Raw genomic sequence first — 922746 nt, 5'->3', positions numbered from 1 at the left:
TGATTACCCAGAGCCCCGCCCCATGCCTTTGCTCGAAACACCCTTCGCCCGACTCGACCTGATCCGCCAGCCCGAACAGCAGAACGAACCGCTGCAAGCGTTTGATGCCGCCGACGAATACCTGCTCAATCATCTGGCCGAACAGCAACCGACCGCGAACACCCGAGTGCTGGTGCTCAATGACAGCTTCGGCGCATTGGCCGCCAGCCTGGCAGGCAAGGTTCAGGTGAGCACCAGCGGCGATTCGTTCCTGGCCTTCCAGGGGCTGGAAAAGAATCTGATCCGCAACGGCGAGGCATTTGATGCCGTGCCGAGTGTGCCTGCCAGCGAAGCAGTCACCGGCCCGTTTGACCGGGTACTGATCCGGGTACCAAAAACCCTGGCTCTGCTGGAGGAGCAATTGATCCGCCTGCAAAACCAGCTGGCACCCGGTGCCCAAGTGATTGCCGGCGCCATGATCAAGCATCTGCCACGGGCCGCCGGGGATTTGCTTGAACGCTACATCGGTCCGGTGCAAGCATCATTGGCGGTGAAAAAGGCTCGACTGTTGATCGCCACGGCTGAAGCCAAAGCTCCCGCGACGTCCCCCTACCCCACCCGCTATCGACTCGACACGCCGCCCATCGAACTGCTCAACCACGCCAACGTGTTTTGCCGGGAAGGCCTGGACATCGGCACGCGGGCGTTTCTGCCGCACTTGCCGACGAATCTCGGCGCGGCGCGGGTCGCCGACCTCGGTTGCGGTAACGGCGTGCTGGCCATCGCCAGTGCCCTGCATAATCCCGAGGCGCACTACACGCTGGTGGACGAGTCCTTTATGGCCGTGCAATCGGCCGCCGAAAACTGGCGTGCAGCGCTGGGTGATCGGGACGTGATTGTGCGTGCCGGTGACGGTTTGGCCGGGCAAGAACCACAATCATTGGACGTGGTGCTGTGCAACCCGCCGTTTCATCAGCAGCAAGTGGTGGGTGACTTTCTGGCCTGGCGGATGTTCCAGCAAGCCCGGGAAGCGCTGGTGGTGGGCGGCGCGCTGTATATCGTCGGCAATCGTCATCTGGGTTACCACAGCAAGCTGGCGCGGTTGTTCCGCGGTGTTGAACAAGTGGCGGCCACACCGAAGTTCGTGATCCTTAAAGCCCGAAAATAATTGCAGGCAAAAAAAACCCTCCAGCGCAGGAGGGTTGTAAATCCGTGCCGCAAGGCATCGGGATGGGATCAGTTGCGAAGCATCAGTGCGTCGACAGGCCTGCTGCATTCATGAACATGCGCATCAGGCTCGCGACGATGAACAGCGCCACCACGCTGCCGGTCCAGATCATTGCCAACCAGCCGAGTCGCTGCCAGAGCGGTTTTTTCTCTGCTGCTTCGATTTCCTGCAAAGTGTGTTTGGTGGTCATTGCTTTCTACCCTCTCGTTAAGATTGATGGCGTCTGTGCTGACGCCATCGCGAGCAAGCTCGGCTCCTACAGGTTCGCTGTAATGGCGGCTAGTGGTAGCCATCATCATGAGTGACCTTGCCGCGGAACACGTAGTAGCTCCAGAAGGTGTAACCCAGGATAAACGGGATGATGAACAGCGTTCCCACCAGCATGAAACCCTGACTCTGCGGCGGTGCGGCGGCGTCCCAGATCGAGATCGACGGCGGCACGATGTTCGGCCACAGGCTGATGCCCAGCCCGCTGTAGCCGAGGAAGATCAGCACCAGCGTCAGCAGGAATGGCGTGTAATGAGCATTGCGGGCCACGGCGCGGATCAGACCGTACATGGTCACCAGCACCAGAATGGGCACCGGCAGGAACCAGAACAGATTCGGCAACGTGAACCAGCGAGCGGCGATTTCAGTATGAGCCAGCGGTGTCCAGATGCTGACGATGCCGATCACTGCCAGCACCACGAAGGCCAGAGGCCGCGCCAGGTCATGCATCTGTTCCTGCAACTTGCCCTCGGTTTTCATGATCAGCCAGGTGCAACCGAGCAGCGCATAAGCCACGACCAGTGCGACGCCGCAGAACATCGTGAATGGCGTCAACCAGTCCAGTGAACCCCCGGCGAACTGACGGTTGACCACCGGCAATCCATCAATGAACGCCCCCAGGGCCACGCCCTGGAAGAACGTCGCGGCGATCGAACCACCGATGAACGCTTTATCCCAGAGGTGGCGCTTGTCGTCCTTGGCCTTGAAGCGGAACTCGAACGCCACGCCGCGGAAGATCAGCCCGATCAGCATGAAAATCAGCGGCAGGTACAGCGCCGAGAGCACCACTGAATACGCCAGCGGAAAGGCGCCGAATAACGCCGCGCCACCCAGAACCAGCCAGGTTTCATTGCCGTCCCAGACCGGTGCGACGGTGTTCATCATCACGTCACGGTCGGTCTTGCCCGGGATGAACGGAAAGAGAATCCCGATCCCCAGGTCGAAACCGTCCATGACCACGTACATCATGATGCCGAAGATGATGATCACGGCCCAGATCAGCGGAAGATCAATACCCATGACTCAAATCTCCTTTTGCAGGCTGGGGCCGTGGTCGGCGTCGGCGGAATCGTCGGCTGCGGACAGCGGACGGGCCGGCGTGCGTTTCTTGCCTGGACCGCCTTCGGGCGTTTCCGCGCCTTCGTCGATCTTCGGCCCTTTGCGCACCAGACGCATCATGTAGCCCAGGCCGGCCCCGAACAGCGCGAAATAAACCACGACGAACAGAATCAGCGTGATGCTCATCTGCATGAAGCTGTGATTGGACGACGCGTCTGCCGTGCGCATCAAACCGTAGACCACCCACGGTTGGCGGCCGATTTCAGTGGTAAACCAGCCGGCGAGGATCGCGATCAGGCCGGATGGCCCCATCCACAACGCCAGGTAAAGGAACGGTCGCGAGGTATACAACTTGTCGCGTTTACGTAGCCAGAGGCTCCACAAACCGGTGAAGATCATCAGGAAACCCAGGCCGACCATGATCCGGAACGACCAGAACACGATGGTCGAGTTCGGCCGGTCTTCTGGCGGGAACTCCTTGAGCGCCGGCACCTGTTTGTCCAGCGAGTGCGTGAGGATCAGGCTGCCCAGGTACGGAATTTCGACGGCGAATTTGGTTCTCTCTTCTTTCATGTCCGGCCAGCCGAAGAGGATCAGCGGCGTCGGTTCATCGCCGTGGTTTTCCCAGTGACCTTCGATCGCCGCGATTTTCGCCGGTTGGTGCTTCAACGTGTTGAGGCCGTGGAAGTCACCGATGACCGCTTGAATCGGCGCCACGATCAGGGCCATCCACATGGCCATCGAGAGCATGGTGCGGATCGCCGGGTTGTCCTTGCCGCGCAGTAAATGCCAGGCTGCCGAGGAACCGACAAAGAACGCCGTCGCCACGAATGCGGCCGTCGCCATGTGCATCAGGCGGTACGGGAACGACGGGTTGAAAATCACTGCCAGCCAGTCGGTTGGAATGACCTGGCCGTTAACGATTTCGAAACCCTGCGGGGTTTGCATCCAGCTGTTCGAGGCGAGAATCCAGAAGGTCGAGATCAGCGTGCCGATGGCGACCATGACCGTGGCGAAAAAATGCAGGTTGCGCCCGACCTTGTTCCAGCCGAACAGCATGACCCCAAGGAACCCGGCTTCAAGGAAGAAGGCGGTCAGTACTTCGTAGGTCAGCAACGGCCCGGTCACGGAACCGGCGAAGTCCGAGAATCGGCTCCAGTTGGTGCCGAACTGATAGGCCATGACCAGCCCGGAGACCACGCCCATGCCGAAGTTGACGGCAAAGATCTTCGACCAGAAGTGGTACAGGTCGCGGTAGGTATCGTTATGGGTTTTCAGCCACAGGCCTTCGAGTACCGCCAGGTAACTCGCCAGACCGATGGTGATGGCCGGGAACAGGATGTGGAACGAGATGGTGAACGCGAACTGAATTCGGGCGAGATCAAGCGCCTCCAAACCGAACATAAGTCTTCCTCTGTCAGGTAAAACCGGCTGAAGGCTTGCGGCCTGCACCCACTGCCCCCACGGATATGGAGTGTGGCGAATTTGCATTCGTTCTTTTTTTACAAACATCACACGTAGGGAATCTGGCCCGTCTGGCCGCCGGATCAATTCCAGAAAGGTTTTGATCTGGATCAAGCATGGCTGAAAGAGTAGTCCGGTTTTTGGCGATGGACGGTGTGGTCTTTTGCCGCGTGACAGGTTGCCTCATGGCTTTGGTCATGAACTGTAACAATCCAATGTGGCGAGGGAGCTTGCTCCCGCTCGGCTGCGCAGCAGTCGTAAAAGCGGCTTATGTGTTGTGACTGTCAAATTGAGGTAGCGGACGTTAGGGCCGCTCCGCAGCCCAGCGGGAGCAAGCTCCCTCGCCACAATGGCTCTGTGTGTTGCCTAGATCGGTGTCTAGCTAACTGAATTTCCCGTCTCCGCAACTTCTGGTTACAGGTTGGTGATAATCTCGGGCCTCCCCTCGCTCAAGATCTGCCTCAGATGCCCAGCCAAGAGCCGTTGCTGTTACGTCATCATCGCCCGTTCATTGCGTTCTGGCTGGCTCGGGTGTTTACCGCCAGCGGCTTTCAGATGCTCACCGTCGCCATCGGCTGGAACCTGTATCAGTTGACCGGCAATGTGCTGGATCTGGGGCTGGTCGGTCTGGTGGAATTTGCCCCGCGGGTGCTGTTCATGTTGCACACCGGGCATGTCGCCGACCGCTATGACCGCCGCAAAGTCGCGGCCATCTGTCAGTCACTGCAAGCCTTGATTGCGCTGACGTTGGCGATTGGCGGCGCCACCGGTCACGTCACCCGGGAAATGATCTTCATCCTCGCGTTTCTGCTCGGCGCCGCTCGCTCCTTCGAGATGCCGACCACCCAGGCGCTGCTGCCGAGCATCGTTCCCCCTGCGCTGTTCCCCCGCGCCGTCGCCGCTGCACAGTCGGCGCAACAATCGGCCACCATCGTCGCCCCGGCCCTCGGTGGCTTGCTGTATGCCTTCGGCAGCGTCTGGGTCTACGGGCCGACCGTGATCCTTTATGTGATCGCCTGCCTGTTGATGCTCAACCTGCCCGCCCGGCAAATGCCGCTGAACAAAGGCAAGGCGACCCTGGATTCGCTGTTGGCAGGTATCCGTTTCATTCGCAGCCGTCCGGACATTCTCGGGGCCATTTCCCTCGACCTGTTTGCCGTGCTGTTGGGTGGCGCGACGGCGCTGCTGCCGGTGTTCGCCAAGGACATTCTGCTGACCGGGCCGTGGGGGCTGGGCCTGCTGCGTTCTGCTCCGGCAGTCGGTGCGTTGCTGATGTCGCTCTGGCTGGCGCGTTTCTCGGTGGATCGCAAGGTCGGTCGGGTGATGTTTACCGCTGTCGGCGTGTTCGGCGTCGCGACCATCGCGTTTGGTCTTTCGACCTCGTTCTGGTTCTCACTGGCCGTGCTGGTGGTGTTGGGCGCGGCCGACATGATCAGCATGGTGATCCGCGCGTCCTTCGTGCAACTGGAAACACCAGATGAAATGCGCGGCCGGGTCAGCGCCGTGAACGGCCTGTTCATCGGCGCTTCGAACCAGCTGGGCGAGTTCGAATCCGGCCTCACCGCCCATTGGTTTGGTACGGTGCCGGCAGTGGTCATGGGCGGCATCGGAACGCTGGTGGTGACGGGGGTGTGGGCCAAGCTATTCCCGACTTTGGCCAACCGTGATCGCATGCATGTGCCGGCGGAAGAAGTGAAGGTTTGAAGCAGGGGTAGAGCACAAATTTGCCGACCGGGTGCGATACATAAATAGTGCATTGAGTGTAATGTAACGCCTTACACTCGACCCATGATCAAATCCTTTCAGCACAAAGGCCTTCGCGGCTTCTATGAAACAGGTTCGACGCGTGGAATCCGGGCGGACCATGCAAAACGTCTGTCGCGAATGTTGCAATTCATGGACCGCGCAGCGGTACCTGGCGACCTCGACCTGCCGGGATGGCGGTTGCACCCGCTCAAGGGTGAATTGACCGAATACTGGTCATTGAGCGTTTCTGGAAACTGGCGGGTTATTTTTCGTTTTACAGGTTCGGATATCGAACTGGTCGACTATCTGGACTACCACTGACAGGAGGCAGGACATGCCCTTGCACAACCCGCCACACCCTGGCGAAACACTATTACTGGATGTATTGCCCGAGCTGGGCATCAGCGTGACGGAACTGGCCCGGCACTTGGGATTCGCGCGCCCGCATCTTTCGCGGGTGCTGCATGGCCACGCGCCGATCAGTCCGGACCTGGCGGTTCGTCTGGAGCGGGCCGGGATTGGTAAGGCGCGGATGTGGCTAGGGGTTCAGACCGACTACGATCTCTGGCAAGCAGAGCGCCGGGAGCAACCGGTCATCAAACCGCTTGCTGTTCACGCCTGACACCTTCTAAACCACCAACTCCCTCGCCACCGTCGCCCGCATGGCCTTGCCGCAGAGTTGTTCCACCAGTGTCAGGGCAAACTCCAGTGCGCCTCCTGAACCTTGAGCAGTAACGCAGTTACCGTCGACCACCACCGGTTGATCGACGAAGTTGCAACCCAAAAGCTGATGACTGGCCGAAGGCAGGCAGGTCATCCGCCGCTGACGCAGGACACCAAAGGCTTGCAGTGCCAGGGCCGGGGCTTCGGCGATGCCGGCGAACAAACGACCTGCCGCCGCCTGATCCTTGATCAATTGCTGCAAGGGTTGATGGGCCGCCAGATGCTGCGCACCGACTGCGCCGCCGGGCAGTGCGATCAAATCAAACGGCTGGGCCAGCAGATCCACCAGCATCGCATCGGCCGTCACTCGGGTGCCGCGAGCACAGGTGAGCATGCGCCGCCCCTCGATGCTGGCCACCACCACTTCAACCTTGGCGCGGCGCAGCACGTCGATCAGCGTCACTGTTTGCAGGTCATCGATGCCCTCGGCGAGGGTAATCAGAGCTCTAAAGGTCATGGGCGCAGTCCGCAGGATGATCTTTAAAGCGTAGTCAGCTTTCCTGCCCCTTGTTCGAGCCGGCCGTTACTTGATGTAAAGCTGCGTCGACATCGTGTTGCCCGGCGCGTTGATGGACGTGTTGCTGAAGGTGAATGTGCCTTCCTGCTTGCCGGCCAGATCGAAGACATACAGATAGCCGACTGTTTTTCTGCCGACGGTGCACTCGGTCAGGTTGCCATTATCGAACGCACAGACCGGGGTCCGGGTGCCGTTCACCTCAAAACCGTCCAGCCCGACATGTGCCGCGCGGCCGTAGCCGACTTCCAGCACGTAGATCTTTATGTTCGGCCCGCTGTGATCGCAGCGTGTTTTTTCCTGCCCCTCGCCAATGTCTTCAAAACCACAGGCTAGCGACTCGACCTTGAGCACCTTGACCTGGCTCAACGGCGCCGCCGAAGCAGCCGAGGCGGTTTGCGCCCCCAGCGACAAGGCAAACAATGTTCCGAATACGGTAAGCAGACGCTTTTTCATGCAATCCCCATGTCCCCCAAAACCAGCGCGCAGTATGGCGCACTTGGCTTTAACGCAAAACATCGACGACGATCGCACCCATAAGCAGCCACAAGCCCACGCTGCTGGTATGATGCGCGGCTTTTTCCGACCCACAGAAAATTACCAGGCGCCTGCAGTGGCCTGTGCTTTGCTGTTGAGGTCGATACATTCACGGCGCCGGGCGCGCCACGGGGAGCAGACATGCTGGAAAGGCTGTTTCAACTGAAGGCACACAACACCAACGTACGCACCGAGATTCTGGCGGGCGTCACGACCTTTTTGGCCATGGCCTACATTCTGTTCGTCAACCCGAGCATCCTCGGCGAGACCGGCATGGACAAGGGCGCGGTGTTCGTCGCCACATGCCTGGCAGCCGCCATCGGCTCCACGACTATGGGCCTGATCGCCAACTATCCGATCGCCCTCGCGCCGGGCATGGGCCTGAACGCGTTCTTCACCTACACCGTTGTCCTGCACATGGGCCACACCTGGCAAGTGGCGCTGGGGGCGGTGTTCATCTCGGCGGTGCTGTTCTTCCTGCTGTCGATCTTCCGCATTCGGGAATGGATCATCAACAGCATCCCGCTGCCGCTGCGTTCGGCGATTGCCGCCGGTATCGGCCTGTTCCTGGCGCTGATTGCCCTGCACAACGCCGGCATCGTGGTCAGCAATCCGGCGACCATGGTCGGCCTCGGTGACCTGAAACAACCGGCGCCGATCCTCGCCACCCTTGGTTTTGTCCTGATCGTCGCCCTCGAAGCCCTCGCCGTGCGCGGTGCCGTGCTGATCGGCATTCTGGCGGTGACCATTGTTTCGATCTTGATGGGCTTCACCCCGTTCGGCGGCGTGACGTCGATGCCGCCATCGCTGGCGCCAACCTTCCTGCAACTGGACATCAAGGGTGCGCTGGACATCGGTCTGGTCAGCGTGATCTTCGCCTTCCTGTTCGTCGACCTGTTCGATAACTCCGGCACCCTGATTGGCGTCGCCAAGCGCGCCGGCCTGATGGGCAAAGACGGCCACATGCCGAAAATGGGCCGCGCCCTGATCGCGGACAGTACCGCGGCGATGGCCGGTTCGTTGCTGGGTACGTCGACGACCACCAGCTACATCGAATCCGCAGCCGGCGTGAGTGCCGGTGGCCGCACCGGCCTGACGGCCATTGTGGTGGCGATCCTGTTCCTGTTGGCGCTGTTCTTCTCGCCACTGGCCGCCAGCGTTCCGGCGTTCGCCACGGCACCTGCACTGCTGTTCGTCGCGGTACTGATGACTTCCGGCCTGGCCGAAATAGACTGGGACGACATCACCGTTGCCGCACCGGTCGTGATCACTGCGCTGGCCATGCCGTTCACTTACTCCATCGCCAACGGCATCGCCTTCGGTTTCATTTCCTGGACCGCGATCAAGTTGCTGTCCGGTCGCGGCCGTGAGCTGAACTCGGCGCTGGTGATTCTGTCGATTCTGTTCGTGATCAAGTTGGGTTGGTTCAACGCATGACTTTTGACTCCCAGGCCTACACCGTTCAGCTCGAAGAAAAGGTCGCGCGCCTGCGCGACCTGCTGGCCCCGTTCGATGCACCTGAACCGGCCGTATTCGATTCGCCGCTGAAGAACTTCCGCCTGCGTGCCGAATTCCGCCTATGGCGCGAAGCCGGCGAGCGTCACTATGCGATGTTTTCCCAGGAAGACAAACGCACGCCGATCCTGATCGAAGCGTTTCCGATTGCCAGCCTGCGCATCAATGAGTTGATGCCACAGCTGAAAGCAGCGTGGCAAGCGAGTGCGGCCTTGAGCCACAAGCTGTTTCAGGTGGAGTTCCTGACCACCCTGGCCGGCGACGCGATGATTACCCTGTGCTATCACCGCCCGCTGGATGAACACTGGCACGCGGCGGCGGCGAAACTGGCGGCAGACCTGAACGTCAGCGTGATCGGCCGCTCGAAAGGCAAACGCGAAGTGATCGGCCATGATTACGTGGTCGAAAAACTGGAAGTCGGCGGCCGCACCTTCAGCTACCGCCAGCCGGAGGGCGCGTTCACCCAACCCAATGGCACCGTAAACCAGAAGATGCTCAACTGGGCTTACGACGCCCTCGGCGATCGCCCGGACGATCTGCTGGAATTGTATTGCGGCAACGGCAACTTCACGCTGCCGCTCGCGACCCGCGTGAGCAAAGTGTTGGCCACCGAAATCAGCAAGACCTCGGTCAATGCGGCACTGAGCAACCTCAGCGAAAACGCGGTGGATAACGTCACACTGGTGCGCCTGTCCGCCGAAGAGCTGACCGAAGCCCTGAACGAAGTGCGCCCTTTCCGTCGTCTGCACGGCATCGACCTCAAGAGCTACGAGTTCGGTAGCGTCTTCGTCGACCCGCCTCGCGCCGGCATGGACCCGGACACCTGCGAGCTGACCCGGCGCTTCGACAACATCCTGTACATTTCCTGCAACCCGGAAACCCTGGCGGCCAACATCGCCCAACTGAACGACACGCACCGCATTACCCAATGCGCAATGTTCGACCAGTTCCCGTGGACCCATCACATGGAATCCGGGGTGTTGTTGACTCGGCGTTGATCGCAGCCGCCTGATACAAATCAGCCGTCAGTACGACGGCTTTTTTGTGCGCGCTCAAACGGTGACATCCGGCTTGCGCGGGCGCCCACCCTTGCGACCATTGGCCCGCGCCGCCTCGGCCTTGGCAGCGCTGCTTTGGCGACCATTGCGCGAGGCGATGACCGAGGCGGCCATGTCCATCAGCGGCTTGCTCGCGGAAATCATTCCGGCGATGGACACATGCAAATCCTTGCCCTCATGGCAGAGGGCGGTCCCGGAAAAGCCGACTTTCAGGTCGGCGAAATCCTCGACGTCGAAATCATCGAATTCCGGATAGTGCTGCACGGGCAGCAGCACGCCACTGCCATCAATGAAACTGACTGCCAGACACGGTTCCATAAAGGACACAGCCGTCACGTGCAAACCACCTTTGTGGCGCACTTGCCCACGCCGGATGGCTACATCCAGCGCGGCTTCGGTCACAGGCCGATCCGCCAGTGTTTTCGCCTCTATCGATTTCATAATTTGATCTCCACGCCCTCCGAAACGCCAAACAGCGCCAGCAAGGTCTTGTTCGTCTCGGGCTCATAGCAAGCCGAATAAATCATGTTGGTCGCACTGGCAATCCTTTTCACCACTGCGACTTCGCTGGTCCGCCAGTCCCATATCTGATGATCGAGGCAGACCGTGTGCAGCTTTTCCCACCAGATCTTACGGGCGCGACGTAAATGAGCAGGCTGTCTGAGTGCGTGACGCAATCCTTCCAGCACCGCAGCAGGTGGCCGGTTTGAATGAGGAACCACGTCCCACAACTCGACGCCGTTGTGCCAAAAGCAGAACTTGAAGCGTGCGCTCCAGGCTCCGGCGTCCACATGCGCGTGCGGTGGGCAGTGTTCATCGCGCAGCATGATCACCATTGAAAGCCCTTTGTAGCTGAACAATTTCATGCTAACCCATCAGTTAGGTTAATGAGCCCAATGACTCGTCATTCCTTGGAAAATCCGATAACCGGTGCTGACGTGCATTCAGACACCCGAACTTGAGGCTAGCGGCCGAAGTCGTCCCGGGCGCGGCAATCAGGGACAAAAATGGTAAGCAATCCTTTCGGCAATTTGATAAACACTGCGTCAGGCCCTTCATTTGATCCCCGGTGTAATCAATCATGCAGCGAACATTCGACGATCTTCAGCTCGGCAGCATCGAGCTGTTTTGCCTCGCCGCCGAAGCAGGCAGTTTTACCGCCGCCGCGCTGGTGGCCGGGGTAACGCCCGCAGCGGTGAGCCGTTCGGTGTCGCGCATGGAGGAACGCCTGGGCGTGCGGTTGTTCGCGCGCACCACTCGCAGCGTCAAACTGACCGATAGCGGGCGCCGGTATTACGAAGAATGTCGTCAGGCGCTGGCGCAGTTGGTCGAGGCCCAACGCGAAGTGATGGGCCAACAGCAAGATCCTTCCGGCACCTTGCGCATCAGTATTCCCACGACGTACGCCCATCACCGGATCCTGCCGTTGCTACCGGCGTTTCGGGAAAGATTTCCACAGGTGAAAGTCGAGTCGCACATCAGCAATCGCAACATCGATTTCGTCGGCGAAGGCTATGACATGACCATTCGCGTGCGGGCGATTCCGGATTCCGGACTGATTGCCCGACAGCTTGAGGACGCGGAACTGGTGATGATCGCCAGTCCCGATTACCTCAAGCGGGCGGGCACGCCGCAAACCCTAGACGACCTCAAGCAGCACGAGTGCATCCAGTACGAACTACCCAGCAGCGGTCGGCGGATTGCCTGGTTGTTCAACGACCATGGCGAGCAACGCGAGATTCTGGCCGAAGGCAATTTCAGTTGTTCCGATGATGTTCTGGGTGGTGTGACGCTGGCCAGGCACGGGGCGGGGCTGTTCCAGACCTATCGGTTCATTGTCGAAAACGAACTGGCCAATGGCTCGCTGGTGGAAATTCTCAAACCTTATGGCGGACGCTCGCGGCCGTTTACCCTGCTCTATCCGCAAAGTCGACATGTGCCACTTCGGTTACGGGCGTTTATCGATTTTCTGGTTGAGCATTTGCCACGCTAAAAGATCGCAGCCTTCGGCAGCGCCTACATTTGGAATGCGTTTTCCTGTAGGAGCTGCCGAAGGCTGCGATCTTTGCAATTGTCCGATCACCGCACACAAAACTCCGACTCGGCGCCACATTAATTGACCAAATTAACCATCTAGTACAATTTATCTCCACAGGCTGAGCCCCTAGCCCATGCCAAAAATAATAAGTGGAGAGACCCCGATGCCCCCTATCGTTCTGGTGCTCAACGGCCCGAACCTGAATCTGCTTGGCACCCGTGAACCGGCGACTTACGGCCACGAAACCCTGGCAGACATTTCAGCGTTGTGCGGACGTGCCGCCGAAGAGTTCGGCCTAGCGGTGGAATTTCGCCAGACCAACCATGAAGGCGAATTGCTCGACTGGATTCACGCCGCCCGCGGCCGTTGCGCAGGGATCGTCATCAACCCGGCCGCCTGGACCCACACCTCGGTCGCCATTCGTGATGCCCTGGTCGCCAGCGAATTGCCGGTGATCGAAGTCCACCTGTCCAACGTCCATGCTCGCGAGCCCTTCCGCCACCACTCCTTTGTTTCAGCCATTGCCACCGCAGTAATGGCCGGCTTCGGCAGCCACGGCTATCGTCTGGCACTGGAGCATTTCAGCCTGCGCTTGAAGGAGTGAACGCCGTGACTCAGAACAACACTGTACTGGCCGGGCTGATCGGTGCCGGCATTCAGGCTTCCCGCACGCCCGCGCTGCACGAGCATGAAGGCGATGCCCAGGGTTTGCGTTACCTCTATCGCCTGATCGACCTCGACCAGTTGAAACTCGACAGCAGCGCCCTGCCCGACCTGTTGATGGCGGCCGAACAGATGAATTTCACCGGGCTGAACATCACCTTTCCGTGCAAGCAGGCGATCATCCCGTTGCTCGACGAATTATCGCCGGAAGCCCGCGGCATCGGTGCGGTGAATACGGTGGTGCTGAAGGACGGCAAACGCATTGGCCACAACACCGATTGCCTGGGCTTTGCCGAAGGTTTTCGACGTGGCTTGCAGGGCGTTGCCGTTGAGCGTGTCGTACAAATGGGCGCCGGGGGTGCCGGTGCGGCGGTGGCCCACGCGCTGTTGAGCGAAGGCGTACGACTGCTGAGTATTTTCGATGTGGACAACAGTCGCGCTCAGTCGCTGGCGAACAACCTGAATCAGCATTTTGGTGCTGGCCGCGCGGTGGCGGGTCATGATCTGCCGAGCACGCTGGCTCAGGCCGACGGACTGGTCAACACCACGCCCATGGGCATGAAAAAACTGCCCGGCATGCCGGTGCCGGTGGAGTTGCTTCGGCCACAGTTGTGGGTGGCGGAGATCGTTTACTTTCCGCTGGAAACCGAGCTGCTGCGTAACGCCCGCGCCTTGGGGTGCCGGACGCTGGATGGCGGCAACATGGCGGTGTTTCAGGCAGTGAAGGCGTTTGAATTGTTCAGCGGCGTGGTGCCGGATGCGCAGCGGATGCTGGCGCATTTTCAGAGCATGAATGGCTGAGATCCTAAGTTGAACCTGTTCTGTGGCGAGCGAGCTTGCTCGCGCTGGGCTGCGTAGCGGCCCCAAAATACTGGAGACAAACAGCTATTTTGTGAGCGCTACGCACTCAAGCGGGAGCAAGCTCCCTCGCCACAAGGTTACGCTTGCAAATACCGCAAAACCGACTCGCAGATCATCTCCCGATGACGCTGCTTGATGCTTTCGTCCGGCAAGTCGATCTGAAAAATCTCACCGAAGGTGTGGCGGTTCGAGACGCGATAAAAGCAGAACGAACTGATCAGCAGATGCACATCCAGCGGCTCAAGCCCCGACCGAAACACACCTTCTTCAGCCCCGCGACGCAAAATCACACCCAGTGAATCAAGAATGGTGTTGTTCATCGCCTTGATCGCATCGGAGCGCTTCACGTATTCGGCGTTGTGAATGTTCTCGATGCTGACGATGCGCACGAAATCGACATTGCGATCATGGTGATCGAAGGTGAATTCCACCAGCCGCCGAATCGCTTCCACCGGCGCCAACTCGGCCAGGTGCAGGCGGTTTTCGGTGCTGCGAATATCGCCGTAGAGTTTCTCCAGCACCTCGATGTAGAGCTGCTCCTTACTGCCGAAGTAGTAATAGATCATGCGTTTGGAGGTGTGAATGCGCTCGGCGATCGCATCGACGCGAGCACCGGAAAGGCCCTGCTGGACGAACTCGACAATGGCTTCTTGAAGAATGTTCTCGCGGGTTTTTTCCGGGTTGTTCTTGCGACTCTTGCGAGGCTCGGCCATGGGTTCGTCGGGCGCTACGGAGAGTTCTGAAGTTATTGTCATTGCGGGCTCACGGCCGTCACTGCACAGGCTGGCGATTATGAGCCGCGCCGCACAGTGAAGGAAGCCGCGCGGCAGCGGTTTAACCTCGCGCTTACCAAATTCCTACAACTTGGCCTGACGAATGGCACCGCTGCGGGATTTGGCCATGGCCGCCAGTCGCACCGCCACGTTGGCCGCGCCGTAACCGGCGTAGCCATTCTTGCGCTGGATGATTTCAAAGAAAAACCGCCCTTCGAACGGCTCGGTGTAAACGTGGAACAGTTCGCCACCCTGGGCATCACGGTCATAGAGCACGTTGTAATAGGCGAGTTCACTGAGGAATTCATCATCGAAATCGAACCGCGCGGCGAGGTCATCGTAATAGTTGAGCGGGATATCCAGCAGCGGAACGCCCGCCTCCTTGGCGCGGCTGACTTCGGCAAAGATATCGTCGCAATCAAACGCAATGTGATGCACGCCAGAGCCGCGATAACTCGACAGTGCGTGTGAGATCGCAGTGTTGCGGTTCTCGGAAATGTTCAGCGGCAAGCGGATAGAACTGTCGCGACTGCGCAACGCCCGGCTCTTCACCAGACCGTAGGGGTCCGGCAGAACCACTTCGTCGTCGGCTTCGAAATCCAGCAGGCTCTTGTAGAACAGCACCCAGCTGTCGAGGCTGTCGGCCGGTAACGCAATGGCCATGTGGTCGATGCGTTTGAAGCCACCGCTGGCCACGGCGGCCGGTTGCAGATTGAAGTCGGTGCCATAGACGTCGGCGTCCTGATCCACCAGATAAATCAGGCTGCCATCCGGCGCACGTACCGCCGCCAACTCCAGTTCATTGGGGCCGACCAGTCCACGATACGGCTGACCTTTGTAAGCCACAGCCCGGGCCAGCGCGCTGGTGCTGTCCTTGACCCGCACAGCAGTGGCGCACAGCGACGGGCCATGAGCTTCGAAAAAGCTGTGGGCAAACGAGTAGGGCTCGGAATTGAGGATCAAGTTGATATCGCCCTGACGCATCAGGCTCACGCTTTTGGAGCGATGCTGCCCGGCCTTGACGAAGCCCAGTCGCTCCAGCCAATGAGAAAGCTTGGCGCCGAGGCTTTCATCCACGGCGAATTCAAGAAACTCGATGCCGTTGTATTCGCTGGCCTTGGGTGTCTCGAACAAAATGTCGGCGCAAGCCGTAAGTTGGGTTTCCTGCGCCAGCCGTTGGCGGGTTTTCTCTTCCAGGTACAGCAACGAACGCAAGCCGTCGGCGGCGTTGGCCCGCGGCGGCGCGGCGCGGAAACCATCGTTGAAAATTTCCAGCGACAACGGCCCGGTGTAGCCACTCTTGATGATCGGCGCGAGGAACCCCGGCAAATCGAATTCGCCCTGGCCCGGAAAGCAGCGGAAATGCCGGCTCCACTCCAGCACATCCATGGCCAGGATCGGTGCGTCGGCCATTTGCACGAAGAAGATTTTGTCGCCGGGAATGTCGGCGATGGCACTCGGATCGCCCTTGAGCGACAGCGTGTGAAAACTGTCCAGCAACACGCCCAGACTCGGATGGTCAGCCTGGCGAACGATGTTCCACACCTGTTGCCAAGTGTTCACATGCCGGCCCCAGGCCAAGGCTTCGTAACCGATTCGCAGGCCCCGCGCACCGGCGTGTTCGGCCAGCAGGCGCAAATCGTCGACGAGGATTTGTTCATCACCGATGGCGTCGGCCGAGGCGTTGCTGCAGACCAGTACCAGGTCGGTGCCCAGTTCCTGCATCAGGTCGAATTTGCGCTCGGCGCGTTCCAGGTTGCGTGGCAGGCGGTCGCGGCGGCAGCCTTCGAAATCCCGGAACGGCTGAAACAGCGTGATGGCGATCCCGAGATCGGCGCACATCTGCCTGATTTCCCGTGGGCTACCGTCGTAATAGAGAAGGTCATTTTCGAAAATCTCCACGCCGTCGAAACCGGCGGCGGCAATGGCTTCGAGTTTTTCCGGCAGGGTACCGCTCAAGGACACGGTGGCAATGGAACGCTGCATATTTCGACTCCCGGTGGTGGAGACAATCTTATTGGAGGCACTGCACGCTGCCACTCTTGGGTAGGAGCTGCCGAAGGCTGCGATCGTTTGATCTTGATCTTCAGCGACATCACTGACGCCAAGATCAAAAGATCGCAGCCTTCGGCAGCTCCTACAGGGGCTACGTTTATCGTGGATCAAATTATTGGCTGTAGGATCCGGCACAGCAATTCAAAGTGTACTATCCGGTTAGTTTTGCGTGCGATTATCGAACACAATGGCCCTTGGCGAATTGACGATTTTTCGTCCACTGCGCAACATCAACCTCACATTGGTTTCGGTCATCAATCACCGGCACCAGTTACCAAAGACCCAGAACACCACATAAAAATAATCGGTGGCCTACATGACTCCTTCCCAAAGCTCTCCCGTGGAGCGTTCCTCCATGACTCCTGCCGTCGGCGGTATCGGCGATAAAATTCGCGGCGCCATGGCCGTCGGCAAAACCCGTTGGGGCATGCTGGCGCTGGTGTTTTTCGCCACCACCCTGAACTACATCGACCGCGCCGCACTGGGCGTGATGCAGCCCATTCTCGCCAAGGAAATGAGCTGGACGGCGATGGATTACGCCAACATCAACTTCTGGTTCCAGGTGGGTTACGCCATCGGTTTCGTGCTGCAAGGCCGGTTGATCGACCGGGTCGGCGTGAAGCGTGTGTTCTTCTGCGCCGTACTGCTCTGGAGCCTCGCGACCGGCGCCCATGGCCTGGCCACCTCGGCGGTGGGCTTCATGGTTTGCCGCTTTATCCTCGGGCTGACCGAAGCCGCCAACTACCCGGCCTGCGTGAAAACCACGCGATTGTGGTTCCCGGCCGGCGAGCGCGCCGTGGCCACCGGCATCTTCAACGCCGGCACCAACGTCGGAGCGATGTTCACGCCGATGCTGCTGCCGCTAATCCTGCACGCGTGGGGCTGGCAGGCCGCGTTCCTGTGCATGGCATCACTGGGCGGCATCTGGTTGCTGTTCTGGGGTTTGAAGTATTTCAACCCGGAAGAACATCCGAGCGTCAAACAATCGGAACTGGACTACATCCAGAAGGAAGTCGAACCGGAACAGGCCCGCGTACCGTTCTCCCGAATCCTGCGCATGCGCGGCACCTGGGCCTTCGCCCTCGCCTACTCGATCACCGCGCCGGTGTTCTGGTTCTACCTGTACTGGCTGCCACCGTTCCTCAATCAGCAATACAACCTGGGGATCAACGTGACCCAGATGGGTATTCCGCTGATCATCATCTACCTCACGGCCGACTTCGGCAGCGTCGGCGGCGGCATCCTCTCTTCGTTCCTGATCGGCCGCGGGGTCAACCCGATCAAGGCGCGACTGATGTCCATGTTCCTGTTCGCCTGCTGCATCATCGGCGTGATCATGGCGGCCGGCTCGAGCAATCTGTGGGTCGCAGTGTTCGCCATCTCCCTGGCCATCGGCGCTCACCAGGCCTGGACCGCGAACATCTGGAGCCTGGTGATGGACTACACGCCTAAACACATGATGAGTACGGTGTTCGGTTTCGGCGGCATGTGCGCTGCCATCGGCGGGATGTTTATGACCCAGTTGGTCGGCCACATTCTGACCATCACCAACAACAACTACACCGTGCTGTTCACCATGATTCCGGCGATGTACTTCATCGCGCTGACCTGGATGTACTTCATGGCGCCGCGCAAAATTCCGACCGTTACCGCTTAAAGGTCCAACGCAATCCCCACTGTGGGAGCGGGCTTGCTCGCGAAGGCGATGTATCAGTCAACATCAATGTTGAATGACAGTCCGCCTTCGCGAGCAAGCCCGCTCCCACAGTTGTTTCAGCGTTTTTACCGACGGCTTTGCTGCCACGCCGCTGCCAACCCACTGCAGCAAATCACCGCGATCCCCACAATCGTCGTCAGCGTCGGCGTGTGAGAAAACAGCAACCAACCCAGCAAACCGGCAAAGACAATCTGGCAATAGCCAAACGGCGCCAGCAACGCAGGGGCGGCGTGACGGAACGCTTGGGTCAGAAACAGGTGCGCCGTCATCCCACACGCGCCCAGCGCCACCATCATCAATCCATGCCCGACACTCGGCACTTGCCAGAAGAACGGCACCAATGCGCTCATCACCAGGGTGTTGCACAGGCCGGCAAAGAAGTTGCTGGTGGTCGGGCTGTCGATCTCACTGAGCTTGCGGGTGAGCAATTGATAGAAGCAGAAAAACAGCGCCGAGCAGAGCGGCAACAACACCGCAGGCGTGAACAGATCGCCGCCGGGGTGGACGATGATCAACACGCCGATAAATCCGCAAATCACCGCGATCCATTGGCCACGGGTGACGCGCTCACGCAGCAGCGGCACCGACAGTGCAGTCACCAGAACCGGTGCAAGAAAGTTGACCGCCGTGGCTTCGGCCAGCGGGATGTACTGTAAACCCGTGGTGAAAAACAGACTGGTGCCCAGCAGGCACAACGCCCTCAGTAACTGCAGCAACGGCCGTTTGGTGCGTAGGACACGCAGCCCGGACTGCGGCAGAAAAATCCCGGCCATCAACAGGGTGTGAACCACATAGCGAGCCCAGACCACCATGACGATCGGGTAGAACCCCGAGAGGTATTTCGACAAGGCATCGTGGCTTGAGAAGAGGAAGGTTGCGACGACGATCAGCAAAATCCCTTTGAAGGGTTGGTTTACGCCGGAGAGCGGGGTGCTGACGGTCATTGGGTTTCCCTTTGTGCCTCGCGAATTCGACTAATTTAGAACCCGGTTCCAGATTCTCATACACCCAAACCATAAATGTGGGCGAACAGCGCACACAATTTGTGGTCGCGACGCCTCACCGCAAAGGTCGTTAATTAAAGAACTCAGACGCCAGGCTAGCGGCAGACAACTCCTCGGTAAATTGCAGCAACAGCGGAGCCAACTCATGAAGTCGCGCCCCGGGCATCCGCGCGCTTGGACCGGCAATGCTCAGTACGCCAACCACTCGCCCATCGGTGGGGTGCCGTACCACTGCCGCAATCGCTGAAGTGCCCACCGCCGAACTTTCCTCGACCCAGGCGTAACCTTGCTCCCGCGCCAGCCGCAGCCGTTCCAGTAATTCAATGTTGGATCGCGGTGCGTTCGGTCCCAAATCTTTCGGCCGGTCGCCACCCTGGCGCTCCACCAGCGACAAGGCTTCGGCGTCGCTCATGCACGCCAGCCACGCATGGCCCGAAGCCGTATAAAACAGCGGTGCGTCGCGGCCCATGTCCGGGTCGTAACGCAACCCCGAGCGGGCGCCCTGGGATTTGGCGATCCAGATCTGCCGCTCACCTTCGATGACTCCAAGACGCACCAGTTCCCCGGTTTCCCGGGCCAGACGATCCAGCACTGGCTGAACGATATCGGCGCCGCTACCCGCCAGGTAGCGAAAACCCATCGCCACCAGTTTGGTTGACAAGTGATACCGCTGGTTCTCCGGATTCTGCCGCACATAACCCAGCCGAATCAGCTCCGCGAGCAAACGGTGGGTTGCGCTTTTAGGGATGTCCAGTTGCTCCGCGAGCATCTGCATTGGCAAACCGCGAGGATCACGGGTGAGGCTTTCGAGCACATTGAAGACACGTTCGATCTGACTGCCGGCCATGGGAGGTTCCGAATTCGATTTGCCCTGATTCTAGAAGACGAACCGAGTAATGCGAAATCTGGAACCCGAGGCTCGAGAGACGCAGACATTCGACTGTTTGATAAAAACCCGTCTCCTGAGGGAATTCGATGGGTTATCCATGTTCCTACAGCCTGCAAGGCTACCGGCCAGCGAGCGAAAAAGCCGGACGACCGGACTGGCGCCGCTCCCACTCACCAGCAACACTCATCCCCACGGACAATCAGAGGATTCCCACATGCTATGGAAAAAAGGCCGACGCAGCGACAACGTGGTCGATGCCCGTGGCGATGATGTCGGCGGTGGGGGCGGCGGGATGCGCTTCGGTGGCGGCAAGGGCCTGAGCCTGACCGCCATCATTCTGATTGTCGGGATCGGCTGGATCACCGGACAAGACCCGTTGCAGATCCTCGGCCAACTGACCGGGCAAATGAGCGAGCAATCCGCACCGGCACCCACGCAAACCCGCAAGGCTCCGCCGGCCAATGATGAAGGGGCGGAATTCGTACGCTCGATCCTCGGTGACACCGAAGACACCTGGGGCCAGATATTTCAGCAGGCCGGTCGGCAGTACAAGGACCCGACCCTGGTGCTGTTCAGCAACCGGGTGAACTCGGCGTGCGGTTTGGCGACTTCGGCGACCGGTCCGTTCTATTGCCCGGCGGACCAGAAGGTCTACCTGGACATGGCTTTTTTCCAGGAGATGTCGCAACGCTTTTCCGCCGCGGGTGACTTCGCTCAGGCCTACGTGATCGCTCACGAAGTCGGACACCACGTTCAGACGTTGCTCGGTGTCTCGGCGAAAATTCAGACCGCCCGCCAGCAAGGCCGGCAAATGGAAGGCGACGGTGGTTTGCTGGTGCGCCAGGAACTGCAAGCGGATTGCCTGGCCGGTGTCTGGGCCAACAACGCGCAGCAGCGCCTGAACTGGCTGGAACCGGGCGACATCGAAGAAGCCTTGAATGCCGCCAACGCCATCGGCGACGACCGCTTGCAGCAACAAGGTCAGGGACGTGTTGTCCCGGACTCGTTTACCCATGGCACGTCAGCGCAAAGGGTGCGCTGGTTCAAAACCGGATTTTCGCAGGGCCAGGTGGGCCAGTGCGATACCTTTGCGGCGAAAACCCTATAAATGAATATGTGGCTGTTGGTTCTGTTATTCACCTGTGCAAGTACCCAGGCTGCCGAGCATGGGGTCAAGGAGATCAGCTCCGGACGGCTGTTGTTGAAAGAAGGTGAGATGGCGGTGGGCCTCAGCCCGGCGCCAGCGAAAATCGAACGCGTGCTGATCATCATCCATGGACGGTTGCGCAATGCTGAAACTTACCGCCAGAGCGCCGAGCGTGCGTCGGAGCAGGCCGGGCAAAGCGCGAACACGCTGGTGATTGCTCCGCAATTTCTCAATGAAACCGACGTGGCACTCCATCCAGTGGCCGACACCGTGTTGCGCTGGCAGGGCAATGACTGGATGGCCGGCGGTTTATCCACCGCTCCGTTTGCTTTGAGTTCCTACGCGGCACTCGACCAGATCATCGCCCGGCTCGGCGATCGCCGACAGTTTCCGGATGTGAAGGACGTTGTCATCGCGGGACACTCTGGCGGTGCTCAGGTGGTTCAGCGTTATGCGCTGTTGAGTCACGATCAACCAGAACTCAAGGCCACCGGCGTGCACGTGCGTTATGTCATCGCCAACCCGTCTTCTTATGCGTACTTCGATGAGCGGCGGCCGGTGGCTTTCAGTCACGCCGGTTGCCCGGATTTCAATCGCTGGAAGTACGGTCTGACAGATTTGCCTGCTTATGCCGAAGGACAAACGCCCGCGCAGCTAGAGGAAAACTACGTTCAGCGTGACGTCGTTTATCTGCTGGGGCAACAGGACATCGACCCTAATCATCCGGCGCTGGATAAAGGTTGTGAGGCGAAAGCCCAGGGGGCTTATCGATTGATTCGCGGGCGTAATTATTTTGATTTTTTAAAGCGCAGCCACCCGAAAGGGTTGAATCAGCAACTGATCGAAGTGCCCGGGGTCGGGCATAACGGGGATGGGATGTTTACGTCGCCGGAGGGGCAAAAAGCGTTGTTTCAGTAAAAACAAAAAGATCGCAGCCTTCGGCAGCTCCTACAGTGGAATCGAGTACACCTGTAGGAGCTGCCGAAGGCTGCGATCTTTTGATTGTAAAATTCAAGCTAAAAGCATTTCCCGTAGCACCACACAATCCGCCGCATGCCAATCAGTCAGCTCAGGCCACGGGTTATCCGGCAGATTCACCAACACCGTCCGCGCCCCCGCTGCCCGCCCGCAATCCAGATCAAACCGGTAATCACCGACCATCACCATCTCGCTCGCCGGCACCTTCCAGGCCTCGGCCAGTTTCAACAAACCACCGGGGTGCGGCTTGGGCGGCGCTTCATCACGCCCCAACACATCCTCCACCGCGAAGCAGTCCGCCAGGCCGATCGCCTCAAGCGTCACATGCGCCAACTCCCGAGCGTTGCGCGTCAGAATGCCCAGCCTATAACCACGCCCCGCCAACTCACGCACCAGCTCCACCGCGCCCGGCGCCGGTTTCGAACCCAGCGCCAGATCCCGTTCATGCTCCAGCAGCCACGCGTGTTTGGCCGCGGCTTCATCGGCCGGCAACGCTGCGAGGTGGGTCAGAATGTCGTCTTCGGCCGGGATCGCCAATGCCACGCGAATCGCCACGAAATCATGCACGGCCACCGTCAGGGTGCCATCCATATCGAACACCCAGTTCCGCACCTCGGCCAGGCTCATGCCCAATCCTTGCGATGACGGATCAGCCCTTCCTGAGTAACCGACGCCACTAGTTGCCCCGCACGATTGAACACGCTGCCACGACTGAACCCACGGGAATTGCCGGCCCACGGGCTGTCCATCGCGTACAACAACCAGTCATCGGCGCGCAGGTCCGCGTGGAACCACAGCGCGTGATCGAGGCTGGCGACCTGCATGTCTTTCTGCCAGACCGATTTGCCGTGAGGCTGCATCGACGTGGTCAGCAGACCGAAATCCGAGGCGTAGGCCAGCAGGTACTTATGCAGCGCCGGGGAATCAGCCAGGGCGCCGTCGGCGCGAAACCAGACATACTTGATCGGATCGGATGGCTGCGGGTTGTAAGGATCTTTCTCGGTAACCGGTCGGAATTCGATCGGTTTCGGGCACAGCAGTTTTTCACGCATGTGCTCGGGAATCAGGTGGGCGCGCTGTTGAGTGAGTTCCAGTTCCGAGGGCAGGTTTTCCGGTCCGACCACGGTCGGCATCTCAGCCTGATGCTCGAAGCCTTTTTCGTCGTACTGGAACGACGCGCTGCAGGTGAAGATCGGGTTGCCCTTCTGGATCGCCGTCACGCGACGCGTGCTGAAACTGCCGCCGTCGCGCACCCGATCAACCTGATACACCACGGGCAACGCGGAATCACCCGGACGCAGGAAATATCCGTGCATCGAATGCACATGCCGCGTTTCTTCGACCGTCTGACTGGCTGCCGACAGCGACTGACCGATCACCTGACCGCCGAACAGCTGGCGAAAACCGAGGTCCTGACTGCGGCCACGGAACAGGTTTTCTTCGATCGGTTCCAGGGTCAGCAAATCGACCAGATCATCCAACACTTGGCTCATTCAGACTCTCCTCACACTATGCAATGACGCGCAGTCTTGGCTGCGGCGGTCGATTCAGGTTCTGGCCGGGGCCATCATTGGCGCCATTGTAAACGTCCGGGCCGTCTTATCCATGCAAGGTTTGCAGCCATTGTTCACGGGTGATGCGGTACAACACATGGTGACGCAGGGGATGATCGGCCGCGAGCTTCGGGTGCTCGAAATCATCGTCTGAATCATGGTGCATGCCGATCGCCTGCATGACTTTCTGCGAAGGCATGTTGGTTTCAGTGGTGAAGGACACGACCTCTTTCAGCGCCAGCCGGTCAAACCCGCAGCGTAGAGCGGTCCATGCCGCTTCACTGGCATAGCCCAAGCCCCAATGCTCACGGGCCAGACGCCAACCGATCTCGGTGGCTGGTGTAAACGGCGCGTCGAAACCGACCACACCCAACCCGGTAAAACCGATGAAGGCGCCGGTGTCCTTGCGCTCCAGCGCCCACAGGCCGAAGCCATGCTCGGCAAAATGCCCGCGAAAACGCCCGATCAGCGAAGCACTGTCCAGCCGACTCAGGGGCGCCGGAAAGTAGCGCATCACTTGCGGATCGGCGCACATCGCCGCAAACGCCGGCAAATCCTCATCGCGCCACTGTCGCAACAGCAGTCGCGCGCTCTCGAGTTCCAGTATCGGCTCCATCGTGCCCCTCCGTTTCCATGCCGTGAGTCTACATCGCTGGTAGGATCGTTCACTCATTCCTACACGCCGTACTTTATAAAAGCCCGTCATGCCACTGCCGCTGATCTACCACGAAGACTACAGCCCCGAGTTCCCGGCGGATCACCGCTTCCCGATGGACAAGTTTCGCCTGCTGCGCGATCACCTGGTGGACAGCGGGCTGACCCGGGACGCCGACCTACTGCGCCCGGAACTCTGCCCACCGGAGATTCTCGCCCTCGCGCATGACGCTGCTTATATCGAACGCTACATGAGTGGCGAGTTGTCCCGCGAAGACCAGCGGCGCCTCGGCCTGCCGTGGAGCGAAGCGCTAGCCCGGCGCACGGTGCGCGCGGTCGGCGGTTCCCTGCTGGCGGCGGAACAAGCGCTGGAACACGGCTTGGCCTGTCACCTGGCTGGCGGCACGCACCATGCGCATTACGACTACCCGGCGGGGTTCTGCATCTTCAATGACCTGGCGGTGATCAGCCATTACCTGCTGGAAAGCGGTCGTGTGAATCGGGTGCTGATCTTCGATTGCGACGTGCATCAGGGCGACGGGACTGCACGGATTTTGCACAACACACCGGAAGCGGTGACCGTTTCCCTGCACTGCGAGAAGAACTTTCCTGCACGCAAGGCCGAAAGTGACTGGGACATCCCGCTGCCCAAAGGCATGGGCGATGCCGATTACCTGAAGGTGGTGGACGACGCGCTGAATTATTTGCTGCCGCTCTATCAACCGGATCTGGTGCTGTATGACGCCGGGGTCGATGTGCATAAGGATGACGCACTCGGTTATCTGAAGCTGACAGACGAAGGCGTGGCCGCTCGCGATGAAAGCGTGATGCGCCATTGTCTGGGGCGGGATATTCCGGTGGTCGGGGTGATTGGCGGCGGCTATAGCAAGGACCGTAAGGCGCTGGCGCGACGTCATGGAATCCTCCATCACAGCGCGCAGCGGGTGTGGACGTCATCAGGTTGTCATTGAGGCGTGAGTCTTTACCCACAATGTCTGTGGAACTGCCTGTGGATAACCTGAGTGAAAGGGCCTGCAGGCCATGTTGTGCATAGCCTGCGAAGGGGTGGTTGTTTTTTGATCAGCTTTCCATAACACCACTACCCCCTGTGGGAGCGGGCTTGCTCGCGAAGGCGATTTAACATTCAACATAGATGTCGACTGGCCCACCGCTTTCGCGAGCAAGTCCGCTCCCACATTGACCTAGGCTGGTAGAATGCCCGGCCTATTCCGCCAAACCGCAGCGCATTCCATGACCCAATCTTCCGCCGCCCTCCCCCCTCACGTCGCCATCATCGGTGGCGGCCCCGCCGGCCTGATGGCCGCCGAAGTGTTGAGCCAGGCCGGAATCAAAGTCGATCTGTACGACGGCATGCCTTCAGTGGGGCGAAAATTCCTGCTGGCCGGGGTCGGTGGCATGAACATCACCCATTCCGAAGCCTACCCGGCATTTCTTTCACGCTACGCCGAGCGCGCTCCGCAGATTGCGCCGCTGCTGCGCTCATTTGGCGCTGATGCGCTGTGCCGATGGATTCACGACATGGGCATCGAAACCTTTGTCGGCAGCTCCGGCCGTGTGTTTCCGACCGACATGAAAGCCGCGCCCCTGTTGCGTGCCTGGCTCAAGCGCTTGCGAGATGCCGGCGTGGTTATCCACACCCGCCACCGTTGGCTCGGCTGGAATGCCGATGGCAGTCTGAAAGTATCGAGCCCCGACGGTGAAAAAAACCTCACGCCCGACGCAACCCTGCTGGCCCTCGGCGGCGGCAGTTGGTCGCGCCTCGGCTCGGACGGCGCGTGGATGTTGCCACTGGAGCAGCGCGGCGTAGGACTGGCGCCGCTGCAGCCGAGTAATTGCGGCTTCGAGGTGCAGGCCTGGAGCGAATTGATGGTCAGCAAATTCGCTGGCGCGCCGCTGAAAAACATCGCCATCGGGCTCAACGACGATGTCCCGCGCCTCGGCGAATGTGTGATTACCGCCACCGGGATTGAAGGCAGTTTGATCTACGCCCTGTCAGCGCCAATCCGCGAAGCAATCAATCAACACCACTCGGCGACGATTCATCTGGACCTCTTGCCCGGCAAGCCTGTGGATAAAGTTCAGGCTGCACTGAGCAAACCGCGCGGCTCACGTTCCATGTCCAAACATCTGCACAGCCAGCTCGGGATTGATGGCGTAAAAGCTGCGCTGCTGCGTGAACTGACTGCGGCTGAATGCTTCGCCGATCCGGCATTACTGGCCAAAGCGATCAAGGCGTTGCCACTGACGCTGGTGAAAACCCGCCCACTGGATGAAGCCATCAGCAGCGCCGGTGGCGTGATGTTCGAGTCGATGGACGAGCGTTTGATGCTCAAGCAATTGCCTGGCGTGTTTTGCGCGGGGGAAATGCTGGATTGGGAAGCGCCGACGGGTGGCTATTTGCTGACGGCGTGTTTCGCCAGTGGGCGAGCAGCGGGGTTGGGGATGGTGGAGTGGTTGAAGCGCAAGGGCTGAAGACCGAGGCGCGCCCTTCGCGAGCAAGCCCGCTCCCACAGGTGACCGAGTTCTTCCAGAGATAATGCGGTCAATGTGGGAGCGGGCTTGCCCGCGAAGGCGGCCTAACAGCCGCCGCAGTAAATCAAGGCTTACGCTTACGCGGCCCAGTATTGAACACCGGTACCTTGCGCACAGGCTTGATCGAAGGCTCAGGCGCCGAAGCATCCCCGCTCTCAACCCATTTACCCAAATTGCGTTTACCGCCACTGGACGTCTTCGGCTTCTTCGGTTTTTTCGGCTTCTTCACCACCTGACCGCTGGCATCGGTATCCGGCACGCGGTGCTCAGGTTCAAAATCATGTTCCATCTGCCGAGGCAATGTCTGACGCGTCAACGTCTCAATGGCCGACAGCAAATTCACTTCATCGGCGCACACCAGCGAAATAGCCTGCCCGGTGGCACCCGCACGGCCAGTACGACCGATCCGGTGGATGTAGTCCTCCGCCACGATCGGCAGGTCGAAATTGACCACCAACGGCAAATCTTCGATATCCAGACCACGGGCCGCGACGTCGGTAGCGACCAGAATCTGCACTTCGCTGGCCTTGAATCGGTCCAGCGCGCGCTGACGGGTCGCTTGAGGTTTGTCGCCATGGATGCCGTCGGCGTTGATGCCCAGCCCCTGGAGTTTCTCCACCAACGCGTCCACACCATTGCGGGTCTTGGCGAACACCAGCACCTGCTTCCACTTGCCCTTGCGCAGCAGATGGATGAACAGCTCCGGCTTGCGCTTCTTGTCCACCGTCACCACCCACTGTTTAACAGTGTTGGCTGCTACGTTGCGCGGGCTGACTTCGATGCTCAGCGGATCATTGAGCATTTGACCGGCCAGCAGGCGAATCGCATCGGAGAAGGTCGCGGAGAACAGCAGTGTCTGACGTTTCTTCGGCAGCACCCGGTAAATGTTCCCCAGCTCCTCGGAAAAGCCCAGGTCGAGCATGCGATCGGCTTCGTCCAGCACCAGGGTTTGCAGCTGGTTGAACTTCAGCGCGTTCTGGCGGAACAGGTCGAGCAAGCGGCCCGGCGTCGCCACCAGCAGATCGACGCCTTTGCGCAGCTTCATCATTTGCGGGTTGATGCTGACACCGCCGTACACCGCATAAGTGCTCAACGGCAGGTTCTCGGCGTACTGACGCACGGCTTCGTGAACCTGTTCGGCCAGTTCGCGGGTCGGCACCAGGATCAGCGCGCGCACCGAGTTGGCGGTGACTTTCGGCCCTTCCATGGCCAGCAATTGCAGCAACGGCAGCGCGAAACCGGCGGTCTTGCCGGTGCCGGTCTGCGCGGCGGCCATCAGGTCACGACCGGCCAGCACCGCAGGAATGGCTTGCGCCTGAACCGGCGTCGGGGTCTGGTAGCCGAGCGTCTCGAGAGAGCGCAGCAAGGGTTCGATCAGGCCAAGGGTGGCGAAAGTCATGGGATTACCGTAGGAAAATTCAGCGCGGGTGTGCAATGGCGCGCAGTTTACCCTAATTCACGCTCGATTCTGTCTGCACCACGGCAGCCGGTCGTTGCGGCGCCCGGCGCCACTGCGGCAAACCGATCAGCACCACCGCGCTGATGATGACAAGCATGGCCAACGCTTCTTCGATACCGATGGTTTCGCCGACGAACACGATCCCCAACAACACCGCCACCGCCGGGTTGACGTAGGCATAACTGGTGGCCGCCGCGGGACGCACGTTTTTCAACAGGTACATATAGGCGTTGAAGGCGATGATCGAACCGAAGAAGGTCAGATAGGCCAGCGCCGCCCACCCTTCAATCGGCGGCATGGCTTCCAGATGCTCACCGCTCAAGGCACTGCCGATCAGCAGCGCCACACCGCCGACCAGCATTTCCACGGCACTGGCCATCGCGCCCTGGGGCAGCGGCAAATGTTTGCTCCACACCGAACCGAACGCCCAGGTCGCTGCCGCAAAGATCAGCAACATCGCACCCAGCGGGCTCGATTGCAGGTTGGAACCGAGGTTGAGCATTGCGATGCCGATCAGCCCGAGCACAATCCCGGCCCATTCGAGACGGGTATTACGCGCGCCCCAGAAATATCCGAAGAGCAAGGTAAACAACGGCACCGTCGCCACCGCCAATGCGGCGACGCCGGAAGCGACCCCCGTATGTTCCGCCACACTGACCCCGCCGTTACCGCACGCCAGCAGCAAAATGCCGATCATCCCCGCCGCTTTCCACTGCGCCCAGGTCGGCGCCGGGGCCCCGCGCCAGCGCAGGAACGCATACATCAAGGTCCCGGCGATGACAAAGCGAATACCGGCGAGCAGCAAGGGCGGCCAATACTCCACGCCGATGCGAATCACCAGGTAAGTCGAGCCCCAAATCACATACAAGGCGAAAAAGGCAGCGATCAACGGCAAGGGAAAACGGCGCAGGCCAGGCATGGGGGCAACTCGCAGGCAAGGACAAATGAACAGCTATTCTAGAAAGGCCAACGACGGAAAATAAGTTACAAAACCTGTTTATAGCGCCGGCATACTTTTCAAAACACGGAGATCAGCGCTATAAACCGTGTTTTCGAAAGTCAGCCATTTTTCAGGAATTCGCTCATGGACAAATACGACCGCATGCTCCTCAGCGCCCTGCTGGAAAACGGTCGTGCGTCCTACGCCGACCTCGCGCGCAAGGTCAACCTGTCCGCCCCGGCCGTGGCCGAGCGCGTGGCCAAACTTGAGGCCAGCGGAGTGATTACCGGTTATCAGGCGAAAGTCGACATGGCCAAGCTAGGCTTGCCGATCCAGTGCGTGATCGAACTGCGCCTGAATCAGCATGGCAATCAGAAAGCCTACGACGACCTGATCAAAATCCCACAGCTGACTGAGTGTCATCGGGTGACGGGTGATCCGTGCGTGATCATGCAAGCGGCGGTGGGCTCGATGCCGGAGCTGGAAGAGTTGATTAACCGGATTGCCAAGTTCGGGTTCAGCAAGACGTCGATCGTGTTGTCGAGCGCGATAGAGAAGCGCGTGCCTCTGGGGCACATCGAAGGGAATGGCAAATAGCTCTCCTGTAGGAGCTGTCGAGTGAAACGAGGCTGCGATCTTTTTAAAGTCAAAGTCAAAAGATCGCAGCCTCGTTTCACTCGACAGCTCCTACAGAGAGCCGGGTGTTCGGGGGTTAGGGGATTTGCGGTGTGTCTGTCAGAACCCGCGATGGCGCTTAAGATGCTCATTGATCTTCGCCGCCGGCACTTTCTGCAGGCTGACCAGCAGATCATGGGACAACTCCCGCAACCCGTGCTTCTGCCGCAACTCCTGGGCCAGATGCGCCGTCAGGTTGGCCGCCATCTCGGCGTCAGCCATCGCCCGGTGAGCCTGGCCGGTATGAGGCAGTTGGGCGAAGGTAGTGAGCGTACCGAGCTTGTGATTCGGCGCAGCGGGCATCAGTCGTCTGGCAAGTAGCAGCGAGCAGGCAAAGTTCTGCAACCGCGTGCGTTTGATCCGCCCCAACTCAAAGTCCCAGAACTTCTGGTCGAACGCGGCGTTGTGCGCCAGCAACGGCGTGGTGCCGACGAATTCGTTGACCTCGTTCATCACCTGCTCGGCTGATGGCGCGGTGCGCAGCATGGCGTTGCTGATGCCGGTGAGTTGTTCGATGAAGGCCGGGACGCGGACGCCGGCGTTCATCAGGCTCTGGTAACGCTCGACGATGCGCCCCTGTTCAAGGATCACCACGGCAATTTCCGTGGCCCGGCAGCTGCTGCTCGGGGAGATCCCGGTGGTTTCAAAGTCGATGACTGCTATGCGTTCCAAACCTGTTTCAACTCCGTAAAAATCAATTCTTGAGCAGCAACGCGCCTTCGATCGGCACGTAGCGGCTGGCGGCGCGGATCAGCGAGTTGGCCGTCAGACCCGGCACGCCGTAGGCCACCGCTTGCACGCCGTGCTTGGCGATGATGCGTTCCAGCAGCATGTCGAAATCACCGTCACCGGAAGCCAGCACCACTTCGTCGACGTGATCCGCCGCGTCCATGATGTCGAGGGTGATGCCCACGTCCCAGTCGCCCTTGGCCGAGCCATCGCTGCGCTGGATATAGGGCTTGAGCTTCACGGTGAAACCGAGATTGCGCAGGATCTGCTGGAACTGCTGCTGTTTGCTGTCGCCACGATCAATCGCGTAGGCGTAGGCCTCGACGATCTCGCCCTGCTTGCTGATGTCAGCCCACAACGCGGCGTAGTTGAAGTGGCAACCATAGGCCTGACGCACGGTGTAATAGAGGTTTTGCACATCGGCGAACACTGCAATTTTTTTCACCGTGCATCCTCTTTCGCGCAGACGGGATCAGGCACCAGGCCCGAAAAGTTGCCCAGTATGCCAGCCTGAAGGATTGTTCCGCGAATAATCGGCCCGGAGCATCTTGGAGCCTCGGACGAATGGCAACCTGTGGCGAGGGAGCTTGCTCCCGCTGGGTCGCGAAGCGGCCCCCAAAAAAAGGACTGCTGCGCAGCCCAGCGGGAGCAAGCTCCCTCGCCACGGGTTCGGTGTTACACCTGTAACGTTGAATCAGACGAAGGAGTCGTCGTCGCCGCCGAAGAACGATGAACTGTCATCGCTGTAATCACCAGAGTTGTCAGCCACACGCTGATCGTCGTCCCAGCCGTTGTCACCGCCCTGATCGTTGACCTGAGCCGGTTCTTCCTTGATCACTTCAACCACTTCCGGCTGCTGGTTGTGGTGGAACAGGCTACTGATGCCCTGTGCCAGCATCACGCCACCCGCCACACCGGCTGCGGTTTTCAGCGCGCCACCGAGAAAACCGCCACCGACCGGCTGTTGCGGCGCGTAATTCTGCTGCGGTGGCGGCGCACCGCAATTTTGCTGTGGCGGCGGCGAATTGAACGACTGCCGCCCAGGTTCACGCCAACCGCCACTGGAGGGCGGCGCACTTTGCGCAGGCGCTTCACGGGAATTGCCACCAAAAATACTCGACAGGAAGCCACCGCCGCTCGGCGCCGGAGCAGCCGTCTGTGCCTTGGCCGATTGCAGTTCGGCCTGCAATTGCCGGACTTGCTCGGCGAGTTGCTTGTTCTGTTGGTCGAGGCTTTTGATTGCTGCCTCTTGCACCAGAATCGCCTGGGTCATGAAGTAACCCGCCGTGGATTGGCGAGTCAGGTGTTCCTTGATCCGCGCCTCGGCCTGGGCGTCGCGCGGGGCTGAATCCGTTTCGGCCTGTTGCAGCCGGGAAAACAGTCCATCGATCAGGGTTTGTTCTTCGCTGTTCATGGCGACCTCGTAGATTGCCGGGGAAATCGTTGTCTTTCTCCACTGAGGATAAGGTGCTCGACCTTAATGGAGGCTGAAACAAGTTGTTTCAATGACCTTTACCGAACGTTTACGTTTGCTTCCGGCGGTACATCATCGGTTACAGTGCGTTACTAAATGTGGCCTGCGATACCGACTGATGAATCCGTTCGATGTACTGCGTGACTCTTTGTATTTCTTCAAGCGCAATCTGCGCCAGATCGTTCGGCTGTGCCTGCCGCTGGTGATCTTCGAAGCGCTGCTGCAACAAGTGGTCGATCACTCGACTGAGCCGGACAGTTTTCCCGGCATCAGCGTGATTGTCGGTTTGCTGGTTTATCCGCTGTACACCGCCGCGCTGATCCTGTTTCTCGATGCGCGCAGCCGTGGTGAATCGCCACGCAACCGTGACCTGCTGTCGAGGGCCGCCTACCTGTGGCCGCGCTTCGCCCTGCTGACCGCGCTCAATACCGTGCTGATCCTGATCGGCCTGTCGCTGTATTTCCTGCCGGGCATCTGGCTGATGGTGACCCTCGCGTTCGGCGAGTACCTGCTGGTGCTGCGCGGCCTGGCGCCACTGGCGGCGATGAAGGAAAGCCTGCGTCTGACCCGCGGCCATTTCATGCGCATCCTGGTGTGCATTCTGTGTGTGATGGGGCCGTTGTGGGTGCTCAAGGGCTTGACCCTCCAAGTTTACCCGGAGCCGCAGAACCCGGTGATTTCCCTGCTGATCGACAGCGCCCACAGCTTTTTGCAGTTGTTCACCAGCGTGGTGTTGTTCCGTTTGTTCATGCTGATCAGCGACGTTCCCGAGAAAATCGACCGGCCGCTCTGACCGTGGGCTTCGGCGCCGCTCTCGGTTATGCTCGGGGCCATCTTTTGTAACGCTATAAGCCGAGCCATGACCCGACTACTGCGCTACACCCTGCTGGGCCTGTTGATTGCAATCGGCCTGATTGCCTTGCTGATCTACAGCCTGACCTGGCGCCCCGAGGCCAGAGAAACGCTACCGGTCAGTTGCAACGCTCAGGCACCGACACTGGTGCCCGGCCAGGCGTTGAAAGTGATGACCTGGAACGTTCAGTACCTGGCGGGTAAACGCTATGTGTTCTGGAATGATCTGGCGGCCGGCAACGACGAAAACCCGACACCCGAAGACATGGCTTTCAGCCTCGATGAAGTGGCGCAGGTGATTCGCGACGAGCAAGCGGATGTCGTGTTGCTGCAAGAGCTCGATGACGGCGCCAAGGCCAGCGATTACCAGAACCAGTTCAAGCTGCTTCAGGAACGGCTCGCCGACCTGTATCCCTGCAGCGCTCACGCCTTCGACTGGAAAGCTGATTTCGTACCCGAGCCGCACATCTTCGGCAGCGTTGGCCGGCAACTGGCGACCCTCAGTCGCTACAAGATCGAACACGCCGAACGCCTGCAACTGCCGACCATGCCGGCCAACTTCATCAGCCGCCAGTTCAAACCGAGAAACGCGTTGTTGGTGACTTACCTCCCGTTGGGCGACGGCGGTCAGATCGCGGTGCTCAACACTCATCTGGACCGCGTCCTTCAACCCGACGACACGCTGCAAGCCCAGGTGACCGCCGTCGCCAAAGTCCTCGACAAATACGAAAGCCGTGGCACGCCGTGGCTGATCGGCGGCGACTTCAACCTGTTGCCGCTGGGTCAATATCGACGCCTGCCCACTGAACAACGCACGCCCTACTCCGCCGACAGTGCGTTGCACCTGTTGTGGGACAAGTACCCGATGATCCCGACCAACAATGAAGCCAGTGGAATCGATCGGGCGCAGTGGTTGACGCATTACCCGAATGATCCGGGCTTGAACGGCCCGGACCGGACTGTCGACTACCTGTTTTACAGTCCGCGGATCAAGCGGGTCGAGGCGATGGTGAGGCAGGACGATACCTTGCGGATCTCCGATCATTTGCCGGTGATTGCGCGGTTTCTCCTGCCCGCCAACTGAGAATGCTGAACCTGTGGGAGCGGGCTTGCTCCGGGCGGCGTTCCGACGAAAGCGGTATGTCAGTCAACATCAATGTTGAATGGTCAATCGCCTTCGCGAGCAAGTCGAATCGTCGCACCGCCGCTCCCACAGGGATGGTGCCTAGCCGACATCCGGCTCAATGCACCTCTTCCAAATCGTCATGCAGCAACCCGAAGATATCGCGCTTCATCTCGATAAAGGAGCGCTCCATGACCATGTCCAGAGTCCGTGGGCGTTCGATCGGCACGTCCAGAATCTGCTTGATCCGCCCCGGTCGCGCACCCATCACGTAAACCCGGTCGCCCAGCAAAATCGCCTCGTCGATGTCGTGGGTCACGAACAGCACGGTCTTCTTGCTGTTGCCCCAGACCCGCAACAACAGCTGCTGCATTTGCAGGCGCGTCTGGCTGTCGAGTGCGCCGAAGGGTTCGTCCATCAGCAGGATTTGCGGGTCGTTGGCCAACGCCCGAGCAATCGCCACACGCTGCATCATGCCGCCGGACAGCTGCTTGGCGTAGTTGTCGGCGAACCCGGTGAGGCCGACTTCATTGACGTAGTAATCGACGATTTCCTTGCGCTGCACCGCCGCCATGCCGCGACGCTTCAGGCCGAACTCGACGTTCTGCCGCACGGTCAGCCACGGGAACAGCGTATAGCTCTGGAACACCATGCCGCGATCCGCGCCGGGGCCCTGCACTTGCTGGCCGCCGACGTAGATCTCGCCTTCCGTGGGTTCATTCAGGCCGGCGGTGAGGTACAGCAAACTCGACTTGCCGCAACCCGACGGCCCGACCAGCACGGCAAATTGCTGATCCGGGACCTCGAACGAAACCTGATCCAGCGCGGTGAACATTCCGCCGTCGGGCTTCTGGTAACGCAGGCTGACCTTGTCCACTTGCAGGCGTGGAGCGGCGTGCGCCGGGGCGGCCATCGGGGTGACGAAACGCGGGTTGACGGCGGTTACTGAGCCCATGCGGCAATCCTCAGACGAAGGAAACGGAACAGTTGATCGGTGACCAGGCCCAACAGGCCGATGATCGCGATGGCGAGGAAAATCACATCCACCTGAAAGCCGCGCATGGCCTTGAGGCTCAGGTAACCCAGGCCACTTGAAGCGGCGACCAGTTCGGCGACCACCAGGTACGTCCAGGCCCAGCCCATGGTCACGCGCAAGGTGTCGAGCACGCCCGGCAACGACGCCGGGGCGATCACGTGCAGCACGGCATCGCGACGGTTTGAACCCAAGGTGTATGAAGCATTGATCAGGTCTTTGGAAATGCCTTTGGACACGTCCGCGATCATCACCAGTTGCTGGAAAAACACGCCAAAAATGATCACCGAAACCCGCTGTTCCAGACCGATGCCGATCCACAGGATGAACAGCGGCACGAACGAGGTCACCGGCAGGTAGCGAATGAAATTGACCATCGGCTCGAGGAACGCCTGGACGATGCGAAAGCTGCCCATCAGCAACCCCAGCGGCACCGCCACCAGCGACGAAACAATGAAACCGACCATCACCACTTCGACGCTGGCCCACACATGTTGGCCGAGCGTGCCGTCGCGGCTCAGGCGCACGGCGGCCTCGACCACCGCGCCCGGCGTCGGCAGGAACATGCCCGGCACCACGCCGCCGTACGACAACCCGGCCCAAAGACCGACCAACAACACCCAGGCCAGACCGCTTGCGCTCCAGATCACCGACACCGGCAGGCCGGTCTTGGGCGTGATGCAGCGGCTCAGCCATGAATTGCGCTTGAACATGCGAACCTCCTACAGCGGGGTAACGAAGCGGTTGTCGATCAGGTCGTCATTGCTGACGTTGTAGGGTTTGCCCTGCAATTCACTGGCAGTTTCATTGGCCAGTTTGATCAGCGGTTCGCTGTCGCCCGGCTTGCCGGGCGAGCCCAGCAGCTTTTCGCTCATGGCCTGATCGTAGAAGCGCACGCCTTGCGCGGCAGCTTCCAGTTCCTTCGGATCGGCAAGATAACCACCGACTCCTTTGGCCATGATTTTGTAGGCGTCCTGCGGATGGTCCTTGGTGTACTGCACCGCTTTGTACAGACCGGCGACCAACGCCTTGACGTCTTCCGGCTGTTTTTCGATGACGGTGCAGTTGAGCGCGACCACATCGACAATGACGCCCGGCGTGCTGCTACTGTCGATCAGCACCTTGCCCTGTTGCTTGCTGCGGACCATCGACAGGTGCGGTTCCCAGGTCACGGCGGCGGGCACGCGACCGGCGATGAACGCGGTGGCGGCGTCGTCGGCCGTCATGTTTTGCACGGTGATGTCGCTCATGGTCATGCCGTGTTTTTTCAGCAGATACGAGAGCCAGAATTGCGAAGTGGAACCTTCGTTCACTGCCACGGCTTTGCCTTTCAGCTCCTGCAGACTCTTGACGTCCTTGCCCACCAGAACACCGTCGCCACCATGGCTGTCGTCCAGTGCAGCGACAGCTTTGAAGCAGAATTGCGGACGGTACTTGAGCACTTCGTCGATGGTTGACGCCGAGCCGGACAATTCGCCCGAGGCCTGCGCGGCCATGTACATCGAAGCCTCTTCGACGACGGGCAACTCGACGGTCAGACCGTTTTCCTTGAAGTAGCCCAGGTCCTGGGCGAGGTAGAGCGTGCCGTAACCGACCCACGTGGTGTGGCCGATAGAGAGGGTGCCGGCCTGGGCGCTGGTGGCGACCGTGGCGGCAATGGCGGTGATCGCCAGTGGATGAGCAACGCGGGTAAGCAAGGACTTGATCATGGAGCACTCCCAAAGCTGTTGATTTAGTTTTGTCATGGGCAGTACGGCCAGCGGCCCTGGTGAAGAGCTTCCACTTGTGGTCTCTGATGGACCTTGTTGTGGGCAGCGTTCGGCTGACTGGCGAGGTCGATGTTGGAGCAAGGTGGGGATTAGGAAAATCAGGAAATATGTCGTTGGGAGTGATGAAAAAACTGGGTAGCGGGGGCTGTAAAAGGGCGGGGTTGGCGGGGGTGCACAAGGTGAAAACTGTGGTGAGTCGGCTATCGCCTTCGCGAGCAAGCCCGCTCCCACATTGGATCTGTGTCGACCTCGGGATCCGGTTCAACACAGTTCCAATGTGGGAGCGGGCTTGCTCCGGGCGGCGTTCCGACGAAGAGGCCTGAAAGAGCGCTACAAAATCAAAGCCGGCCGTATTCCTGAGCCGTACGATCCACCGCTTTCAAGGTCTTGCCGACGAGTTCATCCACTTCCTCACGACTGGCAATCAACGCCGGCGCCATGATCATCCGCCCTTGCGTCGAGCGAATGATCACCCCTTCCTCAAAGCCAATCGTGCGGCAGCGCCAGGCAATGTCGTTCTCGTTGGCAAAGCGCTTGCGGCTGGTTTTGTCTTCAGCCAACTGCAACGCCGCGACCATCCCGACACCCTGAATATCCCCCACCAACGGGTGATTGCCGAACACCTCGCGCAGGCACTGTTGCAGGTACGGCCCGATGTCGTCCCTGACCCGCGTCACCACCCCTTCATCGCGCAGCGCCTTGAGGTTGGCGATGGCCACCGCTGCCGCCACCGGGTGCCCGGAATAGGTCAGGCCGTGGGCAAACACGCCGCCCTGCTCCACCAATACCTGCGCCATTTTCTTCGACAGAATCAGCCCGCCCATGGGGATGTAACCGGAGGTCAACCCCTTGGCGATCGACAGTGTGTCCGGCTCAAAACCGAAGTGCTCATGGGCGAACCATTCGCCGGTGCGACCGAAGCCGCCGATCACTTCGTCAGCGCACAACAGCACGTCGTACTGACGGCAAATCCGCTGAATCTCCGGCCAGTAACTTTCTGGCGGGAAGATCATCCCGCCCGCGCCCTGGAATGGTTCGGCGATAAACCCGGCGACCTTGTCCGCGCCCAATTCGAGAATCTTCGCTTCCAGTTGCTGCGCTGCCCGCAGGCCGAATTCAGCCGGGGTCAGGTTGCCTTCGTGGGCGAAAAAGTACGGCTCGTCGATGTGCTCGATGTCCGGCAGCATGCCGCCCATTTCGTGCATGAACTTCATGCCACCGAGCGCCGTCGCCGCCAGGGTCGAACCGTGGTATCCGTTCCAGCGACCGATCATGACTTTCTTCTCGGGCTTGCCGAGGATCGTCCAGTAACGCCGCACGGTGCGGATCAGCACCTCATTCGCTTCGGAGCCGGAGTTGGTGTAGATCGCGTGGCTGTAGTGCCCCGGCAGCAGGCTGAACAGCAACTCCGACAGCTCGATCACCTGCGGGTGGGTGGTGTGGAAAAACATGTTGTAGTACGGCAACTGCTCAAGCTGTCGAGTCGCTGCAGCCGCCAGATCCTTGCGGCCGTAACCGAGGTTGGTGCACCACAGCCCGGACATGCCGTCGAGGTAACGCCGACCATCGTTGTCCCACAGGTGCAGCCGCTCGCCACGGACCATCACCCGGGGTCCTTCGTCATTGAGCGCCTTCTGATCGACGAATGCGTGGATGTGATGCGCAGCGTCGGCGGCCTGGTAGTCGCGGGTTTCACGTGGTGTGGTCATCGCCAGTTCTCCGTTTTGTTGTTAGCGGCTGTTATTAGCGCAGCTGAAACCAAGTGGTCTTCAACTGGGTGTATTTATCGAATGAGTGCAGCGACAGGTCTCGGCCGAAACCGGACTGTTTGCCGCCGCCGAACGGCACGGTCACGTCGAGCGCATCGACGCTGTTCACCGACACCGTGCCCGCCCGCAGTTGCCGCGCCACGCGGTGCGCGCGATTGAGGTCGTCGGTCCACAGCGACGCGGCCAGACCGTAGACACTGTCGTTGGCCAGTTGCAAGGCGTGTGCCTCGTCATCGAACGCGGTGACCGCCAGCACCGGGCCGAACACTTCGTCGCGAAACAGCGGCATGTCCGGGCTCACATGGGTGAAAATCGTCGGCTGAATGAAGTTGTCCGAACCGTTGAAGATCGACTGTCGGCCGCCGCATATCCGCGTCGCGCCCTGACGTTCGGCGTTTTGGATGAACTTCATGATGCGCGCGGTCTGGCGGCTGTCGACGATCGCCCCGGCACTGCTCGACGGGTCCAGCGGATCACCCGGCAGCCAGCGTTCGGCCTGCGCCTTGAGGCGCTGGACGAACTCATCATGAATCGAACGCTGCACCAGCAACCGCGAGTTGGCCGAACAGACTTCGCCCTGATTGAAGAAGATCCCGAACGCGGCCTTCTCGGCAGCCAGATCCAGATCCTGACAATCGGCGAACACCAGGTTGGCGCTCTTGCCACCGCATTCCAGCCACACCTGTTTCAGGTTCGACTGCGCGGAATACTGCATGAAATATTTGCCGACTTCGGTGGAGCCAGTGAACACCAGGCAATCGACGTCCGGGTGCAAACCGAGGGCTTTGCCGGCCTGTTCACCGAGGCCCGGTAGCACGTTCAACACGCCTGCCGGCAACCCGGCTTCCAGCGCCAGCTCGGCCAGGCGCAGGGCGGAGAACGGTGATTGCTCGGCGGGTTTGAGGATCACCGAATTGCCTGCCGCCAGCGCGGGCGCGAGTTTCCACGCGGCCATGTCCAACGGAAAATTCCACGGCACCACGGCGGCGATCACGCCCAGTGCTTCGCGGGTGATGGTCGCCAATACGTTCTGCGCACTTGGCGCGATCTGATCGTAGAGTTTGTCGAGGCTTTCGGCGTACCAGCGAAACACCCCGGCCGCGCCCGGCACGTCGATGTTGTAGGCGTCCATCACCGGTTTGCCCATGTTCAGCGAATCCAGTAGTGCCAGTTCTTCGCGGTGGGTCATGATCAGATCGGCCAAGCGCAGCAGCACTTGCTTGCGCTCACCCGGCGAACGCGCCGCCCAGGTGCCGGCCTCGAACACCTGCCGCGCATTTTTGACTGCGGCGTCCACGTCTTCAGCGCCGCACGCGGTCACGTTGGCCAGGCACTGGCCGGTGGCCGGGTTGATCGCAGCGAAGGTCTGGCCCGACTGCGCCGAGCGGGATTTACCGTCGATTACAGCCTGGTCGGGAAACTGCAGTGCAGCGGCTTTTTTTTGCCAGTATGCAAGCTCGAACACGTTCAGATGCTCCATGGGCTTTTCTTGTGTCTGGATGGTGGCCCAGGCCCGTGTCGAGGAAAAATAGTAAAAATGTCTTCGCAGACCATGAAAAAACTGGGCAGCCCATCTCCACGGTCGCGCGGTATGTGGTTATTGTTCAGGCACAACAACACCGTCGTCAGAACGGATGCAGTCGGCGCAAAAATGGCCTGGATGTCGAGTCCATCCACCCCGAGGTTTGCCGTGGCTGCCTACAACCTGCGTCAATTGAAGTACTTCATCACCACCGTCGAATGCGGCAGCGTCGCCGAGGCCTCGCGCAAGCTGTACATCGCTCAGCCGGCGATCTCCACGGCGATCAAAGGCCTGGAAGACAGCTTCGGCGTGCAATTGCTGATCCGTCATCACGCCCAGGGCGTGTCCCTGACCCCCAGCGGTGCGCGCTTCTACCGCAAGGCCCAGGAACTGTTGCGCATGGCCAAGGAGTTCGAACAGAACGCCCTGGCCGACAACGACGTGGTGGCCGGGCAAATCGACATCGGCTGTTTCGAAACCGTCGCCCCGCTGTACCTGCCGCAATTGATTGCCGGGTTCTCGGCGCTGTACCCGGGCGTAAAAATCCGCATCCGCGACGGCGAGCAGCAAGAGTTGGTGCAAGGCCTGACCTCAGGCACCTTCGACCTGGCGATCCTCTATGAACACGACCTCGACGCCACCATCGAAACCGAACCACTGATGCCGGCACAGCGGCCTTATGCATTGCTGCCGGCGGATCATCGCTTTGCCCAACTCAAGCAAGTGTCGCTACGTGATCTGTGCCTGGAGCCGATGATCCTCCTGGACGTGCAACCGAGTCGGACCTACTTCGTCAGCCTGTTCGAAGAGCTGGGTCTTACGCCACACATTGCCTTCAGCTCACCGTCGATCGAGATGGTCCGGGGCATGGTCGGCCAAGGGTTCGGCTTCTCGATCCTGGTCACCCGACCGCATTCGGAATGCACCTACGACGGCCAGAAAGTGGTGTGCGTGGACATCGTCGAAGACGTCACCGGCTCAGGGTTGGTGGCGGCGTGGTTGAAGCGCGGGCAACTGACCAAACCGGCGCAGTTGTTTGCGGATTACTGCCGGGAGCAGCTCACTGCGAAGGCCGGGACAATAACCTGAGTCAGGTGAAACCCCTGTGGCGAGGGAGCTTGCTCCCGCTCGACTGCGCAGCAGTCGCAGACCATTCTGATGGGGCCGCTTCGCGGCCCAACGGGAGCAAGCTCCCTCGCCACAAGTTTGTGTTCGGCCTAGGGGTTACTTACGGGGTTTGATCCGCGCCGTAGCCTCAGCCACCAAGGGATCATCCGGCCAATAATGCTTCGGATACCGCCCCTTCAAATCCTTCTTCACCTCGGCATACGTGCTGCGCCAGAAGTTCGCCAGATCCTGCGTCACTTGCACCGGCCGCCGTGCCGGTGACAATAGATGCAGCTTCACCACCTGCCGCCCGCCGGCGATGCGCGGCGTTTCGGCCAGCCCGAACAACTCCTGCAAGCGCACCGCCAGAATCGGCGGCTGTTCGCTATAGTCCAGACGAATCGACGACCCCGACGGCACACTTAAATGATGCGGCGCCAGTTCATCCAGCCGTTGCGGCAACGGCCACGGCAGCAGGTTATGAACGATGCTCGACAAATCGAGATTGGCAAAATGACTGAGCCGCGAGACCTTCCCCAGATACGGCATCAACCAGTGCTCAAGGCTTTTGAGCAGCGCAGCATCACTCACATCCGGCCACTCACTCTCACTCTTGCTACCCAGATCCAGCTGCCGCAACAGCGCAACCCGCGCCTGCCACTGACGCAACTCCGGCGTCCACGGCAACAGCTCCAGCCCTTTGCGCCGCACCAGGTTCACCAACGCCTGGCTGCGCGCGGTTTCATCCAGCCCGGTCAACGGTTCACGGCTGAGGATCAGCTCCCCGACCTTACGCTGACGCTCGGCGCGCAACACGCCTTCGCGCTCATCCCAATCCAGCTGATCGACCACGCGAACCTGCTCGGCCAGCACCGAATCGAACAACGCCGGATCGAAATCCGCCGCCAGATAAATCCGTTCCTCACGCTGCCCCTGACGACTGCCGAGATCGGCGATCACCAGCCACGACTGTTTCATCAAACTGTCGGCTTCGGCGAACAGCGCCGCGCGACCGTTGGCCAGGCGATACTCCGCGCCACCGGCACGACGCTGCTGCGCCACACGGTCTGGATAGGCCAGCGCCAGCAAGGCGCCGAGCCAGCGTGGATGATCCGGATCGCCGACCGGCTCCGACGCCTTGCCACGCAGATAACCGCGATATTGACGCGCCAGTTGTCGCGCCCGTTGCACGCCGCCCTGAGCACCGCGCGCAGCACGCTCCTCACCGGACAAGAGCACCAACCGACTGTGCAGATCGGCGCCGACACCACGCAAGATATCCCGCTCACCGAGCAACGCCGCGACATCGCACGCCATCTCCGCCAAGCCGAGCGCCTGCCCGCGCAGCAGCAAATGGGCGATGCGCGGATGCGCCGGCAACTCGGCCATGGCCTGACCGTGACGGGTCAGCGACCCACCGTCCAGCGCTCCCAGTCGATCAAGCAAGTCCTGAGCCTGGGCATAAGCCGCTGCCGGCGGAACATCCAGCCACACCAACTGCATCGGTGTCACGCCCCAACGTCCGAGTTGCAAGGCCAGACCAGCAAGATCCGCCGAAAGAATCTCCGCACTGGCGTAGGCCGCCAGTTGTTCGTGCTGATCCTGCGACCACAAGCGATAACACACGCCCGGCTCCAGGCGCCCTGCCCGACCGGCGCGCTGAGTGGCGCTGGCGCGGGAGATGCGTTGCGTGTCTAGGCGGGTCATGCCGCTGCCCGGATCGAAACGCGGCACTCGCGCCAGCCCGGCATCGATCACCACGCGCACGCCGTCGATGGTCAGGCTGGTCTCGGCGATGTTGGTCGCCAACACGACTTTGCGTTTTCCGGTCGGGGCCGGATCGATCGCAGCGCGTTGCGCGGCGAGGTCCAGTTCACCGTGCAACGGACAAAGCAAAATCTGCGTGCTCTCGCCCAGCGAATCGGCCAGTTGTTGATGCACCCGGCGGATTTCCGCTTGCCCCGGCAGGAACACCAGAAGGCTGCCGGTTTCGTCGTTCAAGGCTTCGAGAATCGTCTGCACCAGACGCGGCTCGATGAATTCGCCGGGCTGGAACGGCCGCCCCCAGCGCATCGCCACCGGGTACATGCGCCCTTCACTGCGCAGGATCGGCGCGTCATCGAGCAACCCGGCCAGGCGTTCGCCTTCCAGCGTGGCCGACATCAACAGGATTTTCAGCGGTTGATCGTCGCGAAACAGCTCCCGTCCATTCAGGCTCAGGGCCAATGCCAGATCGGCATCAAGACTGCGTTCGTGAAATTCGTCGAAGATCAGCAAGCCGACGCCTTCCAGCGCCGGGTCGTCCTGCAAGCGTCGGGTGAGAATGCCTTCGGTGACCACTTCGATACGGGTCTTGGGGCCGACTTTGCTATCGAGCCGAATGCGATAGCCAACGGTTTCACCGACTTTTTCGCCCAGTTCACTGGCCAGACGTTCCGCCGCCGCACGTGCAGCCAACCGGCGCGGTTCGAGCATCAAAATGGTCTGCCCGGCCAGCCACGGCTCGTTGAGCAAAGCCAATGGCACCCGGGTGGTTTTACCGGCGCCGGGCGGTGCTTCGAGCACGGCTTCGTGGCGTGTAGCCAAGGCTTCACGCAGGGCGGGTAAAACTTCATCAATCGGCAAAGAAATCATGCTGGCTCCACAGGGCGTGCCCACAGTAAATTGCGAGTCGCGTTGAAGCTGTGGGCGTGCCAGGCAAGGCGCGGGACGCAGGTAAGGGTCGTTTCCTTACCAAGTTCCGCAACGCAGCATGGCGCGTCCACAGCTTCAGCCCGGAGGGCCGAACCCCCATAAAATTCATCAGCCGTTACGCGTGGTCGATCTGGAAAAAACAACTTCAGTACTCAACTATTCCAGGAAGGGGTGAGACGCGGCCGCAATTTACTGTGGGCACGCCCTGCCGCGCCGAGTATAACGGCGAACTGCTCGGCGTTTATCAGGGTCCTAACTCATAGAGACGCCCTTTCGTTTTGAAATGACCAAGGAGATTTCATATGCGTGTTCCCTTTCGCCTGATTGGCGGTGTACTGGTCGCGACCCTGCTGACCCAAATAACCGCCTGCGGATCGATTTTCTACCCCGATCGCCGTGGGCAGATCGAAGGCAAGATTGACCCGGCCATCGCCGCGCTGGATGCCGTGGGCCTGTTGTTCTACATCATCCCCGGCCTGATCGCGTTTGCCGTGGACTTCGCCTCCGGCGCGATCTACTACGCACCGGGCGAGACCGCGCACGTGGCGCCGGAAAAACTCAAGGAAGCCATCGGTGCCGACGGCAAGGTCGATACCCACAAGTTGCAGACTATTCTTGAAACCGAACTGGGCCGTAGCTTCCCGCTGAATGACCCACGCTTGATTCAACACAAGGGCAGCACTCAGCAACTGGCGATGCTCGGCCTGCAACCTGCCGCGTAATTTGTGCACTTAAAGGAATATCCGCACCTATGATTTCCAGCTCCGAACACGCCCGCCTGCTGCGGCTGGCGACCCGTGCCTCGGTGGCGGTGGCGTGCACGTTGATCGTCGCCAAGGCCATCGCGTGGTGGTTGAGCGGTTCGGTGAGCATGCTCGCCGGGTTGACCGATTCCGCCCTCGACGGCGTCACGTCGCTGCTCAACCTGCTGGCGGTGCATTACGCCTTGCGCCCTGCCGACGAGGATCACCGTTACGGGCACGGCAAAGCCGAATCACTGGCGGGCATGGCGCAGGCGTTGTTCATTGGCGGCAGTGCGGTGTTGATTGCCCTGCAGGCGTTTGATCGGCTCAAACATCCGGAACCCGTGGGTGCGCCGTGGATCAGCATCGGCGTGATTGTGTTCTCTCTCGCGCTGACGTTGGCCCTGCTGATGTTGCAGCATCGGGTGGTCAAGGCCACCGGCTCCAGCGCGGTGCGCGCCGACTCCCTGCATTACCGTTCGGACATGCTGCTCAATGGCAGCATTCTGGTTGCGCTGGTGCTGGCCGGCTTCGGCTGGCATCAGGTGGATGCGTGGTTTGGATTGGGGATCGCCGCGTACATTCTCTGGAGCGCCATTCAAATTGCCCGGGAAAGTTTTACGGTGTTGATGGATGAAGAACTGCCGCCGGATGTCAGTCAGCACATGCTCGAACTGGCCTGCAGCGTGCCAGGGGTTTTGGGGGCGCACGACCTGCGCACGCGGGTTTCCGGCAATCAATGGTTCGTGCAATTGCACCTGGAATTGCCGGGAGAGCTGACCCTGTCAGTCGCCCACGGCATCAGCGACCAGGCGGTGGATGCGATTCACGCCGCTTACCCGCGAGCCGAAGTGCTGGTGCACGCCGACCCTCAAGAAGTGGTGAAGGCCGCCAGCACGAATCAGAAACTCACCTGATACCCGCGACTGCTCAGGCAGTTGCCCTGGGCCTGACGGTAGGCTTGCACCACCGACGGGGCCGGTTGATAGGTGGCCGTGCGCGGATCGAATCCGCTCTGCTGCACCGCGTATTGATAGCACTCGTACCCGTCCTGATTGACCTGTTCCGGCGACTGCCCGTTGGCCGGATACGCCACCACGTCATAACCATTGCTGACCGGTTGCGGCTGCGGTTGCACGGGTGGTTCGACCACAATGTAATCCTGAGTACTTTCCTGGTAGGCGTAATACGAACCGGCCGCGAGGAACAACAGCGCGCCACCGATCCACACTTCACGGGCGTAATCGGGCAGGTAGCCGACGCGAATTCCGCGCGGCGGCTGCACCACCACATAACGCGGACCTAGGGGTCGATACCAGTAGCCTGCGGAGTAAAAATAATCCTGCCCCCGATAGGGCACGCGGTAGTCGCGGTCCGGGAAGCGGTCGATCACATGACCGGGACGATACTGCGGGCCTGGTCCCCAACCATTACCGTGCCCGTCCGGGCGACCGGCCCAGCGATGGTCATCGGGACGCGGGCCGTTGTTCTGCCAGTGCTGATTGTTGTCATTGCGCCGCGGCACATCCTGGTAGTAACCACGCTGTGGCTGCTGGGTCTGGCGCACGGTATCGGGCCGACCCTGGATTGGCAGGTCGTTGGCCGGCAATTGTGGTGACGGCGGTGGTGGCCGAACGGGACTGTTGAAGTCGCGAGGCTGATTGTCTCGTGGCTGATTGCTTTGCCACTGACCGCCATTGCGCGGCTGCCCGTTGTGCTCGAACTGGCGACTGTTGTCGCCGCGAATGATGTCGTTGTTCTGCCGAGGCGGCTGATTGTTGCCGTCATGGCCCTGATTGTTACCCTGATGCCCATCTCCACGTTGTCCGTTGTCGGGACCACGGTTCTGCGGTTCATCGGCCAGCGATTGCGCAGTGACACTGATACACAGCAAACCAACACCGGCCAAACGCCAGATGCACGACTTCATGCTTTTCCTCACTGCGGGTTAGGGCTTGTACGTAAGACTGGGAAAGCACAGGCCGGTTCTGCAACAGGTTATCAGTCGCGAAACTTATTTATTGAGGGGCCGGCGTTAAATTGCGGGCAAAAGAAAAGGGAGACCCGTCGGCCTCCCTTTGAGAACTTCGTCCGTGCTCGACGCTTTTGACGTCGGCTCACCTCACGCCGTCTTCTGGACAGTGTGCAGCTCGGGGGCCGGCACATCCCCGGTGGGGGTGGCGGCCGCGGCTGGCCTGATCGGGCGAGCCGCTGTGGACTGTTTGTCCGAGCAGTGATTCTGGTGATAAGAATAGGCCGCAGGCCTCGGCAGAGGATTGCGAAGATTGCTCAAATAAACATGACTTGCGCAATTTTTAACCCTGGATAGATAATCTGCCGCAATTGATATGACAAAGGCCTGATTGATGAGCAAACTCGACCGATACGACCTGAGCATTTTGGCGGAATTGCAGCGCGACGCGCACATCTCCAACCAGGAGCTGGCTGAACGCATCGGCCTGTCGCCGTCACCGTGCTCGCGCCGGGTCAAGCAACTGGAAGATGACGGCTACATCTCCCGCCAAGTGGCATTACTGGACCGCAAGATGCTCGGTTTGAGCCTGACCGCCTATGTGCTGATCGGCATGGACCGGCATACGCCGGAGCGGTTCGAGAACTTCGAAGCCGCCATTCGCACCTTGCCGCAAGTGCTGGAATGCAGTCTGGTGACGGGGATGGATGCGGACTATCAGCTCAAGGTCGTGGTGCCGGACATGGATCACTACCAGAAACTGCTGCTGGGGCATCTGACGCGGATTGAAGGTGTGACGAGTGTTCGGTCGAGTTTTGTGTTGAATCAGGTGCTCAACAGCACCGAACTGCCGCTGACTCATCTGCGTAGCTGATTGTGGCGAGGGAACTTGCTCCCGCTCGCCTGCGAAGCAGGCGCAAAACCGGTGAACGCGGTATGTCTGGCTAAACTCGGGTGCAGATTTTGGGGCTGCTTCGCAACCCAGCGGGAGCAAGCTCCCTCGCCACAGTGCGACACACCGCCGCAGCCCAATGCTCCGCCCCTCCCCCATGCCGTATACTCCAGCGCCTTTTAGCCCCGCCCGCGCTGGAGATGTCCGATGGATCCTGCAGTATTCGAAGAGTGGATGATGACCGGACTGGTCAGCATTCTGATCATTTTCATGGGTTTCATCGTCTGGGATCTGGCGAAAAAATCCAAGGCCGGGCGCTTTGGCTCGTTCATCCTGTTCTTCGTACTCGGTCTGGGCGTGGCCGCGTTCGTGATCAAAAGCGTGGTGATCGGCCTGATCGAATCCGGCACGTTATAAGCGCGCCGGCACTTCCTTCCACTGGCCCTGATCGAGCCCTTCGATCGACCAGTCGCCGATTCTGACCCGCACCAGACGCAACGTCGGCAAGCCGACCGCCGCGGTCATGCGCCGAACCTGACGGTTACGCCCCTCGCGAATCACCAGCTCCAGCCAACTGGTCGGCACGCTTTTGCGAAAGCGTACCGGCGGATTGCGGGGCCACAATTCTGGTTCTTCAAGCTGCCGCGCTTCAGCGGGCAAGGTCATGCCGTCGTTCAGCTCGACGCCGTCGCGCAAACGCTGCAACTGCTCGGCGCTCGGATCGCCTTCCACCTGCACCCAATAGGTCTTGGCCAGTTTGTGTTTGGGATCGGCAATCCGCGCCTGAAGCTGGCCGTCGTTGGTCAGCAACAGCAAGCCTTCACTGTCGCGATCCAGCCGTCCTGCCGGGTAAATCCCGGGAATCTCGATGTAATCCTTGAGCGTCGCGCGCCCTTCGCCGTCGCTGAATTGCGTCAGCACATCGAAGGGTTTGTTGAACAGGATCAGCTTTGGCTCGGCCGGTGGCGCTTTGGCGACACGGCGCGGGGCTGATGGCGGGGTGTTCGCGCCGGGGCGGCGAGAAACAGGACGTTGAGGACGAGACATGAGCAAAGGAACATCTAGCGGTCAGGGCTGCTAATGCTAGTGCCCTGACCGCCAAATGACCATGACAACTATTACCGGAACGGCGGCTCGTCGAAGCTGCGCAGTTTGCGCGAGTGCAGCGAGTTGAGTTCGGTGCGCAACAGATCCACCGCCTCGATACCGATCTTCAAGTGCTGGCTGACAGCGCGCTCATAGAAGGCGTTGGCCGAACCCGGCAGCTTGATTTCGCTGTGCAGCGGTTTGTCCGAGACACAGAGCAACGTGCCGTACGGCACCCTCAAGCGATAACCTTGCGCAGCGATGGTGCCGCTTTCCATGTCCACCGCCACGGCGCGGGACAGGTTGATCAGCGGACGTTCCTGGGCCCAACGCAATTCCCAGTTACGGTCGTCGTAGGTCAACACGGTGCCGGTGCGCAGGCGTTTTTTCAGTTCGTCGCCCTTCTCGCCGGTGATGTTGGCCGCCGCCTGCTGCAACGCCATCTGCACTTCGGCCAAGGCCGGAATCGGAATGTTCGGCGGCACCACCCGGTCGAGAATCCCGTCGCGGCGCATGTAGGCGTGAGCCAATACGTAATCGCCAATGGTCTGCGACTGACGCAAACCGCCGCAGTGACCGATCATCAACCAGCAATGCGGACGCAACACCGCCAAATGGTCGGTGATGTTCTTGGCGTTGGATGGGCCGACACCGATATTCACCAGGGTCACGCCATGACCGTCGCTGGCGATCAGGTGATAGGCCGGCATCTGATAGCGGTGCCAAACCACACCGGCAGCAATCGCCGAGGCTTCGCCGTGATCCATGCTCTTTTCGATGATGACGTTGCCCGGCAGAACCAAACGCACGAAACGCGGATCGCTGCGCAACTGCTCCAGGCCATGGACGATGAACTGGTCGACGTAGCGGTGGTAGTTGGTCAACAGAATCCACGGCTGCACATGACGCCAGTCGCTGCCGGTGTAATGCACGAGGCGGCGCAGGGAGAAATCCACCCGCGCGGCATCGAACAGAGCCAGCGGCAGCGGATCGGTGTTTTCCCAATCGTACAAACCGTCAGCGATGCCATCGGTGGCGGCGGACAGGTCGGTACTCGGGAACACCCGCGCCAGCACGGCAGCGGTAACGCCGGAGCCGGCCAGCTCATCGCCCTGCTCGACCACGTATGGATAAGGAATGTTCTGCTGGCTGATACCGACTTCCACAGTCACGGTGAAGTCGTGCATCAACGGCACAAGTTGTTCCAGCAAGTACTTACGGAAAGCCGCCGGATGAGTGACGGTGACGCTGTAGGTCCCCGGCAACTGAACCTTGGCGTAGGCGCGCGTGGTCTGTGGGACTTCGCCCTGGCAGTGGTAGGTCAGACGCAGTTCAGGGTATCGAAACATCGCACGCTGTTCGGCGTCCGGTTCGATGCGATCCTTGAGGTAACGCTTGAGCGCCTGGTTCAGCGCGGTGGTTGCACGATTGTGCAAGTGCGCAAGCCGGTCTACGGCTTGCTCGGCGGTTTGAACGACAATAAAAGCTTCGGTCACGATCAGCATCCTGTGTTCTGACTTGCAGGTCTTCATCTTGCCTGCATCGTCGCTTCACGGGAACAGTGGTGGCTACACAAATGACAAGTCCACCGCAGATCAAATGTGGGAGCGGGCTTGCTCGCGAATGCGGTTCAACATTCAACAGTTATGTTGGCTGACAGTCCGCATTCGCGAGCAAGCCCGCTCCTACAGGGGTTCTGTGTTGTTTACAGCAGCGGGGTCGAGCGGGCGACGATCGCTTCCACCTCCAGCCCCCGTGGCAATGCGCCATACACGCGTCCAGCCGAACCGAGGCGGCTGGCGATGAACGCATCACTGACCGCCGAATTGCCGGCCTCCAGCAACAGCTTGGCCTGCAGCCCCAAGGCAATGTCTTCGGTGAGCTGGCGGGCACGATACTGAATGTCGCTGGTGTCCTTGAAGGCTGTCTGCAGTTGGCTGATGTGCGCGGCCAGCCGTTTGTCGCCATGACCATCGCCCAATTCGCTGAACAGCACATCAAGCACACCCGGTTCTTTCGACAGCGCCCGCAACACGTCCAGGCATTGCACGTTGCCGGAACCTTCCCACGTCGAATTGACCGGTGCCTCACGGTACAAACGCGGCAGGATGCTGTCTTCGACATAACCCGCGCCGCCCATGCACTCCGCAGCCTCGTTAATCATTGAGGGCGCGCGCTTGCAGATCCAGTATTTGCCCACCGCTGTCACCAGTCGGGCGAACTTCGCTTCGTGTTCATCCTCCAGATAATCCAGCGCCTTGCCCATGCGCAGACTCAACGCCAGGGCCGCTTCGCTTTCCAGCGCGAGGTCGGCAAGCACGTTCTGCATTAACGGTTGTTCGCTGAGCAACTTGCCGCCGACCATACGGTGAGCGCAGTGATGGCTGGCCTGGGTCAATGCCTGGCGCATCAGCGAACTTGAGCCGACCATGCAATCGAAGCGGGTCATGGCAACCATTTCGATGATGGTCGGAACGCCGCGCCCTTCTTCGCCGACCATCCACGCCAGTGCACCACGGAACTCGACTTCGCTGGAGGCGTTGGAGCAATTGCCGAGTTTGTTCTTCAGGCGCTGGATGTAGAACTGATTGCGCGTGTCATCCGGGCGATGCCGCGGCAACAGGAAACAGGTCAAACCCTTGTCGGTCTGCGCCAGGGTCAGAAAGGCATCGCACATCGGCGCGGAACAGAACCACTTGTGACCCACCAGTTCGTAGGCCTGGCCCGGACCGCTGGCACCGACCGGATACGCTTTGGTGGTGTTGGCCCGCACGTCGGTGCCGCCCTGTTTCTCGGTCATGGCCATGCCGATGGTGACGCCGGCCTTGTGCGCCATGCCGACGTTGCGCGGGTCGTATTCGGTGGCAAGAATCTTCGGCAGCCACTGCTCGGCCAGATCCGGTTGCAGGCGCATCGCCGGGACGCTGGCGAAAGTCATGGTCAGCGGGCAACCGCTACCGGCTTCGGCCTGGCTGTGCAGGTAGGTCATGGAGGCCCGGGCGACGTGGGCGCCGGACTGCGGATGCGCCCAAGGCAAGGAGGTCAGACCGTGCTCGACCGCCGAGCGCATCAGTTCGTGATACGCCGGGTGAAATTCCACCAGATCAATGCGATGACCATAACGGTCGTGACTGCTGAACACCGGCTTGTTCTGGTTGGCCAGAAACCCCGCTTCCATCAGCGGCCCGCCGGCCAGTGCGCCGTAAGCGTCGATCCGCGATTCGGCCCAACCGGCCCCGAAACGCCGCGACCACTCCTGCAAAGGCAGGTCGATGCGATACAGGTTGGTGCCGTCCAGCGATGGCGGCTGATTGGTGACTTCGTGGGTTTCGGCGAACTGATGCAGGTTCATGACGGGGCTCCTTTGGTCAGCCAAGGAATTCAGTTAATCACTGCCCCGAGGCTGAACAAAGTGGCATATCCGCCTAACTGTCGGCGCTTTCGCCTTGTTCCGGACAGAGCACCCGACAATACAGCGCAGCCTGCAAGTCTTCGAACTTCACCGGTTTGCTCAGATAGTCGATCAACGCCCCGGTCGAGCAACGCTCCCGATCAGCGCTCAGGGCAACCTTGAACACCGGCAATTGCGCGCAGCCCGGCAAGGCACGGATCTGGCAACAAAGTGAGACGCCATCCAACGACGGCAACTGACCATCGAGCAGCACGGCGTCGAATGTTTCACGCTGCAAGAGATCCAGCGCGGTCACACCATTGTCGGCCGTTCGCACCCGGAACCCGAGCTTGAGCAACATGCCGCGCATCACCAACTGATTGATGCTGTTTTCATCCACCAGCAGCACGGTGCAGTCCTGCGGCAGGCGCAGACGCGGGAATTCCCGAGTCACTTGCTCTACCACGGCCAACTCAAACTCGACGTCGAGCTGGAAGCGACTGCCGCGACCGGGCTCGGAGCGGTGAGTCAGATGCCCGCCAAGCAAGTCGACCAGTTGCCGACAGATCGCCAGGCCGACGCCCAGACCGCCATATTCACGGGTCATCGAGCCGTCGAGCTGGAAGAAGCGCTGATACAGCGCCGCCTCGCCCAAATCGGTGAAGCCGATGCCGGTGTCGATCACCGCAAAGGACAGTGCCAGCCGGTCGGGTCCCACGGGTTTCCCCGTGACCCGAAACGCCACCCCGCCCACTCGAGTGAACTTGATCGCGTTGTCCAAGAGGCATTCCAGGCATTGCGCCAACTTGATGTTGTCGCCGTGCAAACGGTCTTGCAGGCCCGGCGTGACATCAACCTTGAAATCCAGTGACTTGCCCGAGGCATTGCCTTCGAACTGCACGCGCAGGGCATCGACCACGCTGCGCAAACTGAAGGTAGACGCATTTGCCTTGAGCTTGCCGGCCTGCAATTCGGTCAACGTGAGGATGCCATTGACCATGCGCATCATGTCCCGCGCCGAACCGGCGGCCGTTTGCTGGTATTGCTCCAGCTCCGGGTCCATCTCGACGGTTTGCATCAACTCCAGCGAACCGATCACACCGTTCATGGGCGTGCGCAATTCGTGGGTCAGCGTGGCGAGGAATTCATCCTTGAGTTTGTTACTGCGCGCCAGTTGCTGGTTGAGCACTTCGAGCTTTTGACCGGCATCGAACAACGTCTGCGCCTGCTGCTCACGCATGGCGTTGATGCGGTCGGCCAGGGCCAGGGACAACAGCGCCACTTCGATGGCCGAGCCGATCTGACTGGAATACATGGTCAGGAACACGTTCGGCAGGTAACCCAACACCATCATCGTGTTGATGATGCCACCGAGCAAAAACGCCGACCAGGCGATGATGAAATAACGCGCCACCCGCAGACCGCGCAACCAGGCGAAGATCCCCGCAGCGAAAATCACCACGGTGAACGTCAACGCCAGGGCTGTCGCCAGACGCAGGGCCAAGGCGTAACTGGTCATCAACGACAAGCCGACCACCACCGCACCGAACGCAATCAGCACCAGCAGCAAGCGATCGAGCCAGCGACTGTGGGTGGCCGTCTGCAGGAAGCTGCGGGCGAACTGGCTGCCGAACAACCCCGCGCAGCCAATGAAGAACGGCGTCGCGGCATTGGCCCACCAGGGATTGTTCGGCCAGAAATACTGCACAGCCGCGCCGTTCACCGACAGTTGATAGAGACCGAACGAGGCAATGTAGAAGATGTAATAGAGGTAACTGGTGTCGCGCACGCTGAGGTAGATGAACAGGTTGTAGACCAGCATGCCCAGCAACACACCGTAAATCAGGCCCAGCACGTAAAGCCGAACCGGCTGTTCTTCGAGAAAAGCAGTGCTCGACCACAACGTGACCGGTGCCTGGATAGACCCTTCGCTTTGCAGGCGCAGGTACAGGGTTTGCGTTTGATCGGCCGTGAAGTTCAGATTGAACAGGTAGTTGTTCTGGCGAATTTCGCGACTGTCGAACGGCAAGGCATCGCCGGTCTGGCGGGCCGATTGATAGGCACCGGCAGCATCGGGCACGTACAGATCAAGGTGATCGAGGGGCGGATAAGCCAGCTCCAGCAGCCAGGTCCGTTGCACAGCGGGATTGGTCGGGCGGTAATGCAGGTCGATTTTCAGCCAGAACACCGAACGCGAATAACCGGCGTTAAGGGTGGCCTTATCGTGGGGCTTGAAGTGTCCGGCAGCGGCTTGTGCACGGACATCATCAATGGTCGCCTGACCATTGGCATCTTCGAACACTTGCAGGGTTCGGCCCAGGGGCAGGCTTTGAGTGAATTCATTGAATTCGACTGCGCTCGCCATGAGGGGCAAGCAAAACAGCAACATCAGCAAATAGCGCATTTAAGCCCCAGCGTGGCCTGTCCGGTTATCTCAGGAAGCCCCTCATTCCCTGAGTAGACGTAAAACCGGTATTACCTGTTATTGATTTGGATCCACTCTAGCATAGCCGTTGATGGCCATTGAACACCATTGAAGCATTTCCTGCAAAGGCTCTAGTACGGGCGCTCCAGCGAAGATCATCGAAATAGAGCTTTTGCTCGGTCACATTGTGACAATCCCGGCATCTCTATCCGACAGGCCTGGCGGGCACTGCACCCGAAAATCGATGTTTGGTGGTAAGCTCGCGCACCATGAATATCTACAGCTCTCGCCCCGTTGTCCTCTGTCTCTCCGGCCACGACCCAAGTGGTGGCGCCGGCTTGCAGGCAGATATCGAAGCCCTGCTCGCCCAGGGTTGTCATGCGGCCCCGGCCGTCACCGCCCTGACCGTGCAAGACACGGTCAACGTCACTGACTTTCGCGTGCTCGACCGCGAGTGGGTGCTGGCCCAGGCCAACGCCGTGCTCAACGACTCCGAAGTCGCTGCCGTCAAACTGGGCATGCTCGGTTCCCTGGAAATGGTCGACACCGTCGTCGAACTGCTTCAGGCACACCCGCATTTGCCGATGGTCTGCGACCCGGTGCTGCGCGCCGGCGGTGGCGGACGACTGGGCAAGGATGAAGTCGGCTACGCCATGCGCGAACGCCTGCTGCCCCTGGCCATCATCGCCACCCCTAACCTTCCCGAAGCCCGCATCCTCGCTGAACTGCCAGAAGGCACCGCCGACGAGTGCGCTGAAAAACTCCTGCCATTCGTCAAACACCTGCTGATCACCGGCGGCCATGGCGATGAAGACGAAATCCACAATCGCCTGTACAGCCGCGACGGTCGCCGCGAAACCTTTACCTGCCAGCGCCTGCCCGGCAGCTATCATGGTTCCGGTTGCACATTGGCAAGCGCCTTGGCCGGTCGTCTGGCCCTGGGTGAAAACCTCGCCAGTGCCGTGCAAACCGCGCTTGACTACACTTGGCGCACCCTGCGCGATGCAGAGCAACTGGGCAAAGGGCAGTTCGTGCCACGCCGCCTGCCACTGGATTTCTGTTCGTAACGCCATGAGGCTTGTCCGATGAAACTACGTGGCCTTTATGCCATTACCGACAGCCAGTTACTGGCCGGCAAATTTATGTCGTACGTGGAGGCGGCGCTGGAAGGCGGCGTCACCCTGCTGCAATACCGCGACAAGGGCAGCGACGAGGCCCGCCGCTTGCGCGAGGCCGAAGCTCTGCGCGATCTGTGTGACCGCTACAAGACCCAGCTGATCATCAATGACGATGCCGAACTGGCTGCACGCCTGAATGTCGGCGTGCACCTGGGCCAGACCGATGGCCCGCTGACCCCGGCCCGTGCGCTGCTCGGTCGTCAGGCGCTTATCGGTTCGACCTGCCACGCGCAACTCGAACTCGCTGAACAAGCAGCCAAAGAAGGCGCCAGTTACGTCGCCTTCGGCCGCTTCTTCAACTCCAACACCAAACCCGGCGCACCGACTTGCAGCCTTGAGTTGCTCGATCAGGCCCGCAGCAAACTGCACCTGCCGATCTGCGCGATCGGCGGCATCACCCTGGAAAACGCCGCGCCACTGGTGGCCCACGGGGTTGATCTGCTGGCGGTGGTCCACGGCCTGTTTGGAGCCGAGAGTACGGCTGAAGTCACCCGCCGCGCCCGCGCATTCAACGCATTACTGAAAGTCTGATTTGAGAGCCCGATCATGTCTCGTTCCGAAACCCTGTTTGCCAATGCCCAGAAACACATTCCCGGTGGCGTGAACTCGCCTGTTCGCGCGTTCAAGAGCGTTGGCGGTACGCCGTTGTTCTTCAAGCACGCTGAAGGCGCCTACGTCACCGACGAAGACGACAAGCGTTATGTGGATTACGTCGGTTCCTGGGGCCCGATGATCCTCGGCCACAGCCATCCGGACGTGCTGGACGCGGTGCGCAAACAACTGGAACACGGTTTGTCGTATGGCGCTCCGACCGCGATGGAAACCGAGATGGCCGACCTGGTCTGCTCGATCGTGCCATCGATGGAAATGGTGCGCATGGTCAGCTCCGGCACCGAAGCGACCATGAGCGCGATTCGCCTGGCCCGTGGTTTCACCGGCCGCGACAGCATCATCAAGTTCGAAGGTTGCTACCACGGTCACTCCGACAGCCTGCTGGTTAAAGCCGGTTCCGGCGCGTTGACCCAAGGCGTGCCGAGCTCGGCCGGTGTACCGGCGTCCTTCGCCAAACACACCCTGACCCTGCCGTTCAACGACATCGATGCCGTGGAAACCATGCTCGCTGAAGTCGGCCAGGACGTGGCCTGCATCATCGTCGAGCCGGTGGCCGGCAACATGAACTGCGTACCGCCGGCGCCGGGCTTCCTCGAAGGCCTGCGGACCTTGTGCGACAAGCACGGCGTGGTACTGATTTTCGACGAAGTGATGACCGGTTTCCGCGTCGCCCTCGGCGGTGCTCAAGCGCATTACGGCGTCACGCCAGACCTGACCACGTTCGGCAAGATCATCGGTGGCGGTATGCCGGTTGGCTGCTTCGGCGGCAAACGCGAAATAATGTCGCACATCGCGCCACTGGGCCCGGTTTATCAGGCGGGCACCTTGTCGGGTAACCCGCTGGCGATGGCGGCCGGCCTCACGACTTTGCGTCTGATCAGCCGCCCTGGCTTCCACGACGAACTGAGCGACTACACCAGCCGCCTGCTCGATGGCCTGCAACAGCGCGCCGATGCCGCCGGCATTCCGTTCGTGACCACGCAGGCCGGCGGCATGTTCGGCCTGTACTTCAGCGGCGCCGACGACATCGTCACGTTTGATGATGTAATGGCCAGCGACGCGAAGCTGTTCGGCCGCTTCTTCCACCTGATGCTCGAAGGCGGCGTGTACCTGGCGCCGAGCGCATTCGAAGCCGGCTTCACCTCGATCGCCCACGGCGAAGCCGAGTTGAAACTGACGCTGGATGCCGCCGAACGCGCATTCGCCGCACTGAAATAACGCTGTGCCGCTGACGTTGGCGATTGCCAGCGTCAGCTTTCACCTACATTCCAGCGTCTTTTCCTACTCATCTGCCGATAATCCTCAGCAAACCGGGCGATATATTCCCCGCGCAGCAGAAAAACGAGTAAAGACTTTGTAAGGTTGGCCCTGCTTATTTCATAATGCGCGCTTATTGGATCCCTCGATGGGTCCGCGCGCCCTTCAGAGGTAAGTCGATTCCCATGAACCGCACCGGCCGCGCCCTTGCACTGGGCTGCCTGTTGCTCCTTCAGCCCCTGCTCGCGCTCGCACAAGCAGGCGGCAACTCGTTGTTAATCCCAGCGATGGGTCGTTGCACCCTCAATACCCAGCCGCAAGACCTGGCACAGGCACTCGCTGCCTGCCAGAAAGCGTCGGATGAGGGGGATGCGCAAGCGCAATACGAGTTGGGTGAGTTTTACTACGACGGCAAAAACAACCCGCGCGACCTCAAATTGGCCTTGGCCTACTTCGAAAAGGCCTCGCTGCAAGGCCACGCCCAGGCGCAATTCAAACTCGGCACCATGTTCTTCCACGGCGAAGGCGTACCGGCCAATAACGTTCAGGCGTATATCGTGCTGAAAATGGCGGCGGTCAACGGTGCTGAAGAGGCGCTGGATACGGCGGATGAAGTCGCCGAGAAGATGCCTCGCGAAGAACTTGAGGTTGCGACTCAGGTGCTTGGGCAAATCTTCCGTAAATACCTGATGGAATTGCAAAGCGCCGATGGGCGTACGCCGTTTTCGCCTCTTCCCTGACGCCCCCCCCCTGTGGCGAGGGAGCTTGCTCCCGCTAGGGCGCGAAGCGGCCCTAAACCCTGCAATCACATCCTGTCTGGCACACCGCATTCTCAGGTTTTGCGACTGCTTCGCAGCCGAGCGGGAGCAAGCTCCCTCGCCACAGAAAGCTCCTCACCTCAAAAAAATGCTGCTTACTTCTCAGGCATCGGCATCGGAAACGGCATCACATTGCCGACCGCGCCACGGGCTTCGCTGATTTTCGGTGTGCCGAGACGCTCGACTTCGTCGATACGCACAATCGAATGCATCGGCACAAAACTGCGCACAACACCTTCGAACTGAGCCTTGAGCTTCTCTTCGCTCGGGTCGACGACCACTTGCGTGCGCTCGCCAAAGACGAACTCTTCCACTTCCAGGAAGCCCCACAGATCACTTTGATAGATCTGCTTGGCGTACATTTCGAACACCTGGCCCTGGTTGAGGAAAATCACCTTGTAGATTGGAGCTTCACGTTTGGTCATGGTGGGCGAGCAACACATCGGGGATAAAAATGAGGGCGCGAACTATAGCATAGCCACCGGACGCACAGCGGTAGGAACCAGGGGACATGTTCCCTATAATGCGCGGTTCTTTGAATCACGTGATGACTGTATCCATGGCCAAGAAGCTTTACATCGAAACCCACGGTTGCCAGATGAACGAGTACGACAGCTCGCGCATGGTCGATCTGCTGGGTGAACATCAGGCCCTGGAAGTCACCGCTCGCGCTGAAGACGCCGACGTGATCCTGCTCAACACCTGTTCGATCCGCGAACGCGCCCAGGACCGGGTGTATTCCCAGCTCGGCCGCTGGCGCGAACTGAAACTGGCGAACCCGGAGATGGTGATCGCCGTCGGCGGTTGCGTGGCCAGCCAGGAAGGCGCCGCCATCCGCGATCGCGCCCCGTATGTCGACGTGGTGTTCGGCCCGCAAACCCTGCACCGTTTGCCGGAAATGATCGACGCCGCCCGCGCCACCAAATTGCCGCAGGTGGACGTCTCGTTCCCGGAAATCGAAAAATTCGACCACTTGCCGGAGCCGCGCATCGATGGTCCGAGCGCTTACGTGTCGGTCATGGAAGGTTGCAGCAAGTACTGCACGTTCTGCGTGGTGCCCTACACCCGTGGCGAAGAAGTCAGCCGACCGTTCGATGACGTGATTGCCGAAATCATCCACCTCGCTGAAAACGGCGTGCGTGAAGTGACGCTGTTGGGCCAGAACGTCAACGGTTATCGCGGCACCACTCACGACGGTCGCCTGGCGGATCTGGCCGAGTTGATTCGTGTCGTCGCTGCTGTCGATGGCATCGACCGGATTCGCTACACCACTTCCCATCCGCTCGAATTCTCCGACAGCCTGATCCAGGCTCACGCCGAAGTGCCAGAGTTGGTAAAGCACCTCCACCTGCCGGTGCAATCCGGTTCGGACCGCATTCTTTCGGCGATGAAGCGCAACCACACGGCGCTGGAATACAAATCCAAACTGCGCAAATTGCGCGCCGCTGTGCCAGGGATCTGCATCAGCTCGGACTTTATCGTCGGCTTCCCCGGCGAGACCGAAAAAGACTTCGAACAGACGATGAAGCTGATTGAAGACGTCGGTTTCGACTTCTCCTATTCCTTTGTCTACAGCCAGCGCCCAGGCACGCCGGCGGCCGATCTGGCCGACGAAACACCGGAAGAGCTGAAAAAAGAACGCCTGAACGCCCTGCAACATCGCTTGAACCAGCAAGGTTTCGAGATCAGCCGACAAATGGTCGGTTCGATCCAGCGGATTCTGGTCACCGATTACTCGAAAAAAGACCCCGGCGAGCTGCAAGGCCGGACCGAGAATAACCGAATCGTCAACTTCCGCTGCGACAATCCGACCCTGATCGGCCAATTCGCTGACGTGCACATCGATGCGGCACAGCCGCACTCGCTGCGGGGTTCGCTGATCCAATAACCGCCACAGTTCAATGTGGGAGCGGGCTTGCTCGCGAAGAGGGTGTGTCAGCTGCATTAATGTCGACTGGCACGCCCTCTTCGCGAGCAAGCCCGCTCCCACAGGGACCGCGCCAGGCGCTCGAATCAGATTGGTCCGTATAAGAGCTTTCGCACCCGCGCCACTGGCGTTATCCTTTATTTCATCTTAATTGCCCCAGGGCGGCTAAATACGACCTTGAACGCACCCATAGAACCACATCGTTTCATCCTCGAGCCCTTTGAGGCTCGCCGCTTCGCCAATCTGTGCGGGATGTTCGACGAGCACCTGCGCTTGATCGAGCAACGCCTGACCATCGAGATCCGCAACCGCGGAAACCAGTTCGAGCTGATCGGCGACCCCAAACACACCACCTCCGCGGAAAACCTCCTGCGCCGCCTGTACCGGGAAACCAAGGGTACCGAGCTGTCGCCGGACATGGTTCACCTGTTCCTGCAGGAATCGGCCGTCGAAGAGCTGGACAACGTTTCCCCGTCCGAACCCTCCGTGGCCCTGCGCACCAAGAAAGGCATGATTCGCCCTCGCGGCTTGAATCAATTGCGCTACGTGAAGGAAATCCTCGGTAACGACATCAACTTCGGCATCGGCCCGGCCGGCACCGGCAAGACCTATCTGGCCGTTGCCTGCGCGGTAGACGCGCTGGAGCGCGAGCAGATTCGCCGCATCCTGCTGGTGCGCCCGGCGGTTGAAGCGGGCGAAAAGCTCGGCTTTCTGCCCGGCGACCTCTCGCAAAAAATCGACCCGTACCTGCGTCCGCTCTACGACGCACTCTACGAAATGCTCGGCTTCGAATACGTCGCCAAGCTGATCGAACGTCAGGTGATCGAAGTTGCGCCGCTGGCCTACATGCGCGGTCGCACACTGAACAACAGTTTCATCATCCTCGACGAAAGCCAGAACACCACCGTCGAGCAAATGAAGATGTTCCTGACCCGTATCGGCTTCGGCTCCACTGCGGTCATCACCGGTGACATTACCCAGGTCGACCTGCCGAAAGGCACCAAGTCCGGGCTGCACCACGTGATCGAAGTGCTCAAAGACGTGCCGGGCATCAGCTTCACCCATTTCAAGCCAAAAGACGTTGTACGCCACCCATTGGTGCAGCGCATCGTCGAAGCCTACGAGCGCTTCGAGAATCGCGCGGCAGACGAAACGCAAAAGGACAGTCGCCGCGATGCTTGAGCTTGATCTGCAACTCGCTACCGAAGCGCCTGCCCCCAGTGAAGCCGAGTTCCGCCTATGGTGCGAACTGGCCCTGCGCCAGCGCACCGCCGACTCCGAGATGACCATTCGCCTGGTCGACGAAGCCGAAGGCCGCGAACTGAACCACACCTGGCGGCAGAAGGATTACGCCACCAACGTGCTGTCGTTTCCCGCCGATGTGCCTGACGAGTTTCTCGATATTCCGCTGCTGGGCGATCTGGTGATCTGCGTGGCGGTGGTCGAGCGCGAAGCCGCTGAACAAGGCAAGGAACTGAAGGCCCACTGGGCACATCTGGTCATTCACGGCTGCTTGCATCTGCTGGGTTACGACCATATAGATGACGATGAAGCCGAAGAAATGGAAGCACTGGAACGAACGTTGCTTGCAGAGTTGGGCTATCCCGATCCGTACGCGGACGACGAAATTGAAACATCCCCTATCGTGACAACAAAGGATTCAGAGTAATCGCTATGAGCGAAGATCGATCGAGCAACGGGCAGAAGTCATGGCTGGGTAAGCTCACCCAGGCTTTTGCCCACGAGCCGAAGAACCGTCAGGAGCTGCTGGAGCTTCTGCGCGACGCACATCAAAACAAGTTGCTGGACAGCGAAGCGCTGGCCATCGTCGAAGGCGCCATCCAGGTTGCGGACCTGCAAGTACGGGACATCATGGTCCCGCGCTCGCAGATGGTCAGCATCAAGGCGACCCAGACACCCCGCGAGTTTTTGCCTGCCGTGGTCGACTCGGCGCACTCCCGTTATCCGGTCATCGGCGAAAGCCACGATGACGTGATGGGCGTGTTGCTGGCCAAGGACTTGCTGCCGTTGATCCTCAGGGAGAACGGCGACAGCTTCAACATCAAGGACCTGCTGCGCCCGGCCACCTTCGTGCCCGAGTCCAAGCGCCTGAATGTGCTGCTGCGCGAGTTCCGCGCCAACCACAACCACATGGCCATCGTCATCGATGAGTACGGCGGCGTGGCGGGGCTGGTGACCATCGAAGACGTGCTGGAACAGATCGTCGGCGACATCGAAGACGAGCATGACGTTGAGGAAGACAGCTACATCAAGCCGCTGCCCAGCGGTGACTTCCTGGTCAAGGCCCTGACGCCGATCGAGAACTTCAACGAGTTTTTCGACAGCGAATTCTCCAACGATGAGTTCGATACCGTTGGCGGCCTGGTGATGAGCGCGTTCGGGCACTTGCCGAAACGCAACGAAATCACTGAAATCGGACCTTATCGCTTCCGTATTCTTAATGCGGACAGCCGTCGGATTCACTTGCTGCGCCTGACACCCATTGCCCGTTAAGGATTGACATGCTCCGCGTAACCCGCCCCGGCTGGCCCGGTAACCTGCTGGCCGTGGCGGCCGGTGCAATCACCACCCTGGCCCTGGCGCCGTTCGATATCTGGCCGTTGGCGTTGCTGGCGGTCGGCTTCTTTTACGCTGGTTTACGCGAACTAAACCCCCGCCAAGCCCTGGGCCGTGGCTGGTGCTTCGGCTTCGGCCTGTTTGGCGCTGGCACCAGCTGGATCTACTACAGCATCCACAACTTTGGCGGCGCATCGGTGCTGCTGGCCGGATTCCTGATGCTGCTCTTCACTGCGGCGATTGCCTGGTTCTTCGCCCTGCCCGCCTGGCTCTGGGCGCGCTGGTTGCGTCGCAACGAAGCACCGCTGGCCGATGCCATGGCATTCGCGGCGCTGTGGGTAGGCCAGGAAGCCTTTCGTGGCTGGTTCCTCACCGGTTTCCCGTGGCTTTACTCCGGTTACAGCCAGCTCGACGGCCCGCTGGCCGGGCTCGCACCCGTGGGCGGAATGTGGCTGGTGTCCTTCACCCTGGCCTTGACGGCCGCGCTGATCTACAACGCTTCGCGCCTGATCAAGACGGGTCGCAAAGGCTTTATCGCGGCGGGCGTGCTGCTGCTGGTCGGCCCTTGGGGCGCCGGCATCGCGCTCAAGGGCCATGCCTGGACCAGCCCGGCGGGCGCACCGCTGAGCGTCGCGGCGCTTCAAGGCAATATCGAACAAAGCATGAAGTGGGACCCGGCGCAGCTCAACGCGCAACTGGCGCTGTACCGCGACATGAGTTTCAGCTCCAAGCGTGTCGATCTGCTGATCTGGCCGGAAACCGCGATCCCGGTGCTCAAGGAATCCGCCGCAGGCTACCTGGACATGATCGGCAAGTTCGCTTCCGAGCGGGACTCGGCAATGATTACCGGCGTCCCCATTCGCGAAGTCGTTCGTCACGAGAAGCGCTTTTTCAACGGCATCACCGTGGTCGGCGAAGGCGATGGTACTTACCTCAAGCAGAAGCTGGTGCCGTTCGGCGAATACGTGCCATTGCAGGACGTACTTCGCGGACTGATTGCCTTCTTTGACCTGCCGATGTCTGACTTTGCCCGCGGTCCCGCCGATCAGGCAATGCTGCAAGCCAAGGGTTATCAGATCGCGCCGTTCATCTGCTACGAAGTGGTTTATCCGGAATTTGCCGCCAGCCTCGCGGCTCGCAGTGATCTGTTGCTGACCATCAGCAACGACACCTGGTTCGGCAAATCCATCGGCCCGTTGCAACACTTGCAGATGGCGCAGATGCGCGCGCTTGAGGCCGGTCGCTGGATGATCCGCGCCACCAACAACGGCGTGACCGGCCTGATCAACCCGTTCGGCCAGATCACCACGCAGATCCCGCAGTTCGAACGCGGCATCCTGTACGGCGAAGTGGTGCCGATGCACAACCTGACGCCTTACCTGCAATGGCGCTCGTGGCCGCTGATCATCGTGTGCGTGTTGTTGTTTGGCTGGGCGCTGGTGGCGAACCGGATGGCTAAAACCGTTTAAATCTGGCGAGCTTTTGTGGCGAGGGAGCTCGCTCCCGCTGGGGCACGAAGTGACCCCAAAAAGGGGACTGCTGCGCAGTCCAACGGGAGCAAGCTCCCTCGCCACAATGATCAGCGATAGAACAACGAATACCCGATCTGCCCCACCGCTTCATTCAGCAACTGCCCGCTCTGCCAGATCGACTTGAATTCCGGTATCCAGCCGCCGAACGGTCGGGCATTGTCCACGCCCAAGAACCCTACAGGCGCCGCCACCACCTCAAATCCTGCCTTCTGAAAACTCGAAACCGCCCGTGGCATGTGCCAGGCCTGAGTCACGACCACAACGCGCTTGATCCCTTGTGGCAGCAACACTTCGGCGCTGAACTGCGCGTTTTCCCAAGTCGTACGGCTGCGCCCTTCCTGCCAACGCACGGTGACGCCGAAATCATCGAGCAACGAGTCCGCCATCAACTTGGCTTCTGTCGGTGGTGTGCCGTAATGCAGGCCGCCACTGGTCAGGATCGGCAAGCCTGATGCCTTGGCCAGTCGCGCCGCATAACGCTCGCGCTCCAGCGCAACACCGGTCGGCTGGTCTGCCCCCCAGGCCGGATCACCACGCTCCCGTCCTGCACCGAGCACGATGATCGCGTCGGCGCGCTGCCCCAGCGCTGCCCATTCGTCGCGCGCCAGCGGCGGTTCACGCTCAAGGGCCGCCGCACTCCACTGCACCACCACCGGCAAACTCATCAACCAGAAGCCGCCCACGCCCAATACAAAGCACACGCCCGCAAGCCGCGGTCTTGAGCGGCGAAACCACCAGGCAAGCACCAGTAACAGCAATAAAATGCCGGGTGGTAGCAGAAGTTGTTTAACGAAGTAACGAAAAGGCATCGAGCATCTCCTGAAGATGCCCGAAGCCTAAGTGGATTGATGCAATGCGACAACAAATGCGAAAGGACTATGCTTCAAAAAAGCCTTACGTCATGGGTTCAAGCGCCCTTACTTGAATTGCAGAGACCGGACCTTTACCGCATCCCTGCCGGGTGTTTTGTCCCTGAGCCAGATGATCTTGGCCGAACGTGGTGCGTCGAGTTGCTTCACTGCTTCTGACAAGCATCCGTGTGTTTCACGTTCACTGCGGTCCAGATACGCCTTGACCAGTGCAAATTCTGCGGGGCTCAGGCCACGCAACTCCAGCTCAAGGGGGCGTTCATCGCGCAACCGGTCAGCGGTTTTTGCCGCGTCCAGGGCCATTCCCAGACGATCGATCAGTCTTTCGTACAGCTCCGGTTTTGTAACTTCTTGCTGTGAATCAACCATCCCTCACCTCATTGAAGATAAGACTCGCTCCCCATTTAGAGCTTAGCTTCCATGAACAAACCGGCTGAGCGCCGCGACCAACGGCCCTCGCAGCCATTTCTGCAAGACGCGCGGCAGTAATCAGGGTTTCCCTCGGTAGAGTGCGGTCATGTATGCTACGGCGCTTCCTGTAACTCCACTTCCAGCTCGCTTGGGCACCGCAACGCCGATTTGGCGTGATTAGCGTCCAGCGTTGCATTGAAGAGGATTAGGCCACCCCTATTCAGTTCAAAAGTAGCCATGCACGAACAATATCAGCCCCGTGAAATCGAAGCCGCCGCCCAGTCGTTCTGGGACGAGCAAAAGTCCTTTGAAGTCAGTGAACAGCCAGGCAAGGAGACTTTCTATTGCCTGTCGATGTTCCCTTACCCCAGCGGCAAGCTACACATGGGGCACGTGCGCAACTACACCATCGGCGACGTGATCTCCCGCTATCAGCGCATGCAAGGCAAGAACGTCCTGCAACCCATGGGTTGGGACGCCTTCGGCATGCCGGCGGAAAACGCCGCGATGAAGAACAACGTAGCGCCCGCCAAGTGGACCTACGAAAACATCGCCTACATGAAAAACCAGCTGCGCAGCCTGGGCCTGGCGGTGGACTGGTCCCGCGAAGTGACCACTTGCAAGCCGGATTACTACCGCTGGGAACAATGGCTGTTCACTCGCCTGTTCGAAAAAGGTGTGATTTACAAAAAAAGCGGCACCGTGAACTGGGACCCGGTCGACCAGACCGTTCTGGCCAACGAACAGGTGATCGACGGTCGTGGCTGGCGTTCCGGCGCACTGATCGAAAAACGCGAAATCCCGATGTACTACTTCAAGATCACCGCTTACGCGGATGAGCTTCTGGAGAGTCTCGACGAGCTGACCGGCTGGCCTGAACAGGTCAAGACCATGCAGCGCAACTGGATCGGCAAATCCCGCGGCATGGAAGTGCAGTTCCCGTACAACGTCGACTCCATCGGCGAAACCGGTGCACTGAAAGTCTTCACCACCCGTCCGGACACCCTGATGGGCGCGACCTATGTTGCCGTCGCCGCCGAACACCACCTGGCCACCCTCGCCGCGCAGAACAACCCTGAGCTGCAAGCGTTCATCGCTGAATGCAAGGGCGGCAGCGTCGCCGAAGCCGACGTCGCCACTCAAGAGAAAAAAGGCCTGCCGACTTCGCTGTTCGTCGAGCACCCGCTGACCGGTGAGAAGCTCCCGGTGTGGGTCGCCAACTACGTGCTGATGCACTACGGCGATGGCGCGGTCATGGCGGTTCCGGCGCACGACGAGCGTGATTTCGAGTTCGCCCACAAGTACAACCTGCCGATCAAGTCGGTGGTTCGCACCAGTTCCGGTGATACCAACCCGTCCCCGTGGCAGGACGCCTACGGCGAGCACGGCACGCTGATCAATTCCGGCGAGTTCGACGGCCTCGACTTCGAAGGCGCCTTCGATGCCATGGAAGTCGCGCTGATCAAGAAAAACCTCGGTGCCTCGCGCACCCAGTTCCGCCTGCGCGACTGGGGCATCAGCCGTCAGCGTTACTGGGGCTGCCCGATTCCGATCATCCACTGCGATACTTGCGGTGATGTGCCGGTGCCGGAAGATCAACTGCCAGTGGTGTTGCCGGAAGACGTTGTACCGGACGGCGCTGGTTCGCCGCTGGCGCGCATGCCCGAGTTCTACGAGTGCACTTGCCCGAAATGCGGCGCACCGGCCAAGCGTGAAACCGACACCATGGACACCTTCGTCGAGTCCTCGTGGTACTACGCCCGTTACGCTTCGCCGCACTATGAAGGTGGTCTGGTGGAAAAAGCCGCGGCCGACCATTGGTTGCCGGTTGATCAGTACATCGGCGGTATCGAACACGCGATTCTTCACCTGCTCTACGCGCGCTTCTTCCACAAGCTGATGCGCGACGAAGGTCTGGTGAGCTCCAACGAACCGTTCAAGAACCTGCTGACCCAGGGCATGGTGATCGCCGAGACTTACTATCGTCGCGAAGCCAACGGTGCTTACACCTGGTTCAACCCGGCGGACGTCGAACTCGAGCGCGACAGCAAGGCCAAGGTCATCAGCGCCAAGCTGATCGCCGACGGCCTGCCGGTGGAAATCGGCGGCACCGAGAAGATGGCCAAGTCAAAGAACAACGGCGTTGACCCACAGTCGATGATTGACCAGTTCGGCGCAGACACCTGCCGCCTGTTCATGATGTTCGCCTCGCCACCTGACATGAGCGCGGAATGGTCCGACTCCGGAGTAGAAGGTTCGCACCGCTTCCTCAAGCGCGTCTGGCGTCTGGCTCAAGCACACGTGACTCAGGGCCTGCCGGGCAAACTGGATGTCGCCGGCCTGAACGACGATCAGAAAGTCATTCGCCGCTCGATCCACCAGGCCATCAAACAGGCCAGCCACGACGTTGGCCAGAACCACAAATTCAACACCGCCATCGCTCAGGTGATGACGCTGATGAACGTGCTGGAAAAAGCCGCGCAAGCGACCGAACAGGATCGCGCACTGGTTCACGAAGGTCTGGAAACCGTGACGCTGCTGCTGGCTCCGATCACCCCGCACATCAGCCACGAGCTGTGGAATCAACTGGGTCACGCTGAGCCTGTGATCGACGCCGGTTGGCCGGTGCTGGACGACAGCGCACTGGTGCAGGACAGCCTGACACTGGTTATCCAGGTCAACGGCAAGCTGCGCGGCCAGATCGAAATGCCGGCCAGCGCGACGCGTGAAGAGGTCGAAGCCGCTGCCCGTATCAACGAAAACGTGCTGCGCTTTGTCGATGGCCTGACTATTCGTAAAGTGATCGTAGTGCCCGGGAAACTGGTCAATATCGTCGCCAGCTAATTGGATCAGGCGCCAGGTGAGCCTGGCGCCGAGTAAAACCTTTCGGGCCGCACGGTCGGCCCACATGGTTTCAAGGGGAGCAACAAGATGATCAAACGCAATTTGCTGGTGATGGGCCTTGCAGTCCTGTTGAGCGCCTGCGGGTTCCAGTTGCGCGGCACCGGCACCACTGAACTGGCGATCAAGGAACTCGACCTGAGCGCCCGCAACGCCTACGGCGAAACCGTGACGCAATTGCGCCAGGTGCTGGAAAGCAGCGGCGTCAAGGTCTACAGCGGTGCACCATACAAGCTGGTGCTGACCGATGAGCAAGATAGCCAGCGCATCCTCAGCTACGCGGGTGCCGGTCGTACGGGCGAGTATCAGGTGACCACCGTGCTCAACTACGATATCCGTGGCCAGAGCAACCTGCCGCTGCTGAGCGACAAGCTCGAAGTGTCGAAAGTCTTTATCCACGACGGTAACAACCTGGTGGGTTCCGACCAGGAAGCCAACGATGCACGCCGGGAGATGCGTCGTGAGCTGGTTCAACGCATGATGCTGCGTCTGCAACAGTTCACCCCGGCCCAGCTTGATCAGCTGCAACAGACCGCTGATGCCAAGGCCAAGGCTGAAGCCGCGGCACTGAAAGCCGCGCAGAAGGCTGAAGCGGAAACGCCGCGTCAGTCGCCCATCGAAATCCCGCAGCAGCAGTAAGACTTACGGGGCGCTCTGGCGCCCCGTTCGCCCTCTCTTATGAAACTCGCCCCCGCCCAACTCGCCAAACACTTGCAAGGTGCTCTCGCGCCGGTCTACGTCATCAGTGGCGACGATCCGTTGCTGTGCCAGGAAGCCGCCGACGCGATTCGTGCCGCCGCTCGCCAACAGGGTTTCGACGAACGTCAGGTGTTCGCCGCCGACGCCAGTTTCGACTGGGGAACGTTGCTGCAAGCCGGCGCAAGCATGTCGTTGTTCGCTGAAAAACGCCTCCTGGAACTGCGTTTGCCGTCCGGTAAACCCGGTGACAAAGGCGCGGCCGCGTTCATCGAGTACTGCTCGCGACCGGCTGAAGACACCGTGTTGCTGATCAGCCTGCCGAAACTCGACGGCAGCGCGCAGAAAACCAAGTGGGGCAAGGCGCTGGTCGAAGGTCAGCACACCCAGTTCGTGCAAATCTGGCCGGTGGAGGCCAACCAGTTGCCGAGCTGGATCCGCCAGCGCTTGTCCCAGGCCGGGCTCTCCGCCAGCCAGGACGCCGTCGAACTGATCGCCGCGCGCGTCGAAGGCAACCTGCTGGCCGCCGCCCAGGAAATCGAAAAGCTCAAACTGATGGCCGAAGCTGGGCAGATCACCGTCGAGACCGTGCAAGCGGCGGTGGCCGACAGTGCGCGCTTCGATGTCTTCGGCTTGACCGATGCGATTCTCAACGGTGAAGCAGCGCATGCCCTGCGCATGCTTGAAGGGCTGCGCGGTGAAGGTGTCGAACCGCCGGTGATTCTTTGGGCCCTGGCCCGAGAACTGCGCCTGCTGGCCAACCTGTCGCTGCAATACAGTCAGGGTGTGCCACTGGACAAAGCCTTCAGCTCTGCCCGACCACCGATCTGGGACAAGCGCAAACCGCTGATGAGCAAAGCCCTGCAACGCTACTCGGCGCAACGCTGGGCGCAGCTGTTGCTGGAAGCGCAGCGTATCGACGCACAGATCAAAGGCCAGGCCGCCGGTTCGCCGTGGATGAGTTTGAGTCGGTTGTCGTTGTTGATGGCTGGGCAGCGGCTGACATTGCCTGCCGAGTAAGGCATTTGTGGCGAGGGAGCTTGCTCCCGCTGGGTTGCGCAGCGACCCCAAACCATTCACCGCGTTTTATCGATAATCCGCGCCCAACAGTTTTACGACTGCTGCGCAGTCGAGCGGGAGCAAGCTCCCTCGCCACAGGTCGACTTTTCCCACATATCGCGGATCTAGACAGAACCCCGACTTCGGCAGATCATTTCCCCCCGCAAAACCCACTCAATCGAGAGATCTGATCATGAGCAAAAAGCCATCCAGGAATGGCCACAACAAGGCCAAATCCATCATCGCCCAGCCACTGTTCCGCAGCCGTCAGGAACGAGCCGGCAAGGGCAAAGGCAGCTACCGCCGCGAAGCCTTCCAGTCTGACAACTGGGAGGCTTCTTACTTTCTGGCGGCCTGAAAGGCAAGCCATCGCTCAACATGTTAAGGTCTGCACCTGATTCGTATTCCCTGGACCCGTGCATGCCCTTTTGTATTTCCCGTCGTTGGCACCTGCGCCAATTGATAGCTGCCTCCAGCCTCGTTCTGCTTGTCGCCTGCGCGGAAAAACCAACCGCCGCCGACGCCCAACCGCTTCAGACCCTCCCCGTCGCGTCAGCCCCAGCGGTGATTCCGCCCGTGGTGCCGACCGGTGAGAACCTCGACATCCAGCCCACCCAGACCTTCGCCGAATGGCAGGCGGGTTTCCGCAAGGATGCACTGGCCGCCGGCATCCGCGCCGACCTGTTTGATCGCGCCTTCGCCAATGTCAGCCTGGACACCAGCGTGATCCGTGCCGACCGCAGCCAGCCGGAATTTTCCCGCCCGGTGTGGGAATACCTCGACGGCGCTCTGTCGCCGCTGCGGGTGCGCAAAGGTCAGGCGCTGGTCAGCCAGTACGCGGACATCCTGCAAAGCATCGAACAGCGCTACGGCGTCGATCGTCAGGCACTGGTCGCGGTGTGGGGCATGGAGAGTAACTTCGGTCAGTTCCAGGGCAGCAAATCGGTGATCAACTCCCTGGCGACCCTGGCCTATGAAGGCCGGCGCCCTGGCTTCGCCCACGCGCAATTGATCGCGGCCCTGCAGATCCTGCAACAGGGCGATATCGAGCCGGAGCGGATGCTCGGTTCCTGGGCCGGCGCCATGGGCCAGACTCAGTTCATCCCGACCACCTACAACACCCATGCCGTGGACTTCGATGGCGACGGTCGCCGCGACATCTGGGGCAGCTCCGCCGACGCCCTGGCCTCGACCGCACACTACCTGCAAAGCTCTGGCTGGCAGAAAGGCCAGCCATGGGGCTTTGAAGTTCAGCTACCGGGCAGCTTCAACTACGTGTTGGCCGATGGCACGATCCGCAAGAGTGTCGCCGAATGGCAGCAACTGGGCGTGACGCTGCCTAACGGCGGACAGGTTCCAGCGGGCTCCGAACACCTGTCCGCGGCGCTGTTGCTGCCGGCGGGTTATCGCGGCCCGGCGTTCCTGGTGCTCGACAACTTCCGTGCGATTCTCAAGTACAACAACTCCTCGTCCTACGCGTTGGCCGTCAGTTTGTTGTCCGAGCGCTTCAACGGCGCGGGCCTGATCAACGGCGCCTGGCCGAAGGATGATCTGCCGCTGAGCCGTACCGAGCGGATCGAGCTGCAAAATCTGCTGAGTGCCCAGAAATACGACGCGGGCACGGCCGATGGCATTATCGGCGCCAACACCCGCAAGGCGATCCGCAGTGCGCAGCAGTCGTTTGGCTGGCCGGCGGATGGGTATCCGACGCATAAGTTGCTCGAAGGCCTGCGTAACCGATAGATAGCCGTATGGCTGATGCCGCTTTCGCGAGCAAGCCCGCTCCCACATTCGACCGTGTTTCCATGAAAGAACTCGGTCAACTGTGGGAGCGGGCTTGCTCGCGAAGACTGACTAACAGGCGATGAAGTTCTATCGCTTGATGACAACATCCTGCTCCAATAACAATTCCTTATTCCCCGCATCCAGCCTCACCAACGCCCCCATCGGCAACGTCAGGTTGGGATCGCAATGCCCGCTCCGCCACCCCGACAGCACCGGTATCCGAAACGGTTCAAAGGTCTGCTTGAGCAATCGCTCCAGCGCAACCGCATCAACCCCGGCCACATCCCCCACCAGAACCCCGCGCAATTTGCCCAGCGTCCCCGCGAGCCGAAGCTGAGTCAGCAGCCGATCAATGCGATACAACGGCTCGTTGATGTCCTCGATGAACAGGATGACGCCCTCGGCATCCATTTCGTAAGGCGTGCCCATGGTCGCGGCAATCATCGCCAGATTGCCGCCCAGCAAGCGGCCGTGAGCGATGCCAGGCTCAATGGTGGTCAACGGGTAGGCCACCGGGTGCGTCAGGACACTGCCCGCATTCACCTGCCCTCTGAGCATGTTGAAAAACGAAGCCTCGGTAGGCTTTTGCTTGTCCCCCAACAGGTCAGCATTGAGCAGCGGACCATGAAAGGTCACGAACCCCGCGTAACGGCTGATCGCCAGGTGCAGCGCAGTGATGTCGCTGTAGCCGATGAACGGCTTGGCGTTGTTTTGCAGCAACTCGAAATCGATGCGATCGAGCAAACGCGGTGTGCCGTAACCGCCGCGCAGGCAAATGATTGCATCGACTTCACAGTCGGCGAACGCCGCGTGCAGGTCATTGAGGCGTACATCGTCGCTGCCGGCCAGGTAGCCGTCCTGCTCGTAGACACCGGGAAAGATTCGCAGCGCGTAACCGCGAGCCCGCATCCAGGCGATGGCTTTGTCGGTGTCCAGCGCAGCGGGGCCGGCGGGCGCGATCACGCCGATCAGCCCTTCCCGGGGCAAGGCCGGAACCGGCGTGTGTGGAAACAGTGTGTGGGTCGGTCGAACGGTCATCCATGAATCTCCCTGCGCGAAATCTTCAGCACACAGTAGTCAGGAACGGGGACAAACAGAAGAGGGACAATCGCCCCGCAGCTTGCAGGAAAAGACTGTAGTTGCCGTAGGCACGGCTGATAAAAAACGCCCGCAAGGTTGAAAAACCTTGCGGGCGTTTTGTTACAAGGACGACATCAATTCAGCTTTAACCAGCTTCGCCTGCTCGTCAGCGTGGTACGAGGAACGTACCAACGGGCCGGAAGCAACGTTCTTGAAGCCCATTTTGTAACCTTCCTCGGCGAACCAGGCGAAGGTGTCCGGGTGCACGAAACGCTGCACCGGCAAGTGGCTGCGGGACGGTTGCAGGTACTGGCCCAGGGTCAGCATGTCGATGTCGTGTTCGCGCATGCGCTTCATGACTTCGATGACCTCTTCGTCGGTCTCGCCCAGACCCAGCATCAGGCCGGACTTGGTCGGAATGTGCGGCATCATCTGCTTGAAGCGTTGCAGCAGCGTCAGCGACCACTGGTAATCCGAACCCGGACGCGCAGCCTTGTACAGGCGCGGCACGGTTTCCAGGTTGTGGTTGAACACATCCGGCGGCTCGGCAGCGGTGATTTCCAGCGCGACGTCCATGCGGCCACGGTAGTCCGGGACCAGGGTTTCGAGCTGCACATTCGGCGACAGCTTGCGGATCTCGCGGATGCAGTCGGCAAAGTGCTGGGCACCGCCGTCACGCAAGTCGTCGCGGTCAACCGAGGTGATCACAACGTATTTCAGTTTCAGGTCGGCAATGGCGATGGCCAGGCTTTCCGGCTCATTGACGTCCAGTGGTTTCGGACGGCCGTGGCCAACGTCGCAAAACGGGCAGCGACGGGTGCAGATGTCGCCCATGATCATGAACGTCGCGGTACCACCGGAGAAGCACTCGCCCAGGTTCGGGCAGGACGCTTCTTCGCACACGCTGTGCAGCTTGTGTTTGCGTAGCAGGGCCTTGATGCGGTCGACTTCCGGGGAAACCGGGATGCGCACGCGGATCCAGTCGGGCTTCTTCGGCAGTTCGGTCGTCGGGATGATCTTCACCGGGATGCGTGCAACCTTCTCGGCGCCGCGCAGCTTGACGCCGGCTTCAACCTTGGCACGCGGGGCCGGACGCTCGGTGACATCCAGCGTCGGGATCATGGTTTGCACTGCATCAGTAGTCATATCAGTCGATTCCGCCCGTTAGGGTCGTCTGCTCAGCATAGTCGAGGTGTTTGACGAGCTGCGCACGCAGCCGGGCACTTACCTCGGCAAATTCAATCGATCCTGCGTGATCGCGCAGCTGGGTCATCGCCAGCCCGGCGTAGCCGCAGGGATTTATCCGTCGAAACGGTTCCAGGTCCATGTCCACGTTCAGGGCCAGGCCATGAAAGGAACAACCGTGGCGGATCCGCAGACCCAGAGACGCGATTTTCGCTCCGTCGACGTAGACACCCGGCGCATCCGGCTTGGCCGCGGCAGTGACGCCGTAACTGGCCAGCAACTCGATCAGGCAATGCTCTATGCGCGTGACCAGGTCACGCACGCCGAAACCGAGCTTGCGCACATCGAGCAACAGGTAGGCCACCAACTGGCCGGGACCGTGATAGGTCACCTGGCCACCGCGATCGACCTGCACCACCGGAATGTCTCCCGGCAGCAGCAGGTGCTCGGCCTTGCCGGCCTGGCCCTGGGTGAACACCGGCGGGTGCTCCACCAGCCAGATCTCGTCGGCGGCATCGCTGCCGCGTTCGTTGGTGAAGCGCTGCATGGCATGCCAGACCGGCTCGTAAGCCATCTGGCCGAGCTCGCGAAAGCCCAGCGTGCCAGACATCACAGCACCATGTGCACGAAACCGGTAGCCCGCAACTCGCTGTTGATGTCGTACAGCTGTTCTTGACCGGTGGCGATGATGTGCAGCTGGATGGTCGTGTACTTGCCGTTGGTACTCTGGCGCTCGGCCAGGGTCTTGTGGTCAACGGTCGCGTGTTTCTCAAGGATCGCGATGATCTTGTCCTTGAAACCCACGCCGGTGTCGCCGATCACCTTGATCGGGTAATCCGCGCAGGGGAATTCGATCTTTGGCGCTTTTACTTCGGTGTCTGTCATGGCGTAACGGCCTCGTAAGCCGTGGCAACGGACATGGCCCCGCTCCGGATTGGAGCGGGGCCATGAGAGTCCACACTAATTCAGTTGAACAAGCCGTAGAAGAATAGACGGATGCTATCCCACATGCGGCGGAAGATACCACCCTCGTCGACCGCGTCCAGAGCGATCAGGTCAGCGCTGTGCACCACCTTGTCGTCCAGTTTCACTTCGACTTTACCGATCACGTCGCCCTTGGCGATTGGCGCAATCAGTTGCGGGTTCATGGTCATGCTGGCGGCGAGCTTTTTCAGCTGGCCTTTTGGCAGGGTCATGGTCAGGTCTTCAGCCAGGCCGGCCTTGACTTGATTGGTGCTGCCTTTCCAGACAGGGGCCTGAGCCAGCTCGGCGCCTTTTTGATAGAAGGTCTGGGTTTCGAAGAAGCGGAAACCGTAGGTCAGCAGTTTCTGGGTTTCCGACGCACGCGCCACTTCGCTGTTGGTGCCGAACACCACGGCGATCAGGCGCATGCCATCACGTACGGCCGAGGACACCATGCAGTAGCCGGCTTCGTCGGTGTGGCCGGTTTTCAGACCGTCGACGGTCTTGTCGCGCCACAGCAGCAGGTTGCGGTTAGGTTGCTTGATGCCGTTCCAGAAGAACTCTTTCTGCGAGTAGATCGCGTAGTGAGCCGGGTCTTCGTGGATGATTGCGCGAGCCAGCACGGCCATGTCGTGAGCCGACGAGTAATGCTCAGGGTTCGGCAGACCGGTCGGGTTCATGAAGTGGCTGTTGGTCATGCCCAGGTCGGCCACGGTTTTGTTCATCATGTCGGCGAAGGCGTCTTCGCTGCCGGCGATGTGCTCGGAGAGCGCAACACTGGCGTCGTTGCCCGACTGAATGATGATGCCGTGCAGCAAGTCGCTGACCGTCACCTGCGTGCCGACCTTGATGAACATCCGCGAACCACCGGTACGCCAGGCGTTTTCGCTGATGGTCACCGGATCGTTTTCGCCGATCTGGCCACGACGGATTTCCAGGGTCGCGATGTACGCGGTCATCAGCTTGGTCAGGCTGGCAGGCGGCAGACGCTGGTCACCGTTGTTCTCGACCAGCACGTTGCCGCTGCTGGCATCCATGAGCACATAGGCTTTGGCGGCCAGTTGTGGCGGCGACGGCATCATCTCGACCGCGAAAGCGGCAGGCGAGAGGAGCAGCGGGACTAGAAGGCACAGGCGTTTGGCAAAGGTGGTGATGTTCATCCGTCTCTCGAAATCGCTAATGGAAACTGCCCGAAGGCAAAACTAATCAGACAGCTTTATAACGAGCTGTCGCATGTTCAGTCGTTCACTCAGAACCCTTGCCGGGCTTTTGTTCTTCAACGAGCCAACAACCAGGTTCACCCCCCAAACCGCAAGTGAACCCTCAATCAAGTACTACGTATTACTCGGCGGTGACCACGCTCGGCGAACCGAGATTGGCTGTCCGCACGCTGTTCTGCACTTGCTGGATTTCACCCGGCGAGCCGATCGGCCCCAGGCGTACCCGATGCAGTGTCTGTTGATTGCGCACGATCGAACTGATGAACACCGGAGCGCTCACCATCCCGCTGAGCTTCGATCTCAGGAGTTCTGCAGCGTCCGGGTTGGCGAACGCGCCCACCTGCAGATACTGGCCAGAGGCTGGTACAGAAGCGTTTTTTTTTGCATCAATCTGCACGGGCACAACGGCCGCGGCGTGTTGCTGCGGCGGTGGTGTCCATTGTTCGACCGTGCCGGCCGAAGCGGTAATCGTCGGCGCGGTATTTTGCGCGACTTGCGGCTCGTTGAGCATTAAAGGCGCCGGACGGCCTTTGGCCGCCCACCATTGCTGAGGATCGATGCCTTCAACCTTGACCCGCGCAGTGCCGGTTTCGGCATAACCGAGTTTCTTCGCGGCGGCGTAGGACAAGTCGATGATGCGGTCCGAGTAGAATGGGCCACGGTCGTTGACCCGCAGGATCACGGTCTTGTTATTGTCCAGGTTGGTCACCCGAACGTAACTTGGCAGTGGCAAGGTCTTGTGAGCGGCACTCATGCCATACAGGTCATACACCTCGCCATTGGCGGTGTTCTGGCCGTGGAACTTGGTGCCATACCAGGACGCCGTGCCCGAAGCGACGTAGGTCTTGGACTCTTGCTGCGGAAAGTAAGTCTTGCCCAGCACGGTGTAGGGGTTGGCCTTGTAAGGACCGGTGTGCAGGGTCGGCGTGGCATCCGGGATGCGCGATACGTCGACGTCCCACCACGGTGCGCCATCTTTGTGGGCGCGGTTGATGTCCAGCCCCGGCGCCGAGCGCACGGCGGTGGATGATTTCTGAGACGGCGCGCGGCTGGTCGAACAACTGGCGACCAGCACTGCCAACGCGGCGAATGCCAGCAGCTTCAGGGGTTTTTTCATAGGCAATGCCCGCATTACTTGACGCCCCGTGCTTGGACCAGCTGTTCAGACAGTTGATGCACGGCCATGGCGTACATCACGCTGCGGTTATAACGCGTGATCGCGTAAAAATTCGTCAGGCCCAACCAGTATTCAGGGCCATTGTCACCTTCCAGGCGGAATGCCGTGACCGGCATATCATCGCGCAGCGCATCATGACTTGACCACCCCAGCGCCCGCAACTCCCCGACGGTTTTAGTCGGTTCGATGCCGGTGGTCAAACCTTTATCGACCTGCTCGCCACGCACATCGGCGCGGCTGACGACAGGCTCACCGGCCACCCAGCCGTGACGCTTGAAATAACTGGCGACGCTGCCGATGGCGTCGTCGGGGTCGGTCCAGATATTAATGTGGCCGTCACCGTCGAAATCCACCGCATAGGCGCGGAAACTGCTCGGCATGAACTGCGGCAAGCCCATCGCCCCGGCGTAGGAGCCTTTGAGGGTCAGTGGATCGACCTGCTCTTCTCGAGCCAGCAGCAGGAATTCACGCAATTCCTTGCGGAAGAATTCGGCACGGGGAGGATAGTCGAAACCCAGGGTCGACAAGGCGTCGATTACCCGGTAATTGCCGGTATTGCGGCCAAAAAAGGTTTCAACGCCGATGATCGAGACAATCACTTGGGCCGGCACACCGTATTCCTGCTCGGCACGGGCCAGTACCGCCTCGTGCTGCCGCCAGAAATCCACGCCGCGGGCGATGCGGGCGTCGGTGATGAACATCGGGCGATACTCGCTCCATTGCTTCACCCGCTCGGCGGGTTTCGAGATCGCGTCCAGAATCGCCTGCTTGCGCTCGGCTTCGCGGAACACGCCCATCAGCTGTTCACCGGCAAAGCCGTAGTCGCGGGTCATTTCACCGACGAATTCGGCCACCTGGGGTGTGCCTTCGTAATCGCCGGCCAACGCGTCCTGCGCGATGCCAAGGATGCTTACCAGGCCGACCCATGGCGCATTTCGAGTCGCCCAGCCACGCATTACTTGCATTGAAATCTTCACCTTATTCAAACCTGTGCGATCCACTTACGATGGGTATGGATCGACATCAAAACCCCAAACGCTGACAGCAGCGTTACCAGCGAAGTTCCTCCGTAGCTAATGAACGGCAACGGCACTCCCACAACCGGCAACAGGCCACTGACCATACCGATGTTGACGAAAACGTAAACAAAAAACGTCATCGTCAGGCTGCCCGCGAGCAATTTGCCGAACAATGTCTGGGCCTGAGCAGTAATCACCAGTCCGCGGCCGATCAACAGCAGGTAAATCAGCAACAGTGCACAGATGCCGACCAGACCGAACTCCTCGCCCATGACCGCAATAATGAAGTCGGTATGGCTTTCCGGCAGGAAGTCCAGGTGCGACTGGGTGCCCAGCAGCCAGCCTTTGCCGAATACACCGCCGGAGCCGATGGCCGCTTTCGACTGAATGATGTTCCAGCCGGTGCCCAGCGGATCGCTTTCCGGGTCGAGGAACGTCAGGATTCGCTGCTTCTGGTAGTCGTGCATGATGAAGAACCACATCCCCACGGCCACCGGCACGGCGGCGGCCAGCACGCTGAGAATCCAGCGCCAGCGCAGACCACCCATGAACAAAACGAATGCGCCGCCCGCGAGAATCAGCAACGAAGTGCCAAGGTCAGGCTGACGCACGATCAGAATGAACGGCAAACCGATCAGAAACAGACTGACACCTACGTGCTTGAGCTGCGGCGGCAAGGTGCGCTTGGACAAGTACCAGGCGATGGTCGCCGGCATCAGGATCTTCATGAACTCCGAAGGCTGGAAGCGGATCACCCCCGGAATGTTGATCCAGCGCGTGGCGCCCATGGCGTTGTGGCCCATGACGTCCACCACCACCAGCAACAGCACGCCGAGCACATAACCGACCGGCACCCAGCGAGCCATGAAGCGCGGCTCGAACTGGGCGATGACGATCATCGACACCAGGCCGATGCCGAACGACGTGGCTTGTTTGGCCAGCAGATCCCAGCTCTTGCCGCTGGCCGAATACAGCACGAACAGGCTGCCGGCGGCGAGGGTCAGCAGCAGGATCAGCAACGGGCCGTCGATGTGCATGCGTTGCAACAGCGTCGCACGACGACGCATCACATCCTCGCTGGAGAGGATGCGATCGAAATTACTCTTCACGGGCCGTAGCCTCCGCACTGATTGGGCTGGCGTATTCGGCTTTCAGTCGGCCATCCTGGTCCAGGAGCCAGGCGTCCATGACCTGGCGCACCACCGGCGCGGCGACGCCGGAACCGGATTCGCCGTTCTCGACCATCACCGACACCACGATTTTCGGGTTGTCGGCCGGCGCGAAGCCGACGAACAAGGCGTGGTCGCGATGACGTTCCTGAACCTTGGAGCGGTCATACTTCTCGCCCTGCTTGATCGCGACCACCTGGGCCGTACCACTTTTGCCGGCGATCCGGTATTGCGCGCCGATCGATGCCTTGCGCGCCGTACCGCGAGCACCGTGCATCACTTGCTGCATGCCGTGGTTGACCCTGGTCCAGTCGGACGGATCGCGCAGGACAATGTCCGGCATCGGATTGTCATCCTTCGGCCGCACGCCTTCGACGGTCTTGGCCAGGTGCGGACGGTTCCACACGCCTTTATTGGCCACCAGCGCCGTGGCCTGGGCCAGTTGCAGCGGCGTGGATTGCATGTAGCCCTGGCCGATCCCGAGAATCAGCGTTTCGCCCGGGAACCAGGCCTGGCGACGGGTCGCGCGCTTCCACTCACGGGACGGCATCAGCCCCGGCGACTCTTCGAACATGTCCAGGGAGACCTTCTGGCCGATGCCGAACTTGCCCATATAGGCCGACAGGCGATCAATCCCCAGCTTGTGCGCCAGGTCATAGAAGTAGGTGTCGTTGGACCGCATGATCGCCGTGTCCAGATCCACGTAGCCATCGCCGGTACGGTTCCAGTTACGATACTTGTGATCGTAATTGGGCAGCATGTAGTAGCCAGGGTCAAAGACCCGGGTCGACGCGGTAACCACACCAGAATCCAGACCGGCAATTGCCACCGCCGGCTTGATGGTCGAACCCGGCGGGTACAGACCGCGCAGTACGCGGTTGAACAACGGGCGGTCAATGGAATCGCGCAGCTCGGAGTAAGCCTTGAAGCTGATGCCGGTGACGAATAGGTTCGGGTCGAAACTCGGCTGACTGACCATCGCCAGTACTTCGCCAGTCGTCGGGTCCAGCGCCACCACCGCACCACGCCGACCGCCGAGTGCCGCTTCGGCCGCTTCCTGCAACTTGATGTCCAGGCTCAGGACGATGTCCTTGCCGGGAATCGGATCGGTGCGCTTGAGCACGCGCAAGACGCGGCCTCGCGCGTTGGTCTCGACTTCTTCGTAACCCACCTGACCGTGCAACTCGGGCTCGTAGAACCGCTCGATGCCGGTCTTGCCGATGTGGTGCGTGCCGCTGTAATTGACCGGATCGAGGGACTTCAGCTCTTTCTCGTTGATCCGCCCCATGTAACCCACCGAGTGCGCAAAGTGCGCGCCCTGCGGGTAATGCCGCACCAGTTGCGCAACCACTTCCACACCCGGGAGGCGGAACTGGTTCACGGCGATGCGGGCGATCTGTTCTTCGGTCAGCTCGAACAGGATCGGCACCGGCTCGAATGGCCGACGCCCCTGCCGCATGCGTTTCTCGAAGATCACCCGATCCTCGGGCGTCATCTCCAGCACTTCGACGATCACGTCGAGCACTTGCTGCCAGTCGCCGGAACGCTCGCGGGTCATGCTCAGGCTGAAGCTGGGCCGGTTGTCGGCCACCACCACGCCATTGCGGTCGAAGATCAGTCCACGGGTCGGCGGAATCGGCTGCACGTGGACGCGGTTGTTTTCCGACAGGGTCGAGTGGTACTCGTACTGGATCACCTGCAGGAAATACAGCCGTGCGATCAGCACGCCGAACAGCGCCACCACCGCAATTGCCCCGAACACGACGCGGCCACGCACCAGACGGGCGTCTTTTTCGTGGTCCTTGATGCGGATCGGCTGGGACATGAGGCAGAACTACTTGTGGTATGGGTGGCCGGACAGAACTGTCCAGGCACGGTACAGCTGTTCGCCGATCAGAATCCGCACCAGCGGGTGCGGCAACGTCAACGGCGACAACGACCAGCGCTGATCGGCCCGCGCACAGACTTCCGGCGCCAGCCCTTCGGGGCCGCCGACCATGAAATTCACCGTGCGCGAGTCGAGCCGCCAGCGATCGAGTTCGACCGCCAACTGCTCGGTGCTCCAGGGCTTGCCGTGGACTTCGAGGGTGACAACGCGCTCGTTCGGCCCGACCTTGGCCAGCATGGCTTCGCCTTCCTGACGGATAAAGCGTGCCACGTCGGCGTTCTTGCCACGGGTGTTGAGCGGTATTTCCACCAGTTCCAGCGCCAGCTCGGACGGAAGACGCTTGGCATATTCATGCCAGCCTTCTTCCACCCACTTGGGCATGCGTGAACCGACGGCGATCAGTCGCAGTCGCACAGCGGTCCCTTATTGCTGGTCTTTGTTGAGCTTGGTGAAATGCTCATGGGTGTTTTCCGGGCTGTGATGCGCAGCGCTGGCCGAACGGCTCTGCTCTGCACCGGCCCACAGGCGTTCCAGGTCATAGAACTGGCGAGCCGAGGCGGTCATCATGTGCACGATGACGTCGTCCATATCCAGCAACACCCAGTCGCTGTCGCCCTTGCCTTCTTCACCCAGCGGCTTGACGCCCTGGGCTTTGACGGCTTCGCGAACCTTGTCCAGCATCGCGCCGATCTGGCGGTTGGACGTACCGGTGGCGATGATCATGAAGTCAGTGATGCTCTGCTTTTCACGAACGTCGATGACCTGAATGTCCTGGGCCTTGACGTCTTCCAGGGCTGCCACGGCAACCTTGACCAGTTCTTCGCCAGCCAGCTCAGGGCCGGTTGGCGCTTCTACTGGCAGGGGGGCGCTCTTGAATGTGCCTTTGCGCTTTACTTTAGCTACGTCTTTGTCAGTCATATAAAACTCGTTTTGCTCGTATGTTCGGGCGCTTCGCTACACGCATTCACGTGCCTTGAAGCGCACCCTTTTTCAGTTCGACGCACGGTAGAGTCCGTGCGCATCGATGTAGGCCAGGACCGCGTCGGGCACCAGGAAACGTACCGACTTACCGCTGGCCAGCAGTTGACGGATCTGGGTGGCGGATACCGCGAGCGGCGTCTGCCAGACGAATGCAATCTGTCCGCTCGGCCCTTTGAGGGCCAGCGGGTCGCTCACCGAGCGCGCTGCCAGCAGGTTGCGCAAGGCATCCGGCGGTTCGCTGTCGGCATCCGGGCGTTGCAGCACCAGGATGTGGCAATGCTGGAGCAACTCTTCCCAGCGGTGCCAAGTGGGCAGGCCGCAAAATGCGTCCCAGCCCAAAAGTAGAAAAACCTGGTCTTCAGCGGCCAGTTCGGCACGCATCAGTTCCAGGGTATCAATAGTGTAGGACGGCTTGTCCCGCTGCAATTCGCGGGCGTCCACCACCAACGGTGCCACACCGGCCACCGCGCACTTGACCATCGCCAGACGGTCCTTCGCCGACACCTGCGGCGTGCCGCGATGAGGCGGCCTGGCACTGGGTGTCAGTCGCAACTCATCGAGCGCCAGCGATTCGGCGACTTCCAGCGCACCGCGCAAATGGCCGATGTGCACTGGGTCGAACGTCCCGCCCAGCATGCCGATACGTCGAGGCGCAGGTTCGCTGGCGGTGAGCGGGGACGACGGATTAAGGTCGCCCAAGTCAGACCGACGCCTGGCCGCGCAACTGGCCATCACCGACCACGATGTACTTCTCGCAGGTCAGGCCTTCGAGACCCACCGGGCCACGGGCGTGCAGCTTATCAGTAGAAATGCCAATCTCGGCACCCAATCCGTATTCGAAGCCATCGGCGAAACAGGTCGGCGTATTGATCATCACCGACGACGAATCGACTTCCGCGACGAAACGCCGGGTGTCTGCGAGGTTTTCGCTGACGATCGAATCGGTGTGATGGGAGCCGTACTGATTAATGTGCTCGATGGCCTGGTCCAGCCCGTCGACCACACGGATCGAGAGAATCGGCGCCAGGTACTCGGTATTCCAGTCTTCTTCGGTGGCCACCGCAGCATCGATGATCGCCCGCGTGCGTTCGCAACCACGCAGCTCGACGCCTTTTTCGCGGAACTGTGCAGCCATCGACGGCAGGAAATCTTTGGCAACGGTTTGATCCACCAACAGCGTCTCCATCGCACCGCAGATACCATAACGGTAGGTCTTGGCATTGAAGGCGATGCGCTGGGCTTTCGGCAAATCGGCGTGGGCACTGACGTAAACGTGGCAGATGCCGTCCAGATGCTTGATGACCGGAACGCGCGCGTCACGACTGATGCGCTCGATCAGGCCACGGCCGCCACGGGGCACGATGACGTCGACATATTCAGGCATGGTGATCAGCGCGCCAACAGCCGCACGGTCTGTGGTCTCGACCACTTGTACGACGGCGGCCGGCAGATCGGCTTCAGCCAGACCGCGCTGGATGCAGGCAGCAATGGCACGGTTGGAATGAATCGCTTCGGAACCGCCGCGCAGAATGGTCGCGTTGCCGGACTTCAGGCACAGGCTGGCGGCATCGATGGTCACGTTGGGCCGGGATTCGTAGATGATTCCGATCACGCCCAACGGCACGCGCATCTTGCCGACCTGAATCCCCGACGGACGGAAGCTCATGTCGCGAATGGCGCCGACCGGGTCCGGCAACGCTGCCACCTGACGCAAACCAACGATCATGCCGTCGATACGTTCCGGGGTCAGCGCCAGACGCTCCAGCAGCGCAGGCTCCAGACCATTGGCGCGACCCGCGGCCAGATCCAGGTCGTTGGCTGCCGTCAGCTCGGCACGCGCGGCGTCCAGCGCATTGGCCGCCGCCTGCAAGGCGCGGTTTTTCTGCGCGGTGCTGGCACGGCCGATGATGCGCGACGCTTCGCGGGCAGCGCGACCCAGGCGGGTCATGTAGTCGAGAACGGACTCAGTCATTGTCTACTGTGGTCTTGGTAAAGAGGAAAGCGGCAGATTATAGCTGTCGCGTCTCCCGACTAACAGCGGTGACGGGCGGATGGTCGAAATGGAGGGCAATTTGCCGACGTTCAGCCGTGATTAAGCTGCAAATTGTTATCATCACGACTCAATCAGCTTTGATAAATGCCGTTCATCATGTCCAACCTGACTGTTCGTGCGCCCGCTGCGGGCCTGCCCTCCGGGCTCCCGGACGCGTTTTTCGACCGGGATGCGCAAACGCTGGCCCGGGATTTACTCGGCAAAGTCATCCGTCATCGGGTAGGCGACTTGTGGCTCAGTGCCCGGATCATCGAGACCGAAGCCTATTACTTTGAAGAAAAAGGCAGCCATGCCTCTCTTGGCTACACGGAAAAGCGTAAGGCTTTGTTTCTGGATGGCGGTCACATCTATATGTATTACGCCCGGGGCGGCGATTCCCTGAATTTCAGCGCTCAAGGCCCGGGCAATGCGGTATTGATCAAATCCGCTTATCCGTGGGTCGATGAGTTGAGCGGGCCGGCGAGCCTGGCGCAGATGCTGTTGAACAATCCTGATACCCAGGGCCGCCCTCGCCCTTCGCAAAAACTTTGCGCCGGGCAAACGCTGTTGTGCAAGTCGCTGGGTTTGAAGGTGCCGGTCTGGGACGCCAAGCGCTTCGATCATGAAGTGCTGCTGGTGGAAGATGTCGGCCCGGCGCCTGGCCACATCATTCAAACCACGCGCCTGGGCATTCCTCATGGGCGCGATGAGCATTTGATGTACCGCTTTGTCGACGCTGCTTACGCACCGTATTGCACGCGCAACCCGCTGCGGCGTGGGCAGGTCGAAGGTCGCGATTATTTTTTGCTGTCTTGATGACGGAACATATCCCTTGTGGGAGCGGGGGTTCGGTGGTGTTTTGAAGATTGTGTTCGTCCCTTGCGGGCGATTATAAAAATTCGATGGAGTTGTTTTTATGGGCCCATGGCTCGATAGCGTGACCGGATGGTTGACGGTCAACCCGCAATGGCTGGCCGCGGCAGTATTCATTGTGGCCTTCGTGGAATGCCTGGCGATTGCCGGACTGATCGTGCCCGGCACGGTGTTGTTGTTTGCCGTCGCCGTTCTGGCCGGCAGCGGCGCCCTGTCGTTGAGCGAAACATTGCTGCTGGGATTCGTCGCCGGCGTGCTGGGCGATATCGTTTCCTACTTTGTAGGGCGACATTTCCATCAGAACATCCGGCGCCTGCCGGGCCTGCGCCATCACCCGGAATGGATCGCCGGCGCCGAGGCTTACTTCCAGCGCTATGGCATTGCCAGCCTGCTGGTCGGACGCTTCATCGGGCCGCTGCGGCCGATGCTGCCGATGGTCGCCGGGATGTTCGACATGCCCTTCCCGCGTTTTGTCGCTGTCAGTCTCCTGGCGGCGGCCGGTTGGAGCGTCGCGTATCTGTTGCCGGGCTGGGCCACGGGTGCCGCAATTCGTTTGCCATTGCCGGAAGGTTTCTGGCCTGAGGCCGGGATCGTCGCCGGCAGCATTGCGGTCATGGTGGGTTTGAGCGCGACCAGCAGCCTGCGTCGGCATCGCAAAGCGACAATACTGATCACCGGTATGAGCCTTCTGATCCTGGCGGGCCTGTTTATCGGCTACCCGCACCTGACCGCCCTCGATCAGGGCGTGATGACACTGGTGCAGGAACACCGCAGCCCGACGCTCGACGAAGTCGCCGTCACCTTCACGCTGATCGGCGAGTTCCGCAACATGCTGCTGTTCAGCGTCCTGCTGACCGCTTTGCTGCTGCTGACCCGGCAATGGCGACAGGCGATTTTCGCGGGCAGCACCCTGCTCTGCACCGCACTCGGCAACACGTTCACCAAACAGTTTTTCGCACGCGTGCGCCCGGAAGTGTTAAGTGATCCGCTGGTGAGCTACAGCATGCCAAGCGGTCACGCGTCGGGGGCCTTCGCGCTGTTTCTGACCCTCGCCGTTCTGGCCGGCCGCGGACAACCACCGCGGATGCGTCTGACCTGGTTGTTGGTGGGTTGCCTGCCGGCGCTGGCAATTGCGTTGTCACGCGTCTACCTGGGTGCGCACTGGCCAACGGATGTGCTGGCCGGCGCCATGCTGGCGGCGTGTGTCTGTGCGGCAAGCCTCTGGCTGAGTCAGCGCCAGACGCCACTCAATGCCATGCCACCGAAGGTCTGGTGGCTGGTCTTGCCGGCCATGGCCGCGCTGTTCGGTTTTTTTGCTTTGCGGCATTTACCCCATGCCATGTTGAGGTACGCGTACTGAAGTCAAAAGATCGCAGCCTGCGGCAGCTCCTACAGGTGTACGCCTTACTCGTGTAGGAGCTGCCGCAGGCTGCGATCTTTTAGCGTTCGTCAGGCAAACAACTCACCCTGCAATTCATCGAGCAGCGCCTGGATCGCATCCAGTCGTTGCTGCGGATCATCGAGTTGCAGCAGATCAATCTTGTCCACCTCGGCGAACGGCAACAGGTACGCCAACTGATTGGCCAGCGATTGCTGGCCGGTGGCTTCGGTGCCCATGTTCAACGCTTCGACCATCGGGTGTTCGGCCAGAGCCTTGAGCAGTGCGACAAGGTCGGCATCCTCGTCCTGCAACGGTTGCTCAGGCTCGTCTTCCAGCCACTCGACTTCGGCGACGGTCAACTGATCGCGCTGGACCTCGGTGCGCAACACGTGGAAACGCCGCCCGCCCTGAACCCGAATGCCCAGCAGACCGTTGTCCTGCTGCTTGAAGTCAGTAATCAGCGCTTCACAGCCGACCAGCGCATAACCCGCCGGAGCAATGCCGACTTCTTCACCGTCGAGAATGCACACCACGCCGAAGCCGCCGCCCTGCTTCATGCAGCGGCTGATCATGTCCAGGTAGCGCGCCTCGAAGATCTGCAAGTCGAGGATGCAGCCAGGAAACAGCACCGTGTTCAGCGGGAAAAGCGGCAAGCTCATAGACATTTCCTTACACCACCATCGACACCGCCAACGGCAGGAACACCGCCGTGGCCACACCCATCAGACTCATTGCCAGCGCCGCGAAGGCGCCGCATTCTTCACTTTCCTGCATCGCCACCGCCGTGCCGACCGCATGGGCGGTCATGCCCAGCGCCATGCCGCGCGCCTCGGGGCTGTGGACGCCGAGCCGGTTCAGCAGGCTCGGCCCAAAGATCGCCCCGATCACGCCGGTAATCAACACAAAGACCGCCGCCAGCGCCGCGACACCACCAATCTGCTCAGCCACCAGCATGGCAATCGGCGACGTCACCGACTTCGGTGCCATGGTCATCAGGATCATGTGTTCGGCGCCGAACGACCAGCCCAGCAACACGCCCATGCCGGTGGCGACCACGCCGCCTATCACCAGCGTAGTAAATATCGGCCAGAACAACTGCCGGATCCGCCGCAAATTGAGGTAAAGCGGAACGGCCAGCGCGACCGTGGCCGGGCCGAGCAAAATACTGAGGATCTCGGTGCTCTTGCGGTACTCGGCGTACGTCAGGCCGCAGCCCACCAATACGCCAATGACCAATAGCATGGAAACCAGCACCGGCTGCAGAAAGATCCAGCGGGTTTTCTCGAACGCCCCCAGCACAAGCTGATAAGCGCCGAGGGTGATGCCGATGCCGAACAACGGATGATGAATCACCGATGTCCAGGCGCCTTGCCAGTCGAAGATCATTGCGGGTCCTCGCGGTGCGCGTGGCGCTTGACCATGCGCTGCATCAGCACACCGGCGAAGGCCATGGACAACAGCAGCGACAACACCAGCGCACCGACGATGGCCCAGAAGTCCGCGGCAATGTCCCTGGCGTAAACCATCACGCCCACGGCCGGCGGCACCAGCAGCAACGGCAGGTAACGCAGCAGGCTGCTGGCGGCCAGGTTCAGCGGTTCGCCCACCTGGCCACGGCAGATCAGGTACACCAGCAGAAGCAGCAGGCCAATGATCGGCCCCGGCAGCACCGGCAAAAACAAATGGTTGATGGCTGTGCCCAGCAATTGGAACAGCACAAGCCAGGTCAGGCCACGTAACAACATCCGTCCTCTCCCCCGCAAATTCTCGCCCGGCATTATAGGCATGCCGACGCTATGGACCGGCATTCGCCAAAAGCATGAACAGTTGACCGGAGCAATTTGCCATGTTGATCTAAAGTGGTAATCCGGGAGGTCAAATCCCCCCACCTCAAAACTATAAAACGATGAACCGAAGGAGAGTCTCAATGCCCTATGTTCCCGCTGCAGAGCTCAACGATTATGTCGGCAAGGAACTTGGACGTTCCGAATGGCTTACCATCGATCAGGACCGCATCAACCTGTTCGCTGAAGCCACTGGGGACCATCAGTTCATCCACGTCGACCCGGTCAAAGCCGCGCAAACGCCATTTGGCAGCACAATTGCCCATGGCTTCCTGTCGCTGTCACTGATCCCCAAACTGATGGAAGGCATCCTCATCCTGCCTGAAGGCTTGAAGATGGTGATCAATTACGGCCTCGACAGCGTGCGGTTCATTCAGCCGGTCAAGGTCAATTCGAAAGTGCGACTCAAGGTCGACCTGACCGAAGTCACCGAGAAGAAACCCGGCCAATGGCTGCTCAAGGTCACCGCCACGCTTGAGATCGAAGGTTCGGACAAACCGGCCTATATCGCCGAGCCGTTGTCACTCTGCTTCGTGTAAACCCTCCCGGATGCGAAGCAGCTCATGCTGTTTCGCGACCTCTCTCTATTTCTCTCCCTGTATAAGGTCATAGAGCTGCGGCATACTCGGTCGCCTAATTGCCCGGATCCCGCTATGCGCCCACTTGCACTTCTCGTACTGACCCTGATGCTCACCGCGTGCGGTGACGGCGAATCGCTGTTGCCCCCCGATGCCCGCTTGCCGGACGGCGGACGCTATCGCGGTGACCTGGTCAACGGATTGCTGCAAGGCCAGGGCCGCGTCGATTACCCGAACGGCAGCTGGTACGCCGGCAGTTTCGACAAGGGCCAATGGCATGGCCAGGGCGAATGGCACGGCAGCAACGGCGAAGTGTATCGCGGCAATTTCAACCTGGGCCTGTTCGACGGCCAGGGCACGCTGACCACCAGCGGCAGCAGCTACACCGGCGGCTTCAAGGCGGGTCGGCGCGAAGGCGAAGGCACCCTCAAAGAAAACGGCATGACCTACCGCGGCGAATTCAAGGCCGATCAGTATTCAGGGCTCGGCCGTCTGGAACTCGATGACGGCAGTTCGTATCAAGGTCAGTTCGCCCATGGCAAACCCAACGGCGAAGGCCAGCGCGGCGACGCCAGCGGCAATCAGTTCACCGGGCACTTCAAGGACGGCCAGTTGGAAGGCAACGGGACCTTCAACAGCGCTGAAGGCGACATCTACGTCGGCGGCTTCAAGAACAACCAACTGCATGGCAAGGGCCGCTACGAGAATGCCGACGGCGATGTCTGGCTGGGCCAATTCAAGGAAGGCTCGCTGAACGGCAAGGGCGAGTTGATCGGCGCCGACGGTAGCCACTACATCGGTCAGTTCAGCGACTGGCGTTTCACCGGGCAGGGCCGGCTGAACCTGCCCGACGGCAGCTTCTACATCGGCCAGTTCGACGGCGACAGTTATCAAGGTCGCGGCACGCTGGTGTTGACCGATGGCCCGGTGCAGAGCGGCACCTGGGTCAATGGCCAGCGAGTGCGCGACGCCGACGGCAAGCTGCTGCCCGACAGCCTCGAGCTCGGTTTGCTGGCCCAAGGGCGCTTGATCGAAGACGCACTGGCCAACGTGCCGACCTCGACCCCGGCGATCGAGCTGTACACCCTGACCCTCGGCGGTGACGGCAAGCAGAGCGTGTTCCTGCGCGAATCCGATTACGTCAGCAACATGCTCTCCAGCCGCTTCGGTGCGTTTGGCCAGATCCGCCTGGTGAACCATCGCGACCACCTCGTCGACCGGCCGATGGCCACCCGGGAAAACCTGCGCCGCGCCGCGCTGACGCTGGCCGAACGCAGCGGTCCGGAAGACTTGATCTTCATCTACCTGACCAGTCACGGCACCAGCGAACACGAACTAGTGCTTGACCAGCCGCGTATGGAACTGTCCGATTTGCCGGCCGACGAACTCGCTGCCGTGCTCGCGCCGCTGAAAAACCGCGACAAGATCGTTGTGATTTCGTCTTGCTACTCCGGTGGTTTCATTCCCGCCCTCAAGGACGAACGCACGCTGATCATGACGGCCTCGCGCGCCGACCGCGTGTCCTTCGGGTGCTCGGAAGAAGCCAACTTCACGTACTTCGGCGACGCGCTGTTCGCCCAGGCCCTGAATCAGACCGACGATCTGGAACAAGCTTTCAAGCGGGCCAAGGCCACCGTCGCCGAGCGGGAACTGGCAGACAGCTTCGAAGCCTCTGAACCGCAGATCTGGGCACCGAAAACCGTTCTCTCCCACTGGCAGCTGTTACGCAAACAGCAGGCACGAAAAGCGCTACAAAGTGTCTCTATCAGCAGCAAGGATGCAAAGAGCAACTAAGCTGAACAGTATCAAGGGGGACACACTATGTACTTGACGCCTCAGCATGTATTGCTTGCCGGAGCAACCGGCCTGACCGGTGAACACTTGCTTGATCGCCTGCTCAACGAGCCTACGATCACACGCGTATTGGCCCCCTCACGCCGGCCGCTGGCCGAACACCCTCACCTGGAAAACCCGATCGGCGAGCCGGCGGTGTTCCTGCCGCAACTGAACGGTCGCGTCGACATCGCCTACTGCTGTCTCGGTACCACGATCAAACAGGCAGGTTCGGAAGCGGCGTTCCGTGCAGTCGACCTCGACATGGTGGTGGCCTTCGCCAAACGGGCGCGGGAGATGGGCGCGCGGCACTTGATCGTGATCAGCGCCCTGGGGGCCGATCGGAGGTCCTCGATTTTCTACAACCGGGTTAAAGGCGAGATGGAATACGCATTGCGCGCGCAAAACTGGCCACAACTGACCATTTGTCGACCTTCGTTCCTGCTGGGCGATCGCCTCGAACCTCGCCCGGCCGAGCAATTCGTCGGACCGTTATCCCGCTTGATCCCTGGCAAATACCGCGGCATCGAAGCCTGCCAACTGGCCCGCGCGATGTGGCGACTGGCGCTGGAAGAGCAGGATGGGCTGCGGATTGTCGAGTCGGATGAGTTGCGTAAGCTAGGCAAATAAAATCAAAAGATCGCAGCCTTCGGCAGCTCCTACAGGGGTACACATTCCACTGTAGGAGCTGCCGAAGGCTGCGATCTTTTTCTTTCTACAACCCGCCGGTTGCCTGAAAGCTCACGCCGATCACTGTCAACACCGACAACGGCAACAACAACGTATCAAGCAACGCACTAGCCGGCAGATCAACGCCAGGATAGCTCGGCGCCTCCGCACCAAAACGATCCATCGCGCAACAACCGCCATTCATGGCATACAAATCCAGCCGCGTCCCCGCATACACCACCGGCGCCCCGGGCTTCGCGGCATCCAGCGTGCGCGCCGTGGCGCAACCTGCCAGTTGCAGCGCCAGCACCACCACCAGAAACTTATTCATCGCTGGTCAGATGGTGTTCGCCCCAACGGGGCAGCATGTCTTGCGGAATGTTCAGCAGGTTGAGAATCCGCGCCACGACGAAGTCGATCAGGTCATCAATGGTTTGCGGTTGATGATAGAAGCCCGGCGATGCTGGCAGGATCGTCACGCCCATGTTCGACAACTTGAGCATGTGCTCCAGATGAATGCTCGAATACGGCGCTTCGCGCGGCACCAGAATCAGCTGGCGACGCTCCTTCAGCGTGACGTCGGCGGCTCGTTCGATCAGGTTGTTGCAGGCACCGGTCGCGATAGCCGACAGCGTTCCGGTGGAACACGGCACCACCACCATCGCCGCTGGCGCGCCGGAGCCCGAGGCCACCGGCGACATCCAGTCTTCCTTGCCGTACACCCGAATCTGCCCAGCGGCAGCGCCGGTGTATTCGGTGAGGAAGGCCTGCATCGTCTGGGTCTTCGACGGCAACGTAACGTCCGTCTCGGTGGCCATCACCAGTTGCGCTGCCTTGGAGATCAGGAAGTGCACCTCGCGGTCTTCGCGGATCAGGCAGTCCAGCAGGCGCAAACCGTACTGGGCGCCTGAAGCGCCGGTCATCGCCAGCGTGATGCGTTCCGGGCCGTTGTTCATTGCAGCGCCTCGGCGAGTTTGCCGTGCAGGCCGCCGAAGCCGCCGTTGCTCATGATCACCACGTGAGTGCCGGGCTGAGCCTGACTTTTCACGCGCTCGATAATGCCTTCCAGGGAATCGCTGACAATCGACGGCACCGTGCACAGCGCCGCAGTAGCGCCCAGGTCCCAGCCAAGGTTGGCCGGTGCGTACCAGATCACCTGATCGGCATCGACCACGCTTTCCGGCAAACCATCGCGGTGAGCGCCGAGCTTCATGGAATTGGAGCGCGGCTCGATGATCGCGATCAACGGCGCGTCGCCAATGCGTTTGCGCAGACCGTCGAGGGTCGTGGCGATGGCCGTCGGGTGGTGAGCGAAGTCGTCGTAGATGGTGATGCCACCTACTTCAGCGACTTTTTCCATCCGGCGCTTCACGCTTTTGAAAGCGCTCAACGCGGCGATGCCCATGGACGGCACAACACCGACATGCCGCGCCGCCGCCAAGGTGGCCAAGGCGTTGGCAACGTTGTGTTGCCCGGTCATGTCCCACTCGACCACGCCTTGAGCAACGCCTTCAAACATCACTTCGAATTTCGAACCGTCTTCGCTCAGCAACTTGACCTGCCACTGACCACCCGCGCCGGTGGTTTGCACCGGGGTCCAGCAGCCCATCTCGATCACGCGCTGCAGCGCCGGCTCGGTGGTCGGATGGATCAACAGGCCTTCGCTTGGAATGGTCCGCACCAAATGGTGGAACTGCCGCTCGATGGCCGGCAGATCGGGGAAGATGTCGGCGTGATCGAATTCCAGGTTGTTCAGGATCGCCGTGCGCGGGCGGTAGTGAACGAACTTGGAGCGTTTGTCGAAGAACGCACTGTCGTACTCGTCGGCTTCGATCACGAAGAACGGCGTGCCGCCCAGACGCGCCGACACCGAGAAATTCTGTGGCACGCCACCAATCAGGAAACCGGGGCTCATGCCCGCGTGCTCCAGCACCCAGGCGAGCATGCTGCTGGTGGTGGTTTTGCCGTGCGTGCCGGCGACGGCCAGCACCCAGCGACCTTGCAGCACGTGATCGGCCAGCCACTGCGGGCCGGAGACGTACGGCAAGCCTTTGTTCAGCACGTATTCGACAGCCGGGTTACCACGGGACATGGCGTTGCCGATCACCACCAGATCCGGGGCCGGATCGAGTTGCGCCGGATCATAGCCTTGGGTCAACTCAATACCCTGAGCCTCAAGCTGAGTGCTCATCGGTGGATAGACGTTGGCATCGGAGCCGGTCACGTGATGGCCCAGCTCTTTGGCCAGAACCGCCATCGAACCCATGAAAGTGCCGCAGATACCAAGAATATGAATGTGCATAGTCGACCTCGTAAAACATGGCCGCAGGTTAGCGTAGGGAGGCGAAAATCGCACTCTTTAGCTGAGCCTTGCCACGATCACAGTGGCGAGGGAGCTTGCTCCCGCTGGGTCGCGCAGCGGCCCCAAATCTGCATTCGCGGTTACTCTGCCTAATCGCATTACTGGATTGCGACGGCTTCGCCGTCGAGCGGGAGCAAGCTCCCTCGCCACAAAAGCGGTTTACCGGGCGATGCCGTGTTTACGCAGTTTTCGATATAGGGTGTTACGGCTGACGCCAAGTTGCTCGGCGGTATGGGTCATATGCCAACGGGTTTGCTCCAGCGCATTCAGCAATGCCAGCCGCTCGACATCATCCAGGGGATGTTCGGAAGGCTGTTCAACGGCGACAACCGGCATCGGTCGCGTCTGACGAATCATCGCCGGCAAATCCTCCAGCCCGATCCGCCCGCCGTCACACAACGCCGCCAGCGTACGCAACACATTGCGCAACTGCCGCACATTTCCGGGCCAGGCAAAACCCAGCAACGCCTGGCGTGCCGTCTCATCAATCAGCACCGTCTCCCCGCCCGCCTCTTGCGCCAGCAAAAAGTCGAGCAACTGTGATTTGTCACTGCGCTCGCGCAATGCTGGCAGTGCGATCTCCAGACCGTTGAGCCGGTAGTACAAATCCTCGCGGAAGCTGCCGTCCTGCACCCGCTCCAGCAAATTACGGTGAGTCGCGCTGATGATCCGTACGTTGACCGACTCCGGCTCACCGCCAATCGGCACCACTTGCCGATCCTCGAGCACTCTTAATAGCCGGGTCTGCAACGCCAGGGGCATGTCGCCGATTTCATCCAGAAACAACGTCCCGCCATCGGCCTGCTGCAACTTGCCACGCATGCCTTCCTTGCGCGCACCGGTAAAGCTGCCGCCGCGATAGCCGAACAGTTCGCTCTCGATCAGGCTTTCGGGGATAGCCGCGCAATTGAGCGCGACGAAGGCCTTTTCCGCCCGCTGACTGGCCTGATGCACCGCTTTGGCGAAGGCTTCCTTGCCAGATCCGGTTTCGCCGTTGATCAGCAGCGGTACGTCCCGTTCGAAGACGCGCAGGGATTTGCGGAAGTCCTCCTGCAGCCCTGTGTCGCCAAGGCAAATGCCCGACAAACGCGAAGGCTCCGCAACCACCGGGCTTTGCACCACTGGCACCGGAATGCTGCGCGGCTGACCGCGCAACACAGCAAACAGACTTCGCCCGTCACGGGTGCGCAGCGGCCAACTGGCGCTGGCATTCACACTCGCGCGGCCCAGCAACTCGTCCAGCGAGCAGTCGAAAAACGCTTCGACCGGTTTGCCCAGCAGTCCGCCGCGAACATGTCCCAGCAGGTTGAGCGCACTCTGGTTGACGGCACAGATCCGCCCTTCCCCGTCGAACGCCAGCAACCCTTCGCTGAACAGCCCGACGGATTCGGCCTGCAGGTGAAAACGCAGCAACCACTGATTGTCGAAGTCACGCAGGAAATAGCAGCTCTCGATCATCTTCGCCGACAGATTGACCAGGGCCATGGTGTGGAACTGACTTTGCCGCGAGACCTCGTGCCGTGCCGAGGATACGTCGAGCACCGCCAGCAGTTCGCCATGCGGGTCGAACACCGGGCTCGCCGAGCAGGTCAGGCCGGTGTGGCGACCGCGAAAGTGTTCGTCCTGATGAATGGTCAGCGACTGGCGCTCCACCAGGCAGGTGCCGATGCCGTTGGTACCTTCGCAAGCTTCGCTCCAGTCGGCACCGAGCCAGAGACCGGCGCGCTCGAAAATCTTCCGCTCGGCGGGCGCGGTCACACAGTTGAGGATCACCCCGCGCGCATCGGTCAGCAGCACCGCATGGCCAGCGCCGGAGAGTTGCTGATGCAGGCTGCTCATTTCGTTGCCGGCGATGTGCAGCACTTGCTGCAAGCGTTCGCGGCTTTCGAGGACGCGGCCATGCTCCAGCACCGTCGGCGCCATGGTCAGGGCCGGGTCGAGATGATAGTCCTCAAGACAGCGCAGCCAGGACCGGGCAATCGACGGATCGCTGCCGGGACCGTGCAAGTGGGGTTTCCCCTGGGTCACGGTGAGCACTTGCTGGGCATGGCGACTCAAATGGTTGTCGTGCATTTCTTATTATTCTCCCCGAGCGGTTTGCACCCCCTGTAGGAGCTGCCGCAGGCTGCGATCTTTTGATTTTGTTTTTTAAGATCAAAAGATCGCAGCCTGCGGCAGCGCCTACAGGTCATGCCGAGCATCCTCCAGCCTAGCCTGCATTGCAATGCCGGCGAGACCGACCAGTCACACGCTGTGCCACAAGCGGTACAAAGTGTCACTGGAGCTGTACCGAAAGCGTCACAGACGCCGCCCGCTTGTCCGACAAAAAACGCGCAAGGCCTTGATTTGACTGACCTGCAAGGCAGTGGCCCGACCTTTGCTCTACGCTTATAGCAAGCGCACATGCGCCTCTCTTATAAATACAAAAGCCAAGGAGAAAACATCATGCGTTACGCTCACCCCGGTACTGAAGGCGCTATCGTTTCGTTCAAGAGCAAGTACGGTAACTACATCGGCGGCGAGTTCGTCGCGCCTGTCAAAGGTCAGTACTTCACCAATACCTCGCCAGTGAATGGCCAACCGATTGCCGAATTCCCGCGCTCCACGGCCGAAGACATCGACAAAGCCCTGGACGCTGCCCACGCCGCTGCCGATGCCTGGGGCGCCACGTCCCCTCAGGCTCGCTCGCTGGTGCTGCTGAAAATCGCCGACCGCATCGAGCAGAACCTGGAAGTGCTGGCAATCACCGAATCCTGGGACAACGGCAAAGCCGTTCGCGAAACCCTCAACGCCGACATCCCGCTGGCCGCTGACCACTTCCGCTACTTCGCCGGCTGCATCCGCGCCCAGGAAGGCAGCGCTGCCGAGATCGATGGCAACACCGTGGCTTATCACATCCATGAACCACTGGGCGTGGTCGGGCAGATCATTCCGTGGAACTTCCCGATCCTGATGGCCGCGTGGAAACTCGCCCCGGCCCTGGCTGCCGGTAACTGCGTGGTGCTCAAGCCTGCCGAGCAAACCCCGCTGGGCATCACCGTGCTGATGGAACTGATCGGCGACCTGCTGCCACCCGGCGTGCTGAACATCGTGCAAGGCTACGGCAAAGAAGCCGGCGAAGCCCTGGCCACCAGCAAACGCATCGCCAAGATCGCCTTCACCGGCTCGACCCCGGTCGGCTCGCACATCATGAAATGCGCCGCCGAAAACATCATTCCGTCCACCGTGGAGCTGGGTGGCAAGTCGCCGAACATCTTCTTCGAAGACATCATGAAAGCTGAGCCATCCTTCATCGAGAAAGCCGCTGAAGGCTTGGTGCTGGCGTTCTTCAACCAGGGCGAAGTGTGCACCTGCCCGTCCCGCGCCCTGGTGCAAGAGTCGATCTACGACGAGTTCATGAAAGTGGTCATGAACAAAGTCCTGCAAATCAAACGTGGCGACCCGCTGGACACCGACACCATGGTCGGCGCCCAGGCGTCCGAGCAACAATTCGACAAAATCCTTTCGTACCTGGAAATCGCCAAGGGCGAAGGCGCCGAACTGCTGACCGGCGGCAAGATCGAAAAACTCGAGGGCAGCCTGGCGACTGGTTATTACATCCAGCCGACCCTGCTCAAGGGCACCAACAAGATGCGCGTGTTCCAGGAAGAAATCTTTGGCCCGGTGGTGAGCATCACCACGTTCAAGGACGAAGCCGAAGCCCTGGCCATCGCCAACGACACCGAGTTCGGCTTGGGTGCCGGCCTCTGGACCCGCGACATCAATCGCGCCTATCGCATGGGCCGCGCCATCAAGGCCGGTCGCGTGTGGACCAACTGCTACCACCTGTACCCGGCGCATGCCGCGTTCGGCGGTTACAAAAAGTCCGGCGTCGGTCGTGAAACCCACAAAATGATGCTCGATCACTATCAGCAGACCAAAAACCTGCTGGTGAGCTACGACATCAATCCGTTGGGGTTCTTCTAACTCAACGCGATACCGCGTAACGGCCTTCGCGGGCAAGCCTCGCTCCTACAGGACTGCGTGTACCTGTAGGAGCTTGGCTTGCCAGCGAAGGCGTCCTCTATGACACACCAAACATTGCCCTGCCCCTCTGGCACGGGCTTTGCGTGCCCGCTCTACACGTAAACGTCGTACCCGAAAGTCCAACAGATCAAACAATAAAAAAGACAGCGAGGACTTATGACTTCTTCCACACAGCTCAAACCCACACTCGGCACCCTGCATTTATGGGGCATTGCCGTCGGCCTGGTGATCTCCGGCGAATACTTTGGCTGGAGTTACGGCTGGGGCACCGCAGGCACCCTGGGTTTCCTCGTCACCGCGTTGATGGTGGCGACGATGTACACCTGCTTCATCTTCAGTTTCACCGAATTGACCACCGCCATTCCCCACGCTGGCGGGCCGTTTGCCTACAGCCGGCGGGCCTTTGGCGAGAAAGGCGGGTTGATCGCCGGCATCGCCACCCTGATCGAATTCGTCTTTGCGCCACCCGCCATTGCGATGGCCATCGGTGCTTATCTAAACGTGCAATACCCGGAACTTGACCCCAAGATTGCAGCCGTTGGCGCCTATTTCGTGTTCATGACCCTGAATATCCTTGGCGTCAGCATCGCTGCGACCTTCGAACTGGTGGTCACCGTACTGGCCGTCGCCGAGCTGCTGGTGTTCATGGGCGTGGTCGCGCCGGGCTTCAGTTTCAGTAACTTCGCGCTCAACGGCTGGTCGGGCTCCAACGACTTCACGATGGCGTCGATTCCCGGCATCTTTGCGGCAATCCCGTTCGCGATCTGGTTTTTCCTCGCCATTGAAGGCGCGGCGATGGCGGCTGAAGAAGCCAAGGACCCGAAACGCACGATTCCCAAGGCGTACGTCAGCGGCATTCTGACGTTGGTGTTCCTCGCGATCGGCGTGATGGTGATGGCGGGCGGCGTGGGCGACTGGCGCCAGCTGTCGAACATCAACGACCCGCTGCCTCAGGCGATGAAAGCCGTGGTCGGCAGCAATTCGACCTGGATGCACATGCTGGTCTGGATCGGCCTGTTCGGGCTGGTGGCGAGTTTCCACGGGATCATTCTCGGCTACTCGCGCCAGTTCTTCGCCTTGGCCCGTGCCGGTTACCTGCCTCGCTCGCTGGCCAAACTGTCGCGCTTCCAGACGCCGCACCGCGCCATTCTGGCCGGCGGTGTGATCGGCATCGCGGCGATCTACAGCGACGGCCTGGTCAACCTGCAAGGCATGACCCTGACGGCTGCAATGATCACCATGTCGGTATTTGGCGCCATCGTGATGTACATCATCAGTATGCTGAGCCTGTTCAAACTGCGTAAAACCGAGCCGAACCTGGAACGCAGCTTCCGCGCGCCGGGTTACCCGATCGTCCCGGGCATCGCGCTGTTCCTGGCGGTGGTGTGCCTGGTGGCGATGGCGTGGTTCAACCCGCTGATCGGCTGTGTGTTCCTCGGCTTTATGGCCGCCGGTTACCTGTATTTCCAATTGACCGCCAAACAGCGCTTCAATGCGCCGGCGGATGCGATGCTTGAAGGCGTCTGATTTGCACCGGCGCCGGGCCATGTGCCCGGCGCCTGCCATATTGAAGTGCACCGAGATCCAAATGTGGGAGCGGGCTTGCTCGCGAGTGCGTTGTGTCATCCAGCACAAATGTCGCCTGACACTCCGCCTTCGCGAGCAAGCCCGCTCCCACAAGGGGTTGGCGGTGTATTTGAGTTATTGATTCATTCAGGAGGACACCGTGGCCCAATTTGCCCATTCCGTCGGCGCCCAGACCTATCGCTTCGCCAGCCTCAAAGAGGTCATGGCCAAGGCCAGTCCGGCGCGCTCCGGCGACTTCCTGGCCGGCGTCGCCGCCCTCAACGATGGCGAGCGTGTGGCCGCGCAAATGGCCCTGGCTGATATCCCGCTGACTCATTTCCTGCAGGAAGTGCTGATTCCCTATGAGGCCGATGAAGTCACCCGACTGATCATCGACACTCACGACAAACAAGCCTTCGCCGTGGTCAGCCACCTCACGGTTGGCGGATTCCGCGACTGGCTGCTCAGCGATGCCGCTGACGAACAGAGCCTGCGCGCCCTCGCCCCCGGACTGACGCCGGAAATGGCCGCGGCTGTGTCGAAAATCATGCGCGTGCAGGACCTGGTGCTGGTCGCGCAGAAAATCCGCGTCGTCACGCAATTTCGCGGCACTATGGGCCTGCGTGGACGCTTATCCACACGCCTGCAACCCAACCATCCCACCGACGAACCGGCGGGCATCGCGGCGAGCATTCTCGACGGGCTGCTGTACGGCAACGGCGACGCGATGATCGGCATCAACCCGGCCACCGACAGCATTGCCTCGATTTGCGCGATGCTGGAAATGCTCGACGCAATCATCCAGCGCTACGAAATTCCTACACAGGCCTGCGTGTTAACCCACGTCACTACGTCCATCGAAGCGATCAATCGCGGCGTTCCGCTGGACCTGGTGTTCCAGTCGATCGCCGGCACCGAAGCGGCCAATGCCAGTTTCGGCATCAACCTGAACGTTTTGCAGGAAGGCTACGACGCCGGTTTGAGCCTGAATCGCGGCATGCTGGGGCAGAATCTGATGTATTTCGAGACCGGTCAGGGTAGCGCCCTGTCGGCCAACGCCCACCACGGCCTCGATCAACAGACCTGCGAAACCCGCGCCTACGCCGTGGCGCGACATTTCAAACCGTTTTTGGTGAACACCGTCGTAGGATTTATCGGCCCGGAGTACCTCTACAACGGTAAGCAGATCATCCGTGCAGGTCTGGAAGACCACTTCTGCGGCAAATTGCTGGGCGTGCCAATGGGCTGCGACATCTGTTACACCAATCACGCCGAAGCCGATCAGGACGACATGGACACCCTGCTGACCCTGCTGGGCGTGGCCGGAATCAACTTCATCATGGGCATCCCCGGCTCCGACGACATCATGCTCAATTACCAGACCACCTCGTTCCACGACGCGCTCTATGCCCGACAAACCCTTGGCCTGAAGCCGGCCCCAGAGTTCGAACAGTGGCTGGCAAAAATGGGCATCTTCACCCAGGCAGACGGCAAGATTCACTTCGGCGACAGCCTGCCGCCCGCCTTCCGCCAAGCGATGGGGCAACTGGGATGAGTGTCGAGATGGATAAACCGCCTGTTGATTCAGAAAATCCATTGCTGGAACTGCGGCGCCTGACCCCGGCGCGAATTGCCCTGGGCCGCACCGGCACCAGCATGCCCACCCGCGCGCAGCTGGATTTTCAGTACGCCCACGCCCAGGCCCGAGACGCGGTGCACCTGCCCTTCGACCATGCAGGGCTCAGCTCGCAATTGGCCGAATGCGGGCGCGAAAGTTTACTGCTGCACAGCGCCGCCACGAACCGGGACAGCTATTTGCAGCGCCCCGATTTGGGGCGCAAGTTGAGCGACGAGTCGGCGCAAACCCTGCGCAACTACGCCTCCGCCCATCCCGGCGGCGTCGATCTGGTGATTGTCGTTGCCGATGGCTTGTCCGCGCTGGCTGTTCACCGCCACACCGCGCCCTTCCTTGCGCGCATGGAAGAACAGATCGCGGCCGAAGGCTGGGCGGTTTCGCCGGTGATTCTGGTAGAGCAAGGCCGGGTCGCGGTGTCCGATGAAATCGGTGAGCTGCTGGGCGCAAAAATGGTGGTGATTCTGATCGGCGAACGCCCTGGCCTCAGCTCGCCAGACAGCCTGGGGCTATATTTCACCTACAATCCAAAGGTAGGCCTGACGGATGCTTACCGCAACTGCATCTCCAATGTGCGACTGGAGGGCTTGAGTTATGGCATGGCGGCACACCGTTTGCTTTATCTGATGCGTGAAGCCTGTCGGCGGCAGTTGTCGGGGGTTAACCTGAAGGACGAAGCGCAGCTTCAGACGCTGGAGTCGGACGCAGGAGCGGACATGAAAGGTAATTTCCTACTGATTCCGCCGAATGCCTGAACCGTTTCCGCATTGCGTTTCTGATTCGATTTCAGGCAGGATCGAAACACGGCTGCCCGAGTGAAGAACCGTTCGCCGTCAGAACACGTGAAGACAGCCACTTGAAGACGAGACCTATCGATGCGGATTATTCAAGCGACCCTCGAACATCTGGACCTGCTGACCCCGTTGTTCGTCAAATATCGCGAGTTTTATGGTTCCCTGCCGTATCCGGACTCGTCTCGGGCGTTCCTCGAGAAACGTCTGCGCCGCAAGGAATCGGTGATCTACCTGGCCCTGCCCGATGACGACGACAACAGACTGATGGGTTTCTGTCAGCTGTACCCGAGCTTTTCGTCGCTTTCGCTTAAACGCGTGTGGATCCTCAATGATATCTACGTCGCTGAAGATGCCCGCCGTCAGTTAGTGGCTGACAACCTGATGCGTACCGCGAAAAAAATGGCCAAGGAAACCAATGCCGTGCGCATGCGCGTATCCACCAGCAGCGACAACAAAATCGCACAGAAAACCTACGAGTCCATCGGATTCAAGGAAGACACCGAGTTCAAGAACTACGTGTTGCCGATCAGCGACGAGCTCTGACCCCGCTGCGCTGTGGCGAGCTCTTGTGGCGAGGGAGCTTGCTCCCGCTCGGCTGCGGAGCAGTCGTAAAATCGGCCAATGTAATTCCCCTGACCTACCGCGAACTCAGGCTTGGGGAGTGCTTCGCCCTCCAGCGGGAGCAAGCTCCCTCGCCACAATGAATGGTGTAATTGCCAACTCTCGCGACATCCCCGGCTACAAACTCGACGCGCTTTTCACTTTTCAGCCCGTATAATGCCGACCTTTCCGCTTGTAAGAAAAACTACACTCGTCAGTAGCCTTAAGCGAATTCATCCGCACAGGCCTGCCGAGTCTCGCCGTCACCACAGGTGCCCCCCATGGATTTCAACCCGCTCGACCTTATCCTGCATCTCGATGTTTACCTCGACTTGCTGGTAAACAACTACGGGCCATGGATCTACGCCATCCTGTTTCTGGTGATCTTTTGCGAAACCGGCCTGGTGGTGATGCCCTTCCTGCCGGGTGATTCCCTTCTTTTCATCGCTGGTGCTGTAGCGGCCGGTGGCGGCATGGACCCTGTGCTGCTGGGCGGCCTGCTGATGCTCGCGGCGATCCTTGGCGACAGCACCAATTACATCATCGGACGAACGGTCGGCGAGCGGTTATTCAGCAACCCGAACTCGAAAATCTTTCGTCGCGATTACCTGCAACAAACCCACGATTTCTACGACAAACACGGTGGTAAAACCGTGACCTTGGCGCGTTTCCTGCCGATCATCCGCACCTTTGCACCGTTCGTCGCCGGCGTGGGGAAAATGCCTTATCCGCGCTTCTTGGCTTTCAGCGTCCTCGGCACCATCCTCTGGGTGGGCGGCCTGGTGACTCTCGGTTACTTCTTCGGCAACGTACCGTTCATCAAGAAAAACCTGTCGCTGCTGGTGGTGGGCATCATTCTGCTTTCGCTGTTGCCGATGATCATCGGCGTGATTCGCAGCCGCTTCGGCAGCAACGCGTCCAAAGCCGAACCACGCTGAGCGATGTGGTCGCTCAGCGCCTGGCGTCGCCGGCGCATCCTGGCCAGACACCCGATTGCCGACGACATGTGGCAGCGGGTCCGCCATCACCTGAGTTTTCTCGACGGCATCAGCGAAGCTGAAGACCAGTGGCTGCGCGAAGCCAGCGTGCTGTTCCTCGAAGACAAACACCTGACCGCCCTGCCCGGTGTCGAACTCCATCAGGAGCAGCGCTTGCTGCTCGCCGCCCAGGCGCAATTACCCCTGCTGAACCTGGACGATCTGAACTGGTATCAGGGCTTTCACGAAATAGTCCTTTACCCCGACGACTTCCTCAGCCCGCAGCGCCATCGCGATGCCAGTGGCGTCGAGCACGAATGGGACGGCGAGCACAGCGGTGAAGCCTGGCAGCAAGGCCCGATCATCCTCGCCTGGCCCGGCGTGATGGCCAGCGGCGGCTGGGAAGGCTATAACCTGGTGATCCACGAACTCGCGCATAAACTCGACATGCTCAACGGCGACGCCAACGGCCTGCCACCGCTGCACGCCGACATGCGCATCAGCGACTGGGCCAGGGTCATGCAAGAAGCCTACGACGACCTCGACCGGCAACTGGAGCGCAACCCGAACGCCGAAACCGCCATCGACCCCTACGCCGCGGAAAATCCCGCCGAGTTTTTCGCCGTCACCAGCGAATACTTCTTCAGCGCCCCGGATTTGCTGCACGAGGCGTATCCTCGGGTGTATGAACAGCTGAAGCTGTTTTACCGGCAGGACCCGTTGACCCGGCTGCGGCAACTTCTGGCCGAAGACCCGGTCTATCAGGCACGCGACTAAGGTCTCTACGACCCTTGGTACGTGGCATCAACGGCGGAATATGCCTATAATCGCCGCCACTTTTTGGTCAATCCGGCCAAGTGTTTTTGGTCAACTAACGGGGGCACCGCCCAATGAGCTACAGCAAGATTCCGGCTGGCAAAGACCTGCCGAACGACATCTACGTCGCGATCGAGATTCCGGCCAACCACGCGCCGATCAAATACGAAATCGACAAAGACAGCGATTGCCTGTTCGTTGACCGTTTCATGGCCACCCCGATGTTCTACCCGGCCAACTACGGTTACATCCCGAACACCCTGGCTGACGACGGTGATCCCCTCGACGTGCTGGTCGTGACCCCTTACCCGGTTGCTCCAGGTTCCGTGATCCGTGCTCGTCCGGTCGGCATCCTGAACATGACCGACGACGGCGGCGGCGATGCCAAAGTCATCGCAGTCCCACACGACAAGCTGTCCCAGCTGTACGTCGACGTGAAGGAATACACCGACCTGCCACCGCTGCTGATTCAGCAGATCGAGCACTTCTTCGCGAACTACAAAGATCTCGAAAAAGGCAAATGGGTGAAGATCGAAGGCTGGGCCGGTGCAGACGCCGCCCGCGACGCGATCACCAAGTCGGTTGCTGCCTATAAAGGCTGATCGCCGCTTCTCACGAACGGCTGTAACGAAGAACCCCGGTTGATCCGGGGTTTTTTGTGGGCGTTTGAATATCACATTCAACGGTAGGTTTAACTGGCGGGCAAACCGGTTTTTTCTTGTTTAATTTTTACAAAAGACGTCTTACATCAGGACTTAAATTTCACGCCAGATTTGATCGTTTTGTTGAATCAAAGCCTTATGCCGCACGGCTAGACTCGTGTTTATGAAAAAGAACAAAACCTGCGGCCCACGATTCAGAATGCTCCTGAAAGAGTTCCAAATCACGACAACGAGATTTGCCGAATTCCTGGGCATTCCCGACCCTCAAACTGTCCATAACTGGTATACCCGCGGCGTGCCCGACTACCGCATGGAGGATGTCGCCAGAAGACTGTCCGTGAACACCGAATGGCTGAAAACCGGCGAAGGACCGAAAGACGCCAGGGAATTGCACCTGATCGATGCATCCGGCAACACCTTCGACGCCCAGTCGATCCGGGGCACCTATCGGGTCATCGAGCCAGTCGATATCGAACTGCCCTTTTACAAAGAAACGGCCATCACGCCCGGCTCTGAAAAAACCCATGTCATCAAAGACCCCAGCGAATCGATTCGCCTGCCTCGCAGCAATCTCGACTCCCTGGAAATCAATCACGCCGACGCCATCTGCGCCCGGATGGTCGGCAACAGCATGGCCGAAAAAATCGAAGACGGCTCCATCGTCGCCATCGACCGCGGGCTCACACAAATTGTCGATGGAGAGATTTATGCCATCGAGCACGACGGCATGTTGCGCATCAAATACCTGAGCCGGGTACCCGGCAACGCGATTCGCATGCGCAGCCACAACAGCGCCGAGTACCCGGATGAGGTCTTCAGACCTCCGCAAATCGAAGAAGAAAACATCAGGGTGCTGGGATGGGTGTTCTGGTGGTCGACCCTGAACAAACGCAGGCCGCCCGTTCCTTTCTTGTAACACTTTGACGGGTATGTCCACTCCAACAGGCATGCACATTCCCTGTGGGAGCGGGCTTGCCCGCGAAGGCGGCAAAACATTCACCCTCAATCCCAAGGTCGGTCACCTTGCCCCAAGCCTCCCGACAGCTCTATCTCAAACACCAAGCTGGGAATTCCCCAAAAAAATCAGTATGCTGCGCCCCACATTTGCGCATCACCCCGCCCCGCGGCTCTGATCGCACCGACAAGGCAGATGATTTTCTCGCCGAGTCCCACAGCCGGACGCAAGATCCGGGTGTACGTTTTGAAGGCTGGCGCGGTTTACCAAAAATGAACCAAGCCAGTCCCCGAGAAGCCGGCCACAAGCCGGCTTTTTAATTGTCCAAAATAATTCTATCCCATCCGAGAATCCTGCTGATAGCCTAGCTATTACGGGCGCTTCAGACGTGTCCCTGTCCAATGGCGTTGAACGCCATTTGACCCCATCCGACGATGAGGTGGGGGGACAGATGGGGGGACAAAGGGACGAAAGGGGAAAACAAATGGGTAAGCTGAATCCAAAACAAGTCGAAAACCTGACCGAACCCGGCACCTATGAAGATGGCGATGGGCTTCGCTTGATCGTCAAACCAACCGGGCGCAAATCCTGGATTCTTCGCTTTCAACTGACAGGTCGTCGTAGAGAGATGGGCTTGGGCTCATTCCCTGAGGTGAGTCTCAAGAAAGCCAGACAAGACGCCAGCAATAAACGAAGCCAGTTGAGCGATGGTATAGATCCTCTAGCCGCTCGCGACATTGAGCGCGCTGCCCAACTTGAAGCACAGCGAACGAGCGAGGCAAAACAGCTAAAATTCGAGACACTCGCGAAGGAGTACTGCGAGGCACACGGAGGCACTTGGTCAGAAAAGTGGCGCAAAGGCTGGCTGCGGAAGCTGGAGCTGTATGCGTTTGACCACATCGGCAAGCTGTCAGCCGGGGAGATTGGTACGCCTCAGGTGCTCAAAGTGCTGCAACCAATCTGGATCACCAAGACCAGAACCGCTGACGAGGTACGCGGGCAGATTGAACAAGTACTGGACGCGGCCAAGGCACGTGGCCTACGCGAAGGTGAGAACCCTGCTCGCTGGCGTGGTCACTTAGACAATCTGTTGAGTCGTGCTGAAAAGAAGAAGGCTCGGAAGCGCGAGCACTTTGAAGCATTGCGCTGGCAGGATGTACCCACCCTGATGGCTAAACTCAGCGCAAACACCACACCAGCGTCCTTGGCCGCTCAATTCCTAATCATGACCAGCGCACGCGCCCACATGGTGAGGTTTGCACGTTGGGATGAGTTTGATCTGGAAGCCGGCACTTGGTCTCTGCCGGATGAGCGTATGAAAATGAGGGTAGCTTTTATCGTCCCGCTCTCTGATGAAGTCGTGAAGCTGGTGCGGAGCATTCCACGAGTTGAAGGAAGCCCATTTCTATTCCCAGGGCAGGGCAAGACAGGGGTTATGCACGCAAACGCCGTACGCACGCTTCTGCATAGCATGGACTACGAACAGATCACCCGGCACGGCTTTCGTTCGTCTTTTCGTGACTGGGCAGGTGAATGTACAAATTATCCTCGTGAGGTTTGCGAGATGGCACTCGCTCACGACGAGCGAGATCAAACAGAAGGGGCTTACTCCCGCTCCGATTTTCTAGACAAGCGGCGCGCCCTGATGATTGATTGGGCTAAGTTCCTAACCTCACCTAAACACAATGAAGAGTCATAAAACATACGGAGCAATAAAAAAATGCTTTTTGAGATGCTAGCTAATAAATCTCCAGAAACCCTAATCTTAAATACATGGGAATCCCTTCGAACAACATATAACCTCATTCCAGAAAGCACTTGCTTTGATGGTTTTACCCAAGGGCTTAGGGATGGTATTAAAAAAGGCGAAATTAGCGAGGCACTGCTCGACGATCAATGGCTAGTACATATTGCTACAGATCAAATGAATCCAACCTATCCATTTATTTATGCATGCCTCCTAAATGAAATCGCACAGCAAACCCTTGATAGTGGAGACCTGAATAAAAGCTGGCCCTTGATTGTACAGGCCAGTACGAAAGCTGAAGTGGCGGCTGTCCATGCTTTCTATAATTCCGAAATAGATATCCACGCAGCCCTGAATCATCGCAGAGCATCTACTGCCGCCAATGCCAGCAACTCAAAACTCCAACCAGCAAAAGACTACGCCGTAACACTCATGAGGGAAAAACGTCCTAAACATGGCTGGTTGGATTTAAAGCATGCTGCGCAATCAATAGAGAATGAACTGGGTGATTTTATCGATAGAGAAAGAATCAGCTTGTCGAAAAACCTGCTCGTAAACACTCTCAAAAGGTGGCACAAGACCGATGAGCAATTCCGTGACTTGGTCAATGAAATCATCGCTTAATACCTAGATAGAAGACTGAGCAGCCTCACTTACGAGTAGCCTTCTAGGTCGCCCCCTCTTCTTGATTGCTATTTTAGGCATCTCCCCGCGACCAAAGGTCCTGGCCCGCCCCTCAGTTGCTATGCGCATGTAATACTCAATTTTAGTCAGATACACTGCCGCGTTCTGCAAGTTTTTCCGCTTCTCTCTATCGGAGTGCTCAATCATACCAATACCACAGGCACGATAATTACTCTTGGTACGATTACAGTTGTAATACACCCCCTGCCCTTCCGTAGCTCGCTCAACCCAAAGCTCACCAACAGTTCTAGCCCAGGACACATCTTCACGCAGCTTCGAACCATCTAGAAAAAACATGCAGTGATAATGGTAACCCTTAGAAATGCCAAATTCCAACTTCCAAGCATGCCCTAAGAGGGTTTTAGAAGGCAGCTTACGTCGCAATAACTTTAAGAGTTTCTCTCGCTGAGTCTTTACGGTTTCAAATTGCATTCCTTCTCGAAACCGGGGAACCACAGACTTAGAGTAGCCAAGATCCACCCTCAAGACCAGCACTCGCGAACATCCTTCAAAAATTGCATCAATGTAGGTCAGGAGGCTTTTGTAGTTTTTATTCGAGAGCCTACGGTGCGTATTAATATTCGCTTTGAAAGCACGCCCCCCTACGGTAGCCCGTATCCCCTCTATGACGCTGTTCAGGGACTCTATCACTCCTGTAGGATCACCGTTGACATATCGAGGATTCCTTAAGTTGTAATACATCCGAGCATGTTCATGTGAACACTCAAAGAATGCTTTCACATAAGGAGTGAAGTCATGAATAGGATAATACTTTTCGATCTCCTCCCAGGCCCAAAGATTCATCAACAACCTTTTCCCAGTTCTCGTCATTCCGACTCTTGACTCACTTCGAAAAACCTGAACATAGAAATGATCACCATCACTCGATGCGATTTCCTTTACCAGTGATTCGATGTCTTTAATTTTCAGTACTGCACCACGCTCTCCTCCAACAGCTATACCTTTAGTGTTATACGTATCGAAATATGTAGTCGTACTTTCCAACAAAGCTGCTTCGACGCGCTGAAGCTCTTTCTTTTTCATATTTAGTCTCTGCCCACTATTCCTAAACGCCTGTGCTTGGCATGCACAGGCTTATGCCGTGACAACCACAATAAATATACACCCACCTTATTAGACCCACCGCCTTACGCAAACCAACAACAGTTGCTGGCCAATACAGCCAGCATCACTGCCACCTACCAATGAGTGATAGGAATGGGATATTGTTGATAGAGCTAATAGCTAATAACAAAGGATCCAGAATTCCCTTACTCAGTCCGCACAGGGCAATTCAGGCAACAGAAACGCCCCACTCCAGAGTCACCCCGAGCAAAAAGACAATTTGTTCTTTATCCCAATTGTCGAGTTAGTGAAAAACGTATTGATTGATTCATTGACATCAGACACTGGCCTCAACCACTTTTGAACGAATCCAATCATTCACGCTTTCCTCCAGCCAACCAACGGCAGAGCATCCGATCTTCAACGGTTTGGGGAACGTGCTGTCGTAACGAGGTGAGGCAACATTCATCCGGTCATAAATAGTCGACCGCGATAAACCAATACGTTCCTGTACCTGCTTCAACCGAAGCACCCTCATTTGCGTGTGAGCTTTTGCGTCCATCGTGCACCTCTCGTCAGTGGAATTTGCTACGAGGTGGACTGTAAATGGTCTGCCTGAATGCGTGCAGAAAGGTGCTTACGTATAGAAATACACAGCGTGAACCCGCCCCGTGATCCCACACACAAGAACCAACCCAACCATCACTACCAACCTCACAAGTACTAACTGGCGCATGGGTTAGAGAACCAAGTCGACCACATTGAAAAGACCAAAATAGAATAATTAGTCTTTTGCTTATAGCTTTATGGAATATAAACTTTTACAAATATTCACTCATTAATTTATCGCAAATAGTCTATTTAAATTTATCTCAAACACACATTACAAATATGAACTCCAGCTTCAATCAGTTAGAACAAGCAAACAACAACCCTCTAACTATAAAAACACTCAAGCAATCAATTATGGAGAAACAATATGTATACCCCTTGCCCAAGCTGTAACTCAGGACGTGTGGTTACTAAAAACATCGGCAAACAAGCGGGAGGCCTGATTGGTGCCGCTGGCGGGGCTGCGAGTGGCGCTGCCGGAGCGCTGTCGGGTGCAGAAGTCGGTGCAGCACTGGGCGTGGTTGGCGGGCCAGTCGGGATTGCTATCGGCAGTATTGCTGGAGCACTACTCGGAGGACTGTTTGGTGGAGTGGCTGGCGGAATAGCCGGTGCAACTTTGGGCGAACAGATCGATGAGAAAGCCCTTAATAATTACCAGTGTTTGCACTGCGGTTACAGCTTCAGCGTCAATCGTTAAGTCGTTGTGAACAGGCGTCGTTTGTTGATGAAACGACGCTCTTTTCCATTCATTCGCAAGGAATCATTCCCATGGCTCATCTCGTTGAACAAATGGCTTACGTTGGCGCTACGCCCTGGCATGGCCTGGGCAGTCGCCTCTCCCCCAAACAACCGCTGGAAGTCTGGCAGCGTGAAGCGGGTATGGACTGGAAGATTCAAGAAAGTCCTGTTCACTTCAAGGCCGACAGCATTGGCCCACTGGGCACCATCCACTCGTTCCCGGAACAAAAAGTGCTATATCGTTCCGATACCAAGGCACCGCTTTCCGTCGTATCCAACCGCTACCAAATCGTGCAACCGCGTGAAGTCCTAGAGTTCTACCGGGATCTGACCGAGGTCTCCGGCTACGAGTTGGAAACCGCTGGCGTGCTAAAGGGTGGCCGCAAGTTTTGGGCCTTGGCACGCACCGGTCAATCGACCGAGTTGAAGGGCAACGATCAGGTCAACGGCTATCTGTTATTGGCGACGTCCTGTGACGGGACGCTGGCCACCACCGCCACCCCTACCACCGTGCGCGTGGTCTGCAACAACACGCTGACCATCGCCCTGGATGGCACCACCCACGCGATCAAGGTGCCGCACAACACCCGCTTCGATCCGCAAACAGTGAAAAAGCAGCTGGGCATCGCCGTCTCGCAATGGGACGAGTTCATGTACCAAATGCGGGTACTGGCTGAACGCAAAGTGCAGTGGCATGAAGCGATGGGCTTTTTCATGAACGTGCTGTGTGACGTAACCCCCAATAGCAAACTGCCCGAAATCCTGCCGAACGAGCGCGCACTGCGCAAGGTTCAAAGCCTGTACGAAGGCGAAGGTCGCGGCGCCACACTGGAATCGGCCCAAGGAACTGCATGGGGCTTGCTCAACGCGGTGACCGAGTACGTCGATCACGAGCGACGGGCTCGCAGTACCGAATACCGCATGGACTCAGCTTGGTTTGGCCAAGGTGCTGTCATCAAACAACGCGCCCTGCAGGCCGCACTGCAACTAGCCGCCTAGCTCCACTCACTTACTCAACCGTTAAAGCGCCTGGTTAGCCTCTGCTGGCCAGGCGTTTTTTATGCCGCACAGGAAAACATCATGGGCACGCAAACTCTGCAACAACCCAGCAGCAAACCCCGTCCGGCGTTGCGCCTGGTGGGCACCAAACAGCTACCAAGAGAGGATTGGCTGGCCGTGCGTAAACAAGGCATTGGCAGCTCGGATGCCGCCGCTGCCGTAGGGCTTAACCCGTACAAATCCCAGCTGGAACTGTGGATGGAGAAAACCGGGCGTGATACCTCACTGCCCAAGCTCGATCCGCAGGATGAGGAAAGCCCGGCTTACTGGGGCAACATTTTGGAGCCTATCGTGGCGGCGCATTACACCAAGCGCAGTGGCCACCGGGTCCGACGAATCAATGCCGTACTGCAACACCCAGACCCGCAACTGAGCTGGATGCTGGCCAACATCGACCGTGAGGTGATCGGCGCACCAGAGGTGCAGATCCTCGAATGCAAAACCGCCGGCATAAATGGCGCACGCCTCTGGAAGGAGGGTGTGCCCGAGTATGTGCAGTTGCAAGTCATGCACCAGCTCGCCGTGACTGGCAAACAGGCGGCGGATGTGGCGGTACTGCTCGGCGGTCAACACCTGGAAATCCATCGCATCGAACGCGACGAGGCGCTGATTGCTCGGCTGATCGACCTGGAGCGGCTGTTCTGGGATTACGTGATCAGTGATACCCCGCCGCAGGCCGATGGTACTGACTCAGCAGAAGCGGCGTTGCGCTGCCTCTACCCCGAGGACAATGGTCGGACCCTGGACTTCAGTCAGCACACGGAGCTGGCCACCACCTACCTGGAGCTCAAAGCTGTTCGCCAGAGCATTAACCAGCAGGAGACGCGTGAGGCGCAGCTCAAGCAGGTCCTGCAGCAGGCCATTGGTGAAGCCACCCGCGCAGAGTTTGCTGAAGGTTATATCAGCTGGAAGAAGTCCAAGGACAGCATTGGTCTGGATGTCGAACAGATGCTCAAGGATAAACCCTACCTGCATGCCCGCTACCCCAAGATCAAAACAGGCAGTCGCCGCTTTCTGATCAGCTGAACCATTCCCCGTCACCCAAGCCACCTGGACCGTTTACGTCCCGGTGGCTTTTTTATTATCAGTTGCAGGAGATTCATCATGCTCAAAGGTCTGGCGATCACCCCTCCGGTACTCGGACGTATCTCCATCGGGAAGGTCGTGGAGAAAAACGGCAAACGACTGCCGGAAAAGGACGACCAGTTCACCATTACTTCGCAGGTACAGAGCCGTGAAGGCTGGCTGCTGCATCCCCTTAACGAAGAACTGCGCAATGGTCAGGGCGGCAAGCTGCGCAGCATTCCGATCCACTTACTGTTCAACGAGCCGGACCTGAGCTTTCGCGCTGACTACAGCCTGTTCGACCGTAACACGGGCAGACCGCTGTGCGTCGGCAATGGTGAGACCTGCAAGCGTTTGACCAAGGACGGCATCCAGTCGCTGCCCTGCCCTTCACCGGATGGCTGCTCACTGGCCCAAGGCAATGCCTGCAAGCCTTACGGTCGGCTGAACGTGGTGATTGGCGATGATGATCCGCTGGGCAGCTTTGTGTTTCGCACCACCGGTTTCAACAGCATCCGCACCCTGGCAGCGCGCCTGCATTACCTGCAAGCAATCTCCGGCAACCGCCTAGCCTGCCTGCCACTGGAGCTACGCCTGCGCGGTAAGTCCACCCGGCAGAGCCATGGCACGCCGATCTTCTACGTGGACATCACGGTGCGCAGCGGCCTGAGCATGGAAGATGCCTTGCTGGAAGCCAAGCAACTGGAGGAAACCCGGCAAGCCGCGGGATTTGACCAGAGCGCCCTAGATCACGCGGCCCGGCAGGGCTTTAACAATGGGGCCTTTGAAGACAGCGAGGAGGACACCGGGGCCATTGTCGAGGAGTTCTTCCCCACCATTGAAGATCAGCCCAGCCCAATAGAGCCCCAAGCCCAACGGACAGCACCTGCCACCCCCTCACTGGCTCAGAAGTTGGAGTCGCAAGCCATGTGGCACAACAGCAGGCCTTCGGTCCAGTAACGCTTTTCTCAACTTCCCCAGCGTGCTCCCTAATTCGTACAGGAATACAGTCATGAAATATCACAAACTCAGGGCTGGCGAAATGACCGGTACCTACGTCATGGAATCCCCGGTCACCGAGGCCGACATCCTACAGATGGCTCAACAACTCGCGATGAGTCGTCTATCTAAAGGACAGGCCTTGACTGAGCCCAGGCAAGTATTCAGCCATCTACAAACACTGCTGCAATACCATGAGTACGAAGTCTTTGCTCTGCTACTGCTCGATACCAAACACAGAGTAATAGGGTTTCGGGAGCTGTTCAGAGGCACGCTGGATGGTGCCAACGTGTACCCACGAGAGGTGGTCAAGATTGTCTTGGAGCATAACGCAGCGGCGGTGATCCTGGTTCACAACCATCCCTCCGGAGACCCGGAGCCCAGCCTGGCTGACCGCAAGTTGACTACAATTCTCAAAGATGCACTCAACATGGTCGGTACACGGACCTTAGATCATGTGGTCGTGGGCCATGAAGGGTGCGTGTCTTTGGCTGAACGGGGTTACCTTTAAAAGCACGACCACCAAGTTCAACCGTCGGCATGAGCTGTCTTTGCCGCAGCTCATACCTTTTTTCTACGAGGAGCTTGCCATAGCCGTTTTACGCTTTCTGGATTTGATGTTCGTCTTTATCAGCATCTTGGCCTGCTGCGCTGCTTCCGTGCTGGCGGCCTCAGAGCGCGAAATATTCAGAGACAGTCTCACTCTGCCGTTTGCTAAGCGTCCGCCCATAACATATTTCTCTGGTACTACCTGTCAATTCAACCCCATTCGCTCCCATACGAAATCAAGGTCGTCAGGAACGCTCATAAATCTGATAATGGACTTTTGCCTATCAATTGCTGACTTTTGGCCGAGTAAATCATTCAGCGATCTATCTATTACCGCCTCGTAGAATTTTTTCCCATGAACATGGCGAGCGAGCTTTTCGGTCAGTGATAAACGTGAGACCGCTTCCAGCTTGTCCCGAAATCGCTGCATGATGTCATTTGGCTCCATGAACTGATGCCATTCAGCCAGGACCCTGAGTATTTCCCCATGATCAAAAGAGATATCAGGATCAAGCAGCTTCTCTTTGAAACCCAATGAGCGTAGCCCTTCCCATAATGGATTGACAATTGACCACAACACACCGTGACTTACCCAGCGATCAAGATCTTGCAAAACCAACTGTTCCAGCTGGGCAAAACCTCCCGTGAGTTTTTGCTGCTGTTTTGGGGGCAGGGCACTCCATAGTTCGCGGGGTAATACCAAGTAGTTTTCGATACAGTATCTAGGCAAGAAAATCAGGTTTTCCATTGCCTGGGCTATTTCGGTTATTTTCTCGTCAGACCACTCGTCGCGATCCACCAATCCCAGCCAATCCGGTTCTTGCACGAGGATATCAATGACGTTTTGCTTTTTACCTGCCGAAGCCAGCACCCAATCTTTTCCGAAATTTGGATGGCGTTTCCCCAAAAAAACCTCAAAGGCCTGAACGTCGTCCACTCCCTCCAGCAAAAACACACGCTTGCTGGAGTTACCGATCTGCTGTTCCTTGATTTCGCGGATACGGGTTTCCAGCTTGCTCATGCATCAGCTCCTTTGGTGTGGAGCTCAATACGCATCCCTTGGCTTTCGTAACGCTGCCAAACATCTACCGAGTGAGAGGTAATAATTAGCTGACCACCGTGATTCTCAATAAGTTTTTCTACTGCATTCAGTAGTGGTGCGACCAGTGATGGATGCAGGTACAAATCGGGCTCATCGATCAGTACAACTCCACCTTTTTGCAGCCAGCGATGCAGCAGATAGAGGAGAATCAGCACCTGGTGTTCACCAGCGCTGAGCTCATCCAACGAGTGGTAAACGCCGCGCTTTCCATTGATCTTCACGCGTAACCGCCCCTCACCCGGCTTGATGTCGGGGTCAATCTCTTTCCCGACAAGAAACTGGTTAAGTCCTCTAATCACTTCATGGAACTTGTGAAGCTGCGTTGTCTTTAAATTTATAAGCGACGCCTCTAACTGACCTCGCCAATCCTCAGAAACTACATACTTGGCAAGCCAGCGCTGAGTCAGAATGTCGGGCAAAGGCTCAGAAACATTTCTTTTGGGTGAGACCCAGCGCCGCTCTTCCGCATCCAGGTAAATCAGGTTCGGGGCGTCGACCTTCTCGTGGGACAGAATCAATTGCTTGCGACTTTCAGACCATTTTTCAATCCAGGCTTCTTTGGGAAGATACAAGGAGCGCTTTGGCTGGCCGGGCTTGCCGGTTCTGGCAACTGATTCGCCAATCCAATGGGTGTTCGAGTGTTTGGCTTGCATAGCCTCCACCCAATCCATATTTCCAAAAACCAACCCTACCGAGTCAGATGTAAAGGGCTGCAGATTTTCAAAAACTACCGCGATCCCCTCCCAGCGCTGTAGCCATTGTCTGGATTCATGTTTTTGCGGCAGAGCCTTGCGCTGATCCAGCCAGTAACCCAGTGCTTCCCACAGCGTAGCGACTGCACGCAAAACGGTTGATTTTCCGCAACCATTTGGGCCGGTCAGGAGTATTTTTGACTCCAACTCTTCGGTCCAGTCATTCTGGAAAATGATTGGCTCACCGCTCAAAGGCCCAACAGACTCTGCATGTATCGATGAAATTTTCATTGTGCTTTTTCCACGCTTGAGCCGATTGCGGATTCTATACCTTTGACCTTAAATGCCCGGAGACGATTGGCAGCCATGCTGTGGCCGCTCATGACGTCTCCAACGCCTTGAATGGCCTTCGTTGGCGACTGCCCTTCAAGACAGCTGACGATTTTTTTTGACCATTTGCCCTGTCGTATTGTCCATCCGGTACTGCGTGATTGTTCCATCAATGATTCGGCTGATCACTTCCCTTGCCACCTCTAACGAGACAGCGAACCACTCACGTGGGCGATAGTGCTTCCCGTCCTTTCCGACCAAATCCACGTTGAGTCGTTGAACTGCAAGGAAGCCGTGAACGAGGGACTCGAACCGCTGCGGATTCATGTTGTAACACTCGAACTCTGTCACTTTCTGTACTGGGCCTTCCAGGAAGGCAATATCACGCTCTGCATTACGAATCCGCTGATCTACCGTAAGTTCGGTGTAACCGATTTTGTACAGGTGCGGAAACTGCGCCAGAGCTGGGTTGTTGCTCATAGACTTGACGATATAGATCACCCCGGTGCGCTGGTCACGATGGGTCAGGCGAATATCTTGGAAGGCCTCAGCCAACGTATCGTCTCGATCACGCAGTATGCGACGGCCTGTTTCCTCCATGTAGAGGGCCCGACCAAGAGAACGGCGCAGCATGTTCGACTCCGTTCCGTTCTCGAAGATCAGCCGCAACCGTGCATCTTTGTGCTCACCACGCCCGTGCTCATCGCCAACCTCATCCACAAAGCACATGACACCATTGAGGATGAAGGCGTTGCCTACCGTAATCTGCCAGTTCTCAGCAAAGCGCACGGACTCTGCCTTGCCGCTTTTGAGGTCGACATGCAGTTTTTTGAAGATCGTCTCAAACTGCCAGAAGTCCTCGCACTTCGTGCGCTGTGCTACCTCATTCGGCATATCCCTTTCAGTCGGCACGTGCTTGATGTCGAGGATACTCATATCGCCTAAATCGAGCAGCCCCAAGTCATCACCACCCAATATATCGTCGATGCTCATCACATCCTCGGGGGGGACAGGCGTTGTGGACGTGACGATTTTGTCCAGCTCACGTCCGGCCAGTACATTGTGCCGATCTAGGGCAGCTAGAGTGGCGTGATCGCCACCCTCCACGATCGCCCTCAAGCGCTTCGCCATTTGCCGTTCAGACAAGCTTTCACCGTGCTCGGACGGCAGGTGAGCATGCTGATCAATGAACTGGTTGACCTCTTCAAACCGAGAAGCCATCAGGTCATATTTACCGGGCGCAACAGATCGTGGTTTGACGTTGAGTAGACCAAAATCATCCGACGCGCCAAAAATGTCATCCAGCGAACTCAACTCGCGGCGTTTTTTACCCTGAAGGATCATTACATTGCCCTCAATCACACCGCTTGCTGTTGCTGAAGTTTCTCGCGCTTACGCTTCTTGATGTGCTCCAACCCCTCGGCATAACGCACCTCAATCGGGTCCGTTGAGACCAGAGATGGCTCGCGTCCTTTCTCTTGACGGAATGCCACGATGCGCGGCCAGAGGATCACCGCTTCCTCGTCGGTCATGTTGATACGGCCCGCTGCAACTACACCCTGAATTGTCTTGAGCATCGCGGGGGTCACGGATTTTGACAGGATTTCGTAAGCGCCGTGGAACGGGTTGACCTGATCAATCAAGTCGATAGTCAAGTTTTCGATGTTGATGAACTTATCGCCCATTTTCACAAACTGCCGACTTCCTTCCGGTGAATTGGAGGGCTGAGGGATCGGCTGTGTGCCGTACTCACCACGAGACTCCTCTATCGGATAGCATGCGCCATCAGCCGTACTGCCGCACTCAATGATCACCGCATCCGGAGGGAGGTCTGCCTCATCAAACAGTCCACCAGATGTACCGATCAATACTTTGGTCAGGACCCCCTCGCGTACCTGTTCGACCTCCTCAGGGGTTAGGTCAGGGTATTTCGTCTCAATAATTTTGGGCAGCTCGTTCTCATTGATGACCTCAGGTTCAACCCCACCACCTACCAATGACTTCCCAACCTCAGGTTTCTGAATCAGCGTGGCAATAATGTCGTCGCTGTCGCCATTCAAAATCTTGATGACCTTATCGGAGACAGGGGCAGTTACGTCATTGATTATGATTGTGCCTGGCTCAACCCTCTCGCCCTCTTTCATCTGCGAGCGTGGTTTGAAGGTGACAGTCGGGGCTAGCACCTGTTCCATCAGAAGCGACAAAGTGATCGCCTTGAGCATGTTGTTTACCGACACTTTCACGTCCTCATCCTCAGCGTCAGGCTGAGCGATCAGGTTAGTGAACTGAGCGTGGGCTTTACCCTCAGAGTCGCGGGTGGCACGGCCGATGATCTGCACAATTTCTGTCATCGAGCTTCGATAACCGATGGTCAGAACATGCTCGCACCAGGGCCAGTCGAAACCTTCTTTCGCCATGCCAAGGGCGATCACAGCGTCCAGGTCATCCGCCTTCTTGATGTTGCGTAGATATTCGACAACCAAGGGGCGTATCGGGCCGTCATCAACCAGGTTGGCCACCTTCATCTGCGACCCATCAGGGCGTTTAACGGTGATAATCCCAGTGTTCGGATCTTGCTGCTGCACAGTCCCCATCACATCGAGGATATGGTCGACCTCTCCGTGCTTGTCCTTCGTGGACTCACCGCTGTTGACGTTCGGAATATGGATGATGGTCTTCTTGCGACTGTCCAGCACGTCCTTAAGCGCATCGATGAAGCGCCCCTGGTAAAAGTGGTAACCAATGCCCAGTGACTTCAGGTAACGATAGCCGTTAAGTTGCTCGTAATAGGTGTACGTCACCTTGTCGAACTGCACCTCATCTTCCGGCAGTAGGATCGGCACCGTGTCGCCACGGAAGTAAGAGCCGGTCATCGCAACGATGTGCGCGTTGGACTGTTTCATCAGGGAGTCAATCAGCGCCCCCAGGCGGTTATCGCCATCGACGGAGACGTGGTGGAACTCGTCAATCGCCACCAGAGTGTCGTTGAAATCAGCCGGGGTCAGCTTCTCGAAGGCAAAGCGCAGGGTCGCATGCGTGCAAACCAAGATCTGCTCATCAGGCGCTTGCATAAAGCGACGGAACGATTCAACTTTAGAGCCCTCACCACCTGGCAAGCACAGGTTGTTCGACGGCAGCACCAACCAATCCGCGAAGAAACCATGCTCGGTCAGCGTAGTGTCGCGAAACGAGGCACCGATGGACATCTCCGGCACCGCGACAATGACCTTACGCAGTCCCTGACTCACCAACTTGTCGAGCCCCAGAAACATTAGGGCGCGGGATTTTCCGCTAGCTGGGGGGGCCTTTAACAGCAGGTACTGACTGGTGCGCGAAGCGAAGGCCCGAGCCTGCATCTCGCGCATCCCCATCTCATTCAGGTTCGCGCTCTTGCCCGTTTGGGCGTACTCCACCTTCAACAAATCAACCATATTCTTGAGTCCTTTCCAGTTACTAGGCGGCAGTCTTGGATGCGCGGGGCTTACGGATTTTCTTGGTCTCAGCTTGAGCAGCCAGCAGCTGACGCTCCTGCTCAATCAGCATCTCATAACGGTCAAACAGGTGATCTAGGCGTTCAGAGATGTCACGGAACGGTCGGGATCGATACAGTCGTTCAACCGCCGTATCTAGCGCCTTGTGGGCGGATGTGAGGCTATCTGGCATGCAGCTAAGGTCGTACAGGTCAGCCAGCGATTTGTCCGGATAGTGCTCTCTAACCATCAGTACTTCTTCAGCTAGAGCTTCGATCTGCGTGCGCTGAGCTTCGGAGGCTTCGGGCCATGGGAACGTGTTGTAGACCAATGAGGCGGAATAGCGGTAATCGCTTTTCATACGCCCAGCCACAACGCGTATCCAGTCATTGTGCATGGTTGAAGTAAGTACGCCGAACTCGTAGAGAGTCGCATTAGGGATAATTTGCAAGTCGTTGTTAGCTATAACAGAACTGTCTACATAGCCAATGGGAACATACATTCGGTTCTCCGAGGATGTTCTAGGGATGGCCAGATAATTACCTACTCGGGGCTGGCGGTTTTCTGTGAATAAATGAGGAGTATTCGCCTTTTTTTTCGTCTGTTCCTTCGGACTGAGGAGTCGAGTACCTTTCACACGCTCAACACGCTTCGTTACCTCGGGCATACAGCTCAGTTCATCGGGTGTGCAATCAGCCAGCCACAAGCAATATCGAGTAATTCCGGAAAGAAGATCGTCTGCCCCACGATAGGGCTTAATCCATTTAGCAGAAGCAGGTTCAGAGGAGATAAGCTGCTCACGCTCAGCAGCATCTAAGATAAGGTGCCCACCATCGGCGGCAATACTTCCGTTGGCAAAAGGAGTGACTTGGGCGATTGGTTTGCGCCGTCCATAAGCGACGGTGTTGCCTCCTTCCAGTAGGTATGGGCTGATATTGGAAACTGTCTGAGCGTGCCATTCATTCCCAATGTTTTTAAAAATCACTCGACTCGAGGGATTTGTAGACAACCCAACAATCACGACATGGACGGCTGCGTTTTTCTTGGCACTATTTTTCCACTTGAATGGTTGGTATGCGAAGCTGATATTCAGGCCGAGATCAAGGATACCTGGCCAAAGCATTGCTACCTGCTCGCCTTGGCAGATTGAGTTGGTGGATACCAAGGCCAATTCAGATCGAGTGCCATTGATGTACTGTGCGCCCTTCCAAAACCAACAAGCTACCAAATCAAGGTCCTTGTAGCTGTCAAACCCCTGGAAAGTCAGGGCCATATCGTCATCTTGCTCTTTGGAGCGATCTTTACCAGATGCAACGAACGGCGGATTCCCGATCACATACACCTCATCATTGGCCGTATTAGGGCAAATACGATTCCACTCAAGGCGCAGGCTGTTTCCATGGACAATATTGCCGCTCGCCTTCAGCGGCAACATCGGTTCCGCGTGACCAAAGGCCACTTTGAACTCAGTGTGCATCTGATGCTCAACAAGCCACAACGACAGCAAAGCAATCTCATGAGCAAAGTCGTCAATTTCGATGCCGTAGAATTGCGACAATTTGATGCCGCTCATGAACATCACACGCTGTTTACTGAAGTCATTCAGCGCACGGAAGACCTCCATCTCGAAGCGGCGCAACTCCTTATAGGCGATAATAAGAAAGTTACCCGAGCCACAGGCAGGATCGAAAATCTTGATTTGAGCAACACGCTCCAGCAATGCCTGCAGCTTTTTCTCACTACCGCGCGAAAGGTCTAACTCCGCGTATAGCTTGTCTAGGAACAATGGCTGGATGACCTTCATGATGTTACTCACGGAGGTATAGTGCTGGCCCATGGTACTGCGCTGCTCTTCGTCGATCACCGCCTGGAACATGGAACCAAAGATGTCCGGATTGATCTGCGACCAGTCCAGAGTTCCGCACTCCAACAGCAAACGCCGAGATTTGGCCCCGAATGAGGGGATTGTCATCTGTTGCTCGAACAAACCGCCGTTTACATACGGGAAAGCTTTCAGGTGCGCAGGCATCGACTGGCGCAGGGTACCTGTTTCAGTAGCGTTCAGGACCGCAAACAGCTTGCCAAGAAACTCCGAAACGTCCTCACCATCTTCACGAGTCGTGGACTTGATCGCATCGGTGAACTGATGCTTGACAAAAATTTCGGTATCTTCAGCAAAGAAGCAGAACAACAAGCGAGTCAGGAAGACGTTGAGGCTATGCACGTCCTCAGCGGTAGTGATCTGGTTACGCTCACGGATCAAGTCAAACAGCCGCCCCATCTTCTCCGCGGCCTTTACGTCCGCCACGCTTTCGCTGTGTATGTAACTCTTCTCCAAGCCCGCCAGCGGCAAGAAAAAACTGTACTGCTGATGGAGTTCAGTGAATGCGGTTTCCAAGCGCTCATCCGCCTTCAGGTCATAAGCGACCAGCTCATCGAAGTCAGTCGCAATCACAAAACGGATCTTCTGCGCCTTGATAGCATCACCACCCCTGAGGACCTCCACGATGTTGTGGAGGTCCTCACCGGCTTGAACAGGGTGAAAATAGAGCTGGCCTTTCAGTGCGACATCACCAGTGATCTTGGCCACGTTACGGGCACCACCGTTCCTTAGCTGAGTGATCGTGCTCTTGGCGAAGCCGTAGGCATTCAGGAGTCCATAGATGAACTCTGCCCTCACATCCTCACACTGGGTCAAGCCTTGCAGTGCGTCATAGAGTTCTGTTTGATTGATCGACATGAAGACTTCCTTTCTTAGGACTGACCGAAAGCCTTGACTTCCAGCTGAGACAATTCGGGAAATCGCAGGGTGGGGGGGGTAGGTCAACGATGACTGCCAACTGCCTCCCTGCGATGCACTACAACAAATAGCTGAACTTTACCCGCTCGAACAATCCTGAACCAGCACAGCGCATTCAACCTGTACAGTTTTCAACCAGTTGCCCGTAACGCGACCAGTGCGAAAGATTCGTGCGCCTGCCGGCTTGATACGTAAATGCTGAGTGTCCTTGGAGAGGTAGTGCATGACCTTGATGACCTTTGCGGAGCCTGGACATCATGGCGAATAGCCACCAAGATACCAACCTCAACACCGCAGCTCACTCTCTACTTTCAACCAAATACACGACAGCGATTGCCGTACACCTTAGTCGCTGCCATGAAGAGGTAACTCACACGATGGAAGTAGCGATCCATCTCCACTGGATCATCCTGAGATAGGCGGAATTCAGCATTGACAGTGACATGCATCAAGCCATCTGCATCGTCTACAGGAATTCCCAGCACGCTCGCCCGTGATACTGGATTCGGAGGGTCCCCTCCAAGCTTTATTTGTCACGAACGGCAACAATCGACCAACGCAACTGATCGTCAGGCTACGCAGCACCTGCATGGGGGGACAAGTGGGGGGACAAGAACACAAGATCTAACAAAGCCCAATAAAATAAGGCAATATTACAAAAATAACGCCGCCCACAAGCCGGCTTTTTAATGCCTGAAAGAAAGCAACCTGTCGTCTGAAAACACTGAGTCAGGGGTTGTGGGCCTAGGTACCAATTGCTACCGTAACGACAAACGTCATTACAGGCTTCTAACCATGGCTTCCATCAATATCCGCATCGACGATGACCTAAAGCAGCGTTCATTTGCCGAGCTGGAAAAACTCGGGGTAACGCCCTCCGAGCTTCTGCGCCAAACCCTTCAATACGTCGCCGAGCGGGGCAAGTTGCCTTTCAAAGCTGCATTACTCAGCGAAGAGGATGAAGCACTCATCGCCGTCGTCACAGAACGTCTTGCCGCCCCTCAGCGAGTCAAGGTAAGTCTGGATGACCTATAGCCTCGAATTTGATCGTCGCGCGCTGAAAGAGTGGAACAAACTGGGCGATACCTTGCGCCAGCAGTTCAAAAAGAAGCTCGCCGAGGTGTTGGAAAACCCTCGCATCGAAGCTAATCGACTTCGTAATTTGCCAGATTGCTACAAGCTAAAACTACGCAGCGCCGGCTATCGCCTGATCTATCAGGTACTTGATCAAGAGGTTGTGGTGTTTGTGATCGCAATTGGAAAGCGCGAGCGTGAAGTCGCTTACCAAGATGCGCAGGACCGACTCGGTCAGCAGCCTGCTGACTAAATAGATTTGTCGCAGCACTGCTGCGACAAATGTGAAGCGGATAGTGTCAGCACCGCTGTCACAATCACTCCCTCACGGATAACTAAACCCCTTAACCAACGTCAACTCCCCCACCGCCCGCATCGGTACCAGAAACGTCTCCATCTTCTCGTTCGGCGTCCCTTCCTCCGTAATCACCGTAACCTGCGCCGTGGTCAGCGGCTGAACCGCATCCTCCTGCCCGTCCTCATCACTGCGATATCCGCCCCCGAAGTAGTTCACATACACCAAATACTGCCCTTTGATCGGCGCAGGCATGGCGAAGATTTCCGGGCCATACCCCGTCGTCACGTCCACATCCAGCGCCGCACCATTCGGCACAACACGATCGCCGTACCAGATGTGCGCGCCATCTGGCGTGATGAGGTGCAAGTCCAGATCCGTACCGTCGCTGTCCCAGGCCAGCAACACTCGCAATTTCGCCGGGGTGGCGCCGCCACTGGCGTTGAGGAATTGTGTGCGATGGCGTTGTTGGCCATCGGGGCTGCGGACTTCGACGCTGTTGCTGCCGTTGGGGAACGAGAACGGTCGATCAAAGCGGCCAGCAGAACTGATCTTCAGCGGCATGCTGACGCCGTTGACGATCAACCGGCCCGGCTCTGCGGACTTGGGTGTGGCTTTGATCTGGCCGGTAATGCGTGCGGTGTTGGCCTGTCCCACCGGCGTATTCACCGAGGAAGCCGGGTAGTTGACGGTCTGGCGGAAGTTTTCACCTTCGCCCTCGACGGCACCCGTGCGCCAGCCACCGACGGGGGTGTCGAGTTTGACGGTGCTTTCAGCCGCAAAAAGCGTCGGCAACGCGCAAAAAGTACAAAGGAACAGGAAGACCTGTGGATAACGGAGTTTCATGGCCTATTCCAGCAAGAGGTGGCGGGCGAGCCCTTCGATGTAGGTTTCATCCTGGCCGTTGGGGTGTGCGTCGAAGGCCAGGTGCAGGTATTCGTGGGTCAGGTCGAGGCGGTCTTGCAGCGACAGCACGCCGCGCACATAAATGCGCTGGCGTTCGCGGTCGACGTACGGGCGGCCGAAGGCAAGGCGGCAGACGGCGAACGTGCTGACTTCGTTGTAGCCGGTTTCGCTTTCAAGGCGTTGGCGCCAGCCGCGGCGTTGGGTTTGCAGCCAGTCCTGCGCGGCAGGCAGCGCTTCGCAGGAAGCGACGGGGTTGTCCCAGCGGCTGAGGCTCGCGCGCGGGTAGGCGTGCAGCAGGATGGCGTCGTAGCGTTGGCCGGCGTTGGCTTGCTCGACGGCTTGCTGCCATGAGAGTTTGTCCGGGCCGGGCTGGTCGGAGTGGTAAGTGACGGCGCTGCCGGCGAGAACGAGGTCGCTGGTCCACGCGGCGATGTTGCGCGATTCGGTCGTGGCAGGGCGTGGGGCGACGCGTTGGCGGCTGCTGCTGTCGTCGATGCTCAGGCAGTCACCGTTGCGGGTGGCGTTTTGCAGAAGGTAGGTGCGGATGGCGATGGCGAGGGCTTTGGCGGCTTCGGCAGGTTCGGGTCTGGCTTCCCGTTGAAGGACGCGGGCGACGTACTCTTCGCGGTCCAGGCGGGCGACGAGCTTGTCCTTCAACAAAAACAGTTCGCCGTCACTGTGGATATCGAGCTGGTTGCCGTTGGTGAATTCGACGCGAAAGTCGCCCTGCATCGGCCCGGAAGAAACAACACGATCCCCCGCCAGAACGCGCCCGATCGGATAGCGGGAAAACAATCCGACTTCAACGCAGCGCCCCGCATCCAAAGGCCAATCAACCGGCAACACTGAAGACAACGCCTGACCGTAATTGCGCAGAACCATTTGACTGGTTCCGCGCCCACCGGCCCAGATCGGCGTGCCATCCGCCAGCCACCCCGCAAAACCTCCCTGACGCGACGACGGATCCTGATCCCCCAACCAGCTCCAGGTTTTTACCCGCAACCGCCCACCGAGTTCGCCCACGACATTACCGTCAGCCGCACTCAACACTACATCCAGCAATACCCGCCGCGCCTGATCCTGCGCCGGCATCACGACCAACGCCTTGAGCAATTCAGCCACCGAAACTCGCGTGGATGGCTGCAACGAAGTCAAATCCAGCATCCAATCAGGCGCCTTCCGCGCCTGCCAATACGTGCGCCAATCTGCGCCAGTAATGCCCAACCGCGCAGGCTCAAAATACAACCCGCACGACTTCACCAGCGCCTGATCACGTTCAATCTTGCCGCCAGCCGTGCAGCAATAAACTTCTTCTTTCGACTGTCCGCGGCATTCATAAGGCGATTCATGGGCGCCGGTATCCACCAGCCAGCCGTAAACAAACAACTTCCACAAACTACCCAACGGCGTCTGCAAAGAGTCAGGCAACGGCTCGCGAGAAATCACCTGAGTCCGGCTCAACGAAAGCAGTTCACCTTTGAAGCCCAGACGCAGCGGCTCGTCCTGCGCTGTCGCCAGCGCAGGAATCAAGCACAACAACCCCCAGACCAAAAGTCGGGTCATGTCAGTTGACCGTGACCTGACCAAGCGCCGGTTTCTGCTCCTGAGCCTGGTGCTGTGGCGCGTAGACCTGAGTGAAGCGCACCGGCGGAAGGTTGAACTGGCCTTTCTGCGAGAAGCGCACCAGATGACGCAGCCGCAATTCGCCGCTCAAGGCATCCACCGGAATCGCGTAAGCCATCTGCCCCGGTTCGAAGCGCGCCTTCTCCAGCGCAGTCGGTTCAGTGCCGGCCTTACCCATCAACTTGATGCCCCACGTGGTGCGCTCGACATCGGCGCCCGGCGGCAGCGGCACTTCGATCATCCCGTAGCGCAGCGGTTTCGCGGCTTTGCTGGTGATGATCACTTCGTCCAGATACAGACTGTCGCTGGACAACGGCTTGGTGCCGACCACTTCGAGTTTGAAAGTGAAGGCTTCGTCACCCGGCACCAATCGCGACAAGCGACGGGTGATGGTCACCGCCATCGGATCAACCGGCGGCTGTTTGGTCTGGAAGCTCAACGCTGCACGCAACGGGCGCTCTTGCGTCCCGGTCAGCGACAACACCGCAGGCACGGGCGCAGCGCCCTGCCACGTCCAATACATCTCACCGGTATCACCGTAGTTTTTCTTCCAGCCTTCACCCGGTGCCAATGCGATGGTGGGCGAAGCCTGCTCGATGCTGCGTTGCAACCAGGTCAGCGCCAACGCGCGTTCCAGCGTCGATTGTTGTGGCAGCAACCGTTGCAACAACGCTTGCGCGTGAGCCTGATCGAAGGCTTGCAGCGACAGGTTCAACGCTTCGGCAAACGGTTGAGAGCTGACGGCCAGACGCTGTTGCGCATCGGCCACTTGCCGATTGAAAACATCCGGCAGGTTGACCTTCGATTGCGTCGCCAAAGAAGCGGTCAACGCACGCGCCGCCGCCAGACCCAACGCCGAATCCGGATCGCTCATGACAATGCTGTCTTCGCCACCTTCCATCAGATTCGCGGCATTGCCCTCGCCCGCTTTCGCCAGATCATCCATCAATCCGCTGAGCAAAGTGTTCACCGGTAATTGCATCTGTTTGGCGAACGACAGGATCAGCGCTCGCTGCAACAGCGGCGTGTTTTGCGCCTGCTTCGAATACACCTCCAGCACCCGCTGCCAATGCTCCGGCGGCAGGCTCAGCTCCAGCGCTTTGCTGGCGTGCCAGTCGGCGTAGTAGGCGTACGCGGTGAGGAACGCATCCGGCTCACCGTCCATGCCCCACCAGGTGAAGCTCGCCGAAGGCCCGGCCATTTGCACCAGTCGCAGACGGCTGTTTTGCATAATCAGACGCAGGCGATCACGGATCTGCGGGTTCGACGACAAGGTCGGGTACGCGATGCTCAACGGCAGCAAACGACTGGCCGTCTGCTCGACACCACCGTACGGATAGCTCAACAAATCATCGAGGGCCGAACGGAACAGCGCTTGCGGACTGTCATCCAGACGCAGACGAATGTCCGTTGCGTCCGCCGGTAAGGTCAGCGGTGTATCGCCGCTGGCCACGTCCAGACTTTGGCTTTGCGTGACCTGCCAACCTTCGCCGGTCGCGGTCAGGCGCACGGCCAGGGCGTCGGCGGTTTTGCCGTCCTGGACCAGCTCGGCAGTCCACTCACCAGTGGCCAACGCAAACGCCGGCAGCGCGATGTAGTTGATGCCGTTGTTCAGGGTGACGGGCACGCGCTGTTCTGCGCCCGCGTAATGAGTCACCAGCTCAGCCTTGACCGGTTTTTCGGCCTGACTGAAGGCGAACACACCGAGATCCGGTTTGTCGCCCGTGCGGAATTTGGTCGGGCCGCTCCACTTCAGGTACAGCGGTTTTTCCGAGCGCACGAATTGCTTCTTCTGCCCGACCTGACCGTCATCGGCGATGGCCCGGGCAGTGATGCGCCAACGGGTCAGCGAGTCCGGCATTTTGAAGGTGAAGCGGGTTTTGCCATTGGCGTCGGTGATTAATTCCGGTTGCCACGCGGCGGTGTCGACGTCTTCGCGACGCGGCCGCTCCAGCACTTTCACGCCACGTTCGCTGCGATTGGCTTTGCCCGGCGCGCCGGGGCTGCCCGGCAATGCGACGTCGTAGCTGATGAACGACAAACTGGCGCTGGTGCGCACGTTGTTACGGCGCGGGTGGTAGAAGAACTGGTCGATGGTCGGCGCGACTTCCGGTTGCAGCGCGTAGACCATTTCATCGACCACGCTGACCGTCAGGTGCGCCGGAATCGGCTTGCCAGCGAACTGGGTAGTGAGATCGACGGACACGGTATCACCCGGTTGGTATGCCTCTTTGTCGGTGGCGATGGTCACGTCGATCTGCGGCGCAATCACCTTGATCCCGGCATTCTGGAAGCTGTATTGACCGCCTTTGGTGTAGAGCACGGAGAAGGTCAGATTCGGCGCAAAGTTGTCCTTTACCGGAATGCGCGCGCGGTATTGGGTGTCGCTGAGTTTTTCCATCTTCAACCAGTCGCCGCCCTTGGACAGCAGCGCCATGGCCTCGACTTTGTCGCGTTCCAGCGACAGTAAGGCATCGCTGACGGGCTCCGGGAAAGTGATCAACGCGAGGGCTTCGTCGCCCGCCTTGTACTCGGGTTTATCGAGGACGATTTCCACGGTGCCGGGCACGGCTTTGACGCCGTCACCGGTCACCGAATGGCCTGTCGCGCCGACCACGCGGCCGTGCTCATCCTTCAACGTCAGGTTGTAAGTGCCGGGACGGTCGAAGGCCAAGGTGAAGGCTTTATCGCTTGAAGCCAGTTTGCCTTCGCCAGTGGACTGATCCTCCAGACGCACCCAGCTGTAGCTACTCGGCGTGACCGCTTTGCTTTGCTCGCTGCCACCCTCATTCAGATAGTTGAACGCCACCTTGTCGCCCACCGCACTGAACCGCTGCGGCGCACTCAAGCGGAAACTCGCCGCGCCCCGGTCGATGAGGATTTCCTTGGTGGTCCTGACCCGATACGCCGCGCCATCGCTGGCAAACACGGTGAGCATGTAACGGCTCGGTTTCTCGGCAGCGGGCAGGTCGAGGGTCGCGTTGCCCTTGGCATCGGTGGTCAGTTCGGTGCTGGTCAGTTCCACCGGAAATTGCCCGAGGTATTGCAGCTCGTTATCGACCATCGACAGTTGCTGGGCACGCAGGCTCAGGGTCAACTTGGCATCGGCCACCGGTTTTCCGTCGGGGTACAGCAGCACCAAACTGCCTTTCACCGGCTCGCCGGTGCGGTAATCCTGTCTGGCCAGGTTCAGCGAGATTTCGAAGTGCGGCTTGATGTATTCGGCGACGCGGAAGGCGCTGCTGTAGGCCTGATCCTTGTAGCTGAAACGCAGTTCATAACCGCCCGCCACCGCGTTGTCCGGCAACTGGAAACGGCCTTGGGTGCCGGCCTTGGAATCCAGTTTCAGCGCCAGCGATTGCAGCGCGGTGCCCGTGGCGTCGAGCACGGTCACGTTGACGTCGGCAGCGGTCGGCAACACCGAATCGCGCGCGTTCTTGAACTCGCGACCGACGATTTTCAACGATACCCAATCCCCCGGCCGATACAGCGGTCGGTCGGTGAAGGCATAGAGTTTGGTGTCGTAGATTTCGCTGTCGTAATAGAAGTTCTCGGAGACGAACACCCCGCCCTCTTCGTCCTCGCCGATCACGAACGAACGCTCAGGGCTGACGTGTTTCAGGCGCAGCAAACCGTCGGTGTCGGTGGCACCGCTGCTCATCACGCCGAGGCCATCAGTCCACAGCACATTCACCTTCGGCACCGAACTGCCTTCGTGTTTACGCGCAGCCCAGACCACCAGTTCATCACCGGCGATCTTGCTGACAGCCACTGTGTTGGAGACGAAGACCATGGTAGTCGCACGGTACTTGCCGATCAGCGCTTCCACCAGATACAGGCCCGGTTTCAGATTGCCCAACGGGATGTACACATTGCCCGGCGCGACAGTGACGAACTCACTGGAAGAACCGGCCAGGTTCACGCCGGTAGGCGGCTGGATCGGTTTGGCTTGCCACAGCGGATAACGGAATTGACTGACCACCGGCAGGCCCGGAATCAGCGCGAATTGCGGCTGTGCGTCGTAAGGCGTTGGCGCGGCAATCGCGGTGCCCATCTTCAGTTCCGGCACTTCCTCGGTGACTTGTTTGCGCGACTCGTAGGAAAACGCCCGCTGCATCACGCGACGGGATTTGCGATACCAGTTGTCCCACAGGTACGCGAGGGTGTTCGACAGTCCTTCGCCCTTGAACTGGCCGTCGCTGACCACGCGGTGCAGGTTCTTCTGGCGCTTGAGGAAATCCAGCGGTTTGTCGATGCGGTACACGCGAATGTCGGCGCCGCCGTAAGGCTCCATGCGGAAGCGGCGATAGTCGCGGCCCGGCGCTTCGAGACGGACCATCGCCTGTTCGTCGCTGGCGAAACTGCTGTCGGCCAGCAGGAAAAAGCTTTCACCGGCCACCGGCGTGTAGCCGCTCGGTTCGACGGTGTCTTCGGCATTCACTGCCGAAAAAGGCAGAACCAATACCAACAGTAGGGACAGAAAGCGCAACATGCGGGCACCGGTCATTGGGAGAGAAAGTTCAGTCGATAGACGCCGATGAAGTTGGGGTTGGCTGCGTCGGGTATCCATCGGGTTTCCTTCCATGTCATGAGTTGCTGCAGGCTCGCGGATCGCATGCCGTTGTCAGTGGGAGTGGTGGTGCCAGTGTGATAGGCGATGAAGCGGCCCATCCAGATCATCAGGTGCTGGTCGTCGCCCTGATCGAAAAACATCAGGTCGCCGGGCCGGGCTTGCGCCAGATCGCGGCCAACCAGACGACTGTTGAACTGAATCAGTTTGATTGCGTTGACGTACGGCCCGACCTTGCCGCCGCCCTGCTGCCATTGCTGAGCGAGACCGCGTTGCGCCTCGCTCAATTGCAGCTCCGGCGGCAGGTAGCGGTTGGACAGGCCATTGCTGCGCAGCCATTTGTCGTCATGGACTTTCAGCGCTTCGTTGGCGGCGAAACGGACCAGTCCGGCGCAGTCCTGCTGATACCAGCGCGGGCTCGGGCCTTGGGTCAATTGTTCCTGGGCGATGCGCACGAACCAGGCGCGGAACACCTGGGATTGCTGCACGTCGAGCGGTGCGGCTTCAGTGGCAAATGCGCGACTGCCCAGCAACATTGCCAGCAGGCCGAGGCCTCGGATGAGTGCGGTCACAGGGCTTTCCATTCCAGCGGCAGCCACTGCCAGTGGCCGTCGGGCTCGCTGCCTTCGGGCAAGGTCAGGGCATATTTGCCGTAGCCGCCGAGCTTGCGCAGTTTCGGGATCAGGTAGGTTTGCGCGGCGTTGTAGAAGACCGGTTCCATGTCCTGCGGCAGGCTGTCGAGGGTTTCCTGCTGCATCAGCTGCGCCATGGAATCCGGACCGAAGTAGACCGGCATCAGCAGGTCTTTCGGCACCACGTCGGCCATCGGCGGGAAGCGTTTGTCGAGGGTGCCGAGGGCCTTGTCCACGAGCTTGTCGTCGAGGGAAAACAGCAGCGTCGAACCGTGACGCGCCAGGCTGACTTTCATGAAGGCCTTGCCGGTGATCGCGTCCGGGTCCTCGGCGTCCTTGGCTTTGTAAGGGCCGAAGCTGGAGCTGACCTGACGCTGCCATTGGTGGTTTTCACCTTCCTGTTTTTCCACCACAGGGAACGCGTGTTCTTCGACGTTACCTTCGTAGGCGCCGACCATCGAGCTGAACAAGTCGCCCAGGTCACCGTCAAGTTTGGCGCTGTCGTCGTCATTCAGACTGGCCACCAGCAGCGGTGTGTACAGCCGCGAATCGGCGTACCAGCACAGGCCGGCGGCACCGGCCATGTGTTCGGTCAATGCTTGGGCTACGGTTTCTTCGGCGCCGAGTTTCACCAGCAACGGTTTCTGCTGTTCGGCGGCGAGTGGCAAGGCCACGCAAGCGCTGGCGCCCATCGGCATGGCTTGCCAGATCGGTTTGAAATCGAAGTCCGGCTGGTTTTCCAGTTCGTCCATGGCGAGGAAGCTGTGCCAGCCCTTGTCGTCCATGTCGAAGCGCAGGCCGGAGAAGTTCGGGATGAAACGCTGGTAACCCATGGCCAGGACGCTGGAATTGACCGAGAGGCGTTGTTTCACTTCAGGCGCTCGGGGCGGCAGGCCGAAGGCTTCGGGGAACAGCTTCTGACCGCCGAGCAGTGCTTCCAGGGATTGAGTCGAAACCATGCCGCGCTCATCGGTCGGGCCGTGGCCGGTGTCATACAGTTTCGAAGGATTCGACAGCACCACCAGCTTGTCGCCATGGGACGCGAACACCAGCGCTTTGCTGTTGTTGTAGGTGAGCTGATACAGCGGCACCACATCGCCGGCAACCTTGATTTCACCGAGTTGGGTCAGCTGCGAATCATCCAGCGCCACTTTGGCCAGCGGCTCCAGCACTTTGGCCAGACCACCGCGATCCATCACCAACAAAAAGTCTTTCAGCCGACCATCCGCCCCGCGCCACAGCGCCACGTCCGCCGGTTGATCGAAAAGCTGTTCGATCAGGCTGTCCTGCAGCTTCAAGTCATGTTCGTAAATGATCCGTCGCAGACTGCCGATCAAGCCGAGGCGATCGGCATGGGTTTCGTAATAGAAGACGAAATCTTCGGTCAGGGTTTCCTTGAGGAACGGCACCGCCAGCAAGTCCTTGGGCAATTGGCTCAAGGAATGGGTTTCGAGCAAACCGTCCGGGCGGCTCATGCCCAGTTTGTCGCTAACCAACTCCGCGGGCGGCGTCTTGGGTTTGTGCATGAACCAGCCCAACCCGCCCGCCACGCCCGCCACCAGGACCAGCCCGACCAGCAGCAACGGCCAACGCCGGGAAGGTTTGGCAGCAGGTGCGTCGGCGGCCGGGGATACAGTGTTATCGCTCATTTAACAAAACCCAATTCATCCGTGGTGCGGGATGCTTAATAGTTGAAAGTCTTGACCAGCAGCAGGTCACCGATCGCGCGCAGGGGCACGATGAAGGTCTCGCGTTTTTCGTCGACGGTGTTTTCGTTAAGCACCAGGTTGATTTGCGAGGTGATCACCTCGTTCTGGTTGCTGGTCTCATCGAAGTTATAGCCGCCGCTGCCGAAGTTGCCCCAATAGTTGACGTAAACCAGATAGGTGCCATGCAGCGGCGCGGTCATGGTGAACATTTCCGGGCCGGGACCGTCGACGCCGTCCGGGTCCAGGCCGCCGCCGTTGCTCATCGCAGGGCGAGCCCAGAACGCGTGTTGACCGTCGGGGGTAATGATGTGCAGGTCGAGTTCGGCTTTCGGATCGTCCCAGCCCAGCACCACGCGAATCCGCGCCGGGATGCGCAGGTTGTTGGCTTCATAGAATTGAACGCGTTTGAGCGACTGGCCTTCGACACTGCGCACTTCGACGCTGTTGGAGCCCGCGCCGAATGCGTACGGCCGGGCGAAACGCCCTTGGTCGTCGGTGTACAGATTCAGTGGATTGCCGTTGACCGCCAGCGTGTGCGGCCCGCGCTGAGTGCCGATGGCCTTGAGCTGGCCTTCGATCATCGTGCGATTGCGCTGCACACCTCGGTCGATAGGCGGTGTGGGATAGGCGACTTGCGGATTTTCACTGCGGTCCAGCAGGCCGTTGTAGCGCCAGCCGCCCACCGGTTCCGACAGCTCGGCCGTCGGCTCGGCCCAGGCAGCGGTCGCGCAGACCCACCCCATCAGGAATAGAAAAAATGAACGCATGTGAGGCCTCCTGCCATGCATAACGAAACCTTGCGCCTGATCCTCGGCGCGTTACAGATCCAAAAACTGCGTTTCGTCAGAAAGACCCGTGACTAATGGGTCGTATAAGGCGCGAAGGTTAGCCATTTGGCGGGTTATTAACAATCGGATACCTCTTGAATTGCGGGGGATATCACGATGATTGTTGGGTGTGAGCCGAATAGCGGCCTTATTCGGCTCACCAAATGAGCCGAATAATCCCCATCGTTCACTCAAGAAAACAGATCGCGGTATGGTCTTGCGATTGGTCCCAGAACTGTTGCTTGGGCGAGTCGCCTGCTCGCGGAGGCGGCCTGGATTTTTTGGTCGGAGCGCATATCCATTGCTGCGGCAACGGCTGATATTGGTTCCGCCCTTACGGCGGGTCACTTGGAAGAGCCCCAAGTAACCAAGGGCTCTTGCCCCTTTCGTTCGGTGCCTCGCTAGGGCTCGGCATGCCCTCGCTCCGGTCCTGCTCCGTGGGCCCGCCGCGATCGGCCATCCATGGCCGTGCGCGGCTAACCCGGCATCCATGCCGGGTTGCCCACTGCGCAGAACCTCCACTCGGCCTCTCGAGGGGGCGACTACCGCCACAGCAGCCGAGGCGGCCTGCCAGCCGACCTGTCTCTTTGCTCGTACGCGTTCCCCTGTGGGAGCTGGCTTGCCTGCGATGGACGTGAACGATAACGCGTGCTGTCTGAATGAACGCGGTGTCCAGGCGCTTTTCGCGAGCAAGCCCGCTCCTACAGGGATCCGCGTACGCTTTCGCTTTTCACCACTCATCAGGTCGAGCGTTAGCTCGCCTGCAGCTTTTGATCTTGATGCATCGCCCCCTCGAGAGGCCGAGCGCAGGTTCTGCGCAGTGGGCAACCCGGCATGGATGCCGGGTTAGCCGCGCACGGCCATGGATGGCCGATCGCGGCGGGCCCACGGAGCAGGACCGGAGCGAGGCACCGAACGATAGGGGCAAAAGCGCTTGGTTACTTGGCGCTTTTCCAAGTAACCCGCCATAAGGGCGGAACCGATATCAGCCGTTACCGTAGCAATGGATATGCGCTCCGACCGACTGCGCAGCAGACAATGCCCTCATTTGCCCATAACCCCCATGTCTGCTAGTGTCGCGCCGGTTTAACGTCAACCGGAAATAGCCGCCATGGCCCGCAAAAAAGCTGCACTGGATTTCGAACAATCCCTCGCTGACCTGCAAACGCTGGTGGAGCGACTGGAGAACGGCGAATTGTCGCTGGAAGACTCGTTGACGGCTTTCGAGCAGGGCATCGGTCTGACCCGCGATTGCCAGGCAGCGCTGGCCCAGGCCGAGCAGAAGGTTCAAGTGCTGCTCGAGCGTGATGGCGAGTTGGCCGAGGAACCCTTCGACGCGGATCAGCCAGAATGATCGCAGCGTATTCGGCGACCAGCCAGGCCCTCGTCAATGCGGCACTGGAAACCTTGTTCAACGCGCCAAGCCCCGAGCTCGCGCGGCTGTACGAAGCCATGCGCTACAGCGTGATGAACGGCGGCAAACGCGTGCGCCCTCTCTTGGCCTACGCAGCGTGCGAAGCGTTGGGCGGCAAGGCTGAGCAAGCCAACGGCGCAGCCTGCGCGGTGGAGCTGATCCACGCTTATTCGCTGGTTCACGACGATCTGCCGGCGATGGACGACGACGACCTGCGTCGCGGCCAGCCAACCACCCACAAAAAATTCGATGAAGCCTGCGCGATCCTGGCCGGCGACGGCTTGCAGAGCCTGGCCTTCAGCGCCCTGCTCGACCCGCGCCTGAGTTCGTCAGATGCTGAAATCCGCCTGCAAATGGTCAGCGCATTGGCGTTGGCGGCCGGCCCGGCAGGTATGGTCGGCGGTCAAGCCATCGACCTGGGTTCGGTAGGTCTGAAACTCGATCAAAAAGCCCTCGAAACCATGCACCGGCACAAGACCGGTGCGCTGATCGAGGTCAGCGTCAAACTCGGCGCACTGGCCAGCGGCCGTGCCGAAAAGGACGAACTGAAATCCCTGCAGACTTATGCACAGGCCATCGGCCTGGCGTTTCAGGTGCAGGACGACATTCTCGACGTCGAAAGTGACACCGAAACCCTCGGCAAACGCCAGGGCGCCGACATCGCTCGCGACAAGCCAACCTACCCGGCCCTGCTCGGCCTCGAAGCGGCCAAAGCCTACGCCCTGGAACTGCGCGATCAGGCCCTGCATGCGCTGCGACCGTTTGACGCGGCCGCCGAGCCGTTGCGCGATCTGGCCCGTTATATCGTCGACCGCCGCAGCTGACGGCGTATCCGCCAAAAAAAACCAACGCGTGGGCAGGGGGCGATGCATCAGGTAAACTGCCGCATCTTTTATACCTATAACGATTCGCCTGATGCCCACGACGTTTCATGAGATTCCCCGCAAGCGCCCGACCACGCCCCTGCTCGACCGTGCCAACACGCCGGACGGCCTGCGCCGGTTAGGCGAAGCCGAGCTGGAAACCCTGGCCGATGAGTTGCGCCTGGAATTGCTCTACACGGTCGGTCAGACCGGCGGGCATTTCGGTGCAGGCCTGGGCGTCATCGAGCTGACCATCGCGTTGCATTACGTCTTCGACACCCCGGACGACCGGCTGGTGTGGGACGTGGGTCATCAGGCCTATCCGCACAAAATCCTCACCGGCCGTCGCGAGCGCATGGGCACCCTGCGCCAGAAGGACGGCGTCGCCGCTTTCCCGCGTCGTTCCGAGAGCGAGTACGACACCTTTGGCGTCGGCCACTCCAGTACTTCGATCAGCGCTGCGCTGGGCATGGCCATTGCCGCCCGCCTGCAGAACAGTGATCGCAAGGCGATCGCCGTGATCGGCGACGGCGCGTTGACCGCCGGCATGGCCTTCGAAGCGCTGAACCATGCGCCGGAAGTGAACGCCAACATGCTGGTGATCTTGAACGACAACGACATGTCGATCTCGCGCAACGTCGGTGGCTTGTCGAATTACCTGGCGAAAATCCTTTCCAGCCGCACCTACGCGAGCATGCGCGAGGGCAGCAAAAAGGTCCTGTCGCGGCTGCCCGGCGCCTGGGAAATCGCCCGTCGCACCGAAGAATACGCCAAAGGCATGCTGGTCCCCGGCACGCTGTTCGAAGAGCTGGGCTGGAACTACATCGGCCCGATCGATGGCCACGACCTGCCGACTTTGATCGCCACCCTGCGCAACATGCGCGATCTGAAAGGCCCGCAATTCCTGCACGTCGTCACCAAGAAAGGCAAAGGCTTCGCTCCGGCGGAAGTCGACCCGATCGGTTACCACGCGATAACCAAACTCGAACCCGTCGATGCACCGGCCGCTGCGCCGAAAAAGGCCGGCGGGCCGAAGTATTCCGGCGTGTTTGGCGAATGGCTGTGCGACATGGCTGCTGCCGATCCGCGCTTGGTGGGCATCACCCCGGCGATGAAGGAAGGCTCCGATCTGGTGGCCTTCAGCGAGCGTTTCCCGCTGCGCTATTTCGACGTGGCTATTGCCGAACAACACGCCGTCACTTTCGCGGCTGGTATGGCCTGCGAAGGCGCGAAACCTGTTGTGGCGATTTATTCGACGTTCCTGCAACGGGGTTACGACCAGCTTGTGCATGACGTCGCGGTGCAAAACCTCGACGTATTGTTCGCCATCGACCGTGCCGGTCTGGTGGGCGAAGACGGCCCGACACACGCGGGCAGCTTCGACCTGTCGTTCCTGCGCTGCATCCCCGGCATGCTGGTGATGACCCCGAGCGACGAAAACGAACTGCGCAAAATGCTCACCACCGGCCACCTGTACAACGGCCCGGCAGCAGTGCGTTATCCGCGCGGCAGCGGCCCGAATGCGACGATCGAGAAAGACCTGCAACCGATCGAGATCGGCAAAGGTGTGATCCGCCGTCAGGGCAGCAAAGTCGCCCTGCTGGTGTTCGGTGTGCAATTGGCCGAAGCACTGAAAGTCGCCGAGACGCTGGATGCGACCGTGGTCGACATGCGTTTCGTCAAACCGCTGGATGAAGAGCTGGTTCGGGAGATTGCCGGTAGCCATGAGTTGCTGGTGACCATCGAAGAGAACGCGATCATGGGCGGTGCCGGTGGCGCCGTCAGCGAATTCCTCGCCCAGGAAAACATCCTCAAGTCGATGCTGCACCTGGGCTTGCCGGACAGCTACGTCGAGCACGCCAAGCCTGCGCAAATGCTGGCCGAGTGTGGGTTGGATGAAGCCGGGATCGAGGCTTCGATTCGCGAGCGTCTGCAACTGCTGAACCGCTAAACACACTCTCCCTGTGGGAGCGGGCTTGCCCGCGAAGAGGCCGGCACACCCAACATCAATGTTGAATGTGCCGACGCCTTCGCGGGCAAGCCCGCTCCCACAGTGGTTTGTGGCGTTATCAAAATTGTGTACACCCCAAGTACCACCGGACTGCCAATGAAACACTTTCCCCTCGCCCTGACGCTGACCCTTCTGCCGTCCGGCCCACTCCTGGCCGACACCTTCGAACGCGATCAGGCCCTGAAACTGCCCGACGTGCTGATCAGCGCCAACCGCCAGGTCGAAGCCCGCAACGACAGTAGCGCCGCCAACACCGTGTTCACCCGCGACGACATCGACCGTCTGCAACCGAGCAGCGTCAACGACTTGCTGCGTCGTGTGCCCGGCGTGCAAGTCGGGCAAACCGGCGGGCGCGGTAGCCTGCCGGGGATTTACATTCGGGGTACAAAGTCGGTGCAGAGCCTGGTGCTGGTGGACGGTCAACGCATCGGCAATTCGACTTCCGGCGACAGCGACCTGCAACACATCAACATCGAACAGGTCGAGCGCGTGGAAGTCCTGCGCGGTTCTCGCTCGGTGATTTATGGCAGCGATGCGATTGGCGGGGTGATCCAGATTTTCACCCGCCGTGGCGTCGAACAAGGCCTGCAACCGCGCCTGCACGCAGGCTTCGGTAGCAATCAGACCTGGGAGCGCAGCCTCGGCTTGTCCGGGGGCGATGAGCAAACCCGCTTCAACCTCGGCGCCAGTCTCGATGAAACCGCCGGGATCAATCGCACCCACGAGTCGTACCCGAGCGACGGCGATCACGATGAGTACCGCAACAAGTCGGTGAGCTTGAGCCTGAGTCACGCCCTCACCGATGACATCGAAATCGGCGCGAACCTGCTGGATAACCGTGGCAAAAGCGCATTCGACAACCCGTTCGGCCGCTTCGATACCACCACCTTTGAATCGGTCCAGCAGCAGCCTTACAACGAATTCACGGTGAGCAGCCTCAGCAGTTACGTCAATGCGCGCATCAACGACCTGTGGAAAACCCGCGTCGAATTCGGCCACAGCGAAAACCGCGAACAGACCTCCGACAAGCTCAGCGATGAACGCGGCGTGTTCAACACCTACCGCGATTCGCTGAACTGGCAGAACGACCTGACGCTCGACGCGCGCAACAGCCTGATCCTTGGCGGTGACTGGTACGAAGACCGCATCAACAGCAGCACAGCGTTTGACGAGGACAGCCGCTGGAACCGCGCGGCGTTTATCCAGCATCGCTATCAGGCGGACAGCTTCTCCACGGAACTGGGCCTGCGCCGCGACCAGAACCAACAGTTCGGCAGTCAGAACAGCTGGAGCGGCACGTTCACCCTGCCGTTGAACCCGGACAACGATGTGCTGCTGACCTACAGCGAAGGCTTTCGCGCGCCGACGTTCAACGACTTGTACTACCCGAAGTACAGCAACCCGGACCTGAAGCCTGAAACCTCGAAAAGCTACGAACTGCAATGGCGCAGTCAGCTAACCGATACCAGCCGCCTTGAAGCTTCGCTGTATCGCACCGACCTCAAGGACGCGATCATCTTCGGCAGCAACGACCGCCCGCAGAACGTCGCCTCGGCGCGGATCAACGGATTTGAAGCGGCGTTGAAGCAGGAACTGTTCGGCTGGCAGAGCAATCTCGGCGTGGCGATCATCGACCCGCGGGATCGCGACAGTGGCCATACCCTGGCGCGTCGTGCACGGCGCACGTTGAGCCTGGATCTGGATCGGCAGTTCGATCGACTGGGTTTCGGCGCCAGTTGGCAAGCGGTGAGCAGCAGTTATGACGATGAGAACAATCAGCAGCCGCTAGGTGGGTATGCGCTGCTGGGATTGCGCAGCAGTTGGGAGCTGAATCGTGAGATCAAGCTTGAGCTGAAGGTCGATAACTTGCTGGACAAGGGTTACAGCCGGGCGTTGTACAGCCATGACGGCAGTCAGTTTGGGTATCGCGAGGAAGGTCGGGCGTGGATGTTCGGGGTGACCTGGACGCCTGAAATCTAAAACTGACACCGGACATTGTGGCGAGGGAGCTTGCTCCCGCTCGACTGCGCAGCAGTCGCAAAACAGACTGACGCAGTCCCATCTGAAGTAACTCACTGACAGATTTGGGGCCGCTTCGCAGCCCAGCGGGAGCAAGCTCCCTCGCCACAGGTTAGCGGTCAGGCGCGATGACTTGGCAAAGTTTGGCCGTCGCTTCAATCATCTGCCCACTCGGTCGCTCCAATCCCTTGTCCGTCACCAGCCGCAATTGCCCTTGCGCCACCGCAGCTACATTTGGCCACGCATTCCACGCATCCAGCTGCGCCTGATCGCTGGCCAGAATCACCTCGGGATTACGCTGCAACACCGCCTCCACACTGACCTGCGGCGCGGGCAGCGTCAGGTCGGCAAACACATTGCGCGCCCCGCACACTTCCAGCGCATCGCTGATTATCTGCCCGCCGCCGACGGTGTACAGCGGACGATCCCAGACCTGGTAAAACACTCGCAACGGTTCGTACCGTCGATAGCGCTGGCGCAGTGCATCGAGGCGCTGCCGCAGATCGCTGGCCAAAGACACGCCACGCTCGGGCCGGCCGAGTTGCGCGGCGATCGCCTCGATTTGCACGGTCAATTGTTCAAGGTTGTGGGGGTCGGCGACGTACGTGGGGATGTTCAAGCGCTTGAGTTGTTCACGCTGCGCCGGACCGACGCTGCCGGGCCAGAGCAGCAGCAAATCGGGTTTCAGGCTTAGCAAGCGTTCCATGTCCAACTGACCGTAGCGGCCAACGGAAGGCAGGTCTTTGAGCTCAGCAGGACGATCGCCAGCATCGAGCACACCGACCAGCAAATCCGCCGAGCCCAGTTCAACCAAGATTTCAGAGAGAGACGGCGCGAGGCTGACGACGCGCTCGACCGCAACAGCCGAGCCGCTGACGACCAGCAGCAAAACCGCCAGCCCGAGGCGGCGCATCAGCCGAGTTGACGCGGGATACGGTAGAGGTAGAACAGCACCGTTGTCGACAGCGCCAACAGCACCAGCGGCACCGCTTCAAGACCAACGAAGACGGCCAAAGCACCGATCCAGGCCGGCAAACCAGCAGCCAGAAACGCAGCACGACGCTTGGCAGCCAGGACAATCCACGCGGCGGGCTCTTCAGGGGTATCGAGAGCTTTCTGGGTGGCGATCAGCGCGTGCTTGTAGCCACCGAAAAACTTCAGACTGACAAACATCGACGCCACACCGGCAATGAATAATGGCATCGCCAACACCGGCAGAAGCGCCTCGCTCTGGCCGAATACGCCGTTGATGACGAGGAGCGGCAACAACGCCAGCGCCAGGTATTGCCACCAGCTGACGGACAGTCGCCGCCGCACTTGACCGCGGGTCACGCCCGGTCTACCTCACCCTGATGCTCGTTACCCATCATGTGGTCGAGCTTGCTGGCCTTGGTGGCCAGGTAGAGTTTGTTGTGCGGATTATGGCCGGTGTGCAGCGGCACGCGCTCGGCGACCACGATACCCATGTCGGTCAAGGCTTTGACCTTGCGCGGGTTGTTGGTCATCAGACGCAGGGATTTCACGCCCAAGTGCTCAAGCATCGGCAGGCACATGGCGTAGTCGCGCTGGTCGGCGGCGAAGCCCAGACGCTCGTTGGCTTCAACGGTATCGGCGCCGCCGTCCTGCAATTCATAGGCGCGGATCTTGTTCAGCAGGCCAATGCCGCGGCCTTCCTGACGCAGGTACAGCAACACGCCACGGCCTTCACGGGCGATGGCCTGCAACGCGGCTTCAAGTTGCGAGCCGCAGTCGCAACGCTGGCTGAACAAGGCGTCGCCAGTCAGGCATTCGGAGTGCAACCGACCGAGTACCGGGGCACCGTCGTCGAACTCACCGAGGCTCAGCACGACGTGTTCGCGCCCGCTTTCTTCATCGAGAAAGCCGTGCATGGTGAATTGCGCAAAAGGCGTTGGCAGCTTGGAAGCGGCGACAAAAACGACAGGCACCGGTGTGCTCCTGATCTATAGGTACTGGAGATTCGCAGACGCGGCATTGTAACAGCACGTTCCTACAGACGCTTAGGCTGAATTATGGGGCATAACGATCTAAAAGTTTGATCTCCGGGCCCACAGCAGAATTTGTAGGAGCGAGCTTGCTCGCGATGGACGTTAACGATGACGAGGGCTGTCTGGATGCTCGCGGCGTCCTCTCGTCCTTCGCGAGCAAGCTCGCTCCTACAGGGAACTATGATCAATTTGTGTCAAACGGATAAGGCTGTTTCCAGCGCTCGAAGATCGGTTTCAGCCGGCCGTTTTTGACCAGCACCTCCATTCGCTGGTCGAACAGCGCCATCAACTTCCGCGCCTTGGGCGTATTGGCAAAGCACAGGTACAGCGGCAATTCCGCAATGTGCGTGCGCCGGAATTGGGACGGATCCTTGGCCCGGCGGAGCACGTAATCCACTTCGGTCAGCGCGTCGATGTAGTAGTCGGCACGGTTGTGGGTCAGCATCGACAGAATGCCGGTGCGCCGAACGACTTCGTTATAGCGGCTAACGTTGGGCAGGTAATTCTGGAATTCGTATCCGCGGACCCAGGCCAGTCGATAATTGCCCAACGTCTCCGGGGTCGGCGCCGGATTACTGGCCAGCCCCAGAGCGTAGATGTGATCGGTGTCGTAATTCCAGCGCGGATACAGCAGATCACTGACTTCATCGCGATAGCCACCGACACAGGCGTCCACTTCGCCTCGCTGGGTCAAGCCAATAGCGCGAATGTAAGGTTCGGTCCGGATGTCCAGTTTGACGCCGGCAGGCTCGAAGACTTCGCGCAGCACGTCCCAACCCAGGCCATGGCCATCGGCGGCGGTGTAGTCTTCCCAGTCTTCGCTGGCCAGATGAATTACCGATGGCGTCGTCACTGCCTCCCCCGACTGGGCAAGCGAAGCAAACAGTGAGAAACCCATCACAGCCAACCAGCGTCGAGCCATCTAGTCTCCTGCTCCGCCACTCAGGCGAAAATCCATACCAGCCCCTGCATCGCCAACCACGCAAATACCCCGGCCAATACGTCGTCGAGCATGATCCCGACGCCGCCGTGCACATGCCGGTCGATCCAGTGAATCGGCCACGGCTTGAGAATGTCGAAGAAGCGGAACACCACAAAACCCGCGAGCAGCCAGTACCAGCCTTCCGGCACCAGCCACAGGGTGATCCACATCCCGACCATTTCGTCCCAGACGATGCCTTCGTGGTCGTGCACCCGCAAATCGTCGGCCACTTTGCCGCACAGCCAAAAGCCGAACAGCATGGTGATGCCCAGCATCAGCCAGTAACCCCAGTCGGGCAGCATCTGCCACAACGGAATAAAGGGTAGCGCAACTAACGAACCCCAGGTGCCCGGCGCCTTTGGCAAGGTGCCCGAACCGAAGCCGAACGCCAGGAAATGCCATGGATTGCGCCAGACCGACGGCGGTACGAATTCCGCCGGAACCTGTTTGGGATGATCTGTCACGGTGTCTCCCGAAAATGTTGATAGCCCCGTGTTTGCGGGGTGATGTCTTGTCCGGCGGCATCCAGCAACACAACGCCCTGCCCTGCCACAACACGCCCGACCACATGGATCGGCCAGCCATCTGCCACCATCTGCGGCAACTCGACGGACGGTAAGGTGAAGGCCAGCACGTAATCGTCTCCGCCGCTCAGGGCGGCGTCTTCAGCGCCCGATTGACCGAGGAAGGCCACTAAAGCCTTCGACAGCGGCAACCGCTCCCGTTCGACTTGAATGCCGACCTTCGACGCGAGTGCGATGTGCCCGCAGTCGGCGAGCAGGCCGTCGGAGATGTCCAGCGCCGAGGTCGCCTTGCCGCGCAACGCCTGCCCCAGCGCGAGTTGCGGTTGCGGCGACCAGTAATGCGCCAACAGCGGATCGGCGATGGCCGCTTCGGCGGTTCGCTGACAGAGCACCAGCGGCAAGGCACCGGCGGCGTTGCCCAGCTCACCCCCGACACACAGCAAGTCACCGGGCCGAGCACCGCTGCGGGTCAATGCCAAACCACTTGGCACACGCCCGAACACAGTCATGGTCAGGCTCAACGGCCCACGAGAGGTATCGCCGCCCACCAGCGCCACGCCACAGCTCTGCGCCATGAGATTCAATCCACGGGCATACGCTTGCAGCCAATCGGCGGTCGCCGAAGGCAAGGTCAGAGCAAGGGTAAAGGCAACAGGAGTGGCGCCCATGGCAGCCAGGTCGCTGACGGCTACAGCCAGCGAGCGCTGACCGAGCAGAAACGGGTCGCAAGGGTCTGCGAAATGCACGCCGGCAACCAGCGTGTCGGTGGAAATCGCCAACTGTTCCCCCGGGGGAACAGCGAGCAAGGCGCAGTCATCACCGATCCCGAGGGCAACGCCCTCGCCGCCCTGCGCACAAGGCGCGGCGGCGAAGAAATTGCGGATCAGCTCAAACTCACCCATGGCTGAGACAAAGAGTTCAAGCGCCAATCAGCGCTTGAACGCCTTCACTTCAGCTTCACGCAGACGCGGGGCCAGCTTGTCGAGTACGCCGTTGACGAACTTGTGGCCGTCGGTGGAACCGAAGACTTTCGCCAGCTCGATACCTTCGTTGATCACCACGCGGTACGGTACGTCGACGCGCTCAAGCAGTTCCCAGGTGGACAGGCGCAATACCGCCAGTTCAACCGGGTCCAGCTCTTCGATGGTCAGGTCCAGGCAAGGCTTGAGCGCGGCGTCGATCTTGTCCTTCTGCGCGGGAACCCCATGCAGGATTTCACGGAAGTAGGCGCCGTCGACATCGCTGAAATCGTTATCGACCCGGAACTGCGCTTCGATTTCGTTCAGCGACTGCTTGGCCATGTGCCATTGGTACAGCGCCTGAGTCGCGAGCTGACGGGCTTCGCGACGCTTGACGCTTTTCGATGGCTTGCCGGCATCCGCAGGCTTTGGATCGCGCGGGTTGAAACGATCGCTATCGTCGCTAATCACTTGGCCTCCAACTGCGCCAGCAGGCTGACCATTTCCAGAGCGGACAGGGCAGCTTCGGCACCTTTGTTACCGGCCTTGGTGCCGGAACGTTCGATGGCTTGCTCGATGGAATCAACGGTCAGCACGCCGAAGGCAACCGGTACGCCGAATTCCATGGACACCTGGGCCAGGCCCTTGGTGCATTCGCCCGCCACGTATTCGAAGTGCGGAGTACCGCCACGAATGACCGCGCCCAGAGCGATGATGGCTGCGAACTCGCCCTTCTGAGCGACTTTCTGCGCAACCAGCGGGATTTCGAAGGCGCCAGGCGCACGGATGATGGTGATGTCGCTTTCGCTCACGCCGTGGCGAACCAGGGCATCAACTGCACCGCTGACCAGGCTTTCAACGACGAAGCTGTTGAAACGGCCCACTACCAGAGCGTAGCGGCCTTTAGGGGCGATGAAGGTACCTTCGATGGTCTTCAGGGTCATTCGTTAATTCTCTTAAAGAGCCGGGACGCGTCTTCTACGCGTCCCTCAGTGATATTAGCCACGAATACAGCACCGGAAATCCCGCAACGACGTTCACTTTGTGGCGAGGGAGCTTGCTCCCGCTGGCTGCGTAGCAGCCCCTCTTGTGGGCGCTGCGCACCCAAGCGGGAGCAAGCTCCCTCGCCACAGTAAATCAAACAAGCCTTAAGTGAACAACGATGCCAAACCCCGGGTCATTATTCGGAGGGCACGTATTCTACAACTTCCAGATCGAAACCGGATATCGCATTAAATTTCATTGGCGCAGACATCAGGCGCATTTTGCGCACGCCCAGGTCCCGAAGGATCTGCGAACCGGCACCGACAATGCTGTAGGTGGTCGGTTTTTTCACGGCGGCGTGATCGGCGGTTTCGCGGATGTGCGCCAGCAACACGTCGCCATCGAGCGGGTGACCGAGCAACAGCACCACGCCGCTGCCAGCCTCGGCAACCGCGGCCATGGCGGCACGCAGGCTCCAGCGGCCTGGCTGCTTGACCATCAACAGGTCGCGTAGCGGGTCCATGTTGTGCACGCGAACCAGGGTCGGTTCTTCGGCGCACACGGTGCCCAGGGTCAGGGCCATGTGCACGTCGCCTTCTACGGAATCACGATAGGTCACCAGGTTGAATTGGCCCAGTTCGCTGTCCAGCGGCTGCTCGGCAATCCGCTGAACGGTACGTTCGTGGATCATCCGGTAGTGAATCAGGTCGGCGATGGTGCCGATTTTGATGTTGTGTTCGGCGGCGAACGCTTCGAGTTCGGCGCGACGGGACATGGTGCCGTCGTCGTTCATCACTTCGCAGATCACGCCGCTCGGCTCGAAACCGGCCATGCGCGCGAGGTCGCAGGCGGCTTCAGTGTGGCCAGCGCGGGCCAGGGTGCCGCCGGCCTGGGCCATCAACGGGAAGATGTGGCCGGGGCTGACAATGTCTTCAGCCTTGGCGTCTTTCGCGGCAGCGGCCTGCACGGTGCGCGCACGGTCGGCGGCGGAGATGCCGGTGGTCACGCCGGTGGCGGCTTCGATGGACACGGTGAACTTGGTGCCGAAACCGGAACCGTTGCGCGGTGCCATCAGCGGCAGCTTCAGCAGTTCGCAGCGCTCGCGGCTCATCGGCATGCAGATCAGGCCACGGGCGTGCTTGGCCATGAAATTGATGTGTTCGGCCTGGCAGCACTCGGCGGCCATGATCAGGTCGCCTTCGTTCTCGCGGTCTTCGTCATCCATGAGGATGACCATCTTGCCTTGGCGGATGTCTTCAACCAGTTCTTCGATGCTATTGAGCGCCACAAGGCACCCCCTTGGGTCAGGATTTGAGGTAGCCGTTGGCGGCCAGAAAGCTTTCTGTGATGTTACTGGACGCTGGCTCTGCGGCCTTGTCGCCCAACAGCAGGCGCTCCAGATAACGCGCCAGCAAGTCAACTTCGAGGTTTACCCGGCGACCTGGCTGGTACGACGCCATGATGGTTTCGCTCAGGGTGTGCGGAATGATGGTCAGCAGGAACTCGGCGCCATCGACTGCGTTCACGGTCAGGCTGGTGCCGTCGACGGTGATCGAGCCTTTGTGGGCGATGTACTTGGCCAGTTCTTTCGGCGCGCGAATACGGAATTCCACGGCGCGCGCGTTCTCGGTGCGGGCAACCACTTCGCCCACGCCATCGACGTGGCCGCTGACCAGATGCCCGCCGAGGCGAGTGGTCGGGGTCAGGGCTTTTTCCAGGTTGACCGGGCTGCCGCTTTTCAGGTCGTTCATGGCGGTGCAGTCGAGGGTTTCGCGACTGACGTCCGCGGCAAAGCCGTTGCCTGGCAGTTCAACCGCGGTCAGGCACACGCCGTTGACCGCGATGCTGTCGCCCAGTTTGACGTCGCTCAGATCGAGCTTGCCGGTTTCTACGTGTACCCGCACATCTCCACCTTTTGGGGTCAATGCACGAATACTGCCGATGGATTCGATGATGCCGGTAAACATGGAGTCCTCCTCGAGAACAGGGCCGTCGCTTGGCGCAGGCCAGGAATTATACGCTCGCCGTCGGTGCAGGAACGGCGATGATTCGCCAGTCATCGCCAACCGCGCGAATTTCGGTGATTTTGAGCTCGGGCGCGTCTTTCATCTGCGCCAGCGGCCAGTCCAGTAATGGTCTGGCCGAAGAGCCGAGGAATTTGCCGGCGATGAAAATCTGAAATTCATCCACCAGGCCTTGCTGGGCAAAGGCCCCCGCCAGACGTGGACCCGCCTCGACCAGCACTTCATTGACCCCGCGATGGGCCAGTTCGACCAGCAGCTTGCGCAGGTCAACCAAACCATCGTCGCCGGCCACGATCAGGCATTCAGGGCCGTTGGCGTATTGCTCTTCGATCGCCATGCAGGTGGCGACCAATGCCGGGCCGGCCTTGAAGAACGGCGCGTCCAGCGGCACGCGCAAACGGCCGTCGATCAGCACGCGAAGCGGCGGACGGCTCATTGCCAAAGCGGTTTGCTCGGCGTCCAGCCCCAGCTCGTCAGCGCGCACGGTCAAACGGGCATTGTCCGCCAGCACCGTGTCGGCGCCGGTCAGCACCACGCTGGCCTGGGCACGCAGGCGTTGTACCGCCGAACGCGCGGCCGGGCCGGTGATCCATTGGCTTTCGCCGCTTTCCATTGCCGTGCGACCGTCGAGGCTCATGGCCAACTTGACGCGCACGAACGGTAAGCCGTGTTCCATGCGTTTAAGAAAGCCTTGATTGAGCTTGCGTGCCTCGCCTTCCAGCACACCGCTTTCGATGGCAATGCCAGCCTGAGCCAGACGCTGCATGCCGCGACCGGCAACCGACGGATTCGGGTCCTGCATCGCCGCGACTACGCGGGCGACGCCGGCATTCACCAGCGCATCGGCGCAGGGCGGCGTGCGCCCGTGGTGGCTGCACGGTTCGAGGGTCACGTAAGCGGTGGCGCCACGGGCCTTGTCGCCGGCGGCGCGCAGGGCGTGGACTTCGGCGTGAGGTTCGCCGGTACGCACATGCCAGCCTTCGCCGACAATCTGCCCGTCCTTCACAATCACACAGCCAACACGCGGGTTGGGGTGCGTCGTGTAATGACCTTTGCGCGCCAGTTCCAGCGCGCGGGCCATGTAATGGGCGTCGAGGATGGCAAGTTCTGGGGAGGTGGTCATTCTTTCACCGGCTCACGGGCCAGGCGATCGATCTCTTCGCGGAACTCGTTGAGGTCCTGGAAGCGCCGATACACGGAGGCGAAGCGAATGTAGGCGACTTCGTCGAGCTTTTGCAGCTCGGCCATCACCAGTTCACCGACCACGAGGGACTTGACCTCGCGTTCGCCGGTGGCGCGCAGTTTGTGTTTGATGTGCACCAGCGACGATTCGAGGCGCTCGACACTCACCGGGCGCTTCTCCAGCGCACGCTGCATGCCGGCGCGGAGTTTTTCTTCGTCGAACGGCTGGCGGCTGCCGTCGGTTTTGATCAGGCGCGGCAACACCAGTTCAGCGGTTTCGAACGTCGTGAAACGCTCGCCGCAGGCCAGGCATTCGCGCCGGCGGCGCACCTGTTCGCCCTCGGCGACCAGACGCGAGTCGATGACCTTGGTGTCGTTGGCACCGCAGAAGGGACAGTGCATGGTGGCAGGCAACAAAAAAAGGGAGGGCCATGGTAGCGCATCCCGGTGGCAAGACAAGCCATAGGGTTTGCGGTATACAGACGGGCTATATAGAACGATCCATGGATTTCACCTTGCTGGAGCCGCTAATGTCACTCAGACCGCTCGTTTTGCTCAGTCTTTTCAGCCTGTTGGTGGCCTGCAGCAGCGATGCACCCAAGCCCCAGCCGCCGACACCAGGGCCCGCCCCACAAGCTGCGCAGAAGAAAGCCAAAGAGTCCGCCAACCTCGGTCCGCTGCCGGCTTATCAACGTGAACTGAGCGGCACCCTGCAAGGCGTGCCAGCCGGTGCCGAAGTCGAACTGGCCCTGTTGGTGATCGACGACAAGGACCGCCCACAGCAATTGCTCGCCAGTTCGAGCCTGATTGGCACCAATCAAGTGTTGCCGTTTCATCTGCGTTTCAACCCGGAATCTTTCCCGGCCGGCGCCCGCGTGGAACTGCGCGGCCGTGCCAGCCAGTCCGGCCAGCTGATTTTGCACCTGCCATCGCAGACCATCACGCAGCCAACCACGCAGGCATTGGGTCAGCTGCAATTCGTCAAAGCGCCATGAGTGCACCGCTCGACCTGCAACAGGCACTGGGTGAATTGCTCGGCGATGCGCAGCTTGTCCCTGTCGCATTGCCCGATACCGAGCTGAAACTCTGGCTGATCGACGGCGACAACATGGATCGCGCGTTCAGCCCGGAAGAAACGCGACGGATTCTGCATGAGCCGCCGTACTGGAGTTTCTGCTGGGCCAGTGGACTCGCGGTGGCCCGTTATCTCGCCGAATTCCCTGAGTGGGTCAAAGGTAAGCGCGTGCTGGATTTCGGCGCCGGTTCCGGGGTGGCGGGGATTGCCGCCGTGAAGGCCCGGGCGCTGGAAGTGGTGGCCTGCGACCTGGATCCACTGGCGATTGCCGCGTGTCGGGCGAATGCCGAACTCAATGATGTGCGTCTCAACTACTCGACGGATTTTTTCGCCGAGGCGGATCGGTTTGATCTGATTCTGGTGGCCGACGTGCTGTACGACCGGGCGAACCTGCCGCTGCTCGACGAGTTTTTGAGTCGTGGCCGGGAGGCGCTGGTGGCAGATTCGCGGGTGCGGGATTTTCGTCATCCGTTGTATCAGCGGATTGAAATGCTGGAAGCGATGACGTTGCCGGATCTGGCTGAGCCGGAAGAGTTTCGGCATGTGAGCCTGTATCACGCGCGGCGTGCTTGAAGCCGTCAAAAGATCGCAGCCTGCGGCAGCTCCTACATTGATCGCGTGCAATCCCGATCCTGTAGGAGCTGCCGAAGGCTGCGATCTTTTGCGCCAGACCTTATAGTGGGCGTATTCACGCTTTTACGAGATCCCCCATGAGTCAGGAAACGCCATACATCTTCGACGCCACGACTGCCGACTTCGACCAGTCGGTGATCGAGAACTCTTTCCACAAACCGGTGCTGGTGGATTTCTGGGCCGAATGGTGTGCGCCCTGCAAAGTGCTGATGCCGATGCTGCAGACCATTGCCGAGAGCTATCAGGGCGAGTTGCTGCTGGCCAAGGTCAACTGCGATCTCGAACAGGACATCGTCGCCCGCTTCGGCATTCGCAGCCTGCCGACCGTGGTGTTGTTCAAGGATGGCCAGCCGGTGGACGGTTTCGCCGGTGCACAACCGGAATCCGCCGTACGGGCGATGCTGGAGCCTCACGTGCAAATGCCGCCACCGGCAGCGGCTGATCCGTTCGAACAGGCACAGGCGCTGTTCGACGAGAGTCGTTTCGCCGATGCCGAAGCCATTCTCAAAGTGCTGCTGGGCGAAGACAACACCAACGCCAAGGCTCTGATTCTTTATGCCCGCTGCCTGACTGAACGGGGCGAGCTGGGTGAAGCGCAAACCGTGCTCGACGCGGTGAAAAGCGACGAACACAAGGCTGCATTGGCCGGTGCAAAGGCGCAGATCCAGTTTCTCGGCCAGGCCAAGGACCTGCCGGATGCCGCGGACCTGAAGGCGCGTCTGGCGAAGAATCCGCAGGACGATGAAGCGGTGTATCAACTGGCGATCCAGCAACTGGCCCGTCAGCAGTACGACGCGGCGCTGGATGCGTTGCTCAAGCTGTTCATCCGCAACCGCAGCTACAGCGAAGGCTTGCCGCACAAGACGTTGCTGCAGGTGTTCGAACTGCTGGGCAATGATCATCCCTTGGTGACCACCTATCGCCGCAAACTGTTCGCCGCGCTGTATTAACCCGTAGGAGCTGCGACACGCTGCGATCTTTTGATTTTGATCTGCGCTGGAAAATCAAAAGATCGCAGCGTGCCGCAGCTCCTACAAGATCAAAAGATCGCAGCCTGCGGCAGCTCCTACACTGGCTCGTGCCAGCTGTAGAGCGGCGTATCTCCGCCGCTCGTTACTTTCACATCAGCGCTATGTCGCAAGCGCACCAGCAAGCGTTTGCCCGACGCCGCGCTGCCGGTCAGTCCTTCCAGCTGCTCCAGCAAATCCGGCCCGCTCAATTGCCCGGCCTTGCGCAACAAATCCTTTGCGATCTGCCACTGCGCATCGTCCTGACTCACCGGTTTCGCCGGCGCCGCACTGGCTTCGGGCTTGACCACCTGCAACTGCGCGCCGAGCCGCGCCCAGTCACCGTCGTCCATCTCCAGGGTTAAATCCACCGGCCAGTCGCCGATAGTTCCGCGTATCCGCAACATAAGTCTGCTCCTGCACATTTCTGACCCACATGCTCCCATGGGACTTGTGCAACGCCAAGCGGACGGTCAAACTCTCGGCAACTACGTTATAAGATTACATAACAATTTATTCACTTTACTTCCGGAGACCCTCCATGCGCCGTCTGCTGCTCGCTTTGCCGTTTGCCCTGTTGCCGCTGGTTGTCGCCCACGCCGCTGAAGAACATGACCATGAGCACGGCAGCCTCGGCGCTCACGAACATGGCGTCAGTCGCCTGAACGCGGCACTGGACGGTCAGACCCTGGAGCTAGAGCTGGAAAGCCCGGCGATGAACCTGGTGGGTTTCGAACACGCCGCCACTACCGACGCCGACAAGGCCAAAGTCGCCGCCGTCCGCGCGCAGCTGGAAAAACCGCTGGCCCTGTTCAACCTGCCGAAAGCCGCCGGTTGTGTGGTCGCGAGCCAGGAACTGGAAAGCCCGTTGTTCGGCGACAAACCGGATGCCGATGACGATCACGACGACGCCAAAGACGAACATCACCACGATCACAGCGAAATCCACGCTCACTATCAATTCACCTGCGCGGCCCCGGGTGCGCTGAAAACCCTGGATCTGGCGAACATCTTCAACACGTTCCCGGCGACCCAGAAAATTCAGGTACAACTGATCAGCCCGAGCGGACAGCAAGGGGTTGAAGTGACGGCCAAGGCTGCCGCCCTCAAGTTCTGACCACCCCGATCTCCTGTAGGAGCTGCCGAGTGCAACGAGGCTGCGATCTTTTGACTTTAAAGATCAAGATCAAAAGATCGCAGCCTCGTTGCACTCGGCAGCTCCTACAGGTCATCAGCACTCATGAAACCGGTGTTATGACCCAAGCACTCATCGAACTGTCCGACCTGGGCTTCAGCTGGCCCGGTCACCCGCCGCTGCTGGACATCCCGGCGTTTCGTCTGGAACCGGGTGAAACCCTGTTCCTCAAAGGCCCGAGCGGCAGCGGCAAAACCACCTTGCTCGGCTTGCTCGGTGGCGTGCAGAAGCCCGATCGCGGCAGCATTCGCCTGCTCGGCCAGGAACTGACCGAACTTGGTGCCGGCGCCCGTGATCGCTTCCGGGTCGATCACACCGGCTACATCTTCCAGCAGTTCAACTTGCTGCCGTTTCTCTCGGTGCGCGAGAACGTCGAGTTGCCCTGCCACTTCTCCCGACTGCGCGCCGAGCGGGCAATCCAGCGCCACGGCAGCGTCGATCAAGCCGCCGCCACCCTGCTCGCTCACTTGGGCCTGAAGGATGAAAGCATCCTCAGCCGCCGCGCCGATTCACTGTCCATCGGTCAGCAACAGCGCGTCGCCGCCGCGCGCGCCTTGATCGGTCAGCCGGAACTGGTCATCGCCGACGAACCGACTTCCGCCCTGGATTACGACGCTCGCGAAAACTTCATTCGCCTGCTGTTCGCCGAATGCCGTGAAGCAGGATCGAGCCTGTTGTTTGTCAGCCACGACCAAAGCCTCGCGCCACTGTTCGATCGCCACCTGTCGCTGGCCGAACTCAATCGCGCCGCCACCCCGTTCGAGGTCTGAGATGTATTTGTTTCGCCTAGCCATGGCCAGCCTGGCTAACCGCCGCTTCACCGCGATCCTTACCGCGTTTGCCATCGCCCTGTCAGTCTGCCTGCTGTTGGCCGTGGAACGGGTGCGCACCGAAGCCAAGGCCAGTTTTGCCAGCACCATCAGCGGCACCGATCTGATCGTCGGCGCTCGCTCCGGTTCGGTGAACCTGCTGCTGTACTCGGTGTTCCGCATCGGCAACGCCACCAACAACATCCGCTGGGACAGCTTCGAACACTTCGCCAACAACCCGAAAGTGAAGTGGGCGATCCCGATGTCGCTCGGCGACTCCCATCGCGGTTATCGGGTGATGGGCACCACCGGGGCGTACTTCGAGCACTACCAGTACGGCCATCAACAACACCTGGAATTGGCCGATGGCCGCGCCTTCGCCACCGATCCATTTGAAGTGGTGCTCGGCGCCGAAGTGGCCGATGCCCTGCACTACAAACTCGGCGACAAACTGGTGCTGGCCCATGGTGTGGCGGTGATCAGTCTGGTCAAACACGACGACAAACCGTTCACCGTGATCGGCATTCTGAAACGCACCGGCACCCCGGTGGACCGCACATTGCACATCAGCCTCGGCGGCATGGAAGCGATTCACATCGACTGGCACAACGGCGTGCCCGCCCAGGGCCAAGGCCGGATCAGTGCCGATCAGGCGCGCAACATGGACCTGACGCCGCAAGCGATCACCGCGTTCATGCTCGGCCTCAACAGCAAGGTTTCGACCTTTGCGCTGCAGCGCGAAATCAATGAATTCCGTGGCGAACCGATGCTGGCGATCCTGCCGGGCGTGGCGCTGCAAGAGTTGTGGAGTTTGATGAGCACGGCGGAAAAAGCCTTGTTCGTGGTCTCGCTGTTCGTGGTGCTGACCGGGTTGATCGGCATGCTCACGGCGATTCTCACCAGCCTGAATGAACGTCGGCGCGAGATGGCGATTCTGCGTTCGGTGGGTGCTCGTCCGTGGCACATCGCAACCTTGCTGGTGCTGGAGGCGTTTGCCCTGGCCTTGTCAGGAGTGATTGCCGGCGTGGCCTTGCTTTACCTGTGCATCGCCGCCGCTCAGGGTTACGTGCAAGCCAATTACGGCTTGTACTTGCCGCTGGCCTGGCCCAGTGAATATGAATGGACGCTGCTCGGTGGCATCCTGATCGCCGCGCTACTGATGGGCAGCGTGCCGGCCTGGCGTGCGTATCGCCAATCCCTGGCCGATGGCCTGTCGATCCGACTATGAGGACGTTAACGATGCCCCACGCTCTGCTTGCGCTGTTGATGCTGGTCGCCCTGCCGCTGTGGGCGGCCGAGCCGAAAGAGCTGACCTGGTCGGAAATGATCCCGCCGGACGCCATGCCGGAGGTGCCGAACATGAAGCCCCTGCATGACCTGTCTCAGATGGGCAACGCGCTGTCTGCGGAATCGGCGCCGGCGGCCAAGCAAGACATGCCCAATGCGCCGGTGGTGAAGAGCCTCGACGGCAAGAACATTCGCCTGCCGGGCTATATCGTGCCGCTGGAAGTGAGTGAAGAAGGCCGCACCACGGAGTTTCTGCTGGTGCCGTATTTCGGCGCCTGCATCCATGTGCCGCCACCGCCGTCGAACCAGATCGTGCATGTAAAAAGCGAAGTCGGCGTGAAGCTGAATGAGCTGTATCAGCCGTACTGGATCGAGGGGGCGTTGCAGGTCAAGGCGTCGACCAGCGAGTTGGCGGATGCGGGGTATCAGATGGAGGCGGACAAGATTTATGTGTATGAATTGCCGGAGTGAATCCTGGCAGTCATGTGGTGTTTGATAGATAGCCTTCGCGAGCAAGCCCGCTCCCACAGGGATCACCTAAATCCTGTGGGAGCGGCGGTGCGGCGATCCGACTTGCTCGCGAAGGGGCCGGCAAAGGTTCCGCAATAAAACCGCCCATCACCGTTTCATTGAGCTGAATCAAAAGACCGGATCAGGTGGCTCCGTACCATTGGACATCGAACATTTTCAACGTCCTCTGGAGCCCCCATGCACAAGTCCTTGCTCTGCGCTTCGCTGTTTGCCCTCACGCTCGCAGCCCCGCTCGCCAATGCCCACGAAGGAGGCGACATCCTCGTTCGTGCCGGTGCAATCACCGTCAACCCGAAAGCCGACAGCTCCAGTGTCAAGGTCGATCAAGGCCCGCTGAAAGGCACTGATCTGGGTGGCAAAGCCACCATGAGCAGCGACACGCAACTGGGCCTGAACTTTGCCTACATGCTCAACAGCCACTGGGGCATCGAGCTGCTGGCAGCGACGCCATTCGAGCACGACGTGAAGCTCAAAGGCACCGCCCTGGGCGCGGCCAACGGCAAACTCGGCACCCTGAAACACCTGCCACCAACCCTGAGCGTCGTGTATTACCCACTGGATGCGAAGTCCGCGTTCCAGCCGTATGTCGGCGCCGGTATCAACTACACCTGGATCTACGACGAGCACGTCAGCAGCGACGCCCAGACCAACGGTTTCAGCAACTTCAAGGCCGATAACTCGTGGGGCATGGCGTTTCAGGTCGGTGCCGACTACATGATTACCGACAACATCATGCTCAACGCCCAAGTGCGCTACATCGATATCGATACCACCGCGACCGTTGAGAACGACGCCGTTGCACCGGGCACTCGGGCCAAGGTCGATGTGGATGTTGATCCGTTCGTCTACATGGTCGGTCTGGGTTACAAGTTCTAACGAGCAATCACGTGGTGGTGAATGCGGGCAATTGTGGCGAGGGAGCTCGCTCCCGCTGGGCTGCGAAGCAGCCCATATCCGGCAACAGCGGTGATTCAGAAAAACCGTATTGACCGGAGTAGCGGCTGCTTTGCAGCCGTACGAGAGCAAGCTCCCTCGCCACAGGATTTGTAAACGATGCCCATGAAAAAGGCGCCCCTCAAGGGCGCCTTTTTCATGACTGCGAAAAACTCAGCGCCCCAACAACCGCGCCAGGCCGACACTCATCGGTGTCTGCTTCGGAGGCGTAAAACGCTCCAGCAACCGCTGGTTGTTCGCCCGCGAATGGCGGATATCACCGGAGCGTGCCAGGCCGTAGTTCACGGGTGGCAGCTCACCGACCACCACTTTCAGCGCTTCAAGCATTTGCTTGAGGCTGGTGGCCTGGTTCCAGCCGACATTGACCGCGCCGACATCAACCTGCGGTTTTTCGATGGCTTGCACCAGCACCTCGACCAAGTCCTCGACGTACACAAAATCCCGCGTCTGCTCGCCGTCGCCGAACACCGTGATCGGCAAGCCCTTCTGCGCCCGCTCGCTGAAAATGCTGATCACCCCGGAGTACGGCGAGGACGGATCCTGGCGTGGGCCAAAGATGTTGAAGAAGCGGAAAATCACCGGTTCCAACCCATGCTGGCGACGGTAGAAATCGAAGTAATGTTCGCTGGCCAGCTTGTCCGTCGCATACGGTGTCAACGGTGCCTTGGGCGTGTCTTCGCTGATCGACTCGCCTTCGCCATTGTTGCCATAGACCGCCGCGCTGGAGGCAAACAGCACACGCTTGACGCCGGTCTCGCGCATGGCTTCGCAGACATTCAGCGAGCCAATGAAATTGCTCTGGTGCGTCTTCACCGGATCGTCCACCGAGGCCTGCACCGAAGCCACCGCCGCCAGATGCGCGACCGCACTGCAACCGGCCATCGCCTTGGCGACCAGCGCCGCATCGGCGACGTCGCCGACAATCAGCTCGACCCGAGGGTTTTCCAGCGGAAGGTTGCTGCGCTTGCCGGTGGAGAGGTCATCGAGAATCCGCACCGAGTGGCCCTTGGCAAGCAAGGTGTCGGTCAGGTGCGAGCCGATAAAACCGGCGCCGCCGGTGATTAAAACAGGGCCGTCAAACATGGCGATAGAACCTGTCCAGCAAGGCCGGGAGTGCCGCACGCCAGGCGCGGGGCTTGATCCCGAAGGTGTGGAGGATTTTCTTGCAGGCCAGCACCGCGTGTTGCGGTTCTTCGGCAGCGTCCGGTCGCGCGGCGTGAGCCTGGGCGGTCGGCGCTTCGATGGCTAGCGGATGCAGCGCGCGGGCTTCGGTGAGAATCGCCTGCCCCAGCGCCAGCGGCGTAGTCGCCTCGTGCCCAGCGTAATGGTAGGTGCCCCACAGCGGCGCCGCGCAATCGAGTTGCTTGAGCACGGAAATGATCACCCGAGCCGCGTCGTCCACCGGTGTCGGATTGCCCCGACGGTCGTCGGCCATCAACAGTTCTTCCGGTTTTTCGGCACGGGACAGGAAACGCCCGAGGGTGCCGTCGGGGCTGTCATCGAGCAGCCAGCCGAACCGCAGCAACACGTGTTGCGGGCAGGTCGCGCGAACGCTTTGCTCGATCCGCCACAAGGCCTGACCACGCAGACCCAAAGGCACCGGCTCGTCTTTTTCGCTGTAGGCCGTCGCCCGGGAGCCGTCGAACACGCGATAGCTCGAGGGTTGCAGTAGAACGATGTTGTGATGCTGGCACAGTTCGGCCAGACGCTCGACTGCGCGCTCCTGCCCGGCCAGACGTTGATCGCTGACCGTCTCCGCCTGGAACCAGTCGAAGTAGTAGGCGAGGTTGATCAACGCGTCCGGGCGGGTGTCGTCGAGCAGTTGCGTCAGGCTCGCGGCATCCCAGCCGTCTTGCGGTGGGCGGGGGGCGAGGAAACCGATGTCTTCCTCCGCACCGAGGCGAATCAGCGCCTGCCCAAGGGCATTTCCGCCGCCCAGTAACATAAGGCGCATTCGCATAGAGTCAGCAGGCCCAGTCTGATTGGAACAATGGCTTAATCGACACCGCCCGCGGGCAATGCCGTCGATAGATGCCGGAATCGTTGCATTTTGCGGGTTTAGTGCGCAACCGTCATCCGTAAAGTGTAGATCCCTTGGTTCACTGCGGCCCCTGTGGCGAGGGAGCTTGCTCCCGCTGGGCTGCGCAGCAGCCCCAAAACCTGCCTCCCTGTTCATCCTGACACTCCGAGCCGCCCGATTTACGACTGCTTCACAGCCGAGCGGGAGCAAGCTCCCTCGCCACAAGGACGGTGATAAACCGAGCGGTACTTGCATCTTCCCCACCCCGCCCGCATAAATTGGCTCATGAACCTGCCCATCCCCGCAGACAGCGCCCTGAACGGCTTCCACCCCGCCGTCAGCGCCTGGTTCAGCAGCACCTTCCCGACGGCCACCGCCGCCCAGGCCCGTGCGTGGCCGCTGATCCGTCAGCACCGTTCGACCCTGATCGCCGCGCCCACCGGTTCCGGCAAAACCCTCACCGCGTTTCTCGCCGTCATCGACGATCTGGTTCACCGTGGGCTGGAAACCGCAGGCGGTCTGCCTGACGAAACGCTGGTGGTCTACGTCTCGCCGCTCAAGGCCTTGTCCAACGACATCCAGATCAACCTGCAAAACCCGCTGGCCGGCATCACTGAACAGTTACGTACGATGGGTTTGCCCGAGCTGCAGATCAATACCGCCGTGCGCACCGGCGACACGCCGCAAAAAGACCGCTCGGCGATGCGCAAAACCGCGCCGCACATTCTGGTCACCACCCCGGAATCCCTTTACGTGCTGCTCGGCTCCGACTCCGGCCGGCAGATGCTCGGCACCACGCGCACGGTCATCGTCGACGAAATCCACGCCATCGCCGCCAGCAAACGCGGCAGTCATCTGGCCCTGAGCCTGGAGCGTTTGCAGGCGTTGTGTGCAGCACCGTTGATGCGCATCGGCCTGTCCGCCACGCAAAAACCGATCGAAGCCGTCTCGCGTTTTTTGGTGGGCCGTGATCGTGACTGCGAGATCATCGACATCGGCCACGCCCGCCCACGGGACTTGGGCATCGAAGTACCACCGGTGCCGTTGTCGGCGGTGATGGCCAATGATGTCTGGGAATTGGTCTATGACCGCCTCGCCGTCCTCGCCCGCGAACACCGCACCACGCTTATTTTCGTCAACACCCGACGCTTGGCCGAACGCTTGAGTCGGCATTTGAGCGAGCGTCTCGGCAAGGAAGCAATCGCCGCCCACCACGGCAGCCTGGCCAAGGAGTTTCGCCTGGACGCCGAACAGAGGCTCAAGCGCGGCGACCTGCAAGTATTGATCGCCACGGCGTCGCTGGAGCTGGGGATCGACATCGGCGATGTCGATCTGGTCTGCCAGATCGCCTCGCCGCGTTCGATTGCCGGGTTTCTGCAACGGGTCGGCCGCTCCGGGCACCAGGTCGGCGGCACGCCGAAGGGCCGGTTATTCGCCACCACCCGCGACGATCTGATCGAATGCACCGCCCTGCTCGACTGCGTGCGTCGCGGCGAACTCGACACGCTGCAGATTCCTGAAGCGCCGCTGGACGTGCTGGCCCAACAGATCATTGCCGAGGTCAGTTGCCAGGAATGGCAGGAGCAAGCGCTGCTGGAGATATTCCGCAAAGCCTCGCCCTACGCCGAACTCGATGAAAAACATTACCAGGCGCTGCTACAGATGCTCGCCGAGGGCTACAACGGTCGCCAAGGCATCCGCAGCGCTTACCTGCACCGCGACGCCGTGACTCGCACATTACGCGGTCGTCGGGGCAGCAAGCTGACTGCCGTGACCAGCGGCGGCACCATTCCGGACAACGCCGACTACAGCGTGCTGCTGGAACCGCAAGGGCTGAACATCGGCAGCGTCAACGAAGACTTTGCCGTGGAAAGCATCGCCGGCGATATCTTTCAGTTGGGCAATACCTCGTACCGAATCCTGCGGGTCGAGACCGGCAAGGTCCGGGTCGAGGATGCTCAGAGCCAACCGCCGACCATTCCGTTCTGGCTCGGCGAAGCGCCGGGGCGCAGCGCTGAACTGTCGTTCGCCGTGGCGCGCCTGCAAGCGCAACTCGATGAGCTGCTCGGCGCCACGCCCGGCAATTTGCAACCCGCCCTCGACTGGCTGACCGACACCCTCAGCCTGAACCTCGCCAGCGCCGAACAACTGGTGGATTACCTCGCCCGCGCGCGCCTGACATTGGGCGCCCTGCCGTCGCAGGACACGCTGCTGATGGAGCGTTTTTTCGACGAGTCCGGCGGCACGCAACTGATTATTCACACCCCATTCGGCAGCCGTATCAACCGTGCGTGGGGCCTGGCCTTGCGCAAGCGATTCTGTCGCACCTTCAATTTCGAATTGCAGGCCGCCGCCAGCGAAGACGCGATCGTCCTGTCGCTGTCCACCAGCCACAGTTTTGAGCTCGATGATGTCTGGCGCTACCTGCACAGCAACAGCGCCGAGCACCTGCTGATTCAAGCGGTGCTCGATGCACCGCTGTTCGGCGTGCGCTGGCGCTGGAATGCCGGGGTCGCGCTGGCGTTGCCACGTTACAGCGGCGGACGCAAAGTCCCGCCGCAGATTCAGCGGATGAAAAGCGAAGACCTGATCGCCAGCGTGTTTCCCGACCAGATCGCCTGCGTGGAAAACCTCGCCGGCGAACGGGAGATCCCCGATCATCCGCTGGTGGAACAGACCCTCGACGATTGCCTGCACGAGGCCATTGACTGCGAAGGCTGGCTGGCCTTGTTGCGGCGCATGGAAAGCGGCGACGTTCGCCTGATCAGCCGCGACCTGCCGGCACCCTCGCCACTGGCCGCAGAAATTCTCAGCGCCCGGCCTTACACCTTTCTTGACGACGCGCCGCTGGAAGAGCGCCGAACCCAAGCCGTGCTCAACCGCCGCTGGACCGATCCGCAGTCCACCGACGACCTCGGGGCGCTGGATGCCGAGGCGATTCAAGCGGTGCGCGATGAGGCCTGGCCGACGCCAACCGGCATTGATGAAATGCATGAGGCGCTGATGAGTCTGGCGTGCATCAGCGATGCCGAGGCGCAGGCCAATTCGCAGTGGCCCGATTGGCTTAAAGCACTTGCCGAGAGTGGTCGCGCCAGTCGTTTGCAGGTCGATGCCGAGCGATCACTGTGGCTGGCGCTTGAACGGCTGACTTGCCTGCGGGCGATTTATCCACAGGCGAAATTTTTGCCACCGCTGGAGGCTCTGGCGGGGTTCGATGAAGTCTGGGAGGCAGACGAGGCGGTGCTGGAAGTCATCCGCGCGCGGCTCAGCGCTTTTGGTCCGTTGCCGCTAAGCGCGATTGCCGAACCTCTGGGTTTATCTGCGATACAAGTCACCCAGGCGCTGGCACAACTGGAACGCGAAGGTTACGTGCTACGTGGTCAATTCACTCCCGGCGCGGATCAGGAAGAATGGTGCGAACGGCATCTGCTGGCGCGGATTCATCGCTACACGGTCAAGCGTTTGCGGCGGGAAATCGAGCCGGTGGCGTTGCAGGATTTCATGCGTTTTCTGTTCGACTGGCAGCATCTGTCTGCGGCGACTCAGGGCCAGGGCAGCGCCGTGTTGCCAGCGATTGTCGGTCAATTCGAAGGCTACCCCGCCGCTGCTTCCGCCTGGGACAGCGACATTCTGCCGGCGCGGATCAAAGGTTATTCGGCCAGTTGGCTGGATGACCTGTGCCGCAGCGGCAAACTGGTCTGGACGCGCCTGACTGCGCACAATAAAAGCGCCAGCACCGCGTTGCGCAGCACGCCCATTGTGTTGTTGCCGCGCAGTCAGGTCGGGTTGTGGAGCCGTCTGACCGAGCAGACACCGGTCAGCGAACTGTCGCCGAAGACGCAAAAGGTTTACGAAGCCCTCAGCCAGCACGGCGCACTGTTTTTTGATGAGCTGATTCACGAGGCTCATCTGCTGCGCTCGGAGCTGGAAATCGCCTTGCAGGAACTGGTCGGCGCCGGGCTGGTAAACGCCGACAGCTTCGCCGGTTTGCGCGCGCTGATTACGCCGGCGAGTAAACGCCAGGCCCGCAGCAGCCGACGCGGACGTGGGGCGTTTATCGGCGGCATGGACGATGCCGGGCGCTGGGCCTTGCTAAGACGCGGGCCACCAGCCCCGGTGGTGGATAACAAACATCCAACGCCGAGCGATACGTTGGAGCACATCGCCATGACCCTGCTCCGTCGTTACGGCGTGGTGTTCTGGCGCCTGCTGGAGCGCGAAGCGGACTGGTTGCCGAGCTGGCGCGAGTTGCTGCGCACGTTCCATCGGCTGGAAGCGCGAGGCGAGATTCGCGGCGGACGATTTGTCAGTGGCTTGGCCGGTGAGCAGTTTGCCTTGCCTGAGGCGATTCCGTTGCTGCGGGAAGTGCGTCGACGGGCGCACGACGGGAGTCTGGTTGCGGTCTGCGGGGTTGATCCGTTGAACCTGGCGGGCACGTTGTTGCCTGGCGCGAAAGTACCGGCGTTGGCGAGTAATCGGCTGGTGTATCGCGATGGCCTTCCAGCCGCTGCCGAGATTGCGGGCAAGCAGGTTTTCTGGCTGGAGTTGGATCAGCAATCCACTGCAGAGTTAAAGAACAAACTGACCCGGCATTGATGTTGCCCGGACGGGCCTCTTCGCGGGCAAGCCCGCTCCCACATTGGCTCTCAGTCGTTCACAAATGCTGTGTTCGCTGAAGATCTACTGTGGGAGCGGCGGTGCGACGATTCGCGAGCAAGTCGAATCGTCGCACCGCCGCTCCCACATTTGATTTGTGTCGGACTGTTGAACATCAACCGTCCGTAGCCCCGTCGAAACTTTCTCCCTTGCCCCGCAGTCATCAAAAGACAGGGGCAACCGAGAACCATCCGACGGGAGGCGACATGGCGGCGATTCACATTGGTATTTCAGGCTGGCGCTACACACCCTGGCGGGGCGATTTCTACCCGAAGGGGCTGACCCAGAAGCGCGAATTGCAGTTCGCGTCACGGGCGGTCAACAGCATCGAAATCAATGGTTCGTTTTACGCCCTGCAACGACCCGAACGTTACGCCGAGTGGTACGACGAAACCCCGACAGACTTCGTCTTCAGCATCAAAGCCGCCCCCGGCGAGCCTGCTTTCGAAGGGGTGCTGCCATGAATGGTCACGAGCCGTTCAGCGCCGCCGATGACCAACCGCAAACCTTGGCCACCGTGCGCCGCTTCACCGTGCTGACGGTCAACACGCACAAGGGTTTTACCGCGCTCAACCGGCGTTTCATCCTGCCGGAACTGCGCGAAGCGGTGCGCAGCGTGTCCGCCGACGTGGTGTTTTTGCAGGAAGTCCACGGCACCCACGAGCATCATCCCCAGCGCTACAGCAACTGGCCGACGATGCCGCAGTACGAATTCCTCGCCGATACGCTGTGGCCGCAATTCGCCTACGGACGCAACGCGGTCTACCCGGCGGGCGATCACGGCAATGCGCTGCTGTCGAAATTCCAGATCATTCGCCACGACAACCTCGACGTGTCCATCAGCGGACACGAGAACCGCGGCATCCTGCATTGCGTATTGCGCCTGCCCGGCGACGGCCCGGAGGTGCACGCGATTTGCGTCCATCTGGGGCTGCGCGAAACCCATCGCAATGAACAGCTGAAGCTGCTGGCCCAGCGTCTCGAAGAATTGCCGAGCGACGCTCCGGTGATTGTCGCCGGCGACTTCAACGACTGGCGCCAGCGCGCCGATGCGCTGCTCAAGCCCTGTGGCCTGCGCGAGGTGTTCGCCGAACACCACGGCAAACCGGCGCGCAGTTTCCCGGCGCGCTTGCCGGCCTTGCGCCTGGACCGTATCTACGTGCGCAACCTCAAGACCAGCCACCCGCAAGTCCTGGCGGCGCGGCCCTGGTCACACCTTTCCGACCACGCACCGCTATCGGTGGAGATCGAGCTATGAGCAGCGCTCCGATGGAAAAAACCACCGTGGAACACCTGGCCACCCACCCGCCGATCCGCGAGCCCGGCGTGGTCGACGTCCACTACGGCTGGCAGGGCAACAACCGGGTGGAACTCCTGGAAAACGGCGAAGCCTATTTTCCGCGGGTGTTCGCGGCCATGCGCCAGGCCACGGCGGAAATCCTCCTGGAAACCTTCATCGTGTTCGAGGACAAGGTCGGCAACGAACTGCAGCAAGTGCTGATCGACGCGGCGCAACGCGGCGTGCGGGTCACCGCAAGCCTCGACGGCTTTGGCTGCGGCGAGCTGACTACCGACTATCTCGCTGCGTTGAGCGAGGCCGGCGTGCGCATTCAGATATTTGATCCGGCGCCGAAGCATCTCGGCGTTCGCACCAACTGGTTCCGGCGCCTGCACCGCAAGATCGTGGTGGTCGACGGCACGATCGCGTTCATCGGCGGGATCAACTTTTCCGCCGACCATCTGGCCGACTTCGGCCCCGAGGCCAAACAGGATTACTCGGTTGAAGTACAAGGCCCGGCGGTGGCCGACATTCATCACTTCGCGCTGCTGCAAAGTGGCCGCCCGGCGCGGGCCAAATACTGGTGGCAACGGCGCCGGCAGCGGCGTTCGGAACTGGCCTTCAGCGACCACGATGGCCAGGTTCGTCTGGTGTACCGCGACAACAGTGATCACCAGACCGACATCGAAGAGGTTTATCGACAAGTGCTGCGCAGTGCCCAGCGCCGCGTGGTCATCGCCAACGCCTACTTCTTCCCGGGCTATCGCCTGCTGCGCGAGATTCGCAACGCCGCCCGACGGGGCGTTGATGTACGGCTGATTCTGCAAGGTCAGCCGGACATGATGGTAGCCAAACTGGCGGCGCGCATGACCTATGACTACCTGCTCAAAGCCGGCGTGCAGATTCACGAATATTGCGAGCGCCCGTTGCACGGCAAAGTCGCGCTGGTGGACGAAGACTGGAGCACCGTCGGTTCAAGCAACCTAGACCCGCTGAGCCTGTCGATGAACCTGGAAGCCAATGTGCTGATCCGCGATCGCGCCTTCAACCGCGATTTGTTCGAACGCCTTGAGGTGCTGAGCAACAACCACTGCAAAGCCATGTCTGCGGACAAATCCCCGCGCGGACGGGTCTGGCACATGACCGTCGGCTTTCTGGTGTTTCACTTCCTGCGGCACTTCCCGGCGTGGGCCGGCTGGCTGCCGGCACACAAGCCGCGCCTGAAGCCCTTCACCCACCTCGCCGGGGGCGACCATCATGAACCGCGCTGAAACACACTCGGCGCCTCACGCCGACAGCCCGACACCCGCCTCGATAAAAAAAGCACGCTGGAGTCGCTGGAGAAAACCGCTGACGATGCTGTTTTTCCTGGCACTGATCGTGCTGTTCACGATGCTGGCCCAGCGCATCGAATGGAACGAGGTGTTCGACACCCTCGCCGATTTCAAGGTGCGCACGCTGATCATTGCGTCCGGGGTGACGCTGGTGAGTTTTCTGGTGTACGCCTGCTTCGACCTGATCGGCCGCACCTACATTCGTCAGGACCTGACCTGGAAGCAGATCCTGCCGGTGGGCATCATCAGCTATGCGTTCAACCTCAATCTCAGCGCCTGGGTCGGCGGCATCGCCATGCGTTATCGCCTGTATTCGCGGCTCGGCGTGAGCAAAAGCAACATCGCGAAAATCCTCGGCCTGAGCCTGGCGACGAACTGGTTCGGCTACATGGTGATTGCCGGCGCGGTGTTCAGCAGCGGGCTAGTGCGCATGCCCCCCGGCTGGAAACTCAGCAGTGGTGCATTGCAGGGTGTCGGGATTTTGTTGCTGCTGGTGAGCGCGGGTTATCTGGCGGCGTGCCGGTTTTCCACGCGGCGCGAGTGGGCAATTCGTGGCGTGGAAATCAACCTGCCTTCCTTGCGCATGGCGGTGCTGCAATTGGCACTCGGTGCGCTGAACTGGTCGTTGATGGCGGCGGTGATTTTCACCTTGCTGCCGAGCAAACTGGACTATCCGCTGGTGCTCGGGGTGTTGCTCATCAGTGCCATCGCCGGGGTCATCACGCACATTCCGGCGGGGCTCGGGGTGCTGGAGGCGGTGTTTGTGGCGCTGCTGCAGCATGAGGTGTCGCGGGGAAGTCTGGTGGCGGGGTTGCTGGCGTATCGGGCGATTTATTTCATCCTGCCGTTGCTGATTACGTTGGTGATGTATTTGATCGTCGAGGCCAAGGCCAAGTCGCTGCGGATTGCGAAAAAGCCCAAGTGATTGGGTGATTGGGAGGACGCCTTCGCGGGCTTGCTCGCGAAGGCGGTGTGTCATTTAGCAATAATGCCCACTGATACACCGCCTTCGCGAGCAAGTCGGATCGCCGCACCGCCGCTCCCACACTAGATTTGGGGTGGTGCTTATTGACGGGCCACGGCGGCGGGCGGCGAAACCCCAAACCGCGACCGATAATCACTGGGCGCCAGCCCGGTTATCTTCTTGAACGTCGCGCGAAAGGCGCTCGGGTCCTGATAGCCCACGGTCCAGGCAATGTGATCGATGGTGCCATTGGTGAACTCAAGCATTTCCCGGGCCTTGCCGACCCGCAGGTGCTGGCAGTATTCGGTGGGTTTCAACCCGGTCGCTGCGCGGAATCGGCGCAGGAACGTGCGCTCTTCCAGCCCTGCCCGTTCGGCCATAACCGTCAGCGACACATCAGTCGCCCCGGTGCTTTGCAGCCAATGCTGAACCTTGAGAATCGAGGCGTCACCATGGCTGAGAATCGGTGAAAAGTTACTGCCGCATTCGCTCGCGCTGTCGCTGTGTTCCACCACCAGAAAACGCGCCGTGCCGGTGGCGATGCTCGGCCCCAGCAACCGGTCCACCAGACGCAAACCCAGCTCGGACCAGGCCATCAACCCGGCGGTGGTAATCAGGTCGCCGTCGTCGACGATCGGCGTATCGGCCTTGAGTTTGATCGCCGGGTAACGCTCGGCGAAGGCCTTGGCCGAGGTCCAGTGGGTGGTGGCGCTACGGCCGTCGAGCAGGCCGCTTTCGGCCAATAGAATCGAGCCCACGCAAACGCCGCCGAGGGTCGCGCCTTGTGCATGTTGCTGACGAATCCAGTTCAGCAAGCCTTGCGGCGCCTGGCCTTCGGAAAAACCGTCAATCGACGGCGGGATCAACACCGCCACCAATGCACCGTCCGTCGCGGGATGGCTGTCGTAGACACGCTTGGGCAGATCGCCGTCCACCTGCCAATGGCTGACCCGCAGCAGCGGCAACTGCGCCGCCTGATAGTCGGCGGCAATCCGGTTCGCCACCCCGAACAAGTCCGTCAGCCCGTGCACCGCCGCCATCTGCGCACCCGGATAAATCAGCACGCCCAGCTCGGCGATTGCCCTTTGTGCGTCCATTGTCAGTTTTCCCCCTTCTATTGTCGGTGCGGCCAATCCTCGGACAGTCCGCCAGGCCCAATACTTCATTCCACACCAACACACACATCGAGGAAACAGTCATGGCCAAGCAAGCACTCATCGTAGTCGATATCCAAAACGACTACTTCCCCCAAGGCAAGTGGCCGCTGGTCGGCGCCGACGCGGCTGCGGACAACGCCGTGCGTCTGCTCAAAGCCTTTCGCGATGCCGGTGATTCGGTGGTTCACATCCGCCACGAATTCACCTCCAACGACGCGCCGTTCTTCACCCCCGGCTCCGAAGGCGCGAAGCTGCACCCCAAAGTCCTCAACCGCGCCGACGAACCGGTGGTGCTCAAGCACTTCGTCAACTCGTTCCGCGAAACCGACCTGAAGTCGATCCTCGACGAACAAGGCATCAAGGAACTGGTGGTGGTCGGCAGCATGAGCCACATGTGCGTCGACGGCATTACCCGCGCGGCCGCCGATTTTGGCTACAGCGTCACGGTGATCCACGACGCCTGTGCCTCCCGTGACCTGGAGTTCAACGGCCTCACCGTTCCGGCCGCCCACGTTCACGCAGCCTTCATGTCGGCTCTGGGTTTTGCCTATGCCCGCGTGGTGTCCACCGACGAGTTCCTGGCGGGTTAAGACGAAAACCTGTGAGAGCGGCGGTGCGACGATTCGACTTGCTCGCGAAAGCGCCGGGTCAGTTGACATCAACGTTGACTGACCCGCCGCCTTCGCGAGCAAGCCCGTTCCCACAGTGGTGCGTGGCGTACACATCAGTTGTGAACCCACAGGTTCAATAGCCCGAAAAATCTCACGCGTGAGCTATTGAGGGATCCAGAATTTGCCTGTAGTGTTTCTCACGCGTGAGTTTTTCACAACGAGGTCAGCATCATGAACAGCAGCTCTCCACCAGATCCGGCTTACGGGTCTGTGACCGATTCCGCGAGCCGCAAGGGAGAGCGCTCGAAGCCGTCCGCGAAAAAACCGTCGAGCTTCTACATGAAGCAGATGCGCGCGGGCCTGGGTGCCGCCGGTTATGTAAAACACGAGACTTGGGTGCTTCCCGAAAACCGAAGCCTGCTCAAGCAGATGGAGAAACAGCTACGCCAACCGATTCGGGCTGGCTCATTCATGTCGGAGAATTACATGAGCGCAGGTAACAACTGGAACATCGATCGCCTCTACAGCGCCCTTCAAGCCCTGGACGAAGTGGTCTCGAACGACATCACCCTCTCCCTGGTTCAAGGCTCCGAGTCCAGCATCAAGCTGGAAATGAACGACTTCGGTGGCTTGCCGATTTACATCGCAGTGGTGGGCGATCAGATCATCGTCGATACCGTACTGGTCGACGAGGAGTCGATCACAGACGTGCCGGCCTTCAATGATGCCGTGTTGCGCAGCCGGGAAATGTTTCCGCTGTCGTCCATCGGTATCGAATCCATGCCCAACGGGCAGGTCGTTTACAACATGTTCGGCGCGTTGAGCTCCGACTCGAGCCTGACCAACGTCGTGACCGAGGTCAAAACCCTCGTCGACAACGTCCAGCGCGCCAGCGAAGCCTTCGAACGTTTCTTCAATTAATTATTCGGGAATAGGGAATATCCAATGACTCAGTCCATCTGGAGCAAATTGTTCACCGCGCTGCGTGGCGGTGCCAATGAAGTCGGCGAATCGATCGCCGACCAGCAGGCCCTGCGCATCCTCGACCAGGAAATTCGCGATGCTGACAGCGCACTGGCCAACGCCAAGCGTGAGCTCGTCACCATCATGGCCAAGCACAAACTGTCGGCCGATCGCGTCAGCGAGTACAACGCCAAGATCAAGGACCTGGAATCCAAGGCTCTGGCCGCGATCCAGGCCAACCGCGAAGACCTGGCACTGGAAGTGGCCGAAGCCATTTCGACCCTGACCAACGAACTGGATGTCGAGCAAAAGCAGGCCACCGAATTCGGCGGTTATGCGGACAACATGCGCAAAGACATCACCAAGGCTGAAAGCCGCATCAAAAGCCTGCGCCAGCAAGTGGACATGGCCAAGGCGCGCGAAAGCGTGCAGAAAGCCCAGGTCAGCGCGTCCATCGCCAGTGGCGGTGCCAACGGCAAGCTCGAAACGGCAGTCGGCACGCTGAACCGCTTGCAAGCCAAGCAGCAGCAACGCGCCGCTGAACTGGAAGCGCAGGACCAACTGGCCGATGCGTCGACCGGCACCGACCTGGAGCGCAAGCTTCGCGAAGCCGGCATCACGCCGGATACCGGCAGCGCCAACGCGATTCTGGAACGCCTGAAGCAAAAATCGGCTGAGTAACAGGGGCCGGATGCATAACCTGTAGGAGCGAGCTTGCTCGCGATGGACGTTAACGATAACGCGTGTTTTCTGAATAGACGCGCCGCTCTTGAGTCCATCGCGAGCAAGCTCGCTCCTACAAGGGGCTGTTTTTTTTGTTGATTCGAGGTCAAGGATGGATGCCCTGAAGGGTTTCAAGACAATCGCGGGCCTGGCCACTTTCATGGTTGCGCTGCAACTGCTCAATGTCGCGACCGGCTACAGCCTTGTGGCATTCGGCCTGGTGCCGAGAACAGTCCACGGACTGATCGGCATCATCACCTCGCCCTTTTTACATGCATCCTTTGCGCACCTCAGCGCCAATCTGATTCCCTTTCTGATTCTGGGCACCCTGGTCATTGTCGACGGGCTCAACCGGTTCCTGACCGTCAGCGCAATCATCATTCTGCTGGGCGGCGTGCTGGTCTGGCTATTCGGTTTTGCAGGCGTGCACATTGGCGCCAGCGGCTGGGTATTCGGATTGTGGGCGTATCTCCTGTCCCGCGCCTGGTTTCACCGGAGCTGGGGCAACCTGATCACGGCCAGCGTCGTGGCGCTGCTCTATGGCGGCCTGATCTTTGGCTTTCTTCCCCGTCAGGGTGTTTCCTTCGAAGGACATCTCTTTGGGGCGCTCGCCGGGTTTATTGCAGCCAAGGTACTTTTCTCTGCGCCGCGCAGCAGGTTTAATGCCGCCGGTTAACCGCACTTGAGCATTCAGACGCCGAGGCGATGACGTCGCCAGGAATGAGTACCCACGGAGTCAGGGACGAAATGTCGATTTTCCTTTTACTGCGCATGTATGCCTCGTCACTCTTCCACCGATTCGGTTGGGCAGGACTGGTCATTGCCTTGGGCGTACACCTGACTACGGCGTATCTTGGCCTGGTGTTGCTGGGCGAACAGCACCTCACCTCCCCCGCCACGTTTACCTACTTCTATCTCACCACCACGCTCACCGTCGGCTATGGCGATCTCGCACCACAGACATCGGCGGGACGCATTTTCGTGGCCACCTGGGTCATGCTGGGGGGCATTGCGCTGCTGACGGCAGCCATCGGCAAAACCACCAGCAGCGTTATCGATGTATGGAGAAAAGGCATGAAGGGCAAAGGTGATTACACCGGCAAGATCGGGCATACGGTGCTCATCGGCTGGGAAGGTGCAGCCAGCGAACGGGTCGTTGAATTGTTGCTTCAGGATGAAACCTCCAACGACAACCTGATCGTCATTTGCGATTGCACCCTTGAAGAAAACCCCATGCCGGGCCAGGCCGCCTTCATCAAGGGTGAAAGCCTGTCCTCGGTGGCGCTGTTGCTGCGCGCTGGCGTTCCGGGTGCCGAGCGCGTCCTGGTGCGAACCCATTCAGACGACCTGACCCTGGCCACAGTGCTGGCGGTCAATCAACTGAAGCCCGTCGGGCATGTGGTCGCGCACTTCAATGACAGTGAAACTGCCGCACTCGCCAGCGCCTACGCACCCGACCTGGAATGCACATCAAGCATGGCCATCGAGATGCTGGTGCGCGCGTCTCAGGATCCGGGCTCTTCCGTGGTCATCAACGAATTGCTGTGCGTGGGCCAAGGCGCCACCCAATACCTGATGAAACTGCCCGAGACGTTCAACGCTACGTTCGGCGATCTGTACACGCAGATGAAAGAACACCACAACGCCACGCTCATCGGCTACCGCGCCAAGGGTGCCCGGCAACCGTCGATCAACCCGCCCAGCGCGACGCGCGTTGACGGCGGCGAACTCTTCTATATCGCCTCCACCCGCCTGAAGGAAATCTCCAATGGGATGGTTTAAACAGCTGATGGGGCTTGAGGCCCCGAACGCGAATACACAATTGAATTGGACCGCCAGCGAAACTCAGCCGGCCACCGGCCCGCTGGGCCTGGCGCTGGGCAAAGGCGTGATGTTCGACACTACGCTTAAATTGCTGCTCGACGAAAAAACCGCCGTGGCCATCCCGGGCTCCCAACAGATCTGGAGCAACGGCACCATTGACCTCGGACAGTCGACCTGGCTGTCGCGCTACTACATGAATGACGAAGACTACTGGCTGCAAGTGCACACCACCGGCGACATCGCCGGCCAGATCGAGTCCGTGATCCTGTTCAACTACCTCAGCTACGTCACTATCAGCAGCGAAGCAGAGCTACGTCGGCTGGCCGGCCCGCAAAGCCTGATCGGGCTGCCGACTTACACACACAACGGCGTCGAGTACATCCGCGAATGGGGTACCGAGGATGGCCAGACTGAACTGGTGGCGTTGAGCGAACAGCTGAAAAACACGGACGAGTCCTACAGCATTGAACACCGCTCAATGCTGTATGCCCGCGACACCGGCCTGACCGATCGCCGGGAGTTCCTGCTGTTTTCCGTCGAAGAAGATGCCGAAGGCACCATCAGCCTGAGCACGTCGCTGGGCATTTCGCTGTACACCACCGACCTGAATACTTTTTAAATAAGGAAGAAGTCCATGCTAGAAGCGCTTTCCATCTCCCTGAACAAAGCCGCCGTGCTCGGCTTTGTTGCGTACATCCTCGGCGCCGCCGTGCTGTTCGCGCTGTTCCAGTTCATTTACACCCGGATCACCCCGCACAAGGAATTCGAACTGATCCGTTCGGGCAACGTGGCGGCCGCCATCGCCCTCGGTGGTGCCCTGATCGGTTTCGCGATTCCGGCGAGCAATGTGATTGCCTACTCGATCAGCCTGCTCGACTTTGTCGTCTGGGCCGTTATCGCCGCGTTCGTGCAACTGCTGGCATTTCTGATGACCAGCCTAGTGCTCAAAGGCACCTCGGAACGCATCAAGAGAGGCGAAATGGCGGCCGGTGTCTATGTCGCGGCCGTGGCCATCAGCGTCGGCATGTTGAACGCTGCCTGCATGACCCCTTCCCCGAACTGATCGCGCACGGAGCTCCCGATGAAACGAAGCAAGTACGTTCAGCTGTCGCTGGCAGCATCGGTCGCGATGGCGATATCAGGCTGCGGGCCGACGGAAAAAACCTACCCGATACAGAAGAAATACAACTTCCAGTCCGTTCAGCAATGTGCCGATGAAAAACTCCCGGTGGACATCTGCTCTGACGCCTACATGAGCGCCATGACCGAGCATCGCCGCATTGCGCCGGTCTACGACAACCAGGCCGATTGCGACGCCGATTTCGTCGCTGACTGGTGCCAGCAGGATTCCGCCGGCAAGTTCATCCCGAAACTGGGTGGCTTCGAACTGAACGCCGATGGCGAGGTGACGCAATCCCAAGTGGACGCGGCCAAGGCTCAATTGCCTGCCTCTGAGGCAAACAGTGGCGGTTCTGGATTCTCCGGCACCAGCCTGCTGACCGGGCTGCTGATCGGCAACATGCTGAGCAACAACCGCAGCAGCTATTACTCGCAGCCGGTGTATCGCTACCGCGATGACCGTGGGGGTTACTCGTCTTCGACGCTCAGCCAGCGCATTGCCAAGGGCTCGACCTTTAACAAGTCCAATCAGGTCCGGTACGGCAGCAGCAATTACGCCGACTCCATTCGCTCCAGCAGCAAGCCGGTATCGGTTGCCTCGTCCACCTCCCGCGGCGGTTTCGGCAGCAAGGCCAGCGCGCGCAGTGGCTGGGGCGGCGGCGGGTCGAGCAGTTAAGGAAACAGAGCCATGAAGAAAATCCTCTGCGCAGAGCGTCACGACTGGAAACAGACCGCCGAGAGCCTCGGCTTTCTGTTCCACACCATCGACGACGAACCTTATTGGGACGAGAGCGCGTATTACCAATTCACGCTCAAGCAGATCGAGAACGATCTCGAAGACCCGACCACCGAGATTCATGAAATGTGCATGGACCTGGTGGCCCGCGTGGTGCAGAGCGAGGAATTGCTGGCGCGCCTGAGCATTCCTGCACCGTTCCATGACATGGTTCGTACTTCATGGCTCGAAGGCCATCCGCATCTTTATGGGCGCATGGACTTCTCCTACAACGGCAGCGGACCCGCCAAACTGCTGGAGCTCAACTACGACACGCCGACCAGCCTGTATGAAGCGGCGGCGTTTCAGTGGGGCTGGCTGGAGCAATGCATCGAACGTGGCTTGCTGCCCAGGCACGCCGACCAGTTCAATAGCATCGACACCAAACTGCATCAGGCCTTTGCTCAATTGCAGCTAAAGCAGCCGTTCTATTTCGCCTCGATGAAAGACTCGGTCGAAGACAAAGGCACCACCGACTACCTGCGGCTGGTTGCGGAAAAGGTCGGCATCGAATCCCGCCACATCGACATCGAAGACATCGGCCTCACCAGTGACGGACGCTTCGTCGATCTTGAAGATCGCTGGATTCCCCACCTGTTCAAGCTGCATGCCTGGGAGTTCATCTTCCACGAGCCCTTTGGTGCAGCGATTGCCCAGAGTGATACGCAGTTTTTCGAACCGGCCTGGAAATCCATCATCTCCAACAAAGGCATCCTGCCGCTGCTGTGGGAGTTCAACAAAGGTCACCCGAACCTGCTCGCCGCCCACCTGGATAACGACCCGAACAGAGCGGTGCCCAAGGGCTGGGTACGCAAGCCATTTTTCTCGCGGGAAGGCGCCAACATCGAGCTGCAAACAGCGGACGGTCTGATCGTGAAAGAGGACGGTCCCTACACCGACGCGCCGTTTATCCTTCAGGAGTTTGCGCCGTTGCCACGGTTTGGCGACAGCTACACATTGATCGGTTCCTGGGTGATTGGCGATCAGTCGGCGGGTATTGGTGTGCGCGAGGACAACAGCTTGATCACCAAGGATTCGAGCCGGTTCTTGCCGCACCTGATACTCGACTGAACAATTCATCGTTCATTAAAACGCCCGGTGCCGTGCATCGGGCGTCAGGGTGAAACAGCTGTAAACCTGATCAAGGACCCGACAACCACAAGACTTACCGCTGAAAAGCCGGATAATGGCGGCCAAATCGTCTAGCCCGTTATTCTGGTAATCCCCCATGGAAATCAAGGTCAACTTTCTCGACAACCTTCGGCTTGAAGCCAAGTTCGATGACTTCACGGTGGTGGCCGATCAACCAATCCGCTACAAGGGCGATGGCTCGGCACCGGGTCCGTTCGACTACTTCCTGGCTTCGTCGGCGTTGTGTGCGGCGTACTTTGTGAAGTTGTACTGCAGCACGCGCAATATCCCCACGGAAAACATCCGCCTGTCGCAGAACAACATTGTTGACCCGGAAAACCGTTACAACCAGATTTTCAAGATCCAGGTCGAATTGCCGGCGGACATCTCCGACAAGGACCGCCAGGGCATCCTGCGTTCCATCGACCGTTGCACCGTGAAAAAAGTGGTGCAAGCCGGGCCTGAGTTTGTGATCGAAGAAGTGGAAAACCTCGACGCCGATGCCCAGGCGTTGTTGATGCCTGCGTCCAGTTCAGAGGTGGGCACTTACATTGCGGGCAAGGATCTGCCGCTGGAGCAAACCATCGCCAATATGTCGGGGATTCTGGCGGACCTGGGCATGAAGATTGAAATCGCCTCGTGGCGCAATATCGTGCCCAATGTATGGTCGCTGCATATCCGCGATGCGCACTCGCCGATGTGCTTCACCAACGGCAAGGGTGCGACCAAGGAAGGCGCGTTGGCGTCGGCGTTGGGCGAGTTTATCGAGCGACTCAACTGCAACTTCTTCTACAACGACCAGTTCTGGGGCGAAGACATCGCCAACGCGGCGTTTGTGCATTACCCGGACGAACGCTGGTTCAAGCCTGGCCGTAAAGATGAACTGCCGACTGAAATTCTCGACGAGTACTGCCTGAGGATTTACAACCGCGACGGCGAACTGCGTGGCTCCCATCTGATCGATACCAACTCGGGCAATGAAGAGCGCGGCATCTGCTCGCTGCCGTACGTGCGCCAGTCGGACGGCGAGGTGGTGTATTTCCCGTCCAACCTGATTGAAAACCTGTTCCTGAGCAACGGCATGAGTGCCGGTAACACGCTGGCCGAAGCCCAGGTGCAGTGCCTGTCGGAGATCTTCGAGCGCGCGGTAAAACGCGAAATCATTGAAGGTGAATTTGCACTGCCGGATGTGCCGGCCAACGTGCTGGCGAAGTACCCTGGGATCCTCGCCGGCATTCAGGCGCTGGAGGAACAGGGGTTCCCGGTGTTGGTGAAGGATGCGTCCCTTGGGGGTGAGTTCCCGGTGATGTGCGTCACGTTGATGAACCCGCGTACCGGCGGTGTGTTCGCCTCGTTCGGCGCGCACCCGAGCCTGGAAGTGGCGCTGGAACGCAGCCTGACCGAATTGCTGCAGGGCCGCAGCTTCGAAGGCCTCAACGACTTGCCACAGCCGACTTTTGAAGGTCATGCGGTGACCGAGCCGAATAACTTCGTCGAGCACTTTATCGATTCCAGCGGCGTGGTGTCGTGGCGCTTTTTCAGTGCCAAATCGGATTACGAATTCGTGGAGTGGGACTTCTCCGGCCAGGGTGAAAACTCGAATACCGAGGAAGCCGCGACCTTGTTCGGCATTCTCGAAGGCATGGGCAAGGAAGTGTACATGGCGGTCTACGAGCATATCGGCGCGACGGCCTGCCGCATCTTGGTGCCGGACTATTCGGAAATCTATCCGGTAGACGATCTGATCTGGGATAACACCAACAAAGCGCTGTTCTTCCGCGCCGACATCCTGAACCTGCATCGCCTGGACGAAGAGGAACTGCGATCGTTGGTTGAACGTCTGGTGGAAAGTGAGCTGGACGACTACACCGACATCACCACCTTGATCGGCATCGAGTTCGACGACAATACCGCCTGGGGTCAGCTGACGATCCTGGAGTTGAAGCTGCTGATTTATCTCGCCTTGCAACAATTTGAAGAGGCGAAAGAGGCGGTGGAAATGTTCTTGCAGTACAACGACAACACGGTTGAGCGTGGTTTGTTCTACCAGGCCGTCAATGTAGTGCTGGAGATGAAGCTGGACGAAGACCTGGAACTGGAAGACTACGAGGCCAATTTCCGCCGGATGTTTGGCAGCGAGCGGACGGATGCAGCGATCGGATCGGTGGACGGCAGCGTGCGCTTCCATGGCTTGACGCCGACCAGCATGAAACTGGAAGGGCTCGATAGACACCAGCGCCTGATCGACAGCTACAAAAAACTGCACACGGCGCGGGCCAACGTGACCGCAATCCTGTAGGAGCCGGCTTGCTGCGGGCGGCGTTCCGACGATCCAGGCAGCGCGGTTAATCAAGTAAACCGCGTAATCGTTCATCGCCAGCAAACGGAACGCCGCCCGGCCGCTCCTACAAGGGGCGCAAAAGAAACCCCCCGACCAGTCCAGAGGACCGATCGGGGGTTTCGAGGCTAGACCTTACAAAAAAGTCTAAGGTGGACTCTAAAACGGGATATCGTCATCAAAGCTGTCGTCGAAATTCGGAGCCGGTTGCGGAGCCGCCTGCTGTGGAGCCGGACGCGACTGTTGCGGTGCCGACTGCTGCGGACGCGGAGCCTGTTGGCGCGGAGCCGGGGCGGACTGCTGGTAGTTATTGCCCCCGCCTTGTTGGTCGCCCTGCTGTGGACGGCCGCCCAGCAATTGCATGGTGCCTTGCATGTCGACCACGATTTCAGTGGTGTAACGCTTGATACCGTCTTTTTCCCACTCGCGGGTCTGCAGCTTGCCTTCGATGTAGACCTGCGAACCTTTACGCAGGTATTCGCCGGCGATTTCTGCAACTTTGCCGAACATCGACACACGGTGCCATTCAGTCTTTTCGACTTTCTGACCGGTTTGCTTGTCGGTCCACTGTTCGCTGGTCGCCAGACTCAGGTTGGTCACGGCGTTACCGTTAGGCAAGTAGCGAACTTCGGGATCCTGGCCGCAAGTGCCGACCAATATGACTTTGTTAACCCCACGGGCCATAACGTTCTCCTAGGCTACGCACGCTGCCCCGGCCGGGTTGTTCACCAGGCGCTCAAGGGTGGTGCGATCCAATAGTTCGGTGTCCAATTTTATGTAAATCGCCGCTTCGTCTTCGACGATTACTGCATCTGTTACCCCTACGACGGCCTTCAGGCGCTCGACCAGACCCGCTTCGCGGATCGCCTCGGGCGACAACGGCAAGCGCAGGCTCGTCACGTAAGGTGGTTCGCGCATGGTAACAGCAAAGGCCAGCCAGAGGGCAGCCAGGCCGGCGCATCCGAGGAATACAGCCGACAAACCGCCATGCTGGAACATCCAGCCGCCGAGGATCCCGCCCAGCGCCGAACCGAGGAACTGACTGGTGGAATAAACCCCCATCGCCGTGCCCTTGCCGCCGGCCGGTGAAACCTTGCTAATCAACGATGGCAATGAAGCTTCCAGCAAATTGAACGCGGTAAAGAACACCACCGTCCCGATCACCAGAGCCCGCAAGCTATCGCCGAACTGCCAGAAGAATAGCTCAGTGAGCATCAGCGTCAGCACCGCGCCCAATAAAACTCGTTTCATTTTGCGTTTCTTCTCGCCGTAGATAATGAACGGGATCATGGCGAAGAAAGAAATCAGCAGCGCGGTAAGGTAGACCCACCAGTGCTGCTCTTTGGGCAGCCCGGCTTTTTCGACCAGGGCCAGCGGCAATGCGACGAAGCTCGACATCAACATCGCGTGCAACACAAAAATGCCCAGGTCCAGGCGCAGCAGGTCCGGATGCTTGAGCGTCGGCATCAGCGCCTGACGCGCGACGCCGGACTCGCGATGCTGCAACGGCCCGGTGGAGCGCGGCACCATGAACATCACAATCACGATGCCAAACAGCGCCATGCCACCCGTGGCGAGAAACAATCCGGACAGACCGAAAGCGCGGGTCAGCAACGGTCCTACAACCATGGCGACAGCGAACGACAGACCAATCGTCATGCCGATCATGGCCATGGCTTTCGTCCGATGCTGTTCGCGGGTCAGGTCTGACAGCAATGCCATGACCGCTGCAGAAATGGCCCCGGCACCTTGCAGGATTCGTCCGGCGATCACGCCCCAGATCGAATCGGCATTGGCCGCCAGCACGCTGCCGAGGGCGAATACGATCAGGCCCAGGTAAATCACCGGACGGCGCCCGACGCGGTCGGAAACGAAACCGAAAGGAATCTGAAAAATCGCCTGGGTCAGGCCGTAAGCACCAATCGCCAGCCCGATAAGGGCCGGGGTCGCTCCTGCCAGATCCATCCCATAGGTCGCCAATACCGGCAACACCATGAACATGCCAAGCATACGGAAGGCGAACACCAGGGCCAGACCGCTTGCTGCGCGGGTCTCACTGCCACTCATGCGTTCGCTGTGGGGATCGTGCATGGAAAAACCTCATGTGAACCGGCGGCGATTCTACCAGTCCCATCGTTTGACAGGGTATATCGCGACGCTTTGACGCGCTCCGCTGACAGACTCTTCATGTAGGAGAGTCACCCACTCGTTTGATAGTGTGCATCCATCCAGTATTTGGCCGTATACTCCTACGTTTTCGACGCCCGCCGAGCGAGGCCACTTTGGACAAGATCCTGATTCGTGGGGCCCGAACCCACAACCTGAAGAACATCGACCTGACCCTGCCACGGGACAAACTGATCGTCATCACCGGCCTGTCCGGATCCGGCAAATCGTCCCTGGCATTTGACACGCTGTACGCCGAAGGCCAGCGCCGTTACGTCGAATCGCTGTCGGCCTATGCCCGGCAGTTCTTGTCGATGATGGAAAAACCTGACGTCGACACCATTGAAGGTCTGTCGCCAGCCATTTCCATCGAACAGAAGTCGACCTCGCACAACCCGCGCTCGACCGTCGGCACCATCACCGAAATCTACGACTACCTGCGCCTGCTTTACGCTCGCGTGGGTATTCCGCGCTGCCCGGATCACGACATTCCGCTGGAAGCGCAAACTGTCAGCCAGATGGTCGATCTGGTCCTCGCGCAACCGGAGGGCAGCAAGCTTATGCTGCTGGCCCCGGTGATCCGCGAGCGTAAAGGTGAACACCTTTCGGTCTTCGAAGAGCTGCGCGCCCAGGGCTTTGTACGGGCCCGGGTCAACGGCAGGATCTGCGAACTGGATGAACTGCCGAAGCTGGACAAGCAAAAGAAGCATTCGATTGATGTAATCGTCGACCGCTTCAAGGTCCGCGCCGATCTGCAGCAGCGTCTGGCCGAGTCGTTCGAGACCGCGCTGAAACTGGCCGACGGCATTGCCCTGGTAGCACCGATGGATGACGAACCCGGCGAAGAGATTATCTTCTCCGCGCGTTTCGCCTGCCCGATCTGCGGCCATGCCATCAGCGAGCTGGAACCCAAGCTGTTCTCCTTCAACAACCCGGCCGGCGCCTGCCCGACGTGCGATGGCCTGGGGGTGAAGCAGTTCTTCGACATCAAGCGACTGGTGAATGGTGAACTGACCCTGGCCGAGGGCGCGATTCGCGGCTGGGATAGGCGCAACGTCTATTATTTCCAGATGCTCGGGTCGCTGGCGTCGCACTACAAGTTCAGCCTCGAAGTACCGTTCAACGAACTGCCCGCCGATCAGCAGAAATTCATCCTGCACGGCAGCGGCTCGCAGAACGTCGACTTCAAATACCTGAACGACCGTGGCGACATCGTCAAACGCTCGCACCCGTTCGAAGGCATCGTGCCGAATCTGGAACGTCGCTACCGCGAAACCGAATCGGCCTCCGTGCGCGAAGAGCTGGCCAAGTTCCTCAGCACCCAGCCTTGCCCGGATTGCCGTGGCACGCGTCTTCGTCGCGAGGCGCGGCATGTCTGGGTGGGCGAGAAGACGCTACCGGCCGTCACCAATCTGCCGATTGGCGATGCGTGCGAGTATTTCGGCGTATTGAAGCTGACCGGGCGTCGCGGCGAAATTGCCGACAAGATCCTCAAGGAAATCCGCGAGCGTCTGCAGTTCCTGGTCAACGTTGGCCTCGATTATCTGTCGCTGGATCGCAGTGCGGACACGTTGTCTGGTGGCGAAGCTCAGCGGATTCGTCTGGCCAGTCAGATCGGTGCCGGTCTGGTTGGCGTTTTGTACATTCTTGATGAACCGTCGATTGGCCTGCACCAGCGCGACAACGATCGGTTGCTCGGCACGCTCAAGCACCTGCGTGATATCGGTAACACGGTGATCGTGGTCGAGCACGATGAAGATGCGATTCGCCTGGCAGACTATGTGGTGGATATCGGCCCGGGTGCTGGCGTGCATGGCGGCCATATCGTCGCCGAAGGCACGCCGGCCGAGGTCATGGCTCACCCTGATTCGTTGACCGGCAAGTACTTGTCGGGTCGGGTGAAGATTGCTGTTCCGGCCGAACGCACGCCGCGTAACAAGAAGTTGTCGCTGTCTCTTAAAGGAGCTCGTGGCAACAACCTGCGTAACGTCGACCTGGACATTCCGATTGGTCTGCTGACCTGTGTCACTGGCGTATCCGGTTCGGGTAAGTCGACGTTGATCAACAACACACTGTTTCCTTTGAGCGCTACGGCACTCAACGGCGCAACGACGCTGGAAGCGGCGGCTCACGACAGCATCAAAGGGCTGGAGCATCTGGACAAGGTCGTCGACATCGACCAGAGCCCGATCGGCCGTACACCTCGCTCCAACCCGGCGACGTACACCGGGCTGTTCACGCCGATTCGCGAGCTGTTCGCCGGCGTGCCGGAATCCCGTTCGCGCGGTTACGGACCGGGGCGTTTCTCCTTCAACGTGAAGGGCGGACGCTGCGAGGCTTGTCAGGGCGACGGCTTGATCAAGGTTGAAATGCACTTCCTGCCAGACATCTATGTTCCTTGCGATGTCTGCAAGAGCAAGCGCTACAACCGCGAAACGCTGGAGATCAAGTACAAGGGCAAGAGCATTCACGAGACACTCGAAATGACCATCGAGGAGGCTCGGGTGTTCTTCGATGCGGTTCCTGCTCTGGCGCGCAAGCTTCAGACGTTGATGGATGTCGGTCTGTCGTACATCAAACTGGGACAATCGGCGACCACGCTGTCCGGTGGTGAAGCGCAGCGGGTGAAACTGTCCCGCGAACTGTCGAAGCGCGATACCGGCAAGACGCTGTATATCCTCGATGAACCGACTACTGGTTTGCACTTCGCGGATATTCAGCAACTGCTAGACGTGCTGCATCGTCTGCGCGACCACGGCAACACCGTGGTGGTGATCGAGCACAATCTGGATGTCATCAAGACAGCTGACTGGTTGGTGGATCTTGGGCCGGAAGGTGGTTCAAAAGGCGGGCAGATCATTGCCGTCGGTACGCCGGAAGAAGTCTCCGAGATGAAGCAGTCTCACACCGGTTTCTACCTCAAACCGCTGCTGGCTCGCGACAAGGCCTGAATCAGGCCCATGAAAAAGCCCCTGTCACTTTGTCGGTGACAGGGGCTTTTTTGTACGGAAAAAAATCAGAACTGCGATTGCAGGTAATTCTCCAGACCGATCAACTTGATCAGACCCAACTGCTTCTCCAGCCAGTAGGTGTGATCTTCTTCAGTGTCGTTCAGCTGAATGCGCAGGATCTCGCGGCTGACATAGTCCTTGTGCAGCTCACAGAGCTCGATGCCCTTGCAGAGTGCGGCGCGGACTTTGTATTCCAGACGCAGGTCGGCGGCCAGCATATCCGGCACGGTGGTACCGACATCCAGGTCATCCGGACGCATGCGCGGCGTGCCTTCGAGCATCAGGATACGGCGCATCAGGGCGTCAGCGTGCTGCGCCTCTTCTTCCATTTCGTGGTTGATACGTTCGTAGAGCTCGGTGAAACCCCAGTCCTCATACATCCGTGAATGGATGAAATATTGATCACGCGCCGCCAGTTCGCCGGTCAGCAACGTGTTGAGGTAATCGATTACGTCTGGGTGGCCTTGCATCGCCCTACATCTCCCTGCTTGAAAGTCTGTAGTTTGAACCACGACGACTGTTTGGTCACTTTGTTTGCGCGATAAAAGCGAAGATATTCTGAGAAAAGTGGTTTAAATAGCGCAAAAACCGCCCGAATGAGGGCGGTTCTGCTTCTCGTTTAGACTTCGTTAATCTGTACGTTGAGTGCCCTTGCGATTGCTTCTCCATACGCCGGGTCGGCCTTGAAGAAATGCTGCAATTGGCGATCAACCACATCACTTGAAACGCCAGCCATCGCCCCGGCAATGTTGTTGACCAACAGCGCCTTCTGCTCCTCACTCATGAGTCGGAACAGCGCACCGGCATGACTGTAGTAGTCGGTGTCCTCACGATGATCGTAACGATCAGCCGCACCGCTGAGCGCCAGAGCTGGCTCAGCATAGCGAGGCGCTTGTTTCGGCGATTCGACGCAACTGTTTGGCTCGTAGTTCGGCGCTGCACCGCCATTGTTGCCAAACGCCATGGAGCCATCACGCTGGTAGCTGTTGACCGGGCTGCGAGGCGCATTCACCGGCAGTTGCTGGTGGTTGGTGCCTACACGGTAGCGGTGCGCATCTGCGTACGCGAACACGCGACCTTGCAGCATGCGGTCCGGTGACAGACCGACACCCGGAACCATGTTGCTCGGACCGAACGCCGCCTGCTCGACTTCAGCGAAGTAGTTCAGCGGATTGCGGTTGAGCTCCAGCTCGCCCACTTCGATCAGTGGAAACTCTTTCTGCGACCAGGTCTTGGTCACGTCGAAAGGATTCTCGTAATGCGCCGCAGCCTGGGCCTCGGTCATGATCTGAATGCATACGCGCCATTTCGGGAAATCACCGCGCTCAATTGCACCGAACAAGTCGCGTTGTGCGTAGTCCGGATCCGTACCGGCCAGGCGCGCGGCCTCTACCGGCGCCAGGTTCTTGATCCCTTGCTGTGTCTTGTAGTGCCATTTCACCCAGTGACGCTCGCCGCTGGCGTTGATCAGGCTGTAGGTGTGGCTGCCGAAGCCGTGCATGTGACGATAGCCGTCAGGAATGCCACGGTCCGAAAACAGGATGGTGACCTGGTGCAGCGCCTCAGGCGAGTGCGACCAGAAGTCCCACATCATCTGCGCGCTTTTCAGGTTGCTTTGCGGCAAGCGCTTTTGAGTATGGATAAAGTCCGGAAATTTGAGCGGATCGCGAATGAAGAACACCGGCGTGTTGTTGCCGACGATGTCCCAGTTACCTTCCTCGGTGTAGAACTTCAGGGCGAAGCCACGTGGATCGCGCTCTGTGTCGGCCGAACCGCGCTCACCACCCACGGTGGAAAACCGCAGGAACGTCGGGGTTTGCTTGCCGACGGATTCGAACAGTTTGGCGCTGGTGTATTCGGTGATGTCGCGCGTGACGGTGAACGTACCGTAAGCACCCGAGCCTTTGGCGTGCACGCGGCGCTCCGGGATGTTTTCACGGTTGAAGTGGGCAAGCTTCTCGATCAGGTGGAAGTCGTCGAGGAGCAAGGGGCCGCGAGGGCCGGCGGAGCGGGAATTCTGATTGTCGGCGACAGGAGCGCCACTGGCGGTGGTAAGTGTTTTATTTTGGCTCATGCGATCTCTTCCTCTGTCAGTCTTGAACTGCCGACTAATCGGCTGAGAGGAAGTATTGTTCACGAACGTTACACCTGCTAATTCATTAACCTGCAAGTGTCGATAGAAAAATACTAACGTGGGTACGCTTTTCATACGCGCACAAAAAACCGGGCACTAGGCCCGGTTTTTCGTTTCAGACTGACGTCTTACTCAGCGGATACAGCTTCACCGCCGGTAGCACGATCAACCAACTCGACGTACGCCATAGGCGCGTTGTCGCCAGTGCGGAAACCGCACTTGAGGATGCGCAGGTAGCCACCCTCACGGGTAGCGTAACGCTTGCCCAGGTCGTTGAAGAGCTTACCAACGATAGCTTTCGAACGAGTACGGTCGAAAGCCAGACGGCGGTTAGCCAGGCTGTCTGTCTTGGCCAAAGTGATCAGCGGCTCAGCAACGCGACGCAGTTCTTTAGCTTTCGGCAGTGTAGTTTTGATCAGCTCGTGCTCGAACAGCGACACTGCCATGTTTTGAAACATGGCCTTGCGGTGCGAGCTAGTGCGGCTCAGGTGACGACCACTTTTACGATGACGCATGGTTCATTCCTTACCAAACACGACGTTCGGTGATTACGACGATCAGGCAGTCGCCTTGTCGTCCTTCTTAAGACTTGCAGGCGGCCAGTTGTCGAGGCGCATGCCGAGGGACAGACCGCGGGAGGCCAGAACGTCCTTGATTTCAGTCAAGGATTTCTTGCCAAGGTTCGGAGTCTTCAACAGCTCTACTTCGGTACGCTGAATCAGGTCACCGATGTAGTAGATGTTTTCCGCCTTAAGGCAGTTAGCCGAACGTACAGTCAGTTCCAGATCGTCAACCGGGCGAAGCAGGATCGGATCGATCTCGTCTTCCTGCTCGACAACCACTGGCTCACTGTCACCTTTGAGGTCGACGAACGCAGCCAACTGCTGTTGCAGAATGGTTGCAGCGCGACGGATAGCCTCTTCAGGATCCAGAGTACCGTTGGTTTCCAGATCAATAACCAGCTTGTCCAGGTTAGTACGCTGCTCGACACGGGCGTTTTCCACCACGTATGCGATACGGCGAACCGGGCTGAACGAAGAGTCAAGCTGCAAGCGACCGATGCTGCGGCTTTCGTCTTCATCGCTCTGACGCGAGTCTGCCGGTTCATAACCACGACCACGAGCTACGGTGAGCTTCATGTTCAGGGCGCCGTTAGACGCCAGGTTAGCGATTACGTGATCGGGGTTAACGATCTCGACATCATGATCCAGCTGAATATCGGCAGCGGTAACCACCCCCGAACCCTTCTTCGACAAGGTCAGCGTAACTTCGTCACGACCGTGCAGCTTGATAGCCAGACCTTTAAGGTTCAACAGGATTTCAATTACGTCTTCCTGTACGCCTTCGATGGCGCTGTACTCATGGAGTACACCGTCAATCTCGGCCTCGACTACTGCACAGCCGGGCATTGAGGACAACAGGATGCGGCGCAGCGCGTTGCCCAGGGTGTGGCCGAAACCACGCTCGAGAGGCTCGAGAGTGATCTTGGCGCGGGTTGGACTGACAACCTGCACATCAATATGGCGGGGTGTCAGGAACTCATTTACCGAAATCTGCATGGATGCACCTATTTTCTAGCCCTTACTTGGAGTAGAGCTCGACAATCAGGCTTTCGTTGATGTCGGCGGACAGATCACTGCGAGCTGGAACGTTCTTGAAAACGCCCGACTTCTTCTCAGTGTCTACTTCTACCCATTCTACGCGGCCACGTTGGGCACACAGATCGAGAGCTTGGACAATGCGAAGTTGGTTCTTTGCTTTCTCGCGAATCGCGACCACGTCACCAGCACGAACCTGGTACGACGGCACGTTTACGGTCTGACCGTTAACGCTGACGGATTTGTGCGATACCAGCTGACGGGATTCGGCACGAGTAGAGCCAAAACCCATACGGTATACAACGTTGTCCAGACGGCATTCGAGCAGTTGCAGCAGGTTTTCACCAGTTGCACCTTTCTTGCCAGCAGCTTCTTTGTAGTAGCCGCTGAATTGACGCTCGAGAACGCCGTAGATACGACGGACCTTCTGCTTTTCACGCAGTTGGGTGCCGTAATCGGACTGGCGACCGCGGCGTTGGCCGTGGATACCAGGTGCTGCTTCAATGTTGCACTTCGATTCGATCGCGCGCACGCCGCTCTTCAGAAAGAGATCGGTGCCTTCGCGACGAGCGAGTTTGCATTTTGGACCAATGTAACGAGCCATTCTTTACAATCTCCTGGATTACACGCGGCGCTTCTTCGGCGGACGGCACCCGTTGTGCGGGATTGGCGTCACGTCGGTGATGCTGGCGATCTTGTAGCCACAGCCGTTCAAAGCGCGGACTGCAGATTCACGACCTGGGCCTGGACCTTTGACGTTAACGTCGAGGTTTTTCAGACCGTATTCCAGCGCAGCTTGACCAGCACGTTCAGCAGCTACTTGAGCAGCAAACGGGGTGGACTTGCGGGAACCGCGGAAACCCGAACCACCGGAGGTAGCCCAGGAAAGAGCGTTGCCTTGACGGTCGGTGATGGTCACGATTGTGTTGTTAAAAGAAGCATGGATGTGGGCAATGCCATCAACCACTGTCTTTTTAACTTTTTTACGAGGACGAGCAGCAGGTTTAGCCATGATTAATTTCCTGTCGATTCGCTGGGGCGATTACTTGCGGATCGGCTTACGCGGACCTTTACGGGTACGCGCGTTAGTCTTGGTACGCTGACCGCGCACTGGAAGACCACGACGATGACGCAGACCGCGATAGCAACCGAGGTCCATCAAACGCTTGATTTTCATGTTGATTTCGCGACGCAGGTCACCTTCAGTGGTGAACTTCGCCACTTCGCCACGCAGCTGTTCAATCTGCTCGTCGCTCAGATCTTTGATCTTTGCGGCTGGGTTTACCCCAGTCACTGCACAGATCTTCTGCGCAGTAGTGCGACCAACACCATAGATGTAGGTCAGCGAGATAACAGTATGCTTGTTATCTGGAATGTTAACGCCTGCAATACGGGCCATTCAGTGGGACTCCAATTGACAGCTACCTACGCCCCGGAAGCCAAGAAATAGGGCGCGAGATAATATCGCTGTAATAACAAATAATCAACCCGGTAGCGCACTAGCTACCGGGCTTGAAGCACAATCACACTCAGCCTTGGCGCTGTTTGTGACGCGGTTCCGCGCTGCAAATTACTCGAACAACACCTTCGCGGCGAATAATCTTGCAGTTACGGCACAGCTTTTTCACCGATGCACGAACTTTCATCACCAACTCCTCGAACCTTATGGGTACTCAGCGCAACATGCCGCTGCCGTAACCCTTCAGGTTGGCTTTCTTCATCAGGGATTCGTACTGGTGCGAAACGAGGTGCGATTGTACTTGGGACATGAAGTCCATCACAACCACGACGACGATCAGCAACGAGGTCCCGCCAAGGTAGAACGGTACGTTTGCTGCAACCACCAGGAACTGGGGCAACAAGCACACGGCCGTCATGTAAAGAGCACCGAACATGGTCAAGCGAGTCAGAACGCCATCAATGTAGCGCGCAGACTGCTCACCTGGACGGATACCCGGAATAAAGGCACCGGACTTCTTCAGGTTTTCCGCTACGTCTTTCGGATTGAACATCAACGCCGTATAGAAGAAGCAGAAGAAAATAATCCCTGCACTAAACAGCAGAATATTCAACGGCTGACCAGGAGCGATCGACTGCGAGATGTCCTGCAACCAGCCCATACCTTCAGACTGGCCGAACCAGGCACCCAACGAAGCCGGGAACAGCAAAATGCTGCTCGCGAAAATGGCCGGAATAACACCGGCCATGTTCACCTTCAGCGGCAAGTGGCTAGTCTGCGCAGCGAAGACCTTACGACCCTGCTGACGCTTGGCGTAGTGAACAGCAATACGACGCTGACCACGCTCAATGAACACCACGAAACCGATAATCGCTACTGCCAGCAAACCGATGGCAACCAGGGCGAAGATGTTGATATCACCCTGACGTGCAGACTCGAAAGACTGCCCGATCGCTCTCGGAAGACCGGCGACGATACCCGAAAAAATCAACATCGAGATACCGTTGCCAACACCACGCTCAGTAATCTGCTCACCCAGCCACATCATGAACATCGCACCAGCCACAAAAGTGGATACCGCGACGAAATGGAAGCCAAAGTCACCAGTGAACGCAACGCCCTGCCCTGCCAGACCAATGGACATGCCAATTGCCTGAACAAGAGCGAGGACGACAGTGCCGTAGCGGGTGTACTGGCTGATCTTGCGACGGCCAGCTTCACCTTCCTTCTTCAACTGCTCCAGCTGCGGGCTGACGGCGCTCATCAGTTGCATGATGATCGATGCCGAGATGTACGGCATGATCCCCAGTGCAAAGATGCTCATCCGCTCCAGCGCGCCGCCGGAAAACATGTTGAACAAGCTAAGAATGGTCCCCTCATTCTGTCGAAACAGGTCCGCGAGTCGGTCCGGGTTGATACCTGGAACCGGGATGTGTGCGCCTATTCGGTAGACGATAATCGCCAGGAACAGAAAACGCAGACGAGCCCAGAGTTCAGACATACCGCCTTTGCCGAGCGCAGAGAGAGCACCTTGCTTAGCCATTTATTCCTCGAACTTGCCGCCAGCTGCTTCGATAGCCGCACGCGCACCTTTGGTGGCGCCGATTCCCTTTCCGATGGTAACAGCGCGAGTCACTTCGCCGGACAGCATGATTTTCACACGCTGTACGTTGACGTTGATCACGTTGGCATCTTTCAAGGACTGCACGGTGACGATGTCGCCTTCCACTTTAGCCAGCTCGGACAGACGCACTTCTGCGCGATCCATGGCTTTCAGGGAAACGAAACCGAACTTCGGCAGGCGACGATGCAGCGGCTGTTGACCGCCTTCAAAGCCTGGAGCAATGGTGCCACCGGAGCGGGAGGACTGACCTTTGTGGCCACGACCACCGGTCTTGCCCAAACCACTACCGATACCACGGCCCGGACGATGCTTTTCGCGACGGGAACCCGGCGCTGGACTCAGATCATTGAGTTTCATCGATTAACCCTCGACACGCAGCATGTAGTAAGCCTTGTTGATCATCCCGCGATTCTCGGGAGTATCAAGTACTTCTACAGTGTGACCGATGCGACGCAGACCCAGACCCTTAACGCACAGCTTGTGGTTAGGGATGCGGCCGGTCATGCTTTTGATCAGCGTAACTTTAACGGTAGCCATGATCAGAAGATCTCCTTGACGCTTTTGCCACGCTTGGCGGCAATGGATTCAGGAGACTGCATAGCTTTCAAACCTTTGAAAGTGGCGTGAACCACGTTTACCGGGTTAGTCGAGCCGTAGCACTTGGCCAGAACGTTCTGAACGCCAGCAACTTCGAGGACAGCACGCATAGCGCCGCCAGCGATGATACCGGTACCTTCAGAAGCAGGCTGCATGTACACCTTCGAAGCGCCATGGGCGGACTTCATTGCGTACTGCAGAGTGGTGCCGTTCAGATCAACTTGGATCATGTTGCGGCGAGCAGCTTCCATTGCCTTCTGGATCGCAGCAGGCACTTCACGCGACTTGCCACGGCCGAAGCCAACGCGCCCTTTACCATCACCAACCACGGTCAACGCGGTGAAAGTGAAGATACGGCCGCCTTTAACGGTTTTGGCTACGCGGTTAACTTGAACCAGCTTCTCGATGTAGCCTTCGTCGCGCTTTTGGTCGTTATTTGACATAACTTAGAACTCCAGCCCAGCTTCACGAGCAGCATCAGCCAGCGCCTTGACGCGGCCGTGGTACTTGAAGCCAGAGCGGTCGAAAGCCACCTGCGAGACGCCAGCGGCTTTAGCACGCGTAGCGACCAGCTGGCCAACCTTAGTGGCCGCGTCGATGTTGCCAGTGGCGCCATCACGCAGTTCTTTATCCAAAGTCGAGGCAGATGCCAGGACTTTGTTGCCGTCGGCCGAAATGACCTGGGCGTAGATGTGCTGCGACGAGCGGAACACGCAGAGACGCACGACTTCGAGTTCGTGCATTTTCAGGCGTGCTTTGCGAGCGCGACGCAGTCGAGTAACTTTTTTGTCGGTCATTTGCTATGCCCTACTTCTTCTTGGCTTCTTTACGACGGACGACTTCGTCCGCGTAGCGCACACCTTTGCCTTTGTACGGCTCTGGTGGACGGAAGTCGCGGATCTCGGCGGCCACTTGACCTACCAGCTGCTTGTCGATGCCCTTGATCAGGATATCGGTCTGGCTAGGAGTCTCAGCGGTGATGCCTTCCGGCAGTTCATAATCCACTGGGTGCGAGAAGCCAAGAGCCAGGTTCAGCACTGTGCCTTTTGCTTGCGCTTTGTAACCAACACCGACCAGCTGGAGCTTGCGCTCGAAGCCTTGGCTTACGCCTTGGACCATGTTGTTTACCAACGCACGAGTGGTACCAGCCATTGCGCGAGTTTGTTGATCGCCATTGCGAGCAGCGAAACGCAGCTCACCAGCTTCTTCAACGATCTCAACGGACGAATGGATGTTCAGTTCGAGAGTGCCCTTGGCACCCTTCACCGAAAGCTGTTGGCCTGCGAATTTGACTTCGACACCGGCTGGCAGCTTAACGGGGTTCTTAGCGACGCGTGACATGCTTATCCCCCCTTAGAACACAGTGCAAAGAACTTCGCCGCCGACACCGGCAGCGCGCGCAGCACGATCCGTCATCACACCTTTGTTGGTGGAGACGATAGACACACCGAGACCGCCACGAACTTTTGGCAGATCATCGACGGACTTGTACTGACGCAGGCCTGGACGGCTAACGCGCTTCACTTCCTCGATGACCGGACGGCCTTCGAAGTACTTCAGCTCGATGGACAGCAGTGGTTTGATTTCGCTGCTGATCTGATAACCCGCAATGTAACCTTCGTCCTTCAGGACTTTGGCAACAGCTACCTTCAAAGTAGAAGATGGCATGCTTACGACGGACTTTTCAGCCATCTGGGCATTACGGATTCGAGTTAGCATGTCCGCTAACGGGTCCTGCATACTCATGGGCTAGACGCTCCTAATACAAAAAAATTAGCCTTGCGGCTACTACTTGTCGCCGAGCTCATCCATGCGAAAAAAGCACGGGCTCAGGCGAGCCGGGTATTCTAGACACACCCCACAAATGAATCAAGCCCCAAAAGGGGCTTGATTCAAGTTCAAGGTCACCGGCGGTCAGGATCTCGCGATCCCGAACGCCGAGACTTTGATAGTGCTTACCAGCTGGCTTTAACCAGACCAGGTACGTCACCACGCATTGCAGCTTCACGCAGCTTGTTACGGCCAAGGCCGAACTTGCGGTAAACGCCGTGTGGACGACCGGTCAGGCGGCAGCGGTTACGCATGCGCGAAGCGCTTGCGTCACGTGGCTGCTTCTGCAGAGCTACTGTAGCTTCCCAACGCGCTTCTGGACTTGCGTTCAGATCAACGATGATAGCTTTCAGTGCTGCACGCTTTTTGGCGTACTTGGCAACCGTGAGCTGACGTTTCAGCTCGCGGTTTTTCATGCTCATCTTGGCCATTTTCCTACTCCAATCAGTTGCGGAACGGGAATTTGAAAGCACGCAACAGGGCGCGACCTTCATCATCGTTCTTGGCAGTGGTGGTCAGGGTAATGTCCAGACCGCGGAGAGCATCGATCTTGTCGTAGTCGATTTCCGGGAAAATGATCTGCTCTTTAACGCCCATGCTGTAGTTACCACGACCATCGAAGGACTTGGCATTCAGACCGCGGAAGTCGCGGACCCGAGGCAGGGAGATCGACAGCAGACGATCCAGGAATTCGTACATACGCTCACGGCGCAGGGTCACTTTGACGCCGATCGGCCAACCTTCACGGACTTTAAAGCCAGCGATGGATTTCCGAGCGTAAGTCACAACGACTTTCTGGCCGGTGATCTTTTCCAGGTCAGCAACAGCGTGCTCGATGACTTTTTTGTCGCCGATCGCTTCGCCCAGACCCATGTTCAGGGTGATTTTGGTAACGCGCGGAACTTCCATCACGTTCGACAGCTTAAGTTCTTCCTTAAGCTTCGGTGCGATTTCCTTCCGGTAAATCTCTTTTAGTCGTGCCATGGTCTTCTACCTAGCAGTGTTCAAGCATCAACCGCTTTTTGGGTCGACTTGAAGACACGAATTTTCTTACCGTCTTCTACTTTGAAACCAACGCGGTCAGCCTTGTTGGTTTCGCCGTTGAAAATGGCAACGTTGGAAGCGTGCAGTGGCGCTTCTTTCTCGACGATACCGCCTTGTACGCCCGACATCGGGTTTGGCTTGGTATGACGCTTAACCAGGTTCAGACCACCTACGACCAGACGGTCGTCAGCGAGAACCTTAAGCACCTTACCGCGCTTACCTTTGTCTTTGCCGGCGATCACGATGATCTCGTCGTCACGACGAATCTTTTGCATGTCGGATCTCCTTACAGCACTTCTGGGGCGAGCGAGACGATCTTCATGAACTTCTCAGTACGAAGTTCACGGGTCACTGGCCCAAAGATACGGGTGCCGATCGGCTCTTGCTTGTTGTTCAGAAGAACAGCAGCGTTGCCATCAAAGCGGATAATGGAGCCATCAGCACGACGTACGCCGTGACGAGTGCGGACTACTACAGCAGTCATCACTTGGCCTTTTTTCACCTTACCGCGAGGAATTGCTTCCTTCACGGTAACTTTGATGATGTCACCGATACCAGCGTAACGACGATGGGAGCCACCCAGCACCTTGATGCACATAACGCGGCGAGCGCCGCTGTTATCGGCCACATCGAGCATGGATTGAGTCTGAATCATATAATTTCTCCGACCCCTAGTCCTTAGACTTCCACAGCGCGTTCGAGAACATCAACCAGCGCCCAAGACTTGGTCTTGGCCAAAGGACGAGTTTCACGAATAGTGACTTTGTCGCCGATGTGGCACTGATTGGTTTCGTCGTGCGCGTGCAGCTTAGTCGAACGCTTAACGTATTTACCGTAGATCGGGTGCTTTACGCGACGCTCGATCAGAACGGTGATGGTCTTGTCCATTTTGTCGCTGACAACACGGCCAGTCAGCGTACGGACGGTTTTTTCGGCTTCAGCCATGATTACTTACCTGCCTGCTGTTTGAGCACAGTCTTCACGCGAGCGATGTCACGCTTAACTTGCCGGAGCAGGTGAGACTGCCCCAACTGGCCAGTTGCTTTCTGCATGCGCAGATTGAACTGGTCGCGCAGCAGGCCGAGCAGTTGCTCGTTAAGCTGCGGCGCGTCTTTTTCACGAAGTTCATTCGCTTTCATCACATCACCGTCCGTTTAACAAAGGAGGTGGCGAGTGGCAGCTTCGCAGCAGCCAGGGCGAAAGCCTCACGCGCCAGCTCTTCAGAAACGCCCTCGATTTCATACAGGACTTTGCCTGGCTGAATCTGGGCTACCCAGTACTCCACGTTACCCTTACCTTTACCCATCCGAACTTCGAGTGGCTTTTTGGAAATAGGCTTGTCCGGGAATACACGGATCCAGATCTTGCCGCCACGTTTAACGTGACGGGTCAGTGCACGACGCGCTGACTCGATCTGACGAGCGGTGAGACGACCACGAGCTACAGACTTCAGCGCATACTCGCCGAAGCTGACTTTGCTACCGCGCAATGCCAGGCCACGGTTGTGACCAGTCATTTGCTTGCGGAACTTCGTACGCTTTGGTTGCAACATTTGGCGTACCCCTTACTTAGCAGCTTTTTTACGAGGCGCTGGTGCTTGTGGTTTCAGCTCTTCTTGGCGACCACCAATTACTTCGCCTTTGAAGATCCAAACCTTTACACCGATCACACCATAAGTGGTGTGAGCTTCGTAGTTGGCATAGTCGATGTCGGCACGCAGGGTGTGCAGTGGCACACGACCTTCGCGATACCATTCAGTACGTGCGATTTCAGCACCGCCGAGACGACCGCTCACTTGGATTTTGATGCCTTTGGCACCAATGCGCATGGCGTTCTGTACAGCGCGCTTCATAGCGCGACGGAACATTACGCGACGCTCCAGCTGCTGAGCTACGCTCTGCGCAACCAACATACCGTCGAGCTCCGGCTTGCGGATTTCTTCGATATTGATGTGCACAGGCACACCCATTTGCTTGGTCAGGTCCTGACGCAGTTTCTCAACATCTTCACCTTTCTTCCCGATAACGATACCTGGACGAGCGGTGTGGATGGTGATACGTGCAGTTTGGGCCGGACGATGGATATCGATACGGCTTACGGACGCGCTTTTTAGTTTGTCTTGGAGATACTCACGCACCTTCAGATCAGCGAACAAATAGTCCGCATAAGTCCGACCGTCTGCGTACCAGACGGAGGTGTGCTCCTTGACGATTCCCAGGCGAATGCCAATGGGATGTACTTTCTGACCCATCTCTTCGACTCCGTTACTTGTCAGCAACCTTGACAGTGATATGGCAAGACCGCTTGACGATGCGATCAGCACGGCCTTTGGCACGTGGCATGATTCGCTTCAGCGAACGCCCTTCGTTGACGAAAACGGTGCTGACTTTAAGGTCATCAACGTCTGCGCCTTCGTTATGCTCGGCGTTGGCTACGGCCGACTCCAGCACTTTCTTCATGATCTCGGCGGCTTTCTTACTGCTGAAAGCCAACAAGTTGAGCGCTTCGCCCACCTTCTTCCCGCGGATCTGGTCGGCGACCAAGCGGGCTTTCTGGGCGGAGATTCGAGCGCCCGACAACTTAGCGGCTACTTCCATTTCCTAACCCCTTAACGCTTGGCTTTCTTGTCAGCCACGTGCCCACGATATGTGCGGGTACCGGCGAACTCGCCCAGTTTGTGGCCGACCATGTCTTCGTTCACGAGAACTGGCACATGTTGACGACCGTTGTGTACTGCGATGGTCAGACCGACCATTTGTGGCAGGATCATCGAACGGCGCGACCAGGTTTTAACTGGTTTGCGATCGTTCTTTTCCGCCGCCACTTCGATCTTCTTCAGTAGGTGAAGATCGATAAAAGGACCTTTTTTCAGAGAACGTGGCACTGTCGTATCCCTCTATTTACTTGCGACGACGGACGATCATTTTGTCGGTACGCTTATTACCACGAGTCTTCGCGCCCTTAGTCGGGAAGCCCCATGGCGATACCGGATGACGACCACCAGAGGTACGACCTTCACCACCACCATGTGGGTGGTCAACCGGGTTCATGGCAACACCACGAACGGTTGGGCGAACGCCACGCCAGCGTTTGGCACCAGCTTTACCCAGCGAACGCAGGCTGTGCTCGGAGTTCGAGACTTCACCCAGGGTCGCGCGGCATTCAGCCAGCACTTTACGCATCTCACCAGAACGCAGACGCAGGGTCACGTAGACACCTTCACGAGCGATCAGCTGAGCCGAAGCACCAGCGGAACGAGCGATTTGCGCGCCTTTACCTGGCTTCAATTCGATGCCGTGTACGGTGCTACCAACTGGAATGTTACGCAGTTGCAGAGCGTTGCCCGGCTTGATCGGTGCCAGAGCACCTGCGATCAGCTGGTCGCCAGCACTCACGCCTTTAGGGGCGATGATGTAGCGACGCTCGCCATCTGCGTACAGCAGCAGAGCGATGTGAGCAGTACGGTTTGGATCGTATTCGATACGCTCGACAGTGGCAGCGATGCCATCTTTGTCGTTGCGACGGAAATCGACCAGACGATAATGCTGCTTATGGCCACCACCGATGTGACGAGTGGTAATACGACCATTGTTGTTACGACCACCAGTCTTCGATTTTTTCTCGAGCAGCGGTGCGTGAGGAGCGCCTTTATGCAGCTCCTGGTTGACCACCTTGACCACAAAACGGCGGCCAGGGGAAGTCGGTTTGCATTTAACGATTGCCATGATGCACCCCTTCCTTACTCAGCACTGCTGCTGAAATCGAGATCTTGGCCTGGCTGAAGGGAGATAACTGCCTTCTTCCAGTCATTACGCTTGCCCAGACCGCGAGCAGTGCGCTTGCTCTTACCCAGAACATTCAGGGTAGTAACACGCTCTACTTTCACGCTGAACAGGCTTTCGACGGCCTTCTTGATTTCCAGCTTGGTTGCGTCAGTTGCAACCTTGAAAACGAACTGGCCTTTCTTGTCAGCCAGAACCGTAGCCTTCTCGGAAACGTGCGGGCCAAGCAGAACTTTAAATACGCGTTCCTGGTTCATCCCAGCAGCTCCTCGAATTTCTTCACGGCCGACACGGTGATCAACACCTTGTCGTATGCGATCAGACTAACTGGATCGGAACCTTGCACGTCACGCACATCAACGTGTGGCAGGTTGCGAGCAGCCAGGTACAGGTTCTGATCAACTACTTCAGACACGATCAAGACGTCAGTCAGGCCCATGCCGGTCAGTTTGTTCAGCAGATCTTTGGTCTTCGGTGCATCAACAGCGAAGTCCTGAACCACAACCAGACGATCAGTACGCACCAGCTCAGCAAGGATGGAACGCATTGCTGCGCGATACATCTTCTTGTTCAGCTTCTGGGTGTGATCCTGAGGACGAGCTGCGAAAGTGGTACCGCCGCCACGCCAGATTGGGCTACGGATAGTACCGGCACGAGCACGGCCAGTACCTTTCTGACGCCATGGGCGCTTACCGCCACCACGAACGTCGGAACGGGTCTTTTGCTGCTTGCTACCTTGACGGCCGCCGGCCATGTAGGCCACGACTGCTTGGTGAACCAGCGTCTCGTTGAATTCGCCGCCAAATGTCAGTTCGGAAACTTCGATCGCTTGAGCGTCATTTACATTTAATTGCATGTCAGCTTCCCCTTAACCGCGAGCCTTGGCTGCTGGACGTACAACCAAGTTGCCGCCAGTAGCGCCAGGAACAGCGCCCTTGACCAACAACAGATTGCGTTCAGCGTCCACGCGCACTACTTCGAGGGACTGCACGGTCACGCGCTCAGCGCCCATATGACCGGACATTTTTTTGCCCTTGAATACACGACCAGGAGTCTGGCACTGGCCGATAGAGCCTGGAACGCGGTGGGACACGGAGTTACCGTGGGTATTATCTTGCCCGCGGAAGTTCCAACGCTTGATCGTACCCTGGAAGCCTTTACCTTTGGACTGACCGGTTACATCAACCAGTTGACCAGCGGCGAAGATTTCAGCGTTGATCAGATCGCCGGCCTGGTACTCGCCTTCTTCAAGGCGGAATTCCATTACGGTACGACCAGCGGCAACGTTCGCTTTAGCGAAGTGGCCAGCCTGAGCAGCTGTAACACGCGAAGCACGACGCTCGCCTACAGTGACTTGCACTGCACGATAGCCATCGGTCTCTTCAGTTTTGAACTGGGTGACGCGATTCGGCTCGATCTCAATGACCGTGACCGGAATGGAGACACCTTCTTCGGTGAAAATACGGGTCATACCGCATTTACGACCGACTACACCAATAGTCATGTTGTAAACCTCATGAGTGTACGGGGCTTTCACCCGCTATGGCCGCCCATTTCAGAGCGTTACACGACTAAGACCGAGTCTTAGCCGAGGCTGATCTGCACTTCCACACCGGCCGCAAGATCAAGCTTCATAAGAGCATCAACGGTTTTATCCGTTGGCTGGACGATGTCCAGAACGCGCTTATGAGTACGGATCTCGTACTGGTCACGCGCATCTTTGTTGACGTGCGGGGAGACCAGAACGGTGAACCGCTCTTTACGGGTAGGCAGTGGAATTGGACCACGCACTTGAGCACCAGTACGTTTCGCGGTTTCCACGATTTCCTGGGTGGATTGGTCGATCAGGCGATGGTCAAAAGCCTTCAACCTGATACGGATTTGCTGATTTTGCATTGGATTTCAGACTCCGGCTGCTATTCCCACCGGGCGCAATACGCCCGTTAAAAGGAGGCGCAATTCTATAGACGCCCCAGATGGGTGTCAACCCAATAAAAAAGCCCCCGCTAAGCGGGGGCTTTTTCAACTCATCAAAGCTTACTCAAAAAGAGCTTACTCGATGATTTTGGCTACGACGCCAGCGCCGACGGTACGACCGCCTTCACGGATAGCGAAACGCAGACCGTCTTCCATTGCGATGGTCTTGATCAGGGTGACAACCATTTTGATGTTGTCGCCTGGCATTACCATTTCAACGCCTTCCGGCAGTTCGCAGTTACCAGTCACGTCAGTAGTACGGAAGTAGAACTGTGGACGGTAGCCTTTGAAGAACGGAGTGTGACGACCGCCTTCTTCTTTGCTCAGAACATAGACTTCTGCTTCGAACTTGGTGTGCGGCTTAACCGAACCTGGCTTAACCAGAACCTGGCCACGCTCAACGTCGTCACGCTTGGTACCACGCAGCAGAACGCCGCAGTTCTCGCCAGCACGACCTTCGTCGAGCAGCTTACGGAACATTTCAACACCGGTGCAGGTGGTGACGGTGGTGTCACGCAGACCAACGATTTCCAGTGGATCCTGAACCTTGACGATACCGCGCTCGATACGGCCAGTTACAACAGTACCGCGACCGGAGATCGAGAATACGTCTTCGATTGGCATCAGGAACGGCTTGTCGATAACACGAACTGGATCCGGGATGTAGCTGTCCAGAGTCTCAACCAGTTTACGAACGGCAGTGGTGCCCATTTCGTTGTCGTCTTGGCCGTTCAGAGCCATCAGAGCCGAACCGATGATGATCGGAGTGTCGTCACCTGGGAAGTCGTAAGTGCTCAGCAGATCGCGCACTTCCATCTCAACCAGTTCCAGCAGCTCAGCGTCGTCAACCATGTCAGCCTTGTTCAGGAAGACAACGATGTACGGAACGCCAACCTGACGGGACAGCAGGATGTGCTCACGGGTTTGTGGCATCGGACCATCAGCGGCCGAGCAAACCAGGATAGCGCCGTCCATCTGAGCAGCACCGGTGATCATGTTCTTCACATAGTCAGCGTGACCTGGGCAGTCAACGTGAGCGTAGTGACGGATCAGCGAGTTGTATTCAACGTGCGCGGTGTTGATGGTGATACCACGAGCCTTCTCTTCCGGAGCGCTGTCGATCTTGTCGAAAGCAACAACGGCCGAACCGAAAACTTCGGAGCAAACGCGAGTCAGAGCAGCGGTCAGCGTGGTTTTACCGTGGTCGACGTGACCGATGGTGCCAACGTTGACGTGCGGGAGGGTACGGTCAAATTTTTCTTTAGCCACGACAATTAACTCCTAGCCTAAAGGACTGAATCAGCCTTGTTTTTTGGTTACAGTTTCGACGATGTGCGACGGAGCTGTATTGTATTTTTTGAATTCCATAGAGTAGCTTGCGCGACCTTGGGACATGGAACGAACGTCGGTCGCATAACCGAACATCTCGCCCAACGGAACCTCGGCACGAATTACTTTACCGGAAACCGTATCTTCCATACCCAGGATCATGCCGCGACGACGGTTAAGGTCGCCCATCACGTCACCCATATAGTCTTCAGGTGTAACGACCTCTACCGCCATGATCGGCTCGAGCAACTCACCACCGCCCTTCTGGGCCAGTTGCTTGGTCGCCATGGAAGCAGCCACCTTAAACGCCATCTCGTTCGAGTCGACGTCGTGGTAGGAACCATCAAACACGGTAGCCTTCAGGCCGATCAGCGGATAGCCGGCAACTACGCCGTTCTTCATCTGCTCTTCGATACCTTTCTGGATAGCCGGGATGTATTCCTTAGGAACCACACCACCCACTACTTCGTTCAGGAATTGCAGACCTTCCTGACCTTCGTCAGCAGGAGCAAAACGAATCCAGCAATGACCGAACTGGCCACGACCGCCGGACTGACGAACGAACTTGCCTTCAATTTCGCAGCTCTTCGTGATGCGCTCACGGTACGAAACTTGAGGCTTACCGATGTTGGCTTCGACGTTGAACTCACGGCGCATCCGGTCAACCAGGATGTCCAGGTGCAACTCGCCCATGCCGGAGATGATCGTTTGACCAGTCTCTTCATCAGTCTTGACGCGGAAAGACGGGTCTTCCTGAGCAAGCTTGCCCAGAGCGATACCCATTTTTTCCTGGTCGTCCTTGGTCTTAGGCTCTACGGCAACCGAAATAACCGGCTCCGGGAAGTCCATGCGAACCAGGATGATTGGCTTGTCAGCGTTGCACAAAGTCTCACCAGTGGTGACGTCCTTCATGCCGATCAAGGCCGCGATGTCACCAGCGCGTACTTCCTTGATTTCTTCACGGGCGTTTGCGTGCATTTGCACCATACGACCCACGCGCTCTTTCTTGCCTTTAACCGAGTTGATCACGCCGTCGCCGGAGGCCAACACGCCCGAGTAAACCCGAACAAAGGTCAAGGTACCCACGAATGGGTCGGTAGCGATCTTGAACGCCAGAGCCGAGAACGGCTCGCTGTCGTCTGCGTGACGCTCCATTTCCTTGGTCTCGTCATCCGGGTCAGTACCCTTGATGGCAGGAATGTCGGTAGGAGCCGGCAGGTAGTCGATAACGGCGTCGAGAACCAGGGGAACACCCTTGTTCTTGAAGGAAGAACCGCAAACAGCCAGAACGATCTCACCAGCGATAGTACGCTGACGCAGAGCGGCCTTGATTTCCGCGTTGGTGAGTTCTTCACCTTCGAGGTACTTGTTCATCAGCTCTTCGCTGGCTTCGGCCGCAGCTTCAATCATGTTGCTGCGCCACTCGTCAGCCAGTTCCTGCAATTCAGCAGGGATAGGCTCGCGACGTGGAGTCATGCCTTTGTCAGCGTCATTCCAGTAAACAGCTTCCATGGACATCAGATCGATCTGACCCTGGAAGTTGTCTTCGGAACCGATAGCCAACTGAATTGGCACCGGAGTGTGACCCAGACGCTGCTTGATCTGACCGATCACGCGCAGGAAGTTCGCACCAGCACGGTCCATCTTGTTTACGTAAACAAGACGTGGAACGCCGTATTTGTTGGCTTGACGCCATACGGTTTCCGACTGAGGCTCAACGCCCGAGGTACCGCAGAACACAACGACCGCGCCGTCGAGAACACGCAGGGAACGCTCAACTTCAATAGTGAAGTCAACGTGGCCCGGGGTGTCGATGACGTTGAAGCGGTATTGGTCTTTGTGCTGCTTCTCGGAACCCTGCCAGAAGGCGGTAATGGCAGCAGAAGTAATGGTAATACCACGCTCCTGCTCCTGCACCATCCAGTCGGTGGTCGCGGCGCCGTCATGCACCTCGCCCATTTTGTGACTTTTGCCAGTGTAAAAAAGGACGCGCTCGGTGGTGGTGGTTTTACCAGCATCCACGTGAGCAACGATACCAATGTTACGGTAGCGATTAATCGGTGTTGTACGAGCCATAAAGCCCTCGCAAAATTAGTGACGCTAAAATTAGAAGCGGTAGTGCGAGAAAGCCTTGTTGGCCTCAGCCATACGGTGCACGTCTTCACGCTTCTTAACTGCAGCACCTTTACCTTCAGCAGCGTCCAACAGTTCGCCAGCCAAACGCAGAGCCATAGACTTCTCGCCGCGCTTACGGGCGAAGTCTACCAACCAGCGCATTGCCAGAGCGTTACGACGGGACGGACGAACTTCGACCGGAACCTGGTAAGTAGCACCGCCTACACGGCGCGACTTTACTTCGACCAGCGGAGCGATGGCGTCGAGAGCTTTCTCGAAGATTTCCAGGGGATCGCTGTTCTTGCGTTCTTTAACCTTTTCCAGCGCGCCATAAACGATACGCTCGGCAACGGCTTTCTTGCCGCTTTCCATTACGTGGTTCATGAACTTGGCCAGGATCTGGCTGCCGTATTTTGGATCGTCAAGCACTTCGCGCTTGGCTGCTACGCGTCTTCTTGGCATGGATAAGCCCTCAAACGGTCTTCAGGTTCGCTCGGAATCGGTGCCCTTTCGGGACGCCTCCGACCTTACTCTTATCGACTCAGAAAAATAGAAAATCTGTTTTTACAAAAAGCCACTACTACTTAGGCTTCTTGGTACCGTACTTCGAACGACCCTGGTTACGACCTTTAACGCCGGAAGTATCCAAAGAACCGCGAACGGTGTGGTAACGAACACCTGGCAAGTCTTTTACACGGCCGCCACGGATCAGTACGACGCTGTGCTCTTGCAGGTTGTGGCCTTCACCGCCGATGTACGAGGAAACCTCGAAACCGTTGGTCAGACGCACACGGCATACTTTACGCAGTGCCGAGTTAGGTTTTTTCGGCGTAGTGGTATACACACGGGTGCATACGCCACGACGTTGCGGGCAGTTCTGCAGCGCAGGCACGTCGGATTTCTCGACGATACGCTTACGCGGCTGACGTACCAGCTGGTTGATAGTTGCCATCTACTAGCTCCACTGTTGTCTTGCGACGCTATTGTCTTGCAAGAAAAGCAAAATGGCAGGAACGAATTCCCGCCAAATTTAGGGGTACAAGAGTCTAAAGAGGATCTTGCCCCCAGTCAAGGCAAGGCCCCGACCTCCCCGCTCATCCAACCTCGACAAATTGTCTCGATTCGATGAACGGAATGGCCAGGGCCTCACACTCATTTATCGCAGAACTCAGTTACCGCTCGAGTTCAGCGCTTCGGTCAGTGCAGCTTCCACTTCACTGGCGCTTACGCGCAACGGTTTGTCAGCATCACGGCGGCGCTTGCGCTCGCTGTGATAAGCCAGACCGGTACCTGCCGGGATCAGACGACCCACGACAACGTTTTCTTTCAGGCCGCGCAGGTAATCGCGCTTGCCGGTTACCGCCGCTTCGGTCAGTACGCGAGTGGTTTCCTGGAAGGAAGCCGCCGAGATGAACGATTCGGTGGACAACGACGCCTTGGTGATACCCAGCAGTACGCGAGTGAACTTGGAAACGAATTTCTCGTCGCCAGCCAGGCGCTCGTTCTCTACCAGAACGTGAGTCAATTCCATCTGGTCGCCCTTGATGAAACTGGAATCGCCGGATTCAGCGATTTCAACTTTACGCAGCATCTGACGCAGGATGGTCTCGATGTGCTTGTCGTTGATCTTCACGCCTTGCAGACGGTAAACGTCCTGGATCTCGTTCACGATGTACTTGGCCAGCGCACTTACACCCAGCAGACGCAGGATATCGTGTGGATCGCTCGGGCCGTCGGAGATAACTTCGCCGCGGTTTACCTGTTCGCCTTCGAAGACGTTCAGGTGACGCCACTTCGGAATCAGCTCTTCGTAAGGATCGCTACCGTCGTTCGGGGTAATAACCAGACGGCGCTTGCCTTTGGTCTCTTTACCGAACGCGATGGTGCCGCTGACTTCAGCCAGAATCGAGGCTTCTTTCGGACGACGGGCTTCGAACAAGTCGGCAACACGCGGCAGACCACCGGTGATGTCACGGGTTTTCGAAGTCTCTTGCGGAATACGAGCGATAACATCACCGATCGCGATTTTCGCACCGTCCGCTACACCGACCAGGGCGTTGGCTGGCAGGAAGTACTGAGCGATAACGTCAGTGCCTGGCAGCAACAGATCCTTGCCGTTGTCATCAACCATCTTCACAGCAGGACGGATATCTTTACCGGCAGCTGGACGGTCTTTGGCGTCGAGTACTTCAATGTTGGTCATACCGGTCAATTCGTCAGTCTGACGCTTGATCGTGATGCCTTCTTCCATGCCCACGTAGGTCACGGTACCTTTCATTTCGGTAACGATCGGGTGAGTGTGCGGATCCCACTTGGCCACGATTGCGCCAGCGTCGACCTTGTCACCTTCTTTAACCGAAATCACAGCACCGTACGGCAGCTTGTAGCGCTCGCGCTCACGACCGAAGTCATCAGCGATAGCCAGCTCACCGGAACGGGACACAGCTACCAGGCAACCATCCACTCGCTCAACGTGCTTCAGGTTGTGCAGACGGACGGTACCGCCATTCTTCACCTGAACGCTGTCGGCTGCGGAGGTCCGGCTTGCCGCACCACCGATATGGAACGTACGCATGGTCAGCTGGGTACCCGGCTCACCGATGGACTGGGCAGCAATAACGCCGACCGCTTCACCGATGTTCACCTGGTGACCACGAGCCAAGTCACGGCCGTAGCACTTGGCGCAGATGCCGTAGCGGGTTTCGCAGCTGATCGGCGAACGCACGATCACTTCGTCGATGCTGTTCAGCTCGATGAACTCGACCCACTTCTCGTCTACCAGGGTGCCAGCAGGAACGATAACTTCCTCGGTACCTGGCTTGAATACGTCACGGGCAATGACACGACCCAATACGCGTTCACCCAACGGCTCAACAACGTCACCGCCTTCAATGTGCGGAGTCATTACCAGGCCATGTTCGGTGCCGCAATCGATCTCGGTCACAACCAGATCCTGCGCCACGTCTACCAGACGACGAGTCAGGTAACCGGAGTTCGCAGTTTTCAACGCGGTATCCGCCAGACCTTTACGAGCACCGTGAGTCGAGATGAAGTACTGAAGTACACTCAAACCTTCACGGAAGTTCGCAGTAATCGGCGTTTCGATGATGGAACCGTCCGGCTTGGCCATCAGACCACGCATACCGGCGAGCTGACGGATCTGCGCAGCAGAACCCCGTGCGCCCGAGTCGGCCATCATGTACATCGAGTTGAAGGATTCCTGGTCGACTTCGACGCCATGACGGTCGATGACTTTCTCTTTCGAGAGGTTGGCCATCATCGCCTTGGAAACTTCGTCGTTCGCCTTGGACCAAAGGTCGATCACTTTGTTGTACTTCTCGCCCTGGGTTACCAGGCCGGAGGCGTACTGACTTTCGATCTCTTTCACTTCGTCGGTAGCGGCACCGATGATGCGGGCTTTTTCATCAGGGATAACGAAGTCGTTAACACCGATGGAAACGCCGGAAATGGTCGAATAGGCAAAACCGGTGTACATCAACTGGTCAGCGAAGATAACGGTCTCTTTCAAACCAACCACGCGGTAGCACTGGTTGATCAGCTTGGAGATCGCCTTTTTCTTCATCGGCTGGTTGACGACGTCGTACGACAGGCCTGGTGGAACAACCTGGAACAACAGCGCACGGCCGACAGTCGTGTCGACGATACGAGTGTTCTTGACGCTGCCGCCATCACGATCGTTGACGGTTTCGTTGATCCGCACTTTGACCTTGGCGTGCAGTGCGGCTTCGCCGGCACGGAACACACGGTCAACTTCCTGCAGATCCGCGAACACACGACCTTCGCCCTTGGCGTTGATCGCTTCACGAGTCATGTAGTACAGACCCAATACAACGTCCTGCGACGGAACGATGATTGGCTCACCGTTGGCTGGCGACAGAATGTTGTTGGTCGACATCATCAACGCACGCGCTTCCAACTGGGCTTCCAGTGTCAGCGGTACGTGCACGGCCATTTGGTCGCCGTCGAAGTCGGCGTTGTACGCAGCACAGACCAGAGGGTGCAGCTGGATAGCCTTGCCTTCGATCAGTACCGGTTCGAACGCCTGGATACCCAGACGGTGAAGGGTCGGTGCACGGTTGAGGAGAACCGGGTGTTCGCGGATGACTTCAGCGAGAACGTCCCAAACTTCCGGCAGCTCGCGCTCGACCATCTTCTTGGCAGCTTTGATGGTGGTAGCAAGACCACGCATTTCCAGCTTGCCGAAAATGAACGGCTTGAACAGCTCGAGAGCCATTTTCTTTGGCAGACCGCACTGGTGCAGACGCAGGGTCGGACCTACTGTAATTACCGAACGACCGGAGTAGTCAACACGCTTACCGAGCAAGTTCTGACGGAAACGACCCTGTTTACCCTTGATCATGTCAGCCAGGGATTTCAGAGGACGCTTGTTGGAACCAGTGATAGCGCGGCCACGACGACCGTTGTCGAGCAGTGCGTCGACGGCTTCCTGCAACATACGCTTTTCGTTGCGCACGATGATGTCCGGAGCGGACAGATCGAGCAGACGCTTCAAGCGGTTGTTACGGTTGATCACTCGACGATACAGATCGTTGAGGTCGGAAGTCGCGAAGCGACCGCCATCCAGCGGGACCAGTGGACGCAGATCTGGCGGCAGAACCGGCAGAACGGTCAGCACCATCCATTCTGGAAGGTTGCCGGAACCCTGGAAGGCTTCCATCAACTTCAGACGCTTGGACAGCTTCTTGATTTTGGTTTCGGAGTTGGTTTGCGGAATTTCTTCACGCAGACGGCCAATCTCGTGTTCCAGGTCGATAGCGTGCAGCAGTTCACGGACAGCTTCGGCACCCATGCGGGCATCGAAATCGTCGCCGAACTCTTCCAGCGCTTCGAAGTACTGCTCGTCGTTCAGCAGCTGACCTTTTTCAAGGGTGGTCATGCCTGGATCGATAACGACATAGCTCTCGAAGTAGAGAACGCGTTCGATATCACGCAGGGTCATGTCCATCAGCAAGCCGATACGCGACGGCAGCGATTTCAGGAACCAGATGTGGGCAACTGGCGAGGCCAGTTCGATGTGCGCCATACGCTCACGACGAACTTTAGCCAGCGCGACTTCAACGCCGCACTTCTCGCAGATGACGCCACGGTGCTTCAAGCGCTTGTACTTACCGCACAGGCACTCGTAATCCTTTACCGGGCCAAAGATCTTGGCGCAGAACAGGCCGTCACGCTCAGGTTTGAACGTACGGTAGTTGATGGTTTCCGGCTTTTTAACTTCACCGAACGACCACGAACGGATCATCTCAGGCGATGCCAATCCGATACGGATGGCGTCGAACTCTTCGACTTGACCCTGGTTTTTCAGCAAATTCAGTAGGTCTTTCAAGGCCTTTCCTCCTGGCGGAGCAGAGAGCGGGCAATCCTGCCCCGCTCTCGATTCGCGTCACGTGTTATTCGGTTTCCAGATCGATATCGATGCCGAGGGAACGAATTTCCTTGATCAACACGTTGAAGGACTCGGGCATGCCCGGCTCCATACGGTGATCGCCATCCACGATGTTTTTGTACATCTTGGTACGGCCGTTCACATCGTCCGACTTCACTGTGAGCATTTCTTGCAGAGTGTAAGCAGCACCGTATGCTTCCAGTGCCCAGACCTCCATCTCCCCGAAACGCTGACCACCGAACTGCGCCTTACCACCCAGCGGCTGCTGGGTAACCAGGCTGTACGAACCGGTAGAACGAGCGTGCATCTTGTCGTCTACCAAGTGGTTCAGCTTCAGCATGTACATGTAGCCAACAGTAACCGGGCGCTCGAACTTGTTGCCGGTACGGCCGTCGGTCAGCTGCATCTGGCCGCTTTCTGGCAGGTCTGCCAGTTTCAGCATGGCCTTGATTTCGCTTTCCTTGGCACCGTCGAACACTGGAGTGGCCATTGGAACGCCGCCACGCAGGTTCTTCGCCAGATCCAGGATTTCCTGGTCGGAGAAGCTATCCAGATCTTCGTTACGACCGCCGATCTCGTTGTAGATCTCGTGCAGGAACTTACGAAGCTCGGCGACTTTGCGCTGCTCTTCGATCATCCGGTTGATCTTCTCACCCAGACCTTTAGCCGCGAGGCCGAGGTGGGTTTCAAGGATCTGACCAACGTTCATACGCGAAGGTACGCCCAACGGGTTGAGGACGACGTCGACCGGGGTGCCATTGGCATCGTGCGGCATGTCTTCAACCGGCATGATCACGGAGACCACACCTTTGTTACCGTGACGACCGGCCATCTTGTCGCCCGGCTGGATGCGGCGACGGATTGCCAGGTAAACCTTGACGATTTTCAGCACGCCTGGAGCCAGGTCATCGCCCTGCTGCAGTTTGCGCTTCTTGTCTTCGAACTTGTCGTCCAGCAGACGGCGGCGATCAACGATGTAGGCCTGAGCCTTCTCGAGCTGCTCGTTCAGAGCATCTTCAGCCATGCGCAGTTTGAACCACTGACCATGCTCAAGACCGTCGAGAACTTCGTCGGTGATTTCCTGACCTTTCTTCAGACCGGCGCCGCCTTCGGCTTTGTGGCCGACCAGAGCGGAACGCAGACGTTCGAAAGTGGCGCCTTCAACGATACGGAACTCTTCGTTCAGGTCCTTGCGGATCTCGTCGAGTTGAGTCTTCTCGATCGACAGTGCACGAGCATCACGCTCAACGCCGTCGCGGGTGAAGACCTGTACGTCGATGACAGTACCTTTGGTGCCGGTAGGCACTCGCAGGGAGGTGTCCTTAACGTCGCTGGCTTTTTCACCGAAGATCGCACGCAACAGCTTCTCTTCCGGAGTCAGTTGGGTCTCGCCTTTCGGAGTGACCTTACCTACCAGAATGTCGCCTGCGCCAACTTCAGCACCTACGTAAACGATACCGGCTTCGTCCAGTTTGTTCAGTGCAGCTTCACCCACGTTCGGGATGTCTGCAGTGATTTCCTCTGGCCCAAGCTTGGTGTCACGTGCCACACAGGTCAGTTCCTGAATGTGGATCGTGGTGAAGCGATCTTCCTGAACCACACGCTCGGACAGGCAGATGGAGTCTTCGAAGTTGAAGCCGTTCCATGCCATGAACGCGATGCGCATGTTCTGACCCAGAGCCAGTTCACCCATATCGGTGGACGGACCGTCAGCCATGATGTCGCTGCGCTGAACCCGATCACCTTTACGCACCAGCGGACGCTGGTTGATGCAGGTGTTCTGGTTGGAGCGGGTGTACTTGGTCAGGTTGTAGATGTCGACACCAGCTTCGCCGGTTTCAACTTCGTCATCAGCAACACGAACCACAATACGGCTGGCGTCGACGGAATCGATAACGCCGCCACGACGAGCCACGACGCAAACGCCGGAGTCACGAGCTACGTTACGCTCCATGCCGGTACCGACCAGCGGCTTGTCAGCGCGCAGGGTTGGTACAGCTTGACGCTGCATGTTCGAACCCATCAACGCACGGTTGGCGTCATCGTGCTCGAGGAACGGGATCAGCGACGCTGCAACCGAAACTACCTGCTTCGGCGACACGTCCATCAAGGTGACGTCTTCCGGCGCCTTGACGGTGAACTCGTTCAGGTGACGAACAGCTACCAGCTCGTCGATCAGGACTTTCTTGTCGTTCATCGTGGCCGAAGCCTGAGCGATCACGTGATCAGCTTCTTCGATGGCGGACAGGAACACGATCTCGTCGGTGACCAGTGCGTCTTTCACCACACGGTACGGGCTTTCGAGGAAGCCGTACTGGTTGGTGCGCGCATAGGCGGCCAGGGAGTTGATCAGACCGATGTTCGGACCTTCCGGCGTTTCAATCGGGCATACACGACCGTAGTGAGTCGGGTGTACGTCACGCACTTCAAAGCCAGCACGCTCACGAGTCAAGCCGCCAGGGCCGAGTGCAGAAACACGACGCTTGTGGGTGATCTCGGACAGCGGGTTGTTCTGGTCCATGAACTGGGACAGCTGGCTGGAACCGAAGAACTCTTTCACCGCCGCAGCCACTGGCTTGGCGTTGATCAGGTCTTGCGGCATCAGGCCTTCGCTTTCAGCCATCGACAGACGCTCTTTGACCGCACGCTCAACACGTACCAGGCCAACGCGGAACTGGTTCTCGGCCATTTCGCCTACGCAGCGAACACGACGGTTACCCAAGTGGTCGATGTCATCGACGATGCCTTTACCGTTACGGATGTCGACCAGAGTCTTCAGTACCGCGACGATGTCTTCTTTGCACAACACGCCCGAACCTTCGATCTCGGTACGACCGATACGACGGTTGAACTTCATCCGGCCGACCGCAGACAGGTCATAGCGCTCAGGGCTGAAGAACAGGTTGTTGAACAGCGTCTCGGCAGCGTCTTTGGTTGGCGGCTCGCCTGGACGCATCATGCGATAGATCTCGACCAGCGCTTCCAATTGGTTGCTGGTGGAGTCGATCTTCAGTGTGTCGGAGACGAACGGACCGCAGTCGATATCGTTGGTGTACAGAGTTTCGATGCGAACGACCTGAGCCTTGGCGATTTTCGCCAGGATTTCGGTGTTCAGCTCGGTGTTGCACTCTGCCAGGATTTCGCCGGTTGCCGGATGCACGATGACCTTGGCGGTAGTGCGACCCAGGACGTAGTCCAGAGGCACTTGCAGCTCTTTGATCCCTGCTTTTTCCAGCTGGTTGATGTGGCGAGCAGTGATACGACGACCTTGCTCGACAATAACCTTGCCTTTGTCATCCAGGATATCCAGGACAGCAATTTCACCGCGCAGGCGCTGAGGCACCAGTTCCAGGCTGAGGTTTTCACCTTGCACGTGGAAGACGTTGGTGGTGTAGAACGCGTCGAGCACTTCTTCAGTGGTATAGCCGAGCGCGCGCAGCAGTACCGATGCAGGCAGCTTGCGACGACGGTCGATACGCACGAACACGCAGTCTTTCGGGTCGAACTCGAAGTCCAGCCACGAACCGCGGTAAGGAATGATGCGCGCGGAGTACAGCAGTTTGCCGGAGCTGTGCGTCTTGCCACGGTCGTGGTCGAAGAACACGCCCGGGGAACGGTGCAGCTGGGAAACGATTACACGCTCGGTACCGTTGATTACGAAGGTACCGTTCTCAGTCATCAGGGGGATTTCACCCATGTAGACTTCTTGCTCTTTGATGTCCTTGATCGCTTTGTTCGACGATTCTTTGTCGAAAATGATCAGGCGCACTTTTACCCGCAAAGGTACGGCGTAAGTTACACCGCGCAATACGCATTCTTTGACATCAAATGCCGGTTCGCCCAGGCGATAACCGACGTACTCCAGCGCAGCATTGCCGGAGTAGCTGATGATCGGGAAAACGGATTTGAAGGCCGCATGCAGGCCCACGTCGCGGAACTGATCTTTAGTCGCTCCCGCTTGCAAGAATTCACGATACGAATCCAGCTGGATGGCCAGGAGGTACGGCACATCCATGACGTCCGGCAACTTGCTAAAGTCCTTGCGGATACGTTTTTTCTCAGTATATGAGTAAGCCATCAGCGTTCCCCAGCTTGGTCACCTGCTTGTTTGGCCCCTCCCGACGGGAGCAGCCAGAAAATCGTGCAAACCCCATGGTTTGCGCCACCGCATCGGGTGGTTACAGCTCGTTACCAGCACCGACCCAGTCGGTTGCCAATAACGGAAAAAGGCCGGTGGCAAGAGCCACCAGCCATCAGCCTTTCGCTTTACGCTTGGGCTGGAGGTGCAAAGTCGATGCTTACTTCAGCTCGACTTTAGCGCCTGCTTCTTCCAGAGTGGCTTTTGCTTTGTCAGCTGCGTCTTTCGAAACAGCTTCCAGAACGATGCCAGGAGCGCCGTCAACTACTGCCTTGGCTTCTTTCAGGCCCAGACCGGTCAGTTCACGTACTGCCTTGATCACGTTAACTTTCTTCTCGCCAGCTTCGGTCAGCATGACGTTGAATTCAGTTTGTTCTTCAACAACGGCAGCAACAGCAGCTGGACCAGCGGAAGCAGCGGCAGCGGAAACGCCGAACTTCTCTTCCATGGCCTTGATCAGCTCAACGATTTCCAGAACGGATTTTTCGCCGATTGCTTCGATGATTTGGTCGTTAGTCAGAGACATGACTATAAATTCCTGTATTGGGGTGACAGCCTACGCGGCCATCGAAATAAACAATAAACGCTGAAAGGAGTCGCTCAGCCTTAGGCTGCGGCAGCTTCTTTCTGGTCGCGAAGGGCCGCCAGAGTACGAGCCAATTTGCTGGTTGCGCCTTGAATCACGCTCATCAGCTGAGAAATTGCTTCGTCACGGGTCGGCAGACTTGCCAGTACGTCGATCTGATTAGCTGCGAGGAACTTGCCCTCGAACGCAGCTGCCTTGATCTCGAACTTATCCTGACCTTTTGCGAATTCCTTGAAGATACGAGCAGCAGCGCCCGGATGTTCTTTAGAGAATGCAATCAAGGTCGGGCCAGTGAACACGTCGTTGAGCACGTCATATTGAGTGCCAGCAACGGCGCGCTTGAGCAGGGTGTTACGTACAACACGTACGTAAACGCCAGCTTCACGAGCCTCTTTACGGAGTCCGGTCATAGCGCCTACTGTCACACCGCGGGCATCAGCCACAACAGCAGACAGGGCAACATTGGCAGCCTCGTTGACTTCAGCGACGATGGCCTTCTTGTCTTCGAGTTTAATTGCCACGGGTTTAACTCCTGCTTGTTACCGTTTCATCCAACCGGAGCCGGATGTCGTTTTGGTGTCTGATTCGGTAAGGAACCGGGAGCACCATCTGCGTAGGCTTGAGGTTTAAGACTTGCGTCGCCTACGGTCTTGGATAGCCCCCGCCAGGCAGGGACCCCAATCTTTCAATTGGCGCAATCGCTTGCGCCAACCTGTGTCTTACGCGTCGAGCGAGCTTTGGTCGATGACCAGACCTGGGCCCATGGTGGTGCTCAGGGTAACGCGCTTGACGTAAATGCCTTTCGAGGAAGCTGGCTTGATACGCTTCAGATCAGCGATCAGGGCTTCAACGTTTTCCTTCAGCTTGACGGCGTCGAAGCCGATTTTGCCAACGGAAGTGTGGATGATGCCGTTTTTGTCGGTGCGATAACGAACCTGACCAGCCTTGGCGTTTTTAACCGCGGTAGCTACGTCTGGGGTTACGGTGCCGACTTTAGGGTTAGGCATCAGACCACGTGGACCGAGGATCTGACCCAACTGACCTACAACGCGCATTGCATCCGGGGATGCGATAACTACGTCATAGCTCAGGTCGCCGCCTTTCATTTCGGCAGCCAGGTCGTCCATGCCTACACGGTCAGCGCCGGCAGCCAGAGCGGCCTCGGCAGCTGGACCCTGGGTGAACACAGCAACGCGAACAGTCTTACCAGTGCCGTGTGGCAGCACGGTAGCGCTACGAACGACCTGGTCGGATTTACGCGGGTCAACACCCAGGTTCACAGCAACGTCGAACGACTCGCTGAACTTTACAGTCGACAGCTCAGCCAGCAGAGCAGCAGCATCTACAAAGTTGTAGGACTTGCCTGCTTCGATTTTGCCGGCGATAGCCTTTTGACGCTTGGTCAACTTAGCCATTACACACCCTCCACGTTAAGGCCCATGCTACGAGCAGAACCGGCGATGGTACGCACGGCTGCTTCCATATCAGCTGCAGTCAGATCCGCGTTTTTAACTTTCGCGATTTCTTCCAGCTGAGCACGAGTCACGGTGCCAACCTTAACGGTGTTCGGACGAGCGGAACCGCTAGTCAGACCGGCCGCCTTCTTCAGCAGAACCGAAGCAGGGGTGGATTTTGTTTCGAAAGTGAAGCTACGGTCGCTGTAGACAGTGATGATCACTGGAGTCGGCAGACCTGGCTCAATACCCTGAGTACGGGCGTTGAAAGCCTTGCAGAATTCCATGATGTTCACGCCGTGCTGACCCAGAGCAGGACCAACAGGTGGGCTTGGGTTAGCCTGAGCGGCCTTCACTTGCAGCTTGATGTAAGCGGTAATCTTCTTGGCCATGAGGCACTCCAATTACGGGTTCGAACGCCTCGAAAGGCTCCCCGGTTACTTGCGCGTTTATCCCAGTGACGACAAAACCCCACAGCCTAGGGCTGCGGGGTTGGGATGCTTGCCCAGCTAGACCTTTTCGACCTGGCTGAACTCGAGCTCTACCGGAGTAGAGCGACCGAAAATGAGCACTGCCACTTGGATCCGGCTCTTTTCGTAGTTAACTTCTTCAACCGTACCGGTAAAATCGGCAAACGGCCCGTCGTTGACACGTACCGATTCGCCTGGCTCGAACAACGTCTTCGGCTTCGGCTTGTCGCTACCATCAGCAACGCGACGCAGAATCGCTTCCGCCTCTTTATCAGTGATTGGCGCAGGCTTATCAGCGGTACCGCCGATGAAACCCATCACCCGAGGAGTATCCTTGACCAAGTGCCAAGTACCCTCATTCATGTCCATCTGAACCAGCACATAACCTGGGAAGAACTTGCGCTCGCTTTTGCGTTTCTGGCCATTACGCATTTCAACCACTTCTTCAGTGGGAACCAGAATTTCGCCAAAGCCATCTTCCATGCCAGCCAGCTTTACGCGCTCTACCAACGAGCGCATGACATGCTTCTCGTAACCGGAGTAAGCATGCACAACGTACCAACGCTTAGCCACGGGACACCCTTAGCCGACAATCAAGGAAACGAGCCAGCCGAGCAGGGAATCGAGCCCCCACAACAGCAACGCCATAACCAGAACAACAGCCACAACAATCAATGTGGTCTGCGTGGTTTCTTGGCGAGTTGGCCATACGACTTTACGAATCTCGGTGCGAGCTTCCTTCACCAGCACAAAGAAAGACTTGCCCTTGACTGTCTGCAGGCCTACAAAGGCAGCTACAGCAGCAATGACAAGCAATGCAAGCACACGGTACAGGATCGGCGAAGCAGAGTAATACTGATTACCAACAACGCCAACAACCACCAAAGCGACTACTACTAGCCACTTGAGCAGATCGAAGCGAGAGCCTTGAGCTTCAGCTTTAGGAGTCATCTATGAAGATCCTGTGAAAAGAAAGCCAGACACACCAAGTGAATCTGGCAGGTCAGGAGGGAATCGAACCCCCAACCTACGGTTTTGGAGACCGTCGCTCTGCCAATTGAGCTACTGACCTAAAACAAAATCAGGCCGACCATTATGCCGGCCCAAAAAAGACATTACAACAATTTACTCAACAGCCTTTGCGCCTCACCAGCACCGGGATTCAAACCACCCCTGGAACAACGAAACACAACCAGACCATTAAAACAAAGGCAGATATTTTCATATCTGCCTTGTTATATGGAGCTCTTGAGCGGATTTGAACCGCTGACCTCACCCTTACCAAGGGTGTGCTCTACCAACTGAGCTACAAGAGCGTAACACTGTGCAAAACCTGCAAACTTGGAGCGGGTAGCGGGAATCGAACCCGCATCATCAGCTTGGAAGGCTGAGGTTCTACCACTAAACTATACCCGCGAGGCTTGCAGCTCTCGCTAAAAATGGTGGAGGGGGAAGGATTCGAACCTTCGAAGTCGTAGACGTCAGATTTACAGTCTGATCCCTTTGGCCGCTCGGGAACCCCTCCTAAGCGAGCCGGCATTCTATATCATGCCAGCCTTCTGTCAAGCATTTTCTCATTAAAAACCTGAGGTTAGCTGCGTTGACCTCGCTTTGCACCGTTGACCTTTAAAGGTCTTCACTGCGAAGCGGGCGCCATTCTATGCAAACTATTCAGCGGGCGCAACCCCCTCGCACGGCATTATTTTATGTTTTAACTCATTGAATTCTCTGGAAAGGTTTTGCAGCTGTACATCATCCAGCCAGCGCCGGCTTTCTGGGGCCACGCGCACCCAGTAACCCGCAAACTCGGGAAGATCCTTTGGCAGGGACTGATATTTGATCTCCATGCCATTCAAGCGCCGCTCAACAGCCTGAGCAGCTTCTGGACGAACAAAACCACCCAAGTACAGACAGCTATTGTCCGCCTGAGCAGCTTTTCCTTTATCCCGGGATGCATCAGTCGTCTCGCTCAACAAGCGAATATCCTGCTGAGCCCCCCGATACAAACTCAAAGGAGTGACATCCTTCGCACGCAGAGGAGCCTCTTGTTGGTGCCAGATGTAATAGAACACGTTGAGAACAAGCAGCAGCAGGAACAACCAACGCATATGAACCTCAGGACAAAGGACATGCCATAGCCAAACCTACAAATACCAGATCTGGAACCACTCTGGCCTCAGGCACGATCTCGGAAACCAGCCCCGCATCCCCACCAGTAAGGAATACGGAAAAATCTTCCCCCCAGTAGCTACGCGCGAGCTCTAACTGAGTCAGAACAAACCCCCTGAGCATCAGCGAGCAACCCCGCTCAACCGCTTCGACGGTTGTCCGACCCGGGACGAGACTTTCCAGAGCGCGCTCGGCAGCGAGATCACCATAACGAATTTTACGGGTATGGGTACGCAACTGATTCCGCATCAACGGCATACCCGGACAAATGAATCCTCCGAGATGCTCTCCATCACCGGCGACGTAATCCGCAGTGACAGCAGTGCCGAAATCCAGCACCAGGCAAGCACGCGATGCCAAGTGGAAGCCTCCTAGCATTGCCAGCCAGCGATCTAGCCCCAGGCGTTCGAACTCCTCGTAGCCATTGCGAACCCCAGACATTTCGCGAGCAGGGGCCGCGCAAGCTACCGACACTTCAAAAGTCTCTGTCAGCAGAGAAACCAACGCACCGGTTTCCTCGACCGTTCTGACACTGACCAACCGACAGAACTTGAGAGCAAGCCCCTTGAGCGCATTCAAACTCTCCAGCAATGCGAGATTCGAATCGACGACTCCTTCACCGACCGTCTGGCGCGCACCCGCGCCAAGTACTCGCCACTTGATGAAACTGTTTCCGCAGTCGAGCTCAAGAATCATCACGCAACCTCAAGCTGAGCTCACCACCACTAAAGACTTTTTCCACACCACCCACCTTCAAGCGCAGAGCACCCTGACTATCAATACCCAGCACCTCGCCATCTATTTGGTTAACACCGGCGATCAATGACACCGCCCGTCCCTGCCATAGATGATTTTGTTCCCACTCAGCCTGGATAGCGGGAAATCCGTCGACTTGATGCCGACCCAAATATACCTGGAGCATCTGACCCAACCGCGCGACCAGCTGATTGCGATCGAATGCCCGCCCCGACTCGAGCCGCATGGATGTCCACTGCTGATCAACCTCATCGGTCATCTGCATATTCACATTAATTCCAACACCCAGCACCACGTGACACACATCAGCAGGATCTCCGACCAACTCGAGCAATATTCCCGCGATTTTTTTCTGACCAACCAGAACATCGTTCGGCCACTTCAAGCCCGCATCTGAAACACCCAGCCCTCTCAGGGTTTGCATGACAGCAAGCCCGACAACAAGGCTCAGGCCTTCCAGCTGGCGCATGCCACCATCAATACGCAGCACCAGACTGTAATAGATATTTTCCGCGAAAGGACTCGCCCACTTACGCCCACGGCGTCCACGACCAGACGTCTGCCGCTCGGCGAGCACAAGGAATGGCGACGCCTGGCCACGATCAATTGCACGCAGCGCTTCAGCATTCGTGGAGTCAATTGAATCGAAAACCAGAATGGGCCAATCACAAGAAGGCGCCTGCTCTGCTATCGCGACAGAATCAAGCAGAGTCAACGGCGAAGCCAGTTGATAACCGCGCCCTCGCACTTTGTGGATGGACAAGCCAAGTTCAGCTTCTAAAAGCTGAAGCTGTTTCCATACAGCACTACGACTGACACCCAAAGCGGCGCCCAGGGCCTGACCTGAATGGAATCGGCCATCCTTAAGAAGCTTTAACAATGTCAGCATGCAAGTCTCGCCTCACAATGAGGCCCGCATGATAGCCATGCCTTGAACTGTTGCATAGAAACCGTACTGGGCAGATTTTCCTGCGGGCAAAACAAAACCCCTACCTGCATACGCAGATAGGGGTTTCGGAATTTAATCTTGACGATGACCTACTCTCACATGGGGAAACCCCACACTACCATCGGCGATGCATCGTTTCACTGCTGAGTTCGGGATGGGATCAGGTGGTTCCAATGCTCTATGGTCGTCAAGAAATTCGGGAGCCAGGTCGTGTTCTCTTGCGAGATCACGCTCCAGCGAATGGGTATGCGATAGTTTGTGTGTTTTTACTCGAACTTTCGGTTCGTTTCGTCTTCACACACCGCAATCTGGTGCCTCTTCAGGTCAGCAAATTGCTTGGGTGTTATATGGTCAAGCCTCACGGGCAATTAGTATTGGTTAGCTCAACGCCTCACAGCGCTTACACACCCAACCTATCAACGTCGTAGTCTTCGACGGCCCTTCAGGGGACTCAAGGTCCCAGTGAGATCTCATCTTGAGGCTAGTTTCCCGCTTAGATGCTTTCAGCGGTTATCTATTCCGAACATAGCTACCCGGCAATGCCACTGGCGTGACAACCGGAACACCAGAGGTTCGTCCACTCCGGTCCTCTCGTACTAGGAGCAGCCCCTCTCAAATCTCAAACGTCCACGGCAGATAGGGACCGAACTGTCTCACGACGTTCTAAACCCAGCTCGCGTACCACTTTAAATGGCGAACAGCCATACCCTTGGGACCGGCTTCAGCCCCAGGATGTGATGAGCCGACATCGAGGTGCCAAACACCGCCGTCGATATGAACTCTTGGGCGGTATCAGCCTGTTATCCCCGGAGTACCTTTTATCCGTTGAGCGATGGCCCTTCCATACAGAACCACCGGATCACTAAGACCTACTTTCGTACCTGCTCGACGTGTCTGTCTCGCAGTCAAGCGCGCTTTTGCCTTTATACTCTACGACCGATTTCCGACCGGTCTGAGCGCACCTTCGTACTCCTCCGTTACTCTTTAGGAGGAGACCGCCCCAGTCAAACTACCCACCATACACTGTCCTCGATCCGGATAACGGACCTGAGTTAGAACCTCAAAGTTGCCAGGGTGGTATTTCAAGGTTGGCTCCACGCGAACTGGCGTCCACGCTTCAAAGCCTCCCACCTATCCTACACAAGCAAATTCAAAGTCCAGTGCAAAGCTATAGTAAAGGTTCACGGGGTCTTTCCGTCTAGCCGCGGATACACTGCATCTTCACAGCGATTTCAATTTCACTGAGTCTCGGGTGGAGACAGCGCCGCCATCGTTACGCCATTCGTGCAGGTCGGAACTTACCCGACAAGGAATTTCGCTACCTTAGGACCGTTATAGTTACGGCCGCCGTTTACCGGGGCTTCGATCAAGAGCTTCGCGTTAGCTAACCCCATCAATTAACCTTCCGGCACCGGGCAGGCGTCACACCCTATACGTCCACTTTCGTGTTTGCAGAGTGCTGTGTTTTTAATAAACAGTCGCAGCGGCCTGGTATCTTCGACCGGCATGAGCTTACGGAGCAAGTCCTTCACCCTCACCGGCGCACCTTCTCCCGAAGTTACGGTGCCATTTTGCCTAGTTCCTTCACCCGAGTTCTCTCAAGCGCCTTGGTATTCTCTACCCAACCACCTGTGTCGGTTTGGGGTACGGTTCCTGGTTACCTGAAGCTTAGAAGCTTTTCTTGGAAGCATGGCATCAACCACTTCGTGTTCTAAAAGAACACTCGTCATCAGCTCTCGGCCTTAGACTCCCGGATTTACCTAAGAGTCCAGCCTACCACCTTAAACTTGGACAACCAACGCCAAGCTGGCCTAGCCTTCTCCGTCCCTCCATCGCAATAACCAGAAGTACAGGAATATTAACCTGTTTTCCATCGACTACGCTTTTCAGCCTCGCCTTAGGGACCGACTAACCCTGCGTCGATTAACGTTGCGCAGGAAACCTTGGTCTTTCGGCGTGGGTGTTTTTCACACCCATTGTCGTTACTCATGTCAGCATTCGCACTTCTGATACCTCCAGCAAGCTTCTCAACTCACCTTCACAGGCTTACAGAACGCTCCTCTACCGCATCACCTAAGTGATACCCGTAGCTTCGGTGTATGGTTTGAGCCCCGTTACATCTTCCGCGCAGGCCGACTCGACTAGTGAGCTATTACGCTTTCTTTAAAGGGTGGCTGCTTCTAAGCCAACCTCCTAGCTGTCTAAGCCTTCCCACATCGTTTCCCACTTAACCATAACTTTGGGACCTTAGCTGACGGTCTGGGTTGTTTCCCTTTTCACGACGGACGTTAGCACCCGCCGTGTGTCTCCCATGCTCGGCACTTGTAGGTATTCGGAGTTTGCATCGGTTTGGTAAGTCGGGATGACCCCCTAGCCGAAACAGTGCTCTACCCCCTACAGTGATACATGAGGCGCTACCTAAATAGCTTTCGAGGAGAACCAGCTATCTCCGAGCTTGATTAGCCTTTCACTCCGATCCACAGGTCATCCGCTAACTTTTCAACGGTAGTCGGTTCGGTCCTCCAGTTAGTGTTACCCAACCTTCAACCTGCCCATGGATAGATCGCCCGGTTTCGGGTCTATTCCCAGCGACTAGACGCCCTATTAAGACTCGCTTTCGCTACGCCTCCCCTATTCGGTTAAGCTCGCCACTGAAAATAAGTCGCTGACCCATTATACAAAAGGTACGCAGTCACCCAACAAAGTGGGCTCCCACTGCTTGTACGCATACGGTTTCAGGATCTATTTCACTCCCCTCTCCGGGGTTCTTTTCGCCTTTCCCTCACGGTACTAGTTCACTATCGGTCAGTCAGTAGTATTTAGCCTTGGAGGATGGTCCCCCCATATTCAGACAAAGTTTCTCGTGCTCCGTCCTACTCGATTTCATGACCAAGAGATTTTCGCGTACAGGGCTATCACCCACTATGGCCGCACTTTCCAGAGCGTTCCGCTAATCTCAAAGCCACTTAAGGGCTAGTCCCCGTTCGCTCGCCACTACTAAGGGAATCTCGGTTGATTTCTTTTCCTCAGGGTACTTAGATGTTTCAGTTCCCCTGGTTCGCTTCTTAAGCCTATGTATTCAGCTTAAGATACCTAACTTATGTTAGGTGGGTTCCCCCATTCAGACATCTCCGGATCAAAGTCTGTTTGCCGACTCCCCGAAGCTTTTCGCAGGCTACCACGTCTTTCATCGCCTCTGACTGCCAAGGCATCCACCGTATGCGCTTCTTCACTTGACCATATAACCCCAAGCAATCTGGTTATACTGTGAAGACGACATTCGCCGAAAATTCGCGATTAAACTCACAAATTTTACCTTAGCCTGAATAAACACCAGTGAAAGTGCTATCCAGTCTATCTTTCTATCACATACCCAAATTTTTAAAGAACGATCTAGCCAAAGACTAGAAATCAACATTCACCATGATCACCATGGAATGCTCATTTCTAAGCTTTCAACAAACAGAAGCAGTAGTGGTGGAGCCAAACGGGATCGAACCGTTGACCTCCTGCGTGCAAGGCAGGCGCTCTCCCAGCTGAGCTATGGCCCCGTATTGCTACAGGTTCCCACACAAAAATTGGTGGGTCTGGGCAGATTCGAACTGCCGACCTCACCCTTATCAGGGGTGCGCTCTAACCAACTGAGCTACAGACCCAATTTTGAGCTATCAGGCCGACCTCACCCTGCTCTTTACCACAAAGCATGGGGTGCGCTCTAACCAACCAAGCTACAACCCGTCAGGGCTGCTTCTTATCGTCTTCTTCAATGAATCAAGCAATTCGTGTGGGAACTTATGGAGCAGCTGATGTCGTCGATTAAGGAGGTGATCCAGCCGCAGGTTCCCCTACGGCTACCTTGTTACGACTTCACCCCAGTCATGAATCACACCGTGGTAACCGTCCTCCCGAAGGTTAGACTAGCTACTTCTGGTGCAACCCACTCCCATGGTGTGACGGGCGGTGTGTACAAGGCCCGGGAACGTATTCACCGCGACATTCTGATTCGCGATTACTAGCGATTCCGACTTCACGCAGTCGAGTTGCAGACTGCGATCCGGACTACGATCGGTTTTATGGGATTAGCTCCACCTCGCGGCTTGGCAACCCTCTGTACCGACCATTGTAGCACGTGTGTAGCCCAGGCCGTAAGGGCCATGATGACTTGACGTCATCCCCACCTTCCTCCGGTTTGTCACCGGCAGTCTCCTTAGAGTGCCCACCATGACGTGCTGGTAACTAAGGACAAGGGTTGCGCTCGTTACGGGACTTAACCCAACATCTCACGACACGAGCTGACGACAGCCATGCAGCACCTGTCTCAATGTTCCCGAAGGCACCAATCCATCTCTGGAAAGTTCATTGGATGTCAAGGCCTGGTAAGGTTCTTCGCGTTGCTTCGAATTAAACCACATGCTCCACCGCTTGTGCGGGCCCCCGTCAATTCATTTGAGTTTTAACCTTGCGGCCGTACTCCCCAGGCGGTCAACTTAATGCGTTAGCTGCGCCACTAAGAGCTCAAGGCTCCCAACGGCTAGTTGACATCGTTTACGGCGTGGACTACCAGGGTATCTAATCCTGTTTGCTCCCCACGCTTTCGCACCTCAGTGTCAGTATCAGTCCAGGTGGTCGCCTTCGCCACTGGTGTTCCTTCCTATATCTACGCATTTCACCGCTACACAGGAAATTCCACCACCCTCTACCATACTCTAGCTTGTCAGTTTTGAATGCAGTTCCCAGGTTGAGCCCGGGGATTTCACATCCAACTTAACAAACCACCTACGCGCGCTTTACGCCCAGTAATTCCGATTAACGCTTGCACCCTCTGTATTACCGCGGCTGCTGGCACAGAGTTAGCCGGTGCTTATTCTGTCGGTAACGTCAAAACACTAACGTATTAGGTTAATGCCCTTCCTCCCAACTTAAAGTGCTTTACAATCCGAAGACCTTCTTCACACACGCGGCATGGCTGGATCAGGCTTTCGCCCATTGTCCAATATTCCCCACTGCTGCCTCCCGTAGGAGTCTGGACCGTGTCTCAGTTCCAGTGTGACTGATCATCCTCTCAGACCAGTTACGGATCGTCGCCTTGGTGAGCCATTACCTCACCAACTAGCTAATCCGACCTAGGCTCATCTGATAGCGCAAGGCCCGAAGGTCCCCTGCTTTCTCCCGTAGGACGTATGCGGTATTAGCGTCCGTTTCCGAGCGTTATCCCCCACTACCAGGCAGATTCCTAGGCATTACTCACCCGTCCGCCGCTCTCAAGAGAAGCAAGCTTCTCTCTACCGCTCGACTTGCATGTGTTAGGCCTGCCGCCAGCGTTCAATCTGAGCCATGATCAAACTCTTCAGTTCAAACATCTTTGGGTTTTTAAGAAACCCTAAACTTGGCTCAGCAATCGTTGGTTACATCTTTGATTTCTCGCGGAGTAACTTGTGATGCTGATAATCTTGTTGACTATCAGTCTGACTCCACAAGCACCCACACGAATTGCTTGATTCAGTTGTTAAAGAGCGGTTGGTTAAGATCTTTCGTCTCAACCGAGGCGCGCATTCTACAGCGTCCTCTGCATCTGTCAAGCGGTTATTTTCAGAAGTTTTCAAAGTTTCCTTTGCAACTTCAACCACTTGCGCTTCCGATCTCTCGTTAGCGGGAGGCGAATTCTACAGCGTTACTCGCTGCTGTCAACACCTCTTTTTCTCCGCTTTCGACCGAGACGATCGAAACGTCAATAAGGCGAAAACACACTGCCTTACCAACTCCTTCTGGGCTTCGATGATCTGAAGCACCTCGCTGTCGAAAACTGCGTAACTCCTTGTTTACCAAGGAGTTTTCCGTTTCGACTGCGCCGGAAGTGGGGCGAATTATAGACTTCCAGAATCTACCGTCAACCCCTAATTTCAGCTTTATTCGGTTTTAAGCGAAATACGCGCAAATGCCTTCTTTCCAGCCTGGCAAACATGGGTCGCGCCCAGCACGTAAATAAAGGTGCGATCGACAACCTCACCATCTATACGCACACCGCCAGAATTCAGTAGATCACGCGCCACCGCCGAGTTCTTCACCAGGCCCGCCTTATTAAGGACGGCAGCAATCGGCATGTCTTCAGTAGCGGTCAACTCGATTTCCGGCAGATCATCCGGCAGCTCGCCATCCTTCATACGGTTACCCGCCCCACGATGGGCATTGGCCGCCGCCTCTTCACCATGGAAGCGCGCCACAATCTCTTCGGCCAGCTTGATCTTGATATCACGTGGATTGGCGCCCGCCTCGACTTCAGCGCGGAGCGCATCGATCTCATCCATGGAACGGAAGCTGAGCAATTCGAAGTAACGCCACATCAGCGCGTCCGGAATGGAAACCAGCTTGCCGTACATCACACCTGGCGCCTCCTGGATGCCGACATAGTTGCCAAGGGATTTGGACATCTTCTTCACGCCGTCCAGGCCTTCGAGCAACGGCATAGTCAGAATGCACTGAGCCTCCTGACCATAACCACGCTGCAGCTCACGCCCCATCAGCAGATTGAACTTCTGGTCGGTGCCGCCCAGCTCGACATCCGCGCGCAAGGCGACCGAGTCGTAACCCTGAACCAGCGGATAGAGAAACTCGTGAATGGCAATTGGCTGGTTGGTCGTGTAGCGCTTGTCGAAGTCGTCACGCTCGAGCATGCGAGCAACGGTGTACTGTGATGTCAGGCGAATGAAGTCGGCCGGACTCATCTGATCCATCCAGGTGGAGTTGAACGCCACTTCGGTTTTCGCCGGATCAAGAATCTTGAAGACTTGAGTCTTGTAGGTCTCGGCATTCTCGAGAACCTGCTCACGGGTAAGCGGTGGACGCGTTGCGCTCTTGCCGCTCGGATCACCGATCATCCCGGTGAAGTCACCTATAAGGAAGATCACCTGATGCCCCAACTCCTGGAACTGACGCAGCTTATTAATAAGCACGGTGTGACCCAGGTGCAAATCCGGCGCGGTCGGATCGAAGCCTGCCTTAATACGTAGCGGCTGGCCACGCTTGAGCTTTTCGATCAGCTCGGACTCGACCAACAGTTCTTCCGCACCACGTTTGATCAGCGCTAGCTGCTCTTCAACCGACTTCATAACAGACCCGCAAGGCTCGAATTCAAAGGGAACCAACCATACAAGATCACGCGTCAAATACAAAGTTTGGCCGGCGCAATGACGCCAATCCGCTGGCAGAGTGACCACGGACTTGCTTCAGAGATGATTTGGTTATATTTTATACAGTTATTTCATCTTCATCATGTCATTCATCTTTTCCAATTCATCTTTTTTCAAAGTCAAAATTACCCATGACCAAAGAATCGTCTAAAGCGCCACCGCTTTACCCGAAGACCCACCTGCTCGCAGCAAGTGGCATCGCCGCCCTTCTGAGCCTGGCGCTTCTGGTATTCCCTTCCAGTGATGTTGAAGCCAAAAAGACGACTCTGAGTCTTGAACTGGAAAGCCCTGCTGAACAACTGACACAAGATCAAGACGCCGCCGACGCGGTCCAAGCCACAAATGAGCCGGCAACTTCCCCTTTCGCGCAGATCGAAAACAGCGCCGAAGAGCCCCAGGAAACCGCCCAGGCCGCACCCGCGCCGGTTGTCGAAGAAAAGAAGGCGCCCAACCACAGGGAAGTGATCGTCGCCAAAGGTGACACGCTCTCCACCCTGTTCGAGAAAGTCGGTCTTCCGGCTACTTCGGTGCATGAAATACTGGCCAGCGACAAGCAGGCCAAGCAATTCAGCCAGCTCAAGCATGGCCAGAAACTTGAATTCGAACTGAGCCCTGAAGGCCAATTGACCAATCTGCACAGCAAGGTCAGCGACCTTGAAAGCATCACCCTGACCAAGAATGACAAGGGTTTTGTGTTCAATCGCATCACCGCCAAGCCCACCGTGCGTTCCGCCTACGTTCATGGCGTGATCAACAGCTCGCTGTCGCAGTCCGCCGCTCGCGCCGGTCTGTCTCATAGCCTGACCATGGACATGGCCAGTGTGTTTGGCTACGACGTCGACTTCGCTCTGGATATTCGCCAGGGTGACGAGTTCGACGTGATCTATGAGCAGAAGGTTGTCAACGGCAAGGCCGTTGGCAACGGACCGATCCTCTCAGCGCGCTTCACCAACCGCGGCAAGACCTACACTGCCGTGCGTTACACCAACAAACAAGGCAACAGCAGCTACTACACCGCCGACGGCAACAGCATGCGCAAGGCGTTTATCCGTACGCCGGTAGACTTTGCCCGCATCAGCTCGAAATTTTCCATGGGCCGCAAACACCCGATCCTGAACAAGATCCGCGCCCACAAAGGTGTCGACTATGCAGCTCCGCGCGGCACGCCAATCAAGGCGGCCGGTGACGGTAAAGTGTTGTTGGCCGGTCGCCGCGGCGGATACGGCAATACCGTGATCATTCAACACGGCAACACCTATCGCACGCTGTATGGCCACATGCAGGGATTTGCCAAAGGCGTCCAGACCGGTAGCTCTGTAAAGCAGGGTCAAGTCATTGGCTACATCGGCACCACCGGCCTGTCTACTGGCCCGCACCTGCACTACGAGTTCCAAGTCAATGGCGTTCACGTCGATCCGCTGGGTCAAAAAGTCGCGATGGCCGATCCGATTTCCAAAGCAGAACGCGCTCGCTTCCTCGCGCAGAGTCAGCCGATGATGGCGCGCATGGACCAAGAGAAAGCCACCCAACTGGCTTCGAGCAAGCGCTAAGCCATGACGTTCTATGTAGGTGTGATGTCCGGAACCAGCCTCGATGGCCTGGACATTGCGCTGGTAGAGTTGACCCCGGCGATCAAGCTGATCGCCACGCACTACATTCCCATGCCTGACTCACTGCGTACCGAGCTGCTTGGCTTGTGCGCCAGCGGCCCGGACGAGATTGCCCGCTCCGCCATCGCCCAGCAGAACTGGGTGAAGCTGGCGGCACAGGGCATTCACACCCTTCTTGATCAACAAAACCTGAAACCCGAAGACATTCGCGCGATTGGCAGCCACGGCCAGACCATTCGCCACGAACCTGCGCGCGGCTTCACGGTGCAGATCGGCAACCCTGCCCTGCTGACCGAATTGACCGGCATCACCGTGGTCAGCGACTTCCGTAGCCGCGATGTGGCCGCAGGTGGTCAAGGCGCTCCACTGGTTCCCGCCTTCCACGAAGCCTTGTTTGAAGAACAGGCCGGCAACCGTGCAGTACTGAATGTTGGCGGCTTCAGCAACCTCAGCCTGATCGAGCCCGGCAAACCCGTAGCGGGCTTCGACTGCGGCCCGGGGAACGTATTGCTGGACGCCTGGATTCATCAGCAGCGAGGCGACAACTTTGATCGCGACGGCCAATGGGCCGCCACCGGCAAGGTCGAACCTGTTCTGTTGAAAGCATTGCTCAGCGATCCATTCTTCGTGACCAAAGGCCCGAAAAGCACCGGCCGAGAAGTGTTCAACCTGCCATGGCTGACACAGCATCTATCAAAGCTGCCGACCTTCGCCGCCGAAGTCGTGCAAGCAACGCTGCTGGAACTGACCGCGCTGACCATCACCGAATCACTGCAAAGCGCTCAATCGGATACTCGGGAGTTGCTGGTCTGCGGTGGCGGCGCGCACAACGCCACACTGATGAACCGCCTGGCCAGTCTATTGCCGAACGCGAAAGTCAGCAGCACAGCCACTCACGGTGTTGACCCGGACTGGGTTGAAGCCATGGCTTTCGCCTGGCTGGCCCATTGCTGCCTGGAAGGCATTGCGGCCAATCGCCCAAGTGTCACCGGTGCCCGAGGTTTGCGCATACTCGGCGCCATCTACCCCGTCTAAACGCCGGACAACAAAACGCCGCAAGGCCCTGAAGCCATGCGGCGTTTTATAATGCTGATAAGCGCGATCAGATCGAGAACGAAGAGCCGCAGCCACACGTGGTGCTGGCGTTCGGATTCTTGATCACGAAACGCGAACCTTCCAGACCTTCCTGATAATCCACCTCGGCGCCTGCCAGGTACTGGAAGCTCATCGGGTCAACGACCAGGCTCACGCCTTCGCGCTCGACGATGGTGTCGTCATCGGCCACTTCTTCATCGAAAGTGAAGCCGTACTGAAAACCTGAACAACCGCCGCCCGTAACGAATACGCGCAGCTTCAAGCGATCATTCCCCTCTTCATCGACCAGGCTCTTCACCTTGTGCGCGGCACCGTGGGTGAATTGCAAAGCGGTGGGGGTGAAGGATTCGACGCTCATGCTGACTATCTCCCGGCGTTACGCCGCCATAATGCGTGATGACGCGCATTATCCGCTTCTCCTAGAAAAGCGGTCAACTATTGTTACGGTATATCAATAAACCCGATTGCCGGCCGTAAATGCAAAAAGGCCCGTTCGACGGGCCTTTTTGCTGAGCGGGATAAACCTTACGGCAGCATGCCGGCGTGGGACAGGCCCAGACGCTCATCCAGCCCAAACAGAATGTTCAGGTTCTGCACTGCCTGACCCGACGCGCCTTTGACCAGGTTATCGATCACCGACAACACCACCACCAGATCACCGTCCTGGGGACGATGCACGGCGATACGGCAGACGTTGGCACCGCGCACGCTGCGGGTTTCCGGGTGGCTGCCTGCTGGCATCACATCAACGAACGGTTCGTTGGCATAGCGTTTTTCAAACAGCGCCTGCAGATCCACCGAGCGATCCACGACCGTCGCGTAAAGCGTCGAGTGAATGCCGCGAATCATCGGCGTCAGGTGCGGAACGAAGGTCAGCCCGACGTCCTTGCCCGCTGCGCGACGCAGCCCCTGGCGAATCTCCGGCAAGTGACGGTGACCTTTGACGGCGTAGGCCTTCATGCTTTCCGACGTCTCGGAGTACAGCGAACCTACGGAAGCACCACGACCGGCACCGCTGACGCCGGATTTGCAGTCAGCGATCAAGCGAGTGGTATCGGCCAGACCGGCTTCGAGCAATGGCAGGAAACCCAATTGCGTGGCGGTCGGGTAGCAACCCGGTACGGCGATCAGGCGAGCCTGTTTGATCTGCTCGCGATTGACTTCCGGCAAGCCATAAACCGCCTCTTCCAACAGCTGTGGCGCACCGTGCGGCTGGCCGTACCACTTGGCCCACTCATCTGCGTCTTGCAGACGGAAGTCCGCCGACAGGTCGATGACCTTGGTCCCGGCCGCCAGCAGTTCACCCGCCAACGCATGGGCAACACCATGAGGCGTGGCGAAGAACACCACGTCGCAGGCGCCCAGGGTCTTGATGTCCGGAACGCTGAACGCCAGGCCATCGTAATGACCGCGCAGGTTCGGGTACATATCAGCCACGGCCAGACCGGCCTCGGATCGGGAAGTGATCACGACCACTTCTGCCTGCGGATGCTGTGCCAACAGACGCAGCAGTTCGACACCGGTGTAACCCGTGCCGCCGACGATACCGACCTTGACCATAAACCTGCCCTCAACGAACCCACTGGAAAGCCGTCGATAATAGGGCCCGCATCGTCCTGCGACAACCGTCAAGGTGACGTGCGGACGCTCTACCCTCTACTATCTTCGCTACCGTGAACCTGGGAATAACCAAAAATGCTTTATCTGTGGCTCAAAGCGCTTCACATCATCAGCATGGTCTGCTGGTTTGCCGGCCTGTTTTACTTGCCGCGCCTGTTCGTCTATCACGCCCAAAGCGAAGACACTGTCAGCAAAGAGCGCTTCAGCCTGATGGAGCGCAAGCTGTACCGCGGCATCATGGGGCCGGCGATGATCGCCACCCTGATTTTCGGCATCGCGCTGATCGGCCTGAACCCAGGCATTTTCAGTCAGGGTGCGTGGATTCACGCCAAGTTGACCCTGGTGGTGATCCTGATCGGCTACCACCACATGTGCGGCGCGCAGGTAAAACGTTTTGCCCGTGGCGAGAACACCCGCAGCCATGTCTTTTATCGCTGGTTCAATGAAGTGCCGGTTCTGATATTGCTGGCTATCGTAATTCTGGTCGTCGTTCGGCCGTTCTAACTTCAATCGGCACCACTCACCGGGGTATTTCCAATGTCGCTGCCCGCTTTGCTCGAACAACGTTTGCGTTTGCCCGTCGTGGCGGCGCCGATGTTTCTGATTTCCAATCCACAATTGGTGCTCGCCTGCTGCCGTAATGGCGTGGTGGGCAGCTTCCCCGCGCTGAACCAGCGTGAGAGCAGCGGCTTCAAGGCCTGGCTGGAAGAAATCGAAGCTGGCCTGGCGACACTGGATAACCCCGCGCCGTATGCCGTGAACCTGATCGTCCACAACAGTAACCCGCGGCTGCAGGCGGACCTGGACATCTGCATCGAGCACAAAGTGCCGATCGTGATCACCAGCCTCGGCGCCGTGAAAGAACTGGTCGATGCCGTTCACAGCTATGGCGGCCTGGTCTTCCATGACGTGACGACCCGTCGCCATGCAGAGAAAGCCGCCGAAGCAGGCGTCGATGGCTTGATTGCCGTGGCCGCGGGCGCCGGTGGACACGCCGGCACCTGGAGCCCGTTTTCGTTGATTGCCGAAATCCGCCAGTTCTTCGACAAGACGCTGCTGCTGGCCGGCTGTCTGAACCACGGCCACGAGATTCTGGCTGCACAATTGCTCGGTGCGGATCTGGCCTACTTCGGTACGCGATTTATCGGCACCGCTGAAAGTCACGCGCCTGACGCCTATAAAGAGATGCTGCTGACTTCCAGAGCGGCAGACATCATCCATACTCCAGCGGTGTCGGGCGTACCGGCGAGCTTTATGCGCCAGAGCCTGGAAGCTGCCGGTTTCGACATGGCGGCATTGCAAGGCAAGGGTGAAGTCAACTTCGGCTCCAAGCTCAAGCCATTGAGCGATGAAGCCAAGGCGTGGAAAACCGTGTGGTCCGCTGGCCAGGGCGTAGGGGAGATCGATGATTTGCCGAGCGTGGATCAATTGGTCGCCCGGCTGGACGCTGAATACCGCAAGGCGCTGGAACTGGCAGCACAGCTACCGAAACGCTGGCCACGCTGACAGGAAAATTGGGCCAGCCATCCCCGGCTGGCCTTACACTCCGGCTCGCAACACTCCAACTTTCCGAACACTCGCGACAAGGATGCCTCGCAATGACCGACAACCGTTTCAAGATCGTGTTCGACGGCGCTCTGCTGCCGGGGGTCGATATCACCACTGCCAAACTCAATCTGGCGGCGCTGTACAAAAGCGAAGTGGCGGCCATCGAACGGCTGTTCACCGGACAAACGGTTGCGCTCAAGCAAGGTCTGTCGCAGACAGAGGCGCAAAACTATCATCAGGCGCTGACGAAAACCGGCATCGATGCCCGTATCGAAGCCGAACCCTCGATTGAATTGAACCTGGCCGACGTTCATCACGCTCCCGCCAGCAGCCAACCGGTATTCGCAGATCCGGAGTCGCCGTATGCACCGCCCCAAGCCACGGTCGGCGAAAGCCTGCCGCAGTACGCCATGCTCAAGCCTTTTGGCATCGAAGGACGTATCGGCCGTTTGCGCTACCTGGCCTGGACCATGGTGCTGACGTTAGTGATGCTGGGCATCGGGTCTGTCGTGGCCATTTTCGCCATTGCCCTGATCAGTAGCAATTCAACCGCAGGCCTGATTGTCGGCGGTCTGGTGGCATTTTTCCTGTGCATCGCCATCGCGGTCGTCAGCATTCAGATCAGCGTTCAGCGCCTGCACGACATTGGCTGGTCCGGCTGGCTCTGGTTGCTGAATCTTGTGCCGTTCGTAGGCAGTTTCTTTCCGTTCGTGATCATGTGCGTCCCGGGCACCAACATCGCCAATCGCTACGGCCCTCCACCACCGCCGAACACCACGGCGGTCAAAGTGTTGTCTTCGCTGTGGGTCGTGGTGATTGCCCTCGGCTTTATTGGCGCGCTGGCTGGCGGCTTCAGTGCGATCCAGCAAAAGTACGAAAGTGCTGCCGAAACCAGCTATGACAGCGGCTCGGTAACCACCGACGAAGTGGAAGTCGAGCCCGCTGCCGAGGCCGAAGTAGCACCCGATTCCGCAGACGAGGAAGCCGAAGAAGCCCCAGCCCCTGTAGACTCTGCGAAAGAATGAACAGCGCTCCCCGCCCGTGACACCTGCGTCGCCGGCGCGGAGCTGTTGCGATGGAGAACTGCATGACCCGTTACGCTCTGATCACTGGCGCTTCCAGCGGCATCGGCCTGGCGATGGCCGAAGCGCTGGCTCGCCGTGGCCGCAGCCTGATTCTGGTGGCCCGACAGCGTGATCAGCTGGAAACTATTGCGATTGAATTGACCCAACGGTTTGGCGTGGAAGTGTTGTTCCGTGCCTGCGACCTGGGCGAACCGCTGCGGCTGTCCGGATTTCTGCTGGAACTGGAAGAAGGCGACCGGCAGATCGACTTGCTGGTGAACTGCGCCGGCATCGGTACCTGCGGCCCGTTCCTGGCGCAGGACTGGATGACTGAACAAGACCTGATCGAAGTGAACATCCTCGCCCTCACCCGACTGTGCCACGCCATCGGTAACAGCATGGCGTTGCAGGGTGGCGGGCAGATTTTGAATGTCGCTTCGGTCGCGGCTTTCCATCCCGGCCCGTGGATGAGCACTTACTACGCCAGCAAGGCGTATGTGCTGCACTTTTCCGAAGGCTTGCGCGTCGAGCTGAAGAAATGCGCGGTCAAGGTGTCGGTGCTCTGCCCCGGCCCGACCCGCACGGCGTTTTTCCGCACCGCACAACTGGACACCGACAAACTGGTCGACAGCAAACTGCTGATGAGCCCCGAGGAAGTCGCGCTCTATACCGTGCGGGCGCTGGATAAGAATCGCGCCATTATCATTCCGGGTCGCCTGAACCGCTGGTTCGCCTTCCTGCCACGGCTTGGCTCACGCTGGCTGACCCGGACAATCGCGGGCATGGTCAACAAGGCCTACTGCCCGCGCTGATCAACCTTCAAGGCAAAAGGCTGGGCTCGGCGATATCCGATGAGTACACTCAGGCCAGCCAAATAACGGAGAAACAGCTGTGGATACTCTGTTCACCAAGATCATCAACCGGGAAATCCCGGCGAAGATCATTTACGAGGACGACCAGGTACTGGCCTTCCACGACATCGCCCCACAGGCGCCAGTGCATTTTCTGGTGATCCCGAAGAAGCCGGTGCGCACCCTCAACGACCTCACCGAGGACGACAAGGCTTTGGCCGGGCATATTCTGTTCACCGCCCAGCGCCTGGCGCTGGAACTGGGTTGCGAAGAAGGTTTCCGTGTAGTCATGAATTGCAATCCACTGGGTGGGCAGACCGTCTATCACATTCATATGCATGTGCTGGGTCAGCGCCAGATGCACTGGCCGCCGGGTTGATTCACCACCCATCCCTGTAGGAGCGAGCTTGCTCGCGATGGATTCAAGAGCGCCGCGTTTAATCGGTAAACACGCGTTATCGTTAACGACCATCGCGAGCAAGCTCGCTCCTACAATATTGAATCCATTAAGAGCCATGACCCAGCGCAAACCTTCCCCGGCCGATTGGGTTAAACTGATCACCGAGATTCTTCCCGGAGGTCAGCATGACTACCCAACGTCACTACTCGCCGATTGACCGTCTTCTGCTGCAAGCCGATGCCGCGATGCGTACCCTGCTGCCCTTCAGCGGCCAGCCGTACCGTCCGTCCCCCGCGATCGTGCAGCCAGAAGCGCAAATGAGTGACGTAGACACCCGGCACGTTGCCGGTTTGATGCGCATCAACCACACCGGCGAAGTCTGCGCCCAGGCGCTGTATCAGGGCCAGGCCCTGACTGCCAAGCTGCCGCAAGTACGCGCGGCCATGGAACATGCCGCCGAAGAAGAAATCGACCATTTGGTCTGGTGCGAACAACGCATCAAACAGTTGGGCAGCCACACCAGCATTCTCAATCCGCTGTTCTACGGCATGTCGTTCGGGATTGGCGCGGTGGCCGGGTTGATCAGCGACAAAGTCAGCCTGGGGTTCGTTGCTGCTACGGAGCATCAGGTGTGCAAGCATTTGAATGAACACCTTGAGCAACTGCCGGCCGAGGACGAAAAGTCCCGGGCGATTCTTGAGCAAATGCGTATTGATGAAGAGCACCATGCCGAAAGTGCGTTGGAGGCTGGGGGCTTTCGTTTTCCTGCGCCGGTGAAGTTTGGAATGAGCTTGATGGCCAAGGTGATGACCAAGAGCACTTATCGGATCTGATAGCTGCTTTGTCAGTTAGGGCCTCTTCGCGAGCAAGCCCGCTCCCACAGGGATTTTTTGACAGCAATAAAAAAGGCGACTGCCGTGAGGGAGTCGCCTTTTTTTGTGTTCGAAAGTCTTAGGTCGGCATGTTGCGCGCGTAGAAGATTTCGAGCATTTCGTGTTTCACACGATCAGTCACCTGGGCACGCTGCTCAGGGGACAGGTTGTTGGTCGCATCACCGAACAGGTAGTTATCCAGTTCGAAGTTCTTCAACAGCATTTTGGTGTGGAACAGGTTTTCCTGGTACACGTTCACGTCGGTCATCTGGTACGCGTCGCGGGTGTCGTCGGAGAGGTAGTTCTGAATCGAGTTGATCTCGTGATCGATGAAGTGCTTATTGCCTTCGACGTCACGGGTGAAACCGCGCACACGATAATCCACGGTCACGATGTCCGAATCGAACTGGTGAATCAGGAAGTTGAGCGCTTTAAGCGGTGAAATGACGCCACAGGTCGACACGTCAATGTCCACACGGAAGGTCGCAATGCCGTCGTCCGGATGGATTTCCGGGTAGGTGTGCACCGTGATGTGGCTCTTGTCGAGGTGGGCCAGGATAATCTCGGGCAACGGGCCCGGGGATTCTTCGATCTGGCTGTCGGTCGGGGTCACCGGCTCTTCCGAGATCAGAATCGTGACGCTGGCGCCCTGTGGGTCGTAGTCCTGACTGGCGATGTTCAGGATGTTGGCACCAATGATATCGACAACTTCTGTGAGGATCTGCGTCAGGCGCTTCGCGTTGTACTCTTCATTGATGTACTCGACGTAAGCCTGCTGGTCTTGCGGGGTTTCCGCGTAGCAGATGTCATAGATGTTGAAGCTCAAGGTCTTGGTCAGGTTATTGAACCCGTGGAGCTTGAGTTTGCTTTTCACCGTTAAAAACTCTCTATGTATTGCGGCCCGGGCCGCGTGATCAAGCATGCCCGTCAGATGCGAACGACGCACCCGCGTAGGACGGTTAACACCTCTTCGCGATGGCGATTTTGGTTGTCCGTTCGGGCAAGCGGCCTGTCGGCTGACGGACCACTCCCCTGAAAAAAGTGGCGCATTATGCAGACGTCAGCTTGGGATCGCCAGAGTCTGCACTGCTTTTATGATAGTTGAATGTCGATTCAACCGAGTTCGATGATTTCGTAGTCGTGGGTAATCGCAACACCGGCCGCGCCGAGCATGATAGACGCCGAGCAATACTTCTCGGCCGACAGCTCGATGGCGCGTTTGACCTGGGCTTCTTTGAGCCCGCGACCCTTGACCACGAAATGCATATGGATCCTGGTGAAGACCTTCGGGTCCTCGGTCGCGCGTTCGGCTTCGAGGAAGGCTTCGCAGCTTTCTACGGCCTGACGGGACTTCTTGAGGATGCTGACCACATCGAAATTGCTGCAACCGCCGACACCCAGCAGGAGCATTTCCATCGGCCGGACACCCAGGTTACGACCACCGGCATCGGGTGGACCGTCCATGACCACGACATGACCGCTGCCGGATTCGCCGAGGAACATGGCTTCGCCAGCCCATTGGATGCGTGCCTTCATCGCCAAGACTCCACTGTCTAAAAAAGGGTCGCCAGCTTAGCACAGGGCCCTTGATAGACTGCGCTCGCCGTCCTAGGACATAACCACCTGCTTTGTAGGTAAATGCTCGAATATTGCAGGAAGTGTCTGTTAAGCTGACGCCAATTCGCTGGCGCATAGCCAGCTTCGTAGCAACCTCAGCGCCTCATAAAAAAACCAAACACACCGTGCAGTCTTTTCGGGATACAACCATGGTTGCTATTGCCCTTACACCCAAAATCAAGAACGTCGACAAGCTGTTGATGCATTGTCAGCGCCGTCGTTATGCCGCCAAAAGCAACATCATTTGTGCCGGCGACCGCTCGGAGACGCTGTTCTTCATCATCAAAGGTTCGGTCACCATCCTGATCGAGGATGATGACGGCCGTGAAATGATCATTGCCTACCTGAACGCCGGGGACTTTTTCGGTGAGCTGGGTCTGTTTGAACAGGCGGGCCTGGAGCAGGAACGCAGCGCCTGGGTACGCGCGAAGATCGAGTGTGAAGTCGCGGAAATCAGCTACGCGAAATTCCGCGAGTTGTCCCAGCAAGATCCAGACATTCTTTACGTACTCAGCGGACAAATCGCACAGCGCCTGCGCAACACCACCCGCAAGGTCGGTGACCTTGCGTTCTTCGACGTCACCGGTCGAGTCGCGCGTTGCTTGCTGGAACTGTGCAAACAGCCAGACGCCATGACCCACCCCGATGGCATGCAGATCAAGGTGACCCGTCAGGAAATCGGGCGGATTGTCGGGTGTTCCCGGGAGATGGTTGGCCGCGTCCTCAAGGACCTGGAGGAACGCAACCTGGTGGACGTCAAAGGCAAGACCATGGTGGTCTTCGGTACGCGCTAAGCCCTGAACATGTCTGCCAGCAACTGGCGATAGAGTGCGTCGAGCCGCTCCAGTGCATCGGGCGCCGCAAATTTCTCATGCAGGGCGATGTGGCTCTCGGCGCGAACCCGCTGCTCCAGACCGCATGCCTCGTTGAAGCGATTGACCGCCCCGACCATCGATTCGCGCTCGTTATCCAGCAACAACGCACCGTGCACCAATCCAACCGGACGCGAACCGCCCTTGCTCTGGCGCCAGCGCTGAGCGGTGCCGACCATCTTGCGTCCGTCGAGATTGACGTTGAAACGGCCATCGCAAAATGCGCCGTCGATTTCGCCCAGGGACGAAACCCCGCCTAATTCATCCAGCAGCTGACAAATCGGGTCGCAGAGTCGGCGGTACGCGGTTTCGATGCGATTCTGGTCACCCTCGCTGCGGGGTGGCGCGTAGACCAGCGCGATGTTGATGGTTGATGCCGATTGCGGCACGGGTTCACCGCCGGTTTCACGCAACAGTACTGGCCAGCCTGCGGCGGCAGATACTTCGCATGCAGCCTCGAAACCAGGCAGGCGATTCAAGCGGCGCGGCATAACCAGCGCTTTGTCACTAGGTTGCCAGAACAGCAGGCCGAACTCTGAATCGCCGGTGCAGATTGAACCTAATAGATCCTGCTCGGCCAGGAGGCCAGCCTCGACAGTCAGTGAGATCGGTTTGAACATGGATAACTCCGTAAGACATGAGGTCTTTGGGGAATTTGAGGGCCTCTTCGCGAGCAAGCCCGCTCCCACATTAGTCCGCGTTTCTCCAGGTAACGCCGATCAAATGTGGGAGCGGGCTTGCTCGCGAATGGGGGCGCCTCGTTTTTTCTGAAGGCACTCAGTCGCGTGTAGAACCACTCACTGCTACACCGCGTTCAGGGAAAAACAGACGCTGCAGTTCGGTGCCTGGGCTTTCGGCGCGCATGAACGCTTCGCCAACCAGGAACGCATACACGTCGCTGATTTCCATCAGCTCGACATCGGCCCGATTGAGAATGCCGCTTTCTGTAATCACCAAACGATCACGCGGAATACGCGGCAACAGGTCAAGGGTGGTTTCCAGGCTGACGTCGAAGGTGTGCAGATTGCGGTTGTTCACGCCCACCAGCGGAGTGTCGAGGGTTTTCAAGGCCCGCTCCAGCTCGTCGCCATCGTGGACTTCCACCAGCACATCGAGGCCAACACTTTTGGCCACCGCCGCCAGCTCGGCCATTTTCACGTCATCCAGTGCGGAGACGATCAACAGCACGCAGTCAGCGCCCAATGCACGGGCTTCGACGATCTGGTACGGATCGATCATGAAATCCTTGCGGATCACCGGCAGTTTGCACGCCGCGCGGGCCTGTTGCAGATACGCATCGGCGCCCTGGAAGTAATCGATATCGGTGAGCACCGACAGGCAGGTCGCGCCGCCCTTTTCGTAACTCCTGGCAATGTCCGCCGGAACGAAGTTCTCGCGAATCACGCCCTTGCTCGGCGAAGCCTTCTTGATTTCAGCAATGACCGCCGGCTGTTTCAATTTGGCCTGAGCGATCAGGGCCTTGGCAAAACCACGGGGTGCATCGGCCGCCTTCGCCAGACTTTCCAGCTCCGCCAGACTCACACGAGCGCTACGCTCGGCGACTTCCTGGACTTTGCGCGCCAGAATGTTTTCCAGAACCGTCGGTACACTCATCCCTCATTCTCCACTTTGAATACCGCGGTAAATGCACCCAACTCCTCAAGTTTTTCCCGAGCGAGGCCTGTGTGCAGCGCATCGTGCGCCAGGGCAACGCCTTCTTTCAAACTGGTCGCCAGGTCGGCTGCGTATAGCGCAGCACCGGCATTGAGCACGATCATCTCGGCGGCTTTCTGACCGCTCTCGGTCTTGCGCTTGCCGAGGGCATCACGAATCAGCTCGAGCGAAGCGGCCGGGCTTTCCACCGCCAGGCCGTGCAGGCTCTGGCTCTTCATGCCCAGGTCTTCCGGTTCGACCCAATACTCGGTGATCTGGTCATTCTTCAATTCCGCCACGAAGGTCGGCGCTGCCAGACTGAACTCGTCGAGGCCATCCTTCGAATGCACCACCAGCACATGCTTGCTGCCCAAGCGCTGCAAGACTTCGGCCAATGGGCGACATAGCGCCTGGCTGAACACGCCCACCACCTGGTGTTTCACGCCGGCCGGATTCGTAAGCGGGCCGAGCATGTTGAACAGGGTACGCAAACCAAGATCCTTGCGCGGGCCGGCGGCGTACTTCATGGCGCGGTGATGAGTCTGGGCAAACATGAAACCGATGCCGACGTTGTCGATGCAACGCGCCACCTGAACCGGCGTCAGGTTCAAGTAGATGCCCGCTGCTTCCAGCAGATCTGCGCTGCCGCTTTTACCCGACACCGCACGGTTACCGTGCTTGGCCACGGTGCAACCGGCCGCTGCCACCACGAAGGAAGACGCCGTCGAGACGTTGAAAATGTTCGCACCATCGCCGCCGGTGCCGACCACATCGACCACGCCGTCGAGGGTTTTGAGCTCGACCTTGTCCGCCAGCTCGCGCATGACCGACACGGCGCCGACGATCTCGTCGATGCTTTCGCTCTTCATGCGCATGGCCATCATGAACGCGCCGATCTGCGCGTCCGTGCATTGCCCGGTCATGATCTCGCGCATCACATCGCGCATTTCTTCGGTGCTGAGGTCGAGGTGATCGACGATACGGCTAAGGGCTGTCTTGATATTCATGGAAAGTCCTTAGCGCGTGCCGCCGGTTTGTTTGAGGAAGTTGGCGAACAGCTCGTGGCCCTGTTCAGTCAGGATAGACTCAGGGTGGAACTGCACACCTTCGATGTTCAGCGTCTTGTGGCGCAGGCCCATGATCTCGTCGACCGAGCCGTCTTCAAGCTGGGTCCAGGCGGTCAGCTCCAGACAATCCGGCAGCGTTTCGCGCTTGACGATCAACGAGTGATAGCGCGTAACCGTCAACGGATGATTCAGGCCTTCGAATACACCTTTGTCTTCGTGGAACACCGGACTGGTCTTGCCGTGCATTACCTGACGGGCGCGAACCACATCGCCGCCAAAGGCCTGGCCGATGGATTGATGGCCCAGGCACACGCCAAGAATCGGCAGTTTGCCGGCGAAATGCTTGATGACGTCAATCGAGACGCCCGCTTCGGTCGGCGTGCAAGGACCGGGAGACACAACGATCCGCTCAGGGTTGAGGGCTTCGATTTCGGCAACGGTCAGTTCGTCGTTGCGCACGACTTTGACCTGGGAGCCGAGCTCACCCAGGTATTGCACAACGTTGTAAGTAAAAGAGTCGTAGTTATCGATCATCAGCAACATGGCTTGAGAACCTCTTGAATTCACTGACTATAAAGACTGCCTTCGAATGAGCGACCCACAGCGTCCAGCGCTTTTGCAGGCAAAGCGACATGGCATACGGGTCACGTTCTTCGGTCAGCTTTCCGGGGTTTGTTCAGCCAGGGCGACTGCACGGAACATTGCGCGACGCTTGTTCAGGGTTTCTTCCCATTCCAGCGCCGGCACCGAGTCGGCAACAATGCCGCCACCAGCTTGCACATGCAGTTCGCCGTTCTTGATCACCGCGGTGCGAATGGCAATCGCGGTGTCCATGTTGCCGTTCCAGGCGAAGTAACCGACCGCGCCGCCGTAGACGCCACGCTTGACCGGTTCCAGTTCATCGATGATTTCCATGGCGCGAATCTTCGGTGCGCCGGACAAGGTGCCCGCTGGCAGGATCGCCCGCAGCGCGTCCATCGCCGTCAGCCCGGCCTTCAATTGCCCGGTGACGTTGGACACGATGTGCATCACGTTGGAATAACGCTCGATGACCATCTTCTCGGTGAGTTTCACCGAACCGATTTCCGAGACGCGACCGGTGTCGTTACGACCCAGGTCGATCAGCATCAAGTGCTCGGCAATTTCCTTGTCGTCGGACAGCAGGTCTTTTTCCAGCGCCAGATCCGCTTCTTCGTTCGCGCCGCGCGGGCGAGTGCCGGCGATCGGGCGCACGGTGATCAGGTTGTCTTCGACCCGCACCAGCACTTCCGGCGAACTGCCGACGACGTGGAAGTCGCCGAAATTGAAGAAGTACATGTAAGGCGTCGGGTTGAAGCAGCGCAGCGCCCGATACAGATCAATGGGCGCAGCCTTGAAGTCGATCGACATGCGCTGCGACGGCACGACCTGCATGCAGTCACCGGCCAGGATGTATTCCTTGATGGTGTCGACGGCTTTTTCGTAATCGTCCTGGGTGAAACTGGAGCGGAACACCGGATCAGCCGATTGCTGCTTGCTGAAATCCAGGCCACGGCGCGGGGTGATCGGCTGACGGAGTTTTTCCAGCAGCTCTTCCAGGCGGGCACGGCCCTGCTCGAAGGCATCTTCCTGCGCCGGATCGGCGAGGACGATTGCGTGCATCTTGCCGGCGAGGTTATCGAACACCACCACCGCATCGGACACCATCAGCAGAATGTCCGGCACGCCCAGCGGATCCGGGTTCGGGCATTTGCCCAGACGCTTCTCGACATAGCGCACACAGTCGTAACCGAAGTAACCCACCAGGCCGCCGTTGAAACGCGGCAGGCCAGGGATGGTCGGTACGTTGTAACGGGCTTTGAATTCTTCAACGAACGCTAGCGGGTCTTCAGCCTCGTGGCTTTCGATCTCGACGCCGTCGTGCGTCACGCTGATGTGGTGATCGTGAACCCGCAGTACCGTGCGGCACGGCAGGCCAATGATCGAGTAACGGCCCCACTTCTCCCCGCCCTGAACAGATTCAAGCAGGTAGGAATTGGGCTCGTCGGCCAGTTTCAGGTAGATCGACAGCGGCGTGTCGAAGTCGGCCAGGGTTTCGCAGGCAAGCGGGATGCGGTTGTAGCCGGCAGCGGCCAAACGCAGGAATTCTTCGCGGATCATGGAGTAGCCTCATGGCTTGAGGTGCTAACAGTCAGGTATGCAAACGCGCCGGGATACCGGCCAGGAACAAGTCAGGCGCGCCAACGCCAGCGGGCCAGGGCCTTGATGACTTTCATCCAGAGTTTGCGAGTGACCACCACGATGGCGTTTCCAGAAGGGGGTTGAACAGCGTCGGCCAACGTTATCTCAGCGGCCGGATCCAGGCAACCGGGAATTAGCTTGCGCAGGTCGTCGATGACCAGCGCCGGCGACTCTTCAGCAATCGGCCGACCATGGTTGTAGCCATAACTGAGGGCCACACATTTGACCCCCGCCGCTTTTGCCGCCAGCACATCGCTGCGCGAATCGCCGACGAACAACGACTGCGACGCCGGAATGTTGGCCATTTTCATCACGAAAAACAGCGCGGCGGGGTCAGGTTTCTTCTGCGGCAGCGTGTCGCCACCGATGATCCATTTGAAATAGCTGCCGATCTTCATCTGATCCAGCAGCGGTGCGACAAAGCGCTCCGGTTTGTTGGTAATCAGCGCCATTTCCACGCCTTGTTTGTTCAGCCACTTGAGGGTGTCACTCACGCCGGGGTAAACCACCGTCAGGTCGTGACCGTCCTCATAAAAGCCATTGAACAATTCCAGGGCATGTTCAGCCTCGACCTCATCAACACCCTCGGCGTCGATGTGGTTGGCCAGGGCCCGGCGCACCAGCATGTGCACGCCGTTGCCGACCCATTCACGCACCGACTCGATGCCGGCAGGTTGACGCCCGAGTTTGAGCAGCATGTTATCCACCGCCACAGCGAGGTCAGGGACCGAATCGACCAGCGTGCCGTCCAGATCAAACATCACCAGCCGTGGCAGACGCCCCGGGAACAGCTGCTCAAAGCCACTCATGGGCGGGCCAGGGCCAGTTCGGAACGCATCTTCTCGATGACTTCCTGGTAGTTCGGCGCATTGAAGATCGCCGAGCCGGCCACGAAGGTATCGGCGCCTGCCGCTGCTATTTCACGAATGTTGTTCACGTTCACACCACCGTCGATTTCCAGGCGAATGTCACGGCCCGAGGCATCGATCAGCGCGCGCGCTTCACGCAGCTTGTCGAGGGTGCCGGGGATGAATTTCTGCCCGCCGAAGCCCGGGTTGACGCTCATCAGCAGGATCATGTCGACCTTGTCCATCACGTACTTGAGCACGTCCAGCGGGGTCGCCGGGTTGAACACCAGGCCCGACTTGCAGCCGCCCTCGCGGATCAGTTGCAGGGAACGGTCGACGTGCTGCGTGGCTTCCGGGTGGAAGGTGATGTAGGTCGCGCCGGCCTCGATGAAGTCACCGACGATGCGGTCCACCGGGCTGACCATCAGGTGCGCGTCGATCGGCGCGGTTACGCCGTACTTGCGCAGTGCGGCACAGACCATCGGGCCGATGGTCAGGTTCGGCACGTAGTGGTTGTCCATGACATCGAAGTGCACGAAGTCGGCGCCGGCGGCCAGAACGTTGTCCACTTCTTCACCCAGGCGGGCGAAGTCGGCGGAGAGAATCGACGGAGCAATTACGAAGGGCTGCATGACGCACCTTTTCTGAGCAGAATCACGATGGCGCGCATTGTATACCTCATGCTTCGACGCGCGCACCGTGGCCGCGATGATCAGTAAGCCGCGCGGTAGATCTTCTCGATATCGACGGCGCTCAATTTGCGCGGATTGTTGCGCATCAGGCGCTCGATCCCCGCGGCTTCCACAGCCATGGCCGGGATCGCATCCTCTGGAACGCCGAAACTGCGCAGGCCCGGCGGGATGTCCACGGCTGCACACAACGCGCTCATCGCCTCGACGGCTTTGTCCGCGGCGTCATTGGCGCTCAGATGAGCGACCTTCACGCCCATGGCTTCGGCAATATCCTGCATGCGCTCGACGCAGGCCATCTTGTTCCAAGTCATGACATACGGCAGCAACAAGGCGTTGCTGACGCCGTGGGCGATGTTGAAACGTCCGCCCAGCGGGTACGCCAGCGCATGCACCGCGCCGACGCCGGCATTGCCGAACGCCATGCCCGCCATCAGGCTGGCGGTGGCCATGTCTTCGCGTGCCTGCAGATCGGAGGGATTAGCGTAGGCCTTGGGTAACGCGTTGGTGATCAACTTGATCGCGCCGATGGCCAGCGCGTCGGTAATCGCTGAAGCATTGAGGGACAAATACGACTCGATGGCGTGCACCAGCGCATCGACGCCACTGGCGGCGGTGACGCTGCGCGGGCACGTCAGGGTCATTTGCGGGCTGACCAGCGCCACGTCCGGCAACAGATAGTCGCTGACGATGCCCTTTTTCATCTGTGCGACCTTGTCGGAGAGGATCGCGACATTGGTCACTTCCGAGCCGGTGCCGGCGGTGGTCGGGATGGCGATCAGTGGCGGGCCTTTGCGCGGCACCTGGTCGATGCCGAACAGATCTTCCAGCTCTCCGTGGTAACCGGCGTAGGCCGCAACGCTTTTGGCGATGTCGATTGCGCTGCCGCCGCCGAGGCCAATCAGACCGTCGTGCCCGCCCTCGCGGTAAACGCGCATGCAGTCTTCGACGATGGCGATTTCCGGATCTGGGAGCACACGGTCGAAAATCTCGTAACTCCGTTCGCCCAGTTGCGCGAGTGCCAGCTCGACCGTGCCGGACTTGACCAGCGCGGCGTCGGTGACGATCAGCGGGTTGTCGATGTCCAGGCGCGTGAGCTCGGCGGCCAGTTGCTCGATGGCCCCTGCGCCGGTGATCAGTTTGTGAGCGATTTTGAAAGAGGAAAGACTCATCGTGCGCAGCCTCTTATAGATAGGGGAGCTGGGCACAAGAGTAGCTGGGGATTGGACGTTGTCTGCTATTCAGCCATTGAATGACCATAGATCCCAAAAACACCATAAATCACTGTGGGAGCGGGCTTGCTCGCGAAAAGACCCTTTCAGTCAACAGAGATGTTGAATGTCAGAACGCATTCGCGAGCAAGCCCGCTCCCACATTGGGATGGTGTGTAGCTCTAAACCGGCGCGGTACGCAGTTTTTCGCTGCGGCCGCGCAGCCATTCCAGAGTCAGCAACAGGATCACCGAGAAGGCGATCAGCAGCGTTGCCGCGGCGGCAATGGTCGGGCTGAGGTTTTCACGAATCCCGCTGAACATCTGCCGTGGCAAGGTCGCTTGCTCTGGACCTGCGAGGAACAGCGTCACCACCACTTCATCGAATGACGTCGCGAAGGCAAACAGCGCACCGGAGATCACGCCGGGAGCAATCAGCGGCAAGGTCACGCGACGGAACGCGGTCAGCGGCGAGGCACCGAGGCTTGCAGCCGCACGCACCAGATTTTGGTTAAACCCCTGCAACGTCGCCGACACGGTAATGATGACGAACGGCACGCCCAACACCGCATGCACCACGATCAGCGAGAAGAAGCTGTTACCCAGGCCCAGCGGCGCGAAGAACAGATAACTTGCCACACCAATGATCACCACCGGCACCACCATCGGCGAAATCACCAGCGCCATCACCAGCGCCTTGCCGGGGAAATCGCCGCGGGTCAGGCCAATCGCCGCCAGCGTACCGAAGATCATGGCCAGCACGGTCGCCGCCGGGGCGACGATAATGCTGTTCTTCAGTGAGCGCATCCATTCCGCCGAGGCGAAGAAGTCCTGATACCAGTGCAGCGAGAAGCCTTGCAGCGGATACACCAGGAAACTGCCCGAGTTGAACGACAGCGGAATGATCACCAGCACCGGCAGAATCAGGAACAACAGAACCAAGCCGCAGAGAATCCGCAAGCTGTAGAACCACACCCGCTCAATGGGCGACATATAAGGACTCAGCATTTCATTCTCCCCTTAGCTCAGGCGCAGGCGACTGGCGCCCACCAGCCAGCTGTAAATCAGATAAAGCACCACGGTCGCCAACAGCAGCAGCCCACCGAGTGCGGTCGCCATACCCCAGTTGATGCTGGTGTTGGTGTAGAAGGCGACGAAGTAACTGACCATCTGATCGTTCGGGCTGCCCAGCAACGCCGGGGTGATGTAGTAGCCGATGGCGAGGATGAACACCAACAGGCAACCGGCGCCGACACCGGCGTAGGTCTGCGGGAAGTACACCCGCCAGAAGCTGGCGAACGGGTGGCAGCCGAGGGAAATCGCGGCGCGCATGTAAGTCGGCGAGATGCCTTTCATCACGCTGTAGATCGGCAGAATCATGAACGGCAGCAGGATGTGCACCATCGAGATGTAAACCCCGGTGCGGTTGAACACCAGTTCCAGCGGCTTATCGATGATGCCCATGGCCATCAGGCCGCTGTTGATCAAACCGCCTGATTGCAGCAACACGATCCACGCGGCGACGCGTACCAGGATCGAGGTCCAGAACGGCAGCAGCACCAGAATCATCAGCAGGTTGCTTTGGCGCGATGGCAAGTTTGCCAGCAGGTAAGCCAACGGATACGCCAGCACCAGGCAAATGGCGGTGATGATCAGCCCCATCCAGAAGGTGCGGGCGAAGATGTCGAGGTAGATCGCCTGATCGGGCGTGGCCGGGGCGAGTTCGCCGAGGTCGTCGATGCGGTGATCGACCGCAGCCAGCAAGTAGTAAGGCGTGATGCTGCTGGCGTTGCGGCGTACCGCTTGCCAATAGGCCGGATCACCCCAGCGTTCGTCGAGCCCTTCCAGCGCTTCTTTATAAGAGGCTGGCTCAGTGGCGAACGGCAAGGCGCGGGCGGTTTTGGTCAGCAGGCTGCGATAGCCGGCCAACTCCATGTTCAAGCGTTTGGACAGGTCGCCCAAAGTCTGATTCTTGCGCGCTTCAGCGAGGTCTTCGCTGGCCGCTTTGTACACGGGTTCAGCGGGTAGGCCGCGGCCGTCCCAACTGGCGATGGCTGCCACGGTGCGCGGCATGCCGCCGACCACTTCCGGGTTACCCACGCTTTTGTAGAGCAGCGCCACGATCGGCACCAGGAACACCAGCAACAGAAACAGCACCAGCGGCGCGATCAAGGCCTGGGCCTTCCAGCGATTGATCCGCTCGGCGTGCTTGAGCCGCTGCTTCAAGGTGGGGTCAGTGCCCGCGTTCAGGGGAATGGCGGTGGCCATGGCGTACTCCGGAAATCTTTGGATGGGCGGCATCAAACAACTTGATGCCGCATTGCATCTATATTCTTGAACCAGACACCGGCCCCTGTAGGAGCTGGCGCAGCCTGCGATCTTTTGGCGGCTTCAAGACCGCTGAAGATCAAAAGATCGCAGCCTTCGGCAGCTCCTACTTCGCAGCCCAGGAATTGAAGCGCTGTTCCAGTTGCTCACCGTTGTCAGCCCAGAAGCTGACGTCGATCTGCACCTGGTTGGCGATGTTTTCCGGGGTGGTCGGCATGTCTTTCAGGACGTCCTTGGACAACAGCGGTACGGCTTGGGTGTTGGCCGGGCCGTAGGCGATGTTTTCCGAGTAGGTCTTCTGCTGCTGCGGCATCACCGAGAACGCGATGAATTTCTTCGCCGCTTCAGCACGTGCCTTGTCGAGACCTTTTGGAATCGCCCAAGCGTCGAAGTCGTAGATGCCGCCGTTCCACACGACTTTCAGGTTGCTTTCTTTCTGCACGGCAGCGATCCGGCCGTTGTAGGCCGAGCTCATGACCACGTCACCCGAAGCGAGGTATTGCGGCGGTTGTGCGCCGGCTTCCCACCACTGAATGCTTGGTTTCAGCTCATCGAGCTTCTTGAACGCGCGGTCCTGACCGTCTTTGCCGGCCAGCACTTTGTAGACGTCTTTCGGCGCAACGCCGTCGGCCATCAGTGCGAATTCCAGGGTGTACTTGGCGCCTTTGCGCAGGCCGCGCTTGCCCGGGAATTTTTTGGTGTCCCAGAAATCCACCCAACTGGTCGGTGCGGAGGCCAGTTTGTCAGCGTTGTAGGCCAACACGGTCGACCACACGAAGAAGCCTACGCCGCACGGCTGGATGGCGCCTTTGACGTAGTCTTCGGTCTTGCCGAACAGCGCAGGATCGAGTTGCTCGAACATGTCTTCGTCGCAACCACGGGACAGTTCTGGCGATTCAACTTCCACCAGGTCCCAGGACACGCTCTTGGTGTCGACCATGGCTTTGACCTTGGCCATCTCGCCGTTGTACTCGCCGGCGACAATCTTGCCGTTACCCGCCGCTTCCCACGGTGCGTAGAAAGCTTTGACCTGCGCGGCCTTGTTCGCCCCGCCAAAGGACACAACGGTCAGGTCCGGCCCCGCCGCCATCGCGTGCGCCGCACCCATCATGCCCATGACCAGGGCGGTGAATTTCAGGGATCTCAACATTTATTGTTCTCTCCACGTGCAGGGTTGGTTGAAGCAGGGGGCGATCAGTTCGCCTCTAGAAGTGGGTCGAGCGCGCGAACGTGTTCGACCTCCCAGCCAAGCGGTACCACGTCGCCGACGGCGAGCGCAGGATCGAGCTCGGCAATCGGTTGTTTCACAAAGAAGTCGGTCTTGCCGCAGACTTCCAGGCGAACCCGGACGTGGTCGCCCAGATAGATGAATTCCGCCACCCTCCCTGAGAAGCGGTTGACGCAGGACTCGCTCGAACCATTGAGGCTCACGCGTTCCGGTCGAATCGACAGCGTGACGGGCTCGCCGGTCTTGCCGACGTTGACCGCCAGGGCTTCAACCTTTTCACCGCGACCGAGTTCCACGATGCAACGGTCGCCGGTGTGGCTGTGCAAACGGCCGTTGAGACGGTTGTTCTCGCCGATGAAGTTGGCGACGAAGGTGTTCTTCGGTTCTTCATAGAGGCTGCGCGGCGGGGCGATCTGCTGGATTTCGCCTTGATGGAACACCGCCACGCGGTCGGACATGGTCAAGGCTTCGCCCTGATCGTGGGTCACGTAGACCACGGTCACGCCGAGGCGCTGGTGCAGGTGTTTGATTTCCATCTGCATGTGTTCGCGCAGTTGTTTGTCGAGTGCGCCGAGGGGTTCATCCATCAGCACCAGTTGCGGCTCGAATACCAACGCGCGGGCCAGGGCCACACGCTGTTGCTGACCGCCGGACAGTTGCGCCGGATAGCGCTGAGCGAAAGCGTCGAGCTGAACCATGCTCAGCACGCGCTTGACCCGGTCACTGACATCGCTCTTGTTCAAGCCGCGCACGGTCAGCGGGAACGCGAGGTTCTCGGCGACGGTCATGTGCGGGAACAACGCGTAGTTCTGGAACACCATGCCGATGTCGCGCTTGTGCGGCGGCACGTTGTTGATGGCACGCCCGGCCAGGAGGATTTCACCGGCGGTCGGCGTTTCGAAACCGGCGAGCATCATCAGGCTGGTGGTCTTGCCCGAACCGGACGGCCCGAGCAAGGTGAGGAACTCGCCTTTGCGAATGTCCAGGTTTAGGTCTTTGACGATCAGGTTCTCGCCGTCGTAGCTCTTTTGCACTCCACGAAAGCTGACCAGAATGTCGCTGGCCCCTGCGTTTGAATCGACCTGGCTCATACCCACACCTTTGTTGTTGATGACTGCTGTGGACTAAGCCTAGTGGACGCTGGGGAGCACGCAAATCGGGGTGCAGGAGAGAATCGCCTCAGCCGGATGGAAGGTTGGGGGTAGGGATTGCCCTACAAGGATGGCGGGGATAGGTATGTTGATGGGGGATAGCGACGGGCGGTTAGCTATGCACCGCAGGAATGGGCAAACTCGGCTGGAAATGCGTGTCGTAATTGGATATGTCCACAATCCACTGTGGGAGCGGCGGTGCGACGATTCGACTTGCTCGCGAAAGCGGTCTTTCAGTAGACATCTCCGTTGAATGACACACTGCTTTCGCGAGCAAGCCCGCTCCCACAGTGGACTCGTGGGGTGTCAGAGAAGTTTGTGTTCCATGGCGTACTTCACAAGCTCGGCCAGGGAGGTGATGTTGAGTTTCTGCATCAGCCGCGCCTTGTGGGTGCTGATGGTCTTGCTGCTCAGGGCCAGCTGCTGGGCGATGTCGTTGACGTTGGCGCCCTGAGCCAGGCGTTCGAACACCGAGAATTCACGCTCCGAGAGCAATGAATGCAGCGGCCGCGAATCGGTCAGGCCGACTTCGAAGACCATGCGGTCGGCCAGCTCCGGGTCGATGTAACGCCCGCCCGCCGCGACTTTGCGGATCGCCGTCAGCAGCAGCGCCGGGTCGCTGTCCTTGGTCGCGTAACCCGCCGCGCCAACCTTCAATGCCCGGGCGGCCATTTGCGCTTCGTCGTGCATCGACAACACCAGAATGGCAGGCGGATTGTTCAACGCACGAATCCGCGGTATCGCCTCCAGACCATTGACCCCAGGCATGGAGATATCCAGCAACACCACTTCGCAGGGAATATGACGCAAGGTCTCGAGCAACTGCTCGCCATTGCTCGCCTCCCCCACCACCAGCAGATCCTTGGCCAGGCCGATCAATTGTTTAATGCCTTCGCGAACGATGGTGTGGTCTTCGGCTACCAATACACGGATCACTTGCCTCTCCTCAATAATTGCCTTGTCGCCAAAAGATCGCAGCCTTCGGCAGCTCCTACAGGGGTACGCGCTCAGCGTAGGAGCTGCCGAAGGCTGCGATCTTTTAGCGGTCCAATGGCACTCGCACACTCAGGGTCGTCCCCTCCCCCGGTTCACTTTCGAGCGACAACTCCCCGCCCATAATCAACACCCGCTCGCGCATGCCTACCACCCCGAAGGATGTTGGCCGGCCAATGGCAGGGACAAATCCTACGCCATCATCGCTGACCGTCAGACACAACTCGTCGCCTTCCAGCGCCAACGTCAGTTCGACAGTATGCGCCTGGGCATGCCGCATGACATTGGTCAGCGCCTCCTGAAGGATCCGGAACAAGCCAATCGCCTTGGCATCACTGAGCACCGGCAGGTTGTCCGGCACCTGCACCAGGCACGGAATCTGCGTGCGCGCCTCGAAGCGCCGGGCCTGCCACTCAATGGCCGAGGCGATCCCGGCGTCTAGAATCGGTGGCCGCAGCGCCGTAGCAACATCGCGAACCAGCTGGAACAGCTGAGCGATCAAGCGCTTCATGCTGTTCAATCGTTCGTTCAGACCAGGATCAAGCTGGGCGTAGGCCAATTCGCACATCGACGTTTCCAGCTTCAATACGGTCAGCATCTGACCCAGCTCGTCGTGAACTTCCCGGGCGATACGGGCCTTTTCCTCTTCCCGTACGCTCTCCAGGTGCGCGGACAACTCACGCAACTGCTCACGGGAGCTGGCCAGTTCCAGTTCGATGCGTTTGCTCTCGCTGATGTCCCAGACAATGCCGTCCCAGACATAGGCGCCGTCTTCGAGGCGACGCGTGATGGCTTTGATCTCGGCCCAGCGTTGCTCGCCCTGACGCGTGAGAATCCGCCCCTGCCACGACCAGTCACTGTCGGTGTCCAGCGCGTGATCCTGCGTCTGGTGATAACTGGCCTTGTCGTCCGGGTGCACCAGGCTGCGCAGACCTTTGTCGCGATGGACCAAGGTCGCCGGCGCGTAACCCACCAGGTTCTCGCTGCCCTCACTGATGTAGGCAAAGTCTATCTGCCCCGTCACCGGTGCCCGTTCCAGGCGAAAGACCAATCCCGGCACGTTGGCGGCAATCCCTTGCAGGCGCGCCTCGCTTTCCTGCAACGCGGCGAGTGCGCGACGGCGTTCGGTGACGTCATTGAGGTAGACCACCAGGTACTCGCCATCACGGAACCGCAGGAAGCTCAACGAAACATCCGCCGGCAAAATGCTGCCATCGGCCCGCAGGCAATTGGCTTCGAAACTTTGCGGCCCTTCTTCGCTGGCGCGGGCGCGTTTCCACAGGTTCAGCCAGCGATCCATGTGCAGACCGGGCTCAAAGTCGATCAGCGGCCGGTCGATGATGCCGCCCGCCGGATAGCCGAGCATGGTTTCGGCGGCGCAGTTGGCGTACCGCACATGGCTGTCCCAGTTGACCCAGAGAATGCCGACGGTGCTCTGATCGATGGAAAACTGGGTGAGGCGCAACGCTTCTTCACTGGCGGCTCGCAAGGCAATGTCTTCGCGGGCTGTTAACAAGCGCTGCTCCAGGCTGTGTTGCTGCCGACGCTGCCAGAACACGATCGCCATGCTGCTCAGCATCAACACCGCCAACAGCAGACTGAGGTTCTGCCAGAAACCCGGGGACTCCGTCAGCCGCGGGTACTTGGGTTGCAGCCATTGACTGTGCAGTTGCTCCAGGTCCTTGGCCGGGATCGCGCGCAGCGCGCTTTCGACAATGCCGGCGAGTTCCGGCCAGTCCCGCCGTGTGGCCACACGCAGCAGTTGCGGCAGACCGATGTCACCGACCACCACCAACCCCGCAAACTCCGGTTCGACAGACAGACGCCCCAACTGTGCTTCGTCGACTACGGCGTAACTGGCCTGCTGACTCAGCAACAGTTGCAAGGCCTGACGTTCGATGGGTACGCCCTGGAGGTTCAGGTGCGGATAACTACTGCGCAGGTAATCGGCGGTGGCGCTGGGCATGCGAACGGCAACGCGGGTCTGGCTGTCGAGTTTTTCCAGCTCTACCACGCCAGCAGCCTTCTGGTCGCTGACCACCAGTTGCGGCACCCGCATGTACGGATCGGAAAACTGCCACAGGCGCAGGCCACCGGGGGTTTGCGCCAGCCCCGGCGCGAGGTCGATTTCACCTTCGCGCGCGGCGGCCTCCAGTTGCGCGAGGTCGGGAAAGTTGCGCCAGCTCAGCTCGACCTTGAGCGACTTCGCCAGCCATTTCATCAGCTCGACGTTGACCCCGGACAGCCGTTGCAAGCGGCGATCGTATTGCGCATAGGGCACTTGCAACACCAGTCCGACGCGCAATTCATCATGCCGCGCCAGCCATTCCTGCTGACTGGCGGACAATTGTGCGACGTGCACCGGTGGCGCAGGCGCCGCCCAGCCCATCAAGGGAAACCACAAACAGCCGATAACCCACAGGCAGCGAAAACGCATCATCGAAGTCTCACACACTGACAAATACTGACCAACCCATTAGGCTGCCGGAATAACTTCTGGCCTGGAATATCCGATGCCCCCTGTCTACCGCCTGGCACTGCCAGCATTGTGCCTGTCGCTGATCCTGCCCTGCGCTTTTTCCGTCGAGGCCGCTGACCCGGCACCCGCTGCCGCGGAAAAATCCGCAGACGAAAAACCGGTCGAACGTCAGCCGCTGCTTGAGCGTAGTCAGGAAGAAGCGACAGCACTTGAGCGAAAAATCCCTGCTCAGGAACAGCAACAACTGCAAGCGAGCAGCGATACCTTTCTGGCCTTGTGGAAACCGGCCAATACCGCGGCCCCCAAAGGTGCGGTGATTATCATCCCGGGCGCCGGTGAAACCGTTGACTGGCCGCAAGCAATCGGCCCCCTGCGCCGCAAACTGCCGGACGCCGAGTGGAGCAGCCTGAGTATCACCTTGCCCGACCTGCAAAGCGATACCATTGCGCCACGTATCGTCGAAGTAGCGCCCACGCCCAAGGCCCCTGACGCTAGCAGCAAGGACTCGACCACTGCCGCGCCCATCGAGCAAGCGGCTGGCGGTGAAGCGGAAGTCGCCGACAAGGTCATCGCCGAAACCAGCGACGAGCAGGCCAAAGCCGATGCCGAGCGAATCTTCGCACGCATCGATGCGGCCATTGCCTACGCCGAACAACAGAGCGCACGCCGCATCGTGGTACTCGGTCATGGCACCGGCGCGTACTGGGCTGCGCGTTACCTGAGTGAGAAGCAGCCCTCGCAAGTCGAGAAATTCGCGATGGTCGCCGCCCGGACGCCCGCCGCGACGAAACCTGAACTGGCCGAACTGACATCGACATTGAAACTGCCGACGGCCGATATCTTCTACATGGACAAGCCGCTGGACCGCAACGCGGCGCTGGAACGCTTGCAGGCCAGCAAGCGTTTGAAGGCTTCAGTATTCAGTCAGGTATCGCTCAAGGCATTGCCGGGGGATAGCAAGGCTGAGCAGGAGCAGTTGGTGCGCCGGGTGCGCGGTTGGTTGAATCCTCTGCCTGCAGCGAACTGATAGTCCGAGGCGCGCCCTTCGCGAGCAAGCCCGCTCCCACATTGGATCTTCTGCGGACACAGAATTTGTGTACGGCCGAAATCAAATGTGGGAGCGGGCTTGCTCGCGAAGGCGGCGTCACTGGCGACACAAACCTTCCCTGCTATCGAAAATCCCGCCGCTGACGGATCAACGTGTAGGCGCTGTGCAATTCGCGAGTCTTGTCCGTCGCCTCGCGAACCTGCAACGCCGTCGCCCCACTACCGGCAATCTTGTCCGGATGATGACGGCTCAACAGGCGCCGATAGGCACGCTTGATCTGCGCCGGCTCGGTGGTGGCATTCACGCCCAGAAGCAGCAATGCCTCCTGATAAGTGATGACACTGCTGACGGACGTTCGCTTGTGCGGCTCATAGTCAGCGGCCAATGCCTGCACCTGATACGACCCCCAGCCCAACCACTTGCCCCATTGAGCAATCAGCTCGCGCTCCGCCTGACCGGCACGGCCATCGGCCCAAACCATCCGCCAGCAGGCGCGCAACACGCCCTCCGCCGCATGGGGTTGAGCACTCAAGCGTCGCAGATAACCGCGCAACCGGTCGTGCCCCGACTTGCCGCGGTTGAACGCCGCGATCGCCCGGCGTTTTGCCGCATCAGACATTTCCAGCGCCTGCATTTCCTGACGCGCCTGCTGGATGTGGCCATCCACCACTTGCCCGTTACACTTGGCCAGCCGCCCCAGCAACACGAACAGCAGTTCATCGTTGCGCAACATTGGACGACCACCGAGCGCTTCACGCAAATGCCCCCAGCTCTGCAGTTGCAAGCGCCGATCCAGCGCCTGCCCCAACAACGCGCCGAGCATGGCCCCCGGAATGCTGGCGATGGCAAAGCCCGCTCCGGCTCCAATCAGAGTCCCTGGCCACAGCATGTCAGCGACTCGCTTCAATCAGCGTTTCGACTTCAGCCAGACGCTCGTGAGTGCCGACATCCACCCAACGACTGCGCAACCGCTCACCCGTCACCTGCCCGCCAGCCATGGCTTTGCGCAGCAGCGGTGCCAGCTTGAAAGCTCCGGCCGAGCAACCGTCGAACAACTGTGGATGCAACACCGCGATGCCGCTGTAAGTCAGGGTCGGTGTATCAGCCTGGCCATCATGCACTTGCCCGTCAGCCAGCGTGAAGTCGCCCGCCGGATGGTGATTCGGGTTATCCGCCAGCACCAGATGAGCCAGACCGTTGATGGGCTGATGCAAGACGCTGAAGTCGTAGTCGGTCCAGATATCACCGTTGACCACCACAAACGCCTCATCACCCAACAATGGCAATGCGCGGAAAATCCCGCCACCGGTTTCCAGCGGCTCACCTTCCGGCGAGTACCGAATGCTCACGCCATACAGCGAGCCATCACCCAGATAGTCTTCGATCTGTTGGCCCAGCCACGCATGGTTGATCACGATCTCGGTAAACCCGGCAGCGGCCAGCGCCCGCAGGTGATACTCGATCAACGGCACGCCGCCGGCACGAACCAGCGGTTTGGGCGTCGTCAGGGTCAGCGGGCGCATACGCTCGCCCTTGCCCGCCGCCAGAATCATTGCCTTCATGCAGTCGCTCCAGCACGCAAACTGAGGAGCAACACATCCAGCTCGGCCAGTTCAGGACGGCGGGCGATCACGGCGTCTATATAAGCAAAGAAGCGCGGTACGTCGGCCAGGTAACGCGGCTTGCCGTCGCGATGACAGATGCGCGCGAAGATGCCGATGACTTTCAGGTGGCGCTGCACACCCATCAGGTCGCTGGCGCGCAGGAAGTCTTCGAAGTCCGGCTGAACCGGAATATCCAGGGCGCCCGCTTGCTGCCAGTAATCTTCCAGCCAGCCGCGCACACGCTCCTCGGGCCAGCTCAGGAAAGCGTCCTTGAACAGACAGGTCACGTCGTAGGTCACCGGGCCGTAGACCGCGTCCTGGAAATCCAGCACACCGGGATTCGGTTCGCTGAGCATCAGGTTGCGCGGCATGTAGTCGCGATGCACCAGCACTTTCGGCTGCGCAAGCGCGCTGTCGATCAACAGCTCCGTCACGTTCTGCCAGAGCATTTGCTGCGCAGCGTCGAACTCGATGCCTAGCTCACGCTTCACGTACCACTCAGGGAACAATTCCAGCTCGCGACGCAACAGCGCCACGTCGTAACTCGGCAGCGGCGCAACCATCGGCAATTGCTGAAAAGCGAGCAGTGCCTGCAGGGCATCCTTGAACAAATCGTCGGCATTTTCGCTGTCGATGACGTCCAGATAGGTCTTGTTGCCCAGGTCATTCAGCAAAAGAAATCCACGTTCGAGATCTTCGGCATAAATTTTCGGCACATTTATTCCGGATTTCGCCAGCAAAAAAGCTATGTCCACGAAGGGTTTGCAGTTTTCCTGGGGCGGTGGCGCGTCCATTACGACGAAACTTCTGCCTGCGCCATCCCAGCGGAAATAGCGCCGAAAACTCGCATCACTACTGGCTGCGGTCAACGTGGCCGGGGGTACGGCGCCCCAACCTTGCTCTGCAAAGAGGACTGCCAACTGCTCATCGAGCCAAACTTTCAGGTGTTGCAAACGTACATCTTGGTCAGGCATTGCAAGGGTCTCCGACGGCGCTAGCCGTCAAGCGGGTCATGCTTTATTATCCAGCATCTTTTTCAGACCATCGAGAGGCGTGCGGCCCACACCGCGGGCAGATGGCACGCAGGAAGCCCGGACTAATAAGATGGCATTGAAATCCCCCGCGTTTCGTAAAAAATTTCCGTTGTTGGTCACCGGCAGTCTGCTGGCCCTGCAACCTCTAGCCACTTCGTTCGTGGTCGCCGCGGAACAGTATGACTGCTCAGTCTCTGCTTCGGGTGCCTGGAACTGTGCGCCAAAGACGTCGGCGGCTGCATTGCCTGCGCGTCCCGTCCATGACGGCAGCGCAGTCTCCGCGACCGGTGAAGCCCCGACCGAGAGCGGCGCCAAGCCTGTGCTGGTTACCGAATCCAAAGGCCGCGGCCTCAAGTCACGTAGCGAAGACTACAGTCACCTCGACTGGGTTCCGCGCGAGAAGCTCACTGCAGCGCAATTGGCCGAAACCGGTCCTTACTGCTCTGGTTCCTATATCGAACCGATTCGTCCTGGCATGAATGACAAGACGAATAAAAGTGACGCTCCGACCTTTCTCGGCGCCAAGGCCTCCCGCTACAAGCAGGACGAGCAGATTGCCACTTTGGCGGGCGACGTGGTCTTGCGTCAGGGCAGCATGCAGGCTGAAGCCGACGAAGCGAACCTCTACCAGGCCGAGAGCCGTGGCGAACTGGACGGCAACGTACGCATTCGCGACAACGGCGCGCTGATCGTCGGCGACCACGCCGAAGTGCAGCTCGACACCGGTGAAGCCAAAGTCGACAACGCCGAATACGTGATGCACAAATCCCGTATCCGCGGTAACGCGCTGTACGCCAAGCGTGCCGAGAACGCGATCATCCGCCTCAAGGATGGTACGTACACCACGTGCGAACCGAACAGCAACGCCTGGCAGCTCAAGGGCAACAACATTACCTTGAACCCGGCCACCGGTTTCGGTACCGCGACCAACGTGACGCTGCGGGTCAAGGACATTCCGGTTCTGTATACGCCGTACATCTATTTCCCGATCGACGATCGTCGTCAGTCCGGCTTCCTGCCGCCGACCATCGGCACCGGCAGCGATACCGGTTTCCTGCTGGTCACTCCGTACTACTTCAACCTGGCACCGAACTACGATGCCACGTTGTACCCGCGCTACATGAGCGATCGCGGCCTGTTGATGGAAGGTGAATTCCGCTACCTGACCAAGTCTAGCGAAGGTCAGTTCGGCGCCGCGTACCTCAACGACGAGAACGACGATCGCAAGCTGCAGAGCGACTACGAAAAAACCCGCTACATGTACAACTGGCAGCACAAGGGTGGTCTTGACTCTCGCGTGTTCACCCAGGTCGATTACACCAAGATCAGCGATCCGTATTATTTCCAGGATCTGCAGACCGATCAGATTGGGGTGAAAAGCGAGGATTACGTCAACCAACAGGGTTCTGTGACCTATCGTGGTGACAGCTACACTGCGCAATTCAACGTTCATGCTTATCAGCTGGCAACCATTTCGAATATCACGCCATACAATCGCCTGCCGCAAATCACCTTTAACGGTCAACTGCCGTATCGCCCAAGCGGTTTGCGCTTCGATTACGAGACTGAAGCCGTTCGCTTTGATCGTGACCTGCTCGATGGCACGTTCTCCGACGAAGACGGCAACATTAGCGGGCGACTGGACACCAACGTCACGGGTCTGGCTCGCGCCACCGGTAATCGTCTCAATCTCAAGCCGGGCGTCAGCCTGCCTCTGGACTGGACTTACGGCTTCGTGAAACCCTCGCTCAAGTACCAGTACACTCAATACGACCTTGACCTGGACAACACCGGCAAAGACCAGATTGCCTTGCAATCAGCTGAGACAGACCGACTCAATGGCACCTACAGCCGTAATCAGAGCCGTGCCGTACCAATCGCCAGCATCGACAGCGGTCTGTACTTCGATCGCAATACCACCTGGTTCGGCAAAAACTATCGCCAGACTCTGGAACCACGACTGTTCTACCTCTATGTACCGGAGAAAGACCAGTCGGACATCCCGATTTTCGATACCAGTGAAACTACGTTCAATTACTCGTCGCTGTTCCGGGAAAATCGTTTTTATGGCTCCGACCGTGTCGGCGACGAGAACAAACTGTCGCTGGGCGTGACCAATCGCTGGATCGAAGATGACGGTTTCGAGCGTCAACGCATCAGCGTCGGCCAGGCCTTGTACTTCAAGGATCGCGAAGTCCAGTTGCCGGGTATCGATGCCAGAACCCGCGAAGACGCACAGTCCGACGTTTCGCCGTATGCTCTGGAATACGAATATCGCTGGAACCGCGATTGGCGCACGACTGCCAATTACAACTGGGACCCGGACACCCGCAGCCCTCGCTCCGGCAGCGCGATGTTCCACTACCAGCCTGAAGACAACCCGAACAAGGTCATCAACGCCGGCTATCGCTATCGTAATGACCAGATCCGTTACGACCAGAACACCGGTCAATGGTCGGTGGGCGGTGGTGACTACGGCACTCCGGGCACCCCGGGCTACGTGAAGGACTACTACAAGATTAAGCAGCACGACTTCTCGGTGATCTGGCCGATCGTGCCGCAATGGAACGCCATCAGCCGCTGGCAGTATGACTACAACCGTAACCGTACCCTGGAAGCCTTCGGTGGTTTCGAGTACGACAACTGCTGCTGGAAACTGCGCCTGATCAATCGGTACTGGGTGTCGTATGACGAGTTCAGTCAGAACGCCCCGGAAAACGAAAAAGGCGACCATGGCATCTTCCTACAAATCGTTCTGAAAGGTCTCGGCGGCCTCACCGGCGCCAAAGTAGAGAGCTTCCTCGACAAAGGCATCCAAGGTTATCGTGAACGTGAAGACCAAGCTTTCTGATTGTCTGCGCCCGCTAGTGCTGGGCGCGCTGTTCCTGGGTACTGCGGCGAATGCCGCGGTACAGTCCATCGATAAAGTGGTGGCCATTGTCGATAACGATGTGGTCATGCAGAGCCAACTGGACCAGCGTGTTCATGAAGTTCAGCAAACCATCGCCAAACGCGGTGCCGCCGTGCCGCCGGCCGGCGTGCTGGATCAGCAGGTGCTCGAACGTCTGATCGTCGAGAACCTGCAACTGCAGATCGGCGAACGCTCCGGCATTCGCATTACCGATGAAGAGCTGAACCAGGCTGTCGGCACCATTGCCCAGCGCAATAACATGTCGATCGAGCAATTCCGCGCCGCACTGACTCGCGATGGTCTGTCTTACGACGACGCCCGTGAACAGATTCGCCGCGAAATGATCATCAGCCGTGTGCGCCAGCGTCGTGTGGCCGAGCGCATTCAGGTGTCCGAACAGGAAGTGAAGAACTTCCTCGCCTCCGACCTTGGCAAAATGCAGTTGTCCGAAGAATTCCGTCTGGCCAACATCTTGATCCCTACGCCGGAAAGCGCTAACTCCGACGCCATTCAGAATGCAGCCAAACAGGCAGACGCGGTTTACCAGCAACTCAAGCAAGGCGCTGACTTCGGTCAACTGGCAATTGCCAAATCCGCCAGCGAAACCGCACTGGAAGGTGGCGACATGGGCTGGCGTAAAGCCGGTCAGCTGCCACCTCCGTTCGATCGCATGCTGAGCACCATGGCTGTCGGCGACGTTACCCAGCCAATGCGCACGCCGGGCGGCTTCATCATCCTGAAGATCCTCGACAAGCGTGGCGGTGAGACCCAGACGCGTGACGAAGTGCACGTGCGTCATATCCTGGTCAAACCTAGCCCGATCCGCGACGAAGCGAAAACCAAAGCCCTGGCTGAGTCGCTCTACACCCGAATCGAATCGGGCGAAAATTTCGGCGAACTGGCGAAAAGCTACTCGGAAGATCCGGGTTCCGCCCTCAACGGTGGCGACCTGAACTGGATCGACCCGAATGCACTGGTACCTGAATTCCGCGAAGTGATGGCCAAGACCCCGCAAGGTCAGCTGTCCAAGCCGTTCCAGACTCAGTATGGCTGGCACGTTCTGGAAGTCCTTGGCCGTCGCGCCACTGACAGCACCACCCAGGCCCGTGAGCAGCAAGCGATGACCGTACTGCGTAACCGCAAATACGACGAAGAGCTGCAAACCTGGCTGCGTCAGATCCGTGATGAAGCGTACGTAGAGATCAAACTCCCTGGTGCAGACCAGGCAGCGCAGTGAAACCCAAGCGTTTCGCGCTGACACCCGGCGAACCGGCCGGCATAGGTCCTGACCTGTGCCTGCTGCTTGCCTCGCAAGTCCAGCCACACCCCCTGATTGCCATTACCAGCCGCGACCTGCTCATTGAGCGGGCCGTGCAGTTGGGCGTGGCGGTCAATTTGCTACCCGTCACGCCTGATGCCTGGCCCGATGTACCCGCGCCCGCCAACAGCCTGTATGTCTGGGATACGCCACTCAGTGCACCGGTGACTACCGGCCAACTCGACAAAGCCAATGCCGCTTTCGTTCTGGAGACTTTGACCCGCGCAGGTCAGGGCTGCCTCGACGGGCACTTCGCCGGCATGATTACCGCCCCTGTGCACAAGGGTGTAATCAATGAATCGGGCATCGCCTTTTCCGGGCATACCGAATTTCTCGCCGACCTGACGCACACCGCGCAAGTCGTGATGATGCTCGCCACCCACGGGTTGCGCGTGGCGTTGGTCACCACTCACCTGCCTCTTCGCGAGATTGCCGATGCAATCACACCGGAGCGTCTGGAGCGAGTCACACGGATTCTGCACGCGGACCTGCAACAAAAATTCGGCATTGCCCGGCCACGCATCCTGGTTTGCGGGCTCAACCCCCATGCCGGTGAAGGCGGACACCTGGGCCATGAAGAAATCGACATCATCGAACCTACATTAGAGCGCCTGCGCGGCGAGGGCATGGACCTTCGCGGCCCCCTGCCCGCCGACACTCTGTTTACCCCCAAATATCTGGAGCACTGCGACGCGGTGCTGGCGATGTACCACGACCAGGGCCTGCCCGTGCTGAAGTACAAAGGCTTCGGCGCGGCAGTCAACGTGACCCTCGGCTTGCCGATCATCCGCACTTCGGTCGACCACGGCACTGCCCTGGACCTGGCCGGCAGCGGCCAAATCGACACCGGCAGCCTGCAAGTCGCCCTGGAAACCGCCTACCAGATGGCCGAGACCCGTTTATGACCGAGCATTACCAACACAAGGCGCGCAAACGCTTTGGCCAGAACTTCCTGCACGATGCCGGCGTTATCGACCGCATCCTGCGCTCCATCCATGCCAAACCCGAAGACCGACTGCTGGAAATCGGCCCGGGCCAGGGAGCGCTGACCCAAGGCCTGCTGAACAGCGGTGCCCAGCTGGATGTGGTGGAGCTGGACAAGAACCTGATCCCGATCCTCAATCAGCAGTTCGCCGGCAAGAGCAACTTCAACCTGCATCAGGGTGATGCTCTGAAGTTCGACTTCAACAGCCTGAACGCCGCGCCGAACAGCCTGCGAGTGGTCGGCAACCTGCCGTACAACATCTCTACGCCGCTGATTTTCCACCTGTTGCATAACGCCGGCATCATTCGCGACATGCACTTCATGCTGCAAAAGGAAGTGGTCGAGCGTCTGGCGGCAGGACCTGGCGGTGGTGACTGGGGTCGCCTGTCGATCATGGTTCAGTATCACTGTCGCGTAGAACATCTGTTCAACGTTGGCCCGGGCGCGTTCAACCCGCCGCCAAAAGTCGATTCGGCCATCGTACGCCTGGTGCCACACGCGGTACTGCCCCACCCGGCCAAGGATCACCGGTTGCTGGAGCGGGTCGTGCGCGAAGCGTTCAACCAGCGCCGCAAGACCCTGCGCAACACCCTCAAACTGCTGCTGAGCAACGACGAAATCACCGCTGCCGGTGTCGACGGCAGCCTGCGTCCAGAGCAGCTCGATCTGGCCGCCTTTGTGCGCCTGGCCGACAAGCTCAGCGAACAAGTCCTACAGAAACCCGCCGCCGACTGACAGGCAACAAGCGTTATCGGGTAGGACACCAGCCCCCATGTCTGGTTTACTACCCGATACTTGGCCTAGACTGAGTTCCATCAGCTACGCCCCGCGTCCCGCTTCGTTTTTAAGGCCTCTTGCATGTCCGATCCTCGTTATCAGGTCGACGTCAGCGTCGTCACCCGCTATCTGGCAGAACAATCGCAACCCGAGCAAAACCGCTTTGCCTTCGCTTACACCATCACCGTACACAACAATGGCGAATTACCGGCCAAGTTGTTGTCGCGGCACTGGGTGATCACCGACGGTGACGGGCATGTCGAAGAGGTGCGCGGTGCCGGCGTCGTGGGTTTGCAGCCGTTGATCCAGGCCGGCGACATCCACACCTACAGCAGTGGCACGGTGATGACGACCAAGGTCGGCACCATGCAAGGCACCTATCAAATGATTGCCGATGACGGTAAGCACTTCGACGCCATCATCGCCCCATTCCGCCTGGCGGTGCCCGGAGCCCTGCACTGATGGCGACGTACGCCGTCGGTGACCTGCAAGGTTGCCTGGAACCGCTGAAATGCCTACTCGAGCAAGTCGCCTTCGACCCTGCCTGGGACAAATTGTGGCTAGTCGGCGATCTGGTCAACCGAGGCCCGCAGTCGCTGGAAACCTTGCGCTTCCTCTATAGCCTGCGCGAATCACTGGTGTGCGTACTCGGCAACCACGACCTGCACTTGCTGGCCGCCGGGCGTAACATCGAACGCCTGAAGAAAGCCGACACCCTGCGCGAGATTCTCGAAGCACCGGATTGCGCGGAACTGCTGGAGTGGGTGCGCCAGCAAAAGCTCATGCATTACGACGAACAGCGCAATATTGCCCTGGTCCACGCCGGCATACCGCCTCAATGGTCGCTGCGCAAAGCCTTGAAGTGCGCCGCCGAGGTCGAAGAGGCCCTGCGCGACGACAACCGTTTCGCGCCCTACCTCGACGGGATGTACGGCAACGAACCGCTGAAATGGGACAATGACCTAAAAGGCGTGACCCGTCTGCGCGTGATCACCAACTATTTCACCCGCATGCGTTTCTGTACCAGCGAAGGCAAACTCGACCTCAAGGGCAAGGAAGGCGTCGACACTGCACCGCCAGGTTACGCGCCGTGGTTCACCTACAAGGAGCGCAAGACCAAGGGCGTGAAGATCATCTTCGGCCACTGGGCAGCGCTCGAAGGCCAGTGCGACGAGCCAGGCATTTTCGCCCTCGACACCGGTTGCGTCTGGGGCGGATCGATGACCCTGATGAACGTCGATACCCTTGAACGACTGCAGTGCAAATGCGACGACCATGGCCGCACCTTGCCGCCAGTCGCCCCTTCTATTTCCGAACAAACGTCAGTCGGCGCCCAGCGCTAGACTGCGCTTTCAGCCGAGCCACAGGAGCCCGCCATGAGCGAATTCAAACGCATCCCCCCAGAACAGGCCCAGGCCCTGCGCGAGCAAGGCGCGGTGGTGGTCGATGTTCGCGACCCAGCCACCTTTGCCGCGCTGCACATCAGTGGCTCGAAGCATCTGGACAACCATTCCCTGCACGCTTTCATTCAGGGCGCTGATCTGGACGCCCCGACAGTCGTGGTCTGCTATCACGGCAATTCCAGCCAGGGCGCGGCGGCCTACCTGATCAGCCAGGGCTTCTCCGACGTCTACAGCATGGATGGCGGTTTTGAGCTGTGGCGTACGACTTATCCTTCGGAAACAGCGCAAGGCACTTCCGAATAATTTTTTTGTAACGCGCAAGCCCCCGGCTCCCGCGGGCTAGCGCGGTAGCGGACGAACGGTCTGCCACAACTAATTACGTATCTCGCCTTTACCTCCCGAATTCCCAACTATCCTTAAGCGCAGGCCATCCAAAACAGGGGAGAGCCGGTACACCGGCGCGCGGATCATCGGGAGTAGCTTTCGGAGTCGTCAGCTCCGAAAGAGTTCTGGGGGGTAAACAGCGACTGCCTGTTCGGTTGCTGCCAGCATCGACTGAATGATCCGGCGTCGGCTCCACGTATCGAGCGAGGTGACGTCATGAGTATCTTTAGCCACTTCCAACAACGCTTCGAGTCCACACGCCAGGAAGAACTCTCGCTACAAGAGTACCTGGAGCTGTGCAAAAAGGACCGCAGCGCCTACGTTTCCGCCGCCGAGCGTCTCTTGCTGGCCATCGGAGAACCGGAGCTGCTCGACACCTCGACCAACTCGAGGCTTTCGCGAATCTTTTCCAACAAGGTGATCCGCCGCTATCCGGCCTTCGAAGACTTCCACGGGATGGAAGAATGCATCGACCAGATCGTGTCGTATTTCCGCCATGCCGCTCAGGGACTGGAAGAAAAGAAACAGATCCTCTACCTGCTCGGCCCTGTCGGCGGCGGTAAATCGTCCCTGGCCGAGAAGCTGAAACAGCTTATCGAGAAGGTGCCTTTCTACGCGATCAAAGGCTCGCCCGTTTTCGAATCGCCCCTGGGTCTGTTCAACGCCACTGAAGATGGCGCGATCCTCGAGGAAGACTTCGGCATTCCGCGGCGCTATCTCAATACCATCATGTCGCCATGGGCCACCAAACGCCTGGCCGAATTCGGCGGCGACATCAGCCAGTTCCGCGTGGTGAAACTCTACCCGTCGATTCTCAACCAGATCGCCGTGGCCAAAACCGAGCCGGGAGATGAAAACAACCAGGACATCTCGGCACTGGTGGGCAAGGTCGATATCCGCAAACTGGAAGAGTTCCCGCAAAACGACGCCGATGCCTACAGCTATTCGGGCGCACTGTGCCGGTCCAACCAAGGCCTGATGGAATTCGTCGAAATGTTCAAGGCGCCGATCAAGGTGCTGCACCCATTGCTGACCGCCACTCAGGAAGGTAACTACAACAGTACCGAAGGTCTGGGGGCGATTCCGTTTACCGGGATCCTGCTGGCCCACTCCAACGAATCGGAATGGCACACCTTCCGCAACAACAAGAACAACGAAGCCTTCATCGACCGGATCTACATCGTCAAAGTCCCATACTGCCTGCGGGTCAGCGATGAAGTGAAGATCTACGACAAGCTCTTGTTCAACAGCTCGCTGGCCAAGGCCCATTGCGCACCTGACACCCTGAAGATGCTCGCCCAGTTCACCGTGCTTTCACGCCTCAAGGAGCCGGAAAACTCCAACATCTACTCCAAGATGCGCGTGTATGACGGCGAAAACCTCAAGGACACCGATCCGAAAGCCAAGTCGATTCAGGAATACCGCGACAACGCCGGTGTCGACGAAGGCATGAACGGCCTCTCGACCCGCTTCGCGTTCAAGATTCTGTCGAAGGTCTTCAACTTCGATCCACACGAAATCGCCGCCAACCCGGTGCACTTGCTGTACGTGCTGGAACAACAGATCGAGCAGGAACAATTCCAGGCCGAAACCCGTGAACGCTATTTGCGCTTCCTCAAGGAGTACCTGGCACCGCGTTATATCGAGTTCATCGGCAAGGAAATCCAGACAGCCTACCTCGAGTCCTACAGCGAGTACGGCCAGAACATCTTCGATCGCTACGTGCTGTACGCTGACTTCTGGATCCAGGACCAGGAATACCGCGACCCGGAAACCGGCGAGATTCTCAACCGCGTAGCGTTGAACGAGGAATTGGAAAAAATCGAAAAACCGGCTGGCATCAGCAATCCGAAGGATTTCCGCAACGAAATCGTCAACTTCGTGCTGCGCGCCCGAGCCAACAACAACGGCAAGAACCCAACCTGGCTCAGCTACGAAAAACTGCGGGTGGTCATCGAGAAGAAAATGTTCTCCAACACCGAGGACCTCCTGCCGGTCATCAGCTTCAACGCCAAGGCCAGCAAAGAGGACCAGCAGAAGCACAACGACTTCGTCACACGGATGGTCGAGCGGGGTTACACCGACAAACAGGTACGACTGCTGTCCGAGTGGTACCTGCGGGTCAGAAAATCACAATAACCCGCTGCCGGTCAGACCGGTTGTCGTCAGCCAGAGGCCTGTGTGCGCATTTTCTGTTACACAGACCTCTGGAAGGTGTTCGAAAGTCGGTAGCGAGTTCAGGCAGCATCCAAAGCGCTTGGGGGAGCGTTGAATATCCCTTGGCTCCCGGTCCGATGCTGCATCACCGCTCGCCCCTTTCAGGACAGCTTCTAAGGAGCAGTCATGAGCTATGTGATCGACCGACGTCTCAATGGCAAGAACAAGAGCACGGTAAACCGTCAGCGGTTTCTGCGGCGTTACCGTGATCACATCAAAAAGGCGGTAGAAGAGGCGGTCAGCCGGCGCTCCATTACCGATATGGAGCACGGCGAACAGATCAGTATTCCCGGCCGCGACATCGACGAGCCGGTGCTTCACCACGGTCGCGGTGGCAAGCAGACCGTCGTGCACCCCGGCAACAAGGAATTTACCAGCGGCGAGCACATTGCCCGTCCGCCCGGAGGTGGTGGTGGCAGAGGCCCGGGCAAGGCCGGCAACTCAGGCGAAGGGATGGACGAATTCGTCTTCCAGATCACCCAGGAAGAATTCCTCGAGTTCATGTTCGAGGACCTTGAGCTGCCGAACCTGGTCAAGCGTAACCTGACCGGCACCGACACCTTCAAGACCGTTCGTGCAGGGATCAGTAACGAGGGTAATCCGTCGCGGATCAACATCATCCGCACCTTGCGTTCGGCCCATGCGCGGCGCATCGCCCTGTCCGGCAGCAGCCGGGCGAAATTGCGCGAAGCCAAAGAAGAACTGCTGCGACTCAAACGGGATGAACCGGACAACTTCGGCGATATTCAGGAAATCGAAGCCGAAATCGAAAAGCTCAGCGCGCGCATCCACCGCGTTCCGTTCCTCGACACCTTCGACCTCAAGTACAACCTGCTGATCAAGCAACCCAACCCCAGCTCCAAGGCCGTGATGTTCTGCCTGATGGACGTGTCTGGCTCCATGACCCAGGCGACCAAGGACATCGCCAAGCGCTTCTTTATCCTGCTGTACCTGTTCCTCAAGCGTAACTACGAAAAGATCGACGTCGTGTTCATCCGCCACCACACCAGCGCCCGGGAAGTGGATGAGGAAGAGTTTTTCTACTCCCGCGAAACCGGCGGCACCATCGTTTCCAGCGCGTTGAAACTGATGCAGGAGATCATGGCCGAACGCTATCCAAGCAACGAGTGGAACATCTATGCGGCCCAGGCTTCCGACGGCGACAACTGGAATGATGACTCGCCGATCTGCCGCGATATTCTGATCAACCAGATCATGCCGTTCGTGCAGTACTACACTTACGTTGAGATCACCCCGCGCGAACACCAGGCCTTGTGGTTCGAATACGAACGCATTGCCGAAGCCTTTGCTGACACTTTTGCCCAGCAACAACTGGTCTCGGCCGGGGATATCTATCCGGTCTTCCGTGAACTCTTCCAGCGCAGGTTAGTAACATGACCGCCAAAGAGCAGAAGCGCCAACCCATTTCCACCGGCTCCGAATGGACGTTCGAGCTGATCCAGGCCTACGACCGCGAAATCAGCCGTATCGCGGCTCGCTATGCACTCGATACCTACCCCAACCAGATCGAAGTGATCACCGCCGAGCAGATGATGGACGCCTACGCCTCCGTCGGCATGCCGCTGGGGTATCACCATTGGTCCTACGGCAAACACTTCCTCAGCACCGAGAAATCCTACTCTCGCGGCCAGATGGGGCTGGCCTACGAGATCGTGATCAATTCGGACCCCTGCATCGCCTATCTGATGGAAGAAAACACCATCTGCATGCAGGCCCTGGTGGTGGCTCACGCCTGCTACGGGCACAACAGTTTCTTCAAAGGCAATTACCTGTTCCGCACCTGGACCGACGCGAGTTCGATCATCGATTATCTGGTGTTCGCCAAGCAGTACATCATGCAGTGCGAAGAGCGCCACGGCATCGATGCGGTCGAGGACCTGCTGGATTCCTGCCATGCGCTGATGAACTACGGGGTTGACCGCTACAAACGCCCTTACCCGATTTCCGCCGAAGAGGAGCGTCGTCGGCAAAAGGATCGGGAAGAGCATCTGCAGAAGCAGATCAACGATCTGTGGCGCACCATTCCCAAAGGCGCGGACAAGTACAGCGACAAGGACAATGCGCGCTTCCCCGCCGAACCCCAGGAAAATATCCTGTACTTCATCGAAAAACATGCGCCACTGCTGGAGCCTTGGCAGCGCGAGATCGTGCGCATCGTTCGCAAGATCGCGCAGTACTTCTATCCACAACGCCAGACCCAGGTGATGAACGAAGGCTGGGCGACGTTCTGGCATTACACCCTGATTAACGACCTGTACGACGAAGGCCTGGTCACCGACGGCTTCATGATGGAATTCCTGACGTCCCACACCAGCGTGGTGTTTCAGCCGGGCTTCGACAGCCCGTACTACAACGGGATAAACCCCTACACCCTGGGCTTTGCCATGTACCGGGACATCCGGCGCATGTGTGAAACCCCCACCGAAGAGGACTACCGCTGGTTCCCGGAAATTGCCGGCACCGACTGGCTGTCTTCCATCAAGTTCGCCATGAGCAGCTTCAAGGACGAGAGTTTCATCCTGCAGTACCTTTCACCAAAGGTGATCCGCGACCTGAAGTTGTTCAGCATTCTCGATGACGACCAGAAGGACGACCTGCTGGTGCCGGCCATTCATGATGAAGACGGCTACCGCACCATCCGTGAAACCCTGGCCGCGCAGTACAACCTGGGCAATCGTGAACCCAACATCCAGATCTACAGTATCGATCGCCGTGGTGACCGCTCCCTGACCCTTCGTCACCAGCAACACGACCGCAAACCGCTGGGCGAATCCACCGAGGAAGTGCTCAAGCACTTGCACCGCCTCTGGGGCTTCGACATTCACCTGGAAACCCTGCAAGGGGATCAAGTGATGAAAACCCACCATGTTCCACCCAGAAGCGAACACAGCGAAGGCGATTACGGTCGGCTGGACTTGGCCGTCATCCATCTTTGATCCTGTTTCTGCCTCCGGAAGTTCGACGCAACGGTTATTCTGTCGAGCTAACGGAGGTTTTTTATGCAGATTTATAAAGTTGGCGGCGCGGTTCGTGATCGCCTGCTGGGCAAACCTGTCACCGATATCGACTGGGTGGTGGTCGGGGCCACCACCGAAGAAATGCTCGCCAAGGGCTTTCGCCCGGTGGGTGCGGACTTCCCGGTGTTTCTTCATCCCAAAAGCGGTGAGGAATACGCACTTGCCCGGACCGAACGCAAAAGCGGACGCGGCTATGGCGGCTTCACCTTTCACGCCAGTCCCGAAGTGACGCTCGAAGAAGACCTGATCCGTCGTGACCTGACGATCAATGCCATGGCCGAAGACGATCAGCGGATTCTGACCGACCCCTACCATGGCCAACGTGACCTCGAGGCTCGCTTGCTTCGTCACGTTTCCCCCGCGTTCGCCGAAGATCCTCTCCGTGTTTTGCGTGTTGCGCGCTTTGCAGCGCGTTATGCGGAACTGGGTTTTACCGTCGCACCGGAAACCCTGGAACTGATGCGCGAGCTCAGCGAATCAGGAGAACTTGAAGCGCTGACGGCAGAACGCAGCTGGAAGGAAATTTCCCGCGCACTGATGGAAGATCAGCCACAAGTGTTTATCCAGGTGCTGCGCGACTGCGCCGCGCTGAAGGTGTTGATGCCGGAAGTCGATGCGTTGTTCGGCGTCCCGCAACCTGAAGCTCACCATCCGGAAATCGACACGGGCGTGCACACCTTGAGCGTGCTCGAACAAGCCGCACTGCACAAACAACCGCTGACTGTGCGCTGGGCCTGCCTGCTCCACGACTTGGGCAAAGGACTGACGCCGGAAGAAGAATGGCCGCGGCACATTGCCCACGAACACAAGGGCCTGAAGCTGATCAAAGCGGTCAATGAACGCTTCAAGGCGCCGAAGGACTGCCAGGAATTGGCGCTGTTGGTGGGCCAGTATCACACCCATGGTCATCGCGCTCTGGAGCTCAAGCCTTCGACCTTGCTGGAGTTGCTGCAGAGTTTCGATGTTTACCGTCGGCCGCAGCGATTCGAGGAGTTTATTGCGGCGTGTGAAATGGATGCTCGGGGGCGTAAAGGGCTGGAGCAGAGAAGTTATCCACAGGCGGATTATTTGCGTGGAGCGGCTAATGCTGCGCGAAGCGTGGCAGTTCAGCCGTTGCTGGAGAAGGGATTCAAGGGGCCGGAGTTGGGTGAGGCGATCAAGCATGAGCGGCTAAAAGCGCTGAAATCCTACAAAGAAGCGGCGTCTGCCTAAAAGCTTCGTCGGATCGCCGCCCGGAGCAAGTCGAATCGTCGCACCGCCGCTCCCACATTTGAACCGCGTCATACACAAATCAAATTGTGGGAGCGGGCTTGCTCGCGAAGGCGTCATCTGCCTCGCAACAAACTCAAAGGAGTCAACTGCTCCCCGCGCCACTCAAACGCCACCGGCGCCAACACCTGATCAATCTGCGCTTCGCCCCACAACGTTGCGAAGCTTTTGCCCACACCCGGATGCACACGATCCGGCGCAATCAGCGACAACGGCCACAACACAAAGGCATTTTTCAGAATCTCCGCCCTCGGCAGAATCAGGCCATCGAAGTTACCCACGAGGTCGCCAAACAGCAAAACGTCGATATCCAGCGGTAAACCCTTGCGGTCCGGCGCATAGCGGCCATTGTCCGCCTCAATGAATTTCAACCGGCGGTCCAACTCCATCAGCGGCAGATCGGTGTAAGCCGACACCACGAAATTGAAGAACGGCCCGCTCTTGATCCCCACAGGCTGGCTTTCGAACACCGCCGAGCAGCGTATATCCACGAGAAAACCCGCCAGGGCTTCCAGGCCGGCCTGCAAATGGGTTTCGCGCTCGATATTGCTACCGAGCCCGAGGTACACCTGAGTCAGCGACATCCGCGCTCGATCTCCACGCCCACACCACCGGTGGCCGCCGGGATGGCGCCTGGCTTGGTCAGCTTGAGGCGCATCCAGGTAATGTTGAATTCGCTCATCAGCACTTCCACAAGACGCTCTGCAAAGGTCTCGACCAGCTGGAACTGCGCCTGCTCGGCAAAGGCCTGGATGCGCGACGAAACGCTCGCATAATCGAGCGCCAGGGTCAGGTCGTCACCGGCGGCGGCCGGGCGATTATCCCAGGCGAAGCTCAGATCAAGACGCAGGCACTGTCGGATGCCTCGCTCCCAGTCGTAGGCACCGATAACAGTGTCGACTTCCAGGCCCTCGATAAACACTCTGTCCAAGCACTCTTCTCCGCTGCACGACAAGGGCGCAATGCGCCGTTAGAATCAGGGCGTCCTCGCCCGGAATAGTTAGCATGTTTTGGTTACTGGCGACTCTCGCCTACCTGCTTGGCTCTCTGTCCTTCGCCATTTTGCTCAGCCGCCTGACCGGTAACCCCGATCCGCGAATGAGTGGCTCGGGCAATGCCGGCGCCACCAACATGTTGCGCCTGGCTGGCAAAAAACTCGCCATCCTGACCCTCATCGGCGACCTCTGCAAAGGCCTGCTGCCGGTACTGATCGCAGGCGTTGCCGGCCTTTCGCTGCAAGAACAGGCCTGGATCGGCGTTTGCGCCGTGATCGGTCACCTGTTCCCTCTGTACTTTCGCTTTCGCGGCGGCAAGGGTGTCGCCACCGCCGCTGGCATGTTGCTGGGGCTTTACCCGCCGGCGGCCCTGCTGGCGGTCTGTGCGTGGCTGCTGACGTTCTCCCTGACCCGCACCAGCTCACTCGCCGCCCTGATCGCCACACCGCTGACCCTGCCGTTGCTGGCCTGGCAAGAACCGGCGGCATTGCTGCCCATGAGCGCGCTCACGGGCCTGATCGTCTGGCGCCATCGCGGCAATCTACGCGACCTGTTTGCCGGGCGCGAACGGCATTTTTAACTGCCGGACGTGAACGCCGCTCATCACAGGCCCGACAATTGCTCCATCGGCCAGCGCGCCTGCACGCTGATCGCCAGGCTTTCGTGCTGACCAGCCTGCAAGCGCTGGCAGCCGGCGAACGCGATCATCGCGCCATTGTCGGTGCAGAACTCCGGACGGGCGTAAAACACATCGCCCTTCAGGTCGCCGAGCATTTTCTCCAAAGAAGACCGCAACGCCTTGTTCGCGCTGACGCCACCAGCGATCACCAGACGCTTCATGCCCGCCTGTTTCAGGGCACGCTTGCACTTGATGGTCAAAGTCTCCACCACGGCCTGCTGGAACGCCAGCGCGATGTCGCAACGGGCTTGCTCGCTGTCGTCCCCGGCGCTAACGCACTGCTGCCAGGTATTCAGGGCAAATGTCTTCAGGCCGCTGAAGCTGAAAGCCAGGCCCGGGCGGTCGCACATCGGACGCGGGAAAGTGAAACGTCCTGCAACGCCCTGCTCCGCCAGACGAGCGATTTCCGGACCACCCGGATAATTCAGTCCCATCATCTTCGCCGTCTTGTCGAACGCTTCACCGGCTGCATCGTCAAGGGTCTCGCCCAAGAGCGTGTATTGACCGATCCCGTCGACCTGAACCAGCTGCGTATGACCGCCGGACACCAACAAAGCGACGAACGGGAATTCTGGCGGTTTTGACTCCAGCATCGGTGCCAGCAAGTGGCCTTCCATGTGATGCACGCCAAGGGCCGGAATACCCCAGGCAAAGGCCAGCGCCTGAGCGCAGGAGGCCCCCACCAGCAGCGCACCGACCAGCCCGGGACCCGCGGTGTAGGCGATCGCATCAATCTCGGTCGGCACGCAGCCGGCCTCGGCCAGCACCTGACGAATCAAGGGCAGCATGCGTTTGACGTGATCGCGCGAGGCCAGCTCCGGCACCACACCGCCATAGGCGCGATGCAGGTCGATCTGACTGAACAGCGCGTCGGCCAGCAGGCCGCGTTCACTGTCATATAATGCGACACCGGTTTCGTCGCAAGAGGTTTCTAATCCCAGTACTAGCATGGGTTTGCGCCTTGTTTAGGCTGAATTCGAAGGCGCGCATAATAGTCGCCATGGGATGCCCCGACTAGCGGTTTTCGATCAGAGGCTTTGCATTCCGAGCGATGAGGGGTTAACATCCGCAACCCTTAAAAACCGACGTCTTCAAGTGCTCTTTTGCCGCGAGGATGTTGACCCCGGTAATGAATGAAGGTAGCTCTGGATGCCAGCCGTCAAAGTAAAAGAGAACGAACCCTTCGACGTAGCTCTGCGTCGTTTCAAGCGCTCCTGCGAAAAAGCCGGTGTACTGGCTGAAGTTCGTAGCCGCGAATTTTACGAGAAGCCAACTTCTGAGCGTAAGCGCAAAGCAGCAGCCGCTGTTAAGCGTCACGCCAAGAAAGTTCAGCGCGAACAGCGCCGCGCCGTTCGTCTGTACTAATACACAGACGATCGTAGCAAGCTTCTGCCAAGCCCGGCCCTCAGCCGGGCTAATGGCATTTGCGGAAAACGCTTGATGCTTCACCGTCAAAGCCGCACACGCGACCGAGACAAACCTGCTTCACAGCGTCAGACCTGGCTCTTTTGCCAGCGGTGCACGTCTTTTCTGACGAGCCTTCCAAGGCTACTGACGAGCACACCCACTGATTCCTCTCACGACGATCAGCCCAAGGCACCTTCTTGCGTGCCCGCTTATTGAGCTATCCGGGGCCATCGACTGGCCGCAGCGGATTCAGCGAAACACTTTCAAATAGTCGAATACTGATTGTTATTAACGTCAGTGGTTTTTCGGCAGATACACTTCCCGACAGCGATTACGCAGACGACACTGGTCGAGCCGCACATTTTGCGTGCCTCAAACTACGACCCGTATTCGGCCGCCCTTCGTTTCGGGTCCATTTCAGCGCAGATGACGAGAACGCCATGGCCGGGCTAATTCCCCAGAGCTTCATTGACGACCTTCTGAACCGCACCGACATCGTCGATGTGGTCAGCTCGCGCCTGCAACTGAAAAAGGCCGGCAAGAACCACACCGCCTGCTGCCCGTTTCACAAAGAGAAAACCCCCTCCTTCAGCGTCAGCCCCGACAAGCAGTTCTATTACTGCTTCGGCTGCGGCGCTGGCGGTAACGCCCTCGGCTTCATGATGGACCACGACAACCTGGACTTCATCCAGGCTGTCGAAGAGCTGGCCAAAGCCGCCGGCATGGAAATCCCCCGCGAAGAAAGCGGCCGGCCGCACAAGCCGCGACAACCGACTGATTCGCCGCTGTACCCGCTACTCACCGCCGCCGCCGACTTTTACCGCCAGGCACTGAAAAGCCATCCATCGCGCAAAGCCGCTGTGGATTACTTGAAGGGCCGCGGATTGACCGGCGAAATCGCCCGGGACTTCGGACTCGGTTTCGCCCCGCCCGGCTGGGACAATCTGTTCAAGCATTTGAGCAGCGACACCCTGCAACAAAAAGCCATGGTCGATGCCGGCCTGCTGATCGAGAACGCCGAAACCGGCAAACGCTATGACCGCTTCCGCGATCGCGTGATGTTTCCGATCCGCGACAGCCGCGGGCGCATCATTGCTTTTGGTGGCCGGGTATTGGGTGATGACAAACCGAAATACCTGAACTCACCGGAAACTCCGGTATTTCATAAGGGCCAGGAACTCTACGGTCTTTATGAAGCGCGTAAAAACAACCGCAACCTCGACGAAATCATCGTCGTCGAAGGCTACATGGACGTCATCGCCCTCGCTCAGCAAGGTCTGCGCAACGCCGTCGCCACGCTAGGCACCGCCACCAGCGAAGAGCACTTGAAGCGACTGTTTCGTGTCGTGCCCAACGTGCTGTTCTGCTTCGACGGCGACCAGGCTGGCCGTAACGCCGCGTGGCGGGCACTGGAAGCCACACTGCCCTGCCTGCAAGACGGGCGACGGGCGCGCTTCCTGTTTCTGCCCGAGGGCGAAGACCCGGATACGCTGGTCCGCTCCGAGGGCACCGACGCGTTCCGCGCGCGAATCAATCAACACGCACAGCCACTGGCGGATTATTTCTTCCAGCAGTTGACCGAGGAATCCGATCCGCGCTCGCTCGAAGGCAAGGCCCACATGGCCACCCTCGCTGCACCACTGATCGACAAGGTCCCGGGTGCGAACCTGCGCATCCTGATGCGTCAGCGCCTGACCGAGATCACCGGACTGAGCGGTGAAGCCGTGAGTCAACTGGTGCAAAGCGCACCTCAGGACGCACCACCGGCTTACGATCCAGGCATCGATTACGACGCCATGCCGGACTACAGCGACTACCATCAGCCGCAGGCACAAGAGATGTATGTGCCACAGCAGGAATGGACGCCGAAGAAACCCGGCGCCGGCGGCAAGAAATGGGACAAGAAACCCTGGGACAAGAACAGCAAACGCGGCGGTGATCGCGATCAACAGAGCGCCCCCCGCACACCGATTGCTGTGGAAGCCCCGACTCTGATCGCGCTTCGCACGCTCATTCATCATCCAGAACTGGCCGGCAAGGTGGAAACCGCCGATCACTTCGCGAATGAGAGCAACACCTACGCACAACTGCTGGTGGCCCTGATCGAGGCCGTGCAAAAAAATCCTAAGCTAAACTCAATTCAGTTAATGGCCCGCTGGCACGGGACTGAGCAGGGACGTCTTCTCAAAGCTTTGGCGGAAAAGGAGTGGCTGATTGAAGGCGACAACCTTGAACAACAGTTTTTAGACACCATTACTAGGCTATCAGCAGGTCAACATACGGATAGCCTTGAAGCACTTATCAGAAAAGCAAGGCAACCGGGATTGACCGCAGAGGAAGCAAATCAGATAGCAAATCAGATGCGCGACCTATTAAAACGCAATAAGGCTGAACCAAACCCGACCTCAACTGGCGCGTGAGGTCATAGCTCAGGTATAATCCTCGGCTTGTTTTTTGCCCGCCAAGACCTTCAGTGGATAGGGTGTTATGTCCGGAAAAGCGCAACAGCAGTCTCGTATCAAAGAGTTGATCACACTTGGTCGTGAGCAGGGCTACCTGACTTACGCGGAGGTCAACGACCACCTGCCGGAGGATATTTCAGATCCGGAACAGGTGGAAGACATCATCCGCATGATCAATGACATGGGGATCAACGTATTCGAGGTTGCGCCAGATAAGGATTCCCTTATGCTGGCCGACGCCGATACCGACGAAGCCGCGGCCGAAGAGGCAGCAGCAGCGTTGGCAGCGGTCGAGACCGACATTGGTCGCACCACCGACCCGGTGCGCATGTACATGCGCGAAATGGGTACGGTAGAGCTCCTCACACGTGAAGGCGAAATCGAAATCGCCAAACGTATTGAAGAGGGCATCCGCGAAGTGATGGGCGCAATCGCGCACTTCCCTGGCACGGTTGACCATATTCTCTCCGAGTACACTCGCGTCACCACCGAAGGTGGCCGCCTGTCCGACGTCCTGAGCGGTTATATCGACCCGGACGACGGCATTGCGCCGCCTGCTGCAGAAGTGCCGCCGCCAGTCGATCCGAAAGCCGTGAAAGCGGACGACGACACCGACGACGATGACGCCGAAGCAACGGATGACGAAGAAGAAGCCGAAAGCGGTCCTGATCCGATTATCGCGGCACAGCGTTTTGGCGCTGTCTCCGATCAGATGGAAATCACCCGCAAGGCGCTGAAAAAGCACGGTCGCAACAACAAGGCTGCTATTGCCGAACTGTTGGCGCTGGCCGAGCTGTTCATGCCGATCAAACTGGTGCCGAAGCAATTCGAAGGCCTGGTCGAGCGTGTTCGCAGCGCCCTGGATCGTCTGCGTCAGCAAGAGCGCGCGATCATGCAACTGTGCGTTCGTGATGCCCGCATGCCGCGTGCCGATTTCCTGCGCCAGTTCCCGGGCAATGAAGTCGACGAAAGCTGGACCGATGCGCTGGCCAAAGGCAAAAGCAAATACGCTGAAGCCATTGGTCGCCTGCAGCCGGACATCATTCGTTGCCAGCAGAAGCTGACCGCGCTGGAAACCGAAACCGGTTTGACGATCGCCGAGATCAAGGACATCAACCGTCGCATGTCGATCGGTGAGGCCAAGGCCCGCCGCGCGAAGAAAGAGATGGTTGAAGCGAACTTGCGTCTGGTGATCTCCATCGCCAAGAAGTACACCAACCGTGGCCTGCAATTCCTCGATCTGATCCAGGAAGGCAACATCGGTCTGATGAAAGCGGTAGACAAGTTCGAATACCGCCGCGGCTACAAATTCTCGACTTATGCCACCTGGTGGATCCGTCAGGCGATCACTCGCTCGATCGCCGACCAGGCCCGCACCATCCGTATTCCGGTGCACATGATCGAGACGATCAACAAGCTCAACCGTATTTCCCGGCAGATGTTGCAGGAAATGGGTCGCGAACCGACCCCGGAAGAGCTGGGCGAACGCATGGAAATGCCTGAGGACAAGATCCGCAAGGTATTGAAGATCGCTAAAGAGCCGATCTCCATGGAAACCCCGATCGGTGATGACGAAGACTCCCATCTGGGTGACTTCATCGAAGACTCGACCATGCAGTCGCCAATCGATGTTGCTACCGTTGAGAGCCTTAAAGAAGCGACTCGCGAAGTCCTGTCCGGCCTCACTGCCCGTGAAGCCAAGGTTCTGCGCATGCGCTTCGGTATCGACATGAATACCGACCACACCCTCGAGGAGGTTGGTAAGCAGTTCGACGTGACCCGTGAACGGATTCGTCAGATCGAAGCCAAGGCGCTGCGCAAGCTGCGCCACCCGACGAGAAGCGAGCATTTGCGCTCCTTCCTCGACGAGTGATCACAAAACCCCCGGCCCAGGCCGGGGGTTTTGCTTTATGCAGATAAAATCCCCCGCACTTCCCTCCCGCCGAATCCGTCTACACTCGAAGCATTCCCCGAGCCATAACGAGACCGTTATGCCCAGACTGCCGACCGTGCTTTTTTTGCTGTCGCTGATGACCTGGACCGCAACGGCTGGCGCGCTGACTCTGACCGACGAAGAACGTAGCTGGCTGGCGGCCCACCCGGACTTGCGTCTGGGTGTCGATGCGTCATGGCCTCCCTTTGAGTTTCGCGATGAGCAGGGCCGCTACCAAGGCCTTGCGGCGGACTACATCGACCTGATCCGCCAACGCCTGGCCATCAAGCTCACGCCCATCGAACCCGTGAGCTGGACGGCTGTTCTCGAACAGGCCAAACAAGCCAAACTGGATTTGTTACCGGGCATCATGTCGACCCCGGAACGCCAGAAATACCTGTCATTTACGCGCCCCTACCTGGACTTTCCAATTGTCATTCTTGCCCACGTCGGTGGCGCTCAGCCGCGCAAACTCGAAGACCTGTACGGCCTGAAAATCGCCGTGGTGGAAAACTACGCGCCCCATGAATTGCTGCGCACCCACCATCCCGACCTGAACCTGGTGGGCTTGCCCAACGTCAGCTCAGCCTTGCAGGCACTGGCGACCGATGAAGTGGATGCGGTGGTCGGCGATCTCGCCTCCAGCGTCTGGAGCCTGCGTCAGCTCAAGCTCGACGGGCTCTATGTCAGCGGCGAGACGCCCTATCGCTATCAACTGGCCATGGGCGTGCCCCGGGGCAACAAGATCCTGGTCGGCATTCTGGACAAAGTCCTGGCGGACATGCCCCCGGACGAAATCAACACCATCCAGGAGCACTGGGTCGGCAACGTTCTCGATCATCGAGCGCTCTGGTCCGACCTGCTGGTGTACGGCTTGCCGGGTTTACTGCTACTCGTCACGGTGCTGGCGATGGTCATCCGGATCAACCGCCGCCTGAGTTCGGAAATCGCCCGCCGCGTCGACCTGGAACAAGAACTGCGCAGCAGCGAGTACCATTACCGCGGGCTGGTGGAGAGCCTTTCGGCCATTGCCTGGGAAGCGCGGATCACCGATTTCACCTACAGCTACGTGTCGCCCCACGCCGAAGAATTGCTCGGCTACCCCCTGGCCCATTGGCTGATTCCAGGCTTCTGGCGCAACATCATCCACCCCGCCGACCTGACCCGTGCCCAGACCTTCTGCGATCACGAAGTCCTGGCTGGACGCGATCACAGCCTCGATTACCGGGTCATCACTGCCGATGGCCGCTGCATATGGGTGCGCGACATCGTCAGCCTGATCGAGCACGGCCATGAACCGGTGATGCGTGGCCTGATGATCGACATCAGCGAGGCCAAGCGCACCGAAGAGGCGTTGCGCCTGTCGGAACAGAAGTTTGCCTCGGTATTCCAGCAATGCCCGGACATCCTGGTCATCGCGCGACTCTCTGACGGCAGCCTGCTGGAGGTCAACGAAGCATTTGAAGAACAGATCGGGCTCAAGGCAGAAGACGTCATCGGCCAGACGGCCACCGACCTGAACATCTGGGGCATTCCTGGCGTCGGGCCGGGTTTGCTACAGCGCTTGCAGGCCGGCAGCATCCGTAACCTGGAGATGCCCTTTCGCCGCAACAATGGCCAGGTGTTTACCGGCCTGATCTCCGCCGAGCCTTTCGACCTCGACACGACGCCTGCGCTGGTAGTGGTTGTGCGGGATATCAGCCAACTCAAGGAAACCCAGCAACAGCTGCAAACCTCTGAAGAAAAATTCGCCAAGGCCTTCCACGCCTCCCCTGACGGTTTGCTGCTGTCCCGGCAGAGCGACGGTTTGCTGCTGGAGGTCAACGAGGGTTTCAGCCGCATGACGGGTTTCAACAGCGCGATGTCCGTGGATCGCTCGGCATTGGAGCTGGGGATCTGGGTCAATCTGAACGAACGCAAACAGATGCTCGACCTGCTGCATCGGGACGGTTTCGTCCGCGACTTCAATTGCCATATTCGCCGCAGCGACGGGCAGATCCGTCTTTGTGAGGTGTCGAGCCGTCCGCTGCCGATTGGCGACGAAGATTGCATGCTGACCATCGCCCGGGACATCACCGAGCGGCACTTGATGCAGGAAAAACTGCAACAGGCGGCGACCGTGTTCGAGAGTACTGCCGAGGGCGTGTTGATCACTGACACCCAGCAACACATCAGCGCGGTCAATCGCGCCTTTACCGAAATTACCGGCTACAGCGAAAGCGAGGCACTGGGCCACACCCCTCGCCTGCTCGCCTCGGGTCTGCACGACAGTGCTTTCTACGCGGCCATGTGGCATCAACTGACGGCCGAAGGTCATTGGCAAGGCGAGATTTCCAACCGGCGCAAAAACGGCGAGTTGTACCCGAGCTGGCTGACCATCAGCGCCGTGCGCAATCGCGACAAGTTCATCACCCACTTTGTCGCCGTGTTCGCGGACATTTCCAGCCTCAAGCACGCGCAGGCCAAACTCGATTACCAGGCGCACCACGATCCGCTGACTGGCTTGCCGAACCGCACGCTGTTTGAGAGCCGACTGCTGACCGCACTCAACAACCAGCGGGAAAACGGTGGCCAGGGCGCGGTGTTGTTCCTCGATCTTGACCGCTTCAAACACATCAACGACAGCCTCGGCCACCCGGTCGGCGACCTGCTGCTCAAGGGCATCGCCGTGCGCCTCAAGGACCAGTTGCGCGACATCGACACCGTGGCACGCCTGGGCGGCGACGAATTCATCATCCTGTTGCCCGGCCTGCAACAGTCCAGCGATGCCGACAATATCGCAACCAAGTTGCTCAACTGTTTCTCCGCACCGTTCCAGGCCGGCGAGCATGAGTTCTTCATCAGTGCCAGCATTGGCACCAGCCTGTATCCCAAGGACGGCTGTGACGTCGCCACACTGGTCAAGAACGCCGACGCGGCGATGTACCGCTCCAAGGCCAAGGGCCGCAACCGGGTCGAGAGTTATACCCGCGACTTGACCGCTCAGGCCAGCGAGCGGGTCGCACTGGAGCATGAACTGCGCCGCGCCATCGAGCGCAATGAACTGTTGCTGCACTACCAGCCGAAAATCAGCCTGGACGACAATCGCCTGGTGGGTGCTGAAGCCCTCATCCGCTGGCATCACCCGACCTTCGGTGTCGTGCCGCCAGAACACTTCATTCCCTTGGCCGAAGAGAACGGGATGATTCTGCAAATCGGCGACTGGGTGCTCGAGACCGCGTGCCGGCAGATGTACGAATGGAACCTGACTTATGAATGCCTCGGGCCATTGTCGGTCAACCTCGCCGGCGCGCAACTGCGCCAGCCCAACCTGCTCGTCCGGATCGAACAACTGCTCAAGGACAACGCTCTTCAGCCCGGATTATTGCAACTGGAAATTACCGAAAACTTCATCATGAGCCAGGCCGAGGAAGCGCTGGCGGTACTGCATCAACTCAAACACCTGGGCGTGCAACTGGCCATCGATGACTTCGGCACCGGTTATTCATCCCTGAGTTACCTCAAGCGCCTGCCGCTGGACATCCTCAAGATCGACCAGTCGTTCGTCCGCGGCCTGCCTGATGATCCCCATGACGCGGCGATTGTTCGCGCGATCATCGCCTTGGGTCGCAGCATGCAGTTCACCGTGATTGCCGAGGGTGTCGAGACCTTCGCGCAGCAGCAATTCCTCGCGCAGGAAGGCTGCGAACAGATCCAGGGATACATCGTCAGCCTGCCCTTGCCGCCGGACGAATTCGCCGCGACGTTTCTTCGTATAGCCGTATCGGATTTTTCGGATAGCACAGCCGAGAAACCGTCGCTATAATCCGCGGCCTACTGAGGGCCTATAGCTCAGTTGGTTAGAGCAGAGGACTCATAATCCTTTGGTCCACGGTTCAAGTCCGTGTGGGCCCACCAAACAAAAAAGCCGCGCAGTGCGCGGCTTTCGTCAGACCTCACCTATCGAAGCGACTGACCGGATGAGATTGAGCGCTTCCCAGCGGCGAAAGCCGTAACCGCGCAAGGCGGTTCGTAAGTGGTGTCCGGATCTGCTTTACCGAATCGAAGAAGACGCCTATAGCGTCTTTTTTCGTTTCTGCCCTAGCGTTTGGTCGAGCTAGGTTGCCGCAAGCAGACCTTATCGCACAGCTGCATGAAGCCCATCTTGCCCAGCAACCTCAAGACAGTCCAAACAAGAAAGCCGCGCAATGCGCGGCTTTTGCGTGAATGGCGTTTGGTTTTGTTTACTTAAGGTGGCGCAATATCGGATGACGCCCGCAGACCTTGTAGGCAAACTCCGAATCGTGCGTTTTGGGCACTTTGATGCCTTGTTGCGCTTTTCTTCGACGGGATAGTCTCCGGACGTCGCTGCAAATGCAGTGAACGGGTGTGGTAACCCGGCGAGAAAAGGCGCAACAGCGTTTCCATCACATGAGCAGTCGGTTTTTTACGACTGTGATCCTGTGTTATGGCGGCTGTGCGTGGGACGCTTTAGGGCGTGCCGGTTTCCTTGGCTCCCGGTTTACCACCCTGCGCACAGCTGCCTCCCATTCGTGTGGTAACGAATGTGGCAGCTCCCTATGTCAAGGAGCAAGACTATGAGCAAAACAGATTCGACCGCGTCTTCAGAACTACAAACCATCGGCCTCACACCTTTCTTCTACTGCTCAAACCAAGCGCTATTCCGTGTCGGTCGCGGCGTTCCCCTTGCCGACGCACTGGCCCAAGCCTCCAATCTATTGTTTCTCGCCAAGGAACTGACCATGGACGCCGCTTACGCCAAAGACACCGACCGCCACGCCTGGGCCGCGCATTACCTGACGGCGATGAGCAAGGCTGTGGTCGATGATGTAATGAAGGTGTTGGAGCGCGGGCCTGATCGCGCTGATACGAAGTCCGACAAATAGCGGCCGATGGGCCGTGGAATGAGCCCCGAGAATTCGGGGCTTTCAGGTGATGATCGGTGGTGCGCTGTCTTACACCCAAACACCCAACGCTGGAATGGCCTGCACCGGCCGCAACCGCTCAAGCATTTCACGCGTAAAAACGACCTCATACGTATCCGCCGCCCTGCCCCACTGCTCCACGATGACCATGCTGTCGACCAGCACGCTTCCCAATTCGGTAATCGTATCCGCCAGATCCTCGACGATTTCTTGAGTCCGACCCCATACACGATCAGTCATCGCTTTGAGCTCAGCCGCAATACGGTCAGATGACGCGGGGTCCGTATCGGGACAGGTGATGTTGCGCAGCAAATGCTGCAACTCTTTTACTTTTGCATAATCCTGTTCCGCCCCCAGCACGCCCTTCAGGATGGCTACCGCTTTCGACTTGTCGACGCGTTTCCCGGACGAATGCGTTGAAGCTAATGTCTGCCCCATAACGCCAGCCATCAGGACCATCATCCGCGCTTCCAAATGCGCTTTCATTGCTTCCATCGACAAAATCGGGCGCGCCAAGGTAATGGAGGCGCCCCCTTGATGCCTTAGGTCCATGGTCACGGACAGAGTCACGCCGCCCGTTACAAACCCCAATGCGCGGGCCACGACGTAGTGGCCCATTTCGTGATGGGCAATCTGTAATGCGTGATTCCGCACAACGGAAGGCATCCTGTTTGTCATGTCCATCGCCCCGCACTCTTCGAATCCGACTATGACTGACTGTTAGTGTCCATTCTGTCGAGCAAAGTAGGAAGATTCCCAAGTTGTTGAAGCTCTATTCTTATAGGCCCTGTTACGCGGCCTATCGAGCCCGGGTCTGTGTTCGCAGCCAGTACAATCAGACTCAAAACCTGAAAAATATAAGGTTCCTCGTCAACAAAAGCAGCGAGATGCCTCATGCAAAACCTGGCTTGTCCGCTTATTGACCCTTCAGCAAAAAACTTGCAAAACGAAGCGGTTCTACCTAGTCTTTCCCGCAACACACCCGCCATGCCTATGGTTGCATCAGCAGCTAAGCACAAATTGCGCGGGTTTTTTTTGCCCGGAGTTTTTAGGGCATGAGAGTCTTTGGTAAACCGGTGATCGACATCACTGCCCAAATCGAACTGCTCAAGCAGCGTGGCCTGCAAATCCAGGATGAGACTCGAGCACGATACTTCCTGCAAGCTGTCAGTTTCTTCCGCCTCACACCTTACATGCGTACTTTTCAGCATGCAGAGGTTCAAGATCACCCTTTCCGCAAGGGTGCCGAATTTCGTGATCTGACCAATCTCTATGATTTCGACCGTAGGCTGCGTCTACTTGCCATGGACGCCATCGAGCGCGTCGAAGTTGCCGTTCGTTCATTGATCAGTAACCACATGGGCCCCACTCACGGCGGGCATTGGTACATGGAAGCTCGGCTGTTTCAGCACACCTATGACCACGCTCGATTGATGGAAACCATACGCACCAAGCAAAACACCGCCAAACGCGATTACGAAAAAGAATGCCAACGGATAGACCGCCTGCAAACCGATACCCGGCGTAAAGATCATCTTAAGCGGCACCGTGCGAAAGAAAGCTATGCCCGGCACTATCCGGTAACGTACGACCAGCCGTCACTGATGCCGGGATGGGCCATGCTGGAAGAGCTGACCCTTGGGGATCTGTCCCACCTTTACAAAGGACTTGCCCGCGACGCAGACAAGAAAATCATCGCCAAGTACCTTGCATTGCCTGCACCTCTGTTGCAATCGTGGCTGCATACCCTGACCACCATCCGCAACATTTGCGCCCATCACGCGCGACTGTGGAATCGAGAGCTGGGAATACGACCGGAACTGCCCAGGAAAACAGCCTTTCAATGGCCACAGGCATTACTTCAACAGGGACAGCATCCGCGGATTTTTTCGGTTTTGTGCATCCTTAACTACTTGATGCACCAAGTGAGCCCACACGCCCATTGGGATCGCCGTTTATTGGACCTGATGCAGGAATTTCCCGGTCTTAATCAGCGAGCAATGGGATTTCCACAGGATTGGCACCAAGACCCGTTCTGGCAGTAACGGAGTAATCTCAAGAACGAAAAAGCCGCACCTCTGCGCGGCTTTTTCGTACCTGCGATTCCGCCCTTACTTAGGCAAGGCGTAGGCGATCACATAACCCCCACGGTCCGTGGACTGACGCGCACCACCCACCGTTAGCAGGTTGTACTGCTTGCCGGTTTTCGGCGAAACGTAAGTCATCGGGCCGGACTGGGTGGCTATGGCATGAACGGTACCGAGCCCAGATCAAGCATCCGCAGTGCAAGATGTGCCTGTAACATGCTGAACCATTGATCTGTATCGCTGGAGACCACCCCTTGCCCGACATCCGCCCGCCCGTTCTTGACGAAATCGACCGCCAATTGATCGCAGCCCTGCAGATCAATGCCCGCGAAAGCGTGGCCATGCTCGCCCGGCAATTGGGCATCGCTCGCACCACTGTGACTTCGCGATTGGCGCGACTGGAAAAGACCAAGGTCATCACAGGTTACGGCGTGCGGCTGGGTCAACGAGTAGTGGATGGCGGGTTGCAGGCATATGTGGGGATCACCGTGCAACCGCGGTCCGGCAAGGAAGTGTTGCGGCGGTTGAGTGCGATGGCACAGGTGCAGCAGTTGTGTGCGGTGAGTGGCGAATTTGATTATGTGGCGTGGTTAAGGACTGAATCGCCGGAGCAGCTGGATCAGTTGCTGGATCAGATCGGGAGTGTGGATGGGGTGGAGAAGACCACGACGTCGATCATTCTCAGCAGCAAGATTGATCGCGGTCAGCCGGTTTAACTGCAGTCCAAGGTGGGAGCGAGACCGGCTTGCCGGCGAAAGCGGTGTGCCATTGAAAACTACGATAACTGACATATCGCTTTCGCGAGCAGGCTCGCTCCCACAGTGAACAGTGTGCACAGACAGCTCGTCGATTTGATCAATTAATTAGCAAAACGACGACACATTGTGTCTTATTAACGTGTTCTACGCTCTCTAGAATGGCTGCCATCTTTTCCTATACTCAGACGCGCATCCCGCGTCCGGTCGCCAGCAAGGTCAGCCATGAACAAGAACAATCGCCATCCTGCAGACGGTAAGAAACCAGTCACCATTTTCGGCCCGGACTTTCCATTCGGCTTTGACGACTGGATCGAGCACCCGGCCGGTCTGGGCAGCATTCCTGCGCACAACCACGGCGCCGAAGTGGCGATCGTCGGCGCGGGGATTGCCGGTTTGGTGGCCGCGTATGAATTGATGAAACTGGGCCTCAAACCCGTCGTCTACGAAGCCTCGAAAATGGGCGGCCGTCTGCGTTCCCAGGCTTTCAACGGGACCGATGGCATCGTCGCCGAACTGGGCGGCATGCGCTTTCCAGTGTCGTCCACGGCGTTTTACCACTATGTCGACAAGCTCGCTCTCGAGACCAAACCCTTTCCCAATCCGCTGACGCCTGCCTCTGGCAGCACCGTGATCGACCTGGAAGGTAAAACCCACTACGCACAGAAGCTGGCCGATCTCCCTGCACTGTTCCAGGAAGTGGCTGACGCCTGGGCCGACGCACTGGAGGCCGGCTCGCAGTTCTCCGATATCCAGCAAGCCATCCGCGACCGCGACGTGCCGCGCCTCAAAGAGCTCTGGAACACTCTGGTTCCGCTGTGGGACGACCGCACCTTCTACGACTTTGTCGCCACTTCCAAAGCCTTCGCCAAGCTCTCGTTCCATCACCGCGAAGTGTTCGGGCAGGTCGGTTTTGGTACCGGCGGCTGGGACTCGGACTTCCCGAACTCGATGCTGGAAATCTTCCGCGTAGTGATGACTAACTGCGACGATCACCAACATCTGGTCGTCGGCGGCGTCGAACAAGTGCCGCAAGGCATCTGGCGCCACGTACCGGAACGTTGCGTGCACTGGCCCGAAGGCACCAGTCTCAAGTCGCTGCACAGAGGCGCGCCGCGTTCCGGGGTCAAAAAAATCGCTCACGCCCCGGATGGCCGTTTTGCGGTCACCGACAACAACGGCGACACTCGCGAGTACGCGGCGGTGCTGACCACCTGCCAGAGCTGGCTGCTGACCACCCAGATCGAATGCGACGAAACCCTGTTCTCGCAAAAGATGTGGATGGCCCTCGACCGCACGCGTTACATGCAATCGTCGAAAACCTTCGTGATGGTCGACCGTCCGTTCTGGAAGGACAAGGATCCGGAAACCGGCCGCGACCTGATGAGCATGACCCTCACCGATCGCCTGACCCGTGGCACGTATCTGTTCGACAACGGCGACGACAAGCCAGGCGTGATTTGCCTGTCGTACTCGTGGATGAGCGACGCACTGAAAATGCTTCCGCACCCGGTAGAAAAACGCGTGGAACTGGCGTTGAACGCGCTGAAAAAGATCTACCCGAAAGTCGACATCGCCGCGCGAATCATCGGCGACCCGATCACCGTGTCGTGGGAAGCCGACCCGCATTTCCTCGGCGCGTTCAAAGGCGCCCTGCCCGGCCACTATCGCTACAACCAGCGCATGTACGCGCATTTCATGCAGGACGAGATGCCGGCTGAACAACGCGGTATTTTCATCGCGGGCGACGACGTTTCGTGGACGCCGGCGTGGGTTGAAGGCGCGGTGCAGACCTCGCTCAATGCGGTGTGGGGCATCATGAAACACTTCGGCGGTGAAACTCACGCCGAGAACCCGGGTCCAGGAGATGTGTTCAACGAGATCGGTCCGATCGCCCTGCCCGAGTAAGAGGAATCCTGAATGCGCGTAGCCCTTTACCAATGTCCGCCGCTGCCCCTGGACGTCGCCGGCAATCTGCAACGCCTGCATCAACTGGCGCTGGAAGCGAAAGGCGCCGATTTGCTGGTGCTGCCGGAGATGTTCCTGACCGGCTACAACATCGGCGTCGATGCCGTCAGCGTACTGGCGGAGGTGCACAACGGTGAATCGGCGCAGCAGATCGCGCGCATTGCCAAGGCAGCGGGGATCGCCATTTTGTATGGCTACCCCGAGCGCACCGAGGACGGGCAGATCTACAACGCCGTGCAACTGATCGACGCCAATGGCGAGCGCCTGTGCAACTACCGCAAGACTCACCTGTACGGCGACCTCGATCACTCGATGTTCAGCGCCGGGCAGGATGATTTTCCGCTGGTGGAGCTCAATGGCTGGAAGCTCGGGTTCCTGATCTGCTACGACGTTGAGTTTCCGGAAAACGCGCGACGTCTGGCGTTGGCCGGCGCCGAGCTGATTCTGGTGCCGACGGCGAACATGATTCCGTACGACTTCGTCGCCGATGTCACCGTTCGCGCCCGCGCATTCGAAAACCAGTGTTATGTGGCGTACGCCAACTATTGTGGCAATGAAGGCGAAATCCAGTATTGCGGCCAGAGTAGCATCGCCGCGCCGGATGGCAGCCGCATTGCCCAGGCCGGCCTGGATGAAGCGCTGATTGTCGGTGAGCTGGATCGTCAGTTGATGGTCGATTCCCGCGCCGCCAATCGCTACTTTATCGATCGCCGCCCCGAGCTCTACGGCGACCTTAACAAGCGCTAAACCTCTGTAATCCGCTAGCATTAGCGCTTCTCTGTTCTGGAAGTGCTCATGCCTGCGTTGAATCCCCCCCGCCCCCACACTGAAACCCTGGCCAACGGCCTGCGGGTAACGCTGCGTCATGCCCCGAATTTGAAGCGCTGCGCGGCCGCGTTGCGGGTTGTTGTGGGCAGTCACGATGTACCGCTGGCATGGCCCGGCCTGGCGCATTTCCTCGAACACCTGCTGTTTTTGGGCACTGAACGTTTTCCTGCAGAACAAGGGTTGATGGCCTACGTTCAAGGTCATGGCGGGCAGGTGAATGCACGGACCAGCGAACGCAACACGGACTTCTTTTTTGAGTTGCCACCTCAGGCGTTCAGCGGTGGGCTGGAGCGTCTGTCAGACATGCTCGCTCATCCGCGTATGAATCCGGACGATCAGCAGCGGGAACGGGAAGTGTTGCAGGCGGAGTTTGTCGCCTGGTCGCAGGACGCGACAGCGCAACAGCAACTGGCGCTGTTCGATGGACTTTCGCCGACTCATCCGTTGCGCGGCTTTCATGCCGGCAACCGTGACAGCCTGCCGGTGCAACAACCGGATTTTCAGCAAGCGCTGAAGGATTTCCATCAGCGGTTTTATCAGACCGGGCAGATGACGCTGAGCCTGGCCGGCCCGCAAAGTATTGAAGAGCTGAAGCAAATGGCGCTGAGTTTCGGCGCCGCGATTCCCATGGGAGAAAACGTCCCGCAACAGGCGCCTGTACCGCTGATGGAATCTTCGGACGCAAGTTATCAACAGGTGAGCGAGCGTCGGCTTGATCTGCTGTTTACCTTCGAATCGCTGCCCCCTTCGTCGACCGAAGCATTGGCGTTTCTGTGCCATTGGTTGAACGTCGCGAAACCCGGCGGGCTGTTGGCTGAGTTGCGCGCGTGCGCTTTGACTGAGCATTTGAAAGCCGAAACGCTGTATCAGTTTGCCGGACAAGCGATGCTGCACATCGAATTCACAACGACCGCACCGGCGAGCGTCCTGCGCGAGAAGCTCCTGGATTGGCTGGGCTTTTTTACCTCTCAGCAAGACTGGCCCCGTCTGCGTGATGAATACGCTGCCCTGCTCCAGCGCCAGCAACAAGTCAGCGATGCGCTGCAACTCGCCCGACTCGACAGCGAACAGCTTGAAACCGGGTTATCCGAGCAAGGCGTTGTAGCGCTCAAGGACATCCTGAAGAAAATCGGCGCTGTGGATAACTTCAGCGGTGAATGGCAACTGCCGGCACCGAATCCGTTCTTGCGCGCCGAGGCACCGCCCCAAAATGCCGGACTGATTCGCGGGCAAACCAGCAAGCACCGCGGCCTGCGAACATTTGCCCAGGACCGTTCGCGCAGCCGTCGCGAAAACTCTCCAATGCAATTCAGCCAGGCCTTGCTGGATAACATCGCTGAAGGCTCGATTTACTTGCGCTGGCGGCTCGAGGCCGAACCTCATTCCCGCCTTCAGCAGCGCTTGGAAAACAGCCTGCAGCCACTGCGCGAAGATGCGCGTCAGGCGGGCGTCGACTTTTCCTTCAGCGCATCGGGAAATGAATGGCTGCTGAAAATGACGGGGCTGCAAGAACCGATGCCGACCGTCCTCGAACATGCGCTGAAAGAACTGACAAAACCTGACAGCGGTTTCTCACAGGAAGAAGTGAAAAGCACTGCGCTGATCCCGATTAAACAACTGCTCAAGGCGCTGCCCGATCATTGCCTTGAGCACACCGGTATCACTGATGACTTGCAGCAGTTATGGTCGAGTGCGCGCTGGGAAGGCCTGGCCACTGGCCTGTCGGCACAGACCCAAGCAGCGATGGGTTTGGCCCTGAGCCGGGTGCCCGGCGTGGCGGACACCCAACCGTCCCCGCCATCCTCGATCAACTCACAGCGCCTGTGGACAACGCTCGACACCGAATCCAGCGAACACGCGTTGTTGCTGTTCTGTCCGACAGCCACCCAGGACATCTCCGACGAAGCCGCCTGGCGCGTGCTGGCGCACGTCTGTCAGACGCCGTTCTATCATCGCCTGCGGGTTGAGCTGCAATTGGGTTATGCGCTGTTCAACGCACTGCGCCAGATCCATGGGCAGACCGGGATGTTATTCGGCGTGCAATCTCCGAGCACCGCCCCCTTGAGTTTGCTGGAGCACATCGAACGATTCCTGAGCGAATTGCCCGAGATGATCGACGGTATCGACGAAACGACGTTTATCGCCCAGCGCCAAGCGTTGGCGGATCAATTCGAAATAACTGCATTGCCTTTCGCCCAGGCTGCCGAACTGCTCTGGCAGGGCAAATTGGCTGGCCGCTCGTCGGATTATCTGACGCGACTGAGCTTGTCGATTCTGGCCATCGACCGCTCCGCCCTGATCGCCGCCGCCCATCGATTGAACAACGCCGAAGGTGGCTGGCGCTGCCTGGCCAGCAGTTCAGTGCCGGAAACGCCTTGGCAAGTGACAAAATAATCATTACCGGCGGTGCAATTAGCTTTCCGAGAATGCAGGCCTTTCGCTCAGTCATTTTGAGCAACATAGCCACCTGACTATCTGAACATCTCCGGCTGGAGGTGGACTATATGTATAGGTCTCACCTGTTTCATTTCCTGAAGGAGCGCTCTCATGTCCTGGTCCAAACCTGCTTACACCGACCTGCGTATCGGCTTTGAAGTCACCATGTACTTCGCGAGCCGCTAAGTTTGTCCTGCCGCTCAGCGCCTCGGTTTACCGAGGCGTTTTTATTTTCAGCGCTGGAATGATGGAGCACCCATGCTTGTCCAGATTCTAGGTTCCGCCGCCGGCGGCGGTTTCCCCCAGTGGAACTGCAACTGCGTGAACTGCGCAGGTTTTCGCGACGGGAGCCTGAATGCCGAGGCCCGTACCCAGTCATCCATCGCAATTTCCGATGACGGCGTGAACTGGGTGCTGTGCAACGCCTCGCCGGACATCCGTGCCCAGCTCCAGAGTTTTACCCCGATGCAACCGGGCCGCGCCCTGCGCGATACCGGCATCAGCGCGATCATCCTGATGGACAGCCAGATCGATCACACCACCGGCCTGCTCAGCCTGCGCGAAGGTTGCCCGCACAATGTCTGGTGCACCGACATGGTCCATGAAGACCTGAGCACCGGTTTCCCGTTGTTCACCATGCTGACCCACTGGAACGACGGGCTGAACTGGAACCGCATCGAACTCGACCGCAGCTTCACCATCCCGGCGTGTCCGAGTCTGCGTTTCACCCCGTTGCCGCTGCGCAGCGCGGCGCCGCCTTACTCGCCGCACCGCTTCGACCCGCATCCGGGGGACAATATCGGACTGATCGTGGAAGACCTGAACACCGGCGGCAAGCTGTTCTACGCGCCGGGCCTGGGCAAGGTCGACGCGCCACTGCTGGAAATCATGGCCGGCAGCGACTGCCTGCTGGTAGACGGCACAATGTGGGACGACGACGAAATGCAGCGCCGTGGCGTCGGCACCCGCACCGGCCGGGAAATGGGTCACCTGGCGCAAAACGGCCCCGGCGGCATGCTGGAAGTGCTGGAGCAACTGCCCAATCAACGCAAGGTGCTTATCCACATCAACAACACCAACCCGATCCTTGATGAAGATTCGCCGGAGCGTGCCGAGCTGGTTCGGCGGGATGTTGAAGTGGCGTATGACGGCATGAGTATTGTGCTGTAGCGGATGGCCTCTTCGCGGGCAAGCCCGCTCCCACATTGAAATGCGATCACCTGTGGGAGCGGGCTTGCCCGCGAAGGCGTCAGACCAGACACCACAGAATCCACCGGTTGTTCCCCGGAGAACCGCAATGACTGACACCCCAATGTCCCCCGCCGAATTCGAAGCCGCCCTGCGCGCCAAGGGCGCCTACTACCACATCCATCACCCGTACCACGTGGCGATGTATGAAGGCCGGGCGACCCGCGAGCAGATCCAGGGCTGGGTCGCCAACCGCTTCTACTACCAGGTGAACATTCCTCTGAAGGACGCTGCCATCCTGGCCAATTGCCCGGACCGCGAGATCCGCCGCGAGTGGATTCAACGCCTGTTGGACCATGACGGCGCCCCCGGTGAAGACGGCGGTATCGAAGCCTGGCTGCGTTTGGGCCAGGCGGTCGGCCTCGATCCAGACCAACTGCGCTCACAGGAACTGGTGCTGCCCGGCGTACGTTTCGCCGTGGACGCCTACGTCAACTTCGCCCGCCGGGCCAGTTGGCAGGAAGCCGCCAGCAGCTCGCTGACCGAACTGTTCGCGCCGCAGATCCACCAGTCGCGCCTCGACAGCTGGCCGCAGCATTACCCGTGGATCGACCCGGCCGGTTATGAGTATTTCCGCACCCGTCTGGGCCAGGCGCGACGCGATGTGGAACACGGTCTGGCGATCACGCTGCAGCACTACACGACGCGGGAAGGCCAGGAGCGCATGCTGGAAATTCTCCAGTTCAAACTGGACATTCTTTGGAGCATGCTCGATGCCATGAGCATGGCCTACGAACTGAAACGCCCGCCGTATCACAGCGTGACCGAACAACGGGTCTGGCATAAAGGAATCCCCTTATGAGTTTCGATCGCAGCAAGACCCCGACCTGGCGTCCCGGCTATCGCTTTCAGTACGAACCGGCGCAGAAAGGCCACGTGCTGCTCTACCCGGAAGGCATGATCAAACTCAATGAAAGCGCGGCGCTGATCGGCGGGTTGATCGACGGTGAGCGGGACGTCGCGGCGATCATCGCCGAACTGGACGCGCAGTTCCCCGGCGTGCCGGAGCTCGGTGATGACATCGAGCAATTCATGGAGGTTGCCCGTGCTCAGCACTGGATCGAACTTGCCTGATTCCGTGTCAGACAAGTTACCGCCCAAACCGGAAGTCGGCCTGCCCCTGTGGCTGCTGGCCGAGCTAACCTATCGCTGCCCGCTGCAATGCCCCTACTGTTCAAATCCGCTGGACTTCGCCGAGCAGGGCAAAGAGCTGAGCACCGAACAGTGGATCAAGGTGTTTCGCGAAGCGCGGGAAATGGGTGCAGCGCAGCTGGGCTTTTCCGGCGGCGAGCCGCTGGTGCGCCAGGATCTCGCCGAACTGATTGCCGAGGCGCGCAAGTTGGGTTTCTACACCAACCTGATCACCTCCGGCATCGGCCTCACCGAGCAGAAAATCAGCGACTTCAAGAAAGCCGGTCTGGACCACATCCAGATCAGCTTCCAGGCCAGCGACGAGCAGGTGAACAACTTGCTGGCCGGCTCGAAAAAAGCCTTCGCGCAGAAGCTCGAGATGGCGCGCGCGGTGAAGGCACACAGTTATCCGATGGTGCTGAATTTTGTCACCCATCGGCACAACATCGACAAAATCGACCGGATCATCGAGCTGTGCATCGCCCTTGAGGCGGACTTCGTCGAACTCGCCACCTGCCAGTTTTACGGCTGGGCGCAGCTCAATCGAGTCGGTCTGCTGCCGACCAGGGAACAACTGGTCCACGCCGAACGCATCACCAATGAATACCGCGCAAAACTTGCCGCCGAAGGGCATCCGTGCAAGCTGATTTTCGTCACCCCGGACTACTACGAAGAACGCCCGAAAGCCTGCATGAATGGCTGGGGCAGTATTTTTCTGACAGTGACCCCGGACGGAACCGCCCTGCCCTGTCACGGCGCCCGACAGATGCCAGTGCAGTTTCCCAATGTGCGCGACCACAGCATGCAGCACATCTGGTACGACTCATTCGGCTTCAACCGCTTCCGCGGCTACGACTGGATGCCCGAGCCGTGCCGCTCCTGCGACAAGAAAGAAAAGGACTTCGGCGGCTGCCGCTGCCAGGCGTTCATGCTCACGGGGGACGCCAGCAACGCCGACCCGGTGTGCAGCAAATCGGAACATCACGGCGTGATCCTCAAGGCCCGCGAAGAAGCCGGGCACGCGACCCAGACCATCCAACAACTGGCCTTTCGCAATGAACGAAACTCACGACTCATCGCCAAAAGCTGACCTCTTCAGCGCCGCCAAGGCCGTCGCTGCCGGTGTCGACTTCGCCGAATTGCAGGTTGGCCAGCATGGCTTGTTCTGGAACGAATACCGCCCCGAGGATGCCGCTTGCCGCATCTGGCATTGGCGTGACGGCCAGGCACGTTGCCTGACGCCAGCGGGTTTCAGTGTGCGCAGTCGGGTGTACGAATATGGCGGTGGGGCGTTTTGCCTGACAGATGACGGGATCGTTTTCGTCAACGAGGCGGATCAGCAGCTGTATCGCCAATCGCCGAAGGGCGAAACGCCAGAAGTGCTGACATCCGGCGAATGCCGCTATGGCGACCTGCAGTTTGCCAACGGACAGGTTCTGGCGGTTGAAGAGTATCGAGATCGGCATCGTCTGGTGGCCATAGATCTGGCGGACGGCGCGCGTCATCTGCTGGCCGAAGGGGCGGACTTTTATGCCGCGCCGACGTTGAGCCCGGACGCTCAACGGTTAGCCTGGATCGAATGGAGCCGCCCGGACCAGCCATGGACCGCGACTCGCCTGATGGTTGCAGACCGCCAGGGCGCTCAAGCACGCTGTGTGGCCGGCGATGGTGTTCAGGAGTCGCTGCAGCAGCCGCGATTCGATGACAGCGGTCGCCTGTATTGTCTGACGGATCGTGGCGGCTACTGGCAGCCGTGGGTGGAATCTTCAGAAGGGCTGAATCCTTTACCCAGCGCCGCGGCGGACCATGGGCCAGCGCCCTGGCAGTTGGGTGGTTGCACCTGGCTGCCCCTCAGTGAAAACAATTACCTGGCGAGTTGGACGGAAGGCGGATTCGGCCGACTGGGACTGTGCGGTGACACCCTTGAAGATTTCACCGGGGACTACAGCCGTTTCCGACATCTCGCACTGGATGAACAATTCATCTACTGCATCGCCGCCTCGCCGGTCAGTTCGTCCGCCGTGATCGCCATCGACCGCAAAACCCGACAGGTCAAGGTGTTGGCCGGGGGAATGGCACCGTTGCCCGCCGAGCAAATCAGCGTCCCGCAAACCCTGCGCTACCCGAGCGGTGCAGGCGAGGCTCACGGCTTCTTCTATCCGGCGATGACTGGCGACGCGAAACCGCCACTGGTGGTATTCATTCACGGTGGCCCGACGTCGGCGTGCTACCCGATGCTCGATCCGCGCATCCAGTACTGGGCGCAACGCGGCTTTGCCGTGGCCGACCTCAACTACCGTGGCAGCAGCGGCTACGGTCGGGCGTATCGCCAAGCGCTGCATTTGAGTTGGGGGGAAGTGGATGTGGTAGATGCCTGCGCGGTGGTCACCCACCTCGCCGAACGCGGGTTGATCGATGGCGACAAGGCGTTTATTCGCGGTGGCAGCGCCGGCGGCTACACCACGCTGTGCGCGTTGGCGTTCAAGGGGGGCTTCTGCGCTGGCGCCAGCCTTTACGGCGTCAGCGATCCCGTTGCCCTGGGCCGCGCGACACACAAGTTCGAAGGCGATTATCTGGATTGGCTGATTGGCGATCCTGTCAAAGACGCCGAACGCTACGCCGCACGCACGCCACTGCTGCATGCGAGCAACATCAGCGTGCCGGTGATTTTCTTTCAGGGTGAACTCGACGCCGTCGTCGTGCCACAGCAGACCCGCGACATGGTCGAGGCGCTGCAGAAAAACGGCATTCTAGTTGAGGCGCATTATTACGCGGACGAACGTCACGGCTTTCGCAAGGCCGGCAATCAGGCCCATGCGCTGGAGCAGGAGTGGTTGTTTTATCGGCGGGTGATGGCGTTGGCGGACTAAGGTCGGCGCTCCGTGCAGAAGTTGCGGCGCCTCATTCGCGAGCAAGCCCGCTCCCACATTTGATCTTTGGTGTTCACAGTTTGTGTGTTCACTGAAGATCAAATGTGGGAGCGGGCTTGCTCCGGGCGGCGTTCCGACGAAAGCGATCTATCTTGCGACGCGAAACTCAGCGCTTGGCAATGATGTACACCGCATGCACGATCCCCGGGATGTAACCGCACAGCGTCAGCAGAATATTCAGCCAGAACGCGCCGGCGAAACCGACTTGCAGAAACACACCCAGTGGCGGCAACAGAATGGCGATGATGATGCGAATGAAGTCCATGGGTCAGCTCCTAATGTGAAGTGGGCTCGTGTGAACCTTACTGCTAATCGACCAACACCGTTCGTCAGGGTTCAGTGCGGTTTTTCAGGCCAGTATCTCCAGACCGTGTTTCTGCACGATGCTCAACAACTTCAGCGCCATGCCACTGGGATGTTTGTCCCCTGCTTCCCACTGTTTGACCGTTGACGCGCTGGTGTTCAGATAACGTGCAAATACCGGCTGACTCACGTTATTGCGCTCGCGCAGCGCTTTGATCTGCTCCGCGGGGATCGCGTCCGGCACCGTCGCAAGGCATGACTCATCGAACTCGCGCATGGTTGCCTTGCTGATTGCGCCGATGGCATACAAGGCGCTGGCGGATTCGTGTACCGACTCCAAGGCTTCACTTTTAAATTTCTTGCTCATGAATATCTCCAAAAACTCCCTCGTATCCAGTAGGTGCTGGACTTCCAAATCTGTCAGCCTTTCGTAGGTCTTCGCCACTTTCCGAAAGCCGATCAGATCAGCCGGACTGATATTGCTTTGATCTTTCTTGGCGTACAGAAACTGATAAACCCAGTATCGACCGCCTTTGGCCGCGACAATCGAGCGGTGTCGATTGGCATTCAGACGCTTCTTCCAGACCCCGCCGCCCAGACTTTCAGCCTGGCCATTGAGCATTTCGGTGAACGCCTCACGAAGCTCATCATCACAAATCCAGGCCTTACCAGCCTGCACCGCAAAACGCTTTGTCTTGAATAACCTGGGTGACATCGGCATCCCTTCCACAAAAACATACCACTCAGTGGTATAGAAATCAAAACCAGCCCCACGACAATGTCGTTTCGCGGGCATCGGCACTCCTTGCCGACTTCCTCTAAAAAGCCATTGATCCCGCTATCGCTCAAGCTCCGATTGGAATCTGGCAAAACGCAGAGACAAAAAAACACCCCACGTCAAAAGAATCAAACGTGGGGCGATGCGTTATACCGCGAGACGGTTCGGGAATTCGTGTAGGGCGGGTCTGATCAGACGGCAATCCCTTTGCGGCATTGCAGCTGTGCGGTGCGTACTCGGGAAAAGGCGCGGGCCAGGCGTAAAAGCATTTCGTCGATGTTGGCCTTGCTGACGGTGAGCGCCGGGGTGAAACGCAGGCAATCGGCTTGCGGGGCGTCGAGCAGCAGCCCTTCGTGCATCGCTGCTTTGACGACGGCGTCAGCCGAATCGTCGGACAGGGTAAGCCCCCAGAACAGTCCCTTCCCGCGTAATTCACCGTGCCCATAGCGATGAGTCAGACGCGCGAGGCCTTCGCGAAGGTGCTGACCGGTTTCCCGGACATGCTCGAGGAAACCCTTGTCCTGCACACTATCGAACACCGCAAGGCCGGCAGCGGTCATCAGCGTATTGCCATGGTGGGTGCCCGTCAGTTCACCGAGGTCGAAACAGCAGGCCTTGCCCCGCGCCAGCAGCGCCGCCAATGGCACGCCACCGCCCAGCCCTTTGCCGAGGACGACGATATCGGCTCGCACGCCGTAGGATTGTTCCGCGAGCAATGTCCCGAGGCGACCGACACCGGTCTGCACTTCGTCGAAGATCAACAAAATGCCGAGCTCACGGCACAGGCGTTCAACGCCCTTGAGGTAATGCTCGGTGGCGGGGATTACCCCGGCTTCGTTCTGGATCGGTTCGAGCATGATTGCCACGGTCCGGGCATCAACCGCTGCATGCAAGGCTGCAAGATCGTTGAACGGCACGTGGCTGAAACCGGGTAGCTGCGGTTCGAAGCGATTGGCCAGATTGGAACTGTCGGACGCCGGAATCGTCCCGAGACTACGACCATGACAACCCTTTTTGGCCACGATGATCCGCGAAGCACCGCCGCGATACCGCTGCCCCCATTTGCGCGCCAGTTTGATCGCCGCTTCACAGGCTTCGCTGCCACTGTTGAGCAGGTACGCCTGATCGCTGCCGGTGCTGACGCAGAGCCGCTCGGCGAGGTTGAGCATGCCACGGTTATGCAAGCCGAAACCGGGGTTGATCAGCGATTGAGCCTGCGCCGTAATCGCATTGACCAGTACAGAAGGGCTATGTCCGAGGCTATTGGCCCCGCCACCTTGGGAAAAATCCAGATAGGCACGGTCATCGCTGTCCCACAACCAGGAGCCTTGGCCGCGCACAAAAATCTGTTTCGGCCGCTCGACACTGGGCATCAGGCACTCGCTGGAAAGATTGTCACTTCTGGACGGCAGGAAATTGTCCGCGGCCAAGTCATCAAGGCTGGGAGCGCTACGCCGTAAATTGAACAGATTCATCCGAAAAAACCTCGTTTTAGGTTTTTTGGCTTACCTATGTAAACAACCTCAGCATAAACAGTATTCATCGCGCTCTATGGCCCTGTAAGCCTTGTGAATGCCGTTAGACTAGGCTTAGGCAAGGCCTCGGGCCATTTCGATTTCTCAGCATTTTCGATAAGCAAATCTTATGGATTTCAAACAACTGCGTTATTTCGTCGCGGTCTACGAAGAAGGCCATGTGGGCCGGGCTGCCGAGCGACTTTCAATCTCTCAGCCGGCACTGTCCCAACAGATCCGCCACCTCGAACAAAACCTTGATGTCAGCCTCTTCGAACGCAGTAGCAAACGTCTGCTTCCCACCTTGGCGGCCCACACGCTGTACAACCACGCCCTGCCATTGCTCGATGGCTTGCAACGGGCGCGTGAAGCGCTGGGTAACTTCAAGGGGCAAGCGCTTCGAACGCTGGCCATTGGCGTATTGCAAACCGTCCACACCAGTCTCGTGCCACAAATGCTCGAGCGCGTGCGCAAGGCGCAGCCGCACTTGGTGGTGCAGATCTATGAACTGACCGGGTTGGAGATCGAGCGGCGGCTGCTTAACGGCTCTCTGGACATCGGCATCAGTTACCTGCCGCCCCGCCAGCCGGGGTTGCACGGCGTGATGCTGTACGAAGATGAACTGACGCTCGTCATCCCGGCGGATCACCCGTTGCGCGAATTCAAGAAAGTCTCCATGAGTCAGGCTGCCGAGTTGCCAATGTTGCTGCTGGGTGAAGAGTTTCAGGTGCGGCAGATCTGGCAGACGCAACTGGCCAACCAGGGGCGGCGACCGCAGGTGCAGGCGGAACTGAACAATATGGCGGGGATTCTCGACAGTCTGCCCCACACCCGGCTGGCAACCGTGCTTCCGGGCCGCTCGCAAAAAGCGCTCGGCAACCGTGAACTGCTCTGGAAACCGCTGACCGAACCGCGGGTGCCGCTGAAAGTCGGGTTGGTGTGTCGGGATGTGCAGCGGCAACAAGCCTCGCTGGCCTTATTGCGAACCTTGCTGGAAGAAGTGATGAACGGACCGGATGAGCGCTCGACGCCCCTGAATGGGCTGAGCTGATTACTTTTTTGCGGACAAAGAAAACCCCGCCGAAGCGGGGCTTTGCAGACTGTTTCCCTGACATCCATTTCACTCCGCCGTCCTGGCAGAATCCTACGTGTCCGTGTTGTTGCTTTGCGCTTCCTGCGCGACGTCCATGAGAAGTAGATTAGCGGTGGATCCAATCTTCATCCATGGGAGAACAGCAGCACGTCATGTAGGAGAATGCTTACATGACGTTACATTGTCAGAACTGCGCTGCGTCCAGCAGGAACAGCGATTCGCTACCGGCCTTCACCGACGCGCTCAGCGAATGAATACGCGGCAGCAGGCGTGCGAAATAGAACCGCGCAGTGCCCAGCTTGCTTGCGTAGAAATCGTCCTGCGCTTCTTTGCCCAAGGCCGCCTTGGCCATCAGTGCCCACATATAAGCGTAAGCCACGTAACCGAAGGTTTGCAGGTACTCGACCGAGGCCGCGCCGATTTCGCTCGGGTTGTTTTTCGCCCGATCCAGCAACCATGCGGTCAATTCGTCAAGGGTGGTCACGGCATCGTTCAGCGGCTTGGTGAACTCAGCCAGGTCAGCGCTGGCAGTCGCGGTGAAGTGGCGAATCTCGTCGGCGAACAGGTTGTAGAACGCCCCGCCGCTGCCGACGATCTTGCGTCCTACAAGGTCCAGCGCCTGAATGCCGTTGGTGCCTTCGTAGATCTGGGTGATGCGCACGTCGCGAACCAGTTGTTCCTGGCCCCATTCACGGATGTAACCGTGGCCGCCGAAAACCTGCTGGCCATGAATGGTGGTTTCCAGACCGAGGTCAGTCAGGAACGCCTTGGCTACCGGGGTCAGCAGCGCCACCAGGTCTTCCGCACGCTTGCGGGTGGCTGCGTCTTCGCTGAACTTGGCGGTGTCCAGTTGCATGGCCACGTACGTCGAGAACGCACGACCGCCTTCGTTCGAGGCTTTCATGGTCAGCAGCATGCGACGCACGTCCGGGTGGACAATGATCGGGTCAGCCACTTTGTCCTTGTTCTGCGCGCCAGTCGGCGAACGGCTTTGCAGACGGTCGCGGGCGTACTCGACGGCGTTCTGGTAAGAGCGCTCGCCGGAGGCCAGGCCCTGGATGCCGACGCCCAGACGTTCGTAGTTCATCATCGTGAACATCGCCGCCAGGCCTTTGTTCGGCTCGCCGACCAGGTAGCCCACGGCTTCGTCGAAGTTCATCACGCAGGTCGCGGACGCCTTGATGCCCATCTTGTGCTCGATCGAACCGCAAGTCGCCGGGTTGCGCGCGCCCAGGCTGCCATCGGCATTGACCATGAACTTCGGCACCAGGAACAACGAAATGCCTTTCGGCCCCGCCGGCGCGTCCGGCAGTTTTGCCAGCACCAGGTGGATGATGTTCTCGGTCAGGTCGTGTTCACCGCCGGTGATGAAAATCTTGGTGCCGCTGACTTTGTAGGAACCGTCGGCCTGAGGTTCGGCCTTGGTGCGGATGATCCCCAAGTCGGTGCCGGCGTGCGGCTCGGTCAGGCACATCGAACCGGCCCAGACGCCGGCGTACATGTTCGGCAGGTAGGCCGCTTTCAGCTCGTCGCTGGCGTGTGCGTTGATCGACAGGCAAGCACCGGCGGTCAGCATCGGGTACAGACCGAACGACAGGTTCGCGGAGTTGACCATTTCTTCGACCTGGGCCGAAACCGCCTTGGGCATGCCCATGCCGCCGTAGGTCGGATCGCCACCGACGCCGACCCAACCGCCTTCGGCATAAGTCTGATAAGCCTGTGGGAAACCTGCCGGCGTGGTGACAGCACCGTCCGCCCAATGGCAACCTTCTTCGTCAGCTGCACGGTTCAGGGGTGCGATGCTTTTGCCGGTGACCTTGCCGGCTTCTTCGAGAATGGCTTCAACGGTTTCCGCATCGACAGTCTCGGCCAGTGCAGGCAACTCGGCCCAGAGTTTAGCGACTTCGAACACTTCATTAAGGACGAAGCGCATATCGCGCAGGGGCGCTTTGTAGTCAGCCATGGCAAACCTCGCAGGATCTTTACAGGTGAATCGTAGGAAGAAAGTTTCGTAGGGGGCCGAGTGTAACCCAAGAACTTTTGTGACACATAGGGTCAGGCCGTGACCGTTTTGTAATTTTTGGTCATTGAGTTTTTATGTCTGCGAGAACGCATTCGCGGGCAAGCCACGCTCCCACAGGGTTTGTGTCGTTCACACAACGTGTATACGACGACGGCCCTGTATGAGCAAGGCTTGCCCGCGAAGCTTTTCCGCTATTGGTCAGAGCGCAAACAACTCCGCCGGCAGCTTCATCAGGCAATCACTTCCCGCTTCGATGGCCGCTCGATGAGCAGCGGTGCGCGGCAGCAAGCGCTTGAAGTAAAACTCGCTGGTCGCCAGTTTGCCCCGGCAGTAATCGGCATCGCCGCTGCCTGCATCCAACTGCGCCTGAGCCACCAAAGCCATGCGCAGCCACAGATAGCCGAGGATGATGTAACCGCTATACATCAGGTAGTCCACTGACGCGGCGCCGACTTCGTCCGGATTTTTCATCGCAGCCATGCCGACCTGGGTGGTCAATTCGCCCCACTGCTGATTCAAACCGTTGAGTTTCGCCACATAACTGGCGAGTTGCGGATGCCCGGCGTTCGCAGCGCAAAACTTGTGAACAATTTTAGTGAAGCCGCGCAGCAGCTTGCCCTGGCTGCCGAGCACTTTGCGTCCGAGCAAATCCAGCGCCTGAATGCCGTTGGTGCCTTCGTAGATCGGTGCGATCCGGCAATCGCGAACCAGTTGCTCCATGCCCCACTCACGGATGAAACCGTGGCCACCAAACACCTGCATGCCGTGATTGGTCACTTCCAGCCCTGTGTCGGTCATGAAGGCTTTGCAGATCGGCGTCAGGAAAGCCAACAGGTCTTCGGCGTCCTGTCGCGCGATTTCATCCGGACTGAGGTGCGCAACGTCCAGCAACTGCGCGGTGAAGTACGTCAGCGCACGGTTGCCTTCGTTGAAGGCTTTCATGGTCAGCAACATCCGGCGCACATCAGGGTGAACGATGATCGGGTCGGCGGCTTTTTCCGGTGCTTTCGGGCCGGTCAGCGAGCGCATCTGCAAACGGTCGTTGGCGTATTTGATCGCACCCTGAAAGCTCGCTTCTCCTAGACACAAACCCTGCATCCCGGTGCCGAGGCGCGCATGGTTCATCATGGTGAACATGCAGTTCAGGCCCTTGTTCGGCTCACCGATCAGAAAGCCCTTGGCCTCGTCGAAGTTCAGCACGCAGGTGGCCGAAGCCTTGATGCCCATTTTGTGTTCGATCGAGCCGCAGGAAACGCCGTTGCGCTCGCCCGCTTCACCGTCGGCATCGGGCAGGAATTTGGGAACGATAAACAGCGAAATGCCCCGGGTTCCTGCAGGCGCATCCGGCAGTTTCGCCAGCACGAGGTGAATGATGTTGTCGCTCATGTCGTGCTCGCCGGCGGAGATGAAAATCTTGCTGCCGGAGATCGCAAAACTGCCATCCGCTGCAGGCACGGCGCGGGTCTTGATGATGCCCAGATCGGTGCCGCAATGGGCTTCGGTCAGGCACATGGTGCCCGTCCATTGACCAGCGGTGAGTTTGCTCAGGTAGGTGTTTTTCTGTTCTTCGGTGCCGTGAGCGTGGATCGCCGACATCGCTCCGTGGGTCAGGCCGGGGTACATGCCCCAGGAGGTGTTGCTGGAACCGACCATCTCGCTGATGACCAGCCCCAGTGAACTGGGCAAACCCTGGCCACCATAGGCCGGATCGGCCGCCAGACCATGCCAGCCGCCTTCAACGTATTGTGCGAACGCCTGCTTGAAGCCTGTAGGCGTCGTCACCACGCCATTGTCGAAATGGCAGCCTTCTTCGTCGCCGCTGCGATTGAGTGGTGCAAGAACGTTCTCGCAGAATTTCGCACCTTCTTCGAGGATCGCATTGACCATGTCCGGGCTGGCCTCGGTGGCACCCAGCGCCGCGTAGTTGCTGTGAAAATCGAAGACGTGGTCGATCAGAAAGCGCATGTCGCGCAGGGGAGCTTTGTACTCGGGCATGGTCATTTCTCCGGCAGCAGATTCCTTAAACCTACTGCCGTCGACCACGCCTCACAATCACAGTCCAGACGCTGAATGCGCCATCATCACTCAACCCGCAGCCGCCTCGCGCACCGCACCACGACGGTTCTGACCGTAAGCCACCACACAGTTTCGTCCGGCCCCCTTGGCGGCGTAGAGCGCTTCGTCGGCGGACTTGAGCACTTTCTCGGGGTTGCGTTGGTCCACCCGTTCGGCGACACCGATGCTGACGGTGACCGATACACTCGAGGCCGCGGAACCGGAACGACGCTGACGACCCTGTTGGTCGTCCTGAGGCCGGTTGTCCTGATTACGCAGATGAATGTTGTAGGTCGCAATGGATTCACGGATCACTTCCAGGTGCGGCATGCACTCTTCGAGCGTCTTGCCCGCGAACACCAGTGCAAATTCCTCACCCCCATAGCGATAAGCCCTACCGCCACCGCCGATTTTCGACAGTTTGCTGGCGACCAGTCGCAGCACCTGATCGCCGACATCGTGGCCGTGGGTATCGTTGAATTTCTTGAAGTGGTCGACGTCGCTCATGGCCAAGACGTAATTGCGCCCCAGGCGCTGCATGCGCTCGTTCAAGGCGCGGCGACCGGGCAGACCGGTCAACTCATCGCGAAAGGCCATTTGATAGGCTTCATGGGCAACCGCCGCGGCGATCATCAACATCACCTGACTGCACATGATGTTGAGGGTAAACGGCAGGATGAAAGTCTTCGGCAACGCCCAGAACAATCCAAGCAAACCCACCAGTTGGGAGGCGTGCAACGGTCTCGGGTTACGCCAGTATTGCCAGCTCAGCAGCAGGAACGAAGCGATGAACACCGGATATGACAGCTGGATCAGACTCATCCAGGCACCATGCAGGGCGGGCCAGCGGATTTGCGACAGCCACATCAGCAACGCCTGTGGGTAACTTTGCTCCAGGCCCAACGCCACACTACCGACGGCCAGCAACACCGCGAAGCGCGCGACCATGTCCTGGAACAAATGGGTGCGTTCCTGCCACGCCGCGAACACCCCGAACATCAGCGGCAGCAACAGACAGCACAGGTGAAAGACCACGGCAGCGTCTTCGCGCACCTTGCCGTTGTCGCGGTAATAATCGGTCTGGGTGTCGAGCAGGTAGTAGGCGATGTACACCGTGACCATCAGAAACAGCTCGCGCTGACGTCGGTAAACCGCGCAGTAAGCGCCGCCGAGCAACAAAACGAGGGTCGGCAACACATTGAACAGCGACGTGAAGAAGACGTTCAGATCCTTGACGTAGGCAGCCGCCAGCCCCGCAATCAACAGCAGAAGTGACGGTAGAAAATGACTGAACCGTACAGCGGAAGAACGCGGCAAGGGTAAAACTCCGACCCGGCAAACTGAGATGGCATTGTGCCCGCTCAATGAACGGCATGTCACATCGCCATCCTCTTTAACGGCAGCAAAGTCGTTCTTCTTAGCGTTTTAGTCAGGAATATTTATGCGCGGAAATCGCGCACAAAAAAGCCGCTGTTCCCGAAGGAAACAGCGGCTTTCTGAAGCGACAGCTCAGGACTTAGTAGCCCAGTGCGAAGTCTTCTTCTTTCATGTCCATCAGGTTGTTGGCGCCCGACAGCATGGTTGCAACGTGCGTGCGGGTACGCGGCAGGATGCGCTGGAAGTAGAAGCGCGCCGTCTGCAGCTTGGCGGTGTAGAACGCCGTTTCGGTAGTGCCGGCAGCCAGTTTCTCGGCAGCCAGACGCGCCATGTCAGCCCAGAAGTAGGCGAGGCAGGCGTAACCGGAGTACATCAGGTAGTCCACGGAGGCCGCGCCGACTTCTTCGCGGTCTTTCATAGCGGCCATACCGACCTTCATGGTCAGCTCGCCCCATTCTTTGTTCAGCGCAGCCAGCGGTGCGACGAATTCCTGAACGGCTTCGTTGCCTTCGTTGGTCTGGCAGAATTTGTGGACGATCTTGGTGAAGCCTTTCAGGGCCTCGCCTTGAGTCATCAGCACTTTACGGCCCAGAAGGTCGAGTGCCTGGATGCCGGTGGTGCCTTCGTACAACATCGAAATGCGGCTGTCGCGAACGTTCTGCTCCATGCCCCACTCGGCGATGAAGCCGTGGCCGCCGTAGATTTGCACGCCGTGGTTAGCGGATTCGAAACCGACTTCGGTCATGAAGGCTTTGGCGATTGGCGTCATGAACGCCAGCAGCGCGTCGGCTTTCTTCTTCTCTTCTTCGTCCACGCCGTACTTGACGATGTCGACTTGCTTGGCAGTGAAGTAAACCATCGCGCGGTTGCCTTCGGCGAACGCTTTCATGGTCAACAGCATGCGGCGTACGTCAGGGTGCACGATGATCGGGTCAGCGGCTTTTTCCGGCGCTTTCGGGCCAGTCAGGGAGCGCATTTGCAGACGGTCGCGAGCGTATTTCAAGCCGCCCTGGAAGCCGATCTCTGCGTGAGCCAGACCTTGCAGCGCGGTGCCCAGACGTGCGGTGTTCATGAAGGTGAACATGCAGTTCAGGCCTTTGTTCGCCTGGCCGATCAGGAAACCGGTGGCCGCGTCGAAGTTCATCACGCACGTGGCGTTACCGTGGATGCCCATTTTGTGTTCCAGGGAACCGCAGGACACGGCGTTGCGCGCACCGATCGAACCGTCTTCATTCGGCAAGAATTTCGGAACGATGAACAGGGAGATGCCTTTGGTGCCAGCCGGTGCATCCGGCAGGCGGGCCAGCACGATGTGGACGATGTTGTCGGCCATGTCGTGTTCGCCGGCCGAGATGAAGATCTTGGTGCCGGAGACTTTGTAGGAACCGTCAGCCTGAGGTTCGGCCTTGGTGCGCAGCATGCCCAGGTCGGTGCCGCAGTGCGGTTCGGTCAGGCACATGGTGCCGGTCCATTCGCCGGAGACCAGTTTGGTCAGGTAGGCGTGTTGCTGCTCCGGCGTACCGTGCTCGGAGATGGTGTTCATCGCGCCATGGGACAGGCCTGGGTACATGCCCCACGACCAGTTGGCTTCGCCAACCATTTCGCTGACCGCCAGACCCAGCGACTCTGGCAGGCCCTGGCCGCCGTGTTCTACGTCGTGGGCCAGGCTTGGCCAGCCGCCTTCAACGAATTGCTTGTAGGCTTCTTTGAAGCCGGTCGGGGTTTTAACGCCGGACTCGCTCCAGGTGCAGCCTTCGATGTCACCCACGCGGTTCAGCGGAGCCAGCACCTGCTCACAAAACTTGGCGCCTTCTTCGAGAATGGCGTCAACCATGTCCGGAGTTGCGTCGGAGCAAGCCGGAAGGCTCTGATAATGCGCTTCGTAGCCGAGCAGTTCGTCACGAACGAAGCGAATATCACGCAAGGGGGCCTTGTAGTCAGGCATAGCGATAAACCTCTGCTGATGTAACCGGGAATGAACGACCGTATTGATTTGTTATGACGGTCAAACAGTTGTTTGAAACATACGTTTACGCCCAAATCTTGTCAAGCGTCGATCTTTTGCCTTTCGTCATCGCACCGCGCAAATGCCAGACACACGGCAACACTGCGCCGTTGCTCAGGCAACACGCCGTATAAAAAAGTTTAGTTGGGGAAGAAGGACTTACGCACAAAAACGCCGCGAAAGGTCGCGGCGTTGGAAGTGCTGATGAAGCGGATGATCAGGCGAAAGTATCGATCAGCGTGCCGAGCATTTTATCGGAAGCCTTGGCGACTGCTACGCCCGCCTCGACCTGAAACTTGCCTTGCGCCATCTCGACCATATTGCTGGCCAGGTCCGATTGCTGACTGCGATCGACCGAACGCAGGCGATCAACCTGAACCTCGGAAGACTGGCTGGTGACCGAGCGTTCGATTGTATTGTTGGCGATCTGGCCAGAAGCCTGATCGACACGGTTCTGCCCTGTCTGAATAGTGCTCAGACCGGCGTAAAAAGCGGTACTTCCTGAGATTTCCATGGGAGAACTCGTCCTACGAAGGATCAACAGCGGCCATTGAAGCAGACGCACGGGCAAAACACCCGACAAAAACACTAATGGCACAATGCCTTGTCATAGTTAAAACCACTGCCTGAAAACTTCAGTCCAGCAAATCCAGTTGAAGATGTTCTGCGACCGCCTCCGCCGTCACCACCTTGAGTTTCGGCACTCGCCCCAGACACGGCGCAGGAATGCGCTCGGCCAGCGTGGCAAGATTCTCTTCAAGACGCGCAGTCTTGGCATCGATGATGTTGGCCACCCAACCCGCCAACTGCAAACCGTCCCGCGCAATCGCCTCGGCTGTCAGCAACGCATGGTTAATGCAACCCAACCGCACGCCGACCACCAGAATCACCGGCAGATCCAGCGCCATGGCCAGGTCCGACAGGTTGTCCTGATCCGCCAACGGCACGCGCCAGCCGCCAGCGCCTTCGATCAGGGTGAAATCCGCCTGCATGTCCAGAATCTGCTGCATCGGTGCCAACAAGGATTGCACCGTCAACGCCACGCCAGCCTCCCGCGCCGCCAGATGCGGAGCGATGGCAGGCTCAAATGCGACCGGATTGACCTGTGCATACGTCAGCGGCACCGAGCATTCCGCCAGCAACGCCAATGCGTCAGCGTTGCGCAAGCCCTTGGGCGTCACGTCGCAACCCGAAGCAACCGGTTTCCCCGCCGCCGTACTCAGGCCCGCCGACCGTGCGGCATGCAGCAAACCCGCAGCCACGGTGGTCTTGCCGACATCGGTGTCAGTACCGGTGATGAAATACGCTGCGCTCATAAGGGTTTCTCCAAAACGGCATACACCACTTGATAAGTCGCCGGCAGGCCTTCGGCCTGACGAAACTGCTCATACGCCTCGACCAGGCCGAGAATCCGCGCTCTGCCAGTCAAACCACCCGGTCGCCCGGGGTTCAGGTTGTGCGCACCCAGCGCCTTGAGTTCGTGGGTCAGGCTGCGCACATCCGGGTAATGCAGCACATGAGGACGGGCTTGCAGACTGACGACCTTCAAGTCGCTGGCCGCGCTCAGCTGTTGATAAACCCCGAACTCGCGGAAGCGGTTGACGTGCACCATGCCATCCACCTGCCGCCAACTGTCTCGCAGCTCTGACAGTGTGCCCACGCACAGACTAGCAAATGCGAACATTCCGCCAGGTTTCAGCACGCGATTGGCTTCGCTGAGCACCGAAGCGAAGTCCGCGCACCACTGCACCGCCAGGCTGGAGAAGATCAAATCACAGGTCGAATCCTGCAATGGCAGCCGCTCCGCATCCCCGGCGATGAAGTGCGTGGCCCCACCCAACGGGCGCGCGTGATTGAGCATGCCTTCGGCGATGTCCAGCGCCACGCCGTGACCGACAGGAAAACGCTCACCCAGCACACGACTGAAATGCCCGGTGCCACACCCAAGATCCAGCCATCGACCCGGCACGAAATCGCCCGGCAAACGGCTTAACAACTGACTGCCGACGTCACGCTGCAATTCGGCGACGCTGTCATAGCTGGCTGCCGCGCGGGAAAAGGACGCCGCCACCTGGCGCTTGTCCGGCAAGCCGCCGGGCTGCTTTGGAAGGGGAAGCGGAAGGGATAAATCAGTCATCACCGCACTCATGCAAAAAGGCCTGGATCGCCCCCGCCACGCCGTGAGGGTCTTCCAGAAGAAACGCGTGGCTGGCCTGTTCAATCAGACCGATTTCGACATCCGGCAGCAACGCCAGCAAATCACCCGCTGCTTCGGCCGGCACCAGCCCGTCGAGGCCGGCGAACAAATGCAGTTGCGGGCCGCGGAATGCTTGCAACGCCTGACGGGTATCCAGTTGCGCAAGCAGCTCCAGGCCGTTCATCAATACCGACGCAGCGGTGTGGGGCGCGCCACCGAGCAATAACCGCGACAATCCGCGCGGGTCTTCGGCGCCTTGAGCGCAGAGCAGCGAAAAGCGTTTCAGCGTCGTGCGCGGATCGGCATTACATCCGGCCAGAAACGCGTCGAAGGTCTCGCCGGGCATCGCGCTCGGCCACTGTTCATGGGCGACAAAAGAAGGGTTGCTCGCCAGGGTCAGCAAGCCACAGCAGCGATCTCCGCGCCGGGCCGCCAACTCGGAAGCGAGCATGCCGCCGAGGGACCAGCCGCCGAGCCAGGCGTCCTGGGGCACGGTCGCGTCGAGTTCGTCGAGCCATTCTTCAAGGTCGCTGGACTCCAGTTCCGGCAGCGGCTCGATCTCGACGCGCAGGTGCTCATCCAGCCCCTGCAGCGCGGCCGCCAAGGGTTCCAGCGGTGAAATGCCGAGACCCCAGCCGGGTAGCAGAATCAGGCGATCACGCATGGCTTGGCTCCGGTCCCAGTTGTTGAAAACAATCGGCCAGTCCATTCAACAATAGCTGCACCTGTGCCTCGCTGTGCGCGGCGGTCAGGGTCACGCGCAGGCGGGCGCTACCGGCGGGCACGGTCGGCGGGCGGATCGCGGTCACCATCAAGCCACGCTCACGCAGCATTTGCGACAGTCGCACCGCACGCCCGGCATCGCCGATCATGATTGGCTGGATCGGCGTGAAGCTGTCCATCAGCTCCAGGCCGATCTGCTCGGCGCCTTGTCGGAACTGACGAATCAGGGTCTTCAGATGTTCACGCCGCCAATGCTCGGTGCGTAACAACTCCAGGCTTTTCAGCGTCGCGCAGGCCAGCGCCGGCGGTTGGCTGGTGGTGTAAATGTAGGGGCGGGCGAACTGGATCAGACTCTCAATCAGCTCTTCGCTGCCGGCAACAAAGGCGCCAGCAGTGCCGAACGCTTTGCCGAGGGTGCCGACCAGCACCGGCACGTCTTCCTGGCTCAGGCCGAAATGCTCGACGATCCCGCCACCGTTGGCGCCCAGCGGACCAAACCCGTGCGCGTCATCGACCATCAGCCACGCGCCTTTGGCCTTGGCTTCCCGGGCCAGCGCTGGCAGATCGGCGATATCGCCGTCCATGCTGAACACGCCGTCAGTGACCACCAGCGTATTGCCGGTGGCCTTCTCCAGGCGATTGGCCAGACTCGCCGCGTCGTTGTGCAGATAACGATTGAAACGCGCGCCGGACAACAGACCGGCATCGAGCAACGAGGCGTGATTGAGGCGGTCTTCGAGCACTGTATCACCCTGCCCGACCAACGCGGTCACCGCGCCGAGGTTGGCCATGTAACCCGTGGTGAACAGCAACGCACGCGGGCGGCCAGTCAAGTCAGCCAACGCCTCTTCCAGCTCATGATGTGGCGTGCTGTGGCCAATGACCAAGTGCGAAGCGCCGCCACCGACACCCCACCGAGAGGCGCCAGCACGCCAGGCTTCGATCACTTGCGGGTGATTGGCAAGGCCCAGGTAGTCGTTGTTGCAGAACGCCAGCAACGGCTGGCCATCGACCACTACTTCCGGGCCTTGGGGGCTTTCGAGCAATGGCCGTTGGCGGTAGAGATTTTCGGCACGACGGGCAGCAAGGCGTGCGGCGAGATCGAAAGACATGCAGGCCTCGTGGTGAGATCACAGAATGTGGACCGTTACCCAATCCCAATGTGGGAGCGGCGGTGCGACGATTCGACTTGCTCGCGAAAGCGGCGTGACATTCAACGCTGATGTCGACTGTGCCGCCGTCTTCGCGAGCAAGTCGAATCGTCGCACCGCCGCTCCCACATTGGATTTGTAGCGGATCAGACAGCGGCGTTGTAGAACATCTCGCTGCTCTTCTGCTCCACCAGCGCCTGTTCGATGGCGGCCTGATGCACCTCGTCGGCGTGCTCTTCGCGCGCTTCCGGCAGAATCCCCAAGCGCCCGAACAGCTGCATGTCCTTGTCAGCCTGCGGGTTGGCGGTGGTCAGCAGTTTGTCGCCGTAGAAAATCGAGTTCGCGCCGGCGAAGAACGCCAGGGCCTGCATCTGCTCGTTCATGGCTTCGCGGCCGGCGGACAGGCGCACGTGGGATTGCGGCATCAGGATGCGCGCGACGGCGAGCATGCGGATGAAGTCGAACGGGTCGATTTCTTCGGCGTTTTCCAGTGGCGTACCGGCGACTTTCACCAGCATGTTGATCGGCACCGATTCCGGGTGCTCCGGCAGGTTGGCCAGCTGGATCAGCAGGTTGGCGCGGTCATCGAGGGACTCGCCCATGCCGAGAATGCCGCCGGAGCAGATCTTCATCCCCGAATCACGCACGTAGGCCAGGGTTTGCAGGCGCTCGCTGTACGTGCGGGTGGTGATGATGCTGGTGTAAAAATCCGGCGAGGTGTCGAGGTTGTGGTTGTAGTAATCGAGGCCGGCCTTGGCCAGCGCTTCGGTCTGGTCTTGATCGAGACGACCGAGGGTCATGCAGGTTTCCAGGCCCATGGCTTTCACGCCTTTGACCATTTCCAGCACGTACGGCATGTCTTTGGCCGACGGGTGTTTCCACGCCGCGCCCATGCAGAAACGGGTCGAACCGATGGCCTTGGCGCGGGCAGCCTCTTCGAGGACCTTCTGCACTTCCATCAGTTTTTCTTTTTCCAGGCCGGTGTTGTAGTGACCGGACTGCGGACAATATTTGCAATCTTCCGGGCAGGCGCCTGTCTTGATCGAAAGCAGCGTGGAAACCTGGACGCGGTTGGCGTCGAAATGCGCGCGGTGCACCGTTTGCGCCTGGAACAGCAGGTCGTTGAATGGCTGAACGAAGAGTGCTTTGACTTCGGCCAAAGACCAGTCATGACGCAGGGTTGCAGAGGTGCTGGCGCTCATGGGCGTTTCCTTGATTATGCTTGGCAAGCGACTGGGGAATGGAATACCCACAGACGCGACACGGATGTTCGGCATATTTAAGGAAGAGCGATGCGCTGTCAACCACGACACAAAGGACCGGTTTACATCTGGTTAAAAAATAAACAAGCCTGTTTGCTTTGCGGCGAGACAGCAGATGAGGCTCTGCCAATCTGCATGGCTTGTGAAACCGATCTGCCCTGGCTCGGCGATCACTGCCAGACCTGTGCCCTGCCCTTGCCTGCATCGGGCATGACGTGCGGCCAATGTTTGAAACAGCCGCCGTACTTTGAACAGGTGATTGCCCCGTGGACCTACGGTTTTCCGGTCGACAGCCTGATCACTCGTTTCAAACACAACGCGAAGTGGCCGTTTGGCCGCCTGCTTGCAGAACTTCTCGCTCAATCCCTGCAACATCGCTTCGATGAAGGGTTGGAGCGGCCGGATGCGCTGGTCCCGGTTCCGCTGGCGACCAAGCGTCTGCGTCAGCGGGGGTTCAATCAGGCCGCGATGCTGGCCCGCTGGTTAAGCGTGAGCCTGGATATCCCCTGCGACGAGCTGCTACTCAAAAGGATTCAGGACACCAGCGCGCAACAGGACCTGAAGGCCGAGGCTCGTAAAAAGAACCTGCGCAATGCGTTCGCCCTGATGCCCGATGCAGCGATCAAGGGGCGTCACCTGGCGCTGGTCGACGACGTGCTGACCACCGGCGCCACGGCCCAAGCCCTGGCTCGTATATTAACGGACGCCGGCGCCGCCCGGGTTGACGTTTACTGCCTTGCCCGTACTCCCAAACCCGGCGACAACGCTTGACTTAAGCCAGGCACAAAACCTGTGGGAGCGGGCTTGCTCGCGAATGCGGACTGACATTCAACAAAGATATCGACTGAGCTGACGCCTTCGCGAGCAAGCCCGCTCCCACAAGGAATGCAGTCTGACTTGACTCCCATAGCCCAAGCCGCCAACGTCTTCACCATCGTCACCCGCAAAAGCGTCTCGCCATGTCCTTGCCTACATTGCTGTCCCAGCACATTGTCCGTCGCCCGCAGCGCATCGCGTTGCTGCAACACATCGCCGAACAGGGCTCGATCACGCGCGCCGCGAAAAGTGCGGGGCTGAGTTACAAAGCGGCGTGGGACGCCATCGACGAGCTGAACAACCTCGCGCAGAAACCGCTGGTGGAGCGCAGTGTCGGCGGCAAGGGCGGTGGTGGCGCCAAACTGTCCGGCGAAGGCGAACGCGTATTGCGCCTGTATCAAAAACTGCAAACGCTGCAGGCTCAGGTGCTGGAAGCCACCGAAGACGCCAGCGACCTGGACCTGCTCGGCCGCCTGATGCTCAGAACCAGCGCGCGCAATCAATTGCACGGCAAGGTCAGGGCGATTGAAGCTCAGGGGCGCAACGACCTGATTCGTCTTGAACTGGCCGAAGGCCTGGCCCTCAATGCGCAGATCACCCACGACAGCACCGTGCGTCTGGAACTGGAGCCCGGCACCGAAGTCGTCGCCCTGATCAAGGCCGGCTGGCTCGACCTGCTGGCCATCGAAGACACTGCAACACCCGGACACAATGATTTGACCGGCATTATCGAAGAAATCCTCGACGCCGAAGACGGCCCCTGCGAAGTGCGCATCGGCCTGCCCAATGGCCAGACGATGTGCGCGCTGGCCGAGCCGCTGCACCTGAAAACCCTTGGCCTCGCCACCGATAAACCGGTGCGGGTGCAGTTTTCGCCGTCCAACGTCTTGCTGGGTACACCGCTCTGAAACATAAGCTTCACTAACGCTCTTTAAGGTGACTCAAAAACCCGCAGGGAGCCTGATGTGAGCCTATTAGAAGACAACCAATCCACCGACCTCGAGCAAATGGTCGGCCTCAGCCGTCGTGGTTTCATCAGCGCGGGCGCCCTGTGCGGTGCCGCGATGTTCCTTGGCGGTAACCTGCTGAGCCGCAGCGTACTCGCAGCCAGTGTCAGCGCAGGCACCAGCAAACTGTTGGGTTTTGACAGCATCCCCGCCGCCACCAGCGACGCCATTACCCTGCCGCCGGGCTACAAGTCTTCGGTGCTGATCAGCTGGGGCCAGCCGCTGCAAAAGAACGGTCCGGCGTTCGACCCGAGCGGTAACGGCACCGCCGAGCATCAGGAAATCCAGTTCGGCGACAACAACGACGGCATGAGCCTGTTTGAATTTCCGGGTGAGAAAGACCGGGCGCTGATGGCGATCAACAACGAATACACCAACTACCGCTACCTCTACCCGCACGGCGGCATGCCGCAATCGAAGGAAGAAGTGCGCAAGGCGCTGGCCTGCGAAGGTGTGTCGGTAATCGAAGTGCAGCGCAAGAACGGCCACTGGCAATTCGTTCAGGGTTCGCGCTACAACCGGCGCATTCACGGTAACGCACCGATCAGCCTCAGCGGTCCCGCTGCCGGCCATGACCTGTTGAAAACCAGCGCCGACCCGCACGGCAAGAACGTTCTCGGCACCTTCCAGAACTGCGCCAACGGCAAGACGCCGTGGGGCACCTACCTGACCTGCGAAGAGAACTTCACCGACTGCTTCGGCAGCAGCAATGCCGAGCAAAAATTCGACGCCGCGCAGAAACGCTACGGCGCCGTGGCAACCAGTAAAGAGATCAACTGGCATCAACACGACGAGCGATTCGACCTGGCAAAAAACCCCAACGAACTCAACCGTCACGGTTGGGTGGTGGAAATCGACCCGTTCGATCCGAAATCGACCCCGGTCAAGCGCACCGCACTGGGCCGTTTCAAACATGAAAACGCAGCCCTGGCCGAAACCCATGACGGCCACGCCGTGGTGTACATGGGCGACGATGAGCGCGGTGAATTCATCTACAAGTTCGTCAGCCGCGACAAGATCAACCACAAAAACCCGAAAGCCAATCGCGACCTGCTCGACCACGGCACCTTGTACGTGGCGCGTTTCGACGCCGGCGACGGCAACGCCGATCACCCGAAAGGCCAGGGCGAGTGGATCGAACTGACCCACGGCAAAAACGGCATCGACGCCAGCAGCGGTTTTGCCAATCAGGCCGAAGTGCTGATTCACACGCGACTCGCGGCCACCGTGGTGAAAGCCACGCGCATGGACCGTCCGGAGTGGATCGTCGTCAGCCCCAAGGACGGCCAGGTCTATTGCACGCTGACCAATAACGCCAAGCGCGGTGAAGACGGTCAACCGGTGGGCGGACCGAACCCTCGGGAGAAAAACGTCTACGGGCAAATTCTGCGCTGGCACACCGACCGCGATGATCACGGTTCGAAAAGCTTTGCCTGGGACCTGTTTGTCGTCGCCGGCAACCCGGGTGTCCACGCCGGCACGCCGAAGGGCGGTTCGTCGAACATCACGCCACAGAACATGTTCAACAGCCCGGATGGCCTGGGTTTCGACAAGGCCGGGCGGTTGTGGATTCTGACCGATGGCGATTCGAGCAACGCCGGTGATTTTGCCGGCATGGGCAACAACCAGATGCTGTGCGCAGACCCGGTGACCGGGGAGATCCGTCGCTTCATGGTCGGGCCGGTTGGCTGCGAGGTGACGGGGATCAGCTTCTCGCCGGATCAGAAGACGCTGTTTGTCGGGATTCAGCATCCGGGGGAAAACGGTGGATCGACGTTCCCTGAGCATTTGCCGAATAGCAAGCCGCGGTCTTCGGTGATAGCCATCTCGCGTGAGGATGGCGGGATCGTCGGCGCCTGATTAGCCGCCTTCGCGAGCAAGCCCGCTCCCACAGGGGATCTCCTGTGTGCCGCAGAATGTGTGCACACTGAAGATCCAAATGTGGGAGCGGGCTTGCTCGCGAAGGCGTCAGCCCAGACAACACTCATCTCAACCCCAACCACTAAAGCCTCCCCGTCTGCGCTACCATGCTTGGCCGGACGCGGCAGCCTGCTGCGCGCAGGAGTCAGCATGGCCCACCCGTTTGCAACCCTCACCCCAGACCTCGTGCTCGATGCCGTCGAAAGCATCGGCTTTCTCAGCGACGCGCGCATTCTGGCGCTCAACAGCTACGAGAACCGCGTCTATCAGGTCGGCATCGAAGACTCCGAGCCGCTGATCGCCAAGTTCTACCGTCCGCAGCGCTGGACCAACGAAGCGATTCTCGAAGAGCACCAGTTCACCTTCGAACTCGCCGAGTGCGACGTGCCGGTGGTGGCGCCGATGATTCACAACGGTGCGAGCCTGCACGAACACAACGGTTTCCGTTTCACTCTGTTTCCTCGCCGTGGCGGACGCGCGCCGGAGCCGGGCAATCTCGATCAGTTGTATCGCCTCGGCCAACTCCTCGGTCGCTTGCATGCCGTCGGCTCGACAAAACCCTTCGATCACCGCGAAGCACTGGGCGTGAAGAACTTCGGTCACGATTCGCTGACGACCTTGCTCGAAGGCAACTTCATCCCTAAAAGCCTGCTGCCGGCCTACGAGTCCGTGGCCCGCGACCTGCTCAAGCGGGTGGAAGAGGTTTACAACGTCACGCCGCACCAGAACATCCGCATGCACGGCGATTGCCACCCCGGCAACATGATGTGTCGCGACGAGATGTTCCACATCGTCGACCTCGACGACTGCCGCATGGGCCCGGCGGTGCAGGATATCTGGATGATGCTCGCCGGTGACCGTCAGGAATGCCTGGGCCAGTTATCGGAATTGATGGACGGCTACAACGAATTTCACGACTTCGACCCGCGGGAATTGGCGCTGATCGAGCCGCTGCGCGCGTTGCGCCTGATGCACTACAGCGCATGGCTGGCACGCCGCTGGGACGACCCGGCGTTCCCGCACAGTTTTCCGTGGTTCGGGACCGAGCGGTATTGGGGGGATCAGGTGTTGGCGTTGCGTGAGCAGCTCGCGGCGCTGAATGAAGAGCCGCTCAAGCTTTTTTAAGATCAAAAGATCGCAGCCTTCGGTGTAGTGGTTCAGTTTTTTTGCACCACTCCGTAGGAGCATTAAGCCGCCTGCTGCTCAAACAGCGCAGGCGGCAAGTTGTTCGAGGCTGAGTGGCAACGGCGATGGTTGTAGTGCGAGATGAAATCCATCACATCCTTCTCCGCTTCGAAATGATTCTGGTATCCGTTTTCCGGCATCCAATCGTGCTTCAACGTCCTGAAGTAGCGCTCGACTACTGCGTTATCCCAGCAGTTACCTCGACGACTCATGCTCTGAACGATCCGGTTTTCTGCCAAGCACTCAACAAAGCGATCGGCGGTGTATTGGCAGCCCTGATCAGAGTGAAATAGCAGTTCAGGCATCGGACGGCGTAGTGCTACCGCAAGCTTCAGTGCCTTCATAGACAGCTCGGCATCCGCTGTTCGTGAGCAAGCCCATCCCACAATCCTGCGCGAAAACAGGTCCATCACCACTGCCAGGTACAGCCAGCCATGTCCCACTCTGATGTAGGTGATATCACCTGCCCAAAGCGTGTCTGACCGGGCTGGATTGAAACGACGATCAAGTATGTTCGGTGCAACGACAGCTGGCTTCGTGGCCCGGCGATAGTGCGCATAACGTGGCCTGCGCCGCTGTAGGTCAAAGGTCTTGATCAAGGTACGCATTCGATAACGCCCTATAAAAACTCCCTCTTTCCTCAACTCCTTGGATAGCCCGCGAGTACCCAATGCTTCTCGATGCTGCTTATGCAACGCACGAAGTTTACTCCCCAGATCTCCCAAAACTGGTCGCTGCCGCACGGCTTTACGTTTCACGTAATAGCTGCTGCGGGCCAAGCCGAACAAGACACACATACGCCGAATCGACATTGCCCCTCTGATGCCATCAATCACTTGGTTCGACCGAACAGAACCTTTAGATGAGAGGGCAATTGCTTTTTTAGCACTTGGTTCTCGGCTTCAAGTAGCGCCAGTTTCGCCTGGAGCGACTCAATCAGCTCCTGATCCTGTAGGCGAGGAGCTTGCACAATTCCTTCCTGCTCCCGGCGCCAGCGTGAAACCCAGCGGCGTAACGCTGTTGGCCCCACACCTGTAGCCTCACAGGCTTTAGGTATGGAGTAATTCATCTCCACAACCAAGCGAATGGCTTCCGCTTTTTCCTCAGAGGTAACAACCCGATATCCCATGATGCTTCCTTAAATCGACGCTCCTACATCATGGTCCAAAAACGTTCGACCACCACACGGCAGCTCCTACGGGTGTACACCATTCCCATGTAGGAGCTGCCGAAGGCTGCGATCTTTTTGTTTTGTGACACGACACATCTATACAACCGCCCTACAATCCCCTCTTTGTTAGCTGCCTAAGCAAGGATTTTGCATGCAAGCCGCCAACCCGCGTCGCGGGTACATCCTGGGCCTCAGTGCCTACATCATCTGGGGCCTGTTCCCGCTCTACTTCAAAGCCATCGCCAGCGTGCCCGCCGTGGAGATCATCATCCACCGCGTGCTCTGGTCCGCCCTGTTCGGTGCCTTGCTGCTGCTGGTGTGGAAGCATCCAGGCTGGTGGCGCGAGCTGCGTGACAACCCGAAACGGCTGGCGATCCTCGCGCTGAGCGGCACACTGATCGCGGCCAACTGGCTGACGTATGTCTGGTCGGTGAACAACGGGCGCATGCTCGAAGCCAGTCTGGGTTACTACATCAATCCGCTGGTGAACGTGCTGCTGGGCATGTTGATCCTCGGCGAACGGCTGCGGCGCATGCAGTGGATCGCGGTGGGTCTGGCCGCGGTCGGCGTGGCGCAACAGGTGTGGCAGGTCGGCAGCCTGCCATGGGTATCGCTGGTGCTGGCGCTGACGTTTGGCTTCTACGGTTTGATCCGCAAGCAAGCGCCGGTCAAAGCCCTGCCCGGTCTGGTAGTGGAAACCTGGATGCTGGTGCCGATTGCCATTGCCTGGCTGCTCTTCAATCAGACGGCCATAAGCGCTCAGCCCGAGTTCTGGACGACCTCCGAAGCCTGGTGGCTGGTCGCTGCAGGGCCGGTGACGTTGGTGCCACTGGTGTGTTTCAACGCCGCCGCACGGCATTTGCCCTACACGACCCTGGGATTTCTCCAGTACCTGGCGCCGACGCTGGTGCTGTTGCAAGCCGTGCTGCTGTTTGGCGAACAATTGTCGTCCAGCACCTTGGTCGCCTTCATCTTTATCTGGGCAGGACTGGCGGTTTACAGCGTCGATGCGTGGATAAGTTTGCGCCGTCGCAGCTGATCAAAAATCGTACGAACCTCTACAGGCCACGTATTGTGCGGCCTGCATCAATCCTTCCCAAGGTTATCCACAGCGTGATCCCCGGCGTTTGTGCGCAACTTGTTGAAACTGATGGTTTTTTGATCAGATCCTGAAGAAGCCCGACCGGCGTGGGCTGGCGGGCTGTCTCTACAGGTTATCCACAGGCAGGTGCACGTATAACTTGGATAACCCTGTCAGGGATCGCTGCGCAGGACCAATTCCACCATCAAATCGTCCGCCAGGGTCTCTAGGCGCGATTGCAAGACATCCAGAGACAGGGTCAGCGGCACGGCGAGAATCGCTTCGGCGTGGAACAGCGGCTCGCTGCTCATCGGCGCCGGGCGTACTTCGGTGACCAGTCGTTCCAGATTGACCCCCTGCTCACTCAATAGACGCGTGATGTCACGCACGATCCCGGGGCGGTCATTACCCACCAGTTCCATGGCAATCGGTTTCCAGGTGCAGGATTGTTCGATGCCGCTTTCGGCAATCAGCACACGAATACCATGGGCCGACAACGCGTGTAGGGCATCGACCAGTTCGTCGTAGGCCTCGGCCGGCACGCCCACTCGAAGAATCCCGGCGAACTGCCCGGCCATGCGTGACATGCGGCTTTCCAGCCAGTTACCGCCGTGCTCGGCAATGCACTGGGCGATGCGCTCGACCTGCCCAGGTTTGTCCGGCGCGAAAACAGTGAGTACGAGGTGGTCCATGGCGCAGCCCTCTGATCATGACTTTTGTTATAGAAAGGCAAGTATAGGCAAGGGGCTAGATTCAGCGCGGCACTGCTTTTCTGTGGCGAGGGAGCTTGCTCCCGCTGGGTCGCGAAGCGGCCCCCAATATTTTCCAGATAGACCGCGTTCGCTGATTTGCGCCTGCTTCGCAGCCGAACGGGACGGTGCGGCGATCCGACAAGCTCCCTCGCCACAAAAGCAATGCCCATAGCAGGGCATCGAAGATTATGTGTACAAGTTTTTATATTTAACTGGAACAATCTCATGCTTTTTTGAGAACATCCCGATCCCCGACGTGACTGCAATGCGTCATGGGGTCGCAGAACGACGTAATTAGTCTGATTTTCACAACCGCAATTCATCATGTAGTATGCCGCAGCGCGCACTACATAACGTTGGATCGATGTCTGCCACAGGCGCGGTCGCAGCCCTGTAAGCCCTATCAGCAAGGCCTCAAAGCCGTTGATCGGTTCCATCCCAGCCGCCCGAAATGGCATGTACTGGTGGAAGGGGTTTGTGGTTTAAATAGCCAGAGGCTTCATTGTTAATTTGAAGAGCTGAAAAGCGAAATAGCTGAGCAGAGTGAGGCAAGCAATGACTGAACACGTTCAAGTCGGTGGCCTGCAGGTCGCCAAAGTCCTGTTCGACTTCGTGAACAACGAAGCCATTCCCGGAACCGGCCTCACCGCCGACCAATTCTGGGCCGGTGCCGACAAGGTCATTCATGACCTGGCGCCGAAGAACAAAGCCCTACTCGCCAAACGCGATGATTTCCAGGCTCGTATCGACGGCTGGCACCAGTCCCGTGCCGGTCAGGCCCACGACGCCGTGGCTTATAAAGCCTTCCTGCAAGACATCGGTTATCTGCTGCCAGAAGCGGCCGATTTCCAGGCAACGACGCAAAACGTCGATGACGAAATCGCCCGCATGGCCGGCCCGCAGCTCGTGGTGCCGGTGATGAATGCCCGCTTCGCGCTGAACGCATCGAATGCCCGCTGGGGCTCGCTGTACGACGCGCTCTACGGCACCGACGCCATCAGCGAAGCTGACGGCGCGGAAAAAGGCAAAGGCTACAACAAGGTTCGCGGCGACAAGGTCATCGCCTTCGCCCGCGCCTTCCTCGACGAAGCCGCGCCATTGGCCGCCGGCTCCCACGTCGATTCCACCGGCTACAAGATCGTTGACGGCAAACTGGTGATCGCCCTGAAAGGCGGTAGCAACAGCGGCCTGCGCGACGACGCGCAACTGATCGGTTTCCACGGCGATGCAGCGGCACCGACCGCGATCCTGCTGAAAAACAACGGCCTGCACTTCGAAATCCAGGTTGACGCCAGCACCCCGGTCGGCCAGACCGACGCTGCCGGTGTCAAAGACATCCTGATGGAAGCTGCGCTGACCACCATCATGGACTGCGAAGACTCCGTCGCCGCCGTCGATGCCGATGACAAAGTGGTGATCTACCGCAACTGGCTCGGCCTGATGAAGGGCGATCTGTCGGAAGAAGTCTCCAAGGGCGGTCAGACCTTTACCCGCACCATGAACGCCGACCGCACCTACACCGGCGTCGATGGCAAGGAACTGAGCCTGCACGGTCGTTCGCTGTTGTTCGTGCGCAACGTCGGTCACCTGATGACCATCGACGCGATTCTCGATAAAGACGGCAACGAGGTGCCGGAAGGCATTCTCGACGGTCTGGTGACTTGCCTGGCGGCGATTCACAGCCTCAACGGCAACAGCTCGCGCAAGAACAGCCGCACCGGTTCGGTCTACATTGTGAAGCCGAAGATGCACGGCCCGGAAGAAGCCGCGTTCACCAACGAGCTGTTCGGCCGTATCGAAGACGTGCTGGGCTTGCCGCGCAACACGCTGAAAGTCGGGATCATGGACGAGGAGCGCCGCACCACGGTCAACCTCAAGGCCTGCATCAAGGCGGCCAGCGAGCGCGTGGTGTTCATCAACACCGGTTTCCTCGACCGTACGGGCGATGAAATCCACACCTCCATGGAAGCCGGCCCGATGGTGCGCAAGGCGGACATGAAGGCTGAGAAGTGGATCGGCGCTTACGAGAACTGGAACGTCGATATCGGTTTGAGCACTGGCCTGCAAGGTCGCGCGCAGATCGGTAAAGGCATGTGGGCCATGCCCGACCTGATGGCAGCGATGCTCGAACAGAAAATCGCTCACCCGCTGGCCGGCGCCAACACCGCCTGGGTTCCATCGCCGACAGCAGCCGCGCTGCACGCTTTGCACTACCACAAGGTCGATGTGTTTGCCCGTCAAGCCGAACTGGCCAAACGTGCGCGCGCTTCGGTGGACGACATCCTGACCATCCCGCTGGCGGTAAACCCGCAGTGGACCGCCGAGCAGATCAAGAACGAACTGGACAACAACGCCCAGGGCATTCTCGGTTATGTAGTGCGCTGGATCGACCAGGGCGTTGGCTGTTCGAAAGTGCCGGACATCAACGACGTCGGCCTGATGGAAGACCGTGCCACGCTGCGGATTTCCAGCCAGCACATCGCCAACTGGCTGCGCCACGGCATCGTCACCCAAGAGCAAGTGATGGAAAGCCTCAAGCGCATGGCGCCGGTGGTTGACCGTCAGAACGCCAATGACGCGCTGTATCGTCCGCTGGCACCGAACTTCGACAGCAACATCGCCTTCCAGGCGGCGGTCGAACTGGTGGTTGAAGGCACCAAACAGCCGAACGGCTACACAGAGCCGGTCCTGCACCGTCGTCGTCGCGAGTTCAAGGCTGCGAATGGCCTGTAACTGAGCGTTGATGCCGGACACTAAAAAGCCCTGATCTTTCGATCAGGGCTTTTTTTGTTTGCGAATGCGGTCATTTGTGGCGAGGGGATTTATCCCCGTTGGGTCGCGAAGCGGCCCCCTTCTCCAGACCAATCGCATCCGCCAATTTCACGACTGCTTCGCAGCCGAACGGGGATAAATCCCCTCACCACAAAAGCCCTCAGCGCTACGGCTCCATCCCCAGCTCATGCTTGACCAACCCCAGCAGTTTGTCGGTATCGATGGGCTTCAACAGGAAATCCACCACGCTCAAATGCATGGCGGCAATCGCGTCCTTCACGTCGGCATCGCCCGAAACGATGATGATCGGCATGGCGGCCCGAACAGACTCACGGACTTTGCGGATCAAATCCAGGCCGTCAATGTGTCCCATCCGCAGATCGGTGATCACCAAGCCGATCGACGGCTGCTCGTCCAGCATCTTGAGGGCGGTCTCACCGCTGGCCGCGGTCATGCAACGAATGCCATCCAGGCCCAGAATTTCCGACAGCAGCTCACGCGCATCTTTATCGTCATCGACGATCAGCACCCGTTGCGGCGGCAGATCGGGTTTCAGCATGACGGCACTGAGCGCCTCGCGCTCGGCGTCACTTAAAATATCGTGGTCGGACATGGTGTTCTCTAAGTGTTCAATTTCATCCCTGGCACAGTGGTGAGACATCGCCAAGCAGAGCTTCAATGTGCACTTCGTCGGGTTTATTTCCTATAGGAGGAAGGATAGGTTCTTCCCAAGATTGCGTAGGGTATTTCCGAAATTTCATCACCGAAAGGCCCGACCTAGACTTACGTCCAATGGGCAGCCTGCCTTCCGGGGCCGACCATGACTGAGTCATCCGACGACAACAATTCGAAATAAAGACTGCGGTTATGGTTATGAGTAAAGCGGACGCCTTCACACAGGCAGGGAAAACCGCGGTGTTGCAGAACATCCAGGGCACTGTGCAATTCCTTCAGCGCTTCCCGCCCTTCAATCAAATGGAACACGCTCACCTGGCGTACCTGGTGGAACAATGTCAGCTGCGTTTTTATGCGCCCGGCGAAAGCATCATCAAGCCCGCCGATGGCCCGGTTGAGCATTTCTACATCGTCAAACAGGGCCGCGTCGTGGGTGAGCGCCCCCACACGGCCAAGGGCGGCACCGAAACCACCTTCGAAATCACCACCGGCGAGTGCTTTCCCCTCGCCGCGTTGCTGGGTGAACGCGCGACGCGCACCGAACATCTGGCAGCCGAAGACACCTTTTGCCTACAGCTGAACAAGCTGGCGTTCATCAAATTGTTCGCACTTTCCAACGCATTTCGCGACTTTGCCCTACGCGGCGTCAGCAGTTTGCTGGATCAGGTCAATCAGCAAGTCCAGCAAAAAGCCGTGGAAACCCTCGGCACCCAGTACTCACTCAACACCCGGTTGGGCGAGTTGGCCATGCGCCATCCGGTGACGTGCAGCCCGATAACGCCTTTGCGCGAAGCGGTGACCCTGATGCACAAGCAGCAGGTCGGCAGCATTGTGGTGGTCGATGAACACAAGTCGCCGCTGGGCATTTTCACCCTGCGCGACCTGCGCCACGTCGTGGCCGAAGGAACCAACGACTTCAACGAAGCCATCGAACGGCACATGACCCGGTCACCGTTTTTCCTGACGCCGGACCACAGCGCCTTCGATGCAGCGATTGCCATGACCGAGCGGCATATCGCCCACGTTTGTCTGGTGAAGGATCAGCGCCTGTGCGGCGTGGTCTCGGAGCGTGACCTGTTTTCCCTGCAACGGGTCGATCTGGTGCATCTGGCGCGCACCATCCGCAGCGCCCAGCGCGTGGAAAACCTGGTGGCGATGCGCGGCGAAATCGGTCAACTGGTTGAGCGCATGTTGGCCCACGGCGCGTCTTCGACCCAGATCACCCACATCATCACCCTGCTCAACGACCACACCGTGTGCCGGGTGATCGAACTGACCCTCGCCGAGAAAGGCGACCCCGGCGTGCCCTTCAGTTGGCTGTGTTTCGGCAGCGAAGGCCGCCGCGAGCAGACGCTGCACACCGATCAGGACAACGGCATTCTGTTCGAAGCGCGGGACGCGGCGCACGCCGCCGAGATTCGCGGCAAGTTGCTGCCCATCGCTCAACACATCAACCAGTGCCTGGCGCTGTGCGGTTTCACCCTGTGCAAGGGCAACATCATGGCCGGCAACCCCGAGCTGTGTTTGTCCCGGGCCGAATGGGCGCGGCGTTTTGCAGCGTTTATTCGTGAAGCGACGCCGGAGAACCTGCTGGGTTCGAGCATCTATTTCGACCTGCGCGTGGTCTGGGGCGACGAGCAAAGCTGCGAGCAGTTGCGCCGGGGGATTCTCGATCAGGTCGCCGACAACCGGCTGTTCCAGCGAATGATGGCCGAGAACGCCCTGCGCAATCGCCCGCCCGTAGGCCGTTTCCGCGAGTTCGTGCTGGCGCGCAAGAATGGCGAGAAGGCGACGCTGGACCTGAAAGTCCAGGGTCTGACGCCCTTTGTCGACGGCGCCCGATTGCTGGCGCTGGCCCACGGCATCGAGGCCAACAATACGCTGGAGCGCTTTCGCCAACTGGTCGAAAAAGAGGTCATCGAACGGCTGGACGGTGCGGCGTACGAAGAGGCGTATCACTTCATCCAGCAAGCCCGCATGCAGCAACATCAGCTACAGACCCGGGAGAATTTGCCCTACTCCAACCGGGTCGATCCCGACAGTCTCAATCATCTGGACCGACGCATCCTGCGCGAATCCCTGCGCCAGGCCCAACGCCTGCAAAGCAGCCTGACGCTGCGGTATCAGCTATGAGCCTGTTTTCATGGCTGCGCCCGGCGGGTCCGATGCTGTCCGGCGAATTGCAGCAACGTCTGAAAGCCTTGCCCGCGGGAGCCGAGCTGAGCGAATGCAGCCTGCGCGAACAGCGCTGGGTGGTGCTGGACCTGGAAACCACCGGGTTAAATCTGAACAAGGATCGGGTGCTGTCCATCGGCGCGGTGGTCATTGAAGACGGCGCGATCGACTTCAGTCAGCAGTTCGAACGCACCCTGCAATGCAGCGAACTCAAGCTCGGTCCCAGCGTCCTGATTCATGGCCTGGGCCCGAGCGCGATTGCTGCCGGCAGTGATCCGGCGCAGGCCCTGGTCGAGTTCATGGAGTTTGTGGGCGATAGCCCGGTACTGGCGTTTCATGCGCCGTTCGATCAGCACATGCTCGGGCGTGCGTTGAAAGATCATCTGGGCTACAAGCTGCAGCATCCGTTTCTGGATGTGGCGGACATTGCGCCGCTGCTGTGTCCACAAGCGCGTATCCGCGAGGCGGGGCTGGACGAGTGGATCGACTGGTTCAAGCTCGAAGTGTTCGAGCGCCATAACGCCAGTGCGGATGCGCTGGCGACCGCCGAACTGGCGTTGATTCTGTTCAGCCGGGCGCGGCTGCAGCAGATTCATAGTCCGTTGAATTTGCAGCAGCGGGTCAGTCAATGGAAACGCAGGCAGCGGTCGCCCTCTTTTTAGGCTTCGCACATATCTCTGTGGCGAGGGAGCTTGCTCCCGCTGGGGTGCGAAGCGGCCCCCTGCATTCTCCAGACAAATCGCGTTCGCAGATTTTGCGACTGCTGCGCAGCCGAGCGGGAGCAAGCTCCCTCGCCACAGGTTTACTTTGCGCAATGCCCAGAAATCCACCTGACCAGTGGCCAATTGCTTACCTCCCCCGCCTCTGACACAATCGCGAACAATTCTCGTTACTTAACACTTCTCAATCGGTGATGCTGCGTGTCGTCAGTCCAAAGCCCCCACAGTGAGCTCGTCGGTGCGTTATATCGCGACCACCGCAGTTGGCTTTTGACCTGGCTTCGACGCAATGTCGCCTGTCCGCAACGGGCCGAAGACCTGAGTCAAGACACCTTCGTGCGGTTGCTGGGCCGTGATCAACTGAACGATCCGCGCGAACCGCGGGCGTTTCTGGTGGCGATCGCCAAGGGCCTGCTGTTCGACTATTTCCGCCGCGCCGCGCTGGAACAGGCTTACCTCACCGAACTGATGCTGATCCCCGAAGGCGAGCAACCGTCGGTGGAGGAACAGCAAATGATCCTTGAAGACCTGAAAAACATCGATCGCCTGCTCGGCAAGCTCTCGAGCAAAGCCCGGGCAGCCTTTCTCTATAACCGTCTCGACGGCCTCGGCCACGCGGAAATCGCCCAGCGTCTGAGCGTGTCGGTGCCGCGGGTGCGTCAATACCTGGCACAGGGTATTCGTCAGTGCTACATCGCGTTGTACGGTGAGCCGGTATGAGCCCGATCAGTTCCAAACCGGTCTCGGCGCGGGTGCTGGACGCGGCGATTGCCTGGCAATTGTCGCTGGATTCCGGCAACCCGGTGGAGCGCGAAGAGTTCGCCAAATGGCACGCCGCCCACGAAGAGCACGCCCGCGCCTGGCGCCAGTTGGGCATGCTCGACCAGCGTTTCAGCGTGGCCAGCGGCCCGGCCCGCACCGCGTTGCTGCAATCGCGCGAAAGCATTCGCCGGCGCGTGCGCAAACTGGGCAGCGGCGTGGCGGGCATTGTGGCGGTGATCGGCCTGGCGCTGTTCGCCGGTGAGCGTTATCTGCCGGTCGACTATTGGCTGGCCGATCAGCGCACCGCCACGGGCGAACAACGCACCTTGCGCCTGAGCGACGGCACCGTGATCAACCTCAACACCCACAGTGCCGTGGACGTTCGCTTTGATGAGAAGCAGCGTCGGGTGATTCTTCAGGACGGGGAAATCCTCGTCGAAACCGGCCATGGCGATGCCCGGCCGTTTATCGTCGAGACCCGCGAAGGCAGCATGCGTGCACTGGGCACGCGATTCCTGGTCAAGCGCGAGGAAGACGGCACGCGCCTGAGTGTGTTGCAGTCCGCCGTGGCCGCCCATCCCGAGTCGAGCCCTGAAGAACAGATTCTGCGCGAAGGCCAGCAAGTGCTGATGCACAGCAATGGCCTCGGGCCAATCGTTGCGACCAATCTCGGCGCCGATGCCTGGACTCGCGGCATGCTGGTGGTGGACAACGCACGGCTGGAAGACCTGATCCACGAACTCGGTCGTTATCGCCGCGGGCATCTGGGCGTTGCGCCAGAGATCGCCGACCTGCGAATCACCGGCAGTTTCCCGTTGCACGACACCGACCTGGCCCTGAGCGCCCTGCTGCCGACCCTGCCGGTGCAGATCGAACGGCACACGGCGTGGTGGGTGACGGTGGCGAAGGCTGAAGCCAAGCCCTGAGATTTTCGGTGTCTGACGCGACGCCTTCGCGGGCAAGCCCGCTCCCACAAGGTTTTGTGTCGATCACAGAACCTGTGGGAGCGGCGGTGCGACGATTCGACTTGCCCGCGAAGAGGCCCTCAGCCTCACCACAATTGCTGAATCGAAATTATTTTCATCCAGCCCTATCACTTTTGGTTTTTCGTTCGGCACTTGGGTAATTGAGAAGTATTCCCTTTCAGGAGCCGCTGTATGTCCCGTTCGCTAGACACCTTGTTGCGCCCCAGTTTGCTGGCGGTTGCCATTGCCCTTTGCACCCCACTGGCCAGCAGCCAACTGATCGCTGCGGAACAGGCATCCAGCGTTCGCGCCTATAACCTGCCGGCCGCGCCATTGGCCAGCACGTTGAACCAGATCGCCAGCCAGTCCGGCCTGGCGTTGTCGCTGAGTCCAGCGCTGGCGGCGGGCAAGACGTCGGCACCGGTCAACGGCCAATACGATGCAGCAGGTGCCTTGCGGGCCGCGTTACTCGGCACCGGCCTGCAACTGGAACAGAGCAGCACCGGCACCTATAGCCTGGTCGCTGCGCCTGAAGGTGTGATGGCTCTGCCGGAAACCGCCATCATCGGCGTTGAAAACACTGAAAGTGCCTGGGGCCCGGTGGAAGGCTACCTGGCCAAGCGCACCGCCGCCGGCACCAAGACCGACACCGCGCTGGTCGAAGCGCCGCGTTCGATTTCGATCGCCACCCGCGAACAAATGGACGACCGTAGCGTGCACAGCCTCGATGACGCCGTGCGCTACATGCCCGGCATCACCGCCAGCAGTTTCGGCAGCGACACCCGCACCGACTGGCTGCGGGTCCGTGGCTTTGAACCGACCCAGTTCCTCGACGGCTTGCCGCTGCCAAAAGGCGTGTACGCCAACCCGAAACCGGAAACCTGGAACCTCGACCGCCTCGCCCTGCTGCGCGGCCCGGCTTCATCGGTGTACGGCCAGACCCCGCCGGGCGGTTTGCTGGACATGGTCAGCCGTCGTCCCAGCGCCGAGTCGAGCAATGAAATCCAGGTGCAGTACGGCAGTGACAATCACCGCCAGATCAACTTCGCCAGCACCGGCAAGATCGACGACGAAGGCCAGTTCCTCTACGGCGTGAGCGGCGTAGTACGCGACAGCGGCACGCAGATCGACCACATCGACAACAAGCGCTACAACATTGCGCCGAGCCTGACGTGGAACATCGACGACGACACCAAGTTCACCCTGCTGACTCAGTTCACCCGTGACGATACCGGCATCACCAGCCAGTTCCACTCGATTCAAGGCACCAAAATCGACATGCCGTTTGGCGATATTTCCCACCACAAGAATCTGGGAGATCCGAACTACGAGTACTACGACCGCACTTACTACGCGCTGGGCTACGCCTTCGAACATCGCCTGAACGATGTCTGGCAGTTCCGGCAAAACCTGCGCTACACCAAGTCCGATCTGTCGTTCCAGGCCATTACCGTCAACGCCTACAACCCGGCGTTTGCCGCGTTCGGATTCGTCGTCGATGACCAGGGCAATACCGGTCGCGGTACCACCAATGTGGAAGAAGACATCAGCCAGTTCGCGGTGGACAACAACTTCCAGGGCGACTTTTCCACCGGTGATGTCCGCCACACCCTGCTGATCGGGCTGGACCATCAGCGCAGCAACACCAACTACCTCTCGATCTTCGGTTTCGCACCGGGCATCAACGTCAATACACCGCAATACGGCTTGCCGATCACTCGCCCGCCGCGTTCCGATGCCTTCTATGACTACGACCAGAAGACCTTTCAGACCGGTCTGTACGTTCAGGACCAGATGGCCCTCGACCAATGGCGCCTGACCCTGGGCGGCCGCGAGGATTGGGTCCACACCGGCACCAAATTCTTCAATGAAGACGATGCAACCAACACCGAGCGCGACAAGAAATTCAGCGGCAACGCGGCGATCAGCTATGTGTTCGACAACGGCATCGTGCCTTACCTGTCTTACGCCGAGTCGTTCCAGCCCACCAGCAATGCCGTGGCAAAGCCGGACGAATCGTTCAAGCCGACTGAAGGCCAGCAGTGGGAACTGGGCATCAAGTACCAACCACCGGGCAGCAATACATTGCTGAGCGCCGCGGTGTATGACCTGACCCAGAAAAACGTCAACGTCACCGACACCGTGGGTAACGTGACGATCACCAGCCAGACCGGTGAAGTGAAAGTCAAAGGCCTGGAGCTGGAAGCGGTCTCCGACGTCACCGACAACCTGAAGATCATCGCCGCCTACACCCTGGCGAAATCCGAAGTGCAGAAAGGCGACTTCAAAGGCAACCGCCTGCAACTGATGCCCAACCAGCAGGCTTCGCTGTGGACCGATTACACCTGGCACAACGGCGTGCTGGATGGCTTCGGCATCGGCGCCGGCGCGCGTTACACCGGCAATACTTACGGCGATCAGGGCAACACCACGCTGGGCAAGGCTGACGCCTACACGGTGTTCGACGCGGCGGTTCATTACGACCTGGGCCGTCTGGACAACAGCTTGAAAGGTGCCTCGCTGGCCGTGAACGCGACCAACCTGCTCAACAAGGATTACATCTCCACCTGTGACGGCTTCTACTGCTACTACGGCGACCTGCGCAGCGTCGTCGCCAGTGCCACGTACAAGTGGTAAACGCTTGATCTGATACGCCCTGTAACCAAGCCGTCCTTCATGGACGGCTTTGGTATTTCTGAAGGCTATGAAATGAAGAGCAAAACAATTCGCCGCTGGTCCTTCGTCCACACCTGGACCAGCCTGATCTGTACGGTCTTCCTGCTGATGCTGGCGCTCACCGGCTTTCCGTTGATCTTCCATCACGAGATCGACCACCTGCTGGGCGATGCCGCCGAATTGCAGCAGATGCCGGCCGACACCCCGCAGCTGGATTTGCAACAGTTGGTGCTGGCGTCGGAAAAGCATCGTCCCGGCGAAGTCATGCAATATTTCGGCTTCGACGAAGACGAACCCAACGCTGCGATCGCGATCATGGCAGCCACCGCTGGCACCGAACCGAATTCGTCCCACACCTTCATGCTCGACACCCGCACCGGCGAAGCATTGGAAATGCCGTCGGCCAATGGCGGCTTCATGATGGTCATACTGCGCCTGCACGTGGACATGTTCGCCGGCCTGCCGGGCAAACTGCTGCTGGCGTTCATGGGCATTCTGTTCGTGGCGGCGATCGTGTCCGGGACGGTGCTGTATCTGCCGTTCATGCGCCGCTTGAAATTCGCCACCGTGCGTCAGGACAAATCCACCCGTCTGCGCTGGCTCGATTTGCACAACCTGATCGGCGTGGTGACGTTGACCTGGGCGCTGGTGGTCGGCGTCACCGGCATCATCAGTGCTTGCGCCGATCTACTGATCGCCGCGTGGCGCAATGACAGCCTGAGCGCAATGGTCGCGCCGTACCGCGACGCACCTCCCCTGACACAACTGGCGCCGGCAACCCGCCTGCTCGACATCGCCAAAGACGTTGCGCCCGACATGCAGCCGGACTTCATCGCCTTCCCCGGCACGCGGTTTTCCAGCGAGCACCATTACGCGGTGTTCATGAAGGGCAGCACGCACCTGACCTCGCACTTGCTGACGCCGGTGCTGATCGACGCCAGCACCCTGCAAGTCACTGCCGTGGCTGAAAGGCCGTGGTACATGGACGCCATGGGTATGTCTCAGCCGTTGCACTTCGGCGATTACGGCGGCATGCCGATGAAAATTCTCTGGGCGACGCTGGATGTGCTGACCATCATCGTGCTCGGCAGCGGGGTTTACCTGTGGGTGGTGCGGCGCAAAGCGGCAAAACCCGTGCTGGAGAAAGCGGAGAGCGTGGCATGAAACCCCGACAGTCGAACTTCTGGAAGGTCTTCGCCACGCCAACCGTCATCGCCCTGCTTAGTGCGGCGGGATTGTTTGCTGCGTTACTGGACGATGGCGTGTGGGATGCCCTGAGCTGGCTCGGTTTGGGCATTCCGGTTGCCCTGGCAACACGCGGATTACTGCAACGCCGCTGAACGTCTCACCTGTAGGAGCAGCCGGTCGACGCTCGATTGCTCGCGAAAAACCGAGGACGCCGCTGGGCATCTGGTTTTACGCGTTATCGTTCACCAGCATCGCGAGCAAGCTCGCTCCTACAGACGGCGTCAACAACGCGCTATGCTCCCGACACTGTCCACCGACCGAGACGCTGCCATGTCCGCCCCGAGCATGACCCTCTACCACAACTCGTTGTCGCCTTTCGTTCGCAAAGTCATGGTGCTGCTGCACGAAACCGGTCAGCAAGACCGCGTCGCGCTGCAAAACTGCGTACTCACCCCGCTCGCCCCGGACCTGCCCCTCATCGACGACAACCCGCTGAGCAAGATCCCGGCCCTGCGCCTGGCCGACGGCAACGTCATCCATGACAGCCGGGTGATCCTCGATTACCTCGACCACCAGCACGTCGGCAACCCGTTGATCCCCCGTGAAGGCTCGGCCCGCTGGCGTCGATTGACCCTGGCCTCGATGGCCGACGGGATTATGGACGCGGCGGTGCTGGTTCGTTATGAAGTCGCCCTGCGCGCTCCGGAAAAACACTGGGACGAATGGCTCGATGGCCAGCGCGACAAGATTCGCCGCGCCTTGGCGCTGCTGGAAAAAGACGCGATTGCCGAGCTGACCAGCCATTTCGATGTGGCGGCGATCAGTGTGGCGTGTGCGTTGGGTTACCTCGACCTGCGCCATCCGGATCTGGAATGGCGCGAGGTGAATCCGCAGTTGGCCGAGTGGTATTTCGAGGTGAGTCAGCGACCTTCGATGGTGGCGACGATGCCGAAGGTTTGAATTCCTCAAGGGCAAAAGACTAGCAGTTCTGATAGTAGGCAAAAGCTGAACCATCCCCGACACTGACAGCCATCCTTTTCGGATCTGGATACGGAGATCAGCCAATGCCTACGAATTCTCGCAAAACAATCTTGTTAGCTACTGATCGGCAGAATTCGGTGTTGAATGCTCTCGATGAGAATATGAACAGAGCTGTTACCTACACTCCCTACGGCGAAAGCCCATGGGGTGACGACCCGCAAAGTCAACTACGGTTTAACGGCGAATTGCGGGAGTTAATGACAGGCCATTATCCACTGGGTAATGGCTATCGAATGTACAGTCCCATATTGATGCGGTTTATCTGCCCCGACAGTTGGAGCCCGTTCGGCGCCGGCTGGTTGAATGCGTACGTGTATTGCGGATGTGATCCGATTAATCGCCAGGACCCGACTGGGCATGCTTTTTTTAGCACATTAAGAAAATTCGTCAGTCAATCGCTTTTTGATAACTCACCACGCCCTGGCCAAGTGGACCGGATCGCAAAGAAACTTACCGATAAATTCACCATATCCGAGCCGACACCAGTCAGATACTCCCGAGTAAAAAATAACGGCTTCAATTTAGAACTACAGCAGCTGGATTACACCATCAAGGCACAACACATCCAGCCCAACGGGAACAACTTCATTAAACGCACACAGGCTGCAACTCAAGAACTTACATTTACAAAAGAACAATCAATCAAAGTTAATTACGGCAACGAAACGCACTCCGTCGGAAAAAGCCGTATCACTAACGTATCTTTAAATCCCGACGCTCACTATACGAGCCCGCATAAAGTCGACTTTATAAATACCAAAATCAAAACATCAACAAGATCATCCATTAGCTTCAAACAACTCATTAAATATAACAAAGTCAGTCATGGAAACATGACTCACTACCAGCAAAGCATTCGGGAAATCTAACTGTAAGTCTTATTTGGCGATAATCCTGCCTGTTCTGAGAGAAAGGAAATAAACTGGCGATCTTTATCGCCAGTTGTTTCCCTGTCTCTCGATCCTCACGCAACCCGAACGACCGACTCATTCCACCACCCCGATATCAAACTCCAACGGTTTGGCTGCCTTCTGCCCGATCCCGTACCAGTCCAGTTTGCGGGTCAGCACCATGAACACGCCGAGCAAGCCGAACAGCAGCAACGATCCCATCAGCAGCGCGTAATCCTCGGCACTCAACAAGCCATAAAGCAGGCCATACAGCGCCGCCAACCCTGCCGAAAAACTCAAGCCGTGGCGCACGCTGCGCAGCACGTGGCAGACATAGAAACCGATCAGCAACACACAACCGCTTGCTGACAACAGATACGCCAGGGCGAAACCGATGTGCTCGGACAACGACAGCAACAGCAAGTAGAAGAACGCCAGGGCCACGCCCACCAGTGCGTATTGCACCGGGTGCACCGCCAGGCTTTTCAGCACTTCGAAGAGGAAGAAACCGGCGAAGGTCAGAACGATGAACAACAGCGCATATTTGATTGCCCGGTCGCTTTTCAAATATTGGTCCACGGGATCAATGAAGCTCACACCGAAGCTGCGGCCATTGAACGCTTCACAGTCGTTACCGGATACGCAACTGCTCAGGGCTTCTTGCAGGTTGGTGGAGAAAAACGTCGTCTGCCAATTGGCCGTGAAGCCCTGATCGGAGACTTCGCGCTGGGCCGGCAGGTAGTTGCCGATGAAGCTCGGATGCGGCCAGTTGGACTCCAGCGACACCTTGCTCGTCTTGCCCACCGGGAGGACTTGCAATTGGCCAGTGCCTTGTAAACGCAGGTCGAAACCGAAGGTCAATTCCGTGGCTTGATTGGGGTTGAGCGCCGGCAACGTCACATGGACGCCCTCGCCCAACCAGCCCACCTGGCTGCCCGGCACGAAGTCCAGACGCAGGTCATTGAGTTCCAGTTTCAACGCATTCTCGATGCCGCGAATGTCGCTGATCCCGACCGCGAGGAACGGCTGATCGAACTGGTAATCGGCGAAATTTTCCTTGATGCCCAGTTGCGCCGGCACCGAGAAATGCCCGCTGATGCGGTTATCGGCGTGGAACAACCGCGCCTCGTAAATGCCCCGGGCACGCAGTTCCGTCTTGACCTCCCCGTCGAGTTCGAAACGTTCTGGCAGGAAATACAAACGGCCGCGTTCTTCCCCGACGTCCTGGTAGCGCTCGTTGGTTTTTTCGTTGAGTTTCCAGGTGCGCACCACTTTGCGATAGGGCACCACCATCAACGGTCCGCTCAGTCGCTGGCTGTAGCTGGAGCTGCGCGCGATGTCTTCGAGCACACCGTCGCGCAGTTGCTGGCGGTCCTCGATCACGCCGTTAATCATCAACAGCGGGATCAGCAACAACAGAATCAGAAGGGCAATGGCCCCGAGTTTTAGGGTCAGATTTCGGTTCATGGGACTCTCCCTGTTTGGATGGGGGGAGTCTGGAATCGGTGTGTGGGGGTTTTGTGGGGAGAATGTGGAAACTTTGTGAAGTTGAGAAAAAGATCGCAGCCTTCGGCAGCTCCTACATAGATCGGCTTACACCTGTAGGAGCTGCCGAAGGCTGCGATCTTTAGCGGTCTGAAGGCAAATGCAAACTCACTTCAACCCCGCCCTCGACATTACCGATGTGCAATGTCCCGCCATGCAACTTCACCACTTCTTCAACAAAGTTAAGCCCCAGCCCCGTGCTCTTGCGTCCGCTGTCCGGACGCGGCAAGGAATAGAAGCGCTCACTCAATCGCGGCAACGCGTAGTCGGGAATCGCTTCGGCCTGGTTGAACAGTTTGAACTCAATCTGCTCCCCAATACGCTCGGCGCTGAACCACAGCGCGCCATTCGTCGGAGTGAAATCCAGCGCATTTTCCAGCAGATTGCCCAGCGCCTGACGCAACAGAAACGGCTCGCCAGTGATCGCCAGATCCGCTGGAATCGCCTGATCCACGCGTAACTGTTTGCCTTCGATTCGCGCGGCTTGAGCGTTCAGCAGTTCATCCACCAAACCCGCCAATGGCACGGACACCCGCTCTTCCAGACCCTGACGCTGTTCAACCTGAGCCAGATTCAGCAGTCGCTCGATCAACTGCTGCATCCGCACGCTTTCGCTGTCGATGTTGCTGACGAAACGCTGCTGTTGAGCCAACGGCATCTCCCCTTGCAGCAACTCCGCCGCGCCGCGAATCGCCGCCAGCGGGCTTTTCAGTTCATGGGTCAGCGTGTGTACATAACGCTCGACGTAGGCTTTGCCTTCGAGCTGCGTGCGCATCTGCTCCACAGCGGTCGCCAGTTGCTCCATTTCGCCGCCGCGATAATGCGGAACCTCGACGCGCCGGCCTTCACTCACGGCTTTCGCATACGCGGTCAAGCGCCGCAGCGCCGCGCTCAACCACCACGACAGCAGCGCGCCGAACAGCAAACCGAGGCCGATCAGCCCGGCGCCATACGCGAGCAATCGACGCTCGGTGCGATCGACATAAGGCTGCAACGAGCTGTTGGGTTTGGCCACGGTGACCACGCCAATGATCCGGCCGGTATCGCGGATCGGCGCGCCAACGTGCATCACCGAAGAGTTGGCATCGTTCGGATCGCTGCGACTGGAGCGGGCGCCGTACTCGCCACGCAGGGTCAGCAGAACATCGTTCCAACGCGAGTAATCCTGCCCCACCGCCACACCGCTGGAATCCAGCACCACGATGCCTTTCGCGTCGGTGACGTAGATACGGTGATTGACCTGATTCTTCGGCAGACCCCAGATATTCGCTTTTGGCTGCCGCTCGCCATAGGCCCTGAGCAATTCCGGCCAGCGGTTCTGGTTGAGGGTGCCGGCCTTGAAGTCGTCGCGCAGGATTTCGGCCATCAGGTTGGCGGTGTCGACCAGGGTTTCTTCGGTGGACTGACGCACGCCGGGGCGGATTTCTTCCATGACGGTGCTGAGCACGAAGTAACCCGTCAGACCGATGAACAGCACATAGACCAGGAAAATCCGGATTCCCAATGGCATCAGCTGTGCCCCGGACTGTAGCTGTAACCGAGGCCGCGATGGGTCTGGATCGGCTCAGCGTCGGCCTTCACCAGACGCAACTTGGCGCGCACGCTCTTGATGTGGCTGTCGATGCTGCGCTCGTACCCGGCATCGGCGGCGACGCCCAGCGCATCGAGCAGTTGCTCGCGGCTGAACACGCGTTCAGGTTGTTCGAGCAGGCATTGCAACAGACGGAACTCGTGGCGCGTGAGGGTCAGCAACTGGCCTCGATAGCTGATCTGCACTCGCTCGCTGTCGATGCGAAACAGCGCCGAACCCATCTCGACCGCTGCGCGCGGCACCATGCGTTTGAGGATGGCCCGGACGCGCGCCGCCACTTCCCGTGGGCTGAACGGCTTGACCACGTAATCGTCGGCGCCGATTTCCAGGCCTACGACGCGGTCGATTTCCGCATCTCGAGCACTGAGAAAAATCACCGGCACGTCGCTGAAACGGCGCAGTTGCTTGCAGGTTTCGAAGCCGCTGATGTCCGGCAGGCCGATGTCGAGAATGATCAGATCCGCTGGTGTCTGCCGCTGATGGTCCAGCGCGGCGGCGCCGAGGCTCAGCCACGTCGTGGTGAACCCTTCGCCCTGCAAGGCGAAAATCAGGGTGTCGGCAATCGCCGCTTCGTCTTCGACAATTAGGATATGAGGCATGGCGTCCGAGCCCGATAGGTGAGTGGGCGAACGGTGAACCAAGGGAGGATGCGGCGTCAATCAGGAAGCGTAAATCAGCGGCGTGGTCTGTAGGACCTAGCAGTTCTGATAGTAGGCAATGGCTGAAAAAGATCCGATGCTAAGACTTCGGCTTCATGGACCTTGCTCGGAGTTCGACTAATGCCTACGCATTCACGCACAACCATTCTGTTGGCAACCGACGTACAGAACTCGGTGTTGAACGCCCTCGACGCGAATCAACCTCATCCTATTGCTTACACACCCTATGGTCATCACACACGGGAAAACGGCTTGCTCAGCCTTCTCGGGTTTAACGGCGAACTGTCGGATCCGCTGACCGGGCATTATCATTTGGGAAATGGGTATCGGCAGTTCAATCCGGTGTTGAAGCGGTTTAACAGTCCGGATAGTTGGAGTCCGTTTGGGAGGGGGGGATTGAATGCGTATGCGTATTGCGGAGGGGATCCCAGAAATCGCAACGATCCGACAGGGCACGTATATGGACTGAACACTGCGCTAAAGAGCGCTGGGATGGGGATATCCAAACAGTCGAAAGCCATCTCCAAATCAGCATCCATCGGCAAATATGGCAGACGGTCAGCCAATGCTTCTTCAACATCAGTAGAAACTGCGACGACCGCTTCCGGAAGCGCGATTGCAGCGTCACCGGCGACGAAAGTGGCCGAAGTTAATAATGCAGTTGCACGAATTAATATCAACGAACCAATCGCTGACACCATCGGTAACTATACTACTCGGATCAATATTTCGGATATGGCCACAAGTGCCAATCACTTTAACGAGGCATTGAAGAACTATCCATTCATCCGTCTTCGTCGAAACCCAAATGTGCTTGTGCCTGATGTAACGACTCCTCGATTGACGAATACAGGCCAGCTAGATGTTTATCCCTTCGACGTATCGATATCCCTCTTCAGGAATGTGGCAGACTTTCGTAATCAAAGAATTCCTGGTGATGGTCGCAGTATGTCCATTCTCGCTGATGTACAAGAAATCAGGCGAGCCAACTATATTCGGACTCATACAGGCATCAATCTACTTCTTTAGCACCCGGAAGAATCACCACTCAACAATCCGGCTTATCCGCGGTAAACCGCCGAGCCGGATTCACCGCCGCCCCAAACTCACGCAACGCTTTCGCACCAATCAACAACGGATAGTTAAAACTGCTGCGGTCAGTCAGGTTGACCTCGACCGTGCGTTTGACGTTGCCCAGGCACAACTCCAGATCAACCACCGGCCGTTTGGTTGGCGCGGCCGCGTCTTCATCTTCGTCCTCTTCGGAGCGGGTCTTGATCTTGCTGATCCGCGCAACCTTGTGCTCGTAGACCTTGTTGCTGGCGTCTTTGGTCGCGAGGCGGAAACGCACCCACTCATCGCCGTCGCGGGTGAAGGTTTCGATGTCCTTGGCCGACAGCGACGCGGTCAGGGCGCCGGTGTCCATTTTGGCCTTGAGCACTTCGCCGCCGATTTCCGGCAGCGCAATGTATTCGTAGCGCCCGTACAGGGTTGGCTCGGCGGCCAGGACCGGCAGGGCCACGAGGGAAAGCAGTGCGAGGAGGGATTTCACGTAATGGGCATCCTTGGAAAGTGGGCAGCGGAATTTTAGACCGTTGCCTTCGAATTCGTTCGGCGTATTCAAGATCAAAAGATCGCAGCCTTCGGCAGCTCCTACAGGGATCGGCGTAGGAGCTGCCGAAGGCTGCGATCTTTTCAGCATACCGCCGACAAGGTGAAACATTCGTCACCACCAATTTGGCCTGTCGCCCGAAGCTGCTTATCATGGCGCGCCCAAACGCTTTCAAGAGTTATTTATGCGCCGCCTGCTCACCGGCTGTTTCGTTACCCTGCTGCTGTTGCTCAACACCTTGGTCCTGTTCGGACCGCTGATGGTGTTTGCCCTGCTCAAACTGGTCCTGCCCGGCCGCTTGCGTGATTACGCATCAAAGGCGGTGATGTGGATCGCCGAGACCTGGGCCGAGATCGACAAGCTGATCTTCCGCCTGTGCATCCCCACGCAATGGGACATTCGCGGCGGCGATGACCTGCGCAGCGACATGTCTTATCTGGTAATCAGCAACCATCAATCCTGGGTCGATATCCCGGCGCTGATCCAGACACTCAACCGGCGCACGCCGTTTTTCAAATTCTTCCTCAAGAAAGAACTGATCTGGGTGCCGTTCCTGGGGCTGGCGTGGTGGGCACTGGATTACCCGTTCATGAAGCGCTACACCAAGGCGTTTCTGGCGAAAAACCCGGCGCTGGCGGGCAAGGATCTGGACATCACCAAAGCCGCGTGCGAGCTGTTCAAGCGCCAGCCGGTGACGGTGGTCAATTATCTGGAAGGCACCCGCTACACCTCGGCGAAAAGCATTCAGCAGCAGTCACCGTTCGCTCACCTGCTCAAACCCAAGGCTGGCGGCGTGGCGTTTGTACTGGCGGCGATGGGTGAACAGCTTGACGCGATTCTCGATGTGACGGTGGTGTATCCGCAGCAGAAGATTCCGGGGTTCTGGGATTTGATCAGCGGCAACGTGCCGAGGGTCATCATCGACATCAACACCCGCGAACTCGACCCCGCGCTGTGGCAGGGCGACTACGAGAACGATGCGGCGTTTCGCGAGACGGTCCAGAACTGGGTCAACCAGCTCTGGATCGAGAAGGATCTGCGCATCGACGCCTTGCGCGCCGAGCGCCGCTGAATCAGCTGCCGGTGCCCCAGATCCCGCCCAGGTTCTGCAACAACGAACCGGCGACGCCCTGCTGACCGAGGTATTGCAGAATCACCGGGGCAAACTGGCCGATCATGCCGCTGTCCATGCCCAATGCGCTGAACGCGTTATTCAGGTCGTTGGCGTCCTTGACGTTGCCCAGCGCGTTATCCAGACCGGCCGCCTTGCCATTCGAACCGAGCAAACCGGCGAGCATACCCAGTTCACCGCCGCCGGACAGCGTGTCGATGCCAGGTACGCTTTTGGCCAGTTCCGAATAGTCGGTCGAACTCAATTGATTCTTCGCCAGGCCGAGCATCGCTCCGGTGCCGCCAATGACTTGTTGTGGCGTCACGTTCAATTGGCTGAGTGCACCCAGCAGACCGGCAGTCTCCGACGTCGGCGCTGACGTTGTGGCGGCGTTATCGCCCTTCATGCCGGAAATGGCATTGGCCGCATCACTCAGGCTGAACTGAGCAAAGACCGGGCTGGCCGCCAGGGTCATGAGCGATGCCAGTGCAATACCGCGTGAAATCTTCATACAGACATCCTCTTGCGCCACGAAAACCGCCCGGTAACGGGCAGCGAAAACTGCCCGTTGGACTGGCATCCCGAAGGATTGTTCCCAGCACCCTGTAGGAGCGAGCTTGCTCGCGATGGGCGTCAACGAAAACGCGTGCTTCCTGAATCAACGCGTTGCCCTTGAGTCCATCGCGAGCAAGCTCGCTCCTACAGAAAAAATTACCCGACGCTGCATCCAGTCGAGTCCGAGCCACGTATATCAAGCACGGACAGACACTCCTGGCCGATTCTCCACAAAAGGATCATCACCATGAAACGCACTTCGATCAAAACACCCTTGATTGCCAGCCTGCTGACCCTGGCCCTTGGCGGCGGACTCGCCCTGAACACTGTGCAAGCGGAAGAGAGGGGTCACAACACTGTCATGGTCGGCGGCCAAAGCATGCTGCCGAGCAAGGACATCATTGATAATGCGGTGAAATCCGCCGACCACACCACGCTAGTGGCCGCCGTGAAAGCGGCGGGCCTGGTCGATACCCTCAAGGGTAAAGGCCCGTTCACGGTGTTCGCGCCGGTCAACTCGGCATTTGCCGCCCTCCCCGCCGGCACTGTCGATACGCTGCTGAAACCGGAAAACAAGGCAACCCTGAGCAAAATCCTCACCTACCACGTCGTCGCCGGAAATCTCGACATGACGACCCTGGCCGAGAAGATCAAGGCCGGTGGCGGCAAAACCGAGCTCACCACGGTAGCCGGCGGCAAGCTCTGGGCCATGATGAACGGCCCGCACAACATCACCATCAAGGATGAAAAAGGTGACGTTGCCGACATCACCACCTACGACGTGTACCAGTCCAACGGGGTGATTCAGGTCATCGACAAAGTGCTGATGCCCAAGAGCTGAGCCGTGCCGCCGCCCCTGCGCATCGGGGGCGGCGGTTTTTCCCGAGGTGTCGGCCCGTGAATGGAACAACGGCACACCGTGAACTAACCTCTGGCTGCACCCGCCCCCTCACACAGCCCGCTTCGATTGCCTGGAGAACTGTTATTTCCATCGCCGACACCGATCAGCTCAGGCAGCTTCTGGCCCAGTGTTCGCTGGGTGACCGCCGCGCTTTCGAGACGCTTTACCGCAGTGTCGGGCCACGGCTGCACGGCGTCGCCCTGCGATTCATGGGGCGCCCGGACCTGGCTGAAGAGGTCTTGCAGGAAAGTTTCGTGCGTATCTGGAACAACGCTGCGCGCTATGAGGCCCATCTCTCGGCCCCGCTGACCTGGATGATCAACATCACACGTCACCAAGCCATCGACCAGTTGCGCAAACATCGCGACCGGCCGCTGACCGAGCTCGAAGAACAGGCCCTGGTGGATGAAAGTCCCTCGGCCCATGAACAATTGAGCCGTGCCCGCGAAGCCAGCGACTTGAACCGCTGCCTGGAAAGCCTTGAAGGCATGCAGCGCCAATCAATCACCGTCGCGTATTTTCAGGGGTTGTCGTGCTCGGAACTGGCGGAACACCTGGCCGCGCCGCTGGGCTCGGTGAAGTCCTGGATCCGCCGTGGAATGGAGCGCCTGCGCAGGTGCCTTGAATCATGAACTATCAAACCCCGCCCCTGCGCCGCGCCCTTGCCGCCGACTACGCCATCGGCCTGATGCCCCCGGCCGCTCGTCGACGATTTGAACAGTTGCTGCTGGAGGACGCGGCGTTGCGCACAGAGCTGGCGCAATGGCAGGAAAGCCTGGCCAGCCTGACTGAAGCGTTGCCCGAACAGCCGGTGCCGGATCGTGTGTGGAAAGGCATTACTGCGCGAATCGAGCCTCAAGTGTTGCATGTACCGCAGAAACGTCCGTTCTGGAATTGGATGCGGCTGACGGCGGCGGTGTGTTCGTTGGTGGTCGCGGTAGCGCTGGGCGTGATCTACACCCGTGACAGCGCACGTTACAGCGCCACGTTGCTGACGGCCGACGCTCAGCCGGCACTGAAGGTTGAAGCGCATAAGGATTATCTGAACGTCGAGCCGTTGACGCTGGCAGCGGTTGATTCGGGGCGTAGTCTGGAGTTGTGGGCAATTCCGGCGGATGGCAAACCGATTTCTCTTGGCGTGATTCCGGCGGGTGGCAAAGGACGCGTAGAGCTCAGCGATGCGCAGAAAGCGTTGATTGGCAAGCCGATTGCGTTGGCGGTGAGTCTTGAGCCGAAGGGTGGTTCGCCGACCGGGCAACCGACGGGGCCGGTGTTGTATCAAGGGGCGTTGGCAGCCTTATGAAAGCACTGACTTACCTCTGTGGCGAGGGAGCTTGCTCCCGCTCGGCGGCGTAGCCGTCGTAAATTCAGCCACCTCTTTTTACCTGATACACCGAGAAGGATGGTTTTGGGGCTGCTTCGCAGCCCAGCGGGAGCAAGCTCCCTCGCCACAGGGGTTGTATTGATCCCAACAAAAACGGCGACCCGAAGGTCGCCGTTTTGCTTTGCGTGAAGCCTTATGCCGCGCTGAACAGCTTGTGCGGATCAATCACAAACTTCTTCGGCACGCCCGCATCAAACTCGCCATAACCACGTGGCGCGTCATCCAGACTGATGACTTCCACACCAACGATGTCAGCAATATGAATGCGATCCCACATGATCGCCTGCATCAGCTGGCGGTTGTACTTCATCACTGGCGTCTGCCCAGTGTGGAAGCTGTGGGATTTGGCCCAGCCCAGACCGAAGCGAATGCTCAGGCTGCCCATTTTCGCGGCGGCATCCACGGCACCCGGATCTTCGGTCACGTACAGGCCAGGGATACCGATTTTGCCGGCCACCCGAACCACGCCCATCAGCGAGTTGAGCACGGTGGCCGGAGCCTCGTGTTTCACACCGTCATGGCCGTGACCGCGCGCTTCGAAGCCCACGGCGTCGACGGCGCAATCCACTTCTGGCTCGCCCAGTAGCGCAGCGATTTGTTCGTGCAGCGGGGTGTCCAGGGACAGGTCGGCAATTTCGAAACCCTGGGCCTTGGCGTGTGCCAGGCGGACGGTGTTGACGTCACCGATGATCACCACCGCCGCGCCCAACAGGCGAGCGGAAGCGGCAGCCGCCAGGCCGACCGGACCGGCACCTGCGATGTACACGGTGCTGCCTGGGCCAACGCCAGCGGTCACTGCGCCGTGGTAACCAGTCGGCAGGATGTCGGAGAGGCAGGTCAGGTCGCGGATTTTTTCCATCGCGCGATCGCGATCAGGCAGTTTCAGCAGGTTGAAGTCGGCGTACGGCACCATCGCGTATTCCGCCTGGCCACCGGTCCAGTCACCCATGTCGACGTAACCGTAAGCACCGCCCGGACGCGCCGGGTTAACGCTGAGGCAGACGCCGGTGTGCATTTCCTTGCAGGAACGGCAGCGCCCGCAAGCCACGTTGAACGGTACGGACACCAGGTCGCCGATCTGCAGGTTCTCGACGTCGCTGCCCTTCTCGATCACTTCACCGGTGATTTCGTGGCCCAGTACCAGGCCGGTTTGAGCGGTGGTACGACCGCGCACCATGTGCTGGTCGGAACCACAGATGTTGGTGGACACCACACGCAGGATGACAGCGTGGTTAATCTTCCTGCCGCGCGGGTCCTGCATTTTTGGATAGTCGATTTTCTGTATTTCGACTTTGCCATTGCCGAGATACACCACACCACGATTGCCAGACATGCTTTCACCTCGTTGTTGTTTTTATGCAGCGGTCGCGTCGCCATGGATCGGCGGCGCGTTGATTGCTCGGGTTATTGCCTGTGTCTTTTGTGTTGTTTATGAGGGCCTCTTCGCGAGCAAGCCCGCTCCCACATTTGATCTTCGGTGTGACGGAGATCTGTGGGCAGACACAAATCCCCTGTGGGAGCGGCGGTGCGACGATTCGACTTGCCCGCGAAGGCGATCTAAAGAACGACGGTGCGATTGGCGTTGAGGAAAACCCTTCGCTCAATGTGATACCCAACGGCTCTGGCCAGCGTCAGCCCCTCGATATCCCGCCCCTTGGCGATCAGATCTTCCGGGTAATGGCTGTGATCCACCACCTCCACGCCCTGAGCGATGATCGGGCCTTCGTCCAGGTCGTTGTTGATGTAGTGCGCCGTGGCGCCGACCAGCTTCACGCCTTTGTTATAGGCCTGGTGATACGGCTTGGCGCCTTTGAAACCGGGCAGCAGGGAGTGATGGATATTGATCGCCTTGCCATCGAGTTTGCGACACAGCTCCGGCGACAACACCTGCATGTAGCGCGCAAGGATCACCAGTTCAGCGCCAGACTCCTCGATCACCTGCAACACCTGACGCTCCTGCGAAGGCTTGTCGTTCGGGTCGAGCGGGAAGTGGTAATACGGAATCTGGTGCCAGTCGGCCAATGGCTTGAGGTCCGGGTGGTTGGAGACCACGGCGGCGACGTCCATCGATAATTGACCGATGCGCTGGCGGTAGAGCAAATCGTTGAGGCAGTGATCGGCCTTGGAGACCATGATCACCACTTTTGGCCGATGGTGCGGCGGGGTCAGTTCGAAGATCATGCCGAAGGCTTCGCCACGTTCTTCAAGGCCTGCTCGGAAGGCTTGTTCGTCAAAGCCGTCAGGCTGACGGAATTCCACGCGAATGAAGAAACGGCCCGAGAGCCGGTCATCGAAGGAATGGTGCTCAGTGACGTAGCAACCCTGCTCAAACAGAAAGCGGGTCACCGCGTCCACGGTGCCGAGAACGCTTGGGCAGTCGGCGGTCAGAATCCATGTGTCTGGGGCGCGGCTCATAGTGCGGTGACTCCTGTTCGAAAATACCTGCACAACTTCAAGGCTGTGCAGGATCTTGTGGCGAGGGGATTTATCCCCGTTGGGTTGCGAAGCAGCCCCAAAATTTGCAACTAAGGTGTATCAGGCACACCGCAGGCAATGGCTTTGGGGCGGCTACGCCGCCCAACGGGGATAAATCCCCTCGCCACAGGTGTGTGCAATCATTACGCCTGAACGCTCAGCCCGTACTCGGCCGCCGCATCCTGCAACCACAACCACCAGTAATCCGAGAAGCTGCGACGGATCAGCAGTTCCCAGGTGTCTTCGGCGGTGTGGCGGATCACCAGTTGCGACTTGGCGAACACGGTTCCCACTGCCTTGCCCACCGGGAAGCTGTTCGAGTGCACGTCGTAGCTGGTGGATTTCATCAGCACCTGACGCACGTTCGGGCCGCTCAGTTCGAGGATCTGCTGGCCACCGCTGACATTGACGATCTGGATGTGCAGGTCGCCCAGTGCTTCACGCAGTTTTTGCTCGGCGGCGAACTCTTCGCCGGTTGGCACGATCAGCAGCCATTCATCCGGCCCCATCCATTGCAGGCTGGTTTCGCCTTTGACGATGACGCTCAGTGCGCCCGGCAGTTCAATGCCGAGGGCCTTGTGTACGCCGGCGGCAAACGCGGCATCGTGACCATCACCACGGATGGTCAGGTGGCCGAGGAGTTTCTTCTCACGCACGGTCACGCCGGCGTTTTTGCGGCCCTTGCCCACCAGGCTGGCGAGGTCGGCATGATGCAGCGACGACTCGGCCTTGGCCCCGGTGGTTGGGCGTTGTTGGTAAACATTGGCTGCGGTCATAAAGCACCTGTCTTGAATTCTGTTGTGCGGTTGGTCTCAACCCTTGTGGTGATCGGGCTGCCGTCTTCGCGAGCAAGCCCGCTCCCACATTTGACCGCGTTCCCCTGTGGGAGCGGGCTTGCTCGCGAAGGCGATAGCAGCCCGCCCACAGGACCCGAAGCCACTTAAACGTTCTGGCGATCACCCTTCGGATCGAAGAACACCGAAGAAACGATTTCCGCCTCGATCACGCTGCCATCCGCCAGCGGTGCGAACACCCGCTCACCGATGCGCTTCAAACCGCCTTTCACCACGCCCATGGCAAATGAATAGCCGAGGGAGTTGTGCAGGTAGCTGGAGGTGACGTGACCGACCATGGTCATCGGGATCGTCTGTTTGGTGTTGAACACCAGTTGCGCCCCTTCCGGCAGCCATTTGGTCGGATCGATCGGCTTCAGGCCCACCAACTGTTTGCGCTGATCACGCACGCAGTCTTCGCGGTTCATGCCACGCCAGCCGATCCACGAGAACGGTTTGGTGCGACCGACACACCAGCCCATGTTCAGGTCGTCCGGGGTCATCGAGCCGTCAGTGTCCTGGCCGACGATGATGAAGCCCTTCTCGGCCCGCAGGATGTGCATGGTTTCGGTGCCATATGGCGTCAGGTTGTATTGCTTGCCGGCCTCGACGATTTTCTCGAGCACGCCCATCGCATAGTCGGCTTGCACGTTGACTTCGTACGACAGCTCACCGGTAAACGAAATCCGGAACACCCGCGCCGGCACACCGCCGACCAGGCCTTCTTTCCAGGTCATGAACGGGAACGCTTCGTTGCTCAGGTCGATGTCGGTGACTTCGCTGAGCAGCTTGCGGCTGTTCGGCCCGGACAGGGTCATGGTTGCCCAGTGATCCGTCACGGAGGTGAAGTACACCTTCAGCTCTGGCCATTCGGTCTGGGAGTAGATTTCCAGCCATTGCAGCACGCGTGCCGCGCCGCCAGTGGTGGTGGTCATGACGAAATGGTTGTCGGCGAGACAGGCGGTTACGCCGTCATCGAAGACCATGCCGTCTTCTTTGCACATCAGGCCGTAACGGGCCTTGCCCACGTCGAGCTTGGTCCAGGCGTTGGTGTAGATGCGGTTGAGGAACTCGCGCGCATCCGGGCCTTGAATGTCGATCTTGCCGAGGGTCGAAGCGTCCAGCAGGCCGACGCTGTCGCGCACGGCTTTGCATTCGCGTTTCACGGCGGCGTGAATGTCTTCACCACTTTTCGGGAAGTACCACGGACGTTTCCACTGACCGACGTCTTCGAACTCGGCGCCGTTCTTCACGTGCCAGTGATGCAGCGCGGTGTGACGGACAGGTTCGAAGATATGCCCACAGTGACGGCCGGCCACGGCGCCGAAAGTCACCGGCGTGTAGTTCGGACGGAACATGGTGGTGCCCATCTGCGGGATGGTCACGTTCAGCGAACGGGCGGCGATGGCCAGGCCGTTGACGTTGCCGAGCTTGCCCTGATCGGTGCCGAAGCCCAGTGCGGTATAGCGCTTGACGTGCTCGACCGACTCGAAGCCTTCGCGGGTCGCCAGTTCGATGGCGGCGGCGGTGACGTCGTTTTGCAGGTCGACGAATTGCTTCGGTGCCCGTGCGGTGTTCTTTTCGTGCGGCACCTGGAACAGCGCCAAAGTAGGCTCTTCCAGACGGCTCAGGGCTTTCGGCAGAGTGCCTTCGACCACACTGAAACCGGCTTCGCTGGCTGCGCGAGCGCCACCTTCAAAACCATCGGCCAGGGAATCGCCAAGACCGTAGACGCCGTTGATGCCACCCACGCACACGCGTTTCTGCGGTGCCTCGCCCGGTACGAAACCGAGGATGTCTTCACGCCAGATCGGCTTGCCGCCCAGGTGCGAAGCCAGGTGAACCACCGGGCTGTAACCGCCGGAACTGGCAACCAAGTCGCATTCGAGCCACTCACCAGGACTGGTCACGGTGTGCGCTTTGACGTCAATCGCGGCAACGCGAGCGGCGGTCACGTGCTTGCTGCCACGGGCCTCGATCACGGCGCTGCCGGTCAGGATGCGAATGCCTTTGGCGCGGGCTTCTTCAACCAATGCACCACGCGGGTTGCTGCGGGCATCGGCGATGGCCACCACTTGCAGGCTGGCGTCAAGCCAATCCAGCGCAACGCGGTAGGCGTGATCGTTGTTGGTCGACAGCACCAGTTTCTTGCCCGGTGCCACGCCGTAACGACGAATATAAGTCGAGACAGCGCCGGCGAGCATATTGCCCGGCACGTCGTTGTTGCCGTAGACCAGCGGACGCTCGTGAGCGCCGGTCGCCAGGACAACGCGTTTTGCGCGAACCCGGTGGATGCGCTGACGGACCTGGCCAATCGGGGCGCGGTCGCCGAGGTGATCGGTCAGGCGCTCGTGAATGGTCAGGAAGTTATGGTCGTGGTAACCGTTGACCGTGGCGCGCGGCAACAGCAGCACGTCCGGGGTGTCTTTCAGTTCGGCGATGACGCTGGCGACCCACTCGCTGGCAGGCTTGCCGTCGAGGCTTTCGCGGGAATCGAGCAGGCTGCCGCCGAACTCTTCCTGCTCATCGGCGAGAATTACACGGGCACCGCTGCGCGCAGCGGCCAGTGCAGCGGCCAGACCAGCCGGGCCACCGCCGACGATCAGCACGTCGCAGTGCTGGTTCATGTAGTCGTAGGTGTCCGGATCATTCTCGGTCGGCGAACGGCCAAGACCGGCAGCCTTGCGGATGTACTTCTCGTACGTCATCCAGAACGATTGCGGGTACATGAAGGTTTTGTAGTAGAAGCCCGGCGGCATCAGCTTGCCGCCGACCTTGCCGAGAATCCCCATTATGTCGTTGTTCACGCTCGGCCAGCCATTGGTGCTGGTGGCGACCAAACCTTGATACAGCGCTTGTTGTGTGGCGCGTACGTTCGGGATTTGCGTGGCTTCGGTCGCGCCGATCTGCAGCACGGCGTTCGGCTCTTCGGCACCGGCGGCGAAGATGCCGCGCGGACGGGAATACTTGAAGCTGCGACCGATGATGTCGACACCGTTGGCCAGCAATGCAGCGGCCAGCGAATCGCCTTCAAAGCCTTTGTAGACCTGGCCGTTGAAGGTGAAACTCAGCACTTTGTTACGGTCGATCCGTCCGCCGTTGGACAGGCGATTGATCTGGCTCATACCTTCTCTCCCAGAGCCGTCGTAGCCGCTTTCGAGCTATCGGTCTTGTCGGTGAATTGTGGCTTGGTGCCGATCTTGTAGGTCTCGAGAATCTCGTAGGTCACGGTGTCGCGGGTAGCGTTGAAGTACTGACGGCAACCGGCAACGTGATCCCACAGTTCGTGGTGCAGACCGCGAGGGTTATCGCGGAAGAACATGTAGTCGCCCCACTCCTCGTCGGTGCAGGTGTTCGGGTCCAGTGGACGCGGGATGTGCGCCTGGCCGGATGCGTGGAATTCCTCTTCGGAGCGCAGCTCGCCGCAGTGAGGACAGAAGATATGCAACATGGGGATTTCTCCTGTTAGTGGGCAACCGCAGCAGCGCCGTGTTCGTCGATCAACGCACCGTTGTGGAAACGGTCGATGGAGAAAGGTGCGGCCAATGGGTGCATTTCACCCTTGGCCAGGCTCGCGGCAAACACGTTGCCAGAGCCAGGTGTGGCCTTGAAGCCGCCGGTGCCCCAACCGCAGTTGAAGAACATGTTCGGCACCGGGGTTTTCGAAATGATCGGGCACGCATCCGGGGTGGTGTCGACGATGCCGCCCCACTGACGGTTCATGCGTACGCGGGACAGCACCGGGAACATCTCGACGATGGCCTGGATGGTGTGTTCGATCACCGGGTACGAACCACGCTGGCCGTAGCCGTTGTAGCCGTCGATACCGGCGCCGATCACCAGGTCGCCCTTGTCGGACTGGCTGATGTAACCGTGTACGGCGTTGGACATGATCACGCTGTCGATAATCGGTTTGATCGGCTCGGACACCAGCGCTTGCAGCGGGTGGGATTCGATCGGCAGACGGAAACCGGCGAGTTTGGCCATGTGCCCGGAGTTACCGGCGGTCACTACGCCGACGCGCTTGGCGCCGATGAAGCCCTTGTTGGTTTCAACGCCGATGCACACGCCGTTTTCCTTGCGGAAACCGATCACTTCGGTCTGCTGGATCAGGTCCACGCCGAGTGCGTCGGCGGCACGGGCAAAGCCCCAGGCCACGGCATCGTGACGGGCTACGCCGCCGCGACGCTGAACAGTAGCGCCCATCACCGGGTAGCGGGTGTTTTTCGAGCAGTCGAGGTACGGAATCTCGTCGGCCACTTGCTTGGCATCGAGCAGTTCGCCGTCCACACCGTTAAGGCGGTTGGCGCTGACCCGACGCTCCGAATCACGGATGTCTTGCAGGGTATGGCACAGGTTGTAAACGCCACGCTGGGAGAACATCACGTTGTAGTTCAGGTCCTGGGACAGGCCTTCCCACAGTTTCATCGCGTGTTCGTACAGGTGCGCCGACTCGTCCCACAGGTAGTTGGAGCGAACGATGGTGGTGTTGCGCGCGGTGTTACCGCCGCCCAGCCAGCCTTTTTCGACCACGGCCACGTTGGTGATGCCGTGCTCTTTGGCCAGGTAGTAAGCCGTGGCGAGACCATGCCCGCCACCGCCGACGATGACCACGTCATAGACCTTTTTAGGGGTCGGCGTGCGCCACATTTTCTGCCAGTTTTCGTGATGGCTGAGGGAGTGTTTGAAGAGGCCGAAGCCCGAGTAGCGTTGCATAGTCATTTACTCCAAAACCGCGCTCAGCGATAAACCGGGAAGTCCGCGCACAGGGCCGATACTTGCTGCGCGACGTTCGCCTCGACATCGGCGTCGCCGAGGTTGTCGAGGATGTCGCAGATCCAGCCGGCCAGCGTGACGCACTGGGTCACCTTGAAACCGCGCGTGGTCACCGCCGGGGTGCCGATACGCAGGCCGGAAGTGACGAACGGCGACTGTGGATCATTTGGGACAGCGTTCTTGTTCACGGTGATGTGGGCGCGACCGAGGGCTGCGTCCGCTTCTTTGCCGGTGAGGCCCTGACGGATCAGGCTGACCAGGAACAGGTGGTTATCGGTGCCGCCGGACACTACATCGTAGCCGCGTTTGATAAATACGCCGGCCATGGCCTGGGCGTTGTCGATCACTTGTTGTTGGTAGGCCTTGAAACCAGGCTCCAGCGCTTCCTTGAAGCACACCGCTTTACCGGCGATAACGTGCATCAGCGGGCCGCCCTGGGCACCGGGGAAGACTGCCGCGTTGAGCTTTTTCTCGATCTCTTCGTTGGACTTGGCCAGGATCAGGCCGCCACGCGGACCGCGCAGGGTCTTGTGGGTGGTGGTGGTGACCACATCGGCGTACGGCAGCGGGTTCGGGTACAGGCCAGCAGCGACCAGACCGGCGACGTGAGCCATGTCGACGAACAGCAGCGCACCGACCTTGTCGGCGATCTGGCGGAAGCGCGGGAAGTCGAGGGTCTTGGAGTAGGCCGAGAAGCCGGCGACGATCATCTTCGGCTTGCATTCAACGGCCAGGCGCTCGACTTCGTCGTAGTCGATCAGCCCGGTTTTGGTGTCGATGCCGTACTGCACGGCGTTGTACAGCTTGCCCGAGGACGACACTTTGGCGCCGTGGGTCAGGTGGCCGCCATGAGCCAGGCTCATGCCGAGAATGGTGTCGCCGGCTTGCAGCAGGGCCAGGTAAACCGCGCTGTTGGCCGAAGAGCCGGAGTGCGGCTGCACGTTGGCGTAATCAGCGCCGAACAGTTGCTTGGCACGCTCGATGGCCAGGGCTTCAACCTTGTCCACGTGCTCGCAGCCACCGTAGTAGCGCTTGCCCGGATAACCTTCGGCGTATTTGTTGGTCAGGCCACTGCCTTGCGCTTCCATGACGCGTTTGCTGGTGTAGTTTTCTGACGCGATCAGCTCGATGTGATCTTCCTGGCGTTGCTCCTCGGCATTCATCGCCGCCAGCAGTACATCGTCGTAACCCTTGATCTGGTCTTGCTTGCTGAACATCGCGTCTCTCCCAGCGGCGGCGGTGCGCCATTCGTCTCGGTGAGGCACGTACCTTTCGGCAGTGCCCTTTGACGTGATGGTATGACCGGCGCAGACAGGTCAAATGCCTACGGACGCCACGCAAAGGTGCGTTTACGACATGGACTGAAAAGGATGGCCGGCGAAGGCTCTTGTGGCGAGGGAGCTTGCTCCCGCTCGGCGGCGTAGCCGTCGTAAAACCGGCCAATGCGGTCTGCCTGATAGACCACATTCTCAGGGTTTGGGGCTGCTGCGCAGCCCAGCGGGAGCAAGCTCCCTCGCCACAACGGCGGGTTCAGGCCAGGAGTTGGCGCAGGACCAGAAGCACGAGGAAATGCGCGGGATAGAGCGCATACGCCCAACGCCGCATCGGCGGTGGCTTCAGATGTCGGGCATGTCGCAACAAGACCAGCCCCAGCAATGGCGCAATCAGACAAGTGGCGATGCCAAGGATGGCTGCACTGTTACCGAGCCGAGCAGAGTAAAACAGCACCTCCCATTGATTGGCCGCCAGGCACACCAGCCCCGGCAACAGGCTGAAATACCAGCGCCGCTTGATCACCAGCAACATCGCCAGCGGCAGCAGGACGCCGAAGAAACCAAACATCAGCCACCCCGGGAACAGCGCCGCCAGCGTCAGGGCGCTGACCGCGAGCACTCGCGATTGCAGCGTCTTGAGCTGCCAGCCACGCGCTGCCAACAGACCCAGCGCCAGCGTAGGCAACACATTCAAGGTGTCGGGATCAGGAATGAACATCCGGTAAGGGATTTCGCTTAACGCACTGAACAGCAACAACCAGCCCAAATACCGCCACTGATGTGTGACTTCCCGGGCCCGCGAAACATTCACCGCCATCGCCAGGCAGAACCAGGGAAACGCCAGCCGGCCCGGAACATAGAGGATATCGACGGAATAACCGACATATCGCAGGTGATCGAGCACCATGCTCAGCAGCGCCAGCCACTTCAGCAGATCCAGTGCCCCATCCCTTTGCGTCATGTGCATAATTGCCCGTCGTCTTTGTAATTTTTTGTCAGACGCATCCCGTGCGCTCCCCGGATGATCTTCGGTAAAGTGCGCACCATCATTGATCACGAGGCGCTTCACCATAAGCGTCTCGACCACGGAAAGCAGGGCCATGACCGATAAGAGCCAACAATTCGCCAGCGACAACTATTCCGGTATCTGCCCTGAAGCCTGGGCGGCGATGGAACTGGCCAACCACGGCCACCAGCGCGCCTACGGCGACGATGAATGGACCGCCCGCGCGTCCGATCAATTCCGCAAATTGTTCGAAACCGACTGCGAAGTGTTCTTCGCCTTCAACGGCACCGCCGCCAACTCGCTGGCCCTGTCGTCGCTGTGCCAGAGTTACCACAGCGTGATCTGCTCGGAAACCGCCCACGTCGAAACCGACGAATGCGGCGCGCCGGAGTTCTTTTCCAACGGCTCAAAACTGCTAGTCGCCCGTACCGAAAACGGCAAGCTGACCCCGGAATCGATCCGCGAAGTGGCCCTCAAGCGCCAGGACATCCACTACCCGAAACCGCGCGTCGTGACCCTGACCCAGGCCACCGAAGTCGGCAGCATCTACACCCCGGAAGAAATCCGCGCCATCAGCGCTACCTGCAAAGAACTGGGCCTGAACCTGCACATGGACGGCGCGCGCTTCTCCAACGCCTGCGCGTACCTCGGCTGCTCGCCAGCGGACCTGACCTGGAAGGCCGGCGTCGACGTGTTGTGCTTCGGCGGCACGAAAAACGGCATGGCGGTGGGTGAGGCGATCCTGTTCTTCAACCACAAACTGGCCGAAGACTTCGACTATCGCTGCAAACAGGCCGGGCAACTGGCGTCCAAGATGCGCTTCCTCTCGGCGCCGTGGGTCGGGATTCTGGAAAACGACGCCTGGCTCAAATACGCCCGCCACGCCAACCACTGCGCGCAGTTGCTGGCTGAACTGGTCAGCGACATTCAGGGCGTGGAACTGATGTTCCCGGTGCAGGCCAACGGCGTGTTCCTGCAACTCTCGGAACCGGCCATCGCCGCGCTGACCGCCAAGGGCTGGCGCTTCTACACCTTCATCGGCAACGGCGGCGCACGTTTCATGTGCTCGTGGGACACCGAAGAAGAGCGCGTGCGGGAATTGGCGGCGGATATCCGGGAAGTCATGTCCCGCTAGCAGCAACCCGATCCCCTGTGGTGAGGGGATTTATCCCCGTTCGGCGGCGCAGCCGTCGCAAAATCTGCGACCTCATTCCGTCTAACAGATCGCGGTGAACGGTTTTGGGGCCGCTTCGCGGCCCAACGGGGATGAATCCCCTCGCCACAGGGTTCGCCCCTCCACTTCCCGCCTGCGTCAGCTCCATCGTCTACATTGTTTGTCGAGCCCTCCGCTCAGATAACAATAATCAGGAGCGTACGCATGTCATTACAAGGCAAAACCCTGTTCATTACCGGCGCCAGCCGCGGGATTGGTCGTGAGATCGCGCTGCGCGCCGCACGGGATGGGGCCAACATTGTGATTGCAGCCAAAAGTGCCGAGCCGCATCCGAAGTTGCCGGGCACGATTTTCAGCGTGGCGAGGGAAGTTGAGGCCGCAGGCGGAAAGGCGCTGGCTTTGCAGGTTGATGTACGCGATGAGGTCGCGGTGCGAGACGCACTTGCCCAGGCCAACGAGCATTTCGGCGGTATTGATGCGCTGATCAACAACGCCGGCGCAATCAAGCTGACCGGCGTTCAACACATCGAGCTCAAGCGCTTTGACCTGATGCATCAGATCAACACCCGCGCCGTGCTGCTGTGCAGTCAGGCCGCCCTGCCCTACCTGAAGAAGAGCAGCGGCCACATCCTCAACCTGTCTCCGCCGTTGAACCTGGCGACCAAGTGGTTCGCCCAATACAGCCCGTACACCGTGACCAAATACGGCATGAGCATGCTCACTTTAGGCATGAGCGAGGAATTCAAGAACTACGGTATCAGCGTCAATTCGCTGTGGCCGCAGACCATGATCGCCACCGCCGCCATCGAGTTTCAGCTGGGTTCTCGCGAGTCCTTCAAGCATGCGCGCACGCCCGCGATCATGGCGGACGCCGCCCACGTGATTCTGGACAGCACAAGTCGCAGCATTTCCGGGCGATTGTTGATTGATGAAGAGATTCTGAGGGAATACGGAGTGACGGAGTTTGAGGGATATCGGTTTGAACCGGGCTCCATCGACAACCTGATGCCAGACCTGTTTGTCGACTGAAATACCGACCCTTGTGGGAGCGGGCTTGCTCGCGAAAGCGGTGTGTCAGTCGACATTAATATTGCCTGACACACCGCTTTCTCGAGCAAGCCCGCTCCCACATTTGGTTTTGCGGTGTGCGTTAGAACTCTATACGCACATCACCCTTCGGCACGCTGCAGCACGAAAGAATGTATCCCTCCGCTTCGTCTTCCTCGGTGATCCCGCCGTTGTGGTCCATTTCGACTTCGCCACCCAGCTTCATCACCTTGCACGTCCCGCAGATCCCCATCCCGCAAGCCTTTGGAATCAACAGACCCAGCTTGGCAGCAGCGGCGTGGACCGTTTCCCCCGGTGCAACGCGAATGCTCTTGCCGGACGCGGTGAATTCCACTTGATGCAGATCCGCCACGTCGATGTCCGGTGCATCTGCTGCAATTTCGGCTTGCTCCACCGCATCGGCGCGGGCTTCCGCAGGCGTGGCCCCGAAGGACTCCTCGTGATACCGCTTCATGTCAAAACCAGCGGCTTCGAGCATGCGCTTGACCGCGTTCATGTACGGCGTCGGCCCGCAGCAGAACACTTCGCGCTCAAGGAAGTCCGGCGCCATCAGTTCAAGCATCTTATGGTTCAGGTAACCGCGATATCCGGCCCACGGTTCACCCAGACCATGCTTCTCGCAGATCAGGTGCAGGCTGAAGTTGTCGATCCGCGACGCCATGTGTTCCAGCTCGCGGTGGTAAATGATGTCCTTGGGCGAACGGGCGCTGTGGATAAACACCATGTCGACGTTGCCGTTGGTGTCGTAGAACCAGCGCGTCATCGACATCACCGGCGTAATGCCGACGCCACCGCTGAGGTAGAGCACTTTCGGCGCGGTGAAGTCCATGGCATTGAACAGCCCGACCGGCCCGTGCACCGCCAGCTCCTGACCTTCATGCAGGGTGTCGTGCAGCCAGTTCGACACTTTGCCGCCCGGCACGCGTTTGATGGTCACCGAAAAGCTGTACGGCACCGACGGCGAGCTGGAAATGGTGTAGGAACGCATGATCGGCACGCCTTCGATTTCCAGCTCCAGGGTGACGAACTGTCCCGGTTTGAAGAAGAACAGGATCGGCTGATCGGCCATGAAGCAGAAGGTGCGCACGTCCCAGGTTTCCTGGATGACTTTGACGCAACGGACGATGTGTCGACCATTGGCCCAGGTCTGGGTGGTTACCGGATTCAGGAAGCTGTTGGACATGCTGTTCTCCACCGCCGATGGTCGGCCTTATGTTGACGATTCTGCGTATAGCGCAGACCACCCATTTACCTATCTGCGACATTCACATACTTATCGCGACCAGCCCCCAACTACCGGGGGTTGCGCGTCGGGAACAGAGTGGGCCATGTCGCTCGTGGATAAGGTTCTGGCGTGCGCCGGCCCCACACTCGCTCCATACCAAGACACAATCTTTACACCTTGCGTAGCAAACCTGATTAGCCACTTTCGTCGGCCACACAGAATGGCCTTGAGGATCAAATCGATGGACGTCACCGCAAAAATCAGTCTGGGCGATCCGCTGGAACCCGCACGCAAGGCCACCGCGCAGATGCTGCAAGAGCGCGAGCGTACTTTCTCGCTGCCGCAGCCGTTTTACTCTGACGAGCGGCTGTTTGATATCGACATGCAGGAAATCTTCCAGAAAGAGTGGTTGATCGCCGGTATGACCTGCGAGATCCCGACCAAGGGCAACTACCTGACCCTGCAAGTCGGCAAGAACCCGATCATCGTGATTCGCGGCGCCGAGGGCGTGGTGCATGCGTTCCACAACGTCTGCCGCCACCGCGGTTCGCGGCTGTGCACCAGCGACAAGGGCAAGGTGGCCAAACTGGTCTGCCAATACCACCAGTGGACGTACGAGCTGGACGGTCGCCTGCTGTTTGCCGGTACCGAAATGGGCGCCGACTTCGACATGAAGCAATACGGCCTGAAACCGGTGAACGTGAAGACTGCCGGTGGCTACATCTTCATCAGCCTGTCGGAGAACCCGCCGGCTATCGATGACTTCCTGTCGACGCTGAACCATTACATGGAACCGTACGACATGGAGAACACCAAGGTGGCGGTGCAAACCACCTTGATGGAAAAAGCCAACTGGAAACTGGTGCTGGAAAACAACCGCGAGTGCTACCACTGCAACGCGTCGCACCCGGAACTGCTGAAAACCCTGCTGGAATGGGACGACGTCACCGACCCGCGCGCCGACCAGGCGTTCAAGGATCATGTCGCCGCGTCGGCCGCTTCCTGGGAAGCCGAAAAGATTCCTTACGCCCACGCCAGCTTCGGCTTGCGTAACCGCATCGTGCGCATGCCGCTGCTCAAGGGCACCGTGTCGATGACCATGGACGGCAAGCAGGGCTGCGCCAAACTCATGGGCCGCATCAAGAACCCGGACCTGGGCTCGATGCGCATCCTGCACCTGCCGCACTCGTGGAACCACTGCATGGGCGACCACATCATCGTCTTCACGGTGTGGCCGATCAGCGCTCAGGAAACCATGGTCACCACCAAGTGGATCGTGCACAAGGACGCGGTCGAAGGTGTGGACTACGACGTGGAGCGCATGCGCCAGGTCTGGGATGCCACCAACGACCAGGACCGTCGCCTGGCTGAAGAGAACCAGCGCGGGATCAACTCCAGCGCGTATCAACCGGGGCCTTATTCCAAGACCTATGAGTTTGGTGTGGTGAACTTTGTGGACTGGTACAGCGAGCGTTTGTTGAACAATCTTGGGGCGGAGCCTGCGCCTTACCTCAAAGGGGTTCCAGTTCAGGGCTAACATCAAAAGCAAAAGCTTCGTCGGAACGCCGCCCGGAGCAAGCCCGCTCCCACATTGGATCTAAGTCGTGCACAAATTTTTGTGAACAACACGGTCAAGTGTGGGAGCGGGCTTGCTCGCGAAGGCGCCCTCTTGATCACCGCACTTCTTCCTCCAATGCCCTCCGCTCTTTAGAACTGTACGAAATATGATCTATTGCGTTCAGCGCTATGCCGTTCGTGGCTTCCAGCCTTCAGCAAACAAGTTATCCACACTTCCACCCACAGCTAATGGGGACAAGTGTGTGACAACCAATAACTTTCTCCACAGAAACCGAATAAAATCCGTGACTTATCCAAAAGCAGGGTTTTGAACAGCGATTGGTTGTTTTTTGACCTTACACCTGAAAGCCACGCAATACGTGGCCTGTAGAGGATGGCGAACACCTTATCCACAGAAGCGCCAACAGACTTTGGGGGCAACTTCGGGCTATCTGTGGAAAACCGCTGAAAGCCGCTACAAATAAGGGTTTGTGCGACGCTTACTGCTCTAAAACAGTGAATTGATCGTTTTTCAATCAATCACCTGACAAGCCCGTTTTATATGGGCTGTAGCGGACAGCGAACATCTTATCCACAGAAGCGCCAACAGAGATTGGGGGCAAGTATTGTCGCTTGCATAAACTTATCCTCGGGAAAAAGCTCATAAAAACCGTAAGTTAGGCTGGTTGTTTTTTGTACAAAGGCTTGCAGGGCTTGATTTTAATGGCGTGCAGCGAGGGGCGAACATGTTATCCACAGAAGCGCTAACAGGGATTGTGGGTAACCGTCATCAAATCCTGTTGAAACAGGACAGGCCCGAGGCGATGTCCAGATTCAACTCATAGTCATTGAATGCACCCCACCCGAGCAGGATCGAAGGCACGTACTGCCCGAGCAGCATGGACGGAGGAATCGTATAGTCCGGGTAGTATTTATAGGTAATCGACCGGATGCGTCCGGACAGGCTCAACTCGCCCCTGTAGGTCCGGTGGCTCGGCGTGACGGTGACGTTGTCGGGTGAATGGCCGGACGAGGCCGATGTCAGGTAATCCACATTGCCGGTGTCGATAATCGCCAGCGTCGCCCGACGATCCAGTCGCGCGGCAATGGTCAGTCTTTGATTGATGTCCATACGCACGTAGGTGATTGGCGAATCACATCGTGTGGGCGGTGCAGCGTTAACTTCCAGCGTCTTTTTCGTGACCTTCAAGCGCCCCAACTGACCGATCAGATCAAGCCCCAACAAGTTATCCCGGTCACTGACAAACACCAGGACATTCCTGAATTCGCTTGCACCAATCTTCAGGGATTCAAGGATTCCGAGTTTGGCTTCCAGGTCACTCTCACCGTAAAAAGTGCTGTAGCCATAATGGGAGTCGGTTAACAAGGTGATGCCCATCAGCTTCGCGGTTTCGCTGTTGACCCGGGTTTGCGGGGCTCCCGTGTCCAGAATGAACCGCGCCGACACACCGTTGGCGGCTTTGACATCGATGTACGGCAGCACTTCATCCGTCACGTTGCCGCCACTGGGGTAAGGATGGATTGGCAGTACTTCGTGGCGCGTCGTTCTTGTCACCGAAAAATCGGCCACCTGGCGCAAGGTCGCGATCGATTCGCTGCCGAACGTGGAGAACAGCGCATCCAGTTCAGGGTCATTGGCGATGGCCAGAGCATGACGGCGCTTGATTGCCAGGTAGTAATCGGGAAGCTGATTGGCGGCTTTGGCCTCGAACATTCTGGCGAGAACGGTGACTGAACAATTGAGGTTTTTATCCTCAGCCAAGACCTGATCGCATTGTTGCTTCATTTGCGCCAGGGATGCGTGCTGCCCCTGCTCGGAGTCGATCCATTGATAAAAATCCGGACCGCCCTTGCGGGTATCAGCGACCGCGCCCAGTACGACAAGCATAACGCCACAGATCAGACATGCTTCTCGCCGACTGGCCGTGCTCATCTGCAACCCATTCCTGAAAACGAGTTTTATGAATCAGCGCTGCTGCCCTCTCGGGCAGCTCATAGAGAAATGTAGCTCACTAGGGCCACTGCATGAGGTAGGCGTCGCCGGTCACCCGAATCATCGGGTGAGGTGTGATCTGGCAGGTATCGACGATTCGAAAGCCATGGCGTTCGTAGAACCGACGGGCGCCGGTGTTGACGGCGTAGTCGATCAGGCTCAAACCCTTGAGGCCCAAGTGGTTGGCGCGCTCGTGAGCGTGCGCGAGGAACTGTTTGCCGAGCCCCTGGTTGCGCCAGCCTTCGTGCAGCGCCAGGCTGGAGATGTACAGCGTGTCGGGGATTTCCATGTCGGCATAGGGTGCCAGCACCGGGTCGGTGGTGGGTTCGGCCAGCGGATCGTGGCGCATTGTGTAGCTGTGCATCATGCCAATGACGCGACCATCGACTTCGGCAATCAGGCAGTTCTGGTAGGAGAAATCCACGTCGTCACGGGCGTAGCGGGCCGCCCCGACGTCCAACAGATCCTGGCCGGGTTCAGCCAGTTGGCTCCAGATGTAATCCGAAGCGCCCTCTGAGGAAATCTGGAACAGACGGGCAATCTCCCGCGCATCCGCGCGCTGGGCCGAACGAAATTCAACAGTCATTATTTTTCCCTGTGGGAGCTAATGCTGTTCACTTAAGCGCGAGCACTCACTTTTGTGGCGAGGGGATTTATCCCCGTTCGGCTGCAAAGCAGTCGCAAATCCGGACAGTTCAGTCTGTCTGGCCGGACGCTGGGGTCGCTTCGCGACCCAACGGGGATAAATCCCCTCGCCACAGATTTCTTGCTCGCCTGCATATTTTCTTAAGTGAACAGCATTACCTAATCTGTCAGCGAACCACGCCTTCTTCGATCAGCAATTTGAGAATCGCCTCGGCACCCGCTTGCGCGGTCACGCCTTTAAGCACTTGCCCTCCGCCACCACTGGCCTTGGCCGTCGCGGCTTTCATCCGGTCCGCGCCGCTTTTCGCCTTGATCACTTTCAAGCGTTTAGGCCGGGGTTTGGCGGGTTGCAACGTGGCGACCGACAGCAGTTCATCGTCGATCACTTCGACTTCATCCGCATGCAACACCCCGCGCCGCGCCGGGCCGTAGGCGCTCTGCCGAGGCTTCGGCGCGGCGTTATCCACCGTCGCGAGAAACGGCAGCCGTACCTTCAAACGACGACGCTGACCACGGGGCAAGGCTTGCAGCACCAGTGCCGAACTGCCGTCGATGGATTCCACCTGTGCCAGCCCGACCACCAGCGGCCAGCCGAGGCTTTCCGCCAGCAGAAACGGCAGCATGCCCGAGCCTTCACCGGTTTCTGCCTGGCTGCCGGTCAGCACGACTTGCGCCCCGGCGTCACGCAAATACGCGGTCAATGCCGGCAGTGCATCGGCGCCTGAAGGTTGTTCAAGCACATGCAATTGCTCCAGGCCCATGCCCAGATAGGCGCGCAACGCCGGTTCGGCGACATCGCCGGCATGCAGCACTTGCAGGTTATCCCCAGCCAGTTGCAGACCCAGTTCCACCGCCCGCGCATCCTGCTCCGCGCGTCGTGGCCGGCCGGAGGTCGGGTGGGCGCCGATGGACACCAGGCTGATGATTTTCGTGCTCATAACCCTTTCCTTCCCTTAAGCCGCATCGCGCTTGGCTTCGTTGCGGTAAGCCTCTACCGCCGCGATCAAGGCTTGAAGAATCCCGGCACTCTCGCCGATCACCGACAGGTCGGCCCGTTTGATCATGTCGCAGCCAGGGTCGAGGTTGATCGCCACCACCTTGTCGCAGGCACCGATGCCTTGCAGGTGCTGGATCGCCCCCGAAATCCCCACCGCCACGTAAACACGCGCGGTGACCCAGGTGCCGGACGCGCCGACCTGACGGTCGCGGGCCATGAAGCCATCGTCCACCGCCACACGAGAGGCGCCTTCGGTGGCGCCGAGGGCTTCGGCAGTCCTGTGGAAAAGTCCCCAGTCCTTGACCCCGTTGCCGCCGGAGAAGATGAACTCGGCTTCGGCCATCGGAATCGCTGCCGGGTCCACTGCCACGGCACCCAGATCTTCGATGCGCGACAGGCTGCGCGCGACCGCTGTGGATAACTCCACCGGCAAGGCTTCGTGACGGGTTTCGCTGACCGGTTCAGCGCATTCGGCAGCGGCCAGAATCAGGCGTGCGACTGGACGCGCAAGGTCTTGTAACCCCGCACCGGCGCGGCCGATGCATTCCTGATCCTTGACCTGCCAGACCCGTGTGGCCGGGCGTTCGCCCAGTGCAGCGGCAAAGCGTCGACCGAGTTCGCCACCACCGCTGCGGCTGTCCGGCAGCAGCCAGTGACGCGGGCTGAACTGGTTATCCACAGCCCGCAGGCCCTGGACCCGTTGCTCCGGTGCATAACCGCTGAATTCGTCGCCTTCCAGCACCAGCAAGCGATCGACGCCAGCGGTGGCGAAGGCGTTTTCCTTGTGTTCGCCGAAGACCACGGCCAGTACCGCGCCGTCCTTGCCGGCCAACTGATGCGCCAGGCCGAGCAAATCACGATCGTGGCTGCTCAAGCGGCCGCCAACCATGTCCGGCACGACGCTGATGTAGAACGCCGGTTGCGGCACTTGATGCAGCGGCAATAGCACTTCAACGGCGGCCGAGCGTTTGCTCGCCCCGCCCTGTTGCGCGCCGCTGCGGTCAATCCGTTTGATGCCGTTGGGGCCGATAAAACCGATGCCATGGGGGTTCTTGCGGATGACGCCGTTTGGCCCCATCCAGCTGTGTTGCGCCGGTTGCATCGCCGCGTGCAGCGGGTGCAAGCGGTTACGGGCAATCCATTCGGCGCGGGGGTCGCGGCGGATAATGTCGCTCATCAGTGGGCCTCCGCAGGTACACGTTGGGCCGGTGTGGTCGGTTTGCCTGGGGCTGCGTCTTCAAGCAATGCGTCCGCCACCAGTTCGGCGATGTCCTTGATCAGCGGCCGCGGTTCGACCACGCCTTCGAGCATCGCAGTGCACTGTGGACAACCCACGGCCACCAGTTCGGCGCCGGTTTCGCGGATGTCTTCCATGCGCATGTCGGGAATCCGTTGTTTGCCCGGAATGTCAGTGATCGGCGCACCGCCACCGCCGCCACAGCAGCGCGAACGGAAACCGGAGCGTTGCATCTCTTTCACTTCAATCCCGAGGGCGCGCAGCACTTCACGCGGCGCCTCGTATTCGCCGTTGTAGCGACCGAGGTAGCACGGGTCGTGATAGGTCACGCTGCTGCCTTTGTGCTGGCCGAGATTGAGCGCGCCAGCGTCGATGATTTCGGCCATGTAGGTGCTGTGGTGCTGCACCAGGTAGTTGCCGTCGAACGCGCCATACTCGTTTTTCAGCACATGAAAGCTGTGCGGGTCGCAGGTAACGATGCGGTTGAAGTTGTATTTGGCCAGGGTCTGGATGTTGCGTTTGGCCAAGAGCTGGAAGGTCGCTTCGTCGCCCAGACGTCGGGCCACGTCACCGCTGTCGCGCTCTTCAAGACCGAGTACCGCGAAGTCGACTTTGGCCGCTTTCAGCACTTTGACGAAGGCACGCAGGGTGCGCTGGTTACGCATGTCGAAAGCACCGTCGCCGACCCAGAACAGCACGTCGACCGACTTCTTCTCGCTAAGCAGGTTGAGATTCAAATCCGCCGCCCAGTTCATCCGCCCACCCGGCGCGAAACCGCCCGGGTTGTCGGTGGCGATCAGGTTTTCGAGGACTTCGGCGCCCTTGTTCGGGGTCGCGCCTTTTTCCAGGGTCAGATGGCGGCGCATGTCGACGATGGCATCGACGTGCTCGATCATCATCGGGCACTCCTCGACGCAGGCACGGCAGGTGGTGCAGGACCACAGGGTTTCGGCGTCCACCAGACCGTTGACGATCGGTTGATGCGGATTGCCGGCGTGTAAACCGACTTCTTTGCCAGGGTACGGACTGCCAGCGAATTTGGCATCGGTGCCGCCAGCCAGGCCGACGACCATGTCCTGAATCAGTTTTTTCGGGTTCAGTGGTTGGCCGGCGGCGAATGCCGGGCAGGCTGCTTCACATTTACCGCACTGTACGCAGGCGTCGAAACCGAGCAGTTGGTTCCAGGTGAAATCCTTGGGTTTTTCCACGCCCAGCGGCGCGCTCGGATCGTTGAGGTCCAGCGGTTTCAAACCGGTGGAACGGCCACCGCCAAAACGCTCGGCGCGACGGTGCCAGGCCAGGTGCAGCGCACCGGCGAAGGCGTGCTTCATCGGCCCGCCCCAGGTCATGCCGAAGAACAATTCCGAGACGCCCCACAGCACGCCAACCCCAAGGATCGCTGCGACCAGCCAACCGCCGAAGTTTTCCGGAAGGATGCCTGCCACCGGCAGGGTTACCAGGAAGAACGACGCCGAGAACGCCAACAGGCTTTTCGGCAGACGCATCCACGGGCCTTTGGACAAACGGGCTGGCGGGTTGCGTCGACGCAGGTACACAAAGATCGCACCGACGAACATCACCACCGTCATCAGCAACAGTGCATAGCCGAGAAAGCGGTTATGCAGGCCAAAACCGTGAACCAGAATCGCCAGCACCGCAGACGCCACCGCACCACCGGCCGTGGCGACGTGGGTGTTGGCGATGTATTTGTCCCGCGCGACGACATGGTGCAAATCGACCATGTAACGCTTGGGCATGGCGAACAGGCCGCCGATCAAGTCGACCTTGGAGGCTCGACCTCGACGCCACATAGCCACCCGCCGCAACGCGCCCAGAACCGCAAGGCCCAGGGCAGCGAACAACAGGATTGGAAGAAGGGTGTTCAACATGGTGGAGCTCCCAAAGACCTCGGGGTCATGTGCGCGCCGATGAGAGCGACGCACCTACTTGTGGCGAGGGAGCTTGCTCCCGCTGGAGCGCGAAGCGCTCCCAAAACAGCCTGAGGTGCACACCTGATGCACCTCGACTGCAGGTTTTGGGGCTGCTTCGCAGCCCAGCGGGAGCAAGCTCCCTCGCCACAGGTGATGGTGGTAATCCTTTAGAAATCCTTGCACAACCGCAGCGCGTCATAGATCGCCGCGTGGGTGTTGCGTTGCGCCACGCAGTCACCGATGCGGAACAGCAAGTAGCCGTCGCCCACCTGACTCAACGAAGGTTGCGGCTTGATCGCGAACAGGGCTTCGATGTCCATCTGGCCTTTGTTGCGCGAGCCTTCCTTCATGGCGTAGTAGATTTCTTCGTCCGGACGCACGCCGTTTTCGACGACGACCTGGTCCACCACCCGCTCCTCTTTGGCGCCGGTGTATTCGTTTTCCAGCACCGCCACCAGCTTGTCGCCTTCGCGGTAGACCTTCTCCAGCATCATGTCGCCGGTCATGATCACTTCTTTCGGGTACATGCTGCGGTAGTACGTCGGGAACGATGTACCGCCAATCGCCACGCCCGGCTTGATGTCGTCGGTGACGATCTCGACCTGGCTGCCCTTGTCGGCGAGGAAGTCGGCGGTCGACATCCCGGTGAACTCGCAAATGGTGTCGTAGACCAGCACGTTCTTGCCCGGCGCAACCTTGCCGTCGAGAATGTCCCAGCTGCTGACCACCAGGCCTTCCGCCGCGCCCCAATGTTCGTTTTGTTCCAGGAATGGATGACCGCCGACGGCGAGCACCACTACGTCCGGACGCAGGTCGAGAATGGTCGCTGCATCGGCTGCCACGCCCAGGCGCAGGTCGACTTTCAGACGGGCCAGTTCCAACTGGAACCAGCGCGTGATACCGGCGATCTGGTCCCGTTGCGGCGCTTTCGAAGCCGTAGTGATCTGCCCGCCGATGAATTCTTTCTTCTCGAACAGCGTCACGTCGTGACCACGTTCGGCGGACACGCGAGCCGCTTCCATCCCGGCAGGACCGGCACCGACCACCACGACTTTGCGCTTCACACCGGTCGATTTCTCGATGATGTGCGGCACGCCCATGTATTCACGGGAGGTCGCGGCGTTCTGGATGCACAACACGTCCAGGCCCTGGTACTGACGGTCGATGCAGTAGTTGGCGCCGACGCATTGCTTGATCTGGTCGACCTGACCCATCTTGATCTTGGCGATCAGGTGCGGGTCGGCGATGTGGGCGCGGGTCATGCCGACCATGTCCACGTAGCCGCCTTCCAGAATACGGGTCGCCTGGTTCGGGTCCTTGATGTTCTGCGCATGCAAAACCGGCGCCTTCACCACTTCCTTGATACCGGCGGCCAGGTGCAGGAACGGCTCCGGTGGATAACTCATGTTGGGGATAACGTTGGCCAGGGTGTTGTGGGTGTCGCAACCCGAACCGACCACGCCAATGAAGTCGATCATGCCGGTGTCGTCGTAATACTTGGCGATCTGCTTCATGTCTTCGTGGGACAAGCCGTCCGGGTGGAATTCATCACCGCACAGACGGATGCCGACGCAGAAATCCGGACCGACTTCGGCCCGCACAGCCTTGATCACTTCCAGACCGAAACGCATGCGGTTCTCGAAGCTGCCGCCCCATTCGTCGGTCCGCTTGTTGACCCGTGGGCTCCAGAACTGGTCGATCATGTGCTGGTGCACGGCGGACAATTCGACGCCGTCGAGGCCACCGGCCTTGGCACGTGCTGCAGCGCTGGCGTAGTTGCCGATCACCCGCCAGATTTCTTCCGGCTCGATGGTTTTGCAGGTCGCACGGTGCACCGGTTCACGGATGCCCGACGGCGACAGCAGGGTCGGCCAATGCTCGCCGTCCCAACGGGAACGACGACCCATGTGGGTAATCTGGATCATGATCTTGGCGCCATGCTTGTGCATGGCATCGGCCAGGTTCTGGAAGTGCGGAATGATCCGGTCGTCGGCCAGGTTGACCGATTTCCACCAGCCTTGCGGGCTGTCGATGGCCACACTGGAGGAACCGCCGCAGATCGCCAGGCCGATCCCGCCCTTGGCTTTCTCTTCGTAATACTTGACGTACCGGTCGGTGGTCATGCCGCCGTCGGTCGCGTAGACCTCGGCGTGCGCGGTGCTGAGCACGCGGTTACGGATGGTCAGTTTGCCGATCTGAATCGGCTGGAACATTGCTTCGAAAGCCATGGCGGGTTCCTCGACTTACAACGGCTTGACGGTGAACAAACCGTCGTCGTGGCCTTCTTCGGAGCCACCGTAAACCTGTTCGGCAACGGTGCGGATCTTGCTGCCGCGGGCCTGCAGAATCTGGTCCATGGCGCCGGCAAACCAGCCGGTGAACATGTAGTCGACCTTGCGCCCGACCTTGCCGTACACGTAGACAAATGCCGAGTGTTCGAGCTTGACGCTGGCGGTGCCTTTGTCGAGGTCGATGTCCTGGATCTTGAACAGGCCCCAGCCGCGTTGCGACAGGCGTTTCATGTAGTGCTCGAATACCGCGACGCCTTCCAGGCCGTGGCATTCGGCTTCTTTTTCACACCAGTGCCAGGCGGATTTGTAGCCGGCCTTGTAGAGGATTTCGGCGTAGGCTTCGGCGCCCAGCACTTCCTCGATGCCCATGTGGTTGTTGACGAAGAAATGACGCGGCACGTACAGCATCGGCAGGGCGTCGGAGGTCCAGACACCGGTTTCGCTGTCGACTTCGATTGGCAATTGCGGGGCGATCTTGGCCATGGAAACTTAACTCCAGAAAATTTTGGGTGTAGCCCCAGGCAGCGGACGGCCGGGGGAAAGGATTCTTCAGGTGCGGCGGCTTATTCGCCCCAGACGTCCTTGAGGACATTGACCCAGTTCTCGCCCATGATCTTGCGGACCACGCGCTCGGAATGGCCGCGCTTGAGCAGGGTTTCGGTCAGGTTCGGGAACTCGCCGACGGTGCGGATGCCCAGCGGGTTGATGATCTTGCCGAAGCTGGTCAGACGGCGGGCGTAGCCCTTGTCATGGGTCAGGTATTCGAAGAAGTCCTGGCCATGGCCCTGGGTGAAGTCGGTGCCGATACCGATGGCGTCTTCGCCGACGATGTTCATGGTGTATTCGATGGCTTCGGCGTAGTCGTCGATAGTCGAATCGATGCCCTTGGCCAGGAACGGCGCGAACATGGTCACACCGACGAAACCGCCGTGGTCGGCAATGAACTTCAGTTCTTCATCGGACTTGTTGCGCGGGTGGATTTTCAGACCCGACGGCAGGCAGTGGGAGTAGCAGACCGGTTTCTTCGATTCGAGGATGACTTCTTCGGAGGTTTTCGAACCGACGTGGGACAGGTCGCACATGACGCCAACGCGGTTCATCTCGGCAACGATCTCACGACCGAAGCCCGACAGGCCGCCATCGCGCTCGTAACAGCCGGTGCCGACCAGATTCTGGGTGTTGTAGCACATCTGCACGATGCCAACGCCGAGCTGCTTGAACACCTCGACGTAGCCGATCTGGTCTTCAAACGCGTGGGCATTCTGGAAACCGAAGAGGATGCCGGTCTTGCCCTGCTCCTTGGCCTTGCGGATATCGGCGGTGGTGCGCACCGGAATCACCAGGTCGCTGTTCTCGCGGATCAGCTTCTGGCTCGCTGCGATGTTGTTGACAGTGGCCTGAAAGCCCTCCCACACCGACACGGTGCAGTTGGCCGCGGTCAGACCGCCCTTGCGCATGTCTTCAAACAGCTCGCGGTTCCACTTGGCGATAATCAGCCCGTCGATAACGATGCTGTCGGCGTGCAATTCGGCTGGGCTCATCAGGCTGTCCCCTATTAGCGATTCATGCGCCGAATCGTGTGCCGGCGCTTTGGGGCCAGCATATGCCTGAGGACCGGTACAACCGGGTGCAAAAACGACAGAGGGTTTGCCGAAAGCGTCAATCCGCGACAAAGGGTCGTCGCCGGACGTCATGGGCCACCTGTTCAAGGGCTTCCGCATGGGCCAGAATTCGCGGCATTACGGAATTTAGGGTGAGGCAATGAAATCGATCTTCCTGGCTTTGGCACTGATAGCGACCGGCGTACAGGCGGCTGAAGAGTCCGACAACAACCCCTGCGATGCGGTCGAAAACGACGTCCAGACCCTGGAATGCTCGGTCTACAGCCGAACCACTGCCGAAGACCTGCTCAAAGACAACTATCAAAGCCTGACCGAACGCATGCAAACGGCCTACGGCAAGAACCCGACGCAACTGGCCGACATCACTGCCAAAATCAAGGCTGCCCAGCAGCAGTGGCTGAAGACCCGGGACGCGGATTGCGCGGTTGAAGCATTTCCGGCGACCAGTGGCAGCAAGGCATTCACCATTGCGCAGAATGATTGCGTCGCGCGGATGAGTGATGAGCGGTCGGAGTTTTTGGAGTCGATTGGGCAGGAGTGATGCGTTAGAGGGCCTGCCAAACTGACTCTAGAGCGGTCAGCAGTTTATTGCTCGCCGTTTTATCTATGTCCAGATCGGCGCAACAGATACTCCACTCGGAAAAAGCATCCAGCGTCTGTTCGATGTAGCGTTCGGGCTCAAGGAAACTGAATGGTTTGCACACCTCAAGAAGGGCTTTGCGTGTAGGTTTTCCTCTCCCCGCGAATGCCGTGGTGTGCTCGTTGCCGCGCCCTGCTGTACTGGAAAAGGTCAGATCGTAAGCCGGAGCCATTTTCCAGCCGTCCTTGTCGCCAAAAAACGAGAAGTTCTTCGCGTGATCGTCATGGTTATGAGCGAGAGCGTTGAAGACCATCAATCGGGCCATTTTCTCGACCTCGGTCGCATCCTTGGTCATTGCCCAGGTCGCTCGCAGTAAATCACTGTAATCAAGGCTTGGCGCACGGAAGTCGGCATATAGAATCGCCGCAGCAGTCAGCATGTGGCGCTTGGAACCGGTCTCTCGATCGAAGCGTTTAGTGGCGAAGAATTGCTCGACACCCTTGGTGGTCTCTACCTGAAACAGTTTCGACTCGGATATTTCGACCCCTGCCCGATGAGCCATCAATGCATAAGCCTGCTCAATGGCGCCGCTATCATGATGTTCCTCTTCACAGCGAAACTTGATTAACCAGTGCTCATAACCCTTGGGCATTTCGCCAAATGACGAAACGGCACGACGCTTGTCTGGCGATAGACCGATAACCGCCTTGGGCCGAGCACCGCCGGGAGAACCACCTGCCAGCCGCAACGATGTGATGACCTCATCGGTGCTGCCGGAAAGTAGGGTTTGTGATGCCTCATAAAGCGCGGCCAGATCGAGGTCTTCGTCCGCCTCAACAGTGTCGAACATCGGCACGTATTCAAGCGCGCCCATGCTTCGATTGCCCATGTAGGCCAGACGATCCAGCGGGCCGATTGCGTGACGCTCGGTGCTCAACTGACTTCGGAAGAATCGATCCATGAGCAGCAATCCCCAGCCATCGGGCAACGAATCGCTGAAGGCACCGTGCAGGCCGTCGAACAGCACCGGATCAGCCGTTCTCTGGGGGTTGACCGAGAACTCCATATGAAACGGCGCAAGGTTGAAACCTTTCGCCAACCAGCCCGGATCATAAGAAAAGAACATGCCTTGCCGAGGAATCGCGAGCAGTTCGCCGACTCGTGATCCTTGAAGCATTACGCTGAGTGCATTGACGGATTTCATTGTCGGCCACGAGCCCTTTCGTAGTTTTTCAGATCCTGAAGCGTCAGCGTCTGGGTAGAGGCGAACAAATTCGTCAAGGGCTCCTCTGCCCCGAGGCAAGTCGCGATCAGCAGCAACCCATCCAGAGAGATCTTCCCGGTCGTCTCAAAGCGTTTGATGTTCGACTCGGGGACGCCTGACTTTTGGGCGAGCGTGCGCCGCGAAAGGTTTTTACTGAGCCTCAGACGCTTGGCATTCCCGGCAATCTGTAAAGCGATCTCTCCGGGGGAATAGAGGATATGGGTAAGGGCCATGGTTCGACCTCAAAAGGAATGTGAGCAAGTGTAGCAGTGCAAAGTAATTAGTATTTTTAATAGGCCATATTTGGATCATTATTTGAACATTAAGCTTTTAAAGGACAATTTCTTATCCTTTATGTAACAAACAAAAATGCCTGAATTCGCGCTTCGAGGCGCCATAGATTTTTCAGGGCGCGCGCAAGCGACGAGTGGTCTGGATTTTTTGAGCCTATGCGGCAGGCATGAAGTACTGATGACGCTTTAGCACCTAAGCTTTGTTGACCTTTAGCTCACCAGGTCAGGGCCATGCCAGACAAAAAGCTCGATGAGTTTTTAAACCCCAAGTCGATGCTGACGCCAGGGATAGCAGGCTCTCTGACCATGCTCTTCACCAATGCTCTGGTTAGCAATTTTGATGCCCCCCCAAACTACACAGGGTTGTTCATCAGCTTTTTGTTCGGGCTGCTGGTATTCGCCGCGACTGCGACAGTGTTGTGGCAACGCTTTGTGTTCTTCGTGCTCAATTCGCTGTTCATCTTCAGCTTTGCCCTTGGTACCAATCAGGTAGGCGTTACCGCTTCGAAAAAGACCGACGCAATTGCCCAGGCCAGCACTCAGAGCACTTGGTCCCCGGATGACAACAAGGGCAAGCAAGCCTTCTTTGCCAATTGGCTCGACGGCACGGTGCCTCAACGCAAACAGTTGATCAGCACCGTGCATGAACTCGACACCGGCGCAGCTAAAAGAACCCTCGAAGCGTTAGGAGCCCAATCCGCAGAACTCGTATCACCCCGTGCAGCACTGGAGATCCGTGCCTCCTTCTCCAGAAGCTCGGAACAAGTCGATCAGATCAAAGCCGCGATCCGTAATGCCAGTAAGCCAGAAGGTTGATCAGCACGCGTCGCGAGCTGCCCGGTAAGATGCCCGTACTTCGCAGCGTTCCGCGCGAAACCTTCTCAAAAGGCATTTGCATGAAGACTTGCGGCATCGAAATCAAAGGCAGCGAAGCGATCATCGCCGTGGCCTCCCTCGACGGTCAGGCCTTGAGCCACGTCGCGCTGAACACCAAGAAAATCGCCCTCGACGATGATGACGAAGCCGCCAACGTCAAGGTCTTTGCCGCTCAGGTCGCATCGTTTGTCCGTGAGAATTCCATCGACCGGATCGCGATCAAGAAGCGCAGCAAGAAAGGCGAGTTCGCCGGTGGGCCGACCACGTTCAAGATCGAGGGCGTTTTTCAGTTGCTGGAGAGTTGCGAGGTGACGCTGCTGTCGCCGCAGACGATCAATGCGCAGAACAAGAAGTTTGATTTTGAGCTGCCAGCGACGCTGAACAAGTATCAGCATGAGGCTTACAAGGCGGCATGCTCGGCGCTGATGAAGAAGTAAAAGCGAAAGCAGGTCCCATGTGGGAGCGGCGGTGCGACGATTCGACTTGCTCGCGAATGCGGTGGGTCAGTCGATATTAGTGTTAACTGACAGACCGCCTTCGCGAGCAAGCCCGCTCCCACAGTGGTTTTGTGTTCAAACCATCTCTCGGCCATCCCCCAACCGTCGTCGATCCTCCCGCGGACACCGCTCAAACCGTGCCCGATAACTGCGGGTGAAATACGACGGCGATTCAAACCCGCACGCAATACTTACCTCCAGCACGCTCATGTCCGTCTGCCGCAGCAATTGCCGCGCCTTTTCCAGCCTTAACCGCAGGTAGAAATTGCTCGGCGTGTCGTTCAAATGCAGCCGAAACAGGCGCTCCAGCTGCCGCCGCGTCACCTTGATCGATTCCGCCAATTCCAGCGTGGTCAGCGGCGGTTCGCTGTGCTGTTCCATCTCGCCGATTACGTGAACGAGCTTCTTGTTGCTGATGCCATACCGCGTGGCGACTTCCATGCGCTGGTGGTCTTTGCGCGGGCGGATGCGGCCGAGTACGAATTGTTCGCTGACCTGGATCGCCAGTTCAGGGCCGTGGGCCTGGGCGATGAGGTCGAGCATCAGGTCGATGGACGCGGTGCCGCCGGCGGAGGTGATGCGCCGACGGTCGATCTCAAACAGCTCCTGGGTGACGCTGAGCTGTGGATAGGACTCCTTGAACGCGTCGATGGCTTCCCAGTGCAAGGTCAGCCGATGGCCGTCGAGCAGGCCGGCTTCGGCGAGGATGAAGCTGCCGGTGTCAATGGCGCCGAGGGTCACGCCTTCGTTGTCGAGGCGACGCAGCCAGTGTTCCAGCGCCGGGGTGGCGAATTTCAACGGTTCGAAGCCGGCGACCACCAAAAGCGTCGCGCCTTTCTTCAAGGGCTCCAGCGCCGCGTCGGCGTTGACTGACATGCCGTTGCTGGCCAACACCGCGCCGCCATCCGCGCTCAGCACATGCCAGCGATACAGCTCGCCGCGAAAACGATTGGCGACCCGCAACGGCTCGATGGCCGAGATGAAACCGATGGCCGAGAAACCCGGCATCAACATGAAGTAGAAATCCTGGGACATGGAGCGCACTCGGGTGGCGGGTAGCGTGTGATGTTGATACGCCACTTGCGAGCGGCATTCAAGAGGACAGGTCGCTGCAGTGCAAGAGCTGGTCGCCGCTGTGCGCTTTCATGGCCTCGTTGCTGCGTAACGTGACATCACCGGCGCACAAAGACGACCGGACCCACAATAACGAACTGCCGAGGAATCCTGAGATGAAACGACTGATCAGCAGCTGTGTTCTTGCACTCAGCGGTACCGCTTTGCTGAGCGCCAGTGTCATGGCCGCCGAACCCGCGTCCTGCCAGAACGTGCGCATGGGCGTCGTGAACTGGACCGACGTAATCGCCACCAGCGCCATGACCCAGGTCCTGCTCGACGGCCTCGGCTACAGCACCAAACAAACCAGCGCCTCCCAGCAAATCATCTTCGCCGGGATCCGCGACCAGCGCCTGGACCTGTTCCTGGGCTACTGGAACCCGCTGATGACCCAGACCATCACGCCGTTCGTCGATGGCAATCAGGTCAAAGTGCTTCAGGCACCGAGCTTGAAAGACGCTCGCGCCACCCTCGCCGTACCGACTTACCTTGCTGACAAGGGCCTGAAAACCTTCGCTGACATTGCCAAGTTCGAAAAAGAACTGGGCGGCAAAATCTACGGCATCGAGCCAGGCTCGGGCGCCAACACCCAGATCAAGGCGATGATCGCCAAGAACCAGTTTGGCCTCGGCAAGTTCCAATTGGTCGAATCCAGTGAGGCCGGCATGCTCGCGGCGGTGGATCGCGCCGTGCGCCGCAAAGAGGCCGTGGTGTTCTTCGGCTGGGCGCCGCACCCGATGAACGTCAACGTGCAGATGACGTATCTGACCGGCAGTGAAGACGCCCTCGGCCCGAACGAAGGTATGGCCACCGTCTGGACCGTCACCTCGCCGAAATACGCCGAGCAATGCCCGAACATCGGTCGTTTGCTGAGCAACCTGACCTACACCGCCGAAGACGAGAGCCGGATGATGCAGCCATTGCTGGATCACAAGGACGCGTTCGAATCGGCCAAGCAATGGCTGAAAGATCACCCGCAAGACAAACAACGCTGGCTCGAAGGCGTCACCACCTTCGATGGCAAACCGGCGGCTGACAACCTGAATCTCACCAGCAAATAGCTCTTCAGCAAACAGACCCGAACCGAACCACCGATTCGCAGCCCGACCGGGCTGCGAACGGCACCACCACGCCTGCAAGGAACCCCCTCATGAACCACGACGTCATCATCACCTGCGCACTTACCGGTGCTGGCGACACGACCAGCAAAAGCCCACACGTGCCGGTCACCCCGAAACAAATCGCCGCTGCCGCCGTGGAAGCCGCCAAGGCCGGCGCCACCGTGGTCCACTGCCACGTGCGCAACCCGGAAACCGGCAAGTTCAGCCGTGACGTGGCGCTGTACCGCGAAGTAATGGAGCGCATCCGCGAGGCCGACGTCGACATCATCGTCAATCTCACCGCCGGCATGGGCGGCGACCTGGAAATCGGCGCGGGCGAGAACCCGATGGAATTCGGCCCGAACACCGATCTGGTCGGCCCGCTGACCCGTCTGGCCCACGTCGAAGAACTGCTGCCGGAAATCTGCACCCTCGATTGCGGCACCCTGAATTTCGGCGATGGCGACACCATTTACGTGTCCACCCCGGCGCAGCTGCGTGCTGGCGCCAAACGCATTCAAGAGCTGGGCGTGAAGGCCGAGCTGGAAATTTTCGACACCGGGCACCTGTGGTTCGCCAAACAGATGATCAAGGAAGGCCTGCTCGACGACCCGCTGTTCCAGCTGTGCCTCGGCATCCCGTGGGGCGCGCCGGCTGATACCACCACCATGAAAGCCATGGTCGACAACCTGCCAGCGAACGCAGTGTGGGCCGGTTTCGGCATCGGTCGCATGCAGATGCCAATGGCGGCGCAAGCGGTGCTGCTCGGCGGCAACGTGCGGGTGGGTCTGGAAGACAACATCTGGCTGGACAAGGGCGTACTGGCGACCAACGGCCAACTGGTCGAACGCGCCTCGGAAATCCTCAGCCGCCTCGGCGCCCGGGTTCTGACGCCGGCGGAAGGCCGGGCAAAAATGGGCCTGACCAAGCGCGGTTAACCACTTATCACACTTCACCTGTGGGAGCGGGCTTGTGTGGTGAGGGGATTTATCCCCGTTCGGCTGCGAAGCAGTCGCAAACCCGGTGAATTCGGTTATCTGAGACACCGTAGTCACAGGTTCAGGGCCGCTTCGCGACCCAACGGGGCGGTGCGACGTTTCGATAAATCCCCTCACCACACAAGCCCGCTCCCACATTAGATCACCGAATTTTTTTAGGACGTCGCCATGACTTTTATCACCGAAATCAAAACCTTCGCCGCCCTGGGCAGCGGTGTCATCGGCAGCGGCTGGGTGTCCCGCGCCCTCGCCCATGGCCTCGATGTAGTGGCCTGGGACCCGGCGCCCGGTGCCGAAGCGGCCCTGCGCAAACGCGTCGCCAATGCCTGGGGCGCGCTGGAGAAACAAGGCCTGGCACCTGGCGCCTCGCAGGATCGCCTGCGCTTTGTCGCGACGATTGAAGAGTGTGTTCGCGACGCCGATTTCATTCAGGAAAGCGCCCCGGAACGCCTCGATCTGAAACTGGAACTGCACAGCAAAATCAGCGCCGCAGCCAAGCCCGATGCACTGATCGGCTCCAGCACTTCGGGACTGTTGCCGAGCGAGTTCTACGAGAGCTCGACCCACCCGGAACGCTGCGTGGTCGGCCACCCGTTCAACCCGGTTTATCTGCTGCCTCTGGTGGAAGTGGTCGGCGGCAAGAACACTGCCCCAGAAGCCGTTCAAGCCGCCATGAAAGTCTACGAATCCTTAGGGATGCGTCCGCTGCATGTGCGCAAGGAAGTACCCGGTTTCATTGCCGACCGTTTGCTCGAAGCACTGTGGCGCGAGGCGCTGCACCTGGTGAACGACGGTGTGGCAACGACCGGCGAAATCGACGACGCGATCCGTTTTGGCGCCGGTCTGCGCTGGTCGTTCATGGGCACCTTTTTGACCTACACCCTGGCCGGTGGCGATGCGGGCATGCGCCACTTCATGGCGCAATTCGGGCCGGCGTTGCAGTTGCCGTGGACCTATCTGCCGGCACCGGAGCTGACCGACAAGCTGATTGATGATGTGGTGGACGGGACCAGTGATCAGCTGGGCAAACACAGCATTTCGGCGCTGGAGCGCTATCGTGATGATTGCCTGCTGGCGGTGCTGGAGGCGGTGAAAACCACCAAAGAGAAGCATGGGATGGCGTTCAGCGAGTAAGCGCTCCCCTGTGGCGAGGGAGCTTGCTCCCGTTCGGCCGCGAAGCGGTCGTAAAACCAGCGAATGCGATCTGACTGATAGATTACATACAAAGGTTTTGGGACTGCTTCGCAGCCCAGCGGGAGCAAGCTCCCTCGCCACAAATGTGTATGCCGGCAACTATTTGTGGAGATCCATCGTGCCTACCCTCATCACCTACCAAACCCGCATCATCCCCGACTGGGTCGACTACAACGGCCACCTGCGCGACGCCTTCTACCTGCTCATCTTCAGCTACGCCACCGACGCATTGATGGACCGTCTGGGCATGGACAGCAACAACCGCGAAGCCAGCGGCAACTCGCTGTTCACCCTCGAATTGCACCTCAATTACCTGCACGAAGTGAAGCTCGACGCCGACGTTGAGGTACATACCCAGATCATCGCCCACGACAGCAAGCGCCTGCACCTCTATCACAGCCTGCACCTGGTCGGCGATGACAAGGAACTGGCGGGCAACGAGCAAATGTTGCTCCACGTCGACCTCGCCGGGCCGCGCTCCGCACCGTTCAGCGAAGAGACGCTGGGCAAGTTGCAAGCCATCGTTGCAGAGCAAACCGACCTGCCTGCCCCCGACTACATTGGCCGAGTGATCGCTCTACCCGCAAAAAAATAACAAGGAGATCGCCATGAACACCGCCGCTGCGTTTGCCGACTTTCGTACTTATCCGTTGATCAGCGCGCTCAGTGGCGTGCAGGCCCTGGCGGATCGCGTTCTTGTGACATGGGCTGATACCCGTGTCAGCCCCTTTCATCATCAATGGCTGCGGGACAACTGCCCGTGCCCGCAATGCGTCTACACCGTGACCCGTGAGCAGGTGCTGGAAATCGTCGATGTCGCAGCGGACCTGACGGCGGCAAATACGACTGTCGATGCTGAAGGTTGCCTGTGTGTCGATTGGCAGGACGGCCACCAGAGTCGCTTTGATCCGGGCTGGCTGCGGGCCCACGCCTATGACGACGCGTCCCGCGCCGAACGCCGGGCCGGCAAGCCGAAATCCAGGCTGTGGAAAAGCGATTTGCAGCTACCGGTGTTCGACTATCAGGCGCTGATGAACGACAACGACGTCTTGCTGCAGTGGCTGCTGGCCGTACGTGATATCGGCCTCACCCAAATCCGCGGTGTACCCACCGAACCCGGTTCGCTGAAGTTGATTGCCCAGCGGATTTCCTTCATCCGCGAGAGCAATTTCGGCGTGCTGTTCAACGTGCAATCCAAGGCCGATGCCGACAGCAATGCCTACACCGCTTTCAACCTGCCGTTGCACAGCGATTTGCCAACCCGGGAGTTGCAACCGGGGCTGCAATTCCTGCATTGCCTGGTCAATGACGCGGACGGTGGCGAGAGTATTTTTGTCGACGGTTTTGCGATTGCCCAAGCGTTGCGCGAGGAAGATCCCGAGTCGTTCAAAGCCTTGTGTGAAATCCCTGTGGAGTTTCGCAACAAGGACCGTCACAGCGACTATCGCTGCCTCGCGCCGATCATCGCGCTGGATGCGTTGGGGCAGGCGTCTGAAATCCGTATGGCGAACTTCCTGCGCGGGCCGTTCGATGCGTCGGTGGATGAGATGCCCAGGCTTTATCGCGCTTACCGGCGGTTTATCGCCATGACCCGCGAGGCGCGGTTTCGGGTGATGACGCGCCTCAATCCGGGTGAGATGTGGTGCTTTGACAACCGCCGCACCCTTCACGCGCGCAATGCGTTTGATCCCGCCACTGGCGCGCGGCATCTCCAGGGGTGCTATGTCGATCGGGATGAGTTGTTGTCGCGGATTCTCGTGTTGCAACGCTAGACCGCGTTATCGTTCTTCGCGAGCAAGCCCGCTCCCACATTTGACCGCATGCTTCTGGTAGAACTCGGTCGAATGTGGGAGCGGGCTTGCTCGCGAAAGCGGTCTATCAATCAACACAAAACCCACTGATTCACAGACAAAAAAAACCCCGATCAAGCCGTGACAGGATCGGGGCAGAAGGTACTGTTGAGGAGCCGTTGCGCGAGGGTGACCAAACCTTCGTGAAGCCAGCTGAATCCAGTGTGCCCACTCTCTCCTCTCGCAAGTTAGCCGAAAACGACCTGTTCATAGGTATTGCGGCCATTGCGACAATTCGTCCTTGCCGCCACCCCGTCCCCCTACGAGAATCGAACCACGACACCGTTCCCAGAAGAAGGATTTGCGTCATGATGCACGCCGATTTGATTGATCAGGAAGACCTGTTGGGCCAGCTGAAATCGTTGGGTTTTCAAGTACCGAGCGGCTCCACCGCCGAGCAGGCTTGCGAGTGTGCAGTGCGAGGTTTGAATGATGAACGGGCGATGACGCTGCGGACCATGGTCAAGCAGATGTACACCAGCAGCGCGACCATCCTGCCGGCTGTGCGCCAAGCGATTGATAAGCAATTGTTGCCGGCGCTGGCGGAATACCAACAAAGCCGTAGCGCCTGATCTGTGGCGAGGGAGCTTGCTCCCGCTCGAGCGCGAAGCGGTCGCAAAACCAGCGAATGCTATCTGTCTGAAGGAATGCATTTACTGGTTTTGGGGCTGCTACGCAGCCCAGCGGGAGCAAGCTCCCTCACCACAACGGTTTAAAGCCTTACGCTGGCAAAGGTCGATTCGTTGCGCGCCTGACTCAACGCCGACAACGGCCCGGACAACGGCGACAGCACCAGCGCTTGCGGCAGCGGCATCATCGCCACTTGCTGCGTGGTATTGGAGCCGACGCGCTCGTCACGCGGCGGAATACCGAAGTATTCGCGGTAGCACTTGGAGAAGTGCGGCGTGGACACGAAGCCGCACACCGACGCCACTTCGATGATCGACATCGGCGTTTGCTTGAGCAGCTGCCGTGCGCGGATCAAACGCAGTTTCAGGTAGTAACGCGATGGCGAGCAGTGCAGGTATTTCTGGAACAGCCGCTCGAGCTGACGACGGGACACGGCGACGTACACCGCCAGTTCGTCGAGGTCGATCGGTTCTTCGAGGTTGGCTTCCATCAGCGCGACGATTTCCTGCAACTTCGGCTGGTTGGTACCGAGCATGTGCTTGAGCGGCACGCGCTGGTGGTCCTGCTCGTTGCGGATGCGCTCGTAGACGAACATTTCCGAGATCGCGGCCGACAGTTCGCGACCGTGATCGCGGCTGATCAGGTGCAGCATCATGTCCAGTGGTGCGGTGCCGCCGGAGCTGGTGAAACGGTTACGGTCGAGAGTGAACAAACGGGTGCTCATGGCCACGCGCGGGAAGGCTTCCTGCATCGAGGCCAGACATTCCCAGTGCACACTGCAATCGAAACCGTCCAGCAGGCCGGCGCAGGCCAGCGCCCAGCTACCGGTGCAGACCGCACCGAGGCGCTTGGATTGACGCGCCTGGCTTTGCAGCCACGACACGTGTTCACGGGTTACGGTGCGCTGAATGCCGATACCGCCGCAGACAATGATGGTGTCCATGGAGGGTGCTTTGTGCATGGAGGCGTCGGGGGTGATCTGCAGACCGTCACTGGCCCAGACCTGACCGCCGTCGACGGTGAGCGTGGTCCAGCGATACAGCTCGCGACCGGACAATTGGTTGGCCATGCGCAGGGGTTCTACGGCAGAGGCCAGAGAAATAAGCGTGAAATTGTCCAGCAGCAGAAAGCCAATGGATTGAGGCGCACGGTTCTGGGGTTGAGCCCCGGAGTTGAACGTCGTCATCGCGGTATCTCCTCACACAAAGCGGGTGATGGCCTCAGGCGGAGGCTCTTGTTATTGCCATCGTTCTCGCGTGGGAGACGGGCTGTGTAATGACAGAGCAATTGCCATGCCTAAAATTGAATGCGCGTTCAATAACTCCTGAAAACGACGTCGCGGCGTGTCTATATAAGCCGCATCGCGAGTAGGGGTTATTAGTGGCAGGAAGGGCAGCAAGCGCTGTGCTCCGTTGCGTGTGAGCAAATCGGTAGCACTTGTGGGAACAGGGCTGCGGCACCCCTGAAAAGAGTGTCACCGCAAGCACGGGGGACGGACGGTCAGAGCCGGGTTGGATCCCTGACTTGCTGCAAGTGGCTTATCTGTAAGCGACGCGCCAAAACGTGGCGCGTTTTGAATCGGGTGTTCACTTAGCGCGCAGTTTGACTGGTGTGGTGTGGCAGAAACCGTCCTGTGGCGAGGGAGCTTGCTCCCGCTGGGCTGCGTCAGCAGCCCCAAACCCTGCAACCCTATTCTTTCAAGCACACTGCAGTCGCCGGTTTTACGACTGCTGCGCAGCCGAGCGGGAGCAAGCTCCCTCGCCACAGGTTCAACCCGGTCTCAACACTCAACCGCACTCACCGCCAACCCACCCCGCGATGTCTCTTTATATTTGTCATGCATATCCGCCCCGGTATCACGCATGGTGCGGATCACCCGGTCCAGGGAAATAAAGTGCTGACCATCCCCGCGCAATGCCATCTGCGCAGCGTTGATCGCCTTCACCGCGGCAATCGCATTGCGCTCGATGCACGGCACCTGAACCAGCCCGCCGACCGGGTCGCAGGTCAGGCCGAGGTTGTGTTCCAGACCGATTTCCGCCGCATTGCACAGTTGCTCCGGCGTGGCGCCAAGGATCTCCGCCAACCCCGCCGCCGCCATGGCGCAAGCCGAACCGACTTCGCCCTGGCAACCGACTTCCGCCCCGGAGATGGAGGCGTTCTTCTTGCACAGAATCCCCACCGCTGCGGCACTGAGGAAATAGTCGACCACGTTGGCGTCCGTCACCACTTCACTGAACTTCATGAAGTAGTGCAACACCGCCGGAATGATCCCCGCCGCGCCGTTGGTTGGCGCCGTGACCATGCGCCCGCCGGCGGCGTTTTCTTCGTTGACCGCCAGGGCGAACAGGTTGACCCATTCCATCGCGCTCAGCGTTGAGCCGATCACGTTGGGCTTGTTCAATTCCTGCAGGCTACGGTGCAATTTGGCAGCACGACGACGCACGTTCAGGCCACCGGGCAGGATGCCTTCGTGCTTGAGGCCTTGCTCGACGCAATCCTGCATGGCCCGCCAGAGCTTCATCAGGCCGGCGCGGATTTCTTCTTCGCTGCGCCAGACCTTCTCGTTGGCCATCATCAATTCGGCCACGCGCAGGTTGTGCAGTTTGCAGAGGCTGAGCAGCTCGACGGCGCTGGAGAAATCGTACGGCAACTCGGTGCGATCCAGATCCACTATGCCACTGGACGCCTGAGCTTCATCGACGACAAATCCGCCACCGATGGAATAGTAGGTGTCGCGATGCAGCTCGCCGTCATCGCCTTCGGCGATCAGGGTCATGGCGTTGGGGTGGAACGGCAGGTTTTCGTCGATCAGGCGCATGTCCCGGGCCCAGGTGAACGGCACCGGCAAACGGCCGTCGAGCAGCAGCGTGTGGGTTTCGCGCAGGGTTTCAATGCGGATGCCGATTTGCGACGGATCGATCGCGTCCGGCCACTCACCCATCAGGCCCATGATCACCGCGTTGTCGCTGCCGTGACCGATACCGGTGGCCGACAGCGAACCATAAAGCTGAACTTCAACGCGCCGCACTTGCTCCAAAAGATCCTGCTCACGCAAACCTTGCACGAACAGCGCGGCGGCGCGCATCGGCCCCACGGTGTGCGAACTGGAAGGGCCGATGCCGATTTTGAACAGGTCGAAAACGCTGATAGCCATTACTGCCGAACTCCTGGATGTGCCAACTCCAGGCGCAGAAGCGCCCGGTGACGGAGCTGCTACGCTCAAGCTGCAATCCGCCGAGATGGCCGCATCATCAGGCTTTTGCCGTGTCGTTCGACGTCTCACACCGACGCACTCATGCCCACCAACGCCGCAGGTCTTTTATGCCGCGTTTTCGCCGTTTTTTTGCGGTTCAGGTGGGCAAACGGGGCTGAAAAAATCTGTAAACGACGTCACCGACACTGGATGCGACCATCCCTGTACTGGTTACGACGCACCCTGTAGGCGTCAGATTTTCACTGGTACATGATCGTATCGACTCGATTGCAAGGCGCCGTGGTAGAGCTGTCTCCAAAACGCCATCCAACCGCAACCTATAAGTGCGGTGGTCCAGTCGGAACACTGCCAAAAAAAACACCAAGGAGTCCATCCATGAAAGGTTCCCCGTCGTTGTTGTTGGCCGCCATGCTGAGTCTGCCGTTACTGGCTCAAGCCGCAGAACCCGCTCAGTGCAGTACCGTAAACTTCTCCGATGTCGGCTGGACCGACATTACCGCGACAACCGCCACCACCAGCGTCGTTCTCGATGCCTTGGGCTACAAGACCAAAACCACCATGATTTCCGTGCCGGTGACCTACAAGTCCCTGGCCGACGGCAAGAACATGGACATTTTCCTCGGTAACTGGATGCCGACCATGGAAAACGACATCAAGGCCTACCGCGATGCCGGGACCGTGGACGTCGTGCGCACCAACCTCACCGGCGCCAAGTACACCCTCGCCGTGCCGCAGGCGCTGTACGACAAAGGGCTGCATGACTTCGCCGACATCGCCAAATTCAAGAAAGAACTCGACGGCAAGATCTACGGCATCGAACCGGGTAACGACGGCAACCGTCTGATCCAGAGTATGATCGACAAGAACGCCTTCGGCTTGAAGGACGCCGGTTTCAAGATGGTCGAATCCAGCGAAGCCGGCATGCTGTCGCAAGTCGACCGCGCCCAGAAACGCGACACCGCCGTCGTATTCCTCGGCTGGGCGCCGCATCCGATGAACAAGCGTTTCAAGATTCAGTACCTGACCGGTGGTGACGACTTCTTCGGCCCGGACTTCGGTGCCGCCACCGTGGCAACCAATACCCGCAAGGGGTACGTTCAGGAATGCAGCAACGTCGGCACCTTGCTGAAAAACCTGGAATTCACCGTCGACATGGAAAGCGCACTGATGGGCAACATCCTGGACGACAAGATGAAGCCTGACGCGGCCGCCAAGGCCTGGCTGAAAAAGAATCCACAGGTGCTCGATACCTGGCTCGCTGGCGTGACCACCATTGACGGTAAACCAGGCCTGGAGGCCGTGAAAGCCAAGCTCGCGCAGCCTTGAATTAAGAAGCATCGCTTACGCCGGACGGCTTCGGCCGTCCGGGCTGTTTATTTCCTTGCATGCGGACGTTCACTACCATGCTGATTGATCAGAAAATACCTCTAGGCCAGTACATCGCGGGCTTCGTTGAATGGTTGACGCAACACGGCGCCAACACCTTCGACGCGATCGCCGTGACACTGGAAACGATGATCCACGGCGTGACTTTTGCGCTGACCTGGTTCAACCCGCTGGCATTGATCGGCCTCATCGCACTACTGGCTCACTTCATTCAACGAAAGTGGGGGCTGACCGTTTTCGTTATCGCCTCCTTCCTGCTGATCCTCAACCTGGGGTACTGGCAGGAAACCATGGAAACCCTCGCCCAGGTGTTGTTCGCCACCCTGGTCTGCGTGGTCATCGGCGTGCCGCTGGGCATCGTCGCTGCACACAAACCGATGTTCTACACACTGATGCGTCCGGTGCTCGATCTGATGCAGACCGTACCGACCTTCGTTTACCTCATTCCTACCCTGACCCTCTTCGGTCTGGGTGTGGTCCCGGGTCTGATCTCCACGGTGGTGTTTGCGATTGCCGCGCCCATCCGCCTGACCTACCTGGGTATCCGTGATGTTCCCGCAGAATTGATGGACGCCGGCAAAGCCTTCGGCTGCTCGCGCCGTCAACTGCTCGCACGCATCGAACTGCCCTACGCCATGCCAAGCATCGCGGCCGGTATTACCCAGTGCATCATGCTGTCATTGTCGATGGTGGTGATCGCGGCACTGGTGGGCGCCGACGGCCTGGGCAAACCCGTGGTCAACGCACTGAACACTGCTGATATCGCCCTGGGCTTCGAAGCCGGCCTGGCGATCGTATTGCTGGCGATCATGCTCGACCGTATCTGCAAACAACCCGACGCTAAAGTAGGGGGTGACGCATGAGCATTATTCGCTTCGAAGACGTCGACGTAATCTTCTCCAAAGACCCGCGCGAGGCGCTCAAACTCCTCGACCAGGGCATGACCCGCGACCAGATCCTGAAAAAGACCGGGCAGATTGTCGGTGTTGAAAAGGCCACTCTGGACATCGAAAAAGGTGAAATCTGCGTGCTGATGGGCCTGTCCGGCTCCGGCAAATCCAGCCTGCTGCGCTGCATCAACGGCCTCAACACCGTCAGCCGTGGCAAGTTGTTTGTCGAGCACGAAGGCAAGCAGATCGACATCGCATCCTGTACTCCGGCGGAACTGAAAATGATGCGCACCAAGCGTATCGCGATGGTGTTCCAGAAGTTCGCCCTGATGCCTTGGCTGACGGTGCGCGAGAACATCAGTTTCGGTCTGGAAATGCAGGGACGTCCCGAGAAGGAACGCCGCAAACTGGTGGACGAAAAGCTTGAGCTGGTGGGCCTGACCCAGTGGCGCAACAAGAAACCCGACGAGCTCTCCGGCGGCATGCAGCAGCGTGTCGGCCTGGCCCGCGCCCTGGCGATGGACGCCGATATTCTGCTGATGGATGAACCGTTTTCGGCCCTCGACCCGCTGATCCGCCAAGGCCTGCAGGACGAACTGCTGGAGCTGCAAAGCAAGCTGAACAAAACCATCGTCTTCGTGAGTCACGACCTCGATGAAGCCCTGAAGCTCGGCAGCCGTATCGCGATCATGAAAGACGGTCGGATCGTCCAGTACAGCAAGCCGGAAGAAATCGTTCTCAACCCGGCGGACGACTATGTGCGGACCTTCGTCGCGCACACCAACCCGCTGAACGTATTGTGCGGTCGCAGCCTGATGCGCACCCTCGACAACTGCAAACGCATCAACGGTTCGGTTTGCCTCGATCCGGGCGGCGATTCGTGGCTGGATCTGGCCGAAGGCAACACCATCAAAGGTGCACGCCAGAATGGTTCGGCCCTGGATCTGCAGAACTGGGTGCCGGGTCAGGCCGTAGAAGGCCTGGGTCGTCGACCTACCCTGGTGGATTCGAACATCGGCATGCGCGATGCGCTGCAGATTCGTTATCAGACCGGCAACAAACTGGTGCTGCACGACAACAACCATGTGGTCGGGATTCTCGGCGACAGCGAGCTGTATCACGCACTGCTCGGCAAGAACCTGGGCTAAGACCGCAGACACAAAAACGCCGCGAGAGGATCGCGGCGTTTTTGTTAGTGCAGATATTTGACAGTGAACACAGACCGCAGTGGTGAGGGGAGTTCTGTGGCGAGGGGATTTATCCCCGTTGGGCAGCGAAGCGGCCCCAAAACCAGACACTGCGGTATTTCGGGAGATTGCGCTGGCCGGTTTTACGACTGCTACGCAGCCGAACGGGGATAAATCCCCTCGCCACAGAAATCCCCTCACCACAATTAGAGCTGCGGTGCATTCGCTGCACCGCATGACCTCAAGTTTTAGCTATAGACCCGGCCAAGGAGCTGCCGATGGCTTTCAAACTGATCGAGCACGTCACGGGTGATCTGATCCTGACTGAAGCCCATCAGGTCATAATCCTGGCTGCCGTTGTGCAGATACACCTCGGCGCGGTAGTAGCGTGCGCGCGGCTCATCAGCACTTTCAGCCGACACCGTGTCGCTCGCCGCAGCCAGATAACCATCCAGGCTCACTTCATAGACAAAAGGGTTGCCCTCTTCCATCTCGATCCGCAGGCCCATGCAACGCTTGGCTTTGCCCAGCAACGTTTGCACGTCCAGACCTTTACCACGCAATTGCACCACGGCCTCTTCCAGCGCCGGGCTGACTTGCTTGTCCATGAAACGCTGAACGATCGACTGGTTCGGTTGCAGGTCCAGTTGGGTCAGACGCTCGCTGAAACCACGACGCCCGCGTGCAGCCAGTTCCGCTTGCTCCTGTTCGATCTGCACGTCCTGGCGCATGGCCTTGTGCAAGCCGAACATGAAGACCACCAGCACCACCGAGAACGGCAGACCGGCGAGCACCACCATGGTTTGCATGGCTTCGAAGTTACCGGCGAACAGCAGGCCGATGGTCACCAGCGTGATCACGACGGACCAGAAGATCCGCAACCAGTGTGGCGCATCTTCGTCGACGTTGCCGCCCTTGCACGAAAGGTTGGCCATCATCACCGCGCCAGAGTCCGCCGGGGTCAGGAACAGCACGAAACCAACGAAGATCGACACGCCGATCACCACTTTCGACGCCGGATAATGCTCAAGCAACTGGTAAATCGCCATGGACGGCTGTTCCAGCGCCGTCTTCCCAAGCTCCACCGCCCCATGGTTCATCACCAGGTCCAGGGCCGAGTTACCGAAGATCGACAGCCACGCCAGGGTGAAACCCAGCGGGATCAGCAGCACGCCGGCCACCAGTTCACGCACGGTACGACCACGGGAAATACGCGCGATGAACATGCCTACGAATGGCGCCCAGGAAATCCACCAGGCCCAGTAGAACAGGGTCCACAGGCCCAACCAGCGGTCGGACTTCTCACTGTCGCCTTCATACACATAGAGGTCGAAGGTCTTCAGCACCACGCCGTTCAGGTAGTCGCCGACGTTCTGCACGAAGCCATTGAGCAAATGCAGGGTCGGGCCGAACAGCAGCACGAAAATCAGCAGACCGCTGAACAGCACGATGTTCAGGTTGGACAGACGACGAATGCCGTTTTCCACGCCGGACACGGCCGCGATGGTCGCCACGGTGCTCATCACGATGATCACGATCAGCAGGTTGGTGTTGCTGTGTTCCATGCCGAACAGGTTTTCAAGGCCCGACGACACTTGCAGCGAACCAATCCCCAGGTTCGTCACCAGCCCCAACAGGGTCACGAACATGCCGAAGCCGTCCACCGCATGACCGGCCGCGCCTTTGACCCAACGCTCACCGACCAGCGGATACAGCGCCGAACGCAACGCCAGCGGCTGATTGTGGCGGTAGGCAAAGTACGCCACGGCCAGGCCGACCAGTGCGTAGATCGCCCAGCCATGCAGGCCCCAGTGCAGGAAGGTCAACTGCACCGCCTGACGCGCGGCCATGTTGCTGGCCGAAACGCCTTCCGGCGGGTTGAAGTAGTGGTCCAGCGGCTCGGAAGCACCGAAGTACAACAGCGAGATGCCGATACCCGAGGAGAACAGCATCCCCGCCCAGGCGCCATAACTGAAGTCCGGGGTGTCGTCCTTGCTGCCCAGTTTGAGCTTGCCGTAGGACGAAAATGCCAGGCCGATCACGAAAACCAGGTAAGCGGCGATCACCACCATGTAGTACCAGCCGAAGCTGCGGGACAACCAGGCCTGAGCCACTCCGAGCATTCTGCCGGCCTCTTGCGGGGCGATGATCAGAATGGCGGTCAACAACAGAATCAGCGCGGTAGAGGTGTAGAACACCCAACCGTTGACCGTCACCTTCTCGGGCGGGGTCTTTATTAGAGAGGCAGAACTCATGGCACAGATGCTCCGGCAGTGCGAGAGAAGAACACAAGGCAACGCGATACCCGACCAATCGGTTAGTTGGCAGCCGACCGGCGGGTGATATAAAGACACCCCGAAAAAAGCCCGAAGCCTGAAGACGCTGTCGCGTATAGGTTTCGAGCCGTTTCGGATGTCGGTTTATCGCCATTTACACGTAGGAAAAATCTGTAAGCAGCGACGATTTGTCGCAGATCTTATTCTTTGTTGATTGAACGTTCAATCAAAACAAAATAGACTGGCCCTCAGTCCGATAGACGTTTTGCGTCTGCCGGAAGGCCTAAGGAGATGTGCAAGATGCCCAAGGTCGGTATGCAACCCATCCGCCGCCAGCAATTGATCGAAGCCACATTGCAGGCCGTCGATCAGGTCGGGATGGGGGATGCCAGCATTGCGCTGATCGCCCGTTTGGCCGGTGTCTCGAATGGCATCATCAGTCACTATTTTCAGGACAAGAACGGCCTGATCGCTGCCACGGCGCAGTATCTGATGAGAGTCCTCAGCGAGAACGTCACCGCGCGCCGTCAGGCGCTGACAGATGACAGCCCGCGGGCGCATCTGCAGGTGATTATCGAAGGCAACTTCGACGCCAGCCAGGTCAATGGCCCGGCAATGAAAACCTGGCTGGCCTTTTGGGCCACCAGCATGCACCACCCGTCTTTGCACAGGTTGCAGCGGATCAACGATCACCGTCTGTATTCCAACCTGTGCTGCCAGTTCCGCCGTGTATTGCCGCGCGATGATGCGCGCAGTGCAGCCCGGGGCCTGGCAGCCCTCATTGACGGTTTGTGGTTGCGCGGCGCGCTGTCGGGAGATGCTTTCGACACCGAGCAGGCGCACCGGATCGCTTACGAATACATGGATTTCCAACTGGCCAAGCAGGTGAGTTAGAGCACACATAAAACGCTCAACCCCTGAACGCTACCGATGGCGATGCCAACTGCTCCACGGCACGCCCGGTGGTTAACGCCAACCACTTATGCACTTGCGAGGACTTTATGGCCCGTTTCGAACTGCAAAAACTCTACATCGATGGCGGCTACAGTGACGCCAGCAGCGACGCCACTTTCGAAGCCATCAACCCGGCTAACGGCGAAGTCCTCGCAAAGGTACAGCGTGCAACCAAGGAAGACGTTGAGCGCGCCGTCGTCAGCGCCGAAAAGGGCCAGAAAATCTGGGCCGCGATGACCGCCATGGAGCGTTCGCGCATCCTGCGTCGTGCCGTCGACATCCTGCGCGAGCGCAACGATGAACTGGCCGCCCTGGAAACACTGGACACCGGCAAGTCGTACTCCGAAACCCGTTACGTCGACATCGTCACCGGCGCTGACGTACTGGAATACTACGCAGGCCTGGTCCCGGCCATCGAAGGCGAGCAGATTCCGCTGCGCACCACTTCTTTCGTCTACACCCGTCGCGAGCCGCTGGGCGTCGTGGCCGGTATCGGCGCGTGGAACTACCCGATCCAGATCGCCCTGTGGAAATCCGCACCTGCCCTGGCGGCCGGTAACGCGATGATCTTCAAGCCAAGTGAAGTCACTTCCCTGACCACGCTGAAACTGGCCGAGATCTACACCGAAGCTGGTTTGCCGGCGGGCGTGTTCAACGTGTTGACCGGCAGTGGCCGTGAAGTCGGCACCTGGCTGACCGAGCACCCACGCATCGAAAAAATCTCCTTCACCGGCGGCACCGACACCGGCAAGAAGGTCATGGCCAGCGCTTCCGCGTCTTCGCTGAAAGACGTGACCATGGAACTGGGCGGCAAGTCTCCGCTGATCATTTTCGACGATGCCGACCTCGATCGCGCCGCCGACACCGCGATGATGGCTAACTTCTATAGCTCTGGTCAGGTCTGCACCAACGGCACTCGCGTGTTCGTACCGAGCCACCTGAAAGCCGCTTTCGAAGCCAAGATCGCTGAGCGCGTTGCGCGCATCCGCATCGGCAACCCGGAAGACGAAAACACCAACTTCGGCCCGCTGGTCAGCTTTGCCCACATGGAAAGCGTGCTGGGTTACATCGCCAAAGGTAAGGAAGAAGGCGCTCGCGTGCTGTGTGGCGGTAGCCGTCTGACCGAAGGCGAATTCGCCAAAGGCGCGTTCGTCGCACCGACCGTGTTCACCGATTGCACCGACGACATGACCATCGTGCGCGAAGAAATCTTCGGCCCGGTCATGGCGATCCTCACCTACGAAACCGAAGAAGAAGTGATCCGTCGCGCCAACGACACCGACTTCGGCCTGGCCGCTGGCGTCGTCACCAAGGACCTGAACCGCGCTCACCGCGTGATTCATCAACTGGAAGCCGGTATCTGCTGGATCAACGCCTGGGGCGAGTCCGACGCCAAGATGCCGGTCGGCGGCTACAAGCAGTCGGGTGTTGGCCGCGAGAACGGGATCAGCTCGCTGAACAACTTCACACGCATCAAATCGGTACAGGTCGAACTGGGCGATTACGCCTCGGTTTTCTGATCTGACGCGGAACCTGAGGCTGGGGCCTTTTGTGGCGAGGGAGCTTGCTCCCGCTGGGCTGCGAAGCGGCCCCAATCCAGGCACTGCATTCATTCAGACAGAACACGGTCGCTGATTTTGCGACTGCTGCGCAGCCGAGCGGGAGCAAGCTCCTTCGCCACAAGTAAGTGGTAGCTCGGCGACCGCGACCTGAACCAACTTCAAAGAGGGTGCATTCAATGTCCCAAGAATTCGATTACATCATCATCGGTGCCGGCTCGGCCGGTAACACCCTGGCGACCCGTCTGACTGAAGACGCAGGCGTCACCGTCCTGCTGCTCGAAGCGGGCGGCCCGGATTACCGTATGGATTTCCGCACGCAAATGCCGGCCGCTTTGGCGTTCCCGCTGCAAGGCCGTCGCTACAACTGGGCCTACGAAACCGATCCGGAGCCATACATGGACGGTCGCCGGATGGAATGCGGTCGCGGCAAGGGCCTGGGTGGTTCTTCGCTGATCAACGGCATGTGCTACATCCGCGGCAACGCCATGGACTACGACAACTGGGCCAAGCTGCCAGGCCTTGAAGACTGGGACTACCTGAACTGCCTGCCGTATTTCCGCAAAGCTGAAACCCGTGATATCGGCCCGAACGACTACCACGGTGGCGACGGTCCGGTCAGCGTGACCACGCCAAAAGCCGGCAATAACCCGCTGTTCAGCGCGATGGTTGAAGCCGGCGTGCAAGCCGGTTACCCGCGCACTGAAGACTTGAACGGTTACCAGCAAGAAGGCTTCGGCCCGATGGACCGCACCGTGACGCCGAAGGGCCGTCGCTCCAGCACCGCGCGCGGTTACCTGGACGTCGCCAAGAAGCGCTCGACCCTGACCATCGTCACTCACGCGCTGACCGACAAGATCCTGTTCGAAGGCAAGCGTGCAGTCGGCGTGCGTTACCTGATCGGCGCCGCTGAAGAGCGCGTCGAAGTCCGCGCCCGCAAAGAAGTGTTGCTGTGCTCCGGCGCCATCGCTTCGCCGCAGATTCTGCAACGCTCCGGTGTCGGCCCGGCCGAACTGCTGAACAAGCTCGAGATCCCGGTGGTCCACGACCTGCCAGGCGTCGGCGAAAACCTGCAGGACCACCTTGAGTTGTACCTGCAATACGCCTGCACCCAACCGGTCTCGCTGTACCCGTCGCTGATCTGGCACAACCAGCCGGCCATCGGTGCCGAATGGCTGTTCAACGGCACCGGCATCGGCGCCAGCAACCAGTTCGAAGCCGGCGGTTTCATTCGTACCCGTCCGGAATTCGATTGGCCGAACATCCAGTACCACTTCCTGCCGGTGGCGATTAACTACAACGGCAGCAACGGTGTGAAAGAGCACGGCTTCCAGGCGCACATGGGTTCCATGCGTTCGCCGAGCCGTGGCCGCATCCAGGCCAAGTCGAAGGATCCGCGCGAGTACCCGAGCATCCTGTTCAACTACATGGCCACCGAGCAAGACTGGCAGGAATTCCGCGACGGCATCCGCCTGACCCGTGAAATCATGCAGCAACCGGCACTGGACGCTTTCCGCGGCCGCGAAATCAGCCCGGGCATCGACGTGCAAACCGACGAGCAACTCGACAAGTTCATCCGCGAACACGCCGAAACCGCCTTCCACCCGTCCTGCTCGTGCAAGATGGGCACCGACGAAATGGCCGTGGTCGATGCCGAAGGTCGCGTGCATGGCATGCAGGCCCTGCGCGTGGTCGATGCCTCGATCATGCCGATCATCACCACCGGCAACCTGAACGCGCCAACGATCATGATCGCCGAGAAAATCGCCGACAAGATTCGTGGTCGTCAGCCGTTGCCGCGTAGCACAGCGGATTACTTCGTAGCGGGAGATGCGCCGGTGCGTGGCAAGCCGTTGCGGGATGTGAGCCCTACCGCTCAGTAACAGTTAGCGCACTTGTTTCAAAAAAACCGTCAACCTCTCAAGGCTGGCGGTTTTTTTTCGCCTAGCACAAGTTAATGCCTCAACCAACACTCATCACACCAAGTAACTAAAAACCTAATATCAGCCTTCAACAAAACTGGTAACACTTGCATTCACCCACACTTAAAAACTTCCATTACTATCCGCGCCGCCGATTGAGTTGGCTGCCAACAATTTATGGAAATCAAAGATCTTGCATGACATCGACCGAACCATTGACGTGAGTTTCTTTCGAGAAAAAATATCCAAAGAAAAAACTGTTACTTTGGACTTCGGCTATTTGAGTGGCGTCATTGAGTCCTGGTGGAAGAAAAACAACAACCAAGCGACGCACACCTTAAAATCACAATTGATCAACCTTTTTATAACTTACCTGCACACCGAAGACACCGAAGACACCGTCCACTTTGACAAAGTAGGTTTGAAAAATGGAACCGCCGCCGTTTGTATAAAAAATATATTCAGCCTGGACTCGCCAAAACTGGCTTTGACGGTGCACGAAGCTTTGGCCGACCTGTTTCACCTCACTGACATAAAATATGAATACGAAGAACACAAAGCGTTGTATCTAAAACCCTCTGCAGAAAAATATCGGGAATGGGGCAACGGGCATGGCGATATCACACCGCACTCCGATGATTTATATGAAAATCTGAATGTTGATTATTTGGCCCTGACCGTTTGCCGCGACATAACAAAAACCCCTACCGCCTACTATTTCCCAAGCGATTTACTCTGTGCATTGAATGATGAAGAGACACGCGAATTACTGACCATGCAAGCCGCGTTCATTTCCGGTAAAAACGTCAACGGCTTAAAAGAGCGTGTCCGACACGTGGTTGAGTTTTCCGACATCTACGGCTTTCACTTTTCGCTGGATTTCCGAATTGATTCGCAGAACGGCGAACGGATGCGAGCAATAAATGGAGGCCAGCATGTGCTGGACAAAATCCGGGCCGGCCTGCCCAGCGCGAAAAATCATGTCTCAACCGCTGAAACCGGAACGTTCCTGATCGTAGCCAACCACAAGGTCCTGCATGCACGTCCGATGTTGAATATCGACGCCGATGAAGTTCGCCAACAAGCGAACAACTCGACGTTCACTACTACGCCTCGGCTATTGTTCCGAAGCAAAGGTCCGAGAAAGCAATATTTCCCGCTGGATGAAACAGCTTGCACTTGGGAGGCCTGTTGATGGCTGCCGCAGACGCACTCGTTCGATCTTCAGCTGCTAGTGTATTTAAGGAGGGGGCACGCGACGCAATCACGTTTGGCGTCGCGTTCATATTTCTTTACTTATCGATTGGTATTTTAAGCGCCACGCAATCTTTATCCTTGAGCCAGGCCCTTGCAACGACCCTGCTAATATTTTCCACACCACTGCAGTTTCTGCTAATACAAAACTATAACGACGGATGGATATTGATCCCCATCATCGTGGCACTCAATGCTCGCTTCGTACTGCTCTCCGCAACACTTGCACCGTACATTAGAAGCACTTCGACCATGACAATCATGGCCTCGTTTATTCTGATCACGCCGTCGATATTCACCGGGTGCGTCACTCGATTCAAGCGGCGAACCGACCACCCCTTCACTTACTTGATCGGCCTTGGTCTTCCGATATTGGGTGTATCAATAATCTGCACCTATATCGGCTTCATCGCCGGCGCAGAACTGACGTCACCGGTTATCTTTGCAGCCATGACATTGCTGTTACCGCTTCAATTCACCGCCTTGGCCGGCAAACACTGGCCGCATTACGCGGAAGTATCGAGTTACTGGCTGGGCTTTTTCGGTGCGCCAATTCTGGTTTATCTATTCAAGGAATACAGTTTGCTCTGCACGCCTTTTGTAATCGGTGGATTGATCGTGCTGATTGAAAACAACTACAAAGAACGAGGCAGTGCAGCTTCATGACAATCTGGCTTCTTATCGCATTTTCCGCCCTTACCGCCTTTGCATTTCGTGCCCTGCCTTTTGCCTTCAAAAACAGCACTGCACTCACACAAACCCAAGGTTCCTTTTATCGGTTTATCAGCTACAGCGCGCAAGCCATGTTGGGGGTCATCATTTACGACACCGCGTTCAACAAGATGGATGCGCTAACACTGATACAGCAATTTCAAATGCTGGATGCGCTGAAGTTGGCCTTGCTCGTGGGAACCTTCATCGCGGTCGCCAAAACAAAGAAAATCCTGCCTGCTTTCTTTGCAAGCCTATTCATTTACGTGGCAGCGTTCGTCTATCTGAACGGTTGAATGCAGCTCTTTGCCTGAGAGAGGGATTGATCGCGAGCAAGCCGCAATGGCAGGTTCGCGAACTTCAATCATCAACCAACGCATCACATACCCTCTGCGCAGCGTATTCCTTTCCAACACGCCCCACCCTTGAACTCCCCCCCCGCCCAAGCCTAATCTAGCGCCACGCAAACGTTTCACCCCCCCTTCGCAACACCGCTACATCGCCACTCCAGACCAAGGAGGTTCCCGAATGTTCGATTTCCACCCCCAGCTCAAGCAGCGCTTCGCTGCCTTGCGCACGGGCGCTGAATTCTTTTCGCTGCGTTATGTGCGCGAGTCCGGCCAGTACCTGTCGGTGCGCAAGAACGTCGCCGAACCTCCGAGCCTGAGCCGTGACGAAGGCGCGATGCTGACCGTTCGGGTCAACGGCGTTGAAGCCTACGCCGCGACCAACGACCTGTCGCAATCCGGCCTGCAAGCCGCGCTGGAAAAAGCCGAGCAACAAGCCCGCCAGCTCAAGCCCCACGCCCTGCTCGACCTGCGCGAGCAAGCTGTTTCCAGTGACCGCGCCGATTATTTCTCGCCGAACTTCGACCAGCCCTTCCCGTCCCTGAGCGATTGCTACCAACTGCTCGGCGCCGAATCTGCCGCCGTGCCCAAGGACGAGCGCCTGGTGAACTGGCAGGTGAGCATCGGCATCACCAACGTCGAACAGATCTACCTCAGCAGCGCCGGCGCTGAACTGCGCCAGGCCCAGCGTTTTGTCTACCCGAGCCTGGAAGTCACCGCCTACGACGGCAGCGACAGCCAGACCCGCACCCTCGGCCGCGAAAACTTTGGCCAACAGGGCGGCTTCGATGTCATCAGTCGCTGCGGCCTGGTGGGCGCAGGCCCGAAAGTCGCCGATCAGGCGCTGCAATTGCTGCTGGCACCCAACACCCCGCAAGGCCCACGCGACCTGCTGTTGATGCCCGACCAGATGATGCTGCAAATCCACGAATCCATCGGTCACCCGCTGGAACTGGACCGCATCCTCGGTGATGAGCGCAATTACGCCGGCACCAGTTTCGTCAAGGCAGAAGACTTCGGCCATCTGCAATACGGTTCGAAACTGCTCAACGTGACCTTCGACCCGGACATCCCCGAGCAGCTCGCCAGCTACGGCCATGACGACGACGGCAGCGCTGCCAGCAAGCAGTTTCTGATCAAGAAAGGTTTGCTGCTGCGTCCATTGGGCGGTGCGCTGTCGCAATTCCGTGCCGGCATGGACGGCGTCGCCAACAGCCGCGCCTGCGGCTGGAATCGCCCGCCGATCGACCGCATGGCCAACCTCAATATCGAGCCCGGCGATCAGCCGCTTGAGCAACTGATCGGCAACATCGAGCACGGCATTCTGATGAGCACCAACCGTTCCTGGTCGATCGACGATGCGCGCAACAAATTCCAGTTCGGTTGCGAATGGGCTCAATTGATTGAAAACGGCGAGCTCAAAGGTGTGGTGAAAAACCCGAACTACCGGGCGATTTCCGCACAGTTCTGGAAAAGCCTCAGCGCCGTCGGCGACGCCAGCACCTTCAAGGTCCTTGGCACACCGAACTGCGGCAAGGGCGAGCCGAATCAGGTTATCCGTGTCGGCCATGCGTCGCCGGCCTGTGTATTCAGCAATGTGGATGTGTTTGGGGGAGACGCCTGATGAGTACGTCAAACAATCAGGCCGATGGGTTCAAGGCCTTGGTCAACTGGCTGCGCGATGCGATTCGTGAACCGGAGCAATTCACCCTCAGCTACGCTGCCGAATCGTCAGCCTTCGTGCGGTTCAACCACGCCAAGGTGCGTCAGGCCGGTCAGGTTCAGCAAGCAAGTGTCGGTTTCAAACTGATCAACGAGGGCCGACATGCCGACCTCGACATCACGCTGTCGGGCGATGCGCAAGTCGACACCCAGCGCCTGGCCGAAGGGCTGCAACAGTTGCGCGAAACCTTGCCACTGCTGCCGCAGGATCCGTACCTGCTGCTCAATCACAACGGCTGGCAGAGCAAGAACGTGCAAGAGCATCCGCTGCCGGACACCGAGCAGGTGGTCGCCGAAATCACTCAGGCTGCCGAGGGTCTGGACCTGGTGGGCTTTTATGCGGCCGGCCCGATCAGTCGCGGTTTCGCCAGTTCCTCGGGCGCGTTCGGCTGGCATCAGGCCAACAGCTTCAACTTCGACTTCAGCCTGTTTCATGACAACGGGCAGGCGGTGAAAGCCAGTTACGCGGGGCACGACTGGAACAGCGAAGGGTTTGCCCGACGCTTCCAGCAGGCTCGTGAGCAACTTGAATTCCTGGGTCGGCCATTGCGTACGCTGGCACCGGGTCAGTACCGCGCTTACCTGGCGCCGGCAGCGCTGGAAGAAATCATGGGCATGTTGTCCTGGGGCGGCTTTTCAGCGCAGTCGGTGGCCAGCAAAAGCAGTCCGTTGCAGAAACTCTATGCGGGCGACCATTCGCTCAGCCCGCTGGTGTCCCTCGATGAAAAAGTCAGTGGTTCGTTGAGCCCGGCGTTTTCCGGCGAAGGTTATCCGCGCAGTGATCTGAAACTGATCGTCGAAGGCAAGGCCGACGCGCAACTGGTCGGCTCACGCAGTGCCGCCGAATACGGCCTGACGGCCAACGGCGCCAGCGGTGGTGAATCGCCGACAGCGCTGAACATGGCGCCCGGCACACTGCCGGATGCAGAGATCCTCAAGCAACTGGGCACGGGTTTGTACATCAGCAACCTTTGGTACCTGAACTACTCGGACCAACCGATGGCACGCATGACGGGCATGACGCGGTTTGCGACCTTCTGGGTCGAGAACGGCGAGATACAGGCGCCGGTCAGCACCATGCGCTTTGATGACAGTGCTTACAGCTTGCTGGGTTCACAGCTGGAGGCGTTGACCGAAGAGCGCGAGTTGTTGCTGTCGGCGAGCACTTACAGTCAGCGAGCGACGGCTTCGGCGTTGTTGCCGGGCGCGCTGATCACCCGACTAACTCTTACGTTGTAAACACAAAACCCTGTGGCGAGGGAGCTTGCTCCCGTTCGGCTGCGAAGCAGTCGTAAACCCGGTAAACGCGGTTTGTCTGATGAACCGTATTTACTGATTTTGGGGCCGCTTCGCGGCCCAGCGGGAGCAAGCTCCCTCGCCACAGAGATTAGCCAGCCATGACCTTGCATTAACTCCATCCCGCAAGAGGTCCCATGCCTAACCGCCCGCCTCTCGACGCTGTCACCGCTCGCTGGGTGCCGTGGGTCGTCGCCATTGCCTTCTTCATGCAGTCCCTCGACGGGACCATCCTCAACACCGCCCTGCCGGCCATGGCCCGCGATCTGGCGGAAGATCCGCTGCGCATGCAGGGCGTGATCATTGCCTACATGCTCACCGTCGCCTTGCTGATCCCCGCCTCGGGCTGGATCGCCGATCGCTTTGGCACCAAGAAAATCTTCTTCGGCGCGATCCTGTTGTTCAGCTTCGGCTCATTGCTCTGCGCCCTCTCCAGCAGCCTGAGCATGCTGATCGGTGCCCGGGTGATTCAGGGCCTGGGCGGTGCGTTGATGCTGCCGGTCGGGCGGCTTGTGGTGCTGCGCGCTTACCCACGCTCGGAACTGGTGCGGATCATGGGTTTCATCACCATTCCCGGCCTGCTCGGCCCGTTGATCGGCCCGACCATGGGTGGCTGGATGGTCGAATACCTGACCTGGCACTGGATCTTCCTGATCAACCTGCCGGTCGGCGCCGTCGGTTGCTACGCGGTGTGGAAATTCATCCCCGACCTGCGCGGCACTGAGCGCACGCGTTTCGACAGCCTCGGCTTTTTGCTGTTTGGCGCGGCGATGGTGCTGATCACAATCGCCATGGAAGGCCTTGGCGAACTGCACCTTCCGCACTTGCGCGTGATGTTGCTGCTGTTCGGCGGCATGGCGTGTCTGGCGGCGTACTGGTTGCGGGCCGGACACATCGAAAATCCGCTGTTCGCGCCGTCGCTGTTCAAGACCCGGACATTTGCCGTGGGCATTCTCGGCAACTTGTTCGCCCGTCTGGGCAGCGGCGCGTTGCCGTTCCTTGTGCCGTTGTTGCTGCAAGTGGCGCTGGGTTACTCGCCCTCTCAGGCCGGGATGAGCATGCTGCCGCTGGCGGCGGCGGCGATGGTTGCCAAGTCCGTGGCGCGGCCGCTGATCGAACGCCTGGGCTATCGCCTCGTGCTGACCGGCAACACGTTGGCGCTGGGGCTGATGCTGGCGAGCATGGGCCTGGTCAGCGAGCAGACGCCGTACTGGTTGCTGCTGGGCATGCTGGCGATCCTCGGCGCGATCAACTCGTTGCAGTTCACCGCGATGAACACCGTGACCCTGATTGACCTCGACGACGCCAGCGCCAGCAGCGGCAACAGCCTGCTGTCGGTAGTCGCGCAATTGTCCTTGAGTCTCGGCGTTGCCTGCGCCGGCGCCCTGCTTGGCGGGTTCACGGCAGAAGTCGGCAACGACGGCGTGGACACGGTGCTGGGCGCGTTCCAACTGACCTTTGTGACCGTCGGCATCATGGCGATGCTGGCCGCGACGATCTTCTCGCAGCTTTCAAAGGAAGACGGACGGCGCGTCAAACGTCCGGAAGAGCACATAGAGCCTTAGGGCGAATGGCCACTGGGCTGGTACACTGCGCGACATTTTGTTTTGCAGGCCAGTCCCGTGACCACCATCGCCACCGCTTTTAACACTTTGCCGCTGTCCGCCGCCATGCTGGCTAACCTCGACTCCCTCGGTTATGCCCAGATGACGCCGATCCAGGCGCAAAGCTTGCCGGTGATCCTCAAGGGGATGGACCTGATCGCCCAGGCCAAGACCGGCAGCGGCAAGACCGCCGCCTTCGGTATCGGCCTGCTGAACCCGATAAATCCGCGCTTCTTCGGTTGCCAGGCGCTGGTCATTTGCCCGACGCGCGAGCTGGCTGACCAGGTTGCCAAGGAAATCCGTCGGCTGGCCCGTTCCGAAGACAACATCAAGGTCCTGACCCTGTGCGGCGGCGTGTCCTTCGGCCCGCAGATCGGTTCGCTGGAGCATGGCGCGCACATCATCGTCGGCACCCCGGGTCGTATCCAGCAGCACCTGCGCAAAGGTTCGCTGGTGCTCCACGGCCTGAACACCCTGATTCTCGACGAAGCCGACCGCATGCTCGACATGGGTTTCTACGATTCCATCGAAGAAATCATTGCCCAGTGCCCGGAACGTCGCCAGACCCTGCTGTTCTCCGCCACGTATCCGGTGGGCATCAAGCAGCTCGCGTCGAAGTTCATGCGCAACCCGCAGCAAGTGAAAGCCGAGGCGTTCCACGACGACACGCAGATCGAGCAGCGCTTCTACGAGATTTCCCCGGAAGAGCGCATGGACGCCGTGGTCAAAGTCCTCGCGCATCACCGTCCGGCATCCTGCGTGGCCTTCTGCTTCACCAAGCAGCAGGTTCAGGAAACCGTTGACCACCTGACTGCCAAAGGCATCTCCGCCGTCGGCCTGCACGGCGATCTGGAACAGCGAGATCGCGATCAGGTGCTGGCGATGTTCGCCAACCGCAGCACTTCGGTGCTGGTTGCCACCGATGTCGCCGCGCGCGGTCTGGACATCGATGCACTGGACATGGTGATCAACGTCGAACTGGCCCGTGATTCGGAAATCCACATTCACCGCGTTGGCCGTACCGGTCGTGCTGGCGAGAAAGGCATTGCGATCAGCCTGGTCGCCCCGTCCGAAGCGCACCGCGCCCAGGCCATCGAGCAACTGCAGAAGTCGCCGTTGAGCTGGGATCAGCTGGACAGCCTCAAGTCCCAGGGTGGCGGACCGTTGCTGCCGCAAATGAGCACGCTGGTCATCGGCGCGGGCCGTAAAGACAAGGTTCGTCCGGGCGACATCCTGGGTGCATTGACGGGTGATGCCGGCATTCCGGGCGCCCAGGTCGGCAAGATCGCGATTTTCGACTTCCAGGCCTACGTGGCCGTGGAACGCGGGATCGCCAAGCAAGCCTTGCAGCGCCTGAATGACGGCAAGATCAAAGGCCGTTCGTTGCGCGTTCGCATCTTGTAAGAACAGCGCACTTCCCCCCTGTAGGAGCTGCCGAGTGAAACGAGGCTGCGATCTCTTGATCCTAAAAAGCAAAGTCAAAAGATCGCAGCCTTCGGCAGCTCCTACAGGTTTTCCATTCCGAGGACACCGTTTTGCGCTCTACCGAAGTCGTGATCATTGGCGCTGGCGCCGCAGGGTTGATGTGTGCACTGACCGCCGCCGGGCGCGGGCGCAAGGTGATGTTGCTCGACCACGCGAACAAGGCCGGCAAGAAAATCCTCATGTCGGGCGGTGGACGCTGCAATTTCACCAACATGTACACCGAACCTGGCAATTTCCTTTCGCAGAACGAACACTTCTGCAAATCTGCACTGGCGCGCTACACCCAGTGGGATTTCATCGGGATGGTCGCCAAACACGGCGTGCCGTACCACGAGAAAAAACTCGGCCAGCTGTTCTGCGATAACAAATCCAGCGACATCCTCGAGATGCTGCTCAACGAGTGCGATCAGGTCGGCGTCAGCCTGCACCTGGACACCTCGATCCAGACCATCGAGAAGCTTGAAAGCGGTTACTTGCTGGACACCACGCTGGGCCAGATCACCTGCGAATCGTTGGTGATCGCCACGGGGGGCCTGTCGATTCCGACCTTGGGCGCCACCGGTTTCGGCTATCAGGTCGCTAAACAGTTCGGCCACGACTTGCTGCCGACCCGCGCCGGGCTTGTGCCATTCACCATCACCGATCAGCTCAAGGAGCTTTGCACCGAGTTGTCCGGTACGTCGGTGGATTGCCTGGTCAGCTGCAACGACCAGAGTTTCCGCGAGAACATCCTGTTCACTCACCGTGGTCTCAGTGGCCCGGCGATTTTGCAGATTTCTTCGTTCTGGGAATCCGGCGACACGGTAGAGATCAACCTGATGCCGGACCACGACGTGCCGAGCTGGTTGCAACAGCAGCAAGCCGAACGCCCGAACAGTGAACTGAAAACCCTGCTGGGGGAAATCTTCACCAAGAAGATGGCCAACCTGCTGGCGGACAACTGGTTCGTCTCCAAACCGATGAAGCAGTACACCCACGCGGAAATTGCCGACATCGCCGAGAAACTGGCGAGCTGGAAAGTCGTGCCGGCCGGCACCGAAGGTTATCGCACGGCCGAAGTGACACTGGGTGGCGTCGATACCAACGAGGTGTCGTCCAAGACCATGGAATCACTGAAAAGCCCTGGTTTGTATTTCGTCGGCGAAGTGCTTGATGTCACCGGACACCTGGGTGGTTTCAATTTCCAGTGGGCGTGGGCTTCCGGTTACGCGGCTGCGCAGTACGCCTGACCCGCATCAATATGGGATGGGGCTTTTGTGGCGAGGAGATTTATCCCCGTCGGGCTGCGAAGCGGCCCCAGATCGGAAAACGCGTTACGTCAGGCAGACCTCGCTCGCAGATTTACGACTGCTTCGCAGCCGAACGGGGATAAATCCCCTCACCACAGGTTCAATGCAGTCCTGACATCTTCACCCAGCAAGGAACAGATTTTGCTGTCAGATGTGATCGGCGCCATTGCATCGGCGTCATTACTGGCTCAATTTAGCGTCATTGCCTCGGAAGGCCTTCGCACTTCATGCCATCGACCCCTTTTCGTCAGTCTCTGCGTCGCCTCTGGGCGCTGGATAAATTCAGTTACAGCGTGCGGGTGTTCATCGCCCTGACCGGCAGCATGGCGCTGTGTTGGTATCAGGATGAAATGGGGCTGCTGATCCCGCTGTTCCTGGGGATCATCGCCAGCGCCCTGGCCGAGACCGACGACAGTTGGCAGGGCCGTCTCAATGCGTTGGCCGTGACGCTGGTGTGTTTCCTGGTCGCCGCGCTGTCGGTCGAACTGCTGTTCCCTTATCCCCTCTTTTTCATCATCGCCTTCGCCCTCGCCGCCTTCTGCCTGACCATGCTCGGCGCCTTGGGCGAACGCTATGGCGCGATTGCCTCGGCGACGTTGATTCTGTCGGTCTACACCATGATCGGCGTGGACCAGCGCGGCGGCGCGGTGACCGATTTCTGGCACGAACCGGTGTTGCTGGTGGCCGGTGCAGCGTGGTACGGCTTGCTCTCGGTGTTGTGGCAGGCGATGTTTTCCAATCAGCCGGTGCAGCAGAGCCTGGCGCGGTTGTTCCGCGAACTGGGCTTTTACCTGAAGCTGAAATCGTCGCTGTTCGAGCCGATCCGGCAGATGGACGTGGAGGCGCGTCGGCTGGAACTGGCCCAGCAGAACGGCCGGGTCGTCGCGGCACTGAACGCCGCCAAAGAAATCATTCTGCACCGGGTCGGCAACGGTCGACCGGGGTCGAAAGTCAGCCGTTACCTGAAACTCTACTTCCTCGCCCAGGACATCCACGAGCGCGCCAGTTCCTCGCACTATCCGTATAACGCCCTGGCCGATGCGTTCTTCCACAGCGACGTGCTGTTCCGCTGTCAGCGCCTGCTGCGCCAGCAGGGCAAGGCTTGCCGGGCGCTGGCGGAATCGATCCAGATGCGCCAGCCGTTCATCTATGACGCCAGTTTCGCCGAAGCCCTCAGCGACCTGCACGCCTCCCTCGAGCACCTGCGCACCCAAAGCAACCCGGCCTGGCGCGGACTGCTGCGATCCTTGCGCGCACTGGCAGCTAACCTCGGCACGCTTGATCGATTACTCAGCGACGCGAGCAACCCCGACGCCCTCGCCGACGCCACTGACAGCAGTCTGCTCGACCGCTCGCCACGCAGCCTCAAGGATGTGTGGATTCGCTTGCGCACGCAGCTAACGCCGACCTCGCTGCTGTTCCGCCACGCCCTGCGTTTACCTCTGGCGTTGAGCATCGGCTACGGCATGGTGCATCTGATTCACCCGTCGCAGGGTTACTGGATCATCCTCACCACGCTCTTCGTCTGCCAACCGAACTACGGCGCCACACGCCGCAAGCTCGGTCAGCGGATCATCGGCACCGCCATCGGCCTGACCCTGGCCTGGGCGCTGTTCGACCTGTTCCCGAACCCGCTGATCCAGTCGTGCTTCGCGATTGCCGCCGGGGTGGTGTTCTTCACCAACCGCACTACGCGCTACACCCTGGCGACGGCGGCGATCACTTTGATGGTGCTGTTCTGCTTCAATCAGGTCGGGGATGGTTACGGATTGTTCCTGCCGCGACTGTTGGACACCTTGCTGGGTAGCCTGATCGCCGGGCTCGCGGTGTTCCTGTTCCTGCCCGACTGGCAGGGCCGACGCTTGAACAAAGTGCTGGCAAACACCCTGACCTGCAACAGCATTTACCTGCACCAGATCATGCAGCAATACGCCGCGGGCAAGAGCGATGACCTGGCTTATCGCCTGGCGCGGCGCAACGCGCACAATGCCGATGCGGCGCTGTCGACGACGCTGGCCAACATGCTGATGGAGCCCGGGCATTTCCGTAAGGAAGCGGATGTCGGGTTCCGCTTCCTGGTGTTGTCGCACACCTTGCTCAGCTATTTGTCAGGACTGGGCGCACACCGTGAAACCCAGCTGCCGGCGGAGGTGCGCGAACAGTTGATCGAAGGTGCCGGCGTGAAACTCGCGGCGAGCATCGATGAGATCGCTCAAGGCCTGGCGAGCAAACTGCCGATTGCGATTCAGAGCGATGAGGAAGAGGCGCTGGCCAATGCGCTGGAACAGATGCCCGATGAAATCGACGAAGGCCAGCGGTTGGTGCAGACGCAGTTGGCGTTGATATGCCGGCAGTTGGGGCCGTTACGGACGTTGGCGGCGCATCTCATCAAGGACACCAGCGAAGATTGAGAATTTCACAAGCTCTTGTGGCGAGCGAGCTTGCTCGCGCTCGGCTGCGAAGCAGCCGCAAATTTGGTGACTCGGTCTATCTGGATCACTGTGTTGACTGGTGATGGGACCGCTTCGCGCTGGAGCGCCAGCCCGGTCCAACGGGAGCAAGCTCCCTCGCCACAACAGCCCACCTCACCTCATCTCACATCCCATGCTCCTTCATCAACCGCTCATAACTCCCATCCGCCTTCATCCCGGCAATCTCCCGATCGAAACCCGCCACGATCTGTTCATGCTGCGGGTTTTTCAGGCTGACCAGGATATGCAGGCTGTTCTCACTCAACGGCTTGGGCAGGAATTCCACGGCATTGCGCACCTTGGCTGATTCCTGGGCCAGGTAGTAACGCGCGACGTATTCATCCTCCAGGGTCATTTTGACGCGGTCGGCGGCGACCATGCGCACGGCCATGGAGAAGCTGTGCACCGGGACTTTCTGCAGCGAGGTGTCTTCATCGAACTCTGGTGAATAGGCATAACCGCGCACCACCGCTATCGGGTAAGTGTGCAGTTGCTGCAAGTTGTTGAATTCGATCGGCGCGTCCTTGCGCTTGAGAAAGCGCACGCGGTTGAGCAGGTACTCGCCGGAATACTGGCCGAGCCTGGTGCGCTCATCGGCGTACCAAGCGTTCACCAGCACGTCGTAACGTCCTTCGCCTACACCGAGCAACGCGCGCGCCCAAGGCACCTGTTCAAAATCGCTGGAATAACCGGCCCGGGCCAGCGCGGTGCTGACGATATCGGTGGCCAACCCGCCGTTGATCAGCGTGGCGTCGGTAAAGGGTGGCCATAAATCGGCGACCAGCCGCAGCTTTTCCGCTGCCGCACTCTGAGTCAGCAACAGCAATCCAATCAAAGCCAAAGCTCGATGCAATCGCGGCATGCTAGAAAATCCTTAGCGGGCGACTGCCCGACGTTTTCAGCCAAAACTCCAAGGCCCCGTACCGGCGAAACCCAGGTACTGACATTAGCTCATCGAAGCCACTGCACAGCGCCTCATCTTAGATTACACAAAGAAGACAACGCCGCACGAAATGAATGATGGCATTTTGACCTTTGTCACAGATTTCTCTGCCATACAGACAACTTTCGTCCGGGCGCATAGTATCGGAGCGACTGGGTCAAGGAATGTGAAGATGACAATCGATTGGATCTGCAAACACCACAGCGATCTGGGCAAGGAGCAGCTGTACGCCGTTCTGCAGCTGCGCGCAGAGGTGTTCGTTGTGGAGCAGAAATGCGTGTATCAAGACGTTGATGGCCAGGATCTGGAAGGTGACACCTGCCATCTGATGGCCTGGGACGGGGATCGACTGGTGGCGTACCTGCGGTTGCTCGATCCTGAATTACAGGGCGGTGATGTGGTGATCGGGCGGGTGATTACCGCGCCGGATTATCGCGGCAAAGGGTTGGGTCATGAACTGATTGCCCAGGCGTTGAAGCAGGCGGAAAAGCGCTGGCCTGATGTGCCGGTTTATCTGTCGGCGCAGGCGCATTTGCAGGGGTATTACGGGCGGTACGGGTTTGTCGTGGCGGGTGAGGAATACCTGGAGGATGGCATTCCGCATATCGGGATGCGTCGCTCTTAAGGGCCCTTTCGCGAGCAAGCCCGCTCCCACAGTGGTCGATGTTGGATCACAAGAACGCAATCCAACTCGGAACCTGTGGGAGCGGGCTTGCCCGCGAAGGGGCCATTACTGGCACTGCAAATCTCAGGGATACTCCAACACCGCTTTAATCTGCCGCAGATTACGCTCGATCCACCCCCGATCAATCGCTCCCCACTCGCGAATCCGATAACGCCCAGCGTGATTGCGCGCGCCCTCTTGCTGCTCGAACTCGCAAACGATGTCCAGATCCGCCAACGCCGCAATGGTGTCCTGCGCCGTGCGCCGGGGCATGCCGGTCACATCGGTCAGTGCCGGGACGCTGATGGCCAGCCCGCTGTCGATCAGGTACGCCACGTACAAGCGGCGATAGAAGCTGCTCTTGGTCTTGCTCACGTCCATCGAGGCATTCCGTATTAATTAGAAGATCAAAAGATCGCAGCCTTCGGCAGCTCCTACATTGGATGGCGTACACCCCGTAGGAGCTGCCGCAGGCTGCGATCTTTTATTGCATTTCCCGCCACGTCAGGTACACCCGCAAATCGAACTCGACCTGGTGATACCCCGGCAACATGTGTTCGCACAGCTTGTAGAACGCCTTGTTGTGATCCGACTCCTTGAAGTGCGCCAGCTCGTGCACCACGATCATTTTCAGAAATTCGGCGGGGGCTTCCTTGAACAACGAAGCCACCCGGATTTCTTTCTTGGCCTTGAGCTTGCCGCCCTGCACCCGAGAGATCGTGGTGTGCAGGCCGAGGGCGCGGTGGGTCAGGTCCAGACGGTTGTCGAACAACACCTTGTCGATGGCCGGGGCGTTGCGCAGGTATTCCTGTTTCAGGTCCAGCGCATAGGTGTACAACGCCTTGTCGCTCTGCACGTCGTGCTTTTGCGGGTAACGCTGGCTCAGGTAATCGCCCAGCCGACCTTCGGTGATCAGCCGGCGCACCTGGTCCTGCAATGCAGCGGGATAGGCCTGGAGGAATTTCAAGGCAATCATCGGGGCGGCAACATCAATGATGAAAAGGTCGCCAGTGTAGCGAATTCAGTCCGTCAGCGCGCTCCAGTCGAACGGCTGCACAAAGGTTGGAACTTCTTCGGCCTCCATCGGGTGCGCAATCAGGAAACCTTGCGCGTACTCGCAACCATTGGCTTGCAGCCACTCATATTGCGCGACGGTTTCCACCCCTTCGGCAATCACCAGCATTCCGTATTGTTTGCACAGGTCGATCACATTGCGCACCAGCGCAGCGTCCCGTGAGGATTCAGGTAACCGGGAGATCACATGGCGGTCGAACTTGAGCGTGTCCAGCTCCAGGTCGCGCAAATGGGACAGCGAGCACGGCCCGGAACCGAAGTCATCCAGCGCCACGCGCACGCCCAGGTTGTGCAGCAGACGCAGCTGTTTGCGGGTTTCCTCGGGGTTGTGCATCAAGGCTTCTTCAGTGACCTCGACTTCCAGATGACGCGCCTGCAAGCCATGACGCTCCAGCACCTGACGCAACTCGGTGGCCAGGTTGGGCATGCCGAACTGCGTGCCGCTCAAACTGACGCCCAGCACCAGGTCTTCGGCAAACAGGGTTTCCCAGGCTTTGCGTTGCCCGGCGCCCTGGTGGTAAATCCAGCTGCTCAGTCGGCTGATCAACCGCGCTTCTTCCAGCAACGGTAAAAACAGCCCGGGCGGTACGTCGCCGACACTCGGGTGCTGCCAGCGCAACAGCGCTTCGAACCCGCGAACCTGCCCACCGTCGATGGCCACCTGCGGCTGGTACACCAGATTGAAATCACGGTTTTCAATGGCGGTGCGCACACTTTCTTCGAGCATCAGCCGTGAGCGCGCCCGGCCATTCATTTCATGGTCATAGAAGCGATACTGCTGACGGCCGGCACGCTTGGCCTCGTACATGGCGATGTCCGAGGCCTGCAGCAAACCATCGAGATTCGCACCGCAGTCCGGGTACGTAGCAATGCCGATGCTGGCGCCCAGCGCGATATCCAGACCATCGATCTGCTGACAGATCGACACCCGCTCGATGAGCTTCTCGGCAATCTTTGCCGCTTGCTCGGGGAACTCCAGGTCGAGCAGCGCCGTGAACTCATCGCCGCCCATGCGCGCCAGAATGTCGAACGGTCGCAAGCACGCCTTCAACTGTTCGGAGACCCACCGCAACACCCGGTCGCCGGCATCGTGGCCGAGGGAGTCGTTGACCCGTTTGAAACCGTCGAGGTCGAGGTACATCAACACCCACGCACTGTCGGAGCGCTCGCCGCGCAGCAGCAGGTTTTCCACCGTCTGATAAAAGCCCCGGCGATTGAGCAGCCCGGTCAACGGGTCGGTCACCGCCTGGAATTCCAGTTGCTGATGCAGGTGGCGCACCACCGACATGTCCAGCACCGTCACCACCATTGCATGTTGTTCGGTAGGCAGTGGCGCGCAAGACAGCGCCACAGGCACCTGCTGGCCCGGGGCCGTACGCAGCAACGCGTCATGCAGGCGCAAGGTTTCGCCGCGCTTGTAACCGGCGAGCAACTCGGAATCGGCCCAGACCGGGATATGCGGCTTTTGCAGGTAATCCAGAAATTCCTTGCCCTGCAAGTCTTGCACTGTGGCACTGAGCAGCCGCGACATCGCCGGGTTGGCAAAGCGAATCAAACCGTCCTCGCCGACCACCAGGATGCCTTCGGCGGCGTTGTCCAGCACCGAGGCATTAAAGGCGCGCGCGACCTCCAGATCGTGGCTCAGGCGCTGCAACGCCCGGCGATTGCGCTGATGCTCGAGCAATGCCTGGACTTTGGGCTTGAGAATTTGCGGATCGAACGGCTTGAACAGGTAATCCACCGCACCGCTGGCGTAGCCCTTGATCACGGCGTCCTGGGACTGTTCATTGGCGGTCAGGAAAATGATCGGCGTGAGGCGGGTGCGCTGGCTACCCCGCATCAGGCGCGCGACTTCAAAACCGTCCATACCCGGCATCTGCACATCCAGCAGCACCAGGTCGATATCGTGTTCGAGCAGAAGACTCAGGGCTTCAACACCGGACGCAGCCGTCATGACCCGCCAATCCTGGCACTGCAGCAATGCGCGCATGCTGATCAGGTTTTCAGGGTAATCATCAACGATTAATAGGGTTGAGCTGCCTTCGGTTGGCGTGGGTTGCGCGCATTCCATGCTGCTTCTCTTGATGGGGGCGTCAGGCCGGTTTCTCGTGAAAACCGAACAAATAACAAGCCTTCACTCTAGACCGGGATTAGATATCAGTACGCCATCATTTAACTAATGAGTACATTTGCCGACTAACGGTCACCTCTACAGGCCTCTAAAAACGGGAGTGATGGCCTTTTAAAAGGATTTTGACGTCATCCATTTGTCAGACAGACGTTAACAAAATAGCCTTCAACGCTTATAAAGACCGCCTCCAAGGCACGTGCTAGAGCTTCTGGTACGTCCGTGCCGCAAAAATCCGTGGAAGCTTTTGCCTATGATCGATCTCGCATCCTGGAACCTCAGTGTTCCCGTCGGCAACCCGCCGTACACCGTTGAAACAGCCAAACTGGTGAATGGCTTCAAGGATCAATACTTCCATTCCGACACCGGCACGCTGTTTTTCTGGGCCCCGGTGACCGGCACGAAAACTGAAAACGCGAAATATCCGCGCACCGAACTGCGGGAAACCTACAGCAACGGCACCCTGAAAAACTGGTACTACCCGGACGCCGACAACTTCCTGCGCGCCACCCTGGCGGTGAACCAGGTGCCGAGCTCGGGCAAAATCGTCATCGGCCAGATCCACGCCTATGAAAGCCAGAAGCCCATGGTGAAGGTCGAGTATCAATACAAGACCAGTACCAAGACGGGCAACATCGTCGCCAAGGTGCGCATGCACCCTGATGATGGCGAAGGGCGGGTGATCACCATCGCTACCGGCGTGAAACTGGATCAGGAGTTTTCCTACCTCATCCACCTCAGCCCTGGTGGCGCGCTGGGTATCAGTGCGGCGGGTTATCAGTGGGACACCAACATCAGTGCCACGTGGCGCGTTAAGCCGCTGTACTTCAAGGCCGGGGTTTATGTGCAGGACAACACCGGGTACACCAGTGAAGGCGGGAAAGTGACGTTCAGCAAGCTGGATATTGATCACGACAAGTAAACGGCAAAAGATCGCAGCCTGCGGCAGCTCCTACATTGGTCAGATGCAAGTCCTGTAGGAGCTGCCGAAGGCTGCGATCTTTTGATCTTGCGCCCACAAAAAACCCGCATTTCTGCGGGTTTTTTGTGCAACTCAAACTCTGAAGGCTTAGTTCACCTTAGCGTTCAACTCACCCTTCAGATAACGCTGATACATCGCTTCCAGAGAGATCGCCTTGATCTTCGAAGCATTACCGGCAGTACCGAAAGCTTCATAACGAGCGATACACACGTCGCGCATCGCCGTCACGGTCGCGCCGAAGAATTTACGTGGGTCGAACTCACTCGGGTTGGTAGCCATCAGACGACGCATAGCACCGGTGGACGCCAAACGCAGGTCGGTGTCGATGTTGACCTTGCGCACGCCGTGCTTGATGCCTTCGACGATTTCTTCAACCGGTACGCCGTAGGTTTCTTTGATGTCGCCGCCGTACTGGTTGATGATCGCCAGCCACTCTTGCGGAACCGAAGACGAACCGTGCATCACCAGGTGGGTGTTCGGGATGCGTTTGTGGATTTCCTTGATGCGGTCGATGGCCAGCACGTCGCCGGTAGGCGGCTTGGTGAACTTGTACGCGCCGTGGCTGGTGCCGATGGCGATGGCCAGGGCGTCGACCTGGGTGCGTTTGACGAAGTCAGCGGCTTCTTCCGGGTCGGTCAGCATCTGGCTGTGGTCCAGAACGCCTTCGGCGCCGATACCGTCTTCTTCACCGGCCATGCCGGTTTCCAGCGAACCCAGGCAGCCCAGCTCGCCTTCTACCGAAACGCCGCAAGCGTGAGCCAGGGCTACGGTTTGTTGGGTAACGCGGACGTTGTAGTCGTAGTCGGTCGGGGTCTTGCCGTCTTCGCCCAGGGAACCGTCCATCATCACCGAGCTGAAGCCCAGTTGAATGGAGCGCTGGCAGACGTCAGGGCTGGTGCCGTGGTCCTGGTGCATGCACACCGGGATGTGCGGGAATTCTTCGATTGCCGCGAGGATCAGGTGACGCAGGAACGGCGCGCCGGCGTATTTGCGAGCACCGGCCGAAGCCTGGACGATCACCGGGGAGTCAGTCTTGTCAGCGGCTTCCATGATGGCGCGCATCTGCTCAAGGTTGTTGACGTTGAAGGCTGGAACGCCGTAGCCGAACTCGGCTGCGTGGTCCAGCATCTGGCGCATGCTGATAAGTGCCATTGTGTGTGTCTCTCCCGGTTTGGGTCGTTAATCGTGCCAGCCTGCCGGAGCGGCGGCGGCTATTCAAGTTTTTGCAGATCGGGGGTAAAGCCCGCCCTGCGAATTTGGTAATGCATCAGTCCTGAAAACACCGGCCCCTGTAGGAGCGAGCCTGCTCGCGATGGTGGCCCAGACAACGCGGGCATTCAGGCACCCAGCGTTATCGTTAACGATCATCGCGAGCAGGCTCGCTCCTACAGGTGACAGCCGCGGCCGATCAAATCGTTGGTGGCGACCCAGTACACCAGGCCTTCCTCACCTTTTACGTGAAACGCCAACATGTCGTTGCTGTACAGCGAACCTTCCGCGCCCGGCTCAAGCTTCAGGCGGTAGACCTGATCGGCCCCGCCGAGGCGCACGTCGACGGCCTTGCGGCTGTCGTCAGTGTAGCGCCAGAGCACTTTGGCCTGGCTGTCGCAGGTCCAGGTGGTCCAGGTGTCCGTCGATTCGGCAGGCTTGAACAGGTTGAAATTCGAGCAACCTGCCAGCAGTGCCAGCGCCGTAATGGCGATAAAACCTTTCATCCGTGTTCCTCGGCTGACAGCGCACGCCGCCAGCCCTGAGTAAGGAGTCAGACCCGTCAAGGGCAACCATGTTCCTTGGCGGGTGTCTGTGTTTCGTATTTGTCCAGACCATCAGGCCCGGAACGCTTGTTGATCACCGGGTTGGTTTCCGCTTGCCAGTCAGCCTGGTAGCAGCCTTTTTCCACCGATTGTGGTGCGGGTTCCGGCTTGGCTTTCGGGTTACTCCCGCAAGCCGCCAGCGAACCCGCAACGATCAACAGCGCTAGCGCCTTGACCATCTGAACACTCCCTTTCCTGGTCAAATCAGCGACCTCAGGCCTTGGCCCGGCTTTCCAGGACTTCCACCGCCGGCAACACTTTGCCTTCGACGAATTCAAGGAACGCGCCGCCGCCGGTAGAAATGTAGGAGATCTGCTCGGCGACGCCGTACTTGTCGATGGCCGCCAGAGTGTCGCCGCCGCCCGCGATGGAGAACGCCGAGCTTTCCGCGATGGCCTGGGCCAACACTTTGGTGCCGTTACCGAACTGGTCGAATTCGAACACGCCCACCGGGCCGTTCCACAGGATGGTCTTGGACGACTTCAACAGCTCGGCGAAATTCGCCGCGGTCTGTGGGCCGATGTCCAGGATCATGTCGTCGGCGGCCACGTCGGCAATCAGCTTGACGGTTGCGGTGGCGCTTTCAGCGAATTCCTTGGCGACGACAACGTCGACCGGCAGCGGCACGCTGACTTTCGCGGCGATTTCGCGAGCGGTGTCCAGCAGGTCCGGTTCGTACAGGGACTTGCCGACTGGATGACCGGCAGCGGCCAGGAAGGTGTTGGCAATGCCGCCGCCGACGATCAGCTGGTTGCAGATCTGGCTCAGGCTGTTCAGCACGTCGAGCTTGGTCGAGACCTTGGAGCCGGCAACGATGGCCGCCATTGGTTGCGCCGGGGCGCCCAGGGCTTTGCCCAGTGCGTCCAGTTCAGCGGCCAGCAGCGGGCCAGCAGCGGCGACTTTGGCAAACTTGGCCACGCCATGGGTCGAACCCTCGGCGCGGTGAGCGGTGCCGAAGGCGTCCATCACGAATACGTCGCACAGGGCGGCGTACTGTTGGGCCAGTTCGTCAGCGTTCTTTTTCTCGCCTTTGTTGAAGCGTACGTTTTCGAACAGGACGATGTCGCCGGCCTTCACGTCAACGCCGCCCAGGTAATCGGCAACCAGCGGCACTTCGCGGCCCAGGGCCTTGCTTAGGTAGTCGGCGACAGGCTTGAGGCTGTTTTCAGCCGAGAACTCGCCTTCGGTCGGACGGCCAAGGTGCGAGCAGACCATCACGGCCGCGCCTTTTTCCAAGGCCAGCTTGATGGTCGGCAGCGAGGCCAGGATACGCGCATCGCTGGTGACAACACCGTCCTTGACTGGGACGTTGAGGTCTTCGCGGATCAGTACGCGCTTACCTTGCAGATCGAGGTCGGACATCTTCAACACGGTCATGGGTCGCAATTCCTGAATAGCTGTTCTTAGAGAGCAGGTTTTTTTGAAGTAGCTGATTGCAGATAGTGATCCGCAACGTCCAGCATTCGGTTGGCAAAACCCCATTCGTTGTCGAACCAGGCCAGGATGTTCACCAGCCGCGGGCCGGAAACTCGGGTCTGACTGGCATCGACGATCGCCGAATGTGGGTCATGGTTGAAATCACAGCTGGCGTGAGGCAACTCGGTGTAGGCCAGAAGGCCTTTGAGCGGGCCGCTGGTGGCAGCCTCGCGCAGAATCCGGTTGACCTCGGTGGCGTCGGTATCGCTCACGGTCTGCATCGTAATGTCGAGGCAAGACACGTTCACCGTCGGCACCCGCACGGCTTTGGCCTGAATTCGCCCGGCAAGTTCCGGCAACAGGCGTTCAATGCCGCGCGCCAGACCAGTGGACACCGGGATCACCGACTGAAACGCCGAACGGGTGCGGCGCAGGTCTTCGTGATGATAGGCGTCAATGACGGGCTGATCGTTCATCGCCGAGTGGATGGTGGTGATCGACACGTATTCCAGACCAATGGCCTGATCCAGCAGGCGCAACAACGGCACGCCGCAGTTGGTGGTGCAGGAGGCGTTGGACACCAGCAGTTCTTCGCCGGTCAGGCAATCCTGGTTCACGCCGTAGACGATGGTGGCGTCGACATCCGCCTCGCTGGCCATCGGCTGGGAAAACAGCACACGCGGGGCGCCGGCGTCGAGGAAGCGCTGGCCATCTTCGCGGGTGTGATAAGCGCCGGAGCACTCCAGCACCAGATCGACGCCGAGCGACGCCCAATCGATGCCTTCGGGGGTGGCACTGCGCAGGACCTTCACGCAGTCGCCATTAATATGCAGACAATCGCCGTCGACCTTCACCTCGCCGGGAAAACGCCCGTGCGTGGAGTCGAAGCGTGTCAGGTATTCGATGCTGGCCATGTCCGCCAGATCGTTGATCGCGACAATCTCAAACCCCGCTTTCTCGCCTCGCTCGAACAACGCACGCAAGACGCAACGACCAATCCGGCCGTAGCCGTTGAGTGCAACTTTGTAGGGACGCGGTTGAGGCATGGGGTTCTCGATAGACGCAGGCAGACGAATTCTCGTTAACAACACAAAACCACTGTAGGAGCTGCCGAGAGAAACGAGGCTGCGATCTTTTGATCTTGTTTTTGAAGATCAGGATCAAAAGATCGCAGCCTCGTTTCTCTCGGCAGCTCCTACAGGGATCGCGGTGGCCAGGGCCACCGCGTTGTGTTTTAGTCTTCCAGCAGCTCTTCAGCCTGACCCAGGATGTTTTCCAGGGTGAAGCCGAACTCTTCGAACAAGGCTGGCGCAGGCGCCGACTCGCCGTAGGTGGTCATGCCGATGACGCGACCTTCCAGGCCCACGTACTTGTACCAGTAGTCCGCGTGAGCGGCTTCGATGGCGATACGGGCGCTGACCTGCAACGGCAGAACCGATTGCTTGTAACCGGCGTCCTGGGCATCGAACACGCTGGTGCAAGGCATCGAAACAACGCGCACCTTGCGACCCTGCTCGGTCAGTTTGTCGTAAGCCTGAACCGCCAGGCCCACTTCCGAACCGGTGGAGATCAGGATCAGCTCAGGCTCGCCTGCGCAGTCCTTCAGCACGTAACCGCCACGGGAGATCTCTTCGATCTGAATCGCATTGCGGGTTTGGTGCTGCAGGTTCTGACGCGAGAAGATCAAGGCCGAAGGACCGTCGTTGCGCTCCAGGGCGAACTTCCAGGCCACTGCCGATTCAACGGCATCGGCTGGACGCCAGGTGTCGAGGTTCGGCGTGCTGCGCAGGCTGGTCAGTTGCTCGATCGGCTGGTGAGTCGGGCCGTCTTCGCCCAGACCGATAGAGTCGTGGGTGTAGACGAACAGCACGCGCTGCTTCATCAGCGAAGCCATGCGCACGGCATTACGGGCGTATTCCATGAACATCAGGAAGGTCGCGCCGTAAGGCACCAGACCGCCGTGCAGAGCCACGCCGTTCATGATCGCGCTCATGCCGAACTCGCGAACGCCGTAGTACACGTAGTTGCCGCTGGCGTCGTCGGCGGTGACACCTTTGCAACCTTTCCACAGGGTCAGGTTGGAACCGGCCAGGTCAGCGGAGCCGCCGAGGAATTCCGGCAGCATCGGGCCGTAGGCGTTCAGTGCGTTCTGGCTGGCTTTACGGCTGGCGATGGTTTCGCCCTTGGCCGCGACTTCAGCGATATAAGCAGAAGCTTTTTCAGCGAAGTCAGCCGGCAGTTCGCCGCTCAGACGACGGATCAGCTCGTTGGCCAGCTCAGGGAAAGCCGCGGAGTAAGCAGCGAAACGCTGATCCCACTCGGCTTCGACTGCGCGACCGGCTTCCTTGGCGTCCCACTCGGCATAGATGTTGGCCGGGATTTCGAACGGACCGTGGTTCCACTTCAACGCTTCACGGGTCAGAGCGATTTCCGCGTCACCCAATGGGGCACCGTGGCAGTCTTCTTTACCTTGCTTGTTCGGCGAACCGAAACCGATGGTGGTCTTGCAGCAGATCAGGGTCGGCTGCGCGCTTTTGCGTGCAGTGTCGATGGCGATCTTGATCTCTTCCGGGTCATGACCGTCGACGTTGCGGATCACTTGCCAGTTGTAGGCTTCGAAACGCTTTGGCGTGTCGTCTGTGAACCAGCCTTCGACTTCGCCGTCGATGGAGATGCCGTTGTCATCGTAGAAGGCGATCAGTTTGCCCAGACCCAAAGTACCGGCCAGAGAGCCAACTTCGTGGGAAATGCCTTCCATCATGCAGCCATCACCCAGGAACACGTAGGTGTGGTGATCGACAACGTTGTGGCCCGGACGGTTGAACTGCGCCGCCAGGACTTTTTCTGCCAAGGCGAAACCCACGGCGTTGGCCAGGCCCTGACCCAGTGGACCGGTAGTGGTTTCAACGCCTGGGGTGTAGCCGAGTTCCGGGTGACCCGGGGTGCGGCTGTGCAGCTGGCGGAAGTTTTTCAGGTCATCGATCGACAGGTCGTAGCCGGTCAGGTGCAGCAACGAGTAGATCAGCATCGAGCCGTGACCGTTGGACAGCACGAAGCGGTCACGGTCGGCGAACGATGGATTGCTCGGGTTGTGCTTCAGGTAGTCACGCCAAAGTACTTCGGCGATATCCGCCATACCCATAGGGGCACCGGGATGGCCGCTGTTGGCTTTTTGCACGGCATCCATGCTGAGGGCACGAATGGCGTTGGCACGCTCACGACGGCTGGGCATCGCTGTTCTCCTGCGGATATTGAATCGAGAGTGAATAAAACGAAACGGAAAAAAGGCGAGCATTTTCCCTCACCGACCCGCCTCGGGGCAATGACAGATAGTCATCTGAGGGCGTTTTTCCGGTGGATAAAGTCGCATTCGCCTGGTGAAACCTTTCCGCTGACGATTTGTAGAGTGACCCTTTCCCCTAGAAGTGCCATCTATCGAGCAATATCAAAACTTTTTGATATTGCTCTTGCAGGGATTTCTGACCATCACTAGACTGCTGGCACTATGAATTTACGCGTGCCTTCCATTCAACATGACGAGTGCGATGAGCTGGCGGCCCTGTGCAAGGCCGGCGGCGATCCTCTGCGGCTGAATGTATTGCGCGCGCTGGCCAACGATTCGTTCGGCGTACTGGAACTGGCGCAGATCTTCGGCATCGGCCAATCGGGCATGAGTCATCACCTCAAGGTGCTGGCCCAGGCCGACCTGGTGGCGACGCGTCGTGAAGGCAATGCGATTTTTTACCGTCGCGCCCTGCCCCACACCGATCTGTTGGGCGGCAAGTTGCACGCCGCGCTGCTCGAAGAAGTGGACAACCTGACCCTGCCGGCCGACGTGCGGTCGAGGATCGGTCAGGTACACGGGCAACGCGCGGCGGCCAGTCAGGATTTTTTCTCACGGGTGGCGGAGAAGTTTCGCGCCCAGCAAGACTTGATTGCCGGCCTGCCGCAGTACCGCGAAAGCGTGGTGGCCTTGCTCGACAAACTGAGCTTCAGTGAAGGGGCCACGGCCATTGAAGTCGGCCCTGGCGACGGCGCTTTTCTGCCGGAACTGGCGCGCCGCTTCACCCACGTCACGGCGCTGGACAACAGCACGGCGATGCTCGAACTGGCGCGCCAGGTCTGCGAACGTGAAACGCTGGCTAACGTCAGCCTGCAACTGGCCGATGCATTGAATGGTGTGAGCCTCAAGGCCGATTGCGTTGTACTGAACATGGTGCTGCACCACTTTGCCGCGCCGGCCGATGCGCTCAAGCACATGGCCAATTTGCTGCAACCGGGCGGTAGCCTGCTCGTGACAGAGTTATGTAGCCACAACCAGAGTTGGGCCAGGGAGGCCTGCGGTGATCTCTGGTTGGGGTTTGAACAGGACGATTTGGCCCGTTGGGCCACCGCTGCGGGACTCGTTCCCGGGGAAAGCCTCTATGTAGGCTTACGTAATGGTTTCCAGATTCAGGTCCGCCATTTTCAGCGACCGGCTGGCGACACTCACCATCGGTAAATTCAGGAAAAAATCGAGATGAGCGAATACTCCCTCTTCACCTCCGAGTCCGTGTCCGAAGGGCACCCGGACAAAATCGCCGACCAGATTTCCGATGCGGTGCTGGACGCCATCATTGCTGAAGACAAGTTCGCCCGTGTGGCGTGCGAGACGCTGGTGAAAACCGGCGTTGCAATCATCGCAGGTGAAGTCACCACGTCGGCCTGGGTCGACCTGGAAGACATCGTCCGTAACGTGATTCTCGACATCGGCTACAACAGCTCCAATGTCGGCTTCGACGGTGCGACCTGCGGCGTGATGAACATCATCGGCAAGCAGTCCCCAGACATCAACCAGGGTGTTGACCGCGCCAAGCCTGAAGATCAGGGCGCCGGCGACCAGGGCCTGATGTTCGGCTACGCCAGCAACGAAACCGACGTGCTGATGCCAGCGCCGATCACCTTCTCGCACCAACTGGTTCAGCGCCAGGCCGAAGCCCGTAAATCCGGTCTGCTGCCTTGGCTGCGCCCGGACGCCAAGTCGCAAGTGACTTGCCGTTACGAAGGCGGCAAGGTTGTCGGTATCGACGCCGTTGTACTGTCGACCCAGCACAACCCTGACGTGTCGTACAAAGACCTGCGCGAAGGCGTGATGGAGCTGATCGTCAAGCACGTACTGCCTGCCGACCTGCTGACCAAAGACACCCAGTTCCACATCAACCCGACCGGCCAGTTCATCATCGGTGGCCCGGTGGGTGACTGCGGTCTGACCGGTCGCAAGATCATCGTCGACAGCTACGGCGGCATGGCCCGTCACGGCGGCGGCGCGTTCTCCGGTAAGGATCCATCGAAGGTTGACCGTTCGGCCGCCTACGCCGGTCGTTACGTGGCCAAAAACATCGTCGCTGCCGGCCTGGCCGAGCGTTGCGAGATTCAGGTTTCCTACGCGATCGGTGTTGCTCAACCGACTTCGATCTCGTTGAACACCTTCGGCACCGGCAAAATCAGCGACGACAAAATCGTCAAACTGGTTCGCGAAGTGTTCGACCTGCGTCCATACGCAATCACCACCATGCTCGACCTGCTGCACCCGATGTACCAGGAAACCGCGGCGTACGGCCACTTCGGTCGCACTCCGGGCACCAAGACTGTGGGCGAAGACACCTTCACCACGTTCACCTGGGAAAAAACCGACCGCGCCGACGACCTGCGTCTGGCTGCCGGTCTGTAAGACTTCCCCAGCGGTACCAAAAGCCCTGCACGGTTCGCCGTGCGGGGCTTTTTATTGCCCGAAATTCAAAAGATCGCAGCCTTCGGCAGCTCCTACATCTATGGTTACCCCCTTTTCTGCAATACTGTTTTTGATACGTGTTTGGCTTGCTTTCATCTATCCGGCGTCTGAGTGGGGGGGTGTCCCCGCGCCTCGATGAGAATCGATGCCCAACGACCCTAATTAGTGGAACGGCCTTTCAGCCGTGTAGGAGCCCAGGGTTGTCGTCAGGCCGGTTGGCCGTTCACGTCATCAGTTATCCAGCATCGCAAAACCAGGTGGGTGGTGCTCGGGTGACAGCGGGGTCAGGCGTTCATCGCGGCTGGCCCCGCATCGAATTCAGTGTGGTGGGCTGCAATCGCCCAAGCGATTCGGGCCAGCTTGTTGGCCAACGCACAGACCACAAGGTTGGAGTGATGGCGGGACGCCAAGAGCTGGCGGACCCAGTCCGCCAAAGCGCCTTTTTGTCGATCCAGCTGTATCAAGTACACGCGGGCGCACTGGATGAGCAGGCGTCGCTGGTTTCGATCGCCACGTTTGCTGATACCCAGCAGCACGGTTTTGTCGCCCGTGGAATGTTGTTTGGGCACCAATCCGATGGAGGCCGCATAGCCGCGCCCGCATTTGAACTGCTTGCCATCACCGAGCTCGGCAGCCAGGGCGCTGGAGGTGATCGGGCCGACACACGGCATGGTCATCAAACGCGCCGCCAGATCATCTTCAGCGGCCTGGCATTCCACGTCTTTATCCAGCGCTTTGACCTGCCCATCCAGGTAATTGAAGTGCCCATGCAGCAGCATCAGATTTTTCTTGATGCGTTCAGAAAATGAACTCACCTCAAGCAACGCTGGAAGCTCTTTGATGGCTTTGAAGCCGGCGGCGAGACTGACGCCCACCTCCAGCAGGGCGGCGTGAATCCGATTGACGGTCGCCGTGCGGTCTTTAATGAACGACTCACGTAGCGAATTGGCCATGGCCAGCGCCTGCTGGGCTTGGGTTTTGGGTGGTACAAAACGCATCGTGGGCCGGGTCGCCGCCTCGCAGATCGCTTCGGCATCAGCGAAGTCGTTTTTGTTGCTTTTTACGTAAGGACGCACCAGATGAGGGGCAATGAGCTTGGGTGTATGCCCGAGCCTGGCGACCTCTTGCGCCATGAAGTGGGCGCCGCCACAGGCTTCCATCACGACGGTGCAGGGCGCGAGATTTGCGAGGTGCTGCGTGAGCGCCACCCGCGTAAATTTTTTACGGTAAAGCTCATGGCCGCGATCATCTTGCGCATGCAGGTGAAAGGTATGTTTTCCCAGGTCGATGGCGGCGATAGCTACGTTGTTCATGGCAATGATCTCCGATGAGCCCCCTGTGAAGGTTAGTGGGCGATCACAGGGGGCGGTGGGGGTAGCCATTTCATTAGGTGAGCGCCAAATCACTGTAGGAGCTGCCGAAGGCTGCGATCTTTTGACCTTCCTGTGTCGAAACACACCGAAAAACATCCTCGCTGCCGAAGCCAGAAAGCTGACTAACCTTGAAAGCATCCCCCCGAGCAAGGACGCTCACCATGCTTCTGCGCCTGTTTTCTGTTTTCTTCCTGACCTTGATCTACTCAATCTCAAACGCTGCAGATTGTCCCGACTGGCCACCCGCCCGCGCTCTCGACGAAATCACAGCCCTGCAAAAACAAATCGACATTTGGGACGACAGTTATCACCGCCGTGGCCGTTCATTGGTCGCCGACGAACTCTACGATCAGTCCCGTGCATGGCTGACCGAATGGCGTGAGTGTTTTGACTTGGGCCCGACGCCCGAGCCCCTGCGCACAGCCGGCGGCAAGATCGCCCACCCCATCGCCCACACAGGCCTGGAAAAACTGCGTGATGGCCGTGCGGTCGAAACCTGGCTGCGCGATCGCGAAGACATCTGGATTCAACCGAAAGTCGACGGCGTGGCCGTGACGCTGATCTATCGCAACGGTGTGCTGCACCAGGCAATCAGTCGCGGTGACGGTTTACATGGGCAGGACTGGACTGCCTCAGCACAACTTATCCCCGCCATCCCCCAGCAATTGTCACAACCGCGGGACTTGCTGGTTCAAGGCGAACTTTATTGGCGCCTGACCGATCATGTACAAGCCACAGCCGGCAGTCTCAATGCCCGGTCCATCGTGGCGGGTCTGATGGCCCGCAAGGAACTCCCCCCCGGACAAGCCGCCGGCATCGGGCTGTTTATCTGGGATTGGCCACAAGGCCCGGTTAGTTTGCCCGCTCGCAATGCCGCTCTGGATGAACTGGGTTTGCCAGGCACGGCGCCTTTCAGTCAGCCGGTCCAGACGTTTGCCGATGCCGAACGCTGGCGCGATCACTGGTATCGCTCGCCATTGCCCTTTGCCAGCGACGGTGTCGTTTTGCGCCAGAGCCAGCGCCCCTCGGCCGAACGCTGGCAGGCGAAAACGCCTTACTGGGCCGTCGCCTGGAAGTACCCTTTCGCCCAAGCGCTGGCCGAGGTGAAAAAAGTCGATTTCAAGGTCGGTCGTACCGGACGGATCACACCGGTGCTGGAACTGAAACCGGTGACGCTCGATGACCGGCAGATAAAACGCGTGAGCGTCAGCTCCCTGCGACGCTGGGAGGAACTGGATATCCGCCCCGGCGATCAGGTGTCCATCAGCCTAGCGGGGCTGACCATTCCCAGGCTCGACGGCGTCGTTCTTCGCGCCGCCGAACGCGCCGAATTAAACATACCGTTGGCAGCCGACTTTCATCCTCTGAGTTGCTGGCAGCCGACGTCAGGTTGCGAAAGCCAATTCCTCGCACGGCTGGCCTGGCTCAGTGGCAAGCAAGGGCTGGCCTTGCCTCATGTCGGTCCCGGCACTTGGGAGAAACTTCTCGTAACAGGCCGTCTGAACGGCCTGCTGGATTGGCTGACCCTCGATGCTCAAGAGCTTGCTAACATTGACGGCTTCGGCGAGCGCAGCACGACTCGTCTATTAAACAGTTTCAACAGCGCCCGCCAACGTCCTTTTGTTCGCTGGCTCAAAGCCCTGGGATTACCCCCGACCGGCCAGGCGCAGCTTGTCGATTCATGGCAGGCACTGGCACAACGAAACACCGAACAATGGCAGGCCGAAGCCGGCATCGGCCCGGGACGTGCGGCGCAATTGAGCGCATTCTTCCGCGACCCACAGGTCCTGGCCTTGAGTGACACATTACGCGCAGCGGGGATCGACGGTTTTTAGCAACCGCGATTGCTCGCCCGCCTGGGAACCCAAAGGTGCCGACGGGCTCAAACGCCCATCGCCACGATTGCACTTGCATATGGAGCTTTTATGAAATTTCTTTCGCCACTCGCCCTGCTGGCTTTTTGCGGTGTGATGGCCGCTCCGCTGATGGCCGCCGAAGAGGCCCCGGGCCTGACCGGTTGCGCCGCCAAGAAACAGGGCATCATCAACCAGATCGATCTGGCCAAGTCCCACGGCAACGCCGATCAGCAGGCGGGCCTGGAAACGGCCCTTAGCGAAGTCACCGCTCATTGCACTGACGCCTCGCTGAAAAAGGAACGGGAGAACAAGGTCCTCGATGCCAGGCATGAAGTCAGTCAGCGTCAGGCCGACCTGGACAAAGCCATGAAGAAAGGCGATCCCGAGAGGATCAACAAGCGCAAAGACAAACTCGCCGAGTCCCGCAAGGAATTGCAGGACGCACTGGATGAGCTGGATAAGTAATCCGCCGGATTAGCGAGCGAACTTTTGTGGCGAGGGAGCTTGCTCCCGTTCGGCGGCGAAGCCGTCGTAATCCGGATCGCAGAATACAGCTGACGAAACTCGGCTGAATGGTTTTAGGGCCGCTTCGCAGCCCAGCGGGAGCAAGCTCCCTCGCCACATTACAATTGCGCATCAAGGCTCGCCCAGTCCACATCCGAGAATCAATGATCCCGAAACTCTTTATGGCACGCACCGCAGGCATCTTCGACTTTCTGCACCGCCGGCCCGAGGTTACTGGCCTTGTAAGGCTGGACCTTGCTGGCAATCACCAGTTCACCGGTGGCGGCTTCAAGGGTGCGGGCCATGTCCTGAAAGCGTGCCTGCTGCTGCCAGACATCGTTCCTGGCGCTGCTGTGATCTTCTTCGCGCACTGGCGGGAAATGTTTCCACGGCTCATGGGACAGTGCATCGAGCTTCACCGCGCCGTCAGCGAACTTCGGACCGTCGAATGGAATGCGGCCGCGCAACATGCCGCCCAGGTCTTCGCCGGTCTTGAGCATTTGCTTGAAGATCGCCTTGCGCTGACCCAGCGGCGAATTCGGATCGACACCGCCGCACGCGGACAAGGTCAGGCAGGCCAGCAATACAACAGAAAGTCTTTTAAATGTCATGGTGGCTTCAGGTCACGGGAAACGGCGGCCAGTATCCTCGCGTCACCGACAAAGACCAATAGCCCTATTATCAATACGGGTTGTTCGAGCGCAGGGAGCACTCAGGCAACCGGCAAAGGAATTACTCCATGAACAGCCGTTTCAAGGCCTGGCGTCATCGCCTCGCCTGGACCCTCCCGATAGTGGCCGTGCTCGCAGGCTGCACCGGTGGTGGTGACAACAACAAACCGAAAACCCACGCACTGGCGACATATTCCAGCGCCACCTGGGAAGCACTGCCGGCAGTGTCCGATAACGATCTGGTCGCCGGTTTCGGCTCGTGGCGCAGCGCCTGCACCCGACTCAAGGCCGATCCGGTCTGGGGCTCGACCTGCGCCGCTGCCGCCAAGGTGCCGCAAACCGCCAACGACATTCGCGGCTTCCTCAAACAGAACCTCGACGTCTACGGACTGCGTGCCGCCAACGACAACCCCAACGGGTTGATCACCGGTTACTACGAACCGGTCTACCCCGGCAGCCTGACCCAGACCGCCGTGGCGAACATCCCGGTGTATGGCGTGCCCGAGGACATGATCATCGTCTCCCTGGACAGCATTTACCCGGAGCTCAAAGGCAAACGCCTGCGCGGACGACTCGAAGGTCGCGTGCTCAAGCCTTACGACGATGCGGCAACGATTGAAACCAAAGGGGTCAAGGCGCCGGTGGTCGCGTGGCTGACCGACCCGATGAATCTGCAATTCCTGCAAATCCAGGGCTCCGGTCGCATCCAGCTCAATGACGGCCGCCAATTGCGTATCGCCTATGCCGACCAGAATGGCCATCCCTATCGACCGATCGGCCGCTGGCTGGTGGAACAAGGCGAGCTGAAAAAAGACGACGTGACCATGGGTGCGATCAGCAACTGGGCCAAGGCCAATCCGACGCGCATCCCGGAACTGCTCGGCAGCAACCCCAGCTATGTGTTCTTCACTCGCAACCCGGACAGCAACGAAGGCCCTCGCGGCTCGCTGAATGTTCCATTGACCGCAGGTTATAGCGCCGCAGTGGACCGCAAAGTGATTCCACTGGGCAGTCTGATGTGGTTATCCACAACGCGGCCCGACGGCACGGCGCTGGTTCGCCCGGTGGCAGCCCAGGACACCGGCGGCGCGATTGCCGGTGAAGTTCGGGCGGATCTGTTCTGGGGCACCGGGGAAGCGGCCGGGCAATTAGCCGGAGACATGAAACAGCAGGGGCAGATCTGGATGTTATGGCCCAAAGGCGCGGCGCTGCCGCAAGTGCCGCAGGTGGCCGACAAGCTCTAAAGTCAAAAGATCGCAGGCTTCGCCAGCTCCTACATTGACCAGGCTCGCCGCTAAATCGCGGATGAGCATTGATCCTTGTAGGAGCTGGCGCAGCCTGCGATTTTTTGCTCTTAAACAGAAACCACAAAGAAACTGACAATCAACCCCAGCCCCACAAACCACACCAACGACCGCAAAATATGCCAGTCCGCCAGGTAGCAAATGATGTACAGCAACCGGCTGGTGATAAACAAAACCGACAGCACATTGATGGTCACCAGCTCGGCGTTGCCGGCCAGATGCGCCACGATCACCGCCGCAGCGAACGCCGGGGTGATTTCAAAACTGTTCAGTTGCGCCGCATGCGCGCGCCTGCCCAAACCTTCCAGCGAATCGAGAAAGTCCCGGGGATCATGGTTGTCTTTCAGCCTGTAACCGCCACTGATCTTGGCCACGCCCGTGCACAGGTAAGGCAGGAAAATCGCGATCAAAATGCACCACAGAGCAACCGTCATAAAGTCATCCCTTCTTCAAGTTTCATGCGTCGAACTATCGTCGACAGTGAGCCAGTCAAAACTTCATCACTAACATACCGATCAATACCAGCCCACAGGCCAGGAGCCGTGGCCGGCCGAAAGGTTCTTTCAGGTAGCGCATGCCAAACAGCACCACCAGAATCACGCTGATCTCGCGCAAGGCCGCCGCTTCGGCAATCGAACCCAGTTGCATCGCCCACAGCACCAGAGCGTAGCTGAACAACACGCAAAACCCGACCGCCAATCCCAGCCGCCACTGTTCACGCCAGAACAGCATGAACGCCGGTCGCTTGCGCACCTGTGCCAGTAACGGAAACGGCCAGGCGCTGAGCAACGTCACCCAGACCAGGTAATCCAGCGGATGCGACCAGCGCCGCAACGCCTGGCCGTCGATAAAGGTGTAGCAGCCGATGCACAGACCGATCAGCGCCACCACCGGCAGCATCGACCACGGCAAACGTGCGCCGCCACCGCCCTGCCACAGCAGGCACAGCATGCCGAACGGGATCAGCAGGATTCCGAAGATCTGCTGATGGGTCAGCACTTCTCCGGCAAAGATCAGCGTCAGTGCCAGCACCACCAACGGCGACAGTCCCCGCATCAATGGATAGACCAGCCCCAGATCACCGACCCGATAGGCCTGAATCAGCAAATAGCGATAGAGCAACTCGAACGCCGCCGACGCCAGGATCCATGGCCAGATTTCAATCGGCGGCAACGTCACGAAAGGCAGCATCAGGGCGACAAACAACATCGCCACGGTGTCCATGCAGGCTACGACCAACAACCGTTCCGCGCTGAATTTAATCAGGGTATTCCACGCTGCATGCAACAGCGCCGCCACCAACACCAAAGCCGTCGCAAGCACGGCACACTCCTTTTGTCGTCCCCGCAATCTCCTGTAGGAGCGAGCTTGCTCGCGATGAACGTCAACGAAAACGCGTGCCTGCTGCTTGATCGCGTTGCCCTGACGTTTTTCGCGAGCAAGCTCGCTCCTACAGGATCCGGGGAGAGAATTGATTCGCCTTATGTCAGCGGCTGTTTATACTGCAAGCGACCACGCCGCACTCAGTTGCGCTCAGACTAATTCCAATAATTTCTGCCCCGGCCCGCTTTCGTCGAGAACGGCCTTCGGTATGCGTATGCCTGATCAGAGCGTCAAGACTACCGACAGAGACCTTGCGCATGCCACTCGCTTTGCTTGCCCTCGCTGTTGCCGCGTTCGGCATCGGCACCACTGAATTCGTCATCATGGGCTTGCTGCCCGATGTCGCTCGCGACCTCGCCGTGAGCATTCCCCACGCAGGCCTGCTGATCACCGGCTACGCCCTGGGCGTGGTGTTCGGTGCGCCGATCCTCGCGGTCGGCACCGCCAATATGCCGCGCAAAGCCACGCTGCTGGGCATGACGCTGATGTTTATCCTCGGCAACATCCTCTGCGCCCTGGCACCGAACTACGCCACGCTGATGGCCGCGCGCGTGATTACTGCGTTGTGCCACGGCGCGTTTTTCGGCATTGGTTCGGTGGTCGCTGCCGGTCTGGTGGCACCAAACAAACGGGCCCAAGCGATTGCCATGATGTTCACCGGGCTCACGCTGGCCAATGTGCTGGGTGTGCCGCTGGGCACCGCGCTCGGGCAATACGCCGGTTGGCGCTCGACGTTCTGGGCGGTGTCGGTGATCGGCGTGATTGCCGCCATCGCGCAATGGGTCTGGTTGCCGAAGGACATCGCCATGGACAAGGCCAACCTGGCCAGCGAGTTCAAAGTGCTGGGCAAGGTCAATGTGCTGCTGGCCCTGGGCATGAGCGTATTGGCATCGACCAGTCTGTTCAGCGTGTTCACCTACATCGCGCCGATCCTGCAGGACATCACCGGCGTCAGCCCCCATGGCGTGACCATCATGTTGCTGTTGTTTGGTGGGGGACTGACGGCGGGCAGCATGCTGGGTGGCCGTTTGGCTGACAGTCGTTTGCTGCCTTCGCTGGTGGGCATGGCGTTGGCGGTGGTGGTCGTATTGGCTGCGTTTACTCAGACCAGCCATTCGGTGATTCCGGCGGCGATCACGCTGGTGCTGTGGGGGATTTTTGCCTTCGCGCTGTGTCCGATTTTGCAGCTGCTAATCATCGATCAGGCCCATGAAGCGCCGAACCTTGGTTCGACGTTGAATCAGAGTGCATTCAATCTGGGCAACGCAGCCGGAGCCTGGATCGGTGGGCTGGTGGTTGCCAGCGGCGCGGATCTGGCGGACTTGCCGTGGACGGGTGCCTTGGTCAGTGGCTTTACGGTGCTGACAGCGCTGTTTTTTATCTATCTGCAACGGCGTGGTGCCGATGCGGTCAATGTGTCGGGCTAACAATGCAGGTCATGAAACCATCGGACAGACCCCGTCAGGAAATCGACCGTGAACCTCGAGGCATTCAGGACGCACTCTGTATGAATATTCCTCAGAGCACTTGACCCGCCCTCCAATAGCCGCCTGCAAGACCCGAACCAGAGCCTTTCAACTCACGGCCAAACGCTGCACCAATCGACTTCGCGGTTGTGTTCCCAATTGATACACAGTGCTCTCGCAAGCCCTCGACTCTCCTACAGTGTCGCTTCACCAACCGCTCTCAAAGGAAGAGGCACTCATGTTCAGTATCTCCAACACCTCAGTGTCCGTATGCAGTGCGTCGACGCTCCCGAAAAGTAACGCTCAAGGCACATCGTCAGTTCCGATAGACACTGACGGGGGTGATTTCACAAGGGGTGGTATGCGCACCGGGCAAGACAATTACGAAATACTGGCGCATTCATTGACCGATCGTAAGCTGTCGATCCACCGTTATGAAAACGGCGTTGTCGAAGTGACGCTCAATCGCCCCGACATCAAATGCCTGGTACTCAGCGGCGGTGGGGCTAAGGGACTCGCCTACCCCGGAGCGGTGAAAGCGCTGGAAGATCGTGGTTATCTGGGAAAGCTCGATACGGTCAACGGCTCATCGGCAGGTGCCCTTGTTGCGGTTCCGATCGCGTTCGGCGCGACGCATAAACAAGTCAACGGGTTTTCGGACAATGTCAACGTTGTCGAGAAGCTCAACAGTAAAAAAGAACGCGTGAAACAGGTACAGCAATTCTTTTCCACCGTGGGCAAAGGCTTCGCAAAGATTCCAGGGTCAACGGGCGCCGCCGTACAACTGCTGTGTGACCTGCTGCCTCGCCTCCAATCCGAAGCCGAACCAATGAGAGAGCTGATCAACGAAAACATCGTTGAGGCGCTCCACGCGCTCCTCAACAAGGCCATTAACGACAATCGAAAGCTCTCGCCGGAGACCATCGAATGTTTAACACAGATAATGATACACAATGAATTTGTGACCTTTGGTCATCGGCAAACACTAAGCAAGGACTTTCCTGAAATCAAGCAATTGAACATCACCGCCACGATCATGATCGAGGGTCGACCCCAGCTGATGGTATTCGGTGACGAGACGCCTGAAATGTGCGTGGCTACCGCGGCTCTTATATCAGCCTCATTGCCCGTCGTCTTTCAAAAGCCATCGGTACAGAATCTGGGCTTTCAGACTACAGGAGAACGGACGAATGCTCAGGACGGCGGCATTATGTCCAATACGCATTTCAAAGAGCCTGCACGCCAACGTAGCCCAATTACCAACGAAGAACAGTTGATCCTCAAGTTCGAGAGCGGCAATGGCGACAAAAAGAAAGATCGTGGAACGCTGACCTCGGTGATGGCAGACAAGTTTATCGGCGCGCCCTACTCGGCCCGGCACGCACAAGAAGCGGCAGACCTCAAACGCTTTGAAAAGTACACGGTCATCATTCCTTTGAAGACCGAGAAGGAAGACCATACAACGTTGTTAAAAGGAACCCTAAATTTCAACATGTCGCTAGAGGAAAGAGACCAGTTGCAGAAGGGACTGGAAGACAACATAAACGACCACTTGAATCATCACAAAACAGACCGCGAAACGCACATATTCAATGATACTAGGGCCGCAGTTCTGGCCTTCAATGATGAACTGTTCAAAGCTGCCGCGTCTGAACTGAGTAACGATCCAGAGGCTAAGCCAGTCATCGAGTTCCGCCAACAAGCTGAACTCGCGCTGACGGAATTACAGGAAGCGTTGACTGCAGCAAAAAACACGGCGCCGGATAGGCTGGAACTTACCCGTGACATGAGACTGGCCATTGATAGCCTGGATCGGCTCGGCGACACACCGGAAAAAATCGATTGGCTGGCGGAAAAGCTCAATTATGGAGACGTCCCGGATTTAATGGAGCTACTACAAGCCGTCAAACGCATGGATGCCGAGGCACCAGGACCAAAGTCTGCTGTCATGACCAAAGCAATCGAGGAAATGGGTATCCGCGACATCATCACCAGGATCGAACACTTCATTCGTGAGGTGATCTATACCTCTAAGATGCGTTATGGCCAGCCTGACCGGAACGTCGATCTGTTCATACGGGTAGAGAATGGCTTCCGAGAGGCCGTACAGGAATTCACGACCTCTGAAAAAGCCTCTCGATTAGACGATTTCCGCAAGAGATACAACGAACTAGTCAACCTGATTCCCGATAATTACATAGCGCGCAACTCCCTAGTCTCGGGCTATGTCAGCTCGACGACAGTCACCCAAGCCAAGGCATGGCTGATCCCTGAAAAATAACCGCACGGCGCCGAGCAGGCCGAGCGAGCTGATGCCTCGCCGGCCTCATTGCCTGGCGTCCTCGTCAGCGGTCGGCCTGGCTTCGTTTCCCTTGTCTTTAGGCGCACCTGATTCACTGCGAATCTGCGCATGGCTGATCAACGCAAAAATAAAGCTGCCGCCGATGATGTTGCCCACCAGCGTCGGACCGGCGAACACCAGCCAGAAATCCTTCCACGGCAGTTCCCCGGCAAAGACCAGATACGAAACCTCGACCGAGCCGACCACGATGTGGGTGAAATCCCCCAGCGCCATGAAGTAGGTGATGAGGATGATGATCCACATCCTGGCGCTCTCCATGGACGGGATCATCCAGACCATGGTGGCGATCATCCAGCCCGAGACGATGCCTTTGGCGAACATCTGGCTGGCATCGTTTTCCATGACCTTGCGGCCGATGTCGAGGAAGGCAAGGTCGGTCTTGCTGTCGAAAATCGGCAGATGCAGCATCACATACGCCACCAGCAAGGTGCCGCAGAGGTTGCCCACCAATACCACCGACCACAACCGCAGTAACCGGCCGAAGTTACCCAGTGTGGGCTTGCTCATGATCGGCAGCACGGCCGTCAGGGTGTTTTCGGTGAACAGTTGCTGACGGGCGAGGATCACCGCGAGAAAACCGGCGCAGTAGCCGAAACTGGCGATGACCTTGAAGCCTTCGGCGTCCGGCAGACGGGAATTGAGCAACCCCATGGCCATCAGCGAAAGGCCCATGGTCAGGCCAGCGGCCAACGCCGACCACCACAATGCGGCGACGCTGCGTTCAAGCTCCTGATCGCCCTGGGTACGGATGATTTCGTGCAGCACCGCCGCGCGTGGAGGTTGGTTCTTTTCGACCTCATGCTGTTCTTTCGCCGAGAGGTCCGGGGTCTTGCCGTCTTTTTGCGTGTCCATTGAAGCTCCTGAACCTGTGGCGTGTCATGTAGGTACGACACGTGGGGTTCGGGAGCGTTCTGTAGGAGCTGCCGGAGGCTGCGATCTTTTGATCTTGATTTTCAGCGCTCGGTAAGAACGCCGGGGGCAAGATCAAGAGATCGCAGCCTTCGGCAGCTCCTACGCGCTCGCATTACTCGCGGACGCCATCATCCTGGAACTGGTCTTTGACGTACTTGATCTCGGTCCGGCCATGCGGTGCGGGCAGGCCGTCTTCACCGAGGTTGACGAAGACCATCTTCTCCACCGTCAGAATGCTTTTGCGGGTGATCTTGTTACGCACTTCGCAGGTCAGGGTGATCGACGTACGGCCGAACTCGGTGGCGGTGATGCCCAGTTCGATGATGTCGCCCTGGCGCGAGGCGCTGACGAAGTTGATTTCGGAAATGTACTTGGTGACCACGCGCTGATTGCCCAACTGGACGATGGCATAGATCGCCGCTTCTTCGTCGATCCAGCGCAACAGGCTGCCGCCGAACAGCGTGCCGTTGGGGTTGAGGTCTTCGGGTTTTACCCATTTGCGGGTATGGAAATTCATATTCACTCCTGAGCGTCTTGCCGAATGATGGGCGGCATCATGGCAGAGCCCGGACTAGAGCTCTATTGAGCATCGACTATGGTCTCGATTACCGTTCGGACATTGACCTGCAGAAAGGCTTTGGAAGATCAGCATAGCCCGCTATAATCCCACCCGTTTCAAAACGGTAACGTTCTATTGATACCGTTTTCCCGCCACCTGTCCGAGGGGCGCTGCAGCAGGTTCGACCTGTCAGGCTCGGATGGGGCGTTGCCTGGCCACGGCCAGACACTAAACGCACAACGGCGCCCATTCGCATACATTACGAATGGAGGCTCATCATGAGCGCTGTTATCACGCCTGCAGATTTTAACGATTACAAAGTCGCCGACATGTCCCTGGCTGCCTGGGGCCGTCGCGAGACCATCATCGCTGAATCCGAAATGCCAGCCCTGATGGGTCTGCGCCGCAAGTACGCCGGTGAGCAACCGCTCAAAGGCGCGAAGATCCTCGGCTGCATCCACATGACCATTCAGACTGCCGTGCTGATCGAAACCCTGGTTGCCCTGGGTGCCGAAGTGCGTTGGTCGTCCTGCAACATTTTCTCGACTCAGGACCAGGCCGCTGCCGCTATCGCTGCTGCCGGTATCCCGGTTTTCGCCTGGAAAGGCGAGACTGAAGAAGAGTACGAGTGGTGCCTGGAGCAAACCATCCTCAAAGATGGCGCGCCTTGGGATGCCAACATGATCCTCGACGACGGCGGCGACCTGACCGAGCTGCTGCACAAGAAATACCCGGCGATTCTCGATCGCGTCCACGGCGTGACCGAAGAAACCACCACTGGCGTTCACCGCCTGCTGGACATGCTGGCCAAGGGCGAGCTGAAAATCCCGGCCATCAACGTCAACGACTCGGTGACCAAGAGCAAGAACGACAACAAGTACGGCTGCCGTCACAGCCTGAACGATGCGATCAAGCGCGGCACCGACCACCTTTTGTCCGGCAAGCAAGCGCTGGTCATCGGTTACGGTGACGTGGGCAAGGGCTCCGCTCAGTCCCTGCGTCAGGAAGGCATGATCGTTAAAGTGTCCGAAGTCGACCCGATCTGCGCCATGCAGGCCTGCATGGACGGTTTCGAACTGGTTTCGCCGTTCATCGACGGTATCAACAACGGCACTGAAGCAAGCATCGACAAAGCACTGCTGGGCAAGATCGACCTGATCGTGACCACCACCGGCAACGTCAATGTTTGCGACGCGAACATGCTCAAAGCCCTGAAGAAGCGCGCTGTTGTCTGCAACATCGGCCACTTCGACAACGAAATCGACACCGCTTTCATGCGTAAAAACTGGGCGTGGGAAGAAGTGAAGCCACAGGTTCACAAGATCCACCGTACCGGCCCGGGCGCTTTCGACGCCCAGAACGACGACTACCTGATCCTGCTGGCCGAAGGCCGTCTGGTTAACCTGGGTAACGCCACTGGCCACCCAAGCCGCATCATGGACGGTTCGTTCGCCAACCAGGTGCTGGCGCAGATCTTCCTGTTCGGCCAGAAGTACGCCGACCTGTCGCCAGCCCAGAAAGCCGAGCGCCTGACTGTTGAAGTACTGCCGAAGAAACTCGACGAAGAAGTGGCCCTGGAAATGGTCCGCGGTTTCGGCGGTGTTGTGACTCAACTGACCAAGACCCAGGCCGACTACATCGGCGTGACCGTCGAAGGTCCGTTCAAGCCGCACGCTTACCGCTACTGATCGAACTTGCTGCCTGCTCTCCCTGTGGGAGCGGGCTTGCCCGCGATGGCGATTTGTCATTCGACATAGATGTCGACTTACCCACCGCTTTCGCGGGCAAGCCCGCTCCCACACGGGATGAGCAAGCTTCACAGGCTTACGTGTTTCCAAGGATATGACCATGTCCCAAGACCGTCGCTACAGCTTCGAGTTCTTCCCTACGAAGACCGACGCTGGGCATGAAAAGCTGATCGCCACTGCTCGTCAGCTGGCCACGTACAACCCCGATTTCTTCTCCTGCACCTATGGCGCTGGCGGTTCGACCCGTGATCGAACCCTCAACACCGTGTTGCAGCTCGAAAGCGAAGTCAAAGTCCCTGCCGCACCGCATCTGTCCTGCGTGGGCGACAGCAAGGACGACTTGCGCGGCCTGCTGGCGCAATACAAGGCTGCTGGTATCAAACGTATCGTTGCCCTGCGCGGTGACCTGCCTTCGGGCATGGGCATGGCCAGCGGCGAAATGCGCCACGCCAATGACCTGGTTGAATTCATTCGTGAAGAGACCGGCGATCATTTCCACATCGAAGTCGCCGCTTACCCGGAAATGCATCCGCAAGCGCGCAATTTTGAAGACGATCTGAACAACTTCGTGCGCAAGGCCAACGCCGGTGCCGACAGTGCGATCACCCAGTACTTCTTCAACGCCGACAGCTACTTCTACTTCGTCGAGCGTGTACGGGCGATGGGCGTGAACATCCCGATTGTGCCGGGGATCATGCCGATCACCAACTACAGCAAGCTGGCGCGCTTCTCCGATGCCTGCGGTGCGGAAATCCCGCGCTGGATCCGCAAGCAACTGGAAGCCTACGGCGATGACACCCAGAGCATTCAAAGCTTTGGTGAGCAAGTCATCACTGAGATGTGCGAACGCCTGCTGCAAGGTGGCGCTCCGGGGCTGCACTTCTACACACTGAATCAGGCTGAAGCGAGCCTGGCGGTGTGGAACAACCTGAAGTTGCCGCGCTAATCATCGTTACAAGCAAGATCAAAAGATCGCAGCCTTCGGCAGCTCCTACATTGGGCATGTTTAATCCCTGTAGGAGCTGCCGAAGGCTGCGATCTTTTGCCTTCAACGCGCTTTTTTGTGATGCAGCACACGGAGATACAGCATCTGCAGCCGGTGTCTGGCTCTTTCCCGTTTCTCGTCGTAATCTCAAGCCCATGCCATTAATCACCCAGTTGCTGACCGTGATTCTTTTCACTTGCCTGAGCTTCGCTGCTCGGGGCGAGAAGCTGCGCATTGTCACTGAACCCTGGACGCCCTACGTCTACGAGGAAAACGGCAAATCCCTGGGCCTGGACTACGAAACCACGGCCATCGTCTTCAAACGCCTGGGGATCGAAGTCGAGTGGCAGTTCCTGCCGTGGAAACGCTGTCTGTCGATGCTCGAAACCGGTCAGGCCGATGGCGTGCTGGACATTTTTCACAGCGAAGAGCGTGACGCCACCCTGCTCTACCCCAGCGAACCGCTCTCGGAAGTCGAGTTCGTGATGTTCTACGCCAATGAGCGCCCCTTTCCGTTTCGCACGCTGGACGAACTGAAAGGCCTGACGATCGGCACCTCGCCGGGCTATCTGTACAGCCCGGACTTCAGTGAATCGCCCCTGTTCACTCGCGAACCGGCGCCCACCCATGAAGCCAACTTCGGCAAACTGGTGCGCGGGCGGATCGACCTGTTGATCACCGACCGCCGTGTCGGCCAGCATTTGCTCGACGAATTGAACATCCGCGACCAGATCAGCGAAAACCCGACCGTCATCAGCCAACAGAGCCAGTTCCTGGCGGTGCGCCGCAATGCGGGCATGGACTTGCTGGTGCAACGCTTCGGCGCCGAACTCAAGCGTTTCAAGCGCGAGCCCGCCTACGCCGAACTGAGTGCCCGTTATGGCGCGGATCCGACGGCCAGCACGAAAGACGCCGGGGCCACCGCCGCCCGCGAAAAAACCGTTGAGCAGCAGGAAAGCGGCGCGCAGTGATTGCTCTGTTATACTCCGGCCTTCCCGCCAGGCTCACGCCCGGACGCTCGGACTTGTTCAAGGCATCTCGACCCCGCTACAGCGCAGCTTTTCAGCCCGCGCGAGCGCTCCAGACGAGCTTTCAAGACCCAGCAGGACCGGACGGGATTGCGTTCCTCTTAAACGCCATTCGCGCCAGGCAAGACTCCCATTGGGCCAAGCCCTAACTAAAACAGGATTACTCATGTCCTTTGCTTCCCTCGGTCTCTCCGAGGCTTTAGTCCGCGCCATCGAGGCAGCGGGCTATACCGAGCCTACTCCGGTGCAACAGCGGGCTATTCCCGCCGTGTTGCAAGGTCGCGACCTGATGGTTGCGGCTCAGACAGGTACTGGTAAAACCGGCGGCTTCGCCCTTCCGATTCTGGAGCGGTTGTTCCCCAACGGTCACCCGGACAAATCCCAGCGTCACGGCCCGCGCCAACCACGCGTGCTGGTCCTGACCCCAACCCGCGAACTCGCGGCTCAGGTCCACGAGAGCTTCAAGGTCTATGCCCGTGACCTGAAGTTCGTCAGCGCCTGCATCTTCGGCGGCGTCGGCATGAACCCGCAGGTTCAGGCCATGTCCCGCGGTGTTGACGTGCTGGTCGCCTGCCCTGGCCGCCTGCTCGACCTCGCCGGCCAAGGCAGCGTCGATTTGTCTCACGTGGAAATTCTCGTGCTGGACGAAGCCGACCGCATGCTCGACATGGGCTTTGTCCATGACGTGAAGAAGGTCCTGGCCCGCCTCCCGGCCAAGCGTCAGAACCTGCTGTTCTCGGCGACGTTCTCCAAGGACATCACCGACCTCGCCGGCAAGCTGCTGCACAACCCGGAACGCATCGAAGTCACGCCGCCGAACACCACGGTCGAGCGCATCGAACAGCGTGTGTTCCGTCTGGCCGCCAGCCACAAGCGTTCGTTGCTGGCGCACCTGATCACCGCGGGCGCCTGGGAACAGGTGCTGGTGTTCACCCGCACCAAGCACGGCGCCAACCGTCTGGCCGAGTACCTGGACAAACACGGCCTGAGCGCCGTCGCGATCCACGGCAACAAGAGCCAGAACGCCCGCACCAAAGCCCTGGCTGACTTCAAGGCCGGTGAAGTGCGTATCCTGGTTGCCACCGACATCGCCGCTCGCGGCCTCGACATCGACCAGTTGCCACACGTGGTCAACTTCGAACTGCCGAACGTCGACGAAGACTACGTGCACCGTATCGGCCGTACTGGCCGTGCCGGTCGTTCAGGCGAGGCGATCTCGCTGGTGGCGCCGGACGAAGAAAAGCTGCTGAAAAGCATCGAGCGCATGACCAAGCAGAAGATTGCCGACGGCAACCTGATGGGCTTCGACTCCAGCGCTGTAGAAGCCGAGAAACCTGAAGTCCGCGAGCGTCCGGATGTGCGTAACCCGCGCAACCCACGTGGCCCGCGCGGCGACGGTCCGAACGGCAGCGGTGGTGGCGGCGGTCGTAAAGACAAGGGCAAGGACAAGGGCGGCAAGGAAAAACCGGCGGCCAGCGGCCGTGGCGAGCGCCCGGCACGTGAGCAGAAACCACGCGAAGGCACCCCGGCGCGTGAGCAACAGCGTCCGGCGCCACGCGCTGCCGCTGATCGCGCTCCGGACGAGTTCCTGGACGACGACATCGATAACTTCGGTAACCGGGTCGACTACGTGCCTCAAGCCAAACCGGCTCAGGGTCGTGGCCGCCGTCCGGGTGCTCCGGCACAAGGCACGGCCGCTGGCGCAGGTGCTCCGCGCACTGGCGGCAAGCCTCAGGGTCGCCAAAGCGGTCCGCGCAGCAGCGACGGCGCGACCACCGGCACGCCGCCGGCCAAGCGCAGCGGTCCACGCAACGGCGCTCCACGTGACGGCCAGGCCCGTCGCGAAGAAGGCCGCAACCGTCGCCCGGCGCGTGACGACCAGCCGCGTTCCGAACCCGCCGTGCAAAACCCGCGCGGTCCAGCACCGAAGATCATTCACAAGGAGTCGAAAACCGATCGTTTCCCGACTCCCGAGCAACTTGATCAACTGCCAGGCCGTCCGCGTGGTGAGAAACCAGCATTGCTGACTCGCAATCGCTGATTTGACGCCGCAATAAAAAATGCCCCTGATCTCGCGATCCGGGGCATTTTTTTGTGTATCACAAACTGATTTTTGTAGGAGCTGGCGAAGCCTGCGATCTTTTGATCTTAAAAGATCGCAGCCTGCGGCAGCTCCTACGGCCTCAGCATTACTTCGCTTTGACACCTTCAAACGTCACGTACAGTTCGACCGCGTCGGACGCTGGGCCCAGGTCTTTCTGCTTGCCGAAATCGGAACGCTTGAGGTTGGTGGTGCCTTCGAAGCCGGCACGGTAACCGCCCCATGGATCCTTGCCTTCACCCAGGAAGGTCGCCTTGACCACGATTGGCTTGGTCACGCCTGCGATGGTCAGATCACCCGCCACGTCGGCAGTGTCTTTGCCAGCGGCGTTTTTACCGGTTGGTTTGACGCTGGTGGACACGAAGGTGGCTTTACCGAATTTGCTCGCGTTCAGGAAATCACCGCTGGCGATGTGCTTGTCGCGCTCGGCGTTGTTGGTGAACACGCTGGCGGTGTTCACATTGAACTCGATCTTGCTGTCTTCAGGCTTGGCAGCGTCGAAGCTGAACTTGCCGTCGATGTCCTTGAAAGTACCGGTGATGTAGCTGTAGCCCAGGTGGCTGATCTTGAAGTCAACGAAGGCGTGCTGGCCTTCCTTGTCGACGACATAGTCAGCGGCCATTACGTTACCGGCGGACAGCAGAGCGGAACCGATTGCCAGAGCGGCGAGGGTCTTTTTCAACATGCTTTCTATTCCTTTCGAGTCGAGGATGAACTTCAGGCTTTGCGGCCCAGCATTCGCTTCAGGGTCGCATCACGATCGATAAAGTGGTGCTTCAATGCTGCCAACGCATGGAGACCGGAAAAAATTACCAGTGCCCACGCCAGATACAAATGAATCACACCGGCGGTGTCTGCCTGATCCGGTAGTCCGGACACCAGTGCAGGAACTTCAAACAGGCCAAACACCGGAATCCCGACACCGTCTGCGGTGGAAATCAGGTAACCGGCAATCAACACAGCAAACAGGCCCAGGTACAGGAACGAATGGCCGAACTTGGCGCCAAGACGCGTCATGCGGCTATACGTTTCCAGTGCCGGCGGTGGCGGGCTGACAAAGCGCCACAACACCCGCAGGACCATGACGGCCAACAACACCAGGCCAATGCTCTTGTGCAATTCCGGCGCGTCTTTGCGCCAGGTGCTGTAGTAGTCGAGACCGACCATCCACAAGCCCAGCGCAAACAGACCGAAGACCGCCAGCGCCACGCCCCAGTGCATAAAGATGCTGACCCAACCGTAGCGGGAAGAAGAGTTACGTAGCTGCATGCCCAAATCCTGTGAGAATTGCGACCAAGACTATCGAGTTATCTATCGAATTAAAGCGGAAAATTTCGCTTTGAAATATCGAGAAATACGATCAAGAGTCTGAAATAGGTGAGTTAAGGAAAGATTAAAGAAGAATTTGTGGCGGGATGTTAGTGGCAGGCTGTAATGAGTGGTGTCTGGTAGACCTTCGCGAGCAGGCTCGCTCCCACAGGGTTTCAGGTTGGCCACATACCTTGTGTTCGACGCGGATCCACTGTGGGAGCGAGCCTGCTCGCGAAGGTCTATCAGGCAAAAAAAAGCGCGACCCTTGAGCCGCGCTTCTATTCACCCCGAAGGTTTACTACGTCTTGGTTTCAGTAGTTGCCGCCGGCTTCTTCGCCGTTTCAACTTTTTTCGCCGGGGCTTTAGCCGGGGCTTTTTTGGCTTCGGTTTTGGCAGCAGGCTTTTTCGCCGGCGCTTTGGCCGGAGCCTTCTTGGCTGGCTCGGCTTTCACCGGTGCCACAGGCTTCGGTGCTTCCACTGGCGCAGGGGCCAGGGTTGGCACTGGAGCCGGCGCCGGTGCTGGCGGAGCGACAGGCTCTGGCGTCTTGACCGGCTCCGGCTTCTTGTCCTCATCGGAGGATCCACCAAACAGATTGCTGAAGAAGTTGCCTTTCTTCGCCGCCACCGCGCCGGCCGCCACAGCGGTCGCTACTGGAACAACCTTCGCCGGTTCAAACGACTTGCCCGCTGCCAGGTCTTCAACCTGACCGGCCGCCCGCTGGCCAGTGCGCAACGCGCCTTCCAGCGTGCCTGGGTACAACGTGTCGGTGTGTTCGCCAGCGAACGCTACGCGCTGCAGCGGACGCTCCCACAGACGCCAGTACTTGCTGATCTGGCCCGGGCCGAAGGCCAGGTAAGCGCCGCCCATCGACGGGTCGGTGCTGTAGCGGCGGATTTCATAACCGGTGAACGAACCGCGTGCCTGTGGATAAAACGCATGCAGACGAATCAGTACCTGATCGACCATCTGCTTGTCGCCGAAGGCCTGCATCACCCGTGCGTTGTCGCCGGACAGGTTGATCACCACGTTGGCGCCGCCCTTCAGGGCTGGCTCGACCCACAACATGCCCAGGCCGGTGTTGCTGTAGATCTCGCCGGACATGCGCGCCTTGCTTTCCCATACTGGCGTCTTGAACTTCAGCATGATCTGGTCGCGCCAACCGTAGTTGGTGCCTTTGATGGCGCCCATGTGCTGGGCATCCAGCGCCGGGGTCATCTGGATCTTGTTCAGGGCGCGCAACGGCACGGCGACCACGACGTAGTCAGCCTGATAGCCGACGCTGTCGACCTTGACGGTCACACCGTCCTTGTCCTGAGTGATGGCCGAGACCGGGGAGTTGGTCTTGATGGTTTTCAGTTGTTTGACGAAGGCTTGTGCCAGCACCGGGCTGCCGCCGAGCAGACGCGAAGCGCGCAGGTCACGATCGGACACACCGCGGTAAACCCGGCTCTGTTGTGCAAAGTACAACAGCGACAGGCGCGACGGTTCGTCATAACGGGTACGAATTTGCTGATTGATCAATTGACGGGCCGTGGCTGGCAACGTCAGTCGATCAAGCCAGTTGGAGACGTTGATCTGATCCAGGGCATGCAGCGTGCTGTTCGCTGCAGGGTTCTGCGGGTCTTCGATCGAACGCGCGAGGTCGTCCAGCGTCTTTTCGTAGCGCTTGAGCGCGTCAGCGGTGGCCGGCTCTTTTGTGGCCAGGTCAGCGGCGGTGTAATACACGCCGTCGATCAGGTAGCTCGGCGTGCGCACGAGTTCCGGCGCCGGCGTGGTGCTCAGCTTGAAGGTCGAGACGTACTTGTTCAGCACCGGCTGGGTCTTGTCGTTGCCGATCCATTCACTGGTGGCCATGCCGGAGCGGCCGCCCAGGCTCGGTTTGGCTTCCAGCAGGGTGACCTGCCAGCCTTTGTTCTGCAGTTCGTACGCCGCCGTCAGGCCCGAAAGCCCGCCGCCAATCACGATCGCCGTTTTATCCTTGGCCAGCGCAGACACGCTGAACAGCCCCAATATCACCAGCGCACAGGCGCGCAGCCAACCAGCAGACATTCAGCGAACTCCGGAAATACACGAGAAAACAGCAGTTTTACGAGTCAGACGACTCAAAGAACCGCGAAGAATACGTTAGCCATCAATGGGCCGCCAGCGACGTCTACCACCCCCTACAAAGTAGCTCAAACGACACAATAGGTTGTTCCCGCGCGACGCATTGCATAGGCTTGCGCGATTGTATGTCCGCGCCTGTCCCGGACCGCCTCGAGGAGACTGAACATGGGCCTGAATAATCAGTGGATGCAGCGCGATCTCGCGGTGTTGTGGCATCCCTGCACCCAGATGAAAGACCACGAACAGCTGCCGCTGATCCCGATCAAGCGCGGTGAAGGCGTGTGGCTGGAAGACTTCGAAGGCAAACGCTACCTCGATGCGGTCAGCTCCTGGTGGGTCAACGTGTTCGGCCACGCCAACCCGCGCATCAACCAGCGCATCAAGGATCAGGTCGATCAGCTGGAGCACGTGATTCTGGCCGGTTTCAGCCATCAGCCTGTGATCGAGCTGTCCGAGCGTCTGGTGAAGATGACGCCGGAAGGCCTGACCCGATGCTTCTACGCCGATAACGGTTCGTCCTGCATCGAAGTCGCGCTGAAAATGAGCTTTCACTACTGGCTCAACCGTGGCCAGCCGAACAAGAAGCGCTTCGTCACCCTGACCAACAGCTACCACGGCGAAACCATGGCGGCGATGTCGGTGGGCGACGTGCCGCTGTTCACCGAGACCTACAAGGCGCTGCTGCTCGACACCATCAAGGTGCCGAGCCCCGATTGCTACCTTCGCCCCGACGGCATGAGCTGGGAAGAGCATTCTCGGAATATGTTTGCCGCGATGGAGCAGACGCTCGCGGAGAACCACGACACCGTCGCGGCGGTGATCGTCGAGCCATTGATTCAGGGCGCCGGCGGCATGCGCATGTATCACCCGGTGTACCTGAAACTGCTGCGCGAAGCCTGCGATCGCTACGGCGTGCACCTGATTCACGACGAAATCGCCGTCGGCTTCGGCCGCACCGGGACCATGTTCGCCTGTGAACAGGCCGGCATCCGCCCGGACTTCCTTTGCCTGTCCAAGGCCCTGACTGGCGGTTACCTGCCGCTGGCGGCCTGCGTGACGACCGAAGACGTCTACAGCGCCTTCTACGACGACTACCCGACCCTGCGCGCCTTCCTGCATTCGCACAGCTACACCGGCAATCCGCTGGCGTGCGCGGCGGCATTGGCGACGCTGGATATCTTCGAAGAAGACAACGTGATCGAGAACAACAAGGCTTTGGCGCAGCGCATGGCCTCGTCCACCGCCCATCTGGCCGATCACCCGAACGTCTCGGAAGTGCGTCAGACCGGCATGGTGTTGGCCATCGAGATGGTCAAGGACAAGGCAACCAAGGAAGCCTGGCCGTGGCAGGAACGTCGTGGCTTGAAGGTGTTCCAGCATGCGTTGGAGCGAGGTGCTTTACTTCGACCGTTGGGCAGCGTGGTGTATTTCCTGCCGCCTTACGTGATCACGCCGGAACAGATCGATTTTCTCGCCGAAGTGGCCAGTGAAGGGATCGACATCGCGACCCGCAACAGCGTCAGCGTCTCAGTGCCGAAAGACTTTCACCCCGGTTTCCGCGATCCGGGCTAGAAGTCACCGAAAAACCCTGTGGCGAGGGAGCTTGCTCCCGCTGGGCTGCGCAGCAGTCCCTTTTTAGGGCTGCTTCGCAACCCAGCGGGAGCAAGCTCCCTCGCCACAAAGCCAGCCACATTTGCGACTTGATCCAACTTACTGATTCAGTAGAGACCCAGCATGAGACTGTCCCGCTTCTTTATCGACGCCCCCCTGAGCACCGGCGAGCACGAGTTGCCCGAGGCTCAGGCCCATTACATCAGCCGCGTGCTGCGCATGGTGGAGGGCGATGCGTTGCAACTGTTCGACGGCTCGGGCCATGAGTTTCGCGCGACGCTGGTGGAGGTCGGCAAGAAACGCGTCGTGGTGCAGATCGATGAAAGCTTCGCCGGTCAGGTCGAATCGCCGCTGCAGATTCATCTCGGCCAGGGCTTGTCCCGTGGCGAGCGGATGGATTGGGCGATTCAGAAAGCCACAGAATTGGGCGTGACTGAAATCACCCCGATTTTCAGCGACCGCTGCGAAGTCCGGTTGAAGGACGAGCGCGCCGACAAACGCCTGATGCATTGGCGTCAGGTGGCGATCAGCGCGTGCGAGCAGTGCGGGCGGTCGCGGGTGCCGGTGATTCATCCGCCGGTGTTGTTGGCGGACTGGTTGAAGCAGACCGAGGCGCAGTTGAAGCTGGTGCTGCATCCGGTGGCGGAGCCGTTGGTGAGTCATGCGAAGCCTGGGACACTGGCTTTCTTGATCGGGCCGGAGGGTGGGTTGTCGGAGGCTGAGGTTGATCAGGCCAAGGTTTCGGGTTTTCATGCTGCCCGGTTGGGACCGCGCGTTTTGCGCACCGAGACCGCGCCGGTTGTTGCATTAGCGGTTGCTCAACAGCTTTGGGGCGACTTCTAGTACGCCTTCGCGAGCAAGCCCGCTCCCACAGGGGATTTGTGGTGGTTAACAAATCTCCAACAACATGCCGATCCAATGTGGGAGCGGCGGTGCGACGATTCGACTTGCTCGCGAATGGCCGCGACACGGTTTATAAGACGTACACCAGAATCGCCACAAAATGCAGCAAACTCCCCGCAATCACGAACAAATGCCAGATCCCGTGCGCATGCCGCAACCGATGATCCAGGGCAAAGAAAATAATCCCCACGGTGTACAAAATCCCGCCCGACGCCAGCCAGGCAAACCCGGCCGTGCCCAGCGCCGCCAGCAACGGCTTGACCGCGACCAGCACGATCCAGCCCATCACCGCGTAAATCACGATCGACAGAATCCGCGCTTCCGAACGCGGTTTGATCTCTTGCAGGATGCCGATCAACGCCAGTCCCCAGACAATCCCGAACAACGTCCAGCCCCACGGCCCGCGCAATGTCACCAGACAAAACGGCGTGTAACTGCCGGCGATCAACAGGTAGATCGAAAAGTGATCGACCTTCTGCATGATCGCTTTTTTGCGCCCCTGCACGCTGTGATAAACGGTCGATGCGCTGTAGAGCACCATCAACGTAAAACCGTAAATCGCCACGCTGACGATCTTCCACGGGCTGCCGTCCATGCCGGCGATCACCAGCATCCACACCACCCCGACCGTCGCCGCCACCGCCCCGACCAAATGCGTCCAGGCGTTCAATCTTTCCCCGTGATACATGTGTTACTCACCTCGACATTCGTTACAGCATTGCGCAAGGCTCAGGCCTCAAGCGTAAAAGCGCAATGTTTCAGATCACAAACACCCTCTGTAGGAACGCCGCCCGGCCGCTCCTACAAAGGTCTGCGTGTCCTTCAGGAATTGGGCGCAATCAAGTCATTCCAAAAAGAGTCCGCGCGATGCTGATCGACGAAGAGTTGACCCTGAAAAAACTCGAGGTGTTCCTGGCCTTCATGCGCTCCGGCAACCTGGCCCGGGCCGCCGCCGAACTGGAGACCAGCAACGCCAGCGTGCACCGGGCGATCCACTCCCTGGAAAGCGCCTTGCGTTGTCCGTTGTTCAAACATGAAGGTCGCAACCTGACGCCGCTGGAAAGCGCGTATGTGCTGGAAGAACGGGCGCAGAAGCTGATTCAGGTCGTGGTCGAAACCGTGCGCCTGACCCGCGAGGCCGCCGGTTTCTCCGCTGAGCGCTTCAAGCTCGGTTCGTTGTATTCGCTGACGGTGAAGACCGTGCCCCAACTGATCATGGGCCTGAAGATCCGCCGCAGCGAACTCAACATCGACTTGATCCTCGGTTCGAGTTTCGACCTGTTCTACAAGCTCAAGAACATGGAAGTCGATGCGATCCTGGTGTCTCTGGACGACAGCGTGAACGACCCGGATTGCGAGCAGAGTTGGGAATCAGGTCCACCACCAATCGTGCGTAGAGCTCGATGTAGGTGTGGATCGCGCCGATTTCCAGCAGGCCGTCTTCCAGCAACTGGCTGATGCGCAGGCTCTGGGTGCCGGCGAAGGAGAAATCGAGCTTGCGGGCAATGCCGCGTTCAAACAGGTCCAGGTGTTCGGAGCGTCCGACACTGGGCATGATCATGTGCAGGTCGTGGAGCCTGGCGGGATCGGCTTTTGCCAGTGAGCGGGAAAGGAAATCCGCCTGCTTCTGGTTGTTGCCCTCCAGCACCACACGGTCGCCGGGCAGGATCAACGCTTCGAGCGCCGCAACGATGTTGTCGGTGGGCAGGACCACACCGTCGGCCAGGCCCTTGACCAGCTCGAGACGCCGCTGCTATTCGCTGCGCCGCCGCGTCCATCGCGAGTCGGGGATATTGTTGTTGTCATGACCACTCCACGGGTTCGCTATCGTGAGGGTCACCTTAGGAGTGTTGGGTGGGGGGCATCAATCAAGCAGAGCGGTAGATCGTTACGGTCAGGGTAATGGTCGGAGAAGTGTACTGACTGTTCGGGCCTCTTCGCGAGCAAGCCCGCTCCCACATTTGATCTCAGTGAACACAAAATTTGTGTACGACAGAAAACTAATGTGGGAGCGGGCTTGCTCGCGAAGGGGCCTGTCAGATCAACCCGGCACTCACCAACAACTCCTCCAACGCCAGCAAGTCAGGCACTTTGGCCACCTGCTCACCCACCTGTACCGCTGCCTTTTCCAGCGGACACAACGGCACATCCACATAGCTCAACTGGCTGTCGAGCTTGTAAGACCGAGGAATCCCCTGCACCAGCAGCGCGATGAACTTCAATTCCGGCCGCCCGCCCAGCGCATTGAGAATCACAATCCGCGCCCGCTCGCCGATAATGATTTTCTGCCCGCAGGCCGACTCAAAACTCAGCAACGGAATCTGCCGGTTCCGCCAGCTCACCCGCCCCAGATACCACGGCGGTGTATCCAAATCGAACGCCCCCGGCTGATAGTCGATCAGCTCCGCCACCGCGACGTTGGGCAAAATCAGGTTGCGGTCAGCCAGGGGCAGCAGCAGCCCGGTGAGGTTGCTGGTCCGATGCTCAAGCATGGGTTTTGCTCCACAGCGCGATGCTTTCAAGCAGCACCGATTCCTGGTACGGCTTGCCGAGGTAGTCGTTGACGCCGATGGCCATGGCGCGGTCGCGGTGTTTCTGGCCGGTGCGCGAGGTGATCATGATGATCGGCAGGTGCTGCAAACGCTCATCCGCGCGCACTTGGGTTGCCACTTCGAAACCGTCCATGCGCGGCATTTCGATGTCCAGCAGCATCAGGTCCGGCATGTGTTCTTCCAGCAGCAACATGGCATCGACGCCATCCTTGGCCGTCAGCACGTTCATGCCGTGGCGTTCGAGCAAACGGCTGGTGACCTTGCGCACGGTGACCGAGTCGTCGACCACCATCACCAGCAAGGGTTTGTGCGGCTCGGGCTCGGCGTCTTGAACCCGTGGTCGTTGCGGCGCCTGCGTCTGCATCGCGCGGATCGGCGCCAGCAAATCGAGAATCAGCACCACCCGGCCATCGCCCAGAATCGTCGCCCCGGACAACCCCTGCACCGCTGCAAACTGCGGACCGAGGCTTTTCACCACGATCTCCCGGGTGCCGGCCATCGAATCGACCTGCACCGCGATGTGCCGTTCGTTGCATTGCACCAGCAACACCGGCAGCGGCTGGCTCTGACCCAGCAATTTCGGGCGGTTGCTGGTTTTCAGCAGTTCGCCGAGGTAACACAGTTCATAGTGCTGCCCGGCGTATTTATAGGTCGGCGGATCGAGCCGGTAATGCCCTTCGAGTTCGTTGGGCAGCACCCGCACGATGCCGTCGATGGTGTTCAGCGGGATCGCATATTGATCATCAAAGCACTGCACCATCAACGCCTGATTGACCGACACGGTGAACGGCAGGCGAATGCGGAAATGCACGCCCTGCCCCGGCACAGAGTCGATGCTCATGCTGCCGCCCAGTTGCCGAACCTCTTCGTGGACCACATCCATGCCCACACCGCGCCCGGAAATCTGGGTGATTTTCTCGGCCGTGGAGAACCCCGGTTGCAGGATGAATTGCAGCACGTCGCGATCGCTGATGTCACTGTCCTGGGCCAGCAAGCCGCGCTTGATAGCCTTGCGCCGCACTGCGTCCAGCGGCACACCGGCGCCGTCGTCGCGGAGGTCAAAAATGATGTCACCGCCCTCTCGGGACAGATCGAGGGTGATCCGGCCCTGCGCCGGTTTACCCGCCGCGATGCGCACGTCTGCGGATTCCAGACCATGGTCGACGGCGTTGCGCAGCATGTGCTCCAGCGGTGCCGCCATGCGTTCGAGAACATTGCGGTCCATCTCGCCTTCGGCGTTGCCGACGATGAATTCCACGTCCTTGCCCAACTCGCTGGAGACCTGGCGGACGATGCGTTTCAAGCGCGGCAACATCCGCTCGAACGGCACCATGCGCGTACGCATCAGGCCTTCCTGCAATTCGGTGTTGATGCGGCCCTGCTGTTGCAGCAGGTTCTCCGCGTCCTGATTGCGTCGGTCGAGGGTTTCCTTGAGGTCGAGCAGGTCGGAGGCGGATTCGAACAGCGCCCGCGACAGTTGCTGCAACTGCGAATGACGATCCATCTCCAGCGGGTCAAAGTCTTCGTAACCCGAGCGCTCTGCGTCGATTTGCTGGCGGCTGAGAATCCGTCCCTGGGTTTCGGTATCGAGCCGGCGCAATTGATCGCGCATGCGCTCGATGGTGGTTTCCATCTCGTTCAACGCCACACGCGCATCGTTGACCTGCTGTTCGATGCGGCCACGGAAGATCGAGGTTTCCCCGGCCAGGTTGACCAGGTCGTCGAGCAGTTCTGCCGAGACCTTGACCATGTCGGCACCGGCATCGACTTGAGGCGCAAGCGGCTCGACCTTGGGTGCGACCGGTGCGGTAACCGGTGCTTCCAGCACCTCCGGATGGCTGAAATTGCGGATCGCGTCGATCAGTCGATCGGCCGGTGGCAACGGTTGACCGGCGCGGGTGGCGTCGAGCATCTGCGCCAATCGGTCATGGCTGCTTTGCAACAGCCCGAACAGCGCGGCCGTCGGTTTCAGCACACCGGCAGACAAGCCTTCGTAAAGAAATTCCAGTTCATGGGCCAGGTCGCCGATCGGGCCGATTTCCACCATCCGCGCACCGCCCTTGAGGGTGTGCAGATCGCGCAGCAAGGTTTCCATTTCCTGACGATTGGAAGGTTCGGTCTGCCAGCGCACCAGCGCCGCGCCGGAGTTTTCGATGATGTCGAACCCTTCCTCGAGGAAGATTTCCAGCAGTTCCGGATCGTGCCCCGGCGAATCCTCGGCCCCCGCAGACTCGACTGTTTCTGGCGCGTTGGCATTGCCTTGACGGAACTCGCGAATGGCCTCGATCAGCTCACCCGGATCACCCAGCGGCTTCTGGTTCTGCAACTGCTCAAGCAGTTGAGCCAGTCGGTCATGACTCTGTTGCAGCAGTTGCGCCAACGCTTCGCTGTGGCTGTAACGGCGATCGACAAGACCTTGGTAAAGGCTTTCCAGCTCATGGGCGAGGTCACCGACCGGCTCGACCTCGGCCATCCGCGCACCGCCCTTGAGCGTGTGCAAATCCCGCTGCAACGACAACAGCGGCGCGGCGTTTTCCGGGTCATTCAGCCAGCGCTGCAAGGCCTGGCCGGCGCTCTCGAGAATATCCACCGCTTCTTCGAGAAAAATCGAAACGATTTCATCGTCCAACTCAACCGCACGATCCATTGTAGGAGCGAGCTCGCTCGCGATGGGCTCACAGGCGCCGCGTTTTTCCAATGACACCGCGTCATCGTTAACGTCCATCGCGAGCGAGCACGCTCCTACAGGGGGTAGCGTGCGCTCAAGCTCGGCCGTGGCACCGCTCAATTCCCGAATGCTCAGGGTGCGGCTGCCGTCACTGCGAATCAGGCCCATGGCCGAGGGATCGAGGCCTTCGTCGAGCAAGCCGCGCAAGGCCCGGATGCGCTCCGGCTGCGGGCTGACTTCCTGGCCGGCAGCCAGTTCGTCGAGCATGTTGATCAACGCTTCGTGAGCACTTTGCGCCTCGTGGAAAAACCGGTCGCTGACAGCGAGGCTGCTTTCTTCCACCGCGCCATAAAGATCCAGCAAGGCTTCGCAGAGCTCGTCCACCGGATGCAGATAGGCCAGGTGCGCAACTTCGCCGAGGGTGGTCAATTCGTCCAGCAGCGCACTGAGTTCCTGACGTTCGCCGGGATGCTGCTGCCAGCGCTGCAACAGGCTTTCGGCGTCCAGCAGGATGTCCATGCCCTGGGCCAGAAAGTTGTTGATCAACTGCGGATCGCGCTTGGTTCTGAGCGTGGTGCTCGGTGTGCTCAACAGCGCTTCCAGACGCTCGGCCATCAGCGCCTGTATTCTTTCGATCAATGAACGGGCGCCGGGAATCTCGGCCAGCGGATCGACCTTGAGCTGACGCAGACCCAGACGGAACACGCCTTCGGCCTCCAGCAGCAGTTCGATTTCGTCCAGGCCCAGAGCGATCAGGTGCGCCTTGTACTCACGGGCCAGGTGATCCAGCGATGTCGCCACCTCGGCAATCGGCAAGACGCCGGCCATCGAGGCGCTGCCTTTAAGGGTGTGCAGCGCCCGTTGCAACTCGTCGCAGGCCTGAAACGGCGCATGCTCGGCGGCCTGTTCAAGGAAGCGGTTGAGGCTGGCCAAATGGGTTTCCGCTTCGTTGCGGAAAATCTCCAGCAACAACGGATCGAGGGCCGTAACGTCCTGCACGTCCTCATCGGACAAAGGCTCGCCACCCTTGGCGAGGGCATGGGCGCGGGCGGCCAATTGGTCGACATCGTTGCGCTGACGCTGGGCATTGTCGGCAAATTCAGCCACCAGTTCCGGTAGCAGGTTCAGTACATCGCCGAGCAGTTGCTGGACGGCCTGGCCCGGTTCAACGCTGTGCTCCAGCACGCGGTTTAGCAGGTTTTCCACAGCCCACGCCAGCTCACCCAGCACCAGCGCGCGAACCATCCGGCCACTGCCTTTGAGTGTGTGGAAGGCCCGGCGCAATTCTCTCAAGGCCGCCGTGTTGTCGGGATAGGCCGACCAGCGCGGCAGGTATTCGCGAAGGATGTCCAGGACTTCATCGGTTTCTTCGAGGAAGACTTCGAGCAGCTCGTCATCCACCGGCGCCTCGCCCACCGGCGGCGGCAACAGGCTGCCCGGCGTGTTCAGCGCGGGCGGGTTAACGGTAGACACCGGGTTGGCCAGTACATCGGCCAAGGTCTGGACGACCTCTGGATCGTCCAGTTCCTGCTGGTCCTGCATGACCTGGGCTTCGCCCGGGCTGAGCACATCCTCCAGCATCGGCACAGGGTGCTCGCTGGGGAAAAAACCGAGTGACGCCAGGCTTTTTTCCGCAACGTCGAGCAACTGTTCACCGGCCGCCTCGGGATCGTCGCTGAGGCGTTCAAGGTAATACTCGATGCTGGTGATGACGTCGGCCAGGCTGTCCAGTTCTTCCCAGCCAGGCTGGTCCGGGTCCAGCAGCAGATGCTCGCGGATGAAGTGGTTGCAGGCGTCGATCAGGCTCGCCGCGCGACTCAGCGAAATCATCGCCAGCGCACCGCGCACCTGGGTCAGCAAGGCCGGCAACGGTTGCAAATGCTGGCGGTCCCAGTCGGCGTCGATGTAATCGACGATCATGTCCTTGGCCTGTTGCAGGCAAATGCGCGCTTCCTTGATCACGATCTGGTGGATCTGCGTCAGGTCGGTGGTCGGCGGGCGGCTGTCTTCCTGGCTTTCCGGCTCCACGGTGCCAACCATGCCGGCCAGCGTTGCCTCGACGTAGAGCAAGGCCCCGGCGACGTCCATGAGGATCGCGTCGTTGGGTTCGCGCTGGCCTTGGGCAAGGCTCAGCACCACCGCCAGTTGATCGATGATGACCTTGCGCGGTTGGCCGAAACCGAGCACCGCCAGCGTGTCGGCGATCTGCCGCAGCGGTGCGAGCAGGCTTTCGAGGTCCGAGGTGTGCTGGCGGTCGCTGCGCACGAACAGGTCCAGGCGTTCTTTGACCCGCACCAGTTCTTCGCACAGTGCCGCCAGCACCGAGCGCATGGCATCGCGATCAGGGCCGGCCAGCCGCGCCCGTTCTTCGTCGACCATCGCGCTGTCAGGTAGCGCGTCGTCCAATCCGTAGCGATCTTTCATGGTCAGCATCTGCCCGGTGGGGTGTTCGGCCTTGGCAATGTAGAACAGCAAACTCTTGAGCAACTCCGGCGGTGCCGGCTGATTGATCGCGGACATGCCCTGTTCGAGCAGGCGTTTGAGCTCTGTGTCGGCGTCTTTGAACAGGCTGCGCAGGGCCGGGCTGTTGGCGATCGAACCGCCACGCATGCCTTCGACCAGCGCCGAAGCGACTTGCCACAACGGGCTCAGGGGCGCGTTGCCACACAGCCCTTCAAGACGTGAAAACACCTTGGCGATGCAATCGAGGTGGGTGTCGGCATCCTGCTCGTGCAGCAACCCGACCAGGGCCATCTGCAACATCTGGCGCAATTTGCGCAGCACGTTCGGCAGGTCCGCCGGTTCCAGCAGCGCCAGTGATTCTTCATTCAGCGCAGGCAGGTCCGGCAATTGCGGGGTGAACAGGCTGGTTTCCGACAACAGGCTTTCGCCACGGGCGCTGCGCAGATCGTTGATCAGCGGCAGCACCACCAGCGGCAGGTCGCGGCGTGCGCCTTGAACGCGGTCGAGATAGATCGGCAACTGACCGATCGCTTGCAGCAGCAGGTGGATCGCCTCGTCGCGATGGCTGACGCGCTTCTGCTGCAAGGCAGCAGTCAGTTGCTCCATTTCTTCGGCGAGCAGGGCCGCGCCGTAGAACTCGACCATCTGCAAACTGCCGTGAACCTGATGGATACACGCCAGGCATTCACTGAGGGCGTGCGTCGCCTGGGGGTCATCAAGCAACGTTTCAATCGCCTGGTGAGCCACTTTCAGCGTTTCGGCAATCTCGCCTTTGACCCACTCCAGGGCCACATAGTCGTGCCGATCACCCATAACTGCTCCGTTCATCGTTCGAACGCTCATGGACGCTTCACACTTTATCCACAGTCTGCGCCTTGGCGGCCGGCAAGGTGAAACCGGACACCGAGCGCCGCAGCTGGCTGGCCATCTTCGCCAGGTTGCCGATGCTCTCGGCAGTGGCGGTGGAGCCCGACGACGTCTGCGTGGTGATCTGCTGGATCACGTTCATCGTCAGGGAAATCTGCCCGGCCGAAGACGTCTGTTGCTGGGCGGCGTTGGAGATGCTCTGGATCAGCGCCGCGAGCGTCTTCGACACGCCTTCGATTTCTTCCAGGGCCACACCGGCATCCTGCGCCAGACGTGCGCCGCGCACCACTTCGGTGGTGGTCTGTTCCATGGAAATGACCGCTTCGTTGGTGTCGGCCTGAATCGCCCGTACCAGGGTTTCGATCTGCCGGGTCGCGGCGGACGAGCGTTCGGCCAGCCGCTGGACTTCGTCCGCCACCACCGCAAAACCGCGCCCGGCGTCACCGGCCATGGAGGCCTGAATCGCAGCGTTGAGCGCGAGGATGTTGGTCTGGTCGGCAATGTCATCAATCAGGCTGACAATGTCGCCAATCTCCTGAGAAGACTCGCCGAGGCGCTTGATGCGCTTGGCGGTATCCTGAATCTGTTCGCGAATGTTATCCATGCCGTGGATGGTGTTGTGCACCACCTCGTTGCCCTTGTTGGCAATTTCCACCGAGCGCTCGGCCACCGCCGAGGACTCGGCAGCGTTGGCCGAGACCTGATCGATGGACTGCGCCATGTCGTTGATCGCGGTGGAGGCTTCGCTGATCTGTTGCGCCTGATGTTCCGAGGCCTGCGCCAGGTGCATGGCGGTGGCTTGGGTTTCCTGCACGGCGGCAGCGACCTGGCCGGCGGTGAGGTTGATCGTTGCCACCAGATCGCGCAGCTGATCCACGGAATAGTTGATCGAATCGGCGATGGTCCCGGTGAAGTCTTCGGTCACCGAAGCCGTCACGGTCAGGTCGCCGTCGGCCAGGTCTTCGATTTCGTCGAGCAGGCGCATGATCGCGTTCTGGTTGCGCTCGTTCTTTTCAGCGGTTTCGCGCAACTGGCGATTGGTTTCGCGAACCATCACCAGGCCAATGAGAATGATCGACATCAGCGCCAGCAGGCCCAGCATGTAGCCGCCAATAGTGTCTGTATCGCGCCCGCCTGCGAGGTTTTCGAACCCGGTGGCCAGGTGCGAGGCTTCGTCGAGCAGGGTTTGCGAGAGGGTGAAAATGTTGCTTGCCGATTCGCGGACCTTGAACAGTTCCGGTGAGGTTTCGAGGATTTCATCCACCGAACCCGAGACGAATTCAAACAGTTCGGAGATCTCGATCAACCGGGCGCGGGCATCGTGGTCTTCGACCTGGCTGACTTTCAGCGCCGGGTTGCCCTGCAGCATGCCCGTAAGCACCAGGCCGAAACGCGCGGCGTCGCGACCAAAAGCGTCGGCGGCCTGTTGCGAACTTTCGTCGCCGGACAGCACGGTGTTGACTGCACCGAGAATCCGCTCGGCCAACAGCGACTGACGCTGGGCCATCGCGACCTGAGCGGCCGGCGCACCCCGTTGCAGGAGGATTTCGACAACTTTTTCGTACTCGACCTGCAATTGCGGCACGGTTTCAGCGAGGGTGGCAGCGACCTGATGCAGCGACAAAACCGTCTGTTCGCTGGACAGAATGGCGTCGGTGTTTTTCAGCAGGCGCTCCCAGTCCAATTGCACCGCGCGCATTTCCGGGCGCACGGTGGACGGGGCTGGCGGCAGGCCGGTGGAAGGATCGCCTTTCTTCAGATAACCCCAGCGCTGGGCGAAATCGTTGCGCGCATCGCTGAGCAACTTGAACGCGGCAGCCTTGCCGGCGGCGGCTTCGGTGGCGTTCTTGGCAATGCGCTGGGACAGCACGCGCAACTCGCCGGCGTGGCCGATGTACTGTTTATCGTACGTGGCTTGAGTGTTGAGGTAAGCGAAGTTGGCGAACAGCAGCATGATGAAAACAATCAGCGCGATGAACAGCGCGATGATCTGCGACCGGCTGCGCGACCCTTCTGGCTTGCCTGTTTTTGCTTTTATCATCGGTCCTCGCCTGTACTACCCAATTCACCCGTCCCTTGTAGGAGCGAGCTCGCTCGCGATGGGCGTTAACGATAACGCGCGCTGTCTGAATACACGCGCCGCTCTTGAGTCCATCGCGAGCAAGCTCGCTCCTACAAAGGGTCGGTGTTTACAGCGCTACGTTCATGAATCCTTGAGACTGCGCCAACGCGAACGGGCTGAACACCTGCCAATTTTGCTCGCGCTGAAACCGGCCTTTGATGAACGGTGCAATCGGGCCATTCAACGCCTCTACCGGTTCCAGACTGTCCTGAGCAAAGTGCTGAAGGCCGAAAACTTCATCGACCATCAACCCGGCAAACACGTCCTTATGCTCCACCACCAGCACCCGCCGCTGTTTGCGCACGGCCGACAACTCATGGCCGAGCTCTTTATCTGAAAAGAAGGCACACAAATCCATCATTGGCAGCAAGCGCCCGCGCAGGTTGGCCACGCCCTTGACCCAGGGTTTGACCCCCGGCAGTTGCGTGAACCGTGGTTCGTGCAGGACTTCGCTGACCTCGCCCATGGGTGCGACATACCAGTGCTCGCCCAGGCGAAAACCGATGCCGCTCCAGCTATCCTGCCGGGTCGGCTGCGACGGCAGATCCGCCGCCAGCAGACGACAGCGCTGGTCGATCTGCAGCAGCAGTTCAAAAGCCGTCAGCGACTCGGTCATGGCCTGACGATCAACCGGCCAGCACGTTGTTCAGGGTCTTGATCAGGGTCTCTTCGTCGACCGGCTTGGTCAGGTAATCCTTGGCGCCCTGGCGCGTGCCCCAGACCTTGTCGGTTTCCTGATCCTTGGTGGTGATGATGATCACCGGGATATGCCCGGTTTCCGGGTCTTTGGTTAGCTGACGGGTTGCCTGGAAACCGTTGAGGCCGGGCATGACGATGTCCATCAGCACGGCGTCGGGTTTTTCCTGACGGGCGAGCGCCACGCCGTCGGCGCCGTTTTCGGCTTTCAATACTTCATGACCGTGCTTTTCCAGCATGCCGGTCAGTTTGTACATTTCGGTCGGCGAATCATCGACGATCAGAATACGTGCCATGGTTTTCCCCATTCTTCTTGTCGACGCCGGGCCCGCTGGCCGAGCGTCACTGTGCGTGTCCTACTGCGGCAAAACAGCGGCGAAGCCCGGTACATGGGCCTGGATCGCGTTCAGCAGTTCTTCCTTGCTGAAAGGCTTGGTCAAAAACTGGTCGGAGCCGACGATGCGACCCTTGGCCTTGTCGAACAACCCGTCCTTGGACGACAGCATGATCACTGGCGTGGACTTGAACGCACTGTTGTTCTTGATCAAGGCACAGGTCTGATAGCCATCCAGACGCGGCATCATGATGTCGACAAAGATGATGCCGGGATGATTGTCGGCAATCTTGGCCAGGGCATCGAAACCGTCGATGGCCGTGATGACCTCACACCCCACGTTTTTCAGCAGCGTTTCGGCGGTGCGGCGAATCGTCTTCGAATCGTCGATCACCATGACCTTCAAGGCGCTGGAATGCTGGTCCATAAATGCTCCACCGTCGCCTTTGCGAATCAAATTGTCCGTTTCCGATAACCGGAGGCTCGAAACCCTTGATGCTCAAGGGCCAGCATGACATGGCAGCCTTTTTAGCACAGTCTCCAAATGCAATCTATCGGGGGACTGGCGCGGTGGTTTTTCCTTGACCGGGAACACACTCGGCGCCACTCTGACGCCACTTTTATACAGCCCTTTTGTAGGAGCGAGCTTGCTCGCGATGGTCGCTAACGATGACGCGTGCTGGCTGAACAAGCGCGGTGCTCTCAGGCTCATCGCGAGCAAGCTCGCTCCTACAAAGATCGCCCCCCCACATTCGAGGAAAAACCCATGAGCGTTCGCGTCGGGATTGTCATGGACCCTATCGCCAGCATCTCCTATAAAAAGGATAGCTCGCTGGCCATGCTGCTGGCCGCACAGAAGCGCGGCTGGGAACTGTTCTATATGGAACAGGGCGATCTGTACCAGGCCGAAGGTGAAGCGCGGGCGCGGATGCGGCCGCTGAAAGTCTTCGCCAACCCGGAAAAATGGTTCGAACTGGAAGCCGAGACCGACGCGCTGCTGAGCGATCTGGACGTGATCCTGATGCGCAAGGATCCGCCGTTCGACATGGAGTTCGTTTACTCCACTTACCTGCTCGAACAAGCCGAGCGCGCCGGCGTACTGGTGGTCAACAAACCGCAAAGCCTGCGTGACTGCAACGAGAAACTGTTCGCCACGCTGTTCCCGCAGTGCACGCCGCCGACCATCGTCAGCCGTCGCCCGGACGTGCTGCGCGAGTTCGCCGATCATCACGGCGACGTGATCCTCAAGCCACTGGACGGCATGGGCGGTTCGTCGATCTTCCGTCACACCGTCGGCCACCCGAATCTGTCGGTGATCCTCGAAACCCTGACCTTGCACGGCAAGCAGCAGATCATGATCCAGGGTTATCTGCCGGCCATCGTCGATGGCGACAAACGCATCCTGATGATCGACGGCGAGCCGGTGGATTACTGCCTGGCGCGTATTCCCGCCGCTGGCGAAACCCGTGGCAACCTCGCGGCCGGTGGTCGTGGCGAAGCCCGTCCGCTGACTGAGAAAGACCGCTGGATCGCCGCGCAAGTCGGCCCGACCCTGCGCGAGAAAGGCCTGCTGTTTGTGGGTCTGGACGTAATTGGTGAGCACCTGACGGAAATCAACGTCACCAGCCCGACTTGCATTCGCGAGATTGATAATGCGTTCGGCACGGACATCGGCGGGATGCTGATGGATGCCATCGATCAGAAGCTCAAGGCCCGTTGATATAGAACACCCAAGATGAAACCAACATTGCGTTATCATGCGCGGCCTGTGAAAAACGCGATGTTGGTTTTCTTGTCATGACCCTCCCGTCCGATCTGCCCGCAGAACTCGCCCACCGTGGCGTGCGCCCGGCCGATCGCCTCGGATTTACCCTGTTTCTCGCGGCGCTGATTCACCTGGCCTTGCTGTTGGGCGTTGGGTTCACGATGGTTGAACCCAAGCAAATCAGCAAAACCCTGGAAATCACCCTCGCCACCTTCAAAAGCGAAAAGAAGCCGGCTAAGGCTGATTTCCTCGCCCAGGAAAATCAGGAAGGCAGCGGCACCCTGGATAAAAAGGCGATCCCCAAAACCACCGAGGTCGCGCCGTTCCAGGACAACAAGGTGCAGAAAGTCACGCCTCCGCCGGCCGCCAAGCCGGAAGTGCAGGAAGCAGCGCCCAAAGCTGCCGTGACCACCGTCGCTCCGAAACCGAAAAAAGCCGTGGCCAAGACCGAAGAACCCAAACCCGCCACCAAACCCGCCGTCGCCGCGCCGACGTTCGACAGTGAACAGCTGTCCAGCGACATCGCCAGCCTGGAAGCGGAACTGGCCAACGAACAACAGCTGTACGCCAAGCGCCCGCGTATCCACCGACTGAGCGCTGCCTCGACCATGCGCGACAAAGGCGCCTGGTACAAGGACGAATGGCGCAAGAAGGTCGAGCGCATCGGCAACCTCAATTACCCCGACGAAGCGCGGCGCCAACAGATTTACGGCAACTTGCGGTTGATGGTCTCGATCAACCGCGATGGTTCGCTGTATGAAGTGCTGGTACTGGAGTCGTCCGGGCAACCGCTGCTTGATCAGGCGGCGCAGCGGATTGTGCGGCTGGCGGCGCCGTTTTCACCGTTTACCGGGGATTTGTCGGATATCGACCGTCTGGAAATCATTCGGACGTGGAAGTTTGCGCGCGGGGATCGCCTTTCCAGCAATTGACTCCCAAAAACAAAAGATCGCAGCCTTCGGCAGCTCCTACATGGAATGCGTCCCTCTGTAGGAGCTGCCGAAGGCTGCGATCTTTTGACTGCCCCAGCTTGTCAGTTCGCCCCTCCAACGCCACACTAGCGCTCATGAAGAACGTCAGCCCCAGCTACCTCAAGCATCACTTCCTGATCGCCATGCCTCACATGGCCGACCCGAACTTTGCGCACACCTTGACCTACATCGTCGAGCACACGGCCAATGGTGCCATGGGGCTGGTGGTCAACCGTCCGCAAGACCTGAACCTGGCCGATATCCTCGAGCAATTGCGCCCCGATATCGAACCGCCGATCCTCTGCCAGCATGTGCCGATTTTCATCGGTGGCCCGGTGCAGACCGATCGCGGTTTCGTCCTGCACCCGTCGGGCAAGAAGTTTCAGGCGACCGTTGATCTGGAAGGTGACCTGTCCCTGTCCACGTCCCAGGATGTGCTGTTTGCCATCGCCGATGGCGTCGGTCCGACCAAGAGTGTGATCACCCTGGGTTATGCCGGCTGGGAAGCCGGGCAGCTTGAGGCCGAACTGGCGCAGAACGCCTGGCTCACCTGCCCGTTCGACGCCGACATCCTGTTCAACACCAGCAGCGAACAGCGTCTCGAAGCGGCGGCCAAACACCTCGGCGTCAACCTCAGCCTGCTCACCAGTCAGGCAGGGCACGCCTGATGGCCCTGCGTCTGATCCTGGGCTTCGATTACGGCACCAAACAGATCGGCGTGGCGGTCGGCCAGGTGATTACCGGCCAGGCCCGCGAGCTGTGCACCTTGAAGGCGCAAAACGGTGTTCCCGACTGGAATCAGGTCGAAGCGCTGATTAAAGAGTGGAAACCCGACGCTGTCGTCGTCGGCCTGCCGTTGAACATGGACGGCACGCCCAGCGACATGTGCCTGCGGGCCGAGAAGTTCGCCCGCCGCCTCAACGGTCGCTACAACCTGCCCTTCTATACCCACGATGAACGCCTGACCACCTTCGAAGCCAAGGGCGAACGGCGTGATCGTGGCGGGCAAAAGGGCAGTTACCGCGATAACCCGGTCGACGCTATCGCCGCCGCCCTGCTGCTGCAAGGCTGGCTCGACGAAAACACCGCACTGTTCGAATCCTGAAGAGTCGTCACAACGTCTCTCTTAGCTACAACCCGAGCCTCACCCAGCACCACCCGGCTCGGGCCCAAGAAGGAGCAACCATGAGCCTGCCCAATCCCGCCGAACTGATCAGCCAGATGGCGATCCGTCTCAAGGCACATCTGGAACACCGTGGCATCAGCGAACCGCGTTACATCGGTATTCGTACCGGTGGCGTCTGGGTCGCCCAGGCGTTGCTTGAGGAGCTGGGTAGCCATTCGCCGCTCGGCACGCTGGACGTGTCCTTCTACCGCGACGATTTCAGCCAGAGCGGCCTGCACCCGCAAGTGCGCCCATCCGCCCTGCCGTTCGAAATCGAAGGCCAGGACCTGGTGCTGATCGACGACGTGCTGATGAGCGGCCGCACCATCCGCGCCGCCATGAACGAACTCTTCGACTACGGCCGCCCGGCCAGCGTAACGCTGGTGTGCCTGCTGGACCTGGACGCCGGCGAACTGCCGATCCGCCCGAATGTGGTTGGCGCGACCCTGTCGCTGGCGGCCCATGAGCGCGTGAAGCTGTCCGGCCCGGAGCTCAAGCTCGAACTGCAAGACCTCGCCCTTTAATTCGCCCTATTGAGAGTCCCCCTCGCGATGACGCCTCTAGAAACCAAGCGCCCGCTGCAACTCAATGATCAGGGCCAGCTGCGCCACTTCCTCTCACTCGACGGTTTGCGCCGCGAGCTGCTGACGGAAATCCTCGACACCGCCGACTCGTTCCTCGAAGTCGGCGCCCGGGCAGTGAAGAAAGTCCCGTTGCTGCGCGGCAAGACCGTGTGCAACGTGTTCTTCGAAAACTCCACCCGCACCCGCACCACCTTCGAACTGGCGGCCCAGCGGCTGTCAGCAGACGTGATCACCCTGAACGTGTCCACCTCGTCGGCGAGCAAGGGTGAAACCCTGCTCGACACCCTGCGCAACCTGGAAGCGATGGCCGCCGACATGTTCGTCGTGCGTCACGGTGATTCCGGCGCCGCGCACTTCATCGCCGAACACGTGTGCCCGCAAGTGGCGATCATCAACGGCGGCGACGGCCGTCACGCCCACCCGACCCAAGGCATGCTCGACATGCTGACGATCCGTCGACACAAGGGCGGCTTCGAAAACCTTTCCGTGGCCATCGTCGGCGACATCCTGCACTCGCGGGTTGCGCGCTCGAACATGCTGGCACTGAAGACCCTCGGCTGCCCGGACATCCGCGTCATCGCACCGAAAACCCTGCTGCCGATCGGCATCGAGCAATACGGCGTGAAGGTCTACACCGACATGACCGAAGGCCTGAAAGACGTCGACGTGGTGATCATGTTGCGCCTGCAACGTGAACGCATGACCGGCGGCCTGCTGCCGAGCGAAGGCGAGTTCTACCGCCTGTTCGGCCTGACCACCGCGCGCCTGGCCGGCGCCAAACCGGATTGCATCGTCATGCACCCTGGCCCGATCAACCGTGGCGTGGAAATCGAGTCGGCAGTGGCCGACGGCCCGCACTCGGTGATCCTCAACCAAGTGACCTACGGCATCGCAATTCGTATGGCTGTGTTGTCCATGGCCATGAGCGGGCAAACTGCCCAGCGCCAATTCGAGCAGGAGAACGCCCAGTGAAGCTCAGCATTCTCGGCGCCCGCGTGATCGATCCAGCCAGCGGCCTGGATCAAGTGACTGACATCCACATCGAAGCCTGCAAGATCGTCGCCCTTGGCGCCGCCCCGGCCGGTTTCGTCGCTGTCGACACCATTGAAGCCCAAGGCCTGGTGGCCGCCCCTGGCCTGGTTGACCTGAACGTCGCCCTGCGCGAGCCGGGTTACAGCCGCAAAGGCTCGATAGTCAGCGAAACCCGCGCTGCCGCTGCCGGTGGCGTGACCAGCCTGTGCTGCCCGCCAAAAACCAAACCGGTACTGGACACCTCGGCCGTGGCCGAACTGATCCTCGACCGCGCCCGCGAGGCCGGCAACACCAAGGTTTTCCCGATCGGCGCGCTGAGCAAAGGTCTGGACGGTGAGCAACTGGCAGAGCTCGTTGCCTTGCGCGATGCCGGTTGCGTGGCCTTCGGCAACGGTCTGGAAAGCTTCCGCAACACCCGCACGCTGTGCCGTGCGCTGGAGTACGCGGCGACCTTCGACCTGACGGTGATTTTCAACTCCCAGGACCATGATCTGGCCGAAGGTGGTTTGGCGCATGAAGGCCCGACCGCCAGTTTTCTCGGTTTACCGGGCATTCCGGAAACCGCTGAGACCGTGGCTCTGGCGCGGGATCTGTTGCTGGTCGAGCAAAGCGGCGTGCGCGCGCACTTCAGTCAGCTCACCAGCGCTCGCGGCGTGGCCCTGATTGCTCAGGCTCAGGCCCGTGGATTGCCGGTGACGGCTGATGTCGCCCTGTACCAGTTGATCCTGACCGATGAAGCGCTGATCGATTTCAGCAGCCTCTATCACGTGCAGCCACCGCTGCGTACTCACGTCGACCGAGATGGCCTGCGTGATGCGGTGAAGTCGGGTGTGGTTTCGGCCATCTCCAGTCATCACCAGCCACACGAGCGGGATGCCAAACTCGCGCCGTTCGGTGCGACTGAGCCGGGGATCAGCAGTGTCGAACTGCTGTTGCCGTTGGCGATGACACTGGTGGAGGATGGTTTGCTGGATCTGCCGACGCTGCTGGCACGCCTGAGCGCCGGACCTGCCGAAGCCTTGCGCTTACCGGCGGGGAAACTGGCGGTGGGTGGGGCGGCGGATATCGTGCTGTTCGACCCGGCGGCTTCGACTGTGGCCGGTGAGACGTGGCTGTCCAAGGGTGAGAATTGCCCGTTCATTGGGCATAGCCTGCCGGGTGTGGTGCGTTACACCTTGGTGGATGGGCGGATTTGCCACCAGGCGTAAAACTGTGGCGAGGGAGCTTGCTCCCGCTGGGCTGCGCAGCAGACCTGTTTTGGGGTCGCTTCGCGACCCAGCGGGAGCAAGCTCCCTCGCCACAACTTACTGGAAGGTGCCGCGATTCTGCGCATTACGCACAGAAACCTGGTCATTCAGCGTCCAAAAGTCATACAAAACCCCCAGAAAGAACAACCCACCCGTCACCAGGTACAGCAAGCCGCTGATCCACTTCCCCTGATACATCCGGTGTACGCCGAAGACCCCGAGAAACGTCAGCAGAATCCACGCAACGTTGTATTCGATAGGCCCGGCGGTAAAACGCAGGTCCGCTTCACGGTCCATGGCCGGGATCAGAAACACGTCGATCAGCCAGCCGATACCCAGCAAACCGAAGGTGAAAAACCAGATCGTCCCGGTCACCGGTTTGCCGTAATAAAAGCGGTGAGCCCCGGTAAAACCGAAAATCCACAGCAGGTAACCGATCACTTTGCTGTGGGTATCTTGACGTGGAACGGGGTGTTGATAGGTGTTCATGAAGGACCTCGAATCACACGATAGATAAATATTCTTGAATTCTTTGTGACTTTTTTACAGGCAGCCGACGTATGGCAAATGCTACCGTGTCTTCCGTCAAACCCTTATAGCACCTGACTTCTGTCCGACAATTGCGTCTATTTGCCGCGCATTTGGTTCCGTTGGCCGCCAGATGGAATCGACCAACGGACTCGGAATGACAAAAAAAGCTGTTATAAAGTTTCGCGCTAACCTATATGAGCCTTGCCTAATGCGTCCATTTTTCAAGACATGGCTAACCATTTGCCTTTTGATGCCACTGGCCGCCCACGCCACCAATCGTGAGCAACGTCTTCCTAACGTTAATGGTTACACCCCGAAATCCCATGTTTATGCTCCCTCGAGCAAAAACGAGCAAATCGCCAAGCAATCGACTTCGCTGAGCAAAGCCAACAGCAAGCTTGTCCCGCCGATGGCGACCAAGGAAAGCAGCAACGTGCTGAGCCGCGCCGTCAACGTCCTCGGTACACCTTACCGTTGGGGCGGCAGCAGCCCAAGTAAAGGGTTTGATTGCAGTGGCCTGGTGAAATACGCGTTCAACGACGCCACGTTCGACCTGCCGCGCACCTCGAATGCCATGGCAAGCGGTCATGGCGAGAAAGTCGATCGCAAGGATCTGAAGCCGGGCGACCTGATTTTCTTCAACATCAAGAGCCGCCGGGTCAATCACGTTGCCATCTACCTGGGCAACGACCGCTTTATCCACGCCCCACGCCGTGGCAAGTCGGTGACCATCGACACCTTGAAGAAACCGTACTGGGAAAGCCACTACGTGGTTGCCAAGCGGGTTATGCCGAAAGAGAAGGACACCTTGCAGGTTGTTCAGCGCTAATCCGACACGGCCCTCCTGAAGGCGGGTACTTGTGGCGAGGGAGCTTGCTCCCGCTGGGCTGCGAAGCGGCCCTAAAAAACCGGGAGCGCTGCGCACTCCAGCGGGAGCAAGCTCCCTCGCCACAGTCCAGCATTCCAACCTTCAGAAGTTATCCGGCGACCGCGCCTTCTCCCGCGCATGCTCGCGGGTGATCAAGCCTTTGGTCACCAAATCCTTCAAGCACATATCCAGCGTCTGCATCCCCAGATTCCCGCCGGTCTGTATCGACGAATACATCTGCGCGACCTTGTCTTCGCGGATCAGGTTACGGATCGCCGACGTCCCCAACATGATCTCGTGCGCTGCAATGCGCCCACCGCCGATCTTCTTCACCAGCGTCTGCGACACCACCGCCAGCAGCGACTCGGACAGCATCGAACGCACCATCGACTTCTCATCCCCCGGAAACACATCCACGACCCGGTCGATGGTTTTTGCCGCCGACGTGGTGTGCAGCGTGCCGAACACCAGGTGACCGGTCTCGGCAGCGGTCAGCGCCAGACGAATGGTCTCCAGATCCCGCATCTCGCCCACCAGAATCACATCCGGGTCCTCCCGCAGGGCCGAGCGCAAGGCGGTGGCGAAACTGCGGGTATCGCGATGGACTTCGCGCTGATTGATCAGGCATTTGCGCGATTCGTGAACGAATTCGATCGGGTCTTCGATGGTAAGAATGTGGTGATGGCGATGGCTGTTCAGGTGATCGATCATCGCCGCCAGGGTGGTGGACTTGCCGGAACCGGTCGGGCCGGTCACCAGCACCAGGCCTCGGGGCGCTTCGGTAATCTTGCGAAACACTTCCCCCATGTCCAGGTCATCCATGCTCAGGACCTTGGACGGAATGGTCCGGAATACGGCGCCTGCACCTCGATTCTGGTTGAAGGCGTTAACCCGAAAACGCGCCACACCGGGTACTTCGAAGGAAAAGTCGGTTTCAAGATGCTTCTCGAAGTCCACCCGCTGGAGGTCGTTCATGATGTCGTAGATCAGCTCATGCACCTCCTTGTGGTCCAGAGCCGGCAGGTTGATGCGCCGCACATCGCCATCAACGCGAATCATCGGTGGCAGGCCTGCCGACAGGTGCAGGTCGGACGCTCCTTGTTTGGCGCTGAACGCCAGCAGTTCAGTGATATCCATAGCACTCCTCAATTCCAGTAGAATGCCGCCAACCTCAGACCCGCTGGCGCCTCTTGAATGTCCACGATAGCAGACAACTTTGCACTGGTTAGTTCACGCATCCGGGCTGCCGCCCTTGCCGCCCACCGCGACGAACACAGCGTCCAGCTATTGGCCGTTAGCAAGACCAAGCCCGCCGACGCCGTGCGTGAAGCCCACGCCGCCGGTCTACGCGACTTTGGCGAGAATTACCTGCAGGAAGCCCTGGGCAAACAGCTCGAATTGGCCGACCTGCCCTTGATCTGGCACTTCATCGGCCCCATTCAATCGAACAAGACTCGCGCTATCGCCGAGCACTTCGCCTGGGTGCATTCCGTGGATCGCTTGAAAATCGCACAACGCCTGTCCGAACAACGTCCTGCCGATCTGCCGCCACTGAACATCTGCATCCAGGTCAACGTCAGCGGTGAAGCCAGCAAATCTGGCTGCACCCCGGCCGACCTGCCCGCCCTGGCCCACGCCATCAGCGAGCTACCGCGCCTGAAGCTGCGCGGGCTGATGGCGATCCCCGAGCCGACTGAAGATCGCGCCGCCCAGGATGCCGCTTTTGCTGCCGTGCAAAACCTGCAAGCCAGCCTGAACCTGCCGCTCGACACACTTTCCATGGGTATGAGCCATGACCTTGAGTCGGCCATCGCCCAAGGCGCTACCTGGGTCCGTATCGGTACGGCCCTGTTTGGCGCTCGCGACTATGCCCAGCCTTGAATAATGGCTGACACCTCTCTTTATAAGGACCTGACATGAGCAAGACTCGTATTGCCTTTATCGGTGCCGGCAACATGGCCGCCAGCCTGATCGGCGGCCTGCGCGCCAAAGGTCTGGACGCCGCGCAGATCCGCGCCAGTGATCCGGGCGTTGAAACCCGCGCCAAAGTGAACGCTGAACACGGCATCGAAGTATTTGCCGACAACGCCGAGGCCATTCAAGGCGCGGACGTCGTCGTGCTGGCGGTCAAACCCCAGGCGATGAAAGCCGTGTGCGAAGCGATTCGCCCAAGCTTGCAACCGAATCAACTGGTGGTGTCGATCGCCGCTGGCATCACCTGCGCCAGCATGAACAACTGGCTCGGCGCCCAGCCGATCGTACGCTGCATGCCCAACACCCCGGCGCTGCTGCGTCAGGGTGTGAGCGGTTTGTTCGCCACCGCCGAGGTGACCGCAGAGCAACGCCAACAGGCTGAAGATCTGCTGTCGGCCGTCGGCATCGCCCTGTGGTTGAACGAAGAACAGCAACTGGACGCAGTCACCGCCGTTTCCGGCTCGGGCCCTGCGTACTTCTTCCTGCTGATCGAAGCCATGACCGCCGCAGGCGTGAAGCTCGGCCTGCCGGCAGACATCGCCGCCCAGTTGACCCTGCAAACCGCATTGGGCGCCGCGCACATGGCGGTTTCCAGCGATGTCGACGCCGCTGAGCTGCGTCGCCGCGTGACTTCGCCTGCGGGCACCACAGAAGCTGCAATCAAATCGTTCCAGGCTGGTGGCTTCGAAGCCTTGGTAGAAAAAGCACTTGGCGCCGCTGCGCACCGCTCGGCCGAGATGGCCGAACAACTGGGTCAATAAGGAGCCTTACATGATTGGATTGAACACTGCAGCGGTTTACGTGCTGCAAACCCTCGGCAGCCTGTACCTGCTGATCGTGCTGCTGCGCTTCGTGCTGCAATTGGTGCGCGCGAACTTCTACAACCCGCTGTGCCAGTTCGCCGTCAAAGCCACTCAGCCGCTGCTCAAGCCGCTGCGCCGGGTCATCCCGAGCATGTTCGGCCTGGACATGTCCTCGCTGGTGCTGGCGATTTTCGTGCAACTGGCGTTGATGGCCCTCACCCTGCTGCTGACCTACGGCACCACCGGCAACCCGCTGCAATTGCTGATCTGGTCGCTGATCGGCGTGACCGCGCTGTTCATGAAGATTTTCTTCTTCGCGCTGATCATCAGCGTGATCCTGTCCTGGATCGCCCCGGGCAGCCATAACCCGGGCGCCGAACTGGTGAACCAGATCTGCGAGCCGGCCCTGGCGCCGTTCCGCAAGATCCTGCCAAGCATGGGCGGCCTCGATATCTCGCCGATCCTCGCGTTCATGGCGCTGAAGCTGATCGACATGCTGGTGATCAACAACCTCGCCGCGATGACGATGATGCCGGAAATCCTGCGCCTGCTGATCTGATCGGCAGGCTAACCGCGTCATCGTTCTTCGCGAGCAAGCCCGCTCCCACAGGATCACATCAATCCTGTGGGAGCGGGCTTGCTCGCGAATGCCGCACCTCGGTCTGACTGAATGAAATCAGGCCCGGCCTTTGCTTGCCGCTAACCCCACCGGTCTTTAGACTTACGCCTCATTTCAACGAGAGCAGGGTCGATGCCAACTGCCTTTCCCGCCGATTCTGTTGGTCTGGTGACGCCGCAAGTGGCGCACTTCAGCGAACCCCTGGCCCTGGCCTGCGGCCGTTCGCTCCCAGCGTACGACCTCATTTACGAAACCTACGGCACGCTGAACGCCACGGCGAGCAATGCCGTGCTGATCTGCCACGCCTTGTCCGGTCACCATCACGCTGCCGGCTTCCACAGCCCCGACGACCGCAAACCCGGTTGGTGGGACAGCTGCATCGGCCCCGGCAAGCCGATCGACACGAACAAGTTCTTCGTGGTCAGCCTGAACAACCTCGGCGGTTGCAACGGCTCCACCGGCCCGAGCAGCGTCAACCCGGAAACCGGCAAGCCGTTCGGTGCCGATTTCCCGGTGCTGACCGTGGAAGACTGGGTGCACAGCCAGGCACGCCTGGCCGACCGGATCGGCATCAGCCAATGGGCAGCGGTGATTGGCGGCAGCCTCGGCGGCATGCAGGCGATGCAGTGGAGCATTACGTACCCCGATCGCATTCGTCACTGCCTGGCCATCGCCTCGGCCCCCAAGCTGTCGGCACAAAACATCGCCTTCAACGAAGTGGCGCGTCAGGCGATCCTCACCGACCCCGAATTCCACGGCGGTTCGTTCCAGGAAGCGGGCGTGATCCCCAAGCGCGGCTTGATGCTGGCGCGGATGGTCGGGCACATCACTTACCTGTCCGACGATTCCATGGGTGAGAAATTCGGCCGTGGCCTCAAGAGCGAGAAGCTCAACTACGACTTCCACAGCGTCGAGTTCCAGGTTGAAAGCTACCTGCGTTATCAGGGCGAAGAGTTCTCCGGGCGTTTCGACGCCAATACCTATCTGCTGATGACCAAGGCACTGGATTACTTCGACCCGGCGGCGAACTTCGACGATGACCTGGCGAAAACCTTCGCCGGCGCCTCGGCCAAGTTCTGCGTGATGTCCTTCACCACCGACTGGCGCTTCTCCCCTGCCCGCTCGCGGGAACTGGTGGACGCGCTGATGACGGCCAAGAAAGACGTCTGCTACCTCGAGATCGACGCTCCGCAAGGCCACGACGCCTTCCTGATTCCGATCCCGCGCTACTTGCAGGCGTTCAGCAATTACATGAACCGCATAAAGTTGTGAGAAAGCGAGAAAGCCATGAGAGCTGATCTGGAAATCATCCAGGAATGGATCCCCGCCGGCAGCCGCGTGCTCGACCTCGGTTGCGGTGACGGCGAGCTGCTGACGTGGCTGCGGGACAACAAGCAAGTCACCGGTTACGGCCTGGAAAACGACCCGGACAACATCGCCGAGTGCGTGGCCAAGGGCATCAACGTCATCGAGCAGGATCTGGACAAGGGCCTTGGCAACTTTGCCAGCAACAGTTTCGACATCGTGGTCATGACCCAGGCGCTGCAAGCCGTGCACTACCCGGACAAGATCCTCGACGAAATGCTGCGGGTCGGTCGCCAATGCATCATCACCTTCCCCAACTTCGGTCACTGGCGCTGCCGCTGGTACCTGGCGAGCAAGGGCCGGATGCCGGTGTCCGAGTTTCTGCCGTACACCTGGTACAACACGCCGAACATCCACTTCTGCACCTTCGAAGACTTTGAAGCACTTTGCCGCGAACGTGAAGCGAAGGTCATTGATCGGCTTGCCGTGGATCAACAGCATCGGCACGGGTGGGCCAGTAAGCTATGGCCTAATCTGTTAGGTGAGATCGGTATCTACCGCGTCAGCAGCCCGGGCCTGCAAGACCACAAGGTCGCGGTCTGAACCACGATATTCCAAGGAGAACGATCATGGGTCGTCTAGCGCTGTTTTTACTCACCGCCTGCCTGAGCGTCACCGCCATGGCCGCCGATGCCATCAAAGGTGACCGTCAGGAAAAATTCGGCGATGTGACGGTGCATTACAACACCTTCAACTCCACTTTTCTGACACCGGACATCGCCAAAGCCGCGGAACTCACCCGCAGCAAGAATCAAGGCGTGATCAACGTTTCGGTGATCAAGGAAGGCAAACCGCTGATGGCTCAAGTCAGTGGAACGGTCAAAGACCTGACCAGCCAAAGTGTGCCGTTGAAATTCAAACAGATCACCGAACAAGGCGCGATCTACTACATCGCGCAATACCCGGTCGATCAGCAGGAAATCCGTACCTTCGAGATCAAGGTGCAGAACGGTGACAAAATCAACACCATCAATTTCAACCAAGAGCTTTTCCCCGGCGAATGATGAACTTCACGCAACTCGTACTGGCCAGCCACAACGCCGGCAAACTCAAGGAACTCCAGGCCATGCTCGGCGACTCGGTGCAACTGCGCTCGATCGGCGAGTTCAGCAGCATCGAGCCTGAAGAAACCGGCCTGTCGTTCGTCGAGAACGCCATCCTCAAGGCCCGCAATGCCGCGCGCATTTCCGGTCTGCCGGCGCTGGCCGACGATTCCGGGCTGGCAGTGGATTTCCTGGGCGGTGCACCGGGGATCTACTCTGCTCGTTATGCCGATGGCCAGGGCGATGCGGCGAACAACGCCAAACTGCTCGATGCCTTGAAAGACGTGCCGGAAGCCGAGCGCGGCGCGCAGTTCGTCTGCGTGCTAGCGCTGGTGCGTCATGCTGATGATCCGCTGCCGATCCTCTGCGAAGGCTTGTGGCACGGTCGCATCCTCACCCAAGCCAGCGGCGAGCAAGGTTTTGGCTATGACCCGCTGTTCTGGGTGCCGGAGCGCGATTGCTCCAGCGCCGAGCTGAGCCCGAGCGACAAGAACCTCATCAGCCACCGCGCCCGTGCAATGGATCTGCTGCGCCAGCGTCTGGGCTTGAAATGACCCGTGAATCATCCGCGTCGCCGCTGATCTTCGGCGGTGCCGCACAATCGCCTCGGGCCGCGCTGCCAACGCTGCCGCCCCTGGCGCTGTACATCCACATCCCGTGGTGTGTGCGCAAATGCCCTTATTGCGACTTCAACTCCCACACTGCCAGCCCAGTGCTGCCGGAGCAGGAGTACGTCGACGCCTTGCTGGCCGATCTCGATCAGGACCTGCATGCGGTCTACGGTCGTGAGTTGAGTTCGATTTTCTTTGGTGGCGGCACGCCGAGCCTGTTCAGCGCCGAAGCCTTGGGCCGTTTGCTCAAGGGCGTAGAGCAGCGCATTCCGTTTGCCAGTGACATCGAAATCACCCTGGAAGCCAACCCGGGGACGTTCGAGCAAGAGAAGTTCGTCGCTTACCGCGCATTGGGCATCAATCGGCTGTCGATCGGCATCCAGAGCTTTCAGGAAGAGAAACTCAAGGCGCTGGGGCGGATTCACAACGGCGATGAAGCGGTGCGCGCCGCCGGCATGGCGCGTCAGGCCGGGTTCGATAACTTCAACCTGGACCTGATGCATGGTTTGCCCGATCAGTCGCTGGACGATGCGTTGAGCGATTTGCGCCAGGCCATCGCCCTGAAACCGACCCACTTGTCCTGGTATCAGCTGACGCTGGAGCCGAACACGGTGTTCTGGAACCAGCCGCCGACGCTGCCGGAAGACGACACGCTGTGGGACATTCAGGAAGCCGGCCAGGCGCTGCTCGCCGAACACGGTTACGCGCAATACGAAGTCTCGGCCTATGCCCAGCCCGGTCGCCCGGCGCGGCATAACCTCAACTACTGGAGTTTTGGCGACTTCATCGGCATCGGCGCCGGCGCCCATGGAAAGCTCAGCCATCCGGACGGGCGCATCGTGCGCACCTGGAAGACGCGTCTGCCGAAGGACTACCTGAACCCGGCGAAAAGCTTCAAGGCTGGTGAGAAGGCGCTGACCAATGATGAATTGCCGTTCGAATTCCTGATGAACGCTTTGCGCCTGACCGAGGGCGTGGAATCGCGGCTGTACCCGGAGCGCACCGGGCTGAGCCTGGAAAGCCTCGCCGAAGGCCGCCTCGACGCAGAACAAAGCGGCCTGTTGCAGGTCGAACCGTCACGTCTGGCGGCCACCGAGCGCGGGCAACTGTTCCTCAATGACTTGCTGCAAAAATTTCTGAGCTGATTTCAGCCTTAAGGGAAAACCAATGGATTTGATATTCGACCTGCTCGCCACCGCCTCCCGCTGGAGCCGCAGCAACCTGTCGGAAATCTCTCTGGCGCTGGTGGGCTGTTTGCTGGTGCTGTTCGGCGCGGACATCAAAGGCTGGGTCGACCAACGCCTGGGCAGCATCGCCGGCGCCTTGCGCGTCCCGCTGATGGCCCTGCTGTGCATGGTCGGCAGCGGCGTCGCGCTGATCTACGCCACGCCATGGATCATCAAAGGCCTGAGCCAGTTCAACAACTACAGCCTGGCGCCGGTGTTGTTGGTGGTGTTGGTGTTGATTGGCGTCGTCGCCGACCGCCGCTGATCCCGAAAACACCAAAGCCCCACTGTAGGATCGAGCTTGCTCGCGATGGTCGTTAACGAAAACGCGGGGCATCTGGAGCCCCGCGTTATTTTATGGTTTCTCGCGAGCAAGCTCGCTCCTACAACTGTTTCTCGAACTTCAGGTCCCACACGCCATGCCCAAGACGTTCGCCACGGCGTTCGAACTTGGTGATCGGGCGCTCGGCCGGGCGCGGAACGCACTTGCCGTCTTCGGCCAGGTTGCGATAACCCGGCGCAACGTTCATCACTTCCAGCATGTACTCGGCGTACGGCTCCCAGTCGGTGGCCATGTGCAGAATACCGCCGACCTTCAACTTGCTGCGCACCAGTTCAGCGAACGACGCCTGAACGATACGGCGCTTGTGGTGACGGCTCTTGTGCCACGGGTCCGGGAAAAACAGCATCAGGCGATCGAGGCTGTTGTCGGCCACACAACGGTTGAGCACTTCGATCGCGTCGCAATCGTAGACCCGCAGGTTGGTCAGACCCTGTGTCAGCACGCCATTGAGCAGCGCGCCAACACCCGGACGGTGAACTTCCACGCCAATGAAATCCTGTTCCGGCGAGGCCGCTGCCATTTCCAGCAACGAATGGCCCATGCCGAAACCGATTTCCAGCGAGCGCGGTGCCGAGCGACCGAACACTTGGTCGAAGTCCACCGGTGCATCGGCCAGCGGCAGCACGAACAGCGGCGTGCCCTGCTCCAGACCTTTTTGCTGGCCTTCGGTCATGCGCCCGGCGCGCATCACGAAGCTCTTGATGCGGCGGTGTTGGCGCTCGTCGCCTTCTTCCGTCTGGATTGGCGTGTCGTTTGATTCAGTCATCAATGGCTCTTACTTGATCAGACCATCCAGCGGCGAAGAGGCGCTGGCATAGAGTTTTTTCGGCATACGGCCGGCGAGGTAGGCCAGGCGGCCCGCAACGATGGCGTGTTTCATGGCTTCAGCCATCATGATCGGCTGCTGGGCATGGGCAATGGCCGAGTTCATCAGCACTGCTTCGCAACCCAGTTCCATGGCGATGGTGGCGTCGGAAGCAGTACCGACACCGGCATCCACCAATACCGGGATCTTGGCTTCTTCAAGGATGATCTGCAGGTTGTACGGGTTGCAGATCCCCAGGCCCGTGCCGATCAGACCGGCCAGCGGCATGACCGCGATGCAGCCGATTTCCGCCAGTTGACGGGCGATGATCGGATCATCGCTGGTGTAAACCATCACGTCGAAGCCTTCCTTGACCAGCACTTCGGCGGCCTTGAGGGTTTCGATCACGTTGGGGAACAGGGTTTTCTGGTCCGCCAGCACTTCCAGCTTCACCAGGTTGTGGCCGCCGAGCAGCTCACGGGCCAGGCGACAGGTGCGCACAGCCTCGGTAGCGTCGAAGCAACCGGCGGTGTTCGGCAGGAAGGTGTAGCGGTCCGGCGACAGGACTTCGAGCAAGTTCGGTTCGCCCGGATTCTGGCCGAGGTTGGTACGGCGCACGGCGAAAGTGACGATCTCGGCACCCGAGGCCTCGATGGCCAGGCGGGTTTCTTCCATGTCGCGGTACTTGCCGGTGCCTACCAGCAAACGCGACTGGTAAGTACGACCGGCCAGGACGAAAGGCTTGTCGCTACGAACGATGCTCATGGGAAATCCTCTGTAGGGGTGAGGTTCTTGCAGAATTCTGTGCCCTTGCGGGCCGGGCGACTAGCCGCCGCCGATAGCGTGCACCACTTCGACGGAATCGCCGTCGTTCAGCGTGGTGTCGACATGCTGACTGCGCGGGACGATATCCAGATTGAGTTCGACCGCCACCCGGCGTCCGGTCAGTTCCAGACGGGTCAGCAGGGCCGCAACGGTTTCACCGTCGGGCAGTTCAAGGGATTCGCCGTTCAACTGAATGCGCATGCCGAATGCCGCCATCATTTTTAGGGGCTGGCATTCTAGCCCGATCAGTCAGGCTGACCCAAGCCATTCGTCTTGAAACACGATCCCTGTAGGAGCTGCCGCAGGCTGCGATCTTTCGACAGTCAAAAGAGCAAGATCAAAAGATCGCAGCCTGCGGCAGCTCCTACAGGGTCAGCTCAACCGCCAGGCGGCAAGGCCCAGGCAGAGCCAACCGACCAGAAATGCCAAGCCACCGAAGGGTGTGATGATCCCGAGCTTGCTGATGCCGGTCAGGGTCAACACGTACAGACTGCCGGAAAACAGCAGGATGCCAATGGCAAACGAGGCGCCGGCCCAAGTAATCAGCCGACCCGGAATCTGTGTGGCCAGCAGCGCAACACCCAGCAATGCCAAGGTGTGCACCAATTGGTAGGTGACACCCGTGTGGAAGATCGCCAGGTATTCAGGCGTCAGCCGGTTTTTCAGGCCATGGGCGGCGAACGCGCCAAGGGCAACGCCGGTGAAACCGAAGAAAGCGGCCAGCATCAGAAAGCCACGCAGCATGAAGAACTCCAGTCAGACTCGATCAACAGGGTCTGTATAATGGCCCGCTCAACGGGTTCGGCCAAGCCATCTCTATGCTGCGTTTATTTCTGCGACGATTCACGAAGGCCCTGCTCTGGTTCGCGGGTGGCAGCGTATTGCTGGTGCTGATTTTTCGCGTGGTGCCGCCACCGGGCACGGCGCTGATGGTCGAGCGCAAGGTCGAATCCTGGGTCGACGGCGAGCCCATCGACCTGCAACGCACCTGGAAACCCTGGGATGAAATCTCCGATGACCTGAAAGTCGCGGTGATTGCCGGCGAGGATCAGAAATTTCCGGAGCATTGGGGTTTTGACCTCGGTGCAATCCGCGCCGCACTGGCTCACAACGAGCTGGGGGGGTCGGTTCGCGGCGCCAGTACATTGAGCCAGCAAGTCTCGAAGAACCTGTTTTTGTGGTCTGGGCGCAGTTGGTTGCGCAAAGGCCTGGAAGCCTGGTTTACCGGGTTGATCGAGGTGCTTTGGCCCAAGCAGCGGATTCTTGAGGTTTACCTGAACAGCGTCGAGTGGGATGACGGAGTGTTTGGCGCGGAAGCGGCGGCCAGGCATCACTTTGGTGTGAGCGCCAAATCGCTGTCCCGGCAGCAGGCGAGTTATCTGGCGGCCGTATTGCCTAACCCACGAGTTTGGAGCGCGAGCCACCCGACGAGTTATGTTGCACGTCGGGCCGGCTGGATTCGGCAGCAGATGAGCCAGTTGGGTGGCGACAGCTATCTGCTGGGGCTCAATGATTCGCGCCGGGCGCCGTGGGCCCAGTAACACCGAAGATCAACTGTGGGAGTTGCGGTGTGGCGGGAAAACGGGCACATACAAAAACGCCCCGATCAATGATCGGGGCGTTTTTTATTGCCTTCGCGCAGATTAGGCGGCGATCGACAACTTGAGCTTGTTCATCGCGCTCTTCTCGAGCTGACGAATACGCTCGGCCGACACGTTGTACTTTTGCGCCAGGTCGTGCAGCGTGGCTTTCTCTTCAGCCAACCAGCGCTGATAAAGGATGTCACGGCTGCGGTCGTCCAGCACTTCCAGCGCTTCGTGCAGGTTGTGATTGGAGTTGTCGCTCCAGTCGGCATCTTCCAGTTGACGGGCCGGGTCGTACCGGTGGTCTTCCAGATAGTTGGCCGGCGACTGGAAAGCACTGTCGTCGTCCGCTTCTGCGGCCGGGTCGAAGGCCATGTCATGGCCGGTCAGGCGACTTTCCATCTCGCGCACTTCCCGCGGCTCTACACCGAGGCTTTCCGCCACACGGTGGACTTCCTCGTTGTTCAGCCACGCCAGACGTTTCTTCTGGCTGCGCAGGTTGAAGAACAGCTTGCGCTGGGCCTTGGTGGTCGCGACTTTCACGATGCGCCAGTTGCGCAGGATGAACTCGTGGATTTCCGCCTTGATCCAGTGCACGGCGAACGAAACCAGACGCACGCCCATTTCCGGGTTAAAGCGCTTCACAGCCTTCATCAGGCCGACGTTGCCTTCCTGGATCAGGTCAGCCTGAGCCAGACCGTAGCCGGAATAGCTACGGGCGATATGTACGACAAAACGCAGGTGGGCGAGCACCATCTGCCGAGCCGCCCCCAAATCCTGCTCATAATAGAGACTCTCGGCCAGTTCACGCTCCTGCTCCGGCGTCAGCAAAGGAATGCTGTTGACGGTGTGCACATAGGCCTCCAGGTTCGCACCCGGGACCAGAGCATATGCAGGTTGCAAAGAATTGGTCATACGAAAAAACCTCCCACTTACAAACTCGTGCAGTTCAGCACTGCGAAAATTGACCGGAAACCAAAAGACAAGTTCCCATAAACGCTGAAAGGTCAATACGAGCAAAATGATACTACTTAGGCGCAAGCTCCCTCAGGTGGCGTGCGACTGCAATCCATGCACCGATATACCCCAACAGCACCGCGCCAAGCAAGAGCGACAGACCGTCGGCAACCGGCACTCCGGCCAGTGCGAAATCACTGCCGTACAAACCGGCCAGCCCGACCACTGCGTCGTTCAGCCAGTTCAGGCCGAACGCCAATACACCCCAGGAAAGCATCCCCGCACCGAAGCCATACAACGCGCCCATATAAAGAAAGGGCCTGCGCACATAGCTGTCAGTGCCGCCGACGAGTTTAATCACTTCTATCTCTGTGCGGCGGTTTTCAATATGAAGACGAATGGTATTGCCTATCACCAAAAGTAATGCAGAAACCAGAAGCACGGTCAGACCGAAGACAAAACGCTCGCCCAGCTTGAGGATGGCTGCCAGACGCTCAACCCAGACTAGATCAAGTTGTGCCTGTTGTACCTTCGGCAGCTCGGAAAGTTTTTGTCGTAATGCTTCAAGCGCGGGCTTGTCGACTTCGTTCGGGGTCACCAGCACCACGCCTGGCAGCGGGTTTTCCGGCAGTTCCTTCAGCGCCTCGCCCAGACCGGACTGCTGCTGAAACTCTTCCAGCGCCTGATCGCGGCCGACATATTCAGCATCAGCTACGCCTGGAATGCCTTTGATCTGGTCACGCAACGACTCGCCTTCAGCCGGGCTGGCCTCGAGTTGCAGGTACAGGGAAATCTGCGCCGCACGCTGCCAAGAGCCGCCAAGGCGCTCAACATTACTTAGCAAAAGTGACAGGCCCATCGGCAAGCTCAAGGCTACCGCCATCACCATGCAGGTGAAGAAACTGCCGATGGGCTGCTTGCCCAGGCGGCGCAAACTGTCCAGCAGACTGGCGCGATGGCTTTCAACCCAGGAGCGAAACAGCGTGGCAAAGTCCGGGCCGTCATCATCGTCGTGTTTTTTCTTCTGCGGTTGCGGATCGGCGGCTTTCGGTGCCACACGCTCGGAAACCTTAGGGCTACGTGTCGCACTCATTCCCCAGCCTCCCCGTCGCCGATCAGTCGGCCGCGTTGCAGAGTCAGCATGCGATGACGCATGCGCGCGATCAGGGCCAGGTCGTGGCTGGCGATCAGCACGCTGGTGCCCAGACGGTTGATGTCTTCGAACACCCCCATAATCTCGGCCGCAAGACGCGGGTCGAGGTTACCGGTCGGCTCGTCCGCCAGCAGCAACGCCGGACGGTGAACGATGGCGCGGGCAATGCCGACGCGCTGTTGCTGACCGGTGGACAGGTCGCCGGGGTACAGATCGGTTTTATCCGACAGCGCCACACGCTCAAGCGCAGAATCCACGCGTTTGACGATCTCGGCCTTCGACAGGCCAAGGATCTGCAACGGCAGCGCGACGTTGTTGAACACCGTGCGATCGAACAGCAACTGGTGATTCTGGAACACCACACCGATCTGCCGGCGCAGGAAAGGAATCTGCGCGTTGCTGATGGTGGCCAGGTCCTGGCCGGCCAGCAGCAATTTGCCAGTGGTTGGACGCTCCATTGCCAGCAGCAGCCGCAACAAGGTGCTTTTACCGGCGCCAGAGTGGCCGGTCACAAACAAGAATTCGCCCCGACGGACTCGAAAGCTCAGCTCATGCAAGCCGACGTGACCGTTCGGGTAGCGTTTACCGACCTGTTCGAAACGAATCATGAACGCTCCCGCTCGGCAAACAATGCCTGGACAAAGGGTTCTGCTTCAAAAGTACGCAAGTCATCGATGCCTTCACCGACGCCGATGTAGCGAATCGGCAGGCCAAACTGCTTGGCCAGGGCGAAAATCACCCCGCCCTTGGCGGTGCCGTCGAGCTTGGTCAGCGCCAGACCGGTCAGTTCGACGGTCTGGTTGAATTGCTTGGCCTGGTTGATCGCGTTCTGACCGGTGCCGGCATCGAGTACCAACAGCACTTCGTGCGGTGCGTCGGCGTCGAGTTTGCCGATCACCCGGCGAACTTTCTTCAACTCTTCCATCAGATTGTCTTTGGTGTGCAGACGACCGGCGGTGTCAGCGATCAACACGTCAATGCCACGCGCCTTGGCGGCCTGCACGGCGTCGAAGATCACCGAAGCCGAGTCGGCGCCGGTGTGCTGGGCGATCACCGGAATCTTGTTGCGCTCGCCCCAGACCTGCAATTGCTCGACCGCTGCGGCACGGAAGGTATCACCCGCCGCGAGCATGACTTTCTTGCCTTCGAGTTGCAGTTTCTTCGCCAGTTTACCGATGGTGGTGGTCTTGCCGGCGCCATTGACGCCGACGACCAGAATCACGAACGGCTTGTTCTGCGAGGTGATTTTCAGCGGCTGCTCGACGGGTTTGAGCATTGCAGCCAGTTCAGCCTGCAAGGACTTGTACAGCGCGTCGGCGTCGGCCAGTTCCTTGCGGGCGACCTTTTGGGTCAGGCGCTGGATGATCACCGAAGTCGCTTCGACGCCAACGTCGGCCGTCAGCAAACGGGTTTCGATGTCTTCGAGCAGCTCGTCATCAATGATTTTCTTGCCGAGAAACAGGCTGGCCATGCCTTCGCCAATGCTGGCGCTGGTCTTGGACAGGCCTTGCTTGAGACGGGCGAAGAAACCGGCTTTGGATTCTTCGGTACGCGCAGGCTCGGCGGGTGTTTCGACCGGCACGACCGGCGCAGTGGCAACGGGAGCGACGACCGGCACGACCGGCGCGGCGGCAACAGGAGCGACGACCGGCACGACCGGCACGACCGGCGCGGCGGCAACGGGAGCGACGACCGGCGCAGGCTCTGGCGCATGAACAACCGGAGCAACCGGAGCAACGAATACAGGAATCACAGGTTCCGGAACAACCGGCACAGGCTCGGCCATAACAACCGGCTCAACCACCGGAGCCTGAATCGGCTCAGGCGCAAACGAAGTCGGCGCTGGAATCGGCGGTGTAACGTGCGGCGCCAGCTCGTCTTCGACCAGCGCCACCGGCTCTTCCGCCACGGGCAAGGTCAGCCACGGCTCAGCGGCTGGCGCCAGCGGTTGTTCAGCCACGACTTCAGGTTCCGCCTCAACCACCGGTTGCAGCACCGGCGCGGCAATCGGCAGGACAATCGGCGCCGGCTGTTCTTCTATTACCGGTGCAGGTGTTGACTCAGGGAATGGCTGTGGCTGTTCGACGACGGTTTCCTGCGGCTTTTTGCGCAGCCATCCGAACAGGCTTTTCTTCTCGCCAGCCGCAGCTGGGGCTTTCTTGTCGTCGTTGGAACCAAACATGGAGGACGGCTATCTCACGGTAGCGACGCGCCAAAGGGCGCCCCGGCAAATAAATATTCGATGCAGAACAGACTGCGATTGACCCAGCTTGTTCACGCGCAACATTTTCTGGAGGTGCAAACGGCACCTTACAAAAACGATTTCACGAAGGACTGAAGCGGCAAAATCGGCGAAAAAGCAGAGTTTAGTTGATAAACCACAGCCTTCTGCCGCAAACCCATTCAACCTGATCAAACGCAAAGGCCTGATAGGCGTGGCCGCCAGTAAAACGGATCAGTATCCTAGCACCCTCTCGCCCGCCGACGCTAAGACCAAGCGGGCAGCTCAACAGGTTTAAAAAACGAATGAATGCTCTAGCCCGCCGCGCTGCAGGCCTGCTGCTCAGCACAGTTTGTCTGCCACTTTCAGCCCTCGCTGCCGATCCGCAACCCACCCATGAATTCACCCTCGACAACGGCCTGAAGGTCGTCGTGCGCGAAGACCATCGTGCGCCGGTGGTGGTTTCCCAGGTCTGGTACAAGGTCGGCTCCAGCTACGAGACGCCGGGACAGACCGGTTTGTCCCACGCCCTGGAACACATGATGTTCAAGGGCAGCGAGAAAGTCGGCCCCGGCGAAGCCTCGCTGATCCTGCGCGACCTCGGTGCCGAAGAGAACGCCTTCACCAGCGACGACTTCACCGCTTATTACCAAGTGCTGGCCCGCGACCGTCTGGGCGTGGCTTTCGAACTGGAAGCCGACCGCATGGCCAGCCTGCGCCTGCCGGCCGACGAGTTCGCCCGCGAGATCGAAGTCATTAAGGAAGAACGTCGTCTGCGCACTGATGACAAGCCGATGTCCAAGGCCTACGAGCGCTTCAAGGCCATGGCCTACCCGGCCAGCGGTTACCACACGCCGACCATCGGCTGGATGGCTGACCTGGACCGCATGAAAGTCGAAGAACTGCGCCACTGGTACCAATCCTGGTACGTACCGAACAACGCCACGCTGGTGGTCGTCGGCGACGTGACCCCGGACGAGGTCAAAACCCTGGCCCAGCGCTACTTCGGCCCGATCGCCAAGCGTGACGTGCCGCCGGCGAAAATCCCGATGGAACTGGCCGAACCCGGCGAGCGCCAGATCACGCTGCACGTGCAGACGCAATTGCCGAGCCTGATGCTGGGCTTCAACGTACCCAGCATTGCCACCGCCGAAGACAAGCGGTCGGTCCACGCCTTGCGCCTGATCTCGGCCCTGCTCGATGGCGGTTACAGCGGACGCATCCCGACGCAACTGGAACGCGGCGAAGAGCTGGTGTCCGGCGGCTCGTCGAGCTACGACGCCTACACCCGTGGCGACAGCCTGTTCACCCTGTCGGCAACGCCGAACACCCAGAAAGACAAAACCATGGCCCAGGCTGAAGCCGGGTTGTGGAAGCTGCTCGATCAGCTGAAAACCACCGCGCCGTCAGCCGAAGAGCTGGAACGCGTCCGCGCACAAGTCATCGCCGGTCTGGTTTACGAGCGTGACTCGATCACCAGCCAGGCGACCGCCATCGGCCAACTGGAAACCGTCGGCCTGTCGTGGAAACTGATGGACACCGAACTGGCCGAACTGGAAAGCGTAACGCCGGAAGACATCCAGAAAGCCGCCAAGCTGTACTTCACCCGCGAACGTCTCAGCGTCGCCCATGTCCTGCCACTGGAGACGACTCATGAGTGAGTGTAAAAAATCCCGTTGGGCCTTGATTGGCCTGATTGCTGTCGCATTGATCGGATCCGCGGCCTTCTATTTCCTGAAGACCGGCGAGTCCAACGCCAGTGAAGCCCTCGACAAGGCCAAGTCCAGCCAGAAGCTGCAATCGCTGGCCGAACTCGACGGCAAGGCACCGAGCCGCCGTACGCTGGACGTGCAGACCTGGAACACCGCCGAAGGCGCCAAGGTGCTGTTCGTCGAAGCCCGCGAGTTGCCGATGTTCGACATGCGCCTGATCTTCGCCGCCGGCAGCAGCCAGGACGGCGATGCGCCGGGACTGGCTGTGCTGACCAACGCAATGCTCAATGAAGGTGTGGCCGGCAAAGATGTTGGCGCCATCGCTCAGGGCTTCGAAGGCCTGGGTGCCGACTTCGGCAACGGTGCGTTCAAGGACATGGCACTGGCCTCGTTGCGCAGCCTCAGCGCCGCGGACAAACGCGAACCCGCGCTGAAGCTGTTTTCCGAAGTCGTCGGCAAACCGACCTTCCCCGCCGATTCGTTTGCACGCATCAAGAACCAGATGCTTGCCGGCTTCGAATACCAGAAACAGAACCCCGGCAAACTGGCCAGCATCGAGCTGATGAATCGCTTGTACGGCGATCACCCGTACGCGCATTCCAGCGACGGCACGGCGAAAACCGTTCCAGCGATTACCCTGGCTCAACTGAAGGCTTTCCATGAGAAAGCCTACGCCGCCGGCAACGTGGTGATTGCGCTGGTAGGCGATCTTTCTCGTGCCGAGGCCGAGGCGATTGCTGCACAAGTTTCCAGCGCGCTGCCAAAAGGCCCTGCGCTGGCGAAGCTGCCGCAACCTGAAGAACCGAAAGCCAGCATCGGCCACATCGAGTTTCCGTCCAAGCAGACCAACCTGATGCTGGCGCAACTGGGCATCGACCGTGACGACCCGGATTACGCAGCCCTGTCCATGGGCAACCAGATCCTCGGTGGCGGTGGCTTCGGCACCCGTTTGATGAGCGAAGTGCGCGAAAAGCGCGGCCTGACGTATGGCGTGTATTCGGGCTTTACCCCGATGCAGGCGCGCGGCCCGTTCATGATCAACCTGCAAACCCGCGCCGAGATGAGCGAAGGCACGCTGAAACTGGTGCAGGATGTGCTCGCCGACTACCTTAAAACCGGGCCGACCGAGAAAGAACTCGACGACGCCAAGCGTGAACTGGCCGGCAGCTTCCCGCTGTCCACCGCCAGCAACGCGGATATCGTCGGCCAGCTCGGCGCGATGGGTTTCTACAACTTGCCGCTGAGTTATTTGGAGGACTTCATGCAGCAGTCCCAGAGCCTGACCGTCGAGCAAGTCAAAACCGCACTGAACAAACACCTGAGCACGGACAAAATGGTCATCGTCAGCGCTGGCCCGACCGTGCCGCAAAAGCCGTTACCGGCCCCTACTGATAAACCTGCCGAGCAGCCGCTCGGGGTTCCGGAGCATTAATGGCCACTTCCCGTCCAAAAAAACCTGTTCACAACGTGCATAACGGCGTGAACCAACTGCGCATCATCGGCGGCGAATGGCGCAGCCGTAAACTGAGCTTCCCTGACGCGCCGGGCTTGCGCCCGACCCCGGACCGGGTGCGTGAAACCCTGTTCAACTGGCTCGCGCCCTATGTAGCCGGGGCCAAGGTGCTCGATCCGTTCGCCGGCAGCGGCGCGCTGTTTCTTGAAGCCCTGTCCCGTGGCGCGGCCATGGGTCAGGCGCTGGATGCGAGCAATATCGCGGTGTCCAGCCTGAAAGAACATCTGGGCACGCTGCGTTGCACCACCGGCCAGGTTCAGACCGCCGACGCTTTGCGCTATCTGGAAACCCAGCCAGCGGTCGCCTACGACCTGGTCTTCCTCGACCCGCCGTTCAACCAGAACCTGTTGCCCGCCGTGTGCACCCTGCTCGAAGAGCGCCAATGGCTGGCGGACGACGCCTGGGTCTATACCGAAAGCGAAAACGCACCGTCGACGCTCGGTTTGCCGGCGAACTGGCGCCTGCACCGCGAGCAGAAATCCGGGCGGGTTTACTACGCGCTGTGGCAGCGCAGCCAATAACTGCTGCGCGACACAATCTGTCCAAATGAATGCCCGCTGTGCGGTAACTATCTACCGCACAACGGCGCATCAAAATCCTCACAGTGGATTACGTAATCTCCGTAAATCACTGAGGACAACTCTCCCATGGACAAATACCGCAGCAGGATGCTGCTTTTTCTATGCCTGACCCCGCTGACGGCACTCGCCGCCCCATCACCCACACACGAATTTGTACTGGACAATGGCCTGAAGGTCATCGTGCAAGAGGATCACCGAGCCCCAGTGGTGACCTCTCAACTCTGGTTCAAGGTCGGATCCATCGACGAAGCTCCGGGGCAGACCGGCCTGTCGCATGCTCTGGAACACATGCTCTACAAAGGCAGCAGCAAGACGTGTCCAGGAGAAGCGGCGGCAATTCTTGAATCGTTGGGTGCCTCGGAAAATGCTGTTACCAACAAACATGTGACCGGTTACTACCAGACGTTGGCCACCCCCTACCTGGGCGTCGCTTTCGAGTTGATGGCCGATCTCATGTCGACAGCACTCTTGCGGGCCGAAGACCTGACTCCCGAAATGGCGGTGATTCGGGAAGAGCGTCGCCTGATAGTAGACGACAGCCCTACAGAGACTGCACTCGAACGCCTCACGACGTTGGCTTATCCCTCCAGCAGCTACCGGACACCGATCATTGGCTGGATGGACGACCTGCACCGCTTGAACGCCGCCGACCTGCGCGACTGGTATGAGTCACGCTACGTACCCGGAAATGCCACGCTGGTGATCGTCGGTGACGTCACGCTTGATCAGGTCAAGCCTATGGCGGAGCGCTATTTCGGCGCGCTCGCCAGCCGTCCCGTCCCCCCTGTACTGAAGCCGCTGGAGCTGCCGGAGCCTGGCGAACGGAAACTCACTCTCCATCAACCTGTCCACGCCCCACAGCTGATCATGGCGTTCAATGTACCCAGTCTGGCAACGGCGCAGACAAGCCGATCCGTGCACGCCTTGCGCTTGATCGAGATGCTGCTGGCTGGTTCCCAAAGCGCCCGTCTGCCAAAACACCTGACGCATCAAGAACAGCTGTTCACCCGTATCGACTCCACCTATGACGCCTTCACCCGTGGCGACACGCTTCTGGTACTGAGCGCCCAACTTGACGACACGCACTCCGCCAGCCTCGACGAGGCGCAAACGCGAATCTGGCATTTGCTCGACGAACTGCGAACCACGCCACCCTCCGCCGATGAGCTGGAGCGTGCACGAACTCAACTGATCGCCCGGCAAATTTATGCACGGGACTTAATTGATGACACAGCCAGCCAACTGGCCGGCCTGGAGAGCATCGGTCTGTCCTGGCGATTAATGGATCAAGACATCGTCGAGTTAAAGAAAGTGACACCCGAGGACGTCCGCCAGGCCGCCGAAACCTACCTGATCCGTGAACGCCTGAGCACGGCCCACGTCCTTGTTGAGAAGAAAAACCATGAATGAATCTGCACACAGCCCTCGGGGCGCCATATTTTGCCTCGCACTGATCGGTTGCCTGCCTGTCAGTCTGATGGCAGCCGATACCGCGCCACCCGCGCCAACCGGCTTTCCTGCGTCAGTGCTGCAATCGCTGTTGGAAATCGACACGACCCAATCGACGCCACGCCCATTGACCATCAAGGGCTGGAAAACCAGAGCAGACACCAAAACGCTGTTCATAGGCATCTCGGCACTGCCGATGTTCGATATTCATGTCAGCTTCCCCGCCGGCAGTGCCCTTGAAAACGATAAGCCCGGCCTCGCCGGGATCACGTTCAGCCTGCTGAATGAAGGTGTAGAGGGCAAAACTGACCACGCCGCCATCAGCGAAACCTTCGATGGCCTGGGTGCGAAACTCAAGCTGAAACTGGATCAAGAGCGTGCCACCTTTTCCTTGCGCAGTCTGAGCGACCCGGAGAAAAGCGCGCCGGCGCTGCAACTGTTTGCACAAATCCTTGGTCAGCCATCCCTGTCCGATGAAGCACTGGTCAGGGTCAAAAGCGAGCTTCGCGGATTGCTTCAATCACGGCAGCAACAGCCAGAGGAGATTGCCTCTTTGCGCCTCCAAGAGCTTCTGGCCCCCGAAACCGCGTACGCGCGTTCGATCTATGGAACCGACACAGGTCTGGCGTCCATCACCCGACAAGCGGTTCAGGACTTTCACCGGCAAGCCTACTCGGCGCGCCAGGCGCAAATCACAGTGGTGGGTGACTTGACGGTGGAACAGGCTCAGACCATCAGCCTGCAAATCGCCAACGCGCTGCCCGACACACCCGTCAACACCTCCCCAGCCGAACCTTTCAAACTGACCGGCACGGATATGACCAGCCATATTGAACGTGCGCAGGAACAAAGCCACGTGTTGTTCGGACAGCCCAGCGTGTCGCGCCAGCATGACGACTTCGTTGCGCTGTACGCAGCAACGGTGATTTTTGGCCGGGGGACGAATTCCCGCCTGATCACTGAACTGCGGCATAAGCGAGGACTGGTGTACGGCGCCAGCGTTCAGACCAGTGACTGGGCGGGGAGCGGACTGACGACAATCTCTCTGGATACCAGTCCGCAATTCGCTGACGGCACTGTGACACTGATGAAGTCGATGCTCAGCGATTATCTGCGCGACGGTCCTACACAGGAGGAACTCGATCATCTCAAGCGCCGATTGGCCAACACGAGCGTTATTGACAGCGCCAGCAACAAGCAGATCCTCGAGCGCCTGGTCGAGATCAACCGCCATCACCTGCCACTTGATCTGGACTTCTTTGTACAGCAAGTGCAGCGACTGACGCTCAAGCAAATCAAAACCACATTGGGCAAGCACCTGACTGATGATCAGTGGCGAGTGGTCACCGTGGGCCCCACGGTGGAGCAACTGCCGCTTCCGCAACCCGTCATTGCGCCAGCCGACGATCCATCCCGGAACACGTGTCGCGCTGACGCGAGCTTTGTGGCAAGTTAGGTTTTCATTGAATGCGGCAGTCGCACCTTCGCGCCTGCCGCTTCATGCATCACTCTTTCGAGATTTGCCGTGCGCGCATTTTTGCCTCCCACCGGATCCCCTTTTCAATTCACGCCAGCTTTCGGCCTCGGCAACCCGCATCTGCAAACCTTGTGGGGACCGCTTTGGCGCAAAACCACGCACATCGAACGCGAGCGCGAACGCTTGTGGCTTGAGGATGGCGACTTTCTTGACCTGGACTGGCACGGCCCGCACAGCGCCGATACACCGCTGGTGCTCGTGTTGCACGGCCTGACCGGTTCTTCCAATTCGCCTTACGTGGCCGGCGTGCAAAAGGCGCTGGGCGCCCAGGGCTGGGCCAGCGTCGCGCTGAACTGGCGCGGTTGCTCGGGCGAACCAAATCTGTTGCCGCGCAGCTACCATTCCGGCGCCAGTGAAGACCTGGCCGAAGCCATCAAACACTTGCGCGCCAAACGGCCGCTCGCGCCGCTGTACGCGGTCGGTTATTCCCTCGGCGGCAACGTTTTGCTCAAACACTTGGGCGAGACCGGCAGCGACAGCGGCGTGCTCGGTGCCGTGGCGGTGTCGGTGCCGTTTCGGCTCGATCACTGCGCTGACCGTATCGGCCAGGGTTTCTCGAAGGTGTACCAAGCGCACTTCATGCGCGAGATGGTCACCTACATCAAGAACAAGCAGCGGAAGTTCCAGCATGACGGGCGCGAGGATGGCCTGGCGAAGCTGGCCGCCCTCGGCTCGCTGGAAAACATGCGCACCTTCTGGGATTTCGATGGCCGGGTCACCGCGCCGCTGCATGGTTTCACCGATGCGCAGGACTACTATCGCCGTGCCTCGAGTCGCTATTTCCTTGGCGAGATTCGCACGCCGACGCTGATCATTCAGGCCGCAGACGACCCGTTTGTGTTTCCTCACAGCCTGCCGCCAGTCGAGGAACTGTCCGCCTGTACTCAATTCGAACTGCAAGCCAAGGGCGGGCATGTCGGCTTCGTCGATGGCACGTTCCGGCAACCGGGTTACTACCTGGAACGGCGCATCCCACAGTGGCTGGCCGCCGTGGGTCGCGAGTAAACCGATGGATACCGATCAGGGCGAGTCGATCCGTTTCTGGCAAACGGCGCCGTTGGCCGGGGTCGAGTTGTTGTCCGCGCGCTACATCGAACACCGTTTCGCCCCCCATGTACATGACGGTTACGTGATCGGCATGATCATGGCCGGCGCTCAGCGTTATCGCTATCGCGGCGCCGAACACCTGGCGGGCAGCGGTACGCTGGTGTTGATCAACCCTGATGAATTGCACACCGGCCACAAGGGCACGGAAGACGGCTGGCTGTACCGGGCGTTTTATCCCGACAGCGGGCAGATTCTTTCGCTGCTGACCGAGCTGGAACTACCGACCCACACCTTGCCGGCGTTTGGCGCCACGCTGTATCGCGATCCGGATCTGGTGAAGGGTTTCTGCCAACTGCATCGCCTGCTCGAAACGCCGTCCACAGCCCTGCAACAGCAGACCGCCTGGCGGGAAATGATGCTGTCGTTGCTGCAACGTCACGCCGCCGTCCCGGACGCTGGTAAACCCGGCAAGGAACACCGGGCGGTGACCTTGGCCAAGGAACTGCTGCAGGCACAATTGGCAGCGCCGCCGTCGCTGGAAGAACTCGCGGCAGCGGTGAACCTGTCGCCGTTCCACTTCGCCCGGGTATTTCGCCGCACCACTGGCATGCCACCGCACACCTGGCTGATGCAGCAGCGCATCGCCCGGGCGCGGGCATTGTTGCAAGGCGGCTGTTTGCCGCTGGAAGTGGCCATGCAGCTGGGCTTTGCCGACCAGAGTCACCTGAATCGGCAGTTCAAGCAGGTTTACGGGGTTGGGCCGGGGGCGTATCGCAGTGCTCGACTTTAGAAACAAAAAGATCGCAGCCTTCGGCAGCTCCTACAGCTATACACATTCCTACTGTAGGAGCTGCCGAAGGCTGCGATCTTTTGATCTTTACTCGCCTTTGGCGACGCCGCGCGCAGGCTCGTTGATCCATTCGCTCCACGAGCCGGCATACAACGATCCCAACGGATATCCCGCGAGGCACAACGCAAACAGGTTATGGCAAGCCGTCACGCCCGAACCGCAGTACGCCACCAGATCAATCGGTGAACGATTGCCGAGTTTCGCCGCAAACCGCTGCTTGAGCTGATCGGCCGGCAGGAAATGCCCGTCGCTGCCCAGGTTGTCGGTGAACGCCGCGCATTGCGCGCCGGGAATGTGCCCGGCAATCGGGTCGATCGGTTCCACTTCACCCTTGAAGCGCGGCAAGGCGCGGGCATCGAGCAAGGTCAGCGCGGGTTGGCCGAGACGTTGCTGAAGCTGTTCGGCGCTCAGGATCAGCGCATTGTCCGGCGTCCCGGTAAAGGTCCCACGTTCAACACCGGGAGCATCTAGACTCAGAGGCAAACCCGCCGCGTGCCAGGCCTTGAGTCCGCCATCGAGGATGAACACGCCGTCGCGCTTGCCCAGCCAGGCCAGCAACCACCAGGCCCGCGCCGCGTAGGCGCCGGGACCGTCGTCATACAAAACCACTTCGCTGTCGGCATTGATGCCCCAGGCCTGCAAACGCTCGATCAAATCTTCAGGTTCGGGCAACGGATGGCGCCCGGTCACACCTTTGATCACTGTCCCGCTCAGGTCGCGCTCAAGATCGGCAAAACTCGACCCGGCGATATGCCCTTCGGCATAGCTGCGCTGGCCGTAATCCGGGTCTTCGAGGGCAAAACGACAATCCAGAATCACCCGCCCAGGCTGCTCCTTTTTCAGGTCCAGTGCTTGCGGGCTGATCAGTTGCGCAATGGGCATAACGGGCTCCAGTGATTTGGCGATGTCTGATCCTACTGTACTTCTTCCAGGGCTTGCGCCAGCGGCACGTAAAACTCTTCAAACAGTGCGTTGACCGCATCGCGGGACTGATCCGTGACGAACCCGGCCTCCAGCACCAGCACCTGGTAAACCCCACGTTTGATCGCCTGTTCGCTCAGGTGCTTGGAGTTTTCCCGCGTGGTGCACAGGAAACGCACCCAGGACGTCAGGATGATCCAGGCGTTGAGCGTCAGGGATTCGATCTGCACCCGATCCATCTCCAGGATGCCGGCCTCGACGAACCCTCTGTAGATCGCCGTGCCCTGGATCACGCAGCGTTGGGAAAAACGCCGGTAACGGGCAGCCAGTTCCGGATCGCTGTCGAGCAAGTGCTCAAGGTCACGGTGCAAAAACCGGTAGCGCCACATGGCCGCCAGCAACTCCTGGAGGTAGTAACGCTTGTCCTCGACCGTGGCGGCGCGCCCTTGGGGCGGGCGCAGGAAGCTGTCCACCAGGCTTTCGTACTCACTGAACAACACGGCGATGATCGCCTGCTTGTTGGGGAAGTGGTAGTACAGGTTGCCCGGGGAAATTTCCATGTGGGCAGCAATGTGGTTGGTGCTGATGCTGCGCTCGCCCTGCTGATTGAACAGCTCCAGGCTGTTCTGCACGATGCGCTCGCTGGTTTTGATCCGTGGGGCCATGGCTTGAGCTTTAATTCAGAGTGCGTTGACGGGCATCTTACGACCTATCCGCCCGTGGATAAAACAACGCTGCGCCAGGATGTCATTTGACTTTATAGAGCATGGACTCTAAAAAGTTCTTCACAACAATAAATCCGGAGATGACCATGACTGCTGAAATTGCCTACCTTCAGAACCTGCAGCAGCCACTGGAAGAACTCCAAACCTTGTTCGACGTCCAGCGCGCCGCCTATGCCGCCAACCCGATGCCACCGGCGGCGCAGCGCCAGCAATGGCTCAAAGCCCTGCGGGATTTGTTGAGCACTGAGCGCCAGGCGCTGGTCGACGCCATCAGCCAGGACTTCAGCCACCGCAGCGCCGATGAAACCCTGCTCGCCGAACTGATGCCGAGCCTGCACGGTATTCACTACGCCAGTCAGCACCTCAAAGGCTGGATGAAGCCTTCACGGCGCAAAGTCGGCGTTGCCTTCCAGCCCGCCTCGGCCAAAGTCGTTTATCAGCCGCTGGGGGTGGTCGGGGTGATCGTGCCCTGGAACTACCCGCTGTACCTGGCCATCGGCCCTTTGGTGGGTGCCTTGTCGGCGGGCAACCGGGTGATGCTCAAACTCAGCGAATCGACCCCCGCCACCGGTTTGCTGCTCAAGGAATTGCTGGCCCGGATCTTTCCCGAAGACCTGGTGTGCGTAGTGCTCGGCGAGGCCGATATCGGCGTGGCGTTTTCCCGTCTGCGTTTCGATCATCTGCTGTTCACCGGCGCCACCAGCATCGGTAAACATGTGATGCGCGCGGCGGCCGAAAACCTGACCCCGGTGACGCTGGAACTGGGCGGCAAATCTCCGGCCATCGTTTCCCGCGATGTGCCATTGAAAGATGCCGCCGAACGCATCGCGTTCGGCAAGACGCTCAACGCCGGACAAACCTGCGTGGCCCCGGACTACGTGCTGGTACCGGAAGACCGCGTAGGCTCTTTCATCGAAGCCTATCGTCAGGCGGTTCGCGGATTTTATCCGACACTGGCTGACAACCCGGACTACACCGCGATCATCAATGACCGACAACTGGCCCGACTCAACGGCTACATCAGCGATGCCACCAGCAAAGGCGCGCTGCTGATCCCGTTGTTCGACCAGGGTCAGGGGCGCCGCATGAGCCACAGCCTGCTGCTCAACGTCACCGACGAGATGATGGTGATGCAGGACGAAATCTTCGGCCCTCTGCTGCCGATCGTTCCGTACAAGGATCTGGATGAGGCGTTTGCCTACATCAACCAGCGACCTCGTCCGCTGGCGCTGTATTACTTCGGCTACGACAAGCGCGAACAAAACCGCGTCCTGCATCAGACCCATTCTGGCGGCGTGTGCCTGAACGACACGTTGCTGCATGTTGCCCAGGAGGACATGCCGTTCGGCGGCATCGGCGCCTCGGGCATGGGTCATTACCACGGCCACGAGGGCTTCCTGACCTTTAGTAAAGCCAAAGGTGTGCTGATCAAACAGCGTTTCAACGCGGCGAAGCTGATCTACCCGCCGTACGGCAAATCCATTCAGAAACTGATCCAGAAGCTGTTTATCCGCTAACGATCAAAATCCTTCGGGTAATAACAATAATGAGCCCAGGCCTGTCCGATACACCCGCGCTGTCACGGCGCGGCTTGCTTAAATTCAGCCTCGGCGCGAGTGCGTTTCTGGCCACGGCCGGACTGGGTGCGAGCCTCAGCGGCTGCTCTTCGAGTATTCCGGCCAACGGTTTCGCGATGTTGCGCAGCGGCGACCTGCTGTTTTTGCGGGCTCTGATCCCGGTGATGCTTGACGGTGCCGTGGCGGTCGAGAACCTGCCAACGGCCGTGGATGGCACCCTGAAAACCCTGGATAACGGGCTCGATCATCTGTCGCCGGAAATGCTCAAGCTGACTCGGCAACTGTTCGATGTGCTGGGGATGGCCGTGACTCGCGGGCCATTGACCGGAATCTGGGGCAGTTGGGAAAACGCCAGTGCCGACGAGATCCGGCATTTTCTTCAGCGCTGGGAAAACAGTTCGTTGAGCCTGTTGCGCATGGGGCACAGCTCGTTGCAGCAACTGGTGATGATGGCGTGGTACAGCCGGGCTGAATCGTGGGCGCATTGCGGGTATCCCGGGCCGCCTGCGGTTTGAGACCGAGTCGTCCCCTTCGCATCACCACAGAATCCAAAAACAACAAGAGAACCCGAACATGCCCGTACCCGACCCGTTCCGCGAAGGCATGGCCCGCGGCTGGAAAACCTACAACGGCTCGCAACTGACCGAAAACCTGACCCTTGAAGCGGACGTAGCAATCATCGGCAGCGGCGCGGGTGGTGGCACCACCGCCGAAATCCTCAGCGCCGCCGGCTACAAGGTGTTGCTGATCGAAGAAGGTCCGCTCAAGACCAGCAGCGATTTCAAGCTGCTCGAAGACCAGGCCTACACCAGCCTCTATCAGGAAGGCATCGGCCGCATGAGCAAGGATGGCGCGATCACCATCCTCCAAGGCCGGGCGGTGGGCGGTACTACGCTGATCAACTGGACGTCGAGCTTTCGTACCCCGGACCCGACGCTCGAACACTGGGCCAATGAGCACGACGTCAAAGGCCACAGCCCGGCCGAAATGGCACCGTGGTTCGAGAAAATGGAGCAACGTCTGGGCGTCGCGCCCTGGATGGTCCCGCCGAACGCCAATAACGACGTGATCCGCAAGGGCTGCGAGAAGCTCGGTTACACCTGGCACGTCATCCCGCGCAACGTGCGTGGCTGCTGGAACCTCGGTTATTGCGGCATGGGCTGCCCGACCAACGCCAAGCAATCGATGATGGTGACGACGATTCCGGCGACCCTGGAAAAGGGTGGCGAGCTGCTTTACCTGGCCCGCGCTGAAAAATTAGTGATCCAGGACAGCAAGGTCACGGGCCTGCAGTGCGTGGCGATGGACGACCGTTGCGTCGCCCCCACGGGCAGGACGATCACGGTCAAGGCGCGGCATTACGTGCTGGCCGGCGGCGGGATCAACAGCCCCGCGCTGCTGTTGCGCTCGGATGCGCCAGACCCGCACAAGCGGCTGGGCAAACGGACCTTTCTGCATTTGGTAAACATGTCCGCCGGGCTGTTCGACGAGGTGATCAACCCGTTCTACGGCGCGCCGCAGTCGATCTACTCCGACCACTTCCAATGGCAGGACGGCACGACCGGCAAGATGGCTTACAAACTCGAAGTGCCACCGCTGCACCCGGCGCTGGCGGCCACCCTGCTCGGCGGTTACGGCAAGGAAAACGCGCAGCACATGGAAAATCTGCCCCATACACACGCCATGCTCGCATTGCTGCGCGACGGTTTTCACCCGGACAGCCCCGGCGGCAGTGTCGAACTGCGCGGTGACAACACGCCGGTGCTCGATTATCAGGTTTCAGCCTACGCCTGGGACGGTTTACGCCGCGCGTTCCACAGCATGGCCGAGATCCAGTTCGCCGGTGGCGCCAACGCCGTCATGCCAATGCACGCCGACGCGCGTTACGTGAAAACCCTGGCCGAAGCGCGCACGCTGATCGACGGGTTGAGCCTCGAGCTGTATCGCACACGCCTGGGCAGTGCCCATGTGATGGGCGGTTGTGCCATGGGCGAAGACCCGAAAAACGCCGTGACCGACAGCCTTGGCCGGCATCATCAACTCAGCAACCTGTCGATCCACGACGGCTCGCTGTTCCCCACCAGCATTGGCGCAAACCCGCAATTGTCGGTCTACGGGCTGACCGCGCAATTGGCGACTTCGCTCGCCGAACGTTTGAAAAACCCGTGAAAAGAGCGAATATTCCCATCGTCTATAGTGCTTTCTTACCCAACAGGCGACTTGGCCGACCGGGAAGGCTGCGATACCATCCGACTCCCCAACGGACTCCCGCCAGGACGACGCGATGAACCGAGTGTTGTACCCAGGTACCTTCGACCCTATTACCAAGGGCCATGGCGACTTGGTCGAACGCGCCGCGCGCCTGTTCGATCATGTGATCATCGCCGTCGCTGCCAGCCCGAAGAAAAACCCGTTGTTTCCCCTGGAACAGCGTGTGGAGATGGCCCGCGAGGTCACTAAACATCTGCCGAACGTTGAAGTCGTCGGCTTCTCGACGCTGTTGGCGCATTTCGCCAAAGAGAAGAATGCCAACGTGTTCCTGCGTGGTTTACGCGCGGTTTCGGACTTCGAATACGAATTTCAGCTGGCCAACATGAACCGTCAGCTGGCGCCGGACGTGGAAAGCCTGTTTCTTACGCCGTCCGAGCGTTATTCGTTCATCTCCTCGACGCTGGTCCGTGAAATCGCGGCCCTGGGCGGCGATATCACCAAATTCGTCCACCCTGCGGTGGCGGACGCCCTCACCGAACGCTTCAAGAAATAAACCTGTAGGAGCGAGCTTGCTGGCGATGGACGTTAACGGTGACGAGGGCTGCCTGAATGAACGCGGCGCTCTCCCGTCCATCGCCAGCAAGCTGGCTCCTACAGCGCCAATGCGGCACAATTGCGCATTGGTTTATTGCGCCCGGGCCTTGCGCCCCGGCTGGAGTTAGCATGTCCCTGATCATCACCGACGATTGCATCAATTGCGACGTCTGCGAACCCGAGTGCCCGAACGCCGCCATTTCCCAGGGCGAAGAGATCTACGTGATCGACCCGAACCTGTGCACACAGTGTGTCGGCCACTACGACGAACCTCAGTGCCAGCAGGTCTGCCCGGTGGATTGCATTCCGCTGGACGAGGCGCATCCGGAGACTGAAGAGCAGTTGATGGAGAAGTACCGGAAGATTACCGGCAAGGCTTGATTCCGATATTTTGTAGCGTTTATTCGGGCCTCTTCGCGAGCAAGCCCGCTCCCACAGGGGTTTTGTGAACGACGCAGATCCAGTGTGGGAGCGGGCTTGCTCGCGAAAGGGCCATCAGCTACACCGAAGATCTAACTGATTCACTCCCGCTGCTCAAACCCCTCCCCGATACACCCCAGACACCGCACAAACGCCGCTTTCGCCGGGTCGACCACCAGCGCCTGCCCCGCATCGCCAACATTGCCGCCCAACGCGGTAAACGGCAACGACACCACAAACGCCCCCGCGCCGATCACCGTTGCCGCGACCAGCAAGGGTCGGGCAATCAGCAAATCGCCGAGCATGGCGTAGGCCGGGGGGTTCTGGATGGTGTAGCGCGGATCACCGCTGCCGGTCTTTGCCGCCAGCACTGGCGTACCGACGCTCAGCAGCGTAACGACGACAAGGGTTCGAAACAGGTTCATGGCGCGGTCCTTCGACTAGGCAGTGAGAACACTGACTATAGACCGTAGGAGATATCAGCTCTGGCAGCGAGGGCAAAAGACGCTGGCGCGCTGCCCGAGTTTGACTTCCCGCAGCTCTGTTCCACACACCTTGCACGGTTGGCTACCACGGCCATACACGAACAATTCCTGCTGGAAATAACCGGGCTGACCGTCGCCGCCGATAAAGTCGCGCAACGTCGTGCCGCCGCGCTCGATGGCGGCGGCCAGAATGCGTTTGATCTCGATGGCCAGCTTCAGATAGCGCGCCCGGGAAATGCTCTTGGCCTCACGACGCGGGTCGATACCGGCCGCAAACAACGCTTCAGTCGCGTAGATATTGCCTACGCCGACCACCACCGCGTTGTCCATGATGAACGGCTTGACCGCTATCGAACGCCCACGGGACTGCTGGAACAAGCGCTCGCCGTCGAACAGGTCGGTCAACGGCTCCGGCCCCAGGCGAATCAACAATTCGTGGTTGAGCGGGTCGAGGCTCCAGAGCATCGCGCCAAAGCGTCGCGGGTCGGTATAACGCAGGGCCAGGCCCGACTCCAGTTCGATATCTACATGCTCATGCTTGGCGGCCGGCATACCGACTTCCACCAGACGCAAATTGCCCGACATCCCCAAATGGCTGATTAGCGTGCCGACCTCGGCGTTGATCAACAGGTACTTGGCGCGCCGTTCCACCAGCACGATGCGCTGACCAGAGAGCCGCACATCCAGGTCTTCAGGGATCGGCCAGCGCAGGCGACGCTCACGCACAATCACCCGGCTGACGCGCTGACCTTCCAGATAGGGCGCAATACCGCGGCGGGTGGTTTCGACTTCCGGCAGTTCTGGCATGGAGCTCTCGAATCAGGCTCTCACCACACTCAGCGGTGAGTGCCGAGGTCGCGAATCGTTTGTTTGAGGGTTTCGAAGTCGTATTCCGAGAGGCCCACGTAATCAAGCACCAACACCGCGATGCTGTTCCATTCATGGTCCTCGTTCTGGTTGCCCAGTACCCGGTAGGACGCACAAATGTGCTCGGCCATTTTCAGGATCGCCAGCAGGTTTTTCAGCTGGCTGTTGCGCGAAGACTCATCGCTGAAAATCGCCAGCGTATTGTGGTGATTGGCGATTGCGGCACTCACGTGCTCCGGCAGGCGCCAGGATTTGGCCGTGTAGTAACCGACGACCGCGTGGTTGGTATTGAACACCCGATTTTCAGTGTCCACCACCCGGCATTCAGCACTCGCGTTGGCGTAGGCCACTTCGAGTGTCGTCATGTAGTCAGGGAAACGCTGCAACATCAGCGGCACGCCGCAGTCGTGGAACAGGCCCAAGGCATACGCTTCATCGCCGGCCTCGATACCGATGCGCTTGGCCAGAGTCAGGCACGTCATCGCCACGTCCTGAGCGGTGTCCCAGAAACGGTTCAGGGTGACGATGGTGTCATCGTTCATTTCACCCTTGATCGACTGTGCGTTGATCAGGTTGATGATCGAACGGCTACCCAGCAGATTCACCGCACGCTGGATCGAGGCGATCTTGTTGCTCAAGCCGTAATACGGCGAGTTGACGATTTTGAGCAGGGAACCAGAGAGACCTGGGTCCTGGGAAATCAGCTTGGCGATCACTTCCAGATCCGGATCGGGCATGTACTGCTCCATCTGCAAATCCACCATGATTTGCGGTTGGGCCGGCACGCTGATGCCTTGCAAGGACTGTTGGATCTGTTCGGTGGTCAGCTCTTGGGACATAGGTACACACTCTGGGACAGGTGGAGATTCTAACCTTTATAAAGTTTGATCCGACACATCGGCCGGCATATCGCCTGAAGTTTCATAAATTTCCCAATCCGTCTCCTGAGCGCAGTGCATCCCCCTGTGGCGAGGGAGCTTGCTCCCGCTCGGCTGCGAAGCAGACGCAAACCCAGCGAATGCAGTCCGTCTGATGTACTGCAACAACCGTAGTTGGGACGGCTCCGCCGTCCAGCGGGAGCAAGCTCCCTCGCCACATGTCCACCTCCAAACCTGTCAGCGCTGCAACACGCTATACTCCCGCTCTTTTTTCCGGAGCGACGTCATGTCCCTGCCTAGCCTGCGCCTCAAAGCCAACGCCGACCGTCGCCTGCGAAACGGCCACTTGTGGGTCTACAGCAACGAAATCGATGTAGCCGCCACCCCGTTGCACGGCTTCAAGGCTGGCGATCAGGCGATTCTCGAAGCCGCCGGCGGCAAGCCGCTGGGCATCGTTGCCATGAGCCCGAACAACCTGATCTGCGCCCGCCTGCTGTCGCGTGACATCAAGCTGCCGCTGGACAAATCGCTGCTGGTGCATCGCTTGAACGTCGCCCTGTCCCTGCGCGATCGCCTGTTCGACAAGCCGTTCTATCGCCTGGTCTACGGCGACTCCGACCTGCTGCCAGGTCTGGTGGTCGACCGTTTCGGCGACATTCTGGTGGTGCAGATCGCTTCGGCGACCATGGAAGCCCATAAAGACGACGTGATCGCGGCGCTGACCCAAGTGCTCAAGCCAAGCGGCATTCTGTTCAAGAACGACTCCGCCGCCCGCGATGCCGAAGGCCTCAACCGCTACGTCGAAACCGTGTTCGGCCTGGTGCCGGAGTGGGTGGCGCTGGAAGAGAACGGCGTGAAGTTCGAAGCGCCGGTCATTCAAGGCCAAAAAACCGGCTGGTTCTACGACCACCGCATGAACCGCGCGCGCCTGGCCCCTTACGCCAAAGGCAAACGCGTACTGGATCTGTACAGCTACATCGGCGGCTGGGGCGTGCAAGCGGCCGCATTCGGTGCCAGTGAAGTGTTCTGCGTCGACGCTTCGGCCTTCGCCCTCGACGGCGTCGAGCGCAACGCCGCGCTGAACGGCTTTGCCGAGAAAATGACCTGCATCGAAGGCGACGTCTTCGAAGCCCTGAAAGAACTGAAAGCCAGCGAAGAACGTTTCGACGTGATCGTGGCCGATCCGCCGGCGTTCATCAAACGCAAGAAAGACATGAAAAACGGTGAAGGCGCCTACCGTCGCCTGAACGAGCAAGCCATGCGCCTGCTCAGCAAGGACGGCATCCTGGTCAGCGCTTCGTGCTCGATGCACCTGCCGGAAGACGATCTGCAGAACATCCTGCTGACCAGCGCCCGTCACCTGGACCGCAACATCCAGATGCTGGAACGTGGCGGTCAGGGCCCGGATCACCCAGTGCACCCGGCCATCGCTGAAACCCGCTACATCAAGAGCATCACCTGCCGGTTGCTGCCAAACAGCTAACAACAAAAAACCACTGTAGGAGCGAGCTCGCTCGCGAAAATTGTCAACGATAACGCTGACAGCCTGACACAACGCAGCGTTCTCAGGTTTTTCGCGAGCGAGCTCGGTCCTACAGCATTAACCGGCATCAAAACAGGAAGCCTCCTACAGCGCTTTTGATTGAATTCCCTGCGTCCCAGACTAGTATCGGTTTCTGGTTTCAAGCATGAACGCTTGATCACTCCGGAAAACAAAAACAATGTCTGAGTCCTCCTGCCCCCCTCTAAACGCCGATCTGAAACGCCAACGAGTCTCCCGCTTTATCCTGATTACCAATATCTCGTTAATCAGTTTTTTTCCGCTGAACATCCTCCTGCCTTCTTTTCCTGCCTTGGCCGCGAAGTTCGACACTTCAACCGCTGACATCGCCCTTTCCATCAGCTTGTTCACGCTGGTTTTTGCGTTTTCTCAATTAATAACCGGCCCGCTTTCAGATAAGTGGGGGCGCAAGGAAGTTCTTCTTGGTTGCATCGTTGTTTCTACACTCGGCTCGATAGGCTGCGCGCTGGCGACGGACTACCTGAGCTTCCTGCTATTTCGCGCCGTCCAAGCCATCGGGTGTGGTTTCTTTGTGCTGGGTCATGCACTGGTGGAGGACTTGTACGATGAACAGGACCGGGCCCGGGTGCGCATTTATTACATGACACTGAGCGGTTCCTTTGTTGCGCTGTCACCGCTGTTCGGCTCATGGCTACAAACCACGTTCGATTGGCAGGGCAGTTTTTATGGTTTTGCGCTCATGGCGCTTGGCATGTTTATCCATGCCCAACTGATATTGCCTTCCAAGGAAGCAATCCCAGAAAAAACACCCGTTTCAGTCATCCGCACGCTGAAATCCATCGCTGGAAATAGAGACTTCATCCGTTATTGGTGGATAGCCGCGTTAGTGTTCGCTTGTTATTTCGCGTTGATCAGCGTGACACCGCTGATTTTCATGGATGAGTTGAAACTGTCCGAGTACCAGTACGCGTGGGTACTTATGGTGTATGGAGTCGCCTATTTTCTTGGTGGATTAGTTGCTACCACCGTGCAGAAACATATCTCCCTCTCTCTGCAAATCAACATCGGCCTTGGATTACTGGGTACCGCCGGTGTGTTGTTGGCGTTGATCATCAGTTTTGAGGCGATGACGACCATCACCTTACTCATACCGATGCTGATCAGTGCTTTGGCGGTCACATTGGTTCGGCCTGCCGCCATTTCCGCAGCCATGTTGCTGTTCTCAAGTAGCGCCGGGACGGCGGCATCTGCAGGCAATAGCATCATGTTCATCACCGCCGCCGTCAGCAGCGCCGCCCTCGCACAAGCCGGGGTCAACTTGCTGATGACCATCGCTGTCAGCTTCATCATCTTCAGCCTTTGGGGCTTGCTGACGAGTTACAGAATCGGCCGCTAACGCGTTTCACCCTTGTAGGAGCGAGCTCGCTCGCGAGGGTCGTCAACGATAACGCTGGCAGCCTGACACCCCGTGGCGCTCTCAGGCTTTTCGCGAGCGAGCTCGCTCCTACATATACGCGACACATCCAGAACCACTGTCGCAGCGACAACCACCCGTCTCGCACCTACCGTTTGTCTTCATTTTTCAGAAGAGGACAACGGAATGTCCAGCACACCAAAAGCCCATTGCTTACGTATCGGCCGTCGCTCGGAGCCCGGCCGGGTCTACTTGCTGACCGCTGTTACTCATCAACGACAACTGATATTCAAGGATTGGCGCATGGGTCGGTTACTGGTCAACGAGTTCAGAAGAGCTCAGGAAACCGGCACCGTTACTTCCCTATCCTGGGTGGTCATGCCGGATCACTTTCACTGGCTGGTTGAGTTGCATAACAAGGATTTGCCGAAACTGATGCAAGTCACCAAATCCCGCTGTGCGCGACTCATCAATAACGAACGAGGCTTTTCAGCACCCGTTTGGCAAAAGGGCTACTTCGACCGCGCTCTGCGTCGCGAGGACGATCTGAAAGCGATGGCTCGATATATCGTTGCCAATCCGTTGCGAGCAGGGTTAGTTGAGCATATCGGCGAATATCCGCTATGGGACGCGATCTGGATCTGAACACGGGCCAATGTAGGAGCGAGCTTGCTCGCGATGGTCGTCAACGATAACGCTCGCAAGCTGACACCCCGCGGCGTTCTCGCGTTCATCGCGAGCAAGCTCGCTCCTACAGGGATACCAGCCGAACGTCTCGTGGATGCGTGGAGCCATTCCCTCCCGCCGCCAGCCGTGTAGAATCGCGACATTCATCGCCAGTCATCCCCCGGCGGGTTTATGAGCTCAAGCTGAAGCGCGCGGCGATCCCGCAAAGTTATCGGCAACTTCCGGACACACGGCCATTTCTGAGTGTTCCAGACGTCAATAGAAGCTCACTTCCCTTTTGATACCTGATTAGCCGCCCGGAGTGCTTCATGCCTGATTACCGCTCGAAAACATCCACCCACGGCCGCAACATGGCCGGTGCCCGCGCACTGTGGCGCGCCACGGGGATGAAAGATGACGACTTCAAAAAGCCGATCATCGCCATTGCCAACTCCTTCACCCAGTTCGTACCGGGCCACGTCCACCTCAAGGACCTGGGCCAACTGGTCGCCCGCGAAATCGAACGCGCCGGCGGTGTGGCAAAAGAATTCAACACCATCGCCGTGGACGACGGCATCGCCATGGGCCACGACGGCATGCTGTATTCGCTGCCGAGCCGCGAGATCATCGCCGACTCCGTCGAGTACATGGTCAACGCCCACTGCGCCGACGCCATCGTCTGCATTTCCAACTGCGACAAGATCACCCCCGGCATGCTGATGGCGTCCCTGCGCCTGAACATCCCGGTGATCTTCGTGTCCGGCGGTCCGATGGAAGCCGGCAAGACCAAACTGGCCAGCCACGGTCTCGACCTGGTCGACGCCATGGTGATCGCCGCCGACTCCAGCGCTTCTGACGAGAAAGTCGCCGAGTACGAGCGCAGCGCCTGCCCGACGTGCGGTTCGTGCTCTGGCATGTTCACCGCCAACTCGATGAACTGCCTGGTTGAAGCCCTCGGTCTCGCGTTGCCGGGCAATGGTTCGACCTTGGCCACCCACAGCGACCGCGAACAGCTGTTCCTACAGGCCGGCCGCACCATCGTCGAGCTGTGCAAGCGTTACTACGGCGAGAACGACGAGTCGGTATTGCCGCGCAACATCGCCAGCTTCAAGGCGTTCGAAAACGCCATGACCCTGGACATCGCCATGGGCGGTTCCACCAACACCATCCTGCACTTGCTGGCCGCCGCCCAGGAAGCCGAGATCGATTTCGACCTGCGCGACATCGACCGTCTTTCCCGCCATGTGCCGCAACTGTGCAAAGTCGCGCCGAACATCCAGAAGTACCACATGGAAGACGTGCACCGCGCCGGCGGGATCTTCAGCATCCTCGGTTCGCTGGCCCGTGGCGGCCTGCTGCACACCGACCTGCCGACCGTGCACAGCAAGACCCTGGCCGAAGGCATCGCCAAGTGGGACATCACCCAGACCGACGACGAAGCGGTGCATCACTTCTTCAAGGCCGGCCCGGCGGGCATCCCGACGCAAACCGCGTTCAGCCAGTCGACCCGTTGGGAAACCCTGGATGACGACCGTGAAAACGGCTGCATCCGCAGTGTCGAGCACGCTTATTCGAAAGAAGGCGGCCTGGCCGTTCTCTACGGCAACATCGCGCTGGACGGCTGCGTGGTGAAAACCGCCGGCGTCGACGAGTCGATCCACGTGTTCGAAGGCAACGCGAAGATCTTCGAAAGCCAGGACAGCGCCGTACGCGGCATCCTCGCGGACGAAGTGAAGGCCGGCGACATCGTGATCATTCGTTACGAAGGCCCGAAAGGCGGCCCGGGCATGCAGGAAATGCTGTACCCGACGTCGTACCTGAAATCCAAAGGTCTGGGCAAAGCCTGCGCCCTGCTCACCGACGGCCGTTTCTCCGGCGGCACCTCGGGCCTGTCCATCGGCCACGCTTCGCCAGAAGCGGCGGCGGGCGGCGCGATTGGTCTGGTGCAGGACGGCGACAAAGTGCTGATCGACATTCCGAACCGCTCGATCAACCTGTTGGTCAGCGACGAAGAATTGGCCGGCCGCCGTGCCGAGCAGGATCAGAAAGGCTGGAAGCCTGTGGAAAAACGCCCACGTAAAGTGACCACCGCGCTGAAGGCCTACGCCCTGCTGGCGACCAGCGCCGACAAGGGTGCTGTGCGTAACAAGGCGATGCTTGACGGGTTGTAATGCTTAACCGTTGAACAAAAAATGCCCCGCCAAGTGCGGGGCATTTTTGTTTGCGGCGGTCCCTGTAGGAGCTGCCGCAGGCTGCGATCTTTTCCAGCTTCAGCGCAGGCCCCGGAAGATCAAGATCAAAAGATCGCAGGCTTCGCCAGCTCCTACTGGATTTCTGCCGGTGTGACGATCACCCAGTTCTTGTCCGCCGTCACCGGCAACCCTTCCTTGGCCTGAGCCGCAGCGTGCTTGGCCATCATGCCGTTAATCTGGGTCATGTATTTGTCCTTGCGGTTGACCCACAAGTGGATGCCGCCCTTGGCCACGTCCACATCGTGGAACAGCATGTAGCCATCGCTGCTCGGGGTGTCGCCGCCGATCAGTACCGGTTTTTTCCACTCATCGATGTAGGTCAGAATCGCCGCGTGCTTGCCGGCCATCCAGGTCGCCGGGGTCCAAAGGTACGGGGTCAGTTCGAGGCCGAGGTTGGCCTTCTCGTCATACTTGCCAGCGGTGATTTGCTTGCGCGCCGTGGTCAGCTCACCGGACTTTTGATCCTTGAGCAGCAGGCTCACGCCGATAACGTTCTGCGGTTTGACGTTGTAGCCGTACTTGGGATCGGCAGCGACCATGCGCACCAGCTCTTCAGAGGCGGCGGTCATCACGTAGACCTCGATGCCGTTCTCCATCAGCTTGTTGTAGAGCTCTTTCTGGCCGGTGAAGATCTTCGGCGGGTTGACGTCGAGGTTCTTGACCACGTCGCCTTCGTAATAGGTGGCCGGCACCGGTTTGCCGGACGCCATCATTTCATCGACATGGCCCTTGAGCTCCTGGAGCGTGAAACCGGAGAACACCTGGGCGACCCATGGGTAGCAAACCATGTCGTCGAGTTCGCAGAGGCGGTAGTAATAGCTGAACAGGCTTTCCTTGTGATCAGCGGTGTCCTTGAACGGCATCAGTTTCAGGGAGGGATCGAGTTTCTCGCGGGTGATCAGGCCCTTGTTCTCCATGAACGGCAGCAACGACTCTTCGAGGTCGTAGCGGTAACTGGTGTTGTCCATGTCGAACACCGCGTAGTTACCCTTGTTGGCGTTGGCCGCGATCATCGCGTCCAGCGCCTTGGCCTGATCGGCTGGCCAATGCTTCAAATCCGTGGCGAGGACCTGGCCGGCGAGGCCAAGGCAGAGTGCAGCAGCCAGAAATTTCGGTGCGAGTTTCATCGACAGTTCTCCCTGATATCAAAGATATCGACGCTAACAAATACGTGTGACAGTCCTCGTCTGTCAGCGACGGCGAACGCACCTATCGCGCCAGCTGCATCCCTGTGAGCGACAACTGCTTATTCCAAAAACGACAGCTATCAGACTTTTTTGATATTAATTCATTGAAAATCAAGCTGTTAGGCTTGCCGGTTCGCAGCTGCCCCGGAAGGTGGCTGGCATAAGTCACTATCGGAGCCTTTATGAATCTGCCGCTGATTCTCAATTTGCTGGTGTTCCTCGCGTTACTGTTTGGCCTGGCACAAACCCGCCACACCACCTGGAGCCTGGCGAAAAAAGTCCTGCTCGCTTTGGGGTTGGGTGTCGCGTTCGGCGTCGCTTTGCACACGATTTACGGTGCCGGCAATCCGGTGCTGAAAGCCTCGATCGGCTGGTTCGATCTGGTGGGCAACGGTTACGTGCAGTTGCTGCAAATGATCGTGATCCCGCTGGTGTTCGCCTCGATCCTCAGCGCCGTGGCACGCCTGCACAACGCTTCGTCGCTGGGCAAGATCAGCTTCCTGACCATCGGCACGCTGCTGTTCACCACCGCGATCGCAGCGCTGATCGGTATCGGTCTGACCAACCTGTTCGGCCTGACGGCTGAAGGGCTGGTGGCCGGCACGCAGGAAATGGCCCGTCTGCAAACCATTCAGACCGACTACGCGGGCAAGGTCGCCGACTTGAATGTGCCGCAGTTGCTGCTGTCGTTCATCCCGCAAAACCCGTTCGCCGACCTGGCCCGCGCCAAGCCGACGTCGATCATCAGCGTGGTGATTTTCGCGGCCTTACTCGGCGTCGCCGCCCTGCAATTGCTCAAGGACGATGTCGAAAAAGGTCAAAAAGTGATCAACGCCATCGACACCCTGCAAGCCTGGGTGATGCGTCTGGTGCGTCTGGTGATGAAACTGACCCCGTACGGCGTATTGGCGCTGATGACCAAAGTGGTCGCCGGTTCCAACCTGCAAGACATCATCAAGCTCGGCAGTTTTGTGGTGGTGTCCTATATCGGCCTGGGCCTGATGTTTGTGGTCCACGGCGTGCTGGTGTCGGCGGCCGGGATCAACCCGCTGCGCTTCTTCCGCAAGATCTGGCCGGTGCTGACGTTTGCCTTCACCAGCCGTTCGAGCGCGGCGACAATTCCGCTGAGCATCGAAGCGCAGACCAGCCGTCTGGGCATTCCGCAGTCCATCGCCAGTTTCGCCGCATCGTTCGGCGCGACCATTGGCCAGAACGGCTGTGCCGGCCTGTACCCGGCGATGTTGGCGGTGATGGTAGCGCCGACCGTGGGCATCAACCCGCTGGACCCGCTGTGGATCGCGATGCTGGTGGCGATTGTGACGCTGAGTTCGGCCGGTGTGGCCGGTGTCGGTGGTGGAGCGACCTTCGCGGCGCTGATCGTGTTGCCGGCGATGGGCTTGCCGGTGTCACTGGTGGCGTTGCTGATTTCGGTTGAGCCGCTGATTGATATGGGGCGTACGGCGTTGAACGTGAGTGGTTCGATCACGGCCGGGGCGATTACCAGCCAGATGATGCAGCAGACGGATAAAGAACTGCTGGATGCGGATGAGCATTCGGAGTTGGCTCAGGCTTAAGTTTTTCATCGCCTGAGCGGGCCTCTTCGCGAGCAAGCCCGCTCCCACATTAGTCCTGCTGCGTACATAGATCCTGTATCCGCTGGAGATCCAATGTGGGAGCGGGCTTGCTCGCGAAGCTTTTAGGCTTTTTCCCAGACTTCGAAGTTGTAAGCCGGTTTGTCTTCCACCGCCGGATTCTCGGTGTTGGAAACCAACTTCCACTGGCCCAAATCAAACTCCGGAAACCACGCATCCCCTTCCGGGCTCAACGCCACGCGCGTCAGATACAACCGGTCCGCCTGCGCCAGCCCTTGCGCATACAACTGCGCCCCACCAATCAGCATCAACTCATCGACGCCTTGCTCCTTCGCCCACTCCTCTGCGCGAACCACCGCTGCCTCCAGCGACGGATAAACTTCCGCGCCTTCCAGCACCAGATCTGCCTGACGGCTGACCACGATGTTCAACCGGCCCGGCAGTGGACGACCGAGGGAATCCCAGGTCTTGCGACCCATGATGATCGGCTTGCCCAAGGTGGTGGCCTTGAAGTATTTGAAGTCCCCCGGCAAGTGCCAGGGCATGCTGTTGTCGACGCCGATCACGCGGTTTTCACCGAGGGCTGCGATCAGGCTGAGGGGGAGTGATTTAGTCATGCCGGCGAGGATACCAGAGCCTCCCGTACCCCGATAAGCGCCACAGCGGTTATGCTCACAGCTCAATTAAGCGACGGGATGCCGCGTGACTGAACTGAATAACCTCTGGCTGACGGAAACCATCCGCCTGCGTGAAGAACACGCCGGCCCTCTGGATGATCTGGAAGCCAACCGACTGGCCCGCACAGCGGGTGGCGATCTGCCGACACGGATTTCGCGCCGCGCCTTGTGGCTGGCCGAGCGCGATGGGCTGACCGAAGCCCTGAGACATTGGCTGCAAGGCGCGCGACTGGCACTGATCGTGATGGCGGTGCTGGCAGTGGTCAGTGGCGCCGGGCTGGCGTTCGCCGCGCTGGGTGACGGTCAGACGCCGGTGAATGTGTTCTGGGCGCTGGGCAGTCTGCTCGGGCTGAACCTGATTCTGTTGCTGAGCTGGGCCTTGGGCCTGGTGTTCGCTGGCGAGCACGGCGCAACGCTGGGACGCTTGTGGTTGTGGCTCAGCGAAAAACTCGCCCGCGACGCCAAAGCTGTGCAACTGGCGCCGGCGCTGCTGTTGTTGCTGCAACGACAGAAACTCAATCGCTGGGCGCTCGGCGTGCTGGTCAATGGCTTGTGGTTGCTGGCGATGCTCAGCGCATTGGTGATTCTGCTGATGCTGATGGCGACCCGGCGTTACGGCTTCGTCTGGGAAACCACCCTGCTCAGCGCCGACACCTTTGTGGTCATGACCCAGACACTCGGCGCCCTGCCTGCTTTGGCGGGGTTCAACGTTCCGACGGTGGACATGATCCGCGCCAGTGGCGATGCCGCGCTGAACATCGAAAGCGCCCGTCAGGCCTGGGCCACGTGGCTGGTCGGCGTGTTGGTGGTTTACGGCGTTGTGCCGCGCCTGCTCCTGGCGCTGTTCTGCCTGTGGCGCTGGAAAAGCGGCCGCGCAAACCTGAATCTGGATCTGAACCTGCCCGGTTACGCTCAACTGCGCGAACGCCTGATGCCCACCAGCGAACGCTTGGGCATCAGCGACGCGGCGCCTGCGCAGCTTCATCGGGTGGAAAGCGGCGTCAGTGAATTGCAAAGCGACGGCGCGCTGCTGGTGGCCATCGAGCTGGATGATCAACGGCCATGGCCACCGCCACTGCCGAAAACCGTGAGCGACGCGGGCGTCCTCGACAGTCGCGAATCGCGCCACAAACTCCTGGAACAGCTCAGCCGATTCCCTCCGGCGCGCCTGGCCATCGCCTGCGACCCGAGACGTTCGCCGGATCGCGGCAGCCTCGCACTGATCGCCGAACTGGCCCGCAACGCCAGCGCCACCCGCGTCTGGTTGCTGCAAGCGCCTCCCGGCGAAGCACTGGACGCCGAGCGCCTCGGCGACTGGCACGTGGCGCTGCAACAGTTGGAGCTGCCCTTCGCCGACTGCGCGCCGCTGAACTGGCTGGAGACCGGTCATGACTAATCCGTGGAAAGCGCCGTTGAAGCTCGCTGTGGTCGGCCACACCAACGTCGGCAAAACCTCGCTGCTGCGCACGCTGACCCGTGATGTCGGCTTCGGCGAAGTCTCCCATCGCCCCAGCACCACGCGACACGTCGAAGGCGCGCGGTTGTCGGTGGATGGCGAGCCCTTGCTCGACTTGTTCGACACCCCCGGTCTGGAAGACGCCATCGCCCTGCTCGACTACCTCGAACGTCTGGAGCGTCCCGGTGAACGCCTCGACGGCCCGGCGCGGCTGGCGCGGTTTCTTGAAGGCAGCGAAGCCCGGCAGAGGTTCGAACAGGAAGCCAAGGTGCTGCGGCAACTGCTCACCTGCGATGCCGGCCTCTATGTGATCGACGCCCGCGAACCGGTGTTGGCCAAGTATCGCGACGAACTGGACGTGCTGGCCAGCTGCGGTAAACCGCTGCTGCCGGTACTGAATTTCGTCAGCAGTGCCAATCACCGCGAGCCGGATTGGCGCGAAGCGCTGGCGCGTCTGGGCCTGCATGCGTTGGTGCGCTTTGACAGCGTCGCGCCGCCGGAGGATGGCGAGCGGCGGCTCTATGAAAGCCTCGCGCTGCTGCTGGAAAACTCCCGTGAGCAACTGGAGCGTCTGATCGCCGACCAGCAGGCTCAGCGTCTGGCCCGACAGCAAAGTGCGGCGCGATTGATTGCCGAACTGTTGATCGATTGCGCGGCGTGTCGGCGCAGTGTGGTCAGCGACGCCGAGCAAGAACAGCAAGCCATCAGCGAACTGCGCAAAGCGGTTCGTCAACGTGAACAACGCTGCGTCGAAGCCCTGCTCAAGCTCTACGCCTTCCGCCCACAGGACGCGGCTGCCAGTGATCTGCCGTTGCTCGATGGCCGTTGGGGCGACGATCTGTTCAACCCGGAAACCCTCAAGCAACTGGGCGTGCGGGTCGGTAGCGGTATCGCGGCCGGCGCGGCGGCCGGGGCCGGAGTGGATTTGCTGGTTGGCGGTATGAGCCTCGGCGCGGCGGCGCTGGCCGGCGCGATTGCCGGCGGCGCCCTGCAAACCGCGCGCAGTTATGGCAGCCGGTTGCTGGGCAAGATCAAGGGTCAGCGCGAATTGACGGTCGATGACAGCGTGTTGCGGTTGTTGGCGTTGCGTCAGCGGCAGTTGCTGCAGGCGTTGAATGCGCGCGGGCATGCGGCGATGGACAGCATCCAGGTCGCCACGCCGCACGACAAGACCTGGCGCGAAGGCAAACTGCCCGAGGCGCTGAACAAGGCTCGGGCGCATCCGCAGTGGTCGTCGCTTAATCCGCAGGCGAAGTTGAGTCAGGCGGAGCGGCAGGAGCAGGTTGAGGTGTTGGCGCGGCAGCTTTAGTTCGGCGGTGCCCGGACCGACCCCTTCGCGAGCAAGCCCGCTCCCACAAGGAGTACGCATTCCCCTGTGGGAGCGGGCTTGCTCGCGAAGGCAGCGACTCGGTACCGGGGTCATCCGCCGATCTTCAAAAACTCCCGCGCCAGCGCCGCAACACGACTCCGATCCGTACGATTGGCATGCCCATCATTGTCCACATCCGAGCTCAATATCAGCTCGAACACCCCATCGTTATCAAGATCACGGGCCGCGGCCTTATAGGCAATCACCGGCCCTTCATGAAAATGCAGCCGCACCGTTTCCGGCGTGCCGTCTGCGGATGGATTCTGCGAGAAAATGCGCAAGTGCCTTTCCTCGCCTTCACCACTGTTGTACCAACCGCATTTCAAATAGGTGTTGCTGAAAGATTTGAGCCGCTGTCGATCCGCCTCCGTCGCCTTGCGCTGCAACCGGTCATCTTCATAAAACTCAAAATCAAGCGTATCCGCCACACCCTTCCCGCTTCGATCCTGTGCAATCACTTTCAAATAACGCATCCGTGCGCTTCCCTGGGAAAAGCCCAGACTGACCCGTCGCCGCCAGTTAAACCATCCACCGTTTCGCTATTGCCTGTGAGACAACTCAACGCGCCTCGCCGGACAAGACATTCGCGGCCTTGCGCTTCAACACGTCGAGATCAATCACCGGCACCCGCATCTCCTTGGCCAACTCATCCCACTGGCGCATGCGCAGACTGACGGCGCACAACGGATCCTGCTCGAAAGCTACTGCCTCGTCAGCGGTCATCACGCCGCCCTGATATTCCAGGGTCCGGCGGCTGGCTTCGCTCAAACGCTCGTAGTACCCAGGCTCTTTGAGTGTCAGATAACGCTTGGCTTGCACGTGGTATTCCACCAGCCGCGCCACGCGTTCGCTGAAGCCTGCGCGGCGCAGATAATCGGCACCCAGGCGTTCGTGGCTGACCACGCCGAAACCGCCCATGTTCTCGGCACTCTCGGCGCAGATGTGCCCGATGTCGTGGAAGAACGCAGCAAGCACCACTTCGTCATCGAAGCCTTCCGCCATGGCCAGTTGTGCGGCCTGGGACATGTGCTCGATCTGCGACACCGGCTCGCCGATGTAATCACTGTCGCCAAAACGTTCGTACAGCGCGAATACTTCGTCGATCACTTGCGCAGTGCGGTCCATCAAAGCTCTCCCAATACCGTCGCGACATTACGTTCGGCCATGGCCGGCCCGACACTCATGCCGACGCCGGTGTGCATCAGCGCCACGCTCACGCCCGGCATCGGCCGCAGGAACGAAAACGGTCCTGGCCCCCGGGAACCATAGACACCCTGCCAGCGCTCGACCACTTGCACCTTGCAGCCCAACGTCTGCTCGGCCAGTTCGATCATCCAGTCGTCCACTTGCTCGGCGTTGAATGGCGAGGGATCGCTGCCATAGTGATGGGAGTCGCCGATGATCAGTTCGCCGTAAGGCGTCGGGCTGATCAGCAGGTGAATGCCGTGTTCGTGCAGGTGCGGTTCTTCACGCAGGATTTGCGCCTGCACCGCCGCCGCTTCCGGCAGATCGGCAAATGCGCCGTAATGCACGCAACTCAAACCGGTGAGCAGCGCATGTTGCAGGTTGAGGTTGATCTGCGGTCGGGCGCGGAGCATTTGCAGGCGGCAGATTTGCGGGTCAAGCGCGGCGATCGGCTCGGCCAGCAAGGTCTGATAATCGTGGCCGGAGCAGACGATGATCTGCTCGGCGCTGAAGGTGCCGGCGGTGCTGTGCAAGCGACCGGGCTCGATATCGCGCACGAGGGTGGAGAAGTGAAACTCGACGTTCATTTCCCGGCGCAGGTAATCGATCAACGCCGGGATTGCTTCGCGGGAATACAGTTGTTGATCGTCCATGCCGTGCAGCGCGGCGCGGTGATGGCTGAACTGGCCGCCGTATAAATCACGCAAGCCAGCGTCGCGCAGAAGCTCGACACGGTAACCGTGTTCCACGGCTCGTCCGGCGCAAAAAGCTTCCAACAGATGTTCTTCGGTTTCGGTGCGGGCGAACAGGTATGAGCCGTTGCGTTTGAGTTGCAGGCCGGCCAGTTGCGCCCATTGGCCCCAGATCTCGCGGCTGGCTTTGGCCAGTTCGAGCATCTGTCCCGGTGGCTGGCCGGTGACGAGGGCCTGGCCGAAGTTGCGTATCGAGGCGCCAAGCGGGGTTTCGCTGCGTTCGAAGACGGTGACTTTGAGACCGCGTCTGGCGGCGGCGTAGGCGTGGGACAGGCCGAGGATGCCGGCGCCTACGATCAGCAGGTCGTTGTGGTGTGTCATTAAGATAATCCCGCTTTTGTGGCGAGGGAGCTTGCTCCCGCGGGCCGGTCCGCGCTCGGGCGAAGCGGCCCCCCAAAAAAAGGGCCTGCTGCGCAGTCCAGCGGGAGCAAGCTCCCTCGCCACAAGATGTCAGTCAGTTACTTGGCAACCACTTTCTCGGACTTGCCGTCATAGCGCTTGCGCCACTCGGTCAGGATTTCATCGCGATTCTTCGACGCCCAGGAAAAGTCGTTCTTGATCAAACGCTGCTCGTAATCCGCCGGCAATTCGGTCTGCGGCTTGGCGATACCCGGCTGAGCAAGCACCGCGAAGTTCTCTTTATAAAGCTCCATCGCCGCCGGACTCGCCGAGAAGTCAGCCAGCTTCTTCGCGGCCTCTTCGTGCGGCGTGCCTTTGATCACAGCCGTCGCTTCGATCTCCCAGCCCAAACCTTCTTTCGGCAGGATGATGTCCAGCGGCGCACCCTTGCGCTTCAACTGTACGGCCGGGTATTCAAAGGAAATACCGATCGGGAATTCACCCGCCGCCGCCAGTTTGCAAGGCTTGGAACCGGAGTGAACGTACTGGCCGATGTTCTGGTGCAGGTCGTCCATGTACTGCCAGCCCTGCTTCTCGCCGAAGGTCTGCAGCCACGCGCTGACGTCGAGGAAACCGGTGCCGGAAGAGGCCGGGTTCGGCATCACGATCTTGCCTTTGTACTCAGGCTTGGTCAGGTCCTGCCAGCTCACGGGCTTGGTCAAACCCTGCTTCTCGGCTTCGACAGTGTTGAAGCAAATGGTCGCGGCCCAAACGTCCATGCCGACCCAGGCTGGCGGGTTGGCGGCGTCGCGGTAGTTGCCGCCGATCTTGCCCAGATCCTTCGGCGCGTAGCTTTGCAGCATGCCTTGCTGATCGAGAATTGCCAGGCTCGAAGCGGCCAGGCCCCAGACGGCATCAGCCTGTGGACGGTCTTTTTCGGCCAGCAGCTTGGCAGTGATGATGCCGGTGGAGTCGCGTACCCACTTGATCTCGACGTCCGGGTTGGTTTTTTCGAACGCTTCTTTGTAGGTCTTCAGTTGTTCGGCTTCGAGGGCGGTGTACACCGTCAACTCGGTTGGCGCCGCGAAGGCGTTCAGGCTGAAAGCAGTGAGGACAGCAGCGGCCAGGGCCAGGGGCTTGAACATGATCTTTTCCTGTTTTGAGTTGAGGGGCTTTCGGTTTTAGGAGTAGCGAATCAATGACCGGGCGCGGTCTGCCGCCAGGCCTGGGAACGGCGCAGCAAACCGCGCGAGGCCCAGGCCAGCAGCAGGGACACGCCCGCCGAGGTGAACAGAATCAACGTGGACATGGCTGCCGCGCCGCCGACGTTGCCGGCGTCGTCCATGTTCAGCACCGCCACCGCCGCGAGGATGGTGTCAGGGCTGTAGAGGAATATCGCCGCCGAAACGGTGGTCATGGCCGAGACGAACAGGTAGCGCACGATGTCCAGCAACGCCGGCAGGCAGATCGGCACGGTGACCCGCAGGTAATGCCGGTACAGCGGCGCCTTGAGCGACAGCGCGGCGGCTTCGAACTCGGCGTCGAGTTGGCGCAACGCGGTGGTCGCGGTCATTTGCGCGGTGGTCAGATAGTGAGCAATGGTGCAGACCACCAACAGGGTCATAGTCCCGTAGAGCACATGCAGCGGGTTGTCGGTGAGGTTGAAGAAGAAGACATAACCCAGGCCCAACACCAGACCCGGCACCGCCATCGGTACGAAACTGAGCATGCGCAAGGTCAGATTCAGCCCGCGCTGGCCCTTGGTTTTTTCCATCAGGTACGCGCCGGTGAAGATCAGCACGCTGCCGATCAGTGCCGTGCACAGGGCCATTTTCACGCTGTTGCCGTAGGCCAGCCAGCCGCCGCCCGCCGTGTCGTTGAACTGGTAATGGTTGAGCGATAGCGACAGGTTGTACGGCCAGAATTTCACCAGTGACGAGAACACCGCCATGCCGAACACCAGCAGCAACACCGCGCAGATCAGCAGCACAATGGCGAGGTAGCAGCCGTCGCGCAGCTTCGACGGTGCCGGTCGAAAGACCTGCGCCCGACCGCTCATGGAGTCGCCATGACGCCGACGCAACCACGCATCGACACCAAAGCTGAACAGCGCTGGCAGCAGCAGGACCATGCCGATCAGCGCACCACGACCGAACTGTTGCTGCCCGACCACGGCTTTGTAGGCTTCCAGTGCCAGCACTTGATAGTCGCCACCGACCACCACGGGCACGCCGAAGTCGGTGATGGTCAGGGTAAATACGAGGCAGAACGCTGCGAACACGGCCTGACGGGTTGCCGGCCAGGTGATGCTGCGGAAGGCTTTCGCCGGACTGGCGCCCATGCTGGAGGCGGCATCGAACAGACGCGCATCCGCCAGGGACAGCGCCGACAGCAAAATCATCAAGGCGTGTGGGAAGGTGTAGATGACCTCACCCAGCACAATGCCCCAGAAGCCGTAGATATTGTCCGAGAGCAAACCGCGCAACATGCCCTGGTTGCCGAACAGGTAAACCAGCGCAATACCCGGCAACATCGACGGCGCCATCAGTGGCAACAGCGACATGCCCCGCCAGATGCCTTTGCCCGGTATCAACGTGCGTTGCAGCGCGTAGGCAAACAGGTAAGCCAGCGGTACGACAATCGCCGCGACGCTGAGGGAAACTTTCAGGCTGTTGCCGAGCAACCAGTGGAAATTCTCACTGGTCACCAGTTCACGGGCCGCGACCAGACCACCGCCCTGCCCGGCTTCCGAGCTGAAGCCACGCCAGAAGATCGCCAGCAACGGCATCAACACCGCGATGCCGAGCATCACCAGCAAAAGGACTTTGCCGCCGACCACGAACACCCGGTCGCCGATCTCGGCACGGGAGGTCTGCCGCACCTGCTTGTGCGGTATCGGCAGCGCGATGTTCGCGCTCATCAGGCAAACACCTGCAGGCTGCGCGGTGGCAAGGCAACCATGATCTGCCGGGCGCCGAGGCGCGGCATGGCTTCCGGCGCCAGTTCTGCCAGCAACGCGTGACCCGGCAGTTGATCGAGTTCGAAGCTCATGCGGCAACGGTTGCCGAGGAAGGTGATTTCGCGAACCTTGGCCGGGAACAGGTTTTCCTCATGCACCAGCGGGTTGACGTTGATCGCCTCGGGGCGGCAGAACAACCGGCCCGACGCGGTTTTTGCACTGCCGTCCGCCAGGCGCACGTTCATCCCGCCGACCTGGGCGTGGCTGTCGCTGTTGCGGTGGAACGGCAGCCAGTTGCCCTGGCCGACGAACTCCGCCACGAACGGCGTGGCCGGGCGGTCGTAGATTTCCTGCGGCGTGGCGTACTGCTCGACCTTGCCGTTGTTCATCACGGCGATGCGGTCGGCCATCAGCATGGCTTCGTCCTGATTGTGGGTGACCATCAGGGTGGTGATGCCGAGGCTGCGTTGAAGTTGGCGCAGTTCGGTGCACAGATGCTCGCGGACCCGAGCGTCGAGGGCCGACATCGGTTCGTCCAGCAGCAACAACGAAGGCGCCGGCGCCAGGGCCCGAGCCAGTGCGACACGTTGCTGCTGGCCGCCGGACAATTGGCCGGGGTACTTTTTCTCACTGCCGGTCAGGCCAACCAGCTCCAGCATCTGACCGACGCGCTTGCGCACTTCATCGCGACCGCTGCCGGTGAGGCCGTAGGCAATGTTCGCTTCGACGGTGAGATTGGGGAACAGCGCGTAGGACTGAAACAGGATGCCGTAGTCCCGGGCCTGCGGTGCCAGGTGGGAAACATCGCGTTTGCCAAGGTACAACTCGCCGCTGTCCTGTTTTTCCAGACCGGCGATGCAGCGCAACAAGGTGGTTTTGCCACAACCCGACGGACCCAGCAGGCACACCAGCTCACCAGCCGCCACGTCGAGGGAAACGTTATCCAGCGCGGTGAAGGCGCCGAAGCGTTTCTGCACGCCGCGCACCTTCATCGGGGCGCCGGGGTTGGTCAGGGCAGTTGCGATCGAGTGGTTCATGGACGGGCCTCATCAAGCAGATGGGGCCATCCTGAACCTGTAATGCGTCCGTCATGTGGCAGTGAGGCAAAAACGGCTGATAGTGGTATTCAGGGATTTTGGTTGAGCCCAAAAAGATCGCAGCCTTCGGCAGCTCCTACGCCGAACGCATTCCCCCTGTAGGAGCTGCCGAAGGCTGCGATCTTTTGATCTTTCAGGCCGGCGCCATTTCCTGCGCCAACCCGAGAAACGCCGCTGGCAACCGAGCGCTCTTTCTCTCTTTGAGGCAATACAGATACTCGGGAATCTGCGGTGCATTCTCGATGGTCAACACCCGAAGTTGCGGATCATGCGGCACTTCCTGCCGGGCAATGATGCTGATCCCGATGTTGCGCAGCACCGCCTCGCGAATCGACTCTCGGCTGCCAATCTCCAGCAACGGCCCGAAACTCACCCCGACGCTGGCCAGCAATTCTTCGGTCAACCGCCGAGTGGTCGAGCCTGACTCGCGCATCAACAACGTATGCCCGGCCAATGCGCTGAGCGGCACATGATCGTGCGCCGCCAACGGATGATTGCGATGCACCGCCAACACCAGCGGATCGCTGCCGAGCACCCGCCGAATCAGTCGCGCGTCGTCGAGCAGTTGCGAGGAAGCGGCGACATCGACCCGGAAATCCTCCAAGGCTTCCAGCACCTGCTGCGAGTTGCCGATTTCCACCGACACTTCTACCTGCGGCAAGCGCTCGCGAAAGGTCTTCACTAGATCGAGGATGTAATACGGCGCCGTGGCGGCGATGCGCAGCGTGCCGTGGACCTGGCCGCTGTTGCGCAGGAAAAACTCGATGTCGGCTTCCTGCTGCAACAGCGCCTTGACCATCGGCAGCAACCGCGCGCCTTCGTCGCTGACGCTGAGGCGGCGGCCGCCACGGTAGAACAACTCGACCGAGTACTGGTTTTCCAGGTTGCGGATCTGCGTGGTCACGGTGGGCTGGCTCAGGCCGAGCTTTTTCGCCGCCAGGGTAATGCTGCCCAGGCGGGCCACCATGTAAAACGCCTTCAGCTCGGCACTCAGCACACCCGCTCCTCATCGATTATTTGCGCAACAGGCGCAAACCGTTGAACACCACCAACAGGCTCACGCCCATGTCGGCGAACACCGCCATCCACATGGTGGCGATTCCGGCGAAGGTTACCCCAAGAAAGATAGCCTTGATGACCAAAGCGAGCGCGATGTTCTGCTTGAGGATGCTCGAGGTTTGCCGCGACAGGCGAATGAACGCGGGGATCTTGCGCAGATCGTCGTCCATCAGGGCGACATCCGCGGTCTCGATGGCGGTATCGGTGCCGGCGGCGGCCATCGCAAAACCGATTTCTGCCCGCGCCAGTGCCGGTGCGTCGTTGATGCCGTCACCGACCATGCCGACGCTATGGCCCTGTGCATAAAGTGCTTCGATGGCTTGCAGTTTGTCGGTCGGCAGCAGATCGCCTTTGGCCTCGTCGATGCCAACCTGTGCGGCAATCGCCTGAGCGGTGTGGACGTTGTCGCCGGTGAGCATCAGGGTTTTGATGCCCAGATCGTGCAGTTGCTGGATCGCCTCGCGGCTGGATTCCTTGACCGTATCGGCCACGGCGAACAGCGCCAATGGGCCGGATTTGTCGAGCAACAGCACCACGGACTTGCCCTGTTTCTCCAGCGCAAACAGCTTTTCTTCCAGTGCCGGCGAACACAGCTTCAGCTCTTCCACCAAGCGGTGGTTGCCCAAGTGGTAGGTCTGACCGTTGATGTCACCGCGCACACCGCGACCGGCCAGGGCTTCGAAGTTATCCACAACGAGCGGCGCAAAGGGTTTATCCACAGCGGCGTTGGCGATGGCCAGCGACACCGGGTGGTCCGAGCGTCCGGCCAACGCTGCCGCTATCGCCGGCGCCGAGGCTTCGGCCGTGGGATCAAGCGACAGATAATCGGTCTGCACCGGCTTGCCGTGAGTGATCGTGCCGGTCTTGTCCAACGCCAGGTAGTCGAGTTTGTAACCACCTTCCAGATAGACGCCGCCCTTGACCAGAATCCCTTTGCGCGCCGCCGCCGCGAGGCCGCTGACGATGGTCACCGGGGTGGAAATCACCAATGCGCAGGGGCACGCGACCACCAGCAACACCAGCGCGCGATAGATCCAGTCGAACCAGAGCGCGCCCATGAACAGCGGCGGAATCACCGCCACCGCGAGGGCAAAGATGAACACGGCGGGGGTGTAGATTTTCGAAAACTGGTCAACGAAACGCTGAGTCGGCGCCCGTGCGCCTTGCGCCTGTTCGACGGCGTGGATGATCCGCGCCAAGGTCGAATTGTTGGCGGCGGCGGTTACGGTGTATTCAAGAGAACCGGCCTGATTGATGGTCCCGGCGAAGACCTTGTCGCCGACGCTTTTCTCTATCGGCATGCTTTCGCCGGTGATCGGCGCCTGATCGATGGTCGAACTGCCCGACACGACTTCACCGTCCAGGCCAATCCGCTCGCCGGGTCGCACTCGTACCCGCGCACCCAACTCGATGGTTTTGACGTCCTGCAAAATCCAGCTGCCGTCGGCCTGCAGCACCGTGGCCTGCTCCGGGGTCATCTGCATCAAGCCGCTGATGGCGTTGCGCGCGCGGTCCAGGGACTTGGCTTCGATTAATTCAGCCACGGTGAACAGGAACATCACCATCGCCGCTTCCGGCCACTGCCCGATCAGGATCGCGCCGGTCACCGCGATGCTCATCAGCGCGTTGATGTTCAGGTTAAGGTTTTTCAGGGCAATCCAGCCCTTCTTATAGGTGCTGAGGCCGCCGCTGAGGATTGAGATCAACGCGATGATCGCTACGACCCAGTTAGGCGCAGCGTTGGTGAAGTGGATCACTTCGGCGGCGAGCGCAGTCACGCCGGACAGCGCCAATGGCCACCACGGCTTTTTCTCGGGCGCGGGAGCTGGCGCTTCGACGCCCTGCTCCAGAGGTTCGGCCTGCATGCCGAGGGACTTGATCGCGTCGATGATCGGCGCAGTACTCGGCAGGTCGTGGGTGACGCCCAACACGCGGTTGATCAGGTTGAATTCCAGCTGCTGCACACCCGCGAGCTTGCCGAGTTTGTTCTGGATCAGCGTCTGCTCGGTCGGGCAGTCCATCGCGTCGATGCGGAAACTGCTCAACCGCGCGTTGGCGGTGGGCGTTTCGGTCAACTGGATCAGCGCAGGTGCTGCAGCTTTCGACGAACAGCAGGAATCGCCATGATGGCTGTGTACAGGCTGAGGCACAGGCGTCAGTTTGCTGCAGCAATCGGTTTCGGGTTTGTGGGTGTGCTGGGAATCGCTCATTGGTTGCGTCCGTGAAGGTGCCTGTTGCCAAGTAAAGACCCTGTAGCCACTATAGGGTCAAGCACCCATTTGGAGATGGCCGTCATGAAGATCGGAGAACTGGCGAAACTCACCGACTGCGCCGTGGAAACCATCCGCTATTACGAACGCGAAAATCTGCTGCCGGAGCCGGCCCGCAGCGATGGCAACTACCGCGTCTACACCCAGGCTCACGCCGAACGCCTGACCTTCATCCGCAACTGCCGCACCCTCGACATGACGCTCGAGGAAATCCGCAGCCTGCTGGCTCTGCGCGACAGTCCGCAGGATCAGTGTGAAAGCGTGAATGCGCTGATCGATGAACACATCCATCACGTGAAAGCGCGGATCGACGGGTTGCTGGCGTTACAGACACAACTGCTCGACCTGCGCCAACGCTGTGGCGAAGGGCCGGATATCGATCAATGCGGGATTTTGCAGCGGCTGGAAGTGAGCGGCGGGGTTGTGGCGACGGAGGTTGAGCATTCACATGTTGGCCGTAGTCACGGCCATTAATATCACCACAAAACCCTGTAGGAGCTGCCGAAGGCTGCGATCTTTTGATCTTTGAAAGGCAAGGTCAAAAGATCGCAGCCTTCGGCAGCTCCTACATTGGGATCGCGGTGAGGCTTAAACCGCCATCGGCGCGGTCATCGGTGCATGGTGCTCGTAGCCTTCCAGCGAAAAATCACTCGGTTCAATCAACTCCAGCCATTCCGGCTGATAAACACCGGTCTTGGCAAACTCCGGCACACGATCGCTGATCACCAGTTTCGGCATCGGGAACGGCTCGCGCTTGAGCTGTTCATTCAGCATGTCCAGGTGGTTTTCGTAGACGTGCGCATCGCCGATGAAATAGGTGAACCAGCGCGGCGTATAACCGGTCAGGCGACCGATCAGGCTCAGCAGCGCGGCGCCTTCGGTGAGGTTGAACGGCGTGCCCAGGCCCAAATCATTGGAGCGGATGTAGAGGGTCAGGGAAATCTCTTTGGTCTCGACATTCGGGTGGAACTGGTACAGCAAGTGGCACGGCGGCAGGGCCATTTCATCGAGCTGGGCGACGTTCCAGCCGTGGAACAGGATGCGGCGGCTGCCCGGGTCCTTGATGATGGTGTCGACGCACTGGCGAATCTGGTCGATCGCCTTGTACAGAACCACGTAAGCCTGGCCGTCTTCTTCGCCTTCGGCGATCTGACGGTAGCCCTGGCTCAACGTCTGCTCGATGGCGGCTGTGTTGCTGACCGGGATCTGCTTGTACGCCGGCCATTTGCGCCATTGCACGCCGTAGATCTCGCCGAGGTCGTCTTCGCCCTGACGGAACGGGTTGGCCAGCCATTGCGCGTTTTCGTTGGCGTTCTGGTCCCAGACCTTGCAGCCCAGCGCACGGAATTCGGCGGCGTTGTTCACCCCACGCAGGAAACCGCACATTTCGCCGATGGCCGATTTGAAGGCCATCTTGCGGGTGGTGATCGCCGGAAAACCTTCCTGCAGGTCATAACGCAGCATCGCGCCGGGAAAACTGATGGTGTTCACGCCAGTGCGATTGGCTTGCTTGGTGCCGTTCTTGATGACGTGGGCGACCAGCTCGAGATATTGCTTCATGAGTTACCTGTGTCCTTGAACCCGGGACCAAAGCCCCGGGGTTCGAATTTATACGGCCGCCGCTGGAGCCGCCGGAGCGCGGTGATACGCCAGCCAGATCAGCAACAGACCGCCGACGATCATCGGCACGCAGAGCACTTGGCCCATGGTCAGCCAGTTCCAGGCCAGATAGCCCAGTTGCGCGTCCGGTACGCGGACGAATTCGACGATGAAACGGAAGATGCCATAGAACAGCGCGAACATCCCGGACACCGCCATGGTTGGCCGCGGCTTGCGCGAGAACAGCCATAGGATAGCGAACAGCGCCACGCCTTCGAGTGCGAACTGATACAGCTGCGACGGGTGACGCGCCAGTTGCGCCGGGTCGGTCGGGAAGATCATCGCCCACGACACGTCAGTCGCCTTGCCCCACAATTCGGCGTTGATGAAGTTGCCGATACGCCCGGCACCCAGGCCGATCGGCACCATCGGCGCGACGAAGTCCATCAGTTGGAAGAACGACTTGTTGTGCTTTTTACCAAACCACAACGCCGCCAGCATCACGCCGATGAAGCCGCCGTGGAACGACATGCCACCCTTCCACACTTCGAAAATCAGTGTCGGGTTGGCCAGATAAGCATTCAGATCGTAGAACAGCACATAGCCCAGGCGACCGCCGACGATAACGCCCATCGACATCCAGAAGACCATGTCGGAGAGTTTCTCTTTGCTCCAGGTCGGGTCAAAACGGTTGAGCCGGCGCGACGCCAGCAGCCACGCACCGCCGATACCGATCAGGTACATCAGACCGTACCAGTGGATTTTCAGCGGACCGATGGCCAGGGCCACCGGGTCGATCTGCGGGTAAGGCAGCATTGCGACTCCTCGTTAGAGTTGAAACTTTCAAAATTCCCGGGCGACGCTGCCACCTCAGGATTAAGCCAGGATTGTGCTGTGCATCAGATCAGAAAATTCAAACCCACGCAGAACAGCAAAGCGGCGAACAGTCTTTTCAGCAAATTCGGCGACAGCCTGTGGGCCAGTCGCGCACCGAGGCGGGCGAAAACCATGCTGGTCAGGGCGATCCCCAGCAGCGCCGGCAAATAAATAAAACCGAGACTATGGGCCGGCAGCAACGGATCGTGCCACCCCAGAATCATGAAACTTAATGCACTGGCCAAAGCGATCGGCAAACCGCAGGCCGATGAGGTCGCCACGGCTTGCTGCATCGGCACGCTGCGCCAGGTCAGGAACGGCACGGTCAGCGAACCGCCGCCAATCCCGAAAATCGCCGAGGCCCAGCCAATCACACTGCCGGCAAGGGTCAGACCGACTTTCCCCGGCACCGTTCGGCTGGCCTTGGGTTTGACGTCCAGCATAAGCTGCCCGGCGATGACCAGGGCAAATACGCCGATAATCTTCTGCAGATTGGGCCCGGAGATCGCTTCGGCGGTCAGCGCACCGAAACCGGCACCGAGCAGAATGCCGACAGTCATCCAGGCAAAAATCGGCCAACGCACGGCGCCGCGGCAATGGTGCTCGCGCACCGCGTTGACCGAGGTGAAGATGATCGTCGCCAGAGAAGTGCCGACCGCCAGGTGAGTCAGGATCGACGCATCGAAGCCCTGCAGGGAGAAACTGAACACCAGCACCGGGACGATGATGAGCCCGCCGCCCACGCCGAACAGCCCGGCCAGCACTCCGGCACAGGCTCCGAGCGCCAGATAGAGCAGAAATTCCACGCTGTTCCCCCACCCAACCCCAAAACCGAGCGGCATGGTAACGGATGCATGGCCCCGGGCTCCACTGGATGGCGATGGATACCCGTACGATGACTGCGTAGAGTGGGCAAAAAACACACAAGGACCACCTTATGTGCCTGATTGTTTTTGCCTGGCGACCGGGTCATGCCCAACCGCTGATCGTGGCGGCCAACCGCGACGAATTCTACGCGCGGCCCAGCCTGCCCCTGGCGCAGTGGCCCGAAGCACCGCAGGTCTACGCCGGTCGCGACCTGGAGGCCGGCGGCACCTGGCTCGGTGTCGGTGCCAACGGGCGGTTCGCGGCGCTGACCAATATCCGCGACCCCCACCAACCGCCCGCCCGAAAATCCCGGGGTGAACTGGTCGCGCGATTTCTCAATGGCGAAATGCCAATTGATGATTACTTGGACGATGTTGTCGGACGTTCGCTGGAATATGCCGGGTTTAACCTGCTGATCGGCAATGCCAATGAGTTGTGGCATTACAGCGCACGGGCGACTGAGGCGGTGATGTTGCAGTCGGGGGTTTACGGGTTATCGAATGCGGGGCTGGATACGCCGTGGCCAAAGTTGCTCAAGGCACGGGCGGCGTTGGAGGCCGTTCTGGAGGACCCACAGCCTGAGGCGCTATTGGCGTTGCTGAGTGATGCGCAGACGGCTCCGTTTGCAGAGCTGCCGGATACCGGGGTGGGTTTGGCGACCGAGACATTGTTGTCGAGTGTGTTTATTGCCAGCCAGAGTTACGGGACCCGGGCGAGTACGGCGTTGATTGTTCATGCCGATGGGACGCGGCATCTGGTTGAGCGGAGTTTCGGGCCGTATGGCGGGCATTTGGGGGAGGTGGAGATAACGATCTGACAGTCTGGCAATAAATTGTGGCGAGGGAGCTTGCTCCCGCTGGACCGGGCTGGCGCTCCAGTGCGAAGCGCTCCCAATCTGGCCAATGTGTTTTTTCAGAAAAACTTCATTGGCCATTTTGCGACTGCTGCGCAGCCGAGCGGGAGCAAGCTCCCTCGCCACAAGGGCCATCAGTGTTTTAGTGGGGTTTGATCGCCGCTGGATTAATCATCCGCGCCAACCCAAGGTTCTTCAGCGCCAATTGCAGCGAGCTGTGGATAACCTGCGGATTGTCGATGGTCATCAGTTCGGCGAGCAGATCCTTGGCCTTGCTCAGGTTGATCTGCCGCAACATCCACTTCACCTTCGGCAGGTTGGTGGCGTTCATCGACAGGCTGTCGAAACCCATCGCCATCAACAGCACCGCCGCCGCCGGGTCACCGGCCATTTCGCCGCAGATGCTTACGGGTTTGCCTTCGGCATGGGCGTCACGCACGACGTTCTGCAACGCTTGCAGTACCGCCGGGTGCAGGTAGTCGTAGAGGTCGGCCACTCGCGGGTTGTTCCGGTCCACGGCCAACAGGTACTGGGTCAGGTCGTTGGAGCCGACCGACAGGAAGTCCACTTGCCGCGCCAGTTCCTTGGTCTGGTACACCGCCGCCGGAATCTCGATCATCACGCCAATCGGCGGCATCGGCACGTCGGTGCCTTCGTCGCGGACTTCGCCCCAGGCCCGGTGAATCAGGTGCAAGGCTTCTTCCAGTTCATGGGTGCCGGAGATCATCGGCAGCAGAATCCGCAGGTTGTTCAGGCCTTCGCTTGCCTTGAGCATCGCGCGGGTCTGCACCAGGAAGATTTCCGGGTGGTCGAGGGTGACACGAATGCCGCGCCAGCCGAGGAACGGGTTGTCTTCCTTGATCGGGAAGTACGACAGCGACTTGTCACCGCCGATGTCCAGGCTGCGCATGGTGACCGGTTGCGGGTGGAACGCGGCGAGTTGCTCACGGTAGATCGCCAACTGCTCCTTTTCGCTCGGGAACCTCTGGTTGATCATGAACGGCACTTCGGTGCGGTACAGACCGACACCCTCGGCGCCGCGCTTCTGCGCCCGCGCCACGTCCGCCAGCAGGCCGGTGTTGACCCACAGCGGCATGCGGTGGCCATCGAGGGTCACGCACGGCAAGTCGCGCAGCGCATCCAGCCCGAGGGCCAGTTGCTTCTCTTCCTCGACCAGTTCGGCGAACTGCTTGCGCAGCACGTCGCTCGGGTTGGTGTAGACCTCACCGTGGTAGCCGTCGACGATCATCTGGATGCCGTCGACCTTGGAATACGGCAGGTCGACCAGGCCCATCACCGTCGGGATGCCCATGGCGCGCGCGAGGATAGCCACGTGGGAGTTGCCCGAACCCAGTACCGACACCAGACCGGCCAGCTTGCCTTCCGGCACCTCGCCGAGCATCGCTGGCGTCAGTTCTTCGCTGATCAGAATGGTGTTGTCGGGATAAACCAGGGTCTGCTGACGCTCTTCCTGCAGATAAGCCAGCAAGCGCCGACCGAGGTCCTTGACGTCCGAGGCGCGCTCACGCAGGTAGGCGTCGTCCATCAATTCGAAACGGTTGACGTGATCGGTGACCACCTGACGCAGCGCGCCCTGGGCCCACTGACCGGTCTTGATGATGGTGGTCACTTCGCTGCCCAGCGCCTCGTCGGCGAGCATCATCAAGTAGACGTCGAACAAGGCCCGCTCTTCCGGGCGCAACTGCGTGGCCAATTTGGCCGACAACGCACGCATGTCTGCGCGCACGCCTTCGATGGCAGTCTTGAACAGCCCGAGTTCGGCCTCGATGTCGGCGATGGTCTTGTCCGGCACCACGTCCAGATCGGCCGGTGGCAACATGACCACCGCCGTACCGACCGCCGCACCCGGTGAGCCGGGCACGCCGACGAACTTGGCTTCCTGAATCCCTTTGCCCTGACGGCCCAGACCCCGGATCGAACCGGTGGCCTCGGCGTGGGCGATAACGCCGGCGAGCTGCGCGCTCATGGTCACGAGGAAGGCTTCTTCACCTTCGTCGAACTGCCGACGTTCTTTTTGCTGAATGACCAACACGCCGACGACGCGGCGGTGGTGAATGATCGGCGCCCCGAGGAATGAGGCGTAGCGTTCTTCACCGGTCTCGGCGAAGTAGCGGTAGCGCGGGTGATCCGCGGCGTTTTCGAGGTTCAGGGGTTCTTCACGCGTGCCGACCAGGCCGACCAGACCTTCGTTGGGCGCCATGCTGACCTTGCCGATCGAGCGCTTGTTCAAGCCCTCGGTCGCCATCAGCACGAAGCGGTTGGTCTCGGGGTCAAGCAGGTAGACCGAGCAGACCTGGCTGCCCATGGCCTCTTTGACGCGCAACACAATAATCCCCAACGCCGCCTTGAGATCCTTGGCGGAGTTAACTTCCTGGACGATCTTGCGCAGCGTATTGAGCATGGCTCGGGGTCGAACTCCGTCGTCAGTCGCGCGCTAAAAGGCGCGGGGCAAGCTCTTTGAGAGCGCGTCGATACACCTCGCGCTTGAATGTCACCACCTGGCCCAACGGATACCAATAACTGACCCAGCGCCAGCCATCGAATTCCGGTTTACCGGTCAAATCCATCCGCACCCGCTGCTCGTTGGAGATCAGGCGCAGGAGAAACCATTTCTGTTTCTGGCCGATGCACAGCGGTTGGCTGTGGGTACGGACCAGACGTTGCGGCAAACGATAGCGCAACCAGCCCCGGGTGCAGGCGAGAATTTCAACATCTTCGCGCTCAAGACCCACTTCTTCGTTCAACTCGCGGTACAAGGCGTCTTCCGGCGTCTCCTGGGGGTTGATACCACCCTGCGGAAATTGCCAGGCATCTTGATTGATACGGCGAGCCCATAGCACCTGTCCGGCATCATTCGTGAGAATGATCCCGACATTGGGGCGGAAACCATCGGGGTCGATCACGGCAACAACCTCGCAAACGCATGTCGACGCATTGTTCCACAAAGGTTGTGAAGGCAGCAACGAGCCGGCCTACCTTATGTGCACTCTTGTGAAAAGTCCGTATTCTGGACGCCTTTCTACAGACTTTTCAGCGAGTAACTGCAATGCGGCTGGCTTTATTCGACTTGGACAACACCCTTCTGGGCGGCGACAGTGACCACGCCTGGGGCGATTACCTGTGCGAACGCGGCTTCCTCGACGCCGTCGCCTACAAAACACGCAACGACGAGTTTTACCAGGATTACCTGGCCGGCAAGCTGGATAACGCCGCCTACCTGAACTTTTGCCTGGAAGTCCTCGGCCGCACCGAAATGGCCACGCTGGATCAATGGCATCTGGACTACATGCGCGACTGCATCGAGCCGATCGTGCTCCCGAAGGCCATGGCCCTGTTGGCCAAGCATCGTGAAGCAGGTGACAAGTTGGTCATCATTACCGCGACGAACCGTTTTGTGACCGGGCCGATTGCCGAGCGACTGGGCGTCGAAACCCTGATCGCCACCGAGTGCGAGATGGTTGATGGCCGTTACACCGGGCGCAGCACCGACATCCCGTGCTTCCGTGAAGGCAAGGTGACGCGGCTGAGTCGCTGGCTGGAAGAGACCGGGCATTCGCTGGAAGACAGTTACTTCTACAGCGACTCGATGAATGATTTCCCATTGCTGGAGCAGGTGGCGAATCCGGTGGCGGTTGATCCGGATCCGAATTTGCGGGCCGAGGCCGAGAAGCGCGGTTGGCCGGTGATTAGCCTGCGCGACTGATGACGCCTTCGCGAGCAAGCCCGCTCCCACATTTGATCTGCGTCGTACACAAAATCTGTGTTCGCTGAAGATCTAGTGTGGGAGCGGGCTTGCTCGCGAAGGGGCCGACTCGGTCTCAAGCCTTAAACCGGCTTCGCACCCATCAACCCCGCAATAGCAACAAAGCAGGCGAAACTGAACAACGCTAAAGCAAAGGTAAACTTGCCCACGCCACCCGGCATCTTGCGCAATTTATTGAGCCGCACCAGCAACCAGAACCACGCCAACGCCGCCACGGTGTAAAGCACGCTGGACGCCAGCAACCACGCCTGCCCCAACGGCCAACCCACCAGATGCACCATCCACCAGCCGGTGAACGGCATGCTCAGTAACGCCAGCCCCATCAACAGCCAAATGAACACGCGAGGCCGTTGCAACGTTCGGCTGCCCGCCGTTGCGTCGCCATTACGCCGCGTCCGCCAGACCCAGATCCCCAGGCCCAGCGCACACACCAGCAACACCACCGTCGCCACCATGTGCGCTACTTTCAGGGCAGTTAACGTTTCCATTGTTCGATTTCCTTATGACCTGCCCATCAGCGTAGCCGCTCAGCCAAGAAACAGTTGATAGGCCGGGTTGTCGCTTTCATCCCAGTACGGGTAGCCGATTTCTTCCAGCGCCGCGGGCACCAGATGACGTTCCTCGTGAGGCACTTGCAGCCCTGCGACCACACGACCGTCCGCCGCGCCGTGGTTTCGGTAGTGGAACATCGAAATGTTCCAGCGGCCGCCAAGCTTGCTGAGGAAGTTGAACAGCGCGCCCGGCCGCTCCGGAAATTCAAAGCGCAGAACCACTTCATCAACGACCTGCGCCGCGCGGCCACCGACCATGTGCCGGATGTGCAACTTGGCCAGTTCATTGTCGGTGAGGTCCAGCACCGGGAAACCCTGCTCGGTCAGGCTGGCAAGCAGCGCGCTGCGCGGATCGTTTTCCGGATGCGTTTGCACGCCGACGAAGATGTGCGCTTCGCTGCCGGTGTTGTAGCGGTAATTGAATTCGGTGATCTGACGCTTGCCGATGGCTTCGCAGAACGCCTTGAAGCTGCCCGGCTTTTCGGGGATGGTCACGGCGATGATGGCTTCACGGCCCTCGCCCAGCTCGGCGCGTTCGGCGACGTGGCGCAGGCGGTCGAAGTTGACGTTGGCACCGGAATCGATGGCGACGAAGGTGTGGCCAGTGACGGCGTGCTGCTCGACGTACTTCTTGATCCCGGCCACGCCCAAGGCGCCGGCAGGTTCAGTGATCGAGCGGGTATCGTCGTAGATATCCTTGATAGCCGCGCAAATCTCGTCGGTGCTGACCGTGATCACTTCATCGACATAGTCTTTGCAGATGTCGAAAGTGTGCTGTCCGATCTGAGCGACCGCGACGCCGTCGGCGAAGAGGCCCACGGTCGGCAGCACCACGCGCTCGCCGGCGGCCATGGCGGCTTGCAGGCAGTTGGAATCGTCTGGCTCGACGCCGATGATCTTGATTTCCGGGCGCAGGTATTTCACGTACGCCGCAATACCGGCGATCAGCCCGCCGCCGCCCACCGGAACGAAGATCGCATCCAGACGCCCAGGGTGCTGGCGCAGAATCTCCATGGCCACCGTGCCCTGCCCGGCAATGGTGTGGGGATCGTCGTACGGGTGAATGTAGACATAGCCTTTTTCGTCGACCAGTTTCAGCGAGTAGGCCAGGGCTTCCGGGAACGAATCCCCGTGCAGCACCACTTTGCCGCCGCGTGAACGCACGCCTTCGACTTTGATCTCGGGAGTGGTCTTGGGCATGACGATGGTGGCTTTCACGCCCAGCACTTTCGCCGCCAGGGCCAGGCCCTGCGCATGGTTGCCCGCCGAAGCGGTCACTACGCCACGAGCGCGCTCTTCATCGCTCAGCTGGGTCAGCTTGTTGTAGGCACCGCGAATCTTGAACGAGAACACCGGCTGCAAGTCTTCGCGTTTGAGCAAAATACTGTTGCCCAGCCGCTCGGAGAGCTGGCGGGCAGCCTGCAATGGGGTTTCTACGGCAACGTCATAAACGCGCGAGGTGAGGATCTTTTTGACGTACTGTTCGAGCATCGGAAAGCATCACTGAGCGGGTTGGGCAGGGCCATGGAGTCTAACCCGGCTTTCGGGCGGGCGACCACACTAAACAGGTGGCTTCAAGGCCAGGCACATACCCTGTGGCGAGGGAGCTTGCTCCCGCTGGAGCGCGAAGCGGTCCCCTGCATTCTTCCAGACATACCGGGCAAGCAGGTTTTGCGACTGCTGCGCAGCCGAGCGGGAGCAAGCTCCCTCGCCACAGTGACCGCATCCCACCACCCCATTAGCCAATCGGCCAATCGGGCAATGACCTTCCCTGCCCCGAAGCCTATAATGCCGGCCTTCCGTTCTCCCCTTGCCCGCTTTCGGAGCCCGCATGACCCAGGATCAACTCAAACAGGCAGTGGCCCAGGCCGCCGTCGACTTCATCCTCCCGAAACTCGACGACAAGAGCATCGTCGGGGTCGGCACCGGCTCCACCGCCAACTGCTTCATCGACGCCCTGGCCCAGCACAAAGGCGCGTTCGACGGCGCCGTCGCCAGCTCCGAAGCCACCGCCGCGCGCCTCAAGGGCCACGGCATTCCGGTGTATGAGCTGAACACTGTCAGCGACCTGGAGTTCTACGTCGACGGCGCCGACGAAAGCGACGAGCACCTGAACCTGATCAAGGGCGGCGGCGCAGCCCTGACCCGCGAGAAAATCGTCGCGGCCGTGGCCAAGACCTTCATCTGCATCGCCGACGCCAGCAAACTGGTGCCGGTCCTCGGCGCATTCCCGCTGCCGGTGGAAGTGATCCCGATGGCCCGCAGCCACGTGGCCCGCGAACTGGTGAAGCTCGGCGGCGACCCGGTTTACCGTGAAGGCGTGCTGACCGACAACGGCAACATCATTCTGGATGTGTTCAACATGCAGATCACCAACCCGGTGGAGCTGGAGTCGCAGATCAATGCGATCGTCGGCGTGGTGACCAACGGCTTGTTTGCGGCGCGTCCTGCGGATTTGCTGTTGCTGGGGACCAGCGAAGGCGTGAAAACCCTGCGCGCCCAATAAGCCCAGGAACACTGCAAAACAAATGTGGGAGCGGGCTTGCTCGCGAAGGCGGTGTGTCAGTAGATACTTCATCAACTGACACACCGCCTTCGCGAGCAAGCCCGCTCCCACATTTGTTTTGCGGTGTTTGTTAGTTTTGCGCTGGTTTTTTGAAGACGTAAAACAGGTTCGGCTCGCTCACCAGGTACATCGTACCGTCGTCATCCATCGCGATTCCCTCCGCTTGTGGCACCGCCTTCTGCAGGCCCTGACGCCCCTTGCTCAGTGACAGGGTGCTCAGTGGTCGCCCGTCCACATCCAGCTCCAGAATCAGTCGCGATTCGTCGGACAGCGCCAGCAAATGACCGCTGCGCTCGTCGTATAGCAGGCTCGACAGGTCTCGAACAAACAGCCCGGCATCGCGCTTGGGGTTGTTGACCACGTGCACCGAGTAGGATTTCTCGGAGTTGTAATGAGGAAAACCCCGCACTTCGTAGATCAGCATCGGGTCGCGCTCCTTGGCGACAAACAGGCGCTTGCCCACCGAATCGTAGGCCAGGCCTTCAAAGCCCTTGTTGCCGCTCATGTGCACGCCCAGCGTCATCTGCTCGGCATCCGCCGCATCGAGGAACGTGGTGTCCTTTTCCAGATGAATCTTGATCAGCCGTTGCTGGCGCTCGTCCGTGATCACGTAGGTGTCGGCACTGATGAACTCCACCGCCTCTGGATCACCGAAACCGAGCAGCGCGACACGCCGAATGATCTGACCTTCCAGCGACAGCTCGATGAGTTCGGAGTTTTTGTTGGTGACGGTGAACAGGCTCTTGCGCACCGGATCGAAGGTCAGCGCCGATACATCGTCATCCAGCCCTTCGATGACCCGACCCTCGACCGTGACCTGATAGTGACTCAGGCCGATGGACTGTTCGCTCTCCGGTTGCCAAAGCGTGTGCAGATTGAACCAGGCGCGCTCGAACAGCCGCAGGTGTTGGCCGATCGCAACCAGCACGATCAGCGCAATCACCAAAAGGATCAGCAGCAGGGGTTTGGGGCGGGCAAGTCGGCGCATTCAGGCAAGCTCGGAAACAGGACGGGCGGATGAAATACCACGGCAGTCTGAATTGAAGCTTAAAGGCCGTTGAGCTGGTCCTACAACTGAGCGTCGCGCTTCCTACAAGATCGCGAATCAGTGCTGCTTTTCGAAACGATAGAACAGGTTCGGTTCGCTCACCATATAGAGCGTGCCCGCGTCGTCCAGGGTCACGCCTTCGGCACGAGGAATGGTCTTCTTCAAACCATTGAAGCCGCCCAGCAAGGTCATGAAACTGACCTGCTCGCCCTTCTCGTCCAGTTCCAGCAACAGATGGGAATCGGCAGACAACGCCAGCGTGTGCCGGGTGCGCGGGTCAATGGCCAGGGCCGACAGGTTGCGGATGTCCAGTTGGTCATTGGCGAGCTTCTGCTTGTCGCCGGTGAGCGTCTGACCGTCGGCGCTTTTCCAGGTGAACAGCGCCGGAGGACGTTCTTCCCCCAGCAGCATTTGCTGGTTGTGCGCATCCCAAACGACCGATTCGAACGCCTTGTTCTGGTCTTTCGACGGACCGAGGTCGTACTTCGGGAAATTGGCGATATTCAGCTCGCGGGTATCCGCGTCGACCTTGACGATGGTCAGCGAGTGCTCGCGCTCATCGACGATGGCCAGCACACCGTTGCCCATGACCGTCACCGCTTCCGGGTTGCTCCAGCCCACCAGCGGCATTTTGCGCAGCACATCGCCCTGCAGGGTCAGCTCGACCAGGAACGGGTTCTTGCCCATGACCGAGAACAGGGTTTTGGTTTGAGGGTTGTAGGCCAGGTCGGACGCTTCGTCCTTTTCCATCCCCGGCAATGGCTTGGCATCGATCACGGCCCGGTAGTCCGGGAGCCAGATACTTTCCTGGCGTTCGGCCGGGCTTTCGAAACGCTCCCGCACCCAGAGCACGCCGCGATCATCCCAGTGCATCGCGAACGCAAGGCCATACGCGGCAGCCACGGCCAGCAATAGCCAGGCATACCAACGCATGAAAAAGCGCGGGCGACGGGCAGTTTTAAGCGTGGGCAGCGATTGGATGGCCATCGGGGGATGCGTTCCAGAAATTCAGGCTAAGGGTAATAGCACAATTGGGACCGGCTCAGACGCCAGAAGCCCCGGAATTATCCAGACAAGATGTGAAAAAAACGGGAAATGGCGGGATTGCCCTGCATCGGCAGCAAGGATCAAAAGATCGCAGCCTCCGGCAGCTCCTACGGAGAGCGGTGTAGGAGCTGCCGAAGGCTGCGATCTTTTGCTTTTTTACAAAACGCTGCTGGTGAAGCTGCTCGCGCCCGGCAATTCCAGAACCAGTTCATCACCGACATTCAACGGACCAACGCCAACCGGTGTGCCCGTGAGGATCACGTCACCGGCCTGCAGCGAGAAGCAACCGGCCATGTGCTGGATCATCGGCACGATCGGGTTGAGCATCGCGCTGCTGTTGCCATCCTGGCGCACTTCGCCGTTGATGGTCAGGCGAATGCCGATGTCGGTCAGGTCAGCAAAGGTGCTGCCGGACACGAACGGAGCAATCACTGCCGCACCGTCGAAGGACTTGGCGATTTCCCATGGCAGTCCTTTGGACTTCAGCTCGGCCTGCTTGTCGCGCAAGGTCAGGTCCAGGGCCGGGGCGAAACCTGAAATGGCATCGAGCACTTCTTCACGACTCGGCCTGGTCGACAAAGGCTTGCCGATCAACACCGCGATTTCCGCTTCGTAATGCACCGAACCGCGCTCGGTCGGAATGCTGAAACCGCCTTCCAGCGGCACCACGCAACTGCCTGGCTTGATGAACAGCAGGGGCTCCGTTGGCACCGGGTTGTCCAGTTCCTTGGCGTGTTCGGCGTAGTTACGGCCGATGCACACCACTTTCCCCAGCGGGAAGTGAATACGCGTACCGTCGACATACTGGTGCTGATAGCTCATTACCGCCTCCTGCTTCGTTGATTCAAACAGCGAAAATCTTGCCCGGGTTCATGATGCCGTTCGGGTCGAACACCGCTTTGACGGCTTTCATGTACTCGATCTCAACCTTTGATCTGCTGTAGGTCAAGTAATCACGCTTGGTCATGCCCACGCCGTGCTCGGCGGAAATCGAGCCGTTGTACTTCTCGACGGTTTCGAACACCCACTTGTTCACGGTCGCGCACTTGGCGAAGAACTCATCCTTGCTCAGGTTATCCGGCTTGAGGATGTTCAAGTGCAGGTTGCCGTCGCCGATGTGGCCGAACCAGACGATTTCAAAATCCGGATAGTGTTCGCCGACGATCGCGTCGATTTCCTTCAGGAACGCCGGAACTTTCGACACGGTGACCGAAATGTCGTTCTTGTACGGCGTCCAGTGGGAGATGGTTTCGGAGATGTATTCGCGCAGCTTCCACAGGTTCTGCAGCTGGGTTTCGCTTTGGCTCATCACGCCGTCCAGCACCCAGCCCTGCTCGACGCAGTGCTCGAAGGTTTCCAGGGCGTGGTTGGCCACTTCTTCGGTGGTCGCTTCGAATTCCAGCAGCGCGTAGAACGGGCAGTCGGTTTCAAACGGCGCCGGCACGTCACCGCGACCCATGACCTTGGCCAGGGCCTTGTCGGAGAAGAATTCGAACGCGGTCAGATCGAGCTTGCTCTGGAAGGCGTGCAACACCGGCATGATCGAGTCGAAATCGGTGGTGCCGAGGACCATCGCGGTGAGGTTCTTCGGGGCACGGTCCAGACGCATGGTCGCTTCAACCACAAAACCGAGGGTGCCTTCAGCGCCGATGAACAGCTGACGCAGGTCGTAGCCGGTGGCGTTCTTGATCAGGTCACGGTTCAGTTCCAGCACGTCGCCCTTGCCGGTGACTACTTTCATGCCAGCAACCCAGTTACGGGTCATGCCGTAGCGAATCACCTTGATCCCGCCGGCATTGGTGCCGATATTGCCGCCAATCTGGCTCGAACCTGCGGAAGCGAAGTCCACCGGGTAGTACAGGCCTTTTTCTTCGGCGACGTTCTGCAAATGCTCGGTCACCACGCCCGGCTGACAAACGGCGGTGCGGTCGGTGAGGTTCACGTCGAGGATCTGGTTCATGTAGTCGAAGGACACAACGACTTCGCCATTGGCGGCCACCGCAGCGGCGGACAACCCGGTACGCCCGCCGGACGGCACCAGCGCCACCTTGTGTTTATTGGCCCAAAGGACGATGGCCTGGACCTGTTCGGTGGTCTTGGGAAACACGATGGCCGTTGGGGCCGGGGCGAAATGCTTGGTCCAATCCTTACCGTAAGCATTCAGGGAGTCGGCATCGGTCAGCACCTTGCCAGGCTCAACCAGGGTCTTCAGCTCATCAATCAGGGCAGGGTTGGTCATCGACAGAACTCTCGAACAATTCATGGTCATCCTGAGAACGCTTCACGTCGCAGGAATGAGTGTTTAGCGGGGTGCATATGCTAGCATACCGACCCCGCAGCATAGTGCCGAAAGGCAATTCTGCGGCGACGGCTTTCCTGCCGTCCGGGTCAGCGTCTGCTGGCTATTTCCTGCCATTTTTCTCCGGGATACAGGTTTACGCAGATGAGCAAGACTTCTCTCGATAAGAGCAAGATCAAGTTCCTTCTTCTCGAAGGCGTCCACCAATCGGCTGTCGACGTCCTCAAGTCGGCGGGCTACACCAGCATTGAGTACCTCACTGGTTCTCTGCCGGAAGCCCAGCTGAAGGAAAAGATCGCTGATGCTCACTTCATCGGCATTCGTTCGCGCACCCAACTGACCGAAGAGATCTTCGATCACGCGAAGAAGCTTGTTGCTGTAGGTTGTTTCTGCATCGGCACCAACCAGGTTGACCTGAACGCTGCCCGCGAACGCGGCATCGCCGTGTTCAACGCTCCGTACTCCAACACTCGCTCCGTTGCCGAGCTGGTGCTGGCCGAAGCGATCCTGTTGCTGCGCGGCATCCCTGAGAAGAACGCTTCCTGCCACCGTGGCGGCTGGATCAAGAGCGCGGCCAACTCCTTCGAAATCCGCGGCAAGAAGCTGGGCATCGTCGGTTACGGCTCGATCGGTACGCAACTGTCGGTTCTGGCTGAAGGCCTGGGCATGCAGGTGTACTTCTACGACACCGTGACCAAGCTGCCACTGGGCAATGCGACCCAGGTCGGCAACCTGCACGAGCTGCTGGGCATGTCCGACATCGTCACCCTGCACGTTCCGGAAACCGCTGCGACCCAGTGGATGATCGGCGAGAAGGAAATCCGCGCCATCAAGAAGGGCGGCATCCTGATCAACGCCGCTCGCGGCACCGTGGTCGAACTGGACGCCCTGGCGGACGCGATCAAGGACAAGCACCTGATCGGCGCGGCCATCGACGTGTTCCCGGTGGAGCCACGCTCCAACGACGAAGAGTTCGAAAGCCCGCTGCGTGGCCTGGACAACGTGATCCTGACCCCGCACATCGGTGGTTCCACCGCCGAGGCGCAAGCCAACATCGGTCTGGAAGTAGCGGAAAAACTGGTCAAGTACAGCGACAACGGTACTTCGGTATCGTCCGTGAACTTCCCGGAAGTGGCCCTGCCGGCTCACCCTGGCAAGCACCGTCTGCTGCACATCCACGAGAACATTCCGGGTGTGATGAGCGAGATCAACAAGGTCTTCGCCGAAAACGGCATCAACATCTCCGGTCAGTTCCTGCAGACCAACGAGAAAGTCGGCTACGTGGTAATCGACGTAGACGCCGAGTACTCGGAACTGGCGCAACAGAAGCTGCAACACGTCAACGGCACCATCCGTAGCCGCGTGTTGTTCTGATAGCGACTTGAGCGACAAAAAAAGGAGACCTTCGGGTCTCCTTTTTCATGGGCGCTACTATCGTTACTTAACGTTGACGGTGATCTTCTTCGACACGATCGGCGGATCGAACGGTATGTGGCCCTTGTCGCCAAGCTCCAACTGCAACGTGTGCTTGCCCGGCGTCAGCTTCACTTCAGCCTGAGTCTGCGCCTTGCCGAAGTGCAGGTGGTTGGCATCGTTCGGAATCGTCGTACCGGCCGCCGGCAGTTCGTCGACATCAATCAGCAAGTGATGGTGGCCTGTGTTCTTGGTGAGATCGCCCGCCGGCGCCAGCGCAATGTTCTCGACAGCGAACTTGACGACGACAGTCTGCGGGACCGTCGCACCGTCTTTAGGAGAAACGATGGACACTTCAGCACCCTCGGGTGCCGGCGTAGCCGCACTGGCCAGCACCGAAACGCCCATCAGCAGGCCAGCCAACGCGGCACGAGACATAAAGATTTTCATTCTTTTCTCCAGTTTTTTCATAAAATCCGCGCGGCCATGACAACTTAATGGCCATCCGTTGTCGAAGGCTCTCGATAACCATAGCAAAGCGAGCCTGAACCAGCGCATCGCGATAAATGTATTCAAAGGAGTGACCATGCGCTTTCTGCCTGGCCTGATCTGCCTGCTACCCCTTCTGAGCCCTTTGGCTCATGCCGAACTGATTGACGATGTGAACGACCGTGGCGAATTGCGCATTGCCCTTGAGGCTAATACTCCGCCCTTCAATTTCAAGGACGACGGCCAACTCAGTGGCTTCGAAGTCGAGTTGGGTCAACTGCTGGCCAATGAGCTGGATGTGCGGGCCGACTTCGTCGTCACCGATTCCAGCGATCTGTTGACCGGCGTCGAAAGCGGCAAGTACGACATCGCCATCAACCACATAGCAGTGACCCCGGAACTCAAGGATCGTTTCGACTTCAGCGAACCTTACATTCAGGCCGATGCGCAATTGATCGCGCAGAAAGAAGAGCAACCGCGCTCAATCCTGCTGGTGCAGTCGCTGATGGAAGAACAGCCGAAAGCCGCCCCGGCTGTGAGCCTGGCGATTCCGTTTCAGAAGGGTAACCCGGCGTTTCATGTCAGCCTGGAAAACGCGTTGCAGCGGATCAAGGCGGATGGGCGGATGGAGGCGCTGGAGAAAAAATGGTTTGGCGCGGATGCGAGCGTGGCGCCCAAACCCTGATCTCAGGCTGACGAATAACCCTGTGGGAGCGGGCTTGCCCGCGATGGCAGCCTGTCAGTCAACATCAATGTTGGATGTGACAACCTCATCGCGGGCAAGCCCGCTCCCACAGGTTTTTGTATTGATCATTAGATCAAGGCTGACAGAGCTACCGTGGCTTCGGCCAGTTCCAGCTCGCTGAAGACTTGCACACCATGGCGTTTGAGCAACGCTGCAGTGACGCCTTCGCCGCTGACCTTCACACCACTGAACGTCCCGTCATAAGTCAGCAGATTTCCACAAGACGGACTGTTCGCCTTGAGCACGGCGATGCGGATGCCGTGCTTTTGCACCAACTCCAACGCCTGATAAGCCCCCGAAAGAAACTCGGCACTGACATCCTCGCCTTCGGTGGTAATCACCGCCGCCTGACCCTCCAGCACGTCACCACCCTGCCCGCCTGGAATCTCAGCCGCCGCCCGTGGCGTCGGCAACCCGCCGGCGACCTCCGGGCACAGCGGCACGACGCGACCTTCGTCGAGCCACTGCTGAAGCTGATCGAACGGCCCGCTGGCCCCGCCGTCGTATCGCACGCGGTGGCCGAGCAGACAGCGGCTTACCAGAATTTTCTGCATGATCAGAACGGCTCGTTGCCACGGCGCCGGAACCAGCCGGTCAATGACAGGCGATCGCGGGTCGCGGGCAGGACTTCGTGGGGCACCTCGCCCGACAGGAACACCACCAGGCATCCGCCGGTAGGCACCACATCGTGTTCGACGCCATCCTTCAGGTACATGCGCAACTGACCGCCGTGCGCCGGCAACCAGCCGTCGTTGAGGTAGACCACCGCCGAAACCGTGCGTCGGTCGTCGTCGCGGAAGCGGTCGACATGCTTGAGGTAGAACGCACCGGGCGGGTACATCGCAAAGTGGCTTTCGAAATCTTCCAGGCCCAGGAACAAACTGCGATTTATCGCTTCGCGCAGGCTGTCCATCAGCTGGAGATAGCTGTCGCAGGCCAAGGCCTGGCCAGGCTCGATCCACTGGATGTGGTCGCCGCGAACCCCTTCACGCACTTCCGAAGCCGGCCCGCGGCCCACGGCGGCCGGGGCCAGTTCACCCTCGGCGGCACGTTTACGGCACTCAGCCGCCAGTTCTTGGGTCAGACCCAAAGGCAGGAAAATATTCTGCTGCGACCAGCCGCATTCAGCCAGGTCGTCGACGATACGTAACAGCAGCGGGTGATCAGAGGATATTTGCATGTCGCGCATAGTATGCCTGTGCCCGAAAATCCGACAGAGCCGCACAGCGGCTTGATACGAATTCTCGACAAGTCTGTATGCCACACGGAGAATAGTCGCCTGCTGACAGGAGTCCCTATGCGCCGTTTGCTTTTTTCACTGCTGATGTTCTGCGTTTTGCCCGCCTGGGCAGACGGCCACGACCAGTTGTACAAGGTCGCCGGCTGGCCAGAACAACGCGCGCATTTCAGCGATGCCCTCTCAGCCGCTCAGCAGCGTTACCAGAACAGCCTGCCGCCCGCCGTGTTTCAGGCGCTGGTGAACAACAGCAATCAGCGCTTTGCCCCGCAGGCCGTGGACCAACGCGCCGAAGCGCAATTGCGCAAAACCCTCGCTGATCCGAAACCTGCATTGACCTTCTTCCAATCGCCGCTGGGCAAGAAGATCGTGGCCGCCGAGTTGCTGGCGACCCGTCGTGATCAGTTGGCGAAGAACGCCAAAGGCCTGCCGAAGATTGAGGCCAGCGACAGCCGCACGCTGATCATCGGTCACCTCGCCCAGGCCTTGCCCGCGCGGGAGGCCGGTGCGGAAGTCAGCCTGGCGATTGCCGGCGTCGCGGCCGACAGCCTGAGTTCGATGATCCCCGGTCTGCTGGGTGGCGGTCAGGCGCAAGGTCTGTTGAACGGTCAGCGTCAGCGCTTGATGGAGCAGATCGGCAGCGACCTGAACAACACGCTGCTGTATGTCTATCGCGACCTGTCGGATGACGAGCTTGAGGAGTTTGCTACGTTTGCCGAGTCGGCTGAAGGCAAGGCTTATTACCAGGCGGCCCTGGCGGCGATTCGGGCGGGGTTGGCGGTGGGGCAAAACCCTTCGAACCTCAGCCAGTAATTTCGGCGCCTGCAAGGGCCTCTTCGCGAGCAAGCCCGCTCCCACAGTGTTTTGTATTGATCACAAAATGGTGGGCTCACCCCAATCACTGTGGGAGCGGGCTTGCTCGCGAAGGGGCCATAACGACCGCTACAAATTCCGCCCCTTGATCCGCTTGCTCAAAAACCCGAAATACTCCCCGCGCAACGCCACTGTCTCATTCGCCAAATGATGCCGCGCCTCAGGCAACATCAACACTTGCGGCCGATCGAACTTGGCCTTCAACACCTCAAGGTTGTGTTCCCAATCCACCGTCATGTCCGCCTGCCCTTGCACGATCAGCGGCTGCCGCGTGCTGCCCGGCGCGGCCTCGATACGCTTGATCCACCGCGCCAGCGCACCGACCCAGGCCGTCGGCAAGCGCAGCGGCTGCAACGGATCGGCTTGCAGGAACGGCAGGAAGTCCGGGTCGTTGGAGTTCTCGCTGAAGCGTCGGGCGATGGCTTTGACGAACGGCTTGAGCAGGTAATAACTGAGCTGCGACCAGCCCCAGGCGCGCGGCCTCACCAGCGGCGACAACAGGATCACCTGGCCTTGGGCCGGGCTGCTCGTACCTTCGTTGAGCACATGGTCGATCACGATTGCACCACCGGTACTCTGCCCGCACAGGTGCCACGGCTGCGGCAGATCGAGTGATTGTGCCTCGGCGAACAGCCCTTGCAGCGTGTCCTGATACTCGGCGAAATCCTTGATGCTCGCGCGCTCGCCGCTGGACAGACCGTGCCCCGGCAAGTCGCAGGCAATCACCGCAAAACCTTGGTCCAGGGCCCACTCGATCACATGCCGATAGAGCCCGGTGTGATCGTAGAAACCGTGGAACACAAACAGCGTCGCCTTCGAACGCTCCGGCCACCAGAGCTGGCTGACCAGCTCATAACCGTCCACCTCGAAACGCCCCAGGCCACTGCGCAACTGACGCCCCGGAAAATCCAGACCGTAGAACCGCTGGTACGCCAGCGCCTCCACGGACAGCGGCTGCCACTCGGCCAAAGGCCGCAGGCCGGCACGCAGATGATCAGGGTCGAAAGTGGCGGACATGGGCGATTCCAGAGTACGAAGCGGATTTTATAAGCCTGCGATATTCATCTGTCGCGGCAAGCATGGCAAGCTGGGCGACCTTCGAGGATCGACACCCATGCGTTCGCCCTACCGCACCCCACTGCTTGCCAGCCTGCTCGCCCTCGTGTGTGCCGGTGTTTTGTGGGCGGCTTACGACTGGTTTCAAGGGCGCTACCTGCGGGCGTTCAGCGAACACACGGCGGTATTTTCCGGCGACCCGTTGCGCCTGCCCGACAACCTGGCCGGCCCCGGCGCCATCCGGCTCGTGCACTTCTGGGACCCGGCCTGCCCGTGCAACGTCGGCAATCAGCAACACCTGAGCGAACTGGTCGAGCACTACGGACCGCAGGGCGTCGAGTTTTATGCGGTACAAAAACCCGGCAGCCACGGCCAGTTGCCCAGCACGCTGAGCAGCCTGAAAACCATCACCGTCCTCCCCGGCTCCGAACAGATCCCGGCCAGCCCGGCTGTAGCGATCTGGGATCGCAGCGGCAAACTGGCGTATTTCGGCCCTTACAGCGAAGGCCTGACCTGCAATTCGGACAACAGCTTTATCGAGCCGATCCTGCAGGCGTTAAACGAAGGCCGCGCGGTGAGTGCCACGCACACACTGGCGGTCGGGTGTTACTGCCCGTGGCCTGTCGACACAAAGCAGTAGGACCGCGCGCAGACGCGAATCCCTCCTAAGGGCGATGGGCCAATTCGGTACGGCATGTTAAACAGTGGCGACAGGGAACTGCTGCCACTCATAACAAGAACAAGGAACCCCCATGAAACGTCTCCTGACTGCGCTCGTCCTGCTGATTGTCGTGCTCGCCGCCGGCGCCGGCTGGTACGTCTACAGCAAGCAGCCGACACGCCAGGGCATGGTTGAACTGCAACACCTGCAAGGCTCCGTCACCGTGCGTTACGACGAGCGAGGCATCCCGCACATCCGCGCCGAAAACGAAACCGACCTGTACCGCGCCCTCGGCTATGTGCACGCCCAGGACCGGCTGTTTCAGATGGAAGTCTTGCGCCGCCTCGCCCGTGGTGAACTGGCCGAAGTGCTGGGCCCGAAACTGCTCGACACCGACAAACTGATGCGCAGCCTGCGCATTCGCGAACGATCCGAAACCTACCTGGAGAATATGGACAAGCAGTCGCCAGCGTTCATCGCCATGCAGGCCTATCTCGATGGCATCAACCAGTATCAGGACAGCCACGCAAAACCCGCAGAATTCGATGTACTGGGCATCCCGAAACGCCCTTTCACCGCTCAGGACACCATCAGCATCGCCGGTTACATGGCCTACAGTTTTGCCGCGGCGTTTCGCACCGAACCGTTACTGACTTACGTGCGCGATCAGTTGGGTGCCGACTACCTGAACGTCTTCGATCTCGACTGGCAGCCCAAAGGCGTGCTTGCAAAAAACCACAGCGGCACCGTGCCGCCCCTCGCCAGCGCCGACTGGAAAGACCTCAACGCCCTCGCCCGCCTGAGCGAGCAAGCACTGGCCGACAATGGTTTGCCGCAGTTCGAGGGCAGCAACGCCTGGGTGGTCTCCGGCAACCGCACCAAAAGCGGCAAGCCGCTGCTGGCGGGCGACCCGCATATCCGTTTCTCCGCGCCATCGGTGTGGTACGAAGCCCATCTCTCGGCGCCGGGCTTCGAACTCTACGGTCACTATCAGGCCTTGATGCCGTTCGCCTCACTCGGAATGAACCGCGACTTCGGCTGGAGCATCACCATGTTCCAGAACGACGACCTCGACCTGATCGCCGAGAAGGTCAACCCGGACAATCCCAATCAGGTCTGGTATCGCGGCAAGTGGGTGGACATGGTCACCAGCGAACAGCAGATCGCGGTCAAGGGCCAGGCACCCGTGACATTGATGCTGCGCCAGTCGCCCCACGGACCGATCGTCAACGATGCGCTGGGCAAGAGCGTCGGCAAAACGCCGATCGCCATGTGGTGGGGTTTTCTCGAAAGCCAGAACCCGATCCTCGAAGGCTTCTACCAGCTCAACCGCGCCGACACCCTGGCCAAGGCGCGCAGTGCCTCCGCCAAGGTCCAGGCACCGGGTCTGAACATCGTGTGGGCCAATGCCAAGGGCGACATCGGCTGGTGGGCGGCGGCGCAGTTGCCTAAGCGCCCGGCGGGTGTGCGGCCGTGGTTCATTCTCGACGGCAGCAGCGCCGAAGCGGACAAGGACGGTTTCTACCCGTTCAGCGCCAACCCGCAGGAAGAGAACCCGGCGCGGGGCTACATCGTCTCGGCCAACTTCCAGCCCGTGTCACCGACCGGCATGGAGATACCCGGCTACTACAACCTCGCTGATCGGGGTCAGCAGCTCTATCGCCAGCTCGGCGACAAAACCGTCAAGTGGGATCTGGAGGCCAGCCAAGCGTTGCAGTTGGGCACCACCACTGCTTACGGCCCGCGCTTGCTGGCGCCGTTGTTGCCGGTGCTACGTGAAGTGGTAAGCGATCCCGCCGAACTCAAACTGGTGGAGCAACTGGCTCAGTGGAAAGGTGATTACCCACTGGACTCCACCAGCGCCACGCTGTTCAACCAGTTCCTGTTCAACCTCGCGGACGCGACGATGCACGATGAACTGGGCAATGATTTCTTTGAAACACTGCTCTCGACCCGGGTGATCGACGCTGCGCTGCCGCGCCTGGCCGCGAACGTCGACTCGCCGTGGTGGGACAACCGCAACACCCTCGGCAAGGAAACCCGCGCAGACACGGTGAAAGTGGCGTGGCAAGCGAGCATTGTTCACCTCAAGACCACGCTGGGCGCGGATTTTGCGCAATGGCAGTGGGGCAAGGCGCACACGCTGACCCATGGTCATCCGCTGGGGCAGCAGAAGCCGCTGGAGCGGATTTTCAATGTCGGGCCGTTCGCAGCGCCGGGCACCCATGAAGTGCCGAACAACCTCTCGGCCAAGATCGGGCCTGCGCCATGGCCGGTGACTTATGGACCGTCGACCCGGCGCCTGATCGACTTCGCTGACCCGGCACACAGCCTGACTGTTAACCCGGTTGGGCAGAGTGGTGTGCCGTTTGACAGACATTATGAGGATCAGGCTGAGGCGTATGTCGAAGGGGTGTATTTCCAGGCGCATCTCAATGATGAGGAAGTCACGGCGAATACGCGGAGTACGTTGAAGCTGTTGCCAGCGCGCAGTGCTCAGTAGATTTGTATTGGCTGGACTGGCCTCATCGCTAGCAGGCTAGCTCCCACAGTGGTCCTGTGCATGCAGATCCATTGTGGGAGCTAGCCTGCTAGCGATGAGGCCCGCAAGAACAACGCATATTCATGGCTCAAACCATCGCCGCAAAATTCAACCTGAACTGCTGCGGCGTCACCCCCAACCGGCGGTTGAACACGCTGCGCATATGCTGGGCATCGCGAAACCCGCACTGGTACGCCACGGTTTTCAGCGGCACCACGGTGCTTTCCAGCATCACCCGCGCCGCGTCCACCCTCGCCCGCTCGACAAATTCCGCCGGGGTGACTTTCGCTTCCTTGGCAAACACCCGGGAAAAGTTGCGCGTGCTCATGTTGGCCGCGTTGGCCAGGTCGGCGATGGTCAGGTCGCCCGTCAAGTTGGCCAGTACATAATGCTGAACCATCGCCACCGCCGACGTCGGTTCGGCATGGGGTGTCAGGAATGGGCTGAACTGTGACTGCCCACCCGAGCGCTGCGTGAACACCACCAGCCGCTTGGCCACACTCAGCGCGACTTCCGGTCCGTGATCCCGGGCCAGCAGGTACAGCGACAGATCGATTCCCGCCGTGACGCCGGCCGAGGTGTACAGCTCGCCATCCTGCACGTACAGGCGATCAGCCTCGACCTGAGTCGAAGGACACAACGCCGCGAGCGCCGCGGCATCGCCCCAATGAGTCGTCACTGTTCGCCCCTCGAGCAGTCCGGCGCGGGCGAGCATGAACGCGCCGTTGCAGATCGAGCCGAAACGCTGCGCCAGTGCACTGGCGTCCCGCAGCCAGGCATCGAAGGCTGCGCCAAAATCCATGAACGTCAACTGCGGCCCTCCGGCCACCAGCAACAAGTCGTACGCCTCCAGCGCCTCGCTGAAATGGCGATGGGCATTGAGCGACAAACCGTTGGAGCACGGCATCATCCCGCGCTCGACGCCGATGACTTCCAGCCGATAGTGATCCTCCGGTGGCAGGAAATGATTGGCCTCGGAAAACACATCCATGGGGCCGGTGACGTCCAGGGACTGGACACCGGCGAACACCACGATGGCAACGGTTTTACTCATGGTTCGAAATGCTCTCTATGGATCACGCTGACCTGTGGCGAGGGAGCTTGCTGTGGCGAGGGGATTTATCCCCGTTCGGCTGCGAAGCAGTCGTAAAACCTGTAAACAATATGCGCCTGGTATTTAGGGGCGCTTCGCACCCCAACGGGGATAAATCCCCTCGCCACAAAAGCTCATTCACCGCGACCAAACTTAGCCAATCGGCATCCAACAAGCGAGGTTGGCGCGATATGCATGCTCATTGGCAAGGATCGCAGCCATGGATCGATTGTCCGGTTTTGGCTGTCGGAACAGACTTGTTCCATCAGCGCCGCCACGGCGTTCCCCACGAGGACAGCACCATGAGCAGCACCATCGCCGGTATCAAAATCCCTGACAGCGCATTGGCCCGGGCCACCACGGAGTACATTCGCGACGTCGAATCCGACCTGCTTACCACCACTCGCGCCGGGTGTTTCTGTTCGGCGCGTTGAGCGGTGAACGCAAGCAACTGGCCTACAACCCGGAGCTGTTGTATGTCGGCGCGATGTTCCATGACCTGGGTCTGGTGGAAGGCCATCGCAGCGACAACGAGCGTTTTGAAGTCGATGGCGCGAACGCGGCGACAGCGTTCCTCAAGCCTTACGGGCTGAGTGATGACGACATCGAGCAGGTCTGGCTATCGATTGCCCTGCACACCACGACGGGCGTGCCGCAGCATCTGAGGCCAACCGTAGCGCTGGTAACCGCGGGTGTTGAAATGGATGTATTGGGTATCGACTACGCGGCGTTCCCCACCGTGCAACGCGAAGCGGTGGTGCATGCGCATCCACGGGGCGAAGGGCTCAAGGAATGCATCCTGTGTGCATTCGCCAACGGCTTCAAACACAAGCCGGATACCACGTTTGGTACGGTGAATGCGGATGTGCTGGTGGACAGCGAGCCGGGGTTCAAACCGATGAACTTCGTCGACATCATCCGCAAATCTCCTTGGGTTTCATGAGCCATAAAGTCAAAAGATCGCAGCCTGCGGCAGCTCCTACAGGAGAACGTATTCCTCTGTAGGAGCTGCCGCAGGCTGCGATCTTTTGATCTAAAAAGCGGTTTTAAGCCGCTTCCGGCGCCTGTGCGCGACGCACGTCCGGTTGCTTCCACGAGTCGGCAGCGCTTTCTTCGATGGCCTGCTGAATCGCACGCTTGCGTGCTTCTTCAGCGCGACGGCTGAAGAACCAGACCAGGAAGGTCATCAGCGACACCGCCAGCAAAATCAGACTGGCCACAGCGTTGATCTCGGGCTTCACGCCCAGACGCACCGCCGAGAACACTTCCATCGGCAAGGTCGTCGACCCCGGCCCCGACACGAAGCTCGCCAACACCAGGTCATCCAGCGACAGGGCGAAGGACATCATGCCGCCCGCTCCGAGCGATGGTGCGATCATCGGGATGGTGATCAGGAAGAACACCTTCCACGGCTTGGCACCGAGGTCCATGGCCGCCTCTTCGATGGACAGGTCCAACTCACGCAAGCGCGCCGACACCACCACCGCCACATACGCCGCACAGAACGTCGTGTGGGCGATCCAGATGGTGACGATGCCGCGTTCCTGCGGCCAGCCGATCATCTGCGCCATGGCCACGAACAACAGCAACAGCGACAGACCGGTGATCACTTCCGGCATCACCAGCGGCGCGGTGACCAAGCCACCAAACAGCGTGCGGCCCTTGAAGTGGGTGATACGGGTCAGGACGAACGCGGCCAATGTGCCCAGCGCCACCGCTGCCACCGCCGTGTAGCAGGCGATTTCCAGCGAGCGCACCACCGAGCCCATCAGTTGGATGTTGTCCATCAACCCGACGTACCACTTGATCGACCAGCCGCCCCACACCGTCACCAGTTTCGAGGCGTTGAACGAGTAGATCACCAGGATCAGCATCGGCGCGTAGATGAACAGCAAACCGGCTATCAGCATGAAACTCGAGAAACGGAAGCGCTTCATTCCTTGCCCTCCATTTCTTTGGCCTGGCTACGGTTGAACAGGATGATCGGCACAATCAGGATCAGCAACATGACCACTGCCAGAGCGGACGCCACCGGCCAGTCACGGTTGTTGAAGAACTCCTGCCACAGCACTTTACCGATCATCAGGGTTTCCGGACCGCCAAGCAGTTCCGGGATCACAAACTCACCTACCACCGGAATGAACACCAGCATGCAGCCCGCGACGATGCCGTTCTTGGACAGTGGAATGGTGATCTTCCAGAAGCTGTTGAAGGTGCTCGAACCGAGGTCCGATGCGGCTTCCAGCAGGCTGTTGTCGTGTTTCACCAGGTTGGCGTAAAGCGGCAGGATCATGAACGGCAAGTAGGAATAAACAACGCCGATATAAACCGCGAGGTTGGTGTTGAGGATCTGCAGCGGTTCGTCGATCCAGCCCATGGTCATCAGGAAACCGTTGAGCAGACCGTTGTTGCTGAGGATGCCCATCCACGCGTAGACGCGGATCAGGATCGCGGTCCAGGTCGGCATCATGATCAGCAGCACCAGCACCGTTTGCATTTCTTTGCGGGCGCTGGCGATGGCGTAGGCCATCGGGTAGCCGATCACGAGGCAAAGGATGGTGCTAATCAGCGCCATCTTCAGCGAGCCGAGGTACGCGGCGATGTACAACTCGTCGTCGCCGAGCATCGCGTAGTTGGCCAGGTTGAGCAGCACTTGCAGCTTCTGGTCGATGAAGCTGTAGATCTCGGTATATGGCGGAATGGCCACGTCGGCTTCGGCGAAGCTGATCTTCAGTACGATGAAGAACGGCAGCATGAAGAACATGAAAAGCCAGATGAACGGAACCCCGATGACCAGCTGACGGCCACCGGGAATTATTCGGTTGAGGCGGCGTTTGAATTTGCGCATGTTCATGAGCGAAGTACCACGCCGCTGTCGTCTTCCCAGTACACGTAAACCTGATCACCCCAGGTTGGGCGCTGGCCACGGCGTTCGGCGTTGGCGACAAACGACTGGACGATCTTGCCGCTTGGCAATTCGACGTAGAACACCGAGTGACCGCCGAGGTAGGCGATGTCGTGCACCTTGCCGCTGGACCAGTTATATTCGCAGGTCGGCATGGTCGGGGTCACCAGCAGTTTTTCCGGACGGATCGCGTAGGTCACGGATTTGTCCTGCACCGAGGTGCTGATGCCGTGGCCCACGTAGATCTGGCGGTCCAGGTCCTTGCAGGTGATGGTGGCGTGCCCTTCGGCGTCGTCGATCACTTCGCCGTCGAAGATGTTGACGTTGCCGATGAATTCGCAGACCAGACGGCTGGTCGGGGTTTCGTAGATGTCGATCGGGCTGCCAATCTGGGCGATCCAGCCCAGGTGCATGATCGCGATGCGCTCGGCCATGGTCATGGCCTCTTCCTGGTCGTGGGTCACCATGACGCAGGTTACGCCGACGCGCTCGATGATCTCGACCAGCTCCAGCTGCATTTGCGAGCGCAGCTTCTTGTCCAGCGCACCCATCGGTTCGTCGAGCAGCAGCAGCTTCGGTCGCTTGGCCAGCGAACGCGCCAGGGCCACACGTTGACGCTGACCACCAGACAACTGATGCGGCTTACGCTTGGCGTACTGCGTCATCTGCACCAGCTTGAGCATGTCGGCCACGCGGGCATCGACTTCGGCACCAGGCAGTTTGTCCTGCTTGAGGCCGAAGGCGATGTTCTGCGCCACGGTCATGTGCGGGAACAAGGCGTACGACTGGAACATCATGTTGATCGGCCGCTCGTACGGCGGCATGTCGGTGATGTCTACGCCATCGAGGAAAATGCGCCCCTCCGTGGGCCGTTCGAAGCCTGCGAGCATGCGCAGCAACGTGGATTTGCCCGATCCCGAACCGCCGAGCAGGGCGAAGATCTCGCCTTTCTTGATTTCCAGGGACACATCGTCCACGGCAATCGTCTCGTCGAACTTCTTCGTGACCCGGTCGATTTTGACCAGCACCTGTTTAGGTGACTGGTCGCCCTCGAGGGCTTTCTTATAGGCGCCGGAGGCAACTGCCATTTACGAAACTCCCAACAAAATTTGCAGTTCGCTCAAGTTGAGCGAACCTTGGATAGTTTGAGCCTTGAAGCTATTTACCCGACTTGACCTTGGTCCAGCTGCGGGTCATCAAACGTTGAATGTTTGGTGGTAACTCGACCGACACGTAGGTCTTGTCGAGGACTGCTTGCGGTGGATAAACCGACTCGTCGGTGCGGATGGACTGTTCCATCAGTTTGTCCGAGCCAGGGTTGGGGTTCGCATAGCCAACAGAATCACTGACCTGTGCGATCACCTCGGGTTTCAACAAATAGTTGATGAAGGCGTGGGCCTCTTTGACGTTGCTCGAATCCTTCGGTATCGCGAGCATGTCGAACCACAGTGCACCGCCCTCTTTGGGAATGGTGTAGGCAATGTCCACGCCTTTCTTCGCTTCAGCCGCACGGTTTCTGGCCTGGAACATGTCGCCGGAGAAACCGATCGCGATACAGATATCGCCGTTGGCCAGATCGGCGATGTATTTGGAGGAATGGAAGTAGGTCACGTAAGGCCGCACCGCCAGCAACTTGGCTTCAGCCTTTTTGTAATCTTCGGGGTTGGTGCTGTTGGCGTTCAGGCCCATGTAGTTGAGGACCGTCGGCATCATTTCATCGGCGGAATCGAGGAACGCCACGCCGCAACTGTGCAGCTTCTTGATGTTCTCCGGCTCGAATACCGCAGCCCAGGAGTCGATCTTGTCGACACCCAGCACAGCCTTGATCTTGTCGACGTTGTAACCGATGCCGTTGGTGCCCCACAGGTACGGCACGGCGTACAGGTTACCCGGATCGTTTTGCTCCAGACGCTTGAGCAGTACCGGATCGAGGTTGGAATAATTTGGCAGCTTCGACTTGTCGAGCTTCTGGAACGCGCCCGCCTTGATCTGCTTGCCGAGGAAGTGGTTCGACGGCACGACCACGTCGTAGCCGGTACGCCCGGCCAACAACTTGCCTTCCAGGGTTTCGTTGGAATCGAACACGTCATAAACCGGCTTGATCCCGGTCTCTTTCTGAAAGTCGGCCAGGGTGGTCTCGCCGATGTAATCCGACCAGTTATAAATATGCACAGTACCGGCGGCCTGGACACTGACAGCGAATGTCAGTCCGGCGCCGACCAGCAGGGCATTGCGCAGCAAAGAAGAAATAGGCAAGTGGAGGTCCTCTAAAATTAGTTGGGCCCAAGTTGCCCCGCGTTACATGACAGTCGTAGCTGCCCAGCAACAAAACCGGCGCGCAACTTACCCTCGAAAAACCGTTCCAGCAAAACTTTTATGCACATACATCTGTAGGAGCGAGCTTGCTCGCGATGGTCGTCAACGATAACGCGTTGTGTCTGACACCCCGCGGCGTTGCGGTTTTTTTCGCGAGCAAGCTCGCTCCTACAAAGGTTTACTTCTTACTTACCGGATTTGATCTTGGTCCAGCTGCGAGTCAGGATCCGCTGGGTCGCGGCCGGCAAGTCGGCAATCGCGTACAGCTTGGCCAGCACGTCCGCTGGCGGGTAGATGCCTGGATCTTCAGTGATTTCTTTTTCGACCAATGAGGTGGCGGCCGCGTTACCGTTCGGGAAACGAACGGCGTTGGTGATTTCAGCCATGATTTCCGGCTTCTGCAGGAAGGTCATGAACTTGTAGGCGCCTTCGACGTTTTCGGCATCTTTAGGGATGGCGACCATGTCGTAGAAGCTGCCGGCACCTTCTTTCGGAATGTTGTAGCTGACTTTCACCTTGTCACCGGCTTCGGCGGCGCGCGCCTTGGCCTGGTAGATGTCACCCGAGTAACCCACGGCCACGCAGATGTTGCCGTTGGCCAGGTCGGAGATGTACTTGGACGAGTGGAAGTAACCCACCGAAGGACGAATCTTCAGGAACAGCGCTTCGGCTTCGGCCAGTTGTTTTTTGTCCTGGCTGTCGGTTGGATAGCCCAGGTAGTGCAACGCCACCGGAATCATCTCGGTTGGCGAATCGAGGAAACTGATACCGCACGATTTCAACTTCGCGGCGTTTTCAGGTTTGAACAGCAGGTCCCAGGAATTGGTCGGTGCATCGGCGCCCAGTGCAGCCTTGACCTTCTCGGCGTTGAAACCGATACCGATCGAACCCCACATGTACGGGAAGGCGTGTTCGTTGCCCGGGTCGCTCACCGACACCGCTTTGAGCAGGTCAGTGTTCAGGTTCTTCCAGTTTGGCAGCTTGGACTTGTCCAGCTTCTGGTAAACGCCGGCCTTGATCTGCTTGGCCAGGAAGTTGTTCGACGGCACGACGATGTCGTAGCCGGACTTGCCTGCCAGCAACTTGGCTTCCAGGGTTTCGTTACTGTCGAAAACGTCGTACACGACTTTGATGCCGGACTCGGTTTCGAACTTCTTGATGGTGTCCGGAGCGATGTAATCGGACCAGTTATAGACGTGCAACACCTTGTCGTCCGCCTGAACCGCACCCGCCATTATGCCCATCAGGGACATGGCGAGGAGTGTCTTGCCAGCAAGCTTTTTTCCTAATGCCTTCATGCGTAATGCTCCAAATTTTTCTTTTTTGAACCACTTTGTTCAGCGGCCGAACCCGGACAACTGGAACCGCGGCTAGTCTGGCAAGATCCGAGGCGGTCTTTCAAGAAAAGGCCAACCTTTCTGACTGCTCCGAGCGAAAGTTTCATGACTTCCGCTCAGAGCCTAGCACTTAGCCCTGCAACGCACTCAGGGTCAGGTCCAGACACTTGCGTGCCTTGGTCACCAGTTCATCGATTTCAGCCTTGGTAATCACCAGCGGCGGAGCAATGATCATGGTGTCGCCCACGGCGCGCATGATCAGGCCGTTGTCGAAGCAGAACGTGCGGCAGATCATGCCGACGCCCTTGCCTTCGTAACGTTTGCGCGTGGCCTTGTCCTGAACCAGTTCGATGGCCCCCAGCAGACCGACCCCACGTACTTCCCCCACCAACGGGTGATCGTTCAGTTCCCGTAGACGCTTTTGCAAATAGGGTGCCGTTTCGGCATGAACGTGCTCGATAATTTTTTCTTCGCGCAGAATGCGGATGTTTTCCAGTGCCACCGCAGCCGCCACCGGGTGACCGGAGTAGGTGAAGCCGTGGTTGAAGTCGCCGCCCTCGTTGAGCACCGCCACCACTTCGTCACGCACGATCAGGCCACCCATCGGGATGTAGCCGGACGTCAGGCCTTTGGCGATGGTCATCATGTCGGGTTTGAGGTCATAGAAATCAGTACCGAACCACTCACCGGTGCGGCCGAAACCACAGATCACTTCGTCCGCCACGAACAGAATGTCGTACTTGGCGAGGATTTCCTTGATGCGCGGCCAGTAGGTCTCTGGCGGAATGATCACGCCGCCGGCGCCCTGGATCGGTTCGGCAATAAAGGCACCGACGTTGTCCACGCCGATTTCCAGGATCTTCTCTTCCAGCTGATTGGCCGCCCACACACCGAACTCCTCCGGTGTCATGTCGCCGCCTTCACCGAACCAGTACGGCTGGGCAATGTGGACGATGCCCGGGATCGGCAAGTCGCCTTGTTCGTGCATGTAAGTCATGCCACCCAGGCTCGCGCCGGCCACGGTGGAACCGTGATAACCGTTCTTGCGACTGATGATGACTTTCTTCTTCGGCTGGCCCTTGATCGCCCAGTAGTGGCGAACCATACGCAGCATGGTGTCGTTGCCTTCGGAACCGGAACCGGTGAAGAACACGTGGTTCATGCCTTCTGGCGCGATGTCGGAGATGGCCTTGGCCAGCTCCAGCACCGGCGGGTGAGCGGTCTGGAAGAACAGGTTGTAGTAAGGCAGCTCGCGCATTTGTTTGCTGGCGGCATCGGCCAGTTCATCGCGACCGTAGCCGATCGCTACGCACCACAGGCCGGCCATGCCGTCGAGGATCTTGTTGCCTTCGCTGTCCCAAAGGTAAACGCCCTTGGCGTTGGTGATGATCCGCGGGCCCTTCTCTTTCAGCTGCTTGAAGTCGCTGAACGGGGCCAAGTGGTGATCGCTGCTCAGGGTTTGCCATTCACGGGTTTGCGGGTTGTTGCTGGTCATGCGAATTCTCCTAAGATTTCGGTGAAAGCGCCGCCTGCATCGGCGGCGCTCGGCGCTTCAGACGGCGAAGAGCAGGAATTCCCGCTCCCACGAACTGATCACGCGCTTGAAGTTTTCATGCTCGGCCCGCTTGACCGCGACGTAGCCAGTGATGAATTTCTTGCCCAGGTATTTCTCGATGGTCGCGCTGTTTTCCATGCGTTCCAGCGCGTCTTCGATGGTCAGTGGCAGGCGCAGGTTGCGGCGTTCATAGCCACGCCCTACCACCGGCGCACTCGGGTTCAGGCCTTCGACCATGCCGATGTAACCGCAGAGCAGGCTCGCGGCAATCGCCAGGTACGGGTTGGCGTCGGCGCCCGGCAGGCGGTTTTCCACCCGACGGTTTTGTGGCCCGGCATCCGGAACCCGCAGGCCCACGGTGCGGTTCTCTTCGCCCCACTCCACGTTCACCGGCGCCGAGGTGTCCGGCAGGAAGCGGCGGAACGAGTTCACGTTGGGTGCGAACAGCGGCAACAACTCGGGGATCAGTTTCTGCAATCCACCGATGTGGTACAGGAACAACTGGCTCATGGTCCCGTCTTCATTGGAGAAGACGTTCTTGCCGGTTTCGATGTCGATGATGCTCTGGTGCAAGTGCATCGCGCTGCCCGGCTCGCCGGTCATGGGCTTGGCCATGAACGTGGCCGCCACGTCGTGCTTGAGCGCGGCTTCGCGCATGGTGCGTTTGAACACCAGGATCTGGTCGGCCAGGGACAGGGCATCGCCGTGACGGAAGTTGATTTCCATCTGCGCCGTGCCGTCCTCGTGGATCAGCGTGTCGAGGTCCAGCTCCTGCAGTTCGCACCAGTCGTAGACGTCTTCGAACAGCGGATCGAATTCGTTTGCCGCCTCGATCGAGAACGACTGGCGACCGATTTCCGGGCGACCGGAACGGCCGATCGGCGGTTGCAGCGGGTAATCCGGATCGTCACTGCGCTTGGTCAGGTAGAACTCCATTTCCGGCGCCACGATCGGCTGCCAGCCCTTGTCGGCATAGAGTTTCAGCACTTTCTTCAGCACATTGCGCGGCGACAGCTCGATCGGGTTGCCTTGCTTGTCGTAGGTGTCGTGAATCACCTGGGCGGTCGGCTCGATGGACCAGGGCACCAGGAAAACTGCATTCTGGTCGGGACGGCAGATCATGTCGATGTCCGCCGGGTCGAGCAGTTCGTAATAGATGTCGTCTTCGACATAATCGCCGGTCACGGTCTGCAACAGAACGCTCTCGGGCAGGCGCATGCCTTTTTCAGCAATGAACTTGTTGGTCGGCGAAATCTTGCCCCGGGTGATCCCGGTCAAGTCGGCGATCATGCATTCGACTTCTGTGATCTTGTGGTCTTTCAACCAATCGGTGAGCTGGTCGAGGTTGTTACTCATAAATGCCTCTTAGGCTGAGTTTCCTGACTCTATATAAGCCAGGCGTTGTTTGACGCATGGGCGTCGCGTGGTACAGATTGCCACTGCAAACGCCAGACACAACACTGCCCGCCTTGACAGTGGCGCTAATCAACGAAAGAAGAGTGGCATCGCGTGCAGAATCATGAGCGGGGCCCGACGCATTGACCGGGCCGCCGAGGTAAAACGGTTCTATATTGGTAGGAGGACCAGTAAAGAGAATGTCGTCCGGACCGTCCAGAATATCGGACGGTGCCAACCCATGTTCCGGGGAAGAAAGAGTCGACGGCACGCCTTTGGCAACCGGGGCCATGGCGTGGACGTAATTGTCGCCACTGATGTGATAAGCATGCAGACCGATCTGCCTTGAGCAGTCGGTGACGCCGATTAACGGCAGGCGAGACATGAAGCACCCCGGTATTATTGCTGTTATGGGTTTGATTTGAGCTTAGCCTTGTTCATTTTTTTACACAACACCCCCGTAAAAAATACAACACGGCCCGCTCAAGTGTGCGGGTGCCAAGTCTATCAAAGACAAAAAAGTGCCCCAAAGTGCCCCATAAATGCCCTTGCGGCGCTTTTTCAGGGCGCATAAGGCCTCGCTTGACTTCGGCAGGCCGTTCGGGTTGACTGAAACCCGAAGAGATCAATGATTGATATTTTTAACAACAAAGGTGTTGCATCATGTCGGTACCCCCGCGTGCCGTTCAGCTTAACGAAGCGAACGCGTTCCTTAAGGAACATCCTGAGGTTCTGTACGTTGACCTTCTGATTGCGGATATGAATGGTGTGGTGCGCGGCAAGCGCATTGAACGCACCAGCCTCCACAAGGTTTACGAGAAAGGCATCAACCTGCCGGCCTCCCTATTTGCTCTGGATATCAACGGCTCGACAGTGGAAAGCACTGGCCTGGGCCTGGACATCGGCGATGCTGACCGAATCTGCTATCCAATCCCCGATACCCTGTGCAATGAACCCTGGCAGAAGCGCCCGACCGCGCAACTGTTGATGACCATGCACGAACTCGAAGGCCAGCCGTTCTTTGCCGATCCGCGAGAAGTACTGGCCAATGTGGTGCGCAAGTTCGACGACATGGGCCTGACCATCTGCGCCGCGTTCGAACTGGAGTTCTACCTGATTGACCAGGAGAACGTGAACGGTCGTCCGCAACCGCCACGCTCGCCAGTGTCCGGCAAACGCCCGCACTCGACACAGGTTTACCTGATCGACGACCTCGACGAATACGTCGACTGCCTCCAGGACATTCTGGAAGGTGCGAAAGAGCAAGGTATCCCGGCCGACGCGATCGTCAAGGAAAGTGCCCCGGCGCAGTTCGAAGTGAACCTGCACCACGTGGCCGACCCGATCAAGGCCTGCGACTACGCGGTCCTGCTCAAGCGCCTGATCAAGAACATCGCCTACGACCATGAAATGGACACCACCTTCATGGCCAAGCCTTATCCGGGCCAGGCGGGCAACGGTCTGCACGTACACATTTCGATTCTTGATAAAGATGGCAAAAACATTTTTGCCAGCGAGGATCCCGAGCAGAACGCCGCACTGCGTCACGCGATCGGCGGTGTGCTCGAGACCCTACCCGCACAGATGGCTTTCCTCTGCCCGAACGTCAACTCCTACCGTCGTTTCGGCGCACAGTTCTACGTGCCGAACTCGCCGTGCTGGGGCCTGGACAACCGTACCGTAGCGATCCGCGTTCCGACGGGTTCTTCGGATGCCGTGCGCATCGAGCATCGTGTCGCCGGCGCCGATGCCAACCCGTATCTGTTGATGGCTTCGGTTCTGGCGGGCGTGCACCACGGCCTGACCAACAAGATCGAACCGGGCGCACCTGTGGAAGGCAACTCCTACGAGCAGAACGAGCAAAGCCTGCCGAACAACCTGCGCGATGCATTGCGCGAGCTGGACGACAGCGAAGTCATGGCCAAGTACATCGATCCGAAATACATCGATATCTTTGTGGCCTGCAAGGAAAGTGAGCTGGAAGAGTTTGAACACTCCATCTCCGACCTTGAGTACAACTGGTATCTGCATACCGTTTAAATGGTTGCAGTAAAAGAAACGCCGTCGGCTGATAAGGCCAACGGCGTTTTTTTATGACCGACATCAAACCCTGTGGCGAGGGAGCTTGCTCCCGCTGGAGGCCGAAGGACTCCCTTTAACCGGCGAAACGGTCCCGCCAGGCACACCGCATTTACCGGTTTTGGGGCCGCTTCGCGACCCAGCGGGAGCAAGCTCCCTCGCCACAGGGGATATGGAACATCTGCCCGCTCTGCGTACAATGCCCCCTGCCCCGCAGGAGACTTCAATGACCCGACTCGCCACCCCACGCAAACCCCGCGCCCGCAGCCAGGCCCGGATCGATTCGATACTCGATGCCGCCCGCACGCTGCTGGCCGCCGAGGGCGTGGCCAGTCTGTCGATTTACAGCGTCGCCGAACGCGCGGAGATTCCGCCCTCCTCCGTTTACCACTTTTTCGCCAGCGTCCCGGCTCTGCTCGAAGCCTTGACCGCCGACGTCCACGCCGCTTTCCGCGCCTGCCTGCAAGCGCCCATCGACCACAACGCGCTCAGCGGCTGGCGCGACCTGTCGCGGCTGGTGGAACAACGCATGCTCGCCATCTACGACGAAGACGCCGCTGCCCGCCAACTGATCCTTGCGCAGCACGGATTGACCGAAGTCACCCAGGCCGACCGCCAGCACGACATTGAACTCGGCGACTTGATGCACAAGCTGTTCGATCATCATTTCGAACTGCCGAAGCTTCCGGGGGATGTCGATGTGTTTGCCCTGGCGATGGAGTTGGGTGATCGGGTGTATGCGCGCTCGGTGCAGCAGCATGGGCAGATTACGCCGCGCATGGCTGAGGAAGGGATGCGGGTGTTTGATGCTTATCTGGGGCTCTATCTACCGCCTTACCTGCCGAAGCGCGCCGCGCCTTAAAAGATCGCAGCCTTCGGCAGCTCCTACAGGTATACGCATTCCTTTGTAGGAGCTGCCGAAGGCTGCGATCTTTTGACTGAAAAAAACCCGAAGGGCTCACACCCTCACAACTTGGCGATCGACACCTCGGTGGATTTCACAAACGCGATCACTTCGCTGCCGACCACCAGCTCCAGCTCTTTCACCGAGCGAGTGGTGATCACCGAAGTGACGATGCCGGATGCGGTCTGTACGTCGATTTCCGACAGCACGTCACCCAGGACGATTTCCTTGATCGAGCCCTTGAACTGGTTACGAACGTTGATGGCTTTGATTGTCATGATGTTGATTCCTGTCGTTGGATGAGGCTTGAGTTAATGAGCCCAGCGCAATTGCGTCGGCAATGGTGAAACAGGTTCCGGTTCCGGCGGTTCGCCGGGCAGTGCGAGGACGCGATTGAGGACTTCGGTTTCCAGCGCCGCCAGCCGATGCGAACCCCGAACCCGAGGGCGCGGCAGCTCAACCTGCAGGTCGAGGCCAACTTCGCCTTCTTCGATCAGGATCACCCGATCGGCAATCGCCACCGCTTCACTGACGTCGTGGGTCACCAGCAACACGGTGAAGCCGTGCTTCTGCCAGAGCCGCTCGATCAGCTGCTGCATTTCAATTCGGGTCAGGGCATCCAGGGCGCCCAGCGGTTCGTCGAGCAACAGCAAGCGCGGTTGATGGATCAGCGCACGGGCCAGGGCCACGCGTTGCTTTTGTCCACCGGACAGCGCCGCCGGCCATTCATTGGCGCGGTCCGCCAGACCGACCGACTCCAGCGCTTCCAATGCTTGCGGACGCCAGTTGCCCTTGAGCCCGAGGCCGACGTTGTCGATGACCTTTTTCCATGGCAGCAAACGCGCTTCCTGGAACATCAATCGAGTGTCTTCCCGTGCATCGCTCAGCGGCGCAGAGCCGGCCAGCAATTCACCGCCCGTGGGTTTGTCGAGACCGGCGAGCAACCGCAGCAAGGTACTTTTGCCGCAACCGCTGCGCCCCACCACGGCGACGAACTGGCCGGCCGGAATGCGCAGATCGATCTCACGCAGCACCCGCCGCGTCCCGAAGGTTTTTTGCAGATTGCGCACCGCCAGCGGAATTCCGCGCAGCAGGCGTGGCGGTTGTTGAGCCGTCATGCCGCACCTCCTTTGGCAACCTGATACGCCGGATGCCAGCGCAGCCACACACGTTCAAGTCCACGGGCCACGAGGTCGGCGAGTTTGCCGAGCACCGCGTACATCAGGATCGCCAGCACCACCACGTCGGTCTGCAAGAACTCCCGGGCATTCATCGCCAGGTAGCCGATGCCGGAGCTCGCGGAGATGGTTTCGGCGACGATCAAGGTCAACCACATGAAGCCCAGTGCGAAGCGCACGCCGACCAGAATCGAAGGTAGCGCACCCGGCAAAATCACCTGACGGAACAGGCTGAAACCGGACAGGCCATAACTGCGCGCCATCTCCACCAGCGCCGGGTCGACGTTGCGGATGCCGTGATAGGTGTTGAGGTAGATCGGGAACAACGTGCCCAGCGCCACCAGAAAAATCTTCGCCGACTCGTCGATGCCGAACCACAGGATCACCAGCGGAATCAGCGCCAGGTGCGGTACGTTGCGGATCATTTGCACCGAACTGTCGAGCAGGCGTTCGCCCCATTTCGACAGGCCGGTGATGAAACCCAATGTCAGGCCGATGCCGCCGCCAATGGTGAAACCCAACGCCGCACGCCAGCCGCTGATCGCCAGGTGCGTCCAGATTTCGCCGCTGCGCACCAGGTTCACGCCGGCTTCGATCACCGCGATGGGTGCCGGCAGAATCCGCGTCGACAACCAGCCTGCCGACACCGACAACTGCCACACCGCCAGCAGTAAAATCGGCAACGCCCAAGGCGCGAGGTTGTGGATGATTTTCTTCATGGCGCGCCTCAGTTCCGGGACGCGGCTTTGGGAAGAATGTCGTTGGCGACCATCTCGCCGAACGGGCTGACGTAATTGGCACCCTTGGGCAGTTCCGGCCGCTCGATGTCGAGGTGCGGGAACAGCAACTCTGCGACGCGGTACGACTCTTCAAGGTGTGGATAACCGGAGAAGATGAAGGTGTCGATGCCCAGGTCCGCGTATTCCTTCACGCGAGCGGCCACGGTGGGACCATCGCCGACCAGTGCGGTGCCGGCACCTCCACGCACCAAGCCAACGCCGGCCCACAGGTTAGGGCTGACTTCGAGGTTGTCGCGACTGCCGCCGTGCAACGCGGCCATGCGTTGCTGGCCGACGGAATCGAAGCGCGCCAGGGATGCCTGAGCGCGGGCAATGGTGTCGTCGTCCAGGTGTGAGATCAGCCGATCCGCCGCTTGCCAGGCTTCGGCGTTGGTTTCACGAACGATCACATGCAGGCGAATACCGAAGCGCACCGTGCGGCCGAGCTTCGCGGCTTTGGCTCGGACCTGTTCGATTTTTTCAGCGACAGCGGCCGGTGGCTCGCCCCAGGTCAGGACCATTTCCACTTGCTCTGCCGCGAGGTCTTGCGCCGCTTCCGAAGAGCCGCCGAAGTACAGCGGCGGACGCGGTTGCTGGATCGGCGGATAGAGCAGTTTGGCGCCCTTCACGCTGATGTGCTGACCGTCGTAATCAACGGTTTCGCCTTCCAGCACGCGACGCCAGATACGGGTGAATTCCACCGAGGCTTGATAGCGTTCTTCATGGCTGAGGAACAGACCGTCACCGGCCAATTCTTCCGGATCACCGCCGGTCACCAGGTTGAACAGCGCACGACCGCCGGACAGACGATCCAGCGTCGCGGCCTGACGCGCCGCCACCGTCGGGGAAATGATCCCGGGGCGCAGGGCGACAAGGAACTTCAAACGCTGGGTCACCGGGATCAGCGACGCCGCCACCAGCCACGAGTCTTCGCACGAACGGCCCGTAGGAATCAGCACCCCGCCGAAGCCCAGACGATCCGCCGCTTGCGCGACTTGTTGCAGGTAACCGTGGTCGACGGCGCGAGCGCCTTCGGCGGTGCCAAGGTAATGGCCGTCGCCGTGGGTAGGCAGGAACCAGAAGATATTGAGGCTCATGGAGTGGTCTCCTTGGGGAATCGAATTACTGCGCTTTGGCAACGGCTGCCGGTGGCGTCCAGATCACGTCTTTGATGCTCAGCTGTTTCGGAATCAGCTTGAGCTGGTAGAAGCTGTCGGCGATTTTCTGTTGCGCGGCGACCACTTCAGGGGTCAGGAGCAACGCACCGTAACCCTGGCGTTTCACCGAGGTCAGGGTGATGTCCGCCGGCAGGCCAAGCAGTGGCGAGACCTGCTGGGTCACGTCTTCAGGATTGGCTTTGGACCACTCGCCGACGGCACGCACTTCTTGCACCAGGGCCTTGATCACCTCAGGATTTTTCTGTGCGTAAGGCTTGGTCGCCAGATAGAACTGATGGTTGTCGACGATGCCCTGGCCATCGCGCAGGGTGTGCGCTTGCAGCTGCTTCTCGGCGGCGGCCAGGTACGGGTCCCAGATCACCCAGGCATCGACGCTGCCACGTTCGAACGCGGCGCGGGCATCGGCTGGCGGCAGGAAAACGGTCTGGATGTCGGTGTATTGGAGGCCGGCGTCTTCAAGGGCGCGAACCAGCAGGTAGTGAACGTTGGAGCCTTTGTTCAGAACGACTTTCTTGCCCTTGAGGTCCTTCACCGATTTGATCGGCGAGTCCTTCGGCACCAGGATCGCTTCGCTGTGCGGCGCTGGCGGTTCGTAAGCAACGTAGAGCAGATCGGCACCCGCCGCTTGAGCGAATACCGGAGGCGTTTCGCCGGTGACGCCGAAGTCGATGGAGCCGACGTTCAGGCCTTCAAGCAGTTGCGGGCCGCCGGGGAATTCAGTCCATTGCACGTCCACGCCTTGGGCAGCGAGACGTTTTTCCAAAGTGCCTTTGGCTTTGAGCAGCACCAGAGTGCCGTACTTTTGATAACCGATTCTTAAAGTCTCGGCCTGAGCTTGAGTAATGGCGCCGAAGGACACAGCCGCAGCAAACAGAGCGACCAGACCACGACGCAAAATGACAGTGCGCATAGCGCTCTCCTTTTGCAGTTGGGTTTTGGCTGCACCTGCTTGACCGATAGCGGCTGAGTAAGGTGAGTACTTCAGAATTCGGGTGTGGCTTAAATGCTCCAGCGAGCACTCAACAAACGTTCGTTCAACAGGTTCGGATCGAGCGGCTTCGGCCGTCGGGCCATGGCACTGAAAAACAACTCCAGCGATTCGTTCAGTCGTTCTTCCAACTCTGACGCCAGCTGCGCTTGAGCGCTGCCTTCGCCGTAAGCGATCTGGCTGTCGACGGCGAAAATCCCGTGGAGCATTTCCTGGGCTTTCAACGCCGACAACACCGGCTTGAGCGCGTAATCCACCGCCAGCATGTGAGCAATGCTGCCGCCGGTGGCCATCGGCAAAACCACTTTGTGGGCCAGGGCGCGTTCGGGCAGCAAATCCAGCACAGTCTTCAGTGCGCCGGAGAACGACGCTTTGTACACCGGGGTGGCGATCAGCAGGCCGTCGGCGTTTTCAATCTGTTGCAGCAGGTCGATCACCTTCGGGCTGTCGAAGCGTGCGTGCAGCAAGTCTTCGGCCGGGAAGTCCCGAACCTGGTAACTCACCACTTCCACACCTTGCTCCTGCAACCAGTGTTGAGAGCGCTCCAGCAGCACCCCGGAACGGGAGCGTTGGCTGGGACTGCCACCGAGTGAGACGACCAGCATTCAGGCGATTCCTTGAACGGTGTTGGCGATTCGCCGTGTGCGATCTCGCTTCGATGGAGAGACCTTAACAGGTGATTTATATATCCATAAATCATATTTATTCATTTGGTTATGCGTTTAGGAGATATGCAAAAACCTTTCTTCCGGGCAAAAAAACAGGCCGTAAAAACGGCCTGAAATCCCCTGTTTTGTGGATGCTGTTGAATCTGAATCTTGTGGTGCCTGACAGGCCGTCTTCGCGAGCAAGCCCGCTCCCACATTAGAACGCGGTCAACTATAGGAGCGGGCTTGCTCGCGAAGGCGATTCCAGCAACACCGAAAATGCTGGCGGATTACTTGTTCGGCTGTGGCGTCAAACGAAGGTACGGCTTCACCGCGCGATAGCCCTTGGGAAAGCGTTTCTTGATTTCGTCTGGATCCTGCAGCGACGGCACGATCACCACTTCTTCACCGTCCTGCCAGTTGGCCGGAGTGGCCACTTTGTAGTTTTCGGTAAGTTGCAGCGAGTCGATCACCCGCAGGATTTCATGGAAGTTACGGCCAGTGCTCGCCGGATAAGTAATGGTCAGCCGAACTTTTTTGTTCGGGTCAATCACGAACAGCGAACGCACGGTCAGGGTGTCACTGGCGTTGGGGTGGATCAGGTCGTACAGGTCCGAGACCTTGCGATCGGCGTCGGCCAGGATCGGGAAGTTGACGATCGTGTTCTGGGTTTCATTGATGTCCTCGATCCATTTGTGGTGCGAGTCCACCGGGTCCACCGACAGCGCGATGACCTTGACCCCGCGCTGGGTGAATTCATCCTTGAGCTTGGCGGTGAAGCCCAGCTCGGTGGTGCATACCGGGGTGAAGTCTGCGGGGTGGGAGAACAGCACGCCCCAACTATCGCCCAGCCATTCATGGAAACGGATGGTGCCGGCGCTGGAATCCTGCTCGAAATCGGGGGCGATGTCGCCGAGTCTGATGCTCATGGTGGGCTCCTGATGAGTGTGTTGTAGAACTCAACTGTAGCTCGTGTTGGGGAGTTTAGAAAAAGAATAAATGCAGCCATTATTAGATCGTAAAAGAATATTAAAGATCTGTTCACTGGACCTGCAAAGCCAGCGCGACGACCATCGCTTCCAAGGTTCGAGAAGGCCTTGAGTAGCTGCAAAAGAGGGAATTTCAGGGCGTGATTACGGGGGTGACCCCGCCCTGAAAACGCAAAAGCCCCGCCCGGCGTGATGCCGGGCGGGGCTTTTTTTCAGCGGTTACGCGAGCGCTATTACATCAGCGGGATCGAGTAGCTGACGATCAGGCGGTTTTCGTCCTGGGAACGAGTGTTCGGCAGGTCGGTGCGCCACATAGCGTTTTTCCAAGCAACGCCAAGGTTTTTCAGCGGGCCGCTCTGAACGACGTAGGCAACGCTCAAGTCGCGCTCCCACTCGGAAGCACCGTTAGCCAACTCTCCACCTTTAGCGTTGACGGTGTCGATGTTGTCACCGCGCAGGTAAACCATACCGGCGGTCAAGCCTGGTACGCCAACTTTGGCGAAGTCATACGAGTAGCGAGCTTGCCAGGTACGTTCGCCGGCACGGGCGAACTTCTGGATCTGCGAGTCGGTAATGATGTAAGCCGACGCGCCGTCACCCTGGTTCAGGTAAGGGAAGTCGCTGTCGCCGTTGCTGACCTGATAACCGCCACCGAAGGTGTGACCGGCAACGGAGTACAGGAACAGGCCGCTGTACAGGTTGTTGTCGACTTTACCTTTACCACTTGCCACACCGCTGTAGTTACCTGGGCTGAAGTAAGCCGAGTCGTGGCCGTTGGCACCGTCGTCAGAGCTGTTGAAGTAACGCAAGTCAGACTTCAACACACCAGGACCGATTGCCCAGTTGTGGACCAGACCCAGGAAGTGCTGCTTGTAGAAGTCTTCCAGGTTGCCGTAGTAGTACTGGGCAGTCAGGTCTTTGGTGATTTTGTAGTCGCCACCGCCGTAGATGAACTTGTTGCTGTCGCGGTAGCCAGTACCGCGCGCGTTCGCATTAGCGATCGACAACTCTTCGTTGTTGCTGGAGTTACGACCTTTGGCGTGCTCGATCTGACCACCGACCAGTGTCAGGTCTTTGATCTCGTTTGAAGTGATCTGACCACCCTGGAAGGTTTGTGGCAGCAGACGACCGTCGTTGGTCACGATCACCGGCAGTTTAGGCTGCAGGGTACCCAGCTTCAATTCGGTCTGGGAGATCTTGGCTTTGGCTGTCAGGCCCAGGCTAGAGAAGTTATCAACTGCTTCGCCGTTGGATTCGCTCGGGAACACAGTGCCACCGTAAGCGGTACCAGGGCTGCCATTAGCGGCAACGTTGCCATTAGTGCCGCCGCCCGAATCCAGACGTACACCCAGCAGGCCGATGGCGTCGATACCGAAGCCGACAGTGCCTTGGGTATAACCGGAAGTGAAGCGCAGATCGAAGCCTTGGCCCCACTCTTCGTTACGACTTGGGCTGGCAGTACCGTCACGGTTATCAGTATTGATGTAGAAGTTACGCAGCCCCAATGTGGCCTTGCTGTCTTCGATGAAACCCGCGGCGCCTGCCTGCTGCGCCAAAACCCCTACGGCCACAGCCAGGGCCAAGGTGGACTTGTTCATTGTTTCGCTCCTCGTTTCTAATTCTTGTGTTCCTGGTCCTGGGTCGTATGCCCGGGATCCTAAGATGCGCGATTAGCGCCGGACCATGACTGACAAGTCAATCGTAACCATGTGTGTCTACGACCAAGGTCTAACCGCACCGATTTGGTCCCAGCTAGGGTAATGACTTCTTCATAAAGCCAAAAAGAATTATTTCATTCTTTTTCATACCATTCGGGAATAAGGCTAAGCGCTCTGCATCCGAACCGGGACACTGGGTATCGGCACATAAGCTAATTACTAAATGGTATTTGTGAGCCTTTTTTTAGATCGATTAGCTTTGACGTGTTCTAGAAACGTCAATTTCCCATCGAAAAGGCGACGCCATCATGGCCAAACGCGCACTATCTAGTCAAATTGTTACAGTTTGTGTATCGCTCGCATTTTCTTTTTCCGCCCATGCCGCGAACCTCACCGTCGGTTATCAAACCGGCATCGACCCCAGCAAAGTCCCGCAAGCGGATGGCCTCTACGAGAAAACCATCGGCCAGAAAATCGACTGGCGTCGGTTCAATAGCGGCCCCGAAGTGGTGACCGCCATTGCCTCCGGCGACGTGCAGATCGGCAACCTCGGCTCAAGTCCGCTGGCCGCGGCCGCCTCGCGCAATTTGCCGATTGTCGCGTTCATCGTTTCCGCCCAGATCAACGCTGCCGAAGCCTTGGTGGTGCGCAACGGCAGCGGCATCAATAAACCGGAAGATCTGATCGGCAAGACCATCGCCACGCCGTTCGTTTCCACCTCTCACTACAGCTTGCTCGGCGCCTTGAAGCACTGGGGCCTGGACGCCTCGAAAGTCAAAGTGGTGAACCTGCAACCGGCGGAGATCGCCGCTGCGTGGAAGCGCGGCGACATTGATGGGGCTTTCGTCTGGTCACCGGCCCTGGGGGAAATTCGCAAGACCGGCAAGACCTTGACCGACGCCGCACAGGTCGGCCAATGGGGCGCGCCGACCTTCGAAGTGTGGGTCGCGCGCAAGGATTACGCGGAGAAGCATCCAGAGGTCGTGGCCAAATTCGCCAAGGTCACCCTGGACTCCTTCGCCGACTATGCCGCGCATAAAAACAGCTGGACCGCTGATTCGGTACCGGTGCAGAAAATCGCCAAACTGACCGGTGCCAATGCCGCCGATGTGCCGGAACTGCTGGCCGGTTCCGCCTTCCCGGACGCCAAGGCACAACAGACCACCGCGCTGCTGGACGGCGGCACGGCGAAGGCGATTGGTGAGACAGCGAAGTTCTTGAAGGAGCAAGGCAAGGTAGAGACGGTACTGGCGGATTATTCGCCGTATGTCAGTGCGAAGTTTGTCACCGAGTAACACAAACCCCGTAGCGAGGGAGCTTGCTCCCGCTGGGCCGCGGAGCGGCCCCAAAACTGGCGACGCGTTTATCTGATTCTCCGCGTTGACGAATTCGGGAGTCCTTCGGCCTCCAACGGGAGCAAGCTCCCTCGCCACAAAAGCCTGCGGTTACAGGGTTTTTTCGAAGATCTTGGAGTTACGCTGATAGTTGTACAGCGACGCCCGCGCCGACGGCAGGCGCTCAACGCTGCTCGGCACAAAACCACGCTCACGAAACCAGTGGGCCGTGCGGGTGGTGAGGACAAACAGAGTTTTCAACCCCTGAGCCCGAGCGCGGGTTTCGATCCGCTCCAGCAGCTCATCCCCACGACCGCCATGCCGGTACTCCGGGTTCACCGCCAGACACGCCAGCTCCCCCGCATCCGAATCGGCAATCTGATACAGCGCCGCGCACGCGATGATCATGCCTTCGCGCTCGACCACGCTGAATTGCTCGATCTCGCGCTCCAGCACTTCGCGTGAACGTCGCACCAGAATCCCCTGTTCTTCCAACGGGCTGATCAGATCCAGCAAACCGCCAACGTCTTCAATCGCGGCTTCACGCACGACCTCGAATTGCTCCTGCGCCACCAGCGTACCGCCACCGTCGCGGGTGAACAGTTCGGTCAGCAGTGCGCCGTTTTCGGCGTAACTGACGATATGACTGCGCGCCACGCCGCCACGGCAAGCTTCAGCCGCGGCGTCCAACAGTTCAGCCTGATAGTTACTGCCCAGACGTTGCAAATGCGCCGGCACTTGCTGCGGGCGCAGTTCACGAACCAGACGACCGTTTTCATCGATCAAACCCAGTTCGGCTCCGAACAGCAGCAGTTTATCGGCCCCCAGATCAATGGCCGCGCGGGTCGCCACGTCTTCACACGCGAGGTTGAAAATCTCACCCGTCGGCGAGTAGCCCAACGGCGACAGCAACACGATGGAACGCTCGTCCAGCAGGCGATTGATGCCCTTGCGGTCAACCCGACGCACTTCGCCCGTGTGGTGATAATCGACGCCTTCGAGCACGCCGATCGGCCGTGCGGTCACCAGATTGCCGCTGGCCACCCGCAGGCGCGAGCCCTGCATCGGCGACGAAGCCATGTCCATGGACAGGCGTGCTTCGATGGCAATGCGCAATTGGCCGACTGCATCGATCACACATTCGAGGGTCGCCGCATCGGTGATGCGCATCCCGTGATGGTAATGCGGGGTCAGGCCCCGCGCGGCAAGGCGGGTTTCGATCTGCGGACGGGAACCGTGAACCAGCACCAGTCGCACGCCAAGGCTGTGCAACAGCACCAGGTCGTGGACGATATTGCCGAAATTCGGATGCTCCACACCGTCGCCGGGCAGCATGACGACGAAGGTGCAATCGCGGTGGGCGTTGATGTAAGGCGAAGCGTGACGAAGCCAATTAACGTATTCGGGCATGAACCTGGGCCTGTAATAAATAGCAGCCAAAAAATGGGCGAAACAGAAAATGCACAGCGGGCTGATGGTTATCGTCGGAACAGGCTTGGCGACACGCGCGCTCTCCTCATGAATACGGGTTGGGACAACAGCAATTTAAACGCGGCCTCCTGTAGGAGCGAGCTTGCTCGCGAAGAACGTGAGCATACCGCGTGCATTCAGGCAGCCCTCGTCATCGTTAACGTCCATCGCGAGCAAGCTCGCTCCTACAGTGGCGTTTCGGCCGGTGTCAGGCAGTAATGTTCAATCAGTTGCCGTAATAGATGCACGGTAGGCTGCAAACGTGACATTTCGAGGTATTCCCCCGGTTGATGCGCGCAGGCAATGTCGCCCGGGCCGAGCACCACTGTTTCGCAGCCAAGACGCTGAAGATAAGGCGCTTCGGTGCCGAACGCCACTGCTTCGGCGCGATGACCGGTGAGCTTTTCCGCAATGCGGACCAACTCGGCGTCTTCGGCCTGCTCGAAGGGCGGCACTTCGGGGAACAGCGGCGCGTAATCGATCTTTACCTGATGGCGTTCGGCAATCGGGTTGAGTTTCTTCAGAATCTCCGCACGCAACACCTTGGGGTCCATGCCTGGCAACGGACGCAGATCGAACTCCAGCGAGCACTGCCCGCATATGCGGTTGGGATTATCCCCGCCATGGATGCAGCCGAAGTTCATGGTCGGCGTCGGCACACCAAACTGCGGATCACGAAATTCGCGCTGCCACAGCAGACGCAAACCACGCAATTCGCCGATGGCATCGTGCATGGCTTCAAGGGCGCTATGGCCGAGGCGCGGGTCCGAGGAATGGCCGCTCTGACCAAGAATGTCGATGCGCTCCATCATGATGCCTTTGTGCATGCGGATCGGCTTGAGCCCGGTCGGCTCGCCAATCACCGCCGCTCGGCCCAATGGCCGCCCGGCTTCGGCCAAGGCACGCGCACCGGACATCGAGCTTTCCTCATCGCAGGTGGCGAGAATCAACAGCGGCTGCTTGAACGGTTGATCGAGAAGAGGAATCACGGCTTCGATGGCGAGGGCAAAAAAGCCTTTCATGTCGCAGCTGCCCAAACCCACCCAGCGACCATCGACTTCGGTCAGTTTCAGCGGATCGGTCTGCCACAACGCGCCATCGAACGGAACGGTATCGCTATGCCCGGCCAGTACCAGGCCACCGGGGCCGGAACCAAAACTGGCCAGCAAGTTGAATTTACCCGGGCTGACCTGCTGGATATCACAGACAAACCCCAGGTCGCCGAGCCACGTCGCCAGCAAATCAATTACTGGACGGTTGGATTGATCGAGGCTGGCCTGGGTACAGCTGACCGACGGTGCGGCAATCAGCGCAGCGAATTGATCTTTCATGGACGGCAAAGGCATCGCTGACTCCAACTCGCGAATTGAAGTCCATCATAGAACCATCCGGTGACAGGAATAAACCGTCGCGGCGCGTAGGTTGAACGAGTCCTGTACACTGCACGACCTTGGCAGCCACACATTCCCCCGGCTGCGCTCCCGATCCTGGATTTTCCGGCCATGCAGAAAGAAACTGAAATCAAACTCCGCGTCAGCCGCGAAACCCTCGCCGCACTGCGCGAGCACCCGCTACTGAAAAAACGCAATAAAAATGGCTGGGAACGCCGTGAACTGATGAACCAGTACTTCGACACGCCTGAGCGCGACCTGGCCCGCGCCAAGGTGGCCCTGCGCCTGCGCCGTGATGGCGAAGAAGTGATTCAGACCCTCAAGACCCGTGGCCAGAGCGTCGCCGGTTTGTCCGAGCGTAACGAATACGACTGGAACCTGCCCAAAGCCAAGCTCGACGTGAAGAAGCTCGACGGCGAATGCTGGCCTGAAGAGTTGGCCGAGCTGGACAAGAAAACCCTGAAGCCGATTTTCACCACCGATTTCGTTCGCGAGCGCGCTGAAATCGCCTGGGGCCGTGGCAAGACCAAAGTGGTCATCGAGGCCGCGCTGGACTTGGGCCACGTCATAGTCGGCAAGCAGAAAGAAGAAATCTGCGAGCTCGAACTGGAATTGCGTGAAGGCGAACCGGCTGCGCTGCTGGAACTGGCCGCTGAACTGGCCGCGACCCTGGCCCTGATGCCGTGTGACATCAGCAAGGCCGAGCGCGGTTATCGCTTGTACGACGCCAACAGCTATTCGTTGAGCCTTCCGGCCCCGCAGATCACCGCCGAAACGCCGCTGGACGACGCGTTCGCCGCCCTGAGCTGGCACTTGTTGGGCAGCAGTCAGCGTCTGGCCGAGCAGTATCGCTTCAATGGCCACTGGCGCCTGTTGCAGGACTGGGTCGAAAACCTCGCCGAATTACGCGCGCTGCTGAGCAGCCTGGGCCAAGCCGCTCCGCGTCAGTCGACACACGATCTGCGCCTCGCGCTGGATGCGTTGCTCGAAGATTGGCGCCCACTGGTGCAAGCCGGTCTGGACGACGAAGACGTGCGCAAAGCTGCGCCGGAGCAGTTCCTCGAAGAACTCGAAGACCCGCGCTGGGGCCTGTTCTCGCTGAGCACTTCACGCTGGTTGCTCGCCCGCACCTGGGCGGCCGATCGCAATGTTCGCGGCAATCGCCAGGGCGCTGCGCAACTGGGCAGCTGGTTGCCGCGCTTGCTGGGTGAAGAAGCCACGTCGTTGCAATTGCAGCGTTATCAGCAGCAGCCGGAAGATCTGGCCGAGCAACTGCCGCGTATCGAACGCATCCAGGCCTGGCTGCACCATGCACGCCACGTGCTGGACATTCCGGAAATGGATCGCCTGTACGGTGAGCTGAAACAGCTTGCTCTGCTAGCCAACGAGCCGATCACCGATGAATCGCTGGATGCGCGCAAGCAGCAGGCGATTGCGGTTTATCAGAATCGTGCCTGGAAAATGTTGCTGCGTATGTAATACCTTGTGGCGAGGGAGCTTGCTCCCGCTGGGCAGCGAAGCGGCCCCAAAAAATGGGCCTGCTGTGCAGTCCAGCGGGAGCAAGCTCCCTCGCCACAAGAGCCCTCTGTCGATTCAGCGCAACACCGGCAAACTCGTCGTCGACTTGATCTCCGACAACGCCACAATCGAGTTCACCTCCTGAATCCCCGGCACCATCGACAGCTTCTCAAAGAAAAACCGCTCATACGCCTCGATGTCTGCCGTCACAATCCGCAGCAAGAAATCCACCGACCCCATCAGCACATAACACTCCAGCACTTCGGGAAAGCCGCGAATCGCCTCGGTGAATTCGGTGAAATTCGAACGCCCATGGGCGTTGAGTTTGATCTCGGCGAAGATCTGCGTGTTAAGCCCGATCTTTTTTCGATCCAGCAGCGTCACCTGCCCACGAATGATCCCCTCCTCCTTCATCCGCTGAATCCGCCGCCAGCATGGCGATTGCGAAAGCCCCACCTGCTCGGCGATCTGCGCGCTGGAGAGAGAAGCGTCCTCTTGCAGCAACGCGAGAATCTTGCGGTCGTAGCCATCCAGCTCGCTCTGCATTAAAAAACCTCTAACTGATGACTTGTTGAATTACACGATTCGATAAATCGCCAATAAGCTCAATCATAGATAAGAAATGTCCGGCATCGAATGTAAAAATTTCTCCAGTGATTTTGGAGACCGATCATGCCGCACCTCGAAGCCGTGAACACCCCGCCCACTCGCGCCGATGTCTGGAACGTCAGCAACGCCCACTGTCGCGTTCACTATCAACTGCTGACCGAGGCCGAACCGGATCTGCTGTGCCGTGCGCTCAACCTGTTCGCGCTGCAGTGCCTGATGCCGCAACAGGTCAACGTGCAGCGCACGGACGATCTGCTGTCGATCGACATCGTCATCGACGGGCTGAGCTGGCACCGTGCGCAAGTGATCGCGGAAAAATTACGTAACCTGATCAGCGTCTGCTCGGTTGAGCTGCAAGCGGCTGATTCTGCCTGGATTGAAGCGGCTCAGGCGGCGGGTTGAAAAAATTCGATACGGCTTCGTCGGGTAGTGGCCCAACGGTCAGCGGCTCCACGACTATCCTTTGCGAACTGTTGTTCACGAGGAGCCCGCATGTCCGTACAACTTGCCATTCAGGACCGCTGGCTGGATCTCAATGATTTGCTGCGCGAACTGGTCGCCCAGGGTTTTATCAGCCAGGACTCGGCCGAGCACGCGCTCAACGCCCGCCGCCGTCACGCCGCCAATGGCCAGATGCACCCGCTGGAGTTCATCGCCAGTCAGCAGCTGGACGACCTCAGTCGTTCCGGCAAACACCTTGACCTGGAAAGCCTGACCCTGTGGTTGTCGCAGCAGGCCGGCCAGCCCTACTTGCGCATCGACCCGCTGAAGATCAACGTCGCGGCCATTACGCCGCTGATGTCCTACGCCTTCGCCCAGCGCCACAAGATTCTCGCGGTGTCCATTGATCGCGACGCCGTGACCGTGGCCAGCGCCCAGCCTTACGTCAAAGGCTGGGAAGCCGACCTGACCCACGTGCTGAAGCTGCCGATCAAGCGTGTGGTGGCCAACCCGGTGGACATCCAGCGTTTCAGCGTGGAGTTTTTCCGCCTGGCCAAATCGGTCAGTGGCGCGACCAACAACGATCATCAGACCAGCACCCTGGGTAACTTCGAACAACTGCTCAACCTCGGCGCCAGCGATCAGGAACCGGACGCCAACGACGCGCACATCGTCAACATCGTCGACTGGTTGTTCCAGTACGCCTTCCAGCAGCGCGCCAGTGATATCCACATCGAACCCCGGCGCGAGCAAGGCACGGTGCGCTTTCGCATCGACGGTGTGTTGCACAACGTCTATCAATTCCCGCCGCAGGTGACCATGGCAATCGTCAGTCGCCTGAAGAGCCTGGGGCGGATGAACGTCGCGGAAAAACGCAAACCCCAGGACGGCCGGGTGAAAACCAAGACGCCGGACGGTGGCGAAGTCGAGTTGCGGCTATCGACGTTGCCGACGGCGTTTGGCGAAAAAATGGTCATGCGGATCTTCGACCCCGAAGTGTTGCTCAAGAACTTCGATCAGTTGGGCTTTTCCGCCGAAGACCTGCGCCGCTGGCAGGACATGACGAGTCAGCCCAACGGCATCATTCTGGTGACCGGTCCGACTGGTTCGGGCAAGACCACCACGCTCTACACCACCTTGAAGAAACTCGCGACGCCGGAGGTCAACCTCTGCACCATCGAAGACCCGATCGAGATGGTCGAGCCGGCCTTCAATCAGATGCAGGTCCAGCACAACATCGACCTGACCTTTGCCGCCGGCGTGCGCGCACTGATGCGGCAGGACCCGGACATCATCATGATCGGCGAGATCCGCGATCTCGAAACCGCTGAAATGGCGATCCAGGCCGCGCTCACCGGCCACTTGGTGCTCTCGACGTTGCACACCAACGACGCACCCAGCGCCATCAGCCGTCTGCTGGAACTCGGTGTGCCGCATTACCTGATCAAAGCCACGGTGCTCGGCGTCATGGCGCAGCGACTGGTCCGTACGTTGTGCCCGCACTGCAAGGCACCACTGACACTGAGTGAAGAAGACTGGCAAACCCTGACCAAACCCTGGCAAGCACCGTTGCCGGGCAATGCCCAGCGCGCCATCGGTTGTCTGGAATGCCGCGACACCGGCTATCGCGGCCGCGCCGGGGTTTACGAAATCATGCAACTGACTGACGGCCTCAAAGCGCTGATCAACCCTGACACCGATCTGCTGTCGATCCGGCGCCAGGCGTTCAAGGAAGGCATGCGCAGTTTGCGATTGTCGGGCGCGCAGAAAGTCGCTGCGGGTTTGACGACGATTGAGGAGGTGTTGCGGGTGACGCCGCAGAGTGAGCAGAAGTAGCTGCGAGCGTGATGGAACTCGACAGGGCCATTGGCAATCCAACCCCGCAGTTAACCCAGTGGAGTCACCCATCATGCGTCTCAAACTTGCTGTCGCTACCATCGCCCTGTTGTCCCTTCCAGTCGGTTCGGCGATGGCCGACAGCTTTTGGCGTAACGTCATCTCGTCCGGTGCGACCACCGGCTCGACCTACCTGACGTTCAAGGATCACAAGCTGATCATTGCCGCGCAGGACGATGCCGGCAGTTTTGTTGCCAGTGACGGCGGCATTCGCGGCCCGTATCTGGAAGCCGCGATGCAGAAAGTCCGCGCCGACAACCCAGGCCTGCAGGCCACGGACATGGAACTGGCGAATGCGATCCTGGCGAAGAATGCCATCGCGTCGGAATAAGATTTACGGCTGAACAAAAATGCCGCTCACTGAGCGGCATTTTTTTTGTGTGAACCCGATCTAATGTGGGAGCGGCGTCGCCCTTAGCGGTAATCATCCACCGGCACACACGCGCAAAACAGATTCCGGTCGCCGTAGACGTTATCGACGCGATTCACCACCGGCCAGTACTTGTGAGCCTTGGTATGCGCATCCGGCGTCACTGCCTGCTCGATGCTGTACGGCCGCTCCCAAACCCCGGTGATATCGGCCAGTGTGTGCGGCGACCGTTTCAGCGGATTGTCTTCAGCCGGCCAGTTGCCGTTCTGCACCTCGGTAATTTCTGCGCGAATGCTCAGCATCGCCCCGATAAAGCGGTCCAGCTCGGCTTTTGATTCACTTTCGGTCGGCTCGACCATCAAGGTCCCCGGCACCGGAAACGACATGGTCGGCGCATGGAAGCCATAGTCCATCAGGCGCTTGGCCACGTCCTCTTCGCTGATGCCGGTCAGTGCCTTGAGTGGCCGCAGATCGAGAATGCATTCGTGAGCCACCCGCTCGTTGCGCCCGGTGTAGAGCACCGGGAATGCACCGGACAAATGCTGCGCCAGGTAATTCGCAGCGAGGATCGCCACCTCGCTGGCGTCCGCCAATTGCGGCCCCATCATGGCGATGTACATCCAGCTGATCGGCAGAATGCTCGCGCTGCCCCAGGGCGCCGCGCTGACTGCTCCGTTCTGCGGCAGCGGGCCCTCAATAGCCACCACCGGATGATTGGCCACAAATGGCGCCAGATGCGCCCGCACACCAATCGGCCCCATGCCCGGCCCGCCGCCACCGTGGGGAATGCAAAAAGTCTTGTGCAGATTCATGTGGGAGACGTCGGCACCAATGTCCGCCGGCCGCGCCAACCCGACTTGCGCATTGAGGTTGGCGCCATCCATGTACACCTGGCCGCCATGGCTGTGGATAACTTCACAGATTTCGGTGATGCCTTCCTCATACACGCCGTGGGTCGATGGATACGTCGCCATCAGGCAGGCGAGTTTGTCGCCGGCCTCGGCGGCCTTGCCTTTCAAGTCCTCCAGATCGACGTTGCCCGCTTCGTCACATTCGACGATCACTACACGCATTCCAGCCATCTGCGCTGAAGCGGGGTTGGTGCCGTGGGCCGAGGACGGGATCAGGCAGATATCCCGCGCGCCTTGATGACGACTCTCGTGGTATTTGCGGATCGCGAGCAACCCGGCGTATTCGCCTTGGGCGCCGGAGTTGGGCTGCATGCAGATCGCATCGAAACCGGTGATCGCGCAGAGCCAGCGCTCCAGCTCTTCAATCATCAATGCATAACCGGTTGCCTGCTCTTTCGGCACGAACGGGTGCAGGTTGGCGAACTGCGGCCAGGTAATGGGGATCATCTCGCTGGTGGCATTGAGCTTCATGGTGCAGGAGCCCAGCGGGATCATGGACTGGTTGAGGGCCAGGTCCTTGTTCTCGAGTTGCTTGAGGTAACGCAACATCTCGGTTTCGCTGTGATGCGCGCTGAATACCGGGTGACGCAAGTATGGCGAGGTACGCAGCAGCCTGCCGGGAATGCCGGAAGCCAGGGTTTCTGCGTCCAGTTCGTCCACGTTGAGCCCATGATCGGCACCGAGGAATACATCGAACAGCTTGGCAACGGTGGATTCGTCGGACGTTTCGTCGAGGCTCAGGCCCAACTGCCCGCGCCCGAGAATGCGCAAATTGATTTGCGCGGCCCGGGCGCTTTCGATGATCGCCGTTTGAGTGCCGCCAACCTCCAGCGTCAGGGTGTCGAAAAAGTGACTGTTGAGACGGGTGATACCGCGGCGTTCCAGACCCGCGGCGAGGATGCAGGTCAGTCGATGAACCCGCTGGGCAATCCGTTTCAGTCCTTCCGGACCGTGATAAACCGCGTAGAAACTGGCGATGTTGGCCAACAGCACTTGAGCAGTGCAGATGTTCGAATTGGCCTTCTCCCGGCGAATGTGTTGCTCGCGGGTTTGCAGGGCCATGCGCAAAGCGGTGTTGCCGCGAGCATCTTTTGATACGCCGATAATCCGCCCGGGAATCGCCCGTTTGTACTCATCACGACTGGCAAAAAACGCGGCATGCGGGCCGCCATAACCCATGGGCACGCCGAATCGCTGGGATGAGCCGAACACCACATCGGCGCCCAACTCTCCCGGCGGCGTCAGCAACAGCAGGCTCAGCAGATCGGTCGCGACGCAGGCCAGGGCTTGCTGGGCATGCAGGTGATCAATAAGCGGACGCAGATCGCGGATCTCTCCGTGGGTGTCGGGATATTGCAGCAGCGCGCCGAACACCTGGTGCTGTTTCAAGTTATCCACAGTGTCGATGATTAAATCGAATCCGAAACCTTGGGCTCGGGTCTGCACCACGGAAATCGTCTGCGGATGACAATTTTCGTCGACGAAAAACAGATTGCTCCTGGACTTGGCGACACGCTTGGCCAGGGCCATGGCTTCCGCCGCTGCCGTGGCTTCATCCAGCAGCGAGGCGTTGGCCAGTTCCAGCCCGGTCAGGTCGATGGTCAGTTGCTGGAAATTCAGCAAGGCTTCGAGTCGGCCTTGGGCAATTTCTGGTTGATACGGCGTGTAAGCGGTATACCAACCGGGATTTTCCAGCACGTTGCGCAAGATAACGGCCGGCGTGATCGTGCCGTGGTAACCCATGCCGATCAGGCTGGTCCAGACCTGGTTCTGCTCGGCGTAACCGCGCAGTTTGGCCAGCGCGGCTTCTTCGTCGAGGGCGGGCGGCAAGTCGAGCGCCCGGTTCAGGCGGATCCCCGGCGGCACCGTCTGCTCAATCAACTCAACGCGGCTGCCGACACCGAGGCTGTCGAGCATCGCCTGCTGCTCGGCGGCATCGGGCCCGAGGTGGCGGCGAAGGAAGGCATTGGGATCGCGTAACTGGCTCAAGGACGGCAACTGGGACATGACGGGCTCTCTCTTGACTGGCGCTCAACGTCGATGCAACACGGTCAAACCAGCATAGCAGCCGATGTCACGGAGCCCTTGAAGATCAAAAGATCGCAGCCTTCGGCAGCTCCTACAGGAGTTCGCATTCCAATGTAGGAGCTGCCGAAGGCTGCGATCTTTTGATCTTGATCTGCCAGGTAATAAAAAGCCCCGACAAGTCGAGGCTCTGGGTGACGCTGAAGGCTTACTCGCCGATGGCGGCCTTATAGCCAGCCGCATCGAGCAGCTTGTCCAGATCGCCAGCGTTGCTTGGCTTCAGTTTGAAGATCCAGGCACCGTACGGGTCGGAGTTGAGCAGTTCCGGATTGGCGCTCAGTTCTTCGTTGACCGCAATCACTTCACCGGCAACCGGGGAGTAGATGTCGGAAGCGGCTTTGACCGACTCAACCACGCCGGATTGATCACCGGCAGCGAAGACAGTTCCGACTTCGGTCAGTTCGACGAACACCACATCGCCCAAGGCTTCCTGAGCGTGATCGCTGATGCCCACGGTAACGGTGCCATCGGCTTCCAGACGGGCCCATTCATGACTTTCGGCAAAACGCAGGTCGGCAGGGATATCGCTCATGTTCTGTGTCCTCAAGAAAATAGTCAGCGGTCGTTGCCCGCCAGAAAAGGTTAGATCAAGGTTTTGCCGTGGCGTACGAAGGTCGGTTTGACCACTCGGACCGGGTACCATTTGCCACGGATTTCCACTTCGGCGCGGTCGGCAGTCGCCATCGGCACGCGCGCCAGTGCAATCGACTTGCTAAGCGTAGGAGAGAAACTACCACTGGTGATCTCCCCTTCGCCAACATTGGCGATGCGGACCACTTGATGAGCGCGCAAAACCCCGCGTTCCTCAAGGACCAGACCGACCAGTTTGTGCTGAACGCCACCCGCCCGCTCGGCTTCCAGGGCAGCACGGCCGATGAACTGACGAGTGGCCGGTTCCCAGGCAATGCTCCAGGCCATGTTCGAGGCCAGCGGCGAAACATCTTGATGAATGTCCTGCCCGTAGAGGTTCATGCCGGCTTCGACACGCAAGGTATCCCGTGCGCCGAGTCCGATCGGCGAGATGCCCGCGCCCACCAGGTCATTGAAGAAGCCTGGCGCCTGATCGGCTGGCAGAATGATTTCCAGACCGTCTTCACCGGTGTAACCGGTGCGCGCGATGAACCAGTCACCGTCAGGCTGGCCTTCGAACGGCTTGAGTAGCTGGATCAGGTTGCCGCGAGACTGGGTGACCAGTTCGCAAATCTTGTGTCGGGCTTGAGGGCCTTGAATGGCCAGCATCGCCAACTCCGAGCGCTCGATGAGCTGCACATCGAAGCCTACAAGATGAGCCTGCATCCACGCCAGGTCCTGATCGCGGGTGGAGGCGTTGACCACCAGGCGATAACCCTCGTCGAGGCGGTAGACGATCATGTCGTCGACGATACCGCCGCGCTCGTTGAGCATGGTGCTGTACAAGGCACGGCCGGAGCTGTGCAGGCGCTCGACGTCATTGGCCAGCAAATGCTGAAGCCAGGCCTTGGCCTGCCCGCCGCTGACATCGATCACGGTCATGTGGGATACATCGAAAACCCCGCAATCGCGGCGCACCTGATGGTGTTCCTCGACCTGCGAGCCGTAATGCAGAGGCATATCCCAACCGCCAAAATCGACCATCTTCGCGCCGAGGGCGAGATGAAGGTCATACAGAGGCGTACGCTGTCCCATGGGTTTCTCCTTCCGGGCGTGGCGAGGGTGCGGGCCGGCGCTGCACGGGGTGAAAGCCTTTAAATAGAAGGCTTTCAGCCGATTTCAGCTACCGGGTCTGTAAGACGGACCGCACCGAATGCCGCGCATTGTAGCCTCAAGGTGTAGGACTGACACCTAGGTGTTTCGATACGCTGAACGTCGAATCAATCCGATGACCGGTAACAACCCGACCAGAACCAGAGTCAACGCCGGCAACGACGCCCTCGCCCACTCGCCTTCGCTGGTCATTTCAAAGATGCGCACGGCCAGCGTGTCCCAGCCAAACGGGCGCATCAGAAGGGTCGCGGGCATTTCCTTGAGCACATCGACGAACACCAGCAGCGCAGCACTCAATGTGCCGGGCAGCAGTAACGGCAGATACACTTTGAAAAACAGTCGTGGCCCACTGACTCCAAGGCTACGTGCCGCTTCGGGCAAAGATGGCCGTATTCGCGCCAGGCTGCTTTCCAGCGGCCCATAAGCTACCGCGATGAAACGCACCAGATAGGCCAGTAGCAACGCCGACAAGCTGCCCAATAGCAAAGGTTTGCTCGCCCCGCCGAGCCAACCCGAAACGGGGATCACCACCTCGCGATCCAGATAACTGAACGCCAGCATGATCGACACTGCCAATACCGAACCCGGCAACGCATAGCCGAGATTGGCCAGGCTGACACCGGAACGAATCGCCCGGGTCGGCGCCAGGCGCCGGGCAAATGCCAGCACCAGCGCAACGCTGACGGTGATCAGCGCCGCCATGCCGCCCAGATACAGCGTATGAACAATGAGCCCGGTGTACCGATCATCCAGATCGAAACGCCCGCGCTGCCAGAACCACACCACCAGTTGCAGCACTGGAATGACGAAGGCGCAGGCAAACACAAGACCGCACCAACCCATCGCCGCCAGCGCTTTGAAACCATGAAGGTGATACAGCGCCTTCATCCGCGGTCGTTCGTTGCTCGCCCGGTTGGCTCCGCGCGCACGACGCTCGCCGTACAGCACGACCATCACCACCAGCAGCAACAGGCTGGCCAGTTGCGCGGCGGTGGAGAGGCTGAAGAATCCGTACCAGGTCTTGTAGATAGCAGTCGTGAATGTGTCGAAATTGAACACCGACACGGCCCCGAAATCCGCGAGGGTTTCCATCAGCGCCAACGCTACGCCAGCACCGATGGCGGGCCGCGCCATCGGCAAGGCGACCCGCCAGAACGCCTGCCACGGCGACTGCCCCAGGACTCGCGCCGCTTCCATCAGGCCTTTGCCCTGCGCCAGGAACGCGGTGCGTGCCAACAGGTAAACGTAGGGATAAAAGACCAGCACCAGAACGAGGATGACACCGCCCGTGGAGCGCACTCGCGGTAACCGCAGGCCGGTGCCGAACCATTCGCGCATCAGGGTTTGCACGGGGCCGGCGAAATCCAGCAGACCGACGAAAACAAAAGCCAGCACGTAGGCGGGAATGGCGAAAGGCAGCATCAGTGCCCAATCCAGCCAGCGCCTGCCAGGAAATTCACAGAGACTGGTGAGCCAGGCGAGGCTGACGCCCAACAGCGTTACACCGACACCGACGCCGAGTACCAGGGTGAGCGTGTTGCCCAGCAGGCGCGGCATCTGCGTGTCCCAGAGGTGGGACCAGATTTGATGATCGATGGTTTGCCAGGACAACAGCAAAACGCTGAGGGGCAGCAGGACCAGCGCAGCGATGGCGAAGACCAGGGGATACCAGCGGCGTTGGGCAGGGTGGGCCAAGGAAAAGCTCTCTTGCGGAAAATCAACGAATGTACGTTAAACGCAAAAAGATCGCAGCCTACGGCAGCTCCTACCGGGTGTACATCATCCCTATGTAGGAGCTGCCGCAGGCTGCGATCTTTTGATCTTTAAAGCAGCAGACTCAGTTCCAGCCAGCCCGATCCATCATGCGAATCGCTTCAGCCTGGCGCTTGCCCGCAATTTCCACCGGCAAGGTATCCGCCACAAACTTGCCCCAGCTCGCCACTTCGGCGGACGGCTGAACCGCAGGGTTGGCCGGGAATTCCTGGTTCACGTCGGCAAAAATCTTTTGCGCTTCAGGGGTGGTCATCCACTCAACCAACGCCTTGGCCGCTTCCGGATGCGGCGCATGTTTGGTCAGGCCGATGCCCGACAGGTTCACATGCACACCACGATCAGCCTGGTTCGGCCAGAACAGTTTCACCGCCAGGTCAGGCTTCTGCTTGTGCAAACGCCCGTAGTAGTAAGTGTTGACGATGCCGACGTCGCACTGGCCGGCATTGATGGCTTCCAGCACCGCGATGTCGTCGGAGAACACATCGGTGGACAGGTTGTTGACCCAGCCCTTGAGGATCTTCTCGGTTTTGTCGGCGCCATGCACTTCGATCATGGTGGCGGTCAGTGACTGGTTGTAGACCTTCTTCGCCGTGCGAAGGCACAGGCGGCCTTCCCAATTTTTGTCGGCCAGACCTTCGTAAGTGGTCAACTCGCCCGGTTTCACCCGGTCGGTGGAGTAAGCGATGGTTCGCGCCCGCAGGCTCAGGCCGGTCCAGGCATGAGAGGAAGCGCGGTATTGCAGCGGGATGTTGGCGTCGATGGTTTTCGAGGTGAAGGGTTGCAGGATGCCCATTTGCTCAGCCTGCCAGAGGTTGCCGGCATCGACGGTCAGCAACAGGTCGGCGGTGGCGTTCTCGCCCTCGGCCTTGATGCGCTGCATCAACGGCGCTTCCTTGTCGGTGATGAATTTCACCTGAACACCGGTTTTCGCGGTGTAGGCATCGAACACCGGCTTGATCAGCTCGTCGATACGCGAGGAGTAAACCACCACCTCGTCAGCGGCCTGGGCGGCAGTGCTGCCGATCAGGGTCAGGGCGAGTGCGGTCAGTAGACGCTTCGGTGCCAACATGGGAGCGATCTCTCGATATGGAAAAGTGAGGGCAAATGATAAGGACTCACATTTACCTTCTCAATCGAACAGTTTGCGGAGGAGTTACCAGATGTTGCATGGCTTGAGGTATGGGGTGGATGTACCGGCCCCTTCGCGGGCAAGCCCGCTCCCACATTTTGAAAAGCATTCCCATGTGGGAGCGGGCTTGCCCGCGAAGGGGCCATCAGCATCAATAAAGCTGTCAGGCCTTGGCAAGCGCCGGCAAATCCCCGATCAACCCCAGCGCCTCCCGCACAAACAACGCCTTGGCCTCCGGCATTTGATCAACCATCTTCAACCCGGTATTACGCAACCAGCGCACGGGCAATGGATCCGCCTGGAACAAACGCTCGAAGCCCTCCATCGCCGCCATCAACGCAAGGTTATGCGGCATGCGCCGGCGCTCGTAGCGGCTCAGCACTTTCACGTCCGCCAACCGCTCGCCCCGTTCAACCGCTTGCAATAGCACTTCGGCGAGCACGGCGGCATCGAGGAAACCGAGGTTCACGCCCTGTCCGGCCAACGGGTGAATGGTGTGCGCGGCATCGCCGATCAGTGCCAGGCCTTCAGCCACGTAACGCTTTGCATGGCGCTGACGCAGCGGCACGCACAGACGCGGGTCGGCGCTCTCCACCGTTCCGAGTCGGCCCTCGAAGGCGCGCTCCAGTTCACGACAGAACCTATCGTCATCCAGCGCCATCAAGCGCTCGGCCTCACTCGGCGTGGTCGACCAGACGATCGAACACCAATCCTGCCGACCGTCCCGCTCCAGCGGCAGAAACGCCAATGGACCCTGATCGGTAAACCGCTGCCAGGCCGTCATTTGGTGAGGTTGTGAGCTGCGCACGCTGGTGACGATTGCGTGGTGCAGATAATCCCACTCGCGCGTGGCCACACCGGTCAGGCGCCGCACCGCCGAGTTGGCACCGTCCGCCGCGATCACCAACGGCGCCCGCAACGTACGGCCATCGGCCAGGGTCAGCAGCCAGTCATCACCGGAGCGGCGCATCTGCTCCAGACGCGCATTGGCCAGCATTCCCAGGTCGCAGTCGTGCAAGCGGTCGAGCAAGGCGTCCTGAACCACACGATTCTCGACGATATGCCCAAGCACCTCGGCATGCACGCTGGTGGCCGAAAAGTGGATCTGCCCGGTGCCGCTGCCATCCCACACGTGCATGTCGGTGTATGGACTGCAGCGCCGCTCGGCGATGCCGTCCCAGACACCCAATCGCTCAAGAATCCGTTGGCTGGCAGCCGACAAGGCGCTCACTCGCGGCTCGAACGGCGCCTGCCCGTCGAAGGGTTTGACGCTCATCGGGCTACCGTCCAGCAGCAGGACTTCCAGCCCGCTGTCCTGCAACGCCAGCGCCAGGGCGCTGCCGACCATTCCGGCCCCGACAATCAGCAGATCTGCGCGCATTTCCATGCTTTAAGCCTGTCTCGCTTGCGGCTTGAGCCGCACGTAAAGGGTTTTCTGGACCCGCGCCACCAGGGTGCCGGCGCCATCGTGGATATCGACCTGCAATTGCGGCAGGTATTTTTCGCCGTTAACCGTTTGCTGGCGGATCTCGTCGAGCAAGGTTCCGTCGACCCTGAAGCTGGCGAACACCGGGCCTTTGCCCGGCGAGATGAAATCGATGTCTGCCGCCTTGTCCCAGACGATGTAGTGGCGTCCGAGGTTTTCCATCAGCATCAGCATGTAGAACGGGTCGACCATCGAGTACAGGCTGCCACCGAACTGAGTGCCGACATAATTACGGTTGTACCAGCTCAATCCCATGGACACCTTGATGTCCCGAAAATCATCGCTGATGTGCCGCACGCGAACCCCGGCGCCAAGGTACGGCGGGTAGAAGGACATGAAGCAACGCATCAATCGTGCTTTGCCGAACGTGCTCGTCAGCCACTTAAGCATCGGAACGTGTACCCAGACCCATGGCCTGCCGGGCGAACCAGCGCTTGGCCGGCGGCAGAAGATCGAGGCCGAGCAGGCCAATGTTTCGGCCCAGCGAGACCAGCGGTTGAGTGCTGCCGAACAATCGCGTGACCTGATCGGAAAACCCCACGGTCAGGTTTTGATCCATCCGCTGGCACTCGCGGTAAGCCTGCAAGGTCGCAAAGTCGCCGGGCGCTTTCTCGCTCGCCAGCAGCGCATCCGCCAACGCCTGCGCATCACGCAGGGACAGGTTGAAACCCTGGCCGGCAATCGGATGCAGGCTGTGAGCGGCATTGCCGAGAATCGCCAGATGCGGACGCACCTGCTCTTCGGCTTCAATCAGTGTCAGCGGATAAAGATGCCGCGCGCCGACCTGTTTCAAGGTGCCGAGGCGATAACCGAACACGCCCTGCAATTCGCTGAGAAAACTGCGCTCATCAAGGGCGGCCAGCCGTTGCGCGTCCATGCCCAGACGGGTCCAGACCAGGGCGCAGCGATTTTCCGGCAGCGGCAACAACGCCATCGGACCGTCGTCGGTGAAACGTTCGAAAGCCATGCCGTTGTGCGCTTCGCTCGGGGTGATGTTGGCGATCAGCGCGCTCTGGTTGTACGGGCGTTTCTTGATGCCGATCCCCAGTTGCTCGCGCAGGCCGGAACGGCCGCCATCAGCCAGCACCGCAAGGGCGCATTCCAGGGTGGTTTCATCATTGAGCGTCAGGCGATAGCCATCGGTCAGCGGTTCCAGGCGCGTGACTTCCGCCGGGCAGCGCCAGGTGACCACGTCCTTGTCCAGACCTTGCCAGAGGCATTGGCCGAGCCAGGCGTTTTCCACCACATAACCCAGCGCCGGCACGCCCTCTTCCATCGCCGACAAGCGCGCGGTGGAGAATCGACCACGGTCGGAGACGTGAATCTGCTTGATCGGCTCGGCGCGGCGGGAGATTTCTTGCCACACGCCCAACCGTTGATAAATCTGCTTGGCACCGTAGGACAACGCCGAAGAACGGGCGTCGTAGCTCGGTTGATAGGTGTGGCCGGGGGCAAACGGCTCGATCAGCACGATCTTCCAGCCGCGCGCCTTGGCTCCGGCCTGCAGCGCCAATGCCAGGCTGGCCCCGACCAGACCGCCACCGATAATTGCCAGATTGACTCGACTCATGCCGCTTTCGTCCGCGCTTCAGCCATCAAGGCCTCGATCTCGCCGACCGTTTTCGGCACGCCGCTGGTCAGGATTTCACAGCCGGTTTTGGTCACCACGACGTCGTCCTCGATGCGCACGCCAATGCCGCGCCATTTCTTCGCTACGTTCTGGTTGCCCGGGGCAATGTAGATCCCCGGTTCCACGGTCAGCGCCATGCCGACTTCCAGCACGCGCCATTCACCGCCGACCTTGTACTCGCCGACGTCATGCACATCCATGCCGAGCCAGTGGCCGGCGCGGTGCATGTAAAACGCTTTATAGGCTTCGCTGGCGATCAGTTCGTCGACGTCGCCCTGCAACAGGCCCAGTTTCACCAGCCCGGCAGTAATCACCCGAACCGTGGCTTCGTGCGCCTGATTCCAGTGTTTGTTCGGGGCGATTTCGGCGAATGCCGCTTCTTGCGAAGCCAGCACCAGCTCGTAGATCGCTTTCTGCTCCGCTGAATACTTGCCATTGACCGGCCAGGTGCGCGTGATGTCGCTGGCGTAGCAGTCGATTTCACAACCTGCGTCGATCAGCACCAGATCACCCTCCTTGAGCACCGCGTCGTTCTGCTGGTAATGCAGGATGCAGCTGTTGCGCCCCGCCGCGACGATCGAGCCGTAAGCCGGCATCTTCGCCCCGCCCTTGCGGAACTCGTAATCGAGCTCGGCTTCAAGGCTGAACTCATGCAACCCGGCCCGGCTGGCCTTCATCGCACGGATATGCGCCTGAGCGGAAATCCGCGCGGCTTCGCGCATCACCTTCACTTCTGCCGCCGATTTATACAGACGCATGTCGTGCAGCAGATGATCCAGCGCAACGAATTCGTTCGGCGGCTGGGCGCCGAGGTGCGCCTTGGAGCGAATCACGTTGATCCAGTCCATCAGGTGTCGATCGAACTCCGGGTTGCTGCCCATGGCCGAATACACCCGGTCGCGGCCTTCAATCAGGCCCGGCAGGATGTCGTCGATGTCAGTAATGGGGAACGCGTCGTCGGCGCCAAAGTCACGGATCGCGCCTTCCTGGCCGGCGCGCAGGCCGTCCCAGAGTTCTCGCTCGGCGTTGCGTTCACGGCAGAACAGCAGGTATTCGCCATGCTCACGACCCGGCATCAGCACGATAACGGCTTGAGGCTCGGGGAAACCGCTGAGGTACTGGAAGTCGCTGTCCTGGCGGTAAACGTGCTCGACATCGCGATTGCGGATGGCTACCGCGGCGGCGGGCAAAATGGCGATGCTGTTGGGTTCCATCTGCGCCATCAAGGCCTTGCGGCGACGGCTGTATTCCGATTTCGGGATATGAATCATGGGCAGATGGCTTTTCCTGGCTCGCGATTAATGCAACGACGGTTTGGTGGCAGCCGACGCGTCCGGCTTCCTGGTTTCGGAAAACAGCAGCAGCGGCGCGACACGCAGGTACTCCATCACTTCCATGTAGTCGCTTTCGCCGTCGTCGGATTCTTCCAGCGCGTCTTGCACCTGGGCGATAGCCGCCAGATCCTGCAACACTTCGGTGGCCTCGGTGCTCAGCATGCTGCTGTCACGGCAGTTCAGGCCGAAACCGCTGAGGAAGCCCTGGCACCATTGGCCCAGCGCGGCGGCACGGTCAGCCAGCGGCTCGTCATCGGTCGGCAGCAGCAGAACGACGGTCACGTCGTCGCCGGTGAGCTCGCCCTTGACCATCTCTTGCAGGCCGATCAAGGCATTGCGAACGTTGTCTTGCGGCTCGCCTTCGAGTAGCTCGGCAGCATCAACCAGCCAGCCTTCGGCATCGAAGCCGGCACCGGCGCAACTGCGGCCGAGGAGCAGGCCATGCAGTTCGGCAGGCGAGACGGGATGACCGCTGGAAGTCAGCAGGGTGGCGAAGGCTTGGTACGGAGAATTCTGAATGGGCATGGGCAGCTAGGCGCCAGACGGCGCTATGTCTAGAATGAAGGCCTTGTATCCTACATCGACTACCCCTGTAGGAGCGAGCTTGCTCGCGATGGTCGCCAACGATAACGCTGGGCCGCTGATACCCTGCGGCGTTCTCGGGTGCATCGTCGGAGCGCCGCCCGGAGCAAGCTCGCTCCTACACAGTAGTCCGCATGCAACCACCCATCAGACATTTTCAGTGGACATAATGGAAGACACCGACCTGCAAGCGCTGATGGCCAGACTCGAACTGCTGATTAAGCGGGTCGAGCAACTTAAGAGTCAAAACGGACTCCTATTAGCTCAGGAAAAGACCTGGCGCGAGGAACGCGCTCACCTCATTGAAAAGAACGAAATCGCCCGGCGTAAGGTCGAGTCGATGATTTCGCGCCTCAAGGCCCTGGAGCAAGACTCATGAGTTCAAGCAATAGCGTTACCGTGCAGATCCTCGACAAAGAATATTCGATCATCTGCCCTCAGGAAGAGCGCAGCAATCTGGTGAGCGCTGCCCGTTACCTGGACGGCAAGATGCGCGAAATCCGCAGCAGCGGCAAAGTCATCGGCGCCGATCGCATCGCCGTGATGGCCGCGCTGAACATCACGCACGACCTTCTGCACAAGGAAGAACGCCCGGATGTGCAGGCCAGCGGCTCGACCCGCGAGCAGGTTCGCGACCTGCTGGATCGCGTCGATCTGGTGCTCGCCACCGATCCGGACGTCACCAAGGGCTGATTCGCCGGACCGCTTGGGTTATACTCGCAGCACTCCCTGGGGTGCTTGCCAGTTGACCACGTCCCTGAGCCGATTCGCACTACCCTGGAGGTTGCACGTTGGGCTGGTGTGCATGTCCGCTAGACGGAAAGCCTTAAAGCCTACTGCATCTTCCACCTTGAACTTTCGGGTTCAAGGGCTAAGTCAGCAGCGGTTCATCCGGGGAGCCTGATTCCAGTCCGATGCCGGTTTAAATACCGGCATCGGCTTTTTTACGGGTACGCTTTGTGTACCCGACCCTTCTGAAGCCCGAATCCATGACCGAACCTGCGCTGCTGCCCCGCCCGCAACTTCGACGCATGCTGCGTAAGGCCCGCCGCGCACTGACACCCAATCAGCAGCGCCAGGCCGCTCGCGGGCTGTACAAGCAATTGGCCCAGCAGCCGTTGTTTCGCCGCGCAAAACATATCTCCCTGTACCTGCCCACCGATGGTGAAATCGACCCGCGCGTGTTGCTGCGCGCCGCGCAACGTCGGGGCAAGGCGACTTATCTGCCGGTGCTCAGCGCCTGGCCACGGACCAAAATGGTGTTCCAGCGGATTCGCCCCGGCGAAAAACTCAAGCCCAACCGTTTTCGCATTCTCGAACCCAGGCACAACCTCGCCCGGCAACGCAAAGTCTGGGCGCTCGATCTGGTGCTGTTGCCCTTGGTGGGATTCGACGATGTCGGCGGACGACTCGGCATGGGCGGCGGTTTCTATGACCGGAGCCTGGCGTACCTGGCGCGACGCAAAAACTGGCGCAAGCCGACGCTGTTGGGACTGGCCCATGAATGTCAGAAGGTCCAACGATTGGCTCAAGCGAGCTGGGATGTGCCGTTGCAAGGAACGGTGACGGACAAGGCCTGGTACTTCTCAGGCTAGACGCCACTGGAATCAGCGGCGTCGAAAAGACAGATTCAGCGCTTGAAGGCCGACGGCTGTTGTTGCTGCGCGATTTCAATCGGCGCATCGGTCTTGTTGTTCCACAGACTTTGGGCATAGCCAGTGGTCACGACGCCGAGGCCAAACAAAATAACCAAAATCCATAGTAAATCCGGTTTGCGTTTCATCGATTGCCCCCCAAAGGCACATCAATACGATGACAGCAGCGGTTTCCGTTGTAGGTGTAGGCCGTGCAGCAGCGTCAAGCTTAGAAGGCCGGCATTCTGCGACAACGTGAACTGACACGCAAACGCTGGCGTCAACCGACTGTCGGTTTGTCATAAAATTGCCGGACATCTTGCCCACCTGACTCGCAAGGAGCAAAAACCATGGCCTATTGGCTGATGAAATCCGAGCCCGACGAACTCTCGATCAAAGGTCTGGAGAAGCTTGGCAAAGCGCGCTGGGACGGGGTTCGCAACTACCAGGCGCGGAATTTTCTAAGGGCCATGGCGGTCGGCGACGAGTTCTTCTTCTATCACTCCAGCTGCCCTGAGCCCGGGATTGCCGGGATCGGCAAGATTGTCGAAGCGGCCTATCCGGACCCGACCGCACTGGAGCCGGAAAGTCATTACTACGATCCGAAGGCCACCGCCGAGAAAAACGCCTGGAGCGCGATTGATGTCGCGCATGTCGAGACGTTTTCCAGGGTGTTGAAGCTGGATTATCTGAAGCAGCAGACGGCGCTGGCGGAGATGCCGCTGGTGCAGAAGGGTTCGCGGCTGTCGGTGATGCCGGTGACGGCTGAGCAATGGGCGGCGGTGATCGCGTTAAGGCCTTGATCAATTTATTGCCTGAAAGAATGCCTTCGCGAGCAAGCCCGCCCCCACAATGAATCTGCATTCACTGAAGATTCCCTGTGGGAGCGGGCTTGCTCGCGAAGAGGCCGGCCCGGACAGCAAAACTCTTACTGGATAATGAGGTTGTTAAACAACAAATCCTCAACCACCGGCTTGCCAGTCTCATCATTCATGATCTGTTGGGTCTGCTTCAACGCTTCCTGACGCAACTTTTCCTTGGCCTCGACGTTGTTCATCGCCTCGGTCGTCTGCTGGGCAAACAGCGCCACCAGCTGATTACGAATCAACGGCTCGTTGGCCTTCACCAGTTTGGTCGCCTCCTCACCGGTCACCCGCAATGCCACATCAGCCTTGTAGACCTTGAGCTTCGGCGTGCCGTCCAGCCCATAGTTACCCACGAACGGCGGGCTCAGGGTGATGTAATTGACCTTCTGGGCTCCACCTTCTTTGGCTTCTTCAGCCACTGCTGCCACAGGCAGAGACAGGGCCAGCAACAACATGATCCACGCTTTCACAATTCGCTCCTTATCCGGTTTGCGGCCTAGCATAACGACCCGCCGCGCAAGCACAAGCTTATGGCTGACTATCAGGGCGGGGCATGCTCGTTGACCCATCGACTCACACACCTACACTTATCGGCCATCACTCCCAAAGGAATAGCCCTGATGAAAGCCGTGCTGTGCAAAGCCTTCGGCCCTGCCGAATCGCTGGTGCTGGAAGACGTCGCCAGCCCTGTCGCGAAGAAGAATGAAATCCTGCTGGACGTGCACGCCGCCGGGGTGAATTTCCCGGACACGCTGATCATCGAGGGCAAATACCAGTTCAAGCCGCCCTTCCCGTTTTCCCCGGGCGGCGAAGCGGCCGGCGTGGTCAGCGCCGTGGGCGAGAAGGTCAGCCACCTGAAAGTCGGCGACCGGGTCATGGCCCTGACCGGTTGGGGCAGCTTCGCCGAGCAGGTCGCCGTTCCGGGTTACAACGTGCTGCCGATCCCGCCCTCCATGGACTTCAACACCGCCGCTGCTTTCAGCATGACTTACGGCACCTCGATGCACGCGCTCAAGCAACGCGGCAACCTGCAACCGGGTGAAACCCTGTTGGTGCTTGGCGCTTCCGGCGGTGTCGGCCTCGCCGCCGTGGAAATCGGCAAAGCCATGGGCGCCCGCGTGATCGCCGCCGCCAGCAGCGCCGAAAAACTCGCGGTGGCCAAGGCTGCCGGCGCTGATGAGTTGATCAACTACACCGAAACCAGTCTCAAGGACGAAATCAAACGCCTGACCGATGGCCAGGGCGCGGACGTGATCTACGACCCGGTCGGCGGCGACCTGTTTGACCAGGCCATCCGCGCCATCGCCTGGAATGGCCGCTTGCTGGTGGTCGGTTTTGCCAGCGGACGCATTCCGGAGTTCCCTGTGAACCTCGCACTGCTCAAGGGCGCGGCGGTGGTTGGCGTGTTCTGGGGCTCATTCGCCCAGCGCCAGCCTCAGGACAATGCAGCGAATTTCCAGCAGTTGTTTGGCTGGTTTGCCGAGGGCAAGTTGAAGCCGCTGGTATCGCAGGTGTATCCACTGAGCAACGCGGCGCAGGCGATCAATGATCTTGGCCAGCGCAAGGCGGTCGGAAAAGTGGTGGTGCAGGTTCGCTGAGACTGAAAAAGCGGTTTGAACTTCACCCTGTTCAAACCGCTTTTTTGCGCCATGACTAAATCAACTTCCGAATATCCTCCGGCAGGAACCTCATGTATCTCGCGGCAGGATTATTCAGACATTGCCTGGCAATTGCCGGCACACGCCTGTTCAGTCTGGCGATCATCGCCAGACGTTGCTCACTCGACATTTGTTTTTGGAAATATCCATTCGACAGGTAAGCGCGGGTGTATTGAAACGCGGGTAAATCAACCCACTGGTATTCCGCGATGCTGACAAGGCCCTGATTGACCTCGCGACACTTCACCTCTTTGAGCCACTGATTGATGCCATTCGGAGCATCAAGTCCAAAAATCATCGGCGCAATGATTTCCTGTTCGGCCGGTTTTTCACCCTCAATCGTCCACGGCTTGAATCGCCACTGCTCTATCGCGGCTTTACTCGCCTCGGCCAGATCAGGATGGTCGCTTTGCAGAATGCGCACCTTACTGACCGAACCATCCGCATTGGCCGTGAACTTGACCCGCACATTACCGACGATACCCGCCCTGGATAGCGCAGTCGGATAAATCGGCTTGGGGTTTTTCTCAGGAATAAGAAACACCTCGTCGGCCCAGACATCCACGGATAGCACCAGTAACAATACGCACGCAAACCACCGCATAACCCCTCCCTTTCACGCCTGAAATGCCAGTCTTGGCAACAGCACAAAGGTTAAGGCCCGACGATTTTTTACATAACGCCATGGCTTCCTGTTCAGGCGCAGGACATTTCCCAAAGCCCCGCACTACTCCGGGCATAACCGCGTCAAAAATGGTCGCGAGGTAACAATTCCCACAGCGCCCTTCACTTACACCTGAGCGACATGTTCGTAAAAGAACATGCGATCTCCAACATTTCCGCTGTTTGGCCGGGACGGCGGTTTTCGTCTTGCTGATTGGCGCGTGCCTGCTGGCAATGGCCTTCCTTGCGCCAACCTTGTGGCACAAGCAGGTCGCCAGTCAGACCCGCGAAGCAATCGCCTGATCGTTTTTTGATTTGCAGCGCTTGAGCCGCGCCTCCAGATTCCGGTCTGGCATGGCGTGGCTACGCAGGGCGTTGGCGGTCTGCTCGACATAATCGCGAGTGGTGCCATAGCGCCCGCAAGCGTTTTCGAACACATGGCTCAGCACATGATCCGGCAAGTTTCCGGCATAGCTGGGCAGGTGTCGCTCCAACACGAATCCCAACGCCTGAACCTGGCTTCCGTCTTCGAGACGGCAGTTGAGCCAGTGTGGGCGATAGGACGGAAATGGCATTTCGCGCTGCCACAAGGCATACAGCGAAGCGTCGAGTTGTTCTTCGGGCAAACGATAAGCGAAGCCGCTGCAAGAGCCGCCGCGATCCAGACCAAACACCAGGCCCGGCACTTCCGGCGTGCCGCGATGTTCATGGGACCACAAATACAAACCGCGATGGTAGCCATGCACCCGGCCACGAACGCGTTCAACCGCCGCGCATTCAGGACGCCAGATCAGCGAGCCATAGGCAAACAGCCAGACCGGCCCGCCCTTGTGGCGCGCCATGGTCGACTGCATCGAGCTGAGCAATTGTTCGTGCGTAAGCTGCGGCCCCAGATCGAGCCGCGGAGGGTAAGCCAGATTCAAAAAAGCAGATTCAATGGCGGTCATGGCGAATAGCGTTCAGCTCCCCGCGGGTAATGAATTACTTAATAGAACGCACCGCTGTAACAATAAGGCACATATGTTTTAAGGCAATTTAAGTGCCATGGCACAGTTTTAAATAATTGCCTGAATGACATATAACCTACCGGCATTTATAAAAATCTATAAATACCGATCGGCTATATATGGAGTTATAACCAGAGAACCTGTAGGAGCGAGCTTGCTCGCGATGGAGACAAGGACAACGCGTTCATCCGACTGCACGCATTATCGTTGACCTCCATCGCGAGCAAGCTCGCTCCTACAGAGGGGGCAGCCTCATCATCTAGGCGCGTAGGCAAACACATCCGCGCGCATCTGATGAGCATCCATCCCGGCTTCGACCAACGCATCCAGCGTGCCGTAGACCATCGCCGGAGAGCCGCTGGCATATACATGCAAGGATTTCAGATCCGGGAAATCCTCGCACACCGCCTCATGCAGCATGCCGCAACGCCCCTGCCAGCCACATTGATCGCTGACGACTTTATGCAGGAACAGATTGGGCAGTTTCAGCCATTCATCCCAATGTTCGATTTCATAAAAATCTTCAGGACGACGCACGCCCCAATACAGATGCACCGGATGCTTGAAGCCCGAGGCCCGACAATGTTCGATCAGGCTGTGGATCTGGCCCATGCCGGTACCCGCAGCGATCAGAACCAACGGTGCGTCGGGCAACTCGGCCAGGTGCGCATCGCCAAATGGCATGTCGATTCGCACCATCGTGTCGCGCTGCAGTTGCTTGATCAAATTTTGTGCACTGGCCTCGCGCACCAGCACGTGGATTTCCAGATCTCGCCCGGCAGAAGGTGCCGACGCCAGGGAAAAAGATGACTTTTCGCCATTGTCCCGATGAATCATCAGGTACTGACCCGCGTGATAACGCGGTGGCTTGCCGGCCGGTGCCCGCAGTCGTACCCGCCAGGTATCGCCACCGACCTCGGTGCAACTGGTGACCTGACATGACAAGCTGCGCACCGGCAATTCTCCCAGCGCGAGCACGCCATCCCACAGCACGATGCAGTCTTCCAGCGGCTCTGCTATGCAAGTGTAGAACTCGCCATGGTCACGCACATGACCAGCCTGCTCGACCCGCCCTTCCACCAGCAGCGCGGCGCACACGTGGCAATTGCCGTTGCGGCAGCTTTGCGGGCATTCATAGCCCAGACGCCGTGCGCCATCGAGAATCCGCTCGCCGGGCAGAATCTCAAGCACTGCTCCGGAGGGCTGCAAGGTTACACGCATCAATCTATTCCTAACTGATTCCAGATGGCATCGATCCGTTGGGTCACGGCATCATCCTTGACGATGACCCGGCCCCACTCGCGCGTGGTTTCGCCCGGCCATTTATGCGTGGCATCGAGCCCCATTTTCGAACCCAGGCCTGAGACCGGCGAGGCGAAGTCGAGGTAGTCGATCGGCGTGTTGTCGATCATCACCGTGTCGCGCTTGGGGTCCATACGCGTGGTGATGGCCCAGATCACGTCGTTCCAGTCCCGTGCATTGATATCGTCGTCAGTGACGATAACGAACTTGGTGTACATGAACTGTCGCAAAAACGACCAGACACCGAGCATTACCCGCTTGGCATGGCCGGGATACGACTTTTTCATGGTCACGATGGCCATGCGGTACGAGCAGCCTTCGGGCGGCAGGTAGAAGTCGGTGATCTCAGGGAACTGCTTCTGCAGAATCGGCACGAACACTTCGTTCAGCGCCACGCCAAGAATCGCCGGCTCATCCGGCGGACGGCCGGTGTAGGTGCTGTGGTAGATCGGCTTGATCCGGTGGGTGATGCGCTCGACGGTGAACACCGGGAAGCTGTCGACTTCGTTGTAGTAACCGGTGTGGTCGCCGTACGGACCTTCGTCGGCCATTTCGCCCGGATGGATCACGCCTTCGAGGATGATTTCGGCGGTGGCCGGCACTTGCAGGTCGTTGCCGCGGCACTTCACCAGTTCGGTGCGGTTACCGCGCAGCAGGCCGGCGAAAGCGTATTCGGAGAGGCTGTCCGGCACCGGCGTCACGGCACCGAGAATGGTCGCCGGGTCAGCGCCCAGCGCCACGGAGACCGGGAACGGCTGGCCCGGATGCTTTTCACACCATTCGCGGTAATCCAGTGCGCCGCCACGGTGACTCAGCCACCGCATGATGACCTTGTTGCGGCCGATCACTTGCTGGCGGTAGATGCCGAGGTTCTGGCGGTCCTTGTTCGGACCTTTGGTGACGGTCAGGCCCCAGGTGATCAGCGGGGCGACGTCGCCGGGCCAGCAGGTCTGCACCGGCAGCATCGCGAGGTCGACGTCGTCGCCTTCGATGACCACTTCCTGGCAGACCGCGTCTTTGACGACCTTGGGCGCCATGGCGATGATCTTGCGGAAGATCGGCAGCTTCGACCAGGCGTCCTTCAGACCTTTCGGTGGCTCGGGTTCCTTGAGGAACGCCAGCAGCTTGCCGATCTCGCGCAGTTCGCTGACCGCTTCGGCGCCCATGCCCAGCGCTACGCGCTCAGGGGTGCCGAACAGGTTGCCGAGCACTGGGATGTCATAACCCGTGGGTTTTTCGAAAAGCAGGGCCGGACCTTTGGCACGCAAGGTGCGGTCGCAGACCTCGGTCATTTCGAGCACTGGGGACACCGGAACCTGGATGCGCTTGAGTTCGCCGCGCTTTTCCAGGCCGCTGATAAAGTCGCGCAAGTCGCGATACTGCATGCGTGAGCCTCGTGTTGGCCGTGGCGTTCGGAGGGTGGCAGTTTAGCGCCGAACCCCTCTATTCAGAACCACGAACTGCCGGTTCATCAAAAATCAGATAGCAAAAAGCCGGGTTTCCCCGGCTTTTGCTGATCTGATCGACTTACTTGCGTTTCATCGACAGGAAGAACTCGTCGTTGGTCTTGGTCGTTTTCAGCTTGTCGACCAGGAACTCGATGGCGGCGATTTCGTCCATCGGGTGCAGCAGCTTGCGCAGGATCCACATGCGCTGCAACTCGTCGTCGGCGGTCAGCAACTCTTCGCGGCGGGTGCCGGAACGGTTGATGTTGATAGCCGGGAACACGCGCTTTTCAGCGATACGACGATCCAGCGGCAGTTCCATGTTGCCCGTGCCTTTGAATTCTTCGTAGATTACTTCGTCCATCTTCGAGCCGGTTTCAACCAGCGCGGTGGCGATGATGGTCAGCGAGCCGCCTTCTTCGATGTTCCGTGCGGCGCCGAAGAAACGTTTCGGTTTCTCCAGGGCGTGGGCATCGACACCACCGGTGAGCACTTTGCCGGAGCTCGGGATCACGGTGTTGTAGGCGCGAGCCAGACGGGTGATGGAGTCGAGCAGGATCACCACGTCTTTCTTGTGTTCGACCAGGCGCTTGGCCTTCTCGATCACCATTTCGGCAACCTGCACGTGGCGGGTTGGCGGCTCGTCGAACGTCGAGGCAACCACTTCGCCGCGCACGGTGCGCTGCATTTCGGTCACTTCTTCCGGACGTTCGTCGATCAGCAATACGATCAGGTGAACTTCAGGGTTGTTACGCGCGATGTTGGCAGCGATGTTCTGCAACATGATCGTCTTGCCGGCTTTCGGCGGTGCAACGATCAGACCGCGCTGGCCTTTACCGATCGGGGCGCACAGGTCGATGACTCGACCGGTCAAGTCTTCGGTGGAACCGTTGCCGGCTTCCATCTTCATGCGCACTGTCGGGAACAGCGGGGTCAGGTTCTCGAAGAGAATCTTGTTTTTCGCGTTCTCGGGACGATCGTAGTTGATCGTGTCGACCTTGAGCAGCGCGAAATAACGCTCGCCTTCCTTCGGAGGGCGGATCTTGCCGACGATGGTGTCACCGGTGCGCAAGTTGAAACGGCGGATCTGGCTCGGCGAGACGTAGATATCGTCCGGGCCGGCGAGATAGGAAGCGTCAGCGGAGCGCAGGAAGCCGAAGCCGTCCTGGAGAATCTCCAGCACGCCATCACCGGAGATTTCCTCGCCGCTTTTAGCGTGCTTTTTGAGCAGGGAGAAAATCACGTCCTGCTTGCGCGAACGGGCCATATTTTCTATGCCCATCTGTTCGGCCAATTCGAGCAGTTCGGTAATCGGCTTTTGCTTGAGTTCAGTCAGATTCATATAGGAATGACGTAATCATTTATGGAGGGGGGAAATTAAGCTTTTGGCTTAATGAGGCCGCGCCGCAGAGAAGGCGACAGGATCGCGTACTTATTCGAAAAGGAGTGCGTCGGCGACGGCTAGCAGGGGGCAGTGGAGAAACCAGTGCGGGGCCGAATGTACCACCTGAGTTTCGGAGCGTCTAGCCCTCAATAACGAAAAAGCCCCGCAATCTGCGGGGCCTTTTTTCGGACACTTTACAGCGACGCTTAGATGTTGGCGTCGAGGAAAGCCGCCAGTTGCGACTTCGACAGTGCGCCGACCTTGGTCGCTTCAACGTTGCCGTTCTTGAACAGCATCAGGGTCGGGATACCACGCACGCCATGCTTGGCCGGGGTTTCCTGGTTTTCGTCGATGTTCAGTTTGGCGACGGTCAGCTTGCCTTTGTAGGTTTCAGCAATCTCGTCCAGAACAGGAGCGATCATTTTGCAAGGGCCGCACCATTCAGCCCAGTAGTCGACCAGTACAGCGCCTTCGGCCTTGAGTACGTCAGCCTCGAAGCTAGCGTCGCTAACGTGTTTGATAAGATCGCTGCTCATGGAAGTCTCCAGGTTGTAAGCAAAAAAACGTGGCCCATCATAGCCGCCCTTCCTTCGTTCAGGAAGGTGCAGATGATTGAGTCTCGCTATGGTGGTGAATGAGTTTGGGTATAGCTCAAGTCAGGACAATGCGGGAGCGACGAAGGCAATCCCGGTGCGCAGGGCGGCATTGCGCACATGGCCTTTTGCGCCGCGCCGGACGAGCGCCGAGCCAGCGCACGGAGGATTTTGCGGTGCTCCTGCCAGGTTTCCATGGCGCGTTCTGCCCGGATAAACGGTAGTTTTTTGCTTTCCAGAAAGATGTCGGCGCTGGCGCTCAAGATGCTCAGCATCGCCTGATTGCCGCTGGCCAGCAGATCAATTTGCGGATGGCTTGCAGCGAATATGCGCTATCGGAGTGCGAAACGCAGCGCGACTGCTCAGACCAGCAAGACCGAACAGCACCAGCAAAACCGTGGCCTCGCACCGCAAAAAACCGATGTTGGCATGTCCCGTGCTCTGTCGATCCGCAGAAATCATTCCTCGCCGATCCGGAGATTTGCCATGACCCTGCGTTACAGCGCCCTCCTCGCCTCCCTGTTTGCCAGCCTGCTTCTGAGCCAGGTGCCCGCCCACGCTGACGGTCTGGAGGATGTGGTCAAACGCGGCGTCCTCAAGGTGGCCGTGCCTCAGGACTTCCCGCCGTTCGGCTCGGTCGGCCCGGACATGAAACCCCGCGGCCTCGATATCGACACCGCAAAACTGCTGGCCGACCAGCTCAAGGTCAAACTCGAGCTGACGCCGGTCAACAGCACCAACCGCATTCCCTTCCTCACCACCGGCAAAGTGGATCTGGTGATCTCCAGCCTCGGCAAGAACCCCGAACGCGAGAAGGTCATCGACTTCTCCAGCGCCTACGCACCGTTCTACCTCGCCGTGTTCGGTCCACCGGATGCCGATATCAAAGGCCTGGACGACCTCAAAGGTAAAACCGTCAGCGTCACCCGTGGCGCCATCGAAGACATCGAGCTGACCAAAGTCGCCCCCGAAGGCGTGACCATCAAGCGCTTCGAAGACAACAACTCGACCATCGCCGCGTACCTCGCCGGCCAGGTCGACCTGATCGCCAGCGGCAACGTGGTGATGGTGACCATCAGCGAGCGCAATCCAAAGCGTATCCCCGCGCTGAAAGTGAAACTCAAGGACTCGCCCGTCTACGTCGGCGTGAACAAGAACGAGCCGGCGTTGCTGGGCAAGGTCAACCAGATCCTCGCCACCGCCAAAACCGATGGCGCGCTGGAAAAGAACTCCCGGACCTGGCTGAAAGAACCGCTGCCGGCCGATCTCTGATCGTCGCTCGGGAGATTTGATATGGCCTATCAGTTCGACTTCATACCGGTGGTGCAAAACACCGACCTGCTGCTGCGCGGTGCGCTGTTCACGCTTGAACTGACGGCCATCGGCGCGGTGCTCGGCGTGGGCCTGGGCATCGTCGGAGCGCTGGTGCGGGCGTGGAACATTCGTCCGTTCTCAGCGATTTTCGGGGTCTACGTCGAGTTGATCCGCAACACACCGTTTCTGGTGCAGCTGTTTTTCATCTTCTTCGGTTTGCCATCGCTGGGCTTACAGATTTCCGAATGGCAGGCGGCGGTGCTGGCGATGGTGATCAACCTCGGCGCTTATTCCACCGAAATCATCCGCGCCGGCATTCAAGCGATTCCTCACGGACAACTGGAAGCCGCTGCTGCGTTGGCGATGACCCGGTTCGAAGCCTTCCGCCACGTGATCCTGCTGCCGGCGCTGGGCAAAGTGTGGCCGGCGCTGAGCAGCCAGATCATCATCGTCATGCTCGGCTCGGCGGTCTGTTCGCAGATCGCCACCGAAGAGTTGAGCTTTGCCGCCAACTTCATTCAGTCGCGCAACTTCCGCGCCTTTGAAACCTACGCCCTGACCACGCTGCTCTATCTGTGCATGGCGCTGCTGATCCGTCAGTTACTGAACTGGATCGGTCGTCGTTGCCTGTACAAAAGCAGCGCGAGGAGCGGCCAATGAGCGATTTCACCTTCTGGGACATCGTGCGCAACCTGCTAACGGGCTTGCAATGGACGTTGGCGCTGTCGCTGGTGGCGTTTATCGGCGGCGGGTTGATCGGCTTGCTGGTCATGGTCATGCGCATTTCGAAGAAAGCCCTGCCGCGCAGTTTCGCCCGCACCTACATCGAACTGTTCCAGGGCACGCCGCTGCTGATGCAGCTGTTTCTGGTGTTCTTCGGTGTGGCGCTAGTCGGCGTGGAAATTTCACCGTGGATGGCGGCGGCGATTGCCTTGACGCTGTTCACCAGCGCTTACCTGGCGGAGATCTGGCGCGGTTGCGTCGAATCGATCTCCAGCGGCCAGTGGGAAGCCTCGTCGAGCCTGGCGCTCAATCCACTGGAACAGCTGCGTTACGTGATCCTGCCGCAAGCGTTGCGCATCGCCGTGGCACCGACCGTGGGTTTCTCGGTGCAGGTGGTCAAAGGCACTGCCGTCACTTCGATCATTGGTTTTACCGAACTGACCAAGACCGGCGGCATGCTCGCCAACGCGACCTTCGAACCGTTCATGGTCTACGGCCTCGTGGCCCTCGGTTACTTCCTGCTCTGCTACCCCTTGTCCCTCAGTGCGCGCTACCTGGAAAGGAGACTGCATGCCTCTGCTTGGAATTTCCGCCCTGCATAAATATTACGGCGACCACCATGTGCTTAAAGGCATCGACCTGAGCGTCGAGGAAGGCCAGGTGGTGGCGATCATCGGCCGCAGCGGCTCGGGCAAATCGACGTTGCTGCGCACGCTGAACGGCCTGGAGTCGATCAACGACGGGGTGATCGAGGTCGACGGCGAATACCTCGATGCCGCCCGCGTCGATTTGCGCAGCCTGCGACAGAAAGTCGGGATGGTGTTTCAGCAGTTCAACCTGTTCCCGCACCTGACGGTGGGCGAGAACGTGATGCTCGCGCCGCAGGTGGTGCAGAAAGTGCCGAAGGCCAGAGCGGCGGAGCTGGCGCGGGAGATGCTGGAACGGGTCGGGCTGGGCGAGAAGTTTGATGCGTTCCCGGATCGACTGTCCGGCGGACAGCAACAGCGGGTGGCGATTGCCCGGGCGCTGGCGATGTCGCCGAAGGTGTTGCTGTGTGACGAGATCACCTCGGCGCTGGACCCGGAATTGGTCAATGAGGTGCTGAGCGTGGTCCGGCAACTGGCCAGAGAAGGCATGACGTTGATTATGGTCACCCATGAAATGCGTTTTGCCCGGGAGGTTGGGGATAAGTTGGTGTTTATGCATCTGGGGAAGGTGCATGAGGTGGGGGATCCGAAGATTCTGTTCGCGAATCCGCAGACGGCGGAGCTGGCGAATTTCATTGGGACAGTCGAAGCGGCGAGCTAACACCACTGTGGCGAGGGAGCTTGCTCCCGCTCGGCTGCGCAGCAGTCGTAAATCTGCCAACCGGTTTTTCCTGAAGCACCGCGTTGAATGGTTTTAGGGCCGCTGCGCAGCCCAGCGGGAGCAAGCTCCCTCGCCACAGGAAACCCACGTCGCTCGTGCGCTGGATCAAGGCATTAAACCGTACGCGTTGGCGTCAGCGTTTGATCGTGGCACGATGTCGGGGTTATCGACCGAGACCCACTGACCATGCCGCAATCCCAAGCCAAGAATCTGTCCCTGATCGCCGCAATCGACCTGGGCTCCAACAGCTTTCACATGGTCGTGGCCAAGGCCCAGAACGGCGAAATCCGTATTCTCGAGCGTCTCGGGGAGAAGGTTCAGCTGGCCGCTGGCATCGACGAAGAGCGCCACCTCAACGAAGAATCCATGCAACGCGGGCTCGATTGCCTGAAGCGCTTTGCCCAACTGATCAGCGGTATGCCGCCCGGCGCCGTGCGAATCGTGGGCACCAACGCCCTGCGCGAGGCCCGAAACCGCGTCGAATTCATCCGCCGCGCCGAAGAGATTCTCGGCCACCCGGTGGAAGTCATCTCCGGTCGTGAAGAAGCGCGTCTGATTTACCTCGGCGTGTCCCACACCCTCGCCGACACTCCGGGCAAGCGCCTGGTGGCCGACATCGGCGGCGGCAGTACCGAATTCATCATCGGCCAGCGCTTTGAACCGCTGCTGCGCGAAAGCCTGCAAATGGGCTGCGTCAGTTTCACCCAGCGCTATTTCAAGGACGGCAAGATCACCCCGGCCCGCTACGCCCAGGCGTACACGGCGGCGCGGCTGGAGATCATGAGCATCGAACACGCCCTGCACCGCCTGACGTGGGATGAAGCCATCGGCTCCTCGGGCACCATCCGCGCCATCGGCCTGGCGCTGAAGGCTGGCGGCCATGGCACGGGCGAAGTCAACGCCGAAGGCCTGGCTTGGCTCAAGCGTAAACTGATCAAACTCGGCGACGTCGAGAAAATCGACTTCGAGGGCATCAAGCCTGACCGCCGGGCGATTTTCCCGGCCGGCCTGGCGATTCTCGAAGCGATCTTCGATGCCCTCGAACTGCAACGCATGGACCACTGTGAAGGCGCCCTGCGCGAAGGCGTGCTCTACGACCTGCTGGGCCGTCATCATCACGAAGACGTCCGTGAACGCACCCTCAGCTCGCTGATGGAGCGTTATCACGTCGATCTGGAACAAGCGGCGCGCGTTGAGCGCAAGGCGTTGCATGCCTTCGATCAGGTGGCCGAGGATTGGGAGCTGGATGACGGCGTCTGGCGTGAACTGCTGGGCTGGGCCGCCAAGGTCCATGAAGTGGGCCTGGACATCGCTCACTATCAGTTCCACAAGCATGGCTCCTACCTGATCGAGCACTCGGACCTGGCCGGGTTCTCCCGCGAAGACCAACTGATGCTCGCGCTGCTGGTGCGTGGCCACCGCCGCAATATTCCCCGGGACCGGTTTGCCGATTTTGGCGACGACGGCATCAAGCTGATTCGCCTGTGCGTGCTGCTGCGCTTTGCGATCCTGTTCCATCACATCCGCGGCACCCAGGAAATGCCTCAGGTGGTACTGCACGCCAACGGCGACAGCCTGGATGTGTTGTTCCCGGAAAACTGGCTGGACGAAAACCAGCTGACCCAGGCCGACTTCGCCCTGGAAGCGGATTGGCTGACCCGCGTCGGCTTCGTTCTAAACGTCCGATAAACCCTGTGGCGAGGGAGCTTGCTCCCGCTGGACTGCGCAGCAGGCCTTCTTTTGGGGCCGCTTCGCAGCCCAGCGGGAGCAAGCTCCCTCGCCACAGGTAAGTAGCAAAAAAAATGGCGATCCGCAGGGATCGCCATTTTTTATGCCGCGTGAGGATTAATGCACAGCCAGAATCGGGCTGCCCAACCGCTCCAGCAGCGTTGCTTGCGCACTGCGCGGGTTCTGGTTGCCGGTCGGCGTGTTGCGGATGTAACGACCGTCCGCCTGCAGGCTCCAACTGTGAGTATTGTCCGTCAGGTACAGCTCCAGCTCTTTCTTGACCCGCATGATCAGCTTCTTGCCTTCCACCGGGAAACAAGTCTCGACGCGCTTGTCGAGGTTGCGCTCCATCCAGTCGGCACTGGACAGGAACATCTGCTCGTCACCGCCATTGAGGAAGTAGAAGACCCGGGTGTGCTCCAGGAAGCGACCGATGATCGAACGCACGTGAATGTTGTGCGAAACCCCGGCGATGCCCGGACGCAGGCAGCACATGCCACGCACCACCAGATCGATGCGCACGCCGGACTGGCTGGCCTTGTACAGCGCACGGATGATCTTCGGATCGGTCAGCGAGTTGAACTTGGCGATGATGTGCGCCGGTTTGCCGTCCAGCGCGAACTGCGTCTCGCGGGCAATCATGTCGAGCATGCCCTTCTTCAGTGTGAACGGCGCATGCAGCAGCTTCTTCATGCGCAGGGTCTTACCCATGCCGATCAGCTGGCTGAACAGTTTGCCGACGTCGTCGCACAAGGCGTCATCCGAGGTCAGCAAGCTGTAGTCGGTGTACAGACGGGCGTTGGCCGCGTGGTAGTTACCCGTACCCAAGTGGGCGTAACGCACGATCTCGCCGGCCTCGCGACGCAGAATCAGCATCATCTTGGCGTGGGTCTTGAAGCCGACCACGCCGTAAATCACCACCGCACCGGCCGCTTGCAGACGGCTGGCCAGTTGCAGGTTGGACTCTTCGTCGAACCGCGCGCGCAATTCGATCACCGCAGTGACTTCCTTGCCGTTACGCGCCGCATCGACCAGCGCATCAACGATTTCCGAGTTGGCGCCGGAGCGGTACAGCGTCTGACGGACCGCCAATACGTGCGGATCTTTCGCTGCCTGGCGCAGCAAATCGACGACAGGTGTAAACGACTCGAACGGGTGCAGCAGCAGGATGTCCTGCTTGCTGATCACGTTGAAAATGTTCTCGCTGTTCTGCAGCAGTTTCGGAATCTGCGGCGTGAACGGCAGGTATTGCAGCTCGCGCTGACTGTCGAGGCCGGTGATGCTGAACAGGCGAGTCAGGTTGACCGGACCGTTGACCTGATACAGCTCGGTCTCGTGCAGGTTGAACTGCTTGAGCAAGTAGTCGGACAGCTGTTTCGGGCAGGTATCGGCGACTTCCAGACGCACCGCGTCACCATAGCGACGGGAGAACAGTTCGCCGCGCAGGGCGCGGGCCAGGTCTTCCACGTCTTCGGTGTCGACGGAGAGGTCGGCGTTTCGGGTCAGGCGGAACTGGTAGCAGCCCTTGACCTTCATGCCCTGGAACAGGTCATCGGCGTGCGCGTGGATCATCGACGACAGGAATACATAGTTGTCGCCAGGGCCGCCGACTTCTTCCGGCACCTTGATGACACGCGGCAACAGACGCGGTGCCGGGATGATCGCCAGACCGGAATCGCGACCGAAGGCGTCGATGCCTTCGAGCTCGACGATGAAGTTCAGGCTCTTGTTCACCAGCAACGGGAACGGGTGCGTCGGGTCGAGACCGATCGGGGTGATGATCGGCGCGATCTCGTCGCGGAAATAACGGCGGACCCAGGTTTTGAGCTTGGTGGTCCAGTAACGGCGACGGATGAAGCGGACCTGATGTTTCTCCAGTTCCGGCAACAGAATGTCGTTGAGGATCGCGTACTGGCGGTCGACGTAACCGTGCACCAGCTCGCTGATCCGGGCCAGGGCCTGGTGCGGTTGCAAACCATCAGCGCCGGCCTGTTCACGGGCGAAGGTGATCTGCTTCTTGAGGCCGGCCACACGAATCTCGAAGAACTCGTCCAGGTTGCTGGAGAAAATCAGCAGAAATTTCAGCCGTTCCAGCAACGGGTAGGATTCATCCAACGCCTGTTCCAGCACGCGGATGTTGAACTGCAGTTGCGAGAGCTCGCGATGGATATACAGGCTGCTGTCATCCAGGCCTGGAACGACAATCGCTGGTGCCGCTGGCGCGGTTTCGACCACTACCGCGGGCGGAGCAGGTTCCAGCTCCGGCGGGGTTTCGGCGATCGGCTCCACCACGGGTTTAGCCTCTTGTACGGCAACTTCAGTGAGTCCTTCGGTATTCATGGAATGTTCCTGGGAGGGCTATTGTTGCTCTCGTAACAATTGAGCAGCACGAACGGCAAAGTAAGTCAGGATGCCATCAGCGCCTGCACGTTTAAAAGCGGTCAGGGATTCGAGGATAACCCCTTCGCTCAACCAGCCATTCTGGATTGCCGCCATGTGCATGGCGTATTCACCGCTGACCTGATAAACAAAAGTCGGCACTTTAAATTCTTCTTTGACCCGGTAAAGGATATCCAGATACGGCATGCCTGGCTTGACCATGACCATGTCCGCGCCTTCTGACAAGTCCGCCGCCACTTCGTGCAGGGCTTCGTTGCTGTTGGCCGGGTCCATCTGATAGGAGGCCTTGTTGGCCTTGCCCAGGTTCAGCGCCGAACCCACCGCATCGCGGAACGGGCCGTAATAGGCGCTGGCGTACTTCGCCGAATAGGCCATGATCCGCACGTTGACGTGATCGGCCAGCTCCAGGGCTTCGCGAATCGCCTGAATGCGACCGTCCATCATGTCCGACGGAGCCACCACTTGAGCGCCGGCTTCGGCGTGGGACAGGGCCTGCTTGACCAGCGCGTCGACGGTGATGTCGTTCTGCACGTAGCCTGCTTCGTCGAGGATACCGTCCTGACCGTGGGTAGTGAACGGGTCCAGCGCGACGTCGGTGATCACACCCAATTCAGGGAACTGCGCACGCAAGGCGCGGGTGGCGCGCTGGGCAATGCCGTTCGGGTTCCACGCTTCGGCGGCGTCCAGCGACTTGAGTTCGGGCGGCGTAACCGGGAACAGCGCTACGGCTGGAATTCCCAGTTCGACCCACTTGGCCGCTTCTTCCAGCAACAGGTCGATGGTCAGGCGTTCAACGCCGGGCATCGAGGCCACCGCTTCACGACGGTTTTCACCGTCCAGCACAAACACCGGCAGGATCAGGTCATCGACGGTCAGAACGTTTTCACGAACCAGTCGCCGCGAGAAATCATCACGTCGATTACGACGAAGGCGGGTTCCAGGAAACAAACGGTTGGCGGGGGTAAAGCTCACGGCAGACTCCTGAGCCCGCGTTAACGGGCGAGCGTGACAGTTATAAGCGGCCATTATGACCAACGTATTACAGTTATGTGCACCCCTGTGACACGTAGTCGCATTCCATTGTCCTTGTAGGAAATGTTCACGTCGAGACACATTTGGACACTTTCATGAATGTGCACGAAGGGTTAGGCTGCGCGTTCATTTCGCCAGCACCCAGACAATGCTCCAACAATTTCTGCATGACTTCGGCTATTTTGCCCTTTTTCTCGGCACGTTCTTCGAAGGCGAAACCATTCTGGTGCTCGCGGGTTTCCTCGCGTTCCGTGGATACATGGACATCAACATGGTGGTGGTCGTGGCGTTTTTCGGCAGTTATGCCGGCGATCAGCTGTGGTACTTCCTGGGACGCAAGCACGGCCGCAAGTTGCTGGCGCGCAAACCCCGCTGGCAGATGATGGGCGACCGGGCACTTGAACACATTCGCAGACACCCGGACATCTGGGTGCTGAGCTTCCGTTTTGTCTACGGTTTGCGCACGGTGATGCCGGTGGCGATCGGCCTTTCAGGTTATCCGCCAGGACGTTACTTGTTGCTCAACGGGATTGGTGCAGCGATCTGGGCGGCTGCACTGGCCGCCGCCGCCTATCACTTCGGCGCGGTGCTCGAAGGCATGATGGGTAGCATCAAGAAGTACGAGCTATGGGTGCTTGGCGCCTTGCTGGTGCTGGGCGTCGTGCTGTGGCTGCGCCGGCGTTTCAAGAATGCCCGTCTGGCGAAGCAGGTCTACGCCGACGAGCAGGCCTTGAAAGCCGAACAGGCCAAGGCCGCCGAGGTCAAGACGCCAACCGAGTGAAGCGGTTTCTGCAACAGTAGAGACCGATTCCGCTGAGCAGGCTGTAACTCAGCAGCCCGACCCAGCCCACCGAGCTGGCCGGCCACAGCCCGATCATCGGTGCGAGCCACACCAGCGGCACATTCGACACCAGCCGCAGCAGCTCCAGCTTCAACGCCCACGGGCGATTCTCCAGGGCCACGCCCAACGTAAACAAACCCAATGCCACCGCACTCCAGCCGAGCACCAACGCGGCGGTCGGCAGATGCTGTTCGAAGTTCATCAAGTAGCTGCCCAACGCGATGTAGACGCAGAACTGCAACACCACGTAAATCTGCTGACGCCCGTCCAGCGGCACTTCGAATTTGCGGAACTGACTCAGGTCCGGTTTGTTCATCGGGTACTTCGCCGCCACGTCCGCAGGCCGCCAACCGGTGCGCATGAACCAGATTCGCAGCTTGTCCCACGTGCTTTCAGCCCGTCGCGCGTCATCCCAGAGCTGCGCGTAAAACTGCACGTTTGCCCACAATGGATTCCAGCTCGCCAGTGGCGTGGTCACGCCGAAAATCACCGGTTCGTTGTCGTCCTCTTCCTGGAACGAGCCAAATAGACGGTCCCAAATAATGAACACCCCGCCGTAGTTGCGATCCATGTAGAGAGCGTTCTGTGCATGGTGGGCCCGATGGTTGGATGGCGTGACGAAGAACCACTCGAACCAGCCGAGCTTGGGAATGTGCCGGGTATGCACCCAGAATTGATACAGCAGGTTAAGCGCCGCGACGCTGATGAACACCAGCAGCGGCACGCCGAGCACGGCCATCGGCAGGTAGAAAATCCAGCTCAGCAGGAAACCGGTACTGGTCTGGCGCAACGCCGTGGAGAGGTTGTAGTCCTCGCTCTGGTGATGCACCGAATGCGCCGCCCAGAGGATGTTGCGTTCGTGGCCCATGCGATGCAGCCAGTAGTAGCAGAAGTCATAGAGGACGAAGGCGAATACCCAGACCCAAACGCTGTCGGCCGAGAGTTCGAACAGCGCCAGATGCTTGAGGGCAAACGCATAGGTGACAAGCCCCACGCCCTTGGTCAGCAGGCCCGTGGTGGTCGACAGCACGCCAGTGCTGAGGCTGTTGATCGCGTCAGCCACCCGATAATTGCTCACCCCGCGCCAACGGTCGGCCAACAGTTCGACGGCAATCAGCACAAAGAAGAACGGCACCGCATACAGAATGAAGTCCATGACGCGCCCTGATCGGAATCTTGAGGACAGATGCTAGGTGTAGCCGCGAATTGAACCTATGGCAACGAGTGACAAATTAGTGGACATTTAACGCCATGAATCTGGAGAAAAACCCATGAGCAAAAAAATTGCAGTGATCCTTTCCGGCTGTGGCGTCTACGACGGCGCCGAGATCCACGAAAGTGTGATCACCCTGCTGCGCCTGGACCAGCGTGGCGCTCAGGTGCAGTGCTTTGCCCCCAACATCGCGCAGTTGCATGTGATCAACCACCTGACCGGCGAAGAGATGCCCGAGTCGCGCAATGTGCTGGTGGAATCGGCGCGAATCGCCCGGGGCAACATCAAGGATATCCGTGAGGCCGACGTCGAAGATTTCGACGCGCTGATCGTGCCGGGTGGTTTTGGCGCGGCGAAGAACCTGTCGAACTTTGCCATCGAAGGTGCCGGCTGCACGATTCAACCGGATGTCCTGGCCCTGACCGAAGCCTTTGCCGAAGCGGGCAAACCGGTCGGGCTGATCTGCATCTCCCCGGCGTTGGCCGCGAAAATTTACGGACCGGGTGTGACCTGCACCATCGGCAATGATGCCGACACTGCCGCTGCGATGAACAAGATGGGCGCGACCCACGCGGACTGTGCGGTGACAGACATCGTCGAAGACAAGGCGCGCAAACTGGTGAGCACTCCGGCTTACATGCTGGCGCAATCGATCAGCGAAGCCGCGGCAGGCATAAACAAACTGGTCGACCGCGTGCTCGAACTGACCCACGAAAACGATTCGTAATAGAGAAGATCAAAAGATCGCAGCCTTCGGCAGCTCCTACAATGGTTCGGCGTACACCCGTAGGAGCTGCCGAAGGCTGCGATCTTTTCAGGCTTGGCGGGACAACCGCGTGAGAATACGGTCCAGCGCATTGGCAAACGCCTGCTTCTCACGCTCGCCAAACGGCGCGGGCCCACCGCTCATCTGCCCCTGTTCACGCAAGTCGGTGAACAGGTTGCGCACCGCCAGCCGGTCACCCATGTTCTGCGCGTCGAACTCCTTTCCTCGTGGGTCCAGCGCTGCAACGCCTTTCTTTACCAGCCGGTCGGCGAGCGGCACGTCGCTGCAGATCACCAGCTCACCAGGCACCGCGTGCTCCACCAGGTAGTCGTCAGCCGCATCCGGGCCACTCGGCACCACGATCAGCTTCACCAGCGCCAGCCCCGGCTTGATCTGCGGCTGCCCCGCCACCAGCACCACTTCGAACTGGCGCTTGAGAGCGAACTTAACCACCAGATCCTTCGCCGCCCGAGGGCATGCGTCGGCATCGATCCACACACGCATTGTGTTTTACCCTCAGTTAAAAGCAAAAGATCGCAGCCTTCGGCAGCTCCTACAAGGGAACGCATTCCAACTGTAGGAGCTGCCGAAGGCTGCGATCTTTTAAAAAATCACTCGGTCAGGAGACTTGCACCCGCCGCTTCTCCGCCACCCAGCTACGCCCATACAACACAATAACCGCAATGATCGCCACCGCCTGAGCGCTCAGCGAATACGCATCAGCGTGGATACCCAGCCAGTCGAACTCGAAGAACGGCACCGGCCGCGTGCCGAAGATCCCGGCTTCCTGCAACGCCTTCACGCCGTGACCGGCAAACACTACCGACAGCGCGCACAACAGACCGGCGTTGATGCTGAAGAACACCGACAGCGGCAGTTTCGCTGAACCGCGCAGGATCACCCACGCCAGACCCACCAGCAGCACCAGCGCCGTGGCACCGCCAGCCAATACCGCGTTATGCCCCGCAGGCCCGGCCTGCAACCACAGGGTCTCGTAGAACAGAATCACTTCAAACAGCTCGCGATACACCGAGAAGAATGCCAGCGTCGCAAAGCCGAAACGCCCACCGCCGCCCAACAGGCTGCTCTTGATGTAATCCTGCCAGGCCGCTGCGTGGCGACGGTCGTGCATCCACACGCCGAGCCAGAGCACCATGACGGCGGCGAACAACGCCGTCGCGCCTTCCAGCAATTCACGTTGCGAACCGCTGACATCGATCACGTAGGCCGCCAGCGCCCAGGTTGCCAGACCGGCCACCAGCGCCAGGCCCCAACCGACGTTGACGCTGCGCACCGCCGAGTGCTGGCCGGTGTTGCGCAGGAACGCGAGGATTGCCGCCAGCACCAGGATCGCTTCCAGACCTTCGCGCAGCAGAATCAGCAGACCGGAGATGTAGCTCAGGGACCAGCTCAAACCATCACTGCCGAGCAGGCCGGCAGACTCCTTCAACCTGGCTTTGGCCGCATCCAGACGCTGCTGGACCTCGGCCACCGGCAAACCGTCCTGCAACGACTGACGGTAAGCCATCAGGGATTTTTCAGTGTCTTTGCGCACGTTGGCGTCGACGTTGTCCAGGGAGCTTTCGACCAGTTCGAAACCTTCCAGGTACGCCGCCACCGACAGGTCATAAGCCTGATCGTGATCGCCGGCGCGATAGGCCGCGACGCTCTTGTCCAGGGTTGCAGCGGTGTAGTCGAGCAGTTGCGCCGGGCCACGCTTGACCTGCGGCGGTTGCGAACGCTGGGCGCGGAAGGTCGCTGCCGCTTGCGGGCCTTCGGCGGCCAGCACTTCGGACGGGGTCTGCCGGGCGAGGTCAGCGATGTTGTAGGTTTTCTCGGATATTGCCGCGGCCGGATCGGCACTGAAACTGGCGATGTAGGTCGCCAGATCCCAACGTTGACGGTCGTCCAGCTGATCGGCGAAGGCCGGCATGTCAGTGCCTTCAACGCCCATCCCCAAGGTGTTGTAGATCGCGTAGAGGCTCAAGCGGTCCTGGCGCGCGGCATCACGCAGATTGGACGGCGGCGGCGTCAGGCCGACACCCGCCGGGCCGTCACCGGCACCCGCGTCGCCATGGCAGACCGAACAATGCTGGGCATACAGCGGCGCGCCCCGGGTCGGATCCGGCGTGATGATCGGCGCCTGACTGACTTCATAAGTCACTGCCAGCTTCGCGCCCAATTGCCGAGCCTGACGGGCGACGTCCGCGCCGTCCTGATGTGCAGCGATGGCGCTGCGCAGTGTGCTGATGCCCTGCTCCAGCCCTGCCTTTTCCGGCTTGTCCGGCATGGCGGCGATCAAGCCTTGCAGCGCCTTGCTGGAATCCAGCTGCTGGCGGTATTCGGACTCATTGATGACTTTGCCGGCCTCGACCGACTCGAGGTAATCGGCGCCAATGTAATCGAGTAAATGCAGTGCTTGTGGCGCGCCTTCCAAGGTGTCGGCCAGCAGATTGGAACTGCACAAGGCAAACAACGGCAACACCAGCCAGGCCAGAAAACGGGACGGGGCAGTCATGAATGAATCTCAAATGGAAATACGAAGTAACACATTGTTCACTTCGAATGAGTTTCGCTCAAGCTTTGTTGTATGAAACGCGGCATGACGCGCCGATTTGCGCTTTTGCCGGGTGATGGCACTTCCTGATGAAGCGCAATTAAAAAGCCATTACGTCGCCACTATCCCTGTTTATAATGCCGCGCCTTCAATTGATCGATAGGGCACTCAAGCTCCTCTGTTCATGAGGAATTGGCAGGACGCCCGTCTGCGCCGATAGGTCTTAACAGCCCGACCAGCAAGCGCGGCTGCTTACATTCAGGGAAGAAGTACCTATGGCCTCCCGCGCCCTAACCTTGATCGCACTCAGTGCTGTCACTTTGCTCTCCGGCTGTTCGGCATTCCGCAACTACGACTCGGAACTCGCACAAACCAACCAGCAACTGGCTTCCGGCAATGTCGACGCCGCGCTGACCCTGCTGGAAAAGAACAACACCGGCGAAGACAAGGACCTGCTCTATTACTTCGAGAAGGGTGAACTGCTGCGCGCCAAGGGCGACTTGTCCGGCAGCCAGAACGCCTGGAGCAGCGCCGATGCGGTGGTCGGCAAGTGGGAAGACGCGGTCAAGCTGGATACCGGCAAGTACCTCGCTCAGTTCGGCAGCTTCCTGGTGAACGACAAGGTTCGTCGCTACGAAGGCTACGACTACGAAAAAGTCATGCTGACCACGCAGATGGCCCTGAACCTGCTGGCCGTGAACGACTTCGACGGCGCGCGCACCGCGATCAAGAAAACCCACGAACGTGAAGCGGTGATCGCCGAGCTGCGCGACAAGGAATACCTCAAGAGCGAAGAGGAAGCCGAGAAAGAAGGCATCAAGACCGAATACAAAGACCTGCAGGGTTACCCGGTTGCCAGCCTCGATGCACCAGAAGTCGTCGGCCTGAAAAACAGCTACCAGAGTGCGTTCAGCCATTACCTGGCCGGCTTCGTCTACGAAGCCCTGGGTGAAAAAGACCTGGCCGCGCCGGGTTATCGCAAAGCGGCCGAGCTGCGCCCGAACACCCCGCTGCTGGAACAGGCGCTGAAGGACCTCGACAAGAAAAGTGGCAAGGATGAGGACAGCGATATCCTGATCGTCGTGCAAAGCGGCCTGGCACCTGCCCGGGATTCGATCCGCGTGCCCCTGCCTCTGCCGATCAGCGGCAATGTGGTGATCACCCCGCTGTCGTTCCCGGTCATCAAGCCTGATACCTCCACCGCCACGCTCGCCCAGATCGGCGTGGACGGTCAGCAGCTCAACCTGACGCAACTCAACAGCATCACCGCCATGTCCCGCCGCGCGCTGCGTGACGACATGCCGGGCATCATCGTGCGCACCACCGTTCGCGCCGTGACCCGTGGCGTGGCGCAGAAGAAGATCAATGAAACCAACCCGCTCGCGGGCCTGGCGGTCGGTATCACTTCAGCCGTGCTCGAAGGTGCCGATACCCGTACGTGGCGCACCCTGCCGGACAACACCCAGGTGGTGCGCCTGCGCCTGAAGAAAGGCGAGCACCAGGTCACGTTGCCAAGTGCAGTCGGTGGCTCGGTGGTCAAGATCAACGTCGATCAACGCTATCAAGTCATCAGCCTGCGTACCGTGGGCAACCAGGTGTTCGCCAGCGGCCTGGCGGCTCATGTCATCCCGAGCGCCCGCCCGACGGCCGTGGCCAGTCTCAAACAACCTTAAGAACGGAGTCTTTACATGCGTTTCAAACTCATCGCTGTCGTCGCCCTGGCCTTGCTTGCCGGTTGCGCCACACCGCCTCCACCGGAGCCAGGCAGCGCCGCCAGCAAAGTCGTGGCCATGGGCAAGCTGAAGAACATTGTGGTGGGCGCCATGCGCGTCGCCCGGGAAAACGGCTTCATGACGGTCAATGCGCAGCTGAGCAACACCAGCTTCAACAACAAGACTTTCTACTACCGCTTTGCCTGGCTCGGCCCTGAAGGCTTCCCGATTGCCGAAGAAGAAACCTGGAAAAGCCAGATGATGTACGGCGAGCAGACCAGTTTCATTCAGGCCATCGCGCCCACCGCCAAAGCCGTGGATTTCCGCCTCGAAATCAAAACTCCTTAACACCCTATTCGTTCAGTTTTAGAGAGCACTCCCATGTTTGCACGCTTTTCGTTCATCGCCGTTATCGCCCTGCTGGCCAGCGGTTGCGCCAGTACCTCGCCTACCCTGGGCAGTAAAAACATCAGCTACGGCGACACCAAGGCCGTGGAAACCGTGACCAATGAGTTCGGCTCCACCGACCTGCAGATGATCGCCGAATCCATGACCCGCTCCCTCGCCCAGTCCGGCATTCTGCAGGGCCGTCCGGTGGTTCAGGTCTACGACGTGAAGAACAAGACCAGCGAATACATCGACACCCGTGAGATCACCACCAGCATCAAGACCCAGCTGATGAAAACCGGCACTGCCCGCTTCGCCAGCGATAACACCGAAATGCAGAGTCAGGTTGATCAGCTCAAACTGCAAAACCAGAGCGGCCTGTACAAGAAAGCCACTGTGGCCAAGACCGGCAACATGATCGCCGCCAAATACCGTATCGAGGGCTCCATCAGCTCGATCGTCAAGCGCAGCAGCGACTACAAGGACGTCTTCTACAAATTCAGCCTGCAATTGATCGACGTTGAAAGCGGTCTGGCCGAGTGGATGGACGAGAAAGAGATCCGCAAGACCACGGAGCGTTAATCAATGCGCGCATGGATTGGCATGATGGCCCTGGCTTGCGCGTTCAGCGCGCAAGCGGCCCCGAAAGTCGCGGTGATGGACCTGGCGTACCAGGAGCGAGTGGAGCAATACATCCACATCGTTTCCGCCAAGAACAATTATCGCGAGGGTTTCTACAGCGCCAGCGGTTCTTCGAGCTACAACGAAATCGAGGCCACCTACAGCTACATTGAGCAAGGTGAACTGCGTAAATTCACTGGCGACATCAAGGGCGAGATACTGCGCACCGGCATGTTTCAGTTGGTGCAAGGCACGCCGTACACCGCCGCGTCCAAAGGTGACGTCTATGACGTGATCAAGCGGATCAAGGCCGGTAACTTCAAAGGCGCTGACTACGTGTTGTTCGGCACCGTGTCGGACATTGATTTCACGCGCGACGTGACCGAGCTAGCCAACACCGACAGCCATTCGGCCGTGTTGGGCCTGACCCTGGTGGCGGACTTCAGCCTGATCAACACCCGGACTTACGAAATCACCTCGGCATTCACTGCGATGGGCGAAGGTCAGGACACCAAACTGGTGAATGGCCGGGACATCAAGGTTTCGCTGAACCGGCCACGGGTGGTTCGTGATGTGTCCAAGGCGCTGGGTGAAGATGTGGCTGCGCAGTTGAGCCAACAACTTGGTGGCGCTGGTTACGAGCAGCCGGGGCAAGCTCCGTTGCGCAACAACCTGCCACAGGATACGGCGCCGGTGATTCTGAACTGATCTCCGGTTTACCCTCTGTGGCGGGCGAGCTTGCTCGCGCTGGGCTGCGAAGCGGCCCCAACATCATGCAAGCGCTACGCACTTGAGCGCGAGCAAGCTCGCTCGCCACAATGGGTTTGCAACAAACTAAAAAGGCGACCTCCAGGGTCGCCTTTTTTGTACCTGATCGGTTTACACCGCCGCTTTACGCAGCGTCGCCATGAACGCCGCCGCGCCAATGAACAGTCCGGCAAAGGTTCGGTTCATGCGTTTTTGCTGCTTGGGCGTGCGCAACAAGCGCAGCACCTTGGACGCCAACCCGGTGTAACCGGCCATGACAATCAGATCAACAAAGACCATGGTTACGCCGATGATCAGGTACTGAATCAGCAGCGGCGCATGCGGGTCAATGAACTGCGGCAATACCGCGAGCATGAACACCAGCGCCTTGGGGTTGCTGATGTTGACCAGGAAACCGCGGAACACCAGGGCCATCGGCTTGCCGATCTGGCGCACGGCGGCGTCGTCGCTCATGTCGCTGGGCAGCGCGCGCCATTGCTTGATCGCGAGGTAAACCAGATACGCCACGCCGAACCATTTGATTGCATAAAACGCGGTGGCCGACGCCGTGAGGATCGCGCCAACACCGGCGCCGACAATCGCGATCTGCACCGCCAGGCCCAATTGCAGGCCCAGGGCATTCCAGTAACCGCGCCAGAAACCGTATTGCAGACCGCTGGACATCGACGCAATGGCGCCGGCACCGGGAGACAGGCTGATCACCCAGCAGGCGGCAAAAAACGCCAGCCATGTTTGAAGCTCCATCGCACACCTCGACTCAGACTCGTGACAGACGTCTAAGCTAATGCGGCTTTGGGCCGATGACTACCGATTTTTTTGCAGGATGTTGCAACTTGAGGGCCCCTTCGCGAGCAAGCCCGCTCCCACATTAGACCGCGTCGTTTCATAAGAACACGGTCAAACTGTGGGAGCGGGCTTGCTCCGGGCGGCGTTCCGACGAAGGCGGTGTATCAGGCAATAGAAGGCTTACTTTTCGAACCCGTTCGAAGGGAATACATCGCTACCACGCCAGCGTCGAACCGAGCGCTGAAAGAACAAGCTATTAGGCACCTGCACCATGGCGCTGCCAGTACCGAGCTCTTCCGCTTCGATCAACGTGGTGTAAAGCAGATTGATCGCCACCACCCGGCCTTTGACGCCAGGTTTGTCAGTGGTGTCCACCAACTCGACCACGTCACCGATACGGAACGGCCCGACGGTAAAGATCAGGATCGCGCAGAGCAGATTGGAGAGCACGCTCCACATGGCGAAAAACGCCACCGCGGCCACTGCAACGAAACCGGACAGCGCAGTCCAGAGCACCGTGGCCGACACGCCCAGGCGTTCCAGCACGAAAATCAGCGCACTGCCCATGATCAGCCAGCGCAAACCGCCCCGCAGCGGCATCAGCAACTGCGGTGGAAACGGGTAGCGCTCGCCCAGGCGAGTCAGGCATTTGGCGACGAAGCGTTGCGTGAAGTAACCCGCCAACAAGATCAGCAGGATCTGCACGACGAGCCAGACCGGCTCGATCCAGACAGCCGGCAGCAGCAGCTTGAACGCCTCCATCAGGACAGCGCCTCCAGCTCCGCCTGCATGCTTTCGAGCAGTTCCAGGGCTTCCATCCAGGCTTCTTCCAGCTCGGCTTCACGCACTTTCAGCCTGGCTTGTTCGGCCAGCAGATCACGCAGGTCGTTCTTGCGCGCAGGTTCGTAAATGTCGCTGTCACCGAGGCTGGTATCGATCTTCGCCAGTTTCTCGTGCAGCTTGCCCAACTCGGCTTCGAGCTTGTCGGCCTCGCGCTTGTGCGGCGCCAGTTGCTGACGCAACGCGGCGGCGGCCTGACGCTGAGCCTTCTTGTCAGTCTTGTCCGGATTGACCGGCGTGTTGCTGACCGGAGCATTGCGCTGACGGTAGTCGACCAGCCAACGGGCGTAGTCTTCCAGGTCACCGTCAAACTCCTCGACCTTGCCGTCCGCCACCAGATAGAAATTGTCGGTGGTGCTTTTGAGCAAATGACGATCGTGGGAGACCACCAGCACCGCGCCACTGAATTCCTGCAGGGCCATGGTCAGCGCCAGGCGCATTTCCAGGTCGAGGTGGTTGGTCGGTTCGTCGAGCAGCAGCAGGTTCGGTCGTTCCCAGGCGATCAACGCCAGGGCCAGGCGAGCCTTCTCACCACCGGAGAAATTCAGCACTGGCTCATCGATGCGCGCGCCGCGGAAGTCGAAGCCGCCGAGGAAGTCGCGCAGGGTCTGCTCGCGCTCGGTCGGCGCCAGGCGCTGCAAGTGCAGCAACGGGCTGGCCTTCGAGTCGAGAGAGTCGAGTTGATGCTGGGCGAAGTAGCCGACGGCGGTGTTTTCGCCACGGGTCAGTCGACCGGCCAGCGGCTCAAGTTCACCGGCGAGGTTTTTGATCAGGGTCGATTTACCGGCACCGTTGGGGCCGAGCAAACCGATCCGCGCGCCAGGCGTCAGTTGCAGCTTGACCTTCTCCAGCACGGCTTTGTCGCCGTAGCCCAGACGGGCATCGGACAGGTCGATCAGCGGACTGGAAATCTTCGTCGACTCGCGGAAAACGAAGTCGAACGGCGAATCGACGTGAGCGGCAGACAACTCTTCCATCCGCTCCAGCGCCTTGATCCGGCTTTGGGCCTGACGGGCCTTGGTCGCCTGAGCCTTGAAACGGGCGATGTAGCTTTCCATGTGCGCGCGTTGCGCCTGCTGCTTCTCGTAGGCCTGCTGCTGCTGGGCCAGACGTTCGGCGCGGGCGCGTTCGAAAGCGCTGTAACCACCGCGATACAAAGTGATCTTGCGCTGATCGACATGGGCCACATGATCGACCACGGCGTCGAGGAAGTCCCGGTCGTGGGAAATCAGCAGCAAGGTGCCGGGATAGCTTTTCAGCCATTCTTCGAGCCAGATGATGGCGTCGAGGTCCAAGTGGTTGGTCGGCTCGTCGAGCAGCAACAGGTCCGAGGGGCACATCAACGCCTGCGCCAGGTTCAGACGCATCCGCCAGCCACCGGAGAAATCGCCTACCTGGCGATCCATCTGCTCGTTGGTGAACCCGAGGCCGGCAAGCAGCTTGCGGGCGCGGGCATCGGCGGTGTAACCGTCGGCGCTGTCGAGTTCCGAGTGCAGGCGGGCCTGAGCGGCACCGTCATGAGCCGCTTCGGCTGCGGCGAGGTCACGTTGCACCTCGCGCAGGCGCAGGTCGCCATCGAGCACGTAGTCGACCGCCAAGCGTTCGAGCGTCTCGATTTCCTGGCGCATGTGAGCGATGCGCCAGTCGGCCGGCAGGAAGCAGTCACCCGAGTCCGGGTGCAGCTCGCCCCGGATCAAGGCAAACAGGCTCGATTTGCCGGCGCCGTTGGCACCGATGAGGCCGGCTTTGTGGCCGGCGTGCAGGGTCAGCTCGGCGTCTTCTAGCAGACGTTGCGGGCCACGCTGTAAAGTCAGGTTCTGAAGTCGAATCATAATGGCGGCGGAGTCTACCAGCTTCGCTCGCAACTGGCGCGAGTAGCACTATGTCCTCTGACCTGTGGAGCTTTTCCCTTGGCACTTACGCCCGTCCCGGCGTTGAGGCCGCGTGCCTGACGTTGCAGTCGGCGGGGGTGAATGTGTGCCTGTTGTTGTGTGGGCTGTGGCTCGGGCAGCGGGGAGTCGCCTGCAACGAGCAACGGTTGCAGCAGCTTCGCAGTGTGGCCGAGCCATGGGACGCAGAGGTCGTTCGACCGCTGCGCGCCTTGCGCATGCAATGGAAAGTCATCGCGACCGAGGATGCCGAACTGAATGCATTACGCGAACAAGTGAAAACGCTGGAGCTGGAAGCCGAGCGGCATCTGTTGTTGCGACTGGAACGATCGGCGCAGAGTTGGCCACAGTATGAGGCGACCGATTTATCGGCCTGGCTGGACGGTGTGGCGGCGGGCGCCGCCCACCTGGACCGCGACGCGCTGCATCAGCTGCGCGTCGCGGCAACCGGCACTTAGGACGCGCTGGTTGGGGTGGTGCTGGTGCTCGACGGCGCTACTGGCGTTGGCGCAGTGGTGGCTGTCGAGATGGAGGCTGCTGGTGCAGGAGCGGCCGAAGCGGATGGCGCTGGCGTCGCTGGTTTGGCAGCAGCCGGGGTCGGCCTGGCAACAGTGGCCGGTTTTTTCACGGCTGGTTTTGCTGCTGGCCTGGCGGCTGGTTTTGCAGCCGGTTTGGCAGCGGCAGGTTTGGCTGCTGGTTTTGCTGCGGCCGGTTTGGCAGCAGTGGCTGGCTTGGCAGCAGCAGTTTTGGCAGCCGGTTTGGCTGCAGCTTTTGCCGCTGGCTTGGCAGCGGTTTTAGCCGCGACAGGTTTCGCAGCGGGTTTGGCAGCCGCAGTTTTCGCCGCCGGTTTTGCAGCGCTGGCAGTGACTGGTTTTTTCACCGCAGTTTTAGCAGCAGGTTTCGCAACAGCGGTTTTAGCGGCCGGTTTCGCCGGTGCTTTTGCAGCAGCCGGTTTGGCAGCAGCTTTCCTCGCAGGAGCCGCAGCAGGCTTGGCCGAACGCAGGGACAACGCCTTGCCGACAGCCTCTTGTACACGACCAACGCCCTGGGCCAGTTTCAGGCTTTCTTGAGCATCGCGCTTGAGTTGCAGAATGTAGGCACGGGTGTCGGACTGACGATCCTTGAGGGCATCGAGCACGTCTTCAAGTTGCGTCACTCCGTCCTTCGCCTTGGCTTGTGCCTTGGCCTTGCCGGCCGCCGCAGCGTCCTGCAATTTGGTGCGGGATTTGTGCAATTTCTCCTGCGCTTTTCCGCGCTGCTTTTCCAGTTTGGCGAGCAGTTTTTCAGCATCAGCCAAGGCTTGGGAACAAGCGGTTTCCAAATGCTCGAGCAGGCTGCCCGAGAGTTGTTGGAGTAAGTGCAACGGGGTATTTACAGGCTTCTTGGTGGCCGACATGGTTTACCTCCTGGCTGACGTGGGTGCGGCTCATGTTAGACCTCTGCTGCTACCGCCGCTAGGGCATGTTGACACTATCGAAAGCGCTGCGTTGCAACGGATCGAAAATCTTCGGGGCTTACGCAAAACAAGTTCACCGTCGCACGCATTCACACTGGCATAATCTGCCGCATCTCAGGTCGGAGAGTGCCGATGTCGCGCTACCTTTTTTTATCGCTGTGCGTGTTTTTTTCCGTGGCCCAGGCGGCTGAAAAAACCAGGGAAAACGAAGCTCACGATCTCGCTTACAGCCTGGGCGCAAGTCTCGGTGAGCGTTTGCGTCAGGAGGTTCCCGATCTGCAACTTCAGGCACTGGTCGAAGGTTTGCAGCAAGCCTATCAAGGCAAACCCCTGGCTCTGAAAGATGAGCAGATCGAACAGATTCTGACCGAGCATGAAGCGCAGGTGTCGTTGCAACAAAGCGCGCCACAGAGCGAAGTCGTTCTCGAAAAAGAGCAGCGTTTTCTCGCCGTGGAAAAAGCCAAACCCGGCGTTCGTGAACTGGCCGATGGCGTATTGATGACAGAGTTGGTGCCAGGCACCGGTGCGAAAGCCGGTCCGAATGGCAAAGTCCAGGTCCTGTACATCGGTCGCCTCCCCGACGGCACCGTGTTCGATCAGAACAGTCAGCCGCAGTGGTTCAGTCTCGACAGCGTGATCAGCGGTTGGCGCAGCGCCCTGCAAAACATGCCGGTCGGTGCGAAGTGGCGGTTGGTGATTCCATCGGCCCAAGCCTATGGCGCCGACGGTGCCGGCGACTTGATCGAGCCGTTCACACCACTGGTATTCGAAGTCGAATTGCGCGGCGCCACCAGCTGAACAGCGGAAACGAAAAACGGCGCGCATAGCGCACCGTTTTTGAGAGTGTTACCAGAAGCGGTTCAGGCTTGAACCGAATCCTCTTCCTTGTGAGCGGTGTGCAGCACTTCGATCAGGCAGTCTTCCAGTTCGAAGCGTTCGTGCAACAGGCCGCCCAGCTCCTTGAATTTCTCTGCCACGCACTTGCCTGCATCGCACAGGTCATTGAACGCGAGCAGCTTCTCGGTGATGACGTCAATACGCGGGTAGATCGTCTCGGCCAACTCGAGGCCGCGAGTGTCGCCAAACGCCTTGGCTTCGCCCGTCAGCTGTTCGTAGATCTCGAAATGCCCGGCAGACACGTAATCGACCAGCACACCGCAGAATTCCTGCAATGGCTTGCGGTTCTCGCCCAGAGCCTCAGGCTTGGCGCCGAGAGCATCATAGGCCCGAACCAGTTCGTGACGCTCCTGCAACCAGCGATCGATCAGCAGATGCACTCCACCCCAGCGTTCCTGAGCATTCTGACAACTTTCGAGCATGGTGATCTCTCTTCCCTTGTGGGTCATGCTGCCCTTCACCTGCCGACCCTTGAAGGTCAAGCATCGGCCAGGCAGAGCGTCATTCGAGCAACATAATTCCAATGACACGTGCGGGCCAGATTATGCCCGCGCGACTGTGGCTTCAAGGTACGCAGGAGATAAAGTTCATACAAGTGTTTAATCGCCCGCCAGCGCAGGGTGCGACGACTCGCCGCCGAGCGGTCGCTGGAAGGCAATCCGGAGCAGGCGCAGCAGCTGATAAACACTCAGGATCGTCATGGCGACAAAGAACAGCAAACTCCATTCCGGGAGGCTCAGGTCGAACAGCGTCCAGGAAATCCGTGCACAGTCCGCCGTGCCGTTGAACATATGCTGCACCACATAAACCCAAGGGTTGCTGGCGAGTAGATCGGTCATATCGGCCGAACAAGGAAACAGCTGTCGCTGTGGATCGACCTGCATCAACACCTGGCGCCACGCTGTCGTTGTTCCCGCCAGACTGCACAGCAAACCCAGCAGCCAATACAGGAAAGAGCCAGAACGGCCCGGCCCATGCACCGAAGCCGTCAGGCAGACACCCGTGAGCAACGCCAGACATATCCGCTGCAACAGGCACATGCCGCACGGCTGGAGGCCGACCGCATATTCCAGGTAATAGGAAATGCCCAAGGCCAGGGCGCCGGCAACGAAAACCATGAAAAACAAGGAGCGTGAGCAGGCCAACGACATGGCTTTTCCGTACCAGTAGAGACAAGTGGTTACGGTAGAGGAAAGCGCGCCAGCCTTACAAGACAGGTCAGCAGGGACACTTCAACAGAAGTGTAGGGAATTCCCGACAGAATCGAGAGGATCAGATGTAGCACTCTGTAGGACTATGCCGCTCACAGCCGGCAATTGTAGGAAAGCGCCACAAAACGCTCACTTGTGGCGAGGGAGCTTGCTCCCGCTCGACCGCAAAGCGGTCGCATCATGGATGGGTTTTAAACCGAATAAATGGGCGTGTCGGTTCAGGGCTGCTGCGCCCGAACGCGGACCGGCCCAGCGGGAGCAAGCTCCCTCGCCACACAATCAAGCGTGAACCAGAACTGGCAATGGCGCAGCCAGCAGGCGTTCATCCAAGAGGCCGAGGCCTTCCTGGAACAGCTGATTACTGCGCTCGGTGTCGCCCAGTTGCGCCAGCAATCGCGCCAGCTCCGCGCAGGCTTCCGGGTTGCGCTGCACGCGCAGGCTGCTTTCCAGATAGTCCCGGGCCTTGCCCCACAGACTGTTTTGCAAACACAGGCGACCCAGGGTCAGCAACAGGCCAGGGTCTGCCGGATGGTTTTTCAGCCAGCCCTCGGCGACCTGCAGCTGACGTGCCGGATCACTGCCGCGAACCAATCCGTAGAGGCGAGCCAGATGGCTGTCGTAGCTGCGCTTGAGCGCCGCTCGCAGAACCTCTTCGGCCTCGACCTGGGCGCCGATTTGCCGAAGTTGCTCGGCATACGCCAACACCAGTTGCGGTTCCTGGCGCTGCGCCGAGGTGAGTTGCTGCCAGGCGCGGTTGAGCGACTGCAAACCGACGGTTCCGTCTTCTTCCTTACGCGCTGCCAGGGACAGGTTTTCTCCCCAGGCCCGGCGCTCCAGTTCGGCCAGCTCGGCGGGTGGCAGAACCTTGTCCTTACGCAGCTCCGGCAGCAGGCGAATCACGGCCGACCAGTCACCGCGCTGTTGATGCAAACGCTGCAACTGGCGCAAGGTCTGGACGTTATGAGGGTGACGCTCATGCATGGCCTGCAAAGTCACCAGGGCACCGTCGGTGTCGCCACGGTCGGTCTGCAATTGAGCGTGGCTCAAGGCGATCGCCAATTCGGCCTGGGGCTGACGTTCCAGTGCGCGCTCCAGCAAGTTGTCGCTTTCCTCGTAGTGGCCTTGCTCGTTCGCGGCGCGGGCGGCGCCGAGGTAATACAGCAGTGGCTGACGCTCGGCTTCGGCGGCGCGATGCAAATGACGCTGCGCGCTGGCCCAGCGGCCTTCGGCAAGGTCCAGCTGACCGTGTTCGATCGCCACGCTCACCCGACGACTGCGATTGCGTCGCGACCAGGGATTGACCACGCCACTGGAGGTCGTGACCAATTCGACCAACGCCTTGATGCCCCAGAACACCAGCCACAACACCGCCACCAGCGCCAGGGTCGCCCACAGGCTCGATTCGAAACGGAAGCTCTTGTAAGCGATCAGCACGTAGCCGGAATGCTCGGCAATCGCCAACCCCAAAGCAGCGGCAGCGGCAATGACCAGAAACACGATTACATAGAGACGTTTCATGGCGTGGCCTCCTGTGCGGTGCTTGCGGCAGGCTTGGCCATGGGTTTGATCGAGTCTTCGGCATTGACATTACGTCGCTCGAGATAGCCCTGAACCGCGCTCAGCGTGCCGGTCAGATCCGGTGTGACGACAGTGACCGGCTGCTTGCTCAGCTCGCCCACCTGCTCAAGCATCACTTTGCTCTGCGGGTTGTCCGGATTGAAGTTGCCTTTGAGCACGTCCCGCGCCTCGGTCAGCGCCTGGGTGTAAACCGCGGCCTGACCGTTGAGTGCCGCCCACTGCGCCTGTTCCAGCGCAAGGCTCAGGGCCAGACGCACCTGGCTCAGGCTCTGCCCTGCCAGCAGCGGACGCACATTTTTATCGGCATTGAAATCGATGCGGATGTAACGCGAGATCTGATCCCACCACTGCGCCCAACGACTGGCGCCGTCACCATCGGCGGTCAAACCCAGCAGGGATTCGCCGCGATCCTTGTACTCGGGCGCCAGCTCGGTGAGGTTGATCACCTGATCGCGCAACGCCCCCAGTCGCAGGAAAAGACCGGTGCGATCCGGTTGTTCAGTGCTACGCAAGGCGACCAGGGTTTTCGCCACTTGCTCGCGAGCGGCGAAGGAGCCCGGATCGTTCTGTTCACGAAGAATTTCGTCGGCGCCCAGCACAAGGGCCTGAGCGCTGCTGATGTCCTGCAATGCCGAAAGCCGCAGGCTGGCCAGGCGCAGCAAGTGCTCGGCTTCGGCCAGACGCCAGTCCTTGCGGCTCGCGCCGAGGACGGTTTCCAGACGTTGACTCAAGCGCTGCTGATCGCCTTGCAGTTGAATCAACAGACGGCTGCGAGCGTCCAGTTCTTCGGCGGCAGGCATTTGCTCAAGGCGCGCGCTCAGGCGCTGTTCGTTCAGCTTCAGACTTTGCGCCTGATCGTTCAACGCCTGCACCTGAATCAACTGCTGCTGCGTATTGGCTTGCAGGTGACGCACCTGCCAGACGCCCCAACCGCCCACCGCCACACCGGCGGCGCCCAACAGCAACGCGACTATTGCCAGCCCATTGCCTCGGCGCTGCACAGTAGCGGGTGGCGCAGTTTCAACCGGGGCATCAAGCACTGGCTGCACGTCATCTTTAGGCAAGGCTGTTTCGTTCACGTATCCATCCTTTGCATTAGAGAACGGGTTCGGGATGCTCCCGTAACGCCGTCAGCAAAGCCGCGGCACTGGCGCCACGACAATCCACAACTGTTTGGGCCCCGGCGGCACGTGCCAGCTCGGCGACCCTGGGGCTTGGAACAAACAACGGTAACCGCGCCAACAGTGGCCAGGCATCGCCGGCCAATTGATGCAGGTGTTCAAAACCCTGTCCACTGCTGACCACCAGCCCGTTCAAGCGTTCCGCCTCGATCCGCTCAGGCAGTGCTGCTGGCGGGTACTGCGGCAGGTCGCGGCGGTACAGCTCCAGATACTCGACACTAGCACCAAGCTCGTGCAAACGCTCAGCGAGCAACTCGCGTCCGCCCTCTCCCCGCATGATCAACACCCGTGGATCGGGCCGCGCGACAGCTTCGCGCAACGGCGCAAGTTCCAGCAAGGCTTCGCTGTCATCACCCTCCGCCGGGAAACTCACGTCCAACCCGTGATCTTCGAGAATCTGCGCAGTCGCCGCACCCACGCTGAACCACTTCAGGTGCGGTGGCTTCGGCCAATACTGACTGACCAGATCCACAGCCAGTCTGGCGGCCGGCTTGCTGACCACGATCACCGCGCAGTAACGATCCAGATACTGAATCACCTCGCGCATTGTGTCAGAGGCAGGAATCGGTTCAATTTCCAAAAGCGGCAAACTGCTGCTGAAAATCCCCTCTTGTGCCAAAACAACGCTCAGCGCCGCCGACTCATCCGCGGGACGCGTCAGCAGCAGGCGCCAGCCCGTCACTCGTGACCTGCCTCGCCGTAGACCGCTTTCAGAATGTCATTGGCGCCCTGATTAAGAAGGTCTTCGGCCACTTGCACACCCAAGGCTTCGGCATCGCTGCGCGGCGCGCGGGCCTCGGCGCTGAGCAGCAGGCCGCCGCTCGGATCGCCCACCAGGCCGCGCAACCAGATCTGCTCGCCTTCCAGCACGGCGTAGCAGGCGATCGGCACCTGGCAGCCGCCATTCAGATGTTTGTTAAGCGCACGTTCGGCCGTCACGCGGGTGGCGGTGTCTTGATGGTGCAGAGGCGCGAGCAAGGCGTGGATTTCGCTGTCAGCGGTGCGGCATTCGATACCGACGGCACCCTGGCCACCGGCTGGCAGGCTGTCGTCGACGCTGATGGCGGAGGTGATGCGATCTTCGAAGCCCAGACGAATCAGGCCGGCAGCCGCGAGGATGATGGCGTCGTATTCGCCGGCATCAAGCTTGGCCAGGCGCGTGTTGACGTTGCCGCGCAAGAAGCGGATTTCCAGGTCCGGGCGGCGGGTCAGCAACTGGGCCTGACGGCGCAGGCTGGAGGTGCCGACGATGCTGCCTTGCGGCAGTTCATCCAGGCTGGCGTAGGTATTGGAGACGAATGCATCACGCGGGTCTTCACGCTCGCAGATGCAGAACAGGCCGAGGCCTTCGGGGAAGTCCATCGGCACGTCTTTCATCGAATGCACGGCGATGTCGGCTTCGTTCTCCAGCAGCGCGGTTTCCAGCTCTTTGACGAATAGGCCCTTGCCGCCGATTTTCGACAGCGGTGAGTCCAGCAGCTTGTCGCCGCGACTGACCATGGGTACCAGAGTCACGAGCAAACCCGGATGGGCCGCTTCAAGACGGGCTTTGACGTATTCGGCCTGCCACAGGGCGAGAGCACTTTTGCGGGTGGCGATGCGGATTTCGCGAGAGGACATGGATCAATCCGTACTGAATAGATACGGCGGATAATAACAGCTCAGTCAAATCCACTTTGACTTGTATCAGGTATTGCCTGGCCTCCCTGGCCCCGGATGTCCGGCAATCGGGTGAGAAATTCGCCTGTGGATGGCGAATTAAAGCTGTTGCATCATTTTGCGCACACCAGCCACATGACGCCGGCTGACGATCAGGGCATCGCCATTCAAGCCTTTGAGGAACAGCTGAAAATGTCCCAGAGGCGTGCGTTGCAGGCGTTCGATGCGTTCGCGGGCGACCAGGGCATTGCGGTGGATGCGCACGAATCGGTCACCGAATTCATCCTCGAGGGCCTTGAGCGGTTCGTCCAGCAGCACTTCGCCGCCTTCGTGGCGCAAGGTCACGTATTTATGATCGGCGATAAAGTAGACCACCTGACCCAAAGGGATCAGCTCAATACCCTTACGGGTACGCGCGCTGATATGGCTGCGCGGGCCACTGCCGGTTTCGGCGGCAGGACGGGTCAAAGCCGCAAGCTGGACACGATTGGGCCGCTCGGCTTTTTTCAACGCTTCATGCAGTTGTTCTGTACGCACAGGTTTCACCAGATAGCCTACGGCGCTGGCCTGTAAGGCTTCCACGGCAAATTCATCGGGCCCTGTGCAAAACACCACGGCAGGCGGGGTTTCGCGTTCGCATAACCGTGCAGCCACCTGCAGGCCATCGAGGCCCGGCATGCGGATATCGAGCAACACGATATCCGGCTTGTGGCTGTCGATCAGTGCCAACGCTTCTTCGCCGTTCGTGGCGCTGGGCTCCAGGACACTGTATCCCTCGAGTTCGCCGACCATTCGGCTCAGGCGCTCGCGGGCAAGGGGTTCGTCATCAACGATCAGGACATTCATATTGCGCTGGATTCCTGCGTGAGTCTCGCACAAGGATAGCGTAGACAGGTGAAGTGACGTCCGTCACCGCGATCCACGCTAAGACTAGCGCGAGAGCCAAAAAGTGCCGCCCGTCCGACCGCTAATTTTTTATTTGCCGGGCAATTGGCGGTTGACGAGGCATCGCCGTAGGGTTTGCTGATACACAATATGAACACCCCCTCTTCTTATAGTCCGCTGCAGCGCCGAGAAGTGCGCTGATCCTACTGTCCAACTGTAGACGGTTGCCGAGACGTTATTGCTCTATTGAAAAATATCGTTGCGCAATTCAGGTCAGGCTGGCTTCGAGCATAAGCCGGGCCACAAGAAAAAAACGTGTCGACCAGTGTCAGCGACAGGATTGGCAACCCTGTTATTATCCGCGACAGCTTTCAACGCCATCTTTTTTCAGCCGATACGAGCGAATTCATGAGCACTGACAAGACCAATCAGTCCTGGGGCGGCCGCTTCAGTGAACCCGTCGACGCCTTCGTCGCCCGCTTCACCGCCTCCGTCACCTTCGACCAGCGCCTGTATCGCCACGACATCATGGGCTCGATCGCCCACGCCACCATGCTGGCCAAGGTCGGCGTGCTGACCGATGCCGAGCGCGACAGCATCACCGATGGCCTGAAGACCATCCAGGGTGAAATCGAGGCCGGCCAGTTCGACTGGCGCATTGACCTCGAAGACGTGCACATGAACATCGAAGCGCGCCTGACCGACCGCATCGGCGTGACCGGTAAAAAGCTGCACACCGGCCGCAGCCGCAACGACCAGGTCGCCACCGACATCCGTCTGTGGCTGCGTGACGAGATCGACCTGATCCTGACGGAAATCACCCGCCTGCAAAAAGGCTTGCTGGAACAGGCCGAGCGCGAAGCCGGCAGCATCATGCCGGGCTTCACCCACCTGCAAACCGCGCAGCCGGTGACATTCGGTCACCACATGCTGGCCTGGTTCGAAATGCTCAGCCGCGACTACGAGCGTCTGGTCGACTGCCGCAAGCGTACCAACCGCATGCCGTTGGGCAGCGCCGCGCTGGCCGGCACCACTTACCCGATCGACCGCGAATACACCGCGCAACTGCTGGGCTTCGACGCCGTGGGCGGCAACTCGCTGGACAACGTGTCCGATCGTGACTTCGCTATCGAGTTCTGCTCGGCCGCGAGCATCGCGATGATGCACTTGTCGCGCTTCTCCGAAGAGCTGGTGCTGTGGACCAGCGCGCAGTTCCAGTTCATCGATCTGCCGGACCGTTTCTGCACCGGCAGCTCGATCATGCCGCAAAAGAAAAACCCTGACGTGCCGGAACTGGTACGTGGCAAGACCGGTCGCGTGTTCGGCGCGCTGATGGGCCTGCTGACCCTGATGAAAGGCCAGCCACTGGCTTACAACAAGGACAACCAGGAAGATAAAGAGCCGCTGTTCGATGCTGCCGACACACTGCGCGATTCGCTGCGGGCCTTCGCCGACATGATCCCGGCGATCAAACCCAAGCACGCGATGATGCGCGAAGCGGCACTGCGCGGTTTCTCCACCGCCACCGACCTGGCTGACTATCTGGTGCGTCGTGGCCTGCCGTTCCGTGACTGCCACGAAATCGTTGGCCATGCCGTGAAGTACGGCGTGGAAAGCGGCAAGGACCTGGCGGAAATGAGCCTGGAAGAGCTGCGCAAATTCAGCGACCAGATCGATCAGGACGTGTTCGCCGTGCTGACCCTGGAAGGTTCGGTGAATGCCCGTGACCACATCGGCGGGACTGCGCCGGCGCAGGTCAAGAAGGCGGTAGCTCGCGGTCAGGCGCTATTGGCAAGTCGCTAAGACTTGCTTGAAGCCTGAGGTCCGAAAGGGCCTCAGGCTTTTTCATGGAAAACTGTTTCCTATCCCTGAACCCTCGCCAGAAATGCTGGCCATTCGGCCGCCTTGTCCGCTGCTACTTTTTGCACATTCGAGTTCTGCGCCAAGCGATCAAGCAGCGTTTGCGCTTCAGGCATTTCGTCCAGCAGGTCTTTACCGAGCACTGATTGCCCCACCTCACGGGCGTGATCAACGCTGTAAAGAAAATATAGATCGGCAAGCGTGAAATGCTCTCCCGCTACATAGGGCGCAAATTTCCCGTGTCGCGCCAGAGTGGCGAATCCCTTCAACAAATCCCGACCAGCCTTGAGCCTGATTGCCTCCGGTGTCGGACGGCAGCCGAAAACAACTTCCACATAACAAGTTCGCGCCGGCAGTTCGATGTACAGTTCGATTTCTTTGGCCAACGCCCTGACGCCGGCCCGTGCGAACGGATCCGCGGGCAATAGCGCGATTCCGCCCTGCGTCTCTTCGATGTAATCGAGAATGGCATCCGTCTCGCTCAGGAAACCTTGTTCCGTCTCCAGCACTGGCACTTTTCCGCGAGGGCTGACGGCAAGGATGTCCGGGTTCTGGCATCCATGAAAGGGGACTGTTTCGAACGGCACGCCTTTCTCCAGGAGTGCCAGTTTGACCATGTTGAAATAATTACTGGCCGCAAAGCCGTATAACTTGAGCATCGCCGGGTCTCCTTGACCGTATGGATTCGATGCTCAAGGTAAACACTGCCCGAGATCCTGTAAGCGTTCGCTTATTACCGTATGCGACTAAAACGGCTGGAAGCGACACCCGACAAGGGTAACGGCCATATGGGACAAAAGATTGCGAATCTTCTGACGCGCAAAATGGCCGCCCCCTTCGTTATCGCTTGGACGCGACCATCGCCATAAACGCTGGCATTGCCGCTTCCTTGTCCGCCGCAATTCGCTGCACGTTCGGGTTCTGCTCCAAACGTTCCAGCAGCGCCTTGGCCGCCGGCATCTCCGCCAGTAAATCCAGGTCAAACAGCTTCTGCCCCACCGCACGGGCCAACGGCACGCTGTACAGGAAATACAAATCCGCAAGGCTCAGGCTGTCGCCTGCTACATAAGGGGCAAATTTGCCGTGCCGCCCAAGCGAGGCAAAACCCTGCAGCAACTCGGCTTTGGTCTTGTCCTTGATCGCCTCCGGCACCTGCATGCCGAAAAACGCCGCGGGGTAACAGGCGCGAGCCGGCAACTCGATATACAACTCAATCTCCTTGGCCAGCGCCAGGACCTGCGCCCGCTCGAAGGGATCGCTCGGCAGCAGCGGCGTGCCTTTCTGGCTCTGCTCGATGTATTCGAGAATCACCGCGGTTTCGTTGATGAAACCCTTCTCGACACCCAGCACTGGCACCTTGCCACGCGGACTGATCGCCAATGCTTCGGGGCTTGTGCCGGCGTAAAACGGCACTTCTTCGAACGGCAGCCCTTTCTCCAGCAGCGCCAGTTTCACCATGTTGTAGTAGTTGCTGACGGAAAATCCATAAAGCTTGAGCATCACATAGCCTCCAGGCCGTGCGGGGTTGGCAGTGCCTGCTTTATAGAACGCCAAGGCGTTTCTCGCCAGCAGCATCATGGCGCTGAATGCAGGTAAACTGGCCGCCTTTCCTTGAGGAGCCTGCCATGAGCGAGCCAACCCCCGACAACAACCAAGACGATATCGACGAAGAAGAGTTCGCCGAAAACACCCTGATCGAAGCCATCGAAAACCAGATCGAAAGCGACAACCCGCCGGCCGCCAAGGCGACCTTCAACAAGCTGACCCTGGTGGGTTACGAGCGTGAAGAGATCCTCAACCTGATGGCTCACGTTTTGGCGGTGGAAATCGACGCGATCCTCGAAGAAGACCGCGCGTTCAACACCGAATGGTACGAAGCGGCGCTGCGTGCGCTGCCAGAGTTGCCGCCGGAAAAGAAATAACCCGTCATTGCCGGATGGGGCTTTTGTGGCGAGGGAGCTTGCTCCCGCTGGGTCGCGCAGCGGCCCCAAAAGCTTTGCGACTGCTTCGCAGCCGAACGGGAGCAAGCTCCCTCGCCACAGGAAGCCCCCCCTCATCAGCCAGTCGCACTCTCCACACAATTTGTCACCCATCATTCCTGCCTTCCCCCAGACCCTGACTACACTGGTACGCACCCCGCTGCCGCACCACCCGCCGGGGAATGCTTCCCAAGGTGAAAAACCCTGTCGCGAGCACTGGACATGCCGCACGAGTGGGATCACCTTAGGGACGCTGTCGTCCAATTCCTAGAAAGTCTGGAGTCCTTATGTCGCTTACCCCTGAGTTGGTTGCCGAACTGGAAATCCTCGCACTCTTCAACCTGGACAGTTCCCAGGAAGGTTTGAAAATTCATCAGACCGCTGCCCCGAAAGCCATTGCTGCCGCTCAACGCCTGTACGAAAAAGAACTGATCGACCAGCCCGATGGCGGTTATCTGACCAGCCTGGGTCGTGATGCCGCGCAAAGCGTACAAACCGTTCTTACCATTCTCAGCGTCGAAGAAACCGCATAAGCAGCACCGCATCGCCCACGGAAACCCCTGTTACGGGATTTCCGCGGGCACTCTCTGATACGAACTGTCGCCCAGCGATAGAAATCTGACGTCAAAAAACAAAAAAGTCCCGTGACCGAGGCGCTAAACTGCCCCTCATTCTGAGACCTCCGACGTCCGAGCCCTGCGAGCCGGTTTGAGCTGACATGACCCGCACCCATGAAATCCGCCCTGATCTGGACGAGGGGATCGACCGCAAGGTTCTCAGCCAGCTGCGCGCACGCTTTTTAAAACTCAACGAGCGACGCATGGCCCGCGCCATGGAAGGGCTGTCGACCCGCCAGCAAGGGGTGTTGACCCTGCTGCCGCTGTTTTTCCACGTCAATCATCCGCTGTTGCCGGGTTACGTTTCGGGCAGTACGCCCGCCGGGCTATCGAACTTCGAGCCCGACGCCAATGCCCTCGCAGAAGCCCAACGCCTGACCCGATCGTTTTCCTATAAGCCGCGCCACGGCAGCAATCCGCCGCGACCGATTCACGGCCTGTTCCTGATGGGCAGCCTCGGCACCCTCGCCCAGGCCGAACAGAGCGACATGGACGTCTGGGTCTGCCACGCGCCGGACTTGAGCGAAAGCGAACTCAACGAGCTGCGTAGAAAGTGCCAGTTGCTTGAAACCTGGGCCGCGAGCCAGGGTGCCGAAGCGCATTTCTTCCTGATCGACCCGGCCCGCTTCGTGCTCGGCGAGCGGGACAATCAACTGAGCTCGGAAGACTGCGGCACCACCCAACACTATCTGCTGCTGGACGAGTTCTATCGCACCGCCATCTGGCTGGCCGGACGCACGCCGATCTGGTGGCTGGTGCCGGTGTACGAAGAGAGCGCCTACGACCGCTACACCCACACGTTGCTGTCCAAGCGCTTTATCCGTGCCGACGAAACCCTGGACCTGGGACATCTGGCGTACATCCCGCCCGGCGAATTCATCGGCGCCGGACTTTGGCAGCTGTTCAAGGGCATCGAGTCACCGTACAAGTCGGTGCTCAAGCTGTTGCTGACCGAGGTCTACGCCAGCGAACACCCCAGGGTTCAGTGCCTGAGCCTGCGCTTCAAGCAAGCCGTGTTTGCCAATCGGCTCGACCTCGATGAGTTGGACCCGTACATCGTGGTCTATCGGCGCATCGAGGAATACCTCACCGCCCGCGGCGAGCCGGAACGGCTGGAGCTGGTGCGCCGCGCGCTGTACCTGAAGGTCAACCGCAAACTCACCGGCAGCAGCAGTCGCACCCAGAGCTGGCAACGTTCGTTACTTAAGCGACTGGCCCACGAATGGCACTGGGATCATCGTCAACTGGCCCTGCTCGACAGCCGCAGTCAGTGGAAAGTCCGCCAGGTCAGCTCTGAGCGTCGGGCGTTGGTCAACGAACTGAATTACAGCTACCGCTTTCTGACCGAATTCGCCCGCGGCGAACAGACCGTCAGCCTGATCAACAAGCGCGACCTCAATGTACTGGGACGACGCCTGTACGCGACGTTCGAGCGCAAGGCGGACAAGGTCGAGTTCATCAACCCGGGCATTGCCCCGGATCTGGCCGAAGACACCCTGACCCTGGTGCACGCGCCCGACAAGAAAGAATCGGGGCAAACCCAGTGGGGCTTATACAACGGCAGCCTGACCGCTCTCGAATGGGAGCATTTCGCGCCGATCAAGCGCAGCCGCCAATTGCTGGAACTGCTGACCTGGTGTCACCGCAACGGCGTGATCGACAGCAGTACCCGTCTAGCCTTGCATCCCGGCGAGAGTGACCTGAGCGAGTCCGAACTGTTCAACCTGCTCGGCAGCCTGCAACAGAGTATCGCCCTGCCGCTGCCCACCGTCGCCGAAGATCCGCTGCTGTGCGCCAGCGTCCCGAGCGAGGTGCTGATTCTGGTGAACGTCGGTGTCGATCCGCTCAAGCATCATCGCGACCTGAACATCCTGATGACCACCGAGCGCACCGACTCCTTGAGTTACGCCGGGGTTCGGGAAAACCTGGTGCTGACCCTGGATCAGGTCACGCTCAACAGCTGGAACGAGGTGCTGGTCAATCGCTTCGACGGTCCTCACGCCCTGCTCGACTGCCTGCGCGACTACCTCAACAACCTGCCGAACGGCCCACAACGGCCCAAGTTGCGCGTGCGTTGCTTCTGCCATAACCGCGCGCAGTTCATCGCCCAGCGGGTCGAAGAAGTGATCGACACCGCGCAGAACCTGCTGCTGAGCAAACTCAATCATCGCTACCTGATTCAGGTCCAGCAGCATTACCACGTACTGGAGTTGGTGCCGGGCCAGGTCAATCACGTTGCCCTCGCTACCCTGCCGGCGCTGTTCGATTATCTGGGCGAAGAGCTGGCGAGCTACAGCCCGCTGCACCTGGACCCGATGGCGCTGGAAGATCAGGACCTGGCGCTGATTCTGCCTATGGGCCAGCCAGACTGCATTCAGGTGTTCTACCGGATTCACGACGACCAGGCCGATCTGTACGTGCTGGATGAATTCAATGCCTTGTGGCAGCAGCGTTTGCCCTATCACGACGAACAAAGCCTGCTGGTGCCGTTGCAACGCTTCCTGCAATCGATCCAGTACCGGCGCGATGCCTTGCTGCCGATGGACGCCGCCCCGCCATTGAGCCTGAACACGCTGTATTACCAGCTGCTGCCATCCGGTCCCGGACGAGCCCGTCGGGTCGAAACCCGAAACGCGCCGCAAACCCCGCTCAACAAACCGTTCTACGACGTGCAGGCGATCGTCGGCAAAGCCGCACCGGGTCAGGTGCAGGTCACGTTGTATTGCAATCAAAGGGAATTTTCAGAGCTGGAACATGGCGAGCAACTGTTCAGCGTGGTCGCCCGGGAAATTGTTGAACAGCGCCGGGAGACCGAACGCTATCGCTGCTACATCACCGACCTGGACCTCTCGGGCCTGCTCGGTGATGGTCAGAGCTCAAGCAATTTGTATTTGCGCTACAAGGCCGATCTGGAGCGCGCATTGAACGACGCGCTCGAGCTGGTCTGAGGAAGGGTTATTCCGGGAAGTCGCCGCCATGGGCGGGCTGCGATTCGACTTCAAGCAGGGTCAGCTTGAGGGTTTTGCCGCCCGGTGCGGGCCAATCGATGTGCTGCCCGACTTTCAGGCCGAGCAACGCACTGCCCACCGGTGCAAGAATCGAAACCCTGCCTTCGTCGGCGTTGGCATCCTTGGGGTAAACCAAGGTCAGGTGATAATCCTTGCCACTGCTCTCTTCACGGCAATGCACACGGGAATTCATCGTCACGACATCGGCGGGCACTTCATCGTGACCGACCAGAGTATCGGCGCGATCCAGTTCGGTTTGCAGCGCGATAACGCCCGGCAGCGTGTCGTCCAGGCTGTCGATCAGGCGTTCCAGACGTTGCACGTCCAGTCGGGTAAGGGTGATGGAAGGTGCGGTCATGATCAGGGCAGACTCCTTTCTTCTGCACGAAAAAAGCAAAACCCCGCCAGGAAAAGGCGGGGTTGTCACGAGCCTCGATGGGTTGAGGCGTTTCTCGACACTATCACAGCTCAATAAATATACAAGCCGCCACCCGGCGGCGTAGGAGCTGCCGAAGGCTGCGATCTTTTGATCTTGTTTTTAAAAATCAAAAGATCGCAGCCTGCGGCAGCTCCTACAATGGATTTGCGGCGTTCTTGCGATTTGAGGCCTGCGCGCAAATCACCCGGCGGCGATCGTCGTCGGCAGAGCGCCACTCGCGGATGTCTTCGACATGGCGAAAACACCCGAGGCAGACCTTCTGTTCATCCAGCCGACACACACCGCTGCACGGCGAAGGCACCGCCGGGCTGACATTGCTGTAGAGCGGCTTGGGCGGACGAACGGGTGCAGGCTGGGTCACGTTCTCACAGACCTTCGAAATCGAGTTCGACGTCGGCTTGCTGCTTGACGATGCGCTCAAGCATCTCGCCGAGCTGCTCTTCGCTCTTGTCGCACATCCAGCGCTCGCTCTCTTCGTCGTAGTCGAAGTGGAAGCCACCCGACACCGCCGCCAGCCACAGCTGACGCAGGGGTTCCTGGCGGCTGAAGATCAACTGGCTGCCGTTTTCGAACTTGACGGTGAGCACACCGGCCGAGCTCTCCAGGTCGATATCCAGGTCACTCTCGTCGAAAATATCCTCCAGCGATTGTTGGGTGGCATCGACCAGATCGTGGAAACGGGCTTCGGTCAAACTCATTACGGCAACCTCAAAAAGTGTCTGTTCACGCTCAAGCGCCGCAAGATACGGGCGAGCCCCGGTGATTGCAAAGGATAACGATCAAGGGCGGATATCGGTACCTCAAACGCTGAACCTGTGGGAGCGAGCCTTTGTGGTGAGGGGATTTATCCCCGTTGGGTTGCGAAGCAGCCCCAGCAGTTCAAGGTTAAACGGGAGTGCTTGCGACTGCTGCGCAGCCGAACGGGGATAAATCCCCTCACCACAAAGCCCCGCCGGACGGGAGCCCGGTCGCATAGGCAAGCTGCCGGGTGGCCGGTATACTCCGGCGCAATTAACGCATTTTCAAGGATTTCGCCATGAAGCGCCTGATCTCTTCCCTTGCTGCGCTCGTCGCGGTTGCCTGCCTTGTGTCGGCCTGTGGTCAAAAAGGCCCGCTGTACCTGCCTGACGATTCCCAGGACCCTGCCGAGCAGGCCAAGTCCTCGCAAAAGCAGCCGTCGAAAGCACACAAGCACGACGTCTACCAATAAGGGAACGCCATGGACGCTTTTAACTACCGTGACGGTGAGCTGTTCGCGGAAGGTGTTGCCCTGTCCGCCATCGCCGAACGCTTTGGCACACCGACCTACGTCTACTCCCGCGCCCACATCGAAGCCCAGTACCTGGCATACGCCGATGCACTGGCCGGCATGCCGCACCTGGTCTGCTTCGCGGTCAAGGCCAACTCCAACCTGGGTGTTCTGAATGTCCTGGCGCGATTGGGCGCCGGTTTTGACATCGTCTCCCGTGGCGAGCTGGAACGCGTACTGGCCGCTGGCGGCAGCCCCGAAAAGATCGTGTTCTCCGGCGTCGGCAAGACCCGTGACGACATGCGCCGCGCCCTCGAAGTCGGCGTGCACTGCTTCAACGTCGAATCCACTGATGAGCTGGAGCGTCTGCAAGTGGTCGCCGCCGAGCTGGGCGTTCGCGCGCCAATCTCGCTGCGCGTGAACCCGGACGTCGATGCCGGCACGCACCCGTACATTTCCACCGGTCTCAAAGAGAACAAGTTCGGCATCGCCATCGCCGACGCCGAAGACGTGTACATCCGCGCCGCGCAACTGCCGAACCTGGAAGTGGTCGGCGTCGATTGCCACATCGGTTCGCAACTGACCACCCTGCCGCCGTTCATCGACGCCCTCGACCGCCTGCTGGGTCTGGTCGACCGCCTCGGCGATTGCGGCATCTACCTGCATCACATCGATCTCGGTGGTGGTTTGGGTGTGCGTTATCGCGATGAAGAGCCGCCACTGGCTGCCGACTACATCAAAGCCGTGCGCGAACGTCTCGACGGTCGTGACCTGGCGCTGGTGTTCGAGCCGGGCCGCTTCATCGTCGCCAACGCCGGCGTGCTGCTGACCCAGGTCGAGTACCTCAAGCACACCGAACACAAAGACTTCGCCATCGTTGACGCGGCCATGAACGACCTGATCCGTCCGGCGTTGTATCAAGCCTGGATGGACGTCACTGCCGTGCGCCCTCGCGCTAGCGCCGCTCGTGCCTATGACATCGTCGGCCCGATCTGCGAGACCGGCGATTTCCTGGCCAAGGACCGTCAGTTGGCCCTGGAAGAAGGCGACCTGCTGGCCGTGCATTCGGCCGGTGCCTACGGGTTTGTCATGAGTTCCAACTACAACACCCGCGGCCGTGCCGCTGAAGTGTTGGTGGACGGTGATCAGGCAATTGAAGTGCGTCGCCGTGAGACGGTAGCCGAGTTGTTTGCTGGCGAAAGCCTGCTGCCGGAGTAAAACCATGCTGCTGCGTTTTACCAAGATGCACGGCCTGGGCAATGACTTCATGGTCCTCGACCTGGTCAGCCAGCACGCGCACATCCTGCCCAAACACGCCAAGCAATGGGGCGATCGGCACACAGGCATCGGCTTCGACCAGTTGCTGATCGTCGAAGCGCCGAGCAATCCGGACGTGGATTTCCGTTATCGGATCTTCAACTCCGACGGCTCCGAAGTGGAACAGTGCGGCAACGGTGCGCGCTGTTTCGCCCGTTTTGTGCTCGACAAGCGCCTGACCGCAAAACGGCAGATTCGCGTCGAAACCAAAAGTGGCATTATCGAGCTGGATATTCGCAGTGACGGCCAGATCAGCGTCGACATGGGCGCACCGCGCCTGGTGCCGGCCGACATCCCGTTCGTTGCCGACAGTCAGGCGCAGAGCTACTCGCTCGACGTCGACGGCACTGCGGTGGAACTGGCCGCCGTGTCGATGGGCAACCCCCACGCCGTGCTGCGGGTCAGCGACATCAACAACGCACCGGTGCATGAACTGGGGCCGAAAATCGAACATCACCCGCGCTTCCCTGCACGGGTCAATGTCGGTTTTCTCCAGGTCATCGACCGGAACCGCGCGCAGTTGCGCGTCTGGGAACGTGGCGCCGGGGAAACCCAGGCCTGCGGCACCGGCGCCTGTGCTGCCGCAGTGGCCGCGATCAGCCAGGGGTGGATGGATTCGCCGCTATTGATCGACCTGCCCGGCGGGCGCCTGTCCATTGAATGGGCAGGCCCAGGCCAACCGGTATTGATGACCGGCCCGGCAGTCCGTGTTTACGAAGGACAAGTACGTCTTTGAGTGAGTCAAACCCATGACCGACAAGCCCCAGGTTCCCGCCCTACAGCCCGACGAATCCCCTTCCGAAAGCCTTGAGGCGGCGGCGATTGCCGCGTACCTGGAGGCTCATCCGGAATTCTTCGTCGAGCACGAAGATCTGCTTCCGGCGTTGCGCATCCCGCACAAGCGTGGCGACACCATCTCGCTGGTCGAGCGCCAGATGACCATCCTGCGCGACCGCAACATCGAATTGCGTCATCGCCTCTCGCACTTGATGGACGTGGCCCGCGACAACGACCGCCTGTTCGACAAGACCCGCCGCCTGATTCTCGCCTTGATGGACGCCAGCAGTCTGGAAGACGTGGTAATCAGCGTCGAAGACAGTCTTCGCCAGGACTTTCAGGTGCCTTTTGTCAGCCTGATCCTGCTGGGCGACAACCCGATGCCGGTCGGCCGCTGGGTGAGCCACGCCGATGCGCAAACGGCCATTGGCGGTTTGCTCTCGGAAGACAAAAGTGTCAGCGGCAGCCTGCGCGAGCATGAACTGGACTTCCTGTTCGGCGAAGAGCAGCGCAAGCAGATCGGCTCCACCGCCGTCGTCGCCATCAGTCATCAAGGCATCCACGGTGTGCTGGCCATCGCCAGCCGTGATCCGCAGCACTACAAAAGCTCGGTGGGCACGCTGTTCCTGAGCTACATCGCCGAAGTCATGGGCCGCGTGCTGCCACGGGTCAACAGCTCTCTGCGCTCGGTACGCTGATCGTGGAACGGCAACTGGACGCTTACTGCGAACACCTGCGCAGTGAGCGACAGGTGTCGCCCCACACGCTGTACGCCTACCGCCGCGACCTCGACAAAGTGCTGGGCTGGTGCGTCAAGCAGAACATCGATAGCTGGGCCGCGCTGGACATCCAGCGTCTGCGCAGCCTGATCGCTCGTTTGCATTCCCAGGGTCAATCGTCCCGCAGTCTGGCGCGGCTGCTCTCGGCCGTGCGCGGGCTCTATCATTATCTGAACCGCGAAGGCCTTTGCGACCACGATCCGGCCAACGGTCTGGCGCCGCCGAAAGGCGAACGCCGCTTGCCGAAAACCCTCGACACTGACCGCGCGCTGCAACTGCTTGAAGGTGCGGTGGAGGATGATTTCCTGGCGCGCAGGGATCAGGCGATTCTGGAGTTGTTCTACTCTTCGGGCTTGCGCCTGTCGGAGCTGACCGGGCTCAATCTCGATCAGCTGGACCTGGCTGACGGCATGGTTCAGGTGCTCGGTAAAGGCAGCAAGACCCGCCTGTTGCCGGTGGGCAAAAAGGCTCGCGAAGCACTGGAGTTGTGGTTGCCGCTACGGGCCATGACCAACCCGGCGGATGACGCGGTATTCGTCAGCCAGCAAGGCCGGCGCCTGGGTCCTCGGGCGATTCAGGTGCGGGTCAAGGCCGCTGGCGAGCGCGAACTGGGGCAAAACCTGCACCCGCACATGCTGCGACATTCCTTCGCCAGCCACTTGCTGGAATCTTCCCAAGACCTGCGAGCCGTGCAGGAACTACTCGGTCACTCGGACATCAAGACCACCCAGATCTACACCCACCTGGACTTCCAGCACCTGGCGACGGTCTACGACAGCGCCCATCCACGGGCCAAACGCATTAAGGGCGATGATTCATGACGATCCAATTGATCACCTTCGACCTCGACGACACCCTGTGGGACACCGCCCCGGTGATCGTCAGCGCTGAAGCCATACTGCGTGAATGGCTGACCGAACATGCACCAAATCTGGGCGCGGTGCCGGTGGAGCATTTGTGGGCGATTCGCGAGCGCATTCTGAGCAACGAACCGGGTCTCAAACATCGCATCAGTGCGTTGCGTCGCCGAGTGCTTTTCCATGCGCTGGAAGAGGCCGGTTACGACCATGGTCAAGCGTCGGACCTGGCTGATCAGAGTTTTGAAGTGTTTCTGCATGCACGGCATCAGCTCGAAGTATTCCCTGACGTGGAACCAACGCTGGAGGTTCTGGCCAAGCACTACGCGCTGGGCGTGGTCACCAACGGCAACGCCGATGTGCGCCGGCTGGGCCTGGCTGACTACTTCAAATTTGCCTTGTGTGCCGAAGACATCGGTATCGCCAAACCGGATGCGCGACTGTTTCATGAAGCGTTGCAGCGTGGCGGGGCAACGGCCGAGACGGCGGTGCATATTGGCGATCATCCCGGCGATGACATTGCCGGTGCGCAGCAGGCGGGTTTGCGGGCGATCTGGTTTAACCCGCAAGGCAAATTGTGGGAAGCGCAGAAGGCGCCGGATGCCGAGATTCGCAGCCTGACCGAGTTGCCGGCGTTGCTGGCGCGGTGGAACTCGGCCAAGATTTGAGGTGTCTCCGAAAAGATCGCAGCCTTCGGCAGCTCCTACATTTGATTGTGTACACCTGTAGGAGCTGCCGAAGGCTGCGATCTTTTGATTTTTGTTCCACCCATGAAAAAGCCCGCAGCGACGGCGGGCTTTTTCAGCAAGCAAGAAGCAAGTGCTTAGATAGGCCGGCTGCCGTACTTGTTGTCAGGCTTCTTGGGAGGATCGGCGACCACATTGGCCTCCACTTCCTGCACCTTGCCGCCCTTGGACAGGAACTCTTCCATGGCCTTGGCCAGGGCATCGCGCTCCTTGTTTTTTGCTTCGACGCTCGGCAGCTCATCGACCGATACCGCAGCCTTGGCCTTGCCTTTGGCGGTCGGAACGGGCGCTTCACCGCCGTCGTCTTCAACGACGTCGTCCGTCGTTGCTTCCAGGCCTTCTTCGGTTTCGTCGTCGTCGCCTACTTCGAGGTCGTCGTTTTCCAGATCATCGTCGCTCATGTTCTACCTCATGACTTGCGAAAAGCAGATTAGTTATAGCCCAGCTTCACCGTCTGTCGATAGCCGCCGGAAAAATTCAATAACCACTGGTGACCAGCGGTTCATGCCCCTTCACCGTGCACGGTGGCGAGGACTTTACGGGCACCGCCATAATCACGGTGCTCGCCCAGGTAAATGCCTTGCCAGGTCCCCAACGCCAGTCGGCCTGCCGAAATCGGCAAACTGAGCTGACAGCCAAGCACGCTGGCCTTGAAGTGCGCCGGGAGGTCGTCCAGGCCTTCGTCGTTATGCTCATAGCCGTCTGTTCCTTGTGGGATCAGACGATTGAAAAATCGTTCGAAGTCGCGACGTACCGCCGGATCGGCGTTCTCGTTGATGGTCAACGACGCCGAGGTATGCTGCAGCCACAAATGCAACAGACCGACCCGACACGCCTTGAGTTCAGGCAGGCCGGCGAGTAACTCGTCCGTTACCAGATGAAAGCCCCGGGGCCTCGCCCGCAAGGTAATCAGAGTCTGTTGCCACATACAGTTCTCCGCACGTTCGGGGCGCATTCTAGCGCGCTCTGGGAAAAAACAAAGGCCCTAATATTCCTTCAATCATGTAAGCCATTGGCCGCAGAAAAACGCCCGTCGCAAACGCCACTGAACGTGTACGAAAAAACCTTTCAGCAGTTGCTTCACTGACAAATTCCAGACAAAAAAATGCCCGGCAAGCCGGGCACATTTTTATGCGTGTGTTTACAAGTTGTAGCCGCGTTCGTTGTGAAGTGCCAGATCGATGCCGACGGCCTCTTCTTCTTCGGTGATACGCAGGCCCATAACGACGTCCAGTACCTTGAGAATGATGAAGGTGACGATCGCGGTGTAGATCACCGTGAAGCCCACGCCTTTGCACTGAATCCAGACTTGTGCGGCGATGTCGGTGACGGTGCCGAAGCCACCCAGCGCCGGTGCGGCGAACACACCGGTCAGGATCGCGCCGAGGATACCGCCGATACCGTGCACACCGAAGGCGTCCAGGGAATCGTCATAACCGAGTTTGCGTTTCAGGGTAGTTGCGCAGAAGAAGCACACCACGCCCGCTGCCAGACCGATCACCAGAGCGCCCATCGGGCCCACGGTGCCAGCGGCTGGGGTGATAGCAACCAGACCGGCGACCACACCCGAAGCGATACCCAGTGCACTTGGTTTGCCGTGGGTGATCCACTCGGCAAACATCCAGCCCAGTGCGGCAGCAGCAGTTGCGATCTGAGTCACGAGCATTGCCATACCGGCAGTGCCGTTGGCCGCTACGGCAGAGCCGGCGTTGAAGCCGAACCAGCCGACCCACAGCATCGCAGCGCCCATCAAGGTGTAACCGAGGTTGTGCGGTGCCATCGGGGTGGTCGGGAAGCCTTTGCGCTTGCCCAGTACCAGGCAGGCGATCAGACCGGCCACACCGGCGTTGATGTGCACCACGGTGCCGCCGGCGAAGTCCAGCACGCCCCAGTCCCACAGCAGGCCGCCGTTGCCAGACCAGACCATGTGCGCGATCGGTGCATAAACCAGAGTGAACCAGATGCCCATGAAGATCAGCATGGCGGAGAACTTCATCCGCTCGGCGAAGGCACCGACGATCAGCGCCGGGGTGATGATGGCGAAGGTCATCTGGAAGGTGATGAACACCGACTCGGGGAACAGCGCCGCAGGACCGGTCAGGCTGGCTGGCGTGACACCGGCGAGGAAGGCCTTGCCCAAGCCGCCGACGAACGAGTTGAAGTTGACGACGCCTTGTTCCATGCCGGTGGTGTCGAACGCGATGCTGTAGCCATAAATGACCCACAGAACGCTGATCAGACCGGTAATGGCGAAGCACTGCATCATCACGGAAAGAATGTTTTTCGACCGAACCATGCCGCCGTAGAACAGCGCGAGGCCGGGAATGGTCATGAACAGCACGAGGACTGTCGAGGTCAGCATCCAGGCGGTATCGCCGGAATTGAGGACTGGGGCCGCCACTTCGTCTGCCGCCATGGCCAGGCCGGGCATTACGAGGGACAACAGGGCTCCTAGCCCTGCGATTTTACGCAGAGTCATATTGTTTTCTCCTGGGGCGTTGGGGTTTGTGGCGGCTTAGATCGCGTCGGTATCGGTTTCGCCGGTACGGATGCGAATCGCCTGTTCCAGATTGACCACGAAGATTTTGCCGTCACCGATCTTGCCGGTGTTGGCAGCCTTGGTTATCGCCTCGATAACCCGGTCAAGATCCTTGTCGTCAATGGCGACATCGATCTTCACCTTAGGCAGGAAATCGACCACGTATTCCGCGCCGCGATACAGTTCGGTGTGACCCTTCTGCCGACCGAAGCCTTTGACTTCAGTAACGGTAATACCCTGCACGCCGATCTCGGACAGCGATTCGCGCACGTCGTCCAACTTGAACGGCTTGATGATGGCAGTGACTAGCTTCATGAAAACTCTCTCCCGAATTGGTGGACTTGCCCCAGGAAAACAAACCCGGTTCAAGTCTAAGCGCAGTGCCTGGCTTTGTAACGCATCGTCGGCCTTACCTGCCCGTCCGACGCCGGCTAACCGCTCCGCACGAAACACTTCCCCGTTCCGCTTGGCGCACTGCATTCGTCACAGCGACTGCATCAGTGCATGGGTCACTATCGTCTAAGCAGAAAGCTTGCCATCTCGCCAAAAACCTCTGATATCAAGCCTTTGCCGGTTACTACAGGCCACAGCTCGCGATTGCCTGATCCATTACGCACAACAACAGTGCGACGCCGTCCGTCCGCATGCGCGAAAAACGTGCATCCCTGCGGTCGGAATTGACTATAGACACTGCGTGATACACTGCCCGCAATTGTTTTCAGGACATTTCCTATGCTCGCACCCAAAGACTTCCTCGACGCCCTGACCGGCACCGCCTCCCGCCTCTTCAGCGGCGACACCCCACTGCCGAAAAGCGAAATCGAAAGCCAGTTCAAGGCGTTGTTGCAGAGCGGTTTCAGCAAACTGGACCTGGTGAGCCGGGAAGAGTTTGATAGTCAGATGGTGGTGCTCACCCGCACTCGTGCACGTCTGGAGAGCCTTGAAGCGAAGGTCGCGGAGCTTGAAGCAAAGCTGAATCCCCCAACCGAGTAACACCGCATATCCCACTTTGAAACCCGATCCACTGTGGGAGCGGGCTTGCTCGCGAATAAGGTCGGAACGACCTTCAGATTCACCTGTAGGAGCTGCCGCAGGCTGCGATCTTTTGATCTTTAAGCCCTCAAAAATCCCGGCAACGTCCTACAAAGATCTCATCCGCCGTCCGATTGCGCCGCAAAGCCCCGGTTCCTAAGCTCACCCGATGCTGAATGTTCAGCACTGGGTTTGGCGACCTGGAAGCTTAAGGAGCACGACGACCATTCTCGAGTTATGGCGGTTGTGCGTGGGAGACCTTCGGGTCTGCCGGGTTCCTTTTGCTCCGGTTCGCCAACCCGCGTACAACTGCCACCCAATTGTTTGGCGACGATTGCGGGCAGCCCTTTAAGCAAGAGGAGCTGTATCAATGAATAGCGATGACGCTTATCTGATCCCACACGTCTTCACCCGCCACAAACTCCACCTCCACGCCCTCCTCCTGGAAAACCAACCCTGGTTCAGCGCCCGCGACCTAGGCCGACTCCTACGCCTCTACCTCGACGACCGCGCCGTTCGAAAACTTGACCCTGACCAACGCCAATCCGCCCAAATGCTCATCCACGGCGGCATCGAAAACACCCTATTGATCAGCGAATCCGGCGTATACGCATTATTGGTCTACCACTACTGCCCCGAATACCGAGGCCTGCGCGAATGGCTGACTCACGAAGTCGTACCTGCCCTCAGAGACGCACAACAACCGACTTCACCCGAGCGCCCGATACTGAACCTGCTGAACTGGCCGGAAATGTCGTTGAGTTTGCTGCACTGGAATAACCAGCCGTGGATTCGGTTGCAGGATGTACCGCAGATGATGACGGAGCGGGAACAGGCAAGACGCCCGGTGACGTCGTGGTGGAAGCGGGCTTCACGAGTATTACTGTCGCTTTGAGTTTCCGAAGCAGAAAGATCGTCGACTTTCAAAAAGACACAAAAAAACCGCCCCTGCCGAGACAGGAGCGGTTTCCATCGGTTCAATCCTTACAACGAATCATCCCAATGGTCTCGCAGAAACTCGTATAGGCGAAAAGCCCATAACGCGCTTCTAACGAGGCGCCACATATGTTTAAGAAACTTAGACATATTTTGGCCCTCCTTGCGTGGGGCCAAACCTCCGATGCACTTTCCGGCGTACGAACACCTTCGGGATTACACGCGAGCGTATCCACCAAGGCGGCCGGGTGTGGGTTCCCCAAAAACAGCACCGGCACGGTTCTCACACCGTGTCGAGGAACATGAAATCTTTACGGTCCCGGCCACTCTTCGCGAACCACCCGATGAGCGGGCATCGTCAGGGGCGAATGGTATCGCAGCCCATCAAAGGCTATCGCGGTAAAACGACCTGAAAAAGTTAACAAGTTGTATCAAGCCATTAGTGTTTGATCATTCATTCTGATGTGCCGAGCGTTACACCAGTTGGCATTCAGTTTGGCGACGTATGACGCGTTCAAGCGCTGGCAATACTTGCATCGTCGATCAAACATGCATAACCTCAACACACGCGAGTGTATCCACTGAGGATACGCAGGCCTTGGCCTCACCAAAGCCTGCAATTAAAAAACCGTCTCATCAAGGCGGTTTTTTTTCGCCCGCAATTCAGGCCAAACCATTCGCAACATCCAGTGAAAGTTTGCCCCCTCACCCATCCCACCAGAATCTCCTCACCCGACTACCCTTCAAAAAACCGCAGGAAGCGGTCCCCCGACAGCTCAAGGAACGACCCATGTCCCTCTCCATCGTCCACAGCCGCGCCCAGATTGGCGTGGATGCGCCTGCCGTTACCGTCGAAGTCCACCTGGCCAACGGTTTGCCCTCTCTGACAATGGTCGGTTTACCCGAAGCGGCGGTGAAGGAAAGCAAAGACCGGGTCCGCAGCGCGATCATCAATTCGGGGCTGCAGTTTCCGGCGCGGCGCATCACGCTGAATCTCGCGCCTGCGGATTTGCCGAAGGACGGCGGACGATTCGATCTGGCGATTGCCTTGGGGATTCTGTCAGCCAGCGTGCAGGTGCCGACGTTGACGCTGGATGATGTGGAATGTCTGGGGGAGTTGGCGCTGTCAGGCGCTGTGCGTGCCGTGAGGGGCGTGTTGCCGGCGGCGCTGGCGGCGCGTAAGGCCGGACGTTCGCTGATGGTGCCGCGGGCGAATGCCGAGGAGGCTTGTCTGGCGTCGGGGCTGAAAGTCATTGCGGTGGATCATTTGCTGGAGGCGGTCGCTCACTTCAATGGTCACACGCCGGTCGAGCCCTACGTTTCCAATGGTCTGCTTTACGCCAGCAAACCCTATCCAGACCTGAATGAAGTGCAGGGCCAACTCTCGGCCAAGCGCGCATTGCTGATTGCGGCGGCCGGGGCTCATAACCTGCTAATGATGTGTGACAAAACACCGCAATATGATGAAATAATCCGGCTAGACAATCTTTGGGTGCAGTAGTAGCGTCCTGCCATTGTTTAGGACTAAGGGTATTGCCGGGATGCAACCAAAAATTGTTAAGAGTGACTGCCGTAGCTGTGCACGCAGCACGCGGCATGAAATCAGCACTGAAGTAGAAGACCGGATAGAGGATTGGGCAAGAAATCAATTGATTACTTGGCGGATCGTCAGATGTCTGGGGTGTCATACTTATTCATTTCAACATATGCATGAAGACTTTGATGAAATTTATGAGGATGTTGATGGTGAAATGCTACATAGCGTACAAAGAGACGTATACCCCAGTGTGGTGAAAAATCATCGTGGATTAACTCATACCCACCTGTTACCGCCGCTGATTAGCACTATATATCAACAGACCGTACAAGCACTAAGTCGCAATGCAAATATATTAGGAAGTATCGGACTAAGGGGCTGCATTGAGGCAACCTGTAATAACTTAAGCATTTCGGGAAGCAATTTGCAACGGCGAATCGACCTATTGGCCAAAGGTGGATATGTTTCAAATGGCGATAAAAAGCGTTTACATGCGATCAGATTTCTTGGCAACGATGCTGCACATGAAATCAAGCAGCCTTCAATTACGGACATTCGCGTAGCGCTTGAAGTAGTAGAACACCTGCTGAATACAGTTTACATATTAGAAAAGCGCACAGCTGGGATGGAAACCATCGTCGAAAGTTATGCAGAATTTTTGGTGTTACTTGAACGTCGTGCCGGATGGCATAAATCGGGCACTTCTATTAACTTGCTAGGGCTTCTTGGCAAAACTCGCAGATTACTTCCAGTCGGCCTCGATTCCTTTGAGATGCAGTTAATGAAGGACATAGAAAACGGTAGTGTGGTTTTTCTTTCGAAATCATCGCCACAGAAAATCGAAGGCAAAGAAATTCTATTTTATGATGTAAACATAGAATACTTTAAGAAAAAGCAGGAGGATGAAGATGATATCCCATTCTGAACTGCTGAACAGTTCGCATCGGCCTGGGACATGTAGCCGTTCGTCAAAGATAAACTAATTTTCAGTTGGTGGTTATGGCTGACAAGAAGAATCAACATTTCGTACCGCAATATTACTTCAAGTTTTTTTCCGATAAAAGAAAGTTTATTTCCCTGATAAGATTAATGGACGGCAAGTTCATAGAAACAGCTTCAATAAAAGATCAAGCTTCCAAAAGTTATTTCTATGGTGACAAAGCCGTCGAAGACGCGATTGAGGCTATGGAAACGATTTTCTTGCCACCACTCCGTAAACTGAAAGAAGAGAAATCCTTCTGGGCACTTTCAGATGACGAAGTGATAGTAGTACTTCAAAGTATAATTTTCCAGCGATCACGAACTCAGGCAGCTAGACTTGACCTGGAGCCAGCAGGGCAAGAATTAGCAAATATGTTTTTGGAAATTGCCGTCAATAACAATGAGCAGTTCTCAGATGAGGAACGCTCAGAAATATTGAAATCCTTCACGGCTAAACCGAACATGGAAGAACTTCAAAAAATCCAGATGATAGAATCTGTAAAAAGTGCAAACTTCATGACAGATTTAGGCATGGCCATTCTTAAAAACCGAACGAATCGTAATTTAATATTTGGCGACGCACCCGTAGTAATGTTCAATTACTTTCAAAAAAACATTACAGATCGCGGAGTACTAGGGATGAGAAATCCTGGACTTCAGATTTATTACCCTTTGAATTCTAGGTCGGCAGTTTTCCTCTATGATAGGAACGCTTACAAAGTATCGACCAACAAACATGACCAAATCGAAATTCGTGAAAAGTCAGACATTGACAAACTTAACATGCTTCAAATCCACAATGCAGGTTCTGCCGTATATCTTAGCTCACCGACTGATAAGGATTACATTAGTCAGCTATGGACTACTTCACGCCGCACAACGTTTAACGTAAAAGGCCGACACAGAAATTTCACTGTAAATCATGACGGCGAAGAAAAACACATATATCACCAGTATGAAAAACAACTTTCCTTTGTCCCTGATTTAAGCTTTTGTCCATGCCCACTGCTTGCCACAAGTGATCTTTTAGTTGATCGGAGCACCTGGGATGGTAGGCGTTACGTTCCAGAACAACGGCAGTGGAGTTTTCCGGAAACTAAACTCCGAACTGCGTCGTCTACGGACAATTGAAAGTTGCTCACACGATAACGTTACATAAGCTCAAGGGATTAGGCATCATTACAGCTGACCTAGAGCTTGAAACGACGGTATCTGCCAGGGACTGAATCTGGCATGTTCAATGCTGTCACGCTTCACGGCGCAGCTCTGTGTGGCCTGAATTTTTTTCATCCCAATGTTTAGAATCGTCCGTCTGCACGTTATTCTGTGTGAACAGCGACAAGACGTAACCTCTTCTGTCGAACTGATAACCTATCTGTAATCAGCCAGCACTAAGGCTTGGAAGGCATTTTGCTGCGTGCAACTTTGTAATATCTACTGATCCTTAGATAGACCTAATAGCATTTTATACAATAACGCCAGATATGATGGCAAAACCAAACAACGGAAATACAAACAAATGAAAATGAAAGAAAGCTTCCAAGATACATATAATGGTTTGCAGGTGAACGCCAGTAAAGACAAGGGCTACGGCCTGTACCCTGTGATTTTAAAGCGTATCCATGATCAGTTGGTTAACCTTCAAGAACATCATTCTCGTATCACAATTGTTCGCATCGACTTGCATTTCCCTAGGGATCATCAAACCAACAACAAGTTAGAAAATCAATTGCTCAGTCGGTTCATCAAAATGTGTAAGGCTGATCTTGGTTCGTTTGGTTGGGGCCAACACAAAAGGTTCATTCATGGATGGGTTAAAGAAGTTGGCCAAGTAGAAAAGTCTCACTACCATTTGTTTATCGGTTTTCAGACTCTCCAGCGTCTTCTGGGGAAGATTTCGAGCGATGGTCATACCGGCATGTGGAAACTGTTCGAAGATCGCTGGAACGAGCTCACAGGCGGCACGGTGCACTTTGTTAAAAACCCGCACTTCCTGAAGCGGGAAGATACGGCGAAATTTGCAAAGTGTTTCTATCATCTGAGTTATCTTGCCAAAATCAGGGATAAGCATTTCGGTACTGGCGAAACGCACCGTCGATTTGGCTTTTCCAAACTGCCAAGTAAGCAGAAGCCAACAACTGTATTGGAAGAGTTAATGGCGGCATGATTTATTTGCTCGCCCGACAAGCCCCCTGCAAGCGCGCCAGTCACGTTTTAGTCTGAGGCCAATACCTTGGCGGCCCACAGTAAAGCCCTGCGCCTGCATGAACTTACAGAGGCTTTTAGCGGGTGCTATTTCATGTCGCCTTGAGCCAAAGCCCCCCGCTCATTGATAAACGCCGCGACCATTCTTCTGGTTATCTTGACGGCCCGTTTGAATTATAAGTTGACCTGTCTGACCAACGTAATCCGGGAAAGTGTACCCTGTACGGCCTTGAACCCGAACTTTAGCAAGTCCATACAACGATTCTTGTCTGGCGCTGCCACTAATCTTTGCAGTTCTTATGCCGATGACCCATACGGATGATGGAGGCACTGATACGCAGTTTCCACGGTTGATCTGCTGATCAAGGATTTTTTTATGGGCCTTCATTTTTTGGCTATTTTCATCTAGCCCTTGGGCAGCTAAATCAAGGATTTTGAAAAACATCATAGGATCATTACACATCAGACCCTGCATATAATCTTGTTGCGGTGTAATGTCAAAATCCCCTGACACCATGTCTATCTGTGCGTTGGCGGTCATAGTAAAGGTCAAACCGAATACAGCGGCAATCCATTGTTTCATATCAGTGTCCATGGGTACGGGCTAGGAGTGGTGAGTAGATTACTCGTTTTTCGAGTATTTGAACATTGAACCATAAGGTGCTGGCTGCGCGTTTTTCGGCCAGCTATATGCCCAAATCTATCCATACAGGTGATTACCAACTTTTGGTTGGCCTTCTCCGTGAATACCGCCTTGCCGCCGGATTGACCCAGATCGACCTAGCCACGCGATTGAATAGAAAGCAAGCGTTCGTCTCTGCGGTCGAGGTTGAAGGTCGGCGGCTGGACCTATTGCAGCTACGGGAGTGGACGATTGCCTGCGGCGTAGATTTAGTCTCGCTGGTCCAAACCTTTGAAGCCCGCAAAAATGCTCAGGACGACCCAACGTCGCTGGTATCACAACCTCGTTAATAGGTTTCACTTGGCCAGGTCCGTTAGCCATGGTCCCTGATCATGTACACGAGCTGAAAGATGGACGTGAAACCGTAACGGTTGTGCGTCACATTGAATTTCTAGCTGAAACCCAAACGGGTATTTGGACCGCGCTGTTCCGACCCACTGGGTGCTTCTCGAAACGCTACGAACCCGCCAGCAAGCCCTCTCATAGAACTCTTGAATAAAAATACAAAAGCATCAGGGTAACGACGCCTGATAGCCATGTAAGACGCGATATCACTTTAGCCTGCCCACGTTGCATGTCAGTCATGATCGTTGCTAGGCGGTCAGCAGGCGGCTCTACCGCCAATGGTTCATACGCTGGTTCATCAGATGGCTCAGCGTCATCGACTGCTGTTGGCCCATCGATCAGCCCTAGATTGATTGCCACCTCAATAACTTGAATCCATGGCTTTTCTTCAATGTTCCACACCTTCTCCCACCCATCCGGGTCGTACCCGTATGTTAGCCCTCGGGTGGTGAGATGAATTATGGACGGAAGTGATTTATGCGACAGTCTGTCGAGCAGGGTTTTGAACGTATCTGGATCGAGCGCTACATCCGCTGAACACGACTCAGGAATGCGTTCGTCATCATCGTCATACGGGGCATTGTATGAGACGTGGCCGATGAAGCCCTCGTTCTTGCCCTTGTCACTGATATGCAGGCGTTCCACAAACTGCACAGACCAATGAACATCCCGTAGTGACCGGCGATCCTGTGTGAGTACGTCGCTCGGGAAAGGCAATGACAGCCGCATGTTTATGGTTCGTGATACGGGCCCATCTAGCACCCTTCCGATGGTGAAGGAGGCACTGACAGGTCGAAAGCGCAGGATAGGGGTAACGTCCATGATGGTTCCTCGTTGAATCCTGACGCCAAGCTATCACACGAGATGTCTAGGATTAGCTTCTACTTCACTTAACACGCTTAGACCGTTCGCAGATCGAATCACGGGTGCGTTCCGTTGTGGGCGGGATCATATCCAAATGGATACCGGCGATCACAGAGCGTCCACCCAAATCGACTCCATCATTCAACTTTAAAGGTAGATCGCCCTCGCCCACAGCTCTCATTTAGCTCTACTTTTCTGGTAGTTCGATAACGATCGTCATCCGACTATCAAAAGCCTATTGCAGATAGATATATGATCGTATTATCATAGGTCTATCAAATTCAACATTAAAGGATAAAGGAATTGAAAGCACATTTGTACCTTCGGGCTAGTACCAAGGACCAAGACGCATTAAGAGCGAAAGCTAGCTTGGATGCATTCGTAAATGATAAAGGGCTTGTCGTTGTCGGTGTTTATTCGGAACACGTCAGTGGGACAACGTTAGATCGTCCAGAACTAATGCGATTGCTGGATTCAGCCCAACCCGGTGAATGCATCGTGTGTGAAAGTGTTGACCGTTTAAGCCGTCTGTCCCAATTCGATTGGGAAACACTGAAATCCAAGATCAAAGCAAAGGGCTTACGCCTTGTGATCGCAGATTTACCTACCACTCACATGTTGATTGATGACAAGGGCATGACCGGCCAGATCATGGGAGTTATCAACAGCATGCTGTTGGACCTCATGGCGACGATGGCTCGCCTTGACCAAGAAAAACGCGTTGAACGAATCAAGCAAGGTTTGGAAAACAAACGTCTAGCAGACCCAGATTGGACACCGAAGGGAAAGGGAAAGAATGTCGAAAAGTGGGAAAAGGTAAAAGCGTTGATGGTTAAACACCCAACGATGTCTGCGGAAGACGTTGCCAAACTTGCAGAAGTTGGCGTTGCAACGGTCTACCGAATCAAACGTGGTGCCCGCTCCTAGGGACCGGAAGTTAAACGGTTCCATCCCTAGGTTACCATCCGGCGAAGATCAATTCGGACATTCAGCTGTCATTACGCTTCGTCCACCGGAGCACCCCAAAATTGTTTTCCCATGATGTTCAATAATTTTTGATTAGCGGCTTCATTATCCGCCGCACTGAAGCGAAACTGATGCACGTCAATCTCACCCGGTACATTATTCTTGTACGTTGCCATCGACTCATCTGATAACGCTTCTTTCAACATATCATCAGGCTTAGCTATTAGCTTTGTCGATTGCATGTCATTCTGACGGATACCGGCACGTAGTAATTCAATGGAAAAAGGTACAAATAGCGGGTCTTGTCCATGATCTGCCATATAGATAAACTTTGGCACTTCTCCCACCATCACACTATATTGAACCCGGATATCATCGTGTTTAATCCAGACCTTTACTCCTAGCCGCTGGACCTGCTGATTTGCCAAATATCGGCCTTCATATGAAATCAAATCAAGCTTCTTGAAGAAATCAAATTTGTCGGTGACATACTCAGATGAAAGATCGACTTTGCATTGGTCAAGCTCAATCTCCATATTTGACACGTCACCTTCAATGTTTGCAGCGGTTTCTGCAAGTGTTCTTGAGGGGTACGATTGCAGCAACGCAGAAACTTCTACGAGCTTCACCCTTGCCGATTCTAACCTTCCTTCAAGCTCGCTAATACGCTTGCGTAACGACTGCGCATTATCTTTGATCAATGATGCCATATTCAGCTTGGCAAGCATTTCTTTAAAAACGATTTCACTTCCATCTAATCGGACTGACCGATTAATACACGCCCCCTTCGCAGATGTAGAACAACGAAGATATTTCTGCCCCTTCGGCGGTTTCCCTTTATTAACCAAATGCATTGGCGACTTGCAGTATGCACATACAGCAATTTTTGTCCAAACATTGAAGTTGGTTGTTGTCTTCGTTACCTTTGAAACATTTCGAGACCTACGACCGTTCAACGCCGCATAATACAATTCATCATCGATTATTTCCGGGTAGAACCTCTTGATTGGCTCACCAGAAATACGACGTTGCCCCTCGGTCCAAATGTTTGGCTGATATTCTCCAAGCACTGATCTGTTCGTCAGTATCTTGGCGATTGAACTATTTCCCCACAACCCAGATTTGTTCCTTTTTTCAGTGCCAAAAACTGGCACACCTTCACTATTGAATAGTTTTACAATCGCTCGCTGCCCGTAACCTTGGACTGTCAGTTCAAACACTCTTTTCACAACATTGGCACGCTCAGCAATGACCCTGTATGCCTCACCATCGAACGATAACCATTGTGGGCATGCAGCCCCAAGGGGTACGCCTTCGGATCGCGCCAAGGCTTGTTTCTGCTGCCATGCGTCTGAAACTCTCTGCCCTTTCACCGAAGACTCGGAATGAGCACGCGACATATGGAAAATTGACATAACCAATTGCATTGTTTCGGCGGACTTTTTGTAAACAGTTCCATCACCGAATGTAACTACAATGATCCCGCTATTTAGAAGGTCCAGAAATCGTGGTAACGCCTCTGTGACCTGTTCCCGACTGAGCCGATCAAGTGATTCAACCAACAAGTAGGAGCCAGGAGCGATCTTGCCTTCTTTTACATAGTCGTAAAACCGACCAAGACTACTGGTCACCCGACTGACGTTACTTCCTCTATAAGCGCTTACACCCGCATCCAAAAAAGCGAAGTCGTTATCCTTTACAAGCTCCAAATCGTGCTTGTCTGCGTACTCGATAGCCGCCTTGTATTGGCGTCGACGGCTGTCTCCCTTTGCCTGCTCTGGAGTTGAGAAACGCACATAACTGTAGGCCTTCGGTCTGCTGGTCATCGGTCAAACACAGATTGGTTTAGGTGGGTGTATTGTACCACAACATGCTGTTCAGCGGGCCGCCGGGGACAGGGAAAACGCTTTTGGCAAGTCGGTTGCCGGGGCTGTTGCCGCCGTTGGCAGAAAGCGAGGCGCTGGAAGTCGCGGCGATTCAATCGGTCACCAGTTGTGTACCGCTGAGTCATTGGCCACAGCGACCGTTTCGCCAACCCCACCATTCCGCTTCCGGACCAGCATTGGTGGGTGGCGGCTCGAAACCGCAGCCTGGCGAAATCACATTGGCCCATCACGGCGTGCTGTTTCTCGATGAGCTTCCGGAGTTTGATCGAAAGGTATTGGAGGTATTGAGAGAGCCATTGGAATCCGGCCACATCGTGATTTCCCGCGCCAAGGATCGCGTACGCTTCCCGGCCCGCTTTCAACTGGTGGCGGCAATGAACCCCTGCCCCTGTGGATATCTTGGCGAACCGAGCGGCAAATGCAGTTGTACACCGGACATGGTCCAGCGCTACCGCAACAAACTCTCCGGTCCGTTGCTGGACCGAATCGATTTGCACCTGACTGTCGCCCGTGAAGCCACAGCGTTGAATCCGGCCGTAAAACCCGGTGACGACACCGCTACAGCCGCTTCTCTGGTCGCAGATGCAAGGGAGCGACAACATAGACGCCAGGGTTGCGCCAATGCATTTCTCGATCTGCCAGGACTGCGCAAACATTGCAACTTATCCACAACCGACGAGGCATGGCTGGAAACAGCCTGTGAGCGGCTGACCTTGTCGTTACGGTCAGCGCATCGGTTGCTCAAGGTTGCGCGCACTCTGGCAGACCTTGAACAAGTCGATGGCATTACCCGGGAGCATTTGGCCGAGGCGTTGCAGTATCGGCCGGCGACTCAATAAGTGCCGAAATCGCGTCGCGCCATTCGCGAGCAATCTCCCACACTGGATGTGCGGCTCTATCGATTCAGCACAAGTGCTCGACATCCGGCAATTTCATCGCCCGTGCTTCGCCTTGCAGGAAATCGCTGAGGCGTCGCAAGCGTTCACCTCCGGGGCGTGTTTTCGGCCAGACGAGGTAATAATTCTCACCGCTCGCAACGGCAGTCGGCCACGGCAAACTCAGACGCCCCTGAGCGACATCCTCGGCCACCATCAGCAGATCGCCCATCGACACGCCATAACCCCGGGCCGCAGCAATCATCCCCAGTTCAAGCGTATCGAACACCTGTCCGCCCTTGAGCGACACCTGATCGGTCAGCCCCATGCGTTCCAGCCAGTTGCGCCAGTCACGCCGGTCCGGCGTCGGGTGCAGCAGTTCGGCATTGGCCAGGCGCGCAACGTCCCACGGTTGATCCTTCAGAAGATTGGGCGCGCCCACTGGAATCAGCTCCTCGGGGAACAGGAAACTCGCCTCCCAGTCCGGTGGAAAATGCCCGTTGCTGAGAATGACGGCACAGTCGAATGGCTCATGGTTGAAGTCTACCGAATCGACGTCCATCCAAGCGCTGGTCAGTTGCACCTCGTTGCCCGGTTGCAGATGGCGGAAACGGCTGAGCCGCGCCAGCAACCAACGCATGGTCAGTGTGGACGGAGCTTTCATGCGCAGGATGTCATCCTCGGCGCGCAAGGTATTGCAGGCGCGTTCAAGTGCCGTGAAGCCTTCGCGAATGCCGGGCAGGATCAGCCGCGCCGACTCGGTCAGTTGCAGATTGCGCCCGCTGCGGTGAAACAGCCGACAGGCAAAGTGCTCTTCGAGCGTACGAATGTGTCGACTGACTGCGCTCTGCGTAATCGACAACTATTCAGCGGCGCGGGTAAACGAGCTATGCCGCGCCGCCGCTTCGAATGCGCGAAGGGCATAAAGGGGAGGAAGACGACGGGACATTCGGAAAGCTCCTATAGCGCAATCGCGTCAACTTATCAGAAGTTCTTCATGATGAGTTTTAATCATGCCATCCATCCTTTTTATCCCTTTGTGCAAACCCCGCAGAGCGCCGAGAATCGACGCTTTCCTGTTCTCTTTGACCATCGAGCGTGATGACCATGCAGCATCCAGCGCGTATTGAACTCTGGGCCATCCTGCGGCTGGCGGGGCCGTTGATTGCCTCGCAGTTGGCGCACATGCTGATGGTCCTCACCGACACCTTGATGATGGCGCGCCTGAGTCCCGAAGCTCTGGCCGGCGGCGGACTCGGCGCCGCGACCTATTCGTTTGTGTCGATCTTTTGCATCGGTGTCATCGCGGCAGTTGGCACCCTGGTGGCGATCCGTCAGGGCGCGGGCAATATCGTCGGCGCGGCGCGGCTGACCCAGGCCGGTTTGTGGCTGGCGTGGTTGATGGCTTTGGTCGCCGGGTTGCTGCTGTGGAATCTCAAACCGGTTTTGCTGCTGTTCGGCCAGACCGAAACCAACGTTCAGGCCGCCGGGCAGTTCCTGCTGATCCTGCCGTTCGCCCTGCCCGGCTACCTGAGTTTCATGGCCCTGCGCGGTTTCACCAGTGCCATCGGCCGGGCGACGCCGGTGATGGTTATCAGCCTTGGCGGCACGGTGGCCAACTTCGTATTCAACTATGCGTTGATCACCGGGATGTTCGGCCTGCCGAAAATGGGCCTGGTGGGCATCGGTCTGGTCACGGCGATTGTCGCCAACCTTATGGCGCTGGCGTTGGCGCTGCACATTCGGCGGCATCCGGCGTACGACGCGTATCCGTTGCGCCAGGGATTGTCGCGGCCTAACCGGCAGTATCTTAAAGAGTTGTGGCGCCTGGGCCTGCCGATTGGTGGCACCTACGCAGTGGAAGTCGGGCTGTTTGCCTTCGCCGCGCTGTGCATGGGCACCATGGGCAGTACGCAACTGGGCGCGCACCAGATCGCGCTGCAAATCGTCTCGGTGGCGTTCATGATTCCGGCGGGGCTTTCCTATGCGATCACCATGCGTATCGGCCAGCATTACGGCGCCGGGCAACTGTTGGACGCGAGACTGGCCGGACGGGTCGGGATCGCGTTTGGCGCGGCGGCAATGCTCGCCTTCGCGATGGTCTTCTGGTTGCTGCCGAATCAGTTGATCGGCCTGTTCCTGGACCACAACGACCCGGCCTTCCGCCCCGTCATCGAATTGGCTGTAAGCCTGCTGGCGGTAGCGGCGTGGTTCGAGCTGTTCGACGGTACGCAGACCATCGCCATGGGCTGCATTCGCGGGCTCAAGGACGCCAAGACCACGTTCCTGGTCGGACTGGGTTGCTATTGGCTGATTGGCGCGCCTGCCGCATGGTGGATGGCCTTCCATTTGGACTGGGGACCGACGGGCGTCTGGTGGGGGTTGGCGCTGGGATTGGCGTGCGCGGCGGTGAGCCTGACGCTGGCGTTTGAGTGGAAGATGAAGCGGATGATTCGGCGGGAGCCGTCATCGCGGCGTTTCGAGGCCGTTCAGGCTGAATGATGTCCCTGTGGGAGCGAGCCTGTGTGGAGAGGGAGCTTGCTCCCGCTGGGTCGCGAAGCGGCCCCAAACGCTTTGCGACTGCTTCGCAGCCGAGCGGGAGCAAGCTCCCTCGCCACAAAAGCTCCCACATGGGTTTGTGTTTAGACCACGACTTCCAGTGCAGGCTGCTGACTACTGTCAAACGTCAAATACTCAACCAACTCCACCAACGGCAACGGCTTGCTGATCAGATACCCTTGCACCTGATCGCAGCCAAAGCCGCGCAACAGTTCCATCTGCTCCAGCGTTTCGACACCTTCGGCGACGACCTCGAGATTGAGGTTGTGCGCCAGGTTGATCATCGCATGGACCAGTTTGCGATTCTCTTCGCGCCCCTCCATCCCGCCGACGAAACTCTTGTCGACCTTCAACAAGGCAATCGGCAGGCTGTTGAGGTGCACGAAGGACGAGAACCCGGTGCCGAAGTCATCCAGGGAGAAGCGCACACCCAAGCGCCCGAGGGCATCCATGGTCTGCTTCACCAGATCGCTGCGGCGCATGACCGCCGTTTCGGTCAGTTCGAATTCCAGCCATTGCGCCTCGACGCCGCGTTCGGTAATCAGCCGGCTCAGGGTCGACAACAACTGGCTGTCCTGAAACTGCCGGAACGACAGGTTGATTGCCATGTGCAATGCCGGCAATCCCAGTTCGCGCAGCGCCTGCATGTCGCGCAACGCGCGGGAAATGACCCAGTAACCGAGCGGCACGATCAAACCGCTTTGCTCGGCCAGTGGTACGAACTCACTCGGCGGCAGCAAGCCACGCTCGGCATGGCGCCAGCGCACCAGGGCTTCGAGGCCGACGATCTGGCCGTCTTCGAGATTCAGGCGTGGCTGGTAATGCAGTTCCAGCTCATCGCGACGCAACGCCCGGCGCAGCTCGCTTTCGAGGTCGGCCATGCTGCGGGCATTGCGGTTGATGCGTTCGTTGAAAATGTGAAAGGTGCAGCCTTGAGTGCTCTTGGCTTGCTGCATGGCGATGTGCGCGTGCCACATCAGCGGGTCGGCGCCCGCCTGGGCGCGGGCATGGGCGATACCCAGGCTGGAACCGATCAACAGGCTTTCGCCGTCGACCCAATAAGGCTCGGCCAGCGCTTCGGTGATGCGTTCCGCCATCCATTCGGCGCGTTGCGGCGCGCGGCGGGTGTCGATCAGCAGGGCGAACTCATCGCTGCCCAGCCGCGCCAATTGATCGCCCGCCTCGAGCTGGCTTTTCAGCCGTGCGACCACTTGCAGAATCAACCGGTCGCCGGCCTGGTGGCCGAGGGCGTCGTTGGCGTGGCGGAAGTTATCGAGGTCAAGGTGACCGAGGGCCAGGCCGCGGCCCTCGTTTTCCGCCAGTCGCGCGGCCAGCAAGGTCTGGAAACCCTGGCGGTTGGCGATGCCGGTCAGCGGATCTTGTTCGGCCAGGCGCTGCAGGGTGTTTTCCAGCACGCCGCGCTCACGCACATGACGCAGACAGCGGCGCAACATGCCGGAATCGAGATGATCGCGCACCAACCAGTCGCTCACGCCATCGGGCGGCAACAGCGGTTCGTGCTCGAGCAGCAACACCGTCGGCAAATTGCAACGGCCCGCCCCCGGCTGAAGGGCCGGGATCGTCAACAACACCGCGCTGCGGTTGTCATCGAACAGAGCGCTGACCGATTCCCAGCTCGGAGCGCTGATGAGCACGACCGAGCTCCCCATCGGAGCCAGACACTCGCGCAACAACGCTGCCCACGCCGGCTCTTCAGCCAGTAGCAGCAAACGCAAGGGTTCGACAGGCGTAGACAAGCTAGCTCCCTAGACTCTGCAATGATGTAGGCGGCGGGCATTATGCCGTGCCGATAACCAATGACCAAATGACATCAGTTATCGAACGAAGCCTTTGTATCCGAAATTACGAACATTAGACGCAAACTCATCGCGCATCCTGCGTGAAAGTAACAAAACCGGCAAATATAGATAGCGTGTTGCGTCACAAGTCGGAGAGAGCAGCACAATTCGCTGAGCCTGTTAAAATGCCGGCCCATTTCGTGACTGAATCCTGAATTTACGTATGTCCCGACTCAATCCCCGGCAGCAAGAAGCCGTGAGCTACGTCGGCGGCCCTCTTTTGGTGCTCGCCGGCGCGGGCTCCGGCAAGACCAGTGTGATCACGCGCAAGATCGCACACTTGATCCAGAACTGCGGCATTCGCGCCCAGTACATCGTCGCCATGACCTTTACCAACAAGGCCGCGCGCGAGATGAAGGAACGGGTCGGCACCCTGCTCAAGGGCGGCGAAGGCCGTGGCCTGACGGTGTGCACCTTTCACAACCTGGGCCTGAACATCATCCGCAAGGAACACGTGCGGCTGGGCTACAAACCGGGCTTCTCGATCTTCGACGAGACCGATGTCAAAGCCCTGATGACCGACATCATGCAGAAGGAATACTCGGGCGACGACGGCGTCGACGAGATCAAGAACATGATCGGCTCGTGGAAAAACGACCTGATCCTGCCGCCCGAAGCCCTGGAAAACGCGCGCAATCCCAAGGAACAGACCGCCGCCATCGTCTACACCCACTATCAGCGCACACTCAAGGCGTTCAATGCGGTGGACTTTGACGACCTGATCCTGCTGCCGGTGAAACTGTTCCAGGAACACGCCGACATCCTCGAAAAGTGGCAGAACAAAGTCCGCTACCTGCTGGTGGACGAATACCAGGACACCAACGCCAGCCAGTATTTGCTGGTGAAATTGCTGATCGGCACGCGCAACCAGTTCACCGTGGTCGGCGACGACGACCAGTCGATCTACGCCTGGCGTGGCGCCCGCCCGGAAAACCTGATGCTGCTCAAGGACGACTATCCGTCCCTGAAAGTCGTCATGCTGGAGCAGAACTATCGCTCCACCAGTCGCATCCTGCGCTGCGCCAACGTGCTGATCTCGAACAACCCGCATGAGTTCGAAAAACAACTGTGGAGCGAGATGGGCCACGGCGACGAAATCCGCGTGATCCGCTGCCGCAACGAAGACGCCGAAGCCGAGCGCGTGGCCGTGGAACTGCTGACCCTGCACTTGCGCACCGACCGGCCATACAGCGATTTCGCGATTCTGTATCGCGGTAACTATCAGGCCAAGCTGATCGAGCTGAAGCTGCAGCACCACCAGATTCCGTATCGTCTGTCCGGCGGCAACAGCTTCTTCGGACGTCAGGAAGTGAAAGACCTGATGGCCTACTTCCGCCTGATCGTGAACCCGGATGACGACAACGCCTTCCTGCGAGTGATCAACGTCCCACGCCGGGAGATCGGTTCGACTACGTTGGAAAAGCTCGGCAACTACGCCACCGAACGCAAGATCTCGATGTACGCCGCTACCGACGAAATCGGCCTGGGCGAGCATCTGGACACGCGGTTCACCGATCGCCTGTCGCGCTTCAAGCGCTTCATGGACAAGGTCCGCGAGCAGTGCGCCGGCGAAGACCCGATCTCGGCGCTGCGCAGCATGGTCATGGACATCGACTACGAGAACTGGCTGCGCACCAACAGTTCCAGCGACAAGGCCGCCGACTACCGCATGGGTAACGTCTGGTTCCTCATCGAGGCGTTGAAAAACACCCTGGAGAAAGACGAAGAAGGCGAGATGACCGTCGAGGACGCCATCGGCAAACTCGTCCTGCGCGACATGCTGGAACGTCAGCAGGAAGAGGAAGACGGCGCCGAAGGCGTGCAGATGATGACCTTGCACGCCTCCAAGGGGCTGGAGTTTCCTTACGTGTTCATCATGGGCATGGAAGAGGAAATCCTCCCGCACCGCTCCAGCATCGAAGCCGACACCATCGAAGAAGAACGCCGCCTGGCCTACGTCGGGATTACCCGCGCACGTCAGACGCTGGCCTTCACCTTCGCGGCCAAGCGCAAGCAATACGGCGAAATCATCGACTGCGCACCCAGCCGCTTCCTCGATGAACTGCCGCCGGATGACCTGACCTGGGAAGGTACCGACGACACGCCGGTTGAAGTCAAAGCCGTTCGCGGCAATACCGCATTGGCGGATATACGCGCGATGTTAAAGCGCTAGAATTGAGCACTTTTTAACCGAACACTTTTTGACAAGCTAGGCGCACATGGCGCCAGTAGAGGAACGCTTCATGGAAGCACTGCACCAGAAAATTCGCGAACAAGGCATCGTGCTTTCCGATCAGGTCCTGAAGGTCGACGCCTTTTTGAACCACCAGATCGACCCGGCGCTGATGAAACTGATCGGCGACGAGTTCGCTGCGCTGTTCAAGGACTCGGGCATCACCAAGATCGTCACCATCGAAGCCTCGGGCATTGCCCCGGCGATCATGACTGGCCTGAACCTGGGCGTGCCGGTGATTTTTGCGCGCAAGCATCAGTCCCTGACCCTGACCGAAAACCTGCTGTCGGCGACCGTTTACTCGTTCACCAAGCAGACCGAAAGCACCGTGGCGATCTCCCCGCGCCACCTGACCAGCAGCGACCGCGTGCTGATCATTGATGACTTTCTGGCCAACGGTAAGGCGTCGCAGGCGCTGATCTCGATCATCAAACAGGCCGGCGCAACCGTGGCGGGCCTGGGGATTGTGATTGAGAAGTCGTTCCAGGGTGGGCGTGCGGAGCTGGATGCGCAGGGTTATCGGGTTGAGTCTTTGGCGCGGGTGCAATCCCTTGCTGGCGGCGTCGTGACCTTCATCGAATAACACCCACACCACAAATCCCATGTGGGAGCGGCGGTGCGACGATTCGACTTGCTCGCGAAGGCGGCGTGTCAGTTGACATCATCGGTGACTGACACGGCCTCTTCGCGAGCAAGCCCGCTCCCACATTTGATCTCCGTTTGCCGTTATTGCGCGGTGGCTTTGAGGCCGGTGAGCAACAAGCGCTGAAACAAGTCCTCTTTCACACCCTCCGGGTTGGTCAGCTGCATCCGCTCCAGATGTTCAGGAAACGCTGCCGGCTCCGGCGCATCCAGCGCAGCCTTGCCCAACTCCAGAATCTCGCTCAGTTTGAACTTGCTCTTCAACCAGTTCAGCGCCCGCAACAAATCCCGCTCCTCAGCGGTGAAATCACACCCCAGTGGATACTCCGGAAACAACTGTGGATGCCGCGCCTGAATCGCCTGCAATCGCTGCGGACTGTTGTCTGCAAAACGCGGATCAAGACGGAAATTCTTCGGCAATTTGCCCACGTTCTGCGCCTGCTCGATCAACCCCGACTGGAAGCGTGAATCGCTGATATTCAGCAACGCCTCGATCACTGCCGCATCGGTCTTGCCGCGCAAATCGGCGATGCCGTACTCGGTGACCACAATGTCCCGCAGATGCCGCGGGATCGTGCAATGGCCGTACTCCCAGACGAGGTTGGAACTGACCTCCCCGCCCGACTCACGCCAGCTGCGCAGCAGCAGAATCGAACGCGCGCCTTCCAGCGCATGGCCTTGGGCAACGAAGTTGTATTGCCCGCCGACGCCGCTGAGCACCCGCCCGTCTTCGAGCTGATCGGCCACACCGGCGCCGAGCAGCGTCATGGTGAACACCGTGTTGATAAAGCGCGCATCGAGGCGCTGCAAGCGTTTGAGTTCTTCCTGACCGTAGAGCTCGTTGATGTAGCTGATGCGGGTCATGTTGAATTCGAGCCGCTTACTTTGCGGCAACTCACGCAGACGCTCGTAGAAACTGCGCGGCCCGAGGAAGAAACCGCCGTGCACGCTGATGCCGTCGGTTTGCGCGGCCTCGTCCAGCGTGCCGGCATTCGCCTGTTGTTGGGTCGGCACGTCCGGGTAGACCTTGCGCCATACGATGCCGGCGTCGGCCAGCACCAGCAAACCGTTGACGAACATTTCACTGCAACCATAAAGGCCTTTGGCGAACGGTTCGACGCCACCCTCACGGTCGATCAATTGCGCCCACTGGCTGAGATTCACGTCTGCGAGCAAGGCCTTGTAACCCGTATTGTCCACCTGCCGCGCCAACAACGCGGCGGTCAGCGCATCGCCCATGGAGCCGATGCCGATCTGCAAAGTCCCGCCGTCGCGCACCAGCGTGCTGGCGTGCAGGCCGATGAAGTGATCCTGGAAACCCACAGGCATGTTCGGCGTGGAGAACAGCGTGGTGTTGTCTTTCTCGTCGATCAGCAGGTCGAAGGTGTCGATGCCGATTTCGGCGTCGCCGGGCATGTACGGCAAGTCGTTATGCACCTGGCCCACGAGCAGGATTGTCTCCCCCGCTGCCCGGCGTTTGGCGATCATCGGGAACAGGTCGAGGGTGATGTCCGGGTTGCAGCTCAGGCTCAGACGATCGGGATGCTCGCTGTGGCTGGCGACCAGTTGCGCGACCAGGTTCAAACCGGCTGCGTTGATGTCCCGCGCGGCATGGCTGTAGTTGCTGCTCACGTAATTCTGCTGTGCGGATACGCTATGGAGCAGGCTGCCGGGCTGCATGAAGAATTGCTGAATGTGGATGTTGGGCGGCAGGTTGTCCTTGTGCAGGCCTGCGAGGAAATCCAGTTCCGGATAGTCACCGAAGACCCGTTCGATGAAGGGCTCAAGGAAGCGTTTTTGCAAACCGTCGCCCAATGAAGGTCGGCCGAGGCACAGCGCGGTGTAGATCGTCAGCTGCCGCTCGGGCAGTTGCGCAACGCGTTGATACAGTGCGTTTACGAAATGGTTGGGTTTGCCCAGACCGAGGGGCAGGCCCATGTGGATGTGCGCCGGTAACCGGGCCAGCACATCATCGACCGCTTGCTCGATAGAACACAGCTGCACCATCTGATCCTCCCTGACATTCCGTGAATTGGGGTTGGACCGAGCTTGCCGGGTCTTTGCAGCAATGAACACCAAAAAAACTGATCGGCCAACACCAAAACCTTTGTAGGAGCTGCCGCAGGCTGCGATCTTTTGATGTTGATTGTTTAAAACAAGATCAAAAGATCGCAGCCTGCGGCAGCTCCTACAGGGGATCAACAGGCACAAAAAAGCCGCTCGAAAGCGGCTTTTTCGCTGGAGATGATGGCTTATTTCAAGCCGGACATCTTCTGGATAGCGCCTTTGAGATCGGCGTCAGCGCAATCAGCGCAGGTGCCTTTCGGAGGCATTGCATTGACGCCGGAGATCGCTTTCGCGAGCAAACCGTCAAGGCCGCCTGCTTTCTTGGCGCGCTCGCCCCAAGCAGCGGCATCACCGATTTTCGGCGCGCCCAACAGGCCGGTGCCGTGGCAAGCGTTGCAATGTTTTGCGATCACTGAATCCGGGGTTTTGGCATCACCACCACCCGCCGAAGCAGCAACTTCCATCCCCTTGCACTCTTTACCCGTCACACAGACCTGGCCAACTGGCTCAAGGCGTTTCGCAATGTCGTCGTTGGTCGCAGCTTGAGCGCTGACAGCCCATAGGGCCAATACGGTTGCTGGTACGGCCAGCATTTTCATAATTAGGTTCACGCGTTCACCCTCAATGGTGGCTAGTCACGCCTACGGCCACGGTTCGCAGGCGGGCGCAAGTATAGCGGTAAGCCCGCCGCACTGAAACAACCCCAAAGTCGAAGGGGTCTTGTTGCGCCGCGGTAAAACCCTTCGGATGCCGCTGCCGTGCTGGCAGGACGCCTCTTCCCTTAGAAATTCGCGGGCGTGGCTGCGCTGATTAGTCGCGCCGGCGCATCGAACGGATTACGGAAACGGTGAGGCTTGGTACTTTCAAAGTAGTAGCTATCGCCTGCTTCAAGCACAAAAGTTTCCAGCCCGACCACCAGTTCCAGCCGACCTTCCACCAGAATCCCGGTTTCCTCGCCCTCATGGGTGAGCATCTCGTCACCGGTGTCGGCGCCAGGCGGGTAGATTTCATTGAGGAAGGCGATGGCGCGGCTCGGGTGCGCCCGGCCGACCAGCTTCATGGTCACGGCACCATCGGAAATATCGATCAGCTCGTTAGCCTTGTAGACGATCTGAGTCGGTTTTTCCTGCAGGATCTCTTCGGAAAAGAACTCGACCATGGACATGGGTATCCCGCCCAGTACCTTGCGCAGCGAACTGATCGAGGGGCTGACGCTGTTCTTCTCGATCATCGAAATGGTGCTGTTGGTGACGCCCGCGCGTTTGGCGAGTTCACGCTGCGAAAGACCTTTGAGCTTACGGATGGATTGCAGTCGTTCACCGACGTCCAATACTGGAGCCTCCAGGGATTCAGGTTGTAGGAATATTGAGCGTTATCATGGCGACAGCGTTCAGTATTTACAACACTTTGACCTGAATCCCGTTCGGCGAGGCGACTTTCGGCGCGCAGCGTTTTGGCCTAAGCCCCGGAATAGAGCAGCGGCACCCGGCGCAGGTTGCAGAAGATCTGATAAGGAATCGTGTCCGCAGCCGCCGCAACGTCGCTGGCGAGGATGTTTTTGCCCCACAACTCGACGGTCGAACCGAGGCCGGCTTGCGGCACATCGGTCAAATCAACACAGAGCATGTCCATCGACACCCGGCCAATCAACTGGCTGCGCTGACCGGCGACCATCACTGGCGTACCGGTCGGCGCGTGACGCGGGTAGCCATCGGCGTAACCCATGGCCACCACCCCCACACGCATCGGTTTTTTGTTGATGAATTTGGCGCCGTAACCGATCGGCTCGCCGGCCGGCAGTTCACGCACGCAAATCACTTTCGATTCCAGGGTCATCACCGGTTGCAGGCGGGACGCTACGGCGTTGGCTTCTTCGAAGGGCGTGGCGCCGTAGAGCATGATGCCCGGGCGAACCCAGTCGCTTGGAATCTGCGGCCAACCGAGCACCGCCGGTGAGTTGCGCAAGCTGATTTCGGCGGACAAACCCTGGCGCGCCTCTTCAAACACCGCAACTTGCTCGGCGCTGGCTTGACTGTGCAGCTCATCGGCGCGGGCGAAGTGGCTCATCAGCACGATCTTCGCAACCTTGCCGCTGGCCAGCAGCCGTTGATAGGCCACCTGGTAATCCTTTGGATGCAGGCCGACCCGGTGCATGCCGGAATCAAGTTTGAGCCAGATCGTGATCGGCTTGCTCAGCGCGGCGCTCTCGATGGCTTCGAGCTGCCACAGCGAATGCACCACGCACCAGAAATCATGCTCGACGATCAGCGCCAATTCATCGGCTTCGAAAAAGCCTTCCAGCAACAACACCGGAGCCCGAATGCCCGCGGCGCGCAATTCCAGCGCTTCTTCAATGCACGCCACGGCAAACCCGTCCGCCTCGGCTTCCAGCGCCTGGGCGCAACGCACCGCGCCATGGCCGTAGGCATCGGCCTTGATCACCGCGAGGGCCTTGGCCCCGGTGAGTTCACGGGCGATCCGGTAGTTGTGACGCAGGGCTTGAAGGTCGATCAGGGCACGGGCTGGACGCATGGCGGCAGGCTTCTAGGCGGTCATGGGAATAAAAACCGGCGCTGGCTGACGGCGTCAACCGCCAACAGCACCGGGAGAGGGATCTTTCTGAAAAGCTTATGGCAGAGCGGCGACAACCGACAGCTCGACCAGGATTTCCGGTTCGCACAGCTTCGATTCAACCGTCGCACGGGCCGGGGCGACGCCTTTTGGCAGCCACGTGTCCCACACTGCGTTCATGCCTTCGAAGTGCGCGTCGATGTCTTTCAGGTAAATCGTCACCGACAACAAATGGTTCTTGTCGGTCCCGGCCAGATCGAGCAAACGCTCGATGTTGGCGAGGGTTTCACGGGTCTGCTGTTCAATCCCGGCGTTCATGTCGTCGCCAACCTGTCCGGCCAGATACACAGTGCCGTTGTGGCTGACGATTTGGCTCATGCGCTCATTGGTGAGCTGGCGCTGGATTGCCATGTTTTGCGGACTCCTGGATTTTGCTGCCATAACGGGAAATATCGAGGCCTTCGGCGCTGATCTGCGGCGTTTTCTTCGCCATCAGATCGGCGAGCAAACGACCGGAACCACAGGCCATGGTCCAGCCGAGCGTACCGTGACCGGTGTTCAGGAACAGATTCTTGAACGGCGTGGCGCCAACGATTGGCGTGCCGTCCGGCGTGGTCGGACGCAGGCCAGTCCAAAAGCTTGCCTGGGCCAGATCGCCGCCCTGAGGATAAAGGTCGTTGACGATCATCTCCAGGGTTTCGCGCCGACGCGGGTTCAGCGACAGGTCAAAACCGGCTATTTCAGCCATGCCGCCGACACGGATACGGTTGTCGAAACGGGTGATCGCGACCTTGTACGTCTCGTCGAGAATGGTCGAAGTCGGGGCCATCGCCGGGTTGGTGATCGGCACAGTCAGGGAGTAACCCTTGAGTGGATACACCGGGGCGCGGATACCCAGTGGCTTGAGCAACTGCGGCGAGTAGCTGCCGAGTGCCAAAACGTAGCGGTCAGCGGTTTCCAGCTTGCCGTCGATCCACACCCCGTTGATGCGATCACCGGCGTAGTCGAGCTTCTGAATGTCTTGGCCGAAGCGGAATTCCACACCCAGTTTCACCGCCATTTCGGCCAGTCGAACGGTGAACATCTGGCAGTCGCCGGTCTGGTCGTTCGGCAGGCGCAGGGCACCGGCGAGGATGTCGGTGACGCTGGCGAGGGCCGGCTCAACGCGGGCAATGCCTTCGCGATCGAGCAGTTCGAACGGTACGCCGGACTCTTTCAGCACAGCGATGTCTTTCGCGGCGCCGTCGAGTTGAGCCTGGGTGCGGAACAGTTGGGTCGTACCGAGGCTGCGGCCTTCATAGGCGATGCCGGTTTCGGCGCGCAATTCGTCGAGGCAGTCACGGCTGTACTCGGACAGACGAACCATGCGCTCCTTGTTCACCGCGTAACGACTGGCGGTGCAGTTGCGCAGCATCTGCGCCATCCACAGGTATTGGTCGATGTCGGCGGTGGCCTTGATCGCCAGCGGTGCGTGGCGCTGCAACAGCCACTTGATGGCCTTGAGCGGCACACCCGGCGCTGCCCACGGCGAGGCATAACCCGGCGAGACCTGCCCGGCGTTGGCGAAACTGGTCTCCATGGCCGCAGCCGGCTGACGGTCCACCACCACCACTTCGAACCCGGCACGCGCCAGATAATAAGCACTGGTGGTACCGATGACGCCGCTACCCAAGACCATAACGCGCATTTTCATATCCCTCATCGCGGCGTGCCGCTGACGTTTGTAGTTCAGACCGTAGATGTGGGCAGTTTAAAAAAGATTAGCCAGTGCTTTTCACTATATAAGCACCTATATTTGGCGAGAATTCTCGGCAAAAACGCTTTTCACGGAGGCGCATCCCCTATGCGTACCAACACTCAGACCAAACGTGAGCTGGACAAGATCGACCGCAACATCCTGCGCATCCTGCAGGCGGACGGGCGTATCTCCTTCACCGAGCTTGGGGAAAAGGTCGGGCTCTCGACCACACCTTGCACCGAGCGGGTTCGGCGACTGGAGCGCGAAGGGATCATCATGGGCTACAACGCCCGGCTGAATCCGCAGCACCTCAAGGGTAGTCTGCTGGTGTTCGTCGAGATCAGCCTGGACTACAAGTCCGGCGATACTTTCGAAGAGTTCCGACGTGCGGTGCTGAAATTGCCCCATGTGCTGGAATGCCATTTGGTGTCAGGGGATTTTGACTATCTGGTGAAGGCGCGGATTTCCGAGATGGCCTCGTACCGCAAGCTGCTGGGCGACATTCTGCTCAAGCTGCCGCATGTGCGGGAATCGAAGAGCTATATCGTGATGGAAGAGGTGAAGGAGAGCTTGAGTTTGCCGATTCCGGATTGAAAAGCAAAAGATCGCAGCCTTCGGCAGCTCCTACAGGGGAATGCGTACAACCGTAGGAGCTGCCGAAGGCTGCGATCTTTGTGCGGACTACGCTTAAACCAACACTTGCCGGGTGCTGGCCATGTACTCATGAATCTGTTTTTCAACCCGCGGATGAATCAGCTCCACCGGCCCCCGCCCATTCGGGCACGGCAACGTCTTGGTGGTACCAAACAACCGACAAATCAGCGGCCGCTCGTCATACACCGTGCAGCCGTCAGGTCCAAGATGTACGCAGTTGAGCTCATCCATCGCCGCATCCTGCTCGGCGCGGGTCTTGCGCGGCAGGCGGGACATTTCCTCGGGCGAGGTGGTCACCGGCCCACAGCAGTCATGGCAACCGGGCACGCACTCGAACGAGGGAATCTGCTGTCGCAGGGTGCGGACTTTCTGACTGTTGCAGTTCATCGAAACGGTGACCCAAAGCGGACTGGAGCGGGATTCTGACGCAAACGCGCCGATCCAGACAGCCACAACCGACCAGTGTTGCCCGTGCCGAAAGGTCCGGCTTATGCTCCGTCAAATTTTCCAGACACAAGAACCAGGATGACGCGCATGAATGCCCGTGCCCAGCACACCGCCTCCTATTACGCCGCCAGCAGCCTGCCGCAGCCCGATCATCCGGCGCTCACGGGCGAGTTGGTGGCCGATGTGTGCGTGGTCGGCGGCGGGTTTTCCGGGTTGAACACGGCGCTCGAACTGGCCGAACGCGGCCTCAGCGTGGTGCTGCTGGAAGCGCACAAGATTGGCTGGGGCGCCAGTGGCCGTAATGGTGGGCAGCTGATTCGTGGCGTCGGCCATGGTCTCGATCAGTTCACCAACGTGATCGGTGCGGAAGGCGTGCGCCAGATGAAACTCATGGGCCTGGAAGCGGTGGAAATCGTCCGCCAACGGGTCGAGCGTTTTCAGATCCCTTGCGACCTGACGTGGGGTTACTGCGATCTCGCCAACAAACCCCGCGACCTGGAAGGCTTCGCCGAAGACGCCGAGGAACTGCGCAGTCTCGGTTACCGCTACGAAACCCGATTGCTGCAAGCCCATGAAATGCACTCGGTGGTGGGTTCCGATCGCTACGTCGGCGGATTGATCGACATGGGCTCGGGCCATTTGCATCCATTGAACCTGGCACTGGGCGAAGCCGCCGCCGCGCAACAACTGGGCGTCAAGCTGTTCGAACAGTCGGCGGTGACCCGCATCGATTACGGCTCGGAGGTAAAGGTCCATACGGCTCAAGGTTCGGTTCGCGCGAAAACGCTGGTGCTGGGCTGCAATGCCTACCTCAACCAGCTCAACCCGGAGCTCAGCGGCAAGGTGTTGCCCGCCGGCAGCTACATCATCGCCACCGAACCCTTGAGCGAAGAGCTGGCTCACGCGTTGCTGCCGCAGAACATGGCGGTGTGCGATCAGCGTGTCGCGCTGGATTACTACCGGCTCTCGGCGGATCGTCGCTTGCTGTTCGGTGGCGCCTGCCACTATTCAGGACGCGACCCGAAGGACATCGCCGCGTACATGCGGCCGAAGATGCTGGAGGTTTATCCGCAACTGGGCGGCGTGAAAATCGATTATCAATGGGGCGGGATGATTGGTATCGGGGCTAACCGTCTGCCGCAGATCGGTCGGCTCAAGGACCAGCCGAATGTGTATTACGCCCAGGCTTATTCCGGTCACGGGGTGAATGCCACGCATTTGGCGGGCAAGTTGCTGGCCGAGGCGATCAGCGGGCAGCAGAGTGGTGGGTTTGATCTGTTTGCAAAAGTGCCACACATCACCTTCCCCGGCGGCAAGCATTTACGTTCGCCGTTGTTGGCATTGGGGATGTTGTGGCATCGACTTAAAGAGTTGATCTGAGAAATCTCAGTGCCTGCACCGACGCCTTCGCGAGCAAGCCCGCTCCCACATTTGACCGCGTTTCAATGTGGGAGCGGGCTTGCTCGCGAATGGATCTAACGAGCACCGCAAATCTCAGATCCGCCAGAAAGGCTTAAGCCCCTCCTCCCGCGCTTGCTCCCGACTCAACCCGACATCCTTCAATTGCTCCGGCGTCAGCTCCAGCAACGCCTTGCGCGTGTGCAGACGATGCCAGAACAGACTCCAGCGGCCCAGACCGGACGGCGCGTTGCGCATGAACGCCTCGCGCGCACCGTTTTTTTGCCCTGCCACCAGTTCCTGACTGCGTAACGTCAGCCGCACATCGCTCAAGCCGTTCATTTTGATTGCTCCTGTTTACTTGGGTAGCCAGAGCTTTCATGATGCGTGGACGGCAAAAAGCATTACAGATTCAACTTGGTAGTATTAATTCCATACAGATTTCGCGCCTCAGCCTCTGAATCACAGTTTTTTACCTGATCTGTACTGGTTAACCGAATCACCCACACCGAGACTGCGCCATGACCCTTTACGTCAACCTCGCCGAATTGCTTGGTACGCGGATCGAACAGGGTTTCTATCGCCCCGGTGACCGGCTGCCGTCAGTGCGGGCATTGAGTGTTGAACACGGCGTCAGTCTGAGCACTGTGCAGCAGGCCTATCGGGTGCTGGAAGACAGCGGCCTGGCGATGCCGAAACCCAAGTCCGGCTATTTCGTCCCGGTCAGCCGCGACCTGCCGGAATTGCCGGCGATTGGCCGCCCGGCGCAGCGCCCGGTGGATATCTCGCAGTGGGACCAAGTGCTGGAACTGATCCGCGCGGTGCCGCGCAAAGATGTGGTGCAACTGGGCCGCGGCATGCCGGACATCACCACGCCGACCATGAAACCGTTGCTGCGCAACCTTGCGCGCATCAGCCGGCGGCAGGACATGCCCGGCCTGTATTACGACAACATCCATGGCACCCTCGAACTGCGCGAGCAGATCGCCCGCCTGATGCTCGACTCCGGATGCCAACTGACCGCCAACGACCTGGTGATCACCACCGGTTGCCACGAAGCGCTGTCCACCAGCATCCGCTCCATCTGTGAGCCGGGCGACATCGTCGCCGTGGATTCGCCAAGCTTTCACGGTGCGATGCAAACGCTCAAGGGCCTGAACATGAAGGCCCTGGAAATCCCCACCGACCCGCTGACCGGAATCAGCCTCGATGCGCTGGAACTGGCCTTGGAACAATGGCCGATCAAGGCCATACAGTTGACGCCCAACTGCAACAACCCGCTGGGCTACATCATGCCGGAATCGCGCAAACGCGCGTTGTTGACACTCGCACAGCGTTTCGACGTGGCGATCATCGAGGACGATGTGTATGGCGAACTGGCCTACAACTACCCGCGACCGCGCACGATCAAATCCTTCGACGAAGACGGCCGCGTCCTGCTGTGCAGTTCGTTCTCCAAAACGCTAGCGCCCGGCCTGCGCATCGGCTGGGTTGCACCGGGCCGCTATCTGGAGCGGGTGCTGCACATGAAATACATCAGCACCGGCTCCACTGCGCCGCAACCGCAGATTGCCATCGCCGAATTCCTCAAGGCCGGTCACTTCGAACCGCATTTGCGGCGGATGCGCACGCAATACCAGCGCAATCGCGACATGATGATCGATTGGGTCAGCCGCTATTTCCCCGCCGGCACCCGCGCCAGTCGCCCGCAAGGCAGTTTCATGCTCTGGGTCGAATTGCCTGATGGCTTCGACACCCTGAAATTGAACCGCGCCTTGCACGACCAGGGCGTACAGATTGCCGTCGGCAGCATCTTTTCCGCCTCGGGCAAATACCGCAATTGCCTGCGGATGAACTACGCTGCCAAGCCAACACCGCAGATCGAAGACGCGGTGCGCAAGGTCGGCGCCGCGGCAATCAAACTGCTGGCGGAAACCGACAGCATGACCGACTGACCTTTCTGCGGAATCCAGCGTCCATATGCCGACACCTGCCGCCAAACGGAACGATCCCACGTGAGAGTCAGACAGCCCCTGCTCGCTCTTCTGCTACTCGCCTCGTTCCTGGGCGGTTGCGCCAGTTTCGATGTTCAACGCGAACCGAGTCAGGCGTTGCCCGCCAGCGATTCGGCATTCGGCCGTTCAATCCAGGCCCAGGCCGCCCCCCATGAGGGAAAGTCAGGTTTTCGCCTGCTGTCCAATAGCGGCGAAGCCTTCAAGGCCCGTGCCGAGTTGATCCGCAACGCCCAAAGCAGCCTCGACTTGCAGTATTACATCGTCCATGACGGCATCAGCACGCGGATGCTGGTGGACGAGCTGCTCAAGGCCGCCGACCGTGGTGTGCGCGTGAGAATCCTGCTCGACGACACCACCAGCGACGGCCTCGACTGGATCATCGCCACGCTGGCGGCGCACCCACAGATTCAGATCCGCCTGTTCAACCCGCTGCACCTGGGCCGCAGCACCGGCGTGACGCGGACCATGGGCCGGTTGTTCAACCTGTCGCTGCAACACCGGCGCATGCACAACAAGCTGTGGCTGGCGGACAACAGCGCCGCCATCGTCGGTGGGCGCAACCTGGGGGACGAGTATTTCGATGCCGAGCCCAACCTCAATTTCACTGACATCGACATGCTAGGCGTCGGGCCGGTCGCCGAGCAGCTTGGCCACAGCTTCGACCAATACTGGAACAGTGCGCTGAGCAAGCCGATCGATGAATTTCTGTCGAGCAAACCGACGCAAAAGGACCTGCAAAATACCCGCACACGCCTGGAAGAATCGCTGGAAGAAACGCGCAAACAGAATCACGCGCTGTATCAGCAGCTGATGACTTACACCACACACCCGCGCATGGACATCTGGCGCCGGGAATTGATCTGGGCCTGGAACCAGGCCTTGTGGGACGCACCGAGCAAGGTCTTGTCAGACGGTGAGCCCGATCCGCAATTGCTGCTGACCACGCAGTTGGCGCCTGAGCTCAACGGGGTCAGCAAAGAGCTGATCATGATTTCGGCGTACTTTGTGCCGGGGCAACCGGGACTGGTTTACCTCACTGGCCGCGCTGACGCCGGGGTCTCCGTCAGTCTGTTGACCAACTCGTTGGAAGCCACTGACGTACCGGCGGTGCACGGCGGTTATGCGCCCTATCGCCGGGCGCTGCTGGAACATGGCGTGAAGCTGTACGAATTGCGCCGCCAGCCCGGCGAAGGCGGAGGCAGCGGGCCGCATATTTTTTACAGCAAGTCCTACCGTGGTTCCGATTCGAGCCTGCACAGCAAGGCGATGATCTTCGACCAGCAGAAATCCTTCATCGGCTCGTTCAACTTCGACCCGCGCTCGTTGCTGTGGAACACCGAGGTCGGAGTGCTGGTGGACAGCCCGGAACTCGCTGCACATGTGCGCAAAGCAGCCATGGAGGGTATGGCGCCGCCCCTGAGTTATCAGGTGAAACTGGAAAACGAACGGATCGTCTGGGTGACGGAGGACGACGGCAAGATGCACACGCTGACCAAGGAACCGGGCAGCTTGTGGCGCCGGATCAATGCGTGGATGAGTACCGCCGTGGGACTGGAGCGAATGTTGTAACCCTACGTCCACCGATCAAATGTGGCGAGGGAGCTTGCTCCCGCTGGGTCGCGAAGCGGCCCTAAACCAGCCGCCTCCGTTCACTCAGGCAGAACAACACGGAATCCGATTTGCGACTGCTGCGCAGTCGAGCGGGAGCAAGCTCCCTCGCCACAGGTTTGTGCAGAGTTCTAAGCCGGTTCGGCAACCGTGCCAAACGCGCCTTGGCGCGACAGCAGGATTACCAATCCGAACGCACCTGCCGCCATCAACAACGGCAAGGCGTGTCCGCTGATCCACTGGCTACCAGCGCCAGCCGCCAAAGGCCCGACCAGGCAACCAATGCCCCATAGCTGCGCAATGTGCGCATTGGCCCGCACCAGCGCATCGTCGCGATAACGTTCGCCGATCAGGATCAGTGACAAGGTGAACAAGCCCCCGGCACTGGCGCCGAACAGCACCCACAACGGCCAGATCAGCAACGTGTCGATCAATAACGGGATCGCCAGGCTCGACACCAGCAGGATCACTGCACAGCCGGTGAACAGCGTCCGACGCGACAGGCGATCCGCCAGCGCGCCAATCGGCAGTTGCAGCAAGGCATCACCGACCACCACGGTGCTGACCATCGCCAAGGCAATTTCTGTGGTGAAGCCCTGACGCAGGCAATAGACCGGCAGCAAAGTCAGGATCATCGCTTCAAACGCGGCGAACAGCGACACCGCCCAGGCAATCGCTGGCAGACCTCGGCAGAAGCCCCACAAGTCGCTGAAGGTCACGCTGCAGGCTTCACTGGTCGGTGCGCCGCTGCGGCCCAGCAACAGGAACGGCGCGACCGTGAGCAAACCGACGCCGACCCAGAATCCGTAATCGTGCTCGGTGCCCAGACCCCCCAGCAGCAACGGCCCGGCCAGCTGACTCAGCGCATAGCTGCTGCCATACAACGCCACCAGTCGTCCGCGCCATTGCTCGACCACCAACTGGTTGATCCAGCTTTCGCCGAGGATGAAGACGAGGGTCAGGATCACTCCGATCATCAGGCGCAACACCAGCCACACCGGGTAACTCGGCAACAGCGCCAGCAAACCGATGGACAACGCCCCGGCCCACAGGCACAGGCGCATCAGATTGGCCGTGCCAAGTCGCGCCGCCAGATGGCTGGAGATTTTCGCCCCCAGCAACACGCCGATCGCCGGCATTGCGGCCATGACGCCAATCGCAAACGAGCCGTAACCCCAGCCTTCCAGGCGAAACGACACCAGCGGCATGCTGACACCCAGGGCCAGACCGACACTCAAGACAGACGCCAACACGGCGAAATAAGTCGCCCAACGCATGTTCCACGCTCCTGTGGATTGTTATTTTTTTCAGGCGGCACAAAGCAAATGTGGGAGCGGGCTTGCTCGCGAAGAGGCCATCACATCCAACAGCATCGTTGTCTGTTACGGCGCCTTCGCGAGCAAGCCCGCTCCCACAAGGGATCTGCATCGTTCAGGAGCCCGGATTACAAACGGGCTCCTTCACTGGCTTACAACTTGATCCAGGTCGCCTTCAGCTCGGTGTACTTGTCGAACGCATGCAACGACTTGTCGCGACCGTTGCCCGACTGCTTGAAGCCACCAAACGGTGCGGTCATGTCGCCGCCGTCGTACTGATTCACCCACACGCTACCTGCACGCAGCGCCCGGGCGGTCAGGTGAGCCTTCGAGATGTCCTTGGTCCACACTGCAGCGGCCAGGCCGTACGGCGTGTCGTTGGCAATCGCGATGGCTTCTTCTGCAGTGTCGAAAGCGATGACCGACAGGACCGGACCAAAGATTTCTTCCTGAGCGATTTTCATCGCGTTGCTGACGCCGTCGAAAATCGTTGGCTCAACGTAGGTGCCACCGGTTTCCTGAAGCGTGCGCTTGCCGCCCGCAACCAGTTTGGCGCCATCGGCGTGACCGGATTCGATGTAGGACAGCACGGTGTTCATCTGCTGGGTGTCCACCAGCGCGCCAACGTTGGTCGCCGGGTCCAGCGGGTTGCCCGGTTTCCAGGTTTTCAGCGCTTCGATCACCAGCGGCAGGAATGCGTCCTTGATCGAACGCTCGACCAGCAGACGCGAACCGGCGGTGCAGACTTCGCCCTGGTTGAAGGCGATTGCGCCAGCGGCTGCTTCGGCGGCGGCTTGCAGGTCCGGCGCATCGGCAAACACGATGTTCGGGCTCTTGCCGCCGGCTTCGAGCCAGACGCGCTTCATGTTCGACTCGCCGGAGTAGATCAGCAGTTGCTTGGCGATCTTGGTCGAACCGGTGAACACCAGGGTGTCGACGTCGTTGTGCAGGGCCAGGGCCTTGCCGACGGTGTGACCGTAGCCCGGCAGTACGTTCAGCACGCCTTTCGGGATACCCGCTTCAACGGCCAGCGCCGCGATGCGGATGGCGGTCAGCGGCGATTTTTCAGACGGCTTGAGGATCACCGAGTTACCGGTGGACAGCGCCGGGCCGAGTTTCCAGCAGGCCATCATCAGCGGGAAGTTCCATGGCACGATGGCGCCGACAACGCCGACCGGCTCTCGAGTGACCAGACCCAGCTGATCGTGCGGGGTCGCGGCCACTTCGTCATAGATCTTGTCGATGGCTTCACCGCTCCAGCTCAAGGCTTGCGCCGCGCCGGGAACGTCGATGTACAGGGAATCGCTGATCGGCTTGCCCATGTCGAGGGTTTCAAGCAGGGCCAGCTCTTCGGCGTGTTGTTTCAGCAGGCCGGCGAAACGGATCATGGTGGCTTTGCGTTTGGTCGGCGCCAGGCGCGACCAGGCGCCGGAATTGAACGTGGCGCGAGCGTTTTCAACAGCGCGCTGGGCGTCGGCGGCGTCACAGCTGGCAATCTTGCCCAGCAAACGGCCATCGACCGGACTGATGCACTCGAAAGTCTCGCTGGAGACGGCATCGGTGTATTCGCCATTGATATAGGCGCGGCCTTCGATCTTCAGATCGCGAGCCCGTTGTTCCCAATCGGCACGAGTCAGGGTGGTCATTCGAGTGTCCTCCTCTTATTGAATACGAGCGCCCTGCGTTCTTCGCGGACGTCCCCAGGAATTCTGCCCGGCCAGCCTGCATTTCGGCCCAAGGCAACCGCCACCCTAAACCAGTGGCCGGGGTTGTTTCAATATATTTGACATAAGGTCGGTAAACGGCCTTGCGGTGTTCATTTTAATAAACATAGACTTTGGGCTTTCCAGCAGCTTTCCAGCCACTCGCGCCGCAATCACGGGGGATTACAACAATGAGCATCCAGAATATCGTCGACTTCAGCCAGGCCACTACCGAGCCAGAACGCTACAGGCCGGATCAGGCGAAAATCTTGAAGGGCGACCCCGAGCAAGTGGTTTACAACCACTACAACAGTCCTTGCGGCCAGTTGAATGCGGGGGTGTGGGAAGGTGCAGTCGGTCAGTGGCTGGTGAACTTCACCGAACATGAATACTGCGAAATTGTTCAGGGCGTTTCAGTGCTGCGCGACAACGACGGCAACAGTAAAACCGTGCGCGCGGGCGATCGCTTCGTGATCCCGGCCGGGTTCCGAGGTACCTGGGAAGTGCTGGAGCCGTGCCGCAAGATTTATGTGGCGTTTGAAAAGAAGGCCTGAGGATTTTTATTGTTTGGGCCCTGAAAGGCAACGCACAATCGCCAGGTAACAAAAAAGGCCCGTATCTCGCGATACGGGCCTTTTTCGTAAGAGGGAAAAATCAATTACTTGATTTTGCCTTCTTTGTAGATCACGTGCTTACGAACAACCGGATCAAATTTCTTGATCTCGATTTTGTCCGGGGTAGTGCGCTTGTTCTTGTCGGTAGTGTAGAAGTGACCAGTACCGGCGCTCGAAATCAAACGAATCAATTCACGCATGATTAGCTCCCTTAGATCTTGCCAGCTTTGCGGATTTCGGCCAGCACGACAGTGATGCCACGCTTGTCGATGATACGCATGCCTTTGGCAGATACGCGCAGACGCACGAAACGTTTCTCTTCTTCAACCCAGAAGCGGTGATGCTGCAGGTTCGGCAGGAAACGACGACGGGTTTTGTTGTTTGCGTGGGAAATGTTATTCCCAGTCACCGGACCCTTACCGGTAACTTGACATACTCTCGACATGCCTCAGCCCTCTAAAACCACATGCCCAACCCGGCATGGGTTGGCCGCTTAATCTCTCAGTCATTTGGCGCCAGGCGCCGCGTTTCTTTAGAGGTCTTACCGGCTACACCTACAGTGAAGGAACCGGGCCCCTAGAAAAGAGCGCTGCTTTATACCAGAAAGACTGGAAAGCAACAACATTCCGTGTGCACAGACTTGATAAAACCCCCGTTTTTATGGCTCCGAGCGCCTTGGATAAAGGCTATCGTCGATAAAGACCGCTCGTCGCAGAGAATCGGCCAACCGGCCAATCCAGGGTTTTTTTCGGACAGCACACACCGAAAACAATCGCACATAGTCCCCTTAAAATGAAAAAGGGGATAGTCATTTACAAAAGAGCCCACTAGGGTAGGCCTTTTCCAGACTGCACTTGCAGATGGGCCTTCGATCTGTAAAGGAATCCGACCATGCGCCTCGCTGCCCTACCGCTGTTGCTCGCCCCGCTTCTACTGAGCCCGTTGGCCCATGCTGCCGCTCTGAGTGTCTGCACCGAGGCCAGCCCGGAAGGGTTCGACGTGGTGCAATACAACTCGCTGACCACCACCAACGCCTCGGCCGACGTGCTGATGAACCGACTGGTGGACTTCGAGACGGCCAGCGGCAAAGTGGTCGCCGGGCTCGCGGACAGCTGGGAAGTCACGCCCGACGGCCTGACCTACGTGTTCAAACTGCACCCGCAGGTGAAATTCCACCGCACCGAGTACTTCAGCCCGACGCGCGACCTCACCGCCGAAGACGTGAAATTCAGCTTCGACCGCATGCTCGATCCGGCAAATCCTTGGCACAAAGTGGCGCAGAGCGGCTTCCCGCACGCGCAGTCGATGCAGTTGCCAGCGCTGATAAAGAAGATCGACGCGCTTGACCCGCTGACCGTGCGCTTCACCCTCGATCACCCGGACTCGACCTTCCTGCCGACGCTGAGCATGGGCTTCGCCTCGATCTACTCCGCCGAGTACGCCGACAAACTGCTGAAGGCCGGCACCCCGGAGAAGCTCAATAGCCAGCCGATCGGCAGCGGGCCGTTCGTGTTCACCCGATTCCAGAAAGATGCCTCGATTCGTTACAAGGCCAACCCGGATTATTTCCGTGGCAAGCCTTCGGTGGACCCGCTGATCTTCGCCATCACCCCGGACGCCAACGTGCGGCTGCAAAAGCTGCGCCGCAACGAGTGCCAGATCGCCCTCTCGCCCAAGCCGCTGGACGTACAGGCAGCACTGAAAGAACCGACGCTGAAAGTGGAAAAGACCGACGCGTTCATGACCGCGTTCGTCGCCATCAACAGCCAGCATCCGCCGCTGGACAAGCCTGAAGTGCGTCAGGCAATCAACCTCGCGTTCGACAAGGCCAATTACCTCAAAGCCGTGTTCGAAGACACCGCCGAGTCCGCTGACGGCCCGTACCCGCCTAACACCTGGAGCTACGCCAAAAGCTTGCCGGGCTACCCGCACGACGTTGAGAAAGCCAAGGCATTGATGGCCAAGGCCGGACTGAAAGATGGTTTCCAGACGACTATCTGGACTCGCCCATCCGGCAGCCTGCTGAATCCCAACCCAAGCCTTGGTGCGCAAATGCTGCAGTCGGATCTCGCGGAAATCGGCATTCAGGCCGAAATCCGCGTGATCGAATGGGGCGAAGTAATCCGTCGCGCCAAAGCCGGTGAACACGACCTGCTGTTCATGGGCTGGGCCGGCGACAACGGCGATCCCGACAACTTCCTCACACCGCAGTTTTCCTGCGCGGCGGTCAAGTCCGGCACCAACTTCGCCCGTTACTGCAACCAGGACCTGGACAAGCTGATCAGCGCCGGTAAGACCACTTCCGAGCAAGGCGTGCGCACCAAGCTTTATGAGCAGGCTCAGACGCAGATCCAACAGCAGGCGCTGTGGTTGCCGCTGGCTCACCCGACGGCCTTCGCGCTGATGCGCAAGGAAGTCGAGGGGTATTCGGTCAGCCCGTTTGGCCGTCAGGATTACTCCAGGGTCAGCCTCAAGTAATAACCACACCACAAAACCCTGTGGGAGCGGGCTTGCTCGCGAAAGCGGTGTGTCAGGCGACATAAATATTGACTGACACGACGCCTTCGCGAGCAAGCCCGCTCCCACATGGGTATCGTATTTACCCGCTCACATCCACCCATACTCAGCCATCGACAGCGGATCGCCGTCACCAATGATGAAATGGTCGAGCACCCGCACATCGATCAGGTCCAGCGCATCTTGCAGGCGCTTGGTCAGCTTTCGGTCCGCTTGACTGGGGTTGGTGTTGCCCGACGGATGATTGTGGCAGAGGATCACCGCAGCAGCGTTGTGAGCAAGGGCGCGCTTGACCACCTGCCTTGGATGAACGCTCGTGCTGTCGATAGAACCGCGAAACAACGCTTCAAACGTCAGCACTTGATGCTTGGAATCCAGAAACAGACAGCCAAACACCTCATGAGGCTCGTGCCGCAGCATCGACTTCAGATAATCACGAACGACCTGCGGATTTTCCAGCGCCGGCTTCTGACGCGCGCGCTCGGCCAGATGCCGCCGGCCCATTTCCAGAATCGCCTGCAATTGAGCGAATTTCGCTGGGCCGAGCCCTAACTGTTTGCTGAACGTTTGTTGATCAGCCTCCATCAGCGAACGCAGGCTGCCAAATTGACTCAACAAATGTCGCGCCAGATCCACCGCGCTTTTGCCGGATACACCGGTCCGTAGAAAAATCGCCAGCAGCTCAGCGTCCGACAGGCTCGCCGAACCCAACTCCAGTAACCTCTCCCGCGGCCGCTCGGCCGCCGGCCAATCACGAATACTCATAACACCTCCCTGGTCTGTGGGCGCCGCTGTTCCGTAGCGGTCGCTGTGATATCGTAGCCCATCTTTTTTGCGAGCGATTTCACTCCTGGGGAGGGGGTATCGCCACGCAGTCATCAACGAAACGAAAGGCAGACCTATGCAGCGGCTGTATCGGAAACGCATCGTTCTGGGCGTCGGCGGCGGCATTGCTGCCTACAAGAGCGCCGATCTGGTTCGCCGCCTGATCGACCAGGGCGCTGAAGTGCGCGTGGTCATGACCAGTGGCGGCAGCGAGTTCATCACTCCGCTGACCATGCAGGCCTTGTCCGGGCATCCGGTTCATCTGGACCTGCTGGACCCGGCGGCCGAAGCCGCGATGGGCCACATCGAACTGGCCAAGTGGGCCGACATGGTGCTGATCGCCCCCGCCACCGCGGACCTGATAGCGCGTCTGGCCCAAGGCATTGCCGACGACCTGCTGACCACGCTGGTGCTGGCCACCGACGCCGTAGTCGCCGTGGCCCCGGCAATGAACCAGGCCATGTGGCGCGATCCGGCGACCCAGGCCAACCTGCAAACCCTTGAAAGCCGCAACATCAAAGCCTTCGGCCCCGCCTCCGGCAGCCAGGCCTGTGGCGATGTCGGCCTGGGCCGCATGCTCGAAGCCGTCGAACTCGCTCAATGCGCGGCGGACTGCTTCCAGCGTCAGGCGCTGACCGGCAAACACGTGCTGATCACTGCCGGCCCGACCCAGGAAAACATCGACCCGGTGCGCTACATCACCAACCACAGCTCCGGGAAAATGGGCTTTGCCCTGGCCGAAGCCGCCGTTGAAGCAGGCGCCCGCGTAACCCTGATCACCGGCCCGGTGCACCTGCCAACCCCGGATCGCGTTACCCGCATCGACGTGGTCAGCGCCCGCGACATGCTCGCCGCCTGTGAAGCCGCGATCCCCTGCGACCTGTTCATCGCTTCCGCAGCGGTGGCGGACTACCGCCCGGAAGTCGTCGCCCCACAGAAACTCAAGAAAGACCCTACGAACGGCGACGGCTTGTTACTACAAATGGTACGCAACCCAGACATTCTGGCCACCATTGCCACCCGCCCCGATCGCCCATTCAGTGTCGGCTTCGCTGCCGAAACCGAACACCTGCTCGACTACGCTGCACGCAAGTTGAAAGACAAGAACCTCGATTTGATCGTCGCCAATGACGTCGCCAACCCGAGTATTGGCTTCAACAGCGAAGAAAACGCCTGCAGCGTGATCGACCGTGAGCTACACGCCACACTTTTCGCCCAGACCAGCAAGAGCAAAATCGCTCGCCAGCTGATCACTTTTATCGCCGAACGTCTGAACCAGGTTTAATTTACATGCACGCTTTGCAAGCCAAGATCCTCGACCCCCGCATCGGTACTGAATTCCCGCTGCCGCAGTACGCCACGAAAGGCTCCGCCGGCCTCGACCTGCGCGCCATGCTGGAAAAAGACACCGTGATCAAGCCGGGTGAAACCGTGCTGATCCCGACCGGCCTGTCCGTTTACATTGGCGATCCAGGCTTGGCGGCGCTGATTCTGCCGCGCTCGGGCCTGGGCCATAAGCACGGCATCGTGCTGGGCAATCTGGTCGGTTTGATCGACTCCGATTACCAGGGTCCGTTGATGGTTTCGTGCTGGAACCGTGGCCAAACTGACTTCAACATGGTCGTTGGCGAGCGTCTGGCGCAACTGGTGCTGGTGCCGGTCGTTCAAGCGCATTTCGAAATGGTCGAAGAGTTCGTTGAAACCGAGCGCGGCGCAGGTGGTTTCGGGCATTCCGGCAGCCATTGATCCGATAGATCCACTCTGTGGCGAGCGAGCTTGCTCGCGTTGGGCTGCGTAGCGGCCCCAAAACTCTGTAAGTCATTGCCGATTTTGTGAGTGCTCCGCACTCAAGCGGGACGGTGCGGCGATCCGACAAGCTCCCTCGCCACAGGTGCGCTGGATGCTGAAGTTGCACAGCCGTCATCTGGAAGGTTTAACACTGGAAACCAAGGCATTGGCCCGACAAATGCTAACTGAAATCGGTGTCATGGCCTTTTCGCACCACGAACTCTCTGCGGAAAACGCCGTCATACCCTTCAGTTCGAACCCGCCGAAGCGTTCTTCGCGCACAAGTCCAGCCACTTTTCGAGATGGAGCATTCCCACAGATGAGCACGCCAGCCCAAGTCGCACCCAAGTTCCCCGACAGCATTTTCCGCGCCTACGACATTCGCGGCACCGTCCCGGAATTCCTGAACGCTGAAACCGCTTACTGGCTAGGTCGCGCCATCGGCGCCCAAAGCCTGGCCCAGGACGAACCGAACGTTTCCGTTGGCCGTGACGGCCGCCTGTCCGGTCCGGAACTGGTCGAACAACTGATCAAAGGCCTGGCCGACGCCGGTTGCCACGTCAGTGACGTGGGCCTGGTGCCAACGCCGGCGCTGTACTACGCCGCCAATGTGCTGGCCGGCAAATCGGGCGTGATGCTCACCGGCAGCCACAACCCGTCGAACTACAACGGCTTCAAGATCGTCATCGCTGGCGATACTTTGGCCAACGAACAGATCCAGGCCCTGCACGACCGCCTCAAGACCAACAACCTGAGCAGCGGCAAGGGCAGCATCACCAAAGTAGAAATTCTCGACCGTTACAACACTGAAATCGTCGAGGACATCAAACTCGCTCGCCGCCTCAAAGTCGTGGTCGACTGCGGCAACGGCGCGGCCGGCGTGATTGCCCCGCAACTGATCGAAGCGCTGAACTGCGAAGTCATCCCGTTGTTCTGCGAGGTGGACGGCAACTTCCCGAACCACCACCCGGACCCGGGCAAGCCTGAAAACCTGGTCGACCTGATCGCCAAGGTCAAGGAAACCAACGCCGACATCGGCCTGGCCTTCGACGGTGACGGCGACCGCGTTGGCGTGGTGACCAATACCGGCAGCATCGTCTACCCGGACCGTCTGCTGATGCTGTTCGCCCGTGACGTGGTGGCGCGCAACCCGGACGCGGAAATCATCTTCGACGTCAAATGCACCCGCCGCCTGACGCCGCTGATCAAGGAATACGGCGGTCGTCCGCTAATGTGGAAGACCGGTCACTCGCTGATCAAAAAGAAAATGAAACTGACCGGCGCCTTGTTGGCCGGCGAAATGAGCGGGCACATCTTCTTCAAGGAACGCTGGTTCGGTTTCGACGACGGCATTTACAGTGCCGCACGGCTGCTGGAGATCCTCAGCAAGGAAAAATCCACCGCGGAAGAGCTGTTTGCGACCTTCCCGAACGATATTTCTACGCCGGAAATCAATATCCATGTGACCGAAGAGAGCAAATTCAGCATCATTGATGCACTGCACGACGCGAAGTGGGGCGAAGGCGCCGACCTGACCACCATCGACGGCGTGCGAGTCGACTACGCCAAAGGCTGGGGCCTGGTTCGCGCCTCCAACACCACACCGGTGCTGGTGCTGCGCTTCGAGGCCGATGACGAGGCTGAATTGCAGCGCATCAAGGACGTCTTCCATGTCCAGTTGAAACGTGTTGCACCTGATCTCCAACTACCGTTCTGATTCACCCGGAGCCCTGAATGATCCTCGAACGCGAAGCCGCCGCCAACACCGCCAAGGTCCTGTCCGAAGCGCTGCCTTACATTCGCCGCTATGTCGGCAAGACGCTGGTGATCAAATACGGCGGCAACGCGATGGAAAGCGAGGAGCTGAAAACCGGCTTCGCCCGCGACATCGTGCTGATGAAAGCCGTCGGGATTAACCCGGTGGTGGTTCACGGCGGCGGCCCGCAAATCGGCGACCTGCTCAAGCGTCTGTCGATCGAGAGCCACTTCATCGATGGCATGCGCGTGACCGACGCGCAGACCATGGACGTGGTGGAAATGGTCCTCGGTGGCCAGGTCAACAAGGACATCGTCAACCTGATCAACCGTCATGGCGGTAGCGCCATCGGCCTGACCGGTAAAGACGCCGAGCTGATTCGTGCGAAAAAGCTCACCGTGACCCGCCAGACGCCGGAGATGACCCAACCGGAAATCATCGACATCGGCCAGGTGGGCGAAGTGGTCGGGATCAACACCGACCTGCTGAACCTGCTGGTCAAAGGTGACTTCATTCCGGTGATCGCGCCGATTGGCGTCGGTGCCAATGGTGAGTCGTACAACATCAATGCTGACCTGGTGGCCGGTAAAGTGGCCGAAGCGCTGAAGGCTGAAAAGCTGATGTTGCTGACCAACATTGCCGGGCTAATGGACAAGTCGGGCACCGTCCTGACGGGGCTGACTACTCAGCAAGTGGACGATCTGATCGCCGACGGCACCATCTACGGCGGCATGCTGCCGAAGATCCGTTGCGCGCTGGAAGCGGTTCAGGGCGGCGTGGGCAGTTCGTTGATCATTGATGGTCGGGTTCCGAATGCGATTCTGCTGGAGATCTTCACTGACACCGGTGTGGGTACGTTGATCAGCAATCGCAAGCGTCCTTAAGCGATAGCGCATACAAAAAGACCCCGCTCAGCCTGGCTGAGCGGGGTCTTTTTTCGCCTACGATCCCTGTGGTAAATCATTTTTTGTGGCGAGGGAGCTTGCTCCCGCTTGAGTGCGGAGCACTCACAAAATTCTTGGGTCTGCTACGCAGCCCAGCGGGAGCAAGCTCCCTCGCCACACAAGCCCGCAGGGATTAGTGTCAGACGCCGAATTGGGCGCGGTAGGCTTCAACGGCTGGAAGATGCTGCTTGAGCTGCGGATCATCCGCCAGGAACTCGAGCACCTGATTCAGCGAAACAATGCTGATCACCGGAATACCAAAGTCACGCTCCACTTCCTGAATCGCCGACAACTCGCCATTGCCACGCTCCTGTCGGTTCAGGGCGATCAGCACGCCCGCCGCCTTGGCGCCGTCCTGCGAAGCGATAATCTGCATCACTTCGCGAATCGCGGTGCCAGCAGTTATCACGTCGTCGATGATCAGCACATCGCCGGTCAATGGCGCACCGACCAGGCTGCCGCCTTCGCCGTGGGCCTTGGCCTCCTTGCGGTTGAAGCACCATGGCAGATCACGGTTGTGATGTTCAGCCAGGGCCACCGCAGTGGTTGCCGCCAACGGGATGCCTTTGTACGCCGGGCCAAACAAGACGTCGAACGGGATGCCGCTCTCGACGATGGCTGCCGCGTAGAAACGACCCAGTTGCGCAAGTGCCGAACCGGAGTTGAAGAGGCCGGCATTGAAGAAGTAAGGACTGGTGCGTCCGGACTTCAGGGTGAACTCACCGAAGCGCAAAACGCCGCGATCGATGGCAAAACGAATGAAATCGCGCTGATACGCTTGCATGAAAAAAACCCCAAATACCACGGATTTAGCTAATTAGGTTGACGCCGTGTATCATACACGCACGCGATTTTTGGGGCCATTTATGCGGATCATCAGTGTGAACGTCAATGGTATTCAGGCTGCAGTGGAGCGAGGTTTGCTCAGTTGGCTGCAAGCACAGAATGCCGACGTCATCTGCCTGCAGGACACCCGCGCCTCCGCCTTTGAACTGGACGATCCAGCCTTCCAACTGGATGGCTACTTCCTTTATGCCTGCGAAGCCGAAGTTCCCGCCCAGGGTGGCGTGGCTTTGTACTCGCGGTTGCAACCGAAGGCAGTCATCAGCGGTCTCGGCTTCGAGACGGCCGACCGCTACGGGCGCTACCTGCAAGCCGATTTCGACAAGGTCAGCATCGCGACCTTGCTGCTCCCTTCGGGGCAGAACGGCGATGAAGACTTGAACCAGAAGTTCAAGCTAATGGACGACTTCGCCCGTTATCTGGATAAACAGCGGCGCAAACGTCGCGAGTACATTTACTGTGGCTCGCTGTACGTGGCGCAACAAAAGCTGGATATCAAGAACTGGCGCGACAGCCAGCAATCCCCGGGCTTCCTGGCACCTGAACGCGCCTGGATGGACGAGATTGTCGGCAACATGGGCTACGTCGATGCCCTGCGCGAAGTCAGCCGTGAGGGTGATCAGTACAGCTGGTGGCCAGACAACGAACAGGCTGAGATGCTCAACCTCGGCTGGCGCTTCGATTACCAGATACTGACCCCGGGCCTGCGCCGCTTCGTACGCAGCGCGCGCCTGCCACGTCAGCCACGGTTCTCGCAGCATGCGCCGCTGATCGTGGACTACGACTGGACGCTGACCATCTAGCTGACCGGTTGACGAAAATGCCCGTATCGAAAGATACGGGCATTTTTTATGCGTCATACCTTCAAACAGCGGCGAATAACGGCAGCGCCAGGTACAACTTGATCACGATGACATTAATGATGTCGATGAAGAAAGCACCCACCATCGGCACCACTAGAAACGCTATCTGCGAAGGTCCGTAACGTTGCGTCACCGCTTGCATGTTAGCGATGGCAGTTGGCGTTGCACCCAGTCCAAAACCACAGTGCCCTGCCGCCAGAACTGCCGCATCGTAGTTGCTGCCCATCATTCTGAATGTCACGAAAATCGCAAACAGTGCCATGACCAACGCTTGCGCAGCCAAGATGATAAAGATCGGTAAAGCCAGTGCTGCCAGATCCCACAGTTTGAGCGACATCAGAGCGATCGCCAGAAACAGCGATAAGCTGACATTCCCCAACACGGAAACTTCACGCTCAAACACCTGATACAAGCCAAGCGCTGAAAGCCCGTTCCGTAAAATCACACCCACGAACAAGACGCAAACGAACGTCGGCAACTCAAATGCGGTTCCGTGAAGCAGGCCATTCAGAAGAGAGCCTGCCATCAAGCTGACAGCGATTAGAGCGAGTGTCTCGATAAACGAAAATGGTGTGATCGCACGCTCTTTGTTTGGCTGCTCGAAGCCCTTTGGCAGCCGCGGCTTATCTTGCTCGCAGCCGGGTGTCTGAACACGTTTGATGAGCAGGCGAGCGACCGGACCACCAATCAACCCGCCCAGCACCAATCCAAACGTCGCAGAGGCCATGGCAAGCTCAGAGGCGGACGCCAGACCGAACTTCTCACTGAACGTCGCTCCCCAGGCAGCACCTGTACCATGACCGCCAGACAACGTAATCGAGCCCGTCAACAAGCCCATCAACGGATCGAGCCCCAAGGCCTTTGCGAGCCCGATGCCCATGGCATTCTGCACCACCAGAAGCCCGATGACTGCCAGGAGAAAAACCCCCACTACGCGCCCGCCTTTCTTCAGACTGGCGAAGTCCGCACTCAAGCCAATGGTGGCAAAAAACGCCAGCATCAAGGGAGTCTGCAGAGAGGTGTCAAATCGGACTTCAATATCAAGGCCCCGCAAAACCAGGAGAAGCAGAGCAACCACCAGGCCGCCTGCTACAGGCTCAGGAATATTGTAGCTGCGTAAAAAACCGATTCGTGTGACTAGTCCGCGCCCCAGCAACAGTACTAAAGAGGCGGCCACAAGTGTTCCATAAAAATCGAGCTGAAGCATTTGGATAATTCTTTGATATATATTCAGGGGCGAACTTTTTACCTGGACACGCCTCTTGAACAGGTTGATCTTCTCAACACTGATTTGCTTTAAATTCAAGGACCTTCAATGGTCTGAATATATCGAAATATTTCTGAAGGAATATTACTTGGGGCAACTTTATCAACCACGAAGTCTCATTGCCAAGCACATAGGCAGTACTGAGGCGAAGCAGTTGTGACTAGAAGTGTAAGAGCGATAGTGCGCCGCAAATACCGACGGCAGGTGATTATTGCTAATGGCAACGTTGGGGAAGTTAATCCAATTTCAAAAAAACAAATGCCCCGACAAGTCAGGGCATTTGTTTTTAAAGCGTGGCGAACTGCATTTTCACACAGCTGTCGCTCCCACCAGGGAATCCAGCGCTGATCGTTATTTGATCAACCGCCATGTGAACGGATACCGATACGGCACCCCTTCATTGGCTTTCACCCCAGCGATGATCGTCAGCACCAGCGCACCAATCGCCACCAGACCAAACAGGAAAAACCCGATGATCACCACCATCAGCAGGAAGCAGATGGCGGAAGCAATGGCGACGGTGATCTGAAAATTCAGCGCTTCCTTGCCCTGCGCATCCACAAACGGGTCCATCTCGCGCTTCATCTGCCAGAGAATCAGCGGGCCGATCAGCGTACCGAACGGAATCCAGATCCCCAGCAAGGCGGACAGGTGACAAAACATTGCCCACTGCCGAACCTCTTTGCTCGGGGTGGGAAGCAGCTCTTGCTCGTCACTCATAACGTCCTCCTTGTCTGGAGCGGGTGCGATCAGTCGGCCAGTGCAGCCTTTTGCAGTTCGAAAATCTCGGTCATGCCTTTCTTCGCCAATTCAAGCATGGCGGTCAGCTCTTCAGGCTGGAACGGCGCGCCTTCGGCAGTGCCCTGGACTTCGATGAAGCCGCCGGTGCTGGTCATCACCACGTTCAGGTCGGTCTCGGCAGCCGAGTCTTCCAGGTAGTCGAGGTCGAGCACTGGTTCACCCTGATACATGCCAACCGAAACGGCCGCGATCATTTGCTTGAGCGGGTCGCCGCCTTTCAGGCCACCGCGCTTCTTGATCACTTTCAAGGCGTCGACCAATGCAACCATGGCGCCGGTGATGGACGCAGTGCGGGTGCCGCCATCAGCCTGGATCACATCGCAGTCGACGTACAGGGTGACGTCGCCCAGCTTGGACATGTCCAGCGAAGCGCGCAGGGAACGACCGATCAGACGCTGGATTTCCAGGGTCCGGCCACCTTGCTTGCCGCGGCTCGCTTCACGCTGGTTACGCTCGCCGGTGGCGCGCGGCAGCATGCCGTATTCGGCGGTCAACCAGCCTTGGCCCTGACCTTTGAGGAAACGCGGCACGCCGTTTTCGACGCTGACGGTGCAGATGACTTTGGTATCACCGAACTCGACCAGTACAGATCCCTCGGCGTGTTTGGTGTAGTTGCGGGTAATGCGGATCGAGCGGAGCTGATCGGCAGCGCGACCACTTGGACGTTTCATAGGGAATACCTGTACGGGGGACGGAAAACTGCCGAGCATTATAGAGCCGCGCGCCGAGCCTGGGCACTTCTAAAAAATCCGCCCGACGATTGAAGGCCCTGGCTTGAGCTTAGAACAGCGCTTAACCGACGGCCTGCAGCCCTTTGTCACACCGTGTGTTTGGGCGCATCCGTCCCGTTGCGCTACAATCCTGCGCCTTTGCTGCCTGTCGGCTTTAATTCACAGATATCGGGTTCGCGAAACCTTTGGTAATGCAAACCTGAATTGCGAGGTACCTCCATGGTGCACAGCATGACCGCCTTCGCCCGCGTCGAAAAAGCCGGCGCCCAAGGCACCCTGAGCTGGGAATTGCGCTCGGTCAACAGCCGCTACCTGGAACCGCACTTGCGCCTGCCGGAGTCGTTTCGCGATCTCGAAGGCGCAGTTCGCGAAGCGCTGCGTCAGGGCATCTCCCGGGGCAAGCTCGAATGCACCCTGCGCTTCACCGAAGAAAACACCGATAAGCCTCTGCAAGTGGATCGCGAGCGCGCCGCGCAATTGGTCGCTGCTGCCGAGACCATCGCCGGCCTGATCAAGAACCCGGCCGCGCTGAACCCGCTGGAAGTGTTGGCCTGGCCCGGCGTTCTGGTGGGCGATGCCACCGACCCGCAAGCCTTGAATGCCGAAGCACTGGCGCTGTTCAACGAAGGCCTGAAGGAACTCAAGGCCGGTCGCGAGCGTGAAGGCGCGGAGCTGGCGCGACTGATCAATGATCGCCTGACCTCCATTGAAGAAGACGTGGTGACCCTGCGTGAACTGGTCCCGCAGATGCTTGCCACCCAGCGCCAGAAAGTCCTCGACCGCTTCGCCGACATGAAAGCCGAGATGGACCCGCAGCGCCTGGAACAGGAAATGGTCATGCTCGCGCAAAAAAGCGACGTCGCCGAAGAGCTGGATCGCCTGAGCACTCACATCATCGAAGTTCGCCGGGTGCTCAAGTCCGGCGGCGCTGCCGGTCGGCGCCTGGACTTCCTGATGCAGGAACTCAACCGCGAAGCCAACACACTGGGCTCCAAAGCCTTCGACCCGCGCAGCACCCAGGCGGCGGTCAACCTCAAAGTGTTGATCGAGCAGATGCGCGAACAAGTGCAGAATATTGAGTAAGGCAAACCCGACATGACCCACAGCACCGGCACCCTGTACATCATTTCCGCCCCTTCGGGCGCGGGCAAGAGCAGCCTGGTCAAGGCCCTGACCGACGCTGATCAGGAGATCCGCGTCTCGGTCTCCCACACCACTCGCGCCATGCGCCCCGGTGAAGTGAACGGCGTGAACTATCACTTCGTCGAACGCGGCGAGTTCGTGAAGATGATCGAGCATGGGGATTTCCTCGAGCGCGCCGAAGTGTTCGGCAACCTCTACGGCACGTCGCAAAGCCACCTGCAGCAGACCCTGGACGAAGGCCACGACCTGATTCTGGAAATCGACTGGCAGGGTGCAGAGCAGGTACGCAAGTTGATGCCCCAAGCCCGCTCGATCTTCATTCTGCCACCGTCCCTGCAGGCCTTGCACCAGCGCCTGACCAATCGCGGCCAGGACAGCGACGAGATCATTGATGGCCGGATGCGTGAGGCCGTCAGCGAGATGAGCCACTACGTCGACTATGACTACCTGATCATCAACGACGATTTCGCCCATGCACTGCGCGATTTGCAGGCGATTTTCCGCGCCAATCAGCTGCATCAGAAGCGCCAGCAACAGCGTCACGGCAAACTTTTGGCTGAATTGCTCGGCTAAACAGCTCTTTCCAAAACCGCTGCAAGGGCTTTACATTGGCACTTGCAGCGCGTTGAAGGGCTTGGTCAAAAAATCAGCGCTTCCCTAATCGCTGGTGATTTTTTAAACTGTTGAGTCCGCTCGCCCACCCGGGCAGCGCGCATATTGCATTCGCTCCGAGGAATACCATGGCCCGCGTAACCGTTGAAGACTGCCTGAACCACGTGGAAAACCGTTTTGAGCTGGTCATGCTGTCCACCAAGCGTGCCCGTCAACTGGCCACCGGCGGCAAAGAGCCCCTGGTTCAGTGGGAAAACGACAAGCCTACCGTTGTAGCCCTGCGTGAAATCGCCGAAGGCCTGATGAGCTACGAGTTCATCGCCAACGCTGAAATCGTCGAAGACGAACCGCTGTTCGCAGCGTTCGAGGACGAGTCCAACGAGGCCGTCTAAGCCTATGCCTGGTCGACGTAGCACGGCGCGGGGTCACAGCGAACGGCAGGAGTTATCATGCCGAGCATAGACGCCCTCGCCGATCGCTTATCGGCCTACCTCGGCAAGGACCAGGTCAATCTGGTCCGCCGAGCGTACTTCTACGCCGAACAAGCCCACGACGGCCAACGCCGCCGCAGCGGTGAGGCGTACGTCACGCATCCTCTTGCCGTGGCGAACATTCTTGCCGACATGCACATGGACCATCAGAGCTTGATGGCTGCGATGCTGCATGACGTGATCGAAGACACCGGTATTGCCAAGGAAGCGCTGCAAGCGCAGTTCGGCGAAACCGTGGCCGAACTGGTCGACGGGGTCAGCAAACTGACCCAGATGAACTTCGAGACCAAGGCCGAAGCACAAGCCGAAAACTTCCAGAAAATGGCCATGGCCATGGCGCGCGACATTCGCGTGATCCTGGTCAAGCTCGCCGACCGCCTGCACAACATGCGCACGCTGGAAGTCCTGTCAGGCGAAAAACGCCGGCGGATCGCCAAGGAAACCTTGGAAATCTATGCGCCCATCGCCAACCGGCTGGGCATGCACGCCATCCGCATAGAATTCGAAGACCTCGGCTTCAAGGCCATGCACCCGATGCGTTCCGCGCGGATCAACCAAGCGGTCAAGCGCGCCCGGGGCAATCGCAAGGAAATCGTCAACAAGATCGAAGAATCCCTCAGCCACTGCCTGGCCATCGACGGCATTCAGGGCGAGGTCAGCGGTCGTCAGAAACACCTCTACGGCATCTACAAGAAAATGCGCGGCAAGCGTCGGGCCTTCAACGAGATCATGGACGTCTACGCGTTCCGGATCATCGTCGACAAGGTCGATACCTGCTACCGCGTGCTGGGTGCTGTACATAATTTGTACAAACCGTTGCCGGGGCGCTTCAAGGATTACATCGCGATCCCCAAGGCCAACGGCTATCAGTCGCTGCACACCACGCTGTTCGGCATGCACGGTGTTCCGATCGAGATCCAGATCCGCACCCGTGAAATGGAAGAGATGGCCAACAACGGCATCGCCGCCCATTGGCTGTACAAATCCAGCGGCGACGAGCAGCCCAAAGGCACTCACGCCCGCGCCCGCCAGTGGGTCAAAGGCGTGCTGGAAATGCAGCAACGCGCCGGCAACTCGCTGGAATTCATCGAAAGCGTGAAGATCGACCTGTTCCCGGACGAGGTCTACGTGTTCACGCCCAAAGGCCGGATCATGGAGTTGCCCAAAGGCTCCACGGCGGTCGACTTCGCTTACGCGGTGCACACCGACGTGGGCAACAGCTGCATTGCCTGTCGGATCAATCGTCGTCTCGCACCGCTGTCCGAACCGCTGCAAAGCGGCTCCACGGTCGAGATCGTCAGCGCACCCGGCGCGCGGCCGAACCCGGCCTGGCTCAACTTCGTGGTCACCGGCAAGGCGCGGACCCACATCCGCCATGCGCTGAAGCTGCAACGTCGCTCCGAGTCCATCAGCCTCGGCGAACGCCTGCTGAACAAGGTCCTCAACGGTTTCGACAGCGCTCTGGACAAAGTCCCGGCCGAGCGCGTCAAGGCGATGCTCACCGAGTACCGCCTCGAACTGATCGAAGACCTGCTCGAAGACATCGGCCTGGGCAATCGCATGGCTTACGTGGTCGCCCGTCGCCTGCTTGGTGAAGGCGAGCAGTTGCCGAGTGCGGAAGGTCCGCTGGCGATTCGCGGCACCGAAGGTCTGGTGCTCAGTTACGCCAAATGCTGCACGCCGATCCCGGGCGACCCGATTGTCGGTCACCTGTCCGCAGGTAAAGGCATGGTCGTGCACCTGGACAACTGCCGCAACATCAGCGAAATCCGCCACAACCCGGAAAAATGCATCCAGCTCTCATGGGCCAAGGACGTCACCGGCGAATTCAACGTCGAGTTGCGTGTGGAGCTTGAACATCAGCGCGGCCTGATCGCCCTGCTGGCCAGCAGCGTCAACGCGGCCGACGGCAACATCGAAAAAATCAGCATGGACGAACGCGATGGTCGCATCAGCGTGGTCCAACTAGTGGTCAGCGTGCACGACCGCGTGCACTTGGCCCGCGTAATCAAGAAACTGCGCGCACTGACCGGGGTGATTCGCATCACCCGCATGCGCGCGTAAGCCACCTATTACAAGGAGTCATTCATGACCAAGACTGTTATCACCAGCGACAAGGCCCCGGCTGCCATCGGTACTTACTCCCAGGCGATCAAGGCTGGCAACACCGTTTACATGTCGGGCCAGATTCCTCTGGACCCAAAAACCATGGAACTGGTTGAAGGCTTCGAAGCCCAGACCGTCCAGGTGTTCGAAAACCTGAAAGCCGTGGCCGAAGCGGCTGGCGGTTCGTTCAAGGACATCGTCAAACTGAACATCTTCCTCACCGACCTGAGCCACTTCGCCAAGGTCAACGAGATCATGGGCAAGTACTTTGACCAGCCATACCCTGCCCGCGCCGCCATCGGCGTAGCCGCCCTGCCAAAGGGTTCGCAGGTTGAAATGGATGCCATTCTGGTCATCGAGTAATGCGTTCGGCGTAGCCCTGACAGGCTACGCCGTCTTGTTTTTGAAAGGATTCCACCATGCGCCAAGCGCTAGCTGTCTCGCTGGTCGCCCTACTCTTGGGCGGATGTGCCAGCAACCCTGCCGACCGTGACATCAGCGGCACCTGGATCAATCAGGTGGCGATTGACGCTGCGTCCAAAGGCGGTCCCCTGCGTGAAGCGCTCCAGGCCTATGGCCCGAACCTGGAATGGGACGTCAACACCAAGGCCGCTCAGGCCCGCTACACCAACGGTTTTGAAAATGTCGAAGGCAAGCTGCTGGGCGAAGAGTCCGGCGCCTGGAAAGTCGATTTCTATGGCAGTTCCGCCAGCGAGCTGAAGCGTGACGGCAAGCAACTGAGCCAGGCCGCCAGCGACAATGAACCGGCACAGGTCTTCGACCGCGCGCTGATCCCGGTGCCGGATGGCGCACCGATTGGCGCGAGCTTCGAACGCGCACTGTATTCGGCCTACATGGGCGGCGGCTGGAAAGTCGTCAGCGGCCCAGGTGAAGGCAGCACCGTGCAATTCCAGGCCGACGGCCAGGTGACCGGCCTGCCGGGGGCGGATCGCTATGCACTGTGTCTGGCGGGCGATTGCGCGTCGATGAGCAGTGGCAACGACAACATGTGGTTGCAACAGAACGGCCAGGGCAACACTTGGATCTTTGCGCGCAAGGGCAAGGAGCTGGAGATTCTGCAGGCCGTGAACACCGCGCAAGCGGACGAGATGCCTTCGTTCACGCCGGGTGAGCGCAAGTGGTTACTGGAAAAGCAGTAACCCGGATCTAACAGCAAAGAAGAACCCATGTGGGAGCGGGCTTGCTCGCGAAGGGGCCATAACATTCAACATCATCGTTGACTGTTACACCGCTTTCGCGAGCAAGCGAACGTCGCCCGGCCCTTCCCACATTTTGGTTTGCGGTGTCTGGAAGTCAGCTGCAGCCTTCAAGAATCGCGGCATAACCCTCGCGGAAACTCGGATACTTCGGCTTCCAGCCCAACGCCTTCGCCCGCGCATTGCTGCAACGCTTGCTCCCGGTGCGACGCACGCTCGCATCGTCGGCCCATTCGGTCACGCCCAGATACTCGCGCAACCAGCCCACCACATCCGCCAGCGCTGCCGGCGCGTCATCGACGCCGATGTAGACATCGTCCAGCGCCACACCACGCCGATCCGCCTCAAGCAGGCACGCCATCAACCCGGCAGCATCGTCGGCATGAATCCGATTGGCATACAACGGCGGATCGACCACCACGCGATAACCCTGGCGCACCTGGGTCAGCAACCACTCACGACCCGGACCGTAAATGCCGGTCAAACGCACAATGCTCGCCGGGATGCCGCTATTGAGGGCGACCTGCTCGGCTTCGAGCATCACACGCCCTGAATAACCAGCCGCCACGGCCGGCGAAGTCTCGTCGACCCACTCGCCCTCCTGCTGACCGTAAACGCTACTGCTGGAAACGAACAGTAGACGATTGGGCACCTGCCCGTAGTCGTCCAGCCACTCAAGCACATGCTGCAAGCCCTGGACATAAGCGGCGCGGTAACCGGCTTCATCGTGATCGGTGGCGGCCGCGCAATACACCAGGTAATCCACCGCACCCACCGGCCAGGTTTCCGGGCAGTCTTTGTTGAACAAGTCGCCGGCAACACCAATCACGCCCTTGGGCAGGCGTGCGATGTCACGCCGCAGGCCATGAACCTCCCACCCTGCAGCGAGCAATTGTGTGGCCAGACGACTGCCGACATCACCGCAGCCGGCGATCAAAACAGATGGCGCGGACATCAAAAAACTCCTATCGGAAAGCCACAGACTAGCGCTGGCAATGGACGAGCGGCTAGCAATGAAGGAAAAAAAGATACTCTATTACTTTTGTTAACAAGAATTACTTGCAATAATGCCCGCCACTTTTGTTCTCGGCCTTCGAGGCCTGGAAGAACATTTACCGTCTTTTTCTCTCAGGTCCGGCCAGCATGACACGCAATCAATTCCCCGCTTCGCCAACCAAACGACCTCGCGCCTGGAGCGCGGTGGCCGCCTTGCTGCTCAGCCTGATGCTGGCGCCAACCGCCGCTTTCGCTGACGCACAAGCGCCGGCCACCCCGGCTGCTGCCGCACCTGCTCCAGCTGACCACGCCGCAGATCACGCTGCACCGGCTGCCACCGACCTGGCCCAAGCCGCAGACACCACCGCCGAAGACGCCCCTGAAGTCCTCGAAGCCGACAACACCCTGGGCATGGCCCATGACCTGTCGCCGTGGGGCATGTACCAGAACGCCGACATCATCGTGAAAATCGTGATGATCGGTCTGGCTATCGCGTCGATCATCACCTGGACCATCTGGATCGCCAAGGGCTTTGAGCTGATGGGCGCCAAGCGTCGTCTGCGCACTGAAATCGCCCACCTGAAAAAAGCCACCACCCTTAAAGAAGCCAGCGCCTCTGCCACCAAGGCCGGCACCCTCGCCAACCTGCTGGTACACGATGCGCTGGAAGAAATGCGCCTGTCGACCAACAGCCGCGAGAAAGAAGGCATCAAGGAACGTGTCGCCTTCCGTCTCGAGCGCCTGGTTGCAGCGTGCGGTCGCAGCATGAGCAGCGGCACCGGCGTTCTCGCCACCATCGGCTCCACCGCGCCGTTCGTGGGCTTGTTCGGCACCGTGTGGGGCATCATGAACAGCTTCATCGGCATCGCCAAAACCCAGACCACCAACCTCGCCGTCGTCGCTCCCGGCATCGCCGAGGCCCTGCTGGCCACTGCGCTGGGCCTGGTCGCTGCGATACCCGCCGTTGTGATCTACAACGTCTTCGCCCGCTCCATCGCCGGTTACAAGGCGCAAGTGTCCGACGCATCGGCAGAAGTCCTGCTGCTGGTCAGCCGCGACCTCGACCACCAGCCTGAGCGCAGCTCGCAACCGCACATGGTGAAAGTGGGGTAATCGGCCATGGGCCTGCATTTGAAAGAAGGCGCAGACGACGATCTGGCCGAGAACCACGAAATCAACGTCACACCGTTCATCGACGTGATGCTGGTGCTGTTGATCATCTTCATGGTGGCCGCCCCGCTGGCCACCGTGGACATCAAGGTTGACCTGCCCGCCTCCAGCGCCAAACCGGCGCCGCGGCCGGAGAAACCGGTGTTCCTCAGCGTCAAGGCTGACCAGCGCCTGTTCCTCGGCGAAGACGAAGTGAAAGCCGAAGCACTCGGTGCCACTCTGGACGCCAGGACCAAGGGCAAGAAAGACACAACGATCTTCTTCCAGGCCGATAAAGGTGTGGACTACGGCGACCTGATGAGCGTGATGGATAACCTGCGTTCCGCGGGCTACCTGAAGGTGGGTCTGGTTGGACTCGAGACGGCAGTCAAGAAATGATCACGACGCGCCATAAGCTGACGCGTTACAGCGGGAGCCTGGCCCTGGTGCTGGGCGTCCATGCGCTGGCCATTGCGCTGGCGATGAACTGGACCGCGCGGCCACCCATCGAGCTGCCGCCGCAGGCGATGATGGTCGAGCTGGCGCCGGTTCCGGCCCCGCCACCGCCGGCACCGCCGAAGGTGATAACGCCACCACAGCCACCCGCTCCAGTGGAAGAACTGCCGATCCCGAAACTGGCCGAAGTGCCGAAGGCAGAAATTACCGTACCGAAACCGGTCAAACCCAAGCCGAAGCCTCAGCCGCCCAAGCCTGTGGAGAAAAAGCCGGAGCCGCCGAAGGAGAAGCCGGCCGAGGAAAAACCGAGCGACGCGCAACCGACCCAGGCACCGACGGAGAAATCCGCACAACCGGCACCGGGCCCATCGCCCGCGCAGCAGGCGGCCAAAGCCAGCTGGCAAGGGACGCTTCTCGCGCACCTGGCCAAGTACAAAAAGTACCCGGCCAGTGCTCAGGCACGGGGCAAGGAAGGTTTGAACCGCCTGCGCTTCGTGGTGGATGCTGAAGGTAACGTGTTGTCGTTCGAACTGGTGGGCCGCTCCGGCAACGCCGATCTGGACCGGGCCACCCTGGAAATGATCAGACGTGCCCAGCCGCTGCCCAAGCCCCCGGCCGATATGCTGAACAACGGCTCCATCGAAATCATTGCGCCGTTTGTTTACTCACTGGAACGCCGGCGTTAAAACACTGGAGATCCAATGTGGGAGCGGGCTTGCTCGCGAAAGCGGTGGATCAGTCAAAATTGATGTCGACTGTCACGCCGCTTTCGCGAGCAAGCCCGCTCCCACAGGAGATCTGCAGCGAGCGAAACACCTGCGACAAGGCACCGAAAGGTGCCTTTTGCATACCCGCCAGCGGCAAACCCGCATTGCCCGGTGTCACTCGACACGCTCTCTCTGATAACGTGCGTCTATCGTTTGCAGCCGGTATGCTTGGCCCGCAACTTCATGGACGCTCGCTATGACTCTTACAGAATTACGCTACATCGTTACCCTCGCCCAAGAGCAGCATTTCGGCCACGCGGCCGAGCGTTGCCACGTCAGTCAGCCGACCCTGTCGGTGGGCGTGAAAAAGCTTGAAGACGAACTCGGTGTGCTGATTTTCGAGCGCAGCAAGAGCGCCGTGCGCCTGACCCCGGTCGGCGAAGGCATCGTGGCCCAGGCGCAAAAGGTCCTGGAGCAGGCCCAAGGCATTCGCGAACTGGCCCAGGCCGGCAAGAACCAGCTGACCGCCCCGCTGAAAGTCGGTGCGATCTACACCGTCGGCCCATACCTGTTTCCACACCTGATTCCGCAACTGCACCGGGTCGCCCCGCAGATGCCGTTGTACATCGAAGAAAACTTCACCCACGTGCTGCGCGACAAACTGCGCAACGGCGAGCTCGACGCGATCATCATCGCCCTGCCGTTCAACGAAGCCGACGTGCTGACCCTGCAGCTCTACGACGAGCCGTTCTACGTCCTGATGCCGGCCCAGCACCCATGGACGCAAAAAGAATCCATCGACGCCGCCCTGCTCAACGACAAGAGTCTGCTGCTGCTCGGCGAAGGCCACTGCTTCCGCGATCAAGTGCTGGAAGCCTGCCCGACCCTGACCAAAGGAAACGACGGCGCCAAACACACCACGGTGGAATCCAGCTCGCTGGAAACCATTCGCCACATGGTCGCTTCGGGTCTCGGGATTTCGATCCTGCCGCTCTCGGCAGTGGACAGCCATCACTACGCCCCCGGCGTGATCGAAGTGCGCCCACTGACCGCGCCGGTGCCGTTCCGCACTGTGGCCATCGCCTGGCGCGCGAGCTTCCCGCGTCCGAAGGCGATTGAAATTCTCGCTGACTCCATTCGCCTGTGCTCGGTGGCCAAACCGCCCGCGCCGGTGGCTGCGGCTTAAGTTGCTGTCATGACCGAGTTGTCGCAAGTGTCGGTAACGGCACTCAAAGGTGTCGGTGAAGCCATGGCTGAGAAACTGGCCAAGGTCGGCCTGGAGAATCTCCAGGACGTACTGTTTCATCTGCCGCTGCGTTATCAGGACCGCACCCGCGTGGTCCCGATCGGCCATTTGCGACCCGGGCAAGACGCCGTGATCGAAGGTACCGTCAGCGGCGCCGACGTGGTCATGGGCCGTCGCCGCAGCCTGGTCGTGCGCTTGCAGGACGGCACCGGCGGGCTCAGCCTGCGCTTCTACCACTTCAGCAACGCCCAGAAAGAAGGCCTCAAACGCGGCACGCGGATTCGCTGCTACGGCGAAGCGCGGCCCGGTGCGTCGGGGCTGGAGATCTACCACCCGGAATACCGCGCCATCACCGGCGACGAGCCGCCGCCCGTGGATGAAACCCTGACGCCGGTCTACCCCCTCACCGAAGGCCTGACCCAACAGCGTTTGCGCCAGTTGTGCATGCAAACCCTGACAATGCTCGGCCCGACCAGCCTGCCCGACTGGCTTCCGACCGAACTCGCGCGGGACTATCAACTCGCACCACTGGCCGATGCGATTCGCTACCTGCACCACCCGCCCGCCGATGCCGATGTCGATGAACTCGCCCTCGGTCATCACTGGGCGCAGCACCGCTTGGCCTTTGAAGAACTGCTGACCCATCAACTGTCGCAGCAGCGTCTGCGCGAGAGCATGCGCTCCCTGCGCGCGCCGGCGATGCCGAAAGCCAGCCGATTGCCGGCCCAATACCTGGCCAATCTCGGCTTCAATCCGACCGGCGCCCAGCAACGCGTCGGCAATGAAATCGCCTACGACCTCAGTCAGCACGAACCGATGCTGCGCTTGATTCAGGGCGACGTCGGGGCCGGGAAAACCGTAGTCGCTGCCCTCGCCGCGCTTCAGGCTTTGGAAGCGGGTTATCAAGTCGCCTTGATGGCGCCCACCGAGATCCTCGCCGAGCAGCACTTCATCACCTTCAAGCGCTGGCTCGAGCCACTGGGCATCGAAGTCGCGTGGCTGGCCGGCAAGCTCAAAGGCAAGAATCGCGTGGCTGCGCTCGAGCAGATCGCCAGCGGCACACCGATGGTGGTCGGCACTCACGCGCTGTTCCAGGACGAAGTGCAGTTCAAGAACCTTGCACTGGTCATCATCGACGAACAGCACCGTTTCGGCGTGCAACAGCGGCTGGCGCTACGGCAGAAAGGCGTCGGCGGGCGGATGTGTCCGCATCAACTGATCATGACCGCCACGCCGATTCCGCGAACGCTGGCCATGAGCGCCTACGCCGACCTCGACACCTCGATCCTCGACGAACTGCCGCCCGGCCGAACCCCGGTGAACACGGTGCTGGTCACCGACACCCGGCGCGTTGAAGTCATCGAACGGGTGCGCGGCGCCTGCGCCGAAGGGCGTCAGGCTTATTGGGTGTGCACGCTGATCGAAGAGTCGGAAGAGCTGACCTGCCAAGCGGCGGAAACCACTTACGGAGACCTCACCGCCGCCCTCGGCGAGTTGAAGGTCGGGCTGATCCACGGTCGCATGAAGCCTGTTGAAAAAGCCGCCGTGATGGCCGAGTTCAAGGCCGGCAACTTGCAACTGCTGGTCGCCACCACCGTGATCGAAGTCGGCGTCGACGTTCCGAACGCCAGCCTGATGATTATCGAAAACCCCGAGCGCCTCGGCCTCGCGCAACTGCACCAGTTACGCGGTCGCGTCGGGCGAGGCAGCGCCGCCAGCCATTGCGTGCTGCTCTACCATCCGCCGCTGTCACAGATCGGCCGTCAGCGCCTGGGTATCATGCGTGAAACAAACGACGGGTTTGTCATCGCCGAAAAAGACCTCGAACTGCGCGGCCCCGGCGAAATGCTCGGCACGCGGCAAACCGGTCTGCTGCAATTCAAGGTCGCCGACCTGATGCGTGACGCCGACCTTCTGCCCGCCGTGCGCGACGCCGCCCAGGCATTGCTGGAGCGTTGGCCGGATCACGTCAGCCCGCTGCTCGACCGCTGGCTGCGCCATGGGCAGCAATACGGCCAAGTGTGAGCACCGCCGCAGTTTCTGGACCATCGTCCTAAGCAAGCTGGTTATACTCCTGCAATTGTTTGAATACGGATACAGACCATGACTGAAGCTGCCCTCGTCCCCGAAACCCCGCACGCTCCGTCTGTTATTCGGGTGCTGCTTGCCAAACTGGGCATTGCCTACGAAGAAGTCCTCGACCACCACGGCCTGAACGCCTCGCGCAAAGTGCAGGCGGTTTTGCTCGACGACGCCGTCGGCGCGCTGATGGTGCTGTTCCCGCAGAGCCAATTGCTCGACCTCAACCGCCTCGCCGAACTGACGGGCCGCCGCCTCACCGCCGTGCCCACCGACCGCCTGGAAAAAATGCTCGGCAAACACAGCCTGAGCTTGTTGCCCGGCCTGCCGGCGCTGACCAGCTCGCCGTGCCTGTACGAAGAAAGCCTGCTGCGCGAACCGAAGTTGCTGATCAACTCGGGCGAGCCGGACGTGCTGCTGGAAATCACCAGCGAAGCCTTCAAAACCATGCTGACCAAGGCCAGCGCCGCCAACTTCGGCGAAAACCTGACCAGCATCCGCCCGAACCTCGACCGCCCCGATGACGACCGCGAGGAAATCACCCAGGCCGTTCAGGCGTTCACCGCGCGACGCATCCAGCAACGCCTGGAAGCGACCATCGAAATTCCGCCGCTGGCCGAGACCGCGCAGAAAATCATCAAACTGCGCGTCGACCCCAACGCCACCATCGACGACATCACCGGCGTCGTCGAAACCGACCCGGCCCTGGCCGCGCAAGTGGTGAGCTGGGCGGCGTCGCCGTACTACGCCTCGCCGGGCAAGATCCGTTCGGTGGAAGACGCGATCGTCCGCGTGCTGGGTTTCGACCTGGTGATCAACCTCGCGCTGGGCCTTGCCCTCGGCAAAACCCTGAGCTTGCCCAAAGACCACCCGCAACACACCACACCGTACTGGCAGCAATCGATCTACACCGCCGCCGTCATCGAAGGCCTGACCCGCGCCATGCCGCGCGCCCAGCGCCCGGAAGCCGGCCTGACCTACCTCGCCGGCCTGCTGCATAACTTCGGTTACTTGCTGTTGGCCCACGTGTTCCCGCCGCACTTCTCGCTGATCTGCCGCCACCTGGAGGTCAACCCGCACCTGTGCCACAGCTACGTTGAGCAACACTTGCTGGGCATTAGTCGTGAACAGATCGGTTCATGGTTGATGCGCTACTGGGACATGCCCGACGAACTGGCCACTGCGCTGCGCTTCCAGCATGACCCAAGCTACGACGGTGCTTACGCCGAGTACCCGAACCTCGTCTGCTTGTCCGTGCGCCTGCTACGCAGCCGCGGCATCGGCTCCGGCCCGGATGAAGACATCCCCGACGTCTTGCTGGAGCGTGTCGGCCTGACCCGCGACAAAGCCAACGACGTTGTCAGCAAAGTCCTCGAAGCCGAAGTGCTGCTGCGCGAACTCGCGTCGCAATTCACCCAAACCTAATAGCATCGTCGGAACGCCGCCCGGACCAAGCCCGCTCCCACAGGGATCACCTAAACCCTGTGGGAGCGGGCTTGCCCGCGATGAATCCAACCCGGTCTACCTGACCACCTCAAACCCCTGTGGCGAGGGAACTTGCTCCCGCTCGACTGCGCAGCAGTCGCAAACCCAGCCAACGCGGTGTGTCAGATACAACCGAGGTCTCAGGCTTTAGGGCCGCTTCGCAGCCCAGCGGGAGCAAGCTCCCTCGCCACAGGGTCAATCACTCGAATCAAGCCTTGGCTTTCGCCTTCCGCGGCTTCAAATACTTGGTCAATCCCTGAAACCAGATCACCAGCGCCGGGTTGCCCTTGATCTGAATCGACTTGTCCTGAATCCCCGTCATAAACGCCAACTGCTTGTTCTTCGCCTGCATCGTCGCAAAGCCATACGCCGCGTCTTTAAAGGCAATCGCAAACGCCGGCTCGGCATACACGCCCGACTTGCTGGTAATGCGCTGATCCTTCACCAGGAAATGCCGCGCCACTTTCCCGTCCAGGGTCTGTAATTGGAATACAAGCTCCTTGTCACCCAACTGCTGCTGAAACGCAGGATTAGTCCGACTGGCCTTACCCATCAACAAACCCAGCATCCACAGAAGAAAACGAAATTTCATGCGCACAGCCTCAAAAGGAAAATGAACGGCCGGCGCAGTGTAGCGGCTTCGAGCGAGAACGCCACTATTGTGCAGTGTTAGAAGAAGATGGAGTACTTTTTGGCGCTGATGACTACCAAGTGATTGACGAAACGTTGTTGTTTAAAAGCTGTGGTTTATTGAGCTTTCTACGCTCGGTTCTATCGGAAGTTTCCTTCAACACGTGGCGCTGTTCATGAACTAGGCAGGCATTGACTGCACCGATAGTCTTTGTTCGTTACCGCAAAAACGGTGACACGGACGTGCAAGTCCGGTACATATCGCCGCACACTCGCCAATCGAACGTCGAGCGTTTTTCATGCTCGCTGTAAATGCTTTATGGCGGTTGTGCGTGGGAGGTCCCTTTGGGGTCTGCCGGGTTCCGATATGCCCGGTCTTGCACACCTGCGCACGGCTGCCACCCTTATTCGAATGCAAGCGAAGAGGACACAGCCACATCCAAAACACATATCGGGATATACCAATGATCAAGCCAACACCGAATCCCCCAGAACACGAAGCCACATCCCCCTACGAATCCTTCGATTCCAAAAAGCTCCACGAAGCCGCCGAACGCGCGCTCGACCTTCACCTCGGCACACCGCCGGATAAAAAATCCAAACGTCGCAATGGCGACCTCTTCAGCGTCTGCCCCGACATCAACACTGAAACCCTCCTCGCCAACGCCTCGGAAGACCTCTTGTCCATCAGCGCCATCGCCGCCAACCTCGCCGACGGTGTGGACGGCTCACGCCGCTCCGTAGCCCTGGCGCTCAGTCGCATGGCCGACGGGGTGCATTTGCTGGTTGAGCGAGCGCTGGATCATTTGGATGAACCGGAAATGGCGGCGATTTTCGCCAAGCAACAAAGCCGAGTCGGCTGACCTGTAGGAGCCGGCTTGCTGGCGATGGCGGCGCATCAATCAGAAATAAATCTGTCCCCTTTTGGATTTCTTCCCCTCTCAGAAAGTTGCTCGACGATTCCATCTGCAGAGAAAAAGGGGAAGATTTATTTACTGATAGCCAACCTATCTTATAAATAGATATGCCCTTTTTCTTAGTGATCAATTCAATAGATTGGCATCTGAAATCGCATTCTCGCCATACATTTTTCTGCCATTTCCCCATACAACTTCTGAGTCATGGCGCAATTTTTTTCTGCATACTCTTTCCACGAGGGACCAAAGTCTACACCCCCTCCAACGAACTCAACTGCTTTGGAGTAATTCATGGCAGTAGCTTTCTCGTTAACTACTGAAACCGCCTTGTAAAAGCCATCTCCAATTACGCCAGTACGGAGGTATATAAGTTCACTCAAGCGGAAACTTGTCAGTTGTTTCATACAGGATAGCTTGTCTATCGGGGCTTCTCCACCAGAAGCTCCATCGCTTTCGTCGTTACAATATCCATCCTTCAACTTAATCCAATTTTTTTGCGTGGCCAGCAACTCGGCCCTTAATGACACATCCAACTCCGATGCCAATGCCTTGTACTGCTCATTAAGTACCTTATCAACTTTTACAAACGCAGCCTGAGAACAGGTAATGATATCTGGATTCGTTAAATTCGCAGAGTTGCACTTAGTATCCGCCAACGCAAAACCCATTGAAACGGATAAAATGGAGACGGCGACAAACGTTTTATTAATTACTTCCAGCAACTGCATTTTAATGCCTCCTCAAAATAAACCGCTTCTTTTTCACGCCTTGTCGCAACCCCAGCAGTTTGAGGATCATTTTCCCAAAGCCTTTTCATGCTGCGAAGTCGTGAAGGAATCAACTCAGGTTTGTCGCTATCAAAATCTTCTTTTATTTGCTTCATTTCCAGGCGCTTTTGCGCTTTAGCTGGAGTATTTCCGCTTAACGCATTGCCTCTGTTCACTACAAGGGAAAGCAACACCCCCTGACAATCCGGATGTAAATTAATCGCTTTGGGATACACATCAACAACTTGCTGAGCGTATCGCTTCTTCATAATCACAGCCAGCTTCAGCGCATTATTTTTACTAATTGATATGGAGCTCACATTGTGAACAAAATCCCTGGCATCCTGACCCTTTTTACCTAATGCACCCTTCAAGCTTTCGATTTCACTTGCTGTGTAGAGGTCTTTAAGTTCAGTGTCCAAAGCAGCGGCAGTTTGCTGACCAAGATCATAGCCATAGCCGATAGTCACACCACTATTATTATCAGTCAAAGCGTACGGATGTTCTCTATACGCCTCAATCGCCAATAGAAACTCGAATAACTTTTTGGAAACAACATAAGGCCCGACCGTCGTTCCCAAAGTATAAACTTCCGACTTACATTTCTCCGGGCATCCAGACTGAAAACTGCCCAACAAACCCACTGGATGAATATGTTGAACATTAATATCACTGGTTATCCCATGTTTACCAACCAACTTACGAGGCCTATATCGTCATTCCCGAATCCGCACGGGAAATTATGCGCAAACCTGAAAAGGCGTTTTGCAGCTTCGGCGCCGAATGGATTACCGAATCCCGTGACAACATCGGCATTGGTTTGGCACCAGGTGGTATTGCAAAGGTCTGGCTTGGTGGTGCCTGCTTGAAGGCGGTCGAGATTGTTCGAGTAGTAGGCACCATCAATACACAAGGTCCCTCTCGGCCCTTGTCTGAAACATCCAGGACTTACATAGAACAGTTCGGGATTCCTTATGGCTCTTGGTAACAACTATCGGGCTTCGCCGAGCATCAAACCGGCCAAGCCAATCAAGAAATACACCGGCCTGCTGGTTGGATTGCTGCTGGCATTCAGCTCGCAAAGCTTCGCGCAATCGGAGAAGAAATTACCTTGGTTTTTGGGGTTTTCAGCGCCGGCTTATATGGAGGTCTGGATTGAAACTGCAGACGTGGTGGATATAAAGGAGCGAATATTCCGAGGTGCTGGAGGTGGTATCGCCTCTGTGCCAAAACCTCCGAATAATCGGGGTATTGCCAGAGGATGGGTCAGCAGTAACGGGGGTGGAAAAGGTCGCCATGTCACCGGTGCCGATCTACCACGGTTGATCTACGTACGCTGGCAATCGCTGGTGGAGCCACAAAACTACGAGGCGTACATCGTCATTCCCGAATCAGCGCGGGAGATCATGCGCAAACCTGAAAAAGCATTTTGCAGGGCTGACGGTAAGTGGATCACAGACTACCGCGATGACATTGGCATTGGTCTGGCGCCGGGCGGTATTGCCAAGATCTGGTTGGGCGGTCCTTGCTTGAAGGCGGTCGAGATTCTTCGGGTGGTGGGCACCGTCAATACACAAGGTCCCTCTCAGGGAAAAAATGAAGGTCGTTATGCTCTGCCTTTATCGCCGGAGTCCAAAGCCTACGTCGACAAGTTCGGGATTCCCTATGGAAGCTGGTAAGGAATGCCAACATTTCCGATGGTTAAACACCATTCAATAGCGCTTGTTTAAAACGCCTCAAGGTTACGTCCTGCAAGCAACAACACCTTGCGTCGTTGCCTACGGCTACGCCAGAATCCGCCGGCTTGTGCGCTTTGGGGTCGGTCGGTAACTTGATTTGCATCACTGACCATCAGTGATCGGGTTTAGTCGCCCGTTTTTGCCAAGTCGCACGATGCCTTTATCAGTCAGGAATATCATCCCTGCACTTGATGGTGGCTGTGCGCAGGGCGCCCTCGGGCGCGCCGATTTTTTGGCTCATCGGTCGACTAACCTGTGCACAGCTGCCTCCCTTTTGTTTAGTCGCGAACGGGTTGCGGCCTCACCTTTAGAGGTAAGAGCCAATGGTCAAGATCACTCCAAATCCCCCGGACACCGACTCGGTGACTCAGGGTGAAAGCCCCGATTCAACTGTAAGCAACGACGCCGCCGAGCACGTCCTCGATCCAACCTTCCCACCAGCCGAACCAAAACCACCAAAACGCAACGGCCACCTCTTCAGCGTCTCTCCGAACATCAACACCGAAACCCTGCTCGCCAACGCCTCGGAAGACCTGCTGTCCATCAGCGCCATCGCTGCCGACCTCGCCGACGATGTGGACGGCTCGCGCCGCTCCAAAGCCCTGGCGCTCAGCCGCATGGCCGATGGGGTCCATTTGTTGGTAGAGCGAGCGTTGGATCATCTGGATGAACCGGAAATGGCGGCGATTTTCGCCAATCAAGAAAACCAGGTCGGATAACCCACCAAGCAGTAAATAACCCTGATGGTGTGTTCCTCCCCATCGGGGTTTTTCTCGTCAGGATGCCCAGCACACAGCTGCGAGCACAAAAACCAACACAGATATCTTCCCTGTTTCCGGAACACATGTAGGACGCGTCCGATTTGGTCTGCTTGGTCTTGAAGTGCCTCTCTGCCTCGTTACTTTGCACAGGCACACTCAATGTTGAGTGGGTGCGGTACATCGTTCATGGAAGCGCGCCAATAAACAGGGAGTTCAATCAGTCATGGCTAGTCGACACAATAAAAAATGGACCGTGGCATTTGGGTGCTATTGGGTCGCCATGCTTACACTCGTAGCTAGCGCCTCAGTTCGGGCTGAACCAGATATTGGACCCTTTTCACTAACTGGATTTGCGTTGTTCCTCACAACTGTTGGGCCGTTTTATTCGACGTCGAAAGACATCGAGGATGGCTTCTCCAAACATTTCATCCAGGCGGTGAAGGACGATGCCGCCGCTTATATCGCTACCGACGGCGATCTTGATGGACCCGTGCTTGAATCTGCATGGCGCGCGCACTTGGAGCAGCACGCTGATTTTCGGCCAAGCAAAAATGAGTTTGCCCACATGGTTTTGGCGACCTATGGATAAACAACCAACCTTGCAGCTTTTTGTGGGAGCGAGCCTGCTCGCGATGGTGGTTAACGACAACGCTGGAAATCTGATACCCCGCGGTGTTCTCAGGTTCATCGCGAGCAAGCTCGCTCCTACAGGGGTGGGCGTTTAATCAGGAATCCAGCGTTACCGTTTACGTGGATCACACTGGATGACCCGGAGATAGGGGCGATTTTCGCCAGACAGGAAGCCTCCGAGAGCTAATCCGTCACCCACAAAAAATGGGCACCCAACCACGTTGGCGTGCCCATTTTTTATTCCGCTGCCCGGCTACGCGGGAGGGGAATACTACTTACGGATTAACGCTGTCTTTCAACGATTTACCTGGCTTGAACGCAACGGTGTTGCTGGCCTTGATTTTGACGGGCTCACCGGTTTGCGGGTTTTTGCCGGTGCGGGCGCCGCGGTGGCGTTGCAGGAAGGTGCCGAAGCCTACCAGCGTCACGCTGTCCTTGCGGTGCAGAGCGCCGGTGATTTCTTCGAGAACGGCGTTGAGGACGCGATTGGCCTGCTCTTTGGTGAGATCTGCTTTTTCCGCGATGGCGGCGGCGAGTTCTGGTTTACGCATTAGTGAAGCCCCTTTGACGGTTTTTTGTTGTTATGTCCGAGCTGTTCTCGTGAAACAGCGCCCAAAGCGCCGCAGGTGCTCTACTCTGCGGCAGACGGGAGTGAGAATGGCACGCACGGAAGAGCCGCGCCAGTCTCGGCGCGACGTTTGTGGGGGCAAAAGCGGGGTGATTCCGACAGAACGACTGGTATTTACGCCAGCAGCGGCGGAAGCTCTTTGTTCAGCGCAAGTTTTTCCATCACAGCCGTGCCGGTAAGGGCATAACCGAGCAGTTTTCCGGCTGCATCGCGGCATAAAACCTTGATGTCAGCGCCCTGCCCTTCGACCGTCCACACGCCCTCCAAACCCCGTGGCGGCGGCGAAACCACCAATGGGCAAACCGGCGTTTTGACGGTGATCGGCATCGCGCCATAGTTCACGGCCGTCGGGTTTCCGGCGAGGGTTTGAGCCAGCGCTCTCGCACAGCTCATGAGGGGCATGACGTACAACAGATTCAGCCCGTCGACTTCGGCGCAGTCGCCCAGCGCGTAGATGTTGTCGTGAGAGGTTTTCAGGTGACGGTCGACGACCACGCCGCGATTGACCTGCACACCGGCCGCCGCCGCCAGGTCGATGCGCGGGCGCAGACCGATGGCCGACACCACCACGTCGCACGGGATAACCTGACCGTCCGACAGATGCGCTTCCAATCCATCTTCAACACGCTGCAAGCGGTTGAGCACCGGCCCGAGGTGGAAACGTGCGCCCAGGCTTTCCAGCCCGGCCTGGACCGCAGCGGCCGCCGCCGGGTGCAACAGGGTCGGCATGACCTGTTCGCACGGTGCAACCAGTTGCACCTCGTAACCGCCGAGGATCAGGTCGTTGGCGAACTCGCAACCGATCAGGCCGGCACCGAGCAACAACACCCGACGTTTGCCGGCCGCTGCCGCACGAAAGCGCGCGTAGTCTTCGAGGTCGTTGATCGGGAACACGGCGTCCGCCGCGTCACCTTCGATGGGCACGCGCACGGTTTCGGCGCCCCAGGCGAGGATCAAGTCGCGGTAGATCACCGATTCTTCGCCGATCCACAAGCGCTTGTGGCCAGGGTCGATGCCGCTGATGCGCGTGTGGGTGCGCACTTCGGCTTTCAGTTGTTCAGCCATGGCGCCGGGTTCGGCCATGCTCAGGCCGTCGGCGTCTTTGTTCTTGCCGAAGCCCGTGGAGAGCATTGGCTTGGAGTAGGAGCGTCCGTCATCAGCGGTAATCAACAGCAGCGGGGTTTCGCCATCGAGCTTGCGAAACTCCCGGGCCAGGTTGTAGCCAGCGAGCCCGGTGCCAACGATCACGACAGGTGCGTTCATTCCCTACTCCTCTCAAATGTCTTAGTTGATTTCAATCATTTCGAAATCCATCTTGCCAACGCCGCAGTCCGGGCACAGCCAGTCTTCCGGAACGTCTTGCCACAGGGTGCCCGGTGCAATGCCGTCATCCGGCCAGCCGTCGGCTTCGTTGTAGATCAGGCCGCAGACCACACATTGCCACTTTTTCATTCAGGTACTTCCTCAGGGTTCAGGCTTATTGCCGGCGCGAACGGTCGATGGTTGCAGCGTTGCCGTCCGGCTCAGGGCGTTTTGTACTGATCGGACCCGGCAGATGCAAGCCTGTTCGGCGCAATGGCGGGCCGGGTCAATCAAAATCGCCGACTGACATGGTAAGCTCGCCGCCTCATTTGCTGCCAATAATGACTCACTGTGCCGCACTCAAAACCTCCATTCTGGCTTACCCAAAGTCGACTCTCGCCTCTTCCCGACACGTCTACCCTCGACTGGTTATTCGACGAAGGTTCGCTGACCCGACGGCTGACTCGTCTGTCGAATGACGGTTTCAGCGTCACCCCGCTGTTCGAGGGCTGGCAAACGCTGCGCACGGATGAATGTGCTGCGCTGGATCTGGCAGAAGGCAGTGAAGGCTGGGTGCGCGAGGTGTATTTGCGCGGCCACGGTGAAGCCTGGGTGTTTGCCCGCAGCGTGGCGGCGCGTAGCGCGTTGCAGGGCGATGGGTTGCACATGGACGAACTGGGCAGCCGTTCGCTGGGCGAATTGCTGTTTTGCGATCAGGCGTTTCAGCGTCGCGCCATCGAGGTTTGTCACTATCCTCAGGAATGGCTGCCAGTGGAGTGTCGGGCAGCTGAATTGTGGGGCCGTCGCTCGCGTTTCGACCGTGGCGCCTTGAGCGTGCTGGTGGCCGAGATCTTCCTGCCGACCTTGTGGCTCGCCACCCGCGCGCATCCGGAGAACTGCTGATGTACCAGAGTCTGCTCAAGTCCCTGAACCGGGTGAATCCTCGGGCCTGGGATTTCATTCAGCTGACGCGCATGGACAAGCCGATCGGCATTTACCTGCTGCTGTGGCCAACGCTGTGGGCGCTGTGGATTGCCGGTAAAGGCTCGCCCTCGCTGGCCAACGTGGTGATTTTCGTGCTCGGCGTGGTGCTGACCCGGGCCGGCGGTTGCGTGATCAATGACTGGGCGGACCGCAAGGTCGATGGCCATGTGAAACGCACCGAACAACGGCCACTGGTGAGCGGCAGGATCAGCTCGAGAGAAGCTTTGGTGTTTTTTGCGCTGCTGATGGGCGTGAGTTTCCTGCTGGTGTTGTGCACCAACGCGGCGACGGTCTGGCTGTCGTTCGGCGGCCTGGCGCTAGCCTTCAGTTACCCGTTCATGAAGCGCTACACCTATTACCCGCAAGTGGTGCTGGGCGCGGCTTTTTCCTGGGGGATGCCGATGGCGTTCACGGCCGAAACCGGCGAACTGCCAGCGGCGGCCTGGTTGTTGTGGATTGCGAATCTGCTGTGGACCGTCGCCTACGACACTTATTACGCGATGACTGATCGCGACGACGATTTGAAGATCGGTGTGAAATCCACGGCGATTCTGTTTGGCGAGGCGGACCGGGTGATCATCCTGACGCTGCAAGGTCTGGCGTTGGGTTGCCTGCTGCTGGCCGGATCGAAATTCGAACTCGGTGGCTGGTTCCATCTGGGATTGCTGGCGGCGGCGGGTTGTTTTGCCTGGGAGTTCTGGTACACCCGCGGCAAGGACCGGATGCGTTGCTTCAAGGCGTTTTTGCACAACCATTGGGCGGGGCTGGCGATTTTTGTGGGGATTGTGCTGGATTACGCGGGCCGCTGAAGAAACACAAAGCCCTGTGGCGAGGGAGCTTGCTCCCGCTGGGCCGCGAAGCGGACCCAAAATCAGCGAGCGCTGCGCACTCGAGCGGGAGCAAGCTCCCTCGCCACGGGCATCGCCAGTTGCTACATCTTCGGTCCGGAATTGGTGATGACGTGCCAGACGTCCTTCATTTTGTCACCGGCCTTGTCTCCCGGTTTCGCGTCCTTCTTGAAGTAGTACAGCGGTTTGCCCTTGAAGGCCCACTGCATCGTGCCATCGTCACGCTTGACGATTGTCCAGTCACCTTCGGCCTTGGCACCCGCTTCCGCCTTGAACGGTGGCCAGTATTCTGCACACTCACCAGTGCACACAGACTTGCCACCCGTATCTTTGTCGAAGGTGTACAGGGTCATGCCTTTGTGGTCCGCCATCACACCTTCTTTCATCATCACAGGCTCAGCCGCGAAAGCCATTGATGGCAACGCCAAGGCTGCAGTCAGCAGCAGAGCCTTGAAGGAATGCGAGTATTGCTTCATGGAAACCTTCCTTTTGTGGTTGTCAGGGTTCGGACTTACAGCTTAGTTCAGGAACATGAGAATCGCCGGGCGACTAAAATACTGTCACACGACTGCAATAATTCCGTTATCTAATGCGGCGCAAGACAGTTAAATGACAAGAGGATTAACGGCATGGTTGGCAGGAGCATTCTGATCGTCGACGACGAAGCGCCCATTCGCGAAATGATCGCCGTTGCGTTGGAAATGGCCGGCTATGACTGTCTGGAGGCCGAGAACTCGCAGCAGGCCCACGCCATCATTGTCGACCGCAAACCGGACCTGATCCTGCTCGACTGGATGCTGCCCGGCACCTCCGGCATTGAACTGGCTCGCCGCTTGAAGCGCGATGAACTGACCGGTGACATTCCGATCATCATGCTCACCGCCAAGGGCGAAGAGGACAACAAGATCCAGGGCCTGGAAGTCGGCGCCGACGACTACATCACCAAACCCTTTTCCCCACGTGAGCTGGTCGCGCGCTTGAAGGCTGTGCTGCGCCGTGCCGGACCTACCGACGGCGAGGCACCGATCGAAGTCGGCGGCCTGCTGCTGGACCCGATCAGCCACCGTGTGACCATCGACGGCAAACCCGCCGAGATGGGCCCGACCGAATATCGCTTGCTGCAATTCTTCATGACCCACCAGGAACGCGCCTACACCCGTGGCCAGTTGCTGGACCAGGTCTGGGGCGGCAATGTGTATGTCGAAGAGCGCACCGTCGACGTGCATATCCGTCGTCTGCGCAAAGCCCTCGGCGATGCTTACGAAAATCTGGTACAAACCGTGCGCGGCACCGGCTACCGGTTTTCCACCAAAGCCTGATCCGTACCTTTCCCGCCCGACAAGCTGACAAGGACGCGCGCTCAAGTGAACCAAAACTGGCATGGCACCCTGATTCGCCACATGCTGCTGCTGGTCACCGCCTGCCTGGTGATCGGCCTGATTACCGGCTACTACGGCTGGAGCCTCGCTGCGGGCCTGGGCCTTTACCTGACCTGGACCCTCAAGCAATTGCTGCGTCTGCATGAGTGGCTGCGCCTGCACAAATCCGAAGATGCACCGCCCGATGGCTATGGCCTGTGGGGCGAAGTGTTCGACAGCATCTATCACCTGCAACGCCGCGACCAACGCGTGCGCGGACGCCTGCAAGCGGTGATCGACCGGGTCCAGGAGTCCACTGCCGCGCTGAAAGACGCGGTGATCATGCTCGACACCGACGGCAACCTCGAATGGTGGAACCGCGCGGCGGAAACCCTGCTCGGCCTCAAGACGCCGCAGGACAGCGGCCAGCCGGTGACCAACCTGGTACGCCATCCGCGCTTCAAGGAATACTTCGAGCAGGAAAACTACGCCGAACCGTTGGAAATCCCGTCACCGACCAACGATCGCCTGCGCATTCAGCTGTACATCACCCGCTACGGCAACAACGAACACTTGATGCTGGTGCGCGACGTGACGCGCATCCATCAGCTGGAACAGATGCGCAAGGACTTCATCGCCAACGTCTCCCACGAATTGCGCACACCGCTGACGGTGATCTGCGGTTATCTGGAAACCCTGCTCGACAATGTCGAGGACGTGAACCCGCGCTGGAGCCGTGCCTTGCAGCAAATGCAGCAACAAGGCGGGCGCATGCAGACGTTGCTCAACGACTTGCTGCTGCTGGCCAAACTGGAAGCCACCGATTACCCGTCGGACAACCAGCCCGTGGCCATCGAGGGCTTGCTGCAATCGATCACCAGCGACGCTCAGCAACTGTCCGGGCAGAAAAATCAGCACATCACCCTCGAAGCCGACCCGACGATTCAGCTCAAGGGCAGCGAAGCCGAACTGCGCAGCGCGTTTTCCAACCTGGTGTTCAACGCGGTGAAATACACCCCGGCCGAAGGCAACATCCGCATTCGCTGGTGGGCCGACGAGCAAGGCGCACACCTGAGCGTGCAGGACTCCGGCATCGGCATCGACAGCAAACACCTGCCGCGCCTGACCGAACGTTTCTACCGTGTCGACTCCAGCCGCAACTCCAACACCGGTGGCACCGGGCTTGGGTTGGCGATCGTCAAACACGTGTTGCTGCGCCATCGCGCACGGATGGAAATCAGCAGCGTGCCAGGCCACGGCAGTACGTTTACCTGCCATTTCGCGCCGGCTCAGGTCACGAAAACGCGAGTCATCCGCACGGCCGATTGATACCGGCCAGCACTCGCCACTAGGCAATCGCCCGGTCAGCCGCTACATTGGCTGACTTGTGCCTGCCCTTCAGGCACACATTTTTCTTTCCTTTCGAATACACGGAACCCGCAAAACTCCATCATGGACCCTTCCCCTGGCTTGACCCTCGCGACACTCTTTGCCGATTTCGGCATGATTCTTTTTGCTCTGATCCTGGTTGTGCTCAACGGCTTTTTCGTTGCGGCGGAATTTGCCATGGTCAAATTGCGCTCGACCCGGGTCGAGGCCATCGCTGAGAAAAACGGCTGGCGCGGACACATCCTGCGCACCGTTCACAGTCAGCTCGATGCCTACCTGTCGGCCTGCCAATTGGGTATCACCCTCGCCTCCCTGGGCCTTGGCTGGGTCGGTGAACCGGCGTTCGCGCACATCCTCGAACCCCTGCTGGAAGCCATCGGCGTGCAGTCGCCCGAAGTGATCAAAGGCGTGTCGTTCTTCGCCGCGTTCTTTGTTATCTCGTACCTGCACATTGTGGTCGGCGAACTGGCGCCGAAATCCTGGGCCATCCGCCAACCGGAGCTGCTGTCGCTGTGGACCGCCGTGCCGCTGTACCTGTTCTACTGGGCCATGTACCCGGCCATTTACCTGCTCAACGCCAGCGCCAACACGATCCTGCGGATTGCCGGCCAGGGTGAACCCGGCCCCCATCACGAGCACCATTACAACCGCGACGAGCTCAAGCTGATCCTCCACTCCAGTCGCGCCAGCGACCCCAGCGACCAGGATATGCGCGTGCTGGCCTCGGCCGTGGAAATGGGCGAGCTGGAAGTGGTCGACTGGGCCAACTCGCGCGAAGACCTGGTCTACCTCAACAGCACGGCCAAGCTGGAAGAAGTGTTCAGCCTGTTCCGTCGTCACAAGTACAGCCGCTTCCCGGTGTACGACGAGGAAACCGCCAGCTTTATCGGCCTGCTACACATCAAGGACCTGCTGCTGCAGTTGTCGGTGCTGGAGATGCTGCCGTCCAAGTTCAATCTGATCGAGCTCCTGCACCCGCTGGAGCGGGTGACCAGGCACATGCAGCTGTCCAGCCTGCTGGAACAGTTCCGCAAGGGCGGCGCGCACTTCGCCTTGGTCGAGGAGGCCGACGGCAAGGTGATCGGCTTCCTGACCATGGAAGACGTGCTGGAAGCCCTGGTCGGCGATATCCAGGACGAACACCACAAGGCCGAGCGCGGGATTCTCGCGTACCAGCCGGGCAAGCTGCTGGTACGCGGTGATACACCTCTGTTCAAAGTCGAACGCCTGCTGGGCATTGACCTTGACCACGTCGAAGCCGAAACCCTCGCCGGGCTGGTCTACGAAACCCTGAAACGGGTGCCGGAAGAGGAAGAAGTGCTGGAAGTCGAAGGCTTGCGGATCATCATCAAAAAGATGAAAGGGCCGAAGATCATTCTGGCCAAGGTGTTGATGCTCGACTGATTGCATTGCCGGCGATGAGCAGGCTCTTGTGGCGAGGGAGCTTGCTCCCGCTGGGTCGCGAAGCGGCCCCAAATCTTACGACTGCTGCGCAGTCGAGCGGGAGCAAGCTCCCTCGCCACAGTTGATCTCCATCGCTTTCACTGTTTGCCGAGCGCAAAGTTGGGCAGCGCCCCCACCGGTTGATTGAACTGGTACGGAATCGACACCAGCCCCAACCCGGTATTGCGCTGCACCACGAAATGCAGGTGCGGCCCGCTGCTGTTGCCGGTATTGCCCGACAGCGCCAGCGGACTCCCCACCGACACCCGTTGCCCTTCGCGAACGCTTACCGACCCTTGCTTGAGGTGCAGGTACACGCCCATCGTCCCGTCATCGTGCAGCACCCGCACGAAATTGCCCGACGGGTCGGTTCCGCGCCCGGTCTGGGCATTCTCGGTTTTCACCACCACTCCGCCTCGCGCCGCGATGATCGGCGTGCCCACGGGCATGGCGATGTCCATGGCGTAGCGATTCTTTGGGCCGAAGTGACTGTACTGTCCATTGGCGCCCTGACTCAGCCGAAACGGGCCGCCACGCCAAGGGAAAGGGTATCGATAGGCCATGGCAGCCCCTGAGGGATCGCCCAGGGAGTATTCAAATTTGGGGGCGTACACAAGCGGCATCTTGGCTTTCGTGGCCGTGAGCAGCGCCAGACGAATGCTGCTGCGCGCAGGCATGACCCGGCGAATCGGCCTGCTCGGCGCACCGCTGACGTTCTGCAGCCCGGCGAAACTCAACTCGATCTCTACCGGCGCATACAGGTCATTGCGCACGTAAACGCTGTCCACGCCCTTCTTCTTCGTGATGACGAGGTACACCTGTCGCTCAAGGTGCTCGACCATGCGATCGCGAAAAGTGAACACCCGGGAGCCCTTCGTGGGGCGGTCGCTGTAGGAAACCACGCCATTGGCATCAGTGGATTTGTAGATGGTCATGGCCATGGCCGTGGTGGCGGCCATGAACAGACCACAGAAAAACAGCAGGCGCGCGAGCATGGGCAAAAATTCTGTCGAGTAAGGCCTGGGGATGAGCCTAGCAGCTGCAATGGACCCGGATAGTCGGCAGATGTTTCAAAATGGGCAGTTCAGGGGATGTGTGGTGAAACAGAAGGCCCCTTCGCGAGCAAGCCCGCTCCCACAGGATTCACACTGTACCTGTGGGAGCGGGCTTGCTCGCGAAGACGGACTGTCAGGCGACGAAGATCACGCGCCTGGTATGAAATGCTTCTGCGCCGTACCACGTGCGATCAAACGGGAGATGTAATCCAGTTTCTGCGCGTCCTGGTCGACAAAGCGGAACGTCAGTTGCAGCCATTCGCTGTCGGGTTTCTGCTCGTGGGCGACGATGGCGTGCAGGTATCCGTTCAGACGCGCGACTTCAGCATTGTCACCCTGCTCCAGATCGAGCACGGCGCTGTCGAGCACCTGCGGCAGGGCTTCGCTGCGTTTGACCACCAGCAGCGCTTCCTTGAGGCTCAAGGCCTTGATCACGCATTGCTGGATACCGTTCGGCAGGCGCAACTGGCCCTGGCCACGACCGCCGGTTGGCGCTGTAGAGGCAGCCGGTGCCTTCACCGGCGGGCTGTTGAGCAGTCCACGGGACGGTGCGGCAGCTGCTGGCGCTGGCGCAGCGGCGGCAGGTCGAGCGATCGGGGCAACCGGCGCAGGAGCAGGCGCGACGCTGGCCACAGCAGGCTTGCCACCGGTCAATGCGCTCAACGAATCGTTGCCGAACGCCGAGTTCATTTTGGTCGGTGCGCTGTTCATCAAGGTATCGAGCTTGCCGACCTTGTTCAGCGCCTGCTTGACCTTGGTCAGCAGTTGCTCGTTGGTGAACGGCTTGCTGACGTAGCCGGAAACCCCGGCCTGGATCGCCTGGACGACGTTCTCTTTGTCGCCACGGCTGGTCACCATCACGAAGGGCATGCTCTTGAGGTTGTCCTGCTCGCGGCACCAGGTCAGCAATTCCAGGCCGGACATTTCCGGCATTTCCCAGTCGCACAGGACCAGGTCGAACGCTTCCCGTGCCAGCAAGGCCTGAGCCTTCTTGCCGTTGATCGCGTCTTCGATCCGGATCCCCGGGAAGTAGTTGCGCAGGCACTTCTTCACCAGGTCACGAATGAACGACGCATCGTCCACGACCAACACACTGACCTTACTCATCCACTACCCCTTTAAAAAATCCCGGCAAGCATACCAACTGTCTGATGGCACTTTGCCAAAAACCTTCAGTCACGCCGGGACTTTTCGTTCGCGGGTGCTGCTTTCGAATTCGTAAGCCCCTAAACAAAAACGCCCGGCCAAAAGGCCGGGCGCTTTACTTGGGCAATCTTACTTATCGTCAACTTCGCCCGGAACATTAGCGGTTTCACCACTTGTCCCTTCAACTTCTTCCTTCATGCGCTTGAGGCCCAGGTGACGCACGTCGGTGCCGCGCACCAGGTAAATCACCAGCTCGGAGATGTTGCGCGCGTGGTCGCCGATCCGTTCCAGCGAACGCAGAACCCAGATAATGCTCAGAACCCGCGAGATAGAGCGCGGGTCTTCCATCATGTAGGTGGCGAGCTCACGCAGGGCGGTCTTGTATTCGCGGTCGATGATCTTGTCGTACTGCGCCACCGACAACGCCAGGTCGGCGTCGAAGCGGGCAAACGCGTCCAGTGCGTCACGCACCATGTTGCGCACCTGGTCGCCGATGTGGCGAACCTCGACGTAACCGCGCGGCGCTTCGCCTTCCTCGCACAACTGGATGGCGCGGCGGGCGATCTTGGTCGATTCGTCGCCGATGCGCTCAAGGTCGATCACCGACTTGGAGATGCTGATGATCAGACGCAAGTCGGACGCAGCCGGCTGACGACGGGCCAGAATGCGCAGGCATTCTTCGTCGATATTGCGTTCCATCTGATTGATCTGGTCGTCGATCTCGCGCACCTGCTGGGCCAGGCCGGAGTCGGCCTCGATCAGCGCGGTCACCGCGTCGTTGACCTGCTTCTCTACCAGCCCGCCCATGGCCAGGAGGTGGCTGCGCACTTCCTCCAGCTCGGCGTTGAACTGCGCGGAAATGTGGTGGGTAAGGCCTTCTTTGCTAATCATGTTGGCGTCCTTGGAGCGTCCGGTAAGGTGCGGTCGACCGCAGCATCAGTTCAGTGAGCAACCACAGCTTCCTAGCCGTAACGACCGGTGATGTAGTCTTCGGTCTGCTTCTTCGCCGGATTGGTGAACAGCGTATCGGTGTCGCCGAACTCCACCAGTTTGCCCATGTACATGAACGCCGTGTAGTCAGAAACCCGCGCGGCCTGTTGCATGTTGTGGGTCACGATGACAATGGTGAATTTCGATTTCAGTTCGTAGATCAGCTCTTCGACTTTCAGCGTGGAGATCGGGTCGAGTGCCGAGCACGGTTCGTCGAGCAGCAGCACTTCCGGTTCCACGGCGATGGTGCGCGCGATCACCAGACGTTGTTGCTGACCACCGGACAGGCCCAGTGCCGACTCGTGCAGACGGTCTTTGACTTCGTCCCACAGCGCTGCGCCTTTCAGCGCCCACTCAACGGCTTCGTCGAGGATGCGTTTTTTGTTGATGCCCTGGATGCGCAGGCCGTAAACCACGTTTTCGTAAATGGTTTTCGGGAACGGGTTCGGCTTCTGGAACACCATGCCGACGCGACGACGCAGCTCGGCCACGTCTTCGCCCTTGCGGTAGATGTTGTTGCCGTACAGGTTGATTTCGCCTTCTACGCGGCAGCCGTCAACCAAGTCGTTCATGCGGTTGAAGGTGCGCAGCAGCGTGGACTTGCCGCAGCCGGACGGGCCGATGAAGGCGGTCACACGCTGTTTCGGAATGTTCATGCTGACGTCGTACAGCGCTTGTTTTTCGCCGTAGAACAGGCTCAGGCCCGGCACTTCGATGGCCACGGTTTCCTGCTCAAGGCTCAGGCTCTGTTTGTCGCGGCCCAGGGCGGACATGTTGATGCCGTGGGTATGTGCTTCGTGCTGCATGGGAGGCTCCCTGTGCTGACAAATTCGGTTCGGGGCCGCAGGTCAAACCTGCGGTTACGCAATTCTTTCTGTAGGAGCGAGCTTGCTCGCGATGGTCTGTCAGACACAGAAAAAGTGTCGGATGTACCCTTTTCGCGAGCAAGCTCGCTCCTACAGTTCGGTGTTGATTAGCTATCCAGCGCTTTGTATTTCTCGCGCAGATGGTTACGGATGTAAACGGCCGACAGGTTCAATGTCGCGATCACCAGTACCAGCAGCAGCGCCGTGGCGTACACCAGCGGTCGTGCGGCTTCGACGTTCGGGCTCTGGAAGCCGACGTCATAAATATGGAAGCCCAGGTGCATGATCTTCTGATCAAGGTGAAGGTACGGGTAGTTGCCATCCAGCGGCAGCGACGGCGCCAGTTTCACCACACCCACCAGCATCAGCGGCGCCACTTCACCGGCGGCGCGAGCCACGGCGAGGATCATGCCGGTCATCATCGCCGGGCTGGCCATCGGCAGCACGATCTTCCACAAGGTTTCAGCCTTGGTCGCGCCGAGGGCCAACGAGCCTTCACGCACGGTGCGAGGAATCCGCGCCAGGCCTTCTTCGGTGGCCACGATCACCACCGGCACCGCCAGCAGCGCCAGGGTCAAGGAAGCCCAGAGCAGACCCGGTGTACCGAAAGTCGGCGCCGGCAACGCTTCAGGGAAGAACAACCGGTCGACCGAGCCGCCCAGTACGTAAACGAAGAAGCCCAGACCGAACACGCCGTAAACGATGGCCGGAACGCCCGCGAGATTGTTCACGGCGATGCGGATAATCCGGGTCAGCGCGTTCTGCTTGGCGTATTCACGCAGGTAAACCGCCGCCAGTACGCCGAACGGGGTCACGATCATCGCCATGATCAGGGTCATCATCACGGTGCCGAAGATGGCCGGGAAGATCCCGCCTTCGGTGTTCGCTTCACGCGGGTCGTCGCTGAGGAATTCCCAGACCTTGCTGAAGTAGAAACCGATCTTGGTCATCGTGCCCATGGCGTTCGGCTGGTAGGCGTGAACCACTTTGCCGATGTCGATCAGGATCTCTTTGCCGTTCGCATCGCGGGCCGTCAGGCTGTCGCGGTTGAACTGGGCGTGCAGGTCGGCAAGACGTGCTTCGATGTCCTGATAACGTGCGTTCAGCTCGGCGCGCTCGGATTCCATGTCCGCTTGCGCGGCGGCATCGAGCTTGCCGGCCAGTTCCAGTTTGCGACTGTGCAGACGGATGCGTTCGAGACCGGCGTTGATCGCGCCGATGTCGACTTTTTCCAGGGTCTTGAGCTGTGCAGCGAGCTGGTTGACGCGGGCAACACGGGCTTGCAACTCAGGCCACGCAGCCTCGCCTTCAGCGATGACCTTGCCGTCCTGTTTGACGTTGACCAGGTAGCCGTAGAAATTGCCCCACTCGCGGCGCTCGATGGCCATCAGCTCAGGTGGCGTCTTCTGGTTGGTCAGCCACTCGCCGACGATCCAGGTGAAGTCGTTGCCGTTCAAGTCACGGTTGCCGACCTTGATCAGCTCGCGAGTCATGAACTCCGGGCCTTCATCAGGCACCGGCAGCCCGGCGCTTTTCAGGCGCGCGCGCGGCACTTCTTCTTTCTGCACCACTTCGCCGATGACCAGGTGATTAGCCTGGCCCGGTACGTCGTAGCTGGCGTGGATCAGGTCCGCCGGCCAGAAGTGACCCAGACCGCGCACGGCAATCACCGCGAGCAGGCCAATGGTCATGATGACCGCGATGGACACCGCGCCACCGCTGATCCAGACGCCGGGGGCGCCGCTCTTGAACCATCCATTCAGGGAGTTCTGTTTCACAGACTTCTACCTTTCTTAAAGCGACGAGTATTTCTTGCGCAGACGCTGACGAATCAGTTCCGCGAGGGTGTTCATGACGAAGGTGAACAACAGCAGCACCAGCGCCGAGAGGAACAGCACGCGGTAGTGGCTGCCGCCGACTTCCGATTCGGGCATTTCCACCGCGACGTTGGCGGCCAGCGTTCGCAGACCTTCGAACAGGTTCATTTCCATGACCGGGGTGTTACCCGTAGCCATCAGCACGATCATGGTTTCACCGACCGCACGGCCCATGCCGATCATCAGTGCCGAGAAGATGCCCGGGCTGGCGGTGAGGATCACCACCCGCGTCATGGTCTGCCACGGGGTAGCACCAAGTGCCAGGGAACCGAGGGTCAGGCCGCGCGGCACGCTGAACACGGCGTCTTCGGCGATGGAGTAGATGTTCGGGATCACCGCGAAGCCCATGGCCAGACCGACCACCAGTGCGTTGCGCTGGTCGTAGGTGATGCCCAGGTCGTGGGAGATCCACATGCGCATGTCGCCGCCGAAGAACCAGGTCTCCATGTACGGGCTCATGTACAGCGAGAGCCAGCCCACGAACAGGATCACTGGAATCAGGATCGCGCTTTCCCAACCGTCCGGCACTTTCAGGCGGATGGACTCAGGCAGGCGACTGAAGCCGAAACCGGCCACCAGGATGCCGATCGGCATCAGCATCAGCAGGCTGAAGATGCCCGGCAAATGCCCTTCTACATAAGGTGCGAGGAACAGGCCGGCGAAGAAACCGAGGATCACCGTCGGCATCGCTTCCATCAGCTCGATCACCGGTTTGACCTTGCGGCGCATGCCCGGGGCCATGAAGTACGCGGTGTAGATCGCCGCAGCGACGGCCAATGGAGCGGCCAGCAGCATGGCGTAGAACGCGGCTTTCAGGGTACCGAAAGTCAGTGGCGACAGGCTCAGCTTCGGCTCGAAGTCGGTGTTGGCGGCGGTCGATTGCCAGACGTATTTAGGCTCGTCGTAGTTCTCGTACCAGACCTTGCTCCACAACGCGCTCCACGACACTTCCGGGTGCGGGTTGTCGAGCAGCAGCGGTTGAATCTTGCCGCCCGCTTCGACGATCACGCGGTTGGCCCGTGGCGACAGACCGAAAAGGCCTTGGCCTTCCACCACCTGATCCACCAGCAAGGTGCGGTGCGCGGTGCTGTGGAACACGCCGAGCTTGCCGGACGCATCAAGGGCAACGAAGCCTTTGCGACGTTCTTCGGCAGTGATTTCAACGATCGGCGTGGTGCCCATCTGGAAGGTGCGGATCTGCTTCAGGCGCTGTTCGCCATCCGGATCGCGAGCCATGAACCACTGAGCCAGGCCACCTTTGGAATCGCCGAGGATCAGCGAGATACCGCCCACCAGCTGGGTGCTGGCGGTAATCTCGGCATCGCCGTTTTCGAGCAGCTTGTAGCGACCGTTGAGGCTCTTGTCGCGCAGGCTGAACACGTCGGCCTGGGCACGACCGTTAATCACATACAGCCACTGCTGACGCGGGTCGACGAAGATGTTCTTCACCGGCTCGGTCATTTGCGGCAGGTCGATGCGCTTCTGCTCGTTGGTGATTTCGCCGGTCATCATGTTTTCTTCGCTGGTCAGCGAAAGCACATTGAGTTGCGAACCGGTGGAACCGACCAGCATCAGGGTCGAATCAGTGGCGTTGAGGCTGACGTGCTCCAGCGCACCGCCCGCCTCGTTCAGCGCGATCGGGGTTTCGCCGTACGGGTATTCGACGGCCGGCGAGATGGTCTTCTTGCCGTCCGGGTAGCTGACTTTATAGGTGTGACGGAACACCAGCGCCTGGCCATTGGACAAGCCCACCGCCACCAATGGATGGCCCGGTTGGTCTTCGCCGATGGAGGTCACGGTCGTGCCGGCCGGGATCGGCAGATCGACGCGCTTGAGTTCAGCGCCACTGTCGATGTCGAAAAACAGCGCCTGCCCTTTGTCGGAAACCCGCATGGCGACCTGGTTCTGCTCTTCCAGGGAGATCATCAGCGGCTTGCCGGCGTCTTGCATCCAGGCGGGCGTGATGGCGTCCTTGGCGGTCAGGTCGGCACCCTGGAACAGGGGCAGGACGACGTAGGCAAGGAAGAAGAAGATCAGTGTGATCGCGCCAAGAACGGCAAGGCCGCCAACGAGGACGTACCAGCGGGTCAGGCGATCCTTTAGCGCGCGGATGCGGCGCTTGCGTTGCAGTTCAGGCGTATTGAAATCAATTCGCTTGGGGGGATTAGTAGTCATGGTGGAATTGGCCAGATCAGTCATGCGCACACCCTAGCGATCCTGTATGACAGAAAGATGACAATGCAGTGACGCAACAAATCCTCCGCCAGCGGGAACTGGCAGTGGACAGAAAATTAGAGGTGTGTGGGGACGGGCGTACCCGCCCCCACTGGAGTCCGGAAATCATCCCGGACTCAAGGTGTTACTTCTTTGCGACGTCGCCGCCTTCTTGCAGACCCAGGTCAGCCAGTGCTTTTGCAGCAACCTTGGCCGGCAGTGGGATGTAGCCGTCTTTCACTACAACTTCCTGGCCCTGTTTGGACAGAACCAGTTTCACGAACTCGGCTTCCAGCGGGGCCAGAGGCTTGTTCGGGGCTTTGTTGACGTAAACGTAGAGGAAGCGCGACAGCGGGTATTTGCCGTTCAGGGCGTTTTCTTCGGTGTCTTCGACGAATTCAGTGGTGCCTTTCTTGGCCAGGGCCACAGTCTTCACGCTAGCGGTTTTGTAGCCGATGCCCGAGTAACCAACGCCGTTCAGCGAGGAGCTGATCGACTGCACGACCGAAGCCGAACCTGGTTGTTCGTTGACGTTTGGCTTGTAGTCGCCTTTGCACAGGGCTTCTTCTTTGAAGTAGCCATAAGTGCCGGATACCGAGTTACGACCGAACAGTTGAACCGGCTTGGTGGCCAGATCACCGGTCACGCCCAGGTCACCCCAGGTTTTCACCTCGGTTTTAGCGCCGCACAGACGAGTGGACGAGAAGATCGCGTCGACTTGTTCCATGGTCAGGTGCTGGATCGGGTTGTCTTTGTGTACGAAGACAGCCAGGGCGTCCACAGCAACCGGAATCGCGGTTGGCTTGTAACCGTATTTGGTTTCGAAGGCTTGCAGCTCGGTGTCCTTCATCTTGCGGCTCATCGGGCCCAGGTTAGCGGTGCCTTCAGTGAGCGCAGGTGGCGCGGTAGACGAACCGGCAGCCTGAATCTGGATGTTTACGTTCGGGTATTCTTTTTTGTAGTTCTCGGCCCACAGGGTCATGAGGTTGGCCAGGGTATCGGAGCCGACGCTAGACAGGTTGCCCGACACACCAGTGATCTTGGTGTAGCTCGGGATCGACGGGTCAACAGCGGCAACCGCGTTGGCAGTCGCAACGCCAGCAGCGACAAAAGTCATTGCCGCCATCAAACGCTTCAGTTTCATGCCTTACTCCTAGCAGATAGGGTGTGTTAAGTCGGGGCCAAGTATCAGCAGGCCGCGTGAACACTCTATGGCTGAAATATGACAATTGGATGAAAGGCCAGTATTCGATGTTCCGAAGTGATTCCGCGTTATCGTTCTTCGTCGGAACGCCGCCCGGAGCAAGCCCGCTCCCACACTGGATCTGCGCCTGAACACAGGATTTGTGTCCAATTGAGTCAACTGTGGGAGTGGGCTTGCTCGCGAAGGGGCCAGTACAGTCGACGAAGGCTCGGCTTAGCGCCCTTTCTTCCAGAGATACCCACCCACCACAATCCCGACCCCACAAATGACCGCCACGTAATAGGCCGGCCCCATCGGGCTCTCCTTCAGCAGCAACGTCACCACCATCGGGGTCAGACCGCCAAAAATCGCGTAGGCCAGGTTGTAGGAAAACGACAGGCCGCTGAAGCGCACCACCGCCGGGAAGGCTTTGACCATCACATAGGGCACCGCGCCGATGGTGCCGACCAGCAAACCGGTCACGGCATACATCGGGAACAGCCAGTCCGGGTGATTGAACAGGCTGTGGTAGAAGGTCCACGAGCTGAGCAACAGCAGGGCGCTGCCGAACACAAACACCCGGCCAGCGCCGAAGCGATCAGCCAAAGCACCGGAAGCCACGCAACCCAGGCTCAGGAATACGATCGCCAGGCTGTTGGCCTGCAACGCGGTGGTTGGAGCGAAGTGGTAAACGGTCTGTAGCACGGTCGGGGTCATCAGAATGACCACGATGATGCCGGCGGACAGCAGCCAGGTCAGCAGCATGGAGATCGCGATCGCGCCGCGATGATCACGCAACACCGCGCGCAGCGGCACTTCTTCGGCCAGGGCTTTGCGCAATTGCAGTTCGGCGAACACTGGCGTCTCGTGCAGCCAGCGGCGCAGATAAACCGAGAACAGACCAAACACACCACCGAGCAGGAACGGGATCCGCCAGGCGTAATCCGACACTTCCACCGGGGTGTAAATGCTGTTGATCACCGTGGCGACCAGGGAACCCAACAGGATGCCCGCCGTCAGACCGCTGGTCAGGGTGCCGCAGGCGTAGCCGATGTGCCGCTGTGGCACGTGTTCGGAAACGAAGACCCACGCGCCGGGCACTTCACCGCCAATCGCTGCGCCCTGAATGACCCGCATCAGCAGCAACAGGATCGGCGCCCACATGCCGATTTGCGCGTACGTCGGCAGCAGGCCCATGATCAGGGTCGGCACCGCCATCATGAAAATACTCAGGGTGAACATCTTCTTGCGGCCCAGCAGGTCACCGAAGTGTGCCATCACAATGCCGCCCAGCGGCCGCGCCAGATAGCCGGCGGCGAAGATGCCGAAGGTCTGCATCAGCCGCAGCCACTCGGGCATGTCGGCCGGGAAGAACAGCTTGCCCACCACCGTGGCGAAGAACACGAAGATGATGAAGTCGTAGAACTCCAGCGCGCCGCCAAGGGCAGACAGCGATAAAGTCTTGTAGTCATTGCGGGTCAACGGACGTGCGGGCTGAGTCGGCTGCGCGATGCTCGAGGGCGCTGTGGTCATGGCAAGGGCTTCTCTAATAGTCGGATCTGCAACCCCAACAACGCTGGCGGAGGCTTGGGCAGGTCCGGCACGATAGCAAATTGTTCGAAATAGCACATAGAGGTGCGTATTTGAGGGGCAAAATGAGAACCGCACGGTCGTCTCGGAGTCTACCGACCGATATACTCGCGATCTTGCAACAGTTTGAAAGGGTTGCTGTGCGAAAACGCCTGCCGGGGTGTGCAGGCGGTTTCGCAGAGTTTCCCTTTAGGCGCCTTACGAAAAACGTGACGAACGTAGTATGTTCGGGGCTGAATCGTTTTTTCTGAGACGGCTACTCACCTGAAGTACCAATGAAGAGTCACGGGTCAGAGGCACCCCCGGCATGATAGAGCTCGAACAAGAAGATCCAATCCCGCAAGGCGACCTGGCCCTGCAAATCACTGCGCTTCCCCGTGAAACCAACGGATTCGGCGATATTTTCGGTGGCTGGCTGGTGGCGCAGATGGATTTGGCCGGCACCGCAATGGCCAGCAAAGTCGCTGGCGGTCGAGTGGCCACCGTTGCGATCGACCGCATGGCGTTCCTGGTGCCGGTCGCGGTGGGCGCTCAGCTCTCCTTCTATACCCAGGCCCTGGAAATCGGCCGCAGTTCGATCCAGATGATGGTTGAGGTCTGGAGCGACGATCCGCTGTCCAGCGAGTGGCGTAAAGTGACTGAAGCCGTGTTTGTGTTCGTTGCCATCGACGGCAGCGGTCGCACGCGCTCGGTTCCGCCACGCGCGCGTTAAACACTGCGAGCGTTTTGCGGTCCATTGCAGTCATTGTTCCCGATCGAGAGTTGTCCCATGAACACGCCCAACGTTGAAGCCGTGAAACTGGATGAACTGAACTGCTGGCGCATCCGCCACGGTCAGGCCGAATTGCTGGTGGCCCAGCAAGGCGCGCACATCCTCAGTTATCAATTGGCCGGCCAACCGCCGCTGATCTGGCTCAACGATGAGGCTGTGTTCAAGACCGGCAAGGGCATCCGTGCCGGTGTGCCGGTGTGCTGGCCGTGGTTCGGCAATTTTTCGCGCAACCCGCAGAGCGTTCAGGCGATGCGCGTCAGCAACGAACCGCCGACCGCCCACGGTTTTGTACGGGCGATGGACTGGGAGCTGGGCGGTATCGAAACCGAAGGTGAGAGCCTGAAGGTGGAATTCGTCCTGCCCTACCCCGAAGGTGGCTTCCCGGGCTGGCCGCATCAGGTGGATTTGAAGTTGAGCATTCGACTGGATGAACAACTGCATATCAGCCTGACCAGCCACAACCAGGGCACCGATACCGTCACCCTCAGCCAGGCGCTGCACAGCTATTTCGCGGTCAGCGATGTGCGCAATGTGCAGGTTGAAGGGATGGATGGCTTGAATTACATCGAGACGCTGGATGACTGGAAAACCGTCACCCAGACCGGTGACCTGCGCTTTACCGGCGAGACCGATCGCATCTACCTCAATGTTCCGCAGAAGCTGAGCATTGTCGACCCGACCTGGGAACGGCGCATCGAGCTGACCAGCAGTGGTTCGAGCTCGGCGGTGATCTGGAACCCGTGGATTGATCGCGCGGTGGCGTTCAGTGACATGGCCGATGATGGCTGGCAGCGCATGCTGTGCATCGAGACGGCGAATGTGATGGATGATGTGGTGACACTGGCGCCGGGGGCGAGCCATACCCTGGGCGTGAGCATCGGCAGCATGCCTTTATAAGATCAAAAGATCGCAGCCTTCGGCAGCTCCTACACCGATATCTGTAGGAGCTGCCGAAGGCTGCGATCTTTTTGCTGTTGCAGGGTTATAAATCCGATTCCTTCACCACCCGCACCTTCGCCGCATCCAGTGCATACGCCGCATCAGCCAGGTCATTGTTGACCTTCTCGATCTTCAACGTACCCGTTACCCACAGCGGTGTGTAGATATCATCCAGCTTCAACCCTTTTGGATAACGCACCAGCACCAACTGATTCGGCGGCGGTGGCGGCACGTGGATGCAGGCGCCCGGATATGGCACGAGGAAGAACAGCGTGCTGCGGCCCTTGGCGTCGGACTCCAGCGGCACTGGATAACCGCCGATGCGGATGTTCTTGTCGTTCATCGACGGCACGGTTTTCGTCGAGTACATCACCGCCGGCAAACCCTTGCTCTGCTTCATGCCACCCTTTTCGGTAAAGGTGCCATTGGCTTCGGGGGAGTCGTGGTCGATTTCGGGCATGGCCTCGAGGGCTTTCTGGTCCGACTTGGGCATCAGTTCGAGCCAGTCGGTTTCCGGCAGTTCGCCGGCATGGGCGAGGCCCGTACCCAGTAGAAGAAGAGTTAACAGAAGACGGCGCATGAAGGTGCTCGGCAAGAGAGAGGACGATACAACGCCGAGCATTCTAGCCCTCCCCGCGTGCGGCGCAGAGAGGGCTTTGTCGCTTGAATCAGCGCTTTTTGATCAAACCGTAGATCACCAGCAGCACCACGGCGCCAACCAGCGCACCCAGGAAGCCTGCGCCTTCACCGGCACGATAGAAGCCCAGGGCCTGACCGCCGTAAGTGGCCGCCAGCGAACCGCCGATACCGAGCAGAATGGTCATGATCCAGCCCATGCTGTCATCACCCGGTTTCAGGAACCGGGCCAGCAGGCCGACAATCAAGCCGATAAAGATGGTTCCGATAATTCCCATGGCATTTCCCTCTGATTGGTTGGTTATGCGAAAGACTAGTCAGACTTTCGCATCCTGCCATGAGAGAACGGCGGTCCCTGAATGGTTCCGCCGCTGCTACATGAAACTGTTTATTCGGCGATCAGCGCTTCAACCTTGAGGATCTGCGCCGCCAGCGTCTCGCGGTCTGCACAACGCAGGTTGGCGTGACCGACCTTGCGGCCGACCTTGAAGGCCTTGCCATAGTGATGCAGATGGCAATCGGCAATGGCCAGGACTTTTTCGGTCTCCGGCACTTTACCGATGAAGTTGAGCATGGCGCTCTCGCCGACCTTGGCCGTCGAACCCAGCGGCAGACCGGCAACGGCCCGCAGGTGGTTTTCGAACTGGCTGCACTCGGCGCCCTCAGTGGTCCAATGCCCGGAGTTGTGCACGCGCGGGGCAATTTCGTTGGCCTTCAGGCCACCGTCGACTTCAAAGAACTCGAACGCCATCACACCAACGTAGTTCAACTGCTTGAGCACGCGGCTGGAGTAGTCTTCGGCCAAGGCTTGCAACGGGTGGTCGGTGCTGGCCACGGACAGCTTGAGGATGCCGCTGTCGTGGGTGTTGTGAACCAGCGGGTAGAACTTCGTTTCGCCATCGCGGGCACGCACGGCGATCAGCGAAACTTCGCCGGTGAACGGCACGAAGCCTTCCAGCAGGCAGGCAACGCTGCCCAGTTCAGCGAAGGTGCCGACCACGTCTTCAGCGGTGCGCAGGACTTTCTGGCCCTTGCCGTCGTAACCCAGGGTGCGGGTTTTCAGCACGGCCGGCAGACCGATGGACGCCACCGCGGCGTCCAGATCGGCTTGCGACTGGATGTCGGCGAACGCCGGGGTGGGAATCCCCAGGTCCTTGAACATGCTCTTCTCGAACCAGCGATCGCGGGCGATGCGCAGGGCTTCGGCGCTCGGGTAGACCGGGACGAACTGCGACAGGAATGCCACGGTTTCAGCCGGGACGCTTTCGAACTCGAAAGTCACCAGATCGACTTCATCAGCGAGCTGACGCAGGTGATCCTGATCGCCGTAATCGGCCCGCAGGTGTTCGCCCAATGCGGCTGCGCAAGCATCCGGCGCGGGGTCCAGGAAAGCGAAGTTCATGCCCAGCGGAGTGCCCGCCAGCGCCAACATGCGACCCAACTGGCCGCCACCGATTACACCGATCTTCATCGTCAACAACCTCAGGCGATGCGTGGGTCTGGATTGTCCAGGACGCTGTCTGTCTGCTCAGCACGGAAGGTTTTCAGCACCGCGTGGAACTGCGGGTGCTTGGCGCCCAGGATACTCGCCGACAGCAGCGCTGCGTTGATTGCACCAGCCTTGCCGATGGCCAGGGTGGCGACCGGAATGCCCGCAGGCATCTGCACGATAGAGAGCAGCGAGTCGACGCCCGAGAGCATCGACGACTGCACCGGCACGCCCAGCACCGGCAGGTGGGTCTTGGCCGCACACATGCCTGGCAAGTGGGCCGCGCCACCGGCGCCGGCGATGATCACCTCGATGCCACGCGCCTCGGCCTCTTCGGCGTACTGGAACAGCAGGTCCGGGGTGCGGTGGGCAGAGACCACTTTCACCTCGTAAGGGATGCCGAGCTTTTCCAGCATATCGGCGGTGTGGCTAAGGGTGGACCAATCGGACTTGGAGCCCATGATCACGCCAACCAGTGCACTCATCGTCGTGCCTCTTCTCTCTGGGCGCCCGCAGGCGCGTCAAAAAACAACAAGCCACGCAAAATGCGTGGCTTGATTGTACGAAAAATGGCCGGACGAACCGGCCGAAGGCCGCGCAGTATACCTCAATGAAGCAGATAAACAGCCCCCTAGGCGACCATCTGTCATAGGGCGCAAAGTGCCGGTTTTATTGACTCAAAGGTCAATCAAATACACCACGAATCCCCTGTGGGAGCGGCGGTGCGACGATTCGACTTGCTCGCGAATGCGGTGTGTCAGTCGATATCAATAGTGCCTGATGCACCGCCTTCGCGAGCAAGCCCGCTCCCACAGGGTGCATCTTTGTGTTCAAGAACCGGTTGTGCCTTGCGCCGCACCACCTTCAAGCTTTCGCCACAGCAACCGCACATTCGCCTTGCGCACCAACGCGCAGCGGTACAACCGAATCTCCAGCGGCACATGCCATTGCGGGCCGCCGCAGACCACCAGCTCACCCCGCGCCAGTTCAGCACGCACACTGAGTTGCGGCACCCAGGCAATGCCCAATCCTTCCAGCGCCATGCTTTTCAGGCTGTCAGCCATGGCGGTTTCATACACCGTGGTAAACCGTAGCGCGCGCTGGCGCAGTAAGCCGTTCACCGAACGCCCGAGAAACGCTCCGGCGCTGTAGGCCAACAACGGAACGCTGGCTTCGCCTTCCAGATCGAACAGCGGCTTTCCGTCGGCATCCGCCGCGCACACCGGCAGCATTTCCGTGTGTCCCAGGTGCAGCGACGGAAAGATCTCCGGGTCCATCTGCATGGCAGCGTCAGGGTCATAGAACGCCAACATCAGATCACAACCGCCTTCGCGCAACGCATGCACCGCGTCGCCAACGTTAGTCGCCACCAGCCGCGTGGCAATGTTCAAACCTTCATTACGCAACTGCGCGATCCAGCGCGGAAAGAAGCCCAACGCCAAGGAGTGAGCAGCGGCAACTTGCATCACTTCGCCCTGCCCGCCCTCCAGATGATGAAGATGGCGCAGCACTTCGCCGAGCTGTTCGACCACGGTCCGTGCGGTGACCAGAAACAACTGCCCCGCCGCGGTCAGCTCGACCGGCGTGCGCGAGCGGTTGACCAGTTGCAGCCCCAGTGCGGCTTCCAGGCTGCGGATCCGTCGACTGAACGCCGGCTGAGTCACGAAGCGTCGTTCGGCAGCCTGGGAGAAGCTGCGGGTGGCGGCCAGAGCACTAAAGTCCTCAAGCCATTTACTTTCCAGATTCATCACGTCCTCCCGGACACGCACCAATTTAGGTCGCACGCTCGCCACACACGCGGCGTCACATGGGCATTATGCCGAATGTGCATAGGCCAGTGCTTAACAGCATTGGCCGAAAATTCTCCACAAGCCTAGCATTTGAGGCGTTCCGGCACAGACCGGGTCCATATCGAGATGATTTCTATCATGTCCTCCGCTGCATCTTTCCGCACAGAAAAAGACCTGCTTGGCGTACTCGAAGTACCGGCTCAAGCGTATTACGGCATCCAGACCCTGCGAGCGGTGAATAACTTCCGTCTCTCCGGCGTTCCGATTTCGCATTACCCGAAGCTGGTTGTCGGTCTGGCGATGGTCAAACAGGCCGCCGCTGACGCCAACCGCGAGCTGGGTCACCTGAGCGAAGCCAAGCACGCTGCCATCAGCGAAGCCTGTGCACGATTGATCCGCGGCGATTTCCACGAAGAGTTCGTGGTGGACATGATTCAAGGCGGCGCTGGCACTTCGACCAACATGAATGCCAACGAAGTCATCGCCAACATCGCGCTGGAGGCCATGGGCCACAGCAAGGGCGAATACCAATACCTGCACCCGAACAACGACGTGAACATGGCGCAGTCGACCAACGACGCTTACCCGACCGCGATCCGTCTGGGTCTGCTGCTGGGTCACGACGCGCTGCTGGCCAGCCTCGACAGCCTGATCCAGTCGTTCGCCGCCAAAGGTGAAGAATTCAGCCACGTTCTGAAGATGGGCCGTACCCAACTCCAAGACGCCGTGCCGATGACCCTCGGCCAGGAATTCCGCGCCTTCGCCACTACCTTGGGCGAAGACCTGGCGCGCCTGAAAACACTGGCACCGGAACTGCTGACTGAAGTGAACCTGGGCGGCACCGCGATCGGTACCGGCATCAACGCCGACCCGCGCTATCAGGCCCTGGCCGTTCAGCGTCTGGCGCTGATCAGCGGTCAACCGCTGGTTCCGGCGGCCGACTTGATCGAAGCCACTTCCGATATGGGTGCTTTCGTACTGTTCTCCGGCATGCTCAAGCGCACTGCGGTCAAGCTGTCGAAGATCTGCAACGACCTGCGTCTGCTGTCCAGCGGCCCGCGTACCGGCATCAACGAAATCAACCTGCCGGCACGTCAGCCAGGCAGCTCGATCATGCCAGGCAAGGTCAACCCGGTCATCCCGGAAGCCGTAAACCAGGTGGCATTCCAGATCATCGGCAACGACCTGGCCCTGACCATCGCGGCCGAAGGCGGCCAGCTGCAACTGAACGTGATGGAGCCGCTGATCGCCTTCAAGATCTTCGACTCGATCCGCTTGCTACAACGCGCCATGGACATGCTGCGCGAGCATTGCATCACCGGCATCACCGCCAACGAAGCCCGCTGCCGCGAACTGGTCGAGCACTCGATCGGCCTGGTGACCGCGCTAAACCCGTACATCGGCTATGAAAACGCCACCCGCATCGCCCGTATCGCCCTCGAAAGCGGCCGCGGCGTGCTGGAACTGGTGCGCGAAGAAGGCTTGCTCGACGAAGAAATGCTCGCCGACATCCTGCGCCCGGAAAACATGATTGCTCCGCGTCTGGTGCCGCTTAAAGCCTGATCCGACGCATTATTTGTAGCACCGCTCACCAGGTCGGGGGACTAGACACCTCTCACCTTTTGAGGGCTTGGGGATTTATTCCCCAAGCCCTTTTTTTTAAGCATTTTACGGACCCCAAACATGTCTGATACCGCCAAGATCGCAGCCTTCGGCAGCTCCTACAGAATCACATCGGTCCACCTGTAGGAGCTGCCGAAGGCTGCGATCTTTTGATCCTGCAGCACCTCGTATCGACACTTGCACCACAACAGTGCAGACGGACGGCACACTCATAGGTATAGTGCCGCCCCTCTTCGCATGAGCGGTCGTCGGTAACGAGGCCAAAACCCATGCGAAACCCGAACTAATAACAAACCCGCAATATGAAATCGGGACGAACCTTCGCCTCGCCTGTTTTGCCGCGCGCAAAGCGGTGTAACGCGATATTTCCGACCGCTCAGCATTTGCCTAAACAAAAAACAGCGAGGAATAATCCATGCTCGAAGTCATCAACGACTTCCTCTCAGGAAAAGTACTGATCGTGCTCATTGTCGGGCTCGGTAGCTACTTCACGATCCGCTCGCGTTTCGTTCAATTTCGTCACTTCTTCCACATGTTCGCGGTGTTCCGCGACAGCCTCAAAAGCAGTACCGGGCAACTCAGCTCGTTCCAGGCCCTGATGCTCAGCCTCGCCGGCCGCGTCGGTGCAGGCAACATCGCCGGTGTCGGCATCGCCGTGACCCTCGGTGGGCCAGGTGCGGTGTTCTGGATGTGGGTGACCGCGCTGGTCGGCATGTCCAGCAGCTTCTTTGAATGCTCCCTTGGCCAGCTCTACAAACGCGCCGACTCCGACGGCACTTTCCGTGGCGGCCCGTCCTACTACATCCAGCACGGTCTGCAGAAACGCTGGCTGGGGATGATCATGGCGTTCCTGCTGTTGATCACCTTCGGCTTCGCCTTCAATGGCCTGCAATCCCACGCCGTGACGCACTCGCTGAATAGCGCATTCGGCCTCGACACCACCTGGACCGGCCTGGCCCTGGCGGTGTTGCTGGGTCTGGTGTTCATCGGCGGGATCAAGCGCATCGCCAAGGTCGCTGACCTGCTGGTGCCGGTGAAAACCCTGGTGTACATCGGCGTGACCATCTACGTGATCGTGCTGCAATTCGACCACGTACCGGGCATGTTGATGACCATCGTCAAAAGTGCTTTCGGTCTGGATCAAGCCTTCGGCGGCCTGATCGGCAGCGCTATCGTCATGGGCGTGAAGCGTGGCGTGTTCGCCAACGAAGCGGGCCTGGGCAGTGCGCCGAACGTGGCAGCCGTGGCGTCGGTCGAGCACCCGGTGTCACAAGGCGTGGTTCAGGCGTTCAGCGTGTTCCTCGACACCTTCGTGATCTGCACCTGCACCGCGCTGCTGATCCTGCTCTCGGGCTTCTACACTCCGGGCTTCGAAGGCGACGGCATTGCCCTGACCCAGAACTCGCTCGCCGCTGTCGTGGGCGACTGGGGCCGGATGTTCATCTCCGTGGCACTGGCGTTGTTCGTGTTCACCTCGATTCTCTACAACTACTACCTGGGCGAGAGCAACCTGCGCTTCCTGATCGGTGAAAACCGCAAGGCGCTGATCGGATACCGCGCGCTGGTGCTGGTGTTGATCTTCTGGGGTGCGATCGAGAACCTCGGCACGGTGTTCGCGTTTGCCGACATCACCATGACCCTGCTCGCGTTCGTGAACCTGATCGCGCTGTTCCTGCTGTTCAAGGTCGGCATGCGCATCCTGCGTGACTACGATGACCAGCGCGCTGCCGGCATCAAGACACCGGTGTTCGATTCGAGCAAGTTCCCGGATCTGGACCTGGACCTGAACGCCTGGCCAGCCAACCCGCCAGCCGCCGCCACCAAGGCTGAAGCTGAAGCGCAAGGCGTACCCGCAGCGCAACGCTGATCGGTTAAAGTGCGCAATCCCATGTGGGAGCGGGCTTGCTCGCGAATGCGGTTGATCATTCAACATTGATGTCGATTCACACACCGCATTCGCGAGCAAGTCGAATCGTCGCACCGCCGCTCCCACAGGGGTTCATCGCTCTCGGAGAGTCTCCATGAATTCCTCGACCTACCCTGCCGCCCAGCACGTCATGGTGCTTTACACCGGTGGCACCATCGGCATGCAGGCCAGCGAACACGGCCTGGCACCAGCGTCCGGTTTCGAAGCGCGGATGCGTGAATACCTGCACAGCCAGCCTGAGCTGGTGGTGCCGCAGTGGCGTTTTCGCGAGATGGCGCCGCTGATCGACAGTGCCAACATGTCTCCGGCGTACTGGCAGCAACTGCGTGAGGCCGTCGTCGATGCGGTGGATGTGCAGGGCTGCGACAGTGTGCTGATCCTGCACGGCACCGACACTTTGGCTTACAGCGCCGCCGCAATGAGTTTCCAGTTGCTTGGCCTGCACGCCCGCGTGTGCTTCACCGGCTCGATGCTGCCGGCCGGTGTCTCTGACAGCGATGCCTGGGAAAACCTCGGTGGCGCGCTGGTCGCCCTCGGCCAAGGCCTGGCGCCGGGCGTGCACTTGTACTTCCACGGCGAGCTACTGGCGCCAACCCGATGCGCGAAGGTGCGCAGTTTCGGTCGGCATCCATTCAAGCGGTTGGAGCGTCAGGGTGGTGGTGCAAAAGCCGCTTCGTTGCCTGCGCAACTGCACTACAACCAGCACAAACAGTTGGCGAACGTCGCGGTGTTGCCGTTGTTCCCCGGCATTGGCGCCGAGCAACTCGATGGCGTGCTGAACAGCGGTATTCAGGGCCTTGTCCTGGAGTGTTACGGCAGCGGCACGGGGCCAAGTGACAATCCGCAATTCCTCGCCGCCCTTGCGCGGGCGCGGGACAGCGGTGTGGTGGTCGTTGCGGTCACGCAGTGCCATGAAGGTGGTGTTGAACTGGACGTATACGAAGCGGGTAGTCGCTTGCGTGGGGCCGGCGTGCTTTCGGGTGGCGGCATGACCCGTGAAGCGGCGTTCGGGAAGTTACATGGGTTGCTGGGTGCCGGGCTCGACACCGCTGAAGTACGACGCCTCGTCGAACTCGACCTGTGCGGCGAACTGATCTGACACACCACAAATCCTGTAGGAGCGAGCTTGCTCGCGAAGGTCGTGAACGATAACGCGTAAACCAGATGACCAGTGGCGCCTTTTGGTTTTTCGCGAGCAAGCTTGCTCCTACAGTTTCCATCGCTCGGCATGTAACTTGCTGTTCTTCAGCCATACACAAGGCTGGAAGCCGCCATGCTCCACTCCCACCTCACCACCCTCAATGCCGTCTCTTTGGTGCTCAATGCATTCAAAGCCGAAGGTCTGCCCAGCGAAGCACTGCTCGCAGGAAGCGGCATCAGTGCGGCGGACCTGAGCCGGGCCGACACGCGCATCACCACCAATCAGGAGATGCAGGTCTGCGCCAATGCAGTCGCGCTCAAGCGTGACATCGGTCTGGAACTAGGCCGGCGGATGCACGTTTCGTCCTACGGCATGCTCGGTTATGCGCTGCTCACCAGTGCCACCTTCGGTGACGCTTTGCGCTTGGCGATGCGCTATCCGGCGCTGTTGGGAACACTTTTTGAACTGGGCCTGGAAGACGACGGCGACCGCGTCTGGTTCGTCGCGGCCGACTACCGGGAGAGTCCGGCGATGGCGGTGTTCAATGCCGAGTTCTGTCTGGTGTCATTGAAAGTCATCTGCGACGACCTGTTCGGTCATCCGCTGCCACTACTGGCCGCACGCTTCGAACATGCTGCACCCGATTATGAAGAGACCTACGCCGAGCACTTCGACTGCCCACTTCACTTCGGCGCACGGGACAACGCCTTCGCCTTCGACAAACAATGGCTCGTCCAACCCTTGCCACTGGCGGACGTCATCACCCATCAGGCCATGGCCGAACGTTGCCGCAAGCAGAACCTTGAGTTCACCGGGCGTCAGGCGTGGCTGGGGCGGATTCGCCAGTTGCTCAGTGCTCAACTCAACGCAGCGCCGGGGCTTGAAGGGTTGGCCGAGCAGATGAATTGTTCGGCGCGGACCCTGCGCCGGCATCTCAAGGATTTGGGCTGCAGCTATCAGGAATTGCTGGATGAGCTGCGCTTCGAACAAGCCAAGCACATGCTCTGCGAAGAACAGATGCCGATTTACCGGATCGCCGAAGCGCTGGGCTTCAGCGAGACCGCGAGTTTCCGCCATGCGTTTGTGCGCTGGAGTGGCGTGGCGCCGAGTCAGTTCAGACCTTGAGCCGCCCCTGTGGCGAGGGAGCTTGCTCCCGCTCGGCTGCGCAGCAGTCGTAATTTGGCAAACGCTATCTGAATGAAGAGCGCAGTGTTTGGGTTGGGTCTGCTGCGCAGACCAGCGGGAGCAAGCTCCCTCGCCACAGAGGGGCGAATTTCGGTCAACTATTTTGGCCATATCAATCCCCTTTTGGCCTTTCCTGCCGTTCTCCGAATCGCCGTCCGCCGCAAGACTGTAGCCAACCGAATCAGCCTGCGGAGAACAAGAAATGCTGACGATCTACTCGGACGATCACCACCTGCACCACGGCCGTTGCGAATTGATAGACGGGCAACTCAAGCCCTGCTTCGAAATGCCTTCGCGTGCCGACCACGTACTGTCACGGGTGCAACACCAGAACCTCGGTCCCGTTGAGTCGCCGAAGGATTTCGGCCTCGACCCGATCGCGCGCATCCACAGCCGCGACTACCTCGACTTCTTCAAAGGTGCCTGGGCCCGTTGGACCGAACTCAACACCGACGGCGACTTGCTGCCCTACACCTGGCCGGCGCGTACCTTGCGCCGCATCAAACCCACCAGCCTGCACGGCGAGCTTGGTTATTACAGCTTCGACGGCGGCGCCCCGATCACCGCCGGCACCTGGCAAGCGGCCTACAGCGCGGCGCAAGTGGCGTTGACCGCTCAAGCGGAAATCCAGCGCGGCGCACGCAGCGCCTTTGCGTTGTGCCGTCCACCGGGACACCACGCCGCCAGCGACTTGATGGGCGGTTATTGCTACCTCAACAACGCCGCCATCGCCGCTCAGGCTTTCCTCGATCAGGGCCACAAGAAAGTCGCAATCCTCGACGTCGACTACCACCACGGCAACGGCACGCAATCGATTTTCTACGAACGCAGCGACGTGCTCTTCACCTCGATCCACGGCCATCCGGAAGCGGAGTTTCCGTTCTTCCTCGGCTATGAAGATGAGCTCGGCGAAGGTGCCGGCGAAGGCTTCAACTTCAATTACCCGTTACCCGCCGGCAGCGGCTGGGACACCTGGAGCGCAGCACTGGAACAAGCCTGCAAAGAAATCGAAAGCTACGGTGCCGACATCGTTGTGGTTTCCCTCGGCGTCGATACGTTCAAGGACGATCCCATCTCGCAGTTCAAGCTCGACAGCCCGGATTACCTGGCGATGGGCGAACGCATCGCCAGGCTCGGCGTGCCGACGCTGTTCGTGATGGAAGGCGGCTACGCGGTGGAAGAAATCGGCATCAACGCCGTGAACGTACTTGAAGGTTTTGAAAGCGCTCAATGAGGAAACAACAACAATGAACAGACTCAAGCGTCTTATCGCGCCCGCGCTATGCGCCACGGTGCTCAGTGCGGCCGCTCACGCTGAAGAGCGAACGTTGCGCGTCTACAACTGGTTCGATTACATCACCCCAAAAGCGCTGGAAGACTTCAAGGCACAGAACGCCCAGACCAAACTGGTCTACGACATCTTCGACACCAACGAAGCACTGGAAGCCAAACTGCTGACCGGCAACTCCGGTTACGACGTGGTGGTGCCGTCCAACGTGTTCCTCGCCAAGCAGATCGAGGCCGGTGTTTTCCAGCCGCTCGACCGCAGCAAACTGCCGAACTGGAACCACCTCGATCCGAAGCTGATGAAGCTGATCGAAGCCAACGATCCCGGCAATAAATTCGCCGTGCCCTACATGTACGGCACGATCCTGATCGGCTTCAACCCGGACAAAGTCAAAGCCGCGCTGGGCGACAATGCGCCGGTGGACAGCTGGGACCTAATCTTCAAGGAAGAGCACATCAGCAAGCTCAAGCAGTGCGGCGTTGCCCTGCTCGACTCGCCGTCGGAGATCCTGCCGCTGGCCCTGCAACACCTTGGCCTGGACCCCAACAGCAAGAAGCCGGCGGACTATGAAAAGGCTGAAGCGCTGTTGATGAAAATCCGCCCGTACGTCACCTACTTCCACTCGTCCAAGTACATGGCCGACATCGCCAACGGTGACATCTGCGTCGCCGTCGGTTACTCCGGCAGCTTCTCCCAGGCCGCCAACCGCGCCAAGGAAGCCAAGAACGGTGTGATCGTCGACATGCGCCTGCCCAAGGAAGGCGCCCCAATCTGGTTCGACATGCTCGCCATTCCGAAGGGCGCGAAGAACACGGAAGACGCCTACACCTTCATCAACTACTTGCTGCAACCTCAGGTGATCGCGCCGGTCAGCGACTTCGTCGGTTACCCGAACCCGAACAAGGACGCCACGGAAAGGGTCGACCCGGCCATCCGCAACAACCCGAACCTGTACCCGACCGAAGCGGCGATGGGCACGCTCTATACCCTGCAACCGCTGCCGCGCGATGCCGAACGTGCGCGCACCCGGGCCTGGACCAAGATCAAATCCGGGACCTGAGACTGTCATTGTAGGAGCGAGCTTGCTCGCGATGGACTTCAGGACGACGCGTGTATTCAGAAAATACGCGTTATCGTTGGAGTCCATCGCGAGCAAGCTCGCTCCTACAAGAGTCAGCTTCGCTGATCAGCATCATCCTGTTGCCCTGCCATAAATAATTACCGCCAGCCCTGTCTCGCCGCTCCCTAGCATGGTCATTCCGAGGCTTAAACCCTCAAAGACCATGACCGACCAGACAGGAATTCTGATGACATCTTCTCCTCCATCCCCCGTTCCAGCACGCTCCACCAAGCCCATCGACACTCCGATCACACAACTGAGCGTAGGGCCGACCTTTGCTGAAGTCGCTACGGTACTGCTTCGAGACGCCCTGAAAAACCTTTACCCGGCGCTGGACATCGATCCGAATAATGCAATGGTCGGCGAGCCGGCATGGGACATTCTCGACGATGAAATCGTCGTCCGCCCTACCCGCTATCGATCACTCACCGATACGCTGATTGGCCTGGCTGTCGGAGAAGAAGTAACGGTATTCGTTGAAGGCTTACATTTTCTCACCCGGCATCCAGGGGCCATACCTGTCGTTCATTTGCCGGTGCAGATCGATAAGATCGGGCGCTTGCTCAATGAGCTGGCAAAGGTCATGACCATTGCCTTCCAGGAACAATTGCTGGCGTTCTGGAGCGCCACCGGCACCACGTCAGAACCACGCTGGCGCGGTCTGTCGAAAACGATGCAAAACGCATGGGACACCGATGAAATCACAGGCTGGAGCGCAGAGGAGTGCGCCCTGGCCAGGCAGCTTTTCCAGAGCCCTGAACGCAAGAACAATCCTTCAGACGACAAAGACGCACCACGGGCTTACCTGATTCACGTAGACCAGGTCGATGGCACCGAGGTGAAGCACTTGAATGAAACCTCGACCGTCGTACTCATCGGCAAAGTGGATGACAGCGAAGTCATCCTCGCGTATTCCGTGCTTAATGGTTATGAAAAATTCGATTCACAGGATGCGTTGGGCGAAGCGATTCCAAATCACCTGAACGCTTCATCCGAGCGCAAAGCCATCGAGTGGCGGTTGTACGAACCCGAGGGCAACATTTTCGATCATCAGGCGTGCTTGCTGATTGCCATGCAAGTCGACGCCATCGGCGCCCTCGACTTTTCAAAGCTATCCACAGCTGACGATTCCAACCAGCCAGTGAATAACACACCTGGTACTGGCGGGTTGGCGCCCGGGAATACGCCTGGCCTGTCCTGGTTTCAGCAAGCGATTCCTGACTGGCTCAAATCAGCGTCACCCGCCGACCAGACTTTGTATGCCCGCTACCTGAAGGATTTGTCGACGCTGGTCAGCTCCCATGCCGGAAAGACCTATCAGGATGACATTGCACCCATCGCAGACTATGCATTGAATGCTCTGCGAACACAGGTATTGAAGGACCACCCCGAAGCGTCGAATCTCGTTCTTGAAGACATCCGTATTCAGATCAAGAGTCCGGTCATCTGGGGCTTGTTTGTCGTTCCCGGAAAAGTCGACACCACCCAATTCAGTCTTGTGGAACTGGCGCTCCAGAACCTGATCGCCGTGCCTTCAGGCATCAAAACGCTGCAGTCTCGCAGCCCTTTGCCGACGTGGATGACGGTCGAATACATCGAAACACTCGTTACCACGGTGGACATCGGCCTCACCTACCCACAGCTGATCAAAGACAAGTTGATTGATGACTCTGCGGAGTCGACCCGCCGAAGCCCCCTGTACACCAGTCAATTACGTCTTCAATTACCGCTGCTGGCCTTACAGTGCCACCTGCGCAAACAGGACGGTGTAGACAAGCAGGGTTATCGCTATGTTGCCGCGCTGATGGAGCCTGAATCAGCGGACCGCAAAGTGGACGGGCAAACCATTGTTCTTCGCAAGCTGGCCTTCATACCCGAACTTCAATTGACCGACTCAGCGGATGTCGTCAGCAATATGTTCGTGATCGGTCCCGAAGATCCGGCCACCGGCCCGTGCCTGCTCTATCGACCCCTGTCTGACCACCCGCTGTCTCAATACACATCGCCTGATCAACTGCTGTATGCCATTCGACAAACGCCATCACTGCGTACATCCGTATTGACGTGGCTGCCGGATGGCGTGCGCGAGGATTACGCCCGCCTTGCCTTCCCCGGCCCGATCCCCTCGCCTTGGGCCGTGGTGGAATACCTGACGGATACCGTGAAAACGCTGAAAATGAGCGGTCCCATCAATCTGGGGCGCGAAACCGTCGAGGGTGATTACCTTGCTGCTTTATTCAAGGCCAACGCTGACGCTTTGGTAACACTCGCCGATTCTCAATCGGTATCGAACAGTGAAAGTCGCTGGGAAACGTTGAAACATGCAGGATGGTTGATCCTGAGCGCAGCCTTGCCTTTTCTGGGACGCACGGCAGGGATTGCAATGTGGATATGGCAGGTCATGGACGATCTGGAACAGATTGCGACGGATGATCCAAAATCCGATAGCAAGACAAAATGGTCTGCGTTCGTCGACCTGTTGTTGAACCTCGGAATGGCAATCACCTCGCACGCCATCAGTCGTCATCAACAATCCAGCAGTTCCCGTAGAGCCAATGCGCCCAAATCGCAGGTGACACAAAAGCCACCAAAACCAAGCATCAAAAAGCTTCCCCCGCTCAACACGGCAGAACGCACCTCCGATCAACACCAACCCATGCGCACGGTCGCTGCCCTGGCAAGCGCTCGCCAAAGCCTGGGCTCTTTACTGGCTACACTGAGCGTCGATAAACCCAATGGATTGGGAAAGCCCGTCGCCGAAGGTGCGCGCAAGGGCCTCTACCAACAAGGAACACAGTGGTATGCCGAAGTTGCCAACAAGTGGTTCAACGTCTCGGTGGCGGGTGACGACGTATTTATTTTCGATACGGAGAAGTCGATACGTACCGACCTTCCCTTGATCGGTAACGTTGCCGGCACCTGGTATGTCGATCTTCGTCTGCGCCTTCGCGGTGGTGGAATCAACAGCTCGAGACAAAAGGTTCAGGCGGAGTCAGATTCAAGCACTGCATCACTGCGCGATGAGTTGATCGCGTTTGAACTGCTCAAATCGGAAAAACAGACAGCGCTGCAAAAAGCCTACAAGGAGATGACAGATGCGCCCAGCACGTCCAGGGAGGCCAAGCGCAAACTTTTCCAACAGACGTTGAGCTCACAGCGAAAAAGTTATGACGAGGCGCTGGAGACGCTGATCAAATGGTCCGAAGTCGGTCCGGTACCCGACTTCGGACAATGCAAGCTGGGCTATCTCAAGGCACAAATGGATTTCACCCTTGCCGACCTCAGCGAAAGGATTCCTTCGTTCACTTCAGCCCTTAACAAATCCCTGGAGCAAATCGAGCAGACAGTCGACACCATCGAGAAACAACACGTTGACGACGCCGAGCACATGATCACGATGAGTGAGGAAATGATCGAGCGCCTGGACTATATGCACACGCGTTTTACCGCGCTCAAGAAGCTGGGACCAGAAGGGTTGGAACTGACCCGGGAAGCACGTGGAAAGCTGCCGGCGTATCAAAGCGACGACCTTCGCCTTACTCAGCTGGATATGTATCGCCACCTTTGCCTGTCCCTGGACACCCTCCAGACCGTGCCTGAGGGATGGACCACACTCAATCAGCTAATGGACATTGCCGCTGTCGCTTTTCAGAGCCTGCGCGAGGCCATCAATGAACGCAGTGTGATACGCCTGGACGAACAGATCGAATCACTGAGCAGCCTGACCGAACAGTTCACGGTCCTCGGCGAACGCCTGACAGACTTTGAGCGTGAGTACAAAACCAACGTCCGCCCGGCTCACCTGACCCGACTGCGCAGCAAGATCGGCGACTTCAAAAAACGCGCTGTGAAGCATCTGAAATTCGCTGTCAGTGAAAGAGATGCGTTAAGACTGAAAAGCCCACCTTATGAACCTCGCCCGCTGCCCCAGCGAAAAATCATTCGGGCACTTCATTGGGGTGTCATCAGCGGCGAGCCGCGCTTGTCCGACACCGGGGAGGAAACCGACCGGGTCGATCTGAAACGGCCTTACTCGGATAAACTCATTGTTTCGTTCCATCGCAAGGCAGACGGTACGTGGGCCCCCAACGAAAGGACCACCATCCTTTCAAAAATAGTGCCGACACTGACTTCGAGTATGGCGACGGGCAACGCGCTGATCGAAGGCCTGACTGCGTTTAATGAACATGTCACGCAGCTCGTGCAAAACCCTGACCGGACACCCAGCGGTATTGAACTGCTGATGCGCCAACATGCCACAAGGCTGACGCATATCAGCAGGGAAATCACCGAAGCTTCCCGTCAGGCTACCAGCACGCCTGAAGAAGAGCGCCTGGCAACATCCCTGAGCACGCAACTGAGCAATGCCGCGAAAACACTTCAACAGTCGGCAACCGACACCATGCTTGGCATGATCAAGCAAAGGCCACCCACCGTGGAAAGCGTCGAATGGCTCAAGAACAGGGGTCATATCTCTATCAAAAAAACGGGGAAACGCCGCAAGGTCAAGGACTCGACAGACGACTTTTTGGATCGATATGAGATTCATGATCTGGCGAAGAAAACAGTGCTGTGGTATGCGGATTTCCATTATCCGACCAGTTGGAGAGCTGATCACGCGTACCTGTCCGCCCGATTGAGAACCCCCGAACAAGTTAAATCCGGGGACAGGGTCGATGACCCTAGCGCACTGAACGAGCATCAGTTGCTTGATTACTATCGCAGTGAAATTGCTGTCGATCAGGCTAAAAAACTGTTCTTCCCTCCTCGTCCATTGTGAGTCTGCAAGCCGGGGCGTCCGTGACGCTCCGGCCTTGAACGCAGGCCATTACGTCCATACCCTTTTCAACTGCGCCAGCGCGGCATCAATCTTTGCTGGCGGGACCGCCGCAAATCCCAGAACCAGCCCTGCTCGCACCTGGTGCGGTGCCGTATCGGGCAACCAGTAGGTGCTCAAACCATTGACCTCGACGCCGGCACCGAGCGCTTGCAGGATCAGTTGTTGTTCGCGTTCGACACTGTCGACAGGGACCGCCACGTGCAACCCGGCCACTACGGCCGGCATGACCCCAAGGCCTGGAATGTTCGTTGGCCATCCTGCCAGGAGCGCATCACGTCGAACCAATGCCGCCCGGCGCATTCGACGAATGTGCCGCTGAAAGTGCCCGGCGGCGATGAATTCGGCCATCACCACTTGGGTGCTGACCTCGGAATGCCGGACGTCCACCGCTCGGCGCTGAGAGAACGCCTGCACCAACGTGGGTGGCAACACCAGATAACCCAGGCGCAGCGCCGGGAAAGCCACTTTGCCAAAGGTCCCGACGTACAAAACCCGTCCCTGCCGATCGAGCGCCGCCAACGGCGCCAATGGCGCACCGCTGTAACGGTATTCACCATCGTAGTCATCCTCGACGATCCAGCCTTGGGTGCGCTCCGCCCACGCGAGTAATTCAAGACGCCGCGCCAGGCTCATGACCACCCCGGTCGGGTACTGATGTGACGGCGTGACATACGCGAGACGGCAATCGCCGAGCGCGGCCAATTCGGAACAGTCGATGCCCTCACTGTCCACCGTGACGCCATGCAATCGGGCACCCGCGACCGCGAACGCATGACCCGCCGCTCGATACCCCGGATTCTCAATCGCCACGCCGTCGCCCGGCTCCACCAATAGCTGTGCACAAAGACTGATTCCCTGCTGCGCGCCACTGGTGATCACTATTTGTTCAGCGGTGCACTGCATGCCTCGCGAACTGCGCAAATACGCGGCGATCAATCCGCGCAAACGCACGTCGCCCGCCGGATCGCCGTAACACAACTGCTGTAAATCCGGTTTGCGCCAAAAAGCCGCATTCAGCTTGGCCCAAACCTCGAAAGGAAACAGATCAAAGGCTGGAACGCCGACGCGAAAGGCTCGGGGCGGGCCACTCGGAGGCGTCGCCAAATGGTTCTTTTCGACCCGTTCCAATGCGCCGCTGTGGATAACTTTACTGGATGAAACCACAGGTAAATCCAGCCAATTTGTGGATAAGGCTGTGGGTAACCCTGTTGACAACCCTGTGGATACTTTTGTGGATAGTTTTTTGGCCGGGAGCGCGCTTTGCGGCAATTGCGCGACATACGTCCCGTCACCGACCCGCCCTTCGATAAACCCTTCGGCATAGAGCTGATCGTAAGCCCGCACCACGCTGTTGCGGGAAATCGCCAATGCTGACGCCAGATCGCGGCTGGCCGGCAATCGCGTGCCACTGGCCAATCGCCCGTCGAGCACACGCAGGCGCAAGGCCTGGTAGAGCTGACGACTCAGGCCCTGACGGCGATCAAGTTCGATACCCGCAGGGTTGAACGTCAAGGAAAGCGGCGTATCCGTCATGGTAATGGACCTATGAAATTGGTCAGTAATGGCTCTTACATCAGACCAATAGCCTGCCTAGGATGAAGGCATTCGCCAAGGAATTTTTCCATGTACAACCCCAGCAGCTTTGCCATCAAAGATTTGGACGAACTGCAGCAGCAGATACTCGACACCCGCCTCGCCGTGGTGGTTACCCACGGCGAGCAAGGCCTGCAAGCCAGTCATCTGCCGCTGTTATTCCGCCCGGACCAAGGTCCGAATGGCACCCTCTACGGCCACTTCGCCCGAGCCAATCCCCAGTGGAAAGAATTGCAGAATGGCACTGAAGCGCTGGTGATCTTTGCCGGCGCCGATGCCTACGTCAGCCCGGGGTTTTATCCGGGCAAAGCCGAACACGGCAAAGTGGTGCCAACCTGGAATTACATCGCGGTGCACGCTTACGGCACGGCTGAAGTGTTCACCGATGCCGAGCGCTTGCTCAACCTGGTCAGCGCATTGACCGATCGTCACGAAGCCGGTCGCGCCCAACCGTGGAGCGTCGCCGACGCTCCCGCTGATTACATCGACGGCATGCTCAAGGCCATCGTCGGGTTTGCCCTGCCGATCCAGCGTCTGGAAGGCAAACGCAAACTCAGCCAGAACCGCAGCGCCGCAGACATTGCTGGTGTACGCGAAGGGCTCGCCGCGAGCCCCGATGCGCATGATCAGGCCCTCGCCCACTTGATGCGTTAAGGAACGAACATGAGTCAGATTGAAATCCGCCAGGTCAGCGCCGACGATCACGCCGCGTGGTTGCCGTTGTGGCAAGCCTACCTGCGTTTCTACAACACCGAATTACCCGAGGCCGTGACTGACAGCACTTGGCAACGCATGCTCGACCCGACCGAACTGACCCATTCGGCATTGGCCTGGGTCGATGGCAAAGCAGTCGGCATGGTGAACTTCATCTACCATCGCTCGAACTGGAGCATCGAAAACTCCTGCTACCTGCAAGACTTGCTGGTAGTCCCTGAAACTCGCGGCACCGGCATCGGCCGCAAACTGATCGAGTTCGTCTACGCCACCGCCAAGGCCGACGACTGCTGCAAAGTCCATTGGTTGACCCACGAAACCAACGCCACCGCGATCCAGCTCTACGAGCGCATCGCCGAACGCCCCGGTTTCATCCAGTTTCGCAAAGCCCTTTAAGGTTCAAGGAGAACGACATGACGACTTCACTCGCGGACTGGAAAGGCGTCCCGGCGCCAACAGTTCAAACCATCGAAGGGCGTTTCATCCGCCTGGAAAAACTCGATCCGGCGCGTCATGGCGACGGTCTGTTCAAAGCCCTGCAAGGCCCCGGCGCCGACCCGAAGCTCTGGGACTATTTGCCTTACGGACCTTTCCCGGAGCGCAGCGCTTTCAATGATTGGCTGAACAACCATGCCGCCAACAGCGACCCGTATTTCTTCAGCGTGATCGACCGTGCCAGCGGCGATGTGCAAGGCATTCTCAGTTTGATGTCGATCGTCCCGTCCCAGGGCCGTATCGAAATCGGCCACGTCACCTTCGGCGCGCCGATGCAGCGTTCGCCGAAAAGTACCGAAGCTGTGTATCTGCTGGCGAAGGAGTCGTTCGCGCTGGGCTATCGGCGTCTGGAGTGGAAATGCAACAACGGCAACGCCCGCTCCAAGTACGCGGCGGAGCGATTGGGGTTCAGTTTTGAGGGGGTGTTCCGTCAGCACATGGTGGTGAAAGGGCAGAACCGGGACACCGCGTGGTATTCGATTCTGGATTCGGAATGGCCGGTGGTTGGGGCTGGGTTTGAGCGCTGGTTGAGCGATGAGAATCAGACGGGGTCGGGGCAGGTGAAGACTCTATCTGAGTGTCGCGGGTAAATCAGCGACGCCTGAACGGACGCCTTCGCGAGCAAGCCCGCTCCCACACGCATTGCGGCTGACCACAGTTTTGTGATCAACGCATAACCCATGTGGGAGCGGGCTTGCTCGCGAATGGCTTCACGCCAATTTCTGGGCCAGCACCGCAATATGCTCCGGCCCGATCCCGCAGCACCCACCCAAATGGCTGGCCCCGCGCTTCTGCCAATCGGCCGCCCATTGCAGGTATCCCGGCGGATCCAGATCCTCGCGCAACGGGTCCAGACCGTCATTGGCCGTTGCCTCTTTCGGTTGCGGCGGGAAGGCATTGGCATACGCGCCAATGTGAATCTTCACCCCTAAACGCTCGAAGGTTTCTCGCGCCGCATCAATCGCAGCACCGATCACTTCCGGCTGGCTGCAGTTGAACAGCAACGTCTGGACGCCCAGCTGGGCAGCCACCGCCGCAGCTTCGGCCACAGGCTCACCGGAGCGTAAACGCGGCACCTCGTCCGTGTCCTCATCCTTCAGGGTAAACGACAGCCAGAAAGGCTTGCCGTCCTTCGGCAGACCGGCATGAATCGCTCGCGCTTCGACGATCGAGCTTTGGGTTTCCGCGAGCCACAGGTCGACATAAGGCGCCAAGCCATCGACCAGCGGCGCCAGCAATTCCTCCACCCGAGCCGCGTCGAACAAATCCGGGCGATAGGAACCGAACAACGGCGGCAGTGAACCTGCCACACGAACCGGTTTACCCGCGGCATCCACTGCACGCCGGGCCAACTCCCCGGCCAGCGCTGCGAGGGCTTGACCCTGCGCCGCAAAACGTTCTTCGCCAATGTGAAAAGGCACCACCGCATAGCTGTTGCTGGTGATCACGTTCGCACCGCTTTCGATGTAAGACGCGTGCACCGCCTCCACGGTCTGCGGCGCTTCGATCAAGGCCAGTGCCGACCATTCGGGCTGTCTGAACGGCGCGCCTCTACGTTGAAGTTCACGACCCATGCCGCCATCCAGAATCACTGTGCTTCCTGCGCCCATATGCTTTTCACTCATATGCTTATGAAAATAACTCACTACCGGAGCCGTTCTTATAACTATTTAATACGCACCATCCGGTTAATAACAACCACTTTTTTATCAGGAATCGAACTGTGAAATTTCAACCGCTACTGGCCTTGGGCCTGACGATTCTGGCCGCCTCCACCCAAGCCTTTGCTGGCGCGACGCTGGACCGCATCGAGCAAAAGAAAGAACTGGTGGGTGTGTTGATGGAAAGTTATCCACCCTTCTCGTTCCTCAATGACCAGAATCAGCTCGACGGTTTCGACGTGGATGTGGCCAAAGCCGTGGCGAACAAACTCGGCGTCAAGCTGCGCCTTGAAACCCCGTCCTGGGACGTGATCGCCGCCGGCCGCTGGAGCGGGCGCTACGACATTTGCATTTGCTCGATGACCCCGAGCAAGGCCCGCGCCGAAGTCTTCGACTTCCCGGTCGAGTACTACGCCTCGCCTGCGGTGATCGTGGTCAACGCCAAGGACGACAGCATCCACAGCGCCAAGGACCTGAGCGGCAAGAAAGTCGGCCTCACCAGTGCGTCCAGCTACGAAAGCTACCTCAACAAAAACCTGGTGATCGAAGGCGCCGAAGACACGCAGTTGCAGTACCCGTTTGAAAACGTGCAGATCGCGCCGTATGACACCGACAACGTCGCCTTTCAAGACCTCGGCCTGGGCGCTGGCGTTCGACTGGATGCGGTCCTCACCAACCTGGTCACCGCGCAACCGCGCCTGACCGAAGACAAACGCTTCAAGCTCGCCGGCGCCCCCCTGTACTCCGAACCGAACTCGGTGGCCATTGAAAAAGGCGACGCTCAGTGGGACGCCAAGGTGCGTGATGTCTTCGCCCAACTGAAACAGGACGGCACCCTGAGCAAGCTCTCGCAAAAATGGATCGGCGCCGACATCAGCCAATGACTTCCTTTCCCAAACCTCCTCAGCCACCACAACCGGTGGCTCAGTCTCGACTGCAACGGATCTTTGGTTTCCGCACGCGGCTGTACATGACCTGGGTGGCGATGTCGGGTTTGTTCGCCAGTTTCTTCCTGAGCTTCGACCTGAAGTTCTCGATCATCCTCGACAAACTGCCCAACCTGGTCGGCTTGCACCTAGCGCCGAACGGCTTTCTGCAGGGCGCGGCACTGACGCTGTTTTTGTGCCTGTGCTCAATCGTCGCATCGTCGCTGCTGGGTTTCATCACCGCCATCGCGCGGCTGTCAAAGAGCGCCGTCGCCTTCGGCATTGCGAGTTTCTACGCGTCATTCTTTCGTGGCACACCGCTGCTGATCCAGATCCTGCTGATCTACCTCGGCCTGCCGCAACTGGGTATCGTGCCTGGCGCCGTCGCTGCCGGCATCATCGCCCTGTCGCTGAACTACGGCGCCTACCTCAGCGAAATCTTCCGCGCCGGTATCCTCGGTGTCCCCCATGGCCAACGCGAAGCGTCCCTGGCGCTGGGCATGCGCGAAACCGTGATCTTCTGGCGCGTCACCCTGCCCCAGGCCATGCGCACCATCATCCCGCCGGCCACCAACCAATTCATCTCGATGCTCAAGGACTCTTCACTGGTCTCGGTGATGGGCGTGTGGGAAGTGATGTTTCTGGCGCAATCGTATGGGCGGTCGAGCTATCGCTACATCGAAATGCTGACGACCGCGGCGGTGATTTATTGGGTGATGTCGATCGGGCTGGAGCTGATTCAGGCACGGATGGAGCGGCATTATGGGAAGGCGTATTTGGGCCGGAGTTAGTGAGATTCGGCAGTGGCAAATAAGTTTTTGATTGTGTGAAAAGTGCTCGTTCCCGGATGGGATGTAGGGAAAAGCAGCACTGCGGCATCGGTAGAAACCATCATTGCCCTGCAACCAGCCTTTTTTCCACAAAACGATCCGACGCTACCCGCGCTGCGCACCGGAACCGGCTGACATCCGCAAAATCAGCCGCCTTTTAGAGTTTGGCTTCCTGTCAAAAGAGGCCAAACTCGATGCCCGTTCAACACAAATACCGACCAAAACACTTGGCACTTGCCATAGCGCTCGCTGTGGGCTGCGCTGAGTTTGCGTTTGCCGAAACCCTTGCCGGCGCATCTCCAACTCCGGTTGAAGCGCCAAACGATCTGATCACAAAACTCGACGCGTTCATCGGCGCTGCCGCCACTCACCCGACCCCAATCAATAAAGCATCAGAGTGGAACGCTCTGAAGCTGGACGAGCGCAATGACCTGGTCTCGGTGCTGACGAAAGGGAATTTCAAAAAGCTGGTGGATGGAGGTGAGGGCATGAACGTCTTGCAACTCAATGCCGCCAAAGGTGGCTCCTTGAGTGAAACACGGAACTTCAAGGGGCTGGACGTCAATCAGGGTCATTGGACGGTGAGTGGCGCCGGCGATTTCGACATCGGTGCCTTGGTACGCTCCGATGCAACACTCATCAATGATGGACACATCAATGGCGGAGCGATCACGCAGGGCACGTTGATCAACAACCGCTCGATTGGCGGAAATGTCTTTGTGGATGAAATGGGCACCTTCAGTGGTAATGGAACGGCTGGTTCTCTGAACGTGCATGGGCAGTTTCTCGTCAATCGTTCGGTGGGGGCGCCAACGGTAAAGGGCGATATGAGTCTTTCCAGCACTGCCGTTCTGACCTATGAAGTTAACCCTGAAGGCCGTGGCGAAACGATCAAAGTCGCTGGCACTGCCAGCCTTGGCGATGCGACCCTGAAAATCGTCGCGGCAGGTGATTTCCCGCAGGCCCAGCAGTACACCCTCATCGAGGCGGCCAGCGTTGTGGGTCATTTCGGTGCCATCGAAAACAGCCTCGCTTTCATGACACCTGAATTGAGTTACGACAACCCGCAAGTCGTCAGCCTGACCTACACGCGTAATGATGTGTCTTTAGAAAGCGTCGCGACCACTGAAAGCGGCAAGAAACTCGCTGCCAGTATTCAGGAGCCAGCGGCCAACCCGACCGATCAAACACCAGCCATCACGCCAAATGCCGCCGTCACTGCCCTGCTCGGCTCTGACAGGGAAACCGCAGCCTACGCCCTCGAACTTCTCGCCGGCGACAGCAACGGCAACCTGGGCAAGGCGACCTTGAACAGTGACGGCCCGATAGGTGCCACCTTACTCTCGGCCATGCGCCAGCTCGATGGCGCCCGAGTTTCAAATAATCAAAACGGCGCACCTCGTCTCGCGGCGGGCAGTGATGCCACTGGCAGAATCTGGCTGCAGGCACTTGGACACAACGGGAAACTGAGTCGCGAATATGACCCCTTGCAACATTCCACCCAAGGCTTGTTGGTGGGCGCCGATTGGCGGCTCGATGAGCAGTGGCGTCTGGGAGTGATGGGCGGCCAATCCCGTACGAGTCAGAAAAGCCGCGAACTCGACGGCAATCTGGACAGTTGGCACTTGGGCGCTTACGCCCTGCGTCAGGAAGGCCCGATGTCACTGCGCCTGGGCGCGACACACAACAGTCACGACGGAAGCAGCGCACGCCGAGTAGAGTTTTATGGTTTCAAGGATCGTCCCAAAGGCCGTTACGACGCCAGTACCCAGCAAGCCTTCGCGGAGGTGGGTTACAACCTTGGCCGCGCCAATGTCAGCATCGAACCCTTCGCCAGTCTTGGATACCAACGTTATCAGCGCGACAGCTTCACGGAAAAAGGTGGCGACGCAGCATTGAAAGTCCACGATCAATCCGAGGAAAACTTCAGCAGTACATTCGGTCTGCGTCTGGCGAAGCTCAATACGCTGAATAACGGTATGCAACTGACTCCCCGCTTGAGCGCAGGCTGGAAACACTCGTACGGCAAGGTCTACACAGAAACCAGGCAACGCCTTGTCACCGGCGGCAACGACTACAGCGTCTACAGTGCGCCGCTGGATCGGGACAAGTTGAGGGTCGATGCGGGTGTGGATCTCAGGCTTTCCGCACGTAATACGCTTGGCGTAGGCCTTACGGCTGAAATAGGCAGCGATAGCCGTAATCATGGCGTCATGGGCCAGTGGCAGTTGGCGTTCTGATCAACCACTGACACACCGCCGCCGTACCTGTGGGAGCGGGCTTGGTCCGGGCGGCGTTCCGACGAACGCGGTGTGTCAGTCGAAATTGAAGTCGACTGACACACCGCGTTCGTCGGAACGCCGCCCGGACCAAGCCCGCTCCCACATTGGATTTTCTGCGCACAAAAAAAGGGGAGCACATGCCCCCCCGAGGTTTAAAACGTTGTATCGAGGCTGTTAACTCAGCCTTCGATCTCGATCAGGATTTCGCCCGGGTTCACCCGGTCGCCCTTGGCCACATGGATGGCGGTGACTTTGCCGGCGATGGCGGCCTGCACTTCGGTCTCCATCTTCATTGCTTCGGTGATCAATACCGCTTGGCCAGCCTTGACGGTGTCGCCTTCCTTGATCAGCACGTCGACGATGTTGCCCGGCATGGTGGTGCTGACGTGGCCCGGCGCGGTGGCTTGCTTGCGCTTGCTGCCGCCGCCGCCGACGAATTCGTTGAGCGGTTCGAACACCACTTCTTCCGGCATGCCGTCGATGGACAGGTAGAAGTGGCGTTTGCCTTCAGCCTTGACGCCGACACCGGTGATGTCGACGCGGTAGGTTTCGCCGTGTACATCGATGACGAACTCGGTCGGTACGCCTTCGCCACCGGCCGAGGTCACGCCGCCGGCTTCAGGAATCGGCAACAACACTTCTGGAGTGAGAGTGCCGGCAGCGCGTTCCTCGAGGAATTTGCGGCCGATGTCCGGGAACATCGCGTAGGTCAGCACGTCTTCTTCAGACTTGGCCACAGCGCCGATTTCGGCACGCAGCTTGGTCATTTCCGGCTTGAGCAGATCAGCCGGGCGAACGTCGATCACTTCTTCGCTGCCGATCGCCTGGCGACGCAGTTTTTCGTTCACGATGCCCGGCGCTTTGCCGTAGCCACCTTGCAGGTACAGTTTCACTTCGTTGGTGATGGTCTTGTAGCGCTCGCCGGCCAGCACGTTGAAGAACGCCTGGGTGCCGACGATTTGCGAGGTCGGGGTCACCAGCGGTGGGAAGCCGAGGTCTTCGCGAACCCGCGGGATTTCAGCCAGCACTTCGGCCATGCGGTTCAACGCGCCCTGCTCTTTGAGCTGGTTGGCCAGGTTGGAGATCATGCCGCCCGGCACCTGGTTGACTTGCACGCGGGTGTCGACGGCGGTGAATTCGCTTTCGAACTGGTGGTACTTCTTGCGCACGGCGTAGAAGTACAGGCCGATCTCTTGCAGCAATTCCAGGTTCAGGCCGGTGTCGAACTCGCTGCCCTTAAGCGCGGCGACCATCGACTCGGTGCCTGGGTGGCTGGTGCCCCAGGCGAAGCTGGAGATCGCGGTGTCGATGTGGTCGGCACCGTTTTCGATAGCCTTGAGCTGGCACATCGCGGCCAGGCCAGCGGTGTCGTGCGAGTGAATGAACACGGGCAGCGACTGCTCGGCTTTCAATGCCCTGACCAGTTCGCCAGTGGCGTATGGAGTCAGCAAACCCGCCATGTCCTTGATGGCCACCGAGTCGCAACCCATGGCCTCCATTTGCTTGGCTTGCGTGACGAACGCGTCGATGGTGTGCACCGGGCTGGTGGTGTAAGCGATGGTGCCCTGGGCGTGTTTGCCCGCCGCTTTCACTGCTTCGATGGCCACGCGCAGGTTACGCACGTCGTTCATGGCGTCGAAGATGCGGAACACGTCGATGCCATTGACCGCAGCCTTGGCGACGAAGGCTTTGACCACGTCATCGCTGTAGTGGCGGTAGCCCAGCAGGTTCTGGCCACGCAGAAGCATTTGCAGACGCGTGTTAGGCAACGCCGCGCGCAGTTGGCGCAGACGCTCCCACGGGTCTTCTTTCAGAAAGCGTACGCAGGCGTCGAAGGTTGCGCCGCCCCAGCATTCCAGCGACCAGTAGCCGACTTTGTCGAGCTTGTCGCAGATCGGCAGCATGTCTTCGGTGCGCATGCGGGTGGCGAGCAGCGATTGGTGGGCGTCGCGCAGGATTGTGTCGGTAACGTGGATTTTCTTAGTCATTAGAGTATTCCTCACAGGCCTGCGTGGGCGGCGATGGCGGCGGCGATGGCCAGGGCCAGCTCTTCGGGTTTGCGCTTGATCGAGTAGTTGGTCAGTTCAGGGTGGCTTTCAACGAAGCTGGTGTTGAACTGGCCGCTACGGAATTCCGGGTTACGCAGGATTTCCTGGTAGTACGCGGCGGTGGTCTTGACCCCCTGCAGACGCATGTCGTCCAGAGCGCGCAAGCCACGGTCCATCGCCTCTTCCCAGGTCAGCGCCCATACCACCAGTTTCAGACACATGGAGTCGTAGTACGGCGGAATGGTGTAGCCGGTGTAGATCGCTGTATCGGTGCGCACGCCAGGACCGCCGGGCGCGTAGTAACGGGTGATCTTGCCGAAGCTCGGCAGGAAGTTGTTTTTCGGGTCTTCGGCGTTGATCCGGAATTGCAGCGCGAAACCGCGGTGCTGGATGTCTTCCTGTTTCACCGAAAGCGGCAGGCCGGACGCAATGCGGATCTGCTCACGCACAATGTCGATGCCGGTGATTTCTTCGGTGATGGTGTGTTCCACCTGCACCCGGGTGTTCATCTCCATGAAGTACACCTCGCCCTCGGCAAGCAGGAACTCCACGGTGCCGGCGTTCTCGTAACCCACCGCCTTGGCCGCACGCACCGACAGGTCGCCGATGTAGGCTCGCTGTTCCGGCGTCAGTTGCGGGCTCGGGGCGATCTCGATGAGCTTCTGGTTGCGGCGCTGGATCGAGCAATCACGCTCGAACAGGTGCACCACGTTGCCGAAACTGTCGCCAAGGATCTGCGCTTCGATGTGCTTCGGATTGACGATGCATTTTTCCAGGAACACTTCCGCCGAACCGAACGCCTTGGTGGCTTCGGAGATCACGCGAGGGAACGCCTGTTCGAGTTCTTCGCGGCTGTTGCAGCGACGAATGCCGCGTCCGCCACCACCGGAAGTGGCCTTGAGCATCACCGGGTAACCGATGCGGTCGCCTTCGGTCAGGGCTTCGGCGATGTCCGCGACGTTGCCTTCGGTGCCCGGAGTGACCGGCACGCCGGCCTTGATCATGCTGCGGCGGGCTTCGGTCTTGTCGCCCATGCGGCGAATCACTTCAGCCGATGGACCAATGAATTTGATACCGCGTTCTGCACAAATGTCCGCCAGCTCGGCGTTTTCCGAGAGGAAACCGTAGCCGGGGTGCAGCGCATCGCAACCGGTTTCCACGGCCAGGTTCACCAGCTTGCGCGGGTTCAGGTAACCGGCCAGCGGGTCGGCACCGATGCTGTGGGCTTCGTCCGCACGCTTTACGTGCAAGGCATGACGGTCGGCGTCGGAATAGACCGCGACCGAGCGGATGCCCATCTCGGCGCAGGCGCGCACGATTCGTACGGCAATCTCACCACGGTTGGCGATCAGGATCTTTGTTATCACTTGGAGTTTCCCTTGAGCCGGTGGTACTCACGACCTGCTAGACCAGGTCGACTCGTGACCAAATGTTTCGATTTAGTCGCACGCCCACACTAGCCCTCGCAAGGGATTAACAAAAATGATTAATTATTGGGTCAGGCATAAGTAAAGGCTTATAGTTGACCCATCAGCCTGCTGCGAGAGTGCCTAGATAATGCGTAAGTCATTGATGCGTATGACATTGCGTCAATTGCAGATCTTCAATGAAGTCTGTGATTTGCGATCCTACAGCCGCGCAGCGGAAGAAATGTCGCTCACACAACCTGCCGTGAGCCTGCAGATTCGTCAAATTGAGGAGCTGATTGGTCAGCCGCTGTTTGATTACGTCGGCAAAAAACTCTACATGACGGAAGCCGCCGAAGCCCTTCAGCGTGCCAGTCGGGACATTTTTGGCCGCCTGGAAAACCTCGACATGCAGCTCTCGGACATGCAGGGATCGTTGCAGGGTCAGCTGAAACTGGCGGTGGAATCCAGCGCCAAGTATTTCGTGCCGCACCTGTTTGCCGCATTCAAGCGCCAGCATCCGGAAGTTAACCTGCAACTGACCGTGGTCAACCGTGGGCAGGTGATTCGACGCCTCTCCGACAACCGCGATGACCTGGTGATCATGTCCATGGTGCCGCAGGACATGGGGCTGGAGTTTCTGCCGTTCCTCAACAACCCGATCGTGGCCGTGGCACCACCGGATCATCCGCTGTGCCACATGGGTCCGCTGCGCTTGCAGGATCTGGAGCCTTACACGCTGCTACTGCGCGAGCCCGGCTCGGGAACGCGACTGGCGTGCGAAGAGTATTTCAAAGAGAAACGCGTGCACTTCAACCAGACCCAGGAGGTTGCATCGGCCGAAGCTCAACGTGAATGTGTGCTGGCGGGTCTGGGCGTTGCGCTGTTGACGCGCCACGCCCTGAACCTGGAGTTGGCGACCGGCGGCTTGATCGAGTTACCGGTCGAAGAGTTGCCGCTGCTTCGCAGCTGGTGCCTGGTGCAGGCCAAGGCCAAACGGCTGTCACCGGTGGCCCACGCATTCCTTGCGTTTATCCGCAGCGAACGGGTGCAGATCAGCGCCCTGGTTGAGCGTTTCGACGGGAAGTTGCGGGCGCTGCCTGCCAGTAGTTGAGTTCCAGATCAGGAAAATCGCCGATCTCGGCCAACAACTGGCGGCGCTCGCAGCGGTCTTCGATGGCGCGACGAAATTCCATGCGGCGCTGGTCTTCTTGCTGACGACGGGTTCTGACGGCGCTGTTGCGTTCTTCGTAGGGCTGGGCCATTTCGAGTCTCCCAAGGCGATTACGGGAGTTACAGGATGGGCGCGAGGGATGACGGTTTGGCGGCTTGTGCGTTACAGAACAATGAAACTCGCAGACTGACCGCATACCTGTGGCGAGGGAGCTTGCTCCCGCCGGCCGGTCCGCGCTCGGGCGCAGCAGTCGTAATTAGCTTAATGCAATGCGATATATCTGGAATACCGCTGTGAATGGTTTTGGGGCCGCTTCGCAGCCCAGCGGGAGCAAGCTCCCTCGCCACAATTCCTGCCAAAATCAATCGTCGAGGGCTTTCACCGATTTGGGCGACAACCGCAAACTGCGAAGACTGCGCTTGACGCTCTTGAGGTGGTTGACCAGACTCGGCCCACGCGCCATGGCAACGCCCATGGCCAATACGTCGATCACCACCAAATGGGCGATGCGCGAGGTCAGCGGCGTATAGATTTCGGTGTCTTCGTGCACGTCGATGGCCAGGTTGACAGTCGACAGCTCAGCCAGCGGTGTCTGGCTCGGGCACAAGGTGATCAGCGAGGCGCCGCTTTCGCGCACCAGATTCGCAGTAATCAACAGGTCCTTGGAACGCCCGGACTGAGAAATGCAGATCGCCACGTCGGTCGGCTTCAACGTTACCGCCGACATCGCCTGCATGTGCGGGTCGGAATACGCCGCTGCCGTCAGCAGCAAACGGAAGAACTTGTGCTGGGCATCCGCGGCCACTGCACCCGAGGCACCGAAACCGTAGAACTCGACACGCTGGGCCTGGGACATGAGCGACACCGCGCGCTGCAACTCCACCGGATCGAGCTTCTCGCGAACCTCCATCAGGGTGTGCAGGGTGGTGTCGAAGATCTTCAGGCTGTAGTCGGCGACCGAATCGTCTTCATGGATCGCAAACTGACCGAAACTCGCACCGGCCGCGAGGCTCTGCGCCAGCTTCAGTTTCAAATCCTGAAACCCGGAGCAACCGATGGCGCGGCAGAACCGCACGATGGTCGGTTCGCTGATGCCCACGCTGTGGGCCAGGTCGGCCATGGAACTGTGCATCACCGCCGCTGGGTCAAGCAGCACGTGGTCGGCGACCTTGAGCTCCGACTTGCGTAACAGGTGGCGTGACTGGGCGATGTGTTGCAGCAGATTCAAGGGGCTGGACTCTTTGTTATTGGCAGGTGCCGGGGATGTAGCAAGCTTGTAGTTATACTACAAGAATTGGCTTTTTGCCTGCTCAATGCGTAACCGAATCCCTCGTTTTCAGGCGTGCGCGCTCCATGTAGCACTCGGTGTCAGAGCTTCAGCGCAACCGAAGCACACCCTATTACTCCTGATCGAGCCACTAAAAGTTACGAAACTTAGTTGCTAGAAGAATAAAAAAGATAAAACATGCAAACTTACAAATACAACTAATACTACTCTTCCAAAAACAACTCCACCTAGTTACCTTGATCGTGCAGGACGCAATCAAACTTAATGACAGGAGTTACACACCATGAGTATTAAAACCAAAGACTGGACCGCACAAATTGACCGGATGCCAGGCGCCGCCTCTTTCCGCACCTATGGCACCGTAACCGTTGCACACGCAGGCATTACGCCAAAACTGGTAATGACTGCCATTCAAGATAAATCCTTTGACCTGCGGCTTGAGTTAAAACTTGAAACTTCCAATGAAGTTGCGCTGCAAGTTGAAAGTGACAAGTTTGTTGAATATAAAGCACTGGGCGACTCCCATGTCACCGGCGTAAGCATTTTCTTTGAAGGTGAACTCATTCACCATATTAAAGACGTGATGATTACGCACTAAAAGTCCAGGCACCTTCCCGTCACCGCACGTGACGGGAAGGTGCGTTTTTGCGATGAGCTATCAGTCGATGCCTTGCGCTTGTAGCAGAACCGCCAGTGCCTGCGCCTCGACCGGCCGACTGATGAGGTAGCCTTGCACCTCATCGCAGCGTTCAGCCTTCAAAAACTCTAGCTGCTCCGGCTGCTCCACGCCTTCAGCCACCACCTTCAACGATAGTCCGTGAGCCATGGCAATGATCGCCCGGGTAATCGCGGCATCCACACTGCCCTCCCCCAGACCGCGGATAAACGCCTGATCGATCTTCACGTAATCCACCGGAATACGCTTGAGGTAGCTCAGGGACGAATACCCGGTGCCAAAATCGTCGATGGCCAGTTTCACCCCAAGATCACGCAACTGCTGGAACGTGGCGATGATGTGTTCGACGCTGTCCAGCAACTGGCTCTCCGTAAGCTCCAGCTCGAGGTAGTGCGGTGCCAGGCCGGTTTCTTCCAGCACCTGACGCACTAGGCTGACCAGTTTGCCCTGCCGTAACTGATGCACCGACAAATTGACCGATACCCGAATCGGTTCCAGCCCCTGACGCTGCCATTCGCAGGCCTGCCAGCACGCCTGACGCAACACGAACTCGCCGATCGGGCCTATCAGGCCGGTTTCCTCGGCCAGGCCGATAAAGTTCCCCGGCGGCACGCTGCCCATGGTCGGGTGATCCCAGCGCACCAAAGCCTCGGCGGCATTCAACCGGCCGGTGGCGAGGCAGAGTTTCGGTTGGTAAAACACCTTCAGCTGCTTCTCTTCGATGGCTTTACGCAGTTGGTTCTCCAGCTGCAGGCGCTCAAGCGTGCTGGCTTGCAGGCTCTCGGTGTAAAACTGGAAATTATTGCCACCTAGGTGTTTGGCATGTTGCATGGCCATGTTCGACTGACTCACCAGCGCGGATATTTCCCGCGCGTTGTCCGGCAACATGCTGATGCCCATGGACGCGCTGACCACCAGCTCATGCCCTTCGACAGTTACCGGCACACGCAATTTTGTCGAAAGGCGCGTCGCCACCCGCGCCAGGCTTGAGAGGCTGCCATAAGCGTCGAACAGCACCGCGAACTCATCGCCGGACAATCGCGCAATGGTGTCCGCCTCAGGCAGCGCATTCACCAACCGCCGGGCCATCTTCTGCAACAGCTGGTCGGCAATTTCATGGCCAAGGCTGTCGTTGAGTAACTTGAAGCGGTCCAGGTTGATGTGCAACAACGCCAGACTGCGTCCGCCCTGGCGCAAGCGCTGATGGGCCTCACGCAACCGCTCGCGAAATAGCGAGCGATTCGCCAGCCCCGTCAGTTCGTCGTAGTGCGTCAGGTAACGCATGCGCTCTTCGGACTCGCGCCGCGCCGAGAGATCGGCGAAGAAACCGACAATATGGCTGACATTCCCCCGGGTATCGCGCACGGCATTCAGTTGCAGCCATTGCGGATACAGCTCGCCGTTCTTGCGGGTTTCCACCAGTTCGCCCTGCCAACTGCCGTGTTGTTCCAGCGCCTGATGGATCGCCCCGTAGTGGCGACGGGCGTCGCGGCTGCACGGCAACTCCACGACGTTGCGCCCGAGCATGTCGTCGATGTCATAGCCCGTTAAGCGGCTGAACGCCTGGTTTACCGCGATGAGTGCGTAATTCGGGTCGAAAATCATGATGCCTTCGCTGGCCGCCTCGAACACCGTCGCCGCCAGTTGCTGCTGAGCTTCCAGGCCTTTGCTGGCGCTGATGTCGCGGCGGGTGCCGACCATGCGAATCACCCGGCCGCTTTCGCTGCGCTCAACCGCTCGACCACGGTCCTCGATCCAGACCCAATGACCATCGCCATGGCGCACGCGGTATTCAATCTGATAGTCCTCGGTGCGCCCCTTCAAATGCTCGACCAGCGCGCGCTTCAGCGACGGTAAATCCTCGGGATGCAGGCGCGGCTTGAGGTGACGCAGCATGGCCGTCACGAATTCCGGCTCCAGGCCGAACAATTCCTGAATATGGGTGTGATGGACTTCGTCGGTTTGCAGGTTCCAGTCCCAAAGCCCCAACTCACTGGCCTTCAAGGCCAGCGCCAGGCGCGCCTCACTTTTGCTCAGGGCCTGGTTGGCGGCGTCCAGCTCCAGGCTACGCTGGGCGACGCGGCTTTCGAGTCCGATCTGAATTTCGCGCAACTCGTCTTCGGCACGGCGGCGCTGGTCGATTTCCCTGGCCAGTTCGTGATTCAGTTGGTCGCTACGGCTTTGGGCCTGCTGCAAGTGTTCAATCAGCGCCTCATTCTGAAAGCGTCGCAGCAATCCGCGATCAATCAGCCGATTAACCTGCCAGGCGACCACGCTCAACGCCCCCAGCAAGATCAGGCCGAACCAGCCCCAGCCCTGCTCCTGCAGGTCGCCGCCCCAGAATAAATAGGCGATGGCCGGCAACAGACACGGCAAGGTAAAGGATAGAAAGGCCGGCAGACTGACCGCGTAGGCCACGCTGGCCGAGAGTGCTGCCGCACCGATCAGGCCGAACACCCAGGCTTGCTGGATGAAATTGTCGGCGGGCACCAGGGCGATGCCGGCGCCGGCCAACGTCAGGCCGGTCATGGCCGAACCGAGCAGAAACATGCGACGCCAGACCGGATGGGCCTGGCGATTAGGAATCGCTGAATCGAAAGCGGCGACCTGAATCACCCGCAATGCCACCAGCGACAGCAACCACACCAACCAGACGCTGACCAGGAAGTAGCGCTGTGGACTCCAGAGCAAGCCCGCGCACACCAGGCCATTGATCAGCATGAACAGCGTAGGCAGCAGCGAGCCCTGGTAAAGCAGGCGCGTGCGTTCGACCGCCATTTCCATGGCGTACTGCTTGCGGATAACCCGGGGCTCCACAGTGGGGCCCGACAGGTCGGAGCTGAGGGTCATAGGCAATGTTCTTGTTTTTATAATGAGGAGCATAGGCCCGAAACGTGAACGGAGCATACACAAGCCAATGCCCTTACCAAACTGCTCCAGATCATAAATTCGACAAAAGCCCGAAGGCCCTTTGCCGCCGAAAACCCTGGAAGCGAGCCCCGCCAACGCTTGCAGCCAGTGACCGGCCGGTCATCCTGCGCGTATCTTTCATCGGCTAAAGCAAAGCGGGGTTTGCCCGGTGTGACGCGGCCCCCTAGAATGCCCCGATGCGCGATGATCTCTCCCTTCTGCTGAACTCCCTCAACGATGCCCAACGCCAGGCCGTAGCTGCCTCCGTGGGTCGTCAGTTGGTCCTGGCCGGTGCTGGTTCCGGTAAAACCCGAGTGCTGGTGCACCGTATCGCCTGGTTGATCCAGGTCGAAAACGCCTCACCCCACTCGATCCTGTCGGTGACCTTCACCAACAAGGCCGCTGCCGAGATGCGTCATCGCATCGAGCAGCTGATGGGTATCAACCCGGCCGGCATGTGGGTCGGCACCTTTCACGGCCTGGCGCACCGCTTGCTGCGGGCGCACTGGCAGGAAGCCGGCCTGAGCCAGACCTTCCAGATTCTCGACAGCGACGACCAGCAACGACTGGTCAAGCGGGTCATCCGCGAACTGGGCCTGGACGAGCAACGCTGGCCGGCCCGTCAGGCCCAGTGGTTCATCAACGGGCAGAAAGACGAAGGTCTGCGTCCGCAACATATTCAAGCCAGCGGTGATCTGTTCCTGGCGACCATGCGCGGCATTTATGAAGCCTATGAGGCCGCGTGCCTGCGCGCCGGCGTCATCGACTTCTCCGAACTGCTGCTGCGTGCCCTCGATCTGTGGCGCGATCACCCTGGCCTGCTGGCGCACTATCAGAAGCGCTTCCGGCACATTCTGGTGGACGAGTTCCAAGACACCAACGCCGTGCAGTACGCCTGGTTGCGTCTACTGGCCAAGGGCGGCGACAGCCTGATGGTGGTGGGCGACGACGATCAGTCGATCTACGGCTGGCGCGGCGCAAAAATCGAGAACATCTATCAGTATTCCGACGATTTCCCGGATGCCGAGACCATTCGCCTCGAGCAGAACTACCGTTCCACTGCCGGTATCCTCAAGGCCGCCAATGCCCTGATTGCCAACAACACCGGGCGCATGGGCAAAGAGCTGTGGACCGATGGCGGCGAAGGCGAAGCGATCAATCTGTACGCCGCGTTCAACGAACACGACGAAGCACGCTATGTGGTGGAAACCATCGAAAGCGCGCTGAAAACCGGCATGGCTCGCAGCGATATCGCGATTTTGTACCGTTCGAACGCCCAATCGCGCGTTTTGGAAGAAGCCTTGCTGCGCGAGCGCATTCCTTATCGCATCTATGGCGGCCAGCGCTTCTTCGAGCGGGCTGAAATCAAGAACGCCATGGCCTACCTGCGCTTGCTGGAAGGCCGTGGCAACGATGCAGCGCTGGAGCGGGTGATCAACGTTCCGGCCCGTGGCATCGGCGAGAAAACCGTTGAAGCGATTCGCGACCATGCGCGCCACAGCGATGTGTCGATGTGGGAAGCGATGCGTCTGCTGGTCGCCAATAAAGGGCTGACCGGCCGTGCCGCTGGCGCGCTTGGCGCGTTTATCGAACTGATCGAGAACCTCGCCGCCAAATGCATGGAAATGCCGCTGCACCTGATGACCCAGACCGTCATCGAGCAGTCCGGGCTGATCGCCTACCACGAAGCGGAAAAAGGCGAGAAAGGCCAGGCCCGGGTAGAAAACCTTGAGGAACTGGTCAGCGCCGCTCGCAACTTCGAAAACGCCGAAGAGGACGAAGACCTGACGCCACTGGCGGCGTTCCTCGGTCACGCTTCGCTGGAGGCCGGGGATACCCAGGCCGACGAGCACGAAGACAGCATTCAGTTGATGACCCTGCACAGCGCCAAAGGCCTGGAGTTCCCGTATGTGTTCCTGGTGGGCATGGAAGAAGGCCTGTTCCCGCACAAGATGAGCCTGGAAGAACCGGGACGTCTTGAGGAAGAACGGCGTCTGGCTTATGTCGGCATCACGCGAGCAATGCAGAACCTGGTGATGACCTACGCGGAAACCCGACGTCTGTATGGCAGCGAAACCTACAACAAGGTGTCGCGTTTCGTACGTGAAGTACCGAAAGGCCTGATTCAGGAAGTGCGGCTGTCCAACAGTGTCAGCCGTCCGTTCGGTGGCGGGCAACAGCAGAGCTCCAGCAGTCTGTTTGGTGGCAGCGAGATACCTGACACTGGGTTCAGCCTCGGTCAGGCCGTTCGGCACTCGGTATTTGGCGATGGCGTGATCCTGAACTTCGAAGGCGCCGGGGCTCAGGCGCGGGTGCAGGTCAACTTCAGCGAAGGCAGCAAATGGCTGATGCTCGGTTACGCCAAGCTGGAAGCGTTGTAGGAGCGAGCTTGCTCGCGAAGATCGGCAACGATAACGCGGTAAGCCTGACACCCCGCGGTGCTCTCAGGTTTATCGCGAGCAAGCTCGCTCCTACAGAACTAATTAACAAATCCTACAGACCAAAGTTAACAGGCCTTATTGCGCTGACTGAAGCTGAACACAACCTGTCAGGCAAAAGCCCGAAACACTCTGCCGCTAGCCAGTAACACTTCAGCTGTGCAACATGGCGCGCGTGCCATCCACAAATGGGAATTCCCTTTATGAAACGTTTTCTTAGCATCGCCATGGCGTTGTGCATCGGCCTGACGATGAGCCTCGACGCCAACGCCAAGCGCTTTGGTGGCGGCAAGAGCTCCGGCGCTGCGCCGACTCACCAGACCAGCCAAATGGCTCCTTCTTCTGCTGCAGGTGGCGCTGCTGCCACTGCGGGCGCGGCCGGTGCCGCTGGCGCTGCCGCCAAGGCCGGCGGTGCTTCGCGCTGGCTCGGCCCACTGGCCGGCATCGCTGCCGGTGGCCTGCTGGCCTCCATGTTCATGGGCGGCGGCTTCGAGGGCATGCAGATTTTCGACATCCTGATCATGGCGGTCATCGCCTTCCTGGTCTTCCGTTTCATCGCCGCTCGTCGTCGCAAGCAGCAGGAGCACCTCGCTCCAGCCGGCGCGCCGATGCAGCGCGAAGTGTTCGAGCAGAAGCCAGCAGCCATGGGTTCGATCTTCGGCGGTTCGGCCGCACCGGTTGCCGCTCGTCCGGTGATCAATGCGCCAGCCTGGTTCAATGAAAAGAACTTCATTGAAGCGGCCCGCAACCACTTCCAGTCCCTGCAGCAACACTGGGACGCCAACGAAATGGACAAGATCGCCGAGTTCGTGACCCCGCAGCTGCTCGAGTTCCTCAAGCGCGAACGTGCCGATCTGGGCGACAGTTTCCAGTCCACCTACATTGATAACCTCAATGTTCAACTGGACGGCGTCGATGATCGTGCCGACAAGACCATCGCCACCCTGACCTTCAGCGGTGTGTCGAAAACATCGCGTTTCGACCAGGGCGAAGTGTTCAGCGAAAGCTGGAACATGGAACGTGCACAGGGCGAAAACCAGCCTTGGCTGGTTGCCGGTATCCGCCAGAACGGCTGATCCCTCCCGCGTTAAGCATGCTGTAATAAAACCCCGGCCTCGGCCGGGGTTTTCTATTTCGCGGTTACATCTATAGCGAGCTACTGTATAAACCGCCCCAACTAAACCGCGCCATACAAGCAAGAGGATCCCGGACGTGGAAGAAATCATCGAACAACTGCGTGAAGCCAACGAACCGGTACCGGTCCCCTTGGAGCTTCCCGACGAAGACCAGATCGTGGAAATCGAAGAACAACTGTTCATCGACATACCCTTCGTCTTCAGAGAGTTTTTGCTGACCGTCAGCGACGTGGTCTACGGCAGCCTGGAGCCGGTGACCGTCACCGACCCGCAATCTCACACCTACCTGCCTGACGTTGCCGCCAATGCCTGGGATGCCGGCGTCGATCGCAGCATGATCCCGATCTGCCAGGACGGTGACGACTACTACCTCGTAGAAGAAGATGGCACCGTGGTGCTGTGGCAGGCCGAAGAAGAACTGATTGCCGAAGAAACCTGGGAATCGGTGTGGCACTGGGCGCGGGATGTCTGGCTGGAAAGCTGAGCCGTCTGACGCGCCGCCTGGTCAATGCCCGGACGATTCCTTGTGGTTGTCCAGGGTTTCCAGCAAGGCCACCTGCATCCGCGTGTGCACGCGGATGAACCAACGCCAGAGCAGCGCCGCCACAGCGGCCGTGACCACGGCAATCAACACCAGCAACTTGTTGGTCGGCAGAATACTGGCCGACAAGGCTGCCAACAGCAGGAAGATCACCAACAGCGAAAGGATAGGGATCACCTCGGCGATCACCCGACGCACTCGCTGCGTGTGGCGGCCGGCCATCTCCGGTTTCACGCCCATCTCCACCAACAGCATCGACAGCGCCTTGAGCTTGCGATACGCCGCGATCAGGAACGGCAGCGACAACAGCAATGCCCCGCCCCAGATCAACGCTTTCTGCCAGCTCGGGTCGCTGATCCAGTCTTGCAGGTAAGCGGACATTCGCTCGGCGAAATAAGCGCCCGAGAAGAAGATCGCAATCACCAGCGCCAGATTGACCCCCACCTGTAACAGAATCCGCCGGATCATCGACGCCAGCAGCGCACCTTCGCCCTGGGGCTGGATGCTGCGCAGCCATTCGCCGTACATCCCCAGCACGCGGCCCAGGCGCTGCGGCATCACGTCAGCCAGTTTGATCGACAGCGGGTCAGCGGCGCGGATCAGATAAGGCGTCAGCAGCGTGGTGATCACCGATACCGCCACGGCGACCGGATAGAGGAAGTTGCTGGTGACCTGCAGGGTCATGCCCAACGCCGCGATGATGAAAGAAAATTCGCCAATCTGCGAAACCCCATCCCCACGCGCAGTGAGGTGCGTCCGTCATTGCCAGCGATAAAGGCGCCGAGACCGCAGGACAACATCTTGCCGAGCACCACGGCCACAGTGATCACCGCGATCGGCCACGCGTATTGCAGCAAAATCAACGGGTCAAGCATCAGCCCGATGGCGACGAAGAAGATCGCACTGAACAGATCACGAACCGGCTCGATCAAGCGTTCGATCTTCAGCAACTGCCGGGATTCAGCCATGATCGCGCCAATCAGGAAAGCGCCAAGCACCATGCTGTATTCGAGTTTGACCACCAGCAGACAGAAGCCGAAACACAGGCCCAGCACGGTGATCAACAGCATCTCGTTACTTTCGAATTTGGCCACGTAGGCCATCAGTCGTGGCACCAGCAGGATCCCGATCACCAGCGCGACAATCATGAACAGCGACAGCTTGCCGACCGTAGAGAACACTTCGCCGGAACTGACCGTGCCGCTGACGGCGATGCTCGACAGCAAGGCAATGATGCCGATGCCGAGAATGTCCTCGACGATCAGCACACCAAAGATCAGCTGCGCAAAACGCTCGTTCTTCATCTTCAGGTCATTGAGTGCCTTGACGATGATGGTGGTCGAGGAGATCGCCAGGATCGCGCCGAGGAACAGCGAGTCCATGGTGTTCCAGTCGAACCAACGACCGATTTCGTAGCCGATCCAGATCATCAGCACGATTCCCAGGAACGCCGCGATAAACGCCGTGGCGCCGACCTTGTACAACTTGCGCAGGCTGAATTCCAGGCCCAGACAGAACATCAGGAAAATCACCCCGAGCTCGGCGAGGGTCTTGATGGTTTCTTCGTCGTGAATCAGGCCGAACGGCGGCGTGTGCGGGCCGATGATGAAGCCGGCGACGATATAGCCGAGGACCACCGGTTGTTTGAAGCGATGAAACAGCACGGTCACCACACCCGCGACCAACATGATCACTGCCAGATCCTGAATAAAACTGATGGCATGCATGGTGTGGGGCTCCCGGGGTGACGTTGCTCAATCGCCAGACGTGGGAAAGGTCTGATCGAGCAGAGTAAAAATCCGCTTTCCGCGTAGGAATTTCCCTTGGGGAGGGCTTTTGAAGGGTAACACCGCGACTTCCGGCAGAAAGGCAGTGCAATATATGGAAGCAGATCGATACGGCGTGACGGCGATCACCCGCCCGGCGTCCCGATAACTGTGGTTTGAAAAACCGATCAAGCACCCGCAGAGGTGCACTCCTTCGAAACCTGCCTTGAACCGTGAGAACGTTATGGAACCCGGAAACGCCCAGCTGTCGATGACGGTATTGATGACCCCCGACATGGCCAACTTCTCTGGCAATGTCCACGGTGGCACGTTGCTCAAGTACCTCGACGAAGTCGCCTACGCCTGCGCCAGCCGTTATGCCGGCCGCTACGTGGTGACCCTGTCGGTGGATCAGGTGATTTTTCGCGAGCCGATTCATGTCGGCGAACTGGTGACCTTTCTGGCCTCGGTCAATTACACCGGCAACACCTCCATGGAGGTGGGCATCAAGGTGGTGACCGAAAACATCCGCGAACGCTCAGTGCGCCACACCAACAGCTGCTTCTTCACCATGGTTGCGGTGGACGACGATCGCAAACCGGCTGTCGTCCCGCCGTTGCAACCGGAACACAGTGAGGACAAACGCCGCTTCATGCAGGCCCAGCAGCGTCGCCAGATTCGTCAGGAACTGGAAAAGCGTTATCAGGAGATCAAGGGCGACGCTTGAGATGGTCAGTCAGTTTGACGGCGTTCGTTAGATAGCCTTCGCGAGCAAGCCCGCTCCCACATTTGGCCTCCGTCGTCCACAAATTATGTGTTCACAGGAGATTCAGTGTGGGAGCGGCGGTGCGACGATTCGACTTGCTCGCGAATGGATTCGACGCGGACTTCAGAGACTGATCGCCGTCGCCTCAAACCGCACCCGCGGATGCGCAATCCGATCCTGCGCCCGCACCAACTCCAGCTCATAGCTGGCGCATGCCTGGGTCTCAAGCAGCACCTCATGCACTGCCGACGCAGCAAATTCAAACGCCGCCACCAGGCTATCGCCCAACAGGATGCGAGCCAGAAACAGCCCGGATGTCAGGTCGCCAACACCCACTGGCTGACGCGGAAACGCCAGCATTGGACGTCGCAGGTGCCAGCTGCCTTCGCTCGTCACCAGCAACATCTCAAACACATCCTCCGGTTTGCCGGGATAAGCCAGATGCTTGACCAGCACCGCTTTCGGGCCGCGTGCCAGCAACGCTCGCGCCATGGCCAGGCAATCGAACAGCGACTGCGGCTTGCGCCCCGAGAAGCTGTCCAGCTCCAGCTGGTTCGGGCACATGAAATCCGCCACGGCAGCCGCTTCTTCCAGCAGGAAATCGCTGACTTCTGCCGGCACGCTGCAGCCCTTCTCCGGATGGCCCATCACGGGGTCGCAGAGATACAGCGCCTTGGGATTCATCGACTTAATCCGCGCCACACCTGTCAGGATTGCCCGGCCCTGGGCTGCACTGCCGAGGTAGCCGGACAACACAGCGTCGCAATTGCCCAGTTCACCAATCGCAGCGATACCTTCGACCAATTCGGGAATCTGGTGTGGCGACAGCACTTCGCCCGCCCACTGCCCGTATTGAGTGTGGTTGGAGAACTGCACGGTGTTGAGCGGCCAGACATTCACCCCGACCCGCTGCATCGGGAAAACCGCGGCGCTGTTGCCGGCGTGGCCGAACACCACGTGGGACTGAATGGCGAGCAGATGGGGCGTACGTTTCATGCAGTGAGTTCCGTAAAACGATTGAAATTCGAGCCGCGCAGTATGCGACTAAACGCAGCCTGTACGACAGACCGGCGACGCAGTTAAGCTGACACTATCTTGTTGGAGCACCCTGTTGATGCTGACCCTCGGAAATATCTTCGTGCTGATGCTGCTCGCCACCGCTGGCGCGTGGCTGTGGCACAACCATGGCTTGCGCGAGCGCGCGCTGGAACGGGTCAAGCAGCATTGCAGCAAGCTCGGGATCGAGTTGCTGGATGGCAATGTGGCGCTGAAAAAAATTGCATTCATCAAGGATGCCAATGGTCGGCGACGTCTGGCCCGTGTGTATAACTTCGAATTCACGGTGACCGGCGAAACCCGCCATAACGGCACCATCACCCAGTTCGGCGCCCACAGCGCGCAAATCGAACTGGCCCCCTACCCGATGCCCTTCGACGACACGCCTCCGGTGGTCGACGTGACGAAGCCGCGCGCTGAAGTGATTGAGCTTAGTCAATGGCGGCAAGAACACACCAAGTGGCGTCCGTAAATCAAAAGATCGCAGTCTGCGGCAGCTCCTACAAGGGAATGTGAAATCCTGTAGGAGCTGCCGCAGGCTGCGATCTTTTGATCTTCAATTTGACCGACAGTCGGCCAAACCTCTTTGCAGCACCTCAATATCCTGCGGCTCACTGAAAATCAGCTCAATCCGCGAATCCCGGCGCCATTCGCTGGGCTGCCACGCCAATGCCGAGTTATCCAGCGCATTCGCCGAAACCCAACCCTCGACGCTGTGGATAACCAGCTTCGCCCGCCGCCAGACAAGGCTTTCGAGCCACTGGCCAACGCGCGCTGAATCGAGCGTCTGGCTCGGATGCCAGCGCCAGCCGATGCTCCAGCCGCCGTCCTGGTCCTGGCTCAGGCAAATCGGCAACGCGGGATCGGTCCAGACAGCAGGCATCTGCGCCAATCCTTTAGGGGCGATGAAGTTATCCACACCCGCCACAGCCTGTGTCTCAAGGCCCGGTAACTCGCTCAACGGAAGAGCTGCCTGCTGCGTCCAGTACAAACGCCGCGCCGGTAACTGCACAACGATTCGCTGGCGATCATCCTCGTCGAGATTTTCCGACTTGTTCAGCAGCAGCAACCCGGCGCTGCTCAACGCCTCCTGCTGCGTCACCGGCAACGGTTTGCCAGCGGCGAGCGCCTGGGCATCCAGCACCAGCACGCAGGGCTGCACCGCCAGTACGCCGATCCACGGCGCCTCACTCAACTGTTTTAGCAACTGCGCCGGATGCCCGAGCCCGGACGGTTCGATAAACAACCGATCCGGCCGTGCTTTGCGCAGCAAACGCCCGAGGCCGATCTGAAACGGCGCACCATTGACGCAACACAAACAGCCCCCGGCCACTTCACCCAGTGCGATACCATCGGCGTCCCGGGTCAGCAACGCAGCATCGATGCCGATCTGGCCGAACTCGTTGATCAGCACCGCCCAGCGCTCGTCCGGCGGTCGCTGCGCCAGCAGGTGCTTGATCAAACTGGTCTTGCCTGCACCCAATGGGCCGGCAATGACGTGAGTGGGAATGTTCTGCAACATGGTCGGTGTTTTCTGAGGAGGTAAAGGATGCGGTTGATTGGCTGCGCGTTGCTCTTGGCGTTGGTTTCCGGCGAAGCGCTGGCCCAGGCTTGTGTGGTACATACCACGGCTGAGCGACTGGACGTGAAAGTCTGTCAGCAGAACCGAAACATCCCGGAAAAACTCTTCGCCGATGGCTTCTGTCAGCCGAACCTTCCTGGCCAGAAAGTCGAGGTGCAATACGTCGACCAATGCCCCGGCGGCGCCTTCGGCGTATGCAGCAATGCTCAAGTCGCCAATATGCCTTACCGGCAGGATATTCACTATTACGGCGTGGCCACCGACGCTGTGTACCTGAAGCCGTTTTGCGAAGGCCAGAGCCAGGGCAACTGGCTCAAGCCTTGATCCGCTAACTCAGCCAATCGAGGGTCAGGATCAAGCGGCGCTCGCCCGGCGCGAGTTGCGGCGAGCGGTGAATCAGGCCAAAGCCTTCGTTGCCGTGCCATTTCTCGCCCTTGAGCAATGCGACGGCGCCGCTGCCGATTTGCTGGATCAGCGAATTGTCCGTGGGTTCGGCTTCGGGTTGGCTCAACTGGCGGCGATCCATCACCCCTTCTTTCAGCCACTGACTGCCAACACCGGCATACGTGGTAATCAAGCGCACCGGCACATGATCGACGTGAAAGCGCGGGCACATGGCTTTTTCCAGAACCCGCAAACGCACGCCAATGCGCTTGGCACCCAGTAGGCAGGCGAAGGCGCTGACCAGCCAGGAAACGTCGGCGGTGAAACCTTCATAGCCCTCAAGATCGCTGAAGCCCGAGGCCCATCCGCGGAGGTTGGGTTCGGTATCTTCGTTGGCGATTTCCAGCGATAACGACTCGGCCAATGGCTCGTTCAAGGACAGCAGCAGGCTGCCGAAATCGGCGATGGGTGCCGGGAGTTGGCGCTGCCAGATGGCGAGATTCACACCGTCATCGAGAATTCGGGCGAGGGCTTGCGGCGTCTCGCCCTGAACCTGAGACATGACCGGCCGAAGCTTCAAGGTCGGTGCCAACATCACGCAGCTTCCTCTTCATGCCAAGAACCAAACGGATCAGGCAGCATTCGCCAGCCCTCGACGCCAGATGCCATTTCATCATCGGTCAGCAGGCAATCGTCCAGTTCTGCGGTGAGTTGGGTGAAGTCGATGTTCTGGCCGATGAACACTAGCTCCTGACGGCAATCACCGGTGGCGGCGGTCCAGTTCTCCATGATCGCAGCGGTGCTTTCTTCGTCCTGCGGCCATTGGGTTTTCGGCACGAAACGCCACCAGCGTCCGGCAAAACCATGGCGCATCAAACCGCCCGCCTGGGACCAACTGCCCGCGTCCATGTGCTTGCTCGCCAGCCAGAAAAACCCTTTGGAACGCAGCAGTTTACCGTTCACCCATGGCCTGTCGATGAAGCTGAAAAAACGTTGCGGGTGGAAGGGTTTGCGTGCTCGATAAGCCGTGGAGGCGATGCCGTACTCCTCGGTTTCCGGTACGTGCTCGCCGCGCAGCTCCTGCAACCAACCTGGTGCCTGCGCAGCTTTTTCGAAATCAAAACGACCGGTGTTGAGGATTTTCTTCAGGGGGATCTCACCCATGACCATCGGGATGATGTCGGCTTGCGAGTTCAATCGTTCGAGGATCGCAATCAGCTCCTGACGCTCGCGGCTGCTGATCAAGTCGATCTTGCTGATCAGGATCACGTCGGCGAATTCGATCTGCTCGATCAACAAGTCAGTGATCGAGCGTTCGTCCTCCTCGCCGAGGGTTTCGCCCCGAGAAGCGAGGCTTTCGGCGGCCTGATAGTCGAGCAGGAAGTTCATGCCGTCGACCACAGTGACCATGGTGTCGAGCCGTGCGATGTCGGCCAGGCTTTGCCCTTCTTCGTCACGGAAAGTGAAGGTTTCCGCAACGGGCAGTGGCTCGGAGATGCCGGTGGATTCGATCAGCAAGTAATCGAAGCGACCGTCCCTGGCGAGTTTGCTGACTTCTTCAAGCAAGTCTTCACGCAAGGTGCAGCAGATGCAGCCGTTGCTCATTTCCACGAGTTTTTCTTCGGCGCGGTTCAGGGTGACGTCACGCTGAACTTCGCTGCCATCGATGTTGATCTCGCTCATGTCGTTGACGATCACCGCGACTCGCAAGTTTTCGCGGTTGCGCAGTATGTAATTAAGCAGCGTGCTTTTGCCGGCGCCGAGAAAGCCAGACAGAACGGTCACGGGGAGACGATTGGGCATCAGGAATTCCTCACAGGGATGCCCGGTCGCAATGTCGGGCTTAACTAAATGCTATAGTATAACAATGCAATCAAGCCACTCCCCTCTTGCCCGCAATGACAAAGGGCACGATGCTGGAGCCCGTTCGGTCCGTGAGAATTCCCATGCGTAATGCCCTGAAATTAACGCTGATGAGCGTTTCGCTACTGCTCGCCGTAGACGCCTGGGCGCAAATCCCGAGCCTGGCCAAATGCACCCGAAGCGCCAACCTGCTGGCCTGCGTGGATGCCGATGGCAACGCCTACAGCGTCAACACCATCGGCAACACGATCTATTTGCGAGGCTTCGAAAGGGCAGGCAAACGCTACTGGGCGCAGACCAACAGCCGTTACGGACAACTGACGTTTTTTACCGGCATCGCTTCCGACGGTGAGGCCTGGGTTGGCTATAACCGTCGGGTTGGCTGGACCACCATCAATCGGTTTTCCAGCTCGGGAGGCAGCAGTGCAAAGTTCACCTGCAGCAGGATCACCGGCTGCTAGAGCTGCGCTTTTTTCCAAGTGACGTCTGTACCTGGTGAAAGCCGCTCGTGAAAAAGGCGTAGTCGATTTTAATGCAATAACATAACATGTCGGTCCGACTTCCACGATGGACCTGCTCATGAATGCGCTGACTCTGCCGGATATCGCCGCGCAGGCCTCACGCCAAACCCTGCCACTTGAATGGGTGGGCATGTGCGGCATTGCTCTTCCAGTTTTCTTCGATGGCCAGCGATTGAGCGCGAAGGCCGACGCGGGCGTGAGCCTCGACGATGGAAAAGCGCGGGGCATTCATATGTCGCGGCTGTACCTGGCGCTGGAAATGCTCGAGCAGGAAAACCTGACGCCAGCCCTGTTACGGCGCGTATTGCAGCGATTTCTCGATACGCATGAAGGTCTGTCCAACTGCGCTTACCTGAAAATCCACGCTGATTTACTCCTCAAACGGCCGGCGCTCATCAGTCCATTGTCCGGTTGGAAAACCTATCCGGTTAGCATCGAAGCGAGTTTGAAAAACGCGATGTTCCACGTGGAACTAAAAATCGACATCCCTTATTCCTCAACTTGCCCCTGTTCAGCTGCGTTATCCCGACAGCTGATTCAGCAACAATTCGTCGATGACTTCGCCAACAAGTCACTGCAACACGCCGACGTTTGGGCTTGGCTTGGCTCCACAAAAGGCATCGTTGCGACGCCTCATAGTCAGCGCAGCAACGCGCAGTTAAAGCTTCGTCTCGACGATTACCTGGATGACCTGCCACTGATTGCGCTGATCAACGATGCCGAAGCAGCCCTCGGTACCGCCGTACAAACCGCGGTAAAGCGCGCCGACGAACAAGCCTTCGCCCTGGCCAATGGGCAAAACCTGATGTTCTGCGAAGATGCGGTTCGACGTTTGAATACGGCTTTGAAACGCTCTCCCGGCATCAACGCGTTCCACCTGAAAGTCGTCCACGCAGAAAGCCTGCACGCCCACGATGCCGTCGCCGAAAGCCGATGGAACTGGGAGGCCGCATGATTCGCTGCGAGGCTTTGCGCTGGGGAGCGCCCGGACAACCGCTCACGCCTGCGCTGGATTTCGAATTGCCCAAAGGCAGTCTGACCGCGGTAATCGGTGCCAACGGCTCGGGTAAAAGTAGTCTGCTGAAAGTCATCGCCGGCCTGCAAAAACCACTGACCGGCAAAGTGATCCTTGATGTTCCACGCAAAGGCTCAGTCTCATTCCTCCCCCAGCAACAACACCTCGACCGGCAATTCCCGATCAGCCTGCAAGAGCTGGTGGCAGCCGGTTTATGGGGCAGCAAACAATCACCCGAAGTCCGAAGCCAACGCCTCAAGGCTGTCCTGGAAGACTGGTGCCTGAAAGGTCTGGATCAGCGCCCATTGATGGCCCTCTCCGGCGGCGAATTGCAGCGCGCCCTGCTCGCTCGTTTAAGCCTCGCTGAAGCACCTGTGCTGTTACTCGATGAACCCCACGCCGCCCTCGATGAACTCGGTCAGTCACTGCTGTGGAAACACATCCACGCCTGGCACGCCGAAGGCCGAACACTGGTGGTGGTGTGTCATGACCTGGCTGCCGTTCGCCAACATATTCCCCAATCGCTGCTGATCAAAAGTAGCGGCTGCATCCTCGGCCCAAGCACAGACCTGATCCGCCAACAACCCCAATCGCTGGTGGCCTGATGCTCGCTGCCGCTCAACTTTGGCAACCCTTCCACGAGTTCGTCTTCATGCGCCGAGCACTGCTCGGTGGATTGGTGTTGGCATGCAGCACGGCACCGCTCGGGGTGTTTCTGATCCTGCGACGCATGAGTTTGATTGGCGATGCGGTCGCACACGGCATCCTGCCCGGCGCAGCGCTCGGCTTCTGGTTCGCCGGACTGAGTCTTCCGGCGTTGACCCTCGGCGCAGGCCTGAGCATGGCCGGATTCGCCGCGTGGATCACCCGCCGCACCGGGCTACGAGAAGACGCGAGCCTCGCCGCAATCTACCCAATCTCCCTCGCCAGCGGCGTGCTGATTCTCGGCATCGCCGGAAAACGTCTTGACCTGCTGCACCTGCTATTTGGCTCGGCGGTGGCGGTCGACGGACCCACGTTGACCGGCATGTTGTGGGTCTCTGGATTCAGCCTTGTCGCCATGGCACTCATCTACAAGCCGCTATTACTGGACACCCTCGACCCACTCTTTTTGCAAACCGTCAGCCGTCTCGGTCCCTTGGCCCACGGCGTGTTTCTGACACTGGTGGTGCTGAACCTGGTGATCGGTTTCCAAGCCATCGGCGCATTGATGGTCGTCGGCCTGATGATGTTGCCCGCCGCCGCATCACGCTTCTGGAGTCGTCGCTTGCCCGTATTGATGGGTATCGCCGCCCTGCTCGGCTGCCTCTCGGTGTGGCTCGGTTTGTTGCTGTCGTTCTACTGCTCGCTGCCCAGTGGTCCGGCGATCGTGCTGGTCGCTGGCGGTTTGTATCTGCTGTCCGTGGTGTTCGGTCCGGTCCACGGTTTGCTGCGCCGCCCGCCTTTGCTCACATCCCAATGAGGTGTTGCCCCGATGCGCGCTTTACTCGTGCTGTTCAGTTTGATGCTGTCGATGTCGCTGTCCGCTGCGGAAAAACTCCAGGTGGTCACCAGTTTCAGCATCCTTGCCGACATGACCCATCAGGTCGGCGGCGACCATATCCAGATCACCAACATGGTCGCCCCCGACGCCGATGCCCACACGTACGAGCCGACGCCGGACGACGCCAAGGCGCTGCTGAAAGCCAAACTCATCATCAAAAACGGCCTGGGTTTCGAGCCATGGCTGGACCGTCTGGTGACCAGTACTGACACCAAAGCCCCGGTCATCAGCGCGAGCCACGGCGTCATTCCGCGCTCGCTGGATGAAGACGGCGAGACCGTTCCCGATCCTCACGCCTGGCACAATCTGGCGAACACCGAGCTGTACATCAGCAACATCACCAAGGCACTGATCGCTGCCGACCCAAAGAACAAATCCGACTACGAACGCAACAGCCAGGCCTACCTGAAACAGATCTACGCGTTGCTCGCCGAAGCCAAAGCCAAGCTCGGTTCGCTGCCGCCGGGCAACCGCAAGATCGTGACTTCCCATGACGCGTTCGGTTATCTCGGTCAGGCCTATGGTATCGACTTCATGGCGCCTCAAGGACTGTCCACCGAACGCGAACCGTCGGCCGCCGAAGTCGCAGCACTGATCACCCAGATCCGACAGGCCAAGGTCAAGGCGGTGTTCATGGAAAACATCAAGGACGCGCGTCTGCTCAAGCAGATCGCCGATGAAAGCGGCGCGCACATTGGCGGCACCTTGTACTCCGATGCGCTTGCCGCGAGTGGTCCGGCCAGCACTTTCGCCGGCCTGTTCGAGTACAACCTCAACACCCTGTACGAGGCATTGAGCAAACCATGATCCACAAGAATCCTTCAGGTGATTTACCGCTGATTACGAAGTCTGCGTACGTGGACAAAACCGCGATCATCTGCGGCAAAGTGGTGATCGGCGAGAACGTTTTCGCCACAGCGTCAACACCACGCCTGTCCGGACAAGTCGCATAGTGCGACGAAGGTCTTAATGACAATTGTCAGGGTTTAGCTCTACGGTTTATGCGCTAGCACTCGAGAGCACCGACATGATTCACATCACCCTGAGCGATGGTTCATTGCGTGAATACGACCAACCGTTGTCGGTGTACGAACTCGCCGCGAGCATCGGTCCCGGGTTGGCCAAAGCGGCTGTCGCGGGGCGGGTCGACGGCGTTTTGGTGGATTGTGAATTCATGCTCGAAGCCGATGCCCGGGTCGGCATCGTCACGCCACGAGAACCCGACGGGCTGGAGATTCTTCGCCGATCCTGCGCGTTGGTGTTGTCGATGGCCGTGAAACAGCTTTATCCAAAAGCACATTTGCAGACGGGATCGGCGTTGGGTGATGGCTTCTTCCATGAATTCGAGTTTGAGCGTCATTTAAACCTGGTCGACCTTGCCGGCATCGAAGCGCGCATGAGAACACTGGCGGCGACCAATCATTCGATCCGCCGCCGCGCGACGCCTGCAGAACAGTTGTCGTCCTACCTGCTGGGGGACTTCGAGTGTGTGTCGTCGGGTCCACATGTTCCCGCAACCCGAGTGTTGCAGGCCTTTGCGCTCGATCACATCAGCGGCACTTCACCACAGCGGATCTACGGCACCTGCTGGTCCTGCCAGGAGGAACTGGACAACTGGCGGGCACCGCCGCACGTGATGATCGTCAGCATGGATGACCGTCAGGCAGAGTACGCACAGTCGGTGACTGAAGCGTTGCGCCTAAGCGGTGTGCGCGCTCGCGCAGATCTGCGTAAGGAGAAAGTCCGCCACAAGATTCGCGAGCACAGTCAGCAAGTGCCCTATCTGGTGGTAATCGGGGAGAAAGAAAAAGAAGGCGGGTTTGTCAGTGTGCGCAGTCACACGGGGGAGGATTTCGGCCGGATGGCGGTTGATGCGGTGTGTGCCTGGCTGAGATCAACTGGCATGGCGGGTGCCTGAATGGACGCCTTCGCGGGCAAGCCCTAATGCCAGTCAGTTAAGGAAACTGTAGGAGCGAGCTTGCTCGCGATGGACTCAAGAGCGCCGCGTTTAGCCAGTAAATACGCGTTTTCGTTAAAGACCATCGCGAGCAAGCTCGCTCCTACAGGGATAGCGTATGACCTTGTGGGAGCGGGCTTGCTCCGGGCGGCGTTACGACGAAGCGTTTAAGCTCTTGGCTTAACAGTCCCGCAATCCTGCCCCAACCAGACCGCCCGCGTATCGAGGCTACCCTTCTGTTGAATACCGGTAGCGTTGAAAGTGCCGTTCACCTTGGTGGTGAACTCGCGATCACTCAAGAAAGTAGCCACACCCGCCCCTTGCGCTTTCGGGCAGCTGAAGCGGAATTTCCACTGGTTGCCGGTGCGCTCGGTGATTTCCTGTTTGCAGCCCGATTGCGGATCCGTCAGCGGGATGTTGTCGGTCTTCACTTGCTCCGGCGTAAGGCAAGCGCGAATCCCCTTGCCGCCCATGGTGATGCCCTGCTTCTCCAGCTGCGCGCGCTGTTCAGGCGTCATCTGGCTTTGAATCTGGCCGAGGATCAATTGCAGATCCGGCATATTCTGGTCATCGACCTTCATGTTGCTCGAGGTCAATTCCCACAAGCCCGGCTGCAGCATCTGCGCCTGAGCGGCCACAGGAAGTGCAAAACCAAAAGCCACGGCCAAACCCAGCAAACGAACGTTCATCGTGTAACTCCTGATCAGTAGTGGCCGTTAGACGTCAGCCACGGGCTTCGGTTCATGGGCCAATTAAATAGCGACATTCTGCACGGAACATGGTCTGTTAAGCATTGAATCTTCAGGAGCAAGGCTGCCCCCATGGATTACTTTGGACCGCATGTTTTAGGTTATCTGATCGCGCTGTTGCACTCATTAGGGCTGATCGCCGCCATCCATGCCGTATTGACCGTTCGGACCGCCCAGGGCTCGATCGCCTGGGCCCTGTCGTTGCTGTTCATTCCCTACTTCACACTTATCCCGTACCTGGTCTTCGGCCGCAGTACGTTCGATGGTTATATCAAGGCGCGGCGACAGGCCAACGAGGAAATGCGCGAGGCCATCTCCGAGTTGAACTGGCGGCCATGGGTAGAAGAGGCCCTGACGGCACAAGCCTCCAACGCTTACGCCTCATTAAGGGCAATGCCGAATCTGGGGCGCATGCCGTGCCTGGCGAACAATGAGGTCCGCCTGCTGATCAATGGCCCGGCCACTTTCGAGGCGATTTTCGAAGCCATCAGCCACGCCAAAGAAGCCGTGCTGATCCAGTTCTTCATCATCCACGACGACCGCCTCGGCCAGCGCCTGCAAACCTTGCTGTTGAAAAAAGCCGCCGAAGGCGTCGCCGTTTATCTACTGTACGACCGCATCGGCAGCCACTCCCTGCCCCACAGTTACGTGCAGCCGTTGCGCGATGCGGGAGTCGAGGTCAAAGCTTTCGCGACGCGCAGCGGCTGGCTCAATCGCTTCCAGGTCAACTTCCGTAACCACCGCAAGATCGTCGTGGTCGACGGCGTGTTGGGCTTCGTCGGCGGACACAACGTTGGCGACGAATACATGGGCGAGAAACCACCTTTGGCGCCGTGGCGCGATACCCACGTTCGCGTGCGTGGGCCGGTGGTGGCCTGCATGCAGGAGTCTTTCGCCGAAGACTGGTTCTGGGCGGCGCGGTCGTTGCCGCCGTTGATACTGCCGGATGTGTATCCGGACGACGGTGTTCTCTGCCAATTGCTTGCCAGCGGCCCGGCAGATTCCTACGAAACCTGTTCACTATTCTTTGTTGAGGCCATCCACGCGGCGACGGAGCGGGTGTGGATCACCAGCCCCTATTTCATCCCGGACGAAGGGGTGTTCGCGGCGTTACGGCTGGCGGTGCTGCGTGGCGTCGACGTGCGGATTCTGCTGCCGTCGCGGCCCGACCACCGGATCGTCTACGCCGCGTCCAGCCTGTACGCCTTCGAAGCGGTACGCGCCGGCGTGCGGGTGTTCCGCTACGAACCCGGTTTCCTGCATCAGAAAGTGGTGTTGATCGACAGCGAAATCAGCGCCATCGGTAGCGCCAATCTGGACAACCGCTCGTTCCGGCTGAATTTCGAAGTGATGTTGCTGACGGTCGACAGCGTGTTTGCCGGCGAAGTGGAACAGATGCTCAACGACGATTTTGCGCAGGCCCATGAAGTCGCCATAGAAGAAAGCCGGGAGACCCACCGCCTGCAACAGGTCGGCATGCGGATCGCCCGGCTTATTTCTCCGATACTTTAAGGGTTGTAGATGTCATCGCGAGTCCATGGCAGTTCATGGCTGCCATCGGGGTGCGCTTTCACCGCGAGGATCTGGTGCAGGTTGATCCAGCCCTTGGCGAACGCATAAGCACATCCAGCCAGGTACAGCCGCCAGATACGCAGTGCCTGCTCAGGCACGAGCTTGCCGGCGGCTTCCAGATTGTCTTCCAGATGTTCACTCCAGTGGTCCAGGGTGCGCGCGTAATGCAGGCGCAGGCTCTCGACATCGACGATCTCCAGACCCGCTTCGCTGATCTCGGCAGAAATCATCGACAGGTGCGGCAGCTCGCCATTGGGGAACACATACTTCCCGATGAAATCCCCGGCACCGCGCCCCACCGGACGGCCATCGGTGTACTTGGCGGTGATCCCGTGGTTCATCACCAGACCACCCTCTTTCACCGCGCCGAACAACGTTTTGCAGTACTCGGACAGGTTCTCGTGCCCCACATGTTCGAACATGCCGACGCTGACCACTTTATCGAAGCGCCCATCCTGAGGCAGATCGCGGTAGTCCAGCAGTTGCAGCTCGACCAGATCGTCGAGGCCTTCGGCCGTTACCCGTTCACGGGCCAGGGCCAGTTGCTCTTTGCTCAGCGTGATCCCGAACACTCTCGCGCCGAACTCCCGCGCCGCATAGCGCGCCAAACCGCCCCAACCGCAACCGACGTCCAGCAGATACTCACCAGGTTGCAGTCGTAACTTGCGACACAAGTGACGGAATTTGGCTTGCTGCGCCTGTTCCAGCGTTTCGCTGCCAGTCTCGAAGTACGCGCAGGAATACGCCATGTCACTGTCGAGCCACAGCTGATAAAACGCATTGGACAAGTCGTAATGATAGGAAATCGCGTTGGCGTCGGTTTCCTTGTCGTGGGAGGTGCGAACGGGATGGCTGTCCAGGTCGCCGAGCAACGCCTGGCTCCATTCATCGCAGATGCGGATCACGTCGCTGATGGAGCCTTCCAGCTCGACTTTGCCCTCGACAAACGCCGCTCCGAGCGCGTCCAGGCTTGGATGCGTGAACTGGGTAACCAACTGTGGGTCCTTGACCACAATCGTGACGCTGGGCGTCGGCCCCAGATTAAATTCATGGCCGTCCCAGAGTCGCAGGCGTAACGGAAGCTGCAGATTCTGTAAGGCCGGTGGAAGTTGCGCGAGCATGGAATACCCCCCTTGTTTCAGACGTCTGATGTGAGGTTAGACCATCCTTGAAAAATAGCAGGCTAACGATTTATCAGCCCTTTCCATGACCCGCAGCGTTCAAACCCACCCGTCGCAAATTCACAGAAGTGATTGCCCTTACCCTAGATGACTGCGAATTTGGCACACAGTTCTGAAAAGTTGAAACCCCTCAAATATCGTCCTTCAGTTTGAGCAATGGCTCCTGAAAGCGCAGCAAACGCCCGGCGTTACCCAACACCAGCAACGTACTCAAGTTATGCAGCAATGCAGCGATCATCGCCCCCGCCGCGCCGAGCCAGCCGAATGCGGCGAAGGCCACTATTGCCAGCGTCCAGCCCAGACCGATGATCACGTTGACCTGCAACGTGTTCCGGCACTGGCGACTCAAACGCACGCAGGTGCCGAGCCGACGCAGATCACTGCCGATTAGCACGATGTCGGCTGACGCCAAGGCAATGTCGGCCCCGCCCGCCCCCATCGCGACGCCGACTACGCCGGCCTTGAGGGCCAGCGAATCATTGATGCCGTCACCGACTACCATCGGCCGAAAACCACTGCCGATTTCTTTCAGCACGCGATTGAGTTTGTCCTCGGGCAAGGCCTGGGCCTCGACATCGACGATCCCGATATCCCGGGCTAACGTATCCGCCACACTTTGGCGATCACCTGTGAGCAACAACTGCCGGCCCAGTCCGAGTTCGCGCAACTCGTTCAAGGCAAACCGCGCCTCAGGTTTGACGCTGTCCGCCAACAACAGCCAGGCGAGAAATTCACCATTAAGTGCCAGCCCGGCAATCGGACCATCGTGTTCGGGAACCGCTGAAGTGGGGATGCCCAATTGTGCGAACAGCTCTGGACGACCGAGGGCCGCTTCGCCCTGCTCCGTCATCGCCACCACGCCCAGGCCTTGGCGTTCGTGAATGTCCGAGAGCAGCAGAAAATGTTCCTGAGTGACCAGCCCGGCAAGCGCCCGACTGACCGGATGGCTGCTGGCGGAACCGAGGCTGGCGGCGAGCTTCAACACGTGGCTGCGATCTTCCAGCGGGCTGTCGATGGATTGCAGGCGCAAGGTGCCGAAGGTCAGCGTCCCGGTCTTGTCGACCACCAGCGACGTCAGGTCTGCCAGCTCTTCGAGAAACGCCGAACTGCGAATCAGAATCCCGTGGCGAGCGGCAACCGCAACCCCGGCAATCGCCGTGGCCGGTGCCGACAACACCAGCGCACATGGACAGGCTGCCACCAACACCGCGAGCATTGCCTGCGCATCGTTGGTGATGAACCAGGTGACAGCGGCCAGCAGCAACACCAACACCATGTAGCTGCCCGCGTAGCGTTCCAGCAATCGGGTGATTGGCGGTTTGGAACGCTCTGCGCTTTGCATCAGCGCGATGACTTTGCCGAGGGTCGATTCGCTGCCCGTACGCGTCACTTCAATACGCAGCAGGCCGTCGAGGTTGATCGCCCCGCCGAACACGGTCATGCCAACGCCCGCCTCCACCGGCACCGACTCGCCGGTGATCGAAGCCGTGTCGAGACTTGCCTGACCGGAGAGCACGCGGCCATCGGCCGGCACTCGGTCGCCGGCGCGAACTTCCACACGGTCACCGGCCTTGAGTGTGCCGTTGTCGACTTCGACGATGGAGCCATCGGCCTGAACCTTGCGCGCATGGCTGCGCGTCAGTTTGCCCAGCGCGTGAATCGCTTCCTGGGAACCGATCACGCTGCGCTCTTCCAGCACGTGGCCGAAGATCATGATGATCGGCAGTAACGCAGCGGTCAGCAGATCGCCGGTCGCCCAAGCACCGAGCATGGCCAAGGCGATCAATTGATCCGTGATCCCGTGCAAGCTCGGATAACGCAAGCTGTACCAGGCCGAACGCATCACCGGCACGGCCACCAGCAATGAGGCAAAACCCAACAGCAATTGACTGACACCGGTCTGCTCCGGCGACACCCAACGCCAGATCAAACCCAGCGCCAGCAAACCCAATGCAAGCATGGCCAGGGTCAACTGGCGGGCGGCGCTGCGTTGTTCGGCCGAGGACAACAGGCTCGGTGCGGCGGCGGTTTGGTCGGTCATTGTGCAGCTCCCTGAATGATCAGGCGGGAATCGTCTTTCGGATTGACCGTGGTTACTGAGCCCGCCTGCCCGAGAATTTTCGGCATGCGCTCGCGGTAGATGCGCAGCAGCATTTGCGGGTCAGTGCCCTGTTGTTGCGCCTTGGCCAGACTCAACACGGTGGCCGTGTCGGCGGAAGCTTTGGCCAGCCGTTCGCTCGCTTGAGCGTGGGCAACCTGCAACGTACGGTCGGCTTGTTCGTTGGCGGTTTGGGTGAGTTTCTCGGCTTCGGTGCGTGCGTTTGCCACGGCCTTATCGGCTTGCTGACTCGCCGTCAGCACCGCGTTGAAGGCATTGACCGCCGGCCCCGGCAAACTCGATTGCACATCGACGCGCGCCACTTCGATGCCCAGGCCCTGCCCGGTCGCCGTGAGTTCAGCAAGACGCCGATTGATGCCTTGCACCAGATCACCGCGCAGGCGCTCACGTCTTTCGGCCGCCTGTTTGTCCGCACCGATCAGTTCCGGTCGCGCCACCAGAATAGTGTCCAGATCACGGGCGGCCGTCAGCGCCACGGCACTGCGCGTCACAAGGCGATCCAGTGCCGGCAGCACATGTTCACCTTGAAGCACGAACGCGTAGGGTTCGGTGACTTTGTAAAAGACCCGCACATCCAGTTGCACCACGCCGGCATCACCGGTCAGCAAATAACCGGACCCCGCGAGGGCATCACTGAGTGGCGTGGCGAACGTGGCGACTCGGTCAGCCTGTAACGCGGCATCGCTGCGCAGCAGATTGTCGACCCGACGTTCGATCACCCGATCGGCCGCCGGCAGCAAAATGACCTGCTCGAACGGTCGCGGCCACGCTAACAGCAGACCGGCATTTTGAATGCGATCCAGCGCGCCGAAGTGCAACACCACCGCGCGATTCTGCGGATCGATTTGCCGAACATTGGAAAACGCCCACGCCAACGCAGCCAATACCGTCACCGCATACAGCGCGAGAAACGCCAATCGCCCGGCCTGAATCCAGGGGCTGCTTAACTCATTTGTTCCACGTGGAACCAAACTCATGGCTGCGACCCAGACTTGTTATCGAGCGTCGGCGGACCGTCAACCAACACCCTGAACGGCGCGGCATCGGTGCGCAAAATCAGTTTGGTTCCAGGCGTGACGATGGTGCCCAAGGTGTCGAGGGAGCGCAGCAAGTTATACAGCTGCGGCGAACCGGCGTAAGCGCGACCATAAATCTGCGCTGCTTCGACGCGGGATTGAGCTTCGATATCAGCAGCTTTTACCGTAGCGTCGGCCTGAACGATTCGCGCATCACGTTCGGCGGCAGAGCGGATTTGCGCTGCTTCGCGTTTGCCGATGGCAGTGCGTTCGGTGGCGATTGTTTCACGCTCGGCACGCATGCGATCGACCGTGGCGGTCAGGGTCACCGACGGCAAGGTCAGACGTTCGATGCCGACTTGCAACACGCGAACGCCATACGTGGTCAACAACTGCTGATCAATTTGCTGACGCAGCTGTGCCTCGAAATCGGCGATGTGCACCTGGTTTGCATCCGTATTTACCAGGTTCGCCAGATCAAAACTGCTGGCCGTGGTTTCCAGTGCAGAGCCAACAAAAGTGCGAATCTGCCGCGCCGCTTCATCCGGCTGATTCTGCACAGCGCGCATGAAGCGCTGCACATTGTCCGGATCACCTTGAACCTGCCACGCCACATAAGCCTGAACGATGATGCGTAAACCGTCTCGTGTGCCCACGTCCTGCAAACCACTCGACGTGGTGCGCAGACGCAAATCGACAGGAATTGCTGCTTCAAAAGGTGCGGGCCAACGCCAGCCCAACCCCGGCTCGAGCAACACCCGCGACGGATTGCCGAAGCGCGTGATGACCGTGGCTTCGCCAGAACGCACTTGCACCAGGCTCGCTGCCGCGATAGCAAACGCCACCAATAACGCCGCCCAACCCATGCGCCGCCATGGGAAGGGACCGGCTTCTTGTGGATCGCCGTGGTGGTGATGGTGATGCCCGTGATGATGCCCGCCATGTCCGTGATCGTGCCCGGTGTGGTCAGCATGATCGTGAGTGTGCGACTGGCTCATTTGGCAGCTCCTGGCTGAGCAGTTTGACGCGACGGCGCGGGGTCAGCCGGCAGCGTGAACGTACGGAGGTCGATGGTCGGCGCGTTGTTGCTGCCGCCCAAACGATGATCGAGAACCAGCAACCTGGTGTTGGCCAGTCCTTGGGACAGCTGGCTGAAATATTGCTCCAGCACGAAGGCCTGGCCAGCGCTGGCATAGGCTTTTTGCTCGGCGCTGAATTTCAGATCCGCGGCCTGCGCGGCCGCATTGATTTCACGCGCGTTGGCCGTCGCCTGATCGCGAGCGATGCTGGCCTGCAATTGCGCATGATTGGTGGCTTCTGCTGCCGCGCCGCGTTCGCGTGAGATCAACGTCTGGGCGCCAATCTGTGCCGCTTGCACGCTGTGATAAGCGTTGGCCGCGCCGGCCGGCGGATGAATCGCCTCGACTACGGTCGCAAGAATTTCCACGCCGCTGCCGAGTGTTTGCAGGTCCGCCTGCACCGCGCGGCCAATCTCTTCGGCGAGCCCTACCCTGTCCTCACCGAGCAAACCGTCGAGGGTTCGCGAGGCGAAATCGTGAACCAGAATCCGGCTGGCGGTGCTGCGGATCAGCATCGGTACATTGGCATTGTTGTAGGTCGCGGCCAACGCCGCTTGATCCGTCAGGCCGATGCGGTAAACGAACCGCACGTCCATGTTGACGATCTGAAAGCTCTGCTTGTCGGCACGGCTGCTGGCGATGACCTGGGATTTGTCATTCACATGGCTGGCGTCCCACAAGCGATTGGCTACTGCCGGCGCCGGACCTTCCGCGGGTTCCGTCGCAACGAGCGCCGCCACTTCGCCGACACTCGTGGCCAACTCATGAACCACGCCGTTCTCGATACTCAACACTCGGCCCAGCGGCCACGGCAAACCCGCGTGCAAACCGGGACCGAACACCTCCACCGGTTTGCCGAAGCGCTCGTAGATGCCCCGCCCTTGCAGGGGGATTTCGTGAATGCCAGTCAGCGACCAACCGACAATGGCGACCACCGCCAACACCGGTACAAACGCGCGACGCATGTAGGTGAAAGCCCAGATTTGCCGCAGATCGATGCCGAAGCGGTTATGCAGTTCATGCTGCAACGCCAGCAGCGGTTGTGGCGGCCAGCGCAGCATGTCGGCGACGAAGCTTCGAGCCAGCAACGCAGGTTCCAGTTGTTCGCGCCGGGGACTGAACAATGACAGCACTGCACGCAGCAGCAGTTCGACCGCGACGAGCCCCGGCAGCAGCCCGATGAGCACAGCCAGTCGCACCGGCCAGACCGACACCTCGCTACCGAACAACAGACACAACGCGCTCAACACAAGACTGATGATTGCCACGCGAGTCAGCTGGGCCATCTGCCCTGCTTCGGGCCACTGGGCCACGTTTTCCTGGGCAAGCTGCCGCTCCAGCACGAGCAAACCGAAGGCCAGCAGCAACGACAATGCGGCACCGACATTAGCCGCAATGCCTGGCGCGGCAGGTGGTAGCGCAAGGTTCCAGACCTGGTCGATGCTGAACAGCGCCAACAACGCCCAGCCGCCGAGCCACAGCGTCGGGGCGCCGATCTGCACCAGCATCCGCGTCGATCGTTGGCTGATCCGCTCCAGTAGCTGTTCATACCAGCCAACTGGGGCGTCAGCAGCGACGTCGACCTCCAACGGCAGCGCTGCGGGATTCATCGCCCGCGCGCGCCATTGCGTCACCCACCACGCCGATTGCAGCCCGGCAATGAGCACCAGCAGACCGGCGCTCTGGTTGACCAGCAACGCTGGCCAAAGCGATTGCGGCGCAAACAGCCCGACAAAGAACGCCAGCACCAGCCCTGTGCCCGCGAGCGTGCCGAGGCCGATTGCCAACTGCCGCAATCGTCGCCCTTGAAAGACTGCCTGCTGAAAGCGCGGTAGCCCGGCTACCGCTGCTCCCTCAACTTCGAGATCGACTTGCATACCACCCCAGTGCTTTTCTTTGCTCAAGTCGCAATTCGTTACGATATAACGAAAGTCGTGAAATTTTTGTACTAAAACGTTCTATCTAAAGACGCACAACCTGTCGTTTGGCTGAAGCCTTGACCGAAAGGCCGAGGAACGCACATATTACGCTCGTAATTTTATCTACGAACTACGTTTATCCAGCCCGATTCCCATTCAATCCAGGAGCAAATCCATGAGCAGCTATGACGTCGTGATTCTGGGCGGAGGCCCCGGCGGTTACAACGCAGCGATTCGCGCCGGCCAGTTGGGCCTGAAAGCCGCTTGCGTTGAAGGCCGCGCCACCCTCGGCGGCACCTGCCTGAACGTGGGTTGCATGCCGTCCAAGGCGCTGTTGCACGCTTCCGAACTGTACGACGCAGCCATGGGCCCGGAATTCGCCAACCTGGGAATCGAGGTCAAACCCACGCTCAACCTCGCGCAAATGATGAAGCAGAAGGATGAAAGCGTGGCCGGGCTGACCAAGGGCATCGAGTTTTTGTTTCGCAAAAACAAGGTCGACTGGATCAAGGGTTGGGGGCACATCGACGGCCCGGGCAAAGTCACGGTAACGGATAGCCAAGGCGGCAAGACCGAACTGAGCGCCAAGGACATCATCATTGCCACGGGTTCCGAACCCACTCCCCTGCCCGGCGTAGAGATCGACAACCAACGCATCCTCGATTCCACAGGTGCGCTTTCTTTATCCGAAGTGCCCAAGCATCTGGTGGTGATTGGCGCCGGGGTCATTGGCCTGGAATTGGGTTCGGTGTGGCGGCGCTTGGGCGCACAAGTGACGGTCGTCGAATTTCTCGACCGGATCTGTCCCGGCGTGGACGGTGAGGCGGGAAAAACGCTGCAACGTTCGTTGAGCAAGCAAGGCATCAGCTTCAAGTTGAGTTCGAAAGTCACCAGCGCCACCACCTCGGTCAATGGCGTTCAACTCAGCGTAGAACCGGCGGCCGGTGGCACTGCCCAATTGCTGGAAGCCGATTACGTACTGGTGGCCATCGGGCGCCGGCCTTACACCCAGGGTCTGGGCCCGGAGAACGTCGGACTCACTACGGATAAACGAGGCATGCTCGCCAACAAAGGCCATCGCACTGAAGCGGCCGGCGTCTGGGTCATTGGCGATGTCACGTCCGGGCCGATGCTCGCGCACAAGGCTGAAGATGAAGCCATGGCCTGCGTCGAGCAGATCGTCGGGAAGGCAGGCGAGGTCAATTACGACCTGATCCCCAACGTCATTTACACCCGACCGGAGCTGGCCAGCGTCGGCAAGACCGAAGAACAACTCAAGGCTGAAGGCCGTGCGTACAAGGTCGGCAAATTCCCGTTCACCGCCAACAGCCGGGCGAAGATCAACCACGAGACCGAAGGCTTCGCCAAAGTGCTGGCCGATGAGCGCACCGACGAAATTCTCGGTGTGCATCTGGTAGGCCCGAGTGTCAGCGAAATGATTGGCGAATATTGCGTGGCCATGGAGTTCAGTGCCTCCGCGGAAGACATCGCGCTGACTTGTCACCCACATCCGACCCGCTCCGAGGCTTTGCGCCAGGCGGCGATGAATGTGGAGGGGATGGCGACGCAGATGTAGTAAAGATCAAAAGATCGCAGCCTTCGGCAGCTCCTACAGTCGTACACATATCCTGTAGGAGCTGCCGAAGGCTGCGATCTTTGCTTTCAAATTGGTAAATGCTCTAAAGGCAACGCCCCCGGCGTCTTCACCGTGTGGATCGCAAAGTTGCTGCGGATATCGCTCACCCCCGGCAATTTCAGCAATCGCCCGGTGAGAAAACGGTCGTACGCACGCAGATCCGGCACCACCACCTGCAGCAAAAAATCCGATTCCCCTGACACCAGAAATGCCGAAATCACCTCGGGCAACGCCATCACAGCCACGCGAAAAGCCTCAGCCTGCTCATCGTTATGGCGCTCAACCTTGACCCCGACAAACACCGTCAGCCCCAGCCCGACTTCATCGCGATCGAGATTGGCCTGATAGCCGCGAATCACTCCCGCTTCTTCAAGCATTCGTACCCGACGCAGACAGGGCGACGCGGACAGACCGATCTCGTCAGCCAGTTGCACGTTGCTCAACCGACCATCCCGTTGCAGGGCTGCGAGAATCTTGCGGTCGTAAGCGTCGAGTTTCATGTTTGGCAGATCCCGCTGGTTTAAATGACATTGAGTAACAGGTTATGCCAACCAAAGACTCTTTAGAAGCAAACTACGCAACCACCTGCCCCGCCCTTCAGCCCTAGACTGCCCCTACCGAATCGACAACGAATGGGGTGCATCGTGGCAGGACTCTGGCTGTTTTTCATGGCACTGGCGGTGGTTTACCTGTTGCCGGGCCCGGACATGATTCTGCTGTTACAGACCGGCGCACGTCAGGGTAAAGGAGTGGCACTGGCAACGGCGGTGGGATTGGGCATTGCCCGGGGTTGTCACGTGGCATTGGCGGCATTGGGGCTGGCGGCACTGTTCAAGGCTGCGCCATGGACCTTCGATGCGGTGCGGCTGGCAGGGGCCGCGTACCTGTTGTGGATCGGCATTCAGTGCCTGCGAACCACGATGCTGCCGAACTTGAACGGTACAGATGCAGCCTGTGGAAAACCCCGCTGGCGCGAAGCGATCCAGCGCGGATTGCTGACCAACTTGCTTAACCCCAAGGCGCTGCTGTTCTGCTCGGTGCTGTTGCCGCAGTTCATCGACCCGCACGCAGGGCCGGTGCTCGCACAATTCGCGACCCTGGGTGTGGTGCTGGTCAGTGTCGGTTTATTGTTCGACAGCGCCTACGCATTGGCCGGCGCCGCACTGGGCCGCTGGCTGCAACGCAGTCCTTCGGCCCAACGCTTTCAGCAATGGTTGTTTGGCAGCCTGTTGATCGGTTTTGCTGTGCGGCTGACCTTTGTTCAACAGGCCTGATTACGGGCGTGCCTTGCGCTTGTGACGATTAATCAGCAACAGCGCGAGCGCCGTAAACACCACGACACCGCCCATTTCCAGCCATTTTTTGTAAGGGCGCAGCGTCGCCCGGATCGGACTCAAAGCCTGGGTGACGTAACGTTTGTCTGCGTTCTGGAAGTCCGGATGAGGGCATCGCTCGCCAAAGAATAGTGCCCAATCCACGTAGGGGCCTTCTTTGACGTAGCGTTGATAGAAGGCACTTTTTTCTTCCTGATCGGTGTTCCACCCCGTCGCCGCACACAGGACCGCTGCAAAGGCCTGGCTGGTATGTGGCAGGTTATCAGCGGCGCGACTGGCTAATGCATTGGCGACATAACGGTAGTGGTAACGCTGATCGGGTTGAGCAGCACTGGCCTGCTGGCGCTTGACTTCCTCTTCAGCCACTAATGGACCGACCTTGAGTTCGGTGCTTTCGAGGCTGTAATTGCCTCCGAAAGTAGCGTAGTCCGGAGACATCTCGTAGCCCAACAACTCCATACCTTTTAAACGAGCCATCGTCGCGGCATTGAAGTAAGCGAAGGCACGTTTGCTCGGCCACCATTTCGATTCGGCGTCGTGACGCAACTCCCCGTACCACTTGGCTATCCCCTGCAATTCGGCACTGTCGAAATAGCCTGGCGCTTCGTCATAACGCTCTGCACGCAGCAGTCGCCGCCCGAGCAAATTGCGAAGTTTCGCCGCCACCGGCAACGGCACATAGTTATCGCGCTCCTGCTGAGTCAGCGGCGGCAGTGCCGGCACCTGAATGTCGACGTAATGCTTGAGTTCATCGACGGTCAGCACACGCTCGGCGACGGTCGCGGCATCGAGCCAGTAAATGTCGTTGCTGCGATAAAGCTGATCAAACGCTTGCAGATAATCCCCGCGTTGCAGGGCCAGAATTGCGCTTTCTCCTTCGACCCGGCATTTGGGCTGAAGCGTTTCGAAATCGTAGTCCGGCGTTCGCCGCTCACCCCAGGATTCATTCTGCGGAAAGGCCTGAGCCGCTTTGGCGTACGCCGTGGCGGCAGCAGCTTTATCGCCCTCGCGCACCGCCAGTTTCGCCCGCAGCCACCACGCCAGGCCACCGTCGCCAGCGTTTTCCAGGAACGCCTTGGCGCTGGCGTAGTCGCCCTGTTGATAATTCATCGCCGCCAGTCGATCGGCGTTATCCAGACTGCCGCGAGTGCTGGCTTGCAGCAATTTGATCAACTTTTGTTCGGTGGGTGGTTGATCACCAAATGACCAGCCCAACCGGCTGATCAAGGATGCCGTGACCAGTTGCTGCACCGGTTTGCCTTTTAGCAACGCGGCCAGTTGATCGTCAGGCAGCGCCGCCAGATCGGCCACCAACAGTTTCAGTGAGGTGTAACCCACCGCTGAACCGTGGAGGTTTTGCGTGGCATAGAGCTCAATGGCACGGTTCCAGTCACCCGCCGTGCGCGCCACTCGTGCTTCTTCGCCGAGGCTGGCGACGCCCAGTTCCAGCGGATCGCTGAAGCCGCCGATGCTTAGTTGCCGAGCCTGTTCGAAGGCCGTGCGCGCCTGCGCCAGCAGGTCGGGCGTCGCGTCCGCTTCGGCGCTCATGGCAAACAGCGCACGGCCCAGCGAGTACGCGGCCCAGGTGCTGCGCAACGCGCGCTGATCCGCGGGTAGCGCCAGCACTTTCTGGAAGTACTCGGCGGCCAATCCATGGTCACCCGCGTTGAACGCCACAGCACCTGCCAGATAGAGCCTGAGCTCGGTCGGCAGGCTCGCGCCCAGTGCTTCAACCTGATGAGCATCGGTCAAACTGCGCAGCTGTTTTACCTGCGCTTGCTGCTCCACGGTCAAACCAGCCTGCTCGGCCTTGTCCCGCTGCTCGGCATAGTCGGGCGCATCCATGCTGCTGTAGACGCCTTCGGTGACGTTCTTCAGACCCGCAATCGCATGCCCGAGGCGATTGATCTCGAACTGGAAGTTGCCGCCCGGCAGCTCCACCAGCGACTGGCCCCGGTTGTCGAGCAGGCGCATGGGGAATTCCGGCCCGCAGGCCACTGCCGAACCCAGCGGCAAACTGAGGCTAAGGCAGAGCAAATGGCGGGGCCAGTTACGGGTGAACATTCGAACCTCCTTGATCAATGTGTGTGCAGCGCGCCCAACCGATGGCGCGCTGCCCGCCGGCCGGAATCCGACCGTCGCGCAGGCGGGTGAAGGTAAGCAGATCCGGGCTCCGTTGCAACGCATAACCGGCGAGGGCATCGGCGCCTTCACAGCCCTGCACCGCAAGTGTCAGACGCTCGGGCCAGGCGTTATCGAGGTTGCCGTGATTGCTGATGCTGACGTCATAGAGGCCATCCTGGGCCGAGAGTTTCAGCGTCAGGCGACTGTCGAGGACGTCGCCGCGGGCTACGGCGCCCAAGGTCGTCAGGCTCCAGGCCCGGCGATCATTGGGCAATGGCAGGCGAAACCAGATCAGCCCGGCCAGATTAGCCGGTGGATCGTTGCGTAATTCGGTGGCAAGTGTGCGCAGTTGTTGCGGATCGGCCAGCAACTCCCGTCGCTCACCGCCACGTTCAAACGGCACCTCGCTTTCCACCAGCGGTGCACCGCTCGCCTGCGGCAACAACGCCACGCCATAGGCCGGTAGCGCCAGATAAAATGGTTTCGAAGTGATTCGGCTCCAGACCCTCGCCCATTTTCTGGCCTGATCCGGGTCAAATAAACCCCGACGCGGATCGCTCACCGCATGCACCTGCAACACGCTGCTATCGACTGTGGATAACAACGCCGGCAACTCGGGACTGTCGAGCCAGGCGGGTAATGCGGTAATACTCAGCGGCATGGACGTCGGCAGAACCGCGCGCAAATCCGTGAGGAATTTCCGATAGGCCGGTAGCCGAGCGCTGCCAGCGTCGTGGTCGATTTCCACACCGGCGAGGATCAGCCCCTGCCCTTGCCAATCGCTGAGCACCTGGCGGATCTGCGCGGTGATTTCATTCTGATCCAGCGACTTGAGCTGGCCATCGAGACGAATCACCGCGATCAACGGCCGGCCATCCTGTTTGAGCAGCGCCACATCGATTCGCGCCCGGCTCCAACCCGCCCGGGGGAAGGCCTGCAAGGCCAGCACCCGCAAAGTCGAAAAGTCCGCGTGGCTGTCTTTGAGTGCGGCTACGTGGGCCGGCGTCCATTGCCGTTGCCAGACGTAGAGTTGCTGATCGAGCGGTGGCGCGTCCTGTCGTTCGCAACCGGTCAGCAACGCCACCATCACCAGCAAGCCCGACAGGCGAGCGAGAAAAACCATAAAACTCCTAAGGCTGAATCTCATCTTGTAGGAGCGAGCTTGCTCGCTCCTACAGTGCATCACCTTCGCTTAACGGATCGGCATTAGGGCAAGACTCGCGCCTACACGCTGCTTCGCAGGCTCGTGAGATGCTACAGGTCGAGCACCAAAGGCTGCGAGCCCTGTGCCGGAATCGCACAACAAATCAGCACATGTCCGTCGTCCGGCACTTCCGCTGGGGGCTGTGGATAATTCACCTGGCCGCTGACCAAGCGAGTCTTGCAGGTCCCGCAGGAACCGCCACGGCAACTGAATTCCGGACGCAAGCCACGGCTTTCCGCCAACTCCAGCAAACTGCCGCCATCGGGTTGCCAGCGGGCTTCTTTGGCGGAGCGCTGGAACACCACCGGCACCGAGGTGGTTGCGGCGGGTGGTTGCTCGATGACCACCGCGTCGGGGTCCGGCTGGCGACGCAAGGTCGACGGGCCGAAAGTCTCGGCGTGAATCCTGCTGTCACGGATATCCAGTTCCCGAAGGCTGTCGTACAGCCCCTGAGTAAAACTGCCCGGGCCGCAGAGGACAAAGTCCAGCTGATCGTAGTCCTCCACTTCGAGGATGGTCTTGAGCAGCGCCGTGTCGATTCGTCCAGTCAGATCGAAATCTTCGCCCTCCAGCAACCCGGCTTCCGGCTGACTGAGCAGACGCAACACCCGCACCGCCTCACCCGCACTCTCGAGCAAGCGATCCAGTTCAGGACGAAACGGTTGATCGGCCAACGTGCGCGAACTCTGGAAAAACCATGTAGGCCGAATGTGCCGGGTGCGCAGGCCTTGATACACCACCTCCCGCACCATCGACAGCAGCGGCGTAATTCCGACCCCAGCTGCCAACAACACCAACGGCCGACGTTCATGGGTTGCCACCGTGAAGTGCCCTTGAGGCGCTCGGGCTTCCAGCAGATCACCGACACGAACCTGCTCATGCAGGTGCGAAGACACCAGCCCTTCACGCTTCACACTGATCCGGAAAAAATCATCGGACGGCGCGCTCGACAGGCTGTAAGTGCGGATATGCACCTCACCGTCAATGTTGAACCGCAGCGGCAAATGCTGCCCGGCCTGAAACACCGGCAACCCCGCGCCGTCGGCCGGTTCCAGATAGATCGAACGGATGTTGTGGCTTTCCGCTTCGATCCGCGCCACCCGCAGCGGCCGCCAACGATCACCCAGGGCCTGGGCTTGCAGACGGGCGCTGGCCTGCTCCCACGTGCCGGTCATGAAACTGTTGGGGGATACGCCGTCGAAGCGCCAACGCAAAGCCAACGCTGCGGGCCGACGCACCACATGCTCCACCTCGAATGTCCACAGACGCTCGGCGCCTTGAAAAGCTTCGACCTGAGGGCCTTCAAGGATAATGTCGGTGCGCCCGCTGAGGTGCAGCAGGTCGCCCGAATTGAAATCAATAAACAGCAAACCCGCACGAGGATTGATCAGCAGGTTGCCCAGGGTATTGAAGAACAGGTTGCCGGCGAAGTCGGGGATGGTCAGACGATTACCTTCCACCTGTACGAAACCGGACTGGCCGCCACGGTGCGAAACGTCCACTGAGCGCTGGCCATCGACATCCACATAACTGGCGACAAAGAAGGTGTCGGCGCTGGCGATAATGGCTTTGGCCGCGTCATCCAGGCCATTCAGGTGTTGCGCGATGCGCGTCGCCGGATCCACCAGCGGCACCGAGCGAAACTGCCGCAATTGAATGTATTGCGGGCAGTTGCCGAAGGACTGTTCGACCGTTACATCAAAGCCCTTCCCCGTCACTGCGCCGACACGACCATTGAGACGATTGCGCCGCCGTGTGTGCAGCTCAATCCCCAGCAACCCGATCGCCGCACCATCGGTCAATTGCGCAGGATCATCCGCCCCCGGCAGGCTGCTGAACCGCAACGCACCCGGCTCGGGCGAGTGAGCGAAGCCCGGTGGCCCTTCAAGAATGCTGGCCCACGGGTTGCCGTCGGCGTCTACCGCACCGAACAGCATGAACGGCAGCTGCTCATAGAATGTGCGGTGCTGGTCCGGCATCTCGGTGCGAACCACCCTACGACCCAACGTCTCCATTCGCTCGGCAACACCGACGTGTGCCTGCAACTGTTTCTCGCCAGCGTGCCAAGGTGAACGGTCCATAACGGCTTCTCCCCTGCGCGACAGGCGCAGTGCGGACGGCCCGACAATGTCGGACCGAAAACATCAGGCAGTTTTTTGCAGGCCGGCGACGGTACGCGGCATACCGACAAAACCGGGCAAGGCTTCGATACGCGCCAACCAGGCTCGCACGTTGGCGTAGTCCTCGAGCGACACATTGCCTTCGGGCGCATGAGCGATGTAGCTGTACGCCGCAACGTCGGCAATGGTGGGTTCGCTGCCGGTCAGATAAGCCGAATCAGCCAGCTCGTGATCGATCAGTTTTAGCCAGGCATGGGCGTAAGCGATCGTCTCATCAGCGTTGTAAGGTGCGCCAAACACCGTGATCAGCCTTGCTCTGCCCGGACCAAAGGCAATCGGCCCGGCCGCCACCGATAACCAGCGCTGAACCTTGGCCGCGCCGACCGGATCGGCTGGCAACCAGCGGCCGTTGCCGTACTTTTGCGCCAGATAAACCAGAATCGCATTGGAATCAGCCAGCACCACGCCTTGATCGTCGATGGCGGGAACCTGCCCGAACGGGTTAATCGCCAGGTACTCCGGCTGTTTGTGCTCGCCTTTGGCCAGATCGACAAAGATCAGCTCGGTCGGCAGTTGCAGCAGGGACAGCATCAGTTCCACACGGTGAGCATGGCCGGAACGCGGGAAGTTGTAGAGTTTGATCGCTTGCATGGTCGACTCCGCTGAGTGGTGGCGCCGTTCAGGACAGATCAGCACCGATGGCCGCTATCTTCCACCCGCAACCAAAACAACAGAATAACCAGCAAACGCAATCCATTATTTCAGCCTGCGCAATAAACCGTCAGCCCTGCAAGGCCGGGTGTTCCCGCAGCGCTTTCACCGTGAAGTCCACAAAGCTGCGAATCCGTGTCGGGGCATTGCGTCCGCCCTGATACACCACATGGATGGGCAATGGCGGCAGTTCGAAGTCGGCGAGTACGATGTCCAGCTCTCCGGACGCGACTTTGCTGGCGACCTGATAAGACAAGACGCGGGTGAATCCCAGCCCGAGGCACGCGGCGGTAATGGCTGCCTGATTCGCCGTCACCACCAGGCGCGGTTCCGGTCGTACATTCAGCGGCTCTCCGCCTTCAAGGAAGGGCCAGCTTCTCAGCTGACCGATAGAAGATGTCGCGATCACGGGGGCCTTGGCCAGGTCCTGAGGATGTCGAGGTCGACCATTAGCCGTCAGAAAATCCGGAGAAGCACAAATCACCCGCCGCACTTCACCGACACGGATCGCGTGCTGATTACTGTCGGGCAACTCACCGATGCGCACCGCCACATCAATCCCCTCCTCGACCATGCTCACCACTCGATCGACCAGCAACCCATTGATACAGACTTCAGGAAACTGCGTCAGATAACTCACCATCACCGGCGTGACAAACAACTCGCCAAACAACACCGGCGCCGTGATCGTCAGTTGCCCACGAGGCTCTGCGTGACTGCCCGCCGCCGAATCCTCCGCTTCCTGCACCTCGGCGAGAATTCTCCGACAGTCTTCAAGATACCGCTGACCCGCTTCGCTCAAATGCACGCTGCGGGTGGTGCGCGTCAGCAGCAACGTGCCAATGCGTTTTTCCAACGCGGCTACTGCACGGGTGACACTGGCTGCCGACAGACCCAAACGCCGCGCCGCCGCCGAGAAGCCTTGTTCCTGGGCGACGGCGGCGAAGACCTGCATTTCCTGGAATCGGTCCACTGGGCACGTCCTCAATTCAGATAAAAATCGTGACCGTCAGGCTGCGAGTTCAATATGGCGTCCAAAACGACCTAGTCTGACATGACCGGGAATTAGTGAGGCCTTGGTCATGAAAAAGGACAAGAAGCAGGTCCAAAAGCAGCAAATGGCTGACAGCTCGAAAATGAATAACAAAGACTACCTGAAAGCGCTACGCGAACTGCACGTCGAAACCGTCAAGTTGCAGGAGTGGGTGCGGCACAAGGGCATCAAGGTTTGCATTGTTTTCGAGGGCCGCGACGGGGCCGGAAAGGGCGGGACAATCAAGGCGCTGACCGAACGGGTGAGTCCGCGTATTTTTCGGGTGATCGCGTTGACCGCGCCTACCGATCGCGAGAAAAGCCAGATGTATGTGCAGCGCTACCTGCCACACCTGCCTGCGGCTGGCGAAGTGGTGATCTTCGATCGCAGTTGGTACAACCGTGCGGGCGTTGAACGCGTGATGGGGTTCTGCACCCAGGAACAGGTGGAGCGCTTCCTGAAGACAATCCCTCTCGTGGAACGCGCGATCGTCGATTCGGGCGTCATCCTGATCAAGTATTGGCTGGAAGTCAGTCAGGAGGAGCAGACACGACGGCTTCAGGCTCGCATCAAGGATGGACGTAAAATCTGGAAGCTGACCGGTATGGACCTCAAGTCATACAGCCGCTGGTATGACTATTCCCGCGCACGTGACGATATGTTCAAGATGACCGACACCGACCATGCACCGTGGTTTGTGGCCAACTCGAATGACAAGCGACGGGCTCGCCTGAACATCATCACCGACCTGCTCAGTCGCATTCCCTATGAAGATGTTCCGAGGGATGCCGTGAAGTTACCCAAACGCCAGAAGCCCGGCGGCTATCGAGAACCGGATTATCCACTGCGGTTGATTGCGGAAAAGTTCTGAGCTGAATGTAAAAGGGGCAAGGTCCTGTCAATGCCAGCGACCTCGCCCCTCGATTCAGCTGTGGATAACTTATTCCACAGTGACTGACTTCGCCAGATTACGCGGCTGGTCAACGTCAGTGCCTTTCAACACCGCGACGTAGTAAGACAGCAACTGCAATGGAATGGTGTAGAGGATCGGCGACAGAATGTCGTGGATGTGCGGCATGTGCACAACATGAGTGCCTTCGCCGTTGGTCATACCGGCCTGCTCGTCAGCGAAGACGATCAGTTGGCCGCCACGGGCGCGGACTTCCTGGAGGTTGGACTTCAACTTCTCCAGCAGCTCGTTGTTTGGCGCCACCGTCACCACGGGCATGTCGTTATCCACAAGCGCCAACGGGCCGTGTTTCAGCTCGCCGGCCGGGTAGGCTTCGGCGTGGATGTAGGAGATTTCCTTGAGCTTGAGTGCCCCTTCCATCGCCACCGGGAACTGCGCGCCACGACCGAGGAACAGCGTGTGGTTCTTCTCGGCGAACAGTTCGGCGATTTTCTCCACGGTGCTGTCCATGGCCAAGGCTTCACCCAGACGGGTTGGCAGGCGACGCAGTTCTTCAACAAGAGTGGCTTCAACGCCTTTGGCCAATGTACCGCGAACCTGACCCAGGGACAGGGTCAGCAACAGCAGACCAACCAACTGAGTGGTGAAGGCTTTGGTGGAGGCCACGCCGATTTCGCGACCGGCCTGAGTCAGCAACGTCAGGTCGGATTCACGCACCAGCGAGCTGATGCCGACGTTGCAGATGGCCAGGCTGGCGAGGAAGCCCAGTTCCTTGGCATTGCGCAACGCAGCCAGCGTGTCGGCGGTTTCGCCGGACTGGGAAATGGTCACGAACAGGGTATCAGGCTGCACCACCACTTTGCGGTAGCGGAATTCGCTGGCGACTTCTACCTGGCACGGAATGCCGGCCAGCTCCTCCAGCCAGTAACGGGCAACCATGCCGGCGTGATAGCTGGTGCCGCAAGCGACGATCTGTACGTTACGCACTTTGGCGAACAGCTCGGCGGCCTGTGGACCAAAAGCCTGCACCAGCACACCGTTCGGGCTCAGGCGACCTTCGAGGGTGCGCTGCACAACGGCCGGTTGTTCGTGGATTTCCTTGAGCATGAAGTGGCGGAATTCGCCTTTGTCAGCCGCTTCGGCGCCATCACGATACTGCACGGTTTCACGTGTGACGGCATTGCCGCTGATGTCCCAGATCTGCACGCTATCACGACGAATTTCGGCGATATCGCCTTCTTCCAGGTACATGAAGCGGTCAGTGACCTGGCGCAGGGCTAACTGGTCGGAAGCGAGGAAGTTTTCCCCCAGACCCAGACCGATCACCAATGGGCTGCCACTGCGGGCAGCGACCAGGCGATCTGGTTGATCGGCGCTGATCACGGCCAGACCGTAGGCACCATGCAGCTCTTTAACGGTGGCCTTGAGGGCTACGGTCAAATCGTGCAGATCCTTGAGTTTGTGGTTCAGCAGGTGGGCAATGACTTCGGTGTCGGTGTCCGAGGTGAACACGTAGCCCAGCGCTTTGAGTTGTTCGCGCAGGGCTTCGTGGTTCTCGATGATGCCGTTGTGCACCACCGCCAGATCACCGGAGAAATGCGGGTGCGCATTACGCTCGCACGGCGCACCGTGTGTGGCCCAGCGAGTGTGAGCGATACCGAGGCGACCGATCAGCGGCTCGGCTACAAGTGCCTGTTCCAGCTCGCTGACTTTGCCTGGGCGACGCATGCGCTCAAGCTTTGCGTCATTGGTGAAGACCGCCACACCGGCGCTGTCATAGCCACGGTATTCCAGGCGTTTGAGGCCTTCGAGCAGGATGGCGGTGATGTTACGTTCTGCGACTGCGCCGACAATTCCACACATGCTATTTCTCCTGACTGACAGCCGCGCAAATCAAAGTGATATCGCGGGCCTGAATCTGATCACGTGCTTCTTGCGGCAGGCGATCATCGGTAATAAGGGTATGGACACTGCTCCAGGGCAGTTCCAGGTTGGGAATCTTGCGGCCGATCTTGTCGGATTCCACCATCACGATCACTTCGCGAGCGACATCCGCCATGACGCGGCTGAGTCCCAACAATTCATTGAAGGTGGTGGTACCGCGCACCAGGTCGATGCCATCGGCACCGATGAACAACTGGTCGAAATCGTACGAGCGTAGAACCTGCTCGGCGACCTGCCCCTGAAAGGATTCGGAATGCGGATCCCAGGTGCCGCCCGTCATCAACAGCACCGGTTCGTGCTCGAGTTCGCTCAGGGCGTTGGCGACGTGCAGGGAATTGGTCATCACCACCAGACCCGGTTGTTGACCCAGTTCGGGGATCATCGCAGCGGTGGTACTGCCGCTGTCGATGATGATCCTTGCGTGCTCGCGGATTCGCATAACGGCAGCGCGGGCGATGGCCTGCTTATATTTGGAGACTGGCTGACCGATGTCAGCCACCAATTCCTGAGGCATGGTGATCGCACCGCCATAACGGCGCAGCAACAAGCCATTACTTTCGAGTGCCGCCAGATCCTTGCGAATCGTAACTTCCGAAGTTTCGAAGCTTTTGGCCAGCTCATCCACACTGACTTCGCCCTGCTCATTGAGCAAGGCGAGGATATTGTGGCGGCGTTGAGGCGTATTGCGTTTCGACATGGCTTGGTAAGTTTCGATTCGAAAGATAACGTAAGCAATCAAAACCTATTGTCGAAACTTCGTCAAGTGGCACGCGACAAAAAGAGCTGTGGATAACCTGTAGGAGCGAGCTTGCTCGCGATGGACGTTAACGATAACGCTGGAAGGCAGACAACCCGCGGCGTTCTCAAGTTCATCGCGAGCAAGCTCGCTCCTACAAGGGCTGTGGGTAACTTAAGTCTTTTTGATCTTCACTGGCCGCTTCCAACCGTTGATGTTCTTCTGACGTGCACGGCCGACCGCCAACTGCGCGTGATCCACATTCTGGGTAATGGTCGATCCGGCGGCGGTGGTTGCACCGCTAGAGATATCCACAGGCGCCACCAACGAGTTGTTGGAACCGATGAACACATCTTCACCCAATACGGTTTTCCATTTGTTGACGCCGTCATAGTTGCAGGTAATGGTGCCCGCCCCGATGTTGGTGCGCGCGCCGATCTCGGCATCGCCCAGGTAGGTCAGGTGACCGGCCTTGGCACCTTCGCCCATATGCGCGTTTTTCAGCTCGACAAAGTTACCCACATGGGCGCGAGCCTCCAGCACTGTGCCGGGACGCAGACGGGCGAACGGCCCGGCATCGCTGCCTTCGCCGAGAATTGCACCTTCGATGTGGCTGTTCGCCTTGATCACCACGCCTTTACGCAGGGTGCTGTCCTTGATCACGCAGTTCGGGCCGATCACCACGTCGTCTTCGATGACGACTTTGCCTTCGAGGATCACGTTGATGTCGATCAGCACATCGCGGCCGACGGTGACTTCACCGCGCACATCGAAACGTGCCGGGTCGCGCAAGGTCACGCCTTGAGCCATCAAACGACGGCCCGCGCGCAGTTGATAGTGACGCTCGAGTTCGGAGAGCTGCTTGCGATCGTTGGCGCCCTGCACTTCCATCGCATCGTGAGGCTGCTCGGTCGCCACCACCAGACCATCGCTGACCGCCATGGCAATTATGTCGGTCAGGTAGTACTCGCCTTGGGCGTTGTTGTTGGAGAGACGACTCATCCAGCCACCCAACTGCGCGAAAGGCAGCGCCAGGATGCCGGTATTGCCTTCGGTGATCGCGCGCTCGGCTTCGCTGGCGTCTTTCTGCTCGACGATCGCCGTGACCTTGCCGGCAGCATCGCGGACGATGCGGCCATAGCCGGTCGGGTCGTCCAGTTCGACGGTCAGCAAGCCCAGTTGTTGCGGCGCAACCTGCTTGAGCAGGCGCTGAAGGGTCTCGACTTCGATCAACGGCACGTCACCGTAGAGAATCAAAACGATGTCGGACTCAATGAATGGCACTGCTTGAGCAACCGCGTGTCCAGTACCCAGTTGTTTGTCCTGCAGGACGAAATTCAGATCATCCGCCGCCAGTCGCTCACGTACGGCGTCGGCACCATGACCAATCACCACGTGGATGCGCTGTGGATTAAGTTGCCGCGCGCTGTGGATAACATGGCCAAGCATCGAGTTGCCGGCAATCGGATGCAGAACTTTCGGCAGTGCCGAACGCATGCGAGTACCTTGACCAGCAGCGAGGATAACGATTTCAAGAGACATGACTGGCTACCAATCCTGGGTGGTCGGCGGCTGCGACCAAGTGGTGAAAATCGGAAAAGAAAAAAGGGTAGCCGAGGCCACCCTTTTTAATCAATCGCGCAACATGTGACGGCCTGTTAGTGGCCGAACTTCTTGCGGATCTGTTGGACGGTGCGCAGCTGAGCTGCAGCCTCGGCCAGACGTGCGGCAGCAGCACCGTAGTCAAACTCCCCGCCTCTGTCGTGCAGAGCCTTCTCGGCAGCCTTGACGGCTTCCTGAGCGGAGGCTTCGTCCAGGTCGGCAGCCCGCTGCACGGTGTCGGCAAGAACCTTGACCATGTTCGGCTGAACCTCGAGGAAACCACCGGAGATGTAATACACCTCCTCTTCCCCGCCCTGCTTGATCAGGCGGATCGGGCCCGGCTTGAGATTAGTGATCAGCGGCGCGTGACCCAGGGCGATACCAAGATCACCCAGTGCACCGTGCGCAACCACCATCTCGACCAGGCCGGAAAAGATTTCTCCTTCCGCACTGACGATGTCGCAATGGACTGTCATAGCCATCTGATTGCCTCAACCTAAATTAGCGCCCGTTGCCGGGCGCCGGGATTACAGTTTCTTGGCTTTCTCGATCGCTTCTTCGATGCCGCCGACCATGTAGAACGCTTGTTCTGGCAGGTGGTCGTAGTCACCGTTGAGGATGCCTTTGAAGCCAGCAATGGTATCTTTCAGGGAAACGTATTTACCCGAAGCACCGGTGAAGACTTCAGCCACGAAGAACGGCTGCGACAAGAAACGCTGGATCTTACGAGCACGGTTTACCAACTGCTTGTCGGCTTCCGACAGCTCGTCCATACCCAGGATCGCAATGATGTCCTTCAGTTCTTTGTAACGCTGCAGAACGTACTGTACACCGCGAGCGGTATCGTAGTGGTCCTGGCCGATCACGTTCGGGTCCAGCTGGCGCGAAGTCGAGTCGAGTGGATCGACCGCCGGGTAGATACCCAGGGAAGCGATGTCACGGGACAGAACGACGGTGGCGTCCAAGTGGGCGAAGGTGGTCGCTGGCGACGGGTCAGTCAAGTCATCCGCAGGTACGTATACCGCTTGGATCGAGGTGATCGAACCGTTTTTGGTCGAAGTGATACGCTCTTGCAGAGTACCCATCTCTTCGGCCAGGGTCGGCTGGTAACCTACTGCGGAAGGCATACGGCCCAGCAGTGCGGATACTTCAGTACCGGCCAGGGTGTAACGATAGATGTTGTCGACGAACAGCAGAACGTCGTTACCTTCGTCACGGAACTTCTCGGCCATGGTCAGGCCGGTCAGTGCTACGCGCAGACGGTTACCCGGCGGCTCGTTCATCTGACCGTAAACCAGTGCCACTTTGTCCAGAACGTTGGAATCCTTCATCTCGTGGTAGAAGTCGTTACCCTCACGAGTACGCTCACCCACACCGGCGAACACGGAATAACCGCTGTGCTCGATGGCGATGTTACGGATCAGTTCCATCATGTTTACGGTTTTGCCTACACCGGCACCACCGAACAGACCGACTTTACCACCCTTGGCGAACGGGCAAACCAGGTCGATAACCTTGATGCCGGTTTCCAGCAAGTCGTTGCCGCCCGCTTGTTCAGCGAAGGTTGGCGCAGGACGGTGAATGCCCCAGCGCTCTTCGGTGGCGATCGGGCCAGCTTCGTCGATCGGGTTGCCCAGTACGTCCATGATCCGGCCCAGAGTCGCTTTACCGACCGGTACGGAGATGGCTGCGCCAGAGTCGGTGACTTCCAGACCGCGCTTCAAGCCCTCGGTGGAACCCATCGCAATGGTACGAACCACGCCGTCGCCCAGCTGCTGCTGAACTTCGAGAGTGGTGCCTGCATCGCTTTTTACACTCAAAGCGTTGTAGATGCTCGGTACGCTGTCGCGTGGGAATTCCACGTCGATAACGGCGCCGATGATTTGAACGATACGTCCGCTACTCATAGCTGGATCCTCTGAATATTTGAACCGTTAAACCGCGGCAGCGCCGCCGACGATTTCCGAGATCTCTTGGGTGATCGCAGCCTGACGCGCCTTGTTGTAGACCAGCTGCAAATCGCTGATCAAATCACCGGCGTTGTCGGTAGCGTTCTTCATCGCGATCATCCGCGCAGCTTGTTCAGCCGCGTTGTTCTCGACCACCGCCTGGTAGACCTGCGACTCCACGTAACGGACCATCAAGCCGTCAAGCAGCTCTTTGGCGTCCGGTTCGTACAGATAATCCCAGTGGTGCTTGAGTCCTTGATCCGGGGTTGCCACCAGTGGAATCAACTGCTCCACGGTAGGCGTTTGCGTCATGGTGTTGATGAACTTGTTGGACACCACGGACAGGCGGTCAATACGGCCGTCCAGGTAGGCATCCAGCATCACCTTGACGCTGCCGATCAGGTCATTGATCGACGGCTCTTCACCCAGGTGGCTGATAGCTGCTACGACGTTACCGCCGAAGTTGCGGAAGAAAGCCGCACCCTTGCTACCAACAACACACAGATCAATCTCGACGCCGTTTTCGCGGTTTACCGCCATGTCCTTGACCAGGGCCTTGAACAGGTTGGTGTTCAAGCCACCACACAGACCACGGTCACTGCTCACCACGACATAACCAACGCGCTTTACTTCACGGTCGATCATGAATGGGTGGCGATATTCCGGGTTAGCGTTGGCCAAATGGCCAATAACCTGGCGGATGCGCTCCGCGTAAGGACGGCTAGCAGCCATGCGCATTTGTGCCTTGCGCATTTTACTGACCGCCACTTTTTCCATGGCGCTGGTAATCTTTTGCGTGCTTTTGATGCTCGCAATCTTACTGCGAATCTCTTTTGCGCCTGCCATGTAACACCTATCAGGTTAGCAAGCGGGAGCCTTGCGGCCCCCGCTGCGGCTTACCAGGTTTGGGTGGCCTTGAACTTCTCGATACCGGCTTTCATGCCAGCGTCGATTTCGTCATTGAAGTCACCCTTCACGTTGATCTTCGCCATCAAATCGGCGTGATCGCGGTTGAAGAAAGCAATCAGCGCTTGTTCGAAGCTGCCGATCTTGGCGATTTCAACGTCAGTCAGGAACCCACGCTCAGCGGCATACAGCGACAGCGCCATGTCAGCGATCGACATTGGTGCGTATTGCTTCTGCTTCATCAGCTCGGTAACGCGCTGACCATGCTCAAGTTGCTTACGGGTCGCTTCGTCCAGGTCAGAAGCGAACTGGGCGAATGCCGCCAGTTCACGGTACTGAGCCAGAGCGGTACGGATACCACCGGAGAGCTTCTTGATGATCTTGGTCTGAGCGGCACCACCCACACGGGATACCGAAACACCGGCGTTCACAGCAGGACGGATCCCGGAGTTGAACATGGCCGATTCCAGGAAGATCTGACCGTCGGTGATGGAAATCACGTTGGTCGGAACGAACGCGGAAACGTCGCCAGCCTGGGTTTCGATGATCGGCAGTGCGGTCAGGGAACCGGTTTTGCCGGTCACTGCGCCGTTGGTGAACTTCTCTACGTATTCTTCCGAAACGCGGGATGCGCGCTCCAGCAGACGGGAGTGGAGATAGAACACGTCGCCTGGGTACGCTTCACGGCCTGGTGGACGGCGCAGCAGCAGGGAAATCTGGCGGTAAGCCACTGCTTGCTTGGACAGATCGTCATAAACGATCAGCGCGTCTTCACCGCGGTCGCGGAAGAATTCACCCATGGTGCAACCGGAGTACGGTGCCAGGAATTGCAGTGCTGCAGATTCCGAAGCGCTCGCTGCCACGACGATGGTGTTAGCCAGTGCGCCGTTTTCTTCCAGCTTGCGAACTACGTTGGCGATGGTCGATTGTTTCTGACCGATCGCGACGTAGACGCAGAAAATGCCGCTGTTCTTCTGGTTGATGATCGCGTCGATCGCCAGAGCGGTTTTACCGATCTGACGGTCACCGATGATCAGCTCACGCTGGCCACGGCCGACAGGGATCATGGCATCGACAGCCTTGTAGCCAGTCTGTACAGGCTGGTCTACCGACTTACGCCAGATCACGCCTGGAGCAACTTTCTCGACCGCATCGGTCTCGGTGTTGTTCAGTGGACCTTTGCCATCAACCGGGTTGCCCAGTGCGTCGACTACGCGACCCAGCAGTTCCTTACCAACCGGAACTTCGAGGATGCGGCCGGTGCACTTGGCGCTCATGCCTTCAGCCAGAGACTGGTAGGAGCCCAAAACTACGGCACCTACGGAGTCTTGCTCCAGGTTGAGAGCCATACCGAAGACGCCGCCCGGAAACTCGATCATCTCGCCGTACATAACGTCGGCCAGACCGTGAATCCGCACGATACCGTCAGATACGCTGACGACAGTGCCTTCGTTACGGGCTTGGGAGGTCACATCGAGCTTGTCGATGCGGCCCTTGATAATTTCACTTATTTCGGAAGGATTGAGTTGCTGCATTGCTCTGCTGCCCCTTCAAACTCAAGATTTCAATGCTTCGGCAAGGCTCGCGAGTTTGCCGCGAACCGAGCCATCGATAACCAGGTCGCCGGCGCGGATGACAATGCCCCCAATAAGGGATTTGTCTTCCTCGACTTGCAGGCGCACTTCCCGGTTGAGTCGTGCACTGAGAACCTTGGCGAGTTTGTCTTGCTGTTCTTGGTTCAATGCAAAAGCACTGGTTACTTCAACGTCTACCGACTTCTCTTGTTCGGCCTTGTACAGGTCGAACAGAGCGGATATCTCCGGCAAAAGCGGGAGACGGTCGTTTTCGGCAACGACGTTAATGAAGTTCTGTGCCTTGGCATCAAACTTGTCGCCGCACACGTCAATAAACGTGGCGGCCTTGTCTGCGCTCGTCAGTCGCGGGGCCTTGAGCACGCGCTGCATGGTGTCGTCTTTCGACACTGCTGCAGCCAGGCCGAGCATGGCTGACCAAGAGGCCAGTTGCTGGTGGGCCTGGGCGTGCTCGAAGGCTGCCTTAGCGTAAGGTCGGGCCAACGTGGTCAATTCTGCCATGATCGCCCTCGCTTAAATTTCAGCAGCCAGTTTGTTTACCAGCTCCGCGTGCGCGTTTTGATCGATTGTGGCACCCAGGATCTTCTCGGCGCCGCCAACGGCCAGAGCACCCAGTTGGGCACGCAGCGCGTCTTTGACACTGTTCAGTTCCTGCTCGATCTCGGCCTGAGCCTGAACCTTCACACGGTCAGCGTCGAGACGGGCTTTTTCAACAGCCTCGTCAACGATCTGGTTACCGCGTTTCTTGGCTTGCTCAATGATTTCAGCTGCCTGAGCTTTCGCTTCGCGCAGTTGCTGACCCACTTTCTCATGGGCCAACTCCAGGTCGCGAGCTGCTCGGCTGGCAGCGTCCAGTCCATCCGCGATCTTCTTCTGACGTTCGTGCAAAGCCGCGATGACCGGAGGCCACACGAACTTCATGCAAAACAGTACAAAAATGAAGAACGCAACGGACTGGCCAATCAGGGTTGCATTAATGTTCACGCCAACACCTCGCTCGTTCGTTGCACATCAAACCAATCACTCGAAGGTTCGAGTGATTAGCCAGCGAGTTGACCAACGAATGGGTTCGCAAAGGTGAAGAACAGAGCGATACCAACACCGATCATGGTTACGGCGTCGAGCAGACCGGCAACGATGAACATTTTAACTTGCAGCATTGGAACCATTTCTGGCTGACGCGCTGCGCCTTCCAGGAACTTGCCGCCCAACAGGCCGAAACCAATTGCGGTACCCAGTGCGCCCAGGCCGATCAACAGTGCAACAGCGATAGCGGTTAGACCAACTACAGTTTCCATCTTTCCTCCCGACTTTTACGTCGTATGGTTTAGGTTTTTTAGATTTTAAAGCGGTAAAACAAATCGTTTCATAGCCCTGTTCGGGCACCCACCCGTTTGACCGAGTGGGACATCAGACCAGTCGAGACTGGTCTTAATGGTTCTCTTCGTGCGCCATCGACAAGTAAACGATGGTCAGCATCATGAAGATAAACGCCTGCAGGGTGATGATCAGGATGTGGAACACTGCCCACGCCCACTGCAGAACTACGCCCAGGCCGCTAAGCCAGAGCAGACCGCTGCCAAACATCACAGCAATCAGAATGAAGACCAGCTCGCCGGCGTACATGTTGCCGAACAGACGCAGTGCCAGGGAGATTGGCTTGGCCACCAGCGTCACGAACTCCAGCAGGAAGTTCACCGGAATCAGCACTGCTTGAACGAAGATGTTCTTGCTGCCGAACGGGTGCAGGGTCAGTTCGCCGATGAAGCCGCCGATGCCCTTGACCTTGATGCTGTAGAAAATGATCAACGCGAACACCGACAGGGACATGCCCAGGGTCGCGTTCGGGTCAGTGGTCGGAACGGCGCGGAAGACCAGATGCGGGTCGCCGGAAATGATGGCAGCCAGCTTCGGAATCCAGTCAACCGGTACCAGGTCGACGGCGTTCATCAGGAACACCCAGACAAAAATCGTCAGGGCCAATGGCGCGATCAATGGATTACGGCCGTGAAAGGTATCTTTCACGCTGGTGTCGACGAACTCGATCAGAACCTCGACGAAGTTCTGCAGGCCGCCAGGTTGACCGGAAGTCGCCTTTTTTGCCGCCATGCGGAAAAGAAGAACGAAGATCAGACCCAAAGCGACCGACCAGCCGAGGGTATCGACGTGGAAAGCCCAGAAGCCCATTTCTTTGGCTTCTGCTGCGGTGTGGGCAAAGCCCCATCCGCCGGTTGGGTGCTGACCGAAGGTCAGGTTCTGCAAGTGGTGCTGGATATAGCCCGAAGCGGTTGTTTCTGCCATGGTTGCCTCAAACGCCCTAAGGTCTCGAAAGTCTTGTTCTCATCAGCAGGGGCGCGAACCAGCTGACCAGTTGGGTCAACACGAAGACGCCGAATACAGCTAGCGGCGCCAATGGCTTCACACCTGCAAACGTCAATGCAAAGAGCACTGCCGTCAAAATCAATTTGCCCGCCTCGCCGGCATAAAAAGACCGGACGATGGCTTGAGCTGCTCGGGCGCCGGAAAACCGAAATGCCCTGTGAGCGAAATAAACATTGGGCAGCAAGGCTATCAGGCCTCCGCAGAGTCCTGAGTACCCGGCAACGACTCCATGCCATTGCCAGAGCGCCAAAGCGGCGATCAGCAAAACGACAAACTGAGCCATCAACACCGGAAAAACTGCCAGGCGATGGAACGGCAAGCGGTTTGGCGTGCGGGTTTCCATCACTATTGCTCTCCAATGGTCGGCTGCCAGAATTCAATAACTTGGCATAATTTGTGCCGACAAAATGCGCGCAGAGTATAGGGGCGGTTCTGCCCCTATTCAACTGTCGGGTAGTGATTTCCGACTGCACGCTACATGAGGAAATGTTTCAGCGAATGTGTGCAAGCACACCCTGAAGCTCATCGAGGGAGTTGTAACCGATCACCAACTGCCCCTTCCCCTTCTTTCCGTGTCGGATCTGCACCGCAGAGCCTAGGCGCTCGGCCAGGCGCTGCTCGAGTCGGGCGATATCCGGGTCCGGTTTTGCCGGTTCGGCAGGTTCCTGTTTGCCACTCAACCACTGGCGAACCAGTGCCTCAGTCTGGCGCACAGTCAGCCCCCGTGCGACAACATGTCGCGCCCCTTCAACCTGTTGATTCTCCGGCAAACCAAGCAATGCACGCGCATGACCCATTTCCAGGTCACCGTGGGACAGCATGGTTTTGATAACTTCCGGCAACGCGATCAAGCGTAGCAGGTTGGCCACGGTCACGCGGGACTTGCCCACCGCTTCGGCCACTTGTTGCTGAGTCAGCTGGAATTCCTGCTGCAAACGCTGCAGGGCTACCGCTTCTTCGATCGGATTGAGGTCTTCGCGCTGGATGTTCTCGATCAGCGCCATGGCGATGGCGGTTTCATCCGGCACATCGCGAACCATCGCCGGGATGGTTTCCTGGCCAGCCTGCTGGCTGGCGCGCCAGCGGCGTTCGCCGGCAATGATTTCGAAGCGGCCACTGCCGATCGGACGGACCACGATCGGCTGCATCACGCCCTGTGCCTTGATCGACTGCGCCAGTTCTTCCAGCGCTTGCGGGTCCATGTCCCGACGCGGTTGATACTTGCCGCGCTGGATCAGGTCCAGGGGCAAATGCTGCAGCTCACGCTGATCGGCTTGTACCGCCTGCTCTTCCAGCGAGCTGACAGTCGGACCGCTCAGCAGTGCATCCAGTCCACGTCCGAGACCTCGTTTCTTGACGGCCATGGGGATTCCTTAATTTGCCTGAGCTGCGGCGGTGCGTGAGTTTTTGCGCTGACGGCGAACCATCTCGCCCGCCAATGCCAGATAGGCAATGGCGCCCCGTGATGTTTTGTCGTACGCCAGCGCCGGCATGCCATAGCTTGGCGCTTCGGCCAGGCGGATGTTGCGCGGAATGACGGTGTCGTAGAGCTGCTCGCCGAAGTGTTCTTTCAACTGCGCCGACACGTCGTTCATCAGGCTCAGACGCGGGTCGTACATCGTGCGCAACAAACCTTCGACTTTCAGGTTCGGGTTCAGCAGTTCAGCGATGCGCTTGATGTTATCCACAAGGTCGCTCAAGCCTTCGAGCGCAAAGTACTCGCACTGCATGGGGATAATGACCCCGTCAGCCGCAACCAGAGCGTTCAGTGTCAGCATCGACAGCGACGGCGGGCAGTCGATCAAAATGTAATCGTAGTTTTCACGGATCGGCGCCAACGCGCTGCGCAAGCGGCTTTCCTTCATCTGCATTTCCAGCAGAACCACTTCGGCCGCGGTCAGGTCACGGTTGGCCGGCAACAGCTGGTAACCACCGTGCTCGGAGTAGTGCATGGCCTGGGCCAGGTCGCACTCGCCGATCAGCAAGTCGTAGACCGAATTTTCCAGGCCGTGTTTATCCACACCGCTACCCATGGTGGCGTTGCCCTGTGGATCGAGATCGATCAACAGCACCCGACGCTTGGTAGCGACCAGGGAAGCTGCGAGGTTGATGCAGGTGGTGGTTTTACCCACACCACCTTTCTGGTTCGCTATCGCGAATACCTTAGCCATTCTTGCTTGTGTTCCCAATCATGCCGTGCGGCGCAGTATCAGCAGATGGCGTTGGCCTTGGCAACCAGGTACGGCCAGGGCGTGTTCGCTATCGAGGTGGAAGTCTGCCGGCAATGCTACCAGCTCATCGGCCGGATGAACGCCCTTCATTGCCAGCCAACGTGTATCGGCGTCGCCGAGGTGGCGCGTCCAGTTGCTGAAGTTCTCCATGCTGCTGAACGCCCGGGAAATGATCCCGTTGAACGGCTGTGCAGGCTGGAAGGCTTCGACGCGGCTGTGGATAACTTGCAGGTTATCCAGTTTTAGTTCGAGTTTGACCTGGGTCAGGAAGCGGGTTTTCTTGCCGTTGCTGTCCAGGCAGGTCACTTGGGATTCTGGAAACAGGATGGCCAACGGAATGCCCGGCATGCCACCGCCGCTGCCAACGTCGAGCCAGCGACCGTTTTCGATGAACGACATCACGCTCAAACTATCGAGCAGGTGGCGCGAGACCATTTCGTCCGGATCGCGCACGGCGGTCAGGTTGTAGGCCTTGTTCCATTTGATCAACAGGGCCAGATAGCCCAGCAGCTGCGCGTGCTGGGTTTCGGTCAGTGTGATACCGAGCTGGCGAGCACCTGTGGATAACTCTTCAGCGTGTTGCGAGGTGACCAACGAACTCAAGCGCTTTGCTCCAACTGACGGCCCGCGCCGCGTTTTTTCAAATGAATCATCAACAGCGAAATCGCTGCCGGGGTAACGCCCGGGATACGTGACGCCTGGCCCAGGGTCTCTGGACGGGTCGCACCGAGCTTGCTCTGGATCTCTTTGGAGAGACCGGAAATGTTTGTGTAATCGATATCCACAGGCAGTTTTGTGTCTTCACTGGCCCGCAGACGCGCGATTTCATCTTGTTGGCGATCAATGTAACCGGCGTATTTGGTCTTGATTTCGACCTGCTCGGCGACTTGTGGATCTTCTGCGCCCCCACCGGTCACGGCGATCAGACCAGCGTAGTCGATTTCCGGACGGCTCAGCAGGTTGAGCAAGTTGTATTCGTGAGTCAGCGGCGTACCAAACTTCTCGGAAATCGCATCGCCCTGCTCGGTGCCCGGGCGAACCCACGTACTTTTCAGGCGTTGTTCTTCCAGATCGATGCTTTCGCGTTTGGTGCAGAAAGCCGCCCAGCGCGCGTCATCGACCAGACCCAATTCACGACCTTTTTCGGTCAGACGCAGGTCGGCGTTGTCTTCGCGCAGGATCAAACGGTATTCGGCGCGGGATGTGAACATCCGATACGGTTCCTGAGTACCCAACGTAATCAGGTCATCGACCAACACGCCGATGTACGCCTCGTCGCGACGCGGGCACCAGGCGTCTTTGCCCTGAGCACGCAGTGCGGCGTTGGCCCCGGCCAGCAAACCTTGGGCGCCGGCCTCTTCATAACCGGTAGTGCCGTTGATTTGTCCGGCGAAAAACAGACCGCCAATCACTTTGGTTTCCAGGCTGTACTTCAGGTCGCGCGGATCGAAATAGTCGTACTCGATGGCGTAGCCCGGACGAACGATGTGCGCGTTTTCCATACCGCGGATCGATTGCACGATCTGCAATTGCACGTCGAACGGCAACGATGTGGATATCCCGTTCGGGTACAGCTCGTGAGTGGTCAAACCTTCCGGCTCGATAAAGACCTGATGGCTTTCCTTGTCGGCAAAGCGGTGGATCTTGTCTTCGATCGACGGGCAATAACGCGGGCCGATACCTTCGATCACACCGGAATACATCGGCGAACGATCAAGGTTGGAGGCAATGATTTCGTGGGTGCGGGCGTTGGTGTGGGTGATCCAGCAACTGACCTGTTTCGGATGCTGCTCTTTGGAGCCCATGAACGACATCACCGGGATCGGCGTATCACCGGCTTGCTCGGTCATTACCGAGAAATCCACGGATCGACCGTCGATGCGCGGCGGCGTACCGGTTTTCAAGCGACCAACACGCAGTGGCAATTCACGCAGTCGGTGCGCAAGGGCGATCGACGGCGGATCACCGGCGCGACCACCGGAATAATTCTGCATCCCGATGTGGATAAGTCCACCGAGGAACGTGCCAGTGGTCAACACCACGGAATCCGCGAAGAAACGCAGACCCATTTGGGTGACAACACCGCGCACTTGTTCCTGCTCGACAATCAGGTCATCAGCGGCGTGTTGAAATATCCACAGGTTCGGTTGGTTTTCCAGTGCTTCGCGGACAGCGGCCTTGTACAGAACCCGGTCTGCCTGAGCGCGAGTCGCACGCACGGCCGGGCCTTTGCGGCTGTTCAGAACACGAAACTGGATACCACCTTTATCGGTCGCCATGGCCATCGCGCCGCCGAGGGCATCGATTTCTTTCACCAGATGGCTTTTGCCGATCCCGCCAATGGCAGGGTTGCAACTCATGGCACCGAGGGTTTCCACGTTATGCGTCAGCAGCAGGGTTTTTGCACCCATGCGTGCTGAGGCCAGTGCTGCCTCGGTACCGGCATGACCGCCGCCGATGACGATCACTTCAAAACGGGAAGGGAAATCCACCACGCACCTCGTGCCTGCTTCAGTTAGGTAATCAGGAATAGTTTGAGCTCAGGTTTTTGGACCTGGGCGGCAAGTATAGGGACTTCGCCCTTCCTAAAGAACCCTTTGCACAAAATTTAACCAGCTGTGGAGAAGTCGGGGTTATAGAAATTAAAAAGAGAGAAATTTATTAAATCTTTGTTTTTATGTTTATTTCTACTGAGGCGCCTTTCTGTGGATAGATCTCTACAGACCTTTATATTCAATGTGTACAGAGATTCAAAACCCTGTGGTCATGTGCTAATGAGGCCCTTGGATAACCGGTCTAAGCCTGTGGATGAAAGGGGTTGTTATCCACAGAGGTGGTTATCTTCAGTTTTGAGGCCCTGTTATCAACTGCCCTTAGTGGCAGTTATTCACAGGGCTTAATCCACAGAAAAGTGCTGAACGAGCAAATTCCGCACGCGGAAAATCCGCTCAAGCAGAAAGAATGTGCTCGGCACTGGAGGAAGATTTAAGAGAAGGGAGGGAACAGACAGGCACGAAAGGCCTGTCTGTGGACAACGGAACGACTATTTACCGATGCAGAAGCTGGAAAAGATTCGTCCAAGCAAATCATCGGAGCTGAATGCACCGGTGATTTCACCCAAAGCGTGCTGCGCCTGGCGCAAATCTTCGGCCAGTAGCTCGCCGGCACCTGCCAGAGTCAGCTGTGCACGGCCGTGCTCGAGGGATGCACTGGCATGATGCAACGCCTCAAGGTGACGCCTGCGAGCACTGAAGCTGCTTTCCGAGGTCTGCTCGTAGCCCATGCAGGCCTTGAGGTGGTCACGCAGCAGTTCCAGTCCCTCGCCTGCAGACCTGGCGCTGAGGCTGATGGTGACGTGGCCATCCTCGCTGACTTCCAGGGCAATCGCTTCACCGGTCAAGTCCGCCTTGTTGCGGATCAGCGTGACTTTGGCCGGATCCGGGCGGATCTCCAGGAACTCCGGCCATAACGCGAACGGATCAAGTGCTTCAGGTGCTGTGGCATCGACCACCAACAGCACCCGATCTGCTTCGCCGATGGCTTTCAACGCCCGTTCCACGCCTATTTTTTCCACTTGGTCATCGGTATCTCGCAGACCAGCGGTATCCACCACGTGAAGCGGCATGCCATCGATGTGGATATGTTCGCGAAGAATGTCCCGGGTTGTGCCGGCAATCTCGGTCACGATCGCGGCTTCCCGCCCAGCCAAGGCGTTCAGCAAGCTGGATTTACCGGCATTCGGTCGACCGGCGATGACCACTGTCATGCCGTCACGCAACAATGCACCCTGTCCGGCTTCGCGCAGTACGGTGGATAACTCGTCCCTGACCTTGTCGAGCATGCTCAGTACATGGCCATCGGCAAGGAAGTCGATTTCTTCTTCCGGGAAGTCGATGGCCGCTTCTACATAAATCCGCAGGCCGATCAGTTGCTCGGTGAGGTTATGCACACGATCGGAAAATGCCCCCTGCAAGGAACGCAATGCATTGCGCGCAGCCTGTGCAGAACTGGCCTCGATCAGGTCGGCGATCGCTTCGGCCTGCGCCAGGTCGAGTTTGTCATTGAGGAACGCACGTTCGCTGAATTCACCTGGCCGTGCCAGACGACACCCCAGTTCAAGGCAACGCTTGAGTAGCATGTCCAGAACAATCGGGCCGCCATGACCCTGGAGTTCCAGCACGTCTTCGCCGGTGAACGAGTTCGGTCCCGGAAAATACAAGGCGATGCCCTGGTCCAGCACCTCTTCGTTTTTATCGAAAAACGGGCCGTAGTGGGCGAATCGCGGCTTGAGTTCACGACCGCTGAAGGCCTTGGCCGCAACGCTCGCCAGTGGCCCGGAAATACGGACGATGCCTACGCCGCCACGACCTTGAGCGGTGGCGACGGCGGCGATGGTTTCACGAGGAGCGCTCATAAACCGATATCCAGACAAAAGTGACAGATAGCAAAACGCCCCACTAGGGGGCGTTTTGAGTGGTTATCCACAGTGTAAATCAGGCGGCTGCTTTAGTAGCCGCTTCGATTTTACGAGTGATGTACCACTGTTGGGCGATGGACAGGCAGTTGTTCACTACCCAGTACAGCACCAGACCAGCCGGGAACCACAGGAAGAAGAAGGTGAAGATGATTGGCATCAGCTTCATTACCTTGGCCTGCATCGGATCCGGAGGAGTCGGGTTCAACTGCTGCTGGATGAACATGGTTGCACCCATGATGATCGGCAGAATGAAGAACGGATCCTTGATCGACAGGTCAGTAATCCACAGCATGAACGGCGCTTGGCGCATTTCTACGCTTTCCAGCAGAACCCAGTACAGCGAAAGGAAAACCGGCATCTGCACGAGGATTGGCAAGCAACCACCCAGCGGATTGATCTTCTCTTTCTTGTACAGCTCCATCATGGCTTGCGACATTTTCTGCCGGTCATCGCCATGTTGCTCTTTCAGCGCGGCCAGTTTCGGTGCCACTGCGCGCATGCGGGCCATGGATTTGTAGCTGGCTGCCGACAGCGGGAAGAAGATCCCCTTGATCAGCATGGTCAGGAAGATGATCGACCAGCCCCAGTTACCAACCAGCGCGTGGATGTGTTGCAGCAACCAGAAGATTGGCTGGGCAATGAACCACAGAATGCCGTAGTCGACCGTCAGTTCCAGACCTGGGGACAACTCTTTCAGCACCGCCTGGCTTTTCGGACCGGCGTACAGAACAGCACTGGTCTCGGCTTTCGCACCTGGCGCAACAGTCATTGCCGGGGCGGTGTAACCGATGATGTAGTTGCCTTTGCTGTCTTTGCGGGTCTGGACGACGTTGTTTTCGCCCTTCGCCGGAATCCACGCAGTCACGAAGTAGTGTTGCAACCAGGCAACCCAACCACCGCTGACGGTTTCTTTCAGCTGAGCCTTGTCCATGTCCTTCATCGACACTTTCTTGTACGGCTCGTTACTTGTCCACAGGGCGGCGCCCAGGTAAGTCGCGGTGCCGGTGGCGGTGCTGGAAGAAGGATCGGAGCTGGCATCACGCTTCAATTGCGCGAACATTGCACCGGACCAGGGCTGAGCGCTCTGGTTGTCGATCAGGTAGGAAACGGTGACGTCGTACAGGCCACGTTTCAGGGTGAAACGCTTGATGTAGTTGACGCCGTCCTTGCTGAACTTCAGGTCCACGACCAATTGGTCCTGACCGTCAGCCAGTTGATAAATCTTCTTCTCCGAGGCGTAAACCGGACGACCGGCAGGACTTGCGTCCGGACCGTTGGTGCCGATCAAACCGCTTTGAGCCAGATAAGTCCGCTCGTTGCCGTTATCGAACAGCTGGAATGGAATTTCCGGATGGTCCTGGCGACGTGGATACAGCGGCAGCGTCAACTGGGCAACATCACCACCTTGTGGATCGATAGCCAGGTTGAGCACATCCGTTTTGATCTGGATGAGGTCTTTGCTTGCAGCTACCGGCGTTTCAGCAGGAGCATTTGCACTGGTATCGCTTGCGGCGCGTGGAATGTCGTCACTGACAGAAGCATTATTGCCAGTCGCCGTATCCGGTAGGCCCGGTGCGGTAGTACTGGAAGCAACATTCTGAGTCGGCAGGGCAGCCTGGCCATAGTCCTGGTTCCATTTAAGAACCATAACGTAGGACACGATTGCCAGGGCGACGATCAGGATCGTGCGTTTGATATCCATGATTACTCGGCCATCGAAGAAGAACGGGAGGTAGGGATAGGCGGAACCGGGTCATAACCACCGGGATTCCACGGATGACAGCGACCTAAACGACGAAAGGTCAGCCAGCCACCGCGCAGAAGGCCATGATTTTCTATGGCTTCTAACGCGTAGCAGGAACAACTGGGGTAGAAACGACAGTGACTGGCCATCAGAGGACTAATGGCATAGCGATAAAACTGGATCGGAACGAGTGCCAGTTTACGCATCGGGACTGTCTACCCCTACAGTTTCGGTTTTGACTGCTGGTACCGGCGTGCTGCGTGCCAGACGCTTCCAGAGTTTGCCGAAATGCTGAATCAATTCGGGGTTTTCTACGTCACCCAAACCTTTGCGCGCGACGATAACGATGTCCCAACCGGCCAGTGAATCCTGGTTCAGACGGAACGATTCGCGCATCAGACGTTTGAGGCGATTGCGCTCGACGGAGAGCTTTACGCTCTTTTTCCCGATAACCAGCCCGAGACGGGGGTGATCAAGATCGTTGTTGCGCGCAAGGAGCAGGAGATTTTTCCCCGGAACCTTGCCGGTAGGGGAGTCAAAGACTGCCTTGAAATGCCGGGGAGTAAGCAGACGCTTTTCCCGACTGAAGTCCTGACTCACCTCCAGTGCCGGCTTATCAAACTGCCAGACGCGCACGACCTTTGGCGCGACGACGCGACAGAACGGCACGACCGTTCTTGGTAGCCATGCGAGCACGGAAACCGTGGGTACGAGCGCGTTTGATAGTGCTTGGTTGGAAAGTACGTTTCATTGTCGTGTTACCTGGTTCGTCCACAACGGGCCGGAATGGCCCCCGTTTTAAGAGACCGGGGATTCTAGAGAAAGCAAGCCTCTAGGTCAATTTCCAACCAACGTTTCCTTATAAATAGATCTCCAGTGGTTTTGCTCGCCTTCCGCCTTGGCCAAATATAAAAATAAAGAAGGAAAGTATTTAAAGCTTTTCTGTAAAGCTTATAAAAGCTAGGGCACCGATCATCTGTGGATAACTACCTTAAGGCCTTCTATCCCGTGCTGTACAGAGAATGACAACTACGGTGGAAAACGGTGGTCAGCCTGTGCTGCGCTGTCGGATAAGCTGTGTGTGAAAGGGGTTGTTATCCACAGGCAGGTTATCCACCGAGTTTCGCCCCCACTTGTGCAACGACCTCAGGGGCGGTTATCCACAGAGCTTATGCACAGACCATTGGTCGTCTTTTTTACGTATAAATCGTTGATTCTTCTTGGCCAGTGGCCCACCTACGTGTGGATAAGTCGGCGTCTGGTCGCTACAATGGCCGCTTGTTTTTGCCTCACCGGCTTTCAACTTAGGGGATATCCGTGTCAGTGGAACTTTGGCAGCAGTGCGTGGAGCTTTTGCGCGATGAGCTGCCTGCCCAACAATTCAACACTTGGATCCGTCCTCTACAGGTCGAAGCCGAAGGCGACGAGTTGCGTGTTTACGCGCCGAATCGTTTTGTTCTCGACTGGGTCAATGAAAAGTACCTGGGCCGCGTCCTTGAACTGCTTGATGAGCATGGCAACGGCATGGCGCCTGCGCTCTCCTTATTAATAGGCAGCAAACGCAGTTCGGCGCCGCGTGCCGCTCCGAATGCGCCGCTGGCTGCCGCCGCGTCCCAGGCACAGGCGGCTCAAGCACCTGTCAGTGCTCCGGCACCCGCCCCGACGGCTACACCGACCAAGCGTTCGACTCAGAAAGTTGCCGACGTCAGTGAAGAGCCGTCGCGCGACAGTTTCGACCCGATGGCAGGTGCGAGCTCTCAACAGGCCCCGGTGCGTTCCGAGCAGCGCACGGTGCAGGTCGAAGGTGCGCTCAAGCACACCAGCTACCTGAACCGCACTTTCACCTTCGAAAACTTCGTCGAAGGTAAGTCCAACCAACTGGCCCGCGCAGCGGCCTGGCAGGTAGCGGACAATCCCAAGCACGGTTACAACCCGCTCTTCCTTTATGGCGGCGTTGGCCTGGGTAAAACCCACTTGATGCACGCTGTGGGTAACCATCTATTAAAGAAGAACCCGAATGCCAAGGTTGTGTACCTGCATTCGGAGCGTTTCGTGGCCGACATGGTCAAGGCACTGCAACTGAACGCGATCAACGAGTTCAAGCGCTTCTACCGTTCGGTGGATGCGTTGCTGATCGATGACATTCAGTTCTTCGCCCGCAAGGAACGCTCCCAGGAAGAGTTTTTCCACACCTTCAACGCCCTGCTCGAAGGTGGCCAGCAGGTCATTCTCACCAGTGACCGCTATCCGAAAGAAATCGAAGGCCTTGAAGAGCGCCTCAAATCCCGCTTTGGCTGGGGCCTGACGGTTGCCGTCGAGCCGCCGGAGCTGGAAACCCGCGTAGCGATCCTGATGAAAAAGGCCGACCAGGCCAAAGTCGATCTGCCCCACGATGCGGCGTTCTTCATTGCCCAGCGTATTCGCTCCAACGTCCGTGAGCTGGAAGGCGCGCTCAAGCGTGTGATAGCACACTCGCACTTTATGGGCCGCGATATCACCATCGAGCTGATCCGCGAATCCTTGAAAGACCTGTTGGCACTGCAAGACAAACTGGTCTCTGTGGATAACATTCAGCGCACGGTCGCCGAGTACTACAAGATCAAGATTTCCGACCTGCTGTCCAAGCGTCGTTCTCGCTCGGTCGCTCGTCCGCGTCAGGTTGCCATGGCGTTGTCCAAAGAGTTGACTAACCACAGCCTGCCGGAAATCGGCGACGTGTTTGGCGGCCGGGACCATACGACTGTTTTGCACGCCTGCCGCAAGATCAACGAACTTAAGGAATCCGACGCGGACATCCGCGAGGACTACAAGAACCTGCTGCGTACACTGACCACTTGATGCATACCAGCGCAGCTTATTAAGGCAAGGGACTAGACCATGCATTTCACCATTCAACGCGAAGCCCTGTTGAAACCCCTGCAACTGGTCGCAGGCGTCGTCGAGCGCCGACAGACCTTGCCGGTGCTCTCCAACGTGCTGCTGGTTGTCGAAGGCCAGCAACTGTCGCTGACCGGTACCGACCTGGAAGTCGAGCTGGTCGGTCGTGTAGAACTCGAAGAGCCTGCTGATCCGGGTTCCATCACTGTGCCTGCGCGCAAGCTGATGGACATCTGCAAGAGCCTGCCGAACGACGCGCTGATCGACATCAAGGTCGACGAGCAGAAACTGGTGGTGAAGGCTGGCCGTAGCCGCTTCACCCTGTCGACCCTGCCGGCCAACGATTTCCCGACCGTGGAAGAAGGTCCGGGCTCGCTGACTTGCAGCCTGGAGCAAAGCAAACTGCGTCGTCTGATCGAACGCACCAGCTTCGCCATGGCCCAGCAGGACGTGCGTTACTACCTGAACGGCATGCTGCTGGAAGTCTCGGCCGGGATCATCCGCGCCGTGGCCACCGACGGTCACCGTCTGGCCATGTGCTCGATGCAAGCCGACATCGGTCAGCCGGATCGCCACCAGGTCATCGTGCCGCGCAAGGGTATCCTTGAGTTGGCGCGCCTGCTGACCGAGCCGGATGGCATCGTCAGCATCGTTTTGGGTCAACATCACATCCGCGCTACCACTGGTGAGTTCACCTTCACCTCGAAACTGGTCGACGGTAAATTCCCGGACTACGAGCGCGTGCTGCCGAAGGGCGGTGACAAGCTGGTACTTGGCGACCGTCAGGCGTTGCGTGAAGCCTTCAGCCGTACTGCGATTCTGTCCAACGAGAAGTACCGTGGTATCCGTCTGCAACTGGCCAACGGTCAGTTGAAGATCCAGGCCAACAACCCGGAGCAGGAAGAAGCGGAAGAAGAAGTCGGCGTTGAGTACAACGGCGGCAATCTGGAAATCGGTTTCAACGTGAGTTACTTGCTCGACGTGCTGGGCGTGATGACCACTGAGCAGGTTCGCCTGATTCTGTCCGACTCCAACAGCAGTGCGCTGGTACAAGAGTCCGACAACGACGACTCGGCCTACGTTGTCATGCCGATGCGTCTGTAATCATGCTCAGCAGAAGCTAGATGTCCTTAAGTCGCGTCTCGGTCACCGCGGTGCGCAATCTGCACCCGGTGACCTTCTCCCCCTCTCCCCGCATCAACATTCTTTACGGCGCCAACGGCAGCGGCAAAACCAGTGTTCTGGAAGCCATTCACCTGCTGGGGCTTGCCCGTTCGTTTCGTAGCGCCCGCCTGCTGCCGGTCATTCAGTACGAGCAATTGGCGTGCACGGTGTTTGGCCAGGTCGAATTAGCCGAGGGTGGGCATAGTGCATTGGGAATATCGCGCGACCGCCAAGGTGAGTTTCAGATTCGCATCGACGGGCAAAACGCCCGCAGCGCTGCGCAACTGGCTGAAATCCTGCCTCTGCAGCTAATCAATCCTGACAGTTTCCGCTTACTGGAAGGCGCACCGAAGATTCGTCGACAGTTTCTCGACTGGGGCGTGTTCCACGTGGAACCGCGATTCATGTCAACCTGGCAGCGCTTGCAGAAGGCCCTGCGTCAGAGAAACTCTTGGCTGCGGCATGGTACACTTGACGCCGTTTCGCAAGCGGTTTGGGACAGAGAACTGTGCCAGGCCAGCGCTGAAATTGATGAATACCGCCGTGCTTATATCAAAGCCTTGAAACCAGTCTTTGAACAGACCTTGAGCGAACTGGTTGAGCTTGAGGGTTTGACGCTCAGCTATTACCGAGGCTGGGACAAGGACCGCGAGTTGAGTGCAGTGCTCGCCGGGTCCCTTCAGCGGGATCAGCAATTGGGTCATACCCAGGCCGGACCACAACGCGCTGATTTGCGTCTCAGATTGGGCGCGCATAACGCCGCGGACATCTTGTCCCGCGGACAGCAGAAGTTGGTGGTCTGTGCATTGCGGATTGCTCAAGGGCATCTGGTCAGCCAGGCCCGACGCGGCCAGTGTATTTATCTGGTGGATGACTTGCCGTCCGAACTGGACGAGCACCACCGTCGCGCGCTTTGCCGCTTGCTGGAAGACTTACGCTGCCAGGTGTTTATTACCTGTGTAGATCACGAATTATTGAGGGAAGGCTGGCAGACGGAAACGCCAGTCGCCCTGTTCCACGTGGAACAGGGCCGTATCACCCAGACCCACGACCATCGGGAGTGAAGGCATTGAGCGAAGAAAATACGTACGACTCAACGAGCATTAAAGTGCTGAAAGGCCTGGATGCCGTACGCAAACGTCCCGGTATGTACATTGGTGACACCGACGATGGCAGCGGTCTTCACCACATGGTGTTCGAGGTGGTCGATAACTCGATCGACGAAGCTTTGGCCGGCCACTGCGACGACATCAGCATCATCATCCACCCGGACGAATCCATCACCGTTCGCGACAACGGCCGTGGTATCCCGGTAGACGTGCACAAAGAAGAAGGCGTCTCGGCTGCCGAGGTCATCATGACCGTGCTGCACGCCGGCGGTAAGTTCGACGACAACTCCTACAAAGTATCCGGCGGTCTGCACGGTGTAGGTGTGTCGGTGGTGAACGCACTGTCCAAAGAGCTGATCCTGACCGTGCGCCGTAGCGGCAAGATCTGGGAACAGACTTACGTCCACGGTGTTCCGCAAGAGCCAATGAAGATCGTTGGCGAGAGCGAAACCACCGGCACCCAGATTCACTTCAAGCCTTCGGCTGAAACCTTCAAGAACATCCACTTCAGCTGGGATATTCTGGCCAAGCGGATTCGTGAACTGTCCTTCCTCAACTCTGGTGTCGGTATCGTCCTCAAGGACGAGCGCAGCGGCAAGGAAGAGCTGTTCAAGTACGAAGGTGGCCTGCGTGCGTTCGTTGAATACCTGAACACCAACAAGACCCCGGTCAACCAGGTGTTCCACTTCAACATCCAGCGTGAAGACGGCATCGGCGTTGAAATCGCCCTGCAGTGGAACGACAGCTTCAACGAGAACCTGTTGTGCTTCACCAACAACATTCCGCAGCGTGACGGCGGTACTCACCTGGTAGGTTTCCGTTCCGCGCTGACGCGTAACCTGAACACCTACATCGAAGCTGAAGGCCTGGCCAAGAAGCACAAGGTCGCCACCACCGGTGATGACGCCCGTGAAGGCTTGACCGCGATTATCTCGGTGAAGGTGCCGGATCCGAAGTTCAGCTCCCAGACCAAAGACAAGCTGGTTTCTTCCGAAGTGAAGACCGCGGTCGAACAGGAAATGGGCAAGTACTTCTCCGACTTCCTGCTGGAAAACCCGAACGAAGCCAAACTGGTCGTCGGCAAGATGATCGACGCGGCACGTGCGCGTGAAGCGGCGCGTAAAGCCCGTGAGATGACCCGTCGTAAAGGCGCGCTGGACATCGCTGGCCTGCCGGGCAAACTGGCTGACTGCCAGGAAAAAGACCCTGCCCTTTCCGAACTGTACCTCGTGGAAGGTGACTCTGCTGGCGGTTCCGCCAAGCAGGGACGTAACCGCCGGACGCAAGCCATCCTGCCGCTGAAAGGCAAGATCCTGAACGTCGAGAAGGCGCGCTTCGACAAGATGATCTCTTCGCAGGAAGTGGGCACCTTGATCACCGCGCTGGGCTGCGGCATCGGCCGCGACGAATACAACATCGACAAGCTGCGCTACCACAACATCATCATCATGACCGATGCTGACGTCGACGGTTCGCACATCCGTACCCTGCTGCTGACGTTCTTCTTCCGTCAGTTGCCAGAGCTGATCGAGCGTGGCTACATCTATATCGCTCAGCCACCGCTGTACAAGGTCAAGAAAGGCAAGCAAGAGCAATACATCAAAGACGACGACGCCATGGAAGAGTACATGACGCAGTCGGCCCTGGAAGATGCGAGCCTGCACCTGAACGAGGAAGCCCCGGGTATCTCCGGCGAAGCCCTTGAGCGCCTGGTGAACGACTTCCGTCTGGTGATGAAGACCCTCAAGCGTCTGTCGCGCCTGTACCCACAGGAATTGACCGAACACTTCATCTACCTGCCAGCGGTGAGCATGGAGCAGCTGTCGGATCACGCAGCGATGCAGGATTGGCTGGCCCAATACGAAGTTCGCCTGCGCACCGTCGAGAAGTCGGGTCTGGTCTACAAAGCCAGCCTGCGTGAAGACCGTGAACGTAACGTCTGGCTGCCAGAGGTCGAACTGATCTCCCACGGCCTGTCGAACTACGTCACGTTCAACCGCGACTTCTTCGGCAGCAACGATTACAAGACCGTTGTTTCCCTGGGTGCTCAACTGAGCTCCTTGCTGGACGACGGCGCGTATATCCAGCGTGGCGAGCGCAAGAAGCCGGTCACCGAGTTCAAGGAAGCACTTGAATGGCTGATGACTGAAAGCACCAAGCGTCACACCATCCAGCGATACAAAGGTCTGGGTGAGATGAACCCGGATCAGCTGTGGGAAACCACCATGGACCCAAGCCAGCGCCGGATGCTCAAAGTGACCATCGAAGACGCCATTGGCGCGGACCAGATCTTCAACACCCTGATGGGTGATGCGGTCGAGCCTCGTCGTGACTTCATCGAAAGCAACGCCTTGGCGGTTTCCAACCTGGATTTCTGATCCAGTGTAGGTTCACAAAATAGTTGCTCATTTTCACAAATAGCTGAATCCACGCGTTCACGCACAAAAAAGGCCAATTCTCTGAATTGGCCTTTTTTTGTGCGCAGAGATTCGGCTCCTCTGCCCTTTTCGGAAATGGTGAGTTAGAGGCTGGAGGACTGACAATCCGTAGGCGGCGTAGGGGGGCGGGTACGTAGCTGATGAGCACCACATGAAGTGATGTGCTGGGTTTTGTGTAGGGCAGGCAGGCGCGGAAGATGGATTACACGCGAGATCAATACTAGAAGTATCGAATCAGATTCTGCACGCGTACAAATAACAATAAATAAAAACTGTCAAGTGGTTTGACGAAGATTTTCGTGGAGAAAGACGAATGGCTGGAGTAGAATTTGGCACGCTATTACACCGTAATAGCGTGCCAAGAAAATCAGCCGGTTACGTAGACTTGTTGAAGCAAGTTCCTAACGGCCACCGGTAACAGCTTCTGCTGTGGACATCTATCTGCAAAATAGAGGTTCAGGAGCATGGCTGCTTTCGTCGACGATCCCATAAGGAGGCATCGAGAAATGTAGATACTGCCAAACCAGAGGCTTTGACAGGGCCACAACCAGGTACTTCTTGCGTCTGATCTCGCGCAATTTCTGCCTTTTTTTGGCGCTTGTCAATCCTCTCCCACAATTTTGACTTTTGCGAGGTCTCTCGACGGCACAGTGTTGCCTGTCGAAAGTCCTCCCGAGCCCTGCTCTGCACCTGCATTTTTAGGTGCAGCGACGGTGCTCGTCTCTGGATTGATGGAGGTGTTCGATGTCAGTGCGAAAGGTTGTAACCCGGCGTTCTTGCCATTTCAGAGGCTACTTTCCCTCCCTGAAAAATGGCAAACCTACGCCTTGGGAATCCCAGTTGGAAGGTGGGTTTTTCCGGCTTCTGGAGCTATCACCGCAGGTTCACAGCTACACCATACAGCCCAGCCGAGAGAGCGTATCGCTCGACTCGGCTACCGTAAAATATTTTCCTGACCTCCATGTTTTTCTCACGGATGGCAGGGAATGGTGGTTCGAAGTTAAGCCGGAAAAGCGACTTCTGATCGCCAGCATTGATCAAAAGCTGGAAGCTGCAAAGGCCCATTTTGCTGCCAGTAATCGCAATTTCACTGTCGTTACGAATGAGCTGATCCACGGTGAGCCGTTGGCTAGGAATCTTCAGCAGCTTATGTACCACCGTCGCGGGCCCATGCTTTCGAACTCGCAGATCGTTGAGGTCCGCGAACTTCTTGATGCGCACGAGCCGAAGACTTTGAGCGGACTTATTACCATTTTTGGTGATATGGAAGCGTGGCGTTTATTGGGCTTGGGCATTGTTGGTATCAGTCTTGATCAGACTATTAGCAACAACTCTGAAGTCTTCTTAACAGGAGGGCACCGCCATGCAGATTTTTTCGCTTAAAGCAAAATTAGTCGTATCGGTAAAAGGCGTTTTAATGGTTCTCCAACGGCGATTAGTTGATCGACGACTGCTATTTTTTGATGAGTTAGGTGAGCCCACAAAGTTAACTGAGGCCGAGTTCTACGTTGGTTACGAAAAGCGTGAAATTGAAATTTGCGCGGATCAACCTTTTCTCGGAGAAGTGCCATTCATACGGAACGTAGCCCCTGATCTTACGTGCTTTCCAGCCAATCACTGTCAAGAAGCCTTACGTCGGCGCCAGTATCTTGAGGGTGTAATGGGGAAGGACCGATCAAAATTGCCGAGTGAAGAAATCATGTTAGAAGAATTAAAAAAAATTGCAAAAATAATAGGTGATGCATGTGCACCTTCAATATCAACTGTCAGGCGTTGGGCGTCGAGATATATTGGAAACAACATAATAAGGTTGGTGCCTAAACATAATAAAAAAGGCCGGACAGCCGCCATTACAGGTGAGCTTGAAGGCATTCTGGGGAGCATCATTGATGAACTTTATCTAAAAGAGACTCGGCCAAAGGTTTCAAAGGTCATTGGCGAATACCATCTCAGACTTGAGGCCCTTAATCGGGAACGGTTGCCCTCTGAACAGTTCATCCTCCCCAGCGGTATGACCGTCCGCAGATACATTGCTAGTCTAGATCCCTTCTTGGTGGATGTTGCTCGCCTGGGTAAGCATGCCGCTAAGAAAAAGCACCGTGTGGCTGCGGGTGTGCTCCAAGTAAATCAGATCCTCGAGAGGTGGGAGATCGATCACACCCTATTGGATGTGCTGCTTGTGGACGAGGAGACTGGTTTGGTTATCGGGCGACCTTATCTGACGATAGTGTTAGATAGGTACTCTCGAATGATCATGGGATACCTCCTACACCTGTCTGCGCCAAACACAGAATCTGTTCTACGAGTCATTGAGCGCTCAATCCGTCCCAAAGCAGAACTGTTGCAACGCTTTCCGAAAGTGAAGAATGAATGGCCAGCCCATGGTATGCCGGCGCGTATCGTTCCGGACAATGCTGCCGAGTTTCATGCTGATGATTTGATCTTGGGGTTCAACGATCTAGGCATCGAGATTATGTATCCTGCCTCCCGAGCTCCTGAAATGAAGGGCGCGGTCGAGCGTTTTTTTAGCACTCAGAATCTGGGACTTATCCACAACCTCCCTGGTACAACATTCTCCAATATCCAGGACAGAGGAGATTACAAGTCCGAAAAAAACGCCTGCTTCACTTTATCGCAGCTAGAGGCCGTAGTCGTTAAATGGATCGTGGATGGCTACCACCAAACGCCGCACCGAGGCCTCAAGAAGATGACCCCCGCCCAAGTCTGGGCATTTGATGAGGCTCAGACTTTGGTCAGGCTGCCCGTGGATCTCGATGCACTTGAATGCATTCTTGCTCGACGAACCTCCGTTAAGGTTCATCACTATGGAATTGAAGTTGACAGCATCGGTTACCACTCGGTTGAGCTCGCTCAGTTAAGACTGCTCTTACAGCCTGATGAGAAAGTGAATGTTCGTTATCGAGACGAAGCTGGACATGTCTGGGTTCATGATCGGTTTCGAAACGTATTCCTACAGGTGCCGGTGAAGGACAAGCGGATGATCGGTAAGAGCCGAGAAATGTGGAAGGCGGCCCAGAAAGCGTTAAGAGATGCTGGAGGAGAACAACCCAGCTTTGATGAACTGCACCGCTGCTATCAAGAGCTGCGAGAAGACGTTGACGAAGCTCGTCGCTCTCAAAAGCTGCGAGTGCGTCGGGAAGCAGCGCGGGCCAAGTTGGATAGGGAGGGTCGTAAGGCCGAGGCGAATCCTCCTCCGGTAGTCGTAGCTGAGATGGAGTGGGTGGATAGGTCATCCACACCGCCAACTGCACCCTCCACTTTCAAGGTTTCCTACCGTCCGCCAGCAGGTGATCGACCATGAACGCTTTAGTACAAAGCTTCCCCCCCTTCTCTCTGCGTCATCACTTCATTCACAGCCCCCAGGCCGAGCGAGCCTTGACGCGCTTGGGTGAGGTGCACGGTGATACCCGGCGTACCGGGGCGAGCAAAGGCTTGGTCATCCAAGGTCCGAGCGGGGTAGGAAAAAGCACTTTGATCAAGGAGTACGTCAGGGAATTGGAGGCAGCGGAACCTTCGGGGTCCGGGAAGCGGACGGTCTTGGTGGTTGAGATTCCCTCATCACCCACCAAGAAAAACTTGGCAACAGCGATGCTGACAGCACTAAAGGATCCATACGCGGATGCTCGCGGTCATTCCGCGGAGGTCAAGTTCGCTCGCATCATTCTACTTATGACCAATCTTGGAGTTGAAGTCGTGGTGCTCGACGAGGCACAACATTTGGTGGATTACCGACGCAACGATGCGTATGAAGCCGCGGATTGGATCAAGAGCTTGATGAACGAAACCAGCATCACCTTCGTACTCGTCGGACTGAAGCGAACCGAGGGCCTGCTATGGGCAAACGAGCAACTACGACGAAGGTTTTCTGCGACGGTTGAATACAACCGGTTCAGCTATGCCGAAAGCACATCGGCGCAGTTTTCAATGCTTCTCGAGGTGATCGCTAGCCTATTGCCGGTTAAGGCCATCAGCTTTACGGAGCCACAGTTGTTAAGGCGCTTTCACATGGCTTCGTATGGCTTGATTGACTACCTGATCAAGATTCTGGATCGCGCTGTGTGGCTCGTCCAGCATAGAGCTCTCGAAGGTATAAATCTGTATGTCCTAGCCGAAGCGTTTTTGGATGAGGTGTGGAGCAAAGCGACCGACCAGCGAAATCCATTCAGTATCAGCTTTAACTTCAAGCCTCTGATTGGATTTCATGAGCCGTTCGAAAAATTCGACCTCATCGCCTCCTAAAGAGAAGGCCGGGGAGATCCCCCGGCCTCCTTCTCTAAAGAAAACCTTCGGTATCTCATTGTTCTTAAGGATGTACAGGAATGTTCGGCCTTTTAATCAACCCACAGCCTCAACGCGATGAGAGCTTGTTAGGGTATTTACAGCGATTGGCGGGGGCCAATGGGTTAGCGGGAGACGAGCTGATCAAAGCCTTTGAACAAGCAGAGGCTGGCGATATCGCCGCCTGGTTCAGCAGATTTGAGCCGCCTGTGTCCTGGTCTTCGGTGTCCGAAGAGCTTCGGCAGCCCAAGACCAAGACGCTAAAGGTCTGGTCACTACGGCATAAGAGGTATTGCGCCTGCTGCTTGGCTGAAAGCGCTTACTGGAAAGAAACCTGGGACCTGACGTTGGTAACGACATGTTCGTTGCATGGCGTTCAGTTACAGGACAGATGCCCAGGTTGTTCGGTGAAGATCAATCACGGCGCTATGTTGGCAAATAGCTGTAAGTCTTGTGGCTATCTCCTCACTGAACAGACTGTGGAGATCCCCGCTGCTGATAGCCATAGAGCTTGGATGACCACTGCACTTGAAGCAAGGCTGTCCAAAAACTTCAAGCACGGACACTCTGGCTTGGACGCTCTTACCTATGAACAGCTGCATGTTTTGTCGTCCCGCCTCGCCGTGAGAAGCGTGCGATCGGAGAGCACAAAGCCATTGAAGGTGGCAGGCTCTGGGTCACTTGAGGTTTCTCGACATTTAGCCCAGGCGGCGGGCCAGGTCCTCATGAATTGGCCGGGGGCTTTTCGGGACATGCTCAGCGATCTCAGGGACGCGAGATCCGATGGAAAGGATTGGAAGCTCACATCAGCATTTGGGCCACTTTACAGAGACATTCACCATGAGCTAGAGGCTCCCTGCTTCGACTTCGTCCGTAGCGAGTTTGAGTCCTACGTTAAGGATGCTTGGCAGGCACCGTTATCCAAGAGAAATCGCTATCTGAGCGAAAAAACGATCCAAGGCCATCGTTGGGTTTCCATCGAGGAGGCCGCTAGATTAACGGGCTTGCTTAGATCTTTTGTCGAGCGACTGCATGATCACGGAGAACTCGAATCCAGGGAAATCGCCCACTCAAGCGGTCGTAAATTGAAGGTCGTTGACGTAGCCCAGCTTCGAGAGCTTTCTTTACGCATGCAGGGCTCAGTCAACATGAGGCAAGCGGCACAACTGCTACATATCAACCTGGATAGAGTCCGACAGTTGATTGGCGCAGGGATGCTCCGGTTCCATGGCGGAAGGCCAAAGCCAGGCGAAAACTGGCTGATAGATGTCGATTCGATTAATTCTTTGAGACCCAAAAATATCCAGCCTGCTATGGATAATGATTTTGTCACGGTCAACTACCTCGCCAAGCACCACCTTCCAGCGGGTGGCGGCTTGGTGGAGCTGATCAAAGCGATTCAGACCGGCCAGCTCCAAGCTTTTTCAGATGGTGATAACAACGTTATGCTGGGGCATTGGTTAGTCAAAACCCAAGCCCTGAAAAAGTGGATGCGGAACGTCTTTCAAAATCCCTCGGATTTCCCCGGGATTACCATCTGCAAAGCGGCGATCCTTTTAGGTGTAAAGCAGGAGGTCGCCTACGCGTTGGTCCGGCAGGGGATCCTTTGGAGTACCCCCATCAAAAGCGGGAGGCGTACTTTGCAAATGGTTCTCCCGAAAGCGATTGAGAGATTCAGACGTAGGTACATACTTGGCCCCGAGCTGTCAGTCTTTTTGGGCCTACCCCCAAAACACGTCATGCCCCACCTTTGGGAGAATGGATTCAGGCCAGTTGCGGGGCCGTCCATAGTGAAGTCCCCCTGTCGACAATACGTGTGGCCCAGAAGCAAAAAATTAGTCGACTATCTGTCTTGGAAGGCTGCGCATTATTGAAATTCGAGGTTTGAATTTTAAACCTATGCGGCTCTCCCTTTCGGCGCCGTGGTTGGCAATTCAGACATCCGGTGATATGCAGACTACTGCTTATACACGCTTGGGGTAGTTTTCAAGGAGATCACCCGACGACTGAAAGCACAATGAGAGGGGAGCAGCTGCACTTCACCTAAGCAGTAGAATTCAAGGTACATTTACGGCTATCAAATAAGGTCAGCACTGCTGGGATCGAGCGATCATGCCGGCTTGAAAGGGAATTGGGGTATGGATAAAAAGTCGCTTACCGAGCGGGACATTTGCACCAAGTTCATCGCGCCTGCGATCCAGTTAGCCGGCTGGGATATCCAGAAGCAAGTACGCGAAGAAGTCAGCTTTACCAAAGGACGTATCATCGTCCGTGGCAAATTGCACAGCCGTGGCGAATCCCGCCGTGCCGATTTTATTCTCTATCACCAGGCCAACCTGCCGATCGCTGTCATAGAAGCGAAAGACAACAAACACGATATCGGCTCTGGCATGCAGCAAGCCCTCGGTTATGCCGAGTCACTGGACGTACCGTTCGTGTTCTCCAGTAACGGCGATGGCTTTCTATTCCACGACCGTACCGGCACTGGTACACAGGTCGAAACTGAGCTGAGCCTCGACCAGTTCCCCTCCCCTGACGAGCTGTGGCAGCGCTATTGCCGATGGAAAGGTTTGAACGGTGATGCCCGTAAAAAGGTCGAGTCCCCCTACTACGACGACGGCTCCGGGCGCATGCCGCGTTATTACCAAACCAATGCGATCAATCGTACCGTCGAGGCCGTCGCTAAGGGGCAGTCACGCATCCTGTTGGTGATGGCTACCGGCACCGGCAAGACCTACACCGCCTTTCAGATCATCTGGCGGCTGTGGAAGTCCAAGCAGAAAAAACGAATCCTCTTCCTGGCCGACCGCAACATCCTGGTCGACCAGACCAAGAACAACGACTTCAAACCCTTCGGCCAGGCGATGACCAAGATCGCCAAACGCCAGATTGATACCTCTTACGAGATTTACCTGTCGCTCTATCAGGCCGTGACGGGCACTGAAGAAGAAATGAACGTCTACAAACAGTTTTCCCGAGACTTCTTCGATCTGATCGTGATCGACGAATGCCACCGTGGCAGCGCCGCCGAGGATTCCGCCTGGCGCGAGATTCTCGACTACTTTTCCAGCGCCACCCATGTCGGCCTCACCGCCACGCCGAAGGAAACAAAAGAAGTGTCCAGCATCACCTACTTCGGTGAGCCGGTGTATAGCTACACCCTCAAACAGGGTATCGAAGACGGCTTCCTCGCCCCCTACAAAGTCGTACGTATCGACTTCGACAAGGATCTCCAAGGTTGGCGCCCGCCCAAGGGCATGCTCGACAAAAATGGCGAGCTGATCGAAGACCGCATCTACAACCTCAAGGACATGGACCGCACCTTGGTAATCGAGGCGCGCACCCAACTGGTAGCGCAAAAGGTTACCGAGTTTCTCAAGGCGACCGACCCATTCCAGAAAACCATCATCTTCTGCGACGACATCAACCACGCCGAGCGCATGCGCCAAGCGCTGGTGAACCTCAACCCGGAGCGCATTGCCGAGAACCGCAAATACGTCATGCGCATTACCGGGGATGACCAGGAAGGCAAAGCCGAGCTGGACAACTTCATCAACCCAGAAGAGCGTTACCCAGTCATTGCCACCACCAGCAAGTTGATGACTACTGGCGTTGATGCCCAGACCTGCAAGCTGATCGTGCTCGACCAGCACATCAAGTCGATGACTGAGTTCAAGCAGATCATCGGGCGTGGCACCCGCATCAACGAAGACTTCGGCAAGTACTGGTTCACCATCATGGACTTCAAGAAGGCCACCGAACTGTTTGCCGATCCGGCTTTCGATGGTGACCCCGTCGTGATCTATGCCCCTGAAGGTGAAGAGTCTCCCGTACCACCTAATGACCAGGCGACGGATGAGGATGGCATCACCGCTGGCACCACGGCAGAAGCCGACAACCTTGAATTCACAGGTGATGATGACAAAAAGCGCATCAAATACATCATCGAAAGCGTCCCGATCTACGTCATCGCCGAACGTGTGCAGTACTACGGCCCGGATGGCCGGCTGATCACTGAATCCCTACACGACTACACCCGTGTCTGCGTGCAAAAGCAGTTCGCCTCGCTGGACGACTTTCTGCGTCGCTGGAGCGATGCCGATCAGAAGAAGGTTATCATCGAGGAAATGGCCACCCAGGGTGTGATGTGGGAAGCCCTGGCCGAGGAAGTGGAAAAGAAACAGGGCAAGGTCCTCGACCCATTCGACCTCGTCTGCCATGTAGCCTTCGACCAGCCTGCGCTGTCGCGTAAGGAGCGCGCCGAGCAGGTGAAAAAACGCAACTACTTTGGCAAATACTCAGGCGCAGCGCGCCAAGTGCTCGAAGCATTGCTCGACAAGTATGCCGACACCGGCATCGAGCATATCGAAGACATCAAGATCCTCCAGCTCGATCCCTTCAGCCAGATCGGTGCGCCCATCGAGCTGGTCAAGGCGTTTGGTGGCAAGACCGGTTACAACAAAGCCATCCATGAGCTGGAAGATGAGCTCTACGCCAGTTAAGCTTCCCGCCCCCGCATTTTCGGCGCAGGCAGCACCACGCGGCCTGCGCCTTGAACCCTCTGTTTTGTAGTAAGCCAGCGAGATTCCCATGTCCATTAGCAGCACCATCAAATCCATCCAGGACATCATGCGCAAAGACGTGGGTGTCGATGGCGACGCCCAGCGGATCGGCCAGTTAGTCTGGCTGCTGTTCCTGAAGATCTTCGATGACCGCGAGATGGAATGGGAGTTGATGGACGACCACTACCGCTCGCCGATCCCTGACAGCTGCCGCTGGCGCAGCTGGGCCGCCGACCCGGAGGGCATGACCGGCGACACCCTGAAGGACTTCATCGACAACAACCTGTTTCCGCAGCTACAAAACCTCCACGAATACAGCATCACACCCTCCGCCTTCGTGGTGCGTAGTGTGTTCGAGGACGCCTACAACTACATGAAGTCGGGCCAGCTGCTGCGCCAGGTGATCAACAAGATTCAGGAAGGCGTGGACTTCAACAAGGCCCAGGAACGCCACGAGTTCGGCAACCTCTACGAGCAACTGCTGCGCGACCTGCAGAACGCGGGTAACGCCGGCGAGTTCTACACCCCGCGCCCGGTTACCGAATTCATGGTGCGCATGGTCGATCCCAAGCTGGACGAAAAGGTCATGGACCCAGCCTGCGGCACCGGCGGTTTTCTCACCTGTGCCATTGAGCACAAGCGTAGCCGCTATGTGAAAACCGCCGAAGACGAGCGCACCCTGCAGTCCAGCATCTTCGGCGTAGAGAAAAAGCCACTGCCGCACCTGTTGGCCACCACCAACATGATCCTGCACGGCATCGAAGTGCCGAACCAGATCCGCCACGACAACACCCTGAGCAAGCCGCTGATAAGCTGGGGCCCAAGTGAGCGCGTGCATTGCATCGTGGCCAACCCGCCATTCGGTGGAATGGAGGAGGATGGCATCGAAACCAACTTCCCCGCAGCCTTCCGTACCCGTGAGACCGCCGACCTGTTCCTGGTGCTCATCATGCAACTGCTCAAGGACGGTGGCCGCGCCGCCGTCGTGCTGCCGGATGGCTTCCTCTTTGGCGAAGGCATTAAGAGCCGCATCAGGGAAAAACTGATGACGGAGTGCAACCTGCACACCATCGTTCGTCTGCCCAACGGCGTGTTCAACCCCTACACAGGCATCAAGACCAACCTCCTGTTCTTCACCAAGGGCACGCCGACCAAGCACGTATGGTTCTACGAGCACCAGTATCCGACTGGGGTGAAGAACTACTCCAAGACCAAGCCCATGCGTATCGAAGAGTTCGCTGTGGAAGAAGACTGGTGGGGCAGCGAGGCCGATGGCTTTGCTGCACGGGTGGAAAATGAATTCGCCTGGAAGGTCAGTGTCGAGGAACTGCAGACCCGCAACTGGAACCTGGACTGTAAGAACCCGCATATCGGTGAGCAGATCAGCCACGAACCGGATGAACTGCTGCGAGACTACGCCCAGTTACAAATCGAGATCACAGAACTGCGTGACCAGCTCAAAGCTGTACTGGCCGAAGCCCTGGAGCGCCAGGTATGACAGCACTACTCACTAACAATCTGCCACTGATTAGCCGTGCGCCTAATGGCATTCAGAAACTACGCGAGCTGATTCTGGAATTGGCAGTCCGCGGCAAGCTACTGGCACAGAATCCTTGTGAGGAGCCGGCTATTGAACTGCTTGATCAGATTGCCAAAGAAAAAATGCAATTTGTGGCGAAGGGAAAGACCAGTGCACACATACCACTGGTGCCAATCGACGATGCTAAAGTTCCTTACAAAGCCCCACCCGGCTGGCTATGGATAGAACTTGGTGATATTTCGTTAATCGAACGGGGTGGCTCGCCCCGACCGATTAAGGACTTCTTAACAGAGGATCCTGACGGCCTTAACTGGATAAAAATTGGTGATACTGATAAGGGTGGAAAATACATCACTTCTGCTGGTGAAAAAATACGGCATGAAGGTCTAGTTAAGACACGCATGGTATATCCAGGTGACTTTCTACTGACCAATTCAATGAGTTTTGGCCGGCCGTATATCACAAAAATCGAAGGATGCATACATGACGGGTGGCTGAGAATCAGCCCTCCTACCTCGCTTGTTAAGGACTACTTATACCTGCTTCTGTCATCACCCTATGTGCGTAGTTTTTTTATTCAAGCGGCTGCTGGCGCAGTGGTTTTAAACTTGAATGCAGATAAAGTGAGAGAGCTGCCAGTACCTCTTCCACCTTTAACCGAACAACAACGTATTGTCGCCAAGGTCGATGAGTTAATGGCCCTGTGCGACCGGCTGGAAGCCCAGCAGGCCGACGCCGAAAGCGCTCACGCCCGATTGGTACAGACACTGCTCGACAGTCTGACCCAGGCCAGCGACGCCACCGACTTCGCCGCCAGCTGGCAGCGCCTGGCCGAGCACTTCCACACACTGTTCACCACCGAATCCAGCATTGACGCCCTCAAACAAAACCTGCTGCAATTGACCGTGATGGGAAAACTGGGGACGCAAGACTCTAGCGACGAACCGGCCAGCGAATTGCTTAAGCGGATTGTCGAAGAAATGGCGCAGTCGGCGATGAAGAAAAAGACCGGTAATCAAATACCGATGGTGACAATGAGAGAAGCGCAGACTCCTTACAAATCTGCGCCTGGTTGGTTGTGGATAAAGCTTGGCGATATCTCACTAATTGAACGTGGTGGTTCACCCCGACCAATTAAAGACTTCCTGACAGAGGATCCTGATGGGATTAACTGGATAAAAATTGGGGACACTGACAAGGGAGGAAAATACATTACCTCTACAGGTGAAAAAATACGCCGCGAAGGCCTCACAAGAACGAGAATGGTATATCCAGGCGACTTTTTATTGACTAATTCAATGAGTTTTGGCCGGCCGTACATCACGCAAATCGAAGGATGCATACATGACGGATGGCTGAGGATTAGCCCTCCAGCTACGCTAGTTAAAGACTACCTCTACCTCCTTCTTTCATCGCCCTACGTGCGTAGTTTTTTTGTGGGAGCCGCCTCTGGCGCAGTAGTCTTAAACTTGAACGCAGATAAGGTGAGAGAACTTCCTGTTCCTCTTCCGCCACTGGCCGAGCAACATCGCATCGTCGCCAAAGTCGACCAGCTAATGACCCTCTGCGACCAACTAAAAAACCGCCTGACCCAAGCCCGCCAACTCAACGAACAGCTGGCCAGCACCCTGGTTGAGCAAGCTGTCGCCTGAGGCGCACTCATGAAGGACTTCAGCTCAGGACACCCCCATGTCCATCAAGACGCAAATCTGGACGGTAAAGCGGACTGGATTGATCCCCTCAAACCGGGTGTGGTGGACGTGTTAGACGAAGAAATTGTGATTCCTCGATAGGCAAGGTGTGTTTCTGCAAGGCACGTTAGTCGCACCGATGTGCACCTAACGTGCCTCGAGGAGAAAGAGTTCGCCTAAAAGCTGCGCCCCTTTCTCTTTGTCGCTATTGACTAAAAAGTTACCAGACCGTCAGCGACTCTCGTCAGTGAAACAGGGGAGTTCAGTCGGCTTAACGGGTGATCCGCTTGAGTTCATAGGGAGGATTCTGGATCTCACATTCACCGGTCCCATTCTTAAAGCCCTCAAAGTAAACAGTTGTACTGACGTAGTCCGGCTGCATCAGTTTCCCTGTACCACATGGACCAAAATCAGCTGAGACCTCGTAAAGCCGCTTGGAGAAGTCAGCACCTTGTTCTGGCGAAACCGTCCCTTTAGCAATACGACGGTGGCCGTTGGCCTCGATAGTTGCGAGCTCGATCCATTTGGTCCCACCGCTCTCATAGGCCTGAACGTAATTCCCTTGATTCGATGGAAACTCAACACGTGCGATTTCGCTCGCTTCACTGGTGCCAGCGAGCATAGCCAGGGGAACAGCCAACGAAAAAACAGCCTGAAGCATCAAACGCATAGGTCTTTCCTCACTGTGGGTGACAGCGGTGCGCTGGCCCTTCAACACAAAATGGGGGCCACCTGTCTATTTAACCAGTAGTTGAGGATTTTTTTTTGAAGGGGCTGGCCATGCTGGTGGATGTGCCCAGGAAAACGAGGGGCGATTCAGCATGGCCTTTTGCCTTTCGGATGTGATATTGCTTTGCGCTCAATTTGACTAGCGAAAGGAAATGCGAATGTCTGGTTCTGGCGGTAGCTATCTGGGTCCATCCACGCCCACCACTTCCTGCGCGGCCCTTCAGTTTGATACCCAGCTTGCTTCCCCGAAAGCACAGGTGGTTGGGCAGATGAGCGTCAACGACATCCTCGACATTGTCTTTTCGCAGTCTGGCAATCAGCAGGTTGTCACCGCACTGTGGAACGGCGCTGAGGCAGGAGGGATTGTCGACCCACATCTGAACCAATTGCGAAGCTGCATGAGTCAGGGCGAACAGTACCAGGCACGTGTGCTGCACGTTGGTGGCGGGCAAGTACGCCTTCGGGTTTACCACATTTAATTTCGAGCAAGGAGAGCTCTATGATCACCATCGTAGGAGGCGTCTACCGAGAGCGCTGCATGCGCCCGGCGTGGGACGATATTTATGGGTCGGCAGGGAGGGCAGCAACGGCGATTGCTCGTTTCGGTGGTCAGGCGGAATTACACGCCTGTGTAGATAGCGACACCCAGATCGTCGTTGATGCCCGCGCAGCCGCGGAAGGTTTCCAGTTCAATGCTACGGCTGCGCAGGCACCGGTGACTTTCGAGTACATCCATGGCCTCGCCAATCCAGATATTCGACGTGGTACTCACGTCAAATCGAAGCTGCAGGTTAGCGCCGAGAAGGTGCTTCGATTCGGCATGATCGATGGAACGGCAGTAGTTGATGCTGAGTACGCGGTGTTTGACCCACAGAATGCCGACGGTACGGAGTCCTTCAGGGCCAATGGCTCTGAAGCAAAGTACCTGGCTCTGGTCCTGAACCGCCATGAGGCCAATCTGTTGGTTCCCTCTTCCAGTGGTTTGACCGCACAAGAGCTCGCAATCGTGCTTGCCGAGCAGGAGCGCGCGGAGGTGGTTGTTATCAAGATGGGGCCTCTGGGTGCCTTGGTGTATGACAACGGCGCAATCTCGACGGTACCTGCCTACTGCACTGAAAGGGTATGGAAGATCGGCTCGGGAGATACCTTCGCCGCCCACTTCGCACTGGGCTGGATGGACAAAGGTCTTTCGGCTCACGATGCAGCCTCGGTTGCCTCCATTGCGACGGCCTTTTATTGCGAAAATCAAGGCTTCCCCGACCAGGCTTTACTTGCTGGCTTCAAGCCGAACCCACTGCAACCGTCAGCTCGGTATCGCGATGGCTACGCCCCTAAGGTGTACCTCGCAGGTCCATTCTTCACCCTCGCAGAGCTGTGGATGGTCGGGCAAGCTCGCAGAGACCTGCTGGCAATGGGGCTGGATGTATTTTCCCCATACCATGACGTCGGTCTTGGCTCTGCTGAGGACGTGGTCGAAAAGGACCTTGAAGGGGTGCGTGATTGCGACGTTCTCTTTGCGATTGGTGATGGGCTCGACTCGGGCACGATTTACGAGATTGGCTACGCTCGGGCGTTGAACAAACCTGTCGTCTTCTACGCGGAAAATGAGTCCGAACAGGACAAGAAAATGATGGAAGGCTCCGACTGCTGCATCACCGATGACTACGTGAGTGCGATCTATCAGACGGTCTGGGAAGCGGTAGTGCTATGAAGACGGGATTATTGTTGTCTGGCGGGATGGATTCTTTGACGATTGCCTGGTGGAAGCGCCCCGACATCGCGTTCACCCTGAACTACGGTCAGCTCGCGGCGCTGGCCGAGATCGAGGCTTCAAGAGCGATCTGCCAACAGTTGGAAATCCCTCATCATGTGATTGAGATCGACTGCCGGCAGCTGGGCTCGGGAGACATGGCAGGTAGCCAAGCCAACAGTCTGGCTCCTGCCTCGGATTGGTGGCCGTACCGGAACCAGATGCTGATTACGCTGGCCGCGATGAAGGCAATCTCGTTCGGTGTGACACACCTCTGGTTGGGTACCGTGAAATCGGATGGCTTCCATAGGGATGGCTCCCCAGAGTTCATGTCGGCGATCAGCCATCTGCTTTCCCTGCAGGAGGGCAGCATGGTGGTGGAGGCTCCTGCAATTGAGTTTTCTACTGCTGAGCTTGTCCGCAAATCGGGCGTCCCTGCGAGTCTCCTGGCCTGGGCGCACAGCTGCCACAAGTCGCATGTTGCATGTGGCAACTGCCGCGGCTGCAACAAGTACATGGAAGTGTTTCAAGAGGTGGGGTATGACTTGGATCGACTTGGGTGACCCTATTCCAAGGCCGGCGCCTGAGCGGTATGAGCCTCTCGAGTGGGAAATGGGTGATGTCTGCCCGCTCCCTGCTTCCTCGGAGGCATTAGCCCGGCCGTTCTGCGAGGTTTTGGATGCGCGTGCGTCACATCGCGAGTTCGGCGTCGTCCATGACCAGCAGCTCGGAGCCTTCCTCTGGCATGCCTGCAGAACTCGAGGATCCGGTACGTCAAACCTGGGTTTTGATCTGGAGCATCGAGCGGCCCCCTCGGCTGGCGCGATCCACCCTATACACATCGTCGTTAAGCGGCCCGAAGATGATCGATGGTGGATGTATGAGCCCAGGGCCCACCAACTGGTGGAGCTCCGACATGCGACCGGCAAGCTTGCAGGCCTTTATGAATTCAGTCTGCAGGTTCTGGACGGTGATGAGGCAACACGCATTCTGTTTCTGGCCGAGCCCGGAAAAACATTGGGCAAATACCACGATGGTTGCAGCCTTGTTTGGCGTGACGCGGGGGCGCTACTCGCGGTCATGGCATTAACTGCGACAGCCCAGGGACTCAACTTCTGTCCGCTGGGTATCACCGGTGAGCCTTGGGCCAGTGCCCTAGCCGATCAGGGAAAGTTGGCCGGGGTTGGCCTTGCTCTTCTTGGGTCTGCTACGAGAACCTGATTCAGGTGCGTGGTGCCCCATGCCCATGATGCTGTGCACCGTGGCGGGCGATGACATCATCTCCAACCACATCAGGGCATCGAGTTCCGAGGCCCTGACGCCAAGCCCTTTACTGAAGCGGATGAACTGCTCTTCGAGCTCTAGGTAGTGGCGCTCAACGGTCAAGTTGCTCTCGAAGAACCTACCTAGTAACCCGGCACGGAGAATGTGGATGTCCAGGATTGCCACATCGTCCGCATCCAGCCAGTTACGGGCAACCCACGATGCGGTCTTGTAACCAATGCCTGGAATATCCAACAGCCAGTCGCGCAGCGCTTTGCCGGAGCCTAATGGAGGCCGTTCAGCAGACAGTTTCTGAAGTGCCGCGCAGAGGTAGCGGGCCTTCTGCGTGGCGAAGCGGTATCGCACTTGGCGACCATCGATAGTTAGGGGCTCTTTCAGCCACTCGAGCAGGCTTTCTTCTGAAGGTGGTTGATCGCCAAAGGCACCCCGCTCCTTGACGTGCTGAAAGGCGGCGAGCCCGACGCTAGCGGGGATGCCATGTCCACCCAACAAGCATGCGCCAACTTCTTCTTTCAGTGTCGCGCCGAGCTTGTAGTTGATCCGATCGCCAGTAAGACGGCGTGCGTACACTTGGTAGGCCCAGTAGGCAGGAGTCGGGAACGCCTCCATGGCTCCCCACGGGACGCCCGGAATAACTTCTGCGTCTGCTGTGGGCAGCTCGACACTGAAGACCGCTTGGTCCATGAAAATAGCGCCTAATTGCATCAGGCTACCTCCTCGGCAATGCCGTAGTGTTCCTGCATCCATTGCAGTAACTCGTGTCGCTCAATGGGATCTAGACTCTCGATACGAGTACGGAGCCTGGTTTGGCGACGCTGAATGGTTTGGCGGTCTCGGAATGTTTCGCCCATGTATCGGCTGTCGTGCAAACGGCTGGGAGGTTCGAAGTTCATCCACACCGTTTCCTCGCGCAGCTCTGCATGGGTCTTAGCCGGAAAACTCACCTTGCGCCACCCGATGAGCTCGCGGTTGTAGAGATCACAGTCATAGCCCGAAAGCATCACTTTGCAAGGTAATGCGACCAAGCACCGCAGCAAGCGGATGTGGTCTTCTTCCGAGTAATCGCAGCGATAGACCTTCGCTCGACGGCGGGTTACCGGAACGTAGGGCGGATCGACATAGACCAGCTCTTGGCCTTCGAACGAATACCCTTCAAGGAACGCAACCGCGTCGACTTGGTAGAGTTCGCAGGTATCTGGCAGCTCCGTTTGCCAAAGCTCAATGACTTTGGCGTCAAGGTCCAGGCCAATGTTGCGCTGCGCAGCCTTTTTGTTGCGCATGACGGCGCCGCCACCAAGGTGGGATTCGATGTACGTCTGATGCGGTGGCATCAGGTTGATCAAGCGCTGGTAGCACTTGCCTTTTCCGCCTGGATATTTCATGCGCCAAGCATCGTCAGAAATGACGATGACGTCAAGGCGAAGCGCCGAACGGCCAGCATGCGTGGAGTTCGGTTAAGGTGTAGTCACGAAATGTAGATGGACTCCGCAGGCCTGCCCCAGCTTTTCAACGGATCATACTCAGCTTTTGAGCGGGAGAACGTAGGCTGATCAGATACGGAGTCAGTAACTTGCCTTGGGTCGAATATCAATCGGCAGAGTGGGGGGCAATTTCCGATCAGCTCCAACAGAGGTGTCTACCTAACCCGTGGCGATTTAATTCAGTTGGGTGCCATTGTGTTGGCGCTGATACGATTTTGACCCAAGCTACCGGAATTCATTGACCCACCCGAAGGTTCAGCAACGATGACCTTGCGCGGGATTTCAGAGGCTATATATGGGTTAGTCAAAATCAGCAGCTTGGGTCAAACGTGTCAGCACCAACAGTGCTGGCGGACAAAGTGAGCCTTGGAATGGCGAGTACTACTGCTCTTTTGGCCACAGCGCCACGCGTCCCTGGCAGGATGCCCAATCACTTGGTTTTATCTGTGGCGTCGGCGGCACTTGGTACAGCAAAAGCCTGAAGATGCTCGCACCAGACGACCGAGTATGGGTGAACATCCCGCAGCAAGGCTATGTGGGTGTCGGCCGAGTCACCGGTTTGTCGCAGCCTAACTGGTCATTGCATGCGAAACCAAATTCACGCCTATAGCGGCAAAAACAAAGGGGGCTAAATATTTTGTCAAGTCGGCTATTTCACTTATCCCAATCCACAAATATGAAGCTTCCGGAAGAGATAATTGATATTCCATTATGGATGCGCCAAGAAAACCAGAAACGCCAACTATAAGAACCGAATAAATTATTAATGCGAATCCATTTTTGTAATTTTCATGTCTGTCTATTTGTTCCGATTTATATGTTCTGTGAATTCTGCCAGCACCGTAGAAAATGCAAGCTATTAGCGATGCAAGCCAAAAAAATACGATTAACATCTTACAAGTTCCTGTGAGGATTTATTAGAAATGGAAACTAAGCCCTAAACCCAATGGATTCTTCCGTGCTTTAGCCAGAAGTGGGATTTGCAGCCGCTTTTTAACCAAACCGATGGGTGCAGCGATGGATGCCCGTGTTTGTCGAGTTTGCAATCCCAGCGGGGACTTGCCTCCTCGATTAGCAAAAGTTCGATCGTGTGCCCGCAACCGCATGGACATTTGAAACCGACACACCAGTCCTCTTGGCCATCCCTGGCCAGGAGTAGTGACCGCATTGGCATCTTGGCTGGCAACGAATCCCCTTGGATGACCATCAGCTTTCGTGCTGGCAGTAGCGGGTCGAGCTTGCACAGAAGGCGCTGATACAGTTGTTTTAACATGCTTACCTCACGCCCAGATCAGGAAGGCCAAGAAGGGGTTCTTTGCAGCCTTCGGCAAGCCGTGGCTTGGGGATGGCTGGGAAGGACTTCTCGGTGTAGTAGTCTTCTTCGCAGCCCGACAATGTGAAGACTGTGCGTGCGTACCGACTGTTCTCCTCCTCGCGAAACGGGAAGGCGCGGGCGATGAACTCAGATACACAGGCTGATGCCGCGCGCATGTTGAGCGTGATTACCGAAGGTGCCTCTTCCTGCATCCCCGTGATGTAACCGCGTTCAACCTGGTCTCGGTGAGCGTGTGGATCCGCCAGGTGAAGGTATTCCGCCTGCAACGTCTCAGGTGTGTAGACGCCGCGGTCCCCCAAAGACGATCCACCTGGTTTTACGTAATCAATGCGTCCGACCACGTCCGCGATTGCCCGACCACCATGACCATCGCTACGTGTAGGAATCTTGACCCCGACATCAATGAGCGGAATCAAAAAGGTGGTTGAAATGAGATCTGCCACCATCCGTGCCTGGTGGGTGTCGACGCAGGAGAAAATAACGTCGGCACCGGCCGCTGACAGAACCGCCTCGCGAGTCAGGATCGACGCATTGATCGGCTTGGCAAACGGGGTATCGCGGATGCGGTTGATGGCGTCGGCAAACATCTCCACTTTTGGTCGTCCCATCTTCGTATCGACCAAAGTGGAGTTCAGGATCCTGTTGAGGTTTTTTAGCTCGACATGATCGTGGTCGATCAAAATTACTTCGCCGAACCCAAGCCGGGAGAGCCCTTCAGCCACGATGGAGCCGGTTCCTGAAACGCCAATCACAACTGCGCTCAACCGATTCAAGGTCGCCGTCATACCCGACGTAAATGCAATTGGAGGCCGTTCAGGTTGGGGCGCTGAGTCCCACCAGTATTTTATGTCGTCGCCCGATACCGTAACCAACGCCACAGGTGTGCAGGTCATATCATGTTCATAGAGCCGCGCTCGGATCTCCCCGCCCGGAATCATGATGGCAGACCCGTGGACTGCATCTACACCTTGAAACAACGACGGAATCGACTTGGCGTCGCTTTGGTCGTCGACCTCAGAGAAGGCAAAGTATCCGCCTGGATGCGAGTGCACCAGGATGATCGACAGCGACTCATCATCGGCTAGGTCGATCCCCTGTTCCAGGTAGCTGCCGGGCCAGGTGATGTAGTTTGCATCACGGTCCGCGCACTCATCGTAAGGAACGACGATCAGATGCTTTGCGAACAGCTTTAAATGTTCGCCGGCGTAGCGCGTGCAAATGAGTATGGCGGCGGCTTCCAGGCCGTCGCCCGGGAACAGATGTTCCCGAAGCGAGGCGTGAATCTCCTCCGTCAGAACAAGACGAGAGTCGATGCTCATTCACCGATCTCCTTGTGAAGGCAGCCTTCGACTAGGGCAAGTTGAGTGATCACATTGTCCGTCGCGGGATTCCACGGAGTCGTCGTACGGTGCCGCGACCAGCCCTGAAAGGAATCCTCGTCAACGACAGCAGTGATCTGCACGCAGGGAATCACAACGCGGCTGGTAAGGCTCACGGTCGGGTTAAAGTAAAACATGTCGATTTGAGAGGTGGGATAACCAGGCGGAACCTCGAGTGCGAGGCGGACAATCTGAGGGGTGTAACCTACGGGCAAGTGATAGTTGTGGATCACCAGCCACCGGCGATTTTCGCTCAGGCAGGTCTCCCAACGAAGGCCCATCTGATCAAGATGCTGTTCATCGACTGGCAACAGACTGAAAAGCCGGCGGGGCGGCAATGCCGCCTCACCGTTGGCCACGTCCTTAGGCGTGAGGCGCAGCTTCTCGATGCCCTGTGTCGTCAGATCAATGACGTCATCAAGGGTTTTTTCCTGCTTCGGCTGACCCTCGACCTTGAGGTAGATATGCCAGCTTTCGTTCGGGTTCAGCCCTGCCCGAACCACAGCGTCACGCACCTTGATCGTCGGCGTATCGATCTCGAGCACGACGCCTTGGACATTAAGCTTCCAAACCGCCTTGCGGGTGATGAAGCGTTCGATACCCGCTTCGTCCAGATTAACGATGGCGGTGTCCTGGATTTCAAGATCGGCTTCTTCCTCGCGCTCCAGCAGCAGACGCTTGTTTTCACCAACCTCTGCAAGCGTGCGGATCTGGTGCCCGGTAATGTGCTGATAAGGCCAGTCCTTGCGAGCGCCATCAACGGTAAGGAAGTAGCTGCGGTCGGTCTCGACCACGATGAAGCGGGCCGGCTCAAATTCAAGCGTCACGAATTCATCTGGGCGGATGTCTTCCATAGCGCCGGAGGCAAGCAACTGAATGACAGTCGCCAGCTGGTCAGGCTTGAAGCCGACCGCCGCCGCGATCTGGGCGCCGGTGGGTGTTTTGTCCTCGATAGTTACCTGGCGGAAAACGAGGTTCTTGTCGGCCACTTCGATCACGAAGCCGTTGTGGTGGTTCTGATGAATAACTTCCATGGTGTATCTCCTAACGGTTGCCCTTTTTGGGCGGGTTATGGCCTCGAATGAAGCCAGTTTGTTTTCGTAGGAGAGGGAACACGATCAGCGCTTGACTGACCGGCAACGCACGAAGATACTCATCCAGCACAGACGTATTCGTGTTTGAGTTAAGGCGCAACTGCAATTGCGCTTTGACTTTCCTTCCTTCGATGTCCTCTTTCAAATTCCCTTTCGTGTCGCTTCCTAATTTTGTTGTGTGGCGCGTTTCGCCGTGCGCCTCATTTCGTGAGGTCGATTACATCTGCTTGCGGCGCGTACCGTTTGATCGCTTCAATCGCGGCATCACGGGCTTGCACCGATTCGTATAATTCGCTTTGCCCGATGACTCGGTTATTGGCCGCCCTCAAATGAAAGTGCGCCTTGCCCCCTTGTGTCACAGCCCTCGCGTAAAACCGGTCATACGGCGCGTGCTCCCGACATGAGCCAATGCCGTTTTCACACCCGGCGAGTGTCTTGTAGCCCTCGCTGGACATTATGATTTCTCCGTTTGGCGCCTTCAGGTGGAAGTACCTTTCCTCGTCCGTGCCCCTTTTGATTTCAAATCGTGCCTTCATCCTTTAGCTCCTCGGACGTTCCTTTTCAGCGTCTCGATAAATGAATCTGTTTAACTGCAAGCATAAAAAAAGGGACTGAGCGGAAGCTTAGACCCTTTTTCTGATTAATGGAAGCCATTTAAGCGGACTGTCCAATCACCTGATATACAAATTCCTTGCCCCCTGTCTCAGCGGCTTCCTCGGTCCTCATCAAAAAACCTTCTTCTGACAGTCGCTTGAGGCGGGTGCTAGCGTTCTGGACGCTGATGTTCAGCTCCTCAGCCACCTTGGAGGTAGTGGTAGCGCGATGACTCACCACCATATCCAGGAGCGCTTTGCTCGAGGCGGTAGGTTCTGGACCCACAAATTTGCATTCATGGCCAAACCAGCACGTTAAGCGCTGATCACCAGACAGCGCTGCACCATGCAAATTTGCAAAGATGTCTTCGTCATGGACGTCGAACGCAAAAAAGGTAAATTCCTTGCTGTATCGCTTGACTGTATAAATTAATGACTCACGAAGAAAGGAAACATCTGCGCCTTCTAGACCTGAAAGCGATACGCCAATTACGGTTTTGCCGCGAAGTTTATCGATGCAATCCAATAACTTGGCATGAGTTTTCCTACCCCTTGAAGTGCCATAGGGGTTACTTTCTTCCGTGAAGCCCCGCAGATTTATGATATATATTTTCTCGTTCATGGCTCGAGTTTAAGCAGAGATTGATTTTTTGTCAAGATGAATTCAAACACGATGTGTGTGCCTATTAGCTTAGGCAAGTTCAATATCCAGCTGGCACTTTCAATAACGCCAGATTGATACTCTAACGTGACAGAGAAGTTTTCCTGTCTGATTTTAATTTTTGTATTCAGTAACTTTTCTGCTTCTTCGTGACTGGTATGTAATCCGGCTCCACCACGCCCGGCACCACGCCGACTTAGCCCGCCTTTAAGTACGGTATGTATGATTAGCTTCGGATCTGAAGCCTGTAATGCTTTATCAAATTTCTTAGCAATATCTGGAAACTGCTCTTCAAGTACAGGGCGCAAAGTCTGGCAAATGCCTTTTCCAGAGTCAGATACCACAGTAGTAATCCGCGCTTTGTTGGTATCGGGGCCGCGATAACACTGTAGCCCCGCTATGCCAGGGATTTTAGTATCGGAATGTTCTTCAACATTGCCTACATACTCGGCGACTACTGTAAAAAGCTTATTTGCATGGTCACCACCGAATGCCTCGATAAAACTTTGTTTGATACGCGCCGGTACATTCTCGGAACCTTTAATTTCCAGTAGCTCAACGAGTCCGACATTGTTTGCATTGTATTGCTGAGCAGCAGAGCTCGCGGGGCGTTTTGGCAGCACTTTAACCGCCGGATCTAGTCTGTCAATGAACCCTGAACGGTTCAAATAACTAAGAGTTTTTTTGTTGTCTGTAAAATCAATTTCTACTTTTTTCTTGGCTGCTACAAGCTGGTTGGCCAGAGCGAGTATCTTCACCGCTGCGCAGAGTAAAACGCTGCGTTCCGGTGCGACCTTGATAATAATGTGACCGTGATCTGCATCCAGTGGAGACCCTGCTTTCGCCAAAGCCCTTTCGAAATGCGCTTCCGATAGCCATGCACCGGCACATGTCAACTCCAAAATGAAGCTGGCACTTTTTATGACCGACCATCCAAACGTGTCAGGATTTTGAACGAAAATATCCCGATGTTCATGAAGATGGTGGGATATCGCTTTTCGCTCAAGTTCTAGCTGGCTTGCAATTTCTCGCGCCTTCAGTCCTGAGGTTTTATTGAGAAGCTGAATAATCCTTTTCTGCATACCTTGCTCGAGATAGTGCGTGAGTGACGGTGGCAAACTTTAAGTCGCAAAAAACGATATCTTAGAATGTTCGTATCACAAGTGTTGGAAGTATTTGCTGGAATTGCTCACACGGAGAAACGTTTCAGTAGATCGGGACTCTGCGATGATACACCGGCACTCGTGCTCGATGAAGTCAAAAAGCCATGCTAACACTTGCCCCAACGCTGTATGCGGCGTCTTTTCTGCTAGGCGCTCATGTACTTTGAATTTCAAGCCAACCACCTAGCGCACGATGATGAGTCAAGTGACCGCCACGAGACCCCAACGCTTCACCATCCTGGACCTGAAGAGTTTTGGGGGCCGATTAATTTATCTACAACGATTATGGATTTGAGGTCTGAGCTGCATGTTGACGCGGAGGCTGAGTTGGATCATTCACTGAGATGTCGTTGACCCAGTCTGATTTCTTGTGGACCATTGCCTGCGATTTGGAGGTAAGAGCATAGGAGAAAAAATGACTACGTTGATTTCATGGCTTGGAGTTGATCAACGAGGACCATCGTCAATTTACTTGGCAAGTGATAGTCGGATTTCATGGGGGGCAGCTGATGCTTGGAATTACGGAGGGAAACTTTTTATCGCAAAGTCTTCGCCTGAGGCTTTTGGATTTTGTGGAGATGTGCTCTTTCCACTGTTAGTGATCGGTCCTATATGCGAAAGGATAGATGCTGGTGGGATGTTCTTTGGTTGCCGTAATTTTTACGAAAAGCTGGAGCGAGTTCGAAAAAGTGTGGAGGTAAGCTTTAGTGATTATCCTACGTCACAAAGAAGACCTTTTCAGATTTTTTATATTTCTCGGACAGGGCAAGGGATAGCATGTGAATTTCATGCTGGGCGTGTATATAGTTCTGGTTCTAGAGTCGTGAGTTCTGAGGTAATGGAGTTTCCTGGTGGTCCTGTTTCAGGTTTTCGCTCTGGACTGATAAGAGGGGCAGGATCTGGAAGCGGCTCGATCAAGAATTGGGAATACCGTTGGCAGCAAACAGATGTACAAAACACAAGTCGAAGCGTCTTCGGTGCTTTTTGTTCGTCGCTAAAAAGCGGAGATGATTCGTTGACAGGAGGTGCACCACAACTTGTTGGAATCTACCGGGCCGGCTTGGCTAAGCCACTGGGGGTAATATGGGAGGGTAAAAGATACTTATCGGGTGTAGAGCTGGAAGATATTTCAGCTTGTGAAGAGTTAGACTGGCGGAATGAAAAATTTGAAGTGTGTGACCCTCAAACGTTAGAAGTTCGAAAAGGGGCCCAAAAACAGCCGATACCGCGTAAACTAATAACTTAACTGAAATCACCTGTAAAAAGCTCTGAATCAAAGCTTTTTACCAGGTGGGATTCGCGCCCACGACCTCTTACATGTATCTGTAAGCGCTCTAACTAACTGAGCTACTGGTTCGCGCCGGAATCTAAGTTGTTTTGCCTGAATGTGTCAAGGGCTTTTTGCTTCGATGGGATTCTTGGAACTATATTGTTATGCCGATTTTTCTAACTAAACGAACTACGCACTGCGGCAGGTGGAAAAATCCTAAAACTGATCTATTCGATGTTATGGAATCCAATAACAAAGCCACCAACCTAGACAGCGTGAAATTGATGGTCTATTGCATTAACGTCATGGGATTAAAACCGTCCGAAAAGGATGAAGGATACGGCTCGGCCTAGAGCGATTTGCATGTTGATTTCATCGTTTGGGTTAAGCGGGTTATTGGTAAGCGTCCGGCGAAGTGACCTACCCGATCCCAGCGACAAGGGCGATGTTGTCCACTTAAAAATACGTGGACACTATCGCCCCTATCATCAGGATTGCCATGCGCCAAAGAACCTCTTATCCCAAACCCTTTAAAGCCCAGATCGTCCAAGAATGCCTGCAACCTGGCGTGTCGATGGCCAGCGTGGCCCTGCGTCACGGCATTAACGCCAACCTGGTTCGAAAGTGGATACCTGCTTACCGTGATCATCAGGCGCCGGCTTTGCCTGCTTTTGTTCCGATGAAGCTTGCGCCCGCAGACACGCCTGTTTGCTCGACAGATCGGCTTGCAGCCGGTGACCACACCAGTGCGCAGCCCGCAGAGCAACGGCATGGCCGAGAGCTTCGTGAAGACGATCAAGCGTGATTACGTGGCGCACATGCCTAAGCCGGATTGCGAAACGGCACTGCGCATCTTGGCAATTGCCTTCGAGCATTACAACGAGCAGCATCCGCACAGCGCCTTGAACTATCGCTCACCGAAGGAATTCAGGCGCTTGGCAGCGGCATCAATTTAACAGAGAGGTGGTGTCCGGTTTAGTAGGGGCAAGTCCAGGGATCGCCTTGAGCGTTTACGAACGGTGAAACTTCACATGCACTGCACGGTGTGGCCGCATTTACCCAGAAAACCGGTCAAGCCGCCGGTCGTCTGTAACTGATGTAGAGCCCTCAAAGCTCCTTGAAAAACCATCTAAAAGGATGCTAGACATAACGAAACACGTGCCATTGAGTTTGCGACCATGAAGTCCACGTTAGCCGAAGAACTGCTCCTGATCGTGAAGAACGCTCCGCGACTATATTTCGCTCCGTTGATCGGTGCCATAAAAGAGGTCCGCTCTGAGCTGCGTAAAATATCCGGGGGAGATTCAAAAAATGAAACGCCGCTTTGAGCGCTTTTGATCTGTTCTAGGTATTGGATAAGCGGAGCAGGTCACTGCCTGAACCGGTGATACGCTCACCACTCACCACTCACCACTCACCACTCACCACTCACCACTCACCACTCACCACTCAGCAACAGAATGTTGATTGAACATTGAGCGCTTGGGTAGGCAGTCATTACCCTTAACTTGAGTTGCACCACTATGCCGGCGAGCTGACATTCGAGGAACCCTTTAGAGTGCCGTCACTCACTCGCCCTTTGATGAAATATGAACAAAACCAGTGTCGGTAATGAGGCTAAAAAAGAGTTCCATATGAGGCATTTCGACAACCCTCGCCCGGCCAAACCCCCTAAGCCGAAGCCCCGCGTCAGGAAAGGTAGCCGCGATACAGTCACGATAGTGGGTGAAGCCGCCCGCGTCGGCGACGAGGATTTCGCTTACTTTATTGCGACCGGTACGCTCCGGTCGACTAAGTGAGGATAAGTGGCATCGACGAAGCACGTGGGCGCTTCAGCCACTAAGACGCGCAGGTTCGTTGACCTCGCCATCCTTGGCGGCGGTCAGACGGGCTGCATACTGATGAGGACAATGAGATCGTCCCCTTGCCGCTGGTGATTCAGTCAACCAACAACCAGACATCATCCGCGCTTGCGCTCATCAGTACGTATAAACCTCCATCACTGTCGCTCCCCATACAAACACCTTAGATCGCCGGTTGAGCTGAAGGTTGAAGTGGGAACAGTTTTACTCGAAGGCATCTATTCTGTGACGCGGGTAGGCTTTTCTCATTTATTTTGCGAATTCCAACCGGAGGACTCACAAAAAAAATGATTTTCTGCCAGCGTTTGCTGGGGCTCTCGAATCATCTATTTTGTGAACCTACATCCAGTGTCGATGGGCACATTAAGTGTCGCAAGTGGGCGAGTTACTGTCGCTTTCTAGGGAAAACCCCGGCCTTGGTGCCGGGGTTTTTCTTTGTGGCGTAGCCTAGTCAAAGCGATACACACCATGCTCCAAGCCCTAGTTTGGGTTTTATGGGCGATGTGATTGAACATGGTTGCGGCTTCATCGAAACAAACTGCATCCTTGCTTGGCTGCTTGGCTGCTTGGCTGCTTGGCTGCTTGGCTGCTTGGCTGCTTGGCTGCTGTAGGTGGGAAAAGTTATTTTCCACTTCGGTCAAAGTTATTGATCAGTAAGCGTCAAAACAAAACTCCTGGTAGATAGCATCTCCAGGAGTTTTATTTTTGGCCTCAGTTTCCTTACCTAGTTCGCAAACCGATGCAAGATCTTCGGCAAGGTACCTGTGAGCTACTTATCTAGCGTTCTCAGTTTGGCACTTCGCTGTCGTCATCAGTCTCATCCTCTGTTCCCATTTCATAGATATCACTCAGTAACAATCCAAGCTCCACCGCTTTCTCCCTGAGAACAGATGCTTCAGTTTGGTTGATTGCATCATCAGCAAACTCGATAGCTCGCTTGAATTCTGAGAGCGTCAGGGAATCCTGCTCGTCTGCTTCAGGATCAATAGGAATCACCAGCACGTCATGAATTTCGGCTAGAGTTTTACTCTCATGCTGTCGCAGCACGCGCCCTCGGCGCTGGATGAACTGCCGTGGATTCTGACTTGATGCCAAAATGATCGCGTGTGAAATGATCGGAATATCGATCCCTTCATCTAGGCAGCGGATCGAAATAAGCACTCCGCCAAATTGGACAAAATAGCTCAGGGTGGCAGGTGCTTCGCCGTTCATCGCACTGTGATAAACCAGCGGGTTGATTCCGATGGTTTTGCACGCTTCAGCCACATCCGCGAGCTGGTTACTGTCTTCGCAATATATTAGCCAGTGTTGCCCGGTTTCGTAGCATTTACGCAGAATCGACTGGGTTACATCTACTTTCCGTGCGGCCTTCTTGGGAATCCAAGAGCGCTGGATTTTCAGCAGCCTACTGCGGAGGGTATCAACGGGCTTGCCAGCCCCGTCCCGTTGCGAGAAGGCATAGAGCTTCTTGAGCTTGAGGGTTAGCTCGCGCCACCTACCGCGCTCATCCTCGTTTAGGCTGACGAAGTGAGGGTAGTAGCGATACGGAACCAGGCGCCGCGCCTTGATGGCGTCGCTCAGGGTAATGACTGGCCCAACAATACCGCCGAAGTAGTCAAAAATCCGTTCAGTCCCCTCTGGATTGTCGGCGCTGATTGAAAACTGACCCACCCTGCCGATTGAAATTTGACCCAGGGCGGATTGCTGATTTTTGCATCAGCAATTGTGGATAAGCTTAGCAGTCGTGTCCCAGTGGACGAGGCATCAAGCCCCACCGCATGCAGGCATGCGGCAGGGTATCTTGGTGCAGATCAAAACGGCTCATCGTCCTCGGCACCATCATCGTCCTTGCGCTTTCGTTCACGTGATTTGATCTTCGTCTGGGCGACCAAGCTGCTGTGTTGCAGGCGGTAGGACTCGTTGCCCGTTTCGACGATGTGGCAGTGGTGTGTCAGCCGATCTAGCAACGCCGTGGTCATCTTGGCGTCGCCAAACACGCTCGACCATTCCGAGAAGCTGAGGTTGGTCGTGATGACCACGCTGGTGTGCTCGTACAGCTTGGACAGCAAGTGAAATAACAGGGCACCACCGCTCTGGCTGAAGGGCAAATACCCCAGTTCATCGAGTATCACCAGGTCTGTGCGAAGCAGCCCTTGAGCGATTCGGCCTGCCTTGCCGTCGTACTTTTCGCGCTCCAGTAAATTGACCAGATCCACCGTGGAGTAGAAGCGCACGCGTTTGTGATGCGTCGTGATCCCGGACACGGCCAAGGCGGTGGCGAGGTGTGTTTTGCCTGTTCCAGGCCCGCCGATGAACACGACATTTTGCGCGGTATCGGTGAACTCCAGGTTGGACAGATCCCTGACCAGGCGGGCGTCAGCGCTGGAAGCGCTGAAGTCGAAGCCGGCCAAATCACGATGCATGGGGAGTTTGGCCATGTGCATCTGATGATTCACAGACCGTACGGCACGATCTGCATGTTCTTGTTGAAGCAGATGTTCGAGCAGCCATTTCGACGAGGTCGTTGAGGCCTCTCCTTGGGAAGCCAGTTCTTCCCAGGCGCTGGCCATGCCATGCAGACGCAGTTCTTTGAGTTCCGCCATAAGATCACGCATTGCGAGTCTCCTCATCGGTGGTACGGAGCCGGTCGTAGCGTGCCGTATTGGCGACAGGCGCTATCTTGAGTTGAAGGCTGGTTTCGGCGGACGGAGGGGCTGCTGTCGATGTCAGTCGAGCCAGGACATTCAGGATGTGGTCAGCGCTCAAGCTGCCTGATTCAAGTACCAACTCCACAGCCACCAACACGGCATCGAGCCCGGCGATGGGAACAGCCGCCAGTACCTGCGTCATGATTCGATCACCGTTGGTGTGACGCCTCAGACCGCGTTTTAGCAGTTGCAACGGCTTCGGCAGATCAGCAAACGGAGCGCCATTGCGCAGCGCTCCGGGCTTGCGTTCGATGAGCGGGATGTAGTGCTGCCAGTCGAAGCTGACCTGGTCTCGATCAAAGAGGCGCTTGTGACTGGCAATCGTCGTTTCATCGGCGATGACTACAATCCGCGAAGGATACAGACGGCTGCTGACCCACTGGCCGACCCGCTCACACGGCACCGAGTAGCGATTTCGCGCCACGCTGATCAGGCAGGTGCTGGAGACCCGCACGGTGCGCTCGACGTAACCATCAAAGGCGGTCGGCATCGGCATCAATTCAGCGCGTTCCAGCTCCAGGACGTCCGCCACTGTCAGCCCGTTGTACTGCGGGTGCACCAGCTCGTCCCAGAGCGCACGGCAGCGTTGGCCGAGCCAAGCATTCAGTTCCTCGAAGGTGTGGAACATGCAGTTTTGAGCATCGAGCCAGATGCGCCGTCGGCTGTCTTGGACGTTCTTTTCAACGATACCTTTTTCCCAGCCGGAGGCCACGTTGCAGAAGTCCGGGTCGAACAGGTAGTGCGCGCACATCACGGCAAACCGGGCATTGACCGTGCGGCCCTTGCCCTTGTTGACCTTGTCGACAGCGGTCTTCATGTTGTCGTAGATGCCGCGACGCGGCACCCCACCTAACGCGCCAAACGAGCGGGTATGGGCATCGAACAACATCTCGTGGCCTTGGCTGGGATACGCAACCAACCAAAATGCGCGACTGGCGCACAGCTTCATGTGGGAGACCTGGATGCGTCGGAACAGGCCGCCAATCAGCAGACCTTCTTCGCTCCAGTCGAATTGAAAAGCCTCACCGAGTGCGAACGTCAACGGTACAAAGGCACGTAAGGATTTGCCTTGCTCACCGCGCCACGAGCGAATGAAGGCGGTGAGCTGGCTGTAGCCGCCGTCGTAACCCTCGGCCTTGATCAGCTCAAGGAGCGCTTTGGCGCTCCTGCGGTTGTGCTTTGCCCGAAACGAATCGGCCTTGAGCGCCTGCTCCAGCGTCTGGTGAAATGGACTGAGTTTGTTGAAGGCTGCGCACCGCTGGTACGCCGGCTGAGTTGCTTCGGGCGCTCTGACCCATTTTCGGATGGTGTTTCTCGACAGCCCGGTACGCTTGGCTATCTGATGCAGCGACAGCTTGTCGCGAAAGTACATCCGCCGAATTTTCCCCAACATTTCCATGCTGATCACCCTGTGTTCTCCTGCTCGGAAAGCGAGCAGAAGCAGTTGAACACCTGGGTCAGTTTTCAGTCGGCAGAACAGCCTTTACTGGGTCAGTTTTCGGTCAGCGGCAACACACAGCACCATGTGCCAAAAATCCAACTCAATGGCGGTTGCCGTCTTGGTTGTTCCCTGGTGAGGGAATATATATGTTGAGCTTCCATCCAGACCTGAATCGCTGGACTCACGATGGGGAATTCTGTCTTCTCAAAAGCGCAGCGCGAGGGCAAGAGTTTGTGTTTGACTCCAGAGAAAGTCAGGAGCCAATCGCTTGGATCAAGGGGCTGCTTGAAGTCGCTGGACATTAGTGAAGCGGCTCAAGGAACGCTGGTGACAGATCCGAATCTCGGTCTTTTGATAACCGCTATGTTTCTGTCTGGACTGGGATCAGCAGCGCGCGGGCTATGCGCTGATTTTGAATGCTAGAGGTGGAAAGCTGTGACAGACGCCAATCTGCTGGCGACATTACAAGCTGAGAACGCCAGGCTAATTGCCATGCTTGACGCTCATGGGATTGATTGGCACCTGCCTGTTGAGCCGGTGAAGATACCGGTTGCTCAAATTGAGGCTTCGCGGCTGCTCAATACAGATGCCAAGGTTGATCTATTCAGAAACCTGTTTCGCGGTAGGGGCGACGTTTATCCCATCCGTTGGGAAAGCAAGGCAGGCAAGTCAGGATACGCGCCAGCCTGTGCTAACGAATGGCGACCTGGGGTTTGTGAGAAGCCGCGAATCAAATGTGGCGATTGCGGCAATCGTCAATTGCTGCCGCTGACCGATGAGGTGATTTTTCGTCACTTGGCAGGCGACGTGGTGGTTGGCATCTATCCTTTGCTCCCTGATGACACCTGTTACTTTCTGGCCGTCGACTTCGATGAGGCTGAATGGCGTGATGATGCCCGAGCTTTTGTTCAGTCGTGTCATGAGCTAAAAGTCCCAGTGGCATTGGAGATTTCGCGCTCAGGCAATGGTGCTCATGCGTGGATTTTTTTCGACCGTAATGTTTCTGCTTTTGATGCACGCCGCCTAGGTGCTGCGATCATCAGTCATGCCTGTGAGCGTACTCGCCAATTGGCGCTCAGCTCCTATGATCGACTGTTTCCAAACCAGGACTATATGCCCAAGGGTGGCTTTGGGAACCTTATTGCACTGCCTTTGCAAAAGCGTGCCAGGGCAAAAAATAACAGCGTTTTTGTAGATGACTCACTGGAACCTCATTCTGATCAATGGGCCTTTCTGGCCTCCATTCAGCGGATGAGCCCAGGGGATATTGACCCGGCAATTATCCGGGCGATGGGTAACCGTGATCCCGTAGGCGTCGCGTATGTCGAGGACGAGGGGGATGCTGAACCTTGGAAAGATCGTGATTCGAGATCGCGTAAATTGACTTGCCCGTTACCTGCGTCTCTCCGTATCACACTGGCCAACCTGGTGTACTTCGAAAAATCGGAATTACCGCAGCCCTTGGCAAATCAGCTTGTCCGACTCGCGGCATTTCAAAACCCTGAGTTTTATAAGGCTCAGGCCATGCGCCTATCGGTCTGGAATAAACCTAGGGTCATTGGCTGCGCGCAAAATTTCCCTAAACACATCGCCTTACCACGTGGATGCTTAGATGCGGCTCTTGAGCTTCTGGAGGAAAATGGAATCACCGCTGAATTCCAAGATGAACGCTTTGCTGGCGACCCCATCGACGTGAGTTTTCTCGGCACGTTGCGTTCTGATCAGGAAGTTGCGGTCAGCTCGATGCTTAGTAATGACGTCGGCATCCTGTGTGCGCCGACGGCATTTGGCAAAACCGTGACTGCCGCCGCGTTGATAGCGAGGCGCAGTGTTAACACGTTGGTGCTTGTGCATAGGACTGAGCTGCTACGGCAATGGCAAGAGCGTTTGCATGCATTTCTAGGTGTCGGCAATGAAGTCGTGGGTACTATCGGCGGTGGAAAGGCAAAACCCACAGGTGTCATCGATATCGCTGTAATGCAGTCTTTATCGCGAAAAGGTGAGGTCAGCGATACGGTGAAAAACTACGGCCAGATCATCGTAGATGAGTGCCATCACGTGTCAGCGGTTTCGTTCGAGTCGTTACTGAGGAGTGCTGCCGCGAGGTATGTGGTGGGACTTACAGCAACTCCAGTACGCCGTGATGGGCAGCAACCTATCATCTTTATGCAATGCGGACCGATCCGGCACTCTGCTTCTCGACCGGCAAGTGCCCCTCATGATTTGTCTGTAGTGCCCCGATTGCTTTCCAAGCCTATTGTCGTCCCCGACGGCTCAGGAATTCAGGACGTGTTTCGACGCCTGGCTGACGATATCGAGCGTACAGCCAAAATTGTCTCCGAGGTTGAGCTAGCCTTTAGCCAAGGTAGGAAGATCTTGGTGCTGACTGAGCGTACTGAGCATGCAGATGCTCTTGGGGCTGAGTTGAAGGGGCGCGTGCATAACCTTTTTACACTTCATGGGCGTGTGCCAAAAAAACAGCGAATCTCCCGCATGCACGAGCTTGACTCACTTCCATCCGATGCTCCACGCGTGCTCGTTGCAACTGGAAAGCTAGTTGGTGAAGGCTTCGATCATCCAGCATTGGACACATTGGTGCTTGCAATGCCTATCTCTTGGAAAGGAATCCTTCAGCAATACGCAGGCCGATTGCATCGAGCGCATGCCGATAAGGCCGACGTGCGAGTGATCGACTTCGTCGACGCGGGTAATGTCGCGTTGATGAGGATGTGGGATAAGCGGCAGGCGGGTTACAAAGCGATGGGTTACCGAATGGCCGACTCCCTAGCCACTATGGACTTGCTCTAGCAGCACGGTCCCTTGGATTCGATTTTGGGCGCAGCTAGCAAGTGCCTTCATTCCGGTGAGGATGCTGGTTCCGGAAACGACATTTAATACGGTCAAAAAAACGCAATACGACACTAATTGCGGCTCAACTGCGACATTTATGGTGCCCATGTTCCACGTGGAACCCTGATTGCACCTAGGGTAAGCATGACACTTAATGTGCCCATCGACATCCAGCGGACCTGCCAAACAAAAAAAGGCCAGCGCATTGCGCTGGCCTTTTTTATTACACAAAATTCCGCATAAGCTGAAAAACGGCTAAGCATTGCTGCTCAAATTTCACGCACAAAAAACCGGCTATATCAGCCGGTTTTTTTACGCCCGAAAAAAACTTATGCACGTTTTTCGTCATTTTATGAGCTTAAGAAATATGCATATAAATCATAAGCTTACAGACAAAAACCGCCTTTTTTCAGCGAAACGGTACACAGGTTATCCACAGAACCTCAGACAGCCATCTGATCGCTGGCAGCCGGCGCTTGCGGAGCGGGCGGAATCGAGCCCATTTCCCGCTGCATCTGTTCGTTCCAGGCCTGAACCCGATCATTTAGATCGGCAATGGCTCGCGGCCCGCTGCCCTCGGCATACATCGGTTCGCCGATGATCACGGTGATGACGCCTTGCTTCTTCGCCCATCCGGTCTTCGGCCAGAACTTGCCGGCATTGTGAGCAATCGGCAGCACGGGAAGCGCGGCGTTGACGGCTAACGCGGTGCCACCTCGTGAGAATTTTCCGATAGTGCCGTAAGGAACTCGCGTCCCCTCAGGAAAGATCAGCACCCAGACGCCATCCTTCAGCAGTTCATCGCCTTTCTTCGCCACATGCTTGAGCGCGGCCTTCGGGTTGTCGCGGTCGATGGCGATCGGTCGCAACATGGCCATGGCCCAGCCAAAGAACGGCACAAACAGCAATGAGCGCTTCAACACCTGGCTCAACGGCTCGAAGTAGGCCGAGAGGAAGAACGTCTCCCAGGTGCTCTGGTGGTTCGATTGAATCACGCAGGGCTGCTCAGGCACGTTCTCGGCGCCCTTCACTTCGTAGCTGATGCCCAGAAAGACTTTGCTCAGCCACAAGGCGCAGCGGCACCAGTACACGTTGATAAAACGATAGCGCGCCTTGAACGGCAAAAAAGGCGCGATAAAAAAGCTCAGGCTGCACCAGAGCAAGGAGCTGGTGCCCAGCAGCAGGTAAAAGAGGAAGGTTCTGATGGCCTGCAGTATCGACATGGCGACGTTTACCGTGCGGGCTCTGCCCGTCTATATAAAGCGCACTCCCCTATCATCCTTTGCCAGGAATTTCAGAAGCGCACACTTAGTTAAGTGCATTTGTGCACAAGTTCTGCGGCAATCGCCGCGAGATCGTCAAAAATCATGGTGCCTACCGGTAGGGTCTTGCCCAAAGTCTTTTCGCCTTTCCCGGTCTTTACCAAAACTGGCTGAGAATCGACGGCTTTGGCGGCTTCCAGGTCACCAAGACTGTCGCCGACGAACCATAGATTCGTCAGCGACACGTTGTAATGCGCGGCGATGGTTTTCAGCATCCCGGGTTTTGGCTTGCGGCAATCGCAGCCTTCGTCCGGCCCGTGCGGGCAATAGACGATCAGCCCGACTTCACCACCCTGCTCCGCCACCAGCGAGCGCAAGCGCTCATGCATGGCGTCCAGGGTGGCGAGGTCGTAATAGCCGCGAGCGACGCCGGACTGGTTGGTAGCGACGGCTACCGTCCAGCCGGCCTTGCTCAACTGCGCGATGGCTTCGATCGAACCGGGGAGCGGAATCCACTCCTCCACCGACTTGATGTAAGCGTCGGAGTCGTAGTTGATCACCCCGTCCCGATCGAGAATCAGCAGTTTCAACAGCAGCCCCTTAGCCCAGCAGCGAAATGTCGGCGACGCCGAGGAACAGCCCACGCAGACGCGACAGCAGCGCATACCGGTTGGCGCGCACGTTGGCGTCATCCGCATTGACCATCACGGCTTCGAAGAACGCGTCCACCGGTTCGCGCAAGGCAGCCAGGCGCGCCAGAGATTCGCTGTACTGACGCGCAGCGGCCATTGGCTGAACAGCCTGGTCTGCCTGCTGAATCGCCGAGTACAGGGAGAACTCGTTGGCATTGTCGAAATACTTGGCTTCAACGACCGATGGAACCGAGCCTTCCACCTTGCTCAGCAAGTTGGACACGCGCTTGTTCACAGCGGCGAGGGCAGCGGCTTCCGGCAATTTGCGGAAAGCTTCTACCGCTTGTACGCGCTGATCAAAGTCCAGCGCCGAACCCGGCTTCAGTGCCCTTACCGACAGATAAGTCCCGACATCGACGCCTTCGTCTTCGTAACGGGCGCGCAGACGGTCGAATACGAATTCGAGTACCGAGTCGGCCAGGCCAGCGGCTTTGACCTTGGCACCGAACGCATTCACAGCGAACGCCACGGCATCGGTCAGATCAAGGTCGAGCTTCTTGTCGATCAGGATCCGCAACACACCCAGCGCTGCGCGACGCAGTGCATACGGGTCTTTGCTACCGGTCGGCAGCATGCCGATACCGAAAATGCCGACCAGTGTGTCGAGTTTGTCGGCGATGGCGACGGCCGCACCGGTCAGGGTGGTCGGCAGCTCAGCGCCAGCGCCACGAGGCATGTACTGCTCGTTCAGCGCCAGAGCAACTTCTTCCGGCTCGCCGTCGTTGAGGGCGTAGTAGTAACCGGCGACGCCTTGCATCTCCGGGAATTCACCGACCATCTCGGTCGCCAGGTCGCACTTGGACAGCAGGCCGGCACGGGAGGCCCATGCAGCGTTGCCGCCAATGCGTTGCGCGATGAACGCAGCGAGTTTGGAAACGCGCTCGGCCTTGTCGTAGACGCTGCCGAGTTTTTCCTGGAACACCACGTTTTGCAGACGCAGGTTGAAGACTTCGAGTTTCTGCTTCTTGTCTTGCTTGAAGAAAAACTCGGCGTCGGTCAGGCGTGGGCGAACCACTTTCTCGTTACCGGCGATGATCTGCTGCGGGTCTTTGCTTTCGATGTTGGCCACGGTAATGAAACGTGGCAGCAACTTGCCATCGGCATCCAGCAGGCAGAAATACTTCTGGTTGTCCTGCATGGTGGTGATCAGCGCTTCTTGCGGCACGTCGAGGAAACGCTCTTCGAACGAGCACACCAGCGGTACTGGCCATTCAACCAGCGCGGTCACTTCGTCGAGCAGGGCTGGCGGAACGATCGCCGTGCCTTCCTGCATCGTCGCCAGCTCTTCGGTGCGCTTGCTGATAATCGCGCGACGTTCGTTGGCGTCGGCCAGAACGTAAGCGGCACGCAAGTCGGTCAGGTAGTTGGCCGGCGAGGTGATGCGCACGCTTTCCGGGTGATGGAAGCGGTGACCACGGGAATCGCGACCGGCCTTCTGGGCGAGGATGGTGCATTCGATGACCTGGTCACCGAGCAACATCACCAGCCATTGGGTTGGACGAACGAATTCTTCCTTGCGAGCGCCCCAGCGCATGCGCTTCGGGATCGGCAGGTCGTTCAGGGAATCTTCGACGATGGTCGGCAGCAGGCTCGAGGTCGGCTTGCCGGCGATGTTTTGGCTGTAACGCAGTTTCGGCCCGCTCTGATCGATTTCGCTCAGCTCTACGCCGCACTTCTTGGCAAAACCCAGTGCCGCTTGAGTCGGGTTGCCTTCGGCATCGAACGCGGCCTGACGTGGTGGGCCGTCGAGGTTGATGCTGCGATCCGGCTGCTGAGTCGACAGCGCGGTGATCAGCACCGCCAGGCGACGTGGTGCAGCGTAGACGGTTTTGGTCTCGTAATTCAGGCCAGCGGCTTGCAAGCCCTTGTCGATACCGGCGAGGAAGGCCTCGGCCAGGGTGTTCAGAGCTTTGGGTGGCAGTTCTTCGGTGCCCAGTTCAACCAGAAAATCTTGAGCACTCATTGTGCAGCCTCCAGCTTGGCCAGTACTTCATCACGCAGGTCCGGGGTCGCCATCGGGAAGCCCAGCTTGGCGCGAGCCAGCAGATAGGCTTGCGCAACGGAACGCGCCAGGGTGCGCACACGCAGAATGTATTGCTGACGCGCGGTCACCGAGATCGCCCGGCGCGCATCCAGCAGGTTGAAGGTGTGGGACGCCTTCAACACCATTTCGTAGCTCGGCAATGGCAGCGGCTGGTCGAGTTCGATCAGGCGCTTGGCTTCGCTTTCGTAGAAATCGAACAGTTCGAACAGCTTCTCGACGTTGGCGTGTTCGAAGTTGTAGGTCGACTGCTCCACTTCGTTCTGGTGGAACACGTCGCCGTAGGTCACTTTGCCGAACGGACCGTCAGCCCAGACCAGGTCGTAGACCGAATCCACGCCTTGCAGGTACATGGCCAGACGCTCAAGGCCGTAAGTGATCTCGCCGGTCACCGGGTAGCACTCGATGCCGCCCGCTTGCTGGAAGTAAGTGAACTGCGTCACTTCCATGCCGTTCAACCAGACTTCCCAGCCCAGACCCCAGGCGCCCAGCGTCGGCGATTCCCAGTTGTCTTCGACGAAGCGAATGTCGTGGACCAGCGGGTCCAGGCCGACATGCTTGAGGGAGCCCAGGTACAGTTCCTGGAAGTTGTCCGGGTTCGGCTTCAGAACCACCTGGAACTGGTAGTAGTGCTGGAGGCGATTCGGGTTTTCGCCGTAGCGGCCATCAGTCGGGCGACGACTGGGCTGCACATAAGCGGCGTTCCAGGTTTCCGGGCCGATGGCGCGCAGAAACGTGGCAGTGTGGAAAGTCCCGGCGCCTACTTCCATATCGTAGGGCTGAAGTACCACGCAACCTTGCTCGGCCCAGTATTGCTGGAGGGCGAGGATCAAGTCTTGGAAGGTACGCACGGCTGGCGTAGGCTGGCTCACGAAATTCACCTGTTTCTTGGGCTGCGATTTAAAGAGCGGGAGTATACCCGATTCGTTGCTGCGCACGCCCCCTGGAGCCTTATGCCACGCTGCTTTTGGTGTTCCGAAGATCCGTTGTACATGGCTTATCACGACCAGGAGTGGGGCACGCCGCTACGGGATGCGCAGGGATTGTTCGAGTTGCTTTTGCTCGAAGGGTTCCAGGCTGGTCTCTCCTGGATCACGGTGTTGCGTAAACGTGAACGATATCGCGAGGTGCTGTTCGGCTTCGACGTACAGCGCGTGGCGCAGATGAGCGACGCCGAAATCGATGAATTGATGCTCGATCCCGGCATTATTCGCAATCGCCTCAAACTCAACGCGGCCAGGCGCAATGCCCAGGCCTGGCTGGCGCTCGAGGACCCGGTGAAGTTTCTCTGGTCCTTCGTTGGTGGCCAACCGGTTATCAATCATTTCAAGGATCGTACCGAAGTGCCGGCGGTCACGCCGGTCGCTGTGGAAATGAGCATAGGCCTGAAAAAGGCGGGTTTCACCTTCGTCGGTCCAACTATTTGCTACGCGTTGATGCAGGCCTCGGGGATGGTCATGGACCACACTCAGGATTGTGATCGTTACGCGGCCCTTGCAAACGGCGGTTAGAATAGCCGCCTTGCGCACAGCACAAAATCAGGAGTGACCTGTGGATAAGTTGAAAGGCGCCTTGCTGGTAGGCGCTCTGCGGCTGTTTGCTCTGCTACCGTGGTGGGCAGTGCAGGTGGTGGGCTCGGCGATTGGCTGGGTGATGTGGAAAACCCCTAACCGTTCCCGCGACGTGGTGCGGATCAACCTCGCCAAGTGCTTTCCCGAGATGAACCCTGCCGAGCGCGAGCGTCTGGTGGGCCAGAGCCTGAAAGACATCGGCAAGTCCCTGACCGAAAGCGCCTGCGCGTGGATCTGGCCGGCGCAGCGTTCCATCGACCTGGTGCGCGAAGTCGAAGGGCTCGACGTCTTGAAAGATGCCCTCGCCTCCGGCAAAGGTGTCGTCGGCATCACCAGTCACCTGGGTAACTGGGAAGTGTTGAACCACTTCTATTGCAGCCAGTGCAAACCGATCATTTTCTATCGTCCGCCGAAGTTGAAGGCGGTAGATGAATTACTGCGCAAGCAGCGGGTGCAACTGGGCAACAAGGTTGCCGCCTCCACCAAGGAAGGCATCCTCAGTGTCATCAAGGAAGTGCGCAAAGGTGGTGCAGTGGGCATTCCCGCTGACCCGGAACCGTCCGAATCCGCCGGGATCTTCGTGCCGTTCTTCGCCACCCAGGCGCTGACCAGCAAGTTCGTGCCGAACATGTTGGCCGGCGGCAAAGCAGTCGGCGTGTTCCTGCACGCCCTGCGCCTGCCGGACGGTTCGGGTTACAAAGTGATCCTCGAAGCCGCGCCAGAGGCCATGTACAGCACCGATACCGAGACGTCGTGCGCGGCCATGAGCAAGGTGGTCGAGCGCTACGTGAGGGCGTATCCGAGCCAGTACATGTGGAGCATGAAACGCTTCAAGAAGCGCCCGCCGGGTGAAGCGCGCTGGTATTGAGGTGATTGGCATGATCTGTGGATAACTTGTGTAGGAGCGAGCTTGCTCGCGATGGACTCAAGAGCGCCGTGTTTAGCCAGTAAACACGCGTTTTCGTTGAAGACCATCGCGAGTAAGCTCGCTCCTACAGTTATCCACAACGGTTCAGAAAAGGGCGCAGAAGATGTCCGAACACCGCAAATCGCTACGCATCAAGATCAGTCATGAGAGCTTTGGCGAATACCTTGGCCAGACCCGCAATCTTTCGACCACGGGTGTCTACGTCAAGCATCCGGGCTTGACTGCGTTGCCGAAAGGCACGGTGGTATATGGTCAGGTGCAGGATTTACCCAAAGGCGCGCCGCGTGTGCTCATGGAAGTGGTGCTGGTGGACGCAGAAGGCATTGGCCTGCGCTACCTCTGATCAGTGCGCCTGACGCTCAAGTTTCTTCAGAAACACCGTCATCTCCTTCTCCGCCTGCTTGTCGCCGTGAACACGGGCGGCTTCCAGACCCTGTTCCCACGCCTGACGCGCGGCCGGATAGTCAGCCAGTGCCAGATGCGCCTTGCCCAGCAGTTTCCAGGCCGCCGAATACTTCGGATCGAACTCGACGCAACGCTGGAAATGCTCGGCGGCCTTGGTGTTATCCCCAAGATCCAGATAACCCTTACCCAGGCCGAAGCGCAGCAATGAGTTATCCACACCCTTGGCGAGCATTTTTTCCAGGGATTCGATCATGGTGGATTCCTTATCAAAGTTGTTCAGGGACAGCTCTGTGTTCTTGAGATCGCTTTCGCGGGCAAGTCGAATCGTCGCACCGCCGCTCCCACAGGTTCTCGGCCGTGCACAAATCTTATGCTCACTGGATTAACTGTGGGAGCGGGCTTGCCCGCGTAGAGGCCAGTCTGATCACCGAAAAATCCGGATCAGAAGAAGCTGAGTCCCACATGAAACAGCTTCTCCACATCCCGTATATGCTTCTTATCCACAAGGAACAGAATCACATGGTCGCCGGCCGCGATCACCGTGTCATCGTGGGCAATGATTACTTCTTCATCACGAATGATCGCCCCAATCGTGGTACCCGGTGGCAAACCGATATTCTCGATGGCCTTGCCAATCACCTTGCTCGACTTCGAATCACCATGGGCAATCGCCTCGATGGCCTCCGCCGCGCCACGGCGCAGTGAGTGCACGCTGACGATATCGCCGCGCCGTACGTGAGCCAGCAAGGTGCCGATGGTCGCCAGTTGCGGGCTGATGGCGATGTCGATGTCGCCGCCCTGGATCAGGTCAACGTACGCCGGGTTGTTGATGATGGTCATCACCTTCTTCGCGCCCAGGCGCTTGGCCAGCAGCGACGACATGATGTTGGCTTCGTCGTCGTTGGTCAGGGCGAGGAAGATATCGGCGTCGGCGATGTTCTCTTCCATCAGCAAGTCGCGGTCCGAGGCGCTGCCCTGCAACACCACGGTGCTGTCGAGGGTGTCCGAGAGATGGCGGCAGCGGGCCGGGTTCATCTCGATGATCTTCACCTGATAGCGGCTTTCGATGGCCTCGGCCAGGCGCTCGCCGATCTGCCCGCCACCGGCGATAACGATGCGCTTGTAGCTCTCGTCAAGACGGCGCATTTCGCTCATCACGGCGCGAATATTCGCCTTGGCGGCGATGAAAAACACTTCATCGTCGGCCTCGATCACCGTATCGCCCTGAGGCAGGATCGGCCGGTCACGTCGGAAAATCGCGGCAACGCGGGTTTCGACGTTCGGCATGTGTTCGCGCAACTGGCGCAGTTGCTGGCCCACCAGCGGTCCGCCGTAGTACGCCTTCACCGCCACCAGTTGCGCTTTGCCTTCGGCGAAGTCGATCACTTGCAACGCCCCCGGATGCTGGATCAGGCGCTTGATGTAGTTGGTGACCACTTGTTCCGGGCTGATCAGCACATCCACGGGAATCGCTTCGTTATCGAACAGCTCGGAGCGCGTCAGGTACGCCGCTTCGCGGACTCGGGCGATTTTCGTCGGTGTGTGGAACAGGGTGTGGGCGACCTGACAGGCGACCATGTTGGTTTCATCACTGTTGGTCACCGCCACCAGCATGTCGGCATCGTCCGCGCCGGCCTGACGCAGCACCGTCGGCAGCGAGCCGCGGCCCTGCACGGTGCGGATGTCGAGCCGATCGCCGAGGTCGCGCAGGCGTTCGCCGTCAGTGTCGACCACGGTGATGTCGTTGGCCTCGCTGGCCAAGTGTTCCGCCAGCGAACCGCCGACCTGCCCTGCGCCGAGGATGATGATTTTCATCCAGTCACTCCCTTGAAATCCGGTTAACCGCGCGCTGCGGCGATCTTGATCAGCTTGGCGTAGTAGAACCCGTCGTGGCCGCCTTCCTGAGCCAGCAACTGGCGACCGTGGGGCTGCTTGATGCCCGCCGTCGTGGCGAGGTCCAGTTCACGAGCGCCCGGCGTGCGGGCGAGGAAGGCTTCGATGACTTCGGTGTTCTCGGTCGGCAGCGTTGAGCACGTGGCGTACAGCAGGATTCCGCCGACTTCCAGAGTTATCCACATGGCGTCGAGCAATTCGCCCTGAAGGACCGCCAGCGCAACGATGTCATCCGGTTGCCGAGTCAACTTGATGTCCGGGTGACGACGAATCACACCAGTGGCCGAGCACGGCGCGTCGAGCAGGATGCGTTGAAACGGCTTTCCATCCCACCAGGTGGCAGTGTCACGGCCGTCGGCGGCGATCAGTTCGGCGCTCAGGCCCAGGCGTGCGAGGTTTTCCCGTACGCGCACCAGACGCTTGGCTTCCAGATCCACGGCGACGACGCCGGCCAGTGCAGGTTCGGCTTCAAGGATGTGGCAAGTCTTGCCGCCCGGCGCGCAGCACGCGTCGAGCACCCGTTGGCCCGGCGCCAGATCGAGCAGATCAGCGGCCAGTTGCGCCGCTTCGTCCTGCACGCTGATCCAGCCTTCTGCGAAGCCCGGCAAGCTGCGCACGTCGGCAGCGGCGTCGAGAATGATGCCGTCCTGGCTGTAGACACACGGCGTGGCGGCGATGCCCGCCTCGGTCAGCAGCCCCAAGTAGGCATCGCGAGTGTGATGACGACGGTTGACCCGCAGAATCATCGGTGGATGCGCGTTGTTCGCCGCGCAAATGGCTTCCCACTGCTCAGGCCAGAAGGCCTTCAGGGATTTTTGCAGCCAGCGCGGGTGCGCCGTGCGGACCACCGGGTCATGTTCCAGCTCGGCCAGCAGCGCTTCGCTTTCACGCTGGGCGCGGCGCAACACGGCGTTGAGCAAGGCTTTGGCCCACGGTTTTTTCAGCTTCTCGGCGCAACCGACGGTCTCGCCGATGGCGGCATGGGCCGGAACGCGGGTGTAAAGCAGTTGGTAGAGGCCGACCAGCAACAGCGCCTCGACATCGGCGTCCGCAGCCTTGAATGGTTTCTGCAGCAACTTGGCCGCCAGGGCCGACAAACGCGGTTGCCAGCGAGCCGTGCCGAACGCCAGGTCCTGAGTGAAGCCGCGATCGCGGTCTTCAACCTTGTCCATTTGTGTCGGCAGCGAACTGTTGAGTGAGGCTTTTCCGTTAAGGACTGCAGCAAGTGCCTTGGCGGCGGCCAGACGTGGATTCATTGAGCGTCCGCCGTTTGACCGAGGACGGTGCCGACGGCAAATTTCTCACGACGGCTGTTGAACAAATCGCTGAAGTTCAGCGCTTTGCCGCCGGGCAATTGCAGACGAGTCAGACACAGCGCTTGCTCACCGCAGGCGACGATCAAGCCGTCCTTGCTGGCGCTGAGGATTTCCCCTGGCGCGCCTTTACCTTCGGAGAGGCTCGCGGCCAGCACTTTCAGGGCTTCGCCGTTCAGCGTGCTGTGGGTGATCGGCCATGGGTTGAAGGCACGAACCAGACGTTCCAGCTCAATGGCCGGGCGGTTCCAGTCGATGCGCGCTTCGTCCTTGTTCAGTTTGTGTGCGTATGTGGCGAGACTATCGTCCTGCACTTCACCTTCCAGCGTGCCGACGGCGAGGCCGGCGATGGCTTGAATCACGGCGGGTGGACCGATTTCCGCCAGACGGTCATGGAGACTGCCGCCGGTGTCTTCAGCGCTGATCGGTGTAGTGACTTTCAGCAGCATCGGCCCGGTGTCGAGGCCCAGTTCCATGCGCATCACGGTGACACCGCTTTCGCTGTCGCCGGCTTCGACGGCACGCTGGATCGGCGCCGCACCGCGCCAGCGTGGCAGCAACGACGCGTGGCTGTTGATGCAGCCCAGGCGCGGGATATCGAGCACCACTTGCGGCAGGATCAGGCCATAGGCGACTACCACCAGCAAATCCGGCTTCAGCGCGGCCAGTTCAGCCTGAGCGTCTTCGTTGCGCAGGGTTGGCGGTTGCAAGACCGGGATGTTGTTTTCCAGTGCCAACTGCTTGACCGGGCTCGGCATCAACTTTTGCCCGCGGCCCGCCGGACGGTCCGGCTGGGTGTAGACCGCGACGATCTCGTAAGGGCTGTCGAGCAGGGCCTTGAGGTGTTCGGCGGCGAATTCCGGGGTGCCGGCAAAGACGATGCGCAGTGGCTCAGTCATGGGAGCAATCTCTGAAAAGAAAAAGGCTTGCCGCAGCAAGCCTTTGAAAGGAGGGCATCAAGCGTTCTGGCGATGGAGCTTTTCCAGTTTCTTCTTGATTCGGTCGCGTTTGAGGCTGGACAGGTAGTCGACGAACAATTTGCCGTTGAGGTGGTCGCATTCGTGCTGGATGCACACGGCGAGCAGGCCTTCGGCGATCAGTTCGTAGGGTTGGCCGTCGCGGTCCAGGGCCTTGACCTTGACCTTCTGCGGGCGATCGACGTTTTCGTAGAAGCCCGGCACCGAGAGGCAGCCTTCCTGGTATTGCTCCATCTCGTCGGTCAGGGGCTCGAACTCGGGGTTGATGAACACGCGCGGTTCGCTGCGGTCTTCGGAGAGGTCCATCACGACGATACGTTTGTGCACGTTGACCTGGGTCGCGGCGAGGCCGATGCCTGGCGCTTCATACATTGTTTCAAACATATCATCGACCAACTGGCGCACTTCGTCGTCCACTACGGCCACTGGTTTGGCGATAGTGCGCAGGCGCGAGTCGGGAAATTCGAGGATGTCTAAAATGGCCATAAGCTTATTTGCTGCACGTGTGAAGTAAAGTCGGGTCGATGGCCTGGCAGGTCCGGAGATGCAGGCTACCGTTGTGAAGCGTAGCTTCCTTTTCTTTTCAGTAAAGAGTCGGGAGCGAGCCACGAGGGCTCAGGCGTTTCACGCGAACGCACATAATAAAGGGATTCACCGCATGAGGAAATCACTACTCGCCCTGCTCCTTCTGGCTTCGGCCGGTTTCGCGCACGGGCAAGTGCAACTCAGGGAAGGTTTTCCACAGCAATACACGGTTGTCGCAGGCGACACACTCTGGGACATCTCCGGAAAATTCCTCCGTGAACCGTGGAAATGGCCTGAGCTCTGGCAGGCCAATCCGCAGATCCAGAACCCCAATCTCATCTACCCCGGCGATGTGCTGTCGCTGGTCTACGTCAATGGCCAGCCGCGTCTGACCCTCAATCGCGGGGTATCCCGGGGCACTATCAAGCTCTCGCCACGGGTGCGCAGCTCGCCGGTGGCGGACGCCATCCCGAGTATTCCACTGCGAGCGATCAACAGCTTCCTGTTGAGCAACCGCATCGTCGACAAGGTGGAGGATTTCGACAGGGCGCCTTACATCGTCGCGGGCGATGCCGAACGGGTGCTCAGTGGCACCGGTGACCGCATCTTCGCCCGTGGCCAATTCGACGCCAACCAGCCGGTTTACGGCATCTTCCGCCAAGGCAAGGTCTACACCGATCCCTACAGCAAAGAGTTTTTGGGGATCAACGCGGACGACGTCGGCGGCGGCGAAATTGTCGCCACTGAAGGCGATGTCGCCACCCTCGCCCTGCAGCGCACGACTCAGGAAGTACGTCTTGGCGACCGTTTGTTCAGCAGTGAAGAGCGATCAATCAACTCGACCTTCATGCCCAGTGCGCCAACGACCGACATCAACGGGCTGATCATCGACGTGCCGCGCGGGGTTACCCAAATTGGCGCGATGGACGTCGTCACGCTGAACAAGGGACATCGCGACGGTCTGGCCGAAGGCAACGTGCTGGTGGTGATGAAAACCGGCGAAACCGTGCGTGACCGGATCACCGGCCAACCGCTGAAGATTCCGGATGAACGCGCCGGTTTGCTGATGGTTTTTCGCACCTACGACAAGCTCAGTTACGGGCTGGTACTCAACGCATCGCGTTCGTTGGCGGTGATGGACAAGGTGCGAAATCCTTAGCCTGCTCCACAAGTTACCAACAGAGTTATCCACAGCTTATTCCCGTTTGAACGGGGTTTATAACGATCAAGGATGATCCATGTCGCTGTCTGCTGTTACACCCGTTTCCCCGGCGGAACTGGAAGCCCGTTTACGCCTGCATCGTTTACCGGAGCTCGGCCCTGCCCGTTTCAAAAAGTTGCTTGAGGCCTTTGGCTCGGCGTCCAAAGCCATCAGCGCGCCGGCCAGTGCCTGGCGTGCATTGGGCCTGCCGATCGCTTGCTCGGAGGCCAGGCGCTCAAGTGAAATTCGCGATGGCGCCAGCCACGCGTTGGCCTGGCTAGAGCGTCCGGGCCAGCATTTACTGATGTGGGACCAGCCTGAGTATCCGGCATTGCTGGCGGAAATCAGTGATGCGCCACCGCTGTTATTCGCGGAGGGCGATCCGGGCATTCTGGAAAACCCGCAGCTGGCAATGGTCGGCAGTCGTCGCGCCTCGCGGCCCGGTATGGACACCGCTGCTGCGTTTTCCCGGAGTCTGGCCAGCGCCGGTTTTGTCATCACCAGCGGTCTGGCGCTAGGCATCGATGCCGCCGCGCATCAAGCCGCTTTGGACGTTGGCGGGCGAACGGTCGGTGTACTTGGCACGGGACTTGAAAAATTTTATCCACAGCGCAACCGGAGGCTGGCGGACGCCATGATTGCGTCGGGCAGTGTGGTGCTTTCCGAGTTCCCGCTGGACGCGGGGCCCACCGCCAGCAACTTTCCCCGGCGCAACCGGATCATCAGCGGTTTGTCCCTCGGCGTGCTGGTGGTGGAGGCCAGTGTCGCCAGTGGTTCATTGATCACCGCGAGGCTGGCGGCGGAGCAAGGTCGCGAGGTGTATGCGATTCCGGGGTCGATTCATCATCCCGGTGCCAAGGGCTGTCATCAGCTGATTCGCGACGGCGCGATGCTGGTGGAAACTATTGAACATATCCTTGAAGCCTTGCGCGGTTGGCAACAGTTGCCGTTGTCGATGGAGACGCCGACCGTGACTCATCCCCTGCTCATGCTGCTGCATGCGGCGCCGCACACCAGTGAAACGTTGTCCGTCTCCAGCGGCTGGGCTCTGCCCAAAGTGCTGGCGGCATTGACGGAACTGGAAATGGAGGGCCGGGCGGTCTGCGAAAGCGGGCGCTGGTTTGCGCGGGTGAGCTAGGTTTTATAAGGAAGATCGGTAAACTGCGCAGAGCCTTATTCCGGAGAGTTTTTCATGGTCAACAGTTGGCGTGTGCAACAAGCCGCGCAAGCCATTCGCGCAGGGGCGGTGATTGCCTATCCAACCGAGGCGGTCTGGGGCCTGGGTTGCGACCCGTGGGACGAAGCAGCGGTAGAACGTCTGCTGCTGCTCAAGGGCCGGTCGGTGGACAAGGGCCTGATTCTGGTCGCCGACAACATTCGCCAGTTCGATTTTCTCTTCGAAGACTTCCCTGAACTGTGGATGGATCGCATGGCCAGCACCTGGCCGGGGCCGAATACCTGGCTGGTGCCGCATCAGAATCTGCTGCCGCAGTGGATCACCGGTGTGCACGAGACGGTGGCGTTACGGGTCAGCGATCACCCGTTGGTGCGGGATTTGTGCGCAGTGGTCGGGCCGCTGGTTTCGACGTCGGCCAACCCGCAGGGACGGCCGGCGGCGCGGACGCGGATTCGCGTGGAGCAGTATTTCCGTGGGCAGGTTGATTTGATCCTGGGCGGCAACCTCGGCGGGCGCAAGAATCCGAGCGTGATTCGGGATCTGGCGACCGGTAATGTCATCCGCCCGGATTGAGACCGAGTCATCGTTCTTCGCGAGCAAGCCCGCTCCCACATTAGATCTTATGCGAACGCAGATTTTGTGTTCGACAACGATCAAATGTGGGAGCGGGCTTGCTCGCGAAGAGGCCCTCAAGGCAACAAAACAGTCGAGCCAGTGGTACGCCGCGCCGACAACTCGGTCTGCGCCTTCGCCGCTTCAGCCAGTGGATACTTCTGGCTGATATCCACCTTCAACTTCCCGCTGATGATCATCTCAAACAGCTCATCCGCCATCCGCTGCAGGTTCTCGGCGTTGTTGGCGTAAGTCGCCAGCGTCGGCCGGGTGACGTACAACGAGCCTTTCGCCGACAAAATCCCCAGGTTCACCCCGTCCACTGCACCCGACGCATTGCCGAAACTTACCACCAGGCCCCGAGGTGCCGCGCTATCCAGCGACGTCAGCCAGGTATCCTTGCCAACGCCGTCGTACACCACCGGGACTTTCTTCCCGTCAGTCAATTCCAGTACCCGTTGTGCGACGTTTTCATGGCTGTAGTCGATGGTCGCCCACGCACCGTTGGCCTTTGCCAGCGCGGCTTTCTCCGGCGAGCTGACCGTGCCGATCAACTTCACGCCCAACGCCTTGGCCCATTGGCAGGCCAGGGAACCGACACCGCCGGCAGCGGCGTGAAACAGAATGGTTTCGCCACCCTTGAGTTCATAGGTCTGACGCAGCAGGTACTGCACGGTCAGGCCCTTGAGCATCACCCCGGCCGCTTGTTCGAAGCTGATGGCGTCCGGCAGATGCACCAGATTGGCCTCCGGCAACACGTGAACTTCACTGTAAGCGCCCAACGGGCCGCTGCCGTAAGCCACGCGGTCGCCGACCTTGAAGCGGGTGACTTCACTGCCCACCGCCTCGACGATGCCCGCACCTTCAGCGCCCAGGCCCGACGGCAAGGCTGGCGGCGGATAGAGGCCGCTGCGGAAATAGGTGTCGATGAAGTTCAGGCCAATGACCTTGTTGGTCACGCGGACTTGCTGCGGGCCGGGCTCGGCGGGCTGGTAATCCACATACTCGAGCACTTCGGGGCCGCCATGGGCGCGAAACTGGATACGCTTTGCCATCAGAACTCTCCTTAGGTCTTAGCTACTGGAGTTGTAGCGCCAAGCTCGCTATCGGACTCCTAAGCTTGATCTTCGTCAACTGCGGCAGGCCCACCTGCGATGTTATGCTACGCGCCCATTTGCGCCGGCCCCCTGCTCCAATGGAGCGCCGCGTAGTTTTGCCCGATTCAAGGTGATGACATGACGACCCGCACCGAGGCCGTAAAAGCCTACCTGCTCGACCTGCAAGACCGCATTTGCGCCGCCCTGGAAACCGAAGACGGCGGCACGCAGTTCGTCGAAGACGCCTGGACCCGGCCTGCCGGCGGTGGCGGTCGCACGCGAGTGATCGAGAACGGTGCTGTCATCGAAAAGGGCGGCGTCAACTTTTCCCACGTCTTCGGTAGCGGTCTCCCACCGTCCGCCAGCGCCCATCGACCGGAACTGGCTGGGCGTGGTTTCGAGGCCTTGGGCGTGTCGTTGGTGATTCATCCGCACAACCCGCATGTGCCGACTTCCCACGCCAACGTGCGCTTTTTCATCGCTGAAAAAGAAGGTGAAGAGCCGGTCTGGTGGTTCGGCGGCGGCTTCGACCTGACTCCGTATTACGGCAATGAAGAAGACTGCGTGCACTGGCACCGTGTCGCCGAGCAGGCCTGCGCGCCGTTCGGTCCGGACGTCTACTCGCGTTACAAAGCCTGGTGCGACAGCTACTTCCACATCAAGCATCGTCACGAACCGCGCGGCATTGGCGGACTGTTCTTCGATGATTTAAACGAGTGGGATTTCGACACCAGCTTCGCCTTCATGCGCGCCATCGGTGATGCCTACATCGACGCTTACTTGCCAATCGTACAGCGTCGCAAGAATGATGCGTTCACCGCCAAACAGCGCGAATTCCAGGAGTTCCGCCGTGGCCGTTACGTCGAGTTCAACCTGGTTTATGACCGTGGCACGCTGTTCGGACTGCAATCGGGCGGGCGTACCGAGTCGATCCTCATGTCACTGCCGCCACAAGTTCGCTGGAGCTATGACTGGAAAGCCAAACCGGGCAGCGAAGAAGCGCGCCTGACCGAGTACTTCCTGCAAGATCGCGATTGGTTGGCCAAGGCCTGAACGAGGAATCCTGATGGACCGTTACGTCGTATTCGGTAACCCGATTGGCCACAGCAAGTCGCCGCTGATTCATCGTTTGTTTGCCGAGCAAACCGCTCAGCAACTCGACTACAGCACTTCGCTGGCGCCGCTCGACGACTTTTCCGACTTCGCCCGGGCGTTTTTCCTTGAAGGTCGCGGGGCGAATGTGACGGTGCCGTTCAAGGAAGAGGCGTTCCGTCTGGCGCACAGTTTGACGGCGCGAGCGCAGCGGGCCGGCGCGGTGAATACCCTGAGCAAACTCGCCGATGGCACGTTGCTGGGCGACAACACCGATGGCGCCGGGCTAGTGCGCGACCTGACGGTCAACGCCGGTTTCAGCCTCAAGGGCAAACGCATTCTTCTGCTGGGTGCCGGCGGTGCTGTGCGCGGTGCGCTGGAGCCACTGTTGGCGGAACAGCCGGCCTCGGTGATCATCGCCAATCGCACGGTGGAAAAAGCCGAGTTGCTGGCGGAGTTGTTCGCTGATCTGGGGCCGGTGTCCGCCAGTGGTTTCGATTGGCTGCAGGAGTCGGTGGACCTGATCATCAACGCGACGTCCGCCAGCCTGACAGGAGATGTACCGCCGATTGCCGGCAGCCTGATCGAATCGGGCAAGACCGTTTGCTACGACATGATGTACGGCAAGGAGCCGACCTCGTTCTGCCGTTGGGCTACGGAGCACGGCGCGGCAGTGTCGATGGATGGACTGGGGATGCTCGCTGAACAAGCGGCAGAAGCCTTCTTCCTGTGGCGCGGCGTGCGCCCGGACACCGCGCCGGTGCTGGCCGAACTTCGTCGCCAACTGGCCTCATAACCTCCTGTAGGAGCGAGCTCGCTCGCGAAAAACCCAAGAACGCCGCTGGGTATCTGGTTTTACGCATTAGCGTTCACGACCATCGCGAGCAAGCTCGCTCCTACAGGTTTGGTGTCAATCTTCGAATCGTATCGGGCATTTCTCCGCCCCTTCCAGTTTCCTCAATTCCTCCACCACCGGCGCCCGCGCGCCGCGCAAGGTCAGGCTGCGATCCTGCTTGCGCAGCCGTCGCGCTTCCTGGTGCAGCATTTCCACACCCGAATAGTCGATGAAGTTGATGTGCTGCGCCTCGATCACCACGCGCGCGCCGTGCATCCGCTGCAGACGCACCTGCAGGTAATGGCTGGCGCCGAAGAAGATTGAACCGCCGACCCGGAGGATGTCTTCATCGCCGTCGCGCCAATGCTGCACGCGCGGTTGTGAAGTGCGCTTGAGGTAGAAGAATAGCGACGCCAAAACACCGGCATAGATCGCCGTCTGCAACTCCAGCAACAGCGTGGCGACGCAGGTCAGCGCCATCACCACGAACTCGGCGCGGCTGACCCGCAGCAACGCGCGAATGCCGCGATGGTCCACCAATCCCCAGGCGATCAACAGAATGCTGCCGGCCATGGCCGGGATCGGAATATGCGCAATCAGATGGGCACCGAAGATCGCGAACAGCGCCACCCACAACGCCGAAAAAACGCCCGCCAGCGGCGAGCAGGCACCCGCTTCGTAGCTCAGTCCCGAGCGTGTGAAGGATCCGGCTGACAGCGAACCGGAAAAAAACGCACCGACAATGTTCGAAAAGCCCTGGGCGCGGACTTCCTGATTCGCATCGAGCAACTGCTGCGAGCGAGCCGACAAGGAACGGGCAATCGACAGACTCGTCACCAGCCCGAGCATCCCGACCGCCACGGCACTGGGCAGCAGGCGCAAAATCATGTCCAGATCCAGCGGCAACGGACTGAAGGGCGGCAGGCGCCCGACAAATGCGCTGACCAGACTCACATGGCCAAACATCGATGGCCAAAGCCACACCAGCAATCCGCTCAGGACCAGGGTGATCAACAGGGTTGGCCAGCGCGGCAGCAGCAGTTTCAGCACGATTCCGACCGCGACAGTCGCCAGGCCCAGCGCCAGAGAGGGTTGGTCTACCTCGCCGAGATGTTGGAACAAGATCGTAAAGCTGCCCAGTGCTGTCGCCTGATTGGGCAAGTCCAGCCCCAGCAGGTTGGGCATTTGACCGATGGCAATTACCACCGCTGCTCCGAGAGTGAACCCGAGCACCACCGAGTGAGAGACGAAATTCACCAGGGCGCCGAATCGCAGCAAACCCAGCAGCCACTGGAAAATGCCGGCGAGGAGCGTCAGAAGCAGGATCAGCGTGATGTAGTCCTTGGACGCGGGAACGGCCAGAGGACTGACGCTGGCGTACAGGACGATTGAAATGGCCGCCGTAGGACCGCAGATCAGATGCCACGACGAACCCCAGAGGCAGGCGATCAGCACCGGGATGATTGCGGCGTACAAGCCGTATTCCGGTGGGAGACCGGCGATCAGCGCGTAGGCAATGGATTGCGGCAACGCGAGAATGGCGCCGCTGAGACCGACAATCAAATCACGACCGACGCTGGCGCGGGTCTGCCGGGGCAACCAACGGAGGAAAGGGAAGAGTGAATGGCGGCTGGGAAGGGCCATGGGGCCTCTCGGGTGGAAATTTGCGCAAGGGTATCAGCACGACGCGATCATTGTGGCGAGGGGATTCATCCCCGTTCGGCTGCGCAGCAGTCGTTTCGATTGCCGGTGTTTAGGGCCGCTTCGCAGCCCAACGGGGATGAATCCCCTCGCCACAAGTTGGTGAACTGTATTAAAGGTCCGGGAAGTTAGAGTTTGGCTTTCACCGCCGGCAACGCATCCTTCCCGTCCGCGGTCTTCACACCCTCCAACCACTTATCCAGCACCGCCGGATTTGCCTTGATCCACGCCTTGGCCGCGTCCGCATTGCTGACCTTCTTGTTCACCACATCCGCCATGATGCTGTTCTCCATCTCCTGGGTGAAACTCAGGTTGGTGAGCAGCTTGCCAACATTCGGGCAAGCCTCGGCGTATCCCTTGCGGGTCAGGGTATGAACGCTGCCGGTGTCGCCGAAATATTTCTCGCCACCTTTCAGGTAATGCATTTTCAGCTGCACGTTCATCGGGTGTGGCGTCCAGCCGAGGAAGGTCACGAACTTCTGCTTCTTCACGGCGCGAGACACTTCGGCCAGCATCGCCTGCTCGCTGGACTCGACCAGTTTCCACTGGCCCATGTCGAAGTCGTTCTTCTTGATGATCTCTTGCAGCGAAATGTTCGCCGGGGCGCCGGAGCCGATGCCGTAGATCTTTTTGTCGAACTTGTCGGCGAATTTGTTCAGGTCGGCGAAGTTATGCACACCCGCGTCCCACACGTAATCCGGAACGGCCAGGGTGAATTCGGTGCCATCGAGGTTCTTCGCCAGTTGCGTGACGTCGCCAGTGGCCACGAATTTGTCGTAGAAGCCCTGTTGAGCCGGCATCCAGTTACCCAGGAACACGTCGACCTGGCCATCCTTCAAACCGCCTAAGGTAATCGGCACCGCGAGGGTGTCGACCTTGGCCTTGTAGCCCATGCCGTCCAGCAGAAACCCGGTGATGGCGTTGGTCGCGGCGATGTCGCTCCAGCCAGGATCGGCCATTTTCACCGTCTCGCAGCTCTGATCGGCATACGCCGACGCACTGCCCAGGGCTAGCAGCCCGACCGTCAGTACTGTGGATAACTTTTGCATGGACTTCCCCTTCACATTATTGGTTTTGGCAGGGTTGTGGATAACGTGCTTTGCGCTCCAGGTCGTCGAGGTCGATGTGGTTGCGCATGTATTGCTGACTGGCGTCCACCAGCGGCTGGTGATCCCAGCTCTTCAGCTTGCCGATGGTCAGCGCGTCGGCGACAAATCGCCGACGACGCTGGCTCGCGAGCACCTGGTGGTGTATCGCCGGGATGTTCCATTTGGCCCGGGCTTCGGCAAGAAATTCGTCGAACAGGGGGCGATGTTGCGGCGAATGGCTGAGTTCTTCCTGCTCCCGCGGGTCGTTGTGTACGTCGAAGAGTAGGCACGGGTCGTCTTCGCTGTAGATGAATTTGTACGCGCCGCGACGAATCATCATCAACGGGCTGATGGTGCCTTCGGCCATGTATTCGCCGAAGACTTCGTCGTGACCGCCCTGCCCTTGCAAGTGCGAAACCAGCGAGCGGCCGTCCAGTGGCAGGCCCGGCTCCAGCGAGCCGCCGGCCAACTCGACGAAAGTCGGCAGCAGGTCGGCAGTGGAAACCGCTGCACTGACCCGTCCTGTGCCGAACTGCCCCGGAGCACTTATCAACAGGGGGACGCGTGCGGCCATTTCGAACCAGTGCATTTTGTACCAGAGCCCGCGCTCGCCGAGCATGTCGCCGTGGTCGCCGGAGAAGACGATGATGGTGTCTTCGATCAGGCCAGTTTCTTCGAGTGTTTGCAGGAGTTTGCCGACGTTGCTGTCGATATAGCTGCACGCTCCAAAGTACGCGCGGCGCGCATCGCGGATCTTATCCACAGGCAGCGGCTTGTTCCATAGGTCGTAAACTTTGAGCAAACGCTGGGAGTGTGGATCGAGTTCGGTTTGCGACGGAGTTTGGGGCAACGGGATGTCAGCATCGTCATACATATCCCAAAAAGCCTTGGGAATCGTGTACGGATCGTGTGGGTGAGTCATCGACACCGTCAGGCAGAACGGCTGGTCGCCATCCTCACGGATGTGGTCGAACAGATATTGCTGGGCCTTGAACACCACCTCTTCGTCGAAATCCAGCTGATTGGTGCGCACGCACGGCCCGGCTTGCAGCACCGACGACATGTTGTGATACCAGGTCGGACGGACATCCGGTTCGTCCCAGTTCACCGCCCAGCCGTAATCGGCCGGGTAAATGTCACTGGTCAGGCGTTCTTCGTAACCGTGGAGCTGGTCCGGGCCGCAGAAGTGCATCTTGCCGGACAGTGCGGTGCGGTAGCCGAGGCGACGCAGGTAGTGGGCGTAGGTCGGCACATCGGCAGGGAAATCGGCCGCGTTGTCATAAGCGCCGATCTTGCTCGGCAACTGACCGCTGACCAGGGTAAAACGCGATGGCGCGCAAAGTGGGCTGTTGCAATAAGCAGCGTCGAACACCACGCCTTCGGCGGCGAGGCGGCTGAGATTCGGTAGTTTGATAGGCGAAGGGCCGTAGAACGGCAACATTGGCGCGGCCATCTGATCGGCCATGATGAAAAGAATATTCTTGCGCTTCATGTGATCGCGGCATTCCATAGTGGATATTTATGCGAGAGTGCTGCGATCGAGCATGGAGTCCATGTACTTTATGGTAAAGCCCATGCCAGGCAATGACTAGGATAAGCACAGCTTATGTATGACGCTCTGGGTGATTTGTCCCTTGATCTGCTCCGTGCCTTCGAAGCGGCGGCGCGCCAGCGCAGCTTCACTGCGGCGGCGGTTGAACTCGGCACCACGCAACCGGCGATCAGTCAGCAGATCAAGCGGCTGGAAGATCAGCTCGCCACACGGTTGTTCGATCGCATTTATCGCGGCATTGAATTGACTGAGTTCGGGACGATTCTTTTCGAGCAGGTTCAACTCGGTTTGCAGAATATCGACGCAGGGTTGAGCGCAATCAGCGCACAACATCAGCATGAAGTGTTGCAAGTCGCCACCGATTTTGCCTTCGCCGCCTATTGGCTGATGCCCCGTCTGCACCGCTTTCACGCCGCCAATCCGCAAGTGGACGTCAGCCTGGTCACCAGCGAACGCAGCCTCAACATGCTGCGCACCGACATTGATGTGGCGGTGCTGTTTGGCGACGGGCGTTTTAAGCAGGGCGAAAGCCATTGGCTGTTCAGCGAAGAAGTGTTTCCGGTGTGCAGTCCGCTGCTGGTGAAGGACCGTCCCCTGCCCTTGCCTGCACAGTCGCTGCTGGAATTTCCGCTGCTGCACTTGCGCGGCGAAAACAGCAGCAACTGGTTCGACTGGAGCGGCGTGTTTCGCGAGTTGGGGATCACGTCGGCGCCAGCGCCCGGGCAATTGCGTTTCGACAATTACACCTTGTTGATTCAAGCGGCGATTGGCGGTCAGGGTGTGGCGATTGGCTGGCGGCACCTTGTGGATAACTTGCTCGCGCAAGGTTTGTTGTGTCGACCGATTGCTGACACGGTGATGTCCCGGCTGGGTTATTACGTGGTCTTGCCCCAACGCAAACGGCGCGGGGCATTGATTCAACAGTTTGTGGATTGGTTGATGGCCGAGCAGGCCAGCAGTGCGCAATCGCTTAATGGCCTGCCTTTGCCCTCGATTGCGGTGTGAAAGCAAAAGGATCGCAGCCTTCGGCAGCTCCTACCCTGGAATGCGTTCCTCTGTAGGAGCTGCCGAAGGCTGCGATCTTTTTACTGTTCCGAAGTTGCGACGAAATTCACGTGTTCGCCAACGTGAAGGTTAAAGTGCAGTTCATCGGCAATCCCCGTCGCGACGCGGCTCAACCGCTGAAGCGGTTCGGCCAGCCCCGGTTCCAGGCTGCTGCTGACTTGACTGAAATGCTCGATCGTCAGCCCCGCGCCGCCGCGAGGCGCATTGACCATCGTCCAGTGCAACGCGCTGCTTTGCAGGGCCTCGCGGATTTCTTCGGCGGCGTGGCGTTCCAGTTGATCTTCAATCTCCGGATCGTCCAGCACTTCGAAATCGCCCACCAGAAACAATCTGGCAATGCCCGCAGCCTGCATGCCGTCTATCAGCGCATCGACGGCCAGTACTTGTTCGACCGGGCCCGGCACGATGGTTTTTTCCACGTGCTCGCTGTTGAACGGCAACCCCGGTGCGTCCAATAGACAGATGACCGCCGAGCAACCCGCCACGCTTTGCTTTACTCGCTCGGCGTCAAACAGATCACCGGTCTTGGCGCGCAGACCGGGGCGCGGCGCCAGCGCCGTCAGGTCGTCGAGAATCGCGATCACTTCATGTTGGCGCCGCAGCATTTCAGCCATCAGCGCACTGCCCAGGCTACTCATGGCACCATACAGCACCACTTTTACCACCGGGGTTTCGGCATTTTTCATGGCTGAGCTCCACACTTTCCTGCGTATATGGCGTTTGACCTGTGGGAAGCGGTGAGGGTTCGACCGGGAGTTAGAGGGATTCAAATGCAACGGATCAAGGGCTATCACGCCCATGTGTATTTCGACGCCACCGGCATTGATCAGGCGCGCACGTTGTGTGAGCAAGCGGCGCACCTGTTCCCGCTGAAAATGGGCCGCGTACACGAACGCCCGGTGGGGCCGCACCCGGACTGGAGCTGCCAGTTGGCGTTCGGCCCCGAACTCATCGGCGACGTGTTGCCGTGGCTGGCACTCAACCGCAAGGGTTTGGTGGTGTTCCTGCACCCGGACACCGGCGACGATCTGCTCGACCACACCGAACATGCGATCTGGATGGGCGCAATTCGGCCACTGGATCTGTCTATCTTTTGATCACAGGGTTTCTTCGGCTTCACCCGGCAGGTGCTCGTCCAGGTGCAGCCACGGCAGACGGCTGTCCGTCCAGATGTGCCGCTCGGCCGGGGCCTGCTCGGGATGATCGAGGGTGGCGATGGTCACGTCGATGCTCTGCGGACTGAGGTGTGTCACCAGCGCGAGTTGCGCCCCACAGTTTGGGCAGAAATATCGTACGCAACTGGATGACGACGCGTACTGCGCCGGTGTGCCTTTCAGCCATTCAAAGGTCGATGCGGGCACGGTGATCCAGGTGGTCACGATCCCGCCGCTGACCCGGCGGCAAATCGAGCAGTGACAGTGGGCGATGTCGTGCAGCGGACCTTTGAATTGATAGCGAAGATGTCCGCAGTGGCAGCCGCCTGTGTGAATGTTGGCCATGCTGTTTCCTCCTGATGCGTATGTACCGACGCCTTCGCGAGCAAGTCGAATCGTCGCACCGCCGCTCCCACATTAGATCTTCAGTGAATACAGAATTTGTGTGCGACCGAGTTTGAATGTGGGAGCGGCGGTGCGACGATTCGACTTGCTCGCGAAGGGCTCAACCCGGTCTACCTCCCTGCCCCAGTCCGACGGTCGGTCACACATCCGGTCAATGCTTTCATCGTCGAAAGCTGGGTGAAAGCTTCCCCGATTAGGATCGCCCCCACTGCCGGCAACAGACCGGTGGCCAATGCCAGTGTTTTATCGCTCGCACGGCCCATTTAACAACAACAATGGTGACCCTGATGTCCTTTGCTACCCGCCGCTTCGCTACAACTCCGTCCGTACGCCTCGTGCTTCCCGTTCTGCGCTGACCCACCCGGTTCGCCCATTCCCTAGCCGCGCTACGCCTGGAGTATTCCCATGCTGACTTTCCTTGGCTTCGCCATGGTCATCACGTTCATGTTCCTGATCATGACCAAGCGCCTTTCCGCGCTGATCGCCCTGATCATCATCCCGATCGTCTTCGCCCTGTTCGGCGGTTTTGCGCCGAAGATCGGCCCGATGATGCTCGAAGGCATCACCAAGCTTGCGCCGACCGGCGTGATGCTGATGTTTGCCATTCTCTACTTCGCCCTGATGATCGATTCCGGCCTGTTCGACCCGGCCGTGCGCAAGATCCTCAAACTGGTCAAGGGCGACCCGTTGAAAGTGTCGGTCGGCACCGCCGTGCTGGCGCTTGTCGTTTCCCTCGATGGTGACGGTGCGACCACTTACATGATCTGCGTGGCCGCCATGCTGCCGCTCTACAGTCGCATCGGCATGAGCCCGCGGATCATGGCCGGCCTGATCATCCTCGCCGGTGGCGTGATGAACATGACCCCATGGGGCGGCCCGACCGCCCGTGCGGCCAGTGCGTTGCACGTGGACCCTTCGGCCATCTTCGTACCGATGATTCCGGCGATGGCTGCCGGTGTCCTGGCCATCCTGGCCATCGCTTACTTCTACGGCAAACGTGAGCGTGCGCGTCTGGGTGAACTGCATCTGGTCGGTGATGAAATCGACCACAGCGAAATCAGCGTTTCGCAGTTCCCGGATGCCCGTCGCCCGAATCTGATCTGGTTCAACGGCGCCCTGACGTTCGCACTGATGTGCACCCTGATCGCCGGCCTGTTGCCGATGCCGGTGCTGTTCATGGTGGCGTTCAGTATTGCAATGATCGTCAACTATCCTTGCCTGCAACAGCAGAAGGATCGCGTCGCGGCTCACGCCGGTAGCGTGCTGGCGGTGGTCGGTTTGATCTTCGCGGCGGGCATCTTCACCGGTATCCTGTCGGGCACCGGCATGGTCGATGCGATGTCGAAGAGCCTGTTGGCGGTCATCCCGGATTTCCTCGGCCCGTACCTGGCCGTGATCACCGCGCTGGTGAGCATGCCGTTCACGTTCTTCATGTCGAACGATGCTTTTTATTACGGCGTGTTACCAGTACTTGCCGAAGCCGCCAGTCATTACGGTATAACCGCGGTTGAAATGGCACGTGCCTCGATCGTCGGTCAGCCCGTCCACTTGCTGAGCCCGCTGGTACCATCGACCTATTTGTTGGTGGCCCTGGCCGGTATCGACTTCGGTGACCATCAGCGCTTTACCCTGAAGTGGGCAGTGCTGGTGTGCATGTGCATACTGGTCGCCGCATTGCTGATGGGGATTTTTCCGCTGTTCAGCACTCTATAAGCCCAAGACTCACCACAACGGGTCCAGGCTTTGCTGTTTGAAGCCCGGGCCCGTTCTGGTTTAACACTCGCTCAAAGGAATACACATGGAATGGCTGACCAACCCTGAAATCTGGGTTGCCTTCTTTACCCTGACCGCCCTGGAAATCGTCCTGGGTATCGATAACATCATCATGATTTCGATCCTGGTCAGCCGCATGCCCAAACACATGCAGGCGCGCACCCGAATCTTCGGCCTGGCGCTGGCCATGATCACCCGGATCCTGTTGCTGCTTTCGATCACCTGGGTCATGCGCCTCACCGCAGACCTGTTCGAGCTGTTCGGCCAGGGAATTTCCGGGCGTGACCTGATCCTGTTCTTCGGTGGTCTGTTCCTGCTGTGGAAGAGCTCGCAAGAGATGTACCACGCGCTGGAAGGTGAAGACGAAACCAATGAGGAGCCGGGCGGCAAGGGCGGCAACTTCCTTTACACCATCATCCAGATCGCAATCATCGACATCGTGTTCTCGCTGGACTCGGTAATCACCGCTGTCGGTATGGTTTCCCACGTACCGGTGATGGTCGCGGCGATCGTTGTGGCCGTGCTGGTGATGATGTGGGCTTCCGGCACCATCAGCGAGTTCATCGACAAACACCCGTCGCTGAAGATGCTGGCGCTGTCGTTCCTGCTGTTGGTCGGTACCGTGCTGATTGCTGAATCCTTCGATGCGCACATACCGAAAGGCTACGTCTACTTCGCCATGGCGTTCTCCCTGGCGGTGGAAGCGATCAACATCAAGATGCGTACCGCGATGCTAAAAAAGAAGAAGCAGCAAGATCCGGTGAAACTGCGCAAGGACATTCCGGGGCAGTAAGCCGAATGTAAAAACTGTAGGAGCGAGCTTGCTCGCGATGGACTGGAGGGCGCCGCGTTTATTCTGTAAATATGCGTTTTCGTTAACGACCATCGCGAGCAAGCTCGCTCCTACATGAATCGGGGACCTTCGGGTCCCTTTTTCGTTGTCTGCATCAAGCTGTGTTCATGACAGTTTTGTTTCAATCGGTTCTTTAGCTGTGCAATGCTGGCGCCCAGACCGTTAGCCAACTACAGCTTAAGTACACAACGTAGAAAGTCGCGCGGCACCGTCAACTTGCCCCTCTGGGGCGCTACCACCACAGGGGGCCTGTATGCTCACCCTGCTCAATTTGCTATCTGCCGTGGCCTTGTTGATCTGGGGCACGCACATCGTCCGAACCGGCATTCTTCGGGTCTACGGTTCCAACCTGCGCCATGTGATCGGCCAGAACATGTCCAAGCGCTGGCTGGCGTTCGTCGCCGGGATCGTCGTGACCGCCATGGTCCAGAGCAGCAACGCCACCGCCATGCTCGTCACGTCCTTTGTCGGTCAAGGCCTGATGGCGCTGATGCCGGCGCTGGCGACCATGCTCGGCGCCGATGTGGGTACGGCGCTGATGGCGCGGGTCCTGACGTTCGATTTGTCATGGCTGTCGCCGCTGCTGATTTTCATAGGGGTAATTTTTTTCCTGTCGCGCAAACAGACGCGGCTCGGGCAGATGGGCCGCGTGGCCATCGGTCTGGGACTGATCATTCTGGCGCTGCAACTGATTGTCGAAGCGGCTGCGCCGATCACCCACGCCCAAGGGGTCAAAGTGATTTTCGCCTCGCTGACCGGCGACATCCTGCTCGATGCCCTGGTCGGCGCTCTGTTCGCGATGATTTCCTACTCCAGCCTGGCCGCCGTCCTGCTCACCGCGACGCTGGCCGGTGCCAGTGTCATCAGCTTGCCTGTGGCCATCGGCCTGGTGATCGGCGCCAACATCGGCAGCGGCATTCTGGCGTTCATGAGCACCAGCATGCAGAACGCCGCGGGCCGTCAGGTGGCGCTCGGGAGTCTGCTGTACAAGCTGATCGGCCTGTTGCTGATCGTTCCGGTGCTCGACCCGCTCGTGCACTGGATCGACAGTCTGGATTTCAGCCCACAGGAAATGGTCATCGGCTTCCACCTGCTCTACAACACCACGCGTTGCCTGATCCTGCTGCCAAGCGTCGGGCCGATGGCCAGGCTTTGTGCGTGGGTGCTGCCGGAGCGGCCGGAAATCAACGGCACCGCCAAACCGCGGCACCTTGACCCGACGGCGCTGGTGACTCCCAGCCTGGCGCTGGCCAACGCCGTCCGGGAAACCCTGCGCATCGGCGATCTGATCGACAACATGCTCGTCGCCATGCTCGACGTGCTGCAAGGCAAGCAAACCGCCGTCACCCAGGAAATGCGCCGCCTGACCGATGATGTGGAAGCGCTCTACAGTTCGATCAAGCTCTATCTGGCGCAGATGCCCCGCGAAGACCTCAGCGAGCACGACAGTCGGCGCTGGGCGGAAATCATCGAGTTGGCGATCAACCTCAAACTCGCCAGCGACCTGATTGAACGCATGCTGCGCAAGGTGCAACAGCAGAAAACCTCGCAGCGCCGGTCTTTTTCCGAGGTGGGGCTGGACGAATTGGCGGGGCTGCACAGTCAGCTGATTTCCAATTTGCGTCTGGGATTGTCGGTGTTCCTCAGCGCCGACAAGGAAAGTGCCCGCCAGTTGCTGCGTGAGAAACGTCGCTTTCGCGCGCAGGAACGCCGCCTGGCCCATGCTCATGTCAGCCGGTTGCAACGTAAGATCGTGCAGAGTATCGAGACCAGTTCGCTGCACCTGGAGCTGATCGCCGACATGAAGCGCTTGAATTCGTTGTTCTGCAGCAGTGCGTATGTGGTGCTGGAAACGTCTGACACCGGTGCGCTTGTCGTCGACGATTTGGCTGACATCACGCATTCGCCTTGAACGTCTGGCAGTGTGGTCAGTCAGTAACATTGGTTCAGCCTGAAGGCCTCTTCGCGAGCAAGTCGAAGAGGCCCTGACTGACGACACGGATCTCCAATAAGCCGTACGGAAACTCGTTATGCGTTGTCTGTTGTTCGCCTGCCTGTTGCTAGGATCACTTCCTTCGTTTGCCCTGGATCGCTTTCAGGTCGAGGGCTATACGCTGCCCAACGGCCTGCAAATGCTGCTCAAACCCGGCACCGAACGCGGGCACGTAGCGATTCGGCTGGTGGTCGGCGTCGGTATCGATGATTTCAGCTGCGCCGACAAGGAGCTGCCGCACCTGCTCGAACACCTGCTGTTCAGCGGCATCGACGCCACTGGCGAAGGCGGTCTGGAAGAACGCATGCAGGCGCTCGGCGGTGAGTGGAACGCTTACACCAGCAACGCCGACACCACGTTCGTCATCGAAGCGCCGGCGAAAAACCAGCGCAAGGTCCTCGACCTGCTGCTGGCGCTGCTGACCCAGACCCGAATCGACGACAACGCGATCAACGCCGCCAAGCAAGTGGTCGAGCGCGAGGACGGCGGCCACTACTCACGCTTGCAACGCTGGCTGGATCGTCAGGACCTGGGCCACACGGCGAGCAATCAGCTTGCAGTGGAATTGGGGCTCAAGTGCCCGGAGCGGGCCGAGGTCGATCACCTGACCCGCGAACAACTTGAGACGGTACGCAAAGCCTGGTACGCGCCGAACAACATGACGCTGATCATGGTCGGCGACCTCGACCGCTTGCTGCCGGCCTATCTGGAACGGGCCTGGGGCGCACTTGAGGCGGTTGCCCCGACCGATCACCCGCCACTACCGCAAATCCAGACCAGCGCAGCCCATGAGCGCACGTTGAGTCACGGCTTCGTCGGCGGTGGAGCGAAATTGCACTGGCTGGTGCCGGAGCCGGTGCTGGAAGACCAGCACGACGAAACCTTCGACCTGCTCAAGGACTATCTGGACTGGGCGCTCTATCGCCAGTTGCGCCTGGCGCACAGTCTGTCCTACGGCCCTTCGGCCGAACGAGAGCTGTTTGGCGGTGTGGGTTTCATGAGCCTCAACGCCGACCTTGAGCGCGACGATGTGCCCGAGGCGGAGCAAGTACTGGATGAATTGAAGGCCGGGTTGCTCAAGGACGGCCTGGACGCCGACACCTTCAACCGCCTCAAGCAGGCCGCCATTGCCCGTCAGGCCTGGGCCGTGCAGGGCAACAGCGCGTTGGCCGATTACTACTGGAGCGCGCTGGGGGACTACGAGGATGGTCGTTTCGCAGACCCGGCCAGGGAACTGCAGGGCGTGACGCTGGCAGAGGCCAACAAGGCCATGCGTGAGTTGCTGTTGCAACCGGGCTATCTGCGGATCGAGAAGCCGTTGATGAGTTATGACCAGGTGATGTGGGCGATTGCCGGGGTGTTTGGGATGTTCGTGCTAGTGCTGCTGGCTTGGCGAATCCATCGCAGACTGTAACCGTTCCCCTGTAGCGAGGGAGCTTTTGTGGCGAGGGGATTTATCCCCGTTGGGTCGCGAAGCGGCCCCGAAAATGAAAGTCAGACTCACCGCATTCACAGGTTTTGCGACTGCTTCGCAGCCGAACGGGGATAAATCCCCTCACCACAATAAGATTTCCAATCAGGTTTTTGTATTTGGCAAAGTGACTGGCACGCTCGCCACAGCGCCCTCCTCAGCGGTAACCTGTCGGGGATTTTTCCCACGACTACTGTGAATCGCCGAATGCCTACCCTGACCTTGTTCGTACAGCGCATCCTCGAATTGATGAAGCGCTATCCAGGGGTCATTGCGCTCTTCGGTTTCATCTCCGGTGTCGGCAGCTTCATGCTGGTGGATCGTCAGCAAGGCCTGGCGACCTGGATCACCATCATCATGATGTTGAGCTGGATCTGGCTGATGCTGGAAAACAGCCTCACCAGGCTCTTCACCCGAATCTTCAAACGGGAAATTCCCCAGCCGTTGCTGCGCTACGCCACGCAGATGATTCACCAGGAAAGTCTGTTCTTCGTCCTGCCGTTCTTTTTCATCACCACCACGTGGAACAGCGGCCAGCTGTTTTTCACCGGGCTGCTGGGCATCGCCGCGCTGATTTCCATCACTGATCCGCTCTACTACAAATGGCTGGCACCCCGGCGCTGGGCGTTCCTGGCGCTGCACACGCTGACGCTGTTTGCCGCGCTGCTGACCGCCCTGCCCGTCATCCTGCACCTGACCACGTCCCAGAGCTTCAAACTCGCCCTGGGCACGGCCGTCGTCCTGTCGTTCCCGAGCCTGGCGTCGATCTTCCCGATCCGCACGGTGCGCAACGCGCTGGCCATTCTGAGCATCACCGTCGGCATCGGCGGCGTGGGTTGGGTGCTGCGCTCGTGGGTACCGCCGGCCACGCTGTGGATGACCGATGTGGCGATCAGTACCCAGATGCAGGACCGCACGCCAGGCAAAAGCCTGGAAGTAGTCAGCGTCGAGCAGATCCGTGGAGACGGCCTGTACGCCTACACGGCGATCAACGCCCCACGCGGTCTCGGCGAGCGGATTTACCACGTCTGGCAGTTCAACGGTAAAGAAGTCGACCGCATCGCGCTGGACATCCACGGCGGGCGCAAGGAAGGCTATCGGGCCTGGACCCACAAGCAGAACTTCCCCGGCAACCCGGCGGGTGACTGGCAGGTCCGTGTGCTGACCGAGGACGGCCAGTTGATCGGTGTGTTGCGCTTCAAGATCACGGACAGCACGCCGATCAAAGAAAAGTAATGCGGTTCGTGCTATTACGTAGCTCTGCGTATCAGCCGAACAAGCACGGAGCTTATGACCAGCAGCACAATGCCCGGCAGTGCCTTGATGGACACCTCGCACACCCCTGCGCAATTGCGGGTCATGGGTGACTGGACGCTCGCCCATTACGCCGACCTCAAGGATTTGAGCGAAAAGCTCCGCGGCCAATACGACGACAAAACTCACATCGACCTCAACGGCCTCGGCGCGCTCGACACCGCTGGCGCATCGCTGCTGGTGGAATTGCTCGGTTCGGACCGCCTCGGTAAATCCGCCGAACATCCCGGCTGCACGTTGTCCGTCGCCGATCGTGCGTTGTTGCAGACCGTTTATTGCTCGATGACCGATTTCTGCGTGCCGATCAAGGAACCGGAAATCGGCGTCGGCATTCAATTGCTGACCCGCATCGGCCGCGCGGTGGATGCCGTCTGGCAGGACACCCTGCAACTGCTGGGATTCGTCGGCCTGATCCTGGAAACCATCGCCCGCGGATTATTTCGCCCGAAGCGCTGGCGCATCACACCAATGGTCGCGCACATCGAACAAACCGGCCTCGACGCCGCGCCCATCGTCGCCCTGCTGACGTTTCTGGTGGGCGCCGTGGTGGCGTTTCTCGGGGCAACGGTACTGGCGAGTTTCGGTGCGAGCGTTTTCACCGTGGACCTGGTGGCGTTCTCTTTCCTGCGCGAATTCGGCGTGTTGCTCACCGCGATTCTGATGGCCGGCCGCACCGCCAGTGCTTTCACCGCGCAGATCGGCTCGATGAAGGCCAACGAAGAGATTGATGCCATTCGCACCCTGGGCCTCGACCCGATGGAGTTGCTGGTGGTGCCGCGCGTATTGGCGCTGCTGGTGGCGCTGCCGATGCTGACCTTTCTGGCGATGCTCTCGGGGATCGTTGGCGGCGGCGTGGTCTGTGCCGTGGCGCTGGATATCTCGCCGGCGATGTTCCTCTCGCTGCTGCAAACCGACATCGGCATTCAGCACTTTCTGGTGGGGATCGTCAAAGCGCCGATTTTTGCGTTCCTTATCGCCGCCATTGGTTGCCTTGAAGGCTTCAAGGTCAGCGGCAGCGCCGAGTCTGTGGGCGCGCACACCACGTCGAGTGTGGTGCAGTCGATTTTCGTGGTGATCGTGCTCGACGCCGTGGCCGCGATGTTTTTCATGGAGATGGGCTGGTGAGTCGTCTACCCCGAGCGCCCTCCGAGACGGTGATCGAAGTCCGTGGGCTGTGCAATCGTTTTGGCCGTCAGAGCGTGCACGAGAACCTCGACCTCGATCTGTACAAGGGCGAAATCCTTGCCGTGGTCGGCGGCTCCGGCAGCGGCAAATCGGTACTGCTGCGCAGCATTGTCGGCTTGCGCCAGCCCAGCGAAGGCGTGGTGAAGGTCTTCGGCAAAAACCTGCCGACGCTATCCGAACACGAGCGCTCGATGGTCGAACGGCGTTTCGGCGTGCTGTTCCAGAAAGGCGCCCTGTTCTCTTCGCTGACCGTCACCGAAAACGTCGCCCTGCCGCTGATCGAACACGCTGGCCTGAGCCGCAACGATGCCGAGCATCTGGCGGCGGTCAAACTGGCGCTCGCCGGGCTGCCACTGTCGGCGGCCGACAAGTACCCCGCTTCGCTGTCCGGCGGGATGATCAAACGCGCGGCGCTGGCCCGGGCGTTGGCACTGGACCCGGACATCCTGTTCCTCGACGAACCCACCGCCGGCCTCGACCCGATTGGCGCGGCGGCCTTCGATCAGTTGATCCTGACCCTGCGCGATGCGTTGGGTTTGAGTGTGTTTCTGGTCACCCATGACCTCGACACGCTCTACACCATCACCGACCGCGTGGCGGTGCTGGCGCAGAAGAAAGTGCTGGTGGCGGACGTCATCGACAAGGTCTCGGAAACCGATGACCCGTGGATTCACGAATACTTCCATGGCCCTCGCGGCCGCGCGGCGCTGACGGCCGCTCAACAGTTGAATGAGGTCTGAGATGGAAACCCGAGCCCATCATGTATTGATCGGCCTGTTCACCGTGATTGTGGTGGCAGCCGCCCTGCTCTTCGGCCTGTGGCTGGCCAAGTCCAGCGTCGACACCGAGTTCAAGGATTACGAAATCGTTTTCAACGAGGCGGTCAGTGGCCTGTCCAAGGGCAGCGCGGTGCAGTACAGCGGGATCAAGGTCGGCGACGTGGTGACGTTGCGCCTGGACCCGAAAGACCCACGGCGCGTGCTGGCGCGGATTCGCCTGGGCGGTGATACGCCGATCAAGGAAGACACCCAGGCCAAACTGGCGCTGACCGGGATCACCGGTACTTCAATCATCCAGCTCAGCGGTGGCACGCCGCAAAGCCCGACGCTCAAGGGCAAGGACGGCGATCTGCCGACCATCATCGCATCGCCCTCACCCATCGCCCGGCTGCTCAACGACAGCAACGATTTGATGGCCGGCGTGAACGTCTTGATGCACAACGCCAATCAGATGTTTTCCGCGGAGAACGTCGAGCGCATCAGCAAAACACTTGAACATCTGGAACAAACCACCGGCACCATCGCCGATCAGCGCGGCGACATTCGTCAGGCGATGCAGCAACTGGCGTCGGTCGGCAAGCAGGCCGGCGCGATGCTGGAGCAGACTTCGGCGCTGATGCGCAACGCCAACGGCATGCTTAACGATCAGGGCAAGCAGATGTTCGGCAGCGCCGAGCAAGCCATGAAGTCGCTGGAACAAAGCAGCGCGACGATCAACACGTTGCTCACCAACAATCAGGATTCCCTCAACAGCGGCATGCAGGGCCTCAATGGTCTGGCCCCGGCGGTGCGTGAGTTGCGCGATACCCTGACGTCATTGCGCGCGATTTCCCAGCGCCTGGAAGCCAACCCCAGCGGTTACCTGCTGGGCAATGACAAGAACAAGGAGTTCACGCCATGAAGCTGAGTCACGCTGCCCTCCTCGGCGCTTTTGCGTTGACCAGCGCCTGTTCGATCCTGCCGAAGTCCGAGCCGTCCGATGTGTATCGGTTGCCTTCGGCCCAGAGCGTTTCTCCCGGCCACGGTACGCTGCAACGCTGGTCGCTGCGCCTGACCAAACCGCAGGCCAGCGAGGCGTTGAACAGTCCGCACATCGCCGTGATTCCTCAAGGCGATCTGATCAGCAGCTACAAGGCTTCCCGCTGGAGCGACCCGGCGCCGGTGCTGCTGCGCAATCGTCTGCTCGATGGTTTCCAGCGTGACGGTCGGGTGTCGTTGTTGAGCACTGATGACAGCAATTTCCAGGCGGATCTGGAATTGGGCGGCAACCTGCAAGCGTTTCAGACCGAGTATCAAGGCACTGCTGCCAGCGTAGTCGTGCGACTGGACGCATTGTTGGTGAGGGGTTACGACCAGCGCCTTCTCGCCAGCCGCCGCTTTGAAGTGCGCCAGCCGCTTAGCGATGTGAAGGTGCCGTCGGTGGTGGTCGGGTTTGGCCAGGCGAGCGATCAGTTGACGGCGCAGGTGGTGAGTTGGGCGGTGGAGCAAGGCCAGAAAGTCGCGCCGCCTCCCCGACCTTGAACCCGACACAAACCCCCTGTGGGAGCGAGCAAGCCCGCTCCCACAGGGGGTTTGTGGTTAGCCGAAGAACCAGTAGCAAACGCCGATAGCGCCCAGCACGCCGGCGAGCTCAGCCAACAACGCACACCCCACCGCATGCCGTGCCCGCTGAATCCCCACCGCGCCGAAATACACCGCCAGCACATAAAACGTCGTTTCCGTACTGCCCTGAATCGTCGCCGCCACCAACGCCGGGAAGCTGTCTACGCCGGACGTCTTCATGGTTTCAATCAACATCGCCCGGGCCGCGCTGCCGGAGAACGGCTTGACCATCGCCGTCGGCAGCGCATCGACGAAGCGCGTGTCCCAACCGGCCCACTCCACCAGATGCCGAATCCCGTCGAGGCCGAAATCCAGCGCCCCGGACGCCCGCAGCACACCCACCGCGCACAGCATCGCCACCAGGTATGGCAGCAGATTCTTGGCCACGTCGAAGCCTTCTTTCGCACCTTCGACGAACGCCTCATAAACCTTCACTTTGCGCAGCGCACCGATCACCAGGAACAGCATGATCAGCCCGAACAGCGTCACGTTGCCGAGGATCGAGGACAAGCCGGCCAGAGCGGTCGCCGAGAGCGTCGCCAGCAGCGCCATGAAGCTGCCGAGGGCGAGGACACCGGGGATCAGATAGGCGAGCACCACCGGGTCCCACAGGCGCAGGCGCTGCATGAACGCCACCGACAGCAACCCCACCAGTGTCGAACAACTGGTGGCGAGCAGGATCGGCAGAAACACCAGCGTCGGATCCGGCGCGCCTTGCTGCGCGCGGTACATGAAGATCGTCACCGGCAGCAGGGTCAAGGAGGAGGCGTTGAGCACCAGGAACAGGATCTGCGCGTTGCTGGCAATGGTGTCGCTGGGGTTGAGTTCCTGCAGGGATTTCATGGCCTTGAGACCGATCGGCGTGGCGGCGTTGTCCAGGCCCAGGCCGTTGGCGGCGAAGTTCAGGGTGATCAGGCCGATGGCGGGGTGACCGGCCGGCACTTCCGGCATCAAACGCAGGAACAACGGACCCAGCGCTTTGGCCAGCCATTCGACGATCCCGGCCTTTTCGGCAATCCGCAGAAAACCCAACCAGAGGGTGAGGGTGCCGAACAGCAGGACCATGACCTCGACCGACAACTTGGCCATGGCGAAAATACTTTCCACCATCGCCGCGAAAATCCCGGCATTGCCACCGATCAGCCACTGCGCCAGCGCCGATACGGCCGCGACGATGAAGAAGCCAAGCCACAGGCCATTGAGCATCAGTTAAATCCCCCAAAGAATGGGGCGAATGATAGCGGGGTAGCCAGAAACGACAAACCCCGGATTTCTCCGGGGTTTGTTTTGTAACGGCTGGCACGGATCACTGTGGGAGCGACCTGTGGCGAGGGGATTTATCCCCGTTGGGGTGCGAAGCGGCCCCAGAATTGGGACTGCTACGCAGTCCAACGGGGATAAATCCCCTCACCACAGAGTTCATTTGCCACAGGGTTTTGCATTAGTTGCTGGAAACTTCGCCAACCGGCAGTTTTTCCTTGCTGCGCCAGTGCGGCAGCGAGTTCCAGTAGCGCTGGCCCTTGGCATCGTCGTACATGCCTTCCCAACGGGCGACGACCAGCACGGCCAGGGCGTTGCCGACCACGTTCAGTGCGGTACGCGCCATGTCCATGATGCGGTCGACACCGGCGATGAACGCCAGGCCTTCCAGCGGAATACCCACGCTGCCCAAAGTGGCCAGCAGCACCACGAAGGACACACCCGGTACGCCGGCGATGCCTTTGGAGGTGACCATCAGCGTCAGCACCAGCAGCAATTGCTGGCTGATCGACAGATCAATGCCGTACAGCTGGGCAATGAAGATCGCCGCGATACTTTGGTACAGGGTCGAACCGTCGAGGTTGAACGAGTAGCCGGTCGGCACCACGAAGCTGCAGATTGCTTTTGGCGCGCCGTAGGCTTCCATCTTCTCGATGACCCGTGGCAGCACGGTTTCGGAGCTGGCGGTGGAGTAGGCCAGGACCAGCTCATCCTTGAAGATGCGCATCAGCTTGATCACCGAGAAGCCGAACAGGCGAGCGATCAGGCCCAGCACCACGAAGGCGAAGAAGGCGACGGCGACGTAAACCAGGATCACCAGTTTGGCCAGCGGCAGCAGGGACGCGAAGCCGAAGTTGGCCACGGTCACCGCGATCAGTGCGAAAACGCCGATCGGGGCGTAGTTCATGATCATGTGAGTGACCTTGAACATGCTTTCCGAAACGCCTTGGAACATCGTCACCAGCGGGTCGCGCAATTCGGGCTTGAGGCTCGACAGACCGAGACCGAACAGCACCGAGAAGAAGATGATCGGCAGCATTTCGCCGCGGGTCATGGCCGCGAAGATGTTGGAAGGGATCAGATTGAGGATGGTCTGGATGAACGCGTGTTCATGCTGTACCTCGGCGGCCGTCGCCTGGTACTTGGAAATGTCCACGGTCCCCAGGGTGCTCATGTCGATGCCGGCGCCCGGGTGGAACACGTTGGCCAGCACCAGGCCGACGACGATGGCGATCGTGGTGACGATCTCGAAGTAAATGATGGTCTTGAGGCCGATGCTGCCGAGTTTCTTCGCGTCGCCGACGCCGGCAATACCGACGATCAACGACGAGATCACGATCGGGATCACAATCATCTTGATCAGACGGATAAAGATATCGCCTGCTGGTTGCAGGATGTTGCTGATCCACCAGGCCTTTTCGGCACTGAAATGGTTGAGCAGCGCACCGATTGCTATCCCCAATACCAGACCGATGACGATCTGCCAGGCGAGGCTAAGCTTTGCCTTCTTCATATCTTTACCCTTACTTGCGTTTGAATCGGGCAGATGCAGGAAACTGGAACGCTTTTGGCGAAAAAGTCTTGTGCATCTACCCCCGTATAAGGTGCCCCGGAGCGAGTATTTATGGCTCTCTGGCAGGCGAAAAAAGGCGCAACTATTCCGATGCAAGGGAGCGACGTCTAATGCCGTAAACGCCTACCCTATGCCGAATCGGCATGAGGTTTATTTACTGAAACTGACGTCGCAAACGGTTCGAATGTGACATTTCGGCAGGCATACGTGCCGTGAACCGGCCATTTCCGGGCAGGGTGACTGATTTTTGATCCTGTGTGCGGGCGGGGTATTTCAGAAAAATCCGATAATGAAAGGCGAGAAAATCGCTGCAAAATCAAGCGATTTTTCTCGATGTACGGTCACGCAGAAACACCGGGGAAAGCATTTTCCGGTGATTTATTCGTGCGAATGGGAGAGTGATGCAGCGAATCCGAGTGGTCCGCTCTATTGCAACGCATTACGCGCATAAGCTCTTCGCAAGTCCGTCGCCCCATGATTGGACGGCGAACTTGCGTCGCAGCTCTTTACCTGACCCGGCCCTTGCGCAGGCACTCCCTGTACCCGTAGGTCACTCCGCCCCTGAAACAGGCAGAACGTCCCGACCCCTTGGTCATGCGTCTACCTTCCTCAGGTAGCGCATTGGAGAGAAGCATGCTGCTTCTTTCGTGTGACAAATTCAGTACCCGTTCGGATCTTTCTTCAGTAGTTCCATCAGCAGGTCGTGCATGGCTTGGCCATCATTGGCCGCCATCGCGATGGCACTGCCGCCCAGGAGCAGGGCGGCTGCCAACGTTTTCAGTGAAACGTTCATCTTCAACCTCGACCACGACGGCCAAAGAAGAACGAAGCAATGAACATCACCAGGAACACGACAAAGAGAATCTTGGCGATACCCGTGGCGGTGCCCGCGATACCACCGAAGCCCAGTACTGCAGCGATGATGGCAATGATCAAGAATGTGATTGCCCAGCTCAACATGGTGATTCTCCTTACTTCTATTTAGAGGTGATGCTTGTGGTGCATGTCCCGGCGCATCGAGTGCGCCAAGTTCGTGTGTCTAGAACACCCAATGTTCCTGACGTGGCATCTCACCCACAGGCTGAGCCTGGTCGACGTCCATCATTCGCAACGGCGCGCTGTCGGCGGAAGTGCTGCTGACGGCGCTGAAGTGGGTTTGGGTCGGATGCTGGATCGACAGACGTGGCGCTTCCGGCTGCTGGCCTTGCTCCCAGCGTTGAAACTGCTGGCCGCCAATCAAGGTGATCAGGAGCGCCAGGACAGCAAACAGGCCTTGCTGGATATGCAGTGGCGAGATACGCAATTGGGCGGCACGTTGGCGACTCATCCTGAAGCTCCTCCCACACTGTGGTGATCTGGTTGAGGGCGTCTGTTTTGATGCCCTGGTTAATCAGACCATTGCAGCCTGCATGCCAGCTTTTTTAGGAGAAAAAATATAATTAAATCAACATCTTATCTTCGATGTGGAAAATGGATGGGACGCATCCTGCACGATGACCCTTTTGGCGTCGTGCGTAATGCACGATAAATTTGTAGGAGCTTTCAGAATTTTTGAATTGCGAGGAGGGCGCAGGTGTCTCAAAGGGAGTCGGAGAGCGCCTGGAAACCGGCGATCTGATTTAAAAACATCCAAATCAGGTGATTAGCCGTCAGGGAAGCAGATAGCTACCCTGATGCGGTCGGAATCGACCAGAATCAACCATGCAACTTGCCCGATTTTTCCGGGACTAAACCAAGATCATTCTTTAAGGAGCGTAGGAAAATGGAATCAGCCACCGAGCATCAAGGCCGCATTCTGCTGGTGGACGACGAGTCCGCCATCCTGCGAACTTTCCGTTACTGCCTTGAAGACGAGGGCTACAGCGTCGCCACTGCCAATAGCGCGGCGCAGGCCGATGCGTTGTTGCAACGCCAGGTGTTTGACCTGTGTTTCCTCGATTTGCGCCTCGGTGAGGATAACGGCCTCGATGTGCTGGCCCAGATGCGCATTCAAGCGCCGTGGATGCGCGTTGTCATCGTCACCGCTCACTCGGCCGTGGACACCGCCGTAGACGCGATTCAGGCGGGAGCCGCTGATTATCTGGTCAAACCGTGCAGCCCCGATCAATTGCGCCTGGCCACCGCCAAGCAACTGGAAGTGCGGCAACTGTCGGCACGTCTGGAGGCGCTGGAAGGTGAAGTGCGCAAACTCAAGGACGGCCTGGACTCCCACAGCCCAGCGATGAAAGTGGTCCTCGAAACCGCCCGCCAAGTGGCCAGCACCGATGCCAACATTCTGATTCTCGGCGAATCCGGTACCGGTAAAGGCGAACTGTCCCAGGCCATTCACGGCTGGAGCAAGCGCGCGAAAAAATCCTGCGTCACCATCAACTGCCCATCGCTGACTGCCGAATTGATGGAAAGCGAACTCTTCGGCCACAGCCGTGGTGCATTCACCGGCGCCAGCGAAAGTACGCTTGGACGGGTGAATCAGGCGGACGGAGGAACGCTGTTTCTCGACGAGATCGGCGATTTTCCCCTGACGTTGCAACCAAAGTTGCTGCGTTTCATTCAAGACAAGGAATACGAGCGGGTCGGCGACCCCGTGACCCGCCGCGCCGATGTGCGCATCCTGGCGGCCACCAACCTCAATCTTGAAGACATGGTGCGCGACGGTCGTTTCCGTGAAGACTTGCTCTATCGCTTGAACGTCATCACCTTGCATCTACCGCCGTTGCGCGAACGCCGGGAGGATATCCTGAACCTGGCTGACCGTTTCCTGGCTCGCTTCGTCAAGGAATACGCGCGACCGGCGCGCGGCTTCAGCGACGAGGCCCGTGAAGCGCTGCTGAGTTACCGCTGGCCGGGGAACATTCGAGAGTTGCGCAACGTGGTGGAGCGGGCGAGCATCATTTGTCCACAGGAGCGCGTCGAGATCAGCCACCTGGGCATGGCCGAGACCCCGGTCAACAATGCGCCACGCATTGGTGCTGCGCTGAGTCTGGACGAACTGGAGAAGGCCCACATCGGCGCGGTGCTGGCCACCGCCGACACGCTGGACCAGGCCGCGAAGACGCTCGGCATCGACGCTTCGACGCTGTACCGCAAACGCAAGCAGTACAACCTGTGAGTCCTGCCCGATGAAACTGGCGATGAAGTTGCGTACTCGGCTTTTTCTGAGTATTTCCGCACTGATCACCGTTGCCCTGCTTGGGCTGATGCTCGGGCTGGTCAGTGTGATGCAGATGGCTGGCACCCAGGAAGCACTGGTGCGCAACAACTTCGTCACCCTGGACATCGGTCTCAAACTGCGCCAGACCCTGGGCGACCAGCTGATTCTGATGCTGAGTGACAAACCCGACCCTGCGGCGTTCGAAGCGTCCAAGCAGCATTATTTTCAGCTGCTGGATGAAGGCATCGCCCATGATCAGGGCGGCGAGGGGGGCCAATACGGATTCTTGCAAGCCAAAGACGATTACCTGAGTTTTCTTCAGACATTGGACCTGTCACGCGATCCGTCCCATGTGTTGAGTGGCAACGAAGCGCTCACCGAAAAATTCAACGTGTTGCGCAACGGTCTGATCACTGAGCACAAGCACGCGCTGGACAGCATCAATGAAACGCAACGCCAGGCCCGGGATCGGGCATTGCTGATTGCCGGCCTGCTCGGGTTGGTCGGGCTGGCGGTGCTGATTATCGGCTTTGTGACCGCTCATGCGATCGCACGACGTTTCGGTGCGCCGATCGAAGCCCTGGCCAAGGCCGCCGACAACATCGGCCAAGGCAACTTCGAGGTGACCCTGCCGATTTCCTCAGCAGTGGAAATGAATCAGCTGACCAAGCGCTTCGGGCTCATGGCCGAGGCACTGCGTCAGCACCAGGCCACCAATATCGACGAATTGCTCGCGGGCCAGCAGCGTTTGCAGGCGGTACTCGACAGCATTGACGACGGTCTGTTGATGATCGACCGCGATGGCCATCTCGAACACCTCAACCCGGTGGCGCAGCGCCAGTTGGGTTGGGAAACCGACCGTCTCGGCCAAGGGTTGGGCTCGGCGCTCGAACGCCCCGAACTGGATCAGCAGCTGAAACTGGTGTTGCGCGGGGGCACGCTGGAACGGGCACCTGAGGACCTGAGTGTCGAGGTTGACGGAGAGTCGCGGCTGCTCACTTACAGCCTGACGCCGGTCAGTCATACCCAGGGCCATATTCTGGGCGCCGTGATGGTGTTGCACGACGTCACCGAACAGCGAGCTTTCGAGCGGGTGCGCAGCGAGTTTGTATTGCGCGCCTCCCATGAGCTGCGCACGCCGGTCACCGGGATGCACATGGCGTTCGGCCTGTTCCGTGAGCGCGCGCATTTTGCCGAGGACTCGCGAGAAGCCGATCTGCTGGACACCGTGAATGAAGAAATGCAGCGCTTGATGCAGTTGATAAACGACCTGTTGAACTTCTCACGCTACCAGAATGGCTTGCAGAAACTTTCGCTGGCGCCATGTTCCATCGAAGAATTGCTGGAGCAGGCCCGCTCGCGTTTTGCCGATTCGGCGCAAGAGAAGGGCGTCGACTTGCTGGTGGAAGTGCAGGGGCCATTGCCGTGGTTACAGGCCGATCAGTCACAACTGGAGCGGGTGCTCGATAACCTCATCGACAACGCGTTGCGCCATACCGGCGCTGATGGCCAGATCCGCTTGCAGGCGCGACGCCACGGCGAGCGGGTGATTATCAGTGTCGAGGACAATGGCGAAGGTATCGCTTATGGCCAGCAAGGGCGGATTTTCGAGCCCTTTGTACAGGTCGGGCGCAAGAAGGGTGGCGCGGGGCTTGGCCTAGCGTTGTGCAAGGAAATTGTGCAGTTGCACGGTGGGCGAATGGGCGTCTATTCGCGGCCGGGGCAGGGTACTCAGTTCTACATGGCGCTGGCGGTTTAACGCACGTTTACGCTTCGTCATCCAGTCGTCGTCCGGCCAGTCGCCGACCACGGGTAATCAGCTCGATGAATTGAACGGCACTCAACGCATGGGCGAACAACCAGCCCTGACCGAATTTCACCCCTTCACTGCTCAGAAACGCCGCTTGCGCTTCATGTTCGATGCCTTCGGCAATCACTTTGAGTTGCAGCGCCTGGGCCATGTGAATGATGTACGGTGCCACGCCGCTGCTGGCGGCGTCATGCCCCAGCGCATCGATAAACGCCTTGTCGATCTTCAGGCAATCCACCGGCAGGGTTTGCAGGTAGGCGAGGCTGCAATAGCCAGTGCCAAAGTCATCGATCAATATCTGATGCCCGACGTCGCGCAAGGCTTGCAGGTTTTCCCGGGCCACTACCACATCGATCAGACCGCGCTCGGTCACTTCAAAAGCGATCTGCTTGGCCGCGACCCGGTGCAAGGTCAGCAGCCGCGCCATCACCTGGCCGATACGCGGCACCATCACATCGCAGGCCGCCAGGTTGACCGAGATGTACAGCTGCGGATTGGCTCGCAGCAAATGCCCAAGCTGCTCGAGCAGGCGTTGCAGGACGAAGTCAGTCATCTGGCGGATCTGACCGGTGTTCTCCGCCATCGGAATAAACAGGTCGGGGCTGGTCAGGGTGCCGTCGGGCCGGCGCCAGCGCAGCAAGGCTTCGGCCCCGACGCAATTGCGGCTGTCGAGGTCGAAGATCGGTTGATACAACACCTGCAACTCACCTCGCCTTATCGCACCGGTCAATTCGGCGTCAAGCGACTGTCGCTGACGCACCAGCAGAAACACCATAAAACCCACAAGCACTCCCAGCGCCACGCTGGCCGGCAGCAACCACCACCAGGCGGCGGGTACTTGCCTGCCGGTGCGCGGGGAGATCAGCACCAATTGGTATTCAGGGCTATTGGTCGGCATGCGATAAATCAAGCGAGTCTGAGTGACTTGCAAGGCATCGCTGTTTTTCGGTGGCCAAGGCTCGGTCGGTGGCCAGTCTTGCGCGGCGCCCAGCACCGGAATCGCGCGGGTGCCGCGGTCGAGTATCACCAAAAGACTGCTGCCCGGCGACAGGTCGACCATGTCGGTCAAATGTCCGCGAGAGGTCGCGACACGGAAATTGCCCCGCCCGAGCATGAGTGCGGCCCGGTTTTCATCGGGTTCGGTGGTGGTGTTCAGCCAATAACTGTAGGTGGGGTCTTGAATGTCCGGTGCTCGTGTCAGCGATAATCCTTCCTGGCGCGGACGGTTGGTGCAGATCCTTGAGTCGTCCATATACACGGCTTCGTAAACGAAGCGGTAATTGAAGGTGACCTGCTGCAAAGTGGCGATCATTTCGTTGTCGCAGGTTCGCAGCGGTTGGGCCTCCAGATCATCCAGGCTTTCGCGCAGTTGCCCAAACAACTGCTCCAGGCGCAAAAGGAAGCGCTCACCCTGCGCGTTCATCTCCAGGCTTTCGTTCTGCTCAACCTGATGCAAGGCCCCGAACAGGCTCAGCGCCATCAGCAATGTAGTGCTCAAGGCAGCAGCCAGCATCGCCAAAAACCAGGGGCGATAGAACCAGCTACGTAGCGTCTCTCGAGCAGCAGGCATATTGGAATATCCGAAGAATTACCAATGAGTTATAGCTGCTGATTGGGAAAAAGCCCGAACCGTCGGGCGGCGTCATTATTTTGTCTTGTTCAACACCTGAAGAAGCGCTGCCGTTTGTGCGTCCGGCAAGCCGTCGAAGCGGGACGGCCGGAAATGCATCTGAAAAGCTGCAATCACGTGACGTGTCGCAACATCCAGTTCACCGGTTTGCGGTGTGGCATAACCCAGGCGAGCCAACTGTGCCTGAAACCAGCTGATGCTTGGCAGTTCAGCGTCGAACTGCGCTTGTTGGCGCGCCACGGCCTGTTCGTCCGGCCAGATTCCAAGGCCCTCGGCAGCCAACCGTTTCCAGGGGAAAAGTGGCCCCGGATCCAGCTTGCGAAACGGTGCGATGTCGCTATGGCCGATGATGCTGCGGGGGCTGATGGCGTGACGTTTGCTGATGTCTTTGAGCAGGACGATCAAAGACTGGACCTGGGCTTCGCTGTAGGGATACCAGTAACGCCCTCCTGTCGGAAGTGCTTTGAATCCTGGATTGACGATTTCGATGCCGATGGAGCTGGAGTTCAACCAAGTCCGACCCTCCCACTCACTCTCTCCGGCGTGCCATGCCCGCAGGTTTTCGTCCATCAGCTTATAGATGGTGGCGTTCTTATCGTCGCCAATCAGATAGTGGCTGCTGACTTCGCCGTGGGTCAGCAGTTGCAGTGAGCGTTCCAGCGATGCGGAGGTGTAATGCACCACCACGAATTGAATGCGGCTGTCGTGGTTGGCCGAAGGATGGCTGGTGTCGAACCGGGGGCCGCTGGTACAGCCGGCCAACAGAAGCGACACGATGAGAGCAAGATATTTCATGGCAAAGGACAGTACGCGCAAGACAGTAATGCAACAGTGTAACGTAATGCCTTGCGCGACGACGGCTAACGGGACCATTTAAACAAAATGGAACAATTGGCTCTCAGCCGAATTCCACCCGATTACGGCCTGCATGTTTGGCGCGGTACAACGCCTGATCGGCTCTTTTCAGCACCATATCGCTGTGTTCTCCGGGCTTGAATGCAGTCATCCCCATCGAAACGGTGATGGTCACCGGCTCCCCCTTGAAGTGGAATGGGCAGGCTTCGATGGCCGCGCGCAGGTGTTCCAGCAGTTTTGCCCCCGCCGCTGGCACTGTGCCCGGCATCAGCAGGACGAATTCTTCACCGCCAAACCGGGCGATGAAATCGGTCCCGCGCAGGCGTTTTCGCAATACGCTGGCGATGATTTTCAGCACCTTGTCCCCCGCCAGGTGACCATAGTTGTCATTGATGCGTTTGAAATGATCGAGGTCGAGCATGGCCAGCAACAGGGTGTTGCCGTGTTGCTGCCACAGGCTGATTTCGTGATCGAGCCGTTCACTCCAGGCCGCCCGGTTGGGCAGTCCGGTCAGCGGGTCGATCAGGGCTTTCTGGCGCTGCTCTTCAAGATGCTCGCGGTAGCCTTGAGCTTCCTGCTCCATGTGCGCCACGCGTTCGGCCAGGCCTTTAAGGCGGGCGGCCACTTCCTGCTCGCGCTCGTCGCGCTGCTTCTGGTGCTGATCCATGGTGCCGAGCAGGCCTTCGAGGTGGTTCTCCAGGACGAGCTTGAGATCGTCGAGGTCCGCCGCCTCCTGCATGCTGCTCTGCAGGCCGTCGACCTGCTCGCGGATCTGCGTGTCCATTTCGCGCGCGGCAGAGCTGTTGTCCGCATGGCCATCGCTGGCGGCTTGCAGGTTGCTCTGGAATGACTCGAGGCGCTCGTTGAGTTGCTGCAGATAGGCTTCGAATTCATGCTGGCCACTGTCGTTGATCGCCAGCATCAAGGTGGCTAAATCGTCGAGGATCGGCAGCAGTTCGTACCAGTTCAAACCGTTTTGCAGGCGATCGCGCATCGCTTCGGCTTGTGGCCGATGGCGCTCGGGCAGTGACAGGTCGTCCAACAGGCCCAGCAACGTGTCTTCGATGTGCTTGGCGACCGAGCTGTAGGATGGCTCCGGCGAGTCCGGCAGGGCGTAGTGAACATCGTGTTCAGAGTGTTCCGGATCTACGGCGGCCAATGCCTGGGCCATGGCCGAGGGCAGGGGCAGACGGTCGAGGAATACCGTCGGGGTCAACTCGTCTGGATTGCTCGCCAGTTGAGTCTCGGCAACCGTTGACGTGGCGGCTGGTGCCGGCTGCTCTGGTGGTTGAATCTCCGACTGGACCGGTGTTTCCGGAGCGGGTGCTTGCTGGGGTTTATGGACTGGCGGAACAAACGCCACGACTTCGGGCGTCGGCGTCACTGTGGGCGCTTCGATCACCTGTGGTTCGGGCTGGGCAGGGTGATCGGCTGGCGGCGTTACGCGTGGCTCGTCGGCAATTGGCGCGGGATCGACGGTCACTCGCGGCAGTTCGGGAGGTGTCGCAGTAACCTCTTCGACAGGCAGCGGGGTATGCACTTGCGCTTCCGGGGGAGCCACCTGATGTATCGCATCTTCCGTTTCGCGATTGCCAAACAGGCGTTGCAGCAAGCCTGGACGATCGGGTTCCGCCGGGTTCTCCAGTTGACTCAAGGCTTTGCCTTGCAGACTGCTCAGTTCGCTGAGCAGCAACGGGATCTCACGCGCCTGGCTGACGCGACCGTCGAGGGTTTTGGCGAAGTTCTTGAGTGGCCGGCTCACTTCCCGGGGCAGCGGCAACGTTTGCAGTTGCGCGACCAGCGCGGACAGTGCGGCGCTGGTCTGATTGACCCGGGTTTCGCGGCGCTGTTCAGAGTCGAGTACCGCTTTTTCCAGTCGTGGAAGCAGTGCGGCCAGACCGGCGTCCATCTCGTTGGTGCGGATGACTTCGCGCATTTCCTTCATGCACTGGTCAACCGCGCGGTCGGTGCCCTCGGCCGCCAGCGTACTGCGCACCAGTCCGCGCCGCAGCAGGTCGAGCCGCGCGTCCCAGCGGCGTTCGAGCTTTTCCTGTTGTTCGATACTTTTGAGGTATTTCTCTTTCCAGCGCTGTGTTTCGTCGCTCATTCATGGGTTCCGCGAAGGGCAGGACTCAACGCGGGCAATGCGTCGGCCGTGAGCGAACCCGGCAGACGAATCTCTACCGCGACCGGCAGGTGATCGGAAATGGGCTGTGCCAGCACTTCGACCTTTTCAAGCGTCAGGGTCGGGCTCAGCAGAATGTGGTCCAGGCAGCGCTGCGGGCGCCAGCTCGGGAAGGTTGCTTCCAGTTGCGGCGCCAGCAGGCCGAGGTCGCGCAACGGAGAATTTTGCAGCAGGTCACTGGCGTGGGTGTTCATGTCGCCCATGAGCACCTGATGTTTATAACCGCCGATCAGCTCGCGGATGTAAGCCAGTTGCATGCTCCGGGCGCGGGCGCCCAGCGCCAGGTGCATCATGACCACCACCAGCGCTTCCGGACCTTCACCGAAACGCACCAGGATCGCCCCGCGACCCTTGGGCCCTGGCAGCGGATGATCTTCAATCGCCCACGGGCGCAGGCGGCTGAGCACGCCATTGCTGTGCTGGCCGAGGCGACCGAGATTGCGATTGAGTTGTTGATACCAGTAGGGGAAGGCGCCGAGTTGCGCCAGGTGTTCGACTTGATTGACGTAGCCGGATCTCAGGCTGCCGCCATCGGCTTCCTGCAGGGCGACCAGATCGAAGTCGCCCAGCAGATTGCCGATCTTTTGCAGATTGTCGGCGCGCCCGGTGTGCGGCAACAAATGTTGCCAGCCCCGGGTCAGGTAGTGCCGATACCGCTCAGTACTGATGCCCACCTGGATATTGAAGCTGAGCAAGCGCAGACGGCTGTCTGCAGGCAACCCCGTCGATTCCAGGTGATGCTCGTTGACCCGCGGATCATGCAGGCCAACGATGCGTTCAGTACCCCAGCGGCGCATGGCAGGCCCCGCGCTTAGTTGGCAGCAGCCTTGTTAGCCGCCCGCTCTTTGTCGACCAGTTTGTCGGCCAGTTGCAGGGCTTGCTCGGCGCCGCCGGCAGAACCCACGTCGAAGCGATACTTGCCGTTGACGATCATGGTTGGAACGCCGGAGATTTCATATTTCTTGGCCAGTTCGCGAGCCTTGTTGATCTGGCCCTTGATGGCGAAGGAGTCGAAGGTCGCCAGGAACTTGTCCTTGTCTACGCCTTGAGTCGCCAGGAAGTCGGCCATTTCGTTTTTATCGACCAGCTTTTTGTGTTCTTTCTGAATCGCGTTGAACACCGCAGCGTGAACCTTGCTCTCGACGCCCATGGCTTCCAGGGTCAGGAACATTTGACCGTGTGCGTCCCATGGGCCGCCGAACATCGCAGGAATACGAACGAAGTTCACGTCGGACGGCAGTTTCTCGACCCAAGGATTGATCACCGGTTCGAACGCATAGCAATGCGGGCAGCCGTACCAGAACAGCTCCACCACTTCGATCTTGCCAGGCACCGCAACCGGAACCGGATTGCTCAGTTCGACATAAGGGGCGGCGGGTGCTTCGGCGGCTTGGGCAGTCATGCCGAACAGGCTGGCAGCGACGAGTGCGGCGCTGATGATCAGATTACGCATGCTTTACTCCTGGACAATTTGGTCGCCTCGCGCGACCTGTTTTCAGGCAGGTCATGGCGGGCTTGAGTTCTGTAGTGTAACGGCAGCAGGCACAAAAAAGGGCGGCCTGAGCCACCCTTTTTATACTTGCTGCGACGGATTAATAGAGCGTTAACGTTGCAGGAGATGTACATCCCGCGCGGCGCCCCATTCGACGTCTTAGTGCAGGCCCTGAATGTAGCTGGACACCGCTGCGATATCTTCGTCGCTCAGGCGTTTGGCAATGGTCTGCATGGTTTTGGTGTCGCCGTCGTTGGTGCGGCCGCCTTCTTCCTTGCGGAAGTCGGCCAGTTGCTTGGCGACGTATTGAGCGTGCTGGCCACCCAGGTGCGGGAAGCCAGCGGCCGCGTTGCCTGCGCCGTTTGGCGAGTGGCAGCCGGTGCAGGCTGGCAGGCCCTTGGCAAGGTCACCACCACGGAAGAGTGCTTCACCGCGAGCCACGACTTTAGGGTCGGCGGCGCCAACGCTGCCTTTCTGGCTGGCGAAGTAGGCGGCAATATCGGCCAGGTCCTGATCGCTCAGGTTGGTCAGCAGGCCGGTCATTTCGAGTACCGTGCGTTTGCCGGACTTGATGTCGTGCAACTGCTTGTTCAGATAACGCTCGCCCTGACCTGCCAGTTTCGGAAAGTTAGGCGCCATGCTGTTGCCATCCGGGCCATGACAGGCACCACATACTGCGGCTTTCGCCTGACCAGCAGTTGCATCACCTGCAGCATGGGCTATGCCGGAGATCCCCACGGTCAACAGCAGACTCACGATCAATTTGTTCATCAGCTAATCCAACTACGGCTAAGGGTTAAAGAGTTATGGACCGGGATCACTCGCTCATCCACTGGATGATGGCTTGGTAATCCTCGGCACTGCAGTCCATGCACAAACCACGCGGCGGCATCGCCTTGAAACCCTGGGTCACGTGTTGCACCAGCGTCTCCATACCTTTCGCCAACCTCGGCGTCCAAGCTGCCTGATCGCCCTTTTTGGGCGCCATGGGTAGTTGGCCGGAATGACAGGCACCACAAACACGGTTGTACACAGCTTCCGGATCCTGTGTAGCCTGAGCGCTGTAAAGCGGCATCAAGACACCGGCAGCTAGCAGCCATTTCGTCATAAAACGACCTTTTCAGGGTTGAGAGCGTTCTGCGTTCTAATGCGCAATCAAGGTCAATCGCTCTCGTGAACTTCATCCTACGCTGGGACAAAGCGCACACAAAATCTGCGGCATTATATACTGGCGCTACTGAAACGGAAACGACACCGCTTGCCGCGTCCATTCCCGGCGCCGCCCACATCGGAAATCCCATGCAACTCAAGAACCCCATCCTCGGCCTGTGCCAACAGTCCACCTTTATGCTCAGCGCTGCCAAAGTCGACCAATGTCCCGACGACGAAGGCTTTGAAGTGGCCTTCGCCGGGCGTTCCAACGCCGGTAAATCCAGCGCGTTGAACACCCTGACGCATGCCAGCCTGGCGCGGACCTCGAAAACCCCGGGTCGCACGCAACTCTTGAACTTCTTCAAGCTAGACGATGATCGTCGTCTGGTCGACCTTCCGGGCTACGGTTATGCGAAAGTGCCGATCCCGTTGAAGCTGCACTGGCAGCGTCACCTGGAAGCCTATCTGGGTGGTCGCGAGAGTTTGAAAGGTCTGATTCTGATGATGGACATCCGTCATCCCATGACCGACTTCGACCTGTTGATGCTCGACTGGGCCGTCGCCAGCGGCATGCCGATGCACATTCTGCTGACCAAAGCGGACAAGCTGACCTACGGCGCGGCAAAAAACGTCTTGCTCAAGGTTCAGTCGGACATTCGCAAGGGCTGGGGTGATGCGATCAGCATTCAGCTGTTCTCGGCGCCAAAACGCATGGGCCTGGAAGACGCCTACACTGTATTGGCGGGCTGGATGGAACTGGCTGACAAAGGCTCGGAACTCGCGGAGTAACAAATCGCGGGCAAAAAAAACCCCGGACTTCTTATGGGGAGGGGGAAGTTCCGGGGTTCAAGTTCCGGACCGCTAGGGCGGGGTCCAGATATCTGCCAACACTTAACACAACATAGGAGCATCGAAGGGCTTCACCAGCCATTCAGTTACTCTGAGTGGCAGTTCACAGGTTTAGTTCCGGCGTTTCAAAAACCATTCGAAATAAGCCGGATCGCTAACGGAAATAAGCGCCCTTCGCCCCTTTTGCCGCGGAACATTGTAGGAGCGAGCTTGCTCGCGATGGTCGTCAACGATGACGCGTGTCCCCTGAATGAACGCAGCGTGTTCGAGTCCATCGCGAGCAAGCTCGCTCCTACAGTGGATCAGTGAGCCTCATCCCAGTTATTTCCCACGCCAACCTCGACCAGAAGCGGTACATCCAGCTTCGCGGCGTTGGCCATGTGCGCGCGAATCTCTTCACGAACCTGATCGACCAGATCTTCACGCACCTCAAGCACCAATTCATCGTGCACCTGCAGGATGACCTTGGCGTCGAGACCCGATGAGGTCAGCCAGTTATCCACAGCCACCATGGCTTTCTTGATGATGTCCGCCGCGGTGCCTTGCATCGGGGCGTTGATCGCCGTGCGTTCGGCACCTTTGCGCAGGGCCGGGTTTTTTGCGTTGATTTCCGGCAGGTACAGGCGACGACCGAAGATGGTCTCGACGAAACCTTGCTCGGCAGCCTGGGCGCGAGTGCGCTCCATGTATTCCAGGACACCTGGATAGCGTGCGAAATAGCGGTCGATGTACGCCTGGGACTGTTTGCGATCGACGCCGATCTGCTTGGCCAGGCCAAACGCGCTCATGCCGTAGATCAATCCGAAGTTGATCGCCTTGGCACTGCGACGCTGATCGGTGCTGACTTCGGCCAGTTCAACCCCAAAGACTTCCGCCGCCGTGGCTTTGTGCACATCCAGATCATTGCGGAAAGCGTGCAACAAACCTTCGTCCTTGGCCAGGTGAGCCATGATGCGCAGCTCGATTTGCGAATAATCCGCGGCCAGCAGCTTGTAGCCTTTTGGCGCAACGAACGCCTGACGAATCCGACGACCTTCGGCGGTGCGGATCGGAATGTTCTGCAGGTTTGGATCGCTGGACGACAAACGTCCGGTCGCCGCGACAGCCTGATGATAAGAGGTGTGAATCCGCCCGGTGCGCGGGTTGATCTGCTCCGGCAGACGATCGGTGTAGGTACTTTTCAGTTTGCTCATCGAGCGGTACTGCATCAGCACTTTGGGCAGCGGGTAATCCTGCTCGGCCAGTTCCGCCAGCACCGCTTCGGCCGTTGAAGCCTGGCCCTTGGCGGTTTTGCTGAGGATCGGCAGGCCGAGTTTTTCGTACAGGATCACGCCCAATTGCTTCGGCGAGCCGAGGTTGAATTCCTCGCCAGCGATGGCAAATGCCTCACGCTCCAGCGCGACCATTTTCTCGCCCAGCTCAACGCTCTGGATGCCCAGCAGGTTAGCGTCGACCAACGCGCCCTGACGCTCGATCCGTGCGAGCACCGGCACCAGCGGCATTTCGATGTCGCTCAGGACTTTGCTCAGGCTCGGAATGGCGTTGAGCTTTTCCTGCAAGGTCTGATGCAGGCGTAGCGTCACGTCAGCGTCTTCGGCGGCGTAAGGCCCGGCCAGCTCCAGGGAAATCTGATCAAAGGTCAGCTGTTTAGCGCCTTTGCCGGCAATGTCCTGAAAACCTGTGGTGGTGTGATTCAGGTACTTCAGCGCCAGGCTGTCCATGTCGTGGCGGGTCGCGGTGGAATCCAGCACGTAGGATTCAAGCATGGTGTCGAAGGCAATGCCTTGCACGGTGATGCCGCAGCTCTGATCGCCGCCGATGGCGCAATTGGCCAGGATGTTCATGTCGAACTTGGCGTGCTGGCCGACCTTGAGTTTGTTCGGGTCTTCAAGGATCGGCTTGAGTGCGCGCAGCACAGTGTCGCGATCCAGTTGATCCGGCACGCCCATGTAGGAATGGGTCAGCGGAATGTAGGCCGCTTCGTTGGCCTGCACAGCGAACGACAGGCCGACCAGTTGCGCCTGCTGCGCATCGATGCCGGTCGTCTCGGTATCGAACGCAATCAACTTGGCGTCGTTGAGTTTTTTCAGCCACAGGTCGAAATCGGCCTGGGTGAGGATCGTGGTGTACTTGAGTTCGGTCTCGACGGCGGCTTCTTCAACCGCCGGCGGGCTGACTTCCTGGCCGGAACGCTTGGCGTCGCGCTGGTTCTCTTCGAACCAGCTCTTGAATTCCAGCAGCGTGTAGAGCTCGGCCAGTTTGTCGTGATCCGGCTTGCCCATTTGCAGGTCGTCGAGGCCGATGTCCAGCGGCACGTCGATCTTGATCGTCGCCAGCTGATAGGAGAGGAATGCCATCTCCTTGTGCTCTTCGAGTTTGGCCGGCAGGGTTTTCGCGCCGCGAATCGGCAGGGTCGGAACGATGTCGAGCTGCGCATAGAGCTCGGTCAGGCCGCCGTTTACGCCGACCAGCAGGCCGGACGCGGTCTTTGGACCGATGCCCGGAACGCCCGGGATGTTGTCGGAAGAATCGCCCATCAACGCCAGATAATCGATGATCTGCTCGGGAGCGACGCCGAATTTCTCCTTCACGCCCTCCACGTCCATGCTGCTACCGGTCATGGTGTTGACCAAGGTAATGTGGCCGTCGACCAGCTGCGCCATGTCCTTGTCGCCGGTGGAGATGATGACCGGGCGGTCGGCCGCCGCGCTGCTGCGGGCCAGGGTGCCGATCACGTCATCGGCCTCGACGCCTTCGACGCACAGGAGCGGGAAGCCCAGAGCGATTACGCTCTGATGCAGCGGCTCGATCTGCACGCGCATGTCGTCGGGCATGCTCGGACGGTTGGCTTTGTATTCGGCGTACATGTCATCGCGAAACGTCCCACCCTTGGCGTCGAACACGACGGCGAACGGACTGTCCGGGTACTGCTTGCGCAGACTCTTGAGCATGTTCAGCACGCCTTTGACCGCTCCGGTCGGCAGACCTTTGGAGGTGGTCAGCGGCGGCAGGGCGTGAAAGGCGCGATACAGGTAAGAAGAACCGTCCACCAGGACGAGGGGGGCTTGGCTCATGTGCAGGATCAACCTTTTCGGCGGGTCCGGCGCTAGAATAGCGGGACCGTTGACGACAAAGGGACAAGGTTATCATGCGCACACTAAATCGCCTGTTGCTGGCTGGCTTGTTTGCAACCGTTCCACTGGCCGTCATGGCGGCGGACGATGCGCCGACTCCGGAGCCTGAAGTCACGATCCGCACGGAAGGGGACAAAGTCATTCAGGAATACCGCCAAAACGGTTTCCTGTATGCGATCAAGGTCACGCCGAAGGGGGCACCGCCGTATTTTCTGGTGCGTGCGGACGGTACAGATGCGAACTTCATCCGCTCGGATCAGCCGGATATGCTAATTCCGTCGTGGAAGATTTTTGAATGGAAGTAGTTTCTTAATTTCAATCGGCGCTGGCTCAAGCAGCGGCGCCCGTACTGGCAGTTAAAACATGTCTGTATTCACCCCGCTGGCTCGGCCCGAGCTGGAAACCTTTCTCGCCCCATACGGGCTCGGCCGCCTGCTTGATTTCCAGGGGATTGCCGCCGGTAGCGAAAACACCAATTTCTTTATCAGCCTGGAGCAGGGCGAATTTGTCCTGACCCTGGTCGAGCGCGGTCCGGTTCAGGAGATGCCGTTCTTCATCGAACTGCTGGACGTGCTGCATGAAGCCGACCTGCCGGTGCCCTACGCCTTGCGCACGACCGATGGCGTCGCCTTACGCGAACTGGCCGGCAAGCCTGCGCTGCTGCAACCGCGCCTGGCCGGCAAGCACATCAAGATCGCCAACGCGCAGCATTGCGCCCAGGTGGGCGAGTTGCTCGGCCATCTGCACCTGGCGACCCAGGCCAACATGATCAAGCGCAAAACCGATCGCGGCCTGGACTGGATGCTGGAAGAGGGCACGCAGCTGTTGTCGCACCTGAATGCCGAGCAGAAAGAACTGCTGCAACGGGCGCTGGATGAAATCACTCAGCAGAAAGAGAAAATTCTGGCGTTGCCACGGGCCAACATCCACGCGGACCTGTTCCGTGATAACGCGATGTTCGAAGGCACGCACCTGACCGGCCTGATCGACTTTTACAATGCTTGCTCGGGGCCAATGCTCTACGACGTGGCGATTGCCTTGAACGATTGGTGTTCGGATGACGACGGGTTGATCGATGGGCCGCGAGCGCGGGCGTTGCTGGGGGCTTATGCGGCGTTGCGACCATTCACGGCGGCCGAGGCGGAGTTGTGGCCGACCATGCTGCGCGTGGCGTGCGTGCGGTTTTGGCTGTCGCGGTTGATTGCTGCTGAGTCTTTTGCCGGGCAGGACGTGTTGATTCACGATCCGATGGAGTTTCAGTTGCGGTTGGCGCAGCGGCAGAAGGTCAGTACGCCGCTACCTTTCGCCCTTTAAATTGTGGCGAGGGAGCTTGCTCCCGCTGGCCTGCGCAGCAGGCCCATCTTGGGGCCGCTTCGCTGCCCAGCGGGAGCAAGCTCCCTCGCCACAGGGTTATCGCAGTATTTACAACGACTCCAGACACCCCGCCAAATCATTCCCCAATTTCTCCAGCACCTGCTCATACCCCTGAGCAGTCGCCGGCGTGTATCCGCCCAGCGCATCCAGCTCCGCCAGCTTAACGGGCAAACCTGCCACCAACGTTTCCGCCAGGCGCGGACGCAACGGCGGTTCGCTGAACACACAGGTCTTGCCAACTTCCTGCAACCGCGTACGCATTGCCGACACATGCTGGGCACCCGGCTGGACTTCGGCGGCGACGCTGAATACGCCAGTGTGCTTCAGACCGTAAGCGTCCTCGAAATAGTCGAATGCTTCATGGAACACAAAGTACGGTTTGCCCGCGATACCCGCCAGACGTGCCTTCAAGCGCAGGTCCAGCGCGTCGAGACGGTCATCAAAGGCCTTGAGATTGCTCTGATAGCGCGCCGCATTGGCCGGATCGGCAGTGCTCAAATCAGCGGCCATTTTCGTCGCGATCACCCGGGCGTTAACCGGAGACAACCACAAATGCACATCCAGGCTGCCCGGACTGTGATCGTGATCATGCTCATCGGCTTCTTCGGCGTGGGAGTGACTGTCTTCGGCGAAACGACGTAACTTCAGTCCCGGCAGATCCTGCACGGCAACGCTCGGTAGCGTACGACCCTTCAACACGCGAGGCAGGAAACCTTCCATGTCCGGCCCGATCCAGTAAACCAGATCCACCGATTGCACCTTCCGTACGTCGGAAGGGCGCAGGGCATAGTTATGCGGCGAAGCCCCCGGCGGCAGCAGCACTTCCGGAATCGCCACGCCGTCCTGCACCGCAGCGGCAATCAGCTGTAGCGGCTTGATGCTGGTGAGGACTTTGACTTCGGCATGAGCAGAACCGATCAACAGAAAACTGGCGATAAATGCGACAAAGATAGAAAAAAGTCGGGACACGATGACCACTCGAAGAGGCGAGAACGGGTAACATAATAACGTCTCTCACAAAACTCGTCGCCGCCCATGCCAAAAACACCGATTGCCAGCCGTCCCCACGACCACTCTCATTGCGTTCATAGCGCACTGTCTGAGGCCGATGCCCTGTGCGCACGTCAAGGCCTGCGCCTGACCGCCTTGCGCCGGCGGGTGCTGGAGCTGGTGTGGCAAAGCCATAAACCGCTGGGTGCCTACGACATTCTTGCGGTACTCAGTGAGCAGGATGGCCGCCGCGCTGCGCCGCCGACCGTATACCGCGCGCTGGATTTCCTGCTGGAAAACGGTCTGGTGCACCGCATTTCCTCGCTGAACGCCTTCGTCGGCTGCAATTACCCGGAACACGCCCACCAGG

843 protein-coding genes, 7 tRNA genes, 3 rRNA genes, 1 other RNA gene, 16 pseudogenes and 1 riboswitch (1 of these 871 cut by a window edge) are annotated in these 922746 nt (G+C 59.0%); of the genes and pseudogenes, 399 read left to right on the top strand and 471 right to left on the bottom strand.

Annotated features, from left to right (window positions below; all coding sequences use genetic code 11):
- Positions 1-22: 22 nt before the first annotated feature.
- On the top strand, positions 23-1147 hold the full coding sequence (locus ACYZTL_RS19565; protein WP_461953139.1) for a methyltransferase: 1125 nt from the start codon (positions 23-25) through the stop codon (positions 1145-1147).
- A gap of 82 nt (positions 1148-1229) precedes the next feature.
- On the opposite strand, the gene ACYZTL_RS19560 is transcribed toward ACYZTL_RS19565, so the two are convergent.
- From ACYZTL_RS19560 to ACYZTL_RS19550, 3 genes are all read right to left on the bottom strand, one after another.
- The gene (locus ACYZTL_RS19560) at positions 1230-1397 is read right to left on the bottom strand and encodes a DUF2474 domain-containing protein (protein WP_461953138.1); all 168 of its coding nucleotides are present in this window, start codon (positions 1395-1397) and stop codon (positions 1230-1232) included.
- A gap of 89 nt (positions 1398-1486) precedes the next feature.
- Entirely contained in the window at positions 1487-2494 is a 1008-nt protein-coding gene (gene cydB / locus ACYZTL_RS19555) for a cytochrome d ubiquinol oxidase subunit II (RefSeq protein ID WP_461953137.1), read from the bottom strand.
- A gap of 3 nt (positions 2495-2497) precedes the next feature.
- Entirely contained in the window at positions 2498-3937 is a 1440-nt protein-coding gene (locus tag ACYZTL_RS19550; RefSeq protein ID WP_461953136.1) for a cytochrome ubiquinol oxidase subunit I, read from the bottom strand.
- A gap of 525 nt (positions 3938-4462) precedes the next feature.
- Between ACYZTL_RS19550 and ACYZTL_RS19545 the strand changes: the two genes are divergently transcribed.
- From ACYZTL_RS19545 to ACYZTL_RS19535, 3 genes are all read left to right on the top strand, one after another.
- A complete protein-coding gene (locus ACYZTL_RS19545; protein ID WP_461953135.1) occupies positions 4463-5701 on the top strand; it encodes an MFS transporter in 1239 nt (412 codons plus the stop codon).
- An 84-nt stretch (positions 5702-5785) separates the two neighbouring features.
- A complete protein-coding gene (locus ACYZTL_RS19540) occupies positions 5786-6064 on the top strand; it encodes a type II toxin-antitoxin system RelE/ParE family toxin (protein WP_461953134.1) in 279 nt (92 codons plus the stop codon).
- Between the two features lie 13 nt (positions 6065-6077).
- On the top strand, positions 6078-6365 hold the full coding sequence (locus tag ACYZTL_RS19535) for a HigA family addiction module antitoxin (RefSeq protein ID WP_461953133.1): 288 nt from the start codon (positions 6078-6080) through the stop codon (positions 6363-6365).
- Positions 6366-6371: 6 nt separating this feature from the next.
- Here ACYZTL_RS19535 and ACYZTL_RS19530 read toward each other — a convergent pair whose 3' ends face one another.
- Positions 6372-6923, bottom strand: coding sequence for a DJ-1 family glyoxalase III (locus ACYZTL_RS19530; RefSeq protein ID WP_461953132.1), 552 nt, complete (start codon positions 6921-6923; stop codon positions 6372-6374).
- A 66-nt stretch (positions 6924-6989) separates the two neighbouring features.
- Positions 6990-7436 (bottom strand): DUF4879 domain-containing protein, encoded by a 447-nt coding sequence (locus ACYZTL_RS19525; protein ID WP_461953131.1) that lies wholly within the window; start codon positions 7434-7436, stop codon positions 6990-6992.
- A gap of 222 nt (positions 7437-7658) precedes the next feature.
- Between ACYZTL_RS19525 and ACYZTL_RS19520 the strand changes: the two genes are divergently transcribed.
- Together ACYZTL_RS19520 and trmA are read left to right on the top strand one after the other, a co-directional pair.
- Entirely contained in the window at positions 7659-8954 is a 1296-nt protein-coding gene (locus ACYZTL_RS19520) for an NCS2 family permease (protein WP_461953130.1), read from the top strand.
- Complete coding sequence (gene trmA / locus ACYZTL_RS19515) at positions 8951-10030, top strand: tRNA (uridine(54)-C5)-methyltransferase TrmA (RefSeq protein WP_461953129.1); 1080 nt, start codon at positions 8951-8953, stop codon at positions 10028-10030. The genes ACYZTL_RS19520 and trmA overlap by 4 nt, the downstream gene beginning before the upstream one ends.
- A gap of 54 nt (positions 10031-10084) precedes the next feature.
- On the opposite strand, the gene ACYZTL_RS19510 is transcribed toward trmA, so the two are convergent.
- Together ACYZTL_RS19510 and ACYZTL_RS19505 are read right to left on the bottom strand one after the other, a co-directional pair.
- Complete coding sequence (locus tag ACYZTL_RS19510; RefSeq protein WP_461953128.1) at positions 10085-10531, bottom strand: DUF2442 domain-containing protein; 447 nt, start codon at positions 10529-10531, stop codon at positions 10085-10087.
- Positions 10528-10956 (bottom strand): DUF4160 domain-containing protein, encoded by a 429-nt coding sequence (locus ACYZTL_RS19505; RefSeq protein ID WP_461953127.1) that lies wholly within the window; start codon positions 10954-10956, stop codon positions 10528-10530. Before ACYZTL_RS19505 ends, ACYZTL_RS19510 begins: the two co-directional genes overlap by 4 nt.
- Positions 10957-11171: 215 nt before the next feature.
- Here ACYZTL_RS19505 and ACYZTL_RS19500 point away from each other — a divergent pair, with 215 nt between their 5' ends.
- From ACYZTL_RS19500 to ACYZTL_RS19490, 3 genes are all read left to right on the top strand, one after another.
- Complete coding sequence (locus ACYZTL_RS19500; protein WP_461953126.1) at positions 11172-12083, top strand: LysR family transcriptional regulator; 912 nt, start codon at positions 11172-11174, stop codon at positions 12081-12083.
- Positions 12084-12291: 208 nt separating this feature from the next.
- Positions 12292-12732: a type II 3-dehydroquinate dehydratase gene (gene aroQ / locus ACYZTL_RS19495; RefSeq protein WP_461953125.1), complete on the top strand. Its 441-nt coding sequence runs from the start codon at positions 12292-12294 to the stop codon at positions 12730-12732.
- 5 nt (positions 12733-12737) lie between these two features.
- Entirely contained in the window at positions 12738-13592 is an 855-nt protein-coding gene (locus ACYZTL_RS19490) for a shikimate dehydrogenase (RefSeq protein ID WP_461953124.1), read from the top strand.
- Positions 13593-13729: 137 nt separating this feature from the next.
- Here the strand turns inward: ACYZTL_RS19490 and ACYZTL_RS19485 are convergent, their stop codons facing one another.
- Together ACYZTL_RS19485 and quiC are read right to left on the bottom strand one after the other, a co-directional pair.
- Positions 13730-14407 carry a TetR/AcrR family transcriptional regulator gene (locus ACYZTL_RS19485; protein WP_461953123.1) on the bottom strand — a complete coding sequence of 226 codons (678 nt, stop codon included), beginning with the start codon at positions 14405-14407 and terminating at the stop codon, positions 13730-13732.
- A gap of 102 nt (positions 14408-14509) precedes the next feature.
- Complete coding sequence (gene quiC, locus ACYZTL_RS19480; RefSeq protein ID WP_461953122.1) at positions 14510-16411, bottom strand: 3-dehydroshikimate dehydratase QuiC; 1902 nt, start codon at positions 16409-16411, stop codon at positions 14510-14512.
- 424 nt (positions 16412-16835) lie between these two features.
- On the opposite strand from quiC, the gene ACYZTL_RS19475 reads away from it, so the two are divergent.
- Positions 16836-18137, top strand: coding sequence for an MFS transporter (locus ACYZTL_RS19475; protein ID WP_461953121.1), 1302 nt, complete (start codon positions 16836-16838; stop codon positions 18135-18137).
- A gap of 125 nt (positions 18138-18262) precedes the next feature.
- Here ACYZTL_RS19475 and ACYZTL_RS19470 read toward each other — a convergent pair whose 3' ends face one another.
- Both ACYZTL_RS19470 and ACYZTL_RS19465 read right to left on the bottom strand, forming a co-directional pair.
- Complete coding sequence (locus tag ACYZTL_RS19470) at positions 18263-19141, bottom strand: DMT family transporter (RefSeq protein ID WP_461953120.1); 879 nt, start codon at positions 19139-19141, stop codon at positions 18263-18265.
- Between the two features lie 130 nt (positions 19142-19271).
- Entirely contained in the window at positions 19272-20048 is a 777-nt protein-coding gene (locus tag ACYZTL_RS19465; protein WP_461953119.1) for an IclR family transcriptional regulator, read from the bottom strand.
- 256 nt (positions 20049-20304) lie between these two features.
- Here ACYZTL_RS19465 and ypfJ point away from each other — a divergent pair, with 256 nt between their 5' ends.
- Positions 20305-21198 carry a KPN_02809 family neutral zinc metallopeptidase gene (ypfJ, locus tag ACYZTL_RS19460; RefSeq protein WP_461953118.1) on the top strand — a complete coding sequence of 298 codons (894 nt, stop codon included), beginning with the start codon at positions 20305-20307 and terminating at the stop codon, positions 21196-21198.
- The gene (locus tag ACYZTL_RS19455; protein WP_461953117.1) at positions 21199-22155 is read left to right on the top strand and encodes an alpha/beta hydrolase; all 957 of its coding nucleotides are present in this window, start codon (positions 21199-21201) and stop codon (positions 22153-22155) included.
- Between the two features lie 93 nt (positions 22156-22248).
- Here the strand turns inward: ACYZTL_RS19455 and ACYZTL_RS19450 are convergent, their stop codons facing one another.
- From ACYZTL_RS19450 to ACYZTL_RS19440, 3 genes are all read right to left on the bottom strand, one after another.
- Complete coding sequence (locus ACYZTL_RS19450; RefSeq protein WP_461953116.1) at positions 22249-22842, bottom strand: HAD family hydrolase; 594 nt, start codon at positions 22840-22842, stop codon at positions 22249-22251.
- Positions 22839-23708 (bottom strand): acyl-CoA thioesterase II, encoded by an 870-nt coding sequence (gene tesB / locus ACYZTL_RS19445; protein ID WP_461953115.1) that lies wholly within the window; start codon positions 23706-23708, stop codon positions 22839-22841. Before tesB ends, ACYZTL_RS19450 begins: the two co-directional genes overlap by 4 nt.
- Positions 23709-23814: 106 nt before the next feature.
- Complete coding sequence (locus ACYZTL_RS19440; RefSeq protein WP_461953114.1) at positions 23815-24384, bottom strand: GNAT family N-acetyltransferase; 570 nt, start codon at positions 24382-24384, stop codon at positions 23815-23817.
- Positions 24385-24472: 88 nt separating this feature from the next.
- On the opposite strand from ACYZTL_RS19440, the gene ACYZTL_RS19435 reads away from it, so the two are divergent.
- Positions 24473-25393, top strand: coding sequence for a histone deacetylase family protein (locus ACYZTL_RS19435; protein WP_461953113.1), 921 nt, complete (start codon positions 24473-24475; stop codon positions 25391-25393).
- Between the two features lie 280 nt (positions 25394-25673).
- Positions 25674-26915, top strand: coding sequence for a TIGR03862 family flavoprotein (locus tag ACYZTL_RS19430; protein WP_461953112.1), 1242 nt, complete (start codon positions 25674-25676; stop codon positions 26913-26915).
- A gap of 124 nt (positions 26916-27039) precedes the next feature.
- On the opposite strand, the gene ACYZTL_RS19425 is transcribed toward ACYZTL_RS19430, so the two are convergent.
- Positions 27040-28374: a DEAD/DEAH box helicase gene (locus ACYZTL_RS19425; RefSeq protein ID WP_008031738.1), complete on the bottom strand. Its 1335-nt coding sequence runs from the start codon at positions 28372-28374 to the stop codon at positions 27040-27042.
- A gap of 52 nt (positions 28375-28426) precedes the next feature.
- Positions 28427-29353, bottom strand: a complete 927-nt coding sequence (yedA, locus tag ACYZTL_RS19420; protein ID WP_461953111.1) for a drug/metabolite exporter YedA — start codon at positions 29351-29353, stop codon at positions 28427-28429.
- A 165-nt stretch (positions 29354-29518) separates the two neighbouring features.
- On the opposite strand from yedA, the gene ACYZTL_RS19415 reads away from it, so the two are divergent.
- Positions 29519-29971, top strand: a complete 453-nt coding sequence (locus ACYZTL_RS19415) for an Lrp/AsnC family transcriptional regulator (RefSeq protein WP_461953110.1) — start codon at positions 29519-29521, stop codon at positions 29969-29971.
- Positions 29972-30109: 138 nt separating this feature from the next.
- Here the strand turns inward: ACYZTL_RS19415 and ACYZTL_RS19410 are convergent, their stop codons facing one another.
- The 3 genes from ACYZTL_RS19410 to ACYZTL_RS19400 all read right to left on the bottom strand — a co-directional run bounded on the left by ACYZTL_RS19410 (position 30110) and on the right by ACYZTL_RS19400 (position 32192).
- Positions 30110-30721 carry a 3'-5' exonuclease gene (locus ACYZTL_RS19410; RefSeq protein WP_461953109.1) on the bottom strand — a complete coding sequence of 204 codons (612 nt, stop codon included), beginning with the start codon at positions 30719-30721 and terminating at the stop codon, positions 30110-30112.
- Positions 30722-30743: 22 nt separating this feature from the next.
- Positions 30744-31223 (bottom strand): LabA-like NYN domain-containing protein, encoded by a 480-nt coding sequence (locus ACYZTL_RS19405; protein ID WP_064675757.1) that lies wholly within the window; start codon positions 31221-31223, stop codon positions 30744-30746.
- A gap of 249 nt (positions 31224-31472) precedes the next feature.
- On the bottom strand, positions 31473-32192 hold the full coding sequence (locus ACYZTL_RS19400; RefSeq protein ID WP_461953108.1) for a DUF2076 domain-containing protein: 720 nt from the start codon (positions 32190-32192) through the stop codon (positions 31473-31475).
- A gap of 178 nt (positions 32193-32370) precedes the next feature.
- Here ACYZTL_RS19400 and ACYZTL_RS19395 point away from each other — a divergent pair, with 178 nt between their 5' ends.
- On the top strand, positions 32371-33045 hold the full coding sequence (locus tag ACYZTL_RS19395; protein ID WP_461953107.1) for a YciC family protein: 675 nt from the start codon (positions 32371-32373) through the stop codon (positions 33043-33045).
- Between the two features lie 66 nt (positions 33046-33111).
- On the top strand, positions 33112-34188 hold the full coding sequence (locus ACYZTL_RS19390) for an endonuclease/exonuclease/phosphatase family protein (protein ID WP_461953106.1): 1077 nt from the start codon (positions 33112-33114) through the stop codon (positions 34186-34188).
- Positions 34189-34345: 157 nt separating this feature from the next.
- Here the strand turns inward: ACYZTL_RS19390 and ACYZTL_RS19385 are convergent, their stop codons facing one another.
- The 5 genes from ACYZTL_RS19385 to ACYZTL_RS19365 form a co-directional block, all read right to left on the bottom strand.
- A complete protein-coding gene (locus ACYZTL_RS19385) occupies positions 34346-35182 on the bottom strand; it encodes an ABC transporter ATP-binding protein (protein ID WP_461953105.1) in 837 nt (278 codons plus the stop codon).
- The gene (locus ACYZTL_RS19380) at positions 35170-35973 is read right to left on the bottom strand and encodes an ABC transporter permease (protein ID WP_033054201.1); all 804 of its coding nucleotides are present in this window, start codon (positions 35971-35973) and stop codon (positions 35170-35172) included. The genes ACYZTL_RS19385 and ACYZTL_RS19380 overlap by 13 nt, the downstream gene beginning before the upstream one ends.
- Positions 35974-35982: 9 nt before the next feature.
- On the bottom strand, positions 35983-36969 hold the full coding sequence (locus ACYZTL_RS19375; protein WP_461953104.1) for an ABC transporter substrate-binding protein: 987 nt from the start codon (positions 36967-36969) through the stop codon (positions 35983-35985).
- Between the two features lie 398 nt (positions 36970-37367).
- A complete protein-coding gene (locus ACYZTL_RS19370) occupies positions 37368-38738 on the bottom strand; it encodes an aspartate aminotransferase family protein (RefSeq protein WP_461953103.1) in 1371 nt (456 codons plus the stop codon).
- Positions 38739-38772: 34 nt separating this feature from the next.
- Positions 38773-40263 (bottom strand): aldehyde dehydrogenase, encoded by a 1491-nt coding sequence (locus ACYZTL_RS19365; protein WP_461954337.1) that lies wholly within the window; start codon positions 40261-40263, stop codon positions 38773-38775.
- A 225-nt stretch (positions 40264-40488) separates the two neighbouring features.
- Between ACYZTL_RS19365 and ACYZTL_RS19360 the strand changes: the two genes are divergently transcribed.
- A complete protein-coding gene (locus ACYZTL_RS19360) occupies positions 40489-41409 on the top strand; it encodes a LysR substrate-binding domain-containing protein (protein ID WP_461954336.1) in 921 nt (306 codons plus the stop codon).
- A gap of 135 nt (positions 41410-41544) precedes the next feature.
- On the opposite strand, the gene hrpB is transcribed toward ACYZTL_RS19360, so the two are convergent.
- Positions 41545-44061, bottom strand: a complete 2517-nt coding sequence (gene hrpB, locus ACYZTL_RS19355; protein ID WP_461953102.1) for an ATP-dependent helicase HrpB — start codon at positions 44059-44061, stop codon at positions 41545-41547.
- Positions 44062-44423: 362 nt separating this feature from the next.
- Between hrpB and ACYZTL_RS19350 the strand changes: the two genes are divergently transcribed.
- Positions 44424-44843 carry a polyribonucleotide nucleotidyltransferase gene (locus ACYZTL_RS19350; protein WP_461953101.1) on the top strand — a complete coding sequence of 140 codons (420 nt, stop codon included), beginning with the start codon at positions 44424-44426 and terminating at the stop codon, positions 44841-44843.
- 29 nt (positions 44844-44872) lie between these two features.
- Positions 44873-45781, top strand: coding sequence for a cation diffusion facilitator family transporter (locus ACYZTL_RS19345; protein WP_461953100.1), 909 nt, complete (start codon positions 44873-44875; stop codon positions 45779-45781).
- Here the strand turns inward: ACYZTL_RS19345 and ACYZTL_RS19340 are convergent.
- Positions 45766-46794, bottom strand: a complete 1029-nt coding sequence (locus ACYZTL_RS19340) for a DUF6515 family protein (protein ID WP_461953099.1) — start codon at positions 46792-46794, stop codon at positions 45766-45768. The two genes, ACYZTL_RS19345 and ACYZTL_RS19340, sit on opposite strands and share 16 nt — an antisense overlap.
- 436 nt (positions 46795-47230) lie before the next feature.
- Between ACYZTL_RS19340 and ACYZTL_RS19335 the strand changes: the two genes are divergently transcribed.
- Positions 47231-47710, top strand: coding sequence for an Lrp/AsnC family transcriptional regulator (locus ACYZTL_RS19335; RefSeq protein ID WP_461953098.1), 480 nt, complete (start codon positions 47231-47233; stop codon positions 47708-47710).
- Between the two features lie 225 nt (positions 47711-47935).
- Positions 47936-48145: a DUF2788 domain-containing protein gene (locus tag ACYZTL_RS19330; RefSeq protein ID WP_007937369.1), complete on the top strand. Its 210-nt coding sequence runs from the start codon at positions 47936-47938 to the stop codon at positions 48143-48145.
- Here ACYZTL_RS19330 and ACYZTL_RS19325 read toward each other — a convergent pair.
- The 4 genes from ACYZTL_RS19325 to ACYZTL_RS19310 all read right to left on the bottom strand — a co-directional run bounded on the left by ACYZTL_RS19325 (position 48140) and on the right by ACYZTL_RS19310 (position 54609).
- A complete protein-coding gene (locus tag ACYZTL_RS19325; protein ID WP_461953097.1) occupies positions 48140-48775 on the bottom strand; it encodes a pseudouridine synthase in 636 nt (211 codons plus the stop codon). The genes ACYZTL_RS19330 and ACYZTL_RS19325 overlap by 6 nt on opposite strands.
- Before the next feature lie 71 nt (positions 48776-48846).
- Positions 48847-50346, bottom strand: a complete 1500-nt coding sequence (amn, locus tag ACYZTL_RS19320; protein WP_461953096.1) for an AMP nucleosidase — start codon at positions 50344-50346, stop codon at positions 48847-48849.
- A gap of 173 nt (positions 50347-50519) precedes the next feature.
- The gene (locus ACYZTL_RS19315) at positions 50520-52166 is read right to left on the bottom strand and encodes an acyl-CoA dehydrogenase family protein (protein WP_461953095.1); all 1647 of its coding nucleotides are present in this window, start codon (positions 52164-52166) and stop codon (positions 50520-50522) included.
- Positions 52167-52239: 73 nt separating this feature from the next.
- Positions 52240-54609, bottom strand: a complete 2370-nt coding sequence (locus ACYZTL_RS19310; RefSeq protein WP_461953094.1) for a 7TM diverse intracellular signaling domain-containing protein — start codon at positions 54607-54609, stop codon at positions 52240-52242.
- Positions 54610-54899: 290 nt separating this feature from the next.
- Here ACYZTL_RS19310 and ACYZTL_RS19305 point away from each other — a divergent pair, with 290 nt between their 5' ends.
- The 4 genes from ACYZTL_RS19305 (at position 54900) to ACYZTL_RS19290 (ending at position 58417) form a co-directional block, all read left to right on the top strand.
- Positions 54900-55697: a hydroxymethylpyrimidine/phosphomethylpyrimidine kinase gene (locus ACYZTL_RS19305; RefSeq protein ID WP_461953093.1), complete on the top strand. Its 798-nt coding sequence runs from the start codon at positions 54900-54902 to the stop codon at positions 55695-55697.
- An 18-nt stretch (positions 55698-55715) separates the two neighbouring features.
- On the top strand, positions 55716-56339 hold the full coding sequence (gene thiE, locus ACYZTL_RS19300; protein WP_461953092.1) for a thiamine phosphate synthase: 624 nt from the start codon (positions 55716-55718) through the stop codon (positions 56337-56339).
- Positions 56340-56354: 15 nt separating this feature from the next.
- Positions 56355-57638 (top strand): glutamate-1-semialdehyde 2,1-aminomutase, encoded by a 1284-nt coding sequence (hemL, locus tag ACYZTL_RS19295; protein ID WP_461953091.1) that lies wholly within the window; start codon positions 56355-56357, stop codon positions 57636-57638.
- A 224-nt stretch (positions 57639-57862) separates the two neighbouring features.
- A complete protein-coding gene (locus ACYZTL_RS19290; protein WP_461953090.1) occupies positions 57863-58417 on the top strand; it encodes a tetratricopeptide repeat protein in 555 nt (184 codons plus the stop codon).
- Between the two features lie 173 nt (positions 58418-58590).
- On the opposite strand, the gene ACYZTL_RS19285 is transcribed toward ACYZTL_RS19290, so the two are convergent.
- A complete protein-coding gene (locus tag ACYZTL_RS19285; RefSeq protein ID WP_003185742.1) occupies positions 58591-58920 on the bottom strand; it encodes a DUF1820 family protein in 330 nt (109 codons plus the stop codon).
- Between the two features lie 134 nt (positions 58921-59054).
- Here ACYZTL_RS19285 and miaB point away from each other — a divergent pair, with 134 nt between their 5' ends.
- From miaB to lnt, 5 genes are all read left to right on the top strand, one after another.
- Positions 59055-60383: a tRNA (N6-isopentenyl adenosine(37)-C2)-methylthiotransferase MiaB gene (gene miaB / locus ACYZTL_RS19280; RefSeq protein WP_031319146.1), complete on the top strand. Its 1329-nt coding sequence runs from the start codon at positions 59055-59057 to the stop codon at positions 60381-60383.
- A gap of 216 nt (positions 60384-60599) precedes the next feature.
- Positions 60600-61604, top strand: coding sequence for a PhoH family protein (locus ACYZTL_RS19275; protein WP_461953089.1), 1005 nt, complete (start codon positions 60600-60602; stop codon positions 61602-61604).
- On the top strand, positions 61597-62091 hold the full coding sequence (ybeY, locus tag ACYZTL_RS19270) for an rRNA maturation RNase YbeY (protein WP_461953088.1): 495 nt from the start codon (positions 61597-61599) through the stop codon (positions 62089-62091). The genes ACYZTL_RS19275 and ybeY overlap by 8 nt, the downstream gene beginning before the upstream one ends.
- A gap of 5 nt (positions 62092-62096) precedes the next feature.
- On the top strand, positions 62097-62936 hold the full coding sequence (locus ACYZTL_RS19265; RefSeq protein ID WP_461953087.1) for an HlyC/CorC family transporter: 840 nt from the start codon (positions 62097-62099) through the stop codon (positions 62934-62936).
- 8 nt (positions 62937-62944) lie between these two features.
- Positions 62945-64468 carry an apolipoprotein N-acyltransferase gene (gene lnt / locus ACYZTL_RS19260; RefSeq protein ID WP_461953086.1) on the top strand — a complete coding sequence of 508 codons (1524 nt, stop codon included), beginning with the start codon at positions 62945-62947 and terminating at the stop codon, positions 64466-64468.
- Between the two features lie 110 nt (positions 64469-64578).
- Here lnt and ACYZTL_RS19255 read toward each other — a convergent pair whose 3' ends face one another.
- Both ACYZTL_RS19255 and ACYZTL_RS19250 read right to left on the bottom strand, forming a co-directional pair.
- A complete protein-coding gene (locus tag ACYZTL_RS19255; protein ID WP_461953085.1) occupies positions 64579-65340 on the bottom strand; it encodes a YdcF family protein in 762 nt (253 codons plus the stop codon).
- A gap of 108 nt (positions 65341-65448) precedes the next feature.
- A complete protein-coding gene (locus tag ACYZTL_RS19250) occupies positions 65449-65769 on the bottom strand; it encodes a hypothetical protein (protein ID WP_461953084.1) in 321 nt (106 codons plus the stop codon).
- 279 nt (positions 65770-66048) lie between these two features.
- On the opposite strand from ACYZTL_RS19250, the gene leuS reads away from it, so the two are divergent.
- The 5 genes from leuS to ACYZTL_RS19225 all read left to right on the top strand — a co-directional run bounded on the left by leuS (position 66049) and on the right by ACYZTL_RS19225 (position 72210).
- Positions 66049-68655, top strand: coding sequence for a leucine--tRNA ligase (leuS, locus tag ACYZTL_RS19245; RefSeq protein WP_461953083.1), 2607 nt, complete (start codon positions 66049-66051; stop codon positions 68653-68655).
- Positions 68656-68742: 87 nt separating this feature from the next.
- Positions 68743-69351: an LPS-assembly lipoprotein LptE gene (locus ACYZTL_RS19240; RefSeq protein WP_461953082.1), complete on the top strand. Its 609-nt coding sequence runs from the start codon at positions 68743-68745 to the stop codon at positions 69349-69351.
- A 39-nt stretch (positions 69352-69390) separates the two neighbouring features.
- On the top strand, positions 69391-70428 hold the full coding sequence (gene holA, locus ACYZTL_RS19235; protein ID WP_461953081.1) for a DNA polymerase III subunit delta: 1038 nt from the start codon (positions 69391-69393) through the stop codon (positions 70426-70428).
- A gap of 232 nt (positions 70429-70660) precedes the next feature.
- The gene (arfA, locus tag ACYZTL_RS19230; RefSeq protein ID WP_461953080.1) at positions 70661-70825 is read left to right on the top strand and encodes an alternative ribosome rescue factor ArfA; all 165 of its coding nucleotides are present in this window, start codon (positions 70661-70663) and stop codon (positions 70823-70825) included.
- 62 nt (positions 70826-70887) lie between these two features.
- On the top strand, positions 70888-72210 hold the full coding sequence (locus tag ACYZTL_RS19225) for a lytic murein transglycosylase (protein WP_461953079.1): 1323 nt from the start codon (positions 70888-70890) through the stop codon (positions 72208-72210).
- A 129-nt stretch (positions 72211-72339) separates the two neighbouring features.
- Here ACYZTL_RS19225 and ACYZTL_RS19220 read toward each other — a convergent pair whose 3' ends face one another.
- From ACYZTL_RS19220 to ACYZTL_RS19160, 13 genes are all read right to left on the bottom strand, one after another.
- Entirely contained in the window at positions 72340-73290 is a 951-nt protein-coding gene (locus tag ACYZTL_RS19220) for a S66 peptidase family protein (protein ID WP_461953078.1), read from the bottom strand.
- A 162-nt stretch (positions 73291-73452) separates the two neighbouring features.
- A complete protein-coding gene (gene lipA, locus ACYZTL_RS19215; protein ID WP_109786349.1) occupies positions 73453-74478 on the bottom strand; it encodes a lipoyl synthase in 1026 nt (341 codons plus the stop codon).
- A gap of 1 nt (position 74479) precedes the next feature.
- Positions 74480-75127 carry a lipoyl(octanoyl) transferase LipB gene (gene lipB, locus ACYZTL_RS19210; RefSeq protein WP_461953077.1) on the bottom strand — a complete coding sequence of 216 codons (648 nt, stop codon included), beginning with the start codon at positions 75125-75127 and terminating at the stop codon, positions 74480-74482.
- On the bottom strand, positions 75127-75402 hold the full coding sequence (locus ACYZTL_RS19205) for a DUF493 domain-containing protein (protein WP_008152827.1): 276 nt from the start codon (positions 75400-75402) through the stop codon (positions 75127-75129). The genes lipB and ACYZTL_RS19205 overlap by 1 nt, the downstream gene beginning before the upstream one ends.
- A gap of 80 nt (positions 75403-75482) precedes the next feature.
- Positions 75483-76640 (bottom strand): D-alanyl-D-alanine carboxypeptidase family protein, encoded by a 1158-nt coding sequence (locus tag ACYZTL_RS19200; protein WP_461953076.1) that lies wholly within the window; start codon positions 76638-76640, stop codon positions 75483-75485.
- 181 nt (positions 76641-76821) lie between these two features.
- Complete coding sequence (locus ACYZTL_RS19195) at positions 76822-77832, bottom strand: septal ring lytic transglycosylase RlpA family protein (protein WP_461953075.1); 1011 nt, start codon at positions 77830-77832, stop codon at positions 76822-76824.
- Positions 77832-78842, bottom strand: a complete 1011-nt coding sequence (gene mltB, locus ACYZTL_RS19190; protein ID WP_461953074.1) for a lytic murein transglycosylase B — start codon at positions 78840-78842, stop codon at positions 77832-77834. The genes ACYZTL_RS19195 and mltB overlap by 1 nt, the downstream gene beginning before the upstream one ends.
- A gap of 17 nt (positions 78843-78859) precedes the next feature.
- Positions 78860-79963, bottom strand: coding sequence for a rod shape-determining protein RodA (gene rodA / locus ACYZTL_RS19185; RefSeq protein ID WP_461954335.1), 1104 nt, complete (start codon positions 79961-79963; stop codon positions 78860-78862).
- A gap of 31 nt (positions 79964-79994) precedes the next feature.
- A complete protein-coding gene (mrdA, locus tag ACYZTL_RS19180) occupies positions 79995-81890 on the bottom strand; it encodes a penicillin-binding protein 2 (RefSeq protein ID WP_461953073.1) in 1896 nt (631 codons plus the stop codon).
- A gap of 9 nt (positions 81891-81899) precedes the next feature.
- A complete protein-coding gene (gene rlmH / locus ACYZTL_RS19175) occupies positions 81900-82367 on the bottom strand; it encodes a 23S rRNA (pseudouridine(1915)-N(3))-methyltransferase RlmH (protein WP_007937439.1) in 468 nt (155 codons plus the stop codon).
- A gap of 9 nt (positions 82368-82376) precedes the next feature.
- Positions 82377-82871 carry a ribosome silencing factor gene (rsfS, locus tag ACYZTL_RS19170; RefSeq protein ID WP_461953072.1) on the bottom strand — a complete coding sequence of 165 codons (495 nt, stop codon included), beginning with the start codon at positions 82869-82871 and terminating at the stop codon, positions 82377-82379.
- A gap of 72 nt (positions 82872-82943) precedes the next feature.
- The gene (gene nadD / locus ACYZTL_RS19165; protein WP_461953071.1) at positions 82944-83666 is read right to left on the bottom strand and encodes a nicotinate-nucleotide adenylyltransferase; all 723 of its coding nucleotides are present in this window, start codon (positions 83664-83666) and stop codon (positions 82944-82946) included.
- Complete coding sequence (locus tag ACYZTL_RS19160; RefSeq protein ID WP_461953070.1) at positions 83635-84906, bottom strand: glutamate-5-semialdehyde dehydrogenase; 1272 nt, start codon at positions 84904-84906, stop codon at positions 83635-83637. Before ACYZTL_RS19160 ends, nadD begins: the two co-directional genes overlap by 32 nt.
- 177 nt (positions 84907-85083) lie before the next feature.
- Between ACYZTL_RS19160 and ACYZTL_RS19155 the strand changes: the two genes are divergently transcribed.
- Positions 85084-85782 (top strand): DNA-3-methyladenine glycosylase, encoded by a 699-nt coding sequence (locus tag ACYZTL_RS19155; protein WP_461953069.1) that lies wholly within the window; start codon positions 85084-85086, stop codon positions 85780-85782.
- A gap of 100 nt (positions 85783-85882) precedes the next feature.
- On the top strand, positions 85883-87199 hold the full coding sequence (locus ACYZTL_RS19150) for a bifunctional DedA family/phosphatase PAP2 family protein (protein WP_461953068.1): 1317 nt from the start codon (positions 85883-85885) through the stop codon (positions 87197-87199).
- 89 nt (positions 87200-87288) lie between these two features.
- Here the strand turns inward: ACYZTL_RS19150 and ACYZTL_RS19145 are convergent, their stop codons facing one another.
- From ACYZTL_RS19145 to ACYZTL_RS19135, 3 genes are read right to left on the bottom strand one after another with little or no spacing between them, the layout of a single operon-like run.
- Entirely contained in the window at positions 87289-87879 is a 591-nt protein-coding gene (locus tag ACYZTL_RS19145; protein ID WP_084319700.1) for an LON peptidase substrate-binding domain-containing protein, read from the bottom strand.
- Between the two features lie 10 nt (positions 87880-87889).
- Entirely contained in the window at positions 87890-88606 is a 717-nt protein-coding gene (locus ACYZTL_RS19140) for an LrgB family protein (protein WP_461953067.1), read from the bottom strand.
- Complete coding sequence (locus ACYZTL_RS19135) at positions 88603-88965, bottom strand: CidA/LrgA family protein (protein WP_461953066.1); 363 nt, start codon at positions 88963-88965, stop codon at positions 88603-88605. Before ACYZTL_RS19135 ends, ACYZTL_RS19140 begins: the two co-directional genes overlap by 4 nt.
- 182 nt (positions 88966-89147) lie before the next feature.
- Here ACYZTL_RS19135 and ACYZTL_RS19130 point away from each other — a divergent pair, with 182 nt between their 5' ends.
- The 3 genes from ACYZTL_RS19130 to ACYZTL_RS19120 all read left to right on the top strand — a co-directional run bounded on the left by ACYZTL_RS19130 (position 89148) and on the right by ACYZTL_RS19120 (position 92105).
- On the top strand, positions 89148-89603 hold the full coding sequence (locus tag ACYZTL_RS19130) for a MaoC family dehydratase (RefSeq protein ID WP_461953065.1): 456 nt from the start codon (positions 89148-89150) through the stop codon (positions 89601-89603).
- A gap of 114 nt (positions 89604-89717) precedes the next feature.
- Entirely contained in the window at positions 89718-91436 is a 1719-nt protein-coding gene (locus ACYZTL_RS19125; protein ID WP_461953064.1) for a C13 family peptidase, read from the top strand.
- Positions 91437-91463: 27 nt separating this feature from the next.
- On the top strand, positions 91464-92105 hold the full coding sequence (locus ACYZTL_RS19120; RefSeq protein WP_461953063.1) for an oxidoreductase: 642 nt from the start codon (positions 91464-91466) through the stop codon (positions 92103-92105).
- 85 nt (positions 92106-92190) lie between these two features.
- Here ACYZTL_RS19120 and ACYZTL_RS19115 read toward each other — a convergent pair whose 3' ends face one another.
- The 4 genes from ACYZTL_RS19115 to ACYZTL_RS19100 all read right to left on the bottom strand — a co-directional run bounded on the left by ACYZTL_RS19115 (position 92191) and on the right by ACYZTL_RS19100 (position 96579).
- Positions 92191-92475: a YceK/YidQ family lipoprotein gene (locus ACYZTL_RS19115; protein WP_461953062.1), complete on the bottom strand. Its 285-nt coding sequence runs from the start codon at positions 92473-92475 to the stop codon at positions 92191-92193.
- Positions 92468-93100 (bottom strand): flavin prenyltransferase UbiX, encoded by a 633-nt coding sequence (gene ubiX, locus ACYZTL_RS19110; protein ID WP_461953061.1) that lies wholly within the window; start codon positions 93098-93100, stop codon positions 92468-92470. The genes ACYZTL_RS19115 and ubiX overlap by 8 nt, the downstream gene beginning before the upstream one ends.
- The gene (gene mpl, locus ACYZTL_RS19105) at positions 93097-94446 is read right to left on the bottom strand and encodes a UDP-N-acetylmuramate:L-alanyl-gamma-D-glutamyl-meso-diaminopimelate ligase (RefSeq protein ID WP_461953060.1); all 1350 of its coding nucleotides are present in this window, start codon (positions 94444-94446) and stop codon (positions 93097-93099) included. Before mpl ends, ubiX begins: the two co-directional genes overlap by 4 nt.
- 219 nt (positions 94447-94665) lie before the next feature.
- Positions 94666-96579 (bottom strand): sigma-54-dependent Fis family transcriptional regulator, encoded by a 1914-nt coding sequence (locus ACYZTL_RS19100; RefSeq protein WP_461953059.1) that lies wholly within the window; start codon positions 96577-96579, stop codon positions 94666-94668.
- 372 nt (positions 96580-96951) lie between these two features.
- On the opposite strand from ACYZTL_RS19100, the gene exaC reads away from it, so the two are divergent.
- The 11 genes from exaC (at position 96952) to ACYZTL_RS19045 (ending at position 108906) form a co-directional block, all read left to right on the top strand.
- On the top strand, positions 96952-98472 hold the full coding sequence (gene exaC / locus ACYZTL_RS19095) for an acetaldehyde dehydrogenase ExaC (RefSeq protein WP_461953058.1): 1521 nt from the start codon (positions 96952-96954) through the stop codon (positions 98470-98472).
- 216 nt (positions 98473-98688) lie between these two features.
- On the top strand, positions 98689-100059 hold the full coding sequence (eat, locus tag ACYZTL_RS19090; RefSeq protein ID WP_461953057.1) for an ethanolamine permease: 1371 nt from the start codon (positions 98689-98691) through the stop codon (positions 100057-100059).
- Between the two features lie 199 nt (positions 100060-100258).
- Entirely contained in the window at positions 100259-101653 is a 1395-nt protein-coding gene (locus ACYZTL_RS19085; RefSeq protein ID WP_461953056.1) for an ethanolamine ammonia-lyase subunit EutB, read from the top strand.
- Between the two features lie 8 nt (positions 101654-101661).
- Positions 101662-102486, top strand: a complete 825-nt coding sequence (gene eutC / locus ACYZTL_RS19080; protein WP_461953055.1) for an ethanolamine ammonia-lyase subunit EutC — start codon at positions 101662-101664, stop codon at positions 102484-102486.
- A gap of 120 nt (positions 102487-102606) precedes the next feature.
- Positions 102607-103068, top strand: a complete 462-nt coding sequence (locus ACYZTL_RS19075; RefSeq protein WP_461953054.1) for a GNAT family N-acetyltransferase — start codon at positions 102607-102609, stop codon at positions 103066-103068.
- Between the two features lie 338 nt (positions 103069-103406).
- Positions 103407-104063, top strand: coding sequence for a DedA family protein (locus ACYZTL_RS19070; protein WP_461953053.1), 657 nt, complete (start codon positions 103407-103409; stop codon positions 104061-104063).
- A gap of 3 nt (positions 104064-104066) precedes the next feature.
- Complete coding sequence (locus ACYZTL_RS19065) at positions 104067-104879, top strand: M90 family metallopeptidase (protein WP_461953052.1); 813 nt, start codon at positions 104067-104069, stop codon at positions 104877-104879.
- Positions 104880-104992: 113 nt separating this feature from the next.
- Positions 104993-105520: an inorganic diphosphatase gene (ppa, locus tag ACYZTL_RS19060; RefSeq protein ID WP_008052339.1), complete on the top strand. Its 528-nt coding sequence runs from the start codon at positions 104993-104995 to the stop codon at positions 105518-105520.
- A 223-nt stretch (positions 105521-105743) separates the two neighbouring features.
- On the top strand, positions 105744-106496 hold the full coding sequence (locus ACYZTL_RS19055) for a S24 family peptidase (protein WP_461953051.1): 753 nt from the start codon (positions 105744-105746) through the stop codon (positions 106494-106496).
- 523 nt (positions 106497-107019) lie between these two features.
- Complete coding sequence (locus tag ACYZTL_RS19050) at positions 107020-108234, top strand: tyrosine-type recombinase/integrase (RefSeq protein WP_461953050.1); 1215 nt, start codon at positions 107020-107022, stop codon at positions 108232-108234.
- 21 nt (positions 108235-108255) lie between these two features.
- Positions 108256-108906 carry a hypothetical protein gene (locus tag ACYZTL_RS19045; protein ID WP_461953049.1) on the top strand — a complete coding sequence of 217 codons (651 nt, stop codon included), beginning with the start codon at positions 108256-108258 and terminating at the stop codon, positions 108904-108906.
- Positions 108907-108909: 3 nt separating this feature from the next.
- On the opposite strand, the gene ACYZTL_RS19040 is transcribed toward ACYZTL_RS19045, so the two are convergent.
- Together ACYZTL_RS19040 and ACYZTL_RS19035 are read right to left on the bottom strand one after the other, a co-directional pair.
- Positions 108910-110010, bottom strand: coding sequence for a YagK/YfjJ domain-containing protein (locus ACYZTL_RS19040; RefSeq protein ID WP_461953048.1), 1101 nt, complete (start codon positions 110008-110010; stop codon positions 108910-108912).
- A 358-nt stretch (positions 110011-110368) separates the two neighbouring features.
- On the bottom strand, positions 110369-110569 hold the full coding sequence (locus tag ACYZTL_RS19035) for an AlpA family phage regulatory protein (RefSeq protein ID WP_233146709.1): 201 nt from the start codon (positions 110567-110569) through the stop codon (positions 110369-110371).
- Between the two features lie 441 nt (positions 110570-111010).
- Between ACYZTL_RS19035 and ACYZTL_RS19030 the strand changes: the two genes are divergently transcribed.
- From ACYZTL_RS19030 to radC (ACYZTL_RS19010), 5 genes are all read left to right on the top strand, one after another.
- The gene (locus ACYZTL_RS19030; RefSeq protein WP_198919423.1) at positions 111011-111340 is read left to right on the top strand and encodes a hypothetical protein; all 330 of its coding nucleotides are present in this window, start codon (positions 111011-111013) and stop codon (positions 111338-111340) included.
- A 71-nt stretch (positions 111341-111411) separates the two neighbouring features.
- Complete coding sequence (locus ACYZTL_RS19025; protein ID WP_461953047.1) at positions 111412-112380, top strand: DUF932 domain-containing protein; 969 nt, start codon at positions 111412-111414, stop codon at positions 112378-112380.
- 81 nt (positions 112381-112461) lie between these two features.
- The gene (locus tag ACYZTL_RS19020) at positions 112462-113466 is read left to right on the top strand and encodes a YqaJ viral recombinase family nuclease (protein WP_461953046.1); all 1005 of its coding nucleotides are present in this window, start codon (positions 112462-112464) and stop codon (positions 113464-113466) included.
- A gap of 78 nt (positions 113467-113544) precedes the next feature.
- Positions 113545-114465, top strand: a complete 921-nt coding sequence (locus ACYZTL_RS19015; RefSeq protein ID WP_461953045.1) for a recombination directionality factor — start codon at positions 113545-113547, stop codon at positions 114463-114465.
- A gap of 52 nt (positions 114466-114517) precedes the next feature.
- A complete protein-coding gene (radC, locus tag ACYZTL_RS19010; RefSeq protein ID WP_461953044.1) occupies positions 114518-115015 on the top strand; it encodes a RadC family protein in 498 nt (165 codons plus the stop codon).
- Positions 115016-115258: 243 nt separating this feature from the next.
- On the opposite strand, the gene ACYZTL_RS19005 is transcribed toward radC (ACYZTL_RS19010), so the two are convergent.
- The 5 genes from ACYZTL_RS19005 to ACYZTL_RS18985 all read right to left on the bottom strand — a co-directional run bounded on the left by ACYZTL_RS19005 (position 115259) and on the right by ACYZTL_RS18985 (position 123387).
- On the bottom strand, positions 115259-116074 hold the full coding sequence (locus ACYZTL_RS19005) for a hypothetical protein (protein ID WP_461953043.1): 816 nt from the start codon (positions 116072-116074) through the stop codon (positions 115259-115261).
- Complete coding sequence (locus tag ACYZTL_RS19000; protein ID WP_461953042.1) at positions 116071-117138, bottom strand: ATP-binding protein; 1068 nt, start codon at positions 117136-117138, stop codon at positions 116071-116073. Before ACYZTL_RS19000 ends, ACYZTL_RS19005 begins: the two co-directional genes overlap by 4 nt.
- Before the next feature lie 135 nt (positions 117139-117273).
- Complete coding sequence (locus tag ACYZTL_RS18995; protein WP_461953041.1) at positions 117274-118521, bottom strand: GIY-YIG nuclease family protein; 1248 nt, start codon at positions 118519-118521, stop codon at positions 117274-117276.
- A gap of 14 nt (positions 118522-118535) precedes the next feature.
- A complete protein-coding gene (locus ACYZTL_RS18990; protein ID WP_461953040.1) occupies positions 118536-120608 on the bottom strand; it encodes a DEAD/DEAH box helicase in 2073 nt (690 codons plus the stop codon).
- A 22-nt stretch (positions 120609-120630) separates the two neighbouring features.
- Complete coding sequence (locus ACYZTL_RS18985; RefSeq protein WP_461953039.1) at positions 120631-123387, bottom strand: class I SAM-dependent DNA methyltransferase; 2757 nt, start codon at positions 123385-123387, stop codon at positions 120631-120633.
- A gap of 855 nt (positions 123388-124242) precedes the next feature.
- Between ACYZTL_RS18985 and ACYZTL_RS18980 the strand changes: the two genes are divergently transcribed.
- Both ACYZTL_RS18980 and ACYZTL_RS18975 read left to right on the top strand, forming a co-directional pair.
- Positions 124243-124482, top strand: a complete 240-nt coding sequence (locus ACYZTL_RS18980) for a type II toxin-antitoxin system RelB/DinJ family antitoxin (protein WP_054616768.1) — start codon at positions 124243-124245, stop codon at positions 124480-124482.
- Positions 124472-124774, top strand: coding sequence for a type II toxin-antitoxin system RelE family toxin (locus ACYZTL_RS18975; protein WP_461953038.1), 303 nt, complete (start codon positions 124472-124474; stop codon positions 124772-124774). The genes ACYZTL_RS18980 and ACYZTL_RS18975 overlap by 11 nt, the downstream gene beginning before the upstream one ends.
- Before the next feature lie 72 nt (positions 124775-124846).
- Here the strand turns inward: ACYZTL_RS18975 and ACYZTL_RS18970 are convergent, their stop codons facing one another.
- Both ACYZTL_RS18970 and ACYZTL_RS18965 read right to left on the bottom strand, forming a co-directional pair.
- Positions 124847-125662, bottom strand: a complete 816-nt coding sequence (locus ACYZTL_RS18970; protein ID WP_461953037.1) for a YfaP family protein — start codon at positions 125660-125662, stop codon at positions 124847-124849.
- 3 nt (positions 125663-125665) lie between these two features.
- Positions 125666-127087 (bottom strand): DUF2300 domain-containing protein, encoded by a 1422-nt coding sequence (locus ACYZTL_RS18965; RefSeq protein WP_461954334.1) that lies wholly within the window; start codon positions 127085-127087, stop codon positions 125666-125668.
- Between ACYZTL_RS18965 and ACYZTL_RS18960 the strand changes: the two genes are divergently transcribed.
- Positions 126989-127294, top strand: a complete 306-nt coding sequence (locus ACYZTL_RS18960) for a hypothetical protein (RefSeq protein WP_461954333.1) — start codon at positions 126989-126991, stop codon at positions 127292-127294. The two genes, ACYZTL_RS18965 and ACYZTL_RS18960, sit on opposite strands and share 99 nt — an antisense overlap.
- Here ACYZTL_RS18960 and ACYZTL_RS18955 read toward each other — a convergent pair.
- From ACYZTL_RS18955 to ACYZTL_RS18940, 4 genes are read right to left on the bottom strand one after another with little or no spacing between them, the layout of a single operon-like run.
- Positions 127287-131852: an alpha-2-macroglobulin family protein gene (locus ACYZTL_RS18955; RefSeq protein ID WP_461954332.1), complete on the bottom strand. Its 4566-nt coding sequence runs from the start codon at positions 131850-131852 to the stop codon at positions 127287-127289. The two genes, ACYZTL_RS18960 and ACYZTL_RS18955, sit on opposite strands and share 8 nt — an antisense overlap.
- Positions 131849-132499, bottom strand: coding sequence for a DUF1175 domain-containing protein (locus tag ACYZTL_RS18950; protein WP_461953036.1), 651 nt, complete (start codon positions 132497-132499; stop codon positions 131849-131851). The genes ACYZTL_RS18955 and ACYZTL_RS18950 overlap by 4 nt, the downstream gene beginning before the upstream one ends.
- A complete protein-coding gene (locus ACYZTL_RS18945; protein ID WP_461953035.1) occupies positions 132484-134196 on the bottom strand; it encodes a DUF2138 domain-containing protein in 1713 nt (570 codons plus the stop codon). Before ACYZTL_RS18945 ends, ACYZTL_RS18950 begins: the two co-directional genes overlap by 16 nt.
- A 35-nt stretch (positions 134197-134231) precedes the next feature.
- Positions 134232-135023, bottom strand: a complete 792-nt coding sequence (locus ACYZTL_RS18940) for a YfaP family protein (RefSeq protein WP_461953034.1) — start codon at positions 135021-135023, stop codon at positions 134232-134234.
- 1171 nt (positions 135024-136194) lie between these two features.
- Here ACYZTL_RS18940 and ACYZTL_RS18935 point away from each other — a divergent pair.
- From ACYZTL_RS18935 to ACYZTL_RS18920, 4 genes are all read left to right on the top strand, one after another.
- Positions 136195-136437, top strand: a complete 243-nt coding sequence (locus ACYZTL_RS18935; RefSeq protein WP_007894317.1) for an exodeoxyribonuclease VII small subunit — start codon at positions 136195-136197, stop codon at positions 136435-136437.
- Positions 136434-137321, top strand: a complete 888-nt coding sequence (ispA, locus tag ACYZTL_RS18930) for a (2E,6E)-farnesyl diphosphate synthase (RefSeq protein WP_461953033.1) — start codon at positions 136434-136436, stop codon at positions 137319-137321. Before ACYZTL_RS18935 ends, ispA begins: the two co-directional genes overlap by 4 nt.
- Positions 137322-137412: 91 nt before the next feature.
- Positions 137413-139311, top strand: a complete 1899-nt coding sequence (dxs, locus tag ACYZTL_RS18925) for a 1-deoxy-D-xylulose-5-phosphate synthase (RefSeq protein WP_461953032.1) — start codon at positions 137413-137415, stop codon at positions 139309-139311.
- Between the two features lie 156 nt (positions 139312-139467).
- The gene (locus ACYZTL_RS18920; protein ID WP_461953031.1) at positions 139468-141351 is read left to right on the top strand and encodes a TonB-dependent receptor domain-containing protein; all 1884 of its coding nucleotides are present in this window, start codon (positions 139468-139470) and stop codon (positions 141349-141351) included.
- 151 nt (positions 141352-141502) lie between these two features.
- Here ACYZTL_RS18920 and ACYZTL_RS18915 read toward each other — a convergent pair whose 3' ends face one another.
- The 12 genes from ACYZTL_RS18915 to nrdR all read right to left on the bottom strand — a co-directional run bounded on the left by ACYZTL_RS18915 (position 141503) and on the right by nrdR (position 150453).
- Positions 141503-142303: a cobalamin-binding protein gene (locus tag ACYZTL_RS18915; RefSeq protein ID WP_461953030.1), complete on the bottom strand. Its 801-nt coding sequence runs from the start codon at positions 142301-142303 to the stop codon at positions 141503-141505.
- Positions 142303-142722, bottom strand: a complete 420-nt coding sequence (locus tag ACYZTL_RS18910; protein ID WP_461953029.1) for an MFS transporter — start codon at positions 142720-142722, stop codon at positions 142303-142305. Before ACYZTL_RS18910 ends, ACYZTL_RS18915 begins: the two co-directional genes overlap by 1 nt.
- Positions 142719-143336, bottom strand: coding sequence for a GTP cyclohydrolase II (ribA, locus tag ACYZTL_RS18905; RefSeq protein ID WP_461953028.1), 618 nt, complete (start codon positions 143334-143336; stop codon positions 142719-142721). Before ribA ends, ACYZTL_RS18910 begins: the two co-directional genes overlap by 4 nt.
- Before the next feature lie 244 nt (positions 143337-143580).
- Positions 143581-144318 (bottom strand): substrate-binding periplasmic protein, encoded by a 738-nt coding sequence (locus ACYZTL_RS18900; RefSeq protein ID WP_461953027.1) that lies wholly within the window; start codon positions 144316-144318, stop codon positions 143581-143583.
- Positions 144319-144338: 20 nt separating this feature from the next.
- Positions 144339-144842 (bottom strand): phosphatidylglycerophosphatase A family protein, encoded by a 504-nt coding sequence (locus tag ACYZTL_RS18895; RefSeq protein ID WP_131062001.1) that lies wholly within the window; start codon positions 144840-144842, stop codon positions 144339-144341.
- Positions 144839-145804: a thiamine-phosphate kinase gene (gene thiL, locus ACYZTL_RS18890; protein ID WP_461953026.1), complete on the bottom strand. Its 966-nt coding sequence runs from the start codon at positions 145802-145804 to the stop codon at positions 144839-144841. The genes ACYZTL_RS18895 and thiL overlap by 4 nt, the downstream gene beginning before the upstream one ends.
- Positions 145805-145831: 27 nt before the next feature.
- Positions 145832-146332 (bottom strand): transcription antitermination factor NusB, encoded by a 501-nt coding sequence (nusB, locus tag ACYZTL_RS18885; RefSeq protein WP_214379096.1) that lies wholly within the window; start codon positions 146330-146332, stop codon positions 145832-145834.
- Entirely contained in the window at positions 146329-146805 is a 477-nt protein-coding gene (ribH, locus tag ACYZTL_RS18880) for a 6,7-dimethyl-8-ribityllumazine synthase (RefSeq protein WP_003228649.1), read from the bottom strand. Before ribH ends, nusB begins: the two co-directional genes overlap by 4 nt.
- A gap of 236 nt (positions 146806-147041) precedes the next feature.
- The gene (gene ribBA / locus ACYZTL_RS18875) at positions 147042-148133 is read right to left on the bottom strand and encodes a bifunctional 3,4-dihydroxy-2-butanone-4-phosphate synthase/GTP cyclohydrolase II (RefSeq protein ID WP_461953025.1); all 1092 of its coding nucleotides are present in this window, start codon (positions 148131-148133) and stop codon (positions 147042-147044) included.
- 16 nt (positions 148134-148149) lie between these two features.
- The gene (locus ACYZTL_RS18870; RefSeq protein WP_084319673.1) at positions 148150-148812 is read right to left on the bottom strand and encodes a riboflavin synthase; all 663 of its coding nucleotides are present in this window, start codon (positions 148810-148812) and stop codon (positions 148150-148152) included.
- Positions 148813-148858: 46 nt separating this feature from the next.
- Positions 148859-149992 carry a bifunctional diaminohydroxyphosphoribosylaminopyrimidine deaminase/5-amino-6-(5-phosphoribosylamino)uracil reductase RibD gene (ribD, locus tag ACYZTL_RS18865; RefSeq protein ID WP_461953024.1) on the bottom strand — a complete coding sequence of 378 codons (1134 nt, stop codon included), beginning with the start codon at positions 149990-149992 and terminating at the stop codon, positions 148859-148861.
- Positions 149989-150453, bottom strand: coding sequence for a transcriptional regulator NrdR (nrdR, locus tag ACYZTL_RS18860; protein WP_003228656.1), 465 nt, complete (start codon positions 150451-150453; stop codon positions 149989-149991). The genes ribD and nrdR overlap by 4 nt, the downstream gene beginning before the upstream one ends.
- A gap of 128 nt (positions 150454-150581) precedes the next feature.
- On the opposite strand from nrdR, the gene ACYZTL_RS18855 reads away from it, so the two are divergent.
- The 3 genes from ACYZTL_RS18855 to trxA (ACYZTL_RS18845) all read left to right on the top strand — a co-directional run bounded on the left by ACYZTL_RS18855 (position 150582) and on the right by trxA (ACYZTL_RS18845) (position 152709).
- Positions 150582-151046 (top strand): YbaY family lipoprotein, encoded by a 465-nt coding sequence (locus ACYZTL_RS18855; protein ID WP_461953023.1) that lies wholly within the window; start codon positions 150582-150584, stop codon positions 151044-151046.
- Positions 151043-151699, top strand: coding sequence for a class I SAM-dependent methyltransferase (locus ACYZTL_RS18850; RefSeq protein ID WP_461953022.1), 657 nt, complete (start codon positions 151043-151045; stop codon positions 151697-151699). The genes ACYZTL_RS18855 and ACYZTL_RS18850 overlap by 4 nt, the downstream gene beginning before the upstream one ends.
- Before the next feature lie 137 nt (positions 151700-151836).
- Entirely contained in the window at positions 151837-152709 is an 873-nt protein-coding gene (gene trxA / locus ACYZTL_RS18845) for a thioredoxin (RefSeq protein ID WP_084319670.1), read from the top strand.
- Between the two features lie 116 nt (positions 152710-152825).
- Here trxA (ACYZTL_RS18845) and ACYZTL_RS18840 read toward each other — a convergent pair whose 3' ends face one another.
- Positions 152826-153173 (bottom strand): hypothetical protein, encoded by a 348-nt coding sequence (locus ACYZTL_RS18840; RefSeq protein ID WP_461953021.1) that lies wholly within the window; start codon positions 153171-153173, stop codon positions 152826-152828.
- 134 nt (positions 153174-153307) lie between these two features.
- On the opposite strand from ACYZTL_RS18840, the gene ACYZTL_RS18835 reads away from it, so the two are divergent.
- The 5 genes from ACYZTL_RS18835 to ACYZTL_RS18815 all read left to right on the top strand — a co-directional run bounded on the left by ACYZTL_RS18835 (position 153308) and on the right by ACYZTL_RS18815 (position 157464).
- Positions 153308-153883 (top strand): DUF2796 domain-containing protein, encoded by a 576-nt coding sequence (locus ACYZTL_RS18835; RefSeq protein ID WP_461953020.1) that lies wholly within the window; start codon positions 153308-153310, stop codon positions 153881-153883.
- Between the two features lie 137 nt (positions 153884-154020).
- Complete coding sequence (locus ACYZTL_RS18830) at positions 154021-154731, top strand: ABC transporter ATP-binding protein (protein WP_461953019.1); 711 nt, start codon at positions 154021-154023, stop codon at positions 154729-154731.
- Position 154732: 1 nt separating this feature from the next.
- The gene (locus tag ACYZTL_RS18825; RefSeq protein WP_461953018.1) at positions 154733-155998 is read left to right on the top strand and encodes an ABC transporter permease; all 1266 of its coding nucleotides are present in this window, start codon (positions 154733-154735) and stop codon (positions 155996-155998) included.
- A gap of 11 nt (positions 155999-156009) precedes the next feature.
- Positions 156010-156528 (top strand): DUF3299 domain-containing protein, encoded by a 519-nt coding sequence (locus tag ACYZTL_RS18820; RefSeq protein ID WP_461953017.1) that lies wholly within the window; start codon positions 156010-156012, stop codon positions 156526-156528.
- A gap of 237 nt (positions 156529-156765) precedes the next feature.
- Positions 156766-157464, top strand: coding sequence for an OmpW/AlkL family protein (locus ACYZTL_RS18815; RefSeq protein WP_461953016.1), 699 nt, complete (start codon positions 156766-156768; stop codon positions 157462-157464).
- Positions 157465-157695: 231 nt separating this feature from the next.
- Here ACYZTL_RS18815 and ACYZTL_RS18810 read toward each other — a convergent pair whose 3' ends face one another.
- Both ACYZTL_RS18810 and ACYZTL_RS18805 read right to left on the bottom strand, forming a co-directional pair.
- The gene (locus ACYZTL_RS18810; protein WP_461953015.1) at positions 157696-158625 is read right to left on the bottom strand and encodes an NAD-dependent epimerase/dehydratase family protein; all 930 of its coding nucleotides are present in this window, start codon (positions 158623-158625) and stop codon (positions 157696-157698) included.
- Entirely contained in the window at positions 158618-159502 is an 885-nt protein-coding gene (locus ACYZTL_RS18805) for a sugar nucleotide-binding protein (RefSeq protein ID WP_461953014.1), read from the bottom strand. The genes ACYZTL_RS18810 and ACYZTL_RS18805 overlap by 8 nt, the downstream gene beginning before the upstream one ends.
- A 345-nt stretch (positions 159503-159847) precedes the next feature.
- Between ACYZTL_RS18805 and ACYZTL_RS18800 the strand changes: the two genes are divergently transcribed.
- The 5 genes and pseudogenes from ACYZTL_RS18800 to ACYZTL_RS18780 all read left to right on the top strand — a co-directional run bounded on the left by ACYZTL_RS18800 (position 159848) and on the right by ACYZTL_RS18780 (position 167756).
- Complete coding sequence (locus ACYZTL_RS18800; RefSeq protein WP_461953013.1) at positions 159848-164158, top strand: DEAD/DEAH box helicase; 4311 nt, start codon at positions 159848-159850, stop codon at positions 164156-164158.
- A gap of 266 nt (positions 164159-164424) precedes the next feature.
- Positions 164425-164643 (top strand): annotated as a pseudogene (locus ACYZTL_RS18795) (DUF72 domain-containing protein); the annotation flags it as partial.
- A 35-nt stretch (positions 164644-164678) separates the two neighbouring features.
- Positions 164679-165476, top strand: coding sequence for an endonuclease/exonuclease/phosphatase family protein (locus tag ACYZTL_RS18790; RefSeq protein WP_461953012.1), 798 nt, complete (start codon positions 164679-164681; stop codon positions 165474-165476).
- The gene (clsB, locus tag ACYZTL_RS18785) at positions 165473-166768 is read left to right on the top strand and encodes a cardiolipin synthase ClsB (protein ID WP_461953011.1); all 1296 of its coding nucleotides are present in this window, start codon (positions 165473-165475) and stop codon (positions 166766-166768) included. Before ACYZTL_RS18790 ends, clsB begins: the two co-directional genes overlap by 4 nt.
- On the top strand, positions 166755-167756 hold the full coding sequence (locus ACYZTL_RS18780) for a lysylphosphatidylglycerol synthase domain-containing protein (protein ID WP_461953010.1): 1002 nt from the start codon (positions 166755-166757) through the stop codon (positions 167754-167756). Before clsB ends, ACYZTL_RS18780 begins: the two co-directional genes overlap by 14 nt.
- 140 nt (positions 167757-167896) lie before the next feature.
- On the opposite strand, the gene ACYZTL_RS18775 is transcribed toward ACYZTL_RS18780, so the two are convergent.
- A complete protein-coding gene (locus tag ACYZTL_RS18775; RefSeq protein ID WP_461953009.1) occupies positions 167897-168892 on the bottom strand; it encodes a GlxA family transcriptional regulator in 996 nt (331 codons plus the stop codon).
- A 101-nt stretch (positions 168893-168993) separates the two neighbouring features.
- Between ACYZTL_RS18775 and ACYZTL_RS18770 the strand changes: the two genes are divergently transcribed.
- From ACYZTL_RS18770 to ACYZTL_RS18725, 10 genes are all read left to right on the top strand, one after another.
- Entirely contained in the window at positions 168994-169542 is a 549-nt protein-coding gene (locus ACYZTL_RS18770) for a cysteine hydrolase family protein (RefSeq protein WP_461953008.1), read from the top strand.
- A 360-nt stretch (positions 169543-169902) separates the two neighbouring features.
- The gene (locus ACYZTL_RS18765; protein ID WP_461954331.1) at positions 169903-170484 is read left to right on the top strand and encodes a YjfI family protein; all 582 of its coding nucleotides are present in this window, start codon (positions 169903-169905) and stop codon (positions 170482-170484) included.
- A 24-nt stretch (positions 170485-170508) separates the two neighbouring features.
- Positions 170509-171207 (top strand): PspA/IM30 family protein, encoded by a 699-nt coding sequence (locus ACYZTL_RS18760; protein ID WP_461953007.1) that lies wholly within the window; start codon positions 170509-170511, stop codon positions 171205-171207.
- Between the two features lie 154 nt (positions 171208-171361).
- Complete coding sequence (locus tag ACYZTL_RS18755; protein WP_461953006.1) at positions 171362-171925, top strand: rhomboid family intramembrane serine protease; 564 nt, start codon at positions 171362-171364, stop codon at positions 171923-171925.
- A gap of 71 nt (positions 171926-171996) precedes the next feature.
- The gene (locus ACYZTL_RS18750) at positions 171997-173031 is read left to right on the top strand and encodes an ion channel (protein ID WP_461953005.1); all 1035 of its coding nucleotides are present in this window, start codon (positions 171997-171999) and stop codon (positions 173029-173031) included.
- On the top strand, positions 173018-173692 hold the full coding sequence (locus ACYZTL_RS18745) for a DUF2491 family protein (RefSeq protein ID WP_461953004.1): 675 nt from the start codon (positions 173018-173020) through the stop codon (positions 173690-173692). Before ACYZTL_RS18750 ends, ACYZTL_RS18745 begins: the two co-directional genes overlap by 14 nt.
- Before the next feature lie 15 nt (positions 173693-173707).
- Positions 173708-174136 carry a DUF350 domain-containing protein gene (locus tag ACYZTL_RS18740; RefSeq protein WP_461953003.1) on the top strand — a complete coding sequence of 143 codons (429 nt, stop codon included), beginning with the start codon at positions 173708-173710 and terminating at the stop codon, positions 174134-174136.
- A gap of 18 nt (positions 174137-174154) precedes the next feature.
- A complete protein-coding gene (locus ACYZTL_RS18735; RefSeq protein ID WP_461953002.1) occupies positions 174155-174868 on the top strand; it encodes a DUF1190 domain-containing protein in 714 nt (237 codons plus the stop codon).
- Between the two features lie 12 nt (positions 174869-174880).
- On the top strand, positions 174881-176038 hold the full coding sequence (locus ACYZTL_RS18730) for a glutathionylspermidine synthase family protein (RefSeq protein ID WP_461953001.1): 1158 nt from the start codon (positions 174881-174883) through the stop codon (positions 176036-176038).
- Between the two features lie 157 nt (positions 176039-176195).
- Complete coding sequence (locus ACYZTL_RS18725) at positions 176196-178397, top strand: OsmC domain/YcaO domain-containing protein (RefSeq protein ID WP_461953000.1); 2202 nt, start codon at positions 176196-176198, stop codon at positions 178395-178397.
- A 198-nt stretch (positions 178398-178595) separates the two neighbouring features.
- Here ACYZTL_RS18725 and ACYZTL_RS18720 read toward each other — a convergent pair whose 3' ends face one another.
- Positions 178596-179120, bottom strand: coding sequence for a single-stranded DNA-binding protein (locus ACYZTL_RS18720; RefSeq protein ID WP_461952999.1), 525 nt, complete (start codon positions 179118-179120; stop codon positions 178596-178598).
- Between the two features lie 9 nt (positions 179121-179129).
- Positions 179130-180527, bottom strand: coding sequence for an MFS transporter (locus ACYZTL_RS18715; RefSeq protein WP_461952998.1), 1398 nt, complete (start codon positions 180525-180527; stop codon positions 179130-179132).
- A gap of 191 nt (positions 180528-180718) precedes the next feature.
- Between ACYZTL_RS18715 and uvrA the strand changes: the two genes are divergently transcribed.
- Entirely contained in the window at positions 180719-183553 is a 2835-nt protein-coding gene (gene uvrA / locus ACYZTL_RS18710; RefSeq protein ID WP_461952997.1) for an excinuclease ABC subunit UvrA, read from the top strand.
- 65 nt (positions 183554-183618) lie between these two features.
- Here uvrA and bfr read toward each other — a convergent pair whose 3' ends face one another.
- The 55 genes from bfr to tyrS form a co-directional block, all read right to left on the bottom strand.
- Positions 183619-184083 carry a bacterioferritin gene (gene bfr, locus ACYZTL_RS18705; RefSeq protein WP_007933692.1) on the bottom strand — a complete coding sequence of 155 codons (465 nt, stop codon included), beginning with the start codon at positions 184081-184083 and terminating at the stop codon, positions 183619-183621.
- A gap of 149 nt (positions 184084-184232) precedes the next feature.
- Complete coding sequence (locus ACYZTL_RS18700; protein WP_461952996.1) at positions 184233-185687, bottom strand: catalase; 1455 nt, start codon at positions 185685-185687, stop codon at positions 184233-184235.
- 188 nt (positions 185688-185875) lie between these two features.
- Positions 185876-186262: a 50S ribosomal protein L17 gene (gene rplQ, locus ACYZTL_RS18695; RefSeq protein WP_007943777.1), complete on the bottom strand. Its 387-nt coding sequence runs from the start codon at positions 186260-186262 to the stop codon at positions 185876-185878.
- Positions 186263-186304: 42 nt separating this feature from the next.
- Complete coding sequence (locus ACYZTL_RS18690) at positions 186305-187306, bottom strand: DNA-directed RNA polymerase subunit alpha (RefSeq protein WP_003186012.1); 1002 nt, start codon at positions 187304-187306, stop codon at positions 186305-186307.
- Between the two features lie 22 nt (positions 187307-187328).
- The gene (gene rpsD, locus ACYZTL_RS18685) at positions 187329-187949 is read right to left on the bottom strand and encodes a 30S ribosomal protein S4 (protein ID WP_003210056.1); all 621 of its coding nucleotides are present in this window, start codon (positions 187947-187949) and stop codon (positions 187329-187331) included.
- Between the two features lie 18 nt (positions 187950-187967).
- Positions 187968-188357 carry a 30S ribosomal protein S11 gene (gene rpsK / locus ACYZTL_RS18680; RefSeq protein WP_002555466.1) on the bottom strand — a complete coding sequence of 130 codons (390 nt, stop codon included), beginning with the start codon at positions 188355-188357 and terminating at the stop codon, positions 187968-187970.
- A gap of 30 nt (positions 188358-188387) precedes the next feature.
- Positions 188388-188744, bottom strand: a complete 357-nt coding sequence (rpsM, locus tag ACYZTL_RS18675) for a 30S ribosomal protein S13 (RefSeq protein ID WP_003186020.1) — start codon at positions 188742-188744, stop codon at positions 188388-188390.
- A gap of 130 nt (positions 188745-188874) precedes the next feature.
- Positions 188875-188991 (bottom strand): 50S ribosomal protein L36, encoded by a 117-nt coding sequence (gene rpmJ, locus ACYZTL_RS18670; RefSeq protein WP_002555468.1) that lies wholly within the window; start codon positions 188989-188991, stop codon positions 188875-188877.
- Positions 188992-189018: 27 nt separating this feature from the next.
- Positions 189019-190347: a preprotein translocase subunit SecY gene (gene secY / locus ACYZTL_RS18665; RefSeq protein WP_414908691.1), complete on the bottom strand. Its 1329-nt coding sequence runs from the start codon at positions 190345-190347 to the stop codon at positions 189019-189021.
- Positions 190348-190785: a 50S ribosomal protein L15 gene (gene rplO, locus ACYZTL_RS18660; protein ID WP_007896782.1), complete on the bottom strand. Its 438-nt coding sequence runs from the start codon at positions 190783-190785 to the stop codon at positions 190348-190350. It abuts the gene before it with no gap.
- Between the two features lie 3 nt (positions 190786-190788).
- On the bottom strand, positions 190789-190965 hold the full coding sequence (gene rpmD / locus ACYZTL_RS18655; protein WP_003186033.1) for a 50S ribosomal protein L30: 177 nt from the start codon (positions 190963-190965) through the stop codon (positions 190789-190791).
- A 2-nt stretch (positions 190966-190967) separates the two neighbouring features.
- Positions 190968-191468, bottom strand: a complete 501-nt coding sequence (gene rpsE, locus ACYZTL_RS18650; protein ID WP_003186035.1) for a 30S ribosomal protein S5 — start codon at positions 191466-191468, stop codon at positions 190968-190970.
- Between the two features lie 3 nt (positions 191469-191471).
- Positions 191472-191822: a 50S ribosomal protein L18 gene (rplR, locus tag ACYZTL_RS18645; protein ID WP_003186037.1), complete on the bottom strand. Its 351-nt coding sequence runs from the start codon at positions 191820-191822 to the stop codon at positions 191472-191474.
- 10 nt (positions 191823-191832) lie between these two features.
- Entirely contained in the window at positions 191833-192366 is a 534-nt protein-coding gene (gene rplF, locus ACYZTL_RS18640; RefSeq protein ID WP_003176412.1) for a 50S ribosomal protein L6, read from the bottom strand.
- Positions 192367-192378: 12 nt separating this feature from the next.
- Positions 192379-192771, bottom strand: a complete 393-nt coding sequence (rpsH, locus tag ACYZTL_RS18635; protein ID WP_003186040.1) for a 30S ribosomal protein S8 — start codon at positions 192769-192771, stop codon at positions 192379-192381.
- A gap of 209 nt (positions 192772-192980) precedes the next feature.
- On the bottom strand, positions 192981-193286 hold the full coding sequence (rpsN, locus tag ACYZTL_RS18630; protein ID WP_003176414.1) for a 30S ribosomal protein S14: 306 nt from the start codon (positions 193284-193286) through the stop codon (positions 192981-192983).
- 13 nt (positions 193287-193299) lie between these two features.
- Positions 193300-193839: a 50S ribosomal protein L5 gene (gene rplE / locus ACYZTL_RS18625; protein ID WP_003210069.1), complete on the bottom strand. Its 540-nt coding sequence runs from the start codon at positions 193837-193839 to the stop codon at positions 193300-193302.
- Between the two features lie 20 nt (positions 193840-193859).
- Positions 193860-194174 (bottom strand): 50S ribosomal protein L24, encoded by a 315-nt coding sequence (rplX, locus tag ACYZTL_RS18620; RefSeq protein WP_007896770.1) that lies wholly within the window; start codon positions 194172-194174, stop codon positions 193860-193862.
- Between the two features lie 11 nt (positions 194175-194185).
- A complete protein-coding gene (gene rplN / locus ACYZTL_RS18615; protein ID WP_002555479.1) occupies positions 194186-194554 on the bottom strand; it encodes a 50S ribosomal protein L14 in 369 nt (122 codons plus the stop codon).
- A 23-nt stretch (positions 194555-194577) separates the two neighbouring features.
- Complete coding sequence (gene rpsQ / locus ACYZTL_RS18610) at positions 194578-194844, bottom strand: 30S ribosomal protein S17 (protein WP_003176419.1); 267 nt, start codon at positions 194842-194844, stop codon at positions 194578-194580.
- A gap of 2 nt (positions 194845-194846) precedes the next feature.
- The gene (rpmC, locus tag ACYZTL_RS18605; protein ID WP_008030901.1) at positions 194847-195038 is read right to left on the bottom strand and encodes a 50S ribosomal protein L29; all 192 of its coding nucleotides are present in this window, start codon (positions 195036-195038) and stop codon (positions 194847-194849) included.
- On the bottom strand, positions 195038-195451 hold the full coding sequence (gene rplP, locus ACYZTL_RS18600) for a 50S ribosomal protein L16 (protein WP_019409905.1): 414 nt from the start codon (positions 195449-195451) through the stop codon (positions 195038-195040). Before rplP ends, rpmC begins: the two co-directional genes overlap by 1 nt.
- A gap of 12 nt (positions 195452-195463) precedes the next feature.
- Complete coding sequence (gene rpsC, locus ACYZTL_RS18595) at positions 195464-196150, bottom strand: 30S ribosomal protein S3 (RefSeq protein WP_003176422.1); 687 nt, start codon at positions 196148-196150, stop codon at positions 195464-195466.
- A gap of 13 nt (positions 196151-196163) precedes the next feature.
- Positions 196164-196496: a 50S ribosomal protein L22 gene (gene rplV, locus ACYZTL_RS18590; protein ID WP_003103908.1), complete on the bottom strand. Its 333-nt coding sequence runs from the start codon at positions 196494-196496 to the stop codon at positions 196164-196166.
- 11 nt (positions 196497-196507) lie between these two features.
- Positions 196508-196783 carry a 30S ribosomal protein S19 gene (gene rpsS / locus ACYZTL_RS18585; RefSeq protein ID WP_002555486.1) on the bottom strand — a complete coding sequence of 92 codons (276 nt, stop codon included), beginning with the start codon at positions 196781-196783 and terminating at the stop codon, positions 196508-196510.
- A gap of 16 nt (positions 196784-196799) precedes the next feature.
- On the bottom strand, positions 196800-197624 hold the full coding sequence (rplB, locus tag ACYZTL_RS18580; protein WP_003210080.1) for a 50S ribosomal protein L2: 825 nt from the start codon (positions 197622-197624) through the stop codon (positions 196800-196802).
- Between the two features lie 14 nt (positions 197625-197638).
- The gene (gene rplW, locus ACYZTL_RS18575; protein ID WP_002555488.1) at positions 197639-197938 is read right to left on the bottom strand and encodes a 50S ribosomal protein L23; all 300 of its coding nucleotides are present in this window, start codon (positions 197936-197938) and stop codon (positions 197639-197641) included.
- Positions 197935-198537 (bottom strand): 50S ribosomal protein L4, encoded by a 603-nt coding sequence (gene rplD / locus ACYZTL_RS18570; protein WP_007896707.1) that lies wholly within the window; start codon positions 198535-198537, stop codon positions 197935-197937. Before rplD ends, rplW begins: the two co-directional genes overlap by 4 nt.
- 12 nt (positions 198538-198549) lie before the next feature.
- Positions 198550-199185 carry a 50S ribosomal protein L3 gene (gene rplC, locus ACYZTL_RS18565; protein WP_003186059.1) on the bottom strand — a complete coding sequence of 212 codons (636 nt, stop codon included), beginning with the start codon at positions 199183-199185 and terminating at the stop codon, positions 198550-198552.
- Positions 199186-199265: 80 nt separating this feature from the next.
- Complete coding sequence (rpsJ, locus tag ACYZTL_RS18560) at positions 199266-199577, bottom strand: 30S ribosomal protein S10 (RefSeq protein ID WP_003186070.1); 312 nt, start codon at positions 199575-199577, stop codon at positions 199266-199268.
- Between the two features lie 156 nt (positions 199578-199733).
- The gene (gene tuf / locus ACYZTL_RS18555) at positions 199734-200927 is read right to left on the bottom strand and encodes an elongation factor Tu (protein ID WP_007896660.1); all 1194 of its coding nucleotides are present in this window, start codon (positions 200925-200927) and stop codon (positions 199734-199736) included.
- A gap of 30 nt (positions 200928-200957) precedes the next feature.
- Positions 200958-203063 (bottom strand): elongation factor G, encoded by a 2106-nt coding sequence (fusA, locus tag ACYZTL_RS18550; protein ID WP_008030893.1) that lies wholly within the window; start codon positions 203061-203063, stop codon positions 200958-200960.
- A gap of 30 nt (positions 203064-203093) precedes the next feature.
- Positions 203094-203564, bottom strand: coding sequence for a 30S ribosomal protein S7 (rpsG, locus tag ACYZTL_RS18545; protein ID WP_002555493.1), 471 nt, complete (start codon positions 203562-203564; stop codon positions 203094-203096).
- Positions 203565-203682: 118 nt separating this feature from the next.
- Complete coding sequence (rpsL, locus tag ACYZTL_RS18540; protein WP_002555494.1) at positions 203683-204054, bottom strand: 30S ribosomal protein S12; 372 nt, start codon at positions 204052-204054, stop codon at positions 203683-203685.
- Between the two features lie 216 nt (positions 204055-204270).
- Positions 204271-208470 (bottom strand): DNA-directed RNA polymerase subunit beta', encoded by a 4200-nt coding sequence (rpoC, locus tag ACYZTL_RS18535; protein WP_017341073.1) that lies wholly within the window; start codon positions 208468-208470, stop codon positions 204271-204273.
- A gap of 64 nt (positions 208471-208534) precedes the next feature.
- Complete coding sequence (gene rpoB / locus ACYZTL_RS18530) at positions 208535-212608, bottom strand: DNA-directed RNA polymerase subunit beta (protein WP_461952995.1); 4074 nt, start codon at positions 212606-212608, stop codon at positions 208535-208537.
- A 220-nt stretch (positions 212609-212828) separates the two neighbouring features.
- Positions 212829-213194, bottom strand: coding sequence for a 50S ribosomal protein L7/L12 (rplL, locus tag ACYZTL_RS18525; protein WP_007896630.1), 366 nt, complete (start codon positions 213192-213194; stop codon positions 212829-212831).
- 80 nt (positions 213195-213274) lie between these two features.
- Positions 213275-213775 carry a 50S ribosomal protein L10 gene (gene rplJ / locus ACYZTL_RS18520; protein WP_007896629.1) on the bottom strand — a complete coding sequence of 167 codons (501 nt, stop codon included), beginning with the start codon at positions 213773-213775 and terminating at the stop codon, positions 213275-213277.
- 198 nt (positions 213776-213973) lie between these two features.
- Entirely contained in the window at positions 213974-214669 is a 696-nt protein-coding gene (gene rplA, locus ACYZTL_RS18515; protein ID WP_461952994.1) for a 50S ribosomal protein L1, read from the bottom strand.
- Positions 214669-215100 (bottom strand): 50S ribosomal protein L11, encoded by a 432-nt coding sequence (rplK, locus tag ACYZTL_RS18510; protein WP_008030880.1) that lies wholly within the window; start codon positions 215098-215100, stop codon positions 214669-214671. Before rplK ends, rplA begins: the two co-directional genes overlap by 1 nt.
- Before the next feature lie 117 nt (positions 215101-215217).
- A complete protein-coding gene (nusG, locus tag ACYZTL_RS18505; RefSeq protein ID WP_007896622.1) occupies positions 215218-215751 on the bottom strand; it encodes a transcription termination/antitermination protein NusG in 534 nt (177 codons plus the stop codon).
- Between the two features lie 9 nt (positions 215752-215760).
- The gene (gene secE / locus ACYZTL_RS18500) at positions 215761-216129 is read right to left on the bottom strand and encodes a preprotein translocase subunit SecE (RefSeq protein WP_007896620.1); all 369 of its coding nucleotides are present in this window, start codon (positions 216127-216129) and stop codon (positions 215761-215763) included.
- 45 nt (positions 216130-216174) lie between these two features.
- A tRNA-Trp gene (locus ACYZTL_RS18495) sits at positions 216175-216250 on the bottom strand.
- A gap of 168 nt (positions 216251-216418) precedes the next feature.
- A tRNA-Thr gene (locus ACYZTL_RS18490) sits at positions 216419-216494 on the bottom strand.
- Positions 216495-216520: 26 nt separating this feature from the next.
- Positions 216521-216594, bottom strand: a tRNA-Gly gene (locus tag ACYZTL_RS18485).
- A 24-nt stretch (positions 216595-216618) separates the two neighbouring features.
- Positions 216619-216703, bottom strand: a tRNA-Tyr gene (locus tag ACYZTL_RS18480).
- Between the two features lie 142 nt (positions 216704-216845).
- A complete protein-coding gene (locus ACYZTL_RS18475; protein WP_461952993.1) occupies positions 216846-217286 on the bottom strand; it encodes a hypothetical protein in 441 nt (146 codons plus the stop codon).
- A 7-nt stretch (positions 217287-217293) separates the two neighbouring features.
- Positions 217294-218043 (bottom strand): pantothenate kinase, encoded by a 750-nt coding sequence (locus ACYZTL_RS18470; protein ID WP_461952992.1) that lies wholly within the window; start codon positions 218041-218043, stop codon positions 217294-217296.
- A complete protein-coding gene (gene birA / locus ACYZTL_RS18465) occupies positions 218033-218992 on the bottom strand; it encodes a bifunctional biotin--[acetyl-CoA-carboxylase] ligase/biotin operon repressor BirA (protein ID WP_461952991.1) in 960 nt (319 codons plus the stop codon). The genes ACYZTL_RS18470 and birA overlap by 11 nt, the downstream gene beginning before the upstream one ends.
- Before the next feature lie 136 nt (positions 218993-219128).
- A 5S ribosomal RNA gene (rrf, locus tag ACYZTL_RS18460) occupies positions 219129-219244 on the bottom strand.
- A 155-nt stretch (positions 219245-219399) separates the two neighbouring features.
- Positions 219400-222291: ribosomal RNA gene (locus tag ACYZTL_RS18455) — 23S ribosomal RNA — on the bottom strand.
- A gap of 236 nt (positions 222292-222527) precedes the next feature.
- Positions 222528-222603 (bottom strand) — tRNA-Ala (locus ACYZTL_RS18450).
- 28 nt (positions 222604-222631) lie between these two features.
- Positions 222632-222708, bottom strand: a tRNA-Ile gene (locus ACYZTL_RS18445).
- Positions 222709-222869: 161 nt separating this feature from the next.
- A 16S ribosomal RNA gene (locus ACYZTL_RS18440) occupies positions 222870-224406 on the bottom strand.
- The 16S, 23S and 5S rRNA genes sit together here with 2 tRNA genes alongside, the layout of an rRNA operon.
- Positions 224407-224958: 552 nt before the next feature.
- Positions 224959-226158, bottom strand: a complete 1200-nt coding sequence (gene tyrS, locus ACYZTL_RS18435; protein WP_461952990.1) for a tyrosine--tRNA ligase — start codon at positions 226156-226158, stop codon at positions 224959-224961.
- A gap of 212 nt (positions 226159-226370) precedes the next feature.
- Between tyrS and ACYZTL_RS18430 the strand changes: the two genes are divergently transcribed.
- On the top strand, positions 226371-227789 hold the full coding sequence (locus ACYZTL_RS18430; RefSeq protein ID WP_461952989.1) for a peptidoglycan DD-metalloendopeptidase family protein: 1419 nt from the start codon (positions 226371-226373) through the stop codon (positions 227787-227789).
- 3 nt (positions 227790-227792) lie between these two features.
- Entirely contained in the window at positions 227793-228884 is a 1092-nt protein-coding gene (locus ACYZTL_RS18425; RefSeq protein ID WP_461952988.1) for an anhydro-N-acetylmuramic acid kinase, read from the top strand.
- 67 nt (positions 228885-228951) lie between these two features.
- On the opposite strand, the gene erpA is transcribed toward ACYZTL_RS18425, so the two are convergent.
- Together erpA and argC are read right to left on the bottom strand one after the other, a co-directional pair.
- On the bottom strand, positions 228952-229302 hold the full coding sequence (erpA, locus tag ACYZTL_RS18420) for an iron-sulfur cluster insertion protein ErpA (RefSeq protein WP_007947969.1): 351 nt from the start codon (positions 229300-229302) through the stop codon (positions 228952-228954).
- Between the two features lie 167 nt (positions 229303-229469).
- Positions 229470-230504: an N-acetyl-gamma-glutamyl-phosphate reductase gene (argC, locus tag ACYZTL_RS18415; protein ID WP_017341086.1), complete on the bottom strand. Its 1035-nt coding sequence runs from the start codon at positions 230502-230504 to the stop codon at positions 229470-229472.
- 135 nt (positions 230505-230639) lie between these two features.
- Between argC and hemJ the strand changes: the two genes are divergently transcribed.
- The 6 genes from hemJ to coq7 all read left to right on the top strand — a co-directional run bounded on the left by hemJ (position 230640) and on the right by coq7 (position 235260).
- Positions 230640-231068: a protoporphyrinogen oxidase HemJ gene (hemJ, locus tag ACYZTL_RS18410; RefSeq protein WP_461952987.1), complete on the top strand. Its 429-nt coding sequence runs from the start codon at positions 230640-230642 to the stop codon at positions 231066-231068.
- Between the two features lie 33 nt (positions 231069-231101).
- On the top strand, positions 231102-232070 hold the full coding sequence (locus ACYZTL_RS18405) for an NAD(P)H-dependent flavin oxidoreductase (RefSeq protein WP_461952986.1): 969 nt from the start codon (positions 231102-231104) through the stop codon (positions 232068-232070).
- Between the two features lie 92 nt (positions 232071-232162).
- Entirely contained in the window at positions 232163-233137 is a 975-nt protein-coding gene (locus tag ACYZTL_RS18400) for a DUF805 domain-containing protein (RefSeq protein WP_461952985.1), read from the top strand.
- Between the two features lie 62 nt (positions 233138-233199).
- Complete coding sequence (locus tag ACYZTL_RS18395) at positions 233200-233988, top strand: SDR family NAD(P)-dependent oxidoreductase (RefSeq protein WP_461952984.1); 789 nt, start codon at positions 233200-233202, stop codon at positions 233986-233988.
- 79 nt (positions 233989-234067) lie between these two features.
- Positions 234068-234406, top strand: a complete 339-nt coding sequence (locus ACYZTL_RS18390; protein ID WP_150800425.1) for a histidine triad nucleotide-binding protein — start codon at positions 234068-234070, stop codon at positions 234404-234406.
- A gap of 206 nt (positions 234407-234612) precedes the next feature.
- Positions 234613-235260 carry a 2-polyprenyl-3-methyl-6-methoxy-1,4-benzoquinone monooxygenase gene (coq7, locus tag ACYZTL_RS18385; protein ID WP_461952983.1) on the top strand — a complete coding sequence of 216 codons (648 nt, stop codon included), beginning with the start codon at positions 234613-234615 and terminating at the stop codon, positions 235258-235260.
- A 118-nt stretch (positions 235261-235378) separates the two neighbouring features.
- Here the strand turns inward: coq7 and speD are convergent, their stop codons facing one another.
- Positions 235379-236173, bottom strand: coding sequence for an adenosylmethionine decarboxylase (speD, locus tag ACYZTL_RS18380; protein WP_131061017.1), 795 nt, complete (start codon positions 236171-236173; stop codon positions 235379-235381).
- Between the two features lie 239 nt (positions 236174-236412).
- On the bottom strand, positions 236413-236835 hold the full coding sequence (locus ACYZTL_RS18375; protein WP_007994936.1) for an OsmC family protein: 423 nt from the start codon (positions 236833-236835) through the stop codon (positions 236413-236415).
- A 230-nt stretch (positions 236836-237065) separates the two neighbouring features.
- Between ACYZTL_RS18375 and crp the strand changes: the two genes are divergently transcribed.
- The gene (gene crp, locus ACYZTL_RS18370) at positions 237066-237710 is read left to right on the top strand and encodes a cAMP-activated global transcriptional regulator CRP (RefSeq protein WP_461952982.1); all 645 of its coding nucleotides are present in this window, start codon (positions 237066-237068) and stop codon (positions 237708-237710) included.
- Here crp and ACYZTL_RS18365 read toward each other — a convergent pair.
- The 14 genes from ACYZTL_RS18365 to ACYZTL_RS18300 all read right to left on the bottom strand — a co-directional run bounded on the left by ACYZTL_RS18365 (position 237707) and on the right by ACYZTL_RS18300 (position 253615).
- On the bottom strand, positions 237707-238408 hold the full coding sequence (locus ACYZTL_RS18365) for a lipoate--protein ligase family protein (RefSeq protein ID WP_461952981.1): 702 nt from the start codon (positions 238406-238408) through the stop codon (positions 237707-237709). The genes crp and ACYZTL_RS18365 overlap by 4 nt on opposite strands.
- Before the next feature lie 157 nt (positions 238409-238565).
- Positions 238566-239402, bottom strand: a complete 837-nt coding sequence (gene trpC / locus ACYZTL_RS18360) for an indole-3-glycerol phosphate synthase TrpC (RefSeq protein WP_461952980.1) — start codon at positions 239400-239402, stop codon at positions 238566-238568.
- Positions 239399-240448 (bottom strand): anthranilate phosphoribosyltransferase, encoded by a 1050-nt coding sequence (gene trpD, locus ACYZTL_RS18355; protein ID WP_461952979.1) that lies wholly within the window; start codon positions 240446-240448, stop codon positions 239399-239401. The genes trpC and trpD overlap by 4 nt, the downstream gene beginning before the upstream one ends.
- Positions 240449-240457: 9 nt before the next feature.
- Positions 240458-241051: an aminodeoxychorismate/anthranilate synthase component II gene (locus ACYZTL_RS18350; RefSeq protein WP_008027095.1), complete on the bottom strand. Its 594-nt coding sequence runs from the start codon at positions 241049-241051 to the stop codon at positions 240458-240460.
- Positions 241052-241165: 114 nt separating this feature from the next.
- Complete coding sequence (gene trpE, locus ACYZTL_RS18345) at positions 241166-242647, bottom strand: anthranilate synthase component I (RefSeq protein ID WP_461952978.1); 1482 nt, start codon at positions 242645-242647, stop codon at positions 241166-241168.
- Between the two features lie 71 nt (positions 242648-242718).
- Positions 242719-243537, bottom strand: a complete 819-nt coding sequence (locus tag ACYZTL_RS18340; RefSeq protein ID WP_461952977.1) for a phosphoglycolate phosphatase — start codon at positions 243535-243537, stop codon at positions 242719-242721.
- A complete protein-coding gene (rpe, locus tag ACYZTL_RS18335; RefSeq protein ID WP_008035979.1) occupies positions 243534-244208 on the bottom strand; it encodes a ribulose-phosphate 3-epimerase in 675 nt (224 codons plus the stop codon). Before rpe ends, ACYZTL_RS18340 begins: the two co-directional genes overlap by 4 nt.
- A gap of 80 nt (positions 244209-244288) precedes the next feature.
- Entirely contained in the window at positions 244289-245437 is a 1149-nt protein-coding gene (locus ACYZTL_RS18330; RefSeq protein WP_461952976.1) for an iron-containing alcohol dehydrogenase, read from the bottom strand.
- A gap of 221 nt (positions 245438-245658) precedes the next feature.
- On the bottom strand, positions 245659-246483 hold the full coding sequence (locus ACYZTL_RS18325) for an ABC transporter permease (RefSeq protein WP_461952975.1): 825 nt from the start codon (positions 246481-246483) through the stop codon (positions 245659-245661).
- A 12-nt stretch (positions 246484-246495) separates the two neighbouring features.
- Entirely contained in the window at positions 246496-247743 is a 1248-nt protein-coding gene (locus ACYZTL_RS18320; RefSeq protein WP_461952974.1) for an ABC transporter permease, read from the bottom strand.
- Positions 247744-247909: 166 nt separating this feature from the next.
- On the bottom strand, positions 247910-248953 hold the full coding sequence (locus tag ACYZTL_RS18315; RefSeq protein ID WP_461952973.1) for an ABC transporter substrate-binding protein: 1044 nt from the start codon (positions 248951-248953) through the stop codon (positions 247910-247912).
- Positions 248954-248997: 44 nt separating this feature from the next.
- Positions 248998-250122, bottom strand: a complete 1125-nt coding sequence (locus tag ACYZTL_RS18310) for an ABC transporter ATP-binding protein (RefSeq protein WP_461952972.1) — start codon at positions 250120-250122, stop codon at positions 248998-249000.
- Positions 250123-250488: 366 nt separating this feature from the next.
- Positions 250489-251118 carry a response regulator gene (locus tag ACYZTL_RS18305; RefSeq protein ID WP_024265168.1) on the bottom strand — a complete coding sequence of 210 codons (630 nt, stop codon included), beginning with the start codon at positions 251116-251118 and terminating at the stop codon, positions 250489-250491.
- 103 nt (positions 251119-251221) lie between these two features.
- The gene (locus tag ACYZTL_RS18300; RefSeq protein WP_461952971.1) at positions 251222-253615 is read right to left on the bottom strand and encodes a PAS domain-containing sensor histidine kinase; all 2394 of its coding nucleotides are present in this window, start codon (positions 253613-253615) and stop codon (positions 251222-251224) included.
- A gap of 73 nt (positions 253616-253688) precedes the next feature.
- Between ACYZTL_RS18300 and ACYZTL_RS18295 the strand changes: the two genes are divergently transcribed.
- Positions 253689-254681, top strand: a complete 993-nt coding sequence (locus ACYZTL_RS18295; protein ID WP_461952970.1) for an alpha/beta hydrolase family protein — start codon at positions 253689-253691, stop codon at positions 254679-254681.
- A 142-nt stretch (positions 254682-254823) separates the two neighbouring features.
- Here ACYZTL_RS18295 and ACYZTL_RS18290 read toward each other — a convergent pair whose 3' ends face one another.
- Genes ACYZTL_RS18290 through ACYZTL_RS18280 form a run of 3 tightly spaced genes read right to left on the bottom strand, consistent with a single transcriptional unit; the run spans position 254824 to position 257280 of the window.
- Entirely contained in the window at positions 254824-255591 is a 768-nt protein-coding gene (locus ACYZTL_RS18290) for a TerB family tellurite resistance protein (RefSeq protein ID WP_461952969.1), read from the bottom strand.
- A gap of 1 nt (position 255592) precedes the next feature.
- Positions 255593-256264 (bottom strand): N-acetylmuramate alpha-1-phosphate uridylyltransferase MurU, encoded by a 672-nt coding sequence (gene murU / locus ACYZTL_RS18285; protein ID WP_461952968.1) that lies wholly within the window; start codon positions 256262-256264, stop codon positions 255593-255595.
- Positions 256261-257280, bottom strand: coding sequence for an aminoglycoside phosphotransferase family protein (locus ACYZTL_RS18280; protein WP_461952967.1), 1020 nt, complete (start codon positions 257278-257280; stop codon positions 256261-256263). Before ACYZTL_RS18280 ends, murU begins: the two co-directional genes overlap by 4 nt.
- Before the next feature lie 130 nt (positions 257281-257410).
- On the opposite strand from ACYZTL_RS18280, the gene ACYZTL_RS18275 reads away from it, so the two are divergent.
- The 11 genes from ACYZTL_RS18275 (at position 257411) to ACYZTL_RS18225 (ending at position 271585) form a co-directional block, all read left to right on the top strand.
- On the top strand, positions 257411-260191 hold the full coding sequence (locus ACYZTL_RS18275) for an LPS-assembly protein LptD (RefSeq protein WP_461952966.1): 2781 nt from the start codon (positions 257411-257413) through the stop codon (positions 260189-260191).
- A complete protein-coding gene (surA, locus tag ACYZTL_RS18270; protein WP_461952965.1) occupies positions 260172-261488 on the top strand; it encodes a peptidylprolyl isomerase SurA in 1317 nt (438 codons plus the stop codon). The genes ACYZTL_RS18275 and surA overlap by 20 nt, the downstream gene beginning before the upstream one ends.
- Positions 261485-262474, top strand: a complete 990-nt coding sequence (pdxA, locus tag ACYZTL_RS18265) for a 4-hydroxythreonine-4-phosphate dehydrogenase PdxA (protein ID WP_461952964.1) — start codon at positions 261485-261487, stop codon at positions 262472-262474. Before surA ends, pdxA begins: the two co-directional genes overlap by 4 nt.
- Positions 262471-263289, top strand: coding sequence for a 16S rRNA (adenine(1518)-N(6)/adenine(1519)-N(6))-dimethyltransferase RsmA (gene rsmA / locus ACYZTL_RS18260; RefSeq protein ID WP_461952963.1), 819 nt, complete (start codon positions 262471-262473; stop codon positions 263287-263289). Before pdxA ends, rsmA begins: the two co-directional genes overlap by 4 nt.
- A 123-nt stretch (positions 263290-263412) precedes the next feature.
- Positions 263413-263793 (top strand): Co2+/Mg2+ efflux protein ApaG, encoded by a 381-nt coding sequence (apaG, locus tag ACYZTL_RS18255; protein ID WP_461952962.1) that lies wholly within the window; start codon positions 263413-263415, stop codon positions 263791-263793.
- On the top strand, positions 263793-264674 hold the full coding sequence (locus tag ACYZTL_RS18250) for a symmetrical bis(5'-nucleosyl)-tetraphosphatase (protein WP_461952961.1): 882 nt from the start codon (positions 263793-263795) through the stop codon (positions 264672-264674). The genes apaG and ACYZTL_RS18250 overlap by 1 nt, the downstream gene beginning before the upstream one ends.
- Before the next feature lie 33 nt (positions 264675-264707).
- Positions 264708-265037, top strand: a complete 330-nt coding sequence (gene glpE / locus ACYZTL_RS18245; protein ID WP_008027054.1) for a thiosulfate sulfurtransferase GlpE — start codon at positions 264708-264710, stop codon at positions 265035-265037.
- Positions 265038-265334: 297 nt separating this feature from the next.
- Positions 265335-267257 (top strand): PrkA family serine protein kinase, encoded by a 1923-nt coding sequence (locus tag ACYZTL_RS18240; protein WP_214379233.1) that lies wholly within the window; start codon positions 265335-265337, stop codon positions 267255-267257.
- A 204-nt stretch (positions 267258-267461) separates the two neighbouring features.
- Positions 267462-268733, top strand: coding sequence for a YeaH/YhbH family protein (locus ACYZTL_RS18235; protein ID WP_461952960.1), 1272 nt, complete (start codon positions 267462-267464; stop codon positions 268731-268733).
- On the top strand, positions 268730-270292 hold the full coding sequence (locus tag ACYZTL_RS18230; protein WP_461952959.1) for a SpoVR family protein: 1563 nt from the start codon (positions 268730-268732) through the stop codon (positions 270290-270292). The genes ACYZTL_RS18235 and ACYZTL_RS18230 overlap by 4 nt, the downstream gene beginning before the upstream one ends.
- A gap of 63 nt (positions 270293-270355) precedes the next feature.
- A complete protein-coding gene (locus tag ACYZTL_RS18225) occupies positions 270356-271585 on the top strand; it encodes a multifunctional CCA addition/repair protein (RefSeq protein WP_461952958.1) in 1230 nt (409 codons plus the stop codon).
- Positions 271586-271698: 113 nt separating this feature from the next.
- Here the strand turns inward: ACYZTL_RS18225 and folK are convergent, their stop codons facing one another.
- Positions 271699-272226, bottom strand: a complete 528-nt coding sequence (gene folK / locus ACYZTL_RS18220) for a 2-amino-4-hydroxy-6-hydroxymethyldihydropteridine diphosphokinase (RefSeq protein ID WP_461952957.1) — start codon at positions 272224-272226, stop codon at positions 271699-271701.
- Complete coding sequence (gene folB / locus ACYZTL_RS18215; RefSeq protein WP_461952956.1) at positions 272217-272573, bottom strand: dihydroneopterin aldolase; 357 nt, start codon at positions 272571-272573, stop codon at positions 272217-272219. Before folB ends, folK begins: the two co-directional genes overlap by 10 nt.
- Before the next feature lie 74 nt (positions 272574-272647).
- On the opposite strand from folB, the gene plsY reads away from it, so the two are divergent.
- Positions 272648-273217, top strand: coding sequence for a glycerol-3-phosphate 1-O-acyltransferase PlsY (plsY, locus tag ACYZTL_RS18210; RefSeq protein WP_461952955.1), 570 nt, complete (start codon positions 272648-272650; stop codon positions 273215-273217).
- A gap of 23 nt (positions 273218-273240) precedes the next feature.
- Here plsY and tsaD read toward each other — a convergent pair whose 3' ends face one another.
- Positions 273241-274266 (bottom strand): tRNA (adenosine(37)-N6)-threonylcarbamoyltransferase complex transferase subunit TsaD, encoded by a 1026-nt coding sequence (tsaD, locus tag ACYZTL_RS18205; protein WP_392891986.1) that lies wholly within the window; start codon positions 274264-274266, stop codon positions 273241-273243.
- Between the two features lie 199 nt (positions 274267-274465).
- Between tsaD and rpsU the strand changes: the two genes are divergently transcribed.
- From rpsU to ACYZTL_RS18175, 6 genes are all read left to right on the top strand, one after another.
- Positions 274466-274681, top strand: a complete 216-nt coding sequence (gene rpsU, locus ACYZTL_RS18200; protein WP_002551877.1) for a 30S ribosomal protein S21 — start codon at positions 274466-274468, stop codon at positions 274679-274681.
- 482 nt (positions 274682-275163) lie between these two features.
- Complete coding sequence (gene dnaG / locus ACYZTL_RS18195; RefSeq protein WP_461952954.1) at positions 275164-277143, top strand: DNA primase; 1980 nt, start codon at positions 275164-275166, stop codon at positions 277141-277143.
- Between the two features lie 67 nt (positions 277144-277210).
- On the top strand, positions 277211-279058 hold the full coding sequence (rpoD, locus tag ACYZTL_RS18190) for an RNA polymerase sigma factor RpoD (RefSeq protein ID WP_461952953.1): 1848 nt from the start codon (positions 277211-277213) through the stop codon (positions 279056-279058).
- Positions 279059-279176: 118 nt separating this feature from the next.
- Positions 279177-282923 carry an EAL domain-containing protein gene (locus ACYZTL_RS18185; RefSeq protein ID WP_461952952.1) on the top strand — a complete coding sequence of 1249 codons (3747 nt, stop codon included), beginning with the start codon at positions 279177-279179 and terminating at the stop codon, positions 282921-282923.
- Positions 282924-282938: 15 nt separating this feature from the next.
- Positions 282939-283015 (top strand) — tRNA-Ile (locus tag ACYZTL_RS18180).
- Between the two features lie 680 nt (positions 283016-283695).
- The gene (locus ACYZTL_RS18175; RefSeq protein WP_461952951.1) at positions 283696-284004 is read left to right on the top strand and encodes a DUF3077 domain-containing protein; all 309 of its coding nucleotides are present in this window, start codon (positions 283696-283698) and stop codon (positions 284002-284004) included.
- Between the two features lie 69 nt (positions 284005-284073).
- On the opposite strand, the gene ACYZTL_RS18170 is transcribed toward ACYZTL_RS18175, so the two are convergent.
- Positions 284074-284721, bottom strand: a complete 648-nt coding sequence (locus ACYZTL_RS18170; protein ID WP_461954330.1) for a peptidase M41 — start codon at positions 284719-284721, stop codon at positions 284074-284076.
- A 377-nt stretch (positions 284722-285098) separates the two neighbouring features.
- Here ACYZTL_RS18170 and ACYZTL_RS18165 point away from each other — a divergent pair, with 377 nt between their 5' ends.
- From ACYZTL_RS18165 to ACYZTL_RS18115, 11 genes are all read left to right on the top strand, one after another.
- The gene (locus ACYZTL_RS18165; protein ID WP_461952950.1) at positions 285099-286088 is read left to right on the top strand and encodes an Abi family protein; all 990 of its coding nucleotides are present in this window, start codon (positions 285099-285101) and stop codon (positions 286086-286088) included.
- A gap of 296 nt (positions 286089-286384) precedes the next feature.
- Positions 286385-286846: an Lrp/AsnC family transcriptional regulator gene (locus ACYZTL_RS18160; protein ID WP_461952949.1), complete on the top strand. Its 462-nt coding sequence runs from the start codon at positions 286385-286387 to the stop codon at positions 286844-286846.
- A gap of 264 nt (positions 286847-287110) precedes the next feature.
- On the top strand, positions 287111-288793 hold the full coding sequence (locus tag ACYZTL_RS18155) for a flavin monoamine oxidase family protein (RefSeq protein ID WP_461952948.1): 1683 nt from the start codon (positions 287111-287113) through the stop codon (positions 288791-288793).
- Positions 288794-288805: 12 nt separating this feature from the next.
- Positions 288806-289600 carry a carbon-nitrogen hydrolase family protein gene (locus tag ACYZTL_RS18150; protein ID WP_461952947.1) on the top strand — a complete coding sequence of 265 codons (795 nt, stop codon included), beginning with the start codon at positions 288806-288808 and terminating at the stop codon, positions 289598-289600.
- 48 nt (positions 289601-289648) lie between these two features.
- Entirely contained in the window at positions 289649-292075 is a 2427-nt protein-coding gene (pqqF, locus tag ACYZTL_RS18145) for a pyrroloquinoline quinone biosynthesis protein PqqF (protein WP_461952946.1), read from the top strand.
- Between the two features lie 153 nt (positions 292076-292228).
- Entirely contained in the window at positions 292229-292303 is a 75-nt protein-coding gene (gene pqqA, locus ACYZTL_RS18140; protein WP_009045898.1) for a pyrroloquinoline quinone precursor peptide PqqA, read from the top strand.
- A gap of 72 nt (positions 292304-292375) precedes the next feature.
- On the top strand, positions 292376-293287 hold the full coding sequence (gene pqqB, locus ACYZTL_RS18135) for a pyrroloquinoline quinone biosynthesis protein PqqB (protein ID WP_461952945.1): 912 nt from the start codon (positions 292376-292378) through the stop codon (positions 293285-293287).
- Between the two features lie 127 nt (positions 293288-293414).
- Complete coding sequence (gene pqqC, locus ACYZTL_RS18130; protein ID WP_461952944.1) at positions 293415-294167, top strand: pyrroloquinoline-quinone synthase PqqC; 753 nt, start codon at positions 293415-293417, stop codon at positions 294165-294167.
- Positions 294164-294439 carry a pyrroloquinoline quinone biosynthesis peptide chaperone PqqD gene (gene pqqD / locus ACYZTL_RS18125; protein WP_008024193.1) on the top strand — a complete coding sequence of 92 codons (276 nt, stop codon included), beginning with the start codon at positions 294164-294166 and terminating at the stop codon, positions 294437-294439. The genes pqqC and pqqD overlap by 4 nt, the downstream gene beginning before the upstream one ends.
- Positions 294411-295586, top strand: a complete 1176-nt coding sequence (gene pqqE / locus ACYZTL_RS18120; protein WP_461952943.1) for a pyrroloquinoline quinone biosynthesis protein PqqE — start codon at positions 294411-294413, stop codon at positions 295584-295586. The genes pqqD and pqqE overlap by 29 nt, the downstream gene beginning before the upstream one ends.
- Positions 295552-297366, top strand: a complete 1815-nt coding sequence (locus ACYZTL_RS18115) for a S9 family peptidase (RefSeq protein ID WP_461952942.1) — start codon at positions 295552-295554, stop codon at positions 297364-297366. Before pqqE ends, ACYZTL_RS18115 begins: the two co-directional genes overlap by 35 nt.
- A gap of 166 nt (positions 297367-297532) precedes the next feature.
- Here the strand turns inward: ACYZTL_RS18115 and ACYZTL_RS18110 are convergent, their stop codons facing one another.
- The 4 genes and pseudogenes from ACYZTL_RS18110 to ACYZTL_RS18095 form a co-directional block, all read right to left on the bottom strand.
- Positions 297533-297691 carry a YqaE/Pmp3 family membrane protein gene (locus ACYZTL_RS18110; protein WP_007904205.1) on the bottom strand — a complete coding sequence of 53 codons (159 nt, stop codon included), beginning with the start codon at positions 297689-297691 and terminating at the stop codon, positions 297533-297535.
- Positions 297692-297775: 84 nt separating this feature from the next.
- Positions 297776-298096: a helix-turn-helix domain-containing protein gene (locus ACYZTL_RS18105; RefSeq protein WP_461952941.1), complete on the bottom strand. Its 321-nt coding sequence runs from the start codon at positions 298094-298096 to the stop codon at positions 297776-297778.
- A pseudogene (locus ACYZTL_RS18100) lies at positions 298080-298444 on the bottom strand (type II toxin-antitoxin system RelE/ParE family toxin). Before ACYZTL_RS18100 ends, ACYZTL_RS18105 begins: the two are co-directional and overlap by 17 nt.
- A gap of 254 nt (positions 298445-298698) precedes the next feature.
- Entirely contained in the window at positions 298699-299982 is a 1284-nt protein-coding gene (locus ACYZTL_RS18095) for an aspartate aminotransferase family protein (RefSeq protein ID WP_461952940.1), read from the bottom strand.
- Positions 299983-300151: 169 nt separating this feature from the next.
- Between ACYZTL_RS18095 and ACYZTL_RS18090 the strand changes: the two genes are divergently transcribed.
- Complete coding sequence (locus ACYZTL_RS18090) at positions 300152-301072, top strand: LysR family transcriptional regulator (RefSeq protein WP_461952939.1); 921 nt, start codon at positions 300152-300154, stop codon at positions 301070-301072.
- A gap of 226 nt (positions 301073-301298) precedes the next feature.
- Here ACYZTL_RS18090 and ACYZTL_RS18085 read toward each other — a convergent pair whose 3' ends face one another.
- The 10 genes from ACYZTL_RS18085 to bioB all read right to left on the bottom strand — a co-directional run bounded on the left by ACYZTL_RS18085 (position 301299) and on the right by bioB (position 313847).
- Positions 301299-303077: an acyl-CoA dehydrogenase C-terminal domain-containing protein gene (locus tag ACYZTL_RS18085; RefSeq protein ID WP_461952938.1), complete on the bottom strand. Its 1779-nt coding sequence runs from the start codon at positions 303075-303077 to the stop codon at positions 301299-301301.
- A 258-nt stretch (positions 303078-303335) separates the two neighbouring features.
- The gene (locus tag ACYZTL_RS18080) at positions 303336-305132 is read right to left on the bottom strand and encodes an acyl-CoA dehydrogenase C-terminal domain-containing protein (RefSeq protein WP_461952937.1); all 1797 of its coding nucleotides are present in this window, start codon (positions 305130-305132) and stop codon (positions 303336-303338) included.
- Positions 305133-305222: 90 nt separating this feature from the next.
- Positions 305223-306509 (bottom strand): GGDEF domain-containing protein, encoded by a 1287-nt coding sequence (locus ACYZTL_RS18075; RefSeq protein WP_461952936.1) that lies wholly within the window; start codon positions 306507-306509, stop codon positions 305223-305225.
- 199 nt (positions 306510-306708) lie between these two features.
- Positions 306709-308514, bottom strand: coding sequence for a phenylacyl-CoA dehydrogenase (locus ACYZTL_RS18070; protein WP_461952935.1), 1806 nt, complete (start codon positions 308512-308514; stop codon positions 306709-306711).
- A gap of 277 nt (positions 308515-308791) precedes the next feature.
- Entirely contained in the window at positions 308792-309088 is a 297-nt protein-coding gene (locus ACYZTL_RS18065; RefSeq protein WP_461952934.1) for a pyrroloquinoline quinone biosynthesis protein PqqE, read from the bottom strand.
- A 121-nt stretch (positions 309089-309209) separates the two neighbouring features.
- Complete coding sequence (gene bioD / locus ACYZTL_RS18060; RefSeq protein ID WP_461952933.1) at positions 309210-309890, bottom strand: dethiobiotin synthase; 681 nt, start codon at positions 309888-309890, stop codon at positions 309210-309212.
- Complete coding sequence (bioC, locus tag ACYZTL_RS18055) at positions 309887-310711, bottom strand: malonyl-ACP O-methyltransferase BioC (protein ID WP_461952932.1); 825 nt, start codon at positions 310709-310711, stop codon at positions 309887-309889. The genes bioD and bioC overlap by 4 nt, the downstream gene beginning before the upstream one ends.
- A complete protein-coding gene (locus ACYZTL_RS18050; protein WP_461952931.1) occupies positions 310704-311435 on the bottom strand; it encodes an alpha/beta fold hydrolase in 732 nt (243 codons plus the stop codon). The genes bioC and ACYZTL_RS18050 overlap by 8 nt, the downstream gene beginning before the upstream one ends.
- Entirely contained in the window at positions 311428-312606 is a 1179-nt protein-coding gene (bioF, locus tag ACYZTL_RS18045; protein ID WP_461952930.1) for an 8-amino-7-oxononanoate synthase, read from the bottom strand. The genes ACYZTL_RS18050 and bioF overlap by 8 nt, the downstream gene beginning before the upstream one ends.
- 185 nt (positions 312607-312791) lie before the next feature.
- A complete protein-coding gene (gene bioB, locus ACYZTL_RS18040; RefSeq protein WP_461952929.1) occupies positions 312792-313847 on the bottom strand; it encodes a biotin synthase BioB in 1056 nt (351 codons plus the stop codon).
- Between the two features lie 90 nt (positions 313848-313937).
- Between bioB and ACYZTL_RS18035 the strand changes: the two genes are divergently transcribed.
- From ACYZTL_RS18035 to ACYZTL_RS18020, 4 genes are all read left to right on the top strand, one after another.
- Positions 313938-314678, top strand: a complete 741-nt coding sequence (locus ACYZTL_RS18035; RefSeq protein WP_461952928.1) for a ComF family protein — start codon at positions 313938-313940, stop codon at positions 314676-314678.
- 188 nt (positions 314679-314866) lie between these two features.
- Positions 314867-315631 (top strand): TOBE domain-containing protein, encoded by a 765-nt coding sequence (locus tag ACYZTL_RS18030; RefSeq protein WP_461952927.1) that lies wholly within the window; start codon positions 314867-314869, stop codon positions 315629-315631.
- A 57-nt stretch (positions 315632-315688) separates the two neighbouring features.
- Positions 315689-317590 carry a PhoX family protein gene (locus ACYZTL_RS18025; RefSeq protein ID WP_461952926.1) on the top strand — a complete coding sequence of 634 codons (1902 nt, stop codon included), beginning with the start codon at positions 315689-315691 and terminating at the stop codon, positions 317588-317590.
- A 210-nt stretch (positions 317591-317800) separates the two neighbouring features.
- Positions 317801-318775 (top strand): serine/threonine protein kinase, encoded by a 975-nt coding sequence (locus ACYZTL_RS18020; protein ID WP_461952925.1) that lies wholly within the window; start codon positions 317801-317803, stop codon positions 318773-318775.
- Between the two features lie 62 nt (positions 318776-318837).
- Here ACYZTL_RS18020 and ACYZTL_RS18015 read toward each other — a convergent pair whose 3' ends face one another.
- Both ACYZTL_RS18015 and ACYZTL_RS18010 read right to left on the bottom strand, forming a co-directional pair.
- Positions 318838-319632, bottom strand: coding sequence for an IS3 family transposase (locus tag ACYZTL_RS18015; protein WP_461950135.1), 795 nt, complete (start codon positions 319630-319632; stop codon positions 318838-318840).
- Between the two features lie 35 nt (positions 319633-319667).
- The gene (locus ACYZTL_RS18010) at positions 319668-319964 is read right to left on the bottom strand and encodes a transposase (protein ID WP_461951414.1); all 297 of its coding nucleotides are present in this window, start codon (positions 319962-319964) and stop codon (positions 319668-319670) included.
- 193 nt (positions 319965-320157) lie between these two features.
- Here ACYZTL_RS18010 and rarD point away from each other — a divergent pair, with 193 nt between their 5' ends.
- A complete protein-coding gene (rarD, locus tag ACYZTL_RS18005; RefSeq protein WP_461952924.1) occupies positions 320158-321045 on the top strand; it encodes an EamA family transporter RarD in 888 nt (295 codons plus the stop codon).
- Positions 321046-321260: 215 nt separating this feature from the next.
- Here rarD and ACYZTL_RS18000 read toward each other — a convergent pair whose 3' ends face one another.
- Positions 321261-321779, bottom strand: coding sequence for a glycine cleavage system transcriptional repressor (locus ACYZTL_RS18000; protein WP_461952923.1), 519 nt, complete (start codon positions 321777-321779; stop codon positions 321261-321263).
- Positions 321780-322394: 615 nt separating this feature from the next.
- On the opposite strand from ACYZTL_RS18000, the gene ACYZTL_RS17995 reads away from it, so the two are divergent.
- Complete coding sequence (locus ACYZTL_RS17995; protein ID WP_461952922.1) at positions 322395-324572, top strand: malate synthase G; 2178 nt, start codon at positions 322395-322397, stop codon at positions 324570-324572.
- 205 nt (positions 324573-324777) lie between these two features.
- On the opposite strand, the gene ACYZTL_RS17990 is transcribed toward ACYZTL_RS17995, so the two are convergent.
- Positions 324778-325224 (bottom strand): response regulator, encoded by a 447-nt coding sequence (locus ACYZTL_RS17990; RefSeq protein ID WP_461952921.1) that lies wholly within the window; start codon positions 325222-325224, stop codon positions 324778-324780.
- 254 nt (positions 325225-325478) lie between these two features.
- Between ACYZTL_RS17990 and ACYZTL_RS17985 the strand changes: the two genes are divergently transcribed.
- The 9 genes from ACYZTL_RS17985 (at position 325479) to ACYZTL_RS17945 (ending at position 335681) form a co-directional block, all read left to right on the top strand.
- A complete protein-coding gene (locus tag ACYZTL_RS17985; RefSeq protein ID WP_461952920.1) occupies positions 325479-327419 on the top strand; it encodes a putative nucleotidyltransferase substrate binding domain-containing protein in 1941 nt (646 codons plus the stop codon).
- Positions 327416-328123: a 3'-5' exonuclease gene (locus tag ACYZTL_RS17980; protein WP_461952919.1), complete on the top strand. Its 708-nt coding sequence runs from the start codon at positions 327416-327418 to the stop codon at positions 328121-328123. Before ACYZTL_RS17985 ends, ACYZTL_RS17980 begins: the two co-directional genes overlap by 4 nt.
- 258 nt (positions 328124-328381) lie before the next feature.
- Positions 328382-328900 (top strand): RNA polymerase sigma factor, encoded by a 519-nt coding sequence (locus tag ACYZTL_RS17975; protein ID WP_461952918.1) that lies wholly within the window; start codon positions 328382-328384, stop codon positions 328898-328900.
- On the top strand, positions 328897-329868 hold the full coding sequence (locus tag ACYZTL_RS17970) for a FecR domain-containing protein (protein ID WP_461952917.1): 972 nt from the start codon (positions 328897-328899) through the stop codon (positions 329866-329868). Before ACYZTL_RS17975 ends, ACYZTL_RS17970 begins: the two co-directional genes overlap by 4 nt.
- A 231-nt stretch (positions 329869-330099) precedes the next feature.
- Complete coding sequence (locus tag ACYZTL_RS17965) at positions 330100-332544, top strand: TonB-dependent siderophore receptor (RefSeq protein ID WP_461952916.1); 2445 nt, start codon at positions 330100-330102, stop codon at positions 332542-332544.
- A gap of 72 nt (positions 332545-332616) precedes the next feature.
- Positions 332617-333747 carry a PepSY-associated TM helix domain-containing protein gene (locus tag ACYZTL_RS17960; protein ID WP_461952915.1) on the top strand — a complete coding sequence of 377 codons (1131 nt, stop codon included), beginning with the start codon at positions 332617-332619 and terminating at the stop codon, positions 333745-333747.
- Complete coding sequence (locus ACYZTL_RS17955; protein ID WP_461952914.1) at positions 333744-333923, top strand: hypothetical protein; 180 nt, start codon at positions 333744-333746, stop codon at positions 333921-333923. The genes ACYZTL_RS17960 and ACYZTL_RS17955 overlap by 4 nt, the downstream gene beginning before the upstream one ends.
- Before the next feature lie 178 nt (positions 333924-334101).
- On the top strand, positions 334102-334731 hold the full coding sequence (locus ACYZTL_RS17950; protein WP_461952913.1) for a glutathione S-transferase family protein: 630 nt from the start codon (positions 334102-334104) through the stop codon (positions 334729-334731).
- A 104-nt stretch (positions 334732-334835) separates the two neighbouring features.
- Entirely contained in the window at positions 334836-335681 is an 846-nt protein-coding gene (locus ACYZTL_RS17945) for an RHS repeat-associated core domain-containing protein (RefSeq protein ID WP_461952912.1), read from the top strand.
- A gap of 117 nt (positions 335682-335798) precedes the next feature.
- Here ACYZTL_RS17945 and creD read toward each other — a convergent pair whose 3' ends face one another.
- The 3 genes from creD to creB form a co-directional block, all read right to left on the bottom strand.
- Entirely contained in the window at positions 335799-337169 is a 1371-nt protein-coding gene (gene creD / locus ACYZTL_RS17940; RefSeq protein ID WP_461952911.1) for a cell envelope integrity protein CreD, read from the bottom strand.
- Between the two features lie 160 nt (positions 337170-337329).
- Positions 337330-338757 (bottom strand): two-component system sensor histidine kinase CreC, encoded by a 1428-nt coding sequence (creC, locus tag ACYZTL_RS17935; protein WP_461952910.1) that lies wholly within the window; start codon positions 338755-338757, stop codon positions 337330-337332.
- A complete protein-coding gene (creB, locus tag ACYZTL_RS17930) occupies positions 338757-339437 on the bottom strand; it encodes a two-component system response regulator CreB (protein WP_461952909.1) in 681 nt (226 codons plus the stop codon). Before creB ends, creC begins: the two co-directional genes overlap by 1 nt.
- 180 nt (positions 339438-339617) lie before the next feature.
- Between creB and ACYZTL_RS17925 the strand changes: the two genes are divergently transcribed.
- Entirely contained in the window at positions 339618-340526 is a 909-nt protein-coding gene (locus ACYZTL_RS17925) for an RHS repeat-associated core domain-containing protein (RefSeq protein WP_461952908.1), read from the top strand.
- Positions 340527-340545: 19 nt separating this feature from the next.
- Here the strand turns inward: ACYZTL_RS17925 and rloA2 are convergent, their stop codons facing one another.
- Positions 340546-341049, bottom strand: coding sequence for a retropepsin-like aspartic peptidase RloA2 (rloA2, locus tag ACYZTL_RS17920; protein ID WP_017341175.1), 504 nt, complete (start codon positions 341047-341049; stop codon positions 340546-340548).
- 244 nt (positions 341050-341293) lie between these two features.
- Here rloA2 and ACYZTL_RS17915 point away from each other — a divergent pair, with 244 nt between their 5' ends.
- Positions 341294-342181, top strand: a complete 888-nt coding sequence (locus tag ACYZTL_RS17915) for an acyltransferase (RefSeq protein WP_461952907.1) — start codon at positions 341294-341296, stop codon at positions 342179-342181.
- Position 342182: 1 nt separating this feature from the next.
- Here the strand turns inward: ACYZTL_RS17915 and ACYZTL_RS17910 are convergent, their stop codons facing one another.
- Entirely contained in the window at positions 342183-342731 is a 549-nt protein-coding gene (locus tag ACYZTL_RS17910) for a DUF2780 domain-containing protein (protein ID WP_461952906.1), read from the bottom strand.
- A 291-nt stretch (positions 342732-343022) separates the two neighbouring features.
- Here ACYZTL_RS17910 and ACYZTL_RS17905 point away from each other — a divergent pair, with 291 nt between their 5' ends.
- Genes ACYZTL_RS17905 through ACYZTL_RS17895 form a run of 3 tightly spaced genes read left to right on the top strand, consistent with a single transcriptional unit; the run spans position 343023 to position 344979 of the window.
- Positions 343023-343616: a fasciclin domain-containing protein gene (locus tag ACYZTL_RS17905; protein ID WP_461952905.1), complete on the top strand. Its 594-nt coding sequence runs from the start codon at positions 343023-343025 to the stop codon at positions 343614-343616.
- 56 nt (positions 343617-343672) lie between these two features.
- Complete coding sequence (locus tag ACYZTL_RS17900; RefSeq protein WP_461952904.1) at positions 343673-344308, top strand: sigma-70 family RNA polymerase sigma factor; 636 nt, start codon at positions 343673-343675, stop codon at positions 344306-344308.
- Complete coding sequence (locus ACYZTL_RS17895) at positions 344305-344979, top strand: anti-sigma factor (protein ID WP_461952903.1); 675 nt, start codon at positions 344305-344307, stop codon at positions 344977-344979. The genes ACYZTL_RS17900 and ACYZTL_RS17895 overlap by 4 nt, the downstream gene beginning before the upstream one ends.
- Before the next feature lie 214 nt (positions 344980-345193).
- On the opposite strand, the gene fdhA is transcribed toward ACYZTL_RS17895, so the two are convergent.
- From fdhA to ACYZTL_RS17855, 8 genes are all read right to left on the bottom strand, one after another.
- Positions 345194-346393 (bottom strand): formaldehyde dehydrogenase, glutathione-independent, encoded by a 1200-nt coding sequence (gene fdhA, locus ACYZTL_RS17890; RefSeq protein ID WP_007947729.1) that lies wholly within the window; start codon positions 346391-346393, stop codon positions 345194-345196.
- Positions 346394-346617: 224 nt separating this feature from the next.
- On the bottom strand, positions 346618-347475 hold the full coding sequence (gene purU, locus ACYZTL_RS17885; protein ID WP_461952902.1) for a formyltetrahydrofolate deformylase: 858 nt from the start codon (positions 347473-347475) through the stop codon (positions 346618-346620).
- Positions 347476-347678: 203 nt separating this feature from the next.
- Positions 347679-348311, bottom strand: coding sequence for a sarcosine oxidase subunit gamma (locus ACYZTL_RS17880; RefSeq protein WP_461952901.1), 633 nt, complete (start codon positions 348309-348311; stop codon positions 347679-347681).
- A 164-nt stretch (positions 348312-348475) separates the two neighbouring features.
- Positions 348476-351493 (bottom strand): sarcosine oxidase subunit alpha, encoded by a 3018-nt coding sequence (locus tag ACYZTL_RS17875; RefSeq protein ID WP_461952900.1) that lies wholly within the window; start codon positions 351491-351493, stop codon positions 348476-348478.
- On the bottom strand, positions 351490-351819 hold the full coding sequence (locus ACYZTL_RS17870; RefSeq protein WP_219096998.1) for a sarcosine oxidase subunit delta: 330 nt from the start codon (positions 351817-351819) through the stop codon (positions 351490-351492). The genes ACYZTL_RS17875 and ACYZTL_RS17870 overlap by 4 nt, the downstream gene beginning before the upstream one ends.
- Before the next feature lie 14 nt (positions 351820-351833).
- Positions 351834-353084 carry a sarcosine oxidase subunit beta gene (locus ACYZTL_RS17865; RefSeq protein ID WP_007947735.1) on the bottom strand — a complete coding sequence of 417 codons (1251 nt, stop codon included), beginning with the start codon at positions 353082-353084 and terminating at the stop codon, positions 351834-351836.
- A 23-nt stretch (positions 353085-353107) separates the two neighbouring features.
- Positions 353108-354361, bottom strand: coding sequence for a serine hydroxymethyltransferase (gene glyA, locus ACYZTL_RS17860; protein ID WP_461952899.1), 1254 nt, complete (start codon positions 354359-354361; stop codon positions 353108-353110).
- Positions 354362-354674: 313 nt separating this feature from the next.
- Complete coding sequence (locus tag ACYZTL_RS17855) at positions 354675-355385, bottom strand: TraX family protein (RefSeq protein ID WP_461952898.1); 711 nt, start codon at positions 355383-355385, stop codon at positions 354675-354677.
- 133 nt (positions 355386-355518) lie between these two features.
- On the opposite strand from ACYZTL_RS17855, the gene ACYZTL_RS17850 reads away from it, so the two are divergent.
- Positions 355519-356559: a threonine aldolase family protein gene (locus ACYZTL_RS17850; protein ID WP_461952897.1), complete on the top strand. Its 1041-nt coding sequence runs from the start codon at positions 355519-355521 to the stop codon at positions 356557-356559.
- A gap of 243 nt (positions 356560-356802) precedes the next feature.
- Positions 356803-357627 carry an SDR family oxidoreductase gene (locus ACYZTL_RS17845; RefSeq protein ID WP_461952896.1) on the top strand — a complete coding sequence of 275 codons (825 nt, stop codon included), beginning with the start codon at positions 356803-356805 and terminating at the stop codon, positions 357625-357627.
- Positions 357628-357748: 121 nt separating this feature from the next.
- On the opposite strand, the gene gbcB is transcribed toward ACYZTL_RS17845, so the two are convergent.
- Positions 357749-358849, bottom strand: coding sequence for a glycine-betaine demethylase subunit GbcB (gene gbcB, locus ACYZTL_RS17840; RefSeq protein ID WP_461952895.1), 1101 nt, complete (start codon positions 358847-358849; stop codon positions 357749-357751).
- A gap of 283 nt (positions 358850-359132) precedes the next feature.
- On the opposite strand from gbcB, the gene gbcA reads away from it, so the two are divergent.
- Positions 359133-360428 carry a glycine-betaine demethylase subunit GbcA gene (gene gbcA / locus ACYZTL_RS17835; RefSeq protein WP_461952894.1) on the top strand — a complete coding sequence of 432 codons (1296 nt, stop codon included), beginning with the start codon at positions 359133-359135 and terminating at the stop codon, positions 360426-360428.
- A gap of 810 nt (positions 360429-361238) precedes the next feature.
- On the opposite strand, the gene ACYZTL_RS17830 is transcribed toward gbcA, so the two are convergent.
- The 8 genes from ACYZTL_RS17830 to ACYZTL_RS17795 form a co-directional block, all read right to left on the bottom strand.
- On the bottom strand, positions 361239-362402 hold the full coding sequence (locus tag ACYZTL_RS17830; protein WP_461952893.1) for a retropepsin-like aspartic protease: 1164 nt from the start codon (positions 362400-362402) through the stop codon (positions 361239-361241).
- A gap of 79 nt (positions 362403-362481) precedes the next feature.
- Positions 362482-363048 (bottom strand): GNAT family N-acetyltransferase, encoded by a 567-nt coding sequence (locus ACYZTL_RS17825; RefSeq protein ID WP_461952892.1) that lies wholly within the window; start codon positions 363046-363048, stop codon positions 362482-362484.
- A gap of 226 nt (positions 363049-363274) precedes the next feature.
- The gene (gene etfB, locus ACYZTL_RS17820; protein ID WP_461952891.1) at positions 363275-364045 is read right to left on the bottom strand and encodes an electron transfer flavoprotein subunit beta; all 771 of its coding nucleotides are present in this window, start codon (positions 364043-364045) and stop codon (positions 363275-363277) included.
- 15 nt (positions 364046-364060) lie between these two features.
- On the bottom strand, positions 364061-365281 hold the full coding sequence (gene etfA / locus ACYZTL_RS17815; RefSeq protein WP_461952890.1) for an electron transfer flavoprotein subunit alpha: 1221 nt from the start codon (positions 365279-365281) through the stop codon (positions 364061-364063).
- Positions 365281-367230 carry a dimethylglycine demethylation protein DgcB gene (gene dgcB, locus ACYZTL_RS17810; RefSeq protein ID WP_461952889.1) on the bottom strand — a complete coding sequence of 650 codons (1950 nt, stop codon included), beginning with the start codon at positions 367228-367230 and terminating at the stop codon, positions 365281-365283. Before dgcB ends, etfA begins: the two co-directional genes overlap by 1 nt.
- A 209-nt stretch (positions 367231-367439) precedes the next feature.
- Entirely contained in the window at positions 367440-369500 is a 2061-nt protein-coding gene (dgcA, locus tag ACYZTL_RS17805; protein ID WP_461952888.1) for a dimethylglycine demethylation protein DgcA, read from the bottom strand.
- Positions 369501-369515: 15 nt separating this feature from the next.
- Positions 369516-370046: a DUF5943 domain-containing protein gene (locus ACYZTL_RS17800; protein WP_007947752.1), complete on the bottom strand. Its 531-nt coding sequence runs from the start codon at positions 370044-370046 to the stop codon at positions 369516-369518.
- Positions 370047-370126: 80 nt separating this feature from the next.
- A complete protein-coding gene (locus ACYZTL_RS17795) occupies positions 370127-371104 on the bottom strand; it encodes a dipeptidase (RefSeq protein WP_008033250.1) in 978 nt (325 codons plus the stop codon).
- Between the two features lie 220 nt (positions 371105-371324).
- Between ACYZTL_RS17795 and ACYZTL_RS17790 the strand changes: the two genes are divergently transcribed.
- The gene (locus ACYZTL_RS17790) at positions 371325-371726 is read left to right on the top strand and encodes a lysozyme inhibitor LprI family protein (protein WP_461952887.1); all 402 of its coding nucleotides are present in this window, start codon (positions 371325-371327) and stop codon (positions 371724-371726) included.
- Between the two features lie 4 nt (positions 371727-371730).
- On the opposite strand, the gene ACYZTL_RS17785 is transcribed toward ACYZTL_RS17790, so the two are convergent.
- Both ACYZTL_RS17785 and ACYZTL_RS17780 read right to left on the bottom strand, forming a co-directional pair.
- Complete coding sequence (locus ACYZTL_RS17785; protein ID WP_461952886.1) at positions 371731-372969, bottom strand: type II toxin-antitoxin system HipA family toxin; 1239 nt, start codon at positions 372967-372969, stop codon at positions 371731-371733.
- The gene (locus tag ACYZTL_RS17780) at positions 372966-373262 is read right to left on the bottom strand and encodes a helix-turn-helix domain-containing protein (RefSeq protein WP_192416766.1); all 297 of its coding nucleotides are present in this window, start codon (positions 373260-373262) and stop codon (positions 372966-372968) included. Before ACYZTL_RS17780 ends, ACYZTL_RS17785 begins: the two co-directional genes overlap by 4 nt.
- A gap of 291 nt (positions 373263-373553) precedes the next feature.
- Between ACYZTL_RS17780 and ACYZTL_RS17775 the strand changes: the two genes are divergently transcribed.
- Together ACYZTL_RS17775 and ACYZTL_RS17770 are read left to right on the top strand one after the other, a co-directional pair.
- The gene (locus tag ACYZTL_RS17775; protein ID WP_461952885.1) at positions 373554-374138 is read left to right on the top strand and encodes a hypothetical protein; all 585 of its coding nucleotides are present in this window, start codon (positions 373554-373556) and stop codon (positions 374136-374138) included.
- 80 nt (positions 374139-374218) lie between these two features.
- Positions 374219-374635 carry a DUF3010 family protein gene (locus ACYZTL_RS17770; RefSeq protein ID WP_461952884.1) on the top strand — a complete coding sequence of 139 codons (417 nt, stop codon included), beginning with the start codon at positions 374219-374221 and terminating at the stop codon, positions 374633-374635.
- A gap of 135 nt (positions 374636-374770) precedes the next feature.
- Here the strand turns inward: ACYZTL_RS17770 and ACYZTL_RS17765 are convergent, their stop codons facing one another.
- Positions 374771-375730 carry a GlxA family transcriptional regulator gene (locus ACYZTL_RS17765; RefSeq protein WP_461952883.1) on the bottom strand — a complete coding sequence of 320 codons (960 nt, stop codon included), beginning with the start codon at positions 375728-375730 and terminating at the stop codon, positions 374771-374773.
- Positions 375731-375924: 194 nt separating this feature from the next.
- Between ACYZTL_RS17765 and choX (ACYZTL_RS17760) the strand changes: the two genes are divergently transcribed.
- The 6 genes from choX (ACYZTL_RS17760) (at position 375925) to ACYZTL_RS17735 (ending at position 381522) form a co-directional block, all read left to right on the top strand.
- Complete coding sequence (choX, locus tag ACYZTL_RS17760) at positions 375925-376869, top strand: choline ABC transporter substrate-binding protein (RefSeq protein WP_461952882.1); 945 nt, start codon at positions 375925-375927, stop codon at positions 376867-376869.
- Between the two features lie 89 nt (positions 376870-376958).
- Complete coding sequence (locus ACYZTL_RS17755) at positions 376959-377846, top strand: 3-dehydrocarnitine:acetyl-CoA trimethylamine transferase CdhC (RefSeq protein ID WP_140674841.1); 888 nt, start codon at positions 376959-376961, stop codon at positions 377844-377846.
- Positions 377847-378074: 228 nt separating this feature from the next.
- On the top strand, positions 378075-379040 hold the full coding sequence (locus tag ACYZTL_RS17750; protein ID WP_461952881.1) for an L-carnitine dehydrogenase: 966 nt from the start codon (positions 378075-378077) through the stop codon (positions 379038-379040).
- A gap of 178 nt (positions 379041-379218) precedes the next feature.
- Positions 379219-379695 (top strand): thioesterase family protein, encoded by a 477-nt coding sequence (locus tag ACYZTL_RS17745; protein ID WP_461952880.1) that lies wholly within the window; start codon positions 379219-379221, stop codon positions 379693-379695.
- Between the two features lie 13 nt (positions 379696-379708).
- Complete coding sequence (locus ACYZTL_RS17740) at positions 379709-380872, top strand: gamma-butyrobetaine dioxygenase (protein ID WP_461952879.1); 1164 nt, start codon at positions 379709-379711, stop codon at positions 380870-380872.
- Between the two features lie 386 nt (positions 380873-381258).
- Positions 381259-381522: a hypothetical protein gene (locus ACYZTL_RS17735; RefSeq protein ID WP_007937979.1), complete on the top strand. Its 264-nt coding sequence runs from the start codon at positions 381259-381261 to the stop codon at positions 381520-381522.
- 140 nt (positions 381523-381662) lie between these two features.
- On the opposite strand, the gene gbdR is transcribed toward ACYZTL_RS17735, so the two are convergent.
- Entirely contained in the window at positions 381663-382766 is a 1104-nt protein-coding gene (gbdR, locus tag ACYZTL_RS17730) for a choline metabolism transcriptional regulator GbdR (protein ID WP_008033265.1), read from the bottom strand.
- Between the two features lie 594 nt (positions 382767-383360).
- A complete protein-coding gene (locus ACYZTL_RS17725) occupies positions 383361-384737 on the bottom strand; it encodes an L-serine ammonia-lyase (protein WP_461952878.1) in 1377 nt (458 codons plus the stop codon).
- 435 nt (positions 384738-385172) lie between these two features.
- Here ACYZTL_RS17725 and ACYZTL_RS17720 point away from each other — a divergent pair, with 435 nt between their 5' ends.
- The 3 genes from ACYZTL_RS17720 (at position 385173) to choV (ending at position 388221) form a co-directional block, all read left to right on the top strand.
- On the top strand, positions 385173-386123 hold the full coding sequence (locus ACYZTL_RS17720; protein ID WP_461952877.1) for a choline ABC transporter substrate-binding protein: 951 nt from the start codon (positions 385173-385175) through the stop codon (positions 386121-386123).
- Positions 386124-386200: 77 nt separating this feature from the next.
- On the top strand, positions 386201-387046 hold the full coding sequence (choW, locus tag ACYZTL_RS17715) for a choline ABC transporter permease subunit (RefSeq protein WP_133835662.1): 846 nt from the start codon (positions 386201-386203) through the stop codon (positions 387044-387046).
- A complete protein-coding gene (gene choV, locus ACYZTL_RS17710; protein WP_461952876.1) occupies positions 387043-388221 on the top strand; it encodes a choline ABC transporter ATP-binding protein in 1179 nt (392 codons plus the stop codon). Before choW ends, choV begins: the two co-directional genes overlap by 4 nt.
- A 287-nt stretch (positions 388222-388508) precedes the next feature.
- On the opposite strand, the gene ACYZTL_RS17705 is transcribed toward choV, so the two are convergent.
- On the bottom strand, positions 388509-390458 hold the full coding sequence (locus ACYZTL_RS17705) for a BCCT family transporter (RefSeq protein WP_461954329.1): 1950 nt from the start codon (positions 390456-390458) through the stop codon (positions 388509-388511).
- Positions 390459-390836: 378 nt separating this feature from the next.
- Between ACYZTL_RS17705 and betI the strand changes: the two genes are divergently transcribed.
- The 12 genes from betI to yccS all read left to right on the top strand — a co-directional run bounded on the left by betI (position 390837) and on the right by yccS (position 407090).
- On the top strand, positions 390837-391430 hold the full coding sequence (gene betI, locus ACYZTL_RS17700) for a transcriptional regulator BetI (protein ID WP_461952875.1): 594 nt from the start codon (positions 390837-390839) through the stop codon (positions 391428-391430).
- Between the two features lie 107 nt (positions 391431-391537).
- Positions 391538-393010 (top strand): betaine-aldehyde dehydrogenase, encoded by a 1473-nt coding sequence (gene betB / locus ACYZTL_RS17695; protein WP_461952874.1) that lies wholly within the window; start codon positions 391538-391540, stop codon positions 393008-393010.
- Positions 393011-393228: 218 nt separating this feature from the next.
- On the top strand, positions 393229-394932 hold the full coding sequence (betA, locus tag ACYZTL_RS17690; RefSeq protein ID WP_461952873.1) for a choline dehydrogenase: 1704 nt from the start codon (positions 393229-393231) through the stop codon (positions 394930-394932).
- Between the two features lie 232 nt (positions 394933-395164).
- Positions 395165-396166, top strand: coding sequence for a hypothetical protein (locus tag ACYZTL_RS17685; RefSeq protein ID WP_461952872.1), 1002 nt, complete (start codon positions 395165-395167; stop codon positions 396164-396166).
- Entirely contained in the window at positions 396166-396891 is a 726-nt protein-coding gene (locus tag ACYZTL_RS17680) for an AzlC family ABC transporter permease (protein WP_461952871.1), read from the top strand. The genes ACYZTL_RS17685 and ACYZTL_RS17680 overlap by 1 nt, the downstream gene beginning before the upstream one ends.
- Positions 396888-397232, top strand: coding sequence for an AzlD domain-containing protein (locus tag ACYZTL_RS17675; RefSeq protein ID WP_461952870.1), 345 nt, complete (start codon positions 396888-396890; stop codon positions 397230-397232). The genes ACYZTL_RS17680 and ACYZTL_RS17675 overlap by 4 nt, the downstream gene beginning before the upstream one ends.
- A gap of 232 nt (positions 397233-397464) precedes the next feature.
- A complete protein-coding gene (locus ACYZTL_RS17670) occupies positions 397465-398907 on the top strand; it encodes a TldD/PmbA family protein (protein WP_461952869.1) in 1443 nt (480 codons plus the stop codon).
- Positions 398907-400244: a TldD/PmbA family protein gene (locus tag ACYZTL_RS17665; RefSeq protein WP_461952868.1), complete on the top strand. Its 1338-nt coding sequence runs from the start codon at positions 398907-398909 to the stop codon at positions 400242-400244. Before ACYZTL_RS17670 ends, ACYZTL_RS17665 begins: the two co-directional genes overlap by 1 nt.
- Before the next feature lie 194 nt (positions 400245-400438).
- Complete coding sequence (mdtD, locus tag ACYZTL_RS17660; protein WP_461952867.1) at positions 400439-401866, top strand: multidrug transporter subunit MdtD; 1428 nt, start codon at positions 400439-400441, stop codon at positions 401864-401866.
- Positions 401867-401971: 105 nt separating this feature from the next.
- The gene (dbpA, locus tag ACYZTL_RS17655; RefSeq protein ID WP_461954328.1) at positions 401972-403309 is read left to right on the top strand and encodes an ATP-dependent RNA helicase DbpA; all 1338 of its coding nucleotides are present in this window, start codon (positions 401972-401974) and stop codon (positions 403307-403309) included.
- Between the two features lie 131 nt (positions 403310-403440).
- A complete protein-coding gene (locus tag ACYZTL_RS17650) occupies positions 403441-404619 on the top strand; it encodes a BaiN/RdsA family NAD(P)/FAD-dependent oxidoreductase (protein WP_461952866.1) in 1179 nt (392 codons plus the stop codon).
- Positions 404620-404906: 287 nt separating this feature from the next.
- On the top strand, positions 404907-407090 hold the full coding sequence (gene yccS, locus ACYZTL_RS17645; protein ID WP_461952865.1) for a YccS family putative transporter: 2184 nt from the start codon (positions 404907-404909) through the stop codon (positions 407088-407090).
- A 184-nt stretch (positions 407091-407274) separates the two neighbouring features.
- On the opposite strand, the gene ACYZTL_RS17640 is transcribed toward yccS, so the two are convergent.
- Entirely contained in the window at positions 407275-408012 is a 738-nt protein-coding gene (locus tag ACYZTL_RS17640; protein WP_461952864.1) for a substrate-binding periplasmic protein, read from the bottom strand.
- 253 nt (positions 408013-408265) lie between these two features.
- Here ACYZTL_RS17640 and ACYZTL_RS17635 point away from each other — a divergent pair, with 253 nt between their 5' ends.
- Positions 408266-408718, top strand: coding sequence for a GNAT family N-acetyltransferase (locus ACYZTL_RS17635; protein WP_461952863.1), 453 nt, complete (start codon positions 408266-408268; stop codon positions 408716-408718).
- Between the two features lie 123 nt (positions 408719-408841).
- Here ACYZTL_RS17635 and ACYZTL_RS17630 read toward each other — a convergent pair whose 3' ends face one another.
- From ACYZTL_RS17630 to ACYZTL_RS17620, 3 genes are all read right to left on the bottom strand, one after another.
- The gene (locus ACYZTL_RS17630) at positions 408842-409138 is read right to left on the bottom strand and encodes a winged helix-turn-helix domain-containing protein (protein WP_461952862.1); all 297 of its coding nucleotides are present in this window, start codon (positions 409136-409138) and stop codon (positions 408842-408844) included.
- Between the two features lie 103 nt (positions 409139-409241).
- Entirely contained in the window at positions 409242-409733 is a 492-nt protein-coding gene (locus tag ACYZTL_RS17625; RefSeq protein ID WP_461952861.1) for a M48 metallopeptidase family protein, read from the bottom strand.
- Between the two features lie 45 nt (positions 409734-409778).
- A complete protein-coding gene (locus tag ACYZTL_RS17620) occupies positions 409779-411902 on the bottom strand; it encodes a putative bifunctional diguanylate cyclase/phosphodiesterase (protein ID WP_461952860.1) in 2124 nt (707 codons plus the stop codon).
- Positions 411903-412212: 310 nt separating this feature from the next.
- On the opposite strand from ACYZTL_RS17620, the gene ACYZTL_RS17615 reads away from it, so the two are divergent.
- The gene (locus ACYZTL_RS17615; protein ID WP_461952859.1) at positions 412213-412881 is read left to right on the top strand and encodes a polysaccharide lyase family 7 protein; all 669 of its coding nucleotides are present in this window, start codon (positions 412213-412215) and stop codon (positions 412879-412881) included.
- 147 nt (positions 412882-413028) lie between these two features.
- On the opposite strand, the gene fba is transcribed toward ACYZTL_RS17615, so the two are convergent.
- The 6 genes from fba to tkt all read right to left on the bottom strand — a co-directional run bounded on the left by fba (position 413029) and on the right by tkt (position 419403).
- Positions 413029-414093 (bottom strand): class II fructose-bisphosphate aldolase, encoded by a 1065-nt coding sequence (gene fba / locus ACYZTL_RS17610; RefSeq protein ID WP_461952858.1) that lies wholly within the window; start codon positions 414091-414093, stop codon positions 413029-413031.
- 233 nt (positions 414094-414326) lie between these two features.
- Positions 414327-414656, bottom strand: coding sequence for an MliC family protein (locus ACYZTL_RS17605; protein ID WP_461952857.1), 330 nt, complete (start codon positions 414654-414656; stop codon positions 414327-414329).
- 56 nt (positions 414657-414712) lie between these two features.
- Positions 414713-414934 carry a hypothetical protein gene (locus ACYZTL_RS17600; RefSeq protein WP_461952856.1) on the bottom strand — a complete coding sequence of 74 codons (222 nt, stop codon included), beginning with the start codon at positions 414932-414934 and terminating at the stop codon, positions 414713-414715.
- Between the two features lie 34 nt (positions 414935-414968).
- A complete protein-coding gene (locus tag ACYZTL_RS17595) occupies positions 414969-416132 on the bottom strand; it encodes a phosphoglycerate kinase (RefSeq protein WP_123434681.1) in 1164 nt (387 codons plus the stop codon).
- 26 nt (positions 416133-416158) lie between these two features.
- Positions 416159-417217 carry an erythrose-4-phosphate dehydrogenase gene (epd, locus tag ACYZTL_RS17590; protein ID WP_461952855.1) on the bottom strand — a complete coding sequence of 353 codons (1059 nt, stop codon included), beginning with the start codon at positions 417215-417217 and terminating at the stop codon, positions 416159-416161.
- Between the two features lie 188 nt (positions 417218-417405).
- Entirely contained in the window at positions 417406-419403 is a 1998-nt protein-coding gene (gene tkt / locus ACYZTL_RS17585; protein ID WP_461952854.1) for a transketolase, read from the bottom strand.
- A 273-nt stretch (positions 419404-419676) separates the two neighbouring features.
- On the opposite strand from tkt, the gene ACYZTL_RS17580 reads away from it, so the two are divergent.
- Together ACYZTL_RS17580 and metK are read left to right on the top strand one after the other, a co-directional pair.
- A complete protein-coding gene (locus ACYZTL_RS17580) occupies positions 419677-420672 on the top strand; it encodes an ArsR/SmtB family transcription factor (RefSeq protein WP_461952853.1) in 996 nt (331 codons plus the stop codon).
- 18 nt (positions 420673-420690) lie between these two features.
- The gene (gene metK, locus ACYZTL_RS17575) at positions 420691-421881 is read left to right on the top strand and encodes a methionine adenosyltransferase (RefSeq protein ID WP_461952852.1); all 1191 of its coding nucleotides are present in this window, start codon (positions 420691-420693) and stop codon (positions 421879-421881) included.
- Positions 421882-422225: 344 nt separating this feature from the next.
- Here the strand turns inward: metK and ACYZTL_RS17570 are convergent, their stop codons facing one another.
- A complete protein-coding gene (locus ACYZTL_RS17570; protein ID WP_461950982.1) occupies positions 422226-423254 on the bottom strand; it encodes an IS110 family RNA-guided transposase in 1029 nt (342 codons plus the stop codon).
- Between the two features lie 221 nt (positions 423255-423475).
- Here ACYZTL_RS17570 and ligB point away from each other — a divergent pair, with 221 nt between their 5' ends.
- Together ligB and ACYZTL_RS17560 are read left to right on the top strand one after the other, a co-directional pair.
- The gene (gene ligB, locus ACYZTL_RS17565; RefSeq protein ID WP_461952851.1) at positions 423476-425149 is read left to right on the top strand and encodes an NAD-dependent DNA ligase LigB; all 1674 of its coding nucleotides are present in this window, start codon (positions 423476-423478) and stop codon (positions 425147-425149) included.
- Positions 425150-425239: 90 nt separating this feature from the next.
- Positions 425240-425635, top strand: a complete 396-nt coding sequence (locus ACYZTL_RS17560) for a DUF1090 domain-containing protein (RefSeq protein ID WP_461952850.1) — start codon at positions 425240-425242, stop codon at positions 425633-425635.
- Positions 425636-425835: 200 nt separating this feature from the next.
- Here the strand turns inward: ACYZTL_RS17560 and ACYZTL_RS17555 are convergent, their stop codons facing one another.
- Positions 425836-426285 (bottom strand): c-type cytochrome, encoded by a 450-nt coding sequence (locus ACYZTL_RS17555; RefSeq protein WP_461952849.1) that lies wholly within the window; start codon positions 426283-426285, stop codon positions 425836-425838.
- A 128-nt stretch (positions 426286-426413) separates the two neighbouring features.
- On the opposite strand from ACYZTL_RS17555, the gene mltA reads away from it, so the two are divergent.
- Positions 426414-427589: a murein transglycosylase A gene (mltA, locus tag ACYZTL_RS17550; protein ID WP_461952848.1), complete on the top strand. Its 1176-nt coding sequence runs from the start codon at positions 426414-426416 to the stop codon at positions 427587-427589.
- 110 nt (positions 427590-427699) lie between these two features.
- Here mltA and ACYZTL_RS17545 read toward each other — a convergent pair whose 3' ends face one another.
- Entirely contained in the window at positions 427700-428083 is a 384-nt protein-coding gene (locus tag ACYZTL_RS17545; RefSeq protein ID WP_461952847.1) for an MAPEG family protein, read from the bottom strand.
- A gap of 55 nt (positions 428084-428138) precedes the next feature.
- Entirely contained in the window at positions 428139-428972 is an 834-nt protein-coding gene (locus ACYZTL_RS17540) for an EamA family transporter (protein WP_461952846.1), read from the bottom strand.
- Between the two features lie 317 nt (positions 428973-429289).
- Here ACYZTL_RS17540 and ACYZTL_RS17535 point away from each other — a divergent pair, with 317 nt between their 5' ends.
- Positions 429290-430459, top strand: a complete 1170-nt coding sequence (locus ACYZTL_RS17535) for an MFS transporter (protein WP_461952845.1) — start codon at positions 429290-429292, stop codon at positions 430457-430459.
- Positions 430460-430859: 400 nt separating this feature from the next.
- Positions 430860-432779 (top strand): patatin-like phospholipase family protein, encoded by a 1920-nt coding sequence (locus ACYZTL_RS17530; protein ID WP_461952844.1) that lies wholly within the window; start codon positions 430860-430862, stop codon positions 432777-432779.
- Positions 432780-432824: 45 nt separating this feature from the next.
- Here ACYZTL_RS17530 and ACYZTL_RS17525 read toward each other — a convergent pair whose 3' ends face one another.
- Both ACYZTL_RS17525 and ACYZTL_RS17520 read right to left on the bottom strand, forming a co-directional pair.
- Positions 432825-433712: a formate/nitrite transporter family protein gene (locus ACYZTL_RS17525; protein WP_461952843.1), complete on the bottom strand. Its 888-nt coding sequence runs from the start codon at positions 433710-433712 to the stop codon at positions 432825-432827.
- A gap of 172 nt (positions 433713-433884) precedes the next feature.
- Positions 433885-434289, bottom strand: a complete 405-nt coding sequence (locus ACYZTL_RS17520) for an acyl-CoA thioesterase (RefSeq protein ID WP_461952842.1) — start codon at positions 434287-434289, stop codon at positions 433885-433887.
- A 198-nt stretch (positions 434290-434487) separates the two neighbouring features.
- Positions 434488-434586: riboswitch (S-adenosyl-L-homocysteine riboswitch) on the top strand.
- 23 nt (positions 434587-434609) lie between these two features.
- Between ACYZTL_RS17520 and ahcY the strand changes: the two genes are divergently transcribed.
- The 4 genes from ahcY (at position 434610) to ACYZTL_RS17500 (ending at position 440133) form a co-directional block, all read left to right on the top strand.
- Entirely contained in the window at positions 434610-436019 is a 1410-nt protein-coding gene (ahcY, locus tag ACYZTL_RS17515) for an adenosylhomocysteinase (protein WP_461952841.1), read from the top strand.
- 160 nt (positions 436020-436179) lie between these two features.
- The gene (gene metF / locus ACYZTL_RS17510; protein ID WP_461952840.1) at positions 436180-437025 is read left to right on the top strand and encodes a methylenetetrahydrofolate reductase [NAD(P)H]; all 846 of its coding nucleotides are present in this window, start codon (positions 436180-436182) and stop codon (positions 437023-437025) included.
- Between the two features lie 194 nt (positions 437026-437219).
- Entirely contained in the window at positions 437220-438035 is an 816-nt protein-coding gene (locus ACYZTL_RS17505) for a substrate-binding periplasmic protein (RefSeq protein WP_461952839.1), read from the top strand.
- A 223-nt stretch (positions 438036-438258) separates the two neighbouring features.
- On the top strand, positions 438259-440133 hold the full coding sequence (locus tag ACYZTL_RS17500; protein WP_461952838.1) for a DEAD/DEAH box helicase: 1875 nt from the start codon (positions 438259-438261) through the stop codon (positions 440131-440133).
- Between the two features lie 148 nt (positions 440134-440281).
- On the opposite strand, the gene ACYZTL_RS17495 is transcribed toward ACYZTL_RS17500, so the two are convergent.
- From ACYZTL_RS17495 to ACYZTL_RS17485, 3 genes are all read right to left on the bottom strand, one after another.
- Positions 440282-440878, bottom strand: a complete 597-nt coding sequence (locus tag ACYZTL_RS17495) for a YceI family protein (RefSeq protein WP_461952837.1) — start codon at positions 440876-440878, stop codon at positions 440282-440284.
- Positions 440879-440910: 32 nt separating this feature from the next.
- Positions 440911-441462 carry a cytochrome b gene (locus tag ACYZTL_RS17490; RefSeq protein ID WP_461952836.1) on the bottom strand — a complete coding sequence of 184 codons (552 nt, stop codon included), beginning with the start codon at positions 441460-441462 and terminating at the stop codon, positions 440911-440913.
- Between the two features lie 340 nt (positions 441463-441802).
- Entirely contained in the window at positions 441803-443554 is a 1752-nt protein-coding gene (locus ACYZTL_RS17485; RefSeq protein ID WP_461952835.1) for a flavin monoamine oxidase family protein, read from the bottom strand.
- Positions 443555-443776: 222 nt separating this feature from the next.
- On the opposite strand from ACYZTL_RS17485, the gene ACYZTL_RS17480 reads away from it, so the two are divergent.
- Entirely contained in the window at positions 443777-445183 is a 1407-nt protein-coding gene (locus tag ACYZTL_RS17480; protein ID WP_461952834.1) for an adenosylmethionine--8-amino-7-oxononanoate transaminase, read from the top strand.
- Positions 445184-445345: 162 nt separating this feature from the next.
- Positions 445346-446065 carry a 16S rRNA (uracil(1498)-N(3))-methyltransferase gene (locus ACYZTL_RS17475; protein ID WP_461952833.1) on the top strand — a complete coding sequence of 240 codons (720 nt, stop codon included), beginning with the start codon at positions 445346-445348 and terminating at the stop codon, positions 446063-446065.
- A gap of 130 nt (positions 446066-446195) precedes the next feature.
- On the opposite strand, the gene trhA is transcribed toward ACYZTL_RS17475, so the two are convergent.
- Positions 446196-446813: a PAQR family membrane homeostasis protein TrhA gene (gene trhA / locus ACYZTL_RS17470; RefSeq protein ID WP_461952832.1), complete on the bottom strand. Its 618-nt coding sequence runs from the start codon at positions 446811-446813 to the stop codon at positions 446196-446198.
- A 179-nt stretch (positions 446814-446992) separates the two neighbouring features.
- Between trhA and ACYZTL_RS17465 the strand changes: the two are divergent.
- Positions 446993-447484: pseudogene (locus tag ACYZTL_RS17465) on the top strand (LysR family transcriptional regulator); the annotation flags it as partial.
- Here the strand turns inward: ACYZTL_RS17465 and ACYZTL_RS17460 are convergent.
- The 7 genes and pseudogenes from ACYZTL_RS17460 to pilG form a co-directional block, all read right to left on the bottom strand.
- Positions 447483-447931, bottom strand: a pseudogene (locus ACYZTL_RS17460) (malonate decarboxylase subunit alpha); the annotation flags it as partial. The pseudogenes ACYZTL_RS17465 and ACYZTL_RS17460 sit on opposite strands and share 2 nt — an antisense overlap.
- 230 nt (positions 447932-448161) lie before the next feature.
- A complete protein-coding gene (locus tag ACYZTL_RS17455) occupies positions 448162-448617 on the bottom strand; it encodes a chemotaxis protein CheW (protein WP_461952831.1) in 456 nt (151 codons plus the stop codon).
- The gene (locus ACYZTL_RS17450; protein WP_461952830.1) at positions 448610-454621 is read right to left on the bottom strand and encodes an Hpt domain-containing protein; all 6012 of its coding nucleotides are present in this window, start codon (positions 454619-454621) and stop codon (positions 448610-448612) included. The genes ACYZTL_RS17455 and ACYZTL_RS17450 overlap by 8 nt, the downstream gene beginning before the upstream one ends.
- A 37-nt stretch (positions 454622-454658) precedes the next feature.
- The gene (locus ACYZTL_RS17445; RefSeq protein WP_461952829.1) at positions 454659-456716 is read right to left on the bottom strand and encodes a methyl-accepting chemotaxis protein; all 2058 of its coding nucleotides are present in this window, start codon (positions 456714-456716) and stop codon (positions 454659-454661) included.
- A gap of 148 nt (positions 456717-456864) precedes the next feature.
- On the bottom strand, positions 456865-457413 hold the full coding sequence (locus ACYZTL_RS17440) for a chemotaxis protein CheW (protein WP_461952828.1): 549 nt from the start codon (positions 457411-457413) through the stop codon (positions 456865-456867).
- 10 nt (positions 457414-457423) lie between these two features.
- Positions 457424-457789, bottom strand: coding sequence for a twitching motility response regulator PilH (pilH, locus tag ACYZTL_RS17435; RefSeq protein WP_008068134.1), 366 nt, complete (start codon positions 457787-457789; stop codon positions 457424-457426).
- Positions 457790-457849: 60 nt separating this feature from the next.
- Positions 457850-458254 (bottom strand): twitching motility response regulator PilG, encoded by a 405-nt coding sequence (pilG, locus tag ACYZTL_RS17430; RefSeq protein ID WP_027926573.1) that lies wholly within the window; start codon positions 458252-458254, stop codon positions 457850-457852.
- Positions 458255-458593: 339 nt separating this feature from the next.
- Here pilG and gshB point away from each other — a divergent pair, with 339 nt between their 5' ends.
- From gshB to ACYZTL_RS17395, 7 genes are all read left to right on the top strand, one after another.
- Positions 458594-459547, top strand: a complete 954-nt coding sequence (gene gshB, locus ACYZTL_RS17425; RefSeq protein ID WP_461952827.1) for a glutathione synthase — start codon at positions 458594-458596, stop codon at positions 459545-459547.
- 77 nt (positions 459548-459624) lie between these two features.
- The gene (locus tag ACYZTL_RS17420) at positions 459625-460524 is read left to right on the top strand and encodes an energy transducer TonB (RefSeq protein ID WP_461952826.1); all 900 of its coding nucleotides are present in this window, start codon (positions 459625-459627) and stop codon (positions 460522-460524) included.
- A 134-nt stretch (positions 460525-460658) separates the two neighbouring features.
- Positions 460659-461231, top strand: coding sequence for a YqgE/AlgH family protein (locus ACYZTL_RS17415; protein ID WP_461952825.1), 573 nt, complete (start codon positions 460659-460661; stop codon positions 461229-461231).
- Positions 461231-461668 carry a Holliday junction resolvase RuvX gene (gene ruvX / locus ACYZTL_RS17410; protein ID WP_003195067.1) on the top strand — a complete coding sequence of 146 codons (438 nt, stop codon included), beginning with the start codon at positions 461231-461233 and terminating at the stop codon, positions 461666-461668. Before ACYZTL_RS17415 ends, ruvX begins: the two co-directional genes overlap by 1 nt.
- 80 nt (positions 461669-461748) lie before the next feature.
- Complete coding sequence (gene pyrR, locus ACYZTL_RS17405) at positions 461749-462252, top strand: bifunctional pyr operon transcriptional regulator/uracil phosphoribosyltransferase PyrR (protein ID WP_461952824.1); 504 nt, start codon at positions 461749-461751, stop codon at positions 462250-462252.
- A 27-nt stretch (positions 462253-462279) separates the two neighbouring features.
- A complete protein-coding gene (locus tag ACYZTL_RS17400) occupies positions 462280-463284 on the top strand; it encodes an aspartate carbamoyltransferase catalytic subunit (protein ID WP_007897943.1) in 1005 nt (334 codons plus the stop codon).
- A complete protein-coding gene (locus tag ACYZTL_RS17395) occupies positions 463281-464552 on the top strand; it encodes a dihydroorotase (protein WP_461952823.1) in 1272 nt (423 codons plus the stop codon). Before ACYZTL_RS17400 ends, ACYZTL_RS17395 begins: the two co-directional genes overlap by 4 nt.
- A gap of 96 nt (positions 464553-464648) precedes the next feature.
- Here ACYZTL_RS17395 and ACYZTL_RS17390 read toward each other — a convergent pair whose 3' ends face one another.
- The gene (locus ACYZTL_RS17390; protein WP_461952822.1) at positions 464649-465080 is read right to left on the bottom strand and encodes an NINE protein; all 432 of its coding nucleotides are present in this window, start codon (positions 465078-465080) and stop codon (positions 464649-464651) included.
- 250 nt (positions 465081-465330) lie between these two features.
- On the opposite strand from ACYZTL_RS17390, the gene ACYZTL_RS17385 reads away from it, so the two are divergent.
- Entirely contained in the window at positions 465331-465951 is a 621-nt protein-coding gene (locus ACYZTL_RS17385) for a C40 family peptidase (RefSeq protein WP_461952821.1), read from the top strand.
- Positions 465952-466092: 141 nt separating this feature from the next.
- On the opposite strand, the gene ACYZTL_RS17380 is transcribed toward ACYZTL_RS17385, so the two are convergent.
- Positions 466093-467127, bottom strand: coding sequence for a type IV pilus twitching motility protein PilT (locus ACYZTL_RS17380; protein ID WP_461952820.1), 1035 nt, complete (start codon positions 467125-467127; stop codon positions 466093-466095).
- Positions 467128-467184: 57 nt separating this feature from the next.
- Here ACYZTL_RS17380 and ACYZTL_RS17375 point away from each other — a divergent pair, with 57 nt between their 5' ends.
- From ACYZTL_RS17375 to ACYZTL_RS17335, 9 genes are all read left to right on the top strand, one after another.
- Positions 467185-467871 (top strand): YggS family pyridoxal phosphate-dependent enzyme, encoded by a 687-nt coding sequence (locus tag ACYZTL_RS17375; RefSeq protein ID WP_461952819.1) that lies wholly within the window; start codon positions 467185-467187, stop codon positions 467869-467871.
- A 35-nt stretch (positions 467872-467906) separates the two neighbouring features.
- On the top strand, positions 467907-468725 hold the full coding sequence (gene proC / locus ACYZTL_RS17370) for a pyrroline-5-carboxylate reductase (protein ID WP_461952818.1): 819 nt from the start codon (positions 467907-467909) through the stop codon (positions 468723-468725).
- Positions 468726-468735: 10 nt separating this feature from the next.
- Entirely contained in the window at positions 468736-469326 is a 591-nt protein-coding gene (locus ACYZTL_RS17365) for a YggT family protein (protein WP_461952817.1), read from the top strand.
- 192 nt (positions 469327-469518) lie between these two features.
- Positions 469519-470658 (top strand): homoserine O-succinyltransferase MetX, encoded by a 1140-nt coding sequence (gene metX, locus ACYZTL_RS17360; RefSeq protein WP_461952816.1) that lies wholly within the window; start codon positions 469519-469521, stop codon positions 470656-470658.
- A gap of 15 nt (positions 470659-470673) precedes the next feature.
- Positions 470674-471294, top strand: a complete 621-nt coding sequence (metW, locus tag ACYZTL_RS17355; protein WP_027926558.1) for a methionine biosynthesis protein MetW — start codon at positions 470674-470676, stop codon at positions 471292-471294.
- A 26-nt stretch (positions 471295-471320) separates the two neighbouring features.
- Positions 471321-471755, top strand: coding sequence for a DUF4426 domain-containing protein (locus tag ACYZTL_RS17350; protein WP_461952815.1), 435 nt, complete (start codon positions 471321-471323; stop codon positions 471753-471755).
- The gene (rdgB, locus tag ACYZTL_RS17345) at positions 471752-472348 is read left to right on the top strand and encodes an RdgB/HAM1 family non-canonical purine NTP pyrophosphatase (protein WP_461952814.1); all 597 of its coding nucleotides are present in this window, start codon (positions 471752-471754) and stop codon (positions 472346-472348) included. The genes ACYZTL_RS17350 and rdgB overlap by 4 nt, the downstream gene beginning before the upstream one ends.
- The gene (hemW, locus tag ACYZTL_RS17340; RefSeq protein ID WP_461952813.1) at positions 472345-473550 is read left to right on the top strand and encodes a radical SAM family heme chaperone HemW; all 1206 of its coding nucleotides are present in this window, start codon (positions 472345-472347) and stop codon (positions 473548-473550) included. Before rdgB ends, hemW begins: the two co-directional genes overlap by 4 nt.
- Positions 473551-473572: 22 nt before the next feature.
- Positions 473573-473896, top strand: coding sequence for a DUF3392 domain-containing protein (locus tag ACYZTL_RS17335; protein WP_461952812.1), 324 nt, complete (start codon positions 473573-473575; stop codon positions 473894-473896).
- A gap of 118 nt (positions 473897-474014) precedes the next feature.
- Here ACYZTL_RS17335 and trmB read toward each other — a convergent pair whose 3' ends face one another.
- From trmB to ACYZTL_RS17315, 4 genes are all read right to left on the bottom strand, one after another.
- Entirely contained in the window at positions 474015-474740 is a 726-nt protein-coding gene (gene trmB, locus ACYZTL_RS17330) for a tRNA (guanosine(46)-N7)-methyltransferase TrmB (RefSeq protein ID WP_461952811.1), read from the bottom strand.
- A gap of 9 nt (positions 474741-474749) precedes the next feature.
- Complete coding sequence (locus ACYZTL_RS17325; protein WP_007897902.1) at positions 474750-475544, bottom strand: thiazole synthase; 795 nt, start codon at positions 475542-475544, stop codon at positions 474750-474752.
- Positions 475545-475604: 60 nt separating this feature from the next.
- The gene (gene thiS, locus ACYZTL_RS17320) at positions 475605-475805 is read right to left on the bottom strand and encodes a sulfur carrier protein ThiS (protein ID WP_461952810.1); all 201 of its coding nucleotides are present in this window, start codon (positions 475803-475805) and stop codon (positions 475605-475607) included.
- A 171-nt stretch (positions 475806-475976) separates the two neighbouring features.
- On the bottom strand, positions 475977-476348 hold the full coding sequence (locus ACYZTL_RS17315) for a DUF423 domain-containing protein (protein WP_461952809.1): 372 nt from the start codon (positions 476346-476348) through the stop codon (positions 475977-475979).
- Between the two features lie 74 nt (positions 476349-476422).
- On the opposite strand from ACYZTL_RS17315, the gene mtgA reads away from it, so the two are divergent.
- Positions 476423-477145, top strand: coding sequence for a monofunctional biosynthetic peptidoglycan transglycosylase (gene mtgA, locus ACYZTL_RS17310; RefSeq protein WP_461952808.1), 723 nt, complete (start codon positions 476423-476425; stop codon positions 477143-477145).
- A 102-nt stretch (positions 477146-477247) separates the two neighbouring features.
- On the opposite strand, the gene rpoH is transcribed toward mtgA, so the two are convergent.
- From rpoH to ftsY, 4 genes are all read right to left on the bottom strand, one after another.
- Positions 477248-478102, bottom strand: coding sequence for an RNA polymerase sigma factor RpoH (gene rpoH, locus ACYZTL_RS17305; RefSeq protein ID WP_007897890.1), 855 nt, complete (start codon positions 478100-478102; stop codon positions 477248-477250).
- A 112-nt stretch (positions 478103-478214) separates the two neighbouring features.
- Entirely contained in the window at positions 478215-479237 is a 1023-nt protein-coding gene (gene ftsX / locus ACYZTL_RS17300) for a permease-like cell division protein FtsX (RefSeq protein ID WP_461952807.1), read from the bottom strand.
- On the bottom strand, positions 479234-479905 hold the full coding sequence (ftsE, locus tag ACYZTL_RS17295; protein WP_461952806.1) for a cell division ATP-binding protein FtsE: 672 nt from the start codon (positions 479903-479905) through the stop codon (positions 479234-479236). The genes ftsX and ftsE overlap by 4 nt, the downstream gene beginning before the upstream one ends.
- A complete protein-coding gene (ftsY, locus tag ACYZTL_RS17290) occupies positions 479902-481479 on the bottom strand; it encodes a signal recognition particle-docking protein FtsY (protein ID WP_461952805.1) in 1578 nt (525 codons plus the stop codon). Before ftsY ends, ftsE begins: the two co-directional genes overlap by 4 nt.
- A gap of 344 nt (positions 481480-481823) precedes the next feature.
- Between ftsY and ACYZTL_RS17285 the strand changes: the two genes are divergently transcribed.
- The 7 genes from ACYZTL_RS17285 to ACYZTL_RS17255 all read left to right on the top strand — a co-directional run bounded on the left by ACYZTL_RS17285 (position 481824) and on the right by ACYZTL_RS17255 (position 490147).
- A complete protein-coding gene (locus ACYZTL_RS17285; RefSeq protein ID WP_461952804.1) occupies positions 481824-483179 on the top strand; it encodes a M16 family metallopeptidase in 1356 nt (451 codons plus the stop codon).
- The gene (locus ACYZTL_RS17280; RefSeq protein WP_461952803.1) at positions 483172-484662 is read left to right on the top strand and encodes a M16 family metallopeptidase; all 1491 of its coding nucleotides are present in this window, start codon (positions 483172-483174) and stop codon (positions 484660-484662) included. Before ACYZTL_RS17285 ends, ACYZTL_RS17280 begins: the two co-directional genes overlap by 8 nt.
- Entirely contained in the window at positions 484662-485264 is a 603-nt protein-coding gene (gene rsmD, locus ACYZTL_RS17275; protein ID WP_461952802.1) for a 16S rRNA (guanine(966)-N(2))-methyltransferase RsmD, read from the top strand. Before ACYZTL_RS17280 ends, rsmD begins: the two co-directional genes overlap by 1 nt.
- Before the next feature lie 126 nt (positions 485265-485390).
- A complete protein-coding gene (locus tag ACYZTL_RS17270) occupies positions 485391-486734 on the top strand; it encodes a M16 family metallopeptidase (RefSeq protein ID WP_461952801.1) in 1344 nt (447 codons plus the stop codon).
- Positions 486727-488229, top strand: coding sequence for a M16 family metallopeptidase (locus tag ACYZTL_RS17265; RefSeq protein WP_461952800.1), 1503 nt, complete (start codon positions 486727-486729; stop codon positions 488227-488229). Before ACYZTL_RS17270 ends, ACYZTL_RS17265 begins: the two co-directional genes overlap by 8 nt.
- A gap of 69 nt (positions 488230-488298) precedes the next feature.
- Positions 488299-489315, top strand: coding sequence for a hydrolase (locus ACYZTL_RS17260; protein ID WP_461952799.1), 1017 nt, complete (start codon positions 488299-488301; stop codon positions 489313-489315).
- Positions 489316-489319: 4 nt separating this feature from the next.
- Positions 489320-490147, top strand: a complete 828-nt coding sequence (locus ACYZTL_RS17255) for an AraC family transcriptional regulator (RefSeq protein WP_461952798.1) — start codon at positions 489320-489322, stop codon at positions 490145-490147.
- A gap of 87 nt (positions 490148-490234) precedes the next feature.
- Here the strand turns inward: ACYZTL_RS17255 and ACYZTL_RS17250 are convergent, their stop codons facing one another.
- Together ACYZTL_RS17250 and ACYZTL_RS17245 are read right to left on the bottom strand one after the other, a co-directional pair.
- Positions 490235-491089 carry a sulfurtransferase gene (locus tag ACYZTL_RS17250; RefSeq protein WP_461952797.1) on the bottom strand — a complete coding sequence of 285 codons (855 nt, stop codon included), beginning with the start codon at positions 491087-491089 and terminating at the stop codon, positions 490235-490237.
- 32 nt (positions 491090-491121) lie between these two features.
- Positions 491122-491793 (bottom strand): TetR/AcrR family transcriptional regulator, encoded by a 672-nt coding sequence (locus tag ACYZTL_RS17245; protein WP_461952796.1) that lies wholly within the window; start codon positions 491791-491793, stop codon positions 491122-491124.
- Between the two features lie 146 nt (positions 491794-491939).
- Here ACYZTL_RS17245 and ACYZTL_RS17240 point away from each other — a divergent pair, with 146 nt between their 5' ends.
- The 5 genes from ACYZTL_RS17240 (at position 491940) to ACYZTL_RS17220 (ending at position 496616) form a co-directional block, all read left to right on the top strand.
- Positions 491940-493370 (top strand): coniferyl aldehyde dehydrogenase, encoded by a 1431-nt coding sequence (locus ACYZTL_RS17240; protein WP_461952795.1) that lies wholly within the window; start codon positions 491940-491942, stop codon positions 493368-493370.
- Between the two features lie 29 nt (positions 493371-493399).
- Positions 493400-493945 carry a twin-arginine translocation pathway signal protein gene (locus ACYZTL_RS17235; protein WP_461952794.1) on the top strand — a complete coding sequence of 182 codons (546 nt, stop codon included), beginning with the start codon at positions 493400-493402 and terminating at the stop codon, positions 493943-493945.
- 58 nt (positions 493946-494003) lie between these two features.
- Positions 494004-495599 (top strand): GMC family oxidoreductase, encoded by a 1596-nt coding sequence (locus tag ACYZTL_RS17230; RefSeq protein ID WP_461952793.1) that lies wholly within the window; start codon positions 494004-494006, stop codon positions 495597-495599.
- Between the two features lie 115 nt (positions 495600-495714).
- On the top strand, positions 495715-496194 hold the full coding sequence (gene coaD, locus ACYZTL_RS17225) for a pantetheine-phosphate adenylyltransferase (RefSeq protein ID WP_461952792.1): 480 nt from the start codon (positions 495715-495717) through the stop codon (positions 496192-496194).
- Between the two features lie 170 nt (positions 496195-496364).
- Positions 496365-496616, top strand: a complete 252-nt coding sequence (locus ACYZTL_RS17220; protein ID WP_003195146.1) for a YfhL family 4Fe-4S dicluster ferredoxin — start codon at positions 496365-496367, stop codon at positions 496614-496616.
- Positions 496617-496756: 140 nt separating this feature from the next.
- Here ACYZTL_RS17220 and ACYZTL_RS17215 read toward each other — a convergent pair whose 3' ends face one another.
- Genes ACYZTL_RS17215 through ACYZTL_RS17205 form a run of 3 tightly spaced genes read right to left on the bottom strand, consistent with a single transcriptional unit; the run spans position 496757 to position 498792 of the window.
- Complete coding sequence (locus ACYZTL_RS17215; protein WP_461952791.1) at positions 496757-497080, bottom strand: multidrug transporter; 324 nt, start codon at positions 497078-497080, stop codon at positions 496757-496759.
- Between the two features lie 54 nt (positions 497081-497134).
- Positions 497135-497947 (bottom strand): bifunctional DNA-formamidopyrimidine glycosylase/DNA-(apurinic or apyrimidinic site) lyase, encoded by an 813-nt coding sequence (mutM, locus tag ACYZTL_RS17210; protein WP_461952790.1) that lies wholly within the window; start codon positions 497945-497947, stop codon positions 497135-497137.
- A 29-nt stretch (positions 497948-497976) separates the two neighbouring features.
- On the bottom strand, positions 497977-498792 hold the full coding sequence (locus ACYZTL_RS17205; protein WP_461954327.1) for an HDOD domain-containing protein: 816 nt from the start codon (positions 498790-498792) through the stop codon (positions 497977-497979).
- Positions 498793-499171: 379 nt separating this feature from the next.
- Here ACYZTL_RS17205 and ACYZTL_RS17200 point away from each other — a divergent pair, with 379 nt between their 5' ends.
- The 4 genes from ACYZTL_RS17200 to ilvD all read left to right on the top strand — a co-directional run bounded on the left by ACYZTL_RS17200 (position 499172) and on the right by ilvD (position 504658).
- Entirely contained in the window at positions 499172-500368 is a 1197-nt protein-coding gene (locus tag ACYZTL_RS17200) for a class I SAM-dependent rRNA methyltransferase (RefSeq protein WP_017341306.1), read from the top strand.
- 238 nt (positions 500369-500606) lie between these two features.
- Positions 500607-501803 (top strand): MFS transporter, encoded by a 1197-nt coding sequence (locus ACYZTL_RS17195; protein ID WP_461952789.1) that lies wholly within the window; start codon positions 500607-500609, stop codon positions 501801-501803.
- A gap of 204 nt (positions 501804-502007) precedes the next feature.
- Positions 502008-502466, top strand: coding sequence for an REP-associated tyrosine transposase (locus ACYZTL_RS17190; RefSeq protein WP_461952788.1), 459 nt, complete (start codon positions 502008-502010; stop codon positions 502464-502466).
- Positions 502467-502816: 350 nt separating this feature from the next.
- Positions 502817-504658: a dihydroxy-acid dehydratase gene (ilvD, locus tag ACYZTL_RS17185; protein ID WP_461952787.1), complete on the top strand. Its 1842-nt coding sequence runs from the start codon at positions 502817-502819 to the stop codon at positions 504656-504658.
- Between the two features lie 152 nt (positions 504659-504810).
- Here ilvD and ACYZTL_RS17180 read toward each other — a convergent pair whose 3' ends face one another.
- Entirely contained in the window at positions 504811-505866 is a 1056-nt protein-coding gene (locus ACYZTL_RS17180; RefSeq protein WP_461952786.1) for an HAD family hydrolase, read from the bottom strand.
- 242 nt (positions 505867-506108) lie between these two features.
- Between ACYZTL_RS17180 and ACYZTL_RS17175 the strand changes: the two genes are divergently transcribed.
- Positions 506109-507500, top strand: a complete 1392-nt coding sequence (locus ACYZTL_RS17175; RefSeq protein ID WP_461952785.1) for an L-cystine transporter — start codon at positions 506109-506111, stop codon at positions 507498-507500.
- A gap of 122 nt (positions 507501-507622) precedes the next feature.
- On the opposite strand, the gene ACYZTL_RS17170 is transcribed toward ACYZTL_RS17175, so the two are convergent.
- On the bottom strand, positions 507623-508135 hold the full coding sequence (locus ACYZTL_RS17170) for a dihydrofolate reductase (protein ID WP_461952784.1): 513 nt from the start codon (positions 508133-508135) through the stop codon (positions 507623-507625).
- An 85-nt stretch (positions 508136-508220) separates the two neighbouring features.
- Here ACYZTL_RS17170 and ACYZTL_RS17165 point away from each other — a divergent pair, with 85 nt between their 5' ends.
- Positions 508221-509591, top strand: a complete 1371-nt coding sequence (locus ACYZTL_RS17165) for a DUF2868 domain-containing protein (RefSeq protein ID WP_461952783.1) — start codon at positions 508221-508223, stop codon at positions 509589-509591.
- Positions 509584-510960, top strand: coding sequence for a GTPase/DUF3482 domain-containing protein (locus tag ACYZTL_RS17160; RefSeq protein ID WP_461952782.1), 1377 nt, complete (start codon positions 509584-509586; stop codon positions 510958-510960). The genes ACYZTL_RS17165 and ACYZTL_RS17160 overlap by 8 nt, the downstream gene beginning before the upstream one ends.
- 110 nt (positions 510961-511070) lie before the next feature.
- On the opposite strand, the gene ACYZTL_RS17155 is transcribed toward ACYZTL_RS17160, so the two are convergent.
- The 8 genes from ACYZTL_RS17155 to ACYZTL_RS17120 form a co-directional block, all read right to left on the bottom strand.
- On the bottom strand, positions 511071-511493 hold the full coding sequence (locus ACYZTL_RS17155) for a hypothetical protein (RefSeq protein ID WP_461952781.1): 423 nt from the start codon (positions 511491-511493) through the stop codon (positions 511071-511073).
- A gap of 85 nt (positions 511494-511578) precedes the next feature.
- Complete coding sequence (locus tag ACYZTL_RS17150; protein WP_461952780.1) at positions 511579-512145, bottom strand: phosphonate degradation HD-domain oxygenase; 567 nt, start codon at positions 512143-512145, stop codon at positions 511579-511581.
- Entirely contained in the window at positions 512145-513278 is a 1134-nt protein-coding gene (locus ACYZTL_RS17145) for a TIGR03364 family FAD-dependent oxidoreductase (RefSeq protein WP_461952779.1), read from the bottom strand. The genes ACYZTL_RS17150 and ACYZTL_RS17145 overlap by 1 nt, the downstream gene beginning before the upstream one ends.
- A gap of 137 nt (positions 513279-513415) precedes the next feature.
- A complete protein-coding gene (locus ACYZTL_RS17140) occupies positions 513416-514441 on the bottom strand; it encodes a putative 2-aminoethylphosphonate ABC transporter substrate-binding protein (RefSeq protein WP_461952778.1) in 1026 nt (341 codons plus the stop codon).
- A 50-nt stretch (positions 514442-514491) separates the two neighbouring features.
- Positions 514492-516216 (bottom strand): putative 2-aminoethylphosphonate ABC transporter permease subunit, encoded by a 1725-nt coding sequence (locus ACYZTL_RS17135; protein ID WP_461952777.1) that lies wholly within the window; start codon positions 516214-516216, stop codon positions 514492-514494.
- Positions 516216-517292 carry a putative 2-aminoethylphosphonate ABC transporter ATP-binding protein gene (locus ACYZTL_RS17130; protein ID WP_461952776.1) on the bottom strand — a complete coding sequence of 359 codons (1077 nt, stop codon included), beginning with the start codon at positions 517290-517292 and terminating at the stop codon, positions 516216-516218. Before ACYZTL_RS17130 ends, ACYZTL_RS17135 begins: the two co-directional genes overlap by 1 nt.
- A gap of 193 nt (positions 517293-517485) precedes the next feature.
- Positions 517486-518349 (bottom strand): LysR family transcriptional regulator, encoded by an 864-nt coding sequence (locus ACYZTL_RS17125; RefSeq protein ID WP_461952775.1) that lies wholly within the window; start codon positions 518347-518349, stop codon positions 517486-517488.
- A gap of 16 nt (positions 518350-518365) precedes the next feature.
- Positions 518366-520621, bottom strand: coding sequence for a heavy metal translocating P-type ATPase (locus ACYZTL_RS17120; RefSeq protein ID WP_461952774.1), 2256 nt, complete (start codon positions 520619-520621; stop codon positions 518366-518368).
- An 84-nt stretch (positions 520622-520705) separates the two neighbouring features.
- On the opposite strand from ACYZTL_RS17120, the gene cadR reads away from it, so the two are divergent.
- Positions 520706-521155 carry a Cd(II)/Pb(II)-responsive transcriptional regulator gene (gene cadR, locus ACYZTL_RS17115; RefSeq protein WP_084322495.1) on the top strand — a complete coding sequence of 150 codons (450 nt, stop codon included), beginning with the start codon at positions 520706-520708 and terminating at the stop codon, positions 521153-521155.
- Positions 521156-521269: 114 nt separating this feature from the next.
- Here the strand turns inward: cadR and ACYZTL_RS17110 are convergent, their stop codons facing one another.
- The 3 genes from ACYZTL_RS17110 to ACYZTL_RS17100 form a co-directional block, all read right to left on the bottom strand.
- Positions 521270-522241, bottom strand: a complete 972-nt coding sequence (locus tag ACYZTL_RS17110) for a thymidylate synthase (protein ID WP_461952773.1) — start codon at positions 522239-522241, stop codon at positions 521270-521272.
- Positions 522242-522289: 48 nt separating this feature from the next.
- On the bottom strand, positions 522290-523096 hold the full coding sequence (gene lgt, locus ACYZTL_RS17105; protein ID WP_461952772.1) for a prolipoprotein diacylglyceryl transferase: 807 nt from the start codon (positions 523094-523096) through the stop codon (positions 522290-522292).
- Between the two features lie 83 nt (positions 523097-523179).
- Positions 523180-523962: a sulfite exporter TauE/SafE family protein gene (locus ACYZTL_RS17100; RefSeq protein WP_461952771.1), complete on the bottom strand. Its 783-nt coding sequence runs from the start codon at positions 523960-523962 to the stop codon at positions 523180-523182.
- 131 nt (positions 523963-524093) lie between these two features.
- Here ACYZTL_RS17100 and ACYZTL_RS17095 point away from each other — a divergent pair, with 131 nt between their 5' ends.
- Complete coding sequence (locus ACYZTL_RS17095; RefSeq protein WP_461952770.1) at positions 524094-524840, top strand: NRDE family protein; 747 nt, start codon at positions 524094-524096, stop codon at positions 524838-524840.
- Positions 524841-525018: 178 nt separating this feature from the next.
- On the opposite strand, the gene ptsP is transcribed toward ACYZTL_RS17095, so the two are convergent.
- Entirely contained in the window at positions 525019-527298 is a 2280-nt protein-coding gene (gene ptsP / locus ACYZTL_RS17090; RefSeq protein WP_461952769.1) for a phosphoenolpyruvate--protein phosphotransferase, read from the bottom strand.
- Between the two features lie 22 nt (positions 527299-527320).
- Positions 527321-527800, bottom strand: coding sequence for an RNA pyrophosphohydrolase (locus tag ACYZTL_RS17085; RefSeq protein ID WP_007897732.1), 480 nt, complete (start codon positions 527798-527800; stop codon positions 527321-527323).
- A 143-nt stretch (positions 527801-527943) separates the two neighbouring features.
- Between ACYZTL_RS17085 and ACYZTL_RS17080 the strand changes: the two genes are divergently transcribed.
- A complete protein-coding gene (locus tag ACYZTL_RS17080) occupies positions 527944-528600 on the top strand; it encodes a histidinol-phosphatase (RefSeq protein WP_461952768.1) in 657 nt (218 codons plus the stop codon).
- Between the two features lie 122 nt (positions 528601-528722).
- On the opposite strand, the gene ACYZTL_RS17075 is transcribed toward ACYZTL_RS17080, so the two are convergent.
- Positions 528723-529148, bottom strand: coding sequence for a DUF2269 domain-containing protein (locus ACYZTL_RS17075; protein WP_461952767.1), 426 nt, complete (start codon positions 529146-529148; stop codon positions 528723-528725).
- Between the two features lie 39 nt (positions 529149-529187).
- On the bottom strand, positions 529188-530702 hold the full coding sequence (ilvA, locus tag ACYZTL_RS17070; protein WP_461952766.1) for a threonine ammonia-lyase, biosynthetic: 1515 nt from the start codon (positions 530700-530702) through the stop codon (positions 529188-529190).
- 340 nt (positions 530703-531042) lie between these two features.
- Between ilvA and rpiA the strand changes: the two genes are divergently transcribed.
- Entirely contained in the window at positions 531043-531717 is a 675-nt protein-coding gene (gene rpiA / locus ACYZTL_RS17065) for a ribose-5-phosphate isomerase RpiA (RefSeq protein ID WP_017341330.1), read from the top strand.
- Between the two features lie 130 nt (positions 531718-531847).
- Here the strand turns inward: rpiA and ACYZTL_RS17060 are convergent, their stop codons facing one another.
- From ACYZTL_RS17060 to ACYZTL_RS17045, 4 genes are all read right to left on the bottom strand, one after another.
- Positions 531848-532765 carry an SdiA-regulated domain-containing protein gene (locus tag ACYZTL_RS17060; RefSeq protein ID WP_461952765.1) on the bottom strand — a complete coding sequence of 306 codons (918 nt, stop codon included), beginning with the start codon at positions 532763-532765 and terminating at the stop codon, positions 531848-531850.
- A gap of 117 nt (positions 532766-532882) precedes the next feature.
- Positions 532883-533812, bottom strand: a complete 930-nt coding sequence (locus ACYZTL_RS17055; RefSeq protein WP_461952764.1) for an SdiA-regulated domain-containing protein — start codon at positions 533810-533812, stop codon at positions 532883-532885.
- A 216-nt stretch (positions 533813-534028) separates the two neighbouring features.
- Entirely contained in the window at positions 534029-534694 is a 666-nt protein-coding gene (locus ACYZTL_RS17050) for a fumarylacetoacetate hydrolase family protein (RefSeq protein ID WP_461952763.1), read from the bottom strand.
- 22 nt (positions 534695-534716) lie between these two features.
- Positions 534717-536111, bottom strand: a complete 1395-nt coding sequence (locus ACYZTL_RS17045; RefSeq protein WP_461952762.1) for an FAD-binding oxidoreductase — start codon at positions 536109-536111, stop codon at positions 534717-534719.
- A gap of 204 nt (positions 536112-536315) precedes the next feature.
- On the opposite strand from ACYZTL_RS17045, the gene serA reads away from it, so the two are divergent.
- Positions 536316-537545 (top strand): phosphoglycerate dehydrogenase, encoded by a 1230-nt coding sequence (serA, locus tag ACYZTL_RS17040; RefSeq protein ID WP_461952761.1) that lies wholly within the window; start codon positions 536316-536318, stop codon positions 537543-537545.
- 63 nt (positions 537546-537608) lie between these two features.
- Here the strand turns inward: serA and ACYZTL_RS17035 are convergent, their stop codons facing one another.
- Positions 537609-538034, bottom strand: a complete 426-nt coding sequence (locus ACYZTL_RS17035) for a DUF4399 domain-containing protein (RefSeq protein WP_461952760.1) — start codon at positions 538032-538034, stop codon at positions 537609-537611.
- Positions 538035-538170: 136 nt separating this feature from the next.
- On the opposite strand from ACYZTL_RS17035, the gene ACYZTL_RS17030 reads away from it, so the two are divergent.
- Positions 538171-538758: a transporter substrate-binding domain-containing protein gene (locus ACYZTL_RS17030; protein ID WP_461952759.1), complete on the top strand. Its 588-nt coding sequence runs from the start codon at positions 538171-538173 to the stop codon at positions 538756-538758.
- A 128-nt stretch (positions 538759-538886) separates the two neighbouring features.
- Here ACYZTL_RS17030 and ACYZTL_RS17025 read toward each other — a convergent pair whose 3' ends face one another.
- Positions 538887-539372 (bottom strand): 2-thiouracil desulfurase family protein, encoded by a 486-nt coding sequence (locus tag ACYZTL_RS17025; protein ID WP_461952758.1) that lies wholly within the window; start codon positions 539370-539372, stop codon positions 538887-538889.
- 2 nt (positions 539373-539374) lie between these two features.
- Complete coding sequence (locus ACYZTL_RS17020; protein WP_461952757.1) at positions 539375-540007, bottom strand: 2OG-Fe(II) oxygenase; 633 nt, start codon at positions 540005-540007, stop codon at positions 539375-539377.
- 108 nt (positions 540008-540115) lie between these two features.
- Here ACYZTL_RS17020 and ACYZTL_RS17015 point away from each other — a divergent pair, with 108 nt between their 5' ends.
- Entirely contained in the window at positions 540116-540868 is a 753-nt protein-coding gene (locus ACYZTL_RS17015) for a DUF2059 domain-containing protein (protein ID WP_461952756.1), read from the top strand.
- A 129-nt stretch (positions 540869-540997) separates the two neighbouring features.
- Here the strand turns inward: ACYZTL_RS17015 and bipL are convergent, their stop codons facing one another.
- A complete protein-coding gene (gene bipL / locus ACYZTL_RS17010) occupies positions 540998-541945 on the bottom strand; it encodes a phospholipase BipL (RefSeq protein ID WP_461952755.1) in 948 nt (315 codons plus the stop codon).
- Between the two features lie 97 nt (positions 541946-542042).
- On the opposite strand from bipL, the gene ACYZTL_RS17005 reads away from it, so the two are divergent.
- Positions 542043-542624, top strand: coding sequence for a DUF6436 domain-containing protein (locus ACYZTL_RS17005; RefSeq protein WP_461952754.1), 582 nt, complete (start codon positions 542043-542045; stop codon positions 542622-542624).
- A 112-nt stretch (positions 542625-542736) separates the two neighbouring features.
- The gene (locus ACYZTL_RS17000) at positions 542737-545148 is read left to right on the top strand and encodes a penicillin acylase family protein (RefSeq protein WP_461952753.1); all 2412 of its coding nucleotides are present in this window, start codon (positions 542737-542739) and stop codon (positions 545146-545148) included.
- Positions 545149-545275: 127 nt separating this feature from the next.
- On the opposite strand, the gene ACYZTL_RS16995 is transcribed toward ACYZTL_RS17000, so the two are convergent.
- Positions 545276-546241 carry a GlxA family transcriptional regulator gene (locus ACYZTL_RS16995; protein ID WP_461952752.1) on the bottom strand — a complete coding sequence of 322 codons (966 nt, stop codon included), beginning with the start codon at positions 546239-546241 and terminating at the stop codon, positions 545276-545278.
- Between the two features lie 341 nt (positions 546242-546582).
- Between ACYZTL_RS16995 and ACYZTL_RS16990 the strand changes: the two are divergent.
- A pseudogene (locus tag ACYZTL_RS16990) lies at positions 546583-547223 on the top strand (HD domain-containing protein).
- Positions 547224-547326: 103 nt separating this feature from the next.
- On the opposite strand, the gene ACYZTL_RS16985 reads toward ACYZTL_RS16990, so the two are convergent.
- From ACYZTL_RS16985 to ACYZTL_RS16950, 8 genes and pseudogenes are all read right to left on the bottom strand, one after another.
- Positions 547327-548217: an ABC transporter permease subunit gene (locus ACYZTL_RS16985; RefSeq protein WP_461952751.1), complete on the bottom strand. Its 891-nt coding sequence runs from the start codon at positions 548215-548217 to the stop codon at positions 547327-547329.
- Complete coding sequence (locus tag ACYZTL_RS16980) at positions 548214-549134, bottom strand: ABC transporter permease subunit (RefSeq protein WP_461952750.1); 921 nt, start codon at positions 549132-549134, stop codon at positions 548214-548216. Before ACYZTL_RS16980 ends, ACYZTL_RS16985 begins: the two co-directional genes overlap by 4 nt.
- Entirely contained in the window at positions 549131-550273 is a 1143-nt protein-coding gene (locus ACYZTL_RS16975; protein WP_461952749.1) for an ABC transporter ATP-binding protein, read from the bottom strand. The genes ACYZTL_RS16980 and ACYZTL_RS16975 overlap by 4 nt, the downstream gene beginning before the upstream one ends.
- 70 nt (positions 550274-550343) lie before the next feature.
- On the bottom strand, positions 550344-551441 hold the full coding sequence (locus tag ACYZTL_RS16970; RefSeq protein ID WP_461952748.1) for a polyamine ABC transporter substrate-binding protein: 1098 nt from the start codon (positions 551439-551441) through the stop codon (positions 550344-550346).
- 245 nt (positions 551442-551686) lie between these two features.
- Positions 551687-552799, bottom strand: coding sequence for a polyamine ABC transporter substrate-binding protein (locus ACYZTL_RS16965; RefSeq protein WP_461952747.1), 1113 nt, complete (start codon positions 552797-552799; stop codon positions 551687-551689).
- A gap of 169 nt (positions 552800-552968) precedes the next feature.
- The gene (locus ACYZTL_RS16960; RefSeq protein ID WP_461952746.1) at positions 552969-554333 is read right to left on the bottom strand and encodes an aspartate aminotransferase family protein; all 1365 of its coding nucleotides are present in this window, start codon (positions 554331-554333) and stop codon (positions 552969-552971) included.
- A gap of 57 nt (positions 554334-554390) precedes the next feature.
- The gene (locus ACYZTL_RS16955) at positions 554391-555749 is read right to left on the bottom strand and encodes a glutamine synthetase family protein (protein ID WP_461952745.1); all 1359 of its coding nucleotides are present in this window, start codon (positions 555747-555749) and stop codon (positions 554391-554393) included.
- Positions 555750-555828: 79 nt separating this feature from the next.
- Positions 555829-556173 (bottom strand): annotated as a pseudogene (locus ACYZTL_RS16950) (gamma-glutamyl-gamma-aminobutyrate hydrolase family protein); the annotation flags it as partial.
- 278 nt (positions 556174-556451) lie between these two features.
- Here ACYZTL_RS16950 and ACYZTL_RS16945 point away from each other — a divergent pair.
- Complete coding sequence (locus tag ACYZTL_RS16945) at positions 556452-557828, top strand: glutamine synthetase family protein (protein ID WP_214379630.1); 1377 nt, start codon at positions 556452-556454, stop codon at positions 557826-557828.
- 265 nt (positions 557829-558093) lie between these two features.
- On the top strand, positions 558094-558729 hold the full coding sequence (locus ACYZTL_RS16940; protein ID WP_461952744.1) for a TetR/AcrR family transcriptional regulator: 636 nt from the start codon (positions 558094-558096) through the stop codon (positions 558727-558729).
- Positions 558730-558833: 104 nt separating this feature from the next.
- On the opposite strand, the gene ACYZTL_RS16935 is transcribed toward ACYZTL_RS16940, so the two are convergent.
- The 8 genes from ACYZTL_RS16935 to ACYZTL_RS16900 all read right to left on the bottom strand — a co-directional run bounded on the left by ACYZTL_RS16935 (position 558834) and on the right by ACYZTL_RS16900 (position 566128).
- The gene (locus ACYZTL_RS16935; RefSeq protein ID WP_003229256.1) at positions 558834-559049 is read right to left on the bottom strand and encodes a TOBE domain-containing protein; all 216 of its coding nucleotides are present in this window, start codon (positions 559047-559049) and stop codon (positions 558834-558836) included.
- Positions 559050-559082: 33 nt separating this feature from the next.
- On the bottom strand, positions 559083-559889 hold the full coding sequence (gene ssuB, locus ACYZTL_RS16930) for an aliphatic sulfonates ABC transporter ATP-binding protein (protein ID WP_461952743.1): 807 nt from the start codon (positions 559887-559889) through the stop codon (positions 559083-559085).
- Positions 559886-560668 (bottom strand): aliphatic sulfonate ABC transporter permease SsuC, encoded by a 783-nt coding sequence (ssuC, locus tag ACYZTL_RS16925; protein WP_461952742.1) that lies wholly within the window; start codon positions 560666-560668, stop codon positions 559886-559888. Before ssuC ends, ssuB begins: the two co-directional genes overlap by 4 nt.
- Before the next feature lie 8 nt (positions 560669-560676).
- Positions 560677-561825 (bottom strand): FMNH2-dependent alkanesulfonate monooxygenase, encoded by a 1149-nt coding sequence (ssuD, locus tag ACYZTL_RS16920; protein WP_461952741.1) that lies wholly within the window; start codon positions 561823-561825, stop codon positions 560677-560679.
- Between the two features lie 25 nt (positions 561826-561850).
- Positions 561851-562816 carry a sulfonate ABC transporter substrate-binding protein gene (locus ACYZTL_RS16915; RefSeq protein WP_461952740.1) on the bottom strand — a complete coding sequence of 322 codons (966 nt, stop codon included), beginning with the start codon at positions 562814-562816 and terminating at the stop codon, positions 561851-561853.
- Between the two features lie 89 nt (positions 562817-562905).
- Complete coding sequence (gene ssuE, locus ACYZTL_RS16910) at positions 562906-563499, bottom strand: NADPH-dependent FMN reductase (protein WP_461952739.1); 594 nt, start codon at positions 563497-563499, stop codon at positions 562906-562908.
- Positions 563500-563831: 332 nt separating this feature from the next.
- Complete coding sequence (locus tag ACYZTL_RS16905; protein WP_461952738.1) at positions 563832-564470, bottom strand: peroxiredoxin; 639 nt, start codon at positions 564468-564470, stop codon at positions 563832-563834.
- A 293-nt stretch (positions 564471-564763) separates the two neighbouring features.
- Positions 564764-566128, bottom strand: coding sequence for an OprD family porin (locus ACYZTL_RS16900; protein WP_461952737.1), 1365 nt, complete (start codon positions 566126-566128; stop codon positions 564764-564766).
- Between the two features lie 365 nt (positions 566129-566493).
- Between ACYZTL_RS16900 and tauA the strand changes: the two genes are divergently transcribed.
- Positions 566494-567483 (top strand): taurine ABC transporter substrate-binding protein, encoded by a 990-nt coding sequence (gene tauA / locus ACYZTL_RS16895; RefSeq protein WP_461954326.1) that lies wholly within the window; start codon positions 566494-566496, stop codon positions 567481-567483.
- A 150-nt stretch (positions 567484-567633) separates the two neighbouring features.
- On the opposite strand, the gene argA is transcribed toward tauA, so the two are convergent.
- Both argA and argE read right to left on the bottom strand, forming a co-directional pair.
- Complete coding sequence (gene argA, locus ACYZTL_RS16890; protein ID WP_461952736.1) at positions 567634-568932, bottom strand: amino-acid N-acetyltransferase; 1299 nt, start codon at positions 568930-568932, stop codon at positions 567634-567636.
- A gap of 245 nt (positions 568933-569177) precedes the next feature.
- A complete protein-coding gene (gene argE, locus ACYZTL_RS16885) occupies positions 569178-570338 on the bottom strand; it encodes an acetylornithine deacetylase (protein ID WP_461952735.1) in 1161 nt (386 codons plus the stop codon).
- A gap of 156 nt (positions 570339-570494) precedes the next feature.
- On the opposite strand from argE, the gene ACYZTL_RS16880 reads away from it, so the two are divergent.
- Entirely contained in the window at positions 570495-571862 is a 1368-nt protein-coding gene (locus ACYZTL_RS16880) for a CYTH domain-containing protein (protein WP_461952734.1), read from the top strand.
- Between the two features lie 114 nt (positions 571863-571976).
- Here ACYZTL_RS16880 and ACYZTL_RS16875 read toward each other — a convergent pair whose 3' ends face one another.
- Positions 571977-572447, bottom strand: coding sequence for an Lrp/AsnC family transcriptional regulator (locus ACYZTL_RS16875; protein WP_310262187.1), 471 nt, complete (start codon positions 572445-572447; stop codon positions 571977-571979).
- 126 nt (positions 572448-572573) lie between these two features.
- Here ACYZTL_RS16875 and ACYZTL_RS16870 point away from each other — a divergent pair, with 126 nt between their 5' ends.
- The 3 genes from ACYZTL_RS16870 to ACYZTL_RS16860 all read left to right on the top strand — a co-directional run bounded on the left by ACYZTL_RS16870 (position 572574) and on the right by ACYZTL_RS16860 (position 575178).
- Positions 572574-572912, top strand: coding sequence for a hypothetical protein (locus ACYZTL_RS16870; protein ID WP_461952733.1), 339 nt, complete (start codon positions 572574-572576; stop codon positions 572910-572912).
- A 90-nt stretch (positions 572913-573002) separates the two neighbouring features.
- Positions 573003-574787, top strand: a complete 1785-nt coding sequence (locus ACYZTL_RS16865) for a GspE/PulE family protein (protein ID WP_461952732.1) — start codon at positions 573003-573005, stop codon at positions 574785-574787.
- Between the two features lie 73 nt (positions 574788-574860).
- Positions 574861-575178, top strand: coding sequence for a DUF2388 domain-containing protein (locus ACYZTL_RS16860; RefSeq protein WP_150638071.1), 318 nt, complete (start codon positions 574861-574863; stop codon positions 575176-575178).
- Between the two features lie 83 nt (positions 575179-575261).
- Here ACYZTL_RS16860 and gcvP read toward each other — a convergent pair whose 3' ends face one another.
- The 10 genes from gcvP to ACYZTL_RS16810 form a co-directional block, all read right to left on the bottom strand.
- Positions 575262-578135, bottom strand: coding sequence for an aminomethyl-transferring glycine dehydrogenase (gcvP, locus tag ACYZTL_RS16855; RefSeq protein ID WP_461952731.1), 2874 nt, complete (start codon positions 578133-578135; stop codon positions 575262-575264).
- Positions 578136-578361: 226 nt separating this feature from the next.
- On the bottom strand, positions 578362-578745 hold the full coding sequence (gene gcvH / locus ACYZTL_RS16850) for a glycine cleavage system protein GcvH (RefSeq protein ID WP_414884742.1): 384 nt from the start codon (positions 578743-578745) through the stop codon (positions 578362-578364).
- A gap of 50 nt (positions 578746-578795) precedes the next feature.
- The gene (gcvT, locus tag ACYZTL_RS16845; protein ID WP_461952730.1) at positions 578796-579878 is read right to left on the bottom strand and encodes a glycine cleavage system aminomethyltransferase GcvT; all 1083 of its coding nucleotides are present in this window, start codon (positions 579876-579878) and stop codon (positions 578796-578798) included.
- Positions 579879-580034: 156 nt separating this feature from the next.
- The gene (locus tag ACYZTL_RS16840) at positions 580035-581651 is read right to left on the bottom strand and encodes an ABC transporter permease (protein WP_461952729.1); all 1617 of its coding nucleotides are present in this window, start codon (positions 581649-581651) and stop codon (positions 580035-580037) included.
- Positions 581652-581793: 142 nt separating this feature from the next.
- Complete coding sequence (locus tag ACYZTL_RS16835; RefSeq protein WP_461952728.1) at positions 581794-582798, bottom strand: extracellular solute-binding protein; 1005 nt, start codon at positions 582796-582798, stop codon at positions 581794-581796.
- 223 nt (positions 582799-583021) lie between these two features.
- Entirely contained in the window at positions 583022-584239 is a 1218-nt protein-coding gene (locus ACYZTL_RS16830) for a 2-octaprenyl-3-methyl-6-methoxy-1,4-benzoquinol hydroxylase (protein WP_461954325.1), read from the bottom strand.
- A gap of 9 nt (positions 584240-584248) precedes the next feature.
- Complete coding sequence (locus tag ACYZTL_RS16825; protein ID WP_461952727.1) at positions 584249-584734, bottom strand: DUF4442 domain-containing protein; 486 nt, start codon at positions 584732-584734, stop codon at positions 584249-584251.
- On the bottom strand, positions 584727-585914 hold the full coding sequence (ubiH, locus tag ACYZTL_RS16820; protein WP_461952726.1) for a 2-octaprenyl-6-methoxyphenyl hydroxylase: 1188 nt from the start codon (positions 585912-585914) through the stop codon (positions 584727-584729). The genes ACYZTL_RS16825 and ubiH overlap by 8 nt, the downstream gene beginning before the upstream one ends.
- Positions 585911-587245 carry a Xaa-Pro aminopeptidase gene (pepP, locus tag ACYZTL_RS16815; RefSeq protein WP_461952725.1) on the bottom strand — a complete coding sequence of 445 codons (1335 nt, stop codon included), beginning with the start codon at positions 587243-587245 and terminating at the stop codon, positions 585911-585913. The genes ubiH and pepP overlap by 4 nt, the downstream gene beginning before the upstream one ends.
- 27 nt (positions 587246-587272) lie before the next feature.
- A complete protein-coding gene (locus ACYZTL_RS16810) occupies positions 587273-587833 on the bottom strand; it encodes a YecA/YgfB family protein (RefSeq protein WP_461952724.1) in 561 nt (186 codons plus the stop codon).
- A gap of 226 nt (positions 587834-588059) precedes the next feature.
- Between ACYZTL_RS16810 and ACYZTL_RS16805 the strand changes: the two genes are divergently transcribed.
- The 4 genes from ACYZTL_RS16805 (at position 588060) to ACYZTL_RS16790 (ending at position 589485) form a co-directional block, all read left to right on the top strand.
- Positions 588060-588269: a TIGR02449 family protein gene (locus ACYZTL_RS16805; protein WP_461952723.1), complete on the top strand. Its 210-nt coding sequence runs from the start codon at positions 588060-588062 to the stop codon at positions 588267-588269.
- Positions 588266-588583 (top strand): cell division protein ZapA, encoded by a 318-nt coding sequence (locus tag ACYZTL_RS16800; protein WP_007942435.1) that lies wholly within the window; start codon positions 588266-588268, stop codon positions 588581-588583. The genes ACYZTL_RS16805 and ACYZTL_RS16800 overlap by 4 nt, the downstream gene beginning before the upstream one ends.
- Before the next feature lie 30 nt (positions 588584-588613).
- A non-coding RNA gene (gene ssrS / locus ACYZTL_RS16795) (6S RNA) lies at positions 588614-588792 on the top strand.
- 87 nt (positions 588793-588879) lie between these two features.
- Complete coding sequence (locus tag ACYZTL_RS16790; protein WP_461952722.1) at positions 588880-589485, top strand: 5-formyltetrahydrofolate cyclo-ligase; 606 nt, start codon at positions 588880-588882, stop codon at positions 589483-589485.
- A 35-nt stretch (positions 589486-589520) separates the two neighbouring features.
- On the opposite strand, the gene ACYZTL_RS16785 is transcribed toward ACYZTL_RS16790, so the two are convergent.
- Positions 589521-589673, bottom strand: a complete 153-nt coding sequence (locus ACYZTL_RS16785; RefSeq protein WP_007942433.1) for a hypothetical protein — start codon at positions 589671-589673, stop codon at positions 589521-589523.
- A 201-nt stretch (positions 589674-589874) separates the two neighbouring features.
- Between ACYZTL_RS16785 and ACYZTL_RS16780 the strand changes: the two genes are divergently transcribed.
- Entirely contained in the window at positions 589875-590327 is a 453-nt protein-coding gene (locus tag ACYZTL_RS16780; RefSeq protein ID WP_461952721.1) for an EVE domain-containing protein, read from the top strand.
- 125 nt (positions 590328-590452) lie between these two features.
- Here the strand turns inward: ACYZTL_RS16780 and ACYZTL_RS16775 are convergent, their stop codons facing one another.
- Positions 590453-590860 (bottom strand): flagellar basal body-associated protein FliL, encoded by a 408-nt coding sequence (locus ACYZTL_RS16775; protein WP_461952720.1) that lies wholly within the window; start codon positions 590858-590860, stop codon positions 590453-590455.
- Between the two features lie 150 nt (positions 590861-591010).
- Here ACYZTL_RS16775 and ACYZTL_RS16770 point away from each other — a divergent pair, with 150 nt between their 5' ends.
- A complete protein-coding gene (locus ACYZTL_RS16770) occupies positions 591011-591988 on the top strand; it encodes an NADPH:quinone oxidoreductase family protein (RefSeq protein ID WP_461952719.1) in 978 nt (325 codons plus the stop codon).
- A gap of 55 nt (positions 591989-592043) precedes the next feature.
- On the opposite strand, the gene ACYZTL_RS16765 is transcribed toward ACYZTL_RS16770, so the two are convergent.
- The 7 genes and pseudogenes from ACYZTL_RS16765 to ACYZTL_RS16735 all read right to left on the bottom strand — a co-directional run.
- Entirely contained in the window at positions 592044-592652 is a 609-nt protein-coding gene (locus ACYZTL_RS16765) for an energy transducer TonB (RefSeq protein ID WP_461952718.1), read from the bottom strand.
- Between the two features lie 337 nt (positions 592653-592989).
- On the bottom strand, positions 592990-593658 hold the full coding sequence (locus ACYZTL_RS16760; RefSeq protein WP_461952717.1) for a gamma-glutamylcyclotransferase: 669 nt from the start codon (positions 593656-593658) through the stop codon (positions 592990-592992).
- A 315-nt stretch (positions 593659-593973) separates the two neighbouring features.
- Entirely contained in the window at positions 593974-594939 is a 966-nt protein-coding gene (locus ACYZTL_RS16755) for a CDP-6-deoxy-delta-3,4-glucoseen reductase (protein ID WP_461952716.1), read from the bottom strand.
- Positions 594939-596405 carry a 4-hydroxy-3-polyprenylbenzoate decarboxylase gene (ubiD, locus tag ACYZTL_RS16750; protein WP_461952715.1) on the bottom strand — a complete coding sequence of 489 codons (1467 nt, stop codon included), beginning with the start codon at positions 596403-596405 and terminating at the stop codon, positions 594939-594941. The genes ACYZTL_RS16755 and ubiD overlap by 1 nt, the downstream gene beginning before the upstream one ends.
- 142 nt (positions 596406-596547) lie before the next feature.
- Positions 596548-597807 (bottom strand): transcription termination factor Rho, encoded by a 1260-nt coding sequence (rho, locus tag ACYZTL_RS16745; protein WP_007942421.1) that lies wholly within the window; start codon positions 597805-597807, stop codon positions 596548-596550.
- Positions 597808-598055: 248 nt separating this feature from the next.
- Entirely contained in the window at positions 598056-598385 is a 330-nt protein-coding gene (gene trxA / locus ACYZTL_RS16740; protein WP_003206727.1) for a thioredoxin TrxA, read from the bottom strand.
- A 120-nt stretch (positions 598386-598505) separates the two neighbouring features.
- A pseudogene (locus ACYZTL_RS16735) lies at positions 598506-598741 on the bottom strand (FCD domain-containing protein); the annotation flags it as partial.
- A 187-nt stretch (positions 598742-598928) separates the two neighbouring features.
- Between ACYZTL_RS16735 and ACYZTL_RS16730 the strand changes: the two are divergent.
- The 5 genes from ACYZTL_RS16730 (at position 598929) to ppx (ending at position 603536) form a co-directional block, all read left to right on the top strand.
- Positions 598929-599714: a transporter substrate-binding domain-containing protein gene (locus tag ACYZTL_RS16730; protein WP_461952714.1), complete on the top strand. Its 786-nt coding sequence runs from the start codon at positions 598929-598931 to the stop codon at positions 599712-599714.
- 21 nt (positions 599715-599735) lie between these two features.
- Entirely contained in the window at positions 599736-600416 is a 681-nt protein-coding gene (locus ACYZTL_RS16725; RefSeq protein ID WP_461952713.1) for an amino acid ABC transporter permease, read from the top strand.
- Positions 600413-601081, top strand: a complete 669-nt coding sequence (locus tag ACYZTL_RS16720; RefSeq protein ID WP_461952712.1) for an amino acid ABC transporter permease — start codon at positions 600413-600415, stop codon at positions 601079-601081. The genes ACYZTL_RS16725 and ACYZTL_RS16720 overlap by 4 nt, the downstream gene beginning before the upstream one ends.
- A complete protein-coding gene (locus tag ACYZTL_RS16715; protein WP_461952711.1) occupies positions 601050-601787 on the top strand; it encodes an amino acid ABC transporter ATP-binding protein in 738 nt (245 codons plus the stop codon). The genes ACYZTL_RS16720 and ACYZTL_RS16715 overlap by 32 nt, the downstream gene beginning before the upstream one ends.
- A gap of 246 nt (positions 601788-602033) precedes the next feature.
- Positions 602034-603536, top strand: a complete 1503-nt coding sequence (ppx, locus tag ACYZTL_RS16710) for an exopolyphosphatase (RefSeq protein WP_461952710.1) — start codon at positions 602034-602036, stop codon at positions 603534-603536.
- 156 nt (positions 603537-603692) lie between these two features.
- On the opposite strand, the gene ppk1 is transcribed toward ppx, so the two are convergent.
- Complete coding sequence (gene ppk1 / locus ACYZTL_RS16705; RefSeq protein WP_461952709.1) at positions 603693-605915, bottom strand: polyphosphate kinase 1; 2223 nt, start codon at positions 605913-605915, stop codon at positions 603693-603695.
- 18 nt (positions 605916-605933) lie between these two features.
- Positions 605934-606947 (bottom strand): porphobilinogen synthase, encoded by a 1014-nt coding sequence (gene hemB, locus ACYZTL_RS16700; protein WP_461952708.1) that lies wholly within the window; start codon positions 606945-606947, stop codon positions 605934-605936.
- A gap of 208 nt (positions 606948-607155) precedes the next feature.
- Between hemB and ACYZTL_RS16695 the strand changes: the two genes are divergently transcribed.
- The gene (locus ACYZTL_RS16695) at positions 607156-607788 is read left to right on the top strand and encodes a DedA family protein (RefSeq protein ID WP_461952707.1); all 633 of its coding nucleotides are present in this window, start codon (positions 607156-607158) and stop codon (positions 607786-607788) included.
- On the opposite strand, the gene ACYZTL_RS16690 is transcribed toward ACYZTL_RS16695, so the two are convergent.
- On the bottom strand, positions 607769-609004 hold the full coding sequence (locus ACYZTL_RS16690) for a sterol desaturase family protein (RefSeq protein WP_461952706.1): 1236 nt from the start codon (positions 609002-609004) through the stop codon (positions 607769-607771). The genes ACYZTL_RS16695 and ACYZTL_RS16690 overlap by 20 nt on opposite strands.
- Positions 609005-609119: 115 nt before the next feature.
- On the opposite strand from ACYZTL_RS16690, the gene elbB reads away from it, so the two are divergent.
- Positions 609120-609788: an isoprenoid biosynthesis glyoxalase ElbB gene (gene elbB, locus ACYZTL_RS16685; protein ID WP_461952705.1), complete on the top strand. Its 669-nt coding sequence runs from the start codon at positions 609120-609122 to the stop codon at positions 609786-609788.
- Between the two features lie 87 nt (positions 609789-609875).
- On the opposite strand, the gene ACYZTL_RS16680 is transcribed toward elbB, so the two are convergent.
- Both ACYZTL_RS16680 and ACYZTL_RS16675 read right to left on the bottom strand, forming a co-directional pair.
- Positions 609876-610331: a YaiI/YqxD family protein gene (locus tag ACYZTL_RS16680; RefSeq protein ID WP_461952704.1), complete on the bottom strand. Its 456-nt coding sequence runs from the start codon at positions 610329-610331 to the stop codon at positions 609876-609878.
- A 115-nt stretch (positions 610332-610446) separates the two neighbouring features.
- Positions 610447-612345, bottom strand: a complete 1899-nt coding sequence (locus ACYZTL_RS16675) for an FTR1 family protein (RefSeq protein ID WP_461952703.1) — start codon at positions 612343-612345, stop codon at positions 610447-610449.
- 314 nt (positions 612346-612659) lie between these two features.
- On the opposite strand from ACYZTL_RS16675, the gene ACYZTL_RS16670 reads away from it, so the two are divergent.
- From ACYZTL_RS16670 to ACYZTL_RS16655, 4 genes are read left to right on the top strand one after another with little or no spacing between them, the layout of a single operon-like run.
- On the top strand, positions 612660-614057 hold the full coding sequence (locus ACYZTL_RS16670) for a COG3014 family protein (protein ID WP_461952702.1): 1398 nt from the start codon (positions 612660-612662) through the stop codon (positions 614055-614057).
- 15 nt (positions 614058-614072) lie between these two features.
- Positions 614073-614444, top strand: a complete 372-nt coding sequence (locus ACYZTL_RS16665) for a YcfL family protein (RefSeq protein WP_214379724.1) — start codon at positions 614073-614075, stop codon at positions 614442-614444.
- Between the two features lie 33 nt (positions 614445-614477).
- Positions 614478-615065, top strand: coding sequence for a penicillin-binding protein activator LpoB (gene lpoB, locus ACYZTL_RS16660; RefSeq protein WP_461952701.1), 588 nt, complete (start codon positions 614478-614480; stop codon positions 615063-615065).
- A gap of 3 nt (positions 615066-615068) precedes the next feature.
- The gene (locus tag ACYZTL_RS16655) at positions 615069-615812 is read left to right on the top strand and encodes a penicillin-binding protein activator LpoB (RefSeq protein ID WP_461952700.1); all 744 of its coding nucleotides are present in this window, start codon (positions 615069-615071) and stop codon (positions 615810-615812) included.
- A 171-nt stretch (positions 615813-615983) separates the two neighbouring features.
- On the opposite strand, the gene rhtB is transcribed toward ACYZTL_RS16655, so the two are convergent.
- The 3 genes from rhtB to abc-f all read right to left on the bottom strand — a co-directional run bounded on the left by rhtB (position 615984) and on the right by abc-f (position 619330).
- Positions 615984-616616 (bottom strand): homoserine/homoserine lactone efflux protein, encoded by a 633-nt coding sequence (gene rhtB, locus ACYZTL_RS16650; RefSeq protein WP_461952699.1) that lies wholly within the window; start codon positions 616614-616616, stop codon positions 615984-615986.
- Positions 616617-616838: 222 nt separating this feature from the next.
- On the bottom strand, positions 616839-617420 hold the full coding sequence (locus ACYZTL_RS16645; RefSeq protein ID WP_461952698.1) for a mechanosensitive ion channel domain-containing protein: 582 nt from the start codon (positions 617418-617420) through the stop codon (positions 616839-616841).
- On the bottom strand, positions 617420-619330 hold the full coding sequence (abc-f, locus tag ACYZTL_RS16640) for a ribosomal protection-like ABC-F family protein (protein ID WP_461952697.1): 1911 nt from the start codon (positions 619328-619330) through the stop codon (positions 617420-617422). The genes ACYZTL_RS16645 and abc-f overlap by 1 nt, the downstream gene beginning before the upstream one ends.
- 50 nt (positions 619331-619380) lie before the next feature.
- Between abc-f and ACYZTL_RS16635 the strand changes: the two genes are divergently transcribed.
- Positions 619381-619845: a TIGR02444 family protein gene (locus ACYZTL_RS16635; protein ID WP_461952696.1), complete on the top strand. Its 465-nt coding sequence runs from the start codon at positions 619381-619383 to the stop codon at positions 619843-619845.
- Here the strand turns inward: ACYZTL_RS16635 and ACYZTL_RS16630 are convergent.
- Positions 619842-620783: an AlgP family protein gene (locus tag ACYZTL_RS16630; protein ID WP_461952695.1), complete on the bottom strand. Its 942-nt coding sequence runs from the start codon at positions 620781-620783 to the stop codon at positions 619842-619844. The genes ACYZTL_RS16635 and ACYZTL_RS16630 overlap by 4 nt on opposite strands.
- 192 nt (positions 620784-620975) lie before the next feature.
- Here ACYZTL_RS16630 and ACYZTL_RS16625 point away from each other — a divergent pair, with 192 nt between their 5' ends.
- Entirely contained in the window at positions 620976-621641 is a 666-nt protein-coding gene (locus ACYZTL_RS16625; protein WP_461952694.1) for an FKBP-type peptidyl-prolyl cis-trans isomerase, read from the top strand.
- A gap of 62 nt (positions 621642-621703) precedes the next feature.
- On the opposite strand, the gene ACYZTL_RS16620 is transcribed toward ACYZTL_RS16625, so the two are convergent.
- The 7 genes from ACYZTL_RS16620 to ACYZTL_RS16590 form a co-directional block, all read right to left on the bottom strand.
- Entirely contained in the window at positions 621704-622162 is a 459-nt protein-coding gene (locus tag ACYZTL_RS16620) for an Rsd/AlgQ family anti-sigma factor (RefSeq protein ID WP_007899333.1), read from the bottom strand.
- A 177-nt stretch (positions 622163-622339) separates the two neighbouring features.
- Positions 622340-622891 (bottom strand): disulfide bond formation protein B, encoded by a 552-nt coding sequence (locus ACYZTL_RS16615; RefSeq protein WP_461952693.1) that lies wholly within the window; start codon positions 622889-622891, stop codon positions 622340-622342.
- Between the two features lie 339 nt (positions 622892-623230).
- The gene (locus ACYZTL_RS16610) at positions 623231-624469 is read right to left on the bottom strand and encodes a heme biosynthesis HemY N-terminal domain-containing protein (RefSeq protein ID WP_461952692.1); all 1239 of its coding nucleotides are present in this window, start codon (positions 624467-624469) and stop codon (positions 623231-623233) included.
- Entirely contained in the window at positions 624466-625608 is a 1143-nt protein-coding gene (locus ACYZTL_RS16605) for a uroporphyrinogen-III C-methyltransferase (RefSeq protein WP_461952691.1), read from the bottom strand. Before ACYZTL_RS16605 ends, ACYZTL_RS16610 begins: the two co-directional genes overlap by 4 nt.
- A gap of 16 nt (positions 625609-625624) precedes the next feature.
- A complete protein-coding gene (locus ACYZTL_RS16600) occupies positions 625625-626392 on the bottom strand; it encodes a uroporphyrinogen-III synthase (protein WP_461952690.1) in 768 nt (255 codons plus the stop codon).
- A complete protein-coding gene (hemC, locus tag ACYZTL_RS16595; protein WP_461952689.1) occupies positions 626389-627330 on the bottom strand; it encodes a hydroxymethylbilane synthase in 942 nt (313 codons plus the stop codon). Before hemC ends, ACYZTL_RS16600 begins: the two co-directional genes overlap by 4 nt.
- A gap of 138 nt (positions 627331-627468) precedes the next feature.
- Positions 627469-628215, bottom strand: a complete 747-nt coding sequence (locus ACYZTL_RS16590) for a LytR/AlgR family response regulator transcription factor (RefSeq protein ID WP_017341431.1) — start codon at positions 628213-628215, stop codon at positions 627469-627471.
- A 447-nt stretch (positions 628216-628662) separates the two neighbouring features.
- On the opposite strand from ACYZTL_RS16590, the gene argH reads away from it, so the two are divergent.
- Positions 628663-630057 (top strand): argininosuccinate lyase, encoded by a 1395-nt coding sequence (gene argH / locus ACYZTL_RS16585; RefSeq protein WP_461952688.1) that lies wholly within the window; start codon positions 628663-628665, stop codon positions 630055-630057.
- A 59-nt stretch (positions 630058-630116) separates the two neighbouring features.
- On the opposite strand, the gene ACYZTL_RS16580 is transcribed toward argH, so the two are convergent.
- Both ACYZTL_RS16580 and ACYZTL_RS16575 read right to left on the bottom strand, forming a co-directional pair.
- On the bottom strand, positions 630117-630773 hold the full coding sequence (locus tag ACYZTL_RS16580) for a glutathione S-transferase family protein (RefSeq protein WP_461952687.1): 657 nt from the start codon (positions 630771-630773) through the stop codon (positions 630117-630119).
- Positions 630774-630954: 181 nt separating this feature from the next.
- Entirely contained in the window at positions 630955-631614 is a 660-nt protein-coding gene (locus ACYZTL_RS16575) for a glutathione S-transferase family protein (RefSeq protein ID WP_461952686.1), read from the bottom strand.
- A 125-nt stretch (positions 631615-631739) separates the two neighbouring features.
- Between ACYZTL_RS16575 and ACYZTL_RS16570 the strand changes: the two genes are divergently transcribed.
- The 3 genes from ACYZTL_RS16570 (at position 631740) to ACYZTL_RS16560 (ending at position 635658) form a co-directional block, all read left to right on the top strand.
- Positions 631740-632036, top strand: coding sequence for a hypothetical protein (locus ACYZTL_RS16570; RefSeq protein ID WP_433768374.1), 297 nt, complete (start codon positions 631740-631742; stop codon positions 632034-632036).
- Positions 632037-632380: 344 nt separating this feature from the next.
- Positions 632381-632626 (top strand): TIGR02647 family protein, encoded by a 246-nt coding sequence (locus tag ACYZTL_RS16565; RefSeq protein ID WP_150631417.1) that lies wholly within the window; start codon positions 632381-632383, stop codon positions 632624-632626.
- Positions 632627-632811: 185 nt separating this feature from the next.
- Positions 632812-635658: a class I adenylate cyclase gene (locus ACYZTL_RS16560; RefSeq protein ID WP_461952685.1), complete on the top strand. Its 2847-nt coding sequence runs from the start codon at positions 632812-632814 to the stop codon at positions 635656-635658.
- A 7-nt stretch (positions 635659-635665) separates the two neighbouring features.
- On the opposite strand, the gene rnk is transcribed toward ACYZTL_RS16560, so the two are convergent.
- The 3 genes from rnk to cyaY form a co-directional block, all read right to left on the bottom strand.
- A complete protein-coding gene (rnk, locus tag ACYZTL_RS16555) occupies positions 635666-636076 on the bottom strand; it encodes a nucleoside diphosphate kinase regulator (RefSeq protein WP_461952684.1) in 411 nt (136 codons plus the stop codon).
- Between the two features lie 214 nt (positions 636077-636290).
- Complete coding sequence (locus ACYZTL_RS16550; RefSeq protein ID WP_461952683.1) at positions 636291-636518, bottom strand: DUF1289 domain-containing protein; 228 nt, start codon at positions 636516-636518, stop codon at positions 636291-636293.
- A 4-nt stretch (positions 636519-636522) separates the two neighbouring features.
- Complete coding sequence (gene cyaY, locus ACYZTL_RS16545) at positions 636523-636855, bottom strand: iron donor protein CyaY (protein ID WP_084320234.1); 333 nt, start codon at positions 636853-636855, stop codon at positions 636523-636525.
- A 338-nt stretch (positions 636856-637193) separates the two neighbouring features.
- Here cyaY and lptM point away from each other — a divergent pair, with 338 nt between their 5' ends.
- Genes lptM through ACYZTL_RS16515 form a run of 6 tightly spaced genes read left to right on the top strand, consistent with a single transcriptional unit; the run spans position 637194 to position 641804 of the window.
- Positions 637194-637367 carry an LPS translocon maturation chaperone LptM gene (gene lptM / locus ACYZTL_RS16540; RefSeq protein ID WP_461952682.1) on the top strand — a complete coding sequence of 58 codons (174 nt, stop codon included), beginning with the start codon at positions 637194-637196 and terminating at the stop codon, positions 637365-637367.
- A 9-nt stretch (positions 637368-637376) separates the two neighbouring features.
- Positions 637377-638624 (top strand): diaminopimelate decarboxylase, encoded by a 1248-nt coding sequence (gene lysA / locus ACYZTL_RS16535; protein WP_461952681.1) that lies wholly within the window; start codon positions 637377-637379, stop codon positions 638622-638624.
- 4 nt (positions 638625-638628) lie between these two features.
- Positions 638629-639459 (top strand): diaminopimelate epimerase, encoded by an 831-nt coding sequence (gene dapF, locus ACYZTL_RS16530; RefSeq protein ID WP_461952680.1) that lies wholly within the window; start codon positions 638629-638631, stop codon positions 639457-639459.
- A 13-nt stretch (positions 639460-639472) separates the two neighbouring features.
- Positions 639473-640198: a DUF484 family protein gene (locus tag ACYZTL_RS16525; RefSeq protein WP_461952679.1), complete on the top strand. Its 726-nt coding sequence runs from the start codon at positions 639473-639475 to the stop codon at positions 640196-640198.
- 2 nt (positions 640199-640200) lie between these two features.
- Positions 640201-641100: a tyrosine recombinase XerC gene (gene xerC, locus ACYZTL_RS16520; RefSeq protein ID WP_007942372.1), complete on the top strand. Its 900-nt coding sequence runs from the start codon at positions 640201-640203 to the stop codon at positions 641098-641100.
- Positions 641097-641804 (top strand): HAD family hydrolase, encoded by a 708-nt coding sequence (locus ACYZTL_RS16515; RefSeq protein WP_461952678.1) that lies wholly within the window; start codon positions 641097-641099, stop codon positions 641802-641804. Before xerC ends, ACYZTL_RS16515 begins: the two co-directional genes overlap by 4 nt.
- Before the next feature lie 155 nt (positions 641805-641959).
- Here the strand turns inward: ACYZTL_RS16515 and sutA are convergent, their stop codons facing one another.
- From sutA to glnK, 4 genes are all read right to left on the bottom strand, one after another.
- Entirely contained in the window at positions 641960-642283 is a 324-nt protein-coding gene (gene sutA / locus ACYZTL_RS16510) for a transcriptional regulator SutA (protein WP_461952677.1), read from the bottom strand.
- A 101-nt stretch (positions 642284-642384) separates the two neighbouring features.
- Positions 642385-642810, bottom strand: a complete 426-nt coding sequence (locus tag ACYZTL_RS16505) for a secondary thiamine-phosphate synthase enzyme YjbQ (RefSeq protein WP_461952676.1) — start codon at positions 642808-642810, stop codon at positions 642385-642387.
- A 213-nt stretch (positions 642811-643023) separates the two neighbouring features.
- Positions 643024-644361: an ammonium transporter gene (locus ACYZTL_RS16500; RefSeq protein ID WP_461952675.1), complete on the bottom strand. Its 1338-nt coding sequence runs from the start codon at positions 644359-644361 to the stop codon at positions 643024-643026.
- Positions 644362-644397: 36 nt separating this feature from the next.
- Positions 644398-644736 (bottom strand): P-II family nitrogen regulator, encoded by a 339-nt coding sequence (gene glnK, locus ACYZTL_RS16495; RefSeq protein WP_002555808.1) that lies wholly within the window; start codon positions 644734-644736, stop codon positions 644398-644400.
- A gap of 417 nt (positions 644737-645153) precedes the next feature.
- On the opposite strand from glnK, the gene ACYZTL_RS16490 reads away from it, so the two are divergent.
- The 6 genes and pseudogenes from ACYZTL_RS16490 (at position 645154) to ACYZTL_RS16465 (ending at position 651074) form a co-directional block, all read left to right on the top strand.
- Positions 645154-645414, top strand: a complete 261-nt coding sequence (locus tag ACYZTL_RS16490) for an accessory factor UbiK family protein (RefSeq protein ID WP_461952674.1) — start codon at positions 645154-645156, stop codon at positions 645412-645414.
- 409 nt (positions 645415-645823) lie between these two features.
- Positions 645824-646348 (top strand): BRO-N domain-containing protein, encoded by a 525-nt coding sequence (locus tag ACYZTL_RS16485; protein ID WP_461952673.1) that lies wholly within the window; start codon positions 645824-645826, stop codon positions 646346-646348.
- Between the two features lie 831 nt (positions 646349-647179).
- Positions 647180-647827, top strand: a pseudogene (locus ACYZTL_RS16480) (magnesium chelatase domain-containing protein); the annotation flags it as partial.
- A gap of 103 nt (positions 647828-647930) precedes the next feature.
- Complete coding sequence (locus ACYZTL_RS16475) at positions 647931-648851, top strand: DUF4145 domain-containing protein (RefSeq protein ID WP_461952672.1); 921 nt, start codon at positions 647931-647933, stop codon at positions 648849-648851.
- A 74-nt stretch (positions 648852-648925) separates the two neighbouring features.
- On the top strand, positions 648926-650038 hold the full coding sequence (locus tag ACYZTL_RS16470; RefSeq protein ID WP_461952671.1) for a DUF4238 domain-containing protein: 1113 nt from the start codon (positions 648926-648928) through the stop codon (positions 650036-650038).
- Between the two features lie 388 nt (positions 650039-650426).
- Positions 650427-651074 (top strand): YagK/YfjJ domain-containing protein, encoded by a 648-nt coding sequence (locus ACYZTL_RS16465; protein WP_461952670.1) that lies wholly within the window; start codon positions 650427-650429, stop codon positions 651072-651074.
- A 159-nt stretch (positions 651075-651233) separates the two neighbouring features.
- On the opposite strand, the gene ACYZTL_RS16460 is transcribed toward ACYZTL_RS16465, so the two are convergent.
- Positions 651234-651695, bottom strand: coding sequence for a hypothetical protein (locus tag ACYZTL_RS16460; protein WP_461952669.1), 462 nt, complete (start codon positions 651693-651695; stop codon positions 651234-651236).
- 65 nt (positions 651696-651760) lie between these two features.
- Here ACYZTL_RS16460 and ACYZTL_RS16455 point away from each other — a divergent pair, with 65 nt between their 5' ends.
- Complete coding sequence (locus ACYZTL_RS16455; RefSeq protein WP_461952668.1) at positions 651761-652084, top strand: helix-turn-helix domain-containing protein; 324 nt, start codon at positions 651761-651763, stop codon at positions 652082-652084.
- Between the two features lie 190 nt (positions 652085-652274).
- Here ACYZTL_RS16455 and ACYZTL_RS16450 read toward each other — a convergent pair whose 3' ends face one another.
- Positions 652275-652961: a hypothetical protein gene (locus tag ACYZTL_RS16450; RefSeq protein WP_461952667.1), complete on the bottom strand. Its 687-nt coding sequence runs from the start codon at positions 652959-652961 to the stop codon at positions 652275-652277.
- Between the two features lie 345 nt (positions 652962-653306).
- Here ACYZTL_RS16450 and ACYZTL_RS16445 point away from each other — a divergent pair, with 345 nt between their 5' ends.
- Positions 653307-653930 carry a recombinase family protein gene (locus ACYZTL_RS16445; RefSeq protein WP_461952666.1) on the top strand — a complete coding sequence of 208 codons (624 nt, stop codon included), beginning with the start codon at positions 653307-653309 and terminating at the stop codon, positions 653928-653930.
- Between the two features lie 71 nt (positions 653931-654001).
- Here the strand turns inward: ACYZTL_RS16445 and ACYZTL_RS16440 are convergent, their stop codons facing one another.
- A complete protein-coding gene (locus tag ACYZTL_RS16440; protein ID WP_461952665.1) occupies positions 654002-655795 on the bottom strand; it encodes a recombinase family protein in 1794 nt (597 codons plus the stop codon).
- 38 nt (positions 655796-655833) lie between these two features.
- On the opposite strand from ACYZTL_RS16440, the pseudogene ACYZTL_RS16435 reads away from it, so the two are divergent.
- Positions 655834-656694, top strand: a pseudogene (locus tag ACYZTL_RS16435) (YifB family Mg chelatase-like AAA ATPase); the annotation flags it as partial.
- A gap of 64 nt (positions 656695-656758) precedes the next feature.
- On the opposite strand, the pseudogene ACYZTL_RS16430 reads toward ACYZTL_RS16435, so the two are convergent.
- A pseudogene (locus ACYZTL_RS16430) lies at positions 656759-657679 on the bottom strand (LysR substrate-binding domain-containing protein).
- A 158-nt stretch (positions 657680-657837) separates the two neighbouring features.
- On the opposite strand from ACYZTL_RS16430, the gene ACYZTL_RS16425 reads away from it, so the two are divergent.
- The gene (locus ACYZTL_RS16425) at positions 657838-659232 is read left to right on the top strand and encodes a NorM family multidrug efflux MATE transporter (protein WP_461952664.1); all 1395 of its coding nucleotides are present in this window, start codon (positions 657838-657840) and stop codon (positions 659230-659232) included.
- Between the two features lie 140 nt (positions 659233-659372).
- Here ACYZTL_RS16425 and ACYZTL_RS16420 read toward each other — a convergent pair whose 3' ends face one another.
- On the bottom strand, positions 659373-661046 hold the full coding sequence (locus tag ACYZTL_RS16420) for a putative bifunctional diguanylate cyclase/phosphodiesterase (protein WP_461952663.1): 1674 nt from the start codon (positions 661044-661046) through the stop codon (positions 659373-659375).
- 265 nt (positions 661047-661311) lie between these two features.
- Here ACYZTL_RS16420 and rep point away from each other — a divergent pair, with 265 nt between their 5' ends.
- Positions 661312-663321: a DNA helicase Rep gene (gene rep / locus ACYZTL_RS16415; RefSeq protein ID WP_461952662.1), complete on the top strand. Its 2010-nt coding sequence runs from the start codon at positions 661312-661314 to the stop codon at positions 663319-663321.
- Positions 663322-663391: 70 nt separating this feature from the next.
- Positions 663392-663964, top strand: a complete 573-nt coding sequence (locus tag ACYZTL_RS16410; RefSeq protein WP_010465159.1) for a xanthine phosphoribosyltransferase — start codon at positions 663392-663394, stop codon at positions 663962-663964.
- Between the two features lie 143 nt (positions 663965-664107).
- Here ACYZTL_RS16410 and ACYZTL_RS16405 read toward each other — a convergent pair whose 3' ends face one another.
- From ACYZTL_RS16405 to dadA, 6 genes are all read right to left on the bottom strand, one after another.
- Positions 664108-666030 (bottom strand): acetyl-CoA hydrolase/transferase C-terminal domain-containing protein, encoded by a 1923-nt coding sequence (locus tag ACYZTL_RS16405; RefSeq protein ID WP_461952661.1) that lies wholly within the window; start codon positions 666028-666030, stop codon positions 664108-664110.
- Between the two features lie 245 nt (positions 666031-666275).
- Positions 666276-666701, bottom strand: a complete 426-nt coding sequence (locus ACYZTL_RS16400; protein WP_461952660.1) for a c-type cytochrome — start codon at positions 666699-666701, stop codon at positions 666276-666278.
- 170 nt (positions 666702-666871) lie between these two features.
- The gene (locus tag ACYZTL_RS16395; RefSeq protein WP_007947433.1) at positions 666872-667420 is read right to left on the bottom strand and encodes a cupin domain-containing protein; all 549 of its coding nucleotides are present in this window, start codon (positions 667418-667420) and stop codon (positions 666872-666874) included.
- Positions 667421-667548: 128 nt separating this feature from the next.
- Positions 667549-668622, bottom strand: a complete 1074-nt coding sequence (gene alr, locus ACYZTL_RS16390; protein WP_461952659.1) for an alanine racemase — start codon at positions 668620-668622, stop codon at positions 667549-667551.
- A 96-nt stretch (positions 668623-668718) separates the two neighbouring features.
- Positions 668719-669072 (bottom strand): RidA family protein, encoded by a 354-nt coding sequence (locus ACYZTL_RS16385; RefSeq protein ID WP_461952658.1) that lies wholly within the window; start codon positions 669070-669072, stop codon positions 668719-668721.
- A complete protein-coding gene (gene dadA, locus ACYZTL_RS16380) occupies positions 669044-670348 on the bottom strand; it encodes a D-amino acid dehydrogenase (protein ID WP_461952657.1) in 1305 nt (434 codons plus the stop codon). Before dadA ends, ACYZTL_RS16385 begins: the two co-directional genes overlap by 29 nt.
- A gap of 156 nt (positions 670349-670504) precedes the next feature.
- Here dadA and ACYZTL_RS16375 point away from each other — a divergent pair, with 156 nt between their 5' ends.
- Positions 670505-670993: an Lrp/AsnC ligand binding domain-containing protein gene (locus tag ACYZTL_RS16375; RefSeq protein ID WP_003177284.1), complete on the top strand. Its 489-nt coding sequence runs from the start codon at positions 670505-670507 to the stop codon at positions 670991-670993.
- A 93-nt stretch (positions 670994-671086) separates the two neighbouring features.
- On the opposite strand, the gene ACYZTL_RS16370 is transcribed toward ACYZTL_RS16375, so the two are convergent.
- A complete protein-coding gene (locus ACYZTL_RS16370; protein ID WP_461954324.1) occupies positions 671087-671440 on the bottom strand; it encodes a YkgJ family cysteine cluster protein in 354 nt (117 codons plus the stop codon).
- Positions 671441-671587: 147 nt separating this feature from the next.
- On the opposite strand from ACYZTL_RS16370, the gene ACYZTL_RS16365 reads away from it, so the two are divergent.
- Positions 671588-672880 carry an NAD(P)/FAD-dependent oxidoreductase gene (locus ACYZTL_RS16365; RefSeq protein WP_461952656.1) on the top strand — a complete coding sequence of 431 codons (1293 nt, stop codon included), beginning with the start codon at positions 671588-671590 and terminating at the stop codon, positions 672878-672880.
- Positions 672881-672994: 114 nt separating this feature from the next.
- Here the strand turns inward: ACYZTL_RS16365 and ACYZTL_RS16360 are convergent, their stop codons facing one another.
- Positions 672995-673240: a DUF1127 domain-containing protein gene (locus ACYZTL_RS16360; RefSeq protein WP_461952655.1), complete on the bottom strand. Its 246-nt coding sequence runs from the start codon at positions 673238-673240 to the stop codon at positions 672995-672997.
- Positions 673241-673419: 179 nt separating this feature from the next.
- Here ACYZTL_RS16360 and ACYZTL_RS16355 point away from each other — a divergent pair, with 179 nt between their 5' ends.
- Entirely contained in the window at positions 673420-674853 is a 1434-nt protein-coding gene (locus tag ACYZTL_RS16355) for an aminotransferase-like domain-containing protein (protein ID WP_461952654.1), read from the top strand.
- Positions 674854-674913: 60 nt separating this feature from the next.
- Complete coding sequence (locus tag ACYZTL_RS16350) at positions 674914-676482, top strand: phospholipase D family protein (RefSeq protein ID WP_461952653.1); 1569 nt, start codon at positions 674914-674916, stop codon at positions 676480-676482.
- Positions 676483-676652: 170 nt separating this feature from the next.
- Here ACYZTL_RS16350 and ACYZTL_RS16345 read toward each other — a convergent pair whose 3' ends face one another.
- Positions 676653-677798, bottom strand: a complete 1146-nt coding sequence (locus ACYZTL_RS16345) for an MFS transporter (RefSeq protein WP_461952652.1) — start codon at positions 677796-677798, stop codon at positions 676653-676655.
- A gap of 191 nt (positions 677799-677989) precedes the next feature.
- Positions 677990-679483, bottom strand: a complete 1494-nt coding sequence (locus ACYZTL_RS16340; RefSeq protein WP_461952651.1) for an aldehyde dehydrogenase — start codon at positions 679481-679483, stop codon at positions 677990-677992.
- 248 nt (positions 679484-679731) lie between these two features.
- Here ACYZTL_RS16340 and ACYZTL_RS16335 point away from each other — a divergent pair, with 248 nt between their 5' ends.
- Entirely contained in the window at positions 679732-680094 is a 363-nt protein-coding gene (locus ACYZTL_RS16335) for a cupin domain-containing protein (protein ID WP_461952650.1), read from the top strand.
- 104 nt (positions 680095-680198) lie between these two features.
- Here ACYZTL_RS16335 and rpmG read toward each other — a convergent pair whose 3' ends face one another.
- Positions 680199-680354 (bottom strand): 50S ribosomal protein L33, encoded by a 156-nt coding sequence (gene rpmG, locus ACYZTL_RS16330; protein ID WP_007894709.1) that lies wholly within the window; start codon positions 680352-680354, stop codon positions 680199-680201.
- An 11-nt stretch (positions 680355-680365) separates the two neighbouring features.
- Positions 680366-680599: a 50S ribosomal protein L28 gene (gene rpmB, locus ACYZTL_RS16325; RefSeq protein WP_007894701.1), complete on the bottom strand. Its 234-nt coding sequence runs from the start codon at positions 680597-680599 to the stop codon at positions 680366-680368.
- 446 nt (positions 680600-681045) lie between these two features.
- On the opposite strand from rpmB, the gene ACYZTL_RS16320 reads away from it, so the two are divergent.
- Entirely contained in the window at positions 681046-682632 is a 1587-nt protein-coding gene (locus ACYZTL_RS16320) for an ABC transporter substrate-binding protein (RefSeq protein ID WP_461952649.1), read from the top strand.
- 129 nt (positions 682633-682761) lie between these two features.
- On the opposite strand, the gene radC (ACYZTL_RS16315) is transcribed toward ACYZTL_RS16320, so the two are convergent.
- Positions 682762-683436: a RadC family protein gene (radC, locus tag ACYZTL_RS16315; RefSeq protein ID WP_461952648.1), complete on the bottom strand. Its 675-nt coding sequence runs from the start codon at positions 683434-683436 to the stop codon at positions 682762-682764.
- A 136-nt stretch (positions 683437-683572) separates the two neighbouring features.
- On the opposite strand from radC (ACYZTL_RS16315), the gene coaBC reads away from it, so the two are divergent.
- The 4 genes and pseudogenes from coaBC (at position 683573) to argB (ending at position 687924) form a co-directional block, all read left to right on the top strand.
- Positions 683573-684781 (top strand): bifunctional phosphopantothenoylcysteine decarboxylase/phosphopantothenate--cysteine ligase CoaBC, encoded by a 1209-nt coding sequence (coaBC, locus tag ACYZTL_RS16310; RefSeq protein ID WP_461952647.1) that lies wholly within the window; start codon positions 683573-683575, stop codon positions 684779-684781.
- Between the two features lie 5 nt (positions 684782-684786).
- Positions 684787-685242, top strand: a complete 456-nt coding sequence (dut, locus tag ACYZTL_RS16305; protein ID WP_461952646.1) for a dUTP diphosphatase — start codon at positions 684787-684789, stop codon at positions 685240-685242.
- Positions 685243-685597: 355 nt separating this feature from the next.
- A pseudogene (locus ACYZTL_RS16300) lies at positions 685598-687001 on the top strand (phosphomannomutase/phosphoglucomutase); the annotation flags it as partial.
- A 17-nt stretch (positions 687002-687018) separates the two neighbouring features.
- On the top strand, positions 687019-687924 hold the full coding sequence (gene argB / locus ACYZTL_RS16295) for an acetylglutamate kinase (protein ID WP_461952645.1): 906 nt from the start codon (positions 687019-687021) through the stop codon (positions 687922-687924).
- A gap of 199 nt (positions 687925-688123) precedes the next feature.
- On the opposite strand, the gene pyrE is transcribed toward argB, so the two are convergent.
- Complete coding sequence (pyrE, locus tag ACYZTL_RS16290) at positions 688124-688768, bottom strand: orotate phosphoribosyltransferase (protein ID WP_461952644.1); 645 nt, start codon at positions 688766-688768, stop codon at positions 688124-688126.
- An 82-nt stretch (positions 688769-688850) separates the two neighbouring features.
- Between pyrE and ACYZTL_RS16285 the strand changes: the two genes are divergently transcribed.
- Positions 688851-689630 (top strand): exodeoxyribonuclease III, encoded by a 780-nt coding sequence (locus ACYZTL_RS16285; RefSeq protein WP_008030595.1) that lies wholly within the window; start codon positions 688851-688853, stop codon positions 689628-689630.
- 61 nt (positions 689631-689691) lie between these two features.
- Here the strand turns inward: ACYZTL_RS16285 and gltS are convergent, their stop codons facing one another.
- From gltS to rph, 3 genes are all read right to left on the bottom strand, one after another.
- Positions 689692-690897: a sodium/glutamate symporter gene (gene gltS / locus ACYZTL_RS16280; RefSeq protein ID WP_461954323.1), complete on the bottom strand. Its 1206-nt coding sequence runs from the start codon at positions 690895-690897 to the stop codon at positions 689692-689694.
- A gap of 411 nt (positions 690898-691308) precedes the next feature.
- Entirely contained in the window at positions 691309-691677 is a 369-nt protein-coding gene (locus ACYZTL_RS16275; protein WP_017341486.1) for a DUF4870 domain-containing protein, read from the bottom strand.
- 29 nt (positions 691678-691706) lie between these two features.
- Positions 691707-692429 carry a ribonuclease PH gene (rph, locus tag ACYZTL_RS16270; RefSeq protein ID WP_008030600.1) on the bottom strand — a complete coding sequence of 241 codons (723 nt, stop codon included), beginning with the start codon at positions 692427-692429 and terminating at the stop codon, positions 691707-691709.
- A 279-nt stretch (positions 692430-692708) separates the two neighbouring features.
- On the opposite strand from rph, the gene ACYZTL_RS16265 reads away from it, so the two are divergent.
- The 6 genes from ACYZTL_RS16265 (at position 692709) to ACYZTL_RS16240 (ending at position 698001) form a co-directional block, all read left to right on the top strand.
- Positions 692709-693572: a YicC/YloC family endoribonuclease gene (locus tag ACYZTL_RS16265; RefSeq protein ID WP_008150145.1), complete on the top strand. Its 864-nt coding sequence runs from the start codon at positions 692709-692711 to the stop codon at positions 693570-693572.
- A gap of 12 nt (positions 693573-693584) precedes the next feature.
- The gene (gene gmk / locus ACYZTL_RS16260; protein WP_461952643.1) at positions 693585-694205 is read left to right on the top strand and encodes a guanylate kinase; all 621 of its coding nucleotides are present in this window, start codon (positions 693585-693587) and stop codon (positions 694203-694205) included.
- Between the two features lie 167 nt (positions 694206-694372).
- Positions 694373-694636 carry a DNA-directed RNA polymerase subunit omega gene (rpoZ, locus tag ACYZTL_RS16255; RefSeq protein WP_007894670.1) on the top strand — a complete coding sequence of 88 codons (264 nt, stop codon included), beginning with the start codon at positions 694373-694375 and terminating at the stop codon, positions 694634-694636.
- A 57-nt stretch (positions 694637-694693) separates the two neighbouring features.
- Complete coding sequence (spoT, locus tag ACYZTL_RS16250; RefSeq protein WP_461952642.1) at positions 694694-696799, top strand: bifunctional GTP diphosphokinase/guanosine-3',5'-bis pyrophosphate 3'-pyrophosphohydrolase; 2106 nt, start codon at positions 694694-694696, stop codon at positions 696797-696799.
- 24 nt (positions 696800-696823) lie between these two features.
- Complete coding sequence (locus ACYZTL_RS16245; protein ID WP_003229509.1) at positions 696824-697204, top strand: RidA family protein; 381 nt, start codon at positions 696824-696826, stop codon at positions 697202-697204.
- A gap of 56 nt (positions 697205-697260) precedes the next feature.
- On the top strand, positions 697261-698001 hold the full coding sequence (locus ACYZTL_RS16240; RefSeq protein ID WP_461952641.1) for a hypothetical protein: 741 nt from the start codon (positions 697261-697263) through the stop codon (positions 697999-698001).
- Positions 698002-698155: 154 nt separating this feature from the next.
- Here the strand turns inward: ACYZTL_RS16240 and ACYZTL_RS16235 are convergent, their stop codons facing one another.
- The gene (locus ACYZTL_RS16235; RefSeq protein WP_461952640.1) at positions 698156-699013 is read right to left on the bottom strand and encodes an SDR family oxidoreductase; all 858 of its coding nucleotides are present in this window, start codon (positions 699011-699013) and stop codon (positions 698156-698158) included.
- 188 nt (positions 699014-699201) lie between these two features.
- Here ACYZTL_RS16235 and exbB point away from each other — a divergent pair, with 188 nt between their 5' ends.
- From exbB to ACYZTL_RS16205, 6 genes are all read left to right on the top strand, one after another.
- Positions 699202-700167, top strand: a complete 966-nt coding sequence (gene exbB, locus ACYZTL_RS16230) for a tonB-system energizer ExbB (protein WP_461952639.1) — start codon at positions 699202-699204, stop codon at positions 700165-700167.
- A 6-nt stretch (positions 700168-700173) separates the two neighbouring features.
- Positions 700174-700602: a TonB system transport protein ExbD gene (gene exbD / locus ACYZTL_RS16225; RefSeq protein ID WP_008150131.1), complete on the top strand. Its 429-nt coding sequence runs from the start codon at positions 700174-700176 to the stop codon at positions 700600-700602.
- A complete protein-coding gene (locus tag ACYZTL_RS16220) occupies positions 700599-701345 on the top strand; it encodes an energy transducer TonB family protein (RefSeq protein ID WP_461952638.1) in 747 nt (248 codons plus the stop codon). Before exbD ends, ACYZTL_RS16220 begins: the two co-directional genes overlap by 4 nt.
- Positions 701346-701622: 277 nt before the next feature.
- A complete protein-coding gene (locus ACYZTL_RS16215; RefSeq protein WP_008030615.1) occupies positions 701623-702552 on the top strand; it encodes a hydrogen peroxide-inducible genes activator in 930 nt (309 codons plus the stop codon).
- Positions 702553-702561: 9 nt separating this feature from the next.
- On the top strand, positions 702562-704637 hold the full coding sequence (gene recG / locus ACYZTL_RS16210; RefSeq protein ID WP_461952637.1) for an ATP-dependent DNA helicase RecG: 2076 nt from the start codon (positions 702562-702564) through the stop codon (positions 704635-704637).
- Between the two features lie 78 nt (positions 704638-704715).
- Positions 704716-706116 carry an aminoacyl-tRNA deacylase and HDOD domain-containing protein gene (locus ACYZTL_RS16205; RefSeq protein ID WP_461952636.1) on the top strand — a complete coding sequence of 467 codons (1401 nt, stop codon included), beginning with the start codon at positions 704716-704718 and terminating at the stop codon, positions 706114-706116.
- Positions 706117-706384: 268 nt separating this feature from the next.
- Here the strand turns inward: ACYZTL_RS16205 and ACYZTL_RS16200 are convergent, their stop codons facing one another.
- On the bottom strand, positions 706385-706768 hold the full coding sequence (locus tag ACYZTL_RS16200; protein ID WP_461952635.1) for a helicase: 384 nt from the start codon (positions 706766-706768) through the stop codon (positions 706385-706387).
- 502 nt (positions 706769-707270) lie between these two features.
- On the opposite strand from ACYZTL_RS16200, the gene ACYZTL_RS16195 reads away from it, so the two are divergent.
- Complete coding sequence (locus tag ACYZTL_RS16195) at positions 707271-707669, top strand: DUF6124 family protein (RefSeq protein WP_461952634.1); 399 nt, start codon at positions 707271-707273, stop codon at positions 707667-707669.
- Positions 707670-707854: 185 nt separating this feature from the next.
- Here the strand turns inward: ACYZTL_RS16195 and ACYZTL_RS16190 are convergent, their stop codons facing one another.
- Both ACYZTL_RS16190 and ACYZTL_RS16185 read right to left on the bottom strand, forming a co-directional pair.
- On the bottom strand, positions 707855-708451 hold the full coding sequence (locus ACYZTL_RS16190; RefSeq protein ID WP_461952633.1) for a lysozyme inhibitor LprI family protein: 597 nt from the start codon (positions 708449-708451) through the stop codon (positions 707855-707857).
- Positions 708433-709188 carry a pesticin C-terminus-like muramidase gene (locus ACYZTL_RS16185; RefSeq protein ID WP_461952632.1) on the bottom strand — a complete coding sequence of 252 codons (756 nt, stop codon included), beginning with the start codon at positions 709186-709188 and terminating at the stop codon, positions 708433-708435. The genes ACYZTL_RS16190 and ACYZTL_RS16185 overlap by 19 nt, the downstream gene beginning before the upstream one ends.
- Positions 709189-709202: 14 nt before the next feature.
- Here ACYZTL_RS16185 and ACYZTL_RS16180 point away from each other — a divergent pair, with 14 nt between their 5' ends.
- From ACYZTL_RS16180 to ACYZTL_RS16165, 4 genes are all read left to right on the top strand, one after another.
- The gene (locus tag ACYZTL_RS16180) at positions 709203-709478 is read left to right on the top strand and encodes a DUF2931 family protein (protein ID WP_461954322.1); all 276 of its coding nucleotides are present in this window, start codon (positions 709203-709205) and stop codon (positions 709476-709478) included.
- Entirely contained in the window at positions 709465-710169 is a 705-nt protein-coding gene (locus ACYZTL_RS16175; RefSeq protein ID WP_461952631.1) for a DUF2931 family protein, read from the top strand. Before ACYZTL_RS16180 ends, ACYZTL_RS16175 begins: the two co-directional genes overlap by 14 nt.
- Before the next feature lie 383 nt (positions 710170-710552).
- The gene (locus tag ACYZTL_RS16170; protein ID WP_461952630.1) at positions 710553-710948 is read left to right on the top strand and encodes a DUF6124 family protein; all 396 of its coding nucleotides are present in this window, start codon (positions 710553-710555) and stop codon (positions 710946-710948) included.
- A gap of 265 nt (positions 710949-711213) precedes the next feature.
- Positions 711214-711579, top strand: a complete 366-nt coding sequence (locus ACYZTL_RS16165; protein WP_461952629.1) for a DUF2388 domain-containing protein — start codon at positions 711214-711216, stop codon at positions 711577-711579.
- A 316-nt stretch (positions 711580-711895) separates the two neighbouring features.
- On the opposite strand, the gene ACYZTL_RS16160 is transcribed toward ACYZTL_RS16165, so the two are convergent.
- From ACYZTL_RS16160 to ACYZTL_RS16150, 3 genes are all read right to left on the bottom strand, one after another.
- On the bottom strand, positions 711896-712171 hold the full coding sequence (locus ACYZTL_RS16160; RefSeq protein WP_003213368.1) for an HU family DNA-binding protein: 276 nt from the start codon (positions 712169-712171) through the stop codon (positions 711896-711898).
- Positions 712172-712362: 191 nt separating this feature from the next.
- Positions 712363-713511 (bottom strand): NAD(P)/FAD-dependent oxidoreductase, encoded by a 1149-nt coding sequence (locus ACYZTL_RS16155; RefSeq protein ID WP_461952628.1) that lies wholly within the window; start codon positions 713509-713511, stop codon positions 712363-712365.
- 21 nt (positions 713512-713532) lie between these two features.
- Entirely contained in the window at positions 713533-713700 is a 168-nt protein-coding gene (locus ACYZTL_RS16150) for a rubredoxin (RefSeq protein WP_007954349.1), read from the bottom strand.
- Between the two features lie 201 nt (positions 713701-713901).
- Between ACYZTL_RS16150 and ACYZTL_RS16145 the strand changes: the two genes are divergently transcribed.
- Entirely contained in the window at positions 713902-714453 is a 552-nt protein-coding gene (locus ACYZTL_RS16145; RefSeq protein WP_461952627.1) for a chorismate--pyruvate lyase family protein, read from the top strand.
- Positions 714453-715343 (top strand): 4-hydroxybenzoate octaprenyltransferase, encoded by an 891-nt coding sequence (gene ubiA, locus ACYZTL_RS16140; RefSeq protein ID WP_461952626.1) that lies wholly within the window; start codon positions 714453-714455, stop codon positions 715341-715343. The genes ACYZTL_RS16145 and ubiA overlap by 1 nt, the downstream gene beginning before the upstream one ends.
- 122 nt (positions 715344-715465) lie before the next feature.
- Here ubiA and ACYZTL_RS16135 read toward each other — a convergent pair whose 3' ends face one another.
- Positions 715466-715858: a COG4315 family predicted lipoprotein gene (locus ACYZTL_RS16135; RefSeq protein ID WP_461952625.1), complete on the bottom strand. Its 393-nt coding sequence runs from the start codon at positions 715856-715858 to the stop codon at positions 715466-715468.
- Between the two features lie 153 nt (positions 715859-716011).
- Between ACYZTL_RS16135 and phoB the strand changes: the two genes are divergently transcribed.
- The 3 genes from phoB to ACYZTL_RS16120 all read left to right on the top strand — a co-directional run bounded on the left by phoB (position 716012) and on the right by ACYZTL_RS16120 (position 719533).
- Positions 716012-716701 carry a phosphate regulon transcriptional regulator PhoB gene (gene phoB / locus ACYZTL_RS16130; RefSeq protein WP_007896474.1) on the top strand — a complete coding sequence of 230 codons (690 nt, stop codon included), beginning with the start codon at positions 716012-716014 and terminating at the stop codon, positions 716699-716701.
- A gap of 81 nt (positions 716702-716782) precedes the next feature.
- Entirely contained in the window at positions 716783-718069 is a 1287-nt protein-coding gene (gene phoR / locus ACYZTL_RS16125; RefSeq protein ID WP_461954321.1) for a phosphate regulon sensor histidine kinase PhoR, read from the top strand.
- A 123-nt stretch (positions 718070-718192) separates the two neighbouring features.
- Positions 718193-719533 carry a hemolysin family protein gene (locus tag ACYZTL_RS16120; RefSeq protein WP_461952624.1) on the top strand — a complete coding sequence of 447 codons (1341 nt, stop codon included), beginning with the start codon at positions 718193-718195 and terminating at the stop codon, positions 719531-719533.
- 137 nt (positions 719534-719670) lie between these two features.
- Here ACYZTL_RS16120 and ACYZTL_RS16115 read toward each other — a convergent pair whose 3' ends face one another.
- The 8 genes from ACYZTL_RS16115 to ACYZTL_RS16080 form a co-directional block, all read right to left on the bottom strand.
- Positions 719671-720567, bottom strand: coding sequence for a peptidoglycan DD-metalloendopeptidase family protein (locus tag ACYZTL_RS16115; RefSeq protein WP_461952623.1), 897 nt, complete (start codon positions 720565-720567; stop codon positions 719671-719673).
- Between the two features lie 207 nt (positions 720568-720774).
- Positions 720775-721734, bottom strand: a complete 960-nt coding sequence (locus tag ACYZTL_RS16110; protein WP_461952622.1) for a response regulator — start codon at positions 721732-721734, stop codon at positions 720775-720777.
- A gap of 168 nt (positions 721735-721902) precedes the next feature.
- The gene (phoU, locus tag ACYZTL_RS16105; RefSeq protein ID WP_253433929.1) at positions 721903-722664 is read right to left on the bottom strand and encodes a phosphate signaling complex protein PhoU; all 762 of its coding nucleotides are present in this window, start codon (positions 722662-722664) and stop codon (positions 721903-721905) included.
- A gap of 71 nt (positions 722665-722735) precedes the next feature.
- Positions 722736-723569, bottom strand: coding sequence for a phosphate ABC transporter ATP-binding protein PstB (gene pstB, locus ACYZTL_RS16100; protein WP_059403832.1), 834 nt, complete (start codon positions 723567-723569; stop codon positions 722736-722738).
- 167 nt (positions 723570-723736) lie between these two features.
- Positions 723737-725407, bottom strand: a complete 1671-nt coding sequence (gene pstA, locus ACYZTL_RS16095; protein ID WP_461952621.1) for a phosphate ABC transporter permease PstA — start codon at positions 725405-725407, stop codon at positions 723737-723739.
- 15 nt (positions 725408-725422) lie between these two features.
- Positions 725423-727456, bottom strand: coding sequence for an ABC transporter permease subunit (locus ACYZTL_RS16090; protein WP_461954320.1), 2034 nt, complete (start codon positions 727454-727456; stop codon positions 725423-725425).
- A 409-nt stretch (positions 727457-727865) separates the two neighbouring features.
- Positions 727866-728864, bottom strand: coding sequence for a phosphate ABC transporter substrate-binding protein PstS family protein (locus tag ACYZTL_RS16085; RefSeq protein WP_461952620.1), 999 nt, complete (start codon positions 728862-728864; stop codon positions 727866-727868).
- Between the two features lie 273 nt (positions 728865-729137).
- The gene (locus ACYZTL_RS16080) at positions 729138-730436 is read right to left on the bottom strand and encodes an MFS transporter (RefSeq protein WP_461952619.1); all 1299 of its coding nucleotides are present in this window, start codon (positions 730434-730436) and stop codon (positions 729138-729140) included.
- Positions 730437-730800: 364 nt separating this feature from the next.
- Between ACYZTL_RS16080 and ACYZTL_RS16075 the strand changes: the two genes are divergently transcribed.
- Both ACYZTL_RS16075 and ACYZTL_RS16070 read left to right on the top strand, forming a co-directional pair.
- Positions 730801-731205 carry an acyl-CoA thioesterase gene (locus ACYZTL_RS16075; RefSeq protein ID WP_007896491.1) on the top strand — a complete coding sequence of 135 codons (405 nt, stop codon included), beginning with the start codon at positions 730801-730803 and terminating at the stop codon, positions 731203-731205.
- 57 nt (positions 731206-731262) lie between these two features.
- Positions 731263-732162 carry a D-hexose-6-phosphate mutarotase gene (locus tag ACYZTL_RS16070; protein WP_461952618.1) on the top strand — a complete coding sequence of 300 codons (900 nt, stop codon included), beginning with the start codon at positions 731263-731265 and terminating at the stop codon, positions 732160-732162.
- 85 nt (positions 732163-732247) lie between these two features.
- On the opposite strand, the gene ACYZTL_RS16065 is transcribed toward ACYZTL_RS16070, so the two are convergent.
- The 5 genes from ACYZTL_RS16065 to ACYZTL_RS16045 all read right to left on the bottom strand — a co-directional run bounded on the left by ACYZTL_RS16065 (position 732248) and on the right by ACYZTL_RS16045 (position 736077).
- Positions 732248-732784, bottom strand: coding sequence for a DUF3299 domain-containing protein (locus tag ACYZTL_RS16065; protein ID WP_461952617.1), 537 nt, complete (start codon positions 732782-732784; stop codon positions 732248-732250).
- Positions 732785-732872: 88 nt separating this feature from the next.
- Complete coding sequence (locus ACYZTL_RS16060; RefSeq protein WP_461952616.1) at positions 732873-733118, bottom strand: GlsB/YeaQ/YmgE family stress response membrane protein; 246 nt, start codon at positions 733116-733118, stop codon at positions 732873-732875.
- Between the two features lie 110 nt (positions 733119-733228).
- Entirely contained in the window at positions 733229-734311 is a 1083-nt protein-coding gene (locus ACYZTL_RS16055) for a 5-(carboxyamino)imidazole ribonucleotide synthase (protein WP_214379907.1), read from the bottom strand.
- A gap of 11 nt (positions 734312-734322) precedes the next feature.
- Entirely contained in the window at positions 734323-734814 is a 492-nt protein-coding gene (gene purE, locus ACYZTL_RS16050; RefSeq protein WP_019694319.1) for a 5-(carboxyamino)imidazole ribonucleotide mutase, read from the bottom strand.
- Between the two features lie 345 nt (positions 734815-735159).
- Complete coding sequence (locus tag ACYZTL_RS16045) at positions 735160-736077, bottom strand: LysR substrate-binding domain-containing protein (RefSeq protein ID WP_461952615.1); 918 nt, start codon at positions 736075-736077, stop codon at positions 735160-735162.
- Between the two features lie 180 nt (positions 736078-736257).
- Between ACYZTL_RS16045 and aspA the strand changes: the two genes are divergently transcribed.
- From aspA to ACYZTL_RS16010, 7 genes are all read left to right on the top strand, one after another.
- A complete protein-coding gene (aspA, locus tag ACYZTL_RS16040; protein WP_461952614.1) occupies positions 736258-737682 on the top strand; it encodes an aspartate ammonia-lyase in 1425 nt (474 codons plus the stop codon).
- A gap of 475 nt (positions 737683-738157) precedes the next feature.
- Complete coding sequence (locus ACYZTL_RS16035; protein ID WP_461952613.1) at positions 738158-739609, top strand: alanine/glycine:cation symporter family protein; 1452 nt, start codon at positions 738158-738160, stop codon at positions 739607-739609.
- 154 nt (positions 739610-739763) lie between these two features.
- Positions 739764-740768 (top strand): asparaginase, encoded by a 1005-nt coding sequence (locus ACYZTL_RS16030; protein ID WP_461952612.1) that lies wholly within the window; start codon positions 739764-739766, stop codon positions 740766-740768.
- A 174-nt stretch (positions 740769-740942) separates the two neighbouring features.
- Positions 740943-741935 carry an AraC family transcriptional regulator gene (locus ACYZTL_RS16025; RefSeq protein WP_461952611.1) on the top strand — a complete coding sequence of 331 codons (993 nt, stop codon included), beginning with the start codon at positions 740943-740945 and terminating at the stop codon, positions 741933-741935.
- Positions 741936-742197: 262 nt separating this feature from the next.
- Positions 742198-743229 carry a histone deacetylase family protein gene (locus ACYZTL_RS16020; RefSeq protein WP_461952610.1) on the top strand — a complete coding sequence of 344 codons (1032 nt, stop codon included), beginning with the start codon at positions 742198-742200 and terminating at the stop codon, positions 743227-743229.
- A 13-nt stretch (positions 743230-743242) separates the two neighbouring features.
- On the top strand, positions 743243-744343 hold the full coding sequence (locus tag ACYZTL_RS16015; RefSeq protein WP_461952609.1) for a polyamine ABC transporter substrate-binding protein: 1101 nt from the start codon (positions 743243-743245) through the stop codon (positions 744341-744343).
- Between the two features lie 247 nt (positions 744344-744590).
- On the top strand, positions 744591-749183 hold the full coding sequence (locus ACYZTL_RS16010; protein WP_461952608.1) for a dermonecrotic toxin domain-containing protein: 4593 nt from the start codon (positions 744591-744593) through the stop codon (positions 749181-749183).
- 48 nt (positions 749184-749231) lie between these two features.
- Here the strand turns inward: ACYZTL_RS16010 and pdxR are convergent, their stop codons facing one another.
- Positions 749232-750776, bottom strand: a complete 1545-nt coding sequence (gene pdxR, locus ACYZTL_RS16005; RefSeq protein ID WP_461952607.1) for a MocR-like pyridoxine biosynthesis transcription factor PdxR — start codon at positions 750774-750776, stop codon at positions 749232-749234.
- A 90-nt stretch (positions 750777-750866) separates the two neighbouring features.
- On the opposite strand from pdxR, the gene ACYZTL_RS16000 reads away from it, so the two are divergent.
- The 3 genes from ACYZTL_RS16000 to ACYZTL_RS15990 are packed head-to-tail and all read left to right on the top strand — an operon-like array spanning position 750867 to position 752635.
- Entirely contained in the window at positions 750867-751490 is a 624-nt protein-coding gene (locus ACYZTL_RS16000) for an FMN-binding negative transcriptional regulator (protein WP_461952606.1), read from the top strand.
- A gap of 9 nt (positions 751491-751499) precedes the next feature.
- A complete protein-coding gene (locus ACYZTL_RS15995; RefSeq protein ID WP_461952605.1) occupies positions 751500-751946 on the top strand; it encodes a GNAT family N-acetyltransferase in 447 nt (148 codons plus the stop codon).
- Between the two features lie 17 nt (positions 751947-751963).
- On the top strand, positions 751964-752635 hold the full coding sequence (locus tag ACYZTL_RS15990; protein WP_461952604.1) for a GNAT family N-acetyltransferase: 672 nt from the start codon (positions 751964-751966) through the stop codon (positions 752633-752635).
- 120 nt (positions 752636-752755) lie between these two features.
- On the opposite strand, the gene ACYZTL_RS15985 is transcribed toward ACYZTL_RS15990, so the two are convergent.
- Positions 752756-753655: a homocysteine S-methyltransferase family protein gene (locus ACYZTL_RS15985; protein ID WP_461952603.1), complete on the bottom strand. Its 900-nt coding sequence runs from the start codon at positions 753653-753655 to the stop codon at positions 752756-752758.
- A gap of 113 nt (positions 753656-753768) precedes the next feature.
- Here ACYZTL_RS15985 and ACYZTL_RS15980 point away from each other — a divergent pair, with 113 nt between their 5' ends.
- The 3 genes from ACYZTL_RS15980 to ACYZTL_RS15970 all read left to right on the top strand — a co-directional run bounded on the left by ACYZTL_RS15980 (position 753769) and on the right by ACYZTL_RS15970 (position 757702).
- Positions 753769-754590: an ABC transporter substrate-binding protein gene (locus tag ACYZTL_RS15980; protein WP_461952602.1), complete on the top strand. Its 822-nt coding sequence runs from the start codon at positions 753769-753771 to the stop codon at positions 754588-754590.
- Positions 754587-755423 (top strand): amino acid ABC transporter permease, encoded by an 837-nt coding sequence (locus ACYZTL_RS15975; RefSeq protein WP_461952601.1) that lies wholly within the window; start codon positions 754587-754589, stop codon positions 755421-755423. Before ACYZTL_RS15980 ends, ACYZTL_RS15975 begins: the two co-directional genes overlap by 4 nt.
- 233 nt (positions 755424-755656) lie before the next feature.
- Positions 755657-757702 carry an autotransporter outer membrane beta-barrel domain-containing protein gene (locus ACYZTL_RS15970; RefSeq protein ID WP_461952600.1) on the top strand — a complete coding sequence of 682 codons (2046 nt, stop codon included), beginning with the start codon at positions 755657-755659 and terminating at the stop codon, positions 757700-757702.
- A 221-nt stretch (positions 757703-757923) separates the two neighbouring features.
- On the opposite strand, the gene oadA is transcribed toward ACYZTL_RS15970, so the two are convergent.
- Positions 757924-759732, bottom strand: coding sequence for a sodium-extruding oxaloacetate decarboxylase subunit alpha (gene oadA / locus ACYZTL_RS15965; protein ID WP_461952599.1), 1809 nt, complete (start codon positions 759730-759732; stop codon positions 757924-757926).
- 11 nt (positions 759733-759743) lie between these two features.
- Positions 759744-761159, bottom strand: coding sequence for an acetyl-CoA carboxylase biotin carboxylase subunit (locus ACYZTL_RS15960; RefSeq protein WP_150711410.1), 1416 nt, complete (start codon positions 761157-761159; stop codon positions 759744-759746).
- A gap of 190 nt (positions 761160-761349) precedes the next feature.
- Between ACYZTL_RS15960 and ACYZTL_RS15955 the strand changes: the two genes are divergently transcribed.
- Positions 761350-762312, top strand: coding sequence for a LysR family transcriptional regulator (locus ACYZTL_RS15955; RefSeq protein ID WP_461952598.1), 963 nt, complete (start codon positions 761350-761352; stop codon positions 762310-762312).
- Here the strand turns inward: ACYZTL_RS15955 and ACYZTL_RS15950 are convergent.
- Positions 762254-762463, bottom strand: coding sequence for a PA3496 family putative envelope integrity protein (locus ACYZTL_RS15950; protein WP_461952597.1), 210 nt, complete (start codon positions 762461-762463; stop codon positions 762254-762256). The genes ACYZTL_RS15955 and ACYZTL_RS15950 overlap by 59 nt on opposite strands.
- Before the next feature lie 270 nt (positions 762464-762733).
- Positions 762734-763600: a transcriptional regulator HexR gene (gene hexR, locus ACYZTL_RS15945; RefSeq protein WP_008027445.1), complete on the bottom strand. Its 867-nt coding sequence runs from the start codon at positions 763598-763600 to the stop codon at positions 762734-762736.
- A 343-nt stretch (positions 763601-763943) separates the two neighbouring features.
- On the opposite strand from hexR, the gene ACYZTL_RS15940 reads away from it, so the two are divergent.
- The gene (locus tag ACYZTL_RS15940) at positions 763944-764258 is read left to right on the top strand and encodes a hypothetical protein (protein WP_461952596.1); all 315 of its coding nucleotides are present in this window, start codon (positions 763944-763946) and stop codon (positions 764256-764258) included.
- Between the two features lie 60 nt (positions 764259-764318).
- Here the strand turns inward: ACYZTL_RS15940 and ACYZTL_RS15935 are convergent, their stop codons facing one another.
- Positions 764319-767186 carry an EAL domain-containing protein gene (locus ACYZTL_RS15935; RefSeq protein WP_461952595.1) on the bottom strand — a complete coding sequence of 956 codons (2868 nt, stop codon included), beginning with the start codon at positions 767184-767186 and terminating at the stop codon, positions 764319-764321.
- Positions 767187-767443: 257 nt separating this feature from the next.
- Between ACYZTL_RS15935 and uvrD the strand changes: the two genes are divergently transcribed.
- The 3 genes from uvrD (at position 767444) to ACYZTL_RS15920 (ending at position 771304) form a co-directional block, all read left to right on the top strand.
- On the top strand, positions 767444-769627 hold the full coding sequence (gene uvrD / locus ACYZTL_RS15930; protein ID WP_461952594.1) for a DNA helicase II: 2184 nt from the start codon (positions 767444-767446) through the stop codon (positions 769625-769627).
- Positions 769628-769887: 260 nt separating this feature from the next.
- The gene (locus ACYZTL_RS15925; protein WP_461952593.1) at positions 769888-770760 is read left to right on the top strand and encodes a Tim44 domain-containing protein; all 873 of its coding nucleotides are present in this window, start codon (positions 769888-769890) and stop codon (positions 770758-770760) included.
- Positions 770761-770896: 136 nt separating this feature from the next.
- Entirely contained in the window at positions 770897-771304 is a 408-nt protein-coding gene (locus ACYZTL_RS15920; protein WP_007943369.1) for an SMI1/KNR4 family protein, read from the top strand.
- A 21-nt stretch (positions 771305-771325) separates the two neighbouring features.
- On the opposite strand, the pseudogene ACYZTL_RS15915 reads toward ACYZTL_RS15920, so the two are convergent.
- Positions 771326-773088: pseudogene (locus tag ACYZTL_RS15915) on the bottom strand (cation:proton antiporter).
- A gap of 283 nt (positions 773089-773371) precedes the next feature.
- Between ACYZTL_RS15915 and ACYZTL_RS15910 the strand changes: the two are divergent.
- A complete protein-coding gene (locus tag ACYZTL_RS15910) occupies positions 773372-773854 on the top strand; it encodes an acyl-CoA thioesterase (RefSeq protein WP_461952592.1) in 483 nt (160 codons plus the stop codon).
- Between the two features lie 162 nt (positions 773855-774016).
- Here ACYZTL_RS15910 and pdxY read toward each other — a convergent pair whose 3' ends face one another.
- Positions 774017-774889, bottom strand: a complete 873-nt coding sequence (pdxY, locus tag ACYZTL_RS15905) for a pyridoxal kinase PdxY (protein WP_461952591.1) — start codon at positions 774887-774889, stop codon at positions 774017-774019.
- Between the two features lie 118 nt (positions 774890-775007).
- Here pdxY and ACYZTL_RS15900 point away from each other — a divergent pair, with 118 nt between their 5' ends.
- Positions 775008-775421, top strand: coding sequence for a DUF3301 domain-containing protein (locus ACYZTL_RS15900; protein WP_461952590.1), 414 nt, complete (start codon positions 775008-775010; stop codon positions 775419-775421).
- Between the two features lie 84 nt (positions 775422-775505).
- Here the strand turns inward: ACYZTL_RS15900 and ACYZTL_RS15895 are convergent, their stop codons facing one another.
- The gene (locus tag ACYZTL_RS15895; RefSeq protein WP_461952589.1) at positions 775506-776471 is read right to left on the bottom strand and encodes a CobW family GTP-binding protein; all 966 of its coding nucleotides are present in this window, start codon (positions 776469-776471) and stop codon (positions 775506-775508) included.
- Between the two features lie 27 nt (positions 776472-776498).
- On the opposite strand from ACYZTL_RS15895, the gene ACYZTL_RS15890 reads away from it, so the two are divergent.
- On the top strand, positions 776499-776855 hold the full coding sequence (locus ACYZTL_RS15890) for an NADH:ubiquinone oxidoreductase (RefSeq protein ID WP_461952588.1): 357 nt from the start codon (positions 776499-776501) through the stop codon (positions 776853-776855).
- Positions 776856-776859: 4 nt separating this feature from the next.
- On the opposite strand, the gene ACYZTL_RS15885 is transcribed toward ACYZTL_RS15890, so the two are convergent.
- Both ACYZTL_RS15885 and zigA read right to left on the bottom strand, forming a co-directional pair.
- Entirely contained in the window at positions 776860-777510 is a 651-nt protein-coding gene (locus ACYZTL_RS15885) for a DUF1826 domain-containing protein (RefSeq protein ID WP_461952587.1), read from the bottom strand.
- Positions 777510-778718: a zinc metallochaperone GTPase ZigA gene (gene zigA / locus ACYZTL_RS15880; RefSeq protein ID WP_461952586.1), complete on the bottom strand. Its 1209-nt coding sequence runs from the start codon at positions 778716-778718 to the stop codon at positions 777510-777512. The genes ACYZTL_RS15885 and zigA overlap by 1 nt, the downstream gene beginning before the upstream one ends.
- Before the next feature lie 143 nt (positions 778719-778861).
- Between zigA and ACYZTL_RS15875 the strand changes: the two genes are divergently transcribed.
- The 7 genes and pseudogenes from ACYZTL_RS15875 (at position 778862) to ACYZTL_RS15845 (ending at position 783775) form a co-directional block, all read left to right on the top strand.
- A complete protein-coding gene (locus tag ACYZTL_RS15875) occupies positions 778862-779239 on the top strand; it encodes a glutamine synthetase (protein ID WP_461952585.1) in 378 nt (125 codons plus the stop codon).
- A 118-nt stretch (positions 779240-779357) separates the two neighbouring features.
- Positions 779358-780254 (top strand): GTP cyclohydrolase FolE2, encoded by an 897-nt coding sequence (gene folE2, locus ACYZTL_RS15870; protein ID WP_461952584.1) that lies wholly within the window; start codon positions 779358-779360, stop codon positions 780252-780254.
- Positions 780251-780919 (top strand): metal ABC transporter ATP-binding protein, encoded by a 669-nt coding sequence (locus tag ACYZTL_RS15865; RefSeq protein WP_461952583.1) that lies wholly within the window; start codon positions 780251-780253, stop codon positions 780917-780919. The genes folE2 and ACYZTL_RS15865 overlap by 4 nt, the downstream gene beginning before the upstream one ends.
- Complete coding sequence (locus ACYZTL_RS15860) at positions 780919-781776, top strand: metal ABC transporter permease (protein WP_461952582.1); 858 nt, start codon at positions 780919-780921, stop codon at positions 781774-781776. The genes ACYZTL_RS15865 and ACYZTL_RS15860 overlap by 1 nt, the downstream gene beginning before the upstream one ends.
- 12 nt (positions 781777-781788) lie before the next feature.
- Positions 781789-782664, top strand: coding sequence for a metal ABC transporter substrate-binding protein (locus tag ACYZTL_RS15855; RefSeq protein ID WP_461952581.1), 876 nt, complete (start codon positions 781789-781791; stop codon positions 782662-782664).
- Positions 782661-782768 (top strand): annotated as a pseudogene (locus tag ACYZTL_RS15850) (carbonate dehydratase); the annotation flags it as partial. The gene ACYZTL_RS15855 and the pseudogene ACYZTL_RS15850, both read left to right, overlap by 4 nt.
- Positions 782769-782884: 116 nt before the next feature.
- Positions 782885-783775, top strand: a complete 891-nt coding sequence (locus tag ACYZTL_RS15845) for a His/Gly/Thr/Pro-type tRNA ligase C-terminal domain-containing protein (protein ID WP_461952580.1) — start codon at positions 782885-782887, stop codon at positions 783773-783775.
- Positions 783776-783981: 206 nt separating this feature from the next.
- Here the strand turns inward: ACYZTL_RS15845 and ACYZTL_RS15840 are convergent, their stop codons facing one another.
- Positions 783982-784503, bottom strand: a complete 522-nt coding sequence (locus tag ACYZTL_RS15840) for a DUF3617 domain-containing protein (protein ID WP_461952579.1) — start codon at positions 784501-784503, stop codon at positions 783982-783984.
- Between the two features lie 132 nt (positions 784504-784635).
- On the opposite strand from ACYZTL_RS15840, the gene cls reads away from it, so the two are divergent.
- Positions 784636-786075 carry a cardiolipin synthase gene (gene cls / locus ACYZTL_RS15835; protein ID WP_461952578.1) on the top strand — a complete coding sequence of 480 codons (1440 nt, stop codon included), beginning with the start codon at positions 784636-784638 and terminating at the stop codon, positions 786073-786075.
- Here cls and cfaB read toward each other — a convergent pair.
- The 5 genes from cfaB to hflK (ACYZTL_RS15810) form a co-directional block, all read right to left on the bottom strand.
- Positions 786072-787256, bottom strand: a complete 1185-nt coding sequence (cfaB, locus tag ACYZTL_RS15830) for a C17 cyclopropane fatty acid synthase CfaB (RefSeq protein WP_461952577.1) — start codon at positions 787254-787256, stop codon at positions 786072-786074. The genes cls and cfaB overlap by 4 nt on opposite strands.
- Before the next feature lie 190 nt (positions 787257-787446).
- A complete protein-coding gene (locus tag ACYZTL_RS15825; protein WP_461952576.1) occupies positions 787447-789357 on the bottom strand; it encodes a cation-translocating P-type ATPase in 1911 nt (636 codons plus the stop codon).
- Positions 789354-790412, bottom strand: coding sequence for a protease modulator HflK (gene hflK, locus ACYZTL_RS15820; protein ID WP_461952575.1), 1059 nt, complete (start codon positions 790410-790412; stop codon positions 789354-789356). Before hflK (ACYZTL_RS15820) ends, ACYZTL_RS15825 begins: the two co-directional genes overlap by 4 nt.
- Complete coding sequence (gene hflC / locus ACYZTL_RS15815; protein ID WP_461952574.1) at positions 790409-791449, bottom strand: protease modulator HflC; 1041 nt, start codon at positions 791447-791449, stop codon at positions 790409-790411. The genes hflK (ACYZTL_RS15820) and hflC overlap by 4 nt, the downstream gene beginning before the upstream one ends.
- A complete protein-coding gene (gene hflK / locus ACYZTL_RS15810; protein WP_461954319.1) occupies positions 791446-793407 on the bottom strand; it encodes a protease modulator HflK in 1962 nt (653 codons plus the stop codon). The genes hflC and hflK (ACYZTL_RS15810) overlap by 4 nt, the downstream gene beginning before the upstream one ends.
- A gap of 217 nt (positions 793408-793624) precedes the next feature.
- Between hflK (ACYZTL_RS15810) and lpdA the strand changes: the two genes are divergently transcribed.
- Complete coding sequence (lpdA, locus tag ACYZTL_RS15805; RefSeq protein ID WP_461952573.1) at positions 793625-795025, top strand: dihydrolipoyl dehydrogenase; 1401 nt, start codon at positions 793625-793627, stop codon at positions 795023-795025.
- An 86-nt stretch (positions 795026-795111) separates the two neighbouring features.
- On the opposite strand, the gene ACYZTL_RS15800 is transcribed toward lpdA, so the two are convergent.
- A complete protein-coding gene (locus ACYZTL_RS15800) occupies positions 795112-795585 on the bottom strand; it encodes an Lrp/AsnC family transcriptional regulator (protein ID WP_461952572.1) in 474 nt (157 codons plus the stop codon).
- A 144-nt stretch (positions 795586-795729) separates the two neighbouring features.
- Between ACYZTL_RS15800 and ACYZTL_RS15795 the strand changes: the two genes are divergently transcribed.
- Positions 795730-796359, top strand: coding sequence for a LysE family translocator (locus ACYZTL_RS15795; RefSeq protein WP_461952571.1), 630 nt, complete (start codon positions 795730-795732; stop codon positions 796357-796359).
- Here ACYZTL_RS15795 and ACYZTL_RS15790 read toward each other — a convergent pair whose 3' ends face one another.
- The 5 genes from ACYZTL_RS15790 to ACYZTL_RS15770 all read right to left on the bottom strand — a co-directional run bounded on the left by ACYZTL_RS15790 (position 796360) and on the right by ACYZTL_RS15770 (position 803551).
- Entirely contained in the window at positions 796360-798483 is a 2124-nt protein-coding gene (locus tag ACYZTL_RS15790; RefSeq protein WP_461952570.1) for a hypothetical protein, read from the bottom strand.
- On the bottom strand, positions 798470-799666 hold the full coding sequence (locus tag ACYZTL_RS15785) for a DUF3142 domain-containing protein (protein ID WP_461952569.1): 1197 nt from the start codon (positions 799664-799666) through the stop codon (positions 798470-798472). Before ACYZTL_RS15785 ends, ACYZTL_RS15790 begins: the two co-directional genes overlap by 14 nt.
- A 131-nt stretch (positions 799667-799797) precedes the next feature.
- Positions 799798-801828, bottom strand: coding sequence for a pyridoxamine 5'-phosphate oxidase family protein (locus ACYZTL_RS15780; RefSeq protein WP_461952568.1), 2031 nt, complete (start codon positions 801826-801828; stop codon positions 799798-799800).
- 63 nt (positions 801829-801891) lie between these two features.
- Complete coding sequence (locus tag ACYZTL_RS15775; protein ID WP_461952567.1) at positions 801892-802518, bottom strand: glutathione S-transferase family protein; 627 nt, start codon at positions 802516-802518, stop codon at positions 801892-801894.
- 130 nt (positions 802519-802648) lie between these two features.
- Positions 802649-803551: a LysR family transcriptional regulator gene (locus ACYZTL_RS15770; protein WP_461952566.1), complete on the bottom strand. Its 903-nt coding sequence runs from the start codon at positions 803549-803551 to the stop codon at positions 802649-802651.
- Between the two features lie 109 nt (positions 803552-803660).
- Here ACYZTL_RS15770 and ppk2 point away from each other — a divergent pair, with 109 nt between their 5' ends.
- Positions 803661-804482, top strand: a complete 822-nt coding sequence (gene ppk2, locus ACYZTL_RS15765) for a polyphosphate kinase 2 (RefSeq protein ID WP_461952565.1) — start codon at positions 803661-803663, stop codon at positions 804480-804482.
- A gap of 69 nt (positions 804483-804551) precedes the next feature.
- Here the strand turns inward: ppk2 and glmS are convergent, their stop codons facing one another.
- The 21 genes from glmS to rpmH all read right to left on the bottom strand — a co-directional run bounded on the left by glmS (position 804552) and on the right by rpmH (position 824835).
- Positions 804552-806384 (bottom strand): glutamine--fructose-6-phosphate transaminase (isomerizing), encoded by a 1833-nt coding sequence (gene glmS / locus ACYZTL_RS15760; RefSeq protein WP_461952564.1) that lies wholly within the window; start codon positions 806382-806384, stop codon positions 804552-804554.
- 1 nt (position 806385) lies between these two features.
- Positions 806386-807162: a DeoR/GlpR family DNA-binding transcription regulator gene (locus ACYZTL_RS15755; RefSeq protein ID WP_461952563.1), complete on the bottom strand. Its 777-nt coding sequence runs from the start codon at positions 807160-807162 to the stop codon at positions 806386-806388.
- A gap of 213 nt (positions 807163-807375) precedes the next feature.
- Positions 807376-808743: a bifunctional UDP-N-acetylglucosamine diphosphorylase/glucosamine-1-phosphate N-acetyltransferase GlmU gene (gene glmU, locus ACYZTL_RS15750; protein WP_461952562.1), complete on the bottom strand. Its 1368-nt coding sequence runs from the start codon at positions 808741-808743 to the stop codon at positions 807376-807378.
- Positions 808744-808859: 116 nt separating this feature from the next.
- A complete protein-coding gene (locus ACYZTL_RS15745) occupies positions 808860-809285 on the bottom strand; it encodes a F0F1 ATP synthase subunit epsilon (protein WP_461952561.1) in 426 nt (141 codons plus the stop codon).
- Positions 809286-809330: 45 nt separating this feature from the next.
- A complete protein-coding gene (atpD, locus tag ACYZTL_RS15740) occupies positions 809331-810710 on the bottom strand; it encodes a F0F1 ATP synthase subunit beta (RefSeq protein ID WP_008027526.1) in 1380 nt (459 codons plus the stop codon).
- 27 nt (positions 810711-810737) lie between these two features.
- Positions 810738-811598: a F0F1 ATP synthase subunit gamma gene (gene atpG / locus ACYZTL_RS15735; protein ID WP_008027528.1), complete on the bottom strand. Its 861-nt coding sequence runs from the start codon at positions 811596-811598 to the stop codon at positions 810738-810740.
- A gap of 50 nt (positions 811599-811648) precedes the next feature.
- Positions 811649-813193, bottom strand: coding sequence for a F0F1 ATP synthase subunit alpha (gene atpA, locus ACYZTL_RS15730; protein WP_008155713.1), 1545 nt, complete (start codon positions 813191-813193; stop codon positions 811649-811651).
- Positions 813194-813214: 21 nt separating this feature from the next.
- Positions 813215-813751, bottom strand: a complete 537-nt coding sequence (locus ACYZTL_RS15725) for a F0F1 ATP synthase subunit delta (RefSeq protein WP_461952560.1) — start codon at positions 813749-813751, stop codon at positions 813215-813217.
- Between the two features lie 12 nt (positions 813752-813763).
- Positions 813764-814234 carry a F0F1 ATP synthase subunit B gene (locus ACYZTL_RS15720; RefSeq protein WP_008073637.1) on the bottom strand — a complete coding sequence of 157 codons (471 nt, stop codon included), beginning with the start codon at positions 814232-814234 and terminating at the stop codon, positions 813764-813766.
- Positions 814235-814290: 56 nt separating this feature from the next.
- On the bottom strand, positions 814291-814548 hold the full coding sequence (atpE, locus tag ACYZTL_RS15715; protein WP_002555987.1) for a F0F1 ATP synthase subunit C: 258 nt from the start codon (positions 814546-814548) through the stop codon (positions 814291-814293).
- Positions 814549-814681: 133 nt separating this feature from the next.
- Positions 814682-815551: a F0F1 ATP synthase subunit A gene (gene atpB, locus ACYZTL_RS15710; RefSeq protein WP_461952559.1), complete on the bottom strand. Its 870-nt coding sequence runs from the start codon at positions 815549-815551 to the stop codon at positions 814682-814684.
- Between the two features lie 16 nt (positions 815552-815567).
- The gene (locus ACYZTL_RS15705) at positions 815568-815975 is read right to left on the bottom strand and encodes a F0F1 ATP synthase subunit I (RefSeq protein WP_008027539.1); all 408 of its coding nucleotides are present in this window, start codon (positions 815973-815975) and stop codon (positions 815568-815570) included.
- 148 nt (positions 815976-816123) lie between these two features.
- Positions 816124-816996, bottom strand: a complete 873-nt coding sequence (locus ACYZTL_RS15700) for a ParB/RepB/Spo0J family partition protein (protein WP_461952558.1) — start codon at positions 816994-816996, stop codon at positions 816124-816126.
- Positions 816997-817005: 9 nt separating this feature from the next.
- Entirely contained in the window at positions 817006-817803 is a 798-nt protein-coding gene (locus ACYZTL_RS15695; protein WP_461952557.1) for a ParA family protein, read from the bottom strand.
- A gap of 18 nt (positions 817804-817821) precedes the next feature.
- Positions 817822-818466, bottom strand: coding sequence for a 16S rRNA (guanine(527)-N(7))-methyltransferase RsmG (rsmG, locus tag ACYZTL_RS15690; protein WP_461952556.1), 645 nt, complete (start codon positions 818464-818466; stop codon positions 817822-817824).
- Entirely contained in the window at positions 818463-820355 is a 1893-nt protein-coding gene (gene mnmG / locus ACYZTL_RS15685) for a tRNA uridine-5-carboxymethylaminomethyl(34) synthesis enzyme MnmG (RefSeq protein ID WP_461952555.1), read from the bottom strand. Before mnmG ends, rsmG begins: the two co-directional genes overlap by 4 nt.
- Before the next feature lie 551 nt (positions 820356-820906).
- Positions 820907-822277, bottom strand: coding sequence for a tRNA uridine-5-carboxymethylaminomethyl(34) synthesis GTPase MnmE (gene mnmE / locus ACYZTL_RS15680; protein WP_461952554.1), 1371 nt, complete (start codon positions 822275-822277; stop codon positions 820907-820909).
- A 79-nt stretch (positions 822278-822356) separates the two neighbouring features.
- Positions 822357-824042: a membrane protein insertase YidC gene (gene yidC, locus ACYZTL_RS15675; protein WP_461952553.1), complete on the bottom strand. Its 1686-nt coding sequence runs from the start codon at positions 824040-824042 to the stop codon at positions 822357-822359.
- A 2-nt stretch (positions 824043-824044) separates the two neighbouring features.
- On the bottom strand, positions 824045-824290 hold the full coding sequence (gene yidD / locus ACYZTL_RS15670; protein ID WP_010207715.1) for a membrane protein insertion efficiency factor YidD: 246 nt from the start codon (positions 824288-824290) through the stop codon (positions 824045-824047).
- Entirely contained in the window at positions 824283-824684 is a 402-nt protein-coding gene (rnpA, locus tag ACYZTL_RS15665; RefSeq protein ID WP_031319201.1) for a ribonuclease P protein component, read from the bottom strand. The genes yidD and rnpA overlap by 8 nt, the downstream gene beginning before the upstream one ends.
- A gap of 16 nt (positions 824685-824700) precedes the next feature.
- Positions 824701-824835, bottom strand: a complete 135-nt coding sequence (gene rpmH, locus ACYZTL_RS15660) for a 50S ribosomal protein L34 (protein ID WP_003213577.1) — start codon at positions 824833-824835, stop codon at positions 824701-824703.
- A 566-nt stretch (positions 824836-825401) separates the two neighbouring features.
- Between rpmH and dnaA the strand changes: the two genes are divergently transcribed.
- The 11 genes from dnaA (at position 825402) to ACYZTL_RS15605 (ending at position 843725) form a co-directional block, all read left to right on the top strand.
- Positions 825402-826922, top strand: coding sequence for a chromosomal replication initiator protein DnaA (gene dnaA / locus ACYZTL_RS15655; protein WP_017341708.1), 1521 nt, complete (start codon positions 825402-825404; stop codon positions 826920-826922).
- Positions 826923-826961: 39 nt separating this feature from the next.
- Positions 826962-828065 carry a DNA polymerase III subunit beta gene (dnaN, locus tag ACYZTL_RS15650; protein ID WP_461952552.1) on the top strand — a complete coding sequence of 368 codons (1104 nt, stop codon included), beginning with the start codon at positions 826962-826964 and terminating at the stop codon, positions 828063-828065.
- Between the two features lie 20 nt (positions 828066-828085).
- Entirely contained in the window at positions 828086-829189 is a 1104-nt protein-coding gene (recF, locus tag ACYZTL_RS15645) for a DNA replication/repair protein RecF (protein ID WP_461952551.1), read from the top strand.
- A 5-nt stretch (positions 829190-829194) separates the two neighbouring features.
- Positions 829195-831612: a DNA topoisomerase (ATP-hydrolyzing) subunit B gene (gyrB, locus tag ACYZTL_RS15640; protein WP_461952550.1), complete on the top strand. Its 2418-nt coding sequence runs from the start codon at positions 829195-829197 to the stop codon at positions 831610-831612.
- Positions 831613-832416: 804 nt separating this feature from the next.
- The gene (locus ACYZTL_RS15635; protein WP_461952549.1) at positions 832417-833055 is read left to right on the top strand and encodes a Tn7 transposase TnsA N-terminal domain-containing protein; all 639 of its coding nucleotides are present in this window, start codon (positions 832417-832419) and stop codon (positions 833053-833055) included.
- Positions 833036-834994 carry an integrase gene (locus tag ACYZTL_RS15630; RefSeq protein WP_461952548.1) on the top strand — a complete coding sequence of 653 codons (1959 nt, stop codon included), beginning with the start codon at positions 833036-833038 and terminating at the stop codon, positions 834992-834994. The genes ACYZTL_RS15635 and ACYZTL_RS15630 overlap by 20 nt, the downstream gene beginning before the upstream one ends.
- A complete protein-coding gene (locus tag ACYZTL_RS15625) occupies positions 834991-835932 on the top strand; it encodes a TniB family NTP-binding protein (RefSeq protein ID WP_461952547.1) in 942 nt (313 codons plus the stop codon). Before ACYZTL_RS15630 ends, ACYZTL_RS15625 begins: the two co-directional genes overlap by 4 nt.
- An 80-nt stretch (positions 835933-836012) precedes the next feature.
- Positions 836013-837845, top strand: coding sequence for a TniQ family protein (locus ACYZTL_RS15620; RefSeq protein WP_461952546.1), 1833 nt, complete (start codon positions 836013-836015; stop codon positions 837843-837845).
- Between the two features lie 264 nt (positions 837846-838109).
- Positions 838110-840473 (top strand): EcoAI/FtnUII family type I restriction enzme subunit R, encoded by a 2364-nt coding sequence (gene hsdR, locus ACYZTL_RS15615; RefSeq protein ID WP_461952545.1) that lies wholly within the window; start codon positions 838110-838112, stop codon positions 840471-840473.
- 88 nt (positions 840474-840561) lie between these two features.
- Positions 840562-842031, top strand: a complete 1470-nt coding sequence (locus ACYZTL_RS15610) for a type I restriction-modification system subunit M (protein ID WP_461952544.1) — start codon at positions 840562-840564, stop codon at positions 842029-842031.
- A complete protein-coding gene (locus ACYZTL_RS15605; protein WP_461952543.1) occupies positions 842028-843725 on the top strand; it encodes a restriction endonuclease subunit S in 1698 nt (565 codons plus the stop codon). The genes ACYZTL_RS15610 and ACYZTL_RS15605 overlap by 4 nt, the downstream gene beginning before the upstream one ends.
- Positions 843726-844035: 310 nt before the next feature.
- Here ACYZTL_RS15605 and ACYZTL_RS15600 read toward each other — a convergent pair whose 3' ends face one another.
- A complete protein-coding gene (locus ACYZTL_RS15600; protein WP_461952542.1) occupies positions 844036-844434 on the bottom strand; it encodes a hypothetical protein in 399 nt (132 codons plus the stop codon).
- Positions 844435-844651: 217 nt separating this feature from the next.
- On the opposite strand from ACYZTL_RS15600, the gene ACYZTL_RS15595 reads away from it, so the two are divergent.
- The 4 genes from ACYZTL_RS15595 to ACYZTL_RS15580 are packed head-to-tail and all read left to right on the top strand — an operon-like array spanning position 844652 to position 847464.
- Positions 844652-844972, top strand: coding sequence for a hypothetical protein (locus tag ACYZTL_RS15595; protein ID WP_461952541.1), 321 nt, complete (start codon positions 844652-844654; stop codon positions 844970-844972).
- 20 nt (positions 844973-844992) lie between these two features.
- Positions 844993-846204, top strand: coding sequence for a PfkB family carbohydrate kinase (locus ACYZTL_RS15590; RefSeq protein ID WP_461952540.1), 1212 nt, complete (start codon positions 844993-844995; stop codon positions 846202-846204).
- The gene (locus ACYZTL_RS15585) at positions 846201-846806 is read left to right on the top strand and encodes a 7-cyano-7-deazaguanine synthase (RefSeq protein ID WP_461952539.1); all 606 of its coding nucleotides are present in this window, start codon (positions 846201-846203) and stop codon (positions 846804-846806) included. Before ACYZTL_RS15590 ends, ACYZTL_RS15585 begins: the two co-directional genes overlap by 4 nt.
- Positions 846784-847464, top strand: coding sequence for a nitroreductase family protein (locus ACYZTL_RS15580; RefSeq protein WP_461952538.1), 681 nt, complete (start codon positions 846784-846786; stop codon positions 847462-847464). Before ACYZTL_RS15585 ends, ACYZTL_RS15580 begins: the two co-directional genes overlap by 23 nt.
- Here the strand turns inward: ACYZTL_RS15580 and ACYZTL_RS15575 are convergent.
- Entirely contained in the window at positions 847399-848232 is an 834-nt protein-coding gene (locus tag ACYZTL_RS15575) for an 8-oxoguanine DNA glycosylase (protein WP_461952537.1), read from the bottom strand. The genes ACYZTL_RS15580 and ACYZTL_RS15575 overlap by 66 nt on opposite strands.
- The gene (locus ACYZTL_RS15570; RefSeq protein WP_461952536.1) at positions 848232-848909 is read right to left on the bottom strand and encodes a DNA adenine methylase; all 678 of its coding nucleotides are present in this window, start codon (positions 848907-848909) and stop codon (positions 848232-848234) included. The genes ACYZTL_RS15575 and ACYZTL_RS15570 overlap by 1 nt, the downstream gene beginning before the upstream one ends.
- A 451-nt stretch (positions 848910-849360) precedes the next feature.
- Here ACYZTL_RS15570 and ACYZTL_RS15565 point away from each other — a divergent pair.
- Positions 849361-849579, top strand: a pseudogene (locus tag ACYZTL_RS15565) (nuclease); the annotation flags it as partial.
- On the opposite strand, the gene ACYZTL_RS15560 reads toward ACYZTL_RS15565, so the two are convergent.
- From ACYZTL_RS15560 to ACYZTL_RS15530, 7 genes are all read right to left on the bottom strand, one after another.
- Positions 849578-849901: a hypothetical protein gene (locus ACYZTL_RS15560; RefSeq protein WP_461952535.1), complete on the bottom strand. Its 324-nt coding sequence runs from the start codon at positions 849899-849901 to the stop codon at positions 849578-849580. The pseudogene ACYZTL_RS15565 and the gene ACYZTL_RS15560 overlap by 2 nt on opposite strands.
- 44 nt (positions 849902-849945) lie before the next feature.
- Positions 849946-850176, bottom strand: a complete 231-nt coding sequence (locus ACYZTL_RS15555; RefSeq protein WP_461954318.1) for a DUF6527 family protein — start codon at positions 850174-850176, stop codon at positions 849946-849948.
- Positions 850177-850283: 107 nt separating this feature from the next.
- Entirely contained in the window at positions 850284-851663 is a 1380-nt protein-coding gene (locus ACYZTL_RS15550) for a ThiF family adenylyltransferase (protein WP_461952534.1), read from the bottom strand.
- Positions 851660-852757, bottom strand: coding sequence for a multiubiquitin domain-containing protein (locus ACYZTL_RS15545; protein WP_461952533.1), 1098 nt, complete (start codon positions 852755-852757; stop codon positions 851660-851662). The genes ACYZTL_RS15550 and ACYZTL_RS15545 overlap by 4 nt, the downstream gene beginning before the upstream one ends.
- A 260-nt stretch (positions 852758-853017) precedes the next feature.
- The gene (locus ACYZTL_RS15540; RefSeq protein WP_461952532.1) at positions 853018-853353 is read right to left on the bottom strand and encodes a YegP family protein; all 336 of its coding nucleotides are present in this window, start codon (positions 853351-853353) and stop codon (positions 853018-853020) included.
- Positions 853354-853471: 118 nt separating this feature from the next.
- Positions 853472-854032 carry a winged helix-turn-helix transcriptional regulator gene (locus ACYZTL_RS15535; RefSeq protein ID WP_461952531.1) on the bottom strand — a complete coding sequence of 187 codons (561 nt, stop codon included), beginning with the start codon at positions 854030-854032 and terminating at the stop codon, positions 853472-853474.
- On the bottom strand, positions 854029-855153 hold the full coding sequence (locus ACYZTL_RS15530; protein ID WP_461952530.1) for an ATPase: 1125 nt from the start codon (positions 855151-855153) through the stop codon (positions 854029-854031). Before ACYZTL_RS15530 ends, ACYZTL_RS15535 begins: the two co-directional genes overlap by 4 nt.
- Positions 855154-855649: 496 nt before the next feature.
- On the opposite strand from ACYZTL_RS15530, the gene ACYZTL_RS15525 reads away from it, so the two are divergent.
- From ACYZTL_RS15525 to ACYZTL_RS15515, 3 genes and pseudogenes are all read left to right on the top strand, one after another.
- On the top strand, positions 855650-856480 hold the full coding sequence (locus ACYZTL_RS15525; protein WP_461952529.1) for a hypothetical protein: 831 nt from the start codon (positions 855650-855652) through the stop codon (positions 856478-856480).
- A 523-nt stretch (positions 856481-857003) separates the two neighbouring features.
- Positions 857004-857309 carry an IS66-like element accessory protein TnpA gene (tnpA, locus tag ACYZTL_RS15520; RefSeq protein ID WP_461952528.1) on the top strand — a complete coding sequence of 102 codons (306 nt, stop codon included), beginning with the start codon at positions 857004-857006 and terminating at the stop codon, positions 857307-857309.
- Positions 857200-857460, top strand: a pseudogene (locus tag ACYZTL_RS15515) (integrase core domain-containing protein); the annotation flags it as partial. The gene tnpA and the pseudogene ACYZTL_RS15515, both read left to right, overlap by 110 nt.
- A gap of 1692 nt (positions 857461-859152) precedes the next feature.
- Here ACYZTL_RS15515 and ACYZTL_RS15510 read toward each other — a convergent pair.
- The 3 genes from ACYZTL_RS15510 to istA all read right to left on the bottom strand — a co-directional run bounded on the left by ACYZTL_RS15510 (position 859153) and on the right by istA (position 862473).
- Positions 859153-860037 carry a helicase-related protein gene (locus tag ACYZTL_RS15510; protein WP_461952527.1) on the bottom strand — a complete coding sequence of 295 codons (885 nt, stop codon included), beginning with the start codon at positions 860035-860037 and terminating at the stop codon, positions 859153-859155.
- A 140-nt stretch (positions 860038-860177) separates the two neighbouring features.
- The gene (istB, locus tag ACYZTL_RS15505; protein WP_461950426.1) at positions 860178-860981 is read right to left on the bottom strand and encodes an IS21-like element helper ATPase IstB; all 804 of its coding nucleotides are present in this window, start codon (positions 860979-860981) and stop codon (positions 860178-860180) included.
- The gene (istA, locus tag ACYZTL_RS15500) at positions 860974-862473 is read right to left on the bottom strand and encodes an IS21 family transposase (RefSeq protein WP_461950425.1); all 1500 of its coding nucleotides are present in this window, start codon (positions 862471-862473) and stop codon (positions 860974-860976) included. The genes istB and istA overlap by 8 nt, the downstream gene beginning before the upstream one ends.
- Positions 862474-862493: 20 nt before the next feature.
- Here istA and ACYZTL_RS15495 point away from each other — a divergent pair, with 20 nt between their 5' ends.
- Positions 862494-862820 (top strand): Nmad3 family putative nucleotide modification protein, encoded by a 327-nt coding sequence (locus ACYZTL_RS15495; protein ID WP_461954317.1) that lies wholly within the window; start codon positions 862494-862496, stop codon positions 862818-862820.
- A gap of 130 nt (positions 862821-862950) precedes the next feature.
- A complete protein-coding gene (locus ACYZTL_RS15490) occupies positions 862951-865323 on the top strand; it encodes a TOTE conflict system archaeo-eukaryotic primase domain-containing protein (protein WP_461952526.1) in 2373 nt (790 codons plus the stop codon).
- Positions 865324-865808: 485 nt separating this feature from the next.
- On the opposite strand, the gene ACYZTL_RS15485 is transcribed toward ACYZTL_RS15490, so the two are convergent.
- The 4 genes from ACYZTL_RS15485 to glyQ all read right to left on the bottom strand — a co-directional run bounded on the left by ACYZTL_RS15485 (position 865809) and on the right by glyQ (position 870232).
- A complete protein-coding gene (locus ACYZTL_RS15485; protein ID WP_461952525.1) occupies positions 865809-866588 on the bottom strand; it encodes a lysophospholipid acyltransferase family protein in 780 nt (259 codons plus the stop codon).
- A gap of 89 nt (positions 866589-866677) precedes the next feature.
- Complete coding sequence (gmhB, locus tag ACYZTL_RS15480) at positions 866678-867223, bottom strand: D-glycero-beta-D-manno-heptose 1,7-bisphosphate 7-phosphatase (RefSeq protein WP_461954316.1); 546 nt, start codon at positions 867221-867223, stop codon at positions 866678-866680.
- Positions 867224-867227: 4 nt separating this feature from the next.
- Positions 867228-869282, bottom strand: coding sequence for a glycine--tRNA ligase subunit beta (gene glyS, locus ACYZTL_RS15475; protein ID WP_461952524.1), 2055 nt, complete (start codon positions 869280-869282; stop codon positions 867228-867230).
- The gene (gene glyQ, locus ACYZTL_RS15470) at positions 869279-870232 is read right to left on the bottom strand and encodes a glycine--tRNA ligase subunit alpha (RefSeq protein WP_003213601.1); all 954 of its coding nucleotides are present in this window, start codon (positions 870230-870232) and stop codon (positions 869279-869281) included. Before glyQ ends, glyS begins: the two co-directional genes overlap by 4 nt.
- Positions 870233-870313: 81 nt before the next feature.
- Here glyQ and tag point away from each other — a divergent pair, with 81 nt between their 5' ends.
- The 3 genes from tag (at position 870314) to ACYZTL_RS15455 (ending at position 872202) form a co-directional block, all read left to right on the top strand.
- Positions 870314-870871, top strand: a complete 558-nt coding sequence (gene tag / locus ACYZTL_RS15465) for a DNA-3-methyladenine glycosylase I (protein WP_461952523.1) — start codon at positions 870314-870316, stop codon at positions 870869-870871.
- Positions 870872-870911: 40 nt separating this feature from the next.
- The gene (locus tag ACYZTL_RS15460) at positions 870912-871799 is read left to right on the top strand and encodes a lysophospholipid acyltransferase (RefSeq protein WP_461952522.1); all 888 of its coding nucleotides are present in this window, start codon (positions 870912-870914) and stop codon (positions 871797-871799) included.
- Positions 871800-871962: 163 nt separating this feature from the next.
- Positions 871963-872202, top strand: coding sequence for a PilZ domain-containing protein (locus tag ACYZTL_RS15455; protein ID WP_461952521.1), 240 nt, complete (start codon positions 871963-871965; stop codon positions 872200-872202).
- Here the strand turns inward: ACYZTL_RS15455 and ACYZTL_RS15450 are convergent, their stop codons facing one another.
- From ACYZTL_RS15450 to def, 5 genes are all read right to left on the bottom strand, one after another.
- A complete protein-coding gene (locus ACYZTL_RS15450) occupies positions 872203-872517 on the bottom strand; it encodes a tetratricopeptide repeat protein (protein ID WP_461952520.1) in 315 nt (104 codons plus the stop codon).
- 188 nt (positions 872518-872705) lie between these two features.
- Complete coding sequence (gene trkA, locus ACYZTL_RS15445; RefSeq protein WP_461952519.1) at positions 872706-874079, bottom strand: Trk system potassium transporter TrkA; 1374 nt, start codon at positions 874077-874079, stop codon at positions 872706-872708.
- A gap of 23 nt (positions 874080-874102) precedes the next feature.
- Complete coding sequence (gene rsmB / locus ACYZTL_RS15440) at positions 874103-875413, bottom strand: 16S rRNA (cytosine(967)-C(5))-methyltransferase RsmB (protein ID WP_461952518.1); 1311 nt, start codon at positions 875411-875413, stop codon at positions 874103-874105.
- Positions 875410-876369 (bottom strand): methionyl-tRNA formyltransferase, encoded by a 960-nt coding sequence (gene fmt / locus ACYZTL_RS15435; RefSeq protein WP_461952517.1) that lies wholly within the window; start codon positions 876367-876369, stop codon positions 875410-875412. The genes rsmB and fmt overlap by 4 nt, the downstream gene beginning before the upstream one ends.
- Positions 876370-876426: 57 nt before the next feature.
- Entirely contained in the window at positions 876427-876933 is a 507-nt protein-coding gene (gene def, locus ACYZTL_RS15430) for a peptide deformylase (RefSeq protein ID WP_461952516.1), read from the bottom strand.
- Positions 876934-877105: 172 nt separating this feature from the next.
- On the opposite strand from def, the gene ACYZTL_RS15425 reads away from it, so the two are divergent.
- From ACYZTL_RS15425 to ACYZTL_RS15415, 3 genes are all read left to right on the top strand, one after another.
- A complete protein-coding gene (locus ACYZTL_RS15425) occupies positions 877106-878131 on the top strand; it encodes a LysM peptidoglycan-binding domain-containing protein (protein ID WP_461952515.1) in 1026 nt (341 codons plus the stop codon).
- 79 nt (positions 878132-878210) lie between these two features.
- The gene (gene dprA / locus ACYZTL_RS15420; RefSeq protein WP_461952514.1) at positions 878211-879311 is read left to right on the top strand and encodes a DNA-processing protein DprA; all 1101 of its coding nucleotides are present in this window, start codon (positions 878211-878213) and stop codon (positions 879309-879311) included.
- Between the two features lie 54 nt (positions 879312-879365).
- Positions 879366-879923 carry an L-threonylcarbamoyladenylate synthase gene (locus ACYZTL_RS15415; protein ID WP_461952513.1) on the top strand — a complete coding sequence of 186 codons (558 nt, stop codon included), beginning with the start codon at positions 879366-879368 and terminating at the stop codon, positions 879921-879923.
- A gap of 116 nt (positions 879924-880039) precedes the next feature.
- On the opposite strand, the gene ACYZTL_RS15410 is transcribed toward ACYZTL_RS15415, so the two are convergent.
- Positions 880040-881017: an NADPH:quinone reductase gene (locus ACYZTL_RS15410; RefSeq protein ID WP_461952512.1), complete on the bottom strand. Its 978-nt coding sequence runs from the start codon at positions 881015-881017 to the stop codon at positions 880040-880042.
- Between the two features lie 180 nt (positions 881018-881197).
- Between ACYZTL_RS15410 and hemF the strand changes: the two genes are divergently transcribed.
- Complete coding sequence (hemF, locus tag ACYZTL_RS15405; protein ID WP_461952511.1) at positions 881198-882112, top strand: oxygen-dependent coproporphyrinogen oxidase; 915 nt, start codon at positions 881198-881200, stop codon at positions 882110-882112.
- A 13-nt stretch (positions 882113-882125) separates the two neighbouring features.
- Positions 882126-882947: a shikimate dehydrogenase gene (gene aroE / locus ACYZTL_RS15400; protein ID WP_461952510.1), complete on the top strand. Its 822-nt coding sequence runs from the start codon at positions 882126-882128 to the stop codon at positions 882945-882947.
- A gap of 114 nt (positions 882948-883061) precedes the next feature.
- On the opposite strand, the gene ACYZTL_RS15395 is transcribed toward aroE, so the two are convergent.
- The 3 genes from ACYZTL_RS15395 to betC all read right to left on the bottom strand — a co-directional run bounded on the left by ACYZTL_RS15395 (position 883062) and on the right by betC (position 887267).
- Positions 883062-884630 (bottom strand): SulP family inorganic anion transporter, encoded by a 1569-nt coding sequence (locus ACYZTL_RS15395; protein ID WP_461952509.1) that lies wholly within the window; start codon positions 884628-884630, stop codon positions 883062-883064.
- Positions 884631-884815: 185 nt separating this feature from the next.
- A complete protein-coding gene (gene choX / locus ACYZTL_RS15390) occupies positions 884816-885736 on the bottom strand; it encodes a choline ABC transporter substrate-binding protein (protein WP_461952508.1) in 921 nt (306 codons plus the stop codon).
- Positions 885737-885752: 16 nt separating this feature from the next.
- Positions 885753-887267 carry a choline-sulfatase gene (gene betC, locus ACYZTL_RS15385; protein WP_461952507.1) on the bottom strand — a complete coding sequence of 505 codons (1515 nt, stop codon included), beginning with the start codon at positions 887265-887267 and terminating at the stop codon, positions 885753-885755.
- Positions 887268-887381: 114 nt separating this feature from the next.
- Between betC and ACYZTL_RS15380 the strand changes: the two genes are divergently transcribed.
- Positions 887382-888332 carry a choline sulfate utilization transcriptional regulator gene (locus ACYZTL_RS15380; protein ID WP_461952506.1) on the top strand — a complete coding sequence of 317 codons (951 nt, stop codon included), beginning with the start codon at positions 887382-887384 and terminating at the stop codon, positions 888330-888332.
- Positions 888333-888412: 80 nt separating this feature from the next.
- On the opposite strand, the gene ACYZTL_RS15375 is transcribed toward ACYZTL_RS15380, so the two are convergent.
- On the bottom strand, positions 888413-889078 hold the full coding sequence (locus ACYZTL_RS15375) for an NAD(P)-dependent oxidoreductase (protein WP_461952505.1): 666 nt from the start codon (positions 889076-889078) through the stop codon (positions 888413-888415).
- Between the two features lie 84 nt (positions 889079-889162).
- On the opposite strand from ACYZTL_RS15375, the gene ACYZTL_RS15370 reads away from it, so the two are divergent.
- A complete protein-coding gene (locus tag ACYZTL_RS15370; RefSeq protein ID WP_461952504.1) occupies positions 889163-889489 on the top strand; it encodes a DOPA 4,5-dioxygenase family protein in 327 nt (108 codons plus the stop codon).
- On the opposite strand, the gene ACYZTL_RS15365 is transcribed toward ACYZTL_RS15370, so the two are convergent.
- Positions 889490-889891 carry a GFA family protein gene (locus ACYZTL_RS15365; RefSeq protein ID WP_461952503.1) on the bottom strand — a complete coding sequence of 134 codons (402 nt, stop codon included), beginning with the start codon at positions 889889-889891 and terminating at the stop codon, positions 889490-889492.
- Between the two features lie 465 nt (positions 889892-890356).
- On the opposite strand from ACYZTL_RS15365, the gene ACYZTL_RS15360 reads away from it, so the two are divergent.
- The 9 genes from ACYZTL_RS15360 to ACYZTL_RS15320 all read left to right on the top strand — a co-directional run bounded on the left by ACYZTL_RS15360 (position 890357) and on the right by ACYZTL_RS15320 (position 900840).
- A complete protein-coding gene (locus ACYZTL_RS15360) occupies positions 890357-891664 on the top strand; it encodes a CitMHS family transporter (protein ID WP_461952502.1) in 1308 nt (435 codons plus the stop codon).
- A gap of 85 nt (positions 891665-891749) precedes the next feature.
- Positions 891750-892517, top strand: a complete 768-nt coding sequence (locus ACYZTL_RS15355; RefSeq protein WP_461952501.1) for a TerC family protein — start codon at positions 891750-891752, stop codon at positions 892515-892517.
- A 313-nt stretch (positions 892518-892830) separates the two neighbouring features.
- Positions 892831-894489, top strand: coding sequence for a Na/Pi cotransporter family protein (locus ACYZTL_RS15350; protein ID WP_461952500.1), 1659 nt, complete (start codon positions 892831-892833; stop codon positions 894487-894489).
- Positions 894490-894607: 118 nt separating this feature from the next.
- On the top strand, positions 894608-895984 hold the full coding sequence (locus ACYZTL_RS15345; protein WP_461952499.1) for a M16 family metallopeptidase: 1377 nt from the start codon (positions 894608-894610) through the stop codon (positions 895982-895984).
- A gap of 264 nt (positions 895985-896248) precedes the next feature.
- On the top strand, positions 896249-897277 hold the full coding sequence (locus ACYZTL_RS15340) for a DUF5924 family protein (RefSeq protein ID WP_461952498.1): 1029 nt from the start codon (positions 896249-896251) through the stop codon (positions 897275-897277).
- Between the two features lie 54 nt (positions 897278-897331).
- The gene (locus ACYZTL_RS15335) at positions 897332-898480 is read left to right on the top strand and encodes an ABC transporter permease (RefSeq protein WP_461952497.1); all 1149 of its coding nucleotides are present in this window, start codon (positions 897332-897334) and stop codon (positions 898478-898480) included.
- Positions 898477-899280 carry an ABC transporter ATP-binding protein gene (locus ACYZTL_RS15330; RefSeq protein ID WP_461952496.1) on the top strand — a complete coding sequence of 268 codons (804 nt, stop codon included), beginning with the start codon at positions 898477-898479 and terminating at the stop codon, positions 899278-899280. The genes ACYZTL_RS15335 and ACYZTL_RS15330 overlap by 4 nt, the downstream gene beginning before the upstream one ends.
- A 1-nt stretch (position 899281) precedes the next feature.
- On the top strand, positions 899282-900220 hold the full coding sequence (locus ACYZTL_RS15325; RefSeq protein ID WP_461952495.1) for an MlaD family protein: 939 nt from the start codon (positions 899282-899284) through the stop codon (positions 900218-900220).
- A complete protein-coding gene (locus tag ACYZTL_RS15320; protein WP_461952494.1) occupies positions 900217-900840 on the top strand; it encodes an ABC-type transport auxiliary lipoprotein family protein in 624 nt (207 codons plus the stop codon). The genes ACYZTL_RS15325 and ACYZTL_RS15320 overlap by 4 nt, the downstream gene beginning before the upstream one ends.
- 57 nt (positions 900841-900897) lie before the next feature.
- On the opposite strand, the gene ACYZTL_RS15315 is transcribed toward ACYZTL_RS15320, so the two are convergent.
- From ACYZTL_RS15315 to ACYZTL_RS15295, 5 genes and pseudogenes are all read right to left on the bottom strand, one after another.
- Entirely contained in the window at positions 900898-902127 is a 1230-nt protein-coding gene (locus tag ACYZTL_RS15315) for a nucleoside recognition domain-containing protein (protein WP_461952493.1), read from the bottom strand.
- A gap of 235 nt (positions 902128-902362) precedes the next feature.
- Positions 902363-903694, bottom strand: coding sequence for a glutamate/aspartate:proton symporter GltP (gene gltP, locus ACYZTL_RS15310; protein ID WP_461952492.1), 1332 nt, complete (start codon positions 903692-903694; stop codon positions 902363-902365).
- A gap of 730 nt (positions 903695-904424) precedes the next feature.
- Positions 904425-904547: pseudogene (locus ACYZTL_RS15305) on the bottom strand (inhibitor of vertebrate lysozyme family protein); the annotation flags it as partial.
- A 2-nt stretch (positions 904548-904549) separates the two neighbouring features.
- Complete coding sequence (locus ACYZTL_RS15300) at positions 904550-904714, bottom strand: DUF1328 domain-containing protein (RefSeq protein ID WP_003177151.1); 165 nt, start codon at positions 904712-904714, stop codon at positions 904550-904552.
- 79 nt (positions 904715-904793) lie between these two features.
- Entirely contained in the window at positions 904794-905081 is a 288-nt protein-coding gene (locus ACYZTL_RS15295; RefSeq protein WP_461952491.1) for a hypothetical protein, read from the bottom strand.
- Positions 905082-905516: 435 nt separating this feature from the next.
- On the opposite strand from ACYZTL_RS15295, the gene algB reads away from it, so the two are divergent.
- Together algB and ACYZTL_RS15285 are read left to right on the top strand one after the other, a co-directional pair.
- Complete coding sequence (gene algB / locus ACYZTL_RS15290) at positions 905517-906863, top strand: sigma-54-dependent response regulator transcription factor AlgB (protein ID WP_461952490.1); 1347 nt, start codon at positions 905517-905519, stop codon at positions 906861-906863.
- Between the two features lie 10 nt (positions 906864-906873).
- The gene (locus ACYZTL_RS15285; RefSeq protein WP_461952489.1) at positions 906874-908664 is read left to right on the top strand and encodes a KinB sensor domain-containing domain; all 1791 of its coding nucleotides are present in this window, start codon (positions 906874-906876) and stop codon (positions 908662-908664) included.
- A 7-nt stretch (positions 908665-908671) separates the two neighbouring features.
- Here ACYZTL_RS15285 and ACYZTL_RS15280 read toward each other — a convergent pair whose 3' ends face one another.
- From ACYZTL_RS15280 to ACYZTL_RS15250, 7 genes are all read right to left on the bottom strand, one after another.
- Positions 908672-910285: an EAL domain-containing protein gene (locus tag ACYZTL_RS15280; protein WP_461952488.1), complete on the bottom strand. Its 1614-nt coding sequence runs from the start codon at positions 910283-910285 to the stop codon at positions 908672-908674.
- Positions 910286-910360: 75 nt separating this feature from the next.
- Positions 910361-911140, bottom strand: a complete 780-nt coding sequence (locus ACYZTL_RS15275) for an N-acetylmuramoyl-L-alanine amidase (protein ID WP_461954315.1) — start codon at positions 911138-911140, stop codon at positions 910361-910363.
- Positions 911141-911243: 103 nt separating this feature from the next.
- Entirely contained in the window at positions 911244-913307 is a 2064-nt protein-coding gene (locus ACYZTL_RS15270; protein WP_461952487.1) for a diguanylate cyclase, read from the bottom strand.
- Positions 913304-914182: an endonuclease/exonuclease/phosphatase family protein gene (locus tag ACYZTL_RS15265; RefSeq protein ID WP_461952486.1), complete on the bottom strand. Its 879-nt coding sequence runs from the start codon at positions 914180-914182 to the stop codon at positions 913304-913306. The genes ACYZTL_RS15270 and ACYZTL_RS15265 overlap by 4 nt, the downstream gene beginning before the upstream one ends.
- Before the next feature lie 14 nt (positions 914183-914196).
- On the bottom strand, positions 914197-914838 hold the full coding sequence (locus ACYZTL_RS15260; protein WP_150630684.1) for a thiol:disulfide interchange protein DsbA/DsbL: 642 nt from the start codon (positions 914836-914838) through the stop codon (positions 914197-914199).
- Positions 914839-915036: 198 nt separating this feature from the next.
- Complete coding sequence (locus ACYZTL_RS15255) at positions 915037-915648, bottom strand: c-type cytochrome (protein WP_461952485.1); 612 nt, start codon at positions 915646-915648, stop codon at positions 915037-915039.
- A 46-nt stretch (positions 915649-915694) separates the two neighbouring features.
- Complete coding sequence (locus ACYZTL_RS15250; protein ID WP_461952484.1) at positions 915695-915985, bottom strand: c-type cytochrome; 291 nt, start codon at positions 915983-915985, stop codon at positions 915695-915697.
- A gap of 191 nt (positions 915986-916176) precedes the next feature.
- Here ACYZTL_RS15250 and yihA point away from each other — a divergent pair, with 191 nt between their 5' ends.
- Entirely contained in the window at positions 916177-916818 is a 642-nt protein-coding gene (gene yihA, locus ACYZTL_RS15245) for a ribosome biogenesis GTP-binding protein YihA/YsxC (protein WP_017341758.1), read from the top strand.
- Between the two features lie 362 nt (positions 916819-917180).
- Here yihA and polA read toward each other — a convergent pair whose 3' ends face one another.
- Complete coding sequence (gene polA / locus ACYZTL_RS15240; protein WP_461952483.1) at positions 917181-919952, bottom strand: DNA polymerase I; 2772 nt, start codon at positions 919950-919952, stop codon at positions 917181-917183.
- A 74-nt stretch (positions 919953-920026) separates the two neighbouring features.
- On the opposite strand from polA, the gene ACYZTL_RS15235 reads away from it, so the two are divergent.
- Together ACYZTL_RS15235 and ACYZTL_RS15230 are read left to right on the top strand one after the other, a co-directional pair.
- The gene (locus ACYZTL_RS15235) at positions 920027-920317 is read left to right on the top strand and encodes a DUF2782 domain-containing protein (RefSeq protein ID WP_034149452.1); all 291 of its coding nucleotides are present in this window, start codon (positions 920027-920029) and stop codon (positions 920315-920317) included.
- Between the two features lie 58 nt (positions 920318-920375).
- A complete protein-coding gene (locus ACYZTL_RS15230; RefSeq protein WP_461952482.1) occupies positions 920376-921326 on the top strand; it encodes a homoserine kinase in 951 nt (316 codons plus the stop codon).
- A gap of 108 nt (positions 921327-921434) precedes the next feature.
- On the opposite strand, the gene znuA is transcribed toward ACYZTL_RS15230, so the two are convergent.
- Positions 921435-922355 carry a zinc ABC transporter substrate-binding protein ZnuA gene (znuA, locus tag ACYZTL_RS15225; protein ID WP_461952481.1) on the bottom strand — a complete coding sequence of 307 codons (921 nt, stop codon included), beginning with the start codon at positions 922353-922355 and terminating at the stop codon, positions 921435-921437.
- 66 nt (positions 922356-922421) lie between these two features.
- Between znuA and zur the strand changes: the two genes are divergently transcribed.
- Positions 922422-922746 carry the 5' portion of a zinc uptake transcriptional repressor Zur gene (gene zur / locus ACYZTL_RS15220; protein ID WP_461952480.1) on the top strand. Its footprint extends 158 nt past the window's final position, so the window shows 325 of its 483 coding nt (coding positions 1-325); the start codon lies at positions 922422-922424; its stop codon lies off the right edge, out of view.

The sequence above is a fragment of the Pseudomonas sp. LB3P81 genome (assembly GCF_054897965.1).
Note: the sequence above shows the minus strand (reverse complement) of the source record. Positions and strands in the feature narration are given on the sequence as shown.

Coding starts and splice junctions, on each gene's coding strand:
- ACYZTL_RS19565 (WP_461953139.1), top strand. CDS start 23: ATGCCTTTGCTCGAAACACCCTTCGCCCGACTCGACCTGATCCGCCAG.
- ACYZTL_RS19560 (WP_461953138.1), bottom strand. CDS start 1,397: ATGACCACCAAACACACTTTGCAGGAAATCGAAGCAGCAGAGAAAAAA.
- cydB (WP_461953137.1), bottom strand. CDS start 2,494: ATGGGTATTGATCTTCCGCTGATCTGGGCCGTGATCATCATCTTCGGC.
- ACYZTL_RS19550 (WP_461953136.1), bottom strand. CDS start 3,937: ATGTTCGGTTTGGAGGCGCTTGATCTCGCCCGAATTCAGTTCGCGTTC.
- ACYZTL_RS19545 (WP_461953135.1), top strand. CDS start 4,463: ATGCCCAGCCAAGAGCCGTTGCTGTTACGTCATCATCGCCCGTTCATT.
- ACYZTL_RS19540 (WP_461953134.1), top strand. CDS start 5,786: ATGATCAAATCCTTTCAGCACAAAGGCCTTCGCGGCTTCTATGAAACA.
- ACYZTL_RS19535 (WP_461953133.1), top strand. CDS start 6,078: ATGCCCTTGCACAACCCGCCACACCCTGGCGAAACACTATTACTGGAT.
- ACYZTL_RS19530 (WP_461953132.1), bottom strand. CDS start 6,923: ATGACCTTTAGAGCTCTGATTACCCTCGCCGAGGGCATCGATGACCTG.
- ACYZTL_RS19525 (WP_461953131.1), bottom strand. CDS start 7,436: ATGAAAAAGCGTCTGCTTACCGTATTCGGAACATTGTTTGCCTTGTCG.
- ACYZTL_RS19520 (WP_461953130.1), top strand. CDS start 7,659: ATGCTGGAAAGGCTGTTTCAACTGAAGGCACACAACACCAACGTACGC.
- trmA (WP_461953129.1), top strand. CDS start 8,951: ATGACTTTTGACTCCCAGGCCTACACCGTTCAGCTCGAAGAAAAGGTC.
- ACYZTL_RS19510 (WP_461953128.1), bottom strand. CDS start 10,531: ATGAAATCGATAGAGGCGAAAACACTGGCGGATCGGCCTGTGACCGAA.
- ACYZTL_RS19505 (WP_461953127.1), bottom strand. CDS start 10,956: ATGAAATTGTTCAGCTACAAAGGGCTTTCAATGGTGATCATGCTGCGC.
- ACYZTL_RS19500 (WP_461953126.1), top strand. CDS start 11,172: ATGCAGCGAACATTCGACGATCTTCAGCTCGGCAGCATCGAGCTGTTT.
- aroQ (WP_461953125.1), top strand. CDS start 12,292: ATGCCCCCTATCGTTCTGGTGCTCAACGGCCCGAACCTGAATCTGCTT.
- ACYZTL_RS19485 (WP_461953123.1), bottom strand. CDS start 14,407: ATGACAATAACTTCAGAACTCTCCGTAGCGCCCGACGAACCCATGGCC.
- quiC (WP_461953122.1), bottom strand. CDS start 16,411: ATGCAGCGTTCCATTGCCACCGTGTCCTTGAGCGGTACCCTGCCGGAA.
- ACYZTL_RS19475 (WP_461953121.1), top strand. CDS start 16,836: ATGACTCCTGCCGTCGGCGGTATCGGCGATAAAATTCGCGGCGCCATG.
- ACYZTL_RS19470 (WP_461953120.1), bottom strand. CDS start 19,141: ATGACCGTCAGCACCCCGCTCTCCGGCGTAAACCAACCCTTCAAAGGG.
- ACYZTL_RS19465 (WP_461953119.1), bottom strand. CDS start 20,048: ATGGCCGGCAGTCAGATCGAACGTGTCTTCAATGTGCTCGAAAGCCTC.
- ypfJ (WP_461953118.1), top strand. CDS start 20,305: ATGCTATGGAAAAAAGGCCGACGCAGCGACAACGTGGTCGATGCCCGT.
- ACYZTL_RS19455 (WP_461953117.1), top strand. CDS start 21,199: ATGAATATGTGGCTGTTGGTTCTGTTATTCACCTGTGCAAGTACCCAG.
- ACYZTL_RS19450 (WP_461953116.1), bottom strand. CDS start 22,842: ATGAGCCTGGCCGAGGTGCGGAACTGGGTGTTCGATATGGATGGCACC.
- tesB (WP_461953115.1), bottom strand. CDS start 23,708: ATGAGCCAAGTGTTGGATGATCTGGTCGATTTGCTGACCCTGGAACCG.
- ACYZTL_RS19440 (WP_461953114.1), bottom strand. CDS start 24,384: ATGGAGCCGATACTGGAACTCGAGAGCGCGCGACTGCTGTTGCGACAG.
- ACYZTL_RS19435 (WP_461953113.1), top strand. CDS start 24,473: ATGCCACTGCCGCTGATCTACCACGAAGACTACAGCCCCGAGTTCCCG.
- ACYZTL_RS19430 (WP_461953112.1), top strand. CDS start 25,674: ATGACCCAATCTTCCGCCGCCCTCCCCCCTCACGTCGCCATCATCGGT.
- ACYZTL_RS19425 (WP_008031738.1), bottom strand. CDS start 28,374: ATGACTTTCGCCACCCTTGGCCTGATCGAACCCTTGCTGCGCTCTCTC.
- yedA (WP_461953111.1), bottom strand. CDS start 29,353: ATGCCTGGCCTGCGCCGTTTTCCCTTGCCGTTGATCGCTGCCTTTTTC.
- ACYZTL_RS19415 (WP_461953110.1), top strand. CDS start 29,519: ATGGACAAATACGACCGCATGCTCCTCAGCGCCCTGCTGGAAAACGGT.
- ACYZTL_RS19400 (WP_461953108.1), bottom strand. CDS start 32,192: ATGAACAGCGAAGAACAAACCCTGATCGATGGACTGTTTTCCCGGCTG.
- ACYZTL_RS19395 (WP_461953107.1), top strand. CDS start 32,371: ATGAATCCGTTCGATGTACTGCGTGACTCTTTGTATTTCTTCAAGCGC.
- ACYZTL_RS19390 (WP_461953106.1), top strand. CDS start 33,112: ATGACCCGACTACTGCGCTACACCCTGCTGGGCCTGTTGATTGCAATC.
- ACYZTL_RS19385 (WP_461953105.1), bottom strand. CDS start 35,182: ATGGGCTCAGTAACCGCCGTCAACCCGCGTTTCGTCACCCCGATGGCC.
- ACYZTL_RS19380 (WP_033054201.1), bottom strand. CDS start 35,973: ATGTTCAAGCGCAATTCATGGCTGAGCCGCTGCATCACGCCCAAGACC.
- ACYZTL_RS19375 (WP_461953104.1), bottom strand. CDS start 36,969: ATGATCAAGTCCTTGCTTACCCGCGTTGCTCATCCACTGGCGATCACC.
- ACYZTL_RS19370 (WP_461953103.1), bottom strand. CDS start 38,738: ATGACCACACCACGTGAAACCCGCGACTACCAGGCCGCCGACGCTGCG.
- hrpB (WP_461953102.1), bottom strand. CDS start 44,061: ATGATTTCTTTGCCGATTGATGAAGTTTTACCCGCCCTGCGTGAAGCC.
- ACYZTL_RS19350 (WP_461953101.1), top strand. CDS start 44,424: ATGCGTGTTCCCTTTCGCCTGATTGGCGGTGTACTGGTCGCGACCCTG.
- ACYZTL_RS19345 (WP_461953100.1), top strand. CDS start 44,873: ATGATTTCCAGCTCCGAACACGCCCGCCTGCTGCGGCTGGCGACCCGT.
- ACYZTL_RS19340 (WP_461953099.1), bottom strand. CDS start 46,794: ATGAAGTCGTGCATCTGGCGTTTGGCCGGTGTTGGTTTGCTGTGTATC.
- ACYZTL_RS19335 (WP_461953098.1), top strand. CDS start 47,231: ATGAGCAAACTCGACCGATACGACCTGAGCATTTTGGCGGAATTGCAG.
- ACYZTL_RS19330 (WP_007937369.1), top strand. CDS start 47,936: ATGGATCCTGCAGTATTCGAAGAGTGGATGATGACCGGACTGGTCAGC.
- ACYZTL_RS19325 (WP_461953097.1), bottom strand. CDS start 48,775: ATGTCTCGTCCTCAACGTCCTGTTTCTCGCCGCCCCGGCGCGAACACC.
- amn (WP_461953096.1), bottom strand. CDS start 50,346: ATGAAGACCTGCAAGTCAGAACACAGGATGCTGATCGTGACCGAAGCT.
- ACYZTL_RS19315 (WP_461953095.1), bottom strand. CDS start 52,166: ATGAACCTGCATCAGTTCGCCGAAACCCACGAAGTCACCAATCAGCCG.
- ACYZTL_RS19310 (WP_461953094.1), bottom strand. CDS start 54,609: ATGCGCTATTTGCTGATGTTGCTGTTTTGCTTGCCCCTCATGGCGAGC.
- ACYZTL_RS19305 (WP_461953093.1), top strand. CDS start 54,900: ATGAATATCTACAGCTCTCGCCCCGTTGTCCTCTGTCTCTCCGGCCAC.
- thiE (WP_461953092.1), top strand. CDS start 55,716: ATGAAACTACGTGGCCTTTATGCCATTACCGACAGCCAGTTACTGGCC.
- hemL (WP_461953091.1), top strand. CDS start 56,355: ATGTCTCGTTCCGAAACCCTGTTTGCCAATGCCCAGAAACACATTCCC.
- ACYZTL_RS19290 (WP_461953090.1), top strand. CDS start 57,863: ATGAACCGCACCGGCCGCGCCCTTGCACTGGGCTGCCTGTTGCTCCTT.
- ACYZTL_RS19285 (WP_003185742.1), bottom strand. CDS start 58,920: ATGACCAAACGTGAAGCTCCAATCTACAAGGTGATTTTCCTCAACCAG.
- miaB (WP_031319146.1), top strand. CDS start 59,055: ATGGCCAAGAAGCTTTACATCGAAACCCACGGTTGCCAGATGAACGAG.
- ybeY (WP_461953088.1), top strand. CDS start 61,597: ATGCTTGAGCTTGATCTGCAACTCGCTACCGAAGCGCCTGCCCCCAGT.
- ACYZTL_RS19265 (WP_461953087.1), top strand. CDS start 62,097: ATGAGCGAAGATCGATCGAGCAACGGGCAGAAGTCATGGCTGGGTAAG.
- lnt (WP_461953086.1), top strand. CDS start 62,945: ATGCTCCGCGTAACCCGCCCCGGCTGGCCCGGTAACCTGCTGGCCGTG.
- ACYZTL_RS19255 (WP_461953085.1), bottom strand. CDS start 65,340: ATGCCTTTTCGTTACTTCGTTAAACAACTTCTGCTACCACCCGGCATT.
- ACYZTL_RS19250 (WP_461953084.1), bottom strand. CDS start 65,769: ATGGTTGATTCACAGCAAGAAGTTACAAAACCGGAGCTGTACGAAAGA.
- leuS (WP_461953083.1), top strand. CDS start 66,049: ATGCACGAACAATATCAGCCCCGTGAAATCGAAGCCGCCGCCCAGTCG.
- ACYZTL_RS19240 (WP_461953082.1), top strand. CDS start 68,743: ATGATCAAACGCAATTTGCTGGTGATGGGCCTTGCAGTCCTGTTGAGC.
- holA (WP_461953081.1), top strand. CDS start 69,391: ATGAAACTCGCCCCCGCCCAACTCGCCAAACACTTGCAAGGTGCTCTC.
- arfA (WP_461953080.1), top strand. CDS start 70,661: ATGAGCAAAAAGCCATCCAGGAATGGCCACAACAAGGCCAAATCCATC.
- ACYZTL_RS19225 (WP_461953079.1), top strand. CDS start 70,888: ATGCCCTTTTGTATTTCCCGTCGTTGGCACCTGCGCCAATTGATAGCT.
- ACYZTL_RS19220 (WP_461953078.1), bottom strand. CDS start 73,290: ATGACCGTTCGACCGACCCACACACTGTTTCCACACACGCCGGTTCCG.
- lipA (WP_109786349.1), bottom strand. CDS start 74,478: ATGACTACTGATGCAGTGCAAACCATGATCCCGACGCTGGATGTCACC.
- lipB (WP_461953077.1), bottom strand. CDS start 75,127: ATGTCTGGCACGCTGGGCTTTCGCGAGCTCGGCCAGATGGCTTACGAG.
- ACYZTL_RS19205 (WP_008152827.1), bottom strand. CDS start 75,402: ATGACAGACACCGAAGTAAAAGCGCCAAAGATCGAATTCCCCTGCGCG.
- ACYZTL_RS19200 (WP_461953076.1), bottom strand. CDS start 76,640: ATGAACATCACCACCTTTGCCAAACGCCTGTGCCTTCTAGTCCCGCTG.
- ACYZTL_RS19195 (WP_461953075.1), bottom strand. CDS start 77,832: ATGCGGGCATTGCCTATGAAAAAACCCCTGAAGCTGCTGGCATTCGCC.
- mltB (WP_461953074.1), bottom strand. CDS start 78,842: ATGCAAGTAATGCGTGGCTGGGCGACTCGAAATGCGCCATGGGTCGGC.
- rodA (WP_461954335.1), bottom strand. CDS start 79,963: ATGCGTCGTCGTGCGACGCTGTTGCAACGCATGCACATCGACGGCCCG.
- mrdA (WP_461953073.1), bottom strand. CDS start 81,890: ATGTCCCAGCCGATCCGCATCAAGGACCACGAAAAAGACGCCCGTCTG.
- rsfS (WP_461953072.1), bottom strand. CDS start 82,871: ATGACTGACAAAGACGTAGCTAAAGTAAAGCGCAAAGGCACATTCAAG.
- nadD (WP_461953071.1), bottom strand. CDS start 83,666: ATGGCCAGTTGCGCGGCCAGGCGTCGGTCTGACTTGGGCGACCTTAAT.
- ACYZTL_RS19160 (WP_461953070.1), bottom strand. CDS start 84,906: ATGACTGAGTCCGTTCTCGACTACATGACCCGCCTGGGTCGCGCTGCC.
- ACYZTL_RS19155 (WP_461953069.1), top strand. CDS start 85,084: ATGTCCAACCTGACTGTTCGTGCGCCCGCTGCGGGCCTGCCCTCCGGG.
- ACYZTL_RS19150 (WP_461953068.1), top strand. CDS start 85,883: ATGGGCCCATGGCTCGATAGCGTGACCGGATGGTTGACGGTCAACCCG.
- ACYZTL_RS19145 (WP_084319700.1), bottom strand. CDS start 87,879: ATGAGCTTGCCGCTTTTCCCGCTGAACACGGTGCTGTTTCCTGGCTGC.
- ACYZTL_RS19140 (WP_461953067.1), bottom strand. CDS start 88,606: ATGATCTTCGACTGGCAAGGCGCCTGGACATCGGTGATTCATCATCCG.
- ACYZTL_RS19135 (WP_461953066.1), bottom strand. CDS start 88,965: ATGTTGTTACGTGGCCTGACCTGGCTTGTGCTGTTCCAATTGCTGGGC.
- ACYZTL_RS19130 (WP_461953065.1), top strand. CDS start 89,148: ATGCCCTATGTTCCCGCTGCAGAGCTCAACGATTATGTCGGCAAGGAA.
- ACYZTL_RS19125 (WP_461953064.1), top strand. CDS start 89,718: ATGCGCCCACTTGCACTTCTCGTACTGACCCTGATGCTCACCGCGTGC.
- ACYZTL_RS19120 (WP_461953063.1), top strand. CDS start 91,464: ATGTACTTGACGCCTCAGCATGTATTGCTTGCCGGAGCAACCGGCCTG.
- ACYZTL_RS19115 (WP_461953062.1), bottom strand. CDS start 92,475: ATGAATAAGTTTCTGGTGGTGGTGCTGGCGCTGCAACTGGCAGGTTGC.
- ubiX (WP_461953061.1), bottom strand. CDS start 93,100: ATGAACAACGGCCCGGAACGCATCACGCTGGCGATGACCGGCGCTTCA.
- mpl (WP_461953060.1), bottom strand. CDS start 94,446: ATGCACATTCATATTCTTGGTATCTGCGGCACTTTCATGGGTTCGATG.
- ACYZTL_RS19100 (WP_461953059.1), bottom strand. CDS start 96,579: ATGCACGACAACCATTTGAGTCGCCATGCCCAGCAAGTGCTCACCGTG.
- exaC (WP_461953058.1), top strand. CDS start 96,952: ATGCGTTACGCTCACCCCGGTACTGAAGGCGCTATCGTTTCGTTCAAG.
- eat (WP_461953057.1), top strand. CDS start 98,689: ATGACTTCTTCCACACAGCTCAAACCCACACTCGGCACCCTGCATTTA.
- eutC (WP_461953055.1), top strand. CDS start 101,662: ATGGATAAACCGCCTGTTGATTCAGAAAATCCATTGCTGGAACTGCGG.
- ACYZTL_RS19075 (WP_461953054.1), top strand. CDS start 102,607: ATGCGGATTATTCAAGCGACCCTCGAACATCTGGACCTGCTGACCCCG.
- ACYZTL_RS19070 (WP_461953053.1), top strand. CDS start 103,407: ATGGATTTCAACCCGCTCGACCTTATCCTGCATCTCGATGTTTACCTC.
- ACYZTL_RS19065 (WP_461953052.1), top strand. CDS start 104,067: ATGTGGTCGCTCAGCGCCTGGCGTCGCCGGCGCATCCTGGCCAGACAC.
- ppa (WP_008052339.1), top strand. CDS start 104,993: ATGAGCTACAGCAAGATTCCGGCTGGCAAAGACCTGCCGAACGACATC.
- ACYZTL_RS19055 (WP_461953051.1), top strand. CDS start 105,744: ATGAAAAAGAACAAAACCTGCGGCCCACGATTCAGAATGCTCCTGAAA.
- ACYZTL_RS19050 (WP_461953050.1), top strand. CDS start 107,020: ATGGGTAAGCTGAATCCAAAACAAGTCGAAAACCTGACCGAACCCGGC.
- ACYZTL_RS19045 (WP_461953049.1), top strand. CDS start 108,256: ATGCTTTTTGAGATGCTAGCTAATAAATCTCCAGAAACCCTAATCTTA.
- ACYZTL_RS19040 (WP_461953048.1), bottom strand. CDS start 110,010: ATGAAAAAGAAAGAGCTTCAGCGCGTCGAAGCAGCTTTGTTGGAAAGT.
- ACYZTL_RS19035 (WP_233146709.1), bottom strand. CDS start 110,569: ATGAGGGTGCTTCGGTTGAAGCAGGTACAGGAACGTATTGGTTTATCG.
- ACYZTL_RS19030 (WP_198919423.1), top strand. CDS start 111,011: ATGTATACCCCTTGCCCAAGCTGTAACTCAGGACGTGTGGTTACTAAA.
- ACYZTL_RS19025 (WP_461953047.1), top strand. CDS start 111,412: ATGGCTCATCTCGTTGAACAAATGGCTTACGTTGGCGCTACGCCCTGG.
- ACYZTL_RS19020 (WP_461953046.1), top strand. CDS start 112,462: ATGGGCACGCAAACTCTGCAACAACCCAGCAGCAAACCCCGTCCGGCG.
- ACYZTL_RS19015 (WP_461953045.1), top strand. CDS start 113,545: ATGCTCAAAGGTCTGGCGATCACCCCTCCGGTACTCGGACGTATCTCC.
- radC (WP_461953044.1), top strand. CDS start 114,518: ATGAAATATCACAAACTCAGGGCTGGCGAAATGACCGGTACCTACGTC.
- ACYZTL_RS19005 (WP_461953043.1), bottom strand. CDS start 116,074: ATGAGCAAGCTGGAAACCCGTATCCGCGAAATCAAGGAACAGCAGATC.
- ACYZTL_RS19000 (WP_461953042.1), bottom strand. CDS start 117,138: ATGAAAATTTCATCGATACATGCAGAGTCTGTTGGGCCTTTGAGCGGT.
- ACYZTL_RS18995 (WP_461953041.1), bottom strand. CDS start 118,521: ATGATCCTTCAGGGTAAAAAACGCCGCGAGTTGAGTTCGCTGGATGAC.
- ACYZTL_RS18990 (WP_461953040.1), bottom strand. CDS start 120,608: ATGGTTGATTTGTTGAAGGTGGAGTACGCCCAAACGGGCAAGAGCGCG.
- ACYZTL_RS18985 (WP_461953039.1), bottom strand. CDS start 123,387: ATGTCGATCAATCAAACAGAACTCTATGACGCACTGCAAGGCTTGACC.
- ACYZTL_RS18980 (WP_054616768.1), top strand. CDS start 124,243: ATGGCTTCCATCAATATCCGCATCGACGATGACCTAAAGCAGCGTTCA.
- ACYZTL_RS18975 (WP_461953038.1), top strand. CDS start 124,472: ATGACCTATAGCCTCGAATTTGATCGTCGCGCGCTGAAAGAGTGGAAC.
- ACYZTL_RS18970 (WP_461953037.1), bottom strand. CDS start 125,662: ATGAAACTCCGTTATCCACAGGTCTTCCTGTTCCTTTGTACTTTTTGC.
- ACYZTL_RS18955 (WP_461954332.1), bottom strand. CDS start 131,852: ATGACCGGTGCCCGCATGTTGCGCTTTCTGTCCCTACTGTTGGTATTG.
- ACYZTL_RS18950 (WP_461953036.1), bottom strand. CDS start 132,499: ATGGAAAGCCCTGTGACCGCACTCATCCGAGGCCTCGGCCTGCTGGCA.
- ACYZTL_RS18945 (WP_461953035.1), bottom strand. CDS start 134,196: ATGAGCGATAACACTGTATCCCCGGCCGCCGACGCACCTGCTGCCAAA.
- ACYZTL_RS18940 (WP_461953034.1), bottom strand. CDS start 135,023: ATGCGTTCATTTTTTCTATTCCTGATGGGGTGGGTCTGCGCGACCGCT.
- ACYZTL_RS18935 (WP_007894317.1), top strand. CDS start 136,195: ATGGCCCGCAAAAAAGCTGCACTGGATTTCGAACAATCCCTCGCTGAC.
- ispA (WP_461953033.1), top strand. CDS start 136,434: ATGATCGCAGCGTATTCGGCGACCAGCCAGGCCCTCGTCAATGCGGCA.
- dxs (WP_461953032.1), top strand. CDS start 137,413: ATGCCCACGACGTTTCATGAGATTCCCCGCAAGCGCCCGACCACGCCC.
- ACYZTL_RS18920 (WP_461953031.1), top strand. CDS start 139,468: ATGAAACACTTTCCCCTCGCCCTGACGCTGACCCTTCTGCCGTCCGGC.
- ACYZTL_RS18915 (WP_461953030.1), bottom strand. CDS start 142,303: ATGCGCCGCCTCGGGCTGGCGGTTTTGCTGCTGGTCGTCAGCGGCTCG.
- ACYZTL_RS18900 (WP_461953027.1), bottom strand. CDS start 144,318: ATGGCTCGACGCTGGTTGGCTGTGATGGGTTTCTCACTGTTTGCTTCG.
- thiL (WP_461953026.1), bottom strand. CDS start 145,804: ATGGGTGAGTTTGAGCTGATCCGCAATTTCTTCGCCGCCGCGCCTTGT.
- ribH (WP_003228649.1), bottom strand. CDS start 146,805: ATGACCCTGAAGACCATCGAAGGTACCTTCATCGCCCCTAAAGGCCGC.
- ACYZTL_RS18870 (WP_084319673.1), bottom strand. CDS start 148,812: ATGTTTACCGGCATCATCGAATCCATCGGCAGTATTCGTGCATTGACC.
- ribD (WP_461953024.1), bottom strand. CDS start 149,992: ATGACCACCTCCCCAGAACTTGCCATCCTCGACGCCCATTACATGGCC.
- nrdR (WP_003228656.1), bottom strand. CDS start 150,453: ATGCACTGTCCCTTCTGCGGTGCCAACGACACCAAGGTCATCGACTCG.
- ACYZTL_RS18855 (WP_461953023.1), top strand. CDS start 150,582: ATGTCACTCAGACCGCTCGTTTTGCTCAGTCTTTTCAGCCTGTTGGTG.
- ACYZTL_RS18850 (WP_461953022.1), top strand. CDS start 151,043: ATGAGTGCACCGCTCGACCTGCAACAGGCACTGGGTGAATTGCTCGGC.
- trxA (WP_084319670.1), top strand. CDS start 151,837: ATGAGTCAGGAAACGCCATACATCTTCGACGCCACGACTGCCGACTTC.
- ACYZTL_RS18840 (WP_461953021.1), bottom strand. CDS start 153,173: ATGTTGCGGATACGCGGAACTATCGGCGACTGGCCGGTGGATTTAACC.
- ACYZTL_RS18835 (WP_461953020.1), top strand. CDS start 153,308: ATGCGCCGTCTGCTGCTCGCTTTGCCGTTTGCCCTGTTGCCGCTGGTT.
- ACYZTL_RS18830 (WP_461953019.1), top strand. CDS start 154,021: ATGACCCAAGCACTCATCGAACTGTCCGACCTGGGCTTCAGCTGGCCC.
- ACYZTL_RS18825 (WP_461953018.1), top strand. CDS start 154,733: ATGTATTTGTTTCGCCTAGCCATGGCCAGCCTGGCTAACCGCCGCTTC.
- ACYZTL_RS18820 (WP_461953017.1), top strand. CDS start 156,010: ATGCCCCACGCTCTGCTTGCGCTGTTGATGCTGGTCGCCCTGCCGCTG.
- ACYZTL_RS18815 (WP_461953016.1), top strand. CDS start 156,766: ATGCACAAGTCCTTGCTCTGCGCTTCGCTGTTTGCCCTCACGCTCGCA.
- ACYZTL_RS18810 (WP_461953015.1), bottom strand. CDS start 158,625: ATGTTTGACGGCCCTGTTTTAATCACCGGCGGCGCCGGTTTTATCGGC.
- ACYZTL_RS18805 (WP_461953014.1), bottom strand. CDS start 159,502: ATGCGAATGCGCCTTATGTTACTGGGCGGCGGAAATGCCCTTGGGCAG.
- ACYZTL_RS18800 (WP_461953013.1), top strand. CDS start 159,848: ATGAACCTGCCCATCCCCGCAGACAGCGCCCTGAACGGCTTCCACCCC.
- ACYZTL_RS18790 (WP_461953012.1), top strand. CDS start 164,679: ATGAATGGTCACGAGCCGTTCAGCGCCGCCGATGACCAACCGCAAACC.
- clsB (WP_461953011.1), top strand. CDS start 165,473: ATGAGCAGCGCTCCGATGGAAAAAACCACCGTGGAACACCTGGCCACC.
- ACYZTL_RS18780 (WP_461953010.1), top strand. CDS start 166,755: ATGAACCGCGCTGAAACACACTCGGCGCCTCACGCCGACAGCCCGACA.
- ACYZTL_RS18775 (WP_461953009.1), bottom strand. CDS start 168,892: ATGGACGCACAAAGGGCAATCGCCGAGCTGGGCGTGCTGATTTATCCG.
- ACYZTL_RS18770 (WP_461953008.1), top strand. CDS start 168,994: ATGGCCAAGCAAGCACTCATCGTAGTCGATATCCAAAACGACTACTTC.
- ACYZTL_RS18765 (WP_461954331.1), top strand. CDS start 169,903: ATGAAGCAGATGCGCGCGGGCCTGGGTGCCGCCGGTTATGTAAAACAC.
- ACYZTL_RS18760 (WP_461953007.1), top strand. CDS start 170,509: ATGACTCAGTCCATCTGGAGCAAATTGTTCACCGCGCTGCGTGGCGGT.
- ACYZTL_RS18755 (WP_461953006.1), top strand. CDS start 171,362: ATGGATGCCCTGAAGGGTTTCAAGACAATCGCGGGCCTGGCCACTTTC.
- ACYZTL_RS18750 (WP_461953005.1), top strand. CDS start 171,997: ATGTCGATTTTCCTTTTACTGCGCATGTATGCCTCGTCACTCTTCCAC.
- ACYZTL_RS18745 (WP_461953004.1), top strand. CDS start 173,018: ATGGGATGGTTTAAACAGCTGATGGGGCTTGAGGCCCCGAACGCGAAT.
- ACYZTL_RS18740 (WP_461953003.1), top strand. CDS start 173,708: ATGCTAGAAGCGCTTTCCATCTCCCTGAACAAAGCCGCCGTGCTCGGC.
- ACYZTL_RS18735 (WP_461953002.1), top strand. CDS start 174,155: ATGAAACGAAGCAAGTACGTTCAGCTGTCGCTGGCAGCATCGGTCGCG.
- ACYZTL_RS18730 (WP_461953001.1), top strand. CDS start 174,881: ATGAAGAAAATCCTCTGCGCAGAGCGTCACGACTGGAAACAGACCGCC.
- ACYZTL_RS18725 (WP_461953000.1), top strand. CDS start 176,196: ATGGAAATCAAGGTCAACTTTCTCGACAACCTTCGGCTTGAAGCCAAG.
- ACYZTL_RS18720 (WP_461952999.1), bottom strand. CDS start 179,120: ATGGCCCGTGGGGTTAACAAAGTCATATTGGTCGGCACTTGCGGCCAG.
- ACYZTL_RS18715 (WP_461952998.1), bottom strand. CDS start 180,527: ATGCACGATCCCCACAGCGAACGCATGAGTGGCAGTGAGACCCGCGCA.
- bfr (WP_007933692.1), bottom strand. CDS start 184,083: ATGCAAGGCCACCCAGACGTAATCGATTACCTCAACACGTTGCTGACC.
- ACYZTL_RS18700 (WP_461952996.1), bottom strand. CDS start 185,687: ATGAGCCAAAATAAAACACTTACCACCGCCAGTGGCGCTCCTGTCGCC.
- rplQ (WP_007943777.1), bottom strand. CDS start 186,262: ATGCGTCATCGTAAAAGTGGTCGTCACCTGAGCCGCACTAGCTCGCAC.
- ACYZTL_RS18690 (WP_003186012.1), bottom strand. CDS start 187,306: ATGCAGATTTCGGTAAATGAGTTCCTGACACCCCGCCATATTGATGTG.
- rpsD (WP_003210056.1), bottom strand. CDS start 187,949: ATGGCTCGTTACATTGGTCCAAAATGCAAACTCGCTCGTCGCGAAGGC.
- rpsK (WP_002555466.1), bottom strand. CDS start 188,357: ATGGCTAAACCTGCTGCTCGTCCTCGTAAAAAAGTTAAAAAGACAGTG.
- rpsM (WP_003186020.1), bottom strand. CDS start 188,744: ATGGCCCGTATTGCAGGCGTTAACATTCCAGATAACAAGCATACTGTT.
- rpmJ (WP_002555468.1), bottom strand. CDS start 188,991: ATGAAAGTTCGTGCATCGGTGAAAAAGCTGTGCCGTAACTGCAAGATT.
- secY (WP_414908691.1), bottom strand. CDS start 190,347: ATGGCTAAGCAAGGTGCTCTCTCTGCGCTCGGCAAAGGCGGTATGTCT.
- rplO (WP_007896782.1), bottom strand. CDS start 190,785: ATGAAACTCAATGATCTGAGTCCAGCGCCGGGTTCCCGTCGCGAAAAG.
- rpmD (WP_003186033.1), bottom strand. CDS start 190,965: ATGGCTACCGTTAAAGTTACGCTGATCAAAAGCATGACCGGCCGCATC.
- rpsE (WP_003186035.1), bottom strand. CDS start 191,468: ATGTCAAATAACGACCAAAAGCGCGACGAAGGCTACATCGAGAAGCTG.
- rplR (WP_003186037.1), bottom strand. CDS start 191,822: ATGACCGACAAAAAAGTTACTCGACTGCGTCGCGCTCGCAAAGCACGC.
- rplF (WP_003176412.1), bottom strand. CDS start 192,366: ATGTCACGCGTCGCTAAGAACCCCGTTAAGCTGCCAGCCGGTGTCGAA.
- rpsH (WP_003186040.1), bottom strand. CDS start 192,771: ATGAGTATGCAGGACCCGTTAGCGGACATGCTAACTCGAATCCGTAAT.
- rpsN (WP_003176414.1), bottom strand. CDS start 193,286: ATGGCCAAGATGAGCATGAAAAACCGCGAGCTGAAACGTCAGCTCACG.
- rplE (WP_003210069.1), bottom strand. CDS start 193,839: ATGGCACGACTAAAAGAGATTTACCGGAAGGAAATCGCACCGAAGCTT.
- rplX (WP_007896770.1), bottom strand. CDS start 194,174: ATGCAAAAGATTCGTCGTGACGACGAGATCATCGTGATCGCCGGCAAA.
- rplN (WP_002555479.1), bottom strand. CDS start 194,554: ATGATTCAGACTCAATCCATGCTCGATGTGGCCGATAACAGCGGCGCT.
- rpsQ (WP_003176419.1), bottom strand. CDS start 194,844: ATGGCTGAAGCCGAAAAAACCGTCCGTACGCTGACTGGCCGTGTTGTC.
- rpmC (WP_008030901.1), bottom strand. CDS start 195,038: ATGAAAGCGAATGAACTTCGTGAAAAAGACGCGCCGCAGCTTAACGAG.
- rplP (WP_019409905.1), bottom strand. CDS start 195,451: ATGTTGCAACCAAAGCGTACGAAGTTCCGCAAGCAAATGACTGGTCAC.
- rpsC (WP_003176422.1), bottom strand. CDS start 196,150: ATGGGTCAGAAAGTACATCCCATTGGCATTCGCCTGGGAATCGTCAAG.
- rplV (WP_003103908.1), bottom strand. CDS start 196,496: ATGGAAGTAGCCGCTAAGTTGTCGGGCGCTCGAATCTCCGCCCAGAAA.
- rplB (WP_003210080.1), bottom strand. CDS start 197,624: ATGGCAATCGTTAAATGCAAACCGACTTCCCCTGGCCGCCGTTTTGTG.
- rplW (WP_002555488.1), bottom strand. CDS start 197,938: ATGAACCAGGAACGCGTATTTAAAGTTCTGCTTGGCCCGCACGTTTCC.
- rplD (WP_007896707.1), bottom strand. CDS start 198,537: ATGCAATTAAATGTAAATGACGCTCAAGCGATCGAAGTTTCCGAACTG.
- rplC (WP_003186059.1), bottom strand. CDS start 199,185: ATGACTATTGGTGTAGTCGGTCGTAAATGCGGTATGACCCGTATTTTC.
- rpsJ (WP_003186070.1), bottom strand. CDS start 199,577: ATGCAAAATCAGCAAATCCGTATCAGGTTGAAGGCTTTTGACCATCGC.
- fusA (WP_008030893.1), bottom strand. CDS start 203,063: ATGGCTCGTACAACACCGATTAATCGCTACCGTAACATTGGTATCGTT.
- rpsG (WP_002555493.1), bottom strand. CDS start 203,564: ATGCCAAGAAGACGCGTAGCAGCCAAGCGCGAAGTGCTTGACGATCCA.
- rpsL (WP_002555494.1), bottom strand. CDS start 204,054: ATGGCAACTATCAACCAGCTGGTACGTCAGCCGCGTAAGCGTATCGTC.
- rpoB (WP_461952995.1), bottom strand. CDS start 212,608: ATGGCTTACTCATATACTGAGAAAAAACGTATCCGCAAGGACTTTAGC.
- rplL (WP_007896630.1), bottom strand. CDS start 213,194: ATGTCTCTGACTAACGACCAAATCATCGAAGCAATCGGCGAAAAATCC.
- rplA (WP_461952994.1), bottom strand. CDS start 214,669: ATGGCTAAGTTGACCAAGCGTCAAAAGGCTATCGCCGGCAAAATCGAA.
- rplK (WP_008030880.1), bottom strand. CDS start 215,100: ATGGCCAAGAAGATTACCGCTTACATCAAGCTGCAAGTGAAGGCCGCT.
- secE (WP_007896620.1), bottom strand. CDS start 216,129: ATGACTCCTAAAGCTGAAGCTCAAGGCTCTCGCTTCGATCTGCTCAAG.
- ACYZTL_RS18475 (WP_461952993.1), bottom strand. CDS start 217,286: ATGCGTTGGTTGTTCCTGCTGCTGCTTGTTCTCAACGTGTTCTATTAC.
- ACYZTL_RS18470 (WP_461952992.1), bottom strand. CDS start 218,043: ATGATTCTTGAGCTCGACTGCGGAAACAGTTTCATCAAGTGGCGAGTA.
- birA (WP_461952991.1), bottom strand. CDS start 218,992: ATGCTGACATTGTTAAAGCTTCTTAAGGATGGCCGATTCCATTCAGGT.
- tyrS (WP_461952990.1), bottom strand. CDS start 226,158: ATGAAGTCGGTTGAAGAGCAGCTAGCGCTGATCAAACGTGGTGCGGAA.
- ACYZTL_RS18430 (WP_461952989.1), top strand. CDS start 226,371: ATGACCAAAGAATCGTCTAAAGCGCCACCGCTTTACCCGAAGACCCAC.
- ACYZTL_RS18425 (WP_461952988.1), top strand. CDS start 227,793: ATGACGTTCTATGTAGGTGTGATGTCCGGAACCAGCCTCGATGGCCTG.
- erpA (WP_007947969.1), bottom strand. CDS start 229,302: ATGAGCGTCGAATCCTTCACCCCCACCGCTTTGCAATTCACCCACGGT.
- argC (WP_017341086.1), bottom strand. CDS start 230,504: ATGGTCAAGGTCGGTATCGTCGGCGGCACGGGTTACACCGGTGTCGAA.
- hemJ (WP_461952987.1), top strand. CDS start 230,640: ATGCTTTATCTGTGGCTCAAAGCGCTTCACATCATCAGCATGGTCTGC.
- ACYZTL_RS18405 (WP_461952986.1), top strand. CDS start 231,102: ATGTCGCTGCCCGCTTTGCTCGAACAACGTTTGCGTTTGCCCGTCGTG.
- ACYZTL_RS18400 (WP_461952985.1), top strand. CDS start 232,163: ATGACCGACAACCGTTTCAAGATCGTGTTCGACGGCGCTCTGCTGCCG.
- ACYZTL_RS18395 (WP_461952984.1), top strand. CDS start 233,200: ATGACCCGTTACGCTCTGATCACTGGCGCTTCCAGCGGCATCGGCCTG.
- coq7 (WP_461952983.1), top strand. CDS start 234,613: ATGACTACCCAACGTCACTACTCGCCGATTGACCGTCTTCTGCTGCAA.
- ACYZTL_RS18375 (WP_007994936.1), bottom strand. CDS start 236,835: ATGAAGGCACGCATCCAATGGGCTGGCGAAGCCATGTTCCTCGGCGAA.
- crp (WP_461952982.1), top strand. CDS start 237,066: ATGGTTGCTATTGCCCTTACACCCAAAATCAAGAACGTCGACAAGCTG.
- ACYZTL_RS18365 (WP_461952981.1), bottom strand. CDS start 238,408: ATGTTCAAACCGATCTCACTGACTGTCGAGGCTGGCCTCCTGGCCGAG.
- trpC (WP_461952980.1), bottom strand. CDS start 239,402: ATGAGTGTACCGACGGTTCTGGAAAACATTCTGGCGCGCAAAGTCCAG.
- trpD (WP_461952979.1), bottom strand. CDS start 240,448: ATGAATATCAAGACAGCCCTTAGCCGTATCGTCGATCACCTCGACCTC.
- ACYZTL_RS18350 (WP_008027095.1), bottom strand. CDS start 241,051: ATGTTGCTGATGATCGATAACTACGACTCTTTTACTTACAACGTTGTG.
- trpE (WP_461952978.1), bottom strand. CDS start 242,647: ATGATCCGCGAAGAATTCCTGCGTTTGGCCGCTGCCGGCTACAACCGC.
- ACYZTL_RS18340 (WP_461952977.1), bottom strand. CDS start 243,537: ATGAGTGGCTTTGAGCAGCTGTTCCCGGGGCGTCTGCCACGGCTGGTG.
- rpe (WP_008035979.1), bottom strand. CDS start 244,208: ATGCAGCCCTTCGTAATTGCTCCGTCGATTCTCTCCGCCGACTTCGCC.
- ACYZTL_RS18330 (WP_461952976.1), bottom strand. CDS start 245,437: ATGAGTCTTTCCTCTTTCAAAATCGCTCACAAACTGATCACCGGCGCA.
- ACYZTL_RS18325 (WP_461952975.1), bottom strand. CDS start 246,483: ATGCTGAGTCCTTATATGTCGCCCATTGAGCGGGTGTGGTTCTACAGC.
- ACYZTL_RS18320 (WP_461952974.1), bottom strand. CDS start 247,743: ATGGCCACCGCCATTCCCCTGAACGCGGGCACTGACCCCACCTTGAAG.
- ACYZTL_RS18315 (WP_461952973.1), bottom strand. CDS start 248,953: ATGTTGAGATCCCTGAAATTCACCGCCCTGGTCATGGGCATGATGGGT.
- ACYZTL_RS18310 (WP_461952972.1), bottom strand. CDS start 250,122: ATGAGCCAGGTCGATTCAAACGCAGGGGCCAGCGACATTCTGGTCAGC.
- ACYZTL_RS18300 (WP_461952971.1), bottom strand. CDS start 253,615: ATGATGCGTTTTCGCTGCCTGTGGGTTATCGGCTGTTTGTGGTTTCCC.
- ACYZTL_RS18295 (WP_461952970.1), top strand. CDS start 253,689: ATGCCCCCTGTCTACCGCCTGGCACTGCCAGCATTGTGCCTGTCGCTG.
- ACYZTL_RS18290 (WP_461952969.1), bottom strand. CDS start 255,591: ATGCTGTGGCCAGGGACTCTGATTGGAGCCGGAGCGGGCTTTGCCATC.
- murU (WP_461952968.1), bottom strand. CDS start 256,264: ATGAAGGCAATGATTCTGGCGGCGGGCAAGGGCGAGCGTATGCGCCCG.
- ACYZTL_RS18280 (WP_461952967.1), bottom strand. CDS start 257,280: ATGCCTGACCAAGATGTACGTTTGCAACACCTGAAAGTTTGGCTCGAT.
- ACYZTL_RS18275 (WP_461952966.1), top strand. CDS start 257,411: ATGGCATTGAAATCCCCCGCGTTTCGTAAAAAATTTCCGTTGTTGGTC.
- rsmA (WP_461952963.1), top strand. CDS start 262,471: ATGACCGAGCATTACCAACACAAGGCGCGCAAACGCTTTGGCCAGAAC.
- apaG (WP_461952962.1), top strand. CDS start 263,413: ATGTCCGATCCTCGTTATCAGGTCGACGTCAGCGTCGTCACCCGCTAT.
- ACYZTL_RS18250 (WP_461952961.1), top strand. CDS start 263,793: ATGGCGACGTACGCCGTCGGTGACCTGCAAGGTTGCCTGGAACCGCTG.
- glpE (WP_008027054.1), top strand. CDS start 264,708: ATGAGCGAATTCAAACGCATCCCCCCAGAACAGGCCCAGGCCCTGCGC.
- ACYZTL_RS18240 (WP_214379233.1), top strand. CDS start 265,335: ATGAGTATCTTTAGCCACTTCCAACAACGCTTCGAGTCCACACGCCAG.
- ACYZTL_RS18235 (WP_461952960.1), top strand. CDS start 267,462: ATGAGCTATGTGATCGACCGACGTCTCAATGGCAAGAACAAGAGCACG.
- ACYZTL_RS18230 (WP_461952959.1), top strand. CDS start 268,730: ATGACCGCCAAAGAGCAGAAGCGCCAACCCATTTCCACCGGCTCCGAA.
- ACYZTL_RS18225 (WP_461952958.1), top strand. CDS start 270,356: ATGCAGATTTATAAAGTTGGCGGCGCGGTTCGTGATCGCCTGCTGGGC.
- folK (WP_461952957.1), bottom strand. CDS start 272,226: ATGTCGCTGACTCAGGTGTACCTCGGGCTCGGTAGCAATATCGAGCGC.
- plsY (WP_461952955.1), top strand. CDS start 272,648: ATGTTTTGGTTACTGGCGACTCTCGCCTACCTGCTTGGCTCTCTGTCC.
- tsaD (WP_392891986.1), bottom strand. CDS start 274,266: ATGCTAGTACTGGGATTAGAAACCTCTTGCGACGAAACCGGTGTCGCA.
- rpsU (WP_002551877.1), top strand. CDS start 274,466: ATGCCAGCCGTCAAAGTAAAAGAGAACGAACCCTTCGACGTAGCTCTG.
- dnaG (WP_461952954.1), top strand. CDS start 275,164: ATGGCCGGGCTAATTCCCCAGAGCTTCATTGACGACCTTCTGAACCGC.
- rpoD (WP_461952953.1), top strand. CDS start 277,211: ATGTCCGGAAAAGCGCAACAGCAGTCTCGTATCAAAGAGTTGATCACA.
- ACYZTL_RS18185 (WP_461952952.1), top strand. CDS start 279,177: ATGCCCAGACTGCCGACCGTGCTTTTTTTGCTGTCGCTGATGACCTGG.
- ACYZTL_RS18175 (WP_461952951.1), top strand. CDS start 283,696: ATGAGCAAAACAGATTCGACCGCGTCTTCAGAACTACAAACCATCGGC.
- ACYZTL_RS18170 (WP_461954330.1), bottom strand. CDS start 284,721: ATGACAAACAGGATGCCTTCCGTTGTGCGGAATCACGCATTACAGATT.
- ACYZTL_RS18165 (WP_461952950.1), top strand. CDS start 285,099: ATGAGAGTCTTTGGTAAACCGGTGATCGACATCACTGCCCAAATCGAA.
- ACYZTL_RS18155 (WP_461952948.1), top strand. CDS start 287,111: ATGAACAAGAACAATCGCCATCCTGCAGACGGTAAGAAACCAGTCACC.
- ACYZTL_RS18150 (WP_461952947.1), top strand. CDS start 288,806: ATGCGCGTAGCCCTTTACCAATGTCCGCCGCTGCCCCTGGACGTCGCC.
- pqqF (WP_461952946.1), top strand. CDS start 289,649: ATGCCTGCGTTGAATCCCCCCCGCCCCCACACTGAAACCCTGGCCAAC.
- pqqB (WP_461952945.1), top strand. CDS start 292,376: ATGCTTGTCCAGATTCTAGGTTCCGCCGCCGGCGGCGGTTTCCCCCAG.
- pqqC (WP_461952944.1), top strand. CDS start 293,415: ATGACTGACACCCCAATGTCCCCCGCCGAATTCGAAGCCGCCCTGCGC.
- pqqD (WP_008024193.1), top strand. CDS start 294,164: ATGAGTTTCGATCGCAGCAAGACCCCGACCTGGCGTCCCGGCTATCGC.
- ACYZTL_RS18115 (WP_461952942.1), top strand. CDS start 295,552: ATGAACGAAACTCACGACTCATCGCCAAAAGCTGACCTCTTCAGCGCC.
- ACYZTL_RS18110 (WP_007904205.1), bottom strand. CDS start 297,691: ATGGACTTCATTCGCATCATCATCGCCATTCTGTTGCCGCCACTGGGT.
- ACYZTL_RS18105 (WP_461952941.1), bottom strand. CDS start 298,096: ATGAGCAAGAAATTTAAAAGTGAAGCCTTGGAGTCGGTACACGAATCC.
- ACYZTL_RS18095 (WP_461952940.1), bottom strand. CDS start 299,982: ATGAATCTGTTCAATTTACGGCGTAGCGCTCCCAGCCTTGATGACTTG.
- ACYZTL_RS18090 (WP_461952939.1), top strand. CDS start 300,152: ATGGATTTCAAACAACTGCGTTATTTCGTCGCGGTCTACGAAGAAGGC.
- ACYZTL_RS18085 (WP_461952938.1), bottom strand. CDS start 303,077: ATGGCTGACTACAAAGCGCCCCTGCGCGATATGCGCTTCGTCCTTAAT.
- ACYZTL_RS18080 (WP_461952937.1), bottom strand. CDS start 305,132: ATGCCCGAGTACAAAGCTCCCCTGCGCGACATGCGCTTTCTGATCGAC.
- ACYZTL_RS18070 (WP_461952935.1), bottom strand. CDS start 308,514: ATGCCTGACTACAAGGCCCCCTTGCGTGATATTCGCTTCGTTCGTGAC.
- ACYZTL_RS18065 (WP_461952934.1), bottom strand. CDS start 309,088: ATGGAAATCTCAGGAAGTACCGCTTTTTACGCCGGTCTGAGCACTATT.
- bioD (WP_461952933.1), bottom strand. CDS start 309,890: ATGAGCGCAGCGTATTTCATCACCGGTACTGACACCGATGTCGGCAAG.
- bioC (WP_461952932.1), bottom strand. CDS start 310,711: ATGACTGATTTATCCCTTCCGCTTCCCCTTCCAAAGCAGCCCGGCGGC.
- ACYZTL_RS18050 (WP_461952931.1), bottom strand. CDS start 311,435: ATGCGTGATCGCCTGATTCTGCTACCCGGCTGGGGTCTCGGCATTTCA.
- bioF (WP_461952930.1), bottom strand. CDS start 312,606: ATGTCTTTCGATCTCGCCGCACGCCTTGCTGCCCGTCGTGCCGAAAAT.
- bioB (WP_461952929.1), bottom strand. CDS start 313,847: ATGAGCGCCAGCACCTCTGCAACCCTGCGTCATGACTGGTCTTTGGCC.
- ACYZTL_RS18035 (WP_461952928.1), top strand. CDS start 313,938: ATGCGCTGTCAACCACGACACAAAGGACCGGTTTACATCTGGTTAAAA.
- ACYZTL_RS18030 (WP_461952927.1), top strand. CDS start 314,867: ATGTCCTTGCCTACATTGCTGTCCCAGCACATTGTCCGTCGCCCGCAG.
- ACYZTL_RS18020 (WP_461952925.1), top strand. CDS start 317,801: ATGGCCCACCCGTTTGCAACCCTCACCCCAGACCTCGTGCTCGATGCC.
- ACYZTL_RS18015 (WP_461950135.1), bottom strand. CDS start 319,632: ATGTGTGTCTTGTTCGGCTTGGCCCGCAGCAGCTATTACGTGAAACGT.
- ACYZTL_RS18010 (WP_461951414.1), bottom strand. CDS start 319,964: ATGGGATATCGGGTTGTTACCTCTGAGGAAAAAGCGGAAGCCATTCGC.
- rarD (WP_461952924.1), top strand. CDS start 320,158: ATGCAAGCCGCCAACCCGCGTCGCGGGTACATCCTGGGCCTCAGTGCC.
- ACYZTL_RS18000 (WP_461952923.1), bottom strand. CDS start 321,779: ATGGACCACCTCGTACTCACTGTTTTCGCGCCGGACAAACCTGGGCAG.
- ACYZTL_RS17995 (WP_461952922.1), top strand. CDS start 322,395: ATGACTGAACACGTTCAAGTCGGTGGCCTGCAGGTCGCCAAAGTCCTG.
- ACYZTL_RS17990 (WP_461952921.1), bottom strand. CDS start 325,224: ATGTCCGACCACGATATTTTAAGTGACGCCGAGCGCGAGGCGCTCAGT.
- ACYZTL_RS17985 (WP_461952920.1), top strand. CDS start 325,479: ATGGTTATGAGTAAAGCGGACGCCTTCACACAGGCAGGGAAAACCGCG.
- ACYZTL_RS17980 (WP_461952919.1), top strand. CDS start 327,416: ATGAGCCTGTTTTCATGGCTGCGCCCGGCGGGTCCGATGCTGTCCGGC.
- ACYZTL_RS17970 (WP_461952917.1), top strand. CDS start 328,897: ATGAGCCCGATCAGTTCCAAACCGGTCTCGGCGCGGGTGCTGGACGCG.
- ACYZTL_RS17965 (WP_461952916.1), top strand. CDS start 330,100: ATGTCCCGTTCGCTAGACACCTTGTTGCGCCCCAGTTTGCTGGCGGTT.
- ACYZTL_RS17960 (WP_461952915.1), top strand. CDS start 332,617: ATGAAGAGCAAAACAATTCGCCGCTGGTCCTTCGTCCACACCTGGACC.
- ACYZTL_RS17955 (WP_461952914.1), top strand. CDS start 333,744: ATGAAACCCCGACAGTCGAACTTCTGGAAGGTCTTCGCCACGCCAACC.
- ACYZTL_RS17950 (WP_461952913.1), top strand. CDS start 334,102: ATGTCCGCCCCGAGCATGACCCTCTACCACAACTCGTTGTCGCCTTTC.
- ACYZTL_RS17945 (WP_461952912.1), top strand. CDS start 334,836: ATGCCTACGAATTCTCGCAAAACAATCTTGTTAGCTACTGATCGGCAG.
- creD (WP_461952911.1), bottom strand. CDS start 337,169: ATGAACCGAAATCTGACCCTAAAACTCGGGGCCATTGCCCTTCTGATT.
- creC (WP_461952910.1), bottom strand. CDS start 338,757: ATGCCATTGGGAATCCGGATTTTCCTGGTCTATGTGCTGTTCATCGGT.
- creB (WP_461952909.1), bottom strand. CDS start 339,437: ATGCCTCATATCCTAATTGTCGAAGACGAAGCGGCGATTGCCGACACC.
- ACYZTL_RS17925 (WP_461952908.1), top strand. CDS start 339,618: ATGCCTACGCATTCACGCACAACCATTCTGTTGGCAACCGACGTACAG.
- ACYZTL_RS17915 (WP_461952907.1), top strand. CDS start 341,294: ATGCGCCGCCTGCTCACCGGCTGTTTCGTTACCCTGCTGCTGTTGCTC.
- ACYZTL_RS17910 (WP_461952906.1), bottom strand. CDS start 342,731: ATGAAGATTTCACGCGGTATTGCACTGGCATCGCTCATGACCCTGGCG.
- ACYZTL_RS17905 (WP_461952905.1), top strand. CDS start 343,023: ATGAAACGCACTTCGATCAAAACACCCTTGATTGCCAGCCTGCTGACC.
- ACYZTL_RS17895 (WP_461952903.1), top strand. CDS start 344,305: ATGAACTATCAAACCCCGCCCCTGCGCCGCGCCCTTGCCGCCGACTAC.
- fdhA (WP_007947729.1), bottom strand. CDS start 346,393: ATGTCTGGCAATCGTGGTGTGGTGTATCTCGGCAATGGCAAAGTCGAA.
- purU (WP_461952902.1), bottom strand. CDS start 347,475: ATGAGCCGCGCCCCAGACACATGGATTCTGACCGCCGACTGCCCAAGC.
- ACYZTL_RS17880 (WP_461952901.1), bottom strand. CDS start 348,311: ATGACCGCAGCCAATGTTTACCAACAACGCCCAACCACCGGGGCCAAG.
- ACYZTL_RS17875 (WP_461952900.1), bottom strand. CDS start 351,493: ATGAGCCAGATCAATCGCCTGTCCAACGGCGGACGGATCGACCGTAAC.
- ACYZTL_RS17870 (WP_219096998.1), bottom strand. CDS start 351,819: ATGTTGCATATCTTCTGTCCTCACTGCGGCGAGCTGCGCTCCGAAGAG.
- ACYZTL_RS17865 (WP_007947735.1), bottom strand. CDS start 353,084: ATGCAACGCTACTCGGGCTTCGGCCTCTTCAAACACTCCCTCAGCCAT.
- glyA (WP_461952899.1), bottom strand. CDS start 354,361: ATGTTCAGCAAGCAAGACCAGATCAAGGGTTACGACGATGTACTGCTG.
- ACYZTL_RS17855 (WP_461952898.1), bottom strand. CDS start 355,385: ATGCACATGACGCAAAGGGATGGGGCACTGGATCTGCTGAAGTGGCTG.
- ACYZTL_RS17850 (WP_461952897.1), top strand. CDS start 355,519: ATGACCGATAAGAGCCAACAATTCGCCAGCGACAACTATTCCGGTATC.
- ACYZTL_RS17845 (WP_461952896.1), top strand. CDS start 356,803: ATGTCATTACAAGGCAAAACCCTGTTCATTACCGGCGCCAGCCGCGGG.
- gbcB (WP_461952895.1), bottom strand. CDS start 358,849: ATGTCCAACAGCTTCCTGAATCCGGTAACCACCCAGACCTGGGCCAAT.
- gbcA (WP_461952894.1), top strand. CDS start 359,133: ATGGACGTCACCGCAAAAATCAGTCTGGGCGATCCGCTGGAACCCGCA.
- ACYZTL_RS17830 (WP_461952893.1), bottom strand. CDS start 362,402: ATGAGCACGGCCAGTCGGCGAGAAGCATGTCTGATCTGTGGCGTTATG.
- ACYZTL_RS17825 (WP_461952892.1), bottom strand. CDS start 363,048: ATGACTGTTGAATTTCGTTCGGCCCAGCGCGCGGATGCGCGGGAGATT.
- etfB (WP_461952891.1), bottom strand. CDS start 364,045: ATGAGCACGAAAATCATCAGCCTGGTGTCCATCGGCGCCCACCCGACC.
- etfA (WP_461952890.1), bottom strand. CDS start 365,281: ATGAGCGACATTATCCGCCGCGACCCCCGCGCCGAATGGATTGCCCGT.
- dgcB (WP_461952889.1), bottom strand. CDS start 367,230: ATGTTGAACACCCTTCTTCCAATCCTGTTGTTCGCTGCCCTGGGCCTT.
- dgcA (WP_461952888.1), bottom strand. CDS start 369,500: ATGGCTTTCGAAGCAATGTTCCAGCCGATTCAGATCGGCAAACTGACC.
- ACYZTL_RS17800 (WP_007947752.1), bottom strand. CDS start 370,046: ATGGCCAAGATCGCCCCGCAATTGCCAATCGAAGTCGACAGCGAAACC.
- ACYZTL_RS17795 (WP_008033250.1), bottom strand. CDS start 371,104: ATGAGCCCAGCCGAATTGCACGCCGACAGCATCGTTATCGACGGGCTG.
- ACYZTL_RS17790 (WP_461952887.1), top strand. CDS start 371,325: ATGAAATCGATCTTCCTGGCTTTGGCACTGATAGCGACCGGCGTACAG.
- ACYZTL_RS17785 (WP_461952886.1), bottom strand. CDS start 372,969: ATGAAATCCGTCAATGCACTCAGCGTAATGCTTCAAGGATCACGAGTC.
- ACYZTL_RS17780 (WP_192416766.1), bottom strand. CDS start 373,262: ATGGCCCTTACCCATATCCTCTATTCCCCCGGAGAGATCGCTTTACAG.
- ACYZTL_RS17775 (WP_461952885.1), top strand. CDS start 373,554: ATGCCAGACAAAAAGCTCGATGAGTTTTTAAACCCCAAGTCGATGCTG.
- ACYZTL_RS17770 (WP_461952884.1), top strand. CDS start 374,219: ATGAAGACTTGCGGCATCGAAATCAAAGGCAGCGAAGCGATCATCGCC.
- ACYZTL_RS17765 (WP_461952883.1), bottom strand. CDS start 375,730: ATGTCCCAGGATTTCTACTTCATGTTGATGCCGGGTTTCTCGGCCATC.
- choX (WP_461952882.1), top strand. CDS start 375,925: ATGAAACGACTGATCAGCAGCTGTGTTCTTGCACTCAGCGGTACCGCT.
- ACYZTL_RS17755 (WP_140674841.1), top strand. CDS start 376,959: ATGAACCACGACGTCATCATCACCTGCGCACTTACCGGTGCTGGCGAC.
- ACYZTL_RS17750 (WP_461952881.1), top strand. CDS start 378,075: ATGACTTTTATCACCGAAATCAAAACCTTCGCCGCCCTGGGCAGCGGT.
- ACYZTL_RS17740 (WP_461952879.1), top strand. CDS start 379,709: ATGAACACCGCCGCTGCGTTTGCCGACTTTCGTACTTATCCGTTGATC.
- ACYZTL_RS17735 (WP_007937979.1), top strand. CDS start 381,259: ATGATGCACGCCGATTTGATTGATCAGGAAGACCTGTTGGGCCAGCTG.
- gbdR (WP_008033265.1), bottom strand. CDS start 382,766: ATGACGACGTTCAACTCCGGGGCTCAACCCCAGAACCGTGCGCCTCAA.
- ACYZTL_RS17725 (WP_461952878.1), bottom strand. CDS start 384,737: ATGGCTATCAGCGTTTTCGACCTGTTCAAAATCGGCATCGGCCCTTCC.
- ACYZTL_RS17720 (WP_461952877.1), top strand. CDS start 385,173: ATGAAAGGTTCCCCGTCGTTGTTGTTGGCCGCCATGCTGAGTCTGCCG.
- choW (WP_133835662.1), top strand. CDS start 386,201: ATGCTGATTGATCAGAAAATACCTCTAGGCCAGTACATCGCGGGCTTC.
- choV (WP_461952876.1), top strand. CDS start 387,043: ATGAGCATTATTCGCTTCGAAGACGTCGACGTAATCTTCTCCAAAGAC.
- betI (WP_461952875.1), top strand. CDS start 390,837: ATGCCCAAGGTCGGTATGCAACCCATCCGCCGCCAGCAATTGATCGAA.
- betB (WP_461952874.1), top strand. CDS start 391,538: ATGGCCCGTTTCGAACTGCAAAAACTCTACATCGATGGCGGCTACAGT.
- betA (WP_461952873.1), top strand. CDS start 393,229: ATGTCCCAAGAATTCGATTACATCATCATCGGTGCCGGCTCGGCCGGT.
- ACYZTL_RS17680 (WP_461952871.1), top strand. CDS start 396,166: ATGGCTGCCGCAGACGCACTCGTTCGATCTTCAGCTGCTAGTGTATTT.
- ACYZTL_RS17675 (WP_461952870.1), top strand. CDS start 396,888: ATGACAATCTGGCTTCTTATCGCATTTTCCGCCCTTACCGCCTTTGCA.
- ACYZTL_RS17670 (WP_461952869.1), top strand. CDS start 397,465: ATGTTCGATTTCCACCCCCAGCTCAAGCAGCGCTTCGCTGCCTTGCGC.
- ACYZTL_RS17665 (WP_461952868.1), top strand. CDS start 398,907: ATGAGTACGTCAAACAATCAGGCCGATGGGTTCAAGGCCTTGGTCAAC.
- mdtD (WP_461952867.1), top strand. CDS start 400,439: ATGCCTAACCGCCCGCCTCTCGACGCTGTCACCGCTCGCTGGGTGCCG.
- dbpA (WP_461954328.1), top strand. CDS start 401,972: ATGCTGGCTAACCTCGACTCCCTCGGTTATGCCCAGATGACGCCGATC.
- yccS (WP_461952865.1), top strand. CDS start 404,907: ATGCCATCGACCCCTTTTCGTCAGTCTCTGCGTCGCCTCTGGGCGCTG.
- ACYZTL_RS17640 (WP_461952864.1), bottom strand. CDS start 408,012: ATGCCGCGATTGCATCGAGCTTTGGCTTTGATTGGATTGCTGTTGCTG.
- ACYZTL_RS17635 (WP_461952863.1), top strand. CDS start 408,266: ATGACAATCGATTGGATCTGCAAACACCACAGCGATCTGGGCAAGGAG.
- ACYZTL_RS17630 (WP_461952862.1), bottom strand. CDS start 409,138: ATGGACGTGAGCAAGACCAAGAGCAGCTTCTATCGCCGCTTGTACGTG.
- ACYZTL_RS17625 (WP_461952861.1), bottom strand. CDS start 409,733: ATGATTGCCTTGAAATTCCTCCAGGCCTATCCCGCTGCATTGCAGGAC.
- ACYZTL_RS17620 (WP_461952860.1), bottom strand. CDS start 411,902: ATGGAATGCGCGCAACCCACGCCAACCGAAGGCAGCTCAACCCTATTA.
- ACYZTL_RS17615 (WP_461952859.1), top strand. CDS start 412,213: ATGATCGATCTCGCATCCTGGAACCTCAGTGTTCCCGTCGGCAACCCG.
- fba (WP_461952858.1), bottom strand. CDS start 414,093: ATGGCACTTATCAGCATGCGCCAGATGCTGGACCACGCAGCCGAGTTC.
- ACYZTL_RS17605 (WP_461952857.1), bottom strand. CDS start 414,656: ATGAAAGGTTTTATCGCCATTACGGCGCTGGCACTGCTGGCAGGTTGC.
- ACYZTL_RS17600 (WP_461952856.1), bottom strand. CDS start 414,934: ATGGTCAAGGCGCTAGCGCTGTTGATCGTTGCGGGTTCGCTGGCGGCT.
- ACYZTL_RS17595 (WP_123434681.1), bottom strand. CDS start 416,132: ATGACCGTGTTGAAGATGTCCGACCTCGATCTGCAAGGTAAGCGCGTA.
- epd (WP_461952855.1), bottom strand. CDS start 417,217: ATGCCTCAACCGCGTCCCTACAAAGTTGCACTCAACGGCTACGGCCGG.
- tkt (WP_461952854.1), bottom strand. CDS start 419,403: ATGCCCAGCCGTCGTGAGCGTGCCAACGCCATTCGTGCCCTCAGCATG.
- ACYZTL_RS17580 (WP_461952853.1), top strand. CDS start 419,677: ATGAATTTACGCGTGCCTTCCATTCAACATGACGAGTGCGATGAGCTG.
- metK (WP_461952852.1), top strand. CDS start 420,691: ATGAGCGAATACTCCCTCTTCACCTCCGAGTCCGTGTCCGAAGGGCAC.
- ACYZTL_RS17570 (WP_461950982.1), bottom strand. CDS start 423,254: ATGAACAACGTAGCTATCGCCGCCATCGACCTGGGAAAACATACCTTT.
- ligB (WP_461952851.1), top strand. CDS start 423,476: ATGCTTCTGCGCCTGTTTTCTGTTTTCTTCCTGACCTTGATCTACTCA.
- ACYZTL_RS17560 (WP_461952850.1), top strand. CDS start 425,240: ATGAAATTTCTTTCGCCACTCGCCCTGCTGGCTTTTTGCGGTGTGATG.
- ACYZTL_RS17555 (WP_461952849.1), bottom strand. CDS start 426,285: ATGACATTTAAAAGACTTTCTGTTGTATTGCTGGCCTGCCTGACCTTG.
- mltA (WP_461952848.1), top strand. CDS start 426,414: ATGAACAGCCGTTTCAAGGCCTGGCGTCATCGCCTCGCCTGGACCCTC.
- ACYZTL_RS17545 (WP_461952847.1), bottom strand. CDS start 428,083: ATGACGGTTGCTCTGTGGTGCATTTTGATCGCGATTTTCCTGCCTTAC.
- ACYZTL_RS17535 (WP_461952845.1), top strand. CDS start 429,290: ATGCCACTCGCTTTGCTTGCCCTCGCTGTTGCCGCGTTCGGCATCGGC.
- ACYZTL_RS17530 (WP_461952844.1), top strand. CDS start 430,860: ATGCGCACCGGGCAAGACAATTACGAAATACTGGCGCATTCATTGACC.
- ACYZTL_RS17525 (WP_461952843.1), bottom strand. CDS start 433,712: ATGGACACGCAAAAAGACGGCAAGACCCCGGACCTCTCGGCGAAAGAA.
- ACYZTL_RS17520 (WP_461952842.1), bottom strand. CDS start 434,289: ATGAATTTCCATACCCGCAAATGGGTAAAACCCGAAGACCTCAACCCC.
- ahcY (WP_461952841.1), top strand. CDS start 434,610: ATGAGCGCTGTTATCACGCCTGCAGATTTTAACGATTACAAAGTCGCC.
- metF (WP_461952840.1), top strand. CDS start 436,180: ATGTCCCAAGACCGTCGCTACAGCTTCGAGTTCTTCCCTACGAAGACC.
- ACYZTL_RS17505 (WP_461952839.1), top strand. CDS start 437,220: ATGCCATTAATCACCCAGTTGCTGACCGTGATTCTTTTCACTTGCCTG.
- ACYZTL_RS17500 (WP_461952838.1), top strand. CDS start 438,259: ATGTCCTTTGCTTCCCTCGGTCTCTCCGAGGCTTTAGTCCGCGCCATC.
- ACYZTL_RS17495 (WP_461952837.1), bottom strand. CDS start 440,878: ATGTTGAAAAAGACCCTCGCCGCTCTGGCAATCGGTTCCGCTCTGCTG.
- ACYZTL_RS17490 (WP_461952836.1), bottom strand. CDS start 441,462: ATGCAGCTACGTAACTCTTCTTCCCGCTACGGTTGGGTCAGCATCTTT.
- ACYZTL_RS17485 (WP_461952835.1), bottom strand. CDS start 443,554: ATGTCTGCTGGTTGGCTGCGCGCCTGTGCGCTGGTGATATTGGGGCTG.
- ACYZTL_RS17480 (WP_461952834.1), top strand. CDS start 443,777: ATGGGCCTGAATAATCAGTGGATGCAGCGCGATCTCGCGGTGTTGTGG.
- ACYZTL_RS17475 (WP_461952833.1), top strand. CDS start 445,346: ATGAGACTGTCCCGCTTCTTTATCGACGCCCCCCTGAGCACCGGCGAG.
- trhA (WP_461952832.1), bottom strand. CDS start 446,813: ATGTATCACGGGGAAAGATTGAACGCCTGGACGCATTTGGTCGGGGCG.
- ACYZTL_RS17455 (WP_461952831.1), bottom strand. CDS start 448,617: ATGCTTGAGCATCGGACCAGCAACCTCACCGGGCTGCTGCTGCCCCTG.
- ACYZTL_RS17450 (WP_461952830.1), bottom strand. CDS start 454,621: ATGGGTGATCGGCACGACTATGTGGCCCTGGAGTGGGTCAAAGGCGAG.
- ACYZTL_RS17445 (WP_461952829.1), bottom strand. CDS start 456,716: ATGATAAAAGCAAAAACAGGCAAGCCAGAAGGGTCGCGCAGCCGGTCG.
- ACYZTL_RS17440 (WP_461952828.1), bottom strand. CDS start 457,413: ATGACCGAGTCGCTGACGGCTTTTGAACTGCTGCTGCAGATCGACCAG.
- pilH (WP_008068134.1), bottom strand. CDS start 457,789: ATGGCACGTATTCTGATCGTCGATGATTCGCCGACCGAAATGTACAAA.
- pilG (WP_027926573.1), bottom strand. CDS start 458,254: ATGGACCAGCATTCCAGCGCCTTGAAGGTCATGGTGATCGACGATTCG.
- gshB (WP_461952827.1), top strand. CDS start 458,594: ATGAGCGTTCGCGTCGGGATTGTCATGGACCCTATCGCCAGCATCTCC.
- ACYZTL_RS17420 (WP_461952826.1), top strand. CDS start 459,625: ATGACCCTCCCGTCCGATCTGCCCGCAGAACTCGCCCACCGTGGCGTG.
- ACYZTL_RS17415 (WP_461952825.1), top strand. CDS start 460,659: ATGAAGAACGTCAGCCCCAGCTACCTCAAGCATCACTTCCTGATCGCC.
- ruvX (WP_003195067.1), top strand. CDS start 461,231: ATGGCCCTGCGTCTGATCCTGGGCTTCGATTACGGCACCAAACAGATC.
- pyrR (WP_461952824.1), top strand. CDS start 461,749: ATGAGCCTGCCCAATCCCGCCGAACTGATCAGCCAGATGGCGATCCGT.
- ACYZTL_RS17400 (WP_007897943.1), top strand. CDS start 462,280: ATGACGCCTCTAGAAACCAAGCGCCCGCTGCAACTCAATGATCAGGGC.
- ACYZTL_RS17390 (WP_461952822.1), bottom strand. CDS start 465,080: ATGAACACCTATCAACACCCCGTTCCACGTCAAGATACCCACAGCAAA.
- ACYZTL_RS17385 (WP_461952821.1), top strand. CDS start 465,331: ATGCGTCCATTTTTCAAGACATGGCTAACCATTTGCCTTTTGATGCCA.
- ACYZTL_RS17380 (WP_461952820.1), bottom strand. CDS start 467,127: ATGGATATCACTGAACTGCTGGCGTTCAGCGCCAAACAAGGAGCGTCC.
- ACYZTL_RS17375 (WP_461952819.1), top strand. CDS start 467,185: ATGTCCACGATAGCAGACAACTTTGCACTGGTTAGTTCACGCATCCGG.
- proC (WP_461952818.1), top strand. CDS start 467,907: ATGAGCAAGACTCGTATTGCCTTTATCGGTGCCGGCAACATGGCCGCC.
- ACYZTL_RS17365 (WP_461952817.1), top strand. CDS start 468,736: ATGATTGGATTGAACACTGCAGCGGTTTACGTGCTGCAAACCCTCGGC.
- metX (WP_461952816.1), top strand. CDS start 469,519: ATGCCAACTGCCTTTCCCGCCGATTCTGTTGGTCTGGTGACGCCGCAA.
- metW (WP_027926558.1), top strand. CDS start 470,674: ATGAGAGCTGATCTGGAAATCATCCAGGAATGGATCCCCGCCGGCAGC.
- ACYZTL_RS17350 (WP_461952815.1), top strand. CDS start 471,321: ATGGGTCGTCTAGCGCTGTTTTTACTCACCGCCTGCCTGAGCGTCACC.
- rdgB (WP_461952814.1), top strand. CDS start 471,752: ATGATGAACTTCACGCAACTCGTACTGGCCAGCCACAACGCCGGCAAA.
- hemW (WP_461952813.1), top strand. CDS start 472,345: ATGACCCGTGAATCATCCGCGTCGCCGCTGATCTTCGGCGGTGCCGCA.
- ACYZTL_RS17335 (WP_461952812.1), top strand. CDS start 473,573: ATGGATTTGATATTCGACCTGCTCGCCACCGCCTCCCGCTGGAGCCGC.
- trmB (WP_461952811.1), bottom strand. CDS start 474,740: ATGACTGAATCAAACGACACGCCAATCCAGACGGAAGAAGGCGACGAG.
- ACYZTL_RS17325 (WP_007897902.1), bottom strand. CDS start 475,544: ATGAGCATCGTTCGTAGCGACAAGCCTTTCGTCCTGGCCGGTCGTACT.
- thiS (WP_461952810.1), bottom strand. CDS start 475,805: ATGCGCATTCAGTTGAACGGCGAATCCCTTGAACTGCCCGACGGTGAA.
- ACYZTL_RS17315 (WP_461952809.1), bottom strand. CDS start 476,348: ATGCTGCGTGGCTTTCTGATGCTGGCCGCTTTCTTCGGTTTCACCGGC.
- mtgA (WP_461952808.1), top strand. CDS start 476,423: ATGCTGCGTTTATTTCTGCGACGATTCACGAAGGCCCTGCTCTGGTTC.
- rpoH (WP_007897890.1), bottom strand. CDS start 478,102: ATGACCAATTCTTTGCAACCTGCATATGCTCTGGTCCCGGGTGCGAAC.
- ftsX (WP_461952807.1), bottom strand. CDS start 479,237: ATGAGTGCGACACGTAGCCCTAAGGTTTCCGAGCGTGTGGCACCGAAA.
- ftsE (WP_461952806.1), bottom strand. CDS start 479,905: ATGATTCGTTTCGAACAGGTCGGTAAACGCTACCCGAACGGTCACGTC.
- ftsY (WP_461952805.1), bottom strand. CDS start 481,479: ATGTTTGGTTCCAACGACGACAAGAAAGCCCCAGCTGCGGCTGGCGAG.
- ACYZTL_RS17285 (WP_461952804.1), top strand. CDS start 481,824: ATGAATGCTCTAGCCCGCCGCGCTGCAGGCCTGCTGCTCAGCACAGTT.
- ACYZTL_RS17280 (WP_461952803.1), top strand. CDS start 483,172: ATGAGTGAGTGTAAAAAATCCCGTTGGGCCTTGATTGGCCTGATTGCT.
- rsmD (WP_461952802.1), top strand. CDS start 484,662: ATGGCCACTTCCCGTCCAAAAAAACCTGTTCACAACGTGCATAACGGC.
- ACYZTL_RS17270 (WP_461952801.1), top strand. CDS start 485,391: ATGGACAAATACCGCAGCAGGATGCTGCTTTTTCTATGCCTGACCCCG.
- ACYZTL_RS17265 (WP_461952800.1), top strand. CDS start 486,727: ATGAATGAATCTGCACACAGCCCTCGGGGCGCCATATTTTGCCTCGCA.
- ACYZTL_RS17255 (WP_461952798.1), top strand. CDS start 489,320: ATGGATACCGATCAGGGCGAGTCGATCCGTTTCTGGCAAACGGCGCCG.
- ACYZTL_RS17250 (WP_461952797.1), bottom strand. CDS start 491,089: ATGCCCATTGCGCAACTGATCAGCCCGCAAGCACTGGACCTGAAAAAG.
- ACYZTL_RS17245 (WP_461952796.1), bottom strand. CDS start 491,793: ATGGCCCCACGGATCAAAACCAGCGAGCGCATCGTGCAGAACAGCCTG.
- ACYZTL_RS17240 (WP_461952795.1), top strand. CDS start 491,940: ATGACTGCTGAAATTGCCTACCTTCAGAACCTGCAGCAGCCACTGGAA.
- ACYZTL_RS17235 (WP_461952794.1), top strand. CDS start 493,400: ATGAGCCCAGGCCTGTCCGATACACCCGCGCTGTCACGGCGCGGCTTG.
- ACYZTL_RS17230 (WP_461952793.1), top strand. CDS start 494,004: ATGCCCGTACCCGACCCGTTCCGCGAAGGCATGGCCCGCGGCTGGAAA.
- coaD (WP_461952792.1), top strand. CDS start 495,715: ATGAACCGAGTGTTGTACCCAGGTACCTTCGACCCTATTACCAAGGGC.
- ACYZTL_RS17220 (WP_003195146.1), top strand. CDS start 496,365: ATGTCCCTGATCATCACCGACGATTGCATCAATTGCGACGTCTGCGAA.
- ACYZTL_RS17215 (WP_461952791.1), bottom strand. CDS start 497,080: ATGAACCTGTTTCGAACCCTTGTCGTCGTTACGCTGCTGAGCGTCGGT.
- mutM (WP_461952790.1), bottom strand. CDS start 497,947: ATGCCAGAACTGCCGGAAGTCGAAACCACCCGCCGCGGTATTGCGCCC.
- ACYZTL_RS17200 (WP_017341306.1), top strand. CDS start 499,172: ATGTCCCTGCCTAGCCTGCGCCTCAAAGCCAACGCCGACCGTCGCCTG.
- ACYZTL_RS17195 (WP_461952789.1), top strand. CDS start 500,607: ATGTCTGAGTCCTCCTGCCCCCCTCTAAACGCCGATCTGAAACGCCAA.
- ACYZTL_RS17190 (WP_461952788.1), top strand. CDS start 502,008: ATGTCCAGCACACCAAAAGCCCATTGCTTACGTATCGGCCGTCGCTCG.
- ilvD (WP_461952787.1), top strand. CDS start 502,817: ATGCCTGATTACCGCTCGAAAACATCCACCCACGGCCGCAACATGGCC.
- ACYZTL_RS17180 (WP_461952786.1), bottom strand. CDS start 505,866: ATGAAACTCGCACCGAAATTTCTGGCTGCTGCACTCTGCCTTGGCCTC.
- ACYZTL_RS17175 (WP_461952785.1), top strand. CDS start 506,109: ATGAATCTGCCGCTGATTCTCAATTTGCTGGTGTTCCTCGCGTTACTG.
- ACYZTL_RS17170 (WP_461952784.1), bottom strand. CDS start 508,135: ATGACTAAATCACTCCCCCTCAGCCTGATCGCAGCCCTCGGTGAAAAC.
- ACYZTL_RS17160 (WP_461952782.1), top strand. CDS start 509,584: ATGACTAATCCGTGGAAAGCGCCGTTGAAGCTCGCTGTGGTCGGCCAC.
- ACYZTL_RS17155 (WP_461952781.1), bottom strand. CDS start 511,493: ATGCGTTATTTGAAAGTGATTGCACAGGATCGAAGCGGGAAGGGTGTG.
- ACYZTL_RS17150 (WP_461952780.1), bottom strand. CDS start 512,145: ATGGACCGCACTGCGCAAGTGATCGACGAAGTATTCGCGCTGTACGAA.
- ACYZTL_RS17145 (WP_461952779.1), bottom strand. CDS start 513,278: ATGACACACCACAACGACCTGCTGATCGTAGGCGCCGGCATCCTCGGC.
- ACYZTL_RS17140 (WP_461952778.1), bottom strand. CDS start 514,441: ATGTTCAAGCCCCTGGCCCTGGCCGCTGCTGTCCTCACTGCTTTCAGC.
- ACYZTL_RS17135 (WP_461952777.1), bottom strand. CDS start 516,216: ATGAGCGCGAACATCGCGCTGCCGATACCGCACAAGCAGGTGCGGCAG.
- ACYZTL_RS17130 (WP_461952776.1), bottom strand. CDS start 517,292: ATGAACCACTCGATCGCAACTGCCCTGACCAACCCCGGCGCCCCGATG.
- ACYZTL_RS17120 (WP_461952774.1), bottom strand. CDS start 520,621: ATGAGCGATTCCCAGCACACCCACAAACCCGAAACCGATTGCTGCAGC.
- cadR (WP_084322495.1), top strand. CDS start 520,706: ATGAAGATCGGAGAACTGGCGAAACTCACCGACTGCGCCGTGGAAACC.
- ACYZTL_RS17110 (WP_461952773.1), bottom strand. CDS start 522,241: ATGAAGCAATATCTCGAGCTGGTCGCCCACGTCATCAAGAACGGCACC.
- lgt (WP_461952772.1), bottom strand. CDS start 523,096: ATGCTGCCTTACCCGCAGATCGACCCGGTGGCCCTGGCCATCGGTCCG.
- ACYZTL_RS17095 (WP_461952770.1), top strand. CDS start 524,094: ATGTGCCTGATTGTTTTTGCCTGGCGACCGGGTCATGCCCAACCGCTG.
- ptsP (WP_461952769.1), bottom strand. CDS start 527,298: ATGCTCAATACGCTGCGCAAGATCGTCCAGGAAGTTAACTCCGCCAAG.
- ACYZTL_RS17080 (WP_461952768.1), top strand. CDS start 527,944: ATGCGGCTGGCTTTATTCGACTTGGACAACACCCTTCTGGGCGGCGAC.
- ACYZTL_RS17075 (WP_461952767.1), bottom strand. CDS start 529,148: ATGGAAACGTTAACTGCCCTGAAAGTAGCGCACATGGTGGCGACGGTG.
- ilvA (WP_461952766.1), bottom strand. CDS start 530,702: ATGCTCGAACAGTACGTCAAAAAGATCCTCACCTCGCGCGTTTATGAC.
- rpiA (WP_017341330.1), top strand. CDS start 531,043: ATGACCCAGGATCAACTCAAACAGGCAGTGGCCCAGGCCGCCGTCGAC.
- ACYZTL_RS17060 (WP_461952765.1), bottom strand. CDS start 532,765: ATGCGCCGACTTGCCCGCCCCAAACCCCTGCTGCTGATCCTTTTGGTG.
- ACYZTL_RS17055 (WP_461952764.1), bottom strand. CDS start 533,812: ATGGCCATCCAATCGCTGCCCACGCTTAAAACTGCCCGTCGCCCGCGC.
- ACYZTL_RS17050 (WP_461952763.1), bottom strand. CDS start 534,694: ATGAGCTATCAGCACCAGTATGTCGACGGTACGCGTATTCACTTCCCG.
- ACYZTL_RS17045 (WP_461952762.1), bottom strand. CDS start 536,111: ATGACCAACCCTGCCCTGATTGATGAGCTGAAGACCCTGGTTGAGCCT.
- serA (WP_461952761.1), top strand. CDS start 536,316: ATGAGCAAGACTTCTCTCGATAAGAGCAAGATCAAGTTCCTTCTTCTC.
- ACYZTL_RS17035 (WP_461952760.1), bottom strand. CDS start 538,034: ATGAAAATCTTTATGTCTCGTGCCGCGTTGGCTGGCCTGCTGATGGGC.
- ACYZTL_RS17030 (WP_461952759.1), top strand. CDS start 538,171: ATGCGCTTTCTGCCTGGCCTGATCTGCCTGCTACCCCTTCTGAGCCCT.
- ACYZTL_RS17025 (WP_461952758.1), bottom strand. CDS start 539,372: ATGCAGAAAATTCTGGTAAGCCGCTGTCTGCTCGGCCACCGCGTGCGA.
- ACYZTL_RS17020 (WP_461952757.1), bottom strand. CDS start 540,007: ATGCGCGACATGCAAATATCCTCTGATCACCCGCTGCTGTTACGTATC.
- ACYZTL_RS17015 (WP_461952756.1), top strand. CDS start 540,116: ATGCGCCGTTTGCTTTTTTCACTGCTGATGTTCTGCGTTTTGCCCGCC.
- bipL (WP_461952755.1), bottom strand. CDS start 541,945: ATGTCCGCCACTTTCGACCCTGATCATCTGCGTGCCGGCCTGCGGCCT.
- ACYZTL_RS17005 (WP_461952754.1), top strand. CDS start 542,043: ATGCGTTCGCCCTACCGCACCCCACTGCTTGCCAGCCTGCTCGCCCTC.
- ACYZTL_RS17000 (WP_461952753.1), top strand. CDS start 542,737: ATGAAACGTCTCCTGACTGCGCTCGTCCTGCTGATTGTCGTGCTCGCC.
- ACYZTL_RS16995 (WP_461952752.1), bottom strand. CDS start 546,241: ATGAGTAAAACCGTTGCCATCGTGGTGTTCGCCGGTGTCCAGTCCCTG.
- ACYZTL_RS16985 (WP_461952751.1), bottom strand. CDS start 548,217: ATGAAGCGCTTCCGTTTCTCGAGTTTCATGCTGATAGCCGGTTTGCTG.
- ACYZTL_RS16980 (WP_461952750.1), bottom strand. CDS start 549,134: ATGAACATGCGCAAATTCAAACGCCGCCTCAACCGAATAATTCCCGGT.
- ACYZTL_RS16975 (WP_461952749.1), bottom strand. CDS start 550,273: ATGGCAGTTGCCTCCGGCGCCTATAAGAAAGCCCTCGAGGGCGACCAG.
- ACYZTL_RS16965 (WP_461952747.1), bottom strand. CDS start 552,799: ATGAAGGCATTAGGAAAAAAGCTTGCTGGCAAGACACTCCTCGCCATG.
- ACYZTL_RS16960 (WP_461952746.1), bottom strand. CDS start 554,333: ATGACCAGCAACAACCCGCAAACCCGTGAATGGCAAACCCTGAGCAGC.
- ACYZTL_RS16955 (WP_461952745.1), bottom strand. CDS start 555,749: ATGAGTAACAACCTCGACCAGCTCACCGATTGGTTGAAAGACCACAAG.
- ACYZTL_RS16945 (WP_214379630.1), top strand. CDS start 556,452: ATGTCGGTACCCCCGCGTGCCGTTCAGCTTAACGAAGCGAACGCGTTC.
- ACYZTL_RS16940 (WP_461952744.1), top strand. CDS start 558,094: ATGACCCGACTCGCCACCCCACGCAAACCCCGCGCCCGCAGCCAGGCC.
- ACYZTL_RS16935 (WP_003229256.1), bottom strand. CDS start 559,049: ATGACAATCAAAGCCATCAACGTTCGTAACCAGTTCAAGGGCTCGATC.
- ssuB (WP_461952743.1), bottom strand. CDS start 559,889: ATGACGGCTCAACAACCGCCACGCCTGCTGCGCGGAATTCCGCTGGCG.
- ssuC (WP_461952742.1), bottom strand. CDS start 560,668: ATGAAGAAAATCATCCACAACCTCGCGCCTTGGGCGTTGCCGATTTTA.
- ssuD (WP_461952741.1), bottom strand. CDS start 561,825: ATGAGCCTCAATATCTTCTGGTTCCTGCCTACCCACGGCGACGGCCAT.
- ACYZTL_RS16915 (WP_461952740.1), bottom strand. CDS start 562,816: ATGCGCACTGTCATTTTGCGTCGTGGTCTGGTCGCTCTGTTTGCTGCG.
- ssuE (WP_461952739.1), bottom strand. CDS start 563,499: ATGCTGGTCGTCTCACTCGGTGGCAGTCCCAGCCAACGCTCCCGTTCC.
- ACYZTL_RS16905 (WP_461952738.1), bottom strand. CDS start 564,470: ATGAGCATCAGACTCGGCGACATCGCCCCCGATTTCGAGCAGGATTCC.
- ACYZTL_RS16900 (WP_461952737.1), bottom strand. CDS start 566,128: ATGAACAAGTCCACCTTGGCCCTGGCTGTGGCCGTAGGGGTTTTGGCG.
- argA (WP_461952736.1), bottom strand. CDS start 568,932: ATGCCCGAATACGTTAATTGGCTTCGTCACGCTTCGCCTTACATCAAC.
- argE (WP_461952735.1), bottom strand. CDS start 570,338: ATGCCTTTGCCGTCCATGAAAGATCAATTCGCTGCGCTGATTGCCGCA.
- ACYZTL_RS16880 (WP_461952734.1), top strand. CDS start 570,495: ATGCAGAAAGAAACTGAAATCAAACTCCGCGTCAGCCGCGAAACCCTC.
- ACYZTL_RS16875 (WP_310262187.1), bottom strand. CDS start 572,447: ATGCAGAGCGAGCTGGATGGCTACGACCGCAAGATTCTCGCGTTGCTG.
- ACYZTL_RS16870 (WP_461952733.1), top strand. CDS start 572,574: ATGCCGCACCTCGAAGCCGTGAACACCCCGCCCACTCGCGCCGATGTC.
- ACYZTL_RS16865 (WP_461952732.1), top strand. CDS start 573,003: ATGTCCGTACAACTTGCCATTCAGGACCGCTGGCTGGATCTCAATGAT.
- ACYZTL_RS16860 (WP_150638071.1), top strand. CDS start 574,861: ATGCGTCTCAAACTTGCTGTCGCTACCATCGCCCTGTTGTCCCTTCCA.
- gcvP (WP_461952731.1), bottom strand. CDS start 578,135: ATGTCCCAGTTGCCGTCCTTGAGCCAGTTACGCGATCCCAATGCCTTC.
- gcvH (WP_414884742.1), bottom strand. CDS start 578,745: ATGAGCGATATCCCTGCCGACCTGCGTTTTGCCGAAAGTCATGAATGG.
- gcvT (WP_461952730.1), bottom strand. CDS start 579,878: ATGGGACAGCGTACGCCTCTGTATGACCTTCATCTCGCCCTCGGCGCG.
- ACYZTL_RS16835 (WP_461952728.1), bottom strand. CDS start 582,798: ATGTTGGCACCGAAGCGTCTACTGACCGCACTCGCCCTGACCCTGATC.
- ACYZTL_RS16830 (WP_461954325.1), bottom strand. CDS start 584,239: ATGCGCGCAGATCTGCTGATTGTCGGGGCCGGAATGGTCGGCAGCGCC.
- ACYZTL_RS16825 (WP_461952727.1), bottom strand. CDS start 584,734: ATGCTTAAGTGGCTGACGAGCACGTTCGGCAAAGCACGATTGATGCGT.
- ubiH (WP_461952726.1), bottom strand. CDS start 585,914: ATGAGTCGAGTCAATCTGGCAATTATCGGTGGCGGTCTGGTCGGGGCC.
- pepP (WP_461952725.1), bottom strand. CDS start 587,245: ATGATTCATATCCCGAAATCGGAATACAGCCGTCGCCGCAAGGCCTTG.
- ACYZTL_RS16810 (WP_461952724.1), bottom strand. CDS start 587,833: ATGCCCATTCAGAATTCTCCGTACCAAGCCTTCGCCACCCTGCTGACT.
- ACYZTL_RS16805 (WP_461952723.1), top strand. CDS start 588,060: ATGGAAGACACCGACCTGCAAGCGCTGATGGCCAGACTCGAACTGCTG.
- ACYZTL_RS16800 (WP_007942435.1), top strand. CDS start 588,266: ATGAGTTCAAGCAATAGCGTTACCGTGCAGATCCTCGACAAAGAATAT.
- ACYZTL_RS16790 (WP_461952722.1), top strand. CDS start 588,880: ATGACCGAACCTGCGCTGCTGCCCCGCCCGCAACTTCGACGCATGCTG.
- ACYZTL_RS16785 (WP_007942433.1), bottom strand. CDS start 589,673: ATGAAACGCAAACCGGATTTACTATGGATTTTGGTTATTTTGTTTGGC.
- ACYZTL_RS16780 (WP_461952721.1), top strand. CDS start 589,875: ATGGCCTATTGGCTGATGAAATCCGAGCCCGACGAACTCTCGATCAAA.
- ACYZTL_RS16770 (WP_461952719.1), top strand. CDS start 591,011: ATGAAAGCCGTGCTGTGCAAAGCCTTCGGCCCTGCCGAATCGCTGGTG.
- ACYZTL_RS16765 (WP_461952718.1), bottom strand. CDS start 592,652: ATGCGGTGGTTTGCGTGCGTATTGTTACTGGTGCTATCCGTGGATGTC.
- ACYZTL_RS16760 (WP_461952717.1), bottom strand. CDS start 593,658: ATGACCGCCATTGAATCTGCTTTTTTGAATCTGGCTTACCCTCCGCGG.
- ACYZTL_RS16755 (WP_461952716.1), bottom strand. CDS start 594,939: ATGCGTGTAACCTTGCAGCCCTCCGGAGCAGTGCTTGAGATTCTGCCC.
- ubiD (WP_461952715.1), bottom strand. CDS start 596,405: ATGCAGTATCGCGACTTGCGCGACTTTATCAGCGGCCTGGAAAAGCGC.
- rho (WP_007942421.1), bottom strand. CDS start 597,807: ATGAATCTGACTGAACTCAAGCAAAAGCCGATTACCGAACTGCTCGAA.
- trxA (WP_003206727.1), bottom strand. CDS start 598,385: ATGAGCAGCGATCTTATCAAACACGTTAGCGACGCTAGCTTCGAGGCT.
- ACYZTL_RS16730 (WP_461952714.1), top strand. CDS start 598,929: ATGACCCTGCGTTACAGCGCCCTCCTCGCCTCCCTGTTTGCCAGCCTG.
- ACYZTL_RS16725 (WP_461952713.1), top strand. CDS start 599,736: ATGGCCTATCAGTTCGACTTCATACCGGTGGTGCAAAACACCGACCTG.
- ACYZTL_RS16720 (WP_461952712.1), top strand. CDS start 600,413: ATGAGCGATTTCACCTTCTGGGACATCGTGCGCAACCTGCTAACGGGC.
- ACYZTL_RS16715 (WP_461952711.1), top strand. CDS start 601,050: ATGCCTCTGCTTGGAATTTCCGCCCTGCATAAATATTACGGCGACCAC.
- ppx (WP_461952710.1), top strand. CDS start 602,034: ATGCCGCAATCCCAAGCCAAGAATCTGTCCCTGATCGCCGCAATCGAC.
- ppk1 (WP_461952709.1), bottom strand. CDS start 605,915: ATGAATACCGAAGGACTCACTGAAGTTGCCGTACAAGAGGCTAAACCC.
- ACYZTL_RS16695 (WP_461952707.1), top strand. CDS start 607,156: ATGCTCCAACAATTTCTGCATGACTTCGGCTATTTTGCCCTTTTTCTC.
- ACYZTL_RS16690 (WP_461952706.1), bottom strand. CDS start 609,004: ATGGACTTCATTCTGTATGCGGTGCCGTTCTTCTTTGTGCTGATTGCC.
- elbB (WP_461952705.1), top strand. CDS start 609,120: ATGAGCAAAAAAATTGCAGTGATCCTTTCCGGCTGTGGCGTCTACGAC.
- ACYZTL_RS16680 (WP_461952704.1), bottom strand. CDS start 610,331: ATGCGTGTGTGGATCGATGCCGACGCATGCCCTCGGGCGGCGAAGGAT.
- ACYZTL_RS16675 (WP_461952703.1), bottom strand. CDS start 612,345: ATGACTGCCCCGTCCCGTTTTCTGGCCTGGCTGGTGTTGCCGTTGTTT.
- ACYZTL_RS16670 (WP_461952702.1), top strand. CDS start 612,660: ATGGCCTCCCGCGCCCTAACCTTGATCGCACTCAGTGCTGTCACTTTG.
- ACYZTL_RS16665 (WP_214379724.1), top strand. CDS start 614,073: ATGCGTTTCAAACTCATCGCTGTCGTCGCCCTGGCCTTGCTTGCCGGT.
- lpoB (WP_461952701.1), top strand. CDS start 614,478: ATGTTTGCACGCTTTTCGTTCATCGCCGTTATCGCCCTGCTGGCCAGC.
- ACYZTL_RS16655 (WP_461952700.1), top strand. CDS start 615,069: ATGCGCGCATGGATTGGCATGATGGCCCTGGCTTGCGCGTTCAGCGCG.
- rhtB (WP_461952699.1), bottom strand. CDS start 616,616: ATGGAGCTTCAAACATGGCTGGCGTTTTTTGCCGCCTGCTGGGTGATC.
- ACYZTL_RS16645 (WP_461952698.1), bottom strand. CDS start 617,420: ATGGAGGCGTTCAAGCTGCTGCTGCCGGCTGTCTGGATCGAGCCGGTC.
- abc-f (WP_461952697.1), bottom strand. CDS start 619,330: ATGATTCGACTTCAGAACCTGACTTTACAGCGTGGCCCGCAACGTCTG.
- ACYZTL_RS16635 (WP_461952696.1), top strand. CDS start 619,381: ATGTCCTCTGACCTGTGGAGCTTTTCCCTTGGCACTTACGCCCGTCCC.
- ACYZTL_RS16630 (WP_461952695.1), bottom strand. CDS start 620,783: ATGTCGGCCACCAAGAAGCCTGTAAATACCCCGTTGCACTTACTCCAA.
- ACYZTL_RS16625 (WP_461952694.1), top strand. CDS start 620,976: ATGTCGCGCTACCTTTTTTTATCGCTGTGCGTGTTTTTTTCCGTGGCC.
- ACYZTL_RS16620 (WP_007899333.1), bottom strand. CDS start 622,162: ATGCTCGAAAGTTGTCAGAATGCTCAGGAACGCTGGGGTGGAGTGCAT.
- ACYZTL_RS16615 (WP_461952693.1), bottom strand. CDS start 622,891: ATGTCGTTGGCCTGCTCACGCTCCTTGTTTTTCATGGTTTTCGTTGCC.
- ACYZTL_RS16610 (WP_461952692.1), bottom strand. CDS start 624,469: ATGAAACGTCTCTATGTAATCGTGTTTCTGGTCATTGCCGCTGCCGCT.
- hemC (WP_461952689.1), bottom strand. CDS start 627,330: ATGTCCTCTCGCGAAATCCGCATCGCCACCCGCAAAAGTGCTCTCGCC.
- ACYZTL_RS16590 (WP_017341431.1), bottom strand. CDS start 628,215: ATGAATGTCCTGATCGTTGATGACGAACCCCTTGCCCGCGAGCGCCTG.
- argH (WP_461952688.1), top strand. CDS start 628,663: ATGAGCACTGACAAGACCAATCAGTCCTGGGGCGGCCGCTTCAGTGAA.
- ACYZTL_RS16580 (WP_461952687.1), bottom strand. CDS start 630,773: ATGCTCAAGTTATACGGCTTTGCGGCCAGTAATTATTTCAACATGGTC.
- ACYZTL_RS16575 (WP_461952686.1), bottom strand. CDS start 631,614: ATGCTCAAGCTTTATGGATTTTCCGTCAGCAACTACTACAACATGGTG.
- ACYZTL_RS16570 (WP_433768374.1), top strand. CDS start 631,740: ATGAGCGAGCCAACCCCCGACAACAACCAAGACGATATCGACGAAGAA.
- ACYZTL_RS16565 (WP_150631417.1), top strand. CDS start 632,381: ATGTCGCTTACCCCTGAGTTGGTTGCCGAACTGGAAATCCTCGCACTC.
- ACYZTL_RS16560 (WP_461952685.1), top strand. CDS start 632,812: ATGACCCGCACCCATGAAATCCGCCCTGATCTGGACGAGGGGATCGAC.
- rnk (WP_461952684.1), bottom strand. CDS start 636,076: ATGACCGCACCTTCCATCACCCTTACCCGACTGGACGTGCAACGTCTG.
- cyaY (WP_084320234.1), bottom strand. CDS start 636,855: ATGAGTTTGACCGAAGCCCGTTTCCACGATCTGGTCGATGCCACCCAA.
- lptM (WP_461952682.1), top strand. CDS start 637,194: ATGAAGCGCCTGATCTCTTCCCTTGCTGCGCTCGTCGCGGTTGCCTGC.
- lysA (WP_461952681.1), top strand. CDS start 637,377: ATGGACGCTTTTAACTACCGTGACGGTGAGCTGTTCGCGGAAGGTGTT.
- dapF (WP_461952680.1), top strand. CDS start 638,629: ATGCTGCTGCGTTTTACCAAGATGCACGGCCTGGGCAATGACTTCATG.
- ACYZTL_RS16525 (WP_461952679.1), top strand. CDS start 639,473: ATGACCGACAAGCCCCAGGTTCCCGCCCTACAGCCCGACGAATCCCCT.
- ACYZTL_RS16515 (WP_461952678.1), top strand. CDS start 641,097: ATGACGATCCAATTGATCACCTTCGACCTCGACGACACCCTGTGGGAC.
- sutA (WP_461952677.1), bottom strand. CDS start 642,283: ATGAGCGACGATGATCTGGAAAACGACGACCTCGAAGTAGGCGACGAC.
- ACYZTL_RS16505 (WP_461952676.1), bottom strand. CDS start 642,810: ATGTGGCAACAGACTCTGATTACCTTGCGGGCGAGGCCCCGGGGCTTT.
- ACYZTL_RS16500 (WP_461952675.1), bottom strand. CDS start 644,361: ATGACTCTGCGTAAAATCGCAGGGCTAGGAGCCCTGTTGTCCCTCGTA.
- glnK (WP_002555808.1), bottom strand. CDS start 644,736: ATGAAGCTAGTCACTGCCATCATCAAGCCGTTCAAGTTGGACGACGTG.
- ACYZTL_RS16490 (WP_461952674.1), top strand. CDS start 645,154: ATGCTCGCACCCAAAGACTTCCTCGACGCCCTGACCGGCACCGCCTCC.
- ACYZTL_RS16485 (WP_461952673.1), top strand. CDS start 645,824: ATGAATAGCGATGACGCTTATCTGATCCCACACGTCTTCACCCGCCAC.
- ACYZTL_RS16475 (WP_461952672.1), top strand. CDS start 647,931: ATGCAACCAAAAATTGTTAAGAGTGACTGCCGTAGCTGTGCACGCAGC.
- ACYZTL_RS16470 (WP_461952671.1), top strand. CDS start 648,926: ATGGCTGACAAGAAGAATCAACATTTCGTACCGCAATATTACTTCAAG.
- ACYZTL_RS16465 (WP_461952670.1), top strand. CDS start 650,427: ATGAAAATGAAAGAAAGCTTCCAAGATACATATAATGGTTTGCAGGTG.
- ACYZTL_RS16460 (WP_461952669.1), bottom strand. CDS start 651,695: ATGAAACAATGGATTGCCGCTGTATTCGGTTTGACCTTTACTATGACC.
- ACYZTL_RS16450 (WP_461952667.1), bottom strand. CDS start 652,961: ATGGACGTTACCCCTATCCTGCGCTTTCGACCTGTCAGTGCCTCCTTC.
- ACYZTL_RS16440 (WP_461952665.1), bottom strand. CDS start 655,795: ATGACCAGCAGACCGAAGGCCTACAGTTATGTGCGTTTCTCAACTCCA.
- ACYZTL_RS16425 (WP_461952664.1), top strand. CDS start 657,838: ATGCAGCATCCAGCGCGTATTGAACTCTGGGCCATCCTGCGGCTGGCG.
- rep (WP_461952662.1), top strand. CDS start 661,312: ATGTCCCGACTCAATCCCCGGCAGCAAGAAGCCGTGAGCTACGTCGGC.
- ACYZTL_RS16410 (WP_010465159.1), top strand. CDS start 663,392: ATGGAAGCACTGCACCAGAAAATTCGCGAACAAGGCATCGTGCTTTCC.
- ACYZTL_RS16405 (WP_461952661.1), bottom strand. CDS start 666,030: ATGGTGCAGCTGTGTTCTATCGAGCAAGCGGTCGATGATGTGCTGGCC.
- alr (WP_461952659.1), bottom strand. CDS start 668,622: ATGCGTCCAGCCCGTGCCCTGATCGACCTTCAAGCCCTGCGTCACAAC.
- ACYZTL_RS16385 (WP_461952658.1), bottom strand. CDS start 669,072: ATGGCAATCCAGCGCCAGCTCACCAATGAGCGCATGAGCCAAATCGTC.
- dadA (WP_461952657.1), bottom strand. CDS start 670,348: ATGCGCGTTATGGTCTTGGGTAGCGGCGTCATCGGTACCACCAGTGCT.
- ACYZTL_RS16375 (WP_003177284.1), top strand. CDS start 670,505: ATGCGTACCAACACTCAGACCAAACGTGAGCTGGACAAGATCGACCGC.
- ACYZTL_RS16370 (WP_461954324.1), bottom strand. CDS start 671,440: ATGAACTGCAACAGTCAGAAAGTCCGCACCCTGCGACAGCAGATTCCC.
- ACYZTL_RS16365 (WP_461952656.1), top strand. CDS start 671,588: ATGAATGCCCGTGCCCAGCACACCGCCTCCTATTACGCCGCCAGCAGC.
- ACYZTL_RS16360 (WP_461952655.1), bottom strand. CDS start 673,240: ATGAACGGCTTGAGCGATGTGCGGCTGACGTTACGCAGTCAGGAACTG.
- ACYZTL_RS16355 (WP_461952654.1), top strand. CDS start 673,420: ATGACCCTTTACGTCAACCTCGCCGAATTGCTTGGTACGCGGATCGAA.
- ACYZTL_RS16345 (WP_461952652.1), bottom strand. CDS start 677,798: ATGCGTTGGGCGACTTATTTCGCCGTGTTGGCGTCTGTCTTGAGTGTC.
- ACYZTL_RS16340 (WP_461952651.1), bottom strand. CDS start 679,483: ATGACCACCCTGACTCGTGCCGATTGGGAACAACGGGCTCGCGATCTG.
- ACYZTL_RS16335 (WP_461952650.1), top strand. CDS start 679,732: ATGAGCATCCAGAATATCGTCGACTTCAGCCAGGCCACTACCGAGCCA.
- rpmG (WP_007894709.1), bottom strand. CDS start 680,354: ATGCGTGAATTGATTCGTTTGATTTCGAGCGCCGGTACTGGTCACTTC.
- rpmB (WP_007894701.1), bottom strand. CDS start 680,599: ATGTCGAGAGTATGTCAAGTTACCGGTAAGGGTCCGGTGACTGGGAAT.
- ACYZTL_RS16320 (WP_461952649.1), top strand. CDS start 681,046: ATGCGCCTCGCTGCCCTACCGCTGTTGCTCGCCCCGCTTCTACTGAGC.
- radC (WP_461952648.1), bottom strand. CDS start 683,436: ATGAGTATTCGTGATTGGCCGGCGGCCGAGCGGCCGCGGGAGAGGTTA.
- coaBC (WP_461952647.1), top strand. CDS start 683,573: ATGCAGCGGCTGTATCGGAAACGCATCGTTCTGGGCGTCGGCGGCGGC.
- dut (WP_461952646.1), top strand. CDS start 684,787: ATGCACGCTTTGCAAGCCAAGATCCTCGACCCCCGCATCGGTACTGAA.
- argB (WP_461952645.1), top strand. CDS start 687,019: ATGATCCTCGAACGCGAAGCCGCCGCCAACACCGCCAAGGTCCTGTCC.
- pyrE (WP_461952644.1), bottom strand. CDS start 688,768: ATGCAAGCGTATCAGCGCGATTTCATTCGTTTTGCCATCGATCGCGGC.
- ACYZTL_RS16285 (WP_008030595.1), top strand. CDS start 688,851: ATGCGGATCATCAGTGTGAACGTCAATGGTATTCAGGCTGCAGTGGAG.
- gltS (WP_461954323.1), bottom strand. CDS start 690,897: ATGCTTCAGCTCGATTTTTATGGAACACTTGTGGCCGCCTCTTTAGTA.
- ACYZTL_RS16275 (WP_017341486.1), bottom strand. CDS start 691,677: ATGAGTGACGAGCAAGAGCTGCTTCCCACCCCGAGCAAAGAGGTTCGG.
- rph (WP_008030600.1), bottom strand. CDS start 692,429: ATGAAACGTCCAAGTGGTCGCGCTGCCGATCAGCTCCGCTCGATCCGC.
- ACYZTL_RS16265 (WP_008150145.1), top strand. CDS start 692,709: ATGGTGCACAGCATGACCGCCTTCGCCCGCGTCGAAAAAGCCGGCGCC.
- gmk (WP_461952643.1), top strand. CDS start 693,585: ATGACCCACAGCACCGGCACCCTGTACATCATTTCCGCCCCTTCGGGC.
- rpoZ (WP_007894670.1), top strand. CDS start 694,373: ATGGCCCGCGTAACCGTTGAAGACTGCCTGAACCACGTGGAAAACCGT.
- spoT (WP_461952642.1), top strand. CDS start 694,694: ATGCCGAGCATAGACGCCCTCGCCGATCGCTTATCGGCCTACCTCGGC.
- ACYZTL_RS16245 (WP_003229509.1), top strand. CDS start 696,824: ATGACCAAGACTGTTATCACCAGCGACAAGGCCCCGGCTGCCATCGGT.
- ACYZTL_RS16240 (WP_461952641.1), top strand. CDS start 697,261: ATGCGCCAAGCGCTAGCTGTCTCGCTGGTCGCCCTACTCTTGGGCGGA.
- ACYZTL_RS16235 (WP_461952640.1), bottom strand. CDS start 699,013: ATGTCCGCGCCATCTGTTTTGATCGCCGGCTGCGGTGATGTCGGCAGT.
- exbB (WP_461952639.1), top strand. CDS start 699,202: ATGACACGCAATCAATTCCCCGCTTCGCCAACCAAACGACCTCGCGCC.
- exbD (WP_008150131.1), top strand. CDS start 700,174: ATGGGCCTGCATTTGAAAGAAGGCGCAGACGACGATCTGGCCGAGAAC.
- ACYZTL_RS16220 (WP_461952638.1), top strand. CDS start 700,599: ATGATCACGACGCGCCATAAGCTGACGCGTTACAGCGGGAGCCTGGCC.
- ACYZTL_RS16215 (WP_008030615.1), top strand. CDS start 701,623: ATGACTCTTACAGAATTACGCTACATCGTTACCCTCGCCCAAGAGCAG.
- recG (WP_461952637.1), top strand. CDS start 702,562: ATGACCGAGTTGTCGCAAGTGTCGGTAACGGCACTCAAAGGTGTCGGT.
- ACYZTL_RS16205 (WP_461952636.1), top strand. CDS start 704,716: ATGACTGAAGCTGCCCTCGTCCCCGAAACCCCGCACGCTCCGTCTGTT.
- ACYZTL_RS16200 (WP_461952635.1), bottom strand. CDS start 706,768: ATGAAATTTCGTTTTCTTCTGTGGATGCTGGGTTTGTTGATGGGTAAG.
- ACYZTL_RS16195 (WP_461952634.1), top strand. CDS start 707,271: ATGATCAAGCCAACACCGAATCCCCCAGAACACGAAGCCACATCCCCC.
- ACYZTL_RS16190 (WP_461952633.1), bottom strand. CDS start 708,451: ATGCAGTTGCTGGAAGTAATTAATAAAACGTTTGTCGCCGTCTCCATT.
- ACYZTL_RS16175 (WP_461952631.1), top strand. CDS start 709,465: ATGGCTCTTGGTAACAACTATCGGGCTTCGCCGAGCATCAAACCGGCC.
- ACYZTL_RS16170 (WP_461952630.1), top strand. CDS start 710,553: ATGGTCAAGATCACTCCAAATCCCCCGGACACCGACTCGGTGACTCAG.
- ACYZTL_RS16165 (WP_461952629.1), top strand. CDS start 711,214: ATGGCTAGTCGACACAATAAAAAATGGACCGTGGCATTTGGGTGCTAT.
- ACYZTL_RS16160 (WP_003213368.1), bottom strand. CDS start 712,171: ATGCGTAAACCAGAACTCGCCGCCGCCATCGCGGAAAAAGCAGATCTC.
- ACYZTL_RS16155 (WP_461952628.1), bottom strand. CDS start 713,511: ATGAACGCACCTGTCGTGATCGTTGGCACCGGGCTCGCTGGCTACAAC.
- ACYZTL_RS16150 (WP_007954349.1), bottom strand. CDS start 713,700: ATGAAAAAGTGGCAATGTGTGGTCTGCGGCCTGATCTACAACGAAGCC.
- ubiA (WP_461952626.1), top strand. CDS start 714,453: ATGTACCAGAGTCTGCTCAAGTCCCTGAACCGGGTGAATCCTCGGGCC.
- ACYZTL_RS16135 (WP_461952625.1), bottom strand. CDS start 715,858: ATGAAGCAATACTCGCATTCCTTCAAGGCTCTGCTGCTGACTGCAGCC.
- phoB (WP_007896474.1), top strand. CDS start 716,012: ATGGTTGGCAGGAGCATTCTGATCGTCGACGACGAAGCGCCCATTCGC.
- phoR (WP_461954321.1), top strand. CDS start 716,783: ATGCTGCTGCTGGTCACCGCCTGCCTGGTGATCGGCCTGATTACCGGC.
- ACYZTL_RS16120 (WP_461952624.1), top strand. CDS start 718,193: ATGGACCCTTCCCCTGGCTTGACCCTCGCGACACTCTTTGCCGATTTC.
- ACYZTL_RS16115 (WP_461952623.1), bottom strand. CDS start 720,567: ATGCTCGCGCGCCTGCTGTTTTTCTGTGGTCTGTTCATGGCCGCCACC.
- ACYZTL_RS16110 (WP_461952622.1), bottom strand. CDS start 721,734: ATGAGTAAGGTCAGTGTGTTGGTCGTGGACGATGCGTCGTTCATTCGT.
- phoU (WP_253433929.1), bottom strand. CDS start 722,664: ATGATTAGCAAAGAAGGCCTTACCCACCACATTTCCGCGCAGTTCAAC.
- pstB (WP_059403832.1), bottom strand. CDS start 723,569: ATGCAGCACGAAGCACATACCCACGGCATCAACATGTCCGCCCTGGGC.
- ACYZTL_RS16090 (WP_461954320.1), bottom strand. CDS start 727,456: ATGCAAGACGCCGGCAAGCCGCTGATGATCTCCCTGGAAGAGCAGAAC.
- ACYZTL_RS16085 (WP_461952620.1), bottom strand. CDS start 728,864: ATGAAACTGAAGCGTTTGATGGCGGCAATGACTTTTGTCGCTGCTGGC.
- ACYZTL_RS16080 (WP_461952619.1), bottom strand. CDS start 730,436: ATGACCACAGCGCCCTCGAGCATCGCGCAGCCGACTCAGCCCGCACGT.
- ACYZTL_RS16075 (WP_007896491.1), top strand. CDS start 730,801: ATGATAGAGCTCGAACAAGAAGATCCAATCCCGCAAGGCGACCTGGCC.
- ACYZTL_RS16070 (WP_461952618.1), top strand. CDS start 731,263: ATGAACACGCCCAACGTTGAAGCCGTGAAACTGGATGAACTGAACTGC.
- ACYZTL_RS16065 (WP_461952617.1), bottom strand. CDS start 732,784: ATGCGCCGTCTTCTGTTAACTCTTCTTCTACTGGGTACGGGCCTCGCC.
- ACYZTL_RS16060 (WP_461952616.1), bottom strand. CDS start 733,118: ATGGGAATTATCGGAACCATCTTTATCGGCTTGATTGTCGGCCTGCTG.
- ACYZTL_RS16055 (WP_214379907.1), bottom strand. CDS start 734,311: ATGAAGATCGGTGTAATCGGTGGCGGCCAGTTGGGTCGCATGTTGGCG.
- purE (WP_019694319.1), bottom strand. CDS start 734,814: ATGAGTGCACTGGTTGGCGTGATCATGGGCTCCAAGTCCGATTGGTCC.
- ACYZTL_RS16045 (WP_461952615.1), bottom strand. CDS start 736,077: ATGAATCTGGAAAGTAAATGGCTTGAGGACTTTAGTGCTCTGGCCGCC.
- aspA (WP_461952614.1), top strand. CDS start 736,258: ATGTCCTCCGCTGCATCTTTCCGCACAGAAAAAGACCTGCTTGGCGTA.
- ACYZTL_RS16035 (WP_461952613.1), top strand. CDS start 738,158: ATGCTCGAAGTCATCAACGACTTCCTCTCAGGAAAAGTACTGATCGTG.
- ACYZTL_RS16030 (WP_461952612.1), top strand. CDS start 739,764: ATGAATTCCTCGACCTACCCTGCCGCCCAGCACGTCATGGTGCTTTAC.
- ACYZTL_RS16025 (WP_461952611.1), top strand. CDS start 740,943: ATGCTCCACTCCCACCTCACCACCCTCAATGCCGTCTCTTTGGTGCTC.
- ACYZTL_RS16020 (WP_461952610.1), top strand. CDS start 742,198: ATGCTGACGATCTACTCGGACGATCACCACCTGCACCACGGCCGTTGC.
- ACYZTL_RS16015 (WP_461952609.1), top strand. CDS start 743,243: ATGAACAGACTCAAGCGTCTTATCGCGCCCGCGCTATGCGCCACGGTG.
- ACYZTL_RS16010 (WP_461952608.1), top strand. CDS start 744,591: ATGACATCTTCTCCTCCATCCCCCGTTCCAGCACGCTCCACCAAGCCC.
- pdxR (WP_461952607.1), bottom strand. CDS start 750,776: ATGACGGATACGCCGCTTTCCTTGACGTTCAACCCTGCGGGTATCGAA.
- ACYZTL_RS16000 (WP_461952606.1), top strand. CDS start 750,867: ATGTACAACCCCAGCAGCTTTGCCATCAAAGATTTGGACGAACTGCAG.
- ACYZTL_RS15995 (WP_461952605.1), top strand. CDS start 751,500: ATGAGTCAGATTGAAATCCGCCAGGTCAGCGCCGACGATCACGCCGCG.
- ACYZTL_RS15990 (WP_461952604.1), top strand. CDS start 751,964: ATGACGACTTCACTCGCGGACTGGAAAGGCGTCCCGGCGCCAACAGTT.
- ACYZTL_RS15985 (WP_461952603.1), bottom strand. CDS start 753,655: ATGGGCGCAGGAAGCACAGTGATTCTGGATGGCGGCATGGGTCGTGAA.
- ACYZTL_RS15975 (WP_461952601.1), top strand. CDS start 754,587: ATGACTTCCTTTCCCAAACCTCCTCAGCCACCACAACCGGTGGCTCAG.
- ACYZTL_RS15970 (WP_461952600.1), top strand. CDS start 755,657: ATGCCCGTTCAACACAAATACCGACCAAAACACTTGGCACTTGCCATA.
- oadA (WP_461952599.1), bottom strand. CDS start 759,732: ATGACTAAGAAAATCCACGTTACCGACACAATCCTGCGCGACGCCCAC.
- ACYZTL_RS15955 (WP_461952598.1), top strand. CDS start 761,350: ATGCGTAAGTCATTGATGCGTATGACATTGCGTCAATTGCAGATCTTC.
- ACYZTL_RS15950 (WP_461952597.1), bottom strand. CDS start 762,463: ATGGCCCAGCCCTACGAAGAACGCAACAGCGCCGTCAGAACCCGTCGT.
- ACYZTL_RS15940 (WP_461952596.1), top strand. CDS start 763,944: ATGAGTATTAAAACCAAAGACTGGACCGCACAAATTGACCGGATGCCA.
- ACYZTL_RS15935 (WP_461952595.1), bottom strand. CDS start 767,186: ATGACCCTCAGCTCCGACCTGTCGGGCCCCACTGTGGAGCCCCGGGTT.
- uvrD (WP_461952594.1), top strand. CDS start 767,444: ATGCGCGATGATCTCTCCCTTCTGCTGAACTCCCTCAACGATGCCCAA.
- ACYZTL_RS15925 (WP_461952593.1), top strand. CDS start 769,888: ATGAAACGTTTTCTTAGCATCGCCATGGCGTTGTGCATCGGCCTGACG.
- ACYZTL_RS15910 (WP_461952592.1), top strand. CDS start 773,372: ATGGAACCCGGAAACGCCCAGCTGTCGATGACGGTATTGATGACCCCC.
- pdxY (WP_461952591.1), bottom strand. CDS start 774,889: ATGAAACGTACGCCCCATCTGCTCGCCATTCAGTCCCACGTGGTGTTC.
- ACYZTL_RS15900 (WP_461952590.1), top strand. CDS start 775,008: ATGCTGACCCTCGGAAATATCTTCGTGCTGATGCTGCTCGCCACCGCT.
- ACYZTL_RS15895 (WP_461952589.1), bottom strand. CDS start 776,471: ATGTTGCAGAACATTCCCACTCACGTCATTGCCGGCCCATTGGGTGCA.
- ACYZTL_RS15890 (WP_461952588.1), top strand. CDS start 776,499: ATGCGGTTGATTGGCTGCGCGTTGCTCTTGGCGTTGGTTTCCGGCGAA.
- ACYZTL_RS15885 (WP_461952587.1), bottom strand. CDS start 777,510: ATGTTGGCACCGACCTTGAAGCTTCGGCCGGTCATGTCTCAGGTTCAG.
- zigA (WP_461952586.1), bottom strand. CDS start 778,718: ATGCCCAATCGTCTCCCCGTGACCGTTCTGTCTGGCTTTCTCGGCGCC.
- ACYZTL_RS15875 (WP_461952585.1), top strand. CDS start 778,862: ATGCGTAATGCCCTGAAATTAACGCTGATGAGCGTTTCGCTACTGCTC.
- folE2 (WP_461952584.1), top strand. CDS start 779,358: ATGAATGCGCTGACTCTGCCGGATATCGCCGCGCAGGCCTCACGCCAA.
- ACYZTL_RS15865 (WP_461952583.1), top strand. CDS start 780,251: ATGATTCGCTGCGAGGCTTTGCGCTGGGGAGCGCCCGGACAACCGCTC.
- ACYZTL_RS15860 (WP_461952582.1), top strand. CDS start 780,919: ATGCTCGCTGCCGCTCAACTTTGGCAACCCTTCCACGAGTTCGTCTTC.
- ACYZTL_RS15855 (WP_461952581.1), top strand. CDS start 781,789: ATGCGCGCTTTACTCGTGCTGTTCAGTTTGATGCTGTCGATGTCGCTG.
- ACYZTL_RS15845 (WP_461952580.1), top strand. CDS start 782,885: ATGATTCACATCACCCTGAGCGATGGTTCATTGCGTGAATACGACCAA.
- ACYZTL_RS15840 (WP_461952579.1), bottom strand. CDS start 784,503: ATGAACGTTCGTTTGCTGGGTTTGGCCGTGGCTTTTGGTTTTGCACTT.
- cls (WP_461952578.1), top strand. CDS start 784,636: ATGGATTACTTTGGACCGCATGTTTTAGGTTATCTGATCGCGCTGTTG.
- cfaB (WP_461952577.1), bottom strand. CDS start 787,256: ATGCTCGCGCAACTTCCACCGGCCTTACAGAATCTGCAGCTTCCGTTA.
- ACYZTL_RS15825 (WP_461952576.1), bottom strand. CDS start 789,357: ATGACCGACCAAACCGCCGCCGCACCGAGCCTGTTGTCCTCGGCCGAA.
- hflK (WP_461952575.1), bottom strand. CDS start 790,412: ATGAGTTTGGTTCCACGTGGAACAAATGAGTTAAGCAGCCCCTGGATT.
- hflC (WP_461952574.1), bottom strand. CDS start 791,449: ATGAGCCAGTCGCACACTCACGATCATGCTGACCACACCGGGCACGAT.
- hflK (WP_461954319.1), bottom strand. CDS start 793,407: ATGCAAGTCGATCTCGAAGTTGAGGGAGCAGCGGTAGCCGGGCTACCG.
- lpdA (WP_461952573.1), top strand. CDS start 793,625: ATGAGCAGCTATGACGTCGTGATTCTGGGCGGAGGCCCCGGCGGTTAC.
- ACYZTL_RS15800 (WP_461952572.1), bottom strand. CDS start 795,585: ATGAAACTCGACGCTTACGACCGCAAGATTCTCGCAGCCCTGCAACGG.
- ACYZTL_RS15790 (WP_461952570.1), bottom strand. CDS start 798,483: ATGTTCACCCGTAACTGGCCCCGCCATTTGCTCTGCCTTAGCCTCAGT.
- ACYZTL_RS15785 (WP_461952569.1), bottom strand. CDS start 799,666: ATGGTTTTTCTCGCTCGCCTGTCGGGCTTGCTGGTGATGGTGGCGTTG.
- ACYZTL_RS15780 (WP_461952568.1), bottom strand. CDS start 801,828: ATGGACCGTTCACCTTGGCACGCTGGCGAGAAACAGTTGCAGGCACAC.
- ACYZTL_RS15775 (WP_461952567.1), bottom strand. CDS start 802,518: ATGCAAGCGATCAAACTCTACAACTTCCCGCGTTCCGGCCATGCTCAC.
- ppk2 (WP_461952565.1), top strand. CDS start 803,661: ATGAAAAAGGACAAGAAGCAGGTCCAAAAGCAGCAAATGGCTGACAGC.
- glmS (WP_461952564.1), bottom strand. CDS start 806,384: ATGTGTGGAATTGTCGGCGCAGTCGCAGAACGTAACATCACCGCCATC.
- ACYZTL_RS15755 (WP_461952563.1), bottom strand. CDS start 807,162: ATGTCGAAACGCAATACGCCTCAACGCCGCCACAATATCCTCGCCTTG.
- glmU (WP_461952562.1), bottom strand. CDS start 808,743: ATGTCTCTTGAAATCGTTATCCTCGCTGCTGGTCAAGGTACTCGCATG.
- ACYZTL_RS15745 (WP_461952561.1), bottom strand. CDS start 809,285: ATGGCTATGACAGTCCATTGCGACATCGTCAGTGCGGAAGGAGAAATC.
- atpD (WP_008027526.1), bottom strand. CDS start 810,710: ATGAGTAGCGGACGTATCGTTCAAATCATCGGCGCCGTTATCGACGTG.
- atpG (WP_008027528.1), bottom strand. CDS start 811,598: ATGGCAGGCGCAAAAGAGATTCGCAGTAAGATTGCGAGCATCAAAAGC.
- atpA (WP_008155713.1), bottom strand. CDS start 813,193: ATGCAGCAACTCAATCCTTCCGAAATAAGTGAAATTATCAAGGGCCGC.
- ACYZTL_RS15725 (WP_461952560.1), bottom strand. CDS start 813,751: ATGGCAGAATTGACCACGTTGGCCCGACCTTACGCTAAGGCAGCCTTC.
- atpE (WP_002555987.1), bottom strand. CDS start 814,548: ATGGAAACTGTAGTTGGTCTAACCGCTATCGCTGTTGCACTGTTGATC.
- atpB (WP_461952559.1), bottom strand. CDS start 815,551: ATGGCAGAAACAACCGCTTCGGGCTATATCCAGCACCACTTGCAGAAC.
- ACYZTL_RS15705 (WP_008027539.1), bottom strand. CDS start 815,975: ATGGAAACCCGCACGCCAAACCGCTTGCCGTTCCATCGCCTGGCAGTT.
- ACYZTL_RS15700 (WP_461952558.1), bottom strand. CDS start 816,996: ATGGCCGTCAAGAAACGAGGTCTCGGACGTGGACTGGATGCACTGCTG.
- ACYZTL_RS15695 (WP_461952557.1), bottom strand. CDS start 817,803: ATGGCTAAGGTATTCGCGATAGCGAACCAGAAAGGTGGTGTGGGTAAA.
- mnmE (WP_461952554.1), bottom strand. CDS start 822,277: ATGAGCGCTCCTCGTGAAACCATCGCCGCCGTCGCCACCGCTCAAGGT.
- yidC (WP_461952553.1), bottom strand. CDS start 824,042: ATGGATATCAAACGCACGATCCTGATCGTCGCCCTGGCAATCGTGTCC.
- yidD (WP_010207715.1), bottom strand. CDS start 824,290: ATGCGTAAACTGGCACTCGTTCCGATCCAGTTTTATCGCTATGCCATT.
- rpmH (WP_003213577.1), bottom strand. CDS start 824,835: ATGAAACGTACTTTCCAACCAAGCACTATCAAACGCGCTCGTACCCAC.
- dnaN (WP_461952552.1), top strand. CDS start 826,962: ATGCATTTCACCATTCAACGCGAAGCCCTGTTGAAACCCCTGCAACTG.
- recF (WP_461952551.1), top strand. CDS start 828,086: ATGTCCTTAAGTCGCGTCTCGGTCACCGCGGTGCGCAATCTGCACCCG.
- ACYZTL_RS15635 (WP_461952549.1), top strand. CDS start 832,417: ATGTCAGTGCGAAAGGTTGTAACCCGGCGTTCTTGCCATTTCAGAGGC.
- ACYZTL_RS15630 (WP_461952548.1), top strand. CDS start 833,036: ATGCAGATTTTTTCGCTTAAAGCAAAATTAGTCGTATCGGTAAAAGGC.
- ACYZTL_RS15625 (WP_461952547.1), top strand. CDS start 834,991: ATGAACGCTTTAGTACAAAGCTTCCCCCCCTTCTCTCTGCGTCATCAC.
- ACYZTL_RS15620 (WP_461952546.1), top strand. CDS start 836,013: ATGTTCGGCCTTTTAATCAACCCACAGCCTCAACGCGATGAGAGCTTG.
- hsdR (WP_461952545.1), top strand. CDS start 838,110: ATGGATAAAAAGTCGCTTACCGAGCGGGACATTTGCACCAAGTTCATC.
- ACYZTL_RS15610 (WP_461952544.1), top strand. CDS start 840,562: ATGTCCATTAGCAGCACCATCAAATCCATCCAGGACATCATGCGCAAA.
- ACYZTL_RS15605 (WP_461952543.1), top strand. CDS start 842,028: ATGACAGCACTACTCACTAACAATCTGCCACTGATTAGCCGTGCGCCT.
- ACYZTL_RS15600 (WP_461952542.1), bottom strand. CDS start 844,434: ATGCGTTTGATGCTTCAGGCTGTTTTTTCGTTGGCTGTTCCCCTGGCT.
- ACYZTL_RS15595 (WP_461952541.1), top strand. CDS start 844,652: ATGTCTGGTTCTGGCGGTAGCTATCTGGGTCCATCCACGCCCACCACT.
- ACYZTL_RS15590 (WP_461952540.1), top strand. CDS start 844,993: ATGATCACCATCGTAGGAGGCGTCTACCGAGAGCGCTGCATGCGCCCG.
- ACYZTL_RS15585 (WP_461952539.1), top strand. CDS start 846,201: ATGAAGACGGGATTATTGTTGTCTGGCGGGATGGATTCTTTGACGATT.
- ACYZTL_RS15580 (WP_461952538.1), top strand. CDS start 846,784: ATGACTTGGATCGACTTGGGTGACCCTATTCCAAGGCCGGCGCCTGAG.
- ACYZTL_RS15575 (WP_461952537.1), bottom strand. CDS start 848,232: ATGCAATTAGGCGCTATTTTCATGGACCAAGCGGTCTTCAGTGTCGAG.
- ACYZTL_RS15570 (WP_461952536.1), bottom strand. CDS start 848,909: ATGAAATATCCAGGCGGAAAAGGCAAGTGCTACCAGCGCTTGATCAAC.
- ACYZTL_RS15560 (WP_461952535.1), bottom strand. CDS start 849,901: ATGTTAATCGTATTTTTTTGGCTTGCATCGCTAATAGCTTGCATTTTC.
- ACYZTL_RS15555 (WP_461954318.1), bottom strand. CDS start 850,176: ATGCGGTCACTACTCCTGGCCAGGGATGGCCAAGAGGACTGGTGTGTC.
- ACYZTL_RS15550 (WP_461952534.1), bottom strand. CDS start 851,663: ATGAGCATCGACTCTCGTCTTGTTCTGACGGAGGAGATTCACGCCTCG.
- ACYZTL_RS15545 (WP_461952533.1), bottom strand. CDS start 852,757: ATGGAAGTTATTCATCAGAACCACCACAACGGCTTCGTGATCGAAGTG.
- ACYZTL_RS15540 (WP_461952532.1), bottom strand. CDS start 853,353: ATGAAGGCACGATTTGAAATCAAAAGGGGCACGGACGAGGAAAGGTAC.
- ACYZTL_RS15535 (WP_461952531.1), bottom strand. CDS start 854,032: ATGAACGAGAAAATATATATCATAAATCTGCGGGGCTTCACGGAAGAA.
- ACYZTL_RS15530 (WP_461952530.1), bottom strand. CDS start 855,153: ATGCAGAAAAGGATTATTCAGCTTCTCAATAAAACCTCAGGACTGAAG.
- ACYZTL_RS15525 (WP_461952529.1), top strand. CDS start 855,650: ATGACTACGTTGATTTCATGGCTTGGAGTTGATCAACGAGGACCATCG.
- tnpA (WP_461952528.1), top strand. CDS start 857,004: ATGCGCCAAAGAACCTCTTATCCCAAACCCTTTAAAGCCCAGATCGTC.
- istB (WP_461950426.1), bottom strand. CDS start 860,981: ATGCGTGATCTTATGGCGGAACTCAAAGAACTGCGTCTGCATGGCATG.
- istA (WP_461950425.1), bottom strand. CDS start 862,473: ATGGAAATGTTGGGGAAAATTCGGCGGATGTACTTTCGCGACAAGCTG.
- ACYZTL_RS15485 (WP_461952525.1), bottom strand. CDS start 866,588: ATGTCGATACTGCAGGCCATCAGAACCTTCCTCTTTTACCTGCTGCTG.
- glyS (WP_461952524.1), bottom strand. CDS start 869,282: ATGAGTGCTCAAGATTTTCTGGTTGAACTGGGCACCGAAGAACTGCCA.
- tag (WP_461952523.1), top strand. CDS start 870,314: ATGCCACGCTGCTTTTGGTGTTCCGAAGATCCGTTGTACATGGCTTAT.
- ACYZTL_RS15455 (WP_461952521.1), top strand. CDS start 871,963: ATGTCCGAACACCGCAAATCGCTACGCATCAAGATCAGTCATGAGAGC.
- ACYZTL_RS15450 (WP_461952520.1), bottom strand. CDS start 872,517: ATGATCGAATCCCTGGAAAAAATGCTCGCCAAGGGTGTGGATAACTCA.
- trkA (WP_461952519.1), bottom strand. CDS start 874,079: ATGAAAATCATCATCCTCGGCGCAGGGCAGGTCGGCGGTTCGCTGGCG.
- rsmB (WP_461952518.1), bottom strand. CDS start 875,413: ATGAATCCACGTCTGGCCGCCGCCAAGGCACTTGCTGCAGTCCTTAAC.
- fmt (WP_461952517.1), bottom strand. CDS start 876,369: ATGACTGAGCCACTGCGCATCGTCTTTGCCGGCACCCCGGAATTCGCC.
- def (WP_461952516.1), bottom strand. CDS start 876,933: ATGGCCATTTTAGACATCCTCGAATTTCCCGACTCGCGCCTGCGCACT.
- ACYZTL_RS15425 (WP_461952515.1), top strand. CDS start 877,106: ATGAGGAAATCACTACTCGCCCTGCTCCTTCTGGCTTCGGCCGGTTTC.
- dprA (WP_461952514.1), top strand. CDS start 878,211: ATGTCGCTGTCTGCTGTTACACCCGTTTCCCCGGCGGAACTGGAAGCC.
- ACYZTL_RS15415 (WP_461952513.1), top strand. CDS start 879,366: ATGGTCAACAGTTGGCGTGTGCAACAAGCCGCGCAAGCCATTCGCGCA.
- ACYZTL_RS15410 (WP_461952512.1), bottom strand. CDS start 881,017: ATGGCAAAGCGTATCCAGTTTCGCGCCCATGGCGGCCCCGAAGTGCTC.
- hemF (WP_461952511.1), top strand. CDS start 881,198: ATGACGACCCGCACCGAGGCCGTAAAAGCCTACCTGCTCGACCTGCAA.
- aroE (WP_461952510.1), top strand. CDS start 882,126: ATGGACCGTTACGTCGTATTCGGTAACCCGATTGGCCACAGCAAGTCG.
- ACYZTL_RS15395 (WP_461952509.1), bottom strand. CDS start 884,630: ATGGCCCTTCCCAGCCGCCATTCACTCTTCCCTTTCCTCCGTTGGTTG.
- choX (WP_461952508.1), bottom strand. CDS start 885,736: ATGCAAAAGTTATCCACAGTACTGACGGTCGGGCTGCTAGCCCTGGGC.
- betC (WP_461952507.1), bottom strand. CDS start 887,267: ATGAAGCGCAAGAATATTCTTTTCATCATGGCCGATCAGATGGCCGCG.
- ACYZTL_RS15380 (WP_461952506.1), top strand. CDS start 887,382: ATGTATGACGCTCTGGGTGATTTGTCCCTTGATCTGCTCCGTGCCTTC.
- ACYZTL_RS15375 (WP_461952505.1), bottom strand. CDS start 889,078: ATGAAAAATGCCGAAACCCCGGTGGTAAAAGTGGTGCTGTATGGTGCC.
- ACYZTL_RS15370 (WP_461952504.1), top strand. CDS start 889,163: ATGCAACGGATCAAGGGCTATCACGCCCATGTGTATTTCGACGCCACC.
- ACYZTL_RS15365 (WP_461952503.1), bottom strand. CDS start 889,891: ATGGCCAACATTCACACAGGCGGCTGCCACTGCGGACATCTTCGCTAT.
- ACYZTL_RS15360 (WP_461952502.1), top strand. CDS start 890,357: ATGCTGACTTTCCTTGGCTTCGCCATGGTCATCACGTTCATGTTCCTG.
- ACYZTL_RS15355 (WP_461952501.1), top strand. CDS start 891,750: ATGGAATGGCTGACCAACCCTGAAATCTGGGTTGCCTTCTTTACCCTG.
- ACYZTL_RS15350 (WP_461952500.1), top strand. CDS start 892,831: ATGCTCACCCTGCTCAATTTGCTATCTGCCGTGGCCTTGTTGATCTGG.
- ACYZTL_RS15345 (WP_461952499.1), top strand. CDS start 894,608: ATGCGTTGTCTGTTGTTCGCCTGCCTGTTGCTAGGATCACTTCCTTCG.
- ACYZTL_RS15340 (WP_461952498.1), top strand. CDS start 896,249: ATGCCTACCCTGACCTTGTTCGTACAGCGCATCCTCGAATTGATGAAG.
- ACYZTL_RS15335 (WP_461952497.1), top strand. CDS start 897,332: ATGACCAGCAGCACAATGCCCGGCAGTGCCTTGATGGACACCTCGCAC.
- ACYZTL_RS15325 (WP_461952495.1), top strand. CDS start 899,282: ATGGAAACCCGAGCCCATCATGTATTGATCGGCCTGTTCACCGTGATT.
- ACYZTL_RS15320 (WP_461952494.1), top strand. CDS start 900,217: ATGAAGCTGAGTCACGCTGCCCTCCTCGGCGCTTTTGCGTTGACCAGC.
- ACYZTL_RS15315 (WP_461952493.1), bottom strand. CDS start 902,127: ATGCTCAATGGCCTGTGGCTTGGCTTCTTCATCGTCGCGGCCGTATCG.
- gltP (WP_461952492.1), bottom strand. CDS start 903,694: ATGAAGAAGGCAAAGCTTAGCCTCGCCTGGCAGATCGTCATCGGTCTG.
- ACYZTL_RS15300 (WP_003177151.1), bottom strand. CDS start 904,714: ATGTTGAGCTGGGCAATCACATTCTTGATCATTGCCATCATCGCTGCA.
- ACYZTL_RS15295 (WP_461952491.1), bottom strand. CDS start 905,081: ATGAGTCGCCAACGTGCCGCCCAATTGCGTATCTCGCCACTGCATATC.
- algB (WP_461952490.1), top strand. CDS start 905,517: ATGGAATCAGCCACCGAGCATCAAGGCCGCATTCTGCTGGTGGACGAC.
- ACYZTL_RS15285 (WP_461952489.1), top strand. CDS start 906,874: ATGAAACTGGCGATGAAGTTGCGTACTCGGCTTTTTCTGAGTATTTCC.
- ACYZTL_RS15280 (WP_461952488.1), bottom strand. CDS start 910,285: ATGCCTGCTGCTCGAGAGACGCTACGTAGCTGGTTCTATCGCCCCTGG.
- ACYZTL_RS15275 (WP_461954315.1), bottom strand. CDS start 911,140: ATGAAATATCTTGCTCTCATCGTGTCGCTTCTGTTGGCCGGCTGTACC.
- ACYZTL_RS15270 (WP_461952487.1), bottom strand. CDS start 913,307: ATGAGCGACGAAACACAGCGCTGGAAAGAGAAATACCTCAAAAGTATC.
- ACYZTL_RS15265 (WP_461952486.1), bottom strand. CDS start 914,182: ATGCGCCGCTGGGGTACTGAACGCATCGTTGGCCTGCATGATCCGCGG.
- ACYZTL_RS15260 (WP_150630684.1), bottom strand. CDS start 914,838: ATGCGTAATCTGATCATCAGCGCCGCACTCGTCGCTGCCAGCCTGTTC.
- ACYZTL_RS15255 (WP_461952485.1), bottom strand. CDS start 915,648: ATGAACAAATTGATCGTGAGTCTGCTGTTGACCGTGGGGATCTCCGGC.
- ACYZTL_RS15250 (WP_461952484.1), bottom strand. CDS start 915,985: ATGACGAAATGGCTGCTAGCTGCCGGTGTCTTGATGCCGCTTTACAGC.
- yihA (WP_017341758.1), top strand. CDS start 916,177: ATGCAACTCAAGAACCCCATCCTCGGCCTGTGCCAACAGTCCACCTTT.
- polA (WP_461952483.1), bottom strand. CDS start 919,952: ATGAGCCAAGCCCCCCTCGTCCTGGTGGACGGTTCTTCTTACCTGTAT.
- ACYZTL_RS15235 (WP_034149452.1), top strand. CDS start 920,027: ATGCGCACACTAAATCGCCTGTTGCTGGCTGGCTTGTTTGCAACCGTT.
- ACYZTL_RS15230 (WP_461952482.1), top strand. CDS start 920,376: ATGTCTGTATTCACCCCGCTGGCTCGGCCCGAGCTGGAAACCTTTCTC.